This is a genomic window from Xanthomonas sp. NCPPB 1325 (assembly GCF_041477645.2).
GTDB classification, from domain to species: Bacteria; Pseudomonadota; Gammaproteobacteria; order Xanthomonadales; family Xanthomonadaceae; genus Xanthomonas; species Xanthomonas cannabis.
The window spans coordinates 173,015-1,095,760 of the sequence record NZ_CM192985.1 but is presented as its reverse complement, the minus strand read 5'-3'; the positions used below and the strand labels follow the sequence as shown (position 1 = coordinate 1,095,760).

The window sequence follows — 922,746 nt, the reverse complement described above, 5'->3', positions numbered from 1 at the left end:
GGCATCGTCGCGGCCGATCACGATCTGCACGCCGTTGCTCAAGCCCAGCGACCAGCTGCCGCGCGCATCCATTTCAAGACGCTCCACATCCAGCCCAGTCGGCGCGAACAACGCGCGCGACTCGTTGTAGAGCGCCACCACCTCCTGGGTCTTGCTGTCCGGGCCACCGAGTTGCGGCAACTTGAAATCCTTCAACAGCGGCGGGGTGCGGAACAAGCGGCCCTGCTCGGACAACATGCGGTCGGTGCCCCAACGCGCGAACGGCTTGTGCTCGGTCACGTGCACTTCCAGCACATCCGGCCAACGCTTGCGCACCTGCGCACTTTCCACCCATGGCAGGCGCGCGATGGCATCTTGCGCACTCTGCAACTTCACCGCGAAAAAGCCCGCGCGCGCATATGGCAGGACCACCGCACGCAACTGCTCGGCCGGCACCCGCTTGAAATCGCCCGACACCCGCAACCGCGCCAGCGGCCAGCGCTCGGCGCCGACCCAGCCGTTGAGCACGGCCACCACCGGCAACGCGACCAGCGCCACTGCGAGCAACCACGCCAGGATGCGCAGGGTGGCGTTCATGGGTGTGCTCCGCACACGGGATTCGGCATTGGGGATTGGGGATTTGTCACGGCAACGGCAACAGCAACAACGCGCATGGCGCCACCGTTCACCAATCCCGAATGCCGAATCCCCAATCCCGGCGTCATAGCGTCTGCTCCAGCACGCGCCAGACCAGTTCTTCGAAGTCGATGCCGAGCTGGTGGGCGGCCTTGGGCACCAGCGAGTGGCTGGTCATGCCCGGGGCGGTGTTGACCTCAAGCAGATAGAGCTGGCCGCTGCTGCCATCGCGCATCACGTCCACGCGGCCCCAGCCGCGGCAGCCGGCAGCGCGGAAGGCGTCCAGGGCGAGCTGGCGGATCTGCACTTCGGCTTCGCCCTCCAGACCCGGGCACAGGTATTGCGTATCGTCGGCCAGGTATTTGGCGTTGTAGTCGTACCACTGGCCCTTGGGCACGATGCGGATCGACGGCAACGCGGTATCGCCGAGCACGGCAACGGTCAGTTCATCGCCTTCGATCAATTGCTCCATCAACAGCGCACCGTCGTAGCGGGCAGCCAGGGTCACCGCCTCTTCGAGTTGCGCTTGGTCGAACACGCGGCTGACGCCGACGCTGGAGCCTTCGTTGGCCGGCTTGACGATGACCGGCAAGCCGATCTGCCGGGCCGCGGCATGGATGTCGTCGGCGCTGGCGCCGGCGGCCAGACGCGCGTAGCGCGGCGTGCTCAGGCCCAGCGACAGCCACACCTGCTTGGTGCGGATCTTGTCCATGCTCAGCGCCGAGCCGAGCACATCCGAGCCGGTGTACGGCACGCCGAACGCTTCCATCAGGCCCTGCACGATGCCGTCTTCGCCACCGCCGTTATGGCCGTGCAGCACGTTGAAGACGCGATCGAACTGCTGTGCGACCAATGCCTTGGCCAACGCCGGAATGCCATCGACCGGCTGTGCATCCACACCGCGTGCGCGCAGCGCTTCCAGCACATTGCTGCCGGAGTTCAACGAGACTTCACGCTCGGACGAGGTGCCGCCGAGCAGCACCGCAACGCGGCCGAATGCGGCCGGGTCGCTGGTGCGTTTGTGAAGGCCGGGACCCGTTACAGCGGCATGCGTGCGCTGATTGCCCTGCTTTTCCCCGGTCCCGGGTCCCGGGTCCCGGGTCCCGATAGAAGACATGCTCACGCCGCACCCCCGACAAACCCGTTGTTGATGATGTGCTGGGCCACATAGCCGATATCGCCGGCGCCCATCATCAACAGCAGGTCGCCGTCCTGCAGGACGTCAGGCAACACTTCGGCCAGGCCGGAAATCTGGCCCACGACCACCGGCTCGCTGCGGCCGCGCGCACGGATGGCGCGTGCCAGTGCACGCGAATCGGCGCCGGGAATCGGCGCTTCGCCGGCCGGGTAGACCTCGCTCAACACCAGTGCATCGACCGTGCTGAGCACTGCGGCGAAGGCATCGAACTGATCACGGGTGCGGCTGTAGCGGTGCGGCTGGAAGGCGACGACCAGACGCTTGTCCGGCCAGCCGCCACGTGCTGCCGCAAACACCGCTTCCAGTTCGCGCGGGTGATGGCCGTAATCGTCGACCACGCGCACACGTGCACCGGTGCTGGTGGTGACTTCGCCCAGATCGTTGAAACGACGGCCGATGCCGGCGAAGTTTTCCAGCGCGCGCGCAATGGTCTGCGGCTCCACGCCCAGCTGCCAACCGATTGCGGCGGCGGCCAGGGCATTGAGCACGTTGTGACGGCCCGGCAGCGCCAGGGTGACCGGCGTGGTGGTGCCTTCGGGCAGACGCAGCGTAAAGCGCATGCGCGGGCCGTCCTGCACCACGTCCTCGGCGCGCACATCGGCGCTTTCGCTCATGCCGTAGCTCATCACGTGGCGCGGCGTCTTGCCGGCCAGTGCAGCCACTTCCGGGTCGTCGATGCACAACAGCGCCAGGCCATAGAACGGCAGGCGCTGCAGGAATTCGGCGAATGCGGCCTGCACGCGGGCGAAGTCGTTGCCGTAGTTTTCCAGGTGATCCGAATCGATGTTGGTGATCACCGCCATCAACGGATTCAGGCGCAGGAAGCTGCCGTCGCTCTCGTCGGCTTCGGCCACCAGCCACTGGCCGCCACCGAGCTTTGCGTTGGCACCGGCGGCCAGCAGCTGCCCGCCGATGACGAAGGTCGGGTCCAGGCCACCTTCGCTCAGCACGGCTGCCGCCAGGCTGGTGGTGGTGGTCTTGCCGTGCGTGCCGGCCACGGCGATGCCACGGCGGAAGCGCATCAGCTCGGCCAGCATCGCTGCGCGCGGCATGATCGGAATGCGCTGGCTGCGCGCTTCCATCAGCTCGGGGTTATCTTCGCGGATGGCGCTGGACACCACCACGCAATCGGTGCCGAGCACGTTGGCGGCGGAGTGGCCGCGCATCACGCGCGCACCCAGCTTGGCCAGCCGCCGCGTCGCCGCGTTATCCGAATTATCCGAACCGGACACTTCATAACCCAGCGTCAGCATGACCTCGGCAATACCGCTCATGCCGGTGCCGCCGATGCCGACGAAATGCACGCGCGGAAATGCGCGCACCAGATCGCCACTGTCCTGCAGACGGCGGATCACAGGGCACCTCCTGCGGAGCCGGGACCCGGGACTCGGGACCCGGCTCCCGGGGAAAACGCAGCGGCGCCGCGCGCCTGCCCGCCGAAATCGTCTGCATGCATGTCTTTCTGCTCTTGCTGTTGCTTGTGTGCTTCCGGGGTCCCGGGTCCCGGGTCCCGAGTCCCGGCTTCTTCCAAAATGATGTCGGCGATCCGCTCTGCGGCATCCGGCTTGGCCAGGGTGCGGGCGGCTTGCGCCATCGACAGGCGACGGGCCGGGTCGTTGAGCAGGGTCTGCAGGAGCTGCTGCAGACGCACCGCGAGGCTGTCGTCCTGCTTGAGCAGCACGGCGGCATCGGCGCTGACCAGGTATTCCGCATTGCGGGTTTGATGGTCGTCCACCGCTGCGGCGAACGGCACCAGCACGCTGCCGATGCCGGCGGCGCACAGTTCGGCCAGCGTGGATGCACCGGCGCGGCACACGACCAGATCGGCCCAGGCATAAGCGGCCGCCATGTCGGCGATGAAGGGTTCTACACTGGCGTTGACACCGGCCTGTGCGTACGACGCTTCGGCTTCGGCGCGCAGCTTTTCGCCGCACTGATGCCGCACCTCAACATCCGGGTAACCGAGTGCAGCCAGCGCGGCCGGCACGGCCTGATTCAATGCCCGTGCGCCCTGGCTGCCGCCAAGTACCAGCAGGCGCACCGGGCCATCGCGGCCCACCAGACGTGCAGCCGGCGCAGGCAGTGCGGCAATGTCGGCACGCACCGGGTTGCCTACCGCTTCTTCGCCGACGAAGCTGCCCGGGAAGCCGGTCAGCACGCGGCGCGCGAAACGCGACAGCACCTTGTTGGTCATGCCGGGCGCGCGGTTCTGTTCGTGCACCAGCAGTGGCGTGCCGAGCAGGCGCGCGGCCAGGCCGCCCGGGCCGGCCGCAAAGCCGCCAAAGCTGATCACCGCACGCGGCTGGCGCTTGCGCAGCACGAAGCCGGCGGCGCGCACCGCGCGCATCACCCGCACCGGCGCACCCAGCAACTTCACCACGCCCTTGCCACGCAGGCCGCTGATGGCCAGGGTGTCGATATGGATCTCGTGCTGCGGCACCAGACGGGTTTCCATTGCGCCATCGGCGCCCAGCCAGGTCACCGGCACGCCGCGCGCGCGCAATACCTTGGCCACGGCCAACCCCGGGAAGATATGCCCGCCGGTGCCGCCGGCCAGAATCATCACAGGCCGAGCTCCGGCAGACACTGCGGATGCTTGCGAGGCAGTCGCATCAACACTCATGCGATCCTCCCGAACGTCGGTTCCACACGCGGCTGCATACGGCTGGTACCGCGCAAGATCGCCGATGCCGGTGCCACCGAGGCGGCAGCGACCGGTGCGGCGGCCACCGGCGCGGCGGCGGCAGCAGTCTCGCGCTGCGGCTTGCGCGCTGGCAAATACGGCGGCGGCGCCGCGTCGGCGACAGGTTCGGCCGGCTCGGCAGCCGCAGTGCCCGCACCCTGCGGCGACAACTTGCTGCGCAGGCGCTCGGCGCGATCCATTTCATAGGACACGCGCAGCAACAGGCCCATCGCCACGCAGGTCATCAGCACCGACGAACCGCCGGAGGAAATCAGCGGCAAGGTCAGGCCCTTGGTCGGCAGGATGCCCAGGTTGACGCCCACCGACACGAAACTCTGCAGGCTGATCCACAGGCCGATGCCGAACGCGATGTAGCCAGAGAAGTGGCGCTTCATTTCCACGCAGCGCATGCCCAGCCAGAACGCGCGGCCGACCAGCAGCGCGTACAGCGCAATGACACCGCAGACGCCGACAAAACCGAGCTCCTCGGCAATCACCGAGAAGATGAAGTCGGTATGCGCCTCGGGCAGATAGTTGAGCTTCTGCACCGAGGCGCCCAGGCCCGCGCCGGTCCACTGACCACGACCGACTGCCATCAACGCATTCGACAGCTGATAACCGGAGCCGAGCTGATCGGCCCACGGGTCCAGGAACGAGGTGATACGACGCAGGCGGTACGGCTCCAGAATCGCGATGAAGGCGAACACCGGCAGGCCGAACACGATCGGCATCGACATGCGCGGCAGGTTTACCCCACCCAGCACCAGCATGCCGGCGGTGATCGCCAGCAGCAGCGTGGACGAGCCGAAGTCCGGCTGCATCAGCAGCAGGCCGACCAGCGCGATGGCCACGCCCAGCGGCTTGAGCATGGCCGGCCAGGTGGCGTTGACTTCATCGCGGAAGCGCACCAGGTAGCTGGACAGCCACACGATGTAGAGCACCTTGACCGCTTCGACGGTCTGGAACTTGGACACGCCCAGGTTGATCCAGCGCTTGGCGCCGTTGACGCTGCTGCCCAGCCCCGGCACGAACACCACCATCAGCAGCCCGAAGCAGGCCAGCAGCAACACCTGGTTGTATTGCTCGATGGTCTTGAGCTCGGTGCGCATCGCCCAGAACGCCAGCCCGATGCCGATGCCCAGGAACAGCAGGTGACGGGTCAGGTAATAGAACGGGTTATCCGACAACTCGATCGAGCTGGAGGCCACCATCACCACGCCCAGCGAGGCGAGCGTGGCGGCCGCGCCGAGCAACCACGGGTCGTAACGACCGCCGATGGCGTCCAGTCGCGTGGCCTGGCGGGACATGTCGTTCATCAGCGCACCTTCAACGTGGCAAGGCCGATCAGCACCAGCACCACCGAAATGATCCAGAAGCGCACGATCACCCGCGGCTCCGGCCAACCCTTGAGTTCGAAGTGGTGATGGATGGGCGCCATGCGGAACACGCGCTTGCCGGTCAGCTTGAAGCTGGCCACCTGGATCATCACCGACAGGGTTTCGATCACGAACACGCCGCCCATGATCACCAGCACCATTTCCTGGCGCACGATCACCGCGATGGTGCCGAGCACCGCGCCCAGCGACAGCGCGCCGATGTCACCCATGAACACCATGGCCGGATAGGTGTTGAACCACAGAAAGCCCAACCCTGCCCCGGCGATCGCCGAGCAGATGATGATCAGCTCGCCGGCACCAGGAATCAGTGGGATTTTCAGGTATTCGGCAAACACCACGTTGCCCGAGGCATAGGCGAACACGCCCAGCGCGCAGGCCACCAGCACGGTCGGCATGATCGCCAGGCCGTCCAGGCCGTCGGTGAGGTTCACCGCGTTGGAGAAGCCGACGATCCAGAAATAGGCGATCACCACGAAGCTCACGCCGGCCAGCGGCAGCGCGATCGACTTGAACATCGGAATGTAGAAGGTGATCGCCGCTGGCACGTCGGCGGTGTAGTACAGGAACAGGCCGGCGGCCAGACCGAAGATCGACTGCAGCAGGTATTTCCAGCGCGATTTCAGGCCATTGGGGTCGCGACGCACGATCTTGATCCAGTCGTCGTACCAGCCGATCGCACCGAAACAGATCATCACCGCCAGCACCAACCAGACGTAACGGTTGCGCAGGTCGCCCCACAGCAGCACCGACAAGGTGACGGTGAGCAGGATCAGCGAGCCGCCCATGGTCGGCGTGCCGGCCTTGGAGAAATGCGTCTGCGGGCCGTCCTGGCGGATCGGCTGGCCACCCTTGAACTGGGCCAGCTTGCGGATCACCGCCGGGCCCATCCACAACGACAGGAACAGTGCGGTCAGCGCGGCCAGGATGCCGCGGAAGGTCAGATAGTTGAACAGCCCGAACAGGCTCTCCAGTTGCTGCAGCCAACGCGCCAACTCAAGCAGCATGGGAGGCATCCTCCGCCGGTGCGAGCAGCGCGGTGACGATGCGGTCCATGGCGCTGCCGCGCGAGCCCTTCACCAGCAGCGTGATGGCGCGGGGACCCGGGACCCGGGACCCGGGACCCGTAGAAGCGGGTGCGGGCTGCGACTGTTGTTGTTCTATCAAAGCGTGTTCCTGCGCATTTTCTGATGCGTCGTGCTGTTGCTGTTGCTGTTCACGGGTCCCCGGGACCGGGTCCCCGGTCCCGGCTTCGGCAAGATCCGCCCGCAACGCCTCGATCAGTTCCGCATGCGTGGCAAATACCCGGCCACCTTCACCGAACGCCTGCGCAGCGGCGGCACTGAGTTCGCCCAATGCATACAGACGCTGCAACTTGGCCGCGCGTGCGCGCCGCCCGGCAGCGGCATGCAGGGCGGCACCTTCCGGGCCGAGTTCGCGCATGTCGCCCAGCACCAGCCAGCCATCGCCCGGCGCGGCGGCCAGTGCATCGATGGCCGCGTCCAGCGAGCCGGGGTTGGCGTTGTAACTGTCGTCGATCAACAACGCGCCGCCGGGCAGCCGATGCGCGATCTGCCGGCCGGCCACCGGGCGCGCCTGCGCCAGGCCTGCGGCAATGACCGGCAACGCGATGCCGGCGCCGAGCGCCAGCCCGGTGGCCGCCAGGGCGTTGAGCACGTTGTGGCGACCGGGCAGCGGCAGCGCAATCTGCGCCTCGCCCTGCGGCGTCACCAGCGTGAACTGTGCGCCGTCGGCCTGCAGCCGCAGCTGGCGTGCACTGATGTCGGCGCTGGCCTGCAAGCCATAGCGCAACACGCGACGGCCCTGCAGCGGCTGCGCCAGCAGCTGCTGCTCGAACCAGGCGCCGAACGCGTCGTCGGCGTTGATGACCGCCACGCCATCGCCCGGCAGCGCGGCGTAGATGGCGCCCTTGGTCTGCGCCACGCCGAGCAGGCTGCCCAGGCGCTCCAGATGCGCCGGCGCGATGTTGTTGACCAGCGCGACCTGCGGCCGCGCGATGTCGGTGAGATAGGCGATATCGCCCGGCTTGCCGGCACCCATTTCGTAGATCGCCACGTCGGCATCGTCCGGCGCGGCGATCACCGCCAGCGGCAGGCCGATTTCGTTGTTGCGGTTGCCCGGCGTGGCGTACACGGTGGTGCCGTCCACGCGCCCGGCTTCGGTCAGGATCGACAGCAGCAAGGCCTTGACGCTGGTCTTGCCGTTGGAACCGGTCAGCGCAACCACGCGGGTGGCGCGGTCGCGCTGCATGCCGGCGGCGATCCGCGCCAACGCCAGCTCGGCATTTTCCACCACCACCTGCGGCACGCTCAGCGCCGGCAACAGGCGCTCCACCAGCAACCCGCTGGCGCCATGCGCCACTGCGTCTGCGGCAAAGTCGTGCCCATCGAAACGCTCGCCGCGCAGCGCCACGTACAGGCTGCCGTTGGACAGCGTACGCGTGTCGTTGCTCACCGCATCGATCATGGCGTCGTCGCCCTGCAGCTCGCCGCCTGCCCAGTGCGCAATCAACGACAACGGGGTGAGCTTCATGCGCGCACTCCCAGCGTGGTGCGCGGCAGCAAGGCCTGCGCGGCTACGGCGGCATCGTCGAACGCATGCCGCACGCCAGCGACTTCCTGGTAGGGCTCGTGGCCCTTGCCGGCGATCAAGACGATGTCGGCGGCACTGGCCATGGCGATGGCCTGATGGATCGCGGCCGCGCGATCGCGCTGCACGATGGCCGCGTCCGGGTGCGCAAAGCCGCGCAGGATGTCGGCCACGATCGCATCGCCGTCTTCGCCGCGCGGGTTGTCGTCGGTGACGATCGCCATATCGGCATTGAGCTCGGCAATCGCCGCCATCTGCGGGCGCTTGCCGGTATCACGCTCGCCACCGCAACCAAAGACGCAGATCAACCGGTCCTGCGCATGCGAGCGCAGGCTGGCCAAGGCCTGTTCCAGCGCATCGGGGGTGTGCGCGTAATCCACCACCACCAGCGGTGCGCCGTGCGCGCCACCGAGCCGGTTCATGCGGCCGTGGATCGGCTGCAGCTGCCCAAGCACATCGGCGATCCGCGCCGGCGCATGGTCCAGCGCAGACAACGCGCCAGCCACTGCCAGCAGATTGTCCACATTGAACCGCCCCAGCAACGGCGAGCGCACCGCATGCGCCTCACCGGCGATGTGCAGCGCGAAATTGATGCCGGTGTAGTCCAGTTGCAGATCGCTGGCGCTTACGCCGGCATCGGCCTGCCCGCGTGAACTCACACCGATCGCGCGCAGCGCAGGATCGAGCGAGGCAAACAGCGTGCGGCCGAAGCCATCGTCCAGATTCACCACCGCCGCCTTCAGCCCGGCACGGGTGAACAGCCTGGCCTTGGCGGCGCCGTACTGCGCCATGTCGCCGTGGTAATCGAGATGGTCGCGGGTGAGATTGGTGAACACCGCCACGTCGAAATGCACCGCATCCACGCGGCCCTGGTCGAGCGCGTGCGAGCTGACTTCCATGGCCACCGCCTGCGCACCGTCATCGCGCAGCTGCGCCAGCAGCGCATGCGTGGACAGCACCAGCGGCGTGGTGAAGCCGGTCGGCACGGCAGCGCCGTACAGGCCGACGCCCAGCGTACCGAGCGTGCCGGTGGGTGTGCCGAGCAGCGTCAGCGCCTGCGCCAGCAGCTGCACGGTGGAGGTCTTGCCATTGGTGCCGGTGACGCCGAGCATGCACAGCGCGCGCGACGGATGGTCATGGAACTGGTCGGCCATGCGGCCCAGCCGCGCGCGCAGGCCCGGCACGGCGATCGCATCGGCCGGCGCCGGCAGATCGGCCGGTGCGGGCGGCTCGAACAACACCGCCACCGCGCCGTTGGCACGCGCCTGTTCGACAAAGCCCAGCCCGTGTGCGCCGAAACCGGCGATGGCCACGAAGGCATCGCCCGGGCGTACCGCGCGGCTGTCCATCACCAGGCCCGACACCTGCACGTCGTGCGCCAGCGTCAGGTCCGGCAACAGCTGCGACAGCGGCAGCGAGCGGCTCACTGGCGGCTTTCCTGCAGCGGCGCGGGCTGCGCGGATGCAGGCGCGGCCGGCGGCGGCGCGGCGGCGGTCGGAATACCGGCCGAGACTTCGTCCACCGGATCGGGCACCAGCGCCGGATCCAGATCCACCGGCTGCGGTTTGACGATCGGCTGGCCGGTCTTGCCGGCGGCCTGCGCGGCCAGCCACGACTGGATATCGTCCGGCGGCACGTCCATCAGGCGCAGCGCACCTTCCATCACGCGATGGAAGACCGGTGCGGAGACCAGGCCGCCGTAATACACCTTGCCCTGCGGATCGTTGATCACGATCACCGTGGCAAAACGCGGGCGCGTGGCCGGCACCAGGCCGGCAAACAGCGCGTTGTAGTGCCCGCGCTCGTAGCCGTTGGCGCCGTTCTTGCGTGCCGTACCGGTCTTGCCGGCCACGTGGTAGCCCAGGATCGCCGCGCCCTTGGCGCCGCCCTGGGTGACCACGGTTTCCATCATGTCGATGACCTGCCGCGCTACTTCCGGCGTCACCACCTGGCGGGTTTCGTTGTGCTGGCCGCGCACGAAGGTCGGCGGCGTCAGTTTGCCGCCGTTGCCCAGCGTGGCGTAGGCCTGCGCGATCTGCAGCGGCGTCACCGACAGGCCGTAGCCGTACGACATCGTGGTCTTGGACGGGCCGCTCCAGCGTGCCGGCTGCAGCACCACACCGGACGATTCGCCGGGGAACCCGCTGTGCGGTGCACTGCCATACCCGAAGTTGCGGATCGACTGATAGAAGGTCTGGTCCGGCACCTTGGCGGCAATCTTGGCCGCACCGATGTTGGAGCTGCGGGTGATCACGCCGGTGACGTTGAGCACGCCGTTGTTGCGCGGCACATCGCGGATGGTGAAGCGCCCCACCGACATGAAGCCGGGGTTGGTGTCGATGACGGTGTCCTTGGTCACCACGCCGGCGGTCAGCGCGGTGGCCACGGTCAGCGGCTTCATCGTCGATCCCGGCTCCACCAGGTCGGTGACGGCGCGATTGCGCCGCGCCGACGGATTGATCCCGGTCACCGAATTGGGGTTGTAGGTCGGCAGGTTGACCATGGCCAACACTTCGCCGGTGGCCACGTCCATCACCACCATCGACCCGCCGGCCGCATTGTTTTCGACCAGCGCGTTGCGCAGTTCCTTGTAGGCCAGGAACTGGATGCGCCGGTCGATGCTCAGGGTCAGGTCCTTGCCCGGCTGCGCCGGACGCACCAGATCCACGCTCTCCACGATGGCGCCGCGCGCATCGCGCACCACTTTCTTGGAGCCGGGCTTGCCGCGCAACCATTCGTCGAACGCCAGCTCCAGACCTTCCTGGCCGCGGTCGTCGATGTTGGTGAAGCCCAGCACGTGGGCCATCGCTTCGCCTTGCGGATAGAAGCGACGAAACTCGCGCTGCGAAAACACGCCCGGGATCTTCAGATCGACGATGGCATGTGCCTTGTCCGGATTGATCCGGCGCTGCAGGTACATGAATTCCTTGCCGGCCTTCTGCGCCAGCTTGGCGTTCAGCTCGTCCAGCGGCTGGCCGAGCGCCTTGGCCAGCTCGGGAATACGGTCCGGGTTGCGCAGCAGTTCCTGCGGATTGACCCAGATCGATTCCACCGGCGTGGACACCGCAAGCGGCTCGCCGTTGCGGTCGGTGATCATGCCGCGCGAGGTGGCGATCGGCAGTTCACGCAGGTAACGCGCTTCGCCCTGGCGCTGATAGAAATCGCGGTTGACCAGCTGCACATAGGCCGCCCGGCCGATCAGGGTGACCGAGCACAGCCCCAGCGCCACGCCCACCAAGGTGAGGCGGCCGCGCAAGTTGAAATTGCTGCGGGGGCGGTTGCGACCAGCCTTCACCGCGTACCTCCCCGCAGGCAGCTTGGCCGTGCAAAACGGCTGTCGCGCGAATTCGTCATGGGCGCACCACCACGATGTCGTTCGTCTCCGGGAACTTCATCCCGATGCGCGCACGCGCGACCTGATCGACACGGTTGCTTTCCGCCCAGGTGGCCTGCTCCAGCTGCAACCGGCCGAATTCGATGTTCAACTCGTCGCGCGTGTGTTCGAGCTTGGACAGCTGCACGAACAGCTTGCGATGCATGTGGCGCATGTACACCACCCCGATCGCCGAGGCGATGCTGCAGGCCAGCAGCACGATGAGCAGCAAGCGGCTCATGGCACGCTCCGGAGGAGCGTGTTCGGGACCCGGGACGCGGGACTCGGGACCCGAAAAAAGCGAGCAGCCGAGGCGGCCCGATCTTCATCGCCGTCGCCGTTGCGCCTGCTGTCACCGAGTCCCGGGTCCCGGGTCCCGGGTCCCGCCAGCTTCTCAGCTACCCGCAACACCGCGCTGCGCGCGCGCGGGTTGATGCCCAGTTCGGCGTCGTCGGCCTTGATCGCGCCGCTGACCAGTTGCAGCGTCGGTACGAAGGGTTGCGCTTCGGGCAGGCGGCGATTGCTTGGTGGGGCCTTGGCGTAGCGGGCCATGAACTGCTTGACGATGCGGTCTTCCAGCGAATGGAAGCTGATCACCGCCAGCCGGCCGCCCGGCTTGAGTGCGCCCAGCGCAGCGTCCAGGCCGGCTTCCAGGTCGGCCAGCTCACGATTGATGTGGATGCGGATCGCCTGGAAGCTGCGCGTGGCCGGGTGGGTCTTGCTGTCGCCGCGCGGCATCACCGAGGCGATCAGGTCGGCCAGCTGCGCGGTGCGCAGCAGCGGCTGCTCGGCACGACGCGCCACGATGGCGCGCGCGATGCGGCGGCTCTGGCGTTCTTCGCCATAGGTCCACAGCACGTCGGCAATCTCGCGGTCGCTGGCGTGGGCCAGCCACTGCGCCGCGCTCTGGCCGCTGTCCGGGTCCATGCGCATGTCCAGCGGGCCGTCCTTGCCGAAACTGAAACCGCGCCCGGCCACGTCCAGCTGCGGCGAGGACACGCCCAGGTCCAGCAGGATGCCGTCGACGGTCGCTGCGGCGACCACCTGGCCAAGGCCGGCGAAGCTGCCGCGATGGATGGACACGCGCGCATCGCCACCGAACGCCTGTTCGGCCACTGCGATCGCTTCAGGGTCCTTGTCCATCACCAGCAGTCGACCTCCCGGGCCAAGGTGTTCCAGCACGCCGCGTGCGTGTCCGCCACGCCCGAACGTGCCATCGAGATAGGTTCCGCCTTCGGTCACCTGCAGGCCATCCAGAACCTGCGTGTACAGCACCGGCACGTGGGCCGCCGGCGGCTGCGACACCGGGTGACCGGGCTGCGCTTCACCGCGCATCCGGGCACCCCGGCTCACAACCTGAGATCGAGCAATTCATCGCCCAGATCCCCGTCAGACAATGTCTGCTGGATCAGTGCGCGATGTGCCTGCTCGCTCCAGAGTTCGAACTTGTCGCCCATGCCCAACAGCACGGCCTTTTTTTCGATGCCGACCGCGTTGCGGTGGCTGGCCGGGATGCTCAGACGTCCATTGGCGTCCAACTCCAGCACGGCCGAGGAACCCACCAGTTTCTGCTGCAGCGTGCGGACCACGCGCTGGGTGTTGGGCTTGGACATCACATCGTCGCGCACCCGCTCCCACTCCTTCTCCGCGTACAGCCACAGGCAACCGGCTTCGAACGGGTTGTAGGTAAGTACCAGGCGGTTGCCGCTCACGCGCGTGACCAGGTCGCGATATGCGGTTGGCACCGCCATGCGTCCCTTGTCGTCCACCGTGATGGCAGTCTCGCCCTGAAACACCGAATGCAACCTCGAATACCCGCTGGGGGATCATTGAACCACGAAAAACCACAAAACACCTGGTTTTCCCTCCGATGCCCACCTTAGCAGCGCGTCAAAGGTTGTCAACAGTTTTCCGGGTCACAAATCGCCAGTTGCATCAATGAGTTGCAGCACTCTTTAGAGACTTGTTCAAAGCTTATCCACAAGTTGCTGTTTCGTCTCAGATTTTGAGATTGAACAAAAATTCAGGGGCGTGAAGGGCATGTAAACCCGACCCTCGTCTCACTTCACATTGCGCCAGCTGCATATCTCAACTGCGCAAAGAGAGGACAATCGATGCCATGTGCCTGGTCGCTCTCGCCTGGAAAACCCACCCGCGCTGGCGCCTGCTGCTGGCCGGCAACCGCGACGAATTCCACGAGCGTCCCACTGCTGCCCTGGCGCGCTGGGCCGCACCGGCCGACGGCGTGCTGGCCGGTCGCGACCTGCGCTCGGGCGGCAGCTGGGTCGGGCTGGGCAGTGATGGCCGTGTCGCGGTGGTGACCAATGTGCGCGACCCGCTGGCCAGCAGTTCGGGACGCTCGCGCGGACATCTGATTGCCGACTACCTGGGCGGCACCCTGGATGCCCGCGCCTACGCGGGCGACCTGGCCGCCGCGGCGCACGAGTTCCCACCGTTCAACCTGCTGCTGTGCGATGCCGAGCACTGCGAGCACCTCAGCAACCATCCGCCGCTGGCGCGCCACCTGGCACCCGGTATCCACGGCATGTCCAACGGGCCGCTGGACGCGCACTGGCCCAAGACCAATGCCCTGACCGATGCCCTGCGCGCCTGGTGCGACGACGCCAGCGGCGATCTGCAGCCGCTGTGGACGGCCCTGGGCAACCCGGACACTGCGCCCGACCACGCCCTTCCCCACACCGGCGTGGACCTGGCCACCGAGCGCCTGCTCTCGGCGGCTTTTATCGGTGGCGCCAGCTACGGCACCCGCGCCAGTACGGTCGTTGCCGTGGACCACCAAGGCCGCGGCTTCATCCACGAACGCCGCTTTGGCCCGAACGGCATCTTCCAAGGCGAAACACGGCTGGACATCGCTAGCACGCATTGACAGCCCGAAATCATGCGCATAGCGTGCGCATGACCGCAGGAGGCCCGTCATGAGCCGTTATTACGATAGCTCCGCACCCAAAAAGCCCCTAAACCTGACCATCAATGCCGACCTGGCCGCCCAGGCCCGCGCCATGACCGGCAACCTGTCGGCAAAGGTGGAGGAACTGCTGGCCGAGTACGTGACGAAGGAGCGCGACAGCCACAGCGCCCGGGCGATGGAGTTGCAACGCGCCGCAAGCGAATGGAAGGCCTTCACCGACGCGCACGGCGCCTTCGCCGACGAGTTCTCCACCCTGTGACCGACCAGTTCGATATCTACGCCAACGTCGGACGCAACAAGAACATTCCTTATGTTGTGGTCGTCCAATCGAAAATCTTCGATGCATCCCCCCGCCGCGTCGTCGTACCGTTGGTCATCGCCTCCACCCACTCCCCGACCCCCTCCCGCTTCACCCCCGAATTCGTCGTCGCCGGCCAGCGCGTCGTGCTGCAACCACTGGAAATGACCTCGGTACCGCTCTCGGTACTCACCCACCCGGCGGGCTCGTTGAGGGACGAAGGGCAACGCATCGTCGACGCCCTGGACGAGCTGTTCACCCGCTCGTTCGGTTAGGTAGCACGCTGGCAACTGCAGCGTGAGCGAGACGCTCATGACACAGATCGCGGCAGGTTGCGCACGCTGAAGCATCCACTGATCCAGCATCTCAGCGCTTGACGCCCGATTTGCCGCCATACGCCAGAGCGAAAAGCTCGCCCCCATCCGCCCTTCGGACACCTTCCCCCGCAAGCGGTGGAAGGGAGCCGAGCACCTAACGCTGCAAGCGGTGGAAGGGAGTTGATCCAGGTCACGTGCAGGCACTCCGGCCAACCACCCATCTGCAAGCCCTCTTGAGTCGAGCGGGCACGGCGACAGCCGCGGGGATCTGGCATGCCCGGAGCGGGACCCGCGTTGTGTACCGCTGCAGGCGGCACGGAATGCTGGCCCCCATCCGCCCTTCGGGCACCTTCCCCCGCAAGCGGTGGAAGGGAGCCGAGCACCTACCGCTGCAAGCGGTGGAAGGGAGTTGATCACTTGGTGCGCAGCGCCCCGGCCAACCACCCATCTGCAAGCCCCCTTGAGTCAAGGGGGCGCGGCGACAGCCGCGGGGATATGGCATGCCCGGAGCGGGACCCGCGTTGTGTACCGCTGCAAGCGGCACGGAATGCTGGCCCCCATCCGCCCTTCGGGCACCTTCCCCGCAAGCGGTGGAAGGGAGCCGGGCACCTACCGCTGCAAGCGGTGGAAGGGAGTTGATCCAGGTCACGTGCAGGCACCCCGGCCAACCACCTGTCTGCAAGCCCCCTTGAGTCAAGGGGGCGCGGCGACAGCCGCGGGGATGTGGCATGCCCGGAGCGGGACCCACGTTGTGTACCGCTGCAGGCGGCACGGAATGCTGGCCCAATCCGCCCTTTGGGCACCTTCCCCCGCAAGCGGTGGAAGGGAGCCGAGCACCTATCGCTGCAAGCGGTAGAAGGGAGTTGATCACTTAGTGCGCAGCGCCCCAGCCAACCACCTATCTGCAAGCCCCCTTGAGTCAAGGGGGCGCGGCGACAGCCGCGGGGATATGGCATGCCCGGAGCGGGACCCGCGTTTTGTACCGCCTGCGGCGGTACGAAACGTGGGCACCTTCGAGAAGGGCGAACGCCCGAACGAAGGTGGCGGAGCCGGCCGATAAGCCGGGTTCTGTCGTGGACAGTCATTCGTCTAGGCGCTACGTCACCGCAGCGCTCAAGCAACCTACCCGGATCCAGCGCGGGCCACGCCAATGGATCCCTATTTGGTCTTGCTCCAGGTGGGGTTTGCCGTGCCGGTCCGTTACCGGACTCGCGGTGCGCTCTTACCGCACCATTTCACCCTTACCGGCCCCTCGCCACCCCTCTGCGGCCTCCGGGGCGCACTTGGCGATGCGATGCATCGCTGGCACGTTCCAGTGGCGGCAGAGGGGTGACGAGGGACGTAGGCGGTATCTTTCTGTTGCACTTTCCGTCGGCTTGCGCCGCCCAGGCGTTACCTGGCACCTTGCCCTATGGAGCCCGGACTTTCCTCGGCACTCTTGCGAGTGACGCGACTGTCTGGCCGACTCCGCCGGGGCGCATTCTACGCTATCGCCGCCATGCGAAACGGCACGGCGATTTCCAGCTGACCATTGCCTTGTAGGAGCGCACCCGGGCGCGAGAGGCGGTACCGACCAACCACCGTCGCTTCCAGGCATGTTCCTGCGAGGACCGCATCAGCCGCCATACAACGCCTTACGCGGCGCGCCGGTCAATTCGGCAGCCAGCTTGGCGGCAGTGGACGGCGGCAGGTGTTCGGCGAGCTTGGCGTAGACGCGGCGGCCTTCGGCGAGCTGGCCGTCGGCGGCGTCGGCGGCGCCCTGCACCATCACCACGAATTCGCCCTTGCGCTGGTTGTCGTCGGCTTCGACCCGGGCCTGCAGCTCGGCCAGGGTGCCGTCGAGCACGGTTTCGAACAGCTTGGTCAACTCGCGGGCGATCACCGCCGGGCGCTCGTCGCCGAAGGCGAAACGCAGGTCGGCCAGCGACTCGACGATGCGGTGGGACGATTCGTAGAACACCAGGGTGCGGGTCTCGCCGGCCAGCCGCGCCAGGCGCTCGCGGCGCGCGGCGCTCTTGGCCGGCAGGAAGCCTTCGAAGCCGAAGCGGTCGCTGGGCAGGCCGGCCACGCTCAGCGCGGCGATCGCCGCGCAGGCGCCCGGCACCGGGCTGACCTTGATACCGGCGGCACGGGCGGCGCGCACCAGCTTGAAGCCGGGGTCGCTGACCAGCGGGGTGCCGGCGTCGCTGACGATGGCCAGCGATTCGCCCTCGCCCAGGCGCGCCACGATGCGCTCGGACATCGCTTCTTCGTTGTGGTCGTGCAGGGCCAGCAGCGGGCGGTCGATACCGAAATGGCTGAGCAATTGCCGGGTGTGGCGGGTGTCTTCGGCGCAGATCGCGGCCACGCCACGCAGCACCTCCTGCGCGCGCGGCGACAGGTCGGCCAGGTTGCCGATCGGCGTGGCGACCACGTGCAAGGTTCCAGGGGACGTCATCAGCGGCCTTCCGGGGGCAAAGGGTAGAATCGTAGCGGTTTTCAACGGGCCGCCCAGGCGGCCCCTGTCCAATGGATCTGAAATGAACAAGCGTGTTGCAAGGATCTCCGCCCTGTCGCTGCTGGTGATGCTGGCCGCCGGCTGCGCCACCAGCAGCGTGACCCAGACCGCCTCGCCCACGCAGAGCGCGGCGCTGGCGCTGCTGGACCAGGGCAAGCCGCGCGAAGCGGCGCAGCAGCTGGAAGCCGAAGCCGCCGGTGCCAGTGGCGCACAGCGCAGCCGGCTGCTGGCCGCCGCCGCGTTCGGCTGGCACGACGCCGGCGACGATGCGCGTGCCCGCACGCTGCTGGCGCAGGTCAACGCACGCCATCTCAGCGGCGAAGAGCGTGCCCGCTTCGGGCTGCTTACCGGCGAGCTGGCGGTGCTCGACAAGCAGGGCGCGCAGGCGTTGGAGGCGTTGGGCGACAGCCCGCACGGATTGCCGCAGCCGCTGCAGACGCGCTGGCTGGTGGCCCGCGCCGCCGCGCTGGAAGCCACCGGCGACCTGTTCGGCGCGGCCGCCGACCGCGCGCGCGCCGATGCCAGCCTGACCGGCACCGCGCGCAGCGACAATCAGCGCGCCATCGTGCGCCTGCTGGCCGCACTGGACGATGCCACCCTCAAGGGCCGCACCGCCGCGCTGCCGGCCGGCGACCCGCTGTACAACTTTGCCGGCCGCGCGTTGATCAGCCGCGGGCTGGGGCTGCCGCGCGCGTTCGAGCGCGATGCGCAGTGGGGCTTCGACACCAGCAAGCGCCCGCCGGCCGAACGCGACGGCTACCGCCCACCGGTCAAGCTGGGTGTGCTGTTGCCGCTTACCGGCAGCCTGGCCACCGCTTCAGCCCCGGTGCGCGACGGCCTGCTGGCTGGCTATTACGCCGAGACCCGCCGCCGCCCGGAAGTGCAGTTCTTCGACACCGCCGGCACTGCGGCCGGTGCCAATGCCGCGTACGACAAAGCGGTGAGCGCCGGTGTCGATTACGTGGTCGGCCCGCTGGGGCGCGATGAAGTGAGCGCCCTGTTCGCACGCGGCCAGCTCGCCGTGCCGGTGCTGGCGCTCAACCGCCCCACCGACAACAAGGCGCCGCCCACCGGCAGTGCCGGCTTCTCGCTGGCGCCGGAAGACGACGGCATCATGGCCGCCGAATACCTGCTCTCGCGCGAACGCCGCAATGTGCTGATCGTCGGCACCAGCGACGACAACGGCAAGCGCACCATCAAGGCGTTCCGCGACCGTTTCAGCGAACGCGGCGGCACGGTGGCCGGCAGCATCAGCGTGGCCGATGCGCCCGGCGACATCGGCGCGCAATTGCGTAACTACGGCACCGCCGATGCGGTGTTCCTGGCGGTACGCGGCAACACCGCGCGCGCGTTGGCCCCGCAGCTGGCGCTAAGCGGGTTTGCCGGCAAGTCGCGCGTGGGCACCTCGCAGCTGGTGGCCGGTACCGGCAAGGTCGAAGACGACCTGGCACTGGATGGCATCGTCTACCCAAGCGAAACCTGGACCGCCCTGGGCGTGTCCGGCCTGCCGGCAGCCAGCCAGGTGGCCAGCACCCTGCCCAGCGCACGCGGCCCGGCCGCCCGCCTGTTCGCGTTCGGCTACGACGCCTGGAAGATCAGCGCGTATCTGGAAAAACTCGCCACCGGCACCGACGGCGGCCTGCGCGGCGCCACCGGCACCCTGCATCTGGATGGCTTCGGCAATGTGTTGCGCACGCCGGCCTGGTCCACCTTCAACGGTGGCCGCCCGACGCCGATCGCCGACGGCCGCTGAGGCCATGCCGGCTGCGCGTCAGCGGCGCGGTGCGGCAGTGGAAGCGGCTGCACGCGTCATGCTGGAGCAGGCCGGTTTGCGGCTGGTGGTGAGTAATGCCAACTACCGCGGCGGCGAACTGGATCTGGTGATGCGCGACGGGCAATCGCTGGTGTTTGTGGAAGTGCGTTACCGGCGCGACGACCGCTTCGGCGGCGGCGCGACTTCGGTGGATGTGCGCAAGCGCCGCAAGCTGGTACTGGCCGCGCAATTGTTTCTTGTCCATCACCCCGCGCTGGCGGCGCTGCCGTGCCGCTTCGATGTGGTCGACGCCAGTGGCGAACCGCCGGTGTTGCACTGGATCCGCGACGCGTTCCGCGCCGACGATTGCTGACCACGCCCGACGCTCGCTACCCACGCCATTACCGACGTTCGATGCCGACCATCATGACCCACGCTGCGGTGCCGCTGGCGCTCTGGTGCGCCAGTGAACGCGGCCGCGTCTCGCCACGCCTGCTGGCTGCCGGTGTGCTGGCGGCGATGCTGCCGGACGCCGACGTGGCGGCCTTTGCGTTGCACATCCCGTATGCCGATGCGTTCGGCCATCGCGGTGCCAGCCACTCGCTGTTGTTCGCCGCAGTGATGGCGTTACTCGGGGGCGCCGCGCATCGCCTGTTGCGTGCCGATGCCGTGCAGGCGGCTGTGTTTTTGTTCGTCTGCGCCGCATCGCACCCGTTGCTGGATGCGCTGACCTCCGGCGGCCTGGGCGTGGCACTGGGCTGGCCGTGGGACCAGACACGCTGGTTCGCACCGTGGCGGCCCATTCGCGTGTCGCCGTTCGCCAACGGATTTTTCAATGCGCGCGGCCTGGACACGCTGCGCTCCGAGCTGCGCTGGGTCTGGCTGCCGCTCACCGTCGCCGTGCTGGGCTGGAGATGCATCCAGCGCACGACACCACAGGATCAAATGCGATGACCGACGTACTTCCCGCTGCACTGGCCGATCTGCTGGCCGCGCGCCTCGGTGCCGAGGGCTGGTTGACAGGCGACGATGCGCGCCGCCGCTACGGCGAAGACGATTCGCGCCGCTGGGCATTGCCTGCTGCCGTCGCGTTGCCGCGCGATACCGCAGATGTGGTGGCGATCGTGCAGGCCTGCCGCGCGCACGGCGTGCCGATCGTGGCGCGCGGCACCGGCACCGGCACCACCGGCGCGGCGGTGCCGTTTTCCGGCGGCGTGGTGGTGTCGATGGCGCGCATGAATCGCATCGTTGCGTTGCGCCCGGAAGACCGCTGCGCCGTGGTGCAGCCCGGCGTGCTCAATGGCGACCTGCAACAGGCGTTGCAGCCGCACGGCCTGTTCTGGCCACCGGACCCCTCCAGTGCGGAGATCTGTAGCGTCGGCGGCAATCTATCCACCAACGCCGGCGGCCCGCGCGCGGTGAAGTACGGCGCCACCCGCGACAACGTGCTCGGCCTGGTGGCGGTGACCGGCACCGGCGAGGTGATCCGCTGCGGCGGCGCATACACCAAGAATTCCACCGGCTACGACCTCACCCATTTATTGGTGGGCAGCGAAGGCACCCTGGCGATCATCGTCGAAGCGACCTTGAAACTGACGCCACGCGCCATCGCCCAGGCCGGCTTGCGCGCGCTGTACCGCGACGCGTCCAGCGCTGCGGCCGCGGTGTCGCGCATCATGGCGCAGCCGACCACGCCGACCATGCTGGAATTCATGGATGCCAGTGCCATTGCACTGCTACGCCGCAATGGCAGCGATGTACCCGACGCCGGCGCGATGCTGCTGGTCGAAGCCGACGGCGATCACGACACCCTGCCCTACGCATTGCAGGCACTGCACGACGCCGCCAATGGCGAGGGCGTGCTGAGTCTGGACATCGCCGCCGACGGCAGCGCGCGCGACAAGTTGTGGGCCGCGCGGCGCGCGCTGTCGCCCGCACTACGCACGATCAAGCCCGGCAAGATCAACGAAGACGTGGTGGTGCCGGTGTCGCGCATTCCCGCGCTGGTGGCCGGCGTGGAAGCGCTTGCTGCGGAATTCGCGCTGCCCATCGTCGCCTTCGGCCACGCAGGCAACGGCAACCTGCACGTCAACATCATGTACGACCCCGCCGATGCCAGCGAAGACGCACGCGCGCACGCGGCGTTGCCGCGGCTGTTCGCATTGGTGCTGTCGCTGGAAGGCACGCTCTCCGGCGAACACGGCATCGGCGTGGCCAAGCGCGATTTCATGGCGCAGGCATTCAGCGCACCCACACTGGCGGCGATGCGCGCGGTCAAGGCCGCGCTGGACCCGGATGGGATCTTGAATCCGGGCAAGGTGCTGCCGCCGTTGGAGTGAGGTTGCGCGCCTGCGACACTGCAACGCGTACTCGCAAGCGCGGAGCTGTGCGCTTGCGATGCACACGGCGTCTGCGATGATGCGGCTATCGACGCACCGCACTGCGCCGCTCGCATCGGCTCACTCGCAATGACAGCACCGGGAAAGAGGCCACCTTGCTGCTTGCAGCAACTTGGCGCGGCAGGGATGGCAGTACACCTGCCTCAGCGCGTCACACCGATAAAGCGTAGCCCGACGCCGGGTTCGGTGACGATGTAGTGCGGGTCGGCGGCATCGTCGTGCAGTTTCTGGCGCAGTTTACCGACCAGGATGCGCAGGTAATGGGTGTCTTCTTCGTGGGTGGGGCCCCACACTTCGCGTAGCAGTTGCGGCTGGGTAACCACGCGGCCTGCGTGCTTGAGCAGCAGTGCGAGCAAGGCGTATTCCTTGCGACTCAGCGGCACGGGCTCGCCTGCTAGCGTGACTTCGCGCAGGCCCAGATGGATATGCAGGCGGCCATCGTCGAACACGCTTTCTTCCACCGTGCTACCGGCGCCGGCCTGGCGCAGCAAAGCGCGGATGCGTGCCATCAGTTCCTGCACGCCGAAGGGTTTGGTCACGTAATCGTTGGCCCCGGCGTCGAGGGCGGCGACCTTTTCGGTTTCGCCGGCGCGCACGGTGAGCATGATCACCGGCACGTTGGACCACTGGCGGATCTCGCGCAGCACCTCGTGCCCATCGCGGTCGGGCAGGCCGATGTCCAGCACCACCAATTCGGCGCCCTGCCCGGCCAGCGTGGCCAGGCCTTCTTCGGCGGTGCCGGCCTGCAGCACGCGGTAGCCCTGCGCACGCAGGCTGATGTCCAGAAAACGACGGATCTGCGGCTCGTCGTCGACGATCAGCACGCGGGCGGGCGGGATGGCAGTAGGGTCAGTCGGCATCGGGGCGAGGTGGCGCGGCAGGGACGAGCAACGGCAGCGTAATGCGAATGGTGGTGCCGTGACCATGTGCGCCGGCCAATGCCTGCACGCTGCCGCCATGCGCGCCGATCATGCCCTGGCAAATGGCAAGGCCCAGCCCGGTGCCGTTGCGCCCGCGGTCGCCGCGCTCCACGCTGTAGAACATGTCGAAGATGCGCGCGCGTTCGTCTTCGGGAATGCCCGGGCCCTGGTCGCCGATATCGATCTGCAAGGCGCCGGCCTGCAGGCGCGCGTGCACGGTGACTGCCGCACCGGCTGGCGAAAATTTCGCCGCATTCTCCAGCACGTTGAAGATGGCCTGTTCGACCAGCGCCGGGTGGACCCAGATGGCCGGCAGCTCGGCCGCCAGTTCCAGCTGCAGGCGCGTTTCCGGCTGGTAGCGCTGCAGGCGGCGGGTGGCCGAGCCGATCAATTCGTCCACGCCGATCCAGTCGCGATTCAAGGTGAGCCCGGTGTGGCCGAGCTTGGTCATGTCGAGCAGGTTCTGGATGTAGCGATCCAGCCGCTCCCCTTCGAGCTGGATGGTGTCGAGCAGCGCGTGGCGATCCTGCGCGTCCATCGCATCGCCGTAGCTGGCCAGGCTGCTGGCAGAGCCGATCATCGAGGCCAGCGGCGAGCGCAGATCGTGCGACACCGACGACAACAAGGCCGAGCGCAATCGCTCGGTCTCGCCACTGACGCGCGCGCCTTCCAGATCGGCAACCAGGCGCGTGCGCAGCGCGGCCTGCCCGATGTCTTCCACCATCGCTTCGGCCAGGCGGCGTTGCTCCAGGCCGGGCCGCTGCACGGCCTGCCGAAAGCGCAGCGCGGCCACGCCCAGGGTGCCCCGCTCGTGGCGCACCGGCAGGCACCACCAGTGGGCGCCGGCCAAAGTGTCGGTGAAACGGCCGGCCGGTTGGCCATGGCGTTGGGCCCAGTCCGCTGCGCTGCGATCGAGCGCACCGAAGCTGGTGGGCACCTCGCTTTCGCGCTGCTCCAGGCGCAGCCAGACCTCGGCATCCAGCGCGGTGGCCAGGGCGCGACGGCCGGCTTCGAGCACCTGGCCCAGATCGGCGGCGGTGCTGAGCTGGCGGCCCAGCGCTTGCAGCGCGTTGGCGTGCGCATTGGCCGCGCGCAAGGCCAGCACCTGGCTGCGCAGGCGCGAGGCCAGCCGGCCGGCGACCAGCGCGGCAATCAGGAACAAACACACCGTCACCACGCCCTGGCGCGCGCTGATATGCAGGGTGAAGCGCGGTTCGATGAAGAAGAAGTTGTAGGCGACAAAACTCAGCAGCGCAGCGATCACGGCGGCCGCCATGCGCGTGCGCGAGGCCACCAGCACCACCGCCACGATGAACACCATCGACAGGTCGTCGATGTCGGTCCAGCGCTGCAGCAACCACGCCACCGCCACCGCACCTGCCGCAGCGATTGCGGCGAACGCCAGGTCGTACCGCTGCAGCCATTGGCGCGGGTTGCGCCAGCGCTGCCGCGCGCGTGCGCGCGCATCGGCGGAGCTGACGATGACCAGCTCGTAATGCGCGCCGCGTTGCAGCAGTTGCTGGGTCAGGGTGCGGTTGAACATGCGCGCCAGCGGGCGTTCGCGGGTACGCCCCAGCACCAGGGTGGAGATGCCGTTTTGCGCGGCGAAATCCAGCAAGGCGTCGGCGACATTGGCGCCATGCAGCAGCGCGGTATCGCCGCCGAGGCGGCGCGTGAGCGCGAAGGCGCGGTCGATCTCCAGCTGCCAGTGGGCATCGGCCACGGTGCGTGTCTGCACCGTCACCACCGTCCAGGGCGCATCGCGGCGCTCCGACAACCGCCGCGCCACCCGCACCAGATAATCCGAGCTGCCACGCCCATCGATGGCCACCACCACGCGGCGCCGCAACGCAGCGGTGCCGGGCAGGCCGCGTGCGGCCTGGGTGTCGCGCAGATCGCTGTCGACACGGTCGGCGGCGGTCTGCATCGCCAGCTCGCGCAATGCGGTGAGGTTGGACGGCGAGAAAAACGCCTGTAGCGCCTGCGTGGCCTGTTCGGGCAGATACACCTTGCCCTGCTGCAGGCGCTCGATCAGTTCGCGTGGCGGCAGGTCCACCAGCACGATGTCGCGCAGGCGATCGAACACCGCATCGGGCACGGTCTCGGACACGCGCACCCCGGTGATGCGCAGCACGATGTCGTTGAGGCTTTCCAGGTGCTGGATGTTGACCGTGGTGTAGACGTCGATCCCGGCATCGAGCAGTTCCACGATGTCCTGCCAGCGGCGCTCATGCCGGCTACCCGGCACATTGCGGTGGGCCAGCTCGTCGATCAGCGCCAGCTGCGGCTTGCGCGCCAGCAGTGCATCCAGGTCCAGTTCTTCCAGCACCCGCCCCTGATAGCTCACGCGGGCGCGCGGCAGCAGCGGCAAGCCGTCCAGCAAGGCGGCCGTTTCACTACGCCCGTGGGTTTCCACCACCCCGGCCACCACATCCATGCCCTGGCGCAGCCGCTCGCGCGCCCGCGACAACATGGCGTAGGTCTTGCCCACGCCGGGCGCGGCGCCCAGGAACACCGTCAGGCGCCCGCCGTGTTCGCGCTGTAATTCGCCGATCAGCGCGTCGGCTTGCTGGGTGCGGGCGTCGGGCATGGAGGCCGGGGTGGGGTTCGGGGTTCGGGGTTCGGGGTTCGGGGCGGGACCCGGGACCCGGGACCCGGGACCCGGAGAAGCTTAGCGCGCAACGCTGGGCGGTGACGGCGCTTGCCAGTCATGCCGTCGGGGAGCGGCAAAGCGCAAGGCCGAAGAGGCTATGCTTTCCGGGTCCCGGGTCCCGGGTCCCGGGTCCCGGGTCCCAGGTCCCGATTCCCGACAGTTACCGATCACTGGCAGCATCCAGCGCCAGATTCAATGCGAGCACATTCACCCGCGGCTGGCCGAGCAGGCCGAACTGGGGTGGTTCGATAGCAGCCTGCAGCAGCGCGCTGACGCGTGGTTCCGGCCAGCCGCGGGCGGCGGCGATGCGGCGCACCTGCACCTGGGCACCGGCCGGGCTCAGGTGCGGGTCCAGGCCGCTGCCGGACTGGGTCAGCAGTTCGCCGGGCACTGCGTCCGGGGCGATGCCGTCGCGCGCGGCGACCTCGGCCCGGGTGGCGGCAATGCGCGCCTGCAGGTCCGGGTTGGAGCGCGCCTGGTTGCTGCCGGCGGCGGCGGTGAGGTCGTACTTGGCCGCCGATGGGCGCGGCTGAAAGTAGCGCGCATCGCTGAAGGGCTGGGCGACCAGGGCCGACCCGATCACGCGCGTGTCCTGGCGCAGCAGCGAGCCGTGCGCCTGGGCCGGAAACAGCGCACCGGTGATGCCGGTGGCGATCAGCGAGTAGGCCAGGCCCAATCCCAACAAGATAAACAGCGCCAGCACGACCGAGGCGCGTACTGCGCCGTCATCGCGCAACGCTGGCGTGGTGGCAGTGGTGATGGAAGATGTGGTCATGGCTCAGGCACCCAGGGTGGCGGCAAGCGCCAGGTCGATCAATTTGATGGCGGCGAACGGCAGCAGCACGCCGCCCAGCCCGTAGATCAGCATGTTCCGGCGCAACAAGGCGGTGGCGCTGGACGGACGAAAGCGCACGCCGCGCAAGGCCAGCGGAATCAACGCCGGGATGATCAACGCATTGAAGATCAACGCCGCCAGCACCGCATGACGCGGGTTGGATAACTGCATGACATTGAGCGCGGCCATCGACGGAATCGCTGCGGCAAACAGCGCCGGCAGGATCGCGAAATACTTGGACACATCGTTGGCCAGCGAGAACGTGGTCAACGCGCCGCGCGTGATCAGTTGCTGCTTGCCCACTTCCACCACCGCCAGCAGCTTGGCCGGATCCGAATCCAGGTCCACCATGTTGCCCGCCTCCTTGGCCGCCTGCGTGCCGGAGTTCATCGCCAGGCCCACGTCGGCCTGGGCAAGCGCCGGTGCATCGTTGGTGCCATCGCCCACCATCGCCACCAGCCGCCCACCGGCCTGCTCGGCGCGGATGCGCGCGAGCTTGTCTTCCGGGCGCGCCTGGGCGATGTAATCGTCCACGCCGGCTTCGGCGGCAATGGCGGCGGCGGTGAGCGGGTTGTCGCCGGTAATCATCACCGTCTTGATGCCCATCGCACGCAGCTGCGCGAACTTTTCCTTGATGCCCTGCTTGACCACATCGCTCAGTTCGACCACACCGAGTACATGCCGGCCTTCGGCCACCACCAGCGGTGTGGCACCGCCACGCGCGACTTCTTCGATACGCCCCTGCAATTCCGGCGATACCGTGGCACCCTGCGCCTGCACATAGGCCACGATCGCATCGCCGGCGCCCTTGCGGATGCTGCGCCCGGCAAGATCCACACCGGACATGCGCGTCTGCGCGGTGAAGCCGATGAAATGTGCGCCCTCGGGCTCGACGGCCACCGCGCCTTGCTGGCGTGCCAGCTTGACGATGGATTTACCTTCCGGCGTCGGATCGGCCAACGAGGCCAGCATCGCCGCATCGCGCAGTTGCGCACGGTCGATGCCGGCCAACGGATGAAACGCAGTGGCCTGCCGATCGCCGTAGGTGATGGTGCCGGTCTTGTCGAGCAGCAACACATCCACGTCGCCGGCCACCTCCACTGCCTTGCCGGATTTGGCCAGCACATTGGCCGACAGCGCGCGGTTCATGCCGGCAATGCCGATCGCCGGCAACAGCCCGCCGATGGTGGTCGGGATCAGGCACACCAGCAGCGCGATCAGCAGCAACGGATCCAGCGTTACGCCGACGAACCCGGCAATCGCCGGCAACGAGGCCACCACGATCAGGAAGGTCAGCGTCATCGCGGCCAGCAACAAGGTCAGCGCGATTTCGTTCGGCGTCTTCTGCCGATTGGCGCCTTCCACCAACGCAATCATGCGATCCAGGAAACTCTGGCCGGGCTCGGCGGTGACCTTGAACACGATCTCGTCGGAGAGCACGCGCGTGCCGCCGATCACACCGCTGCGGTCGGTGCCCGCCTCGCGCAGCACCGGTGCCGATTCGCCGGTCACCGCCGCTTCGTTGATCGTTGCAACGCCACGCACGATTTCGCCATCGGCCGGCACGAACTCGCCTTCGGACACCATCACATAATCGCCCGGCCGCAGCTCGGCGGCGGGCACGCGCGTCTCGCGCCCACCCAGTGCGGTTTCCACCCGGCGTGCCACCAGATCCTTGCGCGCACGCCGCAACGAGGCGGCCTGGCCGCGGCCACGCGCTTCTGCAATGGCCTCGGCGAAATTGCCGAACAACACGGTGACGAACAGGATCGCCGTCACCGCCCAGCCGAAGCCGGCATTGCCATGCCCGCTGGCGGTAATCACCGCCGCCAGCGCCGTGCCGCCCATCACCACCGCTATCACCGGGCTGCGCAGCAGATGCCGCGGCGACAGCTTGATGAAGGCCGCGCGCATCGCCGCCACCAGCACGGCAGCATCGAACAACGCCGCGTCGCCGCGCGCGCGTTTTTCAGTCGTATCGATCGTAGACATTGCTCAAGACTCTCAGGACGCCGCCAGGGCGAGGTGTTCAGCGATAGGGCCCAGCACCAGCGCCGGCATGAACTGCAGCACGGTCAGCACCAGCACGATGGCCATCAGGGTCAGCGCAAAGGTAGGCGTCTCGACCTGCAGGCTACCGGCCGACTCCGGCGCGCGCCGCTTCACTGCCATGCGCGCGGCCACCATCAGCGGCAGGATCAACGCCGGATACCGTCCCAGCGCCAACACCGCCGAGCAGCTCAGATTCCACCAGTACGTGGCATCGCCCAGGCCTTCAAAACCGGACCCGTTGTTGGCGAACGCCGAGGTGTACTCGTAGAACACCTGGCTGATGCCATGGAAACCAGGATTGGAATTGGCCGTGAATGCCGGCACCGCCAGCGCCACTGCGGTGAAGCCCAACACCACCAGCGGTTGCAGCAAAATCAACAACGCAAGCAACTGCACTTCGCGCGCTTCGATCTTGCGGCCGAACAATTCCGGCGTACGTCCGGTCATCAACCCGGCCAGAAACACGCTCAGCAACAGATACACCACGAACTGCTGCAAGCCGCAGCCGATGCCGCCCCAGATGGCGTTGATCAGCATGTCGACCAACGTGACCAGGCCGCTCAACGGCGCCAGCGAATCGTGCATCGCGTTGACCGAGCCGTTGGAGGTCTGCGTGGTCAATGCCGCCCACAACGCCGAAGCATCGGCACCGATGCGCACTTCCTTGCCTTCCATCAGTGCGGGCGAACCCGCGCTGGCCGAGTGCGCTTCGGACCACAGCAACAATGCAGTGGACGCGGCCGACATCGTCAACATGGTGCCGAACACCAACGCGGTGAGGCGCTTGCGCCCGGTCAGAGAGCCGACCATGAACACCACGCTCATCGGCAGCAAGACCAATGCGAGCGTTTCAAGCAGATTGCTCAACGGCGTGGGGTTTTCCAGCGCCACCGAACTGTTGGGCCCATACCAGCCACCGCCGTTGGTGCCGAGCTGTTTGGCCGCCACCATCGCCGCCACCGGGCCGACCGGAATGGTCTGGCTGGACATGCTGGCACTGCCATCCAGGGGCGTTGCGGTCGCCGCGCCCTGCAAGGTCGACGGCACGCCTTGCCAGCCGAGCAGCACGCTCCACAACAGGCACAGCGGCAACAGCACGCGCACGCTGGCGCGGATGACGTCGGCCCAATAATTGCCCACGTCGGCGTCAGGCGAAAGCGCTGCGTCAGGCGTCGGCTGCTGCCATCCCTGCCGCATTGCTGCTGCGTCCGGATCGGGCTGAGCGACCATCTGCATCCGTGTGCTCGCCGTCGTATCCAATACCGGCAAGGCATCGGGCAAACCCGCGGCCACTCGCCCACCGAACAACGCGCGCAAGGTGGCCACCGCCAACGCCAGGCCCATCATCGGCGTCACCACCTGCAGGCCGACGATGCCGGTCATCTGCGACAGGTACGACAGCTGCGCCTGACCGGAATAATGTTGCTGGTTGGTGTTGGTGACGAACGACACCATGGTGTGCAGCGCCGTATCCCAGCGCAGGTTCGCGATGCCGTCCGGATTGAACGGCAGCCAGGCCTGGGTCATGAACACCACCCAGGTCAGCACGCCGACGGCCAGATTGCTGAGCAGAAAGGCCACGCTGTAACCGCGCCACGACATGCCCTGCTGCGGACGCGTGCCGAGCAAGGTATACAACGGACGCTCGATCCAGCCGAATAACGCATCGCCGCGCATCGGCGCGCCGCGCATCACCGCAGCCAGATAACGGCCCAGGGGCCACGCCAGCACGATGGCCAGCGCATAGACAAGAAAGGTTTCACTCATTGGAGCGCACTCGCATCAGAAGTCTTCGGGCCGCAGCACCACGTACAACAGGTAGGCCGCAGCAACGAGTACGGCCACGCCGCACAACAGGGACATCCAGGCAGGCATGGGCTACTCCCCCAGACGCGCACAGCGCGGCGCGATGGATGCGAGGTGCGACGGCGCAGGCAACGGGCGCGTGCCAACACGGCAAAGCGCTGCCGCACCGTGCGCGCCGCGCCGATGGAGCAGACAGGTCAAGGGATGCATCAGGATCGTCCACAGCGGAACCGCTCCGCCACTGCGCGCAGTTTCTGCCTGCCCGGCGTAAAGTCGCTATGGACCTGAATTGGCCGCCGCGTAAATTCCGCATAAATCATGCAATGCGGACGCGCTGCAGGCACGTTCCTGCCAGGTCGAGCCGAGGCCTGCGAGTGTGCGGTCCCCACGCAGGCCCTAGACACCTACGCTGCCACATTCCGAACAGAGAAGGCTCGATGGCGGCATCCATACCGCCAACGGTCCCGCAACCGATGAGGCCACCACGCCAGACAGTTGGTTGGTGGTTTTACTGAAGAGCGAAGACACCGCGTCGCACGATTGGCTGGTTGCTCTGTTGAAAGCCTGCACACCGACCAACGCGACTGGTCCTTGCCCGCCCACCGTCGTGGGACCCTTGGCGGCATGGATGCCGCCACGGAGCTACATGGACGTACTTGCAGCGTGTCCCGCGATGGTGGGCGGGCAAGAGCCCTGCAGCAACGGCGCAGATCATCCGCTCTCCGCCTGATCTGCCAGTATTGAGCAATCAGATAGCGACGACTGCATCGCGTGCCTATCGCGATTGACCTTCAAGCCGGTCGAGGGCGCGGCGCCCTCACCGCTTGCGGGACACGCCGTGAATCCGTCCGCGGAGGCTCGGTGGCGGCATCCATGCCGCCACACGGTCCCGCAAGCGGCGAGGACACCACGCCAAACAGTTGGCTGGTGGTTTTGTTGAAGAATCAAGACAGCGTGTCGCGGCTTGCCGTTGCTCGTTGAGAACTTTGCCAACCAGCCAACTTGACTGGTCCTTGCCCGCCCACCGTCGCGGGACCCTTGGCGGCATGGATGCCGCCACGGAGCTTACATGGACGTACTTGCAGCGTGTCCCGCGATGGTGGGCGGGCAAGGGCCGTGCAGCAAAGGCGAAGATGATCCGCTTTCCACCTGATCTGCCGGTATTGAGCAGTCAGGTCGAGGCGGCTGCACTGTGCGTATCGCGATCACTTGGCTCTTGAAGTCTGGTCGAGGGCGCGGCGCCCTCACCGATTGCGGGACACGCCGTGAATCCGTCCGTGGAGGCTCGGTGGCGGCATCCATGCCGCCACACGGTCCCGCAATCGGTGAGGACACCACGCCAGACAGTTGGCTGGTGGTTTTGTTGAAGAATCAAGACAGCGTGTCACGGCTTGCCGTTGCTCGTTGAGAACTTTGCGAACCAGCCAACTTGACTGGTCCTTGCCCGCCCACCGTCGCGGGACCCTTGGCGGCATGGATGCCGCCACGGAGCTACATGGACGTACTTGCAGCGTGTCCTGCGATGGTGGGCGGGCAAGGGCCCTGCAGCAACGGTGCAGAGCTGCAGCTTTGACGCTCTAAAAGCTCTGAAGCAGAATTATCCAGGCTAGCAATCATTCGCCAGCGGAGGTTCTTGAGGTCATGGCGTTGTTTGGCTCCGAGCCCTGCCGTGTCATCCGATACCTCCGCATGCGGAACCCAGGCCCACCCCACTCTTCGAAAACGCCATGCGCCGCACGCTGGTCGACGCATTAACGCAGCGGCAGGTTCAACACCGAAGGCGTCGCCACCGGCGAGGAGAATGTCACCGTGCCGCCGCCGTCGCTGGCATCCGTGTAACGCGCATCGCGGGTGTCGATCACCAGTACCAGCCGCTGCCCCGCAGGAATCTCTGTTGCTGCCGCTTGCAGCTGCCAGTCAAGCGTCACCGCGCGGCCGGGCGTTGCATCGCGCAGCGAATACGGCGCATGCGTGATCAGTTGCGCCACGCCCAGGGCGTCCATGCGATACAGATACGCGAACAGGCTCACCTTCGGTTGGCTGGGCACTACGGTCACTCGCAATGACGGGCTGCCCGCCAGCCGCCGCATACTGCTCGATGGCGAGCCTACCCACACCGCAGCACCGGCGCGGTTGACCAGCGGAATCGAGGTGGTCACCGGCACGCCGATGCCCTGCAGCAGGCCGCTGACCAGCACCACGCCGGAGTCTGCCACCGTCGGCACATCGGTGGCGATGCGCGACTGCCAGCCACTGGCAGTGCCGCCGATCAACCCACCGGTCGGACTGAGCACGCCGGTCGGTGCAGACAGTCCCAGGCGCGTGCTGCCCTGCTGCACCGCCGCCCAATCCGCATATGCCAGCCATTGTCCGGCGCGCGGCGACAGCCGCACCGGTGCCTCGGCGTCCACGCCGTTCCGCAGCTGTTTGAGATGGCGATCGAACCAGCGTGTGGCTGCCGTATAGATCTCGTTCGGCAGCCCCAGCGCGCCGGGCAACTCCGTGGTGGCGTGATCGCCCTGGCTGAGCAGCAACTGCTTGGGGCCGCGCAGCTGATTGAAGAAGGCAATCATCTGGTTCGGCGGGAACAGCCCATCGTTGAAGGCATTGCCCAGCAGCACGGCGGTGCCGCGCGCGTTGAGGGCCGCCACCTCGGTGGCCGGGCTGCGCGAGGCGGCCTGCGGCAGGAAGCCCTGCACCGCGCCGTCGTAATCGCCTTGCGCAACGCGTGCGCCGATCTGCGCCAGATCCGGCCCCGGTCGGCCGGTCAGCGCGCCTGCGCCCACCAACAGACCGACACCCTGCTGGCTGACGGTGCGATTGGAGTACAGCGACGCCTCCAGGTCCGCCCAGCCACTGAGCGCCGCCACTGCCTTGATGCGCGGGTCGCGCTCGGCGGCCAGCAGGCTGATGCCCGCGCCGTAGGAGATGCCCGACGCACCGATCGCCTCGGGATTGGAGGGCGTATGCGCCAATGCCCAATCGATCACCGCACTGACGTCTTCCACGGTGTCCTGCCCGGCAATGTCAATCTGCCCGGCCGAGTCCCAGAACCCGCGCGAGGTGTAGCTGACGACCACGTAGCCATCGCTGGCCAGCTGGGTAGCCCGCCCGAGGTATTCCAGGTTGGGCAACGACCAGCTGGCCGGCATCACGATCAGCGGAAACGGCCCGCTCCCCTGCCCTTGCGGCACCAGCACCAGTGCGCCCATCGGCGCCCCATCCCAGCCGGGGATGCGCTCGTAGGTCTTGCTGAAAGCGCCCGCAGTTGCTGACGCCGCCGCCACGAGCAATGCGATGGCGGCGATGCCGCGGATCCAAACCCTGTTCATGCTGCTCTCTCCCACGCGAGGCCGGGCCGGGATGGCCCAGCGGCGATTGCCATGCATCCGTGGTTCGGGGGAGAACGCCGAGCGAACGTACCAGACGGTACGGTGGGGCTCAAGGGCCGGGAATCGGAAATGGGGAGGCGAAGATAGGTGCCAGCCTGGTCCCCATTGGCTCAGACAGTCGCCTGTCTCAGATCCGGATCGGCACGGCGGGGCACGTCCACCTCTCGCCTGCGGAGAAGCGGCAACGAGCGGATGTGGCGAACACGGCAGTTCGCAATTCTCGAATCCCGGGCCGACTCGACGCGCACGCATGTCGCTGCCGGGGCGATCGTGCCTGCGGTTGCTGCGCAAGCAGCAGAGAAATTGGCGCTGCAGCTGCGCGATGAGGGCCACCAAATCGTCGAGACAACGTCACTCGGTGCGTTGATCGAAGCACCTGCTGCTGCGCGCCGCATCACCCCGCCGCCGCTGCCATCGAGCAGCGCAGCATTCGCGCCTGCAGCAATCCTTACGGGTCAGCCGACGAAATGCTGGTATCCGCGCTGCGGCGGTTGCCAGGTACGGCCCTCGGCGTCGTGCACCACCACGCCCGGCGCGGCCGTGATCCGGCCAAGGCGCGTGGCCGCGACGTCGGCAAATGCCAGTGCCTGCAGCACGGCGTCGCGGTGCTGTGGCGCGGCGGTGAAACACAGCTCGTAATCGTCGCCGCCGCCCAATTGCCAGCCGGTGCATTGCAGTGCGCTGATTCCTGCGCTGCGCGACATCGCCGGCAAGGCCGCTGACGCCAACTGTGCGCCCACACCGCTGCGCTCGCACAAGTGGCCCAGATCGGCCAGCAGACCGTCCGAGACATCCACGCAGGCGTGCGCAAGACCCCGCAAGCGCAGGCCGGCCTGCACCCGTGGTTGCGGACGCAGCAGCCGGCCGCGCCAGCGTTCGTGCACCGGATCAGCCGCCACGCGCGTGACATCCAACTGGCCCGCCTGCCATAACGACAACGCCGCCGCCGCCTCGCCGAGCGCACCGGTCACCCACACGTCATCGCCCACGCGCGCGCCATCGCGACGCAGCGCCGCACCCGGCGGCACGCTGCCGATGGCAGTCACCGCACACGACAGCGGCCCGCGCGTGGTATCGCCGCCGACCAAGGCAATCTCGTGCGCATCGGCCAGCGCGAAGAAGCCATCGGCAAATGCCTCCACCCAGGCCAGATCGTCGTGCGGCAACGACAGCGACAACGTGCACCAGCGCGGCTGCGCGCCCATCGCGGCAAGATCGGACAGATTGACGGCCAGTGTTTTCCAGCCGAGATCGTCGGCGCGCGTCTCAAGCGGAAAATGCACCCCGGCATTGAGCGTATCGGCCGTGATGGCCAGTTGCTCGCCTGCCGGCGGTTGCAGCAATGCCGCGTCGTCGCCAATGCCCAACGGCACGTCGGCCCGCGTGGCAATGCGCGCGCGCAGACGGGCAATCAGATCGAATTCAGGCATCGGGGCGGGAATAGGGAATCGAGAATTGGGAATCGCAAATGCATCGGGACATCGCGGGAACGCAGGCTTTTACGATTCCCGATTCCCCACTCCCGATTCTCGCGGCGCTCAGGCGCCGCTGGCACCCGACTCCACCTTGCGCCACTCCACCGCCGCGCGATCGAGCACGCCATTGACGTAGGTGTGCCCATGTTCGGAGCCGAAGCGCTTGGCGGTTTCGATCGCTTCGTTGATCACCACGCGGTACGGCACGTCCTGCCGGTACAACAGCTCGTAGGCCGCCAGGCGCAGCACCGCACGTTCGATCGCATCGACCTCTTCCACGCCGCGGTCCAGATACGGCGTCAGCGCGGTATCCAGCTCCACGCGATTGGCAATCACGCCATCGACCAGGCTTTCGAAGTACGCCAGATCGGCCACCTCGTGCGCCTGCTCATGCGCAAACTGGGCGATCACCTGCTTGGCGAATCCGCCGGAAATCTGCCACGCATACACCGCCTGCAGGGCGCGGCGGCGCGCGCGCGAGCGCAGCACCGGGTCGATGCCGTCGCGACGGCCGTGGCGGGCATGTCCACCGGACTTGCTCATGGCAACAACTCCATCAAATTCACCAGTTCCAGCGCCGCAAGCGCGCATTCCTCGCCCTTGTTGCCGTGGCTGCCGCCGGCACGTGCCTCGGCATCTTCCACGCGCTCCACCGCCAGCACGCCGTTGAGCACCGGCACGCCGGTCTGCAACTGCACGCTCATCAGGCCTTCGGCGCACAGGTCGGCCACGTGCTCGTAGTGGCGGGTATCGCCACGGATCACGCAGCCCAGCGCGATGATCGCGCCATGCTGGCCGGACTGCGCCACGCGGTTGGCGGCGATCGGGATTTCCCAGGCGCCGGGCACGCGGATCACGTCGATGGCGTCCTCGCCGATGCCGTTGCCGGCCAGGCTCTGGCGCGCGCCGGCAACCAGCACGTCGGTGATGCGGGCATTCCAGCGGCTGGCGATGATCGCAAAGCGCGCGGTGGTGGGGCGGAGATCGCCTTCGTAGTGGGTCATGCGGGTCGGCAACTCGAGGGGGCGGGAAGTTTAACAGCTGCCGCGCCAGGCCCGGCCGCCGCGTGCAGGCCGGGTCCGCCCAAGCAGACCCGGCCTTCCGATTCAAGACACAGACGGGGCGGCGACTCGCCGCCGGTGCGCCAGCTGGCGCAGCCCACGGCGGCAACCGGCGGCCGACACCGGGCCGGGACACGACTGACGGCGCGCGCCGCCAGCCCGGCCTCAGCACCGGCAGCGGCAGCGGCCGGGGTCTTCGGGGCGGATCAGCTGACGGCGGCAATGGCTCGCCGCCAGCTCAGGGGACCGCGGACGGCGGCACCGAGCGCGCGCCTTCGCCGGGATGGCATTCCAGGTACTCCACCACCTCCAGCCCGAACCCGGCCAGACCCACCTGCCGGCGCGGGGTGCCGAGCACGCGCAGCTTGCCCAGGCCCAGCTCGGCCAGGATCTGCGCACCAGCGCCATTGCGCCGCCACTGGCTCACATCCTTGGCGTTGGCCGCAGCTTCGGGCTGCTGGCGCAGCCGTGCCAACAACGATTCGCTGTCGCGCGGGGCCGACAGCACCACCATCACCCCCTGCCCTTCGGCGGCGATCGCGCGCAAGGCATCGGTGGCGGCCACGCCGAAATCCTCGCGCTGCCAGTGCAGCAGGTCGGCCAGCGGGTTTTCCACCTGCACGCGCACCAGTGTCGGCGTCTGTGGATCCGCGTTGCCGCGCACCAGGGCAAAGTGCAAGTCGTGGGCGATGCGGTCGCGGTAGGTCACCAGCTGGAACGGGCCGAATTCGGTACTGATCTCGCGCGCGTCCACACGCTCGACGGTGTGCTCGTTGGCCAGGCGGTAGGCGATCAGGTCGGCGATCGAGCCCATCTTCAGCCCATGCTCGCGTGCGAACACTTCCAGCTGCGGGCGGCGCGCCATGCTGCCGTCCGGGTTGAGCACTTCCACCAGCACGCCGGCCGGCTCCAGCCCGGCCAGCATCGGCAGGTCGCTGGCGGCCTCGGTGTGGCCGGCACGGGTCAGCACGCCGCCGGGCTGGGAAATCAGCGGGAAGATGTGGCCCGGCTGGCTCAGATCCTGCGGCCGGGCATCCGGGCGCACTGCGGTACGCACGGTGTGGGCGCGATCGTAGGCCGAAATACCGGTGGTCACGCCCTCGGCCGCCTCGATGCTGACGGTGAAGTTGGTCTGGAACTGCGCGGTGTTGTTGCGCACCATCGGCGCCAGCCCAAGCTGCGCACAGCGCTCGCGGGTCAGCGACAGGCACACCAGCCCGCGTGCGTGGGTCACCATGAAATTGATGTCCGACGGCTTGACCAGCTCGGCGGCCATGATCAGGTCGCCCTCGTTTTCGCGGTCTTCGTCGTCGACGATCACCACCATGCGCCCGGCACGCAACTCTTCGATCAGCTCGGGAACCGGTGCGAAGTTCATGCCGCACCCCGCGCGCCGAGCAGGCGTTCGACATAGCGCGCCACGAGGTCGATTTCCAGATTCACCGCCGCGCCCACCGCGGTCGCGGAAAACGCCGTGTTGGCCACCGTATGCGGGATCAGCGCAACCTCGAACCCGTCTTCGTCCACCTCATTGACGGTCAGGCTGACGCCGTCCACGCAGATCGAGCCTTTTTTGGCCACATAGCGCAATACCGATGATGGGGCGGCAAACCGCCAGCGCTGCGCACGTGCATCGCCATGCACCGACTGCACCTGGCCCAGACCATCCACATGCCCGCTGACCAGATGCCCGCCGAGCCGGTCGGTGGGCCGCATCGCGCGTTCGAGGTTGAGCACCGCGCCTTCGGGCAACGCACCCAATGTGGTCAGCGACAGGGTTTCGGTGGACGCATCGGCCTGGAAGCTGGTTGCGTCGAACGCGATCACGGTCAGGCACACGCCATTGACCGCGATGCTCTCGCCCAGCTGCACGGCGTCGAACGGCAGGCTGCCGGTGGCGAAGGTGAAACGCACATCGCCGGCCTGCGGCTGGCGCGCGGCCAGGTGGCCGACGCCTTCAATGATTCCGGTGAACATCAGCGCGCCCCCTTCTGCAGCGAGCGCTGCGCGGAAGTCGGGCGGTGAGCAGGTGCATTACAGCGCAGCGGGTGATGCAAAGACATAGTCGTTTCTCGCAGGAGTTGAGCGAAAAACGCCACAAGGCAAAGCAAACAGGCGCGCGCACAGCCGCAGGGCTGCGCGGTGGCCGTCTTCTTTCATCCGGACTATACCGTCGGCTCCGGCATTGGACCGGATCTGCTGACCTTCGCGCGATGCCCGACACATGCAGTGCCAACCATCGCTGCGAAGCGCTCGCGGGCTCGCACGCTTGCACGTGCCTACCGCCGGTGGGGAATCGCACCCCGCCCTGAAGACGTTCGTAAGTGCCGGCGAACCGGCTCGCGCAGTTTAGCAGCGCCTGTTCTGCCCTCAACTGTCTGAAAGCCATGGCTGACAGGACGCTGCGTCATGTCAGGAAATCCCCCATAGCCAGTTTTGTGAAGAGTCTGTTAAATTGCACCCCGCGACGGGAGACGTCGCCCTTCCGCCCCGCAACGGGGTGGAGACACGGACATCATTTCGGAGAGACCACTCAATGCGCACTACCCTGATTCTGGCTGCCGTGCTGGCCGCCGCCCCGTTTGCCGCGTCTGCGGAAGGCCTGAGCTATAGCTACGTCGAAGGCGGCTGGAACCGTACCGAGATCAGCGTCAACGAGGATTCGGACGACCTGGATGGCGGCTACATCCGCGGTTCGTGGCAGATCGCCGAGCCCGTCTACGTGTTCGCTGGCTACCAGCGTGCCGAGAAGGACTTCAACCTGGGCGCGGGCTTCGTGCTCGAAGGCACACTCCAGCAGGCGAATCTGGGTATTGGTTACCGCCAGGAAATGACCGAGCGCGTCGAATTCACCGCCGACATCAGCGTGCTGCGCTCCAAGGTCGAATCCGATCTGCGTCGCGGCGGCCGTTCGCTTGGCGATTCGTCCGATACCAGCACCCTGGGCTTCGGCAACCTGGGCCTGCGCGGCAAGCCCTCGCCGCGTACCGAAGCCTGGATCAAGGCCGGCTACATCGACGGCAGCGACGTGGACGAAGGCGAATTCGTCGGTACCCTCGGCGGCCAGGTCAACTTCACCACCACCTGGGGCCTGGTCGGCGAAGTCGAGTTCATCGACAACGCCAACCAGTACCGCGTCGGTGTCCGCGCCAGCTTCTGATCACGCGCGTTACCGGCAGTTAAAGGCCCCGCATGCGGGGCCTTTCTTTTTGCGGCGCTCACGCCATCGCGAGCGGCGTATAGCGCAGACGCAGATCCTGCCCGAGCTGACGCACATCGCACAGCTGCAATGCATGCCGCTGCGCCAGCGTTTCGATGCCAAGGCCAGCGAGCAGGGGCCTTGCAGTGTTGCCGAGCAACACGGGCGCCATATACACCAACAGCTCATCGACCAACCCGGCCTGCAACAGCGCACCGCCCAGCGTGGCGCCGGCTTCCACGTGCACTTCGTTGATGCCACGCCGGGCCAGCAACGCCAGCACCGCAGCCAGATCGAAGCGACCAGCGCGCAGCGGCAATGCCGCGCACTCCGCACCATCCACCGCGGTCGGCGCGACGGCATCGCCATGCAGATACAACGTCGGTGCATCGCCGTGGCGAATGTTCCTGCACGCCAAGCTGCGCAGGCCGGCATCCAGCACCACCCGCAACGGCGGCACGAAGGGAGTGTCGTCGCCGAGCCGCACCGTCATCGACGGATCGTCGGCCAGCACGGTGCCGGCACCGGTCAGGATCGCGCCGGCACGTGCGCGCCAACGTTGCACATCGGCGCGCGCGTCGCTTCCGGTGATCCATTTGGATTCGCCGCTGGCCAGGGCGGTGCGTCCATCCAGACTGGCGCCGAGCTTGACCCGTACCCACGGCCGGCCACGCTCCACGCGCGACAGGAAACCCTGGTTGAGCAGGCGCGCCTGGGCTTGCATCACCCCACTCAGCACCGCGATCCCAGCCTCGCGCAGCAGCGCGAAACCGCCGCCATTGACCTGTGGAAACGGGTCGGCCATTGCCGCGACCACACGCGTGACCCCTGCCTCAATCAACGCCAACGCGCACGGCGGCGTGCGCCCGTAATGCGCGCACGGCTCCAGGGTGACATAGACGGTCGCCCCGCGCGCCAGCTCGCCGGCTGCGCGCAATGCGAACACTTCGGCATGTGGGCCGCCGGCGCGTTGGTGGAAGCCTTCACCCACGCACACGCCGTCGCGCACGATCACGCAGCCCACCATCGGATTGGGGCGCGTGGTGTAGGCGCCGCGCTCGGCCAGGCGCAAGGCCTGCGCCATCCAGCGGTGGTCGTCGGCACTCGCGCCCGTCGTGGTCTCAGTCATTGCGTTGCACTCCCGGCGCAATGCACATCACCACGATCTGCATCGGCCCCAGCGAGAATTCGGTATGCGTCTGCCATCCCAGACGCTGGTAAAACGGCACCAGGACCGGCTGGCAGTACAGGTACAGCAGCGGCACGCCCAGGCGCGCAGCGGCTTGCACGCAATGCGCCACCAGTGCCTCGCCGATGCCCTGCCCGCGCGCCTGCGGCCGCACGTATAACGAGGCCAGCCAGGGAGACCATTGCCGCATGCGGGCGTCGTCGTTTTCGAGCAGGCTCACCGAGCCGAGCCACTGCGCCCGATCCAGCGCCACCCAGGTCGTCGGGATGACGCCATCACGTGTATGGCTGCGCAGTTCGCTCAGCGCCTCATCGAGGTTCCACTCCGGCAACAACGCGCCGAAGGCCTGCAGATGCGCTTGCGCAATCGCAGGCAGATCGTCCGGCGTTTCTGCAACGCAGGCGATGCGCATCGCGCTCACCGCTTGCCGGGTTTGCCGGCGCGTTCCAGTGCCGCTTCCAGCAGCGGCAGTTGTTCGCTGCCGACCGGCAGTTCGCGTTCGAGCTTTTCGATCTCTTCGCGAAAATCCGCCACGTCCTGAAAACTGCGATACACCGAGGCAAAGCGTACGTAGCCGACGTGATCGAGCTTGCGCAGCTCGACCATCACGTATTCGCCTACCCGCAGGGAACCCACTTCGCGTTCGCCGGACATGCGCAGCTGATGCACGACCGCCCGCACCGCCGCTTCGATCTGTTCTTCGGCGACGGGGCGCTTCTGCAGCGCGCGGTCGAAGCTGGTGCGCAACTTGCGCGCATCAAACGCCTCGCGTCCACCGTCGCTCTTGACCACGGTGGGCAGCTTGAGTTCGATCGTTTCCAGGGTGCTGAAACGCTCGCCGCAGGCCTCGCACTCGCGCCGCCGACGGATCGTCGTGCCGTCTTCGGACACGCGCGAATCAATCACCCGGGTGTCGTTGTGCTGGCAGAAGGGGCAGTGCATCAGACGTCCGGGATTTGGGATTGGGGATTCGGGATTGGCAACAGCACAAGCAAGGACGCGCGGTTAGCGCATCCCGAATCACGAATCTCCAATCCCGGCATCTCAGCCATACACCGGATATTTCTTGCACTGCGCGGTCACCGCATCGCGGACCTTGGCGAGCACTGCTTCGTCGGTTGGTGCGTCCAGCACGTCGGCGATCCAGTTGGCCAGGTCGATGCTGTCCTGTTCCTTGTAGCCGCGCGTGGTGATGGCCGGGGTCCCCAGGCGCAGGCCCGAGGTCACGAACGGCGAGCGCGGGTCGTTGGGCACCGAGTTCTTGTTGACGGTGATGTGGGCCTTGCCGAGCGCGGCTTCTGCCTCCTTGCCGGAGACGTCGCGACCGATCATGTCCACCAGCATCAGGTGATTTTCGGTGCCACCGGAGACGATCTTGTAGCCGCGTGCAATGAGCGTGTTGGCCATGGCCTGGGCATTCTTGACCACCTGCTGCTGGTAGGTCTTGAAGGCTGGCTCCAGCGCTTCCTTGAAGGCCACGGCCTTGGCCGCGATGACGTGCATCAGCGGGCCGCCCTGGATGCCGGGGAACACGATCGACTGCAGCTTCTTCTGCAACTCCTCGCTCGCGCCCTTGGCCACGATGATGCCGCCGCGCGGGCCGCGCAGGGTCTTGTGGGTAGTCGAGGTGACCACATGCGCGTGCTCCATCGGGCTGGGGTACACACCGGCAGCCACCAGGCCGGCGATGTGCGCCATGTCCACGAACAGGTAGGCACCGACGCTGTCGGCGATGGCACGGAAGCGCGCCCAGTCGATCTTCTGCGAATACGCAGAGAAACCGGCCACGACCATCTTCGGCTTGTGCTCGGTGGCCAGGCGCTGCACCTCGTCGTAATCGATCAGGCCCTGCTCGTTGACGCCGTACTGCACGGCGTTGAACAGCTTGCCGGAGACATTGACCTTGGCGCCGTGGGTCAGGTGGCCGCCATGGGCCAGGCTCATGCCCAGGATGGTGTCGCCCGGCTGCAGCAGCGCCAGATACACCGCCTGGTTGGCCTGCGAGCCGCTATGCGGCTGCACATTTGCATACATATCTTCCGTGGAGCCCGCGCCAAACACCTGTTTGATGCGGTCGATCGCCAGCTGCTCGGCGATGTCGACGTATTCGCAGCCACCGTAGTAGCGCTTGCCCGGATAGCCTTCGGCGTACTTGTTGGTCAGCTGGCTGCCCTGTGCTTCCATCACCAGCGGGCTGCAGTAGTTTTCGCTGGCGATCAGCTCGACGTGATCCTCCTGGCGGCCGACTTCAGCGGCGATGGCCTTGGCCAGTTCGGGGTCGTAGGTTTCCAGTCGGACGTCGCGCGAGAACATGCAAAGCTCCGGAGCAGCTGCAGCCAGTAGGGCCGCCGATTGTAAGCCCCCGCCGCACGGGTGACCAATCGCATGCCTGGCGCCTGGCGCGCGGCCGGCGCCACGCATGCGCCGCGAAACAGCAAGGGCGCACCGAGGTGCGCCCTTGTGTGATGGCCGGCCCGATTGCCCAACAGGCGAACCGGGCACTGCCGGCTTAGGGCGGCTAACAGAACGGCGCGGGCAGTCGTCAGGTGGGTGTGGCGACGCGCCGGAGCCGATGTGTACGCTTGGTACACGAGGATTCCGAACGCCGGCCGCGCCCGCCTGACGGCCTCGCAGTAGCGTGGTTAGGGGCTCTTAGTTGTTGAGCACCAGGTCGGCGATGATGCCGGAGGCAATCGCGACCAGCAGCAGGTTGCCGCGGTCATCGCGCTGCCAGCGGTAGCCGTACGGTGGGCGGCGCAGATCGTAGCGGTCGTAGTCATTGATCACGTAGACCGGGCCGTGATAGCGCTGACCGCGCGCCCAGTACGGACGCGGCGGCGGGCCGGCGCGGTAGTACGCAGGGCGGTCGTAGACATAGACCCGGTTGCGGTCGTAGCGACGGTCCTGGTATCGGGCGTCGCGATACCCCTCGCGGTAGCCGTTGCTGTAGTGACGGCGGTCGTCGCGCCATTCGCGGCGGTCGGCCCGGCGGTCATCCCGCCACTCGCGGCGATCGTTGCGCCAGTCACCGCGGTCACCACGGTGATCGCGATGGCCACGGTCATGTCCGCGGCGGTCGTGGTCGCGGTCCCAGTCGCCGGCAAACGCCGGGGCCACGCAGCCCAGCGCCAGGATGGAGGAAAGCACAGCGGTAACGATGCGTTTGCGGTTCATGGCCCAGCTCCTGTTTGCGATGTCGCAATTTCATTAAGACGCCGCTCGCCTTAACGCATTCTTGCTGGAATCGGTTACGAAAACGCCTATTCAGGTAATAGGTAGGCTGCCGTTTAGCTGCGCTGTCGCCTGCCGGGCCCGCGGCACTTGCCGGTATAATCGGCGCAATCCCTTTTCCGCTGCCTCCGGCCTCGGCCGGCGGGCTGCCTGCGTCCACGGAGCACCCATGTCGCAATACATCTACACCATGAACCGCGTCAGCAAGGTGGTCCCGCCCAAGCGGCAGATCATCAAGGACATCTCGCTGAGCTTTTTCCCGGGCGCCAAGATCGGCCTGCTGGGCCTGAACGGCGCGGGCAAGTCGACGGTGCTCAAGATCATGGCCGGCGTGGACACCGACTTCGAGGGCGAAGCCCGCCCGCAGGCCGGCATCAAGGTCGGCTATCTGGCCCAGGAACCGCAACTCAACCCCGAGCACACCGTGCGCGAAGCGGTGGAAGAAGGCGTGGGCGACGTGTTGCAGGCCCAGGCCGCGCTGGATGCGGTGTATCTGGCCTATGCCGAGGAAGGCGCCGATTTCGACGCGCTGGCCAAGGAACAGGAGCGCCTGGAGGCGATCCTGGCCGCCGGCGATGCGCACACCCTGGAAAACCAGCTGGACGTGGCCGCCGATGCGCTGCGCCTGCCGCCGTGGGAAGCGATCGTGGGCAAGCTGTCCGGCGGCGAGAAGCGCCGTGTGGCGCTGTGCCGCCTGCTGTTGCAGAAGCCGGACATGCTGCTGCTCGACGAACCCACCAACCACCTGGACGCCGAGTCGGTGGAATGGCTGGAACAGTTCCTGGCGCGTTACACCGGCACCGTGGTGGCGGTGACGCATGATCGCTACTTCCTGGACAACGCCGCCGAGTGGATCCTGGAACTGGACCGCGGCCGCGGCATTCCGTGGAAGGGCAACTACACCGACTGGCTGACACAGAAGGACGAGCGCCTCAAGCAGGAAGACAACCAGGAAAAGTCACGCCAGAAGGCGATCCAGAAGGAACTGGAATGGTCGCGGCAGAACGCCAAGGGCGGCCGCACCAAGGGCAAGGCACGCCTGGCGCGCCTGGAAGAATTGCAGTCGGTGGATTACCAGCGCCGCAACGAGACCAATGAAATCTTCATCCCGCCGGGCGAGCGCCTGGGCAACTCGGTGATGGAGTTCAAGAACGTCTCCAAGAAGTTCGGCGACCGCCTGCTGATCGACAACCTGTCGATGATCGTGCCGCCCGGCGCCATCGTCGGCATCATCGGCCCCAACGGTGCCGGTAAGTCGACCCTGTTCAAGATGATCACCGGCCAGGAAAAGCCCGATTCCGGCGAGATCGTGGTCGGCCCCACCGTGCAGCTGTCCTACGTGGACCAGAGCCGCGACGCGCTGGAAGGCAACCACAACGTCTTCCAGGAGATCGCTGGCGGGCTGGACATCCTCAACATCAACGGCGTGGAGATCCAGTCGCGCGCCTACATCGGCCGCTTCAACTTCAAGGGCCAGGACCAGCAGAAGATGGTCGGCTCGCTGTCCGGCGGTGAGCGCGGTCGCCTGCACATGGCCAAGACGCTGCTGCAGGGCGGCAACGTGCTGCTGCTCGACGAACCGTCCAACGACCTGGACATCGAAACCCTGCGTGCGCTGGAAGACGCCTTGCTGGAATTCCCCGGCAACACCTTCGTGATTTCGCACGATCGCTGGTTCCTGGATCGCATCGCCACGCACATCCTGGCGTTCGAAGGCCACTCGCACGTGGAGTTTTTCCAGGGCAACTACCGCGAGTACGAAGAAGACAAGCGTCGCCGCATGGGCGATGACGCCGGCCCGAAACGCCTGCGCTTCAAGGCGCTGAAGTAAGCACAACAAGGGCGCCGTCAGGCGCCCTTGTTGTTTTCCGTCCCGGCGGCTATGCGGGTGTGGATGTTGCGCGCCTGGAGCGATGTAGCCGGCCGCCAGGTGCTGCCTGCGGCAACACCGCAAGCTGCGGCCATCGCCCCAGATGTTACAGCTCGTACGACAGCACATCTTCGAACCCGAAGGTGTCGAAGTTTTCGATGCGCGAGGGGTACAGGCGGCCGACCAGATGGTCGTACTCGTGCTGGACCACGCGCGCATGGAAGCCCTCGGCCTCGCGCGCGATCGGGCTGCCGTCAGGCGCAAAACCGCGATAGCGGATGTAGCGGTAACGCGGGATCACCGCGCGCAGGCCGGGGATCGACAGGCAGCCTTCCCAGCCGTTTTCCATCTCCTCGGACAACGGCTCGATCTGCGCATTGGCCAACGCCGTGCGCGGCACCGCGGGCGCCTCGGGATAACGCTCGCTGGCCTCGAAACCGAACACCATCAACTGCAGGTCCACCGCGATTTGCGGCGCGGCCAGGCCCACGCCGCGCGCATCGTCCATGGTCTCGAACATATCGGTCACCAAGGCCTGCAATTCGGCACTGCCGAGGTTGGTCACCGGGGGGGCGACACGCAGCAGGCGCTTGTCGCCCATGCGGATGATCTCGCGAATCATGCGGATGCTCCTGATAAACGATGCAGCGATCTTAGGGCGTGTGGCGTACCTTGAGGTGAGCGTAGCGGTCTGCACCTCAAGGCACAGGTGCCGCCATATCCAGCGGCCGTTGCCGAAACGCAGTGCTGCATGCCGTGCCGCCATGCCATGGCGAGGTACATGACGGCCTGGGCGTCAACGCCGCGACTCGATTGCCCCGCTCTTGCCGGGCACCGCAGCGTTCAGCGCACGATCCGCTGCCCGGTGTCGTCCAGCACGCGCTCGCCGTCTTCCTTGACGAAAGGGCCGCTGGCCGGCGGCAATACCTCCAGCACCTGCTCGGATGGACGACACAGGCGCGTACCCAGCGGCGACTGCACGAACGGGCGATTGATCAGGATCGGATGCGCCAGCATGGCGCTCAGCAGGGCCGCCTCGTCCAGCGCGGGGTCGTCGAGCCCCAGTTCCAGATACGGCGTGCCCTTCTGGCGGATGGCCCCGCGTACCGACAGACCAGCGTCGGCAATCAACGACTGCAGCGTCTGCCGGTCCGGCGGCTGCTGCAGGTAGTGCACGATCTGCGGTTCGATACCGACATGCCGGATCAAGGCCAGTGTATTGCGGGACGTGCCGCAGGCAGGGTTGTGATAGATGACGACGTGCATGCGCGGCCCGACTGGTTCGATAAAGACTGGATTTTGCGATCGCTGATGACGCAGCGATACGCTCAACGCGCAGTGTACGGGGGATGCGTGAGGCTACGTGCACTGGTGCTCAGTACTTAGCACTCAGCACCAGCGCTTATCGCTTATCGCTTTTTATCGCTTAGCTCTTAGCTCGTAGCGCTTAGCGCTTAGCGCCAACACCAACACCAACACCACTTTTTAAGGGCACTTGCACGATTGTCAGCTTGGGACTTGATCGCCTCTTTGGTTAGTAGTTGTTTGCTGCTTGCTGTTTCCAGCCCACTGCCTCAATGCCGACGGTCTCGATGCAGCAGGACTGCAGGCCCCTCTCCTGCGGGAGAGGGGTTGGGGTGAGGGTACGGGGCGAAGCCGCTCACGGCGCCCGCCTGCACCAGGCTCGGCCCATACCCTCATCCGCCCCTGCGGGGCACCTTCTCCCGACGGGAGAAGGGAGCCGATGCGGATCCGTTGACGCCCTGCGGGCACCTTCTCCCGACGGGAGAAGGGAGCCGATGCGGATCCGTTGACGCCCTGCGGGGCACCTTCTCCCGATGGGAGAAGGGAGCCGACGCGGATCCGTTGGTGCGCCGGGCGCCCCTTTCTCGCCCTTGCTCCTCCCCTTCTTCGCGTAGTCGAAGACGGCGCGCCGGCGGAGTTCGCGCCCCCTGCTCCGGCACCTTTCGCTCATCCGCCGGATCGTCTCGGAGCGCTCTCGGCGCCCTCTCAGAAAACCACACGCCGCAATCAGCCTGATCCGTAAAAGCGTCAGAGCCACCGCGCAGCCGCCGGGCACCTGGGTGACACACGCGCACCGGGCCGGCCTTGGCGCCAAATTTCTGACCCGGCCCGCCTGGCGGTGCTTACTGAATTTTTGAAAACCAGCAAAACACAAGCCGCAAGCTGACTTTTTCAGGCCGCGCCCTCGCTTCCAGCGCCTCGTCTGTCAAAAGATTGACACAAGTCACGGATTCATGATTCAGTCATGAACAGACTAAATCGGAAGGATTCTCCCGAACGCCGGTTGTTGCACGGCGTTCTTTCTCTGGTTGGACCCCAAGGAAACCCCAACAATGATGAGCTTTCGCAAGCCCGGATGGATGTTGTCCGGCCTCTTGTGCGTTGCCTGCCTGCCGGCTGTGGCCGGGGCGCAGGACGTCGCCGCCAGTTCCAAGGTCGGCATCGACCCGATCACCGGCAAGTTGCGCCCACTGACCGATGCCGAAAGCGCGGCGCTGGATCAACAGGCCCAGCAGACCGGTGCGGCGTCCCGTCGCGCGACGACCGGCCCGACGCTGCCGCAGACCGAAGCGGCCGCCCGCGCTACCGAACGCCGCCTGCCCAACGGCACCGTGGCGCGCAAGTTGCCGGCCACGCAAATGAGTTCGCTGACCGCCACCCGCCAGGCAGATGGCCGTGTCGTGATCGAACACAGTGACGACGCCCAGACCCTACCCGCCCACGCCGAGCACGGAGCGCTGCCGCATGAATAAGCCCTTGTTGCTGTTGTCCCTGGCGGTGGGTGCGGCGCTCGCTCCGCTGCAGGCCTCGGCTGCCACCGTCACGCTGATCAATGGCGATGCCGGCACCGTGGTCGGCTTGAACGACCCGACCGCCGCCACGCCGCTGGGCGGCAATCCCGGGCGCTCGGTGGGCGAACAGCGCCGGATCGCCTACCAGTACGCGATGGACCTGTGGGGTGCGGTGCTGCAGAGCAACGTGGAGATCAAGGTCTATGCCTCGTTCGCGCGGCTGAACTGCACCGCCACCGGCGGCACGCTGGGCCAGGCCGGCCCGAACTGGATCGTCAACAATTTTCCCGGCGCCAAGCCGAACACGCTGTACCCGTCGGCGCTCGGCGATGCAATCGCCGGACAGGACCTGGTGCCCGACCCGGCCGATCCGGCCGACGTGTTCTCGCAGTTCAACGGCGACCTGGGCAAGGACGACTGCCTGGCCGGCTCCGGCTGGTACCTGGGTCTGGACGGCAAGACGCCGGAAGGCCAGATCAACTTCCTCAACGTGGTGATGCACGAGATCGGCCATGGCCTGGGTGCTGCCGGTTTCCTCAACAAGACCACCGGTGTGCTCGGCTCGGGCAGCGGCCTGACCGACGTGTACACCTCGCAGGCCTACGACAACGTGCAGAACAAGCGCTTCGACGACCCGGCCATGACCAATGCCCTGCGCGCCGAAGCGATGCGCACGCCGGGCCGCACGGTGTGGGCCGGGACCGGCGTCAATCGCGAGGCGGCCTTGATCCTGGATCCGCGCACCCTGCTGCGGGTGACCGCGCCCAGCGCTGCGGCGGGCAAGTTCGAGGTGGGCTTTGCCAGCTTCGGGCCGCTGGCCACCGCGCGCAACTTCCCGGCGCGTGCGGTCGTCACGGTCGATGACGGCGTTGCCGCTGCATCGAGCAGCGATGGCTGCGAGACGCCATTCGTCAATGCGGCAGCGGTGGCCGGCAAGGTGGCGTTGATCGACCGCGGTACCTGCGCCTTCGCCATCAAGGTCAAGAACGCCCAGCTCAACGGTGCGGTGGGCGTGATCGTGGCCAACAACGTCGCCGGCGTGCAGACCATGGGCAATGCCGCGCCACCGATCACCGACATCACCATTCCGGCGATCATGGTCTCGCAGGCCGACGGCGCACGCTTGAAGAGCAGCACCGCCGTGATAGCCGGGCTGTACGAGGATCCGGAGCTGCTGCAGGGCACCGACACCGCGGGCCGCACCCGCCTGTACGCCCCCAGCGTGGTGGCCGGCGGGTCGACGTTCTCGCACTTCGATACCGATCTGCAGCCGAATGCGTTGATGGAGCCGTTCGACACGCCGGAGGTGCAGGCACATCTGAACATCGACCTGACCCCAGCGATGTTTGCCGATATCGGCTGGACCTTGAACCGTGGCCTGACCCGGCTGGGCAGCTGCAACACGCTGGTGCCCACCGTGGAGCCGGGCGGCTTGATCGTCGGCGCCAACCTGACGGCCGAAAGCAGCCTGTGCAAGACGCAGAACGCAGGCAACCGCCTCGGCTACCTGACCTGCATGAACGACCACATCCGCGAGCTGGAAGACCAGGGTGCGATCAGTCGTGTACAGCAGGCTGCCACGTTCGTCTGCGCGACCAAGGTGCGCCCGTAACCCAGGCGCATGTGGCTGGAGAAGATGCGAACGGCGCCGGGAGGCGCCGTTCGTTTATCCGCGATCAGAACATTGCCTGCGGCAACGCGCGCCGATGCACGGCGTTGATGGCAGGTCACCTCCGGGCCGCGATGCGGTACGGCTGCGCGACGGCAACCGGTGCGTGCTTCACTGATGCACACACGCCCGGTTGCATGGCATCACAAGACGCCTGGCCTCACTCGCCGTGCCTCGTTGCCTGACTCAGCGATCCGCAGCATATGGCGAGGTCAGCACCTGCGGTGCGCGGCCCAGCGCGGCGCCCAGGCGATCCATCACGAAACGCAGATAGAGATTGCTGCTGAACTGGTTGTAGTCGCGTGCGTTGTTGAAGGTCATGCGCCCGCCCAGGAACAACTGCGGCGCCACCTGCCATTCGGCGGCGCCACTGAGGTTGTAGGACACCCCGGTGCGGCTTTCGCCCGCGTACACCGGATCGGTGTAGCGATCGACCAGGCCGAGCAGCGCGGCCAGCGATGCGGCATCGTAGGCGGCCTGTTGCAGGGTCGGGTCGGTAGGGAAATACGGCGTGGGATCGGTCTTGAAATGCTGTACGCCGATGCTGGCATCGACCTTCCAGTTGACGCTCTGCCCGGCGCTGCGGCCGCTCCAGTGCACCGGGAAGCCGAGGTCCACATACTCCTGCGGGCTGAAGTAACCGCCGTGGCCGTAGGTGAAGCCGCTGAGGTTCTTGTCGTACTGCATGGCGGTCAGATTGACGCCGGCAGTGAGCGACTGATTCTGCGTTTCCAGCGCGTGCACGTAGAAACCGAGATCGGCCTGGCGGTGGTCGTTGTCGGCCACGTGAGTGCCGGTCACCCGATGCGCGGCAAGATTGGCGTAGCCGCCGAGCAGGCCGTTGTCGGCGTTGGCCGACAGGGCGATGCCGTTGCTGGTCACCCCGCCCCACTCGCGACCACTGCGTGCATCCTGCGCGCCGGCGAACGAGAGCACGCTGTCGGTGACGGCGCGCCGCGATACATCGGCCGACCAGCCCGCCGCCTCGCCGAGTTCGCCGCGATAGCCAAGCCCGCCCACCACGTTCTGCTCCTGGAAGCCGATTGGCGTGCTCCCCACGTCGGCGCTGAACCCGCCATTGCGGTAGCGCACGCCGACGCCCACGCCGGTGTCGTCCTGGCTGAGCCGGCGCGCGCCGTTGCCGGTGGCGGCCATGCTGTTGAGGGTGGCCGCCAGCGCTGTGGGCGTCTGCTGCGCGGCGGCGCTGCTGCTGGCCAGCGCCTGCAGTGCGGCGCCATCGCCGGCGGCCAGTTGCGCGCTGATGGCGGTGTTGCCGAGGATGTCGCGTGCCAGCTGCGCGATCGACGTATTGGATGCGTTGACGCTGAGCAGATACGCAGGCAACGGTTGATTGGCCAGGGCGGCGGGTGTGCTGTTGTTGTTTTCGGTGAGCAGCTCGCCGAACAGGCCGGTACTCAAGGCATACCGGCGCAGGCGCTCGCGCGTGGCCGCGGTGTCGCCCTGGGTGGCAAGCAGTTGGTACACCGACGAGCTGACCAATGCATCGATCGGGCTGCGATCGGCGGCCAGCGCATCGTTCACCGCACTCTGCGGGCCGGCGCCAAAGCGGCTGGCGGTCGCGTAGTCGGTGGTCAGCGTGCCGGCATCGACCACGGTGGGCGTGAGCGTGACGCCGAGCTTGCCCTCGCCCACCGCGAACTCGGCCTGCAGCGGCATTTCGATATCGTCCAGGCGGCCCAGGCCGTCTTCGCCATCGCGCGAACGGTACAGCGCGCCACCGGCCAGGTTGTCGCTGTTTTCCGATTGCACGGCGCGCAATTCGTCGAGCACGCTATTGCCGCTGCTGGCCGGCAGCAGTGCCTGCGCCGCGGCGCCGCGCGGGCGCAGGTCGTCGGCCGGTGCCAGCGTCGGCGTGCTGCGTGCGGGCAGGCGCGAATGGCTGGGCGGCGCTGCGCTGGCGCTCACCGGCGGTGGCAAGGGATCGGCGCTGTTGCCGGCGTAGGCATACGCGTCGGCAGTCACAGGCACGGGAACGGGCGTAGCGAAGCGGACAGTGGCCGGTTGCGCGGGCAGCGGCGCCAACGCGGTCTGCGGATAGGCACTGCCGGCGTCCATGCGCTCGGACACCAGCGCCGGCGAGCGCGGCATGGCGCCGGTCATGCCGGAGAACGGATTGAGCGGGCGGCCGGAACTGGCCACTGCAGCCGGGCCGCGCGCGGCCGGCAGGCCGTTGTCGAGCTGCCCGGCCTGGCGTTGCTGCGCGGCCAACGCGGCGCGGAAATACTGCTCGGCCTTGCGGTTCTTGCCGGCACTGCGATACACCCGGCCCGCAGCCGCCAGCACATCCGGCGACTGCGGTGCCTGCGCCAGTGCGCGTTGCAGATAGCTCTCGGCAGTGCGCAGATCCGACTGTGCGGCCGCGCTGTTGGCGGCGGCGGTGAGCGCGTCCAGATCGTCGGGATGACGCTGCAGGATCTGCTGATAGATCGCCAGGGCCTGGCGCTGATCGCCGGAGGCCGCGTACAGGCGGGCCAACGCGGCCTGCGCATCGCGGTTGTCCGGCTGCTGCGCCAGGATCGGCGACAGCGCATCGTAGGCAGCTTCTAGATTGCCCAGCTCGCGCAACGCATCCACCTGGCGCAGCGTGTAGGCGCTGCGCAGCGCTTGGGCGCGGCGCAGCTGCGCCGGCGTCATGGTGGTGGATTGCAGCTGGCGCAACACGGCCGACAGTTCGGCGTCCTGATGTGCGCGCAGCAGCACGTCTGCATATTGCAGGCGGTCTTCGGTGCGCGGATTGGCACCGGTGACCAGGCGCTGCGCCAGCACCAGCGCGCGCGGGGTGTTGCCGGCGTCGGCGTGCGCGCCGGCCAGGGCGGCCAGCAGTTGCGGGTCGTCGAGCTGGTTGCCGAGCGCGGTTTCGGTACGCGCGAGCAATTGCTGCGCCTCGCCCACCCGGCCCTGTTCCACCAGCAGGCGCGCCTGACGCGCCTGCAGTTCGATCCAGGCGGTGGTGCGCAGCTGGGTCATCTCCGGCGTGCGCGCGGCGGCCGGGATGCGCTCCAGGCTGTCGTAGGCGCCCTGCCAGTCACCGCTTTCCTGTGCGAGCAAGGCGTTGGCATGCAGCGCTTCGGGTTGCTCGCCATGCACGGCGAGCAGGCCATCCATGACGCTGCGGGCCTGGTCGGGGCGACCGGCCTGCTGGTACAGACGCGCCAGATCCAGGCGGATCCAGGCATCGCCCGGGCGTTCGACCATGGCCGTTTCCAGCTCGGCCTGCGCGCTGACGACATCGCCGGCCTCCAGCGACTGGCGGGCGCGGGCGCGCTGCACGTTGGAACGCAACAGCGCCTGGCCGCCGGATTTGGCGCGTTCGGCCGCCGGCAGCCGATTGAACAGGTCGCTGGCTTCCTGCATGCGGCCCTGGCGGCTGTATAGCCCGACCAGGCCCTGCAAGGCGCCGGCGTTGTCGGCATCGCGCGACAGCGCCTTGCGATAACTGGCCTCGGCCGCGTCCGGGTCGGTGGCGGCCTGCAAGCCGCCCAGCGCCACGTGGCCGGCCGGTTCGTTGGGCAGCAACTGGACCGACTGCTCCACCAGCTGGCGTGCCTGGGCGATGTCGCCACGCGCACGCGCAGCCTCGGCCTGCTGCAGCTGCTGCCAGTAGCGGGCGCTGTCGAGTGCGCTTTTCCATTTGCCGTTGCTGGCCGCGGCCGGGCGCAGCAATTCCTGCGCTTCGGCAAAGCGCTGCTGACGCAGGCGCACCGAACCCAGCCCGCCCAGCGCTTCCGGGTCGCGCGCACGGGCACGCAGCACCTGGGTGAAGCGTTGTTCGGCCAGGCTCAGATTGTTGGCGCTCAGCGCGCGGAAGCCCTCGCCCAGCGCGATGCCATTGGGATCGGCCGGTGCCGCGGCCGCAGCAGCGCGCTGTTCGCGTAGCTGGCCGAGTTTGGCGGTGACTTCGGCATCGTTCGGGGTGCCGGCGAGAAAGGCCTGATACAGCGGCGCATCGGCACTGCTCGCATTGAGCCACAGCAGCGCCTGACGCCAACTGGTGCGCGCCGGGCCACCCACATCCGCACGCTGGGCCAGCGTGCGCAATTGCGCGATGCCTTCGCGGCGGGTGGGCTCGCGGTAGCTGAGCACCTGGGCCAGGGCCAGCTGCAGCGACGGGTTGCCCGGTTCGCTGGCCTGCAGCGTGCGCAGCCCGTTGCGGGCGCGTTCCCAGCCGGTGGGCGTGCCGGCCAGCGATTGGTAGTACTCCAGCGCCAGGTTCGGCGGCGGCGGCTTGCCGGCGAACACGGCCTCGTAGCTGCGCGCCGCTTCCACGTAGCGCCCGGCCGCGGCGGCGCGGCGGGCGTTGCGCAGGTTGGGGTCTTCGCCGACGGCGGCACTGCCGCGCGCGCCGATCGCCACGCGCAGGCGCTGGGCCTGCGGCGATTGCGGGTGGGCCGCGTCCAGTTGCTGCAGGCGCTTGCGCGCTTCGGACTGGCGCCCCTGTGCCAGATCGATCTGCGCCAGGCCGAGCAGGGCGTCGGGCTGGTCCGGGTCGATGCCGAGCAGCTTCTTCCAGGTATCGGCGGCCAGATCGTCGCGGCCCTGGTCGTGCCAGTAGTTGCCCTGCCCCACCAGTTGCTGGGTGGCGCTGGCCTGCGCCTGCGCCGGGCAGGCGAGCAGGCACAGGTCGAGCATGCCGGCGAGATAGAGCGGCGTCAGGTGTTTGCGGAGCATGCAGGGGTTCTCCAGGCAGGCAGCAGGCGCCCGTCTGCGGCAAAGCGGTAGCGGTTCTCAAGCCAGCCCTGTCCGAACAGGGCCAGCGTGCGTTCGTAATACGGCAGGGCGGCGGCTGCGGGCTCGGCGGCCGCGGGGATGCGCTGCGCCTGCGCCTTGAGCAGTGCCGGCTGACCCCGTGCGCTCAGGTATGGCAGCAGCGCGGCGGAAAACCCGACCGGCAGCGTGCCGCTGCCCACGCCACGCGCGGTGTCGGTCTTTTCGGCAAAACCGGTGCCGGCGGCGAGCAGGTCGGATGGGCCGGACAGGTCCTGCAACAACCGCGCCCGCAGCGGCTCGCCGGCATCGAGCATGCCGGCCCACAGGTACACGCGAATGGCGTCGTAGCTGCCTAGGTTGCCGCGCTTGGGATCGGCACCGAAGGCCTTGCCGTCCCACACCGTCCAATCCGGCGCAACGCCGACCGGTGCACTCTCGCGCAGCACGCGCGCCGCGTTGCCGGCGATCGCCGCCCACGGGCCCTTGGGATCGGCATTGGCGCAACGGCGCAGCAGCTGGATCGGCAGATAGCTGGGATTGAAGGTCCAGCGGCCCGGCTCGACGAATCCGCTGCGGCCGGGCAACAGCATCGGCCCCAGGCCGGGCAGCGCAACCACTTCCTGGGTGCGCATCAGTTGCAGGATCTGCTGGCCGGCCTTGACGTAGCCGGGGCGGTTCCACAGCCGGCCGGCTTCCAGCAGGGCGTAGGCAATCCACAGCTCGCCATCGCTGGCCGTGTTGGCATCGAGCACGCGCCAGCTGCCGCTGTCGTCGCGGCCCCACAGCCAGGCCGGCAGGTTGAGGTCCGGGCGGCCGCCGCACAGGTTATGGCGGGTCCAGCCCAGCACCTTGTCGAACAGCACCTGGTCGTTGGCGACCAGGGCGAAGAACAGTGCGTACGACTGCCCTTCGGAGGTGGAGCGTTGATCGGCGTTGAGGAAATCCACCACCCGGCCATCGGGCTGGATGTGCCTGGACACGAAGGCATTCCACAGCGGCCAGCTGCCGCACTGCGCAGGTGCCGGCCTGGCGCCGGCCGGCAGCGCCGCGGCCAGGCCGGCCAGTGCGCCGGCACGCAGCAGGTAGCGGCGCGTCATCGTGGTGACGTGGGCACCGGTCTTCATGCGCTGCCGCCTTCGCTGAGGCGCTCGGCGGCGTGCCGGCGCAGCAGGACGCGCGCGGCCAGGGCCAGCAGCAGCGCCAGCAGCACCACGGTGAAGGCCAGCCACACCGGATGGTGCGAGAAATACCAGCGCAGCCAGGTCGGCAGCGGCAGGTGGCCCACGTAATAGGTCTGGTTGCCGACCAGGCTGGTGACCTTCTTCTGCTGCAGCACCACCACGCTGCCCTGGAAGTCCTTGAGCAAGGTCGGGTCGAACCAGGCATCGAACAGGCGGCCCATGTTGGCGGGGTCTTCGGTCTGGAACGCGACCACGCTGCGACCGGATTTGAGCGGCGATTCGAAGCCCATCAACAGCACGTCGTCGGGCTGCGGCTGCAATGCGATCTCGCTGGTGGTGGGCAAGTCGGTGCGGCGCGCATCGAAGGACAGGAAACCGGGCAGTTTTTCGAACAGCCAGTCGGTCAGGCCGATGCGCCGGCTCTGCCCGTCCTGGCTCACCGGGAGTTGCGCGCGCCACTGCTTGAACAACGGCTGCGACTCGGCGCTGCCCAGCAGCAGCAGATCGCGGTCGGCGTGCTGCTGCACGGCGCTGGCGGCGATGATCTGCGCATGCAGCGCCGGGTAGCCGGTGGAGGCCCCGAAACGTCCGAGCAGGGTCAGCACGTTGCCCAAATCCTGGTCGCCCGGATTGTCGGGCAGCACGATCGCCGACTCGGACAAGTCGGCCAGGCGCGTGAACGGGTAACCGGCATTGGCGAAGGCCGCCAGGTTGGGCATCGCCATGTAGTGATGGAAGCCGCTCAGGTCGATGGTGGAATCGGCATCGATCGCGCCCGACACATCAGGGAAGGAGTTCTTGCACGCCTCGCCTTGCGGGCGATCGAAGAAGAAGTGGAAACGCAGCTGGCTATTGGCCGAAAACGCGCCCACCGGCAGCGTCAGGTCCTGATGCACCGGCATGCTGCCGCGCGTGCCCAGGCTGTTCCACCAGCGCATCGGCGTGGATTCGGCGAACGGGCGCCCGGTCAGCGGCAGCGTGGTCACGAACGACCGGTTGATGCTGACATTGAGCGCGGACTTGTTGTCTGCCTCCGGCACCGTGTAGCGGTATTTCAACGCCACCGGAATGCCGTCGCGCTCCCACACGAACAGGTCCGGCGGCAGCTGCAGGCCGACCCGGATCAGATCCGGGTGATAGCCGGTGACGTTGAGCGCGCCGGGCTGGCTGACCAGATCGCCGAAGCGTACCGGGCGCTCGCTGGAGACCCACTTGGGAGCATCGTAGGGCTGGCGCGGCGCCGGCGCGGACAGCTCGCCGATACGCGCCACCGCACCACTCAACGGCGCATGCAGCGCCAGCGCCGTGGCCGCGCGTTGCAGGTCCTCGGTGTTGCGGCCTAGCACCAGCAACAACTTGCCGTTGGGATCGGTGGGGTTGACCACCACCGCTACCGTCGCGCCGCGGATATCGGCCACACCGCTGTCGGCGGTGGCGAACTGCGCAGGCAAGGTGTCGGGCGTGGCGAAGACCACCGCGTTGCCGGTCGCCGGCAGACTGGTGGTCGATGCCGGAAACACCGCGCCGCGATAGCCGGCCAGGGTGCCGAACCACGAGGCCACCGTGCCAGCCGCCTGCAGCGTGGCCAGGTCCGGTTGCTGCGGAAAGTAGAACGGCAGTTCCAGCCGGCGCGTGTCGCGCACATCGAAGAACGGCACCGGCAGCAACGCCAGGTTGTTGGCCAGCGCCAGCGGCGTGGTCGTCAGCGACAGGCTGGTGGCCGCATCCACATTCGCCCACAGGCTGCTGTGGTCCGGGTCTTCGCACTCGCGCGTGTAATGGCCGATCAACTGCAGGTTGAGCTGGTTGTAGTCGGTGATCAGGCGCGGGTCGATCGGCAGATCGGCCGAGAGCAACTTGCCGGCATTGGCCTTGTCGGCGGGCAAGGTCGCCACGGTCACGCCGTTGACGGTGACCTTGACGTGCGACAGGTCCGGCAACAACGACGGCGAGTAGCTGTATCTCAGATTGAGCGTGGCGGCGGTGACGATCTCGTCGCTGCGCACGCTGAAGGGCACGCCGGCACTGCCCTGCACACCACGCAAGGTGATTTCGTAGTCGATGCCCAGATCGCGCAGTGAGGCCGCGCGCGTGCTACCGCCCGGCAGCGGCGCCAGTGCAGCAGGTGCCAGCGGCGCTGCGGTGGCGGTCTGTGCAGTGCTGCCGGCCGGTCCGTCGGTGGAGGTGGGCGCAGCCTGCTGCGCTTGCGCCAGGCCCGCCAGCAACGTCAGCGCGCAGGTCAACAGCGGCGGAGAAATTCGCATCAGTGGCTTCTTGGCAGGGGAAAGGGAAACACCAGGCATCACGCTCACGACTCCAGATCCACTGCACGTGCCGGGCGGAAGCCCTGGCGTGCGCTGTCGGCCATATGCCGGCCCAGGCGCCCGAACCCGCGCGCGCTGGCGGCCAGCACCTGGCCCATCGAGCGCCAGAACGAATCGCGGTCGTGCTGGCCCCATTGCGACAGCCAGATGTCGGCGCGCGCAAAGGTCGATGCCACCAGCCAGCGCTCCTGTTCCATCGACATCGCGGTGAACTGGATGCTGACCTGACCATCGCGGTCCTGGCGCACCACCGCCGGCAAGGTCTGCTCCACACCGCGGTGGCTGAGGCCGATCTGCACCGCCGACCCGGGCTCGATCGGCTGCGGCTGCGCGAGCTTGATCGCCATGCCGCCGGTGGAAAAATTCACCGAACGGCTTGGCAACACGCTGCCGTCGGGCAGATACAGGGTGACCGGGATATCCAACGGCACCCGATGCGCGCTGCGCACCTGGCGGGTTTCGCTGGCGGTGGCGATCGTGGCGCCCAGCAGCACCATGTTGTAGAGCGTCCAGGCCAGGTTGAACCAGATGGTCTGCTGCTCGCCGCTGCCGCCGACATACACCAGACGCAGCACGCCGGCCACCACGCCGGCCAGGTTGAGCAGCAGCAGGAACAGATAGGGCTTGGCGATCTGCGCATCGAAATAACTGCGCGCCACCAGCCCGCCCTTGGGGGTGACGTTGAACTTGCCCAGCTTGGGATTGAGCAAGGCCACCAGCGTCGGGCGGAAGATGTACCAGGCCAGCGTGGTCTCGTAGACCTCGTTCCACAGCAGGTGCCGAAAGCGGCTCTGCACGCGCAGGTTGGTCAGGTTGGCCTGCAGAAGGTGCGGCAACGCGTAGGCCAGGATCATCAGCGCCGACGCCTGGATCACGTGCGCACCGAAGAACAGATAGGCCAACGGCGCCGTGAGATAGATGATGCGCGGCAGCCCGTAGAAAAAATGCAGCATCGCGTTGAGGTAGCACAGCCGCTGCGACAGTTTGAGCCCGCGCCCCAGCAAGGGATTGTCGATGCGTGCAATCTGCGCCATGCCGCGCGCCCAGCGGATGCGCTGCGCCACATGCCCGGACAGGCTCTCCGTTGCCAGACCTGCGGCCTGCGGCACCGCCAGATACGCGGTGCGATAGCCGCGGCGCTGCAGCTTGAGCGCGGTATGCGCATCTTCGGTGACGGTTTCCACCGCCACCCCACCCACTTCTTCCAGTGCGCTGCGCTTGATCACCGCGCACGAACCGCAGAAGAACGTGGCGTTCCACTGGTCATTGCCATCCTGCAGCAGCCCGTAGAACAGCTCGCCCTCGTTGGGCACCTTGCCGTGCGTGTCGAGGTTGCGCTCGAACGGATCGGGCGAAAAGAAATAGTGCGGCATCTGCACCAGTGCCAGCCCGGTATCACGCAGGAACCAGCCCATCGCCACCTGCAGAAAGCTGCGGGTGGGAATGTGGTCGCAGTCGAAGATGGCCACATATTCGCCGCTGCATTTCTTCAACGCGGCATTGATGTTGCCGGCCTTGGCATGCGCATTGTTGGTGCGGGTGACGTAGTTGATGCCGACCTCGGCGCAGAACTCGCGGAATTCGTCGCGGCGGCCGTCATCGAGCAGGTGGATGGTGATCTTGCCGGCCGGCCAATCGATCACGCTGGCGGCCAGCACGGTAGTACGCACCACCGACAGCGGCTCGTTGTAGGTGGGGATGAACACGTCCACGCTCGGCCACAGGCGCTGGTCGGCAGGCAGCGGTACCGGCTTGCGATCGAGCGGCCACAGCACCTGGAAGTAACCCAGCACCAGGATCACGAAGGCATACAGCTCGGCGCCGAGCAGGCCCAGCCCGAGGATGAAATCCCCTGCACTGCCCAGGCCCATGGTCTGGGTCATGCGCCACCAGATGTAGCGGCACGACACCGCCAGCGACATGCCCATCATCATCAGGACCACCACGCGCCCGCCGCGCTTGCGCACCGCCAGCGCCACGGCAAACAGCACCCCGGAGAACACCAGCTGCTGGGTGACGTCCATCGGCACGGCCACCACGAAGACCAGCAGCAGCGCGCCCAGCAGCCACAGCGCCCAGGTTGCCAGCGTGGGCAGCGGCGAGACGGAACGACGGTGGGCAACGGTCATCGGGCAATCCTGAAAAACATGGCAGACGTGCGGTACGGCACCGGGATACGCGCGCTATGCGTGCCGGGCGTTACGGGTGGGCAGGCATCAACGCGAACGCAGGCGCTTGAGCGGGCTGTGCGCGTTGCTGCGGGCGTCGGCCTGCAACAGGCGCTGGAACAGCTGCTCCAGTGGCGTCTGCGCAGGCCGCGACGGCGATGGCAGGCCCCGCGGGCCGGGCTCGTCGACCTGGCGCAGCTTGCGTAACGGTGCCAGCGCATCGCTGCGCTGCAGGCTTGCGGTCTGTTCCGCCGCCGCAGCTGCTTGCAGTACCGGTGACGGCGGCGCAGCAGGTGGCGTGCCGGCTACCGGTACAGCTGGCGACGCTGGCGCGGGCGGCGCCACCGCGTCGGTCGCATCCGGCACCGCTGCGCCAGCGACCGGCGCGCCGGCAGGCAGGCCGCCGGCTTTGCGCGGCGGCAACTGGGGATAGGCGAAATCCTGGTACCCCTGACTCGCCTGCGTCCCCAGACGTGCGAACAGGCCGGACACATCGTCGTGTCCCGGTGTGTTTCTGGTGTTCTTTGGCGCCATCACATTCTCCTTGTCCGATGACCGCTGTTCATGGCGTCCGCGCCAGCACCAACAGGCGCAGGTCCACGCTCTCTCCCGGCACGGCCTGTACGGACAGGCCCGCCAGCATCCCCAGTTGCTGGAACCAGCCTTCGTAGACGCCCTGCAGGAATCCGTCGCTCCAGGCGGCGCCATCCAGCGCCACGCCCAGCGGCGCACCGCCGTGGCGGATCTGCACATGGTCGGCGTGCTCGTCCATCGCGCACTGGCCCCAGTCGCAGCCGTCCCAGATCGCGTTGGCGGCCTGTTGCACCTCGGCCAGCGCGTTGCAGGGCGCCAGCCTGTGCTCGCGCGCAAACCGACGGCCGATCCGCACCATCAACGTGGCCAGATCGTGCTCGGGCAACTCGGCGCCGAACTCCTCGGCCATGGCGCGGACAAAGCCCAGCCACTGCCGGGAGCAGCGACGCGCGCGGTACAGCGATAACGGGTCGAGTGCGGGCATCAACGGACTTCGCAAGATGGGACGTCAGCGACCGCCGCATCCAATGTGATGGCGGCGTGATGCCAATGTTAACGTCAGCCAACGTGCAAGCGCGATGGGGTTCTCATTTTTTTCTGGCGATTCCCCTACACCAGGGTGGGTTGTCCACCGTTCCGCCTGCCGGCGGGCGTCACCTACTGACGCGCAGCGCCACTGTCGTCCGGCATCGGCGGCAGGCCGAACACATCGCGCAGGTAGCGCAGGTAGCCGACGTCCTCGCACATGCTCTTGCCGGGCGAGTCGCTGAGCTTGGCCACCGGTTGGCCGTTGCAGCGGACCATCTTGATCACGATCTGCAACGGGGTCGGCCCCAGGTCGTTGGTCAGGCTGGTGCCCACCCCGAAGGCCAGACGGCAGCGCGTGTGGAAGTGCTGGTACAGCTGCATCACCTTGTCGATATCGAGGCCGTCGCTGAACACCAGCACCTTGGTCCGGGGATCGATGCGGTGCGCCTCCAGGTGCGCGATCACCCGCTCACCCCATTCGAACGGGTCGCCGGAATCGTGGCGCATGCCGTCGAACAGCTTGCAGAAGTACAGGTCGAAATCGCGCAGGAACGCATCCAGCCCCACCACATCCGACAACGCAATGCCCAGGTCGCCGCGGTATTCGCGCGCCCAGGACTCCAGCGCCGCCACCTGCGAATCGCGCAGCCGCGGCCCCAGCGCCTGAAATGCCTGCAGGTATTCGTGCGCCATCGTGCCCAGCGGGGTCAACCCGTAGTGCTTGGCGAAATACACGTTGCTGGTACCCACGAACTGCTCGCCCAGGCCATCGCGCAGCAGCGGCAGCAGCTCGCCGTGCCAGTGCCGCGAGTAACGCCGCCGGGTGCCGTAATCGGCGATCTTGCAGCCGGCGGGCATGCTGCGCAGGCTGCTGACCTTGGCGCGCAGGCGGCTGCGGCCTTCCTCGAAATCCGGCTCGGAGGTGTTGCGAAACCACACCTCGTTGATGATCGCCAGCAGCGGTACTTCGAACAGGATGGTGTGCAGCCACGGGCCACGGATGGTCAGCTCGATCTCGCCCGGATGGGCGGTCGATGCCGACAGCTGCAGGTACTTGCGGTCCAGATGGAACAGCGCCAGGAAGTCGGCAAAGTCCGGCTTGATGAAGCGCAGGCTGCGCAGGTAATCCACTTCGTCCTCGCGCAGGCGCAGCCGGCACAGCGCATCGATCTCGCGTGATATCTCATCGATGAACTGCGCCAGGTTCACGCCAGGGGTGCGGCACTTGAAGCGGTACTCCACCTGCGCGGCCGGGTGCTGATGCAGCACCGCCTGCATCATGGTGAATTTGTACAGGTCGGTGTCGAGCAGCGAATGGATGATCATGCCGCCGGATTATGCCCGCAGCGGCGCTGGCGGGACGTGCAAGGCCGCCAACGCGCCGGCTGCCACGCGCACGCGCCCCGCCCAGCGTGCCGACCATCGGCTGTTGCCGCCGCTGCCACAGGCAGCTGCGCGGCAAGCCTCCCACTCGATCCACTGCCGCGACGCCGTCCGCAGGCGCAGCTGGGCGCCTCAGCGCGCCAGCACCTGCTGGGCCGGCTTGCCTTGCACGGTGAAGTCGCTGTCGCCCGGGCCGCCGGCCTTGGGGTCGGTGTACCAGCACCACAGCGCAATCCCGTCGATGCCATGCGCCTGCAGCACCTTGCGCCATTGCTGCAGCACCTGCAGCTGCAGCTGCGTATCCACTGCGGCGGCACGTTGCTCCGGGCTTTCCCACGGTGCGGCCAGGCTGCCACGTGCCGAGCGCAGGCCCAGCTCGGCTACCCACACCGGCTTGCCGACGCGCTGGCCCAGCTGCTGCAGGCGCTGCGCGGCGGCGTTCATTTCCGCCGTGCGGGCATCGCCCGCCTCGGACAGGCGCGGGTACAGGCTGGTGCCGACCGCATCGAACAGCGACCAGTAACGGAAGCTCTCGGCATGCTCCATGCCATCGGCCACGTACAGCAGCTTGCCGTGGTAGACCTTGCGTACCGCAGCCACCAGCTCGGGCCAGTGCGGCGCGTCCTGCAGCTTGCGCAGTTCGGTGCCGACCACCAGCGCCTCGGCGTGTTCGTCTTCGGCCAATTGCGCCAGCGGCAGCAGTGCCCGTTGATACGCCGCAAACCAGGCGGCCTGATCACCGGGCGCCACCTCGCCAGCCCAGTGACCGGGTATCCAGACATGCACCTTGAGCGTGGGCTGCAAACCGGAGCGCTGGCTCTGCCGCAACGCAGCGCGCATGGCCTCCAGGCTGCTGTCGCTGCCCAGGACCGGGTCACTGGAATGTGGGGTCGCCTGCCACACAAAGGCCACCAGCAGCGCCTTGCTGGCACCGGTGCCGGCCAACGCATCCAGCGATTGCGCGGCGGCGGCGCTCTGCCACGGCGCATTGGCCGACACCTTGACGTTGGCGCCCATCCACATCGGCGCGGCTGCATTGCAGCCATTGGCAAGCAGGCACACCGCCAGCACTGCCACGAGCGTCAGAACGCGCTTGAACATGCCGCAGACGCCTCGGTGGTCGACGCTGTCGTGCCCTGCACGCATGTGCTGCCCTGCACGCTTGCATTGCCGGGTTGCGGCTGCGCCACCGTCGCCGTGGCAGGGCCCGCCAGCCCCGTCGGTGCGCTCGCCACCGGTGCGGCCGCCGCGGTGAGCACGGCATCGTCCCCTAGCCGCGGCGTTGCAGGCACGGCTGCCGACGGTATCGCTGCGGGCCTGACCGGCAGCGATACCGGCGCGGCGATGACGACCGCCTCACCTTGCAGCAGCGACTGCTCGTCGGCAGGCGCCGCACGCAGCCAGCTGCCCCAGCCCGGCGGCTGCACCCAGGCCGCACCGACCAGACCAAGCAGCAACAAACCGGCTGCCTGGGTGCGCTGGTCGGCCTGCAGCGCGCGCAGCAACAACGCCGCCGGCACCCACAGCAACAACAAGGCGTCGAACCCGGCCCAGCCGAACGCAAACGACAGCGCCGCCGCGCAGATCACCGTGCCGGCGCTGGCGATGACGCCGCGGGCCAGGGCACCACTGCGCGTGCGCACCACCAGCGCCAGCACCGGGAAGCAGACCACTGCGGCCACGCCCCAACGCACGGCCGGCAGCCAGTCCTGCGCCTGGGTGGCCAGCGGCAACGGCAGCGGATGTGCGGCCTGGCCGATGCTCGACAGCGTCGGCCACGGCGCGTTGAACACGGTCAGATTGACGTAGGCCCACATGCCGACCAGAAACACGAACGGCAGATAGCACACCAGATAGAACGAGCCGGGCGCCTTGCGCAGCATCTGCGGCGGCATCACCAGCAGCAGCCACGGCGCCACCATCGTCGACAACGCCAGGGTCTGCAGATCCAGGCACAGCAGGATGCACAGCCACCCGGCGATGCGCAGGTAGGTGAACGCTTCCACCGGCGCCTGCAGGCGGCGCAGCGTGCGGCACAGGCCGTAGAACGCCAGCAGGCCCACCGCCTGGCTGCCGCCCGCCGCGATCGGCAGCAGGAACAGCGGGTTGCAGCCCACCAGCAGGGTCAGGCCGCTGGCCCAGCCACGCCCGAACACGCCGGCCAGATCGCGCCACAGCAGCGACAGGAACAACGCGTTGGCGGCGACCGCCAGGAACGGCCAGATCTGGAACGGCAGATTCCAGCTGTGCAGGGTCAGATCGAGCGCCCACGCCAGCAGGCCAGTTGCCGGCAAGCCAGCACCCGGCGCAATGGTCGGCGCTGCGGTGCCGACCGGCTGCAGCAGCAACGGCTGGCTCAGCAGCGACAATGCCACCACGGCTACCAGGAACGCCGGCAGCCCACTTTCGCGACGCGGCGTTACCGAGTCACTCTTCGAGTGCGGCGCGGCGCTCGTTTTCCGAATGCTTGCTGATGCCATGCGTGGTCTTCTCCCAGTAGAACGGATTGTGGATCAGCTGCCAGAGCCCCTTGTAGGCGGCGATCGACTGCAATGCCCAGTACAACGGCACCGTCAACGCGTACGGGGCCAACTTGAAGTAGTCGCGCTTGAACGCCGCCACCAGCGTGATGTAGATGAAGAACGCGTTGGCCAGCAGCAGATTGACCAGCGATACCGCGCCCAGCCACGGCGGGAAGAAGCGCTCGAACATGCTGGTGCCGGTGAGCAGCCACACCGTATACAGCGTCCACAGTACCGGCACGCCCAGTGCGGTGAAAAAACCGCCGCCGATAAAGAACTGAAAGCCCCAAAACCCCTTGAACCCGGTGCTGCGATACAGATGCACCGGGTCGCGCATGTGCACCAGCCAGGTCTGCATATAGCCCTTGAGCCAGCGCGAACGCTGCCGGATCCAGTTGGGAATGCTGACGTTGGCCTCTTCGAACGTGGTGGAGTTCACCACGTTGACGCGGTAGCCGTTCTGGATCAGCCGCACGCCCAGGTCGGCGTCTTCGGTGACGTTGTACGGGTCCCACGCGCGCACCTGGCGCAACACATCCAGACGGAAATGGTTGGAGGTGCCGCCCAATGGAATCGGGATGCGCAGGTATTCCAGCGCCGGCAGGTAGAAGTCGAACCAGAGCGTGTACTCCAGCGTGAACATCCGCGTCAGCCAGTTTTCGTCGGCGTTGTAGTAGTTCAGCCGCGCCTGGATGCACACCACGTCCTTCTCGGCCTTGCGGAAGGCCGCCACCACGCGCTTGAGCTGATCCGGCTCGGGCTTGTCTTCTGCGTCGTAGATGGTGAGCAGTTCGCCGCGCGCAAAATGCAGCGCGTAGTTGCAGGCCTTGGGCTTGGTCTTGGGCTGCGAGGGCGGCACCCGGATGATTTCGAAGAACGCTTCCAGGCCGAGCTTCTTGGCCGCTTCGATGGTCTCGAAGTCGTCGGCTTCCAGCACCAGTTTCACGTCGAGCTTGCTGATCGGGTAATCCAGCTTGCGCAGCGCATTGGCCAGGATCGGCAGGACTTCCGGTTCCTTGTACATCGGCACCAGCACGGTGTAGACCGGCAGGTCGTCGTCGCGCAGCGCGGCCACTTCGTCTTCGGTGACCTTGATGTCGATGCGGTGGCGCGAGCCGAACCACACCAGCAGCAGCTTCAAACCGAAGGTCGCCAGAAAGCCCAGCGCCACCAGCACGTTGATGGCGATCAGGGCCGGCACCGGAAACACCACCATCGCGATCAGCAACGCTGCGGCAATCGCCCACAGGGTTTGCTTCTGCCCGCGCGTCACCACCTGGCGTGCCGAATAGGTCGGCGCATGCGCAGCCAGCAGGTTCAGCGCGTTGTCGGTGAGCTGCTCGTCGGCATGGCGCTGCAGGCTCCAGATGATGTCGAACTTGGCGGTGCCGACAAAGCGCACGTCTTGGCCGTAGTGCGCGCGCGCCCAGGCGAACAGCGCCGGGTCGGGGTCGGCCACGGCCAGCACCAGCACGCCGTCCTCGCGCCGCCAGGGCAGCAGCAGGCGCTGGGCGTAACTGTCCAGATCGCCGGCAGTGAGCAGCGCCGGATCCGGCGGTTGCTGCACCAGGTCGATGAATTCCAGCCCGAAGTGCGCGGCGACGATGGCGTAGAAGCGCTGCGCAGGCACCCCGCGCTGGGCCAGGATCACATCGCCCAGGCGCGAGTTCCAGCGCTGCTGCAGCGCCAGCGCCGCGCGCAGTTGTTCGTCGGTGATGACGCCCGCCGACACCAGCGCACGCCCCAGCAGGCCGCGTTCGCGGCCGATATCCGGCACCCGTCCCAGCGCCTCGCTCTCGCAGCTGACCGTCATGGGCGTGGCGTCCTCAGAAACGCCACCAGGCGGCCACGAACGGCCCGCCTGCGGCAGCAGTGTTGCGTCCCATCACCGGCTGCTGATAGCCCAGCTGCCACTGACTGCCGCCCGGAGCGGTGTACAGCGTGGACAGCTGCAGCTTGGTCAGGTCGTAGTTGGTGCCGGTGGCGACGAAACCCACGCCGCCCGCAGAGCCTGCGACATCGAAGTTGTTACGCCCGTTGCCCAGCCCCTGGATGACGTTGAGCTCGCCGAGCAGCAACCAGCTCGGGGTCAGGCTCAGACCGGTGGAGGCATCCACGCGCACCTCGTCGGAGGCCGCACTGCCGCGCAGGCGCACCGCGCCACCCAGATCGACATAGCCGTTGCGTCCGCCCAGCGTGTACCCGCGGCCACGGCTGTAACGCAGCTCCAGCCCGTAATCGCCCAAACCCAGCGCAGGATCGGTGTTCGCCTGGGGATTGTTCGGGTGGTAGGTCTTGCTGCGGCCATACGCCGGGATGCTGACCAGCCCCTGGACCGAGCTGCGCCAGACATCGTCCGGCGCGCTCGGCAACGCATAGCGCAGGCCGATTTCCTGATCGGCAAACCCGGTGGTGCTGGTCTGCTGGCGGCCGCGGCCACTGTCATGGCTGCTGAAACCGACATCGCTGAAATAGAAATTGCCGATGACGCTGAGCCTGTCGGTCAGCCCGTGCTCGACGTAGACATTCAGCTGGTCCTGGCGGCTACGCCCGTTTCCGTCGAATTGCTGGCCGTCACCGAAGGTCGTGCGGTGATGGCTGTCGTCGAACCACCCGCGGCCATCGCTATGCAGCGCCTTGGCGATCACCAGCGTGTCGCCCTGCGGTTGCGTCCAGGCACCGGCAAACGCAGCGCCCGGCAATGCGGCCAGCGTGCAGCCCAGCGCCAGCGCCGACAGCGCGGCCAGCGGCTTGCGGCCGAGGGAACGAAAAGAGGCCGACGGCCAGGCAACCGGACTGGACTGTAGGGGGATAAGGCACGAGTGACGTACCCGCGAGCGCGGGTCGATCTGTAAGGACATTTGTACGTTTCCTGATGGGGGACCCGTTAGGGACAGGAAGCACTGACTGGATCACACTTCGCCACGCAACGTATCACAGTTACGACCGGCTCCCCATCACGGATTTATCACTAATTTAACGGGCCGCGCGTCATGCCCGACGCACCAACCGCGGCAGTTGCGCAGCCGCATGCGCCCAGATCGCCAGCCACACGCCGACCCGGGTCAGTGGGCCGCGCTGGGCGGCTTCGAACTTGCGGAAATAGCGCCACAGACCGCGGTGTTTATGCCATTCGACGAAGTACGGGCGGGCTCGGCTGGAGACGCCGCGCACGTGCACCACCTGCAGATCGTTGGCCACCGCGACCAGCGCACCCGCCTGACGGGCACGCCGGCACAGGTCCAGATCCTCGGCATGCAGCCGGTAATGGCCGTCCCAGCCGTCCAGCCGGTCGAACAGGCTGCGCTGCATCAGCATCAGCGCACCGGAGATTGCATCGACCGCCTGCAGCGCCTGCGACGGGTCGGCCGGCATCGCCAGCTGGGCGGCGGCACGCGGCGCGCGCAGCATGGCCGCAAAGTCCGGGTCGCGGCGGCGCACTGCGGCGTCGGGGCGGCCCTGTTCGTCCACCTGCTCCACGCCGAGCAGCACGGCAGCATGCCCGGCCGCGCGCGCGCGCAACTGCACCAGGGTGTCGGGCTCGACCATCAGATCCGGGTTGATGAACACCAGCCACGGCGCCTGCGAGTCGCGCGCGCCCTGGTTGCAGGCGGTGGCAAAGCCGGGGTTGTCCGGGTTGGCGATGAAGTGCACGCGGGCGTCGGCCAGCGCGTGCCGCTGCACCACGTCCAGGGTGTCGTCGCTGGAGGCGTTGTCGACCACCCGGATCTCGCGGATGCCCTCGGCCGCGCGCAACCGCGACAGGCACGCATCGATGGTGCTGCTGCTCTGGTAGGTGACGACAACGGCGGCGATCTGGACTGGAGTCATCCGCCCATTATCCGGTGCGGGGCCACCGCCGCGCCATCGCGTGTGGCGCCCCGGCATGGCGGCGTGCCGCAGCAGCAGGCATACTGCGCGCCCGACAGCCGCCACGCGGCCTGCGTCGGCGCCGTCCGCGGCACCCCCACTTGATCCTCAGAGATGACGGCCAGCGACCTTTCGGTTTCGCGCTGCCCTTTCATTCCATGCAGTGCGACCGCCTGATGGCGCCCGCCCTGCACCGACGGCCCGGCAGCGCCGTCCGCAATGCCGGCACATGCGCCGGGCCCGTCGGATCGGCCTTACCCGGTTGGTCTATACCACTCGATCTCCCTATGGCTTGCACGTGGAGCCTGCAGCCGTGAACGCGCCGCATCAGGTCCATGGCATGAGCCTGGCGCTGGCGCCGCCCGACTGGCCGGTGCTGACCCTTGGGGAAATCCGGCGCGTGCTGCAGCGCCTGCCCACGCTTGGCGGTGCGCAGGACGTGCAGTGGCACAGTGCGCGACCGTTCTCCGCCGCCGCCCGCGTGGAAACCGCCACCGGGCCGGTGATCGTCAAACGCCACCATTGCCGCGTGCGCAGCGTTGCCGCGTTGCGCGAGGAGCACGCGTTCATGGCGCATCTGCGCCGGGCCGGCGCGCCGGTGGTCGAGGTGCTGCACGCGGCGGACGGCCAGACCGCGTTTGCCCACGACGCCTGGGTCTACGAAGTGCAGCGCGTCGGTGCCGGCCACGACCTGTATCGCGATGCGGTGTCGTGGACGCCGTTCATCGACACCGCCCACGCGCACGCCGCCGGCGCGGCGCTGGCGCAGCTCCACCGCGCTGCGCGGGGCTTCGCTGCACCCGCACGTTCCAGCGCCGTGCTGGTTGCCAACCTGCAGGTGTTCGCGCAGGCCGAGCCACTGCCGGCGCTGCAGCGCGCCCTACCGACACGGCCGCATCTGGCTGCGGCCCTGCACGGGTATCCCTGGCAGCGCGACCTGGCCACTCACGTGCTGCCCTGGCATGCACGTGCCTGGCCCTTGCTGTCTGCACCGGGTGCCATGCCGCCGCTGTGGACGCATGGCGATTGGCACGCGTCCAACCTGCTCTGGAACACCGACCACGGCGACACCAGGGTCAGCGCGATCTTCGATTTCGGATTGAGCGATCGCAACAGCGCGCTGTTCGATCTGGCCACCGCCATCGAACGCAACCTGATCCCGTGGCTGCACCTGGACACCGGCGCACGCGCGCAGCCCGAGCTGGCGCAGCTGGATGCATTGCTGGATGGCTACGCTGCGCATTGCCCGCTCGGTGCCGCACAGCTGCATTGCCTGGCCGCACTGCTGCCGATCGTGCATGTCGATTTCGCCTTGAGCGAGATCGACTATTTCGCCGGCATCACGCGCTCCGCCGACAACGTGGACATCGCCTATCACCGTTATCTGCTTGGGCATGCGGACTGGTTTTCCAGCGCCGATGGCCAGGCCCTGCTCGCGCATTTGTATGCGCGCGCGCACCGCTCGCCCTGAGCGGTTTCCCTTCTTCCATCGAGCCTTACCCATGTCCTTCGCATCCACTCGCCTGCTCTCCCGCCGCCCGCTCGCGCTTGCCCTGGCGGTGTGCCTGTCCAGCCCCGTCCTGGCACAACAACAACCCGACAGCGCAGCGGTGGAACTGGACGCGGTCAACGTGCTTGGGCAACGCAGCGAGGCAGCCACCGCGCTGACCGGCTTCGGCGCCACCCGCCTGCTGGATGCGCCCGCCTCCATCGCGGTGATCGACCGCCCGCAATTGCTCGATCGCCAGGCGCGCGTGCTCAGCGAGGTGCTGCGTGCCGACGCCTCCGCCGGCGATGCGTATGCGCCGATCGGCTATTACGAAAACTTCGTGGTGCGCGGGTATTCGCTCAATGCCGCCAACAGCTACCGCATCAATGGCCTGAGTGCGGTGGGCGAGCAATCCATCGCGCTGGAGAACAAGCAGCAGGTCCAGATCCTCAAAGGCCTGGCCGGGCTGCAGTCCGGTGTCAACGAACCGGCCGGGCTGATCGACTACCGCACCAAGCGGCCCGAGCGTGTGCGCAGCGTGACCCTGGGTACCGACGAGCAGGGCTCGCGCTATGTCGCGGCCGACCTGGGCGACTGGTTCGGTGCCGAGCGCAGCCTGGGCCTGCGCGTGAATGCCGCACGCGAAGACATCGACAGCTATGTCGATCATGCGGATGGCTACCGTAATTTTCTGTCGCTGGCCGGCGACTGGAAGATCACCCCGCAGTCGCTGCTGCAGCTGGACGTGGAATACCAGCATCGGCAACAGCGCTCGGTGCCCGGCTACCAATTGCTCGGCGGCACGCAGGTGCCGCGCGATATCGACGTGCGCCGCCTGCTCGGGTACCAGCCCTGGTCACGCCCGGTGGAAATGGACTCGCTCAACGCGCAGCTGCGCTACGCCTATCAGTTCAACGACGACTGGCGCGCCACCGTCGACGCGTCGCGCAGCCGCTCGACGATCAACGATTTTTCCGCGTTCGCCTGGGGCTGCTACGGCGCGGCAAGCTGCGCGGACATCGCCACGCCAAACTTCTTCAGCGCGCAGGGCGAGTACGACGTCTACGACTACCGCAGCCCGGACGACACCCGCGTGCACGACCAGTTGCGCGCCACCCTGGAAGGCCGCGTGGTCACCGGTGCGCTGGAGCATCGCCTGAGCATCGGTGGCGACTGGCTGCGCCGCACCATCGACCGCTTTGGTTCGGTCAACGAATTCGTCGGCAGCGGCAGCATCGACCGCGACCCGGAAGTCTTCGCGCAGACCGACGTGCCGCTGGACCCGAAACAACGCCGCCTGGACAGCCGCCAGCGCGCGCTGGTGCTGGCCGACCGTATCGGCCTGGGTGAGCAGTGGGAGCTGTCGTTGGGCGCGCGCGCCGTGCGGCTGGACGAACGTGCGTTCGATCGCGACGGGCTGTTGGAACGCCGCACCCGCAAGGACGCGGTGTTGCCGCAGGCGGCACTGTTGTTCAAGCCGCAGCAGAACGTGTCGCTGTATGCCAGCTACGCCAAGAGCCTGGCCGCCGGCGGCACCGCGCCGTGGTTTGCCGACAATGCCGACGAGATCCTGCCCCCTACCAGTGCGTATCAGCTGGAAACCGGCGCCAAGATCGATCTGCAGGGCCTGCGCCTGGGCGCGGCGCTGTTCGACATCCGCCAGGCCTACCAGTTCACCCAGCCGCAAGCCGACGGTGGCCTGCTGTTCGTGCAGCAGGGACGCCTGCATAACCGCGGCCTGGAGCTGTCGGCCGATGGCGCGGCGACCGAGCAGCTGCGCCTGTTCGCCAGCATCGCGGCCATCCGCGCCCGCGCAGAAGACACCGACATTGCAGCGTATGAGGGCCATCAGGCCATCAACGTGCCCAAGCTGCGCGCCAGCGTGCAGGCCGACTACAACGTGCCTGGCGTCGATGGGCTGGCGCTGCTGGCCGGCGTGCAATACAGCGGGCGCAAGTTCGCCGACCGCCTTGGCAATGCCAGCGTACCCGCCTACACGGTGGCCAATCTGGGCGCGCGCTACGCCACGACGCTGGGCACACTGGCAACCACGTGGCGGGTGAACGTGGACAACGTGTTCGACAAGCGCTACTGGCGCGATTCCGGCGAATACCAGGGCGATGCGTATCTGTTCCCGGGTGCGCCGCGTACGGCGCGGCTGACGGTGCAGGTGGATTTTTGAGGCCTGCTGCCTCCCCCATCCGCCCTTCGGGCACCTTCCCCCGCAAGCGGGAGAAGGACGTCGGAATCAGCTGTGCTTGGGCGGGTTTCAGGCACTGGCTGATGGCGGCAGCTGAGAGCAGCTGACAGCACTCCTGCGCGGCCGCCAGGCGGGCGGGCGCCAGCTTGTGTCAGCCGCTCTTGAGGCAGGGCTCGGCGGTGAGGACGCTGTTGGATTTCCATCGCATACAGGCTCGGAGTCGCGCAGCATCCACTTGCGACTGCAACACGGTTTTGCACGGGTTGCACCTGCTCTCCACTTTCCATCAGGCATTGCATGTCGTTGCTCGAATCCATCGCTGTCGTGATCAACCTGCTGGGCGTGTGGCTGACCGCGCGACGCATCCGCTGGTGCTGGCCGGTGGGCATCGTGGCAGTGGGCTTGTACGCGTGGCTGTTCTACCAGTGGAAGCTGTACTCGGACATGCTGCTGCAGGGCGTGTACGTGCTGACCCAGCTGTATGGCTGGTGGCAGTGGCAGCGTGGCAATGCCACGGACACGCGTATCCGTCCGTTGCCGATGCCGCAACAGGAACTGTGGATCTCGCTGGGCATCGGTGCTGCGTTCGCGGCGGGGTTGGGCGCGTACATGCATCACCGCACCGACGCTGCACTGCCCTGGCTGGACGCGGCGCTGGCCAGTTTCAGCCTGGTCGCCAGCGCGTGGGCCGCGCGCAAGCGCATTGCCAACTGGGTGTTGTGGATCGTGCTGGACTGCGTGTATGTCGGCGTCTTCGTCAGCAAGGGCCTGTACCCCACTGCCCTGCTCTACGCCGGCTTCGTGGCGCTGGCGGTCTACGGGTGGCGCAGCTGGAAACCCCAACAGAACCGGAATCCGGCGGCGCTGCACTGAGTCCGGCGCGGTTTGCCGGCGCGTTCTTCTTTACCATCGGCGCATGCACGACTTTCAGCCTGTTGCCTTACCGATGCGTCAACTCCTTGCCGGGCGGCACGCCGCATGAGCGCCTCGCGCCAGCACGCCATCACCGAGATCATCTCCGCGCAGATCGCTGCCGGCGAATGGGGCCCTGACCAGCGCCTGCCGGTGGAGCGCGAACTCGCCGAGCGGTTCGGCTGCACCCGCATCACCTTGCGTGAGGCCCTGCAGCAACTGGAAGCGCAGGGACGCATCTACCGCGAAAACCGCCGCGGTTGGTTCGTCAGCGCGCCACGCGTGCGTTACGACCCCACCAGCATTGCCGGCTTCATGCAGTACGTGGCCTCGCAAGGGCGAAAGCCGCGCACCGAGCTGCTCAGTGCGACCCGGCAACCGGCCGGCGCCGCCTTCGCCGCCGCACTGCGTCTGGCGTCGCCTTACGAGGATGTCTTCGTGCTGCAGCGCCGGCGCTGGATCGACCGCCGCGCGGTGCTGCTGGAAACCAATGTGGTGCTTGCAGCGTGGGCGCCGGGCCTGCTGGAACATGATCTGGCCGGCTCGCTGTCGAGCGTGTTCAACCAGAAGCTGGGGCTGTTCCTGAGCCGCGCGCAGGTGTCGATGCATCCGGCCGGCCTGGATGCCACCCAGGCGCTGCTGCTGCAGTCCACCACCGGCACGCCCTGCTTCCGCCTGCAGCGGACCAGCTTTGCCGAAGACGGCCGCGCGGTGGAACTGGATATCGAATCCTGGCGTCACGACGCGCTGGATGTGGTGGTGCGGACCGATGCGCCGACGCGGGATGCGCTTTAGCGCCGGGAATCGGGAATCGGGAATCGGGAATCGGGAATCGGGAATCGGGAATCGGGAATCGGGAATCGGGAATCGGGAAAAGCATGCGCTGCTATCGGCAGTGTTGCGTGTGTCTTGGTGATTATGGTCTTGCAGCTGACACCAGGCGGCGAGCGGCGCAAATGCGGATCGCTGTGCTGTGTGCTGTACCGGGCAGCAGCTGCGTGTGCTGACCACTGCGCAGTGGTTTTGCCCTTGCATCTTCTTGCGTGATCGCGACGTCTCGTCCGTCATCGCGACGCCGCTGCACCACCACCGGCATGCGTGGAAGGCCTTGATTGCGGACGGCTAGGCGTCGAACAGCATGCGTTGCGGATCGGGGGGCGGCAGTTCGGCCAGCAGCCGACTCAGTTGTTCGCGTTGCGCACGCAGCGGGTCGTGCATCAGGAAGTTGGCCAGGCGGGCATGCCAGGCTGGCCAGCGGGTGGCCAGTGCATCCATGTCGCCATCGGCCGGGCGGCCCTCGTGCGGGGAGGCGACGAAGGCGGTGTCGCACAACACATTGCGCCAGCCCAGCCCGCCCATGCGCAGGCTGAGGTCCACCAGCGCGGCGTACCACGAGCCGTAGCTGCTGGCATCCAGGCCGCCGGCCTTGCGTCGCGCGGTGCCCCGCAACAGCACCGCGTGGCCGACCGCCGAAGGCAGCTCCGGGTGCAACGGCGGCATGGCCGCACAGGCAGCGGCCAACCGTTCCGGCGCATCCGGCAACGGGTTGAGTTCGCCCAGCCGCGGCCAACTGCAGGCTTCGCCCACATTGCTCCATGGCGTGGCCGTGGCGATCGCCGCATCGCGCGCAAAGCACGCGCTCAACTGACTCAACCAGCCCGGAAATGGGCAGGCGTCCACGCCTAACACCACCACATCGGCGTCGCCGCAGGCGCTGAGCATTTCATCCAGATGCGCCACCTCGCCGAACATGCGTTGGCGACGGGTGTGATGGGCCTGCAATCGAGTGCGTGCCAACCAGTGTTCGATCACCGCACGCCCGCGCGGGCCGGCCTGCGCGTCGTCGGCCAGCCACACCCGCGTGCCTGCAGGTGTGGCCGCATCCAGTGCACCCAGGCACGCGTCCAGGGCCTCGTCGTCGGTGCCGACCGGCACCAGCACGACGGGCAGTGCCGCACTCATTGCGGCTTCTGGCTGGGTTTCAGCGGCTCCATGGCCTTGAACTTCTGGCCGTACTCGTCGGTGAGATTGCGCGCTTCCTGCGGGTTGCGCACGATCGTGGGAGTGATCAAGACGATGACTTCACGGCGGTTGGTATCTTTATTTTTCTGACCAAACAGGGCGCCGACAACCGGCAACTTGCTGAGAAATGGCACGCCAGCGCTGATATCGGTCGTACTGTCGTCGATCAGGCCGGCCAGCATCATGGTGTCACCACTTTGCACTGCCGCCTCGGTTTTGACACGACGCGTATTGATATCGACATTGCAAGCAGCGCTGTTGACGGTGGTTGTGGCTGCTGCCGTACACGCTTGAGGCCGTGCGCCCGGGGTGCTGATTTCCTGCACGATATCCAGGAACACCATGCCGTCCTTGGTGACGCGTGGGCGCACCTTCAGGATCACACCGGTATCGATGTATTGCACCGACGAGAAACTACTGTCGCTGCCCAGGCCAGTATTGATCGACGTGGAATTGATCGGAATGCGTGAGCCAACATTGAGCGTCGCTTCGGCATTGTTTCGCACAAAGACTGACGGTGTCTGCAGCAGTCGCAAATTGGTGACCGTATCCAGGGCACTGATGACTGCTGCAGCATTCTTGCCGAGAAACGTCCAGCCCACGCCGCCGTTGGTGACGGTACCTGCAATATCGCCCCAGATGCCGCGTCCTACAGCGGGTGGCAGGCCAGGCCCACCGGATGTCACTGGCACGCTCACTGCATTCTCGAAATACCAGTTCACACCGTACTGCAGCGCACCCGTCAAATTCACCTCAGCCACCTGTGCCTCGATATGCACCTGCATCGGCATCACGTCGAGTTTCTCGATGACATCGCGGATGGACGTCCATGCCTGCGGGGTGGAGCGCACCAGCAAGGTGTTGGTTTCGGCCACTGCCGACACGCCGACCTTGTCGCCTTGCACTTCCAGCGTCACGGCGCCATTGCCGTTGCTACGCGGCGACAGCTGCAGGCTGCCGTTGCCCAGGCCGCCGCTACCGCTGCTGCCGCCACCCATGGCGCTGCTACCGCCGAAGCTGCCCGAACCACTGCCATCGCCGCTTTCGCCGACGCTGCCACCAGTCAGGCCGGAGCTGCCGCCCATCGTGCTGTCGCGATTACCCAGCTGACCGCCGAGCACGCTGCTCTCGGCGCCCGGCGCCAGCGAGGCATTGGAATCGCCACCGCTACTGCGGCCGCCGAACACTTCCGACAACCGATCGGCCAGGTCCTTGGCCTTGATGTACTTCAACTCGTACGAGAACAGCCGCACGCCGCCGCCGGCGCTGTCGATGCGATCCAGCCACTGCTGGATCTGGTCCAGGTAGCGCGGCTGCGGGGTGATCACCAGCACGGCGTTGGCGTTTTCCAGCGGCATGAAACGGAACATGCCGGCGCTGGGCGTCTTGCTCTGCTCGCCGAACACCTTTTCCAGGTCGGCAGAGACCTTTTCGGCCTTGCCGGACTGGATCGGGAACACGCCCACCGACATGCCCGACAACCAGTCCACGTCGAAGATCTGCACGGTGCGCAGGTAGTTTTCCAGCTCCGCGCGAGTGCCACCCAGGGTGATGACGTTGCGTGCGGGGTCGGTACCGACGATGGCATTCGGCCGTGCATAGGGCTCGAGCACCTTCTTCATTTCGCTGGCGGAAATGAACTTCAACGGCACCACGCGCACTTCGAACCCGCGTGCGGCCGACGGCGATGCGGTGCTGGGCGCGACGGTGCCGGCCAGTGCCTGGTCGGCCGGCACGATGTTGTAGCGGCCACCGCTGAACACCATACGGGCGTTGTTCCAGCCCAGCACCATCTCCAGCAGGTTGAGTGCCTGGGCCGGCGAGACCGGGTTGGGCGTGGCCAGGGTCACGGTGCCCTGCACGCCCGGCGCGATGACGTAGTTCTGCCCGAGCATGTCGCCCAGGATCGCCTTGACCACGGCCTGCACCGATTCGCCTTCGAAGTTGAAGGTGGCGCTGCCGCTGCTGGCCATGCCGAGCGTGGGCGCCGGCGCGCCAGCCGCACTCTGGTTGATCATGGTGCCGCTGCCGCGGCGGATCACCGGGCTGGGCTTGGCGTTGGCATCGCCGTCGGCGCGCTGTTCGGCGGGAGTCTGGGTGGCGCCGGCAGCGCCGACTTGCGGGTCCAGGCGCGCGTTGCGGCGCACGTCCGGCGGCGGAGTGGTGGCGCAACCGGCCAGCAGGCCAATCAGCAGGGACACGGGAAACAGGCGCGGCGTCATGCGTTCACTCATTGGGTCTGACCGGGGGTAGAGCCGCTCTGGCGCTGCTGTTGCAGCTGGCGGCGTCGGGCTTCGATGCGTTCGCGGATGGCACGCATCTGATCGTCGGAGGGGCGTGGGGCTTCCTGGGCGCCATCGCTGCGCTGCGGCGGCACCGTGGGCGGGGCCTGCCCGCCGGGATGCTGCGGCGGGGTGGCCGGCTGCGGCTGCGGCGGTTGCGCCGTGGCGGCAGGATCGGCTGCGTCGGGCGAGGGCAACGGCGGGGTGGCGCCCGCAGCCCCGCGCGCGGCGGCATTGGCGGTGGGCGGTTGCCCGCCCTGGCCGTTGAACACCTCAAGCTTCAACGTCTGCGTGCCGCTGGGGCCTTCGATGGTGGCACTGCGCGGCTGCAGGGCCAGCAGGCGCCAGCCCTTGACCGCGTCGCCGCCGAGCTGCACGCGCACCGAATCCTGCGGGTCCAGGGTCAGCGTGGCCATCTTGAAGTTTTCCGTCAGCAGCACGCCGGTCAGGCGCACCGTCGAGGCCGCGCCGCTGCCATCGTTGCCGGACAGGAAGAACGGATGCGGCAGGCGGTCCTCGGCGAAGGCCGGGTGCGCGGCGATCTCCGAATATTTCTCGAACGCGCCCAGCCGTTCCGGCGCCGGTGCCGGCAACGTGGGCAGGCGCTGCACCAGCGCCGGGTCGTCGGGCAGCAGCTCCACGCGCTTGCCCAGGCCGGCCACCGCCAGGATGCACACCAGCAGTGCCCAGCCGACCACGGTGGCCAGCAACCAGGTGCGTAAACCGATCAGGTCAAGGCGCATTGCTGGCCTCCCCGGCGGCGGCGGGCGCGGCATCGGTGTTCAACGGTGCGGCACTGGCGCCGGGGCGCAGGTAGCCGGCCAGTTCGAAGGCGATATCCAGCCCGTTGCCACTTTCGTTGGGAGAGAGTTGGTAACGCTGCGCCATGACATTGAGGTTGTCTACGAACAGCCGCGGCGTGCCGTTTTCCAGGCTGTACAACACCGAGGCCAGCTCCGGCGTGCCGCAGCGCAGGCGCACCTGCACGGCCACGCGGGTGAAGCGATCCTTGCTCTCCGGCTGCAGCGGCGAGCGGTTGCTGATGGCGCAGCTGCGGTTGCCGGGGCTGGCTTCCACCACCGCGCGTTCCAGCCGCTGCACCAGCCCGGCCGAGGCCAGCTCGGCGGAGGTTTCCGGCAGGAAGCCCGGGCGACTTTCCAGCGTCTGGCGTGCCTGCCTCAGCCGCTTGCTGACTTCCGGCGCCTGCTGCAGCTGCACGCGCACGCGCAGTTCGCGCTCGCGCAGCGATTGCAGGTCGTCCTGCACGGCGATCATCGGCTGGGTGAACCACGGGTGCACCAGCACCAGATACGCCACGCCCAGCACCAGCAGCAACAATCCCAAAGCGATCCAGCGATCGCGCTTAACGCTGCGTGGCATCGGCCGCCTCCTTGGCGTCGGGGCCGGCCAGCTCGGCAGTGATGGTGAAGCGGTCGACGTTGCGACCGGCATCGCTCTGCAGCACGCCGGTCAGCGAGGGCGTGCGCCATAACGGCGAGCCTTCCAGACGGCGCACCAGCGAGGAGGCTTCGTTGCTCAAGCCGATCAACTGCAATTGCCCGCCTTCGACCGAGAATTTTTCCAGATAGGTGCCACCGGGCAGACGCCGGCTCAGCTCGTCCCAGATTTCCACCGAGGTCGGACGCGTGGCGCGCTGTTTCTGGAAGAAGTTGGCGCCTTCGACCAGGTCCATCAGTTGCTGACGTTCGGCGGCCACCTGGCGCGCACGCGCGGCATTGGCCTGCACCTTGGCGCGCAGGTCGTCGGCCGCCTGACGCCGGTTGTCCAGCAGCAACCAGCCGGCCACTGCCAGCAATACCAGCGCGGTGGCGGCAAGCATCAGGTTCCAGCGCTGCATGGGGTCGCTGCGCCGCAGCCGGCGCGCCGGCGGCAGCAGGTTCACCCCCAGCGGCACACCCTGGGTGTCGGCCACGTCGATGCCGGACAACGCGCCGGTCCAGGCATCGGGCACGCCGGCCGGGCCGTCGATCATGCGCCGCGGCACCACCACCAGTTCGGCATCGAGCTGGCCGTCTTCGCGCACGTCGAGCACGCGCGCATCGAAATACACCTGGTCGGCCGTGAACGGGGTCTGCCGGTCGATCTCGAAACGCGCCACGTCCTGCAGACGTGCGGCGGCGGCGGCCGGTAGCCGCAGTGGGCGCCGCAGCGCATTCGCCGACGGCAGCAGCCAATGCCGCGGCAACCCATCCAGCGCACTCGGCAGCACGGCGTTGACTTCCTGCGGCTGCACCGGCCACGGCAGGCTGGCGACCGCCTCGCGGCTATGGTCGCGCTGGCGCAGCAACTGCAAGGTGTCGCCATCGAGCTGCAACAACAGGCGTGCCTGCGACAGACCCAACTGCCACTGCCACCGTTGCGGCAGCCAGGCCAGCAGCGATTGTTGCCACCAACGCCAGAAGCCTCCGGCTCCCGGCATGGCGCGTACGCCGATACGACCCAAGGTATCCCGCCATGCGGTCATTGCACTGCTGCTCCCTCTTCCCAACGCAACACGGTGTAGGCCGATCCTGGTACGGCGGACGCGCTGGTGGACACGACCGCCCGCAACACAGCCTCGCGTCCCTGACTCAGTCGCGCCCGGCTCTCGATACTATAAGTGTCAGACCCACCGACCGTCGCCTCGCTGCCCGGCAAACCCAGCGGCGCGTCACGCTGCGCCAGCAGTTGCTGCGCATCCAGCCCCATCGCGGTGAGCACCGGACCGGACGCGAAGCGCGCTTCGGGACGCGAACGCCCGCTGTACAGCGTGAGGTTGGGCAGCAGCTTGCGATACAACTCGCTGTCCATGCCCAGCACCAAGCGCAATTCGCCCAGCGTTTCGAATGGGCTGTCTTTTGCGCCGTACGGCAGCCCGGCATCGGCGTAATCGCGATCTTCCGCGCCGCCGCCGGGCTGGCTCAACGAATCGCCATCGCGCCAATCGACGATGGCGCCGGCAATGCGCGTGTCGCGGCCCTGTTCGCCGCCCACCGCACGCACCAGCCCGGCCAGCAGCGCTGGCTCGGCCATGTTCAGATCCACCTTGCCGCTTTCGTCAGTGATGCGGATCTCCACCGTGGCATCGTCCAGCTGCCAACGATAGCGCCGGCCGTCTGCGCGCCAGCGTGCCTGGGTATCGGTGCTTTGCAAGCGCGAAAGTGCGTATTCCAGGCCAGCACGCGCGTATTCCTGCGCCTGCGCGCCGTTGCGCAGCATGCTGCCCTGCAACGCTTCCACGCGTGCGGTGAGCGCGAACGCACCGATCATCGCGGTGAGCAGGGCAATCAGCCACAACACCAGCACCAGCGCCGCGCCGCGCGTCCGGTTCATTGCCCTGCTCCGGGGTTGCTGGATTGCGGCAGCGCCACCACCAGCGACGGCCATGCCGCATCGCCGCTGCGGATGTCGATGCGCACCAGCAGCGGCAGGCGGTCGTGCCATTCCCACTGCGGCAACCATGCGCTCAGGCGGCCGGTCTGCGGGTCCATGCCGCGATAGCGGAAGTTCACCTGCTGCACGTCCTGCGCCAGCGGCTCCGGCGGCAGCGCACTGCCTTCTTCGATCGACTTGCCCGACTGCAGCATGGTCAAGGCAATCTGCAAGGTGCGCTGCTCGCCGTCGCCGACCACCGCCAGGTCATGCAGATACGGGCCGCCGCGCCCCAGGTAATCCGGCACGTCGGCGGCAAAGCGCATGCGCTGCGGCTCGCCGACGAACAGCATCGGCTGCTGGCTCTGCGGGTCGATGCTCATCGCCAGCGGCAACGCGGCCGCCAGACGGCGGCGCAGGAATTCTTCCACCGCGCGCACGCGCTCGCTGCGCTGGGCAATCGCCTCGCCGCGCTGACTCACTGCGCTGGCCGAGCGCAGCGTGGCAAAGGCCAGCGCCAGGCCGCCAACCAGCAGCATGGTGGCCAGCAGCACCTCGATCAGGGTGAACCCTGCACTGCGCGAACGGCGCATCAGGCGCCGTCCTGCGCGGTGGCGGCCACCAGCCGCAAGGTGCGCCACTGCAGCATCTGATTGGGCTGCTCGCCCCAGCGCACCACCAGGGTCAGTTGCAGCAACTTGTGCGCGCCCGGCGCGACCGGCGCCTGCGGGTTGCGCCGCGGTTCGTCGTACGGGCGCACATCTATCGACCAGCGGAAATGCCCGTTCTCGAAGCTGCCCTGCTGCTGCTCGGGCACCAGCGGCTTGTCCATGCCCTGCAGGGCGAGCAACGATTGTGCGTGCAAGGTGGCGCGCGTGCTTTCATCGGCCGCGCGCACCTGGCGTGCGGCACCGGACAACGACCCGAGCAACAGGCTCAACGCCAACGCCAGCAATGCGAAGGCCACGATCACTTCGATCAGGGTGTAACCGCGCTGACGCTTCATGGCGACGGCGTCCGCAATGGGCCCGAACGCACTTCGCCGGTGATCCAGCCCACGTCCACGCGCCAGCGCGCGTCCTTCACCTGCAGATCGATGCGGCCGCCGGTGGAGGCGCCGTCGGGAAAGAACTGGATGGCGCCCTGGTCTTCGCGCGACTGCACCTGGCGCGCGCCGGTGAAACGCACCTGCAGCGACGAGGGCAGGTCGCCGCGATGGCCGCCGGGGGCTTCCCAACGACGTTGCAGCGGGTCGATCAGGAACCGCTGCGGCGTGCCGGTGGCAATCGCCTGGGTGCGCGTGTAGCGCAGTTGCGAGGCGATCGCCTTGCCGGCGGTGCGCAGGCGCATGCCGTCGATGCCACCGTTCAATGCCGCGGCCGCGAGCACGCCGGCCATGGCGATCAACGCGATGACCAGCAGCATTTCCAGCAACGATGTGCCACGCGTGCGCGGACGACCAGGGCCGACCACTCCATGCCGATGACGCAACGGCTGACACGCAACGCGCATGGCGAGGGCTTATTGGTACTTGATGTCCGAATCGTAGCTGCTGCCGCCGGGCTTGCCGTCCTTGCCCAGGCTGATCAGATCGAACGGCTGGCCATCGCCGGGCACGCGGTATTCGATGGTGTGGCCCCACGGGTCGTTGAGTTCCACCGGCTTGGCGTACGGGCCCAGCCAGCCGCTGCTGCCACCGGGCTGGGTCACCAGGTCATCGAGCTTGCCCGGCAACTTGCCGGTGTCGAGCTGGAAATTCTCGATCTTGCCGGCCAGGGTCTGGATCTGCGACTTGGCCAGATTGGCCTTGCCGCGATCGGCACCACCGAGCACGCGGCTACCGACCAGGGTGAGCACTGCACCGATCAGCACGATGACGATGATGATTTCCAGCAGGCTCATGCCGGCCTGGCCTGCGCGCGACGGACTACGGGTGATGGAGCGCTTGATCATGAACGATTTCCTTGCACGTCGATGAAGGATGCTGCCGCCAACAAAGGACACGGCGGCCATTGCATTGGTTCCCGCATGGGTGTCGTGCGGTCACCGGAAAGTTGTCGTGAAGCCGTTACTGCGGTCATGGAGCTGTGCATTGCCACCGAAGTGTACGAGCGATGCGTACCGATGCCGAGCCCCGCTCGGGTCCGGCTGACGGCGCTGCAGCGATGTTGGTCATTGCGCTCAGCCGATCGCATTGGTGAGGTCATACAGCGGCACCAGCACCGAGATGATGACAAGCCCCACCACCGAGGCCAGCACCAGCGTGATGAAGGGCACCAGTGCCGCCAGTGCGCGATCGATGGCTTGCGCGGTTTCCAGCTCGAAGGTGTCGGCGGTCTTGAGCAACATCGTGTCCAGCGCGCCGGATTCCTCGCCCACCTGGATCATCTGCAGCGCCAAGCGCGGAAAGCGCTTGCCGCGCGCCAGCGACATTGCCAGGCCATGCCCGTTCTTGACGTCGTCGGCCGCAGTGGCCACATCGTCGACCAGCGCCAGATTGGACATGACATTGCGTGCGATGCCGATGGCCGCCAGCAACGGCACGCCATTGCGCAACAAGGTGCCCAGCGTGCGCGTCAGGCGTGCGGTTTCCAGCCGCGCGATCAGGCTGCCGACCACTTTCTGGCGCAGCAGCCACTCATCCAACGACGCACGAAATGCAGCGTTGCGGCGCTTGCGATCCAGCCAGAGCCCAAGCACGCCGGGCACCACGATCAGCACGATCCACCAGTCGCGCACCAACAGGCCGACGCTCAGCACCGCTTGCGTGAACCACGGCAGCGCCACGTCCAAGCTTTCGTACATCTGCGCGAACTGCGGCACCACGTAGCCCAACAGGAACAGCAATGCGCAGCCGACCACCGCCAGCAGGATCGCCGGATAGATCAGCGCGTTGATCACCTTGCCGCGCAGCGCGCGGCTGCGCTCCAGGTAATCGGCCAGCCGCTGCAGCGTGTCCTGCATGCTGCCGCCAGCTTCGCCCGCGCGCACCATGTTGATGTACAACTTGGAAAACAGCCCATGCTGGCGTTCCAGCGCCGACGACAGCGGCGCACCGCCACGCACGGTGTCGCGGATGTCGCCGATGACGCGCCGGCTTTTTTCGTCTTCGGGCAGATCCATCAGGATCGACAGCGCGCGATCCAGCGGCTGCCCGGCACCGATCAGGGTGGACAGCTGCTGGGTGAACTGCACCAGCGCCGCATTGTCGAACGGCTTCTTGCGCAACAGCATGCGCAGCGATGGCGAATCGTTCTCGCCGGTGGCCAGGCGTGTTTCCACCGGCAGATGGCCCTGCTCCTGCAGGCGCAACGCCACCTCGGCATCGCTGGACGCTTCCATCTGGCCGTCGAGCATTTCGCCGTGGGCGTCGAGCGCCTTGTAACGGTAGAGCGGCATCAGGAATGACCGGGACCAGGGACACGGGACACGGGACACGGGAAACGCAGCACGATGCAGCACTGAGACTTGGCAGCGCGTTGGTCGGCGCATGCGGCCTCACCAACAGCGCCGTTGACGAGGCTGTTCCCGGGTCCCGCCAGCAGCACTCCACTGCCGCACCGAAACGCGCCAGCGCCTTGGTCAGCGAATACGAAGCACCCCACCGCGCCCTTGCCTTGGCTGTTCACGGGCCCCCGGTCCCGGGTCCCCGGTCCCGGCCCTCTCACGCATCCTCCGTGACGCGCAGGACTTCTTCGATAGTGGTTTCGCCACGCAGGGCCTTGGACAGGCCGTCTTCGTACATGGTGCGCATGCCGGCCTGGCGTGCGAGTTGTTCGATCTCGCCCATGCCGGCGCGGCGCATCACCGCACGCCGCAGTTCATCGTTCATCACCAGGAACTCGACGATGGTGGTGCGGCCCAGGTAACCGGTGGGTGCGGCGGCGGAGGGGCGCGGGCGATACAGGTAGATCTCGCCCTCCGGCTGCAGGCGGCGCAGATCGAACTTGTCGATCTCCTCCGGCGATGCGGCATAGCGTTCGGCGTTGGCCAGGTCGAGTTTGCGGACCAGCCGCTGGGCCAGGATGCCGTTGATGGTGGAGGTCAGCAGGTAATCTTCCACGCCCATGTCCAGCAGGCGGGTGATGCCGCCGGCGGCGTTGTTGGTGTGCAACGTCGAGAGCACCAGGTGGCCGGTGAGCGCGGACTGAATCGCGATGCGCGCGGTCTCCAGATCGCGCATTTCGCCAATCATGATGATGTCCGGGTCCTGGCGCACGATGCTGCGCAGCGCATTGGCAAAATCCAGCCCGATCTGCGGCTTGGCCTGGATCTGGTTGATGCCTTCGATCTGATATTCCACCGGGTCTTCGACGGTGATGATCTTGACGTCGGAGGTATTGAGCTGGCTCAACGCGGTGTACAGCGTGGTGGTCTTGCCCGAGCCGGTGGGGCCGGTGACCAGCATGATGCCGTGCGGCTGCTCCAGCACCTTGCGGAACTGCGGCAGAAACTCTTCGGTGAAGCCCAGCTTGTAGAAGTCGAACACCACCGTTTCGCGATCGAGCAGGCGCATCACCACGCTTTCGCCATGCGCGGTGGGCACGGTGCTGACGCGCAGGTCCAGCTCCTTGCCCTGCACGCGCAACATGATGCGGCCGTCCTGCGGCAGGCGGCGCTCGGCGATATTGAGCTTGGCCATGATCTTGATGCGGCTGATCACCGCGGCAGTGAGCTTGGCCGGCGGGCTCTCGCCCTCCACCAGCACGCCATCGACGCGGTAACGCACCTTGAGCCGGCTTTCGAACGGTTCGATATGGATGTCGGAGGCGCGCAGTTCCACCGCGTGCTGGATCACCAGGTTCACCAACCGGATCACCGGCGCTTCGGAGGCCAGATCGCGCAGCGCTTCGATGTCGTCGTTGCTGTTGGCATCGCCATCGGCGGTTTCGACAATGGTGCCCATCGCGCTGCGGCCCTGGCCGTACCAACGCTCGATCAGATCGTCGATTTCCGAACGCAGGCCGACCTGCAGGAACAATGCGCAGCCGGTGGCAAGGCGAACGGCATCCACGGCGTAATCGTCGTAGGGGTCGGCGATCCACAGCTCCAGCCGGCCATCGCGTTCGCCCACCGGGCACAGATGAAATTGCTTGAGGAAGCGCAGCGACAGGCCCTGTACGTCCGGCAACATTTCCGGCGGGGTATCGCCGAGTTGGCGCGCATCCACCAACGGCAGGCCGAGCACATCGGCGCAGGTCTCTGCGTGATCGCGTTCGGACACCAGGCCCAGACGGCCGAGCAGGGCCAGCAGACCCATGCCTGACTCGGCCTGCAACTGGCGCGCGCGCAGCAGGTCGGAGTCTTTCAGACGACGGCGTTCAAGCAGTGCTTCGACGATGCGCGTTTCGGCACTTCGCTGCTCAATTGGATCGACGGCAACCGCGTTCACACTCGTCTCCACTGGTCCGGCGCCGACTGTAGCAGTTTGCCGCGACGATCAACCGCACGCATCTGAATCCCCCTGAAAAACGATGCCCCCGGTGATGAGCCGGGGGCATCGGTCACACTATTGCATGCGCTTACTGTCGCGCAACGAGCGTCACCTTCGCATAGGCCGACGCACCCACCAACTTGATGTAGTAAGTGCCTGCCTTGGGCGCGGTGAAGCGCACGGTTTCGCTGTTGCCGGGGCGGGTCGACTTGGCATCGAAGCTGGTGGCGCTGGGCTCGGCTTCATGGCTGACGTACAGCGAGACATCGCCGGTGCCGCCATAGGTCATGAAGCTCAGCACGGCGCCGGCCTTGGCCTCGAAGCTGTACAGCGTGGCGCTGCCGGCAGTGCCGCTCAGGCCGGTCACCGGCACCTTGTTGGTCAGGGCGATGGCGGTCGGCGCGCAGCTCTCGGTGGACGGGTCGCACGGCTCCACCAGCACCGCTTCCAGCGCGGCCTTGGCATCGACGATGCCGCTGCCGATCGGGGTGCTGGCCGGCGGGGCCACCGGGAAACGGCGGCTGGTCTGCTTGAGCAGGGCTTCCACCGCGGCCGGGGTCAACGGGCCATCGCCCAGACCGATGGACGCGCTCTGCACCAGCGCCACGACGCCGGCCACGTGCGGGGACGCCATCGAGGTGCCGCCCATTCCCATATATGTATAGGAACCGGAGGTCGGGGTGGTCGCACCGGTGTAGCCGGCCTGCCAGATGAAACCACCCGGATTGCCGTCCACGCTGCCACCGCCACCTGGGCCGGACAGGTCGACCTTGCTGCCGTAGTTGGAGTAATAGGTGATGCCGCCAGTGATGCGCGTGGCGCCCACGGTAATGGTGTTGTTGCAGCTGGCCGGCGAATGGTTGGCCGCATCTTCGCCACTGTTGCCGGCCGCCACCACCACGGTGGTGCCGCGCGAGACCGCACCATTGATCGCCAGCTGGGTGGCCGAGTCACACGGCTCGCCGCCGCCCAGGCTCATGTTGATCACTTCGGCCGGATTGGTGTTGGCCGGCACGCCTTCGACGGTGCCGCCGGACGCCCACACGATGGCGTCGGCGATGTCGGAGGTGTAGCCGCCGCAACGGCCGAGCACGCGCACCGGCAGGATGGTCGCCTTCGGCGCCACGCCGGCCATGCCGATGCCGTTATTGGTGGCCTCGGCCACGGTGCCCGAGACATGGGTGCCGTGCCAGGAGCTCTCCTGTGCCACCGAGCCGGTGTAACAGACGTTGTCGGCCTCTTCCCAGTCGCCATAGTCCAGCGCGCCCGGCACGCGGGCATCGGTCGGGCGGCGCGAGACTTCTGCGTCGGTGATGAAGTCGTAGCCCTGCAGCAGGTTGCCGGCAAAGTCCGGGTGGCCCGGCAGGATGCCAGTGTCCAGCACTGCCACCACCACGCCGGCGCCCTGCGACAGGTCCCACGCCGCCGGCGCATTGATGCCGCCAGTCGGGTTGCTCAGGTGCCACTGGTACTGCGCGTACAGCGGGTCGTTGGGCACCAGTTGCGGGCTCACGTCGGTGGCCGGCACGTTCTTCTGAATGTCGATCGGACGCAGCATGCGGTCGATCTGCACGTCGGCCACGGACGGGTCGTTCTTCAGCTCCACCACCACCTTGTTCACCTGTGCGGCAGTCAGCGTGCTGGACAGCCTGATCAGGTCCGAACCGATGCCCAGCTTGCGCACATACGTCGCCTTGGCAGCGGCGGCAGCGCTGCGTGCGCCGGTACTGGCGCCCACGCGGCCGACAGCGGCCTGCACGGCATTGAGCTTGCTGCTGCGATCGGTCGCAGCGGCAGTGTTGTCCTTGTAGCGCACGATCAGGCGGCTACTGAATGCGGCGCCGGCCGGCGCTGCCTGGGTCGGTTCCTTGACCAGCAGTTTCGGTGCGGCAGCCAGGGTGCCGGATGCACCCAGGGCCATCATCAGGATGGCGCCGGTCAGCGGGGTGAGGCGGAAGGTCTTGTCGATCACGGTGAAATCCTCTTCGTGTTTTTCGTGAATCAGGCTTGGAGCGACGTCGGCAACGGCGCGCAGCCGTCAAACGGCCTGCGCTGTTGCTGTGGATCGCTCCTGGTACGGCCATCACTCCATGCGAATCCGTTGGCTGGCCTAGCCACGGTCCTTGCCCGCCCCCTCAGGCCTTGCCTTGCCGCGGCGGCGCATGTGCGCGCCGCCGCGTGTGATGCAACTGCGCGTGCGTGTGCCGCGTTACCAGCCGAAACCGGCACCCACGCCGATCGAGCTGTCGTCGCCGCTGAGCGCACCGCCCACCGTCAACGTGGCGCGCGGGCTGATCGCACGCTGGTAGCCCACCGACAACGCCGATTCGCCGTTCTGGAACCCCACACCGGCACCGATGCGGTTCTGCGACGCGATGCCCGCCACGCTGGCGGACATGTTCAACATCGCCGAGCTCATCGCGCCCTGACGGTCCAGGCGGCGGTTCTGCCGACGCAGGCGGTCTTCGATATCGCCCTGGTAGCTTTCGAAGCTGTCGGCCATGGCGCTGTAGCGGCTGTCGGTGTAGCTGTTGGCTGCGGCAACCCCGCTGTCCAACTGCCCCTTGTTCACCGCATCGGTGGCGCGCACGCCGGCCGCCACATTGGCCACCTGACGCTCGCCGCCGACGCTGCCCACCGACACCGTGTTGGCACGATCGGCCACCGAGCCCTGCCCCAGGGCAACCGCGCCCTGCGCACTGGCACGCGCGCCCTGACCGATCGCCGTGCCGGAGGCCGCGCTGACCTGCGCGCCCTCGCCCATCGCCACCGCATTGGTGGCCACCGCGGCAATCTGCGTATTGGCGCCCACCGCCGTGCTGCCATCGGCATTGACGCGTGCATTGCTGCCGATCGCCGTGTCGTTGGGGCCGTGCGCATACGCGCTGCCGCCAATCGCGGTGCCGGTGACGTGGTTGGCCACTGCAGCAGTGCCGACCGCCGTGGACGTTGCCGCCGGCGTGATGCTGCCGACCACGGCGGCGGTGGGCGTGCCATGCACGCCGCTCGTCGCCGTGGAGGCGCTCACGTTGCCTGCCGCATCGCTCGTGACAGTTGCGGCAACCGCGGGCACCGTTGCGGTCCGCAGCGACGCGGTGCCGGCCGTCGTGCCGGCAACCGCGCTGCCACCACGCGCATCCAGTTCGGTGACCTTGCTGTCCAGCGCAGTCAATGCCGCGCCCACGTTGTTGTAGCTGGCGCCCTGGATCACGTAGGTCGGCGCAACGAACACGCCCTGCGCGCCGATCGCCGCACCGCCGCCAAGGAAGCTGGCCGCATTGCTCAACGACTGGAACAGCTGGTCACCGTTGATGGCATCGGTGCTGGCATCGGCAATCGCACCGGCGCCCACGTTGACGATGCGGCGCGTGGCCGGACCGCCGCGCCCATTGCCGCTACCCACCGACACCGTGTTGGCGTCGTAGGTGCGCGAGCCCGAGCCCAACGCCACCGAATCGGCACCGCTGGCACCGGCGTTGGCACCCAATGCCACGGCATTGCTGCCGCTTTCACGCACGAAGGAGTTGTAGCCCAGCGCCACGCCGTTTTCGCCGATGGAACTGGTCTGACGGCCCATCGCGGTGCTGTTCACGCCGCTGGCGCTGCTGTCCACGCCCATCGCGCTGGCACCGGTGGCCGACGCGCGGCTGCCGGAGGCGATGGCCACACTGCGTGCACCACTGGCAGTGGCGCCCGCACCCGCAGCAGTCGCGCGGTCACCGGTTGCCACGGCCACGCCGTCGCCGGTGGTCTTGACCATGCCGCTGGTGGTTTGCACATCGGCCGCCAATGCATCCAGCTGGCCCTTGTTGACCGCATCGCTGGCGGTCTGGCCATCGCTGACGTTGACGATGCGGCGCGTGGCCGGACCGCCGCGCCCATTGCCGCTACCCACCGACACCGTGTTGGCGTCGTAGGTGCGCGAGCCCGAGCCCAGTGCCACCGAATCGGCACCGCTGGCGCCGGCGTTGGCACCCAATGCCACGGCATTGCTGCCGCTTTCGCGCACGAAGGAGTTGTAGCCCAGCGCCACGCCGTTTTCGCCGATGGAACTGGTCTGACGGCCCATCGCGGTGCTGTTCACGCCGCTGGCACTGCTGTCCACGCCCATCGCGCTGGCACCGGTGGCCGACGCGCTGCTTCCGGAGGCGATGGCCACACTACGTGCGCCGGTAGCGGCGGCGCCCGAGCCGGCAGCGGTGCTGCGCTCGCCGGTCGCCGAAGCCACTGCATCGCCGGTGGTCTTGAACTTGCTGCTGGTGTTCTGCACATCGGCCGTCAGCGCATCGAGCTGGCCCTTGTTGACCGCATCGGTCGCCGCCTGGCCATCGCTGACGTTGACGATGCGACGCGTGGCCGGACCGCCGCGCCCATTGCCGCTGCCGATCGACACCGTGTCGGCTTCATAGGTACGCGAACCGGAGCCCAGCGCCACCGAATCGGCACCGGTTGCACCGGCGTTGGCACCCAGGGCCACGCCGTTGACCGCGCTCTGGCGCACGAACGAGTTGTAGCCAACCGAGACCGCGTTTTCGCCGATGACGTTGACCTGACGACCGACGCCGGTGCTGTTGATGCCGGTGGCCGATGCATCCACACCGACCACGCTGGCGCCGATTGCATCGGCGCGGCTGCCGCCACCCAATGCCAGCGTGTTGTCGGCAAGCGCGGCTGCGCTCTGGCCCAGTGCAGTCGCATTGGCGCCGTCGGCATAGGAATTCCAGCCGATTGCGGTGGTGTAGTCCGCGGTTGCCCACGCACCTGCACCGAAGGCGGCCGCGCCGGTGCCGGACGCACGCGCCGGAATGAACCCGAAGAACGTGCTGCCGCCCACCGCCACGCTTTCGTCGCCGGTGGCTTCGCTGAATTCACCCACGGCCACCGCGCTGGCGCCGGAGGCCAGCGAGGCAGCGCCGACGGCGGTGCTGTAGTCGCTCGAAGCCACGGCGCCGTAGCCCAGTGCCGACGACAGGCGGCCGCTGGATTCGCTGTAGCCACCGAATGCGGCGCTGCCGACATTGGAGGCGGCACTGCGGAAACCCGCAGCGGTCGCCTGATTGTCGGAGGCCACCGCTTCGCTGCCGAGTGCGGTGGTGTAGGTGGAAATCGCCTGGGCACCGGCACCGTTCGCGGTGGCGCCGATATCGCTGGCCAAAGCGTTGCTGCCGACCGCGCTGCTGTTTTCGCCCACTGCTTGAGCGTTGTTGCCCACCGCTGCCGCGCCGATGCCGCCCGCCAGCGCGGCGACGCCAACTGCGGTGGCGGTGTCGACGACTGCCTTCGCCCCTGCACCCAACGCGGTGGTGCCTGTCCCGGTGGCAGCGGCGCCTTCGCCAGCGGCCAATGCATCATCGCCTTCCACATAGGCGCCGGCGTCGCTGTCGTCGCTGCCGCTGGCCTGGAAGTACTTGCCGGTGGCGGCACCGGCTTCGGCAACCGCGGTGAGCTGATCCAGGTTCACCGCGTCGGTGCCCTGCGTGCCGGCTGCCACGTTGGTGATCTGACGCTCATTGCCGGCACTGCCCACCGACACCGCGAAGTCGCGATCGGCTACCGAATCGGCGCCCAACGCCACGCTGCTTTCGCCGGTGGATTCGGAGAAATTCCCCAGCGCGGTGCTGTTGAGGCCTGGTGCCCACGCCGCGCCGCCGAGTGCCGTGGAGAAATCGCCGGAAGCTTCGGTCGGCAACAGGCCGAGCACCGCGCCGCCGACCGACACGCTGTTGTAGCCACTAGCCACGCTGCCCTGGCCGGCCGCCACGCTGTAGGCGCCGGTAGCGGTTGCATCGCTACCCACGGCCAGCGTGTTGGAACCGCTGGCCGTGCTGAAATTACCCAGCGCGGTGCTGTTGAAACCGCTGGCGGTGGAATAACCGCCCAAGGCGGTGGTGTAGTTGCCGGTGGCTTCGGCACCGAAGCCGAAGGCCGCCGCACTAGTGCCGTTGGCGACGCTCTCCGCACCGACGGCGGTGGCCGATTCGCCGCTGGCACTGGCGAAATAGCCCATCGCGGTGGATTCGCTGCCCTGCGCCTCGCTCAGCGCGCCAACTGCCAGCGAGCCATCGCCGTACGCGCCTGCCGCTGCGCCGAGTGCGGTGCTCTGCGCGCCGGCTGCTTCGCTCTCACCACCCACGGCCACGGCGTAGTCGCCGCTGGCCTGGCTGAAGGCGCCATTGGACACGCTGCCGAAACCGCTGGCCGCGGCGTTGTAACCGGCCGCATTGGCGTACTGCGCCGTGGCGCTGGCACCGCTGCCGATGGCCACCGTACCGATTGCGGTGGCCTGGCTGCCGGCACCGAACGCGCTGCTGTAATCGCCGTCTGCGGTGGCATTGGAACCGGCCGCGGTCGCGTCGTCGCCCTGTGCGAAGGCGGTGCCGTCACCGGTGCCCGCGTACAGGCGCGCGGTATTTTCCGCAGCGCCAGCCACGGCGTTGAGCTGATCGAGATTCACCGCATCGGTGCCCTCGGTGCCGGCCGCAACATTGGCAATCTGGCGCTCGCTGCCGGCCGTGCCCACCGACACCGTGTTGGCGCGATCGGCAACCGAACCCGCACCCAGCGCGACACTGCCGTCGGCAGATGCCACTGCACCGCCGCCTAGGCCCATGCTCCGCTCGCCCGAGGCGTTGGATTGCCAGCCCAAGGCAACGCTCTCGTAACCAGGCGCATAGGACTGGCCGCCAATCGACGTGGCGCTTTCACCTGTCGCAAGGGCGTAAGTGCCCAGGGCGACCGAATAGTAGTTGTCTGCCCGCGCATTTGCGCCCAGCGCCACCGACGAATCGTAGCTTGCCCGCGCATATGCGCCCAGCGCCGTGCTTTGTTCACCATCGGCCAAACTTTCGGTACCGATTGCGGTGCTGTTAAAACCCCGCGCAACACTGGCGGAGCCCAGCGCGGACGATGCGATTCCGCTGCTGATGCTTGCCTTACCGATTGCCGTTGCATCACGCTCATCGGCGACGCTGAAGGCGCCGACGGCCGTGCTGGAATCTCCCGACGCCATGCTGGCGATACCAAGCGCGGTGGCTTCGTAAACGGCACGGCTGTTGTTCCCCACTGCCGTGGCAAAGGAACCACTGGCGCTGGCGTAGCTGCCGATGGCTGTGGAGTACGCATCGGCTTGACTGCCCGCGCCGAGCGCAATGCTCTGCTCGCTTTCAGCCTGCGCTCCCCAACCCAGTGCAATGCTGTCATCGCCAGTCGCGCTGGATTGGCCACCGAGCGAAATGGCACGCGGACCATACGCATTTGCATAGGTGCCCACCGCAATCCCGCCGGTATCGGCCGCAAACGCATTCGCGCCCACTGCCGTGCTGTCATCGCCGTAGGCCACACTTTCGGTACCGATGGCGGTGCCGCCGTTACCCCATGCCACGCTGGCAAAGCCCAGCGCAGTCGATGCGCTGCCGTTGCCGATGCTTTCGTAACCGATTGCCGTTGCACCACGCCCGTTGGAAATGCTGTTGCCGCCGACGGCAGTGCTGAAATAGCCAGATGCATTGCTGTCGCCGCCGAGCGCAGTGGCGTAGTCGTCGCCGGCGCTGCTGTTGAAGCCCACCGCCGTGGCATTGGCGATGCTGGCGTTGGCATTGCTGCCGACCGCCGTGGTCCCCAGCGCGGAGGCCTGGCTGCCTGCACCGAGCGCAATGGCGTCGTCGCCCGACGCGTTACTGGTGCTACCCAGCGCAACGGTGCGCTCGCCGAAGGCACTGCTGTTTGCGCCGATCGCGGTGGATGCGCTGCCACCGGCGGCGGCATTGGCACCGAAGGCGGCGCTGTCATCGCCGAACGCGACGCTTGCGCCGCCCACGGCCGTACTGGTGTCGCCGAAGGCCACGCTGCCCACACCCAGCGCAGTGGAATCGGCGCCGTTGGCGATGCTTTCGTAACCCAGGGCGGTCGCGCCGCTGGTGGTGGCCTGGCTTGCGCCGCCCACTGCGGTGCTGGACTCGCCCGAAGCGCTGCTGTTGCCGCCGAGCGCGGTGGTGTTTTCGGCGATTGCGGCGCTGTTGAAACCCACCGCCGTGGCGTTGTCGGTGGTGGCATTGGCGCCACTGCCAACGGCAGTTGCGCCCTGCGCAGAGGCCGCGCTGCTCGAACCCAGCGCGGTGCTGTAATCGCTGAAGGCCGATGCATTGGAACCGGCAGCGACGCTGTCGACGCCTTCTGCAACGGCGGCGCCATCGCCGGTGGCGACAAAGGAACGCGCGGTGGTGGATGCAACGTCGGACACCGCGGTGAGCTGGTCGAGATTCACCGCATCGGTGCCCTCGGTACCAGCGGCCACGTTGGTGATCTGACGCTCATCGCCGGCCGCGCCCACCGATACGGTGTTGGCGCGCGTGGCGACCGAGTTGGCACCCAACGCAACCGAGTTGGCGCCCCGTGCAGTGCTGTAGTAGCCGAGCGCGGTGCTGAGTTCGCCGCTGGCCCAGGATTCCGGGCCAACCGCTGTGGCGCCTTCGCCAGGTGCGTAGGCGAAGTAGCCCACGGCGGTGGCTTCGGTGCCGGAGGCTTCGCTGAGCGTGCCGACGGCCGTGGTGTAGGTGCCCGACGCGATCGCACCGGCGCCCAGCGCGGTGGACGCTTCGCCGCTGGCCTGGGTCTGCACGAAGAAACCCAGGCCGGGGATGAGGTCCACCGGACCACCGACAGCAGTGCTGCTGGTGCCGCTGGCGCTGGTCTGCGTGCCCACGGCCGTGGCGTAATCGCCGGCCGCATTGGCTACCGCGCCGAACGCGGACGACTGCGCACCGGCCGCATACGCGCCGACGCCGAACGAGGACGCGGCAAAGCCATCGGCATTGGCGCTGGCGCCGACCGCGGTTCCGCCGACGCCGGCGCTGGTGGCGCCGGTATCGACCGGCACGCCGCCGTTGGTGATCAACGGCTGGCCGTCTTCGTTCACTGCCGCGCCGCCAACGGCCACGCTGGCCGGCCCAGTGGCCTGTGCGTTATGGCCGAAGGCCGCGCTGTTCTGGCCCGATGCCAGTGCATTGAACCCCACTGCCGTTGCGTTCTCGGCCACGGCATTGGCGCCGCTGCCCAGCGCGGTGGTGGCGATGCCCACTGCATTGGCGCCATCGCCTGCAGCCAGGGCGCGCTCGCCTTCGACATAGGCGCCGACGCTGTCTTCGCCCGGGCTTGCCTTGAAGAACGTTGCGGTGTCTTCGGCCACATCGGCCACGTCGCGCAGCTGCGCGACATTGACCGCATCGGTGGCGTTGACGCCGGCGGCGACGTTGGTGATGCGGCGCGTGGCCGGGCCACCGCGGCCGTTGCCGCTGCCCACCGACACCACGTCGTCTTCGTGGGTGCGCGAGCCTGCGCCCAGCGCCACGGAATTTGCACCGGTGACGCCCGCATTGGCGCCCAGCGCCACGCCGTTTTCACCGGCCTGACGCACGAAACTGTTGTAGCCGATGGCCACGGCGTTTTCGCCGATCGCATTGGTCTGGCGCCCGATCGCGCTGCTGTTCACGCCGCTGGCGCTGCTGTCGGCGCCGGTGGCCACTGCGCCGGTCGCGCTGGCATGGCTGCCTGCGCCGATGGCGGTCGCCTTGGCGGCGGGTGCAGCAGCGCCGCGGCCGACTTCGACCGACTGCGCGGTTGCGGGGAGCGGGGTGACAAGTCCGGCGCCACCCAGCGCCAGGGTGATGGCGGCGGCCAGGGCCAGGCTCTGGCGGCGGTCGATGAGCGAGGCTGGAGCGACGGCTCCGGGGCTGTCACCGCTGGCCAATTCCGATGCCACGGCCCATACGCCCAGTGATTTGTTCCAGACCTTGCGATAAATCCGATTCATCGACGCACGACTCCTGAGTTGTTTGGACTGGTTTTTGGCGAACACCCACCATCGGAAGGCCGTTCGGCCAGGCGATTCCCCGCGGTTGGTTGCGCTATGGACCTTGCGGCGATGGGCGGCTCGCGCCTGCACCCTGGATAGTCAAAAAGTGAACGCTACCCAACCATAGAACTGCGCGAAGTGTTAACAGTCGTCAAATCAGGCGTCAAGTTTTTGACAGAAAGCGAAGATAAGCGCGCATTTGGTCACACTTCTGCTTGCTTTTATTATTTTTTTGATAATTCTTTGGAAAACAGCGACCTAGATCGTGTCTCACAAGACATTCGGATCCTGAATAGCCGTGTCTGGTGAGGACAAAAAAGCCCGCTGGCAGGACGCCAGCGGGCTTGGTTGCGCAAAACCGTACGCGGAACAGGTCAGAAGGCCGGTCAGCGCGCTCCCGCGCCGCCGTCCTCAGGCTGCGCCCTCGTCGCCGAGACCGGTGTTACCTACAGAACTGCGCCAAGAAACCGACGACAGCGCTCCCTTACGCTGCCGCGTGTCGGATCACTGACGCGCCAACAGACTCACCCCATCGAAGCCACTGCCATCGAGCCGGAGGAAATAGGTTCCGGTGCGTGGCGCGGTGAAGCGCACGGTCTGGCTGGTTCCGCTGCGGCTGGACATGCCGTCGTTATCGGTCGCGGTCGGCGCGCGGCCCAACGCGACATACAGCGCGGTCTGCCCGCTGCCGCCGAAGCTGATGAAGCTCAGTACCGCGCCGGCATTCGCTTCGAAGGCAAAGACGCCGGCATCGCCGGCCACGTTCGACAGACCGCGTTCGGCCACGCCGTTGCGCAGCGTCTGCGCGTCCAGCTGGCAGCTCAGGTCGCCACTGTCGCAGCGGCGCAGTGCACGATCGATGGCCGCGGCGGCGTCCACGATGCCGCTGCCGGCCGGCGTGGTCAGCGGCAACTGCACGGGAAAGGCGCGCGCGCTGCGCTTGAGCAGGCGTTCCAGCGCCGCAGGTGTCAACGGCGGTTTGCCATCGGCGATCAAGGCGCTTTGCACCAGTGCGGCGGTCCCGGCCACATGCGGCGAGGCCATCGAGGTCCCGGCAAAACCAGGCCCGACATAGGTGAATTGCCCGGACGTGGGCGTGGTTTTGCCGGTGTAGCCGGTCTGCCAGATCCAGCTGCCGATCGGGCCGTCGTACAAGGTGTCGGTTTCCAGATCGCGCGCGCCGCCGCCGGGTGCGGCCAGATCGATCAAGCTGCCGAAATTGCTGTAGTACGCCAGCCCGCCGGTCAGGCGGGTGGCCGCCACCGACACCACGTTGGCACAGTTGGCCGGCACTGCACTGGATACATCCGAGCTGTCGTTGCCGGCCGCCACCACCACGGTGGTGCCTCGCGCTACCGCGCCGTTGATCGCCGCCTGCGTCACCGAATCGCAGGGACCGAAACCGCCCAGGCTCATGTTGATGATTTCCGCCGGATCGCGATTGTCCGGCACGCCATCCACATGCCCGCCGGACGCCCACACGATGGCATCGCTGATGTCCGAAGACGAACCCCCGCAATGGCCAAGCACGCGCACCGGCAACACCTTGGCCCTGTAGGCCACGCCGGCGCCGCCGATGCCGTTGCCGGTGGCTTCGGCAATGGTGCCGGCCACGTGCGTGCCGTGCCAGGAACTGTCGCGGGCCGCTGAAAAAATCCCGCATTCGCCGTCCGTCGCTTCCCAATCCCCGTAATCCAGCGCCCCCGGCACGCGCGCATCGGTGGCGCGTCGCGAGGTGTCGGCGTTGGTGATGAAGTCGTAGCCCTGCAGCAGATTGCCGGCCAGATCCGGATGTGCCGGCAGGATGCCGGTGTCGATCACGGCCACCACCACGCCCTCGCCTTGCGCGGTCTTCCACGCCGCCGGCGCATCGATGCCGCCGACCGGATCGGTGAGATGCCATTGATTGCTCGCCAGCAACGGGTCGTTGGGGAGGCTGCCGCCACTGCTCTGCAACGGATACATGCGCGTGTCGGTCTGCGCATATTCCACCGCAGGATCCGCTTGCAGCGCACGTACCAGGCGATCGGCGTCGCTGCGGCGCAGTCGAGTGGGCAACTTGATCAACTCGCTGCCCACTGCCAGCGTCCGCACATGCGTCGGCGCCGGATGCACGCCGCTGCGCGCGGCCGGAGCCAACTGCACGGCAGCGCGTGACGCCGCCGCGGTGATCGTGGCCACCGACACGGCGCCGACACTGCGCGCGGCCACCGTGCCGCTGCGATATTTGACGATGATGCCGTCAACCGGCGCATCGCGCAGGGCCTGCTGACGTTGCACGGTGCGCATGCCGGCATCGGCGGCAGCCGCAATGGCGCTGCCGCCGGACAGCAAGAGTACGGCGCTGCAGGCGATGGCGAGCGCGCGGGAATGATGGGTCTGAATCACGATGACGTCCTCTTCAAGATGAAATGCATGGCGAATGAGTGAGCGCGCAGCGGCCGCACATGCCACCGCTACACGTGCAGGGCCTGCGTTACCAGCCGAAACCGGCACCCACGCCGATCGAGCTGTCGTCGCCGCTGAGCGCACCGCCCACCGTCAACGTGGCGCGCGGGCTGATCGCACGCTGGTAGCCCACCGACAACGCCGATTCGCCGTTCTGGAACCCCACACCGGCACCGATGCGGTTCTGCGACGCGATACCCGCCACGCTGGCGGACATGTTCAACATCGCCGAGCTCATCGCGCCCTGACGGTCCAGGCGACGGTTCTGCCGACGCAGGCGGTCTTCGATATCGCCCTGGTAGCTTTCGAAGCTGTCGGCCATCGCGCTGTAGCGGCTGTCGGTGTAGCTGTTGGCCGCCGCAACCCCGCTGTCCAACTGCCCCTTGTTCACCGCATCGGTGGCGCGCACTCCGGCCGCCACATTGGCCACCTGACGCTCGCCGCCGACGCTGCCCACCGACACCGTGTTGGCACGATCGGCCACCGAGCCCTGACCCAGGGCCAGCGCGCCCTGCGCACTGGCACGTGCGCCCTGACCGATCGCCGTGCCGGAGGCCGCGCTGACCTGCGCGCCTTCGCCCATCGCCACCGCATTGGTGGCCACCGCGGCAATCTGCGTATTGGCGCCCACCGCCGTGCTGCCATCGGCATTGACGCGTGCATTGCTGCCGATCGCCGTGTCGTTGGGGCCATGCGCATACGCGCTGCCGCCAATTGCAGTACCGGTGACGTGGTTGGCCACTGCCGCAGTGCCGACCGCCGTGGACGTTGCCGACGGCGTGATGCTGCCGACCACGGCGGCGGTGGGCGTGCCCTGCACGCCATCGGCCTGCGCAGGACTGCCTGCCGACGCCGTGGCGAGCGAGACCGCGACATCGCCGGTGTCGTCCGTTGCCTGCGTTGCCAGTGCGCCAGCGGCAAGGTCGCTTGCACCACTGCCGCCCACCGCATTGGCCGCCGACGACACGCGGGCCGATGCCACGCGCGCGGCGCTGCCGCGTGACGCTACTGCCGTGCCGCCACGCGCATCCAGCTCGCTGACCTTGCTGTCCAGGGCCGTCAATGCAGCGCCCACATTGCTGTAACTGCTGCCCTGGATCACGTAGGTCGGCGCGACGAACATGCCCTGCGCGCCGATCGCCGCACCGCCGCCCAGGAAGCTGGCCGCATTGCTCAACGACTGGAACAGTTGCCCGCCATTGAGCGCATCGGTGCTGCCCGCTGCAACCGCACCGGCACCGACATTGACGATGCGACGGCTGGCCGGACCGCCGCGGCCGTTGCCATTGCCCACCGAGACCACCTCGGCCTGGTCACTGCGTGCACCTGCGCCGAGCGCAACGGAATCGGCGCCGTTGGCACCGGCGTTGGTGCCCACCGCCACCGCGTTGCGCCCGCTCTCGCGGGTAAAGGCGTTGTAGCCCAGTGCCAGGCTGTTGTTGCCGAGCGCACGCGCCTGCACGCCCAACGCGACCGCCGCACTGCCGATGTCGCCGACGAACACCCCGACGCTGGCGTCGCGCCCGATCGCAATCGCATCGGCGGCGTCGGCCCTGGCGTTGGTGCCCAGCGCGATGGCATCGCGATGGACGATCGAGGTGTCGGCACCGCTGCCGATTGCAATACTGCGGTTGTTTGCGGCACGCGCGTCGTAGCCGATGGCAATGCCTTCCTCGCCCCAGGCCGAGGCCGCGCCGCCGAGCGCCACGGCACGTGGCGCGGACGCCGCTGCGCTATGGCCGATCGCCACCGCATCGGTATTGCTGCCATTGGGAAAGACATTGGCGTTGTAGCCCAGGGCAATTGCATAGTCGGCCTGGCTCTGCGCGCCAGCCCCGATGGCAATGCCCCCGACACCGGACGCGCCAGCACTGCGCAGCGTGTTGCTGATGAGCGAGAAGCCGCCCACGGTGATGCTGCGCTCGCCGGTCGATGCCGCGCTGCTGCCAACGGCGATACTGCTTTCGCCAAAACCCAGCGCATTGAAGCCCACCGCCGTCGCCAGGCTGGCGGCGGAGGTGGCATTGAACCCGAACGCCGACGATCCGGCGCCGCGTGCGGCCGAGAAACTTCCCAACGCGGCGGTGGTGTCCTCCAGCGCCTGCGCGCCGAAACCCACCGCGGTCGACTGCGTGCCCAGTGCCCTGGCACCGGTCCCCACGGCGGTGGCAAACACCTGCATGGCGGTGGCGCCGCCGCCCAGGGCGACTGCGCCGCGCCCTTGCGCGGTGGTGGCCTGCTCCTGCTCGCCGATGATGAAGCCGGCGGCATCCACCAGCGGCACCGTGGCAACACCGCCTACCGCCAGCGCCGAGGCGTCGGAGGCACTGGCATTGCGGCCAACCGCCACGGCGTCGCGCCCGATCGCCGCACTGCCCGATCCCAGCGCGCCGGCTCCCTCGCCCAGCGCATTGCTGGCACTGCCAAGCGCAATCGCATTGCTGCCTTCGGCAAAGGCCGCCGGCTCGTCGGTGTCGGACTTGGCCAACGCAAGATGGCTATCCAGGCGTACAGCGACCGCGCGCACGCTGTCCAGCTGCGCGACGTTCACCGCATCCGATGCCTCGGTCCCGGCCGCCACATTGGTGATCTGCCGGGTCAGGCCGGTCTGCACGTTGCCCACCGACACCGTGTTGCTGCGGTCCGCGTAGGAAAACGCGCCCAGCGCCACTGCGCTGGAGGCAGAACGGTTCCACGCATCGTCGACAAAGTCGCCTACCCGCGCGCCATAGCCGAGTGCCACCGCATCGATCCCGTTGGTCTGCGCATCGGCACCGATGGCGGTGTTGTTGCCGTTGAACCACGAGGTGCTGGCACGGGCACCGAGCGCGACGCTGTTTTCGGTATAGGTGACGCTGTCCTGGCCGATCGAGATGCTACCGTCGCCCATCGTCAACGCAAAACCGCCCAGCGAGACGGTGCCCGGTGCGAAGGTGCCCGCCGAGTGCCCGATCGCTATCGAATCGGTGTTGCCGGGTCGGTTGGGAAACACGTTGGAGTCGTAGCCGATCGCAATGGCATAGTCGGACTGACTCTGCGCGCCCGCACCGAAGGCGATGCCACCACGCCCGGTGGCCGCCGTGATTGCGCCGAAATCGCTGACACCCCCGATCACCACGCTCTGCGCACCGATGGCGAAAGCGGTATCGCCGATCGCAACGCTGCTGGCGCCATCGCTGCGCGCCCGGTAGCCGAAGGCGGTTGCCGTGTCGGCACTGGCCCGCGACAGGTAGCCACCGGCAGTGGACAGGAAACCGCTTGCCGTGGACAGGCCGCCTACTGCGGTCGCCCCGTCGCTGAAGGTCTGCGCGCGGTAGCCCAGCGCCGTGCTCTGCACGCCGTCGGCGCTGGCACCACTGCCAAGCGCGCTGGCAAATGGCGTGGCGGCCACCGCACCGCCCCCGATGGCGGTGGCGCCAACGCCTGCCGCCTGCGCGGCCAGTTCGCGTTGACCAATGACGAACCCGAACGCGTCGTAGTCGTAAACGGTGGCCACCCCCCCGAGGGCGACGGCCGATTCTCCGGCAGCCGTTGCGTTGTAGCCGATTGCGGTGGCATTGCGCTCCACCGCCAGGCTGCCGCCGCCGAGCGCGATGGTTCCATCGCCCAGGGCATTGCTTGCATTGCCCAACGCCAGCGCATCCTGCCCGTCGACAAAGGGCGGCAGGTCGCTGTCGGCCGCGGGTGTTGCCGCGCGCTGGGTCGTTGCACGCTCCAACGGTGCAGCCGCGGGGGCGGCATCGATGCCCGCATCGGGACCGCAGTGTTGCTGGCCATCGATCAGGCGGCATTGCGCGCCCGGCGCCGCCTGCGCGGTGGCCGCACCGGCAACACCCGCCATGCCGAACAGCACCACCCCCATGGATGCCGTCAGCAGGCTGCCGGCCTGTGCCCGCCGCATGCTTGGCCGGTGATGTCCGGTGGCGCAGGCATGCGCCGCCATTCGGTCGAGAGCGCCCTGCTCGAGACCGTCCTGCAGATAATGTCGTTTCATTACGCCTTACTCCCCATTGGCCTGGTGTGTAAAAAAACCGGCCACCGCGCGATTGCATCGCACGGTCCCCCTGAGGCTCTGTCGACATGCGCACACACGCCTTCTGCGGCGGAAAAACCTCCTGCGCAAAAGATTCAATCAAGTAAATAAACGGATGCAGCAGATAATGCGGAAATTCCGCAACTGGATAACGCCAGATGAATCTATTGAAAAACACAGTATTCAAATGCGCTAGACGTCGCATTATCGAAGTGGCGACCATCCACCCCTGAAAAACTAGTATTTTTATTAGTTACTTAAAAAATACCACGTACCGGCGTTTTCATTTACTTGCATACGATCTTCATGCCACCTGCAGACCGGCATCGCGCAGCGCGCTTGCGCTTCGATCTGCTGGAGGCCGTGGGCGGTCGGGGTGGGGTACGGAGTGCGCTCGGCTGTCGTGCTGGCCGGCCCTGCGCCAGGCCGGGCGCAGCAGGTATCACGGCGCAGCGGTCGCGCTGGCCGCCCAGCGGGCGCCATCAATCACCGGCGCAGGGACATCGCTGCCACCACGCGGCGCGCCTGGCGAACGCCGATGTCAGGCCATCGCGCAAACGACAACGCCCGCGCGCAGGGCTGCACACGGCCGTGAATGATGGCGCTGGCAGCGGGCGAGGTCCGTCGCTCACCCGGCTGGTTCCGGCAATCGGCCGGCATGCGGCTGGTTCCCGCGCCGGCCGCACGGCGTGCGCCAAATGCAGCCGGATCGCCGCGCGCCCGGGTCAGCGCGCGCGGCGTGCAGCCATCAGCCGCACCAGACGCGCGCGTTGCGGAACATCCGCAGCCACGGCGAATCGTCGCCCCAGTCGGCCGGATGCCAACTCAGGTTCGCCGTGCGTGGGGTGCGCTCGGGATGCGGCATCAGGATGGTGGCGCGGCCATCGGTGCTGGTCAGCCCGGTGATGCCGTCCGGCGAGCCGTTCGGATTGAGCGGGTAACGCAAGGCCGCTGCGCCGTCGCCGTCGACGAAACGCAAGGCCACGCGCGCGGCGGCCTGGTCCACGGCAGTCTCGAACTCGGCCCGGCCTTCGCCGTGCGCCACCGCCACCGGAATCCGCGAACCGGCCATGCCGCGCAGGAAGATCGACGGCGATTCCACCACTTCCAGCAGCGCGGTGCGTGCTTCGAACTGTTCGCTGCGGTTGCGCAGAAAGCGCGGCCAATGCTCGGCACCGGGAATGATGTCCTTGAGCTGGCTGAGCATCTGGCAGCCGTTGCACACGCCCAGCGCGAACGTATCGCCGCGCGCAAAGAATGCGGCAAACGCATCGCGTAGTGCCGACCGCTCCAGGATCGAGGTTGCCCAGCCACGCCCGGCACCCAGCACGTCGCCGTAGCTGAAACCGCCGCACGCTGCGAAGCCGACGAACTCGCTCAACTCCACGCGGCCTTCGATCAGGTCGCTCATGTGCACGTCGTAGGCGCGGAAACCGGCGCGCTCGAAGTTGTAGGCCATTTCGATCTGCCCGTTGACGCCCTGCTCGCGCAGGATCGCCACCTTGGGCCGCGCACCGGTGGCCACGAACGGCGCCGCCACATCTTCCGAGGGGTCGAACACCAGTTTCGGACGCAGCCCGGGCGCCTGGAAATCGCGCGCCAGCGCGCGCTCCTCGTCGGCACTGTCCGGGTTGTCGCGCAGCTTCTGCATGGCATGGGTCACCGACCACCACGCGTCGAACAGCTCTTCCCAGCGCCATTCGGCCAGCACGCGGCCCTGCCCGCTCACGCGGATGCGCGGCGCGCCGGTGGGGCGTGCAATGCGCTGCGCGCATTCGGTCAAGGCGTGGCGCTCGACCAGATCGGCGAACGCGGCGCGGTCTTCGCTGGCGATCTGCACCACCGCACCGAGCTCTTCGTTGAACAGGCTACGGAATGCGTCCTCGCCCCATGCATCCAGGGTGATGTCCAGGCCCTGACGCGACGCGAACGCCATCTCGCACAGCGCCGCAAACGCACCGCCATCGCTGCGGTCGTGGTACGCCAGCAGCAGACCGCTCTCGCGTGCATCGCCAATCAGCTCAAAGAAGCTGCGCAGCCGCTGCGCATCGTCCAGGTCCGGCACTTCGCCGCCAAACGCCGGCAACGCCGCGTCATCGGCATACACCTGCGCCAGCACCGAGCCACCCAGACGCTGCTTGCCGCCACCCAGCCCGATCAACCACAGCTCGCTCTCTTCGTCGTTGCGCAACAACGGCGTCAACTGCCGGCGCACATCGCCGACCGGCGCAAAGGCGCTGATGATCAACGAGACCGGTGAAACGCTCTTGTGGGTAATGACGGGACCCGGGACCCGGGACCCGGGACCCGGAACAGCAGGATCGGCGGCGACGGAGGCGCCATCGGCGAACGACGCTGATTCACGCTCTTGCGTTTGCGGTTGCTTTTCCCGAGTCCCGGGTCCCGGGTCCCGGGTCCCGCCCGTCACCCACTGCGCCTGCATCGACAGCGAGTCTTTGCCTACCGGTACGCTCAGTTCGAGCGCAGGGCACAGTTCCATGCCGATTGCGCGCACGGCGTCGTACAGCAAGGCGTCTTCGCCGTTGTGGCCGGCGGCGGCCATCCAGTTGGCCGAAAGCTTGATGCTGTCCAGCCGCTGCACCGGGGCAGCGCACAGGTTGGTGATCGCTTCGCCCACCGCCATGCGTGCGGACGCAGCCGCGTTCAACAGCGCCAGCGGGGTGCGCTCGCCGATCGACATCGCCTCGCCTTCGAAGGTGTCGAAGCCGGCCAGGGTGATCGCGCAATCGGCCAGCGGCAGCTGCCACGGCCCGATCATCTGCTCGCGCGCAGTCAACCCGCCCACGCTGCGGTCGCCGATGGTGACCAGAAAACTCTTGGACGCCACGGTGGGATGCGCCAGCACGCGCAGGCCGGCCTGCTGCAGGTCCAGCGAGGCGGTCTGCAACACCGGCCACTGCGGCGCCGGCGGATGCACGGCATCGCGATGCATCTTCGGCGCCTTGCCGAAGAGCACGTCCATTGGGAGGTCGATGGGGAGATCGTTGGAGGAGCCGGGACCCGCGACCCGGGACCCGGGACCCGTAACGGCGGCGTCCCGCGCTGCCGTCGGTATCGCAGCACCTTCCGACGCAAGCTGTTGCGTTTGCTCTTCCCGGGCCCCGGGTCCCGGGGCCCGAGTTCCAGCGTCCAACGTCCCATACCCCACCACCAGCCGCTCCTCGGCCGTGGCCACGCCGACTGTGGCGAACGGGCAGCGTTCGCGGGCGCAGATTGCGGCGAATTCTTCAAGGCGCGCCTGCGGCACGCCGAGCACATAGCGTTCCTGCGATTCGTTGCACCACAGTTCCAGCGGCGACAGCGAGGGGTCGTCGGTGAGCACGCGGCCCAGGTCGATGATGCCGCCCACGCCGGAGTCGTGCAGCAGCTCGGGAATGGCGTTGGACAGGCCGCCCGCGCCCACGTCGTGGAACCAGCGGATCGGATTGTCGATGCCCAGCGCCACGCAGCGGTCGATGACCTCCTGGCAGCGGCGCTCCATTTCCGGGTTTTCGCGCTGCACGCTGGCGAAATCCAGCGCTTCGGCGCTGTCGCCGGCAGCCACCGAACTGGCCGCACCACCGCCCAGGCCGATCAGCATCGCCGGGCCGCCCAGCACGATCACTGCATCGCCCGGCTGCAGGCGCAGCTTTTCGACCTGGTTGCGATCGATCGCGCCCAGGCCACCGGCCAGCATGATCGGCTTGTCGTAGGCGCGGGTCAGGCCCGGGCCTTCGGCGAGCTCAAAGCTACGGAAATAGCCGAGCAGGTTGGGCCGGCCGAATTCGTTGTTGAAGGCCGCGCCGCCGAGCGGGCCGTCGAGCATGATGTCCAGCGCCGGCGCCATGCGCGGGTTCAGCGCGCGCGGCGCTTCCCACGGCTGCGGCAGGGTGGGAATGCGCAGGTGCGACACCGAAAACCCGGTCAGGCCGGCCTTGGGCTTGCCGCCGCGGCCGGTGGCGCCCTCGTCGCGAATCTCGCCGCCCGCGCCGGTGGCCGCACCGGGGAATGGCGCGATCGCGGTGGGGTGGTTATGCGTTTCCACCTTGATCGCGAAGGCCGACGGCAGCACCGCCTCGCTGCGGTACTCGCCGCTGACCGGGTCCGGGCGATAGCGCGCGGCCGGCACGCCTTCCACCACCGCCGCGTTGTCGCTGTAGGCGGACAAGGTGTGCTGCGGGGTCTGCTGGTGGGTGTGCTTGATCATGCGGAACAGCGAGCGTTCCTGCGGCTTGCCGTCGATGGTCCAGCTGGCATTGAAGATCTTGTGCCGGCAATGCTCGGAATTGGCCTGGGCGAACATCATCAGTTCGACATCGGCCGGGTCGCGCCCCAGCGCGGCGAAGCGTTCGCGCAGGTAGTCGATCTCGTCCTGCGCCAGCGCCAGGCCCAGATCGCGGTTGGCCTGCTCCAGCGCGTCCAGCGGCACGCGTTGCAACTGGCCCGGGTCGGGCACGTTGAACAGTGCCTCGGCAGCGGCGGCCGAGCCAAGCAGCGACTGCGTCATCGGGTCGTGCAGCAGCTTGGCCACGGCAGCCTGCGCGGCCGCGTCCTCCGGCCAGCCGGCCAGGTCGATGCGGGTGCCGCGTTCCACGCGCTGGATCGGCTGCCCGGCGCCGCGCACCAGTTCGGTGGCCTTGCTGGACCACGGCGACAGCGTGCCCAGCCGCGGCACCACATAGCGCGAGGAGGCATCCGCGTCGCATGGCGCGGGGGCGGCGTCGGCCTGCAGGATCCGCTGCAAGGTGGCTTGATCGGGCGCTTGCCCGGCTTCGGCGCGGATGAAGTACACGTGCCAGGCGCCGGTGATGCGCAGCGCGGGAACGAGGGTTTGCAGGCGGGTTTCGAGCCGAGCGCGGCGGAACGGCGAAAGGGCGGAAGCGCCCTCGAGGACCATCATGTCCGGGGAACCGTGTCAGAAACGGGGCTGCAGATTGTAACGGAGCCGGTGGGTCGGCGTCGGTCGGGTGTGCGGTGTTACGGATCGGGAATGGAGAATGGGGAATGGAGAATGGGGAATGGGGAATGGGGAGTCGGGAGTCGGGAGTCGGGAGTCGGAATCGTCAGGCATGCAGGCCTTTGCGCGGGCCCATGCCCATGCCGGCGTGTTGCGCCGGCCGGCAGTAGGGGATGTGGCCAGATGGCGTCCGGGCGCCGGAAACAGCAAAGGCCCGGATGCGGACGCACCCGGGCCTTTGCCATTGCACAGACCACCACCGCGACGGCGCCATCGACGAGGCGCCGCGATGATCAGGGCTGAGCCCGCCTCAGCGGCTGCCGCCCGCCGTGGTCACGGCACGCTTTTCCAGCGCTTCACGCAACTGCGCCGGCGGCAGGTAGCCGCCGAGCTGGGTCCCGTCGGGTGCAAAGATCGCCGGGGTGCCGTTGACGCCCAGGCGCTGGCCCAGCGTGTATTCCATCGACACCGGGTTCTTGCAGTCCTTGGACGCCACCGGCTGGCCGGACTTGGCGGCGGTGAGCGCCTGCTTGCGATCGGCCGCACACCAGACCGCAATCATTTCCTTGTGGTCCTGGCTACCCAGCCCCATGCGCGGGAATGCCAGGTATTCCACGGCGATACCCTGCTTGTTGAGCTCGCCGATCTCGCTGTGCAGCTTGCGGCAGTAACCGCATTCTACGTCGGTGAAGACGGTGACGGTGTACTTCGGGTTGGCTGGCGCGAACACGATGCGATCGGCCTTGGGCACGGTGTCCAGCTGCTTGCGCCGATAGGCCAGCAGGCCCGGGCTGGCCGCGAACTGCTTGTTCTGGATGTCGAACGGCTGGGCCTGGATCAGGTAGCGGCCATCATCGCTGACGTACAGCACCTGCCCACCGACCACCACTTCGCGGAAGCCGGGGAACGGCGCGGCGCCGATGTAGTCGGGCTTGAAGTCCGGGTCCAGCGCCTTGAGCGCCGCGCCCACACGCTGATCCACATTGCCAGCAGCGGCAGGCGCGGTGGCGGCCGGCTTGGCGCCAGCGTTGCTTGCCGCGGGCTGCGAGGATTGCGCGCAGGCGGTGAGGCTGAGGGCGCCCAGCAGTGCGGCGATGGCAAGACGATACATTCACGCATCCAGTGGAATGGGGTGGCTGGATTCTCGCACAGGGCAGATGAAGCCAGGCAGCGGCCGCGACAGTTTGTTCGTTCGCCGGCCGGTGGGTTCGTGACCATTCGACGCCGGGCATGCACCGCAGGCCCGCGGGCGCTACCAATTGCGCGACCGGCGCCATCGATCCTCGGGGAACGCGCGTGCAGGCGACGGTGCCGTCCCGGCAACACCTCGCTAGCCGCGCGGGTGGTGCCTGGCATGCAGCGTCTGCAGGTGCTGCCGTGCGACCAGCGTGTAGATCTGGGTGGTGGACAGCGAGCTGTGGCCCAACAGCATCTGCAGCGCGCGCAGGTCGGCGCCGTGGTTGAGCAGATGGGTCGCAAAGCTATGCCGCAGGCCGTGCGGGCTGACCGTTGCCGGGTCGATGCCGGCCGGCGCCGCGTAGCGTTTGACCAGCGCCCAGAACTGCTGGCGGCTGGGCGGCTGGCGCGCAGCGTCGATGAACAGGGGCACCTGCCCGTCCACGGCGGGTACCGGCTTCCCGTCGGCCAGCAGCGTGCGCGCCTCGCGCAGATAGCGTTCCAGCCAATGCTGCGATTCTTCGCCCAGCGGCACCAGGCGCTCCTTGCTGCCCTTGCCGGTGACGCGCAGCACGCCCTGGCGCAGGTTGACGCCCACCGCCGGCAGGGTGACCAGCTCGCTGACCCGCAGCCCGGCCGCATACATCAGCTCGAGCATGGCGCGGTCGCGCAGGCCGAGCGGCGTCTGGATGTCGGGCGCGGCCAGCAAGGCATCGATCTGGGTTTCGGTCAGCGCCTTGGGCAGCGAGCGCGGCAATCGCGGCGGGTCCAGCAGCGTGGCGGGGTCGTCGCTGCGCACGCCATCGCGCAGACACAGGCCGTAGAAGGCGCGCAAGGTCGACAACAGCCGGGCATTGCTGCGCGGCGAATACCGCGCCTCGGTGCGCCAGCGCAGGTAGTCGAACAACACCGCGCGGTCGACGCCGAGCAGGCCGCCGCCGGCACCATCGCGCCAGCGTGCCAGCCCTTCCAGATCGCGCCGGTAGCTCTCCAGGGTCTGCCGCGCCACGCCCTGTTCGGCCCACAACCGATCCAGAAAGCGCTCGATGGCCGCGGCGTCGGCCGCCTGGACGGGTGGCAACTGCTGGGCAAGCTGGCGGCGTTCGGCGGGACTGCTGGCTGACATCGCAACAGCATAACGGGCGGCGCGGTTGAGGGGCGCTGCGCTGGCTGTCGCCTGCGCAACCTGCCCGGATGCGCGGCGTCGTGGTGCCGCTGCGCCAAGCGGCTGTGCCAGGCTTGGCCGACCTCGTCACCTCCACAGAGACCGACAACCGGCAGCGGTGTGGCGGGAATGCGGCGGTCTACGCGCCGCGGGCCGGCACCACGGCAGGCAGACGCTGGGCACAGGCACGCGCCCGATCGAGACGCCTGGCGCGGCGCGATGTAGATGGCGCAGCACGTGCACGCCCCGGATCGCCGTCACCGCAGCGCAGCGTTGCGCCGCGCCTGCCGGCCGCTATGCTCGCGCCATGACCTCGATCCCGTCGCCTCGTGTTGCACGGCCCCCCGCCCTGGTGGGCTGGCGACTGCTGGCGCTGTGCTACGACGCCTGGCCGGTGCTGGCGCTGTCGATGCTGATCTCCGCCGCGTTCACGCTGGGCTTTACGCTCGCCGGGCACCCGGCGCGCGAAAACATCGCTCCCTTCAGCAGTTGGCAGTGGCTGCTGTGGCTGTGCTGCTGGGTCGCCGGCGGAATCTACGCCACGGTGAGCTGGCGGCGCGGTGGGCAGACCCTGGGCATGCGCCCGTGGCGACTGCAGCTGCAAGGGCCATCACCCAGCTGGCGACAGGCCTGGATGCGTTATGCAGTGGGCACGCTGTCGCTGATGCTGGGCGGCGCCGGATTCTGGTGGGCATGGCTGGATCGCGAGCGCCTGACCTGGCATGACCGTGCGAGTGGCACCCGGCTGGAGCGCCGCATCCAGCCAGGCCATCAACCCCGATAACCGTCCCCACTGCACCATGGTCGTCGACACGGCAGTGGCGTACGTGACGCGTCTGCACTCAACCGCACTGCCCCTCAAGGCGTGCCCGCCAGCACCGCGTGTCCAGCAAGGCGGCCAGCACCCACCTTCGCTGCTGCCTAAAAGTCGGCAGAGGGCCGCTCGATCAGTGCTTGCAGCCCGTAACCAAGCAGGTACAGAACCGCCAGCATCGGCGGATACAACAGGGCGTACGCCCACGCCCAGGAGAGATGCTCCAGAAAGGCCGTCGCGCCCACTGCATGCACCATCTCCAGCTGCGGCGTGAGCGGCAGCTGCAACAGGACGAAGCTCCCCTTCGGGTCGGTGCTCGCATTGGCGGCCCAGACGCACAGCAGGGTTACCGCCAGATAAGGCAGACACAGCAGCAGCCCACCGATACTTACGCGACGCATACGGCACCATTGGCTAGCACATCATCTCCCGGCTGGCGGACGTGCCGCGCCAGCGGACGCGGCGTAACGGACCAGCTAATGCCCTGCGGCACACACGGCATCGCATCGCGCCAGGAGCAGCGTTTAGCTACTGCGTCGCCTGAACAACCACACCGACACCCCCAACATCACCATCGGCGGCAATGCGTAGGCGATGCGGTAGTCCAGCTTGAGCGCGCCGGCCATGCGGCCGAAGAACAGCTGCAGCAGCCAGAATCCCAGTGCAAACAGGATGCCCAGGAACAGGCGTTTACCCAGACCACCGCTGCGCAGCGAGCCGAACGAAAACGGGATGGCCGCCATGCACAGCGCCAGCACGTTGAGCGGGTAGAACCAGCGACTCCAGTACTGGTCTTCGTAATCGCGCGCATCCAGGCCGTTGCGGCGCCGGTACTCGATGCTCTGCTGCAGTTCGTGGGCCGAGAGATTGCGCGGCTTGGCCAGTCCGGCCGCCAGCGCCGCAGGACTCAGCTGCGACTGCCAGGGCAGTTCCGGGAAGGTTTCGCGCTGCACCGAGCGTTCCTGGAAGGTATCGCGGCGCACCTGGTGCAAGGTCCAGCGGCCATCACGGTGCTCGGCCACCGCTGCGTAGGTCAGCTGCTGCATGCGGCCGCTGGCGTCCAGGTGATACAGGCGTACGTCGTGCAGGGCCAGCGCGGTACCGCCGCCCTCGAGCAGCTTTTCTTCGCCGCTGAGTGCATTGAGGAAGGTGTCGCCTTCGCGCGCCCACAGGCCCGAGTAGCGCGCCATTGCCATGTTGCTGTTGTAGCGCGCGCTGGTCTTGAGCGTGTCGGCCTGGTTCTGGGCCCATGGCCCGATCGTCTCGCCGCTGATCACCATGCCTGCGGTCAGCAGCGCCATTGCGGCCACCACCGAAGCGGACATGCGCTTGCGCGACACGCCCAGCGCACGCAGCGCGGTCAATTCCGAGGTTGCCGCCAACTGACCCAGGCCCATCAGCGCGCCGATGACGGCGGCGGTGGGGAACAAGGTGTAAGCCCGGCGCGGCACGGTATAGGCCACATAGGCCACCGCATGCCCGAAGCTGTAGCTGCCCTGCCCGATGCTCTTGGCTTCGCTGGCAAACGCATTGACCAGGTCCAGGCCCAACAGCACCGCCCAGGTCAGCAGCACGGTGAACAACACTACCCGACCGACATACCAATCGTGGACCCGCGGCATCAGCCTCATGCGCGCACCCTCGGCCGACGCACGCGGCCATCGCGCGCATATGCCCAGATCGCCACGCCCAGCAGCGGCAGGGTCAGCCACCACAGGCCCAGCGCGGCCGGGGTCTTCCCGTTGGCGATCCACTGGGTGCCGACGATCATCAGATTGGTGCCGACCATGTACGCCAGGAACGCCAGCATGATCCGGCCATAGCGCTGCTGGCGCGGCGCGCTGCGCGACAGCGGCAGGGTCAGCAGGGCAAAAGCCAGCGCCAGCAGCGGCGGCGCCAGCCGCTCGTGCAGCTGCGCACGCGCGGCCGGGCGTTCATCGCTAAGCAATTGGGTGGTCCACATCACTTCCGGGTCGTTGGCATCGTGCACCTGGGTGCGGTCGGGTAGCGCCACGTCGTTGCTGGCGAACTCCATCAGGCGGTAATCCAGGGTGGCGCCCGCGGCCGGGCCCTCGATGCGGTAGCCGTCTTCCAGGCGCAGGTAGCGGTCGGTCTTGCCTTCGAAGAACATCGCCCCGCGTTGCGCGGTGACCACATCGATGCGGTCGTCCTTCTGGCGCTGCAGGAACACCTTGCCCAGGCCCTTGCCGTCGGCCGAAATCGTGGTCAGGTAGACCACGCCGCCGCCGGACAGCGGGGTGAACTTGCCCGACTCCAGGCCGGCCATCAGCACGCTGCGGTTGGCGTCTTCCAGCATGGTCTCGGCGGTGCGGCTGGCCCAGGGGCCCAACCAGAGCGAACACAGCCCGATGATGGCCACCACCGGCACCACCAGCATCAGCATCGGCCGCAACATGCGCCTGGGACCCACGCCAATGGCGGTGATGACGGCCATTTCTGAATCGCGGTACAGCCGCGCCAGCGCCAGCAACAGGCCCAGCATCAGCGCCAGCGGAAGGATGATGGGCAGGTAGGCCACGAACTGCAGGCCCACCTGCGACAGCAGCAAGCGAGCGGGGATGCGGCCGTCGGCGATATTGCCGAGGATATCCACCAGCACACCGCCGACGCTGACGACCAGCAGCACGATCAAGGTGGCCAGGAAGCTCTGGGTGAAATCGCTAAGCAGGTATCGATCGAGCTTCGGCATGGGGTGGGCTTGTTTTAAACTCTCGGATTCGTTCGCGGCGCCGCCAGCCTAGTCCGGTTGGCGTAAACAGCCCGCGATTGTACGGATTTGCCTACGGAATCTGATCAATGGCCCTGCAATTCACCCTGAACCAAGACGCGCCGGCAAGCGCTGCCGTCGACTGCATCGTGGTTGGCGTGTTCGCCGACAAGACCCTTTCGCCTGCCGCCCAGGCGCTGGACAGCGCCAGCCAGGGCCGTCTGAGCGCGCTGGTGGCACGCGGCGACGTGACCGGCAAGACCGGCAGCACCACGCTGGTCCATGACCTGCCGGGCGTCAGCGCCCCGCGCGTGCTGGTGGTGGGGCTGGGCGAAGCCGGCAAGTTCGGCGTGGCGCCCTACCTGAAGGCCATCGGCGATGCGACCCGTGCGCTGAAGACCGGCGCGGTGGGCACCGCCCTGCTCACCCTGACCGAACTCAGCGTCAAGGCCCGCGATGCAGCCTGGAACATCCGCCAGGCGGTGACCGTCAGCGACCACGCGGCCTACCGCTACACCGCCACCCTGGGCAAGAAGAAGGTCGACGAGAGCGGCCTGAGCACCCTGGCCATCGCCGGCGACGACGCCCGCGCACTGGCCGTGGGCGTGGCCACCGCCGAGGGCGTGGAGTTCGCCCGCGAGCTGGGCAACCTGCCGCCGAACTACTGCACCCCGGCCTACCTGGCCGACACCGCGGCCGCGTTTGCCGGCAAGTTTCCCGGCGCCGAGGCCGAGATCCTGGACGAGGCGCAGATGGACGCGCTGGGCATGGGCTCGCTGCTGTCGGTGGCGCGCGGCTCGGCCAACCGCCCACGCCTGATCGTGCTGAAGTGGAACGGCGGCGGCGACGCGCGCCCGTATGTGCTGGTCGGCAAGGGCATCACCTTCGACACCGGCGGCGTCAACCTCAAGACGCAGGGCGGCATCGAGGAAATGAAGTACGACATGTGCGGTGGTGCCAACGTCATCGGCACCTTCGTGGCCACGGTCAAGGCCGAGCTGCCGATCAACCTGGTGGTGGTGGTGCCGGCGGTGGAAAACGCCATCGACGGCAATGCGTACCGCCCGTCGGACGTGATCACCAGCATGTCCGGCAAGACCATCGAGGTCGGCAACACCGACGCCGAGGGCCGCCTGATCCTGTGCGATGCGCTGACCTATGCCGAACGCTTCAACCCCGAAGCGCTGGTGGACGTGGCCACGCTGACCGGCGCCTGCATGGTGGCACTGGGCCACCAGACCGCCGGCCTGATGAGCAAGCACGACGACCTGGCCAACGAATTGCTGGCCGCCGGCGAGCACGTGTTCGACCGCGCCTGGCGCCTGCCGCTGTGGGACGAATACCAGGGCCTGCTGGACTCCACCTTCGCCGACGTCTACAACATCGGCGGCCGCTGGGGCGGCGCGATCACGGCGGGTTGCTTCCTGTCGCGCTTCACCGAAAACCAGCGCTGGGCGCACCTGGACATTGCCGGCGTGGCCAGCGACGAAGGCAAGCGCGGCATGGCCACCGGCCGCCCGGTCGGGCTACTGACGCAGTGGTTGCTGGACCGCGCCGAAGGTGGGAATTGAGAATCGGGAATCGGGAATTGTGAAAGCCCCTCATCCTCAAGCAACGCCGCGACCTCGGAGGTCACGGCGCTGCTGTGCCCATTCCCAATTCCCCTCTCCCGATTCCCTGCCCTGATGCCCCGTGCCGACTTCTATCTGATCGCCAAGCCGCGCTTCCTCAACGAACCGCTGCGGCTGGTCTGTGAGCTCGCGCGCAAGGCCAACGACGCCAACCTGTCCACGTTGATCCTGGCCCGCGATGCAGAACAGGCCGAAGCACTGGACGACCTGCTGTGGGCGTTCGACGACGAAGCCTATGTGCCGCACCAGATCGCCGGCACCGACGAGGAAGACGAACTGGCGCCGGTGCTGATCGCCGCGCCCGAATTCGCCGCGCCCTCGCGCCCGCTGGTGATCAACCTGCGCGACGACCCGTACCTGGGCGCCTGCGACCGCGTGCTGGAAGTAGTGCCCGCCGACCCCGCCGCCCGCGAACCGCTGCGCGAACGCTGGAAGCAATACAAGGCCCTGGGCCTGGAACTGACCAAGTACGACATGTGAGTGGGGCTGGGATTGGGGAGCTGGGATTGGGGATTCGTCAAAGCAGATTGCTGCGCGCCCCGAGGCTACATCCAACGACCAATCCAACGCGGCCGATGTTCGCTCCACAGCACCAACACTGACGTTAACGAGTGGATGGCCAGTGATTCTCGCCGGCCCCATGACGCAACCAATCCCGACTCCCGATTCCCGAATCCCAGCCCCTCTATGACCACCCTCGCCTCCAGCTACGACCCCGCTTCCTTCGAATCGCGCCTGTATGCGCAGTGGGAGGCGGCTGGCTATTTCGTGCCGTCCGGCCAGGGCGAGCCGTACACCGTGTTGCTGCCGCCGCCGAATGTCACCGGCACGCTGCACATGGGCCATGCGTTCCAGCAGACGCTGATGGATGCACTGGTGCGCTATCACCGCATGCGCGGTTACGACACGCTATGGCAGGTGGGCACCGACCATGCCGGCATCGCCACCGAGATGGTGGTGTCGCGCAATCTGGCGCTGGAAGGCAACGGGGAAACGCGCGACTCGCTGGGGCGCGAAGGGTTCATCGCCAAGGTGTGGGAATGGAAGGCCGAATCCGGCGACACCATCGAGCGCCAGATGCGCCGGCTGGGCACCTCCAGCGATTGGTCGCGCAGCACCTTCACCATGGATCCGCAGCCGTCGGCGGCGGTCAACGAAGCGTTCGTGCGCTGGTACGAGCAGGGCCTGATCTATCGCGGCCAGCGCCTGGTCAACTGGGACCCGGTGCTGAAGACCGCCATCTCCGATCTGGAAGTGGAAAACGTCGAAGAAGACGGCTTCCTGTGGTCGATCCGTTACCCGTTGGCCGATGGCGTGACCTACGAACACGTCGAGCACGATGCCGACGGCGTCGAGACCCTGCGCGAAACCCGCGACTACTTGGTGGTGGCCACCACGCGCCCGGAAACCATGCTGGGCGACACCGCGGTGATGGTGCACCCGGACGATGCGCGCTATGCCAGCCTGCACAGCGCACGCATCGTGCTGCCGCTCACCGGCCGCCAGGTGCCGGTGATCACCGACGATTACGTGGACCGCGCATTCGGCACCGGCGTGGTCAAGGTCACACCTGCGCATGATTTCAACGACTATGCGGTGGGTGTGCGGCATGACCTGCCGTTGATCAACCTATTTACCGTTACCGCGACCATCAACGACAACGCGCCGGAGCGTTATCGCGGGCTGGATCGTTACGACGCGCGCAAGCTGGTGCTGTCCGAGCTGGAAGACCTCGGCATCCTGGTGGAAACCAAACCGCACAAGCTGCAGGTGCCGCGCGGCGATCGCACCGGCCAGGTGATTGAGCCCTATCTCACCGACCAGTGGTTCGTGAAGATGGACGCGCTGGCCAAGCGCGGCCTGGAGCTGGTCGAAAGCGGCCAGGTCAAGTTCGTGCCGCCGAACTGGATCAACACCTATCGCCACTGGATGGAAAACATCCAGGATTGGTGCATCAGCCGTCAGCTGTGGTGGGGCCACCGCATTCCGGCGTGGTTCGACGATGCCGGCAAGTATTACGTCGGCCACGACGAAGCCGAGGTGCGTGCGACGCATGGCCTGGGCGCAGAGATCGCGTTGCATCAGGACAGCGATGTGCTGGAAACCTGGTTCTCCTCCCAGCTGTGGCCGTTTTCCACGCTGGGCTGGCCGGAGGCGGCCGCGATGGCCGAGCGCGGCTTCGAGCGCTATCTGCCCTCCAGCGTGCTGGTCACCGGGTTCGACATCATCTTCTTCTGGGTGGCGCGCATGATCATGGCCACCGACAGCTTCACCGGCCAGGTGCCGTTCCGCGATGTCTACATCACCGGCCTGATCCGCGATGCGCAAGGCCAGAAGATGTCCAAGTCCAAGGGCAACGTGCTCGACCCGCTGGACATCATCGACGGCATCAGCATCGAAGCGCTGGTTGCCAAGCGCACGCATGGCTTGATGCAGCCGCGCATGGCCGAAAAGATCGAAAAAGCCACGCGCCGTGAATTCCCGGACGGCATCATCGCCCACGGTGCAGACGCGCTGCGCTTCACCATCGCCGCGCTGGCCACCCACGGCCGCGACATCAAGTTCGACCTGGGGCGCGCCGAAGGCTACAAGAACTTCTGCAACAAGTTGTGGAATGCCACGCGCTTCGTGCTGATGAACACCGAAGGCGCACGCTTCAACGGCGTGCCGCAGCCGCGTACCGAAGCGGAGAAGTGGATCCTGGCGCGGCTGGACAAGGTCACTGCCGAAACGCACGCGCATTACGCCAACTATCGCTTCGACCTGCTCGCGCAGTCGCTGTACGAGTTCGCCTGGAATGCGTTCTGCGACTGGTTCGTGGAACTGGCCAAGCCCGCGCTCAACGGCGAGGACGCCGCGGATGCGACCAGCACCCGCCACACCCTGCTGTACGTGCTCGATGCGTTGCTGCGTTTGCTGCACCCGTTGACCCCGTTCGTCACCGAAGAGCTGTGGCAGCAGGTTGCACCGCGCCTGGGCATCACCGCTGCAACGATCTCACTGCAGGCCTTCCCGCAGGTCGGCGATGTGGACACCAGCAGCTACGCCAGCGCAGACGCCGATGTCGAATGGCTGAAGTCGATGGTGTCGGCATTACGCCGCGTGCGCAGCGAATTGAACGTGCCGCCCTCCAAGCAGGTGCGCCTGCTGCTGCAGGCCGGCACTGCCGAGGACCGCCCGCGCGTTGCCCGCTTCGCCTCGCAGCTGTCGTTCCTGCTCAAGCTGGAGACGATCGACTGGCTGGACGCCGGCCAGGACACGCCACCGGCCGCCACCGCCATCGTCGGCGAGCTCACCTTGCTGGTGCCGCTGGAAGGCCTGGTCGACATGGAAGCCGAGCGCACCCGCCTGGACAAGGAGATCAAGCGCGTGGAAGGCGAGATCGGCAAGTGCAACGGCAAGCTCGGCAATGCCACCTTCGTGCAGAACGCGCCGGCGGCGGTGGTCGAACAGGAGCGCGCGCGCTTGAACGACTGGACCGTGCAATTGACCGGCCTACGGGAACAGCGCGCCAAGATCTGACGGAGCGGATTGTCTCGGTGCGCTGCAACTGCACGGCCACGCATCCGTGCAAGCGGCACCGATGCGACGGCAACACCGGGCCGGGCACTGGGCGGATCGCTCAGAGCGATGAATGCACGCACTGCTTGGTGGTGCACCGACCATCGTGACCGGCCTTTGGCCGCCCACCGTCGCGGGCCCTTCTGCGGCATGGATGCCGCAGAAGAGCCTCCATGGACGGATTCACGGCGTGTCCCGCGACGGTGGGCGGCCAAGGGCCCTGCAGCCAAGTCGCAGACCAGACGCCTGGCGCATCATCCATCCGCAGCAATCGCTTGCAGACACCGATATCTACGCGATGCTCCCGCCGGGCACCACACCCAAGCAAAACCCGACAGCGCTGGCCGCGCCTTGTTTCGACGCAAGCACCGCATCGGGCATCATGTGGCGATGAAGATCTATCTCGTTGGCGGCGCCGTCCGCGATGCATTGCTTGGTCAGCCGCCCGGCGACCGCGACTGGGTGGTGGTGGGCGCCGATCAGGCGCACATGCAGGCACAGGGCTTCAAGCCGGTGGGCAAGGACTTCCCGGTCTTCCTGCATCCGCGTAGCGGTGAGGAATATGCCCTGGCGCGCACCGAGCGCAAGTCCGGGCGCGGCTACCGCGGCTTCGTGGTGGATGCCGATCCATCGGTGACGCTGGAAGAAGACCTGCTGCGGCGCGACTTCACCATCAACGCCATCGCACGCGACGAAGACAGCGGCGAGCTCGTGGACCCGTACGGCGGTGCGCGCGACCTGCAGGCACGGGTACTGCGGCATGTAGGCCCGGCCTTCGTCGAAGACCCGGTGCGGGTATTGCGTGCCGCGCGCTTCATGGCGCGACTGGCGCCGTTGGGTTTCAGCCTCGCCCCGGAAACCGCGGCGCTGATGCGCGAGATGGCGGCCAGCGGCGAGCTGGACGCCCTGGTGCCCGAGCGCGTGTGGCAGGAACTGCGCCGTGCACTGATCTGCGCCCGGCCCTCGGCGTTTCTGCGCACGCTGCATGAAACGCATGCGCTACGCGTGATCCTGCCGGAGATCGACGCACTGTACGGCGTGCCGCAACGTGCCGAGTTTCATCCGGAAGTGGACACCGGCGTGCATCAGGAAATGGTCAGCGACATGGCCGCGCGGCTGGCACCCGGCGATGCGCTGATCGGCTTTGCCGCGTTGACGCACGATCTGGGCAAGGCGCTGACCCCGCCGGACCAATGGCCGCGCCACGTCATGCACGAACAGCGCGGGGTCGCGCCGCTGCAGGCGCTGTGCGAACGCCTCAAGGTGCCGCAGGACCATCGTCAGCTTGCGGTCACCGCCTGCCGCGAGCATCTCAACGTGCATCGTCTGGCGGAACTGCGCGATCGCACGGTGCACGAGTTGCTGGTGCGCTGCGATGGATTCCGGCGGCCCGAACGCATCGCGCAACTGGCGCTGGTGTGCGAGGCCGACAAGCGCGGCAGGCTGGGCAGCGCCGACATGCCGTACCCGCAAGGGGCCGAACTCACACGCCTGCACGCTGCTGCCCTGGCGATCAATGCACGCGACCTGGCAGCCGAAGGCCTGCAAGGCCCGCAGGTCGGCGAAGCACTGGCCAGGGCACGCATTGCCGCGATTGCTGCCGCGCGCGGCGGCGACAGACGCGGCGGCGGCACGGAGTCTGTTGCCGCACCTTGATCGGGCGCGGCGGCGCATCAGGGGTCTGGCTGCACTCGGCGGCACGGGCCGTGCAGTGCCGGGCAGCTGCGCAACGTGACTGCGTGACTGTGTGGTTGCAGTAGCGCAGCGGCCTTGCCGGGCTGCGCCATCACTGGTGTGTCACTGGCTTTTGATCACGCGATGAGCCGGCCGTGACCTGCGCTCTGTGCGGCACCGACGCTGGAGCGACTGCTTCGTGCAGCCGCCCCATCTCCATCACATCTTGAAATTCAGGCTCAGCATGAACGAGCGGCCGTTCTTGTAGATGTAGTACGGCTGGTTCTTGTTGCCGATATAGCTGTAGTAGGTTTCATCCAGCAGGTTGGTGGCCTCCAGCGCCACGCGTAGCCGCTCGGTGGCCTGGTAACCGAACGAGGCATCCACCTGGGTAAACGCATCGGTCATCTGCTGGCCGTTGAGCCGGCCGATCTGGGTGAAGTATTCCGAACGCCAGCCCAGGTTGACCCGCGCGCTCCATTTGCCCTGCTCGTAATACGGGCTGATGTTGTAGGCGTTGCGCGAGTTGTACGGCAGGCTGTAATCGCCATCGGTGTTGGAATCGGAGTACGTATAGTTGGCCACCACGCCGAAGCCGTTGCCGAAGTTGTGCTGCAGGTTGAGCGCCACGCCCTGCACCTTGGCATCGCCGGCATTGGTCGGCACCGAGGTCTGGTACGTGCTCGACCCGCCGGTGGCGTTGTTGAAGAACACCCGGTCCTGCACCGTGGTCAGAATGTAGTTGGAGATATCGCGCGAGAAGAATTCACCACTGAGCAAGCTGCTGTCGGAGAAGTACCACTCGACCGAAGCGCCCAGATTGGTCGATTCGTACGGGCTCAGGCCGGGATTGCCGGTGGACGCCGTCAGCGTGGTGTCGTCAGTGGCCACATACGGAGTCATGTTGGTGTAGCGCGGCCGCGCAATGACCTTGGAGGTGGCAAAGCGCAGCAGCAGATCGTCGCGCAGGTCATAGGCGATGTTGAAGGACGGCAACCATTTGCCGTAGCTGCTGAGAAAGTTGACCGGTGTGTAGCCGCCGCCCGGTGCGTAGCTGAAACCATCGGTGGAGTCGCGCGTATGCACGTAGCGAACGCCGATATTGCCGCGATAGCGCGCGCCGGAGAAGTTGCCCTGCAGGAACCAGGCGCGGTTCTGTTCTTCGATGCTGTAGTTGCCGGCGTAGCTGATCGGCAACCCATCATCGCCTTCCAGGCCGCTGATGTACTGGCTGATGGCGCCGCGATTGATGGTGGACCAGCGCTGCATGTCGGCGCTGGTGGACAGGCCGTCCAGGTAGCTCGATGGCGTGATGCCCGGCGAGAAATCGGCCAGCGTGCTGCCATCGTTCGGTGCCCAGGTGCGGCTGTAGGACGATTGCCCGGTGGCGTGGTTGGTGAGCTTGATGCCGGTGAGGATCTGGGTGAACGGCCCCCACTCCACCGCATGGTCGAAGTCCAGCTGCAGGTAACGCTCCTTGTCGTACTGCGGGCTATGGCTGGCCGAGGCGCTGTTGAGCTGCATCGCCGCTGCATTGGTGGGGTCGGTGCTGTAGTCCATCGCGGTGCGGCGCCCGTCGATGTTGTAACTGTAGCCGGCCAGGTTACGGAACTGAATGCCGTAGATGCGCTCGGCACCGCCTTGTGAGCTGGTGTAACCGACCTGGCTCGATGCATTCCAGCCATCGCCATGCCAGTCTGCACGCAGGTGGATGCTGCCGGTGGTGACATCGCTGTTGCGCAGGTAGCCATCCAGGAATGTGGTGGATTGATCGCCGAACGTCCCAGAGGTGGCCACGCCATTTTCGAAGCCCAGTGCCTGCGCATCGCCAGGGTTGGAGCCCCAGTAGCCATAGCGGCTCTGGTTGTAGTTGTCGAAGCTTTCCTTGACGTACAAACCGGTCAGATTGAGCTCGAAGTCGGCATCGGGCTTCCATTGCAGCGCCGCACTGACGCCGTCGCGCTTGCGGGTCTGCTGGAACAGCGCGGTATTGATCGAGGTGGGAAACACGCCGGTGTTGTTGCCGACCACACCCGGCGGAAACCCGGCACCGGCGACATCGTCATAGCCGAAGATCTCCACACCGTCGCGGCGCAGGACACGCTGCGAATGCATCACCGAGGTGAGCACGCCAAGTGTTTCGTCCTGGTTCTTCCAGCTGTAAAGCGCCGATGCGTTGGGTTTGCCCTCCTCGGAACGGTCGTTGTAGCCGTAGCTCACCGTGCCGGTCAGCGTATTGCGCTCCAGGTCCAGCGGCTTGCGCGTGTGTACGATCACCGTGCCGCCGATGGAGCCTTCGTCGATGCGCGCTTCCGGCGTCTTGTAGACCTCCATCAGCCCCACCACTTCGGGCGCCAGCGTGCTGTAGTTGAACGAGCGGCTATCCGGGTCGTTGGGGTCGCCGCCCCAGCTGGTCGACGCGATGGTCTGGCCGTTGAGCAGCACACGGTTGAGCGCCGGATCGGTCCCCAGGATGCTGACTTTTTCGCCTTCGCCAAACTGGCGATCCACCGTAATGCCGGACAGGCGCGACAACGATTCGGCCACGTTGGTATCAGGGAACTTGCCGATGTCCTCGGCGCTGATCGCATCCACGATCGCATCGGCATTGCGCTTGACGTTGAGCGCCTTGCCCAGGCTGGCCTGGTAGCCCACCACCTTGATTTCGTCCAGGGTGGAGACCGATGGATTGGTTTGTGTAGGGAGCTGTTGCTGCGCAGGTGCAGGCTGTTCTTGCGCGAATGCTGGAAGCGCTGCAACGCAGGCGAAGGTCGCGCCACCGACAAGCAAGTGCCTGACGGCAGCACTCAATGGAGAGCGGCGTAACGCAGCGATGGACGCATGCACTTGCACACGACGGGACGAAGCGAACATACGGGGAGACAGCATTGCGTAGACCTCATGACTGTTGTCGGATGGCAACCGTCTGGTTGCGCAACGACGCGCGACGCGCGCGTCATGCCCGCAATCCGTCCCCTGTACCGGATACGAGCGACCACCCGCATTCGATGACGGCACGCGGGTAGCGCCAAGCCGCAAGATGCGCGGCCGGCAATGTTTTCTCGGACGTGGAGCAATCTCTTCGCTGACAACGTCATCAACGAAGGTGCCTTTCGTAAGCGGCACTGTCAACTCATCCGCACGAACGCGGATTTTTATGCCTCAAACAGCGTGTTTTGCGCAGATATCTGGATGATCGCGTGACCGTCGTCTCACTGCTTTCGGCGCGCGTGCCGACCGTTGGCCTTGCAGCCTGTTGCCACACCGCTGCGCGCACGAATGGTGCGGCGCAGAGTCTGCACGCGCGCAGTGTGGTGTGCATGAAGCGTCGGCAATGCGTAGCGACGCTGAAGAGACGCCGCACTGCGACGTAGGCGAAGGTTCGCGACGATGCGACACGCCATGAACGCCGCGCGTGGTCGCGCGGAGCAAGCGCAACGCTTTACTCCCGCTGCCCGCCAATCCAGGTGCCGAGCACCTGTACCTCGGCATCCACCAGCACCAGGTCGGCCTGGTAGCCCGGCGCGATGCGTCCCAGGCGGTCGCCCAGGCCGATGCATTGCGCGGGATAGGTGGATGCCATGCGTGCGGCTTCGGCCACGTCCACGCCCAGCCATTGCACGCTGTTGCGCACGGCGGTGGCCATGTCTAGTGCGGAGCCGGCGAGTGCGCCATCGGCATTGCGCACCACGCCGTCCACCGCAGTGATGGTTTCGCCATACAGGTCGAAGCTGGGGCTGTCGCTGCCGACCATCGGCATGGCGTCGGTGACCAGCAGCAACTTGCCGCGCGGCTTGGCCGCCAGCGCCACGCGCAGGCTGGCCGGATGCACGTGCACGCCATCGACGATGACGCCGCACCACACATTGGGGTCTTCCAGCGCCGCGCCGACTGCGTTGGGTTCGCGTCCGGCCAGTTGCGACATCGCGTTGTACACATGCGTAAAACCACTGACGCCGGCCGCAATCCCGTCGCGTGCCTGCTCGTAGGTCGCCGCGGTGTGGCCGGCGAACACGATCGCGCCGCCGGCAACGAAGGCACGGATATCGTCCAGCGGCACGCGCTCGGGCGCGAGCGTGATCAGGGTGACGCCATTGTCCAGCGAGGTGTCGACTGCAATCTCGTGCGCGTCCGGCACGCGGAACTTGTGCGCGTCGTGCGTGCCCTTGCGCGCTGGGCTGAGGTACGGGCCTTCCAGATGGATGCCGAGCACGCCGGGCACGCCTTGAGCGATGGCTTGACGCGTTGCATCGATCGCTTCGGCCATCACCTCGGCAGTGTCGCTGATCAACGTGGGCAGCATGCCAGTGGTGCCGAAGCGGCGATGCGCCGCGGCGATCGTGGCCAATGCCTGCGGGTCGCGTGCATTGTTGAACAACACCCCGCCGCCGCCGTTGACCTGGATGTCGATGAAGCCCGGCAGCAGGGTGGCGCCGCCCAGATCCACGCGCGTGTGCGCCTGCGCCACGCGTGCATCATCGGCCGGCACGATCGCCTGGATCTGCGCACCGTCCAGCAATACGGCCAGGCCATCCTGCAGGCCGTCGTCGGTGAGTACGCGTGCGTTGCACAATGCCTGAGTGCGGGAAGCATCCATGTTCAAACGGTTTCCGTAACCTTGTTCAAGTGCGGCGGCAGATCGGGATTATGGCCGCGCTGCAGCGCCAGCGCATTGATCGCGCGGTAGAAGCTCTGCACGGTGAGCAGCGGTGCGCAGGCAGGATGCGCGGCGTCGGCCAGCGGCAGATCGCCATCGGGCGCGGCCAGCCACACCTGCGCACCGCGTGCGCGGAATTCTTCGGCCAGCGCGCGGGTACCGGCGCCGGTTTCATCCGGCTGCGCGAACACCAGCACCGGAAAGCCCGGGCCAACCAATGCCATCGGCCCGTGCTTGACCTCGGCCGAGCTGTAGGCTTCGGCATGCAGGCCGCAGGTTTCCTTGAACTTCAGTGCCGCTTCCTGCGCCGCGCCCAGGCCCAGGCCGCGGCCCAGCACGAACAGGTTGTGCGCGGGCGTCAAACCGGTGGTCAGTGCCGACCAATCGGCCTGCCAGGCATTGCGCAGTTGCTGCGGCAACACATCCACTGCCGCGAGCAGGGCCGGGTCGTTCTTCCAAACGGCGCCCAGCTGCAGCACCGCGGCCAGCGAGGCGAGATAGCTCTTGGTGGCGGCCACGCTTTTTTCCGGGCCCGCGCCGAGCGGAATCACCACATCGGCCAGCTGCGCCAGCGGCGAATCTTCCACGTTGACCAGGGCGACCACGCGCGCGCCGGCGGCCTTGGCGGCTTCGGCATTGCGCAGCAGGTCCGGGCTCTTGCCCGATTGCGAAATCACGATGTACAGCGCGCCACGCAGTTGCAGTGGCGCTGCATAGACCGAGCCCACCGACGGCGAGGCGGAAGCGGTGACGATGCCCAGTTGCGTCTCGAACAGGTACTTGGCGTAGGTGGCGGCATGATCGGAGCTGCCGCGCGCGCAGGTCACCACGAACGGTGGCGGGTTGTCGCGCAGCGACTGCGCAAGCGCGGCGATGGTGTCGGCGTTACGCGCGAACTGTGCAGCAACCACATCGGCGGTCTGCGCCGCCTCGCGGAACATCAAGGTGTCGGTTTCGGTGGGAAGGCTCATCGTGGCTCAGGCGGATTCGGGGGGGAGGGGTTTGCCGGTGGACGCAGGCGCCGGCGCGGTGGAGCCGCGCACCACCAGTTGCGGCACGAAGCCGCGGTTCTGCAATTGCGCAGGCTGGTCGTCGTAGGCATCGCTGCGCAACTGGCTGATCAGCAAGCGTGCGGCATGCCGCGCGATGTCTTCGGTGGCCTGCTTGGCGGTGGTCAATGCCGGCCACGACTGGCGCGAGAACGGGCTGTCTTCGAAGCCGGCAATGGACAGCTGGTACGGCACGTTCATGCCGGTGGATTTGGCCGCGGCGAGCACGCCGGCAGCGATTTCGTCGTTGCTGCCGAAGATGGCCGTGGGCGGCTCGCGCAACGACAACAGCCGACGCGCACCACGGAAGCCATCGTCGAAGGTGTAGTCGCCGGGAATCACCAGATGCTTGTCCAGGTTGATGCCGTAGTCCTTCAACGCCGCTTCGTAGCCGGCATAGCGCTCGCCGCTGGAGCGGTGCTGCGGGCCACCCCACAGAAAACCGATGCGTTGATGGCCGAGCTGGATCAGATGCTCGGTGATTTCATAGGCGGCATCGCGGTCGTCGATGTAGACGCACGGGCCATCGCCCGGGTCTTCGGTGGAGGCAATGATGCGCACGCTCTTGATGCCCCGCGCGGCCAGGCCGGCGAGCAGTTCCGGGCGCTCGGACATCGGCGCGGTCAACACCACGCCGGCCAGGCGCGAGCGCTGCACCCATTCGGCCAGTTCTTCGGCAAGCAGCGGCGAGGTGGAATCGCAGGGATGGATCTGCAGGCCGAAGCCGGTTTCGCGGCAGGCAGCCAGCACGCCGTTCTGGATACCGATGATGTGGTACGGGTTGGGGTTGTCGTAGACCAGGCCGATCACGAACGGCGTGCCGCTGCGCAGGTTGCGCGCGGACGGGTCGGGTTCGTAGTCGAGGTCGGCAATGGCACGCAGCACGCGTGCACGCGTGGCCTGCATCACCGAGGGCTCGTTGTTGATCACCCGCGACACGGTCTTCAACGAGACCTTGGCGCGCTCGGCGACGTCTTTGATGGTGGGCCTGCGCATGGGTGTGCCTTGTTCGTCGGAACGCATCATGCTGGCTGGTTCACTTGGCCTGGGCCGGCAGGCCCACGCGGTGACCGCGCAGCGAATAGAACAGGATGTACAGATAGCACGGCGCCATCAGCGCAGCGAACACGACCTGGAAGTCGTAGTGCTGCTTGAGAATGGCGAACAACTGCGGAATGATCGCGCCGCCGGCAATGCCCATCACCAGCAACGCCGAGCCGATTTCGGTGAAGCGGCCCAGCCCGCGAATGGCCAGCGGAAAGATCGCCGGCCACATCATGGCGTTGGCAAACCCAAGCGCAGCCACGAAGCCCACCGACACGTAGCCGTGGGTGAGCAAGGCGCCAAGCGAGAACAGCACACCCAGCACCGCCGACACGCTCAGGTAACGCGCCTGCGAAATGACGTTGGGGATCAGCACCAGGCCGGCGATGTAGCCCAGCAACATCGCGCCCAGCGTGTAGGAGGTGAATAGCTTGGTGCTGTCCAGTGGCAGATCGAAGCCGTGGCCGTAGGTGCCGATGGCATCGCCGGCCATCACTTCCACACCCACGTAGACGAACAGGCACAGCACGCCCAGCCACAGGTGCGGGAACTGGAAGATGCTGGATTTCTGCACGCCAGTCGCGCCTGGCGTGGCATTGGCTTCGGAGGCCTTGAGCTCGGGCAGCGGCGAGAACAGCACGCCGATGGCCAGCACCAGCAACACCCCGGACATCACCAGATACGGCGCGTGGATCTTGGCCGCGAATGCGGTGAGCAACTGCTCCTTGGCGGCCGGCGTGGCGCTGGCCACCTGCGCGGACAGATCGCCGATGCCATGCAGCACCAGCGAGCCGATCAGGATCGGCGCCAGGATGCCGGCGATCTTGTTGCAGATACCCATCAGGGCGATGCGGCGCGCGGCGCTTTCGATCGGCCCGAGAATGCTGATGTAGGGGTTGATCGCGGTCTGCAGCAAGGCCAGGCCGCTACCGATCACGAACAGCCCCGCCAACGCGCCGGGATACCAGCGCTGCGTGGCGAACTGGCCGAAGCCGGCTGCACCCACCGCCATCACCACCAGGCTCAGCGCCAGGCCCTTCTTCATGCCGGTGCGCTTGAGAATCCACGACGACGGCAAGGCCAGGAAGAAGTACGACAGGTAGAACACCATCAGCACCAGAAACGCGTTGACCTCGTTGAGGTCGAACGCCAGCCGCACGAAGGTGATCAGCGGCCCGTTGATCCAGGTGAAAAAGCCGATGATGAAAAACAGCACGCCGACGATGGCGATCGAGACAACGGGATTTGCGGGCCTGGCGGTAGTCATGGATCGGCGGGCTCTGAGGTTGTCGTGGGGGATGCCGTCGGCGTCAGCGGCGCAGTTCGGCGACGAAATCGTAGAAATCGTTGTGGCAATAGGTGTCGGTCAATTCGATCGCGCTGCCATCGCGGGCATAGCCCACGCGCACCACGTGCAGGATCGCCTCGCCGGTCTTCATGCGCAGGTGGTCGGCCAGCCGCGCCGGCAGATTGATCGCGCGGAAATACTGCAGCGCGCGCACCACCGGCGTGCCCTGCGCATCCAGGTAGCTATACAGCGAATCGCCGATCTGCTGCGGGTCGGCGACGATGCGTTGCGGCAGCACCGCGTGCTCGTAGGCCATGACGCGGTCGTCGGCGCTGCGCAAACGCGTGAGCGAGGCCACCGCCGCATCCGGCGACAACCCCAGCCGCAGGATTTCTTCGCCGTGTGCCGGGCGCAGCCGCCGCTCCAGCCAGCGCGTGCCGGGTTCGTAGCCCTTGATGCGCAGCGTCTCGCTGAAGCTGGTGAGGCCACTGAGCTGATGCTGGATCTGGGTGGTGACGAAGGTGCCGGCGCCCTGCCGGCGCGAGACCAGGCCCTGTTCGACCAGCACATCCACCGCCTGGCGCAGGGTCACCCGCGAGATCTGCAGGCGCTCGCACAGCTGGCGCTCGGCCGGCAGCGCCTCGCCGGCCTTCCATTGCCCGCCACGGATGGCGTCGGTGAGCTTCCCTGCCAACTGCAGGTACAGCGGGGTCGGCGCGGATGCGTCCAGCTGCAGGTCGTCCAGTCGCTTGTCGGCATCCGCCTTGGCCTTGGCCATTGTTGAATCCTGCCCGCCCAATTCGATAGGTCCAATATAGTACCAATCGACGCCAGCGCACCAGCCCTGTCCCTGGCTGGTCGGGTAGAGTGGTTTCGGCCCGCGGCGGCCAGGCACCGCCGCACCTGGGGCAATGAACTGCTGATTACGGCGCGGTGGGTCCGTGGTCTGCCTTTTCGGTGCCTGTTTCGGGATCGGCGAGCGGGACGAAGGGCGACGCGCGGCCGTACATCGCCGCATTCGGATCAGACCAATTTCAGATCGCCAGGGGCGCCCTGCCCTGCAGGTGCTGACCATGCGATCCAAAGCGTAGTGCATGGTCAGGCAGCGGGATGACCCAAGCCTGCGCGTGATCTACAACTGCCCCTGATCCAGCCGGACCAGCGAGCGTTCCGGGGTCCGGGTAAAGCCGAGCAGTTGCAACCCCAGTTGCAGGGCGCTGTCGCTGTCGCTGCCGGGGTCGACCTGGGTGCGCCACTGCCATTGGCCATCGCGCTGCAGGCGCAGCTCTGCGCCGAGCTGGACGCCTGCCGGCAGGCCATCGTCGGGCGTCAGCGTCAACACCACGGCATCGTCCACGCAGCGCGGGGTGCCACGCAGCCGCAGGGACAGCACGCCGGCGGCCGCGCCGCCGTCGTTGGGGATCACCTGCACGGCGACGTCGCCACCGGCCTGCAGGCAGTGGCTGGCATCGAAGACCGCACGCACGGCGCGCAGGTCGATCGCCAGGTCCAGCAGCTGCACGCCGCCCGGCGTACGCAGCAGCAGGCGCCCGCTGGCCTGCTCCACGCCGTGCCGTGCCCCCTGCACGGCAACCAGCTGCGCAGTGGCCGAGCGCAGCTGCACCTGGCGCTCGCCGCGCAGCAGGGGCAGCGGGCGCAGGTGCACGTCCACATCGCCCACCTCCAGCGCATTCCAGGTCACCCCACGCAAGCTGCCGTTCCAGATCGAGCCTTGCGCTTCGAGTGCGGCAAACGGCAGCGTGTCGACAGGCAGCACCAGGCGCAGCGGCAAGGTGGCGATCACGCCAGCCACCAGCAGCACACCGCTCAGCAGCATCCAGCGCACCACCCTCACGGTGCGATGCCCGTCAGGCGGCAACGCACCTGCAGCTGGCCGTCGTGCCGCCGGATGTCCAGCCCGGCTGGCGTCACGCCGTCGCGCTGGCGCAGCTGCTCCAGCCAGGCGAACAAGGTTGGGCCGGCAACGGCATCGATCTGCAATTCAAGCGCACCTGTGGGACCGCGACGTTGCTGGGTGATGAAGATGCCGGCCTCCTGCGCGCGTTGCACGATACGCGCAAGCGGGACTGCGGCCACTGTAGCGCTGGGCTGTGAGGCACGCGCAATGAGCAGCGCCGCTGCGGCCTGGTCGTAACGCGCTTGCGCGCTGAGGCGCCAGTGGCGCAACGGCACCAGCAGCGCATACCACGCGATGAACGCCGCGATCGCAAGCAGCATGACCGTCAGCATGATGCGCTCGCGTGGCGCACGCGCCTGCCACCACGGATGCATCCGTTGCAGCGCGCTCATCGTGGCGGCTCCAGTTCAAGAGGGGTCTGCATGCGGTCGTCCTGGGTCTGGCTGGTGCCGGGCCGCAGTTGCCAGCCGGCACGGCTGAGCTGAGCGGTGATGTGTTCAAGTTGCGCGGCATCGCTATGCAACACCGTGACGCGCAAGGGCCTGCCATCTTGATAGACAAGCGCATCCAACGCTGCGCCAGGCACGGCATCGACTGCGGCGAACAGCGCCGCGAGCTGCGCGGCGAATGCATCCGGTTGATTCGCACCTCGTGCCGCGGTCGAGGCACCGCGCCTGCCGCTGTCGTCGGTGGCGCCGGGCAGCTGCGCGACGGCTCGCTGCAGTCGCTGCGCGCCGATCTCGTAACGCAGGTTCTGGGCAAGCATGAGCAGTACGGGCGAGACCAGCAGTAGCCCGGACAGCCAGGCCAGCGTGCGCCGGCTACCGCGTGCGCGTTGTGGCGTTGGCACGGCAAAGCCCTGCTGACGCAGATTGATCGGCACGCTTGCGGCGTGTCGGGCGAAGTGCGCGATGGCGTGCTGCGGGTCTTCCTGCGGTGATTGCGGTGATTGCGGTGATTGCGGCAGTGCTGCAAGCAGCACGGCCGCCAGCGATGGTTCCAGACTGCAGGCCAGGCGCCTGCCGCGCATCAACCAACGGCCGTCCCAGCCCACCAGCGTGGGCGGCTGACCGGGCGCTGCCTCCGGCAGCAGCAGGCAGTCCGGTACCACGCAATCGGGCACGATGCCCAAGCCGGCAGCACGCTCCAGCCAGTGCCGCATGATGTCTGCATCCACGGCCGCCACCAAGCGTTCGCCATCGCTGTCTGCCTGGTCGGCAATGACCACGTGCAAAGCCTGCCCGTCGACCGCCAGGTGCTCAGCCAGTTGCAGGCGTGCCGCAGCTACCGATTGCGCAATGCTGCGCCCGGGCACGCGCATCCAGCGCAGATGCACATCCGCGCCGGGCACCACCAACACCGTCTGCGTGGCAGCGGCGGGCTGCTCGCTCCCTACCGCGTGCAACCTTGCGTGCCCGTGCGCATCTACGTGCAGCCGTGTGAGCGGCGCAGCTGCATCGGCTGGCAGCAATGCCAGGGTGATACTCATTGGTCGGAACTCCATTGACGCGCCACCAACCGCACGCGGCCGGCAGGATCCTGCTGCAATAAAGCCTCCAGCATGACCTGCGCCCCGGCGTGGTCGACCTGGCTGAAGAGCGAAAAATATGCAGTGCGCAGTTCGATCTGCTGGTACACCGCATCCGGCAGCGACACCTGCAGCAATGCCGGTGCGCTCCAGAACACCGCCGCATCGCGCCAGCCACCAGGCGGCCGCGCCGCAATCACGCGACGTGCGGCCGGCAGGCCCAGTGCGCCTTCGGTCAGCGCCACCAGCACCGGCGCATCCTGCAGACGCAGCGTGTTGACGTTGATCGGCGACAGGCGTCCTTCCGGCAGCGCACACACGTACGGCTGCAGTTGCGCGACCAATTGCGGCGTATAGCCGACGATGGCGTGCAGTTCGCTGACGCCGGCCAGCAAGGTCGCACCTGTGCGCAGCGGCACGGCCGCCTGCAGGTAGCGGTCGTCTTCGGCCCCTTGCGCGCCGGGCTGCGCGTCGCTGTCGATCCAGTCCACCAGCGCATCGGTCAGCGCCTGCGCCTGTTGCGGAGCGATGCCCATCACTTCGAGCAAGGCGCGGTATTGACGTGCACCTTCATCGCTGCGCTGCCATTGCTCGGGCGCACCGACGACCACGCTGTTGAGATTGAAGCAGCCGCCGCGGTCGCGCAGGCGCACGCTCACGGCACCGTCGTCCAACGGAAAGCGGATCGGCTGGTCGTTCCAGCCGCCGTCCAGGGTGGTGCGCAGCGGATCGCGCTTTGCCATGGCCTGCAGCCGTTGGCGCGCGACGGTCTCGCTCCCCAGTGCGTACCACTGCGCCTGCGTCATCGCCGCGCCATTGCCGCTACGGCGCAGCCCAAAGCGCAGGTCGTCCAGCACGGCGGCCATCAGCAAGGTCATCACTGCAACCAGCAGCAACACCGTGAGCAAGGCCACGCCCCGTTGCCTGGCAGGGACGTGCAGTGTGCTCATGTGCGCCCCTGCGGCAGCAGGAACAGCTGGCGCACCCGTCCCCAGTGTTCCAGCTCCAGCTCCAGCGCGACCGCATCCGGCACTGCTTCCAGTCCGCCGCTCCAGCCATCGCTCCACTGCGCGCGGTAATGGAACGCCACCACTGCCGAGCGCACACCGCGCAACAGCACTTGCGGCGTGCCGGCGGTTGCGCCGTCGAGCGCAGGGCGTGCGCTGCGCTCCAGCCGCCCATCCACCACGCGGTATTCCACGTATTGCAGCGACGCACGCGGCAACTGGTCCGGATTGCTCCAGCCACGCCGCACGAAGCCGAACAACGGCCCCTGCGTCCCCGGCGCGCTTGCGACAAATGCGCTACGGGCAGCACCGCCCTCGCTGTTGCGGGTGCGGCGCACTGCGGCCTGTTGCAGGTCGCTGCGCAGCAAGCCATGCGCAAGCTGGAAATCGCGGATTTGTTGGAGGCGCACGCGCACGGCATCACGCTGATCGATGCTCTGCCGCATCACCACCACCGCCGCTGCGGCCACCAGCGCGAATACCGCCAGAGCCACCAGCAGTTCGATCAAGGTGAAGCCGCGCGTGCGCTGCCTGCGGATCATTCGACACTCCGCAACACACTCAGGCTGGCCACTTCCTGCGCCTGGCCTGCGGCGCGCACGCGCACCTCGACCCGCAACAGGCCTGCAGCGCCGGCCGGCATCGACTGGCGTTGCCACTGCCAGCGGCGATCGCCGAGCACTGCCTGGCCGTTCGCTGGTGCGCGTAAGGCAGCAGCGGGCGACAGCATGGCCTCGATCGCCTGGTTCTCTGCTACCACCGCAGCCAGTGCACGCTCTTCCAGCACCACCGCCGTGCGGGTGCTCTCGCCGGACAGATTCAATAGACCGACCACCGCCATGCCGAAGATCGCCAGCGCGACCATCAGTTCGAGCAGCGAAAATCCGCCAGATGCGCGTGGCTCAGCGAGAGGGCGCATCGACCTGCACCACACCGGCGGCATCCACCACCACCTGCATCTGCTGCCGACCATCCGCTAATGCGATGCGTTGCGGCGTCGCCGCGCCGGTGGGATCGAAACGCACGCTCAGTCGCTCGCTGCCGGCAGGCAACTGCGCCTGGATGCCGTCCGGCCAGCGCATGGCTGCGAACGGCGTTTCATCCAATGCGATCCAGCGCTGCTGCGCCTGGCGACGGAACACGTAGCCGCCGGCATCGATACTGACCTCTACCATGCGCAAACTCATGATCGCCTCATCGCGTGCCTGCATCAGCGCGCTGGCCAGGGTATCGGCGTGATCGTGCAGATTGCGCTGCGTATCGGGCAACGTCATCAAAACCAGCGTGCTGGCAAGCGCGGTGATCACCAGTACCGCGAGCACTTCGAGCAGGGTAAAGCCGCGCGCGTGCGTTGGCGCCGCGTGCACTCGCATGCACATGGATGGTGGCTGTGCAGTGGCAGGTACTGTCGGCACTCAGCGCCAGTTGCCGATATCGGCGTTGTCGGCATCGCCGCCCTCTGCACCATCGGCGCCAAACGAATACACGTCGAAGCCGCCATTGCGACCCGGACGCCGGTATTGATAGGCGTGGCCCCACGGGTCTTCCGGCAGCCGGCGGATATAGCCGCCCTGTCGATAGCGCTCCGGCCGCGTCAATCCGCTCGGCGGGTTGAGCAAGGCCTGCAGCCCTTGTTCGGTGCTCGGGTAGCTGAGGTTGTCCAGGCGGTAGGTTTCCAGCGCCTGTTCCAGCACTGCCACGTCGGCGCGTGCCTTCTCGACCATCGCGCGGTCCTGGCTGGGCATCACGTTGATCATCACCACGGTGGCGAGCAGGCCGATGATGACGATGACCACCATCAGTTCGACCAGGGTGAAGCCACGCGCACGTTTGTGCGGGGTGAGTGCGTCGATGCGTGCACGGCATTGAATGGACTGCATGAGGATCTCCGGAAGAAACGGCCGCGCTCAACCAAGCGCGAGGGTGTTGAATTGCAGGATGGGCAACAGGATCGACAGCACGATGACCGCCACCACCCCGCCCAGCAGCACGATGATGGCCGGCTCCAGCAGGCTCATCGCGGCGGTGGTGAACGACTCGAATTCGCGTTCCAGATAATCGGCGGCGCGCTCCAGCATCGGCGCCAGGCGCCCGCTGTTTTCGCCACTGGAGGCCATGTACAGCAACGTCGGTGGAAACACCCCCGCGCGCTTCATCGCCGCGGCCAGGCTGCCGCCTTCGCGGATCGCGGTGACCATGCTGTCGGTGGCCAGCCGCAACGCACGGTTGTCCACGGTGCGCGCGGCAATCATCAGGCCCTCCATCAACGGCAGGCCGCTGTTGACCATGATCGCCAGCGTGCGTGCCATGCGCGCGGCGTGCAGATCGCGGATCAACCGGCCCAGCAGGGGCGCACGCAAGAGCGCGCGGTCTGCCGCCAGGCGCAGCGCCGGGCGTTTGAGCATGTGCAACGTGGCCGCCGCCGCAACCACCAGCGCAAGGAGTAACGGGACGCCTGCATGCAGCAGAAACTGCGACACGCCGATCACCGCACGCGTCAGCCAGGGCAAGGCGCGGCCCATCGAATCGAACTGGTCCACCACCTTGGGCACCACGAAGGTCATCAGCACGATCACCACCGCACCGGCCGTCAATGCAAGTGCGGCGGGATAGACCAGTGCAGACTGCAACTTGCTGCGGACCTGCGCCTGGCGTTCCAGCAGGTCGGCCAGGCGTTCCAGTACCTGCGGCAAGGCGCCCGCGCTTTCGCCGGCGGCCACCATGGCGCGGTACAGCGGCGGGAATGCGCTACCTTGCCGTGCCATCGCATCGGACAGGCGAAACCCTTCAAGCACCAGCGCATGCGTCTGGCTGGTGACCCGGCGCACGCCGCGGCGTTCGGACTGGGTGCCGATGGTGCGCAGGGCTTCTTCCAGTGGCGCGGTTTCCACCAGGGTGGAGAGCTGGCGGGTGAACAACACCAGGTCCTTGCCGCTGAAGCGCGCTGCGCGCACGGCCGTGCCGGCTGTCGCTGCGGCCGCTTCCACGCGCACGGGCACCCAATGCCGCTGCTCCAGCTGCGTACGCGCACTTTGCACGCTGTCGGCGCTGATCACGCCGTGCCGGTTGCGCCCCTGCAGATCGAGCACGGTGTAATCAAACTGCGGCATGCGCGTCGTCCTGCTGACGAGTCACACGCAGCGCTTCTTCCAGCGTAGTCAGGCCTTGCAACACGGCGGCGCGTGCGGCATCGCCCAGCTGCGGCGCGCGCGCGAAGGCCACCTTCGCCAGCGCGTCTTCGTCGGCGTTGTCGCCGATCAGGCGGCGCATCGCATCGTCCACCGCAATGGCTTCGTAGATGCCTACGCGCCCGGCGTAGCCGCTGTGATGGCAGACGCTGCAGCCCACGGCTGTGTAGATCAATGCGTCGGCAGGCGCATCCAGCAGTTGGCGCGTACCCGCATCGATCGTGCGCTCGCGGCGGCAGTGCGGGCACAAGCGCCGCACCAGCCGCTGCGCCAGGATCAGCCGCAGGCTCGATGCCAGCAGGAACGGTTCGATGCCCATGTCGCGCAGGCGCGTGACCGCCCCCACCGCATCGTTGGTGTGCACGGTGGAGAGCACCAGATGACCGGTGAGGCTGGCCTGCACTGCGATCTGTGCGGTCTCGGTGTCGCGGATCTCGCCGATCATCACCACGTCCGGGTCCTGGCGCAGGATGGCGCGCAGGCCGGCGACGAAGGTCATGCCCACACGTGCGTTGACCTGGGTCTGGCCGACGCCATCGATGGCGTATTCCACCGGGTCTTCGACAGTGAGGATGTTGCGCGAGCCATCGTTGAGCAGGCTCAGCGCCGCATACAGCGTGGTGGTCTTGCCCGAGCCGGTCGGCCCGGTCACCAGCACGATGCCGTTGGGCACCTGCAGGGCGCGCTGCACCGTGTGCATCACCGCCGGTGGCATGCCCAGCTGGGCCAGCGACAAGGTGCCCTGCTCCTTGTCCAGGATGCGCAGTACCACCCGCTCGCTGCTGCGCGTCGGCAGCGTGGACACGCGCACGTCCAGTGCCTTGGCGCCCATCACCAGCGACACGCGGCCATCCTGCGGGATGCGTTTTTCGGCGATATCCAGCCGCGCCATCACCTTGACCCGCGACACCAGCAACGGCGCGATGCGTCCGGGCAAGGTGGCCGCCTCGCGCATCACCCCATCCACGCGCAGGCGCACGCGCAGCCGCGATTCGTAGGATTCCAGATGTACGTCCGAGGCGCCCAGGCGGGCGGCCTCGGCGATGATGCCGTTGATCAGGCGGATGATCGGCGCATCGTCCTGGCTGTCGAGCAGATCGGCGGTGGGGATGTCGTCGATCAACGAATCCAGGCTGCCGTGCAGGTCCAGCGCCTCGACCTGCACGCCCTGCTCCATGCCGGCATCGGCGTAGATCTCCGACACATGCCGGTCGAACACCGACGGCGCCAGCGTGCGCACCTGCAACGGCATGCCCAGCGCACGCCGCAGCTCGATCAGCGCCTGCACGTCGCCGCCTTCGCGCAGGCCGATCTGCGCGGCGCTGTCGCTGCCCAGCAGCACCACGCCGTGGCGCTTGGCAAACGCGTAGGAAATGCTGGCACGCGCGGTGTTCATGGCATCAGCGCTGCGCGGGACGCGCGCCGGGCGCAGGCGTTGTTGTCGGTGCGGGCACGGCCGACGATGGCGCGGCCGGCAGCTGCGGCGGCTGCGCGCGCAGGTAGTCGCGCACCAACGCATCGAGCGCGGCTTCCGGGTCGCCATCGGCCAACTGGCGATCGCGCAGATAGGTGTAGCGCGGCGCGGTCACGCGCTGCGCATCGGCCGCGTCGCGGATGATGGTCGGGCGGATGAACACCATCAGATTGGTCTTGTCGCGATTGCGCGACTTGTGCCGGAACAGCGCGCCCAGCCCGGGCACATCGCCAAGCAGCGGCACCTTTTCAACGGTCTGGCGGTCGTTCTGGTCGAGCAGGCCGCCGAGCGCGACGATGGCACCATTCTCGACCACCACGCGCGTTTCGATCTGGCGCTTGTTGAACACCAGCTCCGAGGATTGCGCGCTGACCGGCCCGGCAATGGCCGAGACTTCCTGCTTGATCGCCAGGGTGATGGCACCAGCGGTGTTGATCTGCGGGCGCACTTCCAGTTCCACGCCCACGTCCTGGCGCTGGATGGTGCGGAACGGGTTGTCGTTGGCCGCACCCAGCACTTCGCCGGTGGTGATCGGCACTTCCTGGCCGACCAGGATGCGTGCCTGTTCGTTGTCCAGGGTCATGATCGACGGGGTGGACAACAGGTTGGAGCCGGTGTCGCTCTTGACCGCATCGATGATCATGCCGAACACCGCATCGTTGCTTTGCCCGGCCAGCCCGATCAGGCCACCGCTCAAGCCCAGCAGCGATTGCGCGGCCACATTGCGCGCCTGTTCCAGCACCGAATCGTCATCGGCATTGCCGCTGCGGGTACCGGCGGCCGCAGCAGCCAGCGGCACGATGCCCGGCGACGCGCCGCTGTACTGCGTGGCGATCAACGGCACGGTGCCGTTGCGGCCGGCCAGTAGCAGCTGCACGCCCAGGCGCTTGGCGGCGGTGTCGGAGATCTCCACCACGATCGCTTCCACCAGCACCTGCTCGCGGTGCACGTCCAGCTGACGGATCACCTCCATCAGCGCACGCTGGGTTTCCGGGTCGGCATTGATGATCAGGGCGTTGGAGCCGGGGTAACGCACGATCACCGGGCGCTTGCCAGCGGCCGGGGTGATCACCTGCGTCTGCGCGGCGCCCGCTGCATTGGCCACATCCACCGCGTTGGAGCGCGTGTCCTGCCCGGGCTGCGCCTCATTGCCCGGGGTCTGCCCGACCAGCTGTTGCAGCACCGGCAGCAATTGCTCGGCACTGGCGTGCTGCAGCCGCACCACGCTGACATCGCCGCGGCGTTCGGCGCGCTCGTCCAGGTCCAGTGCGGTGCGCACCACCCGCTGCACCAGTGCGGGGTCACCACGCACGATCAACGAGTTGCTGCTGTCCACCGGCAACACCGACAGCACATTGCTGCGCTCGCCGCCTTGCCCGAACAACGTGGTCAGCGTGCGCGCCAGTTCCTGCGCCGAGCTGTTGCGCAACGTCACCGTGTCGATGGCCGCGCGGTCGGTATCGATCTGCGCCACCAGGGTGCGGATGCGGCGCAGGTTATCGGCGTAATCGGCAATCAACAGGCTGTTGCCTTGCGGCATCGCCATGATCACCCCACCGCGCCCGATCAGCGGCTTGAGGATTTCTGCGGCGCTGCGCGCATCCACACGCTGCAGGGTGAACACCTGCGTCGCGAACCCCAGATTGCCATCGGCCGCACTGCCGGGCTGTTGCGCGGCGGTGTCGTCGGGAATGATGCGGTAGGTCGCCGGCCCGCTGGACACCGCAATCAAGCCATTGGCACGCAGCACCGCCAGCAGCATGCCCAGCAGATCGGCCTCGGACATCGCCTGCGCACGTGCCACGTTCACCGTGCCCTGCACGCGCGTGTCCACGATGAAGGTGATGCCGGTGGCGCGCGACACATCCTGGATGAAGGCGCGCAGGTCCACATCCTGCAGGCGCACGGCCGGCGCATCTGCCGCGCGCAGCGATACGACCGGCATGGCGGGCAGCGCGAGCAACAAGGTGGCCGTCATCAGCCAGAGGGGACGAACGGCACTCATTGCGGGCGCTTCAGGGTCATGGTGTGGGTCTGGCCGTTGCGGCGGTAGGTCAGCGTGGCCGCCTGACCATCGCGTAGCTCGTCCTGCAGCTCGCGCAGGTGTTCGGCATCGAGGGTGCGGCCGTTGATCTGGGTCAGGACGTCGCCGGCGGCCAGGCCGGCCTGTCGCAGCAATGCCCCATCGCCGCGCGGAATGAGCGTGTAGCCGCTGCCGTCCTCGCTTGCGCGTAAGCCGGCGGAGCTCAGCAACTGCTGCGGGTCCACGGCAGCGGCGGCGGATGCGTTGGTGGCGTTGCCCACGTTCGACATCACCGCAGCGGCGGTGCCTGCTGTTGTCGTGCCCGCTACCGGTGTCGTCGAGGCGGGCACCTGCGGCGCAGCGTCGATCAACCCCAGCCGGCGCACGCCGCTGCCGGTGCGCAGCAGCACGTGGTCGGCAGCGATCGCCTGCACCACCACACCGGGCACCACCGCATCGCCGACCCGGTAGGCGCCCTGTCTGCCGTCGCCGCGGCTGAGATAGGCGGCCGCGTGCGTGTCACCGGCGCGCACACCATGCAGCACGATCCCATCGCTGCTGGCGTCGCCGACGTTGCGATAGAACACGTCGCGGCCAAGCGCAGACAGATCCAATGTCGCCTCGATGGCGGGCAGTCGCGTGCCCAACGGGCCGATCGGCGTGACCACCAGCCACACCAGCCGCAGCGCCTGTACCGCCAGCAGGACGGCCAGCGCGCAGACCACGGCCGTGCGTACACCACGCAGCGACATGACGGCATTCAAGGGGGGTAATACGCGCTGCAAAGCAGACATCCGTCTCAGGATTGCGAACGGATGACAGAATGCGGCAGCAATGTGTCAGTTCGAAGAAAGCGGTGACACAGGCCGGCACAGGCCGACGTGCGGCAGAACGCAAACGCCCGCCGTGCGTGGCACGACGGGCGTTTGCGGTGACGGACGCGTGCGACGGCTCAGAAGCGTGCGGTCACACTGATGTCATAACTGATGCCGGGCTGATAGGTGTACAGGTCCACCCGGTTGCTGCCCAGCTTTTGATACTCCTGGTACTTGGTCTTGAGCAGATTGCGTGCGGCAACGTTCACCGACAACGTATCGCCCGACCACACCAGGCCCTTCTTGATCACCAGATCCAGCGACGTGCCGGGCTTGTCGATGTAATCCGGCTGGCCGGGGCGGCCACGCGCCGATACCCGCTCGCCCACGTAATTGGCGATCAACGTGGCCTGGCTGTGCGTGCTCTCGCTTTCCACGCCGATCTGCAGATTGGCGATGTCATCCGATTGCCCCTGCAGTGCGGAGCCATCACGAATGAACAGGTTGGCCTGCACCGGTGCGCTGAAGCCGAACGGCTGCACCGTGTCGCCGGCGCTGGCGCTTACCTCCGAGGTGGTCCGCGTGTAATTGCCGGACACGAACACGCGCTTGTCGCCCCACCAGTCCGCGGCGATCGGCAGGTCCAGGTACTTCTTGGCCTCCAGCTCCACACCGTACAGCGTGGCCTTGGGCGCATTGATGAAGCTCTGCACGATGCCGCCGCCGGGCGCGTCGTTGACGATGGCTTCGATCGGCTTGTCGATGTCCTTGTAGAAGGCGCCGATGGTGACGTACTGGCCCGGCTCGAAGAACCACTCGTAGCGCGCATCCAGATTGACCAGCTCGCTGTCCACCAGGAACGGGTTGCCGAAGAACTGGCGGTCGATATCCGGGTCCAGATACTGCTGCGGCGCCATTTCGCGGAACTGCGGCCGCGCAATGGTCTTGGAGGCACCGAAGCGCAGCTGCTGGTTCTCGGCAAGATTCCAGGTCACCGTCACCGAGGGCAGCGCGTAGCTGTTCTGCAGCGGCGCCACGCTGTCCTGCCGCGCGCCGGTGAAGATGTCGTACGGATGCACCGCCTGGGTGGCGTCCTCGTAACGCACGCCCACGGTGGCCCGCAGGGTCGGCACGATCTCGCCTTCGGCCTGCAGGTACGCCGCCTTCACCTTCAAGGTGGCGTCGTAGGCGGCCGCACCGAAACTGCCGGTGGTCTCGCGCAGCCGCAGCAGGTCGTTGCTGAGGTTGTAGTCGGAGAGCAGATAGTCCACGCGCTGATACTGGTTCAGGAACGGCAGCGGGCCATCCAGCGCCAGGAAGCGGAATTCGCGGCTCCACGCGCTGCGGTCGTTGTCCAGATACGCCAGGCCGCCCTTGATGGTGAGGTCGTGTTCGATCGGCAGGCGCCAGGTGACATCCACGCCACCGCTGGCCACGGTGTCATCGACCTTGCTGAAGCGCGTGTAGTTCTGCACGCGCGACGCGTCGTGCGCCCAGTAGCCATCCAGCAACTCGTAGCGGATGCCGGTCTCGTAGGGCACATCGCGGCTTGCATTGGCCACTGCGGCGCGCCATTCGATCTTGAGGTCATCGTATTCGCCGAACGCATGCGAGCCGAGCAGCTGGTTGTTGATCAGCTGGCGCTCGTACCACTCGGTGTTGTCGTCACGCACATCGAAACCTGCCAGCTCATCGCGGCCGGCACGGCTGCGCGCCACCTTCAGTGCGTCGTGCACATACAAGGTGGTCCAGCCGATCTTGTGGCGCCCGTATTCCCAGCCCAGTCCCAGCATGCCGTTGCTGCGCACGTTGTTGCGGGTGGTGGCGAAATCGTAGTTGGAATTGAACTCCACGCTGTCGCCGACAAAGATGCCGTCCTGCTGCTTGCCGGTACGCGTGCGCCATTCGTTGTCGTAGCTGGCAACGGCGACGATGCCCAGCTTGGCCTCGCCCACGTCCATGCTGTAGCCGGCGCTGCCGCCCACGTTGACGTCCGGGGCAATGCTGTCCTTTTCCTGCAGCACATACAGGTTGGCGTCGTTCATGCTGCGCCCGATGCGGCGGATGTCCTCACGCGAGAAATTCCCCAGGTCCACGCGGCGCCCACTGCCGATCGCATCGCGCAACGCGCCCGGCTGCTTGCGCGTGCCATCATCAAAGCCCCACTCGTCGTCGCCGGAGCCGTAATACGTCAGGCCCTTCTCGCCGGTACTGACGCTATTGGCGCCGCCGCCCACGGTGAGCGACAGGAAGGGCTTGTCCGGCACCGTCATCGACTGCAGATCGATCACGCCACCGCCGAATTCACCCGGATAATCGGCCGAATAGGTCTTCTGCACGGTCACGCTTTGCAGCACGTCGCTGGGGAACAGGTCCAGCGGCACCACGCGCTGCATTGGCTCGGGGCTGGGCAACGGCGAGCCGTTGAACAACGCCGACGAATAGCGCTCGCCCAGGCCGCGCACATACACATACTTGCCGCGCGACAGGCTCAGCCCGGTGACGCGCGTCAACGCCACCGCCGCGCTGCTGTCGCCGGTGCGCTCCATGTCCTCGCGGGTGACGAACGAGGCCACTTCGGAGGTCTGCAGCATCGGTTCGGGAATGTACTCGCCGCGCACCACGACCTGGTCGAGTTGCTTGGGCGCAATGGCGGCACTGGAACTGCTGCCGCCGGCAGCATCGCTGGTGGTCGACTGCGCCAGTGCGGCGCCGGACATCAGCAAGGTGGAAATGGAAAGAGACAGGCCCGTCCGCGAGAGACGGGCAACAGTGGAGGTTCGCATCGTGGGAGCCCTGGCAACAGAAAGATGAAGCGGGACGCATCACGCGGCGGCGTCGGGCCGCCGCGCAAGGCGGTGCCTCAGCAGGGACGATCGGCGGTCAGGCCGCAGGTCCAGCCTTGCCACCAGGTGTCGTTGGCATCGCGCACGCCGCCGATGTAGTTCACCTGCTGGAAGAAGCTGCTCACCCCGTTCAAGCCCTGGAACGCCGGCACTGCGGTTTCGTTGGCGCCATTGATGAAGGTGTTCTGCAGCGTGGACACGCCGTTGGCAACGTTGTTGGTGCCGGCTGCAAACTGGCTGGCTGCACGCGCATCGCTGCCGAATGCCGTCGGGCAGGCGAAGAACACCGAGTGGAAGGTGCCCGCGGTGTCGGCGTCGGCCATGTTCAGGCACACCAGGCCATCGCCGGTGCCGCCGGCCGGACGGGTGAACACCGAGTTGTAGAACGCTGCCTGGGTGCCCTGGTTGAGCATGATCGCCGCACCGGCGCGCGCATTGCCCACGTAGGTGAAGTTGGCCACCTTCGGGCGCGAATACGGCTGGCGGCGCAGGCTGCTCCACTCGTTCATGCGGTCGCCGCCACCGGCGCGCTGCACCACGATGCCGTACTGCAGGGCGCCGCTCCAGCCGGCATCGGTATCCAGCGAATCGTCGTCGGCGCCGGTGATCACGATGTGGCTGCCGTTGACGGTGCCACCGAACCATTCGATGCCGTCGTCGGAGCTGTTGTGGATCTGCACGTAATCCAGGCGCGTGCCGCTGCCCACGCCGGCCAGGGTGATGCCCTGCAGCTCGTTGTTGGGCGAGATTTCAAAGCCCGAATACATCACGCGCAGGTAGCGTAGCGAGCCGCTGTTGTCGGTTGCGCTGTTACCGCCGTAGAACGCGTTGGTACCTTCGACCTGCGCCTGGCACTCCGGTGTGCCCGACACGGTGGTGCCCGGGCAGTTGTTGATCGCCGCACGCCCCAGCACCACGATGCCGCCCCACAAGCCGATGGTGTTGGCGCTCACCGTGCCATCCAGCGCCTGGCGCGCAGTGAACACGATCGGTGCGGTGGCGCTGCCTTCGGCAAAGATCTGCGAGCCGCGGTTGACCACGATGTAGTCGCTGCCGGCAGAACCGTACAAGGTCACGCCTGGTTCGATGGTCAGGATGCCCTGCGTGCTGCCGGCCGCTGGCGCGGTGGCATTGCCGCCGCGATCGGTGCCGACGTTGACACGCCCGCTGATCGAATACGCCGTACCTGCACGGGCCGGCACCACCAGATTGCCGGTGATGGTCTCCGGCAACTGACACGAGCGCAGCGTGTTGTTGGCGATGGTGCCCACGTTGGAAAAGCCGGTCGGGCAATCCGCGGCCGGGCCGGTCGGTGTGGGTGCAGGCGTCGGTGCAGGCGTGGGCGCCGGCGTCGGTGCGGGCGCCGGTGCGGGCGGAAACGCGCCTTCGCCCGGCGACGCGACACGGTCGGCACCGCCACCGCAGGCAGACAATGCCAGCGCGGTCCCGAACGTCATGAGAAGTGTCTTGCTGCTATTGCGAACGGACATGCGGCTGATCTCCAGGTCAAAAGGTCCGGTATGAAGAGGAGTCGTCAAGAATTGGTTGCGTTCCGCTCACTGCAGTGGCGAGCACGTTCAAGATCCCCGTCACCGTTATAGGGGCCGTCTGTTGCATTTGTCTTACCACGACACATTTGACACACCACTGACACACCTCGGCATGCACTGTGGCGGGATGACATCCCTCCCGATTGCTCCAGCACTGGCCGACTGGATCGTTGCGCAGGCCGTGGCCGGCCAACCACCCGAGCAAACGCTACAGCCGTTGCTCGATCAGGGCTGGAACGAGCAGGACGCCATCGATGCAGTCGAGACGCTGGTGCGCGCCCATATCCAGCAACACGCACAGGCAAACGGCCTGCCCTTGCCGGTGCGCGTACCCGCACTGCTGCAACACGACGATGCATCGCTACTGGATCTGGGCAATCGCCAGGTGCGCGTACTGATCAGCCTGCTGCTGCCGCGCGTGGTAGTGCTGGAGAAGTTCCTGTCCGATGCCGAATGCGATGCACTGATCGCACTCGCACAACCGCACCTGGTGCGCTCACGTACGGTAGACAACCGCAACGGCGCGCAGATCGTGCATGCCGCACGCACCAGCCACAGCATGTGCCTGCAGCTTGGCCAGGATGCACTTTGCCGAAGCATCGAAGCGCGCATCTCGCGCCTGCTCGATTGGCCGGTGGACCACGGCGAAGGCCTTCAGGTGTTGCGCTACGTCACCGGTGCGGAATATCAGCCGCACTACGATTACTTCGACCCCGACGCCGCGGGCACGCCGGTGTTGCTGCAGGCCGGCGGTCAACGCGTCGCGTCGCTGGTGATGTACCTCAACACGCCCGAACGCGGTGGTGCCACCCGCTTCCCCGACGTGCATCTGGACGTTTCCGCAGTGAAAGGTAACGCAGTGTTTTTCAGCTACGACCGCCCACACCCGATGACGCGTAGCCTGCATGCCGGCGCCCCCGTATTGGCCGGCGAAAAGTGGGTGGCAACCAAGTGGTTGCGCGAGCGCCCGGTACGCATGCCCGTCTGACAACGACAATCCTTCCGTATGCGGTCGCCATGGAACTGCCGCGCTGCCGACGACTTGTCCAGAGGACTAGATCAGCTCCACGGCAAAGACACCGCGTCACGCCGCTTGTCGATTGCTTGTCGAAAACGCTGCGGACCGACCATCGTGACTGGTCCTTGCCCGCCCACCGTCGCGGGACCCTTGGCGGCATGGATGCCGCCACGGAGCTTATAAGGACGTACTTGCAGCGTGTCCTGCGATGGTGGGCGGGCAAGGGCCCTGCAGCAACGGCGCAGATCATTCGCTCTACGCCTGATTTGTCCGTCTTGAGCAATCAGGTCGAGACGCCTGCACTGTGCCTATCGCGATCACTTTGCGATCTTCAAGTCTGGTCGAGCGCGCGGCGCCCTCACCGCTCGCGGGACACGCCGTGAATCCGTCCGTGGAGGCTCGGTGGCGGCATCCATGCCGCCACACGGTCCCGCAATCGGCGAGGACACCACGCCAGACAGTTGACTGGTGGTTTTGTTGAAGAGCGAAGACACCGCATCGCATGGTTTGCTGGTTGGTTTGCTGGTTGGTTTGCTGGTTGCTCTGCTGGTTGCTCTGCTGATAGCTCTGCACACCGACCATCTCGACTGGTCCTTGCCCGCCCACCGTCGCGGGACCCTTGGCGGCATGGATGCCGCCACGGAGCTTACACGGATGTACTTGCAGCGTGTCCCGCGATGGTGGGCGGGCAAGGGCCCTGCAGCGACGGCGCAGATGATCAGCTCTCCGCCTGATCTGTCCGTAGTGAACAATCAGGTTGAGACCCATGCGCTGTGCGCATCGTGATCCCCCGGCTCTTGAAGCATGGTCGAAAGCGCCGCACCCTCACTGCCAGCAGGACACCCCATGAATCTGCGGCCCCGCCCATACCGTCTTGCAGAATCAGCGTGCACCAAACAAACGCTGATCCATTCGCAGCATCACCAAGCGCAGCGGCGTCCATGTCAGGCACAACCCGGCCAGGATGCCCAAGGTGTCGGCCAGCGCGTCATAGGGATCGGCACTGCGATTGGTGGTCAGTGCCCCCTGCGCAATCTCGATCCCGATCCCCAACAGCACCAACCCGAACGCCGCCACCAACAGCGCGCGTCGCGTTGCGAACAACTGCACTGCCCCCCAGCACAACAGCGCAAAACTTAGGAAATGTTCGGCCTTGTCGCTGTTGGACGGCAGCTCCGGAAATTCCGGCGGCGGCCCAAGGCACACCGCGATGAGAACGCCGATGGCCGCGACCCACAATCCTACCCACACGCGCGGCCGATGGAACGGCAGTAGCGCCGGGGTCACAGCCGCCACGTAAGATCGCCGGCCAGGAATGCAGGAGCGAAATCCACATCGCGCGAGAACCCCATCACCTGGAAGCGCTCGCCCATCTCGCTGGGCAAGGTCAGCCGCTTGATCTGCTCGCGCAGGCGCATGCGCCCCACGTCATCGGTGCGCGTCTCGGCCTGGGCCAGCAAGGCATCCAACCCATTGCCCAGCAGGAAACTCGCCTGAGTGCAGTAGCCGGCCAACTCGAAACCGGCGCCGGTGCCGGCCTCGGCCAATGCGGTGAAGTCCACCGACGCCGTCAGGTCCTGCAGACCTGGCCAGCGATACAGGTCTTCATGCATGCGATGGCGATAGAACGCCCGCAAGGTGCCGTCTTCGCGCTGCGCACGATAGAACTCGCCGCGCGGATAACCGTAATCGACAAACAGCATTGCACCGCGTTTCAAACCACCGGCCACCGCCTGGATCCAGTACGGCAGCTGCGGCAGCAACTCGGAGCGGTACCCGTCGGCAAACGGCTGTTGCAGGTAGCGCTCGAGGTGGCGCACCGCCGCGCTCAACAACGCATCGGCCGGCTGCTCGCCACGTGCAAACTGCTGCTGCGCGTCCAGGACCACGGTTTCCTCGTAGACCTCGCCATCGCGCAACGCGAACCGCGGCGTCGGCAATGCATCGATCACCTCGTTGGCGAACAGCACGCCATCCCAATCGTCGGGGAACGGCGCATCCAGCCACTCGACCAGATCGAACACCGGCGGAATCAGGCTGCGGCCCAGGCGCTCGCGCTGCCGCTCGCGCAGGTCGGCGCTGGGCTCCAGGATCGCGTAGCGCTCGGGTAGCGCATCCAGCTCCAGCAACCGCTTGAGGGTGACTTCGGCAAACGCGCCGCTGCCTCCCCCCACTTCCAGCACCCGCGCCTGCGGACCGAGCTGCTGCAGCACCGGGGCCAGCGCACCGGAGACGGTGGCAGCAAACAACGGCCCAAGCTCGGGTGCGGTGACAAAATCACCAGCCTCGCCGAACTTGCTAGCGCCGGCGCTGTAATAGCCCAGGCCCGGCGCATACAGCGCCAGCTCCATGAAGCGCGAGAACGGAATCGCACCCCCAGCGGCCTGGATTTCGGCGCGCAGGTGCGCGGCCAACTGGTCGCTGTGCGCCAGCGCGTCCGAATCGGGAGTGGGAAGGTCGGCGTGCATGCGGGCACCGGTTGCGGGGACAATGCACAGGATAGCCGAGCCCTCTGCAACGCCGAGCGAGTACGCCATGACAGACAGTTCCAAGGTGGTGTTGATCACCGGTGCAGCCCGCCGCATCGGCGCACAGATCGCCACCACGCTGCACGCAGCCGGCTACCGCGTGGCCTTGCATGCGCACCACTCCGGCCAGGCGCTGGACGCACGCGTGGCCGAACTGCGCGCACAACGCGCCGGCAGTGCGCACGCACTGTCTGCGGATCTGCGCCTGCCACAGGCCCCTGCGCAGTTGGTGGCCGAGTGCATCGATGCGTTCGGCCGCCTGGATGCGGTGGTCAACAACGCCTCGGCGTTTTTTCCCACCGCCCTGGGCGAGGCCACGCCGGAGCAATGGGACGCGTTGTTTGCGGTCAATGCGCGTGCGCCGTTCTTCATTGCCCAGGCCGCTGCCGCGCAGCTGCGCCAGCACCATGGCGCCATCGTCAACCTCACCGACCTGCACGCGCAGCAGCCGATGCGCAACCATCCCCTGTATGGCGCCTCCAAGAGCGCACTGGAGATGCTCACCCGCTCGCTGGCGCTGGAGCTGGCGCCCCAGGTGCGCGTCAATGCGGTGGCGCCCGGCGCGATCCTGTGGCCGGAAGAAGGCAAGCCCTCCGACGCCAAGCAGGCGCTGCTGGCACGCACCCCGCTGGCGCGCATCGGCACGCCGGAAGAAATTGCCGAGGCCGTGCGCTGGCTGCTGGACGACGCCGGTTTCATCACCGGCCACACCTTGCATGTGGATGGCGGCCGCCAGCTCAGCTAAAGCGGCCAGCGCCACGGCTGCCAGGCGCGCGCGGCCGCTGCCCGGAATCGGCATGTGCCGCTCGTACGCGCCAGTTCCTGCGCGCCGGCCGGCCCACACCTGACACTGCCTGCTACGGTTTGTCGGCCGCTCTTGGGGGGCTTGCGTGCCTGCACGCGCGGCTGCGACGCCGGCCACCTTCGCCAGTCACAGCGCATCCACGCGATCGCCCTGCGCTGCACGCAACCACCGTGGCGCAGTGACGCCGGTCGGGCGGCGGCGCTACTGCGCGATATCGGCCGTCGCCGCTGCGGGCTCCAGGTCCACCGTGGTGAAGGCAGCGCCGTACTGCGCATGCGCCTGCCAGAGCGCGGCCAGCGTCTGCCCGCTCAATGGATCGACGAAGTCCGGCGCGATGTCGGCCAGCGGCTTCAGCACGAACGCGTGCTTGAGCTCGGGGCGCGGGATGCGCAACTGGCCCGGGCCTTCGATGACGCAATCGCCGAAGAACACCACGTCCACATCCAGGGTACGGTCGCTGAAGCGTGGCCCGCTGCGATCGCGGCCATGCGCGTCTTCCAGCGCATGCAACCAGTGATCGAGCGCATGCAGCTCCAGATCGGTCTGCAGCGCCACGGCGTTGTTGACGAAATCCGGCCCGTCGAAGCCCACGGCCGGCGTGCGATACGCCGGGGATACCGCGAGCGGGCCAAAGCGCGCGCGCAAGGCCGCCACGGCCAAGCGCAGGTAATGGGTCGGCTGGACATTGCTGCCGAGGCTGAGAAGCACGGTGGTCATGCGGTATTCGCGCATGCGGCCGGCGTCAGCGTCAACTGTTGCGGCATGCCGGCGGTGATCCGGCACCCACGCAGCGGACCGATGCGGCCTCAGGCCACTTCGAGCGCGTGCGCCACGGCACGGAACACGCGGCGCATCTCCAGCGGCTTGCGCAACACATGCACCGGGATATCCGGCGGAAAGTGCACGCGCTGCAACGGCGCGCCCATGTCTTCCAGCACGATTGCCGGGCCCTGATATCCCAACTCCTGCATGCTCAGCAGCACGCTTACCGCAGACAGCAGGATGATGTCGCTGTCGATGATCACCAGATCCGGCATGGCGTGCTGCTGCACCAGCTGCAGCGCGGCAGCGCCATCGGTGGCCAGCTGCGGCTGATAGCCCTGACTGGACAGGGCATTGCCCAGCAGCGACAGGCGCGTGGCCTCGCCATCCACCAACAGGATGCGCTGCCCGTGGCCCAGCGCAAGCGGCGGGTCGGCCTCGACCGCCACGACTGCCGCCGCACGCATCGGCACGATCATGTCGAAGCGCGTGCCCTCGCCCAGGCGGCTGTCGACCTGGATGTTGCCGCCGTAGCTTTCCACGATGCGCTTGCACGAGATCAGGCCAAGCCCGGTGCCATCGGCCTTGGTGGTGAAGAACGGGCTGAACAGGCGAGCGCGGGTTTCGTCGCTCATGCCCACGCCGGTATCGGCCACGCTCATGCGCACGCGCGTGGCATCGTGCTGATCGGCCGCCAGAATCAGGGTGCCGCCGCCGGGCATCGCCTGGATCGCATTCAGGCCCAGATTGAGCAGGCACTGCTGCAACTCGGTGTAGTTGGCTTCGATGGTCAGGTCCGAGGCGATGCTGTCCATCTGCAGGCGCACCCCGTCGGGCAGGCTGCTCTTGAGCAGCATCTGCACGGCCTGGAACAGGTTGGCGATGGACACCTGCTCGCGCGGCTTGTTGGAGCCGCGCACGAACGAGAGCATCGACTCGGCCATCTCGTGGCCGCGCCGGCCGCACTCGGCCACCACATTGGCCAGCTGCCGCAACTGCGGGTCGTCGGTGCGCCCGGCCAGCAGGTCGGGCACGATCAGCAACGGCTGCAGGATGTTGCGCAGATCGTGGCTCAGGCCGGCCGCCAGCATCGCCAGGCTTTCCAGACGTTGCGCGCGCATCAACTCGCTCTCCACGCGCTGGCGTTCCAGATCGGCGCGCGCCTCGCGGATCGCGCGCACCACCGCACTCGGCAATCGCGTGGGGTTGTGCTTGATGATGTAGTCGTTGGCGCCATCCTGCAGCGCCTTGACCGCGGTCTCCTCGCCCATGGTGCCGGAGACGAAGATGAAGGGGGTGGCGCCGTTCTGGCGCACCAACCGCAGCGCCTGGTGACCGGAAAACCCCGGCATGCTCAGGTCCGACAGCACGATGTCCGGCTGGAACGTATCCAGCGCGCTCCGCAGCGAGGGCTCGCTGTCCACGCGCTCGAACGCCGCATCGATGCCGGCATCGAGCAACTGATCGGACAACAGCTCGGCATCTTCCGGTGAATCTTCCACCAGAAGGATCTTCAGCTGCTCCAGATTGCCACCCTCATGCGGCATGGCTCAGTCCAGCTCCGGTGCCTGGTTGATCACCGCCCAGAAGGTCCCGAGCGTCTTGACCGCGTTGAAGAACTGGTCGACATCCACCGGCTTGACCACATAGGCATTGACGCCCAGGTCCCAGCTGCGCGCCAGGTCGCTCTCTTCGCGCGAAGACGACAGGATCACCACCGGCAGGCGCTTGAGCGTCTCGTCGCTGCGCACCTGCTTGAGCACTTCCAGCCCATCCAGGCGCGGCATCTTGATGTCCAGCAGCAACACCGCCGGCAGGCCTTCCTCACGATCGGCGAAGGCGCCACGGCGCAGCAGGTAATCCATCGCTTCCACGCCGTCCTCGACGTGCACGATGGGGTTGGCCAGACGGGCTTCGCGCAAGGCGTCGACCGCCATTTCCGCATCGGCCGGGCTGTCTTCTGCCAGAAGAATGGTACGAATGGCGGTCATTCGGTGAACTCTTGGTTGGGCGCTTCGAGCGCAGGGGGAAGCACGAAATAAAACGTGGCACCTTCATCGACGATGCCTTCGGCCCAGATGCGGCCGCCATGGCGCGTCAGCACGCGCCGCACGCTGGCCAGACCGATGCCGGTGCCGGCGTACTCGCTGGCCTTGTGCAACCGCTGGAACACGCCGAACAGCTTGGCGCTGTACTCCATGTCGAAGCCGGCACCGTTGTCGCGCACGCTGAACTGATGGCCGCCATCGGCCATCGGCGTATAGGTGACCTCGATCTTGGCCACCTCGCGCTTGGCGCTGTATTTGACGGCGTTGCCCAGCAGGTTCATCCATAGCTGACGCATCATGTTTTCGTCGGCCACCAGCACCGGCAGCGGCGCAATCTGCCAGTCCACACGGTGGCCGGTATTCTCGCTCTGCAGGTTGGAATCCAGGATCGCGCGGGTTTCGGCGACCAGCGATTGCATGTCCACCGCCTGCAGCCGCAACGCACTGCGGCCCAGGCGCGAATACACCAGCAGGTCGTCGATCAGCGAGGCCATGCGCCGCGCCGAGGAGCTGATCACTTCCATGTAATGGCGCGATTTTTCGTCGGCTGCATCGCCCAGGTGGCGCGCCAGCTTGTCCGAGAAACCGGCCACGTGCCGCAACGGCGCGCGCAGGTCGTGCGAGACCGAATAGCTGAAGGCTTCCAGCTCGCGGTTGACCTCCGAGACCTGCTCCACCTTGCCTTCCATCTGCCGGTTGAGCTCCTGGATGCGCAGCTGCGACGCCTTCTGCAGGCTGATATCGCTGACCGTCATCAGCACCACGTCCTCTTCGGCGGTGTCGGGCAACGGCATGCGCCGCGCGTTGATCAGCATGGTGCGCAACACGCCATCGGCGCCGCACTGCTCATGCTCGAAATCCCACAGCTCGCGGCCGCGCAGCAACACATCGGCCAGCCGCTGGTGGATCTGCGGATCGCGCCACGCGCCCTCGCCCACCTCGTCCAACGCCATCAATTCGTTGCCGCGATCCTCCAGGCCATACAGCTCGGCGAAGGCCGGGTTGTGCAGCACGATGCGCTGGCTGGCATCCAGCAACACGATCGGCTCGCGCACGGTCTGCAGCACCGAACTGGCACGGCCGTTGGCGCGCAGGTATTCCTGCTCGGCCGCCAGGCGGCGACGGATCTGCCGCTGCAGCAGCCAGATCACCGTGGCCAGCAACAGCAGCTGCACCGCCAGCGCGGCCCAGCTCAACACTGCGTAATGCAGGCGCTCGGTCTCGGCGCGCGCATTGCGCAAGGTCAGCAAGCGTCCCTCGGCGACCTGCACCTCGTCGATCAGCACGCGGATCGGGTTGCTCAGCGTCATCTCGTTGATCAGCGCGCGGATCTGCTCCGGCGAGGTGGTCACCGCGATGCGCTCGGCCAGCACCATCCGCCGCTCGATCGTGCTCTGGATCCGCCCCATGCGCACCTGCTGCGCGGGATTGTCCTTGGTCAGTTCGATCAGACGCTGCACCGCAGCGAAGGCTTCGCTGCGCCCACGGCGCATGCGCTCCAGCAGCGCCGGACGCTCGACGCCGTGCGAGCGCATCAGTGCAGCCGACTCGGCATTGCGCATCGCCGCTTCCAGGCGCTGCGCGTTTTCCTGCACGTCCTGGCTGTGCGACACCCACACCGCCGCCTGATTGGCGTTGTGCGCCATCCGCTGCAACAGCAACGACGGCACCACGACGATCAGGCACACGGCCGCCGCCAATGAAGGCAGGCGCCAGCGATCCCATCTGTCTGCTTGGACCGTTGTCTGCATTACCAGGTCTGTCTTCGCTCGCTGCGTGTGCCCGGGACCAGCCGGCATTGTCTCCGATTGCGCCCCGAACGAGATTAACGATTCAGCAAATCAGATACCGTCATGACATAGCTGAATGGGCATATCATACGTGCAGCAAATGTGAAAACCACGAGAGCATCCGGTCGCGCTGCGGCGTCCCCGACGCCGGCAGTACGGCAACAAAAAAGGCGCACTCCTGGGGAGTGCGCCTGGTGCTCGGTCCCGCCGCCTCGCCTCGGCCGGCCCGGCATTCGCAGCGGCTGCGCTTACTTCTTCGCAGCGGTGACCTTCAGGCCGGTCGACTTGACGCTCTTGACGCCTTCGATGCCCTTGGCGACAGCCACAGCCTTGTCGTGCTCGGCCTGGGTGGCCACCGTGCCGGTCAGGGTCACGATGCCGTTCTTGGTCTCGACCTTGACGTCGGTGCCCGACACATTGTCGGTAGCGAGCAGGTCGGCCTTCACCTTGGTGGTGATCCAGGTGTCGGTCACCGGCTTCTTGGACTCGTTGATGTTGTCGGCAGCGTGGTCCTTGGTGGCGTGGTCCTTGTGCGCACCCATGTCCTGCGGTGCGGCGAACGCCTGCGAGGCGCCCAGGGTCAGGCCGAGCGACAGCGCCACTGCCAGCAGCTTGCGTGCATGCATCATGTTCTTCATCCGAGACGCTCCTGTTGAATGTGCGTGGAGCTTGCGGTGGCGCTCGTCGAGCAGACGTGACCGCAACATGCAGAGGTTGTGAACCCGGCGCACACAGGCGTGTGCAATACCATGCCGGCTTCCTCCGTCGTTGCGATGAACCGTTTTCAATGCCTAAACCGTTCAATCTGGCCGTCGTCGGCTACGGCTATGTGGGCCACACCTTCCACGCCCCGCTGATCGCCAGCACGCCTGGCCTGCGGTTGCATAGCGTGGTGTCGTCCAAGCCGCAACAAGTGCAAGCCGACTACCCCGACGTCACCGTGGTTGCCGACCTCGACAGTGCATTGTCCGACCCTGCGCTCGACGCGGTCGTCCTTGCCACGCCCAACCAGACCCACGCGCCGTTCGCGCTGCAGGCCCTGGCCGCAGGCAAGCATGTGCTGGTGGACAAGCCATTCGCACTCGACGCCACGCAGGCACGCGCCATGGTCGATGCGGCCGCCAAGGCCGGGCGCGTCATCAGCGTGTTCCAGAACCGCCGCTGGGACGCGGACTTTCTCACCGTGCGCCGCCTGATCGAAGAAGGCCAGGTGGGTGAGGTGGTGGAATTCCATTCGCACTTCGATCGCTACCGCCCGCAGGTACGCGACCGCTGGCGCGAAAGCGACGCTCCCGGTGCAGGCCTGTGGTACGACCTGGGCCCGCATCTGCTGGACCAGGCCCTGCAATTGTTCGGCACGCCGCAGGCCATCGCTGCGGACCTGCAGCGCCAGCGCAGCCAGGCGCGCAGCGATGATTATTTCCACGTCACCCTGCATTACCCGCGGCTGCGCGTGATCCTGCATGCCGGCTCGCTGGTGGCCGACAACGGCCTGCGCTTCGCCGTGCATGGCACGCGTGGCAGCTATCTCAAGCATGGTTTGGACACGCAGGAAGACCAGCTACGTGCCGGACGCCGTCCGGGCACGGTGGGCTGGGGGGTGGACCCGCTGCCGGGCACGCTCACCCGCATCGACGACGAAGGGCGTGTGCACAGCCATCAACCCGAAAACCTGCCGGGCGATTACCGCCAGTGCTATGCCGCCTTCCGCGATGCGCTGGCCGGCACTGGCCCGGCACCGGTGGGCGGCGCCGACGCGGTGCTGCTCATCCACTTGCTGGAGCTGGCACAGCGCGGTGCCGCCAGCGGCCAGGTGCAGTGGCTGGATGGCGCGCGCGGCCTGTAAGGCCACGATCAACTACACGGTGCGCGCGGCCCACATAGCACGCGCATCAACATGCGAGCGTGCGCTGTCGGTCCGCAAAAGCATCCGGCGATGATGAGCCTGTGTTGCGCAGGCCGCGCGGACGACGACGATGCAGCGCCACCGATCGTGATCGAACAGCGCCTGCATCGCCAGCGGGCACGCGGCTGCCCGGAAAGCGCGTGACGTCGGACTACGCGATCCGTCGGTGCAGCCAATACGCCTGAGCGCTGCGCTGTTCGAACCTGCGGCGAACCGCATGCTTGCCACAGACGGCTTGGCGTGAGCTTTCGCGCAACACGCATGACCCTGACAGCACACCGCCCCAACCCGACGGCCACGCCTGCCGCAAGGCACGCGTGGCCGTCTGACGGATCGCGCTTATGCGTCCTTGCTGCCGATCGTCGGCGCTGCGGTGGTGGTGGTGGTCATCACCGCATGCCCACCAAACTGGTTGCGCATCGCCGCCAGCAACTTGTCGGTGAACGAATCCTTGTCGCGCGAACGCAGCCGCTCCATCAACGACAGGGTGATGATCGGTGCAGAGACTTCCAGATCGATCGCCTCGGCCACCGTCCAGCGACCTTCGCCCGAATCGGCCACGAACGGCGCGATACCGGCCATGGTGGGGTTGTGGCGTAACGCGTCGGCGGTCAGATCCAGCAGCCACGAGCGCACCACGCTACCGTCGCGCCAGATCTCCGACACCTGGTGCAGGTCCAGCGCAAAATCGCTCTTGTGCTGCATCAACGCAAAGCCTTCGGCATAGGCCTGCATCATTCCGTACTCGATGCCGTTGTGGACCATCTTGGTGAAATGACCCGCGCCGCTCGGGCCCACCCGGCCCCAGCCCTTGTCGTGCGCAGGTGCCAACGTGGCCAGGATCGGGTGCAGCGTGGTCACCGCCGCTTCCTCGCCCCCAACCATCAGGCTGTAGCCTTCCTGCAGGCCCCAGATGCCGCCGCTGGTGCCGCAATCGACAAACGCGATGCCACTGGCCTGCAACTGCGCCGCACGCCGCTGCGAATCCTTGTAATACGAATTGCCGCCATCGATGACGATGTCACCGGCCTGCAGCAACGGCAGCAGCTGCGCCAAGGTGTCGTCGACGATCTTGCCGGCCGGCACCATCAGCCACACCACGCGCGGGCTGGGCAGCGCTGCCACCAGCGATGCCAGCGCATCGGCCGTCACGATCCCCTTGGCCTGCGCACTGCTGCGTGCGGCCGCGCCCGGATCGTACCCATGCACAACGTGTCCGCCGTGCACCAGACGCTCGGCCATGTTGGCACCCATGCGGCCCAAACCCACCATACCCAGTTCCATAACGACTCCTCGTGATCTGATCAGTGCAGGGTGCCACGGCCGGCGTACGCCGGCGTCGCGGAATCCTCAATGGATTGTTCCGTGGCAATGTGCCCAGCGCACTGTTGCAGCTGCCAGTCGATCCATCGCCAATACAAGGTGGTGCGCAGATTGTGCAGGGTCAGGTCGATCGCATACGGCGTGCGCGGGTTGCGATCGAGAAGGCGCGCCACGTGGTAACCGATCGGCTTGACGCCCTTGGGATGCACATAAACCAGGAACCCCTGATAGAACGGGTCGTCCAGCAGCGTCTGCAGCTGGTGCAGCCGTGCCTGCTGCTGCGCATCCAGGGTGGCGCGCAGCTGCGCATCGCGCTCGTACAGCAGGCGCTCGAAACGCCGCTTGCCCGGTCCACGCAACGGCTGAGCCAGCTCCCAGATCTGGCGGTTGAGCGCGTCGTAATGCGCAAAGCCCCCGTGCTGCGCCAGGGCTTGCGCGGCGGCATCGCCGACATCCACCACCACGAAGTTTTCGGCCTGATTGTGGATGTCGTCCAGAAACGCCTTGTCGAACACATGCGCGATGAAACCCGGCGCACCGACGAAGGCCTGCCGCCCGAGTTGCGAGGTCTTTACCGCCTTGCCGTCGGCAAAAAAATCGCCGGCATGTGCGCCGAGCAGAATGCTGTCGGTGTCGTGCAAGGTCAGGAAGGTGCCGATCGACAACTCGCCAGGCGTAAACACCTGGTCGAAACCCGCGTCGCCGTACAACTCGCGCTGGGTGGCGAGCTGGGCAACCTGCCGCCCCACGCCGCATTCAGAGCGCACCCGCCCCCGGTAGAACGCATCCAGTGCCTGTGCGTTGCTGCCTCGCGGCTGATAGCCGCGGCCGAGACTGCGAAAGCCGCTCCACCCTTGCGCGGCCGCACCGCGCCAACCGAAGCCGATCCAGCCCAGCTGCAGCGCAGAAAACCGATACCCCGGATTGTCCTGCAACTGGCTTACGGCGCGACGCGTTGCCGCACCGACCTCGAACGCGTATGCACACTGGGTGGCGCTGTCATCCAGCAACGCCGTCATCGACGCGCTGCGCTGTTGCGCATCCCAGGCAGCCGGCACGGTCAACGTCAGGTCGCCGGCAGCATGCGCCTGCGCAAGCGAGCCGCGCGTGCACGGCGCACCGCGCTCGATGACCGGTGCAGATACGGCGGCGCGCTCGATCCTCCAGCCCAGCCGGCGGAGCAGCGCTTCCACGCAGTCAGCAGTGGCCGCGGTTGCGGCCGCACTGGGCGCTGCGCCAGCAACCTGCTGCATCTGCGCAACCAACACGGCAAAGGCGCACACCACTGCAGCAACGCGACCTCGCGTTGCATGTCGCATCAGCAGGTGTTGCAGTGTGCAGATCCGGAAGGCGCGCATCGGTCAGCGGTCGACTGGGCAGCACGCAGCCGCCTTGGCAATAAAGAAAGCCCCGGCAGGGCCGGGGCTTGTGACAGTCACCGCATCCGGCTTAGCGACGTTCGCAGACGCGCTCGACCTGGCGGTTGCCATTGGCCTGCTGGCGATTGCCCTGGATGGTGCGGCCTGCCGCGCCACCGGCCACTGCACCGGCCACCGTGGCCAGCTTCTTGCCGTTGCCGCCGCCGACCTGATTGCCGAGCAGCCCGCCGATCGCGGCGCCGGCAACGGTACCGCCGATGCGATTGGGGTCGGTCGAGTTCTTCTGCACTTCCACGTTACGGCAGCGCACGCGCGTGCCGTCGGAGAATTTGCGGCCTTCGTCTGCCTCGGAATACCGCTGCTGATGCGAGTAGTTCTGCGCCTGTGCAAACGTGCTCGTCGCCATCAGGCCGATCAGGGACATACCCAGCAAGGAATTACGCATCTTCATCGTCGGTCTCCATCGTTCTCGCCCATTCGGCGAGTCATGGCTGCACTCTGTTCGCTGCGTCGAGAACACGACGTGAAGCGCACGCGCCGCTATTCAGTCTTTGGAGCGGTGCGTGAACCGCGCCATCACGGCTGCTTGGCGGGCTCGCTCTGTGGCCCATCGACCGGCGCCGGCGGCGGGTCCTGCGCTTCCACCGGCAACGGTGCAACCGGCGGCTGCGCCACGGTGCTGGATGCGGCCGGCGGCGTGGCTGCGGCAGCTGGCGTGCCGACCGCCGGCGCAGCGGTGGATGCCGCTGCAGGCACCGGCGCGGGCGGGTGCGGGGCCACAGGTGTCGGTGCCGGCGCAGCGCTCGTTGCGGCGGGCGCCACGTCGGTCACCTTGGGCAGATAGGAGTTCAGACGCTCGAAAAACCGCTTGTAAAAGGCTGCGTCCTGCACCGTGGTGCTGGAGACGCGCACCAGCGAGTCGCCACTACTGCCCACCGGCAACGACAACGAGCCGAGCACGCCGACGCCCACGCTGGCCGACGTGGAGCTCTTCTTCAGCGCGTAGCGGTCCTGCAGCGCACTGACGAACACCTGCGCCTTGCCGCCATCCTGGGTTGCGCAGGAAATGCGCAGATTGAGCTGCTCGCTCTGCTCGGCTTCCTTCAGCTGGAAATTCTTGCTGCCCTCCACCGCTGCGGCGTCGGCGCGCGTGACCGCGTAGCCCTGGCTCAGCAACACGCGGCGTGCGGCTTCGCAGGCCTGTGGCGAACTGGCCGCCACACTGCGCGAATAGGTGTCATCGGAATTGAACGACTCGCGCATCAGCATCGTGTCGCCCTTGCTGCCACCGCAGCCGGCCAGGGTTGCCAGCGCGCCGAGCAGCGCGCCACGCGCGATCAGGGAAGTGCAAGACATTGGGAGATTCCATCATCCAAAACCGGTCAGAGCATAGCCGCACGCCATGTGCGCGCGGCGTCGCGTTGCCGGCTCAGGGCACCGGCGGTTCATCCGCAGGCAGCTGCAGGTCCATCTGCAGGCGGCTGCCGTCGGCACCGATGCGCTCGGCACGCAGGTAGTGATGCGCGCGCACCGCCGCCAACGGCACAGGTGCGCGGCACGGCTCGCCCCACAGGCTCAGGCTGAAGCCCTGCGCCTGCAGCCAGCTGGTCAGGCGGTCCCAGAGCGGCTGCTCGGCAGCCAGCATCAGATCCAGGTCCGCCGGGCCGTCCGGCACCAGCGTCGGCGACTGCAACCAGCGCGCGTAACTGCCGTGCAACACCACCGGCAGGCCCAGCGCCTGCACCGCCTGTAGCAGTTGTGCCGCCTGCTGCAGGTCCATCCGGGTATGGCAGCGCTGGAAGATCAGTGCGTACTCGTGGCTGCGGTTGCTGTCGGTGCACGCGTGGGACAGCGCATCGGCCGGGCGCTGGTAGCACAGCACGCGCTCCTCGTGCAGTGTGAACAGGCTGCCCAGCAGCCGCCCCAGATCCCACGCCTGCGGCAGCAAGCGCCCGCCAACGCGCACGTTCTGGACCATGGCCACGCCGAATGCACCTGGCCGCATTCGCTGCCGTAGCGCGTGGAATACGGCGCGTATTCCCGCGAGATAGCTGGCGTAGTCGGCACTGGCGTACAGCTGGCCCGGCACTGTCTGCCCGCGCCACTGACAACCGAAGTACGGCACGTTGGTCAGGCATAGATCGATCGCTGCCGCCGGCGCGGTGTGCACCACGCTGCCGACCACGATCGGCACCGTCACCCCGTGCCGTTGCAGGCGCGTGCGGGCCAGCTGAGCGCGCCCGGCATCGATCTCCATGCCGTGGGTAGCGCGACCTTCGAAAGCCGCCGCCAGCAAGGTGCTGCCAAACCCGCAGAACGGGTCGAACACCTGCTCGCCCGGCTGGCTGAAATGGCGCACGAACGGCCGCATCTGGTTGACCCATCCGCAATCGCGCCCGTTGAGTGGATCGGCTGCCCGTAGATCATCGGGCAAGGCCCAGGCCGCATCGTCCGCCGCCGGCGTCCACCAACTGCGCTGATCGAACTCATCCATCGCGCGCTTCCGCCCCGGCGGCGTCCCACAATACATCTGCGTCCGGGTCCCAACCTGCGCACAGGCGCCCATTGGCAAAGAACACCAGCTTGTACACATCCCCGGTGGCGTGACGCGCATGCATCGCGGCATAGTCGGCGCTTTCGAATACCACCTGCATGCCGTCCGCGCTGCGCAGGCGCACATTCCAGAAGTAATACCCTTCGGTCATGCTGTCGAGCTGCCAGCGCGACCACCACGGCTGTTGCATGCAATCGGCCAGCAATGGCTCCACCCCGACGCGATGCTGTGCGATGTAGCGCCAGGTGCCATTGCTGCGATACGCATCGTCCAGCCGCGACAGCTCACGGAAGATCACCTGCTGCGCACCACAGCTGCGTGCCCAGTCGATGTACTGCGCAACATCATCGGCACTGCACACACCGCCGCGTTGCACGATGCAGACCAGGCGTACCGGCAGACGCGCAGCCAAGCGGCGGGCGGTCTGCAGGAAGACGCCCGCATCGGCAACCGGCTCGCCGGGGCGGAAACGCATGATCGCATCGTTGCGCGCCTGCACTGGATGGTGGCGCGACAGCTCGATCCACGACAGGCCGAACTGCAGCAGTGCCTCGAGCAGGCGGCCGCCATGCGTGCGCGCCAGACCGGCGCCGTTGCTGTACAGCACGCGCTGCTCGACCTGCGGACCCTCGGCGGCGGTCGACAAGGTCTGCAGCAGGGTCTGCAACCAGTCCGGGTCGTCGGTCATTTCCAGACCGGACAACGAATAGGACAACGGCACTGCGTGCAGCAGCTGCAACACCTCACGCAGCTGCCTGAAATAGGCGGGCCCCGGGCGCAGCATCGAGGCCGCCGGGCCACTGCCGTGCTGGCGCAGGTTTTCCGAACAGAACCCGCAGCGTGCCGAACAGGGCCGCACCGACGCATACGGGGTGAACGTGATCGGCAATGCCGCGCGCAAGCGCCGTGCGCCGATCTGCAGCCGGTGCCAGCGGCCGGCGTCGTCTTCCAGCGGCACGCGCTGCTGCAGGCTCGGTGCTACGGCGCGCAGCTGCGCCAGCAGTGCCGAGGGGGGCAATGCAGAACCCGCATCGCTGCAGGCGGGCATGCTCATGCCCGCCGGCAGGCCATCAACGGCGTGCAGCGTCGGCACGCGCGCGCACCTGCTCCAGCGTCCACTCCTGCTGCATCACGCCGTTTTCCCACACCGTCACCAAGGCGTCCTCGCTCTCGGCATGGGCAGCCACTTCATCGAGCAACGCACTGCGATAGCTGCCGTCGCGACGGTCGCGCAGCAAGGTCAGCCGCCCACGCTTGCTCTGCTTGCCCTGGTCGGTGATCGGGTCCTTGTAGACATCGATCCACTGTCCATCCACACGCACCGCCGAACACTTCAATGCAAACTTCTGCGTGTCGCGGTCCACCTTCTGCAGCAGCGCCCCGCCCATGCCGAAGGCAACATTGTCGGCGGCATAGCCGGCGGCAGTGATGCGCTCCAGAATCGCGCGCAGCGAGCTCGGGTTGATGCCATCGCCCTGGATCACGCGCACGTGGTTGAGCACCTTGTAGCCCTTGCCGTTGACCTGATGACCGAAGGCTTCGTCCAGCAGCACCAGGCACTGCTCGACCACGTCCACCGGGTCGCCGGAGTCCGGACGGATCACCACCGTTGCGCCCGATGCGATGATTTCCTCGCGCAGGGTCGTGCCCCAATGTTCGCGAATGGCGCGGTAGATGTCGTAGCTGTCCGACACCACCGCCACGATCGATCCCGGGCGTGCGAACTGCGTCAGCATGTTGCGATACGCGTCCACCTCGCGCTCGCGGCCCCAGCTGGTGATGGTGCTGTGCTCGGCTGCCGGGATCGAATAGCCGGCCACCGGCGTGTGGTAATGCGCACGTGCCAGCAGCAACGCCGACAAGGTGTCGGTGCCGAGAAAATTCACCAGATGCGCGGCACCGCCCAATGCAGCCGAGCCCAGGCTGGACACGCCACGCGCACCGAAATCATGCAGCTTGAATGGCAGCTGCCCTTCCGGATCGTCGCTGGTACGCTCCAGGTAATCGCGCACGGTCTGCTTGACCTGCCAGCTCACCGTGGCCACCGTCACCGGGTACCACACGCGCAACAACAGGGTTTCCAGATACGAGGGCACCCAGAACGCCTTGGCGTCGGTGGACTCGATGGTCATCAACACATTGTGGGTGGGCACCACCGCGCCCTCGGGCACCGCGCGGATGCGGATCGGCAGTTGTCCGCCCAGCCGGTCGACGATGTCGCGCCAGCCGGTTTCGTTGAACGGTTCGCCATGCGCGGCCAGCAATGCTTTCGCATCGTCGATATCGGCATGCGTCACCGGCCGGTTGATCGCTTCCTTCAGGATCGACTGCAACCCGAAGAACACTGTCTGGTCGTACACGCCACCGCGCGATTCGACATAGAAAAACGAGGCATCGGTGCCGGGCGGATATTGCAGCCAGTGGCTGGCCTTGTAGCTGTCGGTGTTGAGCAGCAGGTTATCGAGGTAATGCATGACGGAAGCTCCTTCGCGTCGGGTAAACCAGCGGTCTGTCCGCCGGTGGGAGGTCGTGGATCAGGCGAGCCCATCGCACCGTGTCGACGTCGGTCGGCGGCAGCACGCAGGCGATGGCAGTGCCCTCAGCCACGGCCCAGGAAAAATTCAAGAATATGCAGGTGGTCTTCGTACAGCCGCGGTCCCATCGCCATCACTTCGGCGATCGGAATCCAGCGCGCCTTGTCGGCATCGTCGCCGCCACGCACCGCGGGCAACTCCCCCGCAGGAAATTCGAAGTGGAACGCGTGGGTGATGGTGCGCCCGCGCAGACTGCGCTCGGGATGGTCGAATACCTGGCGGCCGCGCAGGGAGCCCTTCAGCACCGGCACCGGCACCTTGAGCCGGGTCTCTTCGCGCAGCTCGCGCAAGCAGCTTTCCAGCAGGCCTTCGTCCTGAGCGATGAAACCGCCCGGCAGCGCCCACAGGCCCTTGCCCGGTTCGGCACGACGCCGCACCAGCAGCACATGCCCCGAATGCACGACCACCGCATCGGTGGTCACGAAGGTCGGCGCATACGGCGCATCCTTCCACGCGGCACGGTACTGCTCGATGAAGCGGTATTCGGCCACCAGCTGCGCATAACTGGGCGAGTTGCGCCGGAACGCCTCCAGCATGTCGTACACCGGCGCGGGCACGTTGCCACGCAGCATCAACAGCCCGCCATGAAACCCGATGTCGCCGGCCTCGAACAGATAACGGCGTAATTCGGTGGCCGAGAGGGTGGCGGTGTGCTGCGCATCTTCCAGCGGCCACTGCGGAAACTCACGCAGGTAATAGCTGCTGGCATCCTTGTCCATGCCGATCAACCCGATACGCGCATCCGGCGTGCCGCCATCGGCTTGCACGGCCTCGGCAACCTGACGCTGCACCTCGGCAATCCACAGGCTTTCGTTGTACAGATGGTCGCGCAGCGGCCGCAGGATCAACCGCTCGCTCTCACCCGGCAACGCAGACTCGATCATCACCGCACGTTCGGCGACGGTCCATGGATTGCGGATGGTGCGAGGGGTGTCGGCCGAGCCGATCAACACGATGAGCTTGCGCACCTTGCCCAGCGCGTGGCGGGCGACGGCGGCATGGCCGTTATGAAAGGGCTCGAAACGCCCGATAAACACGAGATAGTCGTACGGTGCTGCCATGAGAATCCCTCACGGTTGAGTGGTGAGGCCAGCGGTCTATCCGCAGGCCTGCAACAAATGCTACGCCGTTGCGCAGGGACGTCAAGCGTGCAGTGGCAGCGACGGACCCCACCGCCGCGCTGTCACGGCCGTCATCATTGCTGGCTAGACTTGGCGTCTTGTTTCTTCGGGAATCTGCCTGCATGCCACGTCCGATCACACGCGCACTGACGCGCTGCCTCCTTGCCATCGCCCTGCTGTGCATCGCCTTGCCGGCACTGGCCGCACCGGCCATTGCACCGTTGCGCGTGATGTCGTTCAACGTGCGGGTTCCTGCCGACACCGAGGGCGACAAGCGCTGGCAGGTGCGTCGCAGCGCAATGGTCGCCTTGATCAGGCAGACGCATCCGGATGTGTTCGGGACGCAGGAGCTGGTGAGCGGGCAGGCCAACTACCTGGCTGCACAGCTGCCCAACTATCGCTGGTTCGGCCAGGGGCGACGCGGCGATGACAGCGACGAACACATGGGCGTGTTCTACGACGCGCGCAAGCTCGATGTCGTGGAATCCGGCAATTTCTGGCTCTCCGACACGCCAGAGGTCCCCGCCAGCATCACCTGGGGCAACGTGCTGCCGCGCATGGTGACCTGGGCATTGTTCGAACGGCGCAGCGACAAGCGTCGCTTCTACCTGTTCAACACGCACTTCCCCTATCGAGACGAAGACGAACCCGCGCGCGAACGCAGCGCGCAGCTGATCCTGTCGCGCATCGCGCAGCTTCCGAGCGAGATCCCGGTGGTGCTGACCGGCGACTTCAACAGCGACCCCGACAAGATCACCTACCCCACGCTGACTGCCGTGCTGGGCGATGCACGCGCAAAGGCGTCAAAACGCAGCGGACCGGAAAAGACCTTCCAGGATTTCACCACTCACCCGACCCGGCGCATCGACTGGATCCTGTTCCGCGGGCTGACGCCAACGCACTTCGTCACGCTGGATGACCGCCCCGGCGGCGTGTTGCCGTCAGACCACTATCCGGTGCTCGCCGAGTTCGCCTGGCCGCGCTGAGCGCACTCACGCGGGATTGGCCGGTCGATTAGTTGATTAGTTGATTAGTTGATTAGTTGATTGGCTGGTTGGTTGGTTGGTTGGTTGGTTGGTTGATGGTCAGCACGCTCGCTTACGGCGGCTGAATCCCTGCCTGCGCCGCGCTTGCCTGCAACCATTCCAGCAAGGCCTGCAGGATCGCCGAGGGCCTGTCGCGCCACACGATGGACAGCTCGCGCCGCGCCCAGGGTTCGTCCAGCGGCACGGCCACCAGCTGCTGGCTGACGCTGGAGCACGCCAGCGCGGCGCGCGGCACGATGGCCACGCCGATGCCGCGCGCCAACATGCGGCACAGCGTTTCGATCCCCGGAACACGCGCGCGGATACGAAGGTGCACGCCCGCCCGTGCCAGATGGGTGCGCAAATGGCGCTGCAGGGCGTTGTCCACCGATAACGCCAGCAACTGCATGTCGGTGAGATCGGCCAGCCGCAGCGCGGTCGCGCCGGCAAGCGAGTGGCCGGCCGCAACCGCCACGACCAGGCGATCATGGCGCAATGGTCGCCGCTGCAGGCCAGTGAAATCCGCATGCCCGGCGACGACCGCCAGATCCGCGCGCTCCTCGCGCACTGCATCGGCGGCCTCCTCGCTGCCCCATTCGGCCAGGGTCAGGTCCACCCGTGGATGCGCCAGCAGGAAGTCGGCCACGCATTCGGGCAGCCATTCCGACAGCGCCGCCGTATTGGCGGCCAGCCGCAGGCTGACCTGCCCGCCCGCGCCGTAATCGCCCAGTTCGGTACGCATCGCCTGCGCTTGCCGGGCCAGCGTGCGGGCGTGGCGCAGCAAGACCTGGCCGGCAGCGGTAAGGGTGACGCCACGCCGGCCACGCTCGAACAGCGCCGCGCCGACCTGCAGCTCCAGTGCGCGGATACGGGCGCTGGCGGCGGCCAGCGACAGCGCCACGCGGTCGGCACCGGCGGTGATGCTGCCGGTCTCGGCCACCGCCACGAAGATCCGCAGATCGACGAACTCCACTTGCATTGCGCACCCACAGCCTTCGGCGTGGACGAAGTCTGCCTCAAACAAAGACAGCTTGCCGTGTCGCCACCGCCGCCGGATCCTGCCCGGCATGACTGATGATCGATTGCACTGGGTCCTGATTGCGGGCGTGTTCCTGCTGGCTGGCGGGGTGAAGGGTGTCGCGGGGATGGGGCTGCCCACCGTGGCGATGGGCCTGCTGGGGTTGTGGCTACCGCCGAGCCAGGCAGCTGCGCTGTTGGTGCTGCCTTCGTTGGTGACGAATCTGCAGCAGGCCTGGGGACCGGCACCGGGGGCGCTGTTGCGGCGCATCTGGCCCTTGCTGACGCTGATGAGCGTGGGCACCTGGCTGAGCGTGGGTGTCATGATCGGCGGCGACCCACGCAGCCTGCGCGCCGGGCTCGGCGCCCTGCTGGTGGCCTACGCGTTGCTCGGGCTGGCGCGCTGGCAGTGGACGCTGCCACCCCGCCATGAACGCTGGGCCAGCCCGTTGACCGGCCTGGCCAGCGGCTTGCTCAACGGCGCCACCGGTGTCGTGGTGCTGCCGGTGGCGCCGTATTTCGCCGCGCTGGGGCTGCCTCGCGAGATGCTGATCCGCGCATTGGCAGCCTGCTTCGGCACCGCAACGCTCGCGTTGGCCATCGCGTTGATCTGGCACGGTGGCGTGCCGTTGTCGGCGGGGGTGCCGTCGCTGCTGGCCTTGCTGCCGACGGCGCTGGGGGTCTGGGCCGGCACCCGGGTCCGGCGGCGCATTTCCGCCGAGACGTTCCGGGGCGTGTTCTTCTGCACCCTGCTGCTTCTGGGCCTGCAGGCCTGCTGGCAGGCGCTGAACTGAGACGCGGCAGGCCGTTGCCACTGTACGGCCGGCGCGGTGCATTGGCCCAAAACAAACGCCACCGACAAGTGGTGGCGTTGGTCAGTGCTCGGTCGTGCTGGCTGTCAGTCCGCCCAGCGCCCCGGCGCTGTGGACTGCGGCAGTACCTGCGCCGACAGTGGCCGATCCTGCGCAAGCAGGCCCAGCGCGTCGGCCAGGATGGCCGCCGATTCATGCAGCAACGGATCCGGGCGCTTTTCTGCGGCCTTTTCGCGTGCCGTGTCCTTGACGATGTCGCGTTCGTTGCCGGTCAGCCCGTCGTCGCTGTCATCGGCCAGCGGATCCAGCGGCAAACCCAGCTGCTTGCGGACCTGCTGACGATCCTTGCGCTGCTGGTCCTGCTTCTGCCGTTCGGCGACACGTTCGGCCTCGTTCAAGGAGATGTACTTCTTGGCCTTCTCATCGCGGAACTGCTTGACGTCTTCCTCCCACCACTGGAATTCCTTGTCGGCTGCGATTCGCGCGGTGTGCAGGGACTGCAGCTTGGGCAGCAGCGGCGCGAAGTTGCCGTACTGGGTGTGCGGCGCAGCGGCAATGCGCGTCCACGGCAGCGCGTTGTCATAGGTGCTTTCGCCGAATTCGGTGGCATCCACACTGGCCGGGAAGGCGATATCCGGCACAACGCCCTTGTGCTGTGTGCTGGAGCCGCTCACCCGGAAGAACTGCGCGATCGTTAGCTTGACCTGGCCATAGCGCTGCCCTTCCGCGGCCGGCCAACGGTCCAGGTCGACGATGTTCTGCACCGTGCCCTTGCCGAAGCTGGTTTCGCCGATCACCAGGCCGCGGCCGTAGTCCTGGATGGCGCCGGCAAAGATCTCCGAGGCAGAGGCCGAACCGCGGTTGATCAGCACGCCCAGCGGGCCGTCCCAGGCCACCTTCGGATTGCTGTCGCCATTGACGGTGACCCGGCCACCGGATTCGCGCACCTGCACCACCGGACCCTGTTCAATGAACAGCCCGGTCAGCTCGATCGCCTCGTCCAGCGAACCACCACCGTTGTTGCGCAGATCCAGCACCACGCCGTCGACCTTGTCGGTCTTGAAACCGGCCAGCAGCTTGGCCACGTCGCGGGTCGCCGAGGCATAGTCGGTCGAATTGCGGCGACGACCTTCAAAATCCTGATAGAAGCCCGGCAGCTTGATGATGCCGATGCGACGTTCCGGTTCGCTGCCCTTGGCCGGCAAGGTGATGGTTTCGCCCTTGGCGGCCTGCTCGGCCAGACGCACCTTCTGCCGGGTCAGCGTCACCGTGCGGTGCTTGCCGTCGATGCCGGATTCGGCCGGGATGTACTCCAGGCGCACCTGGGTGTCCTTGCTGCCGCGGATCTTGGCCACCACGTCGTCGATGCGCCAGCCGATCACGTCTTCGATCGCGCCATTCTTGGCCTGGCCCACGCCGACGATGCGGTCGCCCGGCTTGAGCGTGCCATCCACCGCCGCCGGACCACCCGGGATCACCTCGCGGATCACCACCATGTCGTCCTGTTTCTGCAGCTGTGCGCCGATGCCTTCCAGCGACAGCGACATCTGCTGATTGAACGTCTCGGCAGTGCGCGGGGTGAAGTAATCGGTGTGCGGGTCGACTGCGTTGGTGTAGGCGTTGACGAAGAACTGGAACACGTCCTCGCCCTTGAGCTGCTTCACCGAATCGGCGAGCGCGGCATAGCGCTTGTCCAGCGTCTTGCGGATGTCATCGGGCTTCTTGCCGGCCAGCTTGAGGCGCAGCCAATCGTTCATGACCGACTGGCGCCACAACACATCCAGCTGCTTGTCGTCGCTGGCCCACGGCACGTCCTTGCGGTCGTACTCGAACTTGTCGCTGCCGGTGAAATCGAAGTCCTGCTTGAGCAGGTCGCGCGCGTACTTGACGCGCTGGTCCACACGCTTCTTATAGACCGCAAACACCTGGAACGCCGGTTCCAAGTTGCCGCCGCGCAGTGCGTCGCCCACGCCGGCCTGCAACGGCGCAAAGCCGTCGATGTCGGCCTGGGTGAAGAACTGTTTACCGCCGTCCAACGTTTCCAGGTAGCGCTTGAACACGTCCTTGGACATCGCCTCGTCCAGGGTGCGCGGACGATATGCATAGCGGCTGTCGGACAGCAGGCCGTAGACGAGCTTGGTGGCCGTTGCCTGTTCGGGCGTGGCGGCCGCCGGCAGCGCGGTATCGGCGCGCGCCAGCAATGCCATCGGAGTGGTCAACACCAGCGCCAGCAGGCCGGCCTTCATGGACGCAGAAACGTTGTAGGTCATCGAATGGCTCTCGGCACGGGGCCGACGAAAGAAAGGCGGTGAACGGATCAGACAGCATGACAGTGCCCAAAGTTGCTGGCGTTGTCATCCGCTGGCTGAATCAGCCTAGCGCCGGGCACGTAGCAGATTGTGAACGCGACCGTACCTTGCACCCGCGCGCTCCGGTGCCAAAAACGACACGGCCCCGTGCGATGCACGAGGCCATGTGGAAGCGCGAACGGTCTATTGGCTGGTCAGCTAGCAGGTCACCAGTGGCAGTAGGCATCGCCACCGCCAAGGTGGGCTGGATGATCGGCGCGTACTCCGGACCCTGGCCCGGAGTACGCGCTGCGTCGCTCAGGCAGCGACGCCGGCGCCGGCCGCCTGGCGATCGGCGTGATACGACGAACGCACCATCGGCCCGGAGGCGACATGGCTGAAGCCGAGCGCGTTGCCGTACTCCTCCAGCGCCTTGTATTCCTCCGGCGTCCAGTAGCGCATCACCGGGTGGTGGTGCGGGGTCGGCTGCAGGTACTGGCCGATCGTGATCATGTCCACATCGTGCGCGCGCAGGTCGCGCAGGGTGGCCTGCACCTGCTCCATCGTCTCGCCCAGTCCCAGCATGATGCCTGACTTGGTGGCGATGGATGGGTGCTGCGCCTTGAAACGCTGCAGCAGGGTCAGCGACCACTGGTAATCGGCACCAGGACGCACGTTCGGGTACAGGTCCGGCACGGTTTCGATGTTGTGGTTGAACACATCCGGCGGACTCAGGGCCAGGATCTCCAGCGCGCGGTCCATGCGGCCCTTGCCGCGGAAATCCGGGGTCAGGATCTCGATGCGGGTCTTGGGCGAACTGACCCGGATGGCCGAAATGCAGTCGACGAAATGCTGGGCCCCGCCATCGCGCAGATCGTCGCGGTCCACGCTGGTCACCACTACGTACTTCAGGCCCATGTCGGCCACGGTGGCGGCCAGGCTGGCCGGCTCGCCGGCGTCCGGCGGCTTGGGCCGGCCGTGCGCCACGTCGCAGAACGAGCAGCGCCGCGTGCACACCTCGCCCAGGATCATGAAGGTCGCGGTGCCGTGGCTGAAGCACTCGTGGATGTTCGGGCAGCTGGCTTCTTCGCACACCGTGACCAGGCGGTTTTCGCGCAGCTTGGCCTTGAGGTTCTGCACCGCATTGCCGGAGGGAATCCGCACCCGGATCCACGACGGCTTGCGCAGCACCGGCGCATCGACGAACTGCACCGGCGAGCGATTGATCTTGTCGCCACCGATCTGCTTGACGCCGGTCTGCAGCGGCGCAGGCGCGGCGGTGTCGCCGGAGACGACCTGCAAGGGAATGGAACGGGCGATAGGCTGGGTCATGACGGTACGGGCGCTCAGGCCGGAAGCGAAAGGTCGGGCAATGCGGAGACAGGCTGCAACACGAGACCGAACTGGCGCGCCAGCTGATCGAGCAGCACCGCCTTGACGGCGGCCATCCCGGAAGGGCCGCCCAAGTCTAGCACCGAGGTCACCCGCAGGCCCTGGTAGCCACACGGATTGATGCGGTGGAACGGCTCCAGGTCCATCGCCACGTTGAACGACAACCCGTGGAAGGTGCAGCCGCGCCGCACCCGGATGCCCAGCGCGGCGATCTTGGCATCGCCCACATAGACGCCGGGCGCGCCCTCCCGGCGCTCGGCCAGGATGTTCCACTCGTCCAGGGTGTCGATCAGCGCCTGCTCGATCTTGCACACGTAGTCGCGCACACCGATCTTGAGCCGGCGCAGGTCGAGCAGCGGGTAGACCACCAGCTGGCCCGGGCCGTGATAGGTCACCTGCCCGCCACGGTCCACCTGCAGCACCGGGATTTCGCCCGGCGCCAGCACGTGCTCCGGCTTGCCAGCCTGGCCCAGCGTGAACACCGGCGCATGCTCGACCATCCACACCTCATCGGCGGTGGATGCATCGCGCGCGTCGGTGAAGCGCTGCATGGCGCGCCATACCGGCGCATAGTCCTGCCGGCCAAGGTCGCGCAGCGATGCGGGCGGCACCGACACAGCGGCCGGCGCCGCTTGGGTCGCTACAGCGTCCACTTCACTTCCGGGTGATCACGCAGCGCCTGATGCGCCGCGTCGAACTGCTCCCGGCTCTCGGCACGGAAGCCGATCTTGACCGAGACGTACTTGCCGCTGGACGAATGCTTCCAGCTGACGCTTTCCTCCAGCAGTTCCACGCCGGTCGCAGCAAGCAGACGCGGCAGCTCGGTTTCCAGACCGCGTTCGGCCGCGCCCATCGCGCTCAGTTCGAAGGTGCCGGGGAATTGAAAGCCGTGATCAGGGTTGTCGGTGCTGATATCCATCGCCCCATTATCGGGCCGGCAGTGGGTAAACCCAAGTCCACGCCGCCTGAAACGACGCGCGGAGCCATGTGCCGGGCACTGGCTCCGCTGCCTTGCCAGGCATTGACGCCTGGCTGGAACTGCCGGACCACGGTGGCCGGAACGCGCGGCGACCATGCCCCATCGACCATGCCGCTGCTCAGGCGGCGGCACATCACTCGACCATCTGTCTACCGGTCAGCGACTATTTGCAAGCGTATCGAACCGCTGCGTGAACTAGGCAGCGCAGCGGCCCGAGGACAGCACTTACTTGGACAGTTCGAGCATGGCCGAGGACACCCAGCCGCGGTTGCCCATCTCGTCTTCAACTTCCCACATCACCCCTTCCTTGGTACCGGTGGGATACAGCATCATGCCGGGCTCCAGCGTACGCACTGCTGCGCCGGTGCCCTTGGCATTGGCCAGCAACCGACCTGCACGCGTCACGGTAACCGCCTGTTGCGCGTTGGATGCAGCCGCGTTGCCGGACAGGCCGCCGAGCTGGCCGACGATATCGGTATAGGCCTGCAGATAGGCCAGGGTGATCACCTGCCCGATTTCGGTATTGGCGTAACCACCCGCACCGGCCGCGCCATAGTCGCCGCCACTGAATACGTTGCCGCGCGCCCCCCAGCCCAGGTCGGTTTTCTTGGCGTTGCCTTCGGCCATGGCGACCTGTTCGGACGAGCGCACGTCGGTGATGGTCAACACCACGTCTGCCGTCTTCTTGCTGAGATTCAGACCGCCTACCAGGTTGCCGGCATTGCCGCCCACCAGGCCACCCAGCATGCCGGCAATGGCGCTGCCGCCGGCATTGCGGTTCTGCGAAATGAGGTCCGGCGTCATCACGTAGTCGGCCGCGCGAATCTGGCCCTTGCCGACATTGGAACGTGCACGCAGATCGCCATTGGCCGCCATCTCGCGCTCGCGCTGCGATGCCGCCATGCCGGCGCCACGGTCCACCAGGGTGAAGCAGCGGGACTTGTTGACGAACACCTTGATCAACTTGGACGGCGCCGGCAGCTGCTGACCCGACCACCAGTTGACCGCGTCTTCCGGCTCGATCACCGACAGGCTGCCGAGCGGCTTGGCGCACACCGGAATCTGCGCGGCGGCCTCCTTGCGCTGGTCCTGTGCGGAGCCCTTGAAGGCATCCTTGAAGCCGGCCGATGCCGGCGCGCTGACGCCGCTCAACGCAACACCCAGCATGCCCGACAGCACTGCCGCGCTTACAGAAATAGTCTTGCTCATTAAGTAGTCCCCTAACACCTGCGCTGCCGTCGGCGAACGCGATCCGTTGGTGATGAGATGGCCTGTAAAGGCCGCCGTTCCTTGGGGCGTTTCCCCCGGGGGCGGATCATATGCTATTCGCGCCGGCTTTTCATGGCTCAGGCGTGCGGTTCCGTCCACCTCGCAAATGGAACGCACCGGTGCCAGCAGCTTTTGCTACAGCTCGGTCATCCAGGCGCATGATGGCGCGCACTTCACGCGGCACAGCCGTGCGCCCAGGCACCTTTGCCGAACCAGGTCACTCCTTACTCCCCAGGTCCTCCATGCTCCGACCGCGCGCGTTGTCTGTTGCCTTGTTGCTCTCTCTTACCGGGCTGTCGCTGCCGGCCCTGGCGGCGGATCAATGCGATTCGAGCCGGCTGGGGCGTACGCCGCCGGCGGTGAATTTCCGGGTCGACAACGATCTGTTTGGCGGCGAGGACCAGGACCAGGGCTATTCCAACGGTGCCGTGCTGACCCTGGTCTCGCCCAACCTGGTCGATTACACCGACGACCCCTGCCTGCCGCGCACCGCGCGCTGGGTCAACAGCTACCTGGAACGCCTGCATCCGGGCGAGTTCGACCAACAGAACATGGTGTTCTCGATTGGCCAGGCCATCTTTACCCCGACCGACTACACCCGCCGCGACGTGATCCCGGACGACCGCCCGTATGCGGGCATCCTGCTGGCAAGCTTCGGCTACAACGCCCGCAACGATGCCCACCTGCGGACCACCCAGCTGCAGATCGGCGTGGTTGGCCCGTGGGCCTTTGCGCAGGAGGCGCAGGATGCGATCCACGACGCACTGGGCGACGAGAAATTCCAGGGCTGGGACAACCAGCTGCACAACGAGCCGCTGATCAACCTGGTGCACGAACGCATGCGCCGCTGGCCGGCCGACGCCAGCGGCAATGCCGGCGGCTTCGGCTGGGACTTCATCTCGCACTGGGGCGGTTCGCTCGGCAACATGGCCACGCATGTGAACGCAGGCGGCGAAGCGCGCTTTGGCTGGAAGCTGCCGGACGACTTCGGCAGCACGCCCACCCGGCCGGCCGGCGAGAACACTGCGCCAAGCCGCTTGGGACGCGCCAGCGGCTGGTCGGGGCATGTGTTCCTGACCACCGATGCGCGCTGGGTGATCCGCGACATCACACTGGACGGTAATACCTTCCGCAACAGCCACAGCGTGGACAAGCGCCCGTTCGTGGGCGACGTCGGCTACGGCCTGGCGGTGATGTACGGCCGCTGGAAATTCGCCATTGCCCGCTACCACCGCACCCGCGAATTCGAGACCCAGCGCGAGACGCCGGTGTATGGCAGTTTCACGATCAGCCGGATGCTTTGAGGGCTGGGAATCGGGAGTGGGGAATCGGGAATCGCAAAAGCAAACGCTGTGCTCCTGCCTTTACCGATTCCCGATTCCCCATTCTCGATTGCAAAAAAAAATGCCGGCTTTCGCCGGCATTTTTTTTATTCTGATTCCCACCACATCCAGAATGCGTCCCAGAGGCGCTTGAAGAATCCACCCTCTTCGACCGCGTTGATGGCGACCAGCGGGGCCTGGGCGATGATCTTGCCGTCCAGGCTGACCTTCACCGTACCCACCTGCTGGCCCTTCTTGATGGGCGCCTGCAGATTCTTTGGCACTTCCATGCTGGGCTTGAGGTCGTTGTAGCGGCCGCGCTGCAGGCTGACCAGCAGCGGCTGCGCCACGCCCAGCTGCACTTCGTCCTGTTGTCCTTTCCACACCTTCTGCTGGGTCACGACCTTGCCGGGCGCGTACAGGCTGTGGGTTTCGAAGAAGCGGAAGCCCCAGTTGAGCAGGGCCAGGCTGTCGGTGGCGCGCTGCTCTTCGGAGCTGTCGCCCATGACCACGGCGATCAGGCGCTGGTCGCCGCGCTTGGCCGAGCTCAGCAGGCAGTAGCCGGCCTCGGAGGTGTGGCCGGTCTTGATGCCGTCCACCGCCGGGTCGCGCCACAGCAGCCGGTTGCGGTTGCTCTGCTTGATGGTGCCGACCTGGAATTCCTTGATCTTGTTGTAGGCGTAGGTCTCCGGGTAATCACGCACCATCGCGCGGCCCAGCATGGCCAGATCGTAGGCGGTCGAATGGTGCCCTTCGGCGCTGAGCCCGTGCGCGTTGACGAAGTACGAGTTCTTCATGCCGATCTTGGCAGCGTAGCTGTTCATCAGCGAGGCGAAGGCTTCCTCGCTGCCGGCCACGTGCTCGGCCAGGGCAATGGCGGCATCGTTGCCGGACTGGATCGCCATGCCCTTTTCCATGTCTTCCAGACGCGCGGTCTGGTTGACCGGGAAGCCGCTATAGCTGCCGTCGGTACCGGCGCCGCCCTCGCGCCAGGCGCGCTCGCTCATCATGACCTGGTCGTCGCGGGTGACCTTGCCGTTCTTGATTTCAGCGGCCACCACGTAGGAGGTCATCACCTTGGTGATGCTGGCCGGTGCCAGCTGCTGGTGGATGTTTTCGCCGGCGAGCACCTGCCCGGTGGTGTAGTCCATCAGGATCCAGGACTTGGACACGGCCGGCGCCGGCGCGGGTGGGACCGGCAATGCAGCCTGTGAGGCCGGCGCGGTAGCCGCAGCGGGCGTCGGCTGCGGCGCAGGCGTCTGGGCGCAGACCAGGCCGAAGGCGAACGTGGCCACGGCAGCGGCGGCGAAGCGGAATTTCATTGAAGAACGACTCCTGACGGGCCCGAAGGCTGGGTAATGCGAAATTGTAAGGCGCCACGGCGATCGGGGCGACGCGCGAAGGTGCGAGCGCGCTTGCACAGTTCAGTGTCCGCGCGCCCCATGCGGCGGGTGGCACGCCGCAGACGATGAGTGGACGAAGCTGGAAACCACCCCATTGCACGCGGGACGAGTGTATTCAACGGGCGTGCCAGGCGATGGCACACTCGCGCAGCGGCGCTCAGTTGGCGACGATCTGCGGCCGCCCGAAGCCCAGCCCTGCGATCCGCTGGGAGATTTCCGAGGCATTGGCATGATCGCGGGCATTGACGCGCAGGCGCCACAGGGTACGGCCACCGCTGACGATGTCGCTGACGCTGGCACCGGCGATGCCGGCCGAGGCCAGCTGCGACAGTGCGCGATTGGCGTTTTCACGGCTGGCGAAGCTTGCCACCTGCAACAGGATGTCGCCCAGCGCCGCTTCGGCCACGCTTGGCGCCTTGGCCGGGACCTGGGCCGGGGCCTGCGCGGTCTTGAGCGGACGCGCGGGCGCGCTATCCGGCGCCTTGACTGCCGCAACGGCGACCGGTGGTGCTGCCGGCACGGGAGCGGTGGTTGCGCCAGCGGGGCGCGGGGTCGCGGCGGCCGGCTTGCCGGTGGCCACGCGCACGCCCTGCGATTTCATCCACGCATCGAAGTTGTCGGCATTGCCGGGCTGACGCGAGTCGGCCACGCGATAGCGCCAGCGCTCGCCGGCGGCCGTGACCGGCGCCGCCGCCGATGCGGCGACCGGCGCGGCGGCCGCTGTTGCAGTGCCTGCCGCAGCCACGCGCGGCGGCACGGTGCGGGTGGGCAGCCGCTGCACCAGGCCATCGATCTGGCTGGCGCTGGCAGCCGGCCGCGCGCTGGCAACCGCGGCGTTCACCGGTGCCTGGCCACTGCGGCGCTTGGCGAGCAGATTGCCGTTGTCGGCTTCGGTCAGGCCACGCACTTCGACGTTGCCGGTGCCCTTGCCGGTGATGCCCAGCTTGACCGCGGCGGCGTAGCTCAGATCGATCACACGGCCGTCGTGGAACGGGCCGCGGTCGTTGACGCGCACCACCACCGACTCGCCGGTGTCGGTGTTGGTCACCAGCGCAAAGCTCGGCAGCGGCAGTGTCTTGTGCGCGGCGGTGAAGGCGTACATGTCGTAGACCTCCTTGTTGGAGGTCAGCCGGCCGTGGAATTTGTTGCCGTAATACGAGGCGGTGCCGCGCTCGACATAATCGCCGGGATTGTCCATCACCACGTAGCGCTTGCCCAGCACTTCATACGGCGAGCGGTTGCCGACCGCCGAGCGCGGCTCGTTGGTGACCAGCGGCTCGGGGATGCAGGCCACGTTGGGCACATGGTCGGGCGTACTGTCCTTGACCCCGGGCTTGTACAGGCCGCCGGCGGTGTAGTCGCCACGCGTGGATGGGTCTTCCTTGGCGGCGGCGTATGGCGAGGTGGAAGGGCAGCCGGTGGCCACATATGCCGGCCCCTTGCCTTCGACCTTGACGCCCTTGACCGCGCCGCCGCCGGTGTTGCCCGCGCTTTTCTTCGGTGCGCTGCTACAGGCCGCCAGGCCGAGCATCAGCGCCATCGGGATCAGCCACTTGGGGCCTGTCGTGCTGTTCATGCCGGGGGTAACTCCTTGCCGGCGATGGCCTCGGACAGCTGGAACACGGCCATCGCGTACATCTTGGAAATGTTGTAGCGGGTGATTGCGTAGAAGTTCTGGAAGCCCAGCCAGTACTGCTTGCCGTTGGCATCGTCCAGGCTGATCGGGGTGGCGGTGCTGCCGGCCACCACCGGCGCGCTCGGGTGATACCCACGCGTGGACAGGTCGGCCAGCGTGTACACCGGCGACCAGTCGGTGGGGTTGAATTCTTCGTGGCCGGCGGCCAGCGTGGCCGGCACGGCGACCTGCCCGCCGCGTACCCAGCCGCCCTTCTTGACGAAGTAGTTGGCGATGGAAGCGAACACGTCGTTGTAGTCGGTGAACAGGTTGCGCTTGCCGTCGGCATCGCCATCGACGCCGAACTGGCGGTAGCTGGACGGCATGAACTGGCCCATGCCCATCGCACCGGCGTAGCTGCCGATCAGGGTGGTGACATCGAGTTGCTCTTCCTTGCCCAGCGCGAACAGCTGGCCGAGCTCATCGCGGAAGAACAGCTCGCGGCGCACTTCGCGCTCGAGCTTGGCCGGGTCGCCACTGCGCGGGTAGCGGAACGCCAGCGTGTACAGCGCATCCAGCACGCGGTATTTGCCGGCATTGCTGCCATAGCTGGTTTCCACGCCGATGATGGACACGATGACCTGCGCCGGCACGCCGGTGGCGGCTTCGACCTTGTTCAGCTCGGCGCGATGCTCGGCGAGGAACTTGCGCCCCCCGTCGATGCGCGCCTGGGTGATGAACATCGGACGGTATTCGTTCCACGGCTTGACCCGCTCGGCCGGGCGCGACATGGCGGTGACGATGGCGTCCTTGAACTGGGCCTGGGCCAGGGTCGCTTCGATCTGCGTGGCATCGAGGCCGTACCTGGCGGCGGTGTCGCGCACGAAATTGGCACGCGCGATCTCGAACGGCACCGGGGTCAGATCCACCGGCGGCAAGGCAGGTGCTTCGGCGGCAGCGCTGGCAGGCACGGCAGCTGCAACGGGGGCAGCAGGCGGCTTGGCCGGGGGCGCACTGGCGGCCGGCGGCGGGGACGGAGGACTGGGCTGGGTCGCACAGGCGACAAGGCCGAGGGTGAGCAGGCAGGTCAGAGTGCGTCGAATCATCGGCCGAGGGTAACAGACATCGGATGAACTTCTGGCAATAAGACCATGAAACGAAAAGACTTTAGCCAAAGTCAAGGGCGGCCGCAGCAGTGGGAGTGGTTTTGTTTGTTCGGGATTCGGGATTCGGGATTCGGGATTCGGGATTCGGGATTCGGGAATGGGGAACGGGAGACGGGAGACGGGAGACGGGAGACGGATCAGAGGGTGGGCGCGACGTGCGGGGCGGTGTTGCGTCCGGTTTGGCGACGCAGCGCGCGCCGCGTGCTGGGTCTGGGGGAACAGGAGGCGATGCCTGTACCGGGTCGCTGCTTCAGCGCACAGCGATGGGGATGGTTGCCTGGCCGCGGTGCTTGCCTGCAGCCGGCCGATACCGAACCGCTGGCGGCATGGTCGATGGCGGCCTCGATGATTCGATCCAGGTAATGGGTCAGGCGCGACCGGCCCGACGGCCGCGCCTGACCCTCAGCTCACAGCGCGGGGAAGCGCGGTGCGCCCGAGCAGGTGGGCACCGCACCGCCCACTTGCACCGGGGCGGTGGTGACACCGGTGCCGGTGGGCGTCAGCGTGCTGTTGCTCAGCCCGATCCGGGCATTGCTGGCGGTGACGGTGACCGAGGCGCTTGCCGTGGCCACATTGGCCAACACCAGCTCCAGCGGGGTCTGTGCGTCGTAGCCGCGCAGGATCCAGCCCTTGCCGCCGGCGTCGTTGGCACTGCGCAGGCCATCGACCACAATGTCGCTGAAGGTCGGCTTGGTGCCGCTGCTGCCGCCGGCATAGAACGGGTTGATCACCAGCGGGCTGGTGACGCCGTACAGACAGGTACTGCGGTAGGTGACCCGGCTGACCGGCCCGCCCTTGACGATGCTGGTCTTGATGCGCAGGCCGCTGTTGTCGGTGCTGCGATTGCCCGCATCGTCGGTGGAGACGAGTGCGTTGTTGTCGACCAGCACGTTGCTGACGCCGGACATCACTTCGCTGCCGATGGAAATGCCATGCGTGCCGTAGCAGCGACTGTTGCGCACGGTGATGTTGGCCGACTTGGACGCGATGGTCTTGATCGCCACGCAATCGTCGCCGCCCATCACATCGCTGTCGTGGATGGTGGCGTTGACCACGCTGTCCAGATCCAGGCCGTCGGTGTTGGGACTGGTGGCCGGCGACTTCACCCGCACGCCCCAGATGGTCAGGCCATTGACGATGTGCGAGAAGAAATGGAAATACGCGGCATTGACCAGATTGACGTTGTAGAGCGTGAACTGGCTGGAGTTTTGCACCTTGATCAGGTCCGGGCTGTTCTGCACCTGACGGGCCGCCTTGGCGTTCTCGCCGAACTCCCACCAGGTGGTGCTCTTGCCGAGCATGACTTGATCGCCACGGCCGTCGATGGTGCCTTGTCGCCCGTCGGTGCGGATGCCCATCACGCCTGAGTTCGCACCTTTGACGCTGATCAAGGGCACGCACCCGCCGCTCTTGGAGCCGGCGCTGCCGCAGCCGCTGCCGTAATCGGCCGGGTTGCGCGAGCCGTACAGGGTCACGCCCTGATCGATGACCAGGGTGACGCCAGTGGGAATCGTCAGCGGGCCGGTCAGAAAGGCGTTGCCACTGCCGCCGGTGAGCAGCACCGCGCCGTTCTTGCACGCATTGAGTGCCGCCTGGATGGTCTTGGTATCGGGCGGCGCACTTTCCAGCGCCGCATCGAACAGGTGCCCGGTCGGTGTCAGGTGGGCGGGCAGCGACGAACACACGGTTGGAATCGTCGGTTGCGCGACCGCGCGGCTATCGCCGGTGGCAAAGGTGACGGCGCCCGCCTGCGCGCAAAGCGACAGACAGATACCGCCGATGGTGGCGGTTAGCAGTTTCATGGAAGAGGTCACCCGAATGAGGAATGGCGCGCGCCTGTGCAGGCGAGGCGACGCGGCCGCCAACGCTGCGGCGGCCAGGCGGACTCTACGAAGCGGTGTGCCCGCATGCAGCAGGTGCGCGAACCCGGCACCGCACGAACGAAGCAGGCTTACGCCGGTGTCGCGTCGTTGCAATGCACTACGCAAAAACGCGATGCGCCCGAAAACGTGTCAGCGTTTGACATACGCCTGTCGCATCGATCGACGCTGCGGGATTGCATGCGCCGCGTACGCGAGGACACGCGCACGGCATTGGCGCAACGCGGCGACCCTCCCGCATCAATACCCGTGCACCGGCCGGTGCGTCCTGACCGCCATCACCAGCCCAAGGCCGGCCAGCAGCGACACCGCCGAGGTGCCGCCGTAACTCATCAGCGGCATCGGCACGCCCACCACCGGCAACAGGCCGGAAATCATGCCGCCGTTGACCAGCACGTAGACGAAGAACGCCAGGCCGGTGGCGCCGGCGACCAGGCGCGAATAGGTGTCGCGCGCCTGCGAGGCGATCCACAGGCAGCGGCCGATGACGATGAGATACAGGGTGAGCACGGTGGCCACGCCGATCCAGCCGAATTCTTCGCTGAGCACCGAGAACGCAAAGTCGGTGGTCTGTTCGGGGATGAAGTTCAGATGCGATTGCGAGCCCAGCCCCCAGCCCTTGCCATCCAGCCCGCCAGACCCAATCGCGATCTTGGACTGGATGATGTTCCAGCCGGCACCGAGCGCGTCGTTTTCCGGGTTGAGGAACATCATGATGCGGTCCTTCTGGTACGGGCGCAGCAGCCAGAACCAGGCCACCGGCGCCGCCGCCGAGACGCCGCCCACGCCCACCGCCACCCACCACCACGGCAGGCCGGCCAGCAGCAGCACGAAGACGCCGCTGGCGGCGATCAGCACGCCGGTGCCGAAGTCCGGCTGCAGCATGATCAGCGCGGTGGGCACGCCGATGATCATGCAGGTGACCAGCACGGTGGAGATGCGCGGCGGCAGCGGCATGCGGTGCAGATACCAGGCCGCCATCATCGGCAGGCTGATCTTGAGCAGCTCTGCCGGCTGCAGATAGAACACCTTCAGGTCCAGCCACTGCCGGCCGTATTTGCCGGTGCCCAGCGCGAATACCGCCAGCAACGGCAGCATCGACAGGCCGTACACCCACGGCGTCCAGGCACGCAGGCGCAGCACCGACATGCGCGAGATGCCCCACATCGCGGCCACGCCGATGGCAAAGCGCACGCCTTGCGCCATCACCAGGTGATCGCCATTGGCAGCGCCGCCGGCGCTCTTGAGCACCGACAGGCCGATCACCATCAACGCACCCAGCGCCAGGCACAGCACCCAGTCCAGGCTGCGCGTGAAGCGCGCGGCCATGTCCACCAGCCAGCGCAGGATGTCACTCAATGGTCGGTCTCCTGCACCGCGTCCGGCACGTCCGGCACCACCGGTTGCGCGGGCGTGTTGGGGTCCAGCGCAACGGCGGCCTGGCCGATCACCACCGGCAGCTCGTCCAGCGTGGCGGCGGCCGCGTCGCCGGCTGCGCGCGCGTCGGTGGCGCCGGCTTCGAACTGGTTGAGGCCCACCGCGGTCATGCCCAGCTCGCTGTCCAGCGGCAGGATGCCGGCCGGCATCTTGCCCAGCAGCCAGGCGTCGAAGATCTTGCGTGCGATCGGCGCCGCCGAGCTGGTGCCGAAACCGCCGCCCTCCACTGCCACCGCCACCGCGATGACCGGGTTGTCGGCCGGTGCGAAACCCACGAACAGGCCACGGTGACGCAGATGCAACGGCAGGCTGCGCGGGTCCACCGCCGCCACGCCCTTGCGGCTGACCACCTGTGCGGTACCGGTCTTGCCGGCCATCTGATACGGCGCCCCGGGGGTGATGGCGTAGCCGGTGCCGCCCGGGCGCATGGTGTCCATCATGCCCTCGCGCACCACCTGCAGATGCGCCGCGCTCGGGCTGATCGGCTTGCCCGGCGGCTGGATCATCGGCTGCCAGGGGTGATCGAAGCCGGTGCGCTGCTCCAGCACCAGATGCGGGCGCAGCAGCAGGCCGCTGGCGATGGCCGAGACGCCGCGCACCAGCTGCAGCGGGGTCACCTTCCAGTCGCCCTGGCCGATGGCGATGTTGACGGTGTCGCCCGGGTACCAGCGTTCCTTGCGGGTCTTGTACTTGTAGGCCGGCGACGGCAGGATGCCGCCGATCTCGCCCAGCAGGTCCACTCCGGTGGGCGCGCCAAAGCCGTATTCGGCCATGTAGTGGTCGAAGCGCTCGATGCCCATGTCCACCGCCAGGCGGTAGTAATAGGTATTGACCGACTGGGCGATGGACTTGCGCAGGTCGGTCCAGCCATGCCCGCCGCGGTGCGAATCGCCCCAACCGCGGCTGACCCCGGGCAGATAGAACATGCCGGTGGACAGCACGCGGTCTTCCGGCCGGCGCAGGCCGCTGTCCAGGCCGGCCAGCGCGATCAGCGGCTTGAGCGTGGAGCCCGGCGCCACGCCGCCCAGCACCAGCCGGTTGAACTGCGGCCGCGACGGGTTGTCGTTGAGCATCTTGAAATCGGTATGCGAGATGCCGTTGACGAACAGGTTGGGGTCGTAGCTGGGCAGGCTGACCATGCCCAGGATCTCGCCGGTGCGTGGGTCCATGGCAATGGCCGCACCTTCGTGCTCGCCGAACGCGGCCACCATCGCGCGCTGCAGGTCGGCATCCACCGACAGCCGCAGGTCGGCACCGGATTGCGGCGCGACCCGGCCGACGGTGCGGATCGCCCGCCCCTGCACGTTGGTTTCGACCTGCTCGTAACCGACCTGCCCACGCAGGTCCTGCTCGTAGTAGCGCTCCAGCCCGGACTTGCCCATGTGGGTGAGCGCGGCATTGCCCTCGCCCAGCACCGCCAGGTCTTTGTCGTCGATGCGGCCGACGTAGCCGATGATGTGCGCGAACAGCGGGCCGTAAGGGTAGCGCCGGGTCAGATACGGCTCCAGCTCCACACCGGGAAAGCGCCAGCGCTCCACCGCAAAGCGCGCCATTTCCTCATCGCTCATGCGCAGCTTGAGCGTGACCGGCAGGAAGCTGCGGCGGGCCTTGCGCTCGCGGTTGAAGCGTTCCAGATCCTCCGGCGCGATCGGGATCACCTTGCCCAGCGCGGCCAGCATGGCGTCCATGTCGGCTACCTTGTCCGGGGTCACATCCAGACGAAAGGCCGGCACGTTCTCGGCCAGCAGCCGGCCGGTACGGTCGTAGATCATGCCCCGCCCCGGCACCACCGGCTTGGGCTTGATGCGGTTGGCCTCCGAGCGGGTGGCGTAGACCTCGTGGTCGAGCACCTGCAGCTTGAAGTACCAGCCGCCCAGCCCGACCAGGCAGATCACCACCATCACAAAGCCCAGCACCGCGCGACGACGGAACTGCTCGGCCTCGGCGTGCGGGTTCTTGGGCTGGCGACGGCCGTGCATGGGCTACTTCTTGCTCCGCTTGCCCAGCCGCACCGCATCCAGCAACACGAACAGCGGCGGCCACAGCGCCATGCCCAGCAGCGGCGCCCACCAGTAACTCCACGGCAGGGTCGGCTCGCCGACTGCCAGATGGACCGCCGAGGAGACGATGCGGTCGTTGAGCAGCAACCCGCCGATCGCCAGCGCCTGCTGCGACACCGGGAAGAAGCGCATCCGCGCGCGGAAGCGCTGCAGGATGAAGGTCATGATCACCAGCCGCAGCGCCTGCTCGCCGAGCAGCCCGCCGTACAGCAGGTCGGCCAGCACGCCGGCCACGAAGGCCACGCCCAATCCAACCCGGTCCGGCTCCTCGATCACCCAGTAGGCCAGCACCAGCGCCAGCCAGTACGGACGCAACGGCTGCACCACGGCCGGCAACGGCAGCAGGCCCAGCACCAGCGCGATGAAGATGCTGGCCGGCAGGATCCAGGTGTTGCGCATGCGGGTCATTGGTCCGTCTCCGTTGGAGACGGGACCCGGGACCCGGGACCCGGGACCCGGGGAAAAGCGGTGGATGCCGCGCTAGCAGCAGCGGCAGCCGGGTGCACACGCTCCGCCGACGGCGGAGGGGCCGGGTCCTGGGCAGGGGCGCTACCATCGTTGCTGTTGCTGTTGCTGTTGCTGTTGCTATTGCTATTGCTATTGCCGGGCCCCGGGTCCCGGGTCCCGGGCCCCGGCTCTCCCGGCACCACCCGCAGCGGCTTGCCCGCGCGCAGCAACAGCACATCGCGACCACGATCGAGCTTGGCTGCCGGGGTGAGTTCGCCGACCAGGAAGGCGTGGGTGTCGTCGGGATGCAGCTCGGAGACCTTGCCGACCGGGAAGCCGGCCGGGAAGCGGCCGCCCAGGCCGGAGGTGACGATTTCGTCGCCCACCTGCACACCGGCGCTTAGCGGGATGTCGCGCAGTTCCAGGCGGTCGCCGCGGCCGTAGACGATCAGGCGCACGCCGTTGCGCGCCACGCTGACCGGCACCGCGTGGTCGGGGTCGGTGAGCAGCAGCACGGTGGAATGCAGCGGAGTCACTTCGATCACCTGCCCCATCAGGCCGCCGGCATCGATCACCGCCTGGCCCATCAGCACGCCGTCGCGGCTGCCGGCATCCAGCAGCAGGCGCTGCCGGGTCGGGTCCAGGTCGATATCCAGGATCGGTGCCAGCTGCACGTCCAGGCCGCGGCGCTCGGCCACGTTGAGCAGTTCGCGCAGCTGCGCGTTGTCCAGCGCGGCGGTCTGCAAGCGGGTCAGGCGCGCGTTGGCCACCAACAGCTGATTGCGCAGGTCGCGGGTTTCTTCCACCAGTTGCGCATGGGTGGCGGCGTTGTCGCGCACCTGCGAGCCGATCCGCCCCGGCAACCCGGCCACCGCCCAGATCGGCTGGATCAGCAGATTGGCCTGCAGGCGCACCTGGCTCAGCCAGCCCCCGCGGCTATCGAGCGCGATCAGGGTGATCGCCAGCACCAGATAGACCAGCAGCCGCAGCGTGGAGGTGACTTCGCCCGGGCGGGAGGCGACGGGAGGACCGGCGTAGGAGGGCACTTTCAGGGCCGGGAAGGGAGATTCGGGAGTGGGGATTCGGGGAGCACTTGGCTGGCCCCGAGACGAATGCGGCTAACACGTGAATCAGCGGAACTGCGCGGCAATCCCGCCGGGCCGTAGGCAGGAACCGCCTTTGCGAATCCCCAATGCCGACTCCCGAATCCCGAACGCATCACTCCGGCGCGAAGAACTCATTGCCATGCATGTCCACCAGCTCCAGCGCACGACCACCGCCGCGGGCCACGCAGGTGAGCGGGTCGTCGGCCACCTGCACGTGCAGGCCGGTTTCTTCGGAGATCAGGCGGTCCAGGTCGCGCAGCAGCGCGCCGCCGCCGGTGAGCACGATGCCGCGCTCGGCCACGTCGGCACACAGTTCCGGCGGGGTCTGCTCCAGTGCCAGCTTGACCGCGGAGACAATGCCCGACAGCGGCTCGTGCAGCGCTTCGAGCACTTCGTTGGAGTTGATCTTGATCATCTTCGGCACGCCCTCGGCGAGGTTGCGGCCGGAGATTTCCATCTCCTGCACCTCGTCCTGCGGGTAGGCGCAGCCGATCTGCAACTTGATGCGCTCGGCGGTGGCTTCGCCGATCAGCATGCCGTGGTTGCGGCGCACATAATTGGTGATCGACTCATCGAAGCGGTCGCCGCCCACACGCACCGACTGCGAATACACGATGCCGTTGAGCGAGATCACCGCCACTTCGGTGGTGCCGCCGCCGATGTCGATGACCATCGAGCCGCGCGCCTCGGTCACCGGCATGCCGGCGCCGATCGCGGCAGCCATGGGTTCTTCGATCAGGTACACATCACGCGCACCGGCCTCTTCCGCAGATTCCTTGATGGCGCGGCGCTCCACCTGGGTGGAGCCGGCCGGCACGCACACCAGCACGCGCGGGCTGGGGCGCAGGACGCGCGACTTGTGCACCTTCTTGATGAAGTGCTTCAGCATTGCCTCGGTGTAGGTGAAATCGGCGATGACGCCGTCCTTCATCGGGCGGATGGTGGTGATGTGACCAGGCGTGCGGCCAAGCATCTGCTTGGCCTCGGCGCCGACCGCCGCCACCGAACGCGTGCCGCCGATTGCGCGGTCCTGACGCACCGCCACCACCGATGGCTCGTTCAGCACGATGCCCTGCCCGCGCACGTAGATCAGCGTATTGGCCGTGCCCAGATCGATGGACAGGTCGTTGGAGAACATGCCGCGCAGTTTCTTGAACATCGAGGGAGTTGGTCCTGGGTAAGTCGCGCGCCCGGCCGCCAGCGTGGCGAAATTTTGGGCAGAAAACGAAGTCGGCTAGCCTAGCAATCCCCCCCGGGGTGAGCAAGGAAAAATCGGATCTGCCGGCCCGGTTTTCATGTGCCGGTCACGCCGGCCATGGCACGCGGTTGTGGCCCTGATCGGTCGCAGCCGTTACCCTTTGCGCCGCGGCGTTGCTGCCGTCCCGCTGCCATGCCCGGCAACTGGCGGGTATTTCCTTACGCAAAGGCCTGACTCGATGTCCGCACTGATCTGTGGTTCCCTCGCCTACGACACCATCATGGTGTTCCCGGACCAGTTCAAGAACCACATCCTGCCGGACAAGGTGCACATCCTGAATGTGTCGTTCCTGGTCCCGCGCATGCGCCGCGAGTTCGGCGGCTGCGCCGGCAACATCGCCTACAACCTGCATCTGCTCGGTGGCGCGCCGATTCCGATGGGTACCGTGGGCCAGGATTTCGGCCCGTACCGCGAACATTTCGAGATGCTCGGCATCGACCTGTCGCGGGTGAAGATCATCGACGACCTGTTCACCCCGCAGGCCTTCATCACCACCGACCACGACAACAACCAGATCACCGCCTTCCATCCGGGCGCGATGATGCGCAGCTACGAAAATCACGTGAAGGACGTGCCGGGCGTGACCCTGGGCCTGGTCGGCCCGGACGGGCGCGAAGGCATGATCCAGAACGCCGAAGAGTTCGCTGCCGGCGGCATCCCCTTCATCTTCGACCCCGGCCAGGCGATGCCGTTGTTCAACGGCCCGGAGCTGCGCCAGTTTATCGAGCAGGCCGACTACGTGGTGGTCAACGATTACGAGTCCAACCTGCTGCAGGAACGCACCGGCTGGGACGAGAAGGACATCGTCTCGCGCGTGCAGGCCTACATCACCACGCAGGGCCCGAAGGGCGCGCTGGTGCATACGCCGGAAAAGACCTACGACATTCCGCCGGCGCACGAACGCCGCGTGGTCGACCCCACCGGCTGCGGCGACGCGTTCCGCGCCGGCCTGATCTACGGCATCCAGCACAACTACGATTGGCTGACGATCGGGCGCATGGGCAACCTGATGGGCGCGCTGAAGGTGGAACACCCCGGCACCCAGAACCAGCGCTTCGACTTCGCCGAGTTCAACGACCAGTTCAAGCAACAGTTCGGCTACGCGCTCTGACGCCCGCTTCGCCCTTCTCCCACTGGGACATTGTCCTCCTTCATGGGGGAGAAGGTGCCCCGAAGGGGCGGATGAGGGTACGGGCGAAGCCTCGCGCAGTTCGAGAACTCGGGCGCTATGCGCGACGTACCCTCACCCCAACCCCTCCCCCGGGGGAGAGGGGCTTTATGGCGGCATCGGCAGCGGCAACGCACTTTGCTGCAACGCAGTTTGAGCATGGGGACGATTTGTGTCTCTACTGCCGCCTCGCGTCCACTGAGGAACGCTGGGCCATGTCCGAGCCAAGCGTTGTCGCCGCTGCTTCCACCGCCCCGCCCCAGATCGAGCCGGATGTCCTCAGGCAGACCCGGCGGCTGCGCGATATCGCGTCGCTGGCGGCACCGTTGTCGCGCTCGTGGCGGCGCTGCCTGGACGAGTACGCGCTGCTGCCCGAGGCCACGCCCGAGCCCCTGGTGCACGACGCGCTGCACGTACGCGAGCGCCAGCAACGCCTGGGCGAGGTGCTGCGCATCGCCCGGGTGGAGATGGAAAACCTCTACGAGCAGATTGCCGGCAGCGGGTATGCGGTGATCTTCGGCGATGCCGAGGCCACCGTGCTGCACAGCGTGCACGACTCCACCCTGCTGCGCGAGTTCCGCCAGGCCGGCCTGTTCTGCGGCGCCAGCTGGGCCGAGTGCCACCAAGGCACCAACGGCCTGGGCACCTGCGCGGCCGAGCGCACTGCGGTGAGCGTGCACCGCGGCGAGCACTACCTGACCCGGCATCTGCCGCTGTCGTGCAGCGGGGCGCCGATTCTGGACCCGCATGGCGGGCTGCTGGCCGTGCTGGATGCGTCCACCCCCAATGCGCAGGACAGCAAGCAGATCCAGCGGCACACCGTGGCCCTGGTGAGCATGTCGGCCGCGCAGATCTCGCGTTCGCATTTCCTCAACCAGTTCGGCCATGCCTTCATCCTGCGCTTTCACAGCCGTCCCGAATTTGCCGGACTGTTGCACGAGGCATTGATCGCGATCGGCGCCGATGGCCGCGTGCTGGCCGTCAACGAAGCGGTGCTGGAGCAATTGGGCAAACTCGACCGCAGCCAGCTGGTCGGCCGCGATATCTCGCAGGTGATGCAGCTGGATTTCGATACGCTGGAACATCGTGCCGGCAGCGACGCGGGCACGCTGTGGTCGATCCGCTGCGCCTGCCACGGACGGCGGTTCTACGCGCTGGTGCGCCCGCCCCGCTCACGCCCGGCGATGCCGTCGGTGGGCGCCGCCGCGCAGGTGGCGCCGGAGGGCGAACAGCCGCCGGGCGAACATGTGGGCTCGGACCCGCGCATGCGCCACAACCTGGCCAATGCATTGAAGTTGGCCGCGCATCGCGTCTCGATCCTGCTGCGTGGCGACACCGGCACCGGCAAGGAAGAATTTGCCAAGGCTGTCCATCGCGGCTCGCCATGGGCCGGCGGCGCGTTCGTGGCGATCAACTGTGCGGCGATCCCCGAGGCATTGATCGAAAGCGAGTTGTTCGGTTATGCGCGCGGCGCGTTCACCGATGCGGCGCGCGAAGGCCGGCATGGCAAATTGCTGCAGGCCAGCGGCGGCACGCTGTTTCTCGACGAAATCGGCGACATGCCGCTGCCGTTGCAGAGCCGCCTGCTGCGCGTGCTGGAAGAACAATGCGTTACCCCGCTCGGCAGCGAGCGCGCGGTGCCGCTGGAGCTGCACGTGATCAGCGCCAGCCATCGCGATCTGGCGCAACGCGTGGCCGCTGGCGAATTTCGCGAGGACCTGTATTACCGCCTCAACGGCGTGGTGCTGCACCTGCCGCCCTTGCGCGAGCGCAGCGACAAGGCCGAGTTGATCCGCACCCTGCTGCGCGAAGAGAACCCAGAGCACAGCGTGCGCATCAGCGAAGAAGCCATGCACACCCTGCTCAGCTACGCCTGGCCCGGCAATCTGCGCCAGCTGCGCAATGTGTTGCGCACCGCGGCGGTGCTGTGCAGCGACGGGGTGATCCGGCTACCGAACCTGCCGCAGGAAATCGTCGACGCCGGCAGCGCACCGTGCCTTGTCGACGGGCGCGCGGTGGCCGCCGACGACATGCCCGGCCGCGTCGCACTCGACCAGGCCGAACGCCTGGTGCTGCAACAACAACTCGAACGCCACCGCTGGAATGTCAGCCGCACCGCCGATGCGCTGGGAATCAGCCGCAATACGCTGTATCGCAAGCTGCGCAAGCACGGCCTCGATACCGGGTGAATCGGGAATCGGGAATGGAGAATCGGTAAAAGCAAGTGTGCTTGGCTCTGCGATTCCCCATTCCCGATTCCCGATTCCCGATTCCCGATTCCCGATTCCCGATTCTCCCAAGTCAAAACGCCCAACGCACTCCGATCACGTACTGCCTCGGCACCCCGGGCGCCAGGAAGCGTGCCGGTCCGGTTTCCACCGGTGCGTCCTGCGGGCGGGCGAGTTCGCCGTCGGGGAACACGTCTTCGGCCACGGCGGCATAGGTGGCGTACTGGCGATCGAACAGGTTGTCGATGCGTGCGAAGACCGCTACCCGCGCGGTGACGGCCCAGCGCGCCTGCAGATCGACCAGCGCGTAGCCGGCGGTGCCGATGTCGATGCGCTCTGGCGCGGCCTCGCCTTCCTGCGCGTTGTCGACCTGGCCATCCTCGTTGCCGCTGGCCACGCGCCCGGACACCGCACGCACGCCGGCGCCCAGTGTCAGCGCGTCGCGTTGCCAGTCCACCCCGAGCTTGAGCTGGTGCCTTGGCAGCGCGGCGATCCGTAAACCGGGCCGCAGGGTGATCACACGCTCGCCGGACAACAGTTCGCCGTCGCTGCGATAGGTGGCGTCCAGATAGCTGTACCCGGCCGACCACTGCCAAGCGCCGCTGCGCAGCGCCAGCGCGACATCGGCGCCCTGGTAGCGGGTACGGCCCACGTTGTCGAAGTAGCCCAGCTGGGTCTCCGGCGCGCGCAGGAACAGGATGTCGTCGCGATTGTCGGCGCGGTACACCGACACGGTGGCGTTGCTGTCGGCCGACGGCGCCCAGCGCGCGCCCAGTTCGTAGGTGCGCGACACGATCTGCTCCAGGCGCGGGTCGGCCTGCAGGCCGGTCGGCAGCCGGCATGGCTGGGTGGGGTCGGCGCAGCCCAGCTCGATCGCCGTGGGCGCACGCGTGTTCTGCGCGACCGAGCCGTACACCGTCAGCCCGGACTCCAGCCGGTGGGTGAGCCCCAGCGAGGGATTGGCCTTGGCATAGACGAAGCGCTCGCGCGGGCGGTCGCCGTCTTCCGCGGTGGACAGGATGTTGTCCACCACGACGCGGTTCCAGCGCACCGCCGCGGTGAGGTGGGTGGCAGCGTCCAGCTCCCAGGTATCGGCGACGAACGCGCCGAGCGTCTTGGAACTGCCGCGCACGCCGGAGAAGAACGCCCGCTCTGCAGCCGGATCGGCCACCACCGAACGGTCCGGTTGCACCCAGCCCTCGCGGGCGAACTGCCGATACCGCACATGGCCGCGGTCGAAGGTAACGCCGGTGGTGAGCGCATGTGCGCCCCATTGCGTGCTCAGGTTGAGCGCAACGCCTTGTGCTTCCTGACGCATCTGGGTGGTATTGAGCGCGCCGGTGGGCAAGGCATCGGCATCGACGCGCGCAACATCGCATCCGGCATCCAGCGCGCTGCCGTCGGCGGCGTAGCCGGACGCGCATTCTTCCACGAACTCTTCGTAGTCTTCGCCGACATCGCCATTGACGGTGTCGCGACGACCCACGCGCGAATAGGCCAGCGCGTGCAACGCGGTGTCTTCATCGAAACGGTGGTCCAGCTGCGCGGTCAGCAGCGTATTGCGGTTGCGGGTGAGATCGGGCGAGGTGTACACCGAACGCCGATCGGCGCGGTACAAGCCAGGCGCCGGCCCTTCGTCGGTGTAGCGCGTATCGGGCAGCAGCCCGTTGCCGATCAAACGGCTGCGGCCATGCAGCAGCGACAGGCTCCAGTCGGTCTGCTCGCCCTGCCTGCCCAGCTTGCCGAACAGCGTGCCGAGCCGCCCCTCGGAGGCATCGCGCCAGCCGTTTTCATCGAACCCGGTTACCGCCACAAAGCCATGCCAGCCATCGGCGCCAGCGACGCCGTAACTGGCATCGAGCCGCTTGCGCGCGCCGCTGCCGCTGCTGACTTCGCCCTGCAACCCGCGCGCGGTCAGTCCGGACGCGGTGGACAGCACCACCGCGCCGCCGAGCGTATTCGGCCCGAACAAGGGGTTGGAACCGGGCATCAGCGTCACCGCAGTGATCGCCGATTCGGGCAGCATGTCCCAGCTGACGATGTCGGCGAACGGTTCGTTGACGCGCACGCCATCCAGATACACCGACACGCCTTGCGACGCGCCCGGCAAGGCGGAGGCGCGAAAACCGTGGAAGGTGAGGTCGTTCTGGAACGCGCTGCCTTGCACGTCGTTGCCGTCCACGCCCACGAAGCGCCGCTGCAATAGATCGCTCAAGTTGTTGCTGCGCCCGCGCGACAGCTCGGCATTGGTCGCCGACTGCACCATGTACGGCAGTTGCGCCGCATCGATGGTGGTGCCGGGGATGGGCGTGGCGGTGACTTCGATACGGTCCAGCCAGGTCACCTGCGGAGTATCGTCGGCAAGGACGTTGCCGATCGTGCTACTGCACAGCAGCGCTGCGCAGGCGCAGGCGCAGGCCAAGCGATGTTTTCGTGGCGCGTTGCATCGATGTTGTGCAGCGCGAGGTCGCGGTGTCCTGCAATGAGCCAGCACCTGGTGGGTCGACGTCATGTCGTCTCCTTCAATAAAGCACGATCGATTTGATGCCGCGCGCTGCGCGCAGATCCGCCAGCGCCTGATTGATGTCCTCCAGCGCCAGCCTGCGGGTGATCAGCGGTGCCAGCTGGATGTCGCCCTGCAGATAGCGCTCGACGTAGCCGGGCAATTCGCTGCGCCCCTTCACCCCGCCGAATGCACTGCCTCGCCAGACCCGCCCGGTGACCAACTGGAACGGACGGGTGCTGATTTCCTGCGCGTCGTCGGCGACGCCGAGAATGACGCTCTCGCCCCAGCCCTTGTGGCAGCACTCCAGCGCCGCGCGCATCGCCGCGACGTCGCCCACGCACGCGAAACTGTGGTCGGCGCCGCCATCGGTAAGGTCCACGATCACCTGCTGGATGGGTGCACCGTAGTCGCGCGGGTCCAGGCAATCGGTGGCGCCCAACGCGCGCGCCAGTGCGAACTTGCCCGGGTCGATATCCACCGCGACGATGCGCCCGGCCTGCGCCAGCACTGCGCCCTGGATCACCGACAAGCCGATGCCGCCCAAGCCGAACACCGCCACGCAATCGCCGGGGCGTACATGCGCGCTGTTGAGCACCGCGCCCACCCCGGTGGTGACCGTGCAACCCAGCAGGCAGACCTGGTCCAGCGGCGCGTCGGGGTGGATGCGTGCCACCGCAATCTCCGGCAGCACGGTGTATTGGGAAAACGTGCTGGTGCCCATGTGGTGCAGGATGGGCCGGCCGTTCAACGAAAACCGGCTGCTGCCATCGGGCATCAGGCCGCATTCCTGGCTGCTGCGGATCGCCTGGCACAGGTTGGTGCGGCCGGAGCGGCAGAACTTGCATACGCCGCATTCGGGCATGTACAGCGGGATGACGTGATCGCCGGCGCGCACGCTGGTGACGCCGATGCCGACCTCTTCGACGATACCCGCGCCCTCCTGGCCCAGGATCGCCGGGAAGCTGCTCGCGCGGCCATGCACCAATGCGTGCGCGTCGCCATGACAGACGCCGGTGGCGACCAGGCGCACCAGCACCTCGCCGGGACGCGGCGGCTGCAGGTCCACCTCCTCGATGGTCAGTGGCTGATGCGGACCCCAGGCCACCGCAGCGCGTGTCTTCATCCCGCCTCCCCGGCGCGCGTCGGCATGGCCGCCGCTCAGCGCGCGATGACCACGCCCCACGGCAGTTCGCCGACGGGGATCTGTTTGCGTTCGCGCAGGCTGGCGGTGTCGATCACACTCACCGTGTTGGAGCGCCCGTTGGCCACGTAGAGCTTGTCGCCGGCCGGGGTGAGCGCCGGATTCCAGGGCCGCAGCCCGACCGGGATCTCGGCCACGCTGCGCCCGCTCTGCGTGTCGATCACGCTGACCGTGCCGGCGCCGCCGTTGGACGCGTACAGCCGCGTGCCATCGCCCGACAAGGCGACCCCGGCGGTGCGCACGCCGGCCGGCAGACTGGCGCGGCGGGTGCGGGTCTGCAGGTCGATCACGTCCACCACGTTGGCGGTCTCCTGCGCGATGTAGACGCTGCGCCCGTCCGGGGCGAACGCCATGCCGCGCGGATGCCCGCTGGTAGCCACCACGCCACGCGACCGCCGCGTGGCCAGCTCGATCATGTCCATGTCGCTGGAACCCTCGTTGCTGGTGAGCAACCACTGCCCATCGGGCGTATACGCGCAGTGCTCCGGTGCCTGCCCGCGCGTGGCGACCACCTGCTGCACGCGGAACTGCGCGGCATCGATCAGCATCACCTGGTTCTGCCCTTCCACGCACACGGCAAACTGCTTGCCATCGGGCGACAGCGCGATGCCTTCGGCGTTTTCGCCGATGTCGACCTGACGCAGCACCGCATCCCTGGCGGTGTCCAGTTCGATCAAGCGGTGGTGCTCGGCATCGATCAGGTACAGATGCCCCTGCGGGCCGGGCAACACCTGCTGCAAGCGCTTGCCGAGCTGGCCCTGCGCGCTGAGCGTGCGCACCACCGTGTCGGTGCCGGTATCGATCACCGACACCGTGCCGCTGCGCTGATTGGGCACGTAGGCAACGACCGGTGCGGGTGTAGGTGAAGTTGCGGCGTCTACCGGAGCAGGCGGCGCGCCGGCAGCCGCCGCCGGCGCTGCCGCATCGCGCTGGCAGCCGGCCAAGGCCAGCAGTGCGCCCACCGCAACCGCGGTGCAGCGGCGCTGCCAGCTTGCGCACGCCGTTCGCAGCGGGCCATGCGTCATTGCGGCTTGCCTGCGGTCTTGTTGATCGAATGGATGAAGGCCAGCAGTTTTTCGGTGTCGCCCGGCTTGAGCACCGGTGCGAACGGCGGCATCTGGCCGACCACCTTTTCGTGCCCGATGCGGGTCTTGCCGTGGGTGATCATCGCGGCAGTGCCCTCGCTGATGAGCGCGCGCAAGGTGTCGTCGTCGCTGCCATACACCCAGATGTCGTTGGTCAGCGGCGGGCACATGCCGCCACCACCGGTGCCGCCATGGCAGGCATTGCAGCCGGCAGAGAAATAGATCTTCTTGCCTTCGGCCACCAGCTCCGGGGTGACCTTGACCTCGGGTCCCTTCGGAATCGGCACCACGGTGGCCGGCGGTGTCGGCGGGGTGGACGGGTCCGGTGCGGGTCCGGCAGCGAGGTTGGGCATGGCAGGCGAGGCGCCCGCCGGCGGGGGCGCTGCGGGCGTGGCCGCGGGGGCCGCCGGTGCCGACGCGCCGGCGGCCGGTGCAGGTGCCGGATCAGCTGCGGGGGCCGGCGGAGACTCCTTGCCGCATGCGGCCAGCAGCGCGCCAAGCAGCAACGCGCACAACGGAGCGCGGACGGAACGATCGATACAACCCACGGTGGACTTGCGCATGGACGAACCTTTCTGATCGGAGGGAACGCCGCGCACCCCGTGCACGCGGCGGGTGATGCAGTCATCTGCGCACTGGGCGCCTGGCTTCGGTCAACAGCGTGGCCAATGCGGTGTCGCCACGTGCCTGCGCCAGTGCCACGGCCGTCTTGCCGTCGCGATTGCGTGCGGCCGGGTCTGCGCCGGCGGCTAGCAGACGCGTGGCAACGTCCTGGCGTCCGGCCGCGGCGGCCAGCATCAGGGCGGTAACGCCTGCATCATTGGCATGCCGCACATCGGCACCGCGTGCCAGCAGCGCGTCGAGAATGGCCGGGTCGTCGCGTGCCACTGCAAACATCACCGGCGTAAACCCAGTGGCGTTGGCGCGCCGTGCATTTGCGCCGGCAGCAAGCAGTGCCTGCACCACCTCGGCGTCGGCGTAGGACACCGCCAGATCCAGCGCGCTCCAGCCATCGCCGGACACGGTGTCCACCGGCGCGCGCTTGCGCAGCAGGCGGCTGACACTGTCGGCATCGTTGGCCCAGGCTGCCTTCATCAAGGGGGTCCAGCCGCTGGCATCGCGCGCATCCAGCCGCGCACCGGCATCCAGCAGCAGACCGACCAGATCCGGTTCCTGGTTGCGGATGGCCTGATGCAGCGGCGGCTCGCCGAGCAGGTTGGGCGTGTTGGCGTCGGCACCGTGACGCAGCAACCAGGCCGCACGGAGCGCATCGCCGGCATCCAGCGCATGCGCCAGTTCCTGGTTGGGGTTGGCGCCGTCCGCGATGCGCAGCTGCAGCTGCGCCAGTTCCTGCGACGAGGCGGCATGACTGCGCGCAGTCGATGCGGGGGCCGGTGTGGTGTAAGGCCCATGCGACGGCAGATCGCCAGCCACGATGCAGTCGCTGCAACGGACCAGCGGCACGTGATAGCCCTGCAGGATCTCGGCGATCTTTGCGGCGTTGTCCTGCAGTGCCTTGTTCAATGCATCGCGTAGCTGCGCGTTCTTGCGCGACACCGCCCAGGCCATCGAGTATTCCAGCACCGCATCGTCGATGGTGTTCAACGGCACCATGCCCAGCCCACTGCGCGCCGCGTAATAGCCGGCCACCGGGCCCCAGGATTCGGCCGCATCCAGTGCATTGGCGGCCACCCGCTCCACCAGCTTGCCGGGATGTTCTTCCGGTGCGGTGGCCGAGTCGTAGAACAGGTACTGCACCTCGCCGCTGACGCCGTGTTCGTACAGCGCCTGGCGCGCCGGCGAGCTCTGGAACACGCCCAGCCGCAGCTTCTTCAGTGCGGGGTCGTCCAGCGAGGTCGGTACCAGGTTCAGGCCTTTGCGCGTCACCAGCACATAGGCCGAGCGATACACCGGGCGCGTGGTCAACCCCTGCTCGAAATCGCTGTTGAGGTCCATCAACAGATCGCAGCGACCCGCGTTGATCGTGCTGCGGGCCAGCCCGCGCTGGTAATAGGTGCGCCACTCGTATTCCAGGCGCCTGCCCATGGCAGCGGCCACCACCTGCGCAATCTTGTTCTGGAAGCCTTCGCCGGCCTGGTTGGACAGCGGCATGTTGCCCGGGTCTGCACACACCCGCAGCACCGTCGGATCGGGCGTGGGCGGCGGCGCAGACACCGACGCTGCAGTGGATGCCGGTGGCGCGGTAGGTGCCGGCGCCGCGGCCGGCACCGCACCGGAGTCAGAAACGCGAGCCGTCGGTGAAGACGGCTCGCGTGTGCAACCTGCGGCGACGAGTCCGAGGCTGCAAACCAGCAGCACCGTGTGCAGGTGCGCAGTCATGCCGCGCACGCCGGCAGGCATCTGCCGACATGCGCGTCCGACGCCGTGCGTGGAGCTCATCGTGCCGTCTTCGCTGCTGCGTTGGCGGTACCGCCGCCCCCGGCCGCTGCGGTGGCCGTCGCGGTGGTCGACACGGTCTTGCCGGCGCCATCCAGGCGGAAGGTATGCACCATGCCGCCGAGCGGAATCTTGTCGAAGCCGGCCCCGAACGCCAGTCCGGCCGCACCCAGTGCGCCATACGGGTCACTCGGATCCAACCCCGCTGCGACCGGCAGGCCGATCCAGCCACCGATGCCGGAGAACACCGCCACATACTGGTGGCCGTTGGCCTTGTAGGCGATCGGGTTGCCGATGATGCCGGATGGCAGCTTCATCTCCCACAGCTTCTTGCCGGTGTCCTTGTCCACCGCGCGGAACCAGCCATCCAGCGTGCCGTAGAACACCAGCCCGCCATCGGTGACCAGGGTGCCGCTCCACACCGGGAACTTCTCCTTGATCTCCCACTTGGATTTGCCCTCCACCACGTCGAACGCCTTGACGATGCCCAGCGCACCCGGCTCGTTCGGTTTCATCATCACGTTGGCAAACACGTATGGCAGGCCCATCATGGTATTGCCGCGCTCCTGCGGCTCCAGCTCCATGTGCCAGTTGTTGGTGCCGCAGAAAAATACCGCCGCGTTGGCCGGGTCCACCGAGCACGGTTGCTGGTCCTTGCCACCCATCGCCGAGGGGAACGCCTGCACTTTCTTGCCGCGTTCCAACGGCGAATGCGCCGCCACCTTGACCGGGCGGCCGGTCTTCATGTCGATGCGTTCGGCCCAGTTGGCCGGCACGAATTTATGCGCGCGCAACAACGTGCCGTCGCGACGATCGAGCACATAGGCAAACCCGTTGCGATCGAACTGCACCACCGACGGAACCTGCTTGCCGTCGATGGTGAGGTCCACCAGGATCGGCTCGTTGATGCCGTCGTAATCCCACTGGTCGAACGGGGTCTTCTGATAGCCCCACACCGCTTCGCCGGTATCGATCTTGCGGGCGAACAGGGTCATCGACCATTTGTTGTCATGCTCGCCGTTGTTGCATTCCTCGTGCGTGGTCTTGCCGCAGCGGTACGACGGGCTCCACAGGCCGGGATTGCCGGTGCCGTAGTAGACCAGCTTCAACTTCGGGTCGTAGCTGTACCAGCCCCAGGCCGCGCCGCCACCGCGCTTCCACTCGTCGTTGGGAAAGGTCTTCACCCCGAGATCGCCGAGCTGGCCATGCTGCGGATTGGCCTTGTTGAAATCCGGGCCCAGGCAGATGGCCTTGTCGGTGCCGGCCGCATCGCAGGACCAGGCCTGCTTGCCATCGGACAGGTTGTAGGCGGCCACGCGCCCGAGCACGCCGAACTCGTTGCCGCTGATGCCGGCGACCACCTTGCCATCGGCGATGATCGGCGCCATGGTGATGGTTTCGCCCTTGTCCGGGTGCGCGAGTTTCTGCTTCCACACTTCCTTGCCGGTCTTGGCATCGAGCGCAATCACATCGCCGCTGAGGCTGCCGAACACCAGCTTGCCATCGGCATACGAGGCGCCGCGGTTGACCGTGTCGCAGCACGCCACCGCCACTGAGCGTTCGTCCTGTTGCGGGGTGTACTTCCACAGTACCTTGCCACCGTCGTCCTGCGCTGCGAGGTCGATGGCGAACACATTGTTCGGGTACGCACTGACCATGTACATGATGCTGCCGATCACCAGCGGCTGGCCTTCGTGGCCGCGCGTTGCGTCGGTTTTCATCTCCCACGACATCTTCAGATTCTTGACGTTGTCGCGATTGATCTCGGCCAGCGGGCTATGCCGGGTGAGCGCGAAGTCGCGCCCCACGCCGCCCCAGTTGTCTGCATTGCTGGCGTTGGCGGTGAATTCGCCGTCGGTGTCGACCACGGCGGCGGCCGGCGTCGCGGCGGGTGCGGCGGCAGGTGCGGGCGTTGCGGTATCGGCAGCCGGCGTGTCTTTCTTGCAACCGGCCAACACGATGCTCAGCGCAAGCATCAGCAGCGCCGAGCTGCCGATGCGGCGACAGGAAGATTGGTGCATATGCGTCTACCCCTCTCGGTGAAGAATCCAATCGAACGAAGAGCCACGCGCGCTTGCTGCACAGCGACGGCGCAAACGGGTGGGTACCGGGAGACGACAGAGCACAGCGCGTGCCAGCGCACTGTTGCGTCGCAGCACCTTGCAGTGACAGCGCATTGCGCATGCGTGGTTGCCGCAGCACGCCAGGTGTCACGCATTTGGCACAATTTGCGCCGGGCGTGCTGTCGCACTGGTGGAGCACTGCGTGCGGGTGGGTGAAGGTGTGGCGCTCTTGCGGTGCCCAGGCACGTGCGCAGGATCGTTGAAAAGTGTTGCCTGCCTTCGCCCGCTGGGAGACCAAGCACGATGAAGGATGAGAGCGGGCATTGGACGGTTGGAGACGGTGCACCGCTCACGACGATGCACGCATCGCGCAGCGTCGTTGCGCGATGCACTCAGGATGTGCCGAAGGCGCGAGGATGTGCCGATGGCGCCTGGGCCGTACCCTCACCCCAACCCCTCTCCCGCGGGGAGAGGGGCTAGCGCCTTGCTGAGCGCTCTAGCACTTTGCTAAGCGTTGGAGCTTGCTCTTGTTCTGCTCACCAGTAGCAACGCTACCGCTTTCAATCACCACATCAGACGCCTCCCTTCTCCCACCGGGAGAAGGTGCCCGAAGGGCGGATGAGGGTAGGTGTGCTGCAGGGATACAATGCAGTGCGTCTCAATCACCGCATCAGACGCCTCCCTTCTCCCACCGGGAGAAGGTGCCCGAAGGGCGGATGAGGGCGGGTGTGCTGCAGGGACGCAATGCAGTACGTTTCAATCACCGCATCAGACGCCTCCCTTCTCCCACTGGGAGAAGGTGCCCGAAGGGCGGATGAGGGCAGGTGTGCTGCAGGAACTCAATGTAGTGCGCGCTCTGCAGCACAGCGCTGCAACACAGTGCCGCACATTGACCGATCGCAGCCTGCCGAACCCATGCCGCAAGGCGCGCGACAGTGGATTGGCGAGCTGCGTCGGCGCGACATCGGGGCAACTCGCAACGCGCGAGCGCCACACGATATGCCGCCGTGCCAAGTGAAGACAGCGAAACTACTGACCAGCGCGGGCCTGCCAGTGCTGTAACAGGTCAGCGCAATCGCGCAGGCGCCAATCTGCCAGGCCAGGCCAGGGATCGCCCGGGGTGTTGACCAGCACGGTGCCTGCGCCGGCGGCGCGGCCACAGGCCAGGTCGTTGTGATGGTCGCCGACCATCAGCAACGCCGCGGCGCTCACTGCCCAGCGCCGCTGGAAATAGCGCAGGCCATCGGGCGCGGGTTTGGGTGCCGCTTCGTCACGGCCGACGATGTCGTCCGGCGCAAAGGCATCGGCCAGACCGATCGCCCCCAACGTCACCTGCGCCAGGCTGCGTGCGTTGCGGGTCAGCAAGCCCAGCCGGCAGCCATCGGCCTGCAGCGCGCGCACCAGCGGCTGCGCACCGGGCGCAGGGCGTGCGGCCTCTGCCAAGGCACGCTCGTGCTCCAGCAACCAGGCATGCTTGGCCTGCGACTCATTGGCCGGCAATGCAGCCAGGTGATGCAGGATGTCCGCGTCGGGCGGGATCTCCAGCGCGCGTCGGATCAATGCAAAATCGTGCGCCGGCTCGGTCAGCGTGCCATCCATGTCGAACACCCAATGCCGGCAGGCAGACAGCGGCAGGCGTGCGGCAATCGCGCCGTCCATGGGTTATTTCCAGCCCGGCATCTGGGTGGTGTCCAGCCCGCCCACCTCGAATTCCGCGGTCCGCGTGCCGCCGGCCTTGACCGGGAAGGCGATGCTGATGCGCTTGGCGTTGCGCACCAGCTTCCACAGCGCCTTGTCGTCGTCGATGAACATGGCGATCGCTTCATCGGTATCCGGGCGATGCGCCGCCATTGCGCGTGGCGCGCCGCCGTCGGTCGCAACCTGCACCTTGCAGCCAGCGTAGCAATTGAAGTCGCCGGCCTTGAGCACGAGATAGCTGTGGCGCTTCCACTGCGGATGATCGCGGAACACCAGGCTGACCGGCTTGGGCCCGCTGCCATCCACATCCACGCGCTCCCTGGCCTCGATCATCGCCGAGCGCTGGGTGCCGCCCTTGGCCGGCACCTGCGAGTACTGCCACAGCGCCTGCATGCGGCGCAGTTCGCGCGCCTGCTCGCCCTTGGCCTTGATGTCGGCATAGCCGGGCTCGATGCGTGTGGCGGCTGCAGTGCCGGCATAGCCTTCGAGCAAGGCGGCGCCGTGGGCGCGCGCCATGTCCCAGTTCTGCGCCTTGACCGCCTCGTCGTATTGCTTGGCAAGCGCATCGGCCTGGGTCTCCTTGGCCTGCGCCTGTGCAGTTTCCTGCGCCTTGCGTTGCGCCTCGCGGTCGGTGCAGGCAGTCAGGGCCGCGACGCACAAGGCCGCGCTCAGCAGATACTTCATCGTCGACTCCGGAATGCATGAAAAGCAGCGGCAACGATACCAGCCCGCCCGCATGACCCGCGATCAACCGCCGCACACTGTACGAGCGCACCCGGGCGCGACGGGGGTTTCACCGGCAAAGCCCTGTCGCGCCCGGGTGCGCTCCTACGATGGTGGTTGCAGGCACGATGCGGCGATGGAAGCGACGGAGGGCGTCTACGACGCCCTCCGTCGCCACTACGGCTGCGTCGGCGCAGCCGCCTTGGCCTTGGCGATCATCTCGGTCACCGACGCAGTGGTGATCGGGTGGTAACCCGGCTTGGCCTTTTCGAACGCCTGTTCGGCAAACGCAATGCCGTCCGGGGTCTTCAACAGTTCCGTATAGATCGGCAGCACCAGCTTGCGACGGCCGACGCGCTCGATGAACTCACCGGCGGCCGGGCGCGCCTCGGTATAGCCGCTGCGGATCGCCAGCGGGTACCAGCGCATGGCGATCTCGCCATTGGGCGTGCCGGTGAAGTGATACGCCTCATCCAGCTGCTTGAGCTGCTCGGGCTTCAAGGTGGCGCCCATGCCGCTGAGAAAGTGCACCCATTCCTGCGTGCCCCATTCGCCGGTGACCTGCTTGCTGGGCAGCGTGCCGCTGCCGCTCCAGGCGATGCGTGCGGTGTCCACGATCGAGAAGCTGCGCGAGCGCGCCTTGGCGGCGAAGGCCGGAATGCCCGGCTGCTTCAGCCAGGCATCCACCTCGGCGGCGCTCACCGTGTTGGGGTGCTTGGCCAGCAGGTTCTTCTGCAGGTAATCGACGAACTGGTCGGTGGTGGCGCTCTGGAACGCGTGATCGTCGAACCAGCCGCGCAGGAACGGGTCGAACACCTCGCGCCCGAAACGCTGCTCCAGGAACTGCAGGAACCACGCGCCCTTCACGTAAGCCACCTGGCTCAAGGCCTCGTCCGGGTCGCGCTGCGCCAGCGGCGGCAACTCCAGCACCTGGTCGGCCGGCGGCATGTCCTTGACTTCCGCCAGCAGATCGCCCTGGTCGATCTCGCGCTCCATCTCGGCCATCTCGGTGCCGTACAGCGCTTCGGTGATGCGGCCCTGCACGTAGGTGGTGAAGCCTTCATTGAGCCAGATGTCCTTCCAGCTGGCGTTGGTCACCAGGTTGCCCGACCAGCTGTGCGCCAGTTCGTGCGCCACCAACGACACCAGCGACTTGTCGCCAACGATCACGGTGGGCGTGGCGAAGGTCAGGCGCGGATTTTCCATGCCACCGAACGGAAACGACGGCGGCAGCACCAGCATGTCGTAACGGCCCCAGCGATACGGGCCATAGAGTTTTTCGGCGGCACCGATCATCTTCTCGGTGTCTTCGAACTCCTTGGCGGCCTTGTCGGCCATCGCCGGCTCGGCCCACACGCCCGAGCGTGCGGAAATCGGCTTGAACACCACATCGCCGGCGGCGATCGCCAGCAGGTAGGACGGAATCGGCTCGGGCATCTTGAAGCTGTAATCGCCGTCGCGCGCGGCCTTGGGGTCGTTGTCGGCGCTCATCAGCACCATCACGTCCGGGCGCGAGGTGACATGCGCGCTATAGGTGAAGCGCACGCTCGGGGTGTCCTGCAGCGGCACCCAGCTGCGCGCGTGGATCGCCTGCGACTGGCTGAACATGAAAGGCAGCTGCTTGCCTTCGGTCATCGCCGGCTCCAGCCACTGCAAGCCCGAGGCGGTGGGCGCGGTGTGATAGGTGATCACGACCTTGCCCGGCTGGTTCGGCGCTTCGATGGTGAGTTTGCTGCCGAAGGTCTTGTCGGCCGGCGCCAGTGCGAATTGCAACGGCGACAGACCGCCCTTGCCATCGTCGGCCTGCACCTGCGCAATGCTCAGCTCGCGCGTGTCCAGCACCAGTTGCTTGGCGGCCTTGTCCTTCCACTGCAGCGTGTAGGTGGCGGTGCCGCCGATCTGCCTGGCATCGAAATCCAGCTTCAGGTCCAGCGCCAGGTCCTTGATGACCACCAGCTGCGGCTGGGCGTAGGAGCTCTCGTCGTGGGTGCGGGCGTCTGCTTTCACGGGGGCCTTGGCAGTGGCGGCCGGTGCGGCGGTGGTGGCAGCCGGCGGCGTGGACTCATTGGAACAGCCGGCCAGTGCGAGGGACACGGCCAGGGACAGCGACAGGGAAGTGAAGCGCATCGACAGCACCGCAGCGAGGGAATTGGGCATTTTAGCGCTCCAGGCCACGGCCTGCCCGTGCCGCCGGGTTCGGGTGCGGGTGCGGGCGCGCAGCCGACGGCCAGCGCCTGCTCACGCCAGCGCTGCCGCGCCGCCGGCGCTCAGGTCACTGGATGACTGCGCGGGGTGTCGTGGCCATCGCGCACCAGCCGCCGCCCGCCGGAGAACTTGGCGCGGTACATCGCCGCATCAGCGCGTCGATACAGTTCGGTGGCGTCCAGCCCCTGTTCGCAGACCGCGCTGCCGGCGCTCAGATGCAGCGGCGCTTCATCGCCGTCTTCGCGTTCAAGCATCGACAGCCACTGATTGAGCTTGAGCGTGGCTTCGTCTTCGCTGGCATGCACGCCGATCAGAAATTCATCGCCGCCCCAGCGCCCGATCCAGTCCTGCGCGCCCAGCCAGCCATAGGCCGATTCCACCAGCCGCACCAGCACGCGGTCGCCGGCCAGATGCCCGAAGCGGTCGTTGATCGGCTTGAGGTTGTCCATGTCCAGCACAAACAACACGAACGGCCAGCCTTCGCGCTGCGAGGCGGCGACCGAATCGCGCATGGCCTGTTCGCAACCGCGCCGGTTCAACGCTTCGGTCAGCGGGTCGAACAGCGCATGCTTCCTGAGATCGCGCATACCCGCATCGATGCCACGCAGACTGCGGTTGATGCCGCGCAGCAGCCGGCCCAGTTCGTCGTCGCCATGCTCGGGCAGGCTGGGCAGACGTTGGTCGGCGTAGTAGGTGTCCAGCGCGTCGGCGGCGATGCGCAACGGGGCAAGCAGGCGATACAGCGCCGAGAGCGTCAGCGCGGTGCCTGCCAACGTGGCCAGCAAGGCCACGATGATCACCGACCACAACGGGCGGCCTTCCAGCTCGCTCTGCGAGGCCAGCCAGGCGATCAACAACAGCAGCGGCAGGTGGATCCCGATGAAGGTCACCGCCAGCAACTTGGCGCTGAAGGAACGGGGAAACACGCGCGAGAGCCCGGCGTACAAGCGCATCCAACTCTCCGGCAAAGGGGCGCCTAGTGTCGCCGACAGTCAGTGGAGCCAACGCGACGAACGTCCCAGAAATCCGCTGGTGCGCACACCTGTGCAAGCAGCCAGGGCGCGCCAAGCGAACCCAAGCGCCGCGGGCTCATCCAGACCGCGGCGCGCGATGCACGCACCGCCTAGGCGGCCCGGCGCGCGTGGTCAGATCTTGTAACCGGAGTGGATGGCCACGATGCCGCCGGTCAGATTCTTGTAATGGCAACGCGCGAATCCGGCCTCGCCCATCATGCCCTTGAGCGACTCCTGCGGCGGGTGCTTGCGGATGCTTTCGGCCAGGTACTGGTAGCTGTCGGCATCACGCGCGAACAGCTGGCCCAGCCTGGGCAGGATCTTGAACGAGTGGAAGTCGTAGATCGGCTTGAACCAGTCGGCGGTGACTTCGGAAAACTCCAGCACACGTGCCTGCCCGCCCACCTTCAACACGCGGTACATCTCGCGCAGTGCGGCGTCCTTGTCGGTGACGTTGCGCAGGCCGAAGGAGATGGTCACCAGGTCGAAACTCTGGTCCGGGAACGGCAGCGCTTCGGCGTTGCATTGCACGTAGTCGAACCCGGACACCAGCCCGCGGTTGGTGAGCCGGTCGCGGCCCACCGACAGCATGCCGGCATTGATGTCGCCCAGCACCACCGCGCCTTCTTCGCCCACGCGCTCCTTGAGCAGCACGGCGATGTCGCCGGTGCCGCCGGCCAGGTCCAGCACGCGGTCGCCCGGCTTCACCTGCGCGGTCGCCACGAAGTAGCGTTTCCATGCGCGATGGACGCCCAGGCTCATCAGGTCGTTCATCAGGTCGTAGTTGCGCGCGACCGAGGTGAACACTTCGCCGACCAGCTTCTGCTTGTCCTTGGCAGCGACATCGCGAAAGCCGAAATGGGTGGTACCGGAGGTATAGGGGGATTCGCTCATGGCCGGATTATCGCACTGCTGACGCCACCATGACCGCAACCGGACCACAATCGCGCACTCTTCCGCCCCTGCCCTGCGAGCATTGCGTGCGTGACAAGTACGCCCAGCGCGACTGGCAGCCCCACGAAAAGCCCACCCTGCCGGGCTCGGCCTCCACCCCGCTGCACCCCACCCGGCGCCGCATCCAGTACGGCCTGGTCGGCATGGTGGTGGCGCTGACCGGGGGCCTGAGCAATGCGCTGGTCACCGCCAACCTGCCCTACCTGCAGGGCGCGCTGGGCGCCTACGCCACCGAAATGGCCTGGCTGCCGGCCGCCTATGTGATGACCAACATGTCGGCGAACCTGTTGCTGGTGAAATTTCGCCAGCAGTTCGGGCTGCGCCGCTTCACCGAGATCTTCCTGGCCCTATATGCGGCCATCGCACTGGCGCATCTGTTCGTGCACAGCCTGAGCTCGGCGATCACCGTGCGTGCCGCCCACGGCCTGGTCGGCGCCGCGCTCAGCTCGTTGGGCTTGTATTACGTGATCCAGGCGTTTCCGGGCAAATACCGGCTCAAGGCCGTGGTGCTGGGGCTGGGCGTCACCCAGCTGGCGTTGCCGCTGGCGCGGGTGTTTTCCACCGACCTGCTGGAATTTGGCCAGTGGCAGGGGCTGTATCTGTTCGAGTTCGGGCTGGCGGTGTTTGCGCTGGCCTGCGTGCTGGCGCTCAAGCTGCCGCCGGGCGACCGTTATCGGGTATTCGAGCCGCTGGATTTCCTTACCTTCAGCCTGTTCGCCGCCGGTGCGGCCGGTCTGGCGGCGGTGCTGTCGCTGGGCCGGCTGTTGTGGTGGACCAGTACGCCGTGGTTGGGCGTGGTGCTGGCGGCCTCGATCGTGCTGCTGTGCCTGGCGGCGTGGATCGAACATAACCGCCGCAACCCGATGATCAACACGCGCTGGCTGGCCAGCGCGGACATGCTGCGGCTGGGGCTGGCCATCCTGCTGATCCGCCTGGTGCTGTCGGAACAGAGCACCGGCGCGATCGGCTTCTTTCAGACCCTGGGCCTGGCCAACGTGCAGCTGCAGACGCTGTTTGCGCTGATGCTGCTGGGCGCGGTGGTGGGCGTGGCCGCCAGTGCGTGGCTGATCAACCCGGCGCGGGTTGCCGAACACCTGATCATCGCGGTGGCCGCCATTTGCATCGGCTGCTTCATGGACGCCGATGCCACCAGCCTCACCCGCCCCGAACAGATGTACGTCAGCCAATTCCTGCTCGCCTTCGGCAGCACGTTCTTCATCGGCCCGGCCATGGTGGCCGGGATCGGGCGGGTCATTGCGCAACCGGGCAACCTGATCAGCTTCATCGTGCTGTTCGGCATGGCACAGAACATGGGCGGGTTGCTCGGCAGCGCCCTGCTCGGCACCGTGCAGGTGGTACGCGAGAAATACCATTCCAGCCAGTTGGTCGAGCATCTGGTGCTGACCGACCCGCAAGTGGCCGCGCGCGTGCAGGCATACGCCAACGTCTACGGGCGCGCCATCGGCGACCCGGCGCTGCGCCAGGCGCAGGGCGTGCGTGCACTGGGCAGCGTGGCCACGCGCGAAGCCAATGTGCTGGCCTACAACGATGTGTTCCTGCTGATCGGCTGCATTGCCATCGCCACCGGGCTGTGGATCCTGTCCGTGCTGGTGTGGCGGCGTTATCTGCGCCCGTCCGTGCCGTCCCCTTCTCCTGCCTCCCCTGTGCGCCCATGAATACACCTGCCGAAGCTCCCTCTGTCGCCGATCAGCAACGCCGGCGCCGCCGGCGCATCACCGGCGCGATTGGTTTTGGCGGGCTCGCCTTGATCGGCGTGGCGCTGGTGCTCTACGCCTGGCAGTTGCCGCCGTTCGTCAGTGCCGTGGAGCGCACCGAAAATGCCATGGTGCATGGCCAGATCACCGTCATCGCGCCGCAGGTCAGCGGCTACGTCACCGACGTGCCGGTGCAGGACTTCGCCCACGTCAAACATGGCCAGTTGCTGGCCACCATCGACGACCGCATCTACGCCCAGCAACTCGAACAGGCCAGGGCGCAAGTGCAGACCGCACAGGCCAACCTGGCCAACTGGGAGCAGCAGCGGCATAGCGCCGAGGCCACCATTGCCGAACAACGTGCGGCGCTGAGCAGCAATCAGGCGCAGCGCGACCGTACCCGCTCGGCGTATGCGCGTGCGCAACAGCTGGCCAGCCAGAAGCTGGTTTCCGAGCAGGACCGCGACACCGCCTTTGCCGCACGCGCGCAGGCCGATGCCGGCGTCACCCAGGCCCGTGCTGCCGTGCAGGCAGCCGAAGAGAACGCGCGCAGCGTCACCGTCAATCGCGCCGCGCTGGAAGCGGCCGTTGCCAATGCACAGGCCGCCCTGCAGCTGGCGCAGATCAATCTGGACAATACGCGCATCGTGGCCCCGCGCGATGGCCAGCTTGGTCAGCTCGGCGTGCGCCAGGGCGCCTACGTCACCAACGGCACCCAACTGATGTCGCTGGTGCCGGACACGCTGTGGGTCGTGGCCAACTTCAAGGAAACCCAGATGGCAAAGATCCGCGTGGGCCAGCGCGCCAGCTTCACCGTGGACGCGCTGGACAACGCGCGCCTGCAGGGCCGCGTGCAGGAGATCTCGCCGACCGCCGGCTCGGAATTCAGCGTACTGCCGGCCGATAACGCCACCGGCAACTTCGTCAAGATCGCCCAGCGCATTCCACTGCGGATCAGCGTCGACCCCGGCCAGGCGCTGGCACCACGGCTGCGCCCGGGCATGTCGGTGGTGGTCGCGGTCGATACCGCCAGCGCGGGCGACTGAGCGCGGCTGACGGTATCGCGGGTGCACAGGCACGGCGTGCGGACCCAGATGCGTGCACTGCAGTGCAGAGCGCTTCGGTCGCCGGCGCAGCCCCCATGCGCCGCACCCGCTTGCCGCCCGCAGGCGGAGCAGCCGCTATCATGCGCGCATGCCCTCCATGCCAACGCCACCCCTGCAATGGCAGCACCTGCGCTTTGCGCAGCTGAGCACCGTGCAGTTGTATGCGCTGCTGCGGCTGCGCACGGATGTCTTCGTGGTGGAACAGCAGTGCGCCTATCCCGAGCTGGATGGCAAGGACACCGAGCCCGGCGTGCTGCATGTGCTGGGCAGCACGCAGACCGGAGAGCTGGCCGCCTACCTGCGTGTGCTGCCGCCGGGGCTGAGTTACCCCGAGCCCAGCATCGGCCGCGTGGTCGTCGCCGGCGCACAGCGCGGCACCGGCCTGGCCCACGCGCTGCTACGCGAAGGCATCCGGCTGGTGCACGCGCACTGGCCCGGCAGCGCGATTCAACTGGGTGCGCAGGCCCACCTGCACGCCTTCTACGCCGCCCACGGATTTGTGCCCTCATCGGCGCAGTATCTGGAAGACGGCATTCCCCATCTCGACATGCTGCGCCCCGCCGGCGCGGCCACCCTGGAGTCCGCATGATCACCACCCCCGACTACCGCGCCCTGCTCGACACCGCCATTGCCGAAGCCCGCCAGGGCCTGGCCGAAGGCGGCATCCCGATTGGTGCAGCGCTGTATCACAACGACGGGCGCCTGCTCGGCTGCGGCCATAACCGCCGCGTGCAGGAAAACGACCCGTCCGTGCATGGCGAAACCGATGCCTTCCGCAAGGCCGGCCGCCAGCGCCGTTACAAGGACACCATCATGGTCACCACGCTGGCGCCGTGCTGGTACTGCAGCGGCTTGGTGCGCCAGTTCAACATCGGCACCGTGGTAGTCGGCGAGTCGGTCACCTTCCAGGGCGGCATCGCGTGGTTGCGCGAGCACGGCGTCAACGTGATCGATCTGCAGAGCCAGGAATGCATCGATCTGCTCGGTGGCTATATTTCCACCAACCCGGATGTGTGGAACGAGGACATCGGCGAGGACTGAGCGGTTTGCCGGATTTAGCAGGTGGCTGTGCAGTGCAGGCGGCTGCCGAGGTGAGGGGCCATTGCAGAGGCGATGATCTGAGCCGTCGTTGCAGGGGTCGTTGCAGGGAGTGATCTGCAAGCTGGCTGCAGGGCCCTTGCCTGGCCACCATCGCGAGACACGCCGCAAGTACGTCCATGTAGGCTCCGGCGCGGCATCCATGCCGCTCAGGGTCCCGCGACGGTGGCCGGGCAAGGACCAGTCGAGATGGCCGGTATGCATGGTAGAGCGGTGCTGGATGCGCCTTGTTCGATCGTTGAAGCATTGGCTACAGGTCTGATGCACACCACACGACGGACAGCTTTTTTAGATGAGCGCCGACCAATTGTCTGGTGCGGTGTCCTCGCCGCTTGCAGGACCGTGTGGCGGCATGGATGCCGCCACCGAGCCTTCAGGGATGGATTCACGGCGTGTCCTGCAAGCGGTGAGGGCATCGCGCCCTCGACCGACTCGGCCTTTGACTGCATCTGCCAGCATGCATTGTCCTGCGATGCGTTTCTGCCGCGCTTGCACTGCATTTCACGCCAGATGCCATCCGCGCATTGCATTCGGCATCTGCGCGCAGCTGCGCTGCGATCAGAGGATGTAGCGGCTCAGGTCCGGATCCTGCACCAGCTCGCCGAGCTGCGCATCGACATAGGCCGCATCGACGGTGACGCTTTGGCCGTCGCGATCCGGCGCCTCGTAGCTCAGCACATCGAGCAGACGCTCCAGCACCGTGTGCAGCCGGCGCGCGCCGATGTTTTCCTGGCGCTCGTTGACCTGCGCGGCGATCTCGGCCAGGCGCTCCACCGCATCGGCGCCGAAGGTCAAGCGCACACCCTCGGTCTGCAGCAGGGCTTCGTACTGCTTGATCAACGCCGCCTTGGGCTCGGTGAGGATGCGCACGAAATCGGCCTTGGTCAGCGCGGTCAATTCCACCCGGATCGGGAAGCGGCCCTGCAATTCCGGAATCAGGTCGCTGGGCTTGGCCAGGTGAAACGCGCCCGATGCAATGAACAGGATGTGGTCGGTCTTGACCGTGCCGTACTTGGTGGACACGTTGGAGCCTTCCACCAGCGGCAGCAGATCGCGCTGCACGCCTTCGCGGCTGACATCGCCGCCGTTGGAGCCGGCTTCGCCACGCTTGGCCACCTTGTCGATCTCATCGATGAACACGATGCCATGCTGCTCGCAGGCTTCGATCGCCGCAGTGCGCACATCGTCCTCGTTCACCAGCTTGCCGGCTTCTTCCTCGATCAACAGCGGACGTGCGGCCTTGATGGTGAGCTTGCGCTTCTGCGACTTACCGCCACCGATGTTGGCGAACATCTGCCGCAACTGCTGGCCCATTTCTTCCATGCCCGGCGGGGTCATGATGTCCATGCTGGCATTGACGGCCACTTCCAGCTCGATCTCGCGCTCATCCAGCTCGCCGTTGCGCAGCATGCGGCGGAACTTGATGCGGGTTTCGTTGTCCTGCGACGACGGCTCGTTGCGCGCCGCTTCCGGGTCGAACCCGATGCCGGCCGCGCGGCGCGGCAGCAGCGCATCCAGGATCCGGTCTTCGGCACGTTCCTCGGCCTGGTTGCGCACGCGCACCTTGGCCTGCTCGCGATACAGCTTGACCGAGGTGTCGGCCAGGTCGCGGATGATCTGCTCCACGTCCTTGCCCACATAGCCCACCTCGGTAAAGCGCGTGGCTTCGACCTTGACGAACGGTGCGTTGGCCAGTGTTGCAAGACGTCGTGCAATCTCGGTCTTGCCGACACCGGTCGGGCCGATCATGAGGATGTTCTTAGGCATCACCTCGTTGCGCAGTTCTTCCGGCAACTGCATGCGGCGCCAGCGGTTACGCAGCGCGATGGCAACCGCGCGCTTGGCGTCGTGCTGGCCAACGATATGACGATCGAGCTCCTGCACGATTTCGCGCGGAGTCATGGTTGAAGTATCGGGATTTGGCATTGGGGATTGGGGATTCGTAAAAGCGGAGTAGGAACGGTCGAGAGGTGTCCGGGCGCAGGGAAAGGAGCGCTATTGCGAATCCCCAATCCCCACTCCCGATTCACAGCTCTTCAACCACCACGTTGCGATTGGTATAGATACAGATATCGCCGGCGATATTGATTGCTTCAACGGCAATCGTCTTGGCATCCAGTTCGGTATGCGCCAGCAGCGCGCGTGCGGCCGACAGGGCGTAAGAACCGCCGGAACCGATGGCGATGATGCCGTCTTCCGGCTCGATCACATCACCGGTGCCGCTGATGATCAGCGAAGTCTCCTTGTCGGCCACCGCAAGCAACGCTTCGAGCTTGCCGAGGCGGCGCTCGGTGCGCCAGTCCTTGGCCAGTTCCACCGCGGCGCGGGTCAGCTGACCGTGCTTGTCGAGCTTGGCTTCGAACAGTTCGAACAGGGTGAAGGCATCGGCGGCCGCGCCGGCAAAGCCCGCCAGCACCTGACCTTCGCGGCCGAGCCGGCGCACCTTGCGCGCGTTGCCCTTCATGACCGTATGGCCGAGCGTGACTTGACCATCGCCCGCGACGGCGACATGCCCACCACGCCGAACCGAAATGATGGTGGTGGCGTGAACGATGTTGGGGTTCTGGCTGGGATCCATGGGTCCTCCGGGGGTTTCCAAAGAGGTGGGGACGCCCCTGCCGGGTTCAAGCGCGCTGCGACGAAGCGACGCGGGCACGCGACACAGAGAAGCGTCGCGACACGGCGATCGACTGCCTCAACAGGACGCGCGCCGCACTCACTCCGAAAGCAGACAGTGAGGCCATGCCAACGCGCTAGCCACCTAGCCCCTCTCCAGAACGCGCCCGCCGCCGCTAATGGACGGCTCGCCGCTGCATTAGCCAGATCAGGTCCATCAGCCAATCATGCAGCGATGTCGCTGACATCACACACCCCAGCGCTTACTCAGTCGCTTTCTTACGCTTCGCACGCGGATGCGCGGCGTCGTAGACCTTGGCCAGGTGCTGGAAATCCAGATGCGTGTAGATCTGCGTGGTGGCGATGTCCGAATGCCCGAGCAACTCCTGCACACCGCGCAGATCACCCGACGATTCCAGGATGTGGCTGGCGAAACTATGCCGCAGCATATGCGGGTGCACGTCCTTGAACATGCCCTGGCGCACCGCCAGTTGCTTGATGCGGATCTGCACCGCGCGTTGCGAAATCGCACCGCCCGCGCGCCCTGGGAAGACATGCGTGTCCGCGCGGCCGCCGCTGTCGCGCTGCCACGCGCGCAATGCAGCAATCGCATGCGAACCTACCGGCACCAGCCGCTGCTTGCCGCCCTTGCCCAGCACCATCACCAATGCGCTGGCCAGATCCAGGTCGCGCCAACGCAATGCGCAGAGTTCGCTCAGGCGCAGCCCGGACGAATAGAACAGCTCCAGCAGCGCACGGTCGCGCAGGCCCAGCGGCGCATCGGTGGGAACTTCGACCAGCCGCACCGCCTCGTCGGCGTCGAGCACCTGCGGCAACTTGCGCGGCGCCTTGGGCGCGCGCAACGCCGCCGCCGGGCTGGCCGCGATGCGGCCATGCTTGAGCAACCACGCGTAATAACTGCGGCAGGCGGACAAGCGCCGCTGCAGGCTCTTGGCCGACAGGCCGCGCCGATGCTCGGCCGCCACGAACTGCCGCAACTGCGCGCTATCCAGCTGTGCAACCTCCACGGTTGCGCCGTCGCCGTGCTGCTCGGCCGCCCAGCCCAGCAAGGCCGCAAGATCGCGCCGGTAGGCATCCAGCGTATGTGCCGAGACCTGGCGTTCGACCTGCAGGTACGACAGGAAGGCATCCACCGACGACGACACTTCAGCCACCCCGTTGCCGCGCCATCGACGCTGCGTTGCGCCGCAACCGCAACGCAATGCGGCGCGCGACCGGCATCACGCGTCGAAACGCTGCAGCGCCACGCCGAGCGACTCGCCCATCATGCGCAGGAACAACGTGCCCATACCGGGATAGAACCGGTTGGCATCGCTACTGCCGACAGCGATCAGGCCGATGCCCGGCAACGGCAGTAACGCCGTGGATTGCACCTCGCCCGCCTGGTCGGCATACAGCAGCGCATGCTTGTCGGCCTGCAGGCGGCCGCAGATCGGCTCGCCATCGCTCAGGCAATCGCGAAACGGGGCCAGCCGCGCATCGTCGGCGGCGATGACCTGCAGCCAGTCTGCCTCCAGCGCAGCAACCGGCTTGAGCAACACCAGCCGCACCAGTTCGCCGTTGAAATCTTCCGCCAGCGAGGCCGCCATTGCCTTGAGCGTGTCGGCTGCGCTGGTCTGGCGCATCAACGCCAGCGTCAACTGGTGCGTGCGTACCGCCAGCCGCTCGTTGATCTGCGCATTGCTGCCCAGCTCGTGCAGGCGTCGCGACAGCTCGCGGTTCTTGTCGCGCAGCACTTCCAGCTGATAGGTCGCCAGCGAGGCAGTGGGGCCGTCGTCGCGCGGCACCAGCAGGCTTACGGCCAGATCCGGGAACTGCTTGAGGAAGGTGGGATGACGACGCAACCACGTTGCGACCTCGTGCGCACCGAACTTGTCCGTGTTGTCGCTCATCAGTTCCATTCTCCATCGAAGACGAACACGGCCGGGCCGGACATCACCACCTCGTCCTGATCGCCGGGCCATCGAATGCGCAGCTCGCCGCCGGGCAGTGATACACGCACGTCGCGCTCCACGCGGCCGCGTTGCATCAGCACCACCGCCGCGGCACATGCCCCGCTTCCGCAGGCCAGTGTTTCGCCGACGCCGCGTTCGAATACGCGCAACCGCACATGCGTGGGGTCCACCACCTGCGCAAAGCCGACGTTGACCGAATCGGGGAAGGCAGCGTTCTGCTGCAACAAGCTGCCCAGGCGCTCCACCGGTGCGGCATCCACGCGCCCGACCTCCAGCACGGCGTGCGGATTGCCCATCGAAACCGCGCCAAAGCGCACCGTCTCGCCGTGCACCGGCAACGCATATTCCTCACGCGCATGTGCAAACCCTGCCAGGGGGATGCGGGTCGGCTCGAACTGCGGCACGCCCATGGCCACCGCGTAGGTGCCGGCATCCATGCGTTCGACCGCGTGCGCGGTGACCGGGCTGTCGATGACGAAGCGCTCGCCCTGGGCGGTGCCGTCACGCACCAGCCAGGCCGCGACGCAGCGCGCGCCGTTGCCGCATTGGCGCGCCGGCGAGCCATCGGAATTCCAGATGCCATAGGCCGCCACGGCGCCGTCGCTGCGCGGGGCCTCGATGGTCAGGATCTGGTCGCAGCCCACACCGAAATGCCGGTCGGCCAGCCGCGCCGCCAATGCGGCGTCCGGGGGTGGCGCCCCGTCGCGCAGATCCAGCACCACGAAATCGTTGCCGGCGCCATGCATCTTGGTGAAACGCAGACGCGCGCTGCGACCGTCAGCGCTCATTGCCGCTGCTAGCGGGCTGGTCGGTGGTGGGGGCGGGCGTGGGCTCGGTCTGCGCGGGCGCAGGTGCCGGCGTCGACTCATCCAGCGGTTGCGGCGCATCCGGCGGCTGCGGCACCGGCTGGGCTTCCACCGGCACCGGCTTCTGCGGCATCACCAGCGGGCCCTTGTTGCCGCAGGCGGCAAGCAGGACGAAGGTCGCACCAACCAGTGCGAGACGAACAGACGGTCGGGACATGATGCTCATGGACCGGAGTATAGCCAGAACACCCTGACTGCCGTGTGCGCTCACTGCGGCGCCGGCATCGCCCGCGGCGGCGGCTCCGGACGCAGCCATAACCAGATCGCCACCACCACCATGCTGCCGATCGACAGGCATTTCACCCAGAACACCGGCACGCACCACAGCATGATCCCGGCGCATACCGTCATGGTCAGCGTCGCCATCCACTTGGCCTTGCGGCTGACCGCGCGATAGGTCTGCCATTCCACGATCACCGGCCCGAAGCGGGGATGCGACAGCAACCACACATGCAGGCGCTCGGAGCCACGCGACGCCGCCCAGGCAGAGATCAGGATAAACACGGTGGTCGGCAACCCGGGCACGAAGATCCCGACGATGCCGGTGGCCAGGCTGGCGTAGGCCAGCAACCACCAGGCCCAGCGGAATCGGTTCGGTCGCGTCATGGCCAAATGATACGACCACAGCGGGCCACGGTGGTCTCTCCAGCGCAGCCAAGGCGCGCGTCCTGCCTGTCCCGACCCGAGGTGCCGGCGCATCGCATTGAATCGCGCCTGTCCTCGCGGCCACGCGGCCCTACGCGCGCCAGGCCGAGCGCTGGCAGCACTACCGTCACGCATGGCTGTTGCGCGTGCCTTGCCATGTTTCAGCACGCCACCTGACAGCGAGCGAGCATGGCAGCCGCGTGCGGCCGCGGGAGCGCCCTTGTCTGAGCGCTGCGAGCTAGGCAGAGTGCCCCGTGCGGAAAAGCGCAGGACGTCATCACGTCCAGCGACAGCGGCTCTGGTGAGGTGACCTTTGCCAAACACGGGTCACCCGCGCACGGCGCCCTTGACCACGCTTTATCTCAAGCCCTGCCTTCAAGGCTGGACTCACGACTTCAGACGGCGCGTGTCATCGCATCGCTGCAATGCCTTTGCGCAACCTTTCCCTCATCCGCCCTTCGGCCCCCTTATCCCGGCGGGAGAAGGAGGCATGCCGCAGTCTCAGTTGCGTCGTTTTGCCCCGCAGATCACTTCACGCCCAGCTGATCCAGCACGAACGCGTACGACTCGGCCAGTTCGCGGTAGCGCCGGAAACGCCCGGACTTGCCACCGTGCCCCGCCTCCATGTTGGTGCGGAACACGATCGGCTGCGTCCCGGTATTGTCATCGCGCAACTTCGCCACCCACTTGGCCGGCTCCCAGTACTGCACCTGCGAATCCCACAAGCCGGTGCCCACGAACAGCGCCGGGTACGCCTGCTTGCGCACGTTGTCGTACGGCGAGTACGACAGCATGTACTCGTAATAGTCCTTCGCTTCCGGGTTGCCCCACTCGTCATATTCGTTGGTAGTCAACGGGATGCTGGCATCGAGCATGGTGGTCACCACATCGACGAACGGCACCTGCGCCACCAGCACGCGATAGTCCTGCGGCGCCATGTTGGCCACCGCGCCCATCAACAGCCCACCGGCACTGCCGCCGGACGCCGCAACCCGGTCCTTGGCGGCATACCCCTGCGCCACCAGCCCGCGGGTGACGTCGATGAAATCGTTGAAGGTGTTCTTCTTGTGCAGCAACTTGCCATCGTCGTACCACTTGCGGCCCATCTCCTGGCCGCCACGGATATGCGCCAGCGCATACACCACGCCTCGATCTAGCAGGCTCACTGCAGGCAGATTGAACGCCGGGTCGGTGGACATGCCGTAGCTGCCGTAGGCGTACTGGAACAACGCAGCGGTACCGTCCTTCTTGAAGCCCTGCTTGTAGACCAGCGACACCGGCACCTTGACGCCGTCGCGCGCGGTCACCCAGACCCGCTCGGTGACGTATTTACCCGGGTCGTAGCCGATCACCGGCTGTTGCTTGAGCAGCTTGCGTTCGCCGGTCTGCGTATTGAGTTCGTAGGTGGTCGCCGGCGTGGTCAACGAGGTGTAGCTGTAGCGCAGCCACGCGGTGTCCGGCTCGGGATTGACCGACAGGCCCATCGAATATGCCGGCTCATCGGCCTTGACGTATTCATGGCTGCCATCGCGCTTGAGCAGGCGTACACGCTCCAGGCCGCCGGAGCGTTCTTCGATGGCGGTGAAGCCGTCGAACAACTCGAAGTTTTCGATATACACGCTCTCGTCGTGCGCCACCCAGTCGGTCCACTGCTGACGCGTGGTCGCGTCGGTCGGTGCAGTCACCAGCTTGAAGTTCTCGGCGCCATCGGCGTTGGTGCGGATCACCCAACGGCCATCGAAGTGTTCCGCGCTGTATTCCACATCGCGCTCGCGCTTGGCCAGCACCTTGAAGGTGTCCGGCTTGGCCGCCAATGCGTAACGCGTTTCGGAGGACACCGTGCTTTCCACGCCGATGGTGATGTACTTGTCGTCGCGGGTGCGGCCCACGCCCATGTAGAAGCTGTCGTCCTTTTCCTCGTAGACCAGCACATCGTCCTTGGCGGGAGTGCCCAGCACATGCTTCTTGACGCGGACGGTCAGCAGTGTGTCCGGGTCGTTTTCGACATAGAACACCGTCTTGTTGTCATCGGCCCACACCAGGTTGGCCGCAACGCCTTCCACGGTATCCGGATAGATCTCGCCGGTGTCCAGGTTCTTGAAACGGATCGTGTACTGACGGCGGCCGATCGCATCGTCCGCCCAGGCAAGAATGCGGTTGTCCTGGCTGACCTCCGCCTCGCCCACGCTGAAGTAGCCCTTGCCTTGCGCCATCTGATTGACGTCCAGCAGGATTTCTTCCGGCGCTTCCATGCTGCCCTTGCGGCGCGCCTGGATCGGGTAATCCTTGCCGGCCTCGAACCGGGTGTAATACCAATAACCACGCTCGCGATACGGCACGCTGGCATCATCCTGCTTGATGCGCCCAACGATCTCGCTGTAGAGCGCATCTTCCAGCGGCTTGAGTGGCGCCATCACCTTGTCGGTGTAGGCGTTCTCGGCGTTGAGGTAGGCCAGCATCGCCTTGTCCTGCCGCTTGTCGTCGCGCAGCCAGTAGTAGTCGTCGTTGCGGGTCGCACCGAACGGCGCCTTGACCACATGCGGGTGCCTGGCGACGTCTGGCGGCGTGGGGAGAGCGGCAAGTGCAGAGGATGCGGTTGTGGTCATCAGGCTGGCGATCAACAAGGTCAGGACAGGTTTCATCAGATTGGGGTCCGTCGGATGAACGCAATGCCATCCCAGCGCCCGAGTGTGGAAGAGCCCGTCGCCGGACGTCATGTGTCCTAGGTCATGCTGGCCTATCATCTTCGCAATGAACTCAACGCTTTCGCCCGCGGCCGGGTATAGCCGACGCAGCCAGGACATCGCCCCGTTCCATGTGATGTCGCTGCTGGCCCGCGCCAACACACTCGAACAGGCAGGTCACGATGTGATCCACCTGGAAATCGGCGAACCCGACTTCACCACCGCCGCGCCGATCGTGGCCGCCGGGCAGGCCGCGTTGGCCGCCGGGCATACCCGCTACACCGCCGCACGCGGGCTGCCCGCATTGCGCGAGGCGATTGCTGGGTTTTATGCGCAACGCTACGGCTGCACCGTCGACCCGGAACGCATCCTGGTCACCCCCGGCGGCTCCGGTGCGCTGCTGCTGGCCAGCAGCCTGCTGGTGGACCCCGGCAAGCACTGGTTGCTCGCCGACCCCGGCTACCCGTGCAACCGGCACTTCCTGCGCCTGGTCGAAGGTGCCGCGCAGCTGGTGCCTGTGGGGCCCGACAGCGACTACCAGCTCACCCCGGCTCTGGTGGACGCGTGCTGGAACACCGACAGCGTAGGTGCGCTGGTCGCCTCGCCGGCAAACCCCACCGGCAGCGTGCTGTCACACGATCAATTGGCCGCGTTGTCGCATGCCGTGCGTGCACATGGCGGGCATCTGGTGGTGGACGAGATCTACCATGGCCTGACCTATGGCCTGGACGCACACAGCGTGCTGGAAGTGGACGACAGCGCGTTTGTGCTGAACAGTTTTTCCAAGTACTTCGGCATGACCGGTTGGCGGCTGGGCTGGCTGATCGCGCCGCCCGACGCGGTGCCGGAACTGGAGAAACTCGCGCAGAATCTCTACATCAGCGCCTCCACCATTGCGCAGCACGCGGCGCTTGCGTGTTTCACCCCAGACAGCATCGCCATTTTCGAAGCGCGCCGCGCGCAGTTCCAGCAACGTCGCGACTACCTGCTGCCCGCCCTGCGCGAGCTAGGCTTCACGATCGCCGTCGAACCGCAAGGCGCGTTCTACCTCTACGCCGACATCAGCGGATTTTCAGACGATGCACAGGCGTTTTGCGCGCACTTCCTGGAAACCGAACATGTTGCGTTTACGCCAGGCATCGACTTCGGTTTCCACCGCGCCAACCAGCACGTACGCATCGCCTACACACAGAGCCTGCCACGCCTGGAGCAGGCGGTGGAGCGGATTGCGCGTGGGTTGAAGCATTTTTGATCACATGACGCGCGTTTCGCACGGCTCATCGCTGTAGCGGCATTCAGCCGCAACATCGCTCACTGCGGTCGATAAAAGCAGCTTTTTTCAGGCTCTGCGCTTTTACTTTTTGCGCTCAGGAACACCTCCTTCTGCGTGCGACCGTACCCTCATCCGCCCTTCGGGCACCTTCTCCCGGCGGGAGAAGGAAATAACAAAAAGCCCTGGACCACTCGGCCCAGGGCTTGGTTCAACGCAACACATAAAAAAGCAGATCAAGTTGAGGATTTGCTTCCAAGACCAACTCAGTCGGCCAACCGCTCCCACAGGAAGCTGTAGGCCAGCGCCGCCATATGCGCAGCCTGCGCGTTGTTGGCTGCGCCGCCGTGGCCGCCTTCGATGTTCTCGTAGTAGGTCACGTCCTTGCCGGCCTCGATCATCTTGGCCGCCATCTTGCGCGCGTGGCCCGGGTGCACGCGGTCATCGCGGGTGGAGGTGAGGAAGATCACCGGCGGGTAGGTCTTCTTCGCATCGAACAGGTGATACGGCGAGAAGGTCTGGATGAATTTCCAGTCGTCGGTATCCGGGTTGCCGTACTCGGCCATCCACGAGGCGCCGGCCAGCAGGTGGCTGTAGCGCTTCATGTCCAGCAGCGGCACCTGCACCACCACCGCACCGAACAGCTCCGGGTACTGGGTAAGCATGTTGCCGGTCATTAGGCCGCCGTTGCTGCCGCCCTGCACGCCCAGGTGCTTGGTGGAAGTGATCTTGCGCGCCACCAGGTCCTTGGCCACCGCGGCCATGTCTTCATAGGCCTTATGGCGGTTCTGCTTGAGCGCGGCCTGGTGCCAGCGCGGGCCGTATTCGCCGCCGCCGCGGATATTGGCCACCACGTAGACGCCCCCCTTTTCCAGCCAGGCGCGGCCCAGGCCACCGGAGTAATTGGGCGTCATCGAAATCTCGAAACCGCCATAGCCGTACAGCAACGTCGGCGTGCTGCCGTCGAGCTTGAGGTCCTTCGGGCGCACCAGGAAGTACGGCACGCGAGTGCCGTCCTTGCTGGTGGCGAAGTGCTGCTCGATGCTGTCCTTGCCGGCATCGAAGAACGTCGGCATGGTCTTGAGCGGTTGCGGCGCGCGGCCCACCTCGACCCACGACAAGGTGGTGGGCGTCAGGTAGTCGGTGACGGTCAGCCACAGCGCATCGCTGTCGTCGCTGTCCACCGCGCTGACATCCACCGTGCCGAACGCGGGCGCGCCGACGAAGGCGCTCTTCTTCCAGCCGTCCTGCAACGGGGTGACTACGCTCAGGCGGTTCTTGACGTCTTCCAGCACGTTCAACACCAGGTGCGATTTGGTCCACGCCACGCCGGCCAGCGAGGTGGTCTCGGTGGGTTCGAACAGCACATCGAAGCTGCGCTTGCCGGCCATGAAGTCGTCAAGGCGCGTGGCCAGCAGCGAGCCGGCCTTGTAGGTCTTGCCACCGACCGTCCACGGCTCGCGCAACTCCAGCGTCAGCCATTGCCGCTTGACCGCCTTGCTGGCCGAATTGGGCACGTCCACCTTGACCAGCTTGCCGTCGGCGCCCTTGAGATACAGCTCGTCGTTGTAGAAGGCCAGCGTGCGACTGACGAAATCGCGCTCGAAGCCGGGCGTGTCGTCGTGCATCGCCGCGATGTACATGTCGGTCGGCTTGCCTTCGTACACCACCGCCGCGGCGCTGAGCGGGGTGCCGCGCTTCCACTGCTTGGCGATGCGCGGGTAGCCGGAACTGGTCATGCTGCCGGCACCGAAATCGGTGAAGACATAGACCGTGTCGCGGTCGATCCAGCCCAGCCCGCCCTTGGACTCGGGACGGAAGAAGCCGTCCTTGACCCACTGCTTGCTGCCCAGGTCGAACTCGCGGGTGACATCGGCATCGGCGCCGCCGCGCGACAGCGCGATCAGGCAACGCTGGTACTCCGGGCGTAGGCAGTCGGCGCCGTGCCAGACCCAGTTCTCGCCCTCGGCCTTGTTGAGCGCGTCCAGGTCGAGCACCGTCTCCCACTTGGGCGCCGGCTTGCGGTATTCGTCCAGCGTGGTGCGCCGCCACAGGCCGCGCTCGTGCTGCTTGTCCTTCCAGAAATTGTAGTAGTACGCGCCGATCTTCTGCACGCCCGGGATCTTGGCGTCCGAATCCAGCACCTCGCGGATGCTGGTTTCCATCTGCTTGAACGCCGGCGTGGTGGCCAGGCGCGCTTCGGTCTTGGCGTTCTGGGCCTTGACCCAGTCCAGCGGTTTGGCGCCGGTGACATCTTCCAGCCAGGCGTAGGGGTCGTTGGACACAGCGGTTTCCTCTGCAGAGACGGCGCCAGCGGTGATCAGGCCGGCAACCAGGCAGATCGAGGCGAACTTGGGCATGTATTTTTCCGGAAAAACCAATGCCGCAAAACCTAGCACAGCGCCTCGCCGGCCCTCCCCTGCCGAAGGTCAGGCCGCGCGCGCCGGAGCCGCCGCCCGCGAAGCCACCCCCCGGCGCTGCGCCTGCGGGCCGCGTCGGCGCGGCGCGGCCCTTCGTGCCCCTGGACGCACCAGCGTCGGCAATGCGAACCGGTGCAGGCTCCACCAGGCCAGCATCGGCATGCCCACCAGCCACAGCGGCAGCCAGCCGATCCACTCGCTATATCCGCGCGCGGCCGGCCATACCAACACCAGCGCCAGGCCGGCCAGGGCGACCTGCCGGATCGGGCGCAACACGCGCGGGTCGGGGCGTTCGGAACGACGGGAAGAACGATGCGACATGGCGGCACTCCGTGGCAGAAGGGATCGGAACAGGCGTGCAGCATTGCCTGCGTCCATCTCACCGACTGCGACCTGGATACTGGGATCGCCGGGCGCTCGGACGGGTGCTGCGCGGGGCCTGGGCGGCGGCGGACGGTCGGCGCCGTTCGGCAGCGGCATGTGGCGATCGTGGGCGCGTTGAGTGGGCCGGCGGGATTCAGGGTCCGGGGTTCGAGTACTCGCGCGCTTGGGACAACGCCGTTCGCACCGCCCCTTCGCATTGCCGACATGCGGCAGCGCTGGCCTGTCAGCGAGAAGGTAGCCGGCGGCACCGATGCACGTTCAGTGCGCGATCGGCCAGCCAGCACGCCTGTCCAATGTCGCACCTCGCCACCGCAGCCCGATGTGCGGCCCCCTTCAACACGGCATGGGCACCATGCCGGTGTTCCAGCCATGCGCAGCAATGCCCTTGGCCGGACTGAACGGCACCCGCTGCGTACGCGTCACCCGCCGTTCGGGGTGCCAGCGGCTGCCGTTGGGCCGGTGGCGCGCGCCAGGCCCGACCGTTGACGCGAACTTGCCCCCTGCATGCGGTAGTGTGCTGCACCTACCGCCCCTTTGTGATGTTGCGATGCGCCTGACCGTTACGATCGCCCTCGCTTTCCTGCTCGTCCTCGGCCTGCCCGTGGCACATGCCAGGGACACGTCCACCACCGAGCCGGCGATCGATCTGTCCAAGATCATGGGTACCTGGTATGTGATTGCGCGCATGCCCAACGCGGTCGAGCGCGGCCACGTGACCAGTCGCGACGAATACACCCTGGTCGAAGACGGCAAGGTGGCGGTGCGCTATCTGTATCGCGAAGGCTTCAGCGAGCCGGAAAAGGAAGTCAACGCACGCGCGTCGGTGGATGCAGAGAGCGGCAATCGCGACTGGCGGGTGTGGTTCTACAAGGTGATCCCGGCCAAGCAGCGCATCCTGGAAATCGCACCGGATGGTTCCTGGATGCTGATCTCCTACCCCGGCCGCGACCTGGCCTGGATCTTCGCGCGCAAGCCGGACATGAGCCGCGACCAGTACCGCACCCTGGTCAACAAGATGCGCGACGACTATTCCATCTACACCGACAAACTCAAGCGGGTGCCGCAGCTGCGTGAACAGGTGGGACGCCTGGGCTTTGAAGTGCCGAACGAGCGCTAGGCCGGCTGCCGTTACGCTTCGGCAGCAAGCCTGTCTCTGTGGCAGCAAGTGATCGTCCACGCGCGTGGCGTGCACGCACAGTGGCGGAGGCACCGGTTACCGGCGCCGCGCGCGGGCGACCCGTCAGCAGCGTGCCTGCGTTGAAGAGATGGCCCGTGACCCTGGATGTCGCTAGCGGACCGCCCAATAGGTGCACAAGACGCGTGCGCAGATGCGGCCAGTCCGGCTCAGTCGTAGTTGCTCAATGCCAGCGACAGCAGCGCCTTGGCCTGCTCGCGCAATGAGATCGGCTCGACGATTTCTGCGTCCGAGCCGTAGTGCAGCACGTCCATCAGCAGTTCGCGCGAATTGCTGTATGGCAATCTGAGCTCGTAGCGGCCATCGGGCATGAAACGGCCCTGCTGCTTGGAATGCCAGTGCTCGTCGGCCACCCAGCGCGCAGCCTTGGCACTGAACACGATGGTCGCCCAGCCCTTGGGCGCACCCGAGAAGATGCCGTAACTGGCCGCGAGCTGCTCATCGAGCTCGCTGTCGGGCACATCGCGCGGCGCGGCATCGAGCAGGCGCGCGTGGTTGATGCGGTCCACCGCGAAGCTGCGCACGCCGTCGCGGCCGTGGTCCCAGGCATCCAGGTACCAGTTGTCGCGGTAATGGGTGATGCGCTGCGGCGACACGGTGCGCTTGGTCGACTCGTCGGTACTGCGCGCGCGGTAATCGAAGCTCAGCTGCTTGCGCTCCAGCACGCCGGAAGCCACCGTGCGGAAGCTGGCTTCGTCCAGCTTGCGGCCGCGGTGCGGAATTACCCGCACCCGATCCACCGGCCACTGCGATACACCCGCCTGGGCGGCCAGCAGGCCTTCGATGCGCTGCTGCAACGGCGCCAGCATCGAGGACAACACCCCGCCACCGGTGCGTGCGAGCAACTGCTGCGAGGCCAGCAGCGCGTGCAGCTCTTCCGAGCTCAGCCACAGGCCAGGCAGTTCGAACCGATCGCTCTCGCCGGACAGATACCGGAAGCCCGATTCGCCATCGCCTTCCACCGGCGCCATCAGCGCATCGCGCAGAAACGCCAGGTCGCGGTACACGGTGGCACGGGAACAGCTCAGCTCATCCTGCAGCCGCGCCACCGTGACCGGGTAGCGCGCCGATTTGAGCAAGCGATGCAGGGAGTTGATGCGTTCATAGCGGTCCATGCGCCGATTATGTCCGAGTCTTCGCGCGACGGGGTGAGCGTGGCACCTGTGCCGTGGTGCGGCGGGCGCCCGCGGGCGCGTGGTGTGCTGGAGGCGCTGCCGGCAGACGCGCCTTCTGGCGGCTGGCGTGCGAGCTTGGTGGCAGCGCGATCCAGCCATGGCCCGGTGCCAGGGATCCAGGCACAGGTGCTGCGGGCACCGTGGTGGGTTCCAGCAGCGTGGCGGCAACCAAACCCGTATGCCGAGCTCAAGCGGGACGCACGCACCAGCATCCCAACCGCCAATGAAGCGTGGCGTTCACCCGGTTATGACGGACCGCACAGTCCGTTATCATGAAATCGCTTCCACCCTCCTGCCCTGCCCTCAAGCGAGCCGCCCATGTCCCGCCGTGCCCCGTTGTCTGCCTTGCTGCCGTTGTTGTTGATCACGCCCGCCGTCTGGGCCCAGGCAGTTGCACCAACGCCGGTGGACCCCGCCGCGGCGGTGATGCCATCGCCCTGGGGCGGCAGCAGTGGCGAGCTCGGCTACGCCGCCGCGCATGGCAACAGCACCACCGACAGCCTGAACGGCCGCATCCGCCTGCGCTATACCGACGGCGACTGGATCCACAGCCTGGATGCCACCGCGCTGCGCTCGAGCTCGGAATACACCAACACCAATGACGATGGCAGCACCACGCGCGAGCGCCAGACCACCGCCGAGCGTTACACCGGCAGCGCCGGCAGCGCATTGCAGCTGGGCGAACACCGCCAGCTCACCGCCACCGGCCGCTATGAACACGACGACTTCGCCACCTACGATCGCCTGGCCACCTTCGGTATCGGCTACGGCACACGCCTGATCAACGCCGACCGGTTCTATCTGGACGCGCAGGTGGGCCCGGGTATCCGCCGCGCGCACAACAGCGACGAGGACCGCAACGAGACCGGCCTGATCGGGCGCGGCCTGTTCGACCTGAAGTACACCGTCACCGACAACACCGACCTAATCAACACGCTGCTGGTGGAATCGGGCGAATACAACACGTATGCGCAGAACGACTTCGGCGTGCAGGTGAGCATGAACTCGCACTTCGCGCTGAAGGCCGCCTGGCAGATGCGCCACAACAGCGAGGTCAGCGATGGCGACAAGAAGACCGACACGCTGACCACGGTCAACCTGGTCTACACCTTCAAGTAAACAACCCGCAAATGTAGGAGCGGCCCTGGCCGCGAGGGCTTTCCCGGTGAAGCCCTCGCGGCCAAGGCCGCTCCTACGAAGAGCGGCGCCCTGCCGGATAGGCCTGGCTGAGGCGGCGGTCGACCGGTCCCACGTTCGAATCCGCAACTGCGCCCTGTAGGAGCGGACCTGGCCGCGAGGGCTTTCCCGGTGAAGCCCTCGCGGCCAAGGCCGCTCCTACGAAGAGCGGCTCCCTGCCGCATAGGCCTGCCCGAGGCGGCGGTCGATCGGTCCCACGTTCGAATCCGCAACTGCGCCCTGTAGGAGCGGACCTGGCCGCGAGGGCTTTCCCGGTGAAGCCTCTCGCGGCCAAGGCCGCTCCTACGAAGAGCGGCGCCTTGCCGGATAGGCCTGGCCGAGGCGGTGGTCGATCGGTCCCACGTTCGAATCCGCAACTGCGCCCCTGTAGGCGCGGCCCTGGCCGCGAGGGCTTTACCGCGGTAACGCCCCTCGCGGCCAGGGCCGCTCCTATGAGGCAGATGTCTGTTTACGGGCCGGGTCAGAGCTCGGCCAGCAGCTGCGCGGCACCCTTGTCGAACAGGCCCTGCGCGACGCGGCGGCCCAGGTCTTCTGTCTCTGCAGCGCTGCCATGGGCATCGGCGTGGATCAGGCGTCCGTCGCTGGCGCTGCCGACCATGCCCTGCAGGTAAAGGCCCTCGCCTTCCCAGCGGGCGAATGCTGCCACCGGGACGTGGCAGCTGCCGTGCAGCGCGCGGTTCATTGCACGCTCGGCTTCCACGCAGACGCGGGTGGCGGGCGCGTCCAGCACCGCCAGCAGACGGTGGACACGCGCATCGTCGCCACGGCACTCCACCGCCACTGCGCCTTGCGCCGGTGCCGGCAACCATTCCGGCGCGTCCAATCGCGCACTGATGCGCGCATCCAGACCCAGCCGCTGCAGGCCGGCACAGGCCAGCACGATGGCGTCGTAGCCGCCGTTATCCAGCTTGGCCAGACGCGTATTGACGTTGCCGCGCAGGTCGATCAGCTCAAGATCCGGGCGCGCGGCGCGCAGCTGCGCCTGGCGACGCAACGACGAGGTGCCCACGCGTGCGCCCAGCGGCAAGGCCTGCAGGCTGGCGTAGAGGTTGGACACCAGCGCATCGGCAGCATCACCGCGGCCCAGGATCGCCGGCAGCACAAACGGCGCGTCCAGCTCCATCGGCACGTCCTTCAGCGAATGCACCGCGCAGTCGGCCTCGCCGCGCAGCATGGCCAGCTCCAGCTCCTTCAGGAACAGGCCCTTGCCGCCGATCGCCGCCAGCGAGCGGTCCAGCACCTCGTCGCCGCGGGTGCTCATCGGCACCAGCGTAACCTCCAGGCCGGGATGGTGCTGGCGCAGCGCGGCGGCGACGTGTTCGCTCTGCCATAAGGCGAGCGGGCTCTTGCGGGTAGCGATGCGGAGCGTGGTCATCCACCCATTATCGCGGAGCCGGCGCGTAACTCATACACACCCCGCAACAGGAAGGCTGAGGCGACTGCATGGCCGTCAGCGCGCGGCGCCGCAGGCTGGCGCCAGCCTGCGGCACATGGAGAGATCAGCGCTAGAGCGGTGCAACCGATGACGCCCAAGACCGCGGAGCAGGTCCCGGCGGTGGCAGCGTCATCTTTCGGCGAAGGACTCGCTCGTCCGCCGTCAGCGGCGCACCGTGTCTGCGCGTACGCTCCGCTCCATCCGGCCCACGGCGATTGGCCTGCTCTGGCGCAGTCGTTCGCGCAGTCTGGCTACGCTGCGTCGCCGCACTTCCAGCGGCTGGGTCACGTTGCGCTACACCGCGTGCGCCGGCGATGACTGCTGCCCCGCAGCTCCCCCGCCATCGCCCGCTGCTCCGTGCCGTGCCGCTCCAGCCGGCCCACGGCGATCCACCTGCGCTAGCGCAGTTGTTCGCGCAGGCTGGCCACGCAACGGCGGCTCACTTCCAGGGGCTGCGGCACGTTGCGCAGCACTGCGTGCACCTGGCCATCGCTGCTGCGGCGCAGTTCCACCAGTTCGTCGCGAGCGACCAGGCAGTTGCGATGGATGCGCACCAGACGGTCGGCAAATTCGTCCTCCAATGACTTGAGCGACTCTTCGATCAGGTCTTCGCCCCGGGCGTGATGGACGATGACGTACTTTTCCTCGGCCTGCAGGTAACGAATGTCGCCGACGGGGATCAACCGCAGGCTGCCGCGCAGACGGGCGCACAAATGCGTGCGCAGCGGGGCCTGCGCGGCACTGGGCGCGCGGCCGGCCAGGAAGGTGGCCACCTTTTCCAGCGCAGACGCCAAGCGTTCCGGGCGCACCGGTTTCATCAGGTAATCCAGCGCGGCCGCGTCGAAGGCGGATAGCGCGTGCTGGTCGTAGGCGGTGCAGAACACCACCGCCGGAGGCGGCTGGCGTTGCCGCAGCAGGCGCGCGGTTTCCAGCCCGTCCACCCCGGGCATGGCGATATCCAGCAGCACCAGATCCGGGTGCAGGTGTTCGCACTGCTGCAGCACCTGCGCGCCGTTTTCGGCCTCGCCGATCACCTCGACCTGCGGATGCTCGGCCAGCAGCATGCGCAGACGCTCGCGCGCCAGTGGCTCGTCATCGGCGATCAGCACCCGCACTTGCGTGGCCGTCATGGGCTCCCCCTCGCTGCAGTGACTTTCCCCTCACGGCAGCGGCAATGTGATCTCGCAGGCATAGTAGCCTTCAGTCCAGCTGGCCGCCATCCGTGCCCCGGCCCCGAACTGGAACGCCAGCCGGTGCGAGATGCTGGCCTGGGCGTGCCCGGCACCGGCCAGCAGCGGCAACTGGGTGCCGGGCTGCGGGGCGGGGTTGACGATGCGGATCTGCAGCTGGTTGCCGCGCTGGCGCAACGACAGGTACAGCGTACCGCCCTCGGGCATGCGCGACACGCCATGCAGCACGGCGTTTTCGACCAATGGTTGCAGCACCAGGCGCGGCATCGGCAGTTCCCAGGGCAACGGCTCCTGGCGGTGCCAGCGCACCTGCAGGCGCTCGCCCAGGCGCAGCGATTCGATCGCCAGATAGCGTTCGGCCAGTTCGCATTCGGCGCGCAGGGTGGACAGGCCCTCGCCGGCCCCCAGCGCGGCGCGGAACAGATCCGACAGGTCCAGCACGGCCTGCTCGGCCACCACCGGGTCACGGCGCAGCAGGCTGGCGATGAGATTCATGCTGTTGAACAAAAAATGCGGCCGAATGCGCGCCTGCAGGGCATCGGCCTCGGCGCGCGCGTTAGCCTGCACCTGCGCCTCCCAGCGGTCGCTGACGTAGAAATAGCGCAGCGCCAGCGCGGTGATCAGCACCACCGTGGCGGCACTGCCCAGGGTGAACCGCCAGAAGCCGACCAGGCGGCCAAGCGGGGCCTGGTCCAGCACCGCGTACAGGCCGTGCACGATCCCGGCACCGAGCATCGCCACGACCGCGGCGATCGAGAGCGCGGCCAGCCCGCCCAGCCTGGGCGGCAAGCGCGACAACCAGGGCCGCAACACGCATAGCAGCACGCTGACCGCCAGGGCCAGCCACAGCGCCAGGCCGCTGGCCGAGATGAAGCGCGACAGGGTGATCCCGCGCGCGGCGCCGGCGTCGGGCACCAGGGTCACCACCAGCACCACCAGTTCGGCCAGGCCCAGCATCGCGCCCAGCCGGGGCAGCCGGCACAGGTCCGGCATCCAGGTGACCTGCGGCGCGCCGGTGGCCATGGGCTCAGGCGGCGGTGAAGCGCGCCTGCATCCAGTCGCGCAGGGCCTCGATCTCTTCCAGGCAGACCTGATGCCCCATCGGATAGGTCTGCCACTCCAGTGCAAAGCCCAGCGTGCGCAGGGCCTGCATGCTGGCCTGGCCGGCCGCGAACGGCACCACCGGGTCGGCGGTGCCATGGGCCATGAACAGCGGTTGGCGCAGGGCTGCCGGCTGCAACTGGCTGGCGGCTGCGGCCGGATCCGGCAGATAGGTGGACAGGGCGATCAGCCCGGCCAGCGGCACGCTGCGCTGCAGGCCGACGGCCAGGGTCACCGCGCCGCCTTGCGAAAAGCCGGCCAGCAGGATGCGCTCAGGCGCGATGCCGCGGCTTTGCTCATGGGCAATCAGGGCGTCGACCTGGGCCACCGATTCGGCAATGCCGGCCTTGTCGGCGCGCTGGGCAAAATCCATGCCGACGATGTCGTACCAGCCGCGCATGCGCACGCCGTTGTTGATGGTGATCGGGCGGATTGGCGCATGCGGGAACACGAAGCGCAGCGCCGGCCATTGCGGGCGCACCAGCTCCGGCACCATCGGGGCGAAGTCACTGCCATCGGCGCCCAGCCCGTGCAGCCACAGCACGCTCCATTGCGGGTTCGGTCCGGTCTCGCGTTCGATCACTTCCAGCATCATCCAGCTCCGCTTGGGGGCCGGGCATTATGCCTTGCGCGCCGGATCGGCCCGATCACGCCAGGGCCGGACCGCCGCAGCGCAGGACCGGAAGCGGGCATATGGGTCTGTAGCGATCGGCGCGCGCCCCGGGGCACGCGCCGGTCAGCTATGGCGGATCACCCCGCGGGCACTCAGATCAGCGAGGGTTCCAGCGCGGCGGCACGGCGCAGTTCGGACGCACGCACCAGCACCTTGGGCGGGTCGAGTTCTTCGGGGATGCAGAAGATGCCGGCACGGCGCAACGCCAGGCCGGAACGGCGCAGCGAGGTCAGCGCCACCACCGGGATCGACAACGCCATGCCCACGATCACCGGCGCCATCCAGGCCGCCAGCGACGGCGACACCGTGTAGGCCACCGCGCCCATGAACAGGCCGAACACGGTCAGCCCGCCATAGCTACGCAGCAAGGCCGGCCACGACAGCTTGCCGTCGTCGCGCACCTGCGCGTCCCAACCGGAATCCTTGCCGGCCAGCACTTCGAACACGCCGCGCGACTGCAGGTACATCACCACCGGCGCCATCAAGGCAGCCAGCACGGTTTCCAGCAGGATGCTCAGCATAGCGCGGATGGCGCCGCCACAGGCGCGCAGTTCGCGCGGGTTGAGCAGCAGGGCGATATAGCCCAGCAGCTTGGGCGCCAGCAGCACGAACATGGTGCAGACGAAGATCCAGATCGCATTGCCCTGGCTGCTGCCGTGCCAGTAGCGCGCCGGCGAGAACGGCAGGTTGCCGGCCAGATCGATGCCGCCGCCCGCCAGCGGAATGCCGATGCCGATCAGCATCAGCAGGCCCCACATCGGCGCGGTGAAGTAGTGGCCGATGCCGATCAGCATGTGCATGCGGCTGATCCAGTGCAGGCCCTTGGCGCCGACCACCTTGGCGTGCTGCAGGTTGCCCTGGCACCAGCGGCGGTCGCGGATCAGCAGGTCGGTGAGCGTGGGCGGGCCTTCTTCATAGCTGCCCTGCAGGTACGGCACCATGTGCATGGCCCAGCCGCCACGGCGCATCAGCGCCGCTTCGACGAAGTCGTGGCTGAGCACATGCCCGCCGAACGGCTTGCGCCCGCGCAGCGAGGGCAGGCCGGCATGATCGGCGAAGGCCTGGGTGCGGATGATGGCGTTATGGCCCCAGTAGTTGCTCTCGGCGCCATGCCACCAGGCCACGCCGAAGGCGATGATCGGCCCGTACACGCGGCCGCCGAACTGCTGCATGCGGGCGAACAGGGTCTGCCCGTTGACCACGGCCGGCAGGGTCTGGATCAGGCCCACGTCCGGGTTGTTTTCCATGCCGGCAACCAGCCGCACGATGGTGTCGCCGGTCATCACGCTGTCGGCGTCCAGGATCAGCATCTGCGGGTAGCTGCCACCGAAACGGCGCACCCAGTCGGCCACGTTGCCGGCCTTGCGCGCGGCATTGTCGGCGCGGCGGCGGTAGAAGATGCGGCCGTGCCCGTCGACGCGGTCGCACAGTTCGTTATAGACCAGTTCTTCGGCACGGCCGATGTGCTCGCGGGTGGTGTCACTGAGCACGAAGAAATCGAAGTGCTCCAGCTGGCCGGTTTCGGCCACCGATTCGTAGATGGCCTGCAGGCCGGCCAGCAGGCGGCGCGGGTCTTCGTTATACGTCGGCATCAGCAGCGCGGTGCGCGAGCGCAGCGTGGGCAGGGGCTGCTCCGGGTCGATGCCGAGCTTGCGGCCGGCGCGCGCCACCACGGTGACGAAGCCAGCCACGGCGCTGGCGAAGGACATGGCGATCCAGGCGAACAGCAACACGAACAGGCCGAGCAGGCAGCCTTCCAGCACGCTGATACCGTCGGGCCACAGCACGCTGAGCATCACCCACACGGCGATGGCGGTGGTGGCGAAGGTGCCGCCGATCAGATAGAAGCGGCGCACGCCGATGCCCACCGGCGAGGTGCGCTGGTGGCGAACCTGCAGGCTGCCTTCGCGCAGGCTTTGTTCGGGCATCGCCAAGGGCGCTTCCGGCGGCAGCGTAGGCTGGCCGGCGTCGAGGGCGGAAGCGGAAGAGACTGCGGTTGGTGCGGGGGGAAGAGTCACGGTGCCGTCCATCAAGGCTGCCCGTCGCACGCTGACGACAGTAAGGGCTGATGCGGGAGGTCCATCCCCGCAACGCGTAGCGACGTTGCCAGGTGCGCCGCATGCAGGACGTACCCGGCGGCGTGCGACCAGGTCGCGGTGTTGGCAGCTATGAAACCACTCCGATGCACAAACTCTCCTGGCGGCGACGCAACGTCGCAGCTCATCCTAAAGAATCGACCGTTAAAGGAAGCGAAGGCCATTGTGCAGTCTTCGCCCCTCCCGACGAGGACCGCGCGGCAGACTACGACGTGACGACCGAACGCAACCCCAACAGATTGCAGCCTGGCCCACGCGCTGTCACGGGCTGCTGGCCGGGCTGTCATACCGCAAGACTGCAAGTGGCGTGCCATGAGGCGCAATCGGTTGCAGCGACGGGGCCTTGGCGTCGGGCCGCTGGATGCGGTCAAGCCAGACGTTGAAGCGTGGCTGGTCGGCTGATTGTTGAAACCACTGCGCACCGACTGCAGACACAGCGCACCGACCATCGTGACTGGTCCTTGCCCGCCCCCCCCCGCGCCGGACCCTGTGGCGGCATGGATGCTGCCACGGAGCTATAGGGATGTACTTGCGGCGTGTCCTGCGATGGTGGGCGGGCAAGGGCCCTGCAGCAACGGCGCAGACGGTCCGCTCTCTGCCTGGTCTACCAGTAATTGGGCAATCAGGCAGCGACGACTGCATCGTGCGTCTCGCGATCGCTTGGCTATCTTCAAGTCTGTCGAGGGCGCGGTGCCCTCACCGCTCGCGGGACACGCCGTCAACCCATCCATGGTGGCTCGGTGGCGGCATCCATGCCGCCACACGGTCCCGCAATCGGTGAGGACACCACGCTAGAAAGTTGGCTGGCGGTTTTGTTGAAAAGCAAAGACACCGCGTCGCACGGTGTGCTGGTTGCTGTTGAAATCTATGCACACCGACCATCACGACTGGTCCTTGCCCGCCCACCGTCGCGGGACCCTTGGCGGCATGGATGCCGCCACGGAGCTACATGGATGTACTTGCAGCGTGTCCCGCGATGGTGGGCGGGCAAGGGCCCTGCAGCAAAGGCCCAGATGATCCGCTCTGCGCCTGATCTGTCCGTACTAAGCCATCAGATCGAACGCCTGCACTGTGCGTCTCGCGAGCGCTTGGCGATCCTCAAGTCCGGTCGAGGGCGCGGTGCCCTCACCGCTCGCGGGACACGCCGCAAGTACGTCCCTGTAGGCTCGGTGGCGGCATCCATGCCGCCACACGGTCCCGCAATCGGTGAGGACACCACGCTAGAAAGTTGGCTGGCGGTTTTGTTGAAAAGCAAAGACACCGCGTCGCACGGTGTGCTGGTTGCTGTTGAAATCTATGCACACCGACCATCTCGACTGGTCCTTGCCCGCCCCCGTCGCCGAACCCTGTGGCGGCATGGATGCTGCCACGGAGCTATAGAGATGTACTTGCGGCGTGTCCTGCGATGGTGGGCGGGCAAGGGCCCTGCAGCAAAGGCGCAGATGATCCGCTCTGCGCCTGATCTGTCCGTAGCGAGCAATCAGGTTGAGACAACGGAATGTGCGTATCGCGAGCGCTTGGCGATCTTCAAGTCTGGTCAAGAGCCCCTGCAGCAAAGGCGCAGCTCATCCGCTCTGCGCCTGACCTTTCCGTACTAAGCCATCAGATCGAGACGCCTGCACTGTGCGTCTCGCGATCACTTGGCGGTCTTCACGTCTGGTAGCGGGCGGTGCCCTCGCCGCCCGCAGATTGGTGAGCGGCTGCTACTTGCGCGCCGCCTCGCTGGCGTCGCGGGTAGCGCGGAACTCCGAATCGCTGCTCCAGTTCGGCCATTGACGCGAATCGGCCAGCTGCTGGCCCAGCGTGTACAGCACGCCCAGATCGCGCGCCGCACCGGCGAAGGTCCAGTCCGGCTTCCACTCGTCGCCCTGCTGGTGATAGCGCTTGGCGGTGTAGTCGTCCGAGGCGGCCTTGCCTGCCGCCACGCCGCCTACTTCCCAATCCTGCCCGGCCGCATACGACAGCGCCGGCACGCCGCGCTTGGCAAACGAGAAGTGGTCGGACCGGAAGAAATACCCGGCCTGCGGCTTGGGATCGGGGGTGTAACGCAGCTTGGATTGCGCGGCCACGCTCTTGAGCTGGTCGAGCAGCTCGAGCTTGGCGGTGCCATAGATGCCGAAATCGCGCGAGGGCACGAACGGGTTCATGCCGTCCATGTTGATCACCGCCACGGTGGTGTCCAGCGGGTACAGCGGCTTGGAGGCGTAGAACTCCGAACCCAGCAGCCCCTTTTCTTCGGCGGTGACGGCCAGGAACACGACCGAGCGCTCGGGCTTTGGTCCGGTGGCGAAGCCGCGTGCCAGTTCCAGCAGCGCGGCAGTGCCGCTGGCGTTGTCCAAGGCACCGTTGAAGATGGTGTCGCCGCGTGCATCCGGCTTGCCCACGCCGATGTGGTCCCAGTGCGCGCTGTAAATCAGGGTTTCGTTCGGGCGCTTGCTGCCTTCCAGGCGCGCCACCACATTGTGCGAGGTGATCACGTCGGACTTGACCTGGTAGCTGGCGCTCAGGCGCTGGCCCTTCAGCTCGACTGGCTCGAAATCGCGCGTCTGCGCCTGTTTCTTCAAGGTATCGAAGTCCAGCCCGGCGTGCTTGAACAGGTCGGCAGCCAGATCGCGCTGGATCCAGCCTTCCAGGGTGGGATGCGCGCTGCGCGGGTTGTCGCGCACCACATCGAACATGGTGTTGGTGTTGGAACTGGCCACCGTGTCCCAGCCATAGGAGGCCGGCGCGGTTTCGTGCACCACCAGCACGCCGAGCGCGCCCTGGCGGGCGCCTTCTTCGTACTTGTAGGTCCAGCGGCCGTAGTAGGTCATGCCGGCGCCATCGAAGGCGCCCTTGCCGGTTTCGAAATCCGGGTCGTTGATCAGCACCACCGCGATCTTGCCCTTCAGGTCCACGCCCTTGAAGTCGTCCCAGTCGCGCTCCGGCGCCTTGACGCCGTAGCCGACGAACACCAGCGGTGCGTTGGCGATGTCGACCTTGGACGAACCGTCGAGCGCGGCACGGATGGCGATCTGCTGGCCCTGGGTCAGGGTCTGCGGCTTGCCGGCATTGGCCAGCGCAATAGTCGGCGCACCGACGATATCGGCGCGTCGCAGCGGCACCGCCTGGGTCCATAGGCGCTTGCCGCCGGTGAGATCGCCGCCGGGCTGCAGGCCCGCGTCGGCAAATTGCTTGCTCAGATAGGCGATGGTCTTGTCTTCGCCGGCCGTGGCCGGGCCGCGGCCTTCATAGGCATCGGAGGCCATCTCCTTGACGTCGCGCGAGATGCGCGCGCCATCGAAGGTCGGCGTCGCCGCCATCAGTGCGGTCGAGACCGCCATTGCCAAGAGTCCTACCGCAACTCGCTTCATTGCATACCCCAGATCATCAGACAGCCCTGGAGTGTAGCCAGCCGCGGGTGCAAGCGGATGCATGTGGATGCGTGCGGTGCACTGCACGCTGTCGTGCCGCCGCGTACTGCCGGGGCAGCAGGACTGCCCAACGCGATGCCCCGTGGCGCAGGCCCGGGCGGGGCGCCGCTAGAACAGATCGACGCTGCCGGTGGGTTGGGTGACGTGCTGAAGTTGGCCATTGCCCACCAGGTCGGCGTACACGGCCGCGCGGTTGCGGCCATGCTGCTTGGCCCAGTACAGCGCCTTGTCCGCTTCGTCCAGCGACTGGCTGATCAGGCGGCCCTGGGTCAATTCCACGATGCCGGTGCTGAGCGTGACCTGGCCGACCTGCGGAAACACATGCTCGGCCACGGCCAGACGAAAGCGCTCGAACAGGCTGACCGCGCATTCGCGGTCCACGCCGCGCAGCACGATCACGAACTCCTCGCCGCCAAAGCGGAACAGCAGGTCGTCCTGGCGGAACGTGCGTTGCATCAGCTGCGCGACCAGCAGCAGCACCTCGTCGCCGTACAGATGCCCAAAGGTGTCGTTGACGCGCTTGAAGTGATCGATGTCCACGATACCCAGCCACACGCCCTGCTCCGTCGTGGACTGCGCCCCGGAGAACAGGCGCAGGATCACGTCGTCGAAGGTCTTGCGGTTGCGCAGGCCGGTCAGGGCATCGCGCTGTGCATCGTCGAGCAGGCTGCGGTAGTTCTGGAAGAAGCGTGCAAAGCCCTGCAGCATGGCCTGCTCGGCGGCGCCAGGCGGGCGGGCACCGCCCACCCGCAGGCAGGTGCGGATGCCGCGTGCTTCCATCATCGGGTACACCAGCAGCGCACGGCCGTCCTGATGCAGCTGCACGGCCTCGCCCGGACCATGCGCATCGGCCAGCTGCGAGCGCATCTGCGCATCCTTCAGCTCGGCCACCGTCAACGACAGGCGGCCGTCGTCGCGCAGCCGGGTTTCGGCCATGGTGCGGCCGTCCGGCGCGATGCGCAGCAACGACAGCTCCTCGGCCGCACAGACCTCGCGCATGGTGCGCAGCAGGCTCAGGTCCAGCAGATCGGCATCGCGGATGGCCGTCATGTCCACCATCCGCTCCAGCAACGGCGAGTCGCTCATTGCAGCCCCCGCCGATGCGCGGACGCAGGCCGGCCGTGCCGCACGCAGCAGGCCGACGGACAACGGGAATGGCAATGCACAGGCTTCACGACAGCGACCGGCAATCTGGATGCCGGTTCATCGGCGCCCGCCTGGCAAACTTGAGACCGCTCGCCGGCCCTGCTCAGCACCGGGCCAGCCAGCACCGCACGGCACACCAGCCAGTGCGTCGCACGGTGCCCAAGCGGGGAGCCGGCCCGGTGGCTCAGGGCAGTGCGGATTCCAGCGCGTCTTCACCCAGTGCGTGGCGCTGCATCAGCCGCCGGCTGCCGGCATTCAGGCCTTTCACCTGCACCTCCAGGCCGTGATGGCGCAGCCGCTGCACCACCTTGTCCAGCGCCGCCACCGCCGTGATGTCCCAGAAATGCGCACGGCCCACATCGATCACCACCGCACGGCCGGGCACCTCGCGTGCGTCGAAGGCGTCGATGAACACATCGGCCGAGGCGAAGAACACCTGCCCGCGCACGGTGTAGGTACGCACGCCGTCCGCGCCGTCGCTGTGGACGATCTGCAGCAGGCCGGCCACCTTGAAGGTGAAGAACACCCCGCTCAGCACCACGCCCACCGCCACCCCGGCGGCCAGGTTGTGGGTGATCAAGGTCACCGCCACCGTGGCCAGCATCACCACGCTGGAGGTGCGCGGATGGGTGGTCACGGTGCGCAGCGAGCGCCAGTCGAAGGTCTCCGCCGACACCATCACCATGATCGCCACCAAGGCCACCACCGGCACCTGCGACACCCACGGCTTGAGCAGCACCATCAGGATCAGCAGGAACACGCCGGCAAACAAGGTGGAGAGCCGGCCACGGCCGCCGTACTTCACGTTGCCCACGGTCTGCCCGATCATGCCGCAGCCGGCAATGCCGCCGAACAGGCTGGCCGCCGCGTTGGCGATGCCCAGCCCGGTGCACTCGCGGTTCTTGTTGCTGGGCGTATCGGTGAGTTCATCGACCACGCGCGCAGTCATCAGCGATTCGAGCAGGCCCACCATGGCAATGGCCAATGCCGGCAGCGCGATGATGCGCAAGGTCTCCAGCGTCATCGGCACCGCCGGCCATTGCAGCAACGGCAGGGCGTTGGGCAACTTGCCCAGATCGGCCACGGTCTTGAGCGGCAACTGCAGCGCGCTGCCGGCAATGGTGAGCAGCAGGATGCACAGCAGCGGCGAGGGAATCGCCGACAGCCCGGGCACGCGGAGCCGCGGCAGGCCGTAGATGATCGCAAGGCCCACGCCCAGCATCACCCACGTGGTCATGTTGGCGCCGAGCAGATGCGGCAGCTGCGCGGCAAAGATCAGCACCGCCAGCGCGTTGACGAAACCGGTACGCACCGAACTGCTGACAAAGCGCATCAGCACGCCGAGCCGCAGCACGCCGAACAGGACCTGCACCGCGCCGGCCAGCAAGCCGGCGGCCAGCAGATACGGCAGCCCGTGCGCGGCCACCAGCGGCGCCGCAACCAGCGCCACCGAGCCGGCAGCAGCAGAAATCATTGCCGGGCGCCCGCCACAGAACGCGATCACGATGCCGATCACGAAGGAGGCGAACAAACCGACCTGCGGGTCCACCCCCGCCACGAACGCGAACGCGATCACTTCGGGAATCAGCGCAAAGGTGGCGACCGCACCGGCCATGAGTTCGCGCGCAGGTGAGGCGCGCCATTGCGCCAGTTCGGCACGCAAAAGGGACATCGGGGACACTCCGGGGACAGAAAGGACAGCCTGCGGACACGCCGCAGCGGCAATAGTGTGCGGGAAAGCGACCGCGCCCGCAGCCTGCCTGTGACCCGTGCGCCAATGCGCCTTTCTGTGGCTGGGATCACGCCACGCGACGCTGCCGCAGACCAAGATGCCCCCCTCACCGGGCTCGGGTGTCGAGTCCGGTCATCTAGGGAGACCACCATGTCCATCTTCAGGACTGCAAGTACGCTTGCACTCGCCACCGCGCTGGCCGTGGCCGCCGCACCGGCATTCAGCTATTCCATCAGCAACAACAAGATTGTCGACGATAGCGGCAAGGTGGTTCAGCTCAAGGGCGTCAACGTCTTCGGCTTCGAGACCGGCAACCATGTCATGCACGGCCTGTGGGCGCGCAACTGGAAGGACATGATCGTCCAGATGCAGGGCCTGGGCTTCAATGCAGTGCGTCTGCCGTTCTGCCCGGCCACGCTGCGCAGCGGCCAGATGCCCAGCAGCATCGACTACAGCCGCAATGCCGACCTGCAGGGCCTGACCTCGCTGCAGATCCTGGACAAGGTGATCAACGAGTTCAACGCACGCGGCATGTACGTGCTGCTGGACCACCACACCCCCGACTGCGCGGGCATCTCCGAGCTCTGGTACACCGGCTCCTACACCGAAGCCCAGTGGCTGGCCGACCTGCGCTTTGTGGCCAACCGCTACAAGAACGTGCCGTACGTGCTCGGCCTGGATCTGAAGAACGAACCGCATGGTGCCGCGACCTGGGGCACCGGCAACGCCGCCACCGACTGGAACAAGGCCGCCGAGCGCGGTTCGGCTGCGGTGCTGGCCGTGGCGCCGAAGTGGATCATCGCGGTGGAAGGCATCACCGATAACCCGGTGTGCTCGACCAACGGCGGCATCTTCTGGGGCGGCAACCTGCAACCGCTGGCCTGCACCCCGCTGAACATTCCGGCCAACCGCCTGCTGCTGGCGCCGCACGTGTACGGCCCGGACGTGTATGTGCAGTCGTACTTCAACGACAGCAACTTCCCCAACAACATGCCGGCCATCTGGGACCGCCACTTCGGTCAGTTCGCCGGCAAGTACGCCTTGCTGCTGGGCGAGTTCGGCGGCAAGTACGGCGAAGGCGATGCGCGCGACAAGGTGTGGCAGGACGCGCTGGTGAAGTACCTGCGCAGCAAGGGCATCAACGAAGGCTTCTACTGGTCGTGGAACCCCAACAGCGGCGACACCGGCGGGATCCTGCGCGATGACTGGACCACCGTGCGCCAGGACAAGATGACGCTGTTGCGGACGCTGTGGGGAACGGTGAGCACCACCACGCCGACTCCGACTCCAACGCCGACCCCCACGCCTACTCCGACACCGACACCCAGCGCTGGCTTCAGCACCAAGGTGACCGTGGACAACCAGTGGAACGGTGGCTACTGCAATCGCGTGCAGGTCACCAACACCGGTACCGCCAGCGGCACCTGGGCGATCTCACTGCCGGTCACCGGCACCGTCAATAACGCCTGGAACGTCACCTGGTCGCAGAGCGGCACCACGCTCAAGGCCAGCGGGGTGGATTTCAACCGCACCCTGGCTGCAGGTGCGACGGCAGAATTCGGTTTCTGCGCGGCAGGTTGATCGACACGCGTTGGGCGTGCAGCTCGCGCCCAACGGCGCAGCGCAGACTGCAACAGTCTGCGCTGCGCGCGATGACGACATGCAGCACATTTGATCGATGCATGTCGTTGTTGCAACGGGCTGACTACAGCAGAGATCTGTAGAAACAAAGCAGGAGCGCCCTTGGGCGCGATGCAGCGTTGTCGATAACGCCGCATCGCGCCCAAGGGCGCTCCTACATGGCAGTGACGCAGACTGCCTCCGCACATTCCGCATCGCGCATCACCTATCAAATGTCTCCTCCAAGCAGGCGCTGCCGCAGATAGTGTTCAACACCTGCGTGCATCAGCCGTTATCCATGACGTAGCGCCGTGCGCGCGTTCTGGATGTCGTTGCCATGCCCGTTGTCTCCCTGTTGCGTCGTCACGTTGCCAATCTCCCGCTCACGCGCAAGTTCGTGCTGTTGTGCACGCTGTTGGCGGTGGGCGTGATCCTGCTGGCGATGGCCGCCGCGCGCCTGCAGTACCTGGACCTGATCGAGGCGCGCAAGCTCAGCGTCAGGACCGAGGTGGAGATGGGCCTGACCGTGATGCAGCACTACGCCGACAAGGTCAAAGCCGGCGAACTGAGCCTGGACCAGGCCAAGGAAGCGGCGCGCACCACCTTGGCGGACATGCGCACCAACGATGGCGTGGATTATTTCTTCATCGTCGACCCGCAGATGCGCATCCTGATGCATCCCAAGCGCCCGGTCGGCACCGACATGAGTGACTACAAGAGCGATGCCGGGCAATACGTGTATCGCGACATCAAGACCGCCATCGATAGCGGCGACGGCTTCAGCTATTACGACGCGCCCAAGCCGGGCAAACAAGAACAGCTGCCGAAGATCAGTTACGCCAAGACCTTCCCGGCCTGGAACTGGGTCCTGGTGATGGGCGTCTATGCCGAAGACATTCAAGTGCAGGCGTGGGGATTCACGCGCACCTTGACCTTGATCGGTGGCGCATTGGTGGCGCTGGTGATCGGCCTGTGCTGGTTGATCGCCTCGGCCATGGCCGCGCCGCTGCGTGCCGCCTCGCGCACGGCGGAAGCGATTGCCTCGGGCCGCTTCGACAACGACATCCGCGTTGAATCGCGCGATGAAACCGGCCAGCTGATGCACAGCATGCAGCAGATGCAAAGCCAGCTGCAGCGCTTCAACGGCGAGATGCAGACCATGATCCGGCTGCAGCAGGGCGAGAACATCGCGCACCGCATTCCGGAGGATTTCCCCGGCGATTACGGCACGCTGGCGCACGGTGTGAACACGGTGGTGTTCGAACACCTGGATGCCATCAACGAAGCGATGGACGTGATGAGCGAGTACGGCCGCGGCGACCTGCGCCGCGACATGCGTCGCCTGCCTGGCCAGCGCGCCGCCCTGCATCAAGCGCTGGATACCGTCAAAGACAATCTGTCCGCCATCAATAGCGATATCGCACGCCTGGCCGACGCGGCCGCGCGCGGCGATTTCTCTGCACGTGGCGATCAATCGCGCTACCAGTTTGCGTTTGCGGAAATGGTGCAGGCGTTGAACCGGCTGATGCAGCAGGCCGACGCGGGGCTGGACGATGTGGGCCGCATCATGGCCGCCATCGCCGACGGCGATCTGTCGCAGCGCGTGGAGTCGCATTACGAGGGCGCGTTCGGGCGTCTGGCCGGTGCGGCCAACCGCACTGCCATTCAATTGACCGGCATCGTGCAGGGCATCCAGCATTCGGCCGAGATGATCAACACGGCAGCGGGCGAGATCGCCAGCGGCAATGCCGACCTCTCCACGCGCACCGAACATCAGGCCGCAAACCTGGAAGAAACCGCCGCCTCGATGGAAGAACTCACTTCCACCGTGCGCCAGAACGCCGACAACGCACGCCAGGCCAATCAGCTGGTCAAGGGCACCGGCGAGGTGGCCGAAAGCGGTGGCCGCGTGGTGCAAGAAGTGGTGAGCACGATGCAGGCGATCACGCAATCGTCGGCGCGCATTTCCGACATCATCGGGGTGATCGACGGCATCGCCTTCCAGACCAATATCCTGGCGTTGAATGCGGCGGTGGAAGCGGCGCGTGCGGGCGAACAGGGCCGCGGCTTTGCCGTGGTGGCCACCGAAGTGCGCGCCCTGGCGCAGCGCTCGGCCGGTGCCGCCAAGGAGATCAAGCAGCTCATTTCCGATTCGGTGGACAAAGTGGCGCAAGGTTCGCACCTGGTGCAACAAGCCGGCAGCACCATGACCGAGGTGGTCAGCTCGGTGCAGCGCGTGACCGACATCATGGCCGAGATCACCGCCGCCAGTACCGAACAAAGCGCCGGCATCGAACAGGTCAGCACCACGGTGATGCAGCTGGACGAAATGACCCAGCAGAACGCAGCGCTGGTGGAAGAAGCCACCGCGGCAGCGCGCAGCATGGAAGACCAGGCGGCGGATCTGACCCGTGCGGTGGCGGTGTTCCGGTTGGCATCGGCACAGCCTGCCTCGACGCAGCGCCACGGCGCCGCTCAGGCAGCATAAAACGGGCGACTGCCATCACCGCATCGGCTGACGTACCCTCATCCGCCCTTCGGGCACCTTCTCCCGAGGGGAGAAGGAACAGCGACGCGCCGTCAATGACCCATTTCTTCAACGCATGGCGTCTTCAACGCGTAGCGTCGCGGCCGTTCGTCGCGGCGTCTTTGCAGCGCGCGTTTTTTGCCGCATACATCGCTTCGTCCGCGGCGTGCATCAGGCTTGCGGCCTCGGCCTGATCGCCGTGCTGCCAGGCCACGCCGATGCTGGGCTGGATCGGTAACCACTGCTCGCCAAACATCGCTCCCGCCGCCGCGGCCTGGCGGATGCGCTCGGCCACCGTGGCGCAGTCCATCTGCGGTGCTTGCAGATTGTCCAGCAGCACCACGAATTCATCGCCGGCCAGACGCGCCACCAGGTAGCGGCCTTCCACCGCGCGCTGCAGACACTGGCCGAACCCCACCAGCACCGCGTCGCCGGCGCGGTGGCCATAGGTATCGTTGATGCGCTTGAAGCCATCCAGATCCAGGAACATCACCGCCACCGCGCGCTGCAGCTGATGCGCCTGCAGCACCGCCGCCTGCAGCGCCTCGGTCCAGGCATGGCGGTTGGGCAGGCCGGTCAACGCATCGCGGGTGGCGCGTTCGTGCATCAGCCGGTGCAGCGTCTTGTGCGCGGTGACGTCCTGGGCCATCAGGAAGAATCCCTGCATGCCCGCCGACGTGCCCACCGTTTCCGGCACCAGGGTGATCTCCACGTCGCGGGCGCTGCCGCCCACCTGCAGCACATGCTCGAAACTGGCACGTTGGCCGTCGGCCACCTGTGCCAGTGCCGTCCGTGCCGGGCCGCTGAGCGGAGTACCGAGCAGACGGGTGATGGGTGACCCGACCAGGCTGGACGGCTCCACGCCCAGCCAGTCGCGGTGTGCCTGGTTGGCGAACAGGCAGCGTTGCTCGGCATCGAACTGGCTGACCAACGCCGGGGTGGCATCGCTGATCGCGCGTAGCCGGGTTTCGCTTTCGGCCAGCCGCTCGGCTGCGACATGGCGCTCGGTGACGTCCTGGATCTGCGAGACGAAATGCACCGGCGCACCGCTGCCGTCGCGCACCAGTGACACCGACAGCTGTGCCCAGATCACCGCCCCGTGCTGGCTGATGTAGCGCTTGGCCAGGCTGTAGCTGTCGCGCTTGCCATCGATCAATTCCTGCACCAGCTGCAGATCCAGCTGCAGGTCGTCCGGATGGGTGATCTGCTGGAAGGTGGTGCGCAACAGCTGCTCGCGCGGATAGCCAAGAATACTGCACAGGGAGGGATTGACGTCGCGCCACGTGCCATCCAGCGAGACGATCGCCATGCCCTGCGGCGCGGTTTCGAAGGCACCGGTGAAACGTTCGGCGGCCAGCTGCGCGGCCGCCTGTGCCTGCAGCTCGGCGGTGACGTCGATGGCCATGGCCAGGTATCCGGCCAACCCCTGCTGTGCGTCGTGGATGACGTTGAAACACAGCCGCACGCGGCGCAATTCGCCGTCCTTGCGCACCAACGTCCAGATTTCCTCTGCCAGCACATCGCCGGCAGCGGCCGCGGCCAGCTTCACGTACGACGCAGGCGACAACGCCAGCGTGGCCATGTGGCGGTCCAGCTCGGCCTGCAGGTGGAACTGCGCCGGGCAACGGCCCAGCACCTCCTCGGCGGTGTAGCCCAGCAGTTGCTCGGCACCGGGGTTGAACAACTCGATCCGGCCATGCGGATCGAAGGCGATGATCGCCACGTCCTGCGAGGCATCCACCAGCGCCTGCAGCCGCGCGCGCTCGGCAGACAAGGCTGCCGACGCATCCCTGAGCTCGGTGATGTCGTGCATCACGCACACCGCGCCCAGCGCGGTGCCCTGGTCGCCGACCACCGGGTCCGCGTTGCACAGCACGGTGCGCGCCGCCTGCCCGTTGGCACGGATCACCAGCTCGGCGTTGCGCACGTGTTCGCCGCGCCAGGCGCGCACCAGCGGAATGGCCTCGGTAGGCAGCAAGCCATTGCCGTCGGCGGTATACAGGTCGAAATGCTGCGCCCATTGCGCCGGCGGCAGCACCCGCGGGTCGGTGCCATGCCATTGCCGCGCGGCATGGTTGAACTCGCGCAGCAACCCGTCGGTGCCGCAGGCCACCACGCCGTCAGGCATGGCTTCCAGCAACATGCTCAGGGTCTGCCGCTGCGCCTGCGCGGCCAGCCGGTCGCGGCGCGCCTCCAGCTGCTTGGCGGCCTGGCGCGCCAGCCGGATCAAGGCCTGCTTCTGCTGCTCATCGAGCACGCGCGATCTGGTACTAAGCGTGCACAAGGTGCCGTAGGCGTAGCCCTCGCGGCCGATCAACGGCACGCCCACGTATGAGCGCACGCCGGGGGCCGCCGTCACCAACGGGTTCTGCGCAAAGCGCGGGTCGGCCTCGGCGTCCGGCACCTCCATCAGTTCGGTGCCCATCACCGTGTGCGAACAGAACGACACACTGCGCGGGGTGCCTTCCAGGTCGGTGCCGCAGCGCGCCTTGAACCACTGGCGGTCGGCATCCAGCAGCGACACCAGCGCCATCGGCGCGCCGGTGACATGCGCCGCCAGCCAGGCGATGTCGTCGAATTCGGCCTCGGCCTCGGTGTCCAGCACGCCCAGCCGACGCACCGCGTCCACGCGCAGGGCGTCGTCGGCGGGAATCGGCACGGGCGGCAACAGGGCGGTCATGGCGTGCTTGGTGGATAGCGTCTGGCGAGGGTAGGTCGCCCGAAGTAACGGCGAAGCGATGGTCAACTTGAGCACGTGCGGCGGCGCGCGCTTAACCGGCAGCCAAACGCGTGGTCCACGGCCCCGCACACCGGGCAGCCAGGTCCGCCTGCGCCGGGCACCGATCCTGGCTGCATGCCGCCTGCGTTTGCGCATCCGCAAGCGCTGCCGCCGCTCGATTTGGCAGGCATGCAGCCGTCCACCGGCGCCACGCAGGCCGGCATCGCTTGCCTGCCCCGACGGTGCTGGCGCCTTGCGGCGCGCTCCAGGCCGTCCCGCAGCGCTGGGACACGCGGGACAGGACTTGCTCCCGTGCACCGGGTCAGATCAGCGGCGCGGCCCCATCGCCGCATCACGCCCGCCGGGCGCAGCGGTCCAGGGTCCGGCCGCCCTCCCGGCAACCGCCACCGCACCCATGCCCAAGTGCATTTGCGGCGCCGCCAAGCAGCCACTACCCTCGGCCGATTGCCCTGTTCTGGAGTGTCACATGCTGCGTCCGCTGTCCCTGTTGATCGCCGGTGTGCTCGGTGTCGCCACCGGTACCGTTGCCCCCGCCGTCGCTGCCACCCCGGCCAGCCTGGCCAAGAGCGCGGCCAGCAGCGCCATTCCCGACATCGCCTACACCCGCTTCACCCTGCCCAACGGCCTGACCGTGGTGGTGCATGAAGACCACAAGGCGCCGGTGGTGGCGGTGAGCATCTGGTACCACATCGGTTCCGGCGACGAGCCGGCCGGCAAGACCGGCTTTGCGCACCTGTTCGAGCACCTGATGTTCTCCGGCTCGGAAAACAACAAGGGCAGCTTCTTTGCACCGCTGGAAAAGGTCGGCACCACCGACATGAACGGCACCACCTGGTTCGACCGCACCAACTATTTCGAGACCGTGCCGACCACAGCGCTGGACACCGCGCTATGGCTGGAATCGGACCGCATGGGCCACCTGCTCGGCGCCATCGGCCAGGAAGAACTCGATACCCAGCGCGGCGTGGTGCAGAACGAAAAGCGCCAGGGCGAAAACCGCCCCTACGGCCGCGTGGACCAGAACATCCTGTCCAACCTGTTCCCGGCCAACCATCCCTACCAGCACGACACCATCGGCTCGATGGAGGATCTGGACGCAGCGTCGCTGGGCGACGTCAAACAGTGGTTCAACGACAACTACGGCGCTGCCAACACCACCCTGGTGCTGGCCGGCGACATCACCGTGGCGCAGGCGCGCGCCAAGGCCGCGCAGTATTTCGGCGATATCCCGTCCGGCAAGCCGGTGGCGCGCCAGCAGCCGTGGGTGACACCGCTGCCCGCGCAGAAGCGCGGCGTGCAGCACGACCATGTCTCGCAGCCGCGCATCTACCGCACCTGGGCCGCGCCGCAGCTGGGCACCGACGATGTGATCCAGCTGGACCTGGCCACCACCGTGCTCGGCGGCGGCAAGACTTCGCGGCTGTACCAGCGCCTGGTCTACCAGGACAACCTGGTCGATGACGTCTCCGCCTCGGTGCAGCCGTTCGCGCTGTCCAGCCAGGTGCAGATCCAGGCCGACGTCAAGGACGGCGTGGACCCGGCCAAGGTCGAGGCGATCATCGACGAGGAACTCAAGAAGTTCATCGCGCAAGGCCCGACCACCGACGAATTGCAGCGCGCGCAGGTGGCCTACCGCGCCGGCTTCGTGCGCGGGCTGGAAAAGGTCGGCGGCTTCAGTGGCAAGGCGGTGATCCTGGCTGAAGGCCAGGTCTACCGCGGCGACCCGGGCGCCTACAAGAAAGACCTGCAACGCGGCCAGGCCGCCACCGTGGACAGCGTCAAGCAGGCCGCTGCCACCTGGTTCGGCAAGGGCGACTACCTGCTCACCGTGCTGCCGGCCGGCAAGGACTTCGACCCGGCCGCCGAGGACAAGGCGGTGGTTGCACGCGGCGAAGAAGCCGGCAAGCCGGCGCCGAAGCTGCCGGCCGCAGGCAAGTACAAGACCGTTGCCAGCACGCTCGATCGCAGCAAGGGCGTGCCGCAGACCGATCAATTCCCGGACCTGAGCTTCCCGCAGTTGCAGCGCGGCAAGTTGAAGAACGGCATCGAGGTGATCCTGGCCGAGCGCCACACCATTCCGGTGACCCAGGTGGAGCTGCTGTTCGACGCCGGCTACGCCGCAGACCAGGGCAATAAGCTCGGCACCGCCAGCTTCAGCGCCGCGCTGATGAACGAGAGCACCGCCGCGCTGGATTCGGTCGAAGTGGCGCAGCGCCGCCAGCGGCTGGGCGCCATCACGTCGGTGGGCTGCGATCTGGACAGCTGCAGCGCCTCGCTGGATGCGCTCAACGACCAGCTGCAGCCCTCGCTGGAGCTGTTCTCCGACATCGTGCGCAACCCCGCGTTCAAGGCCGCCGACATCGAGCGCGTGCGCGGCCAGTGGCTGGCCGGCATCGCCCAGGAAAAGACCCAGCCCAACAGCCTGGGCCTGCGCGCGCTGCCGCCGCTGCTGTTCGGCAACCAGCATCCGTACGGCATCCCGCTCACCGGTAGCGGCACCGAGGCGGCGATCAAGAGCCTCAACGCGCAGGACCTGCAGCAGTTCCACAGCCAGTGGCTGCGTCCGGACAACCTGCGCATCCTGGTGGCCGGCGACACCACGCTGGCGCAGATCATCCCCCAGCTCGATGCCGCATTCGGCGACTGGAAGGCCCCGACGACGGCGTTGCCGAAGAAAAACCTGGCCAACGTCGCCGCCCAGCCCAAGCCGCGCGTGTACCTGATCAACCGCCCGGACGCACCGCAGTCGGTAATCCTGGCCGGCTTGCTGGCCCCCTCCACCAAGGCACCGGACAACCTGGCGATCGGTGTTGCCAACGGCGCCTTCGGCGGCACCTTCACCTCGCGCCTGAACATGAACCTGCGCGAGAACAAGCGCTGGGCCTACGGTGCGCGCACCCAGATGGTGGATGCGCAGGGCCAGCGGCCGTACCTGTTCTCGGCACCGGTGCAGACCGACAAGACCGCCGAATCGGCCAACGAGATCTTCAAGGAAGCCACCGCCATCATCGGCGACAAGCCGCTGTCCAACGACGAGATCGAGAAGATCAAGAACCAGCGCATCCGCGCCCTGCCCGGCAGCTTCGAAACCACCGGTGCGGTGCTGGGCGCGATCGAAGGCATCGTGCAGTTCGATCGCCCCGATGACTACGTGCAGACGCTCAAGCCGCGCCTGGAAGCGATCGATCAGCCGGCCGCGCAAAAGGCCATCAAGCAGATCATCAAGCCGGAGGCCATGACCTGGGTGATCGTGGGCGATCTGAAGAAGATCGAAGCCCCCGTCCGTGCGCTCAAGCTGGGCGAGGTGCAGGTGCTGGACGTGGACGGCAAGCCGGTCAAGCGCTGACGGCCCGCCTGCCCTGCCCGCTTGCGCCACGCAGGCGGGCAGGTGCACGGCGTTGGCGCGCTGTGCGGCGTGTGAGGCGCGGTGGGATGATGGGCTGAGTGCCGCCGGTGCTCGGCGCCGGCCGGTCGGCGACGACGACCAAGACCGTCCATCGATCGACTGATCATCAGCGGCCTGCTTGCATACGTGTTCGCAGGCGCAGTCGATGGGCGGGCTCGCCGCCAGGCCGGACTGACCAGGCATCGGGCACGCGCGTGTCCATCGTTTTATCTCCAGCGGCGGCGATGCTTACGTCGACGCCATGTTATCGGCCAGCCCGGTAAGGTTGGCCGCTCTCTTCGACAGGTGTTTAGCTGATCCGATGAAAGAAATGCCGACGGCAGATGAAGCCTCCCGCCAGCAGGTCCTCGACGGTTATCGCATCGTCGACAGCCTGCCTGAAGCTGCCTACCAGGATATCGTGCAGGTGGCCGCCGCGCTGTGCGAAACGCCGATTGCGCTGATGTCGCTGGTGGACCGCGACCGCCAGTGGTTCAAGGCCCAGCTCGGCCTGGGGCTGCAACAGACTGACCGCAGCCAGGCGGTGTGCGACCACGCCATCCGCGACCCCAGCCACCTGATGGAAGTGCCGGACCTGACCCAGGACCCGCGCTTTCGCGATATTTCCGTGGTCACGGGCGAGACCGGCGCGCGCTTCTATGCAGGCATGCCGTTGGTGACGCCCGAGGGCGTGGCGCTGGGCACCGTGTGTGTGCTCGACACCGAGCCACGCACGCTCAATGAATTGCAACGCACCGGGCTGCAGGCATTGGCGCGCGTCACCATGAACCTGCTCGACGCACGCCAGGAAGCGCTGCAGCAGGAACGCGCCGCCATCCTGCAGCCGGCAGCGGCGGCAGCGGCGGCCGCACCCGCCGTGGATGCCGAAGGCCCGTACCGGCTGGTGATCCTGGAAGTACAGGAGCTGGCCGCCCTGGCCGAACGCCAGAGCGAGCGGCTGCTTGGCCGCACGCTGCAGCAACTCGACCAGGCATTTGCCGCACTGGTGCAGGGGCCGGGCAACAGCATCGACCGGGTCACCGACAGCGCGGAATTCATCGCCGTGCTACGCGGCCCCGACGCCGAACGCACCTTGCAACACCTGCGCGACGTGGCCCATCAGCAGCATGCCCTGGGCCTGACGGTACTGCTCGGCGAAGCCTTGGCCAGCCGCGCCGACGAACCCATCGGGCACGTCTTCCTGCGCGCGGAAATCGCGTTGAGTGCAGAGAAGGATCGCTACCGGCAGAGCCTGGCGTAGGCACTGCGTTGCCCCCCAACCTCGCGCCGACTGACTGGCTCTCCAATCCGCCACGGTCACCAGCCGCCGACGCGTCAACGCGCCACCACCGCGCCACTCACCCCACCGCGCACTGCTTCAATTGCCGGTCCGCGTACCACAGCGCGCGACGTGCCAGGTCGTAGGCGCTGTCGGCCTGGCGCGGCAGCAGCTGCGCAGCCATCACCGGATCGGCGCCGTTGTTCAAGGCATGCTCGGCACGCTCAAGATCGCCCAGGTGCGTACGCACCGGCGATAACAGCGACTTGCGCCTGGAGGCGTCGCAACGTGCGCTGCGTTGTTCCAGCGCCGCCAGGGCCTCGCGGATGCGGCGGCTGGCTTCGCCCTTGAGATCCGGCGGCGTTTCATGCGCAATCGGCGCGGCCTTGTACGCATCGCCGGTCGCCTCGCTGCCCATCTCGGCCTGGTTGCCGGCCAGCGCCGGATTGAAGCGCACCTCCGGCGGCGGGCGGGCCTTGGCCACCTGCGTCTGTGGCCCGTTGAGCATGTCGTTGAACTTCTTCATGCCGCGATTCATTTCCTGCATCGCCACATCGCCCAGGGTGCCATCGCTCTTCCAGTCCTTGGCAAAGCGGGTGTCCTGGTACTGCACCGGGTTGACCCGCTCCATCACGTTGCGCGCCTTGGCCTGCGCGCGCTCGTCGGTCATGCCCGGCGGCGCCGCGCCGCCGGTCTGTGCCATCGGGTCCACCTGCGCCATGCGCAGACGCCCTTCGCGGGTATACAGCTGAGCCGCCATGGCGTCGCTGGCGGGCGCATCGGCGGCGGCCACCTGCCGCTGCGGTGGCGGGGTGCGCGTGGGTGGCGGCACCGTGCGCGCAGCCGACGCTGCCGCAGCGCGCGGTGTGCGCTCGGGCTCCTGCGGCGGTTCCTGCGGTGTGGGGGCCGCTTCTTGCGGCCGCGGCACGAAATACACCTGCAAGCTGTCGTCGTGTTGCAGGGTCTGGCGCGGCGCCGGCATGTACAGCAACAGGCAGGCCAGGAAAAACAGGATGGCGCCCGTGCATGCGGCGGCGGCAACATGCGGGACAAGCGCTTCCTTCCTGCGGGTAGTCACAATGCGGGAGACCGGTGAGTGAAAGACGGGAGCGGCACCGCTGACCCTGGTGCACAGCGGGCAAATCTAGCGGGCGCAGCGTTTGCGCGCGTTTGGAATTCGTTGTCCGGCCAGCCCTCCCCAGCCGCCATTCACATTGGGCGCCCCACGGTCTGACCCGTCCTGCGCCCTGGCGCCCTGCGCGGCAGGATTGGCCAGCGCTGCGCACTCGGTGGTCGAAGAACACTGCCTGGCTCTACCGTACGCACCCATCGAACGCAGAACGGGCGTCCGGGCCCAGCGCCGATCGCAACGCTTCCCGCGCCGCTTGCTACGTCTGGTCGGCCCGATACAGCCGCTGGCACACCTCGCAGAAAAACGCACGTCGCCCGGCCTTGCCCAGGTGCTTGCGGTATTGCAGCGGCGCGCCGTCGCGCGGGCAACTGGCCTTGGTATGCACCTGGTAATGCTTTTTCAGCACGAAGGCTTTTTTCCAGGTGTAGAAATCAAAACTGTAGTCGCGTGCCTGGGTCACCAGCTCGCCGAGCTTGCGCGCCGGCAGTGCGCCCACTTCGCTCTCCGGATGCACGCGGATGCGGTGCAGCACCTCGTTCTTGATGATGTTGCCCACGCCGGCAAATACCGTCTGATCCAGCAAGGCATCGGCCGCCAGCATGCCGGGCGCGGCGCGCAGCTTGCGACGCGCCTGCGCAGGGTCCCACAGCGGGTTCATCACATCGGCGGTCCAGTCGTAGACCTCATCGAGCGGGCGGTCGATGAATTGCACCGAGCAGGCATAGAAGTTCAGGCGCTCGCCCTTGGAGAATTCCAGGCGCAGGCGCGGCACCGCATTGGGTTTTTCTTCGTTGATGCGGTAGCTGCCGAACAACAGAAAATGGATGCGCACGCTGAACTGCGCGCATTCGATCAGAAAGTGCTTGCCCCAGGTGCGTAGCGCCAGCACTTTCTGGTGTTCCAGGCGTGCGATGTCCTGCTTGCTGTTTCCGGAAACGTGAAGGATGTTGCGGCCGACAAAGTGAGCCGATTCTTCGCGCAGGATGACGAGTGAGGGACCTTCTGGCATACGCCCAGTATCGAAGCCGCTCGTGAGTCGGCCGTGATCGCTGCGCACACGCGTTGCTGACGGATGCCCCTGCATAGAGTGCTGCCGCCCCTTGCCTCGTCCGCCATGCCTGCTCGTCTCCCCACTGCCGATGCTCGTGTGCGCTGTGGCTGCGCGGGCTGGTCGATTCCTGCTGCCGACCGCGCCGCGTTTGGTGAGGGTGCCAGCGTGCTGCAGCGCTACGCCACGCGCTTTGCTGCGGTGGAAATCAACTCCTCGTTCTATCGCCCGCATCGCGCCAGTACCTACGCACGCTGGGCCGACAGCGTGCCGGAGGATTTCCGTTTTTCGGTCAAGCTGCCGCGCAGCATCAGTCACGATGCACGCCTGCACGCTGCCGGGCCGTTGCTGGACGCATTTCTGGCACAGGCCGGCGCGTTGGGTACGCGCCTGGGTTGCCTGCTGTTGCAGCTGCCACCCAGCGCAGCGTTCGACGCGCGCGTGGCAGCGAGGTTTTTTGCGATGCTGCGGCGGCGCTGGGACGGTGCGGTGGTGTGCGAGCCGCGCCACGCCAGTTGGTTCCTGCCGCAGGCACAGGCGCTGCTGGCGCGCCACCGCATCGCACGCTGCGCGGCCGACCCGGCCCCGGTGGCTGAAGCAGCGGCACCGAGCGCGAGCGCCGGGCCGCAGTACTGGCGGTGGCATGGCAGCCCGCGGATCTATTACAGCGCCTACGACGAGGAGGCGCTGCAGGCACTGGCCGAAGCGGTGCGTGCGGCCGGCCAGCCACAGACCGAACGCTGGATCATCTTCGACAACACCGCCGCCGGCCTGGCGGTGCCCAATGCGCTACGGCTGCAGGCACTGCTGGGCATCGACCGCGCGGTGTGATGCGCATTGGCGGTAATGGGCCTGCCCGGGTATAGCGCAGCCACGGCCTGCACCTGCACAAGCCTCCAGCCATGGCGGCCACGGGTGTACGCGCCACGTCCCGCTTGCCTGCATCCGCTGCTGCCCGCCCAACACGCCGCAGGCACTCGCGCTGTCCGCGACACCCTTGCATCCCGCACCCTGGCGCACTTCTTGCAACGACACCGGCGATCCTGCGCACCGGCGCTACGCTCAAGCTGCCTCGATCCGCGCCGATACGCCAGGATCGGCGCACGTTGCGGCGGCACGCCGGATCACCTTGCTGAACCCTGTTGTCACCGCGCGAAGTCTGCCGGCACTCCGGCAACCCACGCGGTCCCGCCCGCCACTTCGGTCGTTTACCATGCCCCACGTCACTGCCCGTTCTGGAGATGCCATGAGTTCTGCCGCGCCCCCGTGTTGCACGTCGCTGCTTGGCCTATCCCTAAGCATGTTCGTCGCGCCGTGCACGCTGACCGCCGCTCCACTGGACACTCCGGTCGTCAATGCGCCGGCCTCCACGCCGCCCACGCCCGACCTGGCCTACCCGGAACTGTTTCAGGCCGTGCAGAGCGGCGAACTGTTCGACGACCAGAAGCATTTCGTCGACTTCCTGCCGCTGCGCGACCCGGCACTGATCAACGCCGATTATCTGGCGCAGCACGACCACCCCGGTTTCGACCTGCGCAAGTTCGTGGATGCCAATTTCGAAGAATCGCCGCCGGTGCAGACCGACGCGATCCGCCAGGACACCGCGCTGCGCGAGCACATCGACCTGCTGTGGCCCAAGCTGGTGCGCAGCCAGACCCATGTACCGCCGCACAGCAGCCTGCTGGCGCTGCCGCACCCGTACGTGGTGCCGGGCGGGCGCTTCCGCGAGGTGTACTACTGGGATTCCTACTTCACCATGCTGGGCCTGGTGAAGAGCGGCGAGACCACGCTCAGCCGTCAGATGCTGGACAACTTTGCCTACCTGATCGACACCTACGGGCATATTCCCAACGGCAACCGCACCTACTACCTGAGCCGCTCGCAGCCGCCGTTCTTCTCCTACATGGTGGAGCTGCAGGCCGGCGTGGAAGGTGAGGCGGTCTATCAGCGCTACCTGCCGCAGCTGCAGAAGGAGTACGCGTACTGGATGCAGGGCAGCGATGGCTTGAAGCCGGGCGAGGCCGCGCGCCATGTGGTGCGCCTGGCCGACGGCAGCATGCTCAACCGCTACTGGGACGAGCGCGACACCCCGCGCCCGGAAGCCTGGCTGCACGACACCCGCACCGCCGCCGAAGTGACCGACCGCCCCGCTGCCGAGGTCTATCGCGACCTGCGCGCCGGTGCGGAAAGTGGCTGGGACTACACCAGCCGCTGGCTGGCCGATGGCCAGAACCTGCGCACCATCCGCACCACTGCCATCATCCCGATCGACCTCAACAGCCTGCTCTACCATCTGGAACGCACCCTGGCCCAGGCCTGTGCGCAACCGGGCGCAGACTGCACGCGCGATTACGCCGCACTCGCGCAGCAGCGCAAGCAGGCCATCGACGCGCATCTGTGGAACAAGGCCGGCTATTACGCCGACTACGACTGGCAGGCGCGCACGTTGAGCGACCAGGTCACCGCTGCGGCGCTGTATCCGCTGTTCGCCGGCCTGGCCTCGGACGATCACGCCAAGCGCACTGCCAGCACCGTGCGCAAAACGCTGCTGCGCCCGGGTGGCCTGGCCACCACCGCAGTGAAGACCGGCCAGCAATGGGACGAACCCAATGGCTGGGCGCCGCTGCAATGGGTGGCCGTGGACGGCCTGCGTCGCTATGGCGAAGACGCGCTGGCCCGCACCATCGGCGAACGCTTCCTCGCCCAGGTACAGGCGCTGTTCGCACGCGAACACAAACTGGTCGAAAAATACGGCCTGGAAGCCGATGCAGCCGGCGGCGGCGGTGGCGAATACGCGCTGCAGGACGGCTTCGGCTGGACCAACGGCGTCACCTTGATGCTGTTGAATCTGTATCCGGACACGGCGACCAAGCCAGCGCCTGTCAAACGCGTGCGCAAGCCCGAAGCGGCCACGCGCTGAGTGTGCATCAGCGCTGCCGGGTACTGCCCGTCAGCGCTGGCGGCATCGGGGTTCTGGCAATCGGCAACACCGGCGGATCGCTACACCATGCATTGCCTGATCGCTGCGCCATTGCAGGGCGCAGCAGCGCGTTCGATTGACTACTGCTACTGCACCACCGGCCATGCACTGCTGTCGTATCCCAGCCGGTTGATGCCCAGGCGCGCGTCGCCGCGGTCGTCGTAGTAGTGGTAGACCAGGATGTCGCCGTCGCCATCGCGAAAAACCGATTGCCCGCCCGGCCCATGCATGCTGCCCAAGCCGGACTGGATCACCGTGCCGCCGCCGTTGCGCATGTCCACACCGGCGCGATCCAGATACGGCCCGGTCACCGAACGCGCACGCCCCACCGCAATCTTGTAGGTGCTGCTGGCGCCCTTGCAGCACGCATCGAACGACACGAACAAGTAGTACCAGCCATTGGCTTGCTGGATGAAAGGCGCCTCCACCGCGCCCGGGTACGGCCGGCTCGCCAGGCTGTAGCGCGCCGTGTTGCTGGACAACTGCTTGCCAGTGCCCGGATCGAGCTGGATCAGCTTGATCCCCGACCAGAACGAGCCGAACGCCAACCACCACTTGCCATTGCCGTCCACTACCAGATTGCCGTCGATGGCGTTGTAGTCGTCGCTACTTTTGGAGGTATAGACGATGCCTTGATCCTTCCACGAGCCAGGCTTGCCGGTGCTGCTGCTGGCAAGTGCAATCGCCGAGGTGTTGGTGGCGAATTTGGAGGCGGTGTAATACATCAGATACTTGCCGCCATGGAAGGACACATCCGGCGCCCACAGCTGGTTGTCCGGGTTGTAGCTGCGTACCCAGCTCGGCATGCTGCTGAAGATCGCGCCCGCATTGCTGAATCTGGTCCGGTCGGTGCTGGTGACCGCACCGGTAGTGGCGTAGATGTAGTAACGCCCATCGCTCAGCTTGAGCATCGACGGATCGTGCACGATGGTGTCGCCGCTCACCACGCCCGGCCCCACGGCCGCTTGCGCGGGTGCGCTGTGCGAGCCGGTTGCAGCGGCGGCCAGGGCCACTAGTGATGCGAACGCGCCGCCACGCAGCGACATGCCGGACCAGCCCTCTTTCACTCGACTGCTACCACTAACGCGCATCGCCTTGCTCCTTGAACACCATCAAGATGTTTTCTGTAGGAGCAATCTAGCTCGGCAGCACTGCAATGAATCCGACGCCGATCTCAGAAGCACGGCGCAGGCGGTCTGGCGCCATGTTTTGCGACGCGCCTTGGTGGCGGGCTGTCTAACGCAACCGCAATGCCATCGCGCATGGATCGCACATGCCCGGCTGCTGCATCGGTGATGCATTGCCATGATCGTTGTCCGTTGCACGGCACTGAGGACATCGCGAACGTAGTGGCCCCGCAGCAACCGTGGCATTACTCCAGCACGACATGCAACTTCAGACCGGTCGCCTGGCAGAACCTGAGCTTGAGCACGACAATCCAGCCACGGCCACAAACAGATGTGCCGGCACCGCAGCGCGCCACACTCAGGGAACCGGCAGCTGGCCCACGGCGCTTCGAAGACACCTGCCTGCCGCGTATCATGCGCACTCTTTCACTCCAGGACGGACACATGGCCGTACGCACGCTCAACGAATTTCTCGCCCATTCCAAGGAAAAGGACGTCAGCCCCGATCCGTTCGAACTGGAAAACCCGCATCTGCTGGAAGTGCGCCTCAACGGCATGGTGTGGTCCAAGGCCGGCGCCATGGTGGCGCGCACCGGCACCGTCAAGTTCACCCGCGAGGGGCTGCTGGAACAAGGGCTGGGCAATCTGCTGAAAAAAGCCGTCAGCGGCGAAGGCATGCAGCTGATGAAGGCCGAAGGCCAGGGCCGCGTGTATCTGGCCGACGTCGGCAAGCTGGTGACGCTGCTGCGCTTGAACGGCGAGGCGATCTTCGTCAACGGCAACGATGTGCTGGCGTTCGAGTCGGGTGTCGAGCACAAGATCACCATGATGCGCAAAGTGGCCGGCATGTTGTCGGGCGGGCTGTTCAACGTGCGCCTGAGCGGCCACGGCATCGTGGCGATCACCTCGCACTACGAGCCGCTGACCCTGCCGGTCACCGCCGCCAGCGGCCCGGTGTTCACCGACCCCAATGCCACCGTGGCGTGGTCGGGCACGCTGACCCCGGAGCTGGTCACCGACGTGTCGATCGGCACGCTGTTCGGCCGCGGCTCAGGCGAAAGCCTGCAGATGCGCTTCGCCGGCGAAGGCTGGGTGGTGGTGCAGCCGTACGAAGAAGCCAGTTTTCAGGCCAAGGGCTGATACAGCGCGCCCCGTAGCAATCAGCAAGGCGCATCGCCTGGTCGCACGCTAGGCAGTTTTCCAGTAACGACACGGTGCGCGGTGACAGCTGCGCACCCCAGCCCCCTGTAGGAGCGCACCTGGGCGCGAGGGACTTACCGGTAACGCCACGTCGCGCCCGGGTGCGCTCCTACCGGTTTATGGCTCTGATGCGTTACACCCAGCCGCGCTTGCGAAACCACGCCAGCGGAATCACCACGCTCAGCGCGATCACACCCAGCGCCCAGAAGTACGCATCGTGTGCTTTGAGCTCGGGCATGTAGGCGAAGTTCATGCCCCAGATGCCGACCAGCACGGTGGGCGGGATGCCGACCACCGACGCCACCGCCATCACCTTCATCACGTTGTTCTGGTCCATGTTGATCATGCCCAGCACGCTGTCGAGCAGGAACTCGATGCGGTCGTCCATGTGCTGCTGGAATTCGCTCAAGGTGGTCAGGTCCTTGTGCAGCAGGGTGATGCGTTTGGCCGCATCGGCGCCGAACCAGTCCGGCGTGGCGCCATCCAGATAGGTGACCAGACGCAGCAGGCCCTGCCCGGCGTTGTGCAGACCGCCGAGCTGGCGGCCCATGCCGCCGACCTGGTGCAGCATGCGTTCCAGATCCTTGGTCTTGTGCGGGTTGTCGAATACCAGCCGCGTGGTGTCGGTGACCGCCGCTTCCAGCGCTTCCAGGCGGTCTGCCAGCCGCCCGACCAATTGGTCGAACATGCGCAGCAGCAGGTCGTCCGAACTATGGCAGGGCGCGTGTTCCAGGCGCGCGGCCAATGCCTCCAGCGAGCCGATACGCTGCTCGCGCTGGGTTACCAGCATGGTCGGCGACAGCGCAAACCCCAGCGGCGCGGTGGGGCCGTCGTCATCCTGGAACCGCGGCACATTGAGAAACAGCACATCGCCCTGGCGGCGCACCCGGCTGCTGAATTCGATCTCGCCAATCGCCGCGCGATCGGGCAACGCAAAGCCGACCTTTTCGGCGGCTTGCGCCAGCTCCTGCGGGCTCGGCTGGCACAGGTCCACCCAACAGCCCTGCGTGTGGTGAGTTCCGGCAATCGGGTGGATCGTGATCATGCGGCAGGCCGTGGCGATGGATGGCCGCGAGCATCCGGCCCCGCTCCATCGGCGTCAACGCCACCCCACACGCACACTCAGCTGCCAGTGGCCTACATCGTGGCGACGTGCAGCCGCGGTGCGGCCCGGCGGTACAGGGCTGTTGCGCCGCGCACCGATCGAACCCGCAAGGCATTCGGCAGTAAACGCCACGGTGCGTACACTGGCAACGCAATGCCGCTCGGGCACTGCCGGCATGCCGGAGCGCGCCGGCAGTGTCGCGCCTCTGCTCAGGCGCGCGCCTGCCGCCCCTTCACCGCATACCCGATCGCCAGGATCAAAAACCACACCGGGCTGGCCAGCAACGCCTGCCGCGTGTCGGCCTGCAACGTCAGCAGCACGATGACGAAGGCGAAGAACGCCAGGCACACGTAACACATCAACACACCGCCCGGCATCTTGAACTGCGAGGCGGCGTGCTGCTCCGGCCGCTTGCGGCGATAGGCGATGTAGGCGCACAGGATCAGCGACCACACGAACATGAAGAGCACCGCCGACAACGTGGTGACCAGCGTAAATGCAGTGACCAGGTTCGGGATCAGGTACACCAGCATCGCGCCCAGCAGCAGGCAGACGCAGGAAAACAGCAGTCCACGTGCCGGCACCGCAGCGCGCGAGAGCTTGGCAAAGCCCTTTGGTGCATGCTGCTCTTCGGCCAGGCCGTAGAGCATGCGGCTGGTGGAGAAGATGCCGCTATTGGCCGACGAGGTGGCCGAGGTCAGCACCACGAAGTTGATCAGGCTGGCCGCGGCCGGCACACCGGCCAGCACGAACAGCTCCACGAACGGGCTCTTGTCGGCCACCACCTGCCGCCACGGCGTCACCGCCATGATCGCGACCAGGGCCAGCACATAAAAGATCAGGATCCGCACCGGAATCGAGTTGATCGCCTTGGGCAGATTGCGCCGCGGGTCGGCGGTTTCTGCAGCGGTGGTACCGACCAGCTCGATGCCGACAAAGGCGAACACCGCGATCTGGAAGCCGGCAAAGAAACCGCCAATCCCCATCGGGAACATGCCACCGTCGTTCCACAGATTCGACAGCGAGGCCACGTTGCCCGACGGCGAGCGGAAGCCCCAGGCCACCAAGCCGGCGCCGGTGATGATCAATGCGGCGATGGCGATGATCTTGATCAGCGCAAACCAGAATTCCATCTCGCCGAACAGCTTCACCGTCACCAGATTCAATGCAAGCAGCAACAGCACGCAGGCGATGGCCGGTATCCATGGCGCCAACCCGGGAAACCAGAACTGCGCATATGCAGCGATCGCGATGACATCGGCAATGGCGGTGATGATCCAGCAGAACCAATAGGTCCACCCGCAGAAGAACCCGGCCCATGGCCCAAGCAGATCGGTGGAGAAGTCGATGAACGACTTGTACTCCAGGTTGGACAACAGCAACTCGCCCATCGCGCGCATCACGAAGAACAGCATCGCGCCGATGATGAGATAGACGAACAGGATCGACGGCCCGGCCAGACTGATCGTCTTGCCCGAGCCCATGAACAGCCCGGTGCCGATCGCCCCACCGATCGCGATCAACTGTAGGTGGCGATTGGACAGGCTGCGTTGCAGATGATCGGGCGCGGACGGAACGGACATGGGCACGGCACCGGCAAGTGAACAAGCCGTCAAAAATACGAGATCGCGTCGGCTCGCACCAGGGGTCTGACTGGAGTTGCCTGCATCGAAAACGAACCGGCCCACTCACAATTAGCGGCACGCCCCATGATGGTGCGCAGCGCGACCCGCTCGCATGCCGGCATGGACTGCATGCAGCGGCTCAACCGATCAATGCCGCTCGACGTCCAGCGTTTTCGGGTAGCTGGTGCCAAGGCCAGCATCCACCCGGGCGACGCCAGCGTCACACGTCGAAGCGATCCCGACCAGCGCATCGCCGCGTCGGTCCCCCGTCCACAGATCCCTGTGATTGGCCTGCGCGGCGACCGACACTTCGGCAGCACTCCCAGGCGGCGCCCACCGTGCCCGTCACGACGATGATGGTGCGGCATCTCGCACAAACAGCGATCCCCGTTCCAGTGCGACAGTTCGCTGTGTATGCCCGCGCCCTCGCGCACGCTTCCTTGACTGGGCGCACGGACCGCGCCGGGCAATCGCTGGTTTCCTGCGCAGCCACCACCCAGGAGACTTACATGCAATCACGCACCCACCTATTGCTCGCCCTCGCGCTGCTCGCCCCGGTCACATCGCTGGCCATGCAGGTCGACTCGCGCGGGCAGCTTGTCGATGTGCAGGGGCGGGTGTTGCAGCTCCGCGGCGTGACCTGGCCGGGATTCGATCGCAGCACGCTGGTGGCGACCGGCTTGCACAGCCGCACACTGGCGCAGCTGCTGGACCAGATGCAGGCGTCGGACATCAACGCCGTGCGCCTGCCCGTTTGCGCCGCGGCGCTGCACGGCAGGCCGGTGCCCGCTGCGGCAGTGGCCGGCGACCCGGCATTGCACGCGCTCAATTCTCTGCAACTGCTCGATGCAGTGGTGCGTGCCAGCAGCGAACGCGGGATGCAGGTGCTGTTTGCCTTTGCCGATGGCGGCTGCGACGAGGAGGCGCCGCAACTGGGCAGCCATCCACAGGCGTGGACACGCGATCTGGTCACCCTCGCACGCCGCTACGGCAACCACGCCGGCGTGATGGGCGTGGACCTTGGCAGCAGCGGTTATCGCAACGCGACCTGGGCGGGAAGCGCCGCAGCGTCGGACTGGAACCGCGTAGCCTCGCGCGCCGCCACAGCGGTGCTTGCGCAGGCGCCGCGCTGGATGGTGGGTGTGGAAGGCGTCGGCAGCAACGCCGTGTGCAGCGACACCGCACGCAAGGCCGCAGGCAGCAATCTGCAACCGCTGGCCTGCGTGCCCTTGCGTATTCCGGCGCGGCAGCTGGTACTGATGCCGAAGCTGGCCGGGCCCGATCGTGATGCGGCCGAGGCGTTTGCGGCACCCAACTTTGCGCAGCTGCTGCCCGCCACCTGGCAACGCGATTTCGGCACGTTTGCAGTGGACCATGCGGTGATCCCGGTCAGCATCGGCGGCGGCCTGGGCGATGGCGATCCGCGCGATGCCGCATGGCAGACCGCCCTGAGCAGCTATCTCTCCGGCAGTGGCATGCGCAGCGCATTTCTCGGTCGCTGGGAGGTGGGCAATGCCAACAACGGTGGCCTGCTCGGGCCGGACGGCAGCCCGCGTGCGGACAAACTGCAGGTGCTGCATCGTGCGTGGGGCATCGACCCTGCAGCGGGGTCGGTTGCCTCGGCAAAGGCTGCCGGCACGAAAGATGCCAGCAAGGCAACCGCCTGGAACGGCACCTTCACCGGCACGGCCACGTACACCGGCTCCGGCTACTCCGGCGGCGCGCTGCTGCTGGACCCGATCCCGGGCACCGCCTTCATCACCGCGCTCAACCCGACGCAGCTGAACTTCGGCGGCGTCAAGGCTGCGCTGGCCGGCGCCTACCTGGAAGTGACCGGCCCCAAGGGCAAGACCACCGTCTATGTGACCGATCTCTATCCGGAAGGCGCCTCCGGCGGGCTGGATCTGTCGCACAACGCGTTTGCTGCGATCGGCAACATGGTGGACGGGCGCATCCCGATCAGCTGGAAGGTGGTGCGCGCACCGGTGAGCGGCAACGTGCAGTACCGCATCAAGGAAGGCAGCTCACGCTGGTGGGCCGCGATCCAGGTGCGCAACCACGCCTATCCCGTGGTCAAGTTCGAGGTCAAACAAGGCAGCACATGGAAGAGCCTGCAGAAGACGGACTACAACCATTTCCTCGGCGAACAGCTCGGCAATCAACCCCTCTCCATCCGCATCACCGACATCCGCGGTAAGGCCATCCTCGATACCATTCCCGCGCTCTATGAAGACGGCAGCCATCCGGCGTATTTCCAGCCGGGCCAGGTGCAGTTTCCGTAGCAACTTGCGTACCGATCGATGTGTCTCGTTGTTCGTGCAGAAGCATCGGCACAGCGGTGATCCACGTGGTCAAGCAACTTCTGCATGGCCGTGCGTGACGCAGGTGGACGCGACGCAGAGAGTGCAAGCCAACTGATGCAGTGAGTGCACGCCAGCGTTAGCTAGCGCAATCCAGCCTCGGCGCATCTAGCGAATGGCACTCCGGCCAACCATCGCCAACACGGTGCAGACCGCAATGCAAAAGCCCTTCTCCCACCGGGAGAGGGGTTGGGGTGAGGGTACGGCGGCCACACCGGTCACGCACATTACGCAGCCTCAATCACGCTGGTACATCCCATCGCATTCATTCAAAGCATGCGCGCTCCAAAGCAATGCAATGCAATGCAATGCAGTAGAGCTAAAACCGCACACTCAACGCACGCCATACATCCACACCGTGCGCACTACTCAAGCACTCACCAATCCATCAACCACCAGCCAACCCACCCCCCACACGTCCCGGCAGCGCCTGGTCGTCATCCTGTTCAAGGTCACCAACTTCATCGCGCAGGCCGCCTTTCTGCGGCGGCTGCTCTTCCAGAGGAGTCTGCTCCTCATTGGTATCCGGATCCGGTGTGCCGTGGACCGACAGACCTGCCGCGAACGAGGTCATAGGCCGCGCGGTGCGTGGATTGAGATGCATGTCTGACTCCTTGCGGTTGACGGTAGCGACAACGCTAGGCCGCACGGTGCTACCGGGCTGTGAGCCGGCTGGTGGCGTTCGTGACGCCTTGTTGACGCGTCCCGCCCAGCGCAGTGTTCCTGCAGCGCGCACGCCGCAGCGTATTTCCCTTCAACGACGATGACTGCCGGTGCTGCAGGTCACCGCTGCACAGTGGCCCGGCGACAGAGCTCCGCAGCACGCCAGCCTCACCGGTCGTGCCACCGCTATCATGCGCACTCACCTCCGAGGCAACGCCATGCGCTACTGCGTCCTTCTCGCCGTGCTGATGACCATCGGCAGCACGCAGGCGGCCACGCCCACGTCCCGCCTGGATGCGGTACTGCAGGCCGGTGTGCTGCGCGTCTGCACCACCGGCGACTATCGGCCGTACTCGCTGCTGCGCGCCGATGGCCGCTTCGAGGGCAGCGATATTGCGCTGGTGCAGTCGCTAGGCGACAGCCTGCAGGTGCGCGTGCAATTCGTGCAGACCAGCTGGCCGACGCTCCTGCCCGACCTGCTGGCCGATCGCTGCGATATCGCGGTGGGCGGGATTTCGGTGACCTTGCAACGGCAGCGCCAGGCAAGCTTCAGCGCGGTGCTGGACGTGGATGGCAAGATCCCGCTCGTGCGGTGCGCAGACCGCAAGCGATACCGCACCATCGAGCAACTCAATCGCCCCGAGGTCCGCGTGATCGAGCCGCCCGGTGGCACCAATGAAGCCTTTGCGCGGCGCGACCTGCCACGCGCGCAACTGCGCCTGTTTGCCGACAACACCGCCATCTTCCACGAGCTGCTGCATCAGCGCGCCGACGTGATGATCACCGATGCCTCCGAAGCGCTGTACCAGCAGGCCAGGCTGCCGGGCCTGTGCGCCATCGCCCCCAAACAGCCGCTGCAATACAGCGAAAAGGCCTTCCTGCTACCGCGCGACGACCAAACCTGGAAGGCCTATGTCGATCAGTGGCTGCATCTGAGCAAGGCCAGCGGCGAGTATGGGCGCATCGTTGCCGCCTGGCGGGAATAGGGAATAGGGAATAGGGAATAGGGAATCGGAACAGCAGTTGGATCCGACGCCTTTGGCGGTGCTCTTACGAATCCCGAATCCCCAATCTCCAATCCCCGCCCTCAAACGATCTTGGTCCGCCGCCACCACCTGGACACCTGTTCCTCGCGCACCAGGGTGAACAGGCCGGCGCCCAGGATCAGCGCGATACCCACGCCCATCGGCCAGTCCAGATGATCGTGAAACAGCAGGTAGCCGAAGGCAATCGCCCATAGCATCTGGCTGTATTGCGTAGGCGCAACCACGCTGACCGGTGCCAGCCGCGTGGCGTACATCATGCAGATGGCGGCCAGCCCGGCCAGCAGGCCGTAACCGGCCAGCAGCCCCCACTGGTACAACGTGGGCCACACAAAGCTCGGCAACATCATGATCCCGCCCATCACCAATGGGCCGATCACGCCGGCGCCATACAAGGTCAGGCGCTTTTCGCTATGTCCGGCCATGCGCAAGGTGATCACCGAGATGGCGCCGACCAGGCCGCACACGATCGCTGCCACATGCCCATGGGTGAGATGGCGAAAGCCCGGCCGCAGCACGATCAGCACGCCGATGAAGCCGACGATCACCGCCGACCACCGCCGCCAATGCACCTGTTCCTTGAGGAAGATCACCGACAGCACGGTGACGAAGATCGGCATCAGGAAGATCAACGCAAAGGCTTCGGCCATCGGCAAGGTGGTGAAGGCGATCACCGAAGTGAGGTTGCCGATGGCCCCGGTGAAGGCGCGTAGCAGCCACAGTGCAGGCTGTTTTGCCATCACCAGCTCGCGCAGCTGGTCGTCGGGCTTCTTCAGGAAAGGCACTGCCAGCAGCATCAGCAGGGCACCGAGAAACAACACCTCGTAGACCGGCAAGGTGCCTTCGAGCAGCTTCACGAACGCATCGCTGATCGAATAGGCCGCGTAACAGGCGAACCCCAACAACACACCCTTCAGCATTGCCGATACTCCACGGTTGACGCCGATCGATGCGGGTATCGATACGGACGGCCCGCAGTATGCGGTGCGGGATGTGTCAGCGGAACCGCGCGCAAGCACCACGCAGTGCTCGCTGCGTTCGGCCGGGTGCGGCCGGGCACGCATTGGCAGCAGCCGTGCAGCGCACTGCGCGGCAGCGGTGCACTCCCGGGCCGGCACATGCCAGCACCGCAGCGATCCCGCAGGATGCAGGCGGTGGTCTCTCTCACGTTGGCCCTCCTCGCCAACCTGCCGGGCCATGCCCGGAAGCACCAGGTCGGTTACGATGCCAGCCCTCTGCGCGCCGCCTCGCGCAGCGCCCGCCCTCCATGTCCCTGCCAGCCGTGCCCCACTATTCCGGACCCTTGCTCGCCCTTTCCGATGCCCAGGCCTTGCTGGCCGCGCGTGGCGCCGGCCGCGTCGCGTGGACGGGGTCGCTGGATCTGGGCCGCAGCACCGGGACCGCGCAGCTGGATGCGCAGACCTGGCAATGGCGCGGCCGGGGCTACCCGTATCCGGGCAAGCTCAAGGACCGCACGCTGTACTTCTGGGACGGCGACGATTTCGCGCCGATCTCGCGCTTCGACAGCGCACTGATCAAGCTGGTGCCTACCCAATGGGGCGCGCCCACCTTCGAGATCGACGGCATCAAGATGCTGCCGTCGGCGCAGCTGTCGCCGTTCGAGGATGCGTGCCGCAAGGTGGCGCTGGTGAACCCGCGCGGCAAGAGCGTGCTGGACACCTGTGGCGGCCTGGGCTACTTCGCAGCCTGCGCGCTGGAAGACGGTGTAGCGCAGGTGCGCTCGTTCGAAAAGAACGCCGACGTGCTGTGGCTGCGCACGCTCAACCCATGGTCGCCGGACCCGGAGGCTGCCGCTGCCGGCGGGCGGCTGCAGCTGGTGCATGCCGATGTCGCGCAGCAGATCGCCACGCTGGCGGACGATTCGGTCGATGCCATCCTGCACGACCCGCCGCGCTTCGGCATTGCCGGCGAGCTGTATTCGCAGGTGTTCTACGACCAGCTGGCGCGCGTGCTGCGCCGTGGCGGGCGGCTGTTCCACTACACCGGCGCGCCCAACAAGCTCACCAGCGGGCGCGATGTGCCCAATGAAGTGAGCAAGCGCCTGACCAAGGCCGGGTTCAGTGCGCAGTTGGCGCTGGATGGCGTACTCGCGACGTTGCCGGCCCGGCGCTAGCCGCACCATCACCCATAGCGTGCGCAATCTGCGCGCACCACGCTGACATGGCGGCCGTCAGGACCGCCTGCAGCAGCCATCGCCGTCGCAACAGGCGAGTGCCGCCGCTGCACGCACGCTCCAGCCCTGCACGGTGGCACGCTGCCGCGGCGGCGAGCCGCTGCGACGCCTGCCCAAGCGGCGAGCCTGCTCATGGCCGTGCGGTGTACGTGAGCGTCCAGATCCAGCGCTGACCGCAGCGGCCCGCAGGGCAGGCATCGGCCTCGACCCGTGACGCAAGGCCGCCGCGCGCGTGGTGCAACGGCCGGCCTGCCTCAGAGGTTCAGCACACCGCCCATTGATCGCGCCCGGCCGTCTTGGCGGCATACAGCGCCAGATCGGCCTGACCGAGCAGCACATCCAGCCCGGTGGCCGGGGCCACGCTAACCGCCCCCATGCAGAAGCGCACCGGCTGCTCTGCCGGCAGGCCGGGGATCTCGATCGCGGCCACCGCATTGCGCAAGCGCGCAAACACGGCCGGAATTTCATCCGGCCTGCAGCCCGGCAGCACCAGCAGGAATTCTTCGCCACCCAGCCTGCCCAGGCGGTCCTGCGCACGCAGTGCCAGGGTCGACGCGCTGGCCAGCGCCTTGAGCACCGCATCGCCGATGGCGTGCCCGTGCACATCGTTGATCAGCTTGAAGTGGTCCAGGTCGATCAAGGCCAGCATGCACGGGGTGTGCGCACGCAACGCCTGCTCGATCTGCTGTTGCGCTTCGGCGCGGATGGCGCGGCGATTGGGCAGGCCGGTGAGTTCGTCGCGCATGGCCAGGCGCGACAGCTGCCGGCGATGCCGCGCCCCGAAGGCCAGCACCACCAGCGCCCCAAGCAATAGCAGGCAGGCCGCGCACAACGCGATCCACAGCGCGCGCTGGCCGGCTTCGCGCGCCTGCAATGCCAGCTGCGCGGTTTCGCTGCGGCGGCGCAACTCGGCGTTTTCCGCCTCGCGGCGCGCATCTTCGTAACGCGCCTGCAGGCGCAGCATCACCGTGTCGCGCTGGCGCTCCAGGCTCTGCGCGCGCAGTGCGTTGGCACGCTGCAGCTCCTGGTATGCCTCGGCATGCCGGCCTTCGGCCGCCAGTGCCTGGGCGATGGCCTCGACCAGCTCTGCACGCCGGCTCAGGGTCAGGTTCGGGTCGTCCGCGTCCCTGGCCGCGATGATTGCGCTGCCCAGGCTGGCGGACTTCAGCGCGATCAATGCCCGCAGCAGCACCGTGTGGCACGCGGCGACCCGGCCGACATTGCCCTGGGACTGCATCACGGGCAGCGCCTCGCGCGCCATGCTCAGCGCCGCCGCGGCATCGCCGGTGTCGATCAATGCCTCGCTGGCGCTGGTCAGCGCCGCCGCCACGCCGGCCTGATCGCCCAGCTCGCGGCTGAGCGCCAGCGCGCGCCGGAAATGCAGCAACGCCGCTGCCGGCTGCTGCTGCGCCAGCGAGGTACCGTATTCGTATTCGATCAGGCTGCGCTGGAAGCGCGCCGGCTGGCCCTGCAGGCGCGCCAGGGCACGCTGCAGGTAATCCTGCGCGTCGGTGTCGTCGGCAACCCGGCCGGCCACGCGGCTGGCCAACGACCCGAGCTGGGTCAGCCCGTCCATTTCCAGACCCAGCTGATGTTCGCGCACGGCGCACTGGTAGCTGGTCTGCGCGGCGCTCCAGGCCTCGTCGCTGCTGCCGGAAGCCAGCATGCTCCACATGTCCACGGCTTCGACTTCGCACACCAGATCGCTGCGCCCCAGCGCGCGCGCCTGCTGCCGCAATGCATTCAACCGCGCCACCATGCCGCGATTGGGATTTTCGCGTACGTCGCTGAGCGCCTGCACGATCTCCAGCCACAGCCGCGCCTGCGCGGCGTTGCCGTGCAGTTGGTCCAGCAGGCCACGCGCCTGCGCCAGCGCCGCCTGTCGCGCGTCGGTGTCTTCCAGGGAGATCAGCACCCGGGCCTGCGCCAGCTGCGCCCAGAACTGCGCATCGCTGTCGCCATCGGCGCGCGCCCGCTGCAGCGCCTGCCGGGCGATCTGCAGGGCCTGCATCGGGTCGTCGAGCGTGGCCGATTCGATGGTCTTCCACGGCTGCGGCTGCGCCCAGCCCGGTGCACTGAACAACAGCACCATGCACGCAGTGAGCACACCTCGCCAGGCGGTCGCGGTCCTGCTCAACCGGTGCTCACGGTCGCTGCGGACCAGACCGCATGCGCAGCGCGCCCATGGCACTACACGTGGCAAGACCCGTGGCCCGGCCCGGGCTGGCTGTTTGCGGCGGCATCTCGGGCACTCCCTTGGTCTGACAGCGGTGGAATCCGGTGAGCCGCCTGCACGGCGCGCTCGATGTCTTGCGGCTGCAATGATGACTGGCAGACACGGCAGGTCACGTGAGCGCGCAGCGGGGTCGAGCCCGTTATCGGCCGCGTTGCGCACGTCTTGAATCGGGCTGCATGAATCGGTTGGGCGCGGCCCGCGTGCACATGACGGCCATGGCACACCGGGTGGCCTGCTGCACACGGTGCCCGAGGTTCACTGCGCAGATCGAGGTCACTCACCGGCTCGTCCGCACGCAGCCGAAGGGGTGTATCGCCGTTGTCGTTGGCTGCCGTGCGGTGCGGCAGGCCTTACGCTCACGCGGTGCGTCCTGCCGGCCAGCTGACACGATCGACATCGGCGATGCCGCCGGCCGCCACGCGCCACCTCGCGCGCCATGAAAACCGCCACACCCAGGCCACGTAAACTGCGCCACGGCGACTGCCGCCATCGATCCTGGAGACACCGTGACCTGCCCCCTGCCCCGCCTGCTCACGCTGCTGGCCATCGCCCTGCTGTCGGCCTGCGCCACCCAGGCGCCGCGCGCACCGCAACGCTCGCCGGAGGCGGTCAAGGCCGACATCGCACGGCGCCTGCCGGCCAACCTGCCCGACCGTGCCGGCTGGGCCAACGATGTCTACGTGGCGCTGTCGTCGCAGGCGCTGGACACCAGCGCCGAGCACATCTGCGCGGTGCTGGCGGTCACCGAGCAGGAGTCCACCTATCAGGCCAATCCCACCGTGCCCAACCTGGGCAAGATCTCGCGCGCGGAAATCGATCGCCGCGCCGGCGCGCACCACATTCCCGCCTTCATGGTCGATGCGGCGCTGCGCATCACCTCGCCGGACGGCCGCAGCTACGCCACCCGTATCGCCGCCGCCCGCACCGAGCAGGAGCTGAGCCGCATCTTCGAAGACTTCACCGGCAGCGTGCCGCTGGGCGCGCGCCTGTTCGACGGTCTCAACCCCGTGCACACCGCCGGGCCGATGCAGGTGAGCATCGCCTTCGCCGAACAACACGCGCAGCGCTACCCCTACCCGCCCGGCGACTCGATCCGCCACGAGGTCTTCAGCCGCCGTGGCGGGCTGTGGTTCGGCACCCAGCATTTGCTTGGGTACCCGGCCACCTACGACAAGCTGTTGTACCGTTTCGCCGATTTCAACGCCGGGTGGTACGCCAGCCGCAATGCCGCCTTCCAGGCGGCGCTGAGCAAGGCCAGCGGCATCTCGCTGGCACTGGATGGCGACCTGCTCACACCCGGCGCCAGCCTGGATGCGCCTGGCGGCACCGAACGTGCCACACGCGCACTCGCCAGCCAGCTGGCAATGAACGACCGCCAGATCCGTCGCGCCCTGGAGGCTGGCAACACGCTGGAGTTCGAAGACACCTCGCTGTACCGCGAGGTGTTCGCCCTTGCCGACCGCACTGCCGGCGCGCCCTTGCCGCATGCGGTGCTGCCCGGCATCACCCTGGACAGCCCCAAGATCACCCGCACACTCACCACGGCGTGGTTCGCCCAGCGGGTGAACGAACGCTGGAAGCGCTGCATGGGCAAGTGAGCCGCTTGGTGAAGTGCTGGCCGGCAAGCGCGGCAGCAGCGCTCATTGCCTGCGCCTTGCCTGCGGCAGGCTGCGCCATCGCGTGATTGCAACGGCGCCCACCATGCGAAGCACCGGGCGCCCCACCCAGCGCGGTGCACGCGGCGCACACGCTGGCAAGCCGCACAGGCGCGTCGCATCGCCACCATCGCTGCGTGCACTGCGGCGCAGCGCCGCCGTCCCGGCAGGCACCCGCACGGCGACCGGCGCTGCCGATGTCTCGCCTGCCAGGCCGCCCTGGCCGGCATGCATAGCGCACTGGCCTGTGCACCGGCACGACTTCTGGCAGAGGCATGCCCCGCCCCCGGCCGATAGCATCGGTCGGTCGCGCTGACCGTGGTCGTGCGCGCCCTTGTCCCGGAGAGTCCTACATGCCCACCCCGTTGCCGATGCGGCACCTGCTCGCCCCCCTCGCGCTGGCTGTGTCACCGGCCATCGCCAGCGCGCAAGCGCCCAGCGTCACCGAGGCCGACTACGCGCGTGCCGAACGCCTGATCAACCATCTCGCACAACCACTGCTCGACCATGCCCCCACGCGCGTCACCTGGCTCGATGCCACGCATGTGGCCTATGTCGATCACGATGCCAAGGGCAACCGCGTGCTGCAGCTGGATACCGCCACCGGCAAGACCGCGCCGCTGTTCAAACAGGCCACGCTGGTCGCTGCGCTCAACACGCTGCTCAAGACCGGCGACAAACCGCTCAAGGCCGACACCTTCGCACCGGTGGTCAAGCGCACCGCCGATGGTCGTTACCGCCTCAGTGTGCGCGATACCGCCGTGGTCTGCGATGCGCGGGCGCGCTGCAGCAAGCTCTACACAAAGGACAACCCCGAACCGGGTGTGCTGTCGCCGGATAAACGCAGCGAAGCCTTCATCCGCAACTGGAACCTGTGGGTGCGCGATCTGGCCAGCGGCCAGGAAACCCAGCTCACCCGCGACGGCGTGGAAAATTTCGGCTACGCCACCGACAACGCCGGCTGGCAGCACAGCGACAACGCCATCGTGGCGTGGTCGCCGGATTCGCGAAAGATCGCCACCTTCCAGCAGGATCAGCGCAAGACCGGCGACATGTACCTGGTCAGCACCAAGCTCGGGCATCCGGAACTGCAATCCTGGAAATACCCGCTGGCCGGCGACAAGGACGTGACCATGATCGAGCGCGTCATCATCGACGTGCCCGCGCGCAGCGTGCTGCGTCTGAAGCTGCCGCCGGATCAGCACCGCTCCACCTTGTGCGACGACGTCAGTTGCTCGCCGGGCCTGTGGGACGACGTGAAGTGGGCGCCGGACAGCAAGACGCTGGCGTTCGCCTCCACCTCGCGCTTCCACAAGCAGACCTGGCTACGTATCGCCGATGCCGGCACCGGCGCCGTGCGCACCGCGTTTGAGGAAACCGCCAAGACCTATTACGAAAGCGGCCAGGTCGCCGCCAACTGGGCCTATCTGCCAGCCAGCAACGAAGCGATATGGTTTTCCGAGCGCAGCGATTGGGGCCAGTTGTATCTCTACGATCTGGCCACCGGCAAACCCAAGCGCGCCATCACCAGCGGCGAAGGCAACGTCACCGAGCTGTTGCGCGTGGACCCGGTGAGCCGCACTGCATGGTTTGTCGGCGTCGGCCGCAGCCCGGGCGTGGACCCCTACTACCAGCAGCTGTGGAAAGTGAGCCTGGACGGTGGGCAGCCGGTACTGCTCACCCCCGAAGCAGCCGATCACAGCATTGCGCTGTCACCGGATGGCGCACGGTTTGTCGACACCTATTCCACCTCGGTCACCCCGCCGGTCACGCTGCTGCGCGATGCCGGCGACGGCCGCACCGTCAGCACCATGGCCACTGCCGACATCACCCGCCTCAATGCCGCCGGCTGGGTGCCGCCGGAACCGATCACGGTCAAGGCACGCGACGGCAAGACCACGCTGTACGGGCTGATGTTCAAGCCCAGCAACTTCGACCCGACGCGCAAATACCCGGTGATCGATTACGTCTACCCCGGCCCGCAGACCGGCTCGGTGCGCGGCCGCAGCTTCCTGGCCGGCCATGGCGACAATCAATCGCTGGCCGAACTCGGCTTCATCGTGGTCGCCATCGACGGCATGGGCACGCCGTGGCGCTCCAAGACCTTCCACGACACCTGGTACGCCAACATGGGCGACAACACCTTGCCCGACCAGGTCGCCGGCTTGAAGGAACTGGGCAAGCGTTACCCGTGGATCGATCTGGACCGCGTCGGCATCTGGGGCCATTCCGGCGGCGGCAATGCGTCCACCGCGGCGATGCTGCGCTATCCGGACTTCTTCAAGGTGGCCTGGTCGGAAAGCGGCAACCACGACAACCGCGGCTACGAAGACGACTGGGCCGAGAAGTATCACGGCGAGCACATCGTCAACGCCGACGGCACATCCAACTACGACGACCAGGCCAACGCCAACCACGCCGGCAAACTCAAGGGCCGGCTGATGCTGGTACACGGCACCCTGGACGACAACGTGCCGCCCTACCTCACCCTGCTGGTGGCCGATGCCTTGATCAAGGCCAACAAGGACTTCGACATGCTGATGCTGCCCAACGCCAAGCACGGCTATGCCGACCTCACCCCGTACGTCGCCCGCCGCCGCTGGGACTACTTCGTGCAGTACCTGCTCGGCGCCACACCACCGGCGCAGTACCAGATGAAGCCGATGCCGAAGGACTGAGCGGTGCTCACGCACAGCTCAGTCGGACGCCAATGCAGCGTCGTGCAGACCACCAATGGCCACACGCCCAGCGCGCTATGGCGCTAGCGCTCAGCGGTACACACTGCCGATACCTGCAGGTACCGATTACGCTGCAACGGCAGCCGGCGTATCGCTCACAGCCGACGCGTTTCAGCTGCCGGGCTGGCGGAAGAATGTGGTCGCCCACCCGCATCCGCCAGCCCGGTCACGTGCTCACCCATCCATGGCGACCCGATGGACGTGACTCGGCACCGCAGCCACCTCATCCATCCACAAAATGCAAATCGTCAGGCAGTGGCGGCGTTGGGAATCGTCGCTGTGGCGGGGGTTGCCTGGTTGTATTTGATCGAGGCAATCGTATTGCACAGTCCCACCAAGGTCTGCCAATCCTGGTTGGCGGAATTCAGGTTCGACTGAAGCTGTGGCAAGTTCAAATTGGTGACGTTGCCGTTGCAGTTGGTCAAGTCCGTCAGCACGGTGTTCAACTCGGACTCAAGTTCCTGCCAGACTTCCAATACCAGGGCAATCTGCGTGCTGGCCGCTTGCGAAAGCGCGATCAATCCATTGACCTGGTCATTCAGCACCGCCAGGCTGGCCGCCTGCTGGGTCACAGCATTCATATTGCTGTTGTCGGCCTCTACCTGGCTCTTCAACGCCTGAATCTTGTTCGATGCGATGACCATCGTGGTGATCAGCGCTGCTGCGGCGACGATCCCGAATGCCAAGCCGATCCCGAATGAGAAAATTGCAATCACCGCGCCAGTAAAGAAGGCGACACCTGCGGCAATCGCAGATGCCGTCTCAACGGTTTGCCAATGGCTGATTTCCGACTGCAGCGACGCGATATCGGCCTTGAACGCAGCGATCTTGGCCTGATCCACCTCCTGCTCCTTGGTCGAATCAACGACTGCCTGCGTCAGCACTGCCGCATCGGAGGTCAGGTTATTGCTGAATGTGGTGATGGACTGCTGGACATTCACCGCGCTCTGCGTATAGGACGTGATTTGGGAGATCATGCTGCCGAACTGAGACTTCAGCGCAGCAATCGCAGCGGCATTGGTCGGATCGTTCTGCAGCACCGCCACCAGGGAATTGATGGTGGACATGCTGACATTGAAGGAAATGCCATAGCCCGCAATCGAGTTGGGGATACTGACGAGATTGGTCGCAATCGGATACCAGCCATTGGCGTGAATCTGTGCATCGCTGAACGCTGTCTGGAACGTGCTGTACCACGTGGGCGAAGGCGAGATCGTTGGCAACTGCGTATTGCCGATGCCCAAGACATAGGCCATGACCGCATTATTGGCATTGAATGCGTTTGCAAGTTGCTGATCGATGGGCAAGGGATCGTTGGAGACGGCAGCCAATACACGCGAGGTACCGATCGCACTCGCGATGCTGGTCACCTGCGGGGCCGAACTCAGAGCAAAGGGAAAAAACGGCTTCTTCTGCGCTTGCATGGATCGTCTCCTGATGCTGTCAACCACTGAATCGAGGAATGTCACCGCCAGATCCGGACCGCTGGTTCTCGGATCCAGACGTTCTGTTTACGTCACCTGGGTGTGGTCCAATGGATCCGTTCGCCTTGGGTCCATGCCGGATTGCGACCACCGATGCCCGAACCCGGACGCGTTGGACGCTCCATCAACGCTTGCCATTGAACACAGCCACTGCCGGCCTGCTGCCACACCGGGACAGCACCAATGATCGATGCTCTCGAGAACGCGGCCGTGCTATCTGCGAAAGCACCGAGTGCCCGAGAACCCCAGCATCCCCGAACCGATGCGCACCGACCCGTCGATTTGTCTCAGCCGGCACATCGTCCGGCAGGTGCAGGCTCTACCACGCCGATCGCCAGTGGCGTCCATAAACAGCGGATGCGCTGGTCGATCACCTCCACTGCAATGGCGATCACGCCGCATCGGTGTTCGCCCCGACGCGCTCAGCCGACAGTTCGCGTCGGCACACCCAACAGACCGATACGCCGGAACCACATCTCCAATGGCACCGTCACCAGCGGCGGCGCTGCGGCCAGCAGGCTCAGTACCCAGGCCCACCACGGCCAGCGCAGCCGCAGCGCGGCAAGCACGCTCACCGCCAGATAGAACAGGAAGGCCGCGCCGTGCAGGCGACCGAACAACCAAACCACCAGCTCGGTGCTCTGCAAGCCGTACTTGAGAAACATGCCGAGCAACAGGCCGGCCCAGGTCAGTCCCTCGAAAAATGCAGCCAACGCAAACAGCCGGCCAATCGGCGACAACGCAGAAGACGCACGCATGCAACACTCCAGTGGACACAGGGATTGCCGCGACGCGATGGCGGCGGCGACGCCCGCTGGCCCACCGAGTTTACAGGTGGTGACCGCAGCGGGTGCCGGTGCACTGCTGCCAAGCGTCCGAGCCCACTCCTGCAGTGCATCTGGCTGGAGCAACGCACCAGTTGCCCGTCCAGGCAATAATGCAGGTCTTGTTGTCCTCAGGCCCGCACCATGCGTCTCGCCCTGCTGCTCTCACTCCTGCTCGCCTTGCTGCCCGTCACGGCATCAGCCCTACGCGTCCACGAGGGCGACCTGCTGTTCGTCACCGCCGCACGTACCGGCCTCAGTGGTGCGATCGACGATGCAACCGCAAGACCGGGCGCGCCCAGCTTCGACCATGTGGCACTGGTCGCGCACGAAGGGAACACGCAGATCGTCCTGCACGCCGACGAACAGGGCTCGCGCCAGCAGTCACTGCGCACGTTCATCGACGAGGCGACCGCCAAGCATCGGCAGATCATCGTGTATCGCCTCACGCCGGAGCATCGCCCTGCCATTGCAGACGCCGTCGCCCAGGCGCGCCGTATGCTCGGCAAACCCTACAACGACACCTATGTGCCGAACGAAGACAGCTATTACTGCTCGGACTTCATCGAGCGCGCGTTCCGGGCACATCATGTCTTTGCGCTGCAACCGATGAACTTCAAGAACCTGCAGACCGGCAGGATCTCCCCATACTGGACGGATTTCTACCGCAGCCGCGGCATGCAGGTTCCGCAGGACGTACCCGGCAGCAACCCGAACGATATGGCGCACGCACCAGCGCTCGCCGTGGTCGGACAATTGAACTGAGATGCGCGATCAAGGTGTCGAGACGCAGCCGGTGAGCGGCGCGGCGCGCTGGTCTCAGACGCCGGGCACGACAAGAGCGCGGCGTCTATCGCGTATCTGCGTGAGCAGGTGTTGCCCTTCATCGCGCAGCACTACCGCACTGACGAACAGTGGCGCCTGTATCTTGGTCATTCGTATGGCGGCCTGCTCGGAACCGAGATCCTGCTGAGCACACCGCAGATGTTTTCCGGCTACATCCTGGGCAGCCCGTCGTATTGGTACGGCGCGCATGTCATGGCGCAGCGTGAAGCTGCCTACGCCACCACCCACACCGATCTCCCCGCGCAGCCTACCTGTATGTCGGCGAGTACGAACAGGTGCGTTACCACAAGAACTACGACATGGTCCCCGACGCACGGCGCATGGTGCAGACGGCACGCAACCGCCACTATCCGTCGCTGCGGATCGACCTCGATGTGCTCAACGACGAAGACCACCTCAGCGCGGCTCCACGCGGCGCCACGCATGGGCTGAAGACGCTGCTGGGCACCGCAACCGCGCAGCGCGCCCCCCCGCTGAGCTGACGACCCAAGGTTTGCCCCCCCCGACTTCCGGCACATGGCGCAATTACAACAGCGCTTATATATTCGTGTCATGAGCACGCCCTCACCCACACTCGGTACCCTGGTCCGGCATCTGATCGAGTTGCTGGACGGCGACCTGGAAGCGGTCTATGCAGCCTCGGGGCTGGCGTGGCGGCCGCGCTATACGCCGGTGTTGCGCGTGCTCATGCGGCTGGGGCCCGTTTCCATCAAGGTGCTTGCGCAAGAGATCGGCATCACCCATTCCGCCGCCAGCCAGACCGTTGCGCAGATGGTCAAGCAACGCTTGGTCGCCCTCAAGCCCGGTACGGATGCGCGCGAGCGCATCGTGGTGCTCACCGCCAGGACCAGGCAGATGATTCCGGCATTGCAACGGCAATGGGCGGCCACCAATGCAGCCGCCGCACAACTGGACGCGGAGCTGTCCGTTCCCTTGTCTGCGGTGCTTGCAGAGGCCATTGCCGCATTGAACCAACGCTCCTTCGCCACCCGTATTTCCGCGGCAGCGACCGCACCTGCCCCATAGCCGCAGCATCCACAAGGAGTCGCACATGCATGCAATGACGCAATTCAATGGTCCCCTCGCGGCATCTCCAGCAACGCACGCATCGCAGCGCATCGAACTGGGCGAGCGTGGCGTCCTGCGCCCCGGCCGGCTGCGCTGGCTGCGCGCATGCGGCTGGGCAGTGGCGCTATTCTTCCTGGTGGCCATTCCAACCGGCGTGGTCACGCGGTTTCTCGGCAGTCTGTGGCCAAAGACCAATGAGCCGGTGCAGTTCGTGGTCAGCCTGGTCGGGGCGCTGGTCGCGTTGGGCATCTATACGCTGGCGGTCCGCCTGGCCGAAAAACGCACCCCATCGGAAATCGCATTACGCCCCATGCTGCCGCAGTTGACCATCGGCCTGTTGGCGGGTGCCGCGATGTTTGCCACGGTGATGGGCATCATGGCGCTGTTCGGCCTGTACGACATCCAGTTCGTCGGCCCGGCATCGGCCTGGACGCCGCTTCGCAAAGCGCTGCAGGCCGGCGTGGTGGAAGAGCTGATGATGCGTGCGGCCATTCTGCGTCTGGTGTGGCGTGCATTCGGCCCGTGGACGGCGTTTGCAGTGTCCTCGGCAGTGTTCGGCATCTCCCATCTGGGCAACCCCAATGCCACGGTGTTTGCCGCGCTCTGCATCGCACTGGAAGCCGGGGTCATGATGGGCGCCTTCTACGCGCTCACCGGGCGCATCTGGGTGTCGATCGGTGCGCATGCCGCCTGGAATTTCACCCAGGGCTACCTGTTTGGCGCCGCCGTCTCCGGTGTGGCAGCGGGCCCCGCCATCGCGCGCAGTACATTCAATGCCGCGCTGCCGGAATGGCTGACCGGCGGCACGTTCGGCCCCGAAGCATCGTTGGTCGGCATGCTGGTCTGCCTCGCCGTCGGCCTCTCGGTCGTGTGGCTGGCATGGCGCCGCGGTCAGTTCGCCAGGCAATGAGGCGACGCCCGCATTTCGCACGCCTTATTGATCCGTTCGCTGTGGCGGCAGCTGCAGAGGCTGCGCGCCGCATGACCTACGCACCACCCGGTTGCCACGCGCCGCCACCCGGCGGCGCGTGGCGAACAGCAAGCACCGGCATACGGGCGCAACCGATGCACGGCGTGCACAAGGTCTTGCCAGCGCCCACACATGCCCGGCCCTAGTGTGTGGCGATCCACAACAGCGTGACGTTCGCAGTGCCATTGGTTTGCGCTCGTCGACCACAGGCAGAGGTGCACATGGCTTTGATTCATTCCATCCTGATGAGCGCCGTCGCCGGCATGCGCTCGATGACGCCGCTGGCAGCAGTGGCCAACGCCGCCCGCACCGGCAAGCTTCCTGCTGACAATGGCGCCCCGGCGTTGCTTGCCAACCCTGTCGCCTCGGCGGGCATGCTGGCGCTGGCCGGCGGTGAGCTGGCGGGCGACAAGATGAAGACCGCCCCGGACCGCATCGTGCTCCCCGGAATGATCGCCCGCATCGCCACCGGCGTCATCGTCGGCACTGCGTTGGCGCCGCGCGAGCAACGTGGCATTGCCGCCCTGCTCGGTGCAACCACCGCGGTCGCCGCTGCCTATCTCACCTTCAACGCCCGCATGCGCGCCATCGAACGCTACGGCCAGACCAGCACCGGCATTGTCGAAGACGCCATCTCGGTGGGAGCGGCCACCTTGATCATCCGGGACGCCGCAAGCGCTAATTCCCGCTGACGTGCCTGCATGCAGTGCTACGCCATGGTTCGACTTCTGCACCGTGGCCGCAGCACGGCCGTGCTGCAGTACCCCGCCTGGCGTTAGGCGCGCGCTTCCGGCGCCTCGGCCATTGCGTTCCACCCTTGCTGCACACTCCATCGCCAAGCTGCAATCGGGCACATAGGCTGCCTGAAACGCCTGCACTTCAACCGCCACGCCCGTGGGGTGCATCCAGATCCAGCAGCGGCCCCATCGGCACGATTCCGGTCGGATTGATCATGCCGTGGCTTTGGTAATAGTGGCCCTTGATATGCTGGAAATTCACCGTCTCGGCGATTCCCGGCATCTGGTACAGCTCGCGCAGGAAGCCGGACAACTGCGGGTAATCGGCAATCCTTTTCAGATTGCATTTGAAGTGCCCCACATACACCGCATCGAACCGCACCAAGGTGGTGAACAGGCGCCAGTCCGCTTCGGTCAAGGTGTCGCCGCATAGATAGCGCTGCTGGCCAAGGCGCGCCTCAAGCCAGTCCAGTGAGGCGAACAGTGGCGTCACGGCCTCTTCGTAGGCGTGTTGGGTGGTCGCAAAGCCCGCCTTGTAAACGCCGTTGTTGACGGTGTCGTACACGCGTGCGTTGACCGCGTCGATCTGCTCACGCAGGTGCGCAGGGGAGTAATCGCCCGCGCGGGCACCCACGTCGTCGAAGGCGCTATTGAACATGCGGATGATGTCGGCCGATTCATTGCTCACCACCGTGCCGCGCTCACGGTCCCAGAGCACCGGCACCGTCACGCGGCCGGAGTAGCGCGGATCGGCCTTCAGATACACCTCGTACAAGCGCGTGGCATGGTTGACCGGATCGTCTACCACGCCCGGACCAGGGTCGAAGGTCCAGCCCTGCTCACCCATCAGCCAGTGCACCACCGACACATCGATCAAGGCCTCCAGCCCCTTCAGCCGACGAAAGATCAGCGTGCGATGCGCCCACGGGCAGGCCAGCGACACATACAGGTGGTAGCGGCCCGCGGCCGCCTTGAACCCACCTTCGCCATGCGGCCCGGCCGACCCATCGCGTGTCACCCAGTTGCGAAACTGCGATTGAGAACGCTCGAATCGCCCGTCGCTCTTGTCGGTGTCGTACCACCGGTCTTGCCACTTGCCATCGACCAACAGGCCCATCGTGTTCTCCCGCCACAGCATGAGCGGCCACCCTAGCCCAGCAGCACTGGAGGGTGCGTGAGCGCTAAGCCATCCACACCGCACCGCTTGCCGCTAGGCAAAGGCAGCGAAGACGGGCCTGCACATATCCGCGGCGGGCGCGAGCAGCGCCTGGGCAGCCGCTCGGTTGCCGGTCACGCATCGTCGTAGCTAGGTGGCTGGCCACCCGGCCGGCGGCATTGGCGCCAACCTGCCCGGATCGGTGAAAATAACGCGTCATCGCGCCTTGGGGCCGCCCGGCGCCCACACTCGCCGCTCCCTGCCGCGGCCTCCTTCACGCGTGCCTGGCACGCGACCGATGCCCAACGTCTTTCCCGGATCTGCCTTGAACACCACCACCCCGCCCCTGCCCGCCAACGACGACCTGCCCCTGACCGACCGCCTGCGCGCGGCGCTGGATCTGCTGGAGGCCATCGAGGCCGACCGCAGTGTGCTCGACACCTTGCCCGAGGCCGATCGCGTGCGCCTGCATCAGGTGGTCGCCAAGGTCTATCACCCCGAGCCCAAGGCGCGGCGGCAGCTGCTCAAGCAGCGCGAACGCGAGCGGCATCAGGAAAAGGTGCGCAAGGCCGAAGCGCTGCTGGAGCAGCGTGGCATCCGCGCACTGCGGCGCAAGCCGGTGTTCAGCACGCCGAACTACTTTCCGCCGCATGCCGCCGGCCTGCACGACGCGCACAACGGCGAGAACGCCGCCGAGGCACCGGAGCAGCTGCACTCGCCGGAGCTGCGGCACTGCTATGTGTGCAAGCAGAAGTTCACCCAGCTGCATCACTTCTACGACCAGATGTGCCCGGCCTGCGCCGAACTCAATTTCTTCAAGCGCACCGAAACCGCCGACCTGCGCGGGCGCGTGGCGCTGCTCACCGGTGGGCGGGTGAAGATCGGTTATCAGGCCGGATTGAAGCTGCTGCGTGCCGGCGCGGAATTGATCGTCACCACGCGTTTTCCGCGCGATTCGGCCGCCCGTTATGCGGAAGAACCGGATTTCGCGCAGTGGGGCCACCGCCTGCAGGTCTTTGGCCTGGATCTGCGCCACACGCCCAGCGTGGAGGCCTTCTGCAGCCAATTGCTGGCCACCCGCGAGCGGCTGGATTTCATCATCAACAACGCCTGCCAGACGGTGCGCCGCCCACCACAGTTCTATGCGCACATGATGGCCAACGAAACCGCTGCCCTGCATGACCTGCCGGAGACGGTGCAACAACTCGTCGGCCATTACGAAGGCCTGCGCACGCCCGAATTGCTGCGCGACGCATCGGCCACCGCGCTGCCGGCCGTGCATGGGCGTGGTCTCGACGATGCAGACGGCCTCACCCGCGCTGCAGAGCTGTCGCAGATCGCACTGCTGGACGACGAGCTGGTGGGTCAGGAACACCTGTTCCCCGAAGGCCGGCTGGACCAGGACCTGCAGCAGGTCGATCTGCGCGGACGCAACTCCTGGCGCCTGCTGATGGCCGAAGTGCCATCAGTGGAGCTGCTGGAAACGCAACTGGTCAACGCCATCGCGCCGTTCATCATCAACGCGCGCCTGAAGCCCCTGATGCTGCGCACGCCCGAACGCGACAAGCACATCGTCAACGTCTCGGCGATGGAGGGCCAGTTCTATCGCAACTTCAAGACCACACGTCACCCGCATACCAACATGGCCAAGGCCGCGTTGAACATGATGACGCGCACCTCCGCGGCCGATTATCAAAACGACGGCATCCACATGAACAGCGTCGACACCGGCTGGGTCACCGACGAAGATCCGGCCGACATTGCCGCGCTCAAGGTCCAGCAGGAGCGCTTCCACCCGCCGCTGGACATCGTCGACGGCGCCGCCCGCATCGTCGACCCGATCATCCACGGCTTCAATACCGGCGAGCACGTGTGGGGCCAGTTCCTGAAGGATTACGCGCCGACGGATTGGTGATGGATCAGGCCGCACCGGCGCACCGCATCGTGATGCGATGCCGGCTCCGCACACGCGCACCGGCCAGTGCGTGCGCAGGCCTCACGTGGCGGTCCATTGATTCGCGGAAGCACGCGTCGGTTCGCGCTCCGGCCCCGTGCCGGTTCGGCATGCATGTTGAACTGTCGTCCCTCGCATCGCTGGCCCTAACGTACAAGACGCATGAGGTCAGGGTGGAGACCTGCAACGCGTCGCCGAGCCCTGCGTGCGTTTGAAGTTGCATCAACGAGGCAACGCATGAACGGGCCACTTCATCCAACCCAAGACAGTCCGGCTTGACGGCACCTCTTAGCGTTGCATCAGACACCCCTCACCCGCCTGATCGACCACCCGCGGCACAGGAGCTCCTGCATGTCAGCACCGTACGGCGCACTCGCCTTCATCGGCTTCGGCGAAGCCGCATGCGCATTCCACGAGGGTTGGGCACTCGATGGTCAGCGCCGGATCACGGCCTACGACATCAAGAGCGACCACCCCGAGACGCAACCTGCCATGCATGCGCGCTACCTCGACCATGCCGTGGTGGGCTGCGAAAGCGCCGCAGCTGCAGTGGAACAGGCAGATATCGTCTTCAGCCTGGTCACTGCCGACCGTGCGCAAGCGGCAGCACACGCAGCAGCGCCTGCCCTGCGCAAGGCAGCGCTCTGGCTGGACTGCAACTCGTGTGCACCCGGCACCAAACAGGCGGCAGCGGCCGTGATCGAAGCGGCTGGCGGCCGCTATGTCGACGTTGCGGTCATGGCCCCGGTGCTGCCGCAACGGCACCACGTGCCGCTGCTGGTGAGCGGCCCGCATGCGCCTGCCGCGCTGACCGTGCTGCAGGCGCTGGGCATGCGGCCCGAGATCACTGGCGACCTCGTCGGCCAGGCCTCGTCCATCAAGATGCTGCGCTCGGTGATGGTCAAGGGTATCGAGGCGCTGTGCGCCGAATGCTTCATCGCCGCACGGCGTGCAGGTGTCGAAGACCAGGTCATCGCATCGCTTAATGCGTCTGCACCACAACGCACCTGGGGCGAGCAGGCCAGCTACAACATGGAGCGCATGATGGTGCACGGCGTCCGCCGCGCGGCAGAGATGCACGAGGTTGCCGCCACTGTGGCCGCCCTGGGCCTGCCTGCCGAGATGGCATCGGCGACTGCCGCGTGGCAGCAGCGGATCGGCAACACCGCGCTCGATGCCGGTCGTGAGGTACTGAATGAGCGGTTGGATCGGGTCTCCGCGGCGCTAGGCCAGCGGTGACGCAGTGGGCGCGCATCCTCGCGGCCTGACCGCTTGCCCTCGCACCACCTCGCACCTGCCAGGCTCAGCGGCGTCGAGGCGGGGCGTCTTTGTTGGCCTGCGCACGTGCAAGCACATTGGCCGCTGCGATGACGTCATTGAGTTCCTGACGAAACCCATCCACGTGCGCCGGCGGCACCATCCCCTCGAAGCTGCCGCGGTCGAACACCGGCCTGGCCTCCATGAAAAAACCGTCGCGGCCTTGCACCACGAACTGGAAGCACGCCTGCCACCGCGGGTCGGGATGGGCAGACAACTCGACGGTGATCTTGCTGCCGGCGCGCCCCGTGTCGCCGGGCGCGACAGTCACGGTTCGCGCTGTGATCTGGTTACCACTATTCATGCGCGCAATGATCGAAAATGGCGAATCGAGACGCCGTGAGCCGGCGGGCCCGCTCCGGAATCGAGCCATAGGAATTTTCTATTGGATTGGCGCCCACCTTCACACCAACATCACGCTGTCGGACACGAGGCCATGGGCCGCTCATCTCGTGGGATGCGGAGCACATCCAGAGCCGGCACTCCAACAGCAACTGTTTGTGTGCGAGGGGAAGCATGCAGCTGATCAGAACGCATCAACGTGCCATCCATGCGGCACTTGTCACTGGCTACGTCACGCTGCTGAGTGGCGCCTGCTGGGTTTTCACGCACCTGCACTAGGTCGGCGCATCTCGGCACATTGCCACGCTGCGATGCCGTACGGCGTTCGGCGTCCGGGCAGCTGATTTCAGACGCCGTCGGCTGGTTGCCCTATCCGGCGATGGGGCGACTGCGCCAGTGCACGCCTGCAAGGCTGCCCGTGCCCTGGGGGCATGAAACGGTCACTCATCCGTCAACGCACGCGGCTCGCGTTGCCGCGCTGCGCGCGCAGCAGATGGTTCGCAGCGCAATCGCACAACGCCAGCAGCGACGACACACCCTGGTCAATCAGTGTCCAGGCCAACGCACCCGCTCAGTGAAGGGCGGCCCGTTGCCCCTGCTCCAACCGCTCCGGCGTCGCCGTGCGGCCAGGCGAGCTCAATTGTTGCAACCACGTGCACAACGGTCGTGCTCCCTTGCCACACCATTGATCAGATCGGCGCTAGCGTCGCACCACTCCTCAGAAGACGCGCAGATGACCGACAACGGCAAACCCAATCCCATCATCGACACCCTCGCAAACATCATCGGCACCCTTCGCGCCGATGACGACATGCACCAGGTAGCACTGGCGCACGAAGCGCTGGAACCCAAGGCCATCGAAAAATTGACGCCACAGGAAGCACGGCAGCAGCCCACCATTGCCGATGCGGTCAACAAGGTATTGCAGGACCAGGGCAAGACCACCGACCCGGAAGTCCTGGTGCCCGGCGTCAAACGCACGGCGCACACGCTGGAGACGCCAGCAGGCAATCTTCCGGCACTGATCTATACCCCTAGCGGCGGCACGCAACTGCCGGTGATCGTCTACTTCCATGGTGGCGGCTGGGTGATTGCCAACGCGCAGGTGTATGACGGCGGCGCACGCGGGCTAGCCAAGGAAACTGGCGCCATCGTCGTCTCGGTCGACTATCGCCCAGCGCCCGAACACACATTCCCCGCCGCCTGGGACGACGCACTCGCCGCGTACGAATGGGTGCTGGCCAACGCGGCAAGCATCGGCGGCAATCCCCAGCGCGTTGCCCTTGCAGGCGAAAGCGCAGGCGGCAACCTGGCCATCGCCACCGCCGTGGCCGCGCGTGACAAGGGCCTGCAGGCACCCACGCACATCCTGGCGGTCTACCCGGTCGGGCAAACCGGCAGCCTGCACACAGAGTCCTATATCGAAAACGCCATCGCCAAACCCTTGAACAAAGCCATGATCGAATGGTTTGTCGGCCACCTGATCTGCAGCGATGCCGACAAGGCGGACACGCGCCTGGATCTGGTCAACGCCAACCTGCGCGGCCTGGCACCGGTGACGCTCATCAACGCCACCATCGACCCGCTGCGCAGCGACGGCGCCAAGCTGGAAGACGCCTTCAAGGAGGCCAATGTACCGGTCGAGCGCGAGGTCTACACCGGCGTGACGCACGAGTTCTTCGGTTGTGCGGCAGTCGTTGCCAAGGCGAAGGCCGCGCAGGAATACGCAGGCAAGCGGCTACGTGAGTCGTTTCGCTAGACAAGCCACCGCGCTTGGCACAGCGGTGGTGCCCCGCAATAGCAGGGACAGATAACGTACAACGCACGAGGGCCGCCCGGGCATACCAGGTGGCCCTCGGCTTTCTCTCTTTTCTACGTTATTAAAACTATTACTGTCGGGACAGGCGATTGGCTCGGAACTGCCTAACACGCGTCGCGCTGTGCCCAGCCTGGGACTGAAAAGGCTACTGCAGCAGCCACCCGCCACAGTCATTGCATGTACGATCCATCCAGGGGAAGAGTCGAGGTCAGACAAGGAGTTCGCCATGCCCGGGTCCCACTCCAAACGTGCTGTCGCCTACGCACAGGTCAGGCGCGCACTACAATCCGGCCGGTATCCGCCCGGTCAGCGCATCGACCCGGGAACACTGGCTAAAGAGTTCAAGGTCAGCCCCACGCCGGTGCGCTTTGCGCTGTATCGCCTGGTTGGCGAAGGCCTGCTCATCGATCACGCACGCTATGGCTTGCAGGTACCGCTGCTCACTGAGGTCGCGCTGCGGGATCTCTATGACTGGATGGATCGCCTGTTGCAGATGGCCTGCGAAATCGGCGTTGCATCGATGCCGCATGCCCCCGGCGAGCAGGAGCCCACCACAGCCCCTGCAGATGTGATTAAGGAGACCTGGAAGCTCTTCGACGCCATTGCCCACGCCACTGCGCATTGGTCGCTGCATCAAGCCGTCAGGCAGACCAATGACCGATTGGCCCCGGTGCGACGTGCCAAACATGGCCTGCTCGACGCCCTCGAAGAAGAACTGGCAGAGCTCACGTTGCACTGGCAGCGGCACGACCTTGCGGCGCTGCAAACGGCGATGCATGCCTATCACGTGCGCCGCATCCAGGCCGTGCCGCGCATCGTGGCCGCCATGCATGAGCGCAGCCGTCAGGCTTGACGGTTTGGCGGCTGACTGTCGCCAGCGCATGGCCTCGCAAGATCTGCATGCTGCGCCGGCGCACTGCCGGCAACGTGCACCTGATGCGGCATGTGCGGCGCGATGCGACGCCACCGGCAAAGTTTCCACGGCCATCTTCGATGGCGGTCACACAGTGAATTTAATTATTGCGGTGTTACGACTTAATCATTTGAAAATCAACAGTCCCGTTTCCTAACGTGTTGGTGTCATGGATCCCATGACACAACCAGGAGACAGCGATGAACATCAATGACACCACCCACAGCGATGCATCCAGCGAGATCACGGTGCTCGGCGTTGCCAGCACCGACACCAAGGGCGGCCCGCTCGCTGGCGAAGAAATCGGCGGCTTCAATGTGCCGGGCATTTCCGAAGAGTGAACCCGAGGCGTGCCTATGCGCACGCCTCTCCCACCAGGAGTAGAAACCATGGATACCAGCAACGACAACACTCGTACCACGGCGTTGGACCAGGATCTCATCGTGCTCGGGGTCGCCAGCCTGGATACACAGGGCGGGCCATTGGCCGGCGAGGAAATGGGTGGCACCACCACGCTGGGCATCAGCCAGGACTAGGCACGGCTAACGCGCGGCAGTCGCCACTCGGCTGTACATGCCGATGCGTCACTTCCCAGGCCACGGGGCGCACTCCAGCGGTGCGCCCCTTCTCTCTCTCTCCAGGACCACGCCATGCAGCGCTACACCTTGCGCGACGACCTATCGTTTTGCCGCATCGGCGAGCGCCTGGTGTTCCTGGATGTCGGCAACGACCGCTACTTCCGTCTACCAAGTGCACAAGAACACTCCCTGCTCGCCTATCTCGCGCACGACCCGGTATCGGAGCTGGAGATCAATGCGCTTGTCGAACCGGGACTGCTGGTGGAAGGCGCGCAAGCGGCCGCCTGCCCGCAGCCTTCCGTCATGCCGGTCGCGCGTAGCGCGATAGAAATGCCCATACCAGCGCGACGACCACAGCTGTTTGAAACGCTCGAGGTGCTTGCGCTTGTGCTGTCCACACGCCTGGCGCTGAAGCGCACTCCGCTCAGTAAGATACTCGGCAGCCTCTCCGCTGGAGTTCAGCAACGGGGGATGCAGCAATGTTCGGTCGCCGGACTCGAGCAACGGCTCACCGATGCGGCATCGGTCTTCAGGCACGCACGCCTGTGGGTGCCGGTCGAGATGCGCTGCCTGCTCGATTCGGTCGCGTTGGCAAGATTCCTGCGGAGACGCCAGCTCGATGCCCGGATTGTCTTCGGCGTTGCGCTCGATCCGTTTTCGGCGCATTGCTGGGTGCAGGCCGGCGATCTGGTCTTGAACGACACGGTTGGAAACGTCCACGCGCATACGCCCATCCGGGTGGTGTGATGTACCGCTACATCGCCCTGCTCAAGCATCCGCACACACGCCGCGAGGGCAACCGCGTCGCTGTCGATGAGGCACTGCGACAGATCGGGCTGCTTCCACGGCAACGCACGGAATACATCGATCTGTACGCATCAGACGACACGCCCGTGCTCGACCTGCCTGGTGGCGGTGCACTGATCGGCCATGTCTTTTCGCGGCGCGACAATGCCCCCTTGCTGGACGGCGCATCGCTGCATGCACTGTCGGCAGCACAGCGAACATGGCACCTGATCGATGCGTACTGGGGCGAGTACCTGCTGTTGCACGCACCGCACGAGGCGCCGAGCACTGTCACCTTCATGCGCGAGCCCTCCGGCGGCGTGGCCTGCGTCTACGCGCTACAGCATGGCTTCGTCACTTCAGACATCTCGATCGCCACGCATGCGGGTCTGTACACGCGTGAGATCGATTGGGACTCCATCGCTCACCATCTGCGCTACCCGCACCTCAAGACCGAGCGCACCGGGCTGGTCGGGGTGCGCGAAGTGCTGCCGGGCAGCCAACTGCGCATCCAGTCCGACCGCAGCAGTGTCGAACAGGTCTGGAGCCCCTGGGATTTCGTCGCAGCACCGCAGCGCCGGCATGACCCACTCGACGCACAGGCGCAGGTACGTCAGGCGGTGGCCGCCAGCGTCACGTGCTGGGCGCAGACCGATGTGTCCGTGCTGCTGGAACTCTCTGGCGGGCTGGACTCCTCCATCCTCGCCGCATGCCTGAAAGACACCACCGCGCGCGTGGCATGTTGCAACTTGGTCACGCCGGTGCCTGGCGCCGACGAGCGGCACTATGCCCGGCAGATGAGCGACCTGTTGGGCACCGAGCTGATCGTGCGCACCCTGGGGTTCGACGCTGCACCGGTCGATTTCGCACCGCCGGCACATGCGGTCGTGCCCAGCACCTGGTTTCTGCAACATGCCTCCAATGCGCTGAAAGAAGCGATCGGCACGCAGCTGGCCATTACCAGTTTCTTTTCCGGCGGCGGTGGCGACACCGTGTTCTGCAACACCAGAACCGCCGCGCCCGCCGCAGATGCCTTCCGTGCAGGCGGCCTGCGCGCCGGCGTCAGCGCAGTCCATGCGCTTGCCGAACTGCACCAGTGCACGCTCTGGAAAGCAGGCAGGCTAACGATCAAGAAACTCCTCGCCAAGGCCGGACCGCCACGCACGCCGGAGCGATCGTTCCTGCCAGGCACGCAGGCTGCGGTTCCACTGCAATCACATCCCTGGTTCGATGCCCCACCCGACAGCCTGCCCGGTGACCGCGAACGTATCGTCGATCTGGCCGGCACCCAGGTGTTCCGCGATGGGCTGGCACGCAGTGCGTCGTGGCACCTGCGCATGCCGCTGCTGTCGCAACCGGTGGTGGAGGCCTGCCTGACAGTGCCGAGCTGGATGTGGATCGCTGGCGGCCGCAATCGCGCTGTGGCACGCGATGCGTTTGCGGATGTGCTGCCTGCGCAGATCCTGCATCGCCGCAGCAAAGGCACCTTCATGAACTACTCCGGCGCGGTCTATCGTCGGGGCAGGCAGCAGATCCGCGATTATCTGCTGCAGGGCCGGCTTGCAGGCCAAGGGCTACTGGACGCCGATGCCCTGCGCCACCATTTCGACCACACATCGGCCGACAGCGACCACAGCGTCATGCGCATCTTCGACCTGTGTGCGGTCGAGAACTGGGTCTGTCATCAGCGCTGACGTTGCCTGCGCTGCGTAGATGCGTGTCGCCCGCACCAACGTGCCACACGCCAGCCGCACCACGCACGCTAGTTGCCACGCGCCGGCAGTGCCGCCTTGATTGCGCGCCAGCGCGCGTACTGCGCGGCCTTTTCCGGCGCAGCGTCCTGGTAGTCCTGCAACCAGAAACGAAACCAGTCCACATTGCGTGCATACACCGCCAACTTGTGCCGGGGTTGAAACTTCTGGTGCGGCTCGTTCGGAAACACATAGAGTTCGGCACGCTGCGCACTTAGCAGCGGAATCACATAATCCAGTGCGTATAGGTACTCCTGCTCGGAATGCTGGAACAGGATGGGCGCGCGAATCCGCTCCAGCTTGAACGCCGGCGACAGTGCCTTCCACCGCTCGGGTGTCTGCTCCGGTGCACCCAGGCCCCACATCTCGCGCAGCCCCTTGAGGAAGGGCTCGCCCTTCATGCTGCCGAACAGGTAGTACGACGGCGACACCACCGGGTTGGCCACCGAAGCGGCGGCCAGCAGGTTCGATTCGGTCGCCGTCCACAAGGTCACCGCACCGCCGAAGCTCAGCCCGCCCATGCCCACCCGCGTGCGATCGATGCCGGCCTGCGACGACAACAACGCCACCGCGCTGTCCACCGCCGCCAGCCCTTCGCCGTGCCGTTCCACCGCATCCATGGTGTAGCCGGGCAACTGGTTGATGCACAGCGCCGCGATTCCCAGTTGCGCAAACGCCGCCAACGGCCACTCGTCGCCAACCCCTCCGCGGACGAAGCCCGGGCAACTGTAGTAGGTAACGAACAAGGGCGCCTGGCCGTCGGTGTGGCCGTGTGCCGCAAAGAACCGCCCGCTGTAGTGTCGCCCGCGGCTGTCGGTCCACTGCAACAGACGCGCGGGCGTCGCGTTTGCCATGTCCACCGCCAACGCCGCATTGGGGTCGAACAGGACGGCGCGCGTGCCGTCGTGCAGCGCGATGCGTTCCAGGCGTGGCGGGCGATCGGCATCGGCCGTCACGCACACCAGTGCCGTAGCCGATGCGCCGCAGGGTGCCGATGGATCGCGCCCGCCATTGACCAACCCACCGCCCTGCACCACCAGTTGCACCTGCCCACTGGCCGGGTCCCAGCGGTGGATGGATTGCGCCAGCCCCAAGGCGGGATTGGTGATGGTGAAAAGCACCTCCGTGCTCCCGGGGCGCCACTGCATGCCACTGATCGCCTTGCCCACGCAGGCTGCCGCCACGCACTGCACTGCCTTGCGTGCGCCAGCACCCGGTACTACCGACAGCGCCACGTCCGGCCGCGACAGCTGCCCAGTGCCGTCGCCCACGCGCGACAATACCGCTACCGCGCCGCCCTGTGGCGCGCGCGCAGATTTCCACACATCGCCGACCAGGCCGCGCAGCGCGCTGACGCCGGGCTCTGCGTCAGGTCGCTGCGCATCGGCAAGCACCTGGGTGGCCCCAGTCGCCAGATCCAGCGCGATCCACCGTGCCGGCACTCCCGCCGATAGCCCGGCACGGTCGAACCACACCGAGCCGAAACGCTGCGTGGCCAGGCGCCCGTCGACATTGCCCGAACGGAACAGGCCTTGCCCGAGCGGTACCGTCTCGTCGATCCGGATGCCCTGCGCATACTCGTCCTGTTCGGCCGCCATGACCTGCGCGCGCGTGGCACCGACGCGGTAACGCAGCACCCGCCCATCCGCGTCCAGCGAAAACTCCTGCACGTCGGCCGCATCGTGGGTCACCGCTTGCGCGCCGGACCCGTCCGCCGCCGCGCGCCACACCGCAATCACGTCATCGATCAACGCGCGGTAGTACAGCCAGCGCCCATCCGGCGACCACAGCACCTTTGCAGGCAAGGACCCGCCTGCCGAATCGCGCAACGGCACGCCGCCATCGGCGACGCGTCTGGGCGCAGCGTCCTGCAGGCCCTGCACGTACCAGACGCTGTCGTAGGTATTGCGCTGCACCGCTGCCTGCTCGGTGCGAAAGGCCACGCTGCGGCCATCCGGCGACAGCGTGGGGCTGCCAATATCCACCACCTCCAGCAATCGCTGGGGCGATACCGTTTGCGCATGGCCCACGCACGCACCTGCCGCCATCAGCACGCCTGCAAGCAGCAGGCGCCATGGTTTGTGATTCCTCACACACACACTCCTCTCAGCAACGCTCAAGGACCATCGCCAGTACATTGGCTGCAGCAGGCAGCCCACGCATCACCAGTGCTTGGACACCGACACGCTCACGAAGCGACCAATCGCCGAATAGTTGGTTGAGTCGTACGGCGCCACGTACAGCGGCGAGGTCACCCGATACAGCGGCGGATCGCGATCGAAGGCGTTGTCCACCGACACCCCGAATTCCAGCCCGGCCCATGCATCGCGGCGTGCACCGGTGGCGTAGCGCAATGCCATATCGAAGGTGGTGAATGATGCCGACTCCATCCCATCGGCGCGGTTGCGCACCCCGCCGCGGTAGTTGCCGAACAGCGAGGCAGTGAGCCCGCCCTGTTTCCACACCGCGCCCACGCGGCTGCTCAGCCTGGGCGGGTTGAACAGCGTGCCGGACAGATCGAACGTCGGTTGCGCGGGCAATGTCTGCTGCGTGCTGTCCAGCCAGCTCGCCGAGCCCCGCAGGGTCAGCGTGCCGCGCGCCAACGCCACCTGGTAGCTGCCGCTCAGGTCCAGGCCCTCGATGTCCTGCTGTGCCACGTTGGCGTACTGCGTGTAGATGATTGCCGCCACCCGGCTCGGGTCGTAGGCGACGCCGGCAAAGTTGGAGAACCGGCCGGCGAGCGCGATCACATCGGCCTGCGCCTGCGCTGTCGGCGTACGGTCCACGAAGGGCGCGTAGATCGGATTGCGCAAGGCCTGGCTGGCATTGGCGATCGGCTGCAGTACGCGGTTGCTGTAGTCCACCCCGAACCAGGTCAGCTCCGCCTCCAGGCCATCCAGCGCCTCGGGGTGCCAGGCCAGCGAGACTGAGCGGGTAATGGCGCGCTCCGGCTGCAGATCCTGGTTGCCGCCATCGGCCACCAGCACCGTCGTCCCGGCGGGAAAGCCTACCCCGCCGAACGCGCCCGGCTGGAACAGCCATGCCTCCTGCGCATAGTTGCGCTCGAACAGCGTGGGCGCCTTGAACGACTTGCCCCATGAGGCCTTGAGCGTCACATCGCTGCCAGGCGCATACAGCGCACCGAACTTGGGCGTTGTCACCCCGCCGAAGCTGCTGTAGTCCTCCCCGCGCACCGCCGCTGTCAGCGTCAGTCGCTGCACACCGGGCACGCCCTGCGCCGGGTCCACCACTGGCAGGCTCACCTCCGCATAGGCGAAGCGCGCGCTTTCGCTGCCGTCGATCGTCTCCACGCCGTTGACGTGGTTGATGTTGCGGAACGTGTTGCTGCGATACCCCACCCCGGCGGCCAGGCGCGCATCGCCTGCCGGCAGCGCAAGCAGCGGCCCTTCGGCGCCCAGCTCGTAGCTGCGGCTGTCGTTGCAGTAGCACAGGTCGGTCACGCTCACCGCACCGCTGGCCAGCGCCGTTTCCTGGCGGTATTGATCGTGCTTGCTGTTGCCGTCGGTGGCGCCCAATGTCAGCGTCCAGTCGTTGGGCAACCACACCGCAAGGCTCGGCGACAACAGCAGGCTGGTGGTGGTCGGCGTGACCCGGCTGTTGCGGCCACTGACAGCATAAAAGTGCAATTGGTCGCGTTCAGTGCGTAACGCATCCAGGCGCAATTCGGCGTTGTCGCCCAGCGCCTGGTAGGCACTCAGCAGCCCGCTGCGCAGGTCGCTGCCCGGATACAGCGTGGACGGGTCGGTGAGTTGAGTGGTGTAACTACGCTGACGGCTGTAGATGGGGTCTGCGGACGCGTCCTGATAGGTCGCGATCACTCCACCACTGCGCCAGGTGGTGCCGGCCGTAACGCTGTATTGCCGCGAGGTGAGCCCGCCTTGCGTGGCCCGCCCGAAGCGCGTGCCAACGCTCACCCCGTCGTAGTCGCGCTTGAGGATCACATTACCGACGCCACCCACCGCGTCCGACCCATAGATTGCCGACGCACCGTCGGCCACGATCTCCAGCCGCTCCACGGCCTCCACCGGGATTGCGCTGAGATCCACCGCCTGGGTGAAGCCACCATACGCCAGACGACGCCCATTGAGCAGGGTAAGCGTGGCGTCGGCACCCAGCCCGCGCAGGTTAAGGCTCGCGCCACCGGTCATGTTCTGGTTCGCATTGCCGGCCCCGGCCAGATTGCCGCTCAACACCCCCGGGTTCTGTCCACCGGAGAAGTTCTGCGGCACGCTGCGGATCACCTCGCCCAGATCGCCGAAATCCTCTTCCTGGATACGCGCCGCGTTGATCGCGATTACCGGCGACGGCACGGTACCGCCCTTGATGCGCGTGCCGGTGACTTCGATGGACTCCAACTCGGTTGCGGCGGTTTGCGCCGGCAGGACTGCCGCACTTGCTGCCTCCGGGGCACTGGCACCGGGCGGCGGGGCTGCGTTCGTCGCCACGGCTGCCGGCGTCTTCTGCGCCGCTGCCGGAGGTCTTGTCGCCGCCTGCGCCGCCACCGCACCTGCCGTCCCGCTTGCCACGGCGAACAGGGCGATAGAAATGGCGTCGCGTAATGTGCGTGTCTTCATGCTGCGTCCTTTGGCCTGCCTGGGTTGGCCCGCCGACAGCGCGCCCGGTTCGCCCGGAGCGCATCGCCAGCTGAGCAAGATCGGTCCTGCACCTGACTGCTGAAACACGCATACCGCAACGCGGAAGCAGTGATCAGTATCGCTAACCGTTTGATTCACGAGCAATCATCGCCCACGCACAGTGGCTCGGTACCCAGCCGGGCCCGACACGTCATCGCTGTGGGCGCTCTTGCTCTTCCCCTACCACCTGCTCTGCGTCCAGCGCGCTATACCCGCATCGCCATCACCAGCGCACGCGCTGCCGTGGCTACCTTCGCAGGCGCATCAGCGCGTTGCGTATGGCTTGCACCACTGGTGCTGCACATGCTGCGCGGCCATGCATTGCGACACGCCATGTGTGCGCGGCGGCTGCCGCGATACAAGCCATACCCCAATCTGCGGTATAGGCCCCAAACCCACACCGCGCCCCGCTACTGCCCGTCGTGCTTGCATGTGCATCCTTCGCGTCCTGGGCGCGGCACCATCGCCATTGCGTCCCCCGACAACAAGTGATGTTGCGCAAGCGCAATGCCCTACCAGCAACGTGTGCAATATGCAGGCAGCGCTGCAACAGAGCGCACATTCAACGGTTTCTGCAACACGCAGTGCGGTTTGCTGAGTGCCGAGCGCTGAGTGCGCGCTACTGCACCAGCAGGTGATGCACCGCATAGCCGATCGCGGCAACCAGCATCGCTGCCAGCAACAGCCAGGGCCAGCGACGACGCCGGGCAGAGGCCGGCGTCAGCAGTTCCAGATCGCGTGCGGTGGCGGCCTGCAACTCGGGGTCATCCAGCACTGCCGATGCGTGTTCGTCCACCTCGAGCAACTGCTGGTAGGCCGCACGATGGCGCGGATCGGCAGCCAGCCACGCCTCGCGCGCAGCGCGCTCGGCAGCAGTCTCGCTGCCGCGTCGAACGAGATAGGCGGCCGCCTGCGCGTGGATGCGCCCGGACTCTGCACGCATGGCTGGTGACTCCCGACGGGCCGTCTGCTGCGCCCTCGCGCACGATGCTACCAGCATCTTCCGGCGGCGCCAGCCAACCGCCTTGCAGCCCGGTTACTGCGGCAATTCCCCCACCGCCGCGCGGCACGCCAGCAGCGCACGGCTGATGTGCTTCTCCACCATCTTGGTGGAAATCCCCATCTTCGCGGCGATCTGCGGATATGTGAGCCCGTCGAACCGGCTGAGCTTGAACGCAAGCCGGCACTTTGGCGGCAGCTCGAGCAAGGTGCGCTTGAGCAGCACATCGAGTGTCTGGCGCGCATCGGCAATCTCGTCCACGCCGGCCTCGTCGGCCCTGATCGGCGCCACCTGATCCAGCGACACATGCTGCGCCGCCAGCCGCCGGTGACGCTGCCGCCGCAGCTCGATCACCAGATTGTGCGCAATGCGGTACATCAACAGCCGGCGGTCGCCGATGTTGGGCGCATCGCGGTACACCATCATCCGCGAGAAGGTCTCCTGTGCCAGGTCTGCAGCGGTCTCGGCATCGCGCGTACGGCGGCGCAGGTACACCAACAGCTCGGCATGCAGTGCGGCCAATGCCTGGTCGAACTCGGCGCGGAGACGGTCCCTCTCGGCGAGCGACGGCTGCCCGCGCGCCATGGGCGGCCCGTCACGCGAGCTCATCGTGATCGCCGCGCCTTCGGCCAAGTGCCGCTGCCCACCAACTCCCCCACGCATCTTGCGACACGACGCACCAGCGCAACGCGCGCGCGAGGGTCATGCAAGTGGATCTGAACATGAGCAGTGCAGCCGAAAGATGGAGAGTGGGTGGTGGGCGCCGCACCCCGAACCGCAGCCCCACCTCTTCCTCTATGACGGCAAGCGATGCTAACCCCCTACGTTGTGGGTGTTAATCAGCCTCGGTCGAGATCACCACGCACTCCACACCTGGTCGCTGCAAGCGCAGTCCTGCCCGCGGCATCGCACGGTTACAACGCTTTTTTTGGGCGCACTCCATGCAAACAACAAGCGGAATGCTGCAGCAATTGCGAACAATGGATACGCGGCTTGCTACGAAGCGGGCAATGGGCCAATGCATGTGGACGAGAGCAACTGAGCCCGCACATTGCGGTCAGCAGGCACATACATACGGCAGATGCAAGGCGAAACGGGCAGACTATCGTCTGCAGTGCAGATGACGGAATCAGGGCAAGCTGCCATCCGGATTCGGATGCCGCGTAGACCGAGGCAGCCAATTTACGCCACACGCATAAAAGCAAAGGAAACCCAACGTAATGGACTACCTCATGCGTACCGCCTGGATGATCGCAGGGCTTGCCGGCACCCTCATCGCCGCGCCAATTGCGGCACAGTCAACCATCGGCAAGCCTGGGCCAACCGCATTGACGGCAGCTCCCCATACATCTGCCGTTGCGCAGCATGTGGAAGCCAGGCCGCCTGAGCCAGGTGAATACATTACAGACGCGGGATGGGGCCGGTTGCTGCTGACCGAAAACAATGGCGCGCTCCGATTCTCCGTGGAAAGCACCACCGGCCAATCCATGTGTTCACTGCAGGGCGCCGTCCGCGGCACGCAAGGCAGCGCAGAGGATGAAGCTGGCGCTATAGGCTGCAAGGTTCAGTTCTCACCAGTCGCCGAAGGCATCGACGTCACAACGCCCACCCCGATGGAATGCAAAACCTTGTGCGGCTATAACGGCGGTTTTGAGGCGCGTTACCTTCGTACCACGACAGGCTGCGACCGCAACGCCATTGCCCGCACGCGCGCGGTGTTTCAGCAACACTACGATCGCAAGGACTACCAAGCAGCACTCTCTACACTGTCTCCCATCCTGACCCAGTGCGGGCATACACTGGAATGGGACGAGAAGGGAGATATGCGCAACGACCTGGCAATCACCCAGTACAAGACTTCCCAGTACACGCAGTGCCTGGAAACGCTGCACGACTACGCTGAAGATACAGCGTCACCAGACGATGCGGTGACGGACAACTGGCCGCCGGCCCTTGCCGATCGCTATCTGGCAATCGTCCGCGCAGCTAGAACCAATATTGGGTTGTGCAAAAAAGGGCTAGCCAGGCAAAAGAAGGACTAGCCATGACCGATAGGCGGGGATACGAAAGACATCGGGTAGCACGCGACAATCTCCAACCGCCCACTAGGCCACCGTGGGCCGGCTAACGTGCAGGTGCAGGGGCTTGTGGTGCAGCTTGCGACTGCGCTTGGTCATAGGCGTGGACAGCATTCTGCTGGTCGGCCGTGTAGAGGCTCTGGCGCATATCGGGTGCCGGAGTTGTTGCGTCCACCTGCGCCCGAAATCCCGGCGTCTTTCCAGCCACGAAGATGTGATCGTCACGTAACACGGCGCCGGCGAGTTGGTCGACCCGTTCCACGCCGGCCTGCTTTGCGGCAATCATGACCTCGGCAACCTTGGTATCGGAAACGGATGCCGGCAGCTGCCCACGCAACGTCTGGAAATACGCACGATCCGGATGCGTGTCTGGGAACTTGTCACGCGCCTGGTCCTGCAAGCGGGATACATCCTTGTTGATCCGGTCAACATCGCCGCTGGTCACAAGATCACGCTGAGGATCTCCCTGGGGCCGCGCCAAGCGTGGATCGTCGGGAAACAGCTGCCTGAGCCGCGGATCGTTCAAACCGGTCGCCAGATCGCCCTGGCGCAGGGCAGTGTAGGCCTGTCGCGCCAGCTCATCCTGCCCGGAGGTCTGATCGCCGAGCCGGCGACCGGCTTCGTTGTTCCATAGATCCATGCGATGTTCGTAGGGATCATTTGGATGGGCTGGCCCAATCTCGGCATCATCTCCGAACCTGCGTGCGATCCACTGCTGACCTAACGCAAGCTGGGTGACACGGCCGCTGGTATACGCATGTCGAAAGGCATCGAGCTCATCGTTGTGCCCTTGCGATTGGAAACTGCCATCGGGACGCTTTGCCAAGGTGATGCCGCTCAGCTGTTCGTAGTGCCGATAGGCTTCCTGCTCAATCTGACGCTTGGCACCCTTCGGATCGGTGATATCGACCATGGCTTAGCCTCCCTGCGCTGCCTTCTGAAACTCGATAGGCCCTTGATAGCCCGGATACTTCTTCTTTATCAGGATGTGGTCTGATGGCGAGACGCAGCTGTCCTCCAGTGAATTGGCAACATGTCCCTCATCCACGAAGAACTCTTCATAAGGCAACGGCAGCACGGATGTTTCTCCGTCGCGGTCGAACTTCAGCAACAGGCTGTCATCGCGCTCGAAGCACAGCCGCTTCCAAGCAAAAGTTGTCAGCTTGCCGGCTTCAACCACAGCCGAATCCTTGCCGGCCAGCAGCGCCACAACATGCTCGGAAAACTGTTCCTTTGAAATCGGTGGCTCATTCATGGCGCATCCTGCAAAGGTGGCAACAACCACTGCGGCCGATGCCGAAAAGTAATGAGGGAAGATAGCGAATGGCATACAGCGCGGCCCCTTCCAGCGGTAAAGCGATGTTTTACCAGAAGCACAAAGCGCACGCATCCTTACAGGAATAGCGACGCCCCCATCTAGCGAATTCCGGCCCACGCCTGCCGAGGAAGTCCTGGAGATTTCGATCAGACAATTACATTGGATTTGAGTAGTCGCCCATCTGATTACAGCTCTGTGAAGGTGGATCAACGACACAATAGACAAGTCAGTCGCACTCAGTGACAGCAATACCGACGACATGGAATATCTCAGCGCGCTATTGATGGTCCTGTCTGGGTAACAGCTTGCTGCGACTGCTCCAGCGCCTGCTGCTGTTCGCGTGCCTGGGCCTGAGCCTGGTTGATTGCCTGCAGACGGTCGAACGACTGGCTCTCTGGTGCCTGCACGGCGTCCACCGTCGGCATGTGTGCACGCTGGTGTGCCGGGTCGTTGAGGGCGCCCTGGACGACAAAGACCTTCTCGCCGCCGGCCAGCTGACCTGTGGGGTTGTTGAGCACTACATGATCCACCCGCGACAAGCCTTCCTCTTTGGCCAGCGCAAGCAGGCTGGCAGTCATGCGCTGGCTTGCCCCATCCCACTCTTTGCCGTGCTGGGCGTCGAGCTGCATCACACCACTTTTGATCTGCTGATACAGCGCGTGGTCTGGGTGGCCTGGCTGTGAAGGCGTCTGCGCCGGGGAACGTGGCGATTGTGGGTCGCGCTCTCGCAGCTCCTGCTCCAGCGCCTGGGCAGAAATCGGCGAGACGTGCAGGTGAGTGTCCTTGCTGTGCTGGAAGAGCCCAGGGGTTGGCGGCTGCGTACTACTGTCCAGGTATGGCATGGGACGGGTGTCGCTGCCCAGGTCAATGCCGTTGTGCTCCAAAATTTCTTCATTGAATCCCAGGCGCTGCATGTCCAGGATCATTGGCTGCTCCGGCTCGCCGGGCTTTGACTTGTTGTAGTGTCGCTCGTAGATGGCGGCTGTGCCGACCACCCACGGACCGTAATGGTTGACGTAGTCGGACTGGCCCGCATGACCGATACGGGTGTCCTTGACCGACTTGTCGAAGTAATTCACTCCCATTGCCTCGACATTACCCGCCGTGGGCGACAACGTCAGGTCGCTATTGAACGTCAGGTTTGCCTTCGGCGTGTAGACACTTGGATAACCGCTGCGCGTGACGAAATCTCTGGCCCGACCATCCGCAAACAGGTACACATCTTCAAGCGTAGGATTAGGGTTACGACTCTTAACCGCGCTCACGATAGCGTTCCATCCGGCTATTTCGGCCGTTGCTTCGTCCGCACGGTTACTGGCAAGTACCTTCTCGCCAGCAGCAGTGTAATCGTGCGTGCTACGGGCGATTTTTATTGCCTCTGTTTTGAACTGTTCCCGCGCAAGCGCAGCAGTGGGACTGTAAAGGCTATGCTGAATTTCATGTCCCAAGACGAAAGTCAAATCGCCTGCTGCTGCATGCTTGCCGTTGGCATCATTCACCAGCGCTGCAAGCGGCAGGTGAATTTTCTGATCGCGTGGATCATAGGTGCCTCCCGCATGCGGATCGTTTAACGGCGCGAAGCCTTTCAGCACCTTTTTCTGCACCGCCTCGTTGATCTGGCGGGTCAACTCGGGCGAATCGTTCAGGACCCGGTTGAAGTTGTCCAGATGCTCACGTGTGACACCTGGTTGCTGACCGAATGACGCCACCACAGCACTTGCTTCTTGGCTCAACATGTCCGCTCCTTGGACTAGCGAATTTGAACCCACTCGACGCACTGATGAGTGGTGCGCGCTAAAGGTTCGTCAGCCTCTCCACGCGGGAAGAGCTCTACGCGCATCCCTGGGCGTTGAAAGATATCGCTCATCCATCGCCCATCTTCGACAAGATTGCGTTGTCGCGAGAAACCCATTTTTTCGAGGTGCGCCGCAAATGCCTCGAAGTCGATCTGGCAGATATCCGACATAGACGGAGACACTTCTGGTGGATTAGGCAGGAACAGGAACTCGAACCATGCACCCTTTATTTCAGTTTTGTTGACACCAAACCCGTAGTTCCAGTCTCGGGTCAGCACTCCGCTGGCACCGAACCGCCCGGAACCATCACCGCGATGCTGTACCGACTGGCCCATTGCTCGAGACACATGGTCGGCAGTGAACGATTCAATACTGGTGCTTGTGCGAATCAGCTCCAGTACCCGCTCCAATGCTTCCTGCGCGGTACGTGGTCCACCTTTGGAAGGATCTGCAGGTACGTGATTGGCTGAGGAACTCATGGCAGATGTCTCCGTGACGGTTGCCGGGGCTGGGGTGGCCGCCGTGTGGGCGCATGCGCCCAGAGCGAGGGTGGCGAGCAAGGCGTAGAGGGGGCGCGCGATCATGAAGCGTCCGTTGTGCGCTGGTGTGGCTGCGACGCTAGTGGCATCCGGCACCGAGGTCAATCGCAAGGGGTCTGGCAGCCGTACCATCATCGCCGCACGCTGCGCGCCTTGGCCGGCACCTCCACCGGCGGCAATACCTCCATCAACAGCTGCCCTTCGCTGGCGGTGATGCGCAGCTTGGTGCCGATGGCAAAGCCCAGTTGTTCCAGCCATAGGCCGCTGAGGCGGACATGGGGCACGTGCTGGTCGCCGGCGTGGTCGTGGGCGCCGGGGTAATGGGTGTAGCTGACCGTGCATTGGCGCGGGCGGCGGGCGCGGCGGGGTGCGCGTAGCGTGCCGGGGCCTTGCGGGGAGGCGTCCGGATCGGGCGGCAGCATCGGTGGCAGCTTGGTGCGGTCGGGTTCCACAACGACCCACTGCACCCGCTTGGGCGGCGCGGGGCGCGTACGCGTGCGGGTGGGCCGTACGCTGGCAGATGCCGTGGGTGGGCGGCGGCGTGTCATGGCGCCTCCGGCTGGTGGCGGGTGATGGATGCGGCGACGCACTGCTGCAACGCCACGGCCTTGTGTACGAACCGGCGGCGCGAGGTGTGCGGCAGCACAGCGGGCTGGCAACTAAGCGGATGCGCGCAATGGGCGCTCGCCTGCTCAACAGCTGCGCGTGCGGCGAGCTGGCGCAGCATCCCGCCTACATCTAGCAGCAGGCGGTGAGCGGAGGCTGGCAATAGATAACCCGGCACCGGGGCCGGCGTGGATGGTGCGGTAGACATGGCAACGCCCTCCTGGAACGACCCAAGAACCGCCGCCAACGGCGACGGGATGTCGGGAGGTTCGAAACCGCACACAGCCGGCGGGCGTATTCCCCTTGCGGGTGTTGTATTAGCCGCCCTCCCGACGCAGGCATTGCGTCGGCTTGTACCTGCAGGATGCAGGCACAAAAAACCCACCGGTTTGACGGAGGTGGGCACCGCTGTGTGAGGAGTTTCGACGCTCCTTGACTTGGAGATTGCAGCGCACGGATCGCGATGTCAACTGTCGCCATCTGTTCTTAAAAGGCAGATCCAAAAAGCACGGATGCACAGCCCGTGTGCTCAGATATTTAAGATCACAGACCCGCTACGCATCGGGCGCACTAGAAGAAAATTTTTCGTACTGTCCCAACGTTTCCACCTGGTCGTATAGATCAGACACCTCTAATCTTGCCGTATCACTCAACGATGGCAGGCGTCATGGAAAGTAGCGGCGTAGCACCGGTCGTGCCTTTGACTTTCAAGGCATTAGAAGAGCGCCTCAGCGCGCTACCGGAGTTTCCAGCAGATACCGCCAGCCCAAGCCGCCTCGTGCGCGGCGCAGGCATCGTCATGGCGTTGGCAATCGCTTCGACGCTGATTGCATCATTCCTCAGCTTCACGAGTGTTCCGCCTCAGTTGCTAGTAAAGGTAGCAACCGCCGGCCTCCGGGTTGCATTAGTAGCATTGGGCGTCCTGATGCTGCTCGGCATTTACGGGATCGCGAGTGATCTGCGTCGATGGACATTAGATCAAGCAATGCGCACTGATCATCAGCTAGAGCAATTTATGCAGGAGGTGACCTGGCTGCAAGGGTATCCGGCAGCAACCTTGCAAGTCATGCTGGATCACGCTCGCTACAGCCATACACGCCGTGCGGGCCGCATTGCGCTATTGGCTGGAAGCATCGACAAGCTAGGCCTTCTGCCGGTTGCGGCATCGCTCTTCCTGGTTCTGCGCGCTGGTGGCAATCCTCTGGCGATGTCTCCATTGACAGCAATCGTGGGTATTTTCCTGTTGTTCTTCTGGATGATCTGCTGGGTTGCCACGTCGGCCAGGGGTAAACTGCAGACCTATGAATACTTGCTCGACATGGCGCTAAAAGGCAAAGAGAAAGGCGCAGCAGCAGCTGACGCATAAGATTGGGGGCCAGTCGAGGTCAGGCCAAGTCACCCTGCCCCTGTAACTTCATAGCTCCGCTATCTCTTGGGGGCGCATACTTGCAACCGAGCTACGCATGGATGACCATCTGTGTGATTGCGTTGGAGCTGTCAAATCATGCAAACGAATCCTCGCAGCAACCTTAGTTCTCTAGCACTGCTAGTAGCCGCTAGTCTCTTCTTCATACCAGGGTGCTCTGCCATGCAGCAAGACTCACGGCCCAGCTTTGATACTCAGCAGTCTGCCGCCAAGGCGAGGCAAGAGCTTCAGGCCGCTAATCCTATCGGGTCACCGCTTACGACTGCGCAGAAGAACCTTGAGGATCTTGGATTTCGCTGCCAAGCGCTGAACTCTCCTGGCGCAGGTTACAAAGCGTCAATGATGTGCACGCTTTCCCCTGTCGTGAAAGAGGCGCAGCCATCGGTGACAGCGCCAGCTGTGCCGGTTACCTGGATGGTGGGCTTTCATTCTGCTGACGGAATCTACTTGAGCAAACTGGTAGTGAATCGAGCTCCGCAAGATATTGAGGAATAAGTCATGGATGAGCAGAAGAAGGCAACAATTTTGGTGGGGGCAAGCGAGGTTGCTGGTGACCGCCGCCATCTTTACCTGCTCTTTCAGAAATCCGACGGCAGCCAGACGGTAGTACGTGGGGGACCCGACACTAGAGCCGAGGGAAATGACTTGGCAAACTTTGCCGAGAGCACAGTTCTTGGCTCGGAGAAGTTTGGGCACATTCGAGTTGAAGCAGCCCCTTACATTGCCCCTTATGAAATTGGGTACCGGCTCAAACAAGACGGCAACTACGAGCCAGTACCTTTGAACCAGTTGGATCCTTCCGAGCCGGCTCTTGCGAGGGATGCCAAGGGCAACATCGTGAAAGCGACAGTCACCGCACCAGACTGGCCCGCACCGGGCGAGCGCCACGAGCGCATCGTTGCCTGGAGCGGTTCTGACCAGGAGTTATCCACAAAACTTGAGTCTGCCCTGAAGGCTGGGGATCAGATCAATCACGCACAACTGGAATATTCTCCGCTGTACAACAACAGCAACGGTGTTGTCAGCAACTTGCTGAAGGCCAGCGGCGTTCAACCTGTTCTGCCGAAGAACGCACAAGGTGAGACAGTCAACGCCCCGGATTTCGGGGAAGACCTTTATCAAGACGTCGGCGCGGCATCGGTACGCAGCGGATACAGGTTTGACGGCAAGCAGTGGTTCGATGCGGACGATCGTAAAATCGCGCCTCCTACGAGTGGGCAGCCATTGGTACCACAGGATCCGGCCGCGCCGTCGCGTGGATCATCGGATGGTTTCAAGCTCAGCGCGCAGGCTCCATCGCCTAGCGATCCCATGTTTGCTCAAATCCAGGATGGCGTACATCGGATCGATCATTCGCTGAATCGTGTTCCCGATGCGGCAAGTGACCGTATGACCTGGAGCCTGTATGCCCTTGCCAAAGAGCAGGGTCTAGAACGTGTAGACAACGTGGTGCTTGGCCAAGCGGGCACCCGGGCAGCCGCCGGCGAGTACGTTTTCCTGGTCCAGGGAGATCCATCCACCTCCGTGTACCACCGTGAGCAAATGCGCACGGCAGATGCGGTGGAGAGTTCGGTTGAGCAAAGCCAAGCGCGCGTGCAATCCGCCGAACAGACACGTGCACTCGCGATGAGTGCTGAAACTCAGGAGCAGAATCAAAAGCAGGATGCACCAAGGCTGCAAGTCTGATTGACCTGGTCATAGCAGCCTTTCGACCAGCCAAGCAGAGACAACACGTAAGTATTCAGACACTTGGCAAGTAGCTCGCTTCCGGCGTTTGCGGTAGCTTTTGGCTTGCCGAGGTGGCAGGTGCTAACGTTTCTAGACGGATCCCAAACCTTGGCATGAACTTAGATATGAAAATTAGGCTCATCTTTGGGACAGCACTACTTTCGCTATCAATCTCGACTGCTTCTGCAGAAGTAAGTATGCGCTCTGATTACAGGAAGATTGATGTGCAGCCGGTCAAAGTTGCAAAGGCAGGATCCAACTCGCTCCAAATCACCTATCACATGCCGGCGGAAAGCAAATTTTATTCTCCCGGCGTTGATTTTTTAAGTACCCGCGGCGTCTTGCGCATTGCCATCCGCAGATGTGGCATTAGTGCTAGGTGCGACGCCATGGCGAAAGCTGTCATCCCACCAGCCGAGCTTTGGACGCCGAAAGTCACCGTACCCTATGCGGGCGAAGAGGTCTTGCTGGTTTACGTGGATACAGAAGAAAAATTTTCGCCTTAGTTTTAAATTCTGTGCTCGCGGGTCAGTTCAACCTGCCCGCGTTAGTCTTAGCAATAAAATGCGTGACCGCGACATTCAGCCGGTCATGCAGCTACCTATCTCACTATTCACTCGAGCCGCCAGCATTTTTCTGCACGGCCCAATGGGAGCGCTCACTCCATGGAAATCCTCTACTCGGGTACGGACAAGATACTTTGCGACTCGCTCACTTTGATGCTCACTGAATCTCGAATCGAGTACGAGACTAGCAAGCGCTTGTACAGAGTGCAGATAAATGATGCCGATGAAGTGCATCAGGTTCTGGTTCATTGCAATGATTGGGACAGTGCAGCCCGACAGCTCGACATGCTTACCAGGAGGACGCAACGTAAAGAGATACCCGCATCAGTGAACCCTGGATCGCGTCGCCAGTACGCCGCAGTGATCATGATTGCTCTTGGAATCTCTGCCGGCCTTGCCACTACAAAGCTACTCAATAGCGCCCCCAACCCTTGCCTATTCTTACCGCAGCCCCATGCTCCCAACCGATAGACGACTGGCGGACATGTCGTCGACGCCGGCAACGCCGCGATCAAGGTATCGGGCGCTAACGGGGTCGCTAACGGGGTCAGGTTCACTTCCTAGCCAAATTTCAGGCTACGGCCTCAGCTTTCGGGAGGGTTTCCCCGCTATCAGCACCAACGCCGGGCTGCGAGTCTTGTCCCATGGCCAGGCTTCCACGCATCGACCTTCCTGGCATCCCGCAGCACATCGTGCAGCGCGGGAACAACCGCTTGCCCTGCTTTCTGGATGATGGCGATCGATTGCGCTATCTGCACCTGATGCATGAGGCCTTGCACGCCACAGGCTGTCAGCTGCACGCTTACGTCTTGATGGACAACCATGTGCACTTACTAGTCACGCCACCTGCAGCGGGACGAATCGGGCAGCTGATGCAGCGGCTTGGAGAAAACTATGTCGCATTGTTCGATGGCCGCCGCGGGCGCACTGGTACGCTATGGGAAGGGCGGTACAAAGCGTGTCTTGTGGACAGTGCGGACTACGTCCTTCGCTGCTATCGCTACATTGAGCTCAATCCGGTGCGTGCTCGCCTGACCGACAACCCGGCGGCGTATCGCTGGTCCAGTTGCCCAGCTAACCTAGGCCAGCGCAGGTACTCCGCACTGACACCACATCCCTGTTGGCTTGCGCTTGGCAGCGACCCGATCCAACGCCTACCGTGCTCTGCTCGATGAAGCCCTCTCCGACGAACTGCTTACCAGCATTCGTCTTCATCTGCAGCAGCAGCGAGCCCTGGGCCACGACGCCTTCCGCGCAATGATCGAAGTCAAGACCCACCGCTTTGCCGGCGTCAGGCCCGCTCATCGGCCACGCAAACCGAACACCGCCGACTGATAAGTTAACCTGACCCCGTTATTTCCAGGCGTCAAGCCCGCGCATCGGCTACACACGCCGAGCGCCGTCGATTGATAAGTGAACCTGACCCCTTTATTGATCACCCCGTTATTGAGCCTACACTCAGACCAAATCTGCCTCCTGCATCTATACCTGTCATGCTAGATTAATTTACTAACCACAGGATCTGCTTGGAGCGCGCAATGTCCACAGATAGCAATCGCACTACACAGTCAGCCTCAGTCGAGGACATATGTAATCTTGCGCATGACGTCTTATCCGCCATAACTCGCGATCTAAATGAAGAGCACTATAAGGATCCGATGTCGTCGTTGACGTTTTCGTGGTCCACTCAACCCGGATTTGTCGCTTGGGCGGAAAGCAACTCGTGTCCGAGCCAACCTCCTGTACACAAGATATGCTTCAGCTATGAATTGGCTATTTGCACATACAGAGATGCCGAGGACTTTTACGATTTCTCAACTTTCAAGGACGAGCTTGATCTACCCATTATCAAGATGCTCGAGGAAGTTACTGGAAAACATCCGTCTGCTCTCGCTTGCTTTGATCGACAGGCAGCTGTATCCAACATGTTCATTGCCGGAATTACCTGGATCTACTTCCATGAAATCGGCCATCTGATACAGGAACACGGATATATACGCGAAATTTATTCGGACAAACCAACAGGTATCACCCTCGTTAGCGAAGCCAACGGCAGTCTTAGCAAAGCCTTGAGCCCCCGCGATTCGGAGGTATCACACACAACAGAGGTAGCTGCAGATTTCGAGGCAATTACTTTGTCTATTTCCGAAATACTCAGACATGCTTTCAGAGACTCGGAAAACAGCTGTGATCTCGAATTTTTCTTGGGAACTACCTACCTTCTGGCCGCAATGCTTCCTTGCTTGTTTTATCGCTTCTTGGATAACAAGCACTTGGATGCACAACAACTGCCAGAGGGAAGCCATCCACATCCTGTTCGAAGGTTGGAGCTATTGATTCCACACATTGTCGAGACTCTTGACTGGCATCCGGTCAGATCGGTGACCCACCATATGATAGACAGAAGAGAATTGGTCGGATTAATCGGCCACGCTGCCTATATCGGCGCTATCTTCTGGTTGGGCCGGCATAGCGACGAAAGACCGGTCGATCCGGAAATCCTTTTTTCCATCATCAACAAAGACGATGCGGGCAAACAGTATTTCCGCAGGATCGTTGAGATTTGGGATGAGATCGAGCCGAAAATCCGAGAAATCAGGCGATATGGCCCGGAAATGGGAGTGATGACTATTACGCAGGAATTCAGAGATATTCTTACCTAGTTCAAGCGATTGCTACTTAAGGAGGGACATCGGAAATCCTTTAGCGATGTCTCCAATGACAGCGATGGTTGGTATTTTTGTGCTATTCTTTTGGATGGCGTGCTGGGTAACAACTCGGCTAGGGGCAAGCTTCAGACCTACGAATATTTGCTCGACATGGCATTGAAGAACAAAGAAAAGGATGAAGCAGCAACCGGCGCATAGACTTGGTTCAATCGGCGACGCAAGCAAAGCGCCGTCGATAAGTAAGTGAACCTGACCCCGTTATACAAACGCGCAGCCGTCTCTATCGACCAAGCAATTCAGATGCCTTTGGAGCAGTCGGACGCAAAGCTACAAGCGGCCAACCAAGCTATCGTCCAGGAACAAACGCAGATACGACAGCAGGACCTGGCATGGAGCCAACAGGAGGCCAGCACCACGCATGAGTGTCTGATGACTATTAGCCTTCCCACTCATTTACTCGATAACGGAGCACAAGTCCCCTTTATGCCTTTTTATCATTATGACCTGCCACCATTTACGAAGTGTACCGCATTTAATCTACACACCAACAACATTTCGGTTCATTTTAAATGTAAATCTGATCTATCTCGTAGCAACCTCCGCGCTACCGGATAACAACCCAAATAATTAATTACAACAATGAATACTCCTAGGCAAAAACGCTCCATCAATTCTCTCAGCACGACAGTCACAATGTTCACTGGTGCGCTTCTGGCCATATGCACACTTACAGGAATACTTCTCCATGCCTGCGGACACGTTGCTACCATTACGTATCTAGATAAGTGGGGCTTGGACGAAAGCTTCTCACCCCAAGCTGGAGACTTAAAAATAATCGCAGGTTATGAAGCGATCATCACTCTCGGCACCGGCCTTCTTGAAGATTTCCCCTGGAGCCGTGCATTAGGGATATTTATTGGAATTGCATTGAGCATCTTCATAATTAAACTGCCCGTAAAACGCAACACCACATTATCCGACTGGCTAAATCGTCGCCATATTCTACTGAAGAATTTACTCCTATCGATAATGGGGTCAACTTTTGGAATGTATCTAGCGACGCTATGTTTCTTTGTCGGATTTTTCATACTACTTCTCCCAGGATATTTTGGCGAACGCGCGGGAAATATCAAAGCATTAAAACAACAAGAGAGATTCTTGAGCTCTGCCTCTAACGAGGACACAGAGTTTTGGAAATCAGATCGACGTATTGCGCGCGGGCGCATAGTAGCATCTACAGACGAAAAATTTGCTTTGTATGATAGAGACTTCCAGGCAGTTCGGATTATTAGCAGGGACGGCATAGAGGCCCGGACATCAATCAAATCGCTGAGATCAAGAAATGTTTTAGTTAATTAACCGAGGGCGGCGTTTTTGTATGCTCGCTATTCTTATGGCCACCGAGTGCGCTGCCTGCACCTGCTCAGCACCGGGCACCATACGCCACAGGCTGCTAACTAAAATCCCTAAGTATTGACGGACAACCACGTGCACTTGCCTGCCGCGACGCCCGCAATAAGACGGTTCGGAGCAGCTGATGCAGCAGCGTGGTGCAACTACATAGGGCTATTTAACGGCCACCACGGGCGCCACGACATGCTATGGGAAGGCCGGTCGCTACAAAGTATGTCTTGTCAGATTCAACGCTTAACACGCTCAGCTCGATGAAGCCCTCTCCAGCGACCTGCTCACTAGCATCCGCCTCCGATCCACAACAGCAGCGAGCTCTGGGCCACGACGCCTTCCGCGCAATGATCGAGCCAAGACCTGCCGCTTTGCAGGCATAAGGCCCGCTCATCGGCCGCGCAAACAGAGCACCATCGCCTGATCAGTGAACCTGACCCCGTTATTCGCTTTTGCGACTGCTATTGAGAATGGAACGAGGGGCCGGCTTAGCCCGCCCCTCGATTTCACAGGATTAGCTCCTCTTCACCCTGCATAGATGGATGCATCGAAACTAAGGCGACACCATCAACCGCAGTTCAATGTCATTTGCACTAGCGACGGCCAACCAAGCGTCTAAAAGCTGATAAGCCTGTAGCGATTCAGCCTTGGCATTGGCCCCCTTCGACATCTCCCGCTCGAAGGATTTATACGAGAACGAGTTAGCTGCGACTATCCACACCTCTTTCCTACACCCGAGAGATCGACGACGCTCCTTAATTGTCTGAATGGCTTGAATAAGTCGTTTCGAGTACGCCTTGGGCGTTGTAGGAATCGAGCGCTCAACCCCATCTTTAGCAATAAATCGAAGCCGATGATTAAGCCGCTTTACTGACCCCATGCTCGGCCAAGGCTGAGCGATCCGTAACTCGTTCCCAAAAGCTAGGGATTCATCCGAAGACACCAAATATTCTATGTTCTTAATTGCCTGAGATCCAACCTCAGCAAGAGCACCGGCTGGTGAGTTAGGCCGTAAAGATTTTCCGCACTTTACGTGAACGAAGCAAAGCGCCTTTGGGGAAGAGATGACGAAATCAGCGGCCTCCGTCCCCATGTCAGTGCAAATAACAAGATCAATATCCGGAACCAGCTTACTAATAATTCCGTACTGGACAGAAGAAAATTTTGGGTCTCGACCATGCGCGATATTATCGATGAGATGAAAGACTGAATCCGGGTCGAAATTCACTGCAGACGTTTCGACATACTCCTCTTTTTCCATTCTTCCCTTTTCGCTTAACGCGGGATTTTGGAGCTCAGGGATTGGATAGAAGGAGCTACCGATCACGGTACTGGCCAACCGCAATCCCGCTGCCGTTGGCAGAGCAGACTTATAGAACTTTCCATCGACGTAGGAAATTCCATCGGCGAAGAGGATCTTGACAGACCTTCTGTTCATATCATCGACGAGGGGTTTAGTCGGCTCGCCCGGGAGGACTAATTCAACGGGACGGCTCGAGCTGAATACAATCTTCCGCTGATCCTCGGAGTACTCAAAATTTAGAATCGCCCCCCCAATATTTACACTCCATTCGGAGCACTCTTGGAAAAGAAAACTAGAATCGAGCGCTCCAAACTTTGCACCTCTGCCAACTTGGGCTCCTGGCGGAAGATCGGTAAAATCAATAGTCAATGACAACGGCCCGCTCACTGCTCCTGGATCAATAGGCAATGCAAAAGCGCCAATAACAGGGCCCAATGGCGCTGCATCCTCATCTAGTACGGATGCAACTTCGTCGAGCCAGTCCGACAACTTGTTCAAGCTAAACGAGCTCGATCGCTGATCAGCAATGCGGCCAGACCCGGCACTTAGGTAGTAACTGCTTTCCACCCTATTGGATAAGTCTATGTTGTCAACTCTAGCAACAGATAGCGCATAACTTGCCGCGGACTGCCCAGAAAATGCGGGAGTAAGCTCCGGACCTACATGCGACACTCTTTCTGGCCTTTTGCGCGAGGTACTAATCGATTTTGCGTGAGTCTCCTTCACACGAGTGTACTTGCCGCGCGCAGAAAGATTAAACAGCCGCTCTGAAGCAACTGGCTGCTTCGTACCCAAGGCACTATCTTCTGCGTGATTTATTGAACGGCTATCGAAGATAGCCAGGTAGTTTCCAATCCGCTTTGCGACTATGATTTCCAGGGACGGCTCAAATAGGAGCTTGCTTTTTAGGTACTTCGAACTCTCAAACTTGATCGAAGTGATTACTTTGAACCCATAAGCGGAATCGTACGACCTAGACAGCTCACCGGATTGGTGAAGCCGCCACAACATCGCGTCGGCAAACGACTCAATTGTGAAGCCATCTTCCACTGCAAGAAAGCAAACCGATGCCGTTGGAATCTTAATATCCTGATCTACGTCCAAACCTGAAAGGTCAAACTTTTCCCTGAAGCTTGAACCCAAGTAAGTGTAGTCCGGGAAGGTATCAAGGTAGCTCTCGATCAACCTTGCCGTATCTAGGGACTTCACAAACTTATTCCATCCAATGGGGGTTGAAATATAAGAATCAAAGTCTAGATAGTTTTTCCAGAGCTTCGCGTTGCTTGACGAACTGCAATCGACTATGACCGGCTTAATACCCTTATACTTTCGCACAACTCTTCCAACGGTCTGCACCAGCTCTCGACCACTAGCCACCGGGTATGTCAGAACACACATTTTGGCTGACGGCAGGTCAACTCCCTCATCAAGCTTACGTTGATGAATTACTACCTGAACATCCATATCCTTCAGGCCAATTGGAACAGAACTAAAGGTTCCTGCAACAGGGTCATCCTTGAGTCGCTGATGAATCGCCAGGCTCTTCAGGCCAGCCTCATTTATTCTCTGCTTGATTAGCAGAAGGTCGCTAAGACTCTTTGTTTTTACAATAACTTTTGCAGCAGGATTATCAATCAGAAAATCCGAAATGCATGCAATCTCATCCGATATTTCACATTGCAAGAACTCAGGAAGCTCAATAACTTCATGCTCAATGGCATTTTTGAATGTGTAACAATACGTGGAGTCAATACCAATATCGAACTGGAACAGGTCATTCCTGTAGGGCGTGGCAGTCACAATGACTTTATGGCATCCGAAAATTCGAACCGCCTTCCCCCAAAGAGGCGCGGGCTCTGAATGCCCTTCGTCGACTATCAGCAGGGAGCAGCTTTTGCTGAGCGCCTCAAACCTGACAGGATCCATTCGAATTAGCTTCTGGAATGTAGCAACGTAAACACAGTCGCTCTTTAGCTCACCGTCTAAGCTATCCACCTCGCGAAGTGAATCAACAGCCACGCCTCGCTCAGCGAAGAATTTACCGGAAATATCTGCCGCAAGCTGACTGCATACAGCAGCACGTGGACTGAGAACGAGTATAGGCCCACTGCTATGCGATTGGCAGATGGTGGCTATTAGACCCGACTTGCCCGCTCCAGTAGGCAGTACGGCCAAAAAGGACGATCCGAAATGGTCGACCGCAAGATACCTACTAACGGCCTCCACCGCTTCGCGCTGACCTTGGCGCATAGCCAACGAAACTGCAGCTTCCTCATCCTTACTGAGCATTCCTTGACTCCGATTAATCCTGGGCAAAAAAAGGGCGATCAGATGATCGCCCTTGTATTACGAATAATCAGACAAATCAAACCCCAACAGGATTCGCCTTCTCAGGATCAATCTTGTACTGCTTGATCGCCCGGGCTACATCCTTGCCGGTCATCTTGCCATCCTTCGCCAGCGCGGCAATCGCCGCATGCGCGATGTAGTAACGGTCGACCTCAAAGAACCGACGCAGATTGGCACGCGTATCCGAACGACCGAACCCATCCGTGCCGAGGACGGTGTAGGTCATCGGGACGAAGGCGCGGATCTGGTCGGCGAAGGCGCGCACGTAGTCCGTTGCGGCGATGGCCGGGCCCTGGCGGCCTTCCAGCAGCTGGGTGACGTAGGGCTTGCGCTGTTCGGCTTCCGGGTGCAGGCGGTTCCAGCGTTCCACGGCATAGCCGTCGCGGCGCACTTCGTTGAGGCTGGGGCAGGACCAGATGTCGGCAGTGACGCCGAAGTCCTTGTCCAGCAGCTCGGCGGCGGCAATGGCCTCGCGCAGGATGGTGCCGCTGCCCAGCAGCTGCACGCGCAGCTCGCCCTTCTTGGGCTTGCCGGCGTCTTTGAGCAGGTACATGCCCTTGATGATGCCCTCGGCTGCGCCGTCCGGCATGCCGGGGTGGGCGTAGTTCTCGTTCATCAGGGTGATGTAGTAGTACTCGTCGATCTGGTCTTCCATCATCGCCTTCATGCCGTGCTGCATGATGACGGTGACTTCGAAGCCGAAGGTCGGGTCGTAGCTACGCACGTTCGGGATGGAGCCGGCGATGACCTGGCTGAAGCCGTCTTCGTGCTGCAGGCCTTCGCCATTGAGCGTGGTGCGGCCGGCGGTGCCGCCGAGCAGGAAGCCACGCGTGCGCATGTCCGCTGCCTGCCAGGCGATGTCGCCCACGCGCTGGAAGCCGAACATGGAGTAGTAGATGTAGAACGGCAGCATCGGCACGTCGGACACCGAGTAGCTGGTGCCTGCGGCCATCCACGAGGCGATGGCGCCCGGCTCGCTGATGCCCTGCTGCAGCACCTGGCCGGTCTGGTCTTCGCGGTAATACATCAGCTGATCGGCATCGACCGGCTTGTACTTCTGGCCGAACGGGGCATAGATGCCGATCTGGCGGAACATGCCTTCCATGCCGAAGGTGCGCGCCTCATCGGCCACGATCGGCACGATGCGCGGGCCCAGTTCCTTGTCGCGCAGGGCGATGTTGAGGCTCTGCACGAAGGACATGGTGGTGGAATAGCTGCGCTCGCCGCTGTCCTTGAGCAGGCGCTCGAACTTGTCGAGCGTGGGCGCCACGAACGACTTGCTGGCCTTGGGACGGCGCGACGGCAGGAAGCCGCCCAGCACGTTGCGGCGCTCCTTCAGGTACTGCACTTCCGGGGAATCTTCGCCGGGGTGGTAGAACGGCACCTGGCCGTCTTCCAGCTGGGCGTCGGTCACCGGGATGTTGAAGCGGTCGCGGAAGTGCTTGACCGCCGCGTCGTCCAGCTTCTTGGTCTGGTGGGTGGGGTTGAGCGCCTCACCGGCCGAGCCCATGCCGTAGCCCTTGACCGTCTTGGCCAGGATCACCGTGGGCATGCCCTTGGTGTTCACGGCCTGGTGGTAGGCGGCATACACCTTGTGCGGGTCGTGGCCGCCACGGTTCAGACGCCAGATGTCGTCGTCGGACAGGCCGGCGACCATGGCCGCGGTCTCCGGGTACTTGCCGAAGAAGTTGGCGCGCGTGTAGGCGCCGCCGAAGGCCTTGCAGTTCTGGTATTCGCCGTCGACGGTTTCCATCATCAGCTTGCGCAGGACGCCGTCGGTGTCCTTGGCCAGCAGGGCGTCCCAGTAGCCGCCCCAGAGCAGCTTGATGACGTTCCAGCCGCCGCCACGGAACACGCCCTCCAGCTCCTGGATGATCTTGCCGTTGCCGCGCACCGGGCCGTCCAGGCGCTGCAGGTTGCAGTTGACCACGAAGATCAGGTTGTCCAGGCCTTCGCGGCCGGCCAGCGCGATGGCGCCGAGGGTTTCCGGCTCGTCCGACTCGCCGTCGCCGATGAAGCACCACACCTTGCGGTCGGACTTCTCGATCAGGCCACGGTTTTCCAGGTAGCGCATGAACTGCGCCTGGTAGATGGCGGCCAGCGGGCCCAGGCCCATCGACACGGTGGGGGTCTGCCAGAACTCGGGCATCAGCCACGGGTGCGGGTAGGAGGAGATGCCCTGGCCGTCCACTTCCATGCGGAAGTTGTCCAGCTGGGCTTCGCTGATGCGGCCTTCCAGGAAGGCGCGGGCGTACACGCCCGGGGCGCTATGGCCCTGGATGAACAGCAGGTCGCCCGGGTGCTGGTCGCTGGGCGCGCGCCAGAAGTGATTGAAGCCCACGTCGTACAGCGTGGCGCTGGAGGCGAACGAGGCAATGTGGCCGCCCAGGTCGCCCGGCTTGCGGTTGGCCCGCACGACGGTGGCCATGGCGTTCCAGCGGATGATCGAGCGGATCTTCCACTCCAGCGCGGAGTCGCCGGGGTTCTTGGCCTCGTTGGCCGGTGCGATGGTGTTGACGTACTCGGTGGTGGGCGAGAACGGCAGGTAAGCGCCGGCGCGGCGGGTCTGTTCGACCATGCCTTCCAGCAGCTGATGGGCGCGCTCCGGGCCTTCGACGTCGATGACGGCCTTGATCGATTCGAGCCACTCCTGCGTCTCAAGCGGGTTCGGATCGTTGTGCAGCACTTCGTTCAACCAGTTCATTAGCGCTCCCGGGGGGACACACCCCGCGGGTGTGTCGACATCGTGAATTCGTGAACCCCCAAGTGTACCGCACGCACCTGTTGCCATTCCTCGCTACGGGTGCGTATGGAATGGGACGGTGTTGTGCGCCGGGTGCGGCATCGGTGCCGGCTGGAGCGAGAATCCGGCGCAGCGGGCGCGGCCGGCGTACGACCAAAGGATAAGGGCCAGCGGCAGGGTTGGCGGCTGCTGCCGCCTGGAATGGACCGATGTGCATGCCCCGTAGGAGCGCACCTGGGCGCGAGGAGCTTTCCCGGTAATGCCCGTCGCGCCCGGGTGCGCTCCTACGAGATGGCGCGGGCTGTGGGTACGGCTGGTCGCCGTCGGCCGACATGTCCCAGTGGCGGGCGGCCCCGCGCTGTAGGAGCGCACCTGGGCGCGAGGGGCTTTCTCGGTAATGCCTGTCGCGCCCGGGTGCGCTCCTACGAGATGGTGCGGGCTGTGGGTACGGCTGGTCGCCGTCGGCCGACATGTCCCAGTGGCGGGCGGCCCCCGCGCTGTAGGAGCGCACCTGGGCGCGAGAGGCTTTCTCGGTAGTGCCCGTCGCGCCCGGGTGCGCTCCTACGAGATGACGCGGGCTGTGGGTACGGCTGGCTGCCGCCGGCCGGACATGTCCCAGCGGCGGGTGCCGCGGCGCGGCGTAGGAGCGCGCCTGGGCGCGAGGGGCTTTATCGGTAACGCACGTCGCGCCCGGGTGCGCTCCTACGCGGTGGCGTGTTGGTCAGAACGCCTGCAGCGCTTCGGTCAGTTTGCCGTCGCTGGTGACTGCGCCCATGGTGTAGCCCTGCCAGCCGGGGTAGGCGTTGGGCTCCCAATAGAACACGCCGAGCACCTGCTTGCTGTGGCTGCTGTTGATGGCGTTGCTGCGGCTGAGCAGGTTGGTGAGCATGGCGCGGGTGGTGGCCGCTTGTTGCCAGTCCATGCCGACTTCGGCCACCACCACGTCGCTGCCGTAGCGGGTGATCATGTCGCGCAAGTTGGTGTCCAGGCGGTTGTTGTAGTCCTGCCAGCTGCCGACAGGCGGGTAATGCGACATGCCGATGACGTCCCACTTGCCGCCGGCCGAGCGCAGGTTGTCGAAGAACCAGCGGAAGTTGGCGTTGTCGTAGCCGTTGGCCAGATGCACGATGACCTTGGCGTTGGGATACACCGCCTTGGTGGCGTTGTAGCCGCTGTTGATGAACTGGCCCAGGTTGGCGAAGTTGGGCGTCTTGCCTTCGTTCCACAACATGCCGCTGTTGATCTCGTTGCCCACCTGCACCCAGGTGACGGTGATGCCGTTGTCCTTGAGGTATTTGAGGATGCCTTGCGTGTGGCTGTACACATCGGTGTTGAGCTGGGCGACGCTGTGCCCGGCCCAGGCGGACGGCTTGGTCTGCTTGCCCGGGTCGGCCCAGCTGTCGCTGTAATGGAAGTCGATCATGATGCGCATGCCCTGGGCGGCGGCGCGTTTGGCTTTATCCAGGGTGTCGCGGCCATCGTTCCAGCCGCCGGACGGGTTGACCCACACGCGCAGGCGAATCGCGTTGCCGCCCACGTCCTTGAACAGCTTGATGAAGTCGGTGGTGTTGCCGGCCGCATCGCGAAATACCTGCGGCGGATTGTTGGCGGCCTGTTGGTTGAGCCAGCTGACGTCGGCGCCCTTGGCAATGCCCTGGGCGCTGACGCCGGCGCTGCACAGGCATAGCGCCAGCACGAGCAGCACGCGGTGGTACTGGATGCGAAAAATAGCCATGACACGTTCCTCGATCGATGGATGTCGCGCCGGGCGGCGCCTTGCGTGATTCCCTGCGTTGCGGTGTGCATGCGGCCACGGTGCGCGCGAGCGCTGCCGCTTCACCGTGTGCCGCTGCACAGCGGGTGCGATTCAAGCACGGCAGTACAGCGCGGTTGAGGCCGCTATAGGTGCAAGCGTGTTGCGGCATATCTCGAGGCAGGAAAACCTTGAGTCCACGTGCGTTGTGGAGGCGCGCGGTTGTGCGGGTGCAGCAGCACCCCTGCGTATTACTGCGCAATTGAACGCGAAAACGCCGGGCAAGCCCGGCGTTTCGGTAGAGACGCGATGGTGGTGCTGGGCAGGCTGGGCGCCACACGCCGCAACGCGTACCGGGGTGATGCACACCCGCGCACTCATCCGCCGCGGCAGCATGCCACCCTCACCCATCAGCCCATGGCGCGCGCTCCTTGCTGCTGTTGCTGGGTCTGCGCCTGCTGCTGCTCCAATGCCACCGACTGACGCGCGGCGTTGTCGGCCACGCGCTGGCTGCTCTGCTCCAGCGGGGTGTTCATGGCGGTCATGGTCTCCACGCTGACGCGCAGTTGCGCGGGGTCGTCCACGCGCCCCTGCACCGCAAAGGTCCGTGCGGCATCCGGGGTCATCATCACCGCGTCGATGCGCTGGCCACCGGCGGCGTGCATCTCCGAGGCGAGCGCGCCCGATAGCTGCGCGCTCTGCTGGTCAGGCGTGCGGCCGGCGCGGGCATCCTGCGCATGCACGCCGCGCTGGGCATCCTGGAACAAGGAGTTACCCACGTGCCCCGGCTGATCGATGCGCAGCGAGGTGTGGTCGTTGCCATGCTCGCGCGCGTCGCGCTTGGCCGGCTCGCCCGGAGCGAGCGGGCCACGGATGGCGTCGATGGCGTCCTGGCCGAGGCCGCGCGCACTGCGCGTCAGGATGGTGGTGCCGGTGCGAAGCCCATCGACGTCGTTGCGATATTCCTCGATCATCCGCGCGTTCTTTTCGGCGAGCGGGCGTGCATTGGGGTCAGTGAGCGCGGAGTGCTCACCCAGGAAGTTACCCAACTTATGGGCCCCCAGCGAGCCACCGGCAGCGACCAGCGGGTAGTCCGGGATCAAGAAATTCGCCTTGCTGTTGCTATAGCCGGCGCCACTCAAGGTGGCGATCTCGTCGGGCTTGGCGTACATGCGCACTTGCCCGAAATGCGGCGACGCCGCGCTGACCGGGTCCGATGCCATCACGTGGTTGATCACGCTGTTGCCACCTTCGGGAATGCGGTAGCTCAGGCTGGCTGCGCCATAAGCGTTGAAGGTTTCGCCCTTGAGATCGTAGTGGTGCGCGGACACCTGTGCGAGCGCACCACCTAGGGAATGCCCGGTGACGGTGACTTCCGGCTGATGACCGGTTCGTTTGCCAACATCCCTGGCGATGTCCATCGCATTCTTGGTCAGTGCGAGCGCATCGGCGGCCTGCGGGTTGGTCCGCGAAGTGACCATGGTGGCGTCGGTGAGAACGTCATTGACTGCGCCTTCGGTACCGCGATGCGCCACGACGATTTCGCCGCTGCTTTCGCGGCGATAGATCGTGCCCTGGTAACCATTGGACTTGTTGTTGACATGATCGAGAACCGCGTAGCGCTGTCCTTCAATCGTAACGATCTCTTCGTGCCCCGGCGCGCGCCGACCGACCGCGCGATCCTTATAGACGTCCTCGGATAAACCGGCGTATTGCGGTGAAGGAATGCTCATGGCGCAACTTCCTTGGCAGCCAGGGTGATGGTGAAGAGATTGCCGCGAATGTCGGGCTTGAATGTCTCCGGGCTGAGTTCACCGGTGTCCGGGAAGCTCTTGGACTCCGAGCGCGGATAGCCCTCCTTCCAGTAGTACTTCGTCAACGCCTGCTGCGCAGTCACTGCCTTGGCTTCGATAAACGACAGAAAGCGTGTTTCTTCTTCCGCACCGGTCGCCTTGAGCATCACGCTGGCGCCGCTGAATTCCCAATGGCAGACGCCGCGGCCGTAATAGTCTTCGTCCTGCATCAGATCCAGATAGACCGTGCCGCGGTATTCGGTGTCGGAGATCTTCTTGAGCGCGACATTTTCCTGGCTGGTGATGCGGCCGGCAGTGCCGGTTTCCGGCTGGATCTTGCCGCACTCCTGCTCGTTGCTGACATCGTATTGCGCAGCAGCTTCCACCAGGCCGAACGCACCAGGCGCCTTGTCCAGGGTGAGCGTGACCTCATACGCCTTGCGCGGACTCGGATTCAACTTGGCAAGGCCGCGGCCGCCGGCCTCGACGTCGGCTTCTGCGGTGGCCTCGGTGGCGGGGGAAAGGGTCTGGGTCATGCTGGTCTCCGGGGCGTTACAGGCCGTAAGCAATAGGGCCAGCAGGCTTGGGGTCAGAATCTGGCGCAAGGCCGGCCTCCGTGGCAGTTGGGCCGCCAATCTAGTCCGCTTGAGTTCGGGTGGTCAATTGGACGCTTGTGAGGATGAGGCCGCTCGCCGCGCTTGTGGATGAGTGCAAAGCTGCCATGATCGGGCGCAGCCGCCGCCAAGGAGCGCGCTTCATCGCCACCGTTGCCCGCCCGCCCGCACGGCCATCGCCAGCCACCCCGCGTGTGCACTGGCGCAACAGCCTGCGCACGCGGGTGATGCTGGCGGCAACTGCCGTGTTGCTGGTGTTGCTGGTGGTGCTGGGGACGGTGTTCTACGTCGGGGCGCGCACCGAGTTGGTGGAAGCGGCGCGCACCGAAGTGGACGGGCTGACCGAGCAGACCGCGCGCAGCCTGGCGGCGATGCTGGATTCGGTGCAGGTGAGCGGGCGCACCCTGGCCGCGAGCAGCAGTGCGGTGGGACTGCAGCCATTCAATCTGCGTGCCTTGCTGCTAGCCACGCTCAGTGGCGACCCGGATATCGGTGCGGCGCGCCTGATCATCGAGCCGCGCACGCAGAAGGCCGGCGATACCGGGTTTGTCTGGTACGTGCGCCGCGACGGCACCCATCTGGTGGAGAAATCGGCGCTAGAGCTGGGCGACGACTACCGCACCATGCCGTGGTATGTGCGCACCCAGCGCGAGGGCCGTGCGTGGTGGTCAGAGCCCTACCTGAACCGCAATGGCGGCAATGTCCTGTACACCAGCTACAACCTGCCGCTGCGGCGCCCCGGTGACGCGCCGGATGCGGCGCCGGTGGGAATGGTGAGCGTGGATCTGCCGCTGCAACATCTGCGCGAGATCATCGACCAGCTGCCGCGCGACATCGGGATCCAGCCGATGCTGTTGTCGCCGGAAGGCATGCTGGTGTTCAGCCCCGACCCGGCGCTGAATCTGCACCACAGCCTGGACAGCTATGTGGCGCGCTCGCGGCCGGACCTGCGGCCATTGCAGCGCGCACTGGCAGCCGGCCAGCCGATTTCGTTTGCGCATACCGCGCCGGATGGCGAGCGGTTCCTGACCCACAGCGCGGCGGTGGGCCGCAGTGGCTGGACCTTCGTGCTGTCCGCCTCCGAACGCTACGTGCTGTCCGGCCTGAACTGGCTGGTCGCGTGGGTGGCGATGGCGGCGTTGCTGGGCGCGGGCGTGTGGTGGTGGTTGATGGGGCGGATCACGCGCAAGTTGACGCGGCCGATCGAGGAACTGACCGACACCGCCGAGCACTTCCGGCGCGGCGAATTCGAGTACCCGTTGCGGCATATCGAACGCGACGACGAGGTGGGCGTGATGGCCCGCGCGTTCGACACGGCGCGCGATGCGATCCGTCACCACATCGGCGAGATCGGCGAGATGACGGCCGCGCGCGAGCGCATGCACAGCGAGCTGCAGATTGCGCGCGAGATCCAGCAGGCCATGCTGCCCTCCGGGCGCACCTTCGACCGCGCCAGTTCGCATCTGGAAACCTGCGCGTGGCTGGAGCCGGCCAAGGCGGTGGGCGGCGACTTCTATCATTTCTTCGAGACCGAACCGGGGCTGCTGTGGTTCGTGGTGGGCGATGTGTCCGACAAGGGCGTGCCGGCGGCCTTGTTCATGGCGCGCGCGGTGAGCGTGCTGGAGATCGCTGCGCGCCGCTATACACGTCCGGACGGGATCCTGATTGCCGCGTCCACGCGGCTGGCCGAGAACAACGACACCTGCATGTTCGCCACCGTGTTGTGCGGATTGATCAATGTGGTGAGCGGCGACTACTGGCTGGCCAGCGCCGGGCACGAGCCGCCCTTGCTGATCGATATCGATGGCAAGGCACGCGTCCTGCCGCTGGAGACCGGCGCCCCGTTGGGGATCGAGCCGCAGGTTTCGTTTCCGGTGCTGCACGGGCGCATGACCGCCGGCCAGACCCTGCTGGGCTATACCGACGGCGTGACCGAGGCGATGAACGAACACGGCGCCAGCTACGGGCTGGAGCGGCTGCTGGCCACGCTGCACCCGTGCCGCAGCGCTGCCGCGCAGTGCAAGGCGGTGGTGGCCAATATCGCCCGTTTCACTGGCCAGGCCGACCCCTATGACGACATCACGCTGCTGGCGATCCGGCTGCGCCAGGAGCATGCTGGACGGGTCGCAGAGACCGGCCGGGGCGTTCCCGGAGAGGTGACGGCTCCATGAAGCTCGATCTGGCCATTGCCCCGTCGCTGGCCCAGCTGGCCGGCGCCAACGACGCGCTGGAAGACTCGCTGACGCGCGAAGGCCTGCACGCCGAGCGCATCGGCCAGGTGCGGCTGATCGTGGAAGAGCTCGGCTGCAACGCGCTCACCCATGGGCAGTGCGCCGAGCAGCCGCTGCGCCTGCAACTGCAGCTGGACCCCCAGGCGCTGGTGCTGGAGATGCACGATGCCGGCATCGCGTTCGACCCCTGCGCGGCGCATATGCCCGATGTCGCCAGCGAGCTCGACGACCGCCAGATCGGCGGGTTGGGGTTGTTTTTGGTGCATCAGTTCGCCGATCACATCGACTACCGCCGCGATGGTGCATACAACATCGTGCGCGTCACCCTGCTCCACCCGTACGCCCCTGTCCCCGAGGCCCTGTCATGACCACGCTCGCCATCCAGATTGACCCGCCGCAAGACACCCGTCAACGCGTCATCCTGACCGGGCGGCTGGACACTCACACCTATCAGGACCTGGATGCGGCGCTGTCGCCGTTGCTGGGCACCCGCATCACTACCCTGGTGCTGGACCTCGGCGCACTGGAATACATTTCCAGCGCCGGCATCCGTTGCATCTTCAAGGCGCGCAAGGCGCTGGCCACGCGCCAGGGCAAGGTGCTGGTGAGCAACCCGCAGCCGCAGATCCGCAAGGTCTTCGACATGGTCAAGGCGGTGCCGTTGAGCGATGTGTTCGCCTCCACCGAAGAGCTGGATGCCTACCTGGCCGCGATGCAGCGCAAGGTGATCGAGCAGAGCGCGCAAGGCGATACGCCGATCGTGCCGCATTTCGCCGAAGCGTAAGCGGCATCGCGTGCGCGTACACGTGGGGACGTGTGCGCGTGCGCTAGCTGCACGCGTCTGGTTAGGCTATGGCGCCCCGCTGCGTGCGTTGCCATGGCTGCACTGATCATTTTCGATTTCGACGGCACGCTGGCCGATTCGTTTGATTTCTTTCTGAGCACACAGCGCGACCTGGCTGCGCGGCACGGGTTCCGCGCGGCCGAAACGCATGAAGTGGACGCCGCGCGCAGGTTGAGCACGCGCGCGCTGATCAAGCAGTCCGGATTGCCCGCCTGGAAGGTTCCACTGGTGGCGGCTGACTTCATCCGCCTGATGCGCGCCGCGCCGCCGGCGGCATTGTTTCCCGGCATTGCGCAGACAGTGAGCGCGTTGCACGCCGGGGGGACGCGGCTGGCGGTGGTGTCGTCCAACTCGGCAGAGAACGTGCAACGCGTACTGGGCGAAGAGCTGAGTACGAAGTTCGCCCTCATCGAAGGCGGCGCGCATCTGCTGGGCAAACAGCGCGCCCTGCGACGCGTGCTGCGCGCCACATCACACACCCCAGCACAGGCGATCTATGTGGGTGACCAGGTCGCCGATTGGGAAGCGGCCCAGGTGCTGGGCCTGCCATTCGCCGCGGTAGCCTGGGGCTACGCGCATCCGGAGGTATTTGCCGGATTGGCCGGAACGCAGCTGATCGAGCGCGTGGAAGACTTGCTTGCGCTGGGCGTGCGCTAGCACCAGGCGCAGCCCTCATCCGCCCTTCGGGCACCTTCTCCCACAGGTGGGAGAAGGACGTGGCGACAGCTGCTGGGGCTGGACGTGCCAGCGGTGTGGTGTGTCGGGCAGCGGTCTAGCCGTTCCGTCTTTCGCCGCAAGCATCCGGTTGGTCGCTCGCCAAGCGAACGCCCGTTTCGACATCACGTCCGCGCGCATGGCTTCCTTGCGCGTGCCTTGCATGGTCGTGGTGCTCTCGATCAGCTACGCGGGCACCCAGCTGCCGCACGTGATACCGGGCGCAGCACGCCGCCCCGTTCAAGCAGACGACTACACCCCGCCCGAGCGCGGCAACGGCGCCGGTACATTCAGCACTCCGCCGGCCGCCACATAGGCTGCCAGCGCCTGACCCTGGCTCAGCAGATGCCCGTGCATGGTGCGCTCCGCACCTTCCGCATCGCCGCGGCGTACGCAGTCCATCAGTTCGCGATGTTCCGCCAGCGATTGCGCCATGCGCCCGGGGGTCAGCAATTGCCGCCCGCGGTGCATCTTCAAGATGCGGTGCAGGTCGTGGGTGACCCGGATCAACCACGGATTGCCGGCGTACTGCTGCACGGTTTCGTGGATCAGATAATTGTTGCGGTAGTACTCGGCCAGGTCGCCGGCCGCCGATGCGGCTTCCATCGCCGCATGCAGGTCTTCCAGCCGTTGCACACCAGCCGTATCCAGGCGCTTGACCGCGTCGTGCGCGCAGCGGCCTTCCAGCATCGCCATCACCGGAAACAGCTGGTTGAGGTCTTCCAGCGTCAGCCGCGTGACCCGGCTGCCGCGGCCGGCATCCAGCTGCACCAGGCCTTCGGCCGCGAGCAACTTCAGGCTCTCGCGCAGCGGGGTGCGGCTGATGCCCAGTTCCTCGGCCAGGGCCGGTTCGTCGATCCATTCGCCCGGCGGCAGCGCGTAGTCGTAGATCTTCTGGCGCAGGCGCTCGGCCACTTCCTCGTACAGCGGTACGCGCTTCTTGGACACGCGCGAATCAGGGGCGAGGGTCATGGCAGGCAGGTCGTCGGCATCGGGGCTAGGGCGCCCATTCTAGCGGGGCGCCCCTTGCACCTGCCCGACGCTGCCACCCTCACAGCCAGCCCGGCACCACGAACAGCAGCCACGCCGCCAGCGGCCCTAGCAACACCACCAGCCCGCTGTAGACCAGGAAGCGGCGGAACAGGCCGTCGCGCTCTTCCTTGGCGGCCGAGGCCACCACCAGCGCGCCATTGGTGGAAAACGGGCTGACATCGACGATGGTGGACGACACGGCAAGCGCGCAGATCACCCCGGCGGCGCCCAACTGGCCCTGCATCAGGAACGGCACCGCCAGCGGGATGGTGGCGCCCAGTACCGCCGCCGACGACGCGAACGCAGACACGATGCCGCCCACATAGCAGACCAGCAAGGCGCCCAGCAGCGGCATGCCGATGTGCGAGACGCCGGTGCCGATGTAGTCCACCGCACCGGCCTTTTCCAGCACGGCGACATAGGTGACCACGCCGCTGATCAATAGCACCGTGGACCAGCTGATGCCGTCTACCGCACCCTTCTGCGCGTTGGGCGAGATCAGCGCCAGTGCCACCGCCACGGTGATCGACACCAGCCCGACATTGAGGTTGTACACCAGCGCCGCAACGCCCAGACCCAGCAGGCCGACCAGGGTAATCACACGGTCGCGGGTGATGGAGACCGCTTCCAGTGCCAGCGGGTCGGTGGACAAGGTGCCGCCGCCCGGTGCCACCAGTGCGCCATGCCCTTCGATGGCGAAGCGCCGTTGCGAGGCCTGATCGCCGCTGACCGGCACGTACTGCGCATCGGCCAGCGAAACCTCTTGCCGGCGCATCAGCTTGAGCCCGCCGAAGGCGCAGAAGCAGATGATGGCCATCATCAGGTTGAAGCCCAGGCTGGTGAGGAACACCGCCATCTCGGTGACATCCAGCCCGGCCTTTTCCACCACCTTGTTGGTGATGCCGCCATACACGCTGATCGGCGAGAAGCCGCCGCCCTGCGCACCATGGATCACCAGCAGGCCCATCATCAACGGATTGATGCGGTACTGCTTGGCAAAGCGCAACGCCACCGGGCCGATGATGGCCACCGCGGCCGGCCCCAGCGCACCGAAGGCAGTGAGCAGGCCGGTGATCACGAACATCACCCACGGGATGGCGACGATGCGCCCGCGTACCGCGCGCACCGCCCAGTGCACCAGCAGATCGATGGTGCCGTTCTTCTGCGCGATGGCGAACAGATAGGTGATGCCGACCAGGGTGAGGAACAGGTCGCCCGGAAAGCCGGCCAGCACCTCCTTGCCATCCAGCCCCACCCACACGCCGCCAACGATGAACGCCAGCGCGAAGGCCACCGCACCCATGTTGATGGGCAATGCGGTGGCGACGATGAACATGATCACCAAGCCAAGAATCGTTGCAATTTGCGGGGTCATGCGCCCTCCCAGACACCTGATACGCGTACAGCACGGATGGCCACCCGCCACCCCAGGGTCACACCGTGTGCAGCACCTGCCTGATCGTCATGCCGCACGCTCGCACGCGGCGTTGACCCACTCCACAACACCCTCGGTGCTGTGGAAGTCGTCTACCGAACGCGCCTCGCACGCCGGCAAGACCTCACGCGCCATGCGCGCCAAGGCGCTGCCGGGCCCGAGTTCGAGAAAGACGCGCGCGCCGCGTTCGGCGGCCTGCACCAGTACGTCGTACCAACGCACGGTCTGCGCGATCTGCGCGGCCAGGCTGTCGGCAACCTGCGCCTTGGTGCCGACCGCACGTGCATCGATGCCGGCGAGCACGCGCACCTTCGGAGCACCGATGCGGGCGGTGTTCAATTCGATGGCGAATGCAGCGGCGGCGCTGCGCAGCCACGGGGTGTGCGCCGGCACGCTCACCGGCAGCAGCGTGACGCGTGCGCCACGCGCCTGCGCTGCGTCGCCCAGCGCCTGCAGTGCAGGACGTGGACCGCCAAGCACCGCATGGTCATCGCCATTGACGATGGCCAGCGCTGCGCCGTGCGCGGTGCACAGCGCAGCGAGCGTGGGCAGTGGCAGGCCGATGACGGCCATCAGCCCGGCGTTGTCGGGGCTGGCGGCATCCATCAGGCGGGCGCGGGTGGCTGCAAGCTGCAGGCAGGTTTCGATGTCGACGCTGCCGGCCACTGCATGCGCCGCCAGCTCGCCCACGCTGTAGCCGAGCACCAGCAACGGCACGGGGAGCTGCTGGCGCAACACCTGCCACTGCGCCAGGGTGCCCGCGCACACCAGTGGCTGCGCGATGGCGTTGGCATAGCGGCCCGGGTCTGCGGCAAGGATGTGCGGCGCGGCGCCAAGCACCTGACTCGCTGCAGCAAGTACGCCGGCCGCGGCAGGCGCATCGGCAACACGCGCAAACATCGCGGCGTGCTGACCGCCCTGGCCGGGACAGAGCACGGCCAGGCTCATGGGATGACCTGCGTGCAGGTCACGCCGTGCGCCATGCGCGCATGGCCCGCATCCGCGCTTCGGGCCTGTTCTTCCGCGCGCCAGCGCAGGACGCCGTTTCCTGGGGCAGTGGGTTGGGCGCCATTGCCGCTCGTGTGCACGTACAGCGTCTTCGCCGCTGCCGGTGGCTGCTGCGTGCTCATATGGTCTCCTGACAGTGCAGGAACCAGGCGCAGGCCAGCAGATCGGCGCTGCCACCCGGGCTCAGACGACGCGCGACGAACTGTCTGCCAATGGCGCTCAAGCGAGCGCGCCACTGCGCTTGTGCGACACCACCCGCGGCGAGAAATGCACGTGCTTGCGTCCTTGCGTAGGCCAGCCCTGCCTGCCCGCCGCGATGCAACAGGTTGAGATCGTCGACCTCGGCAATCAAGTGCATCAAGGTCTGCGCCAGTGCAGCCTGGCGCGTGGCGCCGCTGTGCAGTGCGCCGCGCAGCGACGGCAATGCGATTTCGCGCAGCAATGGATAACCGGCTGCGGCCTGCTCGCGCACGCCACCGATCTGCAACGCTGCACGCACGCGCTGGCCGTTGCTGTGGGGATCCAGCGGCGCGGTGCGCAAGGGGTCGCGCCAGACCTGCACTGCGGTGCAGACGGCTTCGCCGCGGGGGCGGCTCCCGTGCGCGACACGCAGGCGCGCGGCCTGCGCGGTGAGCAGGCCCAGGCTGAAGATCGCGCCGCGATGGGTGTTGATACCGCCGGTGGCACGCAGCATCGCCGCTTCGGCCGCGATGCCGAGCTGGCGCAATTGCTCGAACGGCGCGTTGTCGATACCGGCCTGCGCAATCGCAACGAAGTAGCCGCGTAGGGCGAACAGGCTGCGCAGAAACGTCGACGCGTCCATATCGGTGTGGCTGCCGCGGTCGAACGGCGTGACCAGGCCGGGCTTGGGTGCGCAGCTCAGTTCTGCATGCAAGGCGGCGACCGCGAGCCGGCCCAGCCGACGCGCCAGCGCGCTGGCGGTGCCGGCAGCCGCATGCGATGTGCCTTGCAGCACTGCATTGTGTTGCAGATCGCCGCGTGCGGCCGCAGTACGCGATGGCGCATGCATGAGGCTGCTGCCGCCGTCCACGGGAGCGTGGCCAGGCCCTGGTTGCGACGGCGAGTCCTGCGGTGCTGCAGGTGCCGGTACCGGTGCCGACAGGCGCCCCGCACGTGCCAGGCCTGTCGGAGGGCGAGCCGCACAAGCCAGGTGTGGTGCAACACGACTGTCTGTTGACGGTGGTGTGGGTGGCTGCCGCCCGGCCGCAATGCACTGCGTCCCCGAGGGCCTTGCATCGGCGGTGCGTTCGACCAGCGTCCTCATGCCGCATACCCCACCGGAAACAGCGCGCTGCGCGGCAGCAAGCGGCAGCCGTCGCTGGATTTCACCAAGACCTGCGGTGCGCTGCCGGCGTATTCGCGCCAGTTCACCGCGGTGTCGTCGGGCAGCAGCAGCTCGCCGTCTGCGCGCAGCCCGTGGTCCCGTTCCCAGCGCTGCAGCAACGTCACCACCCTGTGCGCCTGTTCGGGTGTGGCGACGGACCACAGCAGATCCAGATCCGATTGCGCATGCACATACGCGAGCCCGGTGAGGGCCTGCCAGGCAACGCTGCCGAACACGCGCGGCTGCAGGCCGCTGGCATTGGCCTGCGTCAGCAGGGCCCGCAGTGCAGGCTGCACCACAATGGGAGCGGTAGCGATCACGGCATCCAGCGCCATCGGGGCGGTGCTGCGTGCGATGTCGTCCAGCCCGGCGCTCAAGGCCAGGCGCTGTTTACCTTCGTCCGGCGGCAACGGCACGCCGAGCCGCACGCGGCCGGGTGCCTGGCTGCCATCCCCACGCGCCACCACTGCCGGCAGGCCCGCAGCAAACCACTGCTGCAGCCGTGGCTGCGCACCCGGCGTCAGCGCTTGCCAGCGCGCGCCGGGACGCAACCACACCAGTGCGTGGCGGCCGGGCATGCTCACACCTCGCCTGCGGCCACGGCAGCGGCGACATCGCGCGCCAGGGTGCGCCCGCCGCGCTGCGCGCCGAGTACGCGGCGCTGGTCGCCATCGTTGGGCGCGGCCAATGCGTCGAGTAGTGCTTTCGCCAGATCGCCATCCCACAGCGATTCCACCGCACCCATGCGCACGTAGTTTTCAACGCCCGGCGCGAACACCGGCGAGCTCTTGCTCAGCGCCTGCAAGGTGTCCACCGATTGCTTGGTCACACGCGCCATCGCACGTAGATCCATCACCCGCACCTGCGCGTCCGGCAGCGCGTGGATGTGGTCGGCCATCAGCCCGAACGACAGAAACCCGCCGCTGACCGCTTCGCCATAGACCAGGGTCAGCAGCCGCGCGCCGCGCCTGCGCGCGAGATCCAGCGCGCGTGCAAGATGCGCAAAATAGCCATTGATGCCGAGCAGTTCGTCGCGGCGTGCGAGCCGTTGCCCGGCCGTGTCGGCCAGCATCACGATGGGGCGCTGCGGATGCGCGCGCGTGCTGGCAAGTACGCTGGCCGCCAATGCCAGCGCATGGTCCACGCCGACTTCCAGCGTGTTGGCGGTGCCGATCACGGTGACCTCGCCGTTTGCGGTGGTCGCGCTACCGGTAAGCACATCGGCGTTGCGGGCGATGGCGTGGCCGAGCGGGAACAGCTGGTCCAGCAGTTGGCTCAGTTCCATGGCGTGCTCCGGTCGGCGGTGGCGGCGAGGAAGGCGTCGGTGTCCAGCAACGGCAGGCGCTGCGCGTCGACGATGCCCTGGCGTTGCCAGATCTCCAGGCCATCGCGGCAGTCGCCATAGCTATCGATGCGCACGGCCAGCTGGTGATGCGCGTGCTCCAGGGCCTGCAAGGCGGCATCGCCGCCGTCGGGTTCTGCGAGTGTGTCGAGCGTGGTGAGCGCCGCATCGGCAAACGCCGCGATGCGGTCGGCCACCAGGGTCTGCGCGTCGCCCAGCAGGTAGCGGTGCTTGCCACCGGTCACGCGCCACACCAGGGCACGGTCGCGCGCGTCGAACTCTTCCACCCCGCGCACGGTTTCGATCACATCCGGGCCGGACAACGACAGCCGGCCCTCTTCGGACATGATCACCGCGCTGCAGCAGCGCGCCACGATGCCCATGCCGCCGAAGGCGCCGTTGCCGCTGCCGATCAAGGCCAGCACCGGCACGCCGGCAGCGCGCGCGTTCAGGGTGGCGCGCATGATTTCGGAAATGGCGATCAGGCCGGCGTTGGCTTCATGCAAGCGCACGCCGCCGGTGTCGAGCAGCAACAGCACCCCAGCCGGTTGCGTGGCTGCGGCGCGTTCGAGCAGGCCGGTGAGCTTGGCACCGTGCACCTCGCCGACGCCGCCGCCCATGAAAGCGCCTTGCTGTGCGGCGATCAACGCGCTGCGGCCGTGCAATGTGCCCTCGCCGACGACGATGCCGTCATCGAAGGCGCCGGGTGTCTCAAGTTGTGCCAGGTGCGGGCTGATGAGACGGCGACGCGGGCCGACGAATTCGCGAAAGCTGCCAGCATCCAGCAACCCATCGATGCGTTCGCGGGCATCGGCTTCGTAGTAGCTGCGCTCGGCCATGGGAATGGTGGTGCTCATCCCTGTCTCCAGACGGCATGCGTAGGAGCGCACCTGGGCGCGACCTGGGTATTACCGGCAATGCCCGTCGCGCCCAGGTGCGCTCCTACGGGGTAAATGGGGCGGCTCATGCATCGGCTCCTTGCAGCACATCCAGCGCTTGTTCCAGGCGCAAGCTCACCACCGCCGGCGTGGCGCCGACATCGTTGATGCTGATGCGCACATCCCGCAGTGGGTGACGCGCGGCGAAGTCGTCCAGCACCGCCTGCCAGATCGCGCCGAAGCCGCGTGCGGCGGTGAGGATCTCGATCTCCATCGCGCCGTCGAGCGGCACGCGCTCGACCAGCACTTCCAGGTTGCCGGAGGCGACCACGCCGACCAGTGCGTGATCCACGCCAACACGTGCACCGTGCTGGCCGTCAAAGCGATATCGCAGGGTTTCCATGCTGAGCCCTTACCAATTGCGAAAACGTTTCGGCGGGTCGTACAACCCACCGGACCAGCGCACCAGATCCTTGACCGTGCGCGCAGCGAGCAGGTCGCGCGTGGCATCGCGCGGACGAATGCCCAGATCTTCCGGCCGCCTGATGACGCCACGATCGCGCAGGTTTTCCACCACGCGCTTGTCGCGTCCCAGGCCCACGGCGGTGTAGCCGGACACGCCACGGATCGCCTGCTCGCGTTCTTCCGGCGTGCGGCATAACAACAGGTTGGCGATGCCTTCTTCGGTCAACACATGGCTGACGTCATCGCCATAGATCATCACCGGCGGCAGCGGCATGTTGGCGCGCTCGGCCAGTTCCCAGGCATCGAGCCTGTCGACGAAGGCTGGCGCCATGTGCTCGCGGAAGGTTTCCACCATCTGCACCACCAGCTTGCGTCCGCGCGGCATCTCACCCGGTTTTGCCGCTTCGCGCCCGGCCTTGAGCCAGGCGGCGCTGGCATGCCGGCGGCCGCGTGCATCCGAGCCCATGTTGGGCGCACCGCCGAAGCCGGCGATGCGGTCGCGCGTGGCGGTGGAGCTGTTGCCCTGCAGATCGATCTGCAGGGTGGAGCCGATGAACATGTCGCAGGCGTACATGCCTGCGGTCTGCGACAACGCGCGGTTGGAGCGCATGCTGCCGTCGGCGCCGGTAAAGAACACATCCGGGCGTGCGGCGATGTAGTTTTCCATGCCCAGTTCGGAACCGAACGAATGCACCGAGTGCACGAAGCCCGATTCAATCGCCGGGATCAACGCCGGGTGCGGATTGAGCGCCCAATGCCGGCAGATCTTGCCCTTCAGCCCCAGCGATTCGGCGTAGGTGGGCAGCAGCAACTCGATGGCGGCAGTATCGAAACCGATGCCGTGATTGAGCCGGTCCACGCCGTATTCGGCGTAGATGCCCTTGATGGCCATCATCGCCATCAACACCTGGATCTCGGAGATCTGCGCCGGGTCGCGGGTGAACAGCGGCTCGATGTAATTGGGCTTGGGCGCCTGGGTGACGAAGTCCACCCAATCGGCCGGGATGTCCACGCGCGGCAAGGTGTCGAGAATCTCGTTGACCTGCGCAATGACGATGCCGCCCTTGAACGCAGTGGCTTCCACAATCACCGGCGTGTCTTCGGTATTGGGCCCGGTGTAGAGATTGCCGTGGCGGTCGGCCGCCTGCGCGGTGACCAGCGCGATACGCGGGGTCAGGTCGATGAAGTAGCGGCCGAACAATTCCAGATAGGTGTGGATGGCGCCGATCTCGATGCGGCCTTCGCTGACCAGCCCGGCCAGGCGCGCGGCCTGCGGGCCGGAAAACGAAAAATCCAGGCGCTTGGCGATGCCACGCTCGAAGACATCCAGGTGTGCCGCCAGCGAGAGCACCGACTGCACCATGTGCAGGTCGTGCACGCGCGCAGGGTCTACCTCGGTCAGGCAGCGCGCCAGGAAATCGGCCTGCTTCTGGTTGTTGCCTTCCAGGCACACGCGGTCGCCGGGCTCGATGACCGCCTCCAGCAGCGCCACCACATCGTCGGCGGCCACCACGCGCCCCTGTGGCGCCAGTGCAGCGGCGCGCTGCAGGCGCTGACGCCGGCTCTCGGCTTGGGTGTCCCACTGTCGACTCATGCGTCTGCCTCACCGGGCCAGGCCCGTAATGTCGAAGTAATTACATCGTAATTATGGAGGCCAGTTGTGTCTAGCCGCGTTGCAGCATGAGCCGCGGGGATAGCCATGTTGGTCAGCCGGGCGACAGGCCGTGCTTGCAGGCCGCCATACTTCGATATATCTTTTCAGCATGCTTCGATATATCGAATGACAATGCACTCCCACCGCGACGACCTGCCGAGCGAGCTCGATCCATCCGTGGCGCCCAGTGCCACGCGCCGTGGTGGCGCCGGGCGCGCGCGGCCGCTGGAACATGGCGACCTGCGCCTGCTGCTGCTGGCGCTGATCGAGCAACAGCCACGCCATGGCTACGAGTTGATGCGGCAGATCACCGCACTGTTCAAAGGCCTCTACACGCCCAGCGCAGGCGCCATCTATCCGGCACTGGCGCAGCTCGAAGCCGATGGCTGGGTGCAGACCGCGCTGGACGAGGGCCGCAAGCGCTACCAGGTCACCGCCTCCGGCCGTACGCATGCGGCGCAGCACCGCGACGCACTGGATGCGGCGCTGGCCCGCACCCACCGCCGCGCGCGCGAGCTGATCAAGGCACAGACCCCGGCGCCGATTCGCGAAGCCATTCACCGCATCAAGCACGGCCTGTTTGCGCGGCATGGGCAATGGACGGATGCAGAAACCACACGCATTGCCGCGCTACTCAACGCCGCCGCTGACGGCATGGAGCGCGATGACGGCTGAGCGGGTGTGCTTGGCGACTACAAATCTGTCATTGCGGCTGCGTCACTACGACAGGTTGCTTGCTGATGCGAGTGGCGTGCAGGAGTGGCGGTGGATGCGCCGTTTGCGAGTTTCATCACTCGGCAAATTGCCACGGCGATCGTGTCCCTTTGCAGTGGCTTGGTTGTCTGTCTTGAAAAACATTCAATTTCAGAATCAACACATCACTCAGGCGCCGCGCATCAAGCCCCTCTCCCTTCGGGAGAGGGGTTGGGGTGAGGGTACGGACGAAGCCACGCGTTATTGCAACTGCACGAGGCTTCGCTCGTACCCTCATCCGCCCCTCCGGGGCACCTTCTCCCCCATAAAGGAGGACAGTGTCCCGATGGGAGAAGGAATCGCCCACAGCCGCTGCCCATCACTGGTTACTTACTGCTCGTCACCTCGTCAGTTTTGCTCCTGACCTCCCACCTCCACCACCACGCAACTGCAACGTATCTCCAGGAACTGCACCCCATGGCACTGCATACCAGCACCCAAATCCGTCGCGACCCGCGCCTGCGCTCCGTACAGGTGGTGCGCTGCGAGTCGATCACGCCACAAATGCGCCGCATTGTCTTTGGTGGCAGCGAGCTTGCCGGCTTCCAGAGCGACGCACCGGACGATCACGTCAAACTGTTTTTCCCCAATGCCGACGGCGCGTTCGTACTGCCGACCATGACACCGGAAGGACCGCGTTACGCCGACGGCGCCCTGCCCTCGCCCGGCCGCGACTACACGCCGCGCCTGTTCGACCCGCAAACCGGCGAGCTCAGCATCGATTTTGTGTTGCACGGTGACGGGGTAGCCTCCGATTGGGCCGCCCAGGCGCAGCCAGGCGACGAACTGCGCATTGGCGGCCCACGCGGCTCGTTCCTGGTGGCCGATGACTTCGATCGTTATGTATTGATCGGCGATGAAACCGCATTGCCGGCAATCGGCCGCTGGCTGGAGGCGATGCCGGCCGACCTGCAGGCAGAGGTATTCATCGAAGTGGCCGATGCCGCCGAGCGGCAGGCGTTGCTGAGTGCGGCCGATGTCGATGTGTACTGGCTGGAGCGTAACGGCTTCGATGCAGCCAGCAGCACCTTGCTGGAAGATAGCCTGCGCGACTACGAGCCGCACGACGGCGACACGTTCTACTGGATCGGCACCGAGTCCATGCGCGCCCGTGCAATGCGCAAGTTCATAGAAGAACACCTGGGCGTGGACAAGGAATGGATCCGCGCGAAGGGCTACTGGAAGGCACATTCCGCAGAGGAATGATGCAACACGCACCTCTTGTTGGAACGCGCTGGCGCGCGAGGGAGTTTTATCGAGATCGCATGCCTTGTGGCGGGTTCATCGGTAACGCCGTCGCGGCCAGGTCCGCTCCTACATAGGGCTGGCGTGCTCGCTGCCACGGATGGGGTGCAGCATCCTCGCGTAGGAGCGCACCCGGGCGCGACGGGGCTTGCCCGAAATGGTCGCGCGTTGTCGCAGAGGGTGTCGGTAACGCACTCGCGGCCAGGTCCGCTCCTACGTAGGTTTGCGTGCTCGCTGTCGCGGATGGCGTGCAGCATCCTCGCGTAGGAGCGCACCTGGGCGCGACGGGGCTTGCCCGAAATGGTCGCGCGTTGTCGGAGAGGATGTCGGTAACGCGGTCGCGGCCAGGTCCGCTCCTACGTAGGCTGGCGTACTCGCTGCCACAGATGGGGTGCAGCATCCTCGCGTAGGAGCGCACCCGGGCGCGACGGGCTTGCCCGAAATGGTCGCGCGTTGTCGGAGAGGATGTCGGTAACGCGGTCGCGGCCAGGTCCGCTCCTACATAGGGCTGGCGTGCTCGCTGCCACGGATGGGGTGCAGCATCCTCGCGTAGGAGCGCACCCGGGCGCGACGGGGCTTGCCCGAGATGGCCGCGCGTTGTCGGAGAGGATGTCGGTAACGCGGTCGCGGCCAGGTCCGCTCCTACGCAAGCGCGCGCCCGGAGTGGCAACGCGTTTGCGCACACAAGCAAAAGCCCGCCGATTGGCGGGCTTTTGGGTTGCGGCATCGGGCGGCTGCGCGCATCGATACCGCGATCTGCGCGGGTCTTGGAGCGGCTAACGACACGTAGCGAGCGGTCGTCAGGTGGGGGCGGGCGGCGCGGAGGAACCGTAGTGTACGAGTGGTACATGAGGGTTCCGAGCACCGACCGCGCGCGCCTGGCGGCCGCGCAGCAGTTTTGCTAGCTGCTCTTACTTCGCGGCAGCGGCGTCGCCGGCCTTGGCCTGCAGCGCTTCGGTGGTGATGCGGATCTTTACTTCATCGCTGACGTTCGGGGCGTACTGGCCCACGCCGAAGTCGCTACGCTTGATGGTGGTGGTGGCATCGAAACCGGCTGCCGGCACCTTCTTCATCGGGTGCTCGCCGGCACCGTTGAGGGTGACGTCCAGCACGACCGGCTTGGTCTGGTCCTTGATGGTCAGATCGCCAGTAACGGTCAGCTTGTTGGTGCCGGCCGCTTCGACCTTGGTGCTCTTGAAGGTGGCGGTCGGGAACTTGGCCGCGTCGAAGAAGTCACCGCTCTTCAGGTGCTCGTCGAACTTGGCGGTGAAGCTGTTCAAGCCCGACAGCGGCAGGGTGACCTGCACGGTGGACTTGGTCACGTCGGCTGCGTCGTACACCAGGGTGCCGTCGACATTGCCGAAATGCGCGCTCGGGTTGGAGAAGCCGAAGTGGCTCCACTGCGCAATCACGTCGGTGTGGCTCGGGTCCAGGGTGTAGGTGCCGGAGGCAACCTGCACGGCCGGGGCGGTCGAAGCGGCCGCGTCGGCGGCCGGGGCCGGGGCAGCAGCGGCATCCGCCGGTGCAGTGGTCGCGGCCGGGGCGTCGGCCGCCGGTGCGGCGGTGTTGTCGGCCGGCTTGGAGCAGGCTGCGATGGCCACGGTGAGGGCGAGCGGCAGCAACAGCTTGTGGGTGATCTTCATTGGAACTCCATGTGATGAGAGACGCGTTGGATCAACGCGGATGGGGCGAAACGCAGACGGACGAGGACTGCAGGAAACTGGGCGACACACACTTCTTGCATGCGGTGATCAGCGCGGATGCGCGGCAGGCTCGGCAGGCTCGGTAGCGAGCTGACCGCCTGCGGGCACCGATTGCGCTCACGCGGACACGAGCGCACGTGCTGATCACAACATTCCACACGCAGGCAAAACAACGCAGCACTCACGCTTCAAAAGCACACACCCCGTGCGTGCGATCACCGGCAGCCCGCATGCAGCGCCGATGTTGCATCACAGGCCGCACTGCGCTGCCACGCTCACTCGAAGCGCGCGGCTTCGTCGAAGCTCAGACGCGGCGACCGCGGGAACAGCCCGGCCGGATCGCCGTAGCCGAGATTGACCAGGAAATTGGACTTGATCGGCGTGCCGGCAAAGAACGCCGCATCGACCTTGGCATTGTCGAAGCCGGACATCGGGCCGGCATCCAGCCCCAGCGCGCGCGCGGCCAGGATCAGATACGCACCCTGCAGCGAGCTGTTGCGGAATGCGGACTCGGCGCGGCCCTCACGCGGGCCGTCGAACCAGCTCTTGGCATCGGCATGCGGAAACAGGTACGGCAGCTTCTCGTGGAAATCCTCATCGTGCGCCACGATCACCGTCACCGGTGCGGCCAGGGTCTTGGCCGCGTTGCCCTCGGACAGGGCCGGCTTGAGCTTGGCCTTGCCTTCGGCGCTGGTCACGAACACGAACCGCGCCGGCGAGCTGTTGGCCGCAGTCGGGCCCCACTTCACCAGCTCATAGAGCTCGCGCAGCACGTCCTGGCTGACCGGCGTGTCGGCAAACGCGTTTTGCGTGCGGGCGGTACGGAACAGCTGGTCCAGTGCGGCGGCGTTGAGCGAGTCGGACATGAGCACTCCAGAAGAGGGGAAAGGCGCCAGGCCGGGCGGCATCGGCGTCAGTGTGAAGACCCGCAGTGTAGAGTGGTGCGATTGCCGTCACACGCGTTCAATCTGAAACAAATCTATGTCGGATCTGAAACGATGAGGCTGACCTGGGCGCTGAGCGACGGCCGCGCCGGCAACGCGCGCCAGGCCGAAGCGCTGGCGCGGGCACTGCAGCCTGGCGCCTTCCAGCCGATGCATCTGCACGCACAGGCGCCCTGGCGCTGGGCGGCGCCGCGCCGGTTACCCGGTGCAAGGGCCGCCTTCGGCGCTGCATTTGCGCAGCAGCTGCAGCACCCACCGGCCCTGGCGATCGGCTGCGGGCGCCAGGCCGCGCTGGCCACGCGGTTGCTGCGTGCACGCGGCAGCCGCAGCGTACAGATCCTGGACCCGCGCCTGGACCCGCGCCACTGGGACCTGCTGGTCGTGCCCGAGCACGATGGGTTGCGCGGCGCCAACGTGCTGACCCTGCTGGGCAGCCTGCACCCGGTGGACGATGCCTGGCTGGCCGCCGGGCGGGCCACCTTCCCGGAGCTGGGCGCCCTGCCCGGCCCGCGTCTGGCGCTGCTGATCGGCGGCCCGACCGCCCAGGTGCCCTGGACCGTGCAGGACCTGGCGGCGCTGTGCGCGGCGCTGCGCGACCAGCTGCATGCGGCCGGCGGCAGCCTGCTGGTCACCGTTTCCCGGCGCACCCCGCCCGCGGCCATCGCCCCGCTGCGTGCGGCCTGCGCCGGCCTGCCGCACCTGCTGTGGTGCGACATGCGCGACGGACCCAACCCGTATGCCGGCCTGCTGGGCTGGGCCGATGCGCTGATCGCCACTGCCGACTCGGTCAACCTGCTCTCCGAAGCCTGCGCCACACGCGTGCCGGTGGCGGCCGCGTTCGGCGAGCGCGCGAGCGGGCGCGTAGGCAGCTACCTGCAGACCTTGCGGCAACGCCAGCGCTTGCAGGCAGCCGATGAAGTGCTCGCGCCCGCTGTCGATATCACTCCAGTGCGCGAAACCGAGCGCATCGCCCTGCAGGTGCGCGCGCGCCTGTCGGTATGACCACGCGCCTGACGGTGGCACACGACACGCGCGATGTGCTCGCCACCGCCGTGCAACGGCGCACTGGTGAGCACGCCGACCGATGCGCGGCGGCCGATCTGCTACATGTACGTTGGCGATCGCGTCCGGGTTGCGTGCACGTGCCACCGTGGTCGTGTCGGCTGTTTCGCGGCGCCATCGGGCAGCGATGGCACGGCGAACCACGCCCTCGCCACGGCGCGCGCCGGTGAGTTGCTGCGGCCTTATGTACTGGCCCACTGCCACCGACCCGCGGATAATCCGCGCACCGCCTTTGCCCTGCCGTCATGTCCGCTGCCCCCGCCCCGCTGTTTGCTCCGCTCACTGCCCGTGCCTTGACCTGGGCGGTGCTGGCAATGGGGGCGGTGGTGCTGTTGTCCAACGTCCTGGTGCAGTACCCGATCAACGATTGGCTGACCTGGGGTGCGTTTTCGTATCCATTGGCGTTTCTGGTCAGCAACCTGATCAACCGTCGCTTCGGGCCGCGTGCGGCACGCACGGTGGCGTGGTGGGGCTTTGCACTGGCGGTGGTGCTGTCGGTGTGGCTGGCGACGCCGCGCATTGCGGTGGCCTCGTGCACCGCCTTCATCGCCGCCCAGCTGCTCGACATCACCGTGTTCGACCGCCTGCGCAATGGCAGCTGGTGGCGCGCGCCGATCGTGGCCACCACCTGCAGCGCCACGCTGGATACCGCAATCTTCTGGAGCATCGCCTTCGCCGGTGCGGCGCTGCCGTGGGTGAGCTGGGCGGCCGGCGATCTGGCGGTGAAGCTGGGCATGGGCGTGTTTCTGCTCGGGCCGTTTCGCGCGTTGCTGTGGCGGAGCGCACCACGCCGCCCTGTCTGAAGCGCGGTGCGCTGTCGCTACCGAGCGCGCCAGGCAACAGCACAACACCCCTTGCCCACCTCCGGCAGACCGATGGGCAACCGGACGCGCCGAGTGCACCGCCTGACCTGCGCCAATGCCTCGCCTGCACGCAGCGGCGGCATCGGCCTGGCATGCACGACCGGCGGCTGCGGACAGCCGGCACCCGCGGCCCCGCTAGAGCGTGGCCGCGTCCTTGCCGGCCGGAAATGCCAGCCCCTGTGCACGCGCTGCGTTGAAGATGACGCTGCGCGCCTGCTGGATGGCCGGTGTCGGTGCGATCAAGCGTGGACGCCGGTCCAGTGTGCACGCCAGCCCGGCCTCCACCAGCGCGGCATGCGCCTCATGCAGCGACTGCGCCATCTCGACGGGCAACCACTGCGCCTGCACCAGCGCATCGATCATGCCAGGCGTATCGCAACATGCCAGCAACGGCGCATGCTGCGCGGCCTGCCCCAGCACGCCGGCCTGCAGCACGAATTCCAGGTCCACCAGGCCGCCGGCACCTTGCTTGAGATCCAGCCGGCCGGCATCGCTGCGATCGAGTTCGGCGCGCATGCGCGTGCGCATCTTGCGCACGTCGTCGTGCAGCAGCGCGGGGTCGCGTGTGCGGGTCAGCGTGTCGTGGCGCACCTGCGCAAAGGCCTTGCACAGCGCGGCATCGCCGGCAACCGCGCGGGCACGCACCAGCGCCTGATGCTCCCAGGTCCAGGCGCGCTCGCGCTGGTACTCGCGGTAGCTGGCCAGCGACGACACCAGCGCGCCCTGGCCACCGTCCGGGCGCAGCCGCACATCGATGTCGTAGAGGCGGCCGGCACCGGTTTCGGCGCCGAGCAAGGCCATCACCTTTTGCGCCAGACGGGCGAACCAGCGCGCCGCATCCAGTGGCCGCTTGCCGTCGGAGCTGTCCACCGTGCGCGGGTGGTCGTAGAGAAACACCAGATCCAGATCCGAACCGAACCCCAGCTCCAGCCCGCCCAGGCTGCCGTAGCCGATGATGGCGAACAGGCCGCCCGGCACCTGTCCGTGCGCGGCAACCAGCTCGCTGCGTGCCAGCTGCAGCACCACCTGCACCACGGCCTCGGCCAGCCAGGCCAGTTGCCGGGTGCTCTGCACCGCGTGCTGGCGGCCGTCGAGCGTGGCCAGGGCGATCCGGAAACTCAGCGCAAGCCGGCGCTCGTTGAGCTCGCGCAAGGCCGCCTCGGTGTCTGCGATCTGCAAGGTCTCCACGCAGGCAGCCTGCAGCGCCGCGCGATCCGGCAACGGGCCGCCGATACGCGTATCCAGCAACTCGTCCAGCAACAACGGGTGCGCCGCCAGCCGCTCGGCCAGCAAGGCGCTGCGCGAGAGCACATCGACCAGCCGGGCCAGTGCGCTGGGCTGCTCGTCCAGCAAGGCCAGATAGCTGGTGCGGCGCAAGGTGGCCTGCAACAGGCCCAGCATGCGGCGCACGGCGGCATCGGGTTGGCTGGCCCGCGTGGCGGCGTGCAGCAGTGCCGGCACCACGCGATCCAGCCGCGCGCGCGCCGTGTCCGACAGCGCGTGCACACCGGCCGACTGCGCAAAATCGCCCAGCACCTGATGCGCGGTATCCGGGTCGTGCAGGCCAATGCCCAGCAGCGGCGTTGCATCGCCATCGGGCAGCGCGCGCCAGTAGTCGGCCAGCGCGTCCGGCGCGGTGGCCCGCACGCGTGGCGCTAGCAACTCGGCAAATTCGGCGGCCACACGCCGGCGGTGCGGGGCCAGCGCGTCCAGCAAGGCGGGCCAATCGGCATACCCCAGGCCCAGCGCGATGCGTTCGCGATCCATCTCCGCCTGCGGCAAGGCGTGGGTCTGTGCATCGCGCAGCATTTGCAGGCGGTTTTCCAGCCGGCGCAAGAAGCGGTAGGCCGCGGTGAGTGCGGCGCCGTTGTCGGCTTCGATCTGGCCGGCGGCGACCAGCGCCTGCAGCGCGGGCAACAAGCGCCGCTCGCGCAGGGCCGGCTCGCGGCCGGCGCGGATCAGTTGCAGCGATTGGGCGAGGAACTCGATCTCGCGGATGCCACCGGGCCCGCGCTTGATGTCGTCCAGCCGGTCGTGCCGTGCCACCTCGGCGGTGATGGCCGCCTTCATCTCGCGCAGGCCATCCAGCGCGGTGAAATCCAGATAGCGCCGGTAGACGAACGGCCGCAGCGTTTCCAGCCAGGCTTCGCCGGCGTCGATATCGCCGGCCACCGCGCGCGCCTTGAGCCAGGCGTAGCGTTCCCAATCGCGGCCTTCGCGCTGGAAATACTGGTCCATGCCGGTGAACGACAACGCCACGCGGCCGGCAGTGCCGAACGGACGCAGGCGCAGATCCACCCGATGGCTGAAACCATCGGCCGTGGTTTCGTCGAGCAACCTGGCCAGCTGCTGACCCAACCGCGCGAAGTATTCTTCTGCCGCCAACGGGCGCGCCCCGTCGGATTGGCCGCCCTGCGGATAGGCGTACACCAGGTCCACGTCCGAGGAAAAATTCAGCTCGCCACCGCCCAGCTTGCCCAGCCCGAACACCACCAGCCGCTGCACGCTGCCGTCCGCGGCAATGACCTGGCCATGGCGGGCGTCGAATTGCTGCTGCAACGCCCGCAGGCCGCATTGCAGGCAGTTTTCGGCCAGCCGGGTCGCGCCAGCCAGGGTGGCATCCACGCTGTCCAGGCCCAGCACATCGCGCCACACCAGGCGCGTGGATTCGGCGCTGCGGTAGCGCCGCAGTTGGGCAGGCCACAGCTGCGGCTGCGCTGGATCCAGCTGCGGCACTGGCAACGGTGGTGGGTCGGGCTGCGCCAAGTGCTGCAGCAATGCCGGTTGCCGCGCCAATGTATCGAGCGCGAAGTCGCTGACGAGCGCGACCTGGGCAAGCTGCCGATCGAAATCGCCCCCCGGCCACGCCTGATCAGCAGGCAGTGCATGACGGACACGCGCGACAGCCCGCTCGATCACGGCGGCGAGTGCGGCAGATGGGGATGTGGGAGGCGATGGCATCTACGGATTCTGGCATTCCTGTGCGATGCCGGCATGTCGATGCCACCGCATACGTCTGCGTCATTGCACTGCGCAGCAGTGCTGCCGCGGCAGACGACCACACGTGGGCACCTCACTCCATCCGCGACCCGAGACCACACAACGCGTCCCGCGCATGCGTCGTCCAACGCGAACCTTGCCAGGCAAGGCATCAGCGATGTCGCAGCCGCCACCTGCCGCACCGAACATTGATGCGGCACCCGCAAGGCCCCGCATGTGACGACGTCTGCGGCCTTGAACATCTCCCTTACGGAACCCTGACAAGGGCCATGCTGCACTGCGGTTTTCGCATGAGGCATTGCCAATGTCCCCCACCTTGCTGCCCTCCGCCCTGCTGCCCTCGCAGATCCGGCTCGACACCGACGGCAACGATCCCGCACTGCCGCCCAGCTTGCCGTTCCTGCATCTGTGGACCGGTCCAGATGGCAACAGCCGCCTCAATCCCTCGCAGTTGCCCGGCTTCGGCAGCAAGAGCGTGGGTGGCGGGGCGGCGCCACAATGGCTGCGGCCGTTCCCGGGCGAGGTGCTCGGCATCCAGTTTGCGGTGCTGCCGATGGGCTGGGTGGGCGACTGGCACGAGAGCCCGCATCCGCAATGGGTGATCCCGCTGCGCGGCCGCTGGTTCATCGAAACCGGCGACGGCACACGGGTGGAAATGGGGCCTGGCGACATCCACTTCGGCCAGGATCAGGGCACCACCGATCAGCGTGGCCACCGCTCCGGCCAACTGGGCGATGAGCCTTGCCTGCAGATGATGGTGCAATTTGCGCAATCGCCTGGGGCCGCCACTGCGCATCCGTTCGGGCACGAGGCGCCGCACTGATGGACCGCCCGTGCCGCGTGCGCCCGCCAGGCCCGGCGCACCCCACAGACTGCGCGCCGCCCAGCACCGAGCATGCAGGCCTGGCCACTCGCCTGGGCACTGCGCGGCTGCACACGCTCTACGACCAGGCCACCTGGAGCGAGGGGCCGGCCTGGTGGCAGGCGCAGCGCACCCTGGTATGGAGCGATGTGGTGGGCCGCCGTGTGCTGGGCTGGCGCGAGGACGGCGCGGTGGATGTGTTGCTGGACGCCACCGCGTTCACCAACGGCAACGCCGTGGATGCGCAGCAACGGCTGGTGCATTGCGAACACGGGCGCCGCGCCATCACCCGCAGCGACGGCGATGGCCAGGCGCACGTGCTGGTGAGCCGCTTCGAGGGCAAACGGCTCAATTCGCCGAACGATCTGATCGTGGCGCGCGATGGCGCGATCTGGTTCACCGACCCGCCCTTCGGCCTGCTCAAGCCCAGCCAGGGCTGCCCGGCCCCGCAGGAACTGGACCATCACGGCGTCTACCGGCTGCCTCCCGATGGCGGCGCATTGCAATGCATGACCACGCTGGACCACCCCAACGGGCTGGCGTTCTCGCCCGACGAACGCGTGCTGTATGTCTCGCAGACGCCCGAAGGCGGCCCGGGCGAGCCGGAGATCACCGCCTTCGACTGGCACGATGGCGCACTGCACAACCAGCGTCGGTTCGCGGTGGTGCCAGAGGGCCTGGCGGATGGCTTCTGCGTGGACTGCCACGGTTGGCTGTGGAGCAGCTCTGGCGCCGGCGTGTGCATCTTCGACCGCGATGGGCAATGGCTCGGCCTGGTGCCGACGCCGGCAACGGCCTCCAATTGCACGTTCGATCTGGAGCAGCGGCGGCTGTTCATTACCGGCGGCAGCGCGCTGTGGTTGCTGGAGCTGCCGCAATAAGCCCTGCGAGTGTGGCGATTGCACTGCGCGCGGGCCGCAGCCCCGTGTGGCGTGGCGAGGGCTTGCCGGGTTGGCCACCCGCGGGTCAGCGCTTGACCCGGCAACGTTCAGGCAATAAAAAAGCCCGCTTGCAGCGAACTGCCAGCGGGCTTTGCTCCCTCCCCCACGTCGGGATGCAGGATCATAGTGCGCGCCCCGAATCCGACTTGCACGCTGCACTGCAAAACAACACCAGACAGTACAGAACTGGCCGGAATTCCTTCACGCGGCGATGGCGCTGCGGCGGTCACCGCAGCAGATCGGGCTGGGCCTGATACCACTGCGGGGCGTGCAGCAGATGCCATTCCGGCGTGTCGTTGCGCAGCCCCACTGCCGCACTCAACACACCCCAGCGCGCGAGCAGGCTGCCGCTGCGCTGGCTGCCCTGCAGGCGCAAACGCGCATCCACCTGGAAGCGATCGTTGCGTGCCTGCAAGCGATCGACCACCACGGTCTCGCCTTGCCACTGCGCACGGGCAGTCACTTGTGCCTGCCCTGCATCCACCAGGCGCAACATCCAGTTCGGGATCGAGCGATCGCGTGCGTACAGCGCCATCAAAAACGCCAGATCGCGCACCTGGATGCGCACGCGTCCATCCACGCCGATCGGCTGCCGCCATTGCATGCGCGTGTTCTCCAGCGCGATGCGCGCCCACCAGCCATCGCGCCGTTGCCCATCGGGGCCGGTGAATCCGACATTGCGCAACTGGATGGTGCTGGCATCGAGACTGAATTGCTCCGCACGCAGATCGCCGCGTTGCAGGCGCAGATCGGCATCCACATCGCCGCGCAACGCCAGCCCGGCAAACTGCAGGCGCGCCGCACGCGCGCCGATGCGCAGGCCGCCCCTGCCGATGCGGCCGCCCGGCTCGATCTGCAGATCGCCGCTGAGCACGCCGTTGCCACCGTCGAAACGCAATTGCTGCTGCGGCAGATAGCGGTTGTAGGCCCGCAGGTCCGGCACGCGTGCATTGGCAAAGGTCAGGTGCGCACGCGTGGCATCGCGCAGGGTGGTCAGGTTGCGGGCGTCGGCGCGCGTCTGCAGGTCCAGGCGCAGATCGCGGCCTTGCACGAACGGGCGCGCTGGTGACTCGCCATGAGCAATTGAAAACTGCTGCATCTGCAACGCGAGTGCAGGCAGCAATTGACCGTTTGCATCGGCGTCCACACGCAGATCGGCACTGGCTTGCCCGTCGATCGCATGCCCCATCACCCCGACATGCGCGCGCACATGCGGTACCTGCAGGCGGCTGCCGGCACCGAGCTGGCCACGCGCGATGCGCAAATCCGCATCCACCAGGCCATCGCCTTCCAGCGTGAGCCAGTCCACATCGGGAAACAGCGCGGGGATCCAGCTGAGCGAGGCCAGCTGCCAATGCAGCCGCGCATGCCCGGAGGTGCGCGGCAGCAGGCTACGCATGGATTGCAAGGGCAATTGGCGGCCCTGCACGCGCAGGTCCGCATCCAGCGTGAGCCCGGCATCGGCCGGCTCGGGCATCCGGATGCTCAGACGCATGTTGTCGTCCACCTGCAGCTGCGTAGCCAGCTCGCCCAGCACTGCTGCCGGAGTGCGCGTGCTGTCGTGCAATGGCGCCCGCCAGTGCAGCTGACTACCGGGCTGCAATGCGCCGCGTGTCCAGCGCAGTTCGCCATCGGCACGTCCCTTGCCGGGGCGCGTGGCAACCGTGTGGCGGCCCTGTGCCGTGCGCGTGACATCCAGCGCCGCAGTGTCGCCATGCACGGCCACCAGGGCGTCTGTCAGTTGCAACAGCGCAAGCCCGCGCGCCTGATCGGCCGCATGCCGCGCAACGCTGGCTTCGAGCCGCAGCTGACCATTGCGCAGCACCTCGGTATCGGCCCAACGCACCTGCGCATTGTCGAACGCAGCGTGCGACGGAAACACTTCCAGCGGTCCGCCGCGCAATTGCTTGAACAGGCCAAGCTGCAACTGGCCATCGCCCTCGATCCGCAATTGCCGCAGCGACAGCGCGTGCACCTGCTGCGCCTCGATGCGGTCGAATTGCAGGGTCCAGGCAGGCCTGGCCCCTTTGGTGACGGCTGGCGAACTGCTGGCTGAGGTGGTGGGTGTTGCAGTTGCTGATGCAGTTGCTGCTGGCACCTTGGCCGATGCGGATGTCGCGACCGGCGTCGCGCTTGTTGATGGCGCTGCAGCGTGCGACGGGCTCGCAGTCGCGTGCGACGAAGTGGTTGTTGCGGTTGCGGCCAGGGCGCCAGGGTCAGCGGTGCCCGCCACGGCCGGGCCCGATCTGGGGCCTTGCGTCCTGCCTGCCTGCTGCGCCTGCGATGGCGCGGCCGGCCGCGTGGCACTGGCTGCATCCGGAACGGCCGTTGCCGCCTGCAGGCCGGCGCGCACGCCTTGCACCTGCAGGTGTGGCACCAGCAATTGCCGTCTCAGCAACGGCAGCAGACGGACCTGCCCGCTCATGCGTCGGGCGCTGACATCCCAGCGGTTGCGCGTGGACTGGCCGTGCAGCGCCACGTCCCAGAGCACGAGCCGCCCCGGCCACCAGGTGACTGCGGGCCCCCAATGCATCGCGAACTTGTCCGGCGTGCGATTGAGCACTGCCGGACCGAGCGGCGTGTTGAGCAGCAGATTTCCGAGCACCAGGTAGCTGGCATACAACGCGATAGCCACCAGGATCGGCCAACGCAGTACGGCGGGCGCTGCGCGCCAACGGGCGCGGACGGGCATCGTCATGACGGCAGGCTCCTGAAGACCGCGCACGCGGCACCGCGCAGTGTGCCAAGCCGACCGTGAGCACGGCGCGCAACCGCCTCATGCGCCTCATGCGCGTGGTGTGCCTCATGCGCGTGATGTGCTGGGTGTGCTGGGTGCTGGATGTACCAGCAGTGCGACCCTCAGCGGGTACGCCTTGCAATGGCGCGCAGAACGTCCGGATCCATCGTCGGCCGACCAGCGTCCGCAGCGTGTCGGGCGCGCTCCCGCGATCCAGCACCACATCTCCGCGCACCCTGCTGCATCGCTGCAGCGTGGCTTACCCGACGGCGCGCACCGCGCTTGTCAGCGCGTGCCTGACGTGCGCTTGGACACCGGTGGCAACAAGCCCGGCTGCTTGTCGTACCACTCGCGTGCGCCGGCCAGATGCCATTGCCGCTGCTTGCCATCGAGCTCGATACCGGCACCCAGCACGCCCCAGCGCAGATACAGATCGCCGCGGCGCTGGTCATCCTCCAGCGCCAGCCGTGCCCGCAAAGACAGACGCGCGTTTTCCGCATGAAGGTCGTCCACCGTCAGTTGCTGCTTGCGCCAGCGCACGCGCCCGGTGGCATCCAGTTCGCCCGAATCCAGCAAGCCCAGCACCCAGCGCGGGTAGTCTGCGCGCTGCGCGAACACCGAGAGCAACGGCGCGATATCGCGCATGCGAATGGCCGCGTCGGCGTCCACCTGGAACGGTGCCTCGGCCTGGATGGTGCCGGCACCGACCTGCAGTTCGCCCCACCAGTTGGCATCGCCATCGTCGTCGCCCACGCGCATATTGCGCAGACTTACCCGCGTACCGCTGAGGTCGAAGAACTTGTTCTTGAAATCGGCGCGTTGCAGCCTGGCCTGCAACTGCGCATCGCCACGCATCTGCACGCCGGCCACTGCCAGATGCGCGCCCTGCCCCCGCAGATTCGCATGCCCGTTGCCAACGTCGCCAGATGCATTGAGCGCCACATCGCCGGTCAGGCTGCCGCTGCCACCGAGCAGGCGCACGTTGTTGCCGGGCAGGTAGCGGTTGTAGACGGTCAGGTCGGGCACACGCGAATCGCTGAAACGCAGCTGCGCCTTGAGCGTTTCACTCAAGCGGGCCAGTTCGGCATCGCCGTGCATCGCCAGCTGCAGATCGCGACCATCCAGCAAGATCTGTTTCGGCGCGTCGCGCGGCGCCGCCTTGAACGTGGGAATGCTGACGTCCAGATGCGCCTGCGGCGTGGCGGCATCGTCGATGCGCCCGTGCGCCTTGGCGATACCTGCCAGGCGCGTGTCGAATACCTGCGCCACGGCCTCGACACGCGGGATATCCAGGGTGCTGCCACTGGTCAGCCGGCCCTGCGCAAGACGCAGATCCGCTTCGACCAGACCGCCGCCTTGCAGCTGAAACCACGGCTTGCGCACGAACAGCTCGGCGATCCAGTTCAAGGATTCGAACTTCCAGCGCCCGCGCACCTGCCCCGACAGACGCGGCAACACCTGCGCCGGTTGCTCGAACGGAACACCGCGCCCGGCGATCCGTAGATCGGCCTGCAGTTCGCTACCGGTCGTGTCGTCGCGCGGCAGGCGTGCCTGCACGCGGATGTCGCGCGCCACATCCAGCTGCAATGCCAGCATGCCGCGGTCGGTGGCACCGACGCCGGCCAGCAACGGCAGCCGCCACACCGCGTGGCTGCCCGGCTGCAGGGCACCGCGGTCCAGGGTGATGTCGGCCTCAACGCGCGCAGCAGACGGCCCGCTGCGGATATCCACGTGCGGCGCACCGGTATCGATCTTCAGCGCCACCGTCGCGGCCTTCAACTGCAGGCGTGCGTGGGTGATGCCGAGCTTGCGCAGGCCCGGCGCCTGGTCGCGGTAGTGGCGCGGAAACTGGAACTGCGCGTCCACCTCGGCACCGTTGAACACCTGCACACCGTCGTAACTGACCACCGCATCGCTGAAGCCCGCCTCGGACGGAAACAGCTCCGACGGCCCGCCCTTGAGTTGCTTCAGGAAGCCGACCGTGCCGTGCCCGTTGCCGGCGATCAGTAGCTTGCCCAGGCGCGCACTGCGGATGCTGTTGCTGGTGATCGCATTGAAGCGCAGCGTCCAGCCGGTATCGCCGCGCGGCGGCGGCGGGATGGGCGTGTCGGCGGACTCCACCTCGGCGCTCAGGCCGGTGGCGTGCAACCACGGCAGACGCACCTCGCGCCGGAGCAGCGGCAGCAGCGCCACCCGCGCATGTGCGCGGTCGGCATGGAAGACGTACACGGTGCGATTGGCCTGACCGCGCATGCGCACGTTCCAGGCCATCACCTGGCCCGGAAACAGCGTCAGCGCCGGGCCGGTCTGCATGGTGAACTTGTGCGGCTGCCGGTTGGTGGTGGCATCGAACAACGGCGTGTTGAGAAACACGTTACCGGCCAGCAGATACAGCGTGTACAGCACCAGCAACACGCACACTGCAACACGCCACGGCCGGGGCCAGCGCTGGAAGCGATCGCGAACAGAGGGCATGGGCGCAGGCAGGCAGGAATCTGTCACCACTATCGCGGTTGGGCCGGCGGCGAAGCGTGAACACTGGACGCGACGCGTGCCGGCAGTTCAGTGGTGCAGCGGGTAGATGCTCCACAGCGAGCGGTGCAAAGCGCGGGCAGCGGTCGCGCTCGCCGGCACTTCCCCTCCAGAAGCGATCGCGGGGCTGCGCCGTGCGCTTGGCCATTGCACCAAGGTCGCACCCCGGCCGCTGCCTGCAGCGGCGATAATCGCGCTCCCCCTGTTGCCGCCGTGCCTGCCCTATGTCCGACGAACGCATCCTGTACGCGCCGCTGCGCGACCGACTGGTGTCTGCCGACGCGGCCGCCGCGCTGATCCAGCCTGGCGAAACCGTGGCCATGAGCGGTTTCACCGGCTCCGGCTATCCCAAGGCCGTGCCGATGGCGCTGGCGCAGCGCATCGAGGCGGCGCACCTGCAGGGCCAACCGTTCCAGATCAAGTTGATGACCGGCGCCTCCACCGCGCCCGAGCTCGACGGTGCGTTGGCCAAGGCCGATGGCATCGCCATGCGCATGCCGTTCCAGTCCGACCCGGACGCCCGCCAGCGCATCAACGCCGGCACGCTGGATTACATCGACATCCATCTCAGCCACGTGGCCCAGCACGTGTGGTTCGGTTTTTACGGGCAGATCGACACGGCGGTGGTGGAAGTGTCGGGCATCCGCGCCGATGGCAGCCTGGTGCCGTCCACCTCGATCGGCAACAACAAGACCTGGCTGGACCTGGCCAGCAAGGTCATCGTCGAGGTCAACGATTGGCAGCCGGCCGGCCTGGACGGCATGCACGACATCTACTACGGCACCGCCCTGCCGCCGCAGCGCAAACCGATCCCGCTGCTGCATGGCGACGACCGCATCGGCGAGCCGAGTCTGCGCTGCGACCCGGCCAAGATCGTGGCGGTGGTGCGCACGCATGGGCCGGACCGCAACAGCCCGTTTGCCGCTGCCGACGACAACAGCGAACGCATTGCCGAGCACCTGATCGAATTTCTGCGCCATGAAGTGCGCAAGGGCCGGCTACCGGCCAACCTGCTGCCGCTGCAGTCGGGCGTGGGCAATATCCCCAACGCGGTGCTGGCGGGGCTTGCACGCAGCGGCTTCCGCGATCTGGAAGCGTTCACCGAGGTGATCCAGGACGGCATGCTCGCGCTGCTGCGCGATGGCGTACTGCGGTATGCCTCCTGCACCGGCTTTGCGCTCAGCCCGGAAGGCAACGAAGAGTTCAAGCGCAATATCGCGTTCTACCGGCAGCGCATCGTCATGCGCACGCAGGAGATTTCCAACCATCCGGAGCTGGTGCGCCGGCTCGGCTGCATCGGCATGAACGGCATGATCGAGGCCGACCTGTACGGCAACGTCAACTCCACCCACGTGATGGGCAGCCGCATCATGAACGGCATTGGCGGTTCGGGCGATTTTGCGCGCAATGGATTTCTGTCGATTTTCCTGAGCCCCAGCATCGCCAAGGCCGGCAGCATTTCATCGATCGTGCCGATGGTCAGCCATGTCGATCACACCGAGCACGATGTCTCGGTGATCGTCACCGAGCAGGGCCTGGCCGACCTGCGCGGCCTGACCCCCAAGCAACGCGCGCGCCAGCTACTCGATCACTGCGTGCACCCGCGCTATCGCGATGCATTGGAAGACTATGTGGCACGCGCCAACCGCGACAGCTACGGCAAGCACACCCCGCACCTGTTGCCCGAGGCATTGGCGTGGCACCAGCGCTGGCTGGACAGCGGCGACATGCTGGGCTGAGAGGTTGCACGTCGATAGACGAGGTAACGCGCAGTGCCGTGGGGCCGGAGCCTGCTCGCCACCCAGATTGATGCGGTCGACTCGACGTGCACTGCAGTCGTTGGTCTGAGCAGCGAAAAGCGCCACGGCCGCGGCCCGCGCGACGAATGCGGGCGCCGGTCTAACGCCTGCCTGGGCGCCATTGCCTGCGGCGGTGTCGTTGCAGCCGGTCAGCGCTTTCGACACTTCATGTCTGCCTGCGCTACGCAGCGACATTCGCAGGCCACGCGCGTGGGCGATAACGGCTGCACCCGCTCGCTGGCGGTGCAGAACGGTGCTCTGGCTCCTGGCTGCCGCAGCGACGGGTCACCAGTGGGTGGTGTTGTTCACCACGCCGGGCCGGCTCCCTGCGCCGGCCCGGCGTTTTTTTGTCTGGTCTGGTCGCACGGGATTGGATGGGTAACCCCGCCACGTCGTTGGGCGGCAGCGCACTCCATCAGCATCGGCCCGTCGCCAGCACCCGGCTCACGCAGCTTCGGCAATCCGCCTTGCGCGGCGTGCGCGCACTGCCGTTGCCAGGCGTTCGAGCACCTGCACCGATGCGTCCCAGCCCAGGCAGCCGTCGGTGATGCTCTGGCCGTAGGTCAGTGCGCAGCCGGGGACCAGCTCCTGGCGGCCGCCAACCAGGTGGCTCTCCACCATCACCCCGACGATGCGCGTCTCGCCACCTTCCAGCTGCAGCGCGATGTCGTCGACCACCTTGGGCTGGTTGTCCGGATTCTTGCCGCTGTTGGCGTGGCTGGCATCGATCATCAGCCGCGCCGGCAACCCCGACTTGTTGAGCACCTGGCTGGCCGCATCCACGCTTGCCGCATCGAAGTTGGGCACCTTGCCGCCACGCAGGATCACGTGGCAGTCCGGATTGCCCGCCGTTGCCGCCACCGCGGTGTGGCCGTCCTTGGTCACCGCCAGGAAATGATGCGGATGCGAGGCCGCGCCCACGGCGTCCACCGCAATCTTGACGTCGCCGCCGGTGCCGTTCTTGAAGCCCACCGGGCACGAGAGCCCGGAGGCCATTTCGCGATGCACCTGGCTCTCAGTGGTGCGTGCGCCGATCGCGCCCCAAGCCACCAGGTCGGCGATGTATTGCGGCGAAATGATGTCCAGAAATTCCACACCCGCCGGCAGGCCGAGGTTGTTGATATCGCGCAGCAATCCGCGCGCCACCCGTAGCCCCTTGTTGATCTGGAAGCTGCCGTCCATCTCCGGGTCGTTGATCAGCCCTTTCCAGCCGATGGTGGTGCGTGGCTTCTCGAAATACACCCGCATCACGATCTCCAGCGCATCGCCGAACTGGTCGCGTAACGGGCGCAGGCGCTGCGCGTACTCCATCGCAGCCACCGGGTCGTGGATCGAGCATGGCCCGATCACCACCGCCAGGCGGTCGTCGCGCCCGTGCAGGATCTCGTGCAGCGCGGCACGCGAGTTGGTCACGGTGTCGGAGGCGCGCTCGTCGCATGGCAGCAGCGACAGCAGCTGCGAAGGCGGTGCAAGGGCTTCGATCTTGCGGATACGCAGGTCATCGGTCACAGGCGGCATAACAGTGTCTCGTTGGGCGGTGTTGCATCAGGGAGCCAGGCGTTGCGGCAACAAAAAAGCCGCCAGTGTGCGCTGGCGGCTTTTCGGGAATGCTGCTGAAGTGTCCTTCAGGGTGAGCGCACTCCTTCCTCCGCCAGCGGCATCGGAAAACCGTAGTACCAAAAATAAAACTGGCTGCGGGGTGCGTTCATGGGATGCATTGATACCACGCACTTTTGCGCGTTGCCACTGTTTCATCGGCAACGGACGGGCGCGGCGACGCAATCGACAGGTAGTGCAGCAGAGCGGCGGACGCATGCGCCAACGTGCTGGTCAGGGCCGCGTGGCGCAAACCGATCGAAGGTGCGGCGGTCGTGCCTTCCGCAGAGCAGCCGTGTCATGCGCTGTTGTGCTGCGTGCCCGGCGCAACGCGATCGTTGCGCGGCATGGAGGTCCACCTGCTCTGAAACCGGACGCGATGAGGGCAGGCTGCGCCGACGCACGGCAGACCCCGCGACGTTCCAGATCAGCTCCCTGCGGCAAGCGGAGACGCACGCCGGTCTCGCCGTTTCCGCCGCTGCATGCGCGTGACTCGCCTGGCGTTTCTGGCGCTGTCCAGCGCCGTGCAGGCGCTGCGGTCCGGCCCCCCGAGGCCAGCTCAGGGGAACCAAAAGTATCGTTTCATTTTTAATGCACCATCTTTCCCTGAAGTTCAAATTATCAATACAAGTCAGTTATTTGCGGCGCCATCCGTCCTAATGTATCGTTTCAAAAATCGTTTCATCGCTGATCCGCATGCCACAGCCCGATGCCATAGAACGCCTGGTCACCACGTTGCGCATCGACGGCCCGCTGCGCGGCGCCGAACTCGCGGCGCGATTGGGGGTGAGCAAGGCGACACTTTCGCGTCTGGTTGCCGCTGCAGGAACGGCGGTGCGGCGCTACGGCAGCGCCCGCGCCACCAGTTACATCGCCACGGGCGCGGTGCGCGGTGAGCGCGTCTGGCCGCTCTACCGCATCGACAGCCATGCCCGCGTCGTGGCGCTGGGCCAGCTGCATGCACTCCATCGCGACCACTTCTTCGTGGAGCTGCTGCAGGACAACCCCGTGCTCCTGCATCCGCCGCTGCATCTGGGCGAGTTCGCGTCGCTGCCCTGGTTTCTGGATGACCAACGTCCGCAGGGATTTCTCGGGCGCAACCTGGCACATCGCATCTCCGGGCCGTTGCGGCTGCCCGAAAATCTCACGCTGTGGTCGCCCAGTGACGCGCTCATCGCACTGCTGTCCGATGGTCACGACCAGCTCGGCGACCTGCTCGTGGGCGAGCAGGCGCTGGCGCGCGCACTGTCGTCGATCGACCAGCCTGATGACATCGACATCAGCGCGCGCCCGCAGGCCTATCTTGAGCAGGCCGATGCCGCACTGCGCGGTGAAGACGTCGGCTCGTCCGCTGCAGGCGAGCAGCCGAAGTTCACTGCAGTGCTGCGCGAAGAGGGCGTGTACCGCCCGGTCATCGTGAAGTTTTCCGACCGCATCGATCAGCCGGCCGGGCGCCGCTGGGCGGACCTGCTGCAGATGGAGCACCTGGCCAGCCAGGTACTGCTTGCCGGTGGCATTGCTGCGGCAACGACGCAGCGGCTGCAGGCAGGCGAGCGCGTCTTTCTCGAATCCACACGCTTCGATCGCACACCGACGTTGGGCCGACGCGGTTTTGTTTCGTTGATGGCGATCTACGCCGCGTTCTATGGGCAGTCGGAGCTGGGCACATGGCGCGCGCTCGCGCCGCTGCTCAAGCGCGATGGTTGGCTGAGTCCGGAAGATGCCGAGCACCTGGAGGTGATCAGCTGGTTCGGCGCGCTCATCGGCAACACCGACATGCACCTGGGCAACGCAGCACTGATCCTTGCCGACACGCTGCCATTGCGGCTTGCGCCGGTGTACGACATGTTGCCGATGGCGCTGCGGCCGGCATCCAGTGGCGAAATCGTGCCCAGGGACATCGAGATCCCGGCGCCCACGGTCGGGCAGTTTGCGCAGTGGCGGCGCGCCGCACAGATGGCCGAACAGTTCTGGCAGCGCTGCATCGACGACGACGCCTTGAGCGATCAGATGCATGACATCGCCACGCGCGCGTTGGCGAGCCTGCGCCACACCGCGGCGCGTCTTGCCTGATGACGCGTTTGCGCCAAGCATGCCACCGCGACGCGCCGCTGCACGCCACGGCAACGAGGCCGTGGCGTGCCACGCGGCAAACCTCACTCAAAACGTAAACACGTACTCCGCCGCCACTTCACGGCCGATGGGATTGAACAAGGTGGTGTTGTAGAAGCCGTAGCCGTAGAAGCGCTCCTTGTTTTCGTAGCCCACTTCGTTGAACACATTGTTGACGTAGAAATTGACCTTGGCGTGGTCGGTGATCTTGTAGCCGGTGCTCAGGTTCCAGTAGATCGCCGGGCCCACGCGGCCGAAGTAGCGTTTGCTGGTTTCGCCCAGATGCACGTTGGCGGTATCGGTCACCAGGCACTCGTCGGAGGCGCTGGGTTGATAGCCGTCGTCGAAGCGGGCGCAGGTGCCCCAGTTGACGGCGCGCATCGAGCCGAGCCGGCGGAAGTACACCGTCCAGTCCCAGGCGCCGCCGTTGTCCCAATGCACGCTGCCGCGCACACGGCTGCGCACGCGTTCGTCGCGGCGGTTTTCGTCGCTGTCGGTGCGGTAGATCTGCTCGCGGTAGGCGATCAGATTGTTGTAGTCCAGCGACAGCTGGAAGTTGCCCCAGCCTGCAGTGGCAAGGCGGTATTTCAGCGCGGCATCGATGCCGGAGGTTTCCATCTGCGCCAGGTTGATCGGACCGCGCTCGATGCTGGCCAGGGTGCCGTCGGCATTGCGCGTCACCCGCGAGGTGATGGTGTCGCAATAGCCCGCGCCGCCCGGATTATTCCAGGCGCCACCACTGATGGTGGTGCCGGTGCGGCAGCCGGCTTCGGCCGACAGGATCTCGTCGCGGCCCAGGTCCTTGATCATTTCCTCCAGCTGGATGCGGTAGTAATCCACGCTCAACGACAACCCTTGGGCGATGTCCCACACCACGCCACCGGTGAACGAGCGGCCGGTTTCCGAGCGCAGATCCGGGGTGCCGCGACGGTTCACATCAACGGTGTAGAAGATGTTGTTGTTCTCGTCGTTGCAGCCGCCGGTGAGGTAGGCGCCGGAAGAAATGCAGCGATACTGGTCGATCACGGTTTGGTTGGTGGAACTGGGTTCGCCCAGCACGTAGTGCATGTCCGGTGCGCGGAAGCTGGTGGCCACGGTGCTGCGCACCAGCAGGCTCTCCACCGGCCGCCATTCCAGGCCCGCGCTCCAGGTGGTGTCGCTCTGCGTGCCGACATCGGTCGGAATCGCGGCAGACGAGCGGTAGTTGCCGTAGCGGTCGTAACGGCCGGCCACATTCGCGCTCAATGTGGAGAGCAACGGAATCTGGAATTCCAGCCCGGCCGAGCTGCGCATGCGTTCACCGCCGCCGTTGTCCACCACGTCCACCGGGTAGCACTCGTTGGCGCACGGGTCCGGCGAGAGTTGATAGCCCTGCTTGGCGACTTCGGCCACGGTGGCAAAGCGGATCGGCCCGGCCCAGCCCTGCACCACATCGCCGCTCAAGCTGAAACTGGCTTGATTGACCCACGAATACGCCGAGTTGTGCGACTTGGCCACCAGGTCGTCGTACTGGTTCGACGACAACGGCGAGTACAGCCGCGCTTCGTTGATCGCATAGATCGGCGCGCCATCGGCGGCCGTGCCGGTGGGGCTGCCGAGGAAATAGTCAGTGGCACGTGCGGTATCCACGGTGCGTACGTATTCGTCCACCGTGTAGCGCGAGCGGCCCACGCTCAGCTCCCAATCGAAGCGGTCGGCCCACACGCCGCGCAAACCGGCGCTCAGATCCCAGGACTGCTCCTTGTTGTAGTTGGCCAGCCGGTCCCAGCCGCCGGCTTCGCGCCGGGTGAGCTGACGGATCAGGTTCAACGAGCGACCAGTGGCCGCATCCTGAAACGGGCCCAGATAGGCATACGGCGGGTCGTAGGTCCAACGGCCGATGCTGCGGTTGGCCGAGAGCGTGGCCCAGGCTTCGGTGGCCTCGCCGAACTTCCAGGTGCCGTAGAGATACGCCGAATAATCCTCGCTGCCGGTCACCAGGCCCCAGTCGCCGTAGTCGCGCGCCACGCCGCAATAATCGCCCGCATTGGTGACGACCCCGATGTTCTGGTCGTAGCTCAGCCGTTGCCCGTCGATGAACTCGCCGCCGAAGCGCGCGCAGGTGCCGGCAGGTGGCGCCAGGCGTTCGTTGGTATTGGCGTCGACCAGGCTCAGGCCGGTGAACGGGTTGAAGCCGTAGCGACGGTTCTGGCCGGTCCAGTTGGAATAGGACATGTCGTCGGAGTCGTCCATCTGCGGGCGATCGCGCCCGCTCAACGGATCGCGCCGGGTGGCCTGCAGCGCGTAGGTCAGGCTCCAGTTCTCGCCGGTGCGCCCGCCTGCCCAGGACACGTCGAAACTGTCGCGCCCCCCTTCGGTGGCGGTGCCGCCGCGCAGGCGCACCTGGTCGCCCTGGTAGTCGCGCTTGAGGATCACGTTGATCACGCCGGCCACCGCGTCGGAGCCGTAAATGGCCGATGCGCCACCGGTGAGGATGTCGATGCGCTCCACCGCTGCGGAGGGAATATTGCTGTAGTTGGAAAAGTTGCTTTCGCCGCCGTACGGCAGCGGGTAATCGGCCACGCGGTGGCCATTGACCAGCAGCAGGGTGCGGCCCGGGCCGAGGTCGCGCAGATTGATCGGCGAAGCATTGGGCGTGTGCGAACCCCACTGCGTATCGGCTTCCACCGAGCCTTGCTGATTCATGCTGTTGAGCACGTCGTAGACAGTGGCAAACCCTTCCTGCTGGATCTGCTGCGCCGAGATGGTGACCACTGGCTGGGCGCCCTCGACCTGCGCGCGCTTGATGCGCGAACCGGTGACGCTGACCGCATCCAGGGTGGAGGTGGCGCGCGGTGTATCCGGCTCGGTTTGCTGGGCCATGAGCGGTGGCGCGACGGCAGCCGTCAGCGCTAAGGACACGGAAATCGACAAGGCAAGACGATGACTGCGGCAGTTCATAAGATCCCCGGGAGAAGCCGGACGTGGCCGGCGTGGCAGTGCACTGCAACGACGTCCGCCAGCGATGCATGCACCGCTGCCCCTTGTCCGATGGCCCCCCGACCGCTCGGCGCAAACGCCTGCCCAACGACGCTAGAACTGCGATGACATCGGTGTCAACAGGTTGTCATTTAAGTGTGATTGGCGTCGCGATCTGCGGGCTTTTGCGATGGTGAACACGGTTGGGGCCGCGATCTGGCTGCGCGGGCCGCGTCGACCCTGCGTGGAGCGCACCCGGGCGCGACTGGGCATTCCCGGTAAACGCCCCGTCGCGCCCGGGTGCACTCCTACGGGGTCATGGGGTTGCGTGGACCAGGCACGACCAATCGACGATCGCCTCGTGTGGCATCCACGACCAGACACAAAAGGACCCCGCCTTGCGGCGGGGTCCTTTTGTGCTGCAACAGCCGAATGGCGTGGATCAGAAATCCATGCCGCCCATGCCGCCCATGCCACCGCCGGCCGGCATCGCCGGCTCGTCCTTCTTCGGTGCATCGGCCACCATGGCTTCGGTGGTGATCATCAGGCCGGCGATCGAGGCTGCGTTCTGCAGCGCCGAACGGGTGACCTTGGTCGGATCCAGGATGCCGAACTGCACCATGTCGCCGAACTCGCCGTTGGCCGCGTTGTAGCCGTAGTTACCGGTGCCTTCCTTGACCTTGTTCAGGATCACGGACGGCTCTTCGCCGGCATTGGCCACGATTTCGCGCAGCGGAGCTTCCATGGCGCGCAGGGCGATCTGGATGCCGTGGGTCTGGTCTTCGTTGGCACCGGTCAGGTTGCCGACGGCCACCAGCGCACGCACCAGGGCCACGCCGCCGCCCGGGACCACGCCTTCTTCGACGGCTGCACGGGTGGCGTGCAGGGCGTCTTCGACGCGGGCCTTCTTTTCCTTCATTTCGATTTCGGTCGACGCGCCGACCTTGATCACTGCAACGCCACCGGCAAGCTTGGCCACGCGCTCCTGCAGCTTCTCACGGTCGTAATCGGACGAGGTGTCTTCGATCTGGGTCTTGATCTGGCCGACGCGCGACTCGATCGCGGCCGAATCGCCGGCGCCATCGATGATCGTGGTGTTTTCCTTGGAAACCTGCACCTTCTTGGCGCGGCCCAGGTCCTTGATGGTCGCCTTCTCGAGCGCCAGGCCCACTTCCTCGGAGATCACGGTGCCGCCGGTCAGCACGGCCATGTCTTCCAGCATCGCCTTGCGACGGTCGCCGAAGCCCGGTGCCTTGACGGCCACGACCTTGACGATGCCGCGGATGGTGTTGACCACCAGGGTCGCCAGCGCTTCGCCTTCGACTTCTTCAGCCACGATCAGCAGCGGCTTGCCGGCCTTGGCCACGCCTTCCAGCACGGGCAGCAGGTCACGGACATTGGAGATCTTCTTGTCGTGCAGCAGGATGAACGGGTCGTCCAGGTCGGCCGACTGGCTCTGCTGGTTGTTGATGAAGTACGGGGAGAGGTAGCCGCGATCGAACTGCATGCCCTCGACCACGTCCAGCTCGTTTTCCAGGCCCGAGCCTTCTTCAACGGTGATCACGCCTTCCTTGCCGACCTTCTGCATCGCTTCGGCAATGATGTTGCCGATCGACTCGTCCGAGTTGGCCGAGATGGTGCCGACCTGGGCAATCGCCTTGTCGTCGGTGGTGGGCTTGGAGATGTTCTTCAGCTCGGCGACGGCGGCCTTGACGGCCTGGTCGATACCGCGCTTGAGGTCCATCGGGTTCATGCCGGCGGCCACGGCCTTGGCGCCTTCGCGGATCAGGGCCTGGGCCAGCACGGTGGCGGTGGTGGTGCCGTCGCCGGCGTTGTCGTTGGTCTTGGAAGCGACTTCCTTGACCATCTGCGCGCCCATGTTCTCGAACTTGTCAGCCAGTTCGATTTCCTTGGCGACGGAGACGCCGTCCTTGGTGATGGTCGGCGCGCCGAAGCTCTTCTCGAGCACGACGTTGCGGCCCTTCGGGCCCAGGGTTGCCTTCACGGCATTGGCAAGCACGTTGACGCCACGGACCATGCGGGTACGTGCGTCTTCACCGAAACGAATGTCTTTAGCAGCCATTGTCTGAAACTCCGGGATTTGAAATTGGGGATTGGGGATTGGCTAGAGCGGGTTCCGGGGGGATGCGGGATCAGCTGCGCAAAGCGCACTGACCAATCCCGAATCTCGACTCCCGAATCCCGCCGTCAACGGCTTCAGCCGATGACGGCCAGAATGTCGTCTTCGCGCAGCACCTTGTACTCGACGCCTTCGGACTTGTAGCTGCTGCCGGCGTACTGGCCGTAGATGACCTTGTCGCCAACCTTGACCACCGGCGCGCGCAGGCTGCCGTTGTCCAGGGGCTTGCCGGCGCCGATGGCGACGACTTCACCCTTGGTGGACTTTTCCTTGGCGGAGTCCGGGATCACGATGCCGCCGGCGGAAACTTCGTCGGCTTCGATCGGCTTGACTACAACGCGGTCGTGAAGCGGCTTGATGCTCATAGAGAAAGACCCTCTTAAGTGTTTGATTGGTCTGGAAATTATCGGCGATGTTAGCACTCGCACATGACGACTGCCAGCACAGCGCGCGGAAAAAACCCGACAGAGCGGGTGCGGGCCAGAGATTGTGCTGGGCGAGCGGCTTTCAAGGGCTGGGCGTAAAAAATTTTTCGTCCACCCGGTCTCATCCGGGGGCCAGGACGACTGCGGCGCCCGCTCATTACCAGGCGCGCATCCAGCCACACGCTAGAAATGGAACCAGGTTCCACCGTTTGTCATGCGCACGCTCTACAGTCGGGATCGCATTCCCGATCACAAGGAGCTGTCGATGAGGTTGCCGTCCCGTGTTGTGTCCCTGCGTTGCACCCTGCCCCTGGCCTGCGCGTTCGCGCTGAGCGCCACCGCCGCCCATGCGGCGGTCTTCATCAACGAGCTGCACTACGACGACGCAGGCGCCTCCGGCGACAGCGGCGAAGGCGTGGAAGTGGTGGCCACCGCCGGCGAATCGCTGAGCGGCTACCGCATCTATCTGTACAACGGCAGCGCCCCGAGTGCGGCGACGGTCTACGCCAACACCGCGGTGCCGGCCGGCAGCCTGGTCAGCTGCGGCAGCCAGGTCCGCCTGGCCACCGTGAGCTACGCCAGCAACGGCGTGCAGAACGGGCCCAACGACGGCGTGGCGCTGGTCGACCCCAACGGGCAACTGGTGCAGTTCCTCAGCTACGAAGGCGCCATCACCGGCAGCGGCGGCCCGGCGGCCGGGGTCACCAGCCAGAACCTGCCGGTCAGCGAGAGCAACAGCAGCGCGGTCGGCAGTTCGCTGCAACTCACCGGCACCGGCAGCGCGGCAGCCAACTTCAGCTGGGCCGGCTCGGCGGCGCAGACCTTCGGCGCCTGCAACCGCGGCCAGACCTTCAACGGCGGCGGCGGCGGTGGCGGCACCACCGGTGCGCCGACGATCACCAGCACCACGCCGAGCCAGGGCGCCACCGGCTTCCCGGCGGCCGGCGACCTGGCGGTGGGCTTCAGCGAAGCGGTGACGTTGAGCAGCGGCGCGTTCGCGCTGAGCTGCGCCAGTTCCGGCAACGTGGCACTGAGCTACGCAACGACGGGCACCCGTTTCACCCTGTCCACCAACACCGCCTTGGTCGGCGGCGAGCGCTGCACCCTGGCCATCATCGCCAGCGCCATCCGCGATGCCAGCGGCCTGAGCCCGGCGGCCGGCCAGTCCATCGCCTTCACCGTGGCCACCGCCAGCGGCGGCGCCACCGGCTACTACTCGCGGGTGAACACCACCAGCCCCAGCCAGCTGCGCTGCTCGCTCAACGCCACCATCCGCGGCCACACGGTCTACCCCTACAGCGGCACCGGCACAAACACCTGGACCATCCTGGAGATGGCCGACGAGGACCCCAACAACAGCGGCCGCATCCTGGACGCCTACCGCAACCGCAGCTACGCCAAGGTCAGCGACCGGGCCGGTACCGGCAGCGGGCTGACCTACAACCGCGAGCACACCTGGCCCAACTCGCTGGGCTTCGGCAGCGCCACCGGCGACCGCGGCCTGCCGTATGCGCCCTACACCGACACCCACATGCTGTACCTGACCGACACCACCTTCAACGCCGACCGCGGCAACAAGCCCTATGCCGCCTGCACCAGCAGCTGCGGTGAGCGGGTGACCGAGGTCAACGACGGCAGTGGCGGCGGCAGCGGGCGCTATCCGGGCAATTCCAACTGGGTGCGCACGCCCGACGGCAACGGTGGCACCTTCGAAGTGTGGGGCCGGCGCAAGGGCGACATGGCGCGTGCGGTGATGTACATGGCCATTCGCTACGAAGGCGGCACCGATGCAGCCACCGGGCAGTCCGAGCCGGACCTGGAGCTCACCGACGACCGCAGCCGGATCGTGCAGACCTCGTCTTCGCCCGCGTACATGGGCCTGCTGTCCACGCTGCTGGCCTGGCACCAGGCCGACCCGCCGGACGATGCCGAACGTGCCCGCAACCAGGTGATCTTCAGCTTCCAGGGCAACCGCAACCCGTTCGTGGATCATCCCGAATGGGCCACTGCCGGCCTGTTCACTTCGGCCAAGCCGGCCAGCTGCCAGCTGGCGAACTGAGCTGCACCGGCCCGGCGCGTGATGCGTCGGGCCGGTGGGGTTGGGTCACGCGGAAAACGTACGGCACCTGATGGCGGCCAGGCGCCGGTGCCGACGGCGTGGGTCGCAGCAGGCGACACGCCCTCGATCGGATCCGGCGCTGCTGACTACCGCAGGGCGTGGCGATGCGTCGCCTCCGCACCGACATGCACGCTTTCAAGATCGCCTGGCCAACGCCCCCGGTCTCCTCGCGCTGGGCGAGGTGACCGCCGGGTCACCGGCGCAACGCTCTCCCAACCGTTGTCGGCCGGGCTTCGCATCCGGCCCGCGCTACGCGCCACGGCAAGGCCGGCGCAGTGTGGCAGGTGCTCTGTCGGCCTCACTGCGAAGCTGCACCCCGCACGGCCGCCCTGCCCACCGGCACTGCGAAGGCAGCGAAGTTGACGCCCTGTTCCGGAATCGGCGGTCGATCCACCGCAGGCGGGGCATTACACTGCGCAGCTGCAATGAGCGCCTCTTCCCTCCATCTGTTGTTCAGCACCTGCCCGGATGCCGACAGCGCCGACCGCATCGCGCACGCCTTGCTGGACGAGCGCCTGGCGGCCTGCGTCACCCAGTTGCCCGGCGCGCAATCGCTGTACCGCTGGAACGGCGCCATCGAGCGCAGCACGGAAGTGCAGTTGCTGATCAAGACCTGGGAAGACCGCCTGCCCGACGCCATCGCGCGGCTTCAGGCCTTGCATCCGTATGAACTGCCGGAGGCGGTTGCTGTCCAAGCCAGCGCCGGGCTGCCGGCCTACCTCGATTGGGTCCGGGCCGACACCCGCAAGGAATCCTGACGTCCATGAAGTCTCTGCCCCGCTGGATCGCCCGCTGCGCGCTGCTGGCCGCGCCCTTGTTCGCCGCGCCGCTGGCGCTGGTGGCGCCACCCGCGCAGGCGGTCAGCGAGGCCGACCTGCTGCCGGTGGACCAGGCATTCGCGCTGACTGCCCAGGCCGACAGCCGCGGCAGCATCGCTCTGAACTGGAAGATCGCGCCGGGCTACTACCTGTATCGCCATCGCATCAGCGTCAAATCCGGTCAGGGCTTTTCCGTTGGCGAACTGGCGCTGCCGGAAGGCGAGAGCAAGCACGACGAGTTCTTCGGCCAGGTGCAGACCTACCGCAAGCAGTTGCAGGCCACCCTGGCCGGCAGGGCCGAGCCGGCCCTGAAAACGGCGGTCCTGCAGGTGCAATACCAGGGCTGCGCCGATGCCGGAGTGTGCTACCCGCCGCAGCGGCGCGAGATCCGCGTCGCGCTGCCCGAGGCAGCGGCCGCTGGCGCGACCACCGCCGCACCGCAACGCGAAAACCTGGGCGCGCTGGTGCCGCGCGGCGCGTCGAGTCCGCGCCTGTTCGGCGCCACCGGCCAGGCCGCCGGCGTGGACGCGCTGCCGCTGCCGGCCGAGCAGGCCTTCACCTTCGAGGCCATCGTCGGCGACGGCAACAGCCTGCTGCTGCGCTTTACCCCGGCACCGGGCTATTACCTCTACCGCGACCGCACCTCGCTGGCCGTGGAAGGCAGCACCGGCGTGCGCCCCGGGCTGCCGCGCTGGCCGCAGGGCAAGACCCACCGCGACGAACATTTCGGCGACGTGGTGGTGTATTTCGACCAGGCCGAAGTCACCCTGCCGCTGTTGCGCGAACGCGCCGAGCCGGCGCACGTGACCCTGGTGGCCACCTTCCAGGGCTGCCAGACCGACGGCATCTGCTACCCGCCGATGACCCGCCGCGTGGCGCTCGACCTGCCTGCCGGCACGGTCTCGCCGCAAAACCAGGCGCAGGCCGCGCCGCTGATGATCTCGCCGCTGGCCGCCGGGCAGGCGCCTGCCGACCCCGCGCCCGCCCAAGCCAGCGCCTCTGCGGCGCCGCCGGCTGCCAGTGCCGCGGCCGACAATCCGCAGCGCACCCAGCCGCCACATACGGACAAGGGCCTGCTGGCGATGCTGGCGCTGGCCCTGCTCGGCGGGCTGGTGCTGAACCTCATGCCCTGCGTGCTGCCGATCCTGTCGCTGAAAGTGCTGGGGCTGGCGCACAGCGGCGAGAGCCGCAGCCATGCGCGCAGCCATGCCATCTGGTATTCGCTGGGCGTACTGGTGTCGTTTGCCGCCATCGGCGGGCTGGTGATCGGCCTGCGCGCGGCCGGCCAGGCGGCCGGCTGGGGCTTCCAGCTGCAGCAGCCCTGGTTCGTGGCGGCGCTGGCGTATCTGATGTTCGCGGTGGGCCTGAGCCTGTCGGGGGTGTTCACGCTGGGCAGCAACCTGGGCGGCATCGGCCAGTCGCTGGCCGCGCGCAACGGGCCGCTGGGCGACTTCTTCACCGGCGTGCTGGCCTGCGTGGTCGCCAGCCCCTGCATCGCCCCGTTCATGGGCACCGCGCTGGCCTATGCGTTCACCGCGCCGGCGCTGCTGGCGATGCTGGTGTTCCTGGCGCTGGGCCTGGGCCTGGCGCTGCCGTTCCTGCTGATCGGCTTCGTCCCGTCGCTGGCGCGGCGGCTGCCCACGCCCGGTGCATGGATGGAGACGCTCAAGCAGGTGCTGGCGTTCCCGATGTATCTCACCGCGATCTGGCTGCTGTGGGTGCTGGGCAAGCAGCGCGGGGTGGATGCGCTGGCGTTGATGCTGGTCGGCGCCACCCTGCTGGCGCTGGGCCTGTGGTGCTTCGAGCGCAGCCGCTGGAACAGCCATCGTACCGGCATGCGCCTGGCGGCGGTGATGCTGGTGCTGGCCATCGTGCCGGTGGTCGGCGTCACCCGTCTGCGGCTGCCGGCGGCCACCGCCGCCAGCGAAGGCGTGGTGGCGTTCTCGCCGCAATTGCTGGACCGCCTGCGCGCCGACAACCGCGTGGTGTTCGTCAACATGACCGCCGACTGGTGCGTGACCTGCAAGGCCAACGAAAAGAACGTGCTGAGCAGTGCCGAATTCCGCGACGCCCTGCGCCGCGTCGATGCGGTCTACATGAAAGGCGACTGGACCAACGTCGACCCGGCCATCAGCACCTTCCTCGACCAGCACCAGGCCGTGGGCGTGCCGCTTTACGTGGTGTACGGCCCCGGTGCCCCGCCGGCGATCCTGCCCACGGTGTTGACCGGCGCGATCACCGAGGACGCGCTGCTACGCGCAGCGCGCTGAGGCGGCGGCTTGCGCAGGCACGCTGCCTGAGCGTGCCACGGCGTGGGCGGGCACGCGTGGCGTTTGCGTGCGCCGGCCCGGCTTACGTTGGCACGTGATGCCGGTGCGTAGCGCGCTGGCCGCTGCTGGCAACTGACACGCATTGCCGACTGCCGATTGCCGACGACCACGCAGCGCCGTTGCGACCGCCATGCGCACCTGCCGCGTTGATGCGCCTCATGCGAGTGGCTGGCCATTGGCCGCAGCGACGCCTGCAATGGCAGCGCATCTTCTTGCCATCGGCACGCCGGATGCAGTGTCGAAGACATGGCCGCGATTGCGCAGGACCTGATTGCGCGCAAGGTCACGTCCGCCAGCCACCTGGCCGTGCACGGCGGCAGCAACGGCGGACTGATGGCCGGCAACATGCTGGTCCAGTACCCGCAGCTGTTCGACGCCGTGGTGATCGAGTCGCCGCTGCTGGACATGCGGCGCTACAGCCAATTGCTGGCCGGCGCGTCGTGGATGGAAGAGTACGGCAACCCGGACACTGCCGACTGGGCGTTCATCCGCACCTTCTCTCCCTACCATCTGTTCGATCCGGGCACGTCCTACCCTCCCACGATGATCGCAACCTCCACCCGCGACGACCGCGTCCACCCAGGGCACGCGCGCAAGATGGGGGCGATACGAGCGACGCCCTGCGTGGACACCGGAGCTTGTAGCCGCATCACCGGAGACGAGCGGACTGCTGCACGGGCACAGAACGCCGACATGCGGCAGGAGACGATGCGGGTGTGACGGCCGCGGTGCGATTGCCTGGCTGTCATCAGCGCGCAACGGCGTGACAATCATGAATACAGGCTGCCGCCGCCAGCCTCGCTCCGGTGCAGGTGTCGGGCCCGGTGCAACTGCCCTTGCGGGCGCCAATGCCCGCCGCCACTGGCGCGGCACGCGCACGCCGCAGAAATTCAATCGATCGTTTAAAACAGCTATAACTTCTGCTATCTGGACAGCATCGCCAGCATCGCGCAGACTTCCGGCCTTTCCGCTGCGCTGGATGTCATGGCCCACCTGCTGCTGTTGCACGGCCCCAACCTCAACCTGCTCGGTACCCGCGAGCCGGAGGTCTATGGGCGCACCACGCTGGCGCAGATCGATGCGGCCCTGGTGGACCGTGCGCAGGCCGCCGGGCATGCGCTGGCCTGCCTGCAATCCAACGCCGAGCACGTGCTGGTGGAGCGCATCCACGCCGCGCGCGAGGACGGCACCGCCTACATCCTGATCAACCCGGCCGCCTTCACCCACACCTCGGTGGCGCTGCGCGACGCGCTGCTGGGTGTGGGCCTGCCGTTCGTGGAAATCCATCTGTCCAATCCGCATGCGCGCGAGCCGTTCCGTCACCACAGCTACCTCAGCGACAAGGCCGACGGCGTCATCTGCGGCTTTGGCGCAGACAGCTACCGGCTGGCGCTGGAAGCGGTGATCGCGCGGCTGGAGCGCGCGCCATGACCCTTGCCGTCCCGGGCTCGGCGACCACGCCGACGGCCTGACCCCATTCCGCCGGCATCCGCCGGCACTCTCCACCGATTCACCTCAAGAGGCCCTTATGGATCTCCGCAAAATCAAGAAACTGATCGACCTGCTCGAAGAATCCAATCTCGCCGAAATCGAGATCAAGGAAGGCGAAGAAAGCGTGCGCCTGGCGCGCGTGCCCAAGGGCACCCAGGTGATGAGCGCACCGGTGCAGCAGTACGCACCCGCCCCGGCCGCCGCGCCGGCGGCGGCGGCCAGCATGCCGATGCAGTCGCCCACCGAGGCCTCCACCGGCGGCGCCAAGCAGGCGGCCGCGCTGCCCGAGGGCCACGTGCTGCGCGCGCCGATGGTCGGCACGTTCTACACCTCGCCCTCGCCGGACAAGCCGGCGTTCGTCACCGTGGGCCAGGCGGTCAAGGCCGGCGACACCCTGGCGATCATCGAAGCGATGAAGATGTTCAACCCGATCGAAGCCGACGTCTCCGGCACCGTCGTCGCCATCCTCGGCGAAACCGGCCAGCCGGTGGAGTTCGATCAGCCGTTGTTTGTCATCGACTGATTTGCCGGGACCCGGGACCCGGGACCCGGGACCCGGAAGAGCAAGGGCTGCGATGAAAACTGCAGCCGGTTGCTTTTTCGAGTCCCGGGTCCCGGGTCCCGGGTCCCGAACATCACCCTGCGTTCGGAACTTTTCCCATGCTCGATAAAGTCGTCATTGCCAACCGAGGTGAAATCGCGCTGCGCATCCTGCGCGCGTGCCACACGCTCGGCATCCGCACGGTCGCGGTGCATTCCACGGTCGACCGCAACCTCAAGCACGTCGCCATGGCCGATGAGTCGGTGTGTATCGGCCCGGCCGCGTCCAGCGACAGTTACCTCAACATCCCGGCGTTGATCGCCGCGGCCGAGGTGACCGATGCGCAGGCCATCCATCCCGGGTACGGCTTCTTGTCGGAAAACGCCGACTTTGCCGAGCGCGTGGAAGAATCCGGCTTCATCTTCATCGGGCCCAAGGCCGACACCATCCGCCTGATGGGCGACAAGGTCGAAGCGATCCGCGCGATGAAGGCCGCCGGCGTGCCATGCGTGCCCGGCTCGGGCGGCCCGCTCGGCGATGACATCATCGCCAATACCAAGATCGCGCGCGAGATCGGCTACCCGGTGATCATCAAGGCCGCCGGCGGCGGCGGCGGGCGCGGCATGCGCGTGGTGCATTCAGAGGCGGCGCTCAAGGCCGCGATCGAAACCACCAAGTCCGAAGCCAAGGCCGCTTTCAGCAACGATCAGGTCTACATGGAGAAGTTCCTGGAAAATCCACGCCACGTGGAAATCCAGGTGCTGGCCGACGGCCAGGGCGGTGCGATCCATCTGGGCGAACGCGATTGCTCGATGCAGCGCCGTCACCAGAAAGTGGTGGAAGAAGCGCCGGCACCGGGCATCACCGAAGAACTGCGCAACGAGATCGGCAAGGTCTGCGTGGATGCGTGCATCCGCATCGGCTACCGCGGCGCGGGCACCTTCGAATTCCTGTTCGAAGGCGGACGTTTCTACTTCATCGAAATGAACACCCGTATCCAGGTGGAGCATCCGGTGACCGAGCGCATCACCGGCATCGACCTGGTGTGCGAGCAGCTGCGCATCGCCGCCGGCCACAAGCTCAGCATCAAGCAGAGCGACATCGTGCTGCGCGGGCATGCGATCGAGTGCCGCATCAACGCCGAGGATCCGGAAACCTTCATGCCCAACCCGGGCCTGATCACCGCCTTCCATCCGCCCGGTGGCCCGGGTGTGCGCGTGGATACGCACATCTACGCCGGCTACAAGGTGCCGCCGAACTACGACTCGATGATCGGCAAGCTGATCGTGCATGGCCCCGATCGCGAAACCGCGATCGCACGCATGCGCGTGGCGTTGAGCGAGATGGTGGTGGACGGCATCAAGACCAACATCCCGCTGCAGCAGCGCATCATGCGCGACAAGGGCTTCCAGGCCGGCGGGCAGAACATCCACTACCTGGAAAAGCGCCTGGCCGAGCGCAAGAACAAGTCGATCGCACTGACCTGATCGCAAGCGCCATGGCAACGAAAAAGCCCGGGGAACCGGGCTTTTTCGTTGCACCCTGGTGCATCGCGCCGCGACTGCGTCGCACCGACGGCCGGTCATGCGCAGGAGCGCACCCGGGCGCGACCAGGCTTTATCGCTAGATCCGGTCGCGCCCGGGTGCGCTCCTACGCAATCCGCGGGTGCGAGGCCTGGAGGCCGAAAGCCATTGCCGGATCCGATGTGCTTTTGCGTTGCGGTGCGTCGCGCCGGCAGTGCCTCACGCAGGCCATGCACGCGGCTGGACGACACCCCACACCGGCAAACCATGCCACCAGTCGACCTGTACGTAGGAGCGCACCCGGGCGCGACAGCGCTTTATCGGCGGAACCTCGTCGCGCCCGGGTGCGCTCCTACGGGATCCAGGGTGCTGCCGGGTCCGCTGCGCAGATCGTCCGTCGTCCGCGCGGATACGCACCGTTCAACGCCGCGGCGCAGGCGCCTGCTGGCTGCCCGGTACCGGCACGATGCCGCTGGCCGATGACGGGTCGACCACGGTCATGGTTTCGGTGGAACCGTCCGGCCAGACCACCTGAAAGGTCGAGCCGGCCGGCAAGGTGGAAAACGGCATGGCGCTGCTCGCGCGGTACAGCGCGGCGACCTGGCTTGCGCCGTGCCGTCGCTGCTGTTCGTCGGCGGTGACGCTGGTGGACTTCACCGACAGCGGCTGGTAGCGGTGATCGGCGGTATCGATCATCACGATGCCCACCGCCGCGGCCGAATACGCCACGAATAGGGCAACCCAGAACCAGAACTTGGCGCCATGCGCCAACCGACGGTAATTCATGACTGTGCTCCCGGATCGGACACCAATGTATCGACCATCTCATCCACCCTGTCTGCTCCCTGCCGCGGCACCGCGGCGTCGAATACGAACGACACGAAATCCTGCGCGCCGGCGCGCGAGCAGATGCCCGCGTTGGCGCAATAACTGGTGACCAGCGTGCTGTCGGCACTGCAGTCCAGGCCCAGCCGACACGCCGCCACCTGCCAGGCCAGTTCGGCGAACTGATCGCCGGCCACATAACCGTCCAGACTGTCATCGCCGCTGGCGCGCGCGCCCATCGCCGGTGCCAGGGCCAGATAGGCCTCCGGGTCGCGCGAGGCCAGCACACGCCGCACCAGCGTGCGCTTGTAGGCCGGGGTGGCCTGCAGGGGTTCGCCCAGCGCGAGCAGGGCGGCCTCGGCGGCCAGGCTGCCGGCGCGCGCCGCGCGCAGGCGTTGCTGCGCCACCAGCCGCGGGCTCAGGCCGTCGCTGGGCGCGAAACCGGCGCAGCGCTGCGCCACCCGGTCGCGCGCGGCATGCATGGCCGCCACGCCCGGCGTGGCGTGCGCGGCGATCCACGCGCTGTCGGCGGCATAGCCGGCCGGGCTGGCGGCATACGGTGCGCAGTAATCGTAGACCCGGCTCAAGCGCCAGCCGGCCTGCGCATCGCCGGCCTGCACGCGTTGCTGCAGGTGCTGCGCGTAGCGATACAGATCCGGCTGTGCATCCACCGCATCGCGATCACGCAACCGCAATGCCGTGCCACGTTCGAAGGCCGCATGCACCGGCCGCGTGGCGACGGCCGGCTGCGTGACGGCAGTGGCCGGCGCGGTGGTCGTGGTGGCTGGCGTGGCCGGATGCGCACGCACATGCCACCAGCCCGCCGCCGCAAGCGCGACGGGAGCGAGCAACAGCCAGAGATGGCGGGCACGAGCAAGCGGCATGACAGCGGCAACCAGCGGCGGAAACGCCCGCAGCGACGGCGCGGAGTCTAGCACCCGGTTGCACGGGCCATCGCGGCCTGGCGAACGCTGCCACGGCTGCTCGCGCGGCGACGAACAGCGCCGGGCGCAGATGACTGGGTCGCACGCAGTAGGCACGCAGTGCCGGAGGCAGATGCAACGCAGATGGCAGCGGCACACGCGGCCATATCGCCGCAACCGCCGCGCTGGGTCGCCGCTACCAGTCGCGGCGCATGACCAACTGCACGGCAGCCGGCCTGCGCGAATGGTCTACGATGCACGCCTTCATTGTTACCGACTGCCACGATGCCGTTTCTTCAACTGACCCTGCCCTGCACCGATGCCGATCAGCCCCGTTTCCAGACCGCCATGGAGGAAGTCGGCGCGCTGGCGGTGACCTCGCTCGACGGCAACGACGATGGCAGCAATAGCCACGCCATCCTGGAACCGGGCGTCGGCGAAACCCCGTTGTGGAAGGAGCTGGAGTTGACCGCGCTGTTCGACAGCGAGAGCGACCCGCTGCAGGTCCTGGCCGCGCTGGATGCGTTCGACCCGGAACTGGACTGGAGCCAGGTGTCGTTTCGCATGGTCGAAGACAGCGACTGGATCCGCGCGTGGATGGACCTGTTCAAGCCGATGCAGTTCGGCACGCGCACCTTCATCGTGCCCTGGGATCAGGCGTTGCCCGAAGCGGCCAGCACGCCGGAAGCGGCCGTGGTGCGGCTGGACCCGGGCCTGGCCTACGGCTCGGGCGCCAGCCCGACCACCGCGCTGTGTCTGCGCTGGCTCGACAGCCTGGGCAGCAGTGGCGTGCTGCGCGATGCGCGCGTGCTCGATTTCGGCTGCGGCTCGGGCATCCTGGCGCTGGCCGCGCTCAAGCTGGGCGCGGCCAGCGCGGTGGGCGTGGACAACGACCCGCAGGCGCTGCTGGCCACCGCCGAGAATGCCGAGCGCAATGGCCTTCAGGCGCAACTGACCGCCTGCATGCCGGAGGATGAGCCGGTGCAGACCTATTCGGTGGTGGTGGCCAACATTCTGGCGACGTCGCTGGACGCACTGGCCGAGCTGCTGGCCGCACGCGTGGCGCCGGGTGGACGCTTTGCGATGTCCGGCATCCTGCAGGGGCAGGAAGACGAACTGCTGGAGCGCTACGCGCCGTGGTTCGAGCAGTTGCGCTGCGAACGCGAAGAAGACTGGATCCGCATCGACGGCATCCGCCGCCACTGAGCCGGCCGGGCGGGTTCACCGCTGCGCCCGGCCGGCGCGGATCTGCGCGGTGGTCAGCGCATCGTTCACGCTGATCGCGCGCAGGCGGGTCACCGCCTGCCAGCCGCTGCGCTGCAATGCCTGATTGCGCCAGCGCCCGGCCTGCAGCCCGGCGACCACGCGCAGCGCGAGCTCGGCCACCAGCAGCGCGGCCCAGCCGCCTGCTACCCACGGCGGCGCGCCAGCGAGCGCCACTCCCACGGCGATGGTGGCCAGCAGCATCCCGCTCGTCAGCAGCGGCCAATACCGGTAACGCAGCGCCCAGCCCCGTGGTGCCAGCGCCGCTGACCAGTGCACGCCCTCGGCGACGGCGGTCCAGTCCTGCCCGCGCCGCCAGACCTGGTAGACGGCCGCCCCGCGGAAGCGTTGGACCGACGGATCCAGCGGCGAATCGGCGGGCCACCGCGTGCTGGCGGGTGGGCATTGATCGCCGGTGGGCCGGGATTTCGGAGTGACAGGCTCGACCATGAACTTCCTCCTTGAGTTCGCTGTGATCTCTTCATCGACGTCTCACCGACAGTATCGCAAACATATGCCTATATGAAAGTTATACGAACTATCCCCGAGGGCTGCTAGGGCTATATCTCCCGGCCCCGTCTGCCTTCCATCGGTGCCGTGTGAGCAAGCTGTACGAACGAGTACGCGAAGCCCGCAGCTTCACCAAGCTGACCCAGGAAGCCCTGGCCGGCGAGCTGGGCGTCACCCGCAGCGCGGTGGCCCAGTGGGAAATGGCCGAAGGTACCGCGCCGTCGGTGGAGAACCTGATCGGCCTGGCCAGGCGCAGCGGCATGGCCTTCGAATACCTGGCCACCGGCCGCGGCGAGCGTGTGTTCGGCCCGCCGGTCCCGGCCATCGCCGAAGAACCTGCCCAGTACCGCCGCCTGGATGACCAGCAACGCGTGCTGCTGGCCCGCTTCGACACCCTGGCACCGCGCCAGCGCAGCGGGCTGCTGGATCTGTTGCTGGCCGAGGGCAAGACGCGGCGGCGGCGCTGAGTTTCGGGATTCGGGATTCGGGATTCGGGATTCGGGATTCGGGATTCGGGATTCGGGAGTCGGGAGTCGGGAGTCGGGAGTCGGGAGTCGGGAATCGGGAATCGGGAATCGGGAGTCGGCGGCAGCGGCAGCGGCAGCGTGGTTGTCGCACTGCTCGTTGTGCCAGGGAGCGGATGCGGTAGCTGAGGTCGCTGCAGGCAGCGACTGCGCGCTGCCACCTGCACCGTGGCGTTGCCCGGGCTGATGCATCCAGGTTCGCCGGCCGCTGCGCGCGTGGTTGAATAGCGCTCTTCCCGCTGCACGCCTGCCGATGTCCCAGACCCCGCCACCGCGCCGCCCGCTGGCCACCTTCCTGCGGGCAACCCCGCCCGCCGCGCCGACCTTAATTCCGACGCCGACGGTGCCCGCCGCCGAGCCGCCGGAGCAGGTATTGCCGGTGCCGGTGCCGGCGCCCGCGCTGCCGCCCGCACCCGCACAGCCGGTGGTGCCGCCACCGCCGGCACCGGTCATCTCCGCACCGGCTGCGCCGGTGCCCGGCCTGCCGGCCAACCAGCCCAGCCGCGCGCCGGCAGCGCCGCACGAACCCAGCACTGCACATGCAGACGCCGAACCGGACCATGTCGCAGGCACGCCAGGCATGCACGGCGCTGCGGATGCCGCGGTCGGTACCGCAGACCGGCCCGATGCGCCCGATGCCGATCTCCCGGCCCCCCCCGCTGCCGAGGCCGACCCCACCGCACAGGCCGACATCGCCACCAGCGACGCAGGCGATCCGGCCTCCCCTGCATCGCCGTTCCACCCACTGCCCGCTGTCGCGGCTCCCACGTTTGCACGCCGGGGGTTCGCCCGCCCGCGCCTGCGCGCCAGCGGCCGGCAGTGGGCGGTGTTGATCGGCCTGGTGGCGCTGCTGGGGCTGCAGATCGTCGTTGCCGACCGTGCCCAGCTGGCCGGCAACGCGCGCTGGCGCCCGCTGGTCAGCGCGGCCTGCACGCTGGCGCGCTGCACGTTGCCGGCCTGGCGCGAACCGGCCGCGCTGACCCTGCTCACCCGCGATGTGCGTCCGCTGCCCGGCGCGGCGGGAGTGCTGCAGGTCCAGGCCAGTTTCCGCAACGATGCACGCTGGGCACAGGCCTGGCCGTGGCTGCAGCTGTCGTTGTCCGATGCCGACGGACGGGTGATCGGTACCCGCGTGCTGACACCGCAGGAGTATCTGGGCAAGGCGCCGGCCGCGCAGGACACGCTTGCGCCGGGCCAGGCGGTGCAGGTGGCGTTTGCGGTGCGCGAACCGGCCGCAAGCACGGCCGCCTTCAGTTTCGACTTCCGCTAAGCGGACGCGACCCGCACTCGCCGCGCACATGGGCGTGGCGAGCGGTGAGGTCACGCGCTAGACTCACTCCCCCTCGCCGGCCACGCGTCCCGGCTTCGTGACACTGGGAACTTCCTTTGAACGCAGCCTCCTCCCGTCCTGACACCAGTCGTGGCGCCCCCAAGTCGCCCCTGCGCGAACACGTGGCGCAGTCCGTGCGCCGTTATCTGCGCGACCTGGATGGCAGCGACGCGGACGATGTGTACGAGATCGTGCTGCGCGAAATGGAAATCCCGTTGTTCGTCGAAGTGCTCAACCACTGCGAAGGCAACCAGAGCCGCGCCGCGGCGATGCTGGGCATTCACCGGGCGACCTTGCGCAAGAAGTTGAAAGAGTACGGGCTGACCTAAGCCGGGAATCGGGATTGCGGAATCGGGAATCGTAAGCGCGGCGCTGCATCGCTGATGGGCGACGTGCGCGATGGTGGGCTGCGGCCTTACGCCCACCCGTAGCGAATCAGGTGGAAAAACACCGGCGCGGCGAAGCACACCGAGTCCAGGCGATCGAGCACGCCACCGTGGCCTTCGATCATGTGGCCCCAGTCCTTGATGCCGCGATCGCGCTTGATCGCCGACATCACCAGCCCGCCGAAAAAGCCCATCAGGTTGGCGACCAGCGCCAGCCCGAACGCGTGCCACGGCGCAAACGGGGTGATCCACCACAGCGCCATGCCGAGCAGGCTGGCCGACAGCACGCCGCCGATGAAGCCTTCCACCGTCTTGGACGGCGACAGCTTCGGCGCGATCAGATGGCGGCCGGCCAGCTTGCCCCAGACGTACTGCAGCACGTCCGACGATTGCACCACGATGACCAGGAACGCGATCAGCAGCAGATTGCGCCCGGCGTACCCGGGAATGTCCAGGTTCAACAACGCGGGCACGTGCGAAATGCAGAACACGCAGATCATCAGCCCCCACTGCACCTTGGCCGTGCGTTCCAGATAGCCGGTGGTATCACCACCGATGGTGGCCAGGATCGGCAGCACCAGGAACGCGTACACCGGGATCAGCAAGGTGTACATGCCGTACCAGCCGGTCCACACCAGCCCGTATTGCCACGGCAGCACGATGTAGAACGCGGCCAGCAGCGCGTAGTAATCGCCGCGCCGCGTGGGGGTCAGGGTGATGAACTCGCGCAGCGCAAACAACGACACCAGCGCGAACAGCCCGATGACGCCGGCGCGGCCGAACACGAACGCAATGCCGACCACCGCCGCCATCACCCACCATGCGCGGATGCGTGCGACCAGGTTGTCCAGCACCGCACTCGGGCGTTCGCGCGCACGCCAGCGCAGCGTCTCGGAAATCAGCGTGGCAATCACCAGTACCAGCGCAATGCCGCTGAACAACCACAGCGTCTGCTGATGCATCGAAGACTGCTGCAGCTGCCCGCTGAACACATAAGGATTCATGCGCGCGCCTCCAGTTGCTCCGGCGACAACGCCAGCAGCGCCACGCGTGCGCGTGCCAGGAACGCATCCTTGTCCTCATCGGCGCCCAGCCGCAACGGCGCCCCGAAGGTGGTGGTGCACAACAGCGGCAACGGCAGCCACTTGCCCTTGGGCATCACGCGCTTGAGGTTGTCGATCCACACCGGCACGAACTCCAGTTCCGGGCGTTGCCGCGCCAGGTGATACAGCCCGCTCTTGAACGGCAGCACGCCTTCGTCCGGGTTGCGGGTGCCTTCGGGAAACAGGATCAACGAATCGCCGGCGTCCACTGCATCGCACAGGCATTGGATCGGGTCGCGGGTGCGCTGCGCGGCATCGCGCTCGATCAACACACCGTTGAACACCGCGTGGATCAGGTAGCGGCGCAGTGCAGTGCGCTGCCAGTAATCGGCAGCAGCGACCGGACGCACGGTATGCCGCAGGCTGGCCGGCAGCGACGACCAGATCAGCACGAAATCGCCGTGGCTTGCGTGATTGCCGTAATACACGCTGCGTTCGTTGGAGGGCGCACACCCACGCCACAGCGCACGCGCGCCGGTCAGGGTACGAATGGCGCCGCTGCAGGCACGCGCGATCAAACGGGCAATCATGTCCACTCCAATGCGCGCACGGGTGTGCGCAGCGCTACCTTTACGATCGGTGCTGCAGCGGCGGGCGAGATCGCCGGTGTCGATGCCGAGGCACCCTGCGCTTGCCACGCCGCGCGCAGGGCGTGGCCCCATCCGCGCAATGCGCTGGCTTGAGCGGTGGCCGGTAGCAATCGCTGCAACCGTACAAGCGGCGCGGTGAGAGCCTGTGCCGCGCGTGCCCCGCTCACAGCAGTGCCTTGCCGATCAGTGCGGCGCACAGGGCCAGCCCCTGCACCATCACGCTACCCACTTGCCTCAACAGCAGACGGCGCATGCCGGCCCAGCGCGCCAGCCAGTCGCGTGGCGCCGGCACCGTGCGCAGCAGGCCGATCGTCTGCAGCGCCTGATCGAGCTGTTGCGCGGCGCGATGCTCGTCGCTGTTGTCGATGGCAATCTGCTGCAGCACGGCCTCCAGCAGGTCCGCATCCAGGCCGACCCGGAACGCCCACACGCGCTGCACGACGCCGGCAGCCACACTGAGCGCGTAGCACAGCTGGATCGGCGCGGGTGCATGGGTGATGCCAAGCAGCACGATCACGGCGGCCAACAGCAGCAGCGAACACCGGTCCAGTGCAGCGCCCTGGCGCAACACCGCACGCATGCTGGCAAGTGTCATGGTCGCGCTCATGCGGGCACCTGCCCGGTGACTGCATCGTGGCTGTCCACTGCGCCGGCGGCCGCAATGGCCGCACGGTGATGCGCACGCAGCACGATCGCCGGCCGCGCCGCACGCAGTTGCACAATGGCAGCGTCCACGCCGGCAGCCCGCCCACTGCGGATCAGCCAGGTTGCGATGCTGGCCGCACTGCGCGAATACCCCAGGGCGCAACACACCAGCACCGGGCCGTGCGCACGGGCCTGTTCGATCGCCTGCGCCGCCGCGCGCAACTGCGCTGGCGACGGGGTGACCAGATCCAGCATCGGCACCGCCTGGTCCTGCGCAACTGCGGCGTACAACGACAGTTCTGCAGACACGTCCACGACTGCGGCAATGGTGCCGCGTTGCCCGGGCAACGGAATCCGCCCCAGCCACACGTCATCGGCCACCAGGCGCGGCAATGGATCGCGCCGTGTCCATAGCCGCGAATTGCACCATGCCGCCAGCAGATACGGCGCATACAACCAGCGCGCGGCAAGACTCAAGCGCCCATCGCTGCGCTTCTGGAATCCGAGCGGGCCGAGCAGCGCGTAATTCATGGCCACCAGCAACAAGGCCAGGGTGATCCACAGCAACCACAGCCCGGTGCCACCGCTCCACAGCGCAAGCGCGCCACTGACCAACGCGCCGGCCAGATACGCAGCGGCCAATCGCCAACGGTGCGCGTCGCCTGTCAGCCGTGCCTGCGCAAACGGCGCAGCGCTGCGCTCCGGCCACAGCCACACGCACAGCCAACCCGCGGCCAGGCCGGTGGGGATATCCAGGAAGTGATGTTGATAGGTGGTCAGCACCGACACGCCGATCAGCGCAAACCAGCCATGCAACAGCCAGCGCCACACACTGGAAAGATGCTGCGCATAGCGCACCCACAACACCACCAGCAGCACGATGTGCAGCGATGGCGCTTGATTGAAGGGCTTGTCGAAACCCAGCAGCACGGCAAACAACCAGCCGAACACGCCATCGGTATCGGGCCGGACGAAGCTGTAGCGCAACGGCCATAGCAAAAAACACGCCACGCACAGCAGCTGCGCGCTGAGCAGGCGCAACGCGTGCGTGTCCAGCTCGCGCCGCGTGCGGCAGACAAAGAACGACGCCGCGTAGAACAGGTCGATCGACCAATACGGCACGATGGTCCATGGCCAGAACGGCATGCCATGTTCCCAGCCGAACACCACCGATGGCACCTGCGTGGCCCGCCCGGCCAACGTATTGGCCAGGCCATAACTGAGGAAAAAGAACGGCCCCAGCAACGCCAGCCACAGCGCAGCGCGAGCGGTCGGGCGTGCGCCATGCGTCATGCCTGGATCCGCTGCGCCATCGACACGGTGAAGATGCCGAGCGCATCGATGCGCTGCGTCACCTTGCGAAAGCCCGCCGCTTCCACCAGGCCATCCATTTCCTGCTGGCTCCGCCGACGCATCACCCAGGCCACGCCATCGCGGTGGCTGGTGAGCGCGCGCGCAATGAATTCCAGCTGCGGATGCCAGGGCTGGCCGGTGTAGAGCAGGTAGCCCCCCGGCTGCACTGCGGCGGCAAGACCTTCCAGCGAGCGCGCCACCTGGTCGTTATCGGCAAACAGCTCGTACAGGCCCGACACCACCGCCAGCGTCGGCGCCGGTTGCACTGCCGCCAACGCCGCCGGGTCGAAGGCATCGCCTTGCTCGAACCGGGCGATCTCGCCCGCGCCCAGCGCCTGGATCAGCGCGGTGCCATGGGTGACGTTGAGCGGGCTGAAATCGCGCAGCACGATCGCATCGGCACGTTGCGCGCCGCTGCCCAAGGCGTCGAGCACGTAACGCCCGTGCCCTGCGGCAACGTCCAGCACGCGCACCGGCATGCCGGCACCACGCAACCGTGTCGCGGCATCACGCAGCAATTCACCCAGATGCGCGCCGCGGATGCGGATGCCGCGCCAACCGATCGCGTTGAGATAATTGCGGTCGATCATGCGGCCCAGCGGCCCACGACCACGCGCCTGGTTGCGGTAGATGTAGTCCAGCGTGCTGCCGGAGTCGAAACCGGTCTGCAGGCCGAGTGCGATGCCCTCGGAGAGCGTGCCCCCCAGCCGCAGGCCGGCACGCACGCCGCGCCAGCGCAGGTCCTGCAGGCTGTTGCGCGGCGGCGGCCAGGCCAGCCGCTCGGCCTCTTCGAAACTGGGGCCGCTGCGGTGCGCGTCGCGCAACTGCGCGCGCACCGGCGGCGCTGCGAAACGCGCCTGGATGAACGCGCGCATCGGCGCGATCGCAAGCGCACGATCGCGCTCGCCCAGGGTGTCGTGGAAGAAGCCCGGCAACCAATGCCGCTGCTTGATCGGCGAACGCAGGTTTTCGTAGAAGCGGTCCTGCGGGCCGCGATGCACCACGAAATCCGAGCCGGAGACCAGCAACTGGGTCGGCACGGTGATCGCCTGCGCATCGTCCACCACGCGTGCGGCCGCCGCATACAGGCCCAGCAACACGCGCACCGAAATCGGACGGGTGATCAGCGGGTCGGTGCGATAGCTTTCCACGCGCTGCGCATCGTGGGTGAGCCACTGCGGCTTGACGTAGCTGTTGACGAAGAAGTTGCCGCGCAGCGCATGCATCAGCGCCAGCCCGGCGCGTGCGAACGGCACGTACAACTTCACCTTGAACGCCGGCGAGGCCAGCACCAGCGCGCGCAGTGGCGGGGCATAGTCGTGCACCCAGGTAGCAGCCACCACCGCGCCCACGCTTTGGGCCACCACCGCAATGTCCTGCACCGCGATGCCGTGGGTGGTGCCAATGTGCGCGATGAAACTGCCCAGATCGCGCACCAGCGCTTCGAAGCCCGGCGCATCGCCCCGCACGCCGGGCGAGCGGCCATTTCCGCGCGCATCCCAGGCGAAAAACTGCGCATCGGGCAGGTCCAGCTCCTCGGCCAGATGCATCACACGGCCGGAGTGCTCATGCCCGCGATGCAGCAGCACCACCGCCTTGGGCGCGCCACCTGCCACCGGGGCCGGCCAGTGCCGATAGAACAACTGCACACCATCGAAACTGGCGAACTCGCGCTCGACGACATCACGCATCGGATCATCCTGAAAAAGAAGAAAGTAAACAGAGTGCAGCGGACACCGCATGCGCACTGCGGCGCGCAGGCAGCGCGCTTAGCCGGCGGGCGCCTCCGCCAGCCCGGCGCGTACCCGTCGCCACACCGTGGCGATGCAGGCCAGACTCAGCGCGATGGCCACCCAGGTGACGCCGCGCGCACCCAGCAACCCGCAGGCCAGCCCCACGCCGACAACGCCAATGACGAAGGCGCGGTCGCTCTTGCCCATCGGCCCGTCGTAACGGCGGCTGGCGCCGACCATGAGGCCGAGCACGCCGGCGTATTCGGTCAGCGCGGCCAGCAGCGCGAAGATCCACAGCCAGTTCGCGCTCACACCGGGCACGCCAAGCAGGCTCAAGTACAACGCCGCGTCGGCGACCACGTCGCACAGTTCGTTGAGGTAGGCACCCAGGCGCGACTGCTGGCCGAACTCGCGCGCCAGCATACCGTCGATGGCGTTGAGCCCCATGCGCAGCAGCATCCACACCGGCAGCAACAGATACAGCAGCGGCCAGCCGGCGCCGGCACGGTAGACCACCGCTGCCACCAGCAACGACACCACCGCCGCGCCCAGCGTCACCTGGTTGGCGGTGATCCCGCCGCGGTACAGCGCGCCCACCATCGGCCGCAGCAACGCCTGGAAGCGTCCTTTCAAAGCATAGATCGAGGCCATACGGGGTGTTGAGTCCATTCGAGCGCTGGCGCAGCCTACAATATCGGCTGCTCCGCAACGACATCCCCCACCGATGGCCACTGATTTGCTGCCCGTGCGCCGGGCCCTGCTCTCCGTTTCCGACAAGACCGGCCTGATCGATCTGGCCCGCGCGCTGGCAGCGCGCAACGTCGCGCTGCTGTCCACCGGCGGCACCGCCAAGGCGATCCGCGAGGCAGGCCTGCCGGTCACCGACGTGGCCGATCTCACCGGGTTCCCGGAAATGATGGACGGCCGGGTCAAGACCCTGCACCCGCTGGTGCACGGCGGCCTGCTCGGGCGCGCCGGCGTCGATGAGGCGGTGATGGTCGAACACGGCATCGTGCCGATCGACCTGCTGGTGCTCAACCTGTACCCGTTCGAGTCGGTCACCGCCAAGGCCGATTGCACGCTGGCCGACGCAGTGGAAAACATCGACATCGGCGGCCCGGCGATGCTGCGCAGCGCGGCCAAAAACTTCGCACGCGTGGCAGTGGCCACCGACCCGGCGCAGTATGCCGATCTGCTGGCCGAACTCGACGCCAACGATGGCCAACTCTCGGCGGCCAAGCGCTTCGCGCTGTCGGTGGCCGCATTCAACCGCGTGGCGCAGTACGACGCGGCGATCAGCAACTATCTGTCGGCGGTGGCCGACAGTGCAGAGAGCGTGCCCACCCGCAGCCCGTTCCCGGCGCAGATCAATTCCAACTTCGTCAAGGTGATGGACCTGCGCTACGGCGAAAACCCGCACCAGTCCGGCGCGTTCTACCGCGACCTGTATCCGGTGCCGGGCACGCTGGCCACCTTCCAGCAGTTGCAGGGCAAGGAGCTCAGCTACAACAACCTGGCCGATGCCGATGCAGCGTGGGAATGCGTGCGTCAGTTCGATGCGCCGGCCTGCGTGATCGTCAAGCACGCCAACCCCTGCGGCGTGGCGGTGGGCGCGGCCTGCGGCGATGCCTACGAACTGGCCTACGCCACCGACCCCACCAGCGCGTTCGGCGGCATCCTGGCCTTCAACAAGACCCTGGATGCCGCGACGGCGAAGGCCATTCTGGATCGCCAGTTCGTCGAGGTGCTGATCGCGCCCGACTACGAGGCCGGCGCGCTGGAATACGCCACCAAGAAAGCCAATGTGCGCGTGCTCAAGATTCCGCATGGCAACGGCTTGAACAATTACGACACCAAGCGCATCGGCTCGGGCTTGTTGATGCAATCGGCCGACAACCGCGGCATGTCGCTGGGCGAATTGAGCGTGGTCACCCAGCGTGCGCCCAGCGAGGCGGAACTGGGCGATCTGCTGTTCGCCTGGCGCGTGGCCAAGTACGTCAAATCCAACGCGATCGTGTATGCCAAGGACAGCCGCACCATTGGCGTGGGCGCCGGGCAGATGAGCCGCGTGGTCAGCGCCAAGATCGCCGCGCTCAAGGCCGAAGAGGCCAAGCTCACAGTGGCCGGCTCGGTGATGGCCTCGGACGCGTTCTTCCCGTTCCGCGACGGCATCGATGCCGCCGCCGCGGCCGGCATCAAGGCAGTGATCCAGCCCGGCGGCTCGATGCGCGATGGCGAAGTGATCGCCGCCGCCGACGAACACGGCATCGCGATGGTGTTCACCGGCGTGCGTCACTTCCGGCATTGATGTCACCGGCACAGGGATAGGTCGATGCACCGTTTGCGTTGTCTTGCTGCGTTTATTGCCACCGCCGTGCTGTTGAGCGCCTGCAAGCAGGCGCCTGCGCCGGCTGCGGCGCCGGTTGCAGCGGCCCCTGCAGCGCCCGCCAACAGCGCTCACCTGAGCCGCACCGAGCGGCTGGATGGGTTTCTGCGTACGCGCTATGGCGCCAAGGCCGGCCTGGCCGCGCAATGGAGTGGCGAGGCGGACGGATTCAAGGCCGACAGCCAGGTCTGCGCCGAACAGCCGGTGGTGGTGGGCGACCAGGTGCAGCAACTGCTGGCGGTCTGCCATAGCCTCCTCGATGGCGGCCACGGCAACCCCGGCCTGGTCGATTTCTTCGTGCTGCGTGGCGATGGCGACGGCTTCAAGGTCGTGGTCGAACGGCTCGCCGATGGCTACGGCAGCGATGGCCAACCCGGCAGTGTGGACATCCTGCGGCTGGGCAGCGATTTCTACGGCTTTGCCGTGCACAGTTTCTGGATGGGCCAGGGCCTGATGCTGGAATCGCAGGATCTGGTCGTGCCCAGCCCCAAGGGCTTGGTCAATGCCGGCTCGCTGCGTGCACATATCGACAATAGCGGCGCACTGGCTTGCGACGACGACGCGCGCGAGCCGGAACAGACGCAGGCGCAATGCCTTGCCGAGGCCTTCGATGTGGATTTCGCGCTGGAGGTGGACAACAGCAAGCCGCAGGCGCGCACCTGGCCGCTGCGCATCCACGAGCACGGCAGCGATTGCGGCGTTGCCCTGGATAAGACGCACGTGTTCGCGCTCGACACCAAGACCTGGACCTACCCATTCCCCAACGCACTGCAGCGCGAAGGCTGCAGGTAGCGCCCCCTTTCCCCCGTACTAGCGAGCAGCCCCCTTGAAAATCCTCGTCATCGGCTCCGGCGGCCGTGAACATGCCCTGGCCTGGAAGATCGCGCAGTCCGCGCGCGTGAGCGAGGTGCTGGTGGCACCCGGCAATGCCGGCACTGCCACCGAAACCAAATGCCGCAATGTGGCGATCAAGGTCGATGATCTGGATGGCCTGCTCGCCCTGGCGCAACGCGAAGATGTCGCGCTTACCGTGGTCGGGCCGGAAGTACCGCTGGTGCTGGGCGTGGTCGACCGCTTCCACGCGCGGGGCCTGCGCATCTTCGGGCCCAGCGCCAAGGCCGCGCAGCTGGAGGGCAGCAAGGCCTTCGCCAAGGATTTTCTTGCGCGTCATGGCATTCCCACTGCGTATTACGCCGTGCACACCGACGTGGACGCCGCACTGGCCTACGTGCGCGAGAAAGGCGCACCGATCGTGGTCAAGGCCGATGGCCTGGCGGCCGGCAAGGGCGTGATCGTGGCGATGACATTGCGCGAAGCCGAAGACGCGGTGCGCGACATGCTCTCGGGCAATGCGTTCGGCGATGCCGGCGCGCGCGTGGTGATCGAGGAATTTCTCGATGGCGAAGAAGCCAGCTTCATCTCCATGGTCGACGGCACACACGCCTTGCCGATGGCCACCAGCCAGGACCACAAGCGTGTGGGCGACGGTGACACCGGCCCCAATACCGGCGGCATGGGCGCCTACTCACCTGCCCCGGTGGTCACACCCGAGGTGCATGCGCGGGTGATGCGCGAGGTGGTCGAGCCGACCGTGCAAGGCATGATCGCCGACGGCGTGCCGTTCACCGGGTTTCTCTATGCCGGGCTGATGATCGATGCGCAGGGCGCGCCCAAGGTGATCGAGTTCAACGTGCGCTTCGGCGACCCGGAAACCCAGCCGGTGATGCTGCGCCTGCAGTCGGACCTGGTCGATCTGCTCGACGCGGCCATCGACGGCACGCTCGACAGCGCGCAGGCGCAGTGGGACCCGCGCCCGTCGCTGGGTGTGGTCATCGCCGCCAGGCCGTACCCCGAAACCCCGGTCACCGGCGAGGTCATCACCGGTCTGGACGCGGTGCCGGCCACCGCCAAGGTCTTCCATGCCGGCACCACGTTGAACGCCGATGGGCAGGTGATCAGCGCCGGCGGCCGCGTGCTGTGCGTTGCCGCGCTCGGCGACAGCGTGCTGGAAGCGCAGCGCAATGCCTACGCCGGCCTGCAGCCGATCCACTGGCCCAACGCCTTCCAGCGCAGCGACATCGGCTGGCGCGCGATCGCCCGCGAGCGCGACGCGCAGGGCTGAGCAGCGTCCTTCCCCCGCCGGCGGGGGAAGGTGCCCGAAGGGCGGATGGGGGCAAGCACAGACATCCGCTGGTTGTCGGCCGAATAGAGCAACAGCTCGCTTGTGGTCGTCGAGAAGGCAGTGTTCAACAGGTTGCAAGGCCACCAAGCGCGGTAAGCGGTCGTGCAGCGGGGCTGCGGTGCAATCGCGCATCTCGCTCCAGTCCGCACCCATGCCGGCTACTGACAAAGGACTAGCGCCTGTCCACACCGACAGCGTGCGCGTGCGGCAATAATGCCGGTCACGCCTGCCCTTGCCGAGACCGTGGCCGCCACTACCTTCGAAACCCGCCTCAGCCGCCTGTGGGCCCATGAAAAGGCCAGCTATGGCCTGCGCGTGTTCATCGCACTGGCGGTGGCGATGGGCGTGTGCTGGCACTGGCATCAACTCACCGCGGTACCGGCGCTGTTCCTGGGCGCCATCGCCAGCGCCATCGCCGAGACCGACGACAACTGGCTGGGCCGCATCAAATCGGTGCTGCTGTCGTTGCTGTGTTTTGCCGCCGCCGCGGCTGCAGTGACGCTGCTGTTCCCGTATCCGCTGGCGTTCGTGATCGGCATGGCCCTGGCGACCTTTTCGCTCACCCTGCTGGGCGCGCTGGGCGAGCGCTACGCGTCCATCGCGCAGGCCACCGTGGCCTTGTCGATCTACGCCATGATCGGCATGGACCAGCATGGCAGCCACGATCCGCGTATTGCCTGGCATGGCGCAGCGCTGCTGATGATCGGCGCCACCTGGTATGGCGTGCTGTCGATCCTGTGGACCATCCTGTTTGCCAATCGCCCGGTGCGCGAGCGGCTGTCGCGGCTGTTCTTCGAACTGGGCCGCTACCTCAGGCTCAAGGCCGATCTGTTCGAACCGGTGCGCCAGAGCGACCTGCACGCGCGCCGGCTGGCGCTGGCCGAACAGAACGCCAGGGTCGTCGGCGCACTCAACGCCGCCAAGACCGCAATCATGAGCCGCTTCGGCCGCTCGGGGCGGCCGGGCGTGCAATCGGGCCTGTATTTCCGGCTGTATTACATGGCGCAGGAATTCCACGAGCGCGCCAGCTCCTCGCATTACCCGTATGAAGCGCTCACCGACGCGTTCTTCCACAGCGATGTGCTGTACCGCTGCCAGCGCCTGCTCGCGCTGCAGGGCAAGGCCTGCGCCGCGCTGGGCGAGGCGATCCGGCTGCGCCAACCCTTCGATTACGGCGACAACAGCCGCCTGGCCACCGAAGACCTGCGCCAGTCGCTGGATTACCTGCATGCGCGCGCCGACCCGGCGCTGGCGCGCCTGCTCGGCGCGCTGGAACTGCTGGTCACCAACCTGCAGACCATCGAGCGCAAGTTGTCCGAAGCGGCGCAATTCGATTCCACCAGCGACAACCTCGACACCCGCCTGCGCGATTCCTCGCCGCATACCCTGCGCGAGATGGCTGCCCGGCTCGGCCAGCAGCTCACGCCCGGCTCGGTGCTGTTCCGCCATGGCCTGCGCATGGCCATCGCGCTGGTGGTGGGCTATGCGGTGATGCAGTCCATCCATGCCGACAACGGCTACTGGATCCTGCTCACCACCGCGTTCGTGTGCCGCCCCAACTACGGCGCCACCCGCCTGCGGCTGGTGCAACGCATCGCCGGCACCCTGATCGGCCTGGTCGCCACCTGGGCGCTGATGCAGCTGTTCCCTGGCACTGAAGTGCAATTGCTGCTGGCGCTGGCCGCTGCGCTGATCTTCTTCGTCACCCGCACCGATCGCTACATGCTCGCCACCGCCGGCATCACCGTGATGGCGCTGTTCTGCTTCAACCTGCTCGGCGATGGTTTCGTGCTGATCTGGCCGCGCCTGATCGACACCCTGATCGGCTGCGCGATTGCCGCGGCGGCCTCGTTCCTGATCCTGCCGGACTGGCAGGGCCGCCGCCTCAACCAGGTGATGGCCACGGTGCTGGCCAGTTGCGCGCGCTACCTGACCCAGGTGCTGGAGCAGTACGCCAGCGGCATGCGCGACGATCTGCCCTACCGCATCGCACGCCGCGACATGCACAACGCCGATGCCGCGTTGTCGGTGGCCCTGTCCAACATGCTGCGCGAACCGGGCCGCTACCGGCGCAATCTGGACGCGGGTTTCCGCTTCCTGGCGCTGTCCAACACCTTGCTCGGCTATCTTTCCGCACTGGGCGCGCACCGCGCCGCGCTGGAGGGCGAACACGATCCCGCCATCGCGCAGGCAGGCGACTACCTGCAGCGCGCGCTAGGCGAGATCGCCACCGCCTTGCGCGAACGCCATCCGCTGCCGGTGCACGACGAAAGCGAAGAACTCGCCACCGCCGACGCATTGGAACACCACGCCGTGCAATTGCCACCCAAACAGCGCCTGGTGCGCGACCAGCTGGCGTTGACGCTGCGCTTATTGCCCAAACTGCGCGCTGCGGCGCTGGCGGTGACCACCGCGCCGGCAGAGAACACGGCGCGCCTGGCGCTCAACAAGGCTTAGCGGCGTGTTGTGCACAGGTGCGGTGGCCGTGCAGCCAACGCAGCGTCCCTGTGCAAGGCGACACCGAGCCATGCAATGCCGCGCAACTGCCATTCGTGCAATCGCCACGTCGTCGCCTCATCAGCCACGCCTACTTCCACTGCCTGCGCGCCACGCTCAGCCCCACCCAACCCAGCGCCGCTGCAGCAAGCACCGCGCCACCGATCACCACCCCCATCCAGCCGGCCTGCGCATACGCGGCCGTGCCCAGGGTCGAGCCCACCGCACCGCCAATGAAATAGCAGGTGATGTAGGCCGAGGTGATGCGATTACGCGCGGTGGGGTTGCGCTGATAAATCACGCTCTGGTTGGCGATATGCACGCCCTGCACCGCGATATCCAGCAATAGCACGCCCACGATCAGCAGCGCGATCGACTGCGGCGCCAACGCCAGCAAGCCCCATGACAGCAGCAACATCACCAGCCCGCCCCAGCTCACGCGGTCGCCATGGCCGTGATCGGACCAATGCCCGGAGCGATTGGCCGCCAGCGCACCGGCCGCACCGATCAGGCCGAACAGCCCGATCACCACGGTGCCATAGCCATAGCTCGGCCCGGACAACAGAAACGCCAGCGTGGTCCAGAACATGCTGAAGCCGGCAAAGATCAACCCGCCCAGCACCGAACGCGAGCGCAGCACCGCATCGTCGCGCAGCAGCGTCAGCACCGAGCCCACCAGCTTCGGATAGGACAATTGCGCATTGCCGGGATGCCGCGGCAGCCCACGCCACAGCAGCCAGGCGGTGACCAGTAGCAACCCGGACGCGATCCAGTACACCGTATGCCAGCCGCCCATACCGGCCAGCACGCCGGCCGCGGTACGCGCCAGCAGGATGCCCAGCAGCAGCCCGCTCATCACCGTACCGATCACCCGGCCGCGCTCGTTGGGCGCCGCCAACGTGGCAGCGAACGGCACCAGGATCTGCGCCGCCACCGAGCTGGCGCCGGTCACGATCGTGCCCACCAGCAACATCGCAAAACTGTGCGAACTGGCGCTCACCAGCAGGCCCAGCGCGCTCAGCACGAACAGGCCCACGACCAGGCTGCGCCGCTCCAGCCGGTCGCCCAGCGGCACCAGCAACAGCAAGCCGGCCGCGTAGGCCAGCTGCGCGGCGGTCACCACCGCACCGGCGCTGCGCACCTGGATTCCGAACGCCTGCGCCAGTGTTTCCAGCAAGGGCTGGGCGTAGTAGTTGCTCGCCACCGCCAGACCGGTGGCGGCGGCCATCAGTAGCACCAGACGGCGCGGCAAGGGCGGATGGGACGTCGGCTCGGGGGTCATGGCATGTGCCTGGTGAAAGGATGGGCGCAGTGTGGGCAGCGGCGATGCATCTTTCCAATGTATTGTTTTCACCGTGTCCATCGCGTTTCGAGATTGCATGCTGACCTTGCGCCAACTGGAATTTGCCGTCGCCGTGGCCGAAGAAGGCGGCTTCACCGCGGCCGCGCGCCGCTGCAACACCGTGCAATCGGCGCTCAGCCACCAGGTCGCCAAGATCGAAGAGACCTTGGGCGCACGCCTGTTCGAACGCGGTAGCCGCCGGGTGCGGCCCACCGCCGCTGGCGAGGTCTTTCTGCACAACGCCCGCGAAACCCTGCGCGCGGCCGAGCGCCTGCACGAGGAAATGGCCCAGGCGCTGGGCACGGTGCGCGGGCGGCTCACGCTGGGGCAGATTTCCTCGCTCACCACCGTGCAGCTGCCGGCGTTGCTGCATCAGTTCCGCAGTGCGCACGCGCGGGTGGACGTGCACCTGCGCACTGCCATGAGCGAGGCCTTGCTGCTCGATCTGGGCGAAGGCCGACTGGATGTGGCCCTGGTCGGCGTTGGCCCGCAGGTCGCGGTGCCGGCGCAGCGCCTGCTGCTGCATGAGGAGGCGCTGGCCTTGATCGTGGCCCCCGGCCACCGCTTTGCCGCGCGCAAACGGGTGGCGCTGGCCGAGCTCGACGACGAACCGATGGCCGGGCTGATTCCCGGTGCAGGCGTGCGCGGCATCATCGATGCCGCCTTCGCGCAGGCCGGCCTGCGGCAGCGCCAGCAGTACGAGGTCACCCATGCCGACCTGGTGCGCGAACTGGTCGCCGCCAACCTGGGTGTGGGCATCGTGCCGCACACCATGGCCGGCGCCATGCGCGGTGTGGTCACGGTCGCGCTCAAGGAGCGTTTCCGCTTTCTCACCTACGCCGTGTGGCGGCCCGACCCCACCCCGGCTGCGCGCGCCTTCGTCGCCTTGCTGCGCGCCCAACGCGCGCCCCGCACGCCAGCAGCACGTGCAGCGCGCTGAGCGAGGCGGCATCCACCAGCGCGCCGTGGAAGCCTGCTAGGCTGCGCGCGTTCGCAAAGGAAACTGCATGTCCGGTCACAGTCAGTTCGCCCTGCTCAGGCAGCGCCGCTTCTTGCCGTTCTTCGCTGTCCAGGCGCTGGGCGCGTTCAACGACAACGTCTACCGGCAGGCCATCATCGGGCTGTTGTTCTATCTCGGCATCGATGCCGCGCAGCGCACGCTCTACACCAATCTGGCGCCGGCACTGTTCATCCTGCCGTACTTCCTGTTCTCCGCGCTGGCCGGCCAGATCGCCGAAAAACTGGAAAAACAGAAGCTCATCGTGATCACCACCACGATGGAAATCGCCATCATGTCGCTGGCCGCGGTGGGCTTCATCACCGAGAACATGGTGATCCTGCTGATTGCGCTGTTCTGCACCGGCCTGCAGTCCACCCTGTTCGGGCCGGTGAAATATTCGATCCTGCCCTCGGTGCTCAAACCCGAGGAACTCACCGGCGGCAATGGCCTGGTCGAGATGGGCACCTCCATCTCGATCCTGTGCGGCATGATCTTCGGCGGGCTGATCTTCCAGATTGCCGGCAGCCATGGCCCGGAGGCGGCGGCCACCGCGGTGATCGCAATCGCGGTCACCGGCAACCTGGTGGCGCGGCTGGTGCCCAGGGTCGATGCCGGCGCGCCCGAGCTGACCATCAACTGGAACCCCATTCCCGAATCGCGCGCCATCATGCGCCTGACCCGGCGCACGCCGGCGGTGCGCAACTCGGTGCTGGGCGTGTCGTGGTTCTGGTTCGTCGGCACCGTGCTCACCGCGCAGTTGCCCACCTACGCGCAGCTCAATCTGGGCGGCCAGCAGGACCTGTACGTGTTCGCGCTGGCGTTGTTTTCGATCGGCACCGGCGTCGGTTCGCTGCTGTGCGAACGGCTGTCCGGGCGCACCGTGGAGATCGGTCTGGTGCCGCTGGGCGCGTTCGGCATCAGCGCGTTCCTGCTGGACCTGTACTTCGCCCGTCCCGGCGCGGCGCCGGTGAGCGAGCTGTCGATCGGCCAGTTCGTGCAGCAGGCCGGCAGCGTGCGCTTGATCGTCGATCTGGTCGGCATCGGCCTGTTCACCGGTCTGTTCGTGGTGCCGTTGTTCGCGCTGATCCAGAGCCGCACGCCCAAGGCCGAACTCTCGCGCGTGATCGCCGGGCTCAACATCCAGAACTCGTTGTTCATCGTGGCCGCGGCCGTCATCGGTATCGCATTGCAGCTGCCGCAGGTGGTGCTGTTCGGGGTGCGTCTTCCGTTGCCCGGCCTGAGCATTCCGCAGGTGTTCCTGGCGCTGGCCATCGCCAATACGCTGGTGGCGCTGTGGATCTTCACCCTGGTGCCTGAGTTCCTGATGCGCTTCCTCAGCTGGGTGCTGGTGAGCGTGCTGTACCGCCTGCGTGCGCGCGACATCGACGCGCACGTGCCCGACGACGGCGCCGCGTTGCTGGTGTGCAACCACGTCAGCTACATGGACGCGCTGATCCTGTCGGCGGTGATTCCGCGCCCGGTGCGCTTTGTCATGTACTACAAGATCTTCCGCATCCCGGTGATGCGCTGGATCTTCCGCACCGCCAAGGCCATCCCGATCGCCGGCGCACGCGAAGACCCTGCGTTGATGCAGCAGGCCTTCGACCGCATCGATGCCGCATTGGCCGATGGCGAACTGGTGTGCATCTTCCCGGAAGGCGCGTTGACCAAGGACGGCGAGATCGCCCCGTTCAAATCCGGCGTCGAAAAAATCCTGGCGCGCCGCAACGTGCCGGTGATTGCGCTGGCGCTGCGCGGCATGTGGTCGAGCATGTGGAGCCGCCGCGACACCCGCCTGGGCCGCATGCGCGTGCCGCGCCGGATGCGCGCCCGGATCGACGTGGTAGCCGGCCCCGCCGTGGCCGGCGATCAGGCCAGCGCCGCATCGCTCGAACAGCAGGTGCGCGCATTGCGTGAGGACCGCGCCTGAGTCTGGCGGGCGCAGGCTTTGCGTCTGTCGCGCACCGCGAGTAGCCTGTGCGCCACTGCACGCTTTGCCGCCGCGTTCGCCAAGCGAGCGCGACAGGCCGCACCGGGGGAAGTCGTTGTGCTCAACATCATCGCGCCTGAGGCGTCTGCCGTGATCGGCGGGCGTCGCTCATTCCAGCGGCTGGCCGTCGTGCCGGCGGCGGTGGGCATGCCGATGCAGTCGTCGCCGGATAAGTCACCCCACTCACCCATCAGTTCGCTGTTGTTTACCACCCAAGGAGCTTCACCATGAGTGCCATCCCACCGCCGATCCATCCCTCATCCAGCGCCGCACCCGGCCCGGTGCCCAATCACCTGATCTGGGCGATCGTGTCCACCGTGCTCGGCTTCTGCCTGTGCTGCCCGGCCCTGATCTCCGGCATCGTGGCGATCGTGTTTTCCAGCAAGGTCAACGGCCTGCTCAACCAGGGCGACATCGACGGCGCGCGTCGCGCCTCCAACACCGCCAAGACCTGGTGCATCGTGACCAGCGTGCTGGCTGCGATCGGCCTGCTGATCAACATCGGCATGGTCGCCACCGGCGGCATGCAGGGCTACATGGACTACATGCAGCAGTTGCAGCACATGCAGTAATGCAGCTGCGTCCACGCCATTGGCTTGGACTGGGGGCGGCCACCAGCGTGGCCGCCTTTGGCGTGTCGCTGCTGTATCGCTTCGACCCGAACGCGAGCAACAGCCCGTTCCCGCCCTGCGTGTTCCGCGCCGTCACCGGCTGCTACTGCCCCGGTTGCGGCATGACCCGCGCACTCCATGCGCTGGTGCATTTCGATCTCCCCGGCGCCTTCGCAATGAATCCGGCCGCCGTGCTCGGCCTGTTCACCCTGCCCGGCCTGATCGCCTGGAAAGCCGGCTGGCGCGCGCGCTGGTTCGCACCGGTGGTGGCCGTGATGTCCGAACCGAAGTTCTGGTTATGGGCGTTGCCCACCTACTGGATCGCCCGCAATTTGCCGTGGTACCCGTTCACGCTGCTGGCGCCGGGTTAGGTCGTCAGAATCAACCCCGCGGTCCCGGGGCAAGAATCCAGGCACGCTATCGAACGATTAGCCAGGAAGACTGCCAGACGTCACCGCCTGGCAAGTCGTCATCGGGTTCGAATGGAAGCCGGCTCTTCGTGGGCGTCGATGGCGATGCCCTTGCGCTTTCCACGAATGGCGCGGCTGACTGACTGCCTCTCATCGGGCACGGCGTTACCGCACCCACCCGGCAATCACCAGCAACGCCAGCACCACCATCCACAGCAGCAGCACGCGCCACACCAGGCTCATCGCATCGCGCACTTCCGGCAGGCGGCGCCATACCGGTACCAGGCCCGAATCGGTGTAGTCGTGCGCTTCCTCGCGCAGCTCGGCGCTCACGCTGGCACGCGCCACCGCACCAAGAAAATGCGGCTCCAACGTCCAGCGATTGCCATGCGCCTCGCGCCATGCGCGAAACACGGTGTCGAAGTTGCCTACCAATGCCATCGACACGGCGATCAACTGCGCCACCGGCCATTCCAGCGCCGCCAGCAGCCAGCGCGCGCCAGCCAGATTGCGTGGCGGCAGCAACACCGACAGCGGGCTTTCCACCGCCAGTGCGGTCAGCCGGTACAGCAGCGCGCCGAATGGCCCCAGCAGCAGAAACCACAGCAGCACCGCAAACCAGCGACGCAGTCCGTTGATCACCACCGCCTCCACCAGCGAGGGCACCTCTTCGTGCACGCTGCCGCCGGCCGCCTGCAGGTGCGAAATGGCCTCGCGCCGCGCACCGGGCTCGTCGGCATCGATCACCGCTTCCACATCGCGATCCAGATCGCGCGGGCCCCAGGTCCAGGCCAGCACCGCCACACCGAACACCAGCGACAGAAAGCCGTGCCACACATCGTCCAGCAGCCATTGCAGCAGCAGGACTACACACAACGCAGGCAGCAGCGCCAGCAGTACGCCATAGCGGCCCTGCCAGGCGCCGCGGCCGGCGGCATGGCTGTCCAACCGGCGTAGCCAATGGCCGAACCAGTCGAACCGTCGCAACCTGGCGACCTGCGCCGGCACCAGATGGCCCAGCGTGAGTGCGACGACAACGGCAACCAGGGTCGTGAACATGGGTGTCCCTCCTCAGCCGAGTCTAGCCGAGCGGGCGCAACCGCCGCGCAATGGGCCGGTCGGCCACGTACCATCCACCTGTGCCAGGCACCCATGGGCTGCGCTGCCCACCCGACGCGTGCGCGCGCCGCCGATGCACTCAACCATGGGTGCGATACCAGTGCTCGATCAGCGCACGGGCGATCGAGATGGCCGGCGGCAGGCCGATGCCCTCCTCGCCGCCCTGCCCGGCCAGCGCGGCGCCGATCTCGGCATGGCCGACCCAGCGTGCATCCTCCAGTTCGCCGGTCACCTGCGGCACTTCGCTGGCGTCGGCATGGGCGCTGAAGCCCAGCATCAGCGCGCCGGGAAACGGCCAGGGCTGCGCACCCTGATAACTGCAGTGCCGGATCCGCACGCGGGTTTCTTCATGCACCTCGCGCGCCACGGTCTGCTCCAGCGATTCGCCCGGCTCGACGAAGCCGGCGATCACCGAATAGCGGCGCGGCGCCCAGCTGGCCTGGCGGCCCAGCAGCAGGCGCGCACCGTCGCTGACCGCCACGATGATCGCCGGGTCCACGCGTGGATAGTGCTCGGTCTGGCACTGCGTGCAGTGTGCGATGAAGCCGGCGCGGCGGAACACGATCGCCCCGCCGCACACACCGCAAAAACGCGTGCGCGCCTGCCAATGCAGCATCGCCCGCGCATACGCCACTGCGGTGGCGATCTCCGCCGGCCACTCGGCCGCCGCCTGGCGCAGATCCACCCGCTGCGGCGCCTTCAGGTCGAGCGGATCGGCCGACAGGCAGAACCAGCCCTCCTCCCCGCGCAGGCCCAGGAAGATCGCCGCCTCCGGACCATCGGCAAGCGCCGCGCCCTGCAGCACCAGCGGCTGCCCCTGTGCATCGGCCAGGGCAGTGCCCTTGGCATCGATCAACAGCACGCGGCCCTGCGGCCACAGCTGCGCCAGTGCGGCAGGATCGTCACGCAGCGCATCGCCGCGGTCGAGCGGCGCTTGGCTGAAGGCAAAACTGGACAACGGAAAAGTGGACTCTGACATCGGCGCAAGCCTGCCGATAATCGGCGACACCCGCAACCATGCAGCGCACGGTCGCCGGCCATCTCGCGGCGCGCGTTCAGACGGTGACCACCGCACCAGGCTGCAGGTCCGCGCAGCAGGTGCGCGGCCTCATCGCCATGACGTGTGCGCTACAGCCAAAGCGTGAGCCATCGGCAGATCGAAGGATGGTTCATGCCAGCGTGTGACTCGGTACAGACGAACCCGCATGGCGCATCTGGCCACTCCGGCGCCGCAGGTCCATGGCGGTGCCCCGACGTATCGTGCACCGTCCTTGCAGCGGACGTTTCCGGCCAGCCGGCGTCAGACGCTGAAGCTGCTACCGCACCCGCAGGTGGTCTTGGCATTCGGGTTGCGGATCACGAACTGCGCCCCGGTCAGGCTTTCGGTGTAGTCCACCTCGGCGCCCATCAGGTACTGCAGGCTCAGCGGATCGACCAGCAGCGTCACGCCATCGGTCGCCACGGCCAGATCGTCTTCGGCACGGTTCTCGTCGAACTCGAACCCGTACTGGAAGCCGGAACACCCGCCGCCTTCGATATACACGCGCAAGGCCAGGTCGGCATTGCCTTCTTCCTGGATCAGCTCGCGCACCTTGGCGGCGGCGGCTCCGGAAAAGTTCAGCGGCCGGTCGATGGACTGGTAGTCCGGCGCCGGGGCGGCGGTGGGAAGCGAAACGAGCGTACTCATGGCCCCAGCATGGGGGTCGGGCGGCCTTACTTCAAGCCGCTCCCGACAGCCAGCGCGCCGCGCTTCAGCCGCCCACCGGCTCAGGCCTCGGCGGTTTCGGCCTGCAAGGTCTTGGCCGGCTCGGCGCGGCTCGGGTCCGGTGCCGGCAATGCGGCGGTCACGCCCACGGCGGCGGCGGCATGGATCAGGCGCCCGGTGAGCTGCGCACCGGCGCTCATTTCCACCACCTGGTAATGCACATTGCCCTGCACGCGCGCATTGGCAGCCAGTTCGACCCGCTCGGCCGCATGCACATCGCCGGTCAGCTGGCCGTTGATGATCACCACCGGTGCGCGCACCTCGCCCTCGATGCTGCCCTGATCGGCCACCGTCAAGGTGGCGCTGGCGCCGTCCTCGGCGATCACCTTGCCCAGGATACGGCCCTCCACGTACAGGCCACCGCTGAACAGCACATCGCCGCGGATCACCACCTGCGGGCCGATCAAGGTGTCGACCACGGTCTGCGCACCACGGTTGGATTTGTTTCCGAACATGAGCTACTCCCCCGCGCCATTGCCGGCGACTTTCCAGTCGAATGTCTGAGTGACCGGCGCCCCATCGCCGCTCAGGGAGATTTTGACACGTTGCGGGGTGAAATCCTTCGGCAGGATGACGCTGCCATCGAGCTGCTGAAAATAGCGGAACGAGTAAGGCTGGCCGGCGGCATCAGGCGTCTGGTGCAACTCGTTCCAGCTCACCGTCACCAGCTTGCCGGCGCGCACGCCTTCCACCGCAAAGCGCAGCTGGCCCTGGCTGATCGCGCCGCGGTTGAGGTTCTGGGTCAGCACCACGCTGTAATTCCAGGTACCGCCGGCTTCGGCGGTGAACTGCACCGAATGCGCGTTGAGCCCCTTGCGCTGCGCCGTGGAGCCCACCAGCCGCTCGTAGAACGCCACATCGGCGCGCAGCGCGGCAATCTGCTCGTCGCGCTCGGCCAGCGAGGCCTGCACTTCGGTATTGGCGGCCCGGCTGATCTTGTCCGACATCGCCAGGTTGACCTGGCGCTGCTGCAATTGCTCGATGGTGCGCCGCTGCTGGGCCTGGCTGCGCTGGGCCTGCTGCAGTGCCGCCTCGGCCTGGACCAGGCGCGGTGCCGCGGTGCGTGTGGCCATCCACCACACCCCGGCCAACGACGCCAGCCAGACCAGGGCCAGCACGATCCACAGCCAGCGGCCGGTCGCACGGCCACCGCCCGACTCCCGGTGGACGATCTGAACGCGTGCGGCTGGTCTCATGGGCATCGGGTCCGGACGGGCCGGCGCTGTGGTCGGCGGCGTAGTGTGCCAGAGCCTTGTCGACCGTCGCGCTGGCGCTGGAACGGCCGTTATCCGATAGTTCCGCATTGTCCGCAGGAAGCAACGCCATGAGCGAAGCCCATCTGTTCGTGATCGGCATCCTGCTGGCCTGGCTGGCCGGCATCCGCGTCTACCTCACCGTGTTCGGCGTCGGCCTGGCCGGGCTGCTCGGCTGGATCGAGCTGCCGCCCGCCCTGCATCCGGCGCAGTCGTGGTGGGTACTGGGCACCTCCGGCGCCTTGGCGGTGGCCGAATTCTTCGCCGACAAGATCCCGGGCGTGGACTCGGGCTGGGATCTGCTGCAGACCCTGGCGCGCGTGCCGGCCGGTGCATTCCTGGCCGCCGCCACGCTGTCGCCGGACGGCGATCTGGGCGCCGGCGCCCTGGCGGCCGGTGCCGGCGTGGCGCTGACCAGCCACACGCTCAAGGCCGGCACCCGCGCCCTGCTCAATACCTCGCCTGAGCCGGCCAGCAACTGGGTCGCCTCGCTGGCCGAAGACACCATCGCCACCACCGCCCTGGCGCTGGCCCTGGCGCACCCGTGGCTGGCACTGGGTGTTGCGGTGGGCTCCAGCGTGTTGGCCGCGCTGGTGGTGTGGTGGGTGTGGCGACTGTTGTGGCGTGGCATGCGCCGGCTGGTGGCGCCGATGCGCGCTGCCAGCACGCCGGCTCCACGCCGCTCCCCGCTATCGTGAAGTTCATCGCATAATCATCGCGACTGCAGGGAGTATCGATGGCCGCCCGAGATCCGGTTCCTTTCACCACCCGTGACGACACCGCCACGCGTAATCGCCCGCTGCGCGCCGAGACACCGCCGGCCGACTACTGGCGCCGCTGGGCCGATGAGGCCGCCGGCGCATCCGACGCTGCCGCGCCGGTGAGCGCCGCCATCATTCCCGCACCCATCCTCGCTGCCGCCCCAGGCCCAACGCCAATGGTCGCGCCAGTGCGGGCGGTGAGCCAGGCCGGCCACTCGCCCGTTGCAGCAGCGTCGTCACCCACCGCGGCGATGGCTGGCGCCAGCCTTGACGGCAGCGACACCATCGCTGCCGACGCGCCGTATCGGGTGCTGATCGTCGAAGACGACCGTTCGCAGGCCTTGTTCGCACAGAGCGTGCTGCATGGCGCCGGCATGCATGCGCAGGTGGAAATGACCGCTGCCAGCGTGCCGCAGGCGATCCAGGACTATCACCCGGATCTGATCCTGATGGATCTGCACATGCCCGAGCTGGACGGCATCCGTCTGACCACCCTGATCCGCCAGCAACCCGGCCAGCACCTGCTGCCGATCGTCTTTCTCACCGGCGACCCGGACCCGGAGCGTCAGTTCGAAGTGCTCGACAGCGGCGCCGACGACTTCCTGACCAAGCCGATCCGCCCGCGCCACCTGATCGCCGCGGTGTCCAACCGCATCCGTCGCGCACGCCAACAGGCGCTGCAGCAGGCCGGCGAACAGGTCAGCGTGCGCAGCAACCCGGAAACCGGTTTGCCCACGCGTGGCCACGTGATGCAGCTGCTTGCCGATGCGCTGGAGCGCAAGCAGTCCGGCGGGCTGTTCTTCATCGAAATCGCCAGTGCGCTCGGTCTGCGCGAGCGTTATGGCTATGCCGCCTACGAGCGCCTGATGACCCAGGCCGGCCATCGTCTGGCCACCGCCGCCCAGCCGTACCCGCTGGCGCGTCTGAACGACAACAGCTTCCTGTTGCTGGCCGTGGACATGGACGAAGCCGGCCTGGAGCAGCGCGCGCTGGAGATCCGCGAGCGGCTTTCTGCCAACGGCTTCCCGGTGCGCGAAGAAGAATCCGTGCACGTGCGCTGCGCCATCGGCGCGGCAGCGTTGAGCCTGGGCTTCGACGATACCGGCAGCGCGCTGGAAGCAGTGGAACGCACCGCCCTGCAGGCGCGCCTGCGCAGCAACGGCGTGCAGACCTATCTGGCCCCCAGCCAGGCCGAACAGCAGGAGCAACTGCGCCTGGTCGAAGGCCAGCTCGAGCTGGCCTATCAGCCGATCGTGGCCGTGGCCGGCGGCGACACCGCGCAGTACCAGGTGCTGCTGCGGCTGCGCCAGGCCGACGGCACGCTGCTGTCGGCCGGCCAGGTGATTCCTGCCGCCGAAGCGGCCGGGCGCATCGCCGATCTGGACCAGCAGGTCATGGACCACGCGCTGGGCCTGCTGCACCTGTACCAGCACGCCAGCCCGCCGCTGCGCCTGTTCGTGTCGCAATCCCCGCGCACGCTGGCGCGCGACGCGTTTGCCGACTGGTTGCTCAAGGCGCTGGTGGAACGTGGCGTGGCCGGGCAATCGCTGATCGTGGACCTGCGCCTGGACGATGCCTTGATCCACGCCGTCACCGTGCAGCAGTTCTGCGCCAGGTTGATGCCCGCCGGCGTGCAGTTCTGCCTGAGCCAGTTCGAGCCCGGCGACGAAGCCAATGCGCTGCTGAGCCAGTTGCCGCTGAGCTTCGTGCGCATGGCCAATCGCTTTGCCGATGCGCATGGCAATGCCACGGTGCGCGACCAGTTGCGCGGCGTCATCGACATCGCCCACCAGCGCGGCCTGCTGATCATCGGCCAACGCATCGAAGACCCGCAGGCAGCGGCCGCCATGTGGATGAGCGGCGTGGATTTCATCCAGGGCAACCTGGTGCAGACCGTCGGCAAGGAACTGGACTTCGACTTCACGAACGCGGTGCTCTGAGTGACGGCACAGGCAGGACGCCTTCGTGGCTGGAGCATCTTGGTTGCAGTCGCCGCACTCGCCGCAGCACTGGGCGCAGGCCTGCAATGGAGTGCCGTCCCGGGCCCGTGGCGCGCGCTGACCGCCGCCGCTGCCGCGCTGGCCGTGGTGTTTGCCGGCTGCGCGGCCGTGGCGGCCTATCGCAGCGTCCGCCTGCAGCAACTGCTGGCGCAGCGCCTGGAAGAAGCCGACCTCGCGCGCGAGCGGCTGCAGCAGGAACTGCAACGCCACGGCGAACTCGAGCAGGAACTGCTCCGCGCCAAGCAGGCAGCCGAAGCCGCTGCGCTGGCCAAGGGCGAGTTCCTGGCCACCATGAGCCACGAAATCCGCACCCCGCTCAACGGCATCATTCCGATGCTGGAGCTCATCTCCAGTGGCCAGCTCAGCCTGGACCAACGCGACATGCTGCAGACCGCCACCGGCAGCTCGCTGCAGTTGCTGCGCATCGTCGACGACATCCTCGATTACTCCAAGCTCGAAGCCAACAAACTCGAGCTGGAAATCACCACATTCAACCTGCGCGAGCTGCTCGACGGCGTCGTGCAGCTGCTGCAGCGCACCGCCGAAAGCCGCCAGCTGCGCCTGGGGCTGGACATCGAGCCATCGGTGCGCCTGCTGGTACGCGGCGACCCGATCCGCCTGCGCCAGGTGCTGGGCAACCTGATCGGCAATGCGATCAAGTTCACCGAGCGTGGCAGCATCGATATCCAGCTGCGCCGCCTGGGCGAAACCCGCGCCCAGCATCTGTTGCGCTTCCAGGTGCGCGACACCGGCATCGGCATCGCCCCGGACCAGCAGGCGCGCCTGTTCCGCTCCTTCGCCCAGGCCGACGCCTCCACCACCCGCCTGTACGGCGGCACCGGGCTGGGGCTGGCCATCTGCAAGCGCATCATCGACCTGATGGGCGGCCGCATCGGCGTGGAATCCGAGCCCGGGCGCGGCGCCACGTTCTGGTTCGAGATTCCCTTGCTCAAGGTCATCGGCGACCTGCAGCAGGCCACTGGCGCCGATACCGCGCGGGTCATGGTGATCAGCTCCGATGCGCGCCTGACGCAGCGGCTCAAGCGCCTGCTCGACAGCTGGGGTGTGTCGCATGTGCTGATGGAAACCACCCAGGACGCGCTCGAACGCGTGCGCCGCCACAGCGACGGCGAAGGCTTCCGCTGCGTCATTGCCGACCACGACACCCTGCGCTACAGCGCGCGCGCCGTGCATCGCGCGCTGGCCCGCGCGGAGGACAGCAGCGGCTCGCAGCTGATCTGGCTCTACGGCGACGAGCCGGTGCCCGCCGAACTGCAGGACAACGCCAGCCTGGTCCCGCGGCAGAGCCCGGACGAACTGCTGCGCACGCTGGTGCTGCCACCGGAGCCCAAGCCCGTCCACGCACCTGCACTGACGTCGGCGATGATTCCCGAGCCGCTGGCGCCGCCCATGGCCAATGCGCGCGAGGTGCGCATCCTGCTGGTCGAGGACAACCCGGTGAACCTGCTGGTGGCGCAGAAGCTGCTGGCGGTTCTGGGCTTCGAGGCCGACACCGCCACCGACGGCGAAGCGGCACTGAGCCGCATGGAATCGACCCGTTACGACATGGTGTTCATGGACTGCCAGATGCCGGTACTGGACGGCTATGCCGCCACCCGCCGCTGGCGTGCAATGGAAACCGAAAGCGGCGGCCGCCCGATCCCGATCGTGGCGATGACCGCCAACGCCATGGCCGGCGACCGCGAACGCTGCCTGGCTGCCGGCATGGACGACTACCTCTCCAAGCCGGTCGCCCGCGAGCAGCTCGATGCCTGCCTGCAGCGCTGGCTGCCCCGTCAGCCGTTGCTCCCGGGCCCCACCAGCGGTGCAGCGCCGGCCGATCCCGAAAGCGCCAGCGCCGGCGCCCAGGCCCGCGCGCTGCCGATCCTGGACAGCAGCGTCATCGACGAGCTCTACGAAGTGGCGGGCGCCGACACCATCACCATCCTGCAGCTGTTCCTGGACGACGCCCCGGGCATCATCGAACAGCTGGAAGCTGCGGCCGCCAACCGCGACAGCATGCAGCTGCGCGACCTGGCCCACACCCTCAAGTCGTCCAGTGCCAACGTCGGCGCCCTGGCCGTGTCCAACGCCGCACGCCGCATCGAACTGGCCGCGCGTACCGGCACCATCGAACGGCCCTCGGTCATGGTCGCCCTGGTCATCGCCGAATACGCCCGCGCCCGCCTCGCCCTGCTGGGCCAGGTCGCCCGCCTGCAGGCCGCAACCCGCGCAGCCGGCTGACGATCGCCATCTTTACGGGATTCGGGATTCGGGATTCGGGATTCGGGATTCGGGATTCGGGATGCGGGATGCGGGATTCGGGATGTCAGACGTCTGACGTCTGACGTCTGACGTCTGACGTCTGACGTCAGTCAGATGTTGCCAGAAGCTGGCGCATGACTAAGCCCCTCTCCCGCCGGGAGAGGGGTTGGGGTGAGGGTACGGGGCAAAGCCACCCGCAATTCACACCCATCACTATGCACGCACCGAGCTTTGCACCAACACGCAACGCGAACCACTGCCAACAGCATCAAGTGACAAACACTCAGGCGCCGACGCGCATTCCCGCCTGCGTAACCATCGCGACGACGCACCGAACAACAAAGAACGCATCACACGACAGGGGTGCACCAAGTCCATTCCCCACCGGAAGATGCATGAGGTGCAGCTACGCGCGAAGCATGCAATTCAGGCGCGAAGCCAGACGCCCGAAGCGAAACAACGACCAGCAGCCAACCGCTCTTACCCGGCCCAACTGCCCATCACCAACTCAACAACCTGCGCCCACCGGGCGCTCAGTCATCCAGCTTGGTCAGCAGGTAGTTCGGCTCGCCGATGCGCGCCACCAGATCAAGCTGGGTTTCCAGCCAATCGATGTGCTCTTCTTCGGACTCCAGGATATCCACCAGCAGCTGGCGGCTCACGTAATCACCGACGGTCTCCGCATACGCGACGGCTTCGCGCAGCACGACCACCGCCTCGCGCTCCAGCGTCAGGTCGCAGCGAAACATCTCGGTCGGGTTTTCGCCGATGCGCAGCTTGCCCAACGCCTGGAAATTCGGCAGTCCCTCGAGAAACAGGATGCGGTCGGACAGCTTGTCCGCATGCTTCATTTCATCGATGGATTCCTTGTACTCATGCTCGGCCAGTTCCTTCAGGCCCCAGTTCTTCAGCATCTTGGCGTGCAGAAAGTACTGGTTGATCGCAGTGAGTTCGTTGTAGAGCACCTTGTTGAGGTACTCGATGACCTTGGTATCGCCCTTCATGCGATGTCTCCGAGACAGTGAGCCGGCCGCACTTTAACGCGTTGGCGCAAGGCATGAAGGAACGCGAATCGTGATCAGTTGCGTGATGCCCGCCAAGACCAACGAGGCCATCTCTAGGGGCGAGCGGGCTGCCCCCGGCAGTCATGGCAACGACCGCAGCGAAGCACTTGCCGATGCGCGAGCTGCGATCAACGCAAGCGCAACCGCACCACTCTAGAGTCAATGACACAGCACCACGATGGAGTCCAGCGACCTCGTCTCTGGCCTGGGCAGAAGTCCGAACGTAGCCACCCGATAGCGCGGCTATGCAGTGGGGCGATCCACGGCGGGCCAGGAGACGCCGCCACGACCGACCGCCGCACAGCAGGTTCCCTCAGGCAGCGCTTGCCAGCCCCACCAGCGGTAGCGGCAGCGCACGTGTTGCGTGCGCCTGGTGCAGCAGGTCGGCTGCCATGTCCAGGCAAGAACCGCAGTTGGAGCCGCAGCCGGTTCGCATGGTTAGCTCGGCCAGGCTGGCGCAGCCGTTGTCGGCCGCTTCGCGGATCTGGTGGTCGGTGACCCCATTACAGATGCAGACGTACACGGTATCGGTCGGGTGCTTGCGATCCGGAGAGGACCGGCACCGATTGCACCGCAAACGAGAATAGGTGTCAATTCCAAACGTTAATCATTATTAATCCGCACTTGGCGAGGCCCGCCCCGCTTGCGTGGGCGTTTGCGCGGGCTGTCGTGACCGGCCGCACTGCTGCCCGGCAACCATGCCTCCAGCGCACGCTCCGGCATGACCCCGACCGCTGCCGGCCCCGCCAGATTCTGCGCGAGCGGCGCCAGATGGCGCAGCGCACGCGCATAGACCCCGCGCTTGAACATCACCACGTGCTCGACCGGGTACCAGAAATCCACCCAGCGCCAGTGGTCGAACTCCGGCGTGTCGGTATGGTCGAGCTTGAGATGGGATTCGTCGCCGGTGAACTGCAGCAGGAACCACACCTGCTTCTGCCCGATGCAGACCTGCCGCTCGTTGCGGCGCACCGCCCGGCTCGGCAGGCGATAGCGTAGCCAGCCGGGCGTGGCGCCGAGCAGTTCCACATGCTCAGGCAACAACCCGGTTTCTTCGCGTAACTCGCGGTACATGGCTTCGACGGGCGTCTCGTCGGTATTCATGCCGCCTTGCGGGAACTGCCAGCCGTCCCTGCGCACACGTCGTGCCCAGAACACCTGACCGTCCTTGCGCATCAGCACAATACCGACGTTTGGCCGGAAGCCGTCCGGATCGATCACGATGCGGACTCCTGAAAATCTACTGTCACCGACTCTGCCACGGCGACGCCCGGCTCACAAGCTGAAAACGAAATGCTTGACAACGCCCGGATGCTTCGTAAGAATTGCCGGCTCCCTAGGCTATGTAGCTCAGCCGGTTAGAGCACAGCACTCATAATGCTGGGGTCGGTGGTTCGAGTCCACCCATAGCCACCAAGGTATCCAGGCCTGCCCAGGCATGCGATACTCTGGGACAACACGTTTTTATTGCCCCGTCGCCAAGCGGTAAGGCACCTGACTCTGACTCAGGCATTCGGTGGTTCGAATCCATCCGGGGCAGCCAGGCACAAAAGGTCCGATCGAAAGATCGGGCCTTTTTTGTTGCCGCCATGACCCGGCTCGGCCGTTCGCAGAGCAACGCGCCCGACAGCGCAGCCACCTCCACCCAACCGATACCGGGACAGCCACTACGACGTCGCCCGAGCTGATCGCGCTCATACGGGACGACCGTCAGGCAACCGAAACCGCCATCGGCGCATTACACACGAAGCAGCGCCGCGCTGCCGTCTGGCCCTCCGGACGCACGGCCGCACCGACCGACGCATGCGCGCCATGCCGCTTCGCCTCCCTGCCCGCGACTACTGCCGTGCCACGCCAATCGATTGGGGCAAGCCCTTACCTTGCCATTGCCCTACGCGGGCATGCGCATAGGGATCGCCCAAAACGACAAAAGCCCGGCAATGCCGGGCTTTTGAAGCAGCGGCCCCGGGGAACCGGGGCGCAGCAAACGCGATGGATCAGCGCTTGGAGAACTGGGTCGCGCGACGTGCCTTGTGCAGACCGACCTTCTTACGCTCGACTTCACGGGCGTCGCGGGTCATGAAGCCGGCCTTGCGCAGCTCGGACTTCAGGGTTTCGTCGTACTCGACCAGCGCACGGGCGATGCCCAGACGGATCGCACCGGCCTGGCCGGTGGTGCCGCCGCCGGAGGCGGTGACCAGGATGTCGAAGCTCTCGGTGTTCTTGGTGAGCTCGAGCGGCTGACGCACGATCATGCGCGCCGTCTCACGGCCGAAGAACTCGTCCAGCGGACGGTCGTTGACGGTGATCTTGCCGGTGCCCTTGCGCAGGAACACGCGAGCGGTGGAGGACTTGCGGCGGCCAGTGCCGTAGTTTTGCGTGATAGCCATGATTAGATATCCAGAACTTGCGGCTGCTGGGCGGCGTGCGGATGCTCGGCACCCGAATAGACCTTGAGCTTGCGGTACATGGTGCGGCCCAGGGGGCCCTTCGGCAGCATGCCCTTGACGGCGATTTCGATCACGCGCTCCGGGTGGCGCTGCAGCGCCTGCTCCAGGCTCTCGGTCTTCAGGTTACCGATGTAGCCGGTGAAGCGGTGATACTTCTTGTCTTTCAGCTTGTTGCCCGTGACGACGATCTTCTCGGCGTTGATCACCACAAGGTAATCGCCGGTATCGACGTGAGGGGTATAAACCGGCTTGTGCTTGCCGCGCAGGCGGCGGGCCAGTTCGGTGGACAGACGGCCGAGCGTCTTGCCGGCGGCGTCGACGAGATACCAATCGCGCTGGACGGTCTCGGACTTGGCGGTGAACGTAGTCATGAGAAAACTCTTGAGTGGTCGGGCGGATTGCAGCGGCCGAAGACCACTGGAACTTTGCCACGCGTTGTGAAGGCGAAACAGAAGAGGCGGGATTGTACGCGCCAGCCCACCGCGGCGCAAGCTGCCCCCCCGCAACGAGTGGCGGACGGTTGGCAGCGAGTCGGCCGGGGGCCAGAATCTCTGCATGACCCAGACCTCCCCTACCCGACTGCAAAGTCCGCTCGACCGGCTGCTGGTCGAAGCCCAGCGCGCGCTGGAGACCGTCTTCGGCAACCCGCCTGCCGAGCGCCCCAATCCCGCCGCCGACACCCCGGAGGCCGCCTTGTCACCCGACCAGCGCCGCCATGCCGCCGGCCTGATGCGCATCAACCACGTCGGCGAAGTCTGCGCCCAAGGCCTGTATTTCGGGCAGGCCGCGGTCGCCCGCGACGCACATACCCAGCACCATCTGCTGGAAGCCGCGCAGGAAGAAACCGACCACCTGTCCTGGTGTGCCGATCGCCTGCACGAGCTGAACAGCCGCCCCAGCCTGTTCAATCCGCTCTGGTATGCCGGCAGCTACGCACTCGGCGCGCTGGCCGGGCTACGCGGGGACGACTGGAGCCTGGGCTTCGTGGTCGAGACCGAACGCCAGGTGGAAGCCCACCTGGACGAGCACCTGGAAACCCTGCCCGCGACCGACCAGCGCAGCCGCGCAATCCTGCGCGTGATGAAGATCGACGAAGCCCGCCACGCCGATCAGGCCGAGCAGGCCGGCGCACGCCTGCTGCCGCCCCCCATCCCCACCGCCATGGCGCTGGCGTCCAAGCTGATGAAGACGGTGGCCTACCGGCTCTAGCCGGGGTCGGGATTGTCGAAAGTGGGGCGCCGGCCCGTGCAGCGGGCTGACTAACTGACCAACTTCAACCCGATCACGCCGGCGACGATCAGCCCGATGCAGGCCAGCCGTGACCATGAAGCGCTGTCGCCGAACAGTGCGATGCCGGCGATGGTCACGCCCAGCGCGCCGATGCCGGTCCAGATCGCGTAGCCGGTGCCTACCGGAATGGTCTTCAGGGCCTGGGTCAGGAACCACAGGCTGATGCCGGCCAAGCCAATGGTCAGCACGGTTGGCCACAGTCGGGTGAAGCCATCGCTGTACTTGAGCCCCATGGCGAAGCCGATTTCGAACACGCCGGCCAGAACGAGATAGATCCAAGGCATTGCAGTACTCCTCACAGGAAAAACGGACAAAAAAAAAGCGACCCAGTGTGTGCACACTGGGCCGCCGTCGGCTGTGGAACGCGAGGTCATCGCGTGGCGGGCCGTCCCGCCTTGATTCGGTTGCGCACCTGCAAACAGGCGCGCATCGGTCGTTCGCTGCGCTTACTCGCTCAGGTTACGCCCGTGGAACAGCTCTTCGATCTCGCGCTTGAGCAGCGTTTCGATCTTCATGCGCTCCTTGAACGAAAGGTTCTTTGCACGCTCTTCGAACAGGTACTGATCCAGATCGAAGTCTTTCAGGTGCATCTTGGTGTGGAAGATGTTTTCCTGATAGACGTTCACGTCGAACATCTCATAACGCGACTTCACGTTCTTGGCCAGGAAGTGCTGGATCGAGTTGATCTTGTGATCGATGTAATGCTTTTTGCCCTTCACGTCGCGCGTGAAGCCGCGTACGCGGTAGTCCATGATCACGATGTCTGATTCCAGACTCTCGATCAGGTAGTTCAGCGCCTTCAACGGCGAGATGACCCCGCACGTGGCGACGTCGATGTCGGCGCGGAAGGTGGCGATGCCTTCCTGCGGATGCGTTTCCGGATATGTATGGACCGTGATATGGCTCTTGTCCATATGAGCAACCACGGCATCGGAGATCAACTCCTTGCCGGCCTGCTTCTTGTCGATCACCGGCTCTTCGGAGATCAGGATCGTCACCGATGCGCCCTGCGGATCGTAGTCCTGGCGTGCGATATTGAGGATGTTGGCACCGATGATCTCGGCCACATCGGTCAGGATCTGCGTCAGGCGATCGGCGTCGTACTGCTCATCGATATACTCGATGTAGCGCTGACGCTCTTCTTCGGTACGCGCATAACAGACGTCGTAGATGTTGAAGCTCAGCGCCTTGGTGAGGTTGTTGAACCCCTGTAGCCTCAGGCGAGGCAACGGCTTGACCACGTCGGTCTGTCCTTATGGAAAGCGGGAAAGGAGTCAATTATGAGCCAAAGATCCCAGCAACGAAATGCCGATGTTGAGAATGGTTTACCTTGCATGACTCATGCCGTTAAGCTTCGGGAATTACACGCGGAACTACCATGAGCCCAGGAAACACGACGGTTGTGACTACGACGGTACGTAACGCTACCCCTTCCCTGGCGCTGGACGCGGGCACCATCGAGCGTTTTCTGGCGCACAGCCACCGCAGGCGCTATCCGACCCGGACCGATGTGTTCCGGCCAGGAGACCCGGCCGGCACCCTCTACTATGTCATCAGCGGCTCGGTGAGCATCATTGCCGAAGAAGATGACGATCGTGAGTTGGTGCTGGGCTACTTCGGGAGCGGCGAGTTCGTCGGTGAGATGGGGTTGTTCATCGAATCCGATACCCGCGAAGTGATCCTGCGTACCCGCACCCAGTGCGAGTTGGCGGAGATCAGCTACGAGCGCCTGCAGCAGCTGTTCCAGACCAGCCTGTCACCGGATGCACCGCGCATCCTGTACGCACTGGGTGTTCAGCTTTCAAAACGGCTGCTCGACACCACAAGGAAAGCCAGCCGCCTGGCCTTCCTGGACGTGACCGACCGCATCGTGCGCACCCTGCACGATCTGTCCAAGGAGCCGGAGGCGATGAGCCACCCGCAGGGCACGCAGCTGCGGGTGTCGCGACAGGAGCTGGCACGCCTGGTCGGGTGCTCGCGCGAAATGGCCGGCCGTGTGCTCAAGAAGCTGCAGGCCGACGGCCTGTTGCATGCACGCGGCAAGACCGTCGTGCTGTACGGCACGCGCTGAGAAACCGCCAGCGGTCCACGGTCGGTGCGGAGGTCGCACCGACCGTTGTTTCCGGAACGGCAAACCGGGCTGATGCAATCCAGGCTGTAGCGGGCTGATGCTTGCGCCCCCCACACCGCTGCGCGGAGCTCGTGTCGAGCTGGTGCGCAGTGCGTACGTTGCGCCTCGTCAGTAGTGCAGGCCAACGCAGTCTGTGCATGGACGTGTGCTTGCACTGGTGGCTGCGCCTTCGCGAGCCGCTGCGGTGGCGCTGACTGTCGCCGCCGCGACACGCTGGTTTCATTGCTTGCGTCTGCTCATTGCTTACGCCTGTGCTTGACGCGGTGCTGCATGGCTTGGGCTTGCGAGCCCTCAGATGTGCATCGCGTCCCGCTGTGTAGAAACAAGCGGGCCTTAAAGCGCCTTGCCGCCGCGGTCGCGGCAACCCCAGTTCAGGATCGGCGTGCCGGCAGGCAGCACCTGGCGGAACAACGCTTCGCGATTGGCCTTGGGATTGACCACCACCGGCGCGCGGGCCGCCTTCAATAGCGGCAGGTCTGCCGTGCTGTCGGAATAGGCGATGGCAATGTCGGCGTAGCCGCGCTCGCGCAACATGCGCATCTTCTCTTCGTTGTGGCAGTGCCGCCGCGCGGTGACCGCACCCAGGCGCGGGCCGACCAGGCTGCCGATCACCGGTACATCCTGATGGGCGACAAAGCCGAGAATGGCGCGCGCAAGCTCGGGCGGCGCCCCCGTGGCGACCACCACGCGGTCACCGGCGGCGCGATGGTCGGTGAACACCTTCAAGGCGTGGGGCAGCAGGCGCTGCCGGATCTGTGCTTCATGCTTGAGCACGTAGGCGTCGATGAACCGGTTGAACTCGCGCGCGCGGTGCAGGCCGAACGTGGCGATCCAGACGTAGCCGGACACGCCGCGCCGGCGGGTGGGCAACATCGCCACCATCGGCCCCAGAATGGGCGATGCCAGCAGCGCTACCAGCAGGCGCAACGGGTTGCGCTTGATCAGCCAGGCGAACAGATGGCTGCCGGAATCGCCGTCGTACAACGTGTGGTCGAAGTCGAAGACCACCAGCGGTGCATCGTCGCGCGGTGCGGGAAACGACTCAGTCATGCGCGAAGAATAGCTGACGCAGCGACTCGCCGGGTTCGGGCGCGCGCATGAAGGTCTCGCCGACCAGAAACGCGTTCACGCCGTGGCTGCGCATCAGCTGCACGTCGGCATGGGTGACGATGCCGCTCTCGGTGACCAGGACGCGGTCGCGCGGTACTGCGGCGCGCATGTCCAGGGTGGTCTGCAGAGACACCTCGAAGGTGCGCAGGTTGCGGTTGTTGATGCCGATCAGCGGCACCGGCACCTGCACCGCGCGCTCGAGCTCGTCGATGTCGTGCACTTCCACCAGCACGTCCAGCCCCAGCTGCATGGCTAGACCGGACAGGTCGGCCAGCTGCGCATCCTCCAGTGCCGAGACGATCAGCAGGATGCAGTCGGCCCCCAGCACGCGCGCCTCGTAGACCTGGTACGGGTCGACGGTGAAATCCTTGCGCAACACCGGCAGCGTGCAGGCCTCCCGCGCCTCGCGCAGGTAGGCATCGGCGCCCTGGAAGAAATCCACGTCGGTCAGCACCGACAGGCAGCTGGCGCCACCGAATTCGTAGCTGACCGCGATGTCGGCCGGGTGGAAGTCCGGGCGGATCACGCCCTTGGACGGGCTGGCCTTTTTCACCTCGGCGATCACCGCCGGGTCGCCGGCGGCGATGCTGGCCTGCATGGCGGCGGCAAAACCGCGCGTGGACGGCAGATCCGCGCTGCGCGCGACCAGCTCTGCCAATGGCACGCGCGCGCTGCGCTCGGCCACTTCGTCGGCCTTGCGGGCAAGGATGGTGTTGAGGATGTCGCTCATCGTATCGGGTCCTGGCGGGCGGGCATTATCGGTCAAGACGGCGACACCGCACCGTCGCTGCGCGCCCACCTGCACAGCATGCCTGCGCACTGGTGAGGATGCCGCGGTGTGATGGCCGGCGCAGTGCTGGCAGGTGCATGGTCAGGCCGATGCGGCGATCTGGCGGGTGAAGGCGACATAGCCGTCCAGCCGCGCGCGCGCCGAGCCATCGGCCAGCACCGCGCGGGCGCGCACGACGCCGTCTGCGATGCTCTCGGCCACACCGGCCACGTATAGCGCAGCGCCGGCGTTGAGCGCGACGATGTCCAGGGCGGGGCCGGGCACGTTGTCCAGCACCTGCAGCAGCATCGCGCGCGATTGCGCAGCATCGGCCACCTTGAGGTTGCGGCTGGCCGACATGGCGATGCCGAAGTCTTCCGGGTGCACTTCGTACTCGCGTACCTGGCCATCGCGCAGTTCGCCCACCAAGGTGCCGGCGCCGAGCGAAAGCTCGTCCATGCCATCGCGGCCCCACACCACCAGTGCGCGCTCGGCGCCCAGTTCCTGCAGCACACGCGCCTGGATGCCGACCAGATCCGGGTGGAACACGCCCATCAGGATGTTGGGCGAACCAGCGGGGTTGGTCAGCGGGCCGAGGATGTTGAAGATGGTGCGCACGCCCATTTCGCGACGCACCGGCGCCACCACCTTCATGGCCGGGTGATGCACCGGCGCATACATGAAGCCGATACCGGTGTGCGCCAGCGAGGCCGCCACCTGCTCGGGTTGGAGCTCGATCACCGCGCCCAGCGCTTCCAACGCATCGGCACTGCCGGACTTGGACGACACGCTGCGGTTGCCATGCTTGGCCACCTTCGCGCCACCGGCCGCAGCCACGAACATCGCGCAGGTGGAAATATTGAAGGTGTGCGAGCCATCGCCGCCGGTACCGACGATATCGACCATGTGCTGGCGATCGCTCACCTCTACGCGGCGCGAGAACTCGCGCATCACGGTAGCGGCGCCGGCGATCTCGCCGATGGTTTCCTTCTTGACCCGCAGCCCGGTGAGGATGGCGGCGACCATCATGTCCGACACCTCGCCACGCATGATCTGCCGCATCAGCTCGACCATTTCGTCGTGGAAGATTTCGCGGTGTTCGATGGTGCGCTGCAGGGCTTCTTGCGGTGTGATGGGCATGGGAACAACCGTGGCAGAACGTGATGGGTGGCTACGCAGGCGACGTGCGCCGCGCTCGATCAGTGTGGGAACGCGCGGAAGCTAGCAGATGTACCAAGGCCAAGCAGCTGCACCTGTGGCGATCATTGGCCTGGACGCTTCATGCGAAAGCGCGCCTGCGGCTGCACTTCGTAGTAGTCGGCCGGCCCGCCTGCGCGCAGAATCGTCTGCACCGCGGCCGGGTCGTAGATGCCCTCGTGCAGTGCCGACGCCGCCAGATGCACGCCGACGACCTCGCCCAGCACCAACCAGGTCTCGATGGCGTGGCCGGTGGCGGTCTGCAGCGGCAGCAGCTGGCTGAGCCGGCATTCAAAGCTCACCGGGCTGGCGGCAACCCGTGGCGCAGCGATCAGGCGTGATGGCGCCATCTGCAGGCCGGCAAGATCGAATTCGTCGACTTCGGAGGGCACCATCGCCGCGCTGGCGTTCATTGCTTCGGCCAGCGGGCGGGTCGCCAGGTTCCAGGTAAATTCGCCAGTGGCCTCGATATTGCGCAGGCTGTCCTTGCGACCGATGCTGGCAAAGCCGACGATCGGCGGCGTGTAGTTGAAGGCATTGAAAAAGCTATACGGCGCCAGATTGGCAATGCCCTCGGCGCTGCGCGAGCCGATCCAGCCGATCGGTCGCGGGCCGACGATGGCATTGAACGGATCGTGTGGCAGACCGTGGCCCTGGGTAGGCTCATAGAAATGGACGTTGTCGTCGGGCTGATTCATCGTGAAGCGATCTCTGGTGACTGCGACGCGCGCAGGCATTACTGGGTAGGAAAGGCGCTGGTTGCATGCGTCTGCGAGCGGCGGCGTAGCGTCTCGTAGACAGCCGCGCTCCCCACTGGTGCGTGGATGCCGATGCAAGCTGCGCCGATGACGGCCATGTGCGCGAAAACCATCGCGATCAACGCTGCAGAAAGTTTTTCAGCAGTGCATGACCGTGCTGGGTCAGGATCGACTCGGGATGGAACTGCACGCCTTCCACCGGAAACTGGCGATGGCGCAGGCCCATGATCTCTTCCACCGAGCCGTCCGGATTTTCGGTCCAGGCGGTGACTTCCAGCGCGTCCGGCAGAGTGGTCTTGTCCACCACCAGCGAGTGATAGCGCGTGGCCTCGTAGCTGTCCGGCAAGCCGGCGAACACGCCCTTGCCTTCGTGGCGAATCGGCGAGGTCTTGCCGTGCATGATGTTGCCCGCACGGATCACATCGCCGCCATACACCTGACCGATGCTCTGGTGGCCCAGACACACGCCCAGGATCGGCGTGGTCTGCCCCAGCTGTTCGATCAGCTGCAGCGAAATGCCGGCCTCGTTCGGCGTGCACGGACCGGGCGAGATCACGATGCGCTCGGGCCTGAGCGCGGCGATCTGGTCGACGCTCATCGCATCGTTGCGCACCACCGTCACCTCGGCGCCCAGCGCCTGCAGGTACTGCACAAGGTTGTAGGTGAAGCTGTCGTAGTTATCGAGCATCAGCAACATATCAGGCCTATCTATTTGTTTTTGAAAGCAGTCAATTCCAAAACTGCTTGTTAATACCCGCCCTGATACCCTCAAACTTGTCTGATACCCGAGCTGCTGGAGGAGTAAGCAACGCCGGAGCACATCTTCGCACGGGCTCGCTCGAGCTTTCGAACTTGCATCTGTAACTACCCGTGGGCACAGGACCGTCACTCGGGCTTGAAAAAATGTCTGCTGTCAAGTCTTTCATGCAGACATGCAGTGGGGCGAAAGGTCTTTTGTGGCAACAGGTTAGGCCAGATTCCGACGGTTCCTCGCCACTTATGAATTATGTGCCGCATAGGCGCTTCGCGGCAGTAAGCCCGGGGGCGGCACAGCGGGCAAATCCCTTGATCATCATAACCACGGCTTGTCGCAATCCACCGCCCAAAGCGAAAGCGTAGCCCGTGGGCTACGCTTTCGCTTTGGGCGGTGGTAAATGCGTCCGCATCGTCAGGGCTGTTTCGGTGACGCGACCTTGCACATCGCTGCTTTCCTGAATCCTCTGGTCGCAGGGACAAACGTCTCCAGCATGTTTGGGATCTTCGAGCGCAGTGGCGATCAGTAGCCCCATCGCAGTGCACAGCATCTGGATGCGGCGGTCGAGCGAGGTGGTGCGGTCCGCAGGCGCAGCCTAGGACCCAGCCGTGCGTGCCTTGACGGCTCCTGACCGTCGCGGGCGATGAACTCAGGGAAGACGACTGGACATGGCAACGACCATCCCCTTGCGCTGACCGTACGGCAAGCGGAGCGCGCAGGCCCGAAACTGGAAGCCGGGCCAGAGGCGTCAGCCGAGCGGACCGAGGGAACGATGGAAGCCCGTTAGGGGAGAGACGCCGCAGGGGGCTCGATGAACTAGCGCGACCGGCCATCCTCGCTGGCCAGGGCGCCCTACTCAACCACAAGATTCGACAAGGACGGAGACGTCCCCATCACTTCCTCCCACGCGCGCTGCTTGATCTTGGCTACCTGCCCAAACCAAGCCGCATCCCGACGATGGTCATCACTTCGAGCACGTCGATGATGATCAACATGCTCTGTGATGGCGTTGAGCAGACCCCAAGCCGTTTCTCGGCTGGAAGCAAGCTTGGATCCTCGCCCATTGCCCTCATACAGCGCGCGCACTTTAGCCACTGCCTGTTCGTTGACCACCTGCGCCGCAGTGGGAGTGGCGTAGGTCAACACACGGCGCAGCAGAGCATCAGCAGCGTCTGGATCTCCTGGAGATTCGCACAGTGCTTCCATTCGGTCTACGAAACCGCCCCAGGCTGAAACCGTGATTCCAAGCTGACGCTTGACGAGGTACGGATCGAAGTGGCTTCGGTGCGGCACCTTGATGGCGCCACCACTATCTCCCAATGCAACAGCTAGCGTGTTGTTGCAGACCACCCGGATGGAAGTGAATTGAGCCGTCGTAGCCAGTGTCCCATCACCGGCAGTGGCCAGCAGAAGATAGCCATTTACTTTGTCCCTGCCCCGAAGCAAAACACTCTACCCGGTTCGCGCCAACGCCCAAAATTTGCGCCCTCACGCAGGACTCGGCCGTCTCCAACTCAAATCCGTTGTTCGCCGTCAGATCCCGGTAGAACTCCAGGATCTCCCCTGGCTGGACGACTTGAAATCGCTTCGAAACCACTGCCAAAGGCGCTTTGGTGTCAGAGCGGTAGAGGGCCTTGTTCCCACGACGTCGCCCAGGAAACGCACTGATTGCTCCCATGTTTTGGCTACCGGCGATGTATCGAACCTCCGACTCCTCGATCTTCCAATCCATTCCGGCCTGTTGTTTCCATGTCTCGATAGGCTGCTGTCGAGTGAGCTGATTACCTAGCCCATGCCAGGGCTTTTGGCCGATATAGGCCATTGATTCAAGCAAGTGCATTGTCGATTCCTAGTAGTTGAGGGCATAAATGCACAAGGCCCGGACGAGCCGGGCCTTGTGAGAGGTAACGTTGGTTATACCGATCAGTGATCGAAGAGATCACTGCAGTTAGGGCAAGTCGCCGCCACCGTGAATTTGACGATGCCCTCCATGGCGGTTTTGGCTACAACCTTGATGCAGTAGACCAATTCGACCTTGCTCTTCATCATTACCTGCATCCTAAGCTGGCACTGCAATGCGGAGCGCCCAACGCGAAGCAAGGGAAGTCCTGCTTCGTATTGTCGACTCCCCGTAAAATTGGTCCATCCATAGTTAGAGGTCTCCGGGCACACTAGCCACCAAGGAGACCAACGATGCGCAAGAGCAAGTTCACCGAGAGCCAGATTGTCGCCACGCTGAAGCAGGTTGAGGGCGGCCGCCAAGTCAAGGATGTGTGCCGTGAGCTGGGTATTTCCGATGCGACGTACTACGTCTGGAAGTCCAAGTACGGTGGCATGGAGGCCGCTGATGTGCAGCGCCTTCGCGACCTGGAGACCGAGCACAGCAAGCTCAAACGCATGTACGCCGAGCTCGCGATGGAAAACCATGCATTGAAGGATGTCATCGCAAAAAAGCTGTAGACCCGGCGCACAAACGCCCGCTTCTTGCCTGGCTCGTCGAGCAGCATGGCTGGAGCGAGCGCCGGGCCTGTGCGGTTGTTGGCGTGGCTCGCTCGACAGCGCGCTATCGGCGCCGCCCCGATCGCGACGAGGAGGTCATTGCGCTGCTTTCCGAATTGGCCGAGCGCTTTCCCGAGCGTGGTTTTGGAAAGCTTTTTCAGATCATCCGCCGTCGCGGATATGTGTGGAATCACAAAAGGGTGTGGCGCGTGTACTGCCTGATGAAGCTCAATCAACGTCGTCGCAGCAAGCGCCGGGTCCCGACGCGCCATCCACGGCCGTTGGCATGCGGAGCACACCCCAATGCCGGATGGTCGATCGACTTCATGTCCGATGCGCTGTGGGATGGTCGACGCTTCCGTACGTTCAATGTCATCGACGACTTCAGCCGGGAAGCCTTGGCGATCGAAGTGGACTTGAATCTTCCGGCCGCGCGCGTCATCCGCACCTTGGAACGCATCGCGGCCTGGCGCGGCTATCCGAACAAGCTTCGTTTGGACAACGGACCAGAATTTGTCGCATTGGCCTTGGCCGAGTGGGCCGAGCGCAAGGGAATCGCCTTGGACTTCATCGAGCCGGGACGGCCGATGCAAAACGGTTTCATCGAACGCTTCAACGGCAGCTACCGGCGCGGCGTGCTGGACATGCACATCTTCCGCACGCTGAGTGAGGTTCGCGAACAGACCGAACACTGGCTGGCCGACTACAACCAGCAGATCCCGCACGACAGCCTGGGCGGGCTAACACCCGCCGAGTTCCGTGATCAACATCAGCCACAGACCTCTAGTTTTGGCTGGCACTGAATTAAGGGGAGTCGACAATGCGGCTTTGTCGCCGTATCCGCAGTACCGGTGCGAATGCGCGGGTTATGCTAATTCTTTGGCCACAACCCAATCGCGACCGACGCGGCGGACACCACGCAAGCGCACACGCTGCATCACTCAGCGATGTTGGCCGAAGCTCCGATAGGATGGTTGTCTGTTCAATCCCCACAAGGAAGCAAACGCAAGCGGATTATAATTTCTTCAGTTTTAACGAGACATCCCCGGATACAGCGCCTAATGGCGAGATTTGATGCTTTCCATCGTAGGGCCGGTCAAGCTCGACCCGGTAGCGTCGGAGAATGGCCGCGCATAAGATTTTAACTTCCATAGACGAAAATTGCGCGCCTATGCAGCGATGGGGGCCGGATCCGAAAGGCATGTAAATGTGCTTGTGTCGCCTATCTTCAGCCCTATTTGGCGAGAACCGCTCAGGATCGAAGTGCGCCGGTTTATCCCAGTATTGGGGCAGGAAGCCTAACTGCCCTATGGACAGCGTTACTAGAGTTGCTGCCGGGATATCGTATGCCCCCAGTCGCGTAGACCGAAGAGAGGTTCTTTGCAAAGATGGAGAAACCGGATACAGACGTAACGTTTCTTTCCATACCCACTCTGTCGCAACCATCTCCGCAAGATCAACCAAGCTGAAATCCTCCGGCAAAAGCATGGCCTCTACTCGTAAACGTTCTTGCCATTCTTGATTGGTTGCGAGCAAGTAAAACATGCTGGATAAGGCCAGTGCTGTAGTGTCAAAAGACGGAAATATGACTCCAAGAATCAGATCCACAAGCTCCCAGTCATCCCAGTCTTCAAGACGTTCGTCAATAGAACAGAGATAGCTGAGAAAATCGGCTCCCGGCTGCGCGCGTCTAGCGGGAATTAACGAGAATATCTGATCACGCAATGCCTTTCTGAGTTCGAGAGCTCTTCGGCGTTTAGGATTGAGGGAGGGGCTTTTTATTAACGAGACAAGTGCCTTCCAAAAAGCGTCTGTCGTATCCAGTATCAGGTTCGCATCTCGCTCATCGTAAATTCCAAGGAACAGACGCGCCGACAATTTTGAGAGAATATGCTTTATTTCTTGCTTGAAGCCGACAGTGCTAAGCTGCTGCCAGCCGCCGATATCCTCATCGAAGCTTGAGTAAATAATTGAACTGTAGCCTTGTAGCGCTGTTCCGCTGAAGGCATACTGCACCAGTTTTCGCGCGTTTTGGTGATGGTCGAAGTCTAGTCCCAGCAGATAGCGTCGTTTATATGGAGGAACGTCGAGGCTGAGGCCTTCAGTTATTTTTCCGATGGCCATGCCCGAGGACCATAACTTGTCTTCATTTCGAAGAATTTCGCCGATGATGTCGGGGTTTGTGACGACGACTGTCTGATAGGGGCCAAGCCAATCGCGGTAAATGTCGCCGTAGGCTTCGCGTTGTTTTCTGAAATAATCAATGCCCTCACGTCGTATTGATATGGCGGTAGAAATGGCCGGGAAGATTCCTTTTCTCCCCGGAAGGTGAGATAACTTCTTTGAAAACTCTGGATATGCTCTTGGTCGGCCTGGATCGATGACTATCCCCCGCAATGATTCTTCTATGACTTGACTATTAATGCCCGCCCGCCGCGAGGTAGTATTCGTGTCAAAAACTTTCAATTTAGCAATCCTTTTTTGATAAAAAAATAGCGATAACTATTTAATTTATATTTGGTAGTTTTGTTCTGAAATTTGCAATTTTTCCCGTGGCACCGCCTAAAAATATTCCGTTCGACCCCATCTTTCATCTGGGAAAAATCCGGTGCCAAGTAAGAAAGATTAGCGATGCAATTAGTTACCTTAAAATTCGGTGTCCCGACCACTCTGAATTGTCTCCACATCACCAAGCTAGGTGGTCAGCAGATTCCAAAAATTGCAGAAACCTACGCACAAGGTGCAGTAGGTACAAGGGCTGCCTGAAGATGCAAGTACAACACGTGAAGTAAGCAATGTCTTCTTCCAATGCTGCCCCCACCCCCCTCCCCCCTAAGAACAGGCGGATCGTAAAGTAGAGACTTCGCCAACATGGGCCCCCGTCATCACGAGGACTCAAGCGATGAAGAAGTCAGGTTTTACCGAGGAGCAGACTGCCTACGCGCTCAAGCAGGCTGAGTTGGGGATGGCGGTCGGCGAGATCTGTCGGAAGATGGGAATTGCCGAGGCCACGTTTCACGGTTGGCGCAAGAAGTACGGCGGCCTAGCCCCCTTTGAGCTCAAGCGATTGCGGCAACTAGAAGAGGAAAATCGGAAGCTGAAGCAGCTGTTGGCCGACCTGAGCTTGGATAAGCGATGCTGCAGGGAGTCGTTAAAAAAAAATCTAAGGCTTGCCCAGCGACGCACCTGGGTAGGCCAGCTCCGTGAGCGCTTTGGGGTCAGCGGGCGGCATGCGCTGCGGATCATGGCGATGTCGCGCTCTGCGTTTTCCTACAAGGCCAAGGCGCGCGATTGCAGCGCCATTCGGCTGCGGATGCGTGAGATCACCCAGACGCGCGTGCCTACAGGTGTGAGCGCGTTTTTGTGGTGTTGCGTCGTGAAGGATGGTGGGACAATTACAAGCGCGTACACGGCATTTACAAAGAGGGAGGCCTGTCTTTAAGGCATTGCAGGCCGCGCCGCAGTCGCAGCGCACGGCGCCGTCAACCGGTGAAAGTTGTCACTGCACCAAACGCACTGTGGGGCATGGATTTCGTCAGTGACGCGTTGTTCGATGGACGCCGCTTCCGATCGCTGACGGTGGTCGATCACTTCACGCATGAGTGCCTGGAGATCGTTGTGGACCAGTCGTTGAAAGGGGCCGACGTCCCCCCGCCCTGAGTAGCGGTCGGGTTTAGAGTCCGGGGTTGATGATATCGGTGTTTGCCAGATGTTGGGCATAAGCGGACGGCGTCATGCCGCCAATTGCTTTCTTGGGTCGGTCCTCGTTGTATTCGCGTCGCCAGCGTTCGATCTCGGTGCGCGCATGCAGCAACGTCGGGAACCAGTGCTCGTTGAGGCATTCGTCGCGCAGCCGGCCGTTGAACGATTCGACGTAGGCGTTCTGGTTTGGTTTGCCCGGCTGGATGAGCCGTAGCTGCACACCCCGGTCATGCGCCCAGGCAACCATCGCTTTGCCGCAAAACTCCTTGCCGTTGTCGGTGCGGATCACCTGCGGCAGGCCGCGACTGTGTGCCAACCGATCCAGCACGCGCGCAACCCCGTGCCCGGAGATCGCGCGTTCCACCTCGATGGCGACCGCTTCGTGCGTTGCGTCGTCCACGATCACCAGACACTTGATCACTCGGCCGTCGGCGGAGCGGTCGAACACGAAGTCCATCGACCACACCTGGTTGGCCTGCGCTGGTCGCAGCAGCGGCTGACGCTCGCCAACCGGTACCTTCTTGCGCTTGCGGCGCCGGACTTGTAGCTGCTGCTCGCGATACAACCGCTCCACGCGCTTGTAGTTCACCAGGCGTCCTTCCTGTCGCAGCTTGAGATAGATCATCCCCACGCCGTAGCGGCGATGGCGATGCGCCAACGCAAGAATGCGCTCGCGCAGTTCGCCATTGCGGTCTTGACGTGGGCAATAGCGCAGCGCGCTGGCGCTCATGCCGATCGCCGCCAACGCACGACGCTCGCTGGCACCACGCCCGATCCACTCGCGCACCAGCGCACGACGCGCCGGTGCGCTCACCACTTTTTTCGCAAAGCATCCTTGATCAGGTCATTCTCGAACAACTGCTCGGCCAGCAACTTCTTTAGCCGCGCGTTCTCGGCCTCAAGGTCCTTGAGCCGCTTGGCGTCGGGCACGCTCATGCCGCCGAACTTGCTGCGCCACAGGTAGTACGAGGCCTCACTGAAGCCATGCCGCCGGCATAAGTCCTTGATCGCTATGCCCGCTTCGGCCTCGCGCAGGAAGCCGATGATCTGCTCTTCGGAAAAACGCTTCCTCACGTCCAATCTCCTTGGGGTAGGGAATTGGACTCCAAACTGAGGTGCTACTCAAAATTGGGGGGACGTCGGGGCCAGGACGTTGCCGATGCGATGACGCGGCTAGTGGCCCTGCGAGGCAAGCCTGCGGCGATCAAGGTGGACAATGGACGTGAGTTTGCCGGCAAGGTCATGGATCGCCGGGCCTACGACAACGGGTTGGAGCTGGACTTCACCCGGCGTGGCACATCCACCGATAACGCCTTGGTGGAAAGCTTCAACGGACGCCTGCGGCAGGAGTGTCTCAATGCGCATTGGTTCTTGTCACTGGCCGACGCACGAAGCAAAATCGAGCAGTGGCGGCGCTTCTATAATCAGGAGCGACCCCACACTGCACTGGCATGGAAAACCCCTGAAGAATTCGCCCGAAATTACGCGTCCCAAGCGAATTCCCAGGCGCCAAATCAGGCCGAAACCTCTATTAGCTAATGACCCTGGAACTCGCTGCTCAAACGAAGCACCGGGCCTTGCGATTCTGCGCGCCCCGAGCAACTTATTAAACAATGCTGATTAATAACATAGACTGATTAAAATCATGTTAATATCAAAAAGCTTATCTCAACACTGATAACTATATTATCCGCATAAAATATTTATTTAACATTAGCTAGATCATAATACCTAGATGCAACTTACATACTGATTCAGCATTAATCCAAAGCAATAATCCATAAAAGCTAAAATTTAGGCAATGCAGATACGCGTGTCAGTCGGTAGGAACACGGAACTTCCTTTAAAAATGGCACTATCGATGTCATAGATAGTTTCGGCGGGTCCGTTCCTAGATTCTCCGCACACACGGCGACCACATGTTCATCATCTGGCCACAGCTGCCATAGATACCAGCGAGAAGATTGATCCGACCATATTGGATCGACCTTTAATTCTATCAATCCTTCTTTTTTTAAATCGAAATCAACGGCTTCTAGAGGGATATAGGTACCCAGCCCACGCGCCTTTACATATGCCTCTTTGAGCGTCCAATGTTCGTAAAATCTTTGATTTTTCTCATCTTCTGACAAAGATAATATGCTGGATATTTCCGAACTCGAGAAACTACTTTTTAGCACCCCCAAAGGAGCCAAACGTGAAGATATACTTTCTGTATCTACACCAATATCAATTCCACGCGTAACAGCGATAATTATTAAATTACCACCGTGCGTTATATTGAACGAAATATCAGCAGCGAACGAGTGTGGCCTACTAATACTTGGCTTTCCATATTGAGATAACGCAAAAACCCAATCTTCTGGTGCTACCGGTGCGTACTTCGAAAGCACAATCCGCACTAGCGCACGCGTTACAAGATAACGGCATCGATCACGGTTAAAATACATTCGCATTTCTTGCGCACGCTCTGTTTCACTGAGCAATTTTCGATACTCGCTCATAAGTGATTCATCGATTTGCGAAGGCGTAGCGCACCATAGCTCAATTGCCCGTCGCTGATCGTCAATCCGAGACACCTTTCGCATGATTTCATCTCACACGTCAAGCAACGAACGCGTTGTGTGCAGTGAATCGCGAGATTACATGAGCAAGCCGTTCGAGGTCATTGCCTTGAATTGTCAATATCGTATGAGTACGTGAGGTGGCGCTAGGTATCGCGTATTTTACAAACGTGGCAAGCGTTCCAGACGGTCCCACATCTATATAGTCGTAATGACCAGAAAGTTCCATTCGCTCAATCGCTTTTCCAAAATAGATGGGCTCGCGCACTGCGGCGACAAAATGTGCATGGCTCATTGGCTTAGCAGGGTCAGCGCTTGCGCAACACACCACCGGCATATTACCTTCGCGCACTTCCATCTTATCTAGCGCGACCTTAAGTGGCAATTCAGCAGCACGGACATGGCGCGAGTGATAAGCAAACTCAACAGGTAGCCTTTGAAATGTGAGCTGACGTTTCCGCAGGATCTGTTCGACCTCAACTGCGCCTGCCAGCGTCGCAGCAACTACAAAATGCCCGTCAAAATTTAGCGCCGCGAGTTCGGAATGTCGCCCTAGCTTCGCATCATCGAACACGCTTGCTTCCGCAAAAATAGCGATCATAGTACCGGGCGCGCAGCTCGCCTCGAGCGCTTGTGCGTGGCGGATGACTGCCGCGAGCGCGTCGCGCGCATCGATGCATCCCGCCACCGCTGCCGCCGCGAAGGTGCCGAGGCTCGCGCCGAGAGTCGCATCGGGTTCAACCCCCGCAGCGATCAACGTGCGCGCGAGCGAGTATTCGGTCATGTAGATCGCCGGATGGCTCAGCAGCGTGCGATAAAACGACTGAGTCCGAGCGTGGTCGCGATGGTAAAGCGTTGCCAGAATCGACTCACCGGCCAATTCGCTTGCGACGTCGTCGAGCAAATCCATCCATTTGCGGAATACCGGGTTCCGTTCGTAAAGTGGGCGCGCCATCTGAAACGACTGCGAACCTTGTCCGGAAAACAAAAATGTGACGCGTGATTTGGACACCTGGATGCTTCCCGAAAACGACGACGGATTGATCAAGACAAGCATTCAAGCGGCGGTAAGATCGTCGAGATCGAAATAGCCGTGATAACCGTTCATATAGACTGCTGCACGATGTTTGAACAGCAGCATCGCCTCCGTCCGCGTAGTCAAGTCCCGGTAATCTGGCAACCGCGAAGTCACGCGCGTGCCGACAGTATAGCGGCGGTTCCATTCTGCAACTTTATCCTCAGCAGTCCGCGATTCTGTCGAATCCGTACGACCAGACGCGTCACCAATTGCGTCCCTCTCCATCGCGATGGCGGGCGCAGCCGCGCCCTGCGGTGTTTGCTGCCGGATTGCATTTACCAAGCGTGACAGCACGTCGCCGTGCCCTAATTCTTCGAATTCAACGCTCTCACCGCAGCGCTCGGCGATGCCAAGCAGATACTGGACACCCTCGGACCAGCGCACAGCGCTGTCGATCTGGTTTGCGAGGCACTCGTCGATGCCGGACAGCTCGTACGGACGCGCGGATACATTCGAGATCACAGGCACTTGCGGCGCGTTCAGACGGAACGACTTCAAGAAGCGCGCGAACTCTTCGCGTGCCGGACGCATGAAAGACGAGTGAAACGCGCCACTTGTGTTGAGCGGGTAGTAACGCATCGGATTCTGGCTGAACAGCGCTTGCGCCTTCGCGATCTCGTCGGCAGCGCCCGAGATCACTATCTGCGAAGGCGTGTTGTAGTTCGCGAGGCTCACCTTCGTCAGCTGGTTCTCGGCGAGAATCCTCTCGATGGTCGGCTTATCTGCATTGACGATTGCGGCCATCGCGCCATTCGACACGCGCGCCATCAACTCGCCGCGATACTGGACCAGCTTCAGGCCGGTCACAAAATCGAAACATCCGGCCGCGAGCAGCGCATTGAACTCGCCGAGACTGTGGCCTATCAAGAAGTTCGGGGCGCTCGCGCCATCCTCGATTCGCGCGTAATAAGAAAGTGCGTTTACGACATATAAAGCTGGCTGCGTGAAGCGCGTCTGCTTCAGCTCACCGCGCGGATCGTCGACGCACAGGCTGCGAAGCGAATAGCCTAGCACCTCGCTCGCTTCGTCAGCTAGGTGGACGAACCGATCGAACAGCTCGCGACCCATACCTTTAGCTTGCGAGCCCTGGCCCGGAAACATGAATACCTTCATAGCGCTTGCTCCTGGAAAGAGTTAATGGCGGCGACGTCGTAGCGACTCACACACACAGCAGTATTGATGCCTCCGAAACCAAAACTGAGATTCAGCGCGTATCGGATAGCGTGCGATATCGGCTCCTGCCGCACCCAATTTAAATCTGGCGCAATCGGGCAATCGAGATTGCGCGTCGGATGCAGGCGTCCAGCGCGCATTTGCAACAGCACGGCAACCAGCTCGACTGCGCCGGAGGCGGTCAGGCTGTGTCCAGTGACTGACTTAGTGGCGTTCAGATAAGCATGCGCAAGTCCGCACTCGCGTAGCGCCTGCAGTTCAATGACGTCTCCGACCAGCGAGCCGCTGCCGTGCGGATTCACGTAGTCGATGTCGCGCGCATCGAGACCGGCACACGCGAGGGCGCCACGGATCGTGGCGATCTCCCCGTCAAGCGACGGATCGGGATTGCGGTTCGCGTCGAGCGAGAGACTCCAGCCGGCGATGCGCGCATAAGGCGTCACACCGTCGCGGTGCCGCGCGCCATCGCGCTCGATCACGAGCGCCGCGCACGCCTCGCCGTAGATGAAGCCGTCGCGGTCGGCATCGAACGGCCGACTCGCGCGCGCCGGCTGCGTAGCGTAACGGTCGGACCCCATCGCGCCGAGCGAGCGGAACCCCTGGCATTCCCAGTACGACAGGTCCATCAACGCGCCGAGCGCAATGCAGACATCAACACGTCCGGACAGTACCGCGTCGACCGCCTGCACCACCGCCATCTGGCCGCTTGCGGAGGCGGCCCCCACCGTCTGCGCGAAACCACGAATGCCGAACATTTCCGAGCACAGTCCGCACAAATCGGTGTCCATGAACGACATCGCATAGGTCGGACGCAGGAACGGGATGCGTTCGCGATAGGCGTCCTGCAGCAGCACGAGTTCGCGCTGCTGCACGTTGGAGCCGCCAACAACGAGGCCGACCCGCTCCGGTGCGACATCGTCGAGGCGTGCGTCGCACCATGCCTCATGCAGCGCCGCGAGCGCCGCCTGCGCGGACAACGACGCAGTACGCAACGGACCGCGCGGGATGGTCTCCGGAATCATCAGTTCGCCGATTTCGGCACCGAGGAATCGGGTGCCCTGGGTCTTGCCGTCCAGTAACCACTGCCGCCCAGGCCGACGCATCACATCGAAGCTGTGGCGTCCCTGGAACAGTGCATCGGCGAACGCCGTGCTGCCCTGACCTATCGCCGACACCACGCCGACGCCGCTGATGATTGGGGCATGTGATTCACCCATTTGCATGGATGATATCCGCAATTTCGCCGATGTTCTGCGCGCCGGCCATGTCGACGAGCGGGATGCTCAGTGACAGCGATTCGAGCGTCATCATGATGATGTCTGCTCGATCGATCGAATTGGCGCCGATTTCGCGCAGCGAATCACCCGGCGTGAACACGTGATTTTCCAGCCCGGGAACGACGTCGCGCACGTGGCGGATAATCACTTCCAGAATATGTTGCTGACTCATGGCTCTTCTCTCGCGTTGGTTGAAGTATCAATGAGCGAAGCATGCGTGGATGCGGCAGATCAGGCGCGCGGCCGCCGTGCATCCGGCGTCAGTCGCGTTCCCACGGCAGCCTGCCGGCGTTTACGAAGCGCGAGATGCCGTCCAGGTTGGCCGCGTCGCCGAACACCTGGACATTGGCGGCAAGCGCCGGCGCACGGGATTTAGCGAGGCTGTCGTCGAGCGACGCCGCGTAACGCTTGTAGCGGACGATCGCGTCCTTTTGCAGATGCCGCAAGCGCAGCAAATGCCGGCGCAGCAGATCGTCGCTGTTCGCATCGCAGACGTCGACGAGCCCCCAGTCGCGCGCTTGCCGGGCGTCGACGGGCTGTGTCGTCAGCGTCATGTAGTGCGCCTTCGCAAAGCCCACCCGACGGATCAGAAACGGCAGCACGCAGGCCGGCATCAAGCCGAACAGCAGCTCGGAGAGACTGAAGCTCGCAGTTGGCGCTGCAAGCACGACGTCGCAGGCGGCGGCGAATCCGACACCGCCCGCGTTCGCACGTCCCTGCACATGCGCGATGCTGATATAGGGGCCGTCCGCGAGCCGCCGCCACAGATCGTAGAGCGGCGCCGGATCCGGCGCCGCCGGCGGTGCGCCGCCTGCACGCCGCGCGTCCAGCTGCGCGAAATCCATCCCGACGCAAAATGCGTCGGGCAGCCCCTCAAGCACGACGATCCGCGCCGTCGCTTCGACGCGATCGAGCACGTCCGCCATTTCGCCGACCAGATGCGCATCGATCGCATTGCCGGTATCCGGCCGATCGATCTGCATCCGGCAGACGCCATCGTCCAGCCGGACGCGCAGGTTGGGCCATGTTCCGTTCAACTGACCCATTCGTATTCCCGATGAAAATCGCGAATTGCCTTCAGGAAAAGCGTCGGCCTGGCATGCACGCCGCGCGCCTGCGCGATGAAGCTGGCGTCAGAGTCGAGATTCCGGGTGCCGAAGCGAATCTCGCGGCTGTGCTCCAGCAGGGTGTCGTATTGCGCCATCGTCAGGTCGTAGCGCCGGTCGAGGCTTTCGCCGATCTCAAGCGCCGCAAGATGGCGTGCGCCCTCTTGCGTCGCAACGCCGCTGAAGAATTCGGAGCAGCAACCGGACCCGTACGAAAACACGCCGACGCGCTGTGGTTCTACGAAATCGCCATGTCGGATCGTGCTCGCGAGCGACAATGCGGCGGTCGCGCCCATGATGTTGCCGACGCGCTGACAGTCCGCAAGGCCCGGCGCCACGCGCCGCTCGAAGTCCGCCTCGATTGCAGGCGGTTTCGCCATCGCCAGCTTGCGCATCATCGTCCGATGCGCGCCTTTGACCATGCCCCCGAACGGTGTATGGAACGCCAGGTACTCAAAGGTCGTCGCGAAATCCGCGTCGGCGACGCGCTCGCGGTAGTCGAGGAACGCATTCTCGCAGCAGCTCAGATATGAGAGCAGCGACAAGTCGGCGTTGCCGGCATCGGTGTCCGACGCCGGACGGCAGGTGTCCATCACCTCAAAACCGTAATAGCCATTGGCACCGGCATCGATCTGAAACACGTGCGGCTGATCGCTGACCAACATCGCAACCGCGCCGGAGCCGCCGCTCGGCTCGGAGAACGACCAGTCTGCCGACAGCGCGTCGCTACCCTCCTCGACCATGAAGCGCGACACGTCGGTCGCAAGCACAAGTGCCTTGCCACCGGGGCACGTCTGCGAGAGCACGAAGTTGACCGCCGTCTGCAGACCCGCCATGCCCGAATAGCAGGCGCCCTTGATCTCGAACATCCGGCAATGACGGCTGAGTCCGAGCAGATCGTGGCAATACGTGCTCATCGACTTGCTGAAGTCGAAACCCGATTCGGTACAGGTAATCACCATCCGGATCTGGTCGCGCTCGCGCTGCGCTAGCGCATCGACGATGGGCTTCGCCGCGTTGACGGCGAACGTCACAGGATCTTCGTACGGCAACGCGACGGTCTTCTCTTTCATGAGCAAATTCTCAAAGCGCCGCATGTCGAGGCCGCGATGCCGGGCCAGCGTCGCCACGTTCAGACGGGCAACACCCGCATACAAATTCATTGCTTCGATTCCGACCATATCCATTTTTATCTCAAATTAGACAGCGCGTCCTTCGGGGCGAATGCGATGCAGATTCCGATGTGCCAGGGCAATACATGCTTTACCCCTCTTATCTTGGCGCCTTTCAAGCCTTTGCCATACTGCACCCGCGCCGCCAACGACCATACATCGCATCTCAACTTGCACAACACGCTCTAGCAAAGAGCAAAAGTACGACCCAATGTTCCGCGAAAGCGGTGCAAAAAAAATCCAGGAAAAATCCCAGATGCAACGAAGGACGCCCAAATTTTTCACAAAGAAACTCTTTATCTGCGCACCAGTTTAGCTAACCGGTTCATCACTATATTTATATATTTCATTAGGCACTTTAATATATTATCTGCTGCTTAAAAGATTATGCCAGCGTTACGTCCGCAGGGGATGACAATAAAAGCGTGATCGCTTTTTTTATCATATACGCAAATAGAGCAGCAGCAAAAAAATGCCCGATACCTTAGCAGGCCTGTTAAGACAGTTAAGATATTTTTATCTAACGTAGGCCGCACAAGCATGTGCGCTACGTGGCTATGACTTTGCGTTAACGGTCTACTTGCATTAGTTCACTGAATAATTAAGTTATAATTAATTTTTTTATATCACTATTTATACACGCAAATACCGACCTAATAATCGAACAGCGCGCGCGGTTAAGTCGATAATTCGTCGCAGTCACGGTATATTGTCGCTTTGCCGCGCCCGGCACGCTGCGTTTTGTTTCGAAGCGACGGTGAGCGGCTAGTCGATATTCGTGTAGACCTTGCCTGTAACGATGCATTCATCTCCAAGTTCATAGTGGCTTTCCGTAGTAGAGATCGGCTAGATTGTTCTCGCTTCACTCAGGCCGTGTGCCGAAAACCTCCACGGCCGCACTGGAATCACTTGTGTTCAGTCGCACGCTAAAGTGTCTTCCAAAAGACGGCTCGATCTGCTGGGGCAGCTGAGAGCTGGCGACAGAATTTGGCGATGTCTCGTTCTCGGCTGTGCAGCCCATATGGCGCAAATGTGAAGGGCACCCGCATCGGCGTACGACCCAATGGCCTCCGATGATCTGAAGCTCGAGACCAAAGCCGCCTACGTGATCGGCCTGGATCTGCACGCAGCAGTATTTTGCATAGATTAAAAAGACGGTGATCCAGGCGCTTGATCGCAAGGATCGTATGCTGCCGCTACCGCTCAGGTACGCTGAAAGCTACTGATTCGACTACAGGCGTAGAAGCATACGCCCCTGTTCGCTTCGCTCAATACCTGCACAGATGAAGTATTGGGGCAAGGCCACCGCGCGCCACACCAGCAGTTCGTAGGCTGCTTCCGAGACATGCTCGACACTCAGTTCAGCCTTCGCCAGATCCATTTCATCTTCGACAACATCAGCAGTCATGAGACACCCCTGATGCAGGCGCTCATGGCCAAGCATTGCACTGCCCGATCCAGCATAGCCAAGGCCGCAATACCGCGAGATCGATTGCCATAAACACAGCAATTGCTCCCCAAAGCCGGCCATCGATAGCGGCTATAGCGGGTGGAGCGGGAGGCCAGAAGATTCTCAATCCACCACCGTCTAGGTATGACTCAAACGGACCGCCACAGGCGGGTCCGGTTGAAGGAAGAGACAGACACCGTCACGCGAGCCGCCACCACACAAGCTTAAGAACCAACTCGTGGCCACACGAAATAATTGGTGGCGTTGACAGAACCAGATGATCATTATTCTCGAACTTGAAGTATCGGATTTGGTCCGTGCCGATCATGTTGGGCCGACTGGACAGCGCGACGCGATGCACTACCTGGTTGGCGGCAACATCAATTTCATAGATCCCCGCATAGGCGTCGAACCAATCAGATGTCATATGAAACTCGGCGTCCATCCTCACACTTTTTTCGTCGGATGCAACCAGATGTCTCGGCATTCGGCACAGAGTTGCGGACACATGCCCCGTTGGGGTGTAGATGAGCCGGCCCATCGGTTCTTCACCAAAGGGAAGTGACTCCTCTCCAGATGTGCTCCGTGCGACATATGAAATAAGTGACCAAACGCCTTCAAACGGAGGCTTTTTCATCATCGAATTCTCTTGATCTGAATGCATGAATAACCTCGTTGCCTGGAGCGTTTATGAATTCCAAAGGGGTCGACTGCATCGCCGTGGCAAGCCTCACGTGCACTGAAACGGCGCGTTTTCGATATGGCGTTGCAGCCGGCTAAGCACGTCCCCCGGTCCGACTTCGTGAAACTCGCGATAATCTCGCGTCAATAGCCGGGATATCGATTCGTACCATCTCACCGGACTGAACATCTGGTTGACCATCGCAGGCCGGTAATCACCGCCTGGATACACGCGCGAAGTCCAATTTGAGACGACCGGCATCTTCAGCGGTGCAAGTGCGATGTTGGACAAAAAATCGGCGAAACGCGTAGACAGCGTTTTCATGCGCGCAGAATGAAACGCGCCACTGACATCCAGTGCAATGAAGCTCGCGCCGGCGTCATCGAAGCGCTGCGCGAGTGACGGACCGGTCACATGCTCACGCGCCCCGGATATCACGCATTGCAGTCTATGATTCAGATTGGCGATCTCGACCACGGACCCGGGAGCAGACGAAACAGCGCCCTGCACTCGCGCGTTATCGGAAATTTCTTCGTTGTAACTGTCCAGTATTTCTCGGACACGCAGCTCTTCAATACCCTGCACCGCAGCCATCGCGCCATCGAGCGCCTCGCCCATCAGCATCGCGCGTTTTGCCACGATCGAAAGGCCTGTCGCAAAATCGAATGCGCCGGCGGCGAACAGGGCCGCGTATTCGCCAAGACTGTGCCCGGCCACGACATCGGGCGCACTTTCGCCTGTGTCGATCCGATGCAAATATGACAGACAGCTGACGACGTAGAGCGCCGGTTGCGTGAAACGTGTCTGGCCGAGTTCGCCATGAGCATCCTCGGTGCACAGCTCAGCGACGTCGTAGCCGAGCTGCTCGCTCGCTTGCGCGACGAGCGAGCGGTACTCGCCGAACAGCTCGCGCCCCATACCACGACGCTGGGAGCCCTGCCCGGGGAACATGAAGACTTTTCTCATTATGTACATCGCTTCGCAGGATGAAAGAGGGCGTTGGAGGCCTCACTGCGGCCCCCAACGAAAGACGATTAGAACGTCGCTTCCAGCTGCTGACGCAGCCGCTTGTTGAAAAATCCGGCGTGCGTCATCGGCAGGTAATGCCCGGCTTCGTTTAACACTTCAAACGCAGCTTCGCCCAACCTTGCGTGCAAGCGCCGCGCGGTCTCGATCGGAACCACGCGATCGCGCTCGCCCGCGAGCACAAGTACCGGAAATGGCGGATATGCTAACCAGGAGAGCACTCCGCCCTGCATCACGAGACGCTGATAGACGTCGTACGTCGACACGTCGTAGCAAGCTTTGATCGCGCGATGGTCCCCGTCAAAATGACGGTTAACCTCCGGCGCGACGTGCGTCGATATCTCGCCGACCAGTGCGCGCATCGCGCCGGCGACCCCACCACCGACATCGCTCGGTCCTTCGATCGAATTCACCAGCGTCAGCGATGCGACCCGGGCGCAAGCTACGCGCGCCATACACTGCGCGACAAGCCCGCCCATCGACCAGCCGACCAGATGCACTGGCGCGTCGACCCCGAGACAATCGAGAGCCGACCAGAATAGCTCCGCGACGCAGTCCAGGCCGCCGGCGCCGTTGCGCAGCGCACCCGCCCCGCTGCTCGCCGCATGGCCGGGGTAATGGCAAACGAACACCGAGTAGTCGGCAGCAAACTCGCGCACCTGATGCAGCCACGCGGTGCCAAGACACGCCATCGGCGATAACAGCAGCAGCGGCGGTTTCGGGTTGTCCTGGTTAAAGTTGTGCAGCACATCGAGCGTCATACCGTTCGGTAGCGCGACAAATTCACGGCCGAAACCATCGATCGCACCGAACGCCATCCGGTAGTAGCGTACGAACGGATCATCGGAGGCATCAAAGGCTTCGGGCGCCTCGGCGGTCCCTTTCGGCAGCCCCCCATCATCGCCCAGTTTGTCGTGCTCGTGCGAGGTATCGACGTTGTCGCGACGCTGGGCGATGTCCATGCGCTGTGACGTCGCGGCATGCTCCGCCGACGCGAGGTCGGGCGACGTCTCGGGGCCGGCGTCACCCATGCAGGCCTCGAGATCGAGATTAGGATAGGTACGCAGCAGGCAGTCGGCGAGTGCGCGCGCGGTGCCATGATCGAAGAATAGGGTCGGCATCGTATCAATCGAGAACCGGCGATTCACCCGGTTCGACAACTCAGTGAAGCTGAACGAGTCGAGACCAAACTGTGTGAGGTCGTCGTCGAGTCCGATTTGGTCCGGGTCGATTTTCTGCAATTCCCATAGCTGTCCCTGAAGCCAGCGTTGCAATGCCGCCAACTGACTGGGCGCAGCGCTGGTCTCCACGACGGATACGGCAGGCACAGGTCGCGGCGTAGCCTCGTGCGCCGCGATCATCACGAACCGCGTGAACTTCATCATCGGTCGGCCTTCGAGATCGGCGATGCGGATATCGTAAGCGCGCGTGTGCGCACCGGTCGGTGGCTGCATCACGCGGATCTCGGCGCGCACCTGCCGCGCAGATGCGCCATACAGCAGGCATTCGTCGATCCCATAGGGCATCGCGAATCCGGCCGAGTCATCGCTACGGTCGCAGAGGCCAGCGATTACGAATCCCAGGCCGAAGCTCGTCGTACCGGAATCCGGCGCCGCATCGCCGGGGCTTTCGCCGCAGTTGAGAGTCAGCCGGATGATGTCGTCGTCGCGCGTCCACTCGACCACCTCGATCCCGCCGGGCACACGCAGCGAATCGGCAAGCGAAGTCGCGATATCCTGCATGTTCGGCGGATCGGCCGCGTCGCGCGCGAGATCGTCCCAAACCTCGACGGGGTGCACATCCGCTATCCATGCGAGGGCACATTGCGCATAGACGGTCGCGTTGCCACCTTCGTCGTCGCTTTCGAGGGCTGCCGTCCAGCCGCCGTGGCGCGGGACGATCCGCACCGCCGCATCGCGACCCGCCGCACCGACGTATAGCGGCTTGCACCACGTCACGCGGCCGATGCGCAGCACCGCGTCGTCGTCATGCGCCAGCGTATCGGCGACGCTGCGCGCGAGATCGAGCATCGCGAAGGCCGGCAGCAGATAGCGCCCGTCGATCTGGTGGTGGCGCAGATACACATCGTCCGGATGAAAACGAAACGGATAGACGCGCGCGCCATGCTCTTCGCGCCAGGCCACCGGCATTGGCGCTGCCTGCACCGTCTTGCCACGCGCATGCGCGGGCCGGGCGGGCACATCAGGTTTCACGCGGCGTGCGCTGTAGCCTTCCAGGCTAACGCAAACGCCGCCGTCGCCGTCTAGCAGATCGACATCGAGCTTCACGACCGGGTCGCCGGCCGTATCCGCACGCCGGCGTAGATGGACCCAGCGGATCTGGCGCGACAGATCGGACGCGCGATAGCAACGCAGCCGTTCGAGCCCGAACGGCAGAAGCGGCGTCGCGACGCCCCCTGGTTCGAGCGCACCGAGGCCGAAGCCGATCGACGCTTGCAATGCGCTGTCGAGCAGGCCCGGATCGAGCAGATAGCCGGCCACCGCGGGCCCGTTCGTCTCCGGAAGACGCACGCGGGCGAGCACGTCGTCGCCATCGTGGAACAACGTATCGATGCATCGATGGCTCGGACCGTAATCGAAACCCAGTTCGCGAAAGAGCCGATACACCTGCGCGCCGTCGATCCGCGCGCCGTGCAGATTGACCGGCAAGCGTTCGATAGCGACGGCGGGAGGCGAAGCGAGCGTGGCGCGCGCTTCCGGATACGCGATGGCCTGCGCATAGGGCGGCGCATCATCTCCATGCGCGTCCTTGACCAGGAAGCGGAAAGCGTCGTATCCGGCGACGCCGGTGTGGCGTGCCGGCGCGTCGACCCGCTCCATGACGACGGCAATGTCGACCGGCGCGACCGTCAGCGCTAGCGGGCGGGTCCAGACCACGTTCTCGAGCCGGTAGCCGATCGATTGCCGCTCGCATTCCGGCGTGGCCAGCGTCGCTGCGGCGATGAACATCTCGCAGCAGGCGGCGCCCGGCAGCGTCATCGTGCGCTGCACGCGATGGTCGCGGAAAAACGGCTCGTCGCCGGAGAACGTGCTGACAAAGCGCAGATCGCGATCGGAGCCGGACATCCGGTGCAGCAGCGGATGCAACGCGGTGAACGACGACTGCGCGGCGGCGAACGACCGGGCCGGCATGACGGCAGGCGTGCGCGCAGAATCGCGGGGCGGCGTGACCCAGTGCGTGGTCGCGGCGAACGGATAAGTCGGCAGACTGATACGCGTCGGGCGCACCGGGCGATAGAAACGCGCCCAATCGATCCTGGCGCCGTTCACCCAGAGAGCGGCGACGCGCAGAGGCGCGTCGAACGCTTCATCGTCGGCCGCGACGCCAGCCGGCGTCGCGACACCAGCCAGCAACCGTTCGTCGCCCTGTCCGTGCTCAAGCCATCCGTCGAGACGACCGAGTGCGCTATGCAGCGCAGCGTCCGTGGGCGCGTCGTCGATCAGCAGCGCAAGACGGTGTTTCAGCGACTGGCGTCCGGTTTGCAGCGTATACGCGATTGATTCGACACCCGGCTCGGGCTGACCGTACAGCCGATATCCGCCGTCACGCAGGTAGGTGACGAAGCGCGCAACCGTCTGCCGCAGCTGCGCGGCCGTGCGCGCGGAAAAAATCCAGAGCCGCGCGAGCACGGGCCAGCGCAGGGCAGCGACGGGCAGCGGCAGGCATTCGCGCACCAGCAGATGGCCATTCACGCCGCCGTAGCCGTAGTTGTGTAGGGCGGCGACGCGAGGCACGCGGCGCCCCTGGATGGTCTTCGGGCGCCATTCGGCATGCTCGGTCAGCAACCGGCACGCGAACGGTGCGTCGTGCGGCCAGTTGAGCTGGCGGTGATGCAACACGGGCAGCAGGCGATTCTGGCTCATGCACAGCAGTACCTTGATCAGCGCGGTCACGCCGGACGCCGCGCCGAGATGGCCGATGTGCCCCTTTATGCTTCCGATCGGCAGCGGCGCGCGGCGCGAGCTGGCTCCGTACAGCGCGTGATAGGTCTCCAGTTCCATGCGATCGGTGACTTGGTCGCCGCTGCCCTGTGCTTCGAGATAATCGATGTCGTCGAGCGACGCGCCAGCCTGATCAAGCACGCTACGGATCAGCGCCTGGTGCGACGGCGCGTGCGGCGACGTCAGGAACCTGCCGTGGCCACCGTGCGCGACGTCGGCGGCACGAATCACCCCGTGCACCGGATCGCCGTCGCGCAACGCCTGGCGCAGCGGCTTCAGCAGCACGAGCCCGAGTCCCTCACCGAACAGGTGGCCGGACGCGTCCCGATCGAACGGTTTGACGTGTTCGTCGGCAGTCAACATTCCCATCTTGCGGTTCAACGCGAACAGGCCGGGATTCAGCAGGATGTTCACGCCGCCGGCGAGCGCCATCTCGCACTCGCCGCTGCGCAGGCCTGCGACGGCTGCCCGGATCGCGGTCATCGAGCTCGAACACGCGGTGTTCAGCGTGATGCTCGGCCCGGTCAGGCCGAAAAAGTAGGAGACGCGATTGGTCAGCATCGCGTGCGCGTTGCCGGTGTTGATGTAGGCATCCATAGCGACGTCGGCGTCGGCGATCAGCGACAGGTAGTCGTTCTTCTCCGCGCCGAAGTACAGTCCGATCTTGCGGCCACGCACGGAGTCGGGCGCGATCGCCGCGTTCTCGAACGCCTCCCACGCGCACTCGAGCAACAACCGCTGCTGCGGATCCATCAGCTCCGCTTCGCGCGGCGAGATACCGAAGTGCGCGGCGTCGAACCGGTCGATCGCGGTCAGGAACGAGGCGTGGTGGCAATCGGTGCCGCCCGGCTCGCCAGGTGCATCCATTACATAGTCTTGCCAGCGCCAGCGATCCGCCGGAATCGCCGTCACCGCACAGCGGTCCTCGATGAGATTGCGCCAGAAGCCGGCGAGATCGTCGGCAGCCGGAAAACGTCCGGCCAGGCCGATGATGGCGATTTCCTCGGTGGCGCTCGGCGCGTCGTTCGCGGGCGCGTTGTCGAACGCGCCGCCCGCGTCCGCGCCGATGCTCGCCGGCGCCGGCGCGGGCGCTTGCGGAACCTGCGCCGGCAGCAACGCACCCAGATGCGCAGCCAGTTCCGCGAGCGTGGCGCGCGACAGGAACAGATCTGCCGCGATGGACGCCGTCGGGAACGCACGTGCGATCAGCGTCGCGAATTCGTTCAGGGTGATCGAATCGAAACCGAACTGCGACCACGACGCGTCCGCATCGATGTCGGCCTCGGGCAGTTTCAGGATCGTCGACGCCAGTGCGCGCAGCCCATCGAGCAGCACGTCGTGCGCTGGCATGGTGCTATCGCCCGGACCCGAAGAGGATGCACCATCGTTGCCAGCGGCCTTTGCCGGCACGGCCGGCAGCCGCGCATGCATCCACGCGCTCAGCTCGCGCAGTGTCGGATGATCGAGGAACACATCGACCGCGAGCGTGAGGTCCGGATAGCGTCGGCCGATCGTAGAGGCGAGTTCGGTCAACAGGATCGAGTCGAAGCCATATTCGTTGAACGGTGTATCGCAGACAATCGCCTCCGCTTCCATCTTCAGCGTTTGCGCGATCAGTGCGCGAAGTTCGGACTCCAGAGCGTCTGCAGCATAAGGTGCGCGCAGCCCATCGAGCAGCACGTCGTGCGCTGGCATGGTGCTATCGCCCGGACCCGAAGAGGATGCACCATCGTTGCCGGCGGCCTTTGCCGGCACGGCCGGCAGCCGCGCATGCATCCACGCGCTCAGCTCGCGCAGTGTCGGATGATCGAGGAACACATCGACCGCGAGCGTGAGGTCCGGATAGCGTCGGCCGATCGTAGAGGCGAGTTCGGTCAACAGGATCGAGTCGAAGCCATATTCGTTGAACGGTGTATCGCAGACAATCGCCTCCGCTTCCATCTTCAGCGTTTGCGCGATCAGTGCGCGAAGTTCGGACTCCAGAGCGTCTGCAGCCTGCGGTTGCGCGCGAGCCTGCAAGGCATCGGCGACCGCCGCTGCCGCTCCCGACCGTTGCGGCGAAAGAAAAGCGCGGTCGATCGTCGCGCGATTTCCTGGCAAGACGACGACCTGTGGCGCAGGATGCGCGAGCAGATGCAGCGACTGCATGCCGTGGTCATTGGTGCTGCCGTCTTGCTGCGTGCCACCTTCTTGCTGCGCGCCGCGGTCTTGCAGCGTGCCGCGGAGTTTCGCGAGCAGGGCGATGCCCTCGGCTTCGCCCAGCTCATCGCTGCGCAGCCGATCCAATAGACCGTCGAAACTCTCATTCATGTCAATGCCCCTTGTTCCGCCAGGGCGCTCAGCACGCCCTGCATATCCAGCTCTCCGGCCTTGAGCCGATCCAGCAGCGTCCGATAGCTGTTCCATTCCGGGCTGCCTGGCCGCAGCTCGCGATCCGGGAGTTGCGGAACGCGCTCGGGTTGGGCCGGCTCCGCAACGTCCGTGCGCAGGATGTATTGCAGCTTCCAGTCGAGCGTGATCGCGTCGGCCACGTGTCGACCAGCGTTCCGGTAGTCGTCCTCGTCGATCTCGCCGCGCGCGACCAGGTCGCGCAACGCCGCGTCACCGAGTCCCGCCAGCATCCGGTAGCGGACCGTGTCGAGGGCTGCGCTCGACTTGGCGCTCGTCAGGTTGCGCCGGTTCAGCGCCTTTAGACGCGCGGCGGCATTCGGGTCCGCGTGCTCGCCACGCAACCGGTAGATCGGCGGGAACGATGGCAGATTCGCAAGTTCCCAGAAGGCGCGGAACTCGCGCGCCGGATCGGGCAGCAGGCCGAGCCTCAGGCCGAACATCACATTCGCGATCGGCCCATTGATCGCCGCGTGACGGCGATCGAAACGGTAGTCGCGTTCGCTGCGGGCAAGCTCCGTGTTGCCGGACATCATGCGCGAATACCAGCGGGCCGCCATTTCCGGGAAAAAGAACGTGCCGGAGTACGCAACGGGCAGCGGGCACGACGTCGATACGAGGCTTGGCCTGTCGCGGTGGAAAATCCCCATCGCAAAATCGGAGCGCATCGATACGCCCGGCAGGCAGTCGAGTTGCTCGTCCATCGTGTAGCCGGTGCAAAACACCACGACGTCGACATCGACGCGGCGCCCGCTATGCCGGAACCGGCAACCGCTCGCGTCGAACTCGCCGATCTCGTCGACCACCGCCTCAACCCGGCCGCTCGCGACGAGCGGAACGACACCGTCGTTGATCTGCACCAATGGCTGCTTGCGGAAATCTTCGAGGTCGGGCAGCAGGCCACTGTCCTGGTACTGACGGAAGTACTCGGGCATCGAGTAACGGAGCCGTTCCAGCATCTGTCCCGGATCGACCGTCGCCAGCAGACTTGCGGGCGACTGGAAGTCGTTCGGCACGAACCCTGTCATCCGCGGCATGATGAATTTCGGTTTGCGCATGGTCCAGATCACCTGACTGGCGCTCTTCGTCGCCTCCTCGGCGATATCCATCCCGCTGATCCCGTTGCCGACGACGAGCACGCGCTTGCCCTTCAGGCAGGCTTCGTCGATGTACTCGGCGGAATGCAGGATCTGGCCGCGGAACTTGTCGAGTCCGTCAAACGCAGGGCGCCAGGGCTTCCAGTACAGCCCCTGGCACAGCGCCACGCCGTCGTAAACCTCGGCGCGGGTTTCCCCGTCGCGCAACGTGGTGACGCGCCATTGCTCACCGTGCGGTTCGATACGGCTGACCTCGGTCCGGTAGCGAATGTGTTTGGACACACCGAAGTGCTCGGCATAGTCGCGCAGATAGCGATGCATGTCGGCGACGCCATGAAAGTGCCCGTCGGTCAACGCGCCGTCGAAATCGGAAAATGCGCTCGTATGCTTGGACGTCTGGAAGCGTGTCTTGCGGTAAGCGCCCGCGCGCTTGTTCTGCGTGTGCAGCACCCAGACGCCGCCGAGATCGGCCTGCCGATCGAATACATCCGGCTGATGGCCTTCCTCGAGGAGCGACTTCGCCATCACGAGTCCCGCCGGTCCGGCACCGACCACCGCGATCCGCTTGCGCGACCGGCCGGCCGCCGGCGCATCGGCATGCCGAGCGGCGGCCGTCGCATCGATATGCGGAGCCGCCGCCGGCGTCGCACCGCCGATCCAGTGACGCTGTTTGGCGAACACATACCCGGGCAACGCGATCCGACGCGGCGACAGCCCATCGAACGCACGCGTATCGCCGCCGATGTCGCCGCCCTCGACCCACAGCGACGCCGCCTCGCGCGCATCGCCATCGGCGAGCGCCTGCGCGACACTCTCCGAGCGTTCGGCGGCATGCGATGCCGGCGCCGTGCCATCGTGGATGCCGACACCCGCATCGGCCCCGCGCGTGAGCCATGCGTCGAGCCGCTCGATCAGTGCGGCGACCGACGGCGCGACGATCGCGAGCCGGTGTCGGAACGCGGCACGCCCGGTCTGCAGCGTGTATGCGACATCGGTCAGGTGAGGCGGGTCATCGCTCGCGATGCCCGCTGCGAGCGCGTCGCGCAGTCGCGCGGCGGACGCCCGCAGCGACTCCGGGTTCCGCGCCGACAGCACGACGAGACGGTCGCGCGCGCCGTCGTCGGAAGAGGCGCGCCGGTCCTCGGCGTGCGCCTCCTCGACCACCATATGCGCGTTGGTTCCGCTGAAACCGAACGAGCTCACACACGCCATCCGCGACTCGTCGTCGAGCGTGCGCCAGGCCTGCGCGACACGCGGGACGTGGAACGGAGAATGCGCCAGATCGATGTGCTCATTGACGTTCTCGCAATGCAGCGTTGGCGGAATCGTCCGGTGCCGCAGGCTCAGTAGCACCTTCATCAGACCGGCGATCCCCGCGGCAAGCGCGAGATGTCCGATGTTGCTCTTGACCGAGCCGAGCGCGCAGTAGCCGGTACCGGCGTCGAACTCCCGAAACGCCTCGGTCAGCGCGCGGACCTCGATCGGATCCCCCAGTTTGGTGCCGGTGCCATGCGCCTCGGCCATCGTGATGCGCTTCGGGTCGATGCCGAAACGGCGGTAGACGCCAGCGGCAAGCCGCCGCTGCGCGTCGGGATTGGGCGCAGTGATGCCGTTGGTGCGTCCGTCCTGGTTGATGCCCCAGCCGCGGATCACGCCGTGGATGGTGTCGCCAGCGGCGATCGCGTCGTCGAGCCGGCGCAGCAGCACGGTGCCGACGCCCTCGCCGGGAACGAAGCCGTCCGCCGCGTCGTCGAACGTGCGACAACGGCCGGTCGGTGACAGCATCCCCGCCTTGCTCGACAGGATATGCAGGGTCGGGCCGGCCATCACACACACGCCGCCGGCGATCGCCAGATCGCAGTTGCCGAGCAACAGGCTGTTGCATGCTTCGTTGACCGCCACGAGCGCCGATGAGCATGCGGTATCGATCGCCAGACACGGGCCATCGAGATTGAGGAAATACGGCATCCGTGCGGACAGGATCGAACTTGCGCCGCCCATGAACGACTGCGCACCGGCTTCGTTGCGCTCGCCGAGATCGGCGTAGTCGCCGGTCGCGCACCCGACGAACACGCCTGTGTGCTTGGTCGCGAGGCTGAACGGGTTGTAGCCCGCGTGCTCGATCGCATGCCAGCAGTTCTCCATGAACACCCGCTGCTGCGGATCCATGTGTTCCGCCTCGCGCGGCGAGATGCCGAAGAATTCGGCGTCGAACGCGTCGGCGTCGTCGAGCAGCCCGATCCAGCGGCTGTAGGTCTTGCCTTTCGCCTGCGGATTCGGGTCGTAGTACCCATCGAGCGACCAACGGTGCGCCGGCACCTCGACGATGCTGTCGCGCCCTTCGACCAGATTGCGCCAGAATGCGTCGAGGTCGGTTGCGCCCGGGAAGCGCCCGGCCATACCGATGATCGCGATATCGACGCGCTTGCGGGATTCAGGCTCGCCTGGCGACCTCGTGAGTGCTGGTGCTGGTGCTGATGTTGGTGCCGCGCTCGAAGGGGTCGCCTCGCGCGAGGCGGGGACAACCGCAGAAACGCCCACGGCGGGTTCGCCGGGCTTGCTGCCGTGCAGCGTGACCGAGGCCGGCGGCAGCGCGCTCGCCACGTTCGTCGCGGCGGGTTGCGCAACGCGCAACGATGCGCCCGCGCTACCGAGATACGCGCTCAGCGTAGCGACGTTCGGATACTGATAGAGATGGGTCGGCGACATCTCGACGGACAGCTGTTCGTGCAGTTTGCGCGCCCAGGTCACCGCCGTCACCGAATCCAGACCGAGATCGACGAAGCTCGCCTGCGCGTCGATGTCCTGTGCGTCGAGCTGCAATTCGGCCGCAAGCGTCTGCATGACGATGTCGGCGATCGTGCGTTCGGCGGGCGCCGGTGTCGGCACAGGCAGTACCGGCGACTCGGCACGCGCGTCCGCCGGCACGGGGTGTTGCACGAGCCCACCGCTGGTGATGTCGAGCAGATACGCGAGCAGCCTGGCAACGCTCGGATACTCATAGACATGCGCGGGCGACAGCTCGACCGACAGTGCGCGGCAGATCGTGCGGGTCCAGGTCACCGCGGTCACGGAATCGAGTCCGAGGTCGACGAAGCTCGCCTGATCGTCGAGTTCCTCGACCGCGAGCTGGATTTCGGCGGCGAGCGTCGATTTCAGCAGCGTCTCCAGGGTCCGGGCGCGCGCGGCGACGGCGTTCGCGCCCGGCGCGTCACCGGTGCGCGCCGCGCCGCGACCGAAGGAGCGGTCGATCAGTGCTGCGACGGCGGGGTTGTGATAGAACGTTTTTTCGTGCATCGCCAGTTCCTTTTGAATCGTTTCGGGTAGCCCCTGCACAAGCGGCGCAAGACGCAGCTGCTTGGCGCGGATCAATTCTTCACGCGTCTGTGGTGTCGCCCAGCGCGTCGCGATCCGGTGCGCAAGCGCGAGCACCTCGTCCCGCGGCACGACCGACAACCCGGGCAGCCGTTCGCGCAATTCCCGTCCCTTGTAGGGCTGTGCGCCGAGCAGGATTTCCCGGCCGAGATCCAGGCCTAGCCTCATCGGGAATGCGAGGGTGGACCCTGCGCCCGGCGTAAAGCCGTACGACAGATACGGGCTGTGGTAGACGCTCTCCTCCGCGAACAGCACCGCGTCGCACATCATCCCCATCGACCAGCCGGCGCCGATCGCGTGTCCCTGCATCGCCGCGATCACCGGCACCGGGCACGCAAGCGGCAGTTCGTACAGACGCGCGTCGGTGAATTTCGCGTTGCCCTGCTGGATAGCCTGCAAGCCCTGCAGCGTCCCACCGGTTGCGAAGTAGTGACCGTAGCCGGTCAGGATCAGCACCTTGCACGCAGGGGTCGCGCCGGCCCAGGCGACGACCGCCTCCATCGCGGCGACCAGTTCCGGGGTGAATGCGTTCTTGCTGGCCACCTGGTTGAGCCGCGCAGTGGCGACGCCGAGCGCGTTAAACGTCAGCTCGACGCACGGATGCGGCAGCGGCACCGGGCTGCCGAGGTCCGTCGCGTCCGGCCCCACGGTCGCCACATCCGGCGCGAGCGCACGCTCCGCAAGCAGCGGCCACGACGACACGTTCCCCAGCGCACCGTCTTCGCCAAGGAAAGTCGTACGCCAATGCGCCTTGAGCAAGCCGCCCGCGCGACCGCCACCGCCAACCAGCGCTTCGGTGGTCGTGAGCGCTTGTGCGGCGATCGCGTGTGCGGGTAGTGCGAGGATGCCGAGATTTTCCGCCTGCCACGCCGCGCCGGTGCGCACCTCGCCCGACAGCATCGCGGCGGCGCCGGGGCGAGCGCCGAAACGCGCACGAAGCGCGCAGTCGATCGCGCGACGCGGCGCGGACGGGCAGCCATAGCGGCCGTCGATGTCGACAATCAGCAGATCGCTTGCGGCGCCGATCACCCAGCCGAGTTCGATCGCATCGCCGTGGAACGCGGCCAGGACGACCGACGACGATCGGCCGATCGCATCGACGAGCCGTGTCGCCGCGCCATCGGACACGCCGCCGAGGGATTGGCGCAGTCCGTCGGGCGGGCCGTGCAACACCACCACGTCGATCGGATCGCCGTCCGCAGGCTGTTCGAACAGCGCGGTCAGTTGCGTGACCAGCCGCATCGCGTCGCAGCCGGCGGGCAGCGCAACGTGAACGCGCGTCGGATGCGCGCTATCGCGCAACGGGACGAGCGGTTCGCCCGGGTAGCTCGCGCGCGGCGGCTCTGCAGCCGGCAAACGCGTCGCCGGAGCGAATTCAGACGCCGCGCTCAGCCTGGCGTTTGCGCGCGCGGCAGGCGCCGCGAGCGTGATCGGCATCGCCACCGTGTGGCGGCGCGACGCAACGAACGCGCGCAACGCCGGCAGTCGGATCGCGCCGCTGCCGGTCGCTTCGCGGGCATCGCCGACCGACACCGAGTTGCGCGGCGATGTCGGACCCATCGCGCCGCTGTCGGCGGTTGCCGAGGTAGCCGCGCCGTCGCGCGATGCATCGAGTGCCAGCGCGGGCGGCAGCGTATCGAGCCAGAACCGCTGCCGCTTGAACGGATAGGTAGGCACGGCGATGGCGCGGGCCGGCCGCGCACCATGCGGCGGCGCGCGCAGCGCGCGCCAGTCGAGCACCGCGCCACGCACCCACGCACGTACGCATGCGTCGAGGTCGCCCGGCGCGAGCGGTGCCTCCGGTTCGCCGGCCGCGGGCACGCCGGTGATACGTCCACGGTGGAAGCCGTCGACATGCTCGCCGCGCCGATGCGCGCGCAGCGCGTCGAGCAGTTCCGACGTCGAGCGGCAGACGAACGCGCAGCGCTCCGGCATCGCCGTGCGCCCCGTCTGCAGCACGCAGCACAGCTCCGCCAGCGGGCCGCCGCCCTTGGCGAGGAAGTCAATTATCCGGTCCAGATAGGCATCGAGCCGATCGGCGTTACGCGCGGACAGCACGAACATCGCGGGCGTCTCCGGACTGCCTGCCGACGTGTCGAGCGCGGCATCGGCGTCGCGATATTGCTCGACAATGAGGTGTGCGTTGACGCCGCCGGCGCCGAACGATGAGATGCCCGAACGCAGTGGCGTGTCTGTGCCCGACTGCGCCGTCCAGTCGCGCAGCGTGTCGGACAAATAGAAGCCGGAGCCGGCCAGCGCGATTTCGGGATTCAGCTCGCGGGCGTGAAGCGTCGGCACCAGCGTGCGATGGCGTAGCTGCAGCACGACCTTCGTCAGCGCGGCAATGCCGGCCGCCGCCTCCAGGTGCCCGATGTTCGACTTCACCGAGCCCAGCGCGCATTGCGCACCGTCGCCGCGTTCGCCGCCAAACGCCTGCACGAGGCCGCGGAACTCGATCGGATCGCCTAGCGCAGTGCCGGTTCCGTGCGCCTCCAGATAACTGATCGACGCCGCATCGCAGCCGGCTTTCGCCAGCGTCTGGCGAATCAGCGCCTGCTGCGACGCGGGACTCGGCACCATGTAGCCATGCGTCTTGCCCGAATGGTTGATGCCGCTCGCGCGGATTACCGCGTGAATGGTGTCGCCGTCGCGCTGTGCGTGCGCGAGCGGCTTCAGGATCACCGCGCCGACGCCCTCGCCCGGCACGAAGCCGTCCGCGCCCGCGCCGAAACTGCGGCAGCGCCCTGCTCCCGACAGCATGTGGCCCGAACACAGAGACACGTAATTGGCCGGATGCAGATACAGGTTCACACCACCGGCGATCGCGATTTCGCAGCCGCCGCGGCGCAGGTATTCGCAAGCCTCGTGAATCGAAACGAGCGAACTCGAACACATGGTGTCGATCGCCAGGCTCGGCCCCGCGAGATCGAGGCAGTACGACACGCGGTTCGCGATCGAGCCGAACGAGGTTCGCGGCAGGAACGCCTTGTCCTGACGCCAGAACTCCGGCCCGTACAGCTCGAATCCGGTCTTGGTCGCGCCGACGAACACGCCCGCACGGTCGCGATGCCGGGCAAGCGCTTCGCGGCTGTATCCGGCGTCCTCGAGCGCCTCCCAGGCGCATTGCAGGAACAGCCGCTCCTGCGGATCCATCAGATACGCGTCGCGTGGCGCGATCGAAAAGAACTGCGGATCGAAATCGGCGAAACCGTCGATGAAACCGCCCCACTTGCTGTAGCTGCGGCCGGTCCGCGACGCTTCGTCCTTGTCGCCCACGTAAAAACCCTCGAGCGGCCAACGCTCAGCCGGGATTTCGCCGATGCAGTCGACGCCCGCGACGAGATTGCGCCAGTATTCGTCAAGGTTCGCGGCCTTCGGATAGCGGCCCGCGATGCCGATGATCGCCACCAGGCCGTCATCGTTGGTGCGGCCGTTGTCGCCAATGCCGCGCGCGTCGGCGACAGGCGTGGGCGTACGCTCCGCGGTGGCGTCGATCGCCGGCGTTGCAGTCGCGACCGTCGCGTGAACGCCGGCCCAGGTACGGCTCTCAGCCGGGTATTGCGCGACCAGATGCGTGGCTAGGCTCGCGAGCGTCGTGTGCTCGTACAGCACTGCGGTGCCGATGCCTGGATAGTGCTCGCCGAGCGATTGTTGCAGATGCCGGATGCGAACCGAATCGATGCCGTAGCTCTCGATCTGCGCAAGTGGATCGATGCGCTGCGGCGACAGTTTGCAGAGCCGGCCGAGCATTTCGCGCAGCCGGTCCGTCACGCGTTCGTCGATCCCGGAGACGGACGGCGATGGTATCGCATCGCCAGTCGCCGGCCGCGCCGGAGCCGGTTGGCCGTGCTCGGCGGCCTCGGCGGCTTCGCGAATCCGTTGCGCGTCGCCGAAGACGACCAGCAGGTGTTCGCCGCTGTGTGCGAGTGCGCATGTCAGCGCATGCATGCCGTCATCGGCGGGGAGCGGCAGCATGCCGGTCTGTTCGCGCAGCAGCCGTGCCGCATGCGCGTCCGGCGCCATGCCCTCGCTTTCCCACCACGGCCAGCCGATCGACACGGTTCGGCCGCGGCGTTCTCCTGTCGCGACCAGCGCGTCGCGATACGCCGCGTAACGGTCCATGAACGCGTTGGCGGTTGCGTAATCGCTCTGGCCCGCGTTGCCCATCGCGCCCGACAGCGACGAATACAGCACGAAGAAATCGAGCGGCAGGTGGCGCGTCGCCAGATCGAGATTCACGGTGCCTGCCACCTTCGGCGCGAACACCGCGCGGAGCGTGTCGGGGGTCTTGCATAGGGCCACACCGTCGCGCGTCACGCCGGCGGCGTGGAATACACCGTGGAGCGCGCCGTGCTCGCGTTCGATGTCGGCGACGAGCTGATCGCATGCTGCCGGGTCTGCGATGTCTACTGCCCGGTATTCGATCGTGATTCCTTGTCCGCGCATCTCGTCGAGCAGCGTGCCGACCGGCGTGTCCGCGCGCCCGGATTGCGCGCGGCGGCCGGTCAGGATCAACACCACCGACGGCATAGCGCGCGCAAGCCGTCGCGCGAGCAACGAACCGAGTGCGCCGCCGCCGCCCGTAATCAGATACACGCCGCGCTCGCGCCACTGCGGCTCGACAGCCCCGGCCACTGCCGCATCGCGCCACACGCGGCGCGACAGTACGCCGTCGCGGCAGCGGATGAGCGATGCACGCAGATGCCGCGCGGCCGTTTCGGCCTGCTCGCGCACTCCGCGCGCGGCGTCGTCCGAGGACGCGTCATCGCACTGAATGAGCTGGCCGGCAAACGCCGGTTGTTCGAACGCCAGGCTGCACAGCATCGCCTCGAGCGCGGTCAGCAGGTCGCCACGGCCGCCGGACGGTACCAGCACTTGCACGCGAACGGCGGCGCCAGAGCTGTCGGGCAGGAGGCGTTGCAGTTCGGCAAACAGCGACAGCGCGCTACCCGTGAAGTCGCCGTCGACGGAATCGGCAATATCGCCACCGGCGGCGACACGACAGTGGCCAGCCGGCCATTGCGACATCAGCCGTCGTGCCGCGTTCGCGTCCCATCCGCACAGCAGCACGTCCGTCACGCGCCCGCTTCCGGCCTCCTCGCTAGACGCCGCAGACGGCAACCGCTCCCATACGGGCACGCGATAGCCGAGACGCGGCGCGGCCGGCGCACGCGCCGTGCTGGCGCGGTCCGGCGTGGCCGGCTGCGGAACATCGGCGCCCGCCGACGGCAGCCAGTAGCGCTCCTTCGCGAACGGATAAGTCGGCAGGTTCGCCCGGCGCGGCCGACGGCCTGTTGCGCCAGCATCGTCGCGATACAGGTGTTCCCAGTCGAGATCGATGCCCTCGACCCAGGCAGTCAACAGCTGCGTGTATTTGCGTTTTTTGAACCAGACATCGATCAGCGCGTGACTGTCCTGGTCCGCGCCGAGGAGCGGCAGCAGCCGGTTGCCGTTCGCACGGGTACCGGCAAACGTGCGGCGCTCGTCCGGCCGCCCGTCCAGATAGCGGTTCAACAGACCGAGCAGCTCGTCGCGCGAATCAGCGATAAACGCGACGCGCGCCTCCCAGGGCTCGCGCCCTGTCTGCAACGTGTACGCGATACTGGCGAGTCCGGCAGGCGGACGCAGCCAGTCCTTCGCGCTGCGCGGCTGGCCGCCGGCCCGGGCCTGTGCACAATCGGCCAGGTATGCAGCCAGTGCGCGCGCTTGCAGCGTCAGTTGTTCCGACGTGCGCGCCGATAGCGGTACCAGACACGGCTCGCCGGTGTCGCTGTCGGCGGCCGGCAGCGGGTAATCCTGCAGCACGATATGCGCGTTCGAGCCTCCGGCGCCGAACGACGAGATGCCAGCGATCCGTCGCTCCCCCGAGACCGCCCAAGGTTGCCGCTGCTGGACCACCGAAAACGGACTCGCGGCGAAATCGATGTGTGGATTCAATCGTTGTGCATGCAACGACGGGAACAGCTCGCCGGCGCGCATCTGGCCGATCACCTTCGTCAGCGCGGACATTCCCGCCGCCGCCTCGCAATGGCCGATGTTCGACTTGACGGAGCCGATCGCGCAGAACTGCGTGTCTCCGGTATCGCGTGCAAACACGTCGCTCAGGCCGGCGATCTCGATCGGATCGCCGAGCGAGGTGCCGGTGCCGTGCGCCTCGATGTAACTGACCGAACGCGCGTCGACGCGCGCGTGTTTCAGCGCCCGGCGGATCACGTCCTGCTGCCGCTGCGGCTGCGGCACGCTGTAACCCTGGCTCTTGCCACCGTGATTGATCGAGCTGCCGCGGATCACCGCGTAAATCGGATCGCCGTCGCGCTCCGCGTCGGCAAACCGCTTCACGCAGATGACGCCGACGCCTTCCGACGGAACGTAACCGTCGCCGTCCGCGCCGAAGCTGTGGCAGCGGCCGCGCGGCGAGACGAAACGGCCTTGGCTCAACAGGTGGTATTTGTTCGGATGCAGGTTCAGATTGACGCCACCGACGAGCGCCATTGCGATATCGCCCGACGCGAGTTCGCGACACGCCAGATGCAGGCAGGTCAGCGAACTCGAACACATCGTGTCGATCGCAAGGCTCGGACCGCGCAGATCGAGCGCATAAGACACGCGATTGGCAATGCTCGCATAGCTGCTGCCAACGAGCCGTTCCGGATCGTTGTCTGCACACTGGATATATTCGCTGTACATGACCCCGACGTAGACGCCTGTCTCGCCTGGGCCGGCCGTGTCGCGCGCGCATCGGCCCCTTGCGAGTCGACTGCGGCAGTAGCCTGCGTCCTCGAGCGCCGCCCATGCGTGCTGGAGGAACAGACGTTCCTGCGGATCCATGATTTCCGCCTCGCTCGGCGAAATATTGAAGAACAGCGGATCGAATTCGTCGACGCCGTCGATGAAGCCTCCCCACTTGCTCGCGTGCGCGCCAGGGCGATGGCCGTCGCTGTCGCGGTAGTACGCATTCCAGTCCCAGCGCTGCGCTGGAATTTCGCCAACCGCGTCGACACCGCCCGCGAGGTTGTCCCAGAACGCAGCAATGTCGGTCGCGCGTGGGTAGCGCCCGGACAGGCCGATGATCGCGATGTCAACTTCCGGGTCGCCGAACGACGGCAACGCGCTGGGTCGGTCGCGCTGCGCAGCGTCCGGCAGGTCGGTCGTGGTGCCCGGATGCGCCGCGCGCCGCGCGCCGACTGCTTCGATCTCCTGCTTGGCAGGCGCTTGCACCGGTGCCTGCGCGGACGCGGCCGGCGTAATCGGCGCCACCATCGCGGTGAGCGGTCCGGCATGCCTGTCGGCGAAATACGCAGCCAGTTCGTCGATCGTCGGGTACTGGAAAAACAGCGTCTTCGGCAGGGTGCCAAAGGTCTTCTCGAGTTCGCGCGTCGCCTTCATCATGTCGACCGAATCGATGCCGTACTGGTCGAGCGGCTGGTCGGTCCGTAGTTGATCCGCCGACAGCTTCAGTGCGGCGGCGACGACCCGATGCAGCAGGCGCGCGGCGGCGGCGTGTCGTGTCGCCGCATCGGCTTGCGGCGTGTCGGGCACGCGCTCCGCGTCCGTCGCTCGGCGCTGCACCGCTGCAGCGCCGAGCGTTCCTTCGTCCTGCTGAGCATCGGCGCGATCGGCGCCCGGCAAGTGGCGTTCGAGCCGGTCGCGGTCGCCCGCCGCCGCGATCAGTTCGGTGCACGGCGCCACGAGTCCGCGGCAGAACGCCTCGATACCGAGCGCAGCGCGCATCGGCCGCATGCCGGTCGCGCGGTACAATTGGTCCGCGTCGAGCGTTGCGTCAGCCATCCCGCCATCCCACAGCGGCCAGTGGATACACAGCGAGCGGCCATGCGCGGCGCCTCGGTCGACATCGGCCTGGCGCCGTTCTGCGTACCAGCCCAGATACGCGTTCGCCACGGCGTAGTCGCTCTGTCCGGCGTTGCCGAAGACGGCGCTACCCGACGAGAACAACACGAAACAGTCAAGCGCCATGTGGCGCGTCGCCCGATCGAGATTCGCCGCGCCCAACACCTTCGGACGCAGTACGCGCTCCCACTCAGCGTCCGTCTTGTTCACGAGCAGGCCATCGCCGATCACGCCCGCCGCGTGCAGCACGCCGTGCAGCGGGCCATGCTCGCGCTCGATCTGCACGACGACGTCCCGCAACGCGTCGGCATCGGCGACATCGACGCGGTACTGCACGACCTGCGCGCCGGCATCGCGAATCTCGCGCAGACGCTGCTGCTGCCGTTCGTCGAGCATCGCCGGGTCGCCGCGGCCGAGCAGGAAGATGCGTGGCGCGGCGACCGACACCGCGATATCGCGCGCGAAATCGAGGCCGAGATGCCCGGCGCCTCCGCTGATCAGGTAGGCGCCGCCGTCGCGCCAGGCATGCGCGGGCGCGGGCGCATCGCCGGCGAGCGGCTTCCAGAGTTTCACTTCCCGCTCGCTGGCGTAGCGCACGCAGTCGGCGCTGTCGCCCGCGAGCGCCTCGCCGACGAGCGCGTCGGCGATTTCGTCTACGGTCGCGGGCCGGGCCCAGGACACGAGTTTCGGCTGGCGCTGCGGATATTCGGCCGCGACGCATTTCAGCAGCGCATGCGCGCTATGCGCGAGCGCCGATGCGTCGTCGATGGCCAGCAGCAATCGTTCGGACTCCCGAGGCGGTGTCGCGACGCACTCCTGCAGGCAATGCTTCAGGCTCAGGCTCCCCGCGATCGGATCGCCGCCGTGCGCCACCGCTTCGGAGTCGATGCGGACGACCTCGGGCCTTCGCAGACCTGCCGGCCAACGCGCGTTCAGCGCCGCGACGAGCGCCTCGCCGGTGTGCGCCCCAGCGCCGAGATCGCCGACCAGCACGATCCGGTGCGCTCCGGGCTGCGGCTCGCGCCCGGTCCGCAGTGCAAGCGGCACGGAGCGCCAGACGGGCTGCGCAAGCAGCAGCGCGTATTCGTGCGACGCATGCGTCCGCCGGGCGCGCGACGTCAGACCCTTCAGGCTGACGCAGAGCCGCCCCCCGGCGCCGTGGAGGTCGACATCAACGCGGCTGACCGACCCAGCGTCGATCGCGTGACGGGTAACCCGTGCCCGCATGCGCGACTCGCATGCACGCCACACGCTGATCTCCTCGACCGCGAACGGCAGACCGGCTTGCGTGCCAGCGGCGTCCGCGTCCGCAAGATGGAAACCGACCGCGGCCTGCAGTGCGCCGTCGAGCAGGCTCGGATGCAGTAGCATCCCCGGCAGGCTCGACGCGAGCGACGCCGGCAACACGAGATCCGCGTACAGGCAATCGTCCGACTGCAACGCGACCTGTTGCAGCGCGCGTTGCCGCGGGCCGTATTCGAAACCGCGTGCCGCCATGAAGCGATAGCAAGTCTCGGCGTCGAAGCCTGTCAACCCGGACGACCGCTCCGACGCCGCGAGCGGGTCGGCCGACGCCGGCGCCGGCGCCGGCAGGTAGACGCCCATACAATGAACGGTCAGTTCCGCATCGGTCGCAAGCGCGCCAGGCGCGGTCGCGTCGAGGCGCGGTGCGGCCTCGGCGAGCGGCAGCGCGGTCGAGGCAAGCGTGAATCCGATCCGGCCGCGCGCGTCGGCCAGCAGCTCGACCACGAGCAGATGCGCCTCGTCGCCATCACCGTCGCCGTCGAGCGGGAGCGGCCGCTCAAGACTGACATGCTTCAGCACGAAGCCGTCCGACGGCATCATGCCCGCGTGCCGGACCGCTGCGCGCACGAACTCGAAATAGGCGGCAGCCGGCAGCACGCGCACGCCGTCGATGCGGTGATCGGCAAGGAAGAACTCGCGGCCGGTCAGCGCGCAGATCAGCACCGCGCGCGCGCCGCTGCCGGAATGAAGACCCACTCCCGGCAGGCGCGTATGCAGCCAGCGAACGACGCCCGTTGCGTCGACGCAGCCCGAACGCCGATATTGGCGCAGCAGATCCAGCGCTTCGTCGCGCCGCAGATCGCTTCGCTCCACTTGCCCAAAGATGTCCAGAGTGAAATTAGCCATGAGTTTTCCGTAGTGGGTCTTGCCGGCGGACGCCGAAGCGCCGTCGCACGACCAGGTTCAGAGACCGGAACGAACAATCTGCAGCGCCGCGTGCGCGTCCAGATTCCGGTGCATCAAATCGTCGATCACTGAGGCATACAGGGCCTCGTCGAACGCATCTTCGTCTCCGCCATCGCCGACACCCGCTCCGGGCTCCGCGCACGACGTCGCCTGCGCGCAAGCACGCCAGTACGACGCACCGGCGAACGGATAGGTGGGCAAATGCAGCCGGCGCGCAGACACCCCCGGATCGCGCTGCAGGCGCGTCCAGTCGACCTGCGCCCCGTTGACCCAGACGCGCGCGACGCCCGCCAGTTCGCCGTCGTCGAGCAGACGTCGCACATCGGCATCGGCGTGCCGTGCGCCCGCGCCGCGCGCGCCAGTGCCAGTGCCAGTGGCGTTGCCGGCCTCGCCCTCCAGCACGAGCCACGCGTGCAACTGGCCGAGCACGGCTTCGACGCTGTCGCCGATCCACGCGGCGCGCCAATGCATCGCCTCGCGGCCGGTCTGCAGAGTGAACGCAAGATCGGTAATCGAGACGCCGGCGCCATCCGTTTCCAGATAGCGCGCGAGATCGCTCACTTTCCTGCGTAGCGCGTCCGCGCTTTTCGCGGACAGTACGACGATCTCGGGCGAGCACGTGGCACCGGTCGCGGATGGCGACGCGGCGGTCCGGCGCTCGGGCGCCTCGGCGATGATCACGTGCGCGTTCGCGCCACCCGCGCCGAACGACGAAACGCCAGCGATGCGCGCCGGCACGCCGTTGCCCGACCTGCGTGGCGCCCAGTCCGCCAATTGCTGCTGCACGCGGAACGGCGTGCGGCCGAAATCAATCTCAGGATTGGCATCGGACGCGTGGAGCGACGCGACCAGCTGGCGATGCCGCATCTGCAGCAGCACCTTCGTGATGCCGGCGACGCCGGCCGCGCTCTCCAGATGGCCGATGTTCGACTTCACCGAGCCGATCGCGCAGTGCGCGGCGTCGCCACCTGCGTCGGCTGCACCGGCGAACACGTCGGTGAGCGCCGAGATCTCGATGGGGTCGCCGAGTGCGGTGCCGGTGCCGTGCGCCTCGACGTAACCGATCTGCGCCGGCGTCACGCCGGCGCGTTCGAGCGCCCGGCGCAGCGTCTCCGACTGCCGGACGGGATTGGGCACCATGTAGCCGTGCGTTTTTCCGCCGGCGTTGATCGCACTTCCCTTCAGTACTCCGTGAATCGCGTCGCCGTCGGCCAGCGCCCTGCGCAGCGGTTTGATCACAAACGCACCGACGCCCTCGCCATCGACGAACCCGTCCGCATCGGCGCCGAACGCCTTGCAGCGATCGCCCGGCGATAGCATCGTCATGGCGCACAGCCCCTGGTACTGGACAGCATCGACGATCAGGCTGACGCCGCCGACGATCGCCGCCTCGCATGAACCGCACAGCAGGCTTTCGACCGCGGTATGCAACGCGGTCAGCGATGACGAGCACGCAGTGTCGATGGCCATGCTCGGGCCGGACAGATCGAGGCAGTACGAGACCCGGTTGGCGATCGACCAGAAATTCGGCTGCGCGTTGTAGACGCCGTTCATCGCGCCAACGAACACACCGACGCTGCCCGTGTCGCTAAGCCCGCGTGGCGTGTAGCCGGCGTCCTCGATCGCACGGTAGGCCTCTTCGAGGAACAATCGCTCTTGCGGGTCCATCCGTTCCGCATCCTTCGGCGAGATGTGGAAGAACAGCGGATCGAAGCGATCGATGCTGTCCAGAAACCCGCCCCAGCGCGCATAGATCTTGCCGTCCTTGCCCGGTTCCGGATCGTAGTAGTCCTGCCAGCGCCAGCGCGACGGTGGGACTTCGCTGATGCAGTTCACCCCATCGCGCAGATTGCGCCAGAAAGCTGCGAGATTCGGCGCTCGCGGAAACCGGCCACTCATGCCGATGATCGCAATATCGGTGTCCGCGATGCCGTCGTCTCCGGCGCCGTGCCAGTCATCGCGCGGCTTCGGCGCCTCGTCGTCCGGACGGCCCGCTGCAGGGTCCAGAGCCACTGCGACGAACCCGCTGTCCGGCACGTCCGGCGAAGCGAGACGAACGTGTTCGACCAGCCGTTCACGTTCGGTCTTCAGCAGATGCGCGGTCAACGCGCGCACCGTCGATACCTTGAACAGCAGCGGGCTGGTGATGTCGGCGAAGTAGTGGCGCAACCGGTTCGTTAACTGGACGATGAGAATCGAGTCGAGCCCCAGCGCCTGGAAATGCTCGTCGGGCGTCAGTTCGTCCGGTTCGAGCTTCAGGGTATCGGCGACGAGCCGCTGCACGAACGCGAGCGAACGCTCCATCAGCGTGTCTTCCGACGGCGGCATTGGCGTGGTTACGGCCGGCAGCGCCGGCACTGCGATGCTGCCCGTGGGCGTTTCGGGCCTGTTGCCCGTCGCGTCCGGCATCGCGCTGGAAGGCGGCTGCGCGCGAACCAGGCCGTCGCTCTTGAACACGATGATCTGCTGCCCGAGGTCATGCTGCTCGCGCGCCGGGAACGCGAGCGCACGCAGCCCCTCGGCCGCGCCGAGATCCGCCCATGCATCGGGCGACAGCGCCGGGCTGCCGGGAATCCGCAGCTCGGGATCCTCGCTGAGCCACCAGCCCGGCAGCAGCCCGAATGTGACATGCCCAAGCACGTCCACCTCGCTGACCTCGTTGACGACCGCAAGGCCGGAAGTGCGCAACGTCGCCTTCAGATGGCGCATGGTGTCGCGCATCGACGTTGTCGCGTGCAACACGTTGGTGGCGAGCACCACGTCGTAACGGTTCTCGGCGATTCCCTGCGCGAGCGGCGCTTTCCCGACGTCGAACAACTGTGTGGTCAGGAACGGATAGCGGGCGCCGTACTGCGAACGGCCGTGAATCAGAAACGCCTTGGATACGTCGGTGTAGCAGTATTCGGCGATGTGCTCGTGCCATGGCTCGAGCCGGCGGAGCAGGCCGGCTGTCGTGCCGCCGGTGCCCGCGCCGATTTCGAGCAGGCGCAGCTTCACGTCGGGCTGCATCCGTACCCGCGCCTCGACGTAGGCGGCGATCACCTCGCTCTGTACGGCATTGAAGTGGTCCGACACCGCATTGTTGCGGTAGATGCCCTCTACCCGGGCCATACCGCCATCCGGGAACATCACGTCGGTCGCGGTGACGCGGCCAAGCAGGATGTCGCCGAGCGCGCGCAGGCAGCATTCGAGCAGGTCGATCTGCGCGACGTAGCCGGGCGCGGACACGTAATCGGCGGCGAGCCGTCGCCAGTCGGTCCACAGCGTACTGATGGCGACGGCCGACACCCGGCAAGACAACTCGCCGCCGGCGTCCGTCAGATGGCCGGCCTCGACAAGCAGCCGATGGCTCTGCCTGAGCCATTTCTCGTAGACCTCGACATGCTGCGGCGCATAGGCGCGCAGTCGATCTCCGAACGCAGCGGCGCGCGCGCTCGTCGTACTTTCCGGCGCGAGCGCCGCCTGCTGCAGCGTCGCCAGCAGCAGGCGCTCGACGAGCGCGCCCGCGCGACGCCGGAACGCCAGCGTCTCTCGACTCAGTGCGGTGACGTCAGCCGGCGCCGCGACCGCACGCGGCGCGATAAGCTGCGCGGCGACGTCAGGAATCGTCCGCGCATAGCGGTGCATCACCGTCGATGCATCGTAATGGCGCGCGGAAATCGGCCGGGCGATCTTGACGTAGGCGATCTGCGCGCCGGGACGCGCAAGCAGCGCATCGACCGCGCGCAGCCCATCGTCGGCGCCAATCGAATCAAGGCCCGCGGTACCCGCGCGAACGCGGTGCCGCTCGCCCGAGACGATACCGACATCGCCCCAGTAACCCCAGTTGACGACCTTGACGTCGCAGCTGAGCAGCGTGTCGAGCTTCTTCGCGTAGGCGTCGGTGAAAGTGCAACCGGCGACATAGTTGCTCTGCCCCGCCGAGCGCGAAAACGCGTTCAGCGACGAAAAGAACAGCATGAAGTCGAGGGGCTCACGGCTGAACAGCGGATACAGATTCACGCAGGTCTTCAGCTTGGTGTCGTAGCCGAGAGCAAAGGTCGCCTCGTCCATGTGTGCCAACGAGCGGTCGGCCAGCACGATCGGCGCATGCACGACGCCGTGGATCGCGCCGAAACGCGCGACAATTTCTGCGTACGCGCGTTCCAGCTCGAACGGATTCCCCGCATCGGCCTGCAGGTAGGTGACACCGCCGCGGCCGAGCGCGCCGAATGCGTCGAGATGCGTGCGGATCTCACCATCCAGCGGGCGTCGTCCGATCCAGACGACGCGAGCGCCGAACCTCTCGATCATGCGCCGCGACCAGGTGCGTCCAAGGCCGCCCGCGCCGCCGATCACGAGGTAGACGCCGCCTTGGCGATACGACGGCTCGGCGGTGCCTTCATCGACGACGCGTACCAGACGCTGCCGATACCAGCGGCCATCGCGATGCACGCGAACATCGCCGTCGGAACCGGCCGTTGCCGCCAGATGCGCGTCCAGCGCGCCGAAGAAGAGGCCGCCGGCGTCAGCCGGTGCGTCGATGTCCCAGTGCCTGACGGTCCAGTGCGGATACTCGTGCGCGACGGCACCGGCAAAGCCGACGATGCCGGCATCGGACACGTCGTGGCGCCCATCGGCAGCGAGCGCATGGACGTTGCGCGTGACCACGGTCAACGCGAGCGGCGCAACGTCGAGACCGGCGCCGATCAGCGCTTTGATCGACCGGAACAGCGGCAGGATGCCGTGCGCCTGACGCGCGATCAGCACATCCGGATCGAGGCCGTCGTCGGTGCCACCACCGGCGATCCAGAGCACATGCGGGGCGACACCTCTCGCGTCCGCCACGTGTGCCTGCAATGCGCGGCGGAACGCATCTTCCGTCCCGTCAAGACCGTCGAAGAACGCGACATTGCGCGCTCTGCCGAGCACCCGACGCACCTCGTCGTTTGCGCCGAACACCCACAGCGCGTCGCGCTCGGGCGGCGACACCGCATCGGGGGCCAACAGCGGTTCCCAGATCGGGCTCAGCGTGACCTCGCCGACGGGCAGCATATCGCCATCCGGGCCGGCCGCGCGATCTTGCGACGCGTCGGCGCGGGATTCGCGCACGGGAGCCGCAGCCTGGCTGCGCGTATGCAGCCCGCGCAGCATGATCAACACGCTGCCGTCGGGCAGCGCGATATCCATGTCTACGCTTGCATCGTCGTCGCGGCTCGGGCGAATCCAGGCCCACAGTCGCGATGCGCGAGGCTGCCGCACGATCTGCATCGCGTCGAGCGCGAACGGCAGGCGCGCTTCGCGCTGCCCGCGATCGGGCGCGAGACCGATCACTGCCTGCCAGGCGGCGTCGAGCAGCCCCGGATGCAACCGGTAATGGCTCGCACTGTCGACAAAGGCCGCCGGCAACACCAGCTCGGCGAGCACATCGTCACGGCCGACGAACAGCCGCTCGAGCGCGCGATGGCCCGGCCCATATTCGATCCCGACCTCGCGATAGCGGTGGTAGCATTCCTCGGCGGAGATGAGCGAGGCGTCGCGCTCATGGCGCATCCGGTCGAGGTCGAGCTTGCCGGCCGGCATGGACGCCGTCAGCGCGATCTCGCCCTCGGCACACGCGTCGCCGCCGCCGTCGTTGAGCCGGTATCGCCACGACTGCACGTTGGCGCCGGACAACAGTTCCAGTGCGACTGTCGCCCGCGCGGGCTCCCAGACGACCGGGCGCGACCAGACGACATTGCGCAGCACTGCGCCCGTGTCGCCGGTTTCGCCGGCCGCGATGCACGCCGCTGTCAGCGCCATCTCCAGACTCGCCACGCCCGGCAGCAGCCGCAGTCCCTGAACCCGATGGTCGGCGAGGAAAAACTCGTTACCGGAAAACGACGAGACGAAGCGACGCGTGCGTGCGTCGACGGGCTCGTCGCGATGGAGGAGCGGATGCAGCGCATGCGCCGACGTCGCATCGCCGGCAGACGTCGGGGAGGCGGGTATTGCAGCGGTGGGCGCTGAAGGCCCCTGCGACGCCGGCTCCGGATTGGGAAGCCAGTACGCCTTGCCGCCAAAGGGATAGGTCGGCAGGCTGACACGCCTGCCGTCGCCAGCGAGGGTATCGCTCCACACGTCCAGGTCGCCATGCGCCCATGCGCTCACCTCGCGCAGCGAGTCCGGCGCGAGCGCAGTGCCGCGATACGCCGCGGCGAGCGCATCGTCCAACGGCTGCGTATCGGCCTTGCGCGCGGCGTCGCCGGCGCGGCCGATGGCGATCCCTTGCCTTGCGAGTTCGTGCGCGTCGCCACCTGATCGCGCGCGAGTCAGCTTGCGCTGCAGGTCGTCGAGATCACACGCAACGAACGCAAGCCGGTGCGGCAACGCCTCGCGGCCACGCGCGAGCGTGAACGCCAGATCGCGCAGCGCCAGCTCGCCCGCGGGTCGCGATGACAGGAACGTCAGCAGATTGCCGACGATCTCGTCGAGTTCCGCCGGTCGGCGCGCGGACAACCCGATCGCGAGCGGACGCTGCGCGGTTTCCGGCGTGGCGCCCTGGGTGATCACGTAGGCCTCGGCCGCGTCGACCACGACATGCGCGTTCGAGCCGCCCATCCCGAAGCTGCTGACGCCAGCGCGCCGCTGCGGAGCGGGCCAGTCGTGCGTCTCGCGCACGAGATGGAACGGGCTGCCGTCCAGCTCGAGATACGGATTCGGTTGCTTCAGGTGCGGATTGCCGGGGATTCGGGCGTGCTTCAACATCAGCACCGTCTTGATGAATCCAGAAATGCCGGCGGCGGCTTCGAGATGGCCGATGTTCGCCTTCACCGAACCGAGCGCGCAGTGCGCAGAGGCGGCGGCTCGGCCTTCGGCCAGTTCGGCGAACGCGCGCACGAGCGCTTTCACCTCGATCGGATCGCCAAGCGAGGTGCCTGTGCCATGCGCCTCGATGTAACCGACGCTCGCCGGGTCGATGCCTGCACGACGGTAGAGATCGACTATCAGCTGGCGTTGTGCGTCGGGATTCGGTGCCGATGGCGAGCTTGAGCGGCCCCCGTGATTCTCGCCACTCGCGGCGATCACAGCGTCCACATGGTCGCCGTGCGCGATCGCATCGGACACGCGCTTGAGCACGACGACACCGACGCCCTCGCCGCGGCCGAAGCCGTCGGCCGCGCTGTCGAAGGTCTTACAGCGCCCGTCCGGACTCAGCATGCCGGCGGCGCTCGCCGCCTCGGTGACGGCGGGATTGGCGATCACGTTGACGCCACCGACGATCGCGATCTCGCAGTTGCCGCTCGCCAGGCTCTCGCAGGCGCGGTGAATGGCGACGAGCGAGCTCGAACACGCCGTGTCGATCACCTCGCTCGGGCCGCGCAGGTCGAACAGGTAGGACACGCGGTTGGCGATCATAAAATGCGCCAAGCCAAGATGGGTCGCCGATTCTGCGCCGATCCGGCTCAGCCACAGATCGCGGTAATCGCTCGTCGTCACGCCGACGAACACCCCGACGCGGCGCTTCGCCAGATCGCCGATCCGGTAGCCGGCATCCTCGACAGCGCGCCATGCGCACTGCACGAACTGGCGGGACTGCGGATCCATGAACTCCGCCTCCATCGGCGTCAGGCCGAAGAATTGCGGATCGAAGCGCTCGATGTCGTCGACAAAGCCGCCCTCAAGCGGCGGCGTACGGTCGCCATCGATCGTGTCGCGTGCGGACAGCGCCGCGCGCAGCCCGGACATGCGGCCGATCAAGTCACGGTTCTGGGACAGATTGCGCCAGAATTCGTCCGGGTTGTCCGAGCCCGGAAACCGGCAGCTCATCCCGATCACCGCGATGCGCTCCTCTGCCACGGGCGGTGCGACGGCCTCGACGGCAGCGGACCGCGCCAGATCCGAGGCGAGCGACGCCAGCGCGTCGCACGACAGGTCCGGACATGTGCGCGCGAGATGTTCGCCGAGCGCGCGAAGATCGGGGCACTCGTAAAACAGTGTCGGTTGTATTTGAATCGACAGCGCAGCGCTCAACGTGTCGGCGAGCTGGATAAAATCCACGGAGTCGAGGCCGAGCCGGTAGAACGCGCTGTCCGCCGTGACCGCCTGCGGCGCGTCCGGGCAGTGCGCGGCAACGACCGCGATCAAGCCGTCAAGCAGCATCGGCGCTGGCGCAGCGCCGGGTGAAGCCTTGCAGCCGTTATCGCCGGCACGCTCGCGCTGGCTGGCGCCAGCGTCATGCACGGCGTGTCCGTGGCGTACGACATGGTTAGCGCGTGCAGGGCCATCGGATTCCTGCGTGACGCCGGCAACGGCCTCACCGGCGTCTGGCGAGGCGTCCGCTCGCATCGGCACGCTATTGAACTGCGCAGCCAGCCGCTCGCGATATGCCTCGACGAGATGGTCCGCGAACGCCCCAAGCGCGGGATATTCGAAGAACAGCGTCGGCTGCAGGCTCAGACCGAGCCGTTCGCCGAGATCCCGCGCAAGACCGATCAGGCTGATCGAGTCGTAACCAAGATCGAAGAACAGCGCGCCGTCATCGATCTTGGCGACGGGGATCGTCTGCTGTGCGGCGATGATCGTCTTCAGCGCATCGAGCACGGCAGCACGAAGCCGTGCCGGCTCAGCCGCGACCGCATCGGCGACGCTGCCGGCCACGGCATCGCCGGCAGCGTAGGCGACGACGAAACGGCTGTCGAGCATGCGCACGATCCGCTCGCGATCGGCGCCTGGCGCGACCAGCAGCACGCCATCGTCGGGCATACCGATCGGGCATGCGTTCAGCACTGCGTCGAGCACATCCAGGCCCTGCACGGCCGACAGTCCTTCGAGCCCGGTCAACTCACGCATCATTGCGCGGCGCTCCGGCGGCATCTCCATGCCGCCGTCTAGCCAAAGCGGCCAGCCGATCGCGAAGCTTCGGCCGCGCCGGGTACCCGCGAGCACGTCGCGATTGCGTCGCACAGCCAATCGGTTGACGAACGCGTTCGCGACCGCGTAGGCGGCCTGCCCGGGGCTGCCGAGCGCGGACAGCGACGAGAACATAGCGAAGCACTTCAGGTCCAACGCACGCGTCGCGTGATCGAGGTTGACGCTGCCGCGCAGCTTCGGAGCGAACACGGACTCCGCGGCCGCCGCGTCGCTATGACGTAGATACGCATCGTTGATCACACCGGCGCTATGAATCACGGCGTCGAGGCGCCCATGCTGCGCGACGATGCGGGCGACCGCGCGTTCGACGTCGCTCTGATCGGCGACATCGACCGCGACATAGTCGATCGTCGCGCCCGCCGCGCGGGCGAGCGCGTGCCACCCGGACGGCTCTGCACGACGGCCGCTGATCGTCACCCGCATCCCGCGCGCCGCGAGATCGCGCGCGACATGCAGCCCGATCCCGCCCATCCCGCCGACGAGCCAGACCACGTCGCCGCGCTCGAGCGGACGCACCCCAAGGCTGCCGTCGCGGCTTTGCCCGGCAAGCGTCGCGCGCTCGGGCAAGACGCTCACATCGACGCGCCGCGCGTGGCGCCCTCCGTCGAGCGCCACACGCACCTCCGGCGCGTCGGGGTCGAGCCGCAACAGTTCGTGTTGCAACCGCAACCGGTATGCGTCGGCAGCCGGGTCGGCGACTCCGGACACGGCGTAGAACACGGTCCTCGCTGCCAGCCGGCCGTATTCGAGCGCGGCCGTCGCGCACAACGCTTGAAGGCTCGGCATCACATCGTCGTGCCCGGAGTCGGGCACCAGCATCAGCACGTGCGCCGCGCGCGTGCCCGACGCGCCGGCGAAGTCGCGAAGCATCTCGAACGCCTGCCGGTACGCGCGCTCCAGGCGCGCCACGGCGTCGTCGTCAGGTTCGGCATCGGCGGTGGCGTCGGCGCAATCCAGGCGGCACAGCCGCGCCGCCGGATCGAGGTCGCGCAGCAGCGTCTGCAACGCGACGTCGTGCTCCGGCACGAAGAACAGCCGGTCGACGTCGGTCGCCGCCTGTACCGAGGTCAGCGCCGGAACCGGCGCATCGCGCCAGCCCAGCGTCGCCGTCGTCACCGGCACGGCGCTGGCGCGCGTGGCCCTATCCGTCGTCTCGCGGCGCTCGCCCGGCACCCAGGGCCGCACCGAATACCCACGCATCGCTGTCGCGACGTGACCGCGCTCATCGAGCAGATCCACGTCGTAGCGTTCGAGCTTTGCGCCCTCGCCGGACACGCGACGCACCAGGATGTAGCCGCTATCGGCTGGTCGTGCGTAATCGAATACGCTGTCGATGCCGTAAGGCAGACGATGTGCGCCGGCCTCGCCGCGCGCGGCGATCCACATCTCGACGGCGCCGAACGCCGCGCTGAGGATGCCCGGATGCCAGTGGAACGGCTCGCTGTGACCGGCTGGCAGCCGGTACTCGGCGATCGCCTCGTCCTCGCCGTGCTGTAGCCACGTCATCACCTGGAACGCCTCGCCGAACGACGATGCCGTTTCGACCAGCGCGGCCATTGCGTCGCGGTCGAGCCGGCCGGACGTGCGTCGTACGACGGCATCGACGTCTACCCTGTCAGGCGTCGACTCCGACGCAGCGTCACAGCGGGCGACGAAGTGCAGTACCTCGTCGCCCGACGCGCGGCGGCTGCCGATCCGGCAGCGCCGCTCGGCGCCAGCGTCCAGACGCGTCGCGACGGACGCCGGCAGCGCGCCGTCCTGCAAACCGGACGCCTGATACGGTGCGAGCCAGATCACGTCGCGCAACACGCCGGCGTCGGCACCCGCGCACTGGTTCACGTAGCGCGCCATTTCCAGATAACACGCGGCGGGCAGCACCTTCACGCCGGCGATGCGGTGACCGTCGAGAAAGAATTCGCGACCGTCGAAGGCGCTGACATAGTGCCGCTCGTGCGCGTTCGGTGCCGCGTGCACGAGCGGATGCAGGGCGCGCTGGCGCTTCGCCTGCGCGGAACGGCAGCCGCGCATCACCAGCAGCAGCCGGCCGCTGTCGTCGAACACCTCGATGTCGTGGCTGGCGCCGGTCGCGGTGCGCGCGCCGTCACGGCTCGGATAGATCCAGACCCAGCTCGGATCCTGCGGCGCGTCGACGATCGTCAGACTGTCCATCGCGTAGGGCAACGGCAGCGTGTCGGCGGCGCTGTCGATCAGATTGCCGATATTCGCCTGCAGCGCGCCGTCCAGGATCGTCGGCGATAACAGGTAGCCGGCATCGACCCCGGCCGCGCCGGAACGGCCGACCTGCGCGAGCAGCTGGCCACGGCAGCGGAACAGCTTCTTCAGACCGCGATGGCTTGGGCCGAACTCGATGCCTAGCTCCGCAAGTGTGCGATAGCACGCGGCAACGTCGAGTTCCTCGGCCTGATGGCGAAACGCCGATGGATCGAGGAAGCACCGCGCATCGGCGTCATCGGTGTGCGCAATCTCGACCGTACCGCTGCAATGGGTCAGATAGACCGCCGCATCGCCGATCGTATCCGCAAGCCGGCTTTCGATCGTGAAGCGAAAGCGCGGTGCCGAGGCCTGCGCACCGTCGCGGTCGAGATGAACGAACACGGTACGCGGACCGGCGCCGAGCGACAACGGCTGCTGCAAGACCAGGTCGCGCACGACGACCTGGCCCGCCGCGTCCGCCGCGTCCGTGGCCTGCAAGACCGACCAGCGCGTCATCTCCCAGTAGACGACGGCCGGCAGCCAGGGCTCGCCATGCACGCGATGGTCGCGCAAGAACGGCTCCTGCCCGTCGAGACGCCGTGAAAAGCTGTACGCGTGTCCGCGCTCGCCGCCCGTCGCTGCGAGCGGCGGCCAGGGATTGCGCGCCTCGGCCGGCGCGCTGGTCGGCGTCTGGAACCAATACGATTCGCGGGCGAACGGATACACCGGCAGCCGCACGCGGCGGTGGCCAAGGCCGCTCCACAACGCTGGATCGAGCCGATCGCCTGCAACGTACTGTCGGGCCCGCGCCATGAGATCGCCGTTGGCGCCGTGCGCAGCGCTGACCACGCCGCCCGGCGCCGCTGGCGCGTTGGCATCGCCATAGAGCACCGCAGACGCTGAAGGTTTCACCGGTACGCCAGCACGGCAATACGCGGCAAATTCGTCCATGCGCGTCGCGACGCAGGCCCAGCGGTGACGCATCTGGCGCCGTCCGACCGCGAGCGTGAAGCCGACGTCGGCAAGCGACAGCTCGCCCGCGTCAGAGCCGGACGCAAACTCCGCCATCCGCGCAAGCTGCTGGTCGAGCTGTTCGCGTGTCTGCGCGGACAGCACCAGCAACACCGGCTCGTCCGTTGCCGGCCGGCGGCCAGCGGCCGCGACCGGCGGCGCTTCGGCGATCACCGCGTGCGCGTTGGTGCCGCTGAAGCCGAACGAGCTGACGGCCGCCATCCGGCGTTCGCCCGCATCGGCGGCCCACGGACGCAACCGCGTGTTGACATAGAACGGGCTGTTCTCGAGATCGATTTCGGGATTGCCGTTCGCAAAGTTGCACGACGGCGGCAACTGGCGGTGCCGCAGCGCGAGCAGGACCTTCAGCACCCCGGCGATTCCCGCCGCCGTGGTCGTATGGCCGATGTTGGTCTTCACCGAACCGAGCGCGCAGAAGCCGCGGTCCTGGGTGTAGCGGCCGAACGCGTTGGCGAGTGCGGCGAACTCGATCGGGTCGCCGAGCGGCGTACCGGTCCCGTGCGCCTCAATCATTTGCAGGCCGCGCGGGTCGATCCGGAAGCGGTCGTAGACGTCTGTTTCGAGTTCCTCCTGCGAGCGCGCACTGGGCGCCGTGATGCCGTTGGTGCTGCCATCCTGGTTGATGCCCGACGCGAGAATCACGCCGTCGACATGGTCGCCGTCTGCGATCGCGTCCTTCAGCCGCTTCAGCACGATCGCGCCGACGCCCTCGCCCGGCACGAAACCGTCGGCGCGCGCATCGAACGCGTAGCAATTGCCGGTCGCCGACAGCATGCCGGCGCGCTGCGCCTGCTGGTAGAAGCCGGCCGTGCACTGGACGAACACACCGCCGCAAAGCGCCATCGAAATCTCGTCGTTGCGCAGTGCCGCGCATGCCATGTGCAGCGCGACGAGCGAGCTCGAACAGGCCGTGTCGATCGCGATGGCCGGGCCGTGCAGATCGAGGAAGTACGAGATACGGGCCGGGATGATCGACACCGCGTTGCCCCAGTACGACTGGATCGGCGGCCGCTCGCCCGCGTCGCCCGCCGCGCCCGGGCCGGGAAACAGCAGGTGATAGTCGCCGCCGGAACAACCGACATAGACGCCGCAGCGCTGCGCCTTGCCGGGCTCGCCGGCGTAACCGGCGTCTTCGAGCGCTTTCCACGCTTCCTCGAGGAACAAGCGCTGCTGCGGATCCATATAGCGCGCTTCGGTGCCGGAGATCTTGAAAAAAAACGGATCAAATAGCGACAGGTCGTCGAGGAAACTACCGGTATCGCAACGTGCCTGGCCGGTGTCACCCAGGTCCCAGCGTGTGACCGGCGCGATCAGGCTGGTGCCGGAGGCGAGATGCGTCCAGAACGCATCGAGATCCGGCGAGCGCGCGAAGCGCCCGCTCATCCCGATGATCGCGATGTCGTCGTCGTGGAGCGCGCGCGCTCCGCCGCGCGTCGCGTCGTCGGCCGCGCCGGCCATGCGGGCCGGCGTGCCGGCTGCGCGCATGGCGCTGCGCGCCACCGGCGTCGGTTCGCTGACGCGCACGACGATCTTGCCGATGGTCGCCCGATCGGCGAGACGTCGATAGGCATCGCGAAATTCCCGGAACTCGACCACTTCCGAGATCGTCGGCGCGATGATGCCGCGCTCCGTGAGCGACACAAGCTCGTCCCAGTACTGCGCGATGCGCTGCGGGGAACGCGCGCCCAGGCGCGCGAGATCGACGCTATAGAATGTCTGGTTGTCGGACAGCGATGACAGGTCGATATTCCGCGCGGTCTTCAAGGCCGTCATCGCGATCTCGATATAACGGCCATCCGGTGCGAGCGCGTTCAGTCCCTTCTGCAGCGCATCGCCACCGAGCGTGTTGATCACGACGTCGACGCCGCCAGGCGCGAGTCGCTGGATCTCCTGCGCGAAATCTTGCGTCCGGTAATTGATCGCGTGCACGACGCCGAGCTCGCGCAGATACCGCAGCTTCTGCTCGCTGCCCGCCGTCGCGAAAATTTCCGCGCCGTGGTGCTTGGCGAGCTGCATCGCGATCAGCCCGGTGCCGCCTGTCGCGGTCTGGATCAGGACTCGCTCGCCGTGCGTGACGGCCGCCTTGCGGAAGGCATCGATCATCGTGATACCGACGATCGGCAACGCGCATGCCTGCTCGAAGCTCCAGCTCGTGGGCTTCGCGAACACCTGGTTCATCGGACAGACGACCTGCTCTGCGTGGCAGCCCTGGCTCAGGCAGACGACCGCGTCGCCGGAGCGCAACCCTGTCACGTCGGCGCCGACCTCCATCACGACACCGGCCGCTTCGTTGCCTGGCACGAACGGATACGGCGGCATGTTCGGGTACAACCCACGTGCGCACAGCAGATCAGAGAAGTTCAACGAGAACGCGCGCACCGCCACGCGTACTTCGTCGCGTGCAAGGCTGCGCGGCGCTAGCGTCACGATCGACAGGTCGTCGATATCGCCGGGCCCGTCAATCGAGACCGCGCGGATCCGTCCCGGCGCGGCGGCCGGCATCGCGACCGGTGCGGAATCCGGCGTCGGCGCGGGCACGATGGCGCGATCGTGCGCGCCTCTGAACGCCGCGGCGGTGGTGCCGCCCGCCATGCTGCGGGTCGACGCAGGGTCCGTGGCAGCCGTCGATTCAAGCGCGGCGCCGTGCGCATCGCACAGATGGGCCACGAACCGATCGACGGTGTTGTGATCGAAGATCACGGTCGTCGCGATTCGGAGGCCGAGACGCTTGTTGAGCTGATTCACCAGCTGTACGCCTATGATCGAATCGACGCCCTGATCGGCAAAGCTTTTCTGCGCATCGACCTCGTCCGGGGCAATGCGCAGCACGGCCGCCAAGCGTTCGACGAGCAGCGCGCGAATCGCCTGACGCTCCGGCGCGGCGTCGCGCCGCCCGGGGGCAGGTGCGGCCTGTGAGGCCGGTAAAGCGGGTGCGGCGGCTTCAGTCGGTTTCGCCAACGGCGTCGCGCCGTGCCGTTCGTGCAGGAATCCAGCCAGACGATGCACGGTGTTGTGGTCGAAGATCGCCGTCGTCGCGATCCGCAGGCCGAACAGTTTGTTCAGCCGGTTGACGAGCTGTACGCCGATGATCGAGTCGACGCCCTGGTCAGCGAAACTGCGGTGCGGATCGATCTCATGGGCGCCGACGCGCACCGCGTTCGCGACCTGCTCCAGTACGACCGCCATCACGCCTGCGAACCCGGCGCCGGCGGACGACGTGGCCTCGATCGCTGCGTCCGCAACCGCCGTGCCGCTGACCGCGCCGGTCACGCCATACCGGTCGACAAGATGCGCGGCCAGCAGCGCAACGGTGTTATGGTCGAACAACTCGATCGTGGCAAGCCGTATCCCGAAACGCGCGTTCAGCCGATTGGTCAACTGGATCGCGAGGATCGAATCGAGACCGATGTCAGAAAAGCTGCGCTCCCGATCGATGTCGCCGGCACTGATACGCAGCACCTCCGCGACCGATGCGACGAGCACCGCCACGATCCCGGCCTTGTCATGCTTGTTCTGATCGCGCCGGCTCTGGTCGCTTCGGCTGCGGCTGTCGCGTGCCGCATATGCATCCTCGGGCGCGGACGGCGTCGGCTGCCGGTCGCACGCACGTTGCGCAACGATCACCTGCTGGCCTAGCGACAACGCGCCATCGAGCGGGAAATGCACGTCTGCGAAACCGATACGCTCGAGCTGGCGCGCCCACTCGCCGGGAAAGAGCCCGGGGCACCCCGGCATTCGCACGGACTCGTCGTCGTAGAGCCACCAGCCTTCGAGGAGACCGAACGTTAGATGCGAAAACGCGCAGTTCTCGCTCATTTCGTTCAGCACGAGAAGGCCGCCATCGCGCAGAAACGCATGCGCGTTGCGCAGCGTTCGGTCGACGTTGCGCGTAGCGTGCAGAACGTTGGCCGCGATCACGACATCGTAGCTACCGCGCTTGTTTGCATGCGCATGCTCGGCCGTCAGCGGCGCCTCGATGTCGAGAATCGAAGTCTTCAGGAACGGTGCGTCCGGACCGTAGGTGTCCTGCGCATAGAACAAGAAGGACTTGGAAAGATCGGTGTAGCGATATTCGTCGATCTGCTCGCGCCACGGCAGCAGCTTCGGCAATACCTTGCTGCTGGTGCCGCCCGTTCCCGCACCAATTTCAAGGATTCGCAGACGTACGCCGCTATCGCGCCCGACGCGATAGCTCACGTAGTCGGTCACCGTTTCCGCAACGCCCTCGTTGAAGTAGTCGGCGATCGGATGATTGCGGTGCACGTTCTCAACGAGCTGCATCGATCCATCGGGAAACATCACCGCAGTCGCGGCGGTTTCGCCGCGCAGGATCGCCGGCAGAGTGCGCAGGCAAGCATCCATCAGCTCGATGCCGGCGCGCACGCTCGGATGCGCGCAATAGCGGTCGCGCACCTGTGCCCAGGCCGCATCCGGAGCTTCGTCTGCATCCGGCAAGCCAACGCCGGACACGTCGAGCAGACCGTAGCGCTGCAACTGCCGGCAGCTTTCCTGATACCAGCGCTCGTACGCTTCGACGAGGCGGCTGCGCGGACCGGCGCGGTATGCGCCATCGTGGGCACGGCCGATCGGCAGCGCATCGATCTCGCCGAGCGCCTGGCGAACCTTTAGCAGCGCCGCGCGCTCAACGACCGGATCGCGCAGCCCGTTGTGTTCGTGCAGCGCATCGAGGTGACGTAGCAGCGGGCTCGCGGCGTTGTGCAACCGGTGCTGCCGATAATCGACCGCGGCATCGGGTTCCGTGGCGGGCGGGAGCGAGGCTTCTGCCGCAGCCATCACCGGCAGTCTTGCGGAAGGCGCGCCGGGCGCAGACAAACGTTGTTCGAAGGCAAGTTGCTGCATGTGATTGTCCTGCATGAATTGCGCGAGTCGTTGCATCGCAAGGTTTGGCTCGACCGAGCCGACGCCGGCCGCTCGCATCCGGTGACGGTATTCCGGCGTCGCGACGATCCCGACACTTCCCCAGTAACCCCAATGAACGAGCTTGACTGCACAGCGCCACTGCTGCCCGATCGCCATTGCATAGGCATCCTGGAAGCTGCAACCGGCAGCGTAGTTGGACTGGCCCACGGCTTTCACGAACGAGATCGTGCCGGAGAAAAACAGCATGAAATCCAGGTCGCAATCGCCGAATGTGTGGGTGAGATTCACCGAGGTGGCGACCTTCCCGTCGAGCGCGCGGACGAATTGCGATTCGCTCATGCTTGCGATGCCGCGATCGTCGAGCACGAGCGCCGAGTGAACGACGCCGTGCAGCGTGTCGATGCCGAGTCCGGCGAGCGCATGCCGCGCGCGGCGTAGCGACGCAAGATCCGTTGCGTCGGCCTGCAGGTAGATCGGCGCGGGGCCAAGCGTGCCGAGACGAGCGATCTCGTCGTCAATCTCGCGGTTGCGTGGCTTGCGTCCCAGCCAGATCACCCGCGCGCGGTAGTCGCGGATCATCGCTTCGGTCCAGGTGCGACCGATGCCGCCGGCGCCGCCGAGCACCAGATAGTGACCGCCCTGCCGATACAGCGTCGGGCGCGGCGCGGGTGTACAGATCTCGACCAGGCCGCGCGCGAACCAGCGGCCATCGCGCCAGGCGAACACGACCTGCCCGTCCGCGCGTGGCCAATGCGCCGGCTCCGGGAGTTCGGCGAACGCGCGCACGTCGAGCGCGCGAACCCGCCAGTGCGCGTATTCGCCGGCGAGGCTCTGCGCAAAGCCGATCACGCTTGCGTGCGCAGGAGCGACCGTATCGTCATCGCGCACTTGCTGCGTACCCTCGACAACGAACGTACAGTCCAAGTCCGTGTGTTCGAAACCGTGGCCTACCATCTCCCGAATCCAGCGAAACACCGCGATCACGCCATCGCGCTGGGCGTCGATCAGCGCTGGATCGTCGGCTGGCGTCTGGACCGCCGGAAACGCGAACACCATCTGCGCGTCGGCCGGCAGGGCCGCCAACAAACAATTATCCGGCGCCGCGTGCAGCGGCACGTAACGGGCGAGACGGCCGGCAAAATGCGCGTCAAGCGCGGCAGGCGGCTTTTCGCCGATACTGAACAGCACGACAGGGGCGGGCGAAGCGCCGGATTGGCGATCGGCACCGAGCGCAGTCCAGCCTATCGTCAGTGTGCTCAGGTCGCTGCCGACCTCGTCGACGTCGTCAGCGCGCGTCACGCCGGACGCATCGGCTTCGACCTCGAGACCGGACCCGGTACGGCGCTCGCCGGGCGCCGTGCGTAGCGCGCGCGTGACGAAACCGCGAATCGCGAGCAGCAGCGTTCCGGAAGCCCCATAAATGAAGATGTCGTGCCGCGCCTCGCCCGCGGCCGGCGCCGATTGGTGGTCGCGCACGCGCACCATCACTTCCGGTTCGAGCGGCGCAAGCACATCGCACTGCTGAACGAAAAACGGCAACTTCTGCCCCGCGAGCGCTGCCGCCGGCCAGCTGGCAGGGTCGCCGCCGTGCTGCCGAATCATGTCTAGCATGGCGCTCGCCTGCAATGCGCCATCCAGCAAGCTCGGATGCAGCGGGAATGCCGCAAGCGACCCTGACAGCAACTCCGGCAAGCGCACGCGAGCGGTCAACCCGTCCTGGTTCCAGTGCGCCTCGACGAGACCCAGATAAGCCGCTCCGTAGTGCACGCGGCCCGCAGCGATGCGGCGATAAAAAGCCTCGCCGTCGATCCAGTTCGACGACAGCGGCTGCGGCAACGCCGCCGACGCGGCCACGTCCTCGCCAGCGCCCGCGTCTGTTGCGTGCCGCCCGTCGCCCGTGTCGAGACTGAGTTCGCCCTCGGCGAACACGAACGACTCGCCCGTCGCTGGATCGGCGCCTGTCAGCGCGAACGCGACGGGCGCGCGCCGGTCCTGCGCGTCGCCACCCCGCGCGGCGAGCTCGACGCTCAGCAGCACCTCGTCGCCGTCGCAGACCACCGGTCGCATCCAGACCACCCGCTCGATGCGCAACAACGGCTCGCCGGGGATCGTCCCGTCGGTCATCGCGGCCGCACGCAGCAGTTCGAACGTCATCACCGCCGGCAGCACCGCGCGCTCGTCAACGCGGTGATCGGCGAGGTAAAAATCGTCGCGACGCAGGCGGAACTGCACCTTCCTCGATCCGTCTTCGTCGAGCTGCAACGCGATGCGCGGCGCGGACGTCGCGGCGGAACCCGCCCATGCGGCCCCACCGGTTTGCAAGGCCGGGCCGGCGGCAACCGCGTAGTGCCGGCGCGCGAACGGATAGGTCGGCAGATGCGTCCGACGCACCCGCACGCCGGAATACAGGGGCTGCCAGTCGATGGCGTGTCCCTGTACCCACAGTTCGGCCAGCGCAGCCAGATCGCGGCGCGCGAGCCCGGCCGCAACCGTATCGGCCGCGTCGCCAGCGGCCGGTGCTGTTTTGTCGAGCCGAGAGATCGCAATCGCCGCGGGCAGCGGCGAGGCCTCCGTACCGCGTGCGTACTGCTGGAGCAGCGCGCAGGCCTCGCTTAGGTCGGCCGCGACGATCGCGAGCCGGTGCCGCATCGGCTGGCGGCCGAGCTGCAGCGTGCAGGCCACCGAATCGAGCGGCAGATCCGGATGCGCCGCCAAGTATCCGGCCAGCGTGTCTGCCATCGTCGGCAGCAGGCGCGGATCGTCGGCGGACAGCACCAGCAGCTGCGGTCGGCGTTCCGGCCCGGCGGCACGCCGGGGCGCAGTCCACGCGTCGGGGCATGCTTCGAGAATCGCATGCGCGTTCGTGCCGCCGAGCCCGAACGAGCTCAGCGCGGCGCGCGGCGGATGCGAGGTCTCGGGCCAGCGCGACGCCTCGCGCGGCAGGCGGAAGCACGACGCCTGCCAGTCGATCGCGGGATTCGGCGTGGCGACATTGATGGTCGGCGGGATCGTGCGAGCGTGCAGCGCCAACGCGACCTTGATACAGCCGGCCAGCCCCGCCGCCGTGTCCAGATGGCCGATATTCGGTTTCACCGAGCCGATCGCGCAGAACTGCATCGCGTCGGTCCGCTGCCGGTACACGTCGTTGATCGCCATCACCTCGACGGGATCGCCGAGCCTGGTGCCGGTGCCGTGCGCCTCGACGTACGCGATCGATTCGACGTCGACGCCGGCCGCGCGCTCAAGTGCGGTCCGGATCACTCGGCCTTGGCCCTCCACGCTCGGCGCGTAGAAGCCGCTCTTTTGCCGACCATCGTTGTTGACGGCGACGCTACGCAAGATCGCGTAGATCGCGTCGCCGTCCTCAATCGCCCGTAGCGCGTTCTTCAAAACGATCACCGCGACGCCTTCGCCGGCCATCATGCCGTCCGCGTCAGCGTCGAAGGTCCGGCAATGCCCGCTGCTCGAGAAGTTGAGGCCGGGTTGATACAGAAAGCCCGCATTCGGATGCGGAAACAGCGTCGATGCGCCCACGATCGCCTGCCGGCATTCGCCTGCGCGCAGGCTCTTGAACGCGGCGTCGATCGCGACCAGCGACGACGAGCAATTCGTGCCGATGTGCATGCTCGGGCCGGTCAGACCCAGATGGTAGGAAATCAGCGCCGCCGACGAGCCGGCCTGCGACAGCACGTACGCCAGATAGCGATCGTTGTGCTCGATGTCGTCGGCGTTGTCGAGCAACGTCTGGTAGCCGCTGTTGCCGGTCGCGACGAATACGCCTGTGTCGTCGAGCCCCGCGGGCGCATAGCCGGCATCCTCGACCGCCTTCCACGCATGCATCAGCAACTGGCGCGATTGCGGATCGGCGAACTCCGCAAGCTTCGCCGACAGCTTGAAGAAGTCCGCGTCGAACGTCGTCTTGTCCGGGATAGTGAAACGGATGGGGACGTAGTCGGGGTGGTCGGCCAGTTCCGGGCCGACGCCCGCATCGTCGAGCGCGGCGCGCGACAGCCGTTCCGAGCTCTCGCGGCCGGCCAACAGATTGGCCCAGAACGCGTGGTGATCGACGGCGCCCGGGACTTCGCACGAGATGCCGATGATCGCCAGGCTGTCGGCGTAATACGCGGGCACGACCGGCGACGACATTTCATTATCCACACCGGCGATCAGCGGCGTATCGCCAGGCACTGCGTCGCTTTCGACAGCGACCGGTTTGAGATTGTCAAGGTAGTTCGCTATGTCGCGCACCGTCGCATACCGGAACAGATTCGCGGGCGAAAACACGCAGTCGAACGTCTGCTCGATCGCGCGGGCGAAGAAGACCACCGATAGCGAATCGCCGCCTGCCTCGAAGAAGCCCTGATCGAGATGCACGGGCGCGACGCTCAGCACCTGCTGCCACAGCGCGCGCACTCGCTGCTGTGTGGCGCTCGCGGCAGCGGCGGCGTGCTCGCCGGGCGCCAGCTCGATCGACCTAAGGCTCAGTTCCTGCCGGTCGAACTTGCCGTTGCCGGTCACCGGCAGCTGTGCGAGTTCGACGAAAAAAGCCGGCACCATGTAGTCAGGCAGGCTTGCGCCGACGAATTCACGGAATGCGCGCGCCTCGACGCTGCCGCTCGTGGCCGACGTTTTCGCGCAGTAGTACGCGACGAGATGTTTGACGCCGTTGGTGTGCTCGTGCGCGACCACGACGCAGTTCTCGACGGCCGGATGCTGGTTGACGCACGCCTCGATCTCTCCGAGTTCGATGCGGAAGCCGCGGATCTTGACCTGCGCGTCATTACGCCCGATGTATTCGAGCTCGCCCTGCGCGTTATAGCGCGCCAGATCGCCGGTCTTGTAGAACCGCGCACCCGCGTATTCGACAAAGCGCTGTCGCGTCAGCTCCGGCCTGTTGAGGTAACCGCGCGCCACGCCCGCGCCACCGACGTAGATTTCGCCGATCTCGCCGGCCGGCACCGGCACGCGGTTCTCATCGAGCAGATGGAGATCCAGATCGGGAATCGGTCTGCCGATCACCGACGCATGCGCGCCCTTTATGCCAGCCGTTGTCACCGGCGCATAGGTCACGTGCACTGTCGTCTCGGTGATCCCGTACATGTTGATGAGCGCGGGCCGATGCTCGCCGTAACGCTCGACCCAAGGCGCGAGTTGTGCGAAGTCGAGCTTCTCGCCGCCGAACACCACATAGCGCAGCGACAGCGTCCGTCGATCCGTACCGCCGGTCGCCGCGCGCACCACCGAATAGAACGCGGCCGGTGTCTGATTGAACACCGTCACCTTCTCGTCGGCTAGCACGTCGAGCAGCAGCTCCGTGTCCTTGCGTTGCTCGGCGTCGAGAACGACCAGCCGGCCGCCGTACAGCAGCGCGCCCCAGATCTCCCAGACCGAGAAATCGAATGCCACCGAATGGAACAGGGCCCAGACGTCGTCCCGACCGAAATCGAACCAGTGGGCAGTCCGGTCGAACAGGCGCAACACATTGCCGTGCTCGATCATCACGCCCTTCGGCTTGCCCGTGGTGCCCGACGTGTAGATCACGTAGGCAAGGTCCTCGCGCCGCACCTCGGGGAGCGCATGCGCCGACGCGCGTGCGGCCGATGCCGCGATCGAGCGACCGTCGCGGTCGAGCACGACGCGATGCGCGACGCCTTCGACCGAGGCCTCGCACGCCGACGTCGTGATGGCGTAGCGTGCTCCGGTGTCCGCGCGGATATGGTCGATTCGTTGCCGCGGCGATGCGGGATCGACGGGCACGTACGCCGCGCCGGCTTTCAGGATCGCGAGAATTGCGCCGATCAGTTCCGGCGATGGCGTGGCGCACAACAGCACGAGATCGCCCGGCTTCACACCGAGCGCCAGCAGATGCCGGGCAAGGGCGTCGCTCTCACGATCGAGATCGCCGTACGTGACGTGGCGGCCGTTGAACGTTAAGGCGTGCCGCGCAGGATCGCGCCTGCGCTGTGCGGCGAATCGCGCGGGCAGACTCATGGCATCGAGCGACGGTTGCGCCGCGCCTGCAGCTCCGGCATCCGGCGCGGCTCCGGCATCCGACACGGCCTCGCCATTTGACACGAGTTGGGCATCCGCCATGGGGCAGTCGTCGCGATGCGTATTGCGCGCCGTCAGCACACCCACCGGCTGTCCGGGGTCCGTAAGCGCGTCGTCAAGCACGCCCAGAAATGCGTGTTGCAGCGACAGCACATCGTCGCGCCCGATCATCGCAGTTTTGTACTTCAGATTCACCGCCCAGGTATCGCCCTGCTCGACGACTTCGCAAGTGAGCGGGTATTCGTCGCGCTGGTAGATGTCGTGAGCGAACGTGAGGTCGATCGTGTCTCCGATGCGATGCGGCAATGTGCCGATATCGATCGCGTCGCCAAACTTCTGGTAGGTGAACACGGCCTGGATCGCCTGATGCGGGTCCGAGTGTCGCGGCAGCGCATTTACCAGCCCGGCGAAGGGATACCAGTGGTCGAGCGCGCGATAGACGTAGCGCTGGCAGTCATCGAGCCAGCGCGAAAACTGCTGGGTCGGATCGAGATCGCAAACGACCGGCACCAGGTTGGCGAAGTTGCCCACCGTCGACGCGAACTCGCTCGCAGGGCGGCCGAGCGTCGGCAAGCCGATCGTGAAGCGTTGCGTGTCCCGCCAGGCGGACAGCGCCAGCAACAACGCGCCCATCAGCAGCGTGGCCGCGTTGAACGAACCCGTCTCGCGGAATCCGTGCACGCGGGCGGCCAGTTCGGCGTCGATCGCGAACGACAATCGATCGGTCGCAAATACCGATGCGTCGTCGGCGGCAGGCGCGACATCGAGTTTCGGGTCGAGCGGCGGCAGGCCGTCCGCACACTGCGAGCGCCAGTATGCGAGGCTCTTCTGCCCCGCCGCGGAGCTGAGATGCTCGGCTTCGAACTTTACGAAGTCGAAGAAGCTGGCCGCCGCCGGCGGCGCAGATAGCGCACGCTGTTGCCGCATGGCCCGATAGTCTTGCCAGATCGTCGATAGCCACTGGCTGAGCGAGCTGCCGTCGCAAACGATGTGATGCACGACCAGCAGCACGACTGATTGGCCGGACGCCGTGGCATACAGGTGAATCCGGTACAGCGGACCGTCGTCGAGCGAAAACGGTGCGTCCGCATCGATCTTCGCGCGCGCCACGCACGCCTCGAGCGTGTCGTCGGAATCGAATTCGCGCCACGCGAGGTCACGCCCGGAATCGATGCACTGCACGAGTTCGCGTCCGTGAGCGACGATGCCCGCGTTGAGTAGCTGATGGTTGTTCACGAACCGCTGGCACGCCCGCCGGAACGCCTGACGTTCGAATCCGTTCCCGACCACGCAGGCGACGGCCACGTTGTACAGCGGATCTGCCGGATACATCATCTGCCGCGACCAGATGCCCTTCTGGTTCTGCGATAGCGGCGACATCGCGTCCAGCAGGAAATGCTGCTTCAACCATACCTCGACGTCGTCCCCGTTCAGAACGCGCTGTGCGTCGTCGCTCTTGTTGCTTCCAGGCTCCGTCACTCTGTTCAGTAGACTCATCGAACCGCTCCCGTCTCGCTTTTGCCTCATCGATCCATCCTCAATTCCGGACGCGCAGCGCAGCATGTGCGCCTCGCCCGGGTCACCTTTCGTTCCCGCGCCGCCGGTCATTTGGCGAGAGCCTCGACATCGCCGGACGCCGCGCGCAGCGTGCTGCGCAACTGACCGACCGACAGATCGCCGCCAAGAAAGCGCTCCAGCAGACCGGCGGCCTCGCCAGTCGGCGCATCGCGCGTTGGCAGCGCACGCACGGCGTGACCGATCTCGCCGAACTGCCGCCCGAATGCGGCGACCAGGCTGGCGACCGGCGCGTCCAGATCGCGCAGCATCTCGCCGGTCAGTTCGACGATCAGTTGCGGAAATTTCTGCATCTTCTCGTGCTCGAACAGCGCACGGCTGTACGAGTGGAAGATGTACAGATGTCCATCGATCCGCAGGAACTGGAAGAACATCGAAGCGAGCGGCTGGTCGAGGAAGTGGATGCGGCGCTGCTCGAGCACCGCATCCATGTACGTGGACACGCCGTGCTCGCCTGCGACACTGACGTTCGCCGTATCGATATCCGCGCTGTCCAACACGACATCGCCGACCATCGCCGTGTACCCGGCATAACCGTCCAGACCAACGATCTGTAGCAGTTCCGTCGCTGGAATCCGCGCATGTTGCAACCCGGTCAGCAGGGTTCGGCGCACCGCGTACAAGGTGTCGAGCACGCTTTGCCGCGCGTCGATCTCGAACGGCACGAACGCGACGTTCGAGAAGTCGCCCAGACATGCGGCCAGCGCAGCGCGATCGCGCTGGTTGTGGATCACCTGCAGCACCGGACGATCGTTGCCGAAGAACTCGCGCAACACGACAGCCAGCACTGCCGCGAACAGCTGCGGATACGAAATGCCGTGCTCCCTGCTCAGTGTCGAGATCCGATCGCCAAGCCCGGGCGACACAGACACGATCTGGTTCACCGCGAGCTTGCGCGACGACGGCGCCGATGCGATGTCGTCGCGATACGGCAATCGCATGGCAACATCGACGCCGGACAGCGCGTTGCGCCAGTACGCACGGTGCACCTCGGCGTCGGCCCCGCCCGCATCGTGTTGACGAAGCGCGTACAGCCAGTACTGGTCGCGTTGCGCATAGGCGTCGGCGCGTACTGCTTCCTGGCCGTCGAGACTTTCGTACAGCGCCATCAACTGCGAGAACAGCAGGCCCGGCGTGAACGCGTCCGCGTGTGCGTGATGCGCGACCACACCAAGATGGAACGCACCGTCTGTTTCCGTCAGCCACATCCGAATCGCCGAGCCGCCGTGTTCCTCCAGCATCTGGTGACTGCGGCAGCTCTGGATGAACTGATAGAAGGCCTGACGGCTGCTTGTCGAGATCAGATCAAGCGACACGCATACCAGTTCCGACACGCATTGCGCATAACCGTCGCCAACCTTCACGTAACGCGTGCGCAGCAGGTCCTGCTGCCGCGCGAGCAGGGTCAATGCATGCTGCAGCCGTTCGAAATCGACGGCGGCGGCATACAGGCGGAACACGTGGAACACGTTCCAGGCAGTGTTGTCCATCCGCTCGGTCAGATACAGGTTGCGCGCCTGCTCTTGCGACAGCGGCGCCCACAAGCGTCCGGGTACGAGCGCGCCGAGGCTCGCCGCGACCGCGTCGTGGGGAAAGTGCCGCAGGTGCGCGTCGATGTCGAACGAGCGCGTGGCCAGCAGCACCGCCTTGTCGGTATCGCGGAACACCGCGATACCCGCGTCGAGCATATACGACAGCACCAGATGCCGGTCGATCTGAGGCTCCGGCGCCGACGCTTGCGGTTGCAACGCGAAACTCGCCACGCTGATCGGCGCACGCAGCGCCGCGAGCCGTTCGCCAAACCACGGGTACTGGACCATCGGCAGCGTCATCGCCACCGGATCGGATGTTCTCTCGCGCCCGCCGTCCGGCGGTGAGAACGCACCGAGCCCGTTCAAATGCTCGACCAGTTCCGCCGGCGTACGTCGGTCTAGCAGGTCGACGAGTTGCACCTCGACGCCCATCTGCTCGTTGATCGCCGACAGCAACCGCATGCTCATCAGCGAATCGAAGCCCATCGTGCTCCAGTTCGTATCGGCGCGCAACGCGTCGGGTTGGTCGCCCGTGATCGTCGCGACCTGCCGCAGCAACCAGCGTTCCGGCCGTTCGGCTGCCGGCTCCTCCGGTGCGACGGGCGCCGCGATCGCCTGCGACAGTAACCAATGGCGGGTCCGCTCGAACGGATAGGCGGGCAGCGACAGTGGCGCCAGATCGCTCGCGGCGAATCCGCGCCGAGCGTCGAACGCGACATCGTGCACATACCAGCGAGCGGCATGCGCGAGCGGTAACGCGTCCTGCCCTGTGTTGAACTCCGCGGCATCGCGGCGCAGTGCCGAAAGGCGCGCTTGGTCGGCCGCCGACTCCGCATCGCCCGACGCCGAGTCGAGATTCGTCAGCACGTCGGGATCGGCCTCGTTTGCGAGGAACCGCGCCAGCAAGGTCTCGGTGTGCAAGCGATCGCGCACGCGCAGCGCGCACCGATAACGGAAGTGATTGCGCCGCAACAATAGGTTCGCGGAGAGCTGCGCTAGCGACCATGGCGGCGCCGGCGTGGCGCTTACGTAATCGAGCAGATCGCGGCAGCGCTGCCGCAGCGCGTCGGCCGTGGGCGCGGAGATCGCCAGCAGCACCGGCTCCGGTCGCGCGGACGATGCCGCGAAAGCGGCGGGCGGCGCTTCGGACACAACCAGATGGACGTTGATGCCTGTCGCACTGTACGAGCTGACACCCGCGCGACGCGCCACGCCCGCCTGACGCGGCCACGCCCGGACGCGCGTTGGAAGCTCGAACGTGTCACCGTCGCTGCCGGCGATCGCCGTCGCGGGATCGATGTTCGCGGTCGGTAGCAGCGTGTCGCGATGAAGCGCAAGGATCACCTTCAGCAGATGTGCGATTCCCGAGGCGGCAAATGAATGGCCGACGTTGTTCTCGACGGTGCCGAGCGCCAGCCGCTGCGTGGAGCGCTCACCGAACACTTTCCGCAGCCCTTGCAATTCGACCTTGTCGCCGAGTGGCGAACCGCTCGCGTTGGCCTCGAAGAAGCCGATCGAATCGGGATCGATGCCGAAGCTCCGATAGGTGGACGTCAGCAGATCCGCCTGCGCGACGGCGCTTGGTGCCGCGATGCCCTGGGTCCGGCCATTGTGGTTGCTGCCCCACGCATCGAGTACTGCGTAGATACGGTCGCCGTCGCGCTCGGCCGCATCGAGTGGCTTCAACACCATCGCGCCGACCGCCTCTCCGGGCAGCATGCCGGTCGTACCGGAGAGCAGTGCGGCACCATGTTCCGTGTCGCTCAGCAGGCGGTAGTAATGGCTGGTCGCGATCAGGTTGCGCGTCGAATACACCATCGCGCCGCCCGCGATCGCGATCTCGCACTGACCGAGCCGCAGGCTGTCGCATGCATGCCGAATCGCCATCAGCGACGATGCGCAGCCCGCATCGATCGCCATCGTCGGCCCGGTCAGATTCATGTGATACGCAACGCGGCCAGGCAGCGTCGATTGCGAGACCTGCGGCGCGATGCCCAGTACGGTCTGGACGTGCAGGTTGTAGTCGCCGCCGCTGCCCGCGAACACCCCCCACTTCGAGCCGGCGAGTCGATCGGACACGAGACCGGCATCCTCGACGGCGCGCCACGCCTCCTGCAGGAACAACCGCTCGGCCGGCTCCATCAGTTGCGCCTCGTTCGGACTCAGATGGAAGAACGCATTGTCGAACTCGTCGATGCGCTCGAACAGGCAACCGTAGTCCGTCGCGCCGTCCGCCGAGGCGAAGCGCCCGGCCGGCGCCGCGCGAATCAGGCTCTCGCCCGCAGACAGCACGCGCCAGAACGCATCGACGTCCTCGGCACCCGGAAACCGCGCGGACAGGCCGATCACAGCGACCCGAAACGCGCCCGGTCCGGCGCTGGTCGCCGGCGCCGCGGCTGGCGCCTGTGCGACGATCGGCGCGCTGTCGGCGGGCGTCGCATGTTGCGCCGCGGCCGGGTGCATGCGATGCATCGACGCGAGCACGGGACCGATGACTTCCTCATTGCCGATGCCCTGGCTGCAGAGCTGGAAATGGTCGTTGCCGCCCACGATCACGGTGCGAACCTGCGGCATCTTCTCGACCCATGTATCGAGCACGGGAATCATCGATCCGTGCACGCGCTGCAGCTTGTACAGATAGTTCGGGTTGTAGACCTCGTCGGACGTCGCCTTGGCGGTCTCGGTACGAAACATCAGGATCTCGACCTCGTCCGGCCGCGCGAGCGGTTGCCAGCGGTATTCGCGCATGCTGCGCAAATTGTTTCGGTGCGTGTCGGACATCGACCGCAGGCGCAGGCGCAGGATATCCGCCGCCTGGCGAACGCCCCGCTCGACGATGAGTGCGACGAGGCTCGCCTCGACCTGGTCGGCATCGAGCGCTGCGCCGTCGTCGATCCGCAAATCGGACTCGGTGATCACGAGATCTTCCCATTTGACGAGCCCGGCCTTCTTGCGCTGCCGGAATGCCGGATCGAGATGCAGCATTGCGATCATCAGGAAGTTCGCGTTGGTCAACCAGTTCTGCAGCTCGTCGAGCGCGAAGATGTCCTCGTCGCGTTGGTCGGTGATGAGTGGCGTCTCGAGCATGAACACCGACTTCACGTGCTTGCCCGCGTGTTGCAGTACGCGCGCAACCTCGTAGGCGACGACCCCACCCATCGACGCACCCATCACGTAATACGGTCCGACCGGATCGATCGCCTGGATCACCTCGGCGTAGTACTCCGCCATCTCGCAGGCGTCGGCGCACAAAGGCCGTTTCGTCAGGAAACCGCGCGCTTTGATACCCACCGCGCGGCAGCGTGTGCCGACCGCCGTGACCAGCCTGCCGAACATCGCGACGTCGCCGGACGCCGGATGCAGGCAGAACAACAATGGGCCCTCCCCCTCGGTCTGGAGCGGCACCGCTTCTTCATAGGTGCGTCCGTAGCGGCGCAGGTTTTGCTGCAGTTCCGCCTGACCGAGCCATGCCGGCGGCGAATCGGCAAGCGCCGCGGTGTCGGCCCGCCGGAGCACAGCGAGATGGCCGGCGAGCGCGACGATCGACGGATAATCGAACAGTACTGTCTCTTCGAGATCCAGGCCCAGTCTCGCCGAGAGTTCGCGGACGAAACCGACCATCCGGATCGAATCGACGCCCAGCTCGAAGAACGTCACGTCGTTGTCGAGGATCTCCGTTTCCGGGTACTGCAGGATCGTTCTGACCAGCTCCTTCAGTTGCCGCAGGACCGCATCGGTCACCGGTGCGGCCGTCTCGACGCGCATCCGGCCGGCCGTCGCGAGCGCGACCGGCGCACTGCGACCGGCAGCACCGTCATCCATCCCGGTAGCACGGTCCACGGTGGCCGCGCGCAAGCGCGCGATGTGTTCGCAGAACCTGGCGATGGTCGGGTAATCGAACAGCACCGTCTCGTCGAGGTCGACTGCGAGCCGGTCCGCGATTCCGCTTACGAACGGCACCATCCGAATCGAGTCGATGCCGAGTTCGAAGAACGTCGCCCCGTCGTCGATCGCATCGGCCTTGTCGAAACCCAGTAGCGCACGTATCGCATCTTTCACCTCGGCGACGATCTCGCGCAACGTCGCCTCGGGCGACACAGGTGCAGGTGCAGGCGCAGGTGCAGGCGATGCTGAGGGCGAAGCCGCGGGTCTCGACGCGGCGTCGTTGCGCTGCGCGGATGCCGCGGGCGAGTACGCAGCCACTTCCGGTTCGACCGGCGCCGAGGCTGAGCCCGTGCGCCCACTTACGCCCGGCGCATGCGCTGGCGCGCGCCAATAGTCGCGCGTTTCGAACGGGTATGCGGGCAGCGCGAGCGGCGCGCCATGCGCGTTCGTCCACGCGCTGCCGTACGCATCGGACCAGTCCACATTCTGCCCGTCCACCCACGCCTGCAACGCCACCTCCAGCCGCATCTGCGCATGCACGGACGTCGCAGGCAGCGTGGCATCCCTTTCGCCAGACGTCGGTGGCTCGCCCGACGCCATTGCGCGCAACCGGCCCATCAGCTCCCGGCGGCTCGTGACGACACAGCCGGTGCGCACCTTCATCGCCTCGCGGCCCTCGTGCAGCGTGTAGGCGATGTCCTCCAACCGATGCTCGGGATATGCAGCGAGATGATCGTGCAGATCGGCGGCGACGCGCTTCAAGGCCTCTGCGGTGCGCGCGGACAGCGCGATCGCGACGACGGCGTTGGCGGTACGATCCGCAGGTGCATCCACTCGGTCCGGCGCCTGCTCGACCACCATCACCGCGTAGGTGCCGCCTGCACCCGCAGCCGTGATCAGGCATTTGCGCGGGCCGGTCTGCGCCGGCCAGGGTTCGTAACGCGTGACAAGTCGCAACCCGCTATCGGCGAGCAGATCGCTGTCCAGCGATGTCTCGTCCACGAGTGTCGGGGCGAGCGCGCGGTGCCTGAGCTGCGCGACGACCTTGCTGAGTTGCGCAATGCCGGCGGCGGCTTCCGGATGGCCGATGTTCGGCTTGACCGAGCCGATCGCGCATGGCTGCGTCCGCGTGCGGAACACATTCTTCAACGCGCCCCACTCGATGGCGTCGCCCATGCTCGATCCGTTCGCAGCGGATTCGACGTAGGCGATGTCGTCGACGTGATTGCCCGAGCGTTCGATGACCTTAAGAATCAGCGTCTCCTGTTGCGCGAGGCTCGGCGCGGTATAGCCATGCGTACGCCCGCTGTGGCTGACGCCTGTCGCCGTGATGACCGCGTCGATCCGGTCGCCGTCGGCGAGCGCCGCCTCGAGGCGCTTCAGAACGACCGCGCCGACCGCCTCGCCGGGAATGAAGCCGTTGCCTTCCATCGCGAAGCAGCGCACCTGCGCGTCGTCGCTCAGCATGTCGAGCCGTTCCAGCGCGAGGTAATCGTTCGGATGCAGATGTAGATTGACGCCGGCCGCAATCGCAAGCTCTGCCTCGCCCTGCTGCAGATACCGGCACGCGTGATGAATCGCCGTCAACGACGACGTGCACATGGTGTCGAATGCGATGCTCGGGCCGCGCAGGTCGAGGAAATACGACACACGGTTAGCCATGTTCGCAAACGAGGTCGACGTGACGGTCTCGCGTGCGTCGGCGCCGCCGGATTGCACGGCGGCGCCCGAGGAGAAATGATTGAAACCGCTCTTGGTTGCGCCGACGCAGACCGCGACATTGCGCCCGTGCCGCGAATTGAGCCGCTGGCGCGTGTAGCCGCTACTTTCGAGCGCTGCCCAGCTCGCCATTAGCACCAGCCGCTCCTGCGGGTCGATCGAATACGCGTCGATGGGCGCGATCTGGAAAAAGGCCGGATCGAACTGCGCGAAATCGTCGAGGAACGCGCCCTTGCGGCCGCGCAGCAGCGGATGCACGTCGCTCTCCGGGTCCGCCTGCGGACCGTACCAGCGGCGCACCGGCAGCTCGCCGATCTCGCTCGATTCGGTCTTTAGACGGCGCCAAAACGCCTCGAACGACGGCGCGTTCGGGTAGCGACCGCCGATACCGATGATGGCGATCGGCTGTTCGCGCGGAGGGTCGGCATCGCGCATGGCCGGCGTGTTGGCTGCGCTGCGCATCGCAGGATGCACTGGCGGCCGGGCGGCCGGCGCGTCCGCCGGCTGTATCAGCCGCGCCGGCTCTGCCGCGGAGCGCGTCGCGAGCGCCGGCGCCGCCGGTTCGCTCAACGCATGCGCGGGCACAAAGCGGTCGGCGGGAATATCCTGAATGCGGATCTGCTCTGCCAGATAGCCGGCGAGCGCCTCGAGCGTCGGATATTCGTAGAACAACGTCCTCGGCAGCTGGCGGAAGCTCCCGGCCAGCACCTTGTTCAACTTCGCGAGCATGATCGAATCGAGACCGAGCTCCGACAGTGGCCGATGCGGGTCGATCGCCGCGGCATCGAGTTTCGTCGCGTCGCCGAGCACCCGCTTCAGATACGGATACAGATCGGCCGCGGCTAACACCGAGGGCGCCAGAGTGAGCGCAGACGGCGCCACCGGCTGGCGACCGCCACTCTCCGCTGGCTGCCGACGCGCCGCCGCGGCCAGCAGACGAGCGACCTCGTCCTCGATACCGGTCCCGACGAACACTTGATCCGCGTCCGAGCCAAGCGCACGATCGAGCGCCCGCATTCCGGCGTCGTTCGAGATCGACGCAAGGCCGTGCTGTTCGTGCAACAGCGTCGCTAGCTCGCGGTCCAGCGTCATTCCGCCGTCCCGCCACAACGGCCAGTTGATCGACACGGTCCGACCCGAGCGCGCACCTGCGCGCACCTGCGCGGCGCGGCGATGTGCGAACGCATCCATAAACGCATTGGCCGTCGCATAGTCGGCCTGGCCAGCATTGCCGAGCACGCCCGAAATCGACGAGAACAAGGCGACGAACGCAAGCGGCTGGTTCCGCGTCGCCCAGTCAAGATTCAGCGCGCCGGCGACCTTCGGCGTCAGGACCGCGCGGAAGTCCTCCTCGGACTTGTGCATCAGAAATGCGTCGCGGACGATGCCCGCGCAATGGATCACACCGTGAATCGGCCCCAGTGACGCGCAAATCTCCTCGACGCACTCCGCAAGCGCGCGGCGGTCGCCAACATCGACGCGCCGGTATGCGACCCGCACCCCTTCGGCGCGCAGCGCGTCGATCCGGTGGCCCTGCGACGAACGCATCAAGTCGGCCTCGTCGCGACGCGCGAGCAGGACGATCGTCGCGTCGCGATCGTGCGCGCCAATCCATCTGGCACACGGCAGCGCAAGTGCCCCCGATCCACCGGTGATCAGGTACGCGCGCGGCGTACCGGCGGAGACGACAAGCCCGTCGAAGAACGGCCCGACTGCCGGCGTCAACGGCTGCCATGCGCGCACGCACCGCTGCGGACAATAGCGGACCGCTACGTCGCGGCCAGCGCGCATTTCGTCATGCAGAATATCGAGCCATGCGGCCGCAGCCGGCGCCTCGTCCAATACTATGCATTGCGCCGACAGATGCGGATTTTCCTGCCCCGCCGTCTTCAGCAGCGCCGCGAGTCCGTCCAAGGTTTCGCTGTCTGCGCCGGCCGCCGTCACCTGCACGAGCACTGGCTCGTGCAGACCGTGCAAGAGCCGCTCGCGCAGCGACGCGAACAGCGCGGCTGCGTGGTCGGCAAATGCGGTGTCCTCCGGCTGTACAGGCGGCAAGAACTGCACGGTCGCGTCGGTTGCGCCGAGCGCGGCGCGCAGCGCAACACTCGCGACGGTGTCGAGCCCACAGAACACGATATGGCGCGCGCCGCTACGCGCCGGCAAGCGCGCCTCGGTGGGCAGATCCTCACGGACCCATGCCGGCGTGAACAACGACGCGTCGCCATCGGCGGAGGCAACGGAGGCCGGAGCCGGTTTCGCGGCAAGTCCTGCAGGCGCATACGTGTGTTCGAGCCAGTGCGGACGTCCGCGGAACGGATAGGTCGGTAGACTGATCCGCACCGGCGGGGTCGGGGCATGCAGCTCCTCCCACGGCAGGGTGAAACCGTGCAACCACAGTTGCGCAATCCGATGATGGTCGTGCTCACCAGCCCATTTCCGGAGCAGCTCGAGCATGTCCGGCTGGCGGTCGAGAAAATCGCCGAGTACATTGCGCTCGGCCGTGCTGCCGCACAGCCAGCACGGGTCTGCGCCAGCGCCTGCCGCGAATCGCTCAAGCGCATCGAGCAGCGTGCTCCGCCCGTCGACGATGAAGACGACGCGGTGGTCCAAGTGTTGACGGCCGATCTGCAGCGTGTAGGCGATCGAGCCGACATCGCACGCGATCGCGTCGACACGCAGCAGATGTTCGCGCAGACGATGGGCGATGAGCGGCAAAAGCTCTGCCCGATGCGCGGACAACGGCACCAGATGGCGCGTCGCGCCGCCAGGTGTGCGCGCCGCACGCGCGGGCCACGCCTCCAGCACCACGTGCGCATTCGAGCCGCCCGCGCCAAAGTTGCTGATACACGCGGCGACCGTCCCTTCGGCCTCACGCTCGGACCAATCGCCGAGTGTGCGCTGTACCTCGAAGCCAGCCGCCGCGAAATCGATCGCCGGGTTGCCCTGCTCAGAGGTCAGCGTCGGCGCCCATTGGCGATGGCGGAACTGCAGCAGCACCTTGCTCAGGCTCGCAAGGAACGCGTTCGATTCGCCGTGGCCGACGTTCGCCTTTACAGATCCGATGCGCCGTACGCTCTCGCCGCCGATTTCGCGGAATGCGCGGCTGAGTGCGCTGACCTCGATCGGATCGCCGAGCGCAGTGCCGGTGCCGTGCGCCTCGATGTACGCGATACCTGGCGCCGGCACGCGCGATGCGCGCAGTACGCTCGCGATCAGGCCAGCCTGCGCGTTCGGATTTGGCACGGTGAAGCCGTTGGTCTTGCCGCCGCTGTTGATCGACGACGCTTTTACGATCGCGTAGATGTTGTCGCCGTCGGCAGCTGCGCGCGACAGCGGCTTCAGCAGTACCGCGCCGACCCCTTCGCCGAGCAGCGTGCCGTCGGCGTGCTGCCCGAACGGCGTGCAGCTGCCGCTGTCCGACAGCATGCCCGTCTGCGAGTACTGGATCAGGCGACTCGGATGCAGGATCAGGTTCACGCCACCGACGATCGCCGACTCGCAATTACCATCGCGGATCGACCGGCAAGCGAGATGGAACGCGGTGCCCGACGACGCGCAGGCCGCGTCGATCGCCATGCTCGGCCCGGTGAGGTCGAAGTGGTACGACACGCGATTCGCGATCTGGTAGTAGTCGGTGTGGCGGTACTGCTCGGGATGCTGCAAAGCATGCAGATTTGCGTACATCGCATAGTCGTTCGACAGCACGCCGACAAACACGCCAGTCGAGCGATCGAGTGTATGCCGCGTATAGCCGGCATCCTCCAACAGCCCCCAAACGACCTGCAGGAACAAGCGCTGCTGCGGGTCCATTAACTCGGCTTCCTTCGGCGTGATGCCGAACAGCTCTGCCTCAAAACGCTCGATTCCGTCTAGATAGCCGGCGCGGTCCATGTAACCGTGCAGCGTCGATGCAATGCCCGGGAACGCGCGATCGATCAGCTGCCGGCGCGCTTCGGGCATCGGCACGATCCGGCACTCGCCGGTCTGCAGCAATTGCCAGAACGCGTTCATGTCGTCGGCGCCCGGATAGATGCCGTGCAAGCCAACGATCGCGATGTCCTCGCGGGTACCGTCACTCTCGTTCGCTTCAGCATGGTCGGCCGGCGCCCGCCGCGACGTGTTGGACGCCGCCGGCGCAGTGGGAGTTGCGACCGGCTGTGCAGTTTCATGTGCAGCGCCAGGCACGCTCGTGCTGTAATCGGTGATCAATGCGCGTACGGCGCTGTGCAGGGTACGATGCTCGAACAGGAAGGCCGGCGCGAGGCCCGGTACGAGCTTGGCAAGTTCGACAGTCAGGTTCACCACGTCGATCGACTCGAGACCGTATCGCTCGAGTTCCTCGTATTCGTCGATCGTGTCGGGACCGATACCTAACACGCGCGCGTAGCGCGCCTTGACTTCACGCATCAGTGCCGCCTCGCGCTCCGCCTCGCGGCCAACCACGCCCATCGCCATACGCTGGTCGGCTGCAGCGACAGTCGCACCGGCAATCGGCTGCACGTCCGCTTGCATGGCACCGAACGCGATCGCCTCAACGCCGGACACGCGGATATCGTCGAATGCCAGGTTCATACGTTCCGCGATCTTCCCGTAGTCGACGTCGTGCGTCAGACGCCGTTCGTTTACGACGAATGGCGGCCGGCGCTCGGCCGGCGCGTCATCGCTGCCCTCCTGCTGCGCCAGATATGCCTGCCGATCGAGCACGTCGCGCAAAGTCTCGCGATCGAACAGGTAGCGGCTAGGCGTGGCCTCCGCACCATCGCCGGAGACAATCTCCTGTGGCGCGATTTTGTCCAGAAATTGCCGGAACGGCGTGTTTTTCCTGGTCGCCGCAAACGCAACATGGACCTGCCCGACGCCGGTCTCCTCAGCGATTTCGATGAGCCGCTGCATCACCCGGTCTTCCACGGTTCGGCCGAGCACTCGGCAACTGAGTAGGAACGATTCGACGTAGAGGCACGACGGTTCGAGTCGATACGCGACGAATCCCGTCGTACCGTAGTCACCGAATCGGTCGACAACGTCGATCACGAGCAGATGCCATGCGTCGTCGCGCATCATCGCAATGACTTCCGACCGGTCACGCCGGATCGTGGTGTTGTTGAACTGGTTCGTGCGCAGCGTCAGCTGCGAAACGCGATCCACCATCTCCGGCGTCATCGGCTTGACCGCAACCTGCAGATTCAGTCCTTCGATGAAACCGCGGAACGACTCGGCGGACTCTCGGAACCTTTCACGTTGCGATTGCTCACGATACATCTGAGTGCGCGCACCGTCCTCGCGGGTCAAGGTCAACTGGTCGAACACCCACAGCAGCCCCGTCCACTGCGACAGAGGAACCTCGCTCTGCGTCGTGCAGATCGTCAGCACTTCGGGCGCATTGGCCCGAACCTCCGCGCACTCCAGCGGGTTGTCGTCGAAAAACACGAAGCTGTTCAAGCCAAGATCGAGTTCGCCTGCGAGCGCACGGAGATTGCTGGATTTCGGCAGCCAGTTGATCTTCGCAGCGGCAATATCGTCGCGCGTGAGCACCATGTCCGGATGCTGATCGAATACGTGCCAGACGTCCTCCTCGCGATTCTTGCTGCAAAGACACAAAATGAAACCCCGGCTTAGCAGATCCTTCATCGAGCGCTGGAACCCGCGCATCTGTTCGTCGATCACGAGATTGCGGACATCGTTCTCCTCGCCGCAAACCCCCTTCCACAACGTGTTGTCGCAGTCGAGCACCACCACCTTCGCTGTCTGCTGACGCTTTGCGTTCAGCATGCGCACGGCCAGCGCCGCCAGAAAGCGGAAATAGCTCTGCACATACGGGATATGCGCGATCCGGTTACGCTGGGCGTCGTCGATCCGACCGGGGTCGATGTCGTGGATCGCGTGATAATCTCGCGCAAATACGGTCATCAGGTTCGGCAGTTCGATCGCGAGGGCCGCAAACTGCGCATAGATCGCCTCGAGCAAGGCCGGAGCACCCGGATCGGCCGGATCGAGGCGCGGATCGGGACAGACGATCAGCAGTTGCGTTGCGCGACTGCGTCTGGCAAAGCCGCGCAACGCAGCGACGAACTCATCGGCGATCTGATGAACGAACGCCTCCTCGCCGGACAGATTGAGGCCGCTGTCGCGCCAGCAGGCATCGCGCTCGTGTAGCCAGTCCGACACGCGCACATACAGCAGGTTAGCCGTACCCTCGGCCGTGTTCAACGTACTGTCCGGGCTCACCAGATCCTGCATCATCCGGTTGTAGCCAGTCTGCCGAACTGCGTGCTGACCGGGCAGGCATGCCAGCCATCCGTCGAATTCATCGAGCATCGCATCGAGCGTGAAGTTGCCGGTCAACATCAGCACCGACACCGCAACCGCCGCAGCTTTATCGGAGAAATTCGTCAGCAGACAATGCCGCTCATCCATCGTCGACAGCACGTTTACGATCCGCATCGCAACCTCGTCTGGCGCCTGCGCGTTCAGTATTCGCGTCGGCGTGTTACTCATCTCGGTCAACAGGTTCGACGGACGCACGACGAGCGTGCGGACCGACGGTTCGGCGTCGGCAAGCTCCCGCACGCGCGCTTCTGTCCGTCGCTTTAAGTCAACGTAATGCGCATACCCCGCCGGCGAGGTGTCGACCATTTCCGAAGAGATCGCCACGCACGTACCGCCACTTGCCGCGAGCAGAGTTGAGAATGCACTGAGCGGCGCATCAATGAGATGCAAATTGCGCTTGACGTAGTTGGCTCGGTAAAGTGAGGATGACGCGTCTTCATCCACCCTTGAGGGAGGTTCGCAAGCATTGCAAACGAGGATGTCAAGCCGTTGGTGTTTCGCAGACAGCTCAGCTTCTACAGAAGCAAGCCAAGTGCTGTCTCCGGCATTGCCATGAAGCAGGGTCACAGATAGGCCATGCTCCTCTAGGTCGCGAGCTACTTCACGTGCTTGATCACCGCTATCTCGGTAATTTAGATAAACGTGTGCGCCCAGCACAGCAAGACTTCGAACAAGCGCTGAGCCAAGTCCCCGCCCTCCTCCTGTAACGAACGCAATCTTGCCTGAAAGAAGATGGGTCTCTGAGCTCTCAAGCGCAGCGATGTAATTTCGGACTGGTAAATCAGTTATTTTCTTTCTAACGAACGATCGGAGCTCTCCCCGAGCGAATGTTGATTGCGTGTCATCTACCGACAATTGCGTTTCTAACAATCCATAATCTCGATTAAAGTGTTGCGTCGATAGAATATATTTAAAATAACCGGCTTGCGATCCGCGCTCGAAATTTAAGCTCAGCCCAGAAAATATCGCCCGCTCCCCAGGCAGCTTCATACCCGTCAGGTAACTTGTAAGTGCAAGCATGTCAATTAACGCTGAACCATACCGCTTGACTGCACTTTTATAAAATTTACCAAGTCCTGTCGACGCATAGCTACCAGTCATCGCCACGCCAGCATTGAGCACAGCGTCGTCGTAGTCGCAGATATCAGAAGCCTCTTTAATATATTCCTGCTGCTGCCCAGCAAGTTCATATTTAAGCTTGCCTAAAACAGCTTGCCCGTTGTCATCTCCGATCAGCCAATAAATTTCGACTTGTATTAGGACCCGCGTTCCTTCCCGCACGGAAAACCTGCAGAAGCCTTCGCTTTCTAGATCGACTGTGCAGGAGTAACTACGATTCACATAGAGAGGATTTTTAAATTTGACTTTAAGCGTACCCAGCCTCCCTATCAATGTAATATTTATTCGTTCGAGTGCTGCTAAAACTCCCATCACACCGGGCACAATGCAAGCGCCAAAGGAAGATCGCTTCCCATATTGAGGATCTATATGAAGTGGGTTGAGATCCCCGCTTAAGAGCGAGAACAGGTCAACTTCTTCTTGACTAAAAGCAAATGATTCATCTAATGGTGGAACTAATGATGCAGTTTCCATGGGAAATTTTACCTTTGCGAGCCACGGAATGTTCTTAAACGAATTTTAGAAATTCTTGTAAGAAACTAATGAGGTCAACTGGCGACACCATCGTTAACCAAATCAACCGTCTCAACATCCCGTAAAACTCCTAGATTCTTCGTTTTATATTTCTTGCTATGCTAATAAAAAGTGGCATCATTAGAGTCCCCGCACTTTTTGTCTACTAGCAATTGGAAGCTAATATGATGCTCTTGTTTTTTCTTATATACGCCCTATGTGCTTCTATTTTTTTATTTTTTTCTATAACAGCACTAAAAAAATCGAGGAACTCCAAGCCTAGAATCGACCAAGAATGTGAAGAGAAATATAGATTTATTTGCGCGCTACGGTATCTTTTTAAAGAAGCAACGAGATGTGGATATTTTGATGCTGCCAAATACCTGAAGCGCGCGCTTGATAGTATGCGTTGATGTCCTGCCTAGCGGCTTACTTATCTATATGTCGACTCCCCGCAATTCAATGCCAGCCGACGCCCCCCGCCCTGAGTAGCGATCGGGTTTAGAGTCCGGGGTTGATGATATCGGTGTTTGCCAGATGTTGGGCATAAGCGGACGGCGTCATGCCGCTGATTGCTTTCTTGGGTCGGTCCTCGTTGTATTCGCGTCGCCAGCGTTCGATCTCGGTGCGCGCGTGCAGCAACGTCGGGAACCAGTGCTCGTTGAGGCATTCATCGCGTAGCCGGCCGTTGAAGGATTCGACGTAGGCGTTCTGGTTCGGTTTGCCTGGTTGGATCAGCCGCAACTGCACGCAACATGCATGCGCCCAGACGACCATTGCCTTACCGCAAAACTCCTTGCCGTTGTCGGTGCGGATCACCTGCGGCAGGCCGCGACTGTGTGCCAACCGATCCAGCACGCGCGCAACGCCGCGCCCGGAGATCGCGCGTTCCACCTCGATGGCGACCGCTTCGTGCGTTGCGTCGTCCACGATCACCAGACATTTGATCACTCGGCCTTCGGCGGAGCGGTCGAACACGAAATCCATCGACCACACCTGGTTGGCCTACGCTGGCCGCAGCAGCGGCTGACGCTCGCCAACCGGTACCTTCTGCGCTTGCGGCGCCGGACTTGTAGCTGCTGCTCGCGATACAACCGCTCCACGCGCTTGTAGTTCACCAGGCGTCCTTCCTGTCGCAGTTTGAGATAGATCATCCCCACACCGTAGCGGCGATGACGATGCGCCAACGCAAGAATGCGCTCGCGCAGTTCGCCATTGCGATCTTCGCGCGGGCAATAGCGCAGCGCACCGGCGCTCATGCCGATCGCTGCCAAAGCGCGACGCTCGCTGGTACCACGTCCAATCCACTCGCGCACCAGCGTACGACGCGCCGATGCGCTCACCACTTTTTTCGCAGCGCATCCTTGATCAGATCGTTCTCGAACAGCTGCTCGGCCAGCAACTTCTTCAATCGCGTGTTCTCGGCCTCAAGGTCCTTGAGCCGTTTGGCTTCGGGCACGCTCATCCCGCCGAATTTGCTGCGCCACAAATAGTACGAAGCCTCACTGAAGCCGTAGCGCCGGCACAGATCCTTGATTGCCACGCCCGCTTCGGCCTCACGCAGAAAGCCAATGATCTGCTCTTCGGAAAAACGCTTCTTCACGTCCAATCTCCTGGGGGTAAGGAATTGGACTCCAAACTGAGCCGCTACTCAGAATTGGGGGGACGTCGGCGCTGCACATCAGCTGCCTCCATGCCACCGTACTTGGACTTCCAGACGTAGTACGTCGCGTCGGAAATACCCAGCTCACGGCACACATCCTTGAACTGGCGACCGCCCTCAACCTGCTTCAGCGTGGCGACAATCTGGGCTCTCGGTGAACTTGCTCTTGCGCATCGTTGGTCTTCTCGGTGGCTAGTGTGCCGGAGACCTCTAACTATGGATGGATCAATTTTACGGGAGGCTGACAAATGCAGTCCTGCAGCGGGGCTGATAGTGGGCCCGACATATGCGTTTTACCGAACTGATAGAGCGGCTGAACATCGGCCGTGATTTGCCGATCCAGATGCACAGTGGCGATCCGGCGGCAACGAGAACACTAACGATCTACTTCGCCAGCTCCTGTCCAAAGGGGCGAATCTAGCCACCATCAGCCGGAGGTATATAAATCACATCACGTTACCGATGAACGCGCATCCACCGGCAATCACCGGTATGGAAGACATCCAGGGAAGCGGTGGAAAAATAACTCGCGCCTATCAAATCATGCATTGCACTTGAATCTTTAGATCGCCTTACCGTGCCATTAGATGTACGCGCGACATAGGGCACCTGGTAATTTTACCTGCCCATCAAAGCAGTTATTTTCCCAGATTCAATCTCTCGCCAAGTGATTAATCATTTTTTTAATCATTGGATGAGAGCGATAAATGATATCTTTATTAAGAAACCATAGTTCCGAAACGCATAATCATTTCCTTGAGTCTTTTCTTGAACTTCGCCATGACATTTTCATTAAGAAGCTAGGCTGGCGTATCCCGACGGCGAACGACAGAATGGAACAGGATGAATTTGATAACGATCAAGCTATTTATTTAATGATAAATAATAGCCGGGGCCAGGTGGTTGCAGGTGCCCGTCTTATTCCAACGTCTACTCCCGGAATTATAGACATGTTCCCGGAACTGATTGATGCTAATTCACCGAGGTCTTCTCGAACTTTCGAAATAACCCGTTTTGCTATCGACCAGCGCAAGGATCGCATAAGAGACAACTTAGATCTTCGAGCCTCCTTACTATGGGGCATTCAAGCTACAGCGCTGGCTATCGGTGCCGATAAACTTGTCTCAGTAACTTATCTCCATCTAGAAAGCATGCTGACTAAAACAGGTTATTCATTTAGACGACTTGGTCAAATACATGAAATTGATGGTGTACCGACCGTGGCACTTGAGCATGAAGTGTCAGTAAAAATCCTAAACGATTGCCGCAATCAAATCCGATCCAGCGAGGTACGCCAAAATATTCGACTTCACTGCATTGGCAATCAAGATCAGCACCACGGCAGCATTATCCACTCATCACCTGTTGTAGAGCAATCCCTTCATGACTAAAATTCAGCGCTAACCAGAGAAAATTTATAACTCAATTAATCCTAATATTATTGCTTTCACGACTGCATGAGCTCGATTTTCAGAATAAAGTTTCTCTCTTGCAGTTTCCGTGTAAAAATCCACGCTTTTCTTTGAAATTTCTAGTATTTGCGCTATCTCAGCGGCTGTTTTACCCTTCGCAATCCAGGTCAACACATCCACCTCTCTGGAAGATAACAGTGTCTTTCTGCGAGATGAAATTTCTTTCATCGATTGGCCAAATATAATTTTTCTAGCCCTATGGTGAAAACATTGCGCCAGTATATATATTTCGGATATTGATGAAATTAATCTTTCCTTTTCCACCCGCCCCTGCGGCACAAGACTAATCGCAACTGATTCCCCAAACTCGGCTAAGAGAGGAAATGTAATTCCACTTGATAAACCAACGCCACGCGCCTCCATCATGACGACCGCCTGCCTTTTACTTAATCTACTTAGATCTTTTATGTTATCCCAGTCAACAAAACCTGATTTCGAAGATAACAATTCAATTACCGGATCAACAGTATCGTATTTTTCCCAGAAATAATGCGACAACCAATCTTGGGGATAATTCGTTATTAAAAAACGCTGAGAATCAGACACCAGATGGCTGTGAGATATTAGTGGACTTATCCGATGGATATTATACGCGAAAAATCTTACGCCGTAGTATAACAGGTACTTTTCGAACTTTTCTTGCAAGTCCTTTTTGTCGTTACAGCTTTCCACTTCATCGATAAAACTTCGAATAAGATCGTTTAGCATTCCAATCCTTATCTAGGTCGTGCAGCAGGTCTACTATTCAATTACAGTAGACGTCAAGATACATGTATCTACCAAGTTGATAATTGCCACCTCGTTGAGATAAGTCAATTCGAATTTACTTACTGTTTGTATAGTTGAATCGACATACTTTTAAGAGCCGGAAAAACTGTTTGTATCTTATTTATGCGACGACCATCCCAGTTCATTTTGCATGACATCACACAAAAAAGAGGGCGAGAATCAATATTAATCCGAGCAATAATCTGCCTCGCGGTTTAGACTGCCACGTCGGGGTATGGTTCCAGGAAGTGTGTTACGAAGAACTCCCCCTGCTCTACGCTTTTTTAGTTTAGTACTTTCGTTTTATTAATATGCACTAAGCAGACACGTATTGGATCGATTAATGCCAGTCGCGGATAGCGCTGGTATAGCTCAGTGCCTGACTCTGGCTGACGGGTCAAGAGCTCCGATCGGCTATTGAACAACGCCCCCCGATTTTAAGAAGCGCACTAGTTTTGTGTCCAATTCTCTACCCCGAGGAAATTGGACGTGAAGAAGCGTTTTTCCGAAGAGCAGGTCATCGGCCTCCTGCGCGAGGCGAAGCGGGCGTTGCGATCAAAAACCTGTGCCGGCGCCATGGTTTCAGTAAAGCCTCTTCTGCCTGTGGCGCAGCAAGTTCGGTGGGATGAGCGTGTCCGACGCAAAGCGGCTTAGGCACCTTGTAGCCACCATCTGGGCCATCCTTCGCGCTAGCGGTCGCCCTCTGCCGTAGGTCGTAGATACCCTGTTGGGACGCTTGGACTCGGCCCACCGACAAAGCCTGGTGGATCGATTCTTTGTAAAGGCGGCCCATCAGGTCGTGCTACTGGCTACCGATACTGAACTCGATCCGGAAGTGACAGCGCAGCTTTCGTCAAGAACATCCCTAAGCTACGAAATATTGTACCTGCAGGAAGAGCGCCGGTCCGAAATCCGGCAGGTGCACGGGTCACATATGGATGATGCAGCGTGATCGATACTCTCCGCCTCTCCGACAGCTCTAAAGACCAGCTGATGCGTCTTCGGCGATCTACGGGAATCAAGCACTGGAACGCCTTGTGCCGGTGGGCGCTCTGTAAATCCCTCTCTGATCCCCGCCCAGTGGGAGCCTCACGCCTGGTCGCGGCAAGCAGCGTCGAACTTAGCTGGAAGGTACTTACCGGCGACTACGGAGAAGTCTATCTGGCGCTGCTAAAACAAAGGTGCGCTATTGACGGTTGCGCCTCCGATGATGCCGCCCTGACGGTTCTGCTACGTCGTCACGTGTACCGTGGAATTGCCATGCTCGCAAGCGGCGACTCACTGCCCGATCTTCATTCGCTGTGCCAGATGGCAATCTCGGACATCAAGTAGATAAAGAGGTAACCAGCCGACGCCTCATGCTTGGCAACATCCGGTGCGCCCTCAGGAAGGACTGCCAAGCGCGCCTTGTGAACTGGAAGACCCTGATCTTCATGTACGATCACGCGGAAAGCTCCACGGCAATTGAACGCGCCTGGTTAGAGTCGTAAGTAACCATTGCGGCAAGACGCGGGAAAGCCCGAGGCAGCGGCTCCCGAACAACAGTATCTGGTGGCGAACAAGGTACGCGACACGCAAGAGCAAACGCGATTGCAAGAGCTCGCACAGGCGCGTGATCACAGCCAGGATGATCCAAGCAGGATTGGGCCGCGAATGATGTAAGCCAGCTAATCATCTATCTGAGGAGAATGGAGATCTTGGATATGACGGGAATCATCGAACGTACTAACGTGGTTACTGAACTTTACGCGGCGAGCAAGAAGGGCAAAGAAGTCCAGAGCATGGCGACTTAAACACCGCGCCTGCCGGCCCAGTGAACAAGTAAGATCCCTCATCAACCACCAGCAACGTCGATAAGCTGCACTATGATTAATAAGAAGACCGATACAGATAAAAGCAAACCGCTCTATCCCGCCGATGCTAACTTCCCTAAGACCCATTTCTTCTACGAGTACGAAGGAGAAAGAGCCGTGGATCCGGCCGTGCTGGTAGAGCACGGCATCTTGCTGTGGCACGAACAGATCTACGCGAACGAGCTTCATGACGTCAGCCCGCTCTGGGCCTTTGCCGAAGCCGAGCTGGAGAAGCAGAGTCAGGCGCCGACCCACTCTGATCTAGAATGGCTGCGCCAGCAGGTCACTGTTAATGCGCTTGTACCAGACTCCTGGAGCAGACTAGAACCTTATCCCTACAAAGGCCTTCTGATCGCCGCGCTGTACCTCCAAGAAGCCAGGCGCCTCTGCAAAGTCGGTGACACTGGCCGGGTGTGGCACATCACCGCTCTTGCCTACTACAACCTGGGCTTGAACACGACCAAGTCGGCCTCGCACGTGTTCGCGACCTATGCTGCCAAGGAAAAGGCCGACGACAGCGAGTACGCGCGCGCGATCGTGCTACAGGTCCTCAAACGCCTGGAAGACGACAAGTCGATCACCAGCGTCGCTCAGGCAAAGCGAGCAGTCATTGGGTTCATCCAAAGCTACAAGGACAAGAAGGGCACAGGTGTACTCCTGTCTGAACTGGAGAAGCTTGACCGCCTGAAGCCCAAAGGGGCCAAGCGTAGTAAAAAGAACGGTGCGATAGATCGACTTGAGAACACCCTAAACACTTGGGCCGGCCGCAAAAGCCCCTATCCAGAGATGGCCGAGGCGTTCGCGGCATTCGATCGAACAAATCCTTCCTCCGCCTCCCCAGAACCGCCCGCATCCGGCCCGGCGCGAGCCACCAGCGAGTCATTCGAATTCGAAACGGCCGATTACCACACGCGTATCTTCAATCTACTGGCAAACGGTGATGTCGTGTGCCTGCGCCTGGGCCACGACAAGGCTCAGGATCAGTAAACCAGCGGTCTACACGCCGCGCCTCAAAGAGCGGCGGGCTTACACCAACCACGCAGAGCATGTCAAATGGTCTGCGGCTGACCTTTCGACCTCCACATACCTCCTCGTCAGACTCTCCCGCACTGGGACGCACTACTGCGCCCCAGGCAACCATAAGGGAAAGTTTGAAATGCTCTCAACCAATATCCACTCTGAAGCCACACCTCGTCAGGTCAAGCGCTCTAGCCTGACCATAGGGTCTGCATCGGCGGTTAATAACCAGTCTTCGGCTACCTTTGACCTGGAGCTTCTCCAAGAACTCCACAAAAGCAAGATCTTGGACCGCCTCAAGGACATTTTTCAGCTCGCTCGAGCCAATAATCGTTCCAGCGATCGTGCAATCCGCCTACCTGAAGTGCTGCACATCTTGGGCATCGGCAAGAGCAGTTGGTACCAACGCCTTAGTGCAAGCTCCAGCTCTTATGACCCGTTAGCTCCCCAGCCATTCAAGTTGGGCAAGTCCGAACGCTCGCCTTCAGTCTGGTGGCATTCGGAAATTATTGCCTATCTCGAAGCCCGCGCAGCCGCGTCGCGCAATCGCTAACTGGGGGCACAAAACATGAAGATCAAGAACGAAACCACGACCAACAACAAACCCAAGGACGAGCGTCTGTCCAAGCTCCAGCGCAAGTTCGAACAAGCGGCCGCCATGAAGGCCCCCAGCGCAGAGGACATCTTCTCCGAAGCTTACGAGATCATCGAGATCGCAATGAAAAATGGGCTTTCTCAAAAGGAGATCATCGCACTGGTGAATGAAACCTACGATCTGAAGCTGCACGCAGCCAGCTTTCGGGAACTTCTGAAAGGCGAACGTGAGGCCCGAGAGTCGGGCGGCCACCCGGCACTGTGCCCGACCTGTCGCCAGACTCTCGTACCGAAGCTGCATGAGGAACCGGTAAAGACGGCAGGGAATGCTTCCACCCACACGGGAGGTACGCAATGATCCGCCCGAACCTTGAACACTATCCGATCGACGCGCTGACGGACAGCTTCTTCTACGCAGGCAAGGAGGTATATGACGCCACGCAGACACCGGAATCACTGGTGGCGCTGGTTCTTCTTTCGTCGGCCGCTACTGTATGCCAACGCCTTATCGATGTGGTCTTGCCCGTAGCGGGTGGACTGGTGAGCCCGGTCTCGCTGTACCTGATGTTCATAGGCGAATCCGGAGAACGGCGCTCCACCGTCAACTCCATGATCGCAGCACCGATCTACGATCACGACGAACTCGCCTCCATAAAGCGGACCGAGTACATGAGCGTCTACAGGTCCAAGCGTGAGATCTGGAAGCTGACGAAGACGCGCCTCCTCAGGACCATTAGTCAGTTTCAGGATGATGGCATGGATATAGCCCACCTCGAGTTGGAACTGATCGAACACAACAGGCTTGAGCCCCGGCCTCCCAAACAACGGAAGATCGTGCACCAGAACATGACCGAGACCGCGATTTATGAAGCTCTGGACGGGGATGGCCAATCCATCTCCTTCATCACCGACGAGGGACAAATCATGCTCGAGTCCCCCACCATGCGTAATCTCGGACTCTTCAACAAGCTCTGGGATGGCCCCAGGACGCTCCCGATGCACCGCGCAGACAACAAGGTTGTCTCGGCTCACAACCCGAGAACTTCGATGCACGTCATGACGCACCACCCGGTAGTCCAAAAGTACCTTCAAAAGAAAGGCGATATAGCCCGGGGGTCCGGAACGCTCGCCCGATTCCTGATGGCGATGCCTCCTTCGACCAAGGGCTACCGGGAGGCTCGAAACGAACCTTCCGTAATGCCATACCTCAAGAAATTCAAATCGCGGCTTGGTGAGCTCCTCAAGCTGAATGAGGAACTGGTTGATCCCGGAATCACGGAACGTTCAAAGCTCAGGTTCTCGGATCAAGCCTCAGCACTTTGGCGGCGAACCGCGAATGAGATCGAACACGAAATGCGTCCAGACGATGGCCGTTACGCCGAATGTAGCGACGTCGCTTCCAAGCTCATGGAGAATGCAAGCAGGATCGCTGCCATCATGCACCTTTTTGAAGGCCACACAGGCGAAATTCACGAAGAAACCCTGAGGCGTTCCATCAAAATTGCGCAATGGCATCTCCACGAATTCCAGCGGCTTTTCGTCGATGGCAGTGTGCCCGGAGAGGAAGTCGACGCCATGGCGTTGAAGCGGTACCTGGAGAACAAGTACTGGAAGTTCGGGGTAAGGGAAGTTGAAAGCACCGTGGTCGCTCACAACTGCGGGATCCGCCCCAAGGCCCGCATGGATGCGGCAGTCGATGTGCTGATTCGTTGGCAGGAGATCACCATTGCCCTGCATGAGCGCGACAAGCGCAAGTACATGATTAGGCAGAGAGACAGACTCTGATATCAGCCGAGCCAGCCGCTCTTTACCTACCCCATGCCAGCCAGCTCTCAGGAGCTGGCTTTTTTTGCGCCCCAACAGCGTGCCGCACTTGTGGAGCACATAGGTGCGGTGCTGCATGTAATTCTCTACGTAGCAAGCGGTAAACTTATGGAGAAGTAGCGCAACTATCGATAACTCACATATCCCTTCCGATCATCGCCCAAATGTTGACCTTGATCGGCCTTTCAAATAATTCAGGGGGAAATGAGGAAGCGCAGTTACCGTTTCCCTCCAAAATCCATTAAACCTATGAGATATAGCAGCCGGCCAGGACCTTCCTCGCCGGCTTTTCTTTTGCAAGAAATAGAGGACACAAGCATGGCCAACTATCGCGTTGAGGTGAAAAGCGGCAAGAAGGGAGCCTGCGTCGAGCACAGTCGCTACGACGCCCGCATCGGAGACAAGTGGGAGGACAGGGATGACCTGATCGGATTTGAATTCGGCAACTTCCCGGACTGGAGCCAGGACAAACCCCTGCTCTTCTGGAAGCACGCCGACAATCATGAGCGCAAGAACGCGGCGGCTTATCGCGAATGGATCATCTCGCTGCCGAACGAACTCGATCACGAGCAGAATATGCGGCTGGGGAGGAAGATCGCATTGCTGGTGGCCGGGCCCCGGCCCTGGCAGATGGCCTTCCACGGTCCGGAGGGAAAGCTCTCGGGCAACCCGAACCCGCACATCCACGTGATGACCTCGGACAGGGCACCCGATGGCATCCCGCGCCCCCCCCAGCAGTACTTCTGCCGATACAACGCTAGGCATCCCGGGCGAGGTGGGTGCAAAAAGCTCAGCGGGGGCATGACGCATCAGCAGGTGAGCCAAGAATTGGTAGCCACCCGGGAAGGTATCGCCGATCTGGCGAATGAGGCACTGGCCGAAGCCGGGTTGGAGGTCCGCGTCGATCACCGAAGCCTCCGAGATCAGGGCATCGATCGAAGTCCGGGAACTCATCTGGGTCCGGCGAAGGTCAAGAGGATGATGGGCGAGAAACGCCGAGGGCACGCGGCGAACAAGGACGGAGAAAACTAGGCCCACGGCGGGGCGTCGCTCCCTTGGGGGGCAGCTGTGAGGATCCACCTATCGCCCCAGGGAAATCGTCCCGGTGAAATTGGACCTGACCAAAAACGATGCGTTTATGCGCACCTATGCGCAGAAACGCATTCATTTCATGCTGAGAAGGATTTTTCGCGGTACTAACCCAAGCAAGCCGCCGAGGCGACGACGCAGTAGTAATTCGCCTTCAATCTACCTCTTGGCGTCTGACTTTTCTCGTCCCTTCCTGCCGCTTTCATTAGTGGCACTTCCGCCGTCACTCTGTTATTGACAGAGCGTGGCACAACGCTAGCCGTCATCTATCTGTAGGTTATTCATCCTGGGCATCTCTGGAAGACAGTAGTTACCAAGCCCACTCACGCCCCAGGAGCCCCGGATGAGCATCCATACACATGCCCGATTGATGCCCATAGTCGAGCGCTGCTCGTGCGTCGGATCCTGCAGGAAGGGTTGCGCGTGGAGGCGGCGCAGGCGTGCGGGTCAGTCTGCGTGCCGCTTACAAGTGGCTAGATGGCTCGGCCGCGAGGGAGCTTCTGGTCTGGCCTCTCGCAGCTCCTGTCCAAAGCGGTGTCCAAACGCTACGCCCTAGTCGATGGTACGCAGGTGGTGGCACGCCGACGCGAGTGACAGACCTACCGAAAGATCGGCGAGTCTTTGAGACTAGGGCATTCCGGCCCATCGCCCGAATTGTTCGACTGCCGGTCTGATTTGGCTACATAGGTCAGCTCCAGCTGACACCAGGATTGTTACTCTTGACCCCTTCCACGTCCCTGATAAATCTTGCGAAGCTCATTGGAGGTGCTTCTCCCTTCTGACCAGGGTGACCCCTGCGGCCGCAACGCCCCCGCCAGCCAAGCTTCCGCTTGCGGCACCGGCAACGGTGACCACTACCGTTCCTCCGGCCATACCGGCACCACCAACGGCAAGGCTGCCCCCACCAAGTGCAGCTAGCCCCGCAGAGCTGGCAGCAGCTCCACTGAGAGTTCCACCACCCACGCCGAATCCAATGCCACTCACGACAGCGCCGATTTTAGGTGCCGCAGCGAGCGCAGCACCCCCGGTTACGACTGCTGCTGCCGCGGTTGATCCCAAAATCACTGCCGTCTTCCCGGGGTTCTTTTTGACAGTGTCAACGCACTCTCTAATCGATGCGCCGCCTGCTGCTTTTACTTGGGACGCGCCGGCGCTGATCGCGCTGACCCGCGACTTTAAATACTGAACCAGCTGACATCCGTGCTCAAGTCGGCGTTGCTATTTCGTTAGCGCACCCGGAGGTGTTGATCCCATCTTGCTTGTGTAAGCCAGGGGCAACGCCGCCGGTTCATAGCGCAGACCTACCGGCGCTGCTGGCCATCGCGTATCTGCTTGGCCGAGGATGCCGACGCCATCGACCTGCGGCCAAACATGACGGCAGTCTGATCCATTATCTCCATGAGCCCCTAAGCCGCTCATGGCACCCCAACAACGGACAGGGCCACATTGCTCGCCTACAGGTGATTTTAAGATCCTTGTCGATCGAACACAGCAGTGCGCGTCGTAGACACCGCGCACCGTCGTGACACTGAGCGAGGATGCTGCCGTAAACATGCATGTTGAAGGAAGGCATCAGAGATTGCTGTCCCAGGTACTACCATGCAATCAAGCCTTCCGTTGATCATGCTTGGGAAAGCACACTGCGCTTGGCTGCTGCCTTTCACACCGTTTGCGAAGAAAGCGGCGAGATCAGCGAAGAGATGGTTGTCCGTGCGTAGCGATCGTGGAGTGGTTGCTTACGCAGCATCACATGGTGTTCGTCGAAGCGATTCGCCAGGAGCCTAAGCAGAAGCTATTTAGCCCAGCACCTCCTACCGGACTGCGCAGGCAAAGCCCTTCCGATTATGCGCGCCGGGTTATTGAGTCGGTGTGGAATACGCGCAAGCTACGTTCAAATAATGAGGCATTCCTCGAAGATGTTGAATGTCGAGCAAGTTTGCCGTCATTGCGCTTAAAAAATCAGTGGAATGGCTCGTGCGTAGGGAGCAAGTCATCGTTTTGGGTACAGATGATGTGCGCCGCATACGAACCCTTGCACACGCCCTTCCTATATCTCGGACGGGCGCCTGTGACGTCAAAAAAATAGCGTTGAATTTGCGCCAAGTAGGGAGAGCATGTGCTCTCCCTACTTGGATGCTACAGTGCAGATTAAGGCGATGGTTGCACCTGCAGCCATTTGTTCCCATGAACCACATACAAGACCTCCTCTTCCGTTGACGGACAGCAGTCCGGATCATCCGGCCCTTGTACAAGCAGCTTCACATGCACCGTGCCGTCTTCCAGACTCACATTCTGAGCAGCAACTCCGAAGCCAGAAACGGACGTGGTGCCTGCCAGCTGCAACTGGCCGGTTTCCTTGCGCTGGAAAGCCGCCAAGTAACTACCACTTCCGTTGCCACCGCCACCGCCTTCCAGGGTGTACAAGGCCACCACCTCTGGCTTGCCATCCCCGGTCAGATCGCCTTCGACCACCTTCCGAGCGTCCTTGTACTCGGTCGCTCCGTCAGCCTTCTTTGCCTCCTGGGCGATGACTGCATTGATGACCTCAGCATCAGGTGTGATCTGGACAGCTTCCTGCGGAGGCGCTTTCTTTGCCTCGGCCTTTACGGCCTTGGTGGCATCACACTGGATAGCCTCGGCCTCTGCACGCTTGGTACCCGCCGGAACCTCGCAGCCAGCAAGGTTGATATCGGCTGCTTTCGTCACCTCATCTGCTTTGCTACATCCCGTTACGGCTAGCGCAGCTAGCAGGATCATCGTGGACCGGTAAATCTGCATCATCTTCATTCCCTTATCGCTTCCTGCACTGTTGTGCGGCATTGGCCAATTGATCGATGAAGTCCGGGGGCGGAGCTCCCTCGGACTGAATTGCAACAATTCCTTCTTCCCCGTAATGCGCCTGCAGCTTGTCGAAAGCACATTCGCAGACAGACTCGTTCCCTCCGCTGCTGGCACAGCTGCCGACGAACTCGTTCCGAGCCTTGTCCGCCTTGCTGCTGCATGCTCCAAGCATCAGCAACGCCGCCAGAGCAGCCGCAATCTTCGCGACATTGCGTGCCATGACTAGGCCCTCCTTTGCACAAGGACCAGCACGCCGCCGATGACGACAAGCCAAATCAACCCGCTGAGAAGCCCCCCGAACGGCGGGAACGCAATTGCTGGCCAGACCAGCGCGCGGCCGAGGTTGTAGGCAAAACCCCTGTAGGCGTATTGCCCCCAGTTGGCCAAGCAGATTGCTGCAACTACGACCGAGGCTCCGTAGAGGCCAATCAGATATTTCATTTCTTTCCCCCTGTTATTGTGATGGTCAACGGCCCTGCTGCAGATAGCGGCTTACGCCCTTGAAGAGCGCCTTTAAATCGTCTTTGTTAGGCATATTTAGATCGGCGAAGCGCTCGCCATTGATGTAGACGTACTTCCCTTCTGTCGTGATCGCCGAAAGGACTCCAAGCAGGCGAATCTCCACTGGTTGGAACACCGCCTTGCATCTGATCTGTGCCTCGGTGATCAGGACACCTTCGCGTGCACCGCCAAAGAGCGTGTCGTCGATCAGCACAACCACATCCTGTGGTTGAAGTCCTTGCCCATAGGACTCCAGTGCGCCGGCAAGTTTTTTATTAGGGATATGCGGGGCGATGAAGATCCGCTCAAGCGGTTCACCGTTCAGTGCGAGGCCGTCCAGCGCCTGCACTAACGTCAGTGCATACGACTGTTCCGACTCGCGCGCGCAGGTGGCATCTGCCGTGCCTGGTGGGCGCGCTGACTTAGTTCGCACGTCTTCATCCACTCGCGCACGACTGACCGGATCCCGAAGTGCCGCGTACGCCTGGTTGACCTCCTGCATCCTTGAGGTCGCCCAGTCCAGCGTTTCCGCATCCGAGTTTGCGTAGCGGTCCGGGTGGTACTGGCTACGTCGGCCTCGGTATGCCAGCTCTATCTCTTTCGGCCCGGCATTCGCACGGATTCCAAGTATTTCGTAGTAGCCCTTCCCCAACTTAGATCTCCTGCGTCTCGTCGATTCGAAAGTGCCCATGTGCGTAAGCGCAGGACGGCGCCTCCCTCTGCCACCGACTAGGAAGGCGGACGCACGCAACATGCAGGCAGGAGCCACCTTCTGCATTCGCCCACCCGGCTTTTGGCCTGCTGCCCAACCGACCTGACACCGCCTAAGCCAGCCCTAGTACGATTTTATGCTAATTATAGTATGTCGAATACTAGTATTCAAACCCAGACCATCTCGCGATGGCTCGGGCAGCTCACGAAACTCAGTTGGTCACCGTCTTTGCTGGCAACGTCCGGCGATTGAGGAAGGAGCTCGGGCTGTCGCAGGAAGACCTCGCCGAGGCAGCCGGCGTCCACAGGACCTACATCGGCATGCTTGAGCGCGGCGAGAAGAATGTGACGATCTACAACATCGAGCGCATCGCACTGGCGCTCCGGGTTCGCCCCGGGTCACTTCTCGACTGACGGCAATTCTGTGGCCGGCCCCTTAGGGCTCGGCCACTGAACACGCGGGACAAGACGAGTAGATGTCTGGCCTTGGCCGGTCGCGCTGTGCCGAGACTGGCCCCACAGCGGATGTCATCCCTACACCCATCCCCGGGTGGCCATCGAGACCGCCTGGCGGGCTGTGACCACGAAATGATCCAGCATCCGGATCTCCACCAACTGCAAGACAGTCTTCAACTGGACCGTGACAGCCCGGTCGGCTGCAGAAGGCTCAGTGTGGCCACTCCGGTGATTGTGAGCCACGATGACTGCCGCGGCGTTCAAGGCCAGCGCGCGCTGGACGACGATGCGCGCATGCACCTCCGCGCCCTCTACGGACCCGGAGAACAAGCGCTCAACCCCTATGAGCCGGTGCTGGTTATCGAGGAAAGCAACCTCGAAATGCTCCCGTATCTCACCGCCCAACCGCAGCCGGAAGAACGCACCGCCCTTGGAGACGTCACTTAGTCGTGGCCCTGGCTCGCAGGCACGCTGTTCGAGGATGCGCAGGGCACGCGCGAAGATCTTGTCATCCCGTGCGCGAATGACTTCCTGAGATGGTGCAGGCCTGCCATCAGACGGCGCACATGTGCGTGTCTCGACCGGCATCACGCTATCGTCCCCATCACTTCCTCCCACGCGCGCTGCTTGATTGCAGCCCCCGATCCAAACCAGGCAGCGTCCCGGCGGTTGTCATCGCTATGCGCACGCCGGTGATGGTCAACGAACTCGGTCAGACTGTTAAGCACCCCCCATGCAGTTCCGCGACTGGAGGAGAGGGTTGCCCCACGCCCACCGCCCTCGTATAGCGCGCGCACCCTTGCCACGGCATGTTCATTGACAACTGCCGAGCCCGGCGTCGAGCCTCCATACACCAACACACGACGCAGCAGCCCCTCCACAGAATCCGGAGGGACGTGCACATCGCACAATGCCTTCATTCGATCCACGAAGCCGTCCCACCCACCAACGACAATGCCGAGTTGCCGCTTGATAGCGTCGGGTTGGAACTGACTGCGATGCGGAACCTTAATGGCGCCGCCGCTCTGATCCACAGCGATCTGCAGCGTGTTGTTGCATACCACGCGAACGGATGTGAACTGCGCTGTTGTAGCTAGTGTCCCGTCGCACGCTGTGGCCAGCAGCAGGTATCCATCGACTCTGTCGTGCCTCTTGAGGGCGGTGCTTTGGCCGGTCCTGGCCAACGCCCAAAACTTCCTCCCTCCACGCAGGACGCCAGCGGTTTCAAGTTCAAACCCATGAAGTGCGGTCAAGTCGCGGTAGAACTCCAGGATCTCGCCCGGCTGCACAACCTGGAAGCGCTTGGACACCACCGCTAGCGGCGCCTGAGTGTCCGATCGATAAAGCACCTTCTGCTCAGGAAAGGTGCTAGCGCCACCTGAGCTGCCGATCTGCGTGTTGTAACGCACCTCCGATTCTTTTATCTCCCATTCCATACCAGCCTGGCGCCTCCAGACTTCTATGGGTTGGTGCTTGCTCAGCTTGTTACCCAGGCCATGCCAAGGTGTCTGGCCCATGTATGCCATCGATTCAACAAGATGCACGTGTCTCTCCTAAATGCGGCGGCATAAAACGCACAAGGCCCGGACGATACCGGGCCTTGTGCGGTGCCTATGGATGATGGATCAGTCGTTACGGAAGAACTCCGAACCACTGGGAGCAAAGGAACAGCGCGCGACGGCTGCCAGGATGGAGGCCGCCACAATAAAAACGCAGTACAAGAACTCAGACTTGTCCCTCATCAGATCACCCAGTCAATGGACGGATCAGTGCGGACCGCCCCCACGCAAGGCCAGACACCTTCTGGCTCTCGTGTAGGTATTAAGGGTTTGAAATATTTTTACTTTGAGGACACGCGCCGGGCTGTGTCGTGTGCTCGGCGGCATGAAGCCGGCGTATCCTTAATGTGGCGAGATGACACGCCTTTATCGGCAGAGTGATCGCTCTGTATTGCCGCTGGCTGCCATAGCGCGGCCCGTTTTTCTCAAAGTTGGCGCAGAGCCGTCCCTCTCCACAGGGCGCCAGGTCTGCTTGTGCGACGCGTCCCCAATAGTTGATCGAGGTCCGCAGCTGCACCAGTTCGTTGTGCTTCTCATGGATTTAGCAGTGGGCGCGGGAAGTGACTGGATGGCCGCCAAGGCTTCTTCGGAGCGCTCAATTGAGGGCTGCCACAATTGGTCGGTCAGTTCCAGCTCCACTGCCAAGTTGCCGCTGGCGATACCATCCTTGCCAGCCCATTGTCCTGACTCGGTGCGCTGGTAAAGCAGGGCATCCGAGCCCACCACCACGCTGGGCTTGGCTTGGGCCGGTGATTTCACCTTCATCCGCAAATTTATCCAACACTTCGCTTTCACGCACATACAAGTCCAGCGTAGAGCGGGAATACTCAACTTTGCTCAGCTGACGCCCATCTGCTCGAATGGGGCAACTAAGCTGTGGGAAATATCTCCACTCACAGCAACCATGATCCCACTGAGCAAAAAGACACTTGCACTAGCGATCTTCATTGCCTTGACCGGTTGTAAGCAAACCGGCGACCAAGCGCCCGCAACAAAGCATTCCACAGCAGCTGCGGCTACGCCGGCGCTGGATATCGGTGAGCTTGATACTCGTATCGACGCATGCCAGGATCTGAATGCATTTGCCAATGGAAAAACGCTGGCCAAGGGGATTCCCGATGACGAGATCGGCATCGGCACCTCCTATGACGTCTACAACGCCAGCTATCGCGATCAGCATGAGATTGCCCAGACGTTGCTGCAGTCGCGCCCTGCAGCCGGCTCGATCGAGCAGCTGGTCAGAACCTTCTATGCATCCGGGATGGACACCGAGAGCATAGATCGCCTAGGAGCAACACCGATACAGCACCGACTCGCTCAAATTGATGCCTTGAAGGATCAGCGCGACATTGCCCGCTTCATCACCCAACGCCACGCCGAGGGCGCCAATGTGCTGTTCCAGTTTACTGCACAGCCCGACGCACAGACTGTGTCGAGAATGGTTGGGTTAGCCTGGGTCGAGGGCATGACGCTTCCCTCAAAAGACTATTATGTCGATGCGCAGTATGCAGGCATTCGCACGGCCTACCTCACGTATGTCCAGCAGTCGTTTGTACTGGCTGGCACACCAGTCGACAAAGCCGCAGCGCAGGCAAGGCAGGTTCTGCAACTGGAAAGCCGTCTGGCGGCGGCATTGCTGCCACGTTCCGAACAGCGGGACCCGAAAAAAATGTATCACTGGCTCACCACTGCGCAAGCCAATGCCTTAACCCCACACTTTGCATGGGACAGCTTTATGACGGCGCAGGGCGTGACCGGAGAGAAAGGCGTTGCATTGTCCCAGCTCGCGTTCTTCAAGACATTCGACAAGCTGTTGCAAACCGCGCCAGCGTCGCAATGGCGAGCTTATCTGCGCTTCCGTGCCATCGATGATGCGGCACCGGCGCTGAGCAAGCCATTCGTCGAGAATCACTTCAATTTTTATGCAAGGACGTTGGAAGGCCGGCAGGTGCAGACGCCACGATGGAAGCAGGTGATCCAGTCATTGAACGATACGATCGCAGAGGCAATGGGCCAGCTCTATGTGGCTAGGGAGTTCTCTCCTGCCTCCAAGCAACACGCGCTCGAACTGGTAGAGAATGTGCGTGCCGCCATGAAGCTTCGGATCGAACACGCCGACTGGCTAAGCCCGCCAACCAAGGCCAAGGCGCTGGATAAGCTGGCCAATATCATCCCAAAGATCGGGTATCCGGACACCTGGCGGGATTGGTCAGGCTTGCAACTGGAAGAGGGCGCCTACCGTGGCAATATCGAGCGCGCTGCTGCGTTCAATCATCACGCCGACATGGCCAAGATCGGCAAGCCGGTCGATCGGATGAGTTGGGGTGAAGTGGCACCACAGACAGTGAACGCCTTCTACAACCCTAGCGAAAACAGCATCTACTTTCCCGCAGTGATCCTGCAGCCGCCGTTGTTCAGTGCGACCGCCGACGACGGCCTCAACTATGGCGGGATCGGGGGCATGATCGGGCACGAGATCAGTCACGCCTTTGATGACCAGGGCAGACAGTTCGATGCCATCGGTGCCAACCGCAACTGGTGGCTGCCCCCGGATGTTGCCGCATTCCAGACCCGCTCCGACAAAATCAAGCAGCAGGTGAGCAGCTACGTGCCACTCAAGAGCAGGCCGGACCTGCACGTCAACGGGCAACTGGTTCTGGGCGAGAGCATCGCCGACTTCACCGGGGTCACCATCGCCTACGACGCGCTGATGCTAAACCTAAAGAAACATCCCGACCGGAATGTCGCTATCGACGGGTATACGCCCGAACAGCGATTCTTCGTCAACTGGGCTCGGCTTTATCGCAATGCGCGCCGGGAAGAAGCACAGGTGAAGGCACTCAATTCCGACCCCCACCCGCCCAGTGTCGTGCGCGTCAATGCCGGGCCAGCCAACATGCCGCAGTACGCCAAGGCATTCTCATGCAAGGCCGGCGATGCGATGGTGCGCTCCGAGCAGGAACGTTCACAGATTTGGTAACGCATCAAGAGCGGCTTTAGATCGCTCATATCCATGACGATCTTGCGATACCAATAGACAATGCCGTCAGCGAGCCGCTAGTGCTCGATCAGTCGCAACAAGCTTTCGTCTTCCTTGTTACGCTCGCTTTGGGGTGAGCGTAACAAGGGGTAATAGCCCGCCCGATTGACGCGCAACACTCGGCATATCGCGCACAACCTGGATTTCCTGAGACGGTCCTGCATGAACGCGTACTTTTCCTTCATACCTCGGCAGAGTACGCGGCTTCCTTCTTTAGGGTGTCGCACTCCTCGGTGACGCGACGCAATTCGGCCCTCAGGCGCAGAACCTTGGCACTGTTTGAAGATGTATAGGAAACACTGGGCGTATCAATTTCTGACCGCTGACTAAGGCAAATTTGTCACCTTACGCTTCGAGCCGGCGAAGTCTCCCGCAACAAATGTGCTGACGGCCTTAGGGTCAATGTGCTTCTTGATTGCTGCGTTAACCTGACCTACTGTGAGTGCTGCGATACGGCGCTCGAAGTCCGCATCCCATTGCATCGTACGATTCAGATAAAGATTTTGCCGTAACCCAGCGGCAATCGTGCCATCCGTGGAGCGGCCATCACGGTACGATTCCAGCAACGACGACTTCGTATCTGTCAACTCTTGCTGCGTAATTCCGTTACTGACCAAGCGACTCAACTCCTGGGTCATCAACGACTCGACCTTGCCCATACTCTGGGGCGCCGAGGTGGCTTGCATGTAGAAGACGCCATTCTCATCATTTGGATTGATGATCATCCCGCCACCAACGTAGTAGCTGAGTCCCTCCTTGCCTCGCACACGGTCGCCTAGTCGAGACGACATTGAGCCGCCACCAAAGACACGACCAGCCAGAACCAATGCAGGATGATCCGGATCGTTATCCTGTACCGGAAAATTACTGCGTGAAACAATCACGGCATTCGCCTTGTCCGGTGATTCGAATTCTTCACGAACAACTTTTTCTGGCTGGAAGTAACGGTCCTTCACTTCCACATAGGGGTTAGGCGACTTCCATGCTGCGAACAAGGTTTCCAGCTCTTGCTTCACCTGCAATGGATCGAAGTTACCTACGACCGCAACCTCACCGACAGATGTGCCATAGAAATCGCGGTGAAAATTACGCACATCGTCCTGGGTCAGTGCCTTGACTGCAGCTAGAACCTGATCATCCGGACGTACTGCTTCAGGGTGCCCAACCGGGTGAGAACCGAAATGCATGCGCATTGCCAAGTCAGCGATGTAGCCCGGCTCTTTGTTGCCGGCTTCAAGCGCCGTTATTGATTGAGTTCGCATCTGCTCGAACTCGTCTTTTGGGAACGCGGGGTTCCGCAGGATGTCGGCGATCAGTCGAAGAGATGGGCTCAGATTTTCACGGCCCGTCTTCACCGAGACATAGGCCATCTGTGCATTGCCTGTCACCTGAACTTCAGCTTTCAGGTCAACAAAGCGCTTTGCGATTTGTTCGCGACTCATGGTTTTACTGCCATGCATCAGCAGGCCGCCGGCGAAGCCTGCGGCATCGCCTTTTCCGATAACTGACGAGTCATCGCCGAAGTGGAACATCATCTCTGCCACAACCCTATCGCCGCGAGTTCGCTTGGGCAACAGTGCTACTTTCAAGCGATCGCCGATGGTTAGCGTCTCGGTGCGCGCCTGAATGTTTTCAGGAGATTGATCAAAAATTTCCCCAGGTGCGACCACCGGGCCTCCCTTGTAGCCGTCAACAAGACTGACAATCGTCGGCGCGTCCGAGATCTTTACAGCACCGGGCTTAGCGGTCGGAATGAAGCGCGCCAACGTCCGGTTATCGCGTACGAGGTATGTTCGTGCAACACGGTTTACGTCCGCGACGGAAACTCGACTGATCGCGTCGCGGCGTACAAAACCCAGCCGCCAATCTCCAGCAGCGATCGACTCGGATAATGCGTTGGCGGTGCCAATGACATTGCTGTCTTGTATGCGCTTATACCTGTTTGCGATACGCTGCTTGGCTGCCGCAACCTCATCCTCCGTGACCGGGTGAGCTACCAGACCTTCTACCTGATCTAACAGCACCGTCTCTACTTTACTAGTATCGCTGCCAGCAGCGGGCGTCGCATAGAAGCCGGCCAGCCCCGGCTCAAGGTAGCTGTCAACTTCGTTATCGACATTCGACGCTAAACGCGTAGCTACCAGAGCTTTGTGTAACCGTCCGCTTGGCACCGTGCCCATGATGCTATCGAGCACCTCCATCGCAGCCGCATCGGGATGCCAGGCCGATGGGGTGTGATAGCCCACTGCGATCAATGGCAACTCGCCGACGCGGCGGATATTGATTTCTCGCTCACCATCTTGCGCAGGCTCCAGAGTGTATCTGGACGGCAGCTTCCGTGTAGGTCGAGGAAGTCTGCCGAATGTATCCTGCACTGTCGCCAGGACGCGGCCTGGATCAAAGCTCCCGGCGATGATGACGGTGGCGTTGTCCGGCTGGTACCAAGTGCGATAGAACGCCTGCAGTCGTTCTATCGGGACATTCTCTACGTCTTCGCGATTACCTATCACACTCTTTCCGTAGGCATGCCACAGGAACGCCTGCGAGGTCATCCGCTGCAACAAGATACGCGTTGGCTTGTTCTCGCCGATCTCCAGTTCGTTGCGGACTACGGTCATTTCGCTGTCCAAATCGCTCTTCGCAACGTTGGAGTTAACCATGCGATCGGCCTCGACTTTCAGCATCCAGTCAAGAGTCTTCTCGTTGGTCGAGAACCAGCCGTAGTAGTTGGTTCGGTCATGCGCCGTAGTGCCATTAAATGTGATCCCCCGTTTCTTGAACTCTGCGGCGATACTGTTGACCGAGGGAGTACCCTTGAACAGCAAATGCTCTAAAAGGTGGGCCATGCCACTCTCGCCATAATTTTCCTGCGCCGCCCCCACAGAATAGGTGACATTGACCAACGTTGTTGGTGTGCTTGCATCCGGATAGAGCAGTATGCGGAGTCCATTTTTTAGGTGGTATTCGCTGATTCCCTCTACACTAGGGCCGGCACTAATGCCGGAGGGAATCGCTGTTTCTGCATTCGCGGACTCAATGTTGACACACATCGCGATGGAGGATAAGCAAAGCGCGAAGAGAAAGGAACTTCGTTTCATGGTGTGATCCGTAATGAATTTTTTTTTTAGGGTGCCACGGCGTCGGCGATTTAGACGACCCAATGCCTGGTCAGAACTGGCCGCGAATATTCAACATGAAATTACGTGGCTCGCCGTACCAGTTGCCAGATATGCTGTTCTGAACTGTCTGGTAGTAGGTCCGATCGAACAAGTTGTTTATATTCAGGGCGATCGACCAGTTGTCGTCGATTTGATAGGCGGCGCGTGCGGAAAATACGACATAAGAGCCTTGCGTGAACTGAAACGGAGCAAAGCCTCCGACGCAGGTACTTCCGGTGATGTCATAGACCAGGCAAGCGACCCCTTCGAAATATCCGCTGCTTTGGGCATTCGCACCGCCGCCCAGGCTCACGCGCCTGAGCTCGCCGTTCTGAAACTGATAGCTGGTCCAGAGCTTAAGCAGGTGCCTGGGAAGGCGTGACTCCAGAGGCGCTCCGTTTTGGAAGGACAGCACCCCGATTTCTTCATTCTTATTATTGGTGTAGCCTAAGGACAGTTGCCAACCTGGCATAATCTCACCATTCAACTCCAGATCCGCGCCACGGCTCACCCGCTGTAAATCGGCATCGGCCGTGTAACAGCAGTAGCGTGTGCCACCATCCGGACTGAAATAGTCGTCCGGATTTCCAAAGTCCCCATCGAGCTGGGCAAAGTTCTTCTGCTCAATGCGGTAAACTGCGAGCGATGCTGTAAGGCGGCCATCGCGGCCAGACCATTTGATTCCTGCTTCGATATTTCCGCCGGTAATGGGATCGACTTCACTGCCATCGCGACCAAGAAGCTCGGACTGCTCCAGATAGACATCGCTGTAGCTGGCATATACCGAGAGCTTCCTACTAACGTCATATACTAGCGATAATTGTGGGGGCCAGCTCAGATCCTTGGTTTTGACTCGAAAAGTACTGGAAAACAGGGTATCGCCTTGCGCCCATGTCTGGCCTGTATCGAAATCCACACAACCCTGCACCTGTATGCAAAAGGCCTGGGTGATATTGCTGGACTTGCGCTTGGTGTATCGCATTCCAATGTTCAGATGCAGCGGGTCCCAGATCGTCATCGTCAGTGATGCGTATGCGCCAAGCTGCCGGCTGAGGTATTCCGGGTAGTAGGTTTGCCGCACATCTTCCGTCCCCCTAGCGTAGGTCAGCTCATTGGGATCGAATCGCCTGATGTTAGGAATCGGCGTAGGCATCGCTGCCGGCGGTGAGTATAGAGTCGCCCCTCCACCGTCGGCCTCGGCGTAGTTGGAGCCGATGACTAATCTCTGCTCATGGCCAAGAAAATTGAAGTTTCCGGACAACGTCAGGTCCCCGGTCACTTGTGTACTGGCGCCCTGTTCGCGTGCTTGACTAAGATTACCGCCACCCTGCGTCTCTACATCGATGGGTCCATTGACGATACCCGTGACTAGAGCTCGATCTTGCTTGGTCCGGCCCAAATTCACCGTCACATTCCAGTGGTCGCCAAGCGTCTGCTCGATACGCCCAAATACTTCAGTAGCGTCAATGTCATAGCGGGACCAAGGCAGGCAAAGACAGGTATTGCGAGGCAGGTTTAGCGATGCACCGTTGCGGTAACGTGGCAATCCGGCATTAAAAGGCAAGGCGTTCTGCCAGGTGCGGCTGGCGCCGATGCCGATCACGGTCGAAGGCGTCGCGTCCCAGTCCACGACGCCGTACACCATCTTTTTCTGGTTGTGGGCGATGTCGTAGAAGTAATCCTGGTCTTGCCACACCACGACACCTCGCCCACGCAGAGCACCGTCAAGCCCCAAGGGCCCGGTCGCATCGACCATAGTACGGTAGTTGTCCCAGCTCCCAATCTGGCCTTCGGCGGTTATTTGCGCACGATCAAGCGGGCGTTTACGTACCAAACTGATGACACCGCCGGGCTGGCCATAGCCGTTATAGAGTCCATCGGCACCGCGCAGGATCTCGGCGTGGTCGTACATCGCCATATCCAGTTGCGGCACCATTCTGTAGTTGGGATTCGAAATATCCATCGGCGCACCGCCATCCAGCTGGATACGCTGAATGCGAAAACCCCTCGAATAGAACTCCGCCTCCACGGGACCATCGCCACCGGTGACCGTGCTGATGCCGGTGGCTTGGTTCATCAATGAGGAGAAATCGGTGATGTTCTGCTCAATGAGACGTTGATGCGTGATCACACTGATTGACTGTGGCGTCTCCTGTAGCGACAACGGGAGTTTGCTGGCAACGCTGGCCGCTCCAGTGGTGTAGCTGCCACTGCCTTCGGTCGCAGTGAGATCGCCACTTCCGTTGACGTTGTTGATCCCGACACCGTTAGCTGCGCCCTCGATTCTCAACGCACCGATCAGGTGTGCATCTCCTGCATCCGGCATCGCCTCGATCAGCACCGTACGTGGTCCAGTAAAACGAAAGGTCAGGCCACTTCCGGTCAGCAGCTGACTCAAGCCCGTCTCAATCGAATACCTCCCCCGAATTCCGCCGGTGCGCTTGCCATCGGTCAGACGGCTGTCGACATTGAACTGCAGACCGGACTGGGTGCCGAAACGCAGCAACGCCGAGCTGAGTGCATCTTCGGGGACGTCGAAGTCATGCATCTGCCGTTGTTGCGCGGATACTTGCTGAGCATTAGCCACTGTCGCCCCACCTCCCCACACAAGGGCCCCAACAGCGGCCCCCATCAGCGCCCCTGTCGTGCAGCGCTGCACCACTCGTCCAAGAGCCGACACCAGTGACACGTTCAGAGCCGAGCGCCTCATTCCCTATTCCCCTTGGTGGAATTCGATACCGCCCCGCGCCTTGCACACGTGAACGGGGTCTTTTAAGGGGTAATGCTTGAAGAGGTCGAAGTTGACAGAAAAATTTCAACCAGATTGCGCGAGCCTAGCTAGACGCTGATGCGACATTGCACACCGTGGAGCATTGCTCGCATGCAGTGCCAAAGCAGGATCGGCTGAGTGCAGCTCAGGAGCTTGAAAATTCGGTACGCGCCATTCCTACATCAGACCGCGCGGATCCAAACGATCGGGCCGATCCGGGTCACCTTGACAGGCAAGGATTGCTCCAACGTGTCATACCACTCGTCCAGGCGCGCCAGATCCACAATGGAACTTACCCGCTGATGATCGCTCTGCGGATAACTGACCAGCACCAGGCGCTTGTCGTAGCGTTTGAGTTCTTCTAGTACTTCGCCAATGCGGCGATTCTCGAACTGCAGGCGCCCAGTGCGCCAGGACAGCACCTGCTCCGCGCGGACCGCTTCGATGCGCGGCATCACTTCCCCTGGATGCACCTGAACCTGCTCGTTCGCAGTGATGGACACTGTTGGCGCATCTGCACTGGCGACCTGCACCTTGCCCCGCTGCACGGTCACTACAACATCAGCTCCGTCACGTCGCACACCGAACGCTGTACCCAACACAGTCACCTGACCGGCGCCGGCATCGACAGTGAATGGATGGTGCGGATCGTGTGCCACGTCGAAGTAGGCTTCGCCGCTTGCCAGATAGATATGGCGTGTCCCCTCATCGATCCGCACGTTGGCAGCACTACCGATGTTCAACCACATCGTACTGCCATCGGCCAACGCGATCGTGCGTTGCTCGCCGCTTCCGGTGGCTTGGTCGAATCGCCAATCCCGATGCCACTGGTCGCCCAGAAACACCGCCAGCATCAGAACCGCTGCAGTTGCGAGTGCCGGGCGCCAAAAGCGACCCCTCCGGGCTCGTTGCCGTTGTGCAGCGTTCGCAGGAAGGCTGACCATCACGGGCGCGTATAGTTCCTCCAATGGCGCACCGAGCGTCAACCACAGTCGTCGGGCGTCGTTGAGCGCCTTCTCGTGGCGTATATCTGCATCGCGCCAGCGTTCAAATTCAGCTAGCGCATTCGCATCGGCCTCTCCGCTGACGATACGGGAGACCCACACGAGCGCCTGGTCCATCGGATCATTGGAGTCGGGCTCCATCTTTATCTGCATTGCGTCGTCGTCGCTCATCTGCCTGTTCCTGTAACGCCCAGCGAGCCTGAAAATGACAATGGGGGCGAGCGTCCGTTCATCTCTCACCCAGTTTCTGCGCACAACTCTTCAACGCCATCAACACGTACTTGTTCACCAGGCTCAAGGAAACGCCGAGACGCGCTGCCACTTCCTCACGTGGCAGGCCCTCAACGCGCGTCAGATACAGCACGTCCCTGCACTTGGCGGGGAGCTCGGCAAGCGTGGCTTCGATCAGGCCCACCTGATCGCGCGCATGTGCGTGCTCCTCCGGCTGGGCGATATGCCCTTCGAACAAGATCAGTGCGCCTGCAAGCAATTGCACCCGGTTGCTTTCACTGCGTAGATGGTAGAGCGCTGCATGCACGGCCATGCGCATCAGGTAGCGGCGAGCATCCTCTTCGTTTGACAACAAATTGGAGACTCGATCAAGACGAAGATAGATATCCTGCGCGAGGTCCTGCGCGGTATGGCGATCAAGAATACGGCGCTCGATCACCCGCTCCAGACTCGGCCGGATCTCGATGAAGATGCGCGTTAACTCCTCCGTGGTCAGCACGGCAGTCAACACGGTTTCATCCGTTGCGCCAGGCGCTGGCACCGAAGCTTCGTGACGTCTCCACTTCATTGCCGCCTCCCTTGGGCAGACTGACGGTGCAGGAAGAACTCTACCGGTACGATCATCTCGACGGTGCTCCCCGCCATCTCCGGCGGCGGTGGCGGCACTGGGGAAGCGCGCTGGATCAGCGCATTGACTTCCTCATCCAGCAACGCGTAACCACGGCTGCGCCAAATACTCCAATGCAGCACGTTGCCGCCGCGATCCGTTGTGAAGCGCAGGTACACCACATCTTCCTGGCGGCGGCGCTGGGCGGCACTCGGATAGCGCTTGTGCTGTTCCAGATGCGTCAATAAACGGTTCTCCCATGTCTGGATGAGGGCCTTGGCATTTTCGCTAGAGGCACCCTGGACCGGCGCTTGAAGCGCGGCATCGGCTGCGGCTTGGGCGGAAACCGCTGCGGTTGTACTGTCAGCCGCCGACTCCTGGTCGGCTTTCGGCTCTTCCTCGGGCTTAGCGGCCAACGCATCCGGTGGTGGATTTGTCCTGACCTCTGGTGGCGGATCAAATGCACGAGGCTTTGGCTGAGGCTTGGGCTGTACCCGCGACTCGACCTGCTCTGGACCCTCCGGTCTCTGAGTGACCTGTTGCTCCGGCGCTGCGGGCATCGGCGAGAGCTCGACCGTCATGGCGGCCATGGGAGGCGCGACCGCTGTAGGAGGCTGCGTACCGAAATCAACCAACACTAAAGCCGCGACGCCAGCGTGCACTAGCAGCGCGCTGGCGATACTGCCCACCCATCGGGTGGAGTCGGAAACCCTGCGCTGCCCCATTATACCTAGGTCTCCGTCTGGTCCAGCGTAACCAACGCGACCTTCTGGTAGCCCTGCTCGCGCAAGGTATTCATCAGATTCATCAGGTCGCCATAGGAGACGGTCTTGTCGGCGCGCAGGTACACACGCACCTCGCGGTCTCCATCAAACAAGGTGTGCAACGCATCGCCCAGTGCGATACGTTCGACCTCGGCTTCCCCCACGAACACCCGCAGGTCGGCCTTCAGGCTCACAACTACCGGCTCCTGCGGCTCCGGCTTCGCTTGCACGCTGGAGACCGGCAGGTCCAATGGCACATTCACCGTGGCCAGCGGTGCAGCCACCATGAAGATGATCAACAGCACCAACATCACGTCGATGAAGGGAGTGACGTTGATCTCGTGCAGGCCGGCATCGCCCTCATCTTCGGAGTCGAGCTTAAACGACATGGCTCAAGTCCTCCGCGCATCGTGTGTTCAGATCGACTTCCAGCTCCCGGCTCAGCAGGCACATGACTTGTGTCGCAGCATCGCTCATGCGCACACGATAGCCCGCGATTGCGCGCGTGATCGCGTTGTAGACCAGCACCGCCGGGATCGCCGCGACCAGGCCGAATGCCGTCGCCAGCAACGCCTCGGCGATGCCAGGGGCCACGATCGCCAGGTTCGTGGTCTGCGAATTCGCAATTCCGATGAAGCTGTGCATGATGCCCCACACCGTGCCGAACAAGCCGATGAAGGGCGCGGCAGCGCCGATGCTGCCCAATACGCTGGTACCGCGCGACAGTCTGCGCTGCTGCCCTGCCTCCACGCGCGAAATCTGCGCGGCCGCACGCTCCTTGATGCCTTCGGCAAAACCATATCGGTGACCTTGTGGATGGCGCTCAAGTTCACCAATTGCGGCACGGACCATCGCAGCGGCTGCAGGATCCGGCAATTGGGTGAAGCTGACCAGCGCACTGCCTTCGGACAGGGATTGCAGTGCTCGCGCGATGGCTCGGCGGCAGCTGACAATTTCCCAGGTCTTAAATATCCAGATGCTCACTGTGGCGACCGAGGCAAGCACCAGGATCCCCATCACCATCTTCACTACCCAGTCTGCCTGATGGAACATCGCCACAACCGTCAGATCGCGTGGGAGTGCAGATTCAACTGCAGCCAAAGCCGAAGCCGGCAGGGACATCAAGGCCGCGATCAGCGGAACTACAACGAATCTATGCTTCAAGGCTGGCTCCTAGCTCGTTTGTGCGTAACTGCGCGAGGTGCGAAAGCGTGGACCCGCTGATTGCGCGAGGTAGCGCCCGCTTGAAAGGTAATGCTTGAACAGTGCCGCTTTGACAACCTTGCGGAAAGATTTCTTCACTATCCTCGCAGTCTCTTGCCCCGTGAGAAAGCGTCCAGACGATGCTGGTGGGCGCGCCTCCCCCCTGCGTTCGGCTCGTTGCACCAAGCGGTTAGCTGTCGTGAATCCTCGCGGGGGCTACTTCGGTTAGGGATTTCTTACGCCTCGCCACCTTTTGGGTCGGGAGACGCTTTCGGTCGCCCGGTACAACCCTGCGAGTGCAAGGGCGCGTGCGTGCCTGAGAGGGGGCGAGCCGGAGTTGGAATCTCATCGCCTCCCGGCAACCTTGACATGCTTGCCCTGCCAACTACACATGCGGCACCTCGTAACAGCTCAAGCCATACGCTGAGGTAGCACGGCGGATCTTGGTCCGCTATCGTCTGCTAGCCTGCAGGCGTGGTAGCCGTGCAGGGTCCGCATCATCTGGTGCCTGTGCCACGCTCAGCGTCGACAAGGCTCATGGTGATCTTTTGAAAGTCTCAGCCTACCGAGGTAGTTGTCCATGCGTGGTTCGCAGTTGATCCTTTGCTTACTTGCTTCGCTCGCGATTGGCCCGGCTCAGGCAGCTCAGATTCCCGATGTCACTGCTGCGGCAGCCGCAGCCAGTGCATTTGCGCCCACCGACACACGTTCCCGGCAGGCAGCCGCACCCGTCACGACCTCGCATGTTTTAGCGCTTACAGGTAGGCGACTGCCCTACCAAGCCATCGTCAGCGAGTGGCCGGTGCGTGGGGCCGATGGCAACGTGCTCGGTCTTGTTGTAACTCAAGCCTATATTGCCAACGCCAGGCAAGGCCAGGTGCGGCCGGTGACATTCGTCTACAACGGCGGTCCCGGCGCGGCGTCTTGGTCGCTGCAAATGGAGGGTATCGGACCGAAGCTGTATGACGCTGCCAGCGGAACCGTGATCGACAATCCGGACAGCATCCTGGATGTCACCGATCTGGTCTTCATCGACCCATTGGGAACCGGTGCCAGTTTTCCTTTTGCCGGAGTGGACGCAAGGAGCGTCTGGAACACACCGGGCGACGCCTGTTCCATCGTCGAGGTGATTTCCAGTTGGCTGACTTCCAATCGCCGAGGGAAGAGCCCTCAGGTGCTGATAGGCGAAAGCTATGGAGCACTACGTAACCTCGCGGTATTGAACGCCGATGCCGCAGAGCCAAGACTCAATGTATCGGGCGTGGTCCTGCTGTCTCCCTTCCTGGGACATGCAGAAAGTCGCGATCTTGCAGCGGTAACCTTGCTGCCAAGTCTGGCAACCACGGCGTACGTGCATGGTCTGCGGCGTATCCCAACATCCTCGCCGCAGCAAGCCTACGATTCAGCGCTGGAGTTCGCCCGTAATCGTTACGCGCCAGCTCTGCTGGAGGGCAATACGCTGAGCGTCGAGCGGCTCAGAGCCGTCGCAGCCGAGATGAGCGATCAGATTGGAGTGCCAGCCGAGATACTGGAAGCGTCCAGGTTGCGCATCGACCGCAGTCAGTTCAACCGGACATTGAAATTGCGCCAGCAAAACACTCGTATCGGCAACCTGGATACTCGCGTGGCAGGCAGCACCGACTTGGACAGTCTCCCAGCTCCTTACAGTGATCCATCAATGACGCTTGGCAGGCGCCCTGCCTCGGTCATGGAGCATTATCTGGCTACATTGGGCTATCAGGTGGCGGCGCCCTATCGTCCGCTCAACCTATCAATCAACCACGGCACCTGGTACTACCGTGTGCCTCCCAGCGCCACGGGAGATCAAAAAGACACGATCGACGGAACCGATTGGCTTGTCGATGCCATGAACGCCCACCCCAAGCTGCACGTCTTCGCAGCGGGTGCTTTTTACGACACCGCAACGCCACTCTACGCGTCCCGATATCTGCTCGATCACGCCGATATCGATCGGTCACGGTTGACATTGGCGGCCTATCCGGCGGGGCATGGCATTGCCGAGGACGCAGAGCAACGCCGTCATTTGGCTGCAGACTTGCGTGATTTCATAACCAAGACTGGTCGCTGACGGAAGTCACCGAGGTCCCCTGTAGCTGAGATTTCCTCTGCGAACAACACAGTGTCGACACGGCGTTTTGTCGGCGTGGTAATGTGAATAGTGGCACTGCGCCTTTGCGTCAGTGCCCGGCAAAATCGATCAGGCTCTGGACGGCAACGCTGCCGCCGAGCGGCAGCAGCACTGCCGCATAGATCACCTGCCCCATCTCTTTCTTAGACGATTTAGGCTTGGACAGATGTAGGGCATTGAGTGACCAACAGTCTCCGCATCCGTCGGCGTGAGATGCCGGATGTCTGCTGCAGGATCAATGAGCGAGGGACTACCACTGCCTCGCTATTGAGAGGTGCGCCGATGTCATCGGCGACACCTCCTAGCCCGATAGCGTTCCATTAGCAGCGGTTAATGGAAGGATTGCGCAGCCAGCGCCAGGTCACTACACGTCGACCATTGAGCTTCTCGGCACCCGATCCCATGCTGAACGACACTTTTTTTGCTCGAGAATGCGCTAACGATGCGTTCGGCGTGACAGCAGTTCGCGTTCCGTGCTCTGAGCAACCTCGCAATAGGTAACTCTTCAAACAACAAATCAGGCATGGACCCTCTTGTTGTGGAAAAGCGCGTCCAGCCCACATCGAGAAATGCTCGCTATGAAAAAATTGCCTCCTGGCTCCCGCTCTTTCATGCTGATCGGACTTGCTAGCCTGCTTTCAGCGCTGACTGCCTGTGAAAGATCTGCTCCTTCAGCTGCAAATCTGCCGCACGCGACAGATTCGCAGCCTGCCGCTACGAAAGGTATCGATTGGCAGGAGGGAGATATTCAAAGGGCTCTCAATGAAGCAAAAAGAGCTGGCAAGCCTATCCTGATGTATTGGGGCGCGATCTGGTGCCCTCCATGCAATCGCCTCAAAGCGACCACCTTTAAGGATCCAGGATTCATCGCACAAACGCAGCATTTTGTAGCGATCCATCTGGATGGCGACCAGGAAGACGCCCAGACCTGGGCGGACCGATTTGGCGTCAAGGGCTACCCCACCATTGTCTTGCTACGCCCGGATCTCAGCGAAATCACTAGGCTTGTAGGTGACAACAGCACTTCACAGCTTACCGATAGTCTTCGGGTGGCTTCTCGATCCAGTACGAGCACAAAACAGATCCTGGCACAGGCCCTTAAAAGCCCATCGGCGTTACACCCATCTGATTGGACCCTCCTAAGCAATTACAACTGGCTACAGGACGATCAGCTCATAGAACCGAAGGAAGCGCCCGGAGTCCTCGCAGCATTAGCAAAAATAGCACCGAATCCTGCGTTGCAACGTCGCTTCAAGTTGCTTGAGATAGTCGTCGCAAAGCAGAAACCCGGCACAAGCAAAGCGACTTACTCTTTGTTGCAAACAGTGCTTTCCGACCCATCCGAGGTTCGGAACAACTTCAATGTACTTATCGCGGGTGCTGCCACGCTGGTTTCTGCCACGACCACCGATGCGGACGAGCGAACTGCGCTAACCAGGGACTTTAGGCGATCGCTTGCCAAGGCTTATGCTGATCCGGCGCTGCCCATTGCTGACCGCCTCCAGACCGGCTACGCGGAGATCGAGTTGGCGCGCTTGGCGCAGGGAATGCCGACACGGCCGAAGATGGATGGGCCACCACCGCCATTGCCTGCAGATGTCACCATGACCATACAGCAGCGCGTTCGCTGGGCAGTCACAGAGGCGAAAACCGATGAGGAGCGTCAATCCACGATTGCATCTGCTGCCGGGCTGTTGGCGCTGGTGGGCGATAACAAAGGATCTGCTGACCTGATGCAGGCTGAGTTGTCGCGTAGCAAGACACCGTCTTACTACATGCCATTCCTGGGAATACTTGCTGAGCAGCGGGGTGACTCCAAGGCTGCGCTATCTTGGTTCAAGAAGGCCTACGACTCACCTGGCAGTCAAGGTACCGTCGTTCAGCGAGGCATGACCTATCTGGACGCGCTGGTCCGGATCAACCCAAACGACAACGCGAGTATTGAGAATCTCGCAACGCGAGTGATCAACGATCTAACGCAGCAGTCAGACGGCTATTTGAATGACAATCACGAGCATTTTGAGGAAGTCGGTGCGTCGCTGAAGAGCTGGGGCAAACAGAGTCAGATTACAGCTGCGGTTCTGGATCGCCTGCGTAAAAAAGCGCAGACAAGTTGCACTGAAAAGAATAAGCCATCAGCCTGCGCTAACTGGCTTGCATGACGCAGCCCTGACATTACGCGCTTTGCTTGGGTCCCCGGCAGAGCCCCCGTTATTTGCCTGCAGAATAGCGTTATGCCGACCAACGAGCTACTGACGTTACTTCCCGGCACAATTGCCTTGCCGGGTCTTGAAGAGCTCACGCAATCTGATTCAATATATCCGACGCGGGGACACGCTGGTTGGCCGAAGTCCTCCCCTGCTTGCCACGGGGCTTTGTGGCCAGATTTCCGTACGTGCTTTCCATTAGCTCTCTCCTAGTGCCAAGGCACTTGGTCCCGTGGGCATAGCGGTAGGCGATCAACCGCCGGCCTCGTCGCCAAGCTAATATCCCTTACACATTCACGTTCAGTCTAGGAGTCTTCAAAAATTCCTCTGCAATAAAATCCATGAACACAATTGCCCGTTTCGCAATCAGGCGATTGGCGGCATACATGATGTGCATGGGCACTGCAGGAGCGGAGAATTCGTTCAATACAATCTGTAAATGGCCCGCATTGAGCCCTTGCTCGAATAACCATTCCGGCCCCTGGCCGATGCCCAGGCCTGCGTTGACCGACTCGCGCGCGGCTTCCGGTGAATTGACGCGAATCCTGCCGGAAACCGGTACTTCCACGTCCTTGAAACGCCACGTCGCCCCCGACGCCAACAGCGTGTACAGCACGCAATCGTGATGGCGCAGATCGTCGGGCACAGTGGGCACGCCGCGTTCGGCCAGATACGCACGGCTGGCCACGCACACACGCTTGAACGCACCGATGCGCCGCGCGCGCAGCGCGCTGTTTTCCAGATGGCCGATGCGGATGGCCAGTTCGGCACCTTCGTCGAGCAAATTGACGAAGCGGTCGTTGATCTGCAGATCCAGCTGCAGGCCCGGGTAGCGCTGCAAAAAGCGCGGCACCAGCGGCATCACATACTGATGCGACAACGCCGTGGGGCAGGCCACACGCAATAAGCCGGTGGGCTGCACGTTCTCGCGCAGCGACATTTCAGACTCGTCCACCGCGTCCAGAATGCGGCGTACTTCCGCGTAGTAACGCTCACCTTCCGGCGTCAGCATCAGCTTGCGGGTGGAGCGGTTGAGCAGCCGGGTCTGCAGATGCTCTTCCAGCGCGGCCACATGGCGGCTGACGTTGGGCTGGCCCAGGCCGAGATCGCGCCCGGCCGCAGAAAAGCTGCCCGTTTCCACCGCACGCGCGAAGCAGGTCATCAACACAAACCGATCCATTGCGCCGCTCCATTCATGCTTTTAAAGTATGAATGCTATGCGCACTCATGGTCTTCCGGCAAATGCCGCATGAGCGCAGGCTGTGTCACATCGAAGGCCCACCAACCACGGCGGGCCTCGTATCACAGCCAGGAGCACCCCATGACCCGTTTAGCAGGCAAGCGCACTCTCATCACCGGCGGCACCAGCGGCATCGGCCTGGAGACCGCCAGGCAGTTCCTCGCCGAAGGCGCCCGTGTCATCGTTACCGGCGTCAACCCCGAGTCCATCGCCAAGGCCAAGGCCGCCCTCGGCGCCGAGGTGCTGGTGCTGCGTGCCGATTCGGCCAGCGTTGCCGCCCAGCAGGAACTCGCCCAGGCCGTGCGTGCGCATTACGGCCAGCTCGACATCGCCTTCCTCAATGCCGGCGTCTCGGTGTGGGCGCCGATCGAAGAGTGGACCGAACAGGCCTTCGACGCCTCCTTCGCCATCAACGTCAAAGGCCCGTACTTCCTGCTGCAGGCGCTGCTGCCGGTGTTGGCCAACCCCGCGTCGGTGGTGCTCAACACCTCCATCAATGCACATGCGGCCATGGCCCGCTCGTCGGTATATGCCGCGACCAAGGCAGCCTTCCTCAGCATGACCAAGACGCTGTCCAGCGAACTGCTGGCGCGCGGCATCCGCCTCAACGCGGTCAGCCCCGGCCCGGTGGAAACCCCGCTGTACGACAAGCTTGGCATTCCCGACGCCTACCGCGCCCAGGTCAACCAGGACATCGCCGCCAGCATCCCGATGGGCCGCTTCGGCACCCCGGACGAAGTGGCCAAGGCCGTGCTGTACCTGGCCTCGGACGAATCGCGCTGGACGGTGGGGTCGGAGCTGGTGGTCGACGGCGGCCGCCTGCTCAACGGCTGAGCATGGCCGCCGTCCTTGAGGCGCGGCGAGTGGCGGCGCGCTTGGGTGCCACTAGCGCGAACGCACCCGCGGCAACCCGCCGATCAAGCTAGCCGGCACGTGTGCAGCCGATCGGCGGGGCGCGCCCCGCGTCGGCACCCACACAAGGTCCGGCCTCCATCCAATGCACTGCACGCCGGCATGTACCGGCTGCCTGGTACTACGCGTCCTCCTGCCATGGATGACGTGCCGATCCATCGCCACGCCGTCGCCTACTCTGGCACCACCTTCCCTACAACGTCCCCATACCGCCCATGCCCAACGTCCTTACCCTGATCAGTCACCCGCTGTGCCCGTTCGTGCAACGCGCGGCCATCGTCCTGCTGGAAAAGGCCGTCCCGTTCGACCGGATCCAGGTCGATCTTGCAGCCAAGCCGGATTGGTTCCTGGCCCTTTCGCCAACCGGGAAAGTGCCGTTACTTATGGTCGCTGAGCCAAGTGGCACGAAGACGGCAATCTTCGAAAGCATGGTGATCTGTGAGTACCTCGAAGAAACGCAACCTGGCCCGCCGCTGTACTCGGCCAGCGCGCTGTCACGTGCGCGTCAACGCGGCTGGACCGAGTTTGCTGGTCAGGCCCTGTCGGACATTTGGCAATTCCTCCACGCGACCGATCCACAGATGGCGAGTACACGACAGACAGCTGTCAGGACGAAGCTTGAACGTATCGAAACAGAACTCGACGGCGGACCCTACTTCGGTGGCGCGACCTTCAGCATGGTCGACGCTGTATTCGCACCAGTTTTTCGGTATTTCGATGTCCTCGAACCGGGCTTATCGCTGCCAATTTTCGAAAATCTTCCTCGCGCTTCCGCATGGCGGGCAGCTTTAGTGACACGTCCCAGCGTCATTCACGCCGTGGGTGACGGCTACGCGGCACTGCTGGAGACCCAGCTTCGCAAACAGCTTTCCATCCACATGGCATCACCCGCGACATAGCTCACTTCAACACACGCGCTCAATACACTCCAAGGAATTCACCATGACCAGCACATCCCCGAATATCCATGTACCGAAAAGTGCACTCATCCTGATTGAATATGTAAACGATTGGCTGGCTCCCACCGGTGGCATCAATGGCCAATTGCAGGATCGCGAACAACTTGATAATGCCATTGCCAATTCGAAGGTGATGCTTGAAGAGGCCCGCCGCCGTGGCATGGAAGTCATTCACGCATCCCTCAAGTTTGAGCCAACGTTCAAGGTCCTCGGCGACGGCAAGTACGGCCTGCGCAAGATGATGCGCGATTACGGCTCGTTCCTCGGTGAGCAGGCAGATTTCTTTCCTGGTTTCGAGCCTCAGGACGGCGAATATGTCATCCGTGAACGCACTGGCGGCAGTAGCGTCTTTGCGTCGACCACGCTCGACAGCTACCTCCGCAACAATCGGATTGTTGACATCTATCTGGCGGGCTTCGCGCTCAGGCAGTGCGTCGAGTCGTCGATGCGCAATGCGCACGATCTTGGCTACAACACCAATGTCATCTACGACGCTTCTGCCGCATTCACCCGCGAGCAACAGACAGCGTTCTTGAACGAGATCGCCCCATTCTATGCCAATGCCATGACCACCCAGGACTTCATCAAACAGGCTTGATGTCTGTATCGCAAAGGCCAAGCCCAATGATCGGCATGATGGTGAAACTGGCAGTCAAGCCAGGCAGCAGCGCGGCGTTCGAAAGCGCCTTCGCCGCTCAGGCTGCAGCAGTACGTACGAACGAACCGGGCAACCGGCTCTATGAGGTGTTCAAGTCGCGGGTCGGACCTGACAGCTACATGCTCATCGAGATCTACGAGAACGAAGCTGCGCTTGATGCACACCGGAGTGCGCAGCACATGGCAGTCCATCGTCCATTAACTTCCGCTTTCATTGCAGCTGAACCGGATATCGAAGCCTTCGATGTCATCCCACACGCAGCATGACAACCGGCGACAGGGACCGCGTAGTCCCTGTCGCTGCCGATCTTCCCGAGGTTCCGATGATCACCACTGCTGATAGCCGAACAGGCTTGTTTTACGGGATCGCCGCCAATGTCCTTTGGGGGGTGCTGCCGTTGTATCTAAACCTCCTCAAGGGCGTGGATGCTCTGCAAGTGCTCTCACACCGTGTGGTGTGGTCGTTGCTGGTGTTCGGCACGCTCCTCGCGTTATGGGGAAGGCTGCGACCACTCGTTGCAGCAGCGCGCGGCCGCACCCTGGGATTGCTGGCCGTCAGTGCCGCACTCATCGCAGTCAACTGGTTCGTCTATATCTGGTCGGCAGCCAACGGGCATCTGGTGGAGGCGAGCCTTGGCTATTTCATAACTCCCCTTGTCAACGTCGCGCTTGGCACGATGCTGCTGAAGGAGCGAATCGCACGTTCGCAGGCCGTGGCAATCGGTGTAGCGGGGGCGGGTGTGCTCATCCTTGCCGCAACTGGCGGCGGCCAGATCTGGATCTCGCTAACGCTGGCGTTGAGCTTCGGCTTCTATGGACTGATTCGCAAGGTGGTGGCGATCGATGCACTGGGCGGATTGTCGATCGAAACTGCGCTTTTGGCACCGCTCGCACTGTGCCTTCTCTTTTACTTCGGCAGCATGGGTGAGGCAGCTTTTGGGCAAAGTGGCCGTACAGATGCTCTCCTGATCCTTGCAGGACCGATCACAGCACTCCCCCTGCTCTTCTTCGCGGCAGGAGCAAAGCGCTTACGCTATACAACACTTGGATTGCTACAGTTCATCGCACCCACGCTTCTGCTTGCAGAAGCAGTCTTGCTCTATCAAGAGCCAATCGGCCCCATCCAGCTAGCCACCTTTGGCATGATCTGGATCGGCTGTGGATTGTATGCGTGGAGTAGCATGAATTCGTCGAAGGATATGACTGCACATCCGTCATAGATGCCCACAAGCCCCCTGAGATAGGTATACAGACATCTAGATCCCCGAACATACAACCAATAACTCCCCTCTTTTAACTACAGCGGCTAACAAAACGTAGCGAGCGGTCGTCAGACGGGTGCGCGCAACGCACAGGAACCAAAGTGCACGCGTGGTACATGTCGATTCCGAGCACCAAGCCGCACACTCCTATCGGCGAGCACAGTAGCTTTTCATCTACCCGTAGTGAAACCCATGACTACTCCAATTGAAATTGTCACTGATTTTTTTCCGTCTTCCAAGAAGATCACGGCCGGACCACCATTAAACGGTGGTTTACACCGCATACGCGCTGGGTGAACGAGGGAGTTGCCACTACTACAGGCATAGCCGAAGCGATTAGTTTTATCGAAAAAGTAGAGAAATCGTCCAGCATCGTCGCCGCCCAATTTCAGATTATTGCCATTGCCGCAACAGGCAACAAAGTGCTGACCGAACGCCTTGACACATTCCTGAGAGCTGACGGCAGTAAGATCCTAGCCGTCACCGTGATGGGGATAATCGAGCTAGACGGCGAACAGATCATCGCGTGGCGAGACTATTTTGATGTCAACGCCGGTCAGTCAATATCCAGAAAATAGCCTCTTCTAAATTGTCCCGCCACTTCAGACAACAGGGCCATTAGTATCGCTCTGGTTATCAAAAATTTTCCGAGGCGCAATGTACACGATATCGGAAAGGCGTTTAAATATCCACCTAAGACTGGGATTCTTGTCGATTTTTCCGAGCATCACGCGCTGGTGGTGTGCCAAACTGCCAAGGATACTCTCGACTGAACTGGGATGCGCTTTCGTAGCCAACGGCAAATGCGATGTCAGACGCAATACGCTCTCCTGAAAGAAGCAATCTTCGAGCCTCCTGCAAGCGAAGCTGCTTTTGATACTGAAGCGGACTTAGTCCAGTAATTTCCAGAAAATGGCGATGCAGACTTGCCCGGCTCATGCCGCTGGCACTGCACAGCGACTCGATGCGAAAGGGTACGTTATAGTGCTCCCTGACCCACCCGACCGCCTGTCGAATGCGCCCCAATGCACCCTGAGGTTGGGCGATATGGCGCAGAAGCCGCCCCTGCGGGCCCTGCAAAATAAGTGTGTTATGCGCCCCTACCGACGCATGGCGCAGGGCAATGTCTAGGTGGGTTGCAAGTTCGTCGCTCATCGCATGAGTATGGCGTGCGCCCGCTATCAGTCAAGAAAATTGAGATAATTAGGCAAAAAAATTGGGCGTATCGGGTGGGCCTGAAATGCTATCGTCGCTTACCTTTGCTCAAGAGAAAGCGAATACCAAATTCCTCGCTTTTCCAACACAGATGTTCCCAGATAAAAACGTTCTATCTATTGGGACCCGCAGCTAGGCTCTTGGGGAGAGCACCATCAAACCAGCACTTATCGACTACAGCACAGGAATCAATATGAGCAACTCTGTCATCGACTCCCTCTTGAGCCGTGCGACGACCAATCTGTACGACCCAGCAGCGACGTTGAGCGACGAACAAATTCGAGAGTTGGTTGGCATCGCCACCACTGCACCCACCTCCTTCAATTTCCAGAACTGGCGCTTCGTCGCCGTTCGCACGCCAGAAGCCAAGGCGCGGCTGCGCAAGATTTCGTGGGATCAGCCCAAGATCACAGATGCTGCCGTGACCTTCATCATCTGCGGACAGTTAATCGATTACAGCTTGCTGCGGCAGCGCTTAGAGCCGGCGGAGGCAGCGGGAATCATGTCTGCGCAGATGGTGGCAGGTTGGGAAGGCGCCGCACGCGTCCTATATTCTGAGCAGCCACAGCGTCAGCGCGACGAAGCAGTTCGCACCGGCGCCATTGGTGCAACGGCATTGATCTATGCGGCCCATGCTTTGGGCTTGGGCTCAACACCGATGATAGGTTTTGACGCCGATGCGGTTGCCTGCGACTTTGCACTGGCTGAAGACGAAGTGCCGGTCATGTTGCTATCCATCGGTAAGGCTCTATCTGGCAACTGGCCGCAGAAGCCGCGTCGGCCTGTGAGCGAAGTACTGGATTTCGTCTGAAAGAGCAGCCGCCCTGCGCTGTGACACGGACATTGGGGCATACAGGCCGTGACGGTTTGGCGCACGCGGCATCTGCAAACGTGCCACCAGGCCTCGGCCACTGGGAACGGAAACCGTCCTCCAATGACGATCATTTGAGGGTCCAGGCCGTAGCTAGAATGCTGCATAGTCGGCCGCATAAGAGCGGCAAACAAAACCCTTGAATTCTGTTGAACCGGCGGCATCATCGCCGGCATGACACGTCGCAACGAGATCCCAATTGCGCTGTGGAAGCGCATCGAGTCACTGATTCCGCAGGTCAAGGCTTCCCAAAGAGGTGGACGACCTCGTATCAATGATCAGCAGGCGCTCAATGAAATCATCTATGTGCTGCGCACAGGTATTCCGTGGGAAGAGCTGCCTGGGGAACTTGGCTATGGGAGCGGCATGACCTGCTGGCGGCGGTTGCGTGATTGGCAAGTCGGCGGGGTGTGGCATCGCATCCATCAGGTGTTGCTGGCCGAGCTACGCCGCGCCGACACGCTGGATATGAGCCGAGCAGTCTGGACGCCGCCAGCGTGGCCTCCCCCCGGGGGGCTCTTATACAGGGCTAAACCAATCGCGGCAAACTCGGCAGCAAACGGCATCTGATCGTCGATCGCAACGGCGTGCCGCTGGCTGCGTGCGTCACCGGTGCCAATCGACACGACTCGGTTGTCTTCGAGGAGTTGCTTGATGCATTGCCTGAAATCGGCGGAAAACCAGGGCTTGCGCGACGCTGGCCAGGCAAACTGCATGCCGACAAGGCCTACGACATCGACCGTTGCCGCAACGCCCTCAAGCAGCGCGGCATCATTGCGCGGATTGCACGCAAGGGCATCGAAAGCAACGACCGTCTGGGCCAGCATCGCTGGGTCGTGGAGCGTACGCACGCTTGGTTCGCCGGGATGGGCAAGCTGCGTATCCGCTTCGAACGCCGCATCGATATCCACTTAGCGTTGCTCTCGCTTGCATCCTCCATCATCTGCTTACGCGTGCTTCCTGGGTTTTGTTAGCCGCTCTTACTCCAGTGCGGCGTTCCGCATGTAACTTTTCTTATCTAGCGTTGCCCAAGGATGACCTTTGGAAGCTGGATCGCTCGCTCATGGGACGACCCGCCAAACCGTTGGTTGTCGGCACCGACGATCATTTGCAACTGGAGTCAATGGCCACGCTCGCAAAGTTTGCCGGCGGCCTTGTCGCGCCGTGCACAGATTATCCTTCGCATGGCCGACGGCGAACCGCAGACGACGATCACGCATCGCTATGGAGTGAGCCGCCCGACAGTCACGTTGTGGCGTACACGTTATCCCAAGCGCGACATTGCCGGCCTGCCCAACGAACTCAAGCCCGGTCGGCCGCGCACGACCAGTGATGAAAAGGTGGCGGAACTGGTCAACCCGCCTTAACGCGCAAGCCGAACCGCAACACCCACTGGTCACGCCGCACGCTGGCGGTCGAAACAGGACTTTCCACCACCACCGTCCACCGCCACATGACGCGGTTCGACCCGCAGCCGCATCGCTCCAAGAGCTTCCAGCTCTCCACCGATCCGTTCTTCATCGAGAAGGTGCGCGACATCGTCGGTCTGTATCTCAACCCGCCGGATGATGCGTTGGTGCCGTGCGTGGGCGAGAAGAGTCAAGTACAGGCCTTGGAGCGCACCCGGCCGGTACTGCCGATGGGGCTGGGATACGTCGAAGGCATCACGCATGACTATGTGCACCACGGCACGGTGACCCTGTTTGCCGCGCTAGACATCGCCAACGGCAGGTCATCACCCAGCGCAAGCCCCAGACCGACATCAGGAGTTTCTCTCGTTCTTGCGAGGTGTGGACACGCAGGTGCCGAAGGATCTGCACGTCCATCTGATCTGCGACAACTATGCCACCCACAAACACGCCAGGATCAAGGCATGGCTGGCCAAACGGCCGCGCTACCACACCCACTACACGCCGACCTACAGCTCCTGGCTCAATCAGGTCGAACGCTGGTTCGTCCTGATCACCCAGCGGGCGATCAGGCGCGACTCCTTCGATTCTGTGGCCGATCTGAAACGCAAGATCAACGCCTTCGTCGAGCACTACAACCAAAACCCGCGACAGTTCAAATGGACTGCGACCGCCGACTCGATCCTCGCCAAGATCGAACGGCTCTGCAAAGTTATCGACGGAACGCCACACTAGCAGTCGCCAGGACCATCGCTGGAATTGAAAAAAGCCACTCAGCAGCGGGCACCACGCATCAAGATCAGCACGGCGCGCTCGACATCATGCTGAAAGTCATAGCGCAGCCCCTCCAACTCCGGAAGCGCGATCACTTGTGCCGCGACATCGACCCTATTGCTGAGCCGCCATAACCCGATGAACAGTGGCAGCGCGTATTTGATTACCTGCTCGAACGCATCTACCGACATCTGTGGTACGCACGCACCAAAGGCCTGCGCAGCCTTATGGTGCAACGCGCTACCCTACTGAGTCCGCTCGCTCGTTTTGTGCGGCAGCGCTATCGACAAACATCGCACGGCTCGACCCTTCGTTCCGAGACCCTGCAGTTCGTAGCCAAGCCATGCGGTGTGGGCGGCACCGTCGATGATCCCATCCTCGCAAGAAAACTACGAAAGTGGCAGTCGGGGACGACCATCGTCCAGCAAGTTGATGGAACCAAGGATGGCTACGCTCACCGTTTCGGGCCTATCCACCATCCGAACACCGCCACTCTATTAACGCGCGAATGGGCGTTTCCGAACGACCGCTCCCCTCCACGACATCCCTGAAAGAACCCTATCACTGATGAAAACCTCACCACTGCCAAAGCATGTGGCAGTCCTCGCATTTGCCATCGTCACCACGCTCGCATCCTCGATCGCCACGGCACAAACCCCGGGCGTCGTGGCACCTCGAAATCCCGACCGCGCGGTGCTTCCGGTGATCTCCGGCTCGAAAGTCAGCACTCCCTTTGGATCATGCACCGTGGGGGCCGTGTTGGTGCCCACAAGCATCTTCCACAGGTTGACGTCTTACCAACGTGCAACGCGATGGATCGTGCTGGCTAAGCACTGCGCGCCCATGTACGCAAGTATCCACGTGGGTACTGACTCCATCGGCAACGTCGTGTGGCAGTCGGCTACCTCGGACATTGAGCTTGTGCGGGTATCGCCCCAGCAGGATCAGACCGCGGTGTTGTACTGCGCCTCCCACAGCAGCGCAGCCTTTTGCAATCCGATCCAGTCCTATACCCCCCGCGCGAACAATCAGGTCTTCATGCCGCGCGCAGGGCGGGAGGCGCGCCTTGCTGTAACGGGGTGGTCGAACGCGCCCGACGGGCAGTTCTGCACCAGCGGTTGGCGCACCGGCGTCCGATGCGTGTGGAACGGCTTCTCTCTCACGCCTGGAATTTGGAGACCGAGTTATCAGCACATCAGCACTGCTCACGCATCCGAGCTCAATAGTCTTGACAACGGCGACTCTGGCGGACCAGTCGTCACCTACGACCGGCATCTGATCGGAATCATTTCCTCTGGCGAGCCTGAAGGCCGTTCTATCGTCTACTACACACCGATGCAACAGGTGCTGCACGAGCTGTATAGCTACTCCCTCGCCCCGGCCGACCTGCCCACCGCTGCCGGCGACGATAATCCGCTTTCCCCCAGCGGTGAAAATGCTGGGTGGGAACTGGCACCTACCGACGGGTAGGACGGAACGGTCGCGACTCACATCCGGGTGAGCACAACGGGTCGGCGTCCATAACACAGCCTGTGTCATCCGCATCCGGTTGAATTTGAAGTGACTTTCAGTCAGCAAGGCGCCGCCTCCGGGCGGCGTTTTGCTATGCGGCTGAACAGCAGTACCTACCAGGTTGCCAAAGTCGGCGGGTACATCTGCCCCCTTCAGCACCGCGTCGAATGGCTCTATGAATAGCGCAGGCGTGGCGGGGCGACGATTGTGCCTCTCTCGATCTCGCACCGAGATCCGACCTCGCACTGAGATATGAGCTTTTTCTCATTTGCTGGGGACTGGTGCCCTGTGTACCGCGTCGCTTTGGCTGCGCCTTCGTCGGCACGAGTGCGAACGCAAGACTCGCGAGTCGATTCCGGCCTTCGGCTTTGGGCTGACTAGTGACCTCGCTGAGCCGCTCCAGTAGCACGTTGACCTCCTGGAGGTCCCGGTCACTGAGCCAGCCTTTGTTGCGCGAGACCGACGGTTCGCGCTTCTTCCCTGCGGTGACCACCCCCTCAACCTCAATAGCGGCCTCGAATTCCTGCTGAGCCTGTCGACTCCCCGCAATTCAGTGCCAGCCAAACTACAGGTCTGCGGTTGATGTTGATCACGGAACTCGGAGAGTGTTAGCCCGCCCAGGCTGTCGTGCGGTATCTGGTGGTTGTAGTCGGCCAGCCAGTGTTCGGTCTGTTCGCGAACCTCGCTCAGCGTGCGGAACAGATGCATGTCCAGCACGCCGCGCCGGTAGCTGCCGTTGAAGCGTTCGATAAAACCGTTTTGCATTGGACGCCCCGGCTCGATGAAGTCCAAGGCGATGCCTTGCGCTCGGTCCACTCGGCCAAGGCCAATGCGACAAACTCCGGTCCATTGTCCAAACGAAGTTTGCCGGGGTAGCCGCGCCAGGCCACGATGCGTTCCAAGGTGTGGACGACGCGGGCGGCCGGAAGATTCAAGTCCACTTCGATCGCCAAGGCCTCCCGACTGAAATCGTCAATGACATTTGGAGGCGCGAAGACGCCGACCGTCCCACAATGCATCGGACATGAAGTCGATCGATCATGCGGAATTGGGCCGCTGTGCGCATGCCAGCGGCTGTGGATGACGCACCGGACCCGGCGCCTGCTGCGACGACGCTGATCAGGCAATACACGCGCCAGAGCCCTTGTGATTCCGCACATGCACGCGGCGGCAGATGATCTGAAAGAGCTTTCCAAAGCCGCGCTCGGGAAAACGCTCAGCCAATTCGAACAACAGCACAATGACCTCCTCGTCGCGGTCGGGACGACGCCGATAGCGCGCTGTCGAGCGAGCCACGCCAACGACTGCACAGGCCATGGCTCGCTCCAGCCATGCTGCTCGACGAGCCCGGCAAGAAGCGGGCGCTTGTCCGCCGGGTCTACAGCTTCTTTGCGATGACATCTTTGAGTGCATGGTTTTCCATCGCGAGCTCGGCATACATGCGTTTGAGCTTGCTGTGCTCGGTCTCCAGGTCGCGAAGGCGCTGCACATCAGCTGCCTCCATGCCACCGTACTTGGACTTCCAGACGTAGTACGTCGCGTCGGAAATACCCAGCTCACGGCACACATCTTTGACCTGGCGGCCGCCTCGACCTGCTTCAGCGTGGCGACAATCTGGCTCTCGGTAAACTTGCTCTTGCGCATCGTTGGTCTTCTCGGTGGCTAGTGTGCCCGGAGACCTCTGGTTATGGCTGGATCAAGTTTACGGGGAGTCGACACGAGGACCTCGCGGAAGCTGTATGAGTATCGGCGAGGCGCTGCTTAAACACAGCGCGGGATGAGCAACGCCGATTCGATGACGTCGGCCTTCTGGTCTTCGACGAAGGGCACATGATCGGCCTCAATGAACGTGAGGTCCGCTACGAAGTACAGATTCAGCGGCTCCTGCGCCGCGCCGACGCATCGGAGCGTCGAATCGTATGCTTATCGGCTATCCTTCCGGATGGGGATCAACTCGATGACTTTGCCGCGTGGCTACGTCGCGATCATCCCGGCGGGCTGATCAAGAATGATTGGCGCCCAACCCGCTTACGCTTCGGTGAGGTCGTATGGACATCGCCCAATGCTCGGCTCAACCTACAAGTCGGTGAAGAACGACCCTGGGTCCAAAGGTTCCTCACTGGCGCCGCCCCTCCCAACTGGACTCCGCCCAAGCGCCGTCGCTTACAGCTATTTCCTAAGAACCAGCGTGAACTCTGCCTTGCCACTGCTTGGCGGCTTGTCGATGACGGTCAAACGGTGCTGATCTTCTGTCCAGAACGCCGCAGCGTCGAACCATACGCTGACGTCATCGTTGATCTGCATGAGCGCGGCGCCCTGCGCTCGTTGCTTGATGCCAATCCGAATGTACTGAACACCGCAATCGCACTGGGCGAGGAATGGCTTGGCTCAAAAAACCCCATCATTAAATGCCTAAGGCTCGGCGTCGCCCTTCATCACGGCGCGCTGCCTACGGCTTACCGTAAGGAGATCGAACGTTTACTACGCGAGAATGTCCTAAAAGTGACAATCTCCTCTCCGACCTTGGCGCAGGGCCTTAACCTATCCGCTACTGCCGTCATCATGCACTCCCTGCACCGCGCGGGAGAGCTGATCGAAATCAGCGAATTCAAGAACGTTATCGGTCGTGCCGGACGGGCTTATGTCGACATCGAAGGCGTAGTGCTCTTTCCAATGTTCGAGGACGCCCAAAGAAAGAGAGTTGCCTGGGACGCACTTGTCACGGATCTTCGCGCGCGGAATATGGAAAGCGGTCTTGTCCTGCTGGTCGTGGAGTTGCTGACGCGAATGAGTGCCCGTATAGGAGGTGACATCAATCAGTTAGTTGATAATGTGGTCAACAACACCGCAGCCTGGACATTCCCCGAGATAGTAAATGAAAAGCCGGAGGACCGTACGCATGCCATGGAAGATTGGGAGCGGCACATTGCGACGCTCGATACAGCCATCCTCAGCCTCATCGGGGAGAGCGACATTCCAGATGAAGGGATTGAGGCAGCTCTGGACGACATCCTCCAATCTTCACTATGGCAACGACGCCTGCTGCGTCTGGAACCTGAACTACAACGGTTGTTGAAGGCGGGTCTTTCGTCTCGCAGCCGGCTGATCTGGAACAATTCGACCGCAGCCCAACGTAGCGGCTACTTTTTGGCAGGCGTTGGTTTGACCACTGGTCTCGCCCTCGACACCATTGTCTCAGAAGTCAACATGCTTCTCATCCAGGCTAATAGTGCAATCCTCGCGGGTGATTCCGAAATCGCGATCAGCTCCATCACCAGCATCGCCGAGCGTGTATTTGCATTTTATCCGTTTATACCCGACCCGTTGCCGGCGAACTGGAGAGGCATCCTGCGATTTTGGTTGCTTGGCCAGCCTCTCATCTCCCTATTTGAGGAGATCCCATCGGAAGTACTTCAGTTTATTGAAGGAGGCCTGATATACCGGCTCCCTTGGGCTATGGAAGCAATCAGAGTCCGCGCTAGCGCAAATGGCGACACGGTAGGGACCAATGGCTTGAGTCTAGAAGACCATGAGCTTGGCCTCGCCGTGCCGGCGGTCGTAACTGGCACCCTCAGTCGCTCCGCATCGATCCTTATCCAAGCGGGCTTCAACTCGCGGCTGGCCGCAATTAAAGTGGTCACCGACACCGGCGCAAACTTCGGCACAGGAAGTGAGTTGCGGCGGTGGCTGGATGTAGATGTAGTCGCCGCTTGGAAATACCCGGGCGGACTGGCCAACTAGAGAGACCGATGTCTCTCCGATTTTGAGTAGCATCTAAGTTGGGAGTCCAACGCCCCTTTTATGGGTTCCCAAGCCTTGAAACCACCTCAAACACACTTGGAGCATTGACTACTTGCTTTATTTTTTCAGTCGGATTGTCAAGAAATTCCGCCCATTTCTGCATCATTATTTCTCGTTCGTGCATGTATTCGGCTTGGTTGTAGCTTGCCCGAACCTTATTCCGCTCGGCATGCGCAAGCTGTCGCTCGATGACATCTGGCCGAAAACCCATTTCATTCAAGAACGTCGATGCGGTCGCGCGAAAACCGTGGGCGGAGAAGCCGATACTATCTTTTCCATTGAACCCCATCCGTTCAAGCGCACGATTCAGCGTGGTAGCCGTCATGGACTCCTTGGGCGTTCGGTAGTTAGGAAATAGGAAGCCACGCCCCCCCGTGTACGTTTGCAGTTCCTTCAGCAGCTCGACAGCCTGCTTGGACAGCGGGACGATATGCGGCTCACGCATCTTCATGCGTTCTGCAGGGATCCGCCAGATCGCCTGATCAAGATCGATTTCGGACCACTGCGCGTTACGCAGTTCAACCGTACGAACGAAGGTCAACAACATCAGTCGCAGGGCAATGACTGTAGTGCGATAGCCACCGTACTTTTCCAGCGTCGCACCGAAATGCACGATCTGCTCCCGCGACAGAGGCCTGTGGTGTTCTACCTTGGGGCGATGGATCGCGCCCCTCAAAGCAGCTGCAGGATCGTTGTCTGCACGAAGCGTAGCCACCGCATAGCGAAAGATCGCCGAAGACCACTGCCTTACTAGCAAGGCCACGGTAGAGGCTCCACGCTGCTCCACTCGCCTGATGATCTCAAGGAGGTGCGCTGCCGTCACGGTACGAATCGGCAGCCTACCGATTTGAGGAAAGACATCCGCGGCAAGGAAGTTTTCAACCTGGCGCTGATAGTACGGTGTCCAGCTTCCAGACTTATTCGAAATCCATTCCTTAGCAATTGTCTCGAACGTATTGGCATTCGCTGCCTGGTTAGACAGCCGCTCGGCCTGGCGGCTATGGGAGGGATGAAGCCCTTGCTTAACCAACGCGCGCGCTTTGTCATGCTCGGCGCGCGCAGCTGCCAGCGATATCTCCGGATACTCGCCCATGGCATAGACGTTTTCCTTGCCGGCGATACGGTAGCGATAGCGCCACAACTTGGCCCCTGTGGGCCGCACCTCAAGGTAAAGACCTCCGCCGTAAGTCAACTTGACTGGCTTGATGCCAGGCTTGGCAGTTCGGATTTTTGCGTCGGTCAGCGACATGTGCGGGTATCGTCCAGTTGATACCCGCTACGATACCCGCAAATTCACTGGATTACGATGGATCCAAGCGGATCCCGCTGGACAAGAAATGCTTGAAAAGAATTGAAATAAAAGGCTATCCCGGATCGCATTGGATCATACCGCACTACAATGCAAGTTATCGAGCATCAGCAGCATGGCAAAGGACTCATTGCGCGATCAGGAAGACCGCATAGATGTTTTCGGTATAGGTAATGGTGCCGGTCAGCAGACTTTCGCCAATGCCCTGCGCACCCGCGCTTGGAGCGGGCGGCGGCGGTGGGGCCGGTGGAGATGGCGGAGACACCACCGAGCCCGGCCTTGGCGCATTGGGGGCCGACCAGGTGCCTGCTTCGACGCCGTAGGCAAAGCTGGGGGCGACATCGGAAATGCTGTAGATCCCGCCAAGGCGCACGCCATAGGCGGCGGCGAGCCCTTGGGCGGATTCGCGCGACTGCGCGGCAGCTTCGCGCTTGAGCTCAGCGCGCAATGCGGCGGCATCACCGTAGGCGGTCTGCATCGACAGCACCTGCACGGACGCAGTGGCGTCCAAGCCGCCGAGAAAGGCACGTACATCCTTCAACGAGGTAAAGGTGCCGCGGATCTTGCGCTCTACCCTGGTCCCTTCGAAGACGGACTTGCCTGCCTCGTAACGCGATTGCGGGGCAATCGTCAGCGCGGATGCATAAAGCGAATCTTTGAGTACGTGATTTCGCTGCAATCCATCCAGAACAACCCGTGCACGGTCTTCAACGAACTTGCGCGCCAGATCGGGCTGCGGATCGGTCTTGCTGACCTTAAGGTCGATGATGAAGCGATCCGGGTCCACCGTGCGGAACGCCTGACCTTTCACCAGCAAATGCGGCTGCGATGGCAAGGTATTGATCTGCGCTGCGCCCACGGCGGGCAGGATCAGGGCAGCGGCAAGCGTCCAAGCGATGATCTTTTTCATTGTCGTCCTCCTTGATGTCTAGTCATGGCCCTGCACGGCAGGATCCCGCAGCAGAGCTGCAACATCCGCACATAGGCGATCCACCGCTTCGGGCGTGGTGGCCCATGACGTCACGAAGCGGATCACGTGGCTGCCGTCGGCGCGCACTTCCCAGCGCTCGAAGTCGTAGCGTTGTGCCAGCTGCGTAGTGTGTTGCGCGCTGACGGCGATGAACTGTTGATTGGTCGGCGAGTCGCTGGTGAACTGCGCGCCAGCGGCCAGCAGTCCCGCGCGCAGGCGTTGCGCCATGGCGTTGGCGTGCGCGGCCAGTTCGAAGAACAAGCCGTCTTCGAACAACGCTGCGAATTGCGAACCGAGCACCATACCCTTGGCCAGCAATGCGCCACGCTGTTTGATCAGGTAACGCAGATCGGCCTGCAATGCGGGATTGACGATGACCAGTGCTTCGCCGAGCAGCGCGCCATTCTTGGTGCCGCCGATGTAGAACGCATCGGTCAGTGCGGCAATGGTGGGCAGATCCAGATCGTTGCCGTTGGCAGTCAGCGCGGCACCCAGGCGCGCGCCGTCCAGGTACAGCAGCAGATCGTTTGCGCGGCAGAACCGCGACAGCGCGTCGAGTTCGGCATGCGTGTAGATGGTGCCGCTTTCGGTGCTGTCGGAAATATAGACCAGGCGCGGCTGCACCATGTGCTCGTTGCTGTGCACCTCCAGCACCGGCGCGATCAATGCAGGCGTCAGCTTGTCGTGCAGCGCAGGCACGGTGAGCACCTTGTGGCCGGTGGCTTCGATGGCGCCAGTTTCGTGCGTGGCGATGTGCCCGGCCTCCACCGCAATCACCGCCTGATGCGGGCGCAGGAACGCGCTGATCGCAATCAGGTTGGTCTGCGTGCCACCGACCAGCAGATGCACATCCGCGTGCGGTTGCGCAACGGCAGTGCGTATCAACTCTACAGCACGTGCGCTCAGCCGATCGATGCCGTAACCGGCGTGCTGCTCGGCGCTGGCCTGCGCCACCGCCTGCAGCAGACGCGGATGCGCGCCTTCGCTGTAGTCGTTGCGGAAACTGATGCGCGCTCCACTACCCTGCCCGTCCATCACAGGCCCTTGGCGGCCTGGGCGACGGCGCGGAACAGGGCGCGGCCCTTGTTCATCGTCTCCTGCCATTCCAGGTCCGGGTCGGAGTCGTAGACCACCCCGCCGCCGGCCTGCACATACAGATAGCCGTCCTGGATCACCGCGGTGCGGATGGCGATGGCGGTGTCGGCATCGCCGTGCCAGCCGATGTAACCGACCGCGCCGGAGTACACGTTGCGCTTGACCGGCTCCAGCTCGCGGATGATTTCCAGCGCGCGAATTTTGGGCGCGCCGCTGACGGTGCCGGCCGGGAACGTGGCGCGCAGCACGTCGCTGTAATTCAGGCCGGCCTTGAGCGTGCCGGTGACCTCGCTGACGATATGCATGACGTGGCTATAGCGTTCGATCACGAACTGCTCGCCCACCTTGACCGTGCCAGGTTCGGCGACGCGGCCCACATCGTTGCGGCCCAGATCGATCAGCATCACGTGCTCGGCGCGCTCTTTGGGGTCGGCCAGCAGTTCGGCTTCCAGTGCCTTGTCCAGCTCCGGCGTAGCACCGCGCGGGCGAGTGCCGGCGATCGGGCGTACGGTCACCACGCCATCGCGCAGGCGCGCCAGGATTTCCGGCGAGGAGCCGACCACCTGGGTGCCACCGACGTCGAGAAAATACATGTACGGCGAGGGATTCAACGCACGCAGCGCGCGATACACATCCACCGGGCGCGCGCGGAACGGCACGCGCAGCCGCTGCGATGGCACCACCTGGAAGATGTCCCCGGCGCGCACGTATTCCTGCGCCTTGCGCACCACCGCGTGGTACTCCTCGCGGGTAAACGAGGAATGGAAATCCGATTCGTCGATGGCATCGGAAATCTGCGCCTGCGGATAGCCGGCGCCGCCCTGACGCAGGCGATGTGCCAGTTCGTCCAGACGCCGGTTGGCGCGCACATAGGCCTGCGGCTGGCGCGGGTCGGCGTGCACGATCAGGTACAGCCGGTCCTTGAGGTTGTCGAACACCGCCAGCTCTTCGGAGAGCATCAGCAGGATGTCGGGCGTGCCGAGCTCGTCGGGTTTGTCGCCGCTGCCCAGCCGCGGCTCGATGTACTGGATGCATTCGAAGCCGAACCAGCCCACCAGCCCGCCGGTGAAACCGGGCAGGCCATCGAGTTGCGGTACCGAATGCTCGGCGCGCAAGGCATCGACTTCGGCCAGCGGGTCGGCGACCTCACGGGTCTCGATGACTTCGCCGTGCTCGCTGACTTCCAGCGTGTGGCCGCGGAAGCTGTACACGCGCCGCGCCGGCAGGCCGATGATGGAGTAGCGCCCGAAGCGCTCACCGCCTTCGACCGATTCGAACAGGTAGGTGTAGGCGCCGTCGGCGAGTTTGAGATAGACCGAGAGCGGCGTGTCCAGGTCGGACAGCACTTCGCGGACAACGGGGATACGGGTGTGACCTTCAGCGGCCTGGCGCTGGAACTGCTCTGCAGTGATCAAGACGACTTTCCTTTCGGGACTCTGTGGCGGGGCGGACGACGGCAACGGGCCACCATCGCCACCAGCGGCGAGCGGAAGAGAAGGAGCGTGGGGTCGTCAGGCGGGACACGCGGGTACTGTAGCGCAAGTGTCGGCCCAGGGCAGCAGGCCGGGGCCAAAGCGGTGGGAATTGCGAAGGCGGGCCGGGGTTGTGTGGGCTTGCGCATTGGCTGACGTCGGACGCGGGCAGCGTGTGTCGGGGTGTGTGTATGTGGCGCTGCAGGAGCGGTTTGCTTTGGAGCATGGGCCGTGATGGCGGCGCCAATGTCGGCGCAGGGACCCTCACCCCAACCCCTCTCCCGGCGGGAGAGGGGCTTAGGGCCGCGTGCTGGTCGTTGCGGCGCTTGTAATGCAGACACTTCGCGTGTGCCGCCGTTGCTCAGCTTGTGACGCAGCTATTCGCTTTGCCGGAGGTGATCGATTTAAGTGCGACTGTCCGAAGCCAGCTGGCCTTGATCGTGGGATGGCGTGGCGCTGCCCGTTCGCGCGCATGCATCGACCGGGCGACACATCAGCGCAGGCCGATCACGCTCTTACGATTCCCGATTCCCGATTCCCGATTCCCGGCACTCAACCCCCGACCAACGGACAATCGGCAGGCAAATGCATCCGCAACCGCGCCGGGACGCAGGCGATGCGGAAATGCAGCGAGGTTTCCGGTTCGCCGTCCAGGTTCAGGGTCAGCGGTTGGTGGGACGCGATCTCCAGCCACGGCACGCGGGCGCGCACGGCCACGCGTTCCAGGGCCGCCTGCTTGCCGCCGGTGACCAGGGTGCCGAGGGTGGCGGCCACTTCGCCGTTGAGGGCTGGGACGATGGTGACATCCAGCAAGCCGTCGTCGATCAAGGCCTCCGGGCACAGCGCCTGGCCGCCGCCGGCCTGGCGCCCGTTGCCCAGGCCCAGCGCGATGAATTCGCCGTCCCATTCAAAGTCCGGGCCGCTGAAGCGGGCGCTGATCGGGTCGATCCGGCCCAGTCGCGACATGCCGGTGATCAGGTAGGCCAGCCCGCCGAGCATCTTCTTCAGACCTTCGTCGGTTTCCACGGTGACCTGGGTGCCGAAGCCGCCGCTGGCGACGTTGGCGCACCAATGCGGGCCGTGCGCGGTGTCCAGGCGTAGCAGGTCGATCGCCTGTGCCGGGCGCTCGGCGATCAGGCTGAGCGCCTCGAAGGGTTCGATGGGAATCATGGCCGCCGTGGCGAAGTCGTTGGCGGTGCCCAGGGGCACCAGGCCCAGCGATGGCAGGGTGGCCGCGTCGGCGTCGTGATGCGCCAGGGCGGCAGCCACTTCGCTGAGCGTGCCGTCGCCACCGGCGGCGATCACCGTCTGCACGCCGTCGGCCACGGCCTCGGCGACATAGCGCTCGGCATCACCGTTTTCCCAGGTGACCCGGACCTCGAGCTGCAGACCGCGCTTGCGCAGCGTTCCCACCGCCTCACGCAGGTCCAGATTGTCGGTGGACTTGCCGTTGAGGATCAGACGCCAGTGGGACGGGGCCATGCGCGCTGCCGATGCTGTAAGGGTGATTGGCGCAGGCTAGCAGCGCGCCACACTGGGGATCGTGAATACGTGATGTCGCCCGGCTGTCATTGCCATGTCATGGCTGACCCGGAAGATAGAAGTCCATAGCAGGGACGACGGGCGGAGGCAGGATCAGCCTCCAATTTTCTTGAAGGCCGCTCCGATGGGGCGGCCTTCCTTTTGTGGCCACCGGGCCGGCCAACAGGCCTACTTGAAGAAGATATGGCCGGTCTTGAAGTCGATGACGGCGTCATTCTTGAACATCAGGCCCGACGCGAGCACACCGTCGTAGCGTGATTCGGCGTGGGATGAATCGTAGGCATTGCGATCCCACGCCTGCAGGGGAGCCGGGCGCAAATGCGTGCCGTCGACGGTCAGCGTTGTCGGGCCGACAACGTCAAAGACCGGGACAACCGCGCCCGCCGGCCCGGCCTGCTGTTCGGGCCGGACCTTGAGGGTAAGCCGGTACCTGTCCTTCAACGTTGCGTCCACGGCATCACCTGCCACCGTACTGACCAGCATTTTCGCCGGCACTCCGTTGATGGACGCAAGCACGTAATAGAGCTTGCCTTGGTCATCCCAGTGCATGGCGTGCTGCCTGTAGCCGGCCTTGACCAGGCCGGCATCGAACGCCTGAGCGGCCGCGGCGCTTGCGGGGACGGCCAGTTGCCGGCGCCCGTAATCGATGATGGCGCCGCGGTCGTGCAACCACAGGCTGCCAAGCATGCCGTCCTTGAGTTTGCCGTCCGCAGCGTTCTGCAGCACTTCGAAGATTTCGACACGCTTGTTCCGGGCCACGTCGTTGCCAACCGAGATCTCGTTGGCGTGCCCGTATTGGCGGCCGAGCGCGCTGACCTTGCCTTCGGATTCGATGCCGAACGTGCGCTTTTCACCCTCCAGCGCGATCTCCGCCCGGGCCGCATTGGCGTGCGTGGTCTGCATGTAGAACGACGCCAGCGAATGCAGCATCAACGAAAACGGCTGTCCGTTCAGGCGGGCCGGCACGAATGCGCGCACGCCAGAGGACTGACGAATGGTGAGCCTGGTCCACTGCAAGGGTGCGGCGACCGCAGCGTCCGTGGAGACCGCGGCCGGCGCGGCCTGCAGCAGGCCCGGCCCAGCGAGCAGGCCGACGCCACCCAACACGGTGGCGACACAACGGGTATAGAAGGCGTTCATCTGGCATCGGTGGCGCGCATGGGGACTCCGATGCTGAAAGGCCACCCCATGCGAGGTCAACCGGCCGAAAGTCACAGGTTCAGGCCGGCTGTGACGTCCAGCGCTCGCGACAATGCAATGTCGGCGCTCGATTGCGCCGACACCTGCCGCTCGCCCAGGTCGTTCAGCCACTGGCGCGCCCCACTTTGCGGCTGAAGCCAGATCTGCGCTCCGGCGTAATGGCCCGACGTTCCTCGCCGAATCGACCGCTGCGCTCAGGCGCCGGCGGCAAACGCGGCCAGGCGTTCGCCATCGAGCCGGTACACGGTCCAACCGTCCATCGGGCGGGCGCCGGCCGCCTGGTAGAAGTCGATGGCCGGCTGGTTCCAGTCGAGCACCGACCACTCGAAACGCCCGCAGCCGCGCTGCACGGCCAGTTGCGCCAGATGCCGCAACAGCGCAAGCCCGGCACCCCGCCCGCGCGCCTGCGGGCGCACGAACAGGTCTTCCAGATACAGGCCGTTGCGACCCAGCCAGGTCGAATAATTGAAGAAATACACCGCAAAACCCAGCGCCTGGCCGTCCTGCTCGCAGATCACTGCGTGCGCGGTGGCGCCGTCGCTGAACAGGCTGGCGTGCAGATCGTCCTGAGTGGCCGTCACCGCTTCCGGCTCGCGTTCGTAGACCGCCAGTGCGGTGATCAACTCGTGCAACAGGGGAACATCCGCGGGCGTGGCACGGCGGATCTGCGGCGCGGGCTGGCTCATCGCGCCGCGTCCACGGCCGCGCGCATCTGTGCGATCACCTGGGCATAGTCGGGTGCGTTGAAGATCGCCGAGCCGGCCACGAAGGTGTCGGCACCGGCCGCGGCAATCGCGCCGATGTTGTCGGCCTTGACCCCGCCGTCGATTTCGAGCCGGATCGGCTTGCCGGTGGCGTCGATCTTGCTCCGGATGGCACGCAGCTTGTCCAGCGCCGACGGAATGAAGGCCTGCCCGCCGAAGCCCGGGTTGACCGACATCACCAGCACCAGATCCAGCTCCGGCAGCACCCAGTCCAGGATATCCACCGGCGTGGCCGGGTTGAGCACCAGTCCGGCCTGGCAGCCGTGCGCCTTGATCAGCTGGATGGTGCGGTGCACGTGGCGGCTGGCTTCGGGGTGGAAGCTGATGGTGGTGGCGCCGGCCTCGGCGAAGTCCGGCACGATGCGGTCCACCGGCTCGACCATCAGGTGCACGTCGATCGGGGCGGTAATGCCGTGCTTGCGCAGCGCCTGGCAGACCATCGGGCCGATGGTGAGATTGGGCACGTAGTGGTTGTCCATCACATCGAAGTGCACCCAGTCGGCGCCGGCCTTCAGGACGTTGTTCACTTCCTCGCCAAGACGGGCGAAATCGGCGGACAGGATGGACGGGGCGATCGCCGTCGATTGCATGGGTAGCTCGTAGGAAGACGGAAACCGCATTGTCGCAACCCGGCCCCGGCGAGGAAAGGCGTGCATCCGTGGCGGGCTCTGCTGCGTATGCCCTTGACCGGCGCGCCGCGCCCGACTTGAGGAGACTTCATGAAAACCACCCCGCTCGCCTCCGCTGCCATCGTCCTGCTGGCCCTTGCGCCATCGGCCTGGGCGCAATCCGGCCCGGCCGACTGGTCCGGCTTCTCCATCGGCGCCAATGTCGGCGGTGCCGATCCGGCCGGCGTCTCCGGCGGCCGTTTTGGCTTCGATACCAATCTGGATGGCCGTGACGGCGATCAGGTCAGCACCGCCACCGGTGCCGATGCGTTTTCTCCGGGCTTCTGCGGCGGGGCGGCCGCCGGCCGCACGCCGGCCAGCGGCTGCAGCAAGGACAAGGGCGGTGCCGAGTACGGTGCGCGGCTGGGCTACGACTGGCAGGTCGGCAACTGGGTCTACGGCGTGGTGGCCGAGTACACCCGCAACGACATCCGCGACAGCGTCAGCGCCTTCAGCACGACGCCTGCGCTGTACACCTTCACCCGCCAGCTCAATCGCACCGCCGCGCTGCGCGGCCGGATCGGCTATGCGTTCGGCGAGCAGGGCGACTACCTGGCGTATTTCACCGCCGGCGCGGCCCGCGGCGAGTTCGATCACAGTTTCGTCAGCAGCAACACCGCCAACAGCTTCACCGGTAGCGGCGGCGACAGCGCCAATGGCTACCAGGCCGGTGTTGGCCTGCAGCGTCGCTTGAGCGACAACGTGTCGGTAGGCGTGGAATACCTGTTTACGCGGCTGCAGGACGAAGACACCCGGGTGCGCGTTGGGCCGGGCACCGCGCCGGCGACCAACCCGTTCCTGCGTGTCAATCCGGCCGGCACCGATCTGCGTCGCACCGATACGGACTTTTCCACCAACGCGGTGCGGCTGACGGCGACGTACAAGTTCTGATTGCTGACTCGCAGTGCTGTTTTCCGGCCAGCGCTAGCTGCGCCGTGCAACACGGCTTGATGTCCTGGCCAGACCTGCGAATCACGCATTACTTCTGCGTATCGCGCCAGGCCCCTCTTCCGCCGGGGGTGAGAAGGCACACGCGCCACTGGCGCGTGTGCCTTGGAGCGCCGCCGCCGCAAGCGCGGGCCGTGGCACGCAGCGGGGGCTGGGATGAAGGTACGGCCGACCCATCGGCGACTCGACTTCCCCACTCACGTTTCACACCGCTCTGGCGGTACCCACACACAACCACGCGCCATGCGATCAGCGCTTGCGCATCCGCTGGATACGATCGTAGGCGGCATTGATCTGGCTGGCCTTTTTCTCCGCCTGGCGGCGCGCTTCCGGCTCGGCGTTGGCCACCTTGTCCGGGTGATAGCGCGACATCAGCCGCCGATAGGCCAGGTCGATCTCGGCCGTGGTCGCGTCCGGCTCCAGTCCGAGGGCCTCATACGGGTTTTCCGCACGCCGCTTGAACCAGCCGGCATCCACCGCGTGGCCGATGGCCAGGCCGATCATCAGTCCCACGAACGGCGCGCCACGGAACAGCAAGGCGCCGGCCAGTGCGCCGAGCAGTTTTCCGTACCAGGACATGGGCGATCGGCGTGGGGAAGGCGGGTTGGCGATCTTACCCGAACGCCCGTCCGGCCTGGCTGACGGGCCTCTACAGCCATTACGCAGAGCCGTCCGACAAATCCCAGCAGGGCGCCACGAAGCGCCGTACACTACGCGGCCCGCTGCCCACCCGCGGGCCCGCCGGGTCCCGGGGACAGCGTCATAGCGACGTCCTTAGGAGTGCCTGTGTCGACCACGCTGTTGCAATCCGATCTGCCCGGCCTGCCGTTGCGTCACCGTGGCAAGGTCCGCGATGTCTTCGATATTCCGCGCGACCGCCTGCCCGCCGACGCCCCCCCGGGCGACTACCTGTTGATGGTGGCCACCGACCGCCTGTCCGCCTTCGATGTGGTGCTGCCGGATCCGATTCCGGGCAAGGGCGAGATGCTGTGCCAGGTGTCCAACTTCTGGTTCCACAAGACCGACCACCTGATGCCCAACCACCTGGTGGACATCAGCGTCGAGCAGGTGCTGCCCGACGGTGTGGACCCGGCCCTGTACGCCAAGCGTGCCGTGGTGACGCGCAAGCTCAAGCCGGTGCCGGTGGAAGCGATCGCGCGCGGCTATCTCATCGGCAGCGGCTGGAAGGACTACCAGCGCACCGGCAAGATCAGCGGCATCGAATTGCCCGACGGCCTGCGCCAGGCCGAAAAACTGCCCGAACCGATCTTCACCCCATCGACCAAGGCAGCGGTCGGCGACCATGACGAGAACATCGACTTCGATGCGATGGTCAAAACGGTGGGCGCCGAACTGGCCGAACGCGTACGCGATGCCACCTTGCGCATCTACCGTTTTGCGGCTGATTTTGCCGCCGAACGCGGCATCCTGCTGGCCGACACCAAGTTCGAGTTCGGCACCGATGCCGATGGCCGCCTCTACATCATGGACGAGATGCTGACCCCGGACTCGTCGCGCTACTGGCCGGCCGACCAGTACGAAGTGGGCACCAGCCCGCCGAGCTACGACAAGCAGTTCGTGCGCGACTATCTGGAAACCCTGGACTGGGGCAAGACCGCACCCGGCCCCAGCCTGCCGGCTGACGTGATCGATCGCACCCGCGCGAAATATGCCGAAGCACTGCAGCGGCTGGCGGGGATTTCGGTCGATTGATGGTTTGCCCCAGGTCAAACGGGGCATGGGGTCGTACTACGCTGACGCTGTCATGACTGGCGCGCTGAAACACTCAGCGTGATATTGGTCCATCGCCGGCCAGCTGAGGCCAGGCCGGCGGTATTCGTGAAACCTTATGACGACCACTGCACGCAGTCGTATCTAATTTAGCTTACCCCGCTCGCCGCAATGGCGTGCTCTCCTGCCCAACGAGGTTGCGATGGCTCAGTCAAGTCACTTCTTCCGCATGTTGCCTGCTTTCCGCAGTGCGGTACTTCCCGGTTTATTGCTCGCACTGAGCGCCTGCGTGGCCGGCGAATCTGCCCCCCCTGCAGCGACGCCCGTAGCACCCGCGAAAAGCAATACACCTTCAGCATCACAGGTCAACGACCGGCTCGGCGCGCTGATACAGGCCACCCATGTTACCTGCGCGGATACGAAGGCCGCAAAAGGATGCATAGCAGGCAACGTCGACAAGGGCGACTTTTATGATGTGGAATTTTCGCCCGATTGTGGCGATGAGGGATTCTTTGCCGGCATAGCCCAGGCCAACGGAGTAGACCTGTTAGATGTCGTGCCTGCCACCGGCAGCAGCGCATCAACTACCGCAAGGTTGGCGCAAGGCCAGCTTGTCTGCGTGCAGGCGATCGGCCGCGCTGGGCAGAACCCGCGTTATTACTACGTTGCTGCAATTCCGGCGGATACCATTGCAAAGTGCAAGAACAACCCGTTGTGCAACACCTATAGCGACAGGCCAATCAAGCAGATCAAGCCTGCACGTGGCGAGAGCTGCCGTGCAGCAGCACCGGGACAATACGTTGGCAATTGCGCGCAAGGATGGGTGAGTGCGGACGCACTCGATGTATTTTCGAACGGACTGTGACTCATGTAGTCCGCACCAGGTTCGAACAATCAATCAGCAAAGGAACAGCTCATGTCGGATCCCAAAATTACCCGCGTGGTCAGTAGCGTAGGCAAGACGCGTACGCTGGAGATGGACGACGGCAGCATCATTACACGCTCGGGAGGCACTGTATCTTGGCGTAACAACAACCCTGGCAATCTCAAGTTTGAATTCGCCGGGAGTGCCGATACGACCGTTCATAGCAAACGCACCCGCGAACAGGCACTCCACGACGCGCAAGGCCGTTACCAGGGCGTGGCTGGCCTGGACCAGTGGGGCAATGCTGTCTTCGAAAGCTACGAAGCCGGCCGAGCAGCCAAAATTCAGCTACTGGAGCGCCGCTTCGCGGAAAAAACTGTCGAGGAGATGCTGCCCAGTTATTCGACCACTGACTATAGTGGCAAGACACACCACAAAGAGCAGGCCGCCGCGATTTTTGCGGAGGGCGATCGACATGGCGTGGACCTGCGCGCGAAAACTATTGGACAGATGAGCGTACGCGAACGCGAAGTGCTTGCAGATGGCATTCGACGTTTCGAGGGCTGGCGCGCAGGCGAAGTAGAGACAGTCCAGCAACCTTCCCACACACCAACAACGGCGCCTGTACAAACGCAATCATCCATCACACAAGCCAAGCAAGCTCCCTCTGCCGGCCAGGCTGCGGGAGCTGGTGGTGCTGCCGTTTATAACGAGGCGCATCAGTACTTCCTTGGCGGAAGCCAGAAATATGAGTATGGGCGTCCGGACAATCCGCGCCCCGGCCGAGACAGCAGCCGACTAGAGCGCGATGCCGACGGCGATGGACGGCGGGGAGTGGATTGCTCCGCCTTCGTCTGGCGGGGACTCAAAAATGCTGGATACGACGTGCCCGGCGACAATGCTGCTGCTTTTACGACCGCCAAACTGTTCAACGGTAACAACATCACGTCGTATGCGCGCGAACATTTCGACGTCACGTCGGCCGCAGATGCACGCAAGCCGCATGGGTCTTTACATCAGGGCGACATTTTGATGTTCTCGTCGTCGCAGGGGCAGCATGTAGGCATCTTCAAGGGCTACGACGCAAAGGGAAATATCCAGTTCATCGGCTCCCAGGGCAGCACAGGGCCAGCTGAGGTCACAATCACTCCTGGCGGATACTGGGATGGCGGCGGTACGCGTATCGTTGGTGCGTTGACTCCTAAAGCTGAATTTCAGGTGCGTGCCCCGCTGCATGGCATGGCCGAGTCCACCGCAGAGCGCGCTCAGGCAACAGCAAATGTGTCGCAAAGTCACCAGGGTCCGAGTGATGACACCTCTCACAACCCACTTAAACATGGGGTTCGCGGGAACCAGGTACAGTCGCTGCAGCAGGACCTCAACCGCCTTGGCGTGCGCGATGCGCAGGGCAATCGGCTTGCCGAGGATGGGCGCTTTGGCGACAACACGCGCGAGGCGGTGATGGCATTCCAGAAGCAGCATGGGCTGCAGCAGGACGGGATCGTTGGCCGCAACACGCAGGCGGCGTTGTCGGCTGTGCCGGCACACACGCAGGCGCCCGCACGGCAGGCCCCGGTTGCAGCGCCGACCGGGCCCTCGCTCACCGATGCGTCGCATCCGGACCATGCATTGCACAACGCAATCCGCAGCAGGCTGCCGAGCATGATCTCCAACGATGCGGCCGCCCATGTCACGCTGCAGGCCAAGCAGAACGGCATCGACAGCGCAGACAAGCTGCAGAGCGTGACGGTGCAGGACGGCAAGGCGTTCGTCATGGGCACCACGCCGGGTTTCCGTGCGGCGGTGGATCTGAACCAGCCTGCGCCGCCGCTGGAGCAGACCAGCGCGCAGCTGCTGGCCGGTCAGGCGCAGCAGCACCAGGTCCGCGAGGAGCAGCAGAAGGTGGCAATGGGTGCGCGCTGAGGTGTGACGGGTGCAACCAAAAGCCGGCCAGTGGGTGGCCGGCTTTTTCATGCCCGGCTGCACGCGTCGGCGCGATTGAATTCTGACTGGCAGCGGCCGACACGGTGCGCGTTGTGATCACCGCGACCATGGCGCGCCGCATGGACTGTACGCGGTGAGCGATCTGCAACGCCCGACGCATTCCCATTCATCGGTCGTAGCGCACATGCAGTTGCCAAGCCACGTTCAAGCAGGACAGATCGGTACGGCGACTGGCCGTCCATCGCAGTGCGATACGTTGCCCAACGCAATGTGGCCCGACGCACAGAACGCAATACGCCGGTAATTTTTACTATTGCAATGTCCAGGACTATGCAAGGTTGTCTGCCGGCACCTGCTGCCGATCGCGACCGGCCGTGCGTCATCTCGCCGGTTTTTGCATTGCACGTTCTGGGAGAGAGTCGTCATGCAATTCCATGTACTGGGCGCAGCCATCTGCTGTGCGCTATCGTTTTCTGCTGCCGCCGGTGCGGCCGATCTTTCTGCAAATGCGGCGGTCACGCGTGCGCAGACACTACTGGGGAATACCGCGTCGGCCATGGCCAATCGTGCGCCGGCCGATGTCTTTATCGCGCGCGACAGCATCGTCGATGCCGATGGCAGCGAGCATGTGCGCTTCGATCGCACCTATCGGGGGCTGCCGGTGATCGGCGGCGACGTGGTGGTGCATTCGCGGCGTGGGGTGATGCGCCAATTGAGTCAGACCCTGGACACGCCGGTGCGTCCGGACCTTGCGCCCGGCATCGACGCCACCACCGCGCTGCGTGTGGCCGGAGCGCAGTTCGACGTGCCGCAGGATGCCGCGCCACGTGCAAGCCTGGCACTGTACGCGCGCCAGGGGGCGCCACGGCTGGCGTACGAGGTGATCTACAGCGGCATCAAGCCGGATCAGACGCCGACCGAAATGCATTACATCGTCGATGCGGTGGATCAACGCATCCTCGACTCCTGGGACACGGTACATACCGCCTGCGCGGGTGGCACCAGTGCCGCCGGCACCGGGCGTTCGTTGTACGCGGGCAGCGTGGGCCTGGCGACCACGCGGTGCAGCAGCGGCTTCGAGATGACCGATCTGGGCCGCGGTGGCGGCGCCACCTACAACATGCGCAACAGCACCTCGGGCAACGGCACGCTGCTGACCGATGCCGATAATGCCTGGGGCAGCGGCGCCAACAGCGACACCACCACGGTGGCGGTGGATGCGCACTACGGGGTGTCGCTGACCTGGGATTACTTCAAGACCACCCACGCGCGCAGCGGCATCGCCAACGACGGCAAGGGCGCACGCAGCCGCGTGCATTACGGCAGCCGCTACAACAATGCCTTCTGGTCGGACAGCTGTTTCTGCATGACCTTCGGCGATGGCGACGGCAGCACGTTTACACCGCTGGTGTCGGTGGACGTGGCCGGGCACGAGATGACGCACGGGGTGACCAGTCGCTCGGCACGGCTGGTGTATTCAGGTGAGTCCGGCGGCCTGAACGAGGCCACCTCCGACATCATGGGCGCGATGGTGGAATTCTCCGCCAACAACAGCGCGCAGCCGGGCAATTATCTGATCGGCGAGAAACTCATCGCCGGCAACAGCAGCGGTACGCTGGCCTTGCGCTACATGTTCAAGCCGAGCCTGGACGGCGATTCGCCCGATTGCTATCGCAGCAATCTGGGCTCCATCGATGTGCACTACAGCTCCGGCGTGGCGAATCATTTCTACTATCTGCTGGCCGAAGGGGCAGTGGTGCCGAGCGGTTTCGGCGCGGGCACCAGTTACAACCTGACCCCGGCCGGGCTGGTCTGCAACGGCAATACCGCGCTGACGGCCATCGGCCGCGCCGCTGCCAGCCGCATCTGGTATCGCGCGCTCACCGTCTACATGACCTCCTCCACCAACTACGCAGCCGCGCGTCGGGCCACGCTGAGCGCGGCCACCGATCTGTATGGCGGCACGTCCACGCAGTACCGGGCAGTGGCTGCCGCCTGGAGTGCGGTGTCGGTCAACTGACCTGCACCGGTCCCTGCCACGCGATTGCGGCGTGGCAGGGACCGGTCCTCCGCGTAGTGCCACCACGGCCGTTCGCACGCGTATGCTTGGGTCATTCCTGGGAGGGAACATGACCGAACGCACCACGACCGCGCGACCGATCGACCGCTATTTCGCCAGCTATTCCGACGACCACCGCAACGACACCAATCAGCTGATCCACGTGGTGGCGGTGCCGGCGATCCTGTGGTCTGTGGTGGGGCTGCTGTGGTGCATCCCGGTGGGCGGCACCTGGTTCAGTAGCGGGGTCTGGGCGGCGCTGGCGATGTTTGCGGCGTGGTCGTACTACAACCGGCTGTCGCGCCCGCTCGGGCTGGGCATGCTGGGGATCTTCTTTTTCTTCGGCTGCCTGTGCCGGCTCATCGAAGGCCGGATCGGTCTGGGCGGCGTGTTCACCAGCGCGCTGTCGGTCTTCGTGCTGGCGTGGATCGCCCAGTTCGTGGGGCACAAGATCGAAGGCCGCAAGCCCAGCTTTCTCACCGACCTGACCTATCTGCTGATCGGGCCGATCTGGGTGTTGGCCAAGGTGTACCGGCAGCTGGGGTGGCGTTACTGAGAGGGGCGGTGGCGCGAGGCTCGCGCGCTGTCAGCCGGCGCCATGCGCGGCGTTGCCTGCGGGCCATCGCCTCGTTGCGCAGTACGCGACGCGGCGACTGGCGCTTCATGGCCTGCAAGCGCGTCTGATCCGGGCATTGCGGGCAAGGTCTGCGCGTTATTCGCCGATGCCGAGCTCTTCCGGCAATGGCCGGAACGCGCGCGGTGCGTAACCGAAATCACGACGTGCCGGCTCCAGGTCGAAGACCAGATCGTCGCGCATGCGCTGCAACGCGGCCGCATTCATGCCACGCAGCCGCCCCAGGCGCTGCGCCGTGGTCAGCGCGAAGCCGAACAGGCCCGGTGGCACCTGATACAACCGCGCCGGTCGCGGCAATGCCGCCAGCACGCGCTCCACCATCTGCGTGTAGGCCAGCACTTCACCGCCGCCCACGGCATAGCTGCGTTGCTGGGTGGCAGGTTGGCCGATCACCGCCAGCGCAGCGCTGGCCAGGTCATCCACGTGCACCGGCTGGCGCAGGCCGGTGGCGTTGGCGGGCAGGACGAACGCACCGGTGCGCTGCGCCAGCCCGGCGATCTGCGTCAGCGTCTTGTCGCGTCCGGCACCGTACACCAGGGTCGGACGCAGCACGGTGGCGGTGGCGCCGCGCGCCTGCGCTGCGGAAAACAGCGCCTGTTCGGCATGGGCCAGGCGCTGCGCCACGTCGCGCTCGGCGGCATCGATGGAATGTTCCTTGACCTCCACACTGGTGGAGCCAAACGCCACGATGCGCGGTGCAACCACCGGGTTTTCTGCATACCAGCGGGCGAAATGGTCCAACGGCCCGCAGCTGAAGATCACCTCGAACGCCTCGCCCGCGGCGGCCGGCATCGCCAGATCCCCTTGTCTCCAGATCAATCCAGCGCGCGCGGCGCGCGGCTGACGCGACCAGGCGGTGACCTGCCAGCCGCGACTCAGCAGACGGGTCAGCAGGCGCTCGCCAATCTGCCCGCTGCCGCCGAACACCAGGGCGCGCGGCGCAGAAACGGCAGTGGTCGGAGCGGGATGGGTAGCGGTCACGGGGCAACGGCGCAGGCGGGAATGACGGCAGCATACCCAGTACACCGCGCAGTTGCGTAGCCATCTGGCGGCCCATCCGCGCGTGATGCAGCACCAGCGTTGACACGGACGTCAGTCAACGGTTTGTTAAGCTCTCTGGCCTGCTCGCGAATCTTGTGTTCCCTGCATGCCTTTTTCGTTGGAAATTCTGCTTGCGCTGCCATTCCTGATGGCGGCCGCCGCTGCGCTGTTCCGGCGCGCACCCCGTTCGATCACCGCGTGGTTGGCTGCGGCCGCGCCGTTGGCGGGGTTGCTGGTGCTTGCCACACTCACGCCGGCAGTGCTGCGCGGTGAGGTGATTGCCAGCGAGCATGCATGGTTGCCGCAGATCGGCCTGCTGTTTTCGCTGCGGCTGGATGGCCTGGCCTGGATGTTTGCGCTGCTGGTGCTCGGCATCGGCGCCCTGGTGGTGCTGTATGCGCATTACTACCTGAGTGCACGCGACAGCGCATCGCGCTTTTTTGCGTATCTGCTGCTGTTCATGGGCGCGATGCTCGGCATGGTGCTGTCGGGCAATCTGCTGCTGCTGATGGTGTTCTGGGAACTCACCAGCATCAGCTCCTTCCTGCTGATCGGGTTCTGGTCGCATCGCAAGGATGCGCGCGAAGGCGCACGCATGGCGTTCGTGTTGACCGCCGGTGGCGGACTTGCACTGCTGGGCGGGGTCTTGATGATCGGCCGCATCGTCGGCAGTTTTCAGCTGGATGCGGTGCTGGCCGCCGGCGATGTGATCCGCGCCAGCCCGCTGTATCCATATGCATTGGGCTTGGTGCTGCTGGGCATTTTCACCAAGAGCGCGCAGTTTCCATTTCATTTCTGGTTGCCGCACGCGATGGCGGCGCCCACGCCGGTGTCGGCGTATCTGCACTCGGCCACGATGGTCAAGGCCGGCGTGTTCTTGCTGGCGCGGCTGCATCCTGCGCTGGCCGGCAGCGACCTGTTTTTCTATACGGTTACCAGCATCGGAGCGATCACGTTGTTGGTGGGAGCGTGGTACGCGATCTTCCAGCACGATCTCAAGGGCGTGCTGGCGTACTCGACCATTTCACACCTTGGCCTGATCACGATGCTGTTCGGCCTGTCCACGCCGATGGCGGTGGTGGCTGGCGTGTTCCACATCCTCAACCACGCGGTGTTCAAGGCCTCGTTGTTCATGGCTGCGGGCATCATCGACCACGAAACCGGCACGCGCGACATGCGCAGGCTGGGCAATCTGCGCCGATTGATGCCCGTCACCAGTGCGCTGGCGATCATCGCGTCGCTGGCCATGGCCGGCATTCCGTTACTCAACGGATTCTTGTCGAAGGAAATGTTCTTCGCGGTGGCGCTGGAAACCGAAGCGCCGCAGCTGATGCGCATCCTGGCGAGCATCGCCGCATTGCTGGCCGGCGTGCTTGGCGTGGCCTACAGCCTGCGGTTCGTGCACGACACGTTCTTTGGCGATGGCCCGCTCGATCTGGACACCACGCCGCACGAGCCGCCGCGCTGGATGCGCATCCCGGTGGATGTGCTGGTGCTGATCTGCCTGGCGGTGGGCATCGTGCCGGCCTGGACCGTTGCACCGGTGCTGCGCGCCGGTGCCGGCGCCATTCTCGGCGATGCACTGCCCGAGTACAGCCTGGCGCTGTGGCATGGCGTCAACTGGCCGCTGGCGATGAGCATCGCCGGCATGATCGGCGGGGCGCTGCTGTACGTTGCGATCCGTCGCATGCTGGATCTGTACGCGGTGCAGAACCGCTCGCCCGGCAAGGCCCTGTTCCACTGGAACCTGCGCACCTTGTTCAGCGCCACCGCCCGCATGACCGATGCGGTGACCAACGGCAACCTGCAACGCATGCTGATGCTGCTGGTACTGAGCGCGGTGGTGGTGGCACTGGTGCCGTTCCTGCAAGGGGGCGCGCTGCCGGAGTGGCCTGCGCCCACGCCCATGCCGCTGCTGGGCTGGACGGTGTGGCTGCTGTTGATCGCGTGCGCATTGGGCAGCCTGTTCCTGTACAAGCAACGCCTGCTGGCGGTGCTGGTGCTTGGTGGCACCGGCCTGGCGGTCAGCCTGACCTTCGTGTTCCTGTCCGCACCGGATCTTGCGTTGACCCAGCTGCTGGTGGAGATGGTCACGCTGGTGCTGATGCTGCTGGCGATGAACTACCTGCCGGAGCGCTCGTTGCCCGAGCGCGCGCGGCTGCGCAAGTGTCGCGATGTCGCCATCGCGATCATTGGCGGCACCGGCCTGGCCGCGCTGGCGTATACCCTGATGACGCAACCCACCCACACCGTGGCCGGCGAGTTGCTGCAACGCGCGTTGCCCGAGGCGTATGGGCGCAACGTGGTCAACGTGATCCTGGTGGATTTCCGCGGCTTCGATACCTTCGGCGAGATCACCGTGTTCGCAATTGCCGGACTGGTGGTGCATGCGCTGCTGCGACGCTCGCGGATGGCACCGGAGCGCACCATGCCGGGGCCGGCGATCCGGCTGCCGGTACCGGCGGACCTGGCGCAGATCATGTTCCCGCTGACGCTCACCGTGTCGCTGTTCCTGTTCTTGCGCGGCCACAACGCGCCTGGCGGTGGCTTCATTGCCGGCCTGGTGCTGGCGGTGCCGTTGTTGATGCAGTACGTGATCCAGGGCACCGCGTCGGTGGAGTCGCGCTTCGGCTTCGATTACATCCGCTTGATCGGTATTGGCCTGTTGTGCGCATTGCTGAGCGGTGCCGGTTCGCTGCTGTTCGGGCTGCCATTCCTGAGCAGCGGCCACGTCGATCTGCCGCTGCCGCTGCTGGGCGAGCTGGAGCTGGCCAGCGCATTGGGCTTCGACGTGGGGGTGTACCTGGTGGTGTTCGGTGCGGCGATGCTGATGCTGTCGATGATGGGCACGATCAAACCGTCGCGCACGCGCAGTTCGCAACGCGGCGAAATCGATCCCACCCAACGTTCGACACGCACCGCGGAGCAGCATTGATGGAATTGGCATTGGCAAGCGCGATCGGCGTCCTCACCGCCCTGGCGATCTATCTGCTGCTGCGTGCGCGCAGCTTCGATGTGATCCTGGGGATGACCTTCCTGTCGTATGCGACCAACCTGCTGATCTTCGCCGGCGGACGGCTGCGCGCCGGTCAGCCGCCGGTCTTGCGCGACGGCGTGCCGGTGGATCTGGAGCACTACACCGACCCGCTGCCGCAGGCGCTGGTGCTGACCGCGATCGTGATCGCCTTTGCGATGACCGCGGTGAGCCTGGTGCTGGCGATCCGCAGCCGCAGCGACAATGGCAGCGACCACGTGGATGCGCATGAAGATGCCGCCACCGGTGTCGATACGCGGCAGGCGCGGCGATGAACCATCTGCTGATCCTGCCGATCCTGATCCCGATACTGGGGGCGTCGGCGTCGCTGTTCGTCGAGCACCGCCGCTACGGGCCGCGCGTGCAGCGCAGCGTGGCCTGGGTGAGCATGGGCTTGCTGGCCGCCGCGGTGCTGGCGCTGTTTGCCCGCGCTGCCGAGGGCAGCGTGCTGGTGTACCTGCTGGGCGATTGGCCAGCGCGGTTCGGCATCGTGCTGATGGGCGACCGGCTGTCTGCGTGGATGCTGTTGACCACGCTGGTCCTGGGCACGGCCTGCCTGCTGCATGCCTGCGCCGGCTGGGACCGCCGCGCGCCGCATTTCCATGCGCTGTTCCAGTTCCAGCTGATGGGCTTGAACGGTGCGTTCCTGACCGGCGACATCTTCAATCTCTTCGTGTTCTTCGAAGTGATGCTGATCGCCTCCTATGGGTTGTTGCTCAGCGGCGGACGTGGCCTGCAGATGCGTGTGGGCCTGCATTACGTGGTGTTCAATGTGTGCGCCTCGACCTTGTTCCTGATCGGGCTGGGGCTGCTGTTCGGCGTGTTCGGCACGCTCAACATGGCCGAGCTGCCGCAGCGCATCGCCGAGCTGCCGGCGCAGGATGTGCCGATGGCCAAAGCCACGCTCGGACTGTTGCTGCTGGTGTTCTGCAGCAAGGCCGCCTTGTTGCCGCTGTACCTGTGGCTGCCGGAGACCTACTCGCGCGCACCGGCAGCGGTGGCGGCGCTGTTTGCAATCATGACCAAGGTGGGCCTGTACGCGGTCTTGCGCGTATCGAGCCTGTGGTTTGGCGCCGGTGCCGGGGCCTTGCACGGCTTCGGCCGGCACGCGTTGCTGTGGCTGGGCATCGGCACGCTGCTGATGGCCGCATTCGGGGTGATGGCCGCCTCGCGGCTGCGGGTGATGGTGTCGTATCTGGTGGTGTTTTCCGCGGCGACCCTGTTCATCGCCTTCTCGCTCGACGACGCAGGCGCGCTCGGCGCGGGCCTGTATTACCTGCCGCACAGCAGCTTCGTGGCCGCGGCGCTGTTCATGGTCTCGGACCTGATCCGGCGGCGGCGTGGCAGCGCCAGCGACCGCAAGGAAGTGGTGGCACCGCTACCGGGCCGCGCCATTCCGGGCACCATGTTCATGGTCGCTGCCGTGGCGGTCGCCGGGCTGCCGCCGCTGTCCGGCTTCCTGGCCAAGGCCGCGCTGCTGCAGCACGTGCCCGCAGGCCTGGTGGCGCCGGTCTGGGGCGCGGTCCTTGGCAGCAGCCTGCTGGTGGTGATCGGCCTGACCCGCGCCGGCGTGCGCCTGTTCTGGCGCGTGCCGGCGGCGGTGGAAGACACGCCCGAGCTGCAACCGCAGCGCCGTGGCCGCATGCGCCCGGTGGAAACGGCCGCCACGCTGCTGCTGCTGAGCGGGCTGGTGGCAATGACGGTCTGCGCCGGGCCGCTGATGCGCTACACCGACGATGCCGCCGCGCAGCTGCGCGACCCCGGCCGCTATGTGGAACAGGTGCGCGCGACCACCCCGCAACGGAGGCAGCCATGAACGCACGCGTGCCGTGGCGGCGCCGGCTTTTTCCATCCGCGCCGTTGAGCGTGATGGTCTTCGTGTTCTGGCTGCTGCTCAGCGACAGCTTCGGCCCGCAGCAGTGGGTGCTGGGCGCGCTGCTGGGCGTGGTGGTGCCGATCTTCGCCGCACGGCTGGACCGCGAATTCGCCCGCATCGGCTCGCTGCGCTCGGTGCCGCGCATGCTGCTGGTGGCCGCAGGCGACATCGTGCGCTCCAATATCAAGGTCGCGGTGCAGGTGCTCGGGCCGGAGTCGCGTATCCATCCCGGTTTCATCTGGGTGCCGCTGGATATCGCCAACATCCATGGCATTGCCGCGCTGACCAGCATGATCACGCTCACCCCCGGCACGGTGTCGGCTGCGCTGTCGGACGACCGCAAGTACCTGCTGGTGCATGTGCTGCATCTGGACGATCCGGACGCATTGATCGCCGAGATCAAGGCCCGCTACGAAAAGCCCCTGATGGAGATCTTTCCATGACCGGTCACATGTTCATCGAATCGACCATCGTCATCTGCATGCATGCGGTGGGCCTGGCCATCCTCATGGCACTGTGGCGACTGCTGCGCGGGCCGACGGTACCCGACCGCATCCTGGCGCTGGACACACTGTCCATCACCGCCATCGCCGAGTTGATGCTGCTGGGCATGTACCTGGATTCGCCGATCTACTTCGAGGCCGCGCTGGTGATTGCGATGCTGGGCTTCGGCAGTACCGTAGTGTTGAGCAAGTACGTGCTGCGCCGGGACATCGTCGAATGATCGCGCTCACCGAATATCTGCTGAGCGCGCTGCTGCTGGTCGGCACCTTCTTCATCCTGATCGGCGCGTTCGGGCTGGTGAAGCTGTCGGACTTTTTCAAGCGCCTGCATGCGCCGACCAAGGCCAGCACCCTGGGCGTGGGCTGCGTGCTGCTGGGCTCGGTGGGCTATCACCTGTTCCTGGGCGTGGACCCGCAGCCGCGCGAGTTGCTGATCACCGTCTTCCTGTTCATCACCGCACCGATCAGCGCCCACATGATGGCCAAGGCCGCGCTGTCGCTGATGATGGAAGATCGCCCGGAAGTGCCCAATCACGGCGAGATGGAAAACGAAGGCCTGCCCACGCCGGCCAGCGACGGCGATGTTGGCGAGAACGAAGAAACCGCCAGGCAGCACGAGCGGCCGTCGTCCGAGCCGCGCTGAGCGTGCGGCTGCGGCTGCGGCTGCAGCATCGCTGGCTAGGGCTTAGGGCTAGGGCGCAGTGTTGCGCGTGGCATGCTGGAGCGCGCACTGCGACTGAGTCGGATCCGCACCCGCACCCGCATCGTTGGAGGCCCGTCGCCGCCACGTTGCGTGTCTGGCACGCGTTGTTGTAATCGAGGCAGCGCCCGGCAGGGCGCGTGCCACGCGTCTGACCCGATGGTGTCGCGCCCTGCTCGCACGCAGGCGGCTAGCCACAGCCCTCGACGTAGTCCACCTGGGGCGGCTGCCCGACTCGCCAGCTGCTCACCCTCCCCCCGGCATCGGTCTCGAATACCAGCGCCGACGAGGTGGCGGCATCGGCATGCCGCAGCGTCTGCGCGCCCGGCAGGTATTTGTGCGGCTGCGCTTCAAGCCCCTGCGGATACAACGCGCGCAGCTGCGCCAGCGTCATGCCGACCTTGCCGCCCCCTGGCGCAACTTCCTTGGGCTCAGTGGTCTGGTAACGGACCAGGTGATCGCCTTCGAACATGAAACCGAATTCCCGCGCATCCTGGGCCCATTGCGGACGCAACAGGTAGCAGCCGCCATCGCTGGCTGCACTGCCGCGCAGCTCGCCACCCCACGCCGTACGCGCTTGCGTGGCATCCATGCCCAGGCGCAGGTCGCCGTAGCCATCCATCCGCGCAAGCGTGGTGGGCTGCGGCCGCACCTGCGGTGGAAACGTGCCTACCGGCGCCGTGGCCGGCGGTACCGCGTCCGCAGGCTGGTCGTTGGCGGACGCCACCGGCGTGTGGGCCGCCTCGGCCGGCGCTGCTGCAGCCGGCGTGTCGTCCGCGCGATGGCAGCCGGCAACGACCAGCACCATTCCCAGCAAGCCAGACAATCTGGATGTCATCGATATGCTCCTGTGCGTTGGCCAAGCGTACACAGCGCGCAGGGTGGCGGTGTGGAGGTGAGGTTATTGCCATCGATGCTGGCACTGGCACGTACGGTGCAAGGTGTCGCGCCAATGTCATCGGCGTTTCATTGGCAACGCTCACCCTGCCGGCTTCGCAGGATCGCCGCCATGACCCCACGCAAGACCGCACTCGCCCTGACTGCGCTGCAGTCGCATCGCAGCCCGCTGACCCTGCTGCAGCGGCGTGCGTTGATCCTGGCCGATGGCCAACGTGACTTGACCGCACTTGCGAAGTTGCTCGGCGACAACGGCACCGCGCTGGTGCAGACGCTGTGTGCAATGGGCTATCTGACGCCTGCCGACAGCAGCGCGAAGGCAGCCGTGCCCGAGACCGATGCATGTACCGTAGCCTCCACGATTGCAACGGCACCCGCGGTGGCCCAGACCCTGCAAGCGTTGCCCACCGCCGACGACCTGCACCGCCAGCGCCGGCGCGCGGCCACCAACGCCCGGCTGTATCTGCTGGACATCCTGCAATTGCAGCGCAACCCGGCCGCCGCAGTACTGCATCGCCAGCTGCAGGCGGCGCGTGCGGACGACGCGATCGGCATCGCCATCGGCGTGGCATTGCAGGAGCTGCCGCAGTTCACCTCGGCCTCGTACGCCGAACGCGTGCGGACGCGTATCGGCGAACTGCTTCCGGAGGCATTGCAGGCCGCCTGATTGCAGCCCGCTCGTCGATGCGTGGCGGTTGCCGCAAGGACAGGGTCACTGGCGATCACGTGCTTGATCGCCTCTGCGCCTCTGTGCCAGTTGGCGCGACCCGCATTCCCTGCGGCGCTGCTCAGTCCGTGGACGGATTGGTGAATGCAGCACGCAGGCCGGACCAGCACTGCTGATAGTCGCCCTGCCGATGACTGGCCTGCAGCGCCTGTTGAGTGGGGCGCAGCACCGCACGGGTTTCGAACATGAAAGCCATGGTGTCGGCAATGACGTCCGGACGCGTCAGGTCCGCCTGCGAAGCCTTCGCGAACGTCGCCGCATCCGGGCCGTGCCCGCTCATGCAGTTGTGCAGCGATGCACCACCGGGTGCGAACCCCTCGGCCTTGGCGTCGTAGACGCCCTGCACCAGGCCCATGAATTCGCTGGCCACATTGCGGTGGAACCATGGCGGGCGGAAGGTGTGCTGCGCCACCAGCCAGCGCGGCGGGAAGATCGCAAAGTCCATGTTTGCGGTGCCGTGCGTGTCGCTGGGCGAGGTCAGTACGGTAAAGATGCTGGGGTCCGGGTGATCGAAACTGATCGAACCAATGGTGTTGAAGCGGCGCAGGTCGTAGCGATACGGCGCGTAATTGCCGTGCCAGGCAACCACATCCAGCGGCGAGTGGCCAATGTCGGCACGCCACAGATGACCCTGGAATTTGGCGACCAGTTCGAACGCGCCTTCGCATTGTTCGAAGGCCGCATGCGGGGTTTCGAAATCGCGCGGGTTGGCCAGCCCGTTGGAGCCGATCGGCCCCAGGTCGGGCAAGCGCAGCAGGCCACCGAAGTTTTCGCACACGTAGCCGCGCGCGGTGCCATCCAGCAATTCAACGCGAAACCGCACGCCACGTGGAATCACCCCGATCTGCTGCGGCTCCAGTTCGAGCACACCCAGCTCGGTGCATACGCGCAGCCGGCCCAGCTGCGGCACCAGCAACAACTCGCCATCGGCGTTATAGAAGAACCGCTCGTGCATGGAGGCATTGGCGGCATACAGATGCACGGCCACGCCCGTCATCGCTTCCGGGCCGCCATTGCCTGCCATGGTGTACAGGCCATCAACAAAATCGGTGGGCACGGATGGCAGTGGCAATGGGCTCCAGCGCAGCTGATCCGGCGGCACCGGGCCGCTGCCGAAGGCGTTGTGCACGTGCAGCTGCTCGATCAACGAAAAACTGCCATGCACGGCGGCCGGGCGAATGCGATACAGCCAGCTGCGCCGGTTCTCGCCGCGCGGCGCGGTGAACGCGGTGCCGGACAACTGCTCGGCATACAGCCCATGCGCCACGCGCTGCGGCGAGTTCTGCCCGACCGGTAGAGCACCGGCAACGGCTTCGGTGGCGAACTCGTTACCGAAGCCGGTCATGTAGCGCTGTGGGTTGTGCATGGCATGCGTCCGAATGAGCCCCAAGGAGGCTGGGATTTAAGCCCCTCTCCCACCGGGAGAGGGGTTGGGGTGAGGGTACGGGGTAGTGACTATTATGAAGATCGCCTCAACCACCGCATCCAGCGACAGCAACACGTCGTTGTTCCAGAAGCGCAGCACCGTCCATCCTTTCGATCGCAGCCACTGTGTTCTTGCTTGATCGACGGATGCGCTGTGTTGCGCCCCGTCCAGTTCAATGATCAACCTGGCTTCAATGCAGCAAAAATCTGCGATGTACGGTGGAATCGGATGCTGTCGTCTGAACTTCAAACCTTGTAGCTGCTTGCGACGCAGAGAGCACCGGAGTGCTCGCTCTGCGTCGGTCATCGTTGTGCGTGATGCACGTGCGTGGGTAAGTGTGGCGGTGGGTAGTGGCGGTTTGATCCTCATCGCTCCACCGTACCCTCACCCCAACCCCGGCCCGCGCTTGCCGCGCGGGCGCTCTCAGGCACGTGCGCCAATGGCGCACAAGCCGTGCCTTCTCGCCCCGTCGGGAGAGGGGCTTTAAGCACGTGCGGTTTCATTGGCCTATGTTGTCAGGCAACCGCGTTACGGAGTGCGGGGGCTCCACTACGTGCCAATGTGCAGCTGACCCGAATCCCGAATCACCAATATCCAATCCCCGCCCTCAAAGCACCCCACGCTTGATCTGGTCGCGCTCGATGCTCTCGAACAACGCCTGGAAATTGCCTTCGCCGAAGCCTTCATTTCCTTTGCGCTGGATGATCTCGAAGAAGATCGGGCCGATGCAGTTGATGGTGAAGATCTGCAGCAGCTTGCGCTGCTTGGTATCCGGGTCGGCGTCGATCAGGATCTTGTTGCGGCGCAGGCGTTCGACATCTTCGCCATGCTCGGGAATGCGCAGGTCCACCACGTCGAAATAGGTGTCCGGCGTATCCAGGAAGCTCACGCCGGCGGCGCGCATCTTCTCCACGCTGGTGTAGATGTCGTCGGTGAAGCAGGCGATGTGCTGGATGCCTTCGCCCTGATAGGCGTCCAGATACTCGTTGATCTGGCTCTTGGGGTCGGACGATTCGTTGAGCGGGATGCGCACGATGCCGTCCGGGGCGGTCATCGCCTTGGACACCAGGCCGGTCTTGGCGCCCTTGATGTCGAAGTAGCGGATCTCGCGGAAGTTGAACAAGCGCTCGTAATAATCCGACCAGCGCTGCATGTTGCCGAAATACAGGTTGTGGGTGAGGTGGTCGATGAAGGTCAGCCCGAAGCCGGCCGGGTGCTGGTCGGCGCCTTCGATCGGTTCGAAGTCGGCATCGTAGATGCTGCCCGCATCGCCGTAGCGGTCCACCAGGTACAGCATGCAGTCGCCGATGCCCTTGACCACCGGTGCCGGCACCGCGCGGGTGTCGGGCTTGTTCTGCACCGCTTCGCCGCCGTTGCCCAGCACCGTCTGCAGCACCGTGTCGGCCGGCGTGCGGAAGCGGATGGCAAAGCCGCAGGCGCAGGGGCCGTGCGCGGCGGCGAAATCGGCCGCGAACGAATCGGGGTCTTCGTTGAGCAGGAAGTTGACCCCGCCCTGGCGATAGACGGTAATGGGGCGGCTGCGGTGACGCAGTACGGCGCTGAAGCCCATCGCGCGGAAATAGTCGTGCAGCTGCGCCGCCTGGCCGGCCGGTGCCGCGAACTCGACGAATTCGAACCCGTCGATGCCCATCGGATTGTCGAAGGTGGTGACCTGCATACCCGGATCCGGGCGGGCTACAGTGGTGTTCGGTTGTGCGCTCATCGTCGTTTCTCCACGCTGGGGCGTCGCAGGGCTATGCGGACTAGCAGAAGACCCGCGAGAATGCGCAGGCCACCCTCCGTTTGTAGTTGCAAATGAAACCAAAATCAAGACACAGTGCAACATGAGCGATCACGACGCCCCCCATCCGCCGCAACACCCCGTGCTGCTCAACCTGGAGCAGTTCCTGCCGTATCGGCTGAGCGTGCTGTCCAACCGCATCAGCAGCAACATCGCCAAGGTATACGGCGATCGTTACGGCATGGCCATTCCGGAGTGGCGGGTGATCACCATCCTGGCGCTGTATCCGGGTTCTTCGGCCAGCGAGGTCTCCGACCGCACCGCGATGGACAAGGTGGCAGTGAGCCGCGCAGTGGCCCGGCTGCTGGAGCGCGGCTTCATCCGCCGCGAAACCCATGGCGACGACCGCCGCCGTTCGATGCTGGCACTGTCGCCGGCCGGGCGCCAGGTCTATGAGACCGTCGCGCCGCTGGTCAACGAGATGGAACAACGGCTGATGTCGGTGTTCAGCGACGAGGAACAGCAACTGCTGGAACGGCTGATCGACCGGCTGGCCAAGGACGGGCTGCCACGCATGGCCGGCAAGGACTGACGGCAGGCCTCGCTCGCCCCCATCCGCCCTGCGGGCACCTTCCCCCGCAAGCGGGGGAAGGAAGCGCTCCTGATTGTTCGGCTGACCAGGGACCGGCTGCCACGCATGGCCGGCAAGGACTGACGGCACGCGCTTCGCTCGCCCCCCATCCGCCCTGCGGGCACCTTCCCCCGCAAGCGGGAGAAGGAAGCGCTTCGACCAATGCGCATCCAGCCACGCTCCTTTTTCCCGCTTGCGGGAGAAGGAAGCACTCCGGCCTATGCGCAATCAACCGCACTCCCTTTTCCCGCGCGCGGGAGAAGGCGCCAGGTTTACGAGACCGTCGCTGCGTTGGTCAGCGAGATGGACCAGTGGCTGATGTCGATCTTCAGCGCCGACGGGCAGCCGTTGCTGAAGCACCTGATTGTTCGGCTGACCAGGGACCGGCTGCCACCCATGGCAGGCAAGGACTGACGGCACACTTCGCTCGCCCCCCCATCCGCCCTGCGGGCACCTTCCCCCGCAAGCGGGAGAAGGAAGCGCTCCGACCAATGCGCAGCCAACCACACTCCCTTCTCCCGCTTGCGGGAGAAGGTGGCGCAACGCGCCGGATGAGGGGCCGCTCCTCGGCGCATCCTCGCAGACACTGCCCGGCCACACGCTTGCACGCACGCCGCACCGTGAGGCGCGCTCAGGCTTCTGGCGGTGCCCACTGCTTGAGGAAATCGAACAGCTTCTTGCGATCGAAACCCTCGCCCTTGCGCAGCTCCGGGCCGGCCTGGGTGGTTAGCAGCTTGCCGTCGTTGTCCAGCACCAGCAGCGACGGGTAGTCGTTGAGCTGGGCGAACTGCGACAGGAACGCGGCGTTTTCATTGGCCGCATCGCGATTGACCTTGACCACCACGAAATGCGCATCGCGGAAGCTGCGCAGCTCGGCGTCGCCGCCCATCAGCTCGTCCAACGCCTTGCACGGCTCGCAGGCGGCGTTGCCGACATTGAGCACGATGCGCTTGCCGCCGCGCTTGGCCTCGACCTTGGCGGTTTCCAGATCCGCCGCCGGATCGCGCGAGGGGTCGTACTGCGCGTTGAGTGCGGCCGCCGCGGCGATATCGGCCGCGGTCGGCGTGTTGCCCGAGGACACCGGCTGGCTGGGGTCGGCGCTGGGGGGTTTCTGCATCGACGTATCCAGCGGCCGTGGCGCCTCCTGTTGCTCGGTGGGCTGCCCGCAGGCGCTCAACAGGCCCGTCAGCAACAGGCCACAGACCAGGGGTTTGATCGGCATCGCTTTTCTCCTCACTTCACACCATGCATCAGTTTGTTGATCAGCGGCGCGATCAGGAACAGCAGCGCGCCGGCGCCCACCAGCGCCCAGAACCCGAAGGTATATCCGCCCAGCGCCGACGCCACGCTCATGCCTTCGCTTCCGCTGACATGCCCGGCAAAGATACCCGACAGGTTGTTGCCGATGCCGGTGGACAAAAACCAGCCACCCATGCCGAAACCGACCAGGCGCACCGGCGCCAGCTTGGTCACCATCGACAGACCGATCGGCGACAGGCACAGCTCGCCCACCGACTGGATGACGTAGACCATGAACAAGGTCCAGAACGGGATCTTGCCGGCATCGCTCACCAGGCTGGACAGCGCGAACATCAGCAGCAGGAAGGCCAGGCCGTTGAAGATCAGCCCCAGGCCGAACTTGCGCGGAATCGACGGATTGAAGCGGCCGGACTTGACCCAGATCCAGGCAATGACCGGTGCCAGCGCGATGATGGCGATGGAGTTGACCGACTGGAACCACGCGGTCGGGAAGGTCCAGCTGCCGAAGTTGCGGTTGACGATGTTGTCGGCCAGGAAGGTGAACGAGCTGCCGGCCTGCTCGAAGAACATCCAGAACAGCACGTTGAAGGCGAAGATGATCAGCATCGCGATCACTTTGTCGCGCTGCACCTTGCCCTCGCGGATGCCTTCGACCAGCAGCATCACCGACAGCCCGATGAACAGCGCCGTCAGCACGATCTGCAATACGTCCGCACCCACGGCGAGCAGGAAGTACACACCCGGGATTGCCAGCAGGCAGCCCACCAGCACCATCAGCACGCGACCGAGGCCCTGCGCGTGCGGTGCCGGCGCGCCGATGCCCTTGAGCTGGGCGCGGCCGATCCAGAACCACACCAGGCTCACCAGCATGCCCACGCCGGAGGCCATGAACACCATCTTGTACGCCGGCATCGCCTCGGTGCCGAACACCTTTTCGGCCAGCAGCTGGGTCAGCACCGGCGAGATCATCGCGCCCAGGTTGATACCCATGTAGAAGATGGTGAAGCCGCTGTCGCGGCGCGGATCGGCCACCGAATACAGCTTGCCGACCATGGTGGAGATGTTCGGCTTGAACAGGCCGTTGCCCACCACCACGGTGGCCAGGCCGATCTCGAACATGGTGTGGTCGGGAATGGCGATCAGGAACAGGCCGGTGGCCATCACCGCCGCGCCCACCAGGATCGAGCGTTGGTAGCCGAGCACGCGGTCGGCCACGTAGCCGCCAAAGATCGCCGCCGCATACACCAGCGCCAGATACGCGCCGTAGGTGCGCCCTGCCGGCGCCTGGCCGGTGGCATCGCCGCCGAAGAACTGCGCCACGATGTACAGCACCAGCGCCCAGCGAATGCCGTAGAACGCAAAGCGTTCCCAGAATTCGGTCATGAACAGCATCCACAGCGGCCGGGGGTGGCCGAGCAACGTGGGGAACTCGGGAGGCGCAGGCGGCTGCGGCGGAGTGGAAGCGGATGTCGGCGCAGTTGCGTCAACGCTCATGTGGAGTCCCTTGCGTATTCAGTAATGGCTGGGTGCACCAGGGCCGAACCCTGGGCGACGCGCGAGGATCACTTAGACGTCATGTACGCGTCAAATTCGCCGGAGTCGGCGGCTTGATGGCAGTGGTTGGATTGGGTGTGATTTGGCAGGTGTGATGGGTATCCCACCTGCGTGTGCGAGACCATTGCCAGTGCCAAGGATGGTGCCGAAGCGTCTGCGTCGGCAGTGCCCCCCCTTATCCCCTACCGCCGCGCCGTCCCTTCTCCCGCCGGGAGAAGGTGCCCGTAGGGCGGATGAGGGTGCGGTGCCGCTGGATGGTGCCGGTTGCGGGACTCGCCTTGGCTCTGGCTGATCCAAAAGGATGAAGCCCGTACCCTCACCCCACCCCCCGCTCCGCGGCCCGGCCCGCGCTCGCGGCGCGGGCGCTCCAAGGCAAGCGCGCCCGTGCGCGCAAGCAATGCCTTATCGCCCCACCGGGAGAGGGGCTCAGAACATGGCGGCCATGCCTGCATTCCCTTCTCCCGCCGGGAGAAGGTGCCCGTAGGGCGGATGAGGGTGCGGTGTCGCTGGATGGTGCCGATTACGGGACTCGCCTTGGGAAAATCTGGCTGACCCAAGGGGATGAAGCCCGTACCCTCACCCCAACCCCCGCTCCGCGCCCCGGCCCGCGCTCGCGGCGCGGGCGCTCCAAGGCAAGCGCGCCCGTGCGCGCAAGCAATGCCTTATCGCCCCACCGGGAGAGGGGCTTCAGCGCGCTCTAACTTACCGCACTGCCCTGCGGTGGGCGGCTGTCCACGCCCACCGACGTGCGCACGTCGAACAGTTCCGGGAAAAATGTCAGTGCCAGCGCCTGCTGCAAAAATCCCACGCCGCTGGAACCGCCGGTGCCGCGCTTGAATCCGATCACCCGCATCACCGTGCGCATATGGCGGAAGCGCCATAGCTGGAATTGCGTCTCCACATCCACCAGGTCTTCGCACAGCGAATACTCGCGCCAGTAGCGGTCGGTGTTTTCGTAGATGCGCTCGAACACCGGGCGCAGGCTGTCGTCGGCCACGTGCGCGGCGGTCCAGTCGCGGGCCTGATACTGCTGCGGAATCGCGTGCCCGAAGCGTGCCAGATAGCGCAGGAATTCCTCGTACAGACTCGGCGCTTCCAGCACTTCGCGCAGCCGCGCCTGGCCCTGCGGGTCGTAGGCGAACACCTGCAGCATCTGCGGGTTCTTGTTGCCGAGCAGGAACTCGATGTAGCGGTATTGCAGCGATTGAAAGCCCGACGAGGGGCCGAGCACATCGCGAAAGCCCATGTACTCGCTGGGCGTGAGCGTCTCCAGCACCGACCACTGCTCGGTGAGCTGGCGCAGCACCTGCTTGCTGCGCGCCAGCACCTTGCGGCATTGCCAGACCTCGTCGCGCTGCAAGTGCACGATGGCCGCGCGCAGTTCGTGCGCCAGCAACTTCAGCCACAGCTCGGAGGTCTGGTGCTGGATGATGAACAGCATTTCGTCGTGATGCGCCGGCTCGGACAGCGGCTGCTGCGCGGACAACAGCTGGTCCAGCCGCAGATAGCCGCCGTAGGTCAGCCGCCCCTCCAGATCGGTGTGGATGCCGGGTTCCAGGTCACGTAGGTTCTTGTCGACGGGCATGGCGCAGCGCTGAAGATCGGGCCACGCAGGGTAGCGCAGCGGCGGGGATTCGGGATTCGGGATTCGGGATTCGGGATTCGGGATTCGGGAATGGGGAATGGGGAATGGGGAATGGGGAATGGGGAATGGGGAATGGCGGATGGCGGATGGCGGATGGCGGATGGCGGGGAGTATTCGGCCATGGCCATGCCGGCCTTGGCTTGGCTGCTTGCACCCCCGGCGGGCTTCCCTGAGGGGATCGGGGCCAGCGAGATACCTGCGCAGGTCCCTCGTAGAAAACCCGTACGCACGAGTGGCACGCTCGGCCCTCCGTGTCGAGGCCGCTTCTTTCATCTCTGAACCACTCAGCAGGGGTCCGGCGCAGTCGCATCCACTGCGCCGCTGTCACCCTATCGTCAACCAAGGTCTGCAAATTCATGCAGAATCGAACGGCGCTGCCGGCCAGGGACGTGGCCGGACCAGGGGAGCGTTTCACGTCTCAAGGATCCAGGGGACTCTCATCTCATGCCAGTGTTGCAGTGTCGTGCAGCCTTACTTTTGTGTGGGCTGGCGCTAGCCGGCCATGCCAATGCCCAGGTCGTCATCAGCCAGGTTTACGGCGGTGGCGGCAATAGCGGCGCCACCCTCCGCAGCGATTTCATCGAGCTGCACAACATCGGCAGCAGCACGGTCAGCCTGGACGGCTGGTCGGTGCAGTACGCCTCGGCCGCCGGCAGCAGCTGGCAGGTCACCCCGTTGGCAGGCAGCGTGCCGGCCGGCGGCTATTACCTGGTCAAGCAGGCCGATGGCAGCGGCGGCAGCGTGGCGCTGCCCACGCCCGACGCCACCGGCACGCTGGCCATGAGCGGCACCGCCGGCAAGGTGGCGCTGAGCAATGCGAGCGCGGCGCTGAGCGGCACCTGCCCCACCGGTTACGCCGATCTGGTCGGCTATGGCAGCAATGCCAGCTGCGCCGAAGGCAACGCACCCACGGCAGCGCCCAGCAATACGCTGGCGGTGCTGCGCGGCAACGAAGGCTGCACCGACACCGACAACAACGCAGCCGATTTCGCCACCGGCGCGCCGGCACCGCGTAATAGCGCCAGCGGTGCGCGCCTGTGCAGCGGCGTCGGCCAGCCGATCGCCACGCTGGCCGATGTCAGCCAGGCCGAGGGCAATACCGGCACCCGCAGCGTCGTGTTCACGCTGAGCCTGAGCCAGCCAGCCGGCGCGGGCGGGGTGAGCTTCACCGCTGCCACCGTCGATGGCACCGCCACCGCCGGCAGCGATTACGTCGCCCTGCCCGCCACTGCCCTGCGCATCGCCGCTGGCGAACGCACTGCCAGCATTGCGGTAGACGTAGTAGGCGACACCATCGCCGAGCCGGATGAAAGCTTCCGCCTGCAGATCAGCGGGGTCACCGGCGCGCTGCCGGCCACGCTCAGTGCCACCGGCACCATCCTCAACGACGACTTCAGCCTGCTGCCGATCCACGCCATCCAGGGCAAGGGCGCCCGCTCGCCGCTGGACGGCCAGGTCGTCGCCACCTCGGGCATCGTCACCGCACGCCGCAGCGCCGGGTTCTTCCTGCAGGCGCCGGATACCGAAGGCGATGGCGACCCGGCCACCTCCGAAGGCGTGTACGTCTACACCGGCAGCGCACCGCCGGAAGCGGCCGCCATCGGCAACCGCGTGCGCGTGCAGGGCACGGTGATCGAATACGTGCCCACCGCCGACCCGACCCAGCCACCGCTGACCGAAATCGGCGGCAGCGTCACCGTGCTGGCCGATTCCACCGGCAACCCGTTGCCGTCGCCGATAATCCTGCGCCCCGACTTCCCCAACCCCAACGGCGCCTATGACCAGCTCGAAGCGCTGGAAGGCATGCGCGTGGCCGCCGCCAGCCTCACCGTCAATGCGCCCACCGGCGGCAGCGTCAACGAGACCAATGCCACGGCCACCAGCAATGGCGTGTTCCATGCGGTGGTCACCGGCGTGCCGCGCGCCTTCCGCGAGCCGGGCGTGCAGTTGCCCGACCCGCTGCCGGCCGGTTCGCCAGCCGGGGTGCCGCGCTGGAATACCAACCCGGAAGTGATCGCGGTCGGCAGTGCCGGCGTGGGTGGCGAGCGGCTGGATCTGGCCTCCGGCTGCATGGTGTTCAATGTGGTCGGCCCGCTGGATTACAGCTTCCGCCGCTACACGCTATACCCGGAACGTACCCCGCAGGTGGTCTGCAACGATGCGGATAAACCGCGTCCGGCACCGCTGCCGCAGGCTGACGACGTGGCCGTGGCGACCTACAACATGGAACGCTTCTTCGACGACCAGAACGACCCGGCGATCGGCGAACCGGTACTCACGCCGGTCGCGTTCCAGGCCCGCCTCAACAAGGCCTCGCTGGCGATCCGCCGTTATCTGCATCTGCCCGACATCCTGGGCACGGTGGAAGTGGAAAGCCTGAGCGTATTGCAGGCGTTGGCGGCGCGCATCAATGCCGACGCAGTGGCCGGCGGGCAGTCCAATCCGCAATACGTGGCCTACCTGCAGGAAGGTAACGACGTCGGCGGCATCGACGTCGGCTTCCTGGTCAAGACCGCCTGGGTCGCCGGCGGCGTGCCGCGGGTGGAAGTGCTCTCCATCGCGCAGGAAGGCAAGACCGCCACCTGGACCGAACCGGCCGGCGGCGTGAGCCTGCTCAACGACCGCCCGCCGCTGGTGCTCAGCGCCAACGTGCATCAGGCCGATGGCCGCACGCTGCCGCTGACCGCCATCGTGGTGCATCAGCGCTCGCTCAACGGCGCCGAGACCGACGATGCGGCCGGTACCCGCATCCGCGCCAAGCGCCAGGCGCAGGCCGAGTACCTGGCGCGCCTGCTGCAGACGCGTCAGCAAGTGATCCCTGACGAAAAAGTGCTGGTGATGGGCGACTTCAACGCCTTCGAGTTCAACGACGGCTATGTGGATGCGATGGGCACCGTCACCGGCAAACCGGCGCCGGATGCGCAGACCGTGGTGGGCGGCGATGGCGCCGATCTGGTCAACCCGGACTACACCGACCTGACCTGGTTCAACACGCCCGACCAGAGCTATTCGTACGCCTTCGACGGCAACGTGCAATCGCTGGACCACATCCTGGCCAGCGATGCGCTGATGCGCACGCCGCAGATCGCCTCGTTGTTGGTAGGCCATGCGCGCATCAATGCCGACTTCCCCGGCACCGCGCGCAACGATGCCAATACACCGACGCGACTGTCCGATCACGATCCCACCGTGGTGTTGTTGCGCATGACCAAACAGGTCAACGCGGACCTGGGCGTGGCAGTCACGGCCGCACGTGCGCAGGTCACCGAAGGCGAGCGCATCGACTACACCGTGGATGTGGAAAACCGTGGGCCGGATCGGGCACCGTTTACAGCGCTGGCGCTGGTGTTCGACCTGCCCGTGCCGGCGCGTATCACAGCGCCGACCGGTTGGATTTGCCAGAACCAGACCAACGCCACGCAGACCACGTTCACCTGCAATCTGCCCGCATTGAACCCCGGCGCCATGCAGAGCTTTGCGGTGCAACTCGATACTGGCTCGGAACTGGCAGGCCGCACCGTGATGCTGGCGGGGTCGGTCGCCTCGCAGTCTCCCGACCCGCAGCCGGACAACAACACCGACACCGCGACGGTCTCGGTGCAGGCACGGCCGCAACCCCGCAGCGACCTGGCGGTGCGTTTCGACGGCCCCACCAGTCTGCCGACCACCGCCTTCAATGCCAGCTACAGTGTGCTGTTGAGCAACATCGGCGCCGCACCGGCGCAACGCCCCAGCCTGGTGATCGAAGGCAACACGGTGTCGGCGTTGTCGCAGCTGGTGCCGCCGCAGGGCTGGCGCTGCGACAAGCAGGTGCAATCGCTGCGCAGCGCCCGCTTCGTCTGCAGCACTGCGGCGGTGGTAGTGCCCGGCGCGCAGGCCGCCTTCCAGCTGACCGTGGCAACCAAGCCACTCCCGGCCGAAGGCGCGGTGCGGGTGCAGGCCACGGCCAGCTCCAGCTCGCCCGATGCCAATCCGGCCGACAACACGGCGCTGATCGTCACCCCGATCGGCGGGGGCAACAGCCGCCGCTGATCGCACTGCAACACGTCGCAGTGGGTTACTGCGACAAAGGGCGCGGCCTGGTCCGCGCCCTTTTTTTTGTGCATCCCAGCATCATTGTGTGCTGCGGTGCAGGACAGCGTTTTGCTCCGCCGTCCTTAACATGGCAACTCATATCATTTGAAACTTCTTGATGAAGGTGTCGCCGCAATGAGCGTAGCCGCGCAGTTCCAGATCGACTATCTGCAATACATGGATGCGGACGGCAACCTCGTCCGCGACGACCTTCCGGCCGACGCCGCCAATCCGCAGACCCTGCTCGCCCTGTTCAAGCGCATGCTGTTCGTGCGCACCTTCGACACCAAGTCGGTGGCCCTGCAGCGCACCGGCAAGCTCGGCACCTACGCGGCCAGCCTTGGCCACGAAGCCACCCACGTGGGCATCGGTGCATCGATGCGCAGCGGCGATGTGTTCGCGCCCAGCTATCGCGAGTACGGCACCATGTTCGAGCGCGGTGTGCGCCCGCGCGATGTGCTGCTGTACTGGGGTGGCGACGAGCGCGGCAGCGACTATCCGCGCGACGCCGATGCGGCCATCGACTTCCCGATCTGCGTGCCCATCTCCACCCAGTGCCTGCATGCAGCCGGCTCGGCGCTGTCGTTCAAGCTGCAGAACAAGCCACAGGTGGCGGTCGCTTGCTGCGGCGACGGCGGCAGCTCCAAGACCGACTTCTATGCCGCACTGAATTCGGCCGGTGCCTACAAGCTGCCGCTGATCCTGTGCGTGATCAACAACGGCTGGGCGATCTCGGTGCCGCGTTCGGCGCAGACCGGCGCGCAGACCCTGGCGCAAAAAGGCCTGGCCGGCGGCCTGCATTGCCTGCAGGTGGACGGCAACGACCTGATTGCGGTGCTCGAAGCCATGCGCCAGGCGCGCGTGCGTGCGCTGGCCGGCGACGGCGGCACGGTGATCGAGTTCATGACCTACCGCCTCACCGATCACACCACGGCCGATGACGCGCGCCGCTATCGTGGCGAAGACGAAGTCAAACAGGCCTGGACCCGCGAGCCGCTGCTGCGCCTGCGCCGCTATCTCACCGCGCAGGGCCTGTGGGACCAGGCGCAGGAAGACGCGTGGAAAGCCGAATGCGGCGCGCGCGTCGACGAAGAGGTCAACGCGTACCTGAACACGCCGGTGCAACCGGTGGAGGCGATGTTCGATTACCTCTACGGCGACCCGCCGGCCGCATTGCTGGCACAGCGCGCCGAGGTGATGGCCCTGGAGACGCGTCATGGATGAGCTCAAGCATGTGCCCGCCGACACGTCGCAGCACGCCAGTGCTCCTTACAACGCCGCTGCAACGCGCGGAGAAATTGCCATGAGTTCGCCCATCACCCTGATCGAAGCCATCACCCAGGCGCTGGCCTGGGAGCTGGAACACGACCCCGCGGTGCTGGTGCTGGGCGAGGATGTTGGCGTCAATGGCGGCGTGTTCCGCGCCACTGCCGGCCTGCAGCAGCGCTTCGGCAGCGAACGCGTGCTGGACACGCCGCTGGACGAAACCACCATCGCCGGCCTGAGCGTGGGCCTGGCCGCGCAGGGCATGAAGCCGGTGGCCGAAGCGCAGTTCGATGGCTTCGTGTATCCCATGGTCGATCACCTGATCTGCCACGCCGCGCGCCTGCGCAACCGCACCCGTGGCCGTCTGCATTGCCCGATGGTGTTGCGCGTGCCGTGGGGCGGCGGCATCCGCGCACCGGAGCACCACAGCGAAGCCAACGAGGCCATCTTCACCAACGTGCCCGGTATGCGCGTGGTGTTGCCATCCTCGCCGCAGCGTGCCTACGGCCTGTTGCTGGCCGCCATCCGCGACCCGGACCCGGTGATCTACATGGAGCCCAAGCGCATCTACCGCCAGTACAAGGAAGTGGTGGCCAACGACGGCGAGGCACTGCCGCTGGATGTGTGCTTCGTGCTGCGCGATGGCACCGACGTCACCCTGGTCACCTGGGGCGCGCAGGTCAAGGAAGCGCTGGAAGCGGCCGACGCACTCGCTGGCGAAGGCATCAGCGCCGAAGTGATCGACGTGGCCACGCTGCGCCCGCTGGACTTCGACACCATCGCCGAATCGGTGGCAAAGACCGGCCGCTGCGTGATCGTGCAGGAAGCCCCGCGCACTGCCGGCTTCGGTGCGGAAATCGCCGCGCAGCTGGCCGAAAAATCCATGTACGACCTGCGCGCTCCGGTCGAACGCGTCACCGGCTACGACACGCATATCCCGCTGTTCCGGCTGGAAATGAAGTACCTGCCCAGCGTGGAGCGCATCGTCACTGCCGCACGGCGCGCTGTAGCTGCCGGCTGACATGCGCGCCCGTCTGCTCTGCACGCACCGCGCCGCCTACGCCAACCCGGTCCGCTTCCAGGCCGGCCAGCGGGTCAGCGTGGGTGTACGCGATGAAGAATGGCCGGCGTTCGCCTGGGTCACCACCGGCGACGGCCGTGCCGGCTGGGCGCCGCTGGCCTGGCTGCGCCCGTTGGGCGACGGCATGGCCGAAGCGCTGCGCGATTACGACGCACGCGAACTCACCGCCGACACCGGCGAGGACGTGTTGCTGCACCACGAACATGGTGGCTGGTGGTGGTCCGAGCGTGCCGACGGCGCGCAGGGCTGGCTGCCGGCGGCCGACCTGGAACTCCTCGACGACACCACGCCGCACGTGCCTGCGGCGCAAGAGAATCTGCCATGAGCGAAAGCAAGACGTTTCATCTGCCGGACCTGGGCGAAGGCCTGCCGGATGCCACCATCGTCGAATGGTTCGTCAAGGAGGGCGACAGCGTGCGCCTGGACGAGCCACTGGTGTCGATGGAAACCGCCAAGGCGGTGGTCGACGTGCCCTCGCCGTTCTCCGGCACCGTGGTCAAGCTGGCCGGCGCGGCCGGCGATGTGATCGTGACCGGTTCCATGCTGGCGCAGTTTGCGCTGGATGCCTCGCAGCCCCAGCGCGCCGATGGCCAGGATACCGGCCACGGGCATGGTCACGCCGCCCAGGCCACGACACCGAGCACCGGCCAGAGCGCGGCCGGCCCCACCGAGCGCGTGGTGGCCTCCGATGACGGCGGCGAAATTGCCGATGCCGATGCCGATGCTGGCACCGGGCAGCGCGACGACGCCGGTACCGTGGTGGGCGCGATGCAAAGCTCCGACACCGTGCAGAGCGAGCAGGCCATCGCCGTCGGCGGCGTGCGCGCGATGCCGGTGGTGCGGGCACTGGCGCGCAAGCTGCGCGTGGATCTGGCGCAGGTGCGCGCCACCGGGCCGGACGGCACGGTCACGCTGGCAGATGTGAAGCAGGCAGCCGCCGCCGGCACCGCGCAGCCCTCACCCGGCGCGCATGGCGCGCCGACCTCTCCCGCAAGCGGGAGAGGTGGTGCAATCGCTGGCGGTGGGAGAGGTGGTTCGATCGGTGACAGTGGGAGAGGTGGTTCGATGGGTGACGGTGGGAGAGCCGCTGCGATCGCTGCCGACGGCAGAACGGCGACCCTTCTCCCGCCTGCGGGAGAAGGTGCCCGCAGGGCGGATGAGGGCAGCTCTGCCCGCTCGCCGCTCTCAGCCAGCGGCAAGCCGATGCGCACCCAATCGCCCGGCATCAGCGCCAAGGGCCAGCCCGAACAGCTCAAGGGCGTGCGCCGCAACATGGCACGCGTGATGGCCGATGCGCACAGCAAGGTGGTGCCAACCACGCTCAACGACGACGCCGACCTGCATGCCTGGCAGCCCGGTAACGACGTGACCGTGCGCCTGGTGCGCGCCATCGTGCGCGCGTGCCAGGCAGTGCCCGCGCTCAACGCCTGGTTCGATGGCGATGCTCTCAGCCGCACCCTGCACCATCAGGTCGATGTCGGCATCGCGGTGGACACCGAAGAAGGCCTGTTCGTGCCCGCGCTGCGCAACGCCGACATGCTGGATGCGCACGGCATCCGCGAGGGCGTCAACCGCCTGCGCCAGCAGGTGGAAAGCCGCAGCATCGCCGCCTCGGAACTGAGCGGTTACACCATCTCGCTATCCAACTTCGGCATGTTCGCCGGCCGCTACGCCACACCGGTGGTGGTGCCGCCGTGCGTGGCGATCGTGGCTGCCGGCCGTGCGCGCTATCAGCTCACCCCGGTCATGGGCGGGGTGGAAACCCACAAGGTCATGCCGCTGTCGCTGACCTTCGATCACCGCGCCGCCACCGGCGGCGAAGCGGCGCGCTTCCTGCGCGCGATGCTGGACGATCTGGCGCTGGCCAGCTGAGGCGCAGCGGGCAACTGGCCTTGCCCATCGCTGGATGGGCGCGGCTAGCCTGGCGGCTGCCATCCGCAGGCCAACGATTCGGCGGTTGCGAGCCTGGATTGTCGCGCGGCTGAGTTGTCGAGCGGCGATCTGCGGCCTGGCGGCAAGGCCGCTGCGGACCGACGCAGTGTTCGCCGGAAACTCCGATTGAGAGCGACCGAGCGATTGCGGTGCAATGCCTGGATAATCGGCGCATGTCCTTTTCCAATCTCTCGCTGTCGCCGCAGCTGCAGCCGTTCTTCGATACCGCGCTGGCCAAGGCCGGCGTGCGCACGCCCACGCCGATCCAGCAACAGGCCATCGGGCCGATGCTGGCCGGACGCGATCTGATTGCAATGGCGCAGACTGGTTCGGGCAAGACCCTGGCCTATGCGTTGCCGCTGCTGCAGCAACGCATGCTGGCGCCGGAGAGCGCACCGCGCGTGCTCGGCGCGCTGGTACTGGTGCCCACCCGCGAGCTGGCTGCACAGGTGGACGACACGCTGCGCCAGCTGGCGGCGCATCTGCCGCGGCGCCTGAAGACGGTGGTCGCCACCGGCGGCAGTTCGATCAATCCGCAGCTGCTCGCACTGCGCGGTGGCGCCGACATCGTGGTAGCCACGCCAGGCCGGCTGCTGGATCTGGTCGATCACAACGCGCTGCGCCTGAGCGGGGTAGCCACGCTGGTGCTGGACGAAGCCGACCGCCTGCTGGAGCTGGGCTTCGGCGCCGAGCTCGATCGCATCCTGGCGTTGCTGCCTGCGCAGCGGCAGAGCGTGCTGTTTTCGGCCACCTATCCGCCGGCCATCGCCGCGCTGGCAAAACGCCGCCTGCGCGACCCGCTGCGCATCACCATCGAGGCCACGCCGGAGCAGGCACCGGCAATCGCACAGCGCGCGATCACGGTGGATGCCGGCCAACGCACGCAGTTGCTGCGTCATCTGCTGCAGGAACACGCATGGCCGCAGCTGCTGGTGTTCGTCGCCAGCCGCCACACCGCCGAGAAGGTCGCCGAAAAACTGGGCAAGACCGGCATCACGGTCCAGCCGCTGCATGGCGACATGAGCCAGGGCCGCCGCGAACGCACGCTGCGCGCGTTCAAGCAGCACGAGGTGCAAGTGCTGGTGGCCACCGATCTGGCCGGGCGCGGCATCGACATCGACGCGCTACCGGCGGTGCTCAATTACGACCTGCCCCGCTCCACCGTCGACTACACCCACCGCATCGGGCGCACCGCACGCGCCGGCGCCAGCGGCGTGGCAATCAGCTTCGTCACCGCCGACAACGCCCAGCAATGGCGGCTGATCGAAAAACGCCAGGCGCTGCGTGTCGCCCCCGAGATCGTCCCCGGCTTCGAACCGACGCCCGGCGACGCGCCCGCTGCGGGCGCGCCCATCCGCGCAGCCGACGACAACGGCGGCATCAAGGGCAAGCGGCCCAGCAAGAAGGACAAGCTGCGCGCGGCTGCGCAGGCTGCGAGTAAACCGGACTGACGCGCCAGCAGCGCGGTACATCGCGTTGCGCAGGCACCTCGATCCGCGGGCGACGCGCGGTGGCAGGACCCCGTTGCCGCAGTAAAGCCGCGCAGGTCCGGTTCGCCGCCAACCACATGGCGACAAATGCCGCCTTGTGCGGAGCGCGACGAAGCTGGCGTACAACCTGGCGATCCGCATCCGTCAGCTACGGACGCCGCAGCGCAACCTCAGCGCCTGCAGAGTGCAGCTGTTTCCCGGCCTGCAGCATCGCCTGCCCGGCCGCTGCGCAACCGCGATGAAAGCCGCGCTTCAAGCGCACGACAGCAGCTGACACCTAGGAGTGGACGGTGCAAGGGCACTGCGGTGCACGCGTGCTGGATGCCGGTCCAGAGCACCGGCCGCGCCGTCATGGCGGCGGCGCAGTCGTCATGAGAGCGGCGCTCAGTCCTGCTCGAAATCCAGCTCGCCGCCGGCCAGCGCATCGCCGTCGGTGCGCGGGGTGCGCTTGGCGGGCTTGCGCAGGATTTCCACGAAGAACTGGTCGCCACCTTCGCTGGTGAGCGTGTTGATCGCGCGGATCAGCTCTGCCGGCGGCAGCGGCTGCGCACTGGCTTCGTCCACGCCAAAGCGCATGTCGAAGTCCCAGTAGTCCGCACCTTCCGGCAACTCCTTGCGGCGCTCGCGACGGATGTACTTGCGGATATCGTGCTTGCTGGACTCCAGCAGACGATCGCGGTTCTTGCCTTCAAGGTTGAGCTGGTAGGTCTTGCGCATGGCGACATCGTTCCGGAACTGGCCGCCTATTGTGAGGCCACGTGGCCGGTCTGGGTGAATCGTGGCGCGGCGGTGCCGGCGCGCCCTCACCACCGCCAACCTGGCGGCACCCTGCGATCGCCGGTAGACGGGGCTCAGCCCGGCACCGGGCCGTTGCGGTACGGCAGGCCGAGATGGTCACGCAAGGTCTGCCCGGTATAGCGCTGACGAAACAGGCCACGCGCCTGCAGGATCGGCACCACCTGCTCCACGAAATCGGTCAGGGCACCCAGGCCCGCGTCGGGGAGAATGGTGAACCCGCCACCGATGTCGGCGCGAAACCAGGCTTCCAGGAAGTCGGCAACCTGCTCGGGCGTGCCGATGGCGACGGGGTGATGGCCGAGTACGCCATGCGCAAGGATGTCGTGCAGCGACCACCCCTGCAGCGCCAGCACGTAGGCGCGTTGCGCACGCGGATCGGCGCTGGCGGGAACCGGCTGCGGCAGCCTCTGCACGGGGATCGGCCGGTCGGGGTCGAGCTGCTCGGCCTCCACCCCGAGCATCGCCGCGAGCTGGCGCAGGCGTGCCTGCGGGTTGCCCAACGCGTCCAGTGCAGCGCGACGGTCGAGCGCCTCACGCTCGCTGGACGCCAGCGAGGTGACCACGGAGGAGAACACGGTCACCTCGTCCGGCGCACGCGACTGGCGCCGCAGCGCCTCGGACAGCGTGCGCCAGTAGCGGCGTGCCGCGGCCAGATCCAGCGGTTGGTTGTAGACCGCCTCCACGCCCGGTGCGGCAAACCGGAATCCATACGGACCATCGCCGGGCGCGAACACCACCGGCATGCCCTGCGGCGAAGGCGGCAGGCCCAACGGCCCGCGCGATGCGACATGGCGGCCACGGAAGTTGATCGGACGCAGCCGGTGCGTCGCCGCAAAGCGGCCGGCCGCGACGTCCAGCAGCAGGGCATCGTCGGGCCAGCTCCCCCACAGCGCCAGCACGGCCTGCCAGACTTCGCGCGCGCGCACATGCTTGTGCTCGGGTCGGGGCGCGCTTGCCAGATAGTTCTGCAGTGCCGCCGGCGCATTGGTGGTCACCACGTTCCAGCCCATGCGCCCCTGGCTGAGATGGTCCAGCGAGCGCAATTGCCGGGCGATGGTGTAAGGCTCGTTGACACTGGTGGAGACGCTGGCGACCAGTCCGACACGTTCGGTGGCCGCCGCCATCGCCGCCAGCACCACCAGCGGGTCCAGCCCGCTGTGCGGCGGCTCGCCGGACAGATCGTTGGTAATGCCGGGACGATCGTCCATGAAGAAGGCATCGACCAGGCCCCGCTCGGCGATCCGGCCCGCCTTGACGAAGGTGTCCACGTCGATGAACGCCGCCGGGTTCTCCCCTGGCCAGCGCCAGCTTCCCGGTTCCACCCCGTATCCGGCCGCCATCTGCACGGTGAGGTGCATGTGCGGTTTCATCGCACTCCCGGCAGCTGCCGCACTGCCCGCAGTGGCCTGAACCGTCCGCGCCCAGGGCGATGCAGTGATGCGCCGTCGCCGGGACCGCGCGCCGGCGCGGATGCCGCATGGCATCGCGGGGCGGCAGGCCGGGCCGGGTGGTCGGCTGCGGCGAGCCATCCCGCCGCGCCGGCGTATGGCTGGTCCAGGACGCGGCCCGGTGCAGGGCCGGCGCTGCACTCGGCGGGCGTCACGATGCACGCAGTGGCTGGCACGACGCGGCCGCCACGCGTCAGCGCAGACCCAGCTGCTTGCGCAGGCTGCCATCCACCGCACCGGCGGGCATGAAGCGGCGCAGCTTGCGCAGCAGCGATGCCTGCCCGGGGGGCGTGCGACGCATGCGCCATGCGCCCAGCGCGGCGTCCACCACGGTGCTGGCCACGTCCTGCGGTTCCGGTGCGTTGTCGATATGGCCGGTGACCGCACGGCTGACCACGCCACGTTCGCGGTCGTACTCGGCAATCGGGGTCTGCGCCACTGGCGAATTGCTGCCCAGGCTGGTCTTGGTATACGCCGGCTCCACCAATGTCACCCGGATACCGAACTGGCGCAGCTCGTGGTCCAGCGATTCGGACAGCCCTTCCACCGCGTGCTTGGAGGCGGCGTACACGCCCATATACGGCGCCGGCAGAAACCCCAGCACCGAGCTGACGTTGACGATGCGTCCCGCACGTTGTGCACGCATGTGCGGCAGCACCGCCTGGAGGGTGCGCAGGATGCCCAGCACATTGGTGTCCAGCAGTGCGGCGGCCTCTTCGACACTGGTTTCCTCCACCGCGCCCACCAGGTTGGCGCCGGCATTGTTGACCAATACATCGATGCGGCCGCTGTGCCCGACGATGCCATCGACGACCCGTTTGATGGACGCTGCATCGCGGATATCCATCTCGACCAGCTCCACGTTCGGCAGCGGTGTTGCGCCAGCGCGATTGCGCACCGTGCCGTAGACGATGCAGCCACGCGCGGCAAAACGCGCGGCGGCCACGCGCCCGATCCCGGACGAGACGCCGGTGATCAGCACCACAGTCTGTTGTTGCATTGCAGGTTCCTCGAATGAAAAGGAGAGCAGCGTGCGCTTGCGCAGCAAGGCCGACGCGGGCGCCGCGGTTCGAAAGAGATGCAAGGACCACACGCCTGGGCGACGGCAGCACCGCTGCCGCCGCCCGGCGCCTTACGCGTGCCGTGCCACCGCAGGCTTACTCCCGGTGGTGTCGGGCCGGATCTTGAACCAGATCGAATACATCGCCGGCAGGAACACCAGGGTCAGGATGGTGCCGGCCAGGGTGCCGCCGATCAGCGTGTACGCCAACGTGCCCCAGAACACCGAATGGGTGAGCGGGATGAATGCCAGGATCGCGGCCAGCGCGGTCAGGATCACCGGGCGCGCACGCTGCACGGTGGCTTCCACCAAGGCATGGAACGGGTCCAGTCCTTCGGCTTCGTTGTGATGGATCTGCCCGATCAGGATCAGCGTGTTGCGCATCAGGATGCCCGACAGCGCAATCAACCCCACCAGCGCATTGATGCCGAACGGCTGCTGGAACAGGATCAAGGTGGGCACCACGCCGATCAGGCCGAGCGGGCTGGTCAGGAACACCATCACCATCGCCGAGATCGAGCGCACCTGCAGGATGATGATGAGCAAGGTGGCCGCCAGCATGATCGGGAACAACGGCAGCATGGCGGTGGTTGCCTTGCCGGATTCCTCGATGGAGCCAGCCTCCTTGATCTGATACCCGCCAGGCAATTTGTCGATGATCGGCTGCAGCTGCTTGGTGATCGCTGCCGAGACATCCGGCGGCTGCAGCTGGTCGTCGACATCGCCACCCACGGTGATCGTCGGCACCCGATCACGGCGACGCATGACCGGCTCTTCCATGCGCACATCCACCTTACCCACCTGCGACAGCGGCACGCGTTGGCCATTGCCACCGGCCAGGGTGAAGTCGGCGATGCGGGCCGGATCGAAGCGCGTGTCGCCGGCCGACCGCGCCACCACCTGCACGCTGCGGATATCCTCGCGCACCAGCGTGACCGGCACGCCGGTCAGCAGGAACTGCAACTGCTGGGCAACCGCGGTCGAGGTCAAGCCCACTGCCTGCAGGCGGTCCTGGTCCAGGCTGAAATGCAGCGTCGGTGTGCGCACGCCCCAGTCGGTATTGACGGTGCGCAGCATCGGGCTGTCCTGCATGACCTGCTTGACCTGTGCAGCGATGCCACGCAGCACCTGCGGGTCGGGACCGCTCACCCGGTAGGCCACCGGAAACTGCGAGTACGGGCCGAAGGTCAGTTGCGTCACGCGCACGCGCGCTTCCGGTGCCAGGCCTTGCGCGATCGCCTCACGCAAGCGCAGCTTCAGCGCATCGCGCTCGTGCTGGTCGTCGGTACGCACCACGATCTTGGCGAACGAGGGGTCCGGCAGTTCCGGGCCCATCGCCAGGAAGAAGCGCGGCGCACCCTGACCAATGTACGCGGTCACGATCTTCGCTTCCTTCTGCCTGGACAGCCAGGCTTCCACCTTGGCGGCCGCCGCACTGGTCTGGGTGATCGAGGTGCCGTACGGCAGCTGCACTTCCACCAGCACTTCGGGGCGGTCGGAGATCGGGAAGAACTGCTTCTTGACGATGCCCATGCCGACGATCGCCAGCACGAACAACCCCACCACCGAACCGGCCACCAGCCACTTGCGGGCAATCACACGGCCCAGCGCATCGCGAAAGCGGTTGTAGCGCGGCGTGTCGTACATCGCCGCGTGGCCGCCTTCCACCTTCTTCAGGTCGGGCAACATCTTCACGCCCAGATAGGGCGTGAACACCACCGCCACCACCCACGACACGATCAACGCGATACCCACGATCCAGAACATGTTGCTGGTGTATTCGCCGGCGGTGGAGGCAGCAAACCCGTTCGGCATGAAGCCGACTGCCGTGACCAGGGTGCCGGACAACATCGGCGCGGCGGTGTGGCTCCACGCGTACGCCGATGCAGCGACGCGGCCATAGCCTTCTTCCATCTTCACCACCATCATTTCGATGGCGATGATGGCGTCGTCCACCAGCAAGCCCAGCGCCAGGATCAAAGAGCCCAGCGTGATGCGGTCGAAATTCTTGCCGGTGGCCAGCATCACCACGAACACCGCTGCCAGCGTCAGCGGCACGGCTGCCGCCACCACGATGCCCACCCGCCAGCCCATGCTGACGAAGCACACCAGCATCACCACCAGCAGCGCGACGAAGAACTTGGTCATGAACTCGCCGACCGACGCGTCGATGTTGACCGCCTGGTCGGTGACCTTGCTCAGGCTCATGCCCAGCGGCAGCTCGGCATTGATTGCGCTGACTTCGCTGTCCAGCGATTTGCCAAGATCCAGGCCGTTCCAGCCATCGCGCATGATGATGCCCAGCAGCAACGCCGGTTCGCCGCCGCTGCGGATCATGAAGGTGGACGGATCTTCGTAACCGCGTTTGACGGTGGCGATATCGGACAATTTCAGCGTGCGGCCCTGCACCACCAACGGGGTGTCGCGAATCTTCTGCAGGCTGTCCAGCGCGCCATCCAGGCGAATGAATACCTGCGGCCCGCGCGTTTCCACCGAGCCGGCGGCATTCAAGGCGTTCTGTGCGTTGAGGGCGGCAAACACGTCCTGCGGACTGACACCCAGCGTGGCCAGACGCTCATGCGAGAACTCGACAAAGATGCGCTCGGGCTGCTCGCCGATGATGTTGACCTTCTTGACGCCCGGCACGTGCAGGATGCGCTGGCGCAGGGTCTCGGCATCGCGTGCCAGCAACCGCTGCGGCTCGCCCTTGGCCTTGAGCGCGAACAGCGCAAAGGTGACGTCGGCATATTCGTCGTTGATCAGCGGCCCGATCACCCCGGCCGGCAGGTTGGCCACTTCATCGCCGGCTTTCTTGCGCGCCTGGTAGAACTGCTCCTGCACCTCACCGGGCGGGGTGCTGTCCATCAAGGTCAGCGTCGTGAACGCAAGACCGGGGCGCGTATAGGTTTCGGTGCGGTCGTACCAGCGCAATTCCTGCATGCGCTTTTCGAGTTTTTCGGCCACCTGGTCCTGCATTTCCTGCGGCGTGGCGCCCGGCCAGGCGGTCACGATCGTCATCACCTTGATGGTGAATGCCGGGTCTTCGGCACGCCCGAGCTTGAGAAACGCCACCAGGCCGGCCAGCGAAATCAGGAAGATCAGAAACAGCGTGATGGAGCGCTCGCGCACGGCGAGCGCCGAGAGATTGAACCGGCCCTCGCTCACGGCTGCGCTCCTGCCGCCTTGGCGGTGTTGCCAGCGGTGGCGGCAGTGCTGCCGGCAGCGCTGGCACCGGCGATGCGTACCTGCGCACCGTCGCGCAGCAGGTGTGCACCCAACGCCACGATGCGCTCGCCGCGCGCCAGCGTGCCGGCGACATTGGCATGGTCATCGTCCAGGCCCAGCACCTTCACCGGCCGCCAGCTCACCTTGGTCGGGTTGCCGGCAATTACCCACACGCCCGGCCCCTTGCCGGCATCGAACAGCGCGGCCAGCGGCACCTGCAGGCCAGACTGGGTGCCGGCTGTGGCGGTGCCGGGAACGCGCACGCTGACCGTGGTGCCAAGCGGCGCCTGCGCCAGCGCGCCGTCGAGCACGTAGCGTGCCTCGAAGGTGCGCGTGAGCCGGTCGGCACTCTCGGACAGCTGGCGCAAGGTGGCCGGCACGCTGACACCGGCATTGCCGAACAGCGTGGCCTGGGCCACCGAGCCGACCTGCGGGCGCAGGGTTTCCGGCAGCTGGATCACCGCCTCGCGCGGGCCGGCATGCGCCAGCCGCACCACCGGCTGCCCGGCCGCGACCACCTGGCCCGGCTCGACCAGGGTCTCCATCACCACGCCATCGGCATCGGCCAGCAGGTCTGAGTAACGGTTGGCGTTGCGCGCCACGTCGGCCTGGGCCTGGGCGGCGCTCAGCTGCGCCTTGGCCGCATCGGCGGCGGCCTTGATCTGGTCGTAGGCCGAGGCCGAGATGGCACCGGTGCCGCGCAGGTCGCGGTAGCGGGCCTCGTCGTCGATGGCCTGCTGGGCGCGGGCACGCGCGGCGGCGACCGCGTCCTGCTGCGCACGGGCAGCCAGCTGCAGATCCACTGGGTCGATGCGCATCAACGGCTGCCCGCGCCTGACGCTCTGGCCGGCATCGACCAGCCGTTCGGACACCTTGCCGGCCACCCGGAAGCCCAGGTCGCTCTGGACTCGCGCCGCGACGGTGCCGGAAAAGCTGCGCGCCGCACTGCTGGCGTCGCCCACCGTGGCTACCCGGACCAGCGGGGTGGCAGTGCGTGGATCAGGCTGTGCCTTTCCGCCGCAGGCACTCAGTGCCAGCGGCAGGACACACAGGACGGTGGAGGTAACAAGGCGGCGCCGAAGCATGGGAATCCCGAAGCGATCTGATGAAGGCTCGCATCCTGGGACTTGTGACCAAATCAGTCAATAGTCACAACGCAATTTATGGCGACAGGCTGCGCAGCACCAGACCCGACAGCAGCACCGGCATGTCGTCGACCTGCTCCAGGTTGTACTGGAGCATCGCCGGATTCATGTACGGGCGCAGCACCGCATAGACGGCCTGGGAGGCCTCGTCCAGCGGCGTCTTGCGCTCGAAATCGCCATTCAGGCGGCCCTGCTGCAACACATCGTGCACCAGCTTCTGCATGCGGACCTCGTAGGCCACGACCGACTGCCAGCGCTCGGTGGCGGCCGACGCCGCAATCTCATACAGCTTGCGGTCCTGGAAGCACAGCCGCAGGCTGGCCTCGGTAATCACCTTGAAAAGTCGACGGATTTTCTCCGGCGCCTGGTCGGTTTCGTCCATTGCGGCGCAGACCTCGGTCTCGATCTGGCGCATGCAGTTGGTGCAGATCGACTCGCCGATGGCCTGCTTGGACTCGAAGAACTTGTAGATGTAGGCCTTGGAGAACCCGATCGCCTTGGCCAGGTCCGAGACAGAGGTCTTTTCATAGCCATAGCGGCTGAAGTGGTCGGTGGCGGCGACGACGATCTGGTCGCGCACGTCGTGATCGACCGGGCCCCGGCCGGAAACTGGGTAACTGGATGCTTTGTTCATTTCGACAGCTTAGCGCTGTTGCCCCCGACTTACAAAAGTGACCATTTCGTATTACAGTCACTCACCGTCCCGTCACTCTGGTTCCGTCATGCCGTCACTCCGCACCCTTGCAGCGCTTATCGCCGCCAGCCTCGCCGCAGGCTGTGCGGTGGGCCCCAACTATGCTCGTCCGGATGCTCCCCTGCCCGAGCACTATCTCGGTCAGGCCGCCGTGGCTGAACGCCAGGCCAGCACACAGGCCGATCTGGACAGCTGGTGGGTCGGCTTCAACGACCCGGACCTGAGCCGCTACGTCACTGCCGCACTGGCGCAGAACCTGGACCTGGCGCAGGCCACCGCGCGGGTGACCCAGGCCCGTGCCGGGCTGACCGCCGCCACCGCCGCGCTGCTGCCTTCCGGCAACATCAACGGCAGCGCGACGCGCGCCTACCAGTCGCTGGAGACGCCGCAGGGCCAGGTGCTGAACAGCCTTCCCAACTTCGATCGCTACGCGAGTATCTACGAGGCCAATCTGGGCGCCAGCTGGGAGCTGGATCTGTTCGGCGGCCTGCGCCGCGGGCGCCAGGCCGCGCTGGCCGACTACCAGGCCACCGACGCCGGCGCGGCAGCCACGCGCCTGGCGGTCGCCGCGCAGACCGCCGACATCTACATCGGCATCCGCAGCCTGCAGGCGCGGCTGGACGTGGCCCAACGCCAGGTCGCCACCCAGCAGGGCCTGGTGTCGATGGTGACGCTGCTGCACGGCAAGGGCCTGGCGGCCGAACTGCAACTGCAGCAGGCCCAGGGTGCACTGGCCCAGGCCCAGGCCACGGTGCCCGGGCTGGAGGCCGGGCTGGTGGCGGCCATGAACGCGCTGGATGTGATGCTGGGGGTGGCGCCCGGCACCCACCGCGCGGAGCTGGCGGCCAGCAAACCCATCCCGGCTGCGCCGCAGATCGCCGACAGCGGCACGCCGGCCGATCTGCTGCGCCGCCGTCCCGACCTGATCGTGGCCGAGCGCCGGCTGGCCGCGGCCAATGCGCGCATCGGCGTGGCGATGGCCGAGTACTACCCCAAGTTCTCGCTGAGCGGCCTGCTTGGCAGTGCCACCGCCATCTCCGGCGGCAATCTGTTCACCGGCGACGCCGCACAGTCGTCCGGCGTGCTGGGGCTGCGTTGGCGGCTGTTCGATTTCGGCCGCATCAACGCGCAGATCGCGCAGGCCAAGGGCCAGGAAGCCGAGCAACTGGCTGCGTACCGCCTGGCTGTCCTGCGCGCCACCGAAGATGTGGAAAACGCCTTCACTGCGCTGGTCAAACGCGAGCAGCAGGCCAATGTGCTGACGCAGGGTGTGGAGGCGTTGGGCAAGGCGCGTGGCGCCTCGGCACTGGCCTACGAAAAAGGCACCGTCAGCCTGATCGAAGTGCTCAACGCCGACGACAGCCTGCTGCGCGCGTCCGATGCGCAGGTGCAGGCGCGCACCGAGGCTGCGCGCAGTGCGGTGGCGACGTTCAGGGCATTGGGTGGTGGCTGGCAGACCGGAGGCAATGCGGCGGTGGCGGTGCAGCGGCAGTAGCAATAGCGGTAGAGCGCGTGTGGCTTCGCCCCGTACTCTCGCCCCGTACTCTCACCCCAACCCCTCTCCCGCAGGAGAGGGGCTCCGGCTGCGTGCACTGCACCGCACAGTGAAAAGACATCCCTTTTCCCACCGTGACATTGTCCTCCTTCATGGAGGAGAAGGTGCCCCGCAGGGGAGGATGAGGGTACGTGCGAAGCCTGGATTGCTTGCGCACCTTTTCATTACCCCAGGAGCGTCGCCGTGCCGCGTCTCGCTACACCATCGCAAGTCCGAACGTACAACATCGATGCGTGCAACTTCGATGCACAACTCCGAGCGTCCAACGCACGTAGCGCGTAACGCGTTGACCGCAATCAATCGGCATGAAACCGAATGCCCTCATTGATCGCGCATTGATACGCCAGCACCGGCCCGCGCTGCTGCAATGCCGGCAGGTCGTACATGTAGGTGGTGAAGCGCACGCTGCCATCCGGGCGCAGCTGGTAACGCATGAACTGCTGGATCGGCTTGCCATCGTTGGCCACGGTGAAATGCGAGCCAGAGAATGCGGCGGTACCATCGTCGGTGATGCGATAGGCATCGATATGGCGGCCACCGCGGGTCTTGCTGATCGGCGTGCCTTGCTCGGGTGTGCAGCGACCGAGATCGGTGGTCAGGCTGACGTCGTAACCGGATTCCAATGCGGCAATGACGTCGGCTCGCGTCTTCAACGATTCGCTGGCCAATGCAGGCAATGCACTGGCGCACAGTACAGCGGCAACCACAGCGGGGATAAGGCGGGACATGGCGAACTCCAGGCAGAGGAGGGAATCAAGCGCCCTGGACGTCGGTCAGCCCAGGGCGGACACCATGCGCCAGGCGCGCCCGCCGCCGCCCGCCGCGCTACGCATTGCGCGGCATGTTTGCGCTGCGCGACAACGCGCGGGCACGGCGCACAGTTTGGTTATGCCTTCCTGCGCAGAGGCTGTTGTCACGGCTGCTGACCCGAGGGGAGAAGGCCCGGCACGCCCCTACAACCGCGCATTGACCTCGCGCGGCACCTGTTCCGGTTCCGGCTGTAACGCCGGTGTTGCCCCCAGCAACAAGCGCTCGGCGAGCGCGCGCGTGGCCACACGTAATTCGGGGACGGCGGTGATTTCCCAGTAACGCCCACGCAGCAGCGGACCCACGCAATACAGCCCCGGCACGATCTGCCCGGCGCCATCGCGCACGCGCAGCTGCGCATCGGTGTCCACCCCAAGGCCCAACGGATCGGCGCGTAACAGACCGGCTTCGCGCATGCCGGCGATCAACGGGTCGCTGGTGCGGTCGATATCGGTATCCAGACCCGTAGCGCGAATCACCGCGTCGTAATGGCCCGTCTGTGCATCGGCAGCGCCGCGCGGGCGGATCACCGCTTCCACCCCGTCCGGCACCCAGCGTGCGCGCAGCAGCCGCGCTGCCACCACCTGCAGCTGTCCGGATGCCTGCAGCTGCGCCAACTGTTCGGCCGCACCCGGCGCCACCCGATGCCGCGCCACTTCCCAATACGGGCGCAGATGCCGCAGGAAGCGCGCACGCTGGGCAAGGTCCAGCCGCTGCCACAGCGGTTGCAGATGCGGGCGCAAGGCATCCACCACGCGACGCCAGTCGTCGACCACCGCACTCAGCTGGCGCACCCCGCGCAGCAGGCCACGCAGGTCGGCATCCTTGAGCGCACGTTGCAGATGCGGCGGCAACTCCAGCGCTGCGCCGGGCTGGCGCAGATGCGCCTGCGGTGCCAGCCCACGCCGCGAAATCGCCAACATGCGCCCGCGGTGTCCGCGCGTATGCAGAGTCAGGGCCACATCCACCATGGTCAGCCCGGTACCCACGATCAGCACGTCGTCGTCGGGCGCCAGCCGCGACAACGCATCGCCCTGCCACGGCCAACCGATGTAGCGCGGGTGCACGCTCAGGCGCGGGCCAATGCCCGCCAACGCCTGCGGCTGCAACGCACCCACCGCCAGCACCACGCGGTCGCTCTGAAACGCATCGCCATTGGCAAGGAAGACGCGAAAGCCCTTGCGCACGCGCTCCACCGCCACCGCCTCCTGCGACAGCCGCATGACCGAGGCCTGCGCGCCGCTCACCGCCGCATCCAGCTCGCTGCGCAGGTAGTCGCCGTAGGCAAGACGCGGCAGGAACTCCAGCCGCCCGCTCTCGCCCAGATGCAAGGTGTCGGCAAAGGCGCCGGGCGACTGTGCATCGATGCCCAGATCCTTGGCGCGCACGTTGAGCAGATGCTCCGGCCGCGCCGCGCCATAGGCGATGCCACTGCCGAAGGTCTCGGCCACGCCCACCAGGGTGATGCGTACCTGCGCATCGGCCGTCTGCGCCAGTGCACGGACCAGCGCGGTGCCGCAGAAGCCGGCCCCGATGACGGTGATATGGGTTTCCATGTGCAACTCCCACTGAATGACCCGCACGTTGTGCCCGCAGCGCGGCGCCAGTGTGTAAACGTTTGGTTAGCGGCGCGCGGCCGAAACGGCATGAGCACATCGCCAGCGGTGATGAGGCTTGTGGCGCAGGCAACGGCTGTCGCACATGGCAGCGATATGACAGCGGCCGCCACTGCACGCAGTGGTGTCGGCACCGGCTGCACGCGGCTGTTTGCTGCGGCGCTGCGCAACGGCAGCCGCGTCTGTCGTGGCGAACGTGCTGGTGCAGTTCAAGGACGGACGGGCGTGGTTGGGCGTGGCTGGCTGACCGTGCATGAGGCGACCGTGTCGCCCGGCTGCCTGATAATGCAGCTTTCCGATCCGAGCCCCCGTCATGTCCACTCCCGCTGTTCGCCGGCAACGTGTCCTGATCGCTGGCGGCAGCCGTGGCATCGGCCTGGCGATCGCCGAGGCGTTCGTGCGTCACGGCGCGCAGGTCTCGATCTGCGCACGCACTGCCACTGGCCTTGCACAGGCTGCGAGCGCACTGGCGGCGCATGGCGCGCCGGTGCACACACGGCCCTGCGACCTGGCCGACGCCACCCAGATCAATGCCTATGTGCATGCCGCCGCGCAGGCGCTGGGCGGCCTGGACGTGGTGATCAACAACGCCTCCGGCTACGGTCACGGCACGGACGATGCCAGTTGGCAGGCCGGGCTGGATATCGACCTGATGGCCGCGGTACGCTGCAATCGCGCCGCGTTGCCGTATTTGCGCAGTAGCGATGCAGCAGTGATCCTCAACATCAGCTCGATCAACGCACAACGCCCCACCCCACGTGCCATCGCCTATTCCACCGCCAAGGCCGCGCTCAATTACTACACCACCACGCTGGCCGCAGAGCTGGCGCGCGAGCGCATCCGCGTCAACGCCATCGCACCGGGCTCGATCGAATTTCCGGATGGCCTGTGGGACAAGCGCAGTCGCGAGGAACCAGAGCTCCATGCACGCATCCGCGACAGCATCCCGTTCGGTGGATTCGGGCAGGTGCAGCACATCGCCGACGCCGCACTGTTTCTTGCCTCGCCGCAGGCGCGCTGGATCACCGGCCAAGTGCTGGCAGTGGATGGCGGGCAGTCGCTGGGGGTGTGAGCGGGTAGCGCGATAGGTCTGTAGGAGCGCGCTTGCGCGCGATGAAGCGTTCCCGATGACGCCCCATCGCGCGCAAGCGCGCTCCTACACAAGCCATGCAATCAACACAGCTGCTACACCAACTCCGCCGCCTCAACACGATGCTCGCCGCGTGCTGGCGATAACGCAGCGCCCACCATCGCGGCGGCAATCCGCTCGGCCGGGTTGATGCGGAAGCGGCGTGGCAGGAGCGGGCCGAGTGCACCCAGCACGAGGCCGCCAAGGTGTTCGCCGGTGCGGCGTTCGTCGCGCTCGCCGCCGATCAGTCCCGGGCGGACGAAGGTCAGCGACGGGAAGCCAATCGTCCGCAGATCGCGTTCCAGTTCGCCCTTGACGCGGTTATAGAAGATGCGCGAGTGCGCATCGGCACCGGCCGCCGAATTCAGCACGAACACCGAGGTGCCCTGCGCGCACGCCGCGCGTGCCAGCGCCATCGGGTAATCGTGATCGATGCGGTAGAACGCCTCGCGCGAGCCGGCCTGTTTCATGGTGCTGCCCAGCGCGCAGATCGCCGCTTCCATGCGCGGGGCAGTCCAGTGCTCCAGGCGTTCGAAGTCGATCACCTGGTTGCGCAGCTTGGGATGGATCTGCGTCAGCGGCCGCCGCGTCAGCGCCACCACGCCAGTGCAGCGCGTATCGGCGAGCAATTGCTGCAGGACCTGCTTGCCGACCAGGCCGGTCGCCCCCGCCAATAACACATCCATCAGCGTGCACCCTCCGAAACGATGCGTGCACTGCTGACCACGCGATCGCGCTCCACCGCCAGCAGGGTGAGCGAATGGGCGGGCGCCTTCCACTCGCTGCCACCAGCCACCACGCGGCCGCCGTGACGCGCGGTGTCCACCAGCACGCGCCAGTGTTCGTCGTGCATGGCCGGCAGGATGAACGACACGCTGGTGGAGGCGGCATTGATCAGCATCAGCAAGGTGACGTTGGCGGCGATCTCGCGCAGGCCGGTGGTCGGCGAGCGGCCGTCCAGGCGCAGCATCAGGGCGCGTGCCTCGGGGTCGTGCCAGGCGGCTTCGTCCATCTCGGTACCGTTGGGCGCCAGCCAGGTGAGATCCTTCAGACCCAGCGCTTCGTCGAATTTGCCGTCGAAAAAGCGTGCGCGATGCAGCAGCGGGTAACGCTGACGGATGCGGATCAGGCGGCGCACGAAGGCGGCCTGATCGGCCGCCGCGGCCTTGGTGGCGGCGGTCCAGTCGATCCAGGTCAGCTCGTTGTCCTGGCAATACGCGTTGTTATTGCCATTCTGGCTGTGCCCGAACTCATCGCCGGCCAGCAGCATCGGCGTGCCTTGCGACAGCAGCAAGGTGGCCAGCAGGTTGCGCATCTGCTGCCTGCGCAGCTGCTTGATCGCCGGGTCGTTGGTGTCGCCTTCCACGCCGTAGTTGGCGGAGATGTTGTGGTCGCTGCCGTCACGGCCGTCCTCGCCGTTGGCCATGTTGTGCTTGCCCTCGTAGCTGACCAGATCGCGCAGGGTGAAACCGTCGTGCGCGGTGACGAAGTTGACCGAGGCGGTCGGGCGGCGGCCGCTATGATTGAACAGGTCCGCAGAGCCGGTGAGGCGCGTGGCCAGCTCGGCCAGCTGGCCGCCGTCGCCGCGCCAGAACGCACGCACGTTGTCGCGGAATTTGTCGTTCCATTCCACCCAGCCGGGCGGGAAATTGCCCACCTGGTACCCGCCCGGTCCGATATCCCACGGCTCGGCAATCAACTTGGTCTGGCTCAGCACCGGGTCCTGGCGCACCGCGTCCAGGAAGCTGCCGGAGGGATCGAAGCCATAGCGTTCGCGGCCGAGGATGCTGGCCAGGTCGAAGCGGAAGCCGTCCACGTGCATTTCCTGCACCCAGTAACGCAGCGAATCCATCACCATGCGCAGCGCGCCGACGTTGGTCAGGTCGAAGGTGTTACCGGTGCCGGTGTCGTTGATGTAGAAGCGGCGATCGTCGGCCAGGCGGTAATAGCTGGCGTTGTCGATGCCCTTGAACGAAAGCGTGGGCCCGAGCTCGTTGCCTTCGGCGGTGTGGTTGTAGACCACGTCCAGCAACACCTCCAGCCCGGCGTGATGCAGGCGCGCCACCATCTGCTTGAACTCGGCCACGGTACGCGTGGACATGTAACGCGCCTGCGGCGCGAAGAAGCCCAGCGTGTTGTAGCCCCAGTAGTTGCGCAGGCCTTTTTCCAGCAGGTACTGATCGTCGACGAAGGCGTGCACCGGCAGCAGTTCCACCGCGGTCACACCGAGTGAGCTGATGTGGTCGATGAGCTCGTCGGTCTTCAAGGCCGAGAATGTACCGCGTTCGTCCAGCGGCACCGCCGGATGCAGCATGCTCAGGCCGCGCACGTGCGCTTCATAGATTACCGTGCGGTTCCAGGGCGTCTGCGGCGGGCGGTCCTGGCCCCAGGTGAACGCCGGGTCGATCACCGCGGATTTGGGCATGAATGCCGCGCTGTCACGGCGATCGAAGCTCAGGTCCTTGTCGCGGTGGCCGATGGTGTAACCGAACAGATGCGGCGCCCATTTGAGTTCGCCGACGATCTGCTTGGCGTAGGGGTCCAGCAGCAATTTGTTGTGGTTGAAGCGATGCCCCGCGTCGGGGGCATAGGGGCCGTGCACACGGTAGCCGTACAACTGCCCGGGGCGGGCGTCGGGCAGGTAGCCGTGCCAGACCTCGTCGGTATATTCGGGCAGTGCGATGCGCTCCTGCTCGCGGCCACGCTCGTCGAACAGGCACAGCTCCACACGGGTGGCATTGCGCGAGTACAGCGCGAAATTGACCCCCAGGCCATCCCAGGTGGCGCCGAGCGGGTTGGGACGGCCTTCGCGGATGCGCGAGCGCTGGGTGAACTTGCGAGTGGCCATCGGTGACTCCTTAGAACGGTGAACTCAAGACGGTGTGCGATTGCGATTGCCGGCGGGCCCACCCGCACGGCGCGCCATACGGCGCCCGTGCAAGGTGCCCGGGACCACCTTACTGGCGTGCAGCGATGGGCGTGGCCGCAGACTCGGCGGCCTGCTCGGCGGCGCGTTCTTCGGCATCCACCAGCCGCTCGGCCATGGCCCAGTGGCGGTCCGCATGCCCATCGGGACGGCCTTCGGCCTCCCAGATCTCCTGTGCCAACTGGCGAAGCCGCGCCTGCCGTTCCATGTCGTTCATTGCGTACGTTTCTCTCGATGTCGATTACTGGGGGGTCAACAACACTGCCACTGGCGAGCGTGCAAACAGCGTGGACAGTGCCACGCGGCCGCGTTGCGGCTGCAGCGTGCTGCCATCGAGCACATTACGGTATGTGCCCTCGGCCAATGCCAACGACGCCTGACCCCAGGTCGCCGGCGGCACCAGCAACGGCAGATCGCCCTCGTGTTGATCACCGGCGCCCAACCGGGTGACTGCGACCACCAGCGCCTGCCCGCGATACTGACGACGGAACGCCAGCACCTGCGCATCGCCACTGACAGCCACGTTCAACGGCTGATAGTCGCCCTTCGCAAACAGCGCCGGATGTTCGCCACGCAGCTGCAACAGCAGCGCGGTGAGCCGCGCCTTGACCGCGCCATCGCGCCAGCCGCGCAACAGACTGTTGAAGTCGCGCGCCTGCTCCAGCCACTGCTGGCGCTGGGCGTAATCGACCGGGCGGCGGTTGTCCGGGTCCACCAGCGACAGATCCCAGCCTTCGGTACCCTGGTACAGATCGGGCACGCCGGGCACGGTCAGACGCAGCGTGGTTTGCACCAGCGCATTGCGCGCGCCGGCCGCGGCGATGTGGTTGCTGGCGCGCAACAAGGCGCGGCGCAGCGGCAACCCGGCGCGGCTGGTCAGCACCTGCTCCACGGTGGCCTGCACGGCCTGTTCGTAGGCGGCCGAACCGTCGGTCCAGCTGGTATGCAGCTTGGCTTCGCGCACCGCCTTGAGCAGCCACTGCGCCACGCGCTCGGCATACTCGGCCAGCGGCTCGGCCTGGTCGGCGCCCAACCCGATCGGCCATGCGGCCACCAGGGTCTGCCACAGCATCTGCTGGTCGCCGCCGGCCAGCGCGGGCGATTCCAGTGCTTCGGCCAGGGCATCGAACTGGGTGCTCTGCTCGACCCACCACCGCGGCTGTTCGGACAGCACCGCCAGTCGCATGCGTAGGTCTTCGCCGCGCTTGTGATCGTGCGTGGCGGTGGCCAGCAGCGCGCGCGGGTAATGCTTGGCACGCTCGGCATTCTGCGCGTGGAACTCCGCGGCCTCGTTGGCGAAATGGGTTGGATGGCTGCCCACCTCGTTACGCGAGAGCAGCACGCCATGCCGGTAGAACGCGGTGTCTTCCACCGCCTTGGCATTGAGCGGCGCAGACAGCTGCTCCACACGCCGGCGCAGGATGCGTCGCAGCGCGATCTGCGCACGGTCGGCACCGCTATCGTCGAGCAGCCAACGCTCGATCGCATCCACGGCCGCCACGATCGACTCGGGCATGCCCTCGCGCGCCTGCGCAGCGGTGGCACGCAGCCGCTCTGCCTCGCTGCCGACGATGCCCTTGGCACCGGCGTAGGTGCGGTACACCGGGAACCAGCGCAGCAGCACGCATAAACCGCGCGCCAGCATCTGCGGGCTGAACTCGCGCGTGGGCGGGTCCAGCCGCGCCAGGGCCGACAGCGCACCCACCGCGCGATTGAATTCGGTCTGCAGCGGGCCACGCAGCATCTCGTCGCGTGCAGCGCGCTCTTCCTGCGCGAAATCGCCGCTGCGTCCGCTCACCCGCTGCCAGGCACGCGCCAGCGGCTTGAAGCCGGCTGGGTCGTGCAGCACGCCGCCGACCTGGTCCATGAAGTCGTAGCCGGTGGTGCCATCGCAGGGCCAGTCGGCCGGTAGGTGCTCGCCGGGGGCGAGGATCTTTTCCAGATACAGCCCCAGCGTGCCGGGTTTGAGCCCGCGCGTACGCCCGGCCGCATCCAGCCGGCTGCGCAACTTGCGCACATACCCGGTGGGGTCGGTGAGCCCGTCCACATGATCGATACGCAGGCCATCCAGATGGCCTTCGGCCACCAGCCGCAGCGGCAGCGCATGCACCGCGTCGAACACGGCCGGCAGTTCCACCCGCAACGCCACCAGCGAGGTGATGTCGAAGAAGCGGCGGTAGTTGAGCATGTCGTTGCCCACACGCCACCAGTTCAGGCGATACGGTTGGCGTTCGATCAACTTGTGCAGCCGGCCATCGCCGCGCTTGGCGCCATCGTTGTAGTCGCGCAGCCACTGCGCGCGTGCCGCTTTGTCCGGCACCTCCAGCGTCTGCGCCCGGATCGGGTAGCGCTGGTCGTAATGCGCCAGCGCGGGGCTGCCATCGTCTTCGATCACCAGAGTGATCAGACCTTCGGCCAGCGCGGTGGCATACGGGCGATCCAGCACCGCCAGCCACAACTTGCCGTCGCGGCCCGGTGCGCGCCAGTCGATGTCGAACCAGTCGGCATGCTTGGCGCTGCGGCCGTTGCGCAACACATCCCACCACCAGGCGTTTTGCGCGTGCGTGGCCATGTGGTTGGGCACGATGTCGGCGATCAGGCCCATGCGGTGTTCGCGTGCGGTTTGCGAGAGCGCGATCAACGCGTCTTCGCCGCCGAGCTCGGGGTTGACCACGGTCGGGTCGATGTTGTCGTAGCCATGCGTGGAGCCCGGCACCGCAGTGCCGATCGGCGACAGATACAGATGGCTGATGCCAAGGCCGGCGTAGTACGGCACCTGCGCGAGCGCGTCGTGCAGGGTGAACCCGGCATGCAGCTGCAGGCGGGCGGTGGCGCGAAGGTCGATCATGGGTGCGGTTCCGTAACGGCCGCGACGCGACGCGCCTCGGCAAAGCCCTGCAGCGCCGTGCTCAGGCGCGCATGCGGCAAGGGATCGGGCAGGCGTCGACGCCAGTTGGGATGGACCTCGACGGTACCCGGCAGATTGGGTTGTTCTTCCAGCGCCAGCGCGTCCTCCACCGGCAGCAAGGCCAGTGGCGAGACGCTGGTGGCGGTAAAGCGCAGCGCGCCCAGCAGTGCGTCGCCCGCAGCAGCCAAGCCGGCGTGTTCGACCGCCGCGTCCAGCCGCGCGACGTCCTTGCTGCGGTCGTTGGTGTCGCCGTCTGCCTGCGCAGGCGCGATCAACTCCAGCGTGCGGCGCCATTCGATGTCGCGGCCCGCACGCCAGCCGGTGAGCGTGGGCAGATCATGCGTGGTGGTGGTGGCGATGGCATCGGGCCGCCACAAAGACGGCGCGACGAATGCGCCGTCCTTGTCGCGGGTGAACATCAATACATCGATGCCCATCACCCCACGCTGCGAAAGTTCCTCGCGGATGCCCGGCGGCACCACGCCCAGGTCCTCGCCGATCACGATGGCGCGATGCCGCCACGATTCCAGCGCCAGCAGATTGAGCAGATCGCGCAGCGGGTAAGCCAGATACGCGCCTTCGTTGGAGCCGGCGCCATCGGGTACCACCCACAGCCGCATCAGGCCAAGAATGTGATCGATACGGATCCCGCCGCGGTCGCGCAACACCGCGCGCAACAGCGCGATATACGGCGCAAAACCACTGCGCCGCAGCGCCGTGGGCGAATACGCACCGATGCCCCAGTGCTGGCCATCGGCATTGAAGGCATCCGGCGGCGCGCCCAGCACTAGGCCACGCAACACGGTGTCTGCAGCGGCTGCGGCTTCGGCACCGTTGGGGTCGAAGCCCACGGCCAGATCGGCGATCAGGCCGATCTTCATGCCGCGCTCGTGCGCTTCGCGTTGCGCATCGGACCAACTGCGCGCGGCCAGCCACTGGGTGAACACATGCAGTTGCGGGTCGTTGTCGCCGAAATCGCGCGCAGCAAAGCGTGCGAAGCCGTCCAATGCATCGCCGCCCGCGTTGCGGAAGGCGACCAGATCGGCATGGTCTGGTGCCACGCGCGTGCGCAGATGGCGCAGCAATTCCCACTTGGCCTGCGCCGAGGCCGGCCAGTCGATCAAGGCGTTGCTGTGCAGCGTGTCGAAGCGATGACGCAGGCCCTCGACTTCGGCGATCGCCTGCAGCGCCAGTTCGCCCAGCACGCGTACCGGCGCGGCATGCAGCGGGTCGAAAAAGCGCCGGTCGCTGGGCGAATACGGGCTGTAGCCGCCGGTGACCGGGCGCGAGGCATGCACCGGACTCAGCGCCAGTGCATCGGCGCCGGCCAATGCCGCATGCCGCAACCATTCCACTGTACCGGCAGCATCGCCGATCCCGCCGTCATCGAGACTGCAGGCCGAGTAGACCTGCAACGCCATGCCCCAGGCACGCGGCGCCGGCTGGCCGCAGGCGTCGGCCACGCTGAAGCAGCGTTGCGGGGCGACGGCCACCTGCTGGGTCAACCCGCCGATCTGCAACGTCCAGTAACCGAAGCGCTGCGGTGCGCGCAGTTGCCCTTGTGCATCGGCACGCGCGTCTTCGCTGCCACCCGCCTCATCGGTCCAGCGGCCGCTGGCGTCGGCGGGCACCCGCAACGCCAGCGGCTCGCCCACCTGCACGGTGAGCAGCGGCGCCACTTCGTCGGACTGCGCCTTGCAGCGGCGCAGGCTGTCTTCGCGCTGACTGGCGGTGGCGGCAGGCAGGTCCAGCGCGGTGAGCACCGCCTGTACCGATGCCTCGGATACCTGCCGCGGCTGGTCGCTGGCATCCACCCAATCCACCATCACCCCGGCCGCGGCGGCCAGGGTGTGCAAGGGGTTCGTGCTCATGTGCGGTCCTCGTGCCAGGCGATGAAGCCGTCCACCGGCAACTGCTGCGCATCGGCATCGACATTCTCGGCATACGCCACGCGTCCGCGCAGTGGCGGCAGTGGCACTGCAGCGGCGCCGACGTTGAAGGCGACATGCCACAGCCCATCCGGCAACTCCCAGGTCGCGGTCAGCGCGCCCTCGGCCAGCACGCTGGCGCGCAGAGCGCGCGCTTCGGCCAGTCCCGGTACCAGCCACTGACGCCGCACGCCCAGCAACGCGGTGAACCACGCCGTCCAGCGCGCACCATCGCCGTGCGCGGCATCGTCGATCGGCGATCGCGACGCTTCGAAGGTGGCATGGCTGTTGGGGTCGGGAATGGTGGCGCGCTGCGCCTCGTCGGCAAACGCGGCAAAGTGCGCAAACTCCTTGCGGCGGCCTTCGCGCACCGCATCGTCCAGCGGCGGGCCGAAGTCGGTGAAGAACAGGAACGGCTGCGTCGCGCCCCACGGCTCGCCCATGAAGAACAGCGGGATCATCGGCGTCAACGCGGTCAGCGCCAATGCGGCACGCAAGCGCTTGGGCGCCACCAGCACGCTCAGCCGTTCGCCGCGGGCACGGTTGCCGATCTGGTCGTGGTTCTGCGCAAACACCACAAATTTATGCGGCGGCAGCGCACCGCTGGGCTCGCCGCGCACATGCCCACGCGGGTCGGGCTCACCCTGGTAGGCAAAGCCTTCGCCCAGCACACGCGCCAGATGCTCGGTCGGCTTGTCGGCGAATGCGGCGTAATAGCCTTCTTCTTCGTCGGTCAGCAGCACATGCAGGGCGTTGTGGAAGTCGTCGTCCCACTGCGCGGTGTAGCCGCGTTGCAGCTGCGAGGCCTGGTTGGCCTCGTTTTCCAGCACCAGGTGCACGTGACGCCCGGCCGGCAGGCTGGTCTCCACGGTCTCGCGCAAGGTGTCCAGGAACGCATTCGGGGTGATCGCATGCACCGCATCCAGGCGTAGCCCGTCGAAGCGGTATTCGTGCAGCCACATCAGTGCGTTGTCGAGAAAGTAGCGCTGCACCGGCGGCTTGCGGAAGTCGATCGCGGCACCCCACGGCGTGGGCTTGTCTTCGTTGAAGAACGGGGCGGCATAACTGTGCAGGTAATTGCCGTCCGGGCCAAAGTGGTTGTAGACCACATCCAGCAACACCATCAGGCCGTGTCCGTGCGCGGCATCGATCAGCGCCTTGAGCGCGTCCGGGGTGCCGTAGGCGTCGGCCGGCGCATACGGCAGCACGCCGTCGTAGCCCCAGTTATGCGCACCTGGAAACGCGCTCAATGGCATCAGCTCGATGGCGGTGATGCCCATCGCCGCCAGGTGCGGCAACTGCGCCTGCACTCCGGCATAACCACCGCAGGTGCCCACGTGCAGCTCGTAGATCACCGCCTCGTCCCATGGCCGTCCCTGCCACTGGGTGTTCTGCCAGGCGTAGCCGTCGGTGGGCTGGACCGCGCTGGGGCCGTGCACGCCTTCGGGCTGCCAGCGCGAGGCCGGGTCCGGCACCGGCTCGCCGCCGTCCACGCTGTAGCGATACCGCGCATCCGCCGCGCAGGCGAACGTGGCGGTAAAAAAGCCGTCCGCTCCGGCCTGCAGCGCGTGGCGGGTGCCATCGTCGAAGACCACCTCCACGCGCGTGGCGTCCGGTGCCCAGAGCGCGAAGCGCACCTGTCCCTCACCCGCTGGCCATGCGCCCCAGGCCGGGGTGGTGTCGTTGCGCTGGTTCATCGTTATTTCTCCGCTTGCAGATAGAGCGTGGCCAGCGGCGGCAGGGTCAGGCGCAGGGATTGCGCATGCCCATGCATGCCCATCGGCTCGGTCGCCAGACGACCGCTGTTGCCGAGGTTGCTGCCGCCGTAATGGGCACTGTCGGTGTTGAGGATCTCGCGCCAGAGGCCGGCACGCGGCACCCCCACGCGATAGTCGTGAAGCGGCTGCGGGGTGAGGTTGCTCACTGCCAGCAGGGGCGGCGCACCGCCGTCGGGGTCGTGACGGATGAAGGCGAGCACGCTGTTGCGTGCGTCATCGGCCACGCTCCAGTCGAAGCCGTCGGTGCGATGGGTGCCGCGGTACAGCGCAGGCACCCGGCGCAAGGTGGCGTTGAGGTCGCCCACCAGTCGCTGCACGCCGCGATGTGGCGCACCGTCGAGCAGATGCCAGTCCAGCGACTGATCGTGGTTCCAGTCCGCCCACTGGCCGAATTCGGCGCCCATGAACACCAGTTTGTCGCCGGGGTGCGCCCACATCAGCGCCAGGTAGGCGCGCAGGTTGGCGAAGCGGCGCCAGTCGTCGCCGGGCATCTGCCCGAGCAGGCCGCCGCTGCCATGCACCACTTCGTCGTGCGACAACGGCAGCACGAAGCGTTCGTCGAAGGCGTACACCAGGCCGAAGGTGAGCTGGCTGTGGTGCTGCGCACGTTCGGCCGGATCGCGCTGCATGTAGCTCAGCGTGTCGTGCATCCAGCCCATGTTCCACTTGTGGGTGAACCCCAGCCCGCCGTCGCTGGTCGGCGCGGTCACACCGGGCCAGGCGGTGGATTCTTCGGCGATGGTCAGCACGCCGGGATGGCGCGCGGCGATCTCGCGGTTGAGCTGGCGCAGGAACGTCACCGCCTCCAGGTTCTCGCGGCCGCCATGGGCGTTGGGCACCCATTCGCCTTCGGCACGGCCGTAGTCGCGATACAGCATCGAGGCCACCGCATCCACGCGCAGGCCGTCCAGATGGTAGTGGTCGACCCACTCCAGCGCGCTGCCCAGCAAATAGGCGGTCACTTCGGGCCGGCCGTAGTTGTAGATCAGCGTGTTCCAGTCGCGGTGCACGCCTTCGCGCGGGTCGGCATGCTCGTACAGCGCGGCGCCATCGAATTGGGCCAGGCCGTGGGCGTCATCGGGAAAATGCGCGCTGACCCAGTCCAGGATCACGCCGATGCCGGCGCGGTGGCAGGCGTCGACGAACTGCGCAAAGCCGTCCGGGCTGCCGTGACGCGCAGTGGGTGCATACAGCCCCAACGGTTGATAGCCCCAGGAGCCCCCGAACGGGTGTTCGGTGATCGGCAGCAGCTCGATATGGGTGAAGCCCAGCTCCTGCACGTACGGGATCAGCTGCGCGGCCAGGGTGGGCCAGTCCAGCGGCTGGTTGTGCCCATCGCGGCGCCACGACGCAGCGTGCACCTCGTAGATGGACAGCGGCGCCGGCAGCGCCTGCGCATGGCGCTTGCCCATCCAGTCGGCATCGGTCCACGCAAACGCGGCGGCACCCGGCACCACCGAGGCGGTGGCCGGCGGCAGCTCGCTCTGGCGCGCGACCGGATCGGCCTTGAGCAGGACCCGGCCATCGGCAGCGGTAATCGCATATTTGTAGCGGGCACCGGCTTCCACGCGCGGCAGGAACACTTCCCAGAAGCCGCCGATCCGCTGCCGCATGGGATGCCGCCGCGCGTCCCAGCCGTTGAAGTCGCCCACCACGGCCACGCGCTGTGCATGCGGCGCCCATACCGCAAAGCGCACTCCGGGCACATCGGCGCACTGCAGGTGCCGGGCGCCCAAGGCGCCGCGCAGCGCCTGCCCGTCGCCGGCGGCGATCTGCAGCAGCATCGATTCGTCCAGGGTCGGGCCAAACGCGTACGGGTCTTCGATCTCCTGCACCGCCTCCGGCCAAACGATGCGCAGCCGGTACGGCCCCTCGACCGCCAGCTCGCCTTCGAACACGCCGTCGAACGCGCCCGGCTGCATACGTGCGAGCAATTTGCCACGCGGATCGATCAGGCCCATCGCCTCGGCGCCCGGTGCCAGCACACGAACCCGGCGGCGGCCATCGGCCTGCAGGTGCGGGCCCAACACGGCAAATGCATCGGCCGGCGCGCCGTCGGCCAAGGCCTGCAAGGCGTGCATGACGTCAGACATCCCTTCCGTGGTCACACCGTCTTCCGTGTGGTGCCCCTGCACGCCCTGCCGTTCGCTCATGACACCGTCGCAAGCGCAGGCGCGGTTGCAGCGGTGTGTTCGTAGAGGGAAAGATATTTCGTGCCGGCCACATCCCAGCCGCTGGGCCGCAGCATCGCCGCGCGGCGCATCGCCGACAGCAGGCTGGGCAGGCGGAAGGTGCGGAACGCGCGCTCCAGGCAGCGGCGCAGGGCCTCCACGCTGGCGTGCTGGAACAGGAAGCCGGTCACGCCATCGTCCACGGTGTCGATCAGCCCGCCGGTGGCATGGGCGATCGGCAGGCAGCCGAAGCGCTGCGCGTACATCTGGCTCAGGCCGCACGGCTCGAAGCGCGACGGCATCAGCAGGAAGTCGGCACCGGCAAACATGCGCCGCGCCAAGCCTTCTTCAAAACCGATGAAAGCACCGACCTGGCCGGGATACCGGCGGGTCAGCTCGGCCACCTGGTGTTCGATCTCCGGCTCGCCACCACCGATCACCGCGATCTGGCCGCCGGCGGCCACAATCTGCGGGGCCACCTCGCAGATCAGGTCCAGGCCCTTCTGGTGCACCAGCCGCGAGACCACCGCAAACAGCGGGCCGGTGCTCTCGCGCAGGCCGAACGCCTTGCGCACCTGGGCCGCATTGGCCTGACGGCCCTGCCACTGGTTCACGCTGAAATGCGAATCCAGGTGAGCGTCGGTCCGCGGGTCCCAGCTGGCGTCGATGCCGTTGACGATGCCGGTTAGTGCGCCCTTGGCAGCGCGGCCGGCCAACAGCCGGTCCAGCCCGCAGCCCTGGGCCGGGCCGGTGATCTGCTTGGCATAGCTGACGCTGACCGTATTGACGTGGTCGGCATTGACGATGCCCCCGCGCAGGAACGACATCTGCCCATAGAACTCCAGCTCGGCCACACGCTCGGCCGGGATGCCCAATGCGGCAGCCATCGAATACGGCACCAGCCCCTGGTAGGCCAGGTTATGGATGGTCAGCAGGCAGGGCGTGGTGCCGCCGGACCAGCGCACATAGCCGGCCGCCAGCGCACACGGCCAGTCGTTCAGATGCAGCAGGCGCGGCTTCCAGCCCAGCCCGGCATGGCCGGCAGCGATTTGCGCGGCGGCATGCGACAGGGTGGCGAAGCGGATGGCGTTGTCTTCGAACTCCGACCCGCTGGTGCTCACATACGGCGAGCCATCGCGTTCGAACAATTCCTTGGACAGCAGGATGTAGATGGGCAGCCCGTCGGACTGCACGATGCGGCCGATGTCGCAGGCCGGCAGCGCGGCATGCGCCAGCACGCGGCCCACGATCTCGACCTTGCCGGCACGCTCGAGCACCGCGCGGTAGCCGGGGATCAGCACGCGCACGTCGTAGCGGTGACGCAGCGCGCGCGGCAGCGCGGCCGCCACATCGCCCAAGCCACCGGCCTTGATGAAGTCCGCCATCTCCGACACCACGAACAGCGCACCACGGGTATCGGCCAGGGACACCGGCAGACGCTCGTGATGACGGATGAATCGCCCGCGCGCATCACGCGGCCGCCCGCTCTTCTTCAGCGTGGGGAGCAACGTGCTGCGATCCAAGCGTGCAGTAGTGGCGTGAAGCGGCATCATGGCAACCATCTAAACGTCCGTCGTAAAGTGGGTGGAGACGGAAAACGGCGAAGCGAAAACCATCGTCTGCCGATCCGGCCAGACGACCTGCTGCGAATGAGGAGCGGGGCCGACGCGCGTACTCCACGTCGTCCTTGCTGACGAATCTACACCCCGTCCAAATAAAATATGCGTGAACATGTGCTGACTTTTCTGCGACAGCCCACATTCCGTTACGCACGGTTGCGTATGTCTGCTGGCATAAGCGATGCATTGCAGGGCCAGGAGATCCCCGTATCGGTGCATCTGCACTGCAACGCACCGAATGCGGGAGCGCATGGCCGCGTTCGCCGTCATCCGCGTAACCGCTTCATGCGCGCCAGCCCATGCGCAGGCAAAGGCGTGATGCACTCGCGATTCCTGGCCGAAGGGGTGATCAATCGAGCCGCGACAGGGCCTGAGCCCGCTCAAGCGACCCGCGCGCGGGCCGATAACCCGCCATAGCACGTCGACCTTCGAGACCTGGCATGGCTGACCAGCCTGAACTTCCAAGCCGCCCGCGTGGCGGGCTGCGCCGTCTGTTGCCGTGGGGCGGCACCGACAGCGCGCGCACGACTGCCGCGCTTCCGAGCGTGCGCGGCAGCACGCATGGCGGGCATGGGCTGGCAGCCCATCAGTTGGTGCCGGCCAAGGCCAAGTCGGGCGCGCCCGACCCGGCGGCCGCCACCGCCATGCTGATCCGGCTGTTCTCACATGCCGCGCATCCGGAGGCCCTGCTGCTGGCGTTTGCCGAAGGCATTGCCAGCCTGCACGGCGAGCTCGGCGACATGGGCGTGCGCCTGAGTGCGGCCTATGCGGCCGGCGACTGGCTGGGCTACGGCCGCACGCTGCGGCAGTTGATCGACAAGTACATCCGTACCATCGACATCGGCGATTCGCTGGCCGAAGGCCGCACCGAAGCCGAACAGCTGCGCGACCTGCTCCGGCACGCCCTAGGCAATGCCCTGGCCACCCTGCTGCAACGCAGCCCGGAGCTGGCCGAGGAAGCGCAGACGCTGGCCTCGGCGCTACGCCATTGGCGCCCCGGACACGAGCTGATCACGCTGGAGCAGCGCCTGCGCGAGCTCAGCCACCAGATCGGCCTGCGCGCCGAGGATGCCAGCGAACAACAGAACCTGTTGCTCGGGTTATTCGACCTCTTGCTGGAGAACGTCGGCGAACTCCTGGACGATCGCAGCTGGTTGCAGGGCCAGATCTCGGTGGTACGGCAGCTGCTGGCCGGCCCGCTGGACGGGGAGTCGATCGAGCAGGCGCGCGGCACCCTGCGCGAGGTGATCTACAAGCAGGGCCTGCTCAAGCAGGGCATTGCCGATTCCAAGACCGCCATGCGCGAGATGATGGTGTCCTTCGTCGACCGACTCGATGGCATGGCGACCAGCACCGGCGAATATCACGACCGCGTTGCCGGCTATTCGCAGGCGATCGGCGACGCTCGCAGCATTCCCGACCTCAATCGCCTGTTGCAGGATGTGCTGCAGGACACTGCTGGCGTCCAGGCGCAGGCGCTGGCTGCACGCGACGAACTGCTGTCGGCACGCCGCCAGGTGGAAGACGCCGAACAGCGCATCGCCTCACTCGAACAGGAGCTCAATGCCGTCGCCGGGCTGGTGCGCGAGGACCAGCTCACCGGGGCGCTCAACCGGCGCGGTTTCGAAGAACTGTTCCAGCGCGAGGCCGCCCGCACCCAACGTGGCGGGCAGCCGCTGTGCGTGGCGCTGCTGGACCTGGACGACTTCCGCCGGCTCAACGAGGCCCACGGCCACGCTGGTGGCGATGCCGCGCTACGCCACACCGTTGACGTGGCCAAGGCGGTGTTGCGCACCACCGACGCCGTCGCCCGGTTCGGGGGCGAGGAATTCGTGTTGCTGTTGCCGGACTCCACCATCTTCGAAGCCAGCGCGGCGGTCATCCGTCTCCAGCGCGCCCTGGCCCAACGCTCGCTGCTGCACGAGGACGTACGGATCTTTGTCAGCTTCAGCGCCGGCGTGGCGCTACGGCATACCGACGAAACCCAGGACGACCTGGTCCGCCGCGCCGACCGCGCCATGTACGACGCCAAGGCCGCCGGCAAGAACCGGGTGATCAGCGCCGACTGATGCTCAGCGCACGGCATGTGCATCGCTGGCGGGGCAGGCCGGGCGCGTTCAAGTGCGAATCCCCGCCGCAGTGACCAGGCCGGCCCGGGCGATACGGCATTGGTCAGGACGCCACTGCGGCGCCCGACCGACGCCGGCGCCAGGCATCAATGGGCCGCCTTGGTCCTGCGCAGCTTCTGGAACCCGGTGACCGCCGCCAGCACCACCGCGCCGGCGACCACGCCGACCAGCATGTTGCCCAGCGCTTCGACCAGCCAGCCCAGGCCACCGGCCGACGTGGCCAGGTCCACGACCAGGTGATGCAGCACCGGGATGTTGTGCACCAGGATGCCGCCGCCGACCAGGAACATCGCCAGCGTGCCGGCCACCGACAGGAACTTCATCAGCCACGGTGCGGCCACCAGGATGCCGCGACCGAACGCAGCCAGTGCGGCGCCCTTGCCGGTCAGGTACAGGCCGAGGTCGTCCAGCTTCACGATCGCCGCCACCAGGCCGTACACACCGATGGTCATCGCCAGCGCGATCGCCACCAGCACCGCTACCTGCTGCCCGAACGACACGCCCGCCACCACCCCCAGCGACAGCACGATGATCTCGGCCGACAGGATGAAGTCGGTGCGGATCGCGCCCTTGACCTTGTCCTTTTCCAGCGCCACCACGTCGACCTGTTCATCGGCCAGGGCGCGGGTGCGCTCGGCATGCCGCTGCGCCTCTTCCTCTTCGTCATGCAGGAACTTGTGCGCCAGCTTCTCCACGCCTTCGAAGCACAGATAGGCACCGCCGATCATCATCAGCGGCATCACCAACGGAATGTTGTAGCCGCGCCCGCGCAGCCAGGCCTCCAGCGCGCTGATCGCCAGCGCCGCCGGCACCAGGATCACCTTGTTGACCAGCGAGCCCTTGGCCACCGCCCACACCACCGGCAGCTCGCGGTCGGCGGTGACCCCGGTCACCTGCTGCGCGTTGAGCGCCAGATCGTCGCCCAGCACGCCGGCGGTCTTCTTGGCCGCGACCTTGGTCAGGATGGAAACGTCGTCCAGCAACGTGGCGATGTCGTCGAGCAGGGTGAACAGGCTGGCACCGGCCATGCGGAGGTCCTTGGGGGTGGTCGTGCGTGGGTGGGCGTGAATTCTCGCCGATCCCGCCCGCGCGTGGGGTGATGGCAGACCATTGCGCGATCGTTGCGCGCCGTTGCGCGGCCGATGCCGGCAGTGGTCTGCATCGCAGGCGCATCCTGCGGCGGCTGCCGGCAGTGCGCGCACCACGGCTGCGGGCGCGCCCGGATTCACCGCCTGACGACCCGGCGCTGGCCACACTCGCCGCTTGCATGACGCACCGGAGATGGCCTTGAGTCCCAACGACCCGCACCGCACACCGGCCTCTGCCGCGACCCCGGCCGAACACGCCGTGGTGGGCGGCATGAGCCGGCGCACGCAGATCCTGCGTCTGTTGCTGCGCTATCGCGGGTCGGGTGTGTTTGCCGGCATGAACCTGGACCCGGGTGCCATCAACGAGTACGAAGTGCCTGCCGAAGGCACCCCGGACCAGTTCGTCTCGGACCTGGAATCGCTCGGCCCCACCTTCGTCAAACTGGGCCAGATGCTGTCCACGCGCCCGGACATCGTGCCGCCGGAGTTCGCCACCGCGCTGGAGCGCATGCAGGAGAACACCAGCTCGGTGCCGGTGGAGCGCATCCGCCAGATCATCGAGGAAGAACTCGGCGTGTCGGTCAACAAGGCCTTCTCGCACTTCGACCCGGTGCCGCTGGGCTGCGCGTCGCTGGCACAGGTGCACCGCGCCGCATTGCGCGACGGCACGCCGGTGGCGGTCAAGGTGCAGAAGCCTGAAGTGGCCACGCAGGTGCGCTCGGACCTGGACGTGCTCAAGAGCTTTGCCACCGCCGCCGACCGGCTGACCGGCATCGGCCGGCGCGTGCGCTTTGCCGACTGGCTGGGCGAATTCGGCAAGACCCTGCGCGCCGAGCTCAATTACGAGGACGAAGCCGAGACCCTGGTGCGCTTTGGCAAGCACCTGGAGCCGTTCCCGTTGTTATGGGTGCCGCGGCCGATCTGGGACCTGAGCAGCCGCAAGGTGCTGACCATGCAGCTGGCCGAAGGCGTGCGCGTGGACAAGATCTCCGGCCTGCGCCGCACCGAGCAGCCGATGGACAACCTGGCCGCCGAGCTGGTGAAGGGGTATCTGGACCAGATGTTCGTGCATGGCGAAATCCATGCCGACCCGCACCCGGGCAACCTGCGCGTGCTGCAGGACGGGCGCCTGGCCATCTTCGACCTGGGCATGGTGGCGCACGTGCCGCCCCGCCTGCGCGAGCGCCTGCTCAAGCTGTTGTTTGCCGCCGTCGACGGGCGTGGCGAAGAAGTCGCCGAAGAGACCATTGCGCTGAGCACGCGCCTGGAGGACTACGACGAAGACCGTTACCAGCGCGAAACCGGGCAGATGATCGCGCGCTACGCTGCGCACGACACCACCTCCGAGGGCCGCGTGGTGCTGGATCTGGTGCGGATCGCCACCTCCACCGGCCTGCGTACGCCGCCGGAGCTGAGCCTGCTCGGCAAGACCTTGTTGAACCTGGAAGGGGTGTGCCGCGCGCTGTCGCCCACGCTGGACACCCGCCGCATCGTCGAGCGTCACCTGCAGCACGTGATGCGCGCGCGCCTGAAGAAATCCTTGTCTGCAGCCAACCTGGCCAGCGAGGCAATGGAACTGCAGCATCTGGTGCGCGAAGGGCCGCGCCGCATGTCCGAGATCCTCTCGCTGGCCGCAGAGAATCGGCTGCAGATGCGCGTGACCGGGCTGGAAGAATCGCATCTGATGGAAAGCCTGCAGAAGATCGCCAACCGCGTGGCGGCCGGCATCGTCACCGCCGCGCTGATCATGGCCTCGGCCCAGATGATGCGCATCGAGACCGGCTTCAAGCTGTGGGGCTATCCGGCCATTGCGATGGTGCTGTTCCTGCTCGGCGTGGTGCTGGGCCTTGGCATCGTGCTCAGTGCACTGCTGTTCGACCGCCGCGTGCGTGCACGCGAAGAACGCGGGCACCGCTAGCGCCACACGTAAACCACACCGCCGCGTAGGAGCGCACCTGGGCGCGACAGGGTTTCACCCCGCTTCGCCTGCCAAGACCGCGCGTAACGTGGGCCGGGCGATGTGGCGGCCTCCATATGTCGCCCAGGCGCGGGAAGCACGCCGGGTGCGGAATACAAAGACTGCCACCCGCCAGCGAGCGCGACGGCGACCAGGTGATCGTCGGCGCGCGCGCTGTGCCGCGTTGGGGCAGCCGCTGGGCTTCAGCAAACATTTCAGTCAGCTTCAGCGCGGCATAGTCCGTCATCCAGGTGTCACATTGCAGATGGCACCGGACATGGCGAGCAAGGCGTCCGGTACGCGCTCGCATCATTCCCCCACGGACGCTGCGCATGCACTGGATGTTGTTGTTCTCGTTGTTGCTGTTGCTGTGGTTGTTGGTCGCCTCGCCGCGTCTGGCGTGGCTCAAGGCTGGCCTGCTATCGCTGTTTCTGCTGCTGCTCAGCGCCTGGGGACTGATCGACCGACTCAGCGGCGACGGCATCAACGCCGCAACGCTCTATCACTTGCGTGCAGACATGGATGGCGCCGGCGTCAGCGATTTTTCCGGCTATATCGCCGTCTTCGTCGGCATGCTGCTGCTCTCGCTCAGCCCACTGCTGCTGGTCAGGGTGCGCCGCTTCCGACGCCCCCGCGGTGGCGCGGCGGTATTCGGCGGATTCGTGGCGATGCTGCTGGTCAGCATCGCGGTCAGCCCGTTGTATCGCGACGGCAAGCGCCTGTACTACCAGTGGCGCCCGGTCGATTACGCCACCGTGGTGCCGGAATACCAGGTCCCGCAGCAACCGCTGCAAAAGCGCAAGAACATCGTCTGGATCTATGGCGAAAGTCTGGAGCGCACCTACTTCGACGAATCGGTGTTTCCCGGCCTGACGCCCAACCTGCGCGCGCTCGCCAGCGAGGCGGTGGATGTGCGCAATCTCACTTCCACCGAAGGCAGTGGCTGGACCATCGCCGGCATGGTGGCCTCGATGTGCGGGGTGCCACTCACCACCGCGCCCGGCGATGAAAACAGCATGGACCGCATGGGCCTGTTCCTGCCCGAAGCACGCTGCCTGGGCGACTATCTCAAGGACCAGGGCTACCGCAACCATTACGTGGGCGGTGCCGATGCCAGCTTCGCCGGCAAGGGCAGTTTTCTGTCCAGCCATGGCTTCGATGTAGTGCACGACGTTCACCATTTCCGCGACAAGGGCGTGGCGCCCCAGCACTTTTCGGCCTGGGGCGTGCACGACGACGTGCTGCTGGACGATGCCTGGGAAAGCTTTCAGACGCTGTCGCGCGCAGGCCAGCCATTCATGCTGACCACCCTGACCATGGACACCCATCACCCGGCCGGGCACCTGCCGCTGGCCTGCAAGGGCCAACACTACGACAGCGCGCTGGGCGACATCGGCCTGCTGCACGCCATCAAATGCAGCGACCGCCTGATCGGCGAGCTGGTCGCGCGCATCCGCAACAGCCGCTATGCCAACAACACCATCATCGTGATCGCCTCCGATCACCTGGCCATGCCGAACGATCTCAGCGACGTGCTTGCACACCAGAAGCGCGAAAACCTGCTGTTGTTCCTCGGCAAGGGCATCGCGCCGCAGCAGGTGGTCACGCGTGCGGGCAGCACGCTCGATTCGGGCGCCACGCTGCTGCAGTTGCTGGAACCGGGCATGCGCACGCTGGGGTTCGGCCGCTCGCTGCTCGCCAGCGATGCGCCGCCCAGCGCCAGCGTGGCCGCCAGTCGCGACAGCGGCAAGGAGTATCCCCGTTATCTTGCCTACGCCCGCACGCTCTGGACGGGGCGCAGCACGCGCATGCTGCGCGTCAACGGCAATGGCGATGTGGTGGTGGGCGTGCAGCAGGTGCGCCCGCCGGTGCTGCTGGAATACGACCAGGACACCGAGCTGAAAACGGTGTATCTGGAAAACACCTCGCGCCAGTTCGACCGCAGCCACTCCGATGGCACGCTGGCCTACGTGGACCGCTGCACTGCGTTCGAAGACGGCTCGGCCGACGGCGACTGGTGCGCGCTGGTGGTCGATCGCCAGCAGAACATGAAGTTGTACCGCGACCCGGACCTGACCCGCGGCATCGCCGTCGATGCGCCGTTGGAGGCAACGCAGCAAGGCCCGCGCCCCCGTGTGCGTCAGCCCATCATGCTCACCCAGGCCGCACGCAAGACCGATGCCGGCAGTTACATGCTGGAGCTCTATGCCAAGCGTCGCCCTACCCGCGCGTTCTGGGTCGAAGCGGTGTCGTCCGAACGCAAGGTGGTGCTGGCCCAGCAGTGGGTGGTGCCCGACGCCGCCGGACGCATCCGCATGCCGGTCGGTCTGGAACATGCGGTGGAAGACCTGGAAATTCGCGCCTGGCTGGACTACACCGAAGACGTCAGCGTGGACGATCTGGCCTTGGTCAAGGACACCCCGGTGGCGGACCGCTCCTGAGTCGAGCCGCTGCACGTCTTCGACTTGAGCGTGGATTCAGCGGCGGCGAAGGCCAGGTACGGCCGCCTCGGCACAGCATTGCAGCAACGAGTGACTGCAACGTGGCCACGCGGGGCCCACGGCTCAGTTTTCCGAGACAGGCGTGCCATCCCCTGCGTCACGCGCCGCCGCCGCACCTGCGCGACTGAAGCGGATTTCCTGCGGTGACTGCAGTGCGATACCCACCGCCTCCATCCGCTGCAACAGGGCGAAGAACAACTCGCTGCGCACCCCATACGAGTCACGCGGACTACTGACGTAGGCGAACGAATTGAAGTTGACGTGACCGCCCGCCAGCGAATCGATGAACACCGATGGCGCGGGCTCGGCCAGCACCTTGGCATGCTCGGCGAACAGCGCCAGCAACATGTCGCGCACCTTCGCCACGTCGGTTTCCAACGGCACCGAGAACTGCAGCTGCACCCGTCCCATCGGGTTGGACAACGTCATGTTGCGCACACTCTTGGTGATCAGCTCCGAGTTGGGCACGATCAACGTGGAGCGGTCGCCCACCTGGATCTCGGTCGCACGCACGCTGATCCGTCGCACGTCCCCTTCCTGATCGCCGATGCGCACCCAGTCGCCGATCTTGACCGGCCGCTCGGCGAGCAGGATCAGGCCCGACACGAAGTTCTGCGTGATCGCCTGCAGACCGAAACCGATACCCACCGACAACGCGCTCAACACCAGCGCCAGCCGCTTCAGATCCAGACCCAACGCGGTCAGACCCCACACCACGACCACCAGCCAACCCAGATAACGCGCCACGGTGCTGATCGAATTGCGCGCCCCGGCATCCAGTTCGGTCTTGGGCAGGTAGGTGTTGAGCAACCACTGCTGCACCACATGCACCACGCCCAGCCCCAGCACAAACACTAGCAGCGCGCGCACCACTGCCGCCGGCGTGATGGTGAGTTCCTTGCCGATCTGGATACCGTGCGACACGTTTTCGGCCCAGCCGGTCACGGCGGAGAGATTGGCGCCGTACGGCGTCACCAGTGCGGCGATGCCCAGCAGGATCAGCACCACGCGCACCAGGGCCGACAGCAACAGACCCAGTTGCACCAGCCGCCCGCTGCCGACGCCGGAGGCATGCGACAGCGCGCGATTGAAACGCCCGTCCGGCTTGAAGACCCAGGTCAACAGGTCGTCGGCAAAGACCACCAGCAGCCCCAGCAAGCTGCAGATCAAGGTGATCCAGATGATCTGTCGCGCGATGAACAAGCCGAGGTTGAGATAGCCGAACAGCGCTGACAGCAGGGCCACGATGACCGCCACATGCCCGAGCAGACGGATCAGCACGATGACCCCGCCCCCCCGCGAGACCACCGGTGGTGGCTCGGTGCTGTCGGCACTGGCCGCCCCGGCGCTGGCCGCACGCGCGCGCAGCGACAGGCTCAGGCCGGCCAGCGCAGACAGGATCAGCCCGGCGTACACCAATGCCGCCACCGCGTCGGTGGCGGTGGTGGCCGCGCTGCTGGTTTGCACCACCTCGTTGAGCTTGATCGCCATGCCGCTGAACCAGATCACCGCAGCGGTGGCCAGGCAATGCACGCGCAGGCGATCGACGGTGGCGTCATCCAGCGGAAACAGCCGCCAGGTCGGCTGATGTTTCATCAGCAAGCTGGCGCTGAGCGAACCCACGAAGGCCGCAACGAAGCTGATGATGACGAATGCACTGAGCAGCTCGTCCAGGTCGGCCGGTACCTGGGCCATCGCACGCACGGTTTCGGCCAGCACCCATGCCGCCATGCCCAGGCTCAGCATGCCGACCAACAGAAACCACAACGCCAGCCCGGAGCGCCGCAAGCGACCGCCGGGCGCACGCGAGGCTGCATAGCGCCGCCCCAGGTGTCGCAGAAACATCCGCAGCGGAAACGCCAGCAGCAGCGCAATCAATCCACCGGTCACCAGGCCGCCGACGCCGTTGGCGGCGATCCCGGTACGCAGCAGCTGGGCGGCCTCCTCGTAGAGGCGCTGCAGCCGCGTGCGGTCGTCCGGCCAGTGTTGCGCAATGTCGTTCCAGAGCGCCGGCGACAAGGGCGAGGCAACGCGGGTCGTCATCTGCACGCTGAACAGTTGAGCGCGCTTCTGCTCGAGGCGATCAGCGAGGTCGCGGGCTTTTGACTCCAGCAGATTGGCCCGCTTGAATTCCGCATCCAGCGCGCTCTGTTCTTTCTTCAATGATGCGCGCTGTTTCTTGAGATCGGTGGCTTCGCCGTTCTGCGCCTCACCCAGCCCCGCAAGCTGAGAGCTCACCTGCTTGAGCGGCGGATCCAGCTGACGCGCCAGATCCTGTACCTGCCGTTGCGCCGCCGTCACCTGGTCGATCAGCGTGCGCAGCTGTTCGTCGTCTGCCTTTTCCAATCCGACATCCGCTTGATCCAGCACCTTCTGCGTGCCGTCCAACTGCTTCTGTGCCGTCTCAAGCAGGGCGTCTTCGTCCTGCGCGAGCACCGCGCCGGCGCAGACCAACCACATCACACAGCACACCAACACATGCCGCAACACGCGCGAACGGGCACTCAGGGCGGATCGAAGCTCGGACACAGGCAGGTATCGGACAGGCGCAGCACCGCGCGGTGCGGGCATCTTAAGCCACCACCCCGGTCGCGCCGAGCGTCACCTCGGGGACGATTCATGCAACCCGCCGCCCGGCTGCCGACTACATGACGACCCAAACGCGGGTGCTTCAACACAGGGCTGCTGCTTCGCAACAGCGGCTCACCTGCCAGCGGGTCGTGCGCGTGCACCTGGCCATGCCTCCGAACCTCATGCGCTGCACCAGCCGGCCTCAGCCGCAAGCCACAGCCAACCCGTGCATGAACATGCGGCGGTTTGTCACCTTGCGGCAACACCGCGCTGCCGCAGAATCAAGCTACCGCTACGGCAGACGCAGCGGATGACCGCGAAGGAGACATCTATGCAGATTCAGATCCAGACCGACAAGCACGTGCCGCATGACCCCTCTGTCGTGCAGCATGTCGAGAAGACCTGCACCGCCCAGCTGGCGCATTTTGCCAACGACATCACCCGCGTCGACGTGCATTTGCGCGACGAGAACGGCCAGCGCGGCGGCGCAGCGGATCGAACCTGCAGTATCGAAGCCCACGTCGCCGGCCTGCCGCCGATTGCGGCCACCAACAGCGCAGAGACCACGGCTTCGGCCGTGACCGGCGCTGCCCGCAAGCTGCGCACGGCGATCGAGCATGCACGCGGCAAGCAGCACGCCAAGGCCACAGCACCGGCGCCGGATAGCCTCTGAGCTGCTGTAACGGCGGGCGCTTCACCGCGCCGCCTTGGTCCAGGGCCTGGCCGCCCCGGCGCCTACGTTGAATGCATGGCGTCGGGGCGCTTCACGAATGCAGGAGCAACTCGGCAGAACCGCCGACGCACGCCGATGAAGTGGGAGTGTCTGGTCCTTGCCGCAATGTCGAGCCGGCACGGATGCCTTTCGGTAACAGCCCGCTGTAGCACAGCTGGAGCACTGTACTGGCGTCGCGCGTCTGAATTGATCGAGCAACGCCTCGCAGCCCATGGCCCGCAGCTGCGTTGTGATGCCGAGCAATGCGCAACGCACGCCCGGAAGTCACGTGGCCCGTTCCGAAACCGATGCCGTCGCACCAACCGGGCAATTGGCCGGTACCCAGCAGGATCGAACCTGGAACAGGATAATCATGCGTCAACGCCACACAACTGGCCCGCTCCTGCGCGCTCTGGTACCCGTCATGCTCTGGGCCGTCTCGCTTGCCGGGTGTGCAGCGATGGACGCTACCGCCGATGCGCCGATCGAAGGCCCTGTCCGTCTGGGCGACATTGCGGCAGTCGATGGACCCAAGGTACGTCCCGACCGGGTGATCGAAGACAGCCGCTGCCTGGCCGATGTTCAGTGCATCCACGCCGGGCGGCTGATCGTCAGGGCCACGGTAATGGGCGGCGGCTGGTCGAAGCAGCTTGATCTCACGCTGGGCATCCCGGTCCCCGTGGCCGACGGCATGCTGACCCTGGTGAATGCCACGCCTGCGCCCATCGTTGGAGAGTCCGCATCGACAGCCCGCTTCAGCTTTCGATTTCAGGGTGGACGCTAGTCGCTTGCCGTAGCGCCGCGACCTGCGCCAGGGATTCTGCTATCGATGCGCTTGCGGGTGGATGAGACGCAAACCTGGTCACACCGTAGGGACGGCCACCGCGTGCGCTTCCACTGGCGGGCACGCCTCCAGCTGTTTCAGGAAGTCCGAAAACCCACCGGTCGCACGCGCCTGCCGACGCGCGCTGGTGATGACCACAGCACGCGGGGACCAGCGGATTGGGGCACCGATGCGCTGCAGCGCGCGCACCAGTGCCACGTCCTCACTGCAAGCCAGCGAGGGGAAGCCACCACAGCGTCGATACAGCTCGGCGCTGACGCCCAGATTGGCGCCATGGATCCGCCCGTGGCCTTCGCCCCTGGGCTGGGTCTGTTCGAAGGCGCTGCGGACCTCGTCCGCATAGCCCGACCAGTCGGCCACTTCCACGATCCCGCAGAAGACCCCGGCACCGATACGGCGCTGTTCGACCAGCCAGTCAGCGGGAACGCGCGAGTCGGCATCTGTCATGGCGAGCCAATCGGCACCGAGGTCGATCGCCGCAGCAGCGGCCGCGGCGCGCGCCACGCCCACGCCCCACGGGCTGGCCACATCGACCACCCTGGCCCCCATCAGCGATGCGATCTTCGCGGTCGCATCGGTGCATCGGTCCACCGCCACGATGACATCCACAGGTTCGCGCAGATCCGGATGCGAAGCGGCGGCAAAGACCGCGGTCAGGCATCCGACGATATCGTCGGCCTCGTTATGGGCGGGAATGAGCACGGCGATCATCGCAGGCCTTCTTGCTGGGCAACCGATACCGCCTGCACCGCCCACGCTTCGAGCAGGAAGTCGCTGTCCTCGTAGCGGTAGGCCAGCGGGAGCGTGAGCAGACGTGCGATGCAGGCATGCACCGACACACCATCCTGGCGGGCCTGATCGAACGGATGCTTCCAATGGCAGGCAACGAACAGCCCTTCCGCAGTCAGCGAGCGCTGGGCCCGTGTGATCAGGTCATCGAGTTCCTGTGGCTCCAGGTAGTAGCCGATCTCGCTCAGCACGATCAGATCGAAACTGCCCACGGGCCACTGCTGCGGGTGGCATGCCTGCAGGATCTCCACGTTGCTGCGTTCGCCCACGCGCTGCCTGGCTTGCGCCACCGCGCCCGCAGACATGTCCGTTGCCAGCAGGCTGTCACATCGCGCCGCAAGCCCGCGCGTGGCCTCGCCATTGGAGCAGCCCAGCTCCCAGCCGCGTGCGAACTGCGCCCTCGGCAGGGTGGACAGCAGGATGTCGCGCTTTCGCGATTCGTACCAGCGCGTGCCGTAGCCGAATGGGTCCGGGCGCTGATAGATGCCGTCGAAGTAATCCGCGTTGGTCTGGGCGTTCATGCAATATAGACCTCGAAATCTCGCCGGAAACGGGCCAACGCCCACTCCGGGAGGATGGGATCGGCTAACCGGGGAACGACCTCGCCGGTCTGTGTCTTGAACGCGGCAAGCGCCGTCGCCTTGGCTGCACGCGCGGTGTCGGTCAGTGCAAGGCGCGTGGCCGATGCCAGCATCGTGCTGTTCTCCGGGTCGTCCCAGTGCCATGCCCACACCGGGTATTGAACGAGCCGTGCGCCACACGCGGCCGCCACGCTGATCGCCGCATCGGCGCAGGCTTCATGATCCGGATGCCCATCGCCTGCATAGGTCACAAAGACCGCATCCGTTGGCCTGATCAACGCAGCGAGTCGGGCAGCCAGCACGTCGCCATGCGCCTGCACCTGCCCATCGCCAACCGCGATGCGCACCACGTTTGCCGGATCGATGCCAAGACAGGCCAGCGCCTCATGCAGCTCCTGGCGCCGCGCCGCGGCGAGCCGTGGCGGCGGCCACGCCACCTCGCCAGGATAGGCCGCCTCTCCGTCGGTCACTGAAACGATCACGATGTCCATCCCGTCGGCTGCGGCCATGGCCAGCAGCCCGCCGCATCCCAGCACCTCGTCATCAGGATGCGGGGAAACCACGACCAGCCTGGCAGCGCTGCCAATGAGTTGGCCCAGACGGATGCGCGGCAATGTCGCCAGTGTGCGCGAGGCAAGCCAGCGTGCTTCGCTGATGCCCTGCCCTTCGATGTGCCCGCCCCTCAGAGAGCCCACGGAGTGTGCTCGCAGGCATGCAGCTGTTCTCCCAGCCACTGCTCGTCCTTCTCTGCGTGACACTGGCGGATGAACGCGGCCAGGTCTGCGCAGCGTTGTGCATGCTCGGCGTCGCAGCACAGCGACACCGGGCCAAGCGCCAGGGCCGCGCGTTCCAGCACGTCGCGACACACGCGGTCCATCAGGCACCGCAGGCGCGTCACCGCATGACGATGGTCGGTGCCCGGCGCATCGTCGATCTGCGCGGCCAGCTCGCACAGCGCAAGCCTGGCGACATGGAGCTGCTCATCGATGACCGCCACATGCACTGCAGCAAACGGATTACCCACGATCCGGGAAGAACGCCGCACCTGCTCGGCGATGGCCGTTGCCGCGCCATACCAGCAAGCCGCGATGCCGGCACCGCCGTGCCAGAACCCGGGCCGCTGGAGATAGAAGTCGGCATCGGCCACCAGGCGGGCAGGCGCACTGGCGAAATGGCCGATCCCGGTAGGAATACCCACCATGCCCGGGCCGTGCCACTGGCCGGCATCCAGCTCGAAACTGCCCGCACCCAACTCCACGGCGGCAAGAGGACGCTTCTCGCCATCTTTGACGGTCACCAGGGCGTGAGTCACCACACCGTCCGCACTGCACCACGGCTTGGTGCCGGACAACGCACCCAAACGGTGGTCGTAGGTCACGGTATCGTCCGGGCCGCCCGCTGCCCACACCGCCCAGAGGGTGCCGGCCGGTGGCGCCGGCTCGCCCGCCTCGGACAGGATGGCAAGCGCGTCGTAATGCGCTTCCAGCACTTTTGCCAATGGCAGGCTCTCGGCTCCCAGTGCGCTCAATGCGCGCCAGCGCGCACGGGTCTGCCCAGCGCCCGGCCAGGGCAGATCGGGAACCGCGCGCACATGGTCCAGCACATGCGACGAAAGACTGCCGCGGTGCGGCCTTCGGCTCTCATGACGTGCGTGATCAGGCGCGGTGACTGAAGGAAGCATCGGCCGAATCTAGAAGCTCATCAGTCAACCGTGTGTGAGCCTGCATGCATCTTCGTCTGCTTCCAGTGCCGGCTATCGGATCGATCTACATGCACTGCAACGTGACACAGGCATGCGTCGGTGAGACATCCGTCCGTTGCGCTCACGCAGGCAGTGCGTGATGCCCCACGTCCACACAACTGCACGCACCACCGCGCTGCCGGTCACCTCATCCGGCAATCGTGAAGACTGAGCCCGAATCCACGCGTACGCCGGCGCCGTTGATGAAACTGGCGCGCTCCGAACACAGGAACGCGACCACCGATGCCACTTCTTCGGCGCGGCCGCGGCGCTTGAGCACCATTCCGGGCCGCTCTTCATCCAGGAACGATGCAACCGCCTGCTCGAACGTGGTGCCGTTCTCGCGCGCGCGTTTTTCCATCATCTTGTCGGTCATCGGTGTTGCGATGAAGGCCGGCGACACCGTATTGACCAGCACATTGTCGCCGCCATAGGCCTTGGACAGCCCCTTGGCCAGGCTGAGAATGGCCGCCTTCGAGGCGCAGTACGGCAGCTCGTCCACATAGGGCTGCACGGCGTCCTCGGACGCGAACAACACGATCCGCCCCCACTGCTTGCGCCGCATGGCAGGGATGGCCTGGCGACACATGCGCACCGCGCCCATCAGGTTGATGTCCAGGGTCTCGAGCCAGCCCGCATCGTCGACCTCCAGGAAGTCACCGGTTGCACCGGTGACACCGGCGGCGTTGACGTAGATGTCCGGGTCGCCCAGTTGTTCCCGCACCTGGGCCCAGAGAGCGGTGACGTCGTGCTCGCGGGTGACGTCTCCCTCGATGGCGATGATCTGCCCCAGGTCGGACAGCTCCGCCTTCGCCTGCGCCAGCGTGCCGCCCGGCAGATCGGTGATGGCCACGCGTGCGCCGGCTTCGAGGAGCTGGCGTGCAGTCTCCTTGCCCATTCCCGAATCGCCGCCACTGACGAGGGCGACGCGACCGGCTATTCCGAGATCCATGGTGAGCTCCTGGTAGTTGAAAGAGGGTGTGGTGTACGCGTCACTCGCGCGCAAGAAACCGTTCGGCCGTGCGCAGGCCCAGTGCCATCTGGGTCAGGGCCGGGTTGGCCGCCAACGCGCTGGGAAACACGGAGTTGTCACAGAGGTAGAGGTTGGGGATGTCGAACGAGCGGCCGTCCGGGTCGACCACGGCCGTTTGCCGGTCGCGGCCCATCCGGCAGGTGCCCAGGGTGTGCGCGGAGCGGGCCGCGGCGAAGATGCTGCGGGCTCCCGCAGCCTCCCACACCGCCTGCAGGAAGCGCCGCGCATGCGCATCCAGTGCCTGCTCGTTGGGGCCATAGCTGAAGTCGATCCGCGCCTTGCGATGGCCGAAGGCATCGCGCTCGTCGGACAAGGTCAGCCGGTTGCGGTCGTACGGCAGGCACTCGCCGTTGATGCCGATGCCGGCCAGGTGGTTGTAGCGCTGCAGGGTGGTCATCAAGGTGTTGCCCCACATTCCTGCGCCGCGCGCCAGCGTGTTGGCCAGCGTCACCGGCTGGACGCCCAGGCTCTGCACCAGGTAGCCGCCGATGAACTCGGCGCCGGGCGGACGCAGCATGTCTTCGGTGATCAGCGACGAGGGGTAGCCGCGGTTCATGCGCATCTGCGCATCGAACTCCCCCCACACCTGCGTGGCCACGTGCGCCATGAAATTACGCCCGACCTGCCCGCTGGAGTTGGCCAGCTCCAGATTCAGCAGCAGGCGGGGCGTCTCCACGCCGCCGGCGCACAGAAACACGGCACGGCAGCGTTGGCGCAGGCTCCGCCCATGGTGCTGATAGACCACCCCACTGATCGTTCCACGCGCATCGCGCTCGATGTCGATCACCCGACTGTCGGCACGCAGCTGGGCGCCGTGGGCAGCGGCCAACGGGAGCCAGGTGGTATCGACGCTCACCTTGGCGCCGTTGCTGCACCCCTGGTGACACCCGCCGCAGTTGTTGCAGGCCGCTCGCCGGCCCCAGTGCGGCTGATGATGTGGCGTGGTCACCAACGCCGCAGGCGCATCGGTCGCCGTCACACCCAGCGCGCGGCAGCCGCGCTCCATCGCCTCGGCCGGCGCATTGCGTTGTGCCGGCTGATAGCGATAGCTGCGCTCCGGGTCCCACGGATAATGCGCGGGCCCGGAAACGCCGATGAACTCCTCGACCCGGCGGACATACGACAGCAGCTCCGGAGACGCGATCGGCCAATCGGCGCCCTCACCGGTCTGCGTGCGCAGCGCGAGATCGCGTGCGTCCGGCCGCGGACAGAACGCGCCCCAGTGCAGCGTCGAGCCGCCCAGGCCGGACCCTGAGTTGTTCGGCCCGAACGCGGTGGGGGTCTGCCCGCCGCTCAACCGCTCGTCCATCCAGTAGATGCCGGTGGTGAGCTCGTCGGGAAGATGCGCGTCAGGGGTGAACGCGGCGCCCGCCTCCAGCACCACCACCGAAACCCCGGCCTGCGCCAGCCTGGCCGCCACCGGGCCGCCACCGGCACCGCTGCCGATCACCACCGCATCGACGATGTCGGTGCTGCAGTCGGGCCTCACCGGGCACCCGGTGCGCACAGCTGCCACTGCTCGTGCCGGTTGGCGGTGGTGAGTTCATAGCCCGGGCTGTCCAGGCCCGCACCACCCACGGCAAATCCATCGTAGCCCAGCAGCGCCAGCGTGGCGGGGAGGCTGGTCCAGGTGCGGATCGCCTCGGCACGCACGTCCTCGAACCAGTGGGCGAGCTGGGTGGCATCCAGGCCATAGGCCGACGTGTCGCCCGCTGCGCAAGCGGCAATGCTATGCAACCAGCGGTCCTGGTCCTCGGCGGCCAAGGCGACAAAACCGTGCGCCAGGGCATCGAGCGTCTCCAGACCCAGTGGCAGCGCCGCGGCATCGGCCGGCAGGTCGGCGTGCCGCCACCCGTCGCCTGCGCCCTGGGCAAGCTGCACATCGATGCGCCGTGCGATCTGCCGTGCGTCGCGCGCGCCATCCAGCACGCGCGCGACCACCGCGGTCAGGATCTCCAGCTGATGCGGGCGCAGGATGCCTGTGGCCGCCGCCGGCGGGCCCGCATGGCGCGCGAGCAGCACCTTGCGCATCCGCGGTGCCACCCGGCTGGCATTGAGCAAGGCCACAAACGCTTCAGGCAGGCACTGCTGCACGCAGTGCTCCACATGGGCAGCGATGTGCTGCGCCAGCTCCTGCGGACGCTCATACGGGATCTGATGGGCTGCGCCGTCGACAACCACACAACGGGCATGCGCGTAGTGCGGCAGGTTCAGCCGTCTTTGCGCGGGTTCGCCGAGGTCGCCGTCTTCACCACCGGCCACGATCAATGCCGGAACGTTAATGCAACCGGCCGGCTCACGGCAGTCTTCCCGGCTGCCATGGGTCAGCCAGGCCAACCAGGCCTTGGCGCTGGTTCGCAGCACGTCGTCAACCGCGCATTGTCTGAGTGCTGGCGGAAGCGGCAGCGCGCAGTTGTCATCGACGAACTGCTCCGCCTCGGCCTGCGTAGGGCGCCCGTTCTCGAACCAGCCAAGCATGGTCTGTCGCCGCACTTCATCCATGGGCTCCGGCGCGGGAGGCGATGCGGCGACGAGCACGACACCGGCGAGTCCGGCAAGACCGGCAACGCCATCGCGCGCCTGCGCCGCGGCCAGCGTGGCGATCTTCCCGCCCATGCTGTGCCCGATGACACACCAGCGCGTGGGCTGGCGCTCGACGACCTGGTCCACGAACCAGGCCACCTGTGCGCCCACACCTGCATCGTCCAGCGGCTCCGCATCGCCGAAGCCGGGAATGTCCAATGCCACACACTCAAAACGCTCCGCCAGCTGCTGGATGACAGCATTCCATTCCTTGCGGCTGCCCCCGAGGGCGTGCAGAAAAAACAGCGTCGGCTTTGCCATGCACCACCTCGGTCACAAGAGCTCCATGGTGACGAGGCGCTCGTCCACGCGCCGTGCAGATGAGTTCGCAAGGTGCACCGCGCGGCTGCATACCGGATGCCAGCGGCTCGACGCAGGTTCTTGCGGGTCGACGGGGCGCATGCCACAACGTCGCGACGTGTGCCGAGCGATGACCGCGCGGCGTCGCGCGGTGATGCGCCGCGGCGCCGGGTGGGCGCCGCACGCGGGCGAGCGAGTCTCAGAACTCCTGCCAACTGGTCTCGTTGCTGACCGCAGCCAGTGCCGGCCGCGGCATTGCAGGGGTGCTACGGCCAACGACGGCTGGCTTCGGCTTTGCCGTCTTTGCGACCGAAAGGCTGGACAGCAGCGCGGTGACGGCCGCACCACCGGCTGCATCGGTCTTGAATACCGCGACAGCGTCGGTGAGATGGACGGCCTGCTCTTCCAGCGAGCGCGCCGCTGCCGTTGCCTCTTCCACCAACGCGGCGTTCTGCTGCGTGGTCTCGTCCATCTGGGTGACCGTCTGATTGACCTGCTCGATCCCTGCCGACTGTTCCTGCGACGCAGCGGAGATCTCGCCCATGATGTCGGTGACGCGCTGCACGCTGGCAACCACTTCGGTCATCGTCGTGCCGGCGCTATGCACCAGCGCCGAACCCTCGGCGACACGCTGTACCGAGTCATCGATCAAACTCTTGATTTCCTTGGCAGCGCCGGAGGAGCGCTGCGCGAGCGTGCGCACCTCGCTTGCCACCACCGCAAAACCGCGCCCCTGGTCGCCTGCACGTGCGGCTTCCACTGCCGCGTTCAAGGCCAGGATATTGGTCTGGAACGCGATGCCATCGATGACGGAGATGATGTCGGCGATCTTCTTGGACGAGGCCTCGATTCCTGCCATGGTCTCGACCACCTTGCTCACCACCTGCCCACCCTGTGCGGCGACGCTGGCGGCGCCGATGGCGAGCTGATTGGCCTGGCGCGCGCCCTCGGCATTCTGCCTGACCGTCGAGGTGAGCTCTTCCATCGAGGCGGCGGTTTCTTCCAGGTTGGCCGCCTGCTGCTCGGTGCGCTGCGACAGATCCTGGTTGCCCGCAGCGATCTCGCTGGCCGCGCCCTTGATCGAAATGGCAGAGGTCTTGATGCCGGTGACGATCTCGGCAAGCTGCGTGGCAGTGGCGTTGGCATCGTCGCGCATCTGTGCGAAGACACCACGGAACTCGCCGCTCATGCGCGCGGTGAGGTCGCCTGCGGCAATGGACTGCAACAGACCGGACAGCGACTGCAGGTTGCCGTCGGCGGTGGACATCAAGGTGTTGAGGCTCTCCACCATGACGCGGAAGTCATATTGAAAACGGTCCGCATCGCCGCGGGCAGTGAAATCGCCATCGGCAGCGGCCAGCGCGAGATGCTTGATCTCGGTATTCATCGCGCCAAGGTTCTGCTTGACCTGCACCATGGTCTCGGTGAGCACGGCCTTCTCGCCGGGCAGCTTGTCCATGTCTTGGCTGAGGTCGCCGATCGCATAGCGCCCCATGATCTGCGCAAGCTTCGCCGTGACCGCAATGTGCGAGGCCACCAGGTCATTGGTGTCGTGCGCCATACGCCCGTAATTGCCCGGAAACGCCGATGCGTCGATGCGGAAACTGGTCTGCCCGTCGTCGTGACGTTTTGCCATGTCGGCCTGCGCAGCAAGCAGGTTCTGCAGCTGCAGTTGCATCTTGCTCATCGCGTTGAGCAGGCGTCCGCTTTCATCCTTGGCCTGCGTGTCCACATCGTTGTCCAGATTGCCGCCTGCAATCGCCTCGGCGGCACGCGTGGCCCGGCCCAGGGGCAGCGTCAGGCTGCGGGTGATGGTGAAGGCAAGCAGGCTGCTGATGAGCACCACCGCCACGCCACCGATGATCAGCAGGGTCTTGCCCCGGTTCATCGCGGCAACCGCATCGTCGTAGGATTGCGCAGTCTGCTTTTCCTGCAGCTTGACGTTCTCGGCGATCTTGGCCTGCCAGACGAGCATCGCCGGGCGCGCCTTCTCACTTAGAAACAGCTGTGCTTCGTCGTCTTTGTTTTCCGCCGCCAGTGCAATGACCTGATCATTCAAAACACGCGAAACCTCGCGAGCGGCATCGATTTCGGCGCGGAGCTTGAGGCCGGCATCGGTCGCAGGATACGTCTCAAGCGCCTTTCGCTCGTCCGCGTAGCGCTGACGTTGTTCCTTGACGGCTTGAGCAGCCTGCTCATTCAACTCGTCAGACGTCACCATCGCCAGCGTTCCAAGTGCAATGAAGATATTGGAGTTGGCATCGCGCATGGCGTTGCTGAGCTGCATCTTGGCCACGTTGACCTTGACGATGGAGTCCATCTCGGCACGGGCGCTGGCCATGGTGCTCAGGCCCGTGGCCACCAGCAAGCCCGACAACAGAATGAGAATACCGAAGGCCATCCCCAGTCGGCGGCCAACGTTGTAGCGCTGCAAGAACGTGTTCATCAGTGGGTTCGACCAGAAATATGGAAAGAGGCAGGCATGCACCACGTGTGCAATGCCTGTGCTCCGTCTATATCGACTCGCTATTGAGCGACTGAATACCTTGCCTGACAAAAAGGCATAGCTCCACTGCAACGACCCGAAACCGATTCAGTATTCGATGCTCAAGCAATTCGCGGGCAGACGTGCGGGCTGTGTCTGGTGGTGCTCCCATCAATCGAACCGAGAGATAACATCTATTGCAACGGCAGCGCGCTCCGCAGGCGCAGCGCGAAGATGTGAACGCGTGGCGACGCCAGACAATCGTTACTCATGTGCCAAGTGATCGTTTCAGGCTCAGTCGCTCTGTCATGCGTCAGCGTGCCTGGATAGCAAGCGAAGGACATGTCCCACGTGGCTGTGCAATAGCGTGAGCAGTTCGCGGCCAGTTCAAGCTGATTGATCCAGGCCGGGTCGACACCTTCTTGATCAGACCCGATAAAGACATCGTGCTGACGCGTGCTCGCTAATGTGCAGCTGCTGTGCGTCGCACCGCTGCTGTACTGACGCGTTGAGCACGACAGACTGGTCTGGCCAGATCAGCGAGACAGGTGCTGGTGCATGTTTGCTCCATCGGATTGCACGCTGAAGACCCGCGCGACTTCGATGCCAAGGAAATCTCACGAAGCGGCGCAGCCATGCCGTTCATCCGCAGCAACCTTGAACACGCGGTTCGCTTGAGCATCGACGGATCTGACGCGGCGGCTCAAGGGCCGGCCTGCTCTGACCGCATCAGACCCCGATCAGGGCGACGACGCTACGCCAACGCAAGCGCCCGCCCGCACCGCTAGGCAGACCCGGACCGCACGGCATCTTTACGCAGCAGGGCCGACGCTCCTCCGTGCCCGATCAGGCTGGAGGTCAGCGATCAGGGTGGCCGGGTGGGCCGGGTGGACGTGCAGGAAACAAAAACCCCCGATTTCTCGGGGGTTTTGGACTTTCTGGGATGTCCCCGGAGGGTTCATCTGGTGCGCCCGGAGGGATTCGAACCCCCGACCAATGGCTTCGGAAGCCACTACTCTATCCGGCTGAGCTACGAGCGCCTGGCCGGGCATTATGCCAGACCGGCGCCAGCCGCGCGATGTCCGGCAGTTCCCGGCAAGGCGCTTGGGTGAGCCGCCGCCGGCGACCACGTGAACCAGCCTCGGCAGCGGAAGCAGAAGCAGCTCGCTTCAGGCCAGCCATGCGATGGCCTCCACCCGCCAGCGCTGGGCGCCCGCACGCCCCGCTGCCGTCTGTCGTGCTTGTCCGAGGTCATGCACACCCAACCCAAGCCCGTCCGGTTCCCTGCTCCTCCTGTTTCCCTGCTCCTGCTGCTCCTGCTGTTCTCCAATTTTTCCTGTCCCCCTACACACCTGCCCACCTGATGCCCGCTGCCTGCGCAATGCGCGGCGCGCCAATCTCCGCATGGCCGGGGCCGGGGCGCGCTGCTACCCTTTGCGGCATGAGCAAGCATGGGTTTGAACAGGCTGCGGCAGCGCCCGCGCTGACGTGGTCCGAACGGTTGGGGCAGTACTGGAAGCTGGTGCGTGGCGACCGCCCGATCGGCAGCCTGCTGCTGCTGTGGCCCACCTGGTGGGCACTGTGGCTGGCCGCGGACGGCCTGCCGCCGTTGTGGACGTTGTTCGTGTTCACCGCAGGGGTCTGGCTGACCCGCTCGGCCGGCTGCGTCATCAACGACTACGCCGACCGTTGGCTGGACCCGCATGTCGAGCGTACCAAGACCCGCCCACTGGCCACCGGTGCGGTATCCGGACGTGAGGCGTTGTGGGTGTTCGTGGCGCTGATGTTGGTGGCGTTCGCACTGGTGCTCAGCCTCAACTGGTTGACCGTGGCGCTGAGCGTGCCGGGCGTGTTTCTGGCTGCGAGCTATCCCTATCTGAAACGCCATACCCACCTGCCGCAGGTCTACCTGGGCATGGCGTTCGGCTGGGGCATTCCGATGGGCTTTGCAGCCGTCCAGGGCAGCGTGCCGTTGCTGGGCTGGCTGCTCTATGCGGCCAATATCCTGTGGGCCACCGCCTACGACACCTGGTACGCCATGGTCGACCGCGACGACGACATCCGCATGGGCAGCAAGTCCACCGCCATCCTGTTCGGCAAGTACGATCTGCTGGCGCAAGGCGCGCTGTATGCGCTGATGTTCGCCACCTTGGCGGCGGTTGGCCTGCGTGCCGCGCTCGGCGCTGCCTATTGGGCAGGCCTGGGCGTGGCGGCGCTGCTGGTGGTCTACGAATTCCGCATTGCCCGCCACCGCGAACGCGGCCCGTGCTTCCGCGCCTTCCTGCACAACAACTGGGTGGGCCTGGCGATCTTCCTCGGGATCGCGATCGCGGTGGCAGCACGTTAGCAGCGGGAATTGGGAATCGGGAATTGGAGTCCGGGGATCTGGGATCTGGAATCTGGAATCTGGAATCTGGGATTGGCAGGCGGCAGCGTTCGACAGACAAGGGCCCGTTGAATGATGTGCTTCGCGCATGACAAGCGTTGACCGATCCAAAGCGAAGCCTGCGCCGCAGGGCACCACTCCGCAGGCAGCAAGCCCCTCTCCTACGGGAGAGGGGTTGGGGTGAGGGTACGGGACCACGCAGCGCCTGCAGCACCCCACTGACGTGTCTTTGCGCTTTCTTCTAAAGCCACGTCAAACAGAAACCGCATCCATCACGGCACCCGCGCGCACATCCATGCATCCACCCGCTGCACGCCTGCGCGGCGCAAGGCCCTGGCCGCCGCATGCAGCGTGGCGCCGGTGGTCATCACGTCGTCCACCAGCGCCACGTGCGCCGGTAATGCGCCACGCGCCACGAATGCGTCGCGCACGTTGCGCTGCCGCTCGATTGCGTCAAGCTCGGATTGCGGCGCAGTTGCACGCACACGCCGCAGCAACGGCAGACACGGCAGGCGCAGCGCGCGGCCCAGCGGCCTGGCCAACTCAAGCGCCTGGTCGTAACCGCGCTGACGCAAGCGCTGGCGGTGCAGGCTCACCGGCACCAGCGCCTGCGGTCGCGGCAGGCTGGCGCAGCGCCTGGCCATCAGCTCGCTGAGCAGACGCCCCGCCGCCAGGTCCTGGTGGAACTTGAAGCGCCGCAGCAGGCCATCCACCGGCCAGCGGTAGGTAAAGCAGGCATGCACGCGCTGCAGTGGCGGGGGTTGCTGCAGGCACTGCCCGCACAACGCCACGCCATCGGACGCGAACAGCGGGCTGGCGCAGCACAGGCAGGCACGGCCGTGCTCGGGCAGCGCGGCGCGGCAGGACGGGCATAGATCGCAGTCGGCCATGCCCGCCTCGGCACAGACCAGGCACAGGCTCGGCAGCAGAAACCGCAACACCCGCTGCGGCCACCTGTAAACCGAGCCCACCCCATTGAAGTTGACAGCCTCTTCCATGCTCACCAGACTGCCTGGCTTCCAAGCCGCTGACTGTCAGGAAACTCCGATGTCTGTTGTCGTCCGCCATGACTGGGATCGCAAAGAGCTGCAGGCGCTGTTCGATCTGCCGTTCCCCGAGTTGCTGCACCACGCAGCCAGCGTGCACCGCGCGCATTTCGATCCGGCGCAGGTGCAGGTCTCCACGCTGTTGTCGGTCAAGACCGGCGGCTGCCCGGAAGATTGCGCGTACTGCCCGCAGGCGCAGCGCTACGACACCGGCGTGACCGCGCAGAAGCTGATGGAGACCGAAGAGGTCGTGGCCAAGGCGCGCCAGGCCAAGGCGGCCGGCGCCTCGCGCTTCTGCATGGGCGCCGCCTGGCGCTCGCCCAAGGAGCGCGACATCCCCAAGGTGGCCGCGATGATCCGCGAGGTCAAGGCCATGGGCCTGGAGACCTGCGCCACGCTCGGCATGCTCGACGCCGGCCAGGCGCGCGCGCTGAAGGACGCCGGGCTGGACTACTACAACCACAATCTGGACACCGCGCCGGATTACTACGACTCGATCATCCACACCCGCCAATACCAGGACCGGCTCAACACCCTGGAGCATGTGCGCGACGTGGGCCTGAAGACCTGCTGCGGCGGCATCGTCGGCATGGGCGAAACCCGCGACCAGCGCATCGGCCTGCTGCTGGCACTGGCCACGCTGCCGGCGCACCCGGATTCGGTGCCGATCAACCAGCTGGTGCAGGTCGCCGGCACGCCGCTGCATGGCACCCAGCAACTGGATCCGTTCGAGTTCGTGCGGATGATCGCCGTGGCCCGCATCACCATGCCCAAATCGATGGTGCGCCTGTCCGCCGGCCGCGAAGCGATGAGCGACGAGCTGCAGGCACTGTGTTTCCTGGCCGGCGCCAACTCGATCTTCTACGGCGAAAAACTGCTCACCACCGGCAACCCGGACACCGAACGCGACCAGGCCCTGTTCCAGCGCCTGGGCCTGCGCCCGATGCAGATCACTGTCGATGCCGCCGACCACGACCACCCGGGCACCGTGCATGCGGACATCACCTGCGGCCAGGCCTGCGAACGCGCGGCATGACCGCGCAGCGCCGCATCGTCGGCTGAGCCCGCACCGCGCCTGAGCCGTCCTGCGGCGATGGGCGGGGCCGGCGGCAGGCGTTGCGTTGGAGACAGCGCCTACCTGCAGCCGATCCTGCGGCAGCGCCTGATCGGGCCATCGCCAACCCGCGATGGCACCGGATGCAGGACCGGCCCTCAGCCAGCGCATGCCCGGAGCCGGTTACAAGCACTATCACCCGATCATCCGGACCGTGGCAGAAGCGCGCCGCCGACAGCGCGACGCAATCGATCACTCCATCGCACTGCGCCCTGCAGGTTCGCCGTTGCCGCTGTCGTGGACTTTGAGCGGTCACAGACCGCCTTGACGCGCGAGGCCTCCGGCAACCGCCGCCGGGCTTGCACGCGCTTTCCAGCACCCCGACGCCATGGGCCATCACACTGCACCGGCTGTCGGTGTCGGCTGGGCGAGGTGACCGCGGCACGCTACGCTAGCGGACCTTTTTCGATGTCGACTCCCCATGGCTCGCCCCGATCTGCACGAACGGATTTCGTCGCTGCGCAAGTTGCGCCTCGCCCAGGAACGGGTACGGGTACGCCGCCAGGTCGGTCGCCGCGATGGCGTGCGCCTGGAGATCGATGGCCGCTGGCTGACCGGGTTCTGCTCCAACGACTATCTGGGCCTGGCGCAGCAGTTCGAAGTGGTGGCCGCCTTGCAGGACGCGGCCGCGCGCGATGGTGCCGGCGCCACTGCCTCGCATCTGATCTGCGGCCACCACACCGCACACGAGACGCTGGAGCGCGAAATCGCGCAGTGGCTGGGGTATCCATCGGCGCTGCTGTTCGGCAGCGGCTTCATCGCCAACCTGGCCGTGCAGCAGGCCTTGCTCAGCGAAGAAGACGATGTCTGCGTGCAGGACCGGCTCAATCACGCCAGCCTGCTCGATGCCACGCGCCTGGCCGGCTGCCGGCTGCGGCGCTATCCGCATCTGGATGTGGAAGGCGCGATGCGCCAGCTCAAGGGTGCCCCCGAGGGCGCGGCGATGCTGGCCAGTGACGGCGTCTTCAGCATGGATGGCGATGTGGCGCCGCTGCGCGCGTTGAGCCTGGTGGCACGCATGCAGGAGGCCTTGTTCTACGTCGACGATGCGCACGGAGTTGGCGTGCTCGGCCCGCAGGGGCGCGGCTGCGTGGCCGATGCCGGGCTGGGCGTGGCCGAAGTGCCGCTGCAGTTGGTGACGCTGGGCAAGGCGCTGGGCGGCTATGGCGCCGTGGTGGTCGGCGATGAGGCACTCATCCGTCACCTGGCCGAAACCGCGCGCCCCTACATCTACACCACGGCCCTGCCGCCGGCGCAGGTCGCCGCGACCCTGGCCGCAGTGCGCCTGGCGCGTCGCGACGACTGGCGGCGTGCGCGCCTGGTCGAACTGATCGGCAGCTTCCGCGATGGCGCGCGCCGGCATGGGTTCGAACTGATGGCCTCCGATACCCCGATCCAGCCGCTGCTGTGCGGTGAAGAAGCCACGGTGATGGCGATGTCGGCCGCACTCGAGCAGGCCGGGTTCATGGTCGGCGCAATCCGCCCACCCACGGTGCCCGAGGGCAAGGCACGCCTGCGGGTGACCCTGTCGGCCCTGCATACCCCGCAGCAGGTGCAGGCGCTGATCGAGGCGATCGTGCAGGCGCGCGACGTGGTCAGCCGGCAACCGCTGCGTGCCTCTGCCTGAGGCGAGCCGCAGTTACTGCATGGCCTGCGCTGAAAGCAGCAGCGGTTACCCGACCAATGCATCGCCTGCACCAGGCGCGCGCGCGACGGGCGGCAAGCGCGCGCCGATTCCCCGTTGCAACCGGCCCAGCATGCATCGCACCGGTGATGCAGCGTTTGCGTGTTCGCCATCGATGGCCTCTTTTCACTGACATGCCGCCGGCGACACCACACACAGCCTCGGCGGCGCAGCGCCGCGTATGGGAAGCCTTGTCGCTGCTGTATCTGGACACCGACAGTCGCGACGACGATGGCATCGCCTACGTGCTGGCCGCCTCGCCGTTCACCCTGATGCAGTTGCGCACGATGTTGTTGCACGAGGTGCACCCGGTGCTGATCGGCAATCTGCGCAGCGTGGCCGGCGTGTGGGACGGATTCGATCCCGAGTGGTTGGCCGCGGCGATCCAGGCGCGGCGTGCACGGCGCTGGCGCTGGCCGGCGCGTTGGTGCTGGCGCGGCTATGCGCGCACGCAGTGGGCGTTGCTGGCCCCGAAGATCGGCGCGCTGCGTGCAGCCGTCTCGCACTGACGCCGACGCGCAGCAGCAGCGCCGTACCTAAACACCCAAGCGCCGATCGGCAAACTGCAATCGGCGGCAAGACCACCACCATCCAGTATTTCTGAGCCCTGTCGCAGCACCAACGCGCCGCAATCAACGCGTATCGGCACGCAACAATCGGCGACAATGCGCCCATGCATATCGATGTCATCGGCCATGGGCCTGCGCTGGTTCTCCTGCACGGTTGGGCACTGCACGGCGGGGTGTTCGCGCCGCTGGTCGAGCGCTTGTCACCGCACTATCAACTGCATCTGGTCGACCTGCCCGGGCACGGCTTCAGTCGCGACGACAGCACGCCACTGGCTCTACCGTATGTGGTCGCGGCCATTGCCGCCGCCACCCCGCCTGCGGTGTGGCTGGGCTGGTCGCTGGGCGGGCTGTTTGCGCTGCATGCCGCCGCCACCCAACCGCAGGTGCGCGGGCTGGCGATGATCGCGGCCACGCCGCGTTTCGTGCGGGGCAGCGAATGGCCGGACGCAGTCGAGCGCGACGTGTTCGTGCAATTCGGCAAAGAGTTGACGCGCGATTACCGCGGCACATTGGAGCGGTTTCTGGCGCTGGACACGCTCGGCTCGGCGCATGCACGCAGCGAACTGCGCAGCCTGCGCGAAACGCTCACCGCACGCGGAGAACCGGCGCCCGAGGCCTTGCAGCAGGGACTCACCCTGCTCGAACGCACAGACCTGCGCCGTGCCTTGCCGCAGCTCGCACGCCCCAGCCTGTGGATTGCCGGCCAGCGCGATCGCCTGGTGCCTGCCGCCGGCATGCATGCTGCCGCTGCGCTCACCCCGCATGCGCAGGCGCTCACCATTGCCGGCGGTGGCCACGCCCCCTTTCTGGGTCACGCCGATCAAGTGAGCGAGGCACTGCAACGCTTCGTTGCGTCCGTGCCGTGAGCGGATCGCCGATCATGCAACATCGCTGATCGAGGACATACCGCATGGATCTTGGAATCGCCGGCCGCTGGGCCCTGGTCTGCGCCGCCAGCAAGGGACTGGGCCTGGGTTGTGCACGCGCCCTGGCCGGCGAAGGCGTCAACGTGGTCATCGTCGCGCGCGGCCGCGACGCGCTGGAGCATGCGGCCGAGGCAGTGCGCGCGGTTCCCGGCGCTGGCGAGGTGCGCAGCGTGGTCGCCGATATCGCAACGCCGCAGGGACGCAGCGCCGCGCTCGCCGCCTGCCCGCAGGTGGACATCCTGATCAACAACGCCGGCGGCCCGCCGCCGGGCGATTTCCGCCACTGGGAACGCGACGATTGGCTACGCGCGCTGGACGCCAACATGCTCGCCCCGATCGACCTGATCCGCGCCACCGTCGATGGCATGCGTGCGCGCCGCTTCGGCCGCATCGTCAACATCACCTCCAGTGCGGTGAAGGCGCCGATCGACATCCTGGGCCTGTCCAACGGCGCACGTGCCGGCCTCACCGGCTTCGTTGCCGGGCTGGCGCGCAGCACCGTGGCCGACAACGTCACCATCAACAACCTGCTGCCCGGCCAGTTCGCCACCGACCGCCTGCGGGGCAACTTCGCCACCATCGCGCAGCAGCAGGGCAGCACGCTCGAAGAAGTCGCCGAGCGCAAGCGTGCGGGCATCCCGGCGGCGCGTTTTGGCGAGCCGGACGAATTCGGCGCGGCCTGCGCATTCCTGTGCGCCGCGCAGGCCGGCTACATCACCGGGCAGAACCTGCTCATCGATGGCGGCAGTTATCCGGGCACGTTCTAGCGCCGCGCCCGGCCCCATCCATCGATTCCCTCCGCCTCGCCCAGAGGCGACAATAGCGCCGTAATGAATAGCACTTTCGACCCCCGCCACGTCCGGCGCGCGTTTGCGCGTGCCGCCAGCAGTTATGCCGCCGCCGCCGCGCTGCAGCGCGAAGTGGAAACGCGCCTGCTCGAATCGCTCGACTACCTGGGCGAGCAGGTGCCCAAGGTGGTGCTGGATGTCGGCGCCGGCCCCGGCCATGCCAGCGCTGCGATCAAGAAACGCTGGCCCAAGGCGCAGGTGATCGCGCTCGACCAGGCCATGCCGATGCTGCGCCAGGCGCGCAAGGCAGCCGGGTGGTGGAAGCCGTTTGCGCAGGTCTGCGCCGATGCGCGCGCACTCCCCGTCGCCGATGGCAGCGTGGATGTGATCTTCAGCAATTTGTGCCTGCAATGGGTGGAAGACCTGCCGGCGGTGTTCGCCGGCTTCCGCCGCGCCCTGCGGCCGGGCGGCCTGCTGCTGTGCTCGACCTTCGGCCCGGAGACCCTGATCGAGCTGCGCGATGCCTTCGCCCAGGCCGACCCCGCCCCGCATGTCAGCCGCTTCCCGCCGATCGCGCAGTTCGGCGATGCCCTGCTGATGTCCGGCTTCCGCGACCCGGTACTGGACCGCGACCTGTTCACGCTCACCTACAACGACCTGCCCGCCCTGATGCGCGAGCTGCGGGCAATGGGCGCCACCAACGCGCTCAGCAATCGCCGCGCCACGCTGACCGGACGCGGCCGCTTTGCCGCCGCCAGTGCCGCCTACGAACCGCTGCGCCGGCCCGACGGCACCCTGCCCAGCTCCTGGGAAGTGATCTATGCACACGCCTGGGCTCCGGCGCCCGGCGCGCCCATCCGCGAACAGGGGCATGACGTCGCCAGCGTGCCGGTGGCCTCGATTCCGATCCGCCGCCGCCGCGATTGAGGCAGTGCACAGTGGTCGCGCCCGTGCGCCGGTTCCGGTGACACACAGTATTGCGCCGGCGCCGCTGTGCAGTGGCCGGGCGCAGCCGCCACACCCGGTAGAATTCATCCGCTAAAGGCTTCCCCTGCCCGGCGTTGCCCGCCGGCGGCCTTCCCCTCTGTTGCGGCCCCCCGCCCCCATTGGCGTTCCCCATGTTGAAGTGGCTCCTCATCGCGCTGTTCATCGCATCGGCGCTGTACATCCATTACCGCGGTCGCGTGCGGCACCGGCTCAGCCGGCAGCTGCTGGACCATTCCACCTTCATGGCGCCGATCAACACGCTGATGTATCTGTGTTCGCGCGTGCCGACCACGCCGTTCATCGACCCGGGCAAGGAGTTTCCCGAGCTGGCGCCGCTGCGCGCCCACTGGCCGGTGATCCGCGATGAAGCGGTGGCGCTGCAGCAGATGCAGAAGATCCGCGCCGCCGACGGCTATACCGACATCGGCTTCAATTCGTTTTTCCGCCGCGGCTGGAAGCGCTTCTATCTGAAGTGGTACGGCACTGCGCACCCGTCGGCAGCCGAGCTGTGCCCGCAGACCACCGCGTTGCTCAAATCCATCCCCACGGTCAAGGCGGCGATGTTCGCCGAGCTGCCGCCGGGCAGCGAACTGCGCCCGCACCGCGACCCGTTCGCAGGCTCCATGCGGTTGCATCTTGGCCTGGCCACGCCCAACGACGACCGCTGCTTCATCGACGTCGACGGCCAGCGCCACAGCTGGCGCGATGGCGAGTGGACCATGTTCGACGAGACCTATATCCACTACGCGCGCAACGACACCGACCAGGACCGCATCATCCTGTTCTGCGACATCGAGCGCCCGATGCGCTGGCGCTGGGCGGCGGCAGTGAACCGCTTCGTCGGCCGCAGCCTGCTCTCGGCCGGTGCCTCACCCAATCAGGAAGGCGACAAGACCGGCGGCATCAACCGCGTGTTCCGATACTTCTACGCCGCGCGGCTGAAGGCCAAGGCGTTGAAGGAACGCAACAACCCGCTCTACCAGGTGCTCAAGTGGAGCATCTTCATCCTGGTGGTGGTCGGGATCGTGTTGTTGTAACCCGGACCACCCGCGTAGGAGCGCGCTTGCGCGCGATGAGGCGTTACCGGGAATGCCGCATCGCGCGCAAGCGCGCTCCTACGCCGGGCTGGCTGCGCCGATCACGGCACTCAGCGCGACACCTGCGCGATCCACTCCTGCAGGTTGTAGTAGTTGGTGACGCGGGTGATCTTGCCCTCGCGCACCTCGAAAAAGGCCCCGCCCTGCAGTACGTAGGTCTGCCCATTGGCTTCCGGCAGGCCTTCGTCGGTGGTGTGGTAGACCCCGTGCACCACGTATTCGGCCCCCACGCGCGTGCCGTCGTCGCTGGCGGTGATCACGACATCGCGCAGCTGCTCGCGGTAACTGTCGTTCATGCGCTGCAGGAAGGCGGCAAAGTCCGCACGTCCGATCTCGCGTGGGCCCTGGTTGAGGTCATGCGCGACATCGTCGGCCAAAAACGCCAACATGCCGTCCCAATCGCCGCGGTTGAATGCTTCGTAATAGGCCTGGACCAGGCCGGTGGCGCGTTGCCGATTGCTCTCGCTCATGCTCGAACCTGCCGCTGGGAAAGCCGCATCATAGGCTCGCAGTCACGGCCCTTGCACCACCAGATCGCGATGGAAGTAATAGACCTCCTGCAATAGGAAGCGCCAGCTGGTGTGGAAGCTGCGAAAGCGCGTGCTGGGCGTGGACGAGGCCAGCGCGTCCACGCCCAGTTCCTGACTGAGCCGCAGCGCGCGCGCCATGTGCAGCGGGTCGCTGACGATGATGGCCCGGTGCATGCCATGGCGGGCCATCAGCACGCGGGCCTGTTCCAGGTTCTGCCGGGTGGTGCGCGAGACCGTCTCGATCACGATCGCGTCCGGCGGTACACCGTGACGCAGCGCGTAACGGCGTGCCACCTGCGACTCGGCAAAGCGCGCGCCGTTGCCGAAGCCGCCGGTAAACAACAGGCGCGGTGCATACCCTTGGGCGTACAGGTCCAGCGCATGCCGGATGCGTTCTTCGAACACCGGTGAGGGACGTGCGTCGTAGGCGGCCGCACCCAGCACGATGATCACATCGGCCGGTGCGGCCTGGTCGCGGTCGCCCACCCACACGATCCACCCGGCCACCGCCACTAGCCAGATCACCGCCAGCATGCATAACCGCCAGCCCCAGCCCCACAGGCCGAGCCCGCGCCGACGCCTGCTCACGCGGCGGCCCAGGGCACTGCGTCCAGGTCGACGTTGCCGCCGGACAGGATCACCCCCACCCGCTTGCCGGCAAACCGCGCCGGGTCGGCCAGCAGCGCCGCCAGCGTGATCGCCGACGACGGCTCCACCACCTGCTTGAGCACCTGCCAGATCAGCCGCATCGCCTGCACCACGGCGGCATCGTCCACGGTGATCACCTGCGCGCCAGCCGCCTGCAGCAGCGCGAAATTCGGCGCGCCCAGGGTGCCGCGCAGACCGTCGCAGACGGTGTCGGGGATGAAGTCGACCAGGCGCTGCCCGGCCGCCAGCGAGCGTGCGGTGTCGGCCGCCCCGCTGGGCTCGGCCAGCACCAGCGCGCATCCGGGGGCGGCCTGCAGCGCCAGGGCTGCCCCGGCAGCCAGCCCGCCACCACCGACCGGCGCCAGCACCACGTCCAGCCCACCGCTCTGGTGCAGCAACTCCAGCGTGGCCGTGCCCTGCCCGGCGATCACCGCCGGATCGGTGTACGGATGCACGAGGGTCGCCCCGACACTGGCCTGCACCTGGGCACATAGCTGCTCGCGCGCGGCGATGGTCGGCGCACAGCGCCACAGCGTGGCGCCGTGCCGGGAAATATTGGCCAATTTGGCGGCCACCGCGCCCTCGGGCACCACCACATGGCAGCCGATGCCGCGGGTACGCGCCGCCAGGGCAAGCGCCGCGCCGTGGTTGCCGGACGAATGGGTCACCACGCCACGCGGGGCCAGCGCGTCCGGCAGCGACCACACCGCGTTGCAGGCCCCGCGAAACTTGAAGGCGCCGCCACGCTGCAGATGCTCGGCCTTGAAGAACAGCTGCGCGCCACACAGCGCATCCAGGCTGTGCGAGGTCAGCAACGGTGTCGGCGCGCAGTGCGGGGCAATGCGCGCGGCGGCCTGCAGGACATCGGAATGGGCAAGAGGAACCGTGTCGATCATGCCTGCAAGATTAACGTATCGCCCTGCTCTTCACGGCTCGCACGCACACCGCCCGCGCATGCTGGATCGATGACAAAGCGCCACATTGCGGCACAGTTAAGGACCGATTCAATGCATCGGCTCGAAAGTGCCATCATGGTTGCAGGAGGGCACCATCCATGAAATTCCGTCTGATCTTCGCCGCCGGGCTCCTGGCCCTGGGCGGCTGTGCGACCTACGACTACACCGGAGGCGGGTCAGGCGGTTACTACCGTGGCGCGCCCGCCGTGCAGTATCGCTATCCGCCCGGATACTCGCCCTACTACGGCGGTCCTTATGGCGGCCCATACGGCGTGCCGTATGGCGCGGGCGGTATCGGGCTGTACGACTACCCGGTCTACCCGGTCTATCGTGGCGGCGGGTATTACTACCGCCCCAATGATCGTCGCCCGCAGTACCGTCCGCCGCGTCCCAATGGCTCGTTCAACAACGGCCCCCGTCCGAACGGGCCGCGCCCGCAGCAACCCAATCGCCCGCCGGCAACCGGCGCTCCGCCGTCACGGCCCCCGGCCCGCATTGGCGCACCGCCGCGCGTGATCCGCGAAATCCAGCGGCAGACCGCGCCACGCAACACGCGCGAGCAGATTCCGTGACAAGCTGACTGCGACAGGCCCCACAAATGGCAACATTGGGGGCTTGCGTTCAGCCGGCACTTGGTCGCAAGCTAGGTGCTCTGTGTGACCCGCCACGTCATCTTCTGACCCGGCCCGGCCCACTGACCGACTTATGTCGATGTCCGACAGGGAAATCTGGATCCCCCCTGTTCCGGCCCTGTCGGATATCGGCGCCTCCAATGCATAAAGCCCCGGCATGCCGGGGCTTTATGTTTTTGGCACTTGCTTGGCGGCGCGAGATGACGCTGCAGGCTGGATCCTCTGTCAGCACCCCACCGACGCAGAAAAAAATAAGGGTCGGCAGTCCCCCGACTACCGACCCTTACGCTACCCCGTCGCACGCGCGGCTGGCCCCTGTTCCAATTCCAGCCTTTGCGCCCATGTCGCAATGCCGCGACGGGTGCAGTAGGGATATCCGCACGATACATGCCAACTTGAGGGTCAGTATTCGATAGTGTGACTTAAATCACATTTTTGCCCGTCGAGTGACCTCGCTCGCCCTTCAGCCGATACTTTCGCGGCCGCCACCTTCCTTCTGCTCCTGGTCCACACGCCCATGTCTGACTCTTTCCATCGCTACGACGTCATCGTGATCGGCGGCGGCCATGCCGGCACCGAGGCCGCGCTGGCCTCCGCGCGTACCGGTGCGCGCACCTTGCTGCTGACCCACAACATCGAAACCGTGGGCGCGATGAGCTGTAACCCGGCCATCGGCGGGATCGGCAAGGGCCATCTGGTCAAGGAGATCGATGCACTGGGCGGGGCCATGGCGCACGCGGCCGATCTGGCCGGCATCCAGTGGCGCACGCTCAATGCCTCCAAGGGGCCGGCGGTGCGGGCCACCCGCTGCCAGGCCGACCGCAACCTGTATCGCAATGCGATCCGCCGCATGGTCGAAGCGCAGCCCAACCTGACCGTGTTCCAGGCGGCGGTGGACGATCTGATCATCCACAACGGCGCGACTGAAGCCGACAGCGTGCGCGGAGTCATCACCCAGACCGGGCTGCGCTTCGAGGCGCCGTCGGTGGTGCTGACCGCCGGCACGTTCTTGGCCGGCAAGATCCATGTCGGCGAAACCCAATACGCGGCCGGGCGCATGGGCGACCCGCCGGCGACCACCCTGGCCGCACGGCTGCGCGAGCGCCCATTCGGGATCGACCGCCTCAAGACCGGGACCCCGCCACGCATCGACGGGCGCACGCTCGATTACGGCGTCATGGCCGAACAACCCGGCGACGACCCGCTGCCGGTGATGTCATTCATGGGCCAGCGCAGCGACCATCCGCGTCAGGTCAGCTGCTGGATCACCCAGACCACCGAGCAAACGCACGAGATCATCCGCAGCGCACTGCATCGCTCGCCGCTGTACTCGGGCCAGATCGAAGGCATCGGCCCGCGCTACTGCCCGTCGATCGAAGACAAGGTGGTGCGCTTCGCCGAGAAGACCAGCCACCAGATCTTCGTCGAGCCCGAAGGCCTGGAGGTGACCGAGATCTATCCCAACGGTATTTCCACCTCGCTGCCATTCGATGTGCAGCTGGCGCTGGTGCGCTCGATCCACGGTTTTGCCAACGCGCACATCACCCGCCCCGGCTACGCCATCGAGTACGACTTCTTCGACCCGCGCGGGCTGAAGGCCTCGCTGGAGACCAAGGTAGTGGGCGGGCTGTTCTTCGCCGGGCAGATCAACGGCACCACCGGCTACGAAGAGGCGGCCGCGCAAGGCCTGCTGGCCGGGCTCAATGCCGCACGCCACGTGCATGGCCTGCCGGCGTGGTCGCCGCGCCGCGACGAGGCTTACCTGGGTGTGCTGGTGGACGATCTGATCACCCACGGCACCACCGAGCCGTATCGCATGTTCACCAGCCGCGCCGAATACCGGTTGCAGCTGCGCGAAGACAATGCCGATGCACGCCTGACCGGCGTTGGCCGCAGCATGGGCCTGGTGAATGACGCGCGCTGGGCGCGCTTTTCGGCCAAGCAGGATGCCGTGCAGCGCGAGAGCGCGCGGCTGTCCGCGCTGTGGGCCACCCCGGGCAATGCCCTGGGGCGCGAGGTGACGCAGACGCTGGGTGTGTCGCTGAGCCGCGAAACCAATGTGCTGGATCTGATCAAGCGCCCGGAACTCAACTACGCCAGCCTGATGCGCGTGCCTGCACTGGGGCCGGGCGTGAACGATGCGCAGGTCGCCGAACAGGTGGAAATCAGCGTCAAGTACGCCGGCTACCTGGACCGCCAGCGCGACGACATCGCGCGCCAGCAACGCCAGGAGACCACGCCCATTCCGGAAGGTTTCGACTATGCCGGCGTGCGCGGGCTGTCGATCGAAGTGCAGCAGAAACTCGAGCGCGTGCGCCCGCAACACATTGGCCAGGCGCAGCGCATCCCGGGCATGACGCCGGCGGCCATCTCGCTGCTGCTGGTGCATCTGGAGCGTGCGCGGCGCAGCCAGGTGGCGTGATCGGCCCGGGCGATCGCGGTGACGGTGGCAGCGATTGCTGGAGTTCCCAGGCAAACGTGCGGGGCGCCGAGCGGCAGTGAAGATCCGCCCACGAGCGGAGGGCATGACGCCTGAGGGACGGATGGTGAGCAGGCCCTGCATAACCTGAGCGGCCGGCGAGCAAATGCTGCGTCTGCCGTGCCTCTTCCGCACCTGATGGGTGTGGAGCCGGCTGCCGGGTGTCGCACCCGCACGCATGCACATCAACCAGTCCGCGGCAGCCATACGCGCAGTAACCCACATGCCTCGGCATGCCTGACAACGGGCTTCCGCATCAGCGTGCGTTGGCTGCGGGGACGTTGGTGGGACGCCTGACGCGTCACATCGCCACGCGATTGGTTTATCTACTGCAATGTGTTGCACGACCGCCGTCATCTACGGATTGACGGCCGTCATGCAGCATCGAACACGGATCAAGGCATGAAACGGCCCTTGTCTCCGCGCGCCGACGGCAGCTCACAGACCGGCATACCGGTGTCATATCTGGCAATGCGATGGACTATCCCGAATAACGAAGAAGCAAGCGAAACACGGGGGTATCAGCCGACCAGACGGTCCATGGAAACAGAAAAGATATTGCTATGATTTGCCAACGACGACACATTTTAACTAAATGAACGCATTTAGCACGTTAATCACCGCGACGTTCCGCATCGCCTGCCCTGTGCTGCTGGTGATGCTGGCCACGGTTAGTTCGGCCCACGCCAATACGGAAGAAGACGGCCGGTATTGGCTGAGTATCTACGCGCAGGGCAAGTTACCGGTTGAAAACCTGTACTGGAGCATGGATGTCCATCCGCGCTGGCGCGAGGAAGGCGAGCAGTTCGACCAGTTGATCCTGCGCCCGGCCGTGTTTTATCGGCTCAATCCCAAGGCCAGCGTCTGGATGGGGTACGACACCATCATCAGCCACCCGGCAGGCCAGCCGTCCAATCGCGAAAATCGTTGGTGGGGGCAATTTCAATACCAGTTCGACCCGATTGCCGACATCACCATTACCAGCCGCACCCGTCTGGAACAGCGCCATCGCGAAGACTTCAGCGATGAGGGCTACCGCGTGCGGCAGATGATCCGCGCCACGCGCCCGAGCGGTTTCAGTCCGCAGCTGTCCTGGGTGCTGTTCAACGAGTTGTTCGTCAACCTCGATCAGACGCAATGGGGTGCACGGCGCGGCATCGACCAGAACCGTGTATTCGTTGGCATCAACTGGAAATTCAACGCCATCGCCAACGTGGACGTGGGCTATCTGAACCAGTTCGTCAACACATCGGCAGTGGACCGCGAGAACCACGTGCTGATGACAACCTTCCGTTTCAACTTCTGACGCGTCGTGGCCGATGCAGCAGCGCGCCGCGACGCGCGCGCTGTGCATGCCGGCAAGCGCAGATGTTTCATCAGCTGCCTTTATTCCGGCAACAGCTGTTTGCGCAGCGTCTGGGCACAGAGCTCCACGGTGGTCTCGGCCGCCTGGATGACGCCACCCATGGTGATGAAGCCGTGGATCATGCCGGGGAAGCGATGGACCGTCACCTCCACGCCGGCCGCACGCAGGCGGTCGGCATAGCGCGCGCCCTCGTCATGCAGGATGTCCAGCTCGGCCAGCACGATCAGCGCCGGTGCAACGCCTGCCACCTCAGGTGCCAGCAATGGCGAAATCCGCCAGTCGTGCATGACTGCCGGATCCTTGAAGAGGTGCTGGTTGAAGAGTCGCACCGCCTCGCGAGTCAATGGCGGAATGTCGGCATTGGTCGAGCGTGAGGCATGCTCTGCGCTGCCTTCGCGCGCATCGGTCAGCGGGTAGAGCAGCAACTGGCAGCGCAGGGCAATGCCGGCATCGCGTGCGACCAGTGCCACGACGGCGGCCATGGCGCCGCCCATGCTGTCGCCGGCCACCGCCAGCCGCCGCACATCCGCACCTACCTGCTGCGGATGCGCCGCCAACCAGTGCAAGGTGGCGATGACATCTTCCACGCCCGCCGGAGCCGGGTGTTCCGGGGCGAGGCGGTAATCCACCGCCAGCACCTGACAACCGGCACACGCCGCCAACTGCCGGCATACATCGTCGTGCGACTCCAGGTCGCCCACCACCCCGCCACCGCCGTGCACGAACAGACAGGTCGGCGCCGGATCGTCGCTCAGGCCGGGCGGCCGGTACAGGCGCAGCGGCACGTCGCCGGCGGCAGTGGCGGCGCGCAGGTCGCGTACCTGCATCGGCAGCACCGGAAAGCCGAGCTGCGCGCTCATGCCACGCATCATGGCGCGCGCCTCCGGCAACGGCAGCGCCTCCATCGGCGGCGCGCCGCTCTGCTGCAATTGTGCAAACAGGCGGACGACATCTGGATCGAAGGACATGGCGACTCCATCATGCGCGGACGATGTGCGGAGCTTGCCAGATTGTTATGAGCCATCACCATTCATTTGCATAACCAAGCATGCGGAACAGTCCGGGCGCCCGCCAACGCCGCTGTTTACGAGGGCTCTCACCGCGGCCTGGCCGCTCGCATGACGGTGTTTGCTGCATCGCATCGCGCCCCTGCGCGATGCACGCGACGTCTGCGAATCCGCGGCCGGACAGAATCTGTTCGGCATGGCGGGCATGCACCGAACACCGATGCGTTGCCGTCACTGATACAGCGGCAGTGACGGCAACGGTGCGCTGCGGGTGCGGTCTGCAACGATGCGCCAAACGCCCGCTTCGGCGGTACCTGCAGATCCACCGGAGTGGCCAAACGCACTGCGGTGCAGGTGCGACGCGTACAGACAGCTGCAGTTGGGCACCACCCTGCCCGATCCGGCAAGGCCGCCTACCGCCCAAGATGCAGGATGCTCAGACGCCTGAGCAGGGTGCTCAGTCGTCTTCGGCAGCGGCTTCGCGGCCCTGCTGGCGGATCAGGTTTTCCTGGCGTGCGTCTTCGATCGAGGCGCGGATGGCGCGCACGTCGGCGCGCTTGGTGTCGAACTTGAAGCGGCCGGTGAGCACGCTGTCCGGGCGCAACTCGCCCTTCTCGAACAGCGCCCACATCTCCTCGCCGTAGTGGGTGTCCAGCAACTCCGGCGCAAAGCGGCCCAGGCAATCGCGCAGGTTGTGCACGTCGCGCAGCAGCATGTCGCGCGCGGCGTTGTTGCCCGCGGCACTGACCACCTGCGGGAAATCGATCACCACCGGGCCATCGGGCGAGACCAGCACGTTGTATTCGGACAGATCGCCATGCACCAGGCCCAGCGACAGCATCTTGACCACATCGCCGATCAGGCTGGCATGGAAGGCGCGTGCCTGTTCCGGCTCCAGCTCCACTTCGCCCAGGCGTGGTGCGCTGTGGCCGGCGTCGTCGGTGACCAGGTCCATCAGCAGCACGCCGTGGAAGTAACCGCGCGGCTTGGGCACGTGCACGCCGGCATCCACCAGCTGGTAGAGCGCATCGGCTTCGGTGTTCTTCCAGGCAGTCTCGGCTTCCTTGCGGCCGAACTTGGTGGCCTTGCCCATCGCGCGTGCCTGACGGCTGCCGCGCACCTTGCGGCCCTCCTGGTATTGCACGCGTGCCTGAAAGCTGCGCTGGGCCATGTCCTTGTAGACCTTGGCGCACAGGATGTCGTCGCCGGCGCTGACCACATAGACGGATGCTTCCTTGCCGCTCTTCAGTGGCCGCAACACTTCGTCGATGACACCGTCGTCGATCAGCGGCTGCAGGCCCGTGGGGGTTTTCATGGACGAAGGGGACCGATCCGAAACAAGTCAGCACCGATTATGCGGCAAGCAGGGTGAAGCGCTTACATGCCGGCGCGCACACTGCGACCGAGGGCATGCATTGGCGCAAGCGCTTACCATGCACAGGACCTGTCACGTACGCGACCCAATGCCCGAGCCTGCCACCAGCCGCCGCAAACGCCCCGCCGCCGTGGCCGCGGCCGGTAGCGAGCGCGGTCTGCCGCACGAGTTGATGCAGCAGATCGCCGCTGCCCAGGGCGACCCGGACTTCATGACCTCGCTGGGGCGCGGGCTGGTGGTGCTGAGCGTGTTCGCCCAGCACGCGCGCGAAGTGACCATGTCGCAGATCAGCCTGGAGACCGGCATCTCGCGCGCGGCGGTGCGGCGTGTGCTGCACACACTGGCCAGGCTGGGCTATGTCGGCGAGCAGGGCCGTGGCTACGTCCTGTTGCCGCGCGTGCTGGGGATCGGCGGTGCGTATGCGGCCTCGTCGTCGATGACCGCCGCAGCGCAGCCGGTGCTGGACGCGCTGCGCGACCAGTTGCACGAATCCTGCTCGCTGGGCGTGCTGGATGGCGACGATCTGCTGTACGTGGCACGCGCGGAAACGGTGCGCATCATGTCGATCGGGCTGCGCCCGGGCACCCGGTTGCCGGCGTATTGCACCTCGATGGGGCGGGTGCTGCTGGCGGCCCTGCCCGGCGACACCTTGCAGGCCTACCTGGAACGCACCACGCTGCGCCCGCGCACCGATCGCACGGTGACCCAGGCCTCGGCCCTGCTCGAGGTGCTGGCGCGCGCGCGCCGCGAAGGCATGTGCCTGACCGACCAGGAGCTGGAGATCGGTCTGCGCTCGATCGCGGTGCCGGTGCGCAATCTGCGTGGCGAGGTGATCGCCGCGCTCAACATCGGCGCCCAGGCCGGGCGTGTCAGCCTGCAGACCATGCAGACGCAATGGGTGGACCCGCTGAAACAGGCCGCGCAGCGGCTGGGTGCGTTGCTGAGCTGAAGACAGCCGGTGGTGTGCCGGCGCAGGCGCTGCAAGCCGGTGACGTTGCACATGGCCGGTGCGCACGCAGGACCGCTGCCCCGCACGCAGGCTCATCGCGGCCGGCGCAGGAAGCCCACCACCGCATCCACCCAGGCCGCGTGGCTGTCTTCGACATGCGCCACATGATCGGCATGCGGCAAGGTGACCCAGCTGCGATCTGCGCTGCGCAGGCGCGCGTAGACATGCGCATTGTCGGCCTGCGTGGCGATGGGGTCGTCGACGCCACGCAGCAGCAACACCGGCAAGCTGCTCACCTGCTCGGGCCGGAACGCGAACTGCTCCATCGCCCGCCAATCGGTACGGACCGGGTCGGCGGCCAGCGCCTGCGCAACGTAGGCGTCCCGCACGCGGGCCGGCGCGGCGCCGGCGGTAATGAAATCTTCGCCGGCTGCGGCAGCGGTGGTGGGTTCCCGCAGCGGCCGGGCCGGCGACGGCGTGGCGGCCGCTGGCGCATCGACATCGTCCGGGAAGCCATACAGCACCAGCGCCGACACCGCCTGCGGTTGCTGCTGGCCAAGCAGCAGCGCCACCCGCGCGCCGTTGGAATACCCGATCAGCGCCGGCGGCGGCAGCTCCGGATGCTGCCGGGCGATCCAGGCCAGGACCTGCTGCACGTCGTCCACCGCGCGCGTGGGCGTGTTCCAGCCGCTGCGGTCGCGCGCACTGCCGCCATAGCCACGCAGATCCACCGCATAGGCCGCGAACCCCGCCTGCGCCAGCGCGGCAAGCACCGAGCGCGCATCGGGCGCTTCGCCCGGCACCTGCAGGTCGAAATTGGGCAGCGCACTCCAGGTGCGGCCATGCACCAGCAGCACCGTGCCACGCGGCTGCGCGGGCACGCGCGACCACACGGCCAGTGACTGACCATCGTCGGCGCGCACCTGGGTCAGCCGGTGCCCGGTCCTGGCTGCGGTTGGGCAGGCGCGGCCAGCGAGACCAGCAGGAGCAGGAACAGGCAGGCGGGTCGGAACGTCATGCTATGTCTCGTGATGGGCGCGCTGACATCGGCAGGCAGCGCGGGGGGTGCGCAAGGCGGTGATGCCGCACCTCAGCGCTCGGCAGCCTGTTCCTGCAGGATGGGCGTTGCCAGCGCAAAGGCGTGGTTGGCCGCCGGCACGCCGCAGTAGATGGCCGCCTGCAGCAGTACTTCCTTGATCTGCTCGGGCGTGACGCCATTGTTGCGCGCCGCGCGCACGTGCAGCTTGAATTCTTCGTCGTGGCCCAGTGCGACCATCATCGACAGGGTGATCAGCGAGCGGGTATGCGCAGGCAGGCCGTCGCGGGTCCAGATGGTGCCCCAGGCGTAGCGGGTGATCAGGTCCTGGAACTCGCTGGTCAGCTCGGTGCGTGCGGCCAGCGAGCGGTCGACATGGGCATCGCCCAGGACGCGTCGGCGTTCGCGCAAGCCGGCCTGGTAACGCTCGTCTTCGTGCATGAGGGGCCTCGTTGGGGGAAGGATCAATCGGCCTGGAGAAAGCCCAGCACCGCGTCATTGAACGCAGCCGGCGATTCCAGGTTGCAGATGTGTCGCCCGGGCACCTGGGCGTAATGACCATCGGGCGCGGCGTAGGCGATCTCGCGCAGATTCGGCGGCGGGCAAACCGGGTCGTCGTCGCCGGCCAGGGCCAGCAGCGGCAGGGTGAGCCCGTCCAGCGCGCCGCGAAAATCCGCCTCGGCCACCGCCTGGCAACAGGCGATGTAGCCTGCCGGCGAGGTGGACACGAACGCGGCGGCGATCATGTCCAAACGCTGCGCATGGCTGAGGGCGAAGCCCGGCGTGAACCAGCGCTGCAAGGTGGCATCGATCAGCATCGGCAGGCCTTCGCTGCGCACCTGCTCGATGCGGGTTTCCCAGGTGGCGGTGTTGCCGATCTTCTGCGCGGTGGCGCAGAGCACCAGCCGCCGCAGCCGCTGCGCCGCGTGCAGGCCCAGCCACTGCCCGATGAGGCCACCGATGGACAGGCCGCAGAAGTCGCTGCGCTCGATCCCCAGCGCGTCCCATAGCGCCAGCACGTCCTGGCCCAGGTCGGCCACGCTGTACGGGCCGGCGGGCGTGTCCGAATACCCGTGGCCGCGGCGGTCGTAGCGCAGGATGCGGTAGTGCGGGGCGAAGGCGTCGATCTGCACGTCCCACATGTGCAGGTCGGTGCCGAGCGAATTGCAGAAGGTGAGCCAGGGGCGTCCTTCGGTACCGTCCAGGCGGTAGTGCAGGCGATGGGTGGGCAACTGGAGATAAGCCATCGGAGCACCGTCAGCGGGAAGAAGAACCGGCCAGCACGCGATCGATCCAGACCGAGGACATGCCGCGCCAGCTGTCGCTATCGAACACCGCCTGCAGTTGCGCGTGCGTGAGCACCGCGCTCACCTGTGTGTCCTCGCCCAGCACCTCGCGCAGATGCCGCTGCTGCGCCTGCGCGCGCGCCACCGCCTGTTCGACCAGCGCGTGGGCCTGCGGCTTGCCCAGCTGCGGGGCCAGCGCGAACACCGCCGCCTCGGCGTAGAGCACGCCGCCATGGCTGTCCAGATGCGCCCGCATGCGCGCGCGGTCCAGCTCCAGGTCGCGCAGGCAGGCCTGCATCTGCGCTAGGCTGCCGGCGGTAAGGCAGACGATCTGCGGCACGGTGTCCCATTCGGCATGCCATTGCCCGGCCGCGCGCTCGTGCGGCTGCGCCATCGCGCTGAACAAGGTGGCCACCAGCCCGGGCACGCGCGTGGCGGCGGCCACCGCTGCCACGCTGGAGACCGGGTTGCGCTTGTGCGGCATCGCCGACGAGCCACCCTTCCCGGCAGCAGACGGCTCGAAGGCTTCGCCGACTTCCGACTGCATCAGCAGCACCACATCGCCACCGATCTTGCCGAGCGTGCCGGCCAGCAGGGCGAACGCGCAGCCGACCTCGACGATGCGGTCGCGCGCGGTGTGCCATGGCAAGGCCGGCAGCGGCAGCGCCAGCGTGGCAGCCAGCGCCTGGGCCACGTCCAGCCCGCGCTGCTGCAGCGAGGCCAGGGTACCGGCGGCGCCGCCGAACTGCAGCACCAGCGCATCGTCCTGCAATGCCTGCAGGCGTTGCTGCGCGCGCTGCAGCGCATCCAGCCAGCCGGCCACCTTGAGCCCGAAGGTCACCGGCACCGCCTGCTGCAACAAGGTGCGCCCGGGCAGGCCGGTGTCGCGCTCGCGGGCAGCCAGTGCAGCCAGGTCGCCACACAGGCCCTGCAGGCGCGGCAGCAGCAGATCGAGCGCGGCGCGCAGTTGCAACACCATGCCGGTATCGATGACGTCCTGGCTGGTGGCGCCCCAGTGCACCCAGCGCGCGGCGGCGGCATCCTGCATGGCGACGCGCGCGGTCAACGCCTTGACCAATGGAATGGCGGGGTTGCCGGCCAGCGCGGTGGCCTGCGCCAGGGTGGCGATGTCGTAGTGCTGCACATCGCAGGCGGCTGCGATGGACGCGGCCGCGTCGGCAGGAATCACACCGCACTGCGCCTGCGCGCGCGCCAGCGCGGACTCGAAGTGGAGCATGGCCTGCACGCGCGCCGCATCATTGAACAAGGCATCGCACGCCGGCTCGCCAAACAAGGATCCCAACAGCAACGACATCGCGCTCATGCATTGCCTCTCTTGGCGTGACGGCAGCATGGCACCGAAGCAGGGGGGTGCCAACTAGACGTTAGGGCAATGCGAGCCGCGCCGCCGCCGGTAGCGACACCGGTGATGCAGCGCGCCGCTGTGTTGATGCGCGCGCCGCCGGGCGCTTCTGCGCGTGCTGGCGAAGGCGGTGCACGCAAGTGACGACGTGCATGCCGTTCACGCAGGCACCGTGCTGGGCAAGCACCACCCGGCGAACCGCCGGCATCCCGCCATCGCACCGACGACATCGCGCAGGCAGCGGGCGCGTCAGTAACGGAAGAACACGGTTTCCGCATCGCCCTGCATATGGATGTCCCAGGCGTAGGCACCGCCGCCGCGCGGCTGGGCGAGCAGGCTGGCACGCCGTTGCGCCGGCACCAGGGCCAGGATGGGATCAGTGCCCAGCTGCGGGTCGTCGGCGAAGTACAACCGTGTCGAGGCGCCACGCAGCAAGCCGCGCATGAACACCAGGACGGTCAGGTGCGCGGCCTGCTGGCGGCCATCCGGCCCGGCCACGGCGCCCGGCTTGATGGTGGTGAATGCAAAACGCCCCTGCGCGTCGGTGGGCACGCGACCCCAGCCGTCGAAGTCGGGGGCGTGCGCCGCATGACGGGCATCGGCGGCATGCGCGTAGATGCCGGCGGCATCGGCTTGCCACAGCTCCAGCACCGCGTCGGCGACCGGAACGCCGGCGCCATCGAAGACGCTACCGCTGATCTGCACGGGCGTGCCGGCGACGTGCCCGGGTGCAAGCTGGTCGCGATACAGCGGCTCCAGCCCGAGCCGGTAGTACGGGCCCACGGTTTGCGACGGGGTGGCGTGCAGGCTCATCGGCTTACTCCCAGACCGTTTGTTTGCGACCGCGCAGCACGATGTCGAAACGGTAGGCCAGCGCGTATTCGCTGATGGCGTTTTCCCAGTCGAAACGGGACACCATGCGCTCGCGTGCCTGCGCATCGTCGACGCAGTTGTAGATGGGGTCGTGCGCCAGCAGCGGGTCGCCGGGAAAATACATCTGGGTGATCAGGCGCTGCCCGATGCCGTCGCCATGCAACGAAAAATGGATGTGCGCCGGCCGCCAGGCGTTGTAGTGGTTGCGCCACGGATACGCGCCCGGCTTGATGGTCTTGAATGCATAGCGGCCGTGATCGTCGGTCAGTACCTGGCCGGTGCCGCGGAAGTTGGGGTCCAGCGGCGCGTCGTGGCGATCGCCTTCGTGCTGGTAGCGGCCGGCGGCATTGCATTGCCAGACTTCCACCACGCTGTTGCGCACCGGCTTGCCGTTTTCGTCCAGGACGCGGCCGGACACGATGATGCGCTCGCCCAGCGGCTGGCCATCGAATCCTGCGGTGAGATCGGCGGCATGCTCTCCCAGAGTGAGGCGGTCCATGCGCGGGCCGGTGACTTCCGACAGCGTGGCCGGAATCTCGATCGGTGCCTGCAGCGGGCCACGCAGGGCCGTGGAGGCATAGGCCGGATGCAGGTAGGCCGGCTGGGTGCCCGGACGGGTGCGGCGGTAGCCGAGCAGCGGATCGGCGGGTGGCGTCTCAGGGGTGGCATCGCGCATCGTGAGATCTCCGTCGGCCGCGGTGCGGCGCGTTCAAGCGGTGTAGGTGTGCGGTGTGGCGCGGTCGGTTGCCATCGATGGCCTAGAGACGCTCGATGGCCAGGGCAACGCCCTGCCCCACCCCGATGCACATGCTGGCCAGGCCGAGCCGCCCGTTGCTGGCCTCCAGCTGCCGCAGCAGGGTAAGCGCCAGCCGCGCACCGCTCATGCCGAGCGGATGGCCCAGGGCGATGGCGCCGCCATTGGCGTTGACCCGTGCCGCATCGTCGTCCAGCCCGAATGCCCGCGTGCAGGCCAGTGCCTGCGCAGCGAAGGCTTCGTTGAACTCGATCGCATCGAAGTGGTCGATCTGCAGGTTCAGGCGGGCGAGCAGGCGCTGGGTGGCCGGCACCGGGCCGATGCCCATGTACGCCGGCTCCACGCCTGCCGACGCAAAGCCCAGCACGCGGGCGCGCGGCGTCAGCCGATGGGTCTGCACGGCCTGCGCGGAGGCCAGCAGCAAGGCGGCCGCACCATCGTTGATGCCCGAGGCATTGCCGGCAGTCACGCTGCCGGGCTGGCGGAACACCGGCTTGAGCTTGGCCAGCATCTCGGCGGTGGTGTTCGGCCGCGGCGCTTCGTCGTATTCGACGGTGCTGGCCTCGCCGCCCTTGCGCGCAGCCACCGGCACCGAGGTGATCTCGCCATCGAAGAACCCGGCCGCCTGCGCCGCCGCCGCGCGTTGCTGGCTGCGCAGGGCGAAGGCGTCCTGGTCCGCGCGTGCGATGGCATAGCGTTGCGCCACGTTTTCGGCGGTTTCGCCCATCAGCTCGGTGCCGTAGGCCGCCTGCAGGCGCGGGTTGATGAAGCGCCAGCCCATGGTGGTGTCTTCCAGCTGCTGGGTGCGCGCGAACGCGCTTTCTGCCTTGCCCATGACCCAGGGCGCACGCGACATCGATTCGACGCCGCCGGCAATGGCCAGGCCCAGCTCCTGCGCGCGGATGCCGCGTGCCGCGGTGCCGACCGCCTCCAGCCCCGAGCCGCACAGCCGATTGAGGGTGCAGCCCGGCACCGAACTCGGCAGCCCCGCCAGCAACAGGCTCATGCGCGCGACATTGCGGTTGTCTTCGCCGGCCTGGTTGGCGCAGCCCAGGTAGACGTCGTCGATGGCGGCCGGGTCCAGCTGCGGCTGGCGCGCCAGCAACGCGGCGATCGGCACCGCGCCCAGGTCGTCGGCACGCACGCTGGACAGCGCACCGCCGTAGCGGCCGATCGGCGTGCGGATGCCATCGATCAGATAGACCTCGCTCATGCGTCGGCTCCGGCCGATTGGGTGCCATGCGCGGCGTCGGTGCGTGCCTGCAGCGCGCGCAATGCCTGCAGTTCGTCTGCGCTGGGCGGGCTGGTCTGCACCAAATCGGCGGCAAAGCGGATCGGCCAGCCGGTGGCGGCGCTGACCTGCTCGGGCGCAATGCCCGGGTGCAACGAGGTGACGGTGAGTTCGCGGGTCACCGGATCGGGCTCCATCACGCACAGGTCGGTGACGACCACGGTGGGGCCGGCGCCGGGCAGGCCGGCACGGGCACGTGCATCGCCACCGTCCAGATGCCCGACCGTGGTGATGAAGTCCAGCGCCGCCACGAAGCTGCGCCTGGATTGCCGCATGATGATGAACACCTGCCTGGCACTGGCCGCGATCTCCGGCGCGCCGCCGGCGCCGGGCAGGCGCGTCCTGGGCGCGGCGTAATCGCCGATCACCGTGGTGTTGAGGTTGGCGTGGCGATCGATCTGCGCCGCGCCCAGAAAGCCCACGTCCACGCGGCCACCCTGCAGCCAGTAGCGAAAGATCTCCGGCGTGGACACCACGGTGTCGGCGGTCTCGGCCAGCTCGCCGTCGCCGATCGACAACGGCAGCACATCCGGGCGGGCGCCGATGGGGCCGGATTCGTAGATCAGGGTGACATCCGGCGCATGCGTGAGCCGGGCCAGATTGGCCGCGGTGGACGGCAGGCCGATGCCGACGAAACACACCGCCCCATCCGGCAGGCGGCGCGCAGCCGCCACAGTCATCATCTCGTTGGTGGTGTAGTCGCTCATGCGGCCACCTGCTGCTGCGCGTGCGCATACACACGCTGGAAGGCGGCGAAGTCCTCGGTATCGAGAATGTGGGTCTGGATCCAGGCCTGGAAGCGGGCACGGTCGCGTGCGATCGCGTCCCAGCCCAGATAGAACCGGTTGTCGCGCGCGTAGTAGCCGTGCGCGTAGGACGGTGCCGCGCCGCCGGGCACGTGGCAGACCGCGTCCACCACCCAGCGCGGCAGGATGCAGGCATTGGGCGGCGCCTCCAGGGTGTCGACGATCTCTTCCACCGTCACGATCACCTTGCGCGCGGCCAGCGCGGCTTCCTTCTGCACGCCCAGGATGCCCCACAGCAGCGCGTTGCCGCGGCGGTCGGCCTGCTGGGCATGGATCACGGTGACATCCGGGTTCACTGCCGGCGTCGCGGCCAACGTTTCGCCGGTGTACGGGCATCGCAGGAACTTGATGCTGTCGTTGACACGCGGCAGGTCCGAGCCCACGTACCCGCGCAGCACCGCAAACGGCAGCCCCGAGGCGCCGGCGACATACGCGTTGGCCATGTCGGCGTGGCTGTGCTCGCGCAGGTGCAATGGCTGCGGCCAGGCATGCTCGACCGCATCGCGCAGCCGGTGCAGCGAGCCCACGCCTGGATTGCCACCCCAGGAAAACCGCAATGCCGATGCGCAGCCTGCGCCGATCAGCTGGTCGTAGATCAGGTCCGGCGTCATGCGCACCAACCGCAGGTCGCGCTTGCGCTGGCGGATCACCTCGTGCCCGGCCGCGTGCGGGATCAGATGGGTGAAGCCTTCCATCGCCACGCAGTCGCCATCGGCGATCAGCTGCGACACCGCATGGTTCAGCGAAACGATTTCGACCATGGCACGACCCCGGGGCTGCGAACGTGCTGCCACGGTAGAGCCGGCCAGAGGGCGGGGTCAATGCGATTATCGACGAATTAATTCGATAATCGCACATTTTCGATGGGCCTGTAACGCGTCCACATTGTCTCCGGTGTATACATAACTTCGCTCGCAAGCGGACGCCAGCGTCGCAATGGGCGTCCACTGGTTGCCCGCCGGCGCGTCGGCGCCGATTCGTATCCCAGGTTGTATACAAACCCCAGGAGTCACGGTCATGTCCCAGTCCAAGCCGCTGTTTCCCCTCAACGCGTGGTACGCCGTCGCCTGGGACCACGAAATCAAGCACGCCCTGAACCCGCGCAAGGTCTGCAACCTGGAGGTGGTGCTCTATCGCAGCACCGCCGGGGCGGTGATCGCGCTCGAAGACGCGTGCTGGCATCGCCTGGTGCCGCTGTCGATGGGCAAGCTGCGCGGCGATGACGTGGTGTGCGGGTATCACGGCCTGGTCTACAACACCCAGGGCCGCTGCGTGCACATGCCGTCGCAGGAAACCATCAACCCGTCGGCCTGCGTCCGCAGTTTTCCGGTGGCCGAGAAGCACCGCTACGTGTGGATCTGGCCGGGCGACCCGGCCAAGGCCGACACCGCGTTGATTCCCGACCTGCACTGGGCGCATGACCCGGCCTGGGCCGGCGATGGCCGCACCATCTACGCCAAGTGCGATTACCGGCTGGTGCTGGACAACCTGATGGACCTGACCCACGAGACCTTCGTGCACGGCTCCAGCATCGGCCAGGACGAAATCGCCGAAGCGCCGTTCGATGTGGTGCACGGCGACCGCTCGGTGGTGGTGTCGCGCTGGATGCACAACATCGACCCGCCACCGTTCTGGGCCAGCCAGATCGCCCGCCACCTGGATTACCACGGCAAGGTCGACCGCTGGCAGATCATCCGTTTCGAAGCACCCGGCACCATCGCCATCGATGTCGGCGTGGCCATCGCCGGCACCGGCGCACCGGAAGGCGACCGCAGCCAGGGCGTCAACGGCTACGTGCTCAACACCATCACCCCCGAGACCGACACCACCTGCCACTACTTCTGGGCGTTCATGCGCAACTACGCGCTGCACGATCAGTCGTTGACCACGCTGACCCGCGCCGGTGTCACCGGCGTATTCGGCGAAGACGAGGCGGTGCTGGAAGCGCAGCAACGCGCGATCGACGCGCACCCGGATCACACCTTCTACAACCTCAACGTGGATGCCGGCGGCATGTGGGCGCGGCGGGTGATCGACCGCCTGATCGCACAAGAGCAGCGCGCGCAGGATTTGTCGCTGCGCATGGTGGGCTGAGCGCATTGCGCAGGAGACCACCATGCCACCGACCACGCCCTTCCACAGCAGTGCCGCGCAGACCACGCGCGCGCTGCTGTCGCTGCGCGAACTGATACTCGACGGTACCCTGCCGGCGGGGACGCGGCTGTCCGAGCTGGCCGTGGTGCAACGGCTGGGCATGTCGCGTACTCCGGTGCGCGCGGCCTTGCAGCGCCTGTGCGAAGAAGGCCTGGCCAACGCCCTGCCGGGCGGCGGCTATGCGGTACAGGCCTTCAGCGAACGCGACGTGCACGACGCCATCGAGCTGCGCGGCACGCTCGAAGGCCTGGCCGCGCGGATCGCCGCCGAGCGCGGCGTGCCCGCGACGCAACTGGCCCAGGCGCGCACCTTGCTGGCGCAGATCGACGCCATCATCGGTGCGCCGCTGGAGACCGTCGACTTCAGCGCGTATGTGGAGGCCAATGCGCAGTTCCATGCGCTGTTGATCGCGATGGCAGGCAGCGACGTGCTCGAACGCGCCCTGACCCGCGTGGTGCAGCTGCCGTTCGCCTCGCCCAATGGGCTGGTCATGGCGCAGACCAGCGATGCCGATGCACGCCTCATCCTCACCCTGGCGCAGGACCAGCATCGCGAAGTGATTGCCGCCATCGAGCACCGCCAGGGCGGCCGCGCCGAGGCGCTCATGCGCGAGCACGCACGCCTGGCGCATCGCAATCTGCGCCACATCCTGCAAACCCCAGCCGCGGTCAGCCAGGTGCGCGGTGGCGCCCTGATCGGCCGTGCCCATGCCTCCAACGCCGGCACCGCCCGGCCTGGCCTTCTGCCCGGAGTACCCCATGCGTAAAGACACCCAGTGGCACCGCGCCCACGTCGTCAGCATTGCCGATGCCTGCGAGGGCGTGCGCGAAATCGTGCTCGACCCAGGCCCGGCCGCGCGCAGTTTCGAGGTGGGCAGTCATGTGGATTTCCGCGTGCATCTGCAGGGGCGCAACGATGTGCGCTCGTATTCGCTGGTGGGCGAGCCGCGCAAGGATGGGTACTACCGCATCGCGGTGCGGCAGATGCCCGACAGCCGCGGCGGCTCGCGCCACATGTGGACGCTGCAGCCCGGCGATGTGGTGGAGATGTCGCCCCCCAGCAACAACTTCGCGCTGGACGAGCAGGGCGAGGAGATCCTGTTGATCGCCGGCGGGATCGGCATCACGCCCATCCTGGGCATGGCGCAGCGGCTGGCGCAGCGGCACCAGGCGTTCCGCCTGCTTTACGTCGGCCGCTCGCGCCGCGCCATGGCGTATGTGGACGAGTTGGAAACACAGCTTGGTGAGCGCCTGCAACTGCACTGCGACGACAGCGCCGGTCCGCCCGATCTTGCCGCCGAGCTGGCGCGGCTGTCGCCCAATGCCGAGGTCTATGTGTGCGGGCCGCTGGGCATGCTGGAGGCGGTACGCCAGCACTGGCACGCCGCCGGCCGGCCACGCGCGCGGCTGCACTTCGAGACCTTCGGCAATAGCGGCCGGGTGCCGGCGCAGGCGTTCGTGGTCAAGCTGCCCGGGCTGGGACTGGAAGTGCCGGTGGCCGAAAACGAATCCATGCTCGATGCGCTGGCCGATGCCGGCGTGGAGCTCATTGCCGAATGCCGCCGCGGCGAATGCGGCCTGTGTGCGGTGGACGTGCTCGACAGCGCGGCCGACATCGACCACCGCGACGTGTTCTTCAGCGACGAACAACGCCGCGAAAACCGCAAGCTCTGCGCCTGCGTGTCGCGCGCGGTGGGCGGCAGCATCAGCATCGATACCGGCTACCGCGGCGAGCTGGGCTGAGCATGCCAGTTATCGTCACCCCGCTGGCATGCGGGCGCGTGTGGCGGTGGCATGCGCGCGTCCGTGCGGGACCAGACAGGCCCGCACGGCTGCATGACTGGCCGCGCCGCGCTGCGCACCGCCGCGCCGCCGTCGTGCTTGCATCCTCACGCGCATGCGCGATCATCTGCGCATGGAGTCGACTCACTACAGGACTGTCCCGGCGCCGGCCTTGAACCCGCGCCAGGAGCAATTGGTGGCATTGGTGCGGCAGCAGGGCTTTGCCGACGTCGAAGGGCTGGCAACGCGCTTTGACGTCACGCCGCAGACCATCCGCCGCGATCTGACCTTGCTGTGCGATGCCGGCGTGCTGCGCCGGTATCACGGTGGCGTCAGCATGCCTTCGAGCGTGGAGAACCTGGCCTACACCGCGCGCAAGGCGCTGCAGGCACGCGAAAAGCAGCACATCGCCGCGCAGGTGGCGCGCTTCATTCCCGACGATGCCTCGCTGTTCATCAACCTCGGCACCACCAACGAGGAAGTCGCGCGCGCGTTGCTGCAGCATCGCGGCCTGCGCGTGATCACCAACAACCTCAACGTGGCGGTGATGCTCAGCGCCAATTCCAGTTTCGAGGTGATCGTGGCCGGCGGCGTGGTGCGCGGACGCGACCAGGGCGTGACCGGCGAGGCCACGGTGGAGCTGATCCGCCAGTTCAAGGTGGATTTCGGGGTGATCGGCATTTCCGGCATCGACCTGGACGGCACCCTGCTGGATTTCGATTACCAGGAAGTACGCGTGGCCCAGGCCATCATCGAGCACTCGCGGCAGGTATTGCTGGCGGCCGACCACAGCAAGTTCGGCCGCAATGCGATGGTGCGGCTGGGCGCGATCGCCCAGGTGCACGACTGGTTCACCGACCGACCGCCGCCGCAGGAGTTGGCTTCAGTGCTGGCCGAAGCTGGCACCCGCGTGCATCTGGCGGATGCGCCAGAGCCCCGCTGAGCCGAATGTTCGTTTGTGTACATTCCTGAACTTCCGACCTGGGTGCAGGTCGCTGGCGATAGCTGCGAGTAATCGCAAACCTGGCTTTCGATAGTTGATCAACGGAGCCCCGTCGCCTGGCGTACCCTCTTGGCTCTTCACGCTCCCGCAAGGTGCGATGTTCGAATATGTTCGAACATGACAACTTGGGTTCGCTCAGTAGCGAATCCGGACGGAGGCACCGATGGGCGAGACGTACGATCTTCTGGTGGTAGGCGGTGGCATCAATGGGGTCGGCATTGCCCGTGATGCGGCCGGCCGCGGCCTGTCGGTGTGCCTGTGCGAGCAGGACGATCTGGCCGCGCATACCAGCAGCGCCAGCACCAAGCTCATCCACGGCGGCCTGCGCTATCTGGAACAGTACGAGTTCGCGCTGGTCGGCAAGGCGCTGGCCGAGCGCGAAGTGCTGCTGCGGCTGGCACCGCACATCATCTGGCCGCTGCGCTTCCTTTTGCCGCATCAGCCGCATCTGCGCCCGGCCTGGATGATCCGTGCCGGCCTGTTCCTGTACGACCACCTGGGCGGCAGCAAGCGCAGCCTGCCGCGCTCGCGCCGGCTCTCCTTGCGCACGCATCCGGTTGGCGCGCCGCTGCAGGAATCCTTGCGCACCGGCTTCGTGTATTCCGATGCCTGGGTGCAGGACGCACGGCTGGTGGTGCTCAATGCGATGGATGCCGCCAGGCGCGGCGCCAGGATCCATACCCGCACCCGCTGTGTCGGTGCCTGGCGCGATGCCGGCTTCTGGTACGCCGAACTCGAAGACCGCCAGGGCCGCCGCCGCACCGTGCAGGCGCGCGCGTTGGCCAATGCCGCCGGCCCGTGGGCGGTGTCGTTCCTGGACAAGGTCGCCGCGGTGCCGCACCAGCACGCGCTGCGTCTGGTCAAGGGCAGCCACATCGTGGTGCCCAAGTTGTTCGACCACGACCACGCGTACATCTTTCAGCAACCGGACCGGCGCATCGTGTTCGCCATTCCGTACGAACACGACTTCACCCTGATCGGCACCACCGATGTCGATTACGAGGCAGATCCGGCCGCGCCGAAGATCGATGCGGCCGAAGTGCAGTACCTGTGCGATGCGGTGAACCTGTACTTCCAGCAGCAGATCAGCCCCGCCGATGTGGTGTGGAACTACAGCGGCGTGCGCCCGCTGCTGGACGACGCCGAAGACAACGCCGCCGAAGTGACCCGCGACTATCAACTCGAAGTGGTCAACGACGGTGCGCCGTTGCTCAACGTGTTCGGCGGCAAGCTCACCACCTACCGCAAGCTCGCCGAAGAAGCGGTCGACCGGCTCACCCATGCGCTGGGCGCGCGCAAGCCGGCATGGACTGCACGCGGCGAAGCCTTGCCCGGCGGTGAGCAGCGCGACATCGCCAGCCTGCTGGAGCGGGTGCGCAACGCGCGGCCCTGGTTGCCGGCGGCCACCGCGCAGCGGCTGGTGCGCAACTACGGCACCTGTGCAGACCAGCTATTGGGCGATGCGCAGGACCTGGCCGGTCTGGGCACGCACTTCGGCGCGGACCTGTACCAGGCCGAGGTGGATTACCTGCAGCAGCACGAATGGGCACTGACCGCCGACGATATCCTGTGGCGGCGCAGCAAACTCGGCCTGCGCATCGATGCGGCCGGCCGCCAGCGGCTGGAAGACTATCTGCAGACGCACGCACTGCAGCAACGCGACGCCGCAACCGTCTGAACACACGCGTTGCCGGCGAGGACGGGTCGTCCGGCAACGTATCCTGGCGCATTGCCGGCATCACCCCGAGCCACGTGGAGGGCACCCCTGATGAGCACCACCCGATTCCCCGGCGCGCCAGCGCGCGTGTCGCAGCACCCTGCCCGCAGCCGTGACCAGCATCCGGGACTACCCGCATGAACCGTCAGCTCGTGGGTGAGTTGATCTCCGAAGCGGTGGCGATGTTCATCATCATCGCGCTGGGCGATTCGGTCGCGGCGATGTATGTGCTCTACGACCCCAGCCCGTATCAGAACGCCTATTGGGGCGTGTGCATCGCCTGGGGTTTGGCGGTCACGCTGGCCATCTATGTCACCGGTTCGGTGTCCGGCACCCATGCCAACCCGGCGGTGACCCTGGCGCTGGCGTTGTTCCGCGATTTCTCCTGGAAGAAGGTCGTGCCGTACTGGATCGCCCAGGTCATCGGTGCGTTCCTGGGTGCGGCCATCGTCTACCAGTTGTACGGGCCGGTGATCGACCATTACAACCAGGTGCAGCAACTCACCCGCGAAGCCGGCGGTGCCGCCGGGGTGTTCTTCACCGCACCCGGTCTGGCGGTCACGCCGATGCATGCGCTGGTCGACCAGATCATCATCACCGCGTTCCTGATCTTCGGCATCTTCGCCATTACCGAGCGCTTCAACGAAGCCGCGCCGGGCGCCAATTCCGGGGCGTTGATGATCGGCCTGCTGGTGGCAACGCTGGGCGCATCGATGGGCTATCTGGAAGCGTGGGCGATGAACCCGGCGCGCGATTTCGGCCCACGCCTGTTCGCATATTTCGCCGGATGGGGCGAGGCGGCGTTGCCGGCCAAGGACAATTACTGGTGGGTCCCCATCGTGGGGCCGCTCATCGGCGGGCCGATCGGCGCACTGGCGTATCAGTGGCTGATCCTGCCCTTCCTGCCGGCGCGCGTGCGCCATCTGCAGGGCGAGCCAACCCCGCACGACCCGCGCTGATCACGGCACGCCGGCCCTGCGGCCCCAACGACCCGCGTGCAGCGGCGGATTCACGCGCGGCTGCGCAGCTCGCCGGGCTGCACCAACCACTCTCGCCGTGCGCAACCGCCGGCATCGTTTGAGGAAACCCTGATGGAAAAGCAGTACGTCCTTGCGATCGATCAAGGCACCACCAGCTCGCGCGCGATGTTGTTCGATCGCCAGGGCAAGGTGGCCGGCGTGGCGCAGCGCGAGTTCGGCCAGATCTTCCCGCAGCCGGGCTGGGTGGAACACAACCCGCGCGAGATCATGACCAGCGTCTACACCACCATCACCGAGCTGCTCAACAACGCGCAGATCGACGCGCGCTCGATTGCCGGGATCGGCATCACCAACCAACGCGAGACCGCGGTGGTGTGGGATAAGGCCACCGGCCAGCCGATCTACAACGCCATCGTGTGGCAGTCGCGGCAGACCAAGGACATCTGCACCCAGCTCAAGGAGGCCGGGCACGAGCAGATGGTGCGCGACAAGACCGGCCTGCTGATCGATGCGTATTTTTCCGGCACCAAGGTCAAGTGGATCCTCGACCATGTCGAAGGTGCGCGCGAGCGCGCGCGCAACGGCGAGCTGGCGTTCGGCACCATCGACAGCTGGCTGATCTGGAACCTCACCGGCGGCAAGGTGCACGTCACCGACTACACCAACGCCTCGCGCACCATGATGTTCAACATCCACACGCTGGAATGGGACGCCGAGCTGCTGGCGATGCTCGACGTGCCGAAGGAAATGCTGCCGGAGGTGCGCTCGTCCAGCGAAGTCTACGGCATGACCCAGACCCAGTATTTCTACGGCGAACAGGTGCCCATCGCCGGCATTGCCGGCGACCAGCAGGCCGCGTTGTTCGGCCAGGCGTGTTTCGAGCCGGGCATGGCGAAGAACACCTATGGCACTGGTTGTTTCATGCTGATGAACACCGGCGACAAGGCGGTGGCGTCCAAGGCCGGCCTGTTGACCACCATCGCCTGGGGCGTCGACGGCAAGGTCGAATACGCATTGGAAGGGGCCATCTTCGTCGCCGGCTCGGTGGTGCAGTGGTTGCGTGACGGCCTGCGCATGCTGGGCAAGGCCAGCGACTCGCAGGCCTATGCCGAACGCGCCGGCGACAACGATGGCGTCTACATCGTGCCGGCGTTCGTGGGTTTGGGCGCGCCGTACTGGCGCAGCGACATTCGCGGTGCGGTGTTCGGCCTGACCCGTGGCACCAGCAAGGAACACTTCGTGCGTGCGGCGGTCGAATCGATGGCCTACCAGACCCGCGACGTGCTCACCGCGATGCAGAGCGACTCAGGCATCGAACTGAAGGAGCTGCGCGCCGACGGTGGCGCCATCGCCAACGACTTCATGGCGCAGTTCCAGAGCGACATCCTCAACGTGCCGGTGCTGCGGCCGGAAGTGGCCGAAACTACGGCACTGGGTGCGGCGTATCTGGCCGGGCTTGCGACCGGGTTCTGGAGCAGCCGCGAAGAGATCGCCAAGCAATGGGCGGTGGATCGTCGCTTCGAGCCGGCGATGGCCGAGGACAAGCGCGAACAGTTGTATGCCGGCTGGCAGCAGGCAGTGGAAGCGACGATGGGTTTCCGCATCAGCTGAGTGATTCGCCCGCGCAGACGTTGCCTGCGTTTACCCGACGCGCGGGTCATGCATGTCTGAAACGCAGATCGCCGGCCTGCAGCCTGCAGGCCGGCGATCAGGCACCGACTTAAAACTGCTAACAAAACGTAGCGAGCGGTCGTCAGGTAGTTGCGGACGGCGTGGGGGAACCGCAGTGTACGCGTGGTACATGAGATTCCGAGCACCGACCGTGCCCGTCTGGCGGCCGCGCAGCGGTTTTGCAAGCTGCCCTTACTGGCCGCCGGTATTGGCGCGGCCGGCGATGGTATCCGGGTCCCAATGCTCCTTGATCAGGCCCTTCTCGATCCGGAACATGTCGAACCAGGTGGTGGTGTAGGTCTTGCTCGGATCGCGCGGGTCCGGCAGCGTGCGCACCGACACCAGCGTCACCAGATCGCCATCGGCGGTGATGGCCACCAGCGGCAACTGTACCCGCTCCTGCACCGGGCTCTTGGGAACGAACGCGGTCAGGAACCTGATGAACGCATCGCGCCCGTTGGCCACATTCGGGTTGTGCTGGATGTAGTTCTTGTCCATGTAAAACGGGGCGTAATCCACCTGGCCGGCTTCGAACACGATGCGCCAGAAATCGTAGACCAGGCGCTTGTTGGCCGTTTCCAGCCAGTTGGAGCCGATCAGCATCTTCTGGTGGTTGGTGTTTTCGGTCACCGCGGTCTGCGCGAATGCCGCCATCGGCGCGACCAGCATGATCAGTAACAAAGCGCGGGAAAACAGGGTCTTTTTCATGGGGATCTCCTCGGGTGGAAGGGGCCTTGCGCGTGGGGGGGACTCGGCATACGGCTCACCATTGGGTTGACGCGAGCGTGCTCGGACAGCGACCGCCACGCGTCCAGGCCACCCTACCGAGCACGTCCGTTACCGCGCTAGCCACCCTAAAGTGCACCAGGACACTTCCGCAGTTGCTGGTAATCAAAGAATTACCTTCAGGGTTTGCGGTGTCAGGCGCTGACCGGATCGACCAGTGGCAGCCCGGCGTAGTTTTCTGCAATGGTCGTGCGCCCTGCCGCGCTGCCGAGCAGATAATCCAGCTCGGCAGCGCGGATGCGTGCGGTGAAGGCGTCTTCATCGTCGAAGGTATGCAGCAGCGTGGTCATCCACCAGGAAAAGCGCTCGGCCTTCCACACCCGCTGCAATGCCAGCGCCGAATACTGCTGCAACACACCGGCATCGCCGGAGGCCTTCCAGCGCGCGAACAGCTGCGCAAGCAGGCCGACATCGGCCAATGCCAGATTCAGTCCCTTGGCGCCGGTCGGCGGCACGATATGCGCCGCATCGCCGGCCAGGAACAGGCGGCCGTACTGCATCGGTTCGGCCACGAAACTGCGCAACGGCGCAATGCTCTTCTCGATCGACGGGCCGGTGACCAGGCGCGTGGCCAACGCGTCCGGCAGACGTGCGCGCAATGCATCCCAGAATGCCTGGTCGCTCCAGGCGTCCACGCGCGCGTCGGCCGGTACCTGCACGTAGTAGCGGCTGCGCGTGGGCGAGCGCATCGAACACAAGGCAAACCCCAGCCGATGCCGCGCATAGATCAGCTCATCGTGCACCGGCGGCGTGTCGGCCAGCACGCCCAGCCAGCCGAAGGGATACACGCGCTCGAACACGCGCAGGCGCTCGGCGGGAATGCTGGCGCGGCTGACGCCATGAAATCCATCGCAGCCGACGATGTAGTCGCAGTCCACCTGCAGGCGGGTACCGTGATGCATGAATTCCACGCGTGGTGCAGGGCTGTCCAGCGCGTGCAGGCTGACCTGGTCCGCGTTGTAGTGGGTGGGCGCACCGCTGCGCTGACGTGCCTGCATCAGATCGGCGGTGACCTCCGTCTGGCCATACACGGTGACCGCGCGACCGCAGCTGTGCAGCAGATCGATGCGTTCGCGCCGGCCGTCCAGCGTCAGCTCGAAGCCATGATGCGGCAAGCCTTCGCGTTGCATGCGCTGGCCCACGCCAGCGTATTGCAGCAGGTCCACGCTGCCCTGCTCCAGCACGCCGGCACGGATACGCCCCAGCACGTGGTCGGGCGTCTGCCGTTCGACGATGAGCGTATCGATACCGGCGCGCAGCAGCAGCTGGCCCAGCAACAGGCCGGACGGGCCGGCACCGATGATCGCAACCTGCGTCCGCATGGGGCGCTCCTGTTCTCAATGACCAGGCCGGCAGTGTCGGTAGCCAAACGCGGGCATTGAAGGGATGATTACGCGCAGTGCTTGGACTTTTCGACGATGCCCACACGCGCGCGCCAGACCGATGCATCCACTGCTGTGCCCGCGTTCGGCCTGTATGGCGAGCGGCACGCGCACGCGCCTGAACTGCTGCATTGGGAATCGATCGCCGCACGCAGCCGGCTGCATGACTGGCATATCAGCCCGCACCGTCACCAGGACCTGGCGCAGCTGCTCTACGTGCAACGCGGGCCCGCCACGTTGCAGCTGGATGGACGAACACAGCGCCTGCGTGGCGCCACCGTGGTGTGGCTGCCGCCGCTCTGCGTCCACGGCTTTGCGTTCGACCCGCGCGTGCGTGGCCACATCATCACCCTGTGCATGCCACTGGTGCGCAGCGCACTGGGCGCGGCACCGCTGCTGCAACCGGGCCTGGCGGCGCCGGCCGTACTGCAGGCAGCCCAGGCGCGGCGCCTGCTCGATGCCTTGTTCGCCAGCATCGCCGACGACCACGCGCATCAGCGCCCGGGGCACGAGGCGGCGCTACAGGCGGCAGCGGCCCACCTGGTCATCTGGACCGCACGTGCCGCGCTGCAGGGCCTGCACGCGGCAGCGGAAACCGCAGCGCAGGGCGACCCCGGCTTGCGCCATCTGCGCGCCTATCAGGTGTTGATCGACCAGCATTACCGCGCACATTGGCCGATCTCCCGCTACGCCGGTCAGCTGGGACTGACGCCGGGGCATCTCACGGCGTTGTGCCGCCGGTTGGCCAATGCCTCGGCGCTGGAGCTGCTGCAGCGCAGGGTCATGCTGGAAGCGCGCCGCAGCCTGCGCTACACCAGCCTGAGCGTGCAGCAGATTGCCGCAGCGCTTGGATTTTTCGACGCTGCCTACTTCAGCCGCTATTTCGCACGGCACGCGGGATGCTCGCCCACGCAATTCCGCGCGAGCGCGTAAGCGCGCAGCCACGCCACACGCGTACGTGCGCCGCAGCCGCGTTGGCCGCATTGGCCGCATTGGCCGCGTTGGCCGCGTTGGCCGCCATGGCGACAGCAAGCGGCCATGTCGCACCCCGGCTTGCATCGACACCGGGCACGCCGATGCCGACGCAGGCGATCAAAACGGGTACTGCGGCACCTCGTTCTTGATCGTCAGCCACTGCCAATGGGTGTACTGCTCCCAATCGGCAGGGCCACCGACGCTGGTGCCATTGCCGGAAGCGCCGGTACCGCCAAACGGGTTGATCACCTCATCCACCACGGTCTGGTCGTTGATATGCAGCAGGCCCGGATGCAGGCGCTCGCCCAGGGCCATCGCACGCGACACCGAGGCCGACATGATGCCGGCCGCCAACCCGTACTCGCCGTGGTTGGCCATCTGCGCAGCTTCTTCATCGGTATCGAACACGGTGATATTGATCACCGGCCCGAACACTTCCTCGTCGAACACGCGCATGCCGGGGCGCACGTTGGACAGCACGGTAGCCGCGTAGAACAGCCCTTCGTTGGTGGCGCCGGCTTCCACCACGGCGCCGGCAGCGACACTGTCGGTGACGATGTCGATCACCCGCTGCAACTGGCGCTGGTCGATGATGGGCCCGAGCGCCACGGTGCCGCTGACCGGGTCGCCCACCGGCAGGTGTCGCGCCTTTTCCGCCAGCCGCTGGGTCAGCGCCTGCGCCACGCTGCGCTGCACCAGCACCCGGCCGGTGGCCATGCAGATCTGGCCTTGGTGCAGGTAGGAACCGAACGCGATGGCCGAGGCGGCCCTGTCCAGGTCCGCATCGTCCAGCACGATCACCGCATTGTTACCGCCCAGCTCCAATGCGACCTTTTTCAGATGCCGTCCGGCGAGTTCGCCGATGCGGCGACCGGCGGCGGTGGAGCCGGTGAAGGCAATCATCGGAATCTCCGGCGATTCCACCAGCGCCTGGCCGATCTGCGCATCGCCGTGCAGCACGTGCAGCAGCCCCTTGGGCAGGCCGGCTTCTTCGAGGACCTGCGCGATGATCACCCCGCCGGTGTACGGCGTGCGCGGATCGGGCTTGAGGATCACCGCATTGCCCATCGCCAGTGCCGGCGCCACCGAACGCAGCGACAGGATCAGCGGGAAGTTGAACGGCGAGATCACCGCAATCACGCCCAGCGGCAGATGGCGCGCAAGACTGAGCTGGCCGGCGGCGGTCGGCAGCACCTGCCCCACCGCCTGCAACGGCAGGCCGGCCGCCTGTTGGTAGAACACCACCGCCTCATCCACCTCGCGCTGCGCCTTGGGCAGGATGCCGCCGGTTTCGCGTGCGATCAGCAGTGCCGCTTCCGCGCTGCGCGCCTGCATCACCTGGGCGGCGCGATGGAAGATCGCCGCACGCTCGCGCGGCGGGGTCGCCGCCCATGCGCGCTGCGCCTGCTTGGCTTGCGCCACGGCGGCCTCGACGTCGGCCAGGTCGGCCTTGCTCACCTCGTGCAGCAGGCCGCCGGTGGCCGGCTCATAGATCGGCAGGGCGCCGCCGTTGCCGGGCACCCACTCGCCGTTGAAGATGCAGCCGTGCCACGCGGGGGTGTCGTTTGCAGCGACCGCTGCGCTGGGAAGAGCATTCATGGTCTAGCCTCCTGCTGAAAACAGTGGGGGGGATTTACAGGGTGGTGGATGCCAGGCCGCCATCGACCGGCAGGGTGATGCCGTTGATCCAGCGCGCGGCATCGGATGCAAGGAACACGATGGCGTCGGCCACTTCGTCGGCATACGCCGGGCGCGTCATGCGCTTGGCATCTTCCTTGACGCGTTCCTCGCCCAGCATCGCAGCGAAATCGCCCAGGATCGGCGTGAACACTGGCCCCGGCGAGACGTTGTTGACGCGAATGCCGCGCTCGGCGAACCACGGCCGCGATTGCAGCAAGGTCCACACGATCAAGGCTTCCTTGAAGTATTGGTAGCAGGTGTCGTGCGCCACCGGGTGCGCAGCCAGCCAGGCGCTGCCGGCCTCGAAACTGTCGGTGGCGGCCAGCTGCTTGTGCAGGTCCAGCCGCTGCGGCCAGTCTGCGCCCAGGATCGAGGCGACGTTGATGATGGCGCCGCCGGACACGATGCGCGGCAACAGCGCCTGGCTCAGATGGCGCAGGCCCAGGTAGTTGACGCGCGCCACCGCATCCAGTGGCGCGGTGCCCGGCACGCCGGCCACATTGGCCAGCGCATCGATGCGCTCCGGCAAGGCGCTGACCAGCGCGTCGATGGACTCAGGGTCGCCCAGGTCGGCCTGATGAAAGCCGTGCAGGGTCATCTGCACCGGCGTGCGATCCACCCCGATCACCGTGGCGCCATGAAACCGCGCCAGCCGTGCGACCTCTGCGCCGATGCCAGACGCCACACCGGTCACCACGATCGTCTTGTTCTGCAAATTCATTGCCACCCTCCGTAGGAGCCAGCCGTGCCGGCGCTAGAACACATGGACGTACTGCAGGTTGACGTTGTTGCCGGAGGCCGCGTTCCTGACCTCCACCGGCAGGTAAAGATTGGCAAACAGCATGTTGCTGGCATCCAGCCGCCACGCGCCGCCCGGGCCGGCGTAGAGGATGCGTTGCCGGCTGTCGGGCACGCGCTGGCCGTTGGTACGGTTGTCGCGGAACTGGGTCAGGTAATAGGCGTTGACGCCCAGCCGCACATCCGGCGCCACTTCCCAGGACGTGGCGAAGTTGATCCAGCCCGCATCGCCGGCCTGCCCGTTACGGAAGTCGAATCCGTCGGGCAGATTCGGTCGGCGCTCGCTGCGGAAGTTGTAGACGTAGTTGAGGCGCGCGCTGATTTCCCAGTTGGGCGTGGGCAGCACGGTGAAGGCGTAGTTCGGCACCAGCGACCAATACCCGGCGCCCTGATTCAGATCGCGGTCGCGGTCGAACTTGCCGACCGGTGCCACCGCATCGATCTCGAAACGCTGCGAAAACACCGGCCGCCCGTCGCGCATCACCGGCAGCATCTGCAGATACGGCCCGAAGGTCAGATCGCCCACGCCGGCGCCGTTGTCGCGCAGGGTGGCGATGCTGTTGCGGCCGAACGAGGCGTCCAGGTTGATCAGCGGTATCAGCGTGTTGATGCCGAGCGCGCCGCCAAAGAGCTTATACGGCGTGACATAGGCGATCTGGGTCAGCAGCAGGGTCGAGTCGATGCGTGGGTTGGCGAACACCGGCACATCGTCGCCCTGTGCGTCCTTGACCGCATCCAGCGAGGTCTGGCGCAGATAGGTGACCACCGCCCAGCCGGGCGTGGTGCGGGTGAAACCGTCCAGGAAGCTGGTGCCGCCGGTATTGAGGCCGTTGGTCAGCGCCGCGCTTTGCGGAACGCCCTGCGCCAGCGCCGCACCGCTGGCACACACCCCCACCGCGCCAAGTGCGGCGCAAAGCGTCCACGACACCCGTCGACCTGCGCCACGCACCACCGTTGTTCGAATCACTGCGGACATCTCCAGCGTTGGGAGGAAACAACAGGACGTGCCAGACGGCACGCGTCAGGCAGGCGGCAGCGCCGCGCTGTACACAGCACGTGCAAACAGGATGTGCGAAGTAGGACGCTGCCAGGCGCTGGCCTGCAGCGCGCGGCTTACGGGGAGTCGAGCCGGTCCAGGCGATCGAGCGCGCGCAGCAACGGCGCCTCGCTGGTGCCGAGCACGGCACTGAGCTGCCGCTCCATGCGCAGCACCTCGGCTTCGGCATCGGTCAGCAGGGTGACGCCGGCCGGCGTCAGCGACAGATGCTGCATGCGCCGGTCCTGACGCCCGCGCACCTGCCGCAACAGACGGCGCTTGACCAGGCGCGCCACCACGATGGCCAGGTTGGGCGGCGACACATGCAGCACATCGCCGATCTGCCGCTGGTTGATCCCGGGGTTGCCGTCCACCAGCATCAGCAGCGAAAAGTCGACCGGCTTCAGATCGAAGGCCGCCACGCAGTCCTGAAACATCCGCCGGACCAGCAGCTCGGTGCGGGTGATGCGGTAGCCCAGCAACCGCAACAGGCGCGCCTGGTCCACCGTGGTGACGGCATCGGGCAACGGTGCAACGGCGGCGGTAGCGGACATGACGGTTCTCGCGACAAAGGCAGCGGGCGGCACGGGACGCCCCAGGCGCCCGGTCCGCAACGCCGATCCCCGGCGTGCACCGCATTGTAGACGCGGCCGGCCGTACCGATGTGGACGTGCCGCCCGTCCTCGCTTGCGCTGTGCAGGTGTCTGCCTGCGCAGCGGCAGCGGCCGCCTTCCACACGCGTGCCCGGCTGCGCGGCAGCGGTGCTGCGGCACGCGGGGGACGGCGGTGATCCAGGCACGGAATGGACATGGGATCCGGTCGGCATGTGATTGCGTTCCGGAATAGTTATGGATCATAACTACATTGCCAAGCTGCACCGCAGCATGGTCGCGCCCGCTAGCTCGCGGACTGGATGAAGGCCAGCCGGTGCGCGAGGCGGTGCGACACGCTGCTGCCTGTAACGCTCCACGCAGGCGGCCGGTGCAGACTTGCGGCGCACATACACGCCGCAAGCCGCAGGCGTTGCACGGCCAGATGACGCGGCCCGCTTACGGCAGCCAGAGTTTCTCCAGATCGCGGAAGCCCCAGTCGCCCGGGCTTTCCATCTGCGCGATGCGGTCCTGGCAGTCGGGGCGCGACAGGTCGATGTCCTGCACCAGCACATGGCTGCGCAGCCTGGCCGAATAGAACACGCGGACCTTGGGCTTGAGCAGCGCGTCGGGCGTCTGTTCGATCACCACGGCCAGCTTCTGCGATTCCAGACGCACCAGCGAACCGACCGGATAGATCCCCAGCCGGCGCACGAAGGCCTGGAAGATCACCGGGTCGAAGTGGCCTTTCCATGACGCCATCTGCTTGAGCGATTCGGCCGGATCCCAGCCGCGCTTGTACGGGCGGTCGGAGCTGATGGCGTCGTAGACATCGCACACCGCGCCCATCCGCGACATCAGCGAGATCTCTTCGCCGGCCAGACGGTTCGGGTAGCCGCTGCCATCCATCTTTTCGTGATGGTGCAGCGCAATTTCCAGCACTACCGCGTTCTGCACGCCACCGGCCACCAGCAACCGATGCCCGTCCAGTGGATGCTGGCGCATGATGTCCATTTCGTCGTTGGTGAGCCGGCCGGGCTTGTTGAGAATGTCCAGCGGCGTCACCGCCTTGCCCATGTCATGCAGCAGGCCGCCCATCGCCGCTTCCACGACCTGCGGCTCGGGCAAACCGAGCTGACGCGCCAGCCCGCTCATCAGGCCGGCCACCGCCATCGAGTGCAGGTAGGTGTAATCGTCGGCGGTCTTGAGCCGCGCCACGCTGATCAGGGCCTGCGGATGACGCAGCACCGAATCGTTGATGGCCTCCACCAGCGGCATCGCCGCCTCGGTGTCGACGGTGCGCCCCAGCCGCACGTCGCGGAACATCGCCTCCACCGTGTCGCGGCCGTCTTCGAAGATCTTGCGTGCGCGCACCACTTCGGCCTCGATGCCGACCTGCGCGGTGACGCTGTTGGTACGCACACCGCGCGTGCTGGACGCCGGCTCCGGTGGCTCCGGCACGGGAGGCGGCGATGGCGTGTCAGTCGCCACGGGTGCGGGCGTGGATGCGCCGGTGTCCACGTCGAGCCCGCGCGCGGTGTCGATCACCAACTGCTCGATCCGGCTGCCATGGATCTTGTCCACGTCCTGCGAATCGACCAGGAACGACGTCTTCCAGAACGGATGATGCACCCACGCGCCCAGCAGCTTGCATACATACATGCCGGGACGGAGTTGGTCGGAGTCGATGGTTCTGAGCATGCCGGCGCTGGTCTGCACAAGAGTCACGGAAGAGGCCGCCGCGGGCTTGGCGACCTTCGTGGTTATCGGCAACCGGCTCGATTTCTTTGACCACCGGCCACCGCGTGCGACGCAGCGGCCAGCCGCGCTCGGCTGAGCGATTCAGCGATGCGGCAGGCGCATTGCCAGCACCGCGGCCGCGGCAAACAGCAGCGGCACCGCGCAGGCCACATACAGCAGGGCCGGCGACCACCCGGCGTCCAGCAACACGCCCGCGCAGAGCGGCGACAGGATCGCGCCGACACGCCCCACGCCGATCGCCCAGCCCATGCCGGTGGAGCGCACCGCCGCCGGGAAGACCACCGGCGCCACCGCATACAGCCCGCCCATCGCCGCGGTCATGGCGGCGCCGGTCAGCAACGCGGTGGCAAAGGCCCAGCGCAGCACCGTGCTGCTCAGCCCGAACGCGACCATGGCCGCCGCTACCAGCAGCAGGGCGCCGGCCGTCAGCCACGACAGCCGCGCGCGCAGCGCCAGCCAACCGAACAGACTGCCGCCGACAATGCCGCCCAGGTTCAACAACACCCCGCCGGTGACACCCTGGGCGGCCGACAGCCCGGCATTCACCAACAGCTTGGGAGTCCAGCTGAGCACGAAGTAGAACGAGAACATCAGCAGGAAAAAAGCCAATGCGATCAGCAGCGATTGCCGCCGTAGCGCCCCGACAAACAACGCCGCATAGCCATGCGTCTGCGCATCGGTCTGCACCGGCAGCGGCGGCAGCTGCGCATGCGGCGGCATTGCCATGCGCGCCAGCACGGCGTTGAAGCGCGCAAGCGCCCCGGGCGGGCGACGGGCGATCAGAAATTCCAGCGACTCCGGCAAAAACAGCAGCACCAGCGGCACGCACAGCAGCGACCCGAGCGCGCCCAGCCAGAACACCGCCGGCCACGACCACTGCTGCAGCAACAGCGCCGCAATCGCCCCTCCCAGCGTCGCGCCCACCGGGTAGCCGGTCGCCTGCAGCACGGTGGCGGTGCTGCGCCAGCGTGCAGTGGAGTATTCGGCCGCGGTCACCGCCACGCAGGCCAGCATGCCGCCAATGCCAAACCCGGTGAACACCCGCAATGCGCCCAGTTGCCAGGCATTGCCGGCCAGGGCGGACGCGCCCATGCCCAGCGTGAGAATGGCCAGGCAGATCAGGGTGAGCGCACGGCGCCCGATGCGGTCTGCCAGCGGCGCCAGCAGCAGCGAGCCCACCGCCATGCCGACCAGCCCGGCACTGAACAACGCCCCCAGCAGCTTGCCCGACAACTGCCAGTCGGCCGAGACATGCGGCGCGGTGAAGGCCATGGCCATCACGTCGAAGCCATCGAGCATGGTCAACAACACGCACACCGCCACCGCCCGCCACTGGAAGGGCGTCATGCGCTCCAGCACGAAGGGCGCAGCGTCTGGGGTGCGTTGGAGCATGGGCATGTCCTGTGCATGGAAGGGCCGGTACCGATCACGTGGGCACGGCCGCGGCATGGCATCGCCGTGGACGGGCACACTGCCGTGCGCGCGGGCGAGGCAATGCCTGGCGAACACGGCAGTGCGATGACTGCACGCACGCTAGGCCCATCGCACGCACTGTTCAAGCCGGGCCAGCGCACGGCTGTGCGCTAATCGGACGCGGCGGGCCGCCGCTTCGCTTGCCCAGCCACACGTTCGGTCGGTGAGCCGGGAGCGCCAATGGCATGCGCACCCATGCCGCACCCTGCATGCCGACATCGATGCCCCTGGCCGCAACGCCCTGGCTTGTCGCGTGGTGCGTCGATGCCGGCGGCAAAGGCGCGGCGATTCATGCGCGCCGTAGTGCGATGCGCAGGCGCATGCGACGGGATGGCTGCTGCAGGCAGTCCTCGGCCACCAGTCACCTGGTGACGTGCAACAGCACACGCGTCGTGCGATTCATCGCAGCACGGGCAACGTCGCCACGCACGTTCGATGTCGCGGTGCGATGACCAAGGCCGCCGGGCCTGTCGGTCAAGCGCGCGCCAAGTGCCGCCGGTCAATGTGTGCGACATCCAACATCCGTAGGCGCTTACTCTCACGGTCGCAGGCCGCGTTTGCCTGCACATCGCAACAGGCTGCTCATCCCCCATGCCCGCTGTCGCGTGGGTCATGCCTGCGGCAGCCAGCAGCGCCGCGCAGGTATCATGCTGCGGTGCTGCAGTCGGTGGCACACTGACCTGCCGGAGAGTGCCGTGACCCCGATTCGCCCATTTCTGGACCACACCCCTCAGCTGGGCGCGCGCGTCTACATCGACCCGGCCTGCACCATCATCGGCAAGGTGAGCCTGGGCGATGACGTGTCGGTGTGGCCGGGCACGGTGATCCGCGGCGACGTCAATCATGTGCAGATCGGCGCGCGCACCAACGTGCAGGACGGCACCATCATCCACGTCAGCCACCACAGCCCCTTCAACAAGGCCGGCTACCCGACCGTGATCGGCGAAGACGTCACCGTGGGCCACGGCACCATCCTGCATGCCTGCACCATCGAGGACCTGTGCCTGATCGGCATGGGCGCGTGCGTGCTCGATGGCGCCACCGTCAAGCGCTATGGCTTTGTCGGTGCCGGTGCGGTGGTCGGCCCGGGCAAGGTCGTCGGCGAGGCCGAGTTGTGGCTGGGCAATCCTGCGCGTCCGGCACGCACGCTCAGCGACAAGGAAATCGAAAGCCTGCATTACTCCGCCCAGCATTATGTGCGGCTCAAGGATCAGTATCTGGGCACGCCCGCCGCCCACTGAGCACGCCGCACCAGTCGTCAGACGCCATCGCACGCGTGGTGATGGCACGAACGCGTGAGCGCCCGAGCATTGCCGCAGCAGTTACCCACGCGCAAGGCGAGCGGGTGAATCGAGCGGCCGGCCGATGCCCGGGCTTCCGAGCGCATGCATCGCATCCGCGCACGGCACGATGGCCCACATGCGCGTAGACCAAGAGGCCGCGCTGGCCGAAGGATGCCTGTTGCCGGCCGAGGCCTGGACGCGATGCGCGGCGGCGCTGTGCGCGTGCCTAGCGCGCCTGTGCCTGCAGAACGCGGCTCAGGGCCGCGTGGCATGCTCGAGCGCGGTGAGGGTGGCCAATGCCTGGGCGCGCGAGCTCCCGCACATCTCCGCGGAAGGACGCAGGCTGCCACACACCAACGGCCGTGTCGGCAACCCGAACAGCCGGCATCGGCCCTGCCCGTCCAGCTGCACGCACGGAACGCCCGCCGGCTTGCCATGCGGCATGCCGGGGATCGCCGAACTGATCGACGGCGCAATACAGCACGCCGCGCAGCCGGCGCGGCACGGGATGTCCATGGGCATTGCTGCAGTGTAAACCGCCGCCCATGGTCCGGCGGCGGCCGGTCATCGTTGGCGGCTAGCGTGGCGGGACATAGCTGGACACGCGCACGCCAAAGAACGCCTGCACCGCGGCCAGGTTGCCCTTGGCCTGGATGTCCGCGCCCACGTCGCGGCTCATGCCGAGCACGTCGTCATCCGGCCAGCCGGGGCCGAAGCACCATTGCGTGCTGGGGATATTGTTCGCCTGCAGATGGGCCAGCATGCGCGTGGTAGCGACCTCCGCGCTGCGATTGCCGGCCGGGTAGCCGTGCTCGCCGAGGTAGCCGCGCTTGCCGGCATGCCGCAACGCATCGATGAAGGGCGTCACCATCTCGATGCCGGTGTCCGGCCGGATCACCTCGTCGCGCCCGCCAGGCCCGATCCAGTTGCCGCCGCCCGCCCCGTTGCTGTCCAGGTAGTTGTGCGCTTCGTAGACGATGCGCGCGTAGGGGTCGGGGATGTCGAACAGACTCATCGAATCCTCCTGCCAGAGCCGTGCGCTGGCATAGCCATTGCCGCACACGAACACGAAGTGGTCACGGTCGCGATCGACGATGGTCTTGCAGCACGCAGTGGCGGTCTTCTGCCAGTGTGCCGCCATCGACAACACACTGCCATCGGCATTGAGTTCCTTGCCCTGGTAAGGCTCGTTCATCACGCCCCAGCCGAATACGGCCGGATGCTGCCGAAACCGATTGACGATGCGTGCCCACAGGTCGGGCAAGCCGGCCTCGTTGTAGAGCGTGCAGCCCGGCGTGCCGATCACCCGGTACTCGTAGAGCTTGAGCAGCCCGTCGCGGCGATCGAAGTAACCCTGGTAGCCGAAACTGCGCAGCGGATAGGTGTCGGCCCAGAGCGCGGGGTCGACCAGATTGTCGATGCGGTTGCCGCGCGCATCGACGATGGCGCCGCTGGCATCGCGCCGGTAGCCCGACTTGGCCGCCACCCGCTGCGGCAAGCGCATGTAGTCGTGCAGCTCCACAATCGCGCGTTTGCCGCGCGCGGCGATGTTGTCGAGCGCTGCCTGGACCTGCGCGCAATAGGTTTCGTTCAACGGCAGGCCCTGCCCGCGCGTGAAGCGTGCCGCCGTGGTCGGCAACCGGAACAACGGGCAGGCCCCGGCCGCGGCCACGTGCTGTGCGGTGATGGCGCGGTAGTGGGTGCCGATCTCGGCATTGTCCACATAGCTGTTGGACGCCAGGCCGGACAGGTTCAGGCCGGCGAAGGGCAAGGTGGCGCTCTGCGCAGCGGCGCTGCCGCCCCACCCCACCGATGCCAGCACTGCGGCGCCGGTGACGCCTTGCAGAACACGGCGGCGGGTGATGCCACCGGCTGCTGCCAGCGTCTGGTCGGGAGGATGCGAGCACGCCGTGCTGGAGCGACGGCGGGGATGTGGATGGTCGGACATGGGCGCCTCCTGCGGTGCCGTGGTGGGATCCATGGCGGTGCTGCTCCCCCTGTGCGCACCGGCCTGGCGCCATGGTGCGGACGCGGCGCGGTCGCGTCTGCGACCCGGTTCGCAGGCTGTCACTGCATGAAACGGCGCATACGTTTACATCGCATTACATGACAGCCACGCACCGGCTGTGCCCGCGTTGCAGCCGGAGGCAGGCAGACACAACGCCCGCCCGCCAACGGTGCCGTGCATGCGAGCGCCGCTCGCGCGCGCAACCAAGCGCCTGCAATTCCTTGCGCCTGGACCTGTTACGCCCCCGCTTGGCGGTGACGGTTGCAGCAGCAACAGTCGCCGTGCGGTCTAATTGCCAGCCATCGCTCGCTGACTAGCCGTCGAATTCGCCATGCCCGAGTACCGCTCCAAGACCTCCACCCACGGCCGCAACATGGCCGGCGCGCGCGCGTTGTGGCGCGCCACCGGCATGAAGGACGGCGACTTCCACAAGCCCATCATCGCCATCGCCAACTCGTTCACCCAGTTTGTGCCGGGGCATGTGCACCTGAAGGATCTCGGGCAGTTGGTCGCGCGCGAGATCGAACGCGTCGGCGGCGTGGCCAAGGAGTTCGACACCATCGCCGTGGACGACGGCATCGCGATGGGCCACGACGGCATGCTGTATTCGCTGCCCAGCCGCGAGATCATTGCCGACTCGGTGGAATACATGGTCAATGCGCATTGCGCCGACGCGCTGGTGTGCATTTCCAACTGCGACAAGATCACCCCCGGCATGTTGATGGCCGCGCTGCGGCTCAATATCCCCACCGTGTTCGTCTCCGGCGGCCCGATGGAAGCGGGCAAGACCAGGCTGGCCGAGCACAAGCTCGATTTGATCGACGCGATGGTGATCGCCGCCGACGACAGCGCCTCAGATGAAAAGGTGGCCGAATTCGAACGCAGCGCCTGCCCCACCTGCGGCTCGTGCTCGGGCATGTTCACCGCCAACTCGATGAACTGCCTGACCGAAGCGCTGGGCCTGTCGTTGCCGGGCAACGGCACGGTTGTCGCCACGCACGCGGACCGCGAGCAACTGTTCCTGCGCGCCGGACGCGTGGCGGTGGAGTTGTGTCACCGCTGGTACGGCGCCGAAGACCCCACCGCCCTGCCGCGCGGCATCGCCACGTTCGAGGCCTTCGAAAATGCGATGACGCTGGATATCGCCATGGGCGGCTCGACCAACACCATCCTGCATCTGCTCGCCGCCGCGCAGGAAGGCGAGATGGCATTCGGCATGCGCGATATCGACCGCCTCTCTAAGCGCGTGCCGCAGCTGTGCAAGGTCGCCCCGAATACGCCGAAATACCACATCGAAGACGTGCATCGCGCTGGCGGCATCATGGCCATTCTCGGCGAGCTGGCGCGTGGCGGGCTGCTGCATACCAACGCAGCCACCGTGCACGCACGCACGCTGGCCGACGCCATCGCGCAATGGGACGTCACCCAGACCGACGATGAAAAGGTGCACACGTTCTACAAGGCCGGCCCGGCCGGTATTCCCACGCAGATCGCCTTCAGCCAGGCCACACGCTGGGACACGCTGGACACCGACCGTAGCGAGGGCTGCATTCGCGATGTGGCGCATGCGTTCTCGCAGGAGGGCGGCCTGGCCGTGCTGTACGGCAATATCGCCCGCGACGGCTGCGTGGTGAAGACCGCAGGCGTGGATGAATCCATCCACGTCTTCGAAGGCAACGCCCGCGTCTTTGAGAGCCAGGATTCGGCCGTCAAGGCCATCCTTGCTGACGAAATGAAAGCCGGCGACATCGTGGTGATCCGCTACGAAGGCCCCAAGGGCGGCCCCGGCATGCAGGAAATGCTCTACCCCACCAGCTACCTCAAATCCAAGGGCCTGGGCAAGCAATGCGCCCTGCTCACCGACGGCCGCTTCTCCGGCGGCACCTCGGGCCTGTCGATCGGCCACGCCTCACCAGAAGCTGCAGCAGGCGGTGCGATCGGCCTGGTGCGCGACGGCGACAAGATCCTGATCGACATTCCTAATCGTTCGATCAATTTGCTGGTGTCCGACGAAGAACTCGCCAGCCGTCGTGCCGAGCAGGATGCCAAGGGCTGGAAGCCGGTGGAGGTGCGTCCACGCAAGGTCACTACAGCGTTGAAAGCGTATGCGTTGCTGGCGACCAGTGCGGATAAGGGTGCGGTGCGGGATAAGGCGTTGCTGGACGGTTGAGGCCGACATTTAGAGCAACCTGATGTGATGCACGTAGATGGACATGGCGCGTCATCGGCACAGCTTCTGATTGGTCTTGCGCGGGTGGATCATGCTTCTCTTAAATGAGTGCCATTGGCACGGATACTGGCGTGTACTCAATTGATCGGCTACGCAGGGCCTAGTCTCCATCATTCGCTAAAGCGAATACCTAATTCACGCCTTTGGTAAGATGTTTTCTGAGGACTGTGGCACACTAAGTCAGAGGTGAGCGCCGGGGACGCAGCTGCAGTCTGCAGCTGATGTGGTGCGAATCCTTGTTCAGATATAGGTCGCTTCTACTTGATATGTCCAGGGGACACCATGATCAAAGTTTTTGCTCTCACGCTAGTAGCATTTGTTGCTCTTGCATCTGGCTGCGCCTCGGTGCCGATGGGGCCTGCAGCACAAGATGCAGCACTAAAAAAGTTCCCCGCACCCGCGGAGGGGCACGCTGGAGTGTATATCTACAGAAACAGCTTTGCCGGCCAAGCCCTCAAGAAAAACGTTTATATTGATGGAAAATTCTTAGGCGAGAGCGCAAATAAAACTTACTTCTATCAACAGGTCAAGCCAGGCGAGCACACGGTTTCCACTGAGTCCGAATTTAGTGATAATGCGTTCAAGTTCATCGCGCAGGCAGGCATGAATTATTTTATTGAGCAATACATCAAAATCGGTGTTTTTGTAGGCGGTGCAAACGTCAAACTTGTACCTGAGCAAGAAGGTAAGAAAGGCGTTCTTAATTCTGGACTCGCCAAATAATTTATATCAAGAATGGATGTCTGGCTTGGCTCCAGACATCCATTCGTGCCTCGCCTGATCCCGGGCATCGCATGATTCACCCATCATATTGTCAGTAAAAACATTTACTATAATTAAGGTCAAACCTTTCAGGCAATAAATTAGCAAGGATGCGCGCGGCCCTTTCGAACTGATTTTCGGCATGCAAGATCATCGTCCGCTCGCGCTGCACAAGCTAATCTACAGCCCCCCGATCCGCGTTCTCTATCACGCGCCAAGATCTCGCCACGCGCGGCATCCACGTCCTTGATGCGCAGGCGCAGGCATTCCATCAACCGCATCCCGCTGCCGTACAGCAGGCTGGCATCAGCCAGCACCGCCCCTCCAGCACCGCCAGCAGACGTGCCACCTCCTGGCGCGAAAGCCTACCGGAATGCACCTGGGCCGCTTGGCGCGCACCAGGTTTTCTATCCACGGCAGCTCGATGCGCAGCACTTCGCGGCAAAGAAACAACAGCGCCGCCAACGCCTGGTTCTGGGTGCCCGCAGACACCCGGCCATCAGTGTGTCGACTCCCCTTAATTCAGTGCCAGCCAAAACTAGAGGTCTGTGGCTGATGTTGATCACGGAACTCGGCGGTGTTAGCCCGCCCAGGCTGTCGTGCGGGATCTGCTGGTTGTAGTCGGCCAGCCAGTGTTCGGTCTGTTCGCGAACCTCACTCAGCGTGCGGAAGATGTGCATGTCCAGCACGCCGCGCCGGTAGCTGCCGTTGAAGCGTTCGATGAAACCGTTTTGCATCGGCCGTCCCGGCTCGATGAAGTCCAAGGCGACTCCCTTGCGCTCGGCCCACTCGGCCAAGGCCAATGCGACAAATTCTGGTCCGTCGACGTCCCCCCAATTTTGAGTAGCACCTCAGTTTGGAGTCCAATTCCCTACCCCAAGGAGATTGGACGTGAAGAAGCGTTTTTCCGAAGAGCAGATCATCGGCTTCCTGCGCGAAGCCGAAGCGGGCATAGCGATCAAGGACTTATGCCGGCGGCATGGCTTCAGTGAGGCCTCGTACTATCTGTGGCGCAGCAAGTTCGGCGGCATGAGCGTGCCCGACGCCAAGCGGCTCAAGGACCTTGAGGCCGAGAACGCGCGGCTAAAGAAGTTGCTGGCCGAGCAGTTGTTCGAGAATGACCTGATCAAGGATGCTTTGCGAAAAAAGTGGTGAGCGCACCGGCGCGTCGTGCGCTGGTGCGCGAGTGGATCGGGCGTGGTGCCAGCGAGCGTCGTGCGTTGGCGGCGATCGGCATGAGCGCCAGCGCGCTGCGCTATTGCCCACGTCAAGACCGCAATGGCGAACTGCGCGAGCGCATTCTTGCGTTGGCGCATCGCCATCGCCGCTACGGCGTGGGGATGATCTATCTCAAGCTGCGACAGGAAGGACGCCTGGTGAACTACAAGCGCGTGGAGCGGTTGTATCGCGAGCAGCAGCTACAAGTCCGGCGCCGCAAGCGCAAGAAGGTACCGGTTGGCGAGCGTCAGCCGCTGCTGCGGCCAGCGCAGGCCAACCAGGTGTGGTCGATGGACTTCGTGTTCGACCGCTCCGCCGACGGCCGAGTGATCAAGTGTCTGGTGATCGTGGACGACGCAACGCACGAAGCGGTCGCCATCGAGGTGGAACGCGCGATCTCCGGGCACGGGGTTGCGCGCGCGCTGGATCGGTTGGCACACAGTCGCGGCCTGCCGCAGGTGATCCGCACCGACAACGGCAAGGAGTTTTGCGGCAAAGCGATGGTTGCCTGGGCGCATGACCGGGGTGTGCAGCTACGGCTCATCCAGCCGGGCAAACCAAACCAGAACGCCTACGTCGAATCGTTCAACGGCCGGCTGCGCGACGAATGCCTCAACGAGCACTGGTTCCCGACGTTGCTGCATGCGCGCACCGAGATCGAACGCTGGCGACGCGAATACAACGAGGACCGACCCAAGAAAGCAATTGGCGGCATGACGCCGTCCGCTTATGCCCAACATCTGGCAAACACCGATATCATCAACCCCGGACTCTAAACCCGACCGCTACTCAGGGCGGGGGGACGTCGCCGTTGTCCAAACGAAGCTTGTTCGGATAGCCGCGCCAGGCCGCGATGCGTTCCAAGGTGCGGATGACGCGCGCGGCCGGAAGATTCAAGTCCACTTCGATCGCCAAGGCTTCCCGGCTGAAGTCGTCGATGACATTGAACGTACGGAAGCGTCGACCATCCCACAGCGCATCGGACATGAAGTCGATCGACCATCCGGCATTGGGGTGTGCTCCGCATGCCAACGGCCGTGGATGGCGCGTCGGGACCCGGCGCTTGCTGCGACGACGTTGATTGAGCTTCATCAGGCAGTACACGCGCCACACCCTTTTGTGATTCCACACATATCCGCGACGGCGGATGATCTGAAAAAGCTTTCCAAAACCACGCTCGGGAAAGCGCTCGGCCAATTCGGAAAGCAGCGCAATGACCTCCTCGTCGCGATCGGGGCGGCGCCGATAGCGCGCTGTCGAGCGAGCCACGCCAACAACCGCACAGGCCCGGCGCTCGCTCCAGCCATGCTGCTCGACGAGCCAGGCAAGAAGCGGGCGTTTGTGCGCCGGGTCTACAGCTTTTTTGCGATGACATCCTTCAATGCATGGTTTTCCATCGCGAGCTCGGCGTACATGCGTTTGAGCTTGCTGTGCTCGGTCTCCAGGTCGCGAAGGCGCTGCACATCAGCGGCCTCCATGCCACCGTACTTGGACTTCCAGACGTAGTACGTCGCATCGGAAATACCCAGCTCACGGCACACATCCTTGACTTGGCGGCCGCCCTCAACCTGCTTCAGCGTGGCGACAATCTGGCTCTCGGTGAACTTGCTCTTGCGCATCGTTAGTCTCCTTGGTGGCTAGTGTGCCCGGAGACCTCTAACTATGGATGGACCAATTTTACGGGGAGTCGACAGCTTGCTTTGATCTAGAGCCAGGCACGTATAGAGTGAGACTCTCCTCCTCCGGCTTAAGCTCACTGTCGGAGGATGGGCTTGATGGCCAAGATCACTACCGTCTGCAGCTATGGCAAGCTTCGCCTGTTGAGCCAATCGTCCTCAAACAGAGTGCGGTCTAACAATTCGTTCAACCCGACGCCGCTTCGCGGGTCGTCTTAATTCAGGCGTTAGGCCGACATGAAACGTATGCTGCGAGTCGGACTTTGCATGGTGGGCGCCTGGATCATGGCCGCGGCCCTGTCGCTCGGCATGTACTTTGCTTATTGGCCATCCCGCTGGAACATAACGACTCCAGACACCTTTCTTTGGATTGGCCTTTCAGGTGTATCTTTCACAAGTCTTCTGCCAATACTCACGTTGGGTGGCTTGAGTATTCGCAAGATTCCAAATTCAGCCACATGCGCTTTTATTCCCACTGCCTGGCTGTTGGCAATCTGCGTTATTCGCATATCCAAGCCATGGCGCTACTATGCTGCCTTCCCCGCCTGGATGCTCTACGGGGACTTCCTTCAACCTCTCCCCGTAACCTTGGCGTACGGCTTAACTTTCGGCTTGCTAGCCCGTCGTCTAGTGGGCCCTAACATTTCAGTCAAGCCGATGCCGCTTCGCGGCATGGCTTGACTCATGCGTTAGCTCCCAGAAGTGCATCGGTCTATACTGCCCCTATGAGCAAGCCCAGACCCGATTTCCTCAAGCTCTCCATAGCCGAGCGTATCCAGCTTGCGGAAGACATTTGGGACAGTATTGCTGCTGAGAATCCGGAGTCTGCGACGTTGACACCTGCCCAGCTCCAGGCAGTGCAGGCTCGGTTGCAAGAGCATGACCTGGATCCGGCGACTGCAGTGCCCTGGGATCAGGTCCGCGCTGATCTTTTCCAGCGCAATCACTAATGCGTGTCTTATTTCGGCCTCAAGCCAGGACTGAGGCTCTTGAGGCGCAGGCCTGGTATGAGTCTCGCGCTGCTGGACTTGGCTTGGAATTTGCTCGGGCCTTGGATGCTACTGTGGCCGCAGCTGTAAGAAGCCCAGAGGCATTCGAGGCTGTTGCCGGTAGCTGTCGGCGGGTTTTGTTGCGCAGGTTTCCGTTCTCACTGGTTTATCGGGTTCACGGTGATGAGTTTCTTGTCGTTGCGGTGTTCCATCATCGGCGTGATCCATCAGCACTGGTCCGTCGCGCTGGGGGCTAACAATTCTTTCAAGCCAGACCCGCCTTGCGGAATGGCTTATTGAGGCGTCAGGGCGCATATGAAGATTACTTGGCGAGAGCTGAGAGTAGACCTGTCAGGCCAGTCACCTGATGTCCTGATGACCGAGTAGCGCTGGCTTGTCTCTGAGGCTCTGTCGCTTTGGATGGTTTCAACCGCAGACCTCTAGTTTTAGTTAGTACGGAAATGCGAGGAAGCTACACCGGGACAACCCTTGGTGAGGCTAAGTTTATCGAGGCCCGGCCGCCGGGCAGTTGACATCCCAACAAACCCGCAGCAATCTCTAGCTCAAGGAGCGTAGAAACTCCTCGTACAGCGGTACCCACCTCCGAAAGACCGGTGGGTTTTTTGTGCCTGCAGATTCTGCGGGTGCAACCGACGCGATGCTCTGCGTCGGGAGGGCGGCCAATACAACACCCGCAAGGGGAATACGCCCGCCGTCTGTACGCGGTTTCTAACCTCCCGACATCCCGTCGCCACCCGGCGGCGGGGCCTGTTGGTCAAGGAGGGCTTTACCATGCGTCGATCCCCATCCCCACCCCGTCCTACATCGGCGCGCAAGCGCGTCATGGTGCCGCCGCCTACCGAGATCGGCTGGCGCACGCTCGATCCTTCGATCCCGCCAAGAGTGTACGCCGAGCGCACGCCGATCCCCGAGCCACGCGGCGAACCCCGTACGCCGCGGCCAGGGCATCCACGCGCCCCGCACCACTGCACCATCGGCTATGGCTACTACCCGGCCAGCAACCACCGCATCCCCACCCTGCGCTTGCGCGGACGCTGGCTGGAACAACTGGGCTTTGCCATCGGCAGCAAGGTGCAGATCCGGCTGCGCGACGGCGAGCTGGTCGTCAGTGTGGTACCTACGGATTAACCAGGCATGCCGTGCACGTAACGCAGACGTACAGCGTCACATCGAGCACATCGAGATGTTGCGTGTGTCGCGCATATCCCGCATATCCCGCATCATTCACACTTGCCGCTACGCACTGAGAAATCGATAGCATTCACGGTGCGTGGTGTAACCAAGTACGTTCCGGCTGCGGTGGCGGCGTTGAATGGTCATTCGACCCAGGCCGCGCTGACATTTCAGTGTGTCCGGATCTTGCCCACCACGCTTTCCCTCACGCCATACCGCCAAGGACAGCATGTTCTCCATCTTCAAGAAGAAAGCCGCTGCATTATTGATTGTTCAAGCCAATGGACGCGAGCTGTGTCGGATCAGCCAAAGCGATCTTCCGTGCGAGATCAAACCGTGTGTGTGGTTGGAAGCCGATAGCATTCTGGAGTTTGTCGATTCGATCGGAGACGTGCACCGACATGAACTCGGTGCCACATCTGGGTGGTTCCACTTTTCCATTCGGGTGCATGCCAACCTGGGTTGCCAGGCGGACTGTGTCATTTCCCAGACCGAGCAGCTCGACCCCGATGCGTTTGCCACGGGCAAGGCAGCGGGGATCCGGTTTCAGCCGTTCTTCCTGCCGGGTGCGGCCGTTTCCAACGCTGCGCTCGCAGGCAAGGGGCTGTTTGCGAGGGGGCTGCATTTCAGCGGGCTCGTCACCAACAGCAACGTGCTGCTTTCCTGCGAGTGCGAGCACTGCAAGCGCTCGTTCCTGATCCGCTCCTACCATGCCGGCTTCAGCGAGGCGGGTTACTTCTATTCCGGGTCCGGTAGCCACACCATCACCGTCGACAGCCATCTGCCTGGCAGCCCCGCGGCGTTGTCCGAGCCCGATGCCCAGGCGCTTGCTGCGCTGGAGCAGGCACTGCCCTTGGCGCCGGACGGGTCCAGCTACGCTTACCTCAATCCGTTTCGCTGCCCGCATTGTTCCGAGCCTTACATCGACTTTGAGGCGAACCCGGGGTTGCGGCAGAACGAGTACTACGGGAATTACTTCGCCAGTTCCACGTTGCTGCGATACGTTGCCGAGCCTGTGTAATGTCTGGTTGGATATCTGGTATGTGGCGGTGAGTACGTCGCCCACTTCGACGGCGGTGCGTGCCTTACGTCACACGCTTCCAGATCCTGGCCGAAGCACATTATCTGCTGCGCGCTTTGGCGGCACCTATGCAGCGTTTTACAAACGCACGCACCGTTCGCTGTGATGGCAAGGCGACGATTGTCTGCCGCATGTTCGGCATGGACCGGCATGGTGCAATCGGCTCCGCGGAGCGCGGCAACACGGTGGAATCTCACAGGGGTCCGGCTCGATGGACGCGGTGTGTGAACCGGGCAGGCGCCTGACCATGCCCGGCGGTAACGCGTGGTGCCTTGGCCGCAGCGCACCGCGCAACGGCCAGGCTGACCGTCAGGCTATGGCGTCTTCGGCATCCAGCGCGGTCACCGGTTGTTGCGCGCGGTCGAAGCGCTCGCGGGCGGCGCGGATGCTGGCGTGGTGTTCGCCGGCCCAGTTGAGCAATTGCGAGACCGGGCCGAGCAGCGCGATGCCCAGCTTGGACAACGCATATTCCACGCTCGGCGGTTTGGTGGCGTAGACCTTGCGGGTGATCATGCCGTTGCGCTCGAGGTTGCGCAGGGTCTGGGTCAGCATGCGCTTGGAGATGTCCGGCACGGCGCGCTGGATGGCGCTGAACCGCGACGGCCCGGGGATCAGCGTCAACAGGATCAGCAAGGTCCACTTGTCACCGATCTGGTCGAGCACATCGCGCACGGGGCACTTGGTAGCGTCGAAGGGACCTTCAAGAGAAGGCGGCGGCGGGAACAAGGCAATCGCATTCACGGGGTATCTCTCGGTAACCAGGAGGAGGAAAACTGCCTCCTTGCGGAGGCCCGGGCGGCGCTGACACTATGCTGGCGGACAACACGGTCTAAATAGTAGACCAAATCTCTTATACAACCCTATCGGAGCACACCATGCCATCTGCATCCCCCCTGATTCTTGTCACCGGCGCCAGCGGGCAGCTGGGTGCGCTGGTTGTCGAAGCGCTGCTTGAACGCGTGCCCGCCAGCCGCATCGTAGCAACGGCCCGCGATACCGCGTCACTTGCCGAGTTCGCAAAACGCGACATCGCGGTGCGTCGGGCCGACTATGCAGACCCGCAGAGCCTGGATGCGGCCTTTGCCGGCGTTGGCCGGGTGTTGCTGGTGTCGTCCAACGCGGTGGGCGCGCGCGTGCCGCAGCATCGCAATGTGATCGAGGCGGCCAAGCGCGCCGGGATGGACCTGCTTGCCTACACCAGCGTGTTGCATGCCGAGACCAGCACGCTGTCGCTGGCCAACGAGCACGTAGCCACCGAAGCGCTGCTGCGCGAGAGCGGCGTGCCGCATGTGCTGCTGCGCAACGGCTGGTACACCGAGAACTACACCGGCTCGATCGCGGCCGAAGTGGAGCACGGCGCGGTGATCGGCAGCTCCGGCGAGGGCAGGATCAGCGCCGCCACGCGTGCCGACTATGCAGCGGCAGCGGCAGCGGTGCTGGCCTCGGAGGCGCCGCAGGCCGGGCAGGTGTACGAACTGGCCGGCGATATCGCCTTCAGCATGGCCGAGTATGCCGCCGAAGTGGCACAGCAGTCGGGCAAGCTGGTGGCCTACCACGACCTGCCGGAAGCCGATTACGCGGCGGCGCTGGTGCAGATCGGCCTGCCGGCCGGCTTCGCCCAGGTACTGGCGCAGTGCTCTGCGTCCTCACGCGGTGGCAGCCTGTTCGATGACAGCCACACCCTGAGCCGGCTGATCGGCCGCCCCACCACTCCGCTGCGCGATGCCGTGGCGGCGGCGCTGGCCGCACGCTGAGCAGCACCCGACGCCTTGCCCGCGCGGCAGGGCGTCGCTGCCGGCAGGCGCCCACGCGCCTGATCGCGCCTGGATGATCGGAGGCGGCCCCGCCCGCCTCGGCATCCATCAGCAGTCGATAAGCGTCCCGCCACGACAGACTCGGCACGCGGCACGTAGTGGGTGGGTGTGGTGAATGCGCCTGCGTCGGCTGATACGTTTTGGCGTGCTCGGTCAAGCATCCGGCAAGCGGGCCAGGCGTGGTGCTGTGGCGCGCGCCAATCGGCCCCGCGCGCTCCGGCGGCCCGGTCCTACGGCCCGCATCTGCGCAGACGCGCCCGCCTTGCAGCCGTCGCGCAATTGCCATCGCGCGGACACGCGGCTGACACAAGGCCCCGGGCCGCTGGCTCCGGCGATGTCACCAAACTGACATCAAATCTAAATATAACTGTTCGCCATTGCCGCACCGTCAGGGATGACCGGGCGCCCTGGTGGGCACGTCGGCGCCGTGTTTGCCGCCCCGCAGGGGCGCACCGGCCCACATTGCCGCCGACCCGTTTCCCCTTGCACGAGCCGGACCAATGAAAAAACGCAATCTCGCCACCGTCCTGTGCGCGCTCAGCGCGACCGCCAGCGGCAGCACGCTGGCCGCCGAGCTGGAGCTCTACGTCGACCGCAAGACCAAGCAGATCTTCGCCGAGCCGGCGCCGGGCCGCGACAAGCTGGGCAAATTCGTGCAGGTGGACGAGAACGGCAAGCTGCCGGCGTCGGCGATGCCCGCCGCCCCCGCACAGCCGCTGCCGCCTGCGCCGGGCGTCACCACGCCGGCCGATACCGCCGTTGCCCAGGCCGCCCCCGCCCCGGTTCCGGCGCCCGCACCGGCCAAGGCCAGCGATGCCGGCAAGAAGTGGTACGACAAGCTCAGCCTGCGTGGCTACACCCAGATCCGCTACAACCAGGGCATCGGTGGCGACGCGCAGGACCTGCGTGCGCCGGGCGACCGCTTCATCGGCAACGACCAGAGCCTGGGCATCCGGCGCGCGCGCCTGGTGCTCAGCGGCGATCTCAACGAGCACGTGTCACTGTATTTCCAGCCGGACTTTGCGAGCACGCCGGCCGGCACCAACACCACCAACTTCGCGCAGCTGCGCGATGCCTACGCCGACATCTTCTTCGACAAGAAGCGCGAGTACCGCGTGCGTGTGGGCCAGTCGAAGATGCCGTACGGCTGGGAAAACCTGCAGTCCAGCCAGAACCGCCTCACCCTGGACCGCGCCGACGCGCTCAACTCCGGCCTGCGCGACGAACGCGATATCGGTGCGGTGTTCTATTACAGCCCCACCGTGGCCAAGGGCCGCTTCCAGGACCTGATCAAATCCGGTCTGAAGGGCTCGGGCGACTACGGTGTGCTGGGCGCAGGCGTGTACAACGGCCAGGGCGCCAACCGCGCCGAGCGTAACGACAGCATGCATGCGGTGGTGCACGCCACCTACCCGTTCAAGTTCGCCAACGGGCAGTACCTGGAAGTGGGCGCCGATGCGTATAGCGGGCGCTTTGTGCCGACCGCGGCGGCAGTGAACATCGGCGGGCGCAACTTCACTCCGGCCATCACCGACCCCAACGGCTACACCGACCAGCGCGTGGCCGCGCACGTCATCTACTACCCGCAGCCGTTCGGCCTGCAGGCCGAGTGGACGGTGGGACGCGGCCCGGAACTGGATGTGGAACAGCGCCGCATCCGCACCCGCTCGCTGAGCGGCGGCTACGTGCAGGCGATGTACAAGCACGATGGCAACTACGGCACCTTGCTGCCCTACCTCAAATGGCAGACCTACCGTGGCGGCTCCAAGTTCGATACCAACGCCCCGCGCATGCGCCTGGACGAAGTGGAAGCCGGTATCGAGTGGCAGCCGATGGACGCGCTGGAGCTGGTGTTCGCTTATTCGAAGATGAAGCGCACCGACGTCACCACCGCGCCGTACCCGGTGGTGGAAGGCGATCTGCTGCGGCTGCAGTTGCAGGTCAATTACTGATCGCTGCAACGCGATGGAAAACGAAAAAGCCCCCGCTTGCGGGGGCTTTTTTTGTGCCGCTGGTCCTTAAGCCGACAACTCTCCACGCACGATCTGCGCGCCTGCGCTGAGCGCACTGAGTTTGCCGCGTGCGACATGCCGGGCGAGTGGTGCCATGCCACAATTGGTGGACGGGTAGAGCTTGTCGGCATCGACGAACCGCAGCGCCTTGCGCAAGGTCTCGGCCACTTCCTGCGGCGTCTCGATCGTGGTGCTTGCCACGTCGATGGCGCCGACCATCACCTTCTTGCCGCGCACCAGTTCGATCAGATCGATCGGCACGTGCGAGTTGTGGCACTCCAGCGAAATGATGTCGAGCGAGGATGTCTGCAGCTTGGGGAAGGACTCTTCGTACTGGCGCCACTCCGAGCCCAGGGTCTGCTTCCAGTCGGTATTGGCCTTGATGCCGTAGCCGTAACAGATGTGCACGGCAGTCTCGCAGGTGAGCCCTTCCACTGCACGCTCCAGGGTGGCGACACCCCAGTCGTTGACCTCGTCGAAGAACACATTGAAGGCCGGCTCGTCGAACTGGATGATGTCCACGCCGGCCGCTTCCAGTTCCCTGGCTTCCTGGTTGAGGATCTTGGCAAATTCCCAGGCCAGTTTTTCGCGGCTCTTGTAGTGCGCGTCAAAGAGCGTGTCGATCATGGTCATGGGGCCCGGCAGCGCCCACTTGATGGGCTGGCGGGTTTGCTGGCGCAGGAATCTGGCATCGTCCACGAATACGGATTTGGGCCGGCTCACCGCGCCAACCACGGTCGGTACGCTCGCATCGTAGCGGTCGCGAATCCTGACCGTTTCGCGCTTTTCGAAATCGACACCGCTGAGGTGTTCGATGAAGGTGGTGACGAAATGCTGACGGGTCTGTTCGCCGTCGCTCACGATGTCGATGCCGGCGTGTTGCTGTTCCTGCAGCGACAGGCGCAAGGCGTCCTGCTTGCCTTCGATCAGTGCGTCGTCCTGCAGTTTCCAGGGCGACCAGAGTGTTTCCGGCTGTGCCAGCCAGGACGGCTTGGGCAGGCTACCGGCGGTTGAGGTGGGGAGCAGCTTCGTCATGATGTTGGTGTCTTGTAGGCGTGGTGATCAGGAGGCGTGGCGGGAGGCCCATTGCGCGAGCAGGTTGCCGTAGGGCCGGATGAAGTGCTCCTGGGTGAACCTGCCCTGCGTCACGGCGAGCCGGCTGCGTTCTTCGCGGTCGTAGACGATCTGGGTGGACGAATAATCCTGGTGTTTCAGGCTGGGCTGGTAGATCGCCCCCGCCGCGGAATTGGCGTTGTAGATTTCTGGCCGGTAGATCTTCTGGAAGGTTTCCATCGTGCTGATGGTGCCGATCAGCTCCAGGTTGCCGTAGTCGCTCAGCAGGTCGCCAACAAAGTAGAACGCCAAGGGCGCGACGCTGCCGGGCGGCATGAAATAGCGCACTTTCAGGCCCATCTTCGCGAAATACCGGTCCGTCAATGAACCCTCGTCCTGGCTGTATTCGATGCCCAGGATGGGGTGCTGGTTTCCGGTGCGGTGGTAGGTCCTGCTGCTGGAGACGCTGATGCAGATGACCGGTGGCTTGTCGAAGCGCGCGGTGTAGGCATCTGAGTGCAGGAACTGCTTGAACAGCGTGCCGTGCAGGCTGCCGAAGTCCTCCGGGATGGCGAAGCCGGTTGCGTCCTGATTGTGTGCGGGCAGCAGGATGCTGAAATCGTAGTCGCGTACGTAGGACGAAAAATTGTTGCCCGCAATGCCGTCGATATGCGCGCCGGTGTGTTGGTCGACGATGGTGGGCTTCAAGATTTCGATCAACGGAAACGCATCGCCCGCTGCGTTGCTGTCGATGTGCATCTCGGCAGAGATGATCTCCAGCGCGACGCCATAGCGGTCACGCGTGGGGTTGTCCCAGTGCGCCAGGTCGTTGAAGCGGTTGTTGATCATCGCCAATGTGTTGCGCAGGTTCTCCCGACGACGCTCGCCCCTGGCCAGGTTGGCGAAGTTGGTGGTGTTGCGCGTGTTGGCCGCGGGTTGATAGTCCTCGTCGAAGCGGAGGCTCTTGATGGTGAAGGTGAATTGCTGAGTCATTGCAACTGACGCCTTGATTCGTTGGATGAGACGCGCGCTCTGCAGCGCAGCGGTGGGTATCGGATGGATGCGCGCCCTGCCTTTGGATCAGCGGGCGGGCGCCAATGGCTCCTGCCGCAGATGACCGCCGTGGAGCGAATGCCGCTCAGGCGGCGGCCACCGTGGTTGCGGCGCCGGGGCTTGCGGGCCGCGTCAGTGCGATCAGTGGCAGTGCGCGCTGCACCGCCAGGCTGGCGCGCTCGGCCAGCGCCTCGTTGTGCACGCGGTAATCCAGGAAATCGCGGTCGGTGGCGTAGACGCCCAGCGGCAACGTGCGTGCCTGGAAGAAACTGAAAAGCGGCCGCAGTTGGTGGTCGATCACCAGCGCGTGGCGTTCGCTGCCGCCGGTGGCCGCCAGCAGCACCGGGGTATCGACCAGGGCATCCTGATGGATGAAATCGAAGAAATGCTTGAACAGCCCGGTAAACGAGCCGCGATACACCGGTGTGGCCACCACCAGCACGTCGGCCTGCTCCACGGCGGCAAGTTCCTGCTCTACGGTGTCATGCAGCTGCGAGCGCCACAGCGCGCCGGCAAAATGCGGTGCCAGGGCGCCGAGTTCGACCAGATGCTGCTCGCACGGCACCGCTTCGCCGATCAGGGCCATCAGGTGTTGCGCCAGGGCAGCGGCCTTGGAGGGGCGTTGCAGGCCACCGGAGACGGCAACGACGCGGAGCGGATGTGGCGGGTGTGCAGTCATGTGGGGTGACCTGAGCAGTGGGAGGCGCGTGGCGCCGTCGGAGGGGGCCGCCCGTGCCGACATCTGGTTGCAGGCGTGTTCCGAAGCGGGCGAGCGACGACGATCCCGATGCTAGGGGCCGCATTCAATGAAGTAAAATGGTGTTATTTCAACAATCCATGAATTCGGATCATCTGAATGCTTGAGCGCATCCATCTCACCATCGTCCAGCAGGTCGAGCAGCAAGGGTCGTTGACCGCTGCAGCGGGCGTGTTGAACCTGACCCAGTCGGCGCTGAGCCACAGCATGAAAAAGCTGGAGCTGCAGTTGGGCACCGACATCTGGCTGCGTGAAGGGCGCAGCCTGCGCCTGACCCAGGCCGGCCAGTACCTGCTGGCGGTGGCGAACCGGGTGCTGCCGCAGCTGGATCTGGCCGAAGAGCGCCTGGGGCAGTTTGCGCAGGGCGAACGCGGTGCGCTACGTATCGGCATGGAGTGCCATCCGTGCTACCAGTGGCTGCTGAAGCTGGTGGCGCCGTATCTGGCCACCTGGCCGGACGTGGATGTGGATGTGAAGCAGAAGTTCCAGTTCGGCGGCATCGGCGCGCTGTTCGGCTACGAGATCGATCTGCTGGTCACGCCGGACCCGTTGTTCAAGCCCGGGCTGCGGTTCGAGCCGGTGTTCGACTACGAGCAGGTGCTGGTCGTGGCCAAGGGTCATGCCTTGGCGTCGGCGGCCTACGTCAAGCCGCAGCAGCTGACCCGCGAGGTGCTCATCAGCTACCCGGTGGACCTGGAGCGGCTGGACATCTACAGCCAGTTCCTGCTGCCGGCCGGCGTCACGCCGCGGCGCCACAAGGCCATCGAAACCACCGACATCATGATGCAGATGGTGGCCAGCGGCCGCGGCGTGGCCGCCATGCCGCGCTGGCTGGTGGAGGAATACGCGGCCAGGATGGCCGTGGTGCCGGTGCGGCTGGGTGCGCGCGGCATCCCCAAGCAGATCTACCTGGGCGCACGCGAGGCCGATATCGCCGTCGACTATCTGCGCGCCTTTATCGAACTGGCGCGCCAGCCTGCCAATGCCACCGCTGACGCACCGGCGGCCACCTGATGCGCGCCACTGGCCTGTGCACGCCACCTGGGTTGCCGGGCGGCCACGACGCGATGTGCTGCGTTGCTGCAGCGCGCCGCACTCTGGTGCGTTGATGAAGGCCATGCCGATACCCGGCCTTCGGTCATCAGTGCGGACATGCCTGCGCCACTCCAAAGAACGGAACGCCTGTTGATGCATCCAGCCACGCCCAGGCCCGCCAGCATACTGACCGATGCCTATTCGCTGGAGGTGGGCGCACACGACATTGCCGCGTTGTCTGCGGTGGCACCGCGGATCGTGCCTGGCACCCTCATTGCCATCCCGTCGCTGCCCGGCCAGGACGACGCGACGCGGCTGGCTGCCGCACAGCGGGTGCGTGGGCTTGGCTTTGCGCCCATGCCCCACCTGTCCGCGCGTCGCATCGCCTCGCTGGACGCGCTGCAGGCCTTTGTCGGGCGCGCCGCCGATGACGCCGGCGTTGCGCACTGCTTGGTGGTTGCAGGCGATCCGTCGTTGCCGCTCGGGCCGTTTCCGGACAGCCTGGCGCTGATCGCAACAGGCGTATTCGAGCGCGCAGGCATCAAGACCATTGCCGTGGCGGGACATCCGGAAGGACATCCGGCCATGCATGCAGACGATCGATGGGCGGTGCTGCAACGCAAGTGTCGCAGCATCGCCGAGCGCGGCATGGCACCCCTGATCGTCACCCAGTTCGCGTTCGATGCCGACCTGGTGCTGACCTGGTTGAACGCGCTGCGCGCGCATGGCATCGAAGCTCCGGTACGCGTGGGCGTGCCCGGTCCTGCCGGCGTCGCGGTACTTGCGCGCTATGCCGCACGCTGCGGTGTGGGCGCAAGCGCAGCGACGCTGTCCAAGTACGGCATCTCGCTCGGCAAGCTGCTGGGGACCGCAGGGCCGGACCACTTCGTCGATCGCCTCGCGGCAGGTCTGACGCCAGCGCACGGCGATGTGCGCCTGCACATGTTTCCGTTCGGCGGCATCGCACGGTCGCTCGCGTGGGCCGAGCACTACCGCTCCCGCACGGCGCTTGCCGCTGCCACCGATCTGCCGACGACCTAAACAGAGGGTGCCCGCCTACCGGTGCCGCGCACGCACGCCGGCTCGGCGCTCAGTAGCCGCCCTGGGCGGCAGATCGATCGGCAAAAACAGGGCGAACGTGGGCGTGTCCGCGACCGGAATCACAGAACGTACTATTTGATTCTGGTGTTTTTCTGTTGCACGCGTGAGGTGTTGCAGCGCACAGCAGGCTTGTCACACGCGCGGGGTATAACCATCGGCGAATCGCGGCGAGGGGGGCGCTGCATCCGATGCCGTTGCTGCACGCGATGGCATTGCATCCGCAACGTCCAAGGAGAGATGTCGCCATGCCCAAGCCCTCGTTGTTGTCCGTGATGTGCACCCTGTCGCTGGTCTCGCTGCCGCTGGCGGCGGCCGAGCTGCAACCCAAGCTGCTTGCCGGCCCACCGGAGGAATTCGCGCAGATGCGCGCGCCCGATCCGGCCGAATCGGCGATCCTGTCCAAGAGCGCCCTGCTGCCGGTGGAGCTGGCACCGGCCGGTAACGCCGCACGCTGGCAGGGCACGCTGCCGGTGGAAAACGGCCACCTGCGTTTCATGGTGCTGGCGGGCGACCAGGCATGGGACGCCGCCGTGGCGGCACCACGTGTTGCCGGCGCACGCGCCGCTGCCGCGCCGCAACTGCAGGCACAGCGCACATTGCTGGGCACCGCCGAGAGCGGCGCCAGCGGCATGCGCTACGCGGTGGAATCTGCACAGAACGGCGCTTGGTCGCTGACCCTGCAATCGGCCTCGCCGGTGGCGCAGCGCGGGTATGTGCTGACGGAAGGCGATGCACGCACGCAGCTGGCATCGTACCCGCGTGACCGCCAGCAGCTGGTGGGCAAGTCGCTGACGCTCAATGCGATGCTCAGCGGCAGCGATGCACGTGGTACCACCTTGCTCGCCGGCCAGGCGGGGCAGATCGACGATGCCAGCCTGCGGGTGATCGATCCGCAAGGCGCGGTGCGGGTCCTGCCGATGGCCGACGACGGCGCGCACAACGATGGCGCTGCCGGCGACGGCGTGTATGGCGGGAGCTTCCAGCCAGGCCGCGAGGGCACCTGGATTGCGCAGGTCATTGTGCGCGGCCACGATCAGGCCGGGCAGCCGTTCGTGCGGACCAGCGAGCACGTGATGCCGGTGCTGGATACCTCGCTGCGCCTGCTGGGCAATGCGCTCAGCGCACGCGCGACCGACGGGACCCGGTTGACCCTGGCATTGCCGGTGGCGGCACGCGGCAATGCACCGTCGCACTATCGCGTGTTCGGCCAGGTCTGGGGCACCGATGCCAAGGGCAAGGACGTGCCGGTGGCGTGGATCGGCGGCATGCTCACGCCGCAGCAGGGGCAGCTGCCGCTGAGCCTGGACGAGCGCTGGATCGCACGTGCGGGTGCGCGCGCACCGTTCTCGCTGCGTGGGCTGCGCATCGAAGACCCGGACCATTACATCCCGTTGGTGCAGGCCGGCAGCTTGCCGTTGCAGCTGCCCGCCTTGCGGCGCGCCAGCATCGCGCGGGCCACCGGCGGCATCGACGAAAGCATGCGCATGGGCCCGCGCCCGGCCGCGCTGGCCAGTGCCACCGCGATGGCGCAGCCGCAGGCGGCCGGCTCGCAGCTGGTGCTGGTGCACGGCTACTGCTCCAACGGTGTGTGGCCGCAGGCGCAGTTCACCAATGCGTCCACGTTCCTGGACGCCAAGCAGAACCGCAGCAACGACCAGTTCGCACAGCGCATTGCGCAGTTCGCCAGCCAGTGGTCGTCGTTTTCCACGGTGGCGCACAGCCAGGGCGGCATGGCCGCGCTGCACCTGTACACCTACTACTGGAGCGGGCTGGATAACGCCAGCGGCGGCCGCGTGATGCAGTCGGTGGGCACGCCGTATCAAGGCACCAATCTATCCGGCGTCCTGGCCGCGGTGGGGTCGTGGTTCGGCGTGGGCTGCGGCACCAACTCGGACATGACCTACGACGGCGCCAAGGCCTGGCTGGCCGGCATTCCCGCCGATGCGCGCGCCAAGGTCAACTACTACACCACCTCGTTTGCCAAGACCAACTGGTATACCAACGACTACTGCAATGCGGCCTCGGACCTGGTGTTGAACGACCCGGAAGACGGCACCGTGGAGCAGGTCAACGCGCAGCTGCCCGGCGGCGTCAATCGTGGCCACACCACTGGCCAATGCCACACCACCGGCATGCGCGACCCGGCGCAGTACCTGGATGCCAACCGCAATGCGGTGATGAATGCGAATGCGGCCAGGTAGTGCGGTGTTCGCGATACGCACGAAAATGGCCGGCGCGCGTGCCACCATTGCGGCATGCATGGGAGCACCGGTGCGTTGCTGCAAACAGAGCGGGCCACGAACAATCGCTGCCTGAAATCGAGATGGCCGGCATACAAGTCTCTCGATAGGGACACCAGCAAACGGCCTGCTGCGGTGTGCTGACCGATTGCGGAACCGTTGGCGGCACGGATGCCGCCAACGCAACTCCACGGACGGATTCACGGTGTGCCTCACCATCGGTGAAGGCGCCGCATGTTCGACACACTGAGCCGCCAGCGTGCGGCGCAGCGTTCGAGCGGTCTTATTGGCCGATCCGAGCCGCTTCGGATGCCCATAGTTCTGCATCTGCGCCCGCAGGGATGAACATCGGCGCGTCCAGGTCGGTGGCTGCGCGCCAGATCGCTTCAGCAACATCGATCGACTGGGTTCCCGGGCCAGTGGACGCGCTCATGCGTGCCATTGTCTGCTGCATAAACGGTCCATACACCGCGTTGTCGAGACCACGCAGACCGGTACGAGCGGTGGCACGGAATGCCGTCTCTCCGCACGAGCCTGGCGACACGACCCGCACGCGAATGCCGAAGTCCTCCAGCTCGGTGGCCAGCGATTCGCTCAGCGCGTTCACCGCGGCCTTGGCTGCACGGTAGGCACCGATCAGCGGAAGCGGCTTGAGCGTTGCGCTCGACGACACGTTGACGATGACCCCGGCGCGGCGCGCACGCATCTGAGGCAAGAGCGCCTGCGTCACTGCAAGCGTACCGAAGGTGTTGGTTTCGAACAGCTCGCGTACCGACTGCAGGCTTGCAAGTTCCAGCGGCATGGGCGCACCGAAGCCTGCGTTGTTGACGAGGACGTCGATCGTGCCTGCCGCAGCAACCGCGGCCTGGATGCTGTCGGTATCGGTGACATCGAGCTGCAATACCTTCAACCGGGGCGACGCCGGAAACAGGTCATCGCGTGGCGTGCGCATGGTGGCGACCACGCGCCAGTCGCGCTCCAGGAAATAGTTGGCGGTTGCCAGGCCAAAGCCCGACGAGCAGCCAGTGATGAGTACGGTTTGCATGAAGCACCCTCGGTGACGTGACGAGAGATGTACGTTAGTCTTCAAGAACCATACTTTCGATACCTGAAAGTATTTAATCCATTTGCCAGAGTCCAACGATGCTCGACCCGCTTGCCGAGGTTGTACTGCTGCTCCGGCCGGCGGCACGGTTTTCCAAGCTTGTGGTTGGTGCTGGTGCGTGGTCGGTATGCCGCTCCGATGCGCCAGGCCCGTTTTACTGCGCGGTGATCGAAGGATCGTGCCGGCTGGCGCTTGAGGATGGCGAGGTGCGCGTTCTTGAAGCGGGCGACTTCGTTTTGGCACCCGCCATGCTCGCCATCACGCTCTCCAGCGTGCTGGCGTCGGCCGAGCAGGCCCACACGGTGCCGACCGATATGGGCGATGGCAGTTTCCGTATCGGTGCGCAGGACGGCCCCGTAGATCTTCGTGTCGTGATTGGCCATTGCAGCTTCGGTTCGCCCGATGCGGCGCTACTGGTGTCGCTGCTGCCCCGGCTGGTGCATGTGCGTGGTGAGCCACGCCTTGCCACGTTGGTGAATCTGGTGGGCGAAGAGGCACGCGCAACCCGACCCGCACGCGCGGAAGTGCTTGCGCGGCTATTGGAAGTGCTGTTGATCGAAGCCTTGCGCTCGCTGACAGCGAGCGACACAACGCCAGGGCTGGTGCGCGCGCTCTCCGATGTGCGCCTGGCAGCGGCGATGCGCGCACTGCACGCTGCACCGGCGCATGCGTGGACGGTCGAGGCGCTCGCCAGGGAAGCGGCGCTGTCGCGATCCTCGTTCTTCACGCGCTTCAATCGTGCGATGGGCATGGCGCCGATGGAATATCTGCTGGCATGGCGCATGGCGCTGGCAAAGACACTGCTGTCAGAACACGGGCTTGGCGTTGCGCAGGCGGCGCAGCGGGTGGGTTACGGCTCGGCCAGCAGCTTTAGCGTGGCCTTCACTCGTCACACCGGCAGTGCGCCCTCGCACTATGTGCGCGCGCAGAGTGCGGCGGCAGAAGCGCTGTGACGCCACGGCCTGCATGCGCACACGCGCGCATGATGCGAACCGATTGCGTCGACGCAACCAGCCCGTGGTGACGGGGATGCGGCCTGGACGCTAGCGAAACACCACCGTGCGATGGCCGTTGAGCACGATGCGGTGTTCGACATGGCGGCGCACCGCGCGGGCGAGCACCAGCGATTCGGTATCACTGCCCAGGCGCACCAGGTCGCGTGGCGTCATGGCATGGTCGACGCGCGCAACGTCCTGTTCGATGATCGGGCCTTCGTCCAGGTCTTCGGTGACGTAGTGCGCAGTGGCACCGATGATCTTGACCCCGCGCGCGTGCGCCTGGTGATACGGCTGGGCGCCCTTGAAGCTAGGCAGGAAGCTGTGATGGATGTTGATGGCGCGCCCGGCCAGCGCGCGGCACAGGCCGGGCGAGAGGATCTGCATGTAGCGCGCCAGCACCACCAGATCGATGTGTAGATCATCCACCAACGCGAGCAGTTGCGCTTCCTGTGCGGCACGCGTGTCGGCGCTGACCGGCAGATGATGAAAGGCGATGCCGTAGGACGCCGCCAACGGCGCGAAGTCGGTGTGGTTGGAGACGACCGCCGCGATGTCCACCGGTAATTGCCGGCTATGCATGCGGAACAGCAGATCGTTGAGGCAATGGCCCTGCTTGCTCACCAGCACCAGCAGCCGCGCGCGCCGACGCGCATCGTGCAACTGCCACGTCATCTGAAATGCGTTGGCCAACATGGCAAACCGCTGCTCGAGGCTGGCGATATCCGTGCCCGGCGGCTTGTCGAAATGCACGCGCAGGAAGAAGCGGCCGCTCTCGTCATCGCCAAATTGCTGGGCGTCGAGAATATTGCAGGCCAGATCGAACAGCAGCCCGGTGACGCGGTACACGATACCGGTGCGATCGGGGCAAGACAGGGTAAGGATGTAGTCGGAGCGCATCGGCGCAATGATAGCCAATGCATGACGCCGCTGGCGCAGTGCTTGCGTCGGTAACTGTTGCATGGTGCGAGCGCGGCGATAGCACCGATGACGCTGCACCGCGAACGACGGTGCTGGTCACCGCGGTGCCGCTGGCGTGACCCGAGCAGCAGCCTATCGATTGGCAAGGCGGCGGTCACACCATCGCCCAGGCCCGGGCTGGAGATGGCGCGTGCGCTCAGCGCGGCGGCAGGCGCAGCATCAGGCGACGATTGATTTCATCCAGCTGCGCGAGCGAGTCTTCTACCGAGGTGTCCATGGCGTCCTGGGTGGTGATGTGCGCCCGCAGATGCGCCGGGTCGCCCAGATCGCCGCGCACCAGGAACACGTTTTCGCCGACCTCGCCCAGATGACGGCTGAGCACCACGTGGTCCACCTGGTCGAAGCCATGCTGTTTTGCCAGCGGCAACAAGCGCGCGGCCATGCGCTCGCTGGCCGCGTCGGTGGGCTTGTTCAATTCGGCATCGAGCACACCCACCGCTTCACGAATCTGCGCGAACAGATAATGGTCCGGATGCTCGGGATGGTCCGGGCCCACCTGGCCCTGGCTGACGACCGGTGGGGTGGTCATTGCGCGTCACCGGCACAGGCTGCTGCGCGCGAAGGGCACGCGGTGGAACCGGGCCTGTTGTGCAGGTATCGCATCGCATTCTCCGTGAAGGCGCTGGTGGTGGCCGGACCGCGTTGCGCATCGCGCAGCGCAGTGCCTGGCCGAATCGAGCAGGCACCTTAGCCGCTTGCGCAGATTGCCTCAAGCCAGCCAACACCTTGAGCGCGGCATGACGGTGTGGCGGCGCTCTGACGTGCAGTGCAGCGGCGTTGGCGTCTGCCGCGCCCGCTCCTTGGCCGCAATGCGGTGCAGATGCAGACGCGTCATTGCGCCCGGCCATGATGTTCGTTGCACTGAAGGTGCGCCTGCAGCAGCGCCCTACGTTTCTTGAACCAACTCACCTCGCAGGCAGTACGCCTACTGACGCCAGTGCGTTCGACCGCGCTACGCCTGCCCCGCCCGACGTGCGGCCACTTCCGCCAGCACTGCCCAATCGGCGTTGCCATCGCCATGGGCAATGGCCTCGTCCAGGTTGGCGCGCAGCAGTTCGCCCAGCGGCATCGGCACCTGCCTGTCGGCACCGGCCTGGATGGCCAGATCCACATCCTTGCGACCCAGCGTGGCGGTGAAGCCGGCCGGCGTGTACTGGCGTTGCATGATCAACTTACCGTAGCCCTGATACGCGGGCGCGGCGAACAAGGTGCTGGTGAGCATGCCCAGGAACTGGGTGACGTCCACGCCATGGCCGCGTGCCAGTGCACTGGCTTCGGCCATGGCGCCGATGGCGCTGGCCAGGCAGAAGTTGGCGGCCAGTTTGACGGCATTGGCCTGCTCGGGCGCGCTGCCGATGTGCCAGGTCTGTTGCCCCAGCACATCGAACATCGGCTGCACGCGGGCCAGCGCGGCATCATCGCCGGCAGCCAGGATGTTGAGCTTGCCTGCTGCAGCCACATCGACACGGCCGAGTACCGGCGCGGCCACATAAGCCACCCCGCGCTCGGCGTGCAGGGCGGTCAACTCATGCGCCAGCGCCACCGAGATGGTGGCCATGTTGACGTGCACGCTGCCGGCCGGCAGCGCATCCAGCACGCCACCATCCAGCACGGTCTGGCGCACCGCATGATCGTCGGCCAGCATCGAAAACAGCAGCGGGCCATGCGCGGCATCGCGCGGTTGCTCCACCACCGTGGCGCCAGCATCGCGCAGCGGCTGGGCGCGTTCGGGCGAACGGTTCCACACGCTCAACGCAAAGCCGCCACGCAGCAGGTTGTGCGCCATCGGCAGGCCCATCGTGCCCAAGCCCAGAAACCCTATCGGCATGCGGTGTCCTTGTTCGGAATGGCGTTGATGGTGCGGATCAAGTGGCGAACACGCCACGCGCATCGCGCGGTTCGCAGCGCAGGTATTGCGGCGCAGGCGTGACCGAGGCACCCAGCGCGGCGGCGGCATGCCACGGCCAGCGCGGGTCGTACAGGATGCCACGCGCCAGCGCGATGGCATCGGCCTGGCCGTCGCGCACAATCGCTTCGGCCTGCGCCGGCTCGGTGATCAGGCCTACGCCGATCACCGGCGTGGCGACCTGCGCCTTGATCTGCTCCGCGAACGGAATCTGGTAGCCGGCCTGCACCGGAATCTGCTGACGCGGGTCCAGCCCGCCGCTGGAGACATGGATGTAGTGCGCACCGCGTGCATCCAGCGCCTTGGACAGGGCGATGCTTTGTTGCAGATCCCAGCCACCGTCCACCCAATCGGTGGCCGAAATGCGCACACCGACGGCAATGCGCGCGGACACCGCCGCGCGCACGGCGTCGAAGATGCGCAGCGTCAACCGCATGCGGTTTTCCAGCGATCCGCCATAGGCATCGCTGCGCTGGTTGCTCAGCGGCGACAGGAACTGATGCATCAGGTAGCCGTGTGCGGCATGCAACTCGATCAGGTCCAGGCCCAGGCGTTCGGCGCGTGTGGCCGCGTCCACGAAGGCGGCGACCACCGCGTCGATGCCGGCCTCGTCCAATGCCTGCGGCGCCGGTTGGCCGGCCTTGAACGGCACGGCCGAGGCAGACACCGTCTGCCAGCCATGCGCGTGATCGGGGGCGATGGCCTCGCCGCCCTTCCAGGGAAGATCGGTGGACGCCTTGCGGCCGGCATGTGCCAGCTGGATGCCGACCGGCATCGGCGACCAGCGGCGCACCGACTGCAGCACCGCGTCCAGCGCCTGCTCGGTAGCGTCGTCGTACAGGCCCAGATCGGCGTAACTGATCCGCCCTTCCGGCAGCACCGCGGCCGCTTCCAGAATCAACAGGCCGGCGCCGGATTGCGACAAGGTGCCCAGGTGGATGCGGTGCCAGTCGCTGGCACGGCCGTCCTGCGCGGAGTACTGGCACATCGGCGCGATGACGATGCGGTTGGCGAGCGCAAGCGGACCGAAGGCGATGGGGGAGAACAACTGGCTCAAGGCAGCATCCAGACGCAGCGTGGGGGCGCCCATTGCACTGCGCCCGGCGCTGCGACACAACCGCTGCAATGGATCACAGCGTCATGCAGAGCGCGCACTGTCGTACCTGGCCTGCGCGCTGCGCAGCGGGTCCGGCGGCTGATGCAGGAAGGCCAGCGCCTGCGCGCACGACTGCTCCACTTTCAAGGTGAGCAGATCGTCGGCGCGGGTGCGCCCGAAATTGAGCGCGGCGATCGGCAGGCCGTTGCGCGCGGCGGCCTGCACGAAGCGAAAGCCCGAATACACCATCAGCGACGAGCCCACCACCAGCACCGCATCGGCGGCCTGCAGATGCGCAAAGGCGCGCTCCACCCGCTCGCGCGGCACGTTCTCGCCGAAGAACACCACATCCGGCTTGAGCACGCCACCGCAGACCGGGCACGGCGGCACCACGAAGGTGTCGAAGGCCACATCGTCCAGATCGGCATCGCCGTCGGGTGCTTGTGCGGCCTCAAGCGCTGCCCAGCCCGGATTGGCCTGCTCAAGCAACAGTTGAAATTCGGTGCGCGGCATGCGGCGCTCGCAGCCCATGCAACGCACCACGTCCAGACGGCCGTGCAGGTCGATCACCGCCTGACTGCCGGCCGCCTGATGCAGGCGGTCCACGTTCTGGGTCAGCAACAGTTCCAGCTGCCCGCGCGCCTCTAGTGCGGCCAGCGCGTGATGGGTGGCGTTGGGTCTGGCCTGCCCGAAGCGCGGCCAGCCGATCAGGCTGCGCGCCCAGTAGCGCTGGCGCGTGGAGAGCTCGCCCATGAAGGCCTGAAAGGTCACCGGTTGCGGACGCTTCCAGCCGCCTTGCAGATCGCGGTAGTCCGGGATGCCCGAATCGGTGCTGCAGCCGGCACCACTGAGCACGAACAGGCGCTGATGGCGCTCGATGAACGCCTGCAGCGCGTCGTTGTCGTGGGCGGGAACAGCGGTCATCGAACACCTCCAATAGCCATGGGATCACGTTACGACCGCCCTGCAGGCGCTGCCAGACCGGCCCCCCGCTCCACTGCTCGATGGCGCAGCAAATACAGTGGCATGGCGCGTTGCCACCCGGCGCGGCCCAGCACGTACTACGCAACACCGACGGCGGCGGATGCACGCCGACGGCCGCGCCTGGTGCATGCGCGCGCTCATAGATCTGGGGCTGCGCTGGTCGATTCCAAGCAAGCGCGCAGCGCATGCTGCGTCATCACGAGAAGGCGTGCAGGCGGGACCGGCGGCGGGCGGTGTCGCGGTGGTCAGGCGGCGCCCTGCCGGCCACTGACAGCTGGGACAGCCTTCTTGACCATGCATCCTCTCGTCCGCACGCTCCCGGCGCGGGTGGGCGCAACACTCAGTGCGCAACGCCCGTCTGCTGCACGAACTGCAGCAGATCCCGGTTGAAGCGCGGGCTGTCTTCCAGAAACGGGGCGTGGCCGGCGTCCGGATACAGGTGGATCTGTGCGCGCGGCTGCAACTGGCGCGCACGTGCCAGTGCCGGTTCGCTGAGCACCAGCGCATCGCGGGCACCGTATAGCAGCAGTATCGGCAGGCGGGTGCGCTGCAGGCCGGCGACGTCGATGGACATGCCCTGCACCGCACGCTGCATGTCCCACGAGGCCAGCGCTGCATTGGCCAGCAGGGTGTCGAACACCGGCGCAGGCGGTTGGGTGGCGAAGCACAGCCGCAGGAAGTCCTGGACTGCCTGCAGATGCGTGCGCAGGTCGTCGGAGACCAGGTCGCGATAGATGGCCGGATGCGCCCCCAACTGCTGCGCGCGCAGTTCGATCACGCCATCGACGTACACCACGCCCGCCAGGCCGCGATCGCCGTAGCGGCTCAGATAGTTGCTGATCACCGCACCACCCAGCGACCACCCCACCAGCACCGCATTGCGGGCATCGGTGGCCTTGAGCACCGCTGCCAGATCGTCCGCCCAGCGCGCGCCTTCCCGATACGCCGATGCCGCGGTCGGTTTGCCGGACAGCCCGTGGCCGCGCAGGTCGTAGCTGATCAGCCGGTAGCCCTGCAGTTGCGGGTCGGCCAGCTGTGCGTCCCAGTTGATGCGGCTGCCCAGCAGGCCGTGCACGAACACGATCGCCTGGCCGTCGGCGGCGCCATGCTCCTGCACGGCCAGGACCACGCCGTCCGGGGCGGTCACCTGGTAGCTGCGCGAGTTGCTGGTTGCAGATGGGCTTGCTGACGCGATCGCGCAGACACACAGCAGCAGGCTGGCCAGCGTGCGCTGCCACCAGCGGGCACAGGCAGGTGAAGCGGGTCGAATGGACATGGAGATGCCTTGCAGAACAGGGAAGACGGCATCGTCGGGCCTCACACCAATGTGAGGGTCAAGCGCGGCGTGCCACGTATGCTTGGCAGATGGGCACCTCTTCCACCGCTGACATGCGCATCGGCGCGCTGGCGCAGCGCACCGGCGTCAGCGTGCGCTCGCTCCGCCACTACGATGCCCAGGGCCTACTGACGTCGTCGCGCAGCGCCAATGGCTATCGGCTGTTTGCGGCCAGCTGCGTGACGCAGGTACGCCAGATTCAACGCCTGATCGGCACCGGCTTCAGCCTGGACGACATCCGCCGGTTTCCCGATTGCATGCGGCTGGTGGAAGGCGCGCCGCTGTGCCCGGAAACCCTGCCGGCGCATCGGCAACGGCTGCAGCTGATCGAACGCCAGCTGGCCGACCTGGAACGCCGACGCGCGCGCTTGCTGGCCAGCCTGGCGCAAGATCCGTCAGCGCGGGCCACGCCGCAACGCACGCACTGCAAGCGCACTCCGCCGTCGGGATGATGTGCGTTGGCCGCCCCTGGTGCGCGCCGTCTCGCCGACGCTGATCACCTGCATGCCGAGCACGCGTGCGTAGAACGCGCAGGTGGCCTCCACGTCGGCCACGGTCAATACCAGATGACCGAGTCGCTCGATCTGCATCACTCACCTCGCGCAGGATGCGGCGCAAAGCGCCCGTAGGGTCGCGCGTCGTCCGCACGTTGGCGCAGGACGTGTGCGGCGGCAAAGGCCAGTGCCAGCAGCGTCAGGCACATGCCGACCAGGCCAGACCAGCCGCCGTGCTGCCAGAACCAGCCGCCCAGCGCGCCGACCACGCTGGAGCCGGCGTAATAGGCCAGCAGATACAGAGACGCAGCATGGCTGCGATGCGCGCCACCGAGCCGGCTCACCCACGCGCTGGCCGCCGAATGCGCGATGAAAAAGCCGATCGTCACCAGCACGATGCCGGCCACCACCAGCGCCAGCACATGCGCCAGGGTCAGCGCCACGCCCAGCACGCACAGCACGATGCCGGCGCTGACCACCGGGCCACGCCCGAACCGGTCCGAGGCCGCACCGGCCACCGACGAGCTGACGATACCGAACACGTACGCACTGAAGATCATGCCGATCTGGCTCTGGCTCAGACCGAATTCCGGCCCGCCCAGGCGAAAGCCGGCGTAGTTGTAGAGGCTGACGAAGACACCCATCAGCAGGAACGGCAACGCAAACAGCCACGGCAGGTTGCGGTCGCGCAGATGCCCGGCCCAGGCGCGCAGGTGAAACTGCAGGTTGACGCCATGCCGGCGCACGAAGTGGCGGGAGGGCGGCAGCAGCCACACGAACGCGACAGCGCACAGCAGGTCGACCACGCTCAGTAGCGCCAACGCGGTGCGCCAGTCGGTGTGGTCGGTCAGCACGCTCATCGCAATGCGCCCGGTCATGCCACCGAAGGCATTGCCGGCCACATACAGGCCGGTGGCTGCCCCCAGCTTGTTGGCCGGAAGTTCTTCGCCCAGGTACACCATCGCCACCGCCGGCACACCGCCCAACGCAATACCCGACAAGGTGCGCACCACCACCAGCGCGCCCCAGTGCGGCAGGAACGCGGCCACCAGGTTGAGCACGGCCGCCAGCGCGATGGAGGCGAACATCAGCCCGCGCCGGCCCAGGTTTTCCGACACCGCGCCAGCGCAGAAGATCGCCACCGCCAGCCCGCCGGTGGCCAGCGACAGCGGCAGCGAGGCAACCGCCGCATCCACGCCGAAGGCACGCGCGAACTCGGGCAGCACCGGCTGCACGCTGTAGAGCAGCGAGAAGGTGGCAAAGCCGGCCAGGAACAACGCCAGGCGGATGCGCAGCGTTGCGGGCGGGCCGGCGTCGGCGCCGGGCGATGGGCCGGACGTGCCGGAACTACGATCGGAGGAAGACACGGGAGCGCACTGGAGACCAGGGACGGCGAGTATTCGCCTGCGCCCACCCCCTGTCCAATATATGATGCTGGCAGCTTCCATATATAAAAAAGATGCCTATGGAACTGCGTCACCTGCGTTATTTCCTGGCGGTTGCCGAGGAAGGCAACTTCACCCGGGCTGCGGCGCGGGTAGGCATCGGCCAGCCGCCGCTGAGCCAGCAGATCCAGACGCTGGAACGTGAGCTGGGCACGCCGCTGTTCCGCCGTACCCACAGCGGCGCAGAGCTGACTCCGGCCGGCGAGGCGTTCCTGGGCGAGGTGCGCCGCGTGCTGGCCGACGTGGAGCGCGCCGCCGACACCGCCCGGCGCGTGGCGCGCGGAGAGTCCGGCCGGCTGCGCATGGGGTTCACCGCCTCGGCCGCGTTCAGCCCGGTGGTGCCGCGGCTGATCCGCGATTTCCGCCGGCAATGGCCGCAGGTCGAGCTGCTGCTGGAAGAAACCAACACCGCCAGCTTGCTGGTGGGCCTGGCCGATGGCCGCCTGGATGCGGCGTTCGTGCGCTACGGGCTGAGCACCCCGCCCGACCTGCAACTGCTGCGCTTTGCCGACGAGCCGATGAAGATCGCGGTGCCGGCGGCGCATCCGTTGGCCGCGCGCGCCAGCGCCCCGTTGGCGGCGCTGGCCGGCGAGCCGTTCATCCTGTTTCCGCGCAGCTTCGGGTCCAGCCTGTACGACGAAATCCTGGCCGCCTGCCGCGAATCGGGCGTGACCTTGCGCATCACCCAGGAAGCGCCGCAGATGTCGTCGATCATCAATCTGGTCGCCGCCGAACTGGGCGTGTCGGTGGTGCCCGCCTCCACCGCGCAGCTGCAGCGCCCCGGCGTGCGCTACCTGGATATCGAAGGCCGCATGCCGCTGGCGCGGCTGGCGTTGGCGGTGGCACCCGGCGCGTTGGACAGCGCGCCACTGGTACGTCAGTTATGGGCGCTGGCGGAGTTGATCTGAGGCGTCGTCGGCTCTGCGATGCAGCGCATCGGACGCATGCATCGCGCTGGACGACCGCAGCGACGCCGCGCCTGGCTGCCGACCGGCGCAGCATGGCTTGACCTCAACCGCGATTGAGGTTGTCCAATGCAGGCCCCTCACCGATCTTGAGTGCCATGCATCTCCGTCACCTTGTGCTGCCCTGCCTGGATCCCGACCTCACCCTGCGGTTTTACCGCGATGTGCTGCAGCAACCGTCGCACGGCAATACCGTGCGTATCGGGTGGAGCACGCTGGAATGCGTGCAGGCCCAGCAACCGGTGGGCAGCGTGCACCTGGCCTTCAACGTGGCCCCATCGCGCTTCGAGGCCGCTGCGCACTGGATCGGCGCGCGCGCCAGCCTGATGGGCGATTCGCAAGGTCGCCGGCATTTCGCTCTGGACGGCCCGTGGCAATCGCAGTCGGTGTATTTCGCCGGCCCCGATGGTGCGGTGCTGGAGTTGATCGCACGCGATGCCTTGCAGGATGCGCCGGCCGGCACCGGCCAGTTCCACGGCGAAGAACTGCTGTGCCTGAGCGAAATCGGGTTACCCAGCGACAACGTCGAGGTGGTGACGCGCAGCGTTGCGCATCACTTTGGCCTGCGGCCATTCGCTCCGCCCGTGGAGGGCTTTGCCGCATTGGGCGATGACCACGGCTTGTTGATCGTGGTCGACCAGCGCCGGCGGTGGTTTCCGCAGCAACGGCAGCTGCCCTGGGCCGACGGCCTGCGCGTCAGCGTGGACACGCCGCAACCGGGCCTGCGCCTGCGTGATGCGCAAGGGTGGGAATTGCTGGCGGCGTGAGCCGCCGCGCTGCCCACTCATGCAGCGCTGGCCGGCGCCGGCAACCGGAAAAACGCGCGTGCCGCCGCAGTGCTGTTGGCGGCGGTCACGGCCACTGCTTCGCCGCGGTCGCGCGCCAGTTCTTCCACGATATGCGCCAGATACATCGGCTCGTTGCGACGGTCCTTGGGCAGGGGCTTGAGCGTGCGCGGCAGCAGATAGGGCGCGTCGGTTTCGATCATCAACCGGTTGGCCGGGATGTTGCGCACCAGCTCGCGCAAGTGCGCGCCACGGCGCTCATCGCATAGCCAACCGGTGATGCCGATGTAGTAGTCGCGGTCCAGATAGGCAAACAGTTCCTCGCGCGTGCCAGTGAAGCAATGCACCACCGCTGCACCCAGCTTGCCGTCGAAGCTGCGCATGATCGACAGGAAGTCGTCATGCGCATCGCGCTGATGCAGGAACAGCGGCTTGCCGTTGTCGGCGGCTAGTTGCAGCTGGCGCTCGAAGGCCTTGTGCTGGGCCGGGCGCGGTGCGAAATCGCGGAAGTAATCCAGCCCGCACTCGCCGACCGCCACCACCTGCGGATGTGCCTGCAGGGTGCGCATTTCCACTTCGCATTCGGCGGTGAATTCCACTGCGTGATGCGGGTGCACGCCGGCGGTGGCGTAGAGGAATCCGGGGTGTTGTTGCGCCAGTTGCAGGGCCAATGGCGAATGCTCGCGGCTGGCACCGGTGATCACCAACTGCGTCACACCGGCATCGCGTGCGCGTTGCAGTACGGCATCGCGGTCGCGGTCGAAGGAGTCGTGGGTGAGGTTGGCGCCGATATCGATCAACTGCATGCTGCGGTGTCGCCTGAAAGAGCAGGTGTGATTGTACTGGGTGGACGTTGCCCTCACTGGGTGCACGTTGCCCTCATCCGCCCTGCGGGCACCTTCTCCCGCAGGCGGGAGAAGGGAGGTCCGCAACGGGATCGGCAGGCGGCCAGCGGTACCTGCATGCCATCGGCCTGCACGAACGCACGGCCTTTCCCCCTCTCCCGCCTGCGGGAGAGGAGCAGGGGTGAGGGCCGCGTGCGCAACACACTCACACCATCACCGGCACCGCCTCGGCCGCACGAACGCACGGCCTTTCCCCCTCTCCCGCCTGCGGGAGAGGGGCAGGGGTGAGGGCCGCGTGCGCAACACACTCACCCCACCACAGGCACCGCCTCGGCCGCACGAACGCACAGCCTTTCCCCTCTCCCGCCTGCGGGAGAGGGCCAGGGGTGAGGGCCGCGTGCGCAACACACTCACCCCATCACAGGCACCGCCTAGGCCGCACGAACGCACGCCTTTCCCCTCTCCCGCCTGCGGGAGAGGGCCAGGGATGAGGGCCGCGTGCGCAACACACTCACACCATCACCGGCACCGCCTCGGCCGCACGAACGCACGGCCTTTCCCCTCTCCCGCCTGCGGGAGAGGGGCAGGGGTGAGGGCCGCTTGCGCAACGCACTCACCCCATCGCAGGCACCGCCATCGCATCGATCTTTGCCGCCAGCGCCTGGATCGCCAGCTGCGCCGAGCGCGAGAGCTGCCGTTGCGGGGCCACGCACAGAGCCAGCGTCATCGGTTTGGTCAGGTGCTGGCGGAACGGCACGAAGGCCAGGCGTCCGTCGGCCACATCCGGGGCGGCATCCAGCCACGACATCAGGCCCACGCCGGCACCGGCGCGCACCAGGCCGCGCAGGGTGCGCACGTCGTTGCAATGGGTGAGCCGCTTCACGTCGATGTGCTGGCGCTGGTACAGCACCTTGGCGTGCTCGCCGACGATCAGCGGGGCGGCCGGTAGCAGCAGGCGGTGTTCCAGCGTCTCGCTCAGCTGCAGCTCGGTGCGGGTGCTCAAGGGGTGGCCTACCGGCATCGCAATGCCGAGCGGGATATCGGCAAAGGCGCGCACTTCCAGGTCCACGCTGCTCACCGGGTCCAGCAGCAGGCCGATATCCACATCGGCCGAGGTCACCATTTCCATCACCCGCTGGTTACGCGCGGTGGACAGGTTGAAGGTGATGCCGGGGTACTCCTGCACCAGCGCGGCCACTGCCGCCGGCACCACGCCTTCGCTGAGCGCGTCGATCATGGCGATCTCCACATGCCCGCGGCGCAGCCCCTTGAGCTCGTCGAAGCGCTCCAGGGTACGGGCGTAGGCCTTCTCCCAGCCGCGCACGTCCACCAGCAACAGCTCGCCGGCAGCCGTGAGTCGCAGCCGGCCGGGCAGGCGCTCGAACAGCTGCGCGCCCAGCTCTTCCTCGGCCTTGAGGATCTGCCGGTCGATCGCCGAGGCCGACACGTGCAGCACCTCGGAGGCCTTGCGGATGCTGCCGCAGCGGGCCACTTCGATGAAGTAACGGGTGAAGCGGGAAAAGGTCAGCATGCGGCATGGCTCGGTTGGCGTTGCATTTTTTGCAATGGCTTGGCGGAAAAACGATGTTTGATCACACACCCCCGGCTTCCTAGAGTCAATCCGGCACCGCTCCCGCCTCATGCCAGAGACCGCCCCATGGATGTCGCCGTCCCCGCCCTGCCGCTGCACTGCACCTTCGCCGCCGCCGACTGGCAGCGCCTGGCCCAGCATTGGCACGCGGTGGCGCTGAGCAGCGAGGTGGGGCAGGCACCGTTCAAGGCCACCCTGCTGGACGAGCCGCTGGTGCTGTACCGGCTAGGCGAGGAATTGGTGGCCGCGCGCGACGTCTGCCCGCACCGCGGCGTGCCGCTGAGCATGGGCACGGCCGATGGCGGCGGCGTGGTGTGCGCCTATCACGGGCTGCGCTTCGGCAGCGGTGGGCGCTGCAACCACATCCCCGCCAGCCCCAGCCAGAACATCCCGGCCAAGATGCGCCTGCACACCTACGCGGTGGCCGAGCGCTACGGGCTGATCTGGGTGTGCCTGTCCAGACCGGCCGGGGTGAGCGATGCGGAAATACAGATCCCGCCGATGCCGGGCTGGGACGAAGACGGCTTCCAGCAGATCGTGTGCCCGGCCTTCGACATCGGCGGCAGTGCCGCACGCCAGCTGGAAGGCTTCATCGACGTGGCGCATTTCGCCTTCGTGCACACCGCCACCTTCGCCCAGCCGGACAAGCGCGAAGTACCGGCCTACACCACCACCGAAACACCAACCGGCTTCAACGCCGATTACCTCAGCAGCGTGGCCAATTATTCGGTGGACATGCCGCTGCCGGACGTGGACCCCGACTTCCAGTGGCTGCGGCATTTCGAAGTGCATCTGCCGTTTACGGCCACGCTCACCATCCATTTTCCGGTGCCGGGCAAGCGGCTGGTGATCATGAATGCCGCCAGCCCGGTCTCCAAGCACAAGACCCGGCTGCTGGTGCCGATCGCACGCAATTTCGACACCCATCTGCCGGTGGAAGACGTGCATGCCTTCAACCTGCGCGTATTCGAAGAAGACCGCGCCATGGTCGAGGCGCAACGGCCCGAATACCTGCCGCTGGACCCGCTGCTGGAAGTGCACATCCCGGCCGACCGCAGTTCCATCGCCTATCGCCGTGGCCTGCGCAGCCAGGGCTACAGCGACTTCTTCCTGCGTTGACCGCCAAGGAGCACGCCATGAGCCTGCATGAAGTGCGCGTTGCCGCGGTCATCGACCAGGGCCATCGCCAGCGTGCAATCCGATTGGAACCGATCGATGCCGAACTGCCCGCCTTCGAGGCCGGCGCGCATGTCGACCTGCATCTGCCGGACGGCATGATCCGCCAGTATTCGATCGCCAGCGCACCGCATGTGCGCGATCACTATCTGTTGTGCGTCAAGTTGGCCGACGCCTCGCGCGGTGGGTCACGGCACCTGTGCGAGCAGCTGAGCACCGGCGACCGCCTGCAGATTTCCAACCCGCGCAACCTGTTCCCGCTGCATGCGGGCGAACGGCACGTGCTGCTGGCCGCCGGCATCGGCATCACCCCGCTGCTGTCGATGGCCGAAGCGCTGGAAGCGCGCGGCGAGCCCTTCGTGCTGCATTACTACGTGCGCCGGCATACCGATGTGGCGTTTTCGCAGCGCCTGCAGCAAGGCTTTCTGCACGGCCAGGTGCAGATGCACCTGAGCGATGGCGGGCAAAGCCCGCGCGTGCATGTGCCCGAGGAACTCGGACAGGCGCGCGCGCACGACCAACTGTATCTGTGCGGGCCGGCGGCGTTCATGGACCACTTCACGCAGCTTGCAAAGACCCATGGCTGGCGCGCGGCGCAGGTGCACCGCGAGCACTTTGCCGCCGCCGACCCGCGGCGTGCACACGATGCCGATCACGCCTTCGAAGTGGAGCTGGCTGCCAGCGGCCGTGTGGTACAGGTGCCGGCCGATTGCAGCATTGCCAGCGCGCTGCTGAATGCCGGCATCGAGGTGCCGTTGTCGTGCGAGCAGGGCATGTGCGGCGCCTGCCTGACCGGCGTGATCGCCGGCACGCCGGATCACCGCGACAGCGTGCTCAGCGACAGCGAACGCGCCAGCAATGCCCAGATCACCCTGTGCTGCTCGCGCAGCCGCTCGCCGCGCCTGGTGCTGGATCTGTGAGTGCGTGACCGGCCTGCGGGCCAGGGCCGCCCTGCACGTCGACCGGCAGCGCAAGCGCGATTGGCTGCCGCAGATGTCTGGCGGCATGGCCAGGCCCGGCTCCGCTACCGACCACGCAAGGTGGCAAACCGGCACGCGCAGTGCAAGATGAGCGGCCCGCGCGGTGTGCCTGCGCGGGTTGTCCCTGCATCGAAGAGAGTCTGCTGATGGTTGCCTGTTCGTTCGTCACCCTGTGGCCTGCCGAGGGCGCACGCTGATGCGCTGGCCCGGATTCGCCCTTGCTGCCAATGCCAGCACCCCGCGCACGGAAATTCTGGCCGGTGCCACCACGTTCCTGACGATGGCCTACATCGTCTTCGTCAACCCCGACATCCTGGCCACCACCGGCATGGACCGCGGCGCGGTGTTCGTGGCGACCTGCCTGGCCGCCGCACTGGGCTCGCTGCTGATGGGCGTGCTGGCCAATTACCCCATCGGCATGGCGCCGGGCATGGGCTTGAATGCGTTCTTTGCCTTCACCGTGGTGGGCACGCTGGGCTACAGCTGGCAACAGACGCTGGGGCTGGTGTTTGTCTCAGGCTGCGTGTTCCTGCTGCTCACCGTCACTGGCGCGCGGCGCTGGCTGGTGGATGGCATCCCGCCGACCTTGCGCAGCGCGATCGCTGCCGGCATCGGCCTGTTTCTGGCATTGATCGGGCTGCAGAAGGCCGGGCTGGTGGTGGCGCATCCGCAGACGCTGGTGACCCTGGGCGACCTGCACCGGCCCGAGCCGCTGCTGGCGCTGGCAGGGCTGCTGCTGATCGGGGTGCTGGACGTCCGCCGTGTGCGGGGCGCGATGCTGCTCGGCATCCTGGCGGTCACGGCCGCGGCACTGGCCCTGGGCCTGGTGCACTACCAGGGCGTGCTGTCGCTGCCGCCAAGTCTCGCGCCGACCTTGCTGCAGCTGGATATCGCCGGTGCGCTGCACGGCCATGGTGGCAGCGGCGCGCTCACCGCCGTGCTGCACGTGGTGCTGGTGTTCGTGCTGGTGGAAATGTTCGATGCCACCGGCACCTTGATGGGCGTGGCGCAGCGCGCCGGCCTGCTGCGTACCGAGGCCCAACGCCGCCAGTTCGACCGCGCCCTGCTGGCCGACAGCACTGCCATCCTGGCCGGCTCTCTCCTCGGCACCTCCAGCACCACCGCCTACGTGGAAAGCGCTGCCGGCGTGCAGGTGGGCGGGCGCACCGGCCTGACCGCACTGGTGGTCGCGGCATTGTTTCTGCTCGCGTTGCTGTTCTCGCCACTGGCCGCCATGGTGCCGGCCTACGCCACCGCACCGGCGCTGATCTATCTGGCTTCGGTGATGCTGCGCGAATGCACGCAGATCCCGTGGGACGATATCAGCGAAGCCTTGCCTGCGGCCATCTGCATGCTCGCCATGCCGCTCACCTACTCCATCGCCACCGGCCTGGCCCTTGGGTTCATCACCTATGCGGTGCTCAAGCTCGGCAGCGGCCGCTGGCGCGCCGTGCATCCGGCCACATGGGCCATCGCCGGCCTGTTCGTACTGCGCCATGCGCTGGAATGAGGCCGCTGCCGCGCCGCGTATTCCGCCATTTTTTCTGGCCACGCGAGATGCAGCGCGGCACGTGGCATCACGCACTGCAGCGCCACGGCGCCGCCCCCTTTTTCTCAGAGCCCACCGCATGCCCCGTCTTCTTCGTTATCTACTCCTGTCGTTATGCGTGGTGCTGCCGAACGTAGCGCTCGCACGCCCCGCGCAAACACCGGCGCAACAACGCCAGACGCAGGTGGCACAGCTGTTCCAGGCCGCTGCCTCGCAACCTGCGCAGCTGCGCGCGTTGTTGCAGGCCATGCCCAAGGGCGGCGACCTGCACAATCATTTGTCCGGCTCTATCTATGCCGAGGACTATCTGCAATGGGCCAGTGACGATGGTGCCTGCGTGCAGCTGGACGACCTGAGCCTGCGGGCACCGCCGTGCGGCAAGGGGCAGCAGCCGGCCAGCGGCCTGGCCGCACGCGATGCCGCGTTGTACGGGCGGGTGGTCGATGCGCTGTCGATGCGCAAGTTCGTCCCCAGCCCCGCGCAACCCACCGGGCATGGCCAGTTCTTCGGCACCTTTGGCAAGTTCGACGCGGTGGTACGCGCGCACATGGCCGACACCGTAGCTGCGGTGCTCGACCAGGCTGCCCGCGACCGTGTGCCGTACGTGGAGATCATCGCCAACCCGCCGCAGATGGACCAGGCCGCCAAGCGCATGCAGGCGCTACCCTGGAACGGCGATGACGATGCCGCGAACCTGCGCGCCCTGCAGGATGCCTTGCCGGCACTGGTGCAGGCAGCGCAACGCGAGCTGGCCGCCACCGACACGCAGGTCCGCCGCGTGCTGCGCTGCGACCAGGCCGATGCCCGTCCCGGCTGCAGGGTCGCCTACCGCTACGTGCCGTATGTGTTGCGCGTGCTGCCGCAGCCGATGGTGTTCGGGCAGATGGCACTGGCCCATGCGCTGATCACCGCCGGTGGCAGTCGCGCGGTTGCAGTGAACATCGTCGCCCCCGAAGACAACCCGGTGGCAGTGGCCGATTACGCCCGGCATATGGCGATGTTCCGTTTCTTTGCCGCGCGCTACCCGGGCGTGCCGCTGTCCCTGCATGCCGGTGAACTGACGCTGGGGCTGGTGCCGCCTGCGCACTTGCGCACGCACATCCGCCAGGCGGTGGATGTTGGCGCGCGCCGGATCGGGCACGGCGTGGACCTGCCCTACGAAGACGATGCCCAGGCGCTGCTGGAACAGATGCGCAGCAAGCAGGTGGCGGTGGAGATCAACCTCACCAGCAACGATGTGATTCTTGGCATCAAGGGCGCCGCGCACCCGTTGTCGATGTATCTGCACGCCGGCGTCCCGGTGGTGCTGTCCACCGACGATGCCGGCGTCTCGCGCGCAGACATGACCCATGAATATCAACGCGCCATGCAGGAGCAAGGCATCGACTACCCAACGCTCAAGCAGCTGGCACGCAATGGCCTGACCTACAGCTTCCTGCCCGGCGCCAGCCTGTGGAATGCGGATGGTGCAGCTGCCCCGGCCTGCGCCACTGCCTTGCAGAGCGAAACCGACGACGCCGCGTGCCAGGCATTTCGCCAGGGCAGCGAGAAGGCACGGCTGCAATGGCAGCTGGACGCCGATCTGGCACAGTACGAACGCACGCTATTGGGGCAACAACACGCTGGCACATGACAGGTAGGAGCGCGCTCGCGCGCGATGAAGCGTTACCGGCAACGCCATCCGCGCGCAAGCGCGCTCCTACACAGGCAACGTCCCGCTCCCTCTCCGCTGCAATGCACTCAACCCACACGACCAACGCGCAATGACTTCCCCACACACCGCCCCATCCAAACGCCGCGTCATTCTCGAAGACGATATCGACGGCTTCACGCCTGCGCAGCTGCTGCTGTTGCAATCGCCCGAGGTCGAGGTGCTGGGCATCAGCGCCGTGAGCGGCAACATCTGGCGCGATGAAGTGCTGGCGCACACCTGCCGGCTGCTGGAACTGGCCGGCCACCCGCAGATTCCGGTGCTGCCCGGCCCGGTGCATCCGCTGCTTAACAGCGAAGCGGCCACCGAACGCTGGGAAGCGCTGTACGGCAAGCTGGTGTGGAAAGGTGCGTGGACCAAGCACTGGGTGGAGGGCGACACCGTGCAAAGTGCACCGCGCTATCACGCGCACGACGTGGTGCCGGACCTGCCGCTGGGCAATCCCGGCGTGGTGCGCCCCAGCGACGAGCCGGCCGCGTTGTTCATGCTGCGCATGGTGCGCCAGTACCCGGGCGAAGTGAGCATCATTGCCACCGGCCCGTTGACCAATCTGGCGCTTGCGCAATCGCTGGACCCGGCGTTTGCCACGCTCGCGCGCGAGCTGGTGTACATGGGCGGCAGCCTCAATCCGCGGCAGCAGCGCAACAGTGTCAGTGCACGGCAGTTCGCGCGCGAATTCGTCAACTCGCCCCGCCGCGAATTCAATATCCGCTGGGACCCGGAGGCCGCCAGCATCGTCATGCGCGCACCGTGGCGCCAGATCACCATGGTGCCGGTCGACCCCTCCACCGCCACCGAGCTCACGCCTGAGTTGCTGGCGCGCATGAGCGGGGCCGACACCACCATTGGGCATGCGTTGCGCCGACGCGAGCCTGGCTTTCCGATGTGGGATGAACTGGCCACGGCGGTGTGGTTGCAGCCGGCGTTGGCCACGCAGCTGGAGACGCTGTATGTCGACACCAACACCGCCTTCGATGCCGGATATGGCGACATCCTGTCGTGGGCACCGGGCTACCAGCCGGGCCTGGGCGAGCAGGCGCAACGCGTGGTGCATGCGGTGGATGTGCAGGCATTCGAGCAGTTGTTGGTCGACCGCCTCACTGCGCCGCAGCCGCCAGCAGTCGGGTTGCCATTACCCCTTCTCCCACCGGGAGAAGCTGCCCGAAAGGCGGATGAGGGTACGTCAGCCGAGAAAAATGCGATGCCAGTCGAGTACGAAAACGAGCCGGCTCAATGAGCCGCCGACACACCTCCACCTCCCGGGGCACCCTCACCGCAATCCCCGCTCCGCGCCCCAGCCCGCGTTTGCGACGCCGGCGCTCCAATGCACGCGCGCCAGTGGCGCGCAGGTCGCACCTTCTCGCCCCGGCGGGAGAGCGGCTCGACCAGCACCCGTACCACTCCAGCAACCCAAGGTGACCCATGCAACTCCCAGCGCAGTGGCAGGCCGGCGTCGATCGCAATACCGAAGTGCTGCGCAGCCATGCGCAGCTGCTGGCCACCTTCAACGCGCCCACTACTGCCGCGCGTGATGGAAGCGGCCCACGCGGCCAGATCGCCTCCATCGTCAGTAGCACACGCAGCCAGCCCACGCTGGCCGCGCGGCTGGCAACGCAGACGCTGACGCGCATCAACCAGGTCAACGACAGCCTGTGCGCGATCACCCGCCTGCTGCCGGCGCGCGCCGCCGCCGATGCCGCGCGCGTGCAGGCTGCACTGGCCGGGGGCAGCGACGGCGGCGCATTGGCTGGCGTGCCGTTCGTGGTCAAGGATCTGTTCGACGTCGCCGGGCAGGTCACCACCGCCGGTGCTGCGGTTCGCGCGCACTACCTGCCTGCTGCGCGCGATGCAACGGTTGTGCAGCGGCTCAGCGATGCCGGCGCGGTGCTGATCGGTACGGCCAACATGGACGAATTCGCCTACGGCTTTGCCACCGTCAACGCGCACTACGGCACCACTGCCAACCCGCATGACCACCAGCATCTGGCCGGCGGCTCATCGGGCGGCTCGGCCGCGGCAGTGGCCGCCGGGCTGGTGCCGTTCGCGCTCGGCTCGGACACCAACGGCTCCATCCGCGTGCCGGCCGCGCTCTGCGGTGTCTACGGCCTGCGCCCGACGCATGACGCGCTGCCGCTGGATGGCGTGTTTCCGTTTGTGGATGCATTGGATGTGGTCGGCCCGTTCGCCACCTCGGTGGCCGATCTGCGTCTTGTTTATGAGGTGATGCGCGGGCATGCGCTGCCCGCGGCCACTACCGGCAAGCTGCGCATCGCACGCCTGGGCGGCTGGTTTCAGCGCAATCTGGATCCAGACCTCGATGCCGCGCTGGCGGCCGTGCTGGCCGCCTGCAACAGCAGTGCCTCGATCGAACTGCCGGAGGCCGAGCGCGCACGCGCAGCCGCCTTCGTCCTCACCGCTGCCGAAGGCGGACACCGGCACCGCAGCGCACTGGCCACGCACGCCGCGCAGTTCGACCCCGCCACGCGCGATCGCCTGCTGGCCGGCCTGCAGCTGCCCGCCAGCGCCGTGGCCGACGCGCACCGCTTCGCCCACTGGTTTGCCGGCGCCATGCACGCGCTATGGGACGATGTGGATGTGCTCATCGCGCCGACCACGCCGTGCGTGGCACCGCGTATCGACCAGGACACCATCCAGATCGACGGCCTGCCGGTGTCGGCACGCGCCAATCTGGGCATCTTCACCCAACCGCTGGGGCTGGCCGCCTGCCCGGTGCTGGCCGCACCGTTGCCGCGTCCCGGGCGGCTGCCGCTCGGCGTGCAGCTGATTGCCGCGCCCGGCCGCGAAGACCGCCTGTTCGCGCTCGCCGCGCACCTCGAACGCGATGGCCTGCTCGCCTTCAGCCCGCCGCCGGAGACACGCTGATGCTGCAGACCCTGCGCGCGCGCCGCGGCATGGTGGTGGCCCCGCACCACCTCGCGGCGCAAGCCGGGCGCGATGTATTGCGCGACGGCGGCAATGCCATCGAAGCCGCCGTGGCCACCGCTGCCTGCCTGGCGGTGGTGTACCCGCACATGACCGGCATCGGCGGCGATGGCTTCTGGCTCATCCACGAACCCGATGGCCGCGTGCATGCCATCGACGCCTGCGGCCGCGCTGCACAGGCGGCCACGCTGGATTTCTATCGGGGCCACAGCAGCATCCCGTGGCGCGGCCCCGACGCGGCCAATACCGTGGCTGGCACCGTCTCCGGCTGGGCGCTGGCCCTGCACCACGCGGGCGGCACCTTGCCGCTGCAACGCCTGTTGCAAGAGGCCATCCACCATGCCAGCGATGGCGTACCGGTGACCCTGGGCGGTGCCCAGATCGCCGCCGGCAAGAGCGCCGAACTGCGCGTGCAGCCCGGTGCCTACGCCAGCATCTTCGAACCGCACCGCGCGCCCCTGCACGAAGGCGCGCTGCTGCAGCAACCGCAGCTCGCCCGCACCTTGCAGCGGTTGGCCGACCACGGCCTGGAGAGTTTCTATCGCGGCGCAATCGCCGACGACATCGCCACCGACCTGCAGGCGCTCGGCAGCCCGCTACGCGCGCACGACCTGGCACAGCACCAGGCCGACGCCAGCGTGCCGCTCTCGGTCGCCATCCACGGCGCGCGCCTCTACAACCACGCACCGCCCACGCAAGGCCTGGCCTCGCTGCTGATCCTTGCCTTGTTCGATCGCCTGCATGCCGAACACCCCGACAGCTACGCGCATCTGCACGGCCTGATCGAAGCCACCAAGCAGGCCTTCCTGATCCGCGATGCGCATGTCGGAGACCCCGCCTGGATGTCGCTCGACCCACAGGCGCTGCTGGACGATGCCGCCGCCCTCGATGCGCTGGCCGCACACATCGACATGCGCCATGCCCTGCCCTGGCCGCACCCCTCGCAAGCCGGCGACACCGTGTGGTTCGGCGCCATCGACGCGTACGGCCGCGCGGTCAGCTGCATCCAGTCCACCTATTTCGAATTCGGCTCCGGCCTGGTACTGCCGCGCACCGGCATCACCTGGCAAAACCGCGGCTGCAGCTTCCGTCTGGCGCCGGACGGCTGGAACGCCCTGGCCCCGGGGCGCAAACCCTTCCACACCCTCAATCCGGCGTTGGCCACTTTCGACGATGGCCGCATCATGGCCTACGGCACCATGGGCGGCGAAGGCCAGCCACAAACACAGGCCGCCGTGTTCTCGCGCTACGCCCGCTACGGCATGCCGCTGCAACAGGCCATCACCGCACCGCGCTGGCTGCTCGGCCGCACCTGGGGCGAAGCCAGCACCTCGCTGAAGCTGGAAGACCGCTTCGATCCGGCAGTGGTGCAAGCACTACGCGACGCCGGGCATGCGGTGGAGCTGTTGCCCGCCTATACCTCGGTCATGGGACATGCCGGCGCGCTGGTGCGCGAGGTCGATGGCGTACTCAGTGGGGCAAGTGATCCGCGCTCGGATGGTGCGGTATCGGCGTGGTGACCACCGCGGCCGTATCCGGACTGCAGTGGCGACTCGCCTCGCCCGAGCGATGGCGCGCACATCAGGATAAAAGCGTTCACACATCGCAAGACCGTCTGTTCGGGAAGGTCCTAGCGAACCCAACCGCGGCAACTTCGGTACGGCGTATGCCATGCTTGCGCACGCCATGCGAGACATCCGCATCTGCGTTACTTCTGACGCGTCGTTGAATCCACTCAGGGAGAGCCACATGACAGAGCAAGAGCAACATCAACCCAGCCTGGAAGACGTCAAGCTGGCGTTCGACGGCCAGAGCGTGGACTGGTATCTGCAGAAGCTGGTCGGTATTGCCAACTCCTCGGATGCGCAATTCGGCATTACGCTGTTTGTCGATGGCATCATCGTGTCCGGCCAGTTGGTCAGCGGGAAGCAGTATTTCGAGGCGTTTGCGCAGGAATTTTCTGCCGCCTACCCCGGCGATGCCGAAGAAAGGGAGGAGATCCGCCGCGCGTTTGCCAGCCACGCCAGCATCTACGACAGCGAGGACGATGCGCAGCAAAGCAGCGCACCGCCGCAGTTCATCCACCTGATCGATGCGCGCTGCTTTTCACCCGCCGGCCAGCCGCTGCCGAGCAACCGTGGCGTGCTCTGGCGTGGCAAGGTCAACGCTGTGTCCGGCTTCACCCTGGGATCGCTTTCTGCGGATTAGCGCTGGCTGACGCTGGCGCCATGATGCATCGCTCGTCCTGGGCTTGCAGGATCACCGGGTTGCGCCGTCGCAGCGCCCCGTCCAGGGTGCGTCCATGCGCCGAGGTCATCGTCACTACGTTGGCCGGTGCGGCGTTGCGACCTGCCGTCATGCCTGGCGTCGCAGGCATGGCGTCTGGTTGAGTCCGACCGACAGCGTGAAGTGCGACGCGCGATGACCATTCCCGCGCATCCCCTGACGCAGTGCTGATCTTTGTGAGCGAGCAAAATCGCCGCAATTTGTGCGCAGCGTCGCGTGGCAACGGAACCTTGAGCGCTAGGCTTGCGACTGCGCCGTCAACGGCTACGTGCGAAGGGGAAGGGACACAGTGGCGACATTCACCGTGGCAATCGATGTACTGGAGACGCCACCGGCCCCGGCATCGTCGAGTGGCGTCGGCATCTGCCTGTCCGGTGGCGGCAGCCGTGCCCTATCGTGTGCGCTGGGGCAGCTACGGGGGCTGCGCTACCTGGGGCTGCTCGACAGGGTCAGCGCGATTTCATCGGTCTCCGGCGGGACCTGGGCCAACGTGTTGTACAGCTACCTGCCGAAGGGCATCAGCGACGATGAATTCCTGGGCCCGGTGGTGCTGGATCCTTCGCAACTCGGCTTGGACGTGCTGGCGCAGATGGCGCCAAACAATCTCGGCCAGGTGCCGTATCGGCTTGGCACGCTGCCGATCCTCAATGAACTGGCAGAGTACCGGCTGAGCAAACGCTACGCCCCATCGGATATGTGGCAAGCGGTCATCGGCAAGCTGGTGTTGAAGGACTACGGTTTGTGGAAGCCCGATGCCACCGGCATCGATCCGCATTATTTCACCGGCACGGCGACGTATCTGGCGCAAGGCCCGCTGCAGCGCAATCCCCAGTTGACCGCAGACGACTTCTACACCTTGCGAGACGGGCGGCCGCTACCGATCTTCAACACCGCCGTCTTCATCAACGATGGCGTGAGCGCGGATCTGCTGCCGTTCGAAGCCAACTGGTTTCTCGGTATCCGCGGGTTCTTCGACCAGCCTGACCAACTCGGTGTCATGGGTGGTGGTCTCATCGAGTCGTTTGCGATGGGCAGCGACTACACCGCCGACCACGGTGCCGGCATGGTCACCGCCCGCGTGCCCCAGCGCGCCTTCAGCCTCAACGACATCGCCGGGTGCAGCAGCATGGCGCCGGCCGAAGACTTCGAAGAGAGGTTTCCCGAGATCAATGGGCTGGTGCCGCGTTACCCGTACTGGCCCGTCGGTGATCGTGATCAATCGACGGAGAATTACCGCTTCGCCGACGGCGGCAACCTGGAAAACCTGGGCATCATGCCGCTGCTCGCACGTGGCTTCACGCGCCTGCTGGTGTTCGTCAACTCGGACCAAGGGGTGAACATCGATCCGGAATCGGGCGAAACCGTGGTTGCCGACGACCTGCCGCCGTTGTTCGGGCTGCAGCCGTTCTGCGAAAAAACCCGCAGCTACCCGGCGTATGCCAACGAGCAATTGTGCGAGGACGCCAACGGCATGTTCCGGCACAACCAGGTCTTCGATACCACCGCATTCGATGCATTGAAGCAGGACCTGCTGGCAGCCAAAAAATCCGGCGGCGCGTTACTGGTGCGGCAGCGCTTGCGCGTGCTGGAGAACGACTGGTTCAACGTGCCTGCGCAGCAGTCGGTCGAGATACTGTGGGTGTACAACGATTTGGTGCGTGCATGGTGGAAACAATTGCCGGATGAAACCCAGATCGAGCTGGATCTGCAAAGCGTGGACGATTTCCCCCTCTATGGCACGGTCACCCAGCTGCATCTGTCCTATCCGCTGGTCAACGCGCTGGCGCATCTGAGTTGCTGGAACCTCGCCTCCGACAGCACGGTGGGCAACCCCGATGGGCAAAGCAACGCCGACGTGGTGCGTGGCATGTTTGCGTGATGCAGGCACGGCGGCGTGACGGACAATGCTGCCACTCACAAGACGGAGCAGGAGCGCGCTTTACCAGGCAGGATCTGCCTGCACAGAACGCTCCAACTCCGCGTTGATGCCAACGCCCGTCTCAGATGAGACGCGGCATCAGCACAGGACTTACTGCGTCGTCTTGTTGCCCGCATCGCGCGGCGGCGCATTTTTCACGTAGCGGTCGAACCACTCCAGCATCTCGGCCACCACGTCTTCGTTGGATTCGCGGGCGGTGTACCAGTGCGGTTCGAACGGCAGCAGCACCAGGCGTGCGGTGCCGCCGTTGCCGCGGATCGCCTGGAACAGGCGGGGTGCCTGGGTGGTTTCGGTCCCGGGGTTGGCGTCGTCCATGCCATGCACGATCAACAGCGGTTCGTTGATCTTGTCGGCGTGGAAGAACGCCGATGCCTGCGCATAGATTTCCGGCGCGGCCCAGAACGAACGGCGCTCATTCTGGAAACCGAACGGCGTCAGCGTCTTGTTGTAACTGCCGCTGGTGGCGGCGCCAGCACGGAACAGGTCGGTATGCGCCAACAGGTTGGCCGCCATCAACGCGCCGTGGCTGTGCCCGGTGACGCCGATGCGCTGACGATCGACCACGCCCAGCTCCACGGCCTTGTCCACCGCAGCGGTGGCGTTGTCCACCAGCTGCTGCAGATAGGTGTCGTACGCAGTCTTGGGATCGCCGACGATGGGGAAGGCGGCATCGTCGATGATCGCGTAACCGGCCAGCAACAGCAGTTGGTAGTTGCTGAGGCGGGTGAAGTCGCGCTCGCTGGCGCCGCTGACCTGGCCGGCCTTGGAGGGGTCGGCATAGTCGAGCGGGTAGGCATACAGGATCGCCGGCACGCGCGTGCCTTCGGTGTAGCCGGGCGGCGTGTACAGGGTGAACGACAGCTCCACGCCATCCTTGCGCTTGTAAGTCACCAGGCGCTTGCCGATCTTCCGCACCAGCGGGGTCGGATCCGGAAAATGCGTGACCGGCGTGGCGGTGGACGCAACCACCGCTTCGCCAGCGGCCGTGGTCGGCAGTGGCTGGCTCAGCGTGCGCAGATACACGTTGGGTGGGTCGGTCAGCGACTGGTGCCAGGTCAACAGGCGCGACACATCGTCGCCGGCAAATCCGAAGAACAGCTCATCCACATTGGCATCGCTGCGGAACAGCCGCTGGGTCTTGCCTGTGGCCACCTCATAGCGATCCAGAAACGGCCGGTCGCCCGCGGGCGAGGCGCCCTGCCCGCTGAAGAACAACGCGCCCTGCGCCTCGCGCAGCACGGCCTGGCCGTTGGCCAGCACGCGTGTCTCCGGCAGGCCTGGATCGGCATAGAGGTCGTCGGTGGAAAGATCGAACAACACCCGTCCGGCAGTGCCGGGGCGGTCCGCGTCAAGCAACGTGGTGCGCCGCCAGTGGCGGTTTTCGTCGTAGTCGTCCAGCAGCGCCTGGCCGCCCTCGGCAAACCACGACAGCCCGGCATAGCGCTGCTGCACGCGGGTCAGTTCACGTGGCTTGGCGATGAACGGTGCGGCAAGCGTCATCAACTTGTCGCGCGCCGGCACAGTGGTTTTCCAGTCGCCACCATCCAGCGCCTCGGCCCAGACCAGGGTGGCCGGTTGGTTGGCACGCCAGGAATACGCGCGCGGGCCGGTCGGCACGCCTTGCACCGGCACCCGGTCGGCGACCGGCAGATCGGCCAGGACGCGCTCCTTGCCGTTGACCAGGTCCAGCACCGCCACATCGTGGGCGAAGCGCGCATAGGTGGTGACATACGAATACGGCTGCTTCAGCCGCTGCACCAGCACGTGGCGGCCGTCGGGCGCGCCGTCCACGTTGCTGTAAATCGCTGGCGTCCCGAGCTTGCGCTGGCTGCCGTTGGCCGCATCCACCGTGAGCAACTGGGAGGTGGCGTAGTAGGTGAACAAGGCCTCGTCTTCGGGGCTGGCGAGCGTGTCGCGGGCCTCGTAGGTGCTGCTTTCGCCCTTGCCCTGGATGGTTTCCTTGACCTCCGGGCCCGGCGGCACGGCGGCCTTGCGCGGCGCAACGCCCAGATCCTGCGGCACCGTCTTCAGCAGCAGTGTGTCGCTGCCGCCAAGCCACTGGATCTCGCCGCCCAGCACCGGGTTGAGTTGCACACCGTCGATCCTGCGCACGCTGCCGGTGGCCACTTCGCCCACCCAGAGCTCGACGCGGTCGGCAGCGGTGTTGTTGAAGGCGAAGCGGCGCCCGTCCGGCGACCACACCGGCGCTGCCGGGCAAGCGTCGGCCGGCAGGCGCACCGCGGTCTGCTTGCCACTGGCAATATCGACCAAGCTAAAGCCCTGCAGGCACGAACGGATGCCGTAGCCATTGGACATGTCGTGGCGGCTATGCGTGCGCGGCTCCACCCGTACCCCGGCCAGCTTCAGATACGGCTCGGCCACACGCGCAATCGGCGGGTACTGGGTGCGCTGCACCAGCAACAGGGTCTTGCCGGTCGGGTCCGGCCGCGGCGACGGATTGAGCGGCGCGCGCATCACGCTCAACAAAGGCTCCGGCGGCTGCCGGTAACTGCCATCGGGCGTGCCTGCAGCGGCACACACCGGCAAAAGGCTGGCCAGCGCCAGCAAGCCGCTCCATCGGTACACGGTGAGCATCTCGGTCATTCCCTGGGGGTGGTGCGGCAACGTAGCACGCGCAGTCACCGCCATCTCTGCGCGCTCACGCAGCACTGTCGCCACGCCCGCAGTGCCCACTCAGCTGCCCGCGTTACGACGATGCCGTGAGCGTGCGTGACAGGAAATCGTGGAGGTACTGCGCAATCTCCGGCGCATGCGTTTCCAGCGCGAAGTGGCCAGCATCCAGCAGATGGATTTCGGCGTTCGGCAGGTCGTTGCGATAGGCCTGTGCACCGGCCGGAATGAAGGCGGGATCGTGCTTGCCCCACACTGCCAGAAAGGCTGGCTGATGCTGACGGAAATACGCGTGGAAGGCAGGATAGGCCGCCACGTTGCTGCGGTAGTCCAGGATCAGATCGAGCTGGATCTCTTCGGCACCCTCTCGTGCCATGTATGCGATATCCAGCGTGTAGCCATCGGGAGAGAGCTTGCCTAGATCGGCGCCGGTGCCGTACAGCCAGTCGCGAATGGCCTGCGGCGCTAAGGAGGCACGGCGTGCCTGACGATTGGCGGCGCTCGGCTCGCGCCAGTACGCCTGCCACGCACCCCATTGATCGCTGATGCCCTCCACATAGGCATTGCCGTTCTGGCTGATGATGGCGCTCACCTTGTGCGGGTTTGCAGCAGCCAGGCGAAAGCCGACCGGCGCGCCGTAATCGAACACGTACACGCTGTAGCTGGCGAGTGCCAAGGCTTCAGTGAACCCTTCGATGACGTTGTAGAGGTTCTCGAACGTGTAATCGAACTGCCCGCGCGGTGGCGCCTTGGTATTGCCGAAGCCGGGCAAATCCGGCGCGATCAAGCGATAGTGCTGTGCGAGCAGCGGCATCAGGTCGCGGAACACGTGGCTGGCACTGGGAAACCCGTGCAACAGCAGCAACACCGGCGCATCCTTGCGCCCCGCCTCGCGGTAGAACACTTCGACGTCCCCGACCTGCTGGGTCTTGTAGCTCACACGCGTACTGTGGTCATGAAACATGATGTCTCCTTTCACTGTCTGTGGTTGTCTGGCCGTTGCCACGTTTGGAATGCCAGCGCCCACCGAGGCAGCGGTCACGGCCCATGCGACCAGCAGCACGGTGGACGTGGGCACTGCCGGGGCGTTGTCGGCAAGGGACGCGGCTGATGGCTCTGATCGAGCGATGGCACAATCAAACGCGGATGAAGTGAGAGCCATGCTAGGCATCGGCGCGCAGCAGCAGAACACCCAGGCAGCGCAATTGACCATTGCGGCGCTCGTAATGCTGCATCGATGACAACACGCGGCGCCCTGGTGCTGCAGGTGGACCGCGACGGCATCAGGACGCTGCTACGCTGTGGTGAACGCCAATTGCCGAGTCTGCGGTGGATCGCATCCAGGAAATGACGCTGTTTGCAGCCCTCGCCGAGCAGGCGAGCTTTGCCGCGGTCGCGCGGCGCCTGGGGATTTCCACCGCCACGGTGACACGTAGCATCGCGCAGCTGGAGCAACGCCTTGGCGTGCTGCTGGTGGTGCGCAGCACCCGCAACATGCGGCTCACCGATGCCGGACATCAATACGCCAACGATTGCCGGCGCCTGCTGACCGAGCTCGATGAGGTGGAGCGCCGTGCTGCCGGCCTGCACACGCATCCCAGCGGCCTGCTCACGATCACGGCGCCGCACCTGTTTGGTGCCATGCATGTGATGCCGGTGGTAACGCGCTATCTGGCCCGGTACCCGCTGATACGCGTGCGCGCCATCCTGCTCGACCGTGTTGTGCCGATGTTGGACGAAGGCATCGACGTGGCGGTGCGCATCGGTGCGCTGCCCGATTCGTCGTTGACCGCCATCCCGGTCGGCGGCGTACGTCGCATGGTCTGCGCATCACCGCAGTACCTCGATGCGCATGGCATCCCGCAGCATCCGGACGCGTTGCCGCAGCATGCAACCATCTCGATCTCCGCGGCCGAGCGCCCGGCACCGTGGCCGTTTTGCGTGGACGGGCACGCCCATCTGGTCGATGCCGACTCGCGACTCAGCGTCAACGGCTGCAATGGCGCCATCGAGGCCGCCGTGCAGGGCTGGGGACTCACGCAGGTGCCGTCGTACCAGGTCCGCGATCATCTGCGCAGCGGCCAATTGGTCAGCGTGCTCGACGCCTTCGAAGTCGCGCCGGAGCCGGTGCATGTGGTCTACCTCGAAGGACGCCGTAGCTCCTCGAAGGTGCGAAGCTTCGTGGACGACTGCGTGGACGCGTTGCGGCAGGAACTGGCACCTCCGAACGATGCCTGATGACGCGCCCGCGCCGTCAGGCCTGAAGACGGTCGCCCGCAGCGGCCACCAGCGACGGCCCAGCAACACGCGGGCACCAGTTGCGGGTGGCGCCGATCGAGGGATCAGCCTGGCAGCATGCCGCCCGGTGCTTGGCTGCATGCCGGGGCGCTGATCGCGAGCACCATCACGGCGCATGGCGTTCTGGCCCATCCGCGATGCAGCGGCTCTACCTGGGAGGGCCCTGCCTGAGGACGCGCACACGCATCTGCAGCGCATGGCCATCACACTTGTTATAGTGTAACGATGTCATCCACCCCGCTATCGCGCCTGTTCCGCAGCCTCGCCGTTCTGGCGACCTTGCTGCTGGTGGTGTTGCCGGTGCTGGGTCATCCACGGCTGACGCAGGCGGCGTCGGCGACGCCCCGGCCATGGCCGGTAGACGCGCGGGCGTTGCCCACGCACCTCTCCGGCACTGGCAGCCCGCACCACATCACCCGCGTGGCCGATGCCGATGGCGAGGCGGACGTATCGACGCCGGCCCGCAGCGGCGAGCGGTCCGACCAGCCCGGTACGGAAGACACCTCCACGTGCGAGGCATGCCAGCTGGCAGCGCGCGCGTTGCTCCCGCTGGCGACGGCGCTGCTATGCCTGCTGCCGACCGTGCACCGCCGCGTGCTTGCCTGGCCACCGCACCCGGCCTGGCCCATGACACGCATGCGCGCTGCGCACCCGGTGCGCGGGCCGCCGCTGTCGGCGATCGGCTGACGCCTCGTCTCGCCGCGCGCTCGTCGTGTCGATCGCGCCGCCATGCCTCACGCGCGGCCCGGCCATTGCCGGTGCTGTCTGCGCCTTCTCATTCGCTGCAACGGCCTGCGCAAGGCCGCACGGAGTTTTTCGATGTCCACCACGCTTCATCGCCTCACCGCCGCACTGGCGATGGGTCTGACCTGCGCGCAGGGCGCACATGCCGCCGACGCGCCGCAGGACGACTCGGTGCTGACCTTGGGCAAGGTGCAGGCCACGGCCGTCTCCAACGGCACGCTCGCCGCGCACAGCGTGTTTTCGTCGGTAGACGTGCTGGGCGCCGACCTGCTGCAAAACCAGAAGGTGGATTTCAGCTGGGAGCTGTTCGCGCGCGCACCCGGCGTGCAGGTCACCCAGTTCAAGGTCGGCACCGAAGCCGGGCGGTTCTCGTTCCGCGGCTTCAATGCCGAAGGCCGCGTCAACGCGGTCAAGCTGCTGATCGACGGCGTGCCCGGCAACGACAACCTCGGCGGCATGCCGTACATGGACATGATCTCGCCGCTGGACATCGAGGCGATCGAAATCGTGCGCGGCACCAATGACCCGCGCTACGGGCTCAACGCCATCGCCGGCGACGTCAACGTGGTCACCCGCAGCGGCGGCAACGACGGCACGCTCAGCCTCGCCACCGGCAGCTTCGGCACCTACGACGTGCAGGCTGCCAAGGGGTTCGAGCAGGGCGGCTGGAGCCAGAATTATTTTGTCGGCTGGCGCAGTTCGGAGGGCTATCGCGACCATGCGCTGGCGATCAAGCGCAACTTCGCCGCCAAATGGTTGTACACCCACCCGGACGCCCGCTGGCGCGCCGGCCTGAGCACGCGCTTCTATCACGCCACTGCGCAGGAAGCGGGCTTTCTCACCTTCCAGCAGGCGCAGCAGGCGCCGCGCAGCTCGCCGGCATTTGCCAATACCGACCAGAGCGAGCGTCAGCTGATCCAGACCGTGCTGCATGCCGACGGCACGCTGGGCCAGGACTGGAGCTGGACCGCCAAGACCTACGTCAACCGCTACCAGAACGAGCGCTTCGTGCGCTTTGTCGAACGCAATCCGCAACAGGAGCGCGTGACCAACGAGACCCACCACGGCGTCATTGCCGGCACCACCTGGCGGCCGGAGCTGGCGGGCTTCAGCGAATTTGCGCTGGAAGCCGGCGTGGACGCGCAGTGGCAGGACAACGTATCGCAACGCTATCGCACCGTGGAGCGCGAGCGGGTGCGCCCATTGCGCGATTGGGATTACAGCCTGGATACCCGCGGCGCCTATCTGCAAGTGGTGATGCGCCCGACCGAGCGGCTGAAGCTGGTGCCGGCCTACCGCATCGACCAGGTGCGCGGCAGCTTTCTGGATGCGCTCAGCGGCACGCGGTTTCCCACCTACGACTTCGGCAGCATCCTGCAGCCCAAGTTCAGCGCCGCCTATCGCCTGAGCGATCGCGCCACCGCGTACGCCAACTGGGGCCGCACCTGGCAGATCGGTGGCGGCAACGGCGCCTACCGTACCCAGGCACGCAATCTGCGGCCTTCGATCAACGACGGCTGGGAAAGCGGCCTGAAGTTCCAGCCCTGGTCCTGGGCCGACGCCCGCCTGGCGTACTGGGAGCAGCGCGCGTCCGGCGAGGTGGCGCGCGTGATCGGCGTCAATGGTGCGGTGGCGGTGGATGAGGTCAGCAATGTCGGCCGCACCTTGCGTCGCGGCTGGGACGCGCAACTCAACCTGCAGCCGAGCGAGCGCTGGCGCGCATGGCTGGCCTACTCGCGGCAGAAGGCGCAGATCGTGGTGGCCGACCCCAGCGCGCCGGACACGCGTGGCAAGGAAGTGGAAAACGTCCCCAACTGGTTGCTCACCGGCGGCGTGGACTACCAGGCCAGCGACCGCCTCAAGTTCAGTTTGTGGGGCAACGGGCAGGGCGACTACTACATCGACCGCGCCAACACGCTGGGGCGTTACGGCGGCTATGTGATCGGCAATGTCAGCGCCACCTGGCAGGTCAACCCGCGCAACGAGCTGTCGCTGCAGATCAAGAACGTCACCGACAAGCTGTACGTGTATGGCTTCTTCGACAGCGGCATCTCCGGCTTTACCCCGGCCGACGGGCGTGGCGTGTATGCGGCCTGGAACCTGACGTTCTGACACTGGCCAGGCACCCGGCATCGCAGCCGGGTGCGGGCGGCGTAATGGCCGTTTGGCACACGCGTAAGACGTCGCGTTGGGCGTGGTGACTGCAAACGCCGCGTCAGTAGTTGGCTTTCTTGCCAGGGAAGCGTGCACCCAGACGGTGCTATCACCCTGAGCGTCGCGCACCCAGCCAGGCACGCCTGCAGCGGGTCTCGCCGCTGCGCGGGCGGCGCCGCACGCGCAACGCGGGTGGTGCCGCCCATTCCTGGGGGTGCCGGAACATATCCGCATCGCCGCCCTCGGCGGTACCGTCGCGCGGTCGACGGCCGTCGTGGACGATGCCGGGCAATGCGTGTGGCCCATGGCGTCATGCAGCGCGCGCATTGGCCCCGCTTTCGAGCCACCGCGGCCGCGCCGGCCACTGCCGGCCACTTCGCGCGATGGGGCCGACTGCCCACCGACCGCACCCACGCCTGCTGGCGACAGCATCGCCGCGCGTTGCATTTTTTGCAGCGCGAACCGGCGAAAAAACTCTTTGATGGCGACAGCAGCGGCTCCCTATAGTCGAAGCGTCATCCCCTGCCCGCTTCCGGATCGCCGCGCGCGTCCCGCAGCCCCTCTCGGTCCCGTCGATGCCTGCTGTCGTTCCCACCGCCCCGCCCGCCACCGACCCTGCCCGCCCCGGCGGCGCGCGTGCGGTTGCGCGTTGCGACCAGCTGGGTGGTGCGCCCTACAGCGATACGCCCGATGGCCTGTTCCGTGCCTGGCTCAGCCCGGCGCACCGCGCCGCCGTCACCCAGGTCAGCACGTGGATGCGCGAGGCGGGCATGCAGGTGCGTGTGGACGCGGCGGCCAACCTGGTCGGACGTTACGAGGCCGCGCGTCCCGAGGCACCTGCCCTGCTGATCGGCAGCCATCTGGACAGCGTGCGCGATGCCGGCCGCTACGACGGCCCGCTGGGTATCCTGCTCGGCATCGAATGCGTCGCCGCCCTGCACGCACAGGCGCGCCGCCTGCCGTTCGCCATCGAGGTGATCGCGTTCGGCGACGAAGAAGGCTCGCGCTTTCCCGCCTCCATGTTCTGCAGCCGCGCAGTGGCCGGCACGCTGGACCCCGCCGCGCTGGCGGTCAGCGATGCCAGCGGCATCGACGTGGCCGCCGCGCTGGCCGACTGGGGCCTGGATATCGCGCAGATCCGCCATGCCGCCCGTCCGCCGGGCAGCGTGCTGGCGTATCTGGAAACCCACATCGAGCAAGGCCCGGTGCTGGAAGCCGAAGCGCTGCCGGTAGGCATCGTCACCGCCATCGCCGCGCAGCGCCGCTTCGCGCTGCGCTTCGATGGCCGCGCCGGGCATGCCGGCACCACCACCATGGCCTTGCGTCGCGATGCCTTGAGCGCGGCGGCCGACGCCTTGCTGGCGATCGAGCGCATCGCGCGCGCCGGCAGCAGCGATCTGGTCGCCACCGTCGGCAAACTGCAGCTCGCCCCCGGCGCCATCAACGTGGTGCCGGGCCGGGTGGACTGCACGCTGGACGTGCGCGCCGGCAGCGATGCCACCCGCGACGCGGCCGTGCGCGAAATCGAACACGCGCTCGCGCAGATCGGCACGCAGCGCGGCATCGCCATCGCCATCGAGCCGCTACAGACACTGGCCGCCAGCCCCTGCGACCCCGCGTTGATGCTCCGGTTGGAACACGCCGTCGCCGCGCAGGGCATCGTTCCACGCCGACTGGTCTCCGGTGCCGGCCATGACGCGATGACGATGGCCGCGCTGTGCCCCACCGCGATGCTGTTCGTGCGCTGCGCCGGCGGCATCAGCCATCATCCGGATGAACACGTCGACCCGGCCGATGCCGACCTCGCCCTGGCGGTCATGCGCCATTTCATCGAACACCTGGGAGACCCCCTTGTCACCTGATCTGCGCCACCTGCACACCTTCGGCGAACTCGATCCCCCGCAGCGGCTGTTGATGGGCCCGGGCCCGGTCAATGCGCATCCGCGCGTGCTGCGCGCGATGGCGGCCGATCTGCTGGGCCAGTTCGATCCGGAAATGACCACCTACATGAACGAGGTGATGGCGCTGTACCGGCCATTGTTCGGCACCGAGAATCGCTGGACCTTCCTGGTCGATGGCACCGCGCGTGCCGGTATCGAGGCGGCGCTGGTGTCGCTGGTCAGTGCGGGCGACCGCGTGCTGGTGATCAACTTCGGCCGCTTCGGTTTGCTGCTCACCGAAATCCTGCAGCGCCTCGGTGCCGACGTGCACAGCGTGGATGCGCCCTGGGGCGAGGTGGTGCCGCTGGACGCCATTGCCGAGGCAATCGCACGGGTAGCACCCAAACTGGTGGCCACCGTGCACGGCGACACCTCCACCACCATGGCGCAGCCGCTCGACGGGCTGGGCGCACTGTGCCGGGCGGCCGGCGCACTGAGTTACGTGGATGCCACGGCCACCCTCGGCGGCATGCACATCGCCAGCGACCGCTGGGGCGTGGACGTGGTCACCGGCGGCCTGCAGAAATGCCTGGGCGGGCCCTCGGGCTCGGCGCCGATCACCGTGTCCGAGCGTGCCGCCGAGGCCATCTTTGCACGCCGCCATGTGGAGCGCGGCATCGCGCGCGATGACATCGTCAACGGCAATGGCCCGCGCATCGCCTCCAATTATTTCGACCTGGCCATGATCATGGATTACTGGTCGGACAAGCGCCTCAACCACCACACCGAAGCCACCACCATGCTCTACGGCGCGCGCGAATGTGCACGCGTGGCCCTGCAGGAAGGCCTGCCCGCACGCTTCGCGCGCCACGCTGCCGCCGGCCGCGCGGTGAGCGCCGGCGTGCGTGCGATGGGCCTTGCGGTCTTCGGCGACGATGCGCACCGCATGACCAACGTCACCGGCGTGGTGATCCCGCCCGGCATCGACAACGACGCGGTGCGCCGGCGCATGCGCGAGGATTTCGAGATCGAGATCGGCACCGCGTTCGGCCCGTTGCAAGGCAAGATCTGGCGCATCGGCGCGATGGGCTACAACGCGATGAAGCACAAGGTGCTGATCACCCTGGCCGCATTGGAAGCGGTGCTGCGCGCCGAAGGCTACGCCTGCACCCCCGGCCTGGCCGTGGACGCCGCATTGGCGGCCTGGCATGCGGAGCCGGCGGCGTGAACGCCGCGCGCGCGCTGGTCGGCTATGGCGCCACACCGCCGGCGGCGCAGTGGCCCGGTGGCGCCCGCGTCGCCGTGCAGTTCGTCATCAATTACGAAGAGGGCGCAGAAAACTGCGTGCTCAACGGCGATGCCGGCTCCGAGGCGTTTCTGTCGGAAATGGTGGGCGCGCAGTCGCAGCCGGGCGCACGCGCCATGGCCATGGAAAGCCTATACGAATACGGCAGCCGCGCCGGCTTCTGGCGGCTGCACCGGCTGTTCAGCGCGCGCGGCGTACCGGTCACGGTGTTTGGCGTGGCCAACGCGTTGGCGAGCAATCCCGAGGCGGTGGCTGCGATGCAGGCCGCAGACTGGGAAATCGCCAGCCACGGCCTGCGCTGGATCGACTACCAGCATGTCGATGAAGCCACCGAGCGCGCGCATATCGCGCAGGCCATCGCGCTGCACACGCAGGTGACCGGCAGCCGCCCGCTGGGCTGGTACCAGGGCCGCACCAGCCCCAATACCGCGCGCCTGATCGCCGAAGAAGGCGGCTTTGTCTATGACGCCGACAGCTACGCGGACGATGTGCCCTACTACGACGCACGCCATGGCCGCACGCAATTGATCGTGCCGTACACGCTGGATGCCAACGACATGAAATTCGTCGCCTACAACGGCTTTGCCGATGGCGAGCCGTTCTTTCGCTATCTGCGTGATGGCTTCGAGCAGCTGCGCAGCGAAGGCGGGCGCATGCTCTCGGTCGGCCTGCACGGCCGCATCGTCGGCAAGCCGGCGCGCGCGGCAGCCCTGGCGCGCTTTGTCGATCACGTGCTGGCCAGTGGCGACGCCTGGGTGGCGCGCCGCATCGATATCGCGCGCCACTGGCTGCAGGTGCATCCGGCATGAGCATTGCAATGTCCGAGCTCGATCTGCCCGAGGTGATCGCGCAAGTGAGCGCGGCCTTCCACGCCTACGAGGACGCCCTGATGCGCGACGACATCGCCGCGATGGATGCGCTGTTCCATGCAGCGCCCAGCACAGTGCGCTACGGGGTGGGCGAGGTGTTGTACGGCATCGAGGCGATCCGCGCGTTCCGCATCGGCCGTGGTGGCTCGCCGCAGCGCCAGCTCGTGCATGTGCAGGTACACGGCTTCGGCCACGACTTCGCCACCACGCATGCAGAATTCATCCGTGAAGGCAGCAGTGCACGCGGGCGGCAAAGCCAGAGCTGGGTGCGCTTTGCCGATGGCTGGAAGGTGGTGGCCGCGCATGTCTCGCTGCAGGGCACGCACGCATGAGCGTGGTGGACGACGGCGTGCTGGACGATGCCGCCTTCGTGGCGCGCTACCGCGAGTTGTTCGAGCATTCGCCCTGGGTGGTCGAACGCGCCGCACGGCGGCGCCCGTTCGCCGATGTGTATCGCGGGCTGATGCAGGTGGTGCTGGATGCGTCGCCGGAGGACCAGCTGGCGCTGATTCGCGCGCACCCCGAACTGGCCGGTAAGGCGGCGATCGACCGCACGCTCACTGCCGCATCGGCCGCGGAGCAGGCCTCGGCCGGGCTGGACCGTCTCAGCGAAGACGAGTTCAAGCGCTTCCACGCGCTCAATCAGGCCTATCGCCATCGCTTCGGATTTCCGTTCGTGATCTGCGTGCGGCTGCACGACAAGGCCGGCATCCTGGCTGCGCTGGAGCGGCGCCTGGATGCGCCGCGCAACACAGAGATCGCCACCGCCATTGCCGAGATCGGCAAGATCGTGCACCTGCGCCTGGAGGCATTGCCATGAGCCTGGCCCAACTCGAACGCGAGCTCGCCCGCGACCTGCAGCGTCTTGCCCACGGCGGCGACGCCTGGGTGGCACCGCGCGTGCATCCAGCCGGGCATGTCTTTGATGTGGTGATCGTCGGCGCCGGCCAGAGCGGCCTGGGCGCGGCGTTCGCGTTGCAACGCGAGCGCGTGCACAACGTGCTGGTGATCGACGAAAACCCGGCGGGGCAGGAAGGCCCGTGGGTGACCTACGCGCGCATGCAAACCCTGCGCACGCCCAAGCACATCACCTCGATCGACCTGGGCGTGCCATCGCTCACCTTCCGCGCCTGGTGGGAGGCGCAGCATGGCAGCGCTGCATGGGACGGCCTGGACAAGATTCCACGCGGCAGCTGGATGGACTATCTGCGCTGGTACCGCGCGGTGCTACGCCTGCCGGTGCGCAATGCCACGCAACTGGCGCGTGTCGAACCGGACGTCGCCCCAGGCATCCATCGCCTGCATCTGGCGATGGGCGCGCCACTGCTGACGCGCAAACTGATCCTGGCCACCGGCATCCAGGGCGGCGGCCAATGGATGGTGCCGGACTGGATCAGCCGCGCCCTGCCCGCGCACCGCTACGCGCACACCTCCGGCCACATCGACTTTGCCGCGCTGGCCGGCAAGCGCGTGGGCATCCTGGGTGGCGGTGCCTCGGCCTTCGACAATGCGTGCTTTGCGCTGGATCACGGCGTCGCCAGCGCCGAGGTATTCGTGCGCCGCAGCGAATTGCCGCGCATCAATCCCTTCCGCCACATGGAACAGGCCGGCATCATCCCGCGCTTTCTCACCCTCCCCGATGCGGACAAGTACCGCATGATGGCCAGCTTCTTCGCGCACAACCAACCGCCGACCAACGACACCTTCCAGCGCGCCTGCGCGCACGCCGGCTTCGCACTGCATCTGGGTGCGCCGTGGCTGGAGGTGGCCGAGCGCGATGGCGAGAGTGTGGTGCGCACGCCGCAGGGCGAACACCGCTTCGATTTTCTGGCGGTGGCCACCGGCCTGGTCACCGACCCGCAGCTACGCCCCGAGCTGGCCGCGCTGTCCGGGCGCATCGCCTGCTGGGGCGACCGCTATCAGCCACCGCCGGGTCAGGCCAACCCGGTGCTGGACGCGCACCCCTACCTGGGGCCGGGTTTCGAACTGCTGCCACGCACGCCCGACGACGCCGCGCTGCTGCACGGGCTGTTCGCCTTCAACTATTCGGCGCTGATCAATCACGGCCCCTCGGCCGCGGCATTGTCCGGGCTCAAGGTCGCCCTGCCGCGGCTGGCCCGCGCGGTGGCCGACCAGCTGTTCCTGGACGACCGCCAGGCCATCGTCGAGACCTATCTGGCCTACGACCAGCCCGAGTTCGTCGGCCAATGGCCGCAACCGACCCAGGCGGTGGCATGAGCACGCTGTCCACGCATGTGCTGGATACCGCCACCGGCCGCCCCGCTTCCGGTGTGCCGCTGCGCCTGTTCGCAGGCGATACCTTGCACTTCGACGGTGTCACCAACCAGGACGGGCGCTGCCCGGAACTGGCCGCACTCACGCTTCCGCCCGGACGCTATCGGCTGGAATTCGAGGTCGCCATATACTGGCGTGCGGCCGGCGTCGCCCTGACCGACCCGCCGTTCCTGGAGCAGGTACCCATCGCCTTCGGCATTGCCGACGACGGCCACTACCACGTGCCGCTGCTGCTCTCGCCGTATGGATATTCCACTTATCGCGGTAGCTGAAAGCCGCTGGCGCGAGAGCTGGGGCGACTGCCAGAGCGACCCAGGCTTACCGGTCCCGGCGACGGCCTCATCCCGGCGGAAAACGACAGACCGCCCCGCGCGGCGGCCTGCCTGGTACGCGCACGCTGCCTCAGGCACCGTGGATCACTACAGAGCATTCGACTGCCACTGCGCGATCTATGCAGCCGCCTGACACCTGCCTGCAACATCTTGGCAGCCTAGGCGGCACCGGCCTCGCAACCGTTCGGCGCGACACACGCCGCGTTCCGCCACGGCCCCGTAGAATGGCGCCTTTCCGGCGACAGGCCGGGGCACCGGAACGGTCATGATCCACAACGATGTACTGCGCAGCATCCGCTACATGCTCGACCTCAGCGACGACAAGGTGGTGGAGATCACCCACCTGGCCGACCCCGGGTTCGCGCTCGACAAGCCGCAGGTACAGGCCTGGCTGAAGAAGGAAGACGAGCCCGGTTTCGAGCCCTGCAGCGATGCGATGCTTGCACGCTTTCTCGACGGCCTGGTGCTGCGCTTCCGCGGCCGCGACGAGACCCAGCCGGCACGCCCGCTGGAAACCCGCGTCGGCAACAACCTGGTGTTGAAGAAGCTGCGCGTGGCCTTCGAACTGAAGGACGTCGACATGCACGCCATCTTCGCCAGCGCCGGCTTCCCGCTGTCCAAGCCGGAACTCTCCGCACTGTTCCGCCAGCCCGGCCACAAGAATTTCCGCCCCTGTGGCGACCAACTGCTGCGCGCCTTCCTCAAGGGCCTGACCGCCCGGGTCCGCGAAGCCGGTTGAACGTCACCACCGCCCCAAAGCGCCGCTCCTCGTAGGAGCGCGCTCGCGCGCGAGGCGTCCGCTGAAACGTGCCATCGCGCAGGCGTGCGCTCACGATGGCAATGACCCGCCGGTGTCCGCCGAGTGCGCAGACACCACATCGGCCTGTCCGGCACTTGGGGAATCTGTGCTGGGCCTGCTTGGCGACGTCAGCCCTGGCCTTCGGTTCGAAGCAGATAGGGTGGCGCGCTTGAGACAGGCGCCCTGGAGATGCCTGCACTCGACGCGAGCGCGATCAACCGCCGCACACGTGCTTCAGCAGGCGCCAGGCCGGAAGGTGCAGATGCGCCCGGTACCCCCGGCGCGGCAAGCACCCGTGCGAGCCGGCCAGCATGCACGGCTACGATGGCGCAACAAGCACCCGTGCGAGCCGGCCAGCATGCACGGCTACGATTCCGAGTCGGCTTCTATGCAGCCGCCGCCAGACGCGGCTTGTGGGCATCCAGACGGAACACCGAGACCGCTTCGCTCAGCTCCACCGCCTGCTCTTCCATCGCCCGCGCGGCGGCCGAAGCTTCCTCCACCAGCGCGGCATTGCGCTGGGTGGTTTCGTCCATGTCATTGACGGTGCGCGCCACCTGTTCGATGCCGGCGGACTGTTCGCGCGATGCGGCGGAGATCTCGGCAATGAGCGTGGTGACCTGCTGCACCGATTGCACGATGTCCTGCATCGTTCGCCCGGCCTGACTTACGCGTGCGCTGCCACGCTCGACGCTGTCCACCGATGCATCGATCAGCTGCTTGACCTCCTTGGCGGCGCCGGCTGAACGCTGTGCCAGCGCGCGCACCTCGGATGCAACCACCGCAAAGCCGCGCCCCTGCTCGCCGGCACGCGCCGCTTCCACCGCAGCGTTCAAGGCCAGAATATTGGTCTGGAAGGCGATTCCGTCGATGACACTGATGATGTCGGCAATCTTCCTGGACGACCCTTCGATTTCGCCCATGGTGCCGACCACGCTGGCCACCATGTCTCCGCCGCGGCTGGCAATCTCGGCAGCCGCCTGCGCACCGCGGCTGGCCTGCTGCGCCGTGTCGGCATCTGCCGCACGGTGGAGGTGAGCTCTTCCATCGATGCAGCGGTTTCTTCCAGATTGGCCGCCTGCTGTTCGGTACGCTGCGCCAGATCGTTGTTGCCGGCGGCGATTTCGGCGGACGCGGTGCGAATGGTCTGTGCGGCCAGCGTGATATCCCCGACGATATCGGTCAGGCGCTGCACGGTGGCGTTGGCATCGTCACGCATGCGCGCGAAGACGCCTTGCTGGTTGCCGTGCATGCGCGCAGTCAGATCGCCATCGGCAATTGCCTTGAGCAGCTGCGACAGCTCGGCCAGATTCTGGTCCACGTTGTGCATCAGGCCATTGAGGCCCTCGACCATGCCGCGGAACTCGAATTGATAGGCGTCGGTGTTACCACGGGTGGCAAAGTCGCCGGCCGCAGCCGCATTGACCAGGCCACGGATTTCGCCGTTGATCGCGGCCAGGTTGCGTTTGGTGGTGTCCATCGCCTCGGTGATCTGCGCCTTTTCGCCCGGCAGGCGCGGCATGTCCACCGACATGTCACCCACCGCGTAATGCTGCATCACCTGCAGCATGGTGCCGATCAATCCCACCTGCGCGCCGATCAGTCCGTTGGTGTCGTCCACCATGCGGCCATACGCGCCAGGAAATGCCTGCGCGTCCATGCGGTAACTCATCTGCCCGGCTTCATGACGCTGGGCCATGTCCGCCTGTGCGCTTGAGACATCGGTGAGCGTGGTGACCACCTGCCCCATTGCCTGTCCCAGCAACCCGATCTCGTCACGATTGCCGACCGCCGCGCGTGCCGACAGGTCGCCGGCCGCCACCAGGCGTGCCGCGTGTGCAACCGTTTCGATCGGGCGAACGATCGAGCGCCGTATCCACCAGCCCAGTACCGCCACCAGACACAGCGCGGCGCCCACCGTGGCGACTGCCGAATAGACCAGTTTGTGCTGTGCCGATTGCGAGCTGGCCAGCACCGCAGCGTCGGCCAGGATCTTGCTGCGCTTGACCAGCGCTTCGAGCGTCTGGCTGGGCGCGCGGTCCTGGCCCTTGACCAACTGGTCGCCCACCTGGGTGTCATGGCCGGCCTCGGCAAACTTGCCCAGCGCTGCTTCGTAGTGGCGCTGCAGGCCCAGATGCGCCTGGGCAAAGTCCTGCGCCAGCGTACGCACCTGCGGGTCCCGGGTTGCCTTGGCCAGCGCCTCGGTGCCTGCCTGCACTTTCTTGCCCTGCTCGCGGAAGGCATCCAGGTGCTTGTCCAGCTGCGCCGGGTCGCGCCCGCGGATCAGGGCATTCTTCCACTCCTGCACCTGCAGGCGGAAATCACGGGTGATCTCCTCGCTGGTGGAGGCCTGCGCCACCTCGGGCGGCACCTTGCCCGACAGGCTCAGCCACGCCGTGCCCAAACCACCGAGGGCACACAACAGGATGATCGACAGACCCAGCGCGAGCGCGCCGAGCAGCTTGCTTTGCAGGCTGACGAATTTCGGGGTGGCAACAGACATGCGGCGTCCAGAGCGGGGATTGCTCCGGTTATCGACAGGTGTAGTACCGGTCTGAAGCAGCGCCCGGCACCAGAATCTGCCTTGAATGCCCAAAGAGGTGAGCACTTCCGGATTCCCCGACAGGCTTCACCCGTCCGCCCGACCATCGCGGCATCTGTGGCGGCCCCGTATCCTTCCCGCGCATGACCGACCCCGCTTTTCCGATCTCTCCATTGTTGCCGCAGATTCGCGACAGCCTCGCCGCCCATCCACGGCTGGTCCTGGAAGCGCCGCCCGGTGCCGGCAAGACCACCCAGGTACCGCTGGCGCTGCTGGACGCGCCGTGGCTGGCCGGCCGCAAGATCGTGATGCTCGAACCGCGCCGTGTGGCCGCCCGCAGCGCAGCGACGTTTATGGCGCGCCAGCTCGGCGAGCCGGTCGGCGAGACCGTGGGCTACCGCATCCGCTTCGAGAACAAGACCTCCGCGCGTACCCGTATCGAAGTGGTCACCGAGGGCATCCTGACCCGGATGATCCAGGACGACCCCATGCTGGAACGCGTGGGCGCACTGCTGTTCGACGAGTTCCACGAGCGCCATCTGGCCGGCGACCTGGGTCTGGCGCTGGCGCTGGATGTCCAGGCGCAGCTGCGCGAGGACCTGCGCATCGTGGCGATGTCGGCCACGCTGGATGGCGAGCGGCTGGCCGGCTTTCTGGAGGCCCCGCGGCTGAGCAGCGCCGGGCGCAGTTTTCCGGTGGACATCGCGCATTTCCCTGCGCGACGCGACGAAGCGCTGGAACCGCAGACCCGGCGCGCGGTGGAGCATGCACTGGCCTCCCATCCCGGCGATGTGCTGGTGTTCCTGCCCGGCCAGCGCGAAATCACGCGTGTGCACGGCGCCTTGCAGGAAGCGCTGGACCCGGCCGTGCAGGTGTTGCCGTTGCACGGCGAATTGTCGGTAGAGGCGCAGACGCAGGTCCTGCAACCCGACCCGCAGGGGCGCCGGCGCGTGGTGCTGGCCACCAACGTGGCCGAGTCATCGGTGACGCTGCCGGGCGTGCGCGTGGTGATCGACAGCGGTCAGGCGCGTGAGCCGCACTACGACCCCAACAGCGGGTTCTCGCGGCTGGACGTGGCCACCATTTCGCAGGCCTCGGCCGACCAGCGCGCCGGGCGCGCAGGACGTGTGGCCAGCGGCTGGGCCTACCGGCTGTGGCCGCAGTCGCAGCGGCTGGAACCGCAGCGCCGCGCCGAGATCACCCAGGTGGAGCTGGCCGGCCTGGCGCTGGAGCTGGCCGCCTGGGGCAGCGATGCGCTGCGTTTTGTCGATGCGCCGCCCACCGGCGCACTGGCTGCCGCGCGCGAACTGCTGCAACGGCTGGGCGCGCTCGGCGACTCCGGCGGCGTGACCGCCCTGGGCCGTCGCATGCTCGCGCTGGGCACGCATCCGCGGCTGGCCGCGATGCTGGCGCAGGCCAGTGATGCGCCCCGCCTGGCCCTGGCCTGCGATCTGGCCGCGCTGCTGGAGGCGCGCGACCCGCTGCGTCAGGGCGGCGATGGATTGGCAGCGCGCTGGCGCGCCCTGGCCGCGTTTCGTCAGGGCCGTATCGGGTCCGACGCCAATCGCGGTGGCCTGGCTGCCATCGACAGCGCTGCCAAACAATGGCGACGCCGGCTGCGCTGCGACAGCGCCCCGCCCACCAGCGTGGAGGCACATGCACTGGGTGATCTGCTCTCCCATGCCTTCCCGGACCGTATCGCCGCACGCCACCCCGCCGACCCGCTGCGCTACCTGCTGGCCAACGGCCGCAGCGCGCGCCTGTTCGACCACAGCGATCTGCGCGGCGAACCGTGGCTGGTCGCCAGCGAGCTGCGCTACGAAGCCAAGGACGCCCTGTTGCTGCGTGCCGCGCCAGTGGACGAGGGCTATCTGCGCCGCAGCCTGCCCGAGCGCTTCGTGCAGCAGGACGTGGTGCAGTGGGACGCCGACAAACGCGCCTTGGTCGCGCGCCGCCAATCCAGCTTCGACCGCATCGTGCTCGACAGCCGTCCGGCCGGCCGCGTCGACCCGGCGCAGGCGGCCGGCGCGCTCACCGACGCGGTACGTCAACTCGGTCTGGACGCATTGCCATGGACTGACAACCTGCAGCAGTGGCGCGCACGCGTGCAGTCGCTGCGCGTATGGATGCCGGAGCTCGCCTTGCCCGATCTCTCTGACACCACATTGCTGGACACGCTGGACACCTGGCTACGCCCGGCGTTTGTCGGGAAAACCAGGCTCGACGCGCTGGACGAGGCCAGCCTGGGCGAAGCACTCAAGGCCGCACTGCCGTGGGAGCGCCGCCAGGGCATCGACCGTCACGCCCCTACCCGCATCAGCGTGCCATCGGGCATGGAGCGGCAGATCAGCTACACCCTCGACCACGCCCAGCAGCCATTGCCGCCGGTGCTGGCGGTCAAGCTGCAGGAACTGTTCGGCCTGGCCGAAACCCCGCGCATCGCCGACGGCCGTATCCCGCTGACCCTGCACCTGCTCTCGCCCGGCGGCCGCCCACTGCAGGTGACCCAGGACCTGAAGAGCTTCTGGGCCAACACTTACCCAGACGTCAAAAAAGAGATGAAAGGGCGGTATCCGCGGCATCCATGGCCGGACGACCCCTGGACCGCCGCTGCAACGCACAGAGCAAAACCACGTGGCACCTGAGCCCCTCTCCCGTCGGGAAAGGGATTGGGGTGAGGGTACGGGGCGACGCTTCTCACTCATCCAAACCCCCAGGCTTCGCCCGTACCCTCACCCGCCCTTTCGGGGCACTTTCTCCCCATCAAGGAAGACAGTGTCCCGAAGGGGGACTTTCATCGTCGACACCGCTCAAGTTCAGACCTCCGTCGCTTCCGGGAGAAGCATCAGTCGCGGCGGCGCGTGGCGTCCTTCCTAACCGCAAGCCAAACAGCGCCTGGTCCCGCTAACGCTGTCTATACGGACCAGCCCACACACTGCGGCCACGTACTCAGAAAGGAAACGCCTCCAATGAGCAAGCTGACCGTGATCACCGAACGCGCCCTGGAGCGTGCCCTGGAACTGGCAGGCAATGCGGGCGACCACCTGCGTCACGCCGCCTCCAATGCCGGCGACCAGGCGCGCCATGCTGGCAGCAGCCTGCGTCATTTCGGCCCGGGCGCCAGCGAATGGCTGAAGACCGGCGCGGCACTGGGCGCCGTGCGCACCGGTGGCAAGGTCGCCACCAAGCTGGTCAAGCGCAACCCCGCCGTCACCGTAGCGGCTGCCGTCGCCGGCCTGGGCCTGATCGGCTATGCGGTCTACCGCAAGCGTCAGCGCGACCAGCAGGTGCTGGGCGGCAATGTGCACCGCCTCGATCGCGAACATGCCAGCAACGCCAATGCACGCCGCGCTGCCTACCAGCGCCGCGCTGCCGTGACCCCGAGCGACGGCATCGAGTAAGCCATCGTCTTGCCGATCCGGCGATGACACATGCAGTGCCCGACGCCACGGCTTGTCGCCGTGGCGTCGTCATTTGTGGCGCGTTCTCGCGCTGGCCTGCTACGGGATCTGGGCGTTCCAACTGCCTCATCCACCGCATCGATGCGCTTCACGATCGCGATGGCAAACGGGGTAACGGATGGGACCGATGCCTGCCATCACGGCCGTGCCCTTGGCTGACCCAACACAGTGCGATCAGCGCGCGTTGCGACGCGGCCGTGCCGGTGACGTGTCTTCCACCCGCCATTGCCCGGGCGCCAGCGTGTCCAGGGTCCACTGCCCGATCGCCACCCGCACCAGACGCAGGGTGGGCAATCCGACCGCTGCGGTCATGCGGCGCACCTGACGGTTGCGGCCTTCGCCGATCTGCAGCTCCAACCACGCATCGGGCACCGTCTTGCGCACGCGTACCGGCGGATCGCGCGGCCAAAGGACAGGTGCGGGGTCGAGCCGGCGAACCTGGGCTGGCCGGGTCGGGCCATCGTTGAGCACCACCCCTTCGCGCAGTGCCTGCAACTGCGCCTGCTGCGGCTCGCCTTCCACCTGGACCCAATAGGTCTTGGGCTGTTTGTGGCGCGGGTCGGTGAGCCGATGCGCCAGCGCGCCATCGTCGGTGAGCAGCAACAGCCCTTCGCTGTCGTGATCCAGTCGGCCTGCCGCATACACGTCTGCCGGCAATCCGAACTCGGCCAGCGTGCGCTTGGGTGGCTGCGAGCGGTCGCTGAATTGCGACAACACGCCATAGGGTTTGTTCAACAACACCAGCATGGACAGACCTGTTGCGGAAGGAACGCTGCACACGGCCATCGCCGGGCACGCCATGGTGCGTGATCGGGCTGGGCGCCGCCATCGCGATCGCTGGACTGCAGCACAAAAAGCGGGAAATCCCATCGGGCGCAACGCGCATGTAACGGTCAGCGGCGTCGCTTGGCCAGCGCGCGGCCGGTCTTGAACGCTGGCGTCAGACGCATTGCCTGCGTGCAGAAGACGACATGCACACCTAAACGCCGGGCACGTCACTGCGGCAGACGCTTCAAACGCTGCATGCCGGCCGCACCTGGCGCCGGCATGCAGACACGCGCTACTGCTTGACGAACTTCAGCGTCATGCGGTCGCTCTCGCCGATCGTCTGGTACTTGGCGTCGTCGGCCGCGTCGTGGTTGTTGCTTGGCGGCAGCGTCCACACGCCGCCCGGATAATCCTTGGTGTCGCGCGGATTGGCGTTGAGCTCGCTCTTGCCGGCCAGCTTGAAGCCGGCCGCTTCAGCCATCGCGATCACCTGCGCCTGTCCCACGTAGCCGCTCTTGTCGTCGGCCGGCACGTCGGTCTTGGCGCGATGCTCGACCACGCCGAGCACGCCACCGGGCTTGAGCACCTTGTAGAAGCCGGCAAACATCGCCTCGGCATTGCCGGCCATGCGCCAGTTATGCACGTTGCGGAAGGTCAGTACCAGATCGGCCGAGTTGTCCACGCCGAACGAAGGCGACTTCGGCACATACGACACGAACGATGGCTTGCCGTACAGGTCGGGCTTGGCCTGGAACTTCTTTTCCAGCTCGTCGCGCGCACGCTGGGCGTAGTCGCGTGCGCGGCCTTCCGCAGCAGAGACCGGGTCGACCACCGCTGCCACGTACTTGCCCTTTTCGCGCAGGTAGGGCGCCAGGATCTCCGAATACCAGCCGCCACCGGGGGTGATCTCGATGACGGTCTGGGTGGGCTTGATGCCGAAGAACGCCAGGGTCTGGCCCGGATGGCGGTATTGATCGCGCTGCACATAGACGCGGTCGCGCCAGTTGCCATTGATGGCCGCCTGCAACGCGGCATCGGGCGCAGGCAGGCTCGCGCTGTCGGCCGGCTTCATCGCCAGCGCCAGCGGCGCGCTCATCGCCACCAGGACACTCATCACACATGCACAGGCCAGCTTGTTGCGGATCATCGCAGCGCCCTCTTCCGGGTAAAAAGTAGCGCGAGCCTAGCATGCGGCCCGGAGCCTGCCATCAGCCCGCCTCGCCACGCGCAGCAGCGGTTCGCAGCGCAGGCCGTGAGCGACTTGTTCACATCCTGTGAGTCGATGGGCACGATCGACGGAACGCTGAATCCACGTTGGTGTCACACGCACGATCGATGCGCATGACTATCCTGTGGGAAGTTCGAATCAGGAGCCTCCACGATGACTCACCCCCGCGCACTGGGCCGCTCCGGCCTGCAGGTTCAACCCATCGTCTTCGGCGGCAACGTCTTTGGCTGGAGCGCCGATGAAGCGACTTCGTTCGCGTTGCTGGACGCCTTTGTCGATGCCGGCTTCAATCTGATCGACACTGCCGATGCCTACTCCGGCTGGGTGCCCGGCAACCGCGGTGGCGAGTCGGAAACCATCATCGGGCGCTGGCTGGCACGCAGCGGCAAACGCGACAAGGTGCTGATCGCCACCAAGGTCGCCAAATGGAGCGAGCATCCCGGCCTGTCGCCGGACAACATCGCCGCCGCCGTGGAAGACTCGCTCACGCGTCTGCAGACCGATGTGATCGATCTGTACCAGGCTCATGAAGACGACGAATCAATTCCGCTGGAAGCCACGCTGGCCGCGTTCGGCCGCTTGATCGAACAAGGCAAGGTACGCGCGATCGGCGCGTCCAATTACACCGCCGCGCGTCTGCGCAATGCACTGGATATTTCCGAGCAATACACGTTGCCGCGCTACGAAAGCCTGCAACCCGAATACAATCTTTACGACCGCGCCGGCTATGAAGCCGAACTGGAGCCGCTGGCGCGCGAGCGCGAGTTGGGCGTGATCAGTTATTACTCGCTGGCCAGCGGATTTCTCACCGGCAAGTACCGCAGCACCGAGGACGCCGGCAAGAGCAGCGCGCGCGGCGCCTCGGTGGTTAAGCAGTACGTCAATCCACGCGGGCTGCGCATCCTGCAGGCCCTGGACGACCTGGCAGTCACCCACAATGCCACCCCGGCGCAGATCGCGCTGGCCTGGTTGATTGCGCGCCCGGGCTTGACCGCGCCAATCGTCAGCGCCACCAGCGTGACCCAGCTGCACGATGTGCTGGCCGCAGCGCAGCTGTCGCTGAGTGCCGACCAGGTTGCGCAATTGGACAGTGCAAGCGCACCGGAACCGGCTGCGTCCTGACCCCGCGCACCAGCGCACCCCTGCTCCTTCCCTCGCGCAGCCGCCCGTGCGGCTGTGCTCCTTTGGCCGCACACCTGCGGCCCCGCTGCGAGGATCTCCCGCATGACATCGATCACCAACCGCCGCATCGTGCTGGCCTCGCGCCCGCACGGCGAACCCACGGCCGACAACTTCCGCATCGAAGAAGCCAGCGTGCCGCCGACCGGGCACGACCAAATCCTGGTGCGCAACCGCTTCCTGTCGCTGGACCCGTACATGCGCGGCCGCATGGATGAAGGCCCCTCGTACGCCGCACCCGTTGCGATCGATACGGTGATGGAAGGCGGCACCATCGGCGAAGTCATCGAGTCACACCATGCCGACTATCACCCCGGCGACCTGCTCGTGCTCGGCGGCGGCTGGCAGACCCATAGCCTACTCACCCCGACCACACCCTTGCGCAAGCTGCCCAAGGACGACAGCCTGCCGCTGAGCACCGCACTCGGTGTCTACGGCATGCCCGGCTTTACCGCGTATGCCGGCCTGCATGAAATCGGCAAGCCGCAGGCCGGCGAGACCCTGGTGGTGGCAGCGGCCAGTGGCCCGGTCGGCGCCACGGTGGCGCAGCTGGCGCGCCTGCAGGGGCTGCGTGTGGTGGCCATTGCCGGCGGCGAAGAAAAGGTGCGTTACCTGCGCGAGTCGCTGAAGGTGGACGTGGCGCTGGACCATCGCGCCGACGACTTTGCAGAGCAATTGCGTGCCGCCACGCCGGACGGCATCGACATCTATTTCGAGAACGTCGGCGGCAAGGTCTTCGACGCGGTACTGCCGCAGCTCAACGACTTTGCGCGCGTCCCGGTATGCGGGGTGATCGCCACCTACAACAGCCGCGGCCAGGCGCTGCCGGGACCCGACCGGCTACCGGACTTCATGGGTCAGGTGCTGCGCAAGCGGCTGACCGTGCGCGGCTTCATCCAGCACGATTTCATCCGCCTGATGCCGGCCTTCCTGCGCGAAATGGGCCAGTGGCTGCGCGAAGACCGCATCCAGTACCGCGAGCACGTCCTGCACGGCCTGGACAGCGCTCCGCAAGGCCTGATCGACGTCTTGCGCGGCAAGAATTTCGGAAAAGCCGTCGTCGCCCTCGACTAACCAACTCGCAGCGCCGCGCAGAACTCACGCTTTTGCGATTCCCCATTCCCCATCTCCAAAGGAACACAATGACTGTCCCCGCATTCGGCCTCGGCACCTTCCGTCTCAAGGATCAGGTTGTCATCGACTCGGTGCGCAATGCGCTTGAGTTGGGATACCGCGCGGTCGATACCGCACAGATCTACGACAACGAAGCACAGGTGGGCGAGGCGATCGCCGCATCCGGCATCGCGCGCGATCAGCTGTATCTGACCACCAAGATCTGGGTCGACAAGTTCGACCGCGACGCACTGGTGCCAAGCCTGCAGGAAAGCCTGCGCAAGCTGGGCACCGACCATGTCGACCTTACCCTGATCCACTGGCCCTCACCCAAGGACCAGGTGCCGATGCGCGAGTACCTGGAAGCATTGGCGCAGGCCAAGGCGCAGGGTCTGACGCGGGCGATCGGCGTCTCCAACTTCACCATCGCGCTGGTCAAGCAGGCAATCGAGATCCTGGGCGCGGAGGCGATCGCCACCAACCAGATCGAGGTACACCCGTACCTGCAGAATCGCGCGCTGACCACCTTCCTGCGCGAACAGGGCATCCACGTCACCTCCTACATGACGCTGGCCGTGGGCGAGGTACTGAAGGATCCGGTGATCCAGGCAATTGCCGCCCGCCACGGCGCCACCCCGGCACAGGTGACCCTGGCCTGGGCATTGCAACAGGGATACTCGGTGATTCCCTCGTCGACTAAGCGGGCGAACCTGGAGAGCAATCTCAAGGCGCAGGCGCTGCGTTTGAGCGAGCAGGACATGGGTGAGATTGCCGCACTCGACCGTGGCCAGCGCTTGGCCAACCCGCACGCCATCGCGCCGGACTGGGACTGATCCCACAGTGCGCATCCGCCTTGGCTGATGCGATGCAGGCGCAGCGCGCGACGACCGCTCGTCGTCGCGCGCTGGTGGGCTTGTAACGCGCTGCTACGGTTCTGCGACAGGGGAGCAGTCTCGCTGACGGAGTCCTTCCCATGCATGCAGGCCGCATTCGTTCTGCCCCGCACTCGCGCCAACGTTGACGCGGAGATCGCGTAGTTGCGCGATCTCCATGCAGACGGAGATCTGGGTGGCTACGCGTTTGACGACGATGCCCGCGTACCGACGCGGGGCGACGCCATCTATCTGGCCTATCCGCAGGTATCCGAAGCGCAGTTGTATCGCGCGTTGCAGGATGCGGACTGCCGCTCCCAATCGACGCTATCGGTGCCGTGGTATCGACTGTGCGCGATGCCTGGCGGCACCTGCAACGTGCTGGCACGAAGCACTAGAGATGACTGCAGTTGTAGGAGCGCGCTTGCGCGCGATGGGCGTTACACGGTCCTGCCCGTCGCCATCTGGCGCGCTCCTACAACGACGGTGCGGTGCTGCGCGATTTGAGGGGAATCGGTCGGTAATGCCCTCGCGCTCGGGCGCGCTCCTACGAGGCAGGCGGCGTCTTGCTCGAGGCTGATACTTGGGTGCGCACATCCACGCCCGCTGCCGCCCTTGGGCAGTGGCGTGGCCGTTGCCTAGTTCAACTGGCCCATTGCCATGGCCTGACGATCAATCCGGTGCTTCTCGGCCAATGCCTGCATGCCTTGCAGTGTCGAGGCGATCAAGCTGGCGTAGCGCAGCCTCCACAGGTTGGCACGGTCGTTGTCGTCCTGGGTGCTGCCCAGGCCGTCCAGGACCTGCGGCAGACGGCGGTCAGCCAAGGCCGACGCCGCCAGGTAGGGCTTTGCCGGCGCAATCACGTCCACCGGAGCGCGCCAGTCGTTGGCGACATGGCGGGCGATGCCGGCCAGGTGCGACAGCTGGTGCATGCCGATCAGCGTCTCGTGCAGCATCTCCCGGCACGCCCATTGCCACAGCGCCACCTTTTCCGATGGGTCCTGGGCGATCTCGGTCAACGCCAGGTCAACCTTTTCGATACGTGAATCGAGCATTGCGGAGCTCCGATGCTGCTGTGCAACATAATTCACACCATCCGCCGTGAGAATCAAGTGATCTCGCCGTTGGAAAACCGTCAGCGCGCCGATGCTCGACCCGGTTCACGCTTTCCTGCGACCACCGGCCGGCGTACCGGCACCCTGACTTCCTGCCCATGCAGCCTGCGTGGCGCTGCGTGATGCTGCAGTCCCCTACAGCGGCCATCCTCATGCGCCTTGCCCTCCTGCCCATCCTGCTGCTGGCGAGCTGCGCTGTGCGGGCCGAGACGACCAGGCCGGCCCTGTCCTCGCGGCAATGCGAGGTCAGCACCTCCTACGACGTGCTGGCCGATGGCGGCGGGATCTGGCTGCGCCGCAAACAGGGCGCCCCGCGCGAAATCTTCTTCCACGGTGGCGAGCTCAACGTGGACCGCCAGCCGGCGCCGGTCAGTGCAGCGGATGCGCAGCGCTTGCGCGAACTCGAACAACGCACCCGCGCGCTGATGCCGGCGGTGACGGGCATTGCCCATTCGGTGGTCGACATCACCTTCGATGCGCTGGGCGGTGTGGTGCATGTGCTGTCCGGTAGCGCGCGCCAGCAGCGCAAGGTCGAGCAGCTGCGCAGCGGCGCGCTGGCCCAGGTCGATGGCAGCCTGGGACGTGGGCGTTGGGAGCAGCAGTTGTTCGATGCGCGCTTCCAGGCCAGCGTCGACGCTGCGGCCGAAGATCTGGCCGGCAGCCTCACCCGCAGCGTGCTGTGGACGGTGATGACCGGCCGCGCAGGACAGCTGGAACGCCGTGGCGCGGCGCTGGATGCGCAGCTGGAGCGGACCATGCAGCAGCGCAGTCAGGCATTGGAGGCACAGGCGCGAGCGGTCTGCGTGCAGGCACAGGCGCTATACGCCATCCAGCAGGCGCTGGAGTACCGCATCGACGGGCAACGCCTGCAGATGCTCGAGCTCAACACCCATCCGCAGGACGAAGACGCCGCCGCATCCGGCAGCGTGGTGGCGACGTTCGTGCGCTGAAGTGTCAGGTCGGCAAGAGGCGGTGTTCCGAGCGCCGATCATATTGCTGCCGGGGTGCCGCAGCGCCCATGTCACATGAGGCTTGCGCAGGCCACATTCCGCAGGTGCCGGCTGAGCGATTGAAGCGGCGCTGCACGATCAGCTAGCGCGCCAGCCAGTACCGCAGCGCCTGCGACACCGCCTGCGGTTGTTCCAGTGGCGACAGATGCCCGCATGTGGGCAGCCGCACCAGCTGTGCCTGTGGAGCGAGTGCGGCCATCTCTTCGTGCAGGGCTGGCGGGGTGATCGCATCGTCTTCCCCGCACATCACCAGCACCGGCCCAGGGTAGGCGCGCAACAGGGCGCGTCCGTCCTGCCGCTCCAGGCGGTTCTGTCGCACGAACACATCCACGCCCAACCGCCCGGTCATGCCGCGCACGCGCGCGAGCAGCGCCTGGTCGTGCCAGCGCGAGGGATGCACGTAGTGGCGCAGCAAACGCTCGCCAAAGCCATGAAAGCTCTTGCCGCCAAGCACGCTGGCTTCCTGCGCGCGTCGCTGCGCGAGGCGTTCGGGCGTGTCGGCGCGTGCGGAGGTATCCAGCAAGGCCAGGCGCTCCACCCGCTCGGGCGCCACGCGCAGCAATTCCTGCGCCACGTAGCCACCCAACGAAAAACCCGCCACCGCGCAACGCGGCGGCAGCTGCGCGAGCAATTGCAGCGCCAGCGCGCGCATGCTGTCGGCGCCGGTGAGATCGCCGACCACGCAATCGGCAATGTCGGCCAGTGCCTCGCGTTGCGCATGCCACAGCTCGGCATCGTTGAGCAGACCTGGCAGCAGCAACAGTGTGGGGCGATCGACGCTCATGCGCCGACGCTGCCGGCCGAAGCCGGGAAGAGATGCAGTGTCATTGCTGCAGTGTGCCGTGTGCCAAGCCCTGGCAACACCCGGCCCCGTCAATGCAGCGGCCCGACGCATGCGCCGGGCCGCTGCTGACATCGCCATGCGTCTGCCGCACGGCGTCGGCCGATCTCAGGCCAGGGTCAGGGTGACGTCGATATTGCCGCGGGTGGCGTTGGAGTACGGACAGACCTGATGGGCCTTGTCGACCAGCGTCTGCAGCTCGGCCTTGTCCATGCCCGGCACGGCCACGCGCAGTTCGACGGCGATACCGAAGCCGCCCGGGATCTGGCCGATGCCGACGCTGCTGTCGATGCTGACTTCACCAGGCAGCTTGAGCTTGTCCTGCGCGGCCACGGCCTTCATCGCGCCGATGAAGCAGGCGGCGTAGCCGGCGGCGAACAGCTGTTCCGGGTTGGTACCGTCGCCGCCGGCGCCGCCGAGCTCGCGCGGAGTGGACAGCTTGGCATCGAGCGCGCTGTCTGAGGACACCGCACGGCCTTCGCGACCGCCGGTTGCGGTGGCGTGGGCGGTGTAGAGGATCTTTTCGGGTGAGGCCATGGTGGTTCTCCTGATGAGCGCAATGCGCGGTGAGTGAATCGGTAACTATTTAATAGGGTGCGATGTATCAGACGGTGGCAGCGGCACGACCCGCCTTATCCCACGCCCAGGCTGGCGCGTAGCTTTTCCAAATCCTGCTTGAGCTGGACCAGTTCATCCAACGAGCAGGACGACGCACACAGCACCTGCTCCGGCACGCCACCGGCCTTACTGCGCAGCGCGCGGCCGGCATCGGTCAGCGCAATGATGACCTGGCGCTCGTCGACGGCAGCGCGCGTGCGCGTCACCAGACCGGCGGCCTGCAGCCGCTTGAGCAGCGGCGTCAGCGTGGCCGAATCCAGGTGCAGGCGCTCGCCGATCTCCGACACGCTGCGGCTGTCGGTCTGCCACAGCACCAGCATCACCAGGTACTGCGGATAGGTCAGGTCCAGCCCCTTCAGCAGCCCGCGGTAGAGCTTGTGCATCGCCAGATTGGCCGAATACAGCGCAAAGCACAGCTGGTTGTCGAGCTGCAGCAGCGCGTCTGTCCGGGCGGTGGTGGCGGCGGTGTCCATGGATTGCACTTTACATAGCGCGCTATTCAATAGCAAGCGATTTTACGCAGGCGATTAACACAGCCACGATTTGCCGCAGTCCGCAGCACAGCCCTCCGAGCGATAAATAATCGGGATCGCATCGCCGGCCATCGGCTGCGCGACCTTACCGCTACCCTCAGAGCGCTTCACTTGAAGGGAGGCCTCGCCCCTGGTGAAAGAGCTGCCGGCTATGACGCCGGCAGCTGCAAGAACCTGGCAGCAACGCAATCGGCGCAATGCTCCTGTGGCCTGCGCTTGTCACGCCATCAACTCACGCCCGATGCGCCGTTGCCAGGTAGTCCGCGCTCTGCATCTCGATCAGGCGCGAGGCGGTGCGCTCGAATGCGCCGGCCAGGCGCTGGCCGCTGTACAGGTCTGGCGGCGCGTCCTGCGCGGTGCAGACCAGATTGACGTGGCGGTCGTACAACTCGTCGATCAGGTTGACGAAGCGACGCGCGGCGTCTTCATTGATGCGGTCGAAGTGCGGGATGCCGCCAAGCAACACGGTGGTGAATTCGCGCGCGATCTCGATGTAGTCGCTGGGTCCGCGCGGGCCTTCGCACAGCGCGGCAAAGTCGAACCAGGCGATGCTCTTGCCGCGCGCGCGCACCGGGATCTTGCGCGATTCGATTTCGATATTGCCCGCGCGCGCCTCGGCATTGCCGCTCAACTCGCCCCAACGTTGCGCAAGCCAGTCGTCGGCCTGCGCGTCCAGCGGCGCGCGGTACACCGGCGAGCGCGTCAATGCGCGCATGCGGTAATCCTCGGTGCCTTCGGCATAGAGCTCCACGCAGAACTTCTGCAGCAACCCGATCGCCGGCATGAAGCTGTCGCGCTGCAATCCGTTGGCATAGAGATTTTCCGGCGCGGTGTTGGAGGTGGTCACCAGCGTCACGCCTTCGGCGAACAGGCGCTCGAGCAGGCGCGCCAGCAACATCGCATCGCCGATGTCGGTGACGAAGAATTCGTCCAGCACCAGCACGCGCAGGTTTTCGCGCCATTGCTGGGCAATCTTGGCCAGTGGATCGCTTTGCCCGGCATGCTCGCGCAGCTGCTCGTGCACGCCACGCATGAAGCGGTGGAAATGGGTGCGGTACTTCTGCCTGATCGGCAGGCCGTCGTAGAACAGATCGACCAGAAACGTCTTGCCGCGCCCGACTCCGCCCCAGAAATACAGGCCGCGCACCGGCTCGGGTTTCTTCCAGAAGGCCGAAAGCCGGTCCAGCCAACCATCCTGCGCGCTGTCCACCAGCGCCTCGTGGATACGGTCCAGTTCCGCCAGGGCCGCCTGCTGGGCAGGGTCGGCACGCCAGTCGCCACGTTGTACGCCGGCGGCGTAGCGCTGCGACGGGGTCATCTCACTCATTGCATTCTCCGCGGGCCGGCTGCTGCCCTGCCCGCTCAACGGCGCATCGCCAGGCGATACGCGTGGTCCATGCCGCGGTCAGACGGCGGCCGGCAGCCAGCGCCGGACACCATGCTGGATCGCACCGCGCAGGTCGATCAATTTGCGGTGGAAGAAGTGGCTGGTGTCGGGCATGCGCACCAGCTCGGGCTGCTGCTCCAGCGTGTCCAGCCAGTCGTACACCGCCTGCGGGTCGACGATTTCGTCGGCATCGCCCTGGATCACCAGCCACTGCGCCGGCGGCTGCATGTCACTGAAATCCCAGCGCCCCGCCGGCGGTGCGATCGAGATCAACGTCTGCGGCGCCAGCGCTCCGGCGGCGCGCAACGACACATACGCGCCGAAGCTGAAACCGGCCAGCCACAGCGTGTCGTCCGGCCGCTGCGCGCGTACCCACTCGGCCACTGCGCGCAGGTCGTCCTGCTCGCCATTGCCATGATCGAACACACCGGCTGAAGTGCCGACGCTGCGGAAATTGAAACGCACCACGGTGATGCCGAGCTCGCGCAGCGCGCGTGCGGCCATGGTGACGACCTTGTTGTGCATGCTGCCGCCCTCGGTGGAGAGCGGGTGGCAGACGATGGCGGTGACCGGTTGCACGGCCACGTCCGCGTCGGGCAGATCCACCGCGACATCGAGCGGACCGACAGGCCCGCCCAGCGTCAGCGCTGCGGATTCGGTGGGGAATGGGGGATTGGACATGGCCTCATAATAGCCGCCCCGCTGGCCGCGTTCATCGCCCTGCCTGCACACTTCGTTGCGTTGCCCATGCATTTTCTGTTGTTTGCCGTCATTTGCAGTGTCCTGGTGTCGGTGTTGTTGAAGCTCGCACCGCGTCGCGACATCGACGTCTTTCAGGCCATCACCTGGAACTACGCCACCGCCAGCGTGCTGGCCGTGGGACTGCTCGAGCCGTCGTTTGCCAGCCTGCATGCACCCGGCACGCCATGGCTCGCGCTGCTAGGGCTGGCAGTCGCGTTACCAGGCATTTTCCTGGTGTTGGCGCGCTCGGTGCGGGTGGCCGGAATCGTGCGTACCGATGTGGCCCAGCGGCTGTCGTTGCTGCTGTCGCTTGCAGCCGCATTCACGGTATTCGGCGAGCACGCCGGGGTCTGGAAACTGGCAGGCCTGGGCATCGGCGTGTTGGCCATCGTCGGCATCGTGCAGCGCCCGCGCGCAGCGCCTGCGGTCGAGCCCGTGTCGGAACCGCTGGTGCAGGCACGCGCGTGGCCATGGCTACTGGGCGTCTGGGCCGGTTTTGCGCTGATCGATGTGTTGCTCAAGACCATCGCGCTGTCGGGCACGCCCTCGCTCACTGCATTGACGCTGTGCTTTGCCCTCGCCTTTGCGCTGCTGCTGTGCGCGCAGGTGTTGCGCGTGCGACGTGGTCATCGCCTGCACCTGCCCAGCATCGCCGCCGGCTTGCTGCTGGGCGTGCTCAACTTCGGCAACATCCTGTTCTACGTGCGTGCGCATCAACACCTGGCGCATAGCCCTGCCACGGTGTTTGCAGCGATGAACATCGGTGTGGTGGTGCTCGGCGCGCTGGTCGGCATGCTGGTCTTTGGCGAACGCACCACACGCTGGACCCGCGTGGGCCTGGCATTGGCGGTGGTGGCGATCGCAGTGATCGCGTGGGGCTCACGCTGACGCAGCGCGTCGTGGCGTGATGACGTGCACGATGGCCGTGCGCGTCATGCGCCAGCACGCCGGGCTTAGCGCTCCCAGTGCGGGAACGGGTCATCCAACAGCTGCCAGTGTGCCGGACCTTGTCGCAGTTCCTGGTCGCTGAGCAGGCAGGCATCCAGCGCCGCGCGGGTGCGCGGTGCATCCATGTCCACGCCGATCACCGCCAGCTCCTGGCGGCGATCGCCCCACAGCGGGTGCCAGAGCCGCTGCATGGCGGCATATTCTTTGGGGTCCCCCACTTCGTGCAGCTGCGGCAGCGGCGCGCTCCAGCAGTGCGTCTGTTGCCGCTGCCAGCCGATATCGGTGTAGGGCAGCGGGGTGATGCTGGTTTGCTGTGGCTGGCCGATCGCCTGCGCATCCACGCGATGGCGTGCGGCAAACCAGAAGCCAGCCGCACTGGTCTGGGTGGCGCCACCGACGCTGGACAATTCGCCCACCCAGTCCATACGGCTGGCCAGCCAGAAGAATCCCTTGCTGCGAATCACCTGCGGCAGACCGCTGCCCACCATGCGCGCGAAGCGCTGCGGGTGGAACGGCCGACGTGCGCGATACACGAAACTGCTGATGCCGTACTGCTCGGTTTCCGGCGTGTGCTGGCCGCGCAGTTCCTGCATCCACCCCGGCGCCAGCTGCGCACGGGTGAAGTCGAAGCGCCGGGTATCGAGCAGCTGCTGCAAGGGCACATTGCCATGGGCCGCATCCACGATCGCCGCCTCGCGATTGAGCGCACGCAGCACCGCGCGCAGGCGCTGCAGCTGCGCCGGGTCGATGCGGTCGCATTTGCTGATCACCAGCACGTCGGCGAACTCCACCTGCTCGCCGAGCAATTGCACCAGCCCGCGCGTGTCGTCCGGGCCGGCCTGCTGCCCCAGTTCGGCCAGCGTCGCGGCCGAGCCGAAGTCCTGCAGAAAACGGCTGCCATCCACCACGGTCACCATAGTGTCCAGACGGGCGATATCCGACAGGCTGAAGCCATCGGCATCGCGCACGGCGAAGGTGGCCGCCACCGGCATCGGCTCGGCGATGCCGGTCGATTCGATCAGCAGGTAGTCGTAGCCGCCGTGTTCGGCCAACCGCCGGACTTCCTGCAGCAGATCATCGCGCAGGGTGCAGCAGATGCAGCCATTGCTGAATTCCACCAGCGTCTCTTCGGTGCGCCGCAAGGCCGCGCCGCCCTCGCGCACCAGCTGCGCATCGATGTTGATCTCGCTCATGTCGTTGACGATCACCGCCACGCGCAGGCCCTCGCGGTTATGCAGGATGCGATTGAGCAAGGTGGTCTTGCCGGCGCCCAGAAAGCCGGACAACACGGTGACGGGCAGACGCGAATCACGCTTGGGGGACAGGGACATCCTGAAGGCCTGGCTGAGATAAAGTGTTACTATATAACACTTTGCCGAAAGGACACCGTAGATGCGCGCCACCACTTCCCTGCTGGACAGCTCGGCCATCGCCTTGTCCGGGCTGTGCCTGCTGCATTGCCTTGCCCTGCCGCTGTTGGCCGCCGCGCTGCCACTGCTGGGCGCCTGGAGCCGGGCCGAATGGGTGCATGTGGTGTTTGCCACGGCGGCGGTACCGCTCAGCGGCTACGCGTTGTGGAGCACCCACCGCCGGCACGCGCTGCCGCCACCGGTCTGGGTGTTGGCGATCTGCGGGCTGACCGGGCTGGTGCTCGGCGCGAGCGGTCTTGCCGGCGCGTGGGAAACACCGATCACCGTCGTCGGCAGCCTGCTGCTGGCAAGCACCCACCTGGTGAATCTGCGGCTGCGGCGCCAACACGGAAACTGCGCGCGCTAGCGGCAGGAGCGATCACCGCGCCACCTCGATCCCCGGCCTGCGCTACAGCGAGAAGCCCAGCAATACCGGGTCGTGATCGGAACTGCGCCACGGGCCGGGCAGATTGCGCTTGGCATAGCCGGCCTCGTCCATCGCATCGGCATTGATGTGCCATTCGACCGCGCCGCGCAGCTGCTTGGCCATGGCCGGGCTGAGCAGCGCGTGGTCCAGGCGTCCGCTCATGCCGTCGTAGACGTAGCTGTAAGGCTGTTTCACCCCGGCTACCGCAAACGCGTCCTGCCAACCGCTGGCGCGCAGGCTGCGCATCGGCGTTTCCATCGCGTAGGCGTTGAAGTCGCCCAGCAGCACGGCCAGCTTGGTCTGCGCACCGGTGGGGTCGGTCTGCAGCCATTGGTGCAGGCGCTTGGCCGATTCGGTGCGGGTGGCGTTCCAGCAGGCCTGGCCGTCCCGCTGGTCGGCATCGGCGCCGCTGGCGGAGCCGCAGCCCTTGGATTTGAAGTGATTGGCGACCACCACGAAGGTCGCCCCGCGCGTGCTGCGGAACGCCTGCGCCAGCGGCACGCGGCTGTGGTTCTCGAACGGCCCGCCGGTCAGCGTGGCCGGCTTGCCCACCGGGGTCACCTGCGAGCTGCGGTACACGATGCCGACCCGGATCGCGTCATCGCCCGGGCCGCTGCCGGTATCGACGAACTGCCAATCCTTGTCCTTGCCGGCGGCGTTGAGCGCAGCCACCAGTTGCACCACCGCCGTATCGGCGCCGCTGCCGTCGTTTTCCAGCTCCATCAGCGCGGCCACGTCGGCGTGCAAGGGCACGATGGTGGCGACCAGCTTGGCCAGCTGCGCCTGGAACTGTTCGTGCGTGCGTGCGCCGCGCTTGGTCGGAAAGCCGGCACCGCGGCCATTGCCGTTGAAGAAATTCTCCAGGTTGAACGAGGCGATGCGTAGGTCGCCACCCACCTGTGGCGCCACCGAGGTGGGCATGGCCGGCACGGCCAGCGGCGTGAGCACCTGGATGCGGTACCGGCCGTCGTAGCGCTGATCGACGATGCCATCGACCGATTTGAGCAGGCTGCCGCTGCGCAATGCCGCATCGGCCGGCAGGTAGGACACCTGCTTGGGGCTGCGCCCGTTGCGGGCATCGTCCAGCAACACGCGGCGACGCGCGTTATCGGCCTCCACCTGGGCGAAGGCCGGGGTGCCGGCCGCCGCCACTTCGCTCGGCTGCCACAGCCGCCCACCGAACGCGGCAACCAGCTCGCCGTCGGCGTCCAGGCGATCGCTGCCGTTGAGCGTCAGCGCGGCGATGCGCACGTGCTCGCCTTCCAGCGCTTCCCAGTTGGCCGGTGGCCCGCTGAGCATGCGCACCGGCACCGGCTGGCCGCTGGCAAGCCGCTCGATACTGCTGGCCTCCAGCGTGGTCAGACTCGCTTCGCCACCTGCCGAGACCTCGCGCACCGTGCCGACGATGCGCACGCGGTCGCCCACCGCCACCTCGGCATTGCCCGCACCGGTGACGAACAGCCCATGCGAGCGCCGCGGCTCGACGCCCGGCTGCTGCACGAACAGGCCGGCCAGGCCCGCCCGCGTGTCGGCCGTGACGATGCCTTCCACCTCGACCGCCCGGCCATCGTACGGGCTGCGGGTGTCCTCGCCCTGCACGTCGGCAATCGAGAGCCGCTGCGCGGCACCGTCGGCAGCGCTGCAAAGCAGTGGCGCCAATAGACCGGCCAGACCGAGCACAAGCAGCGGGCGATGCGACATCGAACGACTCCAGATGGGATGATCAAACGCAAGCGCCGCCCGGAAGGCGGCGCGAGGGGTGAAGCGCGGGAACAGGCTAACAAACCGCAGTGACGTGCCGCCAGGCGTGTTCTTTACGGGACACGCGATGCGACCAGTGTGCTGCATCGACACGCCGCTGCCCTTGCCCGCACCAGGGTCTGCAGGCGACGCATCCGCTCGAGCAACGGACAACGCTGGCGATTGGCGGTGCAGGAGCGCCAACGGCACACCACGCCCCGCGATGCCCCACAGCGACCTTACTTCAGATTGCCCAGCATCCAGTCCACCGTTGCACGCACCTGTTCTTCGGTCAGCGCCGGATTGCCGCCCTTGGGCGGCATGATGCCGCCATCCGGGCCGGTGTAGCCCTCGATCGCGTGCTTGTACAAGGTGTCCTTGCCCTGGGCGATACGCGCATCCCAGTGCGAGTGGTCCAGCGTCGGCGCCTTGCCTACGCCGGTGGTGTGGCAGGCGGTGCACAGGTTGTCGAAGATGGTCTTGCCGTCGGTGGTGCCACCGTAGGCCGACTGCGATGAGGCCTTGGCCAGCGCTGCCGCCTGGGCGGCTGCCTGCGCCGCCGCACCGGTGGTGCCGGCATAGACCGCGCCGGCCGGCGCGATGCGCTGCTGCACGCGTTTGGCGGCGGTCGGCGAGACCTCGTCGGGAATGGCGCGTTGCAAATACGCTGCCAGGGCGATCAGGCCCAGGGTGATCACTACCAGTAATCCGATCACCATCGAGAATTTTTTCAGGAACTCGAGGTCGTAATTCCGCACGCGCTCACCCCTGGCTGTTGGTCGAAGACCTCTGCTAGCGCCGGAGTATAGAGCACAGTTCCTGCCAGTCTGACCAGCGTGCGTGACAGTGATTGCAGCCAATGTGCAGCCTGCCCCACCCGGATATGGTTCCTGCGCACGGGCACGCTCGCGCCTGCCGGCAAATTGCCGCAATGCCGCATGGCGCGTTGGTCTGGCCCGACGGAATTGCGTATCATTCCCATCAATCCACGGGGACGCGCCTGCCGCCTCGCCCGGTCCCGTTACCAGGAGTCGCCCCGATGAAATCCTTCCTGCTGTCCTGCCTGGCCTTGGCCAGCCTCAGTCTGTCCGCCCAGGCCCACGAAATCTGGATCGAACGCGATGGCAGCGGCCCGGTGCGCATCTTCTTCGGCGAGCCGGCGCAGGAAACGCTCGATCACGGCCAGGACGAGATCAAGCGCGTGGTCAAGCCGACCGTGTTCGGTACTGCCGGCAAGGCCGGTGCACTGCAACGCGGCAGCGAGTTCCTGACTGCACCTCTGTCTGGGGCGGGCGATGCCTGGTTGAGCGACGACAGCGTGTTCGAGCCGTGGAAGGGTGAAGCCGGCGGCTTCGAGACCGTGAGCTATTACGCCCGTGCCGGCCGCGCGACCCCGTCGGCCAAGCTGGATCTGGAACTGGTGCCCACCACCGCCAACAGCAACACGCTCACGGTGCTGTATCGCAACAAGCCGCTGCCCAAGGCCGAGGTCACCGTGATCGACCCGCAGAAGTGGCAGAAGACGCTGACCTCCGACGCCAAGGGCCAGGTCACCCTGCCCAAGCTGCGCCCCGGTCGCCACATCCTGGTAGTGAACAACAAGGAGCCGGTCAAGCGCGAGCTCGCCGGCAAGCAGGTGACGCTGGTGCACCACATCAGCACGCTGACCTTCGTCGCCGAATGAACCGGCCACCTCCAACGCTTGCCTGATGTCCAGCGCCCCACACCTGTCGCTTCCCTGGTTCAGGCGCCCGTGGCTGGGCGTGCTGGCGCGCACGTTGGCCGCGATTGTTGGCGGTTATGCGCTGGCCAGCGCCACCAACCTGTTGCTGGCCCTGGTCCTGCCGATGCCGCGCAGTGAAGCGGTGTTGACCAGCATGCTGGTCGGCATCGTGGTATGCGCCTGCGCGCCGCTGTGGGCATTTGCCACCGCCAGCGTGTGGCGGGCCTGGGCGGGAATCGCGGTCCCGGCGGCGCTGATGTTCGCGCTGGCGGCCTGGCTGCAGCGGGGAGCGGCATGAAGCAGGGGTTTCGCCAGTCGATGGCATGGCTGCATACCTGGACCGGCCTGCTGGTCGGCTGGGTGCTGCTACTGATCTTCATGGGCGGCACCGCCAGTTACTACCGCGATGAAATCAGCCGCTGGATGCGCCCGGAACTGCCCACCACCACGGTGAGCAGCGAGGCCGCCGTCCGCAGCGCCGAGCAGTATCTGCAGACCCATGCAGCAGACGCAGTGAGCTGGAACATCACCTTGCCTGACGCGCGGACGCCGGTGGTCAGCATGTACTGGCAGAACCCGGCGCCGGCCGACGGCAAACCGGCCAGTCGCCGCGAGATGTACGGCAACGCCATCATCGACCCGGCCACCGGCAAGGAGATCGCCGCGCGCGACACGCTGGGCGGCGACTTCTTCTACCGGCTGCACTTCGACCTGCATTACCTGCCGGTGATGTGGGCACGCTACATCGTCGGGTTCTGCGCGATGTTCATGCTGGTGGCCATCATCAGCGGCGTGATCACGCACAAGAAGATCTTCAAGGACTTTTTCACGTTCCGCCCGGGCAAGGGCCTGCGCTCGTGGCTGGACTTCCATAACGTCAGCGCAGTGACCGCGCTGCCTTACCACGCGATGATCACCTATACCGGCATCGTGACCTTGATGTTCATGTACCTGCCGTGGGGCATCAAGGCACGCTATGCCAGCGACGAGATGCGCTTTTACGACGAGTCGGCCAACCGCGTGGCCGACACCCGGCAGGCGGCCGGCACGCCGGCGCACATGCTGCCGCTGGAACAGTTTGTGGTGCGCGCCCGCAGCGACCTGCGCGGGGGCGAGATCGGCAACGTGGCGGTGTCGCTGCCCAACGATGCGCATGCGGCAGTCGGCGTCAGCCAACTGGCCGCGCAGCTGTCCAGCACCGCGCCCTCCATCCTGTACGACGGCCTCACCGGCACGCGCCTGCAGCGCAGCGGCGTGCCCGGCGGCGCGAGCGAAACACGCGGGGTGATGGTGGGGCTGCACATCGCGCACTTTGCCAGTCCGTGGCTGCGGGTGCTGTTTTTTGCTTCCGGCCTGCTTGGCTGCCTGATGGTGGCCAGCGGCGTGGTGATGTGGGCGGTGAAGGAACGCCCCAAGCACCTGAAGGCTGGACGCATCGGGTTTGGATTGCGCCTGGTGGACGCGCTCAACATCGGCACCGTGGCCGGGCTGCCGATCGCCTTTGCCAGCTTCTTCTGGGCAAACCGGTTGTTGCCGGTGGCGCTGGAAGCGCGCGCAGCGATGGAAGCGAACCTGTTCTTTGCCGCCTGGGCCAGCGCGTTGTTGGCTGCGTTCGTCTGGCCGCGCCGCGCAATGTGGAGCTGGCAGCTGTACCTGGGCGGCGCCCTGTTTGCGCTGGTGCCGCTGCTCAACGCGATCACCACCGATGTGCATCTGGGCGTGACGCTGCCGTCCGGCCAATGGATGCTGGCCGGCGTCGATCTGGTCTGCCTGGGCCTGGGTATCTGCCTGGGCATTGCCGGCTGGCGCTTGCAGCACTGGAAAGCGCCGCAATCCGCGGCTGCCCGACGTGCGCGTGCCACGGTCGCCGCCCCGGCGCAAAACAGCGTACCGCTGCAGGAAAGTGCATGAGCGTGATGCTGTTGCTGGCGTTGAATTTTTCCGGCTTCGCAGCGCTGTGCCTGGCGATGGAAAAACACCAGCACGAGCTGCGTGGCCGCAGCCTGGGCGCTGCGCGCACGCGGCAGTTGCGCAGCATCGGCTGGCTGTTGCTGCTGCTCACCTTTGGCCTGGCGGTCCGCGCGCAGGGGTGGGGCATCGGCCCGGTGCTGTGGCTGGGAACGCTGACTGCCGCCGCGACGGTGCTGGCACTGTGGCTGCTGCCCTATCGGCGTGGCGCGGTGCTGCCGGCCGCCATCGCCGTGCCGGTGCTGGCTGGCGCCGCGCACCTGCTGATGGGCTGAGACCGCGGCGGATCATGGCGGCGGATCGCCCCAGCTGCGCCCATCGCGCGGCAGCCGGCCATCGTCGAGCACCCGCAGCACCTGCTCGGGCTGCAGCATGTCCAGGAACAGCACCACGTTGATCCCGTCCGGCGCTGCCAGGCTGGGAAAGATCACCCCGGGAATCTGCGCCTCGCGCAGCAGGTCGCCGAGCACCCAGCTCACCGGCTCGACCTTGGTGACCAGGGCCTTGCGCCAGTCGTCGGTCCAGTCGGCCCAGAGCACGTCCCAGCTGGCATCGAGCAGGCGCAAATCAGCCAGCGCCGGCAACTCGGCCGCGTAGCTGACCAGCGTGAACGGCGGCAGGAACGGGGCGGCCTGTGCGTATTCGGCCGCCGCCGTGTCCAGTTGCAGCGAAAGGTACAGCGCCGGCTGACCGAAACGATTGAAGCGCCCGCCCGAGCGCGCCGCACCGGCACCACTCAGGGGTTCGGCGGCCCAGCGCGGAGTGAAGGCGCGATACAGCGTGCAGTGCGCCGGAGCGCTCAGCTTCAACCGGCTGCCCCCGAGGCGACGGTACGCAGATAGGTCAACGCATCGTCGGTGCGTCCCTGCTTGACCACCTCCAGCAGGGTGGCGAACTCGAAGACGGGGATCGGGGTGTTTTTCAGATGGAACACCACCTGGTGTTCGTCCGGCTGGATCTGCGCCATCGCCACCAGCAACCGCGAGAGATTGCGCAACACCTCCTGCACGCGCGGGCTTTCCGGATGCACGCGCAGGCTGTTGCGATGCACGCCGGCCAGCTCGGCCAACTCCTGCTGCGACAGCTCCAGCAGGCCGGCCATGGCTGCCGGCGAAAGAATGGTGCGGTCGGGCGCGCGCAACCGCTCGGTCAGGGAGAGGGGATTAAGGACGGCGACCATGGGTGTGCTCGGGCAGGTGACGTGCACAGTATATGCACAGCAATCAGCATCCATCCAGCACGGCGGGATGCATGGTCAGCGCAGTGTCAGACCTGCCTGGCCGCCCCTACCGCACGCAGGCAGAAGCCGCTGATCGCTTCCACCAGCTGTTCGCCTTGCTGCGGGTCGCCGCGACTGGGCGCGATCGGCCCGACCAGGGCCTCGGTGAAGGCGCCGACGATGCAGGCCGCTGCGGCATCCAGTGACTGTTCGGGAAATTCTCCGGCGGCCACGCCTTCGGCCAACAACTGCCGGAACACTTCGCCGAACAGGCGACGGCCGCGGATGCGCTCGGCATCCACTTCGCCTTCCACCGGCTCGGCGATGAAGGCGTATGCCAGCGCCGGACCGGCCAGCGCGCGTCGCACGAAGGTGGCGATGGCGGTGCGCAGGCGCTCGGCCGCACTGGCATCGGTGGCGGCAATGGCGCGCAGGATGGTCATCTCACGCTGCACCGCCGCATTTAAAACTTCAACGAAAAGCTCGGCTTTGGACGGGAAATGCCGATAAATCTGCCCGGTTGACACGCCAGCGGCTGCCGCCACCGCGGTGATCGGGGCATTGCGGTAGCCGCCCTCGGCGATCAGCGCGCGGGCCGCGTGCAGGATGCGTTCGCGGTTGCCGGCCAGGCGTTCTTCCATCAGGGCGGAGCGTCGATAAGCCATGGTGTGAGTCTGGGTTCAATAGTTGAATTTTAGTTCACTTTTTTGCCGGGGACGGCTAGGCTGCCTGCTTACGCCGCGCGGCCCGCCCGCCCCCACCCGGCACGTCCCGATCCCTGTGGAGTTGCTCCATGCATGTGCCGTCCTTGAATTTCGAGCTTGGCGAAGAGATCGATCTGCTGCGCGAAAGCGTTGCGGCGTTCGCCAGCCACCATATCGCCCCGCTCGCCGCGGTGGCCGATCACGACAACGTCTTTCCATCGCAACTGTGGCGCCTGTTCGGTGAGCAAGGCCTGCTGGGGCTGACCGTGGAAGAAGAATACGGCGGCAGCGGCATGGGCTACCTGGCGCATGTGGTGGCGATGGAAGAAATCTCCCGCGCCGGTGGCGCCATCGGGCTCTCGTACGGCGCGCATTCCAACCTATGCCTCAACCAGCTGCGCAAGAACGCAACGCCCGGGCAGAAGCAGCGTTATCTGCCCAAGCTGTGCACGGGCGAGCATGTAGGCGCGCTGGCGATGAGCGAGGCCGGCTCCGGTTCGGACGTGGTGTCGATGAAGCTGCGAGCGGACGCGCGCGGCGACCACTACGTGCTCAACGGCAGCAAGATGTGGATCACCAACGGCCCCGATGCCGACGTGCTGGTGGTCTACGCCAAGACCGACCCGGACGCCGGCGCGCGCGGCATCACCGCCTTCATCGTCGAAAAAGGCATGCCGGGGTTTTCCACCGCGCAGAAGCTCGACAAGCTGGGCATGCGTGGTTCCAATACCTGCGAGCTGGTGTTCACCGATTGCGAAGTGCCGGCCGAGAACGTGCTCGGCACCCTCAACGGTGGCGTGCGCGTGCTGATGTCCGGGCTGGATTTCGAACGCGTGGTGCTGGCCGGCGGGCCACTGGGGCTGATGGCCGCAGCCATGGACGTGGTGCTGCCCTACGTGCACGAGCGTAAGCAGTTTGGCGAGCCGATCGGCACCTTCCAGTTGATGCAGGCCAAGCTGGCCGACATGTATGTGGGACTCAATGCCTGCCGCGCGTACGTGTATGCGGTGGCACGTGCCTGCGATGCCGGGCGTACCACGCGCCAGGACGCGGCCGGCGCCATCCTGTATGCCGCCGAGAAGGCCACCTGGCTGACCGGCCAGGCGATCCAGGTGCTGGGCGGCAATGGCTACATCAACGACTACCCCACCGGACGCTTGTGGCGCGACGCCAAGTTGTACGAGATTGGCGCGGGGACCTCGGAGATCCGGCGCATGCTGATCGGCCGCGAACTGTTCGAACGCACCGCCTGACGGAGCCCTCATGAGCGTGATCACCAGCCAGCTGCAGATCAGCGGCGAGAGTTTTCAGGCCAACGCGGCGGCAATGCGCGTGGTGGTCGATGATTTGCGCCGCACCCTGGCGCAGACCGCGCTTGGCGGCAACGAGGCGGCGCGGGCAAAGCACACCGCACGGGGCAAGCTGCTGGTACGCGACCGGATCGATGCGCTGCTGGATCCGGGCAGCGCCCTGCTGGAGATCGCACCGCTCGCCGCGCACGGCATGTACGACGACCAGGTGCCGTGTGCAGGTGTGGTGGCCGGTATCGGCCGCGTGTCTGGCGTTGAGTGCGTGATCGTGGCCAACGATGCCACCGTCAAGGGCGGCACCTACTACCCGATGACGGTGAAGAAGCATCTGCGCGCGCAGGACATCGCGCAGCAGAACCGCTTGCCATGCATCTATCTGGTCGATTCCGGCGGCGCGTTCTTGCCGCTGCAGGATGAAGTATTCCCCGATCGCGACCACTTCGGGCGCATCTTCTACAACCAGGCCAACCTGTCGGCCAACGGCATTCCGCAGATCGCCTGCGTGATGGGCTCCTGCACGGCCGGCGGTGCGTACGTGCCGGCAATGAGCGATGAGACGGTGATCGTGCGCGAGCAGGGCACCATCTTTCTCGGCGGCCCGCCGTTGGTGAAAGCGGCCACCGGCGAAGAAGTCACTGCCGAAGCGCTTGGCGGTGCCGATGTACATACGCGCATCTCCGGGGTGGCCGATCATTTTGCCGACAACGATCTGCAGGCACTGGCACGCGTCCGCGCCATCATCGCGCAGCTCAACTGGCGCAAGCCGCCTGCTTCCCTGGCACTGCAAACGCCGGTGCCGCCGCGGTATGCCGCCGACGAGCTGTACGGGGTGATTCCTGCCGACACGCGCAAGCCGTTCGACGTGCGCGAAGTGATCGCGCGCATCGTCGACGACTCACGCCTGGACGAATTCAAGCCGCGCTACGGCAGCACCCTGGTGACCGGCTTTGCGCATCTGCATGGCTACCCGGTGGGCATCATCGCCAACAACGGCATCCTGTTTTCCGAGTCCGCGCTCAAGGGCGCGCACTTCATCGAGCTGTGCACACAACGCGGCATTCCGCTGGTGTTCCTGCAGAACATCACCGGCTTCATGGTCGGGCGCAAGTACGAACACGGCGGCATCGCCAAGGACGGCGCCAAGCTGGTGATGGCGGTGGCCTGCGCCAAGGTACCCAAGTTCACCGTGGTGATCGGCGGCTCGTTCGGTGCCGGCAACTACGGCATGTGCGGCCGCGCGTATTCGCCGAACTTTCTGTGGATGTGGCCGAACGCGCGCATTGGCGTCATGGGCGGCGAGCAGGCCGCCAGCGTGTTGGCGACGGTGCGCCGCGACGGCATCGAGGCCAAGGGCGGGGCATGGTCGGGCGAAGAAGAAGACGCGTTCAAGGCGCCGATCCGCGCGCAGTTCGAACAGCAAGGCCACCCCTACTACGCCAGCGCACGCCTGTGGGACGACGGCATCATCGACCCGGCCGATACCCGGCGCGTACTGAGCCTGGGCTTGTCGGCAGCCCTGAACGCGCCGATCGAACCCACGCGCTTTGGCGTGTTTCGCATGTGAGTACAGGGAGCACTGCAGCCGCACTTGTGCCTGCTGCGGCGCCCGCCTCCGATGTGCAGCTGTGGAGTGAGGTTGTGATATGCGGGCCGGCAATCGTGGAGGTTTGCGCAGTTGGCTTGCAGCAACACCGCGCCGTGTGCCAACCAACCTGCTCGCGCTCGATGTACATGTGCAAACAGACAAGCCATTTATCTTCGTAAGACGACCCGCCGCTACGGCGACGTGCAGAGACTGATCCGATGACCCAGCGCGACCCTATCGCCGCAGCAACGCAAGCGCCCTTCGACAAGATCCTGATCGCCAATCGCGGCGAGATCGCCTGCCGGGTGATCGCCACCTGTCGCACGCTCGGCATCGCCACGGTGGCCGTGTATTCGGATGCCGATCGTGATGCGCGGCATGTGCGCCTGGCCGATGAAGCGGTGCATCTGGGTCCGGCGCCTGCGCAGCAGAGTTATCTGCGTGGCGAAGCGATCTTGGAGGCAGCGCGCCTCACCGGTGCGCAGGCGATCCATCCGGGCTACGGATTCCTCTCGGAAAACGCGGACTTTGCCGACGCCTGCGCGCAGGCCGGCATCGTGTTCATCGGGCCCCCGGCCGCTGCGATCCGCGCGATGGGCGACAAGAGCGCGGCCAAGGCATTGATGCAACGCGCCGGCGTGCCGCTGACGCCGGGCTACCACGGCGACGAACAGGCACCGGCGTTCCTGCGTGCGCAGGCCGGTGCGATTGGCTACCCGGTGCTGATCAAGGCCAGCGCCGGTGGTGGTGGCAAGGGCATGCGCCGGGTCGATGCCAGCGCCGCGTTCGAGGATGCATTGGCCAGCTGCCAGCGCGAAGCGCAGTCGGCGTTCGGCAATGCCCATGTGCTGGTGGAAAAATATGTCGAGCGCCCGCGCCATATCGAGATCCAGGTCTTCGGCGATACCCATGGCGAGGTGGTGTACCTGTTCGAGCGCGACTGCTCGGTACAGCGCCGCCATCAAAAGGTATTGGAGGAAGCGCCCGCGCCCGGCATGACCGAGGAGCGCCGCGCAGCGATGGGCAAGGCAGCGGTCGATGCCGCACGCGCGGTGGGTTACGTGGGCGCGGGAACGGTGGAATTCATCGCCGGGCCGGAGGGCGATTTCTATTTCATGGAAATGAACACCCGGCTGCAGGTGGAGCACCCGGTGACCGAATTGATCACCGGGACCGATCTGGTCGAGTGGCAATTGCAGGTTGCCGCAGGCGCACCGCTGCCGCGCCGCCAGCACGAGTTGCGCATCCACGGGCATGCGCTGGAAGCGCGCCTTTATGCCGAAGATGCCGAGCGCGGCTTCCTGCCTTCCACGGGCACCTTGCGCCAGCTGCAGATGCCTGCCACCAGCGCGCACGTGCGCATCGATGCGGGCGTGGAGCAAGGCGACAGCATCAGCCCGTACTACGACCCGATGATCGCCAAGCTCATCGTCTGGGATGTCGACCGCCCTGCGGCACTGGCACGCATGCACGCTGCGCTGGCACAGGTTCATGCGGTCGGCGTCACCACCAATAGCGCATTTCTGGCACGCCTGATCCGCACCCACGCGTTCGCATCGGCCGATCTGGATACCGGGCTGATCGAGCGCGAACACGCTGCGCTGTTTGCCGACGCCACCGTCCCCGAGAATGCCTGGTGGTGCCTGGCTGCGGTCACGATCGCCGAAGCAGCGCTGCAGCCTGCGCCCGATCCTGCCGATCCGTTTTCGCCATGGCAGACCGCCGACGGCTGGCGGATCGGCGCACATGCGGCGCGTGCCGTGCAGCTGGAGGCAGCGGGCGAACATCGCACGCTGGGCGTGCGTCGGCTCACCGATGGCTGGCAGGTCACCCATGCCGGCCAGACGCATCACCTGCGCCACCACTCCCACGACCATGACGTACGCGTGGACATGGATGGCCGGCAGTGGCGTGCGCGGCTTCTGCGCGACGGCAATACGGTGACCGTGATCGGCTCCACGCAGCGCGCGATGTTCCGCCACCACGATGCGCTGGAGAACGCGGACCAGCCCGCGCACGAGGCCGGCGGACTGACGGCGCCGATGCCCGGGCGCATCGTGTCGCTGGCGGCGGCGGTGGGCCAGCCGGTCACCCGCGGGCAGGCGCTGGTGGTGCTGGAAGCGATGAAGATGGAGCACACCCTGCACGCGCCCGGCGACGGCATGGTCAAGGCCTACCTGGTGGCCGAGGGCGATCTGGTGGCCGACGGTGTCGCCCTGGTGGAATTTGTGTCCGCATCTGCGTAGTGCCGCATGGGAGCGTGACCAACGGCACGTCCGCTGGCGCAGGCGCTGCCCCTAGCGTGGGCACTCGGCCGGACTGGCCGTCTACCCACCGGAGGCTTCATGCAACGTTTGCTCCTTGCTTCCAGCATGCTGCTGGCGCTGTCTGCCTGCAGCGACAAGACCGCTCCCGCATCCGACAAGGCCACACCGCCAGCATCCCCCGCAGCGGCAGCGCCCACGGCGCCCCCTGAACTGATCACCCGCGAGGCGCTGTTCGGCAATCCCGAGCGCGCCAATGTCAGCATCAGCCCGGACGGCAAGTATCTCAGTTGGGTCGCACCGCTGGATGGCGTACTCAATGTCTGGGTGGCGCCAGTGGATGCACCGGACCAGGCGCGCGCCATCACCAAGGACACTGCGCGCGGCATCCGCTCCTATTTCTGGACCTACCAATCCAACACGCTGCTGTATCTGCGCGACACCGGCGGCGATGAAGACTTCCATCTGTTCTCGGTCAACCTGACCGATGGCAGCAGCAAGGACCTGACCCCGTTCAAGAAGACCAATGCCGAGGTGTACCGCGTCAGCGCGCAGCATCCGGACACCATCATGGTCGGCATGAACGACCGCGACGCCAAGTGGCACGACCTGTACCGGGTGGAGCTGGCCTCGGGCAAGCGCACCCTGGTGCAGAAGAACACCGACAGCCTGGACTCCTATCTGCTGGATGGAAACTTCCAGCTGCGTTACGCCACGCGTGCCACCGACGACGCCGGCCGGGAACTGCTGGTGCCCGATGGCAAGGGCTGGAAGCCTGTGGACCGCATTCCATTCGAAGATGTCACCAACACCTTGCCCGACGGGCTGACCGACGACGGCAAGACGCTCTACATGCAGGATTCGCGCAATCGCGATACCGCCGCCCTGTACGCCATCGACACCGCCAGCAACGCACGCACACTGTTGTTCGAAAGCCCGCGCGCCGACGTCGGTGCCACCTTGAACGACCCCAGGACCGGCGTGGTGCAGGCGGTATCGACCGACTACCTGCGCGAAGAGTGGAAGGCGTTGGATACCGGCATTGCGGCAGACCTGCAGAAACTCAAATCCCTGGGCGCAGGCGATGCCAGCGTTGCCGCACGTACGCTCGACGACCGCATCTGGATCGTTGGCTATTCGGCAGCAGAAACGCCACTGACTTACTACCGCTACGATCGCGCCGATGGCGGCAAGCTGACCAAGCTGTTCTCCGCACGGCCTGCGCTGGAGGGCAAGCCGCTGGTACCGATGTGGCCGCAGGAACTGACTGCACGCGATGGCCTCAAGTTGGTCAGCTACCTCACCCTGCCCGCTGAAGCCGACGCCAATCACGACGGCAAGGCGGACAAGCCGGTACCGCTGGTGCTGTTCGTGCATGGTGGCCCGTGGGCACGCGACAGCTACGGCTACGGCCCCTACGAGCAATGGCTGGCCAACCGCGGCTATGCGGTGCTGTCGGTGAACTTCCGCGGCTCCACCGGCTTCGGCAAGGCATTCACCAATGCCGGCAACGGCGAGTGGGCCGCCAAGATGCACGACGATCTGCTCGATGCGGTGCAGTGGGCGGTCAAGCAAGGCGTCACCAAGCCCGAGGATGTCGCCATCATGGGCGGCAGCTACGGCGGCTACGCCACCCTGGTGGGCATGACCTTCACCCCGGACGCCTTCAAGTGCGGCGTGGATATCGTCGGCCCCGCCAACCTCAACACCCTGCTCGGCACCGTGCCGCCGTACTGGGCCAGCTTCTACAAACAGTTGACCCGCCGCATGGGCGACCCGGCCACCGAGGCCGGCAAGCAATGGCTGACCGAACGCTCCCCACTCACCCATGTCGACAAGATCAGCAAACCGCTGTTGATCGGCCAGGGCGCCAACGACCCACGCGTCAAGCAGGCCGAAAGCGACCAGATCGTCAACGCGATGAAGGCCAAGAACATCCCGGTCACCTACGTGCTGTTCCCGGACGAAGGCCACGGCTTCCGTCGCCCCGAGAACAGCAAGGCCTTCAACGCGGTGACCGAAGGCTTCCTCAGCCAGTGCCTGGGCGGCCGCGCGCAACCGATCGGCGCAGACTTCGACGGCTCCAGCATCACCGTCCCGGAGGGCGCAGACAAGATCAACGGCCTGCCCGATGCGTTGAAGACACATACGCAGGCGATTCGGCAGTAGGGCGCAACGCTACAGGAGTGCAGCACACCTAAGCTGCACTGACATCCGATCCGAAAGAGGCCGGCAAGGATTACGCCGGCCTTCTTCGTAACACTTGCCAATTAGAAGATGCCGTATGTGTCTTTAAAACGTCGCTCTTGCAGCCTTGCAACGCATTGGCATCAGACGTCATCGTGCAAGACTATCGCTGCATCACTTGAAAAATCAGTAGCGCACCCGTAGTCACCGAGCAGAGGATGGCTCCCAGCGACTATCTTCTTCGATGGAAAAGCCGACCGAAGCCGCACATCTTCGTCAATTGTCTTGGTAGCGTTGAGCTCCTACCTCCGGAAGTCGCCATATCACGCCTTCCGGATCCAGCTCGGCGGTTTCCATCCGCTTTCCGCGTAGGCCAAAACCACAAATGGCCATTACGCCTTGTACGGTAGGATCCAGCGAAAAAGCCCGTTCCAAATGCTTCTCGTTGATAGCACCAGTGATGAAGGCGCCCAAGCCGAGATCTGTTGCGGCAAGATAGAGCGTCTGAGAGAGATGCCCAGCCTCCATTGCTACCACCCGGTATCCCTTTGCATGCTGACGGTACTTCCAGAAGGTGCGATCGAAGCGGGGGACGAGGGCGATCAGTACATGTGCGTCGGCAAACCAATGTTGCTGACCAACACATTCCATCACGAAGTCCCGTGTGAGCTTTTTTACATCAGGAACAGCGGCCAACGCGTGTGTGTCTGATCGATAGTGATAGAGCCCGGGATCGACGCCCTCCACATGCTGGATGATAACGTAGGCATCGATTGGATGCAGGCCTCCGCCTGAAGGCACACTTTTCTTGAGAAAAACCAGATCAGCACCGACGCGCATTTGGGCCTGGGCTGCGAACACGCGCTGCATCACATGCGAAAACTGCTCCAGGGTCAGGGCCTGGGCAGTATCAAAGTTTCGACACGTCACGCGACGGCTCAGCAAAACGTCAAACTCCGTAGCGCTGGAGTGTGGCAGCTCAAAAAGCTGCACATCCTCGGCCAAAGCCGTGAACTCCGGTGGGGGTATACCGAGCACCTCCCGCATCTGCAGTGCTGTTTCCGTTCCGGAATCGCGCATATTTTTTACAGCATCCACGCCATCCCAGCGGGTGAAGGCATGCAGAGTGGCACCAAGTGGATGCCAGTGCGCGGCACGTAAGCGTGCATCACGCAGAGCAGATGGACTCGTTTCGTCGGCACGCTCCAACGCCAAACCCGCCTTCAACAGGCTTTGGATGACTGAAACGTCCACATCGAGCGATGCGCTGTCGACCCATTCGGTTGGGCTAAGCACGCCCAGCAATTTCAATTCACACGGTGTGACCTTCACCGCCTCATCCAGATGGGGGGCTAAGGCGAACCACACCATCTGGCGACGCAATCCATTGCCACCTGTGAGAAGCGCTCGCAGTTCGAATTCCACAGTCTCGCGAGGCTCCAGCATCACCACGCTACAGCGCCTTACCTGCATCCGCCCTTCCTCCTGCTCACGTATACCTCGCGTGTCTGTACGCAAGACACTATCGTCGGTTTTAGGTACAACTTAAGTTTTTTCATCATTGGCGCTAAAGCCCGCGCGAGCTCGGCCGATAGCCGATTTCATTCTTCGGATCTTCAAGCGTCATGCCAATGTTGAAATTAGAGCCAGCTGTCGCCAACGCCCTGGTCCAGCTGCTGTCTCAGGACGATGCGTTCAGAGAACTATTTGTAAAGGACCCTGTTGCAGCCCTGGCGCGGGCGGGGCATATCGCAGAAGATCCCGATGACCTGAAGAATTTCGTCAATGATTGCGGTGCAGTTGAACTGGCAGACAAGCGGACCATTGCCGATGCACGGGACGAAATCAACGCAATGCTGACCAGTGGCACAAGTCAAACTGTTCCGATGCTTGAAGCCGGCTTCGGTGGCACCAGGACACTCAGGTAATTTCATCCAGCACCTGCTTGGCAATGGAATCGGTACACAGGCAATAAGCGCTGCTATCCAAGCACGGACTGAAGCAGTGTGGTGCTAAGGCCGGCCCTCGCGTGGTCAACTCTAAGCGAGTCGCGGCACGGATGCTGCATCGTGGACGTCGGGCACTCGCAAGCGCAGCAGCATTGCTCCGGCAGGTTATATCTAGGTCTCTTCGCCCTCACAACACCACCCAAGTCACCACGCGCCTCACATGTTCGGGCATGCATTGATCGTTTCCGGGTGTCTGTTATGACCCATCAAACTGATCCGTAGCCGCATCGACAGCGACCACGTTCAGTGGCTGTAGACAATAGCCGCACTCAGCTTCCGCATAAGCCATCCCGCGGCGAGCGCGTAGCCACGATGCGTGCTCGCGCGACATTGATTGATTTCCAGCGTCCGCTGCGGCTCGCATCGCAGCGGCACGGGTCTGAATGCGCGATTGTGTATCGAGGAAGGGTTCAAGCAGCAACAAAGCCTCTAGGGGTTTGCCAGTTACGCGTCGCCTTTCTGCGCGTACGATCGCCTCCAGTTCGCTGATGAGACGATTGTCCTTGGCTGGGCCACCTGTCTCCAAACGCTTCAGCGTCATTGTCGCCACCGTTTGATCCCCTGCCTGCTGCGCGACCAAGGCGGCTGCAAGTGCAATCGCCATATCGTCAATCGCATCGGCAGCGCTCTCATGGTCTAACGCGTCCAAGGCCCCTTTAGCGCCCTGCCGTGCGTAAGAGATTGCGGCAGCCGCGTTTCCACTCATCAGTTTTGCTGTTGCAGCCGGTACATAGTAGATCCGTTGGTCTGCACCCGATTGAGCGGGGCCGTTCCTAAGACCTGACTCTGACCGCACAACGGCAGTGAAGACATCATTGGAATCGAGGGCGACCGACGTGCGCTCGATGTCCGCGTGATAGTTATTCTCCGGGACGCGAGCGAGTAGTTGCCATGCCTTGGCAAAGTCTTTCTTTGCAGCAGCAACCGATGCTTGGCGTCGCAATGCACCGCTCCATCCGGACTTGACTGCCCTACCGAGCACGTAGTCGGCGGTTTCAAAATCTCCAAGCGCCAACAAGATCCGGCCATACTGATCCAGACCGATACTCGTAAGATCCACCTTGCTGTCTGCGACTCGCTTGGCGTACGGCAAGGCGTCACCGAAGCGATTGGCCGCGTAAAGCCCTATCGCCGCATTGTGCGAAGCCGGAGCGTAGTCAGGGTACAGCTCTGCCATCCTGATCCACCCATCGGTAGCTGCAGGCGGATTGACTATCTGAATGTCCCAATTTTCCACATACATTGCTTCTCTGGCTGGAAGTCTGGCAATCAATACCTTCGCACGGGCCAAGACCGCCAATGCATTAGCGTAGTCGACTTTGGCGAAGTACGCCCGGGTCTGACCAAGCCAAGCCAACGCAAAGTGTGGATCGATATCGGTTGCCTTGCGATAAAAACCTAACGCATTTTCATAATCCCCTCGAGCATATCGTCTTTGTCCGAGAGCATAGGCGCGCAGCGCATCCAGGCTGGACGTTGTCACTTCAGGAAGCGGGTGGCTTTGTTGCTGGATGCTTTTGGCATCTTCGCCCAAGCGATCACGCAAGTCCTGAGCTACCTGATCGACGGCAGCCAGTACGCTCGATCCCGAGCCGAAGGCCGTGCTGACTGCCAACGTCTGCTGGCTCTGTGGCTCTACAACCTCGACCGCAAAGCGTGTCCGCCCCCCGACCGACGCGATGGATGGCAGCAATACCGCTTTGACTCCCAGACGAACTGCAACTTCCGATGCGGTTGCACGATCCAGGCGATTTATCGTTGGATCTTTACGCATCATTTCCAGAGCTTTCAGCACACGATCGTCGCCAAGCACGTTCACGTAACGGGATTGCTCAAGACTGATGCGAAACGCTTGATCCAACGAGCCATCCATCAGCCCGTCACCGGTCAGATTGGTCAAATCACCTACCACCACCCAGTCGCGTTTCGCAAACGCAATGGCCGGTTGTGGGCGAACGAAAAACCACACCGCAATTCCTACTGCCAGCACAACGCCGACTTCTGCCACCAACGCCGCCGGCCGCCGCCACAGCGGGACATCGCGCCAGGCTTTGGTGGAGTTCTTCGGGGCGCGTAACGGGGTCAGGCCGATTTCGCCGACTTCGTAGATTTCCATCGGCGTGGGGACGCCTTTGAAGCGCCAGCGGCCGTGGGATTTCCACAGGATGCGTTCGACGCGGTCGCCCAGCTCGCGCGCAGCGCGGTGGGTGAGCGATTCGGCGACTGCCGAGATCAGGATCTGCCCCGGGCGTGCCATCGACATCAGGCGTGCGGCAGTCGGTTTGGCCAGGCCTTCGACCTCCAGCGGTTTGGCGCCGATGCTCACCGCCTCGTCGCTGTTGCGCCAGGTCAGCACCTCGCCCACGTGCAACCCTTGCCGCGCGCACAGCGGCTGGGCATGGGCATCGCTCATGGCCTTGAGCCCGCGCGCGTAATCCAGCGCGAAGCCCAGGCCGTCGATAGGGCGATCGAACAACAACAACAGCCCGTCGGAACGATCGATCAGGCGGCCGCGCCAGTGCTGCTGCAGCTTGACCACCAGGCGGTCGTGTTCGCGGAACAGGGCGGCGGCGGCGTTGTCGCCGATGCGTTCGACCAGCGCGGTCGAGTCGCAGAGATCGGTCAACAGCAAGGTGCGCAGACGTGGTGCCTGGATAGCCTCCGACGACGCGTCCTTGCGTGCGTTGCGGGCGCTCATGACTTAACGATGGCCCGAATCGGGCGTGGTACCGGGCGGCGGCGAGATCGCCGATGCGATCGCATCGTGCATGGCCAGCACGTTGCCGCCCTGCCGTTTGGCTTCGTACAGGGCGCTGTCGGCGAGGGTATACCAATCGTTCCAGGCCGCATCCGCATCGATCATGCACAATCCGACGCTGACCGAGCAGCCTTGCTCGCTCGGTCCGTTGCACAGGCGCGCTTCCACCGCGCGCACGATGCATTCGCCGATGTGGTGCACCAGCTCGCGCGTGCCTTGCGCCACCAGCACGCAGAATTCGTCGCCCCCGAGCCGGCAGGCCAGATCGCCTTCGGCGATGACCGACCGCAATGCGTGCGCCACGTTCTGCAACACACGGTCGCCGGCCAGATGACCGAATTCGTCGTTGATGCGCTTGAAGCGGTCGCAATCGATCAGGATCAGGCCAACGCCGGGCACGTTGCCGGCGCGGCGGCATTCCTGCAGATACAGCGCCAGGCCGCGGCGATTGTGCAACCCGGTCAGCTCGTCGGTGCGGCTGAGCTCTTCGGTATGGTTGAGCTGGTGCGAGGTGACGTAGAGGTTGTCCAGCGCCGCTTCCAGGTCATGGTTGCGGCGGCGCAACTGGCGGATCAGCAATTGCTCGTTATTGACCACACGCACGATGGAACGGCGCAGAAAGTGCGCCACCATCGACGGGTCGTGGTCGACCAGGCGCCGGAAATCGTCGTGTGCCAGTTCGATCAGGCGGCTGTCCATCGACGCACTGGCGCCCGCGCTGCGCGCATGGTCGCCAATCAGCAGGCCGAGCTCGCCAAAGAACTCGCCCGGGCCCAGATGCTTGAGCATCAGGTCTTCGCCGAAATCCAGGTCGATCTGGCCACTGACCACGATGAACATCTGCGTGCCGATCGCGCCGCGCTCGAACAGCGCCTGGCCCGCGGCAAGGTCGCGCAGCCGGCCAAAACGCGCGAAAAATGCAAGTTCCTCGGCAGTCATCGACGCGTGCAGCCCGTCCGAAAGCGTTTTGGCAACGCTTCCCGTCGGCTCGACTGCGCCTGTGGAGTTGTGGCAAGTCATCCAGTTTCCTTAGGCCGGCCTACAACGTTAGCCCATGGACAAATCCTACAGGACCCCCTTGTTCAGTACCAGGTCACACTCTTTCTCACAAGCAAAGAGACGAAATGACGGGTATGCCAGAAAAAAAAGGGGCCCGGTTGTCCGGGCCCCTCCCCCTCCCGGGGTGGCGAACGTCTGGCCGCCCGCTGCAGGCTAGGCGGCCTTGTCGCCGTGAAACTGTTCTTCTTCGGTAGAGCCGCGCAGGGCCGTGGTGGACGACTGGCCCTGCTGAATCGCCTGCGTCACTGCATCGAAGTAGCCCGTGCCGACTTCGCGCTGATGCTTGACCGCGGTGAAGCCCCGGTCGGCCGCTTCGAATTCGGCCTGCTGCAAGTCGACAAACGCACTCATCTGCCTGCGGGCGTAACCGTGCGCCAGCTGGAACATGCTGTGGTTCAACGCGTGGAACCCGGCCAGGGTGATGAACTGGAACTTGTAGCCGTAGCTGGCCAGCTCGGTCTGGAATCTGGCGATGGTGGCATCGTCCAGATGCTTCTTCCAATTGAAACTGGGCGAGCAGTTGTAGGCCAGCAACTTGCCCGGGTACTTGGCATGGATGGCTTGCGCGAAGGCGCGCGCAAACGCCAGGTCCGGCTTGCCGGTTTCGCACCAGATCAAATCGGCATAGGGCGCGTAGGCCAGGCCGCGGCTGATCGCCTGGTCCAGGCCGTTGCGGGTCTTGAAGAAACCTTCGACCGTGCGTTGCCCGGTGGTGAACGGCTGATCGTTGGCATCCACGTCGCTGGTGAGCAGGTCGGCTGCTTCGGCATCGGTGCGCGCGATCAGCAGCGTCGGCACGCCCAGCACGTCGGCGGCCAGGCGCGCGGCGTTCAACTTTTCGATCGCCTCACGCGTGGGCACCAGCACCTTGCCGCCCATGTGGCCGCACTTCTTGACCGAGGCCAGCTGGTCTTCGAAGTGCACGCCAGCGGCGCCGGCTTCGATCATCGCCTTCATCAGTTCGAAGGCATTGAGCACGCCGCCGAAGCCGGCTTCGGCATCGGCCACGATCGGCTGCAGGAAGTCGATGGCATCGTTGCCTTCGGCGTGATGCAGCTGATCTGCGCGCAGCAAGGTGTTGTTGATGCGCTTGACCACCGCCGGCACCGAATCGGCCGGGTACAGCGACTGATCCGGATACATCTGCCCGGCCAGGTTGGCATCGGCCGCCACCTGCCAACCGCTCAGGTAGATCGCCTTCAGGCCCGCCTTGACCTGCTGCATCGCCTGATTGCCGGTCAAGGCGCCCAGCGCGTTGACGAACGGGGTGGCATGCAGGGACGTCCATAGTTTTTCGGCGCCCAGCCGCGCCAGCGAGTGCTCGACATGCACGGTGCCGCGCAGGCGCACCACGTCGGCGGCGGTGTAGTTGCGGGTGATGCCTGTCCAGCGCGGATTGCTGGCCCAGTCCTGCTGCAGTTGTTCGGCGCTTTGCAGTGTGGTGCTCATCTTGCGTTCTCCGGAGGGGGACGACGGATGGAACAGGGAAGCGGCGTGCCCGACGGCGCACGCGGCAAGGCAAGGCCGTCGTTGCGCGGTGGCGCGCAACGGGCGGTGTGCTGCGGTGAGGCAGGAGCTGCGGCGATACGCGGTGGCGGTGCCGCGGCAGCGATCAATCGATCAGGCGGTACGCCGGCACGGTGAGGAAGTCGGCCAGTGCATCGGCAACGCTCAGCTCCTGCAGCAAGGCGATCGCCTCATCGATGCGGGCGGCGCCAGGCAACGTGGTGGTGGCGCCCAACCGGGCCGGCAGCGCACGCAAGGTGGCCTGCAGCAGGTGCTGATCGATGGCGGTGCCATCATCCAGATGCTGGCCGTGATGCAGCCACTGCCACAGTTGCGCGCGGCTGATTTCGGCAGTGGCCGCGTCCTCCATCAGGTTGTGGATCGGCACACAGCCATTGCCGTCCAGCCACGCAGCCAGATAACGCACGCAGACTTCGACATTGCCGTCGAAACCGGCGCGGGTGATGGTGCCCGGCGACGGGGCGATCAACATGTCGCGCGTCACCTGCACGTCGTTGCGCAGCACATGCTGCTGATGCGCGGTGGGCATGTGCTCGTCGAACAGTTTCATCGCCACCGGGATCAGCGCCGGGTGTGCCACCCAGGTGCCATCGTGGCCGGCGCTGACTTCGCGCAGCTTGTCGGCACGCACACGCGCCATCGCCTGTTCGTTGGCGGCTTCGTCGTGATTGATCGGGATCTGCGCGGCCATGCCGCCCATCGCATGCGCGCCGCGGCGATGGCAGGTCTTGATCAGTAGTTCCGAATACGCCTTCAGGAAGGGCTGGGTCATGGTGACCTGGCCGCGCTCGGGCAGGACGCGGTCGCGGTGCGCACGGAAGGTTTTCAGATACGAAAAAATGTAATCCCAGCGCCCGCAATTCAGGCCCACGATGCGCTCGCGCAGTGCGTGCAGAATCTCGTCCATCTCGAAGACCGCCGGCAGCGTTTCGATCAGCACGGTGACCTTGATCTGGCCGTGCGGCAGGCCCAGCATCGCTTCGATATGCGACAGCGCCGTTTCCCACAGTGCGGCTTCTTCCATGCTCTGCAGCTTGGGCAGATACAGATACGGGCCGCGGTCCCTGGCCAGCAGCGCGCGGCCGTTGTGGAAGGCGAACAGGGCCGCATCGAACAGGCCGCCGGCCAGCGGCTGCCCGTCGATGTGGACATGCTTTTCGTCCAGGTGCCAGCCGCGCGGGCGCACGATCAGCACCGCTCGTTCGGCTTCCGGGCGCAGTGCATAGTGCTTGCCGTTGGGCGCATCGAAGCTGAGATCGCCGCGCACGGCGGCCGCCAGGGTGCGCTGGCCGGCGAGCAGGTTGCGCCAGGTCGGTGCGGTGGAGTCCTCAAAGTCGGCCATGAACACCTTGGCGCCGGAGTTGAGCGCGTTGATGACCATCTTCGGATCGGTGGGACCGGTGATTTCGACGCGGCGGTCCTGCAATGCCGCCGGCAACGGCGCAACACGCCAGTCACCCTCGCGGATGGCATGGGTGTCGGCGCGGAAATCCGGCAGCTGGCCGCCGTCGAAGGCGGCCTGGCGGGCGCGCCGCTGGGCCAGACGCTGCTGACGGCCGGGCTCGATCGCGCGGTGCAGCGAGACCAGCAGCGCCAGCGCCGCTGGCGGCAGCAGTTCTGCCTGCCCGGCGACCTGGGTGGTCAACGACAGACCTGGCGTGGCGCGGTCGGTAGGACGTGGAGCGAAAGCGGTGGCAGACATGGGAGTTCCTTGTGCGTCCGGACCTGCACCGTGCGCGCCGACGGACTATTTGACAAAGCAGTTTTATCAATGCTGTAAATAAGGTGGACTTATATCAAGCGATGATCGCTTACCGATATGGCGCCAACCCCTCGATTTTCCTACAAATCCGATCGGCTCAAACCGCTGCGGGCGTTCTGCCAGACCGTGCGACTGGGCTCGGTCTCACGGGCTGCTGAGGCGCTGTACGTCAGCCAGCCGGCGGTGACCCTGCAACTGCAGGCACTGGAACGCGACCTGGGTGTGCCCTTGTTCGAACGCTCCGGACGGCGGCTGGCGCCCAGCCGCGAGGGACAATTGCTGTACGACATGGCACTGCCGCTGGTGGAAAGCCTGGACGGGCTGGAGGCGAGCTTCCGCGAGAAGGTGCGCGGGCTGGATGCGGGCGAGCTGACCATCGCCGCCAACAGCTCCACCATCCTGTACCTGTTGCCGCGCATCGTGGAAAACTTCCGTGCGCGCCATCCGGATGTGCGGCTGACCCTGCACAACGCGATCAGCGCCGACGGCACCGACCTGCTGCGCGAGGATGGGGTGGATCTGGCGGTTGGTTCGATGCTGGACGTGCCGGCCGACCTCAACTACGCACCGGTGTACCGCTTCGAGCAGCTGTTGATCACACCGCCCGACCATCCCCTGGCGCACAAGCCCACGGTGTCGCTGCAGGATCTGTCGCCGTATCCGTTGATCCTGCCGCCGCGGCGGCAGGTGACCTACCGCCTGGTCGACCTGATCTTTCAACAGGCCCGGGTGCCCTACACCGTGGCGCTGGAAGTGGGCGGCTGGGAGGTGATCAAGCAGTACGTGGCGATGGGCATGGGCATTTCCATCGTGACCGCCATCTGCGTCACCGATGCCGATCGCGACAAACTGGCCACGCGCTCGCTCAAGGATTTTTTCCCTACCCGCAGCTACGGCGTGGTGGTGCGCAAGGGCAAGTATCTGTCGCCGCAGGCACGCGCCTTCATCGAACTGATCCAGCCGGATCTGTTTACGCCGCGCGGCTATGACGAGAGCGGCGACTCGGAGCGCTGAGCCGTCAGGTGATCGACGCGATCACCCGAATTTATTGGCGCACCCCGCTCCATGAGTGCGCGTCGCGGTCGAGGTTGCCACGTGCCATGTGTCGATTGCGCAGGCGCCGTGTGCTGTGCAACAAAACCAGCAAACGCGACAGGACGGCGATGCACGGTGTGTGGCTCCTACACACCGTTGGAGGCGACATTGCGCGCGATGCACGATCGTGCAATGCACGACGCAATGACGTCCGCCTACACTGCAGCGCACGAGCGCGTGGTCTGTCCAGGGGAACGACGGACCGCATGCAGCGCGCTCGACCCGCACGTCGAGCCGACTCAACCAATGGAACGTTGACGCAATGAATCCGACCACGTTGTTGCTGGTGCAGTTGGCAGTGATTCTGGGGGCGGCGCGCCTGTGTGGTGCGCTATTGCAACGGGTCGGGCAGCCGCCGGTCATCGGTGAAATGGCGGCCGGCCTGTTGCTGGGCCCGATCGCCTTCGGCGCGTGGCTGCCCCAGCTGCATGACGCGCTGTTCGCCGCCAAAAGCCTGCCGCCGTTGTCGGGGCTGGCCAATCTGGGGGTGGTGCTTTTCATGTTTGTCGTCGGCGTGGAGCTGCGTGCACCGGAAGGCACCAAGGCACAGGTGCGCGCGTCGGTGCTGGTTGGTGTGTCGGGCATCGTGTTGCCGCTGGCACTGGGACTGGCCGCTGCGCCGTGGCTGTTTCCGCGCTTTGCGCCGCACGGCGTCGGCTTCTGGCCGTTTGCGCTGTTCATTGCGGCAGCCATGTCGGTCACTGCATTTCCGGTGCTGGCGCGCATCCTCAAGGACCGCAACATGACCCGCACGCCGGCCGGCCGTCTGGCACTGGGCGCGGCGGTCATCGACGACGCCACGGTATGGATCTTCCTGGCGATCGTGCTCACGCTCACCGGCAACACTGCGCACGGCGGTGTGGCATTTACTGCGGCCGGTGCGCTGGTCTTGATCGCACTGGTGTTCGGCGTGCTCAAGCCGGCGTATGCGCGGCTGCTGCGGCCGCGGGCGAGCGATGGCCGCTATGCCTCCACTGCGCTGGTGTGGGTGTTGATCGGCCTGCTGGGCTGCGCGGCGGTGGCCGAATGGATCGGTTTGCATGCGATCTTCGGTGCATTCGTGTTCGGCATCTGCCTGCCGCGCGACGACCGTTTGCTGGAGCATCTGGCCGGGCGCATCGAACCGCTGGCGATCACCTTGCTGATGCCGGTGCTGTTTGCCGTCGCCGGACAGGCCACCAGCCCCAGTGCGTTTGCCGGCGCCGGCATTGCCGGTTTCGTGTTGGTGATCGGCGTGGCGGTGACCGGCAAACTGGCGGGCTGCACGCTGGGCGCGCGGCTGAGCGGGCACGATTGGCGCGATAGTCTCACCGTCGGCTCGCTGATGAATGCACGTGGCCTGATGGAACTGGTGGTGATCAAGATCGGCCTGGACAGCGGCGTGATCGGCCCGGACCTGTTCACGCTGTTGTTCGGCATGACGCTGGTGACCACGGTGATGACCTCGCCGATGGTGGCCTGGTTTCATGGCCGGCGCCATGCGGCCCCGGCCGACGGCATGCAAGCGAACCATCCGGGTCACTGACGTGTTGTCTGCCGCTGCACTTGCCGACGTTGCATCAGCGCGCACCGGCAGCCATGCGAGCTGCGCGTCGACACTGCGCTGCTCGCGCGCGATCGCACCGGCAGGACGTGAAGCGCCCTTGCCACCACCGGTAACGCGGGTGGCAAGGGTGATTGCGCTGCGCGATTGCCGCATTGGCGGCATCCGCCTCACAGCACAGTTCTTCCGCCAGGCGCGTTGACGCGTCGTGTTACAGACTGGCGCCATGTCCTCAGAAATCCAATCCCGCTATACGCAGCTCCCACCTCCGCCCGAGTTGCGCACCCAGCTGCGTTGCAGCTGGCGCCACCGGCAAGGTGCGGCCAATGCGCCGGTGCGGGTGTTGCCCGACGGCTGTGTCGACCTGATCTGGGATGGCGCTGCACTGTTCGTCGCCGGCCCCGACCATGTCGCGACCATGGCCTGCGTAGCCGCCGGCAACGTGCTCACCGGCGTGCGATTGACTGCAGGCGCGGCCGCCGGTGTGCTGGGCATTCCGCTGCACCATATTGCCGACCAGCGCGTGGCATTGGATGCGCTGTGGGGCCGCGATGCAGGCGAGTGGCAACAGAAGCTGTGCGATGGCAGCGACGTGCTGCAGACCTTGCATGCGCTGTGTCGTCACCGCGCGGTGGCCGTGGACCAACAGATGGCCTTCACCTTCGCCCAGCTGGCCGGGCCTGCAGCGCCGCGCCTGCCGGCGTTGTGCGCAAGCCTGGAGATCAGCGAGCGGCAGCTGCGGCGGCGCTGTCACGCAGCATTCGGCTATGGCCCCAAGACGCTGGAGCGGATCTTGCGGCTGCAGCGTTTCCTGCGGCTGGCAGGCAGCCAACCCACGCTGACCGCCGCCGCGCTGGAGGCCGGGTATGGCGATGCACCGCATCTGGTGCGCGATGCGCGCCTGCTTGCCCAGCTGAGTCCACGTGAGCTGGTGCAGCAACACGCACGGTGATGGCCGTTTTCGCCAAGCCGCCAGGTCGCTGCGCAGGGCACGCTGTGCAGCCACCGACCGCGAGGACATCGCCATGCAACGCAACGCACAGCATCACCGTATCGACTATCTGGAATTTGCCGTGGCCTCCATCGCCACCGCCAAGGCGTTTTACGCTGCGGCGTTCGACTGGACGTTTCAGGACTACGGACCGGACTATTGCGAATTCCGCGACGGCCGCCTGAGCGGCGGCTTCTTCCATGGAGCCCCGCAACCAGGTGGCGCCCTGGTGGTCCTGGCCTCGGACGATCTGGCCGCCTCCCAGGCACGCATCGAAGCCGCTGGCGGCACCATCACCCGCCCGGTGTTCGCATTCCCGGGCGGGCGACGTTTCCACTTCACCGACCCGCACGGCTACGCGCTGGCGGTGTGGACGCAGGATGCTGCCGGCGCGTGAGCCGCGCGACATGATTGCCTCCGACTGCGCGTAGACGTTCCCAGCCTTCCACGGTGCAGATACGCAGCCAGCGACAGGCATGTTGGGCATTGCCGGTGCGCCTGCGTGCACGCAGCGTGCTCGAACGCGATGTGGATGCTGGACGATGCCTGCCGGTGCGCACAGCTGCACTGCAGCGGCAGGCAGAACATCGCAGGTCAGCCAGCGGCGCATGGACGGCACGAACAGCGCGCAAGGTGAGAGCGGCAATGGCCGCCTCCGGGCGTAGGGCCGCACCCGCCTGCGTACGCGCCGCCATGTTGCAAGCGGCGCTTACGTGCGCCCGTACAGCGCCAGGAACATCGCCACCGCCGACTCGGCCACCTGTGTCTGCTGGTCAGCCGACAGCGGCGGCTGGCCCATCGCCAGCTGCGGCCAGAACGCAAAGCCCTTGATCAGCGACTGCAGCTGTTGCGAGGCGAATTCCGGGTCCACCGGCGCCAGGCGGCCATCGGCCTGCGCAGCGCGCAGCCAGGTGGTGGTGCCCTCTTCCTTGCTGCCCAGCTGCGCCAGCAGCGCGCGTGCGCGCTCCGGCGAGTGGATGCCTTCGGCGATGGCCACGCGCGAGAGATCGATGAAGGCCGCATCGTCGAGCAGGTGCAGCTTCTGCTGCAGCAATTGCGTCAACTGCATGCGCAATGATTGGTCTGGGCGATAGGCCAGGCTCACCGCCTCGGCACTGCGTTGCCATAGCCCGCGCAGGATCTCGCCGAACAAGGCGTCCTTGCTGGGGAAATGGTTGTAGACGGTGCGCTTGGAGACACCCGCGGCGGCGGCGACCCGATCCATGCTGGTGGCCTCGAACCCGTGCTGGCGGAACTGTGCGATGGCCGCCTCAACAATGGCGTGGCGCTTGCGGTCGGTGAGCCGCTGCGGCGCCGGGGCCGAATCGGATGAACTGGACATGGCTGCATGTTACACCCGTCAGTTTACATTTGCCGAATAAAACTACACTGTGCAGTGTAAGTTTAGTGCAACTTCCGTGTTCGCCCCTGCCCAACGATGGAACCTGTCGTGCTCACCCAGTCCCGTCAGCTGCCCCACGCCGCATCGCACGCCGCTTCGCCGCAATTTCGCAATGGGCGCTTTCGCAACACACTGCCGACCTCGCTGAGCACCCCCGGGGTTCTGGGCGGGCTGCGCTTGCTGTGGGAGGTGTTGTTCAATAAGCCGGCCCACACGGTGCCGTCGCAGGCGCTGCCGGTCACGCCGTTGACTGCGGCGCAGCTGCAAGCCGCGCCGGATCACAGCCTGTTCCGGCTGGGCCATTCCACCGTGTTGATGAAGCTGCGTGGCGGCCTGTGGCTGACCGACCCGGTGTTTTCCAAGCGCGCGTCGCCGTTTGCTTTCGCCGGGCCCAAGCGCTTCCACGCGCCGCCGATCGCACTGGATGCGTTGCCGCCGCTGGCCGGGGTGATCCTGTCGCACAACCATTACGACCATCTGGACCGCGCCACCATCCGTGCGTTGGCCGACCGCGTTGGCGTGTTCGTCGCGCCGCTGGGCGTGGGCGATCTGCTGGTGCGCTGGGGCGTGGATCCGGCCAAGGTGCAGCAGCTGGACTGGTGGCAGTCGGTGCAGGTCGATGGCCTGACGCTCACCGCCACGCCGTCGCGGCATTTCTCCGGACGCGGCCTGTTCGATCGCGACCGCACGCTGTGGTGCTCGTGGGCGATCCAGGATGGCGACCTGCGCGTGTTCTTCAGCGGCGACGGTGGTTACGGCCCGCATTTCAAGGCGATCGGCCAGCGTCTAGGGCCGTTCGATGTGGCGCTGATCGAGAACGGCGCCTACGACCAACTGTGGCCGGACGTGCACATGCAGCCGGAGCAGAGCCTGCAGGCGTTTATCGACATCGGCGGCCGCACCCTGCTGCCGATCCACAACGGCACCTTCGATCTGGCCATGCATGTCTGGTCCGAACCGTTCGAGCGCATCGTCGCGCTGGCGGCGGCCGCCAACGTACCGCTGACCACGCCGCAGATGGGCGAGTGGGTGGACCTGCGCCAGCCGGCCACCGGCGAGCGCTGGTGGCGCACGCTGCCTGAAACGCGGGCGCTGGCGCAATGAGCGGCTGGACGCTGGCCGACCTGCCGCCGCAGCGGGCGCGGGTGGCCGTGATCACCGGCGCCAGTCCCGGCGGGCTGGATTACGACAACGCGCTAGCCAGTGCCGGAGCCAACCTTGTGCTGATCGCGTGCAACCTAGACAAGAGCGAAGCGGCGCAGCAAGCGCTGTTTGCGAGGTATGCGGATACCGGCATGTGCGTCGAGTGGTCAACGGTATAAGGGACGTCCACGGTATGCGTTCTGCATCACTGCACACCGCGCATCGCCTTGAAAGCAGACGCTTTCCATCGCCTTACCATGGCCGAAAAATGCCAGTCCGCCGACGCGGGAGCCAGCTTGCGAAGCCCGCTTGATACACCCTAGTATCGAGGGCGGAAGGCTGCCGGCAAGCCGCCTACTCAAGGAGAGGTCCGCACATGGAAGAACTGTCGGCATCGGACCTTAAGACCATCCTGCATTCCAAGCGCGCGAACATCTACTACCTGCAGCACTGCCGCGTCCTCGTCAACGGTGGCCGGGTCGAATACGTCACCGACGCAGGCAAGCGCGCGCTGTACTGGAACATCCCGATCGCTAATACCACCACGGTCTTGCTCGGCACCGGCACGTCCATCACACAGGCGGCGATGCGTGAGCTGGCCAAGGCAGGCGTGCTGGTGGGTTTTTGCGGTGGCGGCGGCACGCCGCTGTTCTCGGCCAACGAAATGGATGTGGAAGTGGCCTGGTTCTCGCCGCAGAGCGAATATCGGCCCACCGAGTACCTGCAGGCCTGGGTGTCTTTCTGGTTCGAGGACGACTTGCGGCTGATGGCCGCCAAGGCATTCCAACACGCACGCGCGCTGCGCATCGGCGAACAATGGCAACAGCGCGCGCTCAAGGAAGCGGGCTTCGCGCCGGATATCGCCAGACTGGATGCACTGCTGGCGAAAACCCGCCGCACTATTGAACAGGCCCAGGACAACACCGCATTGCTGACCGAAGAGGCCAGGCTGACCAAGGCATTGTTCAAACTCGCCGTCGATACCGTCGGCTATGGCGACTTCACCCGCGCCAAGCGCGGCAGCGGAACCGATCCGGCCAACCGTTTCCTCGACCACGGCAACTACCTGGCCTATGGCCTGGGCGCAACCGCCAGCTGGGTTCTGGGCCTGCCGCACGGGCTGGCCGTACTGCACGGCAAGACCCGGCGCGGTGGCCTGGTGTTCGACATCGCGGACCTGGTGAAGGACGCCAGCATCCTGCCGCAGGCGTTCCTGTCGGCGATGCGCGGCGACGACGAACAGGCCTTTCGCCGCAACTGCATAGAAGTCCTCACCCGCAGCGAAGCCTTGGACTTCATGCTGGATACGCTCAAGGCCATCGCATTGCAGACCGCCGCGGCGAAGAGCGCGGGACCTGCGCGGTGAACGTCCTGCTGATCTCGCAGTGCGACAAGCGTGCGCTGACCGAAACACGGCGCATCCTTGACCAATTCGCCGAGCGGCTCGGCGACCGCACCTGGCAAACGCCGATCACCGAAGCCGGCCTGACGACATTGCGCAGACTGCTGCGCAAGACCGCGCGCAAGAACAGCGCCGTCGCCTGCCACTGGATCCGCGGCCGCGACCACTCCGAACTGCTGTGGATCGTGGGAGACGCCCGCCGCTTCAATGCCGAAGGCGCGGTACCCACCAACACCACCACGCGCAACGTGCTGCGGCGCGAAGACGAAAACGACTGGCACACCGCCGAGGATATCCGCCTGCTCGCGCAACTGGCGGCCCTGCTGCACGACATGGGCAAGGCCAGTATCGCCTTCCAGGCACGGCTGTGCGGGCAGCTGCAGGAGCGCAACCTCTATCGCCACGAATGGGTATCGCTGCGCTTGTTTCAGGCCTTCGTCGGCAAAGACGAGGATGCGCAGTGGCTGCAACGACTGGCCGACCCGGACGCTTACGACGAAGCCGACTGGTTGGCCGACACGCGCTACCAGCGCGACGGCGTCAACGCGGCGTCCCACTTTCCCTTCCGCGAGCTGCCACCGATTGCGGCGGCCGTGGCGTGGCTTGTGCTCACCCATCACCGGCTTCCGGTCGTGCCGGTCATCCAGGACGACGGTGCGCAGGCCCGGCTGGGCAAGCGCGCGCCCACCTTCCATTCCGCATGGCTGGAGACGCCGTTGTCGCTGCTGGCGCACGACTGGAACGAAATCCGTCAGCCGGCCGACATCAACAGGATCCAGTCGTACTGGACACCCGCAGGCACACTCCCGGTGATGGAGACGAAGTGGCGCGCACAGGCCGCGCGCCTGGCCAAACGCCTGCTGGAACGACGTGCGGGCCGCGCGGACAACTGGCTCGACAATCCCTACGTCATGCATCTGGCCAGGCTCAGCCTGATGCTGGCCGACCATCATTATTCGGCTCTACCCAAGGCCTCGCCGCAGCGCTTGCACGGCGACGGCCGGACGCAGCTGTACGCCAATACCGACTACCACGGCGACCTGAAGCAACCGCTGGACGAGCACCTGCTCGGGGTCGCCCGCGATGCCGGCCTGATCGCCCATGCGCTGCCGGGCTTCGAACGCCATCTGCCAAGGCTGGCCAATCACCGCGGACTGCGCAAACGCAGTGCCGATCCACGTTTTTCCTGGCAAGACAAGGCATTCGATGCGGCCGCCTCGTTGCGCGAGACGGCGCGTGACCAAGGCGCTTTCATCGTCAACATGGCCTCAACCGGTTGCGGCAAGACGCTCGCCAACGCGCGCATCCTCTACGCCCTGGCCGATCCCCAGCATGGGTTGCGCGCCACCTATGCCCTGGGCCTGCGCACGCTGACCTTGCAGACCGGCCGCAGCTTCCGCACCGATCTGCACCTGGACGAGGACGAACTGGCGATCCGCGTGGGCGGCTCGGCCAGCCGCGCCTTGTTCGCGTTCTACGAACACAAGGCCGAAGCGCATGGCTCGGCCTCCGTGCAGGACTTGATCGAGGAAGACAGCCACGTGCTGTACGAAGGCGTCATTACCGATCACCCCTTGCTGTCGCGGGCGCTGCACGACCCGGAGATCGGCAAACTACTGTCCGCGCCAATGTTGGTCTGCACGGTGGACCACATGGTGCCGGCCACCGAGTCGCTGCGCGCTGGCCGCCAGATCGCGCCGATGCTGCGCTTGATGAGCGCGGACCTGATCCTCGACGAACTGGACGACTACGATCTCGACGACCTGCCCGCGCTGACACGGCTGGTGCACTGGGCCGGCATGCTCGGCACGCGCGTCGTGCTGTCCTCGGCGACGCTGCCGCCAGCACTGGTGACCGGAATGTACCTGGCCTACCGCGCGGGACGCCAGCACTATCGGCGCAACCGTGGAGAAGACGGCGGCCGGGCCGACGCGACGCTGGCGGTCCCTTGCCTGTGGAGCGACGAGTTCGGCGTGCAGGTCGCCGCATGCCCAAGCGGCAGCGGCTTCCTAGACCAGCACACGCAGTTCGTCGACAAGCGCGCCACGCTGCTCGCCAAGGCCACGCCATTGCGACGCGGCGAACTGCTGCCGCTGGACCTGCCGCCTCATTTGCAGGATGCGTCACTGCATGCCGCATTCGCCGCGCATGTCCGCAATGCCTGCCTGCGCCTGCACGGTGCGCATGCGGAACACGATACTGTCAGCGGCAAGCGCATCAGTTTCGGCCTGGTGCGCATGGCCAACATTGACCCCCTGTTCGGTGTCGCGCAGGCCTTGTATGCCTCTGGGGCGCCGCAGGACACGCAGATCCACCTGTGCGTCTATCACGCCCGCTTTCCGCTGGTGCAACGCTCGGCCATCGAACACCAGCTCGACGCGGCCTTCGATCGGCGTGGCGATGGCAAGCGCGTCTACAGCCTGCCGGCCATCCGTGCGCTGATCGACGCCCACCCGCAGCGCGAGCAGATGTTCGTTGTGCTGGCATCCCCGGTGTGCGAGGTCGGTCGCGACTGGGACGCCGACTGGGCAGTGGCCGAACCTTCGTCGATGCGCTCGCTGATCCAGCTCGCCGGGCGCGTGCAACGCCATCGCGGCACCACCGGCGACGCGCCGAACGTGCTGATCTTCGACACCAACCTGCGACACTTTCAAGTTGGCGGCCAGGACCGCCGGATCTATCTCAGACCTGGGTTCGAGAAGGAAGGAACGGGTAGATCCGCAAAGCGGTTCCAATTGACCAGCCCCTGGCTGCACGACTCCCTGCTCGCGGACGAATACCGCACGCTCACGGCCTTGCCACGCATCCGGCCTCGGCCCAACGCGCAGTGGCAACCGTCCAGCAGCTTCGTCGACCTGGAACAGGCCCGCATCGCCACCTGCATGCTGAAAGACCTGGCGGCGGATGCATCCAGCGGCCTGTCCGCCCCGCTGGAACCCGACCAGGCGGCCGTCGCCTGGAAATATCCGCAGGCCGCCCTGACCGGCGTGCTGCCTCAGCAACAACCGTTCCGCCACGATAGCCAACCCAGTACCACCTTGGTGTTCCTGCCGGACGAGGAAGAGGCACCGCGACTGCACCGGATCGAACAATCGTCTGGCGGTCGCGGCACCGACCTCTATGTGCGCATCGAGCAGAGCCAACGGCGCGAGATCGCGCTGACTCCCGCCCCCGGCATCGGCCCATGGGGCAGCTTCGATCTAGAAAGCCTACTCGCCGAGCAGGCCGAGTACCTGGATCTGCCACTGGAAGCCTGCGCAAAAAAGCTGGCCACGGTGAGGGTGCCGGCTAATGACCAAGGCTGGCGATATCACCCGTGGTTGGGGTTTGCAAAATTCAAAGGAGGATGAAGCAGGCAATCTCAGTCTAAGAGATTACATGCGGCTATCAAATGAAACGCTGAAGGATCAACAGGGAGACCATTGATGGCAGAACTGACCGAAAGACCAGAAATTTTCCACGCAGCCATCTCCGACTTCATCGAAGCACGGCGGCAGGCCAAGCTGAAGGACGACGAAGGCGAGGACGCCACCGGACCGGCGTCGAAATACGAATACGGGACCTGGTTGGCCGACGCGGCGCGCCGGGTGGGCCAGATCCAGGCCGTCACCCACGTGCTCAAGGCCACCCATCCCGATGCGCGCGGCAGCAGCCTGCACGTACCGCCCGGCGACCTGCCGCGGCATGCCGAGATCGGCAGCCACCTTCTGGGCGAGTGCTATGCGCAGGACGTGGTCGGCAATGCCGCCGCACTGGACGTGTTCAAGTTCCTCAAGATCGAGGTCGAGGGGCGACGGCTGCTGGACTGGATGCTGGCCGGCGACAGCGACCTGCGCGCCGCCCTGCATGCCGACGCCGAGGTCGCCGACGGCTGGATGCAGGCCTTCGGCACGCTGGTGCGCAGCGATCCGCAACCGGTCTCGCATGCGCAAGCCAAGCAGGTCTATTGGCTGCTCGGCGACCAGCCGACCGACGACACGCAATACCACTTGCTGCAACCGATGTTCTCCAGCGCACTGGCGCACGTGGTGCATGCGGACATCCAGCAAGCGCGCTTCGGCGAGACGAACAAGCTGGCGCGCCAGGCCTGGCGCGCCAGGGAGCCGCACGCCGGCAGCTACCGCGATTACCGCAACCTGGTGGCGCGCAAGCTCGGGGGCACCAAGCCGCAGAACATTTCCCAGCTCAACAGCGAGCGTGGCGGCGTGAATTATCTGCTGGCATCGCTGCCGCCAACCTGGACGCAGGAACATCCGCGCAGCCTGTTGAAGACCGCCTCGGCCATCGACCGGATTGGCTATTTCAAGGGCGTTCGCGCCACGATGAAGCGGCTGACGGACTTCCTGCTCACAGAACCGCCTCCCAACAAGCAAACGCGCGACACGCGCCAACCGATCGAGCAGGAACTCGGCGCGCAGCTGGCACTGTTCGCCGCCGAAACCCACGCCCGCTTCCCACCCGGCTGGACCCGCGACGCGGACTGCCAGCTTCCGCTCTACGAACGGCTGTGGCTGGATCCGGAACGGACCGAATTGCCTGTGCGCAGTAATCCGCACCACCCGGAATGGACGCAGGACGATGAGGACTTCAATGCTGCCTATACCTTCGGCGACTGGCCGGACGCGGTGGCCGATCACTTCGCCAACTGGGTCAACGCGCGGCTGCGCGAGGCAGGGCTGACCAGCGTCGGCGACAGCGAACACCGCCACTGGGCCTGGCAAGCGATTGTCGATGCAGCTTGGCCAATGCCGCTGCAACGGCGCCCGCTCGCGGGGAGTCACCTATGAACGCCTGTCCCGCTTTCAGTCATTTGCTGGTGTTGCCCCGCCTGCAGGTGCACAACGCCAACGCCGTCTCTAGCCCGCTGACGCATGGTTTCCCGTCGATGACCGCGCTGCTGGGAGTCATGTGGGCGCTGCAACGCAAGACCCATGCGGTCGGGCTGGACCTGGCATTTCGGGCGGTTGGCGCGATTTGCCATGACCACCAAGAACACGTGACCGAAGGCGGCTTCGTCAAGGCATTCCATTTGACGCGCAACCCGGTCGGCAAGGACGGCAAGACCGCCGCCATCGTCGAGGAGGGCCGCATCCATCTGGAGCTGAGCCTGTTGCTTGGCGTGCAAAGCAGGCGCTGGATGGACGACCCGCGTGTCCATCAGGCCGACATGGCCACCGTGGCCGAATTGCTCTCCGGCATGCGCATCGCCGGTGGCAGCGTGCGGCCACCGGCGCAGCCATCGCGGCACCGCTACCAGCCATGGACGCTGGACCTGACCGGCACCGAGAACGACCGTACCGCGCAATTCCGCAAGACGCGCATGCGGCTGCTGCCCGGCTTCGCACTGGTGGAGCGCGGCGACCTGCTCGATACCCGTGCCGCCGAACTGCAGGCCATCGACCCCGCCGCCACCCGGCTCGATGCGTGGCTTTCGCTGTCGCGCATCAATTGGCGCCACCGCGCGGGCGAGCACCCGAAAGACGACGGCGTATGGAGCAACGACCGTGGCGGAGGCGGCTGGACCGTACCGATCCCGGTGGGCTACGGCGCGCTGGGCGATGTGCATGCGGCCGGCAGCGTGGCCAACGCACGCGACGCCACCACACCGTTCCGCTTCGTCGAAAGCCTGTATTCGCTCGGCCAGTGGATCAGTCCGCACCGCCTGGATACCCCGCAACAGCTGCTCTGGTACGCCAGCAACTCCCCGGACCAGGGGCTGTACCGTTGCCGCAACGACTTTGCCGCTGCAACAACCACCACGCCCGAACCGCACGAAGATTTCAATTTCGCTCTCGACTGACCGACCTCACGACAAGGAATTCCAGCATGGCAACCGAACTCAAGACCGCCTCCGTCCTCGCCTTCGAGCGCAAACTCGACCCGTCCGACGCACTGTTGTTTTCCGGCAGCTGGGCGGCGCGCGCAGCATCCGCCGATTGGCAACCCGTCAAGCTGCGCGAGAAATCCGTGCGCGGCACCATCTCCAACCGGCTCAAGACCAAGGACCAGGATCCGGCCAAGCTCGACGCGGCGATCGAGAACCCCAACCTGCAGACCGTGGACGTGGCCGCCTTGCCGTTGACGGCCGACACGCTGAAGGTGCAATTCACCTTGCGCGTGCTCGGTGGCACCGGCACGCCCTCGGCCTGCAACGATGCCGACTACCGCAAGAAACTCGCCGCCACAGTCGCCGGCTACGTGCAACAACACGGCTTCGACGCCCTCGCGCAGCGCTATGCGGCCAATCTCGCCAATGGGCGCTTTCTCTGGCGTAACCGGATCGGCGCAGAACAGGTGGAAGTGCAGGTAGCGCACCTGAAGAGCGGGACGCCCGCCGCGCAGTGGACGTTCCAGGCACACGCACACTCCTTGCGCAGCCTGCAGGGGCCAGCGGCCGAAACCACGGATCTGGCCGAATTGTCCGCGCTGATTGCCTCCGCGCTGGCGGGCAGCACGCATGTGCTGCTGCAGGTCACTGCCTTCGTCCGCGTGGGCGCGGGCCAGGAGGTGTTTCCCTCCCAGGAGCTGATCCTGGACAAGGGCAGCAGCAAAAAGAGCAAGACCCTTTACCACGTCGGCGAGGGCGACAACGCAGTGGCCGCCATCCATTCGCAGAAGATCGGCAATGCGCTGCGCACCATCGACACCTGGTACCCGGAGGCGGAGGAGAACGGCCCGATTGCGGTCGAACCGTATGGCTCGGTCACCACGCAAGGCAAGGCCTACCGGCAGCCCAAGGCCAAGCTGGATTTTTACAACCTGCTCGACGGCTGGGTGATCAAGGACAAGCTGCCGGAACCGGACCAACAGCATTTCGTGATCGCCACGCTGATCCGGGGCGGCGTCTTCGGCGACGCGGGCTGACGCCATGGACCACTATGTGGATATCCAACTTCGCCCCGACCCGGAGCTTGCGCCGCATCAACTGCTCAGCGGCCTGTATGTCCGGCTGCACCGCATGCTCGCGCAGCACGAGCGGCAGGACATCGGCGTCAGCTTCCCCCGCTACGATTTGCGCAAGCCCAGCCTGGGTACCCACGTGCGCCTGCATGGATTGCATGCTTCGTTAGATACAGTGATGGCCCTGCCTTGGTTGCAAGGCATGAACGATTATCTGTCAGTATCGGACATCGGCGCGGTGCCCGCTGACACACAGCATCGACAAGTAACACGGGTACAGGCAAAGAGCAGCCCGTCGCGCCTACGTCGCCGGGCGATGCGGCGTCACGGACTGGATGCGGAAGCGGCGCTGCAGCGCATTCCGGATTCGGTCGCCGAACAGTTGCAACTGCCCTTCGTGCTCCTGGGCAGCCGCAGCACAGGGCAACCGTCGTTCCCACTCTTCATCTGCCAGGGTCCACTGTCGTCTACCGCACTACCGGGCAGCTTCAACAGCTACGGCCTGAGCCAGGACGCCACCATCCCCTGGTTCTGACCCTTTTTCCAAGAGCACCACGCTTTTCCTTAAAATCAACGACTTGGCGGGCCTCCTGAAAAAAGGGGCCCGTTCTTTTTGAGGCGCGCTTTTCCTGTAGCTTCAACGGGTTGAGTGACTTTTTGTCTTGGTTCACTGCCGCGTAGGCAGCTCAGAAAATTAGGTGAGCGTTAGCGATTCGCTCGCGGTCGTTCACTGCCGCGTAGGCAGCTCAGAAATACAGCTCGGCAGTTGGTACGCAGACCATCACGTTCACTGCCGCGTAGGCAGCTCAGAAACAGATGATCGAGGACTCGGAGTTCTATGCCGAGTTCACTGCCGCGTAGGCAGCTCAGAAATACTGCGATGAGAAAGTCGCAGCAGACGACGTGTTCACTGCCGCGTAGGCAGCTCAGAAAACGCTGGCCAGCGGCTTGTCGTTGGCCAGGTTGTTCACTGCCGCGTAGGCAGCTCAGAAAACACTGCGCACCGCAGACGGTCAGATCCTGGTGTTCACTGCCGCGTAGGCAGCTCAGAAATATCGGGGTATGTCGGCGGCACTGTTCTTCGCGTTCACTGCCGCGTAGGCAGCTCAGAAAACGGGGAGGACCTGACCCACCGTACCACGTACGTTCACTGCCGCGTAGGCAGCTCAGAAAATATGCATGAAGCCAGCCGATCGCAGCGGTGCGTTCACTGCCGCGTAGGCAGCTCAGAAAATCGGCAATCTGATCAACAGCAACCAGCTGCGGTTCACTGCCGCGTAGGCAGCTCAGAAAGGGTCCTTCGATTACTTGAAGCACCGGCTCCTGTTCACTGCCGCGTAGGCAGCTCAGAAACAATCGATTGAGCGCCAGGGCGGCCCAAACCATGTTCACTGCCGCGTAGGCAGCTCAGAAATGCATGAGCCGCGAGGAAATCGACGGAATCATGTTCACTGCCGCGTAGGCAGCTCAGAAAGGTTAAGCCTGCGTCGGGATGTTGCTGACGGTGTTCACTGCCGCGTAGGCAGCTCAGAAAGTTATGACATTGCCGTACGGGAGCACGCGCTTGTTCACTGCCGCGTAGGCAGCTCAGAAATTGCTGGCTGAGCTAAACGCCGCCCGCCAGCCGTTCACTGCCGCGTAGGCAGCTCAGAAAACACACCGCCCGCCCGCTCTACACCGCCCCGCGTTCACTGCCGCGTAGGCAGCTCAGAAAGGGAATCCTGTAGGTGTAACCCAGCAGATGCGGTTCACTGCCGCGTAGGCAGCTCAGAAATATTCGAGGGGTAACGGTATGCCCTCAGGTCTGTTCACTGCCGCGTAGGCAGCTCAGAAAGGTCGAGGCGACTCAATGATCCCGGTTATCCAGTTCACTGCCGCGTAGGCAGCTCAGAAAAGCTTGCGCGCCTTGCACCGCAGGTGGTCACCGTTCACTGCCGCGTAGGCAGCTCAGAAAAACGGCAGCGGCATCGTTCACGGCGAAGGACAGGTTCACTGCCGCGTAGGCAGCTCAGAAAGATACGTGTAGCCAGGGCAGTGCCAAGGGCCTGTTCACTGCCGCGTAGGCAGCTCAGAAAAATCCGAGTACTCCATACACCAAGCCAGGAATGTTCACTGCCGCGTAGGCAGCTCAGAAAGCTGCGGCCGAATCGGACCACCCGCTGCTGCTGTTCACTGCCGCGTAGGCAGCTCAGAAAAGACGCGCACGGTGTGCGGCGTACGGCCGAGCGTTCACTGCCGCGTAGGCAGCTCAGAAAAGTAGCGATCCCCACGCTCTGCCTGCGTCAGCGTTCACTGCCGCGTAGGCAGCTCAGAAACGGATGAGCAGCAGGCCGGCCTCCTGTGCCAGGTTCACTGCCGCGTAGGCAGCTCAGAAATTGTAGATCCGATAGGCCTTGTAGACCGCGTAGTTCACTGCCGCGTAGGCAGCTCAGAAATGGATGTGGTAGCCGTGCACCGCGACCGATTTGTTCACTGCCGCGTAGGCAGCTCAGAAATGTCCGCCGTCTCCGCCGCCACGCTGGATTATGTTCACTGCCGCGTAGGCAGCTCAGAAAGGCAAGTGCTGGCGCTGGTTTTGCAGCGACAGGTTCACTGCCGCGTAGGCAGCTCAGAAAATCTGAACTAGTCCGCCTCCCGGACTGGTTCGGTTCACTGCCGCGTAGGCAGCTCAGAAAGCATGGCAAGCCGCCGTGTTGCAGGCGGTGAAGTTCACTGCCGCGTAGGCAGCTCAGAAATTGTAACCGGTGGACGCGCACACGCGCACATCGTTCACTGCCGCGTAGGCAGCTCAGAAACATGACCTCGATCTGCACGCTGCCCACGGCCAGTTCACTGCCGCGTAGGCAGCTCAGAAATGGATTGATTCAGCCAACAAGGTCAACACGCCGTTCACTGCCGCGTAGGCAGCTCAGAAAAAGAAGAGCGCATCCGCGTTGCCATGCCCTGAGTTCACTGCCGCGTAGGCAGCTCAGAAAATCTCCCGCCGGCGGCCGCGCAGTTGGAACCTGTTCACTGCCGCGTAGGCAGCTCAGAAAGATGAGGTCATGGCCTCGCTGGAGCGAAACTGGTTCACTGCCGCGTAGGCAGCTCAGAAAGATGAATAGCGCCATGATCCCAGCCGCAAAGCGTTCACTGCCGCGTAGGCAGCTCAGAAAGTAGAACTCTGCGACGTTGACGATGCGGAATTGTTCACTGCCGCGTAGGCAGCTCAGAAAAGCCAGCGCGCAAGGGCCGGGGAAGCGCTCGCGTTCACTGCCGCGTAGGCAGCTCAGAAACCAGCCAGAAGCTCAGCGCTGCAGCATTCGACGTTCACTGCCGCGTAGGCAGCTCAGAAATCGGCCCACTGCCACACGTCGGGAAAAACTCAGTTCACTGCCGCGTAGGCAGCTCAGAAAACTGATTGCGCTGCGCAAAGCACTCGCCACCCGTTCACTGCCGCGTAGGCAGCTCAGAAAACCCACCCCCAGCCGGCAGCGGCGAAGGATGGGTTCACTGCCGCGTAGGCAGCTCAGAAATCCAGAAGCTGGCAAGCGGTCAGGTCGATGCCGTTCACTGCCGCGTAGGCAGCTCAGAAAGATGGGAGTGCCTCCGAAGACGAAAAGTCAGAGTTCACTGCCGCGTAGGCAGCTCAGAAAATCGCCGGCGTCCACACCACTGCCAACGTTTTGTTCACTGCCGCGTAGGCAGCTCAGAAAAAGGACTCGTTTATGTCGGTGCTGGCTGATCGGTTCACTGCCGCGTAGGCAGCTCAGAAACGGCTGATTGCCCATTTTCGTTCGGTGTTCCTGTTCACTGCCGCGTAGGCAGCTCAGAAAGTTGTGTCGGACACGCATGCGAGGCTTGCTCAGTTCACTGCCGCGTAGGCAGCTCAGAAAGTTTGCGAACAACGATGCGGCGAGGGTTGAGCGTTCACTGCCGCGTAGGCAGCTCAGAAATGGCTCAAGACTCGGAAGTGGCAAGAACGCAAGTTCACTGCCGCGTAGGCAGCTCAGAAATGCAGATTCAGCAAGTGCCGGGAAACAACTTCGTTCACTGCCGCGTAGGCAGCTCAGAAAGCCAATGTTGACTGACGCCGCGCGGCGCTCTTGTTCACTGCCGCGTAGGCAGCTCAGAAAATCATGCGACAGTACGCCAACAGCCCGATTATGTTCACTGCCGCGTAGGCAGCTCAGAAAAACACGGTCTACGACCTGTATCGCGATCCCGCGTTCACTGCCGCGTAGGCAGCTCAGAAACTGTCGTACGACGTGTGCGCCGATGTGGTCGTGTTCACTGCCGCGTAGGCAGCTCAGAAATGCATGATGCGCGCCTTGGCATACTCCAGGAGGTTCACTGCCGCGTAGGCAGCTCAGAAAACAGATATTGGCCGAGGCCAAGACGCGTTTTTGTTCACTGCCGCGTAGGCAGCTCAGAAAAGATGCCGGGGCGACCTCGCATGGTCACGATTGTTCACTGCCGCGTAGGCAGCTCAGAAAATCGTCGGAAGCGTCGCAGGGTTGTAGAGGTTGTTCACTGCCGCGTAGGCAGCTCAGAAAAAGAGCATCACCCCAGCACACAGCAAACCGAAGTTCACTGCCGCGTAGGCAGCTCAGAAAACTCACCGGCCACCCGCACGCTAGCCGGATGGGTTCACTGCCGCGTAGGCAGCTCAGAAATTTGCGGGATCGAATCGCGTATCGCACGCCAAGTTCACTGCCGCGTAGGCAGCTCAGAAATGCACCCTCGCCGGAGAGGCGACATGTAGCACGTTCACTGCCGCGTAGGCAGCTCAGAAAAAACGTTGCAGCGTGTCCAATCTCATGTTCGCGTTCACTGCCGCGTAGGCAGCTCAGAAATCAGACCCTGTCCGTTCTTGCGCTCCTGCCACGTTCACTGCCGCGTAGGCAGCTCAGAAATATGACCAGGCCGCTAAGCGTCCATGGTAGGGGTTCACTGCCGCGTAGGCAGCTCAGAAATGGAAATGAAATTGAAAAAGGCGATGCTGTAAGTTCACTGCCGCGTAGGCAGCTCAGAAAAGCGTCAACGCTCGCACCGGCGCCGTTGCAGTGTTCACTGCCGCGTAGGCAGCTCAGAAAATCAGTCGATCCTCTGGATGGACCAGCCGGATGTTCACTGCCGCGTAGGCAGCTCAGAAAATTTTTCGGCGCAGTCTCGATCGGCTGCCAAGGTTCACTGCCGCGTAGGCAGCTCAGAAATGCACCAGTGTTCATGAGCGGCGCGTCCAGGGGTTCACTGCCGCGTAGGCAGCTCAGAAAAATAGGGCGCCCGTCTACGGCGATAGCGGCCTGTTCACTGCCGCGTAGGCAGCTCAGAAAAAGACGATGATCGCCGCTGGCAAGAACGTGCGGTTCACTGCCGCGTAGGCAGCTCAGAAATAAAGGTGCCCGCCTGCCGGTAAGCTGGGAGGGTTCACTGCCGCGTAGGCAGCTCAGAAAGTGCATGGTTTCCGGTCTTGCTTCCGCGATTGGTTCACTGCCGCGTAGGCAGCTCAGAAAATAGGCGGAGCTGTTGATGTAGTTGTCTTTGAGTTCACTGCCGCGTAGGCAGCTCAGAAAAGTGGCCGATGCCGTGCCCCGGATGCCAGTGGGTTCACTGCCGCGTAGGCAGCTCAGAAATCAGCGAACACGCCCAGGTCAAAGACGTGGCCGTTCACTGCCGCGTAGGCAGCTCAGAAATGAAGGGGCAAACGAGTCCCTGGGGAGGGCCTGTTCACTGCCGCGTAGGCAGCTCAGAAATCGCAGTGCGTCATGTCGCTGCCGGCGGTCAAGTTCACTGCCGCGTAGGCAGCTCAGAAAATATCCTGCAGTATCTTGTAGGCGCCCTGCCTGTTCACTGCCGCGTAGGCAGCTCAGAAATCTATCACCCGGATCTGCCGAGCTGGCCCGACGTTCACTGCCGCGTAGGCAGCTCAGAAAATGAAGCCCTGCAACGACTCGATGTCGATCTCGTTCACTGCCGCGTAGGCAGCTCAGAAAAATGAACTTCGATAGCACTGGACCACTGCAGCGTTCACTGCCGCGTAGGCAGCTCAGAAACCCAGCCGGCAGCGGTAGCCCGTGACATGAACGTTCACTGCCGCGTAGGCAGCTCAGAAATGCAACTGTCCGGAATTGCTGGATTGTTCGTTGTTCACTGCCGGGCAGGCAGCTCAAAAATCACCGCGCAGCCGCCGACCTGACCGACCACGTCCACTGCCGTGTGGGCAGCTCAGAAAACCGGTACAGCAGCGGGCGCGGGTGGGGCAGGCTCACTGCCGTGCAGGTAGCCCAGAAATCTGCCCCGCAGGCATTGTTCGATGAATCGTATTTCACTCTGTGCAGATAGCTTGAGAGCCGAATTGGTGGGCGTTGCAGATTGCCGTAGTTAAGCAGTGCATTCCATGCAAAAAGGCAAATCGGACATTGACCAGCCAACATAAGGAGCGTAGCTATGCAGACAGTGAACCTAGCGATGCAGACGAATCAATAGTCGACTCCATCAGCAAAACGGGGAGCCGATCGGCTACCCCGTCGTGACTGCTCGGCTATTGCTTCTGGAAGATCACTCGGTCAAGCCACGGTTTTCCAGCAGCGCCTTGACGCTGGGATCCTTGCCGCGGAAATCGCGGTACAGCGTGGCCAGATCGACGGTATTGCCGCGCGAAAGGATCTTGGCGCGGAAGGTGTCGCCGTTCTTGCGGGTCAGGCCACCGTTTTCCTTGAACCATTCGAACGCATCGTCATCGAGCACTTCCGACCAGAAGTAGGCGTAGTAACCGGCCGAATAACCGCCGCCCCAGATGTGGTCGAAGTACGTGCTGCGGTAACGCGGCGGCACTTCGGCCAGGTCCACCTTGAAGCGCTTGAGCGCATCGGCCTCGAACTTGCTCACGTCCTGCAGCGGCGCATCGGCCGGCTGGGTATGCCAGGCCAGATCCAGCAGCGCAGCCGACAGGTACTCGGTGGTGGCATAGCCGCTGTTGAAGGTCTTGGCTTTCTTGATCTTCTCCACCAGCTCGGCCGGCATCGCCGCACCGGTCTGGTAGTGCTTGGCGTAGTTGGCGAAGACGGCCGGATCCGAGGCCCAGTGTTCGTTGAACTGCGAGGGGAATTCCACAAAATCGCGCGAGGTGCTGGTGCCGGCGATCGAGGGGTACTTCACCTTGGAGAACATGCCATGCAGTGCGTGGCCGAACTCGTGGAACAGCGTGGTCACATCGTCGAAGCTCAACAAGGCCGGCTGGCCCGCGGCCGGCTTGGTGAAGTTGCACACGTTGTAGACCACCGGCTTGGCGCCGGTGAGGCCGTCCTGTTCGACCAGCACGTCCATCCATGCGCCACCGGACTTGCTGTCGCGCTTGAAGTAGTCGGTGTAGAACAGCGCCATCGAGGTGCCATCGGCATCGAAGACTTCATACACCTTCATGTCGGCGTGGTAGGTCGGGATATCGGTGCGCTGCTTGAAGGTGATGCCGTACAACTGCGTGGCGGCATAAAACACGCCGTTCTGCAGCACATTGTCCAGTTCGAAGTACGGCTTGATCTGCGACTCGTCCAGGTCGTACTTGGCCTTGCGCACCTGCTCGGCGTAGAAGTCCCAATCGGAGGCGGCGAGCTTGAAGCCGCCCTTCTGAGAATCGATCACCTTCTGCATCTCGCCCACTTCGCGCCGCGCCTTGGCGGTGGCAGCGGGCACGGTGTCGGTCAGCAATTTCAGCGCGGCGGCCGGGGTCTTGGCCATCTGGTCGCCAAGACTGTAGGCCGCATAGCTGTCGAACCCGAGCAGCTTGGCCTTTTGCGCGCGCAACTGCGCCAGGCGCTGGATGGTCTGGCGGGTGTCGTTGGCATCGCCCTTTTCCGCACGCGTTTCGGACGCCTTCAACACCTCCGCACGCAGCTCGCGATTCTTCAGCGACGCCAGCACCGGTTGCTGGGTGGTGTTCTGCAGGGCGAGCAGATACTTGCCATCGAGCTTGCGCGCCTTGGCCGCTTCGGCGGCGGCGGCAATGTCGCCTTCGCTCAGGCCATCGAGCTTGGCCTTGTCGTCCACCACCACCGCAGCGGCGGCCGAGGCGGCCACCAGGCGGGTATGGAATTGCGTGGAGAGCGTGGTTTCTTCCACGTTGAGCTTGCGCAGGCTGTCCTTGTCGGCATCCGAGAGCTGCGCACCGGCGCGTACCAGGTTTTCGTAGTCGCGCTCGACCAGGCGCTTTTGTTCCGGATCCAGGTTCAGCGTGTCGCGTTGGTCGTAGATGGTCTTGACGCGCGCAAACAGCTTGGGATCGAGATTGATCTCGTCTTCGTGTGCGGCCAGCTTGGGCGCGATCTCTTCCTGGATCTTCTGGCGCGCATCGCTGGTATCAGCCTGCACCAACCCGAAGAAGATGCGCGACACGCGCGTCAGCGTCTCGCCGCTGCGCTCCAGTGCTTCGATGGTGTTGTCGAAGGTGGGCGGCTCGCTGTTGTCGGCAATCTTGCGCACCTCGGCCAGATGCAGGCGCATGCCTTCTTCGAAGGCCGGCAGATAATCGCTGTCCTTGATCTTGTCGAATGGCGGCGCCTGGAACGGCAGCGTGCTGGCGGTCAGCAACGGGTTCGGTGCAGCGTCCGCAGCCGGGGCGGTGGCGGTCTTCTCGGGCACGGTGGTGGACTCCTTACCGGATGGCTCTTTTCCAGAACAAGCGGCCAGCGCCAGGGTGATGGCAGCGGCCAGAACGACGGTACGCGACATGGCGTGTGATTCCTGAGTGGGTAGTGCAGCCGGCCACGCTAGCGGGTTTGGGCGGCGCCGGCATGTGCCGTTGGCTGGGGGATCGATGAATGGCGATGTGCGGACAGAGGCGGCCGAGGGTGCGTGGCCCTCATCCGCCCTTCGGGCACCTTCTCCCGCGTGCGGGAGAAGGACGAGGCGGCGAGCCAGGCAAGCGGCGGTGGTATGCGGCGACAGGAGCGAAAGCTGGCCATCGGTACCGTTCCGACGGTGGTAGCGCTGCAGGACAGCCAACGCACCGTGCCGGCGCGCGGTGCTCCCTCAAAGCGTCTCGTCCTTGAAGATCGCCACATGCGGGGTGCCGTCGGCGCCGATCCAACCGCGGTACATGCCTTCGGTATTGAACGGAAACGCTACGTTGCCCTGCGCGTCCAGCGCAATGGCGCCGCCGTCGCCACCGGCGGCGGGGATCTGCTGATCGATCACCGTCTCGGCCGCCTGTTGCAACGACTGGCCGGCGTATTTCATGCGTGCGCAGATGTCGTAGGCGGCCACGGCGCGGATGTAGAACTCGCCCCAGCCGGTACCCGACACCGCGCATTGGCTGTTGGCATAGGTGCCGGCGCCGATGATGGGCGCATCGCCCACGCGGCCATAGCGTTTGTTGGTCATCCCGCCGGTGGAGGTGCCGGCGGCCAGATGGCCGTCGCGATCCAGCGCCAGCGCGCCGACGGTGCCGAAGTGCTTGGCCGTTTCCAGATCCAGCGCGGCCTGGGCCTGGCGGTCGCCGGCTTCGGCCTTGAGCGCTTTTTGCAGTTGCTGCCAGCGCTTGTCGGTGCGGAAGTAGCTCGGGTCCACCAGGGTGATGCCCTCCTCGCGCGCGAACTGTTCGGCGCCCTCGCCGACCAGCATCACGTGCCTGGAGCGGTCCATGACGCTGCGCGCCAGCTGGATCGGATTCTTGACCGTGTGCACGCCGGCGATCGCACCGGCCTTGCCGCTGGCCCCGTCCATAATCGCCGCATCCAGTTCGTTCTTGCCGTCGTGGGTGAACACCGCACCGCGACCGGCATTGAACTGCGGCGCATCCTCCAGCACGGTGATGGTGGCGGCCACCGCATCCACCGCGCTGCCGCCACCATTCAACACCGCATGCCCGGCGCGCAGCGCGTGCTGCATTGCCTCACGGGCCTGGGTTTGTTCGTCGGGTGAGAGGCTGGATTTCTCTACGCCCGCGCCGCCGTGGATGACCAGCATCGGCGTGGCTGCGAGCGTCGGGCCGGTACACAGCAGCAAGGACAGCAATAACGCGCGGGTGGACGAAGCGATCATGGTGTTTCCTCAAACCTTCATGGCAGTGAATGGCGACACTGGCACTGCGCAAGGTGCCATGAGCAAGCCAGTCTCGTCTCATGCACGCTTCCCTGCCCTATCGAATACGCCCTGGGTAAGGCAGCAACACGAAACGCTGTCGGCTTGAATGAAGCATTAGCTGCGTTACTCATAACCGCGCCCAGCCCATAGAAATAGAGCAAACGCGTGCCAAGGATTGCTTGGCTTGGGTCCAGGCAGCTCGCCGAAAGATGAGCTGGTCGCCCACGCGGACGCTGCCTCCAGAAAGTCGGCAATTGACTGATTAGCCCATTCTCCCCGAAACCCATCGACAGTCACTGCAAGAGAATCTGCCGAACGACGATCGGCCGCCAGGAGCTCAGCAAAGCGCACGAACGATGCCTCATCCCGCACGGATTCCAGAACTTCGAACAATCTGTCCCCCATTACGCGTTTGAACCCTCGGCCTTTTGTCTGGGTAGGTAGCGCCATTGAGTCACGAAGGAAGAAGCGGCCTCATACAAGAGCCCTCACTTGTCCGCTGCTCTTATGTCTGGTCCAGCACCTCTGGGCAAGGCACACCGGCACATGCACACCACGCTAGCTACAACGTATCGCGATGCTTGCCGCGCCACGGCCGGTACCAGGTGCGAATCGCGGCGATGTCGGCGGCCATGTCGTTGCCGGTCCAGAACGGCTCGCCGATGCCCACGGTCTTGCTGGGGTAATCGAAGTACACCGGCAGGATCGGCACCTTGGCATCGGAGGCGATCTTCCAGAAACCGGCCTTCCAGTGTTCCACGCGCTTGCGCGTGCCTTCGGGGGTGATCACGTACCACATCTGTTCGGAATTGCGGATCAGCCGCACCGCCTGGCCGATGGTGCCCTGCGGCGAGCTGCGGTCCAGCGGGATGCCGCCGAGCTTGCGCAGCAGCGGGCCAAGCGGCCACCAGAACAGCTGCGCCTTGCCCAGCACGCGCACCTCGAAGCCGAGCGCGAACTTGGCGGCAAAGCCCAGGAAGCCGTCCCAGTTGGACGAGTGCGGCGCCACGATCATCACCAGCTTGGGCTCGTCGGGCAGCCGCCCGAGCAGGCGCCAGCCGGTCAGGCGCAGGGCGGTACGGCCCAGCCAGCGGCCGAAACGGCCGTGCGCACGCGGCATTCTGGGCGGGGATGGCTGCAGCAGGATGTTGGCCTGTGTTACCGGTGGCAACGACGGGTCGGGTTGACTCACGCTTACTCCCAGTGGGACGCAGAGCGTCCACGCTTGATCTGACTGCGCTCACGCTTGGCATCCAGCCGCCGCAGCTTGGCACCGTGACTCGGTTTGGTGGCGACCCGGCGCTTGGGCACCGACAGGCACGCGCTGATGATCTCGGCCAGCCGCTCGCGCGCATCGTCGCGGTTGCGGTCCTGGGTGCGGAAGCGCTGCGCATCGATCACCAGCACGCCCTCGGCGGTCATGCGGCGGTCGCGCCGTGACAGCAGCCGCGCCCGCAACGGCTCGGGCAGCGAGGGCGACCCGGCCACGTCGAACCGCAGCTCCACCGCAGTGGACACCTTGTTGACGTTCTGCCCGCCCGCTCCGCTGGCGCGCACGAAGCGTTCGACGAGTTCGCTGGGCGGAATCGTCAGGCTGGGGGTGATCTGGATCGGGTCGCTGGCCATTGCGCCGATTGTATCGGCAGCAGCGTGGACGCGCGCGCGAACGCCGGCTTCCCGTATGCTGCCGCCGGTTCCCCGCTTGCAGGATGCTCCGATGACACCTTCCTTTTCGCTTGCTGCCGCACGCGGCCTTGCCCGCCGGCTGCTGCTGCTCGGCCTCCTGGCCGTGGCGGCCCCTGCCGCGCTGGCACAGGCGCCCAGCGATGCCGACGTCAACCGTCTGCTGGCCGCCTCGCGCGCGCAGACCATGCTGGACACCATGCTGCCGCAGATCGAAGCGATGCAGCAGCAGCAGTTCGCTCAACTCACCGCGCAGCGCCAGCTCAGCGGCGACCAGCAGGCGCAGCTGCAACGCATCCAGGAGCGCACCCGCCAGACCGTGCGCAAAGCCCTGTCGTGGTCGGAGCTGCGCCCGATGTATGTGGACATCTACAAGCGCTCGTTCTCGCGCGAGGACGTGCTGGCGATGGCCGAGTTCTACGAGAGCTCGGCCGGCCAGAGCCTGCTCGACAAGACCCCGGCCCTGACCCAGAACCTGATGGGCGCCATCCAGCAGAAGATGCTGCCGCTGTTTGCCGATCTGCAGAAGGATCTGGAGAAGATCGTCAACGAGCCGGTGCCGGCGAAGAGGCCCTGAGGGGCGGGCATTCGGGAGTGGGGATTGGGGATTCGTAAGAGCCCAGCTCTCGCCCCCTCTCCGTGCGGGGCGAGAAGGCAGCGTGCGCGTGCCTTGGAGCGCCCGCGCTGCTAGCGCGGCCCGGGGCGCGCAGCGGGGGTTGGGGTGAGGGTACGGGGCGAAGCCCTAGCGTTGTTCAACTGCGCGAGGCTTCGCCCGTACCCTCATCCGCCCCTGCGGGGCACCTTCTCCCGGTGGGAGAAGGAAGCATTTGCTCACACGAGTGAGACGCTGCCGCGAGAAACAACATGGTACGCATGCAAAGTCCCTCTCCCTGCGGGAGAGGGGTTGGGGTGAGGGCACGGCTCCCCGGACGCGTTGCCGGTCGCCACTGCGGCATCGACAGACCGCTGGGCACCCCCGCATCACTGTGCGAGTGGCATCGCCTGCATTTGCGCCACGTCCCAGCCGAACAACGCACACGCCTTGGTGAATTCCGCATCCAGCGGCGCGGTGATGCTGATGCGCCTGCCGTCGGCCGGATGCGGAAATTCAAGCCGTTCGGCGTGCAGCAACATGCGGTGGATGCCGAGCATGCGGAAGCTGCGGTTGTGCCGACCATCGCCATGGCTGGTGTCGCCGATCATGTGATGCGACAGGTGCTTCATGTGCCGGCGGATCTGCCGGAACCGGCCGGTCTGCGGCTGGCAGCGCAACAACGCATAGCGTGAGGTGGTGAAACCGGTGGACGGGATCTCCAGCTCGCCGGTGGCCAGACGCTGGAAATGCGTCACCGCCGGCTTCTTGACCGGTTTGCCGGGGCCGCCATCCAGATCGTGATCGACGATGAAGCGCTCCTCGGCCGGCCAGCCGCGGCAGACGGTCAGATAAGTTTTATCCACCTCGCCCGCCATCAGGGCCTTGCCCAGCGCACTGGCGCTGTCGCGGTCGAATGCCAGCAGCAGGCAGCCGCTGGTGGCGCGATCGAGCCGGTGCACCAGAAAGATCGGCTTGCCCAACTGCTCGCGCAGGCGGTCGGCCAGGAAGTCGTCCTCCCCACGCGCCAGCTTGCTGTCGTGGACCATCAGGCCCGCGGGTTTGTCGACGACGGCCAGGACAGGGTCCTGGTAGAGAATCTGCAGATGCTTGGGGGATGTGCTCACCGGCGGATTATCCGCGCCGTGGCCGCGGCATGCCATCGCAGTGCCACGCCGCGCCGCCATTGACCGCATCCGGCACCGGTGGAGCGTGTGGCGCGCGCCAGTCGCGCACCTCCAGGCGTGAGGCCTAGCAGGCCAGCGGTGTGTGCTCAGGCCGCGCCGCACACCGCCAGCAATTCGCCGTTTCCCACCGGCACCACGCTGCAGGTGATCGCCGGATCGGCAGCCAGCAGCGCGGTGAACGGCGCCAGTTCGTCGGCATGCGACAGCGCATTGTCGACCACCAGCAGGCCACCATGGCGCAGCACGCGGCGCAGTGCCGGCCACCAGCGCACATACGCGTCGCGCGCCGAATCCAGGAAGACCAGATCGACGCTGGCGCTGGCTGCCTGCGTCAGCCACGCGCCGCCGTCGCCGTGCACCACATCCACCGACGCCGCCAAGCCACTGCGTGCGAGCGTGGCCTGCGCCAGGGCCACCTTGTCGGCGGCAAGCTCCACGGTGGTGACATGCCCACCGATCGCCGCAGCCGCCTCGGCCAGCCACACCGTCGAATAGCCGTTGGAGGTACCGATTTCGAGAACGCGGCGCGCGCCGGTGGCACGCACCAGCACGGCCAGCAAGGCACCGGTGTCCGGAGTGATGTTGAGCATGCGCCGGTCGCGCGCGGACTCGCGCGCGTCGTTGGCGCTGCCAAAGCGCGCCAGCTCGTCCTTCAATGCCTGCAGATCGCTCGCCACGCCCTTACTCCTTGCCCGCTGCCGATGTGGCGGCAAGACCGCCGCACACCTGGCACACCACCACCGCACCGCCGACGGATGAGCGCCCTGGCGCAGCCTCTTGCCTAACGGCGCAGCCACGCCACCAGCAGGGCGGCCGAGCCGGCGCCGCCGCTGATCCAGCTCCACACCGGCACCGTGCCCAGGTACCAGCCATCCGGGTGCAGGCCGTACAGCACCGCGGCGACCACCAGCAGCCCGCTGCCGGTGATGGCGGTGACCACGCGGGTCTGCAGCTTGCGCAGGCTCGCATCCAGCGCGCGCAGCTCGGCCGAGCGGATCTCCAGTTGATGCCGCCCTTCCACCTGCTGCTTCAACCAGCTATGTACCAGGCGCGGCATGTCCGGTGCGTGCGTCATGATTTCCGGCAGGCGCTTGCTCAACTCACCCAGCACCCGGCGCGGGCTGTAGCGCTCGCGCAGGATGCGCTCCAGCACCGGCCGCGCCACTGCCCAGATGTCCAGCTTGGGATCGAGTTGCCGGCCCACGCCTTCGATATTGAGCAGCGTCTTTTGCAGCAGGATCAATTGCGGCTGCAGGGTCAGCTCGTAGCGCTGCGCCACGCGGAACAGTTTGATCAGCACCTGCGCCAGCGAGATTTCCGACAACGGCCGGGTGAAATACGGCTCGCACACCGAGCGCGCGGCCGCTTCCAGTTCGTCGATGCGCACGTTCGACGGCATCCAGCCCGCCTCCACATGCAACTCGGCCATGCGGCGGTAATCCTTGTGGAAGATCGCCATGAAGTTCTCGGCCAGGTAGTACTGATCTTCCTGCGAGAGCTGGCCCATGATGCCGAAATCCAGCGCGATGAAGCGTGGGTTGAGGCGGCGCTCCGGGTCCGAATCGACCCAGATGTTGCCGGCGTGCGCATCGGCGTGGAAGAAGTTGTCGCGGAACACCTGCGTGTAGAACACGCGCACGCCCTTGGCCGCGAGCGCCTTGCGGTCGATGCCGGCGGCATCGAGCTTGACGATGTCATCGGAGGGAATGCCGTACACGCGCTCCAGCGTGAGCGCGCGTTCGGCGGTATGCGACCAGATCACTTCCGGCACGTACAGATCGTCCGAGCCTTCCCAGAACCGGCGCAGCACGCTGGCATTGGCGCCTTCGCGCTGCAGGTCGAGTTCGGCCGACAAGGTGCCCTCGATCTCGGCCACCACCTCGCGCGGACGGATCTTGTCGGCGCGCGGGTGGGTGCGTTCGACCAGCGTAGCCAGCGAATGCAGCAGCGCGATGTCGGCATCGATCTGGCGCTCGATGTCCGGGCGCAGCACCTTTACCACCACGGCGCGGCGCACGCCATTGGCATCCGGCGGCAAGGTGGCCGCATGCACCTGCGCGATCGAGGCCGAGGCCAGCGGCACGGTGTCGAAGGAGGCGAACGCCACACTGACCGGCAGGCCGAGCGCGCCTTCCACGATCAGGCGTGCGGCCTCGCCATCGAACGGTTTGACCCGGTCCTGCAGCAGGGTGAGTTCTTCGGCCACGTCGGCCGGAATCAGATCGCGCCGGGTGGAGAGAATCTGCCCGAACTTGACGAAGATCGGCCCCAGTTCCTGCAACGCCAGGCGCAGCCGCGCGCCACGCGATTGCGCGGCGATTTCGGCGCTGGCACGCGGCACGAAGGGCTTTGCCAGGCGCAGCCAGCGCTCGGCCGGGGTGCCTTCCAGCAAGGCGTCCAGGCGGTAGCGCAGGATCACCCGGCCGATGCGGCTTGCCCGCAGGATCGCCTTCATACCGCGCCTCCGTTCGTGCGCAGGCGGCTCACGCGTGCGGCCAGCCGTTCCACATCGTCGCGCAGCTCGTCCACGTCGTCGTGGAAGGCTTCGAGCTCGGCACGTGGCACTACATCGCGCGATTCTTCAGTGACGAATTCGGCCGCGCTCTGCGCCAGATCCACTGCACTGCGCCGTGCCTGCTGAAGCGCTGCACGCACCGCACCGGCAATCTGCACGCCCAGGATGTCGCCGAACACCGCCACGAACGGTAACTGCCAATCCGGGTCGAAGCGGCCGGCCAGCTGCTGCAGCTGACGCGCCAGTTCGGCATCGCCTGAGACCTTGAGCCGGCCGGCCGGCGGGCCGCTGCGCCGTGCCTTGGCCAGCAGCGGCAGTTGCCCGAGCAAGCCGGCCAGGCTGCTGCGCACCGCCAGATCCGGCTCCTGCGCCGGGTCGACCGGGCCGACCAGCAACCGGCGCTCGTGCACGCGGATCTGCAGGGCCAACGCGGGCGCGTCCAGGGTCAGCGCAATGCGCTGGCCTTCCAGCGGCAACAGGGCGTCGCGGGTATCCGGGTCCAGCGCCAGCGCGCGATTGAGCGCGGCCTGCAGGGCCTGGCCGGCGAGCGGCTTGAGGGAATTGAAGAGTGATCCGGGCATGGCCGCATTCTACCGTCCCTGCATGTCGCAGCTGGCTGACGATGATGGGACGCTGCACACCTAAGGCTGCCGCGGCGTCCATGGCATGCGCTTGCTTGGCGGTGGAGCGATCGATGCAGCGGTCGCTGCCTGGAGGGCCTGGCCTGCCGGCGCTGTGCGGCGGCGCGTGGGTAGGCTGCACTCGCTGCGCTGGGCGGGCGGCCCATTGCGACCATCGCGCCCTGCGGTGAGCAGTGCGGCGTCCGTGCGGATTTGCCGGCCGCACGCGATCTGCCGACTTCCTTCGGCCGGCCGGTCACGGGCATGCTGGCGCCCTTCTCGAACAGTTGGCAGGAGCAGGCAATGCGCAAGATCCGGGTCGGTCTCATCTTCGGCGGCAAATCGGCCGAGCACGAGGTCTCGCTGCAGTCGGCGCGCAACGTCCTGGAGGCGCTGGACCCGCAGCGCTTCGAGCCGGTGCTGATCGGCATCGACAAGCAGGGCCAATGGCATCTGAGCGCGCAGGACGGCTTTCTGCGCGATGCAGACGATCCGAGCCGGATCGCCTTGCACCGCAGCGGTCACGCAGTGGCGGTGCTGCCCGGCGCCGAGCAGGCGCAGCTGCGCCCGGTGGAGTCGGAGCAGGCGCTGGCGCAGATCGATGTGGTGTTTCCGATCGTGCACGGCACCCTGGGCGAAGACGGCTCGCTGCAGGGATTGTTGCGCATGGCCAACCTGCCCTTCGTCGGCTCCGGCGTGCTGGGCTCGGCGCTGGCAATGGACAAGGACATGGCCAAGCGCGTGCTGCGCGATGCCGGCCTGGAGGTGGCGCCGTTCGTGTGCTTCAACCGCCACACAGCCGCGCACGCCGATGTGGATGCGCTGATCGCGCGGTTCGGGCTGCCGTTGTTCGTCAAACCGGCCAACCAGGGTTCTTCGGTCGGCGTCAGCCGGGTGCGCAGCGCAGCGGACTTCGCCGACGCGCTTGCCCTGGCGTTGGCATACGACCACAAGGTGCTGGTGGAAGCGGCCATTGCCGGACGCGAAATCGAATGCGCCGTGCTCGGCAATGCCACCCCGCAAGCCAGTGTCTGCGGCGAGGTGGTGGTGCACGACGCGTTCTATTCGTACCAGACCAAATACATCAGCGCCCATGGCGCCGACATCGTGATCCCCGCCACGATCGACGCACGGACGCAACAGCACATCCAGCAGGTCGCCGTGCAGGCCTATCAGGCACTGGACTGTGCCGGCATGGCACGGGTGGATGTCTTTCTGGACGCGGACGGGCGCATCGTGATCAACGAGGTCAACACGCTGCCCGGATTCACCCGCATCAGCATGTATCCCAAACTCTGGCAGGCAAGTGGACTGGACTACACAAGCCTGATCACGCAATTGATCGACCTGGCATTGCAGCGGCATGCCGACGACCAGTTGCTGCGCAGCGCGCTACCCACGCACCCATGACCGCCGCTCCCCTGCGCGCGATACAACCGTGCGACGCACCGGCCTTGCTTGCGCTCAACAATGCACATGCCACCGAGTTGTCGTTGCTCGATGCCGACGGGCTGACTGCGCTATTGCGCAGAGCCTGGCATGCGCGCGTCGTTGCGCCGGCCGATGGCCTGTTGATTGCGCTGGATCAGGATGCCGCCTATGCCAACGCCAACTTCGCGTGGCTGGCCGAGCGCTTTGCGCGCTTCGTTTATGTCGACCGCATCGTGATCGCCGCACATGCGCGGCGGCGCGGCCTTGCCATGCAGCTGTATGGCGACCTCATCCGCAGGGCGCGCGCCGCAGCGCACCTGCGAGTGGTGTGCGAGGTGAATATCGAGCCGCCCAATCCGGCCTCGCTGGCACTGCATGAGCAGCTGGGGTTCGTGTCGATCGGCGAGACGGTACTGGCCAGCGGCAAACAGGTGCGCTACCTGGAAAAGCGGCTGTAATGCAGCGCACTGCATCGCGCAACCCAAAACGCACATGGCCCGCCTCCTTGCGGAAGCGGGCCATGTGAGCGCCGATCGGCAGCGCCGCTGCCGTGACGTATCGCGTTTAGGCGTTATACCTTGCCGCGACGGAACATCGAGATCACTGCCAGGATCAGGAACACCACGAACAGGATCCAGGCGATGTTGGTCGCCGCACCGGCGATACCACTGAAGCCCAGGACGGCAGCGATGATGGCGATGACGAAGAAGATGATGGCGTAATGCAGCATGGCAATGGTTCCAAAAGTTGTCGTGCCGAATCGGCGCAGACGTATCTTGTGGATGTGCCGGTCTTTATCGGGTGACGGCGATGTCGTTGGAAGATGAGGATCGCAGCCGATTGAGCCCTTCTTCGATGCTGATGCGCGGCACATAGCCGAAATCGCGGCGCGCCGGTTCCATGCTGTACCAGTGCGGCGTGCACAGCTGCTCCACCAGAAAGCGCGTCAACGGCACCTCGCCTGGCAGACGCAACAGCGGCCACAGCGTTTCACACACCGCGCCGATCCGGTACGCGGTCTTGAACGACAGCGAGCGCGTCACTGCCGGTGCACCGACCGCCGCCAGCAGGCGATTGAGCAACTCGCGCATCGGCAAGGGTTCGCCATTGGAAATGAAGTACGCCTTGCCTGCGCAGGCAGCGCCTGCTGCAAGGTGGTCGAACGCATCGAAATGCGCCTGTGCAGCGTTGTCGATGTACGTGCTGTCCACCAGGTTGCTGCCATCGCCGACCATGCGCAGGCGGCCGGCGCGTGCGCGCGCTGCCAGGCGCGGCAGCAAGTGATTGTCGCCCGGCCCCCAGATCAGCCGCGGACGCAAGGCGACGGTTGCCAGTTGCGCATCGTTGGCCGCCAGCACCGCACGCTCGGCAATCGCCTTGGTCGCCGCATATGCGGCACGCAGGTCTTCGCCATACGGCACTTCGTCGGCGCCGAGCCCTTCCACCGGATTGGTGGCGCGATGGGTCACGCTGGGTGTGGAGGTGTAGATCAGACGCGGTACGCCGTTGGCGCGACAGGCATCGAGCACGTTCTGCGTGCCCACCACGTTGGCCTGGTGATAGCTGTCGTAGCTCCCCCACGCGCCGGCCTTGGCGGCGTTATGGAACACCGCATCGATGCCGGCGAAGGCATGCCGCACCGCCTGCGGGTCGGCCAGGTCGCCGCGGATCTGGCCCACGCCCAGCGTCTGCAGCACGGGGTAATCGCCGCGCTGGAAGCTCACCACTTCGTGCCCACGCGCACGCAACCCGCGGCACAAGGCCTGACCGAGAAAACCGCCACCACCGGTCACCAGAATCCGCACGCACCACCTCCATTGCAAGAACGTAAAGAAGAACGACTACCCGCGCGCGTGGCGCTACACGCCGACGCAGCGGTGTCACGCAGCAGCCGATGACGCACGCTGCTGCGCCGCCCAGACTGCCAACGTTTCGCGGCCGATCTTGGCGTTGTGGCGGATGTCCACCGGAAAGCCGGAATGGCGCAGGAAACGCGCGATGCCCGCAGTATGCGGGTGCGCCGCGCCCAGCGCGCGCAAATCGGTTTGCACCTGCGCAAATGCCGACGCCGGTACGCCCGGCTGCAATTCCACGCACAACACGGGCTGTTGTTGCCCGGGTGTGCCCACACCGACCAACGCGGTCCGCCGCACCTGCGGATGTACGTTGAAGACCGGCTCCACCTGTTCGGTGTACAGCGGGCCGGTGGCCGTTTCCACGCGGTGGGTCTTGCGCCCGCAGAACCACAAGCGGCCGTCGGCATCGAAATAGCCGACATCGCCCATGCGGTGCACGATGCGCTCGCTGCCATCACGGCGGCGCTCGCGGATCTTGGCGATGCGTGTGGCCGCATCGCGATTGAAATAGGTGTCGGTGGTGGTGGGGCCGGCGACAGTGATTTCGCCGACCTCGCCCGTGGCCAGCACGCGCGCACCACTCCACTCGGCAATGGCCGCATCGTCGATGGCGATGATGCGCACCTCGTTGGGTGCGACCACCTGGCCCACGCAGGTGCCGGCGCCGGCCTCGGTGGCCGCGCGTGTGGCATCCAGCGTACGTCCTTCGATCGCGGCCACCGGCAGGCATTCGGTGGCGCCGTACGGGGTCCAGAACTGCGCATCGGCTGGTAGCAGCGCACGGATCCTGGCCACCACATCCGGCGGCACCGGTGCACCGGCCGAGGTGGCCAGGCGTACGTTGGGCAGCGGCTGGCCATAGTCGGCCAACACGCGCATCAGCGCAGGCGAGCCGAACAACTGGGTGACACCGAAGCGCGCAATGGCATCGTGCAACTTGCGCGGATCGGCGGTGGCCGGGCGCGTCGGGTCCATGTCCGGAATCACCGAGGTCAGCCCCAGGGCCGGGTCGAACAGGGCGAACGGCGGAAACGTCGGCAGATCCACACCGCCGGGCTGCATGCCGAACGCATTGCGCAGCAATTCGATCTGCCCGACAAAATGCCGGTGCCGGTACACCACGCCCTTGGGCACGCCGGTCGAGCCGCTGGTGAACAGGATCGCGGCCACATCGTCCGGCGCAGTGTCGGCCAGCTGACTTCCGGCGCCGGCGCCATCGCGCTCCACGCGCGCCAATGTCACCCCACCCCAACCGTAACGGCCGCCGACGCTGACGATCCGTTCCGCTGAGCGCGCCCACCGCAACAGACGGCGCGCCAGCTGCGCAAGCGGAATGCCGATAAATGCCTGCGGCTGCGCTTCGTCCAGGCATTGCTTGAGCGCACGCTTGTCGATGCCCGGATCCACCAGCACCGGCACCGCGCCGGCCTTGAACAACGCAAACATCAGCAGGAAGAACTCCGGCGACGGCCGCACCATCACTACCGCACGCACGCCACGGCCGATGCCATGCAAGGCCAGGCCAGCGGCGATCGCATCGCTGCGCGTGTCCAGCTCGGCATAGCTCAAGGTCACATCGTAGGCGGCAAATCCGTTGGCGGCACGGCGGCCCGGGCAACGGATGGCGATCTGGTCGGGGCGCGCGAGCGCCAGCTGCGGCAAGGTAGCGGCGATATTGCAAAGAGTCGTCATCGCCGCATTATCACCCATGCGCCGACGGTGCCGGCCGCTTGATCGCGCACGTCGCTACGCTGGGGCGTGCCCACAGCGCGGCTGCGCCTGCCAAGGTGACTGCGCGTCACCTGGGCGCAGCGTTCGCGCGAGCCGCTCCGCGTTGCGCACACACGTGCCAGTTCGAACTACGCAGATGAACCGCTAACCCGCGCGCGGCCGTGCCACTTGTATCGCGGCGTGGTTCGGTCAGAATGCCGCGCTCCCCACGCGATTTCGCCGCGCCAGGCCCGGCTTCCATGGCACACCCCTGCCTTACCTGCGGCGCCTGCTGCGCCTTTTTCCGCGTCAGTTTCCACTGGAGCGAAGCCGATCCCGCGTTGGGCGGCAGGGTGCCGATCGAACTGACCGACGCATTGCGCACGCACGAGCGGGTGATGCGCGGCACCTCGCAATCGCAACCACGCTGCATCGCCCTGGACGCCGACATCGGCCGGTACAGCCGTTGCAGCATCCACGACCGGCGCCCGTCGTCCTGCGCCGCCGTTCCGGCCTCGCTGGAATTCGGGCAGCGCAGTGCGCAGTGCGATAAATCGCGCCTGGCGCATGGCCTGCATGCGTTGACCGAGGCCGACTGGGCTGGCGTGGACGATGCACAACGCAACCCGTTGCCGACGCTGTAACGCGCAGCACGCACGCAGTGCATCCCTGAAGACGGCCGACGCATCGCCTGCACCACCGGTCCGCTGCATCGCCTCGCATTTGCTTGGTACCGCTCGCAGCTATCGAGCACGTGCGATCCAATGCCGGCGGCAAGGCGTTACAACGGATTGCGCTCCAGAAACGCGCGGATCGCCGGTACCAGCACCTCGTGCTTGTCTTCCAGCACGTAGTGGTTGGCATCCTCGAATGCAGTCACCTCGGCATTCGGCAACGCCTTGCGAAAGCCAGCCAGGAAATGCTTGTCGAAGCAGATGTCGCGCAAGCCCCAGGCGATGAAGGCCGGGCGATCGGCGAACGAGGGCAACGCCTGCGCCGAGCGCTCCAGCAACGACCAGCCCTTGTCGGCGGGCGACAGCGGGATGTCCTGCATGAAGCGGATGGTGGAGATGCGGTTGCGCCAGTTGTTGTACGGCGCGACATAGGCACGCCGCACGGCGGCCGGCATGCGGCGCGACACCCCAAACCAGGATGCGCCGGACGAAAACGCATTGAAGGTGCGGATGAACCATTCGCCCGGCCGCCAATGGCGCCCCATCGCAATCTGCCAGGGCATCGGCTTTTCCGGCGGCAACGGGAACGCTGCGGTGTTGGTGATCACCAGCCGTTTGACCTGCGCGTGGTGCGACAGCGCCCAGCCGAAGCCGATCATGCCGCCCCAATCGTGCACCGCCAACGTGACCGGACCGGTGATGCCCAGATGCCGCAACAGCGTGTCCAGATCGTCCACGCGCGATTGCAGCGTGTACGCGTAACGCGGCTGCGCGTCGGGCGCATCATCGGGCTTGTCGGACAGCCCCATGCCGATGTGGTCGGGCACGATGCAGCGGTAGCGATCGGACAAGCCACTCACCAGGTTGCGCCAGAGATAACTCCACGACGGGTTGCCGTGCAGCATGATCACGACCTCGCCATCGCGCGGACCTTCGTCCAGGTACGACATCGCAATGCCGGGACGCACCTCAAGGCGCTTGGGAGTGAAGGGATAGCCTGGGTAGTTCATTCCGAAGGGATCCGGTGTGTTTCGAGAAGCGCGAAAGGGGCAGGCGTACGCCTGGGCGATGCAGAACAGACTCCAGCAGTGATGACATGCTGGGCCATATCAGGCGGCAGCACCGATGCATGCAATTGCAGAAGTCATGGATGTCATGACATTGCCCGCGGACCTGTCCGATAAGGTGGCAGTTGATGACCGTCAGCGGAGAGCAATTGCAGGAATGCCGGATGCAGGAACAGCTTTTCCTTGCCCAAGCGCTGTTCCTCGAGCACACCAATCGCCACCAGCTCCTTTAGATGACGCGCGGCGGTCTGGCGCGTGACCCCCACCACGTCCACGACATTTTGAATGCGGCAATACGGCTGATTGAAGATCACATCGGCAAGCTCGCGGCTGTACGCCTTGGGTGCGAGGCTGCGGACATGATCGCGCGCCTGCGCCTCCAGGCCGCGGATCGCCTGGATCTTTGCGGTTGTCCACGCAGCAGTCTCTGCAACGGCAGCAAGCATGTAGTGGATCCATTCGGCCCAGTGCCCATGCCGGGTCACGTCCAGCAGCAGGCGGTAATAATCGCTGCGATGGCGAATGATGTAGCGCGACAAGTACAGCACCGGCACATCGAGCAATCCCTGTTCGATCAACATCAGCAGATTCAGCACCCGCCCGGTGCGACCGTTGCCATCGGTAAACGGGTGGATCGCTTCGAACTGGTAATGCGCAACCGCCATCCGAATCAACGGATCGACATCGGTGTGTTCGTGGATGAAACGCTCCCAGTTCGCGAGTTTGTCTCGCAGCAGCGTTTCGCCCACCGGCGGGGTGTAGATGATCTGCTGAATCTGGTCGTTGGCCAACGCGGTACCCGGCACCCGACGGATCTGCATCTGCGCCGCTTTGATGCGGCTGCACACCACGACGGCAGTATCGGTACACAGCGGCCGCTGCTGGAGCGATTGAAATCCCTCGTACAACGCACTGCGGTAACGCAGCGCTTCTTTGGTCGCGGGATTCTGGGCACGCTCCTGGTCGTCTGCGTAACGAAATAAATCGTCAGTGGTCGTGACGATGTTTTCGATCTCCGAGCTGGCCTGCGCCTCCAGGATCGGAATCGTATTGATCAGCACGGCCGGGTTGGGCAATAGCGCGGTGGCCTGTTTCAACTCGGCCAGGGCGGTGCGGGCAACGATGCACGCCTTGAGCAGGCTCCGTGTTTCGATATCTCCCGCCGGCGGCAGCGGCGCAAGCGCGTTGTGCGGCTTGGTCGGGTCGAAGGCGGGCGTGTCGTCCATGTCACGGGCTCATGTCGCGAGAACGAACATGATGCAGGGACGCGTTCTAAAAATCCATTTTTTTTAACGCGTCCCCGCCCGGGTAGTCACCAGACCACTTCCGCCATCGAGCAGTTCAGCCCCGAGCCAATGCCCATCAGCGCGATGCGGTCGCCCTTCTTGAGGCGGCCGAGCTCCTTGAGCTTGCTCAGCACGATCGGCACCGAGGCCGGACCGATGTTGCCGTGCTCGCCGAAGATGGTCATGACCTTGGCCGGATCGATACCAAACGACTTCACGAATGAAGCGGTGTGCGGGCGGCTGACCTGGTGGATGACGAACTGGTCCACTTCGTCCACCGCCCAACCCAGCACCTGCTTGGCAGCCACGAAGGTCTTCTGCGCCAGCTTGATGCCTTCGATCAGCAGCAGGCGGGTATCGGTGACCATCCGGTCCAGGTTGCCCCGGCACAGCTTGTTCCATTCTGTGGCCGAGCGGGTCACGCCGCCCTTGTAGCGCGGGGCGTCCGGTACCAGCTCGCTGCGCGCCATCACCATGGCAGCGGCACCGCAGCCCAGGGTCAGGGCGGCCAGTTCGTTGCGGAACTCCTCTTCGGTGACATCCGGCGAGGTCATCCGCTCCAGGGTCTTTTCATAGACCAGGTTGGCGGTTTCGCCATCGACGACCAGCGCGTAGTCGATCTCGCCGCGCTCGAGCATGCGCGCGGCGATGTCCATGCCGTTGATGAAGGCAAGACAGGCATTGGCCACGTCGAAGGTGACGCAGTGGTCGCCCACGCCCAGGTTGCCGGACACGATGGAGGCGGTGGACGGCTCCAGGTAGTCGCGGCTCACCGAGGTGTTGACCAGCAGGCCGATCTTCTCGATGCCGATGCCGGCATCGACCAGCGCCTTGCGCGCGGCCTGGGTGGCGGCGTCGGAGGCCTGCACATCCTGGTCCCACAAGCGCCGTGCATGGATACCGGCAACGTCGCCCAACACGTCGGTCTTGATCCCGAGGCGGTCGTAGGTCGGTTGCAGGCGCTCGTTGATTTCCTTGGAAGTCAGCGTATGCGGCGCATCAATATGCGCCAGTCCCGCGATGGAGACATTCTGGAAGAGCATCGAAGTAGCGCCATGGCGTCAGGCGAGGGGGCGTTAGTCTAGCTGCTGGCTGGTTTTACCGCATCTTTACATTTGAATGGACTGCGCCCCAGCCCAACGGTTCAGCGCGGCGGGCAGCGGAAGGCGCTGAAACGCTGGCTTCCCTCGGCCGGCTGGCCTTGCGCCTGCACCGCGTTGGCGTTGGCGCCCGGTGCCTCGTTGCGCGCCAGGGTTTCCAGTTCCTCCTGCACCCGCAACGGGTTGCGGTTGTAGAAGCCGACCTTGCTCTTGACCGTCACCACCACCTCGCCCTGCTGCTGACAGCCAGCGGGCACAGGGCCTGCGGACAGGACCTGCACGCTCTTGCCGCTTTGTTCAATCGGTACCCAGGTGCACGCCGCCGTAGTGGTGGCAACCAGAACAGACAGCATCAGCACGCGCATACGTCATCACACCTGTGGGCAAAGCCGGATTGTGCCGCAGTTGGCCGGCGGCTTCGTGCGTGCTGCGCGCCCAGCACACGACCCCATTCAGCGCACCCGACCGTGGCGAGACGACCGCGTTCCCGCAGACGCAGCGCCGTCCGCTGCCCACCGTTGCGTCCGGGTGTCCGGACACGGACACCTGAGACTGCAAAAAACACCATGAAAAACAATGACTCCCGGGTGGCATGCGGCTTGCTCAGCTACATACACGCCCAGATGCCGAATCTTGAAGCTGACTTTTAACTGAACAATTAGCCAGACGACAAAAAACTTCTTGCGCGTACTGAAACGGTGTACTACCTTACTACCACACCACTGATTAACCACACCAAGAGACCTCGCCATGAAGACCCAGACCCTGCGCATCGCCCTCTCCGCCGCCCTGTTTGCCGGCGCCAGCCTGGCCGGTGTCGCCCAGGCGGCCAAGCTGACCACCCTGGACACCGTCCAGGTCCGCCCGGCCGCCGACCAGATTGCCCAGCAGGCCCTGGAACGCAGCAGCGACATCCGCACCCTGGCCGCCGTGCAGGTGCGCCCCTCCGCCGAACAGGTGGCTGAATTGGCCGCCGAACAGGCTGGCCCGCGCATCGTCACCCTGGCTGCGGTGCAGGTGCGTCCTTCGGCCGACCAGCGCGCCGAACTTGTGGTCCGCAGCGCCACCGCCGCCACCCAGACCGGCGTTGGCCAGGCGGCTGCGGCCGTCGGTGCGTTGATGGGCCAGGTCATCGTCAACCTGCCGGTGCCGCAGCTGCAGCCCTCGCCCGCCGAACTGGAAGCGCTGGTCAGCGCCACCGTCGGCCTTTGAGCACGCGCGCAGCTACACTTGCGCGCATGCCAGCACCCGTCCTCGATGTCATCCTGTTTCAACCGGAAATTCCGCCCAACACGGGCAATGTGATTCGCTTGTGCGCCAACACCGGCGCGCGCCTGCACCTGATCGAGCCGCTGGGCTTCGACCTCAGCGACAAGCAGCTCAAGCGCGCCGGCCTGGACTATCACGAATACGCACCGTTGCAGGTGCATGCCGATCTGCCGGCTGCTTTGGCGGCCATCGGTCCCAAGCGTGTCTTCGCGCTGAGTACCCGTAGCACGGTGCGCTATGACACTCCGCAGTTCGCCGATGGCGATGCTTTTCTGTTCGGCCCGGAAACGCGCGGCCTGCCGGCCGAGGTGCTGGAGTCGATCCCGCCGCAGCACCGGCTACGCCTGCCGATGCGCCCGGACAACCGCAGCCTCAATCTGTCCAACACCGTTGCAGTGATGGTGTTCGAAGCCTGGCGGCAGTGGAATTTCGCTGGCGGCCAGTAGCCGCAGATTGCGCGCAACCATTCGCGCCGACGCACCCGCGGCCCATGCGCCGGGCCACGTGCACGGTGGGATCTCCAGTGACGCGCATGGATCTACAACGAAGACTCGCCAACCGTGCTGGCTGCCCGGTCGACGGAGAGAGGCACCCATCGACCGGCCCTGGCGGGAACGATGAGGCATGCCACGTCATCTGCACGCCCGTGGCGCGTCCTAAGACGACAAGACGCGGTTCCGGTCAGACCACACCTGGCCATCCTCGCCAGTGCAGTGCAGTGCAGTAACGAAAGCGCAAGCTGCAATGGCTGTCGGTCAATCGGCGCGTCCTTGCGCGCACCCTGCGCCGATCACAACACTGTCTGCGCCTGTACCGACGTCGCCGCCTGCAACATGCCGCGGCAACCGGCCCACAACGCCACGGCCAGCAACGCGATCGCGCCCAATGCCAGAAACGCGATGCGGTAGCCGAAGGCATGCGCCAGCCAACCACCGAACGCCGGGCTCAGTGCCGCGCCCACGCCCTGCACCGTCATCACCGCACCCTGGCCGACATTCACGCGACCGGTGCCTTGCAACAACCGCGCCACCAGCGCCGGCACCACCACGCTTTGCAGGCCGGCGCCCAGCCCATCGAGGATCTGCACCGGGAACACGCCCCAGCCATGGATCACCGAGGCCGCCACCAGCGCGCGCAATGGCAACGCCATGAAGGCCACCAGCAGCACCCACCAGTGTCCATGTACCCGAATCCAGCGCATCGCCAACAGTGCAACGACAATCATCGTGGCCTGAGCCACCACGATGGTGGTGGCGGTCAGCGCACTCGGGTCGCCGGCATGCGCCGCCACGATCGCCATGCCGTACAACGGCAGCATCGCCGCATTGCCCAGATGGAACAGCCCCAGCGTGACCGCCAGCAGCGCCAGCGGGCGGCAGGTCAGCAACACGCGCCAGCCACTGAGCGCATCGCCGCCATCGCTTGATGCCAGACCGCGTGCTGCGCGGTGGTCGATCGCCGCGGCTGGAATCGCCAGCACCGCTACCAACGCCAGAACGCCGAAGACCGCAGTCAGCACGAACACCGCAGCAAAACCGTAGCGCCAGCCCAACCAGCCGGCCAATACCGCCGCCAGCATGTTGCCGGCGTGGTTGGCCACCTGGTTGCGCGCCAGCTGATGGTCGAAGCCGCGCGCATGTACCAGGCCCAGCGTGATGCCGGTCAGCGCCGGGCCGATGCCGGCCGCCGCCAAGGCCGAGGCGATCTGCGCGGCAGCCACGCCCGTCGAGGTCGGGCGCAGCCAGATGAGCGCGGTGGCAAGCAGGATCGCCAGACAGCCGATGACCACCACGGCGCGCTTGCGCCGGGTCGCATCCACCAGCGCGCCGGCCGGCGTGGTGGCGAGCATGCCGGCCATGCCGCCCATGCTCATCACCGTGCCGATCGCCGCCACCGACCAGCCCTTGGATTGCAGGAACACGCTGAGGAAGGGTCCCAGCCCATCCTGCACATCGGCCACGCTGAAGTGCAGTGCTTCCAGCGCGCGTGTGCCGCGCGGCCTGGCCCTGGTCATCGGCATGGCAGTGCTCCGCTGCCGGATGCACTGCCAGCGCATGCACAGACACGCAGGGCACACCGCAGGACACGCATCTCAACCGCACGCGGTGGCTGCATGTCCGGCTCCTAGTGTTTGGGCTTGGGCTTGGGTTTGTGCGCAGGGCCGTGCGGATGCGCGATCTGCTTCAGCGTCGCCGCCTTGCCACCCAGGGCATGGGCATGGATCAGCACACCATGCGGCGTGGCCTTGGTTTCGCCTTCGGCCACTAGCGGCTTGCCGACCACCAGCTGTCTGGCGAAGTCGCCACCGGCATGCGGTGGAAACCGCACCGTGACCGCATCGTCCAGCAGCACGCCGTGCACCTGCCCGTGCGGGCCGTGCAGCAGCCGGGTGATGGTGCCCGTGTGCCGGCTGACCTCCGGCTTGGGCGGCTTGCCGGGCGGCTTGGGCTTGGGTTTGGCATGCGGCCCATGCGGGCCTTCGTCGAGGATGCGTTTGCCGCCATCCGGATCGATCGCCAGCGCCACCAGCATGTCCACGTCGCGCGGCTTGAGGCCACGCACGGTGAGCGTGCTGCCCGGCTTGAGCGCCTTCAGCAACGCGGCCGACAAATGCGGCGGCGTGTGCACCTCGGTGCCGTCGGTGAGCAGCAGGCCGTCGATATCGGCCTTGGGATTGAGCAGGAAACGCGCCAGGGTGCCGTGGGTGGCGGGCAGGAAATCAGGGTCGACCCAATGCATGGAATACTCCGAAGAAGAAACCGGCGACGCCGGTCAAGCCGTTGGCCACGCGCTCGGCGCGGCCAACGGAGGGAACAACGCACACGAAACGTGCAGTCCGGCTCAACGGCCGGCCGGCGGAACCGGAGCGCCCGGCGGCGGTGGCGGCAGCGGGCCATCCGGACGCGGCGCGCTGAACAGCGCACGCAGCGAGGCGCGGTCGCGCCCCACCTGGGTGGCCTCGATCGCACGACCGTCCGGAGTGGCCACGCCAAATCCGTTGGCGCTCAGTGGTGCGCCCACGCGCAGCAGGTCGCTGAACTGCAGCGCCAGATGCGGCGGCATCCGCACTACCGTGCCATCGCTGACCAGCGCCCCATGGACCTCGCCGGCCGGCCCATACACCAGGCGCTGGATCGTGCCGTCGGACTGCAGCGGGGTGAGCTGGCCCGGGGTCGGCGGCGGCGGTGGCGGCGCCCCGAAGGCGGGTGGGCGGTCGACCACCTCGCGGCCGCTCCGGCCGGAGCGGATCGAGCTGACCCGCAGCACGGGCAGATTTCCCAGGCGGAAGCCCTGCACGACCACGTTGTCGCCGCTACGCACAGCCGCTTTCACCTCGGTGGACAGATGCGGTGGAAACCCGACCTGGGTACCGTCGCGCAGCCACAGTCCGTCGACTTCGCCATTGGGATTGAGCAGAAAGCGCTCCACGCTCCCGCTCACACGCACCGGCGTGGCGGCGACGGGGGTCGGCGGGGCCGGCGGGCTGCCGACCGGGCCATTGGGGGCCGGCGGCGGTGGCGGGGCGGCAACCTGGGCGGCGGCGGCGCCGATGGTGCAGGCCAGGGCAATTGCAAGAACGGTCTGACGCATCATGGGGATGTCTCCAGCGCGGCGGAAAGGAGCCGCGTGCCGACAAGCAAAGCAGCAATCATGCCAACCTTTAAATCCTTGTTTTACAGGGCTTGTTCAATCAGATCGCGCGGAGGAGACGTCTGCGTTTCATCCACCCTGTCCGCTTCGGGGACACCTGCCGGCTGTCTGCGACCACTCCGCGCGCGCGTCACAGGCCGTATTCCTCCAGCTTGCGATAGAGCAGTTGCCGGTGGATTCCGAGCCGCCGCGCGGCCTCGGCACGGTTGCCCCGGCTCTGCGCCAGGGCGGACTGGATCATCTGTTTCTCCAGCCGTGCGACGGCCTCCGGCAGGGTTCCGGTCGGCTCCGGCACGATGGCGGGCGGCGGCTCGCTGATCTCGGCTAGTGCCTCGTCCAGATCGGCCGCATCGATGCTGGCTCCGCGCACCAGCACCTGGCTGCGTTGCATGACGTTGCGCAATTCACGCACGTTGCCGGGCCAGCTGTGCGCGAGCAGGCGCTCCTGCGCGGCAGGCGACAGGCGCTGCGCGCGCGCTGCGCTGGTGCCGAGGAAGTGCCTGGCCAGCAGCAGGATGTCCTGGCCACGCTCGCGCAACGGCGGCAGTTCGATCGGCACCACGTTGAGCCGGTACCGCAGATCGCTGCGAAAGCGTCCATCGGCCACGCAGGCCGCCAGGTCGCGATGGGTGGCGGCCAGCACGCGCACATCCACGTTCTGCGGGCCGCTGCCACCCAACGGCGTCACCTCGCCTTCCTGCAGAAACCGCAGCAGCTTGGCCTGCATCGGCAGTGGCATGTCGCCGATCTCGTCCAGGAACAGCGTGCCGCCGTCGGCCTCGCGAATCAGCCCCAGACGGTCACTGCCGGCGCCGGAAAACGCACCCTTGCGATGGCCGAACAATTCGCTCTCCATCAGCTCCAGCGGAATGGCCGCGCAGTTGACCGCAACGAACGGCGCGTTGGCACGTGGGCTGGCGCGATGCAGGGCGCGTGCGGCCAGCTCCTTGCCGGTACCGGTTTCCCCGGTGATCAACACCGACAACTCGGACGCCGCCGCCAGCCCGATGCGCTTGTGCACCGTGCGCATCGCCGGGCTGTGTCCCACCAGCGCGTCGTCGTCCTCGTCTGGCGCGCGTGGCGTTTGCGTTGCTGCAGCCTGCGCATCGGCGCGACTGAGCAGCGCACGTTGCACCACCTCGACGATGTCGGCGCGGCCCACCGGCTTGACCAGATGATCGAAAGCGCCCAGCGTCATCGCCTCGATGGTATTGCCGCTGGACACATGGGCGGTGAGCATCACCAGCGGCACCTGACGCGACTGCGCATCGCCCTGGCGCGCACGCAGTACCGCGATGCCGTCCATGCCCGGCATGCGGAAATCCACGAACGCCATGTCGATCCCGCCTTCGCTCAGCCGGGCCAGCCCGTCCGGCCCGTTCTCGGCGGTGATCACGGTGTGCCCGAGCGAGCGCAAGGTGGCCTGCAGGGTCATGCGGAACGCGGCATCGTCGTCGATGATCAGGATGCGCGCCATGGCAGCTCCAGGATGAAATGGGTCTGCCCGTCGGCATGCGCGTAGCGCACCTGCCCGCCATGCGCGCGCGCGATCTCGCGCACCAGCGCTAGCCCCAGGCCATTGCCGTCGCTACGGCCACTGACGAATGGTTCGAACAAGTGCGCGGCGATCGGTTCGGCGATTGCAGCGCCGTGGTTGGAGACCTGCAGCTGCAGCGTGCCTTCCACCGCTGCCGCCTGCAGCGTGATCGCACTGCCCGGATCGGCGTGCTGCCCGGCATTGCGCAGCAGGTTGTGCACCGCGCGCCCCAGTTGCTGCGGGTCCAGGGTCCAGTGCAGCGGCGCAGCCGGCAGCAGCAAGCGGGGCGGCGGCGTGCCCGGCGGCAACGGACTCGGCTCCAGCAGCGTGGCCAGCCAGTCCTGCACCACCACCGTCTCCAGGTGCAGGCGGATCGGCTGCACCATGCCGAGCAGGCTCTCGACCACCCCGTCCAGGCGCCGGATCTGCGCCAGCATCATCTCGGCATGGGCCGCCGAGTCGGGGGTGGCCTCGCGCTGGGCGATTTCGTTCTCCACCGCCAGCCGCATGGTGGCGATGGGGTTGCGAATCTCGTGCGCCACCGTGGCGGTCATCCGGCCCAGCGCGGCCAGGCGTTCGTGCCGCGACAGTTCGTCGGCCAACCTGCGCGTCTGCACCAGCGCCTGCGCCGTACGTTGCGCATAGTCATTGACCGCCGCGCCCAGCCGATCCAGTTCCGGCGTACCGGTTGGCGGGATCTGCGGCGTCTCGGTGTCGGCGGCCAGCGCCTGCTCGATGCGCTGCAGGCGCTGGCGCCAGCGCCGCACCACCACGCCCAGCGCAATGACCGACACCGCCACCATCGCGAAGATCAACAGCATGCCGACGACCAGCGGCCGCCACGCATCGGCCTTGCTGGCCGGCACCCGCGTCATCGTCCATGCCGCACTGTGCGATGCCAACGGACAGGCGCTGATCAACAGGACCTCGCGGCTGCCGTCGCGGCGGTAGTGCACCGGCGTGTCCTCGCTCACGCTCTGCCGCGCGGTGTTGACGATGGTGGTCCATTCCGCAGCAGGAATGTCGGTCTTGTGATCGCTCCCGTCGTAGGTGGGGTACGCGTAGGCAACGAAACCCTTGTGCAGGTCCCACACGCCACCTTCCACACCTGGCGCATCGGCCAGCACCAAGTGCACCACCACCGCAGCCAGGCCAACGCCATCGTCGCCGGTACGCGCCGCCTCGCTCGCCCCGGCATAGCGCTGCACGATGCGCGCGCATTGCCCGCTCAATTGCTGCCGCGCTTCCTCCAGCCGCACTCCTTCGGTCTGCCGGTACAAGCCGTACAGCATCGTGGCCACGCCCAGACAGGCGGCCACGATCACCACCCAGATCAGCAACAGTTGCCGTAGCAGCGAACGGGGCATGGACGAAGCGGCCTGAAGAGGGCGGCCAGTGTGCGCGAGTGCAACTGAATTAACGCAGGTTGGTCTTGACCAGTTCGATCACCTCATCGCCACGCCCGCTCATCACCGCCTTGAGCAGGTACAGCCCCATGCCCTTGGCCTGTTCGAGCTTGATTGCCGGCGGCACCGCCAGTTCCTGGGTGGCGATGCGCACATCCACCAGCGCCGGACCAGAATGCGCAAAGGCCTGTCGCAATGCACGTTCCAACTGCGCCGATTCATCGACACGAATGCCGAGGATGCCCATTGCATTGCTCATCGCGGCAAAGTCCGGATTACGCAGCTCGGTGCCGGTATCCAGATACCCGGCCGCCTTCATCTCCATCGCCACAAATCCCAGCGATGCGTTGTTGAACACGACGATCTTCACCGGCAGATTCAACTGCGCCAGCGAAATGAAATCGCCCATCAACATCGCAAAGCCGCCATCGCCGGACAGTGAGATTACCTGGCGCCCCGGGAATGCCGCCTGTGCGCCCAGCGCCTGCGGCATCGCGTTGGCCATCGAGCCGTGGTTGAAGGAACCCAGCAGGCGCCGCTTGCCGTTCATGCGCAGATAACGTGCCGCCCACACCGTCGGCGTGCCGACATCGCAGGTAAACACCGCATCCTGATCGGCAATCTGGCTGATCAGCCGGGTTACGAACTGCGGGTGCAGCGGCTCGCCTGGGTCGGCCGGCACTGCCAGATCGTCCAGGCCTTCGCGCGCCTTGCGGTAGTGCGCAAGCGATTTTTCAAGGAACCCGCGCTCTTCGCGGCGCTGCAGCTGCGGCAGCAACGCGGCGATGGTTTCGCCGACATCCGCCGCAATGCCCAGCTGCAACGGCGTACGCCGCCCGAGCGCGCTCGGGTCGCGGTCCACCTGCACGATGGTGGCGTCCTTCGGATAGAACTGCCGGTACGGAAAGTCCGTGCCCAGCATGAGCAAGGTGTCGCAATTGAGCATTGCGTGGTAGCCGGAACTGAAGCCGATCAAGCCGGTCATGCCCACATCGAAGGGGTTGTCCCATTCCACGTATTCCTTGCCGCGCAGCGCGTGCACAATGGGCGCGCCCAGCGTATCGGCCAGTGCCACCACCGCATCGTGCGCGCCGGCACAGCCGCTGCCGCACAACAAGGTGACCGCCTTGCTCTGCTGCAGCAACTCGGCCAGCTGTTGCACGTCTTGCGCGGCGGGCAGCACGCGTGGCGCACGCAGCGCCGGCCATGCGCTGGACAGGTGCCTGTCCACTTCCAGCAAGGCGATATCGCCGGGAATCACCACCACGGCCACACCCTGCTGCAGGATGGCCGAGCGCATCGCCCGGTGCAGCACTTCCGGCAACTGCGCCGGATTGGTCACCAATTCCACGAAGTGGCTGCACTCGCGAAACAGCTCCTGCGGATGGGTTTCCTGAAAATAGTTCAGGCCGATCTCCGAGGACGGAATGTGCGCGGCGATCGCCAGCACCGGCTGGCGGCTGCGGTGACAATCGAACAGCCCGTTGATCAGGTGCAGATTGCCCGGCCCGCAGCTTCCCGCGCACACCGCCAGTTCGCCGGTGACCGCCGCTTCGGCGCCAGCGGCAAATGCGGCAACTTCTTCATGGCGCACGTGCATCCACTCGATGGTCTGCATCTCGCGCAGCGCGTCGGTCAGGCCGTTGAGGCTGTCGCCGGTCACACCCCAGATCCGCTCCACCCCCGCGCTCTGCAGTGTCTCGGCCAGAAACCGCGCCAACGTCTTCTTCTTCGCCACGATGCAGCTCCGCACTCATCCAGGAGCGTGCAATGCTCCCAGCGGCGATGTCAGTACAATGTGCTGACATGCGAAAGCAGCGGAAATTGCGGGGATTTTGCATTTCTGCACGGGGATCTCACATCGGTGCCGCACAAGCGTCATGCCGTCACGCTTTACGCGTGCGCTACGCGCATCGCTTGAGCGTCACAAGAAAGCGCAGCTGAATCTGGCGCGATGATTCATTCACTGGTCAGTCCAGAATTCATGTCGCGTTCCATCGAATAACGGAGAATTTACATCTCGGCAGCGAACGGCATCCGCCTCAGCGCCGGCCCAAACCATAAGTACAGGTATCGATCATGAAGAACTCACTGCTGGCCCTCGGCCTCCTCGCAGCCCTGCCGTTTGCGGCCTCCGCTGCTGAAAATCTCTCCTACAACTTCGTCGAAGGCGACTACGTGCGCACGCCGACCGAAGGTCGCGACGCCGACGGTTGGGGCCTGAAGGCGTCCTACGCCGTTGCTCCGAACTTCCACGTGTTCGGCGACTACAGCAAGCAGAACGCTGACGACAACGACAACGTGTTCGAAAGCTCCAACTCCGACTTCCAGCAGTGGGGCGTGGGCGTGGGCTACAACCACGAGATCGCCACCAGCACCGACTTCGTTGCGCGCGTTGCCTACCGCAAGCTGGACCTGGACACCCCGAACATCAGCTTCGACGGCTACAGCGTGGAAGCCGGTCTGCGTAACGCCTTTGGCGAGCACTTCGAAGTCTATGCCCTGGCTGGCTACGAAGACTTCTCCAAGAAGCGCGGCATCGACATCGGCGACAACTTCTACGGCCGCCTCGGCGCCCAGGTGAAGTTGAACCAGAACTGGGGCATCAACGGCGACATCCGTATGGATGGCGACGGCAACAAGGAATGGTCGGTCGGCCCGCGCTTCAGCTGGTAAGCCGCACGTTTGACTGCAGCGCGACTCTCTCCCGCGCTGCATCGGAAGCCCGGTCCCCCGACCGGGCTTCTTTCTTTTGTGCGATCGGTGAAGCCAGCAGCAGTTGGCGTCAGATGCCGCATTTGGCGTGGCGTTCGGGCAACGCACCACGTGCGTATCGTGATCGCAGCGCCATCGGCCAGGGTCGTTACAGCAAAAAGCCCGGCAGTGCCGGGCTTTTGCATTCTGCGCAGCGCACGCGGCGCGCTGGGTCACTCAGGTAAACAAGGTGTGCGGGTACTCGGGCTTGCGCTCGCGTGCCAGCAGGCCTTTCAAACCGGCCTCCGGCGTGATCTCGCCGTGCAGCACGGCGCGCACCGCATTGGAGATCGGCAGTTCGATACCGTGCTGCTCGGCTTGCCGCATCACCTCGTCGGCGGTCTGCACCGACTCGACCACCTGGCCGATCTCGCGGATTGCATCGGTCAAGCTCTGCCCACGCCCCAACGCCAATCCGAGCCGCCGGTTGCGCGATAGATCGCCGGTGCAGGTGAGCACCAGATCGCCCAGGCCAGCCAAGCCCATCAAGGTCTCCGGACGCGCGCCGATCGCCGCAGCCAACCGCAACATCTCGTTCAGGCCACGGGTGATCAGGCCGGCACGCGCATTGAGGCCGAGCTGCATGCCATCGGCTACACCGGTCGCCACGGCCAGCACGTTCTTCATTGCGCCGCCGAGCTCGGCGCCCACCATGTCATCGCCGGTATAGGCGCGGAAGGTGGGGCCATGCATGGCATCGGCCACGACCTGTGCAAACGCGGCATCGTCGCCGTGCACGGTGATGGCGGTCGGCAGGCCGAGCGTGACTTCCTTGGCGAAGGACGGCCCGGTCACCACGGCCAGCGGAACGGCCGGGCCGAGCAGATCGCGCGCCACCTCATGCAGAAACCGCCCGGACCCGGGCTCGAAGCCCTTGGTTGCCCACGCCACGCCGGCGTTGGCCGGACGCAGCGGTGCAATCAGCCGGATGGTTTCGGTGAAGGCATGCGAAGGCACCACCACCAGTATCCAGGCGGCATCGGCAATCGCTGCCTGCAGGTCGGTGGTGGCACGCAGGCTGTCGGGCAGTGGAATGCCCGGCAGGTAACGCGCGTTCTCGTGGGTGCGGTCGATGGTGTCCACCATCGCCGCATCGCGTCCCCACAGCACGGTCGGATGACCGTGCCTGGCGAGCAGCGCAGCCAACGCCGTGCCCCAGGAGCCGGCGCCGAGCACGGCGATTTTCCGGGTCGACTCGCTCATCGGCGCAGACAGTGCTTAGGCGTTGCCGGCCGGCTCGGAATCGGCCAGCGAGGTGCCTTCGCCCTGACGCTGACGCAGGGTTTCTGCGTACAGCGCTTCGAAGTTGATCGGCTGCAGGTAGAACGGCGGGAAGCCGCCGGCCTGGATCAGGTCGCTGACCAGGGTGCGCACGTACGGGAACAGGATGTTCGGGCACTGCGTGCCGAGCAGCACGTCGATCGCCTGCGGCTCCAGACCGACCAGGCCGAACACGCCGGCCTGCTGCACTTCGGCCACGTAGGCGGTCTTGCCACCGGCGGTGCAGGTCAGGGTCACGGCCAGCACGACTTCGAAGGCGTTGTCGTTGAGGCGCTGCACCTTCTGGTTGAGGTTCAGCTGCAGCTCGGGCTGGTTGGCATCATTGAAGACAGCCGGTGCATTCGGCGATTCGAAGGACACGTCCTTGACGTAAATCTTTTCGATGGTGAAGGCAGGGCCAGCAGCAGCGGCGTCGGCCGGCGCAGCGGCGCCGTTGAGGATTTCGTCGGACATTCCTAACTCCAGAAACGGTTCGGTGGATGCAGCGTTGAGTGATGCAGACGTGAAAGTGCGAGTCTCTCATGCCAGCAATGGGGGCTTGCGGGGGACCGCACAAGGCGGGTCAGCGGCCCTTGATCAGTGGCAGCTCGGCCATCTGCCAGGCAGCAATGCCACCTTCGAGCCAGTACACCTTCTCGAAGCCGGCTTTCTTCAGCGTCTTGGCCGCACCTGCAGAGGTGTTGCCGCTGCGGCAGACCACCACCACGGGAGACGCCTTGGCATTGGCCAGCAGCTTGCTGGCCGGGTCGAACTTGGCCAGCGCCACGTTGCGGCTGCCGGCGATATGGCCCTTTTCGAAATCGGCGGTGGGCGACAGGTCGATCACCAGCGCGTCTTCGCTGTTGATCAGGCGGGTCAGCTCGGCCGGCTTGAGTGCGCGGTACCCACGGAACAGGCGCGCGACCTCGGTGACGATCAGGGCGATGGTCAGGCCCACCAGGGCCAGCGACAACATGGGGTTGCGGCCGACAAAGGCCTGCAGCTCTTCGAAATTCACGGGGTCAGGGTCAGTCAAGCGGGCGGGAATTGTCGCACAGCTGGCGCACGCGACGGCCAGCGCGCGCAGGGCCGGGCTACTGGCCCTTCCACAGGTCGGGCAGGCCGTTGGCCAGCCACCAGCGTTTGTGCTCGGCGTCCCAGCGCCACAGCTCGATGCTGCGCACCAGCCGCTCGGCCTGGGTATTGCGGTTGATCACGCGCAGTTCGACCTCGCGGCGCAGGTCGCCATTGGCGTCTTCGCCCACGCGCAGCTCGCGGTAACCGGAAATCTGCACCTGCTCGTAGCGCGAACGTTCCAGGTCGCTGAGCGGATGCGCCTGCGCATAGGTTGGTTCGACAAAACCCTGCGCAGCATCGAAATCGCTCCAGCGCACTGCCGCCGTGTAGGCGGCCTGGGTGGTTTCCAGCGCGCGCGCCTGGGCGCGGCTGCCGGCGGTGGCCACCCCGCTCAGCATCGCCAGCCCCAGCAGGACGAGTGCTCCAATGACTGCACGCATGCGTAATCCCCCTTCCATCCAGCCCGCATCCTACCGTTTTGGAAACGCCACGAAGCGCCCGCTCAACGTGGCCGCTGCCGCGCCGGACCCCAGCGCGATCTGCGCGCGCATGCCGATACGCGCCTTGCCGCGCTGCCGGAAGGTGGACAGAAACGCATCCCAGCCGCCCAGCTCGGCCGGCTCGGCGTCGGCCACGAGTTCTTCGTAGACCGGCGCGACGTAGCGCAGCTGGCTGTCGGCGACATACACGTCGGCTTCGTGCCCGGCCAGTTGCAGCTGCAGCGTCAGCCACCCCCAGCTGGCCAGGGTCATCAGCGAGGCCAGGCTGCCGCCGAACGCGTTGGCCTTGTCGTTGACGTTGGCCTGCAGCGGTGCGCGCAGGCGCAGCGCGCCGTCGTGCAGCCCGTCGACGGCAATGCCCATCGACAGCACCGGCGGCATGGCGATGAACTGCTGCTGCAGCGACTGCAGGGCGGAGACGAGCGTGCACGAAGGAGTCATCGGAAAGGCAGGAAGACGGCGAAGGGCGGCATCATGCCGCAATGTCCGGCAAGCGTCTTGTGCTGTTCGATGACATGCGGTACCGCATGGTGAACGCGTGCAGCATTGCGGTGCGCGTCGTGTCGCCGATGCCGCATCTAACAGGAGCGCTTGCCCGCGCCAATCGCCGGCGGACACCACGCACTGCACACGCGCGTGTGCCCCGCACGCGCGCTCCGTGCGCATGCGCGACGGCTCCGCTATCGGCAATGCGCACGCGTGCTGCAGCGGTGTTTCAGGGTGCGAACCCCACCTTGCGATAGCCCTGCGCCACGCGCAACAGGGCCGTCGCCTTGGCCTTCCAGTGCGCGCTGCGTCGCTTCTGCGCCTGGGTCAGCGGTGCGTCGATGGTGCTGGTGAACACGACCTGCTCCGGCGCTGCGTGGAAGAACTTGTCCTGGATGCAGGCCGCCGGCGACAGCTGGTAGGTGGATAGCTGCTGCGCCACCGGCGATTCGTTCCAGCCGAACAGGAAGATGTCGGCCATGGTGTGCCAGCGCGTCTGCGCCGCCAGCAGCAGGCGCGCCGCATCGCGGCTGATGATCAACGCACCGGCGCACACCGGCCAGCAATGCTGGTGAGGCGATGGACGCACCAGGCGCAGCTGGCGCCCGGCAACGTCGGCGACCTTGGCATCGAGCTTGATCCGGTTGTAGGACGGCTCCAGCCGCACGATGCTGTTGCCCGGCGGGAGCCAGTCGGTGCTGCGCAACAGCGCCGGCAGCGCATCGGACAGATGCATGTCGTCTTCGAAGATGGCGGTGTAGGCATCGTCGGACTCGGCCACGATACGCCACGCGGCGTGGTGGCTCAAAAAGCAGCCGATATTGGAGGCGGTCCATCTCCGGGGGCCGGAGCTGTAGGCATCGCCGGATCCCTCGAGCGGGCGCTCGCGCACGAAATCGGCGATCTGCTCCGGGCTCAAGGTGGCGCCATCGACGGCCGGAAGACGCTCGAACGGCAAGCCAAGCGCCTGGAACCGCGCCGACATCGCCTGCAGACGGTCGCCGCTGCGCTGCATGTTGATGAGGTAGGACTTGATCACGCGCCGCTCCAGCTCGATTGTCGTGGCGGATCGTGGCGCGATTGGGCGTATTTGCAAGAGGGGTGGAAATGCGCGTCAAGTCTCGGAGTGATCCGGGCCAGGCTGGGGCCGGGTACGTCCTGGAATGACAGGCCAGGGCGAACGAATCGCCGAGCGCGACATCGCCGTCGCGCTGCACCCGCACGGCGGCCAGGCAGCTCTCGCATAATCGCCCCATGACCCGCCCTGCCCCTGCCACCGCTGCCTGGACCTTGATCTCGCTGCGGCCCAGCGGTGAACACGGCCCGCTGCGACGTGCCGCCGCGCGCCATGGCGCCCGCGTCCTTGCCCTGTCGCCGTGGCGGCTGACACCGAATGACACCGACCAGGCACGCACTGCCCTGCACCAGGCGCTGCGGGCACCGATCGTGGTGTTCACCAGCCCGGCCGCAGTCCAGGCAGCACATCGGCTTGCGCCCTTGCAGCGACCGCCGCAGGCACAGTGGGTCAGCGTGGGCGACGGCACCGCGCGTGCCCTGCATGCCTGCGGTATCGACGAGGTGGTGCGCCCGTCCCGCATGGACAGCGAAGGCCTGCTCGCCCTGCCGCTGTTCCAGCCGCCACTGTCATCGGTGGGGCTGGTCACCGCACCCGGCGGGCGCGGCATGCTTGCCCCCGCGTTGGAACAGCGTGGCGCGCGCATCCTGCGCGCCGATGTCTACCAACGCCTCGCGCTGCCCTTGCGCGCCGGGCAGGTAAAGGCACTGGCCGCCGCAATGCCGCGCAGCGTCCTGGCCCTGAGCAGTGCCGAGGCGCTGGCATTGGTGCTGCAGCAACTTCCGCATGCGTTGGTCCAGGCATGGCGGCAACAGCCGGTGGTGGCGTCCAGCGATCGCATGCTCGCGTCAGCGCAGGCCGCCGGTTTCACCCACGTGGCGCGTGCCGAGGGCCCACTGCCGGAGCAGTTGGCCGCTGCGGCAGCTGCCGTCGTGACATCGTCGCGACCTTGCTGAACTGCGAACTCAAGCACAGCTTGCGGGCGTCTGCCGGCGCACGCCATGCTGTGTGGGATGACTGCGGCGCCTGCGCCCGTTGTGACCGCCCGAGGATGTCCGAATGACCGAAGTCCCCGCTTCCCCGCGCCGCTTTCCGCTGGCCTGGCTGCTGCTTGCAGTGGCGGTGGTCGCCGTGGGCGTGGCGCTGTTTCTGGGCTGGCGCGCATGGCAGAGCTATCAAACAGCGCAGCTGCAGGCGGCGCAGGCACAGCAGCAGCGCTGGGATGGCACGCAGCAGTTGCTGGAAACGCTGCGACGCGATCAACGCCTGGCCAACGAGCGGCTGCAGGATGCGGCAGCGACCAACCGCGTGCTGCGCGACGAAATGCTGGGCCTGAGCCAGCGTAGCGCCTTGCTCGAAGACACCGTGCAGAAGCTGGCCGACCCCAATCGTCACGGCGCACAGGCATTGCGGCTGGATGAAGTGGAGCTGCTGCTGCGGCTCGGCCAGCAACGGCTCAGCATCGCCGGCGATGCCGACGGCGCACGCCGCGCCTACGCGCTGGCCAATGGCGCGCTCAATGGCATCGACGATCCGGGCTATCTCAACCTGCGCCAGGCCCTGGTGCAGGAGCGCGATGCCCTGGACCGCCTCGGCGCCGGCCCGCAGGCGCAGGCGGGGCAGACGCTGGACCGCATCGCCGCCGATCTGCAGCACCTGCCCGAACAGTCCGCACAGGCCAGCGACGCGGCCAGACCGTGGTGGCAGAAGGTGCTCGCACCGCTGGTGGATATCCGGCCCAATCGCGGCGATGCGCCGCTGACCCACAGCGACCGCCATGCCGCCAGCGATGCGCTGCAGATCGAACTCAGCCTGGCCCGTGCGGCCGCAGAACGCGGCGATGCGGACGGCTTTGCACACGCGCTGCGCCGCGTGGACACCTGGACCACCCGGCTGTGGCCGGAGTCGCCGCAACGTGCGCAGATGCTTGCGCGCCTGCGCACGTTGCAACAAGCGCCACTGCGTCCGCGTCTGCCGGAACTGGGCACCACCCTGCTGCAACTGCAGGCCATGCGTGAAGGGAGATCCACCCAATGAAAGTGTTGCGTACCGTCTTGATCTTGCTGGTGGCCGTGGCACTGGGCGTGCTTGGTGCGCAGTGGCTGTCGCACCAGAACAGTTACGACCTGGGCAATGTCGTGGTCAGCGTCGGTGGCAACGACTACCGCGCCGCGATGCCGCAGGCGGTGTTGATCCTGATCATCGCGCTGCTGGTGCTGTGGCTGTTGTGGACGTTGATCAGTCTGCCGTTCCGGGTGTGGGGCAAGTACCGCCGCAAGAAAGGCCGCGCGCGCCTGATCGAAGGGCTGCGCGCCGCCGACCATGGCCAGTGGCAACGCGCCGAACGTTTGCTGGTCACTGCCAGCGAAGACGAGGAAGTCAGCGGGATTGCGCTGGCAAGCGCAGTGCGTGTGGCCGATGCGCGCGGTGATGAGGCCTCGGCCAATGCGCTTGCGCTGCAGTTGGCCGAGCGCGACCCCACCGCGCATGCGCTGTTGCAGGGCGAACGGCATCTGGCGCGGCAACGCCCGGTGGAAGCGATCAATGCACTCGATGCCGCCAATGCGCAGCCGCTGCCGGCGCGCGGGCTGTTGTTGCGCACGCATGCGCTGACCCAGATCGGCCGTGCCGATGAGGCCTACGGCCAACTCGGCGCCCTGCGTCAGCAGGCGGTGCTGGCACCGGAGGCCTATGGCGCACTGGAAGCCACGCTGGCAGAACAGACCCTGTTGCAGGCCGGCGATGCCAATGCGCTGGCCGAGCGCTGGGAAGCCTTGCCCAAGCCGCTGCGCACCTATCCGGCCGTGGTCGGGGCCTATGCGCAACGGGCAGCGGTGCTGCACTGGGATGACGCCGCCGTGCATAGCCTGGAACAGGCACTGGATGCGCAGTGGGACGAGTCGCTGGTGCGCCTGTACGGCGTGCTGCCGCTGGAAAAATACGATTCGCGCCGGGCCAGTGCACAGCGCTGGCTCACCCAGTACCCGGACAGCCCGGGCTTGCTGTTGACGCTGGCACGCCTGGCACGCCATCAGCAGCAGTGGTCGCAGGCTGAAGAATTCCTGCACCGTGCCATCGCCACCGGCGCCGGCGCCGATGCGTGGGAGGAGCTCGGGCATGGCTTTGCGGCTGCCGGCGACCTGCTCTCCGCCCAGCATTGCTACGCCAATGCCTTGCGCGCCGCACGCGGCGAGCCGGTGCAGCAGAGCATGCCGCAGCAGTCGCTGCGCGGTCCGATCGTGGCGGTGGGGCCAACGCCTGCGGCCGACCCCTTTGCGCCCCCACCGGACGACCGGATTCTGTGACACGGGCTCAGGCCGTGGATATGACGGCGCTGGCCGTCGCGGCAGATAGACAGCGCTGCGCAGTGTCAGCGTCCGCGCGACACCCACGGCGGCGGTGGCAGATCGTCCAGGAATGCATCGCAGGCGCCGAGATAGCGCGCCTGCGTATGACCGACCCGTGTCGGCGACAACACGCGCGACCCCAGGCGAGCGACAAGCAACATCACAGCCATCACGCCGGCGCCGATCAGCCAGCGGGACGGGCTATCCAGCGATAGCCCACACACCAGCAGCGCCAGCACCGAGGCCACCGCCATCGCGACATAGCGGACGCGGCGACGCTCGTGTTGCTCGCACAGGATGAGCACATGGGCGCTGCGCTTGCGCAGCGCGATCGCCAGGATCAGATACGGCAGCACGCCGAGCAACAGCGCGGCGTAGATCACCGGGTGATGCCAGTGAAAGATGTAGCGGCGCGGCGGTATATCGGCCGGCGCGTTGCACTTGACGCACCGCGGCGGCAGCGTCGCGCCCGGCGTGCAGACCAGCACATCGCCCTCGCGCCAGACATCGCCGTCCACCGGCGGCAGATACAGGCTGGGCGACGGGTGCTTTGCATCGTTCGACATCCATGCGTCCTTGCAGGTTGGGGATTCGGGATTCGGATTGGGGATCGCAAGAGCGGGTTTCGCCTTAGCGAATCCCCAATCCCGAATGCCCAATCCCGCTGCGCAGCAGCCTAGCGCTCGACGATCGCCACCACGCCCATGCCGCCGGCAGTGCAGATCGAGATCAGCGCGCGTCCACCGCCGCGCTCTTCCAGTTGCTTGGCGGCGGTAGCCACCACCCGTGCGCCAGTGGCGGCGAACGGGTGGCCAGTGGCCAACGACGAGCCCAGCGGATTGATCTTGTCCGGGTCGATGCGGCCCAGCGGCGCATCCAGGCCCAGCCGGTTGCGGCAGTAATCCTCGCTCTCCCAGGCGCGCAACGTGCACAGCACCTGCGCGGCGAAGGCTTCGTGGATTTCGTAGATATCGAAATCCTGCAGGGTCAGGCCCTGGCGCGCCAGCATCTGCGGCACCGCGATGGTGGGCGCCATCAGCAGGCCTTCGCCGTGCACGAAATCCACCGCCGCCACCTGCGCGTCGCGCAGGTAGGCCATCGGCGTGTGGCCGTGCGCCAGCGCCCAGGCTTCGCTGGACAGCAGCACGGCGGCCGCACCATCGGTGAGCGGAGTGGAATTGGCCGCGGTGAGCGTGCCGCGGCCGGAAGTCTTGTCGAAGGCCGGGCGCAGGGTGGCGAGTTTTTCCAGCGAGGTGTCGGCGCGCAGGATGTTGTCGCGCGAGACGCCGCGGAACGGAGCAATCAGCGAATCGAAGAAACCGCGCTCATACGCTGCGGCCAGCTTGTGGTGCGAGGCCACCGCCCACTCGTCCTGCGAATCGCGCGAGATGTTCCATTCCTTGGCCATGTCTTCGCAGTGGTCGCCCATGCTCTTGCCGGTACGCGGCTCGGCCACGCCGGGAAACTCGGGCTTGAGCTCGCTCAGCTTGAACCCGCGCAGCAGCGCCTTGAGCTTGTCGCCGGTGGCCTTGGCACGGTTGGCGGCAAGCAGCCGCGCGCGCAGCTTCTTGCCGTAGACGATCGGCACTTCCGAGGTGGTGTCCGAGCCGCCGCCGATGCCCGAATCGATCTGGCCCAGCGCAATCTTGTTGGCGATGGTGATCACCGAGTCCAGGCTGGTGCCGCAGGCGCGCTGCAGGGTGATGCCCGGCGTCAGCGGCGACAGGCCCGACGACAGCGCGGCCTCGCGGGCCAGGTTCCAGTCCGAGGAGTGCTTGATCACCGCTCCCATCGCCACTTCGCCCAATTGCTGCCCGTGCAGACCGAAGCGCTCGACCAGCGCGCCCAGGGTGCGCACCGACATGCCCAGGTTGCCCACGTCCGCATAAGCGGTGTTCTGACGACAGAACGGGATACGAACGCCGCCCAGGATGGCGACGGGACGGGCTGCGGGCATCGGTTGACCTGGCATGGAGGACTCGGGGACATGGCCTGCACAGGGCCGGCAGGCATAATGGTCGCAGTGTAGCTTCGACCCCGTGATGGGCCAACCGCGAATCATGAGCAAGACCGAACACGGCGTGACCGCCATGGGTGTGTTGGCGCTGGAATTGACCGGCGGAAGCGCCCCCGAGCGCGGCGCCCTGCCGCCCGAACAGGCCGGCATGCTGGCCGAGCGCATTGGCCGCGACCTGGCGCAATGGATCCCGGAGATCCGCGATCTGGAACTGAGCGTGGCAATGGCGCATTTCGACCCGGCTGAGGTCCTGCGGCCCGGCTGGCCGTTGCATCGCCGCCTGGAAGAACTGCAGGCGCGTGCGCCCGGACGCGACCAGGGCCCGCGCGTGCTGGCCTTCGGCGCCGATGCGCAAGGCGAGATTCCGTTGCCGTTCCAGGCCGATGCCCAGCTCACCGGTGGCGGCCTGCGCGTGCTGCCGTTCCTGCTGACCGGCGATGCGCAGACCGTGGCCAGCGTCGCCGAGGCGATGGAAGAAGTGCTGCTGGCCCAGGGCATGGCGCAGGCCGACACTGCGCTGCTGGCGCAGGAGAGCTTCGGTGCGCGCATCGAACACGCGCGCTACCTCACCGCGCACGACCTGGCGGCGATGATTTCGATGCAGTACGACAACCAGGGCCTGGCGCCGCTGTGGCCGCTGATCGAAGCCGCCCTGCTTGCATCCACCAGCGAAGAATGGCTGGAACAGGCGCCGGAGCCGGTGCTGCGCTATGTCGGCGGCGAAGTGCGCATTGCGCTGTTCGATCCGGCCGGCTGGTGCGATTACTACGCACACGACCGCGAGCATTGCGAACGCCTGCGCGGCGTCTATGAGCAATTCCTCTCGCGCCAGCGGCAAATGGCGGCCGTGCTGGAAGCGCATGGGTTGCCGGTGCTGTACGTGCATGTCGAGCCGGGCCAGGATCCGCGCCAGGCGCTGGCGGCGTGACGCAGGCGCAGGTTTCTTTGCCGCCCGCGTTGCAGGGTGTGCTGGAAACCGGCGTGTATGTGGCCGACCTGGAGCGTGCGTGTGCGTTCTATGCCCGTGTTCTGGGGCTGCAGCCCATGCATCGCGATGCGCGCATGGCTGCCTATGCAATCGCACCAGGACAGGTGTTGCTGCTGTTTCTGCAGGGCAGCACGGCAACCACGGTCAGCCTGCCTGGTGGCACCATTCCGCCGCACGACGGTAGCGGGCGTACGCATTACGCCTTTGCGATCGCCACCGACGCGTTGGCCGGCTGGGAAGAACATCTGTGTGAGTGCGCGGTGCCGATCGAAGGCCGCACGCGATGGCCCGGAGGCGGACAGAGCATCTACTTCCGCGATCCCGATGCGCACCTGCTGGAACTAGCCACTCCGGGGCTCTGGGCCAATTACTGATCGTCGCTGTGGCGAAACGGCAGTTAGGCGGCCGTGTCGCTCGCATGCGCTCGCACATGCACGTCCTTCGCTACTTGCTGCACAGAGGACGACAGCATGGCGACACCCACCGACGCCTCAGCCATTCACTCGGGCTCCATTCTCAATGGACGCAGCTGGATTACGCAGCCGCGTCCATCGATGAGGATGTGTGGCCACTGGTGCGCCACACCTCTATTTATTTAGTCGCCGCCTGCGCGTTGTCGGTGGTGATCACGCCGCAGGCCAGGCGGCCGCCGGCGTTGCCGGTAGGCTGGGTTTTGTAGTCGTCGGCATCGGCATGCACGATCACGGCGTGTCCGGCGATGTCGAACTGGTCCGCCTTGCCGAGATTGACGTTGCTCGAGACCGGACCGTCGATGCTGGCATTACCCTGCGCGTCGGCTTTGATGTTGGGCATGTCGCCGCCGTGGTGCGGGTCGGCACTGACGTTGCCGTGGTCGGACTGGGCAGGGTTGAAATGGCCGCCGGCGCTGCTGCCGTCCGGGGCGCTGCAGTCGCCCTTTTCGTGGATGTGGAAGCCGTGCTCGGTGTTGGGCTTGAGGCCGCTCAGCTGGCCGGTAACGCGCAGCGCGCCGTCGACCGTCTTGAAGGTCACCGTGCCTTTGACGTCATTGCCCTTGGTCGGCTTGAGCTCGGCGGTGGCCGTGGTGGTGGCCGCCGCTTCGGTGACCATGGAGGCGGCATGCTCGCCACCATGCGCCGCTTCAGCCGGCGTGCCGGCCTGCGGTGCGGGGGCGGGATCGGCCGGCGCGGGCTCCTCGCGCTTGCATGCGGTCAATGCCAGGGCGGTGGCCAGAAACAGCGTAGTGGGAAGGATGCGCATGGAAAACTCCTGTAGGGGCCGCGCAGGCGGCCATGGATGCCCCAACTCAGGGCTGCGAAGGGGGTGTGCGCCACTGGGTGACGCGAATGACGCCGCAGGCCAGGCGTGCGCCGGCGTTGCCGCTGGGCTGGCTGCGATAGTCGTCGGGATCGGCATGCACGATGAGCGACTTGCCGACCACATCGCTGGGCGCGGCATCGCCCAGGGTGATGCCCGAAACGATCATGTCCAGGTGCGCAACGCCTTCGGCATCGGCGCGCAGGTTGTCCATGTCGCCGGCGTGGTGGGGATTGCTGCCAGCGCGCCCGTGTGGCGCACCCGCCGGATTGAAATGCGCGCCCGCGCTGCTGGCATCGGCGGCGCTGCAATCGCCTCGTTCATGCACATGGAAGCCGGCCACGCCGCCGGGGCGCAGGCCACCGACGGTTCCGGTCACGCGAATGCCCTGCAATGCAGGCACCAGCACGACGCGACCGCTGACCAGGCTGCCCGAGGCCGATGCCAGCACTGCTTCGGCCTGTTGCACCGGACGGGTGGGCACTACCCGCGCCACCGGCGGTGGAGGTGTCTTTGGCGGCGGTGGCGTGCTGCTGCAGGCGGCAAGCGCCAGCGCGGTGAGGGCAACGATCGTGGGCGACCGGTAACGCATCGAGCTGTTCTCCTGATCAGGCTGGAAACCTATGCGGGCGCATGTTCACGTGTCATGAAATGCGCTTAGGTAGCCCAGGAGTTTACGGGGCTGGTGTCGCGAGCCGGGGTATGTGCAAAAAGCGCCCCTCACCCCAACCCCTCTCCCGCAGGCGGGAGAGGGGCTCGACTGCGAAGTTTTATGCCTGCCTTGCCCGCCTGCCTTGCCCTTGCCCGCCCGCCCGCCTTGCCCGCCTGCCTTGCCCGTGCCTGCCTGCCTTGCCTTTCTCGCCTACCTTGCCTTCTCCCGCGTGCGGGGGAAGGTGCCCGAAGGGCGGATGGGGGGCGTTGTGCGCCGCCAGCTAATCGAGACAGTGGCACGTGCGAGCAAACCGGTGAGCGCATGCACGCTTGCCGCCGTGATGCGCGTCAGTCCCGCCTGGTTCGCTGCCTGGCTCCAGCACCTGCGCGCGCAGCACTGCGTTTCGCAGCGCCCCTCACCCCAACCCCCTCCCGCAAGCGGAAAGGGGCTCGACGCGGCGTGCGGGCTGATCAGCGGCGCTTGCGCCCCGGCCCGAGCTTGCGGGTCACGGTGTTGCGGCCCAGGCCCAGGCGGGCGGCGGCTTCGGCGCGGCGGCCCTGGGTGAGTTGCAGGGCGGCTTCCAGCAAGGTCTTGTCCAGGCGTTCGCGGGCTTCGGCATGCAGACCCTGGGCACCTTCGCTCAGGCGTTGCGCGGCCCAGCTGGACAGCATGTCGTCCCATTGGCCATCGCTGCGGCCGGCCCGCTGACGGCCGCGCGACAGGGCGGCGTCCACGTCGACCACGTCGATGATGTCGGCGGTGGCCAGGGCAGCCAGGCGCCAGCACACGTTTTCCAGTTCGCGTACGTTGCCGGGCCAGTCGTACTGCCGCAGGCCCTCTAGCGCGGCCGACGACAACCGCTTGGGCAGCATGTCGAGCTTGCGTCCGGCCATGGCCAGGAAGTTTTCCGCCAGTTGCGCGATGTCGCCGCGACGCTCGCGCAGCGGCGGCAGCTGCAGGCGCACCACGTCCAGCCGGTGCAGCAGGTCGGCACGGAAGCGGCCCTGTTCGACCAGCGCCTCCAGATCCTGGTGGGTGGCGGCGATCACCCGCACGTCCACGCGGATCAACTCGCGCCCGCCGACGCGGAAGAATTCGTTCTCTGCCAGCACGCGCAGCAGGCGCGTCTGCAGCGGCAGCGGCATGTCGCCGATTTCGTCCAGGAACAAGGTGCCGCCATCGGCTTGTTCGAAGCGGCCGATGTGGCGCTTGGTGGCACCGGTAAAGGCGCCGGTTTCGTGGCCGAACAACTCGCTTTCCAGCAGTTCGGCCGGAATGGCGGCGGTGTTGAGCGCCACGAACGGTTTGCGCGCGCGTGGCGATTCGTTGTGTAGCGCGCGTGCGACCAACTCCTTGCCGGTGCCGGTTTCGCCGTTGATCAGCACCGACAACGGGGCTTGCGCCAGCCGGCCGATGGCGCGGAACAGCGCGCGCATGGCCGGGGTGTCGCCGATCAATGCGGCCGAGCCCTCGGCCAGCGTCGTGCCGATGATCTCGTCGACACCGGCATCGGCGTCGGGCAAGGCGCGTGCGGCCAGCGCGACGGCGTCGTCCAGGTCGAACGGCTTGGACAGGAATTCATGCGCGCCACCGCGGAAGGCGCCGGCGGTGCTGGCGACATCGGTGTAGGCCGACATCACGATCACCGGCAGCTGCGGATGCTTGGCCTTGAGCTTGTCCAGCAGGGTCAGGCCGTCTTCGCCGGGCATGCGCACGTCGGTGAACAACAGGTCCGGGGTGGGCCGCATCGCCAGCGCCTGCAATGCAGCGGCAGCGCTGTCGAAGCCATCGACGGCATAGCCGGCATCGCGCAGCGCGGTGGACAGCACGAATCGGACCGAACGGTCGTCGTCGACCACCCAGATATGGTGGGATGCGGCGGCGGCCTCAGCCATGCAGGTGCTCCTTGTCGTGATCGCCGGCCAGCTCGGGCAGCAGCAGGGTGAAAACGGTATGGCCCGGACGCGAGCGGTAGGTCAGCGTGCCGTGGTGCTCGCGCGAGACCTGCTGGGCCAGCGCCAGGCCCAGCCCGCTGCCTTCGGCACGGCCGCTGACCAGCGGCAGGAACAGGTGCTCGGCCAGCTCTTCGGGCACGCCGCCGCCGTCGTCGATGATTTCCAGCCGCAGCGACATCGCATGCACGCGGTCGCGGATGCGCTGGCCGTGTTCGACGCGGGTGCGCAGGGTCACCCGGGTGGCGCCGGCCTGGAAGGCATTGCGCACCAGGTTCCACACCGCCTGGGTCAGGCGGTCCACATCGCCGAGGATGTCCGGAATGCTGGGGTCGTAGTCGCGCTGCACCTGCACCGACCAGCCGCCTTCGGCCTCGGCCAGGCGCAGCACGCGTTCGAGCACCACGTGGATGTTGAGGCCCTCGTGCGGGCGCAGCGGCGAGGGTGAGAGCAGGCGCTCGAGCAAGGTGTTGAGGCGTTCGATCTCGGTGCCGATCAACTCGATCAGCTCGCGCTCGTCCTCGTCGCGGCCGGCCGAGCGGCGGGCCAGCAGCTGCGCTGCGCCCTTCAGGCCCGCCAGCGGGTTGCGCAGTTCGTGCGCCAGCCCCTTGAGCGCCGCGCTCAAGGCGTTGGGCAAGGCGTGCGTGGGGTCCAGCGCGGGGAATTCGTCGACCGGGTGGGTTTCCAGCAGCCAGCCGCCGTCATCCAGCCGCGACAGCCAGCCTTCGGCAAAGCGTGGCGCGTCGTTGGGCAGGCCCAGGGCCAGGCGATGCAGGCGCAGCACGTCGCGCTCGTCGTTGAGCAGGAAGCGCGCGAGCGCATCGCCCTGCACTTCCAGCGCGGCCAGCGGCTGGTCGACCAGGCGCCGGGCGCTGACGCCGAGCCAGCGCGCAAAGGCCGGGTTGACACCCAGCACGCGGCCTTCGCGGTCGGCCCAGGCTACCGGCGTGCCCAGGCTGTCGAGCGACGGTGTGGGGGTCGTCATCAGCATTGCACCAATTTAGTGCAAGCAGCGTCGGCGTGCGCGTGTGGCGCGCCGAACGAAGCGTGCATCAGGACATCCGGGGTCCGACGGTGGTGGCGTGCACCGACCCGACGCGCATCCGCGCCGACAGTGACGGGCGGGGGGCTGGTCATGCAGGCACCTCGGTAGTGGATCCGCGCCAGCACGGGCCGCGGGAGAAACCGTCCCCGGCACGGCAGCGCCGGCCGGGCCGTTGCGCCACCCGCGGCCAGGGAGCCGCGGGTGGCCATGCTCAGGACTCGTAGGCGGCTTCGCCGTGCGAGGTGATGTCCAACCCCTCGCGCTCGGCTTCTTCGGTGACGCGCAGGCCGAACACCAGCTTGGCGACCACAAAGCCCACCACCGACACCACGCCGATCCACACCACGGTGATGCCCACGCCCAGGGCCTGGATGCCGACCTGGTGCACGATGTCGTAATCGCCACCCTTCTGGCCGCCCAGCGAGGCCGCCGAGAACACGCCGGTCAGGATCGCGCCGATGATGCCGCCCAGGCCATGCACGCCGAACACGTCCAGGCTGTCGTCGGCGCCCAGCAGGCGCTTCAGACCGGTGACGCCCCACACGCACAGCACGCCGGCCGCCAGGCCAATCACGATGGCGCCGAACGGGCCCACGGTGCCGCAGGCCGGGGTGATGCCGACCAGGCCGGCGACCATGCCCGATGCCACGCCCAGGGCGGAGGACTTGCCCTTGATGATCTTCTCGGTCAACGACCAGCCCAGGATGGCCGCGGCAGTGGCCAGCAAGGTGTTGAGGAAGGCCAGCGCCGCACCGGCATTGGCCTCCAGGTTGGAGCCGGCGTTGAAGCCGAACCAGCCCACCCACAGCAGCGAGGCACCGACGAAGGTCAGGGTCACGTTGTGCGGCTTGATCGCCTCACGCCCCAGCCCGGCACGCTTGCCGACGAAGTAGGCGCCCACCAGGCCGGCGATACCGGCATTGATGTGCACCACGGTGCCGCCGGCAAAATCCAGCGCGCCCAGGCCAAACAGGTAGCCACCGGTGGCCCAGACCATGTGCGCCAGCGGCAGGTAGCCGAAGGTGAACCAGATCACCGAGAACAGCAGCACCGCGGCGAACTTGGCGCGTTCGGCAAAGGCGCCGACGATCAGCGCACCGGTGATGCCGGCGAAGGTGGCCTGGAAGGCGACGAACACGTATTCCGGCAGGCTCACGCCCTTGGTGAAGGTGGCCGACAGGGTCTCGATGGTGACGCCCTTGAGCAGCGCCTTGTCCAGGTTGCCGATCCACGCGCCTTCACCGGAGAACGCCAGGCTGTAGCCGTAGATCACCCACAGGATGGTCAGCAGCGAGAACACCGTGGCCACCTGGATCAGCACCGAGAGCACGTTCTTTGCCCGCACCATGCCGCCGTAGAACAGCGCCAGGCCCGGCACCACCATCAGCAGCACCAGCAGCGTGGAGGTCAGCATCCAGGCGACGTCGCCCTTGTCCACCACCGGTGCGGCCTCGGCGGCAGCCACCGGCGCGGCGGCCGGCTGCGCAGACGGCAGCGGCTCGGTGGTGACCGGCTCGGTCGGGAGCGGGGTGACCTGCGGGGTGGACTGCGCCTGCGCGCTGCCCATGCCGCCCACCACCAGCGCGCTGAACAGCATCAGCATGCACACGCTGTAGAACCGGGCTTTCCACCCGGCAAAAAGAGCTGTCTTCATACGAACTCCGGAGGTGGTGGACTCAGAGGGCATCGGCGCCGATTTCGCCGGTGCGGATACGCACCACCTGCTCGATCGCGGTGACGAAGATCTTGCCGTCGCCGATCTTGCCGGTGCCGGCCGCGTTCTGGATCGCTTCGACCACGGCATCGAGCCGGTCGTCGGTCACCACCGTCTCGATCTTGATCTTGGGCAGGAAGTCCACGACGTACTCGGCGCCGCGATACAGCTCGGTGTGGCCTTTCTGGCGACCGAAGCCCTTGACCTCGGTAACGGTGATACCCGACACGCCAGCAGCGGACAGGGCCTCGCGGACCTCGTCGAGCTTGAACGGCCGGATGATGGCGGTGATCAATTTCATGCGCATACCCCGAAAGGTGGAAGGAACCGGCCGGCATTGCGCCGCCCGGCGGTGTCAGTCACCTGGATGCCAACCCCGGCATCCAATCGTTCGCAGATCGCGCAGACCCCGGCCGATGCGATGCATCTGCCGCGTGGGAGAGGTCAGGCCCGCGCACCGCGAACTGTGTGCTCTCTCGTTCCCCTCACTCCACGGCCGGTGCCGTGGAGCGTCAAACATGTGCGGCGATGGCGGAGGTGGGAGGGGGGGCCTCCGCCATCACCGCGGTGGAACTCAGTTGCCGTAGTACAGCTGGTATTCCAGCGGATGCGTTGCCGCACGGAACTTGGTCACTTCCTGCATCTTCAGCGCGATGTAGCCGTCGATGAAGTCGTCGCTCATCACGCCGCCGGCCTTGAGGAACTCGCGGTCCTTGTCCAGCGCTTCCAGGGCCTGATCCAGGCTGGAGCACACCTGCGGGATCAGCTTCTCTTCTTCCGGCGGCAGGTCATACAGATCCTTGTCGCTCGGTGCACCCGGGTCGATCTGGTTCTTGATGCCGTCCAGGCCGGCCATCATCAGCGCGGTGAAGGTCAGGTAGCCGGACTGCAACGGATCGGGGAAGCGCATTTCGATGCGGCGCGCCTTGGGGTTGGTGACCCACGGAATGCGGCACGAGGCCGAACGGTTACGCGCCGAATAGGCCAGCATCACCGGCGCTTCGAAGCCCGGTACCAGACGCTTGTAGCTGTTGGTGCCGGAGTTGGAGAACGCATTGATGGCGCGGGCGTGCTTGAAGATGCCGCCGATGTACCACAGCGCCATCTGCGACAGGCCGCCGTAGCCGTCGCCGGCGAACAGGTTGGTGCCGCCCTTGGTCAACGACTGGTGCACGTGCATGCCCGAGCCGTTGTCGCCGACGATCGGCTTGGGCATGAAGGTCGCGGTCTTGCCGTTGCGGTAAGCGACGTTCTTGATGATGTACTTCATGGTCAGCAGTTCGTCGGCCTTCTGCACCAGCGAGCTGAACTTGGTGCCGATCTCGCACTGGCCGGCGGTCGCCACCTCGTGGTGGTGCACTTCGGTCTCGATGCCGACCTGTTCCAGCGTCTTGATCATTTCCGCGCGCAGGTCGTGCAGGGTGTCGGTCGGCGGTACCGGGAAGTAGCCGCCCTTCACGCCCGGGCGGTAGCCGCTGTTGCCGCCGTCGTACTTGGCGCCGGTGTTCCAGGCCGCCTCTTCCGAGCCCACCTGGAAGAAGGTGTGGCCCATGTCGTTGGCAAAGCGCACCGAATCGAAGATGAAGAATTCCGGTTCCGGGCCGAAGAACGCCTGGTCGGCAGTGCCGGAGGACTTGAGGTAGGCCTCGGCGCGCTTGGCGATGCCGCGCGGGTCGCGCTCATAGCTCTGCATGGTGGCCGGGTCGAGGATGTCGCAGGTCAGCACGATGGTCGGATCGGCGAAGAACGGATCCAGATACGCGGTGCCGGCGTCGGGCAGCAACACCATGTCCGACTCGTTGATGCCCTTCCAACCCGCGATCGAACTGCCGTCGAACATCTTGCCTTCTTCAAACAGCGCCGGCTCGATGATGTTGGCCGGAAAGGTGATGTGCTGCTGTACACCACGCATATCGACGAAGCGCAGGTCGACAAACTCGACCTTGTTGTCCTTGATCAGCTTTTCAACGTTTTCCACGGACATCGGAAGAAACCTCGGATTGGAGTGAAGTGGCTCGTGGACGGGAATACAGCAGGGACCGTGCCAAATCGCGGATTTTCACAAGTCGTTGATTTTGCTTGCATCACTTGAGACCGCCACATTGGCGTTAGCACCGGAAAGGTGCTAACCGGAGCCGCTCTGCACAAATATGGTGCATGCCGCAATGCACTATCCTGACGCCTCCCCCAACCCTCCCCTCCAGTCCGATGTCCGATCTGATTTCCGCCCTGCTGTTGGGCATTCTCGAAGGCCTCACCGAATTTCTGCCGATCTCCAGCACCGGCCACCTGTTGATCGCCGAACAATGGCTCGGACGCCGTTCTGACTTCTTCAATATCGTCATCCAGGCCGGCGCCATCCTGGCCATCTGCCTGGCGCTGCGACAGAAGCTGTGGACCCTGGCCACCGGCCTGGGCGAGCGCGCCAACCGCGACTACGTGCTCAAGATCGGCGTGGCCTTCATGGTCACCGCAGTGGTCGGGCTGATCGTGCGCAAGGCCGGCTGGCAGCTGCCGGAAACCCTCCAGCCGGTGGCCTGGGCGCTGCTGATCGGCGGTGTGTGGATGCTGGTGGCCGAGCATTTCGCCGGCAAGCTGCCCGAGCGCGACGTGGTGACCTGGAAGGTGGCCATTGCCGTGGGCCTGGCGCAGGTGGTGGCCGGCGTGTTTCCCGGCACCTCGCGCTCGGCCTCGGCGATCTTCCTGGCGATGTTGCTGGGCCTGAGCAAGCGCTCGGCGGCGGCGGATTTCGTGTTCATGGTGGGCATCCCGACCATGTTCGCGGCCAGCGGCTATGCACTGCTGGAGATGTACAAGGAAGGCGGCGTCGGCAGCGAAAACTGGACCGATGTGGCAGTGGCCTTCGTGGCGGCCACCCTCACCGGCTTTGTGGTGGTGAAGTGGCTGCTGGGCTACATCAAGAAGCACCGCTTCACGGTGTTCGCGGTGTACCGCATCGTGCTCGGCGCCGCCCTGCTGCTGTGGTTGCCGGTCGCGGCCTGAGCCGCCACGGCCGTGGCCCTGCCTGTCGCTGCTTGAGCAGCGAGGCAGGGCAACTGCACGGGCAGTGACGCCGGTCATTGCCCTGGCGCCACGCCGGCGGTATCACTGAGGCCTTGCCCACCGGGAGCCGCCCATGCGTGCCGTGTTCTTCGCCCCAGCCCTGTTGGCGGCGGGCGTGACGGCCTGCGGTTCGGGTGCGCTGCCCGATGCGCGGGATCCTGGTGGTACCGGGCCTGGCGGTACCGGGCCCGGCGCGACCGCCGCCGCTGCGCCGTTGGTCGATAACGCCCCCTTGCGCGCGGCATTGCAGGCCAGGCACTGGCAACTGCTGCAGGCCAGCGATGCCCATGGCACCGCGTTACGCAGCCTGTTCGTTGCCGGTAGCGCACCGCTGCAACTGGACTTCAGCGACCAGCGCATCCACGTCAGCCAGACCTGCAACGCCCTGGGCGCCAGCTACAGCGTGGCCGGGACGCAGCTGCAGATCGGCCGGGTGGTCTCGAGCAAACGCCTGTGCGCGCAGCCGCGCAAGATGGCGCAGGAACGTGCTGCCAGCGACCTGTTGTCCGGCCGTTTCGCGGTGACGATGGACAGGGCGCAGGCCACGCCGCAGCTGGCCCTGACCCGCAGCGATGGCACCCGCCTGCTGTTCGGCAGCACGCCCACGGCCGCCACCCGCTACGGCGGGCCCGGCCAGACACTGTTGCTCGAGGTGGCCGCCGAAACCGTGCCCTGCCCCGCCGCCCCGTCTCGCGCATGTCTGCAGCTGCGCGAGCAGACGGCGAATGGCCAGCCCGCAACCGAACCCTGGCGCCCCTTCGATGGCCGGATCGAGGGCTTCGACCACGAAGCGGGCATCCGCACCTTGCTGCGCGTCACCCGGTATCCCGGCGCAGATGGTGCCCCAGTGTATGTGCTGGATCAGATGATCGAGGCCAGTGGGTAGGTTCGGGAATTGGGAGTCGGGAGTCGGGCTCTCAGCGCAGGGCAGGATTCAGTGTGTAGGTGCCATGCAGCGCGGCTTCGGCAAGTACGTGGCCCTGGATGGCCGACAGCACATCGGCGGCCGTGAAGGGCTCGGGCAGGCTGAGCTTGGCCACGTCCAGCGCGAACACGCGGAAGAAATAGCGGTGCACGCGCAGGTCGTTGAACGGCGGGTACGGTCCGTCGTAGCCCAGATAATTGCCGGCCATGTCGGGATTGCCGGCAAACCACTGCGTGTACGAATTCAGGCCCTGGCGCGCACCGGCCGGGCCGGCCGGCTGCTGCTTGCCCTTGGCCACGAAACCGTCGCTGCAACTGCCTGCCGCAATTTCATGCACGTCGGCGGGGATATCGGCCATGGCCCAATGCACGAAATCGGTGCGTGGCTGGTCCACCGGGATTTGGATATCGTCGCGGCCGACGGTCTCCGGCACGGTGGGCACATCCGGGTCCAGGCACAGCAGCGCGAACGACTGCGTGCCTTGCGGGACATCGCTCCAGGCCAGATGCGGGTTGCGGTTGGGCGCGAAGCCGTCCGGGGTACCGGCGGCGAATTCCACTGCGATAGGCTTGCCGTTTTCGATGCTGGTGCTGGTCAGACGCATGCAAAGTCTCCGTGGATCCAAACACCCAGCCTGCCTGGATTGGCACCGCAACGGAAGCCGTCGCAGTGGAACCTTGTGTGGCACAGCAGGCGCGTTTGGTGTGCGCGTGTTGTCAGCCAATTCAGCGTGCGGCAGAGCGCAGCGAGAGTGGAGCGCGCGATGCGCCCACCAAGGCGAGCAACACGCCAAACAGCAAGCTGCACTATCCCTGGGCACGGATCGTAGGCATCGTTGAACGCCATCGGCGTCCACGCGCGCCTCGTCGCGGCCGGGTCCGCTCCTACGACAGCCTTGCGCATCGGGATCTCCGGGCACGGATCGCAGGCACGCGTGAACGCCATCGGCGTCCACGCGCCGCGCCGTCCGGGTCTCTGTATCCCCGTAGGAGCGGACCTGGCCGCGACGGGCTTCACCGGTACCGGTAACGCCTTGTCGCGGCCGGGTCCGCTCCTACGACAGCCTTGCGCATCGGGGATCTCCGGGCACGGATCGCAGGCACGCGTGGTCCGGGCTTTGGATCTCTGTAGGAGCGGGCCTGACCGCGACGGGCTTCACCGGTATCGGTAACGCCTCGTCGCGGCCGGGTCCGCTCCTACGACGGCGTCGCGCTTGCGGGATATGCGGCAGGCCGCGCGTCAGTCCTGCGGATACCCGAAGCGCACCGCGATCAGGGTGAGCTGGTCGAACTGGGCACCGAGCACGCTGCGGTAGTTGCGCCAGCGGCCGGAGGCCAGGCGGGCGGGGCCGCGTGGTTCGACCAGCGGGAAGCGCAGCCCGAAGGCCTGCTCCAGCGCGTCGGAAATTCCCTGCGGGTCGCTTTCGATGCCGTCGAGCCGGATGATCCGGTGCGGGTAGAGATCGCGCTCGTGCAACACCGCCAGTTGTTCCAGCGCGGCCAGCAACCAGTCGGTGGCCTGCTGCGGCGACTGCAGCGCCAGCGGTGCCGGCGCGCCAGTCGAGAGCCAGTCCAGCAGCATGTCGCGCGGGTCGCGCAGCGCGATCGCCAGCCGGCCTTCGGGCAGGTGCGGGCGCAGCGCGGTGAGCAGGGTGTTGTCCCACCACAGCAGCCAGTCGATGACATTGCCGTCGTCGATGCCGCGACGCGGCAGCTGCGCTTTCCAGCCTTCCACCAGCGCCATCGGCGCCAGCTCGCCGGACGCCAGCTGCTCGACCGTGCGGTAGCTCTGCAGCGCATCGGACGGCGGGGTGGTGCCGTAGCGATCGCCGCGCACCAGCGGAGTGGCAGCGTCCATCACCGCGATCAGGCGTTCGACATGCGAGCCGGGCGTGCCCCAGACGAACAGCGGGCGCGCGGTGACGCTGTCCGGAATGCTGCCCAGCGCAGGCCATTGCATCGGCTGCCTGGCGGCCTGCGGCGGCAACGGCAGCCGGTGCTGGGCCTGTTCGCGATGGAACTGCATCCAGGTGGCCAGCGCGGCGTCGGGCTGACCGGCGCGGTCCTGCACATTGCCCAGCCACGGCCGCAGCACGGTCTGCTGTGGCGGCGGCAACGACTCGATCAGCGATTCGACGCAGGCGATCGCCGCCGGCGGGTCGCGTTCCAGCAAGGCCTCGACGATGCGCTGCTCGCCGCTGATGCGGCCCGGTTCCACCGCCACGATCTGGCGCGCCACCATTTCCGCTTCGTCGGCGTGACCCTGCATGTCGTGCACGCGCATCAGCGCTTCCAGTGCCGGCAGGTGCTCGGGCATGGCCAGCAGCCAGCGTTCGATCACCGCCTGCGCCTGCGGCCCGCCGACCGGCTCCACCGCCAGGCGCGCCAGCCACAGGTCGTGCGCCGTGGCCGAGGTGGCCAGCGCCGCGTCCAGCGTGTCGCGCGCATCGTCCGTCGCGCCCAGCCGTTCCCAGGCGGTGAGCAGCGCGTGCAAGGTGCGGCGGTCGGCCGGCCAGTGGGCCAGCGCCAGGCGCAGGTGCGCAACGGCCTGGTCGGGGCGGCCGGCCTGCAATTCCATCTCGCCCGCCAGCCGGCGCATGGCCGGCAGGTCGCCATCGGGTTGCGCCAGCACGCCCTGCATCGCGGTCAGCGCATCGTCCAGACGACCCTGCCGCTGGGCCAGCTGGGCGATGAAGGCGCGCAGCGCGGTGCCCGGCGGATTGAGTTCGACCACGCGCTCGAAGGCGCGCTCGGCAAATGCAAAATGCTCCTTCTGCAGATACGCAAAGCCCAGCGCGAACATCACCCGCGAGTCGTCCGGCAGTTGCTCGGCGGCGCGGGTCAGCAGCGCCAGCGCGCGGTCGCTCTGGCCGCGGCGCATCTCCACCACGCCATCGACCGCGAGCAGCTGCGGATGCTCCGGCGCCAATCGCGCGGCAGTGCGGCTGAGCCGCTCGGCCTCGTCCAGATCGTCGCGTGCCACGGCCAGGTGCGCCTGCATCACGTAAGCGTTGAACTGGTTCGGGTCCAGCGCGGTGCTGCGCGACAAGGCGGCATCGGCGGCGGACAGGTCGCGTGCAGCCAGCAGCAGGCCGGCGCGCAGCAGGTGCAGGTCGGCGTCTTCCGGTGTGAGGGCCAACGCGGTGTCGATGCTGGTCAGCGCCAGTGCCGGCTGGCCCTGCTGCTGCAGGGCCAGCCCGAGCCAGCGGTGTGCGGCGGCGCTGTCGGGCGCGCTGATCGCCCACTCGCGGGCCAGCGCCACCGCATCGTCGGCCGCATTGCGGCGCAGGGCTTGAAGAATGGCGTCTTGCATGGCGGCGGGGTGTCCAGGACAAACCGCTATTGTAACGATGCGCGCTGCGCCGCCGACCTACCTGGCAGCGGCCAGCCGCTCGGCCACCCAGCGCTCGGCGAAGCCGTCGCCGCGGGCATTTTCCAGAAACCCGCAGTGCCCGCCCCAGCGCGCGATTTCCAGGTGCGCATGCTCGGGCAACTGCCAGCCGGCGAAATCCTCGAACGGAATCACCGGGTCGTCTTCGGCCATCAGGATGTCCGAGGGCACCTGCAGGCCGGCCAGGCGCGCGCCGGCAATCGAATAGCTGTTGAAATACGCTTCCAGCGACCCGTGGCCGGTGTGCTGCACGGCCAGCCAGGCCATCAGCTCGCGCATGTCCAATGCCAGGGTCGCATCGTCGTAGCCGTGCTGGTCCGGAAACAGCTTGCGCTTGCGCAGCAGCGATTCGCGCCATTTGCGGCGGAAATACCAGTCGTAGAACTGCGGGCCCTTTTCCAGCTGGGTCATGGTGGCCGCCGGGTCCAGCAACGGGCACACCGCCGCCACGCGTGCCAGCGGCAGGCCGGCGGCCGGTGCGCGCAAGGCCAGCCGCAGCGCGAAGTTGCCGCCCAGCGAATACCCGGCCGCCAGCAGCTGCGGCGCAGGAAAGCGCCGCCACAGATCGCCCGCAGCGTTGACCACCTCGTCGATGCGATCGGAGTGGAACAGGTCCACGTTGAGGTGATGGGTGCCGCCGTGGTCGCGGAAATTCAGCCGGAACACTTGGTAGCCCAGGCCGAGCAAACGCGCGGCGGTCAGCCGCATGTAATTGGAATCGGCGCTGCCTTCCCAGCCGTGCAGCAGCAACACGGTGCCGCGCACCGGCGCATCGCCGGGCGGCACGCTCATCCAGCCCTGCAGGCGCACGCCGTCGCCGCCATCGAGAATATGTTCGCGGGTGACTGCGCCGCTGGCGCTGAGCAACTGACGGCTGCGCAGGCGACGCAAGGCGCTGCTGCCCAGCACCGACTGCACGTGCGGGTTACGCAGCCAGCGCGGCGGCTGGAAGTCGGAGGCGTTCATGCGCGCATCGGGCCCGGCAGCAGGACGCTGGCCGCAAGGAAGATGCGTGCGTGCATGGTCGGCTCAGGACTCCATCGCGGCGATGATGCGTTGCCGCGAGGTATCGGCCAGGCGACGACGTCCTTCGAGATCGAATGCGGCGATCGGCTCAAGGAAATGCACCTCGGCCAGCCGCGACGGCTCGCCGAGCAGGCGCACGATATTGGCGAAGAAACTCTCGCGCTCACCGAAGGCCACCACCGCCTGCGCACTGCCGCGCACGCCGTAGCGCAGCGCCACCGGCTGCACCGGCACGCCGGCCTCCACCGCTGCCTGAAAGATGCGCGCATGGAACGGGCCGACTTCGGTGCCGCCGCGGGTGCGCCCTTCCGGGAACACGCCCACCGGCTTGCCGCTGCGCAGGCGCTGCAGCATTTCCAGCAGCACCCCGCCCAGCGATTCGGTATTGCCGCGCTGATGGAAGATGGTCTGGCCCTTGGTCGCCAGCCAGCCCACCAGCGGCCAGCCGGCGATTTCGCGCTTGGCTACAAAGCCCATCACGCGCTGGCTGTGCAGCATCGAGATGTCGACCCAGCTGACGTGGTTGGCCACGAACAGGGTCGCGCCGGACAGCGGCGTGCCGAAGCGGCGCAGCCGGAAGCCGAAGATGCGCATCAGGTTGCCCTGCCACCAGCGGATCATCCGCTCGTCCAGGGTGTCTGCAGGGCCGGTGCGGATGCGCGCCAGCGGCGGGGCCACCACGCACAGCATGGTGATCGGCAGGCCGATGCACAGGTGCAGCAGCAGCAGCGGCACCCGATACAGGTACCGGAACCAACGCGACGCGCCGCCAGCCTCGCGCGTGGCGTCCAGGGATGACTCGCTCATTCGACCAACGGGACCGATGACAGGGAAAGGGAGCACGACGATTGTGACAGCAGCCTGGGCGCGGCGCAGCGCCGGCAGCGGATGGCGCTGTTCCACCCATGCCGTTGCCGGGCGTGCTCAGCCATTGCTGCGTGCCACCACGGCCAGGGTCAGGCGCGACACGCAGACCCGTTTGCCGGCCGGGTTATCGATGACGATGTCCCAGACCTGGGTGCTGCGCCCCACATGCACTGCGCGCGCGGTGCCGATGACCAGGCCGTCGGTGGCCGCGCGCAGATGGTTGGCGTTGATTTCCAGCCCCACGCACATCTGCGTGGTCATATCCACGCACAGATTGCCGGCGCTGCTGCCCAGGGTTTCGGCCAGCACCACCGATGCGCCGCCGTGCAGCAGGCCGTACGGCTGCCTGGTGCGCGTGTCCACCGGCATGGTGGCGCGCAACCAATCGTCACCGGCCTCGGTGAACACGATGCCCAGATGGTCGATCAGGGTGTTTTTGCTGGAGGCGTTGAGGGCAACGAGGTCGACGGGAGCGCGGAAGGTCATGGGCAGGGAATCGGGAATCGGGAATCGGGAATCGGGAATCGGGAATCGGGACAGCATCGGCGGCGCTGGGGTCTGATGCAACTGCCTTTCGGCTATCTGCGGGCCGAATTGCGCCAGCGGCTTTCAGCGGGTTGGCGGCGCGGCCTATTTCCGCGCAACGTGCCATTGCAGCGGCGCGCCACGGCACGATGCCCCCACCATGCGCCGTCTACACCCGGCCCAGGCCAGCACGCTGCAGCGATCAGAGAATCGGCACCAGGCCCGCACCGAACGCGGTCAGCATGCGTACCAGCAGCCATTTCGGCCCGACGTTGACCTCGGGGAAATCGCCCACCGCCACATAGCACTGCCGGAACTGCGGGTCCTGTCGCTTGAGCGGGAACGGGCAGCCCGGGCCGGGCTGGAACTCGTAGTTGGTCGCATAACGCCAGGGCCAGAAATCCAGCACCGGCAAGGCTTCCGACACCTTGCCCACGCTGTAGTTCAATCCGCTGAACAGCGGCGGTTTTTCGCGCGGAGCCACCGTCCAGGCATTCTCCGGGCTCATGTCGCGCTCGATGCTGGCCGCCAGCGCCTGCGCAAAGCGCACATCGTCGATGACGACCGCGGCCTCGGTGTTGTAGTTCTCGCTGCGCGGATCGAAGTTGTGCGTGCCGATCACCCCGATGCGGCGGTCCACCACCAGCGATTTGGCGTGCAGCCCCATGCGCGCACCGGCGCGGGTCACCGGCAGCGGTTTGTTGACCGCGCGGGTGCCCAGGAACGAAGGCCGCGTTTCGGTGCGCAACACGCGGCGATCGACTTCGCTACCGCCGGGTGCACGGCCACCCCCACTGCTGCCGCGAATCACGCTTCCGGCACTTGTGCGCCCGTCCCCGCCGCTGCTGCCCCGCATCGCATTGCCGGCGGCGCTGCCGCCGATCAACCGGTTGTCGCGGTTGTCCTCGTTGATCTCGGAGGCGGGGTTGAGCGGATCCGGCACCAGGTTGGCATAGTCCACCGGCGCATCCAGCGGGAATGGCTTGAACTCGTACACGTTGAAGCCCAGCTCGCGCAGGTTGCGCCGTTTGAACTTGTACGAGAGCGCGTACACGATGGGATTGTCGGTGGCGGCCAGGCTATTGCTCGACACCACGACGCGCGGCGGCTGCGGGCGTTTGCGCAGATCGCGGAAGATGGCCTGGGCCTCGTCGGACAACACCAGGTACGGCGTCTGCAGCAGTACTTCCTGCTGCGCAGTGGCGATCAGTCCATCGAGTTCCGGCGCGGTGGACACCGCCTTTGCGCCATGTTCCTTGCGGTGCTTTTGCGGCAGGTCGGCCACGTACAGCACGCGCTGCACCGGCATGGCCGGGGTCACGAAGGCGTCGCGTATGAACTGCGCGTCGCCTGCCTCGCGATCGACCCGCGCCACCCGCTCCGGGCGCCGGAACTGTGCCGGCGGCATCTGCGGGGCGCCCTCCTCCAGCAACAGCCGGCCTACATCGTTCAGACGCTCGGCCGGAATGCTGCGCCGCGCGCGCCAGAACGCATCGAAATTGGCCGCCATCGCGCGCACTTCCGGCCCGGCCAGAATCACGTCGCGGTCGCGGAAGTTGTACTCGCTGTCCCAGTCGTAATAGTCGTCCTGGTAATTGCGCCCGCCGACCACGCCGAGCACGTCGTCCACCACCAGCAGCTTGTTGTGCATGCGCTGGTTGAAGCGACGGAAACAGCACAGCACGCTGCCGGCATAGTCGAAGTAGTTGAGCTTGACCTTGCCGAAGGTGGGGTTGTAGATGCGCAGTTGCAGGTTGTCGTGGCTGCTGGCGAGTGCGCCCAGGATCTGCAGATCGGCGATCGCCGACAGCTGGTCGATCAGGATGCGCACCTTGACGCCGCGGCGGGCGGCGTCGGTCAGCGCGTCCAGCACCATGCGCGCGCTGTCGTCCTTGTCGAAGATATAGGTCTGCAGGTCGATGCTGCGGGTGGCGCTGCGGATCAGGTTGAGCCGCGCCACCAGCGATTCCTCGCCGTGGTCGAGGATGGTGGCGTAATGCCGTGGCGCGGCCGGCGTGGAGGCAGTGATGGCCTGCCCGCCCAGCGCGCGCAAGGGCGAAGGCTGGGCGCAACGGTTGGTCTGGGTGCAATCCACCACCGTGCTGCGCGCGGCAGCGGCCACACCGGCCGCGCGGTTGCGTTCGGTTTGCGACAGGCCGGCGCATCCGGTGCCGAGCAACAGGGTTGCCAGCACCAGGACCCTCAACAGGAACCTCACGGGCGCCGCGCCTCCTGCAGCCGCCCACGCAGAATGAACGTCACCCTGTCGCCCAGGGCCATCTGCCACGCATTCATTCCGTAACGTCCACGCAGGACCGTACCTCGGCTGATCACGTCGCAATCATAGCCCGGCCGTGCGCATTCAGCTGGCGCCACATGCAGGGTCTCGATGTGGGTGATTCCGCGGATGGTCAGGTTGCCGGTGATGTCGCCGCCCTGGTTGACCACCTCTTCGGCATAGGGGAGCGACTCGAATTCCACCACCGGGTAACGCGCCACGTTGAAGAAATCCTCGCCGCGCATCCAGCTGGTGTAACGGTCCTTGCCGGGAATCTCCACCTGGGTGGCGTCCAGGCGGAAGCGCACCTGCAGGCGCCGGTCGGGCAGCTCCACCAGTTCACCGCGAAAACGGGGAAAAAAGCCCTCGATCTTCATTCCGAAGCGGGTCTTGATCTCGAACCCGAAGCGCGACTGCGCCGGGTCGATGGTGTGCACCTTCTGCTGTGCAAGGCAGGGCAGCGCGACCCAGAGCGCGAGCCAGGCGAACCAGCGCAGCGACGATGTCACGGATCAAGGCCACCAGAAGGCGGTCAGGCGGGCGATGCCCGGCTCGATGGTGGCATCCAGCGGCAGGGCCAGCAGGGCGATCGAGGCGGTCGGCATGCCGCGGTAATCGCCGGTCTGCCCACTGTGCATCAACGCAGCCAACCGCTCCAGGCCCGGATTGTGGCCCACCATCAGCAGCCGTTCGGCTTCGCGATGCTCGTCCACCAGGCTGGCCAGGGTGCCGGGCGTGGCCTCGTAGATGCGTTCGTCCAGCCGTTGTTCGATATAGCCGGTGAGCTCGAGGACCGCTTCCAGGGTCTCGCGGGCACGCCGCGCCGGCGAACACAGCACCCGGTCGGGCACCAGACGCTGCTTGCGCAGCCAGCGCCCGGCCGATTCGGCCTCGGCGATGCCGTGCGGCGACAACGGGCGGTCGAAATCGGCCTGGCCGGTGTCGGCCGGTTCGGCGTGGGCGTGTCGCAACAAGATCAATTCGCGCATGGGAACTTTCCGGTTAGGACTTCTTGAGCCACTTCAACAGCGGCTCCCAGTCCTGTTGATGGTCGCGCACCTGCGCCGAGCGGTAATCGAACAAGCTGCGCCCCAGCCCGGCCATGACCACATAGGCCTGGGTGTCGCGCAATTGGGTCAGCAGCGGATAGGGCCAGGTGCCGATCATCTCGGCGGCCTGCTGCGAGGTCTGGGTCCAGGGACGTGCGCGGTTGAGCACCAGGCCCACCGGCAGCTTGCGCTGATGCACGCGCGGCACCTTGGCGAGCGTATTGAGGAAGCCCACCACCGCTTCGATGTCCAGCGCCGAAGACAGCACCGGCACCACGATGGCGTCGACATGGTCCAGGAAACCGCTCAGGTCGTCGGCCATGGCGCCGGCCGGGGCATCGATGATCAGCTGGTCGGTGCCATCGGGCACCGCGGCCTGCCAGTTGCGGCGCTTGGTGGCATCGATCGGCAGCACCGCACTTTCGAGACTGGCGCGACGCTGCGCCCAGCGGGTGGACGAACCTTGCGGATCGGCATCTGCCAGCACGGTACGCTGGCCCTGCAATGCCGCGTGTGCGGCCAGATTGGTGGCGATCGTGGTCTTGCCGACGCCGCCTTTGGAGGCGGCCACCAGGACTGTCTTCATGCACGCCTCGCTTCCGGGAGCAAGCCGGCAGCGTACACCGCAGCTGGGTGAGGAAGTAGTCGAAAGGCGTTAAACGTCGAACGGCGGGAGGTGTCGCAACGCAGCATCGCTCGCCGGCAAGGTAGCCGACGCAGGCATACGGCGGCCAGCAGGTTATCTGGACTACTGGACCGCTGCGCTCGGCTGCCACTGCGCAGGCGGCTGCGTTGCAAGGCCTTGACGCTGCACCAGCGCGCGCAATGCAGGCACCTCGCCTTGCGACAGGAGGGCGTCCAGATCGATGGCTTGGTCGGTGGCCGTGGGCGCGCGGCGTTGGTATTGCTGCTGCAGCCACTCCAGCTCTCGCAGCCGCGCCTGCCAGCGCGTGGCGTCGGCACCGCTGCTCAATGCGGCCATGCGCCTGGCGCCGACCATGGCCGTCAGCATGGTGGACTCGTCATTGGCCACGCTGTTGAACACTGCCATGCATTCATCGCGCAATGCGGGCGTCGCGACATTGGAAGTGCAGCGGCGCACCAAATCGCCTAACGCGGGAAGTGCATGTGCAGACCAGGCACCCATCACGAACATCGCGGCCATGCCCGCGCCGGTGGAAGGCAGGCCTTGCGCGTCGAGTTGCGAGCGCAAGCTGACCGAGGTCAGCGATGGCCATTGCACGCCGTCGTAGGTGGCATGCAGGGCCTTGCCAAGTTCCAGCGCGCCGCTGTCGAAATGATCCGCCTGCACCGCCGCCTGCCAGGCGCGTTCGGCACCCGGCTGATCGCCACGACGCATTGCAGCGGCGTAGGCACGCAGGTGCACATCCGCATTGCCGGTATCGGCCTGCTCCAGGAAGGCAAGCGCTGCGTCTGGATCGCAGCGCAATCCGGGCGCGCAACCGACTGCTTCCATCCGCGCCACCATCGGGTCGCGCGGCCGCGCGTCCAGGGCGCGCTGCAGCCAGACGCGCTGGATGGGCGCGTAGCCTCCCTCTGCGGCGGGCGCGGTGTCGTCGTGCTCGGAATCGGCCCACAACAGACCGGCCAGATACAGCTGCCTGGGATCACCGCTGGCCGCCATGCTGCGCAGGCGTGCCTGCATGGTCTGGCCGACCTGCTGCGCCCAGTGATCCACGACAGGGTCATTTGCCGGAGCCGATAAATTGGAGGACGGCACCGAGGCGGCATGTGCCATGCAGACGCTACCAATCCAAAGCAGCGTACTGCCGATCACGCGATATCCGTACATGTGTTGCTCCTGTCCATGTGATGGTGCACGTTGTTGAGATCAGCATTTCATAAGGGTTGAACCGCATCAAGCTACCAGCTGCGCCAGCAACCAGGCCCACGCGGGCAGCGTGAGCAACGATAGCAAGATGCTGTAGCCGACCATCGCTGCCGCCAGACGCGCGGCCAGCCGATGCGAGATGGCCAGCGCGGCGGCGGTGATCATGGTGGGCATGGCCGATTCGAGCACATTGGTCTGCAGCAGCAGGCCGCGCAGGCCCAGCGCCCAGGACAACGGCAGCGCCAGGACCGGCATCACCGCCAGCTTGAACACCAGGCCGACCGCCAGTGGCTTGAGTTCGTCGGCAGGCAGACGCAACTGCAGCGAGAAGCCGACCGCCAGCATGACCAGCGGCAGCATGGCATCGGCCAGGCTCTTGAGCCCGGAGCCGATCCAGGCCGGCGGCTGCTCGGGCATCAACGTCAGCGCGAACAGCAGTGCCCATAGCGGCGGGAACTTCAGCACCCGGGTCAGGATGGTCCTGGCGGTCGGCGGGGTGTCGCCGCTGTAGCGCGCCAGCACGTACAGCCCGAAGGTGGACAGCAGCACGAAGGTGCCGAACTGGTCGTAGACCACCGCATACGGCAAGGCCTGATCGCCAAGCAATGCGCGCACCATCGGAAACCCGATGAAACTGGAGTTGGTGAACACCACGCACATCAGCAGCGCGGCGTAGTCGGCACGGCCCAATCGCAGCAGGCGGCTGCAAGCCCACAGCAGCGGCACGATGATCGCGGTGAGCAGCCACGGCGTGGCGATCACCCCGCCCAGCGAGGCGTCCAGGTGCAGCCGCGGCACGTAGGTCAGCACCGAGGCGGGCAGGCAGATGTACAGCACCACGCGATTGAGCACGTCGGCGCTGTTGTCGGGCAGCACCCGCAGACGAGCGAACAGCAAGCCAAGGCCCAGCATCGCCAGGATCAACGCAAAGGCATCCACCGCCATGCGGGGTCACGTCCAATGGAAACAGAGGCACAGGATCGCATGACGCAGCGCGGGCGTCGGCAGAGCGCTGGCGTGGGGCGCGCTGACGCGAGGCGCGGCACGCAATTCGGTCATCTGGTCTATCCCGAAGTCGGCATCCCGCATGAGCGCTGACGTGACGTACTTGCGGCGTGTCCCGCGATGGTGCGCGGGCAAGGGAAGTGCAGCAATGTCGCAGCGTCGAGGGCGCGGTGCCCTCACCGCTCGCGGGACACGCCGCAAGTACGTCCCTGTAGTCTCGGTGGCGGCATCCATGCCGCCACACGGTCCCGCAATCGGCGAGGACACCACGCCAGACAGTTGGCTGGTGGTTTTGTTGAAAGCTAAGACACCGCATCGCCAACTTTCCAGTCGCTATTGAGATCCTTGCAGACTGACCATCTCGACTGGCCCTTGCCCGCCCACCGTCGCGGGACCTTGAGCGGCATGGATGCCGCGCCAGGCCTCGCATGGACGTACTTGCGGCGTGTCCCGCGATGGCGGGCGGGCAAGGGCCCTGCAGCAACTCGGCCCGGTGCACGGCCCGCTGCGCGACATTCCCGCAGCGGGGCGAAGCGCTTACGGGAACGCGGGCGGGTTGGCCTGCCATGCCGCGAAGACCTCGGCCAGGCTGGCGCGCTCTGCCTCGCGCCAGTCCGGCAGCAGGCTGGCGTAGTTGGCGGTGCTGCTCCAGCGATCGGGCCAGGTGCGCACGGCGGCGGCATACCACTCGGTAGCCTCCTGCTTGCGCCCGGCGCGCCATAGGGCCAGCGCGGCCGTCACGGGCAGCCACTCCGGCGTGGCCGGGCGGCCATTGGCCAGGTTGGCCCACTGCTGCAGCGCCTTGTCGGGCTTGTCGGCGCGCAGCAGGTCCCAGCCGTAATTCCAGGTAATCGCGCGGTATTGCTGGCTGCCGTTGGACACCAGTGCCAGCGCGCCCTGGTATAGCTCATCACCCAGTTGCGTGCGCCCGCCCGCATAGGCCAGCGAGGCCAGCTGGGCACGCGGTTCGGCCGCACGTGCGTCACGTTGCACCATCGCGGCCAGGCGGTCGACCACGGCATCGCCCTGCCCCTGCACCGCGACCACCGCCTTGGTGGTGCTGCGGTCTTCGTCGAAATAGAACTCCTTGGGCTTGGGCAGGCTCTGTGCCTGCGCCAACGACCACACGCCCCCGAGCAGGGCCAAGGCGGCCCATGCGTATTTCCTTTTCACTGTGTTTTCCCCTGACAGCAAACGACCCCTTCCCGTCCCCATCCTAACCGCAGCGCGACGGCTGCGCATCCGCATGCAAACGGGCGCGTGAAGGCTGACTGTTACACTTTGCGCCGCCGTTTTGGAATCCGTCGGGCGGATCATCTGGTTTCAGATGACCCGCACCGGGTCCCAGCCACCCTTTCCGGGCACGCCATGACCAGTACCGCTGCACTTTCTTCTCCCGACTCTGCCAACACGCCGGAGCTCGGCCGGGTGGATGCGGACTACACGCTGGACCACAAATACACGCGCACCGACGGGCGCATCTATCTGTCCGGCGTGCAGGCGCTGGTGCGGCTGCCGTTGCTGCAGCGCCTGCGCGACGAGGCTGCCGGCCTGGACACTGCCGGCTTCATCAGCGGCTACCGCGGCAGCCCCTTGGGCGGGCTGGACCTGGAACTGTGGCGCGCACGCAAGCATCTGGACGCGGCCAGAGTGACCTTCACCCCCGGCCTGAACGAGGACCTGGCCGCCACCATGGTGTGGGGCACCCAGCAGACCAACCTGTTCCCCGGCGCCAAGGTGCAGGGCGTCTACGGCATGTGGTACGGCAAGGGCCCGGGCGTGGACCGCAGCGGCGACGTGTTCAAGCACGGCAATGCCGCCGGCACCTCGCCCTTTGGCGGCGTGCTGGCGCTGGCCGCCGACGACCACGCCTGCCGCAGCTCGACCCTGCCGCACGGCTCGGAAGACGAGTTCGTCAGCGCGATGATGCCCATCCTCAACCCGGCCGGGGTGCAGGACATCCTGGACATGGGTCTGCTGGGCTGGGCGATGAGCCGCTACACCGGGCGCTGGATCGGCTTCAAGACGATTGCCGAAACGGTGGAATCGTCCGCCTCGGTGGACGTGGACCCATTCGCACGCACGATCGTGCTGCCGGAGGACTTTGCGCTGCCGCCGGGCGGGTTGAGCATCCGCTGGCCGGACCCGCCGGTGGATCAGGAAATGCGCCTGCACCGCTATGCGGTGGCCGCGGCGCAGGCCTTTGCGCGGGCCAACCGGATCGACCGCATCGTGCTGGATTCGCCACGCGCGCGGCTGGGTATCGTCACCACCGGCAAGAGCTACCTGGACGTGCTGCAGGCATTGGAATACCTGGGCCTGGATGCGCAGGCCTGCGCGCAGATCGGCATCCGCGTGTACAAGGTCGGCATGACCTGGCCGCTGGAGCCGGTGGGCATCAGCGCGTTTGCGCGCGGGCTCGAAGACATCGTGGTGGTGGAAGAGAAAAAGGCCTTCATCGAGCGCCAGATGAAGGAGCTGTTCTACAACTGGCCGGCCAGTGCAGGGGCGCGGCCGAGCATCGTCGGCAAGTACGACGAACAGGGCGCGTGGATCCTGCCGTCCACCGGCGAGTTGACCCCGGCCACCATTGCCGCGGTGATCGGCAGGCGCATCCAGCGGTTCGGCTTGCCATCGAGCACATTCGCCGACGCGATCGAACAGCGGCTGCGCTGGATGGAGACCAAGGAAGCGGAGATGGCCTTGCCGCGCGCGCAGTTCCCGCGCGTGCCGCATTACTGCTCCGGCTGCCCGCACAACACCTCCACGGTGGTGCCGGAAGGCTCGCGCGCGCTCGGCGGCATCGGTTGCCATTACATGGTGACGTGGATGAACCGCGCCACCGACACCTTCACCCACATGGGCGGCGAAGGCGTGACCTGGTCGGGGCAGGCGCCGTTCACCGACACGCCGCACGTGTTCCAGAACCTGGGCGATGGCACGTATTTCCACAGCGGCTCGCTGGCGATCCGGCAATCGGTGGCCACCGGCGTCAACATCACCTACAAGATCCTCTACAACGACGCGGTGGCCATGACCGGTGGCCAGCCGGTGGACGGCACGCTCACCGTGCCGGACATCGCGCATCAGCTGCGCGCCGAAGGCATCCACGAGATCGCCATCGTCAGCGACGACATCGGCAAGTGGACGCGGCGGCGCGATCTGTTTCCCGCCGAGGTCGCGTTTCACGATCGTGGCGAACTGGATGCGGTGCAGCAGCATCTGCGCACGGTCAAGGGTGTGTCGATCCTGATCTTCGACCAGACCTGCGCCACCGAAAAACGCCGCCGCCGCAAGCGCGGCAAGCTGATCGACCCGCCCAAGCGGGTCATGATCAATTCGCTGGTGTGCGAAGGCTGCGGCGATTGCGGCGAGAAAAGCTTTTGCGTGTCGGTGTTGCCGAAGGAAACCGAATTCGGGCGCAAGCGCCAGATCGACCAGTCCAACTGCAACAAGGATTATTCGTGCGTCGCGGGCTTTTGCCCGAGCTTTGTCACCGTGCATGGCGGTGCCCCGCGCAAGGGCAAGCGGCGCGACGCCAGCACGCTGCTGGACACGCTTCCCTCACCGCCCAAGCGCACCGCGCTGGAACGGCCCTGGAACATCCTGATCACCGGCGTCGGCGGCACCGGCGTGGTGACCATCGGCGCGCTGCTCGGCATGGCCGGGCACCTGGAAGGCAAGGGCGCCACGGTGCTGGACCAGACCGGCCTGGCGCAGAAAGGCGGCGCGGTGACCACGCATATCCGCATCGCACGCCAGCCCGCCGACATCCACGCCGTGCGCATCGCCGCCGGCGAAGCAGACCTGGTGCTGGGCTGCGACATGGTGGTGGTCAACGATTATTGGGCGCTCTCCAAAGTGCGCGATGGCCGCACCCAGGTGGTGCTCAACACCTACGAAGCAATGCCGGGCACGTTCACCACGCAACCGGACCTGCAGTTTCCCGCTGCCGAGATCATCGCCGGTGTGCGCACTGCGCTCGGTGGCCAGGAGCCGTTGTTGCTGGATGCCACGCAGCTGGCAACGGCGTTGCTGGGCGACGCCATCGCCAGCAATCTGTTCGTGCTCGGCTACGCGTGGCAGCACGGGTTGGTGCCGCTATCGCATGCGGCGCTGATGCGCGCGATCGAACTCAACGGCGCGGCCGTTGCGATGAACCAGCAGGCCTTTGCGTGGGGCCGGCTGGCGGCGGTGGATCTGCCGGCCGTGCGTCGTGCAGCAGGCCTGGGCACCACGGACGCACCTGCGCACCTGCACGGCGACACGCCGGCCGCACGCGCACCGGGCAGTTGGGAAGAACACGATCTCAGCGGTGCCAGCGCACCGCGTGCACTGGCGCAGACCGATGGCAGCACGCTGCATGGCGGTGCCGATGCACCGGCACATCCGCTCGATGACGAGCAGCTGGCGCAATCGCTGGACGAGGCCATCGCGCGCCGCGTCGCATTCCTCACCGACTATCAGGACGCCGCCTATGCGCAGCGCTATCGCACGTTGGTGGAACGCGTACGCACGCACGAAACCCAACGCGCGCCGGGCAGCAGCGCCTTGACCGAAGCGGTGGCGCGCTACGCATTCAAGCTGATGGCCTACAAGGACGAATACGAAGTGGCGCGCCTGTACACGCGCGGCGATTTCCAGCGCCGGCTGCAACAGCAGTTCGAAGGCGACTACACGCTGCGCTTCCACCTGGCGCCGCCGTTGCTGGCCAAGAAGGATGCCAACGGCAACCTGCTCAAGCGCGAATACGGGCCATGGATGTTCACCGCCTTCAAACTGCTGGCGAAGCTGAAATTCCTGCGCGGGGGCAAGCTCGACGTGTTTGGCTACACCGCCGAGCGACGTGGCGAGCGTCGGCTGATTGCCGATTACAGCGCAACCATCGACATGCTGCTGGAGCGGCTGGATGCCGATAACGTCGGTCTTGCAACGCAGATCGCCAGCATTCCAGAACACATTCGCGGCTATGGCCACGTCAAGCATGCGCACCTGCAGGAAGCCAAGGCGCGTGAAGCCGCGCTGCTGGCGCAGTGGCGTAATCCTAAGGTGTTACATGTGGTGCAGGTGGCTTGATGTCACCGAACGATGACATTTCTCTTATGTCACCGTTCGGTGACTCCAAGCAGGCGCCGTCTGATTTCAGCCTAAATGTAATCGATCGCCGACATTGCGTCAGTGTCGTCGATCGCTTACATTTGTCTTCATGGAGACCGTGCGCACCCCTTCCGATATAGGCAACGTCGTTCGCGCAAGGCGCAAGTACCTTGGCTGGGATCAGGCTCGCCTTGCCAGGGAGATCGGTGTGAGCCGACAGTGGATCGTCGACATCGAGAAGGGCAAGCCGCGCGCCGAGCTGCAATTGATCCTAAGGGCGCTGCGCGTTCTGGGACTGCAGCTAGCGCTGAGCCCGGACTCCGCTCAGGCGCAGGAGCGCGAGATGCTCAATCCCATCCCCGCCGCATCGATCAATCTTGATGCAATCCTTGAACGTAACCGCGGCAACCTGCCGTCAGGCACCGGCATTTCTCATCCATCGAACAGCGCCACTCCCAGGTCGTTCTCAGCCCTGTCGCAACAAGCATTCAAAACCTCGTACTCGACTATCGATACATTCCAGAAGCGGCATCCTGCACACGGGGTCTTGAAAAAGCAGTTTTCGGTGCTCGATGAACCGAAGGTCGGTAATACAGCAAAAAAATCCGCCATCACGTCCGCCTCGAAGAAGAAGGACGATCAATGAGGCTATTGACGTTGATTGGAGACCAGGTGATCGGTCATCTGAGCTCCGACGCGCATGGCCGCCCGCTATTTGCCTACACACGCGATTGGCAACAATCGAAGAACGCGCTACCGCTTTCATTGAATCTTCCCCTCAGCCGGGAAGATCACCCAACTGCGGCCGTTGGTGCGGTGTTGTGGGGCTTGCTGCCTGACAACGAAACTACATTGCAAAGCTGGGCATCCAGATTTCAGGTTTCGCCGCGCAACCCACTCGCCCTGTTGTCGCACGTCGGTGAGGACTGTGCCGGCGCGGTGCAATTCGTAACCGAAGACCGGCTCGAGGACGTGCTGTCCGGCGCCAGCGATAGCATCGAAGTTCTGACGGATGCCGAACTGGAAACGCGCCTGCGCAGACTGCGTCGCGACGTTGGCGCAGCACGTCAGGTCGATGACGTCGGTCAGTTCAGCCTGGCCGGCGCGCAGGCGAAGATTGCCTTGCTGCACGATGGTCGGCAGTGGGCCATCCCGGCCGGGCGCATCCCGACCACACACATCCTCAAACCACCGAGCGGCGAATACGACGGGTTCGTCGAGAACGAACTGTTCTGCCTACGCTTGGCGCGCAGCATCGGGCTACCGACTGCGGCCTGCCAGGCGCTGCGCTTCGGCGAGGAGACCGCCATTTGCGTCGAGCGCTACGATCGTCTCCATATCGAAGGAACACTGCTGCGCATCCACCAGGAAGATATCTGCCAGGCGCTGGGAGTGATGCCGCACATCAAGTATCAGAACCAGGGCGGCCCTGGAGTGGAGGCGATGTCGCAGCTATTGTGGACGCACTCATCGCAACCGCGGCAAGACGTCGAAACCTTGTTCCAGGCCCTGGTCTTCAATTACCTGATCGGCGGCACCGATGCGCATGCGAAAAACTATTCACTGCTGCTCGGCGAGGGTAGGCAGGTTCGCCTGGCGCCGCTATACGACATTTCCAGCGCTCTGCCGTATCCCCAGCTGCAGCGACGTCGGATCAAACTGGCAATGAAGATGGGCAGCCATTATCGCTGGTGGGACATCCGTCCAAGCGACTGGATACAGGTCGCCAGCACATTGCGCCTGGATGCATCTGATTGCCTTGCATGGATGCGCGGGGCCGTTAGCGACATGCCCGATCGAGCGCAAGAACTCCTTGCCTCGCTTGCGCGAGAAGACGTCACGCACCCGATCCTGAATGCTCTGGTGGAGGAAATCGCCAACGCATGCAGCCGTATGCGCAAGCTGTTGCAGCCGGACTGATTGGTTTAATACCGTTACACACGGCAGCTGGCGCATCCAATCAATGGGACCTCAGTCGAACTGCGGCCCGCGCATCAGGCGGATCGGCCCGCGTACGGCGGGCAGCTGCACGGTTCTGCCTTGCTGGGTGACACGGACGACGCCGGCCGCTGCGGCCGCCGCAGCTACCGCGCGCACCTGCGGCATCAGGGCGCGCCACACGGACGCATCATCGCTCAGTGCGCGCGCAACCTCCGATGGGCAGATCGATTGCTCGGGCCGCCGTTGCGTGAGCAAGTGCCGAATCAGCGCGGCAATCTGTGCGTCATCGGGCGGTTGCACGCCTGCACCGCGTCATGACAGGGGACGCAGCAGGCGCAGGCCAAACCAATCCTTGGCGTCGTTCCAGCCGTGCGTGACCTTGAGCCCTGCCGCGGCGGCCAGCTCGGCAAAGCGCGCGTCGGTGTATTTGTAGCTGTACTCGACCTGCATCGCCTCGCCCTCGGCAAACGCGATGTCCTGGCCGCCGACCTGCACGCGTTGCGCGCGTTGGCTGATCAGGAAGGTTTCGATGCGGCCGCGCTCGCGCGCATACACCGCATGGTGGCGAAAGCCGCCCAGATCGAAGTCGCTGCCGATCTCGCGGTTGAGGCGCGCCAGCAGGTTCAAGGTGAATTCGGCGGTGACGCCGGCCGCATCGTTGTAGGCGGCTTCGATCAGGCTGGCGTCCTTGTCCAGGTCGATGCCGATCAGTGCGCAGCCGTCGCTGCCCATGGTCTGGCGCATGGCATCCATCAGCGCAACCGCCGCAGTGTCGGTGAAATTGCCCAGCGTCGAGCCGGGGAAGAACACCACGTGGCGACGCGCCGGGCGCTGTGCGTCAGGCAGACGCAGCGGCTTGGTGAAGTCGGTGCAGACCGGCAGCATCTGGATCTGCGGAAACTGCTGGGCCAGCCGCGCGGTGCTGTCCAGCAGCGCGGTGCGCGAGATTTCCAGCGGCGTGTAGGCCACCACATCGCGCAGGCCCTGCAGCAGCAGTTCGGTCTTGCGCCCGCTGCCGCTGCCGTATTCCACCACATGCACACCGGGGCCGATTGCCTGAGCGATCGAGGCCATGCTGGCCTCCAGCAGGCCCAGCTCGGTGCTGGTGAGGTAATACTCCGGCTGCCGGGTGATGGCTTCGAACAGCTCCGACCCGCGGGCGTCGTAAAAATACTTCGACGGCAGCGTCTTGGGCGTCTGCGACAGACCGGCCAGAGCATCGGCAGTGATGTCGTCCGGCTGCGGGCGCAGATCGGTCAGCGCGGCATGGGCGCGTTGCATGGCATGGGCGGCGGCGTTCAAGGCAGATCCTTGGCAAGGCGCACGCCGGCAAATTGCCAGCGCGCATCGGAGGGGAAGAAGTTGCGGTAACTGGCGCGCATATGGCTGGCCGGCGTGGCGCAACTGCCGCCGCGCAGCACCCACTGGGCGTTCATGAACTTGCCGTTGTATTCGCCCAGCGAACCAGGCCACGGCGCAAAACCGGGATACGGCAGATACGCGCTGCCGGTCCATTCCCAGACATCGCCGAACAGTTGCTGCAACCCGGTGTCCACGGCCTCGGCGCCCCGTGGGTGCAGCGCATCACCGTCGACGAAATTGCCCTGCACCGGCACGCCGGTGGCGGCCTGTTCCCATTCGGCTTCGGTGGGAAGGCGCGCGCCGGCCCAGCGCGCGAAGGCATCGGCTTCGAACAGGCTCAGATGACAGACCGGCGCATGCGGGTCGCGCATGCGCCAGCCATCCAGGGTGAACTCGCGTCCGTCCGCGTCCCAGTACAGCGGGTGCTGCCAGCCTTGCGCCTGCACCATGGCCCAGCCATCGCTGAGCCAGGCGCCGGCACTGCGATAACCACCGGCGTCGATGAAGTCCTGGAATTCGGCGTTGGTCACGACCCGATGCGCCAGCGCATGCGCGCTCACCAGCACCCGGTGACGGGGCGATTCGTTGTCGTAGGCAAAGCTGTCGCAGCGGGGCCATGCGGCAGCACCGATCTCGACGATCTGCTCGTCGCGCGCGTGCCAGCGCAGCGCACTGGCAATGGCGGCAGGCGGCGCCGGCGCATCGCGGTAGGCCGGCTGCAGCGGGTTGCTCCAGAGCGCGTGCTTGATATCGGTCAGCAGCAATTCCTGATGCTGCTGCTCGTGCTGGATGCCCAACTGCACGATGGTGCAGGCCTGCGCGTCCAGCCGCCCCTCCTGCAGGCGTTGCTGCATCTGGCCGTCGACGGCCGCACGGTAGTCGCGCACCTGCTGCAGCGATGGGCGCGACAATACGCCGCGACGCGCGCGCGCGTGCATCGGGCCCACGCTCTGGTAATAGCTGTTGAACAGGAAATCCCATGCCGGGTCGAACACGCGATACGCAGGGTCGGCCTGCAACACGAAGCGTTCGAAGAACCAGGTGGTATGGGCCAGATGCCATTTGCTGGGACTGGCATCGGGCATGCTCTGCACCATCGCATCTTCGGCGCTCAACGGTGCGGCAAGGCGATCGCTCAACGCGCGAGTCTGCGCATAGCGTTCCAGCAGGGACAACTGCTGTTGCTGGCGATCGACCAGCAGGGGTGAGGTTGCAGACATCGCCGTATGCTTGGTCAGCGCCTGTGAACGCGCCGTGTCGGCGGCATGGCAGCCAGCGGTAAGCTGTTGGCATGCCAATGTCTTCGCTGTCCAGCTCGTTCGCCGCCCCCTTCGATTGGGCGCACCGCCAACAGGCGTTTGCGCTGCCCGATGAGGTCATCTATCTGGACGCGGCCTCTCGCGGACCACTGCTGCGTGCGGTGCAGGGCGTTGCCCATGAGGCCGTCGCGGCGATGGCCACACCGTGGCGGTTGCCGTTCGATACGTGGGTGCGGGACATCGAGCAGCTGCGTGGGTTGGCCGCGCAGGTGTTCGATGGCGATGCCGACGCGGTGGCGATGCTGCCATCGGCCGCGCATGGGCTGGCCACGGCCGCGCGCAATCTGCCGTTGCAGCGCGGCGAAGCGGTGCTGGTGCTGGAAGGGCAGTTCCCGTCCAACCTGTTGATCTGGCAGCGGCGGTGCAGCGAGGTCGGTGCGCACCTCGTGGCGGTGCCGACCGACAGCGGCGCCGACCTGAGCGAGGCGGTGCTGCAGACCATCGAGCGCACACCGGCGCTGCGCATCGCGAGCCTGCCGCAGGCGTACTGGCTGGACGGGCGGCAGCTGGACCTGGACCGCATCAGCGCGGCGCTGCATGCACGCGGTGCGGCGCTGGTGCTGGACCTCAGCCAGAGCCTGGGCGTGCTGCCGACCGATCTGCCGCGCTGGCGGCCGGCGTTCGTGGTCAGCGTCGGCCACAAGTGGCTGCTAGGGCCGATGGGTCTGGCGTGGCTGTGGGTGGCAGCACCGTGGCGCGTCGACGGGGTGCCGATCGAGGAGCACTGGATCGGCCGCGATGCCGGCAGCAGTTGGGAATTCCCCATCGCGCAGGCACCGCACTACCGCGAGGGCGCACGCCGTTTCGATGCCGGCGGGGTGACCGATCCGTTGAGGATCGCGATGGCCACCGCCGCCTTGCAACAGGTGCTTGCCTGGCAACCTGCGCGAATCGCCGCAGCGCTTGGCGCGCTCACCGCGCAGTGGGATGCGGCCCTGCAGGCACGCGGTCTGGGCAGCTGGTCCACGCCCGCGCATGCGCCGCACCTGACCGCCCTGCAGCCGCCGGCACACCGGCTGGAGGCCGTGGCAACGACCGTTGGCGAACGCGGGGCGATCTGCACGCGGCGGCACGGACGCCTGCGTATCGCACCGCACCTGAGCGTCACCGGTGAGGCGCTGTCAGGTCTCATCGCAGCGCTGCCAGAGGCATAAAGCCGCGCATGTAGGAGCGGACCCGGCCGCGACGGGCGTTACCGATACACGGCTTTATCCCCGTAATGCCTGACAACGCTCGGTAACGCCCCGTCGCGGCCGGGTCCGCTCCTACGCGTTCAGGCACGGCTGATGCGCAAGCCACGCGGGGTGACCCAGCGTTCCAGCCCCTCGAACAGCGCCTGCACGATCAGCGCAAGCACCGCCGCAGGGATCGCGCCTTCCAGAATCAGGCCGATGTCGTCCAGACGGATGCCGGTGAGGATCGGCTGGCCATAGCCGCCGGCACCGATCAAGGCACCCAGCGTGGCGGTGCCCACGTTGATCACCGCGGCGGTCTGGATGCCGGCCACGATCGTGCGGCGCGCCAGCGGCAACTCCACCCGCCACAGGCGCGTCCACGCAGGCACGCCGATCGCTTCGGCGGTCTGGCGCAGCTCGCGTGGGATCGAGGTCAGCCCGGCGTAGGTGTTGCGCACGATCGGCAGCAGGCTATACAGAAACAACGCCGCAATCGCCGGTCTCGCGCCGATGCCGAACAGCGGGATCATGAACACGAACACGGCCAATGACGGCAGCGTCTGCAGCACGCCGGTCAACGACAGCACCCACTGGCCCAGACGCGGCCGCCGTGCGGCCAGCACGCCCAGCGGCAAGGCGATCAGCAGCGCCAAGCCCAACGAAACGCCGACCAATGCCAGATGCTCGCGCGTGTGACGCAGCAAGCGACTGAAACGCGAATCGGCTTGCGTGGCCGGCGCCACGCCCAGCCACTGCGCCGCAACCGCCGCTTCGCCTTGGCGCTCCAGCTTCACCTGTGCGTTGAGCCGCTGCATGGTGGCTTGGTCGATACGCCCCTGCAGACCCTGCAGCGCCTTGAGCATTGCCGGTGCGCGCTGTGCCAGATCCTTGCGATACAGAAAGACCGCCTGGTACTCCGGGAAGTAATGGCGATCGTCGCGCAGCACCTGCAGCCGGTAATACGGAATCTCCGCATCGGTGCTGTACAGATCGGTGACCTCGATCGCTGCGCTCTGCAGCGCGCGATACGCCAGATCGTGATCCAGCCCGGTGGCGGTCTGCGGCAAGGCGTAGGCCGCACGCATGCCGGGCCAGCCGTCGGCGCGCTGCATGAATTCGTTGCTCAGGCCGATCTTCAGGGTTGGATGACGGGCCAGATCGGACAAGGTGGCGATGCCCAGCGCGCGTGCCCGCTCGCGTTGCATGCCGAATGCGTAGTTGTTCTCGAAACCCAGCGATTGCGTCATCGCCAGGCCACGTGCATCCAGCGCCGCGCGCAGTTCGGCCTGGCTGGCGGTGGGCAGCTGCAGCAGTTCCTGCGCGAGCGTGCCGGTGTATTCGGCGTAGACGTCGATCTGCCCGGTCTCCAGCGCGCGCCACAGGATGCGGGTACCACCGAGCTGGGCGCGGTGCTGCACGTCCACCCCAGCGCGCTTGCCGGCAGCGGTGGCGATCTCGCCCAGGATCACCGCCTCGGTGAAATTCTTCGAGCCCACCGTCACCCCGGCGGCCGACGCGCCGCCGCTGCAGATCAGCAGCATCACCATGGCAAGCACGCGCGCGATCATGCCGCGTCGCCGATGCTGCGCTGCGCGCTGAGAAAGCGCTGCACGAACGGCTCGGCCGGCTGCGCGAGCAAGGACTGCGCACTGCCCTGCTGCACCACGCGGCCGGCGCGCATCAGCACCAGGGTGTCTGCCAGATACGCGGCTTCGGCAACGTCGTGGGTGACCAGCACCACGGTCTTGCCAAGCTGGGCGAACAGTTCGCGCATCTGCGCCTGCAGGTCGTACCGCACGATGGGGTCCAGCGCGCCCAGCGGCTCGTCCAGCAGCAGCGCCGGCGGGTCCAGCATCAGGGCACGGATCAGGCCAACGCGTTGCCGCTGGCCACCGGAGAGTTCGGCCGGGTAGCGTGCCAGCAACGCCGGCGGCAGCTGGCAGAGCGTGCACAGACTCTCCAGCCGCGCCTGGATGCGCTCGCGCGGCCAGCCCAGGGTCCGTGCCAGCAACACCGCATTGCTGCGCGCGTCCATGTGCGGAAACAGGCCACCTTCCTGGATGACATAGCCGATGCGCTGGCGCTGCGCCTGCAGGCCGGCACGCGCCAGCGGCGTGCCATCGAAGCTGACGCTGCCGCTGTCGGGCCATTCCAGCCCGACCAGCATGCGCAGGACGGTGGACTTGCCGGCGCCGCTCGGCCCGATCAACGCCGTGGTCGCACCGCGTGCAACAGTCAGCGTGACGTTGTCGAGCGCAATGGACTGGCCGTAGTGCCGGCTGACCTGATCGAGAGTGAACATGCGCTCGAGCTTGCCCAAGCCGACGTCAGCCGGGCGCGAAGGTAGGCATCAGCGGGGCGGCGCCAGCAGCTCGCGTGCGCTCAGATAGCCGTCGCCATTGGCATCCTGCCGCGCAAACCGCTCGATCAGGCTGGCGCGGTGCGCCGTGCGGGTAATCGGCTTGCCACGGCGGCCGGGCAACTCTTCGCCCTGCAGCACGCCGTCGTGATCGGCATCGCGCTGATCGAAGGCGTAACTCATCCAGGCCACATATTCATCGCGGCTGACCCGGCCATCGCCATCGCTGTCCATGCGCTTGAGATATTCCTGGCTGTCCTGCACCTGCGCATGCGCTGCGGGCACCCACGCCAGTACAAGGCAGGCCAGTACAAGGCAGGACAATACAACGCAGGCCATCGGCAGCGCAGGCGGCGCCAGACGCTGCAACGCACGCGCACTCACGGCAATACGCGTGCCGCCGGGCTTACGGCCCACTCAGCGCATAACCCTTGAGCCGCGCCGCATAGGCTTGCAGCGCTGCATTGCCGCTGGCTTCGGCCTCGTGGCACCACTGCTGCAACTGCTTCAGGCGCTCGGATGCATCGTGGCTGCGGGCCTCCAGCACCGCACTGAGCCGTGCGCGGTACTCGACCAGGGTGCGCATGCGCGGGCGTTGCGCCACCCACGCCTGCAATTGCGCGCGCGCGTCCGGCTGGAGCCAGCGCCCGTCATCGACCAGGCCCTTGCGCAAGCGTCGCGGCAACAGCTCGCGCAGCTTGGCGCCGGTGGCGGCGGCCTCGTCGCGCAACGCCGGCTTGAGCACATTGCGCTGGTAGTCGGTCATGGCCTGGAAGCGATGCGACAACAGCGCCTTGAGCGTATCGGCATCGGGCACGGCGATATTGGGGCGGACATCCAGCGACGGCGCCACACGCAGCACCTTGGCCAGCCCCACAGCCTGCAATCCACGGATGGCGATCCAGCCGATGTCCAGTTCCCAGCGCCGCATCGAAAAGCGCGCCGAACTCGGGAAGGCGTGGTGGTTGTTGTGCAGTTCTTCGCCACCGATCCACAGCGCCCACGGAGTGAGGTTGGTGGAGGTGTCGGCGGATTCGAAATTGCGATAGCCCCACCAATGGCCCAGGCCGTTGACCACGCCGGCGGCCCAGAACGGAATCCACGCCATCTGGATCGCCCACAGCGCGATGCCCGGCAGACCGAACAGCACCGTGTTGAGCACCAGCAAGGCGACCGGGCCGACATTGGCATGCGGGGTGTACAGGTGCCGCTCGATCCAGTCGGTGGGTGCGCCCTTGCCGTACTGCTCGATGTCGGCACGCTGCGCGCGCGCCTCCCGGTACAGCTCCACGCCGCGCCAGAACACCTGCGAAATGCCCTTGGTCTGCGGGCTGTGCGGGTCTTCTTCGGTCTCCACCTTGGCGTGATGCTTGCGATGGATCGCCACCCACTCGCGGGTGATCATCGAGGTGGTGAGCCAGGTCCAGAAGCGGAAGAAATGCGCCACCACCGGATGGAAGTCCACGCCGCGGTGGGCCTGGCTGCGATGCAGGTACAAGGTCACCGAGAAGATGGTGAGCTGGGTGAACACCAGCAGCACTGCAAGCATGCCCCACACGCCCAGCCCGGCCACGCCGGCGGTCAGGAAGTCGATGATCGGGTCGGACAACATCGGCAGGTCCACGGCGGCGCATCTCGTTGGTCGATGCAGACATGATGGGGGCGATCGCGGCAAACTTCACCCTTCGCAAGCGTAGGGTCACCCCTACATTCCTAAAGCGGTTCACACGTCCGTCTTCCCACTGCCTGATGCCTTCCGTATGACTGTTGTTACCGATGTTGCCGCTGCACCCGCCGACGCGCCGGCGTTGATCGAACTCGACCAGGCGAGTGTGATGCGCGGCCAGGTTCGCGTGTTGCATGCATTGCAATTGCGCATCGCGCTGGGCCAGCACACCGCCATCCTGGGACCCAACGGCTGCGGCAAATCGTCCTTCATCAAACTCATCACCCGCGAGCTGTACCCGCTGGCACGCGGCGACGGACAGGCCTCGGTCAAGGTGCTGGGGCAGACGCGCTGGCAGGTGGACCGGTTGCGCTCGCAGCTGGGCATCGTCACCAGCGATCTGAGCGTCAACCTGGCTGACATGCCGGGGCTGGATGTGGAGAGCGCGGTGCTGTCCGGATTCTTCGCCAGCTACGTGGTACCGCCGCATCGGGAGATCGACGACGGCATGCGCGCCCGTGCCCGCGAAGCACTGGCGTTGGCGCAGGCGTTGCCGTTGCTGGACCGCCCGTTTGCCGAGCTGTCGGCCGGCGAAACCCGCCGGGTGCTGATCGCACGCGCCCTGGTCAACCGCCCGCGCGCCCTGTTGCTGGACGAGCCCTCCACCGGCCTGGATCTGGTGGCGCGCCAGCACCTGCTGGACACGATGCGCCATCTCGCCCGCCAGGGCATCACCCTGGTGCTGGTGACCCACCACATCGAAGAGATCGTGCCGGAGATCGCGCGGGTGATCCTGTTGCGCGCGGGCAAGGTGGTGGCCGACGGCGTGCGCGATGCCGTGCTGACCGATGCCAGCCTGTCGGCGGTGTTCGATGGCCCTGTACGCGTGCATCGCGATGGTGAGCGCTATTGGGCAAGCGTTGGGGAGTGAGAGCTGCAGGGTGATCCTGCGCGCCTGCCTGTCAGACGCGAGCGGGTACCGATGGGATCTGCGGTGTGCGCGGTAGCCACGCACGTGCGGCGTGGATAGCCGACGCGGCTGCAGTGCGCGCTGTTTCCCGATGGCTACGGTGGCTTGCCTGGGTGCAAGCGCGTGAACGTGTCTTGGCACGATGTCGGTCCGTGCTGGCGCGCGGTTGTCCTTGGCTCGCATCGCACCGTTGCACGCCGATGCGCGTGTGTGGCGCGGATGTGCTGCGTGCCCTGCGATGCACGGTGCTGCGCGTGGGACGCCCCGCCACCGTGCCCACCTGCACCCAGCGCATGACCTTGGACACGGGACGCCGCCGCTGCGGTTGCGCTTAGACTCGCAGCACCTACAGACAGGAGTCGTCCCGATGGCCCAGTGGTATTTCCATGTTCCCGGACAGGCCGAACGCGTCGGCCCGCTCGACGCTGCCAATGCCCGCGTATACGCGCAGCGCCAACCCGACGCACTGGCCTGGCGCGATGGGCTCAATGGCTGGACCCCGGCCCGTCAGCTGGCCGAACTGCAGGGCGGCGGCAGTGCGCCGCCACCGCTGACCGGCGCGGCCGGTCGCGCCGATGAGATCGACTTCCGCATCGTCGGCAACGACATGCAGTTCGTCGAAGTCGAGCTGGACCCGGGCGAGAGCGCCATCGCCGAGGCCGGTGCGCTGATGTACAAGGACTCCGCAGTGCAGATGGACACCGTGTTCGGCGACGGCTCGCATGCCGGCCAGAGCGGCGGTGGCGGCCTGATGGGCAAGCTGCTGTCGGCCGGCAAGCGCGTGGTCACCGGCGAGAGCATGTTCACCACCGTGTTCACCCACGCCGGCAGCGGCAAGGCCAAGGTCGCATTCGCCGCGCCCTACCCGGGCACGGTACTGGCGCTGCGGCTGTCCGAGCATGGCGGCCAGCTGATCTGCCAGAAAGACAGCTTCCTGGCCGGCGCGCGCGGCGTGTCGCTGGGCATCGCCTTCCAGCGCAAGATCCTCACCGGCCTGTTCGGCGGCGAGGGTTTCATCATGCAGAAGCTCGAAGGCGACGGCTGGGTGTTCGTGCATGCCGGCGGCACGGTTGTCGAACGTGAGCTTGGTCCTGGCGAGCGTATCGACGTGGACACCGGCTGCGTGGTGGCCTATCACGCCGGCGTGGACATGGACGTGCGCCGCGTGGCTGGCCTGAAGAGCATGTTCTTCGGTGGCGAAGGCGTGTTCCTGGCCACCCTCACCGGCCCGGGCAAGGTCTGGCTGCAATCGCTGCCGTTCTCGCGCATGGCCGGCCGCATGCTGCAGGCCGCTCCGCAAGCCGGCGGCCAGCAACGCGGCGAAGGCTCGGTGCTGGGCGGATTGGGCCGGCTGCTGGATGGGGATAACCGGTTCTGAGTGGGTGCTGCGGCGGGTTGGCGTGGTGGTGGTTTAGCGAGTGAGGGTACGGGGCGAAGCCACTCTTCGGAATGGATGCACGACGCTTCGCGCGTACCCTCATCCGCCCCTACGGGGCACCTTCTCCCCCATGAAGGGGGACAATGTCCCGGTGGGAGAAGGGAATGCAAGGCCTGCAGATGATGCCGTTTTGAATGAGCTCCACCCACGCCAATCACTGCAGCAGCAGTGGCAGCGCGCGTGTATTCTCCCTCGCCTTTCCCATCGACGTTTTCGCCATGACTGCGCTTCGCCGCTCCCGCTCGCTTGCCCTGTTGTCCCTGCTCGGTCTGCTCTCGGCCTGCGGTGGCGAGCCACGCCCGGCCCTGCCCGCGCCGGTGGTGCAACCGCCGTCGGCAACGGCAGCCAAACCGGTCAAGATCGGGATCGCGCTTGGCGGTGGCGCCGTCAAGGGCTTTGCGCATATCGGCGTGATCAAGATGCTCGAAGCCAACGGGTTTGCCCCGGTGGTGGTGTCCGGCACCAGCGCCGGCAGCGTGGTCGGCGCGCTGTATGCCAGCGGCATGACGGCCTTCGACATGCAGGAAAAGGCGGTGGCGCTGGACCAGACCAGCATCCGCGACGTGCGGCTGTTCTCCGGCGGCCTGGTGCAGGGCCAGAAGCTGCAGGACTACGTCAACGACCAGTTGGGCGGCAAGCCGATCGAAAAGTTACGCAAGCCGTTTGCCGCCGTGGCCACGCGCCTGGAAGATGGCGAGCGCACAGTGTTTGTGCGCGGCAATGCCGGCCAGGCGGTGCGTGCGTCCAGCAGTATTCCCGGTGTGTTCGAGCCGGTGACCATCGGGCAGTCCCACTTTGTCGATGGCGGCGTGGTCAGCCCGGTGCCGGTGGATGCCGCACGCCAGCTCGGCGCGGAGTTCGTGGTGGCGGTGGATATTTCCAGCAAGGCCAGCGGCAAGAATCCGGGCGACCTGCTGGGCACGGTGAACCAGTCCATCTCGATCATGGGCCAGCGCCTGGGCGAGGCCGAACTCAAGCGCGCGGACGTGGTGGTGCGCCCCAAGGTCAACGATATCGGCTCGGCCGATTTCAACCAGCGCAGCGCTGCGATCCTGGAAGGCGAACGCGCCGCCATGGCGTTGATGCCGCAGATTCGCGCCAAGATTGCGCAGCTGCAGGCCGCGCGCAGCAGTGCTACGCGCACGGCGGCCGATCAGGCCAGGGCCGCAAGGCAGCAGGCCTACGAGCGCTGCCTGGAACAACGCTCGCGCTGGGAAAAACTACGCGGCAAGGACGAGGCCTGCGTGGCACCGTGACGCGGCCGGGCTGAGTTGGATGGGATCGGCGGCCGGGAGCGGCTGTTGCCAGGGCGCGCGCGCGAGGAGTTGCCGGTGATGCCCGTCGCGCGCGCTGGAGAGTCGCGTGTAGCTGCGGAGTGTGGGGCTGCTGGATGTCTTGGGCGCTCGAGGGCCAGGCGTTATCGGGACGGCATCGCGGCCGGGGCCGCTCCTACAACGGCGTATGTGCAGGCCTCGCTGTTACGGCGCGCTTGCGCGCGAGGGGACGTCACTGGTGGTGCCCAGTCGAGGGAACGTGACTGGTGGTGTCCCGCCGCGCGTGAACGCGCTCCTCCGTGGGCAGATTGGCGTGCTTGGCGCGGACCGCGGGCCTGAGTGATGTCGTGGGTGCTCGAGGGCCAGGCGTTATCGGGACGGCATCGCGGCCTGGCCGCTCCTACAACGGCCTGGTCACTGCACTGCTTTGGTAGGAGCGACCCTGGTCGCGCTGCCGTCCCGATGACCGCGATGCGCGCATCGCACGGCGTGCGCGCCACCCAGCCCCGTGTCTCACTCAAGCTCATGCATCGCCATCGACCTCAATACCGCCAACGCAATGACACGCTGACGAACCGCGGCTCGCCATAGTTCTGATAATCCAGATTCGCCCAGTAGGTCTTGTCGAAGGCGTTGCGCACCGCCAGCGTGGCGGTCCATTGATCGCTGATGCGGTAGTTGGCGTTGAAATGCACCAGCGCGTACGGGTTCTGCACCACGGTGACCGGCGTAGTGGCACCGCTGCCGTCGCCGGTGGGGCGCGCGATATTGAAGCCGCGCACCGCGCTTTGCCAGCTGATGCCACCGCCGATGCTCAGGCGGTCCCAGGCGCCGGGCAGGCGCACCTGGGTGGACAGCTGCAGATAATCCTCCGGCAGATTTGCGTAGATCGCATCGGTCGGCGCCCGCGTGACCTTGACGTGCGTGTAGCCGCCGTTGACCGTCCAGCCCGGCAGAATCTCACCGTTGAAATCCACTTCCCAGCCACGGCTCTTGGTGCCGTCCACGCCGATGAAGGCGGAAGTGCCATCGGGCAATGCGCCTTCCGGCTGGGTCATGTCGCGCACCGCGAAGTTGTCCTGCTTGGCTTCGAACACGGCGGCGGTGGCCATCGCGCGGCCGTCGAGCAATTGCGCCTTGATGCCGGCTTCCAGATTGGAGCCTTCCACCGGCGCGAGCAGGTTGTTGTCCTTGTCGCGGTAGTTCTGCGGATTGAAGATCTCGGTGTAGCTGGCGTAGACCGACACATCGGGCACGATGTCGTAGACCAGCCCCACATACGGGGTGACCTCGTCGCTCACCTTGTAGCGGCCGCTGGTGCCGGTATAGCTGCCACTGGCGCTGAAGGCCTGGGTGCGGGTCTGCCAGGTGCTCAGGCGTGCGCCGGCGATCAGCGACAGCGGCTCGGCCAGACGGAAGCGGGTGGAGGCGTACACGCCACGTTGCGTGGTGCGCGCTTCATTGCGCCGGCCGTTGCGCGCGTAGGTCACCTCGGAAATGTCGCCGTTCCAGTTGCGGATGTCCGGAATGAAATAGCAGCGCTCGCGCGCCCCGGTCGGGCTGATGCAGGTGGCCCAGTCATCCGGATAGGTCTGCACGGTGGGGTACGCGGTGGACTGCAGATCCTGCCAGCTACCGCCGACGACCACATCGTGCTGGCGGCCAAACAGCGAAAACCCGCCCGATAGGTACACGTCCACGCTGTCGCGGACATCCTCGGTTTCGCCGGCCGCTGTGCGCAGGAAGATGCCGCTGCCATCGGCCGCCGGATAGCCGGTGCCGTAGACGCGCATGTTCTGCACCTGCCCCTTGGTATGGGCGTAGTTGACGCGCAGCAGCCAGTCCTCGCCAAAGCGCTGTTCCAGGTTGGCGAAGGCGGTGCTGGTTTCGCGCTGCCAGCGCGTCCACTCCGGTGCCATGTTGGTGGAGCGCGGCAGATTGGCCAACGATCCGTCGGCGGCGAAGAACGGCACCGTGCCCCAGGTCGAGCCGACCGGGCTGTTGTCCTGGCGCTGGTAGCCCACGGTGAGCGTGGTGCTGTCGGTCAGGTCGCCTTCCAGCACCGCCATGCCCGACATCTTGTTGTCGTGGTAGCGGTCGTAGTAATAATCGCGGTCCTGCCAGGCGGCCACCACACGGCTGCGAAAACGCCCGTCTTCGGTCAGCGGTGCATTGACGTCGGCCTGCATGCGGCGGAAATCCCAGGTGCCCGCGCTCACCGCAAACGACGCATCGAAGTCCTTGCCCGGGCGCTTGCGCAGCAGGTTCACCGTGGCCGAAGGAATGCCCGCGCCGGTGAGCAGGCCATTGGCGCCGCGGATCACTTCGATGCGGTCGTAGAAGACCGTATCGTATTCCTGATTGGTCGCCCCGCTATAGGTCGGCAGGCCGTCGACCTGAAAATCGGTGATCTGGAAGCCGCGCGCAAAGTACAGGGGGCGCTGGGTGTCGTAGAACGACACGTTGACGCCAGTGACGTTACGCATCACATCGTCGATGCTGAACAGCGATTCGTCTTCCAGGCGCTGCAACCCGATCACGCTCACCGACTGCGGGGTTTCCTGCAGCGTGAGCGGCAGGCGCGTGGTGGTGGCCGGTTGCGCGCGGCTCACCGTGCCGTTGACGTTGACCTGGTCGAGCGTCTTGGCATCGGCCAGGTCGGCCGCGTGCACCGGGGCCGGCAAGCTCAGCGCGCACAGCAGGGCGACAGACAGCGTGGTCAGGGAATGGGGCAATGCAGGCATCGGTCTCTCATCGATCGTGGGCGCACGCCGTGGCGTGGCAGCAGGGAGGCAGTCATGTGTCAGCGTCCTGCTCAGGCGATGGCTGGCTGGCCTGGCAAAGGCTGGCGGATCGACGAGAGGACATGGCCGGAGCCGGCCAGACGTTACGCAAATGTAAATCGTTATCGTTTATGCGACAAGTGCGGCGCGGTTGGGGTCGCTTGGTCGCGGCGAGCCGTCACGTCAATGGCTCGGCAACGCGCGTCGTGCATCACCAGCCGCGGCGTGGTGAACACGACGGCGCATCCGGCAGGTCACGGGCGCCGTCGGTGGCAGCGCGCGCGTGCTGGTAACACGCTCACGCTGCCGAAAGACGCGGCCATGGGCGACACCGGTGGTATGGATGACGACGAAGGATGGCTCCCCATCGCAGCCACGCACGCGCGCGAACTGGCCAACGCGGCGCGCAGCACTTGGGAACAACGTGGGGGCCCGCCAGCGACATGCCTGCGCAGCGCGCCCGCTCAGCCCAGATGCGACAGCGGCAGCCCTTCCGGCGCCTTGACCGTGCGCAGCACGAAGCTGGAATTGACGTCCGACACGCCGGTGGCATTGAGCAGGCGATCCAGCAGGAACCGCGAAAAATGCTCCAGGTCGCGTACCTGCACCTGCAGCAGATAATCCATGTCGCCGGTCAGGGCCCAGCACGCCACCACCTCGTCCCAACCGCGCACCCCATCGGCGAACCGGTCGATATCGGCCTGGCCATGCTGTTCCAGCTGCACCCGCACGAAGGCCTGCAGGCCCAGCCCCAGCGCGCGCGCATCCAGCCGCGCACCGTAGCCGGCGATGATGCCGGCGGCCTCCAGTCGCTGCGTGCGGCGCAGGCAGGCAGAGGCCGACAGGTTCACCTGCATGGCGAGCTCGGCGTTGCTGGTACGCCCCTGCGTCTGCAGGAGGGCAAGCAACCGCAGATCGGTGCGGTCCAGGGCGATTGGCTGGTCCATATGTTGCGCAGCAGCAGATTCAGACGCACGAATCTTGCGCGCAACCGGTCGCGACACGCAAGGTTCGCAAGCCTGTTGCGTCGCGATCCGGATAAGGTGAACCGCTGCCGCCATGGGATTTCTACCGCATGAACACTGCCCCGCGCCGCGTCGAAAACCAGCTCACCGACAAGGGCTACGTGCCGGTCTACACGACCGCCGTGGTCAACCAGCCGTGGGACGGGTACAGCAGCGACGACCATGCCACCTGGGGCACGCTGTATCGCCGCCAGCGCGAGTTGCTGGTGGGCCGCGCCTGCGATGAGTTCCTGCAGGCGCAGGACGCGATGGGCATGGACGATCGGCAGATTCCACGCTTCGATGCGCTCAATGCCGTGCTGCAGGCGGCGACGGGCTGGACGCTGGTGGGGGTGGAAGGCCTACTGCCGGAGCTGGATTTCTTCGATCACCTGGCCAACAAGCGTTTTCCGGTGACGTGGTGGATCCGCCGGCCCGACCAGATCGACTACATCGCCGAACCGGATCTATTCCATGACCTGTTCGGGCACGTGCCGCTGCTGATGAACCCGCTGTTTGCCGACTTCATGCAGGCCTATGGCCGTGGCGGGGTCAAGGCGCATGGCATCGGTGCGGACGCGCTGCAGAACCTGACGCGGCTGTACTGGTACACGGTGGAGTTCGGCCTGATCAAGACCGCGCAGGGGCTGCGGATCTATGGCGCCGGCATCGTCTCATCCAAGGGCGAGTCGCTGTACTCGCTGGAGTCGGCTGCACCCAACCGTATTGGCTTTGATCTGCAGCGCATCATGCGCACCCGCTACCGCATCGACAGCTTCCAGAAGACCTATTTCGTCATCGACAGCTTTGCGCAGCTGATGGACGCCACCGCGCCCGACTTCACCCCGATCTACGCCGATCTCGCCCAGCAGGCGCAGGTGCCGGCCGGCGATGTGCTGGCAAGCGATCTGGCGTTCCAGCGCGGCACCGGCGAGGGCTGGAGCCGCGACGGCGACGTGTGAGGCACAAGCTGAAGTCACGTGCTACCCGCTGTGACGGCGTGCGGCGATGCATGCTGGTGACGCTGCGATGTGAGGCACACCGACTCGACACCGCTGCCACTGCGGACTAAGGTCAAGCCTCCCCACACCGCCTTCGCTCAATGGACCTGACGCATCTGCGTATCCGGCGCTTGGAGCTGGACGACACCCGCCTGCTGTTCACCCTGGCCAACGGCATCCGCATCGATGAGCCCATCCAGGCCCATCGCCTGTTGCTCAAGGCGACACCGCCGCAGCGTGCGCAATGGCAACTCACCGACGACGGCTTCGGGGTGAACTGGCCGGCGATCGCACCACCCACGCCCGAAGGCCTGCTCCACATGCCCGAGCTGCTGTGGCGCCGGCGTGCTGCACGCGCGCAGGCAAAACTGGCCACGCTGCGTGGACGCCTGGACGCGCTGACGCCGGGCGAACGCGAGCTAGTCGCACTCGCGCGCCTGGATGCGGACATGAGCGAAAGCGGCTATGCGCGCTATTTCGACCGCTGGGATGCGGCCACCCGCAGCGACGCACTGCGCGGCCTGGCGGCCATGGGCGCAGCGCAGACGCGGCAGGCCATCGAAGGGCTGGGCGCGGTGTTCGAACGGCTGGAAGAAGACCCGGACCTGCTGAGCATCGAAGACATCCTCGACGCCATGAACGAGGCCGACCGCCAGCGCGTACAGGGGTGGGAAGAGGTGTATTACCGCCGGGTCGGCGACCTGGCGCGCCTGGGCCTGACGCATTACGGCGTGGACAAGGCCTGAGGGCTTCGCCCGTGCTGCCTGGCGATTGCACGAACTGCATCAGCGAGCTGGTGACGTACCCGTTGCCATCACACGGCCGTTCACCTGAAAGCCTCAACACAGGTCGCAGATTCCAGCCACACCCTTGGCCAATACCAAATTAACTTGCTTTCCAGGGCCGGAAGAGTAATTTAATTTGGCATGCCGAAATATATCCCGCCCACAATGCCCCGCGCACTTCGCCAGATCGAAGCACTGGGAGAGCGCCTGCGCACGGCGCGACTGCGCCGCGAGATGACCCAGCGCGAGCTGGCAATGCGTGTCGGCATCAGCGTACCCACCCTGGCAAAGCTCGAAAACGGCGATCCATCGATCAGCCTGGCGGCCGTCCTGCGCGTGCTCACCGTCCTCGGTCTGGACAAGGACATTGATCTGTTGGCAAAGACCGATCCACTGGGAAGAGCGCTGCAGGACAGCCGTTTACGTCGGCCAGGCCCCGCTGGCAGGACACCGCCATGAACGCGTCCAGCACTCCGCAGGAAATCGGCAAGGTGGAAGTGTGGGTGGAGGATCCCTCACTGGGCGGGAATGCACTGGCGGGATATCTGACCCGGCAGAACAGCCGACGCGGCGACACGCTTCATTTTGAGTACGCCGCGGGATGGCTGGCCAACGAGGCACCTGTCCGCGCCTTCGCGCTCGATCCGCAACTGCCGCTCCACGCAGGCGTGCTGATTGCACGCGCGGGTGCATCGGAGTTGAGCGCTGCGTTTCTCGATTGTTCGCCCGACCGGTGGGGCAAACTGCTGATGAAGCGCAAAGAGGTGATCCAGGCCCGCGAACAAGGGCGCAAGGTGCGTGCCTTGCGGCCCTGGGACTATCTGATCGGCGTCAACGACGTCTCGCGCATGGGCGCCCTGCGATTGAAAGACAGCGTCAGCGGCAGGTTTCTCGATGATCATGCACTGAGCGCACCACCGCTTACGCAATTACGCGAGCTGGAGGCAATCGCTCGCCGGCTCGAGCACGATGAAATTGGCGACAACGACACGGACCTGGCGTGGATCAAGCAACTGATCGCACCCGGTGCCTCATTGGGCGGCGCGCGTCCCAAAGCCAGTGTGCGTGAGGCGGATGACACGCTGTGGCTGGCGAAGTTCCCTTCTGCCGAGGATGACTACAACGTCGGCCGCTGGGAATACATCACCTATCGGCTGGCGTTGTTGGCGGGCATCAGCATGTCGACGGCCAGACCGCTGGAACTTTCCAAGCACGGCACCACCTACGCAGTGCAGCGCTTCGATCGCACACCGCAGGGCCGCCGTACTTATGCGTCGGCATTGACGCTACTGGATGTGGACCACAGCGAAGAATCGTCTTATGTCGATATCGCGCACGCCATCGAGATGTTTGGCGCGGCGCATGCCATCCAGGACGATCTCCATCAGCTGTTCCGACGCGTCGCCTTCAATGTGCTTATCGGCAACCGCGATGACCACCTGCGCAATCATGGGTTCTTGCGTGAGCCAGCTGGCTGGCGACTGGCGCCTGCGTTCGACGTCAATCCCAATCAGGACAAGGATGCGCATGTCTTGGCCATTGGTCTGGATGACCCTACGCCACGGATTGCGTTGTTGATGGGCACCCATGCCTACTATCGGCTCAGCAAACCACAGGCGCTGACCATCATCGAGGACGTACGCGCTGCCGTAGCCCGCTGGCAACAGGAAGCGCTGCGCTGCAATGCCAGCCGTTCCGAGATCGCCGCAATGGAGGCGGTGATCGATCCCGCGCGATAGGCCGAATGGGTTTGGCGTGCCTGGATGCACGAATGCCGTGCTGAGAGCAGCTGACGAACGCCTGCACTCATCGCCAGGCCGGCGCGGCCGGTGCTCGGGAATCAGCATGGTGCAGTCGTACACAGCGTTCCGAGCGCGCCGTCGGCAGGCATCTGACGACGACTGCTCGCCATGTTTTTTAGCCGCTCAACGTCGGGAATACGTGATTGCGTGGGTGATTCGGCACAGAATGAATCTCTTACCGACAGCGATGTTCTGCGCCGTTACATTACGTTCTCACTACACAGCTGAGCGAGTGGTACAGCACCCGTCCATCAGAGACATCTGATGCGAATTTGCGCTAGTTTTTCGGTATCTGCGTGTAGGCCAACAGCAGCACCAGCGGTTCCTCACCGATCTGCTGCAAGGCATGCGTGCTGCCAGGCCGCGTCAGTAGCGCGTCGCCGGCGCTGACGTCGTACTGCCTGCCATCCAGCGCGTACAGGCCGCGGCCGCTGACGATGTAATAGATCTCGTCCTTGTCGTGCAGGTGCAGGCCGATGCCGGCGCCTTTGTGCAGCACGCGCTTGCGCAGCACGAACTTCAGCTCCGGCGCGTCTGCGAAGAATGGGTAGGCCGTGGTGGGGCCGGCGCCGCCGTGGGGGCCGGGTTGTTCGCGGGCGAGATCGCGTTCGTGCAGCACCAGCGAGGGATGCGCCTGTGCGGTGCGTTGGGCGGCGGTGTCGGGTGCTGCGCCGCAGTCGGCATCGCGGCGTAGTTGCGTCTTGAGCTCGGGCTGCAGTTGCACCCAGCCGTGCACGACCAGGCAGGCGATGGCGGTGGCACCGGCGCGGCTGAAGTGGGTGCCGTCTGCCTTGTGTTGTTCGGGCACGAACAGGAAATACGGTTTGGCGGCTTGTTCGCCGAGTGCGCGGATCCAGTCGCTGGAACTGGCGTTGAGATCGATCAGGGCCACGCGTTCTTCGGCGGCCAGTTGCTGCATCGCCAGGGTGTAGCGGCCGTGCGTGTCGAGCAGCGCGCCGAAGTCGTAGAGCAGACGTGCGGCCGGGGTAATCAGGATCGGGGTGGCGCCGGTGTCACGTGCGGTGGCGATGTAGCGGCGCAGGAACTGCACGTAGTCGGTGGTGGGATCGGTGTAGCGCGTGGGATCTTCGCGCTTGGCGTCGTTGTGGCCGAACTGGATCAGCAGGATGTCGCCGCGTTGCAATTCTTTTGCGATGGCATCGAGGCGGCCTTCGGCGATGAAACTGCGCGTGCTGCGGCCACCCTTGGCGTGGTTGTGCACCTGCCACTGCGCCGGGTCGAACCACTCCTGCAGCAGTTGGCCCCAGCCGGCTTGCGGCGCGCGCTCCGGGCCGTAATCGGCGGCGGTGGAGTCGCCGGCGATGAAGATGTGGTGGGGTGCGGTGTGGGCAATGCTTGCAAAGAGCAGCAGCGATGCGAACAGCAGCAGACGCATGATGGGCTCCGGGGAGGTGGTAAGTGCACAGCGCTGTTCCTTCTCCCTTTGGGAGAAGGTGCCCGGAGGGCGGATGAGGGTGCAACTGCATTGGAACTATTGGACGGTGCTGCCGTCGTCCAAGCCTTCCCCGTTTGGGGTTGCTGTCTTCCGTCGTACCCTCACCCCAACCCCCGCTCCGCGCCCCTGCCCGCGCTAGCAGCGCGGGCGCTCCAAGATACGCGCGCCAATGGCGCGCAAGCGGTACCTTCTCGCCCCGGCGGGAGATGGGCTCACGCGCGTTTGCTAGTTACGCGGCGGCAGCTGCAGCTTCGGGCTTGCCCAGTACACCGGCGACGAAGTTGCGGATTTCCGCATCCTGGGCGTTGTCGAAGAAGCACTGCTGGAAACGCTCGCCGCCGATGGCCTGCTTGATCAGCTCCGGGTCGATGGCGCGCAGGCCGTCGAGGTAGGACTTGGCGGTGGCCTGCTTGACCTGGGTCAGGATGCCGGCGTTGGCGGCCTGCGATTCGCGACGTTCGGCCGGGTAGCCCAGGCCGCGCTCGCCGCTGAAGGCCTTTTCGAAGATGTAGCGCACGTTGATTTCCGCGCCCCAGCCGTAACCCTTGGCGAATGCCAGCGACAGCGCGTTGCCGTTGTTGACCTGGGCGAACAGGTAGGCGTCGGTCGGCTCGATGCAGTAGCCGCAGAACACGCCCGGGTGCGCGTTCAGCGACATCATGGCGCCCTGGCCGGTGCCGCAGCCGGCGACCACGAAGTCCACGGCCTTGGAGTTCAGCAGCAGGCTGGCGACGATGCCCAGGTGGATGTAGGTCAGGCGGTGGTCGTTGTCGCCGTCCATGCCGACGTTGAACACGCTGTGGCCCTGCTCGCTGGCGACATCGTTGAGCTGCTGCAGGATCACCGGGTTCTTGGCGGCCTGGCTAAACTCATTCATGAGTGCGATTTTCATGGGAATGCTCCGATTGGTTGGGGAAGAGTGGTTCGGAAAAAGATGAAGGCGATGGTGCCGCCGCGAGGCGTTTTCGGTTGCGCTGCCCGTCCGGGGCGTTGGCGGGCGAGGGCTGCCCTCATCCGCCCTTCGGGCACCTTCTCCCGCAGGCGGGAGAAGGACACCACATCGCGGCAGCACCAGGGGCGGCGGCGGCGCGCGCTGGACGGTGCGCCATCGCCGTGCGATCTGGATCAGCGTGCCAGCCAGCCGCCGTCGACCGGGATGATGGCGCCGTTGACGTAATCCGAGGCGCTGCTGGCCAGGAACACCGCGGTGCCGCCAAGGTCGGACGGCTCGCCCCAGCGCGCGGCGGGGATGCGATCGAGGATGGCCTTGTTGCGATCCTGGTCCGCACGCAGCTGCGCGGTGTTGTCGGTGGCCATGTAGCCCGGAGCGATGGCATTGGTGGTCACGCCCTTGCTGGCCCATTCGTTGGCGAGCAGGCGGGTGATGCCGGCAATGCCGGACTTGCTGGCGGTGTAGGACGGCACCCGGATGCCGCCCTGGAACGACAGCATCGAGGCGATGTTGATGATCTTGCCGCGGCCCTGGGCGATGAAATGGCGGCCGGCGGCCTGCGCCATGAAGAACGCCGACTTCAGGTTGACGTTGAGCACGTCGTCCCAATCCTGCTCGCTGAAATCGACCGCGTCGGTGCGACGGATCAGGCCGGCGTTGTTGACCAGGATGTCCAGCCCGCCCAGCCCGGCGATGGTCTCGTCGACGATGCGCTGCACCGGTTCGATGCTGATCAGGTTGGCTTCGATGGCGAGGAAGCGACGGCCCAGCGCCTTGACCTTCTGTTCGGTCTCGGTGGGCGCCTGGATGCCGGCGGCAGCGATGTCGGCGCCGGCCTGCGCCAGTGCCAGCGCGATGCCCTGGCCCAAGCCCGTATTGGCACCGGTGACCAGTGCGACCTTGCCTTCGAGACTGAACGGATTGCTCATTACCTTGTCGCTCCTGCTGGATGTGCCGTGATGTGATGAGTGAACCGCGCGATGCGCGACCGATTGCATTGTTCGAACGGGTGCAGTGCCGGCGCCTAGCGCGACCGAGGCGACGCTGTGGTGCCGGCCTTGTTGAAACGCGGGCTTATTTGAGCTGGCAGATGTCCAGCACGTGCATGTCGGTGTAATCCAGGTTTTCGCCGCCCATCGCCCAGATGAAGGCGTAATTGCTGGTGCCGGCGCCCATGTGGATGGACCACGGCGGCGACACCACCGCTTCGTTGTTCTGGATCACGATGTGGCGCTGCGCGTCGGGCTCGCCCATGAAGTGGTAGACGCGGTCGTTGGCGCCGAGGTCGAAGTAGAAATACACCTCGCTGCGGCGGTCGTGCAGATGCGGCGGCATGGTGTTCCAGACGCTGCCCGGCTTGAGCACGGTCAGCCCCAGCAGCAGCTGCGAGGACTGGCAGGTGGCCGGCACGATGTACTGGTAGATGGTGCGCTCGTTGCTGGTTTCCAGCGCGCCGCGGTCCAGCGCCACCGCATCCTTGATCGACAGCTGCTTGGTCTCGAAGCGCGCATGCGCCGGTGTCGAGGCCAGGTAGAACTTGGCCGGGTTGGCGGCATCGTCCGAGGCGAAGCTGACATCGGTACTGCCCATCGCCACGTACAGGCCGTCCTTCGGCCCCAGCGTGTAGGCGGTGCCATCCACGGTCACGGTGCCGGCGCCCGCGCCAACGTTGATCACGCCCAGCTCGCGCCGCTCCAGGAACGCGTGACCGGCGGCCGATGCCGGCTCGGTCTGCTTGGGCAGCTCCACTGCGGTGCCCAAGGGTGCGGCGCCACCGAGCACGAAGCGCTCGTAGTGGGTGTATTTGAGGGTCACCGCACCGTCGACGAACAGGCCGTCGAGCAGATACAGCTCGCGCAGGTCGTCGTTGCTGGCGCCCTTGATGGCGTCCGGGTGGGTGGCGTAGTGGGTCTTGCAGTACAGGGACATGCGCGATCTCCGGGGCAAGCGGGGGGAAAGAGGGCTTGCACCGGGGTAGTCTACCGGCTCTGGTTAACCGGTGTCATTGCGCAGTGCAAGATGGAGCTGTGGCGGAATGGGAACCCCTTCTCCCGTCGGGAGAAGGTGGCGCTTAGCGCCGGATGAGGGTACGAGTCTGCGCGTGGTGTTTGGGGGCGTAGCCTGATGGTCGGGTAGAGGCTTATGTAGACCTCCCACCAACGCTTACGGCTTGGCTTTTTTGGATGGCTGTCTGCCGCCTTGCCCTCACCCCAACCCCTCTCCCGCCGGCGGGAGAGGGGCTTTTAACCCCTTCTCCTGTCGGGAGGAGGGGGCGCGTAGCGCCGGATGAGGGTGCGAGGCTGCGGATGGTGTTGGGTGCGCAGCCTGGTGGTCGGGTAGAGGCGTATGTGGACCTGCTACCAAGGCTCGCGGCTTGGCTTTTTTGGATGGCTGTCTGCCGCCTTGCCCTCACCCCAACCCCTCTCCCGCCGGCGGGAGAGGGGCTTTGAGTCCTTCTCCCGTTGGGAGGGGGGCTTTGTCGCAGTGATCGGCGGATGCCTTCCCCCGCCTGCGGGGGAAGGTGCCCGAAGGGCGGATGGGGGCCGCCGTGGGCCGACCAAGGCTGCTGTTCTCACCTTGACGGGCTCCGTCCCGCAAAGTGGAGCGGAAGGCCAGCACCGCGAGGGGTCGCGGCGCAAGGCGCTCAATCTTCCGGCGGTTGGCAGGAGTCGCGCACGATCAGGTGCGGGCGCACGCTGGCGGTGGGCAGTTGCGGGGCGTTGTCCGGCTGGATCAGCATCGCGGCGGCAGTGCGGCCGGTGTCGCGGGTGTGGCGGCGCACCGAGGTCAGCGGTGGCCACAGGCGCGAGGCCAGCGAGCTGTCGTCGTAGCCGATCACCGAGAGCTGGCGCGGGATGCTGATGCCGGCGCGCAGGGCCACCTTGTAGATACCGGCGGCCATTTCATCGTTACCGGTGAAGATGGCGGTGGGGCGCTTCTTGCCCAGCAGCAGCTTTTCGGCCGCGGCCACGCCGGATTCAAAGGTGTAGCCGGCTTCCACGATGCGCTCGGGCGGCAGTTCGATGCCGCGCCGGGTCAGTGCGTCGGCAAAGCCCGAGGTGCGCTCGATCGAGGAGCGGTAGGCGCTGGGGCCGGTGACCAGGGCGATGTCGCGGTGGCCGAGCGAGAGCAGGTAATCGGCCGCTTCGGCCGCACCGTCGCGGTCGTGGGTGATCACCGTCTGCGAGGTGGCGTCCAGCGCGATCGAGGCGATGCGGGTATAGCGGCAGCCGATCTCGGCCAGCATGTCGGCCAGCGCCTGGTCTTCGGAGGCGCGTGGCACCAGGATCACCCCGTGCAGCTTCTGCGCCTGCGCAAAACGGCGCACGCCCTCGATGTAGCCGGGGCTGCGGCTGTCGCAGGGGTGCACCACCAGCTCGAAGCTGGAGCCGCGCAGCGCGTCCAGCGCGCCGTACTGCATGTCCACGATGTACTGGGCGGTGGGGTTGTCGTAGACCATGCCGATCAGGAACGAGCGCCGGAACGCCAGCCCGCGCGCCAGCGGGTCCGGCGCGTAGCCGACCTCGCGCATCAGCGCCTCGACCTTCTCGCGGGTGTCCTGCCGCACCAGCGGCGAGTTGTTGATGATCCGCGACACGGTCTTCTTGGACACGCCCGACATGCGGGCGATGTCGTTGATCGTGGCTACCTTGCCCTTCGGCAGGCCGGGCATTCCCTCTTCAGGCATCTTGCGGGCGGGCATAGCGGTCAACCGTTGAAGTTGATTGGATTCTACCGGCCACAGGGCCGGCAGACCTGAGCGCAGCCTGCCGAGAGCGCAGGCCCGCCATGCAGGGCCTGTCGCGGCAGGCCGTGCCGCGGCATGCCCGACGATGCAGAACGGTCAGTCCAGGGCGCGGTAGCGGAAGTTGCGGAACTCCACCTGGCCGGGGCCTGCGGCATACAGCGCCGGCTTCAAGGCCAGGAACTTGCCGGCCACGTTGTGGTGGTAGCCGGACACCTCCATCTGCACCGGGTACTTGGTCCACGCCTTGCCGTCGGTGCTGCTGTGGATGGTGACGATGTGGCGGTTGTTGGTGACCCGCAGCCACAAAGTGCCACCGGTAGCACTGGGCGCCAGCGTGCCGGGGCGTTCTTCGCCGTAGCGGTGCATGACGAAGTGTTCGCCATTACTGCCTACGCCGGCATAGAGCTTGTCGCTGTAGAACAGCAGTGCCCCGCCCTGCCCGCCCGGTGCCACGGTCATCTGCACCTCGAACTGGTAGGCCGGGTCGGTGGCGATCACCGTCAGCGGCGAGGCATTGCGCGGGGCGGTGCCCTTGCCCTGCAGGCGCAACACGCCATCGCCCACCTGCAGGCGCTTGGCCTCGTCGGCGGCCGGGTTGAAGAACGCCCACTGCGGACCCAGCGTGCTGGCACGGAAGTCGTCCGACAATGCCAGCCCGTGTTGCAGCGCCTGGCCGCTGGGTTTTTTCAGCGGCGTGCCCAGGTCGCCGCCCTTGGCGACGAACCAACCGTCCGGGGTCCATTCGATCGGGTCCAGCAGCGCCTGCCGGCCCAGCGTCCAGAAGCCGTGTTCGTAGCCGTGGTAAAGCATCCACCAGCGCTTGTCGGTGCCTTCCACCAGGGTGGCGTGGCCACGCGACCACCACGGCTCGTCGGCACTTTTGGTGCGGGTGATCGGGTTGTTGGGCGCGTTCTGCCACGGCCCATGGATGGAGCGCGAGCGCGCAGTGATCACCATGTGCCCGGTCGGCGGGCCGGCGGTGCCACCCACCGCGGTGGTCATGTAGTACCAGCCGTTGTGGCGGGTGATCTTGGGGCCTTCCTGCGCGTAGCCTTCCACGTCCCAGCTTTCCGGGTATTTCCAGCCGTCGTAGACGTGCTTGGGCGTGCCGACCACGTTCAGGCCGTCGTCGGAGAGCTGCACGTAATCGCCGCCGCTCAGGAACAGATAGCGCTTGCCGTCTTCGCCCACCGCATGGCCGGGGTCGATGTACTTGCCCAGGCCGATGTCGATCGGCTTGCTCCAAGGGCCCTTGATGTCATCGGCCCACACCACGAAGTTGCTGCGCTCGCCCTGGTCGCCGCGCCGGGCCGGGAAATAGATGTAGTAGCGCTTGCCGTGCTTGATCAGGTCCGGCGCCCAGATCGCGCCAACGTTTTGGGTGATGGCGTGGCCCAGCGGCTGCCAGTTGACCAGATCGCGCGAGTGCCAGATCGGCAGGCCTGGATAGGCATCGAACGAAGACAGCGTGAGGTAGTAGTCCTGCCCGTCCTTGAGCACCGACGGATCGGGGTGATCGCCGGCCAGCACGGGGTTAAGGAAGGTGCCATTGCCCTGGTCGGCGATGCGCTGGTGTTCAATGCCGCGCTTCCAGTCCGCCGCGCCACTCAGGCCGGCGCACAGCAGCAGTCCGGCGGCAAGCAGCCAACGCAGCCGGGGTGGGGTGATACGTACACGCATGCTTTCTCCTGGTCCCCGCGGTGCGGGGCGATGCGGTCGCCGGCAGGCAATGCCACCGGTTAACCGGATGAGGCGGGAACCCTCCCGCCAGCAGCGATGCCCAACCCACGCCAGGCATCGCGCGTGCTTGGCAGACGGGAGATACGGCGATGTTGCCGTAGCGATCCGCGCCTGCCAGGCACGCCGTCGCTCAGCTCCTCATGCGCGCAAGGCGCGTGGCAACCACAGCGACAATTCGGGGAAAAACGCCACGATCAACAGCACGCACAGCGCCGCCAGCCAGAACGGCCAGATGGTGCGCATGCTTTGCGCGATGGTGATCTGGCCGATGGAGGTGCCGATGAACAGCACCGAGCCGATCGGCGGGGTGATCAGGCCGATACCGCCGGCCAGCACCATCACCAGACCGAAGTGGATCGGGTCGATGCCATAGGCCTTGACCACCGGCAGGAAGATCGGCGTGCAGATCAGGATCTTCGGCGCCAGGTCCATGAACATGCCCAGCAACAGCAGCATCACCACGATCATCAACAGCACCATGTTCTTGCTGTCGGCGATGGCCTGCAGGAACTTCACCGCGGCAGCAGGCACCTGCAGATAGGCCAGCAACCAACCGAACACCGCCGCGGTGGCGATCACGAACAGGATCACGCCGGTGGTGCGCGCGGCATGCGTGACCGCGGCGAAGAACTCGGCCCAGCGCAGCTGCCGATACAGCAGCGCAGTAACGATCAGCGCGTACACCACCGCGATCGCCGCACTCTCTACCGCGGTAAAGATGCCAGCGCGAATACCGATGAAGATCAGCGCCACCAGGCCCAGGCCCGGCAATGCACCGAACAGGCGCAATGCCACCGCACGCCAGCCCGGGAACGGCTCGGTGCCGTAGCCGCGATGGCGCGCCACCGCATAGCCGGTAACCATCATCGCTGCAGTCATCAACAACGCGGGGACGATGCCGGCCGCAAACAGATCGGCAATCGACAGGCCGCCGCCGGCCGCGGCCGAAAACAGGATCAGGTTGTGCGAGGGTGGCACCAGCAACGCCACCAGCGCAGCGGTCATGCTCACGTTCACCGCGTAATCGCGGTCGTAACCGCGCTTGATCATCTGCGGAATCATGGTGCCGCCAACGGCCGACACGTCGGCGATGGCAGACCCGGACACGCCGCCGAAGAACAGCGACGACAGCACGCTGACCTGGCCCAGGCCGCCACGCACGCGCCCCACCAACGAGGACGCCAACGCGATCAGGCGTTCGGAAATGCCACCGCGCAACATCAGCTCGCCGGCGAAGATAAACAGCGGAATCGCAATCAGCGAGGCCGAGCCGCTACCGGCGGAAATCTGCTGCACCAGCACCACCGTGGGCAGGTCCAGATACAGCAGCGTGGCCAGTGCAGCCGCGCCCAGTGCATACGCCACCGGCACGCCGATCAGCAGCAGCACCACAAAGGTTCCCAACAACATGGCGATGCCCATCAGCGCACTCCTCCAACATGGACCGGGCGCAGCACACGCCACAACTTGTACAAGGCAAACAGCACCATCAGCGCACCGCCGATCGACAGCGGCAGGTAGTTGATGCTCTGCGGCATCTGCGCGCCGGCCATCTTGATGTCCAGGCCATCGACCAGCAGCGCCGCGCTCCACCACGCCAGCACAGCACCAATGGCGAGAATCATCAGCGGGCGAATCACTTCGAAGATTCTGCGTACCAGCGGCGGCACGTGTTCGCCCAGCAGATAAAAGCCAAAGTGGCGATTGGTGTGCACGCCGGCGGCAGCGCCCAGGCTCAGTGCGGTGCTCAGCAGCAGCAGGGTCACCGGCTCGGTCCAGCTGGGCGAGTCGTTGAGCACGTAGCGGGTAAACACCTGCCAGCCCTGCACGACCACCAGGCCCAGCAGCGCCAGCGACGCCACGCCAACGGCGATATCGGAAACGCGGTCCAGCGCGCGCTGCAACGGCGCGACCGGGACGGCGAGAGTCTCGGGTTCGGTCATCGGGTCACCTCTATGCGAAATCGCGGATGCGGCGGTACAGCGCTTCGATCTCCGGCTGCTTGCGATATTCGGCCAGCAGCGGCGCGGCAGCGGCGCGGAACGCCGGCATGTCGACCTGGTTGAGCTTCACGCCGTAATCGATCACCTGCTTGCGCGCCACCGTTTCCGACGCATCCCACAAGTTGCGCATCACCGGCACCGAGGCGCGCGCCAGTTCCACCACCAGACCGCGGTCGGCCGGGCTCAGCGATTCGAAGCTGGCGCGCGACATCACCAGGATGTCCGGCGCGTAGGAATGCTCGCTCTGCGACCAGTAATGCGCGGCTTCGAAATGCCGGCTGGACTGGAAACTGCGCATGTTGTTTTCCGCACCGTCGATCATGTGCGTTTCCATCGCCGAAAACGTCTCGCCCAGCGACATCGGCGTGGGGTTGGCGCCCAGCATGCGCATCAGCTTGAGGAAGATGTCCGACGAGGCCACGCGCAACTTCAGGCCCTTGAGATCTTCCGGGCGGTGCAGCGGATGCTTGGTGTTGTAGAAGCAACGCGCGCCCGAATCGTAGATGGCAAGACCCACCAGATCGCGCTGCTCGAAGCTGCGCAGCACGCTGTCGCCCACATGGCCGTCGATGGCGCGGCGCAGATGCGGCACCGAGTCGAATACGTACGGCAGGCACAGCGCCTGGGTGAGCGGAAAGGTGTTGTTCAACGCGCCCGAATACACCCGGGTGATGTCGATGGCGCCGAAGCGCGCCATGTCGATCGCCTCGGACTCGCGGCCCAGCTGGCCGGAGTGATACTGGCGCAGCTTGAGCCGGCCGTTGGTGCGTGCCTCGAGCTGCTTGCCGAACCAGCGCACCGCTTCCACCGTGGGGTAGTCGCCCACGTGCACGTCGGTGGCGGTGAGCAACTGCCCGCCGGGAATCGGCGTGGTGGCGCCGGCGCCCAGCCACGGGGCAGCGGCGGCGGCGCCGAGCCCGGCACCGAGGAAATGTCTGCGTGTGATCATTGGCGCCCTCCCAAGCGTCTGGTCACGGGGGCCCGCACCTAGTTGGCGGACACAGCCGTACAGGAAATGTCGCCGATGCCGGCGAAGCGAATCAGGGCATGCTGTCCCACTTCGATATCGTGGATACCGGTGGCATTGCCAGTGGCAATGAGATCACCGCGCTTGAGCGGGCGCCCGCGCTGGGCCGAACGGCTGAGCGCAAATGCGTAGGCCGCACGCAACCCGCCGGGCAGCGTGGTGGCGCCGCCGGTGCCGACCACCTGGTCGTCGATCAGGGTTTCGGCAGTCAGCGCAGTCTCCTCGCGGTCTAGCCAATCGGTCACTTCCGGCCCCAGGATCAGGCCGTTGTTGTTGCCGAAGTCGGAGATCACCACGCGCGGGCCCAGCTTATTGATGGTGGCCAGCGGGCTGCTGGCGATTTCCACGCCGATGAACAGCCGCGCCGGCAATGCGGCGGCCTCGTCGGCGGTGTAGTGCGTCTTGCCGCTGGGAGCATCGGCCTCCAGCCGCAGCACGTACTCGGCTTCCACCGCGCCGAAGCCGCCGACATAGATCGGGAACTCGGTTGTTCCACCGGTAGCATTCCAGAGCTTCTGAGAGAAGATCGGGCCCAGCAGCCGTTCGTCGCCGGAGGCATCGCGGCGCTCGGCGGCGATGTAGCCCACCTTCCAGCCCACCACCTGGTCATGCCACTGGCTGATGGCGATGTCCTGCACCTGGTATGCAGTGACCAGATCGTCCGGGATTTGCCCGGGAAAGTCGGGCAGTGAAGCCCCGGCACGGCGAGCCTCCACAAAGCGTTGGGCGATGTCGGACAACGCGGATGTGGACGTTGGCGGGGTGGCGGCGTCGTTGCTCAAGGGTGTCTCCCTGATAGGTGTTTTGTTGCACTGCCAATCGACAGCGGCACGGTGTGCTGTATATGGTAAACCGGTGTCATTGGCAATGTGCAGTGCGGCATTGTGACCGCGATAACGAACTGGCCCTGGGAGGGGTGGATGCAACAGACATGTCGCAAACGCAGGGGCAGCGGGCTTTTGCACGCGTTGCGCCGAACAATGACGGTGGCCCTGGGCGCGCTCGCCCTGGTTGCTACCCCGGCGTGGTCGGCGGAGGTGGCCAGCGCCGACACCGCAGCCGAACAGGCCAGCCGCATCGGCCTGTGGCCGCGCGCACCGGCACCGGGAGACACCGCGTTGCCGCAGCCACAGCGCATCGTCGACCGCAGCAGCGATGCCGCCCGGCCCGACCGCTACATCCAGAACATCAGCGACCCATACTTGGTGGTCTACCGGCCCAAGCGGCCCAACGGCACCGCCCTACTGGTCACCCCCGGCGGCGGCTATCAACGCATCGTGCTGGACAACGAAGGCAGCGCGCTGGTGCCCAGCTTCGTCGACCAGGCCGGCATCACCTTGTTCGTGCTGCGCTACCGCTTGCCGGGCGAAGGCCACCCCAACGGTGCCGGCGTGCCGCTGGCCGATGCGCAACGCGCGCTGCGGCTGATCCGCGCCAATGCAACGCGCTACGGCATCGACGCGCAGCGCGTGGGAGTGATGGGCTTTTCGGCCGGCGGCCACGTTGCGGCCAGCCTGGGTACGCGCTACGCCGCGCAGGTGTATCCACCGGTGGATGCGGCCGATGCGTTGAGCGCGCGGCCGGATTTCCAGCTGCTGGTCTACCCGGTCATCGACATGGACAGCGCCAACGCGCACATGGGCTCGCGCGAACGCCTGCTCGGCAAGGCGCCCAGCGCGGCGCAGGTCAGCGCGTATTCCCCGCAGTTGCACGCGGATGCGCGCACCCCGCCGACATTTTTGCTGCATGCGCAGGACGACACCGTGGTGCCGGTGCGCAACAGCCTGTTGATGTACGACGCGCTGCTGCGCGCCGGCGTGCCGAGCGAGCTGCATGTCTTCCCGCAGGGCGGCCACGGCTTCGGCACCGGCCGCACCAGCGGGTTGACGCTGGCCGCATGGCCGCAGCTGGCGCAGGCGTGGATTGCGCATGTGACCAAGGCGCAGACAGCTGCAGCGGCACAGGCACCGGGCTCGGTACCAGCAGATGCATCTGCAAAGGACGCGGCGCGATGACAGCGCCGTCCATGCCCGACGTGCGCCGACGCACGCTGTTGCGCAGTGGATTGCTCGCCAGTGTCGCCGTCGCGCTGCCGGGTTTCGCCGGTGCCGTGGCGCCGCCGCCACGCAACGACAGCGCCCCGGTGGCACGGCTGCGCGGCGGCGCCGTCCGCGGCCTGCGCGATGCAGGCATCTGCGTGTTCAAGGGCATCGCGTATGGCAGCGATACCGGCGCGCGGCGCTTCCAGGCACCCGTGCCGGAAACGCCCTGGCAAGGCGTGCGCGATGCCACCGGCTTCGGCGCTGCGGCCCCACAACCCAAGGCCAGCGAGCCCACCAGCGAGGACTGCCTGTTCCTCAACGTGTGGACGCCCGGCCTGCGCGATGGCGGCAAGCGGCCGGTGCTGGTCTATCTCCACGGTGGCGGCTACACCACCGGCTCCGGCAGCGACCCGCTCTACGACGGCGTGCGCCTGTGCACGCGCGGCGATGTGGTGGTGGTCACGGTCAATCACCGGCTCAACCTGTTCGGCTACCTGTCGCTGGCGCAGCTGGGCGATGCGAGCTTCGCCGATTCGGGCAATGCCGGGCAGCTGGACCTGATCCAGGCCCTGCACTGGGTGCGCCAGCATGCGGCCGAATTCGGTGGCGATGCCGGCAATGTCACCGTGTTCGGCCAGTCCGGTGGCGGCGCCAAGATCGCCACGCTGATGGCGATGCCGGCCGCACGTGGGCTGTTCCATCGCGCCTGGACCATGAGCGGGCAGCAGGTCACCGTGGCCGGCCCGCGCGCGGCCACCCAGCGCGCGCAGCTGCTGCTGGACGCATTGAAGATTGCGCCAGGCGATCTGGCGCGGCTGCGCAGCGTGCCGGTGGCGGACCTGCTGGCCGCCGCGCAGGTGCGCGACCCGTCGCGGGTGGAAAACAGCGCGCTGTATTTCGGCCCGGTCCTGGATGCGCGCAACGTGCCGGTGCATCCGTTCTGGCCCACGGCGCCAGTGCAATCGGCGCGCATTCCGATGGTGATCGGCAATACCCGCGATGAGACGCGCGGCTTTCTCGGCAACGATGCAAAAAACTTTGCGCTGAGCTGGGATGACTTGCCGGCCAAGCTGGAAGCGCAGCAATACGTGGACCTGTTGCCGCAGGTGGTGATTGCCGAATACCGGCGGCTGTATCCGCAGTACTCGCCTTCGCAGGTGTTCTTTGCCGCCACCACTGCCGGCCGCTCGTGGCGTGGCGCGGTCGAAGAAGCCGAAGCGCGTGCGCGTCAGGGCGCGCCCACCTGGGCCTACCAACTGGATTGGGGCTCGCCGCTGGAGGGCGGCAAGTTCGGCGCCTTCCACACGCTGGATATTCCGCTGGTGTTCGACACCATACGCCAGCCCGGCTCGCGCACCGGCAACAGCATTGATGCGCAACGCATGGCCGATCAGATGAGCGATGCGCTGATCGCGTTCGCGCGGCATGGCGACCCGAACCACCGCGGCGCCCCGCACTGGACGCAGTATTCGCTGCAACGGCGCGAGACGCTGCTGTTCGACGTGCCGAGCCGGCTGGCCAACGACCCGCGCAGCGGCGAACGGCGGCTATACCAGCAGGCCCCCTTCATCCAGCGCGGTACGTTCTGACCATTTCTGTTTTGGAACAACAACGGACGTGCCGAATGGTCGCCACTCGTATGAAGGCGTTCTGCGCGGAAACACAAGGAGCCCCTGATACATGCCAGTTCACGCAGCGGCTGCGCCCTAGCTGCGCTGCGCAGCCGCGCTTACTCGACCCTGCAGCAGTGTTGATTCGATCTTGAGGTGATGCATGCGTCATGAGTCTGTTGCTTTATCGCTGCTGCTGGCTGCACTGGCAGCTGCCTGCCTTCCGTTGGCCGATGCCGCCGCTGCCGCGTTGGCCGACACGCCGCTGGCGTCCCCGGCATCCACCACCGATCCCTCAAACAACAACGCCCCTGCCGCGACAGCGTCGTTTGCCGCCAGCAAGATCGTGCTGGTGGGCGATTCCACCACCGCCGTGCAGGGTGGCTGGGGGCCGAGTTTCTGCGCGCAGCATGTGACCTCGTTTTTGAGCTGCCTCAATCTGGCGCGCGGCGGGCGCAGTACCTCCAACTATCGTGCGGAAGGGTCGTGGGACATTGCGCTCAAGGAGTTGCGCAGCGGTGGCTACCGGCAGGTGGTGGTGCTGATCCAGTTTGGTCATAACGACCAGCCCGGCAAGCCGGGGCGCTCCACCGACCTGGCGACAGAATTCCCGGCCAACCTGCGCCGCTATGTGGCCGAGGCGCGCGCCGCAGGCGCGGTTCCGGTGCTGGTGACGCCGTTGACGCGGCGGCAGTTCGAGCGCGGCCAGCTGCTGGACGACCTGGCGCCATGGGCGCAGGCCACACGTGCGGTTGCGCGCGAGTTGCAGGTGCCGGTAATCGACCTGCACGCGCGCAGCCGCGCGGTGGTGCAGGGCATGGGGCCGGTGCTGGCGATGCGGCTTGCGCAGCGGCCGGCCGACCCGCAGCAAGTGATCGCTGCGCAAGCGGGCACCACCGTCGGCAAGACACCGGCGCAGACGCTGCCGTCGTCATCGCCATCGTCGAAAGTGCCTGAAGGCGCCAGCGTGGCTACGGCCACCGCACCTGCCACGGCACAGGACAATGCCAGTGCGGAACCGATGGGCCAGGCCAAACTTGCGTTCGACTACACGCATCTTGGCCCCGAGGGCGCAGATGTCTTTGCGGCGATCGTCGCAGACGAGTTGGCAAGACAAGTGCCGGCCTTGCGGCCGCTGTTGATTCCGTGATGCGTTGACGGCAACTGCGCTTGGCACGCTCGGGAGTTTGCCGCGCGCAACGGCGCTGAAGGCGTTCCCAGACGTGCAGCGCGGGGTTGGTGCAATCAACTGCTTATCGGGGACATGGTCGCTTGTTCCGTACCCTCATCCGCCCCCTCCGGGGCACCTTCTCCCCCATGAAGGAGGACAATGTCCCGGTGGGAGAAGGAAACGCAGCGTGGCTGCGTTTTGTTGGACGCATCGCACAGCACCGACCGCGCCGGCCCAGCGGCTACGCAATGTTTGATGAGCCGCTCCTAGCGTCGTCCTTCAACGCACAACAGGCACCGGCGCATCCGCCTCGATCACGCCTTCGCGCTTGAGCTCCTCCCACACCGCCGCCGGAATTGCCACCCGCATCGATGCCGCATTGGCGATTGCCTGCTCGGCCGTGCGCGCGCCAGGAATCACCGACGACACCACCTGCGGCGCCGCGGCAAATTGCAACGCCACGGTACGCAGATCCACACCATGCCGCTCGCAAACGGCCAGCGCTTTCTGCCGCTTGGCCGGTGCCCATTCCGGCACCGTGCCGTCGTACAGATAACGCTCGCGGCCGGCCAGATACCCGGCCAGCAAGGGCGCACCCACCACCACCGAGGCGCCGTGTTTGGCGATCTTCGGGAAGGTGTCATGCAAGGCCTGCGCATGATCGAGCAGCGAGTACTGGCAGGCCAGCAGGAAGATATCCGGGTCGGCCTCTTCGATTGCGCGCAACGCAGGCTCCGGGCGATTGACGCCAAACCCCCAGGCCTTGATCAGGCCCTCCTTGCGCATCCTGGTCAGCTCCGGCATCGCGCCCTTCACCGCTTCGGCAAAACGCTGCTCCCACGGCATGCCCAGGTCTTTTTCGTTCTCCGGCGACAGGTCGTGGATATAGGCGATGTCGATCTGCGACACGCCCAGACGCTGCAGACTGTCTTCGATCGAACGCCGCACACCTGCCGCGCTGTAGTCGTAGCGATAGTCGAATGGCGAGGGCTGCACCCACATCGTCTTGGGCGGTTTGTCGGTGGCGGTGAGCAAGCGCCCGACCTTGGTCGACACCACATAATCATCGGCCGCGTGATTGTGCAGATGATGGCCGGTGCGCCGCTCCGACAGGCCCAGCCCGTACCATGGCGAGGTATCGAAATAACGCACCCCCGACTCCCACACCGCGGCCAGCGTCTGCTCGCTTTGTGCGTCGCTGGTGGGCGCAAAGCCATTACCGATCGCCACGCCGCCAAAGCCCAGGCGACTGCGCGGCCGGTAGCGTGCGCCCTTGACGACGGAATTGGTCGGCAACGCGTTCGCAGCGGTTTTGCCACGCGTCGGCATCACACTGCCAGGCGCAGAAGCCTGTGCCAGCAGCGGTGCAGCGGCCAATGCCGCAGTGCCCGCAGCGGCAGCGGAAAGAAATTGGCGGCGTGTATTCATCGGGATTCCTTGCAACAACGTGGCCCACGAGGATGGCCCCGCGCGTGTGCATGCCAGGTCAGCGAACTCAGCCCAGTGCCAGCTCATGCACCTGTGCGCGTGGCGCGCCATCGCCCAGCCACAACGTGGCCACGCTGATCGGCAGACTGAAGCGACGTGGCCCGGCGCTGCCTGGATTGACGTACAACACGTCATCGCGTGTCTGGATCGCCGGCTTGTGCGAATGCCCGCTGATGACCACGTCTGCTGCAACGCTCGGCACCAGCGTTTTCAGGTCGTGCAGCACATGGATGCGTACGCCAGCGATCAGCACATCCAGCGTCTGCGGCAAGCCCGCTGCCCAGGGCTTGTTGTCGATATTGCCGGCAATGACATGCAGCGGCGCCAGCACCTGCAACGCGGCGAGAATCTCCGGCTTGCCGACATCGCCGGCATGGATGATCGCATCGCTTCCCACGAGCGCGGCCACTGCTTCGGGTCGCAACAATCCATGGGTGTCGGAGATCAGGCCGATGCGTGTGCGGGCGGGCATGGCATCCTCTTGCGCAGACAGAAGCGGCACATGCTACGCACTGCACGTGCGCCGGACGTGAGGCCAGCGCATGCAGAGGTCGCACGCCGCAGCTCAACGCCGTGCAGGTACTACACGTTCACTGCTGCACGCCTGCACCAGCGGTCACCTGCGACATTCACTACTCCACGCCTGCACCGCAATCACCCGCGGCGTAGCGTGACCAAAAAACGTAGCGGGCGGTCGTCAGATGGGTGCCGTCACCACGCTTGGAACCATCGCGTACGCGTGGTACATGCCGCACCGGGCAGCGACCGCGCCCGCCTGGCGATGCGCGCAGTCATCTGTTCGCCGCACCTAAGCGACCCCGCGCGCCGGCCATGCCCATACGCTATTGGGATCGCCCTGCATGCCACGGCGTTTGCTCGCAAGCGCCATGCGCCAATAGGCCCAGGCCATCAGCAGCGCAACCAGATCGATACCGAGCACGGTCGCGCTCTGCCACGGCGCGGTCGCGCCGTGTGCGCCAATGCAGCTGGCCAGCGGAATCAGCGCCGTCAACGCGGCGCAGGCCAGCAAGACCTCATATGCACCGCGTGCGGTGGGGCGGGCCAGGGCCCACAGCAGCGTTGCGGCGAACACTGCGTAATAGACATAGCGCTCCTGGCCCTGCGGCAGGTACCGCGCAGCGATAAACAGCGCCGAGATGCCGGCCACACTGCCCAGGCAGACACCGACGGTGAGCCGTGCCATCGCATGTGTGCGACGCGGCTGCGCAATGGCGCGGCGCTTGCGCCGGGTTTCGATCCACAACAGGTTGCCGCTGTAGAACAGGAACACGCCGCCGAGGCCGAGCAGGAAGTACAGCCACTGCACCGCGGCATGCCCGAAGTTGCCGAAGTGCAGCGCCTGCAACCCGCGCAACGCGGCGGTGCCGGGCGACATCGTGGCCGGTTCCAGCACGCGCAACACCTGCCCGGTGCTGGCATCCAGTGCCACGCCACCCAAGGTGTTGAGCCGGCGCTGGTCGTGATGGCCGTAGATCTCCACCCGCGCATGGGCATCGCCGGCATCGTGGTACGCCAGGCTTTCCGGCACGAAGCCGGGGCTGGCTGCCATTGCCTTGTGCAACAGCACCGCCACCGGCAGCAACGGCGCTGCACGCTTGGCCGGCACCACATGCGGTGCCAGTTCGAAATCCGGCTCCAGGATCTGCATCAGCTTGCCGTCGAACACCAGGAACTGGAATGGCGCCAGCAGCAGCACGCCCAGGCACAGCACCGCGCCGGACCAGGCAAAGATCACATGGAATGGCAGCGACAGCATGCCCACCAGATTGTGCGCGTCCTGCCACAGTCGCTTGACGTTGGCGCCCACGCGCAGCGCGAACAGGTCCTTGAAAAACACCGGCGCGTACAACACCACGCCGCTGACCAGCGCCAGCCCGTACAACACGCTCACTACCCCGAACAGATAGGTGCCGAGCACGCGCGGCAGGCCGGCGGTGAAGTGCAGGTCGTAGAGAAAATCCGCAAAGCCCACGCGCTGCGGCAACTCCAGCAAGCCGCCATCGGGCCCTGCCTGATACTGGCGCATACCGCCGTTGGCATCGGCCTGCGCGCCATACCAATACACCCGCGCAATCGGCCCGTGTTCGCCCGGCAACAGCAGCAAGAACGAATCGGCCACCTGCGGGTGCGTGGCGATGACCGTGTCCAGCAAGGACTGCGCCGCAGTCACCGGATCGGCAGGCGCCGTTTCGGTGACCGCTGGTGCACTCTGCCACTCGCTGAGCTGATGCGTGAACACGGTGATGGCACCGGCATAGAAGGCAATGAACAAGGCCATGCCGGCCAGCAACCCCATCCAGCTGTGCACGGACAGGAATGCGCGCAAGGTCGATGCTTTCATGCGCTCAGCTCCGTCCAGCCCAGTGCCTTGATCGCGGCGAGTGCGAGGTAGCACAGCAGCGTCAGCCCGCCGAGCACGATCCAGGCATGCAATCCCCGCCGGAACGCGAACGGCAACGCCATCGCGCCGATCCAGACCGGAAACATCAGCAGCAACCACACCAGGGTATAGCGCTGTTGCGGCCCCGGCAGCAGCAAGGCGCACAGGCCGACCACGCCCACCGCAAGCGGCAAGCCCAAGACCACCGCGCTCAGCCATTTAGCCCACATGGCGTGCCTGCCTGCGTTGTGCGCGCACTTGCCGCCCGACATCCAGCACCGGCAGCGCCACTGCCGCCAGCATCAGCGCCGTTACGGCAGCGAAGATGCCGGCCCACACGCCCAGCGCATGGATGGCGCAGGCCAGTGACAACGCCAGCAACACGCAGCCACCGACGCGCAACCCGCGCGCCGACGGGCGTCGCTGCAGCAACAGACGTTGATGCGTGGTTGCCAGATAAAACGCCAGGGCCGAGGCGGCAGCGGCAGGCAGATAGAGTGCGGTCATCAGCGCGCTCATGCGCCAGCCTGCATTGAGGTGAGCGAAGGCGGCGCACCACGCTGGGCACGACGCGCGCAGCGAGGTTGCACGGTTGCGTGCAGCGGCACCACCGTCCACACGTCTGCCTGCGCACGGCCATGCACGCCCAAGACGCAGCGAACGGCCGCAACCGGCGGAAAACCCACTACAGCGATCAAGACGTCCACGCACACCACTCCCGCAAGAGGATCGACGGAAGGCATGGCGGCGGCTGTGCCCGGCAGCCCTCCCTGGGCTGCCTAAGAAGAAGCCGGCAATCCTGCAGCGCGGCCCGGCGGGCATGCGCGGCAGGGTGTCAGCCACTCTACGGCGCGCAATCTAACAGGTGGCACACCGCCGGACCAGCTGTCTGGCGGTGTGCGTGACGCATCAGCCGTGCGGCGTCAGCACGATGGCGCCAAGCGGCGGCAACAGCAACGGCAGCGACTGCGCATGGCCATGCATGGACTGCTGCTCTG

The 922,746-nt window shown here is 65.8% G+C and carries 698 protein-coding genes, 3 tRNA genes, 6 other RNA genes, 19 pseudogenes, 1 CRISPR repeat array and 1 riboswitch (2 of these 728 only partly in view); of the genes and pseudogenes, 279 read left to right on the top strand and 447 right to left on the bottom strand.

Annotated elements, in window-relative coordinates; genetic code table 11:
* The 12 genes from ACCQ10_RS04340 to mraZ all read right to left on the bottom strand — a co-directional run.
* Positions 1 to 576, bottom strand: partial view of a cell division protein FtsQ/DivIB gene (locus tag ACCQ10_RS04340; RefSeq protein ID WP_039404164.1) — the 5' portion only. The gene continues 261 nt to the left of window position 1, outside the view; only the first 576 of its 837 coding nucleotides appear in the window; its start codon is at positions 574 to 576; its stop codon lies beyond the left edge, outside the window.
* A 124-nt stretch (positions 577 to 700) separates the two neighbouring features.
* Complete coding sequence (locus ACCQ10_RS04335) at positions 701 to 1,732, bottom strand: D-alanine--D-alanine ligase (protein WP_372362344.1); 1,032 nt, start codon at positions 1,730 to 1,732, stop codon at positions 701 to 703.
* A gap of 2 nt (positions 1,733 to 1,734) precedes the next feature.
* A complete protein-coding gene (gene murC, locus ACCQ10_RS04330) occupies positions 1,735 to 3,168 on the bottom strand; it encodes a UDP-N-acetylmuramate--L-alanine ligase (protein ID WP_039404166.1) in 1,434 nt (477 codons plus the stop codon).
* Entirely contained in the window at positions 3,165 to 4,436 is a 1,272-nt protein-coding gene (gene murG / locus ACCQ10_RS04325) for an undecaprenyldiphospho-muramoylpentapeptide beta-N-acetylglucosaminyltransferase (protein WP_372362343.1), read from the bottom strand. Before murG ends, murC begins: the two co-directional genes overlap by 4 nt.
* Positions 4,433 to 5,812: a putative lipid II flippase FtsW gene (gene ftsW, locus ACCQ10_RS04320; RefSeq protein WP_372362342.1), complete on the bottom strand. Its 1,380-nt coding sequence runs from the start codon at positions 5,810 to 5,812 to the stop codon at positions 4,433 to 4,435. The genes murG and ftsW overlap by 4 nt, the downstream gene beginning before the upstream one ends.
* Positions 5,812 to 6,897: a phospho-N-acetylmuramoyl-pentapeptide-transferase gene (mraY, locus tag ACCQ10_RS04315; RefSeq protein WP_010367638.1), complete on the bottom strand. Its 1,086-nt coding sequence runs from the start codon at positions 6,895 to 6,897 to the stop codon at positions 5,812 to 5,814. Before mraY ends, ftsW begins: the two co-directional genes overlap by 1 nt.
* The gene (locus ACCQ10_RS04310; protein ID WP_372362341.1) at positions 6,887 to 8,443 is read right to left on the bottom strand and encodes a UDP-N-acetylmuramoyl-tripeptide--D-alanyl-D-alanine ligase; all 1,557 of its coding nucleotides are present in this window, start codon (positions 8,441 to 8,443) and stop codon (positions 6,887 to 6,889) included. The genes mraY and ACCQ10_RS04310 overlap by 11 nt, the downstream gene beginning before the upstream one ends.
* Positions 8,440 to 9,915, bottom strand: a complete 1,476-nt coding sequence (locus ACCQ10_RS04305; RefSeq protein WP_372363054.1) for a UDP-N-acetylmuramoyl-L-alanyl-D-glutamate--2,6-diaminopimelate ligase — start codon at positions 9,913 to 9,915, stop codon at positions 8,440 to 8,442. The genes ACCQ10_RS04310 and ACCQ10_RS04305 overlap by 4 nt, the downstream gene beginning before the upstream one ends.
* Positions 9,916 to 9,923: 8 nt before the next feature.
* On the bottom strand, positions 9,924 to 11,795 hold the full coding sequence (locus ACCQ10_RS04300) for a peptidoglycan D,D-transpeptidase FtsI family protein (RefSeq protein ID WP_047697612.1): 1,872 nt from the start codon (positions 11,793 to 11,795) through the stop codon (positions 9,924 to 9,926).
* A 55-nt stretch (positions 11,796 to 11,850) separates the two neighbouring features.
* Positions 11,851 to 12,114 (bottom strand): cell division protein FtsL, encoded by a 264-nt coding sequence (gene ftsL, locus ACCQ10_RS04295; protein WP_005991913.1) that lies wholly within the window; start codon positions 12,112 to 12,114, stop codon positions 11,851 to 11,853.
* On the bottom strand, positions 12,111 to 13,208 hold the full coding sequence (gene rsmH / locus ACCQ10_RS04290) for a 16S rRNA (cytosine(1402)-N(4))-methyltransferase RsmH (protein WP_372363053.1): 1,098 nt from the start codon (positions 13,206 to 13,208) through the stop codon (positions 12,111 to 12,113). Before rsmH ends, ftsL begins: the two co-directional genes overlap by 4 nt.
* Positions 13,209 to 13,222: 14 nt before the next feature.
* Positions 13,223 to 13,669, bottom strand: coding sequence for a division/cell wall cluster transcriptional repressor MraZ (mraZ, locus tag ACCQ10_RS04285; RefSeq protein ID WP_033006748.1), 447 nt, complete (start codon positions 13,667 to 13,669; stop codon positions 13,223 to 13,225).
* Positions 13,670 to 13,992: 323 nt separating this feature from the next.
* On the opposite strand from mraZ, the gene ACCQ10_RS04280 reads away from it, so the two are divergent.
* The 3 genes from ACCQ10_RS04280 to ACCQ10_RS04270 are packed head-to-tail and all read left to right on the top strand — an operon-like array spanning position 13,993 to position 15,375.
* Positions 13,993 to 14,760, top strand: a complete 768-nt coding sequence (locus ACCQ10_RS04280; RefSeq protein WP_372362340.1) for an NRDE family protein — start codon at positions 13,993 to 13,995, stop codon at positions 14,758 to 14,760.
* A 49-nt stretch (positions 14,761 to 14,809) separates the two neighbouring features.
* Positions 14,810 to 15,061, top strand: a complete 252-nt coding sequence (locus ACCQ10_RS04275; RefSeq protein ID WP_047697619.1) for a type II toxin-antitoxin system CcdA family antitoxin — start codon at positions 14,810 to 14,812, stop codon at positions 15,059 to 15,061.
* A complete protein-coding gene (locus ACCQ10_RS04270; RefSeq protein ID WP_372362339.1) occupies positions 15,058 to 15,375 on the top strand; it encodes a CcdB family protein in 318 nt (105 codons plus the stop codon). Before ACCQ10_RS04275 ends, ACCQ10_RS04270 begins: the two co-directional genes overlap by 4 nt.
* Before the next feature lie 1,083 nt (positions 15,376 to 16,458).
* On the opposite strand, the gene rnpB is transcribed toward ACCQ10_RS04270, so the two are convergent.
* Both rnpB and rsmI read right to left on the bottom strand, forming a co-directional pair.
* Positions 16,459 to 16,886, bottom strand: an RNA gene (gene rnpB / locus ACCQ10_RS04265) — RNase P RNA component class A.
* A gap of 146 nt (positions 16,887 to 17,032) precedes the next feature.
* Entirely contained in the window at positions 17,033 to 17,854 is an 822-nt protein-coding gene (gene rsmI / locus ACCQ10_RS04260; RefSeq protein WP_372362338.1) for a 16S rRNA (cytidine(1402)-2'-O)-methyltransferase, read from the bottom strand.
* A gap of 82 nt (positions 17,855 to 17,936) precedes the next feature.
* Here rsmI and ACCQ10_RS04255 point away from each other — a divergent pair, with 82 nt between their 5' ends.
* From ACCQ10_RS04255 to ACCQ10_RS04240, 4 genes are read left to right on the top strand one after another with little or no spacing between them, the layout of a single operon-like run.
* Positions 17,937 to 19,667 carry a penicillin-binding protein activator gene (locus tag ACCQ10_RS04255; protein WP_039408192.1) on the top strand — a complete coding sequence of 577 codons (1,731 nt, stop codon included), beginning with the start codon at positions 17,937 to 17,939 and terminating at the stop codon, positions 19,665 to 19,667.
* Between the two features lie 4 nt (positions 19,668 to 19,671).
* Positions 19,672 to 20,040, top strand: coding sequence for a YraN family protein (locus ACCQ10_RS04250; RefSeq protein WP_372362337.1), 369 nt, complete (start codon positions 19,672 to 19,674; stop codon positions 20,038 to 20,040).
* Between the two features lie 41 nt (positions 20,041 to 20,081).
* Positions 20,082 to 20,621: a metal-dependent hydrolase gene (locus ACCQ10_RS04245; protein ID WP_372362336.1), complete on the top strand. Its 540-nt coding sequence runs from the start codon at positions 20,082 to 20,084 to the stop codon at positions 20,619 to 20,621.
* On the top strand, positions 20,618 to 22,006 hold the full coding sequence (locus ACCQ10_RS04240) for an FAD-binding oxidoreductase (RefSeq protein ID WP_372362335.1): 1,389 nt from the start codon (positions 20,618 to 20,620) through the stop codon (positions 22,004 to 22,006). Before ACCQ10_RS04245 ends, ACCQ10_RS04240 begins: the two co-directional genes overlap by 4 nt.
* Before the next feature lie 203 nt (positions 22,007 to 22,209).
* On the opposite strand, the gene ACCQ10_RS04235 is transcribed toward ACCQ10_RS04240, so the two are convergent.
* The 12 genes from ACCQ10_RS04235 to ACCQ10_RS04180 form a co-directional block, all read right to left on the bottom strand.
* Entirely contained in the window at positions 22,210 to 22,926 is a 717-nt protein-coding gene (locus ACCQ10_RS04235) for a response regulator (RefSeq protein WP_372362334.1), read from the bottom strand.
* Positions 22,916 to 25,576, bottom strand: a complete 2,661-nt coding sequence (locus ACCQ10_RS04230) for a DUF4118 domain-containing protein (protein ID WP_372362333.1) — start codon at positions 25,574 to 25,576, stop codon at positions 22,916 to 22,918. Before ACCQ10_RS04230 ends, ACCQ10_RS04235 begins: the two co-directional genes overlap by 11 nt.
* Positions 25,577 to 25,799: 223 nt before the next feature.
* Positions 25,800 to 26,414 carry a potassium-transporting ATPase subunit KdpC gene (kdpC, locus tag ACCQ10_RS04225; protein ID WP_372362332.1) on the bottom strand — a complete coding sequence of 205 codons (615 nt, stop codon included), beginning with the start codon at positions 26,412 to 26,414 and terminating at the stop codon, positions 25,800 to 25,802.
* A gap of 3 nt (positions 26,415 to 26,417) precedes the next feature.
* The gene (kdpB, locus tag ACCQ10_RS04220; protein WP_372362331.1) at positions 26,418 to 28,466 is read right to left on the bottom strand and encodes a potassium-transporting ATPase subunit KdpB; all 2,049 of its coding nucleotides are present in this window, start codon (positions 28,464 to 28,466) and stop codon (positions 26,418 to 26,420) included.
* A gap of 12 nt (positions 28,467 to 28,478) precedes the next feature.
* Complete coding sequence (kdpA, locus tag ACCQ10_RS04215) at positions 28,479 to 30,293, bottom strand: potassium-transporting ATPase subunit KdpA (protein ID WP_372362330.1); 1,815 nt, start codon at positions 30,291 to 30,293, stop codon at positions 28,479 to 28,481.
* A 15-nt stretch (positions 30,294 to 30,308) separates the two neighbouring features.
* Complete coding sequence (locus tag ACCQ10_RS04210) at positions 30,309 to 30,401, bottom strand: potassium-transporting ATPase subunit F (RefSeq protein WP_039408212.1); 93 nt, start codon at positions 30,399 to 30,401, stop codon at positions 30,309 to 30,311.
* Between the two features lie 1,682 nt (positions 30,402 to 32,083).
* Entirely contained in the window at positions 32,084 to 33,664 is a 1,581-nt protein-coding gene (locus ACCQ10_RS04205; protein WP_372362329.1) for a CocE/NonD family hydrolase, read from the bottom strand.
* Positions 33,665 to 34,179: 515 nt separating this feature from the next.
* Positions 34,180 to 35,154: a thiamine-phosphate kinase gene (thiL, locus tag ACCQ10_RS04200; RefSeq protein WP_372362328.1), complete on the bottom strand. Its 975-nt coding sequence runs from the start codon at positions 35,152 to 35,154 to the stop codon at positions 34,180 to 34,182.
* Positions 35,155 to 35,262: 108 nt separating this feature from the next.
* Positions 35,263 to 35,742: a transcription antitermination factor NusB gene (gene nusB, locus ACCQ10_RS04195; protein ID WP_047697643.1), complete on the bottom strand. Its 480-nt coding sequence runs from the start codon at positions 35,740 to 35,742 to the stop codon at positions 35,263 to 35,265.
* Positions 35,739 to 36,203, bottom strand: coding sequence for a 6,7-dimethyl-8-ribityllumazine synthase (gene ribH, locus ACCQ10_RS04190; protein WP_003490334.1), 465 nt, complete (start codon positions 36,201 to 36,203; stop codon positions 35,739 to 35,741). Before ribH ends, nusB begins: the two co-directional genes overlap by 4 nt.
* Positions 36,204 to 36,498: 295 nt before the next feature.
* The gene (gene ribB / locus ACCQ10_RS04185) at positions 36,499 to 37,638 is read right to left on the bottom strand and encodes a 3,4-dihydroxy-2-butanone-4-phosphate synthase (protein ID WP_372362327.1); all 1,140 of its coding nucleotides are present in this window, start codon (positions 37,636 to 37,638) and stop codon (positions 36,499 to 36,501) included.
* Entirely contained in the window at positions 37,635 to 38,237 is a 603-nt protein-coding gene (locus tag ACCQ10_RS04180) for a riboflavin synthase (RefSeq protein ID WP_372362326.1), read from the bottom strand. Before ACCQ10_RS04180 ends, ribB begins: the two co-directional genes overlap by 4 nt.
* 167 nt (positions 38,238 to 38,404) lie before the next feature.
* Positions 38,405 to 38,580, bottom strand: a riboswitch (FMN riboswitch).
* Between the two features lie 216 nt (positions 38,581 to 38,796).
* On the opposite strand from ACCQ10_RS04180, the gene ACCQ10_RS04175 reads away from it, so the two are divergent.
* Positions 38,797 to 39,420 carry a hypothetical protein gene (locus ACCQ10_RS04175; protein ID WP_184383917.1) on the top strand — a complete coding sequence of 208 codons (624 nt, stop codon included), beginning with the start codon at positions 38,797 to 38,799 and terminating at the stop codon, positions 39,418 to 39,420.
* Between the two features lie 58 nt (positions 39,421 to 39,478).
* On the opposite strand, the gene ribD is transcribed toward ACCQ10_RS04175, so the two are convergent.
* The 6 genes from ribD to ACCQ10_RS04145 all read right to left on the bottom strand — a co-directional run bounded on the left by ribD (position 39,479) and on the right by ACCQ10_RS04145 (position 43,822).
* Entirely contained in the window at positions 39,479 to 40,588 is a 1,110-nt protein-coding gene (gene ribD, locus ACCQ10_RS04170; RefSeq protein WP_372362325.1) for a bifunctional diaminohydroxyphosphoribosylaminopyrimidine deaminase/5-amino-6-(5-phosphoribosylamino)uracil reductase RibD, read from the bottom strand.
* A complete protein-coding gene (locus ACCQ10_RS04165; protein ID WP_039408247.1) occupies positions 40,581 to 41,069 on the bottom strand; it encodes a GNAT family N-acetyltransferase in 489 nt (162 codons plus the stop codon). Before ACCQ10_RS04165 ends, ribD begins: the two co-directional genes overlap by 8 nt.
* Positions 41,066 to 41,590 carry a transcriptional regulator NrdR gene (nrdR, locus tag ACCQ10_RS04160; RefSeq protein WP_003490311.1) on the bottom strand — a complete coding sequence of 175 codons (525 nt, stop codon included), beginning with the start codon at positions 41,588 to 41,590 and terminating at the stop codon, positions 41,066 to 41,068. Before nrdR ends, ACCQ10_RS04165 begins: the two co-directional genes overlap by 4 nt.
* Before the next feature lie 102 nt (positions 41,591 to 41,692).
* Positions 41,693 to 42,961 carry a serine hydroxymethyltransferase gene (glyA, locus tag ACCQ10_RS04155; protein WP_039408252.1) on the bottom strand — a complete coding sequence of 423 codons (1,269 nt, stop codon included), beginning with the start codon at positions 42,959 to 42,961 and terminating at the stop codon, positions 41,693 to 41,695.
* A 203-nt stretch (positions 42,962 to 43,164) separates the two neighbouring features.
* Positions 43,165 to 43,239, bottom strand: a non-coding RNA gene (locus tag ACCQ10_RS04150) — sX9 sRNA.
* 61 nt (positions 43,240 to 43,300) lie between these two features.
* Positions 43,301 to 43,822 carry an RcnB family protein gene (locus tag ACCQ10_RS04145; RefSeq protein ID WP_372362324.1) on the bottom strand — a complete coding sequence of 174 codons (522 nt, stop codon included), beginning with the start codon at positions 43,820 to 43,822 and terminating at the stop codon, positions 43,301 to 43,303.
* Between the two features lie 226 nt (positions 43,823 to 44,048).
* On the opposite strand from ACCQ10_RS04145, the gene ettA reads away from it, so the two are divergent.
* Positions 44,049 to 45,710 carry an energy-dependent translational throttle protein EttA gene (ettA, locus tag ACCQ10_RS04140; RefSeq protein ID WP_372362323.1) on the top strand — a complete coding sequence of 554 codons (1,662 nt, stop codon included), beginning with the start codon at positions 44,049 to 44,051 and terminating at the stop codon, positions 45,708 to 45,710.
* 145 nt (positions 45,711 to 45,855) lie between these two features.
* Here ettA and def read toward each other — a convergent pair whose 3' ends face one another.
* Together def and arsC are read right to left on the bottom strand one after the other, a co-directional pair.
* Complete coding sequence (gene def / locus ACCQ10_RS04135; protein ID WP_039408260.1) at positions 45,856 to 46,371, bottom strand: peptide deformylase; 516 nt, start codon at positions 46,369 to 46,371, stop codon at positions 45,856 to 45,858.
* Positions 46,372 to 46,592: 221 nt separating this feature from the next.
* Positions 46,593 to 47,015 carry an arsenate reductase (glutaredoxin) gene (gene arsC, locus ACCQ10_RS04130; RefSeq protein WP_372362322.1) on the bottom strand — a complete coding sequence of 141 codons (423 nt, stop codon included), beginning with the start codon at positions 47,013 to 47,015 and terminating at the stop codon, positions 46,593 to 46,595.
* Positions 47,016 to 48,106: 1,091 nt separating this feature from the next.
* Between arsC and ACCQ10_RS04125 the strand changes: the two genes are divergently transcribed.
* On the top strand, positions 48,107 to 48,526 hold the full coding sequence (locus tag ACCQ10_RS04125) for a post-PEP-CTERM-1 domain-containing protein (RefSeq protein WP_372362321.1): 420 nt from the start codon (positions 48,107 to 48,109) through the stop codon (positions 48,524 to 48,526).
* Positions 48,519 to 50,177: a PA domain-containing protein gene (locus ACCQ10_RS04120; RefSeq protein ID WP_372362320.1), complete on the top strand. Its 1,659-nt coding sequence runs from the start codon at positions 48,519 to 48,521 to the stop codon at positions 50,175 to 50,177. Before ACCQ10_RS04125 ends, ACCQ10_RS04120 begins: the two co-directional genes overlap by 8 nt.
* Positions 50,178 to 50,420: 243 nt before the next feature.
* Here ACCQ10_RS04120 and ACCQ10_RS04115 read toward each other — a convergent pair whose 3' ends face one another.
* From ACCQ10_RS04115 to ACCQ10_RS04060, 12 genes are all read right to left on the bottom strand, one after another.
* On the bottom strand, positions 50,421 to 54,923 hold the full coding sequence (locus ACCQ10_RS04115) for a cellulose biosynthesis protein BcsC (protein ID WP_372362319.1): 4,503 nt from the start codon (positions 54,921 to 54,923) through the stop codon (positions 50,421 to 50,423).
* Positions 54,905 to 56,086, bottom strand: a complete 1,182-nt coding sequence (bcsZ, locus tag ACCQ10_RS04110; RefSeq protein ID WP_372362318.1) for a cellulose synthase complex periplasmic endoglucanase BcsZ — start codon at positions 56,084 to 56,086, stop codon at positions 54,905 to 54,907. The genes ACCQ10_RS04115 and bcsZ overlap by 19 nt, the downstream gene beginning before the upstream one ends.
* Entirely contained in the window at positions 56,083 to 58,407 is a 2,325-nt protein-coding gene (gene bcsB, locus ACCQ10_RS04105) for a cellulose biosynthesis cyclic di-GMP-binding regulatory protein BcsB (RefSeq protein ID WP_372362317.1), read from the bottom strand. Before bcsB ends, bcsZ begins: the two co-directional genes overlap by 4 nt.
* A gap of 44 nt (positions 58,408 to 58,451) precedes the next feature.
* Entirely contained in the window at positions 58,452 to 60,596 is a 2,145-nt protein-coding gene (gene bcsA, locus ACCQ10_RS04100) for a UDP-forming cellulose synthase catalytic subunit (RefSeq protein ID WP_372362316.1), read from the bottom strand.
* 87 nt (positions 60,597 to 60,683) lie between these two features.
* On the bottom strand, positions 60,684 to 61,169 hold the full coding sequence (locus tag ACCQ10_RS04095; RefSeq protein WP_372362315.1) for a hypothetical protein: 486 nt from the start codon (positions 61,167 to 61,169) through the stop codon (positions 60,684 to 60,686).
* A 28-nt stretch (positions 61,170 to 61,197) separates the two neighbouring features.
* Positions 61,198 to 61,653, bottom strand: a complete 456-nt coding sequence (gene bcsD / locus ACCQ10_RS04090; RefSeq protein ID WP_372362314.1) for a cellulose biosynthesis protein BcsD — start codon at positions 61,651 to 61,653, stop codon at positions 61,198 to 61,200.
* A gap of 173 nt (positions 61,654 to 61,826) precedes the next feature.
* Positions 61,827 to 63,023: a nicotinate phosphoribosyltransferase gene (gene pncB / locus ACCQ10_RS04085; RefSeq protein WP_372362313.1), complete on the bottom strand. Its 1,197-nt coding sequence runs from the start codon at positions 63,021 to 63,023 to the stop codon at positions 61,827 to 61,829.
* Between the two features lie 189 nt (positions 63,024 to 63,212).
* Positions 63,213 to 64,181 (bottom strand): glycoside hydrolase family 113, encoded by a 969-nt coding sequence (locus ACCQ10_RS04080; protein WP_104579093.1) that lies wholly within the window; start codon positions 64,179 to 64,181, stop codon positions 63,213 to 63,215.
* A complete protein-coding gene (locus ACCQ10_RS04075) occupies positions 64,163 to 65,458 on the bottom strand; it encodes a hypothetical protein (RefSeq protein WP_372363052.1) in 1,296 nt (431 codons plus the stop codon). The genes ACCQ10_RS04080 and ACCQ10_RS04075 overlap by 19 nt, the downstream gene beginning before the upstream one ends.
* Before the next feature lie 49 nt (positions 65,459 to 65,507).
* Positions 65,508 to 67,415, bottom strand: coding sequence for a glycosyltransferase family 2 protein (locus tag ACCQ10_RS04070; protein ID WP_372362312.1), 1,908 nt, complete (start codon positions 67,413 to 67,415; stop codon positions 65,508 to 65,510).
* Positions 67,416 to 67,428: 13 nt separating this feature from the next.
* Positions 67,429 to 68,463: a hypothetical protein gene (locus tag ACCQ10_RS04065; RefSeq protein WP_372362311.1), complete on the bottom strand. Its 1,035-nt coding sequence runs from the start codon at positions 68,461 to 68,463 to the stop codon at positions 67,429 to 67,431.
* Between the two features lie 130 nt (positions 68,464 to 68,593).
* Entirely contained in the window at positions 68,594 to 69,433 is an 840-nt protein-coding gene (locus ACCQ10_RS04060; RefSeq protein WP_372362310.1) for a glycosyltransferase family 2 protein, read from the bottom strand.
* Between the two features lie 352 nt (positions 69,434 to 69,785).
* Between ACCQ10_RS04060 and ACCQ10_RS04055 the strand changes: the two genes are divergently transcribed.
* From ACCQ10_RS04055 to ACCQ10_RS04040, 4 genes are all read left to right on the top strand, one after another.
* Entirely contained in the window at positions 69,786 to 70,943 is a 1,158-nt protein-coding gene (locus ACCQ10_RS04055; RefSeq protein WP_372362309.1) for a phosphotransferase enzyme family protein, read from the top strand.
* Between the two features lie 31 nt (positions 70,944 to 70,974).
* Positions 70,975 to 73,143 carry a TonB-dependent receptor gene (locus ACCQ10_RS04050; protein WP_372362308.1) on the top strand — a complete coding sequence of 723 codons (2,169 nt, stop codon included), beginning with the start codon at positions 70,975 to 70,977 and terminating at the stop codon, positions 73,141 to 73,143.
* Positions 73,144 to 73,458: 315 nt separating this feature from the next.
* Complete coding sequence (gene pnuC, locus ACCQ10_RS04045; RefSeq protein ID WP_372362307.1) at positions 73,459 to 74,034, top strand: nicotinamide riboside transporter PnuC; 576 nt, start codon at positions 73,459 to 73,461, stop codon at positions 74,032 to 74,034.
* 105 nt (positions 74,035 to 74,139) lie between these two features.
* The gene (locus ACCQ10_RS04040; RefSeq protein ID WP_372362306.1) at positions 74,140 to 74,868 is read left to right on the top strand and encodes a UTRA domain-containing protein; all 729 of its coding nucleotides are present in this window, start codon (positions 74,140 to 74,142) and stop codon (positions 74,866 to 74,868) included.
* A gap of 327 nt (positions 74,869 to 75,195) precedes the next feature.
* Here the strand turns inward: ACCQ10_RS04040 and ACCQ10_RS04035 are convergent, their stop codons facing one another.
* The 19 genes and pseudogenes from ACCQ10_RS04035 to xerD form a co-directional block, all read right to left on the bottom strand.
* Positions 75,196 to 76,035, bottom strand: a complete 840-nt coding sequence (locus tag ACCQ10_RS04035) for a glycosyltransferase family 2 protein (RefSeq protein WP_372362305.1) — start codon at positions 76,033 to 76,035, stop codon at positions 75,196 to 75,198.
* Positions 76,032 to 78,329 (bottom strand): type II secretion system secretin GspD, encoded by a 2,298-nt coding sequence (gene gspD / locus ACCQ10_RS04030; RefSeq protein WP_372362304.1) that lies wholly within the window; start codon positions 78,327 to 78,329, stop codon positions 76,032 to 76,034. The genes ACCQ10_RS04035 and gspD (ACCQ10_RS04030) overlap by 4 nt, the downstream gene beginning before the upstream one ends.
* Positions 78,326 to 79,120: a type II secretion system protein XpsN gene (xpsN, locus tag ACCQ10_RS04025; RefSeq protein WP_372362303.1), complete on the bottom strand. Its 795-nt coding sequence runs from the start codon at positions 79,118 to 79,120 to the stop codon at positions 78,326 to 78,328. Before xpsN ends, gspD (ACCQ10_RS04030) begins: the two co-directional genes overlap by 4 nt.
* Positions 79,110 to 79,757 (bottom strand): type II secretion system protein GspM, encoded by a 648-nt coding sequence (gene gspM / locus ACCQ10_RS04020; RefSeq protein WP_039566153.1) that lies wholly within the window; start codon positions 79,755 to 79,757, stop codon positions 79,110 to 79,112. The genes xpsN and gspM overlap by 11 nt, the downstream gene beginning before the upstream one ends.
* Entirely contained in the window at positions 79,741 to 80,862 is a 1,122-nt protein-coding gene (locus ACCQ10_RS04015; protein ID WP_372362302.1) for a PilN domain-containing protein, read from the bottom strand. The genes gspM and ACCQ10_RS04015 overlap by 17 nt, the downstream gene beginning before the upstream one ends.
* Positions 80,859 to 81,710, bottom strand: a complete 852-nt coding sequence (locus ACCQ10_RS04010) for a type II secretion system minor pseudopilin (RefSeq protein WP_372362301.1) — start codon at positions 81,708 to 81,710, stop codon at positions 80,859 to 80,861. The genes ACCQ10_RS04015 and ACCQ10_RS04010 overlap by 4 nt, the downstream gene beginning before the upstream one ends.
* Positions 81,707 to 82,342, bottom strand: coding sequence for a type II secretion system protein J (locus ACCQ10_RS04005; protein ID WP_372362300.1), 636 nt, complete (start codon positions 82,340 to 82,342; stop codon positions 81,707 to 81,709). Before ACCQ10_RS04005 ends, ACCQ10_RS04010 begins: the two co-directional genes overlap by 4 nt.
* On the bottom strand, positions 82,342 to 82,755 hold the full coding sequence (gene xpsI / locus ACCQ10_RS04000; RefSeq protein ID WP_372362299.1) for a type II secretion system protein XpsI: 414 nt from the start codon (positions 82,753 to 82,755) through the stop codon (positions 82,342 to 82,344). The genes ACCQ10_RS04005 and xpsI overlap by 1 nt, the downstream gene beginning before the upstream one ends.
* The gene (gene xpsH / locus ACCQ10_RS03995; RefSeq protein WP_039408337.1) at positions 82,752 to 83,261 is read right to left on the bottom strand and encodes a type II secretion system protein XpsH; all 510 of its coding nucleotides are present in this window, start codon (positions 83,259 to 83,261) and stop codon (positions 82,752 to 82,754) included. The genes xpsI and xpsH overlap by 4 nt, the downstream gene beginning before the upstream one ends.
* Before the next feature lie 9 nt (positions 83,262 to 83,270).
* Positions 83,271 to 83,702: a type II secretion system major pseudopilin GspG gene (gspG, locus tag ACCQ10_RS03990; RefSeq protein ID WP_039408341.1), complete on the bottom strand. Its 432-nt coding sequence runs from the start codon at positions 83,700 to 83,702 to the stop codon at positions 83,271 to 83,273.
* Between the two features lie 228 nt (positions 83,703 to 83,930).
* Positions 83,931 to 85,148, bottom strand: coding sequence for a type II secretion system protein XpsF (xpsF, locus tag ACCQ10_RS03985; RefSeq protein ID WP_039408345.1), 1,218 nt, complete (start codon positions 85,146 to 85,148; stop codon positions 83,931 to 83,933).
* A 265-nt stretch (positions 85,149 to 85,413) separates the two neighbouring features.
* Complete coding sequence (gspE, locus tag ACCQ10_RS03980) at positions 85,414 to 87,141, bottom strand: type II secretion system ATPase GspE (RefSeq protein WP_047697705.1); 1,728 nt, start codon at positions 87,139 to 87,141, stop codon at positions 85,414 to 85,416.
* Between the two features lie 130 nt (positions 87,142 to 87,271).
* Positions 87,272 to 89,155 (bottom strand): diffusible signal factor-regulated S8 family serine peptidase, encoded by a 1,884-nt coding sequence (locus tag ACCQ10_RS03975; protein ID WP_372362298.1) that lies wholly within the window; start codon positions 89,153 to 89,155, stop codon positions 87,272 to 87,274.
* Between the two features lie 327 nt (positions 89,156 to 89,482).
* A pseudogene (locus ACCQ10_RS03970) lies at positions 89,483 to 96,991 on the bottom strand (ESPR-type extended signal peptide-containing protein); the annotation flags it as partial.
* Positions 96,992 to 97,537: 546 nt separating this feature from the next.
* Positions 97,538 to 99,421 carry a S8 family peptidase gene (locus ACCQ10_RS03965; RefSeq protein WP_506191970.1) on the bottom strand — a complete coding sequence of 628 codons (1,884 nt, stop codon included), beginning with the start codon at positions 99,419 to 99,421 and terminating at the stop codon, positions 97,538 to 97,540.
* Positions 99,422 to 99,509: 88 nt separating this feature from the next.
* Positions 99,510 to 103,343 carry a YadA-like family protein gene (locus tag ACCQ10_RS03960; protein WP_372363050.1) on the bottom strand — a complete coding sequence of 1,278 codons (3,834 nt, stop codon included), beginning with the start codon at positions 103,341 to 103,343 and terminating at the stop codon, positions 99,510 to 99,512.
* A gap of 919 nt (positions 103,344 to 104,262) precedes the next feature.
* Positions 104,263 to 108,414: a phosphoribosylformylglycinamidine synthase gene (gene purL, locus ACCQ10_RS03955; protein ID WP_372362296.1), complete on the bottom strand. Its 4,152-nt coding sequence runs from the start codon at positions 108,412 to 108,414 to the stop codon at positions 104,263 to 104,265.
* Positions 108,415 to 108,781: 367 nt separating this feature from the next.
* Complete coding sequence (locus ACCQ10_RS03950; RefSeq protein ID WP_372362295.1) at positions 108,782 to 109,582, bottom strand: DsbC family protein; 801 nt, start codon at positions 109,580 to 109,582, stop codon at positions 108,782 to 108,784.
* Positions 109,583 to 109,801: 219 nt separating this feature from the next.
* Entirely contained in the window at positions 109,802 to 110,773 is a 972-nt protein-coding gene (gene xerD / locus ACCQ10_RS03945; RefSeq protein ID WP_372362294.1) for a site-specific tyrosine recombinase XerD, read from the bottom strand.
* A gap of 346 nt (positions 110,774 to 111,119) precedes the next feature.
* Here xerD and ACCQ10_RS03940 point away from each other — a divergent pair, with 346 nt between their 5' ends.
* Complete coding sequence (locus ACCQ10_RS03940) at positions 111,120 to 111,596, top strand: RDD family protein (protein WP_372362293.1); 477 nt, start codon at positions 111,120 to 111,122, stop codon at positions 111,594 to 111,596.
* A gap of 137 nt (positions 111,597 to 111,733) precedes the next feature.
* Here the strand turns inward: ACCQ10_RS03940 and ACCQ10_RS03935 are convergent, their stop codons facing one another.
* The 3 genes from ACCQ10_RS03935 to lptF form a co-directional block, all read right to left on the bottom strand.
* On the bottom strand, positions 111,734 to 112,027 hold the full coding sequence (locus tag ACCQ10_RS03935; protein WP_039413724.1) for a hypothetical protein: 294 nt from the start codon (positions 112,025 to 112,027) through the stop codon (positions 111,734 to 111,736).
* A gap of 123 nt (positions 112,028 to 112,150) precedes the next feature.
* Positions 112,151 to 113,257 (bottom strand): LPS export ABC transporter permease LptG, encoded by a 1,107-nt coding sequence (gene lptG, locus ACCQ10_RS03930; RefSeq protein ID WP_047697090.1) that lies wholly within the window; start codon positions 113,255 to 113,257, stop codon positions 112,151 to 112,153.
* Positions 113,254 to 114,336, bottom strand: coding sequence for an LPS export ABC transporter permease LptF (gene lptF, locus ACCQ10_RS03925; protein WP_372362292.1), 1,083 nt, complete (start codon positions 114,334 to 114,336; stop codon positions 113,254 to 113,256). Before lptF ends, lptG begins: the two co-directional genes overlap by 4 nt.
* Before the next feature lie 107 nt (positions 114,337 to 114,443).
* Here lptF and ACCQ10_RS03920 point away from each other — a divergent pair, with 107 nt between their 5' ends.
* From ACCQ10_RS03920 to ACCQ10_RS03905, 4 genes are all read left to right on the top strand, one after another.
* Entirely contained in the window at positions 114,444 to 115,925 is a 1,482-nt protein-coding gene (locus ACCQ10_RS03920) for a leucyl aminopeptidase (protein WP_372362291.1), read from the top strand.
* A gap of 114 nt (positions 115,926 to 116,039) precedes the next feature.
* Entirely contained in the window at positions 116,040 to 116,465 is a 426-nt protein-coding gene (locus ACCQ10_RS03915) for a DNA polymerase III subunit chi (protein WP_003490202.1), read from the top strand.
* Between the two features lie 207 nt (positions 116,466 to 116,672).
* Positions 116,673 to 119,507: a valine--tRNA ligase gene (locus ACCQ10_RS03910; protein WP_372362290.1), complete on the top strand. Its 2,835-nt coding sequence runs from the start codon at positions 116,673 to 116,675 to the stop codon at positions 119,505 to 119,507.
* Positions 119,508 to 119,936: 429 nt separating this feature from the next.
* The gene (locus ACCQ10_RS03905) at positions 119,937 to 121,202 is read left to right on the top strand and encodes a multifunctional CCA addition/repair protein (RefSeq protein ID WP_372362289.1); all 1,266 of its coding nucleotides are present in this window, start codon (positions 119,937 to 119,939) and stop codon (positions 121,200 to 121,202) included.
* A gap of 237 nt (positions 121,203 to 121,439) precedes the next feature.
* Here ACCQ10_RS03905 and ACCQ10_RS03900 read toward each other — a convergent pair whose 3' ends face one another.
* From ACCQ10_RS03900 to ACCQ10_RS03805, 20 genes are all read right to left on the bottom strand, one after another.
* On the bottom strand, positions 121,440 to 124,109 hold the full coding sequence (locus ACCQ10_RS03900) for a TonB-dependent receptor (RefSeq protein ID WP_372362288.1): 2,670 nt from the start codon (positions 124,107 to 124,109) through the stop codon (positions 121,440 to 121,442).
* 553 nt (positions 124,110 to 124,662) lie between these two features.
* A complete protein-coding gene (gene nagA, locus ACCQ10_RS03895; RefSeq protein ID WP_372362287.1) occupies positions 124,663 to 125,817 on the bottom strand; it encodes an N-acetylglucosamine-6-phosphate deacetylase in 1,155 nt (384 codons plus the stop codon).
* A gap of 2 nt (positions 125,818 to 125,819) precedes the next feature.
* Positions 125,820 to 126,848: an SIS domain-containing protein gene (locus ACCQ10_RS03890; protein ID WP_372362286.1), complete on the bottom strand. Its 1,029-nt coding sequence runs from the start codon at positions 126,846 to 126,848 to the stop codon at positions 125,820 to 125,822.
* Between the two features lie 6 nt (positions 126,849 to 126,854).
* A complete protein-coding gene (locus ACCQ10_RS03885) occupies positions 126,855 to 127,922 on the bottom strand; it encodes a LacI family DNA-binding transcriptional regulator (protein ID WP_039414088.1) in 1,068 nt (355 codons plus the stop codon).
* 40 nt (positions 127,923 to 127,962) lie between these two features.
* Positions 127,963 to 129,237, bottom strand: a complete 1,275-nt coding sequence (locus ACCQ10_RS03880; RefSeq protein ID WP_184439384.1) for a sugar MFS transporter — start codon at positions 129,235 to 129,237, stop codon at positions 127,963 to 127,965.
* A gap of 43 nt (positions 129,238 to 129,280) precedes the next feature.
* Positions 129,281 to 130,003 carry a GntR family transcriptional regulator gene (locus ACCQ10_RS03875; RefSeq protein WP_372363049.1) on the bottom strand — a complete coding sequence of 241 codons (723 nt, stop codon included), beginning with the start codon at positions 130,001 to 130,003 and terminating at the stop codon, positions 129,281 to 129,283.
* Positions 130,004 to 130,390: 387 nt separating this feature from the next.
* Positions 130,391 to 131,104, bottom strand: a complete 714-nt coding sequence (gene gspN, locus ACCQ10_RS03870) for a type II secretion system protein N (RefSeq protein WP_372363048.1) — start codon at positions 131,102 to 131,104, stop codon at positions 130,391 to 130,393.
* 5 nt (positions 131,105 to 131,109) lie between these two features.
* On the bottom strand, positions 131,110 to 131,568 hold the full coding sequence (locus tag ACCQ10_RS03865; RefSeq protein WP_372362285.1) for a type II secretion system protein M: 459 nt from the start codon (positions 131,566 to 131,568) through the stop codon (positions 131,110 to 131,112).
* Positions 131,565 to 132,665 carry a type II secretion system protein GspL gene (gene gspL, locus ACCQ10_RS03860; protein ID WP_372362284.1) on the bottom strand — a complete coding sequence of 367 codons (1,101 nt, stop codon included), beginning with the start codon at positions 132,663 to 132,665 and terminating at the stop codon, positions 131,565 to 131,567. The genes ACCQ10_RS03865 and gspL overlap by 4 nt, the downstream gene beginning before the upstream one ends.
* Complete coding sequence (gene gspK / locus ACCQ10_RS03855; protein ID WP_372362283.1) at positions 132,662 to 133,654, bottom strand: type II secretion system minor pseudopilin GspK; 993 nt, start codon at positions 133,652 to 133,654, stop codon at positions 132,662 to 132,664. The genes gspL and gspK overlap by 4 nt, the downstream gene beginning before the upstream one ends.
* Positions 133,651 to 134,253: a type II secretion system minor pseudopilin GspJ gene (gene gspJ / locus ACCQ10_RS03850; protein WP_372362282.1), complete on the bottom strand. Its 603-nt coding sequence runs from the start codon at positions 134,251 to 134,253 to the stop codon at positions 133,651 to 133,653. The genes gspK and gspJ overlap by 4 nt, the downstream gene beginning before the upstream one ends.
* Positions 134,250 to 134,630 (bottom strand): type II secretion system minor pseudopilin GspI, encoded by a 381-nt coding sequence (gene gspI, locus ACCQ10_RS03845; RefSeq protein WP_372362281.1) that lies wholly within the window; start codon positions 134,628 to 134,630, stop codon positions 134,250 to 134,252. The genes gspJ and gspI overlap by 4 nt, the downstream gene beginning before the upstream one ends.
* On the bottom strand, positions 134,614 to 135,084 hold the full coding sequence (locus ACCQ10_RS03840) for a GspH/FimT family pseudopilin (RefSeq protein ID WP_372362280.1): 471 nt from the start codon (positions 135,082 to 135,084) through the stop codon (positions 134,614 to 134,616). The genes gspI and ACCQ10_RS03840 overlap by 17 nt, the downstream gene beginning before the upstream one ends.
* Positions 135,085 to 135,126: 42 nt before the next feature.
* Positions 135,127 to 135,591 (bottom strand): type II secretion system major pseudopilin GspG, encoded by a 465-nt coding sequence (gene gspG, locus ACCQ10_RS03835; protein WP_372362279.1) that lies wholly within the window; start codon positions 135,589 to 135,591, stop codon positions 135,127 to 135,129.
* A 27-nt stretch (positions 135,592 to 135,618) separates the two neighbouring features.
* Entirely contained in the window at positions 135,619 to 136,821 is a 1,203-nt protein-coding gene (gene gspF, locus ACCQ10_RS03830) for a type II secretion system inner membrane protein GspF (protein ID WP_372362278.1), read from the bottom strand.
* Positions 136,808 to 138,295: a type II secretion system ATPase GspE gene (gene gspE, locus ACCQ10_RS03825; protein WP_372362277.1), complete on the bottom strand. Its 1,488-nt coding sequence runs from the start codon at positions 138,293 to 138,295 to the stop codon at positions 136,808 to 136,810. Before gspE (ACCQ10_RS03825) ends, gspF begins: the two co-directional genes overlap by 14 nt.
* A gap of 4 nt (positions 138,296 to 138,299) precedes the next feature.
* Positions 138,300 to 140,378 carry a type II secretion system secretin GspD gene (gene gspD, locus ACCQ10_RS03820; protein ID WP_372362276.1) on the bottom strand — a complete coding sequence of 693 codons (2,079 nt, stop codon included), beginning with the start codon at positions 140,376 to 140,378 and terminating at the stop codon, positions 138,300 to 138,302.
* Positions 140,375 to 141,190, bottom strand: a complete 816-nt coding sequence (locus ACCQ10_RS03815) for a type II secretion system protein N (RefSeq protein ID WP_372362275.1) — start codon at positions 141,188 to 141,190, stop codon at positions 140,375 to 140,377. The genes gspD (ACCQ10_RS03820) and ACCQ10_RS03815 overlap by 4 nt, the downstream gene beginning before the upstream one ends.
* Positions 141,191 to 141,348: 158 nt before the next feature.
* Positions 141,349 to 143,997, bottom strand: a complete 2,649-nt coding sequence (locus tag ACCQ10_RS03810; RefSeq protein ID WP_372362274.1) for a TonB-dependent receptor domain-containing protein — start codon at positions 143,995 to 143,997, stop codon at positions 141,349 to 141,351.
* 77 nt (positions 143,998 to 144,074) lie between these two features.
* A complete protein-coding gene (locus tag ACCQ10_RS03805) occupies positions 144,075 to 145,547 on the bottom strand; it encodes a beta-helix domain-containing protein (protein WP_166743848.1) in 1,473 nt (490 codons plus the stop codon).
* Positions 145,548 to 145,734: 187 nt separating this feature from the next.
* Between ACCQ10_RS03805 and ACCQ10_RS03800 the strand changes: the two genes are divergently transcribed.
* Positions 145,735 to 146,595: a 2OG-Fe(II) oxygenase gene (locus ACCQ10_RS03800; protein ID WP_372362273.1), complete on the top strand. Its 861-nt coding sequence runs from the start codon at positions 145,735 to 145,737 to the stop codon at positions 146,593 to 146,595.
* A gap of 285 nt (positions 146,596 to 146,880) precedes the next feature.
* Here the strand turns inward: ACCQ10_RS03800 and ACCQ10_RS03795 are convergent.
* Positions 146,881 to 147,125: pseudogene (locus ACCQ10_RS03795) on the bottom strand (hypothetical protein); the annotation flags it as partial.
* Here ACCQ10_RS03795 and ACCQ10_RS03790 point away from each other — a divergent pair.
* Positions 147,103 to 147,411 carry a hypothetical protein gene (locus ACCQ10_RS03790; RefSeq protein ID WP_372362272.1) on the top strand — a complete coding sequence of 103 codons (309 nt, stop codon included), beginning with the start codon at positions 147,103 to 147,105 and terminating at the stop codon, positions 147,409 to 147,411. The pseudogene ACCQ10_RS03795 and the gene ACCQ10_RS03790 overlap by 23 nt on opposite strands.
* Before the next feature lie 96 nt (positions 147,412 to 147,507).
* On the opposite strand, the gene ACCQ10_RS03785 is transcribed toward ACCQ10_RS03790, so the two are convergent.
* Both ACCQ10_RS03785 and ACCQ10_RS03780 read right to left on the bottom strand, forming a co-directional pair.
* The gene (locus tag ACCQ10_RS03785) at positions 147,508 to 147,921 is read right to left on the bottom strand and encodes a VanZ family protein (RefSeq protein ID WP_372362271.1); all 414 of its coding nucleotides are present in this window, start codon (positions 147,919 to 147,921) and stop codon (positions 147,508 to 147,510) included.
* Complete coding sequence (locus ACCQ10_RS03780; protein ID WP_184389875.1) at positions 147,909 to 149,162, bottom strand: class I SAM-dependent methyltransferase; 1,254 nt, start codon at positions 149,160 to 149,162, stop codon at positions 147,909 to 147,911. The genes ACCQ10_RS03785 and ACCQ10_RS03780 overlap by 13 nt, the downstream gene beginning before the upstream one ends.
* On the opposite strand from ACCQ10_RS03780, the gene ACCQ10_RS03775 reads away from it, so the two are divergent.
* Positions 149,161 to 149,898, top strand: coding sequence for a pteridine reductase (locus ACCQ10_RS03775; RefSeq protein WP_372362270.1), 738 nt, complete (start codon positions 149,161 to 149,163; stop codon positions 149,896 to 149,898). The two genes, ACCQ10_RS03780 and ACCQ10_RS03775, sit on opposite strands and share 2 nt — an antisense overlap.
* A 52-nt stretch (positions 149,899 to 149,950) precedes the next feature.
* A non-coding RNA gene (locus ACCQ10_RS03770) (sX9 sRNA) lies at positions 149,951 to 150,026 on the top strand.
* A 133-nt stretch (positions 150,027 to 150,159) separates the two neighbouring features.
* Here the strand turns inward: ACCQ10_RS03770 and folK are convergent.
* From folK to ACCQ10_RS03745, 5 genes are all read right to left on the bottom strand, one after another.
* Positions 150,160 to 150,675, bottom strand: coding sequence for a 2-amino-4-hydroxy-6-hydroxymethyldihydropteridine diphosphokinase (folK, locus tag ACCQ10_RS03765; RefSeq protein ID WP_372362269.1), 516 nt, complete (start codon positions 150,673 to 150,675; stop codon positions 150,160 to 150,162).
* 89 nt (positions 150,676 to 150,764) lie between these two features.
* Positions 150,765 to 152,267 (bottom strand): ATP-binding response regulator, encoded by a 1,503-nt coding sequence (locus tag ACCQ10_RS03760; protein ID WP_372362268.1) that lies wholly within the window; start codon positions 152,265 to 152,267, stop codon positions 150,765 to 150,767.
* 3 nt (positions 152,268 to 152,270) lie between these two features.
* Entirely contained in the window at positions 152,271 to 152,711 is a 441-nt protein-coding gene (locus ACCQ10_RS03755; RefSeq protein ID WP_039404375.1) for a response regulator, read from the bottom strand.
* Positions 152,708 to 154,519, bottom strand: coding sequence for a sensor histidine kinase (locus tag ACCQ10_RS03750; protein ID WP_372362267.1), 1,812 nt, complete (start codon positions 154,517 to 154,519; stop codon positions 152,708 to 152,710). Before ACCQ10_RS03750 ends, ACCQ10_RS03755 begins: the two co-directional genes overlap by 4 nt.
* A gap of 287 nt (positions 154,520 to 154,806) precedes the next feature.
* Positions 154,807 to 155,196: a BON domain-containing protein gene (locus ACCQ10_RS03745; protein WP_047697150.1), complete on the bottom strand. Its 390-nt coding sequence runs from the start codon at positions 155,194 to 155,196 to the stop codon at positions 154,807 to 154,809.
* 149 nt (positions 155,197 to 155,345) lie between these two features.
* Here ACCQ10_RS03745 and ACCQ10_RS03740 point away from each other — a divergent pair, with 149 nt between their 5' ends.
* A complete protein-coding gene (locus tag ACCQ10_RS03740) occupies positions 155,346 to 156,404 on the top strand; it encodes an oxidoreductase (RefSeq protein WP_372362266.1) in 1,059 nt (352 codons plus the stop codon).
* A 399-nt stretch (positions 156,405 to 156,803) separates the two neighbouring features.
* On the opposite strand, the gene gnd is transcribed toward ACCQ10_RS03740, so the two are convergent.
* From gnd to ACCQ10_RS03700, 8 genes are all read right to left on the bottom strand, one after another.
* The gene (gene gnd, locus ACCQ10_RS03735) at positions 156,804 to 157,748 is read right to left on the bottom strand and encodes a phosphogluconate dehydrogenase (NAD(+)-dependent, decarboxylating) (protein WP_372362265.1); all 945 of its coding nucleotides are present in this window, start codon (positions 157,746 to 157,748) and stop codon (positions 156,804 to 156,806) included.
* A gap of 20 nt (positions 157,749 to 157,768) precedes the next feature.
* Positions 157,769 to 159,106, bottom strand: a complete 1,338-nt coding sequence (locus tag ACCQ10_RS03730) for a hypothetical protein (protein WP_372362264.1) — start codon at positions 159,104 to 159,106, stop codon at positions 157,769 to 157,771.
* 130 nt (positions 159,107 to 159,236) lie between these two features.
* A complete protein-coding gene (locus ACCQ10_RS03725) occupies positions 159,237 to 159,617 on the bottom strand; it encodes a glycine zipper 2TM domain-containing protein (protein WP_047697156.1) in 381 nt (126 codons plus the stop codon).
* 125 nt (positions 159,618 to 159,742) lie between these two features.
* A complete protein-coding gene (locus tag ACCQ10_RS03720; protein ID WP_372362263.1) occupies positions 159,743 to 160,522 on the bottom strand; it encodes a DUF2242 domain-containing protein in 780 nt (259 codons plus the stop codon).
* 73 nt (positions 160,523 to 160,595) lie between these two features.
* The gene (locus ACCQ10_RS03715; RefSeq protein ID WP_372362262.1) at positions 160,596 to 161,660 is read right to left on the bottom strand and encodes a DNA methyltransferase; all 1,065 of its coding nucleotides are present in this window, start codon (positions 161,658 to 161,660) and stop codon (positions 160,596 to 160,598) included.
* Positions 161,653 to 162,768: a radical SAM protein gene (locus ACCQ10_RS03710; RefSeq protein ID WP_372363047.1), complete on the bottom strand. Its 1,116-nt coding sequence runs from the start codon at positions 162,766 to 162,768 to the stop codon at positions 161,653 to 161,655. Before ACCQ10_RS03710 ends, ACCQ10_RS03715 begins: the two co-directional genes overlap by 8 nt.
* Before the next feature lie 22 nt (positions 162,769 to 162,790).
* Positions 162,791 to 164,194, bottom strand: a complete 1,404-nt coding sequence (locus ACCQ10_RS03705; RefSeq protein WP_372362261.1) for a nicotinate phosphoribosyltransferase — start codon at positions 164,192 to 164,194, stop codon at positions 162,791 to 162,793.
* A gap of 125 nt (positions 164,195 to 164,319) precedes the next feature.
* On the bottom strand, positions 164,320 to 165,375 hold the full coding sequence (locus ACCQ10_RS03700) for a bifunctional nicotinamide-nucleotide adenylyltransferase/Nudix hydroxylase (protein ID WP_372362260.1): 1,056 nt from the start codon (positions 165,373 to 165,375) through the stop codon (positions 164,320 to 164,322).
* 182 nt (positions 165,376 to 165,557) lie between these two features.
* Between ACCQ10_RS03700 and ACCQ10_RS03695 the strand changes: the two genes are divergently transcribed.
* Positions 165,558 to 166,421 carry an endonuclease/exonuclease/phosphatase family protein gene (locus ACCQ10_RS03695; protein WP_372362259.1) on the top strand — a complete coding sequence of 288 codons (864 nt, stop codon included), beginning with the start codon at positions 165,558 to 165,560 and terminating at the stop codon, positions 166,419 to 166,421.
* A gap of 112 nt (positions 166,422 to 166,533) precedes the next feature.
* On the opposite strand, the gene ACCQ10_RS03690 is transcribed toward ACCQ10_RS03695, so the two are convergent.
* Positions 166,534 to 167,439, bottom strand: a complete 906-nt coding sequence (locus ACCQ10_RS03690; protein ID WP_372362258.1) for a LysR family transcriptional regulator — start codon at positions 167,437 to 167,439, stop codon at positions 166,534 to 166,536.
* An 88-nt stretch (positions 167,440 to 167,527) separates the two neighbouring features.
* Between ACCQ10_RS03690 and ACCQ10_RS03685 the strand changes: the two genes are divergently transcribed.
* A complete protein-coding gene (locus tag ACCQ10_RS03685) occupies positions 167,528 to 168,271 on the top strand; it encodes a sulfite exporter TauE/SafE family protein (protein WP_372362257.1) in 744 nt (247 codons plus the stop codon).
* Positions 168,272 to 168,375: 104 nt separating this feature from the next.
* Here ACCQ10_RS03685 and ACCQ10_RS03680 read toward each other — a convergent pair whose 3' ends face one another.
* From ACCQ10_RS03680 to ACCQ10_RS03660, 5 genes are all read right to left on the bottom strand, one after another.
* A complete protein-coding gene (locus ACCQ10_RS03680; protein WP_372363046.1) occupies positions 168,376 to 170,535 on the bottom strand; it encodes a carboxy terminal-processing peptidase in 2,160 nt (719 codons plus the stop codon).
* A gap of 360 nt (positions 170,536 to 170,895) precedes the next feature.
* The gene (lipA, locus tag ACCQ10_RS03675; RefSeq protein WP_039564120.1) at positions 170,896 to 171,909 is read right to left on the bottom strand and encodes a lipoyl synthase; all 1,014 of its coding nucleotides are present in this window, start codon (positions 171,907 to 171,909) and stop codon (positions 170,896 to 170,898) included.
* A gap of 14 nt (positions 171,910 to 171,923) precedes the next feature.
* A complete protein-coding gene (gene lipB, locus ACCQ10_RS03670) occupies positions 171,924 to 172,520 on the bottom strand; it encodes a lipoyl(octanoyl) transferase LipB (protein WP_372363045.1) in 597 nt (198 codons plus the stop codon).
* 89 nt (positions 172,521 to 172,609) lie between these two features.
* Positions 172,610 to 172,888 (bottom strand): YbeD family protein, encoded by a 279-nt coding sequence (locus ACCQ10_RS03665; RefSeq protein ID WP_039404344.1) that lies wholly within the window; start codon positions 172,886 to 172,888, stop codon positions 172,610 to 172,612.
* Between the two features lie 285 nt (positions 172,889 to 173,173).
* Positions 173,174 to 174,157 carry a CsgG/HfaB family protein gene (locus ACCQ10_RS03660; RefSeq protein ID WP_039404342.1) on the bottom strand — a complete coding sequence of 328 codons (984 nt, stop codon included), beginning with the start codon at positions 174,155 to 174,157 and terminating at the stop codon, positions 173,174 to 173,176.
* Positions 174,158 to 174,459: 302 nt separating this feature from the next.
* Here ACCQ10_RS03660 and ACCQ10_RS03655 point away from each other — a divergent pair, with 302 nt between their 5' ends.
* A complete protein-coding gene (locus ACCQ10_RS03655) occupies positions 174,460 to 175,521 on the top strand; it encodes a lipid A deacylase LpxR family protein (protein ID WP_372362256.1) in 1,062 nt (353 codons plus the stop codon).
* A 125-nt stretch (positions 175,522 to 175,646) separates the two neighbouring features.
* On the opposite strand, the gene ACCQ10_RS03650 is transcribed toward ACCQ10_RS03655, so the two are convergent.
* The 9 genes and pseudogenes from ACCQ10_RS03650 to ACCQ10_RS03610 form a co-directional block, all read right to left on the bottom strand.
* Positions 175,647 to 176,861, bottom strand: a complete 1,215-nt coding sequence (locus ACCQ10_RS03650) for a D-alanyl-D-alanine carboxypeptidase family protein (protein ID WP_372362255.1) — start codon at positions 176,859 to 176,861, stop codon at positions 175,647 to 175,649.
* Between the two features lie 238 nt (positions 176,862 to 177,099).
* A complete protein-coding gene (locus ACCQ10_RS03645; protein ID WP_372362254.1) occupies positions 177,100 to 178,518 on the bottom strand; it encodes a septal ring lytic transglycosylase RlpA family protein in 1,419 nt (472 codons plus the stop codon).
* Positions 178,515 to 179,663, bottom strand: a complete 1,149-nt coding sequence (mltB, locus tag ACCQ10_RS03640; protein WP_372362253.1) for a lytic murein transglycosylase B — start codon at positions 179,661 to 179,663, stop codon at positions 178,515 to 178,517. The genes ACCQ10_RS03645 and mltB overlap by 4 nt, the downstream gene beginning before the upstream one ends.
* Before the next feature lie 467 nt (positions 179,664 to 180,130).
* Positions 180,131 to 181,525 (bottom strand): glycoside hydrolase family 28 protein, encoded by a 1,395-nt coding sequence (locus ACCQ10_RS03635; RefSeq protein ID WP_372362252.1) that lies wholly within the window; start codon positions 181,523 to 181,525, stop codon positions 180,131 to 180,133.
* Between the two features lie 318 nt (positions 181,526 to 181,843).
* Positions 181,844 to 182,962, bottom strand: a complete 1,119-nt coding sequence (gene rodA, locus ACCQ10_RS03630; RefSeq protein WP_039404329.1) for a rod shape-determining protein RodA — start codon at positions 182,960 to 182,962, stop codon at positions 181,844 to 181,846.
* Positions 182,959 to 185,019: a penicillin-binding protein 2 gene (mrdA, locus tag ACCQ10_RS03625; protein ID WP_372362251.1), complete on the bottom strand. Its 2,061-nt coding sequence runs from the start codon at positions 185,017 to 185,019 to the stop codon at positions 182,959 to 182,961. The genes rodA and mrdA overlap by 4 nt, the downstream gene beginning before the upstream one ends.
* A 3-nt stretch (positions 185,020 to 185,022) precedes the next feature.
* Complete coding sequence (gene mreD, locus ACCQ10_RS03620) at positions 185,023 to 185,508, bottom strand: rod shape-determining protein MreD (RefSeq protein ID WP_039404324.1); 486 nt, start codon at positions 185,506 to 185,508, stop codon at positions 185,023 to 185,025.
* Between the two features lie 35 nt (positions 185,509 to 185,543).
* Positions 185,544 to 186,593, bottom strand: a pseudogene (gene mreC, locus ACCQ10_RS03615) (rod shape-determining protein MreC); the annotation flags it as partial.
* A gap of 172 nt (positions 186,594 to 186,765) precedes the next feature.
* The gene (locus ACCQ10_RS03610; protein WP_010368259.1) at positions 186,766 to 187,812 is read right to left on the bottom strand and encodes a rod shape-determining protein; all 1,047 of its coding nucleotides are present in this window, start codon (positions 187,810 to 187,812) and stop codon (positions 186,766 to 186,768) included.
* A 277-nt stretch (positions 187,813 to 188,089) separates the two neighbouring features.
* Here ACCQ10_RS03610 and ACCQ10_RS03605 point away from each other — a divergent pair, with 277 nt between their 5' ends.
* Complete coding sequence (locus tag ACCQ10_RS03605; RefSeq protein ID WP_039564127.1) at positions 188,090 to 189,022, top strand: carbohydrate kinase family protein; 933 nt, start codon at positions 188,090 to 188,092, stop codon at positions 189,020 to 189,022.
* Between the two features lie 272 nt (positions 189,023 to 189,294).
* The gene (locus tag ACCQ10_RS03600) at positions 189,295 to 191,268 is read left to right on the top strand and encodes a sigma-54-dependent Fis family transcriptional regulator (protein WP_372362250.1); all 1,974 of its coding nucleotides are present in this window, start codon (positions 189,295 to 189,297) and stop codon (positions 191,266 to 191,268) included.
* A 112-nt stretch (positions 191,269 to 191,380) separates the two neighbouring features.
* Here ACCQ10_RS03600 and ACCQ10_RS03595 read toward each other — a convergent pair whose 3' ends face one another.
* The 11 genes from ACCQ10_RS03595 to ubiE all read right to left on the bottom strand — a co-directional run bounded on the left by ACCQ10_RS03595 (position 191,381) and on the right by ubiE (position 207,092).
* Positions 191,381 to 193,729 (bottom strand): TonB-dependent receptor, encoded by a 2,349-nt coding sequence (locus ACCQ10_RS03595; RefSeq protein WP_372362249.1) that lies wholly within the window; start codon positions 193,727 to 193,729, stop codon positions 191,381 to 191,383.
* Positions 193,730 to 193,829: 100 nt separating this feature from the next.
* Positions 193,830 to 194,936: an S-(hydroxymethyl)glutathione dehydrogenase/class III alcohol dehydrogenase gene (locus tag ACCQ10_RS03590; RefSeq protein ID WP_372362248.1), complete on the bottom strand. Its 1,107-nt coding sequence runs from the start codon at positions 194,934 to 194,936 to the stop codon at positions 193,830 to 193,832.
* 35 nt (positions 194,937 to 194,971) lie between these two features.
* Positions 194,972 to 196,024: a beta-propeller fold lactonase family protein gene (locus tag ACCQ10_RS03585; RefSeq protein ID WP_372363044.1), complete on the bottom strand. Its 1,053-nt coding sequence runs from the start codon at positions 196,022 to 196,024 to the stop codon at positions 194,972 to 194,974.
* An 11-nt stretch (positions 196,025 to 196,035) separates the two neighbouring features.
* Complete coding sequence (locus tag ACCQ10_RS03580) at positions 196,036 to 196,698, bottom strand: c-type cytochrome (RefSeq protein ID WP_372362247.1); 663 nt, start codon at positions 196,696 to 196,698, stop codon at positions 196,036 to 196,038.
* Positions 196,699 to 196,723: 25 nt separating this feature from the next.
* On the bottom strand, positions 196,724 to 198,499 hold the full coding sequence (locus ACCQ10_RS03575; RefSeq protein WP_372362246.1) for a quinoprotein dehydrogenase-associated putative ABC transporter substrate-binding protein: 1,776 nt from the start codon (positions 198,497 to 198,499) through the stop codon (positions 196,724 to 196,726).
* Positions 198,496 to 200,517 (bottom strand): methanol/ethanol family PQQ-dependent dehydrogenase, encoded by a 2,022-nt coding sequence (locus ACCQ10_RS03570; RefSeq protein WP_372362245.1) that lies wholly within the window; start codon positions 200,515 to 200,517, stop codon positions 198,496 to 198,498. Before ACCQ10_RS03570 ends, ACCQ10_RS03575 begins: the two co-directional genes overlap by 4 nt.
* Positions 200,518 to 201,588: 1,071 nt before the next feature.
* Positions 201,589 to 202,218, bottom strand: coding sequence for an HAD family hydrolase (locus ACCQ10_RS03565; RefSeq protein ID WP_372362244.1), 630 nt, complete (start codon positions 202,216 to 202,218; stop codon positions 201,589 to 201,591).
* Between the two features lie 3 nt (positions 202,219 to 202,221).
* Entirely contained in the window at positions 202,222 to 202,941 is a 720-nt protein-coding gene (locus ACCQ10_RS03560) for a hypothetical protein (RefSeq protein WP_372362243.1), read from the bottom strand.
* A 216-nt stretch (positions 202,942 to 203,157) separates the two neighbouring features.
* Positions 203,158 to 205,107: a M1 family metallopeptidase gene (locus ACCQ10_RS03555; protein ID WP_372363043.1), complete on the bottom strand. Its 1,950-nt coding sequence runs from the start codon at positions 205,105 to 205,107 to the stop codon at positions 203,158 to 203,160.
* Positions 205,108 to 205,247: 140 nt separating this feature from the next.
* Entirely contained in the window at positions 205,248 to 206,138 is an 891-nt protein-coding gene (locus tag ACCQ10_RS03550) for a GGDEF domain-containing protein (protein WP_047697202.1), read from the bottom strand.
* Between the two features lie 192 nt (positions 206,139 to 206,330).
* Entirely contained in the window at positions 206,331 to 207,092 is a 762-nt protein-coding gene (ubiE, locus tag ACCQ10_RS03545; protein WP_039413099.1) for a bifunctional demethylmenaquinone methyltransferase/2-methoxy-6-polyprenyl-1,4-benzoquinol methylase UbiE, read from the bottom strand.
* 86 nt (positions 207,093 to 207,178) lie between these two features.
* On the opposite strand from ubiE, the gene ACCQ10_RS03540 reads away from it, so the two are divergent.
* The 4 genes from ACCQ10_RS03540 (at position 207,179) to ACCQ10_RS03525 (ending at position 211,014) form a co-directional block, all read left to right on the top strand.
* Positions 207,179 to 208,828: an MFS transporter gene (locus ACCQ10_RS03540; protein ID WP_184553048.1), complete on the top strand. Its 1,650-nt coding sequence runs from the start codon at positions 207,179 to 207,181 to the stop codon at positions 208,826 to 208,828.
* A complete protein-coding gene (locus ACCQ10_RS03535; protein WP_372362242.1) occupies positions 208,825 to 209,913 on the top strand; it encodes an HlyD family secretion protein in 1,089 nt (362 codons plus the stop codon). The genes ACCQ10_RS03540 and ACCQ10_RS03535 overlap by 4 nt, the downstream gene beginning before the upstream one ends.
* 148 nt (positions 209,914 to 210,061) lie before the next feature.
* On the top strand, positions 210,062 to 210,562 hold the full coding sequence (locus ACCQ10_RS03530) for a GNAT family N-acetyltransferase (protein WP_372362241.1): 501 nt from the start codon (positions 210,062 to 210,064) through the stop codon (positions 210,560 to 210,562).
* Positions 210,559 to 211,014 carry a nucleoside deaminase gene (locus tag ACCQ10_RS03525; RefSeq protein ID WP_372362240.1) on the top strand — a complete coding sequence of 152 codons (456 nt, stop codon included), beginning with the start codon at positions 210,559 to 210,561 and terminating at the stop codon, positions 211,012 to 211,014. Before ACCQ10_RS03530 ends, ACCQ10_RS03525 begins: the two co-directional genes overlap by 4 nt.
* Before the next feature lie 615 nt (positions 211,015 to 211,629).
* On the opposite strand, the gene hslU is transcribed toward ACCQ10_RS03525, so the two are convergent.
* The 8 genes from hslU to ACCQ10_RS03485 all read right to left on the bottom strand — a co-directional run bounded on the left by hslU (position 211,630) and on the right by ACCQ10_RS03485 (position 219,816).
* Positions 211,630 to 212,997, bottom strand: coding sequence for an ATP-dependent protease ATPase subunit HslU (gene hslU / locus ACCQ10_RS03520; protein WP_372362239.1), 1,368 nt, complete (start codon positions 212,995 to 212,997; stop codon positions 211,630 to 211,632).
* Positions 212,998 to 213,097: 100 nt separating this feature from the next.
* Positions 213,098 to 213,649 (bottom strand): ATP-dependent protease subunit HslV, encoded by a 552-nt coding sequence (hslV, locus tag ACCQ10_RS03515; RefSeq protein WP_047697213.1) that lies wholly within the window; start codon positions 213,647 to 213,649, stop codon positions 213,098 to 213,100.
* 301 nt (positions 213,650 to 213,950) lie between these two features.
* Positions 213,951 to 214,853 carry a tyrosine recombinase XerC gene (gene xerC / locus ACCQ10_RS03510; RefSeq protein ID WP_372363042.1) on the bottom strand — a complete coding sequence of 301 codons (903 nt, stop codon included), beginning with the start codon at positions 214,851 to 214,853 and terminating at the stop codon, positions 213,951 to 213,953.
* Positions 214,854 to 214,928: 75 nt separating this feature from the next.
* Complete coding sequence (locus ACCQ10_RS03505; RefSeq protein ID WP_047697298.1) at positions 214,929 to 215,600, bottom strand: DUF484 family protein; 672 nt, start codon at positions 215,598 to 215,600, stop codon at positions 214,929 to 214,931.
* A complete protein-coding gene (gene dapF / locus ACCQ10_RS03500) occupies positions 215,600 to 216,451 on the bottom strand; it encodes a diaminopimelate epimerase (protein ID WP_039414843.1) in 852 nt (283 codons plus the stop codon). The genes ACCQ10_RS03505 and dapF overlap by 1 nt, the downstream gene beginning before the upstream one ends.
* Positions 216,441 to 216,695, bottom strand: a complete 255-nt coding sequence (gene lptM, locus ACCQ10_RS03495) for an LPS translocon maturation chaperone LptM (RefSeq protein WP_184442510.1) — start codon at positions 216,693 to 216,695, stop codon at positions 216,441 to 216,443. Before lptM ends, dapF begins: the two co-directional genes overlap by 11 nt.
* 41 nt (positions 216,696 to 216,736) lie before the next feature.
* The gene (locus ACCQ10_RS03490) at positions 216,737 to 217,135 is read right to left on the bottom strand and encodes a YbaN family protein (RefSeq protein WP_372362238.1); all 399 of its coding nucleotides are present in this window, start codon (positions 217,133 to 217,135) and stop codon (positions 216,737 to 216,739) included.
* A 566-nt stretch (positions 217,136 to 217,701) separates the two neighbouring features.
* A complete protein-coding gene (locus ACCQ10_RS03485) occupies positions 217,702 to 219,816 on the bottom strand; it encodes a S9 family peptidase (protein WP_372362237.1) in 2,115 nt (704 codons plus the stop codon).
* Between the two features lie 109 nt (positions 219,817 to 219,925).
* Between ACCQ10_RS03485 and ACCQ10_RS03480 the strand changes: the two genes are divergently transcribed.
* Positions 219,926 to 221,110, top strand: a complete 1,185-nt coding sequence (locus ACCQ10_RS03480) for a pyridoxal phosphate-dependent aminotransferase (RefSeq protein ID WP_372362236.1) — start codon at positions 219,926 to 219,928, stop codon at positions 221,108 to 221,110.
* Between the two features lie 284 nt (positions 221,111 to 221,394).
* Here ACCQ10_RS03480 and ACCQ10_RS03475 read toward each other — a convergent pair whose 3' ends face one another.
* Together ACCQ10_RS03475 and ACCQ10_RS03470 are read right to left on the bottom strand one after the other, a co-directional pair.
* Entirely contained in the window at positions 221,395 to 223,488 is a 2,094-nt protein-coding gene (locus ACCQ10_RS03475; protein ID WP_372362235.1) for a prolyl oligopeptidase family serine peptidase, read from the bottom strand.
* 69 nt (positions 223,489 to 223,557) lie between these two features.
* Positions 223,558 to 223,869, bottom strand: a complete 312-nt coding sequence (locus ACCQ10_RS03470) for a hypothetical protein (RefSeq protein ID WP_372362234.1) — start codon at positions 223,867 to 223,869, stop codon at positions 223,558 to 223,560.
* Between the two features lie 610 nt (positions 223,870 to 224,479).
* Here ACCQ10_RS03470 and ACCQ10_RS03465 point away from each other — a divergent pair.
* A complete protein-coding gene (locus ACCQ10_RS03465; protein ID WP_039415704.1) occupies positions 224,480 to 225,049 on the top strand; it encodes a lipocalin family protein in 570 nt (189 codons plus the stop codon).
* Between the two features lie 227 nt (positions 225,050 to 225,276).
* Here ACCQ10_RS03465 and ACCQ10_RS03460 read toward each other — a convergent pair whose 3' ends face one another.
* Positions 225,277 to 226,242 (bottom strand): helix-turn-helix transcriptional regulator, encoded by a 966-nt coding sequence (locus ACCQ10_RS03460; RefSeq protein WP_047697230.1) that lies wholly within the window; start codon positions 226,240 to 226,242, stop codon positions 225,277 to 225,279.
* Between the two features lie 378 nt (positions 226,243 to 226,620).
* Here ACCQ10_RS03460 and ACCQ10_RS03455 point away from each other — a divergent pair, with 378 nt between their 5' ends.
* Positions 226,621 to 227,421, top strand: coding sequence for a DUF481 domain-containing protein (locus ACCQ10_RS03455; protein WP_039415146.1), 801 nt, complete (start codon positions 226,621 to 226,623; stop codon positions 227,419 to 227,421).
* 538 nt (positions 227,422 to 227,959) lie between these two features.
* Here the strand turns inward: ACCQ10_RS03455 and hemC are convergent.
* The 8 genes from hemC to ACCQ10_RS03415 all read right to left on the bottom strand — a co-directional run bounded on the left by hemC (position 227,960) and on the right by ACCQ10_RS03415 (position 240,225).
* Complete coding sequence (hemC, locus tag ACCQ10_RS03450) at positions 227,960 to 228,874, bottom strand: hydroxymethylbilane synthase (protein ID WP_039565521.1); 915 nt, start codon at positions 228,872 to 228,874, stop codon at positions 227,960 to 227,962.
* 458 nt (positions 228,875 to 229,332) lie between these two features.
* Positions 229,333 to 230,064, bottom strand: coding sequence for a LytR/AlgR family response regulator transcription factor (locus ACCQ10_RS03445; RefSeq protein WP_039415151.1), 732 nt, complete (start codon positions 230,062 to 230,064; stop codon positions 229,333 to 229,335).
* Positions 230,065 to 230,094: 30 nt separating this feature from the next.
* A complete protein-coding gene (locus ACCQ10_RS03440) occupies positions 230,095 to 231,147 on the bottom strand; it encodes a sensor histidine kinase (protein ID WP_372362233.1) in 1,053 nt (350 codons plus the stop codon).
* 4 nt (positions 231,148 to 231,151) lie between these two features.
* Positions 231,152 to 231,820 (bottom strand): alpha/beta hydrolase, encoded by a 669-nt coding sequence (locus tag ACCQ10_RS03435; RefSeq protein WP_047697237.1) that lies wholly within the window; start codon positions 231,818 to 231,820, stop codon positions 231,152 to 231,154.
* A gap of 170 nt (positions 231,821 to 231,990) precedes the next feature.
* On the bottom strand, positions 231,991 to 233,928 hold the full coding sequence (gene mdoH / locus ACCQ10_RS03430; protein ID WP_372362232.1) for a glucans biosynthesis glucosyltransferase MdoH: 1,938 nt from the start codon (positions 233,926 to 233,928) through the stop codon (positions 231,991 to 231,993).
* A 1,769-nt stretch (positions 233,929 to 235,697) separates the two neighbouring features.
* Complete coding sequence (locus ACCQ10_RS03425) at positions 235,698 to 237,347, bottom strand: M28 family metallopeptidase (protein ID WP_372362231.1); 1,650 nt, start codon at positions 237,345 to 237,347, stop codon at positions 235,698 to 235,700.
* Positions 237,348 to 237,515: 168 nt separating this feature from the next.
* The gene (locus ACCQ10_RS03420; RefSeq protein WP_039415164.1) at positions 237,516 to 238,493 is read right to left on the bottom strand and encodes a GGDEF domain-containing protein; all 978 of its coding nucleotides are present in this window, start codon (positions 238,491 to 238,493) and stop codon (positions 237,516 to 237,518) included.
* A 244-nt stretch (positions 238,494 to 238,737) separates the two neighbouring features.
* Entirely contained in the window at positions 238,738 to 240,225 is a 1,488-nt protein-coding gene (locus ACCQ10_RS03415) for a SulP family inorganic anion transporter (RefSeq protein ID WP_372362230.1), read from the bottom strand.
* 210 nt (positions 240,226 to 240,435) lie between these two features.
* Here ACCQ10_RS03415 and ACCQ10_RS03410 point away from each other — a divergent pair, with 210 nt between their 5' ends.
* Both ACCQ10_RS03410 and ACCQ10_RS03405 read left to right on the top strand, forming a co-directional pair.
* Positions 240,436 to 241,866, top strand: coding sequence for a cellulase family glycosylhydrolase (locus ACCQ10_RS03410; protein WP_372362229.1), 1,431 nt, complete (start codon positions 240,436 to 240,438; stop codon positions 241,864 to 241,866).
* Positions 241,867 to 242,260: 394 nt separating this feature from the next.
* Positions 242,261 to 244,393 (top strand): methyl-accepting chemotaxis protein, encoded by a 2,133-nt coding sequence (locus ACCQ10_RS03405; protein ID WP_372363041.1) that lies wholly within the window; start codon positions 242,261 to 242,263, stop codon positions 244,391 to 244,393.
* Between the two features lie 124 nt (positions 244,394 to 244,517).
* Here the strand turns inward: ACCQ10_RS03405 and ACCQ10_RS03400 are convergent, their stop codons facing one another.
* On the bottom strand, positions 244,518 to 247,241 hold the full coding sequence (locus ACCQ10_RS03400) for a PAS domain S-box protein (RefSeq protein WP_372362228.1): 2,724 nt from the start codon (positions 247,239 to 247,241) through the stop codon (positions 244,518 to 244,520).
* 397 nt (positions 247,242 to 247,638) lie between these two features.
* On the opposite strand from ACCQ10_RS03400, the gene ACCQ10_RS03395 reads away from it, so the two are divergent.
* Together ACCQ10_RS03395 and ACCQ10_RS03390 are read left to right on the top strand one after the other, a co-directional pair.
* Positions 247,639 to 250,518 carry a M16 family metallopeptidase gene (locus tag ACCQ10_RS03395; protein WP_372362227.1) on the top strand — a complete coding sequence of 960 codons (2,880 nt, stop codon included), beginning with the start codon at positions 247,639 to 247,641 and terminating at the stop codon, positions 250,516 to 250,518.
* A 361-nt stretch (positions 250,519 to 250,879) separates the two neighbouring features.
* Positions 250,880 to 251,818: a GAF domain-containing protein gene (locus tag ACCQ10_RS03390; RefSeq protein ID WP_166743775.1), complete on the top strand. Its 939-nt coding sequence runs from the start codon at positions 250,880 to 250,882 to the stop codon at positions 251,816 to 251,818.
* 97 nt (positions 251,819 to 251,915) lie between these two features.
* Here ACCQ10_RS03390 and ACCQ10_RS03385 read toward each other — a convergent pair whose 3' ends face one another.
* Both ACCQ10_RS03385 and ACCQ10_RS03380 read right to left on the bottom strand, forming a co-directional pair.
* A complete protein-coding gene (locus ACCQ10_RS03385) occupies positions 251,916 to 252,914 on the bottom strand; it encodes a hypothetical protein (protein WP_372362226.1) in 999 nt (332 codons plus the stop codon).
* Positions 252,915 to 253,224: 310 nt separating this feature from the next.
* Positions 253,225 to 253,977: a DNA-formamidopyrimidine glycosylase family protein gene (locus ACCQ10_RS03380; RefSeq protein WP_372362225.1), complete on the bottom strand. Its 753-nt coding sequence runs from the start codon at positions 253,975 to 253,977 to the stop codon at positions 253,225 to 253,227.
* A 105-nt stretch (positions 253,978 to 254,082) separates the two neighbouring features.
* Between ACCQ10_RS03380 and ACCQ10_RS03375 the strand changes: the two genes are divergently transcribed.
* Together ACCQ10_RS03375 and treA are read left to right on the top strand one after the other, a co-directional pair.
* Entirely contained in the window at positions 254,083 to 254,847 is a 765-nt protein-coding gene (locus ACCQ10_RS03375; RefSeq protein WP_372362224.1) for a DUF72 domain-containing protein, read from the top strand.
* A 415-nt stretch (positions 254,848 to 255,262) separates the two neighbouring features.
* Positions 255,263 to 256,936: an alpha,alpha-trehalase TreA gene (treA, locus tag ACCQ10_RS03370; protein ID WP_372362223.1), complete on the top strand. Its 1,674-nt coding sequence runs from the start codon at positions 255,263 to 255,265 to the stop codon at positions 256,934 to 256,936.
* 146 nt (positions 256,937 to 257,082) lie between these two features.
* Here treA and ACCQ10_RS03365 read toward each other — a convergent pair whose 3' ends face one another.
* Complete coding sequence (locus tag ACCQ10_RS03365; RefSeq protein WP_372362222.1) at positions 257,083 to 258,087, bottom strand: arabinan endo-1,5-alpha-L-arabinosidase; 1,005 nt, start codon at positions 258,085 to 258,087, stop codon at positions 257,083 to 257,085.
* A gap of 480 nt (positions 258,088 to 258,567) precedes the next feature.
* On the opposite strand from ACCQ10_RS03365, the gene ACCQ10_RS03360 reads away from it, so the two are divergent.
* Entirely contained in the window at positions 258,568 to 259,263 is a 696-nt protein-coding gene (locus ACCQ10_RS03360; protein ID WP_039410723.1) for an AIM24 family protein, read from the top strand.
* Between the two features lie 193 nt (positions 259,264 to 259,456).
* On the opposite strand, the gene ACCQ10_RS03355 is transcribed toward ACCQ10_RS03360, so the two are convergent.
* Together ACCQ10_RS03355 and cycA are read right to left on the bottom strand one after the other, a co-directional pair.
* Positions 259,457 to 260,368: a CorA family divalent cation transporter gene (locus tag ACCQ10_RS03355; RefSeq protein WP_372362221.1), complete on the bottom strand. Its 912-nt coding sequence runs from the start codon at positions 260,366 to 260,368 to the stop codon at positions 259,457 to 259,459.
* A 269-nt stretch (positions 260,369 to 260,637) separates the two neighbouring features.
* Positions 260,638 to 262,011 (bottom strand): D-serine/D-alanine/glycine transporter, encoded by a 1,374-nt coding sequence (gene cycA / locus ACCQ10_RS03350; protein ID WP_372362220.1) that lies wholly within the window; start codon positions 262,009 to 262,011, stop codon positions 260,638 to 260,640.
* 551 nt (positions 262,012 to 262,562) lie between these two features.
* On the opposite strand from cycA, the gene ACCQ10_RS03345 reads away from it, so the two are divergent.
* Positions 262,563 to 264,335: an expansin EXLX1 family cellulose-binding protein gene (locus ACCQ10_RS03345; RefSeq protein ID WP_372362219.1), complete on the top strand. Its 1,773-nt coding sequence runs from the start codon at positions 262,563 to 262,565 to the stop codon at positions 264,333 to 264,335.
* Between the two features lie 466 nt (positions 264,336 to 264,801).
* Here ACCQ10_RS03345 and ACCQ10_RS03340 read toward each other — a convergent pair whose 3' ends face one another.
* Entirely contained in the window at positions 264,802 to 265,017 is a 216-nt protein-coding gene (locus ACCQ10_RS03340; RefSeq protein WP_039410732.1) for a hypothetical protein, read from the bottom strand.
* Between the two features lie 277 nt (positions 265,018 to 265,294).
* Here ACCQ10_RS03340 and ACCQ10_RS03335 point away from each other — a divergent pair, with 277 nt between their 5' ends.
* A complete protein-coding gene (locus ACCQ10_RS03335) occupies positions 265,295 to 266,062 on the top strand; it encodes a transporter substrate-binding domain-containing protein (RefSeq protein ID WP_372362218.1) in 768 nt (255 codons plus the stop codon).
* 101 nt (positions 266,063 to 266,163) lie between these two features.
* Here the strand turns inward: ACCQ10_RS03335 and ACCQ10_RS03330 are convergent, their stop codons facing one another.
* Positions 266,164 to 267,039: a DMT family transporter gene (locus ACCQ10_RS03330; protein WP_039410735.1), complete on the bottom strand. Its 876-nt coding sequence runs from the start codon at positions 267,037 to 267,039 to the stop codon at positions 266,164 to 266,166.
* Between the two features lie 347 nt (positions 267,040 to 267,386).
* Here ACCQ10_RS03330 and ACCQ10_RS03325 point away from each other — a divergent pair, with 347 nt between their 5' ends.
* Positions 267,387 to 268,253 carry a class I SAM-dependent methyltransferase gene (locus ACCQ10_RS03325; protein WP_372362217.1) on the top strand — a complete coding sequence of 289 codons (867 nt, stop codon included), beginning with the start codon at positions 267,387 to 267,389 and terminating at the stop codon, positions 268,251 to 268,253.
* Positions 268,254 to 268,575: 322 nt separating this feature from the next.
* Here the strand turns inward: ACCQ10_RS03325 and ACCQ10_RS03320 are convergent, their stop codons facing one another.
* Positions 268,576 to 270,405, bottom strand: coding sequence for a GGDEF domain-containing protein (locus ACCQ10_RS03320; RefSeq protein WP_228888896.1), 1,830 nt, complete (start codon positions 270,403 to 270,405; stop codon positions 268,576 to 268,578).
* Between the two features lie 650 nt (positions 270,406 to 271,055).
* Here ACCQ10_RS03320 and ACCQ10_RS03315 point away from each other — a divergent pair.
* Both ACCQ10_RS03315 and ACCQ10_RS03310 read left to right on the top strand, forming a co-directional pair.
* Positions 271,056 to 272,147, top strand: coding sequence for a DUF1615 domain-containing protein (locus tag ACCQ10_RS03315; protein ID WP_372362216.1), 1,092 nt, complete (start codon positions 271,056 to 271,058; stop codon positions 272,145 to 272,147).
* A 410-nt stretch (positions 272,148 to 272,557) separates the two neighbouring features.
* Positions 272,558 to 274,882 carry a S9 family peptidase gene (locus tag ACCQ10_RS03310; protein ID WP_372362215.1) on the top strand — a complete coding sequence of 775 codons (2,325 nt, stop codon included), beginning with the start codon at positions 272,558 to 272,560 and terminating at the stop codon, positions 274,880 to 274,882.
* A gap of 308 nt (positions 274,883 to 275,190) precedes the next feature.
* On the opposite strand, the gene ACCQ10_RS03305 is transcribed toward ACCQ10_RS03310, so the two are convergent.
* The gene (locus ACCQ10_RS03305) at positions 275,191 to 276,366 is read right to left on the bottom strand and encodes an HBL/NHE enterotoxin family protein (RefSeq protein WP_372362214.1); all 1,176 of its coding nucleotides are present in this window, start codon (positions 276,364 to 276,366) and stop codon (positions 275,191 to 275,193) included.
* Positions 276,367 to 276,848: 482 nt separating this feature from the next.
* The gene (locus ACCQ10_RS03300) at positions 276,849 to 277,184 is read right to left on the bottom strand and encodes a DUF3817 domain-containing protein (RefSeq protein ID WP_372362213.1); all 336 of its coding nucleotides are present in this window, start codon (positions 277,182 to 277,184) and stop codon (positions 276,849 to 276,851) included.
* Between the two features lie 210 nt (positions 277,185 to 277,394).
* Between ACCQ10_RS03300 and ACCQ10_RS03295 the strand changes: the two genes are divergently transcribed.
* The 5 genes and pseudogenes from ACCQ10_RS03295 (at position 277,395) to ACCQ10_RS03275 (ending at position 280,826) form a co-directional block, all read left to right on the top strand.
* Positions 277,395 to 278,015: a YiiX/YebB-like N1pC/P60 family cysteine hydrolase gene (locus ACCQ10_RS03295; RefSeq protein ID WP_372362212.1), complete on the top strand. Its 621-nt coding sequence runs from the start codon at positions 277,395 to 277,397 to the stop codon at positions 278,013 to 278,015.
* 60 nt (positions 278,016 to 278,075) lie between these two features.
* Positions 278,076 to 278,578, top strand: a pseudogene (locus ACCQ10_RS03290) (alpha/beta hydrolase); the annotation flags it as partial.
* A 70-nt stretch (positions 278,579 to 278,648) separates the two neighbouring features.
* A complete protein-coding gene (locus tag ACCQ10_RS03285; protein ID WP_372362211.1) occupies positions 278,649 to 279,122 on the top strand; it encodes a MarR family winged helix-turn-helix transcriptional regulator in 474 nt (157 codons plus the stop codon).
* A gap of 25 nt (positions 279,123 to 279,147) precedes the next feature.
* Positions 279,148 to 280,074: a CPBP family intramembrane glutamic endopeptidase gene (locus ACCQ10_RS03280; protein ID WP_372362210.1), complete on the top strand. Its 927-nt coding sequence runs from the start codon at positions 279,148 to 279,150 to the stop codon at positions 280,072 to 280,074.
* 281 nt (positions 280,075 to 280,355) lie between these two features.
* Positions 280,356 to 280,826, top strand: a complete 471-nt coding sequence (locus tag ACCQ10_RS03275) for a DUF4126 family protein (protein WP_372363040.1) — start codon at positions 280,356 to 280,358, stop codon at positions 280,824 to 280,826.
* Positions 280,827 to 281,013: 187 nt separating this feature from the next.
* Here ACCQ10_RS03275 and ACCQ10_RS03270 read toward each other — a convergent pair whose 3' ends face one another.
* Positions 281,014 to 281,988 carry a glutathione S-transferase family protein gene (locus ACCQ10_RS03270; RefSeq protein ID WP_372362208.1) on the bottom strand — a complete coding sequence of 325 codons (975 nt, stop codon included), beginning with the start codon at positions 281,986 to 281,988 and terminating at the stop codon, positions 281,014 to 281,016.
* Positions 281,989 to 282,045: 57 nt separating this feature from the next.
* Between ACCQ10_RS03270 and ACCQ10_RS03265 the strand changes: the two genes are divergently transcribed.
* The 3 genes from ACCQ10_RS03265 to ACCQ10_RS03255 all read left to right on the top strand — a co-directional run bounded on the left by ACCQ10_RS03265 (position 282,046) and on the right by ACCQ10_RS03255 (position 285,220).
* A complete protein-coding gene (locus tag ACCQ10_RS03265; RefSeq protein WP_372362207.1) occupies positions 282,046 to 282,177 on the top strand; it encodes a hypothetical protein in 132 nt (43 codons plus the stop codon).
* A 175-nt stretch (positions 282,178 to 282,352) separates the two neighbouring features.
* Positions 282,353 to 283,942, top strand: coding sequence for an SDR family NAD(P)-dependent oxidoreductase (locus tag ACCQ10_RS03260; RefSeq protein WP_179453591.1), 1,590 nt, complete (start codon positions 282,353 to 282,355; stop codon positions 283,940 to 283,942).
* A 390-nt stretch (positions 283,943 to 284,332) separates the two neighbouring features.
* Positions 284,333 to 285,220: a DUF1932 domain-containing protein gene (locus tag ACCQ10_RS03255; RefSeq protein WP_372362206.1), complete on the top strand. Its 888-nt coding sequence runs from the start codon at positions 284,333 to 284,335 to the stop codon at positions 285,218 to 285,220.
* Between the two features lie 64 nt (positions 285,221 to 285,284).
* Here ACCQ10_RS03255 and ACCQ10_RS03250 read toward each other — a convergent pair whose 3' ends face one another.
* Positions 285,285 to 285,602 carry a hypothetical protein gene (locus ACCQ10_RS03250; RefSeq protein WP_039411184.1) on the bottom strand — a complete coding sequence of 106 codons (318 nt, stop codon included), beginning with the start codon at positions 285,600 to 285,602 and terminating at the stop codon, positions 285,285 to 285,287.
* Positions 285,603 to 286,373: 771 nt separating this feature from the next.
* Between ACCQ10_RS03250 and ACCQ10_RS03245 the strand changes: the two genes are divergently transcribed.
* The 6 genes from ACCQ10_RS03245 to ACCQ10_RS03220 all read left to right on the top strand — a co-directional run bounded on the left by ACCQ10_RS03245 (position 286,374) and on the right by ACCQ10_RS03220 (position 291,430).
* Positions 286,374 to 287,399 carry an alpha/beta hydrolase gene (locus ACCQ10_RS03245; RefSeq protein WP_372362205.1) on the top strand — a complete coding sequence of 342 codons (1,026 nt, stop codon included), beginning with the start codon at positions 286,374 to 286,376 and terminating at the stop codon, positions 287,397 to 287,399.
* 181 nt (positions 287,400 to 287,580) lie between these two features.
* Positions 287,581 to 288,312, top strand: coding sequence for a GntR family transcriptional regulator (locus tag ACCQ10_RS03240; RefSeq protein WP_372362204.1), 732 nt, complete (start codon positions 287,581 to 287,583; stop codon positions 288,310 to 288,312).
* Positions 288,313 to 288,572: 260 nt separating this feature from the next.
* A complete protein-coding gene (locus ACCQ10_RS03235) occupies positions 288,573 to 288,713 on the top strand; it encodes a lasso peptide xanthomonin 1 (RefSeq protein WP_016903879.1) in 141 nt (46 codons plus the stop codon).
* Between the two features lie 48 nt (positions 288,714 to 288,761).
* Complete coding sequence (locus tag ACCQ10_RS03230) at positions 288,762 to 288,908, top strand: benenodin family lasso peptide (protein WP_372362203.1); 147 nt, start codon at positions 288,762 to 288,764, stop codon at positions 288,906 to 288,908.
* A 114-nt stretch (positions 288,909 to 289,022) separates the two neighbouring features.
* On the top strand, positions 289,023 to 289,697 hold the full coding sequence (locus ACCQ10_RS03225; protein ID WP_372362202.1) for a lasso peptide biosynthesis B2 protein: 675 nt from the start codon (positions 289,023 to 289,025) through the stop codon (positions 289,695 to 289,697).
* Positions 289,697 to 291,430 carry a lasso peptide isopeptide bond-forming cyclase gene (locus ACCQ10_RS03220; RefSeq protein WP_372362201.1) on the top strand — a complete coding sequence of 578 codons (1,734 nt, stop codon included), beginning with the start codon at positions 289,697 to 289,699 and terminating at the stop codon, positions 291,428 to 291,430. Before ACCQ10_RS03225 ends, ACCQ10_RS03220 begins: the two co-directional genes overlap by 1 nt.
* A gap of 68 nt (positions 291,431 to 291,498) precedes the next feature.
* Here the strand turns inward: ACCQ10_RS03220 and ACCQ10_RS03215 are convergent, their stop codons facing one another.
* From ACCQ10_RS03215 to ACCQ10_RS03200, 4 genes are all read right to left on the bottom strand, one after another.
* Positions 291,499 to 293,580, bottom strand: coding sequence for an Atxe2 family lasso peptide isopeptidase (locus ACCQ10_RS03215; RefSeq protein WP_372362200.1), 2,082 nt, complete (start codon positions 293,578 to 293,580; stop codon positions 291,499 to 291,501).
* 69 nt (positions 293,581 to 293,649) lie between these two features.
* Positions 293,650 to 296,082 carry a TonB-dependent receptor plug domain-containing protein gene (locus tag ACCQ10_RS03210; RefSeq protein ID WP_372362199.1) on the bottom strand — a complete coding sequence of 811 codons (2,433 nt, stop codon included), beginning with the start codon at positions 296,080 to 296,082 and terminating at the stop codon, positions 293,650 to 293,652.
* Between the two features lie 679 nt (positions 296,083 to 296,761).
* Positions 296,762 to 297,085, bottom strand: a complete 324-nt coding sequence (locus ACCQ10_RS03205) for a DUF4880 domain-containing protein (RefSeq protein ID WP_166767848.1) — start codon at positions 297,083 to 297,085, stop codon at positions 296,762 to 296,764.
* 93 nt (positions 297,086 to 297,178) lie between these two features.
* Positions 297,179 to 297,751 (bottom strand): RNA polymerase sigma factor, encoded by a 573-nt coding sequence (locus ACCQ10_RS03200; protein WP_372362198.1) that lies wholly within the window; start codon positions 297,749 to 297,751, stop codon positions 297,179 to 297,181.
* Positions 297,752 to 298,362: 611 nt separating this feature from the next.
* Between ACCQ10_RS03200 and ACCQ10_RS03195 the strand changes: the two genes are divergently transcribed.
* Positions 298,363 to 299,184, top strand: a complete 822-nt coding sequence (locus tag ACCQ10_RS03195) for a hypothetical protein (protein WP_372362197.1) — start codon at positions 298,363 to 298,365, stop codon at positions 299,182 to 299,184.
* Positions 299,185 to 299,266: 82 nt separating this feature from the next.
* On the opposite strand, the gene ACCQ10_RS03190 is transcribed toward ACCQ10_RS03195, so the two are convergent.
* From ACCQ10_RS03190 to ACCQ10_RS03170, 5 genes are all read right to left on the bottom strand, one after another.
* Positions 299,267 to 300,133 (bottom strand): DUF6973 domain-containing protein, encoded by an 867-nt coding sequence (locus ACCQ10_RS03190; protein ID WP_372362196.1) that lies wholly within the window; start codon positions 300,131 to 300,133, stop codon positions 299,267 to 299,269.
* Positions 300,134 to 300,136: 3 nt separating this feature from the next.
* Positions 300,137 to 300,475: a hypothetical protein gene (locus tag ACCQ10_RS03185; protein ID WP_372362195.1), complete on the bottom strand. Its 339-nt coding sequence runs from the start codon at positions 300,473 to 300,475 to the stop codon at positions 300,137 to 300,139.
* Between the two features lie 332 nt (positions 300,476 to 300,807).
* Entirely contained in the window at positions 300,808 to 302,274 is a 1,467-nt protein-coding gene (locus ACCQ10_RS03180) for an XVIPCD domain-containing protein (protein WP_372362194.1), read from the bottom strand.
* A gap of 14 nt (positions 302,275 to 302,288) precedes the next feature.
* Positions 302,289 to 302,918, bottom strand: a complete 630-nt coding sequence (locus ACCQ10_RS03175) for a hypothetical protein (RefSeq protein WP_372362193.1) — start codon at positions 302,916 to 302,918, stop codon at positions 302,289 to 302,291.
* Positions 302,919 to 303,004: 86 nt separating this feature from the next.
* A complete protein-coding gene (locus tag ACCQ10_RS03170; protein ID WP_372362192.1) occupies positions 303,005 to 303,421 on the bottom strand; it encodes a SymE family type I addiction module toxin in 417 nt (138 codons plus the stop codon).
* Positions 303,422 to 304,146: 725 nt separating this feature from the next.
* Here ACCQ10_RS03170 and ACCQ10_RS03165 point away from each other — a divergent pair.
* The 8 genes from ACCQ10_RS03165 to ACCQ10_RS03130 all read left to right on the top strand — a co-directional run bounded on the left by ACCQ10_RS03165 (position 304,147) and on the right by ACCQ10_RS03130 (position 311,227).
* Positions 304,147 to 304,845 carry a hypothetical protein gene (locus tag ACCQ10_RS03165; protein WP_372362191.1) on the top strand — a complete coding sequence of 233 codons (699 nt, stop codon included), beginning with the start codon at positions 304,147 to 304,149 and terminating at the stop codon, positions 304,843 to 304,845.
* Positions 304,846 to 305,403: 558 nt separating this feature from the next.
* Entirely contained in the window at positions 305,404 to 306,591 is a 1,188-nt protein-coding gene (locus ACCQ10_RS03160; RefSeq protein ID WP_372362190.1) for an XVIPCD domain-containing protein, read from the top strand.
* A 155-nt stretch (positions 306,592 to 306,746) separates the two neighbouring features.
* Entirely contained in the window at positions 306,747 to 307,139 is a 393-nt protein-coding gene (locus tag ACCQ10_RS03155) for a hypothetical protein (RefSeq protein WP_372362189.1), read from the top strand.
* 704 nt (positions 307,140 to 307,843) lie between these two features.
* Entirely contained in the window at positions 307,844 to 308,374 is a 531-nt protein-coding gene (locus tag ACCQ10_RS03150) for a transposase (RefSeq protein WP_372362188.1), read from the top strand.
* Positions 308,325 to 308,534 carry a hypothetical protein gene (locus tag ACCQ10_RS03145; protein ID WP_372362187.1) on the top strand — a complete coding sequence of 70 codons (210 nt, stop codon included), beginning with the start codon at positions 308,325 to 308,327 and terminating at the stop codon, positions 308,532 to 308,534. Before ACCQ10_RS03150 ends, ACCQ10_RS03145 begins: the two co-directional genes overlap by 50 nt.
* A 203-nt stretch (positions 308,535 to 308,737) precedes the next feature.
* Positions 308,738 to 309,862, top strand: a complete 1,125-nt coding sequence (locus tag ACCQ10_RS03140; protein WP_372362186.1) for a hypothetical protein — start codon at positions 308,738 to 308,740, stop codon at positions 309,860 to 309,862.
* A 249-nt stretch (positions 309,863 to 310,111) separates the two neighbouring features.
* The gene (locus tag ACCQ10_RS03135; protein WP_372362185.1) at positions 310,112 to 310,483 is read left to right on the top strand and encodes a hypothetical protein; all 372 of its coding nucleotides are present in this window, start codon (positions 310,112 to 310,114) and stop codon (positions 310,481 to 310,483) included.
* Between the two features lie 78 nt (positions 310,484 to 310,561).
* Positions 310,562 to 311,227 carry a hypothetical protein gene (locus ACCQ10_RS03130; protein ID WP_372362184.1) on the top strand — a complete coding sequence of 222 codons (666 nt, stop codon included), beginning with the start codon at positions 310,562 to 310,564 and terminating at the stop codon, positions 311,225 to 311,227.
* Positions 311,228 to 311,825: 598 nt separating this feature from the next.
* Here the strand turns inward: ACCQ10_RS03130 and ACCQ10_RS03125 are convergent.
* The 5 genes from ACCQ10_RS03125 to ACCQ10_RS03105 form a co-directional block, all read right to left on the bottom strand.
* Entirely contained in the window at positions 311,826 to 314,864 is a 3,039-nt protein-coding gene (locus ACCQ10_RS03125) for a DEAD/DEAH box helicase (protein ID WP_372362183.1), read from the bottom strand.
* Between the two features lie 76 nt (positions 314,865 to 314,940).
* Positions 314,941 to 317,628, bottom strand: coding sequence for a pyruvate dehydrogenase (acetyl-transferring), homodimeric type (aceE, locus tag ACCQ10_RS03120; RefSeq protein ID WP_024937855.1), 2,688 nt, complete (start codon positions 317,626 to 317,628; stop codon positions 314,941 to 314,943).
* Between the two features lie 760 nt (positions 317,629 to 318,388).
* Positions 318,389 to 319,402, bottom strand: a complete 1,014-nt coding sequence (locus ACCQ10_RS03115) for an arabinogalactan endo-1,4-beta-galactosidase (RefSeq protein WP_372362182.1) — start codon at positions 319,400 to 319,402, stop codon at positions 318,389 to 318,391.
* 428 nt (positions 319,403 to 319,830) lie between these two features.
* Positions 319,831 to 321,153, bottom strand: a complete 1,323-nt coding sequence (locus ACCQ10_RS03110; RefSeq protein ID WP_372362181.1) for an XVIPCD domain-containing protein — start codon at positions 321,151 to 321,153, stop codon at positions 319,831 to 319,833.
* Entirely contained in the window at positions 321,150 to 321,749 is a 600-nt protein-coding gene (locus ACCQ10_RS03105; RefSeq protein WP_372362180.1) for a hypothetical protein, read from the bottom strand. Before ACCQ10_RS03105 ends, ACCQ10_RS03110 begins: the two co-directional genes overlap by 4 nt.
* A 305-nt stretch (positions 321,750 to 322,054) precedes the next feature.
* Between ACCQ10_RS03105 and ACCQ10_RS03100 the strand changes: the two genes are divergently transcribed.
* The 4 genes from ACCQ10_RS03100 to ACCQ10_RS03085 all read left to right on the top strand — a co-directional run bounded on the left by ACCQ10_RS03100 (position 322,055) and on the right by ACCQ10_RS03085 (position 325,559).
* Entirely contained in the window at positions 322,055 to 323,998 is a 1,944-nt protein-coding gene (locus ACCQ10_RS03100; protein WP_372363039.1) for a SpoIIE family protein phosphatase, read from the top strand.
* Positions 323,995 to 324,426, top strand: coding sequence for an ATP-binding protein (locus ACCQ10_RS03095; protein ID WP_047693326.1), 432 nt, complete (start codon positions 323,995 to 323,997; stop codon positions 324,424 to 324,426). Before ACCQ10_RS03100 ends, ACCQ10_RS03095 begins: the two co-directional genes overlap by 4 nt.
* Positions 324,423 to 324,842 carry an STAS domain-containing protein gene (locus ACCQ10_RS03090; protein ID WP_372362179.1) on the top strand — a complete coding sequence of 140 codons (420 nt, stop codon included), beginning with the start codon at positions 324,423 to 324,425 and terminating at the stop codon, positions 324,840 to 324,842. Before ACCQ10_RS03095 ends, ACCQ10_RS03090 begins: the two co-directional genes overlap by 4 nt.
* A gap of 93 nt (positions 324,843 to 324,935) precedes the next feature.
* The gene (locus tag ACCQ10_RS03085) at positions 324,936 to 325,559 is read left to right on the top strand and encodes an HAD hydrolase-like protein (RefSeq protein ID WP_166751813.1); all 624 of its coding nucleotides are present in this window, start codon (positions 324,936 to 324,938) and stop codon (positions 325,557 to 325,559) included.
* A 309-nt stretch (positions 325,560 to 325,868) separates the two neighbouring features.
* Here the strand turns inward: ACCQ10_RS03085 and ACCQ10_RS03080 are convergent, their stop codons facing one another.
* The 10 genes from ACCQ10_RS03080 to mdcA form a co-directional block, all read right to left on the bottom strand.
* Entirely contained in the window at positions 325,869 to 326,588 is a 720-nt protein-coding gene (locus ACCQ10_RS03080) for a GntR family transcriptional regulator (protein ID WP_372362178.1), read from the bottom strand.
* 79 nt (positions 326,589 to 326,667) lie between these two features.
* Entirely contained in the window at positions 326,668 to 328,023 is a 1,356-nt protein-coding gene (locus ACCQ10_RS03075; protein WP_047693332.1) for an SLC13 family permease, read from the bottom strand.
* Between the two features lie 87 nt (positions 328,024 to 328,110).
* Positions 328,111 to 329,031 carry a malonate decarboxylase subunit epsilon gene (gene mdcH, locus ACCQ10_RS03070; protein WP_372362177.1) on the bottom strand — a complete coding sequence of 307 codons (921 nt, stop codon included), beginning with the start codon at positions 329,029 to 329,031 and terminating at the stop codon, positions 328,111 to 328,113.
* Entirely contained in the window at positions 329,028 to 329,213 is a 186-nt protein-coding gene (locus tag ACCQ10_RS03065; protein ID WP_372362176.1) for a hypothetical protein, read from the bottom strand. The genes mdcH and ACCQ10_RS03065 overlap by 4 nt, the downstream gene beginning before the upstream one ends.
* Positions 329,210 to 330,121, bottom strand: coding sequence for a triphosphoribosyl-dephospho-CoA synthase MdcB (gene mdcB / locus ACCQ10_RS03060; RefSeq protein WP_372362175.1), 912 nt, complete (start codon positions 330,119 to 330,121; stop codon positions 329,210 to 329,212). Before mdcB ends, ACCQ10_RS03065 begins: the two co-directional genes overlap by 4 nt.
* A gap of 251 nt (positions 330,122 to 330,372) precedes the next feature.
* Complete coding sequence (gene mdcG, locus ACCQ10_RS03055; protein WP_372362174.1) at positions 330,373 to 331,014, bottom strand: malonate decarboxylase holo-[acyl-carrier-protein] synthase; 642 nt, start codon at positions 331,012 to 331,014, stop codon at positions 330,373 to 330,375.
* A gap of 2 nt (positions 331,015 to 331,016) precedes the next feature.
* Complete coding sequence (gene mdcE / locus ACCQ10_RS03050) at positions 331,017 to 331,721, bottom strand: biotin-independent malonate decarboxylase subunit gamma (RefSeq protein ID WP_372362173.1); 705 nt, start codon at positions 331,719 to 331,721, stop codon at positions 331,017 to 331,019.
* Positions 331,712 to 332,617 (bottom strand): biotin-independent malonate decarboxylase subunit beta, encoded by a 906-nt coding sequence (locus tag ACCQ10_RS03045; protein WP_372363038.1) that lies wholly within the window; start codon positions 332,615 to 332,617, stop codon positions 331,712 to 331,714. Before ACCQ10_RS03045 ends, mdcE begins: the two co-directional genes overlap by 10 nt.
* A 124-nt stretch (positions 332,618 to 332,741) precedes the next feature.
* Positions 332,742 to 333,059, bottom strand: a complete 318-nt coding sequence (gene mdcC, locus ACCQ10_RS03040; RefSeq protein WP_372362172.1) for a malonate decarboxylase acyl carrier protein — start codon at positions 333,057 to 333,059, stop codon at positions 332,742 to 332,744.
* Between the two features lie 9 nt (positions 333,060 to 333,068).
* Positions 333,069 to 334,715, bottom strand: a complete 1,647-nt coding sequence (mdcA, locus tag ACCQ10_RS03035; protein WP_372362171.1) for a malonate decarboxylase subunit alpha — start codon at positions 334,713 to 334,715, stop codon at positions 333,069 to 333,071.
* Positions 334,716 to 334,907: 192 nt separating this feature from the next.
* On the opposite strand from mdcA, the gene ACCQ10_RS03030 reads away from it, so the two are divergent.
* Positions 334,908 to 335,450: a PadR family transcriptional regulator gene (locus ACCQ10_RS03030; RefSeq protein WP_372363037.1), complete on the top strand. Its 543-nt coding sequence runs from the start codon at positions 334,908 to 334,910 to the stop codon at positions 335,448 to 335,450.
* A 495-nt stretch (positions 335,451 to 335,945) separates the two neighbouring features.
* On the top strand, positions 335,946 to 336,734 hold the full coding sequence (locus tag ACCQ10_RS03025; protein ID WP_372362170.1) for a siderophore-interacting protein: 789 nt from the start codon (positions 335,946 to 335,948) through the stop codon (positions 336,732 to 336,734).
* Between the two features lie 813 nt (positions 336,735 to 337,547).
* Here ACCQ10_RS03025 and ACCQ10_RS03020 read toward each other — a convergent pair.
* The 3 genes from ACCQ10_RS03020 to ACCQ10_RS03010 all read right to left on the bottom strand — a co-directional run bounded on the left by ACCQ10_RS03020 (position 337,548) and on the right by ACCQ10_RS03010 (position 339,342).
* Positions 337,548 to 337,623: non-coding RNA, sX9 sRNA (locus ACCQ10_RS03020), on the bottom strand.
* 61 nt (positions 337,624 to 337,684) lie between these two features.
* Positions 337,685 to 338,416 (bottom strand): YceI family protein, encoded by a 732-nt coding sequence (locus ACCQ10_RS03015; protein ID WP_081422286.1) that lies wholly within the window; start codon positions 338,414 to 338,416, stop codon positions 337,685 to 337,687.
* Positions 338,417 to 338,751: 335 nt separating this feature from the next.
* The gene (locus ACCQ10_RS03010) at positions 338,752 to 339,342 is read right to left on the bottom strand and encodes a malonic semialdehyde reductase (protein WP_039405157.1); all 591 of its coding nucleotides are present in this window, start codon (positions 339,340 to 339,342) and stop codon (positions 338,752 to 338,754) included.
* Between the two features lie 132 nt (positions 339,343 to 339,474).
* Between ACCQ10_RS03010 and ACCQ10_RS03005 the strand changes: the two genes are divergently transcribed.
* Positions 339,475 to 340,422 carry a mitochondrial fission ELM1 family protein gene (locus tag ACCQ10_RS03005; RefSeq protein ID WP_372362169.1) on the top strand — a complete coding sequence of 316 codons (948 nt, stop codon included), beginning with the start codon at positions 339,475 to 339,477 and terminating at the stop codon, positions 340,420 to 340,422.
* 305 nt (positions 340,423 to 340,727) lie between these two features.
* Positions 340,728 to 341,285 (top strand): queuosine precursor transporter, encoded by a 558-nt coding sequence (locus tag ACCQ10_RS03000; RefSeq protein WP_372362168.1) that lies wholly within the window; start codon positions 340,728 to 340,730, stop codon positions 341,283 to 341,285.
* 195 nt (positions 341,286 to 341,480) lie between these two features.
* Here the strand turns inward: ACCQ10_RS03000 and glnE are convergent, their stop codons facing one another.
* Positions 341,481 to 344,306, bottom strand: coding sequence for a bifunctional [glutamate--ammonia ligase]-adenylyl-L-tyrosine phosphorylase/[glutamate--ammonia-ligase] adenylyltransferase (gene glnE / locus ACCQ10_RS02995; protein ID WP_372362167.1), 2,826 nt, complete (start codon positions 344,304 to 344,306; stop codon positions 341,481 to 341,483).
* 343 nt (positions 344,307 to 344,649) lie between these two features.
* On the opposite strand from glnE, the gene ACCQ10_RS02990 reads away from it, so the two are divergent.
* Both ACCQ10_RS02990 and ACCQ10_RS02985 read left to right on the top strand, forming a co-directional pair.
* The gene (locus ACCQ10_RS02990; RefSeq protein WP_372362166.1) at positions 344,650 to 345,168 is read left to right on the top strand and encodes a cupin domain-containing protein; all 519 of its coding nucleotides are present in this window, start codon (positions 344,650 to 344,652) and stop codon (positions 345,166 to 345,168) included.
* Positions 345,168 to 346,088, top strand: coding sequence for an SMP-30/gluconolactonase/LRE family protein (locus ACCQ10_RS02985; protein WP_372362165.1), 921 nt, complete (start codon positions 345,168 to 345,170; stop codon positions 346,086 to 346,088). The genes ACCQ10_RS02990 and ACCQ10_RS02985 overlap by 1 nt, the downstream gene beginning before the upstream one ends.
* A gap of 286 nt (positions 346,089 to 346,374) precedes the next feature.
* Here ACCQ10_RS02985 and ACCQ10_RS02980 read toward each other — a convergent pair whose 3' ends face one another.
* The gene (locus tag ACCQ10_RS02980) at positions 346,375 to 348,846 is read right to left on the bottom strand and encodes a hypothetical protein (protein WP_372362164.1); all 2,472 of its coding nucleotides are present in this window, start codon (positions 348,844 to 348,846) and stop codon (positions 346,375 to 346,377) included.
* A 324-nt stretch (positions 348,847 to 349,170) separates the two neighbouring features.
* Positions 349,171 to 351,360: a translocation/assembly module TamB domain-containing protein gene (locus ACCQ10_RS02975; protein ID WP_372362163.1), complete on the bottom strand. Its 2,190-nt coding sequence runs from the start codon at positions 351,358 to 351,360 to the stop codon at positions 349,171 to 349,173.
* Between the two features lie 281 nt (positions 351,361 to 351,641).
* On the opposite strand from ACCQ10_RS02975, the gene scpC reads away from it, so the two are divergent.
* Positions 351,642 to 353,156, top strand: coding sequence for a succinyl-CoA:acetate CoA-transferase ScpC (scpC, locus tag ACCQ10_RS02970; RefSeq protein WP_104579254.1), 1,515 nt, complete (start codon positions 351,642 to 351,644; stop codon positions 353,154 to 353,156).
* 504 nt (positions 353,157 to 353,660) lie between these two features.
* Here the strand turns inward: scpC and ACCQ10_RS02965 are convergent.
* Positions 353,661 to 354,734, bottom strand: a complete 1,074-nt coding sequence (locus ACCQ10_RS02965) for a 3-deoxy-7-phosphoheptulonate synthase (RefSeq protein ID WP_039405138.1) — start codon at positions 354,732 to 354,734, stop codon at positions 353,661 to 353,663.
* Between the two features lie 765 nt (positions 354,735 to 355,499).
* Here ACCQ10_RS02965 and yjjJ point away from each other — a divergent pair.
* On the top strand, positions 355,500 to 356,885 hold the full coding sequence (gene yjjJ, locus ACCQ10_RS02960; RefSeq protein ID WP_372363036.1) for a type II toxin-antitoxin system HipA family toxin YjjJ: 1,386 nt from the start codon (positions 355,500 to 355,502) through the stop codon (positions 356,883 to 356,885).
* Positions 356,886 to 356,972: 87 nt separating this feature from the next.
* On the opposite strand, the gene ACCQ10_RS02955 is transcribed toward yjjJ, so the two are convergent.
* From ACCQ10_RS02955 to ACCQ10_RS02945, 3 genes are all read right to left on the bottom strand, one after another.
* Positions 356,973 to 359,786, bottom strand: coding sequence for a TonB-dependent receptor plug domain-containing protein (locus ACCQ10_RS02955; RefSeq protein ID WP_372362162.1), 2,814 nt, complete (start codon positions 359,784 to 359,786; stop codon positions 356,973 to 356,975).
* Positions 359,787 to 360,324: 538 nt separating this feature from the next.
* Entirely contained in the window at positions 360,325 to 361,965 is a 1,641-nt protein-coding gene (groL, locus tag ACCQ10_RS02950) for a chaperonin GroEL (protein WP_039405128.1), read from the bottom strand.
* A gap of 134 nt (positions 361,966 to 362,099) precedes the next feature.
* Complete coding sequence (locus ACCQ10_RS02945; protein ID WP_003483210.1) at positions 362,100 to 362,387, bottom strand: co-chaperone GroES; 288 nt, start codon at positions 362,385 to 362,387, stop codon at positions 362,100 to 362,102.
* 325 nt (positions 362,388 to 362,712) lie between these two features.
* On the opposite strand from ACCQ10_RS02945, the gene ACCQ10_RS02940 reads away from it, so the two are divergent.
* The 7 genes and pseudogenes from ACCQ10_RS02940 (at position 362,713) to accC (ending at position 371,233) form a co-directional block, all read left to right on the top strand.
* Positions 362,713 to 364,506, top strand: a complete 1,794-nt coding sequence (locus ACCQ10_RS02940; protein WP_372362161.1) for an endonuclease — start codon at positions 362,713 to 362,715, stop codon at positions 364,504 to 364,506.
* 485 nt (positions 364,507 to 364,991) lie between these two features.
* Positions 364,992 to 365,324, top strand: coding sequence for a divalent-cation tolerance protein CutA (gene cutA / locus ACCQ10_RS02935; RefSeq protein WP_039405072.1), 333 nt, complete (start codon positions 364,992 to 364,994; stop codon positions 365,322 to 365,324).
* 5 nt (positions 365,325 to 365,329) lie between these two features.
* Positions 365,330 to 367,654: a protein-disulfide reductase DsbD family protein gene (locus ACCQ10_RS02930; protein WP_372362160.1), complete on the top strand. Its 2,325-nt coding sequence runs from the start codon at positions 365,330 to 365,332 to the stop codon at positions 367,652 to 367,654.
* A 300-nt stretch (positions 367,655 to 367,954) separates the two neighbouring features.
* Positions 367,955 to 368,321, top strand: a pseudogene (locus tag ACCQ10_RS02925) (prolyl oligopeptidase family serine peptidase); the annotation flags it as partial.
* Between the two features lie 377 nt (positions 368,322 to 368,698).
* A complete protein-coding gene (gene aroQ, locus ACCQ10_RS02920; protein WP_349776623.1) occupies positions 368,699 to 369,145 on the top strand; it encodes a type II 3-dehydroquinate dehydratase in 447 nt (148 codons plus the stop codon).
* A gap of 97 nt (positions 369,146 to 369,242) precedes the next feature.
* Positions 369,243 to 369,728 (top strand): acetyl-CoA carboxylase biotin carboxyl carrier protein, encoded by a 486-nt coding sequence (accB, locus tag ACCQ10_RS02915; protein ID WP_372362159.1) that lies wholly within the window; start codon positions 369,243 to 369,245, stop codon positions 369,726 to 369,728.
* A 137-nt stretch (positions 369,729 to 369,865) separates the two neighbouring features.
* Complete coding sequence (accC, locus tag ACCQ10_RS02910; RefSeq protein ID WP_372362158.1) at positions 369,866 to 371,233, top strand: acetyl-CoA carboxylase biotin carboxylase subunit; 1,368 nt, start codon at positions 369,866 to 369,868, stop codon at positions 371,231 to 371,233.
* Between the two features lie 457 nt (positions 371,234 to 371,690).
* Here accC and ACCQ10_RS02905 read toward each other — a convergent pair whose 3' ends face one another.
* The gene (locus ACCQ10_RS02905) at positions 371,691 to 372,056 is read right to left on the bottom strand and encodes a hypothetical protein (RefSeq protein ID WP_039405049.1); all 366 of its coding nucleotides are present in this window, start codon (positions 372,054 to 372,056) and stop codon (positions 371,691 to 371,693) included.
* A complete protein-coding gene (locus ACCQ10_RS02900; RefSeq protein WP_372362157.1) occupies positions 372,053 to 372,979 on the bottom strand; it encodes a hypothetical protein in 927 nt (308 codons plus the stop codon). Before ACCQ10_RS02900 ends, ACCQ10_RS02905 begins: the two co-directional genes overlap by 4 nt.
* Positions 372,980 to 373,303: 324 nt before the next feature.
* On the opposite strand from ACCQ10_RS02900, the gene prmA reads away from it, so the two are divergent.
* On the top strand, positions 373,304 to 374,224 hold the full coding sequence (gene prmA / locus ACCQ10_RS02895) for a 50S ribosomal protein L11 methyltransferase (RefSeq protein WP_372362156.1): 921 nt from the start codon (positions 373,304 to 373,306) through the stop codon (positions 374,222 to 374,224).
* 15 nt (positions 374,225 to 374,239) lie between these two features.
* Here prmA and ACCQ10_RS02890 read toward each other — a convergent pair whose 3' ends face one another.
* Positions 374,240 to 374,731, bottom strand: a complete 492-nt coding sequence (locus tag ACCQ10_RS02890; protein WP_372362155.1) for a hypothetical protein — start codon at positions 374,729 to 374,731, stop codon at positions 374,240 to 374,242.
* A 149-nt stretch (positions 374,732 to 374,880) separates the two neighbouring features.
* On the opposite strand from ACCQ10_RS02890, the gene ACCQ10_RS02885 reads away from it, so the two are divergent.
* The 3 genes from ACCQ10_RS02885 (at position 374,881) to fis (ending at position 376,974) form a co-directional block, all read left to right on the top strand.
* Positions 374,881 to 375,258: a helix-turn-helix transcriptional regulator gene (locus ACCQ10_RS02885; protein ID WP_039564907.1), complete on the top strand. Its 378-nt coding sequence runs from the start codon at positions 374,881 to 374,883 to the stop codon at positions 375,256 to 375,258.
* Positions 375,259 to 375,568: 310 nt separating this feature from the next.
* Positions 375,569 to 376,585 (top strand): DUF3426 domain-containing protein, encoded by a 1,017-nt coding sequence (locus ACCQ10_RS02880; protein WP_372362154.1) that lies wholly within the window; start codon positions 375,569 to 375,571, stop codon positions 376,583 to 376,585.
* Positions 376,586 to 376,701: 116 nt separating this feature from the next.
* Positions 376,702 to 376,974: a DNA-binding transcriptional regulator Fis gene (gene fis, locus ACCQ10_RS02875; RefSeq protein ID WP_047693382.1), complete on the top strand. Its 273-nt coding sequence runs from the start codon at positions 376,702 to 376,704 to the stop codon at positions 376,972 to 376,974.
* Between the two features lie 86 nt (positions 376,975 to 377,060).
* Here fis and ACCQ10_RS02870 read toward each other — a convergent pair whose 3' ends face one another.
* From ACCQ10_RS02870 to ACCQ10_RS02845, 6 genes are all read right to left on the bottom strand, one after another.
* On the bottom strand, positions 377,061 to 378,035 hold the full coding sequence (locus ACCQ10_RS02870; RefSeq protein WP_047693384.1) for a phosphatidate cytidylyltransferase: 975 nt from the start codon (positions 378,033 to 378,035) through the stop codon (positions 377,061 to 377,063).
* Entirely contained in the window at positions 378,032 to 378,664 is a 633-nt protein-coding gene (locus tag ACCQ10_RS02865) for a lysophospholipid acyltransferase family protein (protein ID WP_372362153.1), read from the bottom strand. Before ACCQ10_RS02865 ends, ACCQ10_RS02870 begins: the two co-directional genes overlap by 4 nt.
* Before the next feature lie 223 nt (positions 378,665 to 378,887).
* Positions 378,888 to 379,331 (bottom strand): hypothetical protein, encoded by a 444-nt coding sequence (locus tag ACCQ10_RS02860; RefSeq protein ID WP_372362152.1) that lies wholly within the window; start codon positions 379,329 to 379,331, stop codon positions 378,888 to 378,890.
* On the bottom strand, positions 379,328 to 380,662 hold the full coding sequence (locus tag ACCQ10_RS02855) for a phosphatase PAP2/dual specificity phosphatase family protein (protein WP_372362151.1): 1,335 nt from the start codon (positions 380,660 to 380,662) through the stop codon (positions 379,328 to 379,330). Before ACCQ10_RS02855 ends, ACCQ10_RS02860 begins: the two co-directional genes overlap by 4 nt.
* A complete protein-coding gene (locus ACCQ10_RS02850) occupies positions 380,659 to 382,413 on the bottom strand; it encodes a bifunctional alpha/beta hydrolase/class I SAM-dependent methyltransferase (protein WP_372362150.1) in 1,755 nt (584 codons plus the stop codon). The genes ACCQ10_RS02855 and ACCQ10_RS02850 overlap by 4 nt, the downstream gene beginning before the upstream one ends.
* A gap of 78 nt (positions 382,414 to 382,491) precedes the next feature.
* Positions 382,492 to 383,106, bottom strand: a complete 615-nt coding sequence (locus ACCQ10_RS02845) for a CDP-alcohol phosphatidyltransferase family protein (protein WP_372362149.1) — start codon at positions 383,104 to 383,106, stop codon at positions 382,492 to 382,494.
* Positions 383,107 to 383,179: 73 nt separating this feature from the next.
* Here ACCQ10_RS02845 and purH point away from each other — a divergent pair, with 73 nt between their 5' ends.
* The 4 genes from purH (at position 383,180) to yccS (ending at position 389,480) form a co-directional block, all read left to right on the top strand.
* Complete coding sequence (gene purH, locus ACCQ10_RS02840; protein WP_372362148.1) at positions 383,180 to 384,763, top strand: bifunctional phosphoribosylaminoimidazolecarboxamide formyltransferase/IMP cyclohydrolase; 1,584 nt, start codon at positions 383,180 to 383,182, stop codon at positions 384,761 to 384,763.
* A 24-nt stretch (positions 384,764 to 384,787) separates the two neighbouring features.
* Entirely contained in the window at positions 384,788 to 385,633 is an 846-nt protein-coding gene (locus tag ACCQ10_RS02835; RefSeq protein WP_372362147.1) for a hypothetical protein, read from the top strand.
* Between the two features lie 34 nt (positions 385,634 to 385,667).
* A complete protein-coding gene (gene purD, locus ACCQ10_RS02830; RefSeq protein WP_372362146.1) occupies positions 385,668 to 386,963 on the top strand; it encodes a phosphoribosylamine--glycine ligase in 1,296 nt (431 codons plus the stop codon).
* A gap of 303 nt (positions 386,964 to 387,266) precedes the next feature.
* Positions 387,267 to 389,480: a YccS family putative transporter gene (yccS, locus tag ACCQ10_RS02825; protein WP_372363035.1), complete on the top strand. Its 2,214-nt coding sequence runs from the start codon at positions 387,267 to 387,269 to the stop codon at positions 389,478 to 389,480.
* Between the two features lie 130 nt (positions 389,481 to 389,610).
* On the opposite strand, the gene ACCQ10_RS02820 is transcribed toward yccS, so the two are convergent.
* A complete protein-coding gene (locus ACCQ10_RS02820; RefSeq protein WP_372362145.1) occupies positions 389,611 to 390,801 on the bottom strand; it encodes an MFS transporter in 1,191 nt (396 codons plus the stop codon).
* Between the two features lie 97 nt (positions 390,802 to 390,898).
* Here ACCQ10_RS02820 and ACCQ10_RS02815 point away from each other — a divergent pair, with 97 nt between their 5' ends.
* The 4 genes from ACCQ10_RS02815 to ACCQ10_RS02800 all read left to right on the top strand — a co-directional run bounded on the left by ACCQ10_RS02815 (position 390,899) and on the right by ACCQ10_RS02800 (position 394,833).
* Positions 390,899 to 391,801, top strand: a complete 903-nt coding sequence (locus tag ACCQ10_RS02815; protein ID WP_372362144.1) for a LysR family transcriptional regulator — start codon at positions 390,899 to 390,901, stop codon at positions 391,799 to 391,801.
* Positions 391,802 to 391,868: 67 nt separating this feature from the next.
* Entirely contained in the window at positions 391,869 to 393,791 is a 1,923-nt protein-coding gene (locus ACCQ10_RS02810; protein ID WP_372362143.1) for an MFS transporter, read from the top strand.
* Positions 393,792 to 394,078: 287 nt separating this feature from the next.
* Entirely contained in the window at positions 394,079 to 394,423 is a 345-nt protein-coding gene (locus tag ACCQ10_RS02805) for a CD225/dispanin family protein (protein ID WP_039408067.1), read from the top strand.
* The gene (locus ACCQ10_RS02800) at positions 394,423 to 394,833 is read left to right on the top strand and encodes a DUF2752 domain-containing protein (RefSeq protein WP_372362142.1); all 411 of its coding nucleotides are present in this window, start codon (positions 394,423 to 394,425) and stop codon (positions 394,831 to 394,833) included. Before ACCQ10_RS02805 ends, ACCQ10_RS02800 begins: the two co-directional genes overlap by 1 nt.
* Positions 394,834 to 395,037: 204 nt before the next feature.
* On the opposite strand, the gene ACCQ10_RS02795 is transcribed toward ACCQ10_RS02800, so the two are convergent.
* The 5 genes from ACCQ10_RS02795 to ACCQ10_RS02775 all read right to left on the bottom strand — a co-directional run bounded on the left by ACCQ10_RS02795 (position 395,038) and on the right by ACCQ10_RS02775 (position 398,952).
* The gene (locus ACCQ10_RS02795; protein ID WP_372362141.1) at positions 395,038 to 395,931 is read right to left on the bottom strand and encodes a cobalamin biosynthesis protein; all 894 of its coding nucleotides are present in this window, start codon (positions 395,929 to 395,931) and stop codon (positions 395,038 to 395,040) included.
* A 139-nt stretch (positions 395,932 to 396,070) separates the two neighbouring features.
* Positions 396,071 to 396,970 (bottom strand): NAD(+) diphosphatase, encoded by a 900-nt coding sequence (gene nudC / locus ACCQ10_RS02790; RefSeq protein WP_372362140.1) that lies wholly within the window; start codon positions 396,968 to 396,970, stop codon positions 396,071 to 396,073.
* A 321-nt stretch (positions 396,971 to 397,291) separates the two neighbouring features.
* Positions 397,292 to 397,678 carry an iron-sulfur cluster insertion protein ErpA gene (gene erpA / locus ACCQ10_RS02785; RefSeq protein WP_039408059.1) on the bottom strand — a complete coding sequence of 129 codons (387 nt, stop codon included), beginning with the start codon at positions 397,676 to 397,678 and terminating at the stop codon, positions 397,292 to 397,294.
* Positions 397,679 to 397,758: 80 nt separating this feature from the next.
* Positions 397,759 to 398,211 (bottom strand): bactofilin family protein, encoded by a 453-nt coding sequence (locus tag ACCQ10_RS02780; protein WP_372362139.1) that lies wholly within the window; start codon positions 398,209 to 398,211, stop codon positions 397,759 to 397,761.
* Positions 398,212 to 398,214: 3 nt separating this feature from the next.
* Complete coding sequence (locus ACCQ10_RS02775) at positions 398,215 to 398,952, bottom strand: DUF6776 family protein (RefSeq protein WP_047693404.1); 738 nt, start codon at positions 398,950 to 398,952, stop codon at positions 398,215 to 398,217.
* Positions 398,953 to 399,080: 128 nt separating this feature from the next.
* On the opposite strand from ACCQ10_RS02775, the gene ACCQ10_RS02770 reads away from it, so the two are divergent.
* The 3 genes from ACCQ10_RS02770 to ACCQ10_RS02760 are packed head-to-tail and all read left to right on the top strand — an operon-like array spanning position 399,081 to position 404,014.
* Positions 399,081 to 399,707, top strand: coding sequence for a DUF4126 domain-containing protein (locus ACCQ10_RS02770; RefSeq protein WP_372362138.1), 627 nt, complete (start codon positions 399,081 to 399,083; stop codon positions 399,705 to 399,707).
* Between the two features lie 38 nt (positions 399,708 to 399,745).
* On the top strand, positions 399,746 to 401,710 hold the full coding sequence (locus ACCQ10_RS02765; RefSeq protein ID WP_372362137.1) for an EAL domain-containing protein: 1,965 nt from the start codon (positions 399,746 to 399,748) through the stop codon (positions 401,708 to 401,710).
* Positions 401,711 to 401,749: 39 nt separating this feature from the next.
* A complete protein-coding gene (locus tag ACCQ10_RS02760; protein ID WP_372362136.1) occupies positions 401,750 to 404,014 on the top strand; it encodes an ATP-binding protein in 2,265 nt (754 codons plus the stop codon).
* A gap of 554 nt (positions 404,015 to 404,568) precedes the next feature.
* On the opposite strand, the gene bfr is transcribed toward ACCQ10_RS02760, so the two are convergent.
* The 3 genes from bfr to ACCQ10_RS02745 all read right to left on the bottom strand — a co-directional run bounded on the left by bfr (position 404,569) and on the right by ACCQ10_RS02745 (position 406,320).
* Complete coding sequence (gene bfr / locus ACCQ10_RS02755) at positions 404,569 to 405,039, bottom strand: bacterioferritin (RefSeq protein ID WP_039408039.1); 471 nt, start codon at positions 405,037 to 405,039, stop codon at positions 404,569 to 404,571.
* 373 nt (positions 405,040 to 405,412) lie between these two features.
* Positions 405,413 to 405,622: a (2Fe-2S)-binding protein gene (locus tag ACCQ10_RS02750; protein WP_039408037.1), complete on the bottom strand. Its 210-nt coding sequence runs from the start codon at positions 405,620 to 405,622 to the stop codon at positions 405,413 to 405,415.
* An 80-nt stretch (positions 405,623 to 405,702) separates the two neighbouring features.
* A complete protein-coding gene (locus ACCQ10_RS02745; protein ID WP_047693410.1) occupies positions 405,703 to 406,320 on the bottom strand; it encodes an RNA pyrophosphohydrolase in 618 nt (205 codons plus the stop codon).
* Between the two features lie 118 nt (positions 406,321 to 406,438).
* On the opposite strand from ACCQ10_RS02745, the gene ACCQ10_RS02740 reads away from it, so the two are divergent.
* Positions 406,439 to 406,515 (top strand) — tRNA-Met (locus ACCQ10_RS02740).
* A 52-nt stretch (positions 406,516 to 406,567) separates the two neighbouring features.
* Positions 406,568 to 406,642, top strand: a tRNA-Gln gene (locus tag ACCQ10_RS02735).
* Between the two features lie 454 nt (positions 406,643 to 407,096).
* Here the strand turns inward: ACCQ10_RS02735 and rpsI are convergent.
* Together rpsI and rplM are read right to left on the bottom strand one after the other, a co-directional pair.
* The gene (gene rpsI, locus ACCQ10_RS02730; protein WP_005990700.1) at positions 407,097 to 407,489 is read right to left on the bottom strand and encodes a 30S ribosomal protein S9; all 393 of its coding nucleotides are present in this window, start codon (positions 407,487 to 407,489) and stop codon (positions 407,097 to 407,099) included.
* Positions 407,490 to 407,491: 2 nt separating this feature from the next.
* Positions 407,492 to 407,920 carry a 50S ribosomal protein L13 gene (gene rplM / locus ACCQ10_RS02725; RefSeq protein WP_003483082.1) on the bottom strand — a complete coding sequence of 143 codons (429 nt, stop codon included), beginning with the start codon at positions 407,918 to 407,920 and terminating at the stop codon, positions 407,492 to 407,494.
* Between the two features lie 184 nt (positions 407,921 to 408,104).
* Between rplM and coq7 the strand changes: the two genes are divergently transcribed.
* On the top strand, positions 408,105 to 408,758 hold the full coding sequence (coq7, locus tag ACCQ10_RS02720) for a 2-polyprenyl-3-methyl-6-methoxy-1,4-benzoquinone monooxygenase (protein WP_372362135.1): 654 nt from the start codon (positions 408,105 to 408,107) through the stop codon (positions 408,756 to 408,758).
* Positions 408,759 to 408,808: 50 nt separating this feature from the next.
* On the opposite strand, the gene ACCQ10_RS02715 is transcribed toward coq7, so the two are convergent.
* Together ACCQ10_RS02715 and speD are read right to left on the bottom strand one after the other, a co-directional pair.
* On the bottom strand, positions 408,809 to 409,123 hold the full coding sequence (locus tag ACCQ10_RS02715; RefSeq protein ID WP_166743688.1) for a DMT family transporter: 315 nt from the start codon (positions 409,121 to 409,123) through the stop codon (positions 408,809 to 408,811).
* 162 nt (positions 409,124 to 409,285) lie between these two features.
* A complete protein-coding gene (gene speD / locus ACCQ10_RS02710; RefSeq protein ID WP_005990692.1) occupies positions 409,286 to 410,080 on the bottom strand; it encodes an adenosylmethionine decarboxylase in 795 nt (264 codons plus the stop codon).
* Between the two features lie 137 nt (positions 410,081 to 410,217).
* Between speD and crp the strand changes: the two genes are divergently transcribed.
* Positions 410,218 to 410,910 carry a cAMP-activated global transcriptional regulator CRP gene (gene crp, locus ACCQ10_RS02705; RefSeq protein WP_029218612.1) on the top strand — a complete coding sequence of 231 codons (693 nt, stop codon included), beginning with the start codon at positions 410,218 to 410,220 and terminating at the stop codon, positions 410,908 to 410,910.
* A gap of 393 nt (positions 410,911 to 411,303) precedes the next feature.
* Here the strand turns inward: crp and ACCQ10_RS02700 are convergent, their stop codons facing one another.
* The 8 genes from ACCQ10_RS02700 to ACCQ10_RS02665 all read right to left on the bottom strand — a co-directional run bounded on the left by ACCQ10_RS02700 (position 411,304) and on the right by ACCQ10_RS02665 (position 417,607).
* Positions 411,304 to 412,020 (bottom strand): haloacid dehalogenase-like hydrolase, encoded by a 717-nt coding sequence (locus ACCQ10_RS02700; protein WP_047693412.1) that lies wholly within the window; start codon positions 412,018 to 412,020, stop codon positions 411,304 to 411,306.
* Entirely contained in the window at positions 412,013 to 412,810 is a 798-nt protein-coding gene (trpC, locus tag ACCQ10_RS02695) for an indole-3-glycerol phosphate synthase TrpC (RefSeq protein ID WP_372362134.1), read from the bottom strand. Before trpC ends, ACCQ10_RS02700 begins: the two co-directional genes overlap by 8 nt.
* A 141-nt stretch (positions 412,811 to 412,951) precedes the next feature.
* The gene (gene trpD / locus ACCQ10_RS02690; RefSeq protein WP_184553261.1) at positions 412,952 to 413,989 is read right to left on the bottom strand and encodes an anthranilate phosphoribosyltransferase; all 1,038 of its coding nucleotides are present in this window, start codon (positions 413,987 to 413,989) and stop codon (positions 412,952 to 412,954) included.
* A gap of 122 nt (positions 413,990 to 414,111) precedes the next feature.
* A complete protein-coding gene (locus tag ACCQ10_RS02685) occupies positions 414,112 to 414,744 on the bottom strand; it encodes a flavin reductase family protein (RefSeq protein WP_372174040.1) in 633 nt (210 codons plus the stop codon).
* A gap of 178 nt (positions 414,745 to 414,922) precedes the next feature.
* On the bottom strand, positions 414,923 to 415,501 hold the full coding sequence (locus ACCQ10_RS02680) for an anthranilate synthase component II (RefSeq protein WP_039413282.1): 579 nt from the start codon (positions 415,499 to 415,501) through the stop codon (positions 414,923 to 414,925).
* A 909-nt stretch (positions 415,502 to 416,410) separates the two neighbouring features.
* Positions 416,411 to 417,004, bottom strand: a complete 594-nt coding sequence (locus tag ACCQ10_RS02675) for a DUF932 domain-containing protein (protein ID WP_372362133.1) — start codon at positions 417,002 to 417,004, stop codon at positions 416,411 to 416,413.
* Positions 416,949 to 417,398 (bottom strand): DUF932 domain-containing protein, encoded by a 450-nt coding sequence (locus tag ACCQ10_RS02670; RefSeq protein ID WP_372362132.1) that lies wholly within the window; start codon positions 417,396 to 417,398, stop codon positions 416,949 to 416,951. The genes ACCQ10_RS02675 and ACCQ10_RS02670 overlap by 56 nt, the downstream gene beginning before the upstream one ends.
* 83 nt (positions 417,399 to 417,481) lie before the next feature.
* Positions 417,482 to 417,607, bottom strand: a complete 126-nt coding sequence (locus ACCQ10_RS02665) for a hypothetical protein (protein WP_372362131.1) — start codon at positions 417,605 to 417,607, stop codon at positions 417,482 to 417,484.
* 144 nt (positions 417,608 to 417,751) lie between these two features.
* Here ACCQ10_RS02665 and ACCQ10_RS02660 point away from each other — a divergent pair.
* Positions 417,752 to 418,860 (top strand): IS3 family transposase gene (locus ACCQ10_RS02660; RefSeq protein ID WP_372168540.1). Its coding sequence is split into 2 segments (ribosomal slippage): positions 417,752 to 418,013 and positions 418,013 to 418,860, totalling 1,110 coding nucleotides; the frame shifts between segments, so codons are not numbered across the junction.
* A 211-nt stretch (positions 418,861 to 419,071) separates the two neighbouring features.
* Here the strand turns inward: ACCQ10_RS02660 and ACCQ10_RS02655 are convergent.
* The gene (locus ACCQ10_RS02655; protein WP_372362130.1) at positions 419,072 to 420,523 is read right to left on the bottom strand and encodes a cytochrome P450; all 1,452 of its coding nucleotides are present in this window, start codon (positions 420,521 to 420,523) and stop codon (positions 419,072 to 419,074) included.
* 436 nt (positions 420,524 to 420,959) lie between these two features.
* Between ACCQ10_RS02655 and ACCQ10_RS02650 the strand changes: the two are divergent.
* Positions 420,960 to 421,705, top strand: a pseudogene (locus ACCQ10_RS02650) (transposase); the annotation flags it as partial.
* A 25-nt stretch (positions 421,706 to 421,730) separates the two neighbouring features.
* Here the strand turns inward: ACCQ10_RS02650 and ACCQ10_RS02645 are convergent.
* A protein-coding gene (locus tag ACCQ10_RS02645; protein ID WP_372362129.1) for an IS3-like element IS1389-B family transposase occupies positions 421,731 to 422,833 on the bottom strand; the annotation gives its coding sequence in 2 pieces (ribosomal slippage) (positions 421,731 to 422,575 and positions 422,575 to 422,833; 1,104 coding nt in all).
* 60 nt (positions 422,834 to 422,893) lie between these two features.
* On the opposite strand from ACCQ10_RS02645, the pseudogene ACCQ10_RS02640 reads away from it, so the two are divergent.
* A pseudogene (locus ACCQ10_RS02640) lies at positions 422,894 to 423,298 on the top strand (integrase core domain-containing protein); the annotation flags it as partial.
* Between the two features lie 248 nt (positions 423,299 to 423,546).
* On the opposite strand, the gene ACCQ10_RS02635 reads toward ACCQ10_RS02640, so the two are convergent.
* The 16 genes and pseudogenes from ACCQ10_RS02635 to ACCQ10_RS02560 all read right to left on the bottom strand — a co-directional run.
* Positions 423,547 to 424,263, bottom strand: coding sequence for a 4'-phosphopantetheinyl transferase superfamily protein (locus tag ACCQ10_RS02635; protein WP_372362128.1), 717 nt, complete (start codon positions 424,261 to 424,263; stop codon positions 423,547 to 423,549).
* 100 nt (positions 424,264 to 424,363) lie between these two features.
* Entirely contained in the window at positions 424,364 to 425,371 is a 1,008-nt protein-coding gene (locus ACCQ10_RS02630; RefSeq protein WP_372362127.1) for an acyltransferase domain-containing protein, read from the bottom strand.
* Between the two features lie 9 nt (positions 425,372 to 425,380).
* Complete coding sequence (gene fabD / locus ACCQ10_RS02625; RefSeq protein ID WP_372362126.1) at positions 425,381 to 426,514, bottom strand: ACP S-malonyltransferase; 1,134 nt, start codon at positions 426,512 to 426,514, stop codon at positions 425,381 to 425,383.
* On the bottom strand, positions 426,511 to 427,797 hold the full coding sequence (locus ACCQ10_RS02620) for a beta-ketoacyl synthase N-terminal-like domain-containing protein (RefSeq protein ID WP_372362125.1): 1,287 nt from the start codon (positions 427,795 to 427,797) through the stop codon (positions 426,511 to 426,513). The genes fabD and ACCQ10_RS02620 overlap by 4 nt, the downstream gene beginning before the upstream one ends.
* Positions 427,784 to 428,023: an acyl carrier protein gene (locus tag ACCQ10_RS02615; protein WP_372362124.1), complete on the bottom strand. Its 240-nt coding sequence runs from the start codon at positions 428,021 to 428,023 to the stop codon at positions 427,784 to 427,786. The genes ACCQ10_RS02620 and ACCQ10_RS02615 overlap by 14 nt, the downstream gene beginning before the upstream one ends.
* A gap of 88 nt (positions 428,024 to 428,111) precedes the next feature.
* Positions 428,112 to 428,897, bottom strand: coding sequence for an enoyl-CoA hydratase/isomerase (locus ACCQ10_RS02610; protein ID WP_372362123.1), 786 nt, complete (start codon positions 428,895 to 428,897; stop codon positions 428,112 to 428,114).
* Positions 428,885 to 430,144: a hydroxymethylglutaryl-CoA synthase family protein gene (locus ACCQ10_RS02605; RefSeq protein WP_372362122.1), complete on the bottom strand. Its 1,260-nt coding sequence runs from the start codon at positions 430,142 to 430,144 to the stop codon at positions 428,885 to 428,887. The genes ACCQ10_RS02610 and ACCQ10_RS02605 overlap by 13 nt, the downstream gene beginning before the upstream one ends.
* Positions 430,145 to 431,360: 1,216 nt before the next feature.
* Positions 431,361 to 431,537, bottom strand: a complete 177-nt coding sequence (locus ACCQ10_RS02600; protein WP_372362121.1) for a hypothetical protein — start codon at positions 431,535 to 431,537, stop codon at positions 431,361 to 431,363.
* Positions 431,538 to 431,778: 241 nt separating this feature from the next.
* A complete protein-coding gene (locus tag ACCQ10_RS02595; RefSeq protein ID WP_372362120.1) occupies positions 431,779 to 432,243 on the bottom strand; it encodes a lipocalin-like domain-containing protein in 465 nt (154 codons plus the stop codon).
* A 66-nt stretch (positions 432,244 to 432,309) separates the two neighbouring features.
* Positions 432,310 to 433,227, bottom strand: coding sequence for an ACP S-malonyltransferase (locus tag ACCQ10_RS02590; RefSeq protein ID WP_372362119.1), 918 nt, complete (start codon positions 433,225 to 433,227; stop codon positions 432,310 to 432,312).
* A 68-nt stretch (positions 433,228 to 433,295) separates the two neighbouring features.
* Positions 433,296 to 439,559: an alpha/beta fold hydrolase gene (locus ACCQ10_RS02585; RefSeq protein WP_372362118.1), complete on the bottom strand. Its 6,264-nt coding sequence runs from the start codon at positions 439,557 to 439,559 to the stop codon at positions 433,296 to 433,298.
* Positions 439,556 to 454,108 carry an SDR family NAD(P)-dependent oxidoreductase gene (locus ACCQ10_RS02580; protein ID WP_372362117.1) on the bottom strand — a complete coding sequence of 4,851 codons (14,553 nt, stop codon included), beginning with the start codon at positions 454,106 to 454,108 and terminating at the stop codon, positions 439,556 to 439,558. Before ACCQ10_RS02580 ends, ACCQ10_RS02585 begins: the two co-directional genes overlap by 4 nt.
* Positions 454,109 to 454,165: 57 nt before the next feature.
* Entirely contained in the window at positions 454,166 to 478,735 is a 24,570-nt protein-coding gene (locus tag ACCQ10_RS02575; RefSeq protein ID WP_372362116.1) for a non-ribosomal peptide synthetase, read from the bottom strand.
* Between the two features lie 107 nt (positions 478,736 to 478,842).
* Positions 478,843 to 493,869: an SDR family NAD(P)-dependent oxidoreductase gene (locus tag ACCQ10_RS02570; protein WP_372362115.1), complete on the bottom strand. Its 15,027-nt coding sequence runs from the start codon at positions 493,867 to 493,869 to the stop codon at positions 478,843 to 478,845.
* Between the two features lie 540 nt (positions 493,870 to 494,409).
* Positions 494,410 to 495,511: pseudogene (locus ACCQ10_RS02565) on the bottom strand (IS3 family transposase).
* A gap of 71 nt (positions 495,512 to 495,582) precedes the next feature.
* Positions 495,583 to 495,745, bottom strand: a pseudogene (locus ACCQ10_RS02560) (transposase); the annotation flags it as partial.
* A 533-nt stretch (positions 495,746 to 496,278) separates the two neighbouring features.
* On the opposite strand from ACCQ10_RS02560, the gene ACCQ10_RS02555 reads away from it, so the two are divergent.
* Positions 496,279 to 496,962 (top strand): acyl-homoserine-lactone synthase, encoded by a 684-nt coding sequence (locus ACCQ10_RS02555; RefSeq protein ID WP_372362114.1) that lies wholly within the window; start codon positions 496,279 to 496,281, stop codon positions 496,960 to 496,962.
* 24 nt (positions 496,963 to 496,986) lie between these two features.
* Here ACCQ10_RS02555 and ACCQ10_RS02550 read toward each other — a convergent pair whose 3' ends face one another.
* Positions 496,987 to 497,751 carry an autoinducer binding domain-containing protein gene (locus ACCQ10_RS02550; RefSeq protein WP_372362113.1) on the bottom strand — a complete coding sequence of 255 codons (765 nt, stop codon included), beginning with the start codon at positions 497,749 to 497,751 and terminating at the stop codon, positions 496,987 to 496,989.
* A 549-nt stretch (positions 497,752 to 498,300) separates the two neighbouring features.
* On the opposite strand from ACCQ10_RS02550, the pseudogene ACCQ10_RS02545 reads away from it, so the two are divergent.
* The 7 genes and pseudogenes from ACCQ10_RS02545 to ACCQ10_RS02515 all read left to right on the top strand — a co-directional run.
* Positions 498,301 to 498,478 (top strand): annotated as a pseudogene (locus tag ACCQ10_RS02545) (transposase); the annotation flags it as partial.
* A 281-nt stretch (positions 498,479 to 498,759) separates the two neighbouring features.
* On the top strand, positions 498,760 to 499,143 hold the full coding sequence (dndE, locus tag ACCQ10_RS02540) for a DNA sulfur modification protein DndE (RefSeq protein ID WP_372362112.1): 384 nt from the start codon (positions 498,760 to 498,762) through the stop codon (positions 499,141 to 499,143).
* 533 nt (positions 499,144 to 499,676) lie between these two features.
* Positions 499,677 to 500,651 carry a hypothetical protein gene (locus tag ACCQ10_RS02535; protein WP_372362111.1) on the top strand — a complete coding sequence of 325 codons (975 nt, stop codon included), beginning with the start codon at positions 499,677 to 499,679 and terminating at the stop codon, positions 500,649 to 500,651.
* A 169-nt stretch (positions 500,652 to 500,820) separates the two neighbouring features.
* A complete protein-coding gene (locus ACCQ10_RS02530; RefSeq protein WP_372362110.1) occupies positions 500,821 to 501,234 on the top strand; it encodes a helix-turn-helix transcriptional regulator in 414 nt (137 codons plus the stop codon).
* Positions 501,235 to 501,249: 15 nt separating this feature from the next.
* Positions 501,250 to 501,633, top strand: a complete 384-nt coding sequence (locus ACCQ10_RS02525) for a hypothetical protein (RefSeq protein WP_372362109.1) — start codon at positions 501,250 to 501,252, stop codon at positions 501,631 to 501,633.
* Positions 501,630 to 503,060 carry a YfjI family protein gene (locus tag ACCQ10_RS02520; RefSeq protein ID WP_372362108.1) on the top strand — a complete coding sequence of 477 codons (1,431 nt, stop codon included), beginning with the start codon at positions 501,630 to 501,632 and terminating at the stop codon, positions 503,058 to 503,060. Before ACCQ10_RS02525 ends, ACCQ10_RS02520 begins: the two co-directional genes overlap by 4 nt.
* A gap of 357 nt (positions 503,061 to 503,417) precedes the next feature.
* Positions 503,418 to 504,131, top strand: coding sequence for a MobA/MobL family protein (locus ACCQ10_RS02515; protein WP_372362107.1), 714 nt, complete (start codon positions 503,418 to 503,420; stop codon positions 504,129 to 504,131).
* A gap of 2,205 nt (positions 504,132 to 506,336) precedes the next feature.
* On the opposite strand, the gene ACCQ10_RS02510 is transcribed toward ACCQ10_RS02515, so the two are convergent.
* Genes ACCQ10_RS02510 through ACCQ10_RS02495 form a run of 4 tightly spaced genes read right to left on the bottom strand, consistent with a single transcriptional unit; the run spans position 506,337 to position 508,182 of the window.
* Positions 506,337 to 506,975 carry a hypothetical protein gene (locus ACCQ10_RS02510; RefSeq protein ID WP_372362106.1) on the bottom strand — a complete coding sequence of 213 codons (639 nt, stop codon included), beginning with the start codon at positions 506,973 to 506,975 and terminating at the stop codon, positions 506,337 to 506,339.
* A gap of 4 nt (positions 506,976 to 506,979) precedes the next feature.
* Entirely contained in the window at positions 506,980 to 507,249 is a 270-nt protein-coding gene (locus ACCQ10_RS02505) for a hypothetical protein (protein WP_372362105.1), read from the bottom strand.
* A gap of 2 nt (positions 507,250 to 507,251) precedes the next feature.
* Positions 507,252 to 507,470: a hypothetical protein gene (locus ACCQ10_RS02500; RefSeq protein WP_372362104.1), complete on the bottom strand. Its 219-nt coding sequence runs from the start codon at positions 507,468 to 507,470 to the stop codon at positions 507,252 to 507,254.
* A gap of 25 nt (positions 507,471 to 507,495) precedes the next feature.
* The gene (locus ACCQ10_RS02495; RefSeq protein WP_372362103.1) at positions 507,496 to 508,182 is read right to left on the bottom strand and encodes a J domain-containing protein; all 687 of its coding nucleotides are present in this window, start codon (positions 508,180 to 508,182) and stop codon (positions 507,496 to 507,498) included.
* Positions 508,183 to 508,457: 275 nt separating this feature from the next.
* Between ACCQ10_RS02495 and ACCQ10_RS02490 the strand changes: the two genes are divergently transcribed.
* Positions 508,458 to 508,655 (top strand): helix-turn-helix domain-containing protein, encoded by a 198-nt coding sequence (locus ACCQ10_RS02490; RefSeq protein WP_321824086.1) that lies wholly within the window; start codon positions 508,458 to 508,460, stop codon positions 508,653 to 508,655.
* A gap of 120 nt (positions 508,656 to 508,775) precedes the next feature.
* On the opposite strand, the gene ACCQ10_RS02485 is transcribed toward ACCQ10_RS02490, so the two are convergent.
* A complete protein-coding gene (locus ACCQ10_RS02485) occupies positions 508,776 to 509,285 on the bottom strand; it encodes a JAB domain-containing protein (protein ID WP_372362102.1) in 510 nt (169 codons plus the stop codon).
* Complete coding sequence (locus ACCQ10_RS02480) at positions 509,285 to 510,241, bottom strand: DUF932 domain-containing protein (protein WP_372362101.1); 957 nt, start codon at positions 510,239 to 510,241, stop codon at positions 509,285 to 509,287. Before ACCQ10_RS02480 ends, ACCQ10_RS02485 begins: the two co-directional genes overlap by 1 nt.
* Before the next feature lie 919 nt (positions 510,242 to 511,160).
* Here ACCQ10_RS02480 and ACCQ10_RS02475 point away from each other — a divergent pair.
* A complete protein-coding gene (locus ACCQ10_RS02475; protein ID WP_372362100.1) occupies positions 511,161 to 513,236 on the top strand; it encodes a M13 family metallopeptidase in 2,076 nt (691 codons plus the stop codon).
* Between the two features lie 386 nt (positions 513,237 to 513,622).
* Here the strand turns inward: ACCQ10_RS02475 and ACCQ10_RS02470 are convergent, their stop codons facing one another.
* From ACCQ10_RS02470 to exbB, 7 genes are all read right to left on the bottom strand, one after another.
* Positions 513,623 to 516,394, bottom strand: a complete 2,772-nt coding sequence (locus tag ACCQ10_RS02470; RefSeq protein ID WP_372362099.1) for a M16 family metallopeptidase — start codon at positions 516,392 to 516,394, stop codon at positions 513,623 to 513,625.
* 70 nt (positions 516,395 to 516,464) lie between these two features.
* Positions 516,465 to 519,002: a TonB-dependent siderophore receptor gene (locus ACCQ10_RS02465; RefSeq protein ID WP_372362098.1), complete on the bottom strand. Its 2,538-nt coding sequence runs from the start codon at positions 519,000 to 519,002 to the stop codon at positions 516,465 to 516,467.
* Positions 519,003 to 519,406: 404 nt separating this feature from the next.
* The gene (locus ACCQ10_RS02460) at positions 519,407 to 520,399 is read right to left on the bottom strand and encodes a FecR family protein (protein ID WP_372362097.1); all 993 of its coding nucleotides are present in this window, start codon (positions 520,397 to 520,399) and stop codon (positions 519,407 to 519,409) included.
* A 58-nt stretch (positions 520,400 to 520,457) separates the two neighbouring features.
* Positions 520,458 to 521,027, bottom strand: a complete 570-nt coding sequence (locus tag ACCQ10_RS02455; RefSeq protein WP_372362096.1) for an RNA polymerase sigma factor — start codon at positions 521,025 to 521,027, stop codon at positions 520,458 to 520,460.
* Positions 521,024 to 521,656, bottom strand: coding sequence for a TonB family protein (locus ACCQ10_RS02450; RefSeq protein WP_372362095.1), 633 nt, complete (start codon positions 521,654 to 521,656; stop codon positions 521,024 to 521,026). The genes ACCQ10_RS02455 and ACCQ10_RS02450 overlap by 4 nt, the downstream gene beginning before the upstream one ends.
* A 140-nt stretch (positions 521,657 to 521,796) precedes the next feature.
* Positions 521,797 to 522,219 carry a TonB system transport protein ExbD gene (gene exbD / locus ACCQ10_RS02445; RefSeq protein WP_372362094.1) on the bottom strand — a complete coding sequence of 141 codons (423 nt, stop codon included), beginning with the start codon at positions 522,217 to 522,219 and terminating at the stop codon, positions 521,797 to 521,799.
* The gene (gene exbB, locus ACCQ10_RS02440) at positions 522,209 to 522,994 is read right to left on the bottom strand and encodes a tonB-system energizer ExbB (RefSeq protein WP_372362093.1); all 786 of its coding nucleotides are present in this window, start codon (positions 522,992 to 522,994) and stop codon (positions 522,209 to 522,211) included. Before exbB ends, exbD begins: the two co-directional genes overlap by 11 nt.
* A gap of 619 nt (positions 522,995 to 523,613) precedes the next feature.
* On the opposite strand from exbB, the gene ACCQ10_RS02435 reads away from it, so the two are divergent.
* A complete protein-coding gene (locus tag ACCQ10_RS02435) occupies positions 523,614 to 525,122 on the top strand; it encodes a S10 family serine carboxypeptidase-like protein (RefSeq protein WP_372362092.1) in 1,509 nt (502 codons plus the stop codon).
* Between the two features lie 638 nt (positions 525,123 to 525,760).
* Positions 525,761 to 527,344: a thioredoxin family protein gene (locus tag ACCQ10_RS02430; protein WP_372362091.1), complete on the top strand. Its 1,584-nt coding sequence runs from the start codon at positions 525,761 to 525,763 to the stop codon at positions 527,342 to 527,344.
* Positions 527,345 to 527,675: 331 nt separating this feature from the next.
* On the opposite strand, the gene ACCQ10_RS02425 is transcribed toward ACCQ10_RS02430, so the two are convergent.
* Entirely contained in the window at positions 527,676 to 528,551 is an 876-nt protein-coding gene (locus tag ACCQ10_RS02425; protein ID WP_372363034.1) for a LysR family transcriptional regulator, read from the bottom strand.
* Between the two features lie 159 nt (positions 528,552 to 528,710).
* Between ACCQ10_RS02425 and ACCQ10_RS02420 the strand changes: the two genes are divergently transcribed.
* The 5 genes from ACCQ10_RS02420 (at position 528,711) to rarD (ending at position 532,377) form a co-directional block, all read left to right on the top strand.
* Positions 528,711 to 529,463, top strand: coding sequence for an SDR family oxidoreductase (locus ACCQ10_RS02420; protein ID WP_372362090.1), 753 nt, complete (start codon positions 528,711 to 528,713; stop codon positions 529,461 to 529,463).
* A gap of 293 nt (positions 529,464 to 529,756) precedes the next feature.
* Complete coding sequence (locus tag ACCQ10_RS02415; RefSeq protein WP_372362089.1) at positions 529,757 to 530,440, top strand: glutathione S-transferase family protein; 684 nt, start codon at positions 529,757 to 529,759, stop codon at positions 530,438 to 530,440.
* Between the two features lie 43 nt (positions 530,441 to 530,483).
* The gene (locus ACCQ10_RS02410; protein WP_372362088.1) at positions 530,484 to 531,098 is read left to right on the top strand and encodes a cysteine hydrolase family protein; all 615 of its coding nucleotides are present in this window, start codon (positions 530,484 to 530,486) and stop codon (positions 531,096 to 531,098) included.
* 26 nt (positions 531,099 to 531,124) lie between these two features.
* Entirely contained in the window at positions 531,125 to 531,424 is a 300-nt protein-coding gene (locus ACCQ10_RS02405) for a putative quinol monooxygenase (RefSeq protein WP_372362087.1), read from the top strand.
* Between the two features lie 56 nt (positions 531,425 to 531,480).
* Positions 531,481 to 532,377 carry an EamA family transporter RarD gene (rarD, locus tag ACCQ10_RS02400; RefSeq protein WP_372362086.1) on the top strand — a complete coding sequence of 299 codons (897 nt, stop codon included), beginning with the start codon at positions 531,481 to 531,483 and terminating at the stop codon, positions 532,375 to 532,377.
* Positions 532,378 to 532,461: 84 nt separating this feature from the next.
* Here rarD and ACCQ10_RS02395 read toward each other — a convergent pair.
* Positions 532,462 to 532,537, bottom strand: a non-coding RNA gene (locus tag ACCQ10_RS02395) — sX9 sRNA.
* A gap of 175 nt (positions 532,538 to 532,712) precedes the next feature.
* Here ACCQ10_RS02395 and ACCQ10_RS02390 point away from each other — a divergent pair.
* Positions 532,713 to 532,997: a limonene-1,2-epoxide hydrolase family protein gene (locus ACCQ10_RS02390; protein ID WP_372362085.1), complete on the top strand. Its 285-nt coding sequence runs from the start codon at positions 532,713 to 532,715 to the stop codon at positions 532,995 to 532,997.
* Positions 532,998 to 533,112: 115 nt separating this feature from the next.
* Here ACCQ10_RS02390 and ACCQ10_RS02385 read toward each other — a convergent pair whose 3' ends face one another.
* Positions 533,113 to 533,574, bottom strand: coding sequence for a helix-turn-helix domain-containing protein (locus ACCQ10_RS02385; RefSeq protein ID WP_372362084.1), 462 nt, complete (start codon positions 533,572 to 533,574; stop codon positions 533,113 to 533,115).
* A 253-nt stretch (positions 533,575 to 533,827) separates the two neighbouring features.
* On the opposite strand from ACCQ10_RS02385, the gene ACCQ10_RS02380 reads away from it, so the two are divergent.
* The 3 genes and pseudogenes from ACCQ10_RS02380 to ACCQ10_RS02370 all read left to right on the top strand — a co-directional run bounded on the left by ACCQ10_RS02380 (position 533,828) and on the right by ACCQ10_RS02370 (position 536,649).
* Positions 533,828 to 534,445 (top strand): nitroreductase family protein, encoded by a 618-nt coding sequence (locus tag ACCQ10_RS02380; RefSeq protein WP_372362083.1) that lies wholly within the window; start codon positions 533,828 to 533,830, stop codon positions 534,443 to 534,445.
* Positions 534,446 to 534,679: 234 nt separating this feature from the next.
* Positions 534,680 to 535,479, top strand: a pseudogene (locus ACCQ10_RS02375) (IS5 family transposase).
* Between the two features lie 89 nt (positions 535,480 to 535,568).
* Positions 535,569 to 536,649: pseudogene (locus tag ACCQ10_RS02370) on the top strand (IS630 family transposase).
* Between the two features lie 38 nt (positions 536,650 to 536,687).
* On the opposite strand, the gene ACCQ10_RS02365 reads toward ACCQ10_RS02370, so the two are convergent.
* Positions 536,688 to 536,879 (bottom strand): hypothetical protein, encoded by a 192-nt coding sequence (locus ACCQ10_RS02365; RefSeq protein WP_372362082.1) that lies wholly within the window; start codon positions 536,877 to 536,879, stop codon positions 536,688 to 536,690.
* 376 nt (positions 536,880 to 537,255) lie between these two features.
* Here ACCQ10_RS02365 and ACCQ10_RS02360 point away from each other — a divergent pair, with 376 nt between their 5' ends.
* Positions 537,256 to 538,158 (top strand): trypsin-like serine protease, encoded by a 903-nt coding sequence (locus ACCQ10_RS02360; RefSeq protein ID WP_372362081.1) that lies wholly within the window; start codon positions 537,256 to 537,258, stop codon positions 538,156 to 538,158.
* A gap of 592 nt (positions 538,159 to 538,750) precedes the next feature.
* On the opposite strand, the pseudogene ACCQ10_RS02355 reads toward ACCQ10_RS02360, so the two are convergent.
* A pseudogene (locus tag ACCQ10_RS02355) lies at positions 538,751 to 539,844 on the bottom strand (IS3 family transposase).
* A 186-nt stretch (positions 539,845 to 540,030) separates the two neighbouring features.
* Here ACCQ10_RS02355 and ACCQ10_RS02350 point away from each other — a divergent pair.
* The gene (locus ACCQ10_RS02350) at positions 540,031 to 541,941 is read left to right on the top strand and encodes a helicase-related protein (protein ID WP_372362080.1); all 1,911 of its coding nucleotides are present in this window, start codon (positions 540,031 to 540,033) and stop codon (positions 541,939 to 541,941) included.
* Between the two features lie 58 nt (positions 541,942 to 541,999).
* On the opposite strand, the gene ACCQ10_RS02345 is transcribed toward ACCQ10_RS02350, so the two are convergent.
* The 8 genes from ACCQ10_RS02345 to rpe all read right to left on the bottom strand — a co-directional run bounded on the left by ACCQ10_RS02345 (position 542,000) and on the right by rpe (position 550,943).
* Positions 542,000 to 543,250 carry a tyrosine-type recombinase/integrase gene (locus tag ACCQ10_RS02345; protein ID WP_372362079.1) on the bottom strand — a complete coding sequence of 417 codons (1,251 nt, stop codon included), beginning with the start codon at positions 543,248 to 543,250 and terminating at the stop codon, positions 542,000 to 542,002.
* A 187-nt stretch (positions 543,251 to 543,437) separates the two neighbouring features.
* On the bottom strand, positions 543,438 to 544,220 hold the full coding sequence (locus tag ACCQ10_RS02340; protein ID WP_372362078.1) for an SIMPL domain-containing protein: 783 nt from the start codon (positions 544,218 to 544,220) through the stop codon (positions 543,438 to 543,440).
* 18 nt (positions 544,221 to 544,238) lie between these two features.
* Positions 544,239 to 545,315: a threonine aldolase family protein gene (locus tag ACCQ10_RS02335; RefSeq protein ID WP_372362077.1), complete on the bottom strand. Its 1,077-nt coding sequence runs from the start codon at positions 545,313 to 545,315 to the stop codon at positions 544,239 to 544,241.
* Positions 545,315 to 546,790, bottom strand: a complete 1,476-nt coding sequence (gene trpE / locus ACCQ10_RS02330; protein WP_104579296.1) for an anthranilate synthase component I — start codon at positions 546,788 to 546,790, stop codon at positions 545,315 to 545,317. Before trpE ends, ACCQ10_RS02335 begins: the two co-directional genes overlap by 1 nt.
* Before the next feature lie 609 nt (positions 546,791 to 547,399).
* Entirely contained in the window at positions 547,400 to 548,329 is a 930-nt protein-coding gene (gene yegS, locus ACCQ10_RS02325) for a lipid kinase YegS (RefSeq protein WP_372362076.1), read from the bottom strand.
* Between the two features lie 228 nt (positions 548,330 to 548,557).
* Positions 548,558 to 549,529, bottom strand: a complete 972-nt coding sequence (locus tag ACCQ10_RS02320; RefSeq protein ID WP_372362075.1) for a hypothetical protein — start codon at positions 549,527 to 549,529, stop codon at positions 548,558 to 548,560.
* A gap of 254 nt (positions 549,530 to 549,783) precedes the next feature.
* Positions 549,784 to 550,275 (bottom strand): GNAT family N-acetyltransferase, encoded by a 492-nt coding sequence (locus ACCQ10_RS02315; protein ID WP_372362074.1) that lies wholly within the window; start codon positions 550,273 to 550,275, stop codon positions 549,784 to 549,786.
* Complete coding sequence (gene rpe / locus ACCQ10_RS02310; RefSeq protein ID WP_039412750.1) at positions 550,272 to 550,943, bottom strand: ribulose-phosphate 3-epimerase; 672 nt, start codon at positions 550,941 to 550,943, stop codon at positions 550,272 to 550,274. Before rpe ends, ACCQ10_RS02315 begins: the two co-directional genes overlap by 4 nt.
* A 129-nt stretch (positions 550,944 to 551,072) precedes the next feature.
* On the opposite strand from rpe, the gene ACCQ10_RS02305 reads away from it, so the two are divergent.
* A complete protein-coding gene (locus tag ACCQ10_RS02305; RefSeq protein ID WP_047693976.1) occupies positions 551,073 to 551,912 on the top strand; it encodes an outer membrane protein in 840 nt (279 codons plus the stop codon).
* Between the two features lie 306 nt (positions 551,913 to 552,218).
* Here ACCQ10_RS02305 and ACCQ10_RS02300 read toward each other — a convergent pair whose 3' ends face one another.
* Positions 552,219 to 552,548 (bottom strand): J domain-containing protein, encoded by a 330-nt coding sequence (locus ACCQ10_RS02300; RefSeq protein WP_039412744.1) that lies wholly within the window; start codon positions 552,546 to 552,548, stop codon positions 552,219 to 552,221.
* A gap of 207 nt (positions 552,549 to 552,755) precedes the next feature.
* Between ACCQ10_RS02300 and ACCQ10_RS02295 the strand changes: the two genes are divergently transcribed.
* The 5 genes from ACCQ10_RS02295 to ACCQ10_RS02275 all read left to right on the top strand — a co-directional run bounded on the left by ACCQ10_RS02295 (position 552,756) and on the right by ACCQ10_RS02275 (position 559,124).
* Complete coding sequence (locus ACCQ10_RS02295; protein ID WP_372362073.1) at positions 552,756 to 553,682, top strand: phosphoribosylaminoimidazolesuccinocarboxamide synthase; 927 nt, start codon at positions 552,756 to 552,758, stop codon at positions 553,680 to 553,682.
* Between the two features lie 220 nt (positions 553,683 to 553,902).
* Positions 553,903 to 554,565: a hypothetical protein gene (locus ACCQ10_RS02290; protein WP_372362072.1), complete on the top strand. Its 663-nt coding sequence runs from the start codon at positions 553,903 to 553,905 to the stop codon at positions 554,563 to 554,565.
* A gap of 51 nt (positions 554,566 to 554,616) precedes the next feature.
* On the top strand, positions 554,617 to 556,488 hold the full coding sequence (locus ACCQ10_RS02285) for a C40 family peptidase (RefSeq protein WP_372362071.1): 1,872 nt from the start codon (positions 554,617 to 554,619) through the stop codon (positions 556,486 to 556,488).
* A 445-nt stretch (positions 556,489 to 556,933) separates the two neighbouring features.
* Positions 556,934 to 558,529, top strand: a complete 1,596-nt coding sequence (locus ACCQ10_RS02280) for a M4 family metallopeptidase (protein WP_047693968.1) — start codon at positions 556,934 to 556,936, stop codon at positions 558,527 to 558,529.
* 109 nt (positions 558,530 to 558,638) lie between these two features.
* Positions 558,639 to 559,124 carry an Mpo1 family 2-hydroxy fatty acid dioxygenase gene (locus ACCQ10_RS02275; RefSeq protein WP_228313425.1) on the top strand — a complete coding sequence of 162 codons (486 nt, stop codon included), beginning with the start codon at positions 558,639 to 558,641 and terminating at the stop codon, positions 559,122 to 559,124.
* A gap of 156 nt (positions 559,125 to 559,280) precedes the next feature.
* Here the strand turns inward: ACCQ10_RS02275 and ACCQ10_RS02270 are convergent, their stop codons facing one another.
* Positions 559,281 to 560,183, bottom strand: a complete 903-nt coding sequence (locus tag ACCQ10_RS02270; RefSeq protein ID WP_166749704.1) for an NAD-dependent epimerase/dehydratase family protein — start codon at positions 560,181 to 560,183, stop codon at positions 559,281 to 559,283.
* 166 nt (positions 560,184 to 560,349) lie between these two features.
* On the opposite strand from ACCQ10_RS02270, the gene ACCQ10_RS02265 reads away from it, so the two are divergent.
* From ACCQ10_RS02265 to ACCQ10_RS02240, 6 genes are read left to right on the top strand one after another with little or no spacing between them, the layout of a single operon-like run.
* Complete coding sequence (locus tag ACCQ10_RS02265) at positions 560,350 to 563,178, top strand: monovalent cation/H+ antiporter subunit A (protein WP_372362070.1); 2,829 nt, start codon at positions 560,350 to 560,352, stop codon at positions 563,176 to 563,178.
* A complete protein-coding gene (locus ACCQ10_RS02260; RefSeq protein WP_039412723.1) occupies positions 563,178 to 563,552 on the top strand; it encodes a Na+/H+ antiporter subunit C in 375 nt (124 codons plus the stop codon). The genes ACCQ10_RS02265 and ACCQ10_RS02260 overlap by 1 nt, the downstream gene beginning before the upstream one ends.
* A complete protein-coding gene (locus tag ACCQ10_RS02255) occupies positions 563,549 to 565,093 on the top strand; it encodes a monovalent cation/H+ antiporter subunit D (protein WP_372362069.1) in 1,545 nt (514 codons plus the stop codon). Before ACCQ10_RS02260 ends, ACCQ10_RS02255 begins: the two co-directional genes overlap by 4 nt.
* Complete coding sequence (locus ACCQ10_RS02250) at positions 565,090 to 565,596, top strand: Na+/H+ antiporter subunit E (RefSeq protein WP_047693959.1); 507 nt, start codon at positions 565,090 to 565,092, stop codon at positions 565,594 to 565,596. The genes ACCQ10_RS02255 and ACCQ10_RS02250 overlap by 4 nt, the downstream gene beginning before the upstream one ends.
* Positions 565,593 to 565,877 (top strand): K+/H+ antiporter subunit F, encoded by a 285-nt coding sequence (locus ACCQ10_RS02245; protein ID WP_039412714.1) that lies wholly within the window; start codon positions 565,593 to 565,595, stop codon positions 565,875 to 565,877. The genes ACCQ10_RS02250 and ACCQ10_RS02245 overlap by 4 nt, the downstream gene beginning before the upstream one ends.
* Positions 565,874 to 566,299, top strand: coding sequence for a Na+/H+ antiporter subunit G (locus ACCQ10_RS02240; RefSeq protein ID WP_228313420.1), 426 nt, complete (start codon positions 565,874 to 565,876; stop codon positions 566,297 to 566,299). Before ACCQ10_RS02245 ends, ACCQ10_RS02240 begins: the two co-directional genes overlap by 4 nt.
* Positions 566,300 to 566,546: 247 nt before the next feature.
* On the opposite strand, the gene ACCQ10_RS02235 is transcribed toward ACCQ10_RS02240, so the two are convergent.
* Positions 566,547 to 567,194: a lectin gene (locus tag ACCQ10_RS02235; RefSeq protein ID WP_372362068.1), complete on the bottom strand. Its 648-nt coding sequence runs from the start codon at positions 567,192 to 567,194 to the stop codon at positions 566,547 to 566,549.
* A gap of 171 nt (positions 567,195 to 567,365) precedes the next feature.
* On the opposite strand from ACCQ10_RS02235, the gene ACCQ10_RS02230 reads away from it, so the two are divergent.
* Positions 567,366 to 567,920, top strand: coding sequence for a hypothetical protein (locus tag ACCQ10_RS02230; protein ID WP_372362067.1), 555 nt, complete (start codon positions 567,366 to 567,368; stop codon positions 567,918 to 567,920).
* Between the two features lie 121 nt (positions 567,921 to 568,041).
* On the opposite strand, the gene hmgA is transcribed toward ACCQ10_RS02230, so the two are convergent.
* The 3 genes from hmgA to hppD form a co-directional block, all read right to left on the bottom strand.
* Positions 568,042 to 569,346 carry a homogentisate 1,2-dioxygenase gene (hmgA, locus tag ACCQ10_RS02225; RefSeq protein WP_372362066.1) on the bottom strand — a complete coding sequence of 435 codons (1,305 nt, stop codon included), beginning with the start codon at positions 569,344 to 569,346 and terminating at the stop codon, positions 568,042 to 568,044.
* A 36-nt stretch (positions 569,347 to 569,382) separates the two neighbouring features.
* Positions 569,383 to 569,712: an endonuclease domain-containing protein gene (locus ACCQ10_RS02220; protein ID WP_372362065.1), complete on the bottom strand. Its 330-nt coding sequence runs from the start codon at positions 569,710 to 569,712 to the stop codon at positions 569,383 to 569,385.
* Between the two features lie 301 nt (positions 569,713 to 570,013).
* On the bottom strand, positions 570,014 to 571,129 hold the full coding sequence (gene hppD / locus ACCQ10_RS02215) for a 4-hydroxyphenylpyruvate dioxygenase (protein WP_372362064.1): 1,116 nt from the start codon (positions 571,127 to 571,129) through the stop codon (positions 570,014 to 570,016).
* A gap of 121 nt (positions 571,130 to 571,250) precedes the next feature.
* Here hppD and ACCQ10_RS02210 point away from each other — a divergent pair, with 121 nt between their 5' ends.
* On the top strand, positions 571,251 to 571,739 hold the full coding sequence (locus ACCQ10_RS02210; protein ID WP_039412698.1) for a MarR family winged helix-turn-helix transcriptional regulator: 489 nt from the start codon (positions 571,251 to 571,253) through the stop codon (positions 571,737 to 571,739).
* Positions 571,740 to 571,940: 201 nt separating this feature from the next.
* Positions 571,941 to 572,192, top strand: a complete 252-nt coding sequence (locus ACCQ10_RS02205) for a hypothetical protein (protein WP_372362063.1) — start codon at positions 571,941 to 571,943, stop codon at positions 572,190 to 572,192.
* 217 nt (positions 572,193 to 572,409) lie between these two features.
* On the opposite strand, the gene ACCQ10_RS02200 is transcribed toward ACCQ10_RS02205, so the two are convergent.
* From ACCQ10_RS02200 to ACCQ10_RS02190, 3 genes are all read right to left on the bottom strand, one after another.
* The gene (locus ACCQ10_RS02200; RefSeq protein ID WP_039412695.1) at positions 572,410 to 573,000 is read right to left on the bottom strand and encodes a thioredoxin family protein; all 591 of its coding nucleotides are present in this window, start codon (positions 572,998 to 573,000) and stop codon (positions 572,410 to 572,412) included.
* An 11-nt stretch (positions 573,001 to 573,011) separates the two neighbouring features.
* A complete protein-coding gene (locus tag ACCQ10_RS02195; protein WP_039412692.1) occupies positions 573,012 to 574,532 on the bottom strand; it encodes a peptide MFS transporter in 1,521 nt (506 codons plus the stop codon).
* Positions 574,533 to 575,289: 757 nt separating this feature from the next.
* Entirely contained in the window at positions 575,290 to 576,177 is an 888-nt protein-coding gene (locus ACCQ10_RS02190) for a tryptophan 2,3-dioxygenase (protein WP_372362062.1), read from the bottom strand.
* Between the two features lie 504 nt (positions 576,178 to 576,681).
* On the opposite strand from ACCQ10_RS02190, the gene ACCQ10_RS02185 reads away from it, so the two are divergent.
* From ACCQ10_RS02185 to ACCQ10_RS02160, 6 genes are all read left to right on the top strand, one after another.
* Entirely contained in the window at positions 576,682 to 580,269 is a 3,588-nt protein-coding gene (locus ACCQ10_RS02185; protein ID WP_372362061.1) for a lamin tail domain-containing protein, read from the top strand.
* Positions 580,270 to 580,446: 177 nt separating this feature from the next.
* Positions 580,447 to 581,535, top strand: a complete 1,089-nt coding sequence (gene pdhA / locus ACCQ10_RS02180; RefSeq protein ID WP_372362060.1) for a pyruvate dehydrogenase (acetyl-transferring) E1 component subunit alpha — start codon at positions 580,447 to 580,449, stop codon at positions 581,533 to 581,535.
* Positions 581,528 to 582,598 carry an alpha-ketoacid dehydrogenase subunit beta gene (locus tag ACCQ10_RS02175; protein WP_372362059.1) on the top strand — a complete coding sequence of 357 codons (1,071 nt, stop codon included), beginning with the start codon at positions 581,528 to 581,530 and terminating at the stop codon, positions 582,596 to 582,598. Before pdhA ends, ACCQ10_RS02175 begins: the two co-directional genes overlap by 8 nt.
* Position 582,599: 1 nt before the next feature.
* Positions 582,600 to 582,983, top strand: a complete 384-nt coding sequence (locus ACCQ10_RS02170) for an SH3 domain-containing protein (protein WP_104579316.1) — start codon at positions 582,600 to 582,602, stop codon at positions 582,981 to 582,983.
* Positions 582,980 to 584,530 (top strand): dihydrolipoamide acetyltransferase family protein, encoded by a 1,551-nt coding sequence (locus tag ACCQ10_RS02165; protein WP_372362058.1) that lies wholly within the window; start codon positions 582,980 to 582,982, stop codon positions 584,528 to 584,530. Before ACCQ10_RS02170 ends, ACCQ10_RS02165 begins: the two co-directional genes overlap by 4 nt.
* A 233-nt stretch (positions 584,531 to 584,763) precedes the next feature.
* Positions 584,764 to 586,041, top strand: a complete 1,278-nt coding sequence (locus ACCQ10_RS02160; protein WP_372362057.1) for a DEAD/DEAH box helicase — start codon at positions 584,764 to 584,766, stop codon at positions 586,039 to 586,041.
* A 423-nt stretch (positions 586,042 to 586,464) separates the two neighbouring features.
* Here ACCQ10_RS02160 and ACCQ10_RS02155 read toward each other — a convergent pair whose 3' ends face one another.
* From ACCQ10_RS02155 to ACCQ10_RS02130, 6 genes are all read right to left on the bottom strand, one after another.
* A complete protein-coding gene (locus tag ACCQ10_RS02155; RefSeq protein ID WP_039407940.1) occupies positions 586,465 to 586,797 on the bottom strand; it encodes a DUF6172 family protein in 333 nt (110 codons plus the stop codon).
* 134 nt (positions 586,798 to 586,931) lie between these two features.
* Complete coding sequence (locus tag ACCQ10_RS02150) at positions 586,932 to 588,248, bottom strand: NtaA/DmoA family FMN-dependent monooxygenase (protein ID WP_372362056.1); 1,317 nt, start codon at positions 588,246 to 588,248, stop codon at positions 586,932 to 586,934.
* A 271-nt stretch (positions 588,249 to 588,519) separates the two neighbouring features.
* The gene (locus tag ACCQ10_RS02145; RefSeq protein WP_047693936.1) at positions 588,520 to 589,326 is read right to left on the bottom strand and encodes an oxidoreductase; all 807 of its coding nucleotides are present in this window, start codon (positions 589,324 to 589,326) and stop codon (positions 588,520 to 588,522) included.
* 132 nt (positions 589,327 to 589,458) lie between these two features.
* Complete coding sequence (locus ACCQ10_RS02140) at positions 589,459 to 592,551, bottom strand: efflux RND transporter permease subunit (RefSeq protein WP_372362055.1); 3,093 nt, start codon at positions 592,549 to 592,551, stop codon at positions 589,459 to 589,461.
* A complete protein-coding gene (locus tag ACCQ10_RS02135; RefSeq protein WP_372362054.1) occupies positions 592,548 to 593,696 on the bottom strand; it encodes an efflux RND transporter periplasmic adaptor subunit in 1,149 nt (382 codons plus the stop codon). The genes ACCQ10_RS02140 and ACCQ10_RS02135 overlap by 4 nt, the downstream gene beginning before the upstream one ends.
* A 76-nt stretch (positions 593,697 to 593,772) precedes the next feature.
* Positions 593,773 to 594,390, bottom strand: coding sequence for a TetR/AcrR family transcriptional regulator (locus tag ACCQ10_RS02130; protein ID WP_372362053.1), 618 nt, complete (start codon positions 594,388 to 594,390; stop codon positions 593,773 to 593,775).
* Positions 594,391 to 594,478: 88 nt separating this feature from the next.
* Here ACCQ10_RS02130 and ACCQ10_RS02125 point away from each other — a divergent pair, with 88 nt between their 5' ends.
* A complete protein-coding gene (locus tag ACCQ10_RS02125; protein ID WP_372362052.1) occupies positions 594,479 to 595,945 on the top strand; it encodes an efflux transporter outer membrane subunit in 1,467 nt (488 codons plus the stop codon).
* 356 nt (positions 595,946 to 596,301) lie between these two features.
* Here ACCQ10_RS02125 and ACCQ10_RS02120 read toward each other — a convergent pair whose 3' ends face one another.
* The gene (locus ACCQ10_RS02120; RefSeq protein WP_047693928.1) at positions 596,302 to 596,733 is read right to left on the bottom strand and encodes a VirK family protein; all 432 of its coding nucleotides are present in this window, start codon (positions 596,731 to 596,733) and stop codon (positions 596,302 to 596,304) included.
* A gap of 225 nt (positions 596,734 to 596,958) precedes the next feature.
* Positions 596,959 to 598,368: an FAD/NAD(P)-binding protein gene (locus ACCQ10_RS02115; protein ID WP_372362051.1), complete on the bottom strand. Its 1,410-nt coding sequence runs from the start codon at positions 598,366 to 598,368 to the stop codon at positions 596,959 to 596,961.
* Positions 598,369 to 598,741: 373 nt separating this feature from the next.
* Here ACCQ10_RS02115 and ACCQ10_RS02110 point away from each other — a divergent pair, with 373 nt between their 5' ends.
* A complete protein-coding gene (locus ACCQ10_RS02110; RefSeq protein WP_372362050.1) occupies positions 598,742 to 599,500 on the top strand; it encodes an SDR family NAD(P)-dependent oxidoreductase in 759 nt (252 codons plus the stop codon).
* A 113-nt stretch (positions 599,501 to 599,613) separates the two neighbouring features.
* On the opposite strand, the gene ACCQ10_RS02105 is transcribed toward ACCQ10_RS02110, so the two are convergent.
* From ACCQ10_RS02105 to glgA, 8 genes are all read right to left on the bottom strand, one after another.
* Entirely contained in the window at positions 599,614 to 600,243 is a 630-nt protein-coding gene (locus ACCQ10_RS02105; RefSeq protein ID WP_228313406.1) for an NAD(P)H-binding protein, read from the bottom strand.
* Positions 600,243 to 602,405 carry a glycogen debranching protein GlgX gene (gene glgX, locus ACCQ10_RS02100; RefSeq protein ID WP_372362049.1) on the bottom strand — a complete coding sequence of 721 codons (2,163 nt, stop codon included), beginning with the start codon at positions 602,403 to 602,405 and terminating at the stop codon, positions 600,243 to 600,245. Before glgX ends, ACCQ10_RS02105 begins: the two co-directional genes overlap by 1 nt.
* Before the next feature lie 109 nt (positions 602,406 to 602,514).
* A complete protein-coding gene (locus tag ACCQ10_RS02095) occupies positions 602,515 to 602,700 on the bottom strand; it encodes a DUF2934 domain-containing protein (RefSeq protein WP_047695471.1) in 186 nt (61 codons plus the stop codon).
* Between the two features lie 24 nt (positions 602,701 to 602,724).
* On the bottom strand, positions 602,725 to 605,331 hold the full coding sequence (treY, locus tag ACCQ10_RS02090; RefSeq protein WP_372362048.1) for a malto-oligosyltrehalose synthase: 2,607 nt from the start codon (positions 605,329 to 605,331) through the stop codon (positions 602,725 to 602,727).
* On the bottom strand, positions 605,328 to 607,262 hold the full coding sequence (gene malQ, locus ACCQ10_RS02085) for a 4-alpha-glucanotransferase (protein WP_372362047.1): 1,935 nt from the start codon (positions 607,260 to 607,262) through the stop codon (positions 605,328 to 605,330). The genes treY and malQ overlap by 4 nt, the downstream gene beginning before the upstream one ends.
* The gene (gene treZ, locus ACCQ10_RS02080) at positions 607,259 to 609,016 is read right to left on the bottom strand and encodes a malto-oligosyltrehalose trehalohydrolase (RefSeq protein ID WP_372362046.1); all 1,758 of its coding nucleotides are present in this window, start codon (positions 609,014 to 609,016) and stop codon (positions 607,259 to 607,261) included. Before treZ ends, malQ begins: the two co-directional genes overlap by 4 nt.
* Positions 609,017 to 609,018: 2 nt before the next feature.
* Positions 609,019 to 611,250, bottom strand: coding sequence for a 1,4-alpha-glucan branching enzyme (locus ACCQ10_RS02075; RefSeq protein WP_372362045.1), 2,232 nt, complete (start codon positions 611,248 to 611,250; stop codon positions 609,019 to 609,021).
* A complete protein-coding gene (gene glgA, locus ACCQ10_RS02070) occupies positions 611,247 to 612,830 on the bottom strand; it encodes a glycogen synthase GlgA (protein WP_372362044.1) in 1,584 nt (527 codons plus the stop codon). The genes ACCQ10_RS02075 and glgA overlap by 4 nt, the downstream gene beginning before the upstream one ends.
* Before the next feature lie 497 nt (positions 612,831 to 613,327).
* On the opposite strand from glgA, the gene ACCQ10_RS02065 reads away from it, so the two are divergent.
* The gene (locus ACCQ10_RS02065) at positions 613,328 to 614,956 is read left to right on the top strand and encodes a GGDEF domain-containing protein (protein ID WP_184553337.1); all 1,629 of its coding nucleotides are present in this window, start codon (positions 613,328 to 613,330) and stop codon (positions 614,954 to 614,956) included.
* 146 nt (positions 614,957 to 615,102) lie between these two features.
* Here ACCQ10_RS02065 and ACCQ10_RS02060 read toward each other — a convergent pair whose 3' ends face one another.
* Complete coding sequence (locus ACCQ10_RS02060) at positions 615,103 to 616,044, bottom strand: DUF808 domain-containing protein (protein ID WP_372362043.1); 942 nt, start codon at positions 616,042 to 616,044, stop codon at positions 615,103 to 615,105.
* A gap of 253 nt (positions 616,045 to 616,297) precedes the next feature.
* Here ACCQ10_RS02060 and ACCQ10_RS02055 point away from each other — a divergent pair, with 253 nt between their 5' ends.
* Both ACCQ10_RS02055 and ACCQ10_RS02050 read left to right on the top strand, forming a co-directional pair.
* Positions 616,298 to 618,022, top strand: a complete 1,725-nt coding sequence (locus tag ACCQ10_RS02055) for an ABC1 kinase family protein (protein ID WP_372362042.1) — start codon at positions 616,298 to 616,300, stop codon at positions 618,020 to 618,022.
* Positions 618,023 to 618,393: 371 nt separating this feature from the next.
* Positions 618,394 to 620,502 carry a phosphoglycerol transferase I gene (locus ACCQ10_RS02050; RefSeq protein ID WP_166743654.1) on the top strand — a complete coding sequence of 703 codons (2,109 nt, stop codon included), beginning with the start codon at positions 618,394 to 618,396 and terminating at the stop codon, positions 620,500 to 620,502.
* A 123-nt stretch (positions 620,503 to 620,625) separates the two neighbouring features.
* Here ACCQ10_RS02050 and ACCQ10_RS02045 read toward each other — a convergent pair whose 3' ends face one another.
* On the bottom strand, positions 620,626 to 623,022 hold the full coding sequence (locus ACCQ10_RS02045; RefSeq protein WP_372362041.1) for a DUF3772 domain-containing protein: 2,397 nt from the start codon (positions 623,020 to 623,022) through the stop codon (positions 620,626 to 620,628).
* A 442-nt stretch (positions 623,023 to 623,464) separates the two neighbouring features.
* On the opposite strand from ACCQ10_RS02045, the gene ACCQ10_RS02040 reads away from it, so the two are divergent.
* Positions 623,465 to 623,806: an HPF/RaiA family ribosome-associated protein gene (locus ACCQ10_RS02040; RefSeq protein ID WP_039406034.1), complete on the top strand. Its 342-nt coding sequence runs from the start codon at positions 623,465 to 623,467 to the stop codon at positions 623,804 to 623,806.
* 412 nt (positions 623,807 to 624,218) lie between these two features.
* Complete coding sequence (locus tag ACCQ10_RS02035; RefSeq protein WP_372363033.1) at positions 624,219 to 624,629, top strand: hypothetical protein; 411 nt, start codon at positions 624,219 to 624,221, stop codon at positions 624,627 to 624,629.
* 78 nt (positions 624,630 to 624,707) lie between these two features.
* Here the strand turns inward: ACCQ10_RS02035 and ACCQ10_RS02030 are convergent, their stop codons facing one another.
* The 9 genes from ACCQ10_RS02030 to ACCQ10_RS01990 form a co-directional block, all read right to left on the bottom strand.
* On the bottom strand, positions 624,708 to 625,400 hold the full coding sequence (locus ACCQ10_RS02030) for a glycosyltransferase family 2 protein (protein WP_372362040.1): 693 nt from the start codon (positions 625,398 to 625,400) through the stop codon (positions 624,708 to 624,710).
* On the bottom strand, positions 625,397 to 625,999 hold the full coding sequence (locus tag ACCQ10_RS02025) for a class I SAM-dependent DNA methyltransferase (protein ID WP_372362039.1): 603 nt from the start codon (positions 625,997 to 625,999) through the stop codon (positions 625,397 to 625,399). Before ACCQ10_RS02025 ends, ACCQ10_RS02030 begins: the two co-directional genes overlap by 4 nt.
* Positions 625,996 to 626,754: a PIG-L deacetylase family protein gene (locus ACCQ10_RS02020; RefSeq protein WP_372362038.1), complete on the bottom strand. Its 759-nt coding sequence runs from the start codon at positions 626,752 to 626,754 to the stop codon at positions 625,996 to 625,998. The genes ACCQ10_RS02025 and ACCQ10_RS02020 overlap by 4 nt, the downstream gene beginning before the upstream one ends.
* Positions 626,742 to 627,260, bottom strand: coding sequence for a dehydrogenase (locus tag ACCQ10_RS02015; RefSeq protein ID WP_372363032.1), 519 nt, complete (start codon positions 627,258 to 627,260; stop codon positions 626,742 to 626,744). The genes ACCQ10_RS02020 and ACCQ10_RS02015 overlap by 13 nt, the downstream gene beginning before the upstream one ends.
* A gap of 688 nt (positions 627,261 to 627,948) precedes the next feature.
* Entirely contained in the window at positions 627,949 to 628,752 is an 804-nt protein-coding gene (locus tag ACCQ10_RS02010; RefSeq protein ID WP_039406038.1) for an SDR family NAD(P)-dependent oxidoreductase, read from the bottom strand.
* Positions 628,753 to 628,792: 40 nt separating this feature from the next.
* Positions 628,793 to 630,280, bottom strand: coding sequence for a GMC family oxidoreductase (locus ACCQ10_RS02005; protein WP_372363031.1), 1,488 nt, complete (start codon positions 630,278 to 630,280; stop codon positions 628,793 to 628,795).
* A gap of 38 nt (positions 630,281 to 630,318) precedes the next feature.
* Positions 630,319 to 631,677 (bottom strand): alpha/beta hydrolase, encoded by a 1,359-nt coding sequence (locus tag ACCQ10_RS02000; RefSeq protein WP_372362037.1) that lies wholly within the window; start codon positions 631,675 to 631,677, stop codon positions 630,319 to 630,321.
* 238 nt (positions 631,678 to 631,915) lie between these two features.
* Positions 631,916 to 634,162, bottom strand: coding sequence for a methyl-accepting chemotaxis protein (locus ACCQ10_RS01995; protein ID WP_372362036.1), 2,247 nt, complete (start codon positions 634,160 to 634,162; stop codon positions 631,916 to 631,918).
* Positions 634,163 to 635,164: 1,002 nt separating this feature from the next.
* Positions 635,165 to 635,241 (bottom strand) — tRNA-Arg (locus ACCQ10_RS01990).
* A 401-nt stretch (positions 635,242 to 635,642) separates the two neighbouring features.
* On the opposite strand from ACCQ10_RS01990, the gene ubiA reads away from it, so the two are divergent.
* The gene (gene ubiA, locus ACCQ10_RS01985) at positions 635,643 to 636,548 is read left to right on the top strand and encodes a 4-hydroxybenzoate octaprenyltransferase (RefSeq protein WP_372362035.1); all 906 of its coding nucleotides are present in this window, start codon (positions 635,643 to 635,645) and stop codon (positions 636,546 to 636,548) included.
* A 311-nt stretch (positions 636,549 to 636,859) separates the two neighbouring features.
* Here ubiA and ACCQ10_RS01980 read toward each other — a convergent pair whose 3' ends face one another.
* Positions 636,860 to 637,585: a ComF family protein gene (locus ACCQ10_RS01980; protein ID WP_372362034.1), complete on the bottom strand. Its 726-nt coding sequence runs from the start codon at positions 637,583 to 637,585 to the stop codon at positions 636,860 to 636,862.
* 49 nt (positions 637,586 to 637,634) lie between these two features.
* Between ACCQ10_RS01980 and bioB the strand changes: the two genes are divergently transcribed.
* The 7 genes from bioB (at position 637,635) to lpxO (ending at position 644,738) form a co-directional block, all read left to right on the top strand.
* Positions 637,635 to 638,669: a biotin synthase BioB gene (gene bioB, locus ACCQ10_RS01975; protein ID WP_104579345.1), complete on the top strand. Its 1,035-nt coding sequence runs from the start codon at positions 637,635 to 637,637 to the stop codon at positions 638,667 to 638,669.
* 499 nt (positions 638,670 to 639,168) lie between these two features.
* The gene (gene bioF / locus ACCQ10_RS01970) at positions 639,169 to 640,374 is read left to right on the top strand and encodes an 8-amino-7-oxononanoate synthase (protein WP_047695491.1); all 1,206 of its coding nucleotides are present in this window, start codon (positions 639,169 to 639,171) and stop codon (positions 640,372 to 640,374) included.
* Positions 640,375 to 640,565: 191 nt separating this feature from the next.
* Positions 640,566 to 640,940, top strand: coding sequence for a DUF7079 family protein (locus ACCQ10_RS01965; protein ID WP_372362033.1), 375 nt, complete (start codon positions 640,566 to 640,568; stop codon positions 640,938 to 640,940).
* 164 nt (positions 640,941 to 641,104) lie between these two features.
* Positions 641,105 to 641,866 (top strand): pimeloyl-ACP methyl ester esterase BioH, encoded by a 762-nt coding sequence (gene bioH / locus ACCQ10_RS01960; RefSeq protein WP_372362032.1) that lies wholly within the window; start codon positions 641,105 to 641,107, stop codon positions 641,864 to 641,866.
* 44 nt (positions 641,867 to 641,910) lie between these two features.
* Positions 641,911 to 642,693, top strand: a complete 783-nt coding sequence (locus ACCQ10_RS01955) for an SDR family oxidoreductase (protein ID WP_372362031.1) — start codon at positions 641,911 to 641,913, stop codon at positions 642,691 to 642,693.
* 63 nt (positions 642,694 to 642,756) lie between these two features.
* The gene (gene bioC / locus ACCQ10_RS01950) at positions 642,757 to 643,641 is read left to right on the top strand and encodes a malonyl-ACP O-methyltransferase BioC (protein WP_039415232.1); all 885 of its coding nucleotides are present in this window, start codon (positions 642,757 to 642,759) and stop codon (positions 643,639 to 643,641) included.
* Positions 643,642 to 643,832: 191 nt separating this feature from the next.
* Positions 643,833 to 644,738, top strand: coding sequence for a lipid A hydroxylase LpxO (lpxO, locus tag ACCQ10_RS01945; RefSeq protein WP_039415240.1), 906 nt, complete (start codon positions 643,833 to 643,835; stop codon positions 644,736 to 644,738).
* 110 nt (positions 644,739 to 644,848) lie between these two features.
* Here the strand turns inward: lpxO and ACCQ10_RS01940 are convergent, their stop codons facing one another.
* The 3 genes from ACCQ10_RS01940 to ACCQ10_RS01930 are packed head-to-tail and all read right to left on the bottom strand — an operon-like array spanning position 644,849 to position 646,872.
* Positions 644,849 to 645,268, bottom strand: coding sequence for a nuclear transport factor 2 family protein (locus tag ACCQ10_RS01940; RefSeq protein ID WP_372362030.1), 420 nt, complete (start codon positions 645,266 to 645,268; stop codon positions 644,849 to 644,851).
* 42 nt (positions 645,269 to 645,310) lie between these two features.
* Entirely contained in the window at positions 645,311 to 645,928 is a 618-nt protein-coding gene (locus tag ACCQ10_RS01935) for a YdcF family protein (protein WP_123137571.1), read from the bottom strand.
* The gene (locus ACCQ10_RS01930) at positions 645,913 to 646,872 is read right to left on the bottom strand and encodes a pyridoxal-phosphate dependent enzyme (RefSeq protein ID WP_372362029.1); all 960 of its coding nucleotides are present in this window, start codon (positions 646,870 to 646,872) and stop codon (positions 645,913 to 645,915) included. The genes ACCQ10_RS01935 and ACCQ10_RS01930 overlap by 16 nt, the downstream gene beginning before the upstream one ends.
* A 158-nt stretch (positions 646,873 to 647,030) precedes the next feature.
* Between ACCQ10_RS01930 and ACCQ10_RS01925 the strand changes: the two genes are divergently transcribed.
* The 3 genes from ACCQ10_RS01925 (at position 647,031) to ACCQ10_RS01915 (ending at position 651,349) form a co-directional block, all read left to right on the top strand.
* Entirely contained in the window at positions 647,031 to 647,504 is a 474-nt protein-coding gene (locus ACCQ10_RS01925; protein WP_372362028.1) for a hypothetical protein, read from the top strand.
* Positions 647,505 to 648,081: 577 nt separating this feature from the next.
* Positions 648,082 to 649,986, top strand: coding sequence for a tRNA uridine-5-carboxymethylaminomethyl(34) synthesis enzyme MnmG (gene mnmG / locus ACCQ10_RS01920; RefSeq protein WP_372362027.1), 1,905 nt, complete (start codon positions 648,082 to 648,084; stop codon positions 649,984 to 649,986).
* Positions 649,987 to 650,638: 652 nt separating this feature from the next.
* Positions 650,639 to 651,349, top strand: a complete 711-nt coding sequence (locus tag ACCQ10_RS01915) for a DUF2490 domain-containing protein (RefSeq protein ID WP_104579353.1) — start codon at positions 650,639 to 650,641, stop codon at positions 651,347 to 651,349.
* A gap of 80 nt (positions 651,350 to 651,429) precedes the next feature.
* On the opposite strand, the gene ACCQ10_RS01910 is transcribed toward ACCQ10_RS01915, so the two are convergent.
* Together ACCQ10_RS01910 and ACCQ10_RS01905 are read right to left on the bottom strand one after the other, a co-directional pair.
* The gene (locus tag ACCQ10_RS01910; RefSeq protein ID WP_372362026.1) at positions 651,430 to 652,377 is read right to left on the bottom strand and encodes an alpha/beta hydrolase; all 948 of its coding nucleotides are present in this window, start codon (positions 652,375 to 652,377) and stop codon (positions 651,430 to 651,432) included.
* A 496-nt stretch (positions 652,378 to 652,873) separates the two neighbouring features.
* Entirely contained in the window at positions 652,874 to 653,731 is an 858-nt protein-coding gene (locus ACCQ10_RS01905; RefSeq protein WP_349776688.1) for a PA4780 family RIO1-like protein kinase, read from the bottom strand.
* A 148-nt stretch (positions 653,732 to 653,879) separates the two neighbouring features.
* Between ACCQ10_RS01905 and ACCQ10_RS01900 the strand changes: the two genes are divergently transcribed.
* Entirely contained in the window at positions 653,880 to 654,740 is an 861-nt protein-coding gene (locus tag ACCQ10_RS01900) for an IclR family transcriptional regulator domain-containing protein (protein ID WP_372362025.1), read from the top strand.
* A gap of 92 nt (positions 654,741 to 654,832) precedes the next feature.
* Here ACCQ10_RS01900 and ACCQ10_RS01895 read toward each other — a convergent pair.
* The 9 genes and pseudogenes from ACCQ10_RS01895 to ACCQ10_RS01855 form a co-directional block, all read right to left on the bottom strand.
* A pseudogene (locus ACCQ10_RS01895) lies at positions 654,833 to 655,758 on the bottom strand (alpha/beta hydrolase).
* 72 nt (positions 655,759 to 655,830) lie between these two features.
* Positions 655,831 to 656,217: a 4-carboxymuconolactone decarboxylase gene (pcaC, locus tag ACCQ10_RS01890; RefSeq protein WP_039408723.1), complete on the bottom strand. Its 387-nt coding sequence runs from the start codon at positions 656,215 to 656,217 to the stop codon at positions 655,831 to 655,833.
* Between the two features lie 23 nt (positions 656,218 to 656,240).
* The gene (pcaD, locus tag ACCQ10_RS01885; RefSeq protein WP_372362024.1) at positions 656,241 to 657,023 is read right to left on the bottom strand and encodes a 3-oxoadipate enol-lactonase; all 783 of its coding nucleotides are present in this window, start codon (positions 657,021 to 657,023) and stop codon (positions 656,241 to 656,243) included.
* A 10-nt stretch (positions 657,024 to 657,033) separates the two neighbouring features.
* Entirely contained in the window at positions 657,034 to 658,386 is a 1,353-nt protein-coding gene (locus ACCQ10_RS01880; RefSeq protein ID WP_372362023.1) for a 3-carboxy-cis,cis-muconate cycloisomerase, read from the bottom strand.
* A gap of 288 nt (positions 658,387 to 658,674) precedes the next feature.
* The gene (gene pcaG, locus ACCQ10_RS01875; RefSeq protein ID WP_372362022.1) at positions 658,675 to 659,238 is read right to left on the bottom strand and encodes a protocatechuate 3,4-dioxygenase subunit alpha; all 564 of its coding nucleotides are present in this window, start codon (positions 659,236 to 659,238) and stop codon (positions 658,675 to 658,677) included.
* A gap of 4 nt (positions 659,239 to 659,242) precedes the next feature.
* Complete coding sequence (pcaH, locus tag ACCQ10_RS01870) at positions 659,243 to 659,974, bottom strand: protocatechuate 3,4-dioxygenase subunit beta (protein ID WP_372362021.1); 732 nt, start codon at positions 659,972 to 659,974, stop codon at positions 659,243 to 659,245.
* 82 nt (positions 659,975 to 660,056) lie between these two features.
* Positions 660,057 to 661,265: a 3-oxoadipyl-CoA thiolase gene (pcaF, locus tag ACCQ10_RS01865; RefSeq protein WP_104579357.1), complete on the bottom strand. Its 1,209-nt coding sequence runs from the start codon at positions 661,263 to 661,265 to the stop codon at positions 660,057 to 660,059.
* Complete coding sequence (locus tag ACCQ10_RS01860; RefSeq protein WP_039408733.1) at positions 661,262 to 662,050, bottom strand: CoA-transferase subunit beta; 789 nt, start codon at positions 662,048 to 662,050, stop codon at positions 661,262 to 661,264. Before ACCQ10_RS01860 ends, pcaF begins: the two co-directional genes overlap by 4 nt.
* The gene (locus tag ACCQ10_RS01855; RefSeq protein WP_372362020.1) at positions 662,047 to 662,910 is read right to left on the bottom strand and encodes a CoA transferase subunit A; all 864 of its coding nucleotides are present in this window, start codon (positions 662,908 to 662,910) and stop codon (positions 662,047 to 662,049) included. The genes ACCQ10_RS01860 and ACCQ10_RS01855 overlap by 4 nt, the downstream gene beginning before the upstream one ends.
* Before the next feature lie 256 nt (positions 662,911 to 663,166).
* On the opposite strand from ACCQ10_RS01855, the gene ACCQ10_RS01850 reads away from it, so the two are divergent.
* The 7 genes from ACCQ10_RS01850 to glpK all read left to right on the top strand — a co-directional run bounded on the left by ACCQ10_RS01850 (position 663,167) and on the right by glpK (position 671,395).
* Positions 663,167 to 664,243: an aromatic ring-hydroxylating dioxygenase subunit alpha gene (locus ACCQ10_RS01850; protein WP_372362019.1), complete on the top strand. Its 1,077-nt coding sequence runs from the start codon at positions 663,167 to 663,169 to the stop codon at positions 664,241 to 664,243.
* Between the two features lie 22 nt (positions 664,244 to 664,265).
* The gene (locus ACCQ10_RS01845; protein ID WP_372362018.1) at positions 664,266 to 665,069 is read left to right on the top strand and encodes a GntR family transcriptional regulator; all 804 of its coding nucleotides are present in this window, start codon (positions 664,266 to 664,268) and stop codon (positions 665,067 to 665,069) included.
* Positions 665,062 to 666,045, top strand: a complete 984-nt coding sequence (locus ACCQ10_RS01840; RefSeq protein WP_372362017.1) for a PDR/VanB family oxidoreductase — start codon at positions 665,062 to 665,064, stop codon at positions 666,043 to 666,045. The genes ACCQ10_RS01845 and ACCQ10_RS01840 overlap by 8 nt, the downstream gene beginning before the upstream one ends.
* Positions 666,046 to 666,199: 154 nt before the next feature.
* Complete coding sequence (locus tag ACCQ10_RS01835; protein WP_372362016.1) at positions 666,200 to 667,027, top strand: DeoR/GlpR family DNA-binding transcription regulator; 828 nt, start codon at positions 666,200 to 666,202, stop codon at positions 667,025 to 667,027.
* Positions 667,028 to 667,250: 223 nt separating this feature from the next.
* Positions 667,251 to 668,765 carry a glycerol-3-phosphate dehydrogenase gene (gene glpD, locus ACCQ10_RS01830; RefSeq protein ID WP_372362015.1) on the top strand — a complete coding sequence of 505 codons (1,515 nt, stop codon included), beginning with the start codon at positions 667,251 to 667,253 and terminating at the stop codon, positions 668,763 to 668,765.
* Positions 668,766 to 668,941: 176 nt separating this feature from the next.
* Positions 668,942 to 669,763, top strand: coding sequence for an MIP/aquaporin family protein (locus tag ACCQ10_RS01825; protein WP_372362014.1), 822 nt, complete (start codon positions 668,942 to 668,944; stop codon positions 669,761 to 669,763).
* A 132-nt stretch (positions 669,764 to 669,895) separates the two neighbouring features.
* On the top strand, positions 669,896 to 671,395 hold the full coding sequence (gene glpK, locus ACCQ10_RS01820; protein ID WP_104579363.1) for a glycerol kinase GlpK: 1,500 nt from the start codon (positions 669,896 to 669,898) through the stop codon (positions 671,393 to 671,395).
* A 116-nt stretch (positions 671,396 to 671,511) separates the two neighbouring features.
* On the opposite strand, the gene ACCQ10_RS01815 is transcribed toward glpK, so the two are convergent.
* The 3 genes from ACCQ10_RS01815 to pobA form a co-directional block, all read right to left on the bottom strand.
* Positions 671,512 to 671,587: non-coding RNA, sX9 sRNA (locus ACCQ10_RS01815), on the bottom strand.
* 60 nt (positions 671,588 to 671,647) lie between these two features.
* Positions 671,648 to 672,163 (bottom strand): nuclear transport factor 2 family protein, encoded by a 516-nt coding sequence (locus ACCQ10_RS01810; RefSeq protein WP_039408763.1) that lies wholly within the window; start codon positions 672,161 to 672,163, stop codon positions 671,648 to 671,650.
* Positions 672,164 to 672,375: 212 nt separating this feature from the next.
* Positions 672,376 to 673,563, bottom strand: coding sequence for a 4-hydroxybenzoate 3-monooxygenase (gene pobA, locus ACCQ10_RS01805; protein ID WP_372362013.1), 1,188 nt, complete (start codon positions 673,561 to 673,563; stop codon positions 672,376 to 672,378).
* Between the two features lie 96 nt (positions 673,564 to 673,659).
* On the opposite strand from pobA, the gene ACCQ10_RS01800 reads away from it, so the two are divergent.
* The gene (locus tag ACCQ10_RS01800; RefSeq protein WP_372362012.1) at positions 673,660 to 674,556 is read left to right on the top strand and encodes a helix-turn-helix domain-containing protein; all 897 of its coding nucleotides are present in this window, start codon (positions 673,660 to 673,662) and stop codon (positions 674,554 to 674,556) included.
* Positions 674,557 to 674,715: 159 nt separating this feature from the next.
* Here the strand turns inward: ACCQ10_RS01800 and ACCQ10_RS01795 are convergent, their stop codons facing one another.
* From ACCQ10_RS01795 to ACCQ10_RS01775, 5 genes are all read right to left on the bottom strand, one after another.
* Entirely contained in the window at positions 674,716 to 676,197 is a 1,482-nt protein-coding gene (locus tag ACCQ10_RS01795) for a benzaldehyde dehydrogenase (protein WP_372362011.1), read from the bottom strand.
* Positions 676,198 to 676,231: 34 nt separating this feature from the next.
* Entirely contained in the window at positions 676,232 to 676,999 is a 768-nt protein-coding gene (locus tag ACCQ10_RS01790) for a coniferyl-alcohol dehydrogenase (protein ID WP_372362010.1), read from the bottom strand.
* Positions 677,000 to 677,032: 33 nt separating this feature from the next.
* On the bottom strand, positions 677,033 to 678,052 hold the full coding sequence (locus ACCQ10_RS01785) for a SphA family protein (protein ID WP_372362009.1): 1,020 nt from the start codon (positions 678,050 to 678,052) through the stop codon (positions 677,033 to 677,035).
* 137 nt (positions 678,053 to 678,189) lie between these two features.
* Positions 678,190 to 678,666, bottom strand: coding sequence for a MarR family winged helix-turn-helix transcriptional regulator (locus tag ACCQ10_RS01780; protein WP_039408776.1), 477 nt, complete (start codon positions 678,664 to 678,666; stop codon positions 678,190 to 678,192).
* Positions 678,667 to 679,161: 495 nt separating this feature from the next.
* Positions 679,162 to 680,403: a cyclic di-GMP phosphodiesterase gene (locus tag ACCQ10_RS01775; protein ID WP_372362008.1), complete on the bottom strand. Its 1,242-nt coding sequence runs from the start codon at positions 680,401 to 680,403 to the stop codon at positions 679,162 to 679,164.
* Here ACCQ10_RS01775 and ACCQ10_RS01770 point away from each other — a divergent pair.
* Positions 680,402 to 680,539 (top strand): hypothetical protein, encoded by a 138-nt coding sequence (locus ACCQ10_RS01770; protein ID WP_372362007.1) that lies wholly within the window; start codon positions 680,402 to 680,404, stop codon positions 680,537 to 680,539. The two genes, ACCQ10_RS01775 and ACCQ10_RS01770, sit on opposite strands and share 2 nt — an antisense overlap.
* A gap of 5 nt (positions 680,540 to 680,544) precedes the next feature.
* On the opposite strand, the gene ACCQ10_RS01765 is transcribed toward ACCQ10_RS01770, so the two are convergent.
* Positions 680,545 to 681,855 carry an MFS transporter gene (locus ACCQ10_RS01765; protein ID WP_372362006.1) on the bottom strand — a complete coding sequence of 437 codons (1,311 nt, stop codon included), beginning with the start codon at positions 681,853 to 681,855 and terminating at the stop codon, positions 680,545 to 680,547.
* A 776-nt stretch (positions 681,856 to 682,631) separates the two neighbouring features.
* On the opposite strand from ACCQ10_RS01765, the gene ACCQ10_RS01760 reads away from it, so the two are divergent.
* Positions 682,632 to 683,177: a gamma carbonic anhydrase family protein gene (locus ACCQ10_RS01760; protein ID WP_039408784.1), complete on the top strand. Its 546-nt coding sequence runs from the start codon at positions 682,632 to 682,634 to the stop codon at positions 683,175 to 683,177.
* 297 nt (positions 683,178 to 683,474) lie between these two features.
* Here ACCQ10_RS01760 and ACCQ10_RS01755 read toward each other — a convergent pair whose 3' ends face one another.
* Positions 683,475 to 683,741, bottom strand: a complete 267-nt coding sequence (locus ACCQ10_RS01755) for a YkgJ family cysteine cluster protein (RefSeq protein WP_052077060.1) — start codon at positions 683,739 to 683,741, stop codon at positions 683,475 to 683,477.
* A gap of 55 nt (positions 683,742 to 683,796) precedes the next feature.
* Positions 683,797 to 685,167, bottom strand: a complete 1,371-nt coding sequence (locus ACCQ10_RS01750; RefSeq protein WP_372362005.1) for a glycoside hydrolase family 5 protein — start codon at positions 685,165 to 685,167, stop codon at positions 683,797 to 683,799.
* A 391-nt stretch (positions 685,168 to 685,558) separates the two neighbouring features.
* On the opposite strand from ACCQ10_RS01750, the gene ilvD reads away from it, so the two are divergent.
* A complete protein-coding gene (gene ilvD, locus ACCQ10_RS01745; protein ID WP_372362004.1) occupies positions 685,559 to 687,397 on the top strand; it encodes a dihydroxy-acid dehydratase in 1,839 nt (612 codons plus the stop codon).
* Between the two features lie 342 nt (positions 687,398 to 687,739).
* A complete protein-coding gene (locus tag ACCQ10_RS01740; RefSeq protein WP_081419536.1) occupies positions 687,740 to 688,180 on the top strand; it encodes a DUF2846 domain-containing protein in 441 nt (146 codons plus the stop codon).
* A 148-nt stretch (positions 688,181 to 688,328) separates the two neighbouring features.
* On the opposite strand, the pseudogene ACCQ10_RS01735 reads toward ACCQ10_RS01740, so the two are convergent.
* Together ACCQ10_RS01735 and ACCQ10_RS01730 are read right to left on the bottom strand one after the other, a co-directional pair.
* A pseudogene (locus tag ACCQ10_RS01735) lies at positions 688,329 to 688,723 on the bottom strand (site-specific integrase); the annotation flags it as partial.
* Positions 688,724 to 688,741: 18 nt separating this feature from the next.
* Positions 688,742 to 689,043, bottom strand: a pseudogene (locus tag ACCQ10_RS01730) (integrase core domain-containing protein); the annotation flags it as partial.
* Positions 689,044 to 689,110: 67 nt separating this feature from the next.
* Between ACCQ10_RS01730 and ACCQ10_RS01725 the strand changes: the two are divergent.
* Positions 689,111 to 690,213 (top strand): IS3-like element IS1389-B family transposase gene (locus ACCQ10_RS01725; RefSeq protein WP_372361870.1). Its coding sequence is split into 2 segments (ribosomal slippage): positions 689,111 to 689,369 and positions 689,369 to 690,213, totalling 1,104 coding nucleotides; the frame shifts between segments, so codons are not numbered across the junction.
* Positions 690,214 to 690,244: 31 nt separating this feature from the next.
* On the opposite strand, the pseudogene ACCQ10_RS01720 reads toward ACCQ10_RS01725, so the two are convergent.
* Positions 690,245 to 691,056: pseudogene (locus tag ACCQ10_RS01720) on the bottom strand (IS3 family transposase); the annotation flags it as partial.
* 782 nt (positions 691,057 to 691,838) lie between these two features.
* On the opposite strand from ACCQ10_RS01720, the gene ACCQ10_RS01715 reads away from it, so the two are divergent.
* The 4 genes from ACCQ10_RS01715 to ACCQ10_RS01700 all read left to right on the top strand — a co-directional run bounded on the left by ACCQ10_RS01715 (position 691,839) and on the right by ACCQ10_RS01700 (position 694,317).
* Positions 691,839 to 692,063: an addiction module protein gene (locus ACCQ10_RS01715; protein ID WP_372362003.1), complete on the top strand. Its 225-nt coding sequence runs from the start codon at positions 691,839 to 691,841 to the stop codon at positions 692,061 to 692,063.
* Entirely contained in the window at positions 692,063 to 692,359 is a 297-nt protein-coding gene (locus tag ACCQ10_RS01710) for a type II toxin-antitoxin system RelE/ParE family toxin (protein ID WP_082002706.1), read from the top strand. The genes ACCQ10_RS01715 and ACCQ10_RS01710 overlap by 1 nt, the downstream gene beginning before the upstream one ends.
* Positions 692,360 to 692,894: 535 nt before the next feature.
* Positions 692,895 to 693,251 (top strand): SymE family type I addiction module toxin, encoded by a 357-nt coding sequence (locus ACCQ10_RS01705; protein ID WP_372362002.1) that lies wholly within the window; start codon positions 692,895 to 692,897, stop codon positions 693,249 to 693,251.
* Between the two features lie 274 nt (positions 693,252 to 693,525).
* Positions 693,526 to 694,317: a hypothetical protein gene (locus ACCQ10_RS01700; protein ID WP_372362001.1), complete on the top strand. Its 792-nt coding sequence runs from the start codon at positions 693,526 to 693,528 to the stop codon at positions 694,315 to 694,317.
* Between the two features lie 369 nt (positions 694,318 to 694,686).
* Here the strand turns inward: ACCQ10_RS01700 and ACCQ10_RS01695 are convergent, their stop codons facing one another.
* The gene (locus ACCQ10_RS01695; protein ID WP_372362000.1) at positions 694,687 to 695,118 is read right to left on the bottom strand and encodes a winged helix-turn-helix transcriptional regulator; all 432 of its coding nucleotides are present in this window, start codon (positions 695,116 to 695,118) and stop codon (positions 694,687 to 694,689) included.
* 134 nt (positions 695,119 to 695,252) lie between these two features.
* Here ACCQ10_RS01695 and ACCQ10_RS01690 point away from each other — a divergent pair, with 134 nt between their 5' ends.
* The gene (locus ACCQ10_RS01690; RefSeq protein WP_372361999.1) at positions 695,253 to 696,131 is read left to right on the top strand and encodes an SDR family oxidoreductase; all 879 of its coding nucleotides are present in this window, start codon (positions 695,253 to 695,255) and stop codon (positions 696,129 to 696,131) included.
* 560 nt (positions 696,132 to 696,691) lie between these two features.
* Entirely contained in the window at positions 696,692 to 698,143 is a 1,452-nt protein-coding gene (locus tag ACCQ10_RS01685; RefSeq protein ID WP_184553454.1) for an OprO/OprP family phosphate-selective porin, read from the top strand.
* A gap of 66 nt (positions 698,144 to 698,209) precedes the next feature.
* On the opposite strand, the gene ACCQ10_RS01680 is transcribed toward ACCQ10_RS01685, so the two are convergent.
* The 3 genes from ACCQ10_RS01680 to msuE form a co-directional block, all read right to left on the bottom strand.
* Entirely contained in the window at positions 698,210 to 699,238 is a 1,029-nt protein-coding gene (locus ACCQ10_RS01680) for a methionine synthase (protein WP_039411004.1), read from the bottom strand.
* Between the two features lie 27 nt (positions 699,239 to 699,265).
* The gene (locus ACCQ10_RS01675) at positions 699,266 to 700,249 is read right to left on the bottom strand and encodes a DUF1852 domain-containing protein (RefSeq protein WP_355606720.1); all 984 of its coding nucleotides are present in this window, start codon (positions 700,247 to 700,249) and stop codon (positions 699,266 to 699,268) included.
* A gap of 145 nt (positions 700,250 to 700,394) precedes the next feature.
* Positions 700,395 to 700,988: an FMN reductase gene (gene msuE / locus ACCQ10_RS01670; protein ID WP_184368898.1), complete on the bottom strand. Its 594-nt coding sequence runs from the start codon at positions 700,986 to 700,988 to the stop codon at positions 700,395 to 700,397.
* Positions 700,989 to 701,165: 177 nt separating this feature from the next.
* Between msuE and ACCQ10_RS01665 the strand changes: the two genes are divergently transcribed.
* From ACCQ10_RS01665 to ACCQ10_RS01655, 3 genes are all read left to right on the top strand, one after another.
* Positions 701,166 to 702,080 (top strand): LysR family transcriptional regulator, encoded by a 915-nt coding sequence (locus tag ACCQ10_RS01665; protein WP_372361998.1) that lies wholly within the window; start codon positions 701,166 to 701,168, stop codon positions 702,078 to 702,080.
* A gap of 174 nt (positions 702,081 to 702,254) precedes the next feature.
* A complete protein-coding gene (locus ACCQ10_RS01660) occupies positions 702,255 to 703,142 on the top strand; it encodes a methylenetetrahydrofolate reductase (protein ID WP_372361997.1) in 888 nt (295 codons plus the stop codon).
* A gap of 305 nt (positions 703,143 to 703,447) precedes the next feature.
* On the top strand, positions 703,448 to 705,403 hold the full coding sequence (locus tag ACCQ10_RS01655; protein WP_372361996.1) for a choice-of-anchor X domain-containing protein: 1,956 nt from the start codon (positions 703,448 to 703,450) through the stop codon (positions 705,401 to 705,403).
* 322 nt (positions 705,404 to 705,725) lie between these two features.
* Here the strand turns inward: ACCQ10_RS01655 and ACCQ10_RS01650 are convergent, their stop codons facing one another.
* Positions 705,726 to 706,487, bottom strand: coding sequence for an SDR family oxidoreductase (locus ACCQ10_RS01650; RefSeq protein WP_184441227.1), 762 nt, complete (start codon positions 706,485 to 706,487; stop codon positions 705,726 to 705,728).
* Between the two features lie 98 nt (positions 706,488 to 706,585).
* Here ACCQ10_RS01650 and ACCQ10_RS01645 point away from each other — a divergent pair, with 98 nt between their 5' ends.
* Positions 706,586 to 707,500: an AraC family transcriptional regulator gene (locus tag ACCQ10_RS01645; protein WP_372361995.1), complete on the top strand. Its 915-nt coding sequence runs from the start codon at positions 706,586 to 706,588 to the stop codon at positions 707,498 to 707,500.
* Positions 707,501 to 707,590: 90 nt separating this feature from the next.
* On the opposite strand, the gene purU is transcribed toward ACCQ10_RS01645, so the two are convergent.
* The 6 genes from purU to ACCQ10_RS01615 form a co-directional block, all read right to left on the bottom strand.
* Positions 707,591 to 708,442, bottom strand: coding sequence for a formyltetrahydrofolate deformylase (purU, locus tag ACCQ10_RS01640; protein WP_184554201.1), 852 nt, complete (start codon positions 708,440 to 708,442; stop codon positions 707,591 to 707,593).
* A 217-nt stretch (positions 708,443 to 708,659) separates the two neighbouring features.
* Positions 708,660 to 709,052 (bottom strand): XVIPCD domain-containing protein, encoded by a 393-nt coding sequence (locus ACCQ10_RS01635; protein WP_039411022.1) that lies wholly within the window; start codon positions 709,050 to 709,052, stop codon positions 708,660 to 708,662.
* A gap of 423 nt (positions 709,053 to 709,475) precedes the next feature.
* Complete coding sequence (locus tag ACCQ10_RS01630) at positions 709,476 to 710,351, bottom strand: NAD(P)-dependent oxidoreductase (RefSeq protein ID WP_372361994.1); 876 nt, start codon at positions 710,349 to 710,351, stop codon at positions 709,476 to 709,478.
* A gap of 37 nt (positions 710,352 to 710,388) precedes the next feature.
* On the bottom strand, positions 710,389 to 711,486 hold the full coding sequence (locus ACCQ10_RS01625; protein ID WP_506191974.1) for an NADH:flavin oxidoreductase/NADH oxidase: 1,098 nt from the start codon (positions 711,484 to 711,486) through the stop codon (positions 710,389 to 710,391).
* An 81-nt stretch (positions 711,487 to 711,567) separates the two neighbouring features.
* On the bottom strand, positions 711,568 to 712,449 hold the full coding sequence (locus ACCQ10_RS01620; RefSeq protein WP_039411025.1) for an NAD-dependent protein deacetylase: 882 nt from the start codon (positions 712,447 to 712,449) through the stop codon (positions 711,568 to 711,570).
* A 400-nt stretch (positions 712,450 to 712,849) separates the two neighbouring features.
* Positions 712,850 to 713,785: an alpha/beta fold hydrolase gene (locus ACCQ10_RS01615; RefSeq protein WP_372361992.1), complete on the bottom strand. Its 936-nt coding sequence runs from the start codon at positions 713,783 to 713,785 to the stop codon at positions 712,850 to 712,852.
* An 89-nt stretch (positions 713,786 to 713,874) separates the two neighbouring features.
* On the opposite strand from ACCQ10_RS01615, the gene ACCQ10_RS01610 reads away from it, so the two are divergent.
* Positions 713,875 to 714,297, top strand: a complete 423-nt coding sequence (locus ACCQ10_RS01610) for a MerR family transcriptional regulator (RefSeq protein ID WP_372361991.1) — start codon at positions 713,875 to 713,877, stop codon at positions 714,295 to 714,297.
* 12 nt (positions 714,298 to 714,309) lie between these two features.
* Here the strand turns inward: ACCQ10_RS01610 and ACCQ10_RS01605 are convergent.
* Both ACCQ10_RS01605 and ACCQ10_RS01600 read right to left on the bottom strand, forming a co-directional pair.
* Positions 714,310 to 714,435, bottom strand: a pseudogene (locus tag ACCQ10_RS01605) (VOC family protein); the annotation flags it as partial.
* Complete coding sequence (locus ACCQ10_RS01600) at positions 714,435 to 715,706, bottom strand: MFS transporter (protein ID WP_184553474.1); 1,272 nt, start codon at positions 715,704 to 715,706, stop codon at positions 714,435 to 714,437. The gene ACCQ10_RS01600 and the pseudogene ACCQ10_RS01605, both read right to left, overlap by 1 nt.
* A 98-nt stretch (positions 715,707 to 715,804) precedes the next feature.
* Here ACCQ10_RS01600 and ACCQ10_RS01595 point away from each other — a divergent pair, with 98 nt between their 5' ends.
* Together ACCQ10_RS01595 and ACCQ10_RS01590 are read left to right on the top strand one after the other, a co-directional pair.
* Positions 715,805 to 716,692, top strand: a complete 888-nt coding sequence (locus ACCQ10_RS01595; protein WP_047694507.1) for a LysR family transcriptional regulator — start codon at positions 715,805 to 715,807, stop codon at positions 716,690 to 716,692.
* A gap of 155 nt (positions 716,693 to 716,847) precedes the next feature.
* Positions 716,848 to 717,516: a VOC family protein gene (locus tag ACCQ10_RS01590; RefSeq protein ID WP_372361990.1), complete on the top strand. Its 669-nt coding sequence runs from the start codon at positions 716,848 to 716,850 to the stop codon at positions 717,514 to 717,516.
* A gap of 17 nt (positions 717,517 to 717,533) precedes the next feature.
* Here the strand turns inward: ACCQ10_RS01590 and ACCQ10_RS01585 are convergent, their stop codons facing one another.
* Positions 717,534 to 718,340 (bottom strand): TatD family hydrolase, encoded by an 807-nt coding sequence (locus ACCQ10_RS01585; RefSeq protein ID WP_047694503.1) that lies wholly within the window; start codon positions 718,338 to 718,340, stop codon positions 717,534 to 717,536.
* Between the two features lie 652 nt (positions 718,341 to 718,992).
* Entirely contained in the window at positions 718,993 to 719,910 is a 918-nt protein-coding gene (locus tag ACCQ10_RS01580) for a LysR family transcriptional regulator (RefSeq protein ID WP_184440894.1), read from the bottom strand.
* 126 nt (positions 719,911 to 720,036) lie between these two features.
* Here ACCQ10_RS01580 and ACCQ10_RS01575 point away from each other — a divergent pair, with 126 nt between their 5' ends.
* The 9 genes from ACCQ10_RS01575 to ACCQ10_RS01535 all read left to right on the top strand — a co-directional run bounded on the left by ACCQ10_RS01575 (position 720,037) and on the right by ACCQ10_RS01535 (position 732,494).
* Entirely contained in the window at positions 720,037 to 721,089 is a 1,053-nt protein-coding gene (locus ACCQ10_RS01575) for a Rieske 2Fe-2S domain-containing protein (RefSeq protein WP_372361989.1), read from the top strand.
* A gap of 17 nt (positions 721,090 to 721,106) precedes the next feature.
* Positions 721,107 to 722,066: a PDR/VanB family oxidoreductase gene (locus ACCQ10_RS01570; protein WP_372361988.1), complete on the top strand. Its 960-nt coding sequence runs from the start codon at positions 721,107 to 721,109 to the stop codon at positions 722,064 to 722,066.
* 256 nt (positions 722,067 to 722,322) lie between these two features.
* Positions 722,323 to 723,636: an NCS2 family permease gene (locus ACCQ10_RS01565; protein ID WP_372361987.1), complete on the top strand. Its 1,314-nt coding sequence runs from the start codon at positions 722,323 to 722,325 to the stop codon at positions 723,634 to 723,636.
* Between the two features lie 118 nt (positions 723,637 to 723,754).
* Positions 723,755 to 725,308 (top strand): adenosine deaminase family protein, encoded by a 1,554-nt coding sequence (locus ACCQ10_RS01560; RefSeq protein WP_372361986.1) that lies wholly within the window; start codon positions 723,755 to 723,757, stop codon positions 725,306 to 725,308.
* 130 nt (positions 725,309 to 725,438) lie between these two features.
* Positions 725,439 to 726,623, top strand: a complete 1,185-nt coding sequence (locus ACCQ10_RS01555) for a nucleoside hydrolase (protein WP_372361985.1) — start codon at positions 725,439 to 725,441, stop codon at positions 726,621 to 726,623.
* A 185-nt stretch (positions 726,624 to 726,808) separates the two neighbouring features.
* Positions 726,809 to 728,269, top strand: coding sequence for an AtzE family amidohydrolase (locus ACCQ10_RS01550; RefSeq protein WP_372361984.1), 1,461 nt, complete (start codon positions 726,809 to 726,811; stop codon positions 728,267 to 728,269).
* A complete protein-coding gene (locus tag ACCQ10_RS01545; protein ID WP_372361983.1) occupies positions 728,269 to 729,849 on the top strand; it encodes a gamma-glutamyltransferase family protein in 1,581 nt (526 codons plus the stop codon). Before ACCQ10_RS01550 ends, ACCQ10_RS01545 begins: the two co-directional genes overlap by 1 nt.
* A gap of 229 nt (positions 729,850 to 730,078) precedes the next feature.
* The gene (gene gvpU / locus ACCQ10_RS01540; protein WP_184388665.1) at positions 730,079 to 730,537 is read left to right on the top strand and encodes a gas vesicle accessory protein GvpU; all 459 of its coding nucleotides are present in this window, start codon (positions 730,079 to 730,081) and stop codon (positions 730,535 to 730,537) included.
* Between the two features lie 367 nt (positions 730,538 to 730,904).
* Positions 730,905 to 732,494, top strand: coding sequence for a hypothetical protein (locus ACCQ10_RS01535; RefSeq protein WP_372361982.1), 1,590 nt, complete (start codon positions 730,905 to 730,907; stop codon positions 732,492 to 732,494).
* Between the two features lie 150 nt (positions 732,495 to 732,644).
* Here the strand turns inward: ACCQ10_RS01535 and ACCQ10_RS01530 are convergent, their stop codons facing one another.
* Positions 732,645 to 735,149 (bottom strand): S9 family peptidase, encoded by a 2,505-nt coding sequence (locus tag ACCQ10_RS01530; protein ID WP_372363029.1) that lies wholly within the window; start codon positions 735,147 to 735,149, stop codon positions 732,645 to 732,647.
* Between the two features lie 112 nt (positions 735,150 to 735,261).
* The gene (locus ACCQ10_RS01525) at positions 735,262 to 736,149 is read right to left on the bottom strand and encodes an alpha/beta fold hydrolase (protein WP_372361981.1); all 888 of its coding nucleotides are present in this window, start codon (positions 736,147 to 736,149) and stop codon (positions 735,262 to 735,264) included.
* Positions 736,150 to 736,532: 383 nt separating this feature from the next.
* Here ACCQ10_RS01525 and ACCQ10_RS01520 point away from each other — a divergent pair, with 383 nt between their 5' ends.
* The 11 genes from ACCQ10_RS01520 to ACCQ10_RS01470 all read left to right on the top strand — a co-directional run bounded on the left by ACCQ10_RS01520 (position 736,533) and on the right by ACCQ10_RS01470 (position 747,802).
* Positions 736,533 to 737,423, top strand: a complete 891-nt coding sequence (locus ACCQ10_RS01520) for a LysR family transcriptional regulator (protein WP_372361980.1) — start codon at positions 736,533 to 736,535, stop codon at positions 737,421 to 737,423.
* Positions 737,424 to 737,708: 285 nt separating this feature from the next.
* Entirely contained in the window at positions 737,709 to 738,170 is a 462-nt protein-coding gene (locus ACCQ10_RS01515) for a hypothetical protein (protein ID WP_372361979.1), read from the top strand.
* Between the two features lie 171 nt (positions 738,171 to 738,341).
* Positions 738,342 to 740,339 (top strand): TonB-dependent receptor, encoded by a 1,998-nt coding sequence (locus tag ACCQ10_RS01510; protein WP_372363028.1) that lies wholly within the window; start codon positions 738,342 to 738,344, stop codon positions 740,337 to 740,339.
* 617 nt (positions 740,340 to 740,956) lie between these two features.
* The gene (locus ACCQ10_RS01505; RefSeq protein WP_372361978.1) at positions 740,957 to 742,243 is read left to right on the top strand and encodes an allantoate amidohydrolase; all 1,287 of its coding nucleotides are present in this window, start codon (positions 740,957 to 740,959) and stop codon (positions 742,241 to 742,243) included.
* The gene (locus tag ACCQ10_RS01500) at positions 742,233 to 743,489 is read left to right on the top strand and encodes a pyridoxal-phosphate-dependent aminotransferase family protein (RefSeq protein ID WP_184440873.1); all 1,257 of its coding nucleotides are present in this window, start codon (positions 742,233 to 742,235) and stop codon (positions 743,487 to 743,489) included. The genes ACCQ10_RS01505 and ACCQ10_RS01500 overlap by 11 nt, the downstream gene beginning before the upstream one ends.
* Positions 743,486 to 744,376 (top strand): allantoinase PuuE, encoded by an 891-nt coding sequence (gene puuE / locus ACCQ10_RS01495; RefSeq protein ID WP_184368832.1) that lies wholly within the window; start codon positions 743,486 to 743,488, stop codon positions 744,374 to 744,376. Before ACCQ10_RS01500 ends, puuE begins: the two co-directional genes overlap by 4 nt.
* Positions 744,373 to 744,768, top strand: a complete 396-nt coding sequence (hpxZ, locus tag ACCQ10_RS01490; protein ID WP_372361977.1) for an oxalurate catabolism protein HpxZ — start codon at positions 744,373 to 744,375, stop codon at positions 744,766 to 744,768. Before puuE ends, hpxZ begins: the two co-directional genes overlap by 4 nt.
* Positions 744,765 to 745,256, top strand: coding sequence for a 2-oxo-4-hydroxy-4-carboxy-5-ureidoimidazoline decarboxylase (uraD, locus tag ACCQ10_RS01485; protein ID WP_372361976.1), 492 nt, complete (start codon positions 744,765 to 744,767; stop codon positions 745,254 to 745,256). Before hpxZ ends, uraD begins: the two co-directional genes overlap by 4 nt.
* Complete coding sequence (gene hpyO / locus ACCQ10_RS01480) at positions 745,253 to 746,674, top strand: FAD-dependent urate hydroxylase HpyO (protein ID WP_372361975.1); 1,422 nt, start codon at positions 745,253 to 745,255, stop codon at positions 746,672 to 746,674. The genes uraD and hpyO overlap by 4 nt, the downstream gene beginning before the upstream one ends.
* The gene (uraH, locus tag ACCQ10_RS01475; RefSeq protein WP_372361974.1) at positions 746,644 to 747,003 is read left to right on the top strand and encodes a hydroxyisourate hydrolase; all 360 of its coding nucleotides are present in this window, start codon (positions 746,644 to 746,646) and stop codon (positions 747,001 to 747,003) included. Before hpyO ends, uraH begins: the two co-directional genes overlap by 31 nt.
* 325 nt (positions 747,004 to 747,328) lie before the next feature.
* Complete coding sequence (locus tag ACCQ10_RS01470) at positions 747,329 to 747,802, top strand: YehS family protein (RefSeq protein WP_372361973.1); 474 nt, start codon at positions 747,329 to 747,331, stop codon at positions 747,800 to 747,802.
* 446 nt (positions 747,803 to 748,248) lie between these two features.
* Here ACCQ10_RS01470 and ACCQ10_RS01465 read toward each other — a convergent pair.
* Positions 748,249 to 750,365 (bottom strand): annotated as a pseudogene (locus tag ACCQ10_RS01465) (methyl-accepting chemotaxis protein).
* Positions 750,366 to 750,547: 182 nt separating this feature from the next.
* Between ACCQ10_RS01465 and hrpB the strand changes: the two are divergent.
* A complete protein-coding gene (hrpB, locus tag ACCQ10_RS01460; RefSeq protein ID WP_372361972.1) occupies positions 750,548 to 753,049 on the top strand; it encodes an ATP-dependent helicase HrpB in 2,502 nt (833 codons plus the stop codon).
* A 324-nt stretch (positions 753,050 to 753,373) separates the two neighbouring features.
* Positions 753,374 to 753,805: a hypothetical protein gene (locus tag ACCQ10_RS01455; RefSeq protein WP_039413958.1), complete on the top strand. Its 432-nt coding sequence runs from the start codon at positions 753,374 to 753,376 to the stop codon at positions 753,803 to 753,805.
* A gap of 234 nt (positions 753,806 to 754,039) precedes the next feature.
* Here ACCQ10_RS01455 and ACCQ10_RS01450 read toward each other — a convergent pair whose 3' ends face one another.
* Both ACCQ10_RS01450 and ACCQ10_RS01445 read right to left on the bottom strand, forming a co-directional pair.
* Positions 754,040 to 754,612 (bottom strand): pseudouridine synthase, encoded by a 573-nt coding sequence (locus tag ACCQ10_RS01450; protein ID WP_166743555.1) that lies wholly within the window; start codon positions 754,610 to 754,612, stop codon positions 754,040 to 754,042.
* A 313-nt stretch (positions 754,613 to 754,925) separates the two neighbouring features.
* Positions 754,926 to 755,780 (bottom strand): class I SAM-dependent methyltransferase, encoded by an 855-nt coding sequence (locus ACCQ10_RS01445; RefSeq protein WP_372361971.1) that lies wholly within the window; start codon positions 755,778 to 755,780, stop codon positions 754,926 to 754,928.
* A 234-nt stretch (positions 755,781 to 756,014) separates the two neighbouring features.
* On the opposite strand from ACCQ10_RS01445, the gene ACCQ10_RS01440 reads away from it, so the two are divergent.
* From ACCQ10_RS01440 to dkgB, 3 genes are all read left to right on the top strand, one after another.
* Positions 756,015 to 756,983 (top strand): aldo/keto reductase, encoded by a 969-nt coding sequence (locus ACCQ10_RS01440; protein WP_372361970.1) that lies wholly within the window; start codon positions 756,015 to 756,017, stop codon positions 756,981 to 756,983.
* 102 nt (positions 756,984 to 757,085) lie between these two features.
* On the top strand, positions 757,086 to 758,114 hold the full coding sequence (gene curA / locus ACCQ10_RS01435) for an NADPH-dependent curcumin/dihydrocurcumin reductase (RefSeq protein ID WP_372361969.1): 1,029 nt from the start codon (positions 757,086 to 757,088) through the stop codon (positions 758,112 to 758,114).
* Positions 758,115 to 758,182: 68 nt separating this feature from the next.
* The gene (gene dkgB, locus ACCQ10_RS01430) at positions 758,183 to 758,986 is read left to right on the top strand and encodes a 2,5-didehydrogluconate reductase DkgB (RefSeq protein ID WP_039412116.1); all 804 of its coding nucleotides are present in this window, start codon (positions 758,183 to 758,185) and stop codon (positions 758,984 to 758,986) included.
* Positions 758,987 to 759,663: 677 nt separating this feature from the next.
* Here dkgB and ACCQ10_RS01425 read toward each other — a convergent pair.
* Complete coding sequence (locus ACCQ10_RS01425; protein ID WP_039412119.1) at positions 759,664 to 760,080, bottom strand: hypothetical protein; 417 nt, start codon at positions 760,078 to 760,080, stop codon at positions 759,664 to 759,666.
* A gap of 212 nt (positions 760,081 to 760,292) precedes the next feature.
* Between ACCQ10_RS01425 and ACCQ10_RS01420 the strand changes: the two genes are divergently transcribed.
* Positions 760,293 to 761,090, top strand: coding sequence for a DUF2884 family protein (locus tag ACCQ10_RS01420; protein ID WP_372361968.1), 798 nt, complete (start codon positions 760,293 to 760,295; stop codon positions 761,088 to 761,090).
* A 142-nt stretch (positions 761,091 to 761,232) separates the two neighbouring features.
* Here ACCQ10_RS01420 and ACCQ10_RS01415 read toward each other — a convergent pair whose 3' ends face one another.
* The 5 genes from ACCQ10_RS01415 to ACCQ10_RS01395 all read right to left on the bottom strand — a co-directional run bounded on the left by ACCQ10_RS01415 (position 761,233) and on the right by ACCQ10_RS01395 (position 765,210).
* Positions 761,233 to 761,934 (bottom strand): alpha/beta fold hydrolase, encoded by a 702-nt coding sequence (locus ACCQ10_RS01415; protein WP_372361967.1) that lies wholly within the window; start codon positions 761,932 to 761,934, stop codon positions 761,233 to 761,235.
* A 165-nt stretch (positions 761,935 to 762,099) separates the two neighbouring features.
* Positions 762,100 to 762,528: an organic hydroperoxide resistance protein gene (locus ACCQ10_RS01410; protein WP_104580196.1), complete on the bottom strand. Its 429-nt coding sequence runs from the start codon at positions 762,526 to 762,528 to the stop codon at positions 762,100 to 762,102.
* 95 nt (positions 762,529 to 762,623) lie between these two features.
* Entirely contained in the window at positions 762,624 to 763,082 is a 459-nt protein-coding gene (locus ACCQ10_RS01405) for a MarR family winged helix-turn-helix transcriptional regulator (RefSeq protein WP_166743551.1), read from the bottom strand.
* Positions 763,083 to 763,374: 292 nt separating this feature from the next.
* The gene (zapE, locus tag ACCQ10_RS01400) at positions 763,375 to 764,469 is read right to left on the bottom strand and encodes a cell division protein ZapE (protein WP_372361966.1); all 1,095 of its coding nucleotides are present in this window, start codon (positions 764,467 to 764,469) and stop codon (positions 763,375 to 763,377) included.
* A 78-nt stretch (positions 764,470 to 764,547) separates the two neighbouring features.
* Entirely contained in the window at positions 764,548 to 765,210 is a 663-nt protein-coding gene (locus tag ACCQ10_RS01395; RefSeq protein WP_372361965.1) for an alpha/beta hydrolase, read from the bottom strand.
* 66 nt (positions 765,211 to 765,276) lie between these two features.
* On the opposite strand from ACCQ10_RS01395, the gene ACCQ10_RS01390 reads away from it, so the two are divergent.
* A complete protein-coding gene (locus ACCQ10_RS01390) occupies positions 765,277 to 766,158 on the top strand; it encodes an EamA family transporter (protein WP_228313314.1) in 882 nt (293 codons plus the stop codon).
* A gap of 65 nt (positions 766,159 to 766,223) precedes the next feature.
* Here ACCQ10_RS01390 and ACCQ10_RS01385 read toward each other — a convergent pair whose 3' ends face one another.
* Positions 766,224 to 767,549, bottom strand: coding sequence for a GTP-binding protein (locus ACCQ10_RS01385; RefSeq protein WP_372361964.1), 1,326 nt, complete (start codon positions 767,547 to 767,549; stop codon positions 766,224 to 766,226).
* A 61-nt stretch (positions 767,550 to 767,610) separates the two neighbouring features.
* Here ACCQ10_RS01385 and ACCQ10_RS01380 point away from each other — a divergent pair, with 61 nt between their 5' ends.
* Positions 767,611 to 767,994 carry a MerC domain-containing protein gene (locus ACCQ10_RS01380; RefSeq protein WP_372361963.1) on the top strand — a complete coding sequence of 128 codons (384 nt, stop codon included), beginning with the start codon at positions 767,611 to 767,613 and terminating at the stop codon, positions 767,992 to 767,994.
* A gap of 42 nt (positions 767,995 to 768,036) precedes the next feature.
* Here ACCQ10_RS01380 and ACCQ10_RS01375 read toward each other — a convergent pair whose 3' ends face one another.
* Both ACCQ10_RS01375 and ACCQ10_RS01370 read right to left on the bottom strand, forming a co-directional pair.
* Complete coding sequence (locus ACCQ10_RS01375; RefSeq protein WP_372361962.1) at positions 768,037 to 769,755, bottom strand: ExeM/NucH family extracellular endonuclease; 1,719 nt, start codon at positions 769,753 to 769,755, stop codon at positions 768,037 to 768,039.
* 278 nt (positions 769,756 to 770,033) lie between these two features.
* On the bottom strand, positions 770,034 to 770,552 hold the full coding sequence (locus ACCQ10_RS01370) for a c-type cytochrome (protein ID WP_039412147.1): 519 nt from the start codon (positions 770,550 to 770,552) through the stop codon (positions 770,034 to 770,036).
* A gap of 281 nt (positions 770,553 to 770,833) precedes the next feature.
* Between ACCQ10_RS01370 and ACCQ10_RS01365 the strand changes: the two genes are divergently transcribed.
* The 4 genes from ACCQ10_RS01365 to ACCQ10_RS01350 are packed head-to-tail and all read left to right on the top strand — an operon-like array spanning position 770,834 to position 773,760.
* On the top strand, positions 770,834 to 771,478 hold the full coding sequence (locus ACCQ10_RS01365) for a DUF4198 domain-containing protein (RefSeq protein ID WP_372361961.1): 645 nt from the start codon (positions 770,834 to 770,836) through the stop codon (positions 771,476 to 771,478).
* A 25-nt stretch (positions 771,479 to 771,503) separates the two neighbouring features.
* The gene (locus tag ACCQ10_RS01360) at positions 771,504 to 771,815 is read left to right on the top strand and encodes a DUF3649 domain-containing protein (protein WP_047694447.1); all 312 of its coding nucleotides are present in this window, start codon (positions 771,504 to 771,506) and stop codon (positions 771,813 to 771,815) included.
* On the top strand, positions 771,812 to 773,428 hold the full coding sequence (locus ACCQ10_RS01355; protein WP_355606585.1) for a PepSY-associated TM helix domain-containing protein: 1,617 nt from the start codon (positions 771,812 to 771,814) through the stop codon (positions 773,426 to 773,428). The genes ACCQ10_RS01360 and ACCQ10_RS01355 overlap by 4 nt, the downstream gene beginning before the upstream one ends.
* Positions 773,425 to 773,760, top strand: coding sequence for a DUF3325 domain-containing protein (locus ACCQ10_RS01350; RefSeq protein ID WP_372361960.1), 336 nt, complete (start codon positions 773,425 to 773,427; stop codon positions 773,758 to 773,760). Before ACCQ10_RS01355 ends, ACCQ10_RS01350 begins: the two co-directional genes overlap by 4 nt.
* 12 nt (positions 773,761 to 773,772) lie before the next feature.
* On the opposite strand, the gene ACCQ10_RS01345 is transcribed toward ACCQ10_RS01350, so the two are convergent.
* From ACCQ10_RS01345 to ACCQ10_RS01335, 3 genes are all read right to left on the bottom strand, one after another.
* A complete protein-coding gene (locus ACCQ10_RS01345; protein ID WP_372361959.1) occupies positions 773,773 to 774,294 on the bottom strand; it encodes an RES family NAD+ phosphorylase in 522 nt (173 codons plus the stop codon).
* Positions 774,291 to 774,665 carry a hypothetical protein gene (locus tag ACCQ10_RS01340; protein ID WP_039406735.1) on the bottom strand — a complete coding sequence of 125 codons (375 nt, stop codon included), beginning with the start codon at positions 774,663 to 774,665 and terminating at the stop codon, positions 774,291 to 774,293. The genes ACCQ10_RS01345 and ACCQ10_RS01340 overlap by 4 nt, the downstream gene beginning before the upstream one ends.
* A gap of 86 nt (positions 774,666 to 774,751) precedes the next feature.
* The gene (locus ACCQ10_RS01335; protein ID WP_372361958.1) at positions 774,752 to 775,369 is read right to left on the bottom strand and encodes a TetR/AcrR family transcriptional regulator; all 618 of its coding nucleotides are present in this window, start codon (positions 775,367 to 775,369) and stop codon (positions 774,752 to 774,754) included.
* A 128-nt stretch (positions 775,370 to 775,497) separates the two neighbouring features.
* Here ACCQ10_RS01335 and ACCQ10_RS01330 point away from each other — a divergent pair, with 128 nt between their 5' ends.
* From ACCQ10_RS01330 to ACCQ10_RS01315, 4 genes are all read left to right on the top strand, one after another.
* Positions 775,498 to 776,661 (top strand): isovaleryl-CoA dehydrogenase, encoded by a 1,164-nt coding sequence (locus ACCQ10_RS01330; protein ID WP_372361957.1) that lies wholly within the window; start codon positions 775,498 to 775,500, stop codon positions 776,659 to 776,661.
* A gap of 10 nt (positions 776,662 to 776,671) precedes the next feature.
* On the top strand, positions 776,672 to 778,282 hold the full coding sequence (locus tag ACCQ10_RS01325) for a carboxyl transferase domain-containing protein (protein ID WP_372361956.1): 1,611 nt from the start codon (positions 776,672 to 776,674) through the stop codon (positions 778,280 to 778,282).
* Positions 778,283 to 778,521: 239 nt separating this feature from the next.
* A complete protein-coding gene (locus tag ACCQ10_RS01320) occupies positions 778,522 to 780,549 on the top strand; it encodes an acetyl/propionyl/methylcrotonyl-CoA carboxylase subunit alpha (RefSeq protein ID WP_372361955.1) in 2,028 nt (675 codons plus the stop codon).
* 99 nt (positions 780,550 to 780,648) lie between these two features.
* Complete coding sequence (locus ACCQ10_RS01315; RefSeq protein WP_372361954.1) at positions 780,649 to 782,736, top strand: S9 family peptidase; 2,088 nt, start codon at positions 780,649 to 780,651, stop codon at positions 782,734 to 782,736.
* A 294-nt stretch (positions 782,737 to 783,030) separates the two neighbouring features.
* Here the strand turns inward: ACCQ10_RS01315 and ACCQ10_RS01310 are convergent, their stop codons facing one another.
* Complete coding sequence (locus ACCQ10_RS01310) at positions 783,031 to 784,227, bottom strand: putative peptide maturation dehydrogenase (RefSeq protein WP_372363027.1); 1,197 nt, start codon at positions 784,225 to 784,227, stop codon at positions 783,031 to 783,033.
* Between the two features lie 158 nt (positions 784,228 to 784,385).
* Here ACCQ10_RS01310 and ACCQ10_RS01305 point away from each other — a divergent pair, with 158 nt between their 5' ends.
* Positions 784,386 to 784,682, top strand: a complete 297-nt coding sequence (locus tag ACCQ10_RS01305; protein ID WP_372363026.1) for an NHLP-related RiPP peptide — start codon at positions 784,386 to 784,388, stop codon at positions 784,680 to 784,682.
* Positions 784,683 to 784,959: 277 nt separating this feature from the next.
* On the opposite strand, the gene ACCQ10_RS01300 is transcribed toward ACCQ10_RS01305, so the two are convergent.
* The 4 genes from ACCQ10_RS01300 to aceB all read right to left on the bottom strand — a co-directional run bounded on the left by ACCQ10_RS01300 (position 784,960) and on the right by aceB (position 791,809).
* A complete protein-coding gene (locus tag ACCQ10_RS01300; RefSeq protein WP_372361953.1) occupies positions 784,960 to 787,461 on the bottom strand; it encodes a putative peptide modification system cyclase in 2,502 nt (833 codons plus the stop codon).
* A 3-nt stretch (positions 787,462 to 787,464) separates the two neighbouring features.
* A complete protein-coding gene (locus tag ACCQ10_RS01295) occupies positions 787,465 to 788,541 on the bottom strand; it encodes a GGDEF domain-containing protein (protein ID WP_104580214.1) in 1,077 nt (358 codons plus the stop codon).
* A gap of 192 nt (positions 788,542 to 788,733) precedes the next feature.
* Positions 788,734 to 790,029, bottom strand: coding sequence for an isocitrate lyase (gene aceA / locus ACCQ10_RS01290; protein ID WP_372361952.1), 1,296 nt, complete (start codon positions 790,027 to 790,029; stop codon positions 788,734 to 788,736).
* Between the two features lie 163 nt (positions 790,030 to 790,192).
* The gene (gene aceB / locus ACCQ10_RS01285; protein WP_372361951.1) at positions 790,193 to 791,809 is read right to left on the bottom strand and encodes a malate synthase A; all 1,617 of its coding nucleotides are present in this window, start codon (positions 791,807 to 791,809) and stop codon (positions 790,193 to 790,195) included.
* 117 nt (positions 791,810 to 791,926) lie between these two features.
* Between aceB and ACCQ10_RS01280 the strand changes: the two genes are divergently transcribed.
* From ACCQ10_RS01280 to ACCQ10_RS01265, 4 genes are all read left to right on the top strand, one after another.
* A complete protein-coding gene (locus ACCQ10_RS01280) occupies positions 791,927 to 792,883 on the top strand; it encodes a LysR family transcriptional regulator (protein WP_372361950.1) in 957 nt (318 codons plus the stop codon).
* 343 nt (positions 792,884 to 793,226) lie between these two features.
* Entirely contained in the window at positions 793,227 to 794,489 is a 1,263-nt protein-coding gene (locus ACCQ10_RS01275; RefSeq protein ID WP_372361949.1) for a cation:proton antiporter, read from the top strand.
* Between the two features lie 244 nt (positions 794,490 to 794,733).
* Positions 794,734 to 795,459: a DUF6597 domain-containing transcriptional factor gene (locus tag ACCQ10_RS01270; protein ID WP_372361948.1), complete on the top strand. Its 726-nt coding sequence runs from the start codon at positions 794,734 to 794,736 to the stop codon at positions 795,457 to 795,459.
* Positions 795,460 to 795,532: 73 nt separating this feature from the next.
* Positions 795,533 to 795,895: a VOC family protein gene (locus ACCQ10_RS01265; protein WP_372361947.1), complete on the top strand. Its 363-nt coding sequence runs from the start codon at positions 795,533 to 795,535 to the stop codon at positions 795,893 to 795,895.
* A 312-nt stretch (positions 795,896 to 796,207) separates the two neighbouring features.
* On the opposite strand, the gene ACCQ10_RS01260 is transcribed toward ACCQ10_RS01265, so the two are convergent.
* Positions 796,208 to 796,840: a TetR/AcrR family transcriptional regulator gene (locus ACCQ10_RS01260; RefSeq protein WP_372361946.1), complete on the bottom strand. Its 633-nt coding sequence runs from the start codon at positions 796,838 to 796,840 to the stop codon at positions 796,208 to 796,210.
* Between the two features lie 96 nt (positions 796,841 to 796,936).
* Between ACCQ10_RS01260 and ACCQ10_RS01255 the strand changes: the two genes are divergently transcribed.
* From ACCQ10_RS01255 to cas6f, 8 genes are all read left to right on the top strand, one after another.
* Positions 796,937 to 798,004, top strand: coding sequence for an MBL fold metallo-hydrolase (locus ACCQ10_RS01255; RefSeq protein WP_372361945.1), 1,068 nt, complete (start codon positions 796,937 to 796,939; stop codon positions 798,002 to 798,004).
* Positions 798,001 to 798,222, top strand: coding sequence for an SDR family NAD(P)-dependent oxidoreductase (locus ACCQ10_RS01250; protein ID WP_372361944.1), 222 nt, complete (start codon positions 798,001 to 798,003; stop codon positions 798,220 to 798,222). Before ACCQ10_RS01255 ends, ACCQ10_RS01250 begins: the two co-directional genes overlap by 4 nt.
* A gap of 197 nt (positions 798,223 to 798,419) precedes the next feature.
* Positions 798,420 to 799,409: a type I-F CRISPR-associated endonuclease Cas1f gene (gene cas1f, locus ACCQ10_RS01245; protein ID WP_372361943.1), complete on the top strand. Its 990-nt coding sequence runs from the start codon at positions 798,420 to 798,422 to the stop codon at positions 799,407 to 799,409.
* Entirely contained in the window at positions 799,406 to 802,795 is a 3,390-nt protein-coding gene (gene cas3f / locus ACCQ10_RS01240) for a type I-F CRISPR-associated helicase Cas3f (RefSeq protein ID WP_372361942.1), read from the top strand. Before cas1f ends, cas3f begins: the two co-directional genes overlap by 4 nt.
* A 75-nt stretch (positions 802,796 to 802,870) precedes the next feature.
* Positions 802,871 to 804,232: a type I-F CRISPR-associated protein Csy1 gene (gene csy1 / locus ACCQ10_RS01235; RefSeq protein ID WP_372361941.1), complete on the top strand. Its 1,362-nt coding sequence runs from the start codon at positions 802,871 to 802,873 to the stop codon at positions 804,230 to 804,232.
* Positions 804,229 to 805,245, top strand: coding sequence for a type I-F CRISPR-associated protein Csy2 (csy2, locus tag ACCQ10_RS01230; protein ID WP_372361940.1), 1,017 nt, complete (start codon positions 804,229 to 804,231; stop codon positions 805,243 to 805,245). The genes csy1 and csy2 overlap by 4 nt, the downstream gene beginning before the upstream one ends.
* 26 nt (positions 805,246 to 805,271) lie before the next feature.
* Positions 805,272 to 806,309 carry a type I-F CRISPR-associated protein Csy3 gene (gene csy3 / locus ACCQ10_RS01225; RefSeq protein ID WP_372361939.1) on the top strand — a complete coding sequence of 346 codons (1,038 nt, stop codon included), beginning with the start codon at positions 805,272 to 805,274 and terminating at the stop codon, positions 806,307 to 806,309.
* 4 nt (positions 806,310 to 806,313) lie between these two features.
* A complete protein-coding gene (gene cas6f, locus ACCQ10_RS01220) occupies positions 806,314 to 806,880 on the top strand; it encodes a type I-F CRISPR-associated endoribonuclease Cas6/Csy4 (RefSeq protein ID WP_372361938.1) in 567 nt (188 codons plus the stop codon).
* Positions 806,881 to 807,010: 130 nt separating this feature from the next.
* A CRISPR array of direct repeats spans positions 807,011 to 812,618; the repeat unit is 28 nt; unit sequence GTTCACTGCCGCGTAGGCAGCTCAGAAA.
* A 267-nt stretch (positions 812,619 to 812,885) separates the two neighbouring features.
* Here cas6f and dcp read toward each other — a convergent pair.
* The 4 genes from dcp to arfB all read right to left on the bottom strand — a co-directional run bounded on the left by dcp (position 812,886) and on the right by arfB (position 818,033).
* A complete protein-coding gene (gene dcp, locus ACCQ10_RS01215; RefSeq protein ID WP_372361937.1) occupies positions 812,886 to 815,054 on the bottom strand; it encodes a peptidyl-dipeptidase Dcp in 2,169 nt (722 codons plus the stop codon).
* A gap of 300 nt (positions 815,055 to 815,354) precedes the next feature.
* On the bottom strand, positions 815,355 to 816,365 hold the full coding sequence (locus ACCQ10_RS01210; RefSeq protein WP_372361936.1) for an isoaspartyl peptidase/L-asparaginase family protein: 1,011 nt from the start codon (positions 816,363 to 816,365) through the stop codon (positions 815,355 to 815,357).
* A gap of 604 nt (positions 816,366 to 816,969) precedes the next feature.
* Positions 816,970 to 817,599 (bottom strand): lysophosphatidylcholine acyltransferase, encoded by a 630-nt coding sequence (locus ACCQ10_RS01205; RefSeq protein ID WP_039406796.1) that lies wholly within the window; start codon positions 817,597 to 817,599, stop codon positions 816,970 to 816,972.
* Positions 817,600 to 817,601: 2 nt separating this feature from the next.
* Entirely contained in the window at positions 817,602 to 818,033 is a 432-nt protein-coding gene (gene arfB / locus ACCQ10_RS01200) for an alternative ribosome rescue aminoacyl-tRNA hydrolase ArfB (protein WP_047694425.1), read from the bottom strand.
* A 55-nt stretch (positions 818,034 to 818,088) separates the two neighbouring features.
* On the opposite strand from arfB, the gene ACCQ10_RS01195 reads away from it, so the two are divergent.
* On the top strand, positions 818,089 to 818,667 hold the full coding sequence (locus ACCQ10_RS01195) for a DUF2059 domain-containing protein (protein ID WP_372361935.1): 579 nt from the start codon (positions 818,089 to 818,091) through the stop codon (positions 818,665 to 818,667).
* A 404-nt stretch (positions 818,668 to 819,071) separates the two neighbouring features.
* Here ACCQ10_RS01195 and ACCQ10_RS01190 read toward each other — a convergent pair whose 3' ends face one another.
* The 4 genes from ACCQ10_RS01190 to ACCQ10_RS01175 all read right to left on the bottom strand — a co-directional run bounded on the left by ACCQ10_RS01190 (position 819,072) and on the right by ACCQ10_RS01175 (position 822,965).
* Positions 819,072 to 819,869 carry a pseudouridine synthase gene (locus ACCQ10_RS01190; protein ID WP_372361934.1) on the bottom strand — a complete coding sequence of 266 codons (798 nt, stop codon included), beginning with the start codon at positions 819,867 to 819,869 and terminating at the stop codon, positions 819,072 to 819,074.
* Positions 819,870 to 819,955: 86 nt separating this feature from the next.
* Positions 819,956 to 820,546, bottom strand: coding sequence for an O-methyltransferase (locus tag ACCQ10_RS01185; protein ID WP_228313289.1), 591 nt, complete (start codon positions 820,544 to 820,546; stop codon positions 819,956 to 819,958).
* Positions 820,547 to 820,650: 104 nt separating this feature from the next.
* Positions 820,651 to 822,324, bottom strand: coding sequence for a ubiquinone biosynthesis regulatory protein kinase UbiB (gene ubiB, locus ACCQ10_RS01180; protein WP_372361933.1), 1,674 nt, complete (start codon positions 822,322 to 822,324; stop codon positions 820,651 to 820,653).
* Positions 822,321 to 822,965: a ubiquinone biosynthesis accessory factor UbiJ gene (locus ACCQ10_RS01175; RefSeq protein ID WP_372361932.1), complete on the bottom strand. Its 645-nt coding sequence runs from the start codon at positions 822,963 to 822,965 to the stop codon at positions 822,321 to 822,323. The genes ubiB and ACCQ10_RS01175 overlap by 4 nt, the downstream gene beginning before the upstream one ends.
* A 342-nt stretch (positions 822,966 to 823,307) precedes the next feature.
* On the opposite strand from ACCQ10_RS01175, the gene ddlA reads away from it, so the two are divergent.
* Positions 823,308 to 824,414 carry a D-alanine--D-alanine ligase gene (gene ddlA / locus ACCQ10_RS01170; RefSeq protein ID WP_372361931.1) on the top strand — a complete coding sequence of 369 codons (1,107 nt, stop codon included), beginning with the start codon at positions 823,308 to 823,310 and terminating at the stop codon, positions 824,412 to 824,414.
* Positions 824,411 to 824,893 (top strand): GNAT family N-acetyltransferase, encoded by a 483-nt coding sequence (locus ACCQ10_RS01165; RefSeq protein WP_372361930.1) that lies wholly within the window; start codon positions 824,411 to 824,413, stop codon positions 824,891 to 824,893. Before ddlA ends, ACCQ10_RS01165 begins: the two co-directional genes overlap by 4 nt.
* Positions 824,894 to 825,006: 113 nt before the next feature.
* On the opposite strand, the gene ACCQ10_RS01160 is transcribed toward ACCQ10_RS01165, so the two are convergent.
* The 3 genes from ACCQ10_RS01160 to oleC all read right to left on the bottom strand — a co-directional run bounded on the left by ACCQ10_RS01160 (position 825,007) and on the right by oleC (position 827,983).
* The gene (locus ACCQ10_RS01160; RefSeq protein ID WP_003468167.1) at positions 825,007 to 825,165 is read right to left on the bottom strand and encodes a DUF1328 domain-containing protein; all 159 of its coding nucleotides are present in this window, start codon (positions 825,163 to 825,165) and stop codon (positions 825,007 to 825,009) included.
* Between the two features lie 64 nt (positions 825,166 to 825,229).
* Positions 825,230 to 826,240, bottom strand: a complete 1,011-nt coding sequence (oleD, locus tag ACCQ10_RS01155; protein ID WP_372361929.1) for a 2-alkyl-3-oxoalkanoate reductase — start codon at positions 826,238 to 826,240, stop codon at positions 825,230 to 825,232.
* A gap of 75 nt (positions 826,241 to 826,315) precedes the next feature.
* Positions 826,316 to 827,983, bottom strand: coding sequence for an olefin beta-lactone synthetase (oleC, locus tag ACCQ10_RS01150; RefSeq protein WP_372361928.1), 1,668 nt, complete (start codon positions 827,981 to 827,983; stop codon positions 826,316 to 826,318).
* A 278-nt stretch (positions 827,984 to 828,261) separates the two neighbouring features.
* Between oleC and ACCQ10_RS01145 the strand changes: the two genes are divergently transcribed.
* Positions 828,262 to 828,645, top strand: a complete 384-nt coding sequence (locus ACCQ10_RS01145) for a YkgJ family cysteine cluster protein (protein ID WP_039406853.1) — start codon at positions 828,262 to 828,264, stop codon at positions 828,643 to 828,645.
* Positions 828,646 to 828,782: 137 nt separating this feature from the next.
* Here ACCQ10_RS01145 and ACCQ10_RS01140 read toward each other — a convergent pair whose 3' ends face one another.
* From ACCQ10_RS01140 to ACCQ10_RS01125, 4 genes are all read right to left on the bottom strand, one after another.
* Complete coding sequence (locus ACCQ10_RS01140) at positions 828,783 to 829,685, bottom strand: alpha/beta fold hydrolase (protein ID WP_228334313.1); 903 nt, start codon at positions 829,683 to 829,685, stop codon at positions 828,783 to 828,785.
* A gap of 143 nt (positions 829,686 to 829,828) precedes the next feature.
* Entirely contained in the window at positions 829,829 to 830,968 is a 1,140-nt protein-coding gene (gene fic / locus ACCQ10_RS01135; protein WP_372361927.1) for a protein adenylyltransferase Fic, read from the bottom strand.
* A gap of 86 nt (positions 830,969 to 831,054) precedes the next feature.
* A complete protein-coding gene (locus tag ACCQ10_RS01130; RefSeq protein ID WP_372361926.1) occupies positions 831,055 to 832,071 on the bottom strand; it encodes a 3-oxoacyl-ACP synthase III in 1,017 nt (338 codons plus the stop codon).
* Positions 832,072 to 832,172: 101 nt separating this feature from the next.
* On the bottom strand, positions 832,173 to 832,493 hold the full coding sequence (locus ACCQ10_RS01125) for a DUF4156 domain-containing protein (protein ID WP_372361925.1): 321 nt from the start codon (positions 832,491 to 832,493) through the stop codon (positions 832,173 to 832,175).
* A gap of 385 nt (positions 832,494 to 832,878) precedes the next feature.
* Here ACCQ10_RS01125 and ACCQ10_RS01120 point away from each other — a divergent pair, with 385 nt between their 5' ends.
* Positions 832,879 to 833,340 (top strand): XAC0231 family protein, encoded by a 462-nt coding sequence (locus ACCQ10_RS01120; RefSeq protein WP_372361924.1) that lies wholly within the window; start codon positions 832,879 to 832,881, stop codon positions 833,338 to 833,340.
* Positions 833,341 to 833,366: 26 nt separating this feature from the next.
* Positions 833,367 to 833,843 (top strand): tRNA (cytidine(34)-2'-O)-methyltransferase, encoded by a 477-nt coding sequence (locus ACCQ10_RS01115; protein WP_039406870.1) that lies wholly within the window; start codon positions 833,367 to 833,369, stop codon positions 833,841 to 833,843.
* Between the two features lie 344 nt (positions 833,844 to 834,187).
* Here the strand turns inward: ACCQ10_RS01115 and ACCQ10_RS01110 are convergent, their stop codons facing one another.
* The 6 genes from ACCQ10_RS01110 to poxB all read right to left on the bottom strand — a co-directional run bounded on the left by ACCQ10_RS01110 (position 834,188) and on the right by poxB (position 841,711).
* On the bottom strand, positions 834,188 to 835,417 hold the full coding sequence (locus ACCQ10_RS01110) for an MFS transporter (RefSeq protein WP_372361923.1): 1,230 nt from the start codon (positions 835,415 to 835,417) through the stop codon (positions 834,188 to 834,190).
* Between the two features lie 104 nt (positions 835,418 to 835,521).
* Positions 835,522 to 836,136: a hypothetical protein gene (locus ACCQ10_RS01105; protein WP_372361922.1), complete on the bottom strand. Its 615-nt coding sequence runs from the start codon at positions 836,134 to 836,136 to the stop codon at positions 835,522 to 835,524.
* 102 nt (positions 836,137 to 836,238) lie between these two features.
* Positions 836,239 to 836,991, bottom strand: a complete 753-nt coding sequence (locus tag ACCQ10_RS01100; protein ID WP_372361921.1) for a hypothetical protein — start codon at positions 836,989 to 836,991, stop codon at positions 836,239 to 836,241.
* Between the two features lie 187 nt (positions 836,992 to 837,178).
* Positions 837,179 to 838,525 (bottom strand): sigma-54-dependent transcriptional regulator, encoded by a 1,347-nt coding sequence (locus ACCQ10_RS01095; protein ID WP_372361920.1) that lies wholly within the window; start codon positions 838,523 to 838,525, stop codon positions 837,179 to 837,181.
* The gene (locus tag ACCQ10_RS01090; RefSeq protein WP_372361919.1) at positions 838,510 to 839,952 is read right to left on the bottom strand and encodes a sensor histidine kinase; all 1,443 of its coding nucleotides are present in this window, start codon (positions 839,950 to 839,952) and stop codon (positions 838,510 to 838,512) included. The genes ACCQ10_RS01095 and ACCQ10_RS01090 overlap by 16 nt, the downstream gene beginning before the upstream one ends.
* Positions 839,953 to 840,001: 49 nt before the next feature.
* Positions 840,002 to 841,711 (bottom strand): ubiquinone-dependent pyruvate dehydrogenase, encoded by a 1,710-nt coding sequence (gene poxB / locus ACCQ10_RS01085; protein ID WP_372363025.1) that lies wholly within the window; start codon positions 841,709 to 841,711, stop codon positions 840,002 to 840,004.
* Positions 841,712 to 842,070: 359 nt separating this feature from the next.
* Between poxB and ACCQ10_RS01080 the strand changes: the two genes are divergently transcribed.
* Positions 842,071 to 842,667 (top strand): OmpO family porin, encoded by a 597-nt coding sequence (locus ACCQ10_RS01080; RefSeq protein ID WP_039415115.1) that lies wholly within the window; start codon positions 842,071 to 842,073, stop codon positions 842,665 to 842,667.
* 255 nt (positions 842,668 to 842,922) lie between these two features.
* Here the strand turns inward: ACCQ10_RS01080 and ACCQ10_RS01075 are convergent, their stop codons facing one another.
* The 6 genes from ACCQ10_RS01075 to ACCQ10_RS01050 all read right to left on the bottom strand — a co-directional run bounded on the left by ACCQ10_RS01075 (position 842,923) and on the right by ACCQ10_RS01050 (position 847,107).
* Entirely contained in the window at positions 842,923 to 843,948 is a 1,026-nt protein-coding gene (locus tag ACCQ10_RS01075) for an NAD(P)H-dependent glycerol-3-phosphate dehydrogenase (RefSeq protein WP_372361918.1), read from the bottom strand.
* A gap of 15 nt (positions 843,949 to 843,963) precedes the next feature.
* Complete coding sequence (gene secB / locus ACCQ10_RS01070) at positions 843,964 to 844,479, bottom strand: protein-export chaperone SecB (protein WP_372361917.1); 516 nt, start codon at positions 844,477 to 844,479, stop codon at positions 843,964 to 843,966.
* Positions 844,480 to 844,588: 109 nt separating this feature from the next.
* Complete coding sequence (locus tag ACCQ10_RS01065; protein WP_005992735.1) at positions 844,589 to 845,023, bottom strand: rhodanese-like domain-containing protein; 435 nt, start codon at positions 845,021 to 845,023, stop codon at positions 844,589 to 844,591.
* A 76-nt stretch (positions 845,024 to 845,099) separates the two neighbouring features.
* Positions 845,100 to 845,522, bottom strand: a complete 423-nt coding sequence (locus ACCQ10_RS01060; RefSeq protein WP_372361916.1) for a hypothetical protein — start codon at positions 845,520 to 845,522, stop codon at positions 845,100 to 845,102.
* Between the two features lie 30 nt (positions 845,523 to 845,552).
* Complete coding sequence (locus ACCQ10_RS01055; RefSeq protein WP_039565878.1) at positions 845,553 to 846,023, bottom strand: YiiD C-terminal domain-containing protein; 471 nt, start codon at positions 846,021 to 846,023, stop codon at positions 845,553 to 845,555.
* Between the two features lie 274 nt (positions 846,024 to 846,297).
* A complete protein-coding gene (locus ACCQ10_RS01050) occupies positions 846,298 to 847,107 on the bottom strand; it encodes a glycosyltransferase family 25 protein (RefSeq protein ID WP_372361915.1) in 810 nt (269 codons plus the stop codon).
* 215 nt (positions 847,108 to 847,322) lie between these two features.
* Here ACCQ10_RS01050 and ACCQ10_RS01045 point away from each other — a divergent pair, with 215 nt between their 5' ends.
* The 3 genes from ACCQ10_RS01045 (at position 847,323) to ACCQ10_RS01035 (ending at position 850,448) form a co-directional block, all read left to right on the top strand.
* Positions 847,323 to 848,099: a uroporphyrinogen-III synthase gene (locus ACCQ10_RS01045; protein WP_372361914.1), complete on the top strand. Its 777-nt coding sequence runs from the start codon at positions 847,323 to 847,325 to the stop codon at positions 848,097 to 848,099.
* Positions 848,100 to 848,202: 103 nt separating this feature from the next.
* Entirely contained in the window at positions 848,203 to 849,180 is a 978-nt protein-coding gene (locus ACCQ10_RS01040) for a uroporphyrinogen-III C-methyltransferase (protein WP_372361913.1), read from the top strand.
* A complete protein-coding gene (locus tag ACCQ10_RS01035) occupies positions 849,177 to 850,448 on the top strand; it encodes a heme biosynthesis protein HemY (RefSeq protein WP_372361912.1) in 1,272 nt (423 codons plus the stop codon). The genes ACCQ10_RS01040 and ACCQ10_RS01035 overlap by 4 nt, the downstream gene beginning before the upstream one ends.
* Before the next feature lie 65 nt (positions 850,449 to 850,513).
* Here the strand turns inward: ACCQ10_RS01035 and ACCQ10_RS01030 are convergent, their stop codons facing one another.
* Both ACCQ10_RS01030 and ACCQ10_RS01025 read right to left on the bottom strand, forming a co-directional pair.
* On the bottom strand, positions 850,514 to 851,056 hold the full coding sequence (locus ACCQ10_RS01030) for a hypothetical protein (RefSeq protein WP_184440781.1): 543 nt from the start codon (positions 851,054 to 851,056) through the stop codon (positions 850,514 to 850,516).
* A 110-nt stretch (positions 851,057 to 851,166) separates the two neighbouring features.
* Positions 851,167 to 852,462, bottom strand: a complete 1,296-nt coding sequence (locus ACCQ10_RS01025) for an acetyl-CoA C-acetyltransferase (protein WP_039412494.1) — start codon at positions 852,460 to 852,462, stop codon at positions 851,167 to 851,169.
* Between the two features lie 88 nt (positions 852,463 to 852,550).
* Between ACCQ10_RS01025 and ACCQ10_RS01020 the strand changes: the two genes are divergently transcribed.
* Together ACCQ10_RS01020 and ACCQ10_RS01015 are read left to right on the top strand one after the other, a co-directional pair.
* Positions 852,551 to 853,435, top strand: a complete 885-nt coding sequence (locus ACCQ10_RS01020) for a hypothetical protein (protein WP_372361911.1) — start codon at positions 852,551 to 852,553, stop codon at positions 853,433 to 853,435.
* A 38-nt stretch (positions 853,436 to 853,473) separates the two neighbouring features.
* Positions 853,474 to 853,869, top strand: coding sequence for a VOC family protein (locus tag ACCQ10_RS01015; protein ID WP_372363024.1), 396 nt, complete (start codon positions 853,474 to 853,476; stop codon positions 853,867 to 853,869).
* 217 nt (positions 853,870 to 854,086) lie between these two features.
* Here the strand turns inward: ACCQ10_RS01015 and ACCQ10_RS01010 are convergent, their stop codons facing one another.
* From ACCQ10_RS01010 to glnA, 7 genes are all read right to left on the bottom strand, one after another.
* A complete protein-coding gene (locus tag ACCQ10_RS01010) occupies positions 854,087 to 854,734 on the bottom strand; it encodes a superoxide dismutase family protein (RefSeq protein ID WP_047695547.1) in 648 nt (215 codons plus the stop codon).
* A 46-nt stretch (positions 854,735 to 854,780) separates the two neighbouring features.
* On the bottom strand, positions 854,781 to 855,383 hold the full coding sequence (locus ACCQ10_RS01005) for a superoxide dismutase family protein (protein WP_166751636.1): 603 nt from the start codon (positions 855,381 to 855,383) through the stop codon (positions 854,781 to 854,783).
* Positions 855,384 to 855,913: 530 nt separating this feature from the next.
* Positions 855,914 to 857,338: a nitrogen regulation protein NR(I) gene (gene ntrC / locus ACCQ10_RS01000; protein WP_372361910.1), complete on the bottom strand. Its 1,425-nt coding sequence runs from the start codon at positions 857,336 to 857,338 to the stop codon at positions 855,914 to 855,916.
* Complete coding sequence (locus tag ACCQ10_RS00995; protein ID WP_039565894.1) at positions 857,331 to 858,386, bottom strand: two-component system sensor histidine kinase NtrB; 1,056 nt, start codon at positions 858,384 to 858,386, stop codon at positions 857,331 to 857,333. Before ACCQ10_RS00995 ends, ntrC begins: the two co-directional genes overlap by 8 nt.
* A gap of 265 nt (positions 858,387 to 858,651) precedes the next feature.
* Positions 858,652 to 860,094: an ammonium transporter gene (locus ACCQ10_RS00990; RefSeq protein ID WP_047695549.1), complete on the bottom strand. Its 1,443-nt coding sequence runs from the start codon at positions 860,092 to 860,094 to the stop codon at positions 858,652 to 858,654.
* A 22-nt stretch (positions 860,095 to 860,116) separates the two neighbouring features.
* Positions 860,117 to 860,455 carry a P-II family nitrogen regulator gene (locus tag ACCQ10_RS00985; RefSeq protein WP_002808480.1) on the bottom strand — a complete coding sequence of 113 codons (339 nt, stop codon included), beginning with the start codon at positions 860,453 to 860,455 and terminating at the stop codon, positions 860,117 to 860,119.
* A gap of 273 nt (positions 860,456 to 860,728) precedes the next feature.
* Positions 860,729 to 862,138: a type I glutamate--ammonia ligase gene (glnA, locus tag ACCQ10_RS00980; protein WP_005992704.1), complete on the bottom strand. Its 1,410-nt coding sequence runs from the start codon at positions 862,136 to 862,138 to the stop codon at positions 860,729 to 860,731.
* A 224-nt stretch (positions 862,139 to 862,362) separates the two neighbouring features.
* Between glnA and ACCQ10_RS00975 the strand changes: the two genes are divergently transcribed.
* Together ACCQ10_RS00975 and ACCQ10_RS00970 are read left to right on the top strand one after the other, a co-directional pair.
* Entirely contained in the window at positions 862,363 to 863,157 is a 795-nt protein-coding gene (locus ACCQ10_RS00975; RefSeq protein ID WP_372361909.1) for an undecaprenyl-diphosphate phosphatase, read from the top strand.
* 133 nt (positions 863,158 to 863,290) lie between these two features.
* Positions 863,291 to 864,103, top strand: coding sequence for an META domain-containing protein (locus ACCQ10_RS00970; RefSeq protein WP_372361908.1), 813 nt, complete (start codon positions 863,291 to 863,293; stop codon positions 864,101 to 864,103).
* Positions 864,104 to 864,134: 31 nt separating this feature from the next.
* On the opposite strand, the gene ACCQ10_RS00965 is transcribed toward ACCQ10_RS00970, so the two are convergent.
* From ACCQ10_RS00965 to ACCQ10_RS00910, 12 genes are all read right to left on the bottom strand, one after another.
* On the bottom strand, positions 864,135 to 864,746 hold the full coding sequence (locus tag ACCQ10_RS00965; protein WP_104580243.1) for a YbhB/YbcL family Raf kinase inhibitor-like protein: 612 nt from the start codon (positions 864,744 to 864,746) through the stop codon (positions 864,135 to 864,137).
* A 635-nt stretch (positions 864,747 to 865,381) separates the two neighbouring features.
* The gene (locus ACCQ10_RS00960; RefSeq protein WP_372361907.1) at positions 865,382 to 867,454 is read right to left on the bottom strand and encodes a tetratricopeptide repeat protein; all 2,073 of its coding nucleotides are present in this window, start codon (positions 867,452 to 867,454) and stop codon (positions 865,382 to 865,384) included.
* Between the two features lie 57 nt (positions 867,455 to 867,511).
* Positions 867,512 to 868,498 (bottom strand): YheT family hydrolase, encoded by a 987-nt coding sequence (locus ACCQ10_RS00955; RefSeq protein ID WP_039415099.1) that lies wholly within the window; start codon positions 868,496 to 868,498, stop codon positions 867,512 to 867,514.
* Between the two features lie 63 nt (positions 868,499 to 868,561).
* Positions 868,562 to 869,461: a lysophospholipid acyltransferase family protein gene (locus ACCQ10_RS00950; protein ID WP_372361906.1), complete on the bottom strand. Its 900-nt coding sequence runs from the start codon at positions 869,459 to 869,461 to the stop codon at positions 868,562 to 868,564.
* Between the two features lie 21 nt (positions 869,462 to 869,482).
* Entirely contained in the window at positions 869,483 to 869,911 is a 429-nt protein-coding gene (locus ACCQ10_RS00945; RefSeq protein WP_372361905.1) for a hotdog fold thioesterase, read from the bottom strand.
* A gap of 241 nt (positions 869,912 to 870,152) precedes the next feature.
* Complete coding sequence (locus ACCQ10_RS00940) at positions 870,153 to 872,168, bottom strand: phospholipase D-like domain-containing protein (RefSeq protein ID WP_372361904.1); 2,016 nt, start codon at positions 872,166 to 872,168, stop codon at positions 870,153 to 870,155.
* Positions 872,165 to 872,737, bottom strand: a complete 573-nt coding sequence (locus ACCQ10_RS00935) for a YceI family protein (protein ID WP_104580248.1) — start codon at positions 872,735 to 872,737, stop codon at positions 872,165 to 872,167. The genes ACCQ10_RS00940 and ACCQ10_RS00935 overlap by 4 nt, the downstream gene beginning before the upstream one ends.
* A gap of 3 nt (positions 872,738 to 872,740) precedes the next feature.
* Positions 872,741 to 873,217, bottom strand: a complete 477-nt coding sequence (locus ACCQ10_RS00930; RefSeq protein ID WP_372361903.1) for a SixA phosphatase family protein — start codon at positions 873,215 to 873,217, stop codon at positions 872,741 to 872,743.
* Positions 873,218 to 873,230: 13 nt separating this feature from the next.
* The gene (locus ACCQ10_RS00925) at positions 873,231 to 873,863 is read right to left on the bottom strand and encodes a nucleotide-binding protein (RefSeq protein ID WP_372361902.1); all 633 of its coding nucleotides are present in this window, start codon (positions 873,861 to 873,863) and stop codon (positions 873,231 to 873,233) included.
* A 162-nt stretch (positions 873,864 to 874,025) separates the two neighbouring features.
* Positions 874,026 to 875,090: a hypothetical protein gene (locus ACCQ10_RS00920; protein WP_372361901.1), complete on the bottom strand. Its 1,065-nt coding sequence runs from the start codon at positions 875,088 to 875,090 to the stop codon at positions 874,026 to 874,028.
* A gap of 66 nt (positions 875,091 to 875,156) precedes the next feature.
* Positions 875,157 to 876,074, bottom strand: a complete 918-nt coding sequence (locus tag ACCQ10_RS00915) for an AEC family transporter (RefSeq protein WP_372361900.1) — start codon at positions 876,072 to 876,074, stop codon at positions 875,157 to 875,159.
* 597 nt (positions 876,075 to 876,671) lie between these two features.
* The gene (locus ACCQ10_RS00910; protein WP_372361899.1) at positions 876,672 to 877,307 is read right to left on the bottom strand and encodes a tetratricopeptide repeat protein; all 636 of its coding nucleotides are present in this window, start codon (positions 877,305 to 877,307) and stop codon (positions 876,672 to 876,674) included.
* Between the two features lie 195 nt (positions 877,308 to 877,502).
* On the opposite strand from ACCQ10_RS00910, the gene ACCQ10_RS00905 reads away from it, so the two are divergent.
* The 3 genes from ACCQ10_RS00905 to ACCQ10_RS00895 all read left to right on the top strand — a co-directional run bounded on the left by ACCQ10_RS00905 (position 877,503) and on the right by ACCQ10_RS00895 (position 883,151).
* Complete coding sequence (locus ACCQ10_RS00905; RefSeq protein WP_372361898.1) at positions 877,503 to 881,210, top strand: indolepyruvate ferredoxin oxidoreductase family protein; 3,708 nt, start codon at positions 877,503 to 877,505, stop codon at positions 881,208 to 881,210.
* A 130-nt stretch (positions 881,211 to 881,340) separates the two neighbouring features.
* Positions 881,341 to 881,877 carry a helix-turn-helix transcriptional regulator gene (locus ACCQ10_RS00900; protein ID WP_372361897.1) on the top strand — a complete coding sequence of 179 codons (537 nt, stop codon included), beginning with the start codon at positions 881,341 to 881,343 and terminating at the stop codon, positions 881,875 to 881,877.
* A complete protein-coding gene (locus ACCQ10_RS00895) occupies positions 881,874 to 883,151 on the top strand; it encodes a type II toxin-antitoxin system HipA family toxin (RefSeq protein WP_372361896.1) in 1,278 nt (425 codons plus the stop codon). The genes ACCQ10_RS00900 and ACCQ10_RS00895 overlap by 4 nt, the downstream gene beginning before the upstream one ends.
* Before the next feature lie 51 nt (positions 883,152 to 883,202).
* Here ACCQ10_RS00895 and ACCQ10_RS00890 read toward each other — a convergent pair whose 3' ends face one another.
* From ACCQ10_RS00890 to egtB, 3 genes are read right to left on the bottom strand one after another with little or no spacing between them, the layout of a single operon-like run.
* Entirely contained in the window at positions 883,203 to 883,472 is a 270-nt protein-coding gene (locus ACCQ10_RS00890; RefSeq protein ID WP_372361895.1) for a DUF3253 domain-containing protein, read from the bottom strand.
* Between the two features lie 12 nt (positions 883,473 to 883,484).
* On the bottom strand, positions 883,485 to 884,474 hold the full coding sequence (gene egtD / locus ACCQ10_RS00885) for an L-histidine N(alpha)-methyltransferase (RefSeq protein WP_372361894.1): 990 nt from the start codon (positions 884,472 to 884,474) through the stop codon (positions 883,485 to 883,487).
* On the bottom strand, positions 884,471 to 885,754 hold the full coding sequence (gene egtB, locus ACCQ10_RS00880; RefSeq protein ID WP_372361893.1) for an ergothioneine biosynthesis protein EgtB: 1,284 nt from the start codon (positions 885,752 to 885,754) through the stop codon (positions 884,471 to 884,473). The genes egtD and egtB overlap by 4 nt, the downstream gene beginning before the upstream one ends.
* 71 nt (positions 885,755 to 885,825) lie before the next feature.
* Between egtB and ACCQ10_RS00875 the strand changes: the two genes are divergently transcribed.
* The gene (locus tag ACCQ10_RS00875; RefSeq protein WP_372361892.1) at positions 885,826 to 887,007 is read left to right on the top strand and encodes an aminotransferase class V-fold PLP-dependent enzyme; all 1,182 of its coding nucleotides are present in this window, start codon (positions 885,826 to 885,828) and stop codon (positions 887,005 to 887,007) included.
* Between the two features lie 119 nt (positions 887,008 to 887,126).
* On the opposite strand, the gene ACCQ10_RS00870 is transcribed toward ACCQ10_RS00875, so the two are convergent.
* From ACCQ10_RS00870 to ACCQ10_RS00855, 4 genes are all read right to left on the bottom strand, one after another.
* Positions 887,127 to 888,596 carry an ABC transporter permease/substrate-binding protein gene (locus tag ACCQ10_RS00870; protein WP_372361891.1) on the bottom strand — a complete coding sequence of 490 codons (1,470 nt, stop codon included), beginning with the start codon at positions 888,594 to 888,596 and terminating at the stop codon, positions 887,127 to 887,129.
* The gene (locus ACCQ10_RS00865; protein ID WP_228334341.1) at positions 888,593 to 889,330 is read right to left on the bottom strand and encodes an ATP-binding cassette domain-containing protein; all 738 of its coding nucleotides are present in this window, start codon (positions 889,328 to 889,330) and stop codon (positions 888,593 to 888,595) included. The genes ACCQ10_RS00870 and ACCQ10_RS00865 overlap by 4 nt, the downstream gene beginning before the upstream one ends.
* A 48-nt stretch (positions 889,331 to 889,378) precedes the next feature.
* On the bottom strand, positions 889,379 to 889,726 hold the full coding sequence (locus ACCQ10_RS00860) for an EF-hand domain-containing protein (RefSeq protein WP_372363023.1): 348 nt from the start codon (positions 889,724 to 889,726) through the stop codon (positions 889,379 to 889,381).
* A gap of 67 nt (positions 889,727 to 889,793) precedes the next feature.
* Positions 889,794 to 890,999, bottom strand: coding sequence for a DesA family fatty acid desaturase (locus ACCQ10_RS00855; protein WP_372363022.1), 1,206 nt, complete (start codon positions 890,997 to 890,999; stop codon positions 889,794 to 889,796).
* A gap of 148 nt (positions 891,000 to 891,147) precedes the next feature.
* On the opposite strand from ACCQ10_RS00855, the gene ACCQ10_RS00850 reads away from it, so the two are divergent.
* The 3 genes from ACCQ10_RS00850 to ACCQ10_RS00840 all read left to right on the top strand — a co-directional run bounded on the left by ACCQ10_RS00850 (position 891,148) and on the right by ACCQ10_RS00840 (position 894,717).
* On the top strand, positions 891,148 to 891,984 hold the full coding sequence (locus tag ACCQ10_RS00850) for an ABC transporter ATP-binding protein (protein WP_372361890.1): 837 nt from the start codon (positions 891,148 to 891,150) through the stop codon (positions 891,982 to 891,984).
* A 406-nt stretch (positions 891,985 to 892,390) separates the two neighbouring features.
* On the top strand, positions 892,391 to 893,401 hold the full coding sequence (locus ACCQ10_RS00845) for a TIGR00266 family protein (RefSeq protein ID WP_372361889.1): 1,011 nt from the start codon (positions 892,391 to 892,393) through the stop codon (positions 893,399 to 893,401).
* A 278-nt stretch (positions 893,402 to 893,679) separates the two neighbouring features.
* Positions 893,680 to 894,717 (top strand): patatin-like phospholipase family protein, encoded by a 1,038-nt coding sequence (locus tag ACCQ10_RS00840; protein ID WP_372361888.1) that lies wholly within the window; start codon positions 893,680 to 893,682, stop codon positions 894,715 to 894,717.
* A 560-nt stretch (positions 894,718 to 895,277) separates the two neighbouring features.
* Here ACCQ10_RS00840 and ACCQ10_RS00835 read toward each other — a convergent pair.
* Positions 895,278 to 897,479: a TonB-dependent siderophore receptor gene (locus ACCQ10_RS00835; RefSeq protein WP_372361887.1), complete on the bottom strand. Its 2,202-nt coding sequence runs from the start codon at positions 897,477 to 897,479 to the stop codon at positions 895,278 to 895,280.
* Positions 897,480 to 897,982: 503 nt separating this feature from the next.
* Positions 897,983 to 898,465: an Lrp/AsnC family transcriptional regulator gene (locus ACCQ10_RS00830; RefSeq protein ID WP_039566292.1), complete on the bottom strand. Its 483-nt coding sequence runs from the start codon at positions 898,463 to 898,465 to the stop codon at positions 897,983 to 897,985.
* A gap of 128 nt (positions 898,466 to 898,593) precedes the next feature.
* Between ACCQ10_RS00830 and phhA the strand changes: the two genes are divergently transcribed.
* From phhA to ACCQ10_RS00810, 4 genes are all read left to right on the top strand, one after another.
* A complete protein-coding gene (gene phhA / locus ACCQ10_RS00825; RefSeq protein ID WP_355606426.1) occupies positions 898,594 to 899,484 on the top strand; it encodes a phenylalanine 4-monooxygenase in 891 nt (296 codons plus the stop codon).
* A gap of 140 nt (positions 899,485 to 899,624) precedes the next feature.
* Positions 899,625 to 900,269: a DMP19 family protein gene (locus tag ACCQ10_RS00820; RefSeq protein WP_372361886.1), complete on the top strand. Its 645-nt coding sequence runs from the start codon at positions 899,625 to 899,627 to the stop codon at positions 900,267 to 900,269.
* Positions 900,270 to 900,449: 180 nt separating this feature from the next.
* Positions 900,450 to 900,767, top strand: a complete 318-nt coding sequence (locus tag ACCQ10_RS00815) for a helix-turn-helix domain-containing protein (RefSeq protein ID WP_047695032.1) — start codon at positions 900,450 to 900,452, stop codon at positions 900,765 to 900,767.
* On the top strand, positions 900,764 to 902,047 hold the full coding sequence (locus ACCQ10_RS00810; RefSeq protein WP_372361885.1) for a type II toxin-antitoxin system HipA family toxin: 1,284 nt from the start codon (positions 900,764 to 900,766) through the stop codon (positions 902,045 to 902,047). The genes ACCQ10_RS00815 and ACCQ10_RS00810 overlap by 4 nt, the downstream gene beginning before the upstream one ends.
* A 340-nt stretch (positions 902,048 to 902,387) precedes the next feature.
* Here the strand turns inward: ACCQ10_RS00810 and ACCQ10_RS00805 are convergent, their stop codons facing one another.
* From ACCQ10_RS00805 to ACCQ10_RS00760, 10 genes are all read right to left on the bottom strand, one after another.
* Positions 902,388 to 903,506, bottom strand: coding sequence for a GDSL-type esterase/lipase family protein (locus ACCQ10_RS00805; RefSeq protein ID WP_372361884.1), 1,119 nt, complete (start codon positions 903,504 to 903,506; stop codon positions 902,388 to 902,390).
* 289 nt (positions 903,507 to 903,795) lie between these two features.
* A complete protein-coding gene (locus ACCQ10_RS00800; RefSeq protein ID WP_039566719.1) occupies positions 903,796 to 904,458 on the bottom strand; it encodes an RpiB/LacA/LacB family sugar-phosphate isomerase in 663 nt (220 codons plus the stop codon).
* A 233-nt stretch (positions 904,459 to 904,691) separates the two neighbouring features.
* Positions 904,692 to 905,447: a 2-dehydro-3-deoxy-D-gluconate 5-dehydrogenase KduD gene (gene kduD / locus ACCQ10_RS00795; RefSeq protein ID WP_039407056.1), complete on the bottom strand. Its 756-nt coding sequence runs from the start codon at positions 905,445 to 905,447 to the stop codon at positions 904,692 to 904,694.
* A 145-nt stretch (positions 905,448 to 905,592) separates the two neighbouring features.
* Positions 905,593 to 906,447: a 5-dehydro-4-deoxy-D-glucuronate isomerase gene (gene kduI, locus ACCQ10_RS00790; protein ID WP_047695036.1), complete on the bottom strand. Its 855-nt coding sequence runs from the start codon at positions 906,445 to 906,447 to the stop codon at positions 905,593 to 905,595.
* A gap of 715 nt (positions 906,448 to 907,162) precedes the next feature.
* Positions 907,163 to 908,221: a LacI family DNA-binding transcriptional regulator gene (locus tag ACCQ10_RS00785; protein ID WP_029218312.1), complete on the bottom strand. Its 1,059-nt coding sequence runs from the start codon at positions 908,219 to 908,221 to the stop codon at positions 907,163 to 907,165.
* A 141-nt stretch (positions 908,222 to 908,362) separates the two neighbouring features.
* Complete coding sequence (locus tag ACCQ10_RS00780; RefSeq protein WP_372361883.1) at positions 908,363 to 909,946, bottom strand: family 43 glycosylhydrolase; 1,584 nt, start codon at positions 909,944 to 909,946, stop codon at positions 908,363 to 908,365.
* A gap of 198 nt (positions 909,947 to 910,144) precedes the next feature.
* On the bottom strand, positions 910,145 to 911,428 hold the full coding sequence (locus ACCQ10_RS00775; RefSeq protein WP_104580262.1) for a TRAP transporter large permease: 1,284 nt from the start codon (positions 911,426 to 911,428) through the stop codon (positions 910,145 to 910,147).
* Positions 911,428 to 911,949: a TRAP transporter small permease gene (locus tag ACCQ10_RS00770; RefSeq protein ID WP_372361882.1), complete on the bottom strand. Its 522-nt coding sequence runs from the start codon at positions 911,947 to 911,949 to the stop codon at positions 911,428 to 911,430. Before ACCQ10_RS00770 ends, ACCQ10_RS00775 begins: the two co-directional genes overlap by 1 nt.
* A 10-nt stretch (positions 911,950 to 911,959) precedes the next feature.
* Positions 911,960 to 912,958 (bottom strand): TRAP transporter substrate-binding protein, encoded by a 999-nt coding sequence (locus ACCQ10_RS00765; protein WP_039407039.1) that lies wholly within the window; start codon positions 912,956 to 912,958, stop codon positions 911,960 to 911,962.
* Positions 912,959 to 912,996: 38 nt separating this feature from the next.
* Complete coding sequence (locus tag ACCQ10_RS00760) at positions 912,997 to 913,818, bottom strand: 2-keto-4-pentenoate hydratase (RefSeq protein ID WP_039407037.1); 822 nt, start codon at positions 913,816 to 913,818, stop codon at positions 912,997 to 912,999.
* A 138-nt stretch (positions 913,819 to 913,956) separates the two neighbouring features.
* Here ACCQ10_RS00760 and ACCQ10_RS00755 point away from each other — a divergent pair, with 138 nt between their 5' ends.
* From ACCQ10_RS00755 to ACCQ10_RS00745, 3 genes are all read left to right on the top strand, one after another.
* On the top strand, positions 913,957 to 915,051 hold the full coding sequence (locus tag ACCQ10_RS00755) for an alpha/beta hydrolase (RefSeq protein WP_372361881.1): 1,095 nt from the start codon (positions 913,957 to 913,959) through the stop codon (positions 915,049 to 915,051).
* Positions 915,048 to 916,667: a carboxylesterase/lipase family protein gene (locus tag ACCQ10_RS00750; RefSeq protein WP_372361880.1), complete on the top strand. Its 1,620-nt coding sequence runs from the start codon at positions 915,048 to 915,050 to the stop codon at positions 916,665 to 916,667. The genes ACCQ10_RS00755 and ACCQ10_RS00750 overlap by 4 nt, the downstream gene beginning before the upstream one ends.
* A 184-nt stretch (positions 916,668 to 916,851) precedes the next feature.
* A complete protein-coding gene (locus tag ACCQ10_RS00745) occupies positions 916,852 to 917,838 on the top strand; it encodes a rhamnogalacturonan acetylesterase (RefSeq protein ID WP_372361879.1) in 987 nt (328 codons plus the stop codon).
* A gap of 300 nt (positions 917,839 to 918,138) precedes the next feature.
* On the opposite strand, the gene ACCQ10_RS00740 is transcribed toward ACCQ10_RS00745, so the two are convergent.
* The 6 genes from ACCQ10_RS00740 to glgB all read right to left on the bottom strand — a co-directional run.
* Positions 918,139 to 919,287 (bottom strand): aldo/keto reductase, encoded by a 1,149-nt coding sequence (locus tag ACCQ10_RS00740; protein WP_372361878.1) that lies wholly within the window; start codon positions 919,285 to 919,287, stop codon positions 918,139 to 918,141.
* A 67-nt stretch (positions 919,288 to 919,354) separates the two neighbouring features.
* Positions 919,355 to 919,819 (bottom strand): metallophosphoesterase family protein, encoded by a 465-nt coding sequence (locus ACCQ10_RS00735; RefSeq protein WP_372361877.1) that lies wholly within the window; start codon positions 919,817 to 919,819, stop codon positions 919,355 to 919,357.
* Positions 919,820 to 920,155: 336 nt separating this feature from the next.
* On the bottom strand, positions 920,156 to 921,709 hold the full coding sequence (locus tag ACCQ10_RS00730) for a PepSY-associated TM helix domain-containing protein (RefSeq protein ID WP_372361876.1): 1,554 nt from the start codon (positions 921,707 to 921,709) through the stop codon (positions 920,156 to 920,158).
* Positions 921,706 to 921,978 (bottom strand): hypothetical protein, encoded by a 273-nt coding sequence (locus ACCQ10_RS00725; RefSeq protein WP_372361875.1) that lies wholly within the window; start codon positions 921,976 to 921,978, stop codon positions 921,706 to 921,708. The genes ACCQ10_RS00730 and ACCQ10_RS00725 overlap by 4 nt, the downstream gene beginning before the upstream one ends.
* Complete coding sequence (locus ACCQ10_RS00720; protein WP_372361874.1) at positions 921,968 to 922,267, bottom strand: hypothetical protein; 300 nt, start codon at positions 922,265 to 922,267, stop codon at positions 921,968 to 921,970. The genes ACCQ10_RS00725 and ACCQ10_RS00720 overlap by 11 nt, the downstream gene beginning before the upstream one ends.
* A 390-nt stretch (positions 922,268 to 922,657) precedes the next feature.
* On the bottom strand, positions 922,658 to 922,746 hold the end of the coding sequence (glgB, locus tag ACCQ10_RS00715; RefSeq protein ID WP_372361873.1) for a 1,4-alpha-glucan branching protein GlgB. 2,095 nt of this gene lie beyond the right edge of the window; only the last 89 of its 2,184 coding nucleotides appear in the window; its start codon lies off the right edge, out of view; the stop codon is at positions 922,658 to 922,660.

Excerpts from the sequence above, each read along its gene's own strand:
- ACCQ10_RS04335 (WP_372362344.1), bottom strand. The coding sequence starts at position 1,732 with ATGTCTTCTATCGGGACCCGGGACCCGGGACCCGGGACCGGGGAAAAG.
- murG (WP_372362343.1), bottom strand. The coding sequence starts at position 4,436 with ATGAGTGTTGATGCGACTGCCTCGCAAGCATCCGCAGTGTCTGCCGGA.
- ftsW (WP_372362342.1), bottom strand. The coding sequence starts at position 5,812 with ATGAACGACATGTCCCGCCAGGCCACGCGACTGGACGCCATCGGCGGT.
- mraY (WP_010367638.1), bottom strand. The coding sequence starts at position 6,897 with ATGCTGCTTGAGTTGGCGCGTTGGCTGCAGCAACTGGAGAGCCTGTTC.
- ACCQ10_RS04310 (WP_372362341.1), bottom strand. The coding sequence starts at position 8,443 with ATGAAGCTCACCCCGTTGTCGTTGATTGCGCACTGGGCAGGCGGCGAG.
- ftsL (WP_005991913.1), bottom strand. The coding sequence starts at position 12,114 with ATGAGCCGCTTGCTGCTCATCGTGCTGCTGGCCTGCAGCATCGCCTCG.
- rsmH (WP_372363053.1), bottom strand. The coding sequence starts at position 13,208 with ATGCGCGGTGAAGCGCAGCCCGGTCACCCGGTGTCGCAGCCGCCGGCG.
- ACCQ10_RS04280 (WP_372362340.1), top strand. The coding sequence starts at position 13,993 with ATGTGCCTGGTCGCTCTCGCCTGGAAAACCCACCCGCGCTGGCGCCTG.
- ACCQ10_RS04275 (WP_047697619.1), top strand. The coding sequence starts at position 14,810 with ATGAGCCGTTATTACGATAGCTCCGCACCCAAAAAGCCCCTAAACCTG.
- rsmI (WP_372362338.1), bottom strand. The coding sequence starts at position 17,854 with ATGACGTCCCCTGGAACCTTGCACGTGGTCGCCACGCCGATCGGCAAC.
- ACCQ10_RS04255 (WP_039408192.1), top strand. The coding sequence starts at position 17,937 with ATGAACAAGCGTGTTGCAAGGATCTCCGCCCTGTCGCTGCTGGTGATG.
- ACCQ10_RS04250 (WP_372362337.1), top strand. The coding sequence starts at position 19,672 with ATGCCGGCTGCGCGTCAGCGGCGCGGTGCGGCAGTGGAAGCGGCTGCA.
- ACCQ10_RS04245 (WP_372362336.1), top strand. The coding sequence starts at position 20,082 with ATGCCGACCATCATGACCCACGCTGCGGTGCCGCTGGCGCTCTGGTGC.
- ACCQ10_RS04240 (WP_372362335.1), top strand. The coding sequence starts at position 20,618 with ATGACCGACGTACTTCCCGCTGCACTGGCCGATCTGCTGGCCGCGCGC.
- ACCQ10_RS04235 (WP_372362334.1), bottom strand. The coding sequence starts at position 22,926 with ATGCCGACTGACCCTACTGCCATCCCGCCCGCCCGCGTGCTGATCGTC.
- ACCQ10_RS04230 (WP_372362333.1), bottom strand. The coding sequence starts at position 25,576 with ATGCCCGACGCCCGCACCCAGCAAGCCGACGCGCTGATCGGCGAATTA.
- kdpC (WP_372362332.1), bottom strand. The coding sequence starts at position 26,414 with ATGACCACATCTTCCATCACCACTGCCACCACGCCAGCGTTGCGCGAT.
- kdpB (WP_372362331.1), bottom strand. The coding sequence starts at position 28,466 with ATGTCTACGATCGATACGACTGAAAAACGCGCGCGCGGCGACGCGGCG.
- kdpA (WP_372362330.1), bottom strand. The coding sequence starts at position 30,293 with ATGAGTGAAACCTTTCTTGTCTATGCGCTGGCCATCGTGCTGGCGTGG.
- ACCQ10_RS04210 (WP_039408212.1), bottom strand. The coding sequence starts at position 30,401 with ATGCCTGCCTGGATGTCCCTGTTGTGCGGCGTGGCCGTACTCGTTGCT.
- ACCQ10_RS04205 (WP_372362329.1), bottom strand. The coding sequence starts at position 33,664 with ATGAACAGGGTTTGGATCCGCGGCATCGCCGCCATCGCATTGCTCGTG.
- thiL (WP_372362328.1), bottom strand. The coding sequence starts at position 35,154 with ATGCCTGAATTCGATCTGATTGCCCGTCTGCGCGCGCGCATTGCCACG.
- nusB (WP_047697643.1), bottom strand. The coding sequence starts at position 35,742 with ATGAGCAAGTCCGGTGGACATGCCCGCCACGGCCGTCGCGACGGCATC.
- ribH (WP_003490334.1), bottom strand. The coding sequence starts at position 36,203 with ATGACCCACTACGAAGGCGATCTCCGCCCCACCACCGCGCGCTTTGCG.
- ribB (WP_372362327.1), bottom strand. The coding sequence starts at position 37,638 with ATGAACTTCGCACCGGTTCCCGAGCTGATCGAAGAGTTGCGTGCCGGG.
- ACCQ10_RS04180 (WP_372362326.1), bottom strand. The coding sequence starts at position 38,237 with ATGTTCACCGGAATCATTGAAGGCGTCGGCCACCTGGCCGCGCGCCAG.
- ACCQ10_RS04175 (WP_184383917.1), top strand. The coding sequence starts at position 38,797 with ATGCGCACTACCCTGATTCTGGCTGCCGTGCTGGCCGCCGCCCCGTTT.
- ribD (WP_372362325.1), bottom strand. The coding sequence starts at position 40,588 with ATGACTGAGACCACGACGGGCGCGAGTGCCGACGACCACCGCTGGATG.
- nrdR (WP_003490311.1), bottom strand. The coding sequence starts at position 41,590 with ATGCACTGCCCCTTCTGCCAGCACAACGACACCCGGGTGATTGATTCG.
- glyA (WP_039408252.1), bottom strand. The coding sequence starts at position 42,961 with ATGTTCTCGCGCGACGTCCGACTGGAAACCTACGACCCCGAACTGGCC.
- ACCQ10_RS04145 (WP_372362324.1), bottom strand. The coding sequence starts at position 43,822 with ATGAACCGCAAACGCATCGTTACCGCTGTGCTTTCCTCCATCCTGGCG.
- ettA (WP_372362323.1), top strand. The coding sequence starts at position 44,049 with ATGTCGCAATACATCTACACCATGAACCGCGTCAGCAAGGTGGTCCCG.
- def (WP_039408260.1), bottom strand. The coding sequence starts at position 46,371 with ATGATTCGCGAGATCATCCGCATGGGCGACAAGCGCCTGCTGCGTGTC.
- arsC (WP_372362322.1), bottom strand. The coding sequence starts at position 47,015 with ATGCACGTCGTCATCTATCACAACCCTGCCTGCGGCACGTCCCGCAAT.
- ACCQ10_RS04125 (WP_372362321.1), top strand. The coding sequence starts at position 48,107 with ATGATGAGCTTTCGCAAGCCCGGATGGATGTTGTCCGGCCTCTTGTGC.
- ACCQ10_RS04120 (WP_372362320.1), top strand. The coding sequence starts at position 48,519 with ATGAATAAGCCCTTGTTGCTGTTGTCCCTGGCGGTGGGTGCGGCGCTC.
- ACCQ10_RS04115 (WP_372362319.1), bottom strand. The coding sequence starts at position 54,923 with ATGCTCCGCAAACACCTGACGCCGCTCTATCTCGCCGGCATGCTCGAC.
- bcsZ (WP_372362318.1), bottom strand. The coding sequence starts at position 56,086 with ATGAAGACCGGTGCCCACGTCACCACGATGACGCGCCGCTACCTGCTG.
- bcsB (WP_372362317.1), bottom strand. The coding sequence starts at position 58,407 with ATGCGAATTTCTCCGCCGCTGTTGACCTGCGCGCTGACGTTGCTGGCG.
- bcsA (WP_372362316.1), bottom strand. The coding sequence starts at position 60,596 with ATGACCGTTGCCCACCGTCGTTCCGTCTCGCCGCTGCCCACGCTGGCA.
- ACCQ10_RS04095 (WP_372362315.1), bottom strand. The coding sequence starts at position 61,169 with ATGGCGCCAAAGAACACCAGAAACACACCGGGACACGACGATGTGTCC.
- bcsD (WP_372362314.1), bottom strand. The coding sequence starts at position 61,653 with ATGCCCGCACTCGACCCGTTATCGCTGTACCGCGCGCGTCGCTGCTCC.
- pncB (WP_372362313.1), bottom strand. The coding sequence starts at position 63,023 with ATGATCATCCATTCGCTGCTCGACACCGACCTGTACAAATTCACCATG.
- ACCQ10_RS04080 (WP_104579093.1), bottom strand. The coding sequence starts at position 64,181 with ATGTTCAAGCGCGTTCTGACGCTCGTGGCAGTGCTGGCGGTGTGCCTG.
- ACCQ10_RS04070 (WP_372362312.1), bottom strand. The coding sequence starts at position 67,415 with ATGACGGTCAGCTGCGAGAGCGAGGCGCTGGGACGGGTGCCGGATATC.
- ACCQ10_RS04065 (WP_372362311.1), bottom strand. The coding sequence starts at position 68,463 with ATGTCCTTACAGATCGACCCGCGCTCGCGGGTACGTCACTCGTGCCTT.
- ACCQ10_RS04060 (WP_372362310.1), bottom strand. The coding sequence starts at position 69,433 with ATGACTCCAGTCCAGATCGCCGCCGTTGTCGTCACCTACCAGAGCAGC.
- ACCQ10_RS04050 (WP_372362308.1), top strand. The coding sequence starts at position 70,975 with ATGTCCTTCGCATCCACTCGCCTGCTCTCCCGCCGCCCGCTCGCGCTT.
- pnuC (WP_372362307.1), top strand. The coding sequence starts at position 73,459 with ATGTCGTTGCTCGAATCCATCGCTGTCGTGATCAACCTGCTGGGCGTG.
- ACCQ10_RS04040 (WP_372362306.1), top strand. The coding sequence starts at position 74,140 with ATGAGCGCCTCGCGCCAGCACGCCATCACCGAGATCATCTCCGCGCAG.
- ACCQ10_RS04035 (WP_372362305.1), bottom strand. The coding sequence starts at position 76,035 with ATGAGTGCGGCACTGCCCGTCGTGCTGGTGCCGGTCGGCACCGACGAC.
- gspD (WP_372362304.1), bottom strand. The coding sequence starts at position 78,329 with ATGAGTGAACGCATGACGCCGCGCCTGTTTCCCGTGTCCCTGCTGATT.
- xpsN (WP_372362303.1), bottom strand. The coding sequence starts at position 79,120 with ATGCGCCTTGACCTGATCGGTTTACGCACCTGGTTGCTGGCCACCGTG.
- gspM (WP_039566153.1), bottom strand. The coding sequence starts at position 79,757 with ATGCCACGCAGCGTTAAGCGCGATCGCTGGATCGCTTTGGGATTGTTG.
- ACCQ10_RS04015 (WP_372362302.1), bottom strand. The coding sequence starts at position 80,862 with ATGACCGCATGGCGGGATACCTTGGGTCGTATCGGCGTACGCGCCATG.
- ACCQ10_RS04010 (WP_372362301.1), bottom strand. The coding sequence starts at position 81,710 with ATGAACCGGACGCGCGGCGCGGCGCTGGTGCTGGTGTTGTGGCTGATT.
- ACCQ10_RS04005 (WP_372362300.1), bottom strand. The coding sequence starts at position 82,342 with ATGCGCCGTTCGCGCAGTGCAGGGTTCACCCTGATCGAGGTGCTGCTG.
- xpsI (WP_372362299.1), bottom strand. The coding sequence starts at position 82,755 with ATGAAGCGTCAGCGCGGTTACACCCTGATCGAAGTGATCGTGGCCTTC.
- xpsH (WP_039408337.1), bottom strand. The coding sequence starts at position 83,261 with ATGCGCGTTGCGTGTCAGCCGTTGCGTCATCGGCATGGAGTGGTCGGC.
- gspG (WP_039408341.1), bottom strand. The coding sequence starts at position 83,702 with ATGATCAAGCGCTCCATCACCCGTAGTCCGTCGCGCGCAGGCCAGGCC.
- xpsF (WP_039408345.1), bottom strand. The coding sequence starts at position 85,148 with ATGCCGCTCTACCGTTACAAGGCGCTCGACGCCCACGGCGAAATGCTC.
- ACCQ10_RS03960 (WP_372363050.1), bottom strand. The coding sequence starts at position 103,343 with ATGGGGGTGGTGCTGTTCGGCATGGCGGGTGTTGCCGGTGCGGCCACC.
- purL (WP_372362296.1), bottom strand. The coding sequence starts at position 108,414 with ATGATGGTCCTCGAGGGCGCTTCCGCCCTTTCGCCGTTCCGCCGCGCT.
- ACCQ10_RS03950 (WP_372362295.1), bottom strand. The coding sequence starts at position 109,582 with ATGTATCGTCTTGCCATCGCCGCACTGCTGGGCGCCCTCAGCCTCACC.
- xerD (WP_372362294.1), bottom strand. The coding sequence starts at position 110,773 with ATGTCAGCCAGCAGTCCCGCCGAACGCCGCCAGCTTGCCCAGCAGTTG.
- ACCQ10_RS03940 (WP_372362293.1), top strand. The coding sequence starts at position 111,120 with ATGACCTCGATCCCGTCGCCTCGTGTTGCACGGCCCCCCGCCCTGGTG.
- ACCQ10_RS03935 (WP_039413724.1), bottom strand. The coding sequence starts at position 112,027 with ATGCGTCGCGTAAGTATCGGTGGGCTGCTGCTGTGTCTGCCTTATCTG.
- lptG (WP_047697090.1), bottom strand. The coding sequence starts at position 113,257 with ATGAGGCTGATGCCGCGGGTCCACGATTGGTATGTCGGTCGGGTAGTG.
- lptF (WP_372362292.1), bottom strand. The coding sequence starts at position 114,336 with ATGCCGAAGCTCGATCGATACCTGCTTAGCGATTTCACCCAGAGCTTC.
- ACCQ10_RS03920 (WP_372362291.1), top strand. The coding sequence starts at position 114,444 with ATGGCCCTGCAATTCACCCTGAACCAAGACGCGCCGGCAAGCGCTGCC.
- ACCQ10_RS03915 (WP_003490202.1), top strand. The coding sequence starts at position 116,040 with ATGCCCCGTGCCGACTTCTATCTGATCGCCAAGCCGCGCTTCCTCAAC.
- ACCQ10_RS03910 (WP_372362290.1), top strand. The coding sequence starts at position 116,673 with ATGACCACCCTCGCCTCCAGCTACGACCCCGCTTCCTTCGAATCGCGC.
- ACCQ10_RS03905 (WP_372362289.1), top strand. The coding sequence starts at position 119,937 with ATGAAGATCTATCTCGTTGGCGGCGCCGTCCGCGATGCATTGCTTGGT.
- ACCQ10_RS03900 (WP_372362288.1), bottom strand. The coding sequence starts at position 124,109 with ATGCTGTCTCCCCGTATGTTCGCTTCGTCCCGTCGTGTGCAAGTGCAT.
- nagA (WP_372362287.1), bottom strand. The coding sequence starts at position 125,817 with ATGGATGCTTCCCGCACTCAGGCATTGTGCAACGCACGCGTACTCACC.
- ACCQ10_RS03890 (WP_372362286.1), bottom strand. The coding sequence starts at position 126,848 with ATGAGCCTTCCCACCGAAACCGACACCTTGATGTTCCGCGAGGCGGCG.
- ACCQ10_RS03885 (WP_039414088.1), bottom strand. The coding sequence starts at position 127,922 with ATGCGCAGGCCCACCATCAAAGACGTCGCCGAGCGCGCCAAGGTCTCG.
- ACCQ10_RS03880 (WP_184439384.1), bottom strand. The coding sequence starts at position 129,237 with ATGACTACCGCCAGGCCCGCAAATCCCGTTGTCTCGATCGCCATCGTC.
- ACCQ10_RS03865 (WP_372362285.1), bottom strand. The coding sequence starts at position 131,568 with ATGAGCGCGCTGCAACGGATGCATCCGTGGTGGCAGGCGCGTGCGCCA.
- gspL (WP_372362284.1), bottom strand. The coding sequence starts at position 132,665 with ATGAGTATCACCCTGGCATTGCTGCCAGCCGATGCAGCTGCGCCGCTC.
- gspK (WP_372362283.1), bottom strand. The coding sequence starts at position 133,654 with ATGAGCACACTGCACGTCCCTGCCAGGCAACGGGGCGTGGCCTTGCTC.
- gspJ (WP_372362282.1), bottom strand. The coding sequence starts at position 134,253 with ATGATCCGCAGGCAGCGCACGCGCGGCTTCACCTTGATCGAACTGCTG.
- gspI (WP_372362281.1), bottom strand. The coding sequence starts at position 134,630 with ATGCGCCCTCTCGCTGAGCCACGCGCATCTGGCGGATTTTCGCTGCTC.
- ACCQ10_RS03840 (WP_372362280.1), bottom strand. The coding sequence starts at position 135,084 with ATGCGAGTGCACGCGGCGCCAACGCACGCGCGCGGCTTTACCCTGCTC.
- gspG (WP_372362279.1), bottom strand. The coding sequence starts at position 135,591 with ATGCAGTCCATTCAATGCCGTGCACGCATCGACGCACTCACCCCGCAC.
- gspF (WP_372362278.1), bottom strand. The coding sequence starts at position 136,821 with ATGCCGCAGTTTGATTACACCGTGCTCGATCTGCAGGGGCGCAACCGG.
- gspE (WP_372362277.1), bottom strand. The coding sequence starts at position 138,295 with ATGAACACCGCGCGTGCCAGCATTTCCTACGCGTTTGCCAAGCGCCAC.
- gspD (WP_372362276.1), bottom strand. The coding sequence starts at position 140,378 with ATGAGTGCCGTTCGTCCCCTCTGGCTGATGACGGCCACCTTGTTGCTC.
- ACCQ10_RS03815 (WP_372362275.1), bottom strand. The coding sequence starts at position 141,190 with ATGTCTGCTTTGCAGCGCGTATTACCCCCCTTGAATGCCGTCATGTCG.
- ACCQ10_RS03810 (WP_372362274.1), bottom strand. The coding sequence starts at position 143,997 with ATGCGAACCTCCACTGTTGCCCGTCTCTCGCGGACGGGCCTGTCTCTT.
- ACCQ10_RS03805 (WP_166743848.1), bottom strand. The coding sequence starts at position 145,547 with ATGTCCGTTCGCAATAGCAGCAAGACACTTCTCATGACGTTCGGGACC.
- ACCQ10_RS03800 (WP_372362273.1), top strand. The coding sequence starts at position 145,735 with ATGACATCCCTCCCGATTGCTCCAGCACTGGCCGACTGGATCGTTGCG.
- ACCQ10_RS03775 (WP_372362270.1), top strand. The coding sequence starts at position 149,161 with ATGACAGACAGTTCCAAGGTGGTGTTGATCACCGGTGCAGCCCGCCGC.
- ACCQ10_RS03780 (WP_184389875.1), bottom strand. The coding sequence starts at position 149,162 with ATGGCGTACTCGCTCGGCGTTGCAGAGGGCTCGGCTATCCTGTGCATT.
- folK (WP_372362269.1), bottom strand. The coding sequence starts at position 150,675 with ATGACCACCGTGCTTCTCAGCCTCGGCAGCAATGTCCAGCCGACCCAT.
- ACCQ10_RS03760 (WP_372362268.1), bottom strand. The coding sequence starts at position 152,267 with ATGCCGCATGAGGGTGGCAATCTGGAGCAGCTGAAGATCCTTCTGGTG.
- ACCQ10_RS03755 (WP_039404375.1), bottom strand. The coding sequence starts at position 152,711 with ATGACCGCCATTCGTACCATTCTTCTGGCAGAAGACAGCCCGGCCGAT.
- ACCQ10_RS03750 (WP_372362267.1), bottom strand. The coding sequence starts at position 154,519 with ATGCAGACAACGGTCCAAGCAGACAGATGGGATCGCTGGCGCCTGCCT.
- ACCQ10_RS03745 (WP_047697150.1), bottom strand. The coding sequence starts at position 155,196 with ATGAAGAACATGATGCATGCACGCAAGCTGCTGGCAGTGGCGCTGTCG.
- ACCQ10_RS03740 (WP_372362266.1), top strand. The coding sequence starts at position 155,346 with ATGCCTAAACCGTTCAATCTGGCCGTCGTCGGCTACGGCTATGTGGGC.
- gnd (WP_372362265.1), bottom strand. The coding sequence starts at position 157,748 with ATGGAACTGGGTATGGTGGGTTTGGGCCGCATGGGTGCCAACATGGCC.
- ACCQ10_RS03730 (WP_372362264.1), bottom strand. The coding sequence starts at position 159,106 with ATGCGACATGCAACGCGAGGTCGCGTTGCTGCAGTGGTGTGCGCCTTT.
- ACCQ10_RS03725 (WP_047697156.1), bottom strand. The coding sequence starts at position 159,617 with ATGAAGATGCGTAATTCCTTGCTGGGTATGTCCCTGATCGGCCTGATG.
- ACCQ10_RS03720 (WP_372362263.1), bottom strand. The coding sequence starts at position 160,522 with ATGTCTTGCACTTCCCTGATCGCGCGTGGCGCGCTGCTCGGCGCGCTG.
- ACCQ10_RS03715 (WP_372362262.1), bottom strand. The coding sequence starts at position 161,660 with ATGGATGAGTTCGATCAGCGCAGTTGGTGGACGCCGGCGGCGGACGAT.
- ACCQ10_RS03710 (WP_372363047.1), bottom strand. The coding sequence starts at position 162,768 with ATGCCCGCCTGCAGCGATGCGGGTTCTGCATTGCCCCCCTCGGCACTG.
- ACCQ10_RS03705 (WP_372362261.1), bottom strand. The coding sequence starts at position 164,194 with ATGCATTACCTCGATAACCTGCTGCTCAACACCGACAGCTACAAGGCC.
- ACCQ10_RS03700 (WP_372362260.1), bottom strand. The coding sequence starts at position 165,375 with ATGGCAGCACCGTACGACTATCTCGTGTTTATCGGGCGTTTCGAGCCC.
- ACCQ10_RS03695 (WP_372362259.1), top strand. The coding sequence starts at position 165,558 with ATGCCACGTCCGATCACACGCGCACTGACGCGCTGCCTCCTTGCCATC.
- ACCQ10_RS03690 (WP_372362258.1), bottom strand. The coding sequence starts at position 167,439 with ATGCAAGTGGAGTTCGTCGATCTGCGGATCTTCGTGGCGGTGGCCGAG.
- ACCQ10_RS03685 (WP_372362257.1), top strand. The coding sequence starts at position 167,528 with ATGACTGATGATCGATTGCACTGGGTCCTGATTGCGGGCGTGTTCCTG.
- ACCQ10_RS03680 (WP_372363046.1), bottom strand. The coding sequence starts at position 170,535 with ATGAAGGCCGGCCTGCTGGCGCTGGTGTTGACCACTCCGATGGCATTG.
- lipA (WP_039564120.1), bottom strand. The coding sequence starts at position 171,909 with ATGACCCAGCCTATCGCCCGTTCCATTCCCTTGCAGGTCGTCTCCGGC.
- lipB (WP_372363045.1), bottom strand. The coding sequence starts at position 172,520 with ATGCAGCGCTTCACCGACGCGCGCGATGCATCCACCGCCGATGAGGTG.
- ACCQ10_RS03665 (WP_039404344.1), bottom strand. The coding sequence starts at position 172,888 with ATGGATATCAGCACCGACAACCCTGATCACGGCTTTCAATTCCCCGGC.
- ACCQ10_RS03660 (WP_039404342.1), bottom strand. The coding sequence starts at position 174,157 with ATGAGCAAGACTATTTCTGTAAGCGCGGCAGTGCTGTCGGGCATGCTG.
- ACCQ10_RS03655 (WP_372362256.1), top strand. The coding sequence starts at position 174,460 with ATGCTCCGACCGCGCGCGTTGTCTGTTGCCTTGTTGCTCTCTCTTACC.
- ACCQ10_RS03650 (WP_372362255.1), bottom strand. The coding sequence starts at position 176,861 with ATGAAATTCCGCTTCGCCGCCGCTGCCGTGGCCACGTTCGCCTTCGGC.
- ACCQ10_RS03645 (WP_372362254.1), bottom strand. The coding sequence starts at position 178,518 with ATGAACAGCACGACAGGCCCCAAGTGGCTGATCCCGATGGCGCTGATG.
- mltB (WP_372362253.1), bottom strand. The coding sequence starts at position 179,663 with ATGATTCGACGCACTCTGACCTGCCTGCTCACCCTCGGCCTTGTCGCC.
- ACCQ10_RS03635 (WP_372362252.1), bottom strand. The coding sequence starts at position 181,525 with ATGAAACTGCTAACCGCCACCATCGGCGGTATCTGTCTGTCGCTTTGC.
- mrdA (WP_372362251.1), bottom strand. The coding sequence starts at position 185,019 with ATGCACGGCCGTCGCCAGCCCAAGAACCCGCACGCCGAGGCCGAGCAG.
- mreD (WP_039404324.1), bottom strand. The coding sequence starts at position 185,508 with ATGACCCGCATGCGCAACACCTGGATCCTGCCGGCCAGCATCTTCATC.
- ACCQ10_RS03610 (WP_010368259.1), bottom strand. The coding sequence starts at position 187,812 with ATGTTCAAGAAACTGCGCGGCATGTTCTCCAACGACCTGTCCATCGAT.
- ACCQ10_RS03605 (WP_039564127.1), top strand. The coding sequence starts at position 188,090 with ATGTCCGCACTGATCTGTGGTTCCCTCGCCTACGACACCATCATGGTG.
- ACCQ10_RS03600 (WP_372362250.1), top strand. The coding sequence starts at position 189,295 with ATGTCCGAGCCAAGCGTTGTCGCCGCTGCTTCCACCGCCCCGCCCCAG.
- ACCQ10_RS03590 (WP_372362248.1), bottom strand. The coding sequence starts at position 194,936 with ATGAAGACACGCGCTGCGGTGGCCTGGGGTCCGCATCAGCCACTGACC.
- ACCQ10_RS03575 (WP_372362246.1), bottom strand. The coding sequence starts at position 198,499 with ATGAGCTCCACGCACGGCGTCGGACGCGCATGTCGGCAGATGCCTGCC.
- ACCQ10_RS03570 (WP_372362245.1), bottom strand. The coding sequence starts at position 200,517 with ATGCACCAATCTTCCTGTCGCCGCATCGGCAGCTCGGCGCTGCTGATG.
- ACCQ10_RS03565 (WP_372362244.1), bottom strand. The coding sequence starts at position 202,218 with ATGGACGGCGCGATTGCCGCACGCCTGCCGCTGTCTGCCTGCCGGCAT.
- ACCQ10_RS03560 (WP_372362243.1), bottom strand. The coding sequence starts at position 202,941 with ATGAAGTATCTGCTGAGCGCGGCCTTGTGCGTCGCGGCCCTGACTGCC.
- ACCQ10_RS03555 (WP_372363043.1), bottom strand. The coding sequence starts at position 205,107 with ATGCGCTTCACTTCCCTGTCGCTGTCCCTGGCCGTGTCCCTCGCACTG.
- ACCQ10_RS03550 (WP_047697202.1), bottom strand. The coding sequence starts at position 206,138 with ATGCGCTTGTACGCCGGGCTCTCGCGCGTGTTTCCCCGTTCCTTCAGC.
- ubiE (WP_039413099.1), bottom strand. The coding sequence starts at position 207,092 with ATGAGCGAATCCCCCTATACCTCCGGTACCACCCATTTCGGCTTTCGC.
- ACCQ10_RS03535 (WP_372362242.1), top strand. The coding sequence starts at position 208,825 with ATGAATACACCTGCCGAAGCTCCCTCTGTCGCCGATCAGCAACGCCGG.
- ACCQ10_RS03530 (WP_372362241.1), top strand. The coding sequence starts at position 210,062 with ATGCCCTCCATGCCAACGCCACCCCTGCAATGGCAGCACCTGCGCTTT.
- ACCQ10_RS03525 (WP_372362240.1), top strand. The coding sequence starts at position 210,559 with ATGATCACCACCCCCGACTACCGCGCCCTGCTCGACACCGCCATTGCC.
- hslU (WP_372362239.1), bottom strand. The coding sequence starts at position 212,997 with ATGCCAAATCCCGATACTTCAACCATGACTCCGCGCGAAATCGTGCAG.
- hslV (WP_047697213.1), bottom strand. The coding sequence starts at position 213,649 with ATGGATCCCAGCCAGAACCCCAACATCGTTCACGCCACCACCATCATT.
- ACCQ10_RS03505 (WP_047697298.1), bottom strand. The coding sequence starts at position 215,600 with ATGAGCGACAACACGGACAAGTTCGGTGCGCACGAGGTCGCAACGTGG.
- dapF (WP_039414843.1), bottom strand. The coding sequence starts at position 216,451 with ATGAGCGCTGACGGTCGCAGCGCGCGTCTGCGTTTCACCAAGATGCAT.
- lptM (WP_184442510.1), bottom strand. The coding sequence starts at position 216,695 with ATGAGCATCATGTCCCGACCGTCTGTTCGTCTCGCACTGGTTGGTGCG.
- ACCQ10_RS03490 (WP_372362238.1), bottom strand. The coding sequence starts at position 217,135 with ATGACGCGACCGAACCGATTCCGCTGGGCCTGGTGGTTGCTGGCCTAC.
- ACCQ10_RS03485 (WP_372362237.1), bottom strand. The coding sequence starts at position 219,816 with ATGAAACCTGTCCTGACCTTGTTGATCGCCAGCCTGATGACCACAACC.
- ACCQ10_RS03480 (WP_372362236.1), top strand. The coding sequence starts at position 219,926 with ATGAACTCAACGCTTTCGCCCGCGGCCGGGTATAGCCGACGCAGCCAG.
- ACCQ10_RS03475 (WP_372362235.1), bottom strand. The coding sequence starts at position 223,488 with ATGCCCAAGTTCGCCTCGATCTGCCTGGTTGCCGGCCTGATCACCGCT.
- ACCQ10_RS03470 (WP_372362234.1), bottom strand. The coding sequence starts at position 223,869 with ATGTCGCATCGTTCTTCCCGTCGTTCCGAACGCCCCGACCCGCGCGTG.
- ACCQ10_RS03465 (WP_039415704.1), top strand. The coding sequence starts at position 224,480 with ATGCGCCTGACCGTTACGATCGCCCTCGCTTTCCTGCTCGTCCTCGGC.
- ACCQ10_RS03460 (WP_047697230.1), bottom strand. The coding sequence starts at position 226,242 with ATGGACCGCTATGAACGCATCAACTCCCTGCATCGCTTGCTCAAATCG.
- ACCQ10_RS03455 (WP_039415146.1), top strand. The coding sequence starts at position 226,621 with ATGTCCCGCCGTGCCCCGTTGTCTGCCTTGCTGCCGTTGTTGTTGATC.
- hemC (WP_039565521.1), bottom strand. The coding sequence starts at position 228,874 with ATGACCACGCTCCGCATCGCTACCCGCAAGAGCCCGCTCGCCTTATGG.
- ACCQ10_RS03445 (WP_039415151.1), bottom strand. The coding sequence starts at position 230,064 with ATGACGGCCACGCAAGTGCGGGTGCTGATCGCCGATGACGAGCCACTG.
- ACCQ10_RS03440 (WP_372362233.1), bottom strand. The coding sequence starts at position 231,147 with ATGGCCACCGGCGCGCCGCAGGTCACCTGGATGCCGGACCTGTGCCGG.
- ACCQ10_RS03435 (WP_047697237.1), bottom strand. The coding sequence starts at position 231,820 with ATGATGCTGGAAGTGATCGAACGCGAGACCGGACCGAACCCGCAATGG.
- mdoH (WP_372362232.1), bottom strand. The coding sequence starts at position 233,928 with ATGGACGGCACCGTGACTCTTCCCCCCGCACCAACCGCAGTCTCTTCC.
- ACCQ10_RS03425 (WP_372362231.1), bottom strand. The coding sequence starts at position 237,347 with ATGAAGCGAGTTGCGGTAGGACTCTTGGCAATGGCGGTCTCGACCGCA.
- ACCQ10_RS03420 (WP_039415164.1), bottom strand. The coding sequence starts at position 238,493 with ATGAGCGACTCGCCGTTGCTGGAGCGGATGGTGGACATGACGGCCATC.
- ACCQ10_RS03415 (WP_372362230.1), bottom strand. The coding sequence starts at position 240,225 with ATGTCCCTTTTGCGTGCCGAACTGGCGCAATGGCGCGCCTCACCTGCG.
- ACCQ10_RS03410 (WP_372362229.1), top strand. The coding sequence starts at position 240,436 with ATGTCCATCTTCAGGACTGCAAGTACGCTTGCACTCGCCACCGCGCTG.
- ACCQ10_RS03395 (WP_372362227.1), top strand. The coding sequence starts at position 247,639 with ATGCTGCGTCCGCTGTCCCTGTTGATCGCCGGTGTGCTCGGTGTCGCC.
- ACCQ10_RS03390 (WP_166743775.1), top strand. The coding sequence starts at position 250,880 with ATGAAAGAAATGCCGACGGCAGATGAAGCCTCCCGCCAGCAGGTCCTC.
- ACCQ10_RS03380 (WP_372362225.1), bottom strand. The coding sequence starts at position 253,977 with ATGCCAGAAGGTCCCTCACTCGTCATCCTGCGCGAAGAATCGGCTCAC.
- ACCQ10_RS03375 (WP_372362224.1), top strand. The coding sequence starts at position 254,083 with ATGCCTGCTCGTCTCCCCACTGCCGATGCTCGTGTGCGCTGTGGCTGC.
- treA (WP_372362223.1), top strand. The coding sequence starts at position 255,263 with ATGAGTTCTGCCGCGCCCCCGTGTTGCACGTCGCTGCTTGGCCTATCC.
- ACCQ10_RS03365 (WP_372362222.1), bottom strand. The coding sequence starts at position 258,087 with ATGCGCGTTAGTGGTAGCAGTCGAGTGAAAGAGGGCTGGTCCGGCATG.
- ACCQ10_RS03360 (WP_039410723.1), top strand. The coding sequence starts at position 258,568 with ATGGCCGTACGCACGCTCAACGAATTTCTCGCCCATTCCAAGGAAAAG.
- ACCQ10_RS03355 (WP_372362221.1), bottom strand. The coding sequence starts at position 260,368 with ATGATCACGATCCACCCGATTGCCGGAACTCACCACACGCAGGGCTGT.
- cycA (WP_372362220.1), bottom strand. The coding sequence starts at position 262,011 with ATGTCCGTTCCGTCCGCGCCCGATCATCTGCAACGCAGCCTGTCCAAT.
- ACCQ10_RS03345 (WP_372362219.1), top strand. The coding sequence starts at position 262,563 with ATGCAATCACGCACCCACCTATTGCTCGCCCTCGCGCTGCTCGCCCCG.
- ACCQ10_RS03340 (WP_039410732.1), bottom strand. The coding sequence starts at position 265,017 with ATGCATCTCAATCCACGCACCGCGCGGCCTATGACCTCGTTCGCGGCA.
- ACCQ10_RS03335 (WP_372362218.1), top strand. The coding sequence starts at position 265,295 with ATGCGCTACTGCGTCCTTCTCGCCGTGCTGATGACCATCGGCAGCACG.
- ACCQ10_RS03330 (WP_039410735.1), bottom strand. The coding sequence starts at position 267,039 with ATGCTGAAGGGTGTGTTGTTGGGGTTCGCCTGTTACGCGGCCTATTCG.
- ACCQ10_RS03325 (WP_372362217.1), top strand. The coding sequence starts at position 267,387 with ATGTCCCTGCCAGCCGTGCCCCACTATTCCGGACCCTTGCTCGCCCTT.
- ACCQ10_RS03320 (WP_228888896.1), bottom strand. The coding sequence starts at position 270,405 with ATGGTGCTGTTGTTCAGTGCACCGGGCTGGGCGCAGCCGCAGCCGTGG.
- ACCQ10_RS03310 (WP_372362215.1), top strand. The coding sequence starts at position 272,558 with ATGCCCACCCCGTTGCCGATGCGGCACCTGCTCGCCCCCCTCGCGCTG.
- ACCQ10_RS03305 (WP_372362214.1), bottom strand. The coding sequence starts at position 276,366 with ATGCAAGCGCAGAAGAAGCCGTTTTTTCCCTTTGCTCTGAGTTCGGCC.
- ACCQ10_RS03300 (WP_372362213.1), bottom strand. The coding sequence starts at position 277,184 with ATGCGTGCGTCTTCTGCGTTGTCGCCGATTGGCCGGCTGTTTGCGTTG.
- ACCQ10_RS03295 (WP_372362212.1), top strand. The coding sequence starts at position 277,395 with ATGCGTCTCGCCCTGCTGCTCTCACTCCTGCTCGCCTTGCTGCCCGTC.
- ACCQ10_RS03285 (WP_372362211.1), top strand. The coding sequence starts at position 278,649 with ATGAGCACGCCCTCACCCACACTCGGTACCCTGGTCCGGCATCTGATC.
- ACCQ10_RS03280 (WP_372362210.1), top strand. The coding sequence starts at position 279,148 with ATGCATGCAATGACGCAATTCAATGGTCCCCTCGCGGCATCTCCAGCA.
- ACCQ10_RS03275 (WP_372363040.1), top strand. The coding sequence starts at position 280,356 with ATGGCTTTGATTCATTCCATCCTGATGAGCGCCGTCGCCGGCATGCGC.
- ACCQ10_RS03270 (WP_372362208.1), bottom strand. The coding sequence starts at position 281,988 with ATGGGCCTGTTGGTCGATGGCAAGTGGCAAGACCGGTGGTACGACACC.
- ACCQ10_RS03255 (WP_372362206.1), top strand. The coding sequence starts at position 284,333 with ATGTCAGCACCGTACGGCGCACTCGCCTTCATCGGCTTCGGCGAAGCC.
- ACCQ10_RS03250 (WP_039411184.1), bottom strand. The coding sequence starts at position 285,602 with ATGAATAGTGGTAACCAGATCACAGCGCGAACCGTGACTGTCGCGCCC.
- ACCQ10_RS03245 (WP_372362205.1), top strand. The coding sequence starts at position 286,374 with ATGACCGACAACGGCAAACCCAATCCCATCATCGACACCCTCGCAAAC.
- ACCQ10_RS03235 (WP_016903879.1), top strand. The coding sequence starts at position 288,573 with ATGAACATCAATGACACCACCCACAGCGATGCATCCAGCGAGATCACG.
- ACCQ10_RS03230 (WP_372362203.1), top strand. The coding sequence starts at position 288,762 with ATGGATACCAGCAACGACAACACTCGTACCACGGCGTTGGACCAGGAT.
- ACCQ10_RS03225 (WP_372362202.1), top strand. The coding sequence starts at position 289,023 with ATGCAGCGCTACACCTTGCGCGACGACCTATCGTTTTGCCGCATCGGC.
- ACCQ10_RS03220 (WP_372362201.1), top strand. The coding sequence starts at position 289,697 with ATGTACCGCTACATCGCCCTGCTCAAGCATCCGCACACACGCCGCGAG.
- ACCQ10_RS03210 (WP_372362199.1), bottom strand. The coding sequence starts at position 296,082 with ATGAAGACACGCACATTACGCGACGCCATTTCTATCGCCCTGTTCGCC.
- ACCQ10_RS03205 (WP_166767848.1), bottom strand. The coding sequence starts at position 297,085 with ATGCGTGCAGAGTCCGGGCGCATCCACGCGCAGGCGGCCGCCTATCTC.
- ACCQ10_RS03200 (WP_372362198.1), bottom strand. The coding sequence starts at position 297,751 with ATGAGCTCGCGTGACGGGCCGCCCATGGCGCGCGGGCAGCCGTCGCTC.
- ACCQ10_RS03195 (WP_372362197.1), top strand. The coding sequence starts at position 298,363 with ATGGACTACCTCATGCGTACCGCCTGGATGATCGCAGGGCTTGCCGGC.
- ACCQ10_RS03190 (WP_372362196.1), bottom strand. The coding sequence starts at position 300,133 with ATGGTCGATATCACCGATCCGAAGGGTGCCAAGCGTCAGATTGAGCAG.
- ACCQ10_RS03185 (WP_372362195.1), bottom strand. The coding sequence starts at position 300,475 with ATGAATGAGCCACCGATTTCAAAGGAACAGTTTTCCGAGCATGTTGTG.
- ACCQ10_RS03180 (WP_372362194.1), bottom strand. The coding sequence starts at position 302,274 with ATGTTGAGCCAAGAAGCAAGTGCTGTGGTGGCGTCATTCGGTCAGCAA.
- ACCQ10_RS03175 (WP_372362193.1), bottom strand. The coding sequence starts at position 302,918 with ATGATCGCGCGCCCCCTCTACGCCTTGCTCGCCACCCTCGCTCTGGGC.
- ACCQ10_RS03170 (WP_372362192.1), bottom strand. The coding sequence starts at position 303,421 with ATGACACGCCGCCGCCCACCCACGGCATCTGCCAGCGTACGGCCCACC.
- ACCQ10_RS03165 (WP_372362191.1), top strand. The coding sequence starts at position 304,147 with ATGGAAAGTAGCGGCGTAGCACCGGTCGTGCCTTTGACTTTCAAGGCA.
- ACCQ10_RS03160 (WP_372362190.1), top strand. The coding sequence starts at position 305,404 with ATGGATGAGCAGAAGAAGGCAACAATTTTGGTGGGGGCAAGCGAGGTT.
- ACCQ10_RS03155 (WP_372362189.1), top strand. The coding sequence starts at position 306,747 with ATGAACTTAGATATGAAAATTAGGCTCATCTTTGGGACAGCACTACTT.
- ACCQ10_RS03150 (WP_372362188.1), top strand. The coding sequence starts at position 307,844 with ATGGCCAGGCTTCCACGCATCGACCTTCCTGGCATCCCGCAGCACATC.
- ACCQ10_RS03140 (WP_372362186.1), top strand. The coding sequence starts at position 308,738 with ATGTCCACAGATAGCAATCGCACTACACAGTCAGCCTCAGTCGAGGAC.
- ACCQ10_RS03130 (WP_372362184.1), top strand. The coding sequence starts at position 310,562 with ATGTTCACTGGTGCGCTTCTGGCCATATGCACACTTACAGGAATACTT.
- ACCQ10_RS03125 (WP_372362183.1), bottom strand. The coding sequence starts at position 314,864 with ATGCTCAGTAAGGATGAGGAAGCTGCAGTTTCGTTGGCTATGCGCCAA.
- aceE (WP_024937855.1), bottom strand. The coding sequence starts at position 317,628 with ATGAACTGGTTGAACGAAGTGCTGCACAACGATCCGAACCCGCTTGAG.
- ACCQ10_RS03115 (WP_372362182.1), bottom strand. The coding sequence starts at position 319,402 with ATGGCTATTTTTCGCATCCAGTACCACCGCGTGCTGCTCGTGCTGGCG.
- ACCQ10_RS03110 (WP_372362181.1), bottom strand. The coding sequence starts at position 321,153 with ATGAGCATTCCTTCACCGCAATACGCCGGTTTATCCGAGGACGTCTAT.
- ACCQ10_RS03105 (WP_372362180.1), bottom strand. The coding sequence starts at position 321,749 with ATGACCCAGACCCTTTCCCCCGCCACCGAGGCCACCGCAGAAGCCGAC.
- ACCQ10_RS03100 (WP_372363039.1), top strand. The coding sequence starts at position 322,055 with ATGCTGGCGGCAACTGCCGTGTTGCTGGTGTTGCTGGTGGTGCTGGGG.
- ACCQ10_RS03095 (WP_047693326.1), top strand. The coding sequence starts at position 323,995 with ATGAAGCTCGATCTGGCCATTGCCCCGTCGCTGGCCCAGCTGGCCGGC.
- ACCQ10_RS03090 (WP_372362179.1), top strand. The coding sequence starts at position 324,423 with ATGACCACGCTCGCCATCCAGATTGACCCGCCGCAAGACACCCGTCAA.
- ACCQ10_RS03085 (WP_166751813.1), top strand. The coding sequence starts at position 324,936 with ATGGCTGCACTGATCATTTTCGATTTCGACGGCACGCTGGCCGATTCG.
- ACCQ10_RS03080 (WP_372362178.1), bottom strand. The coding sequence starts at position 326,588 with ATGACCCTCGCCCCTGATTCGCGCGTGTCCAAGAAGCGCGTACCGCTG.
- ACCQ10_RS03075 (WP_047693332.1), bottom strand. The coding sequence starts at position 328,023 with ATGACCCCGCAAATTGCAACGATTCTTGGCTTGGTGATCATGTTCATC.
- mdcH (WP_372362177.1), bottom strand. The coding sequence starts at position 329,031 with ATGAGCCTGGCCGTGCTCTGTCCCGGCCAGGGCGGTCAGCACGCCGCG.
- ACCQ10_RS03065 (WP_372362176.1), bottom strand. The coding sequence starts at position 329,213 with ATGAGCACGCAGCAGCCACCGGCAGCGGCGAAGACGCTGTACGTGCAC.
- mdcB (WP_372362175.1), bottom strand. The coding sequence starts at position 330,121 with ATGCATGCGCCATCGCGTACTGCGGCCGCACGCGGCGATCTGCAACAC.
- mdcG (WP_372362174.1), bottom strand. The coding sequence starts at position 331,014 with ATGCCCGGCCGCCACGCACTGGTGTGGTTGCGTCCCGGCGCGCGCTGG.
- mdcE (WP_372362173.1), bottom strand. The coding sequence starts at position 331,721 with ATGGAACTGAGCCAACTGCTGGACCAGCTGTTCCCGCTCGGCCACGCC.
- ACCQ10_RS03045 (WP_372363038.1), bottom strand. The coding sequence starts at position 332,617 with ATGGCCGAGCGCAGCTACTACGAAGCCGATGCCCGCGAACGCATCGAT.
- mdcC (WP_372362172.1), bottom strand. The coding sequence starts at position 333,059 with ATGGAAACCCTGCGATATCGCTTTGACGGCCAGCACGGTGCACGTGTT.
- mdcA (WP_372362171.1), bottom strand. The coding sequence starts at position 334,715 with ATGAGTCGACAGTGGGACACCCAAGCCGAGAGCCGGCGTCAGCGCCTG.
- ACCQ10_RS03030 (WP_372363037.1), top strand. The coding sequence starts at position 334,908 with ATGCACTCCCACCGCGACGACCTGCCGAGCGAGCTCGATCCATCCGTG.
- ACCQ10_RS03025 (WP_372362170.1), top strand. The coding sequence starts at position 335,946 with ATGGCACTGCATACCAGCACCCAAATCCGTCGCGACCCGCGCCTGCGC.
- ACCQ10_RS03015 (WP_081422286.1), bottom strand. The coding sequence starts at position 338,416 with ATGAAGATCACCCACAAGCTGTTGCTGCCGCTCGCCCTCACCGTGGCC.
- ACCQ10_RS03010 (WP_039405157.1), bottom strand. The coding sequence starts at position 339,342 with ATGTCCGACTCGCTCAACGCCGCCGCACTGGACCAGCTGTTCCGTACC.
- ACCQ10_RS03005 (WP_372362169.1), top strand. The coding sequence starts at position 339,475 with ATGAGGCTGACCTGGGCGCTGAGCGACGGCCGCGCCGGCAACGCGCGC.
- ACCQ10_RS03000 (WP_372362168.1), top strand. The coding sequence starts at position 340,728 with ATGTCCGCTGCCCCCGCCCCGCTGTTTGCTCCGCTCACTGCCCGTGCC.
- glnE (WP_372362167.1), bottom strand. The coding sequence starts at position 344,306 with ATGCCATCGCCTCCCACATCCCCATCTGCCGCACTCGCCGCCGTGATC.
- ACCQ10_RS02990 (WP_372362166.1), top strand. The coding sequence starts at position 344,650 with ATGTCCCCCACCTTGCTGCCCTCCGCCCTGCTGCCCTCGCAGATCCGG.
- ACCQ10_RS02985 (WP_372362165.1), top strand. The coding sequence starts at position 345,168 with ATGGACCGCCCGTGCCGCGTGCGCCCGCCAGGCCCGGCGCACCCCACA.
- ACCQ10_RS02980 (WP_372362164.1), bottom strand. The coding sequence starts at position 348,846 with ATGACGATGCCCGTCCGCGCCCGTTGGCGCGCAGCGCCCGCCGTACTG.
- ACCQ10_RS02975 (WP_372362163.1), bottom strand. The coding sequence starts at position 351,360 with ATGCCCTCTGTTCGCGATCGCTTCCAGCGCTGGCCCCGGCCGTGGCGT.
- scpC (WP_104579254.1), top strand. The coding sequence starts at position 351,642 with ATGTCCGACGAACGCATCCTGTACGCGCCGCTGCGCGACCGACTGGTG.
- ACCQ10_RS02965 (WP_039405138.1), bottom strand. The coding sequence starts at position 354,734 with ATGCCGCCTGTGACCGATGACCTGCGTATCCGCAAGATCGAAGCCCTT.
- ACCQ10_RS02955 (WP_372362162.1), bottom strand. The coding sequence starts at position 359,786 with ATGGCCCAGCAAACCGAGCCGGATACACCGCGCGCCACCTCCACCCTG.
- groL (WP_039405128.1), bottom strand. The coding sequence starts at position 361,965 with ATGGCTGCTAAAGACATTCGTTTCGGTGAAGACGCACGTACCCGCATG.
- ACCQ10_RS02945 (WP_003483210.1), bottom strand. The coding sequence starts at position 362,387 with ATGAGCATCAAGCCGCTTCACGACCGCGTTGTAGTCAAGCCGATCGAA.
- ACCQ10_RS02940 (WP_372362161.1), top strand. The coding sequence starts at position 362,713 with ATGAGGTTGCCGTCCCGTGTTGTGTCCCTGCGTTGCACCCTGCCCCTG.
- cutA (WP_039405072.1), top strand. The coding sequence starts at position 364,992 with ATGAGCGCCTCTTCCCTCCATCTGTTGTTCAGCACCTGCCCGGATGCC.
- ACCQ10_RS02930 (WP_372362160.1), top strand. The coding sequence starts at position 365,330 with ATGAAGTCTCTGCCCCGCTGGATCGCCCGCTGCGCGCTGCTGGCCGCG.
- aroQ (WP_349776623.1), top strand. The coding sequence starts at position 368,699 with ATGGCCCACCTGCTGCTGTTGCACGGCCCCAACCTCAACCTGCTCGGT.
- accB (WP_372362159.1), top strand. The coding sequence starts at position 369,243 with ATGGATCTCCGCAAAATCAAGAAACTGATCGACCTGCTCGAAGAATCC.
- accC (WP_372362158.1), top strand. The coding sequence starts at position 369,866 with ATGCTCGATAAAGTCGTCATTGCCAACCGAGGTGAAATCGCGCTGCGC.
- ACCQ10_RS02905 (WP_039405049.1), bottom strand. The coding sequence starts at position 372,056 with ATGAATTACCGTCGGTTGGCGCATGGCGCCAAGTTCTGGTTCTGGGTT.
- ACCQ10_RS02900 (WP_372362157.1), bottom strand. The coding sequence starts at position 372,979 with ATGCCGCTTGCTCGTGCCCGCCATCTCTGGCTGTTGCTCGCTCCCGTC.
- prmA (WP_372362156.1), top strand. The coding sequence starts at position 373,304 with ATGCCGTTTCTTCAACTGACCCTGCCCTGCACCGATGCCGATCAGCCC.
- ACCQ10_RS02890 (WP_372362155.1), bottom strand. The coding sequence starts at position 374,731 with ATGGTCGAGCCTGTCACTCCGAAATCCCGGCCCACCGGCGATCAATGC.
- ACCQ10_RS02880 (WP_372362154.1), top strand. The coding sequence starts at position 375,569 with ATGTCCCAGACCCCGCCACCGCGCCGCCCGCTGGCCACCTTCCTGCGG.
- ACCQ10_RS02870 (WP_047693384.1), bottom strand. The coding sequence starts at position 378,035 with ATGAATCCTTATGTGTTCAGCGGGCAGCTGCAGCAGTCTTCGATGCAT.
- ACCQ10_RS02865 (WP_372362153.1), bottom strand. The coding sequence starts at position 378,664 with ATGATTGCCCGTTTGATCGCGCGTGCCTGCAGCGGCGCCATTCGTACC.
- ACCQ10_RS02860 (WP_372362152.1), bottom strand. The coding sequence starts at position 379,331 with ATGAGCGCGACCATGACACTTGCCAGCATGCGTGCGGTGTTGCGCCAG.
- ACCQ10_RS02855 (WP_372362151.1), bottom strand. The coding sequence starts at position 380,662 with ATGACGCATGGCGCACGCCCGACCGCTCGCGCTGCGCTGTGGCTGGCG.
- ACCQ10_RS02850 (WP_372362150.1), bottom strand. The coding sequence starts at position 382,413 with ATGCGTGATGTCGTCGAGCGCGAGTTCGCCAGTTTCGATGGTGTGCAG.
- ACCQ10_RS02845 (WP_372362149.1), bottom strand. The coding sequence starts at position 383,106 with ATGGCCTCGATCTATGCTTTGAAAGGACGCTTCCAGGCGTTGCTGCGG.
- purH (WP_372362148.1), top strand. The coding sequence starts at position 383,180 with ATGGCCACTGATTTGCTGCCCGTGCGCCGGGCCCTGCTCTCCGTTTCC.
- ACCQ10_RS02835 (WP_372362147.1), top strand. The coding sequence starts at position 384,788 with ATGCACCGTTTGCGTTGTCTTGCTGCGTTTATTGCCACCGCCGTGCTG.
- ACCQ10_RS02820 (WP_372362145.1), bottom strand. The coding sequence starts at position 390,801 with ATGACCCCCGAGCCGACGTCCCATCCGCCCTTGCCGCGCCGTCTGGTG.
- ACCQ10_RS02815 (WP_372362144.1), top strand. The coding sequence starts at position 390,899 with ATGCTGACCTTGCGCCAACTGGAATTTGCCGTCGCCGTGGCCGAAGAA.
- ACCQ10_RS02810 (WP_372362143.1), top strand. The coding sequence starts at position 391,869 with ATGTCCGGTCACAGTCAGTTCGCCCTGCTCAGGCAGCGCCGCTTCTTG.
- ACCQ10_RS02805 (WP_039408067.1), top strand. The coding sequence starts at position 394,079 with ATGAGTGCCATCCCACCGCCGATCCATCCCTCATCCAGCGCCGCACCC.
- ACCQ10_RS02800 (WP_372362142.1), top strand. The coding sequence starts at position 394,423 with ATGCAGCTGCGTCCACGCCATTGGCTTGGACTGGGGGCGGCCACCAGC.
- ACCQ10_RS02795 (WP_372362141.1), bottom strand. The coding sequence starts at position 395,931 with ATGTTCACGACCCTGGTTGCCGTTGTCGTCGCACTCACGCTGGGCCAT.
- nudC (WP_372362140.1), bottom strand. The coding sequence starts at position 396,970 with ATGTCAGAGTCCACTTTTCCGTTGTCCAGTTTTGCCTTCAGCCAAGCG.
- erpA (WP_039408059.1), bottom strand. The coding sequence starts at position 397,678 with ATGAGTACGCTCGTTTCGCTTCCCACCGCCGCCCCGGCGCCGGACTAC.
- ACCQ10_RS02780 (WP_372362139.1), bottom strand. The coding sequence starts at position 398,211 with ATGTTCGGAAACAAATCCAACCGTGGTGCGCAGACCGTGGTCGACACC.
- ACCQ10_RS02775 (WP_047693404.1), bottom strand. The coding sequence starts at position 398,952 with ATGAGACCAGCCGCACGCGTTCAGATCGTCCACCGGGAGTCGGGCGGT.
- ACCQ10_RS02770 (WP_372362138.1), top strand. The coding sequence starts at position 399,081 with ATGAGCGAAGCCCATCTGTTCGTGATCGGCATCCTGCTGGCCTGGCTG.
- ACCQ10_RS02765 (WP_372362137.1), top strand. The coding sequence starts at position 399,746 with ATGGCCGCCCGAGATCCGGTTCCTTTCACCACCCGTGACGACACCGCC.
- bfr (WP_039408039.1), bottom strand. The coding sequence starts at position 405,039 with ATGAAGGGCGATACCAAGGTCATCGAGTACCTCAACAAGGTGCTCTAC.
- rpsI (WP_005990700.1), bottom strand. The coding sequence starts at position 407,489 with ATGGCTATCACGCAAAACTACGGCACTGGCCGCCGCAAGTCCTCCACC.
- rplM (WP_003483082.1), bottom strand. The coding sequence starts at position 407,920 with ATGACTACGTTCACCGCCAAGTCCGAGACCGTCCAGCGCGATTGGTAT.
- coq7 (WP_372362135.1), top strand. The coding sequence starts at position 408,105 with ATGACCCAGACCTCCCCTACCCGACTGCAAAGTCCGCTCGACCGGCTG.
- ACCQ10_RS02715 (WP_166743688.1), bottom strand. The coding sequence starts at position 409,123 with ATGCCTTGGATCTATCTCGTTCTGGCCGGCGTGTTCGAAATCGGCTTC.
- crp (WP_029218612.1), top strand. The coding sequence starts at position 410,218 with ATGAGCCCAGGAAACACGACGGTTGTGACTACGACGGTACGTAACGCT.
- ACCQ10_RS02700 (WP_047693412.1), bottom strand. The coding sequence starts at position 412,020 with ATGACTGAGTCGTTTCCCGCACCGCGCGACGATGCACCGCTGGTGGTC.
- trpC (WP_372362134.1), bottom strand. The coding sequence starts at position 412,810 with ATGAGCGACATCCTCAACACCATCCTTGCCCGCAAGGCCGACGAAGTG.
- trpD (WP_184553261.1), bottom strand. The coding sequence starts at position 413,989 with ATGCCCATCACACCGCAAGAAGCCCTGCAGCGCACCATCGAACACCGC.
- ACCQ10_RS02685 (WP_372174040.1), bottom strand. The coding sequence starts at position 414,744 with ATGAATCAGCCCGACGACAACGTCCATTTCTATGAGCCTACCCAGGGC.
- ACCQ10_RS02680 (WP_039413282.1), bottom strand. The coding sequence starts at position 415,501 with ATGTTGCTGATGCTCGATAACTACGACAGCTTCACCTACAACCTTGTG.
- ACCQ10_RS02670 (WP_372362132.1), bottom strand. The coding sequence starts at position 417,398 with ATGCACTTGCTTGAATCAATGGCCTATATCGGCCAAAAGCCCTGGCAT.
- ACCQ10_RS02665 (WP_372362131.1), bottom strand. The coding sequence starts at position 417,607 with ATGATGAAGAGCAAGGTCGAATTGGTCTACTGCATCAAGGTTGTAGCC.
- ACCQ10_RS02635 (WP_372362128.1), bottom strand. The coding sequence starts at position 424,263 with ATGAGCGAGTATCGAAAATTGCTCAGTGAAACAGAGCGTGCGCAAGAA.
- fabD (WP_372362126.1), bottom strand. The coding sequence starts at position 426,514 with ATGAAGGTATTCATGTTTCCGGGCCAGGGCTCGCAAGCTAAAGGTATG.
- ACCQ10_RS02620 (WP_372362125.1), bottom strand. The coding sequence starts at position 427,797 with ATGCAAATGGGTGAATCACATGCCCCAATCATCAGCGGCGTCGGCGTG.
- ACCQ10_RS02615 (WP_372362124.1), bottom strand. The coding sequence starts at position 428,023 with ATGAGTCAGCAACATATTCTGGAAGTGATTATCCGCCACGTGCGCGAC.
- ACCQ10_RS02610 (WP_372362123.1), bottom strand. The coding sequence starts at position 428,897 with ATGGGTCAGTTGAACGGAACATGGCCCAACCTGCGCGTCCGGCTGGAC.
- ACCQ10_RS02605 (WP_372362122.1), bottom strand. The coding sequence starts at position 430,144 with ATGGATATGGTCGGAATCGAAGCAATGAATTTGTATGCGGGTGTTGCC.
- ACCQ10_RS02600 (WP_372362121.1), bottom strand. The coding sequence starts at position 431,537 with ATGACTGCTGATGTTGTCGAAGATGAAATGGATCTGGCGAAGGCTGAA.
- ACCQ10_RS02595 (WP_372362120.1), bottom strand. The coding sequence starts at position 432,243 with ATGCATTCAGATCAAGAGAATTCGATGATGAAAAAGCCTCCGTTTGAA.
- ACCQ10_RS02590 (WP_372362119.1), bottom strand. The coding sequence starts at position 433,227 with ATGAGAAAAGTCTTCATGTTCCCCGGGCAGGGCTCCCAGCGTCGTGGT.
- ACCQ10_RS02585 (WP_372362118.1), bottom strand. The coding sequence starts at position 439,559 with ATGAATGAGAGTTTCGACGGTCTATTGGATCGGCTGCGCAGCGATGAG.
- ACCQ10_RS02580 (WP_372362117.1), bottom strand. The coding sequence starts at position 454,108 with ATGGCTAATTTCACTCTGGACATCTTTGGGCAAGTGGAGCGAAGCGAT.
- ACCQ10_RS02575 (WP_372362116.1), bottom strand. The coding sequence starts at position 478,735 with ATGAGTCTACTGAACAGAGTGACGGAGCCTGGAAGCAACAAGAGCGAC.
- ACCQ10_RS02570 (WP_372362115.1), bottom strand. The coding sequence starts at position 493,869 with ATGGAAACTGCATCATTAGTTCCACCATTAGATGAATCATTTGCTTTT.
- ACCQ10_RS02555 (WP_372362114.1), top strand. The coding sequence starts at position 496,279 with ATGATATCTTTATTAAGAAACCATAGTTCCGAAACGCATAATCATTTC.
- ACCQ10_RS02550 (WP_372362113.1), bottom strand. The coding sequence starts at position 497,751 with ATGCTAAACGATCTTATTCGAAGTTTTATCGATGAAGTGGAAAGCTGT.
- ACCQ10_RS02535 (WP_372362111.1), top strand. The coding sequence starts at position 499,677 with ATGATTAATAAGAAGACCGATACAGATAAAAGCAAACCGCTCTATCCC.
- ACCQ10_RS02530 (WP_372362110.1), top strand. The coding sequence starts at position 500,821 with ATGCTCTCAACCAATATCCACTCTGAAGCCACACCTCGTCAGGTCAAG.
- ACCQ10_RS02525 (WP_372362109.1), top strand. The coding sequence starts at position 501,250 with ATGAAGATCAAGAACGAAACCACGACCAACAACAAACCCAAGGACGAG.
- ACCQ10_RS02520 (WP_372362108.1), top strand. The coding sequence starts at position 501,630 with ATGATCCGCCCGAACCTTGAACACTATCCGATCGACGCGCTGACGGAC.
- ACCQ10_RS02515 (WP_372362107.1), top strand. The coding sequence starts at position 503,418 with ATGGCCAACTATCGCGTTGAGGTGAAAAGCGGCAAGAAGGGAGCCTGC.
- ACCQ10_RS02510 (WP_372362106.1), bottom strand. The coding sequence starts at position 506,975 with ATGAAGATGATGCAGATTTACCGGTCCACGATGATCCTGCTAGCTGCG.
- ACCQ10_RS02505 (WP_372362105.1), bottom strand. The coding sequence starts at position 507,249 with ATGGCACGCAATGTCGCGAAGATTGCGGCTGCTCTGGCGGCGTTGCTG.
- ACCQ10_RS02500 (WP_372362104.1), bottom strand. The coding sequence starts at position 507,470 with ATGAAATATCTGATTGGCCTCTACGGAGCCTCGGTCGTAGTTGCAGCA.
- ACCQ10_RS02485 (WP_372362102.1), bottom strand. The coding sequence starts at position 509,285 with ATGCCGGTCGAGACACGCACATGTGCGCCGTCTGATGGCAGGCCTGCA.
- ACCQ10_RS02475 (WP_372362100.1), top strand. The coding sequence starts at position 511,161 with ATGATCCCACTGAGCAAAAAGACACTTGCACTAGCGATCTTCATTGCC.
- ACCQ10_RS02470 (WP_372362099.1), bottom strand. The coding sequence starts at position 516,394 with ATGAAACGAAGTTCCTTTCTCTTCGCGCTTTGCTTATCCTCCATCGCG.
- ACCQ10_RS02465 (WP_372362098.1), bottom strand. The coding sequence starts at position 519,002 with ATGCATGACTTCGACGTCCCCGAAGATGCACTCAGCTCGGCGTTGCTG.
- ACCQ10_RS02460 (WP_372362097.1), bottom strand. The coding sequence starts at position 520,399 with ATGAGCGACGACGACGCAATGCAGATAAAGATGGAGCCCGACTCCAAT.
- ACCQ10_RS02455 (WP_372362096.1), bottom strand. The coding sequence starts at position 521,027 with ATGAAGTGGAGACGTCACGAAGCTTCGGTGCCAGCGCCTGGCGCAACG.
- ACCQ10_RS02450 (WP_372362095.1), bottom strand. The coding sequence starts at position 521,656 with ATGGCCGCCATGACGGTCGAGCTCTCGCCGATGCCCGCAGCGCCGGAG.
- exbD (WP_372362094.1), bottom strand. The coding sequence starts at position 522,219 with ATGTCGTTTAAGCTCGACTCCGAAGATGAGGGCGATGCCGGCCTGCAC.
- ACCQ10_RS02435 (WP_372362092.1), top strand. The coding sequence starts at position 523,614 with ATGCGTGGTTCGCAGTTGATCCTTTGCTTACTTGCTTCGCTCGCGATT.
- ACCQ10_RS02430 (WP_372362091.1), top strand. The coding sequence starts at position 525,761 with ATGAAAAAATTGCCTCCTGGCTCCCGCTCTTTCATGCTGATCGGACTT.
- ACCQ10_RS02425 (WP_372363034.1), bottom strand. The coding sequence starts at position 528,551 with ATGACCTGCTTCGCGCGTGCGGTGGAAACGGGCAGCTTTTCTGCGGCC.
- ACCQ10_RS02420 (WP_372362090.1), top strand. The coding sequence starts at position 528,711 with ATGACCCGTTTAGCAGGCAAGCGCACTCTCATCACCGGCGGCACCAGC.
- ACCQ10_RS02415 (WP_372362089.1), top strand. The coding sequence starts at position 529,757 with ATGCCCAACGTCCTTACCCTGATCAGTCACCCGCTGTGCCCGTTCGTG.
- ACCQ10_RS02410 (WP_372362088.1), top strand. The coding sequence starts at position 530,484 with ATGACCAGCACATCCCCGAATATCCATGTACCGAAAAGTGCACTCATC.
- ACCQ10_RS02405 (WP_372362087.1), top strand. The coding sequence starts at position 531,125 with ATGATCGGCATGATGGTGAAACTGGCAGTCAAGCCAGGCAGCAGCGCG.
- rarD (WP_372362086.1), top strand. The coding sequence starts at position 531,481 with ATGATCACCACTGCTGATAGCCGAACAGGCTTGTTTTACGGGATCGCC.
- ACCQ10_RS02385 (WP_372362084.1), bottom strand. The coding sequence starts at position 533,574 with ATGAGCGACGAACTTGCAACCCACCTAGACATTGCCCTGCGCCATGCG.
- ACCQ10_RS02380 (WP_372362083.1), top strand. The coding sequence starts at position 533,828 with ATGAGCAACTCTGTCATCGACTCCCTCTTGAGCCGTGCGACGACCAAT.
- ACCQ10_RS02365 (WP_372362082.1), bottom strand. The coding sequence starts at position 536,879 with ATGTCGGTAGATGCGTTCGAGCAGGTAATCAAATACGCGCTGCCACTG.
- ACCQ10_RS02360 (WP_372362081.1), top strand. The coding sequence starts at position 537,256 with ATGAAAACCTCACCACTGCCAAAGCATGTGGCAGTCCTCGCATTTGCC.
- ACCQ10_RS02350 (WP_372362080.1), top strand. The coding sequence starts at position 540,031 with ATGATCGGCCTCAATGAACGTGAGGTCCGCTACGAAGTACAGATTCAG.
- ACCQ10_RS02345 (WP_372362079.1), bottom strand. The coding sequence starts at position 543,250 with ATGTCGCTGACCGACGCAAAAATCCGAACTGCCAAGCCTGGCATCAAG.
- ACCQ10_RS02340 (WP_372362078.1), bottom strand. The coding sequence starts at position 544,220 with ATGAAAAAGATCATCGCTTGGACGCTTGCCGCTGCCCTGATCCTGCCC.
- ACCQ10_RS02335 (WP_372362077.1), bottom strand. The coding sequence starts at position 545,315 with ATGGACGGGCAGGGTAGTGGAGCGCGCATCAGTTTCCGCAACGACTAC.
- yegS (WP_372362076.1), bottom strand. The coding sequence starts at position 548,329 with ATGGCCCCGTCCCACTGGCGTCTGATCCTCAACGGCAAGTCCACCGAC.
- ACCQ10_RS02320 (WP_372362075.1), bottom strand. The coding sequence starts at position 549,529 with ATGAACGCCTTCTATACCCGTTGTGTCGCCACCGTGTTGGGTGGCGTC.
- ACCQ10_RS02315 (WP_372362074.1), bottom strand. The coding sequence starts at position 550,275 with ATGAGCCAGCCCGCGCCGCAGATCCGCCGTGCCACGCCCGCGGATGTT.
- rpe (WP_039412750.1), bottom strand. The coding sequence starts at position 550,943 with ATGCAATCGACGGCGATCGCCCCGTCCATCCTGTCCGCCGATTTCGCC.
- ACCQ10_RS02305 (WP_047693976.1), top strand. The coding sequence starts at position 551,073 with ATGAAAACCACCCCGCTCGCCTCCGCTGCCATCGTCCTGCTGGCCCTT.
- ACCQ10_RS02300 (WP_039412744.1), bottom strand. The coding sequence starts at position 552,548 with ATGTCCTGGTACGGAAAACTGCTCGGCGCACTGGCCGGCGCCTTGCTG.
- ACCQ10_RS02290 (WP_372362072.1), top strand. The coding sequence starts at position 553,903 with ATGGCTCAGTCAAGTCACTTCTTCCGCATGTTGCCTGCTTTCCGCAGT.
- ACCQ10_RS02285 (WP_372362071.1), top strand. The coding sequence starts at position 554,617 with ATGTCGGATCCCAAAATTACCCGCGTGGTCAGTAGCGTAGGCAAGACG.
- ACCQ10_RS02280 (WP_047693968.1), top strand. The coding sequence starts at position 556,934 with ATGCAATTCCATGTACTGGGCGCAGCCATCTGCTGTGCGCTATCGTTT.
- ACCQ10_RS02275 (WP_228313425.1), top strand. The coding sequence starts at position 558,639 with ATGACCGAACGCACCACGACCGCGCGACCGATCGACCGCTATTTCGCC.
- ACCQ10_RS02265 (WP_372362070.1), top strand. The coding sequence starts at position 560,350 with ATGCCTTTTTCGTTGGAAATTCTGCTTGCGCTGCCATTCCTGATGGCG.
- ACCQ10_RS02260 (WP_039412723.1), top strand. The coding sequence starts at position 563,178 with ATGGAATTGGCATTGGCAAGCGCGATCGGCGTCCTCACCGCCCTGGCG.
- ACCQ10_RS02255 (WP_372362069.1), top strand. The coding sequence starts at position 563,549 with ATGAACCATCTGCTGATCCTGCCGATCCTGATCCCGATACTGGGGGCG.
- ACCQ10_RS02250 (WP_047693959.1), top strand. The coding sequence starts at position 565,090 with ATGAACGCACGCGTGCCGTGGCGGCGCCGGCTTTTTCCATCCGCGCCG.
- ACCQ10_RS02245 (WP_039412714.1), top strand. The coding sequence starts at position 565,593 with ATGACCGGTCACATGTTCATCGAATCGACCATCGTCATCTGCATGCAT.
- ACCQ10_RS02240 (WP_228313420.1), top strand. The coding sequence starts at position 565,874 with ATGATCGCGCTCACCGAATATCTGCTGAGCGCGCTGCTGCTGGTCGGC.
- ACCQ10_RS02235 (WP_372362068.1), bottom strand. The coding sequence starts at position 567,194 with ATGACATCCAGATTGTCTGGCTTGCTGGGAATGGTGCTGGTCGTTGCC.
- ACCQ10_RS02230 (WP_372362067.1), top strand. The coding sequence starts at position 567,366 with ATGACCCCACGCAAGACCGCACTCGCCCTGACTGCGCTGCAGTCGCAT.
- hmgA (WP_372362066.1), bottom strand. The coding sequence starts at position 569,346 with ATGCACAACCCACAGCGCTACATGACCGGCTTCGGTAACGAGTTCGCC.
- ACCQ10_RS02220 (WP_372362065.1), bottom strand. The coding sequence starts at position 569,712 with ATGACCGACGCAGAGCGAGCACTCCGGTGCTCTCTGCGTCGCAAGCAG.
- hppD (WP_372362064.1), bottom strand. The coding sequence starts at position 571,129 with ATGAGCGCACAACCGAACACCACTGTAGCCCGCCCGGATCCGGGTATG.
- ACCQ10_RS02210 (WP_039412698.1), top strand. The coding sequence starts at position 571,251 with ATGAGCGATCACGACGCCCCCCATCCGCCGCAACACCCCGTGCTGCTC.
- ACCQ10_RS02205 (WP_372362063.1), top strand. The coding sequence starts at position 571,941 with ATGCGCATCCAGCCACGCTCCTTTTTCCCGCTTGCGGGAGAAGGAAGC.
- ACCQ10_RS02200 (WP_039412695.1), bottom strand. The coding sequence starts at position 573,000 with ATGCCGATCAAACCCCTGGTCTGTGGCCTGTTGCTGACGGGCCTGTTG.
- ACCQ10_RS02195 (WP_039412692.1), bottom strand. The coding sequence starts at position 574,532 with ATGAGCGTTGACGCAACTGCGCCGACATCCGCTTCCACTCCGCCGCAG.
- ACCQ10_RS02190 (WP_372362062.1), bottom strand. The coding sequence starts at position 576,177 with ATGCCCGTCGACAAGAACCTACGTGACCTGGAACCCGGCATCCACACC.
- ACCQ10_RS02185 (WP_372362061.1), top strand. The coding sequence starts at position 576,682 with ATGCCAGTGTTGCAGTGTCGTGCAGCCTTACTTTTGTGTGGGCTGGCG.
- pdhA (WP_372362060.1), top strand. The coding sequence starts at position 580,447 with ATGAGCGTAGCCGCGCAGTTCCAGATCGACTATCTGCAATACATGGAT.
- ACCQ10_RS02175 (WP_372362059.1), top strand. The coding sequence starts at position 581,528 with ATGGATGAGCTCAAGCATGTGCCCGCCGACACGTCGCAGCACGCCAGT.
- ACCQ10_RS02170 (WP_104579316.1), top strand. The coding sequence starts at position 582,600 with ATGCGCGCCCGTCTGCTCTGCACGCACCGCGCCGCCTACGCCAACCCG.
- ACCQ10_RS02165 (WP_372362058.1), top strand. The coding sequence starts at position 582,980 with ATGAGCGAAAGCAAGACGTTTCATCTGCCGGACCTGGGCGAAGGCCTG.
- ACCQ10_RS02160 (WP_372362057.1), top strand. The coding sequence starts at position 584,764 with ATGTCCTTTTCCAATCTCTCGCTGTCGCCGCAGCTGCAGCCGTTCTTC.
- ACCQ10_RS02155 (WP_039407940.1), bottom strand. The coding sequence starts at position 586,797 with ATGCGCAAGACCTACCAGCTCAACCTTGAAGGCAAGAACCGCGATCGT.
- ACCQ10_RS02150 (WP_372362056.1), bottom strand. The coding sequence starts at position 588,248 with ATGAAACCGCACATGCACCTCACCGTGCAGATGGCGGCCGGATACGGG.
- ACCQ10_RS02145 (WP_047693936.1), bottom strand. The coding sequence starts at position 589,326 with ATGCAACAACAGACTGTGGTGCTGATCACCGGCGTCTCGTCCGGGATC.
- ACCQ10_RS02135 (WP_372362054.1), bottom strand. The coding sequence starts at position 593,696 with ATGCTTCGGCGCCGCCTTGTTACCTCCACCGTCCTGTGTGTCCTGCCG.
- ACCQ10_RS02130 (WP_372362053.1), bottom strand. The coding sequence starts at position 594,390 with ATGAACAAAGCATCCAGTTACCCAGTTTCCGGCCGGGGCCCGGTCGAT.
- ACCQ10_RS02125 (WP_372362052.1), top strand. The coding sequence starts at position 594,479 with ATGCCGTCACTCCGCACCCTTGCAGCGCTTATCGCCGCCAGCCTCGCC.
- ACCQ10_RS02120 (WP_047693928.1), bottom strand. The coding sequence starts at position 596,733 with ATGTCCCGCCTTATCCCCGCTGTGGTTGCCGCTGTACTGTGCGCCAGT.
- ACCQ10_RS02115 (WP_372362051.1), bottom strand. The coding sequence starts at position 598,368 with ATGGAAACCCATATCACCGTCATCGGGGCCGGCTTCTGCGGCACCGCG.
- ACCQ10_RS02110 (WP_372362050.1), top strand. The coding sequence starts at position 598,742 with ATGTCCACTCCCGCTGTTCGCCGGCAACGTGTCCTGATCGCTGGCGGC.
- ACCQ10_RS02105 (WP_228313406.1), bottom strand. The coding sequence starts at position 600,243 with ATGGATGTGTTATTGGCGGGGGCGACCGGCCTGGTCGGCAAGCAGGTC.
- glgX (WP_372362049.1), bottom strand. The coding sequence starts at position 602,405 with ATGGCCACTCGCAAGTTCACCCAGCGCTCGCGCATCCGCGAAGGCCGT.
- ACCQ10_RS02095 (WP_047695471.1), bottom strand. The coding sequence starts at position 602,700 with ATGAACGACATGGAACGGCAGGCGCGGCTTCGCCAGTTGGCACAGGAG.
- treY (WP_372362048.1), bottom strand. The coding sequence starts at position 605,331 with ATGATCGACCTTCGCGCCACCGCCCGCCTGCAGCTGCATGCCGGGTTC.
- malQ (WP_372362047.1), bottom strand. The coding sequence starts at position 607,262 with ATGAGCACGAACCCCTTGCACACCCTGGCCGCCGCGGCCGGGGTGATG.
- treZ (WP_372362046.1), bottom strand. The coding sequence starts at position 609,016 with ATGAACCAGCGCAACGACACCACCCCGGCCTGGGGCGCATGGCCAGCG.
- ACCQ10_RS02075 (WP_372362045.1), bottom strand. The coding sequence starts at position 611,250 with ATGAGCGAACGGCAGGGCGTGCAGGGGCACCACACGGAAGACGGTGTG.
- glgA (WP_372362044.1), bottom strand. The coding sequence starts at position 612,830 with ATGGTTGCCATGATGCCGCTTCACGCCACTACTGCACGCTTGGATCGC.
- ACCQ10_RS02065 (WP_184553337.1), top strand. The coding sequence starts at position 613,328 with ATGGCTGACCAGCCTGAACTTCCAAGCCGCCCGCGTGGCGGGCTGCGC.
- ACCQ10_RS02060 (WP_372362043.1), bottom strand. The coding sequence starts at position 616,044 with ATGGCCGGTGCCAGCCTGTTCACCCTGCTCGACGACATCGCCACGTTG.
- ACCQ10_RS02055 (WP_372362042.1), top strand. The coding sequence starts at position 616,298 with ATGGCCTTGAGTCCCAACGACCCGCACCGCACACCGGCCTCTGCCGCG.
- ACCQ10_RS02050 (WP_166743654.1), top strand. The coding sequence starts at position 618,394 with ATGCACTGGATGTTGTTGTTCTCGTTGTTGCTGTTGCTGTGGTTGTTG.
- ACCQ10_RS02045 (WP_372362041.1), bottom strand. The coding sequence starts at position 623,022 with ATGTGGTTGGTCTGCGCCGGCGCGGTGCTCGCGCAGGACGAAGACGCC.
- ACCQ10_RS02040 (WP_039406034.1), top strand. The coding sequence starts at position 623,465 with ATGCAGATTCAGATCCAGACCGACAAGCACGTGCCGCATGACCCCTCT.
- ACCQ10_RS02035 (WP_372363033.1), top strand. The coding sequence starts at position 624,219 with ATGCGTCAACGCCACACAACTGGCCCGCTCCTGCGCGCTCTGGTACCC.
- ACCQ10_RS02030 (WP_372362040.1), bottom strand. The coding sequence starts at position 625,400 with ATGATCGCCGTGCTCATTCCCGCCCATAACGAGGCCGACGATATCGTC.
- ACCQ10_RS02025 (WP_372362039.1), bottom strand. The coding sequence starts at position 625,999 with ATGAACGCCCAGACCAACGCGGATTACTTCGACGGCATCTATCAGCGC.
- ACCQ10_RS02015 (WP_372363032.1), bottom strand. The coding sequence starts at position 627,260 with ATGGTGGGTATTCCTACCGGGATCGGCCATTTCGCCAGTGCGCCTGCC.
- ACCQ10_RS02010 (WP_039406038.1), bottom strand. The coding sequence starts at position 628,752 with ATGGATCTCGGAATAGCCGGTCGCGTCGCCCTCGTCAGTGGCGGCGAT.
- ACCQ10_RS02000 (WP_372362037.1), bottom strand. The coding sequence starts at position 631,677 with ATGGCAAAGCCGACGCTGTTTTTTCTGCACGCCCTCGGGGGCAGCCGC.
- ACCQ10_RS01995 (WP_372362036.1), bottom strand. The coding sequence starts at position 634,162 with ATGAACACGTTCTTGCAGCGCTACAACGTTGGCCGCCGACTGGGGATG.
- ubiA (WP_372362035.1), top strand. The coding sequence starts at position 635,643 with ATGAGCAAGCATGGGTTTGAACAGGCTGCGGCAGCGCCCGCGCTGACG.
- ACCQ10_RS01980 (WP_372362034.1), bottom strand. The coding sequence starts at position 637,585 with ATGGAAGAGGCTGTCAACTTCAATGGGGTGGGCTCGGTTTACAGGTGG.
- bioB (WP_104579345.1), top strand. The coding sequence starts at position 637,635 with ATGTCTGTTGTCGTCCGCCATGACTGGGATCGCAAAGAGCTGCAGGCG.
- bioF (WP_047695491.1), top strand. The coding sequence starts at position 639,169 with ATGGCTCGCCCCGATCTGCACGAACGGATTTCGTCGCTGCGCAAGTTG.
- ACCQ10_RS01965 (WP_372362033.1), top strand. The coding sequence starts at position 640,566 with ATGCCGCCGGCGACACCACACACAGCCTCGGCGGCGCAGCGCCGCGTA.
- bioH (WP_372362032.1), top strand. The coding sequence starts at position 641,105 with ATGCATATCGATGTCATCGGCCATGGGCCTGCGCTGGTTCTCCTGCAC.
- ACCQ10_RS01955 (WP_372362031.1), top strand. The coding sequence starts at position 641,911 with ATGGATCTTGGAATCGCCGGCCGCTGGGCCCTGGTCTGCGCCGCCAGC.
- bioC (WP_039415232.1), top strand. The coding sequence starts at position 642,757 with ATGAATAGCACTTTCGACCCCCGCCACGTCCGGCGCGCGTTTGCGCGT.
- lpxO (WP_039415240.1), top strand. The coding sequence starts at position 643,833 with ATGTTGAAGTGGCTCCTCATCGCGCTGTTCATCGCATCGGCGCTGTAC.
- ACCQ10_RS01940 (WP_372362030.1), bottom strand. The coding sequence starts at position 645,268 with ATGAGCGAGAGCAATCGGCAACGCGCCACCGGCCTGGTCCAGGCCTAT.
- ACCQ10_RS01930 (WP_372362029.1), bottom strand. The coding sequence starts at position 646,872 with ATGATCGACACGGTTCCTCTTGCCCATTCCGATGTCCTGCAGGCCGCC.
- ACCQ10_RS01925 (WP_372362028.1), top strand. The coding sequence starts at position 647,031 with ATGAAATTCCGTCTGATCTTCGCCGCCGGGCTCCTGGCCCTGGGCGGC.
- mnmG (WP_372362027.1), top strand. The coding sequence starts at position 648,082 with ATGTCTGACTCTTTCCATCGCTACGACGTCATCGTGATCGGCGGCGGC.
- ACCQ10_RS01915 (WP_104579353.1), top strand. The coding sequence starts at position 650,639 with ATGAACGCATTTAGCACGTTAATCACCGCGACGTTCCGCATCGCCTGC.
- ACCQ10_RS01910 (WP_372362026.1), bottom strand. The coding sequence starts at position 652,377 with ATGTCCTTCGATCCAGATGTCGTCCGCCTGTTTGCACAATTGCAGCAG.
- ACCQ10_RS01905 (WP_349776688.1), bottom strand. The coding sequence starts at position 653,731 with ATGAAAACCCCCACGGGCCTGCAGCCGCTGATCGACGACGGTGTCATC.
- ACCQ10_RS01900 (WP_372362025.1), top strand. The coding sequence starts at position 653,880 with ATGCCCGAGCCTGCCACCAGCCGCCGCAAACGCCCCGCCGCCGTGGCC.
- pcaC (WP_039408723.1), bottom strand. The coding sequence starts at position 656,217 with ATGCACGAAGACGAGCGTTACCAGGCCGGCTTGCGCGAACGCCGACGC.
- pcaD (WP_372362024.1), bottom strand. The coding sequence starts at position 657,023 with ATGGCTTATCTCCAGTTGCCCACCCATCGCCTGCACTACCGCCTGGAC.
- ACCQ10_RS01880 (WP_372362023.1), bottom strand. The coding sequence starts at position 658,386 with ATGAGCGCGATGTCGTTGCTGTTGGGATCCTTGTTTGGCGAGCCGGCG.
- pcaG (WP_372362022.1), bottom strand. The coding sequence starts at position 659,238 with ATGAGCCTGCACGCCACCCCGTCGCAAACCGTGGGCCCGTACTACCGG.
- pcaH (WP_372362021.1), bottom strand. The coding sequence starts at position 659,974 with ATGCGCGATGCCACCCCTGAGACGCCACCCGCCGATCCGCTGCTCGGC.
- pcaF (WP_104579357.1), bottom strand. The coding sequence starts at position 661,265 with ATGAGCGAGGTCTATCTGATCGATGGCATCCGCACGCCGATCGGCCGC.
- ACCQ10_RS01860 (WP_039408733.1), bottom strand. The coding sequence starts at position 662,050 with ATGAGCGACTACACCACCAACGAGATGATGACTGTGGCGGCTGCGCGC.
- ACCQ10_RS01855 (WP_372362020.1), bottom strand. The coding sequence starts at position 662,910 with ATGGTCGAAATCGTTTCGCTGAACCATGCGGTGTCGCAGCTGATCGCC.
- ACCQ10_RS01850 (WP_372362019.1), top strand. The coding sequence starts at position 663,167 with ATGTCCCAGTCCAAGCCGCTGTTTCCCCTCAACGCGTGGTACGCCGTC.
- ACCQ10_RS01845 (WP_372362018.1), top strand. The coding sequence starts at position 664,266 with ATGCCACCGACCACGCCCTTCCACAGCAGTGCCGCGCAGACCACGCGC.
- ACCQ10_RS01840 (WP_372362017.1), top strand. The coding sequence starts at position 665,062 with ATGCGTAAAGACACCCAGTGGCACCGCGCCCACGTCGTCAGCATTGCC.
- ACCQ10_RS01835 (WP_372362016.1), top strand. The coding sequence starts at position 666,200 with ATGCGCGATCATCTGCGCATGGAGTCGACTCACTACAGGACTGTCCCG.
- glpD (WP_372362015.1), top strand. The coding sequence starts at position 667,251 with ATGGGCGAGACGTACGATCTTCTGGTGGTAGGCGGTGGCATCAATGGG.
- ACCQ10_RS01825 (WP_372362014.1), top strand. The coding sequence starts at position 668,942 with ATGAACCGTCAGCTCGTGGGTGAGTTGATCTCCGAAGCGGTGGCGATG.
- glpK (WP_104579363.1), top strand. The coding sequence starts at position 669,896 with ATGGAAAAGCAGTACGTCCTTGCGATCGATCAAGGCACCACCAGCTCG.
- ACCQ10_RS01810 (WP_039408763.1), bottom strand. The coding sequence starts at position 672,163 with ATGAAAAAGACCCTGTTTTCCCGCGCTTTGTTACTGATCATGCTGGTC.
- pobA (WP_372362013.1), bottom strand. The coding sequence starts at position 673,563 with ATGCGGACGCAGGTTGCGATCATCGGTGCCGGCCCGTCCGGCCTGTTG.
- ACCQ10_RS01800 (WP_372362012.1), top strand. The coding sequence starts at position 673,660 with ATGCCCACACGCGCGCGCCAGACCGATGCATCCACTGCTGTGCCCGCG.
- ACCQ10_RS01795 (WP_372362011.1), bottom strand. The coding sequence starts at position 676,197 with ATGAATGCTCTTCCCAGCGCAGCGGTCGCTGCAAACGACACCCCCGCG.
- ACCQ10_RS01790 (WP_372362010.1), bottom strand. The coding sequence starts at position 676,999 with ATGAATTTGCAGAACAAGACGATCGTGGTGACCGGTGTGGCGTCTGGC.
- ACCQ10_RS01785 (WP_372362009.1), bottom strand. The coding sequence starts at position 678,052 with ATGTCCGCAGTGATTCGAACAACGGTGGTGCGTGGCGCAGGTCGACGG.
- ACCQ10_RS01780 (WP_039408776.1), bottom strand. The coding sequence starts at position 678,666 with ATGTCCGCTACCGCCGCCGTTGCACCGTTGCCCGATGCCGTCACCACG.
- ACCQ10_RS01770 (WP_372362007.1), top strand. The coding sequence starts at position 680,402 with ATGCCGGCGCTGGTCTGCACAAGAGTCACGGAAGAGGCCGCCGCGGGC.
- ACCQ10_RS01775 (WP_372362008.1), bottom strand. The coding sequence starts at position 680,403 with ATGCTCAGAACCATCGACTCCGACCAACTCCGTCCCGGCATGTATGTA.
- ACCQ10_RS01765 (WP_372362006.1), bottom strand. The coding sequence starts at position 681,855 with ATGCTCCAACGCACCCCAGACGCTGCGCCCTTCGTGCTGGAGCGCATG.
- ACCQ10_RS01755 (WP_052077060.1), bottom strand. The coding sequence starts at position 683,741 with ATGCCCATGGACATCCCGTGCCGCGCCGGCTGCGCGGCGTGCTGTATT.
- ACCQ10_RS01750 (WP_372362005.1), bottom strand. The coding sequence starts at position 685,167 with ATGTCCGACCATCCACATCCCCGCCGTCGCTCCAGCACGGCGTGCTCG.
- ilvD (WP_372362004.1), top strand. The coding sequence starts at position 685,559 with ATGCCCGAGTACCGCTCCAAGACCTCCACCCACGGCCGCAACATGGCC.
- ACCQ10_RS01740 (WP_081419536.1), top strand. The coding sequence starts at position 687,740 with ATGATCAAAGTTTTTGCTCTCACGCTAGTAGCATTTGTTGCTCTTGCA.
- ACCQ10_RS01715 (WP_372362003.1), top strand. The coding sequence starts at position 691,839 with ATGAGCAAGCCCAGACCCGATTTCCTCAAGCTCTCCATAGCCGAGCGT.
- ACCQ10_RS01710 (WP_082002706.1), top strand. The coding sequence starts at position 692,063 with ATGCGTGTCTTATTTCGGCCTCAAGCCAGGACTGAGGCTCTTGAGGCG.
- ACCQ10_RS01705 (WP_372362002.1), top strand. The coding sequence starts at position 692,895 with ATGCGTCGATCCCCATCCCCACCCCGTCCTACATCGGCGCGCAAGCGC.
- ACCQ10_RS01700 (WP_372362001.1), top strand. The coding sequence starts at position 693,526 with ATGTTCTCCATCTTCAAGAAGAAAGCCGCTGCATTATTGATTGTTCAA.
- ACCQ10_RS01690 (WP_372361999.1), top strand. The coding sequence starts at position 695,253 with ATGCCATCTGCATCCCCCCTGATTCTTGTCACCGGCGCCAGCGGGCAG.
- ACCQ10_RS01685 (WP_184553454.1), top strand. The coding sequence starts at position 696,692 with ATGAAAAAACGCAATCTCGCCACCGTCCTGTGCGCGCTCAGCGCGACC.
- ACCQ10_RS01680 (WP_039411004.1), bottom strand. The coding sequence starts at position 699,238 with ATGACGAAGCTGCTCCCCACCTCAACCGCCGGTAGCCTGCCCAAGCCG.
- ACCQ10_RS01675 (WP_355606720.1), bottom strand. The coding sequence starts at position 700,249 with ATGACTCAGCAATTCACCTTCACCATCAAGAGCCTCCGCTTCGACGAG.
- msuE (WP_184368898.1), bottom strand. The coding sequence starts at position 700,988 with ATGACTGCACACCCGCCACATCCGCTCCGCGTCGTTGCCGTCTCCGGT.
- ACCQ10_RS01665 (WP_372361998.1), top strand. The coding sequence starts at position 701,166 with ATGCTTGAGCGCATCCATCTCACCATCGTCCAGCAGGTCGAGCAGCAA.
- ACCQ10_RS01660 (WP_372361997.1), top strand. The coding sequence starts at position 702,255 with ATGCATCCAGCCACGCCCAGGCCCGCCAGCATACTGACCGATGCCTAT.
- ACCQ10_RS01655 (WP_372361996.1), top strand. The coding sequence starts at position 703,448 with ATGCCCAAGCCCTCGTTGTTGTCCGTGATGTGCACCCTGTCGCTGGTC.
- ACCQ10_RS01650 (WP_184441227.1), bottom strand. The coding sequence starts at position 706,487 with ATGCAAACCGTACTCATCACTGGCTGCTCGTCGGGCTTTGGCCTGGCA.
- ACCQ10_RS01645 (WP_372361995.1), top strand. The coding sequence starts at position 706,586 with ATGCTCGACCCGCTTGCCGAGGTTGTACTGCTGCTCCGGCCGGCGGCA.
- purU (WP_184554201.1), bottom strand. The coding sequence starts at position 708,442 with ATGCGCTCCGACTACATCCTTACCCTGTCTTGCCCCGATCGCACCGGT.
- ACCQ10_RS01635 (WP_039411022.1), bottom strand. The coding sequence starts at position 709,052 with ATGACCACCCCACCGGTCGTCAGCCAGGGCCAGGTGGGCCCGGACCAT.
- ACCQ10_RS01630 (WP_372361994.1), bottom strand. The coding sequence starts at position 710,351 with ATGCCGATAGGGTTTCTGGGCTTGGGCACGATGGGCCTGCCGATGGCG.
- ACCQ10_RS01620 (WP_039411025.1), bottom strand. The coding sequence starts at position 712,449 with ATGACCGCTGTTCCCGCCCACGACAACGACGCGCTGCAGGCGTTCATC.
- ACCQ10_RS01615 (WP_372361992.1), bottom strand. The coding sequence starts at position 713,785 with ATGTCCATTCGACCCGCTTCACCTGCCTGTGCCCGCTGGTGGCAGCGC.
- ACCQ10_RS01610 (WP_372361991.1), top strand. The coding sequence starts at position 713,875 with ATGGGCACCTCTTCCACCGCTGACATGCGCATCGGCGCGCTGGCGCAG.
- ACCQ10_RS01595 (WP_047694507.1), top strand. The coding sequence starts at position 715,805 with ATGGAACTGCGTCACCTGCGTTATTTCCTGGCGGTTGCCGAGGAAGGC.
- ACCQ10_RS01590 (WP_372361990.1), top strand. The coding sequence starts at position 716,848 with ATGCATCTCCGTCACCTTGTGCTGCCCTGCCTGGATCCCGACCTCACC.
- ACCQ10_RS01585 (WP_047694503.1), bottom strand. The coding sequence starts at position 718,340 with ATGCAGTTGATCGATATCGGCGCCAACCTCACCCACGACTCCTTCGAC.
- ACCQ10_RS01580 (WP_184440894.1), bottom strand. The coding sequence starts at position 719,910 with ATGCTGACCTTTTCCCGCTTCACCCGTTACTTCATCGAAGTGGCCCGC.
- ACCQ10_RS01575 (WP_372361989.1), top strand. The coding sequence starts at position 720,037 with ATGGATGTCGCCGTCCCCGCCCTGCCGCTGCACTGCACCTTCGCCGCC.
- ACCQ10_RS01570 (WP_372361988.1), top strand. The coding sequence starts at position 721,107 with ATGAGCCTGCATGAAGTGCGCGTTGCCGCGGTCATCGACCAGGGCCAT.
- ACCQ10_RS01565 (WP_372361987.1), top strand. The coding sequence starts at position 722,323 with ATGCGCTGGCCCGGATTCGCCCTTGCTGCCAATGCCAGCACCCCGCGC.
- ACCQ10_RS01560 (WP_372361986.1), top strand. The coding sequence starts at position 723,755 with ATGCCCCGTCTTCTTCGTTATCTACTCCTGTCGTTATGCGTGGTGCTG.
- ACCQ10_RS01555 (WP_372361985.1), top strand. The coding sequence starts at position 725,439 with ATGACTTCCCCACACACCGCCCCATCCAAACGCCGCGTCATTCTCGAA.
- ACCQ10_RS01550 (WP_372361984.1), top strand. The coding sequence starts at position 726,809 with ATGCAACTCCCAGCGCAGTGGCAGGCCGGCGTCGATCGCAATACCGAA.
- ACCQ10_RS01545 (WP_372361983.1), top strand. The coding sequence starts at position 728,269 with ATGCTGCAGACCCTGCGCGCGCGCCGCGGCATGGTGGTGGCCCCGCAC.
- gvpU (WP_184388665.1), top strand. The coding sequence starts at position 730,079 with ATGACAGAGCAAGAGCAACATCAACCCAGCCTGGAAGACGTCAAGCTG.
- ACCQ10_RS01530 (WP_372363029.1), bottom strand. The coding sequence starts at position 735,149 with ATGCTCACCGTGTACCGATGGAGCGGCTTGCTGGCGCTGGCCAGCCTT.
- ACCQ10_RS01525 (WP_372361981.1), bottom strand. The coding sequence starts at position 736,149 with ATGTTTCATGACCACAGTACGCGTGTGAGCTACAAGACCCAGCAGGTC.
- ACCQ10_RS01520 (WP_372361980.1), top strand. The coding sequence starts at position 736,533 with ATGACGCTGTTTGCAGCCCTCGCCGAGCAGGCGAGCTTTGCCGCGGTC.
- ACCQ10_RS01515 (WP_372361979.1), top strand. The coding sequence starts at position 737,709 with ATGTCATCCACCCCGCTATCGCGCCTGTTCCGCAGCCTCGCCGTTCTG.
- ACCQ10_RS01510 (WP_372363028.1), top strand. The coding sequence starts at position 738,342 with ATGGGTCTGACCTGCGCGCAGGGCGCACATGCCGCCGACGCGCCGCAG.
- ACCQ10_RS01505 (WP_372361978.1), top strand. The coding sequence starts at position 740,957 with ATGCCTGCTGTCGTTCCCACCGCCCCGCCCGCCACCGACCCTGCCCGC.
- hpxZ (WP_372361977.1), top strand. The coding sequence starts at position 744,373 with ATGAGCATTGCAATGTCCGAGCTCGATCTGCCCGAGGTGATCGCGCAA.
- uraD (WP_372361976.1), top strand. The coding sequence starts at position 744,765 with ATGAGCGTGGTGGACGACGGCGTGCTGGACGATGCCGCCTTCGTGGCG.
- hpyO (WP_372361975.1), top strand. The coding sequence starts at position 745,253 with ATGAGCCTGGCCCAACTCGAACGCGAGCTCGCCCGCGACCTGCAGCGT.
- uraH (WP_372361974.1), top strand. The coding sequence starts at position 746,644 with ATGGCCGCAACCGACCCAGGCGGTGGCATGAGCACGCTGTCCACGCAT.
- ACCQ10_RS01470 (WP_372361973.1), top strand. The coding sequence starts at position 747,329 with ATGATCCACAACGATGTACTGCGCAGCATCCGCTACATGCTCGACCTC.
- hrpB (WP_372361972.1), top strand. The coding sequence starts at position 750,548 with ATGACCGACCCCGCTTTTCCGATCTCTCCATTGTTGCCGCAGATTCGC.
- ACCQ10_RS01455 (WP_039413958.1), top strand. The coding sequence starts at position 753,374 with ATGAGCAAGCTGACCGTGATCACCGAACGCGCCCTGGAGCGTGCCCTG.
- ACCQ10_RS01450 (WP_166743555.1), bottom strand. The coding sequence starts at position 754,612 with ATGCTGGTGTTGTTGAACAAACCCTATGGCGTGTTGTCGCAATTCAGC.
- ACCQ10_RS01445 (WP_372361971.1), bottom strand. The coding sequence starts at position 755,780 with ATGATCCGCAACAAGCTGGCCTGTGCATGTGTGATGAGTGTCCTGGTG.
- ACCQ10_RS01440 (WP_372361970.1), top strand. The coding sequence starts at position 756,015 with ATGACTCACCCCCGCGCACTGGGCCGCTCCGGCCTGCAGGTTCAACCC.
- curA (WP_372361969.1), top strand. The coding sequence starts at position 757,086 with ATGACATCGATCACCAACCGCCGCATCGTGCTGGCCTCGCGCCCGCAC.
- dkgB (WP_039412116.1), top strand. The coding sequence starts at position 758,183 with ATGACTGTCCCCGCATTCGGCCTCGGCACCTTCCGTCTCAAGGATCAG.
- ACCQ10_RS01425 (WP_039412119.1), bottom strand. The coding sequence starts at position 760,080 with ATGCTCGATTCACGTATCGAAAAGGTTGACCTGGCGTTGACCGAGATC.
- ACCQ10_RS01420 (WP_372361968.1), top strand. The coding sequence starts at position 760,293 with ATGCGCCTTGCCCTCCTGCCCATCCTGCTGCTGGCGAGCTGCGCTGTG.
- ACCQ10_RS01415 (WP_372361967.1), bottom strand. The coding sequence starts at position 761,934 with ATGAGCGTCGATCGCCCCACACTGTTGCTGCTGCCAGGTCTGCTCAAC.
- ACCQ10_RS01410 (WP_104580196.1), bottom strand. The coding sequence starts at position 762,528 with ATGGCCTCACCCGAAAAGATCCTCTACACCGCCCACGCCACCGCAACC.
- ACCQ10_RS01405 (WP_166743551.1), bottom strand. The coding sequence starts at position 763,082 with ATGGACACCGCCGCCACCACCGCCCGGACAGACGCGCTGCTGCAGCTC.
- zapE (WP_372361966.1), bottom strand. The coding sequence starts at position 764,469 with ATGAGTGAGATGACCCCGTCGCAGCGCTACGCCGCCGGCGTACAACGT.
- ACCQ10_RS01395 (WP_372361965.1), bottom strand. The coding sequence starts at position 765,210 with ATGTCCAATCCCCCATTCCCCACCGAATCCGCAGCGCTGACGCTGGGC.
- ACCQ10_RS01390 (WP_228313314.1), top strand. The coding sequence starts at position 765,277 with ATGCATTTTCTGTTGTTTGCCGTCATTTGCAGTGTCCTGGTGTCGGTG.
- ACCQ10_RS01385 (WP_372361964.1), bottom strand. The coding sequence starts at position 767,549 with ATGTCCCTGTCCCCCAAGCGTGATTCGCGTCTGCCCGTCACCGTGTTG.
- ACCQ10_RS01380 (WP_372361963.1), top strand. The coding sequence starts at position 767,611 with ATGCGCGCCACCACTTCCCTGCTGGACAGCTCGGCCATCGCCTTGTCC.
- ACCQ10_RS01375 (WP_372361962.1), bottom strand. The coding sequence starts at position 769,755 with ATGTCGCATCGCCCGCTGCTTGTGCTCGGTCTGGCCGGTCTATTGGCG.
- ACCQ10_RS01365 (WP_372361961.1), top strand. The coding sequence starts at position 770,834 with ATGAAATCCTTCCTGCTGTCCTGCCTGGCCTTGGCCAGCCTCAGTCTG.
- ACCQ10_RS01360 (WP_047694447.1), top strand. The coding sequence starts at position 771,504 with ATGTCCAGCGCCCCACACCTGTCGCTTCCCTGGTTCAGGCGCCCGTGG.
- ACCQ10_RS01355 (WP_355606585.1), top strand. The coding sequence starts at position 771,812 with ATGAAGCAGGGGTTTCGCCAGTCGATGGCATGGCTGCATACCTGGACC.
- ACCQ10_RS01350 (WP_372361960.1), top strand. The coding sequence starts at position 773,425 with ATGAGCGTGATGCTGTTGCTGGCGTTGAATTTTTCCGGCTTCGCAGCG.
- ACCQ10_RS01340 (WP_039406735.1), bottom strand. The coding sequence starts at position 774,665 with ATGGTCGCCGTCCTTAATCCCCTCTCCCTGACCGAGCGGTTGCGCGCG.
- ACCQ10_RS01335 (WP_372361958.1), bottom strand. The coding sequence starts at position 775,369 with ATGGCTTATCGACGCTCCGCCCTGATGGAAGAACGCCTGGCCGGCAAC.
- ACCQ10_RS01330 (WP_372361957.1), top strand. The coding sequence starts at position 775,498 with ATGCATGTGCCGTCCTTGAATTTCGAGCTTGGCGAAGAGATCGATCTG.
- ACCQ10_RS01325 (WP_372361956.1), top strand. The coding sequence starts at position 776,672 with ATGAGCGTGATCACCAGCCAGCTGCAGATCAGCGGCGAGAGTTTTCAG.
- ACCQ10_RS01320 (WP_372361955.1), top strand. The coding sequence starts at position 778,522 with ATGACCCAGCGCGACCCTATCGCCGCAGCAACGCAAGCGCCCTTCGAC.
- ACCQ10_RS01315 (WP_372361954.1), top strand. The coding sequence starts at position 780,649 with ATGCAACGTTTGCTCCTTGCTTCCAGCATGCTGCTGGCGCTGTCTGCC.
- ACCQ10_RS01310 (WP_372363027.1), bottom strand. The coding sequence starts at position 784,227 with ATGCAGGTAAGGCGCTGTAGCGTGGTGATGCTGGAGCCTCGCGAGACT.
- ACCQ10_RS01305 (WP_372363026.1), top strand. The coding sequence starts at position 784,386 with ATGTTGAAATTAGAGCCAGCTGTCGCCAACGCCCTGGTCCAGCTGCTG.
- ACCQ10_RS01300 (WP_372361953.1), bottom strand. The coding sequence starts at position 787,461 with ATGAGCGCCCGCAACGCACGCAAGGACGCGTCGTCGGAGGCTATCCAG.
- ACCQ10_RS01295 (WP_104580214.1), bottom strand. The coding sequence starts at position 788,541 with ATGACTTGCCACAACTCCACAGGCGCAGTCGAGCCGACGGGAAGCGTT.
- aceA (WP_372361952.1), bottom strand. The coding sequence starts at position 790,029 with ATGAGCACCACACTGCAAAGCGCCGAACAACTGCAGCAGGACTGGGCC.
- aceB (WP_372361951.1), bottom strand. The coding sequence starts at position 791,809 with ATGTCTGCCACCGCTTTCGCTCCACGTCCTACCGACCGCGCCACGCCA.
- ACCQ10_RS01280 (WP_372361950.1), top strand. The coding sequence starts at position 791,927 with ATGGCGCCAACCCCTCGATTTTCCTACAAATCCGATCGGCTCAAACCG.
- ACCQ10_RS01275 (WP_372361949.1), top strand. The coding sequence starts at position 793,227 with ATGAATCCGACCACGTTGTTGCTGGTGCAGTTGGCAGTGATTCTGGGG.
- ACCQ10_RS01270 (WP_372361948.1), top strand. The coding sequence starts at position 794,734 with ATGTCCTCAGAAATCCAATCCCGCTATACGCAGCTCCCACCTCCGCCC.
- ACCQ10_RS01265 (WP_372361947.1), top strand. The coding sequence starts at position 795,533 with ATGCAACGCAACGCACAGCATCACCGTATCGACTATCTGGAATTTGCC.
- ACCQ10_RS01260 (WP_372361946.1), bottom strand. The coding sequence starts at position 796,840 with ATGTCCAGTTCATCCGATTCGGCCCCGGCGCCGCAGCGGCTCACCGAC.
- ACCQ10_RS01255 (WP_372361945.1), top strand. The coding sequence starts at position 796,937 with ATGGAACCTGTCGTGCTCACCCAGTCCCGTCAGCTGCCCCACGCCGCA.
- ACCQ10_RS01250 (WP_372361944.1), top strand. The coding sequence starts at position 798,001 with ATGAGCGGCTGGACGCTGGCCGACCTGCCGCCGCAGCGGGCGCGGGTG.
- cas1f (WP_372361943.1), top strand. The coding sequence starts at position 798,420 with ATGGAAGAACTGTCGGCATCGGACCTTAAGACCATCCTGCATTCCAAG.
- csy1 (WP_372361941.1), top strand. The coding sequence starts at position 802,871 with ATGGCAGAACTGACCGAAAGACCAGAAATTTTCCACGCAGCCATCTCC.
- csy2 (WP_372361940.1), top strand. The coding sequence starts at position 804,229 with ATGAACGCCTGTCCCGCTTTCAGTCATTTGCTGGTGTTGCCCCGCCTG.
- csy3 (WP_372361939.1), top strand. The coding sequence starts at position 805,272 with ATGGCAACCGAACTCAAGACCGCCTCCGTCCTCGCCTTCGAGCGCAAA.
- cas6f (WP_372361938.1), top strand. The coding sequence starts at position 806,314 with ATGGACCACTATGTGGATATCCAACTTCGCCCCGACCCGGAGCTTGCG.
- dcp (WP_372361937.1), bottom strand. The coding sequence starts at position 815,054 with ATGTCGCGTACCGTCGTTCTGGCCGCTGCCATCACCCTGGCGCTGGCC.
- ACCQ10_RS01210 (WP_372361936.1), bottom strand. The coding sequence starts at position 816,365 with ATGATCGCTTCGTCCACCCGCGCGTTATTGCTGTCCTTGCTGCTGTGT.
- arfB (WP_047694425.1), bottom strand. The coding sequence starts at position 818,033 with ATGGCCAGCGACCCGATCCAGATCACCCCCAGCCTGACGATTCCGCCC.
- ACCQ10_RS01195 (WP_372361935.1), top strand. The coding sequence starts at position 818,089 with ATGCTGCCGCCGGTTCCCCGCTTGCAGGATGCTCCGATGACACCTTCC.
- ACCQ10_RS01190 (WP_372361934.1), bottom strand. The coding sequence starts at position 819,869 with ATGGCGGCGCGGCGTGGCACTGCGATGGCATGCCGCGGCCACGGCGCG.
- ubiB (WP_372361933.1), bottom strand. The coding sequence starts at position 822,324 with ATGAAGGCGATCCTGCGGGCAAGCCGCATCGGCCGGGTGATCCTGCGC.
- ACCQ10_RS01175 (WP_372361932.1), bottom strand. The coding sequence starts at position 822,965 with ATGCCCGGATCACTCTTCAATTCCCTCAAGCCGCTCGCCGGCCAGGCC.
- ddlA (WP_372361931.1), top strand. The coding sequence starts at position 823,308 with ATGCGCAAGATCCGGGTCGGTCTCATCTTCGGCGGCAAATCGGCCGAG.
- ACCQ10_RS01165 (WP_372361930.1), top strand. The coding sequence starts at position 824,411 with ATGACCGCCGCTCCCCTGCGCGCGATACAACCGTGCGACGCACCGGCC.
- ACCQ10_RS01160 (WP_003468167.1), bottom strand. The coding sequence starts at position 825,165 with ATGCTGCATTACGCCATCATCTTCTTCGTCATCGCCATCATCGCTGCC.
- oleC (WP_372361928.1), bottom strand. The coding sequence starts at position 827,983 with ATGACGACTCTTTGCAATATCGCCGCTACCTTGCCGCAGCTGGCGCTC.
- ACCQ10_RS01145 (WP_039406853.1), top strand. The coding sequence starts at position 828,262 with ATGGCACACCCCTGCCTTACCTGCGGCGCCTGCTGCGCCTTTTTCCGC.
- ACCQ10_RS01140 (WP_228334313.1), bottom strand. The coding sequence starts at position 829,685 with ATGAACTACCCAGGCTATCCCTTCACTCCCAAGCGCCTTGAGGTGCGT.
- fic (WP_372361927.1), bottom strand. The coding sequence starts at position 830,968 with ATGGACGACACGCCCGCCTTCGACCCGACCAAGCCGCACAACGCGCTT.
- ACCQ10_RS01130 (WP_372361926.1), bottom strand. The coding sequence starts at position 832,071 with ATGCTCTTCCAGAATGTCTCCATCGCGGGACTGGCGCATATTGATGCG.
- ACCQ10_RS01125 (WP_372361925.1), bottom strand. The coding sequence starts at position 832,493 with ATGCGCGTGCTGATGCTGTCTGTTCTGGTTGCCACCACTACGGCGGCG.
- ACCQ10_RS01120 (WP_372361924.1), top strand. The coding sequence starts at position 832,879 with ATGAAGACCCAGACCCTGCGCATCGCCCTCTCCGCCGCCCTGTTTGCC.
- ACCQ10_RS01115 (WP_039406870.1), top strand. The coding sequence starts at position 833,367 with ATGCCAGCACCCGTCCTCGATGTCATCCTGTTTCAACCGGAAATTCCG.
- ACCQ10_RS01110 (WP_372361923.1), bottom strand. The coding sequence starts at position 835,417 with ATGCCGATGACCAGGGCCAGGCCGCGCGGCACACGCGCGCTGGAAGCA.
- ACCQ10_RS01105 (WP_372361922.1), bottom strand. The coding sequence starts at position 836,136 with ATGCATTGGGTCGACCCTGATTTCCTGCCCGCCACCCACGGCACCCTG.
- ACCQ10_RS01100 (WP_372361921.1), bottom strand. The coding sequence starts at position 836,991 with ATGATGCGTCAGACCGTTCTTGCAATTGCCCTGGCCTGCACCATCGGC.
- ACCQ10_RS01095 (WP_372361920.1), bottom strand. The coding sequence starts at position 838,525 with ATGGCGCGCATCCTGATCATCGACGACGATGCCGCGTTCCGCATGACC.
- ACCQ10_RS01090 (WP_372361919.1), bottom strand. The coding sequence starts at position 839,952 with ATGCCCCGTTCGCTGCTACGGCAACTGTTGCTGATCTGGGTGGTGATC.
- ACCQ10_RS01080 (WP_039415115.1), top strand. The coding sequence starts at position 842,071 with ATGAAGAACTCACTGCTGGCCCTCGGCCTCCTCGCAGCCCTGCCGTTT.
- ACCQ10_RS01075 (WP_372361918.1), bottom strand. The coding sequence starts at position 843,948 with ATGAGCGAGTCGACCCGGAAAATCGCCGTGCTCGGCGCCGGCTCCTGG.
- secB (WP_372361917.1), bottom strand. The coding sequence starts at position 844,479 with ATGTCCGACGAAATCCTCAACGGCGCCGCTGCGCCGGCCGACGCCGCT.
- ACCQ10_RS01060 (WP_372361916.1), bottom strand. The coding sequence starts at position 845,522 with ATGCGTGCAGTCATTGGAGCACTCGTCCTGCTGGGGCTGGCGATGCTG.
- ACCQ10_RS01055 (WP_039565878.1), bottom strand. The coding sequence starts at position 846,023 with ATGACTCCTTCGTGCACGCTCGTCTCCGCCCTGCAGTCGCTGCAGCAG.
- ACCQ10_RS01045 (WP_372361914.1), top strand. The coding sequence starts at position 847,323 with ATGACCCGCCCTGCCCCTGCCACCGCTGCCTGGACCTTGATCTCGCTG.
- ACCQ10_RS01040 (WP_372361913.1), top strand. The coding sequence starts at position 848,203 with ATGACCGAAGTCCCCGCTTCCCCGCGCCGCTTTCCGCTGGCCTGGCTG.
- ACCQ10_RS01035 (WP_372361912.1), top strand. The coding sequence starts at position 849,177 with ATGAAAGTGTTGCGTACCGTCTTGATCTTGCTGGTGGCCGTGGCACTG.
- ACCQ10_RS01030 (WP_184440781.1), bottom strand. The coding sequence starts at position 851,056 with ATGTCGAACGATGCAAAGCACCCGTCGCCCAGCCTGTATCTGCCGCCG.
- ACCQ10_RS01025 (WP_039412494.1), bottom strand. The coding sequence starts at position 852,462 with ATGCCAGGTCAACCGATGCCCGCAGCCCGTCCCGTCGCCATCCTGGGC.
- ACCQ10_RS01020 (WP_372361911.1), top strand. The coding sequence starts at position 852,551 with ATGAGCAAGACCGAACACGGCGTGACCGCCATGGGTGTGTTGGCGCTG.
- ACCQ10_RS01010 (WP_047695547.1), bottom strand. The coding sequence starts at position 854,734 with ATGCGCATCCTTCCCACTACGCTGTTTCTGGCCACCGCCCTGGCATTG.
- ACCQ10_RS01005 (WP_166751636.1), bottom strand. The coding sequence starts at position 855,383 with ATGCGTTACCGGTCGCCCACGATCGTTGCCCTCACCGCGCTGGCGCTT.
- ntrC (WP_372361910.1), bottom strand. The coding sequence starts at position 857,338 with ATGGCTGAGGCCGCCGCCGCATCCCACCATATCTGGGTGGTCGACGAC.
- ACCQ10_RS00995 (WP_039565894.1), bottom strand. The coding sequence starts at position 858,386 with ATGCTGATGACGACCCCCACACCGTCGCTCGACAGCCTGGGCACGCCG.
- ACCQ10_RS00990 (WP_047695549.1), bottom strand. The coding sequence starts at position 860,094 with ATGAAGACAGCTCTTTTTGCCGGGTGGAAAGCCCGGTTCTACAGCGTG.
- ACCQ10_RS00985 (WP_002808480.1), bottom strand. The coding sequence starts at position 860,455 with ATGAAATTGATCACCGCCATCATCCGGCCGTTCAAGCTCGACGAGGTC.
- glnA (WP_005992704.1), bottom strand. The coding sequence starts at position 862,138 with ATGTCCGTGGAAAACGTTGAAAAGCTGATCAAGGACAACAAGGTCGAG.
- ACCQ10_RS00975 (WP_372361909.1), top strand. The coding sequence starts at position 862,363 with ATGTCCGATCTGATTTCCGCCCTGCTGTTGGGCATTCTCGAAGGCCTC.
- ACCQ10_RS00970 (WP_372361908.1), top strand. The coding sequence starts at position 863,291 with ATGCGTGCCGTGTTCTTCGCCCCAGCCCTGTTGGCGGCGGGCGTGACG.
- ACCQ10_RS00965 (WP_104580243.1), bottom strand. The coding sequence starts at position 864,746 with ATGCGTCTGACCAGCACCAGCATCGAAAACGGCAAGCCTATCGCAGTG.
- ACCQ10_RS00960 (WP_372361907.1), bottom strand. The coding sequence starts at position 867,454 with ATGCAAGACGCCATTCTTCAAGCCCTGCGCCGCAATGCGGCCGACGAT.
- ACCQ10_RS00955 (WP_039415099.1), bottom strand. The coding sequence starts at position 868,498 with ATGAACGCCTCCGACTTCCAGCCGCCGCGCTGGCTGCGTAACCCGCAC.
- ACCQ10_RS00945 (WP_372361905.1), bottom strand. The coding sequence starts at position 869,911 with ATGACCTTCCGCGCTCCCGTCGACCTCGTTGCCCTCAACGCCTCCAGC.
- ACCQ10_RS00930 (WP_372361903.1), bottom strand. The coding sequence starts at position 873,217 with ATGCGCGAATTGATCTTGTTGCGACACGCCCACGCCGAACCGGCCGAC.
- ACCQ10_RS00925 (WP_372361902.1), bottom strand. The coding sequence starts at position 873,863 with ATGAAGACAGTCCTGGTGGCCGCCTCCAAAGGCGGCGTCGGCAAGACC.
- ACCQ10_RS00920 (WP_372361901.1), bottom strand. The coding sequence starts at position 875,090 with ATGTACGGATATCGCGTGATCGGCAGTACGCTGCTTTGGATTGGTAGC.
- ACCQ10_RS00915 (WP_372361900.1), bottom strand. The coding sequence starts at position 876,074 with ATGGCGGTGGATGCCTTTGCGTTGATCCTGGCGATGCTGGGCCTTGGC.
- ACCQ10_RS00905 (WP_372361898.1), top strand. The coding sequence starts at position 877,503 with ATGACCAGTACCGCTGCACTTTCTTCTCCCGACTCTGCCAACACGCCG.
- ACCQ10_RS00900 (WP_372361897.1), top strand. The coding sequence starts at position 881,341 with ATGGAGACCGTGCGCACCCCTTCCGATATAGGCAACGTCGTTCGCGCA.
- ACCQ10_RS00895 (WP_372361896.1), top strand. The coding sequence starts at position 881,874 with ATGAGGCTATTGACGTTGATTGGAGACCAGGTGATCGGTCATCTGAGC.
- egtB (WP_372361893.1), bottom strand. The coding sequence starts at position 885,754 with ATGTCTGCAACCTCACCCCTGCTGGTCGATCGCCAGCAACAGCAGTTG.
- ACCQ10_RS00875 (WP_372361892.1), top strand. The coding sequence starts at position 885,826 with ATGCCAATGTCTTCGCTGTCCAGCTCGTTCGCCGCCCCCTTCGATTGG.
- ACCQ10_RS00870 (WP_372361891.1), bottom strand. The coding sequence starts at position 888,596 with ATGATCGCGCGCGTGCTTGCCATGGTGATGCTGCTGATCTGCAGCGGC.
- ACCQ10_RS00865 (WP_228334341.1), bottom strand. The coding sequence starts at position 889,330 with ATGTTCACTCTCGATCAGGTCAGCCGGCACTACGGCCAGTCCATTGCG.
- ACCQ10_RS00860 (WP_372363023.1), bottom strand. The coding sequence starts at position 889,726 with ATGGCCTGCGTTGTATTGTCCTGCCTTGTACTGGCCTGCCTTGTACTG.
- ACCQ10_RS00855 (WP_372363022.1), bottom strand. The coding sequence starts at position 890,999 with ATGTTGTCCGACCCGATCATCGACTTCCTGACCGCCGGCGTGGCCGGG.
- ACCQ10_RS00850 (WP_372361890.1), top strand. The coding sequence starts at position 891,148 with ATGACTGTTGTTACCGATGTTGCCGCTGCACCCGCCGACGCGCCGGCG.
- ACCQ10_RS00845 (WP_372361889.1), top strand. The coding sequence starts at position 892,391 with ATGGCCCAGTGGTATTTCCATGTTCCCGGACAGGCCGAACGCGTCGGC.
- ACCQ10_RS00840 (WP_372361888.1), top strand. The coding sequence starts at position 893,680 with ATGACTGCGCTTCGCCGCTCCCGCTCGCTTGCCCTGTTGTCCCTGCTC.
- ACCQ10_RS00835 (WP_372361887.1), bottom strand. The coding sequence starts at position 897,479 with ATGCCTGCATTGCCCCATTCCCTGACCACGCTGTCTGTCGCCCTGCTG.
- ACCQ10_RS00830 (WP_039566292.1), bottom strand. The coding sequence starts at position 898,465 with ATGGACCAGCCAATCGCCCTGGACCGCACCGATCTGCGGTTGCTTGCC.
- phhA (WP_355606426.1), top strand. The coding sequence starts at position 898,594 with ATGAACACTGCCCCGCGCCGCGTCGAAAACCAGCTCACCGACAAGGGC.
- ACCQ10_RS00820 (WP_372361886.1), top strand. The coding sequence starts at position 899,625 with ATGGACCTGACGCATCTGCGTATCCGGCGCTTGGAGCTGGACGACACC.
- ACCQ10_RS00815 (WP_047695032.1), top strand. The coding sequence starts at position 900,450 with ATGCCGAAATATATCCCGCCCACAATGCCCCGCGCACTTCGCCAGATC.
- ACCQ10_RS00810 (WP_372361885.1), top strand. The coding sequence starts at position 900,764 with ATGAACGCGTCCAGCACTCCGCAGGAAATCGGCAAGGTGGAAGTGTGG.
- ACCQ10_RS00805 (WP_372361884.1), bottom strand. The coding sequence starts at position 903,506 with ATGCGTCTGCTGCTGTTCGCATCGCTGCTGCTCTTTGCAAGCATTGCC.
- ACCQ10_RS00800 (WP_039566719.1), bottom strand. The coding sequence starts at position 904,458 with ATGAAAATCGCACTCATGAATGAGTTTAGCCAGGCCGCCAAGAACCCG.
- kduD (WP_039407056.1), bottom strand. The coding sequence starts at position 905,447 with ATGAGCAATCCGTTCAGTCTCGAAGGCAAGGTCGCACTGGTCACCGGT.
- kduI (WP_047695036.1), bottom strand. The coding sequence starts at position 906,447 with ATGTCCCTGTACTGCAAGACCCACTACGCCACCCACCCGGACGCCATC.
- ACCQ10_RS00785 (WP_029218312.1), bottom strand. The coding sequence starts at position 908,221 with ATGCCCGCCCGCAAGATGCCTGAAGAGGGAATGCCCGGCCTGCCGAAG.
- ACCQ10_RS00780 (WP_372361883.1), bottom strand. The coding sequence starts at position 909,946 with ATGCGTGTACGTATCACCCCACCCCGGCTGCGTTGGCTGCTTGCCGCC.
- ACCQ10_RS00775 (WP_104580262.1), bottom strand. The coding sequence starts at position 911,428 with ATGGGCATCGCCATGTTGTTGGGAACCTTTGTGGTGCTGCTGCTGATC.
- ACCQ10_RS00770 (WP_372361882.1), bottom strand. The coding sequence starts at position 911,949 with ATGACCGAACCCGAGACTCTCGCCGTCCCGGTCGCGCCGTTGCAGCGC.
- ACCQ10_RS00765 (WP_039407039.1), bottom strand. The coding sequence starts at position 912,958 with ATGATCACACGCAGACATTTCCTCGGTGCCGGGCTCGGCGCCGCCGCC.
- ACCQ10_RS00755 (WP_372361881.1), top strand. The coding sequence starts at position 913,957 with ATGCAACAGACATGTCGCAAACGCAGGGGCAGCGGGCTTTTGCACGCG.
- ACCQ10_RS00750 (WP_372361880.1), top strand. The coding sequence starts at position 915,048 with ATGACAGCGCCGTCCATGCCCGACGTGCGCCGACGCACGCTGTTGCGC.
- ACCQ10_RS00745 (WP_372361879.1), top strand. The coding sequence starts at position 916,852 with ATGCGTCATGAGTCTGTTGCTTTATCGCTGCTGCTGGCTGCACTGGCA.
- ACCQ10_RS00740 (WP_372361878.1), bottom strand. The coding sequence starts at position 919,287 with ATGAATACACGCCGCCAATTTCTTTCCGCTGCCGCTGCGGGCACTGCG.
- ACCQ10_RS00735 (WP_372361877.1), bottom strand. The coding sequence starts at position 919,819 with ATGCCCGCCCGCACACGCATCGGCCTGATCTCCGACACCCATGGATTG.
- ACCQ10_RS00730 (WP_372361876.1), bottom strand. The coding sequence starts at position 921,709 with ATGAAAGCATCGACCTTGCGCGCATTCCTGTCCGTGCACAGCTGGATG.
- ACCQ10_RS00725 (WP_372361875.1), bottom strand. The coding sequence starts at position 921,978 with ATGTGGGCTAAATGGCTGAGCGCGGTGGTCTTGGGCTTGCCGCTTGCG.
- ACCQ10_RS00720 (WP_372361874.1), bottom strand. The coding sequence starts at position 922,267 with ATGAGCGCGCTGATGACCGCACTCTATCTGCCTGCCGCTGCCGCCTCG.